Annotated in this window: 779 protein-coding genes, 14 tRNA genes, 6 rRNA genes, 51 pseudogenes, 1 riboswitch and 1 other annotated feature (2 of these 852 running past the window's edge); of the genes and pseudogenes, 392 read left to right on the top strand and 458 right to left on the bottom strand. The window is 40.7% G+C overall.

Going from position 1 to position 922,746, the window contains the following annotated elements:
* Window positions 1–387, top strand: the 3' portion of a protein-coding gene (locus tag C427_RS16430; protein WP_007637972.1) for a PaaI family thioesterase. The gene continues 21 nt to the left of window position 1, outside the view; only the last 387 of its 408 coding nucleotides appear in the window; its start codon lies beyond the left edge, outside the window; it ends in the stop codon at window positions 385–387.
* A gap of 640 nt (window positions 388–1,027) precedes the next feature.
* Here C427_RS16430 and C427_RS27675 read toward each other — a convergent pair.
* Both C427_RS27675 and C427_RS27680 read right to left on the bottom strand, forming a co-directional pair.
* Complete coding sequence (locus C427_RS27675) at window positions 1,028–1,261, bottom strand: hypothetical protein (protein WP_081589009.1); 234 nt, start codon at window positions 1,259–1,261, stop codon at window positions 1,028–1,030.
* Between the two features lie 382 nt (window positions 1,262–1,643).
* Window positions 1,644–1,808, bottom strand: a complete 165-nt coding sequence (locus C427_RS27680; RefSeq protein ID WP_153810650.1) for a hypothetical protein — start codon at window positions 1,806–1,808, stop codon at window positions 1,644–1,646.
* 324 nt (window positions 1,809–2,132) lie between these two features.
* Between C427_RS27680 and C427_RS26000 the strand changes: the two are divergent.
* The 5 genes and pseudogenes from C427_RS26000 to C427_RS27690 all read left to right on the top strand — a co-directional run.
* Window positions 2,133–2,327 (top strand): annotated as a pseudogene (locus tag C427_RS26000) (integrase core domain-containing protein); the annotation flags it as partial.
* Window positions 2,328–2,972: 645 nt separating this feature from the next.
* Window positions 2,973–3,161, top strand: a complete 189-nt coding sequence (locus tag C427_RS16435; protein WP_007637980.1) for a hypothetical protein — start codon at window positions 2,973–2,975, stop codon at window positions 3,159–3,161.
* Window positions 3,162–3,355: 194 nt separating this feature from the next.
* Window positions 3,356–3,634 (top strand): peptidylprolyl isomerase, encoded by a 279-nt coding sequence (locus C427_RS16440; RefSeq protein WP_007637981.1) that lies wholly within the window; start codon window positions 3,356–3,358, stop codon window positions 3,632–3,634.
* A 210-nt stretch (window positions 3,635–3,844) separates the two neighbouring features.
* Entirely contained in the window at window positions 3,845–4,060 is a 216-nt protein-coding gene (locus tag C427_RS27685) for a hypothetical protein (RefSeq protein ID WP_015431083.1), read from the top strand.
* Window positions 4,057–4,347, top strand: a complete 291-nt coding sequence (locus C427_RS27690) for a hypothetical protein (RefSeq protein WP_015431084.1) — start codon at window positions 4,057–4,059, stop codon at window positions 4,345–4,347. The genes C427_RS27685 and C427_RS27690 overlap by 4 nt, the downstream gene beginning before the upstream one ends.
* A gap of 142 nt (window positions 4,348–4,489) precedes the next feature.
* On the opposite strand, the gene C427_RS16450 is transcribed toward C427_RS27690, so the two are convergent.
* Both C427_RS16450 and C427_RS16455 read right to left on the bottom strand, forming a co-directional pair.
* Window positions 4,490–5,356, bottom strand: a complete 867-nt coding sequence (locus C427_RS16450; protein WP_007637982.1) for an EamA family transporter — start codon at window positions 5,354–5,356, stop codon at window positions 4,490–4,492.
* Between the two features lie 127 nt (window positions 5,357–5,483).
* Complete coding sequence (locus tag C427_RS16455) at window positions 5,484–7,343, bottom strand: TonB-dependent receptor plug domain-containing protein (RefSeq protein WP_007637983.1); 1,860 nt, start codon at window positions 7,341–7,343, stop codon at window positions 5,484–5,486.
* A 413-nt stretch (window positions 7,344–7,756) separates the two neighbouring features.
* On the opposite strand from C427_RS16455, the gene C427_RS16460 reads away from it, so the two are divergent.
* Window positions 7,757–8,272 carry a peptide-methionine (S)-S-oxide reductase gene (locus C427_RS16460; RefSeq protein WP_007637984.1) on the top strand — a complete coding sequence of 172 codons (516 nt, stop codon included), beginning with the start codon at window positions 7,757–7,759 and terminating at the stop codon, window positions 8,270–8,272.
* Between the two features lie 247 nt (window positions 8,273–8,519).
* Here the strand turns inward: C427_RS16460 and C427_RS16465 are convergent, their stop codons facing one another.
* Window positions 8,520–8,804 carry a hypothetical protein gene (locus C427_RS16465; RefSeq protein ID WP_007637985.1) on the bottom strand — a complete coding sequence of 95 codons (285 nt, stop codon included), beginning with the start codon at window positions 8,802–8,804 and terminating at the stop codon, window positions 8,520–8,522.
* Between the two features lie 241 nt (window positions 8,805–9,045).
* Window positions 9,046–9,159: a sequence feature (His leader region), on the top strand.
* Between the two features lie 83 nt (window positions 9,160–9,242).
* Between C427_RS16465 and hisG the strand changes: the two are divergent.
* The 14 genes and pseudogenes from hisG (at window position 9,243) to C427_RS16535 (ending at window position 26,454) form a co-directional block, all read left to right on the top strand.
* Window positions 9,243–10,143, top strand: a pseudogene (gene hisG / locus C427_RS16470) (ATP phosphoribosyltransferase).
* 34 nt (window positions 10,144–10,177) lie between these two features.
* Window positions 10,178–11,485: a histidinol dehydrogenase gene (gene hisD, locus C427_RS16475; protein WP_007637989.1), complete on the top strand. Its 1,308-nt coding sequence runs from the start codon at window positions 10,178–10,180 to the stop codon at window positions 11,483–11,485.
* Window positions 11,482–12,579 (top strand): histidinol-phosphate transaminase, encoded by a 1,098-nt coding sequence (gene hisC, locus C427_RS16480; RefSeq protein WP_007637990.1) that lies wholly within the window; start codon window positions 11,482–11,484, stop codon window positions 12,577–12,579. The genes hisD and hisC overlap by 4 nt, the downstream gene beginning before the upstream one ends.
* A complete protein-coding gene (gene hisB, locus C427_RS16485) occupies window positions 12,576–13,646 on the top strand; it encodes a bifunctional histidinol-phosphatase/imidazoleglycerol-phosphate dehydratase HisB (protein WP_007637991.1) in 1,071 nt (356 codons plus the stop codon). The genes hisC and hisB overlap by 4 nt, the downstream gene beginning before the upstream one ends.
* A 2-nt stretch (window positions 13,647–13,648) precedes the next feature.
* On the top strand, window positions 13,649–14,254 hold the full coding sequence (gene hisH / locus C427_RS16490) for an imidazole glycerol phosphate synthase subunit HisH (protein ID WP_007637992.1): 606 nt from the start codon (window positions 13,649–13,651) through the stop codon (window positions 14,252–14,254).
* 139 nt (window positions 14,255–14,393) lie between these two features.
* Entirely contained in the window at window positions 14,394–15,134 is a 741-nt protein-coding gene (gene hisA / locus C427_RS16495) for a 1-(5-phosphoribosyl)-5-[(5-phosphoribosylamino)methylideneamino]imidazole-4-carboxamide isomerase (protein WP_007637993.1), read from the top strand.
* Window positions 15,135–15,191: 57 nt separating this feature from the next.
* Window positions 15,192–16,190 (top strand): branched-chain amino acid aminotransferase, encoded by a 999-nt coding sequence (locus C427_RS16500; RefSeq protein WP_007637994.1) that lies wholly within the window; start codon window positions 15,192–15,194, stop codon window positions 16,188–16,190.
* 7 nt (window positions 16,191–16,197) lie between these two features.
* Window positions 16,198–16,971 (top strand): imidazole glycerol phosphate synthase subunit HisF, encoded by a 774-nt coding sequence (gene hisF / locus C427_RS16505; RefSeq protein WP_007637995.1) that lies wholly within the window; start codon window positions 16,198–16,200, stop codon window positions 16,969–16,971.
* Window positions 16,972–17,166: 195 nt separating this feature from the next.
* Window positions 17,167–17,787: a bifunctional phosphoribosyl-AMP cyclohydrolase/phosphoribosyl-ATP diphosphatase HisIE gene (gene hisIE / locus C427_RS16510; RefSeq protein WP_007637996.1), complete on the top strand. Its 621-nt coding sequence runs from the start codon at window positions 17,167–17,169 to the stop codon at window positions 17,785–17,787.
* A 317-nt stretch (window positions 17,788–18,104) separates the two neighbouring features.
* Complete coding sequence (locus C427_RS16515) at window positions 18,105–20,558, top strand: CHRD domain-containing protein (protein ID WP_007637997.1); 2,454 nt, start codon at window positions 18,105–18,107, stop codon at window positions 20,556–20,558.
* A 645-nt stretch (window positions 20,559–21,203) separates the two neighbouring features.
* Window positions 21,204–21,800 (top strand): TetR/AcrR family transcriptional regulator, encoded by a 597-nt coding sequence (locus C427_RS16520; RefSeq protein WP_007638001.1) that lies wholly within the window; start codon window positions 21,204–21,206, stop codon window positions 21,798–21,800.
* Entirely contained in the window at window positions 21,797–22,543 is a 747-nt protein-coding gene (locus C427_RS16525; protein ID WP_007638002.1) for an efflux RND transporter periplasmic adaptor subunit, read from the top strand. The genes C427_RS16520 and C427_RS16525 overlap by 4 nt, the downstream gene beginning before the upstream one ends.
* 4 nt (window positions 22,544–22,547) lie before the next feature.
* Window positions 22,548–25,580, top strand: a complete 3,033-nt coding sequence (locus C427_RS16530; protein ID WP_081589010.1) for an efflux RND transporter permease subunit — start codon at window positions 22,548–22,550, stop codon at window positions 25,578–25,580.
* 478 nt (window positions 25,581–26,058) lie between these two features.
* Window positions 26,059–26,454, top strand: coding sequence for a DUF3718 domain-containing protein (locus tag C427_RS16535; RefSeq protein ID WP_007638004.1), 396 nt, complete (start codon window positions 26,059–26,061; stop codon window positions 26,452–26,454).
* Window positions 26,455–27,137: 683 nt separating this feature from the next.
* On the opposite strand, the gene C427_RS16540 is transcribed toward C427_RS16535, so the two are convergent.
* Genes C427_RS16540 through C427_RS16555 form a run of 4 tightly spaced genes read right to left on the bottom strand, consistent with a single transcriptional unit; the run spans window position 27,138 to window position 31,137 of the window.
* Entirely contained in the window at window positions 27,138–28,112 is a 975-nt protein-coding gene (locus C427_RS16540; RefSeq protein ID WP_007638005.1) for an NADPH:quinone oxidoreductase family protein, read from the bottom strand.
* Between the two features lie 57 nt (window positions 28,113–28,169).
* Entirely contained in the window at window positions 28,170–29,204 is a 1,035-nt protein-coding gene (locus C427_RS16545; protein ID WP_007638006.1) for a phosphotransferase, read from the bottom strand.
* A gap of 27 nt (window positions 29,205–29,231) precedes the next feature.
* Complete coding sequence (locus C427_RS16550) at window positions 29,232–30,446, bottom strand: acyl-CoA dehydrogenase family protein (protein ID WP_007638007.1); 1,215 nt, start codon at window positions 30,444–30,446, stop codon at window positions 29,232–29,234.
* A gap of 13 nt (window positions 30,447–30,459) precedes the next feature.
* Window positions 30,460–31,137: a histidine phosphatase family protein gene (locus tag C427_RS16555; protein ID WP_007638009.1), complete on the bottom strand. Its 678-nt coding sequence runs from the start codon at window positions 31,135–31,137 to the stop codon at window positions 30,460–30,462.
* Window positions 31,138–31,649: 512 nt separating this feature from the next.
* Here C427_RS16555 and C427_RS16560 point away from each other — a divergent pair.
* The 3 genes from C427_RS16560 (at window position 31,650) to C427_RS16570 (ending at window position 37,806) form a co-directional block, all read left to right on the top strand.
* Window positions 31,650–34,217 carry a TonB-dependent receptor gene (locus C427_RS16560; protein WP_007638010.1) on the top strand — a complete coding sequence of 856 codons (2,568 nt, stop codon included), beginning with the start codon at window positions 31,650–31,652 and terminating at the stop codon, window positions 34,215–34,217.
* A 370-nt stretch (window positions 34,218–34,587) separates the two neighbouring features.
* The gene (locus tag C427_RS16565; protein ID WP_007638011.1) at window positions 34,588–37,068 is read left to right on the top strand and encodes a TonB-dependent receptor; all 2,481 of its coding nucleotides are present in this window, start codon (window positions 34,588–34,590) and stop codon (window positions 37,066–37,068) included.
* Between the two features lie 177 nt (window positions 37,069–37,245).
* The gene (locus C427_RS16570) at window positions 37,246–37,806 is read left to right on the top strand and encodes a glutathione peroxidase (protein ID WP_007638012.1); all 561 of its coding nucleotides are present in this window, start codon (window positions 37,246–37,248) and stop codon (window positions 37,804–37,806) included.
* Window positions 37,807–38,231: 425 nt separating this feature from the next.
* Here the strand turns inward: C427_RS16570 and C427_RS16575 are convergent, their stop codons facing one another.
* Window positions 38,232–38,516, bottom strand: a complete 285-nt coding sequence (locus C427_RS16575; protein ID WP_007638014.1) for a hypothetical protein — start codon at window positions 38,514–38,516, stop codon at window positions 38,232–38,234.
* Window positions 38,517–38,675: 159 nt separating this feature from the next.
* Between C427_RS16575 and rimO the strand changes: the two genes are divergently transcribed.
* Complete coding sequence (gene rimO / locus C427_RS16580; RefSeq protein ID WP_007638016.1) at window positions 38,676–40,112, top strand: 30S ribosomal protein S12 methylthiotransferase RimO; 1,437 nt, start codon at window positions 38,676–38,678, stop codon at window positions 40,110–40,112.
* Between the two features lie 12 nt (window positions 40,113–40,124).
* Window positions 40,125–40,577, top strand: a complete 453-nt coding sequence (locus C427_RS16585; protein WP_007638018.1) for a DUF2721 domain-containing protein — start codon at window positions 40,125–40,127, stop codon at window positions 40,575–40,577.
* Window positions 40,578–40,579: 2 nt separating this feature from the next.
* Here the strand turns inward: C427_RS16585 and C427_RS16590 are convergent, their stop codons facing one another.
* The 3 genes from C427_RS16590 to C427_RS16600 are packed head-to-tail and all read right to left on the bottom strand — an operon-like array spanning window position 40,580 to window position 47,192.
* Window positions 40,580–41,515 (bottom strand): AEC family transporter, encoded by a 936-nt coding sequence (locus tag C427_RS16590; protein WP_007638019.1) that lies wholly within the window; start codon window positions 41,513–41,515, stop codon window positions 40,580–40,582.
* Window positions 41,516–41,550: 35 nt separating this feature from the next.
* A complete protein-coding gene (gene tamB / locus C427_RS16595; RefSeq protein ID WP_007638020.1) occupies window positions 41,551–45,432 on the bottom strand; it encodes an autotransporter assembly complex protein TamB in 3,882 nt (1,293 codons plus the stop codon).
* Window positions 45,429–47,192, bottom strand: coding sequence for an autotransporter assembly complex protein TamA (locus C427_RS16600; RefSeq protein ID WP_007638021.1), 1,764 nt, complete (start codon window positions 47,190–47,192; stop codon window positions 45,429–45,431). The genes tamB and C427_RS16600 overlap by 4 nt, the downstream gene beginning before the upstream one ends.
* A gap of 184 nt (window positions 47,193–47,376) precedes the next feature.
* Between C427_RS16600 and C427_RS16605 the strand changes: the two genes are divergently transcribed.
* Both C427_RS16605 and C427_RS16610 read left to right on the top strand, forming a co-directional pair.
* On the top strand, window positions 47,377–48,147 hold the full coding sequence (locus tag C427_RS16605) for an SDR family NAD(P)-dependent oxidoreductase (RefSeq protein WP_007638022.1): 771 nt from the start codon (window positions 47,377–47,379) through the stop codon (window positions 48,145–48,147).
* Entirely contained in the window at window positions 48,125–49,033 is a 909-nt protein-coding gene (locus tag C427_RS16610) for an amidohydrolase family protein (protein ID WP_007638024.1), read from the top strand. Before C427_RS16605 ends, C427_RS16610 begins: the two co-directional genes overlap by 23 nt.
* 8 nt (window positions 49,034–49,041) lie before the next feature.
* On the opposite strand, the gene C427_RS16615 is transcribed toward C427_RS16610, so the two are convergent.
* Window positions 49,042–49,329: a YkgJ family cysteine cluster protein gene (locus C427_RS16615; RefSeq protein WP_007638025.1), complete on the bottom strand. Its 288-nt coding sequence runs from the start codon at window positions 49,327–49,329 to the stop codon at window positions 49,042–49,044.
* Between the two features lie 151 nt (window positions 49,330–49,480).
* Here C427_RS16615 and C427_RS16620 point away from each other — a divergent pair, with 151 nt between their 5' ends.
* Window positions 49,481–50,344: an enoyl-CoA hydratase/isomerase family protein gene (locus tag C427_RS16620; protein ID WP_015431088.1), complete on the top strand. Its 864-nt coding sequence runs from the start codon at window positions 49,481–49,483 to the stop codon at window positions 50,342–50,344.
* A gap of 438 nt (window positions 50,345–50,782) precedes the next feature.
* On the opposite strand, the pseudogene C427_RS27695 reads toward C427_RS16620, so the two are convergent.
* The 4 genes and pseudogenes from C427_RS27695 to C427_RS16640 form a co-directional block, all read right to left on the bottom strand.
* A pseudogene (locus tag C427_RS27695) lies at window positions 50,783–51,835 on the bottom strand (transposase).
* Between the two features lie 36 nt (window positions 51,836–51,871).
* Window positions 51,872–52,075 carry a toprim domain-containing protein gene (locus C427_RS16630; RefSeq protein WP_041250463.1) on the bottom strand — a complete coding sequence of 68 codons (204 nt, stop codon included), beginning with the start codon at window positions 52,073–52,075 and terminating at the stop codon, window positions 51,872–51,874.
* 24 nt (window positions 52,076–52,099) lie between these two features.
* Window positions 52,100–52,324 carry an AAA family ATPase gene (locus C427_RS16635; RefSeq protein WP_034898459.1) on the bottom strand — a complete coding sequence of 75 codons (225 nt, stop codon included), beginning with the start codon at window positions 52,322–52,324 and terminating at the stop codon, window positions 52,100–52,102.
* Window positions 52,325–52,354: 30 nt separating this feature from the next.
* Window positions 52,355–53,041, bottom strand: coding sequence for an OLD family protein (locus tag C427_RS16640; protein WP_007634592.1), 687 nt, complete (start codon window positions 53,039–53,041; stop codon window positions 52,355–52,357).
* A 276-nt stretch (window positions 53,042–53,317) separates the two neighbouring features.
* On the opposite strand from C427_RS16640, the pseudogene C427_RS16645 reads away from it, so the two are divergent.
* The 3 genes and pseudogenes from C427_RS16645 to C427_RS16655 all read left to right on the top strand — a co-directional run bounded on the left by C427_RS16645 (window position 53,318) and on the right by C427_RS16655 (window position 56,060).
* Window positions 53,318–54,189, top strand: a pseudogene (locus C427_RS16645) (IS982 family transposase).
* A gap of 517 nt (window positions 54,190–54,706) precedes the next feature.
* Window positions 54,707–55,078 carry a YajD family HNH nuclease gene (locus C427_RS16650; RefSeq protein WP_007634585.1) on the top strand — a complete coding sequence of 124 codons (372 nt, stop codon included), beginning with the start codon at window positions 54,707–54,709 and terminating at the stop codon, window positions 55,076–55,078.
* 643 nt (window positions 55,079–55,721) lie between these two features.
* On the top strand, window positions 55,722–56,060 hold the full coding sequence (locus tag C427_RS16655; RefSeq protein ID WP_007634580.1) for a YggL 50S ribosome-binding family protein: 339 nt from the start codon (window positions 55,722–55,724) through the stop codon (window positions 56,058–56,060).
* 114 nt (window positions 56,061–56,174) lie between these two features.
* Here C427_RS16655 and C427_RS16660 read toward each other — a convergent pair whose 3' ends face one another.
* Window positions 56,175–56,792: an outer membrane beta-barrel protein gene (locus C427_RS16660; protein WP_007634578.1), complete on the bottom strand. Its 618-nt coding sequence runs from the start codon at window positions 56,790–56,792 to the stop codon at window positions 56,175–56,177.
* Window positions 56,793–57,026: 234 nt separating this feature from the next.
* Between C427_RS16660 and C427_RS16665 the strand changes: the two genes are divergently transcribed.
* From C427_RS16665 to fghA, 3 genes and pseudogenes are all read left to right on the top strand, one after another.
* Window positions 57,027–57,437, top strand: coding sequence for a hypothetical protein (locus tag C427_RS16665; protein WP_007634576.1), 411 nt, complete (start codon window positions 57,027–57,029; stop codon window positions 57,435–57,437).
* A 50-nt stretch (window positions 57,438–57,487) separates the two neighbouring features.
* Complete coding sequence (locus tag C427_RS16670; protein WP_015431092.1) at window positions 57,488–58,645, top strand: S-(hydroxymethyl)glutathione dehydrogenase/class III alcohol dehydrogenase; 1,158 nt, start codon at window positions 57,488–57,490, stop codon at window positions 58,643–58,645.
* Between the two features lie 13 nt (window positions 58,646–58,658).
* Window positions 58,659–59,478 (top strand): annotated as a pseudogene (fghA, locus tag C427_RS16675) (S-formylglutathione hydrolase); the annotation flags it as partial.
* 572 nt (window positions 59,479–60,050) lie between these two features.
* Here the strand turns inward: fghA and C427_RS16680 are convergent.
* The 3 genes from C427_RS16680 to C427_RS16690 are packed head-to-tail and all read right to left on the bottom strand — an operon-like array spanning window position 60,051 to window position 64,389.
* Window positions 60,051–61,235, bottom strand: coding sequence for a hypothetical protein (locus C427_RS16680; RefSeq protein WP_007634572.1), 1,185 nt, complete (start codon window positions 61,233–61,235; stop codon window positions 60,051–60,053).
* A gap of 48 nt (window positions 61,236–61,283) precedes the next feature.
* On the bottom strand, window positions 61,284–62,033 hold the full coding sequence (locus C427_RS16685; protein WP_007634570.1) for an outer membrane lipoprotein-sorting protein: 750 nt from the start codon (window positions 62,031–62,033) through the stop codon (window positions 61,284–61,286).
* Between the two features lie 46 nt (window positions 62,034–62,079).
* Window positions 62,080–64,389 carry an efflux RND transporter permease subunit gene (locus tag C427_RS16690; RefSeq protein ID WP_007634568.1) on the bottom strand — a complete coding sequence of 770 codons (2,310 nt, stop codon included), beginning with the start codon at window positions 64,387–64,389 and terminating at the stop codon, window positions 62,080–62,082.
* A gap of 456 nt (window positions 64,390–64,845) precedes the next feature.
* On the opposite strand from C427_RS16690, the gene C427_RS16695 reads away from it, so the two are divergent.
* On the top strand, window positions 64,846–67,101 hold the full coding sequence (locus C427_RS16695; protein ID WP_007634558.1) for an acyl-CoA dehydrogenase: 2,256 nt from the start codon (window positions 64,846–64,848) through the stop codon (window positions 67,099–67,101).
* A gap of 99 nt (window positions 67,102–67,200) precedes the next feature.
* Here C427_RS16695 and C427_RS16700 read toward each other — a convergent pair whose 3' ends face one another.
* The 4 genes from C427_RS16700 to C427_RS16715 are packed head-to-tail and all read right to left on the bottom strand — an operon-like array spanning window position 67,201 to window position 70,842.
* On the bottom strand, window positions 67,201–67,941 hold the full coding sequence (locus C427_RS16700) for an SDR family NAD(P)-dependent oxidoreductase (RefSeq protein ID WP_007634557.1): 741 nt from the start codon (window positions 67,939–67,941) through the stop codon (window positions 67,201–67,203).
* An 8-nt stretch (window positions 67,942–67,949) separates the two neighbouring features.
* Entirely contained in the window at window positions 67,950–69,125 is a 1,176-nt protein-coding gene (locus C427_RS16705) for a mandelate racemase/muconate lactonizing enzyme family protein (protein ID WP_007634556.1), read from the bottom strand.
* 55 nt (window positions 69,126–69,180) lie between these two features.
* The gene (locus tag C427_RS16710) at window positions 69,181–69,960 is read right to left on the bottom strand and encodes a class II aldolase/adducin family protein (protein ID WP_007634554.1); all 780 of its coding nucleotides are present in this window, start codon (window positions 69,958–69,960) and stop codon (window positions 69,181–69,183) included.
* A 54-nt stretch (window positions 69,961–70,014) separates the two neighbouring features.
* Window positions 70,015–70,842 (bottom strand): phytanoyl-CoA dioxygenase family protein, encoded by an 828-nt coding sequence (locus tag C427_RS16715; protein ID WP_007634552.1) that lies wholly within the window; start codon window positions 70,840–70,842, stop codon window positions 70,015–70,017.
* Window positions 70,843–71,156: 314 nt separating this feature from the next.
* Here C427_RS16715 and C427_RS16720 point away from each other — a divergent pair, with 314 nt between their 5' ends.
* Both C427_RS16720 and C427_RS16725 read left to right on the top strand, forming a co-directional pair.
* On the top strand, window positions 71,157–71,849 hold the full coding sequence (locus C427_RS16720) for a DUF4097 family beta strand repeat-containing protein (protein ID WP_007634550.1): 693 nt from the start codon (window positions 71,157–71,159) through the stop codon (window positions 71,847–71,849).
* Window positions 71,850–72,088: 239 nt separating this feature from the next.
* Window positions 72,089–73,579, top strand: a complete 1,491-nt coding sequence (locus C427_RS16725) for a S10 family peptidase (RefSeq protein ID WP_007634548.1) — start codon at window positions 72,089–72,091, stop codon at window positions 73,577–73,579.
* Window positions 73,580–73,818: 239 nt separating this feature from the next.
* Here the strand turns inward: C427_RS16725 and C427_RS16730 are convergent, their stop codons facing one another.
* Window positions 73,819–74,220 (bottom strand): NUDIX hydrolase, encoded by a 402-nt coding sequence (locus tag C427_RS16730; protein ID WP_007634544.1) that lies wholly within the window; start codon window positions 74,218–74,220, stop codon window positions 73,819–73,821.
* Window positions 74,221–74,398: 178 nt separating this feature from the next.
* Between C427_RS16730 and C427_RS16735 the strand changes: the two genes are divergently transcribed.
* A complete protein-coding gene (locus tag C427_RS16735) occupies window positions 74,399–74,827 on the top strand; it encodes an NIPSNAP family protein (RefSeq protein ID WP_226991029.1) in 429 nt (142 codons plus the stop codon).
* A gap of 145 nt (window positions 74,828–74,972) precedes the next feature.
* On the opposite strand, the gene C427_RS16740 is transcribed toward C427_RS16735, so the two are convergent.
* Complete coding sequence (locus C427_RS16740; RefSeq protein WP_322786680.1) at window positions 74,973–75,893, bottom strand: winged helix-turn-helix domain-containing protein; 921 nt, start codon at window positions 75,891–75,893, stop codon at window positions 74,973–74,975.
* Between the two features lie 225 nt (window positions 75,894–76,118).
* Between C427_RS16740 and C427_RS16745 the strand changes: the two genes are divergently transcribed.
* Window positions 76,119–76,487 carry a hypothetical protein gene (locus C427_RS16745; protein ID WP_007634535.1) on the top strand — a complete coding sequence of 123 codons (369 nt, stop codon included), beginning with the start codon at window positions 76,119–76,121 and terminating at the stop codon, window positions 76,485–76,487.
* A gap of 183 nt (window positions 76,488–76,670) precedes the next feature.
* Window positions 76,671–76,901 carry a hypothetical protein gene (locus tag C427_RS16750; RefSeq protein WP_007634533.1) on the top strand — a complete coding sequence of 77 codons (231 nt, stop codon included), beginning with the start codon at window positions 76,671–76,673 and terminating at the stop codon, window positions 76,899–76,901.
* A 266-nt stretch (window positions 76,902–77,167) separates the two neighbouring features.
* On the opposite strand, the pseudogene C427_RS27700 reads toward C427_RS16750, so the two are convergent.
* The 7 genes and pseudogenes from C427_RS27700 to C427_RS16785 form a co-directional block, all read right to left on the bottom strand.
* Window positions 77,168–78,229: pseudogene (locus C427_RS27700) on the bottom strand (transposase).
* A 128-nt stretch (window positions 78,230–78,357) separates the two neighbouring features.
* Window positions 78,358–79,995, bottom strand: a complete 1,638-nt coding sequence (locus C427_RS16760) for a methyl-accepting chemotaxis protein (protein ID WP_007634527.1) — start codon at window positions 79,993–79,995, stop codon at window positions 78,358–78,360.
* A gap of 763 nt (window positions 79,996–80,758) precedes the next feature.
* Window positions 80,759–81,586, bottom strand: coding sequence for a 23S rRNA pseudouridine(2605) synthase RluB (rluB, locus tag C427_RS16765; RefSeq protein WP_015431095.1), 828 nt, complete (start codon window positions 81,584–81,586; stop codon window positions 80,759–80,761).
* Window positions 81,586–82,269 carry an SMC-Scp complex subunit ScpB gene (gene scpB, locus C427_RS16770; protein WP_007634524.1) on the bottom strand — a complete coding sequence of 228 codons (684 nt, stop codon included), beginning with the start codon at window positions 82,267–82,269 and terminating at the stop codon, window positions 81,586–81,588. The genes rluB and scpB overlap by 1 nt, the downstream gene beginning before the upstream one ends.
* Window positions 82,269–83,162: a segregation and condensation protein A gene (locus C427_RS16775; protein WP_007634522.1), complete on the bottom strand. Its 894-nt coding sequence runs from the start codon at window positions 83,160–83,162 to the stop codon at window positions 82,269–82,271. The genes scpB and C427_RS16775 overlap by 1 nt, the downstream gene beginning before the upstream one ends.
* 17 nt (window positions 83,163–83,179) lie before the next feature.
* Complete coding sequence (locus C427_RS16780; protein WP_007634520.1) at window positions 83,180–83,800, bottom strand: L-threonylcarbamoyladenylate synthase; 621 nt, start codon at window positions 83,798–83,800, stop codon at window positions 83,180–83,182.
* A 120-nt stretch (window positions 83,801–83,920) separates the two neighbouring features.
* Complete coding sequence (locus tag C427_RS16785; RefSeq protein ID WP_007634514.1) at window positions 83,921–84,760, bottom strand: PHP domain-containing protein; 840 nt, start codon at window positions 84,758–84,760, stop codon at window positions 83,921–83,923.
* Between the two features lie 338 nt (window positions 84,761–85,098).
* Here C427_RS16785 and C427_RS16790 point away from each other — a divergent pair, with 338 nt between their 5' ends.
* The 15 genes from C427_RS16790 to C427_RS16860 all read left to right on the top strand — a co-directional run bounded on the left by C427_RS16790 (window position 85,099) and on the right by C427_RS16860 (window position 98,173).
* Window positions 85,099–86,712 carry an anthranilate synthase component 1 gene (locus tag C427_RS16790; RefSeq protein ID WP_007634513.1) on the top strand — a complete coding sequence of 538 codons (1,614 nt, stop codon included), beginning with the start codon at window positions 85,099–85,101 and terminating at the stop codon, window positions 86,710–86,712.
* Window positions 86,712–87,359 carry an aminodeoxychorismate/anthranilate synthase component II gene (locus C427_RS16795; protein WP_007634512.1) on the top strand — a complete coding sequence of 216 codons (648 nt, stop codon included), beginning with the start codon at window positions 86,712–86,714 and terminating at the stop codon, window positions 87,357–87,359. The genes C427_RS16790 and C427_RS16795 overlap by 1 nt, the downstream gene beginning before the upstream one ends.
* 5 nt (window positions 87,360–87,364) lie before the next feature.
* Window positions 87,365–88,387 carry an anthranilate phosphoribosyltransferase gene (gene trpD, locus C427_RS16800; RefSeq protein WP_007634511.1) on the top strand — a complete coding sequence of 341 codons (1,023 nt, stop codon included), beginning with the start codon at window positions 87,365–87,367 and terminating at the stop codon, window positions 88,385–88,387.
* Window positions 88,388–88,404: 17 nt separating this feature from the next.
* Window positions 88,405–89,790, top strand: coding sequence for a bifunctional indole-3-glycerol-phosphate synthase TrpC/phosphoribosylanthranilate isomerase TrpF (gene trpCF, locus C427_RS16805; protein ID WP_007634510.1), 1,386 nt, complete (start codon window positions 88,405–88,407; stop codon window positions 89,788–89,790).
* A gap of 203 nt (window positions 89,791–89,993) precedes the next feature.
* Window positions 89,994–91,181 carry a tryptophan synthase subunit beta gene (gene trpB, locus C427_RS16810; RefSeq protein ID WP_007634509.1) on the top strand — a complete coding sequence of 396 codons (1,188 nt, stop codon included), beginning with the start codon at window positions 89,994–89,996 and terminating at the stop codon, window positions 91,179–91,181.
* Window positions 91,174–91,992: a tryptophan synthase subunit alpha gene (gene trpA, locus C427_RS16815; RefSeq protein ID WP_007634508.1), complete on the top strand. Its 819-nt coding sequence runs from the start codon at window positions 91,174–91,176 to the stop codon at window positions 91,990–91,992. Before trpB ends, trpA begins: the two co-directional genes overlap by 8 nt.
* Window positions 91,993–92,026: 34 nt before the next feature.
* A complete protein-coding gene (locus C427_RS16820; protein ID WP_007634506.1) occupies window positions 92,027–92,326 on the top strand; it encodes a YciI family protein in 300 nt (99 codons plus the stop codon).
* Window positions 92,327–92,344: 18 nt separating this feature from the next.
* Window positions 92,345–92,761 (top strand): alternative ribosome rescue aminoacyl-tRNA hydrolase ArfB, encoded by a 417-nt coding sequence (gene arfB, locus C427_RS16825; RefSeq protein WP_015431097.1) that lies wholly within the window; start codon window positions 92,345–92,347, stop codon window positions 92,759–92,761.
* Between the two features lie 293 nt (window positions 92,762–93,054).
* Window positions 93,055–93,390 (top strand): hypothetical protein, encoded by a 336-nt coding sequence (locus C427_RS16830; protein ID WP_007634502.1) that lies wholly within the window; start codon window positions 93,055–93,057, stop codon window positions 93,388–93,390.
* 238 nt (window positions 93,391–93,628) lie between these two features.
* Window positions 93,629–94,162 (top strand): glycine zipper 2TM domain-containing protein, encoded by a 534-nt coding sequence (locus C427_RS16835; protein WP_007634500.1) that lies wholly within the window; start codon window positions 93,629–93,631, stop codon window positions 94,160–94,162.
* 117 nt (window positions 94,163–94,279) lie between these two features.
* Window positions 94,280–94,555, top strand: coding sequence for a PepSY domain-containing protein (locus C427_RS16840; RefSeq protein ID WP_007634498.1), 276 nt, complete (start codon window positions 94,280–94,282; stop codon window positions 94,553–94,555).
* A 69-nt stretch (window positions 94,556–94,624) separates the two neighbouring features.
* Complete coding sequence (locus C427_RS16845; RefSeq protein WP_007634493.1) at window positions 94,625–95,299, top strand: response regulator transcription factor; 675 nt, start codon at window positions 94,625–94,627, stop codon at window positions 95,297–95,299.
* A 17-nt stretch (window positions 95,300–95,316) separates the two neighbouring features.
* Entirely contained in the window at window positions 95,317–96,648 is a 1,332-nt protein-coding gene (locus C427_RS16850) for an ATP-binding protein (RefSeq protein ID WP_007634491.1), read from the top strand.
* 139 nt (window positions 96,649–96,787) lie between these two features.
* The gene (locus tag C427_RS16855) at window positions 96,788–97,438 is read left to right on the top strand and encodes a LiaF domain-containing protein (protein ID WP_007634489.1); all 651 of its coding nucleotides are present in this window, start codon (window positions 96,788–96,790) and stop codon (window positions 97,436–97,438) included.
* 294 nt (window positions 97,439–97,732) lie between these two features.
* Window positions 97,733–98,173: a hypothetical protein gene (locus C427_RS16860; RefSeq protein WP_226991027.1), complete on the top strand. Its 441-nt coding sequence runs from the start codon at window positions 97,733–97,735 to the stop codon at window positions 98,171–98,173.
* Between the two features lie 332 nt (window positions 98,174–98,505).
* On the opposite strand, the gene C427_RS16865 is transcribed toward C427_RS16860, so the two are convergent.
* Window positions 98,506–99,579, bottom strand: a complete 1,074-nt coding sequence (locus tag C427_RS16865) for an AI-2E family transporter (protein WP_081588953.1) — start codon at window positions 99,577–99,579, stop codon at window positions 98,506–98,508.
* A 348-nt stretch (window positions 99,580–99,927) separates the two neighbouring features.
* Between C427_RS16865 and folX the strand changes: the two genes are divergently transcribed.
* On the top strand, window positions 99,928–100,293 hold the full coding sequence (folX, locus tag C427_RS16870) for a dihydroneopterin triphosphate 2'-epimerase (protein ID WP_007634482.1): 366 nt from the start codon (window positions 99,928–99,930) through the stop codon (window positions 100,291–100,293).
* Between the two features lie 18 nt (window positions 100,294–100,311).
* Window positions 100,312–101,208 (top strand): TIGR01777 family oxidoreductase, encoded by an 897-nt coding sequence (locus C427_RS16875; RefSeq protein ID WP_007634480.1) that lies wholly within the window; start codon window positions 100,312–100,314, stop codon window positions 101,206–101,208.
* A 77-nt stretch (window positions 101,209–101,285) separates the two neighbouring features.
* On the opposite strand, the gene C427_RS16880 is transcribed toward C427_RS16875, so the two are convergent.
* Together C427_RS16880 and C427_RS16885 are read right to left on the bottom strand one after the other, a co-directional pair.
* Complete coding sequence (locus C427_RS16880; protein ID WP_007634478.1) at window positions 101,286–103,820, bottom strand: ABC transporter permease; 2,535 nt, start codon at window positions 103,818–103,820, stop codon at window positions 101,286–101,288.
* Between the two features lie 4 nt (window positions 103,821–103,824).
* A complete protein-coding gene (locus C427_RS16885; protein WP_007634476.1) occupies window positions 103,825–104,544 on the bottom strand; it encodes an ABC transporter ATP-binding protein in 720 nt (239 codons plus the stop codon).
* A gap of 1 nt (window position 104,545) precedes the next feature.
* Here C427_RS16885 and C427_RS16890 point away from each other — a divergent pair, with 1 nt between their 5' ends.
* Window positions 104,546–105,214: an arylesterase gene (locus C427_RS16890; RefSeq protein ID WP_007634463.1), complete on the top strand. Its 669-nt coding sequence runs from the start codon at window positions 104,546–104,548 to the stop codon at window positions 105,212–105,214.
* Between the two features lie 48 nt (window positions 105,215–105,262).
* A complete protein-coding gene (locus tag C427_RS16895) occupies window positions 105,263–105,448 on the top strand; it encodes a hypothetical protein (protein WP_007634461.1) in 186 nt (61 codons plus the stop codon).
* A 74-nt stretch (window positions 105,449–105,522) separates the two neighbouring features.
* Here the strand turns inward: C427_RS16895 and C427_RS16900 are convergent, their stop codons facing one another.
* From C427_RS16900 to C427_RS16915, 4 genes are all read right to left on the bottom strand, one after another.
* Window positions 105,523–106,803: an amidohydrolase family protein gene (locus C427_RS16900; protein WP_007634457.1), complete on the bottom strand. Its 1,281-nt coding sequence runs from the start codon at window positions 106,801–106,803 to the stop codon at window positions 105,523–105,525.
* Window positions 106,800–108,224, bottom strand: a complete 1,425-nt coding sequence (locus C427_RS16905; RefSeq protein WP_007634455.1) for an amidohydrolase — start codon at window positions 108,222–108,224, stop codon at window positions 106,800–106,802. Before C427_RS16905 ends, C427_RS16900 begins: the two co-directional genes overlap by 4 nt.
* Window positions 108,225–108,312: 88 nt before the next feature.
* Window positions 108,313–109,239, bottom strand: a complete 927-nt coding sequence (locus C427_RS16910) for a tRNA-dihydrouridine synthase (protein WP_007634453.1) — start codon at window positions 109,237–109,239, stop codon at window positions 108,313–108,315.
* Window positions 109,239–109,436, bottom strand: a complete 198-nt coding sequence (locus tag C427_RS16915) for a DUF1289 domain-containing protein (protein ID WP_007634449.1) — start codon at window positions 109,434–109,436, stop codon at window positions 109,239–109,241. Before C427_RS16915 ends, C427_RS16910 begins: the two co-directional genes overlap by 1 nt.
* Window positions 109,437–109,620: 184 nt before the next feature.
* On the opposite strand from C427_RS16915, the gene C427_RS27705 reads away from it, so the two are divergent.
* The 3 genes and pseudogenes from C427_RS27705 (at window position 109,621) to C427_RS16930 (ending at window position 112,418) form a co-directional block, all read left to right on the top strand.
* Window positions 109,621–109,896, top strand: coding sequence for an acyl-CoA dehydrogenase family protein (locus C427_RS27705; RefSeq protein ID WP_226991026.1), 276 nt, complete (start codon window positions 109,621–109,623; stop codon window positions 109,894–109,896).
* Between the two features lie 29 nt (window positions 109,897–109,925).
* Window positions 109,926–110,186: a hypothetical protein gene (locus C427_RS27710; protein ID WP_236613704.1), complete on the top strand. Its 261-nt coding sequence runs from the start codon at window positions 109,926–109,928 to the stop codon at window positions 110,184–110,186.
* A gap of 859 nt (window positions 110,187–111,045) precedes the next feature.
* Window positions 111,046–112,418, top strand: a pseudogene (locus C427_RS16930) (hypothetical protein).
* 176 nt (window positions 112,419–112,594) lie between these two features.
* Here C427_RS16930 and C427_RS16935 read toward each other — a convergent pair.
* The 4 genes from C427_RS16935 to gltX form a co-directional block, all read right to left on the bottom strand.
* Window positions 112,595–112,670, bottom strand: a tRNA-Glu gene (locus tag C427_RS16935).
* A 187-nt stretch (window positions 112,671–112,857) separates the two neighbouring features.
* A tRNA-Glu gene (locus tag C427_RS16940) sits at window positions 112,858–112,933 on the bottom strand.
* Between the two features lie 158 nt (window positions 112,934–113,091).
* Window positions 113,092–113,167: transfer RNA gene (locus tag C427_RS16945), tRNA-Ala, on the bottom strand.
* Window positions 113,168–113,270: 103 nt separating this feature from the next.
* Window positions 113,271–114,680, bottom strand: coding sequence for a glutamate--tRNA ligase (gltX, locus tag C427_RS16950; RefSeq protein WP_007634446.1), 1,410 nt, complete (start codon window positions 114,678–114,680; stop codon window positions 113,271–113,273).
* Between the two features lie 255 nt (window positions 114,681–114,935).
* On the opposite strand from gltX, the gene C427_RS16955 reads away from it, so the two are divergent.
* Together C427_RS16955 and C427_RS16960 are read left to right on the top strand one after the other, a co-directional pair.
* Window positions 114,936–115,011 (top strand) — tRNA-Val (locus C427_RS16955).
* A 234-nt stretch (window positions 115,012–115,245) separates the two neighbouring features.
* Window positions 115,246–116,868, top strand: a complete 1,623-nt coding sequence (locus C427_RS16960; RefSeq protein ID WP_007634441.1) for a response regulator — start codon at window positions 115,246–115,248, stop codon at window positions 116,866–116,868.
* 24 nt (window positions 116,869–116,892) lie between these two features.
* Here C427_RS16960 and C427_RS16965 read toward each other — a convergent pair whose 3' ends face one another.
* From C427_RS16965 to C427_RS16985, 6 genes are all read right to left on the bottom strand, one after another.
* Window positions 116,893–117,645 carry an SDR family oxidoreductase gene (locus C427_RS16965; protein ID WP_015431104.1) on the bottom strand — a complete coding sequence of 251 codons (753 nt, stop codon included), beginning with the start codon at window positions 117,643–117,645 and terminating at the stop codon, window positions 116,893–116,895.
* A 60-nt stretch (window positions 117,646–117,705) separates the two neighbouring features.
* Window positions 117,706–118,941: a kynureninase gene (gene kynU, locus C427_RS16970; RefSeq protein ID WP_007634426.1), complete on the bottom strand. Its 1,236-nt coding sequence runs from the start codon at window positions 118,939–118,941 to the stop codon at window positions 117,706–117,708.
* Window positions 118,938–119,171, bottom strand: a complete 234-nt coding sequence (locus C427_RS16975; RefSeq protein WP_007634424.1) for a hypothetical protein — start codon at window positions 119,169–119,171, stop codon at window positions 118,938–118,940. Before C427_RS16975 ends, kynU begins: the two co-directional genes overlap by 4 nt.
* A gap of 3 nt (window positions 119,172–119,174) precedes the next feature.
* A complete protein-coding gene (locus C427_RS26485; RefSeq protein ID WP_015431105.1) occupies window positions 119,175–119,327 on the bottom strand; it encodes a lipase/esterase in 153 nt (50 codons plus the stop codon).
* Window positions 119,328–119,362: 35 nt separating this feature from the next.
* Entirely contained in the window at window positions 119,363–119,614 is a 252-nt protein-coding gene (locus C427_RS16980; RefSeq protein ID WP_015431106.1) for an alpha/beta hydrolase family protein, read from the bottom strand.
* A 257-nt stretch (window positions 119,615–119,871) separates the two neighbouring features.
* Entirely contained in the window at window positions 119,872–121,062 is a 1,191-nt protein-coding gene (locus tag C427_RS16985) for a thiolase family protein (RefSeq protein WP_007634423.1), read from the bottom strand.
* 224 nt (window positions 121,063–121,286) lie between these two features.
* Here C427_RS16985 and C427_RS16990 point away from each other — a divergent pair, with 224 nt between their 5' ends.
* The 8 genes and pseudogenes from C427_RS16990 (at window position 121,287) to lgt (ending at window position 129,442) form a co-directional block, all read left to right on the top strand.
* On the top strand, window positions 121,287–121,697 hold the full coding sequence (locus C427_RS16990; RefSeq protein WP_007634421.1) for a MerR family transcriptional regulator: 411 nt from the start codon (window positions 121,287–121,289) through the stop codon (window positions 121,695–121,697).
* Window positions 121,694–122,863: an isovaleryl-CoA dehydrogenase gene (locus C427_RS16995; protein ID WP_007634419.1), complete on the top strand. Its 1,170-nt coding sequence runs from the start codon at window positions 121,694–121,696 to the stop codon at window positions 122,861–122,863. The genes C427_RS16990 and C427_RS16995 overlap by 4 nt, the downstream gene beginning before the upstream one ends.
* 84 nt (window positions 122,864–122,947) lie before the next feature.
* Window positions 122,948–124,555 (top strand): carboxyl transferase domain-containing protein, encoded by a 1,608-nt coding sequence (locus C427_RS17000; protein WP_007634417.1) that lies wholly within the window; start codon window positions 122,948–122,950, stop codon window positions 124,553–124,555.
* A gap of 13 nt (window positions 124,556–124,568) precedes the next feature.
* Complete coding sequence (locus C427_RS17005; protein WP_007634415.1) at window positions 124,569–125,363, top strand: enoyl-CoA hydratase/isomerase family protein; 795 nt, start codon at window positions 124,569–124,571, stop codon at window positions 125,361–125,363.
* Between the two features lie 11 nt (window positions 125,364–125,374).
* Window positions 125,375–127,420: an acetyl/propionyl/methylcrotonyl-CoA carboxylase subunit alpha gene (locus C427_RS17010; RefSeq protein WP_007634412.1), complete on the top strand. Its 2,046-nt coding sequence runs from the start codon at window positions 125,375–125,377 to the stop codon at window positions 127,418–127,420.
* Window position 127,421: 1 nt separating this feature from the next.
* The gene (locus tag C427_RS17015) at window positions 127,422–128,315 is read left to right on the top strand and encodes a hydroxymethylglutaryl-CoA lyase (protein ID WP_007634410.1); all 894 of its coding nucleotides are present in this window, start codon (window positions 127,422–127,424) and stop codon (window positions 128,313–128,315) included.
* Between the two features lie 10 nt (window positions 128,316–128,325).
* Window positions 128,326–128,583, top strand: coding sequence for a hypothetical protein (locus C427_RS17020; RefSeq protein WP_007634409.1), 258 nt, complete (start codon window positions 128,326–128,328; stop codon window positions 128,581–128,583).
* A gap of 75 nt (window positions 128,584–128,658) precedes the next feature.
* Window positions 128,659–129,442: pseudogene (gene lgt, locus C427_RS17025) on the top strand (prolipoprotein diacylglyceryl transferase).
* Between the two features lie 173 nt (window positions 129,443–129,615).
* Here the strand turns inward: lgt and C427_RS17030 are convergent.
* Window positions 129,616–130,029, bottom strand: coding sequence for a hypothetical protein (locus tag C427_RS17030; protein ID WP_007634397.1), 414 nt, complete (start codon window positions 130,027–130,029; stop codon window positions 129,616–129,618).
* 505 nt (window positions 130,030–130,534) lie between these two features.
* Between C427_RS17030 and glgC the strand changes: the two genes are divergently transcribed.
* Window positions 130,535–131,797, top strand: coding sequence for a glucose-1-phosphate adenylyltransferase (glgC, locus tag C427_RS17035; protein ID WP_007634395.1), 1,263 nt, complete (start codon window positions 130,535–130,537; stop codon window positions 131,795–131,797).
* 49 nt (window positions 131,798–131,846) lie between these two features.
* Here the strand turns inward: glgC and C427_RS17040 are convergent, their stop codons facing one another.
* Both C427_RS17040 and C427_RS17045 read right to left on the bottom strand, forming a co-directional pair.
* Window positions 131,847–132,665 carry an alpha/beta fold hydrolase gene (locus tag C427_RS17040; RefSeq protein ID WP_007634393.1) on the bottom strand — a complete coding sequence of 273 codons (819 nt, stop codon included), beginning with the start codon at window positions 132,663–132,665 and terminating at the stop codon, window positions 131,847–131,849.
* A gap of 345 nt (window positions 132,666–133,010) precedes the next feature.
* Entirely contained in the window at window positions 133,011–134,333 is a 1,323-nt protein-coding gene (locus C427_RS17045) for a spinster family MFS transporter (RefSeq protein ID WP_007634389.1), read from the bottom strand.
* Between the two features lie 215 nt (window positions 134,334–134,548).
* Here C427_RS17045 and C427_RS17050 point away from each other — a divergent pair, with 215 nt between their 5' ends.
* Complete coding sequence (locus C427_RS17050; RefSeq protein WP_007634387.1) at window positions 134,549–135,358, top strand: acyl-CoA thioesterase; 810 nt, start codon at window positions 134,549–134,551, stop codon at window positions 135,356–135,358.
* 41 nt (window positions 135,359–135,399) lie between these two features.
* On the opposite strand, the pseudogene C427_RS28875 reads toward C427_RS17050, so the two are convergent.
* The 13 genes and pseudogenes from C427_RS28875 to ruvA form a co-directional block, all read right to left on the bottom strand.
* Window positions 135,400–136,292 (bottom strand): annotated as a pseudogene (locus C427_RS28875) (HDOD domain-containing protein).
* 295 nt (window positions 136,293–136,587) lie between these two features.
* A tRNA-Lys gene (locus C427_RS17060) sits at window positions 136,588–136,663 on the bottom strand.
* Between the two features lie 213 nt (window positions 136,664–136,876).
* Window positions 136,877–136,952, bottom strand: a tRNA-Lys gene (locus C427_RS17065).
* A 49-nt stretch (window positions 136,953–137,001) separates the two neighbouring features.
* Window positions 137,002–137,077: transfer RNA gene (locus C427_RS17070), tRNA-Lys, on the bottom strand.
* Window positions 137,078–137,308: 231 nt separating this feature from the next.
* On the bottom strand, window positions 137,309–138,055 hold the full coding sequence (gene ybgF, locus C427_RS17075) for a tol-pal system protein YbgF (protein ID WP_007634385.1): 747 nt from the start codon (window positions 138,053–138,055) through the stop codon (window positions 137,309–137,311).
* A gap of 12 nt (window positions 138,056–138,067) precedes the next feature.
* Window positions 138,068–138,637, bottom strand: a complete 570-nt coding sequence (gene pal / locus C427_RS17080) for a peptidoglycan-associated lipoprotein Pal (protein WP_007634384.1) — start codon at window positions 138,635–138,637, stop codon at window positions 138,068–138,070.
* 41 nt (window positions 138,638–138,678) lie between these two features.
* Window positions 138,679–140,049 carry a Tol-Pal system beta propeller repeat protein TolB gene (gene tolB, locus C427_RS17085; protein ID WP_007634382.1) on the bottom strand — a complete coding sequence of 457 codons (1,371 nt, stop codon included), beginning with the start codon at window positions 140,047–140,049 and terminating at the stop codon, window positions 138,679–138,681.
* The gene (gene tolA / locus C427_RS17090; RefSeq protein ID WP_007634380.1) at window positions 140,049–140,942 is read right to left on the bottom strand and encodes a cell envelope integrity protein TolA; all 894 of its coding nucleotides are present in this window, start codon (window positions 140,940–140,942) and stop codon (window positions 140,049–140,051) included. The genes tolB and tolA overlap by 1 nt, the downstream gene beginning before the upstream one ends.
* Before the next feature lie 8 nt (window positions 140,943–140,950).
* Window positions 140,951–141,373, bottom strand: a complete 423-nt coding sequence (gene tolR / locus C427_RS17095) for a protein TolR (RefSeq protein WP_007634378.1) — start codon at window positions 141,371–141,373, stop codon at window positions 140,951–140,953.
* Between the two features lie 11 nt (window positions 141,374–141,384).
* Complete coding sequence (gene tolQ / locus C427_RS17100; RefSeq protein ID WP_007634376.1) at window positions 141,385–142,113, bottom strand: protein TolQ; 729 nt, start codon at window positions 142,111–142,113, stop codon at window positions 141,385–141,387.
* Window positions 142,103–142,499: pseudogene (locus tag C427_RS17105) on the bottom strand (YbgC/FadM family acyl-CoA thioesterase). Before C427_RS17105 ends, tolQ begins: the two are co-directional and overlap by 11 nt.
* Window positions 142,500–143,117: 618 nt before the next feature.
* Window positions 143,118–144,125, bottom strand: a complete 1,008-nt coding sequence (gene ruvB / locus C427_RS17110) for a Holliday junction branch migration DNA helicase RuvB (RefSeq protein WP_007634367.1) — start codon at window positions 144,123–144,125, stop codon at window positions 143,118–143,120.
* Between the two features lie 114 nt (window positions 144,126–144,239).
* Window positions 144,240–144,863, bottom strand: a complete 624-nt coding sequence (ruvA, locus tag C427_RS17115; protein WP_007634365.1) for a Holliday junction branch migration protein RuvA — start codon at window positions 144,861–144,863, stop codon at window positions 144,240–144,242.
* A 680-nt stretch (window positions 144,864–145,543) separates the two neighbouring features.
* On the opposite strand from ruvA, the gene C427_RS17120 reads away from it, so the two are divergent.
* From C427_RS17120 to C427_RS17145, 7 genes are all read left to right on the top strand, one after another.
* Window positions 145,544–146,695, top strand: coding sequence for an iron-containing alcohol dehydrogenase (locus tag C427_RS17120; protein WP_007634361.1), 1,152 nt, complete (start codon window positions 145,544–145,546; stop codon window positions 146,693–146,695).
* A 48-nt stretch (window positions 146,696–146,743) separates the two neighbouring features.
* Window positions 146,744–147,859, top strand: coding sequence for a hypothetical protein (locus C427_RS17125; protein WP_236613706.1), 1,116 nt, complete (start codon window positions 146,744–146,746; stop codon window positions 147,857–147,859).
* A gap of 79 nt (window positions 147,860–147,938) precedes the next feature.
* Entirely contained in the window at window positions 147,939–148,127 is a 189-nt protein-coding gene (locus C427_RS27725) for a hypothetical protein (protein ID WP_015431113.1), read from the top strand.
* A complete protein-coding gene (locus C427_RS17130; RefSeq protein ID WP_007634357.1) occupies window positions 148,124–149,500 on the top strand; it encodes a sigma-54 interaction domain-containing protein in 1,377 nt (458 codons plus the stop codon). Before C427_RS27725 ends, C427_RS17130 begins: the two co-directional genes overlap by 4 nt.
* Window positions 149,497–150,948: an NAD-dependent succinate-semialdehyde dehydrogenase gene (locus C427_RS17135; RefSeq protein ID WP_007634355.1), complete on the top strand. Its 1,452-nt coding sequence runs from the start codon at window positions 149,497–149,499 to the stop codon at window positions 150,946–150,948. Before C427_RS17130 ends, C427_RS17135 begins: the two co-directional genes overlap by 4 nt.
* A gap of 81 nt (window positions 150,949–151,029) precedes the next feature.
* Entirely contained in the window at window positions 151,030–152,085 is a 1,056-nt protein-coding gene (locus C427_RS17140) for a cyclase family protein (RefSeq protein ID WP_007634350.1), read from the top strand.
* Between the two features lie 161 nt (window positions 152,086–152,246).
* Window positions 152,247–153,410 (top strand): porin family protein, encoded by a 1,164-nt coding sequence (locus C427_RS17145; protein WP_007634349.1) that lies wholly within the window; start codon window positions 152,247–152,249, stop codon window positions 153,408–153,410.
* Between the two features lie 267 nt (window positions 153,411–153,677).
* Here C427_RS17145 and ruvC read toward each other — a convergent pair whose 3' ends face one another.
* The 3 genes from ruvC to aspS are packed head-to-tail and all read right to left on the bottom strand — an operon-like array spanning window position 153,678 to window position 156,479.
* Complete coding sequence (gene ruvC / locus C427_RS17150) at window positions 153,678–154,199, bottom strand: crossover junction endodeoxyribonuclease RuvC (RefSeq protein WP_007634347.1); 522 nt, start codon at window positions 154,197–154,199, stop codon at window positions 153,678–153,680.
* A gap of 45 nt (window positions 154,200–154,244) precedes the next feature.
* Window positions 154,245–154,700 carry a dihydroneopterin triphosphate diphosphatase gene (gene nudB, locus C427_RS17155; protein WP_081588952.1) on the bottom strand — a complete coding sequence of 152 codons (456 nt, stop codon included), beginning with the start codon at window positions 154,698–154,700 and terminating at the stop codon, window positions 154,245–154,247.
* Between the two features lie 12 nt (window positions 154,701–154,712).
* A complete protein-coding gene (gene aspS, locus C427_RS17160) occupies window positions 154,713–156,479 on the bottom strand; it encodes an aspartate--tRNA ligase (RefSeq protein WP_007634343.1) in 1,767 nt (588 codons plus the stop codon).
* Window positions 156,480–156,656: 177 nt separating this feature from the next.
* On the opposite strand from aspS, the gene C427_RS17165 reads away from it, so the two are divergent.
* The 5 genes from C427_RS17165 to C427_RS17185 all read left to right on the top strand — a co-directional run bounded on the left by C427_RS17165 (window position 156,657) and on the right by C427_RS17185 (window position 163,975).
* On the top strand, window positions 156,657–157,562 hold the full coding sequence (locus C427_RS17165) for an ABC transporter ATP-binding protein (protein WP_007634341.1): 906 nt from the start codon (window positions 156,657–156,659) through the stop codon (window positions 157,560–157,562).
* A 12-nt stretch (window positions 157,563–157,574) separates the two neighbouring features.
* Window positions 157,575–161,132 carry an ABC transporter permease/M1 family aminopeptidase gene (locus tag C427_RS17170; protein ID WP_007634338.1) on the top strand — a complete coding sequence of 1,186 codons (3,558 nt, stop codon included), beginning with the start codon at window positions 157,575–157,577 and terminating at the stop codon, window positions 161,130–161,132.
* A gap of 138 nt (window positions 161,133–161,270) precedes the next feature.
* Complete coding sequence (locus tag C427_RS17175; RefSeq protein ID WP_007634336.1) at window positions 161,271–162,143, top strand: DUF72 domain-containing protein; 873 nt, start codon at window positions 161,271–161,273, stop codon at window positions 162,141–162,143.
* A gap of 49 nt (window positions 162,144–162,192) precedes the next feature.
* On the top strand, window positions 162,193–163,416 hold the full coding sequence (locus C427_RS17180; RefSeq protein ID WP_007634334.1) for a CaiB/BaiF CoA transferase family protein: 1,224 nt from the start codon (window positions 162,193–162,195) through the stop codon (window positions 163,414–163,416).
* Window positions 163,417–163,549: 133 nt separating this feature from the next.
* A complete protein-coding gene (locus C427_RS17185; protein WP_007634332.1) occupies window positions 163,550–163,975 on the top strand; it encodes an acyl-CoA thioesterase in 426 nt (141 codons plus the stop codon).
* A 310-nt stretch (window positions 163,976–164,285) separates the two neighbouring features.
* Here the strand turns inward: C427_RS17185 and C427_RS27730 are convergent, their stop codons facing one another.
* The 4 genes from C427_RS27730 to C427_RS17200 form a co-directional block, all read right to left on the bottom strand.
* Window positions 164,286–164,693 carry a phytase gene (locus tag C427_RS27730; protein WP_015431114.1) on the bottom strand — a complete coding sequence of 136 codons (408 nt, stop codon included), beginning with the start codon at window positions 164,691–164,693 and terminating at the stop codon, window positions 164,286–164,288.
* Window positions 164,680–166,263 (bottom strand): phytase, encoded by a 1,584-nt coding sequence (locus C427_RS17190; RefSeq protein ID WP_015431115.1) that lies wholly within the window; start codon window positions 166,261–166,263, stop codon window positions 164,680–164,682. The genes C427_RS27730 and C427_RS17190 overlap by 14 nt, the downstream gene beginning before the upstream one ends.
* Window positions 166,260–167,273, bottom strand: a complete 1,014-nt coding sequence (locus C427_RS17195) for a metallophosphoesterase (RefSeq protein WP_007634330.1) — start codon at window positions 167,271–167,273, stop codon at window positions 166,260–166,262. The genes C427_RS17190 and C427_RS17195 overlap by 4 nt, the downstream gene beginning before the upstream one ends.
* 100 nt (window positions 167,274–167,373) lie before the next feature.
* On the bottom strand, window positions 167,374–170,067 hold the full coding sequence (locus C427_RS17200; RefSeq protein WP_007634329.1) for a TonB-dependent receptor: 2,694 nt from the start codon (window positions 170,065–170,067) through the stop codon (window positions 167,374–167,376).
* A 368-nt stretch (window positions 170,068–170,435) separates the two neighbouring features.
* Here C427_RS17200 and C427_RS17205 point away from each other — a divergent pair, with 368 nt between their 5' ends.
* The 6 genes from C427_RS17205 (at window position 170,436) to C427_RS17230 (ending at window position 178,947) form a co-directional block, all read left to right on the top strand.
* Entirely contained in the window at window positions 170,436–171,335 is a 900-nt protein-coding gene (locus C427_RS17205; protein ID WP_007634328.1) for a GGDEF domain-containing protein, read from the top strand.
* Complete coding sequence (locus tag C427_RS17210) at window positions 171,335–172,345, top strand: AraC family transcriptional regulator (protein WP_007634327.1); 1,011 nt, start codon at window positions 171,335–171,337, stop codon at window positions 172,343–172,345. The genes C427_RS17205 and C427_RS17210 overlap by 1 nt, the downstream gene beginning before the upstream one ends.
* A 544-nt stretch (window positions 172,346–172,889) precedes the next feature.
* Complete coding sequence (locus tag C427_RS17215) at window positions 172,890–173,579, top strand: RNA polymerase sigma factor (RefSeq protein WP_007634326.1); 690 nt, start codon at window positions 172,890–172,892, stop codon at window positions 173,577–173,579.
* Window positions 173,576–174,661 (top strand): FecR family protein, encoded by a 1,086-nt coding sequence (locus tag C427_RS17220; protein ID WP_007634324.1) that lies wholly within the window; start codon window positions 173,576–173,578, stop codon window positions 174,659–174,661. The genes C427_RS17215 and C427_RS17220 overlap by 4 nt, the downstream gene beginning before the upstream one ends.
* A gap of 145 nt (window positions 174,662–174,806) precedes the next feature.
* Entirely contained in the window at window positions 174,807–177,293 is a 2,487-nt protein-coding gene (locus tag C427_RS17225; protein WP_007634322.1) for a TonB-dependent receptor, read from the top strand.
* A 229-nt stretch (window positions 177,294–177,522) separates the two neighbouring features.
* Window positions 177,523–178,947, top strand: coding sequence for a purple acid phosphatase family protein (locus C427_RS17230; protein ID WP_015431116.1), 1,425 nt, complete (start codon window positions 177,523–177,525; stop codon window positions 178,945–178,947).
* A gap of 334 nt (window positions 178,948–179,281) precedes the next feature.
* On the opposite strand, the gene C427_RS17235 is transcribed toward C427_RS17230, so the two are convergent.
* Entirely contained in the window at window positions 179,282–180,187 is a 906-nt protein-coding gene (locus tag C427_RS17235; RefSeq protein ID WP_007634315.1) for a LysR family transcriptional regulator, read from the bottom strand.
* 207 nt (window positions 180,188–180,394) lie between these two features.
* Window positions 180,395–181,280: pseudogene (locus C427_RS17240) on the bottom strand (IS1595-like element ISGps1 family transposase).
* A gap of 473 nt (window positions 181,281–181,753) precedes the next feature.
* Here C427_RS17240 and C427_RS25565 point away from each other — a divergent pair.
* From C427_RS25565 to C427_RS17250, 3 genes are all read left to right on the top strand, one after another.
* Window positions 181,754–182,248, top strand: coding sequence for a response regulator (locus C427_RS25565; protein ID WP_015431119.1), 495 nt, complete (start codon window positions 181,754–181,756; stop codon window positions 182,246–182,248).
* Window positions 182,215–183,363: a tetratricopeptide repeat protein gene (locus tag C427_RS17245; RefSeq protein ID WP_085949634.1), complete on the top strand. Its 1,149-nt coding sequence runs from the start codon at window positions 182,215–182,217 to the stop codon at window positions 183,361–183,363. The genes C427_RS25565 and C427_RS17245 overlap by 34 nt, the downstream gene beginning before the upstream one ends.
* A gap of 300 nt (window positions 183,364–183,663) precedes the next feature.
* Window positions 183,664–184,266, top strand: a complete 603-nt coding sequence (locus C427_RS17250; RefSeq protein WP_007641229.1) for a DUF6445 family protein — start codon at window positions 183,664–183,666, stop codon at window positions 184,264–184,266.
* Between the two features lie 65 nt (window positions 184,267–184,331).
* Here the strand turns inward: C427_RS17250 and tilS are convergent, their stop codons facing one another.
* From tilS to rpsB, 18 genes and pseudogenes are all read right to left on the bottom strand, one after another.
* On the bottom strand, window positions 184,332–185,741 hold the full coding sequence (gene tilS / locus C427_RS17255) for a tRNA lysidine(34) synthetase TilS (RefSeq protein ID WP_007641227.1): 1,410 nt from the start codon (window positions 185,739–185,741) through the stop codon (window positions 184,332–184,334).
* 92 nt (window positions 185,742–185,833) lie between these two features.
* Window positions 185,834–186,790 carry an acetyl-CoA carboxylase carboxyl transferase subunit alpha gene (gene accA, locus C427_RS17260; RefSeq protein WP_007641225.1) on the bottom strand — a complete coding sequence of 319 codons (957 nt, stop codon included), beginning with the start codon at window positions 186,788–186,790 and terminating at the stop codon, window positions 185,834–185,836.
* A 55-nt stretch (window positions 186,791–186,845) separates the two neighbouring features.
* Window positions 186,846–190,331 carry a DNA polymerase III subunit alpha gene (gene dnaE, locus C427_RS17265; RefSeq protein WP_007641223.1) on the bottom strand — a complete coding sequence of 1,162 codons (3,486 nt, stop codon included), beginning with the start codon at window positions 190,329–190,331 and terminating at the stop codon, window positions 186,846–186,848.
* Window positions 190,332–190,925, bottom strand: a complete 594-nt coding sequence (rnhB, locus tag C427_RS17270) for a ribonuclease HII (protein WP_034899951.1) — start codon at window positions 190,923–190,925, stop codon at window positions 190,332–190,334.
* Between the two features lie 14 nt (window positions 190,926–190,939).
* A complete protein-coding gene (gene lpxB / locus C427_RS17275) occupies window positions 190,940–192,100 on the bottom strand; it encodes a lipid-A-disaccharide synthase (RefSeq protein WP_007641220.1) in 1,161 nt (386 codons plus the stop codon).
* 3 nt (window positions 192,101–192,103) lie between these two features.
* Entirely contained in the window at window positions 192,104–192,871 is a 768-nt protein-coding gene (gene lpxA, locus C427_RS17280) for an acyl-ACP--UDP-N-acetylglucosamine O-acyltransferase (protein WP_007641218.1), read from the bottom strand.
* 3 nt (window positions 192,872–192,874) lie between these two features.
* On the bottom strand, window positions 192,875–193,321 hold the full coding sequence (gene fabZ, locus C427_RS17285) for a 3-hydroxyacyl-ACP dehydratase FabZ (RefSeq protein WP_007641216.1): 447 nt from the start codon (window positions 193,319–193,321) through the stop codon (window positions 192,875–192,877).
* A gap of 39 nt (window positions 193,322–193,360) precedes the next feature.
* Complete coding sequence (gene lpxD, locus C427_RS17290; RefSeq protein ID WP_015431121.1) at window positions 193,361–194,407, bottom strand: UDP-3-O-(3-hydroxymyristoyl)glucosamine N-acyltransferase; 1,047 nt, start codon at window positions 194,405–194,407, stop codon at window positions 193,361–193,363.
* Between the two features lie 17 nt (window positions 194,408–194,424).
* Window positions 194,425–194,940, bottom strand: a complete 516-nt coding sequence (locus C427_RS17295) for an OmpH family outer membrane protein (RefSeq protein WP_007641213.1) — start codon at window positions 194,938–194,940, stop codon at window positions 194,425–194,427.
* 48 nt (window positions 194,941–194,988) lie between these two features.
* Window positions 194,989–197,466: an outer membrane protein assembly factor BamA gene (gene bamA / locus C427_RS17300; protein WP_007641210.1), complete on the bottom strand. Its 2,478-nt coding sequence runs from the start codon at window positions 197,464–197,466 to the stop codon at window positions 194,989–194,991.
* Window positions 197,467–197,531: 65 nt separating this feature from the next.
* Window positions 197,532–198,881 carry a sigma E protease regulator RseP gene (gene rseP / locus C427_RS17305; RefSeq protein WP_007641208.1) on the bottom strand — a complete coding sequence of 450 codons (1,350 nt, stop codon included), beginning with the start codon at window positions 198,879–198,881 and terminating at the stop codon, window positions 197,532–197,534.
* The gene (gene ispC, locus C427_RS17310) at window positions 198,878–200,086 is read right to left on the bottom strand and encodes a 1-deoxy-D-xylulose-5-phosphate reductoisomerase (RefSeq protein ID WP_007641205.1); all 1,209 of its coding nucleotides are present in this window, start codon (window positions 200,084–200,086) and stop codon (window positions 198,878–198,880) included. Before ispC ends, rseP begins: the two co-directional genes overlap by 4 nt.
* A pseudogene (locus C427_RS17315) lies at window positions 200,086–200,948 on the bottom strand (phosphatidate cytidylyltransferase). Before C427_RS17315 ends, ispC begins: the two are co-directional and overlap by 1 nt.
* A gap of 40 nt (window positions 200,949–200,988) precedes the next feature.
* A complete protein-coding gene (uppS, locus tag C427_RS17320) occupies window positions 200,989–201,729 on the bottom strand; it encodes a polyprenyl diphosphate synthase (RefSeq protein ID WP_007641200.1) in 741 nt (246 codons plus the stop codon).
* Between the two features lie 18 nt (window positions 201,730–201,747).
* Window positions 201,748–202,305, bottom strand: a complete 558-nt coding sequence (gene frr / locus C427_RS17325) for a ribosome recycling factor (protein WP_007641199.1) — start codon at window positions 202,303–202,305, stop codon at window positions 201,748–201,750.
* Window positions 202,306–202,326: 21 nt separating this feature from the next.
* Window positions 202,327–203,070 (bottom strand): UMP kinase, encoded by a 744-nt coding sequence (gene pyrH / locus C427_RS17330; protein ID WP_007641197.1) that lies wholly within the window; start codon window positions 203,068–203,070, stop codon window positions 202,327–202,329.
* A gap of 221 nt (window positions 203,071–203,291) precedes the next feature.
* Complete coding sequence (gene tsf / locus C427_RS17335) at window positions 203,292–204,164, bottom strand: translation elongation factor Ts (protein WP_007641194.1); 873 nt, start codon at window positions 204,162–204,164, stop codon at window positions 203,292–203,294.
* Window positions 204,165–204,330: 166 nt separating this feature from the next.
* Window positions 204,331–205,062 carry a 30S ribosomal protein S2 gene (rpsB, locus tag C427_RS17340; protein ID WP_007641192.1) on the bottom strand — a complete coding sequence of 244 codons (732 nt, stop codon included), beginning with the start codon at window positions 205,060–205,062 and terminating at the stop codon, window positions 204,331–204,333.
* A gap of 297 nt (window positions 205,063–205,359) precedes the next feature.
* Between rpsB and C427_RS17345 the strand changes: the two genes are divergently transcribed.
* The 4 genes from C427_RS17345 to C427_RS17360 all read left to right on the top strand — a co-directional run bounded on the left by C427_RS17345 (window position 205,360) and on the right by C427_RS17360 (window position 212,911).
* Window positions 205,360–206,550, top strand: a complete 1,191-nt coding sequence (locus C427_RS17345) for a hypothetical protein (protein WP_007641180.1) — start codon at window positions 205,360–205,362, stop codon at window positions 206,548–206,550.
* A 984-nt stretch (window positions 206,551–207,534) separates the two neighbouring features.
* Window positions 207,535–208,326 (top strand): type I methionyl aminopeptidase, encoded by a 792-nt coding sequence (gene map, locus C427_RS17350; RefSeq protein ID WP_007641178.1) that lies wholly within the window; start codon window positions 207,535–207,537, stop codon window positions 208,324–208,326.
* Between the two features lie 124 nt (window positions 208,327–208,450).
* Window positions 208,451–211,066 (top strand): [protein-PII] uridylyltransferase, encoded by a 2,616-nt coding sequence (gene glnD / locus C427_RS17355; protein WP_007641177.1) that lies wholly within the window; start codon window positions 208,451–208,453, stop codon window positions 211,064–211,066.
* Between the two features lie 144 nt (window positions 211,067–211,210).
* On the top strand, window positions 211,211–212,911 hold the full coding sequence (locus tag C427_RS17360; RefSeq protein ID WP_007641176.1) for a GNAT family N-acyltransferase: 1,701 nt from the start codon (window positions 211,211–211,213) through the stop codon (window positions 212,909–212,911).
* Window positions 212,912–212,943: 32 nt separating this feature from the next.
* Here the strand turns inward: C427_RS17360 and C427_RS17365 are convergent, their stop codons facing one another.
* From C427_RS17365 to trmJ, 10 genes are all read right to left on the bottom strand, one after another.
* The gene (locus C427_RS17365) at window positions 212,944–213,243 is read right to left on the bottom strand and encodes a YebG family protein (RefSeq protein ID WP_007641175.1); all 300 of its coding nucleotides are present in this window, start codon (window positions 213,241–213,243) and stop codon (window positions 212,944–212,946) included.
* A gap of 172 nt (window positions 213,244–213,415) precedes the next feature.
* Window positions 213,416–213,754, bottom strand: coding sequence for an ISC system 2Fe-2S type ferredoxin (gene fdx, locus C427_RS17370; protein ID WP_007641174.1), 339 nt, complete (start codon window positions 213,752–213,754; stop codon window positions 213,416–213,418).
* 35 nt (window positions 213,755–213,789) lie between these two features.
* The gene (gene hscA, locus C427_RS17375) at window positions 213,790–215,652 is read right to left on the bottom strand and encodes a Fe-S protein assembly chaperone HscA (RefSeq protein WP_007641173.1); all 1,863 of its coding nucleotides are present in this window, start codon (window positions 215,650–215,652) and stop codon (window positions 213,790–213,792) included.
* Window positions 215,653–215,689: 37 nt separating this feature from the next.
* Window positions 215,690–216,217 (bottom strand): co-chaperone HscB, encoded by a 528-nt coding sequence (gene hscB, locus C427_RS17380; protein ID WP_007641172.1) that lies wholly within the window; start codon window positions 216,215–216,217, stop codon window positions 215,690–215,692.
* A 57-nt stretch (window positions 216,218–216,274) separates the two neighbouring features.
* Complete coding sequence (gene iscA, locus C427_RS17385; RefSeq protein WP_007641171.1) at window positions 216,275–216,598, bottom strand: iron-sulfur cluster assembly protein IscA; 324 nt, start codon at window positions 216,596–216,598, stop codon at window positions 216,275–216,277.
* Window positions 216,599–216,631: 33 nt separating this feature from the next.
* Entirely contained in the window at window positions 216,632–217,012 is a 381-nt protein-coding gene (gene iscU / locus C427_RS17390; RefSeq protein WP_007641170.1) for a Fe-S cluster assembly scaffold IscU, read from the bottom strand.
* A gap of 110 nt (window positions 217,013–217,122) precedes the next feature.
* The gene (locus tag C427_RS17395; RefSeq protein ID WP_007641169.1) at window positions 217,123–218,346 is read right to left on the bottom strand and encodes an IscS subfamily cysteine desulfurase; all 1,224 of its coding nucleotides are present in this window, start codon (window positions 218,344–218,346) and stop codon (window positions 217,123–217,125) included.
* A 12-nt stretch (window positions 218,347–218,358) separates the two neighbouring features.
* On the bottom strand, window positions 218,359–218,847 hold the full coding sequence (gene iscR, locus C427_RS17400; RefSeq protein WP_007641168.1) for a Fe-S cluster assembly transcriptional regulator IscR: 489 nt from the start codon (window positions 218,845–218,847) through the stop codon (window positions 218,359–218,361).
* Window positions 218,848–218,934: 87 nt separating this feature from the next.
* Window positions 218,935–219,744, bottom strand: coding sequence for a serine O-acetyltransferase (gene cysE, locus C427_RS17405; protein WP_007641166.1), 810 nt, complete (start codon window positions 219,742–219,744; stop codon window positions 218,935–218,937).
* Window positions 219,745–219,756: 12 nt separating this feature from the next.
* Complete coding sequence (trmJ, locus tag C427_RS17410) at window positions 219,757–220,494, bottom strand: tRNA (cytosine(32)/uridine(32)-2'-O)-methyltransferase TrmJ (RefSeq protein WP_007641164.1); 738 nt, start codon at window positions 220,492–220,494, stop codon at window positions 219,757–219,759.
* Between the two features lie 248 nt (window positions 220,495–220,742).
* Between trmJ and suhB the strand changes: the two genes are divergently transcribed.
* Complete coding sequence (suhB, locus tag C427_RS17415; RefSeq protein ID WP_007641162.1) at window positions 220,743–221,516, top strand: inositol-1-monophosphatase; 774 nt, start codon at window positions 220,743–220,745, stop codon at window positions 221,514–221,516.
* A 941-nt stretch (window positions 221,517–222,457) separates the two neighbouring features.
* On the opposite strand, the gene C427_RS17420 is transcribed toward suhB, so the two are convergent.
* The 10 genes from C427_RS17420 to tgt all read right to left on the bottom strand — a co-directional run bounded on the left by C427_RS17420 (window position 222,458) and on the right by tgt (window position 236,984).
* Entirely contained in the window at window positions 222,458–225,577 is a 3,120-nt protein-coding gene (locus C427_RS17420) for an efflux RND transporter permease subunit (protein ID WP_015431125.1), read from the bottom strand.
* Window positions 225,570–227,087 (bottom strand): efflux RND transporter periplasmic adaptor subunit, encoded by a 1,518-nt coding sequence (locus tag C427_RS17425; protein WP_007641158.1) that lies wholly within the window; start codon window positions 227,085–227,087, stop codon window positions 225,570–225,572. Before C427_RS17425 ends, C427_RS17420 begins: the two co-directional genes overlap by 8 nt.
* Window positions 227,084–228,481, bottom strand: a complete 1,398-nt coding sequence (locus tag C427_RS17430) for a TolC family protein (protein ID WP_226991241.1) — start codon at window positions 228,479–228,481, stop codon at window positions 227,084–227,086. Before C427_RS17430 ends, C427_RS17425 begins: the two co-directional genes overlap by 4 nt.
* Window positions 228,482–228,612: 131 nt before the next feature.
* Window positions 228,613–228,981 (bottom strand): hypothetical protein, encoded by a 369-nt coding sequence (locus C427_RS17435; RefSeq protein ID WP_015431126.1) that lies wholly within the window; start codon window positions 228,979–228,981, stop codon window positions 228,613–228,615.
* 102 nt (window positions 228,982–229,083) lie between these two features.
* Window positions 229,084–229,497 carry a hypothetical protein gene (locus C427_RS17440; protein WP_007641152.1) on the bottom strand — a complete coding sequence of 138 codons (414 nt, stop codon included), beginning with the start codon at window positions 229,495–229,497 and terminating at the stop codon, window positions 229,084–229,086.
* Window positions 229,498–229,544: 47 nt separating this feature from the next.
* Entirely contained in the window at window positions 229,545–232,442 is a 2,898-nt protein-coding gene (locus C427_RS17445) for an insulinase family protein (protein WP_007641150.1), read from the bottom strand.
* A 185-nt stretch (window positions 232,443–232,627) separates the two neighbouring features.
* Window positions 232,628–233,569: a protein translocase subunit SecF gene (secF, locus tag C427_RS17450; protein ID WP_007641142.1), complete on the bottom strand. Its 942-nt coding sequence runs from the start codon at window positions 233,567–233,569 to the stop codon at window positions 232,628–232,630.
* A gap of 10 nt (window positions 233,570–233,579) precedes the next feature.
* Window positions 233,580–235,424 carry a protein translocase subunit SecD gene (secD, locus tag C427_RS17455; protein WP_034899942.1) on the bottom strand — a complete coding sequence of 615 codons (1,845 nt, stop codon included), beginning with the start codon at window positions 235,422–235,424 and terminating at the stop codon, window positions 233,580–233,582.
* A gap of 62 nt (window positions 235,425–235,486) precedes the next feature.
* Entirely contained in the window at window positions 235,487–235,822 is a 336-nt protein-coding gene (gene yajC / locus C427_RS17460; RefSeq protein WP_007641139.1) for a preprotein translocase subunit YajC, read from the bottom strand.
* A gap of 43 nt (window positions 235,823–235,865) precedes the next feature.
* The gene (tgt, locus tag C427_RS17465; RefSeq protein ID WP_007641137.1) at window positions 235,866–236,984 is read right to left on the bottom strand and encodes a tRNA guanosine(34) transglycosylase Tgt; all 1,119 of its coding nucleotides are present in this window, start codon (window positions 236,982–236,984) and stop codon (window positions 235,866–235,868) included.
* A 375-nt stretch (window positions 236,985–237,359) separates the two neighbouring features.
* On the opposite strand from tgt, the gene C427_RS17470 reads away from it, so the two are divergent.
* From C427_RS17470 to C427_RS17485, 4 genes are all read left to right on the top strand, one after another.
* A complete protein-coding gene (locus C427_RS17470) occupies window positions 237,360–238,412 on the top strand; it encodes an ABC-2 family transporter permease (RefSeq protein WP_226991240.1) in 1,053 nt (350 codons plus the stop codon).
* A 175-nt stretch (window positions 238,413–238,587) separates the two neighbouring features.
* The gene (locus C427_RS17475; RefSeq protein ID WP_007641134.1) at window positions 238,588–239,874 is read left to right on the top strand and encodes a GGDEF domain-containing protein; all 1,287 of its coding nucleotides are present in this window, start codon (window positions 238,588–238,590) and stop codon (window positions 239,872–239,874) included.
* On the top strand, window positions 239,861–240,676 hold the full coding sequence (locus C427_RS17480) for a substrate-binding periplasmic protein (protein WP_007641125.1): 816 nt from the start codon (window positions 239,861–239,863) through the stop codon (window positions 240,674–240,676). Before C427_RS17475 ends, C427_RS17480 begins: the two co-directional genes overlap by 14 nt.
* Window positions 240,677–241,199: 523 nt before the next feature.
* Window positions 241,200–242,888 carry a methyl-accepting chemotaxis protein gene (locus tag C427_RS17485; protein WP_007641124.1) on the top strand — a complete coding sequence of 563 codons (1,689 nt, stop codon included), beginning with the start codon at window positions 241,200–241,202 and terminating at the stop codon, window positions 242,886–242,888.
* A 119-nt stretch (window positions 242,889–243,007) separates the two neighbouring features.
* Here the strand turns inward: C427_RS17485 and queA are convergent, their stop codons facing one another.
* Window positions 243,008–244,054 (bottom strand): tRNA preQ1(34) S-adenosylmethionine ribosyltransferase-isomerase QueA, encoded by a 1,047-nt coding sequence (queA, locus tag C427_RS17490; RefSeq protein ID WP_007641123.1) that lies wholly within the window; start codon window positions 244,052–244,054, stop codon window positions 243,008–243,010.
* A gap of 554 nt (window positions 244,055–244,608) precedes the next feature.
* Window positions 244,609–244,926: a DUF6471 domain-containing protein gene (locus C427_RS17495; RefSeq protein ID WP_007641122.1), complete on the bottom strand. Its 318-nt coding sequence runs from the start codon at window positions 244,924–244,926 to the stop codon at window positions 244,609–244,611.
* 184 nt (window positions 244,927–245,110) lie between these two features.
* Between C427_RS17495 and C427_RS17500 the strand changes: the two genes are divergently transcribed.
* From C427_RS17500 to C427_RS17555, 12 genes are all read left to right on the top strand, one after another.
* The gene (locus C427_RS17500; protein ID WP_007641121.1) at window positions 245,111–245,500 is read left to right on the top strand and encodes a YjfI family protein; all 390 of its coding nucleotides are present in this window, start codon (window positions 245,111–245,113) and stop codon (window positions 245,498–245,500) included.
* Between the two features lie 30 nt (window positions 245,501–245,530).
* A complete protein-coding gene (locus C427_RS17505; RefSeq protein ID WP_007641120.1) occupies window positions 245,531–246,211 on the top strand; it encodes a PspA/IM30 family protein in 681 nt (226 codons plus the stop codon).
* Between the two features lie 33 nt (window positions 246,212–246,244).
* Complete coding sequence (locus tag C427_RS17510) at window positions 246,245–247,294, top strand: potassium channel family protein (RefSeq protein ID WP_007641119.1); 1,050 nt, start codon at window positions 246,245–246,247, stop codon at window positions 247,292–247,294.
* A gap of 11 nt (window positions 247,295–247,305) precedes the next feature.
* A complete protein-coding gene (locus tag C427_RS17515) occupies window positions 247,306–247,953 on the top strand; it encodes a YjfK family protein (RefSeq protein ID WP_007641118.1) in 648 nt (215 codons plus the stop codon).
* 88 nt (window positions 247,954–248,041) lie between these two features.
* Window positions 248,042–248,458 carry a DUF350 domain-containing protein gene (locus C427_RS17520; RefSeq protein WP_007641117.1) on the top strand — a complete coding sequence of 139 codons (417 nt, stop codon included), beginning with the start codon at window positions 248,042–248,044 and terminating at the stop codon, window positions 248,456–248,458.
* Window positions 248,459–248,467: 9 nt separating this feature from the next.
* The gene (locus C427_RS17525; RefSeq protein WP_007641116.1) at window positions 248,468–249,082 is read left to right on the top strand and encodes a DUF1190 family protein; all 615 of its coding nucleotides are present in this window, start codon (window positions 248,468–248,470) and stop codon (window positions 249,080–249,082) included.
* 55 nt (window positions 249,083–249,137) lie between these two features.
* Window positions 249,138–250,301, top strand: a complete 1,164-nt coding sequence (locus tag C427_RS17530; protein WP_007641114.1) for a glutathionylspermidine synthase family protein — start codon at window positions 249,138–249,140, stop codon at window positions 250,299–250,301.
* A 71-nt stretch (window positions 250,302–250,372) separates the two neighbouring features.
* Window positions 250,373–250,942: a rhomboid family intramembrane serine protease gene (locus C427_RS17535; protein ID WP_007641112.1), complete on the top strand. Its 570-nt coding sequence runs from the start codon at window positions 250,373–250,375 to the stop codon at window positions 250,940–250,942.
* Window positions 250,943–251,000: 58 nt separating this feature from the next.
* On the top strand, window positions 251,001–251,699 hold the full coding sequence (locus C427_RS17540) for a VC0807 family protein (RefSeq protein ID WP_007641110.1): 699 nt from the start codon (window positions 251,001–251,003) through the stop codon (window positions 251,697–251,699).
* 60 nt (window positions 251,700–251,759) lie between these two features.
* A complete protein-coding gene (locus C427_RS17545; protein ID WP_007641100.1) occupies window positions 251,760–252,461 on the top strand; it encodes an ABC transporter ATP-binding protein in 702 nt (233 codons plus the stop codon).
* A 2-nt stretch (window positions 252,462–252,463) separates the two neighbouring features.
* Window positions 252,464–254,971 carry an ABC transporter permease gene (locus C427_RS17550; protein WP_007641099.1) on the top strand — a complete coding sequence of 836 codons (2,508 nt, stop codon included), beginning with the start codon at window positions 252,464–252,466 and terminating at the stop codon, window positions 254,969–254,971.
* The gene (locus tag C427_RS17555; RefSeq protein WP_007641096.1) at window positions 254,956–256,095 is read left to right on the top strand and encodes a lipocalin-like domain-containing protein; all 1,140 of its coding nucleotides are present in this window, start codon (window positions 254,956–254,958) and stop codon (window positions 256,093–256,095) included. Before C427_RS17550 ends, C427_RS17555 begins: the two co-directional genes overlap by 16 nt.
* Before the next feature lie 57 nt (window positions 256,096–256,152).
* Here C427_RS17555 and C427_RS17560 read toward each other — a convergent pair whose 3' ends face one another.
* Complete coding sequence (locus C427_RS17560; RefSeq protein ID WP_007641095.1) at window positions 256,153–257,466, bottom strand: alkaline phosphatase; 1,314 nt, start codon at window positions 257,464–257,466, stop codon at window positions 256,153–256,155.
* 151 nt (window positions 257,467–257,617) lie between these two features.
* Window positions 257,618–258,570 (bottom strand): annotated as a pseudogene (locus tag C427_RS17565) (chemotaxis protein CheV).
* Between the two features lie 261 nt (window positions 258,571–258,831).
* Between C427_RS17565 and C427_RS17570 the strand changes: the two are divergent.
* The 3 genes from C427_RS17570 to C427_RS17580 all read left to right on the top strand — a co-directional run bounded on the left by C427_RS17570 (window position 258,832) and on the right by C427_RS17580 (window position 263,919).
* Window positions 258,832–260,430, top strand: coding sequence for an isocitrate lyase (locus tag C427_RS17570; RefSeq protein WP_007641093.1), 1,599 nt, complete (start codon window positions 258,832–258,834; stop codon window positions 260,428–260,430).
* Between the two features lie 252 nt (window positions 260,431–260,682).
* The gene (locus C427_RS17575; protein WP_007641092.1) at window positions 260,683–261,627 is read left to right on the top strand and encodes a LysR family transcriptional regulator; all 945 of its coding nucleotides are present in this window, start codon (window positions 260,683–260,685) and stop codon (window positions 261,625–261,627) included.
* A 102-nt stretch (window positions 261,628–261,729) separates the two neighbouring features.
* Window positions 261,730–263,919, top strand: coding sequence for a malate synthase G (locus C427_RS17580; RefSeq protein ID WP_015431130.1), 2,190 nt, complete (start codon window positions 261,730–261,732; stop codon window positions 263,917–263,919).
* 279 nt (window positions 263,920–264,198) lie between these two features.
* Here C427_RS17580 and C427_RS17585 read toward each other — a convergent pair whose 3' ends face one another.
* From C427_RS17585 to C427_RS17605, 5 genes are all read right to left on the bottom strand, one after another.
* Window positions 264,199–265,089, bottom strand: coding sequence for a nucleotidyltransferase domain-containing protein (locus tag C427_RS17585; protein ID WP_015431132.1), 891 nt, complete (start codon window positions 265,087–265,089; stop codon window positions 264,199–264,201).
* Complete coding sequence (locus C427_RS17590; protein ID WP_007641090.1) at window positions 265,089–265,943, bottom strand: HprK-related kinase A; 855 nt, start codon at window positions 265,941–265,943, stop codon at window positions 265,089–265,091. Before C427_RS17590 ends, C427_RS17585 begins: the two co-directional genes overlap by 1 nt.
* Window positions 265,940–266,254, bottom strand: a complete 315-nt coding sequence (locus C427_RS17595) for a hypothetical protein (protein WP_236613798.1) — start codon at window positions 266,252–266,254, stop codon at window positions 265,940–265,942. The genes C427_RS17590 and C427_RS17595 overlap by 4 nt, the downstream gene beginning before the upstream one ends.
* Window positions 266,196–266,870 carry a hypothetical protein gene (locus C427_RS17600; protein WP_007641087.1) on the bottom strand — a complete coding sequence of 225 codons (675 nt, stop codon included), beginning with the start codon at window positions 266,868–266,870 and terminating at the stop codon, window positions 266,196–266,198. Before C427_RS17600 ends, C427_RS17595 begins: the two co-directional genes overlap by 59 nt.
* A 132-nt stretch (window positions 266,871–267,002) precedes the next feature.
* Entirely contained in the window at window positions 267,003–267,782 is a 780-nt protein-coding gene (locus C427_RS17605) for a S1 family peptidase (protein WP_007641085.1), read from the bottom strand.
* Window positions 267,783–267,889: 107 nt separating this feature from the next.
* On the opposite strand from C427_RS17605, the gene C427_RS17610 reads away from it, so the two are divergent.
* The 6 genes and pseudogenes from C427_RS17610 to C427_RS17635 all read left to right on the top strand — a co-directional run bounded on the left by C427_RS17610 (window position 267,890) and on the right by C427_RS17635 (window position 273,506).
* A complete protein-coding gene (locus C427_RS17610) occupies window positions 267,890–268,906 on the top strand; it encodes an NAD-dependent epimerase (protein ID WP_007641084.1) in 1,017 nt (338 codons plus the stop codon).
* A gap of 230 nt (window positions 268,907–269,136) precedes the next feature.
* Window positions 269,137–269,736 (top strand): YdcF family protein, encoded by a 600-nt coding sequence (locus C427_RS17615; RefSeq protein ID WP_226991238.1) that lies wholly within the window; start codon window positions 269,137–269,139, stop codon window positions 269,734–269,736.
* Between the two features lie 80 nt (window positions 269,737–269,816).
* A pseudogene (locus C427_RS17620) lies at window positions 269,817–270,684 on the top strand (patatin-like phospholipase family protein).
* Window positions 270,681–271,484, top strand: coding sequence for a PEP-CTERM/exosortase system-associated acyltransferase (locus C427_RS17625; RefSeq protein ID WP_007641080.1), 804 nt, complete (start codon window positions 270,681–270,683; stop codon window positions 271,482–271,484). Before C427_RS17620 ends, C427_RS17625 begins: the two are co-directional and overlap by 4 nt.
* Window positions 271,485–271,546: 62 nt before the next feature.
* Complete coding sequence (locus C427_RS17630) at window positions 271,547–272,410, top strand: ThiF family adenylyltransferase (protein WP_007641079.1); 864 nt, start codon at window positions 271,547–271,549, stop codon at window positions 272,408–272,410.
* Window positions 272,411–272,420: 10 nt separating this feature from the next.
* Window positions 272,421–273,506 carry a hypothetical protein gene (locus tag C427_RS17635; RefSeq protein ID WP_007641077.1) on the top strand — a complete coding sequence of 362 codons (1,086 nt, stop codon included), beginning with the start codon at window positions 272,421–272,423 and terminating at the stop codon, window positions 273,504–273,506.
* A gap of 311 nt (window positions 273,507–273,817) precedes the next feature.
* On the opposite strand, the gene C427_RS17640 is transcribed toward C427_RS17635, so the two are convergent.
* Both C427_RS17640 and prsT read right to left on the bottom strand, forming a co-directional pair.
* Window positions 273,818–274,594 carry a PEP-CTERM sorting domain-containing protein gene (locus tag C427_RS17640; RefSeq protein ID WP_015431135.1) on the bottom strand — a complete coding sequence of 259 codons (777 nt, stop codon included), beginning with the start codon at window positions 274,592–274,594 and terminating at the stop codon, window positions 273,818–273,820.
* Window positions 274,595–274,840: 246 nt separating this feature from the next.
* The gene (prsT, locus tag C427_RS17645; RefSeq protein WP_007643700.1) at window positions 274,841–277,594 is read right to left on the bottom strand and encodes an XrtA/PEP-CTERM system TPR-repeat protein PrsT; all 2,754 of its coding nucleotides are present in this window, start codon (window positions 277,592–277,594) and stop codon (window positions 274,841–274,843) included.
* A gap of 528 nt (window positions 277,595–278,122) precedes the next feature.
* On the opposite strand from prsT, the gene C427_RS17650 reads away from it, so the two are divergent.
* From C427_RS17650 to C427_RS17710, 14 genes are all read left to right on the top strand, one after another.
* A complete protein-coding gene (locus C427_RS17650) occupies window positions 278,123–279,271 on the top strand; it encodes a GNAT family N-acetyltransferase (RefSeq protein WP_226991306.1) in 1,149 nt (382 codons plus the stop codon).
* A complete protein-coding gene (locus C427_RS17655) occupies window positions 279,264–281,630 on the top strand; it encodes a hypothetical protein (protein ID WP_015431136.1) in 2,367 nt (788 codons plus the stop codon). The genes C427_RS17650 and C427_RS17655 overlap by 8 nt, the downstream gene beginning before the upstream one ends.
* Window positions 281,627–281,911, top strand: a complete 285-nt coding sequence (locus C427_RS17660; protein WP_015431137.1) for a hypothetical protein — start codon at window positions 281,627–281,629, stop codon at window positions 281,909–281,911. The genes C427_RS17655 and C427_RS17660 overlap by 4 nt, the downstream gene beginning before the upstream one ends.
* Window positions 281,912–281,941: 30 nt before the next feature.
* Window positions 281,942–282,898, top strand: a complete 957-nt coding sequence (locus C427_RS17665; RefSeq protein ID WP_081589101.1) for a glycosyltransferase family 2 protein — start codon at window positions 281,942–281,944, stop codon at window positions 282,896–282,898.
* A gap of 12 nt (window positions 282,899–282,910) precedes the next feature.
* A complete protein-coding gene (locus C427_RS17670; protein ID WP_007643691.1) occupies window positions 282,911–284,029 on the top strand; it encodes a glycosyltransferase in 1,119 nt (372 codons plus the stop codon).
* A complete protein-coding gene (locus C427_RS17675; RefSeq protein ID WP_007643690.1) occupies window positions 284,026–285,036 on the top strand; it encodes a polysaccharide deacetylase family protein in 1,011 nt (336 codons plus the stop codon). The genes C427_RS17670 and C427_RS17675 overlap by 4 nt, the downstream gene beginning before the upstream one ends.
* Complete coding sequence (locus C427_RS17680; RefSeq protein WP_226991305.1) at window positions 285,033–286,091, top strand: GNAT family N-acetyltransferase; 1,059 nt, start codon at window positions 285,033–285,035, stop codon at window positions 286,089–286,091. The genes C427_RS17675 and C427_RS17680 overlap by 4 nt, the downstream gene beginning before the upstream one ends.
* 50 nt (window positions 286,092–286,141) lie before the next feature.
* A complete protein-coding gene (asnB, locus tag C427_RS17685) occupies window positions 286,142–288,019 on the top strand; it encodes an asparagine synthase (glutamine-hydrolyzing) (protein WP_007643688.1) in 1,878 nt (625 codons plus the stop codon).
* A gap of 145 nt (window positions 288,020–288,164) precedes the next feature.
* The gene (locus tag C427_RS24180) at window positions 288,165–288,785 is read left to right on the top strand and encodes an acyltransferase family protein (RefSeq protein ID WP_015431138.1); all 621 of its coding nucleotides are present in this window, start codon (window positions 288,165–288,167) and stop codon (window positions 288,783–288,785) included.
* 325 nt (window positions 288,786–289,110) lie between these two features.
* Window positions 289,111–289,983, top strand: a complete 873-nt coding sequence (locus C427_RS24185; protein WP_148285925.1) for an SGNH hydrolase domain-containing protein — start codon at window positions 289,111–289,113, stop codon at window positions 289,981–289,983.
* Between the two features lie 141 nt (window positions 289,984–290,124).
* On the top strand, window positions 290,125–291,225 hold the full coding sequence (locus C427_RS17695; RefSeq protein ID WP_007643686.1) for a glycosyltransferase: 1,101 nt from the start codon (window positions 290,125–290,127) through the stop codon (window positions 291,223–291,225).
* Between the two features lie 7 nt (window positions 291,226–291,232).
* The gene (locus C427_RS17700; RefSeq protein ID WP_015431140.1) at window positions 291,233–292,471 is read left to right on the top strand and encodes an O-antigen ligase family protein; all 1,239 of its coding nucleotides are present in this window, start codon (window positions 291,233–291,235) and stop codon (window positions 292,469–292,471) included.
* Between the two features lie 108 nt (window positions 292,472–292,579).
* Complete coding sequence (locus C427_RS17705; protein ID WP_007643682.1) at window positions 292,580–294,508, top strand: acyltransferase family protein; 1,929 nt, start codon at window positions 292,580–292,582, stop codon at window positions 294,506–294,508.
* Window positions 294,501–295,958 (top strand): oligosaccharide flippase family protein, encoded by a 1,458-nt coding sequence (locus C427_RS17710; protein WP_007643680.1) that lies wholly within the window; start codon window positions 294,501–294,503, stop codon window positions 295,956–295,958. The genes C427_RS17705 and C427_RS17710 overlap by 8 nt, the downstream gene beginning before the upstream one ends.
* A gap of 108 nt (window positions 295,959–296,066) precedes the next feature.
* On the opposite strand, the gene C427_RS17715 is transcribed toward C427_RS17710, so the two are convergent.
* The 4 genes from C427_RS17715 to C427_RS17730 form a co-directional block, all read right to left on the bottom strand.
* On the bottom strand, window positions 296,067–296,846 hold the full coding sequence (locus C427_RS17715) for a sulfotransferase family 2 domain-containing protein (protein WP_007643678.1): 780 nt from the start codon (window positions 296,844–296,846) through the stop codon (window positions 296,067–296,069).
* Between the two features lie 9 nt (window positions 296,847–296,855).
* Window positions 296,856–297,551, bottom strand: a complete 696-nt coding sequence (locus C427_RS17720; protein WP_007643676.1) for an SGNH/GDSL hydrolase family protein — start codon at window positions 297,549–297,551, stop codon at window positions 296,856–296,858.
* 58 nt (window positions 297,552–297,609) lie between these two features.
* A complete protein-coding gene (locus tag C427_RS17725) occupies window positions 297,610–298,620 on the bottom strand; it encodes a glycosyltransferase family 2 protein (RefSeq protein WP_007643674.1) in 1,011 nt (336 codons plus the stop codon).
* Window positions 298,621–298,842: 222 nt separating this feature from the next.
* Complete coding sequence (locus C427_RS17730) at window positions 298,843–299,868, bottom strand: glycosyltransferase family 2 protein (RefSeq protein WP_007643666.1); 1,026 nt, start codon at window positions 299,866–299,868, stop codon at window positions 298,843–298,845.
* A gap of 127 nt (window positions 299,869–299,995) precedes the next feature.
* Here C427_RS17730 and C427_RS17735 point away from each other — a divergent pair, with 127 nt between their 5' ends.
* The 3 genes from C427_RS17735 to C427_RS17745 are packed head-to-tail and all read left to right on the top strand — an operon-like array spanning window position 299,996 to window position 304,757.
* Window positions 299,996–301,084: a glycosyltransferase gene (locus C427_RS17735; RefSeq protein WP_007643662.1), complete on the top strand. Its 1,089-nt coding sequence runs from the start codon at window positions 299,996–299,998 to the stop codon at window positions 301,082–301,084.
* Window positions 301,081–301,890 (top strand): hypothetical protein, encoded by an 810-nt coding sequence (locus C427_RS17740; protein WP_007643660.1) that lies wholly within the window; start codon window positions 301,081–301,083, stop codon window positions 301,888–301,890. Before C427_RS17735 ends, C427_RS17740 begins: the two co-directional genes overlap by 4 nt.
* Window positions 301,821–304,757, top strand: a complete 2,937-nt coding sequence (locus C427_RS17745; RefSeq protein ID WP_226991304.1) for an HzsA-related protein — start codon at window positions 301,821–301,823, stop codon at window positions 304,755–304,757. Before C427_RS17740 ends, C427_RS17745 begins: the two co-directional genes overlap by 70 nt.
* A gap of 666 nt (window positions 304,758–305,423) precedes the next feature.
* On the opposite strand, the gene C427_RS17750 is transcribed toward C427_RS17745, so the two are convergent.
* Both C427_RS17750 and C427_RS17755 read right to left on the bottom strand, forming a co-directional pair.
* The gene (locus tag C427_RS17750; protein ID WP_007643656.1) at window positions 305,424–306,296 is read right to left on the bottom strand and encodes a hypothetical protein; all 873 of its coding nucleotides are present in this window, start codon (window positions 306,294–306,296) and stop codon (window positions 305,424–305,426) included.
* Between the two features lie 1,009 nt (window positions 306,297–307,305).
* Window positions 307,306–308,871 carry a hypothetical protein gene (locus tag C427_RS17755; protein WP_007643654.1) on the bottom strand — a complete coding sequence of 522 codons (1,566 nt, stop codon included), beginning with the start codon at window positions 308,869–308,871 and terminating at the stop codon, window positions 307,306–307,308.
* Between the two features lie 908 nt (window positions 308,872–309,779).
* Between C427_RS17755 and C427_RS17765 the strand changes: the two are divergent.
* The 3 genes and pseudogenes from C427_RS17765 (at window position 309,780) to C427_RS17780 (ending at window position 313,466) form a co-directional block, all read left to right on the top strand.
* Window positions 309,780–310,935, top strand: a pseudogene (locus C427_RS17765) (IS3 family transposase).
* 374 nt (window positions 310,936–311,309) lie between these two features.
* A pseudogene (locus C427_RS17775) lies at window positions 311,310–311,942 on the top strand (SGNH hydrolase domain-containing protein).
* Window positions 311,943–311,993: 51 nt separating this feature from the next.
* Window positions 311,994–313,466: a lipopolysaccharide biosynthesis protein gene (locus C427_RS17780; protein WP_015431145.1), complete on the top strand. Its 1,473-nt coding sequence runs from the start codon at window positions 311,994–311,996 to the stop codon at window positions 313,464–313,466.
* Between the two features lie 5 nt (window positions 313,467–313,471).
* On the opposite strand, the gene C427_RS17785 is transcribed toward C427_RS17780, so the two are convergent.
* Window positions 313,472–314,473: a hypothetical protein gene (locus tag C427_RS17785; protein WP_226991293.1), complete on the bottom strand. Its 1,002-nt coding sequence runs from the start codon at window positions 314,471–314,473 to the stop codon at window positions 313,472–313,474.
* Between the two features lie 356 nt (window positions 314,474–314,829).
* Between C427_RS17785 and C427_RS17790 the strand changes: the two genes are divergently transcribed.
* The gene (locus C427_RS17790) at window positions 314,830–315,756 is read left to right on the top strand and encodes a glycosyltransferase family 2 protein (protein WP_015431146.1); all 927 of its coding nucleotides are present in this window, start codon (window positions 314,830–314,832) and stop codon (window positions 315,754–315,756) included.
* 241 nt (window positions 315,757–315,997) lie between these two features.
* Here C427_RS17790 and C427_RS17795 read toward each other — a convergent pair whose 3' ends face one another.
* The 8 genes from C427_RS17795 to C427_RS17825 form a co-directional block, all read right to left on the bottom strand.
* Entirely contained in the window at window positions 315,998–316,330 is a 333-nt protein-coding gene (locus tag C427_RS17795) for a hypothetical protein (protein WP_226991294.1), read from the bottom strand.
* A 110-nt stretch (window positions 316,331–316,440) separates the two neighbouring features.
* The gene (locus C427_RS28250) at window positions 316,441–316,569 is read right to left on the bottom strand and encodes a hypothetical protein (RefSeq protein ID WP_007643235.1); all 129 of its coding nucleotides are present in this window, start codon (window positions 316,567–316,569) and stop codon (window positions 316,441–316,443) included.
* Between the two features lie 13 nt (window positions 316,570–316,582).
* Entirely contained in the window at window positions 316,583–316,828 is a 246-nt protein-coding gene (locus C427_RS17800) for a hypothetical protein (RefSeq protein ID WP_007643239.1), read from the bottom strand.
* Between the two features lie 81 nt (window positions 316,829–316,909).
* Window positions 316,910–317,815, bottom strand: a complete 906-nt coding sequence (locus tag C427_RS17805) for a glycosyltransferase family 2 protein (RefSeq protein WP_007643241.1) — start codon at window positions 317,813–317,815, stop codon at window positions 316,910–316,912.
* 9 nt (window positions 317,816–317,824) lie between these two features.
* Window positions 317,825–318,724, bottom strand: a complete 900-nt coding sequence (locus C427_RS17810) for a glycosyltransferase family 2 protein (RefSeq protein ID WP_007643242.1) — start codon at window positions 318,722–318,724, stop codon at window positions 317,825–317,827.
* A complete protein-coding gene (locus C427_RS17815) occupies window positions 318,714–319,670 on the bottom strand; it encodes a glycosyltransferase (RefSeq protein ID WP_007643243.1) in 957 nt (318 codons plus the stop codon). The genes C427_RS17810 and C427_RS17815 overlap by 11 nt, the downstream gene beginning before the upstream one ends.
* Window positions 319,657–320,916, bottom strand: a complete 1,260-nt coding sequence (locus C427_RS17820) for a glycosyltransferase family 4 protein (RefSeq protein WP_007643244.1) — start codon at window positions 320,914–320,916, stop codon at window positions 319,657–319,659. Before C427_RS17820 ends, C427_RS17815 begins: the two co-directional genes overlap by 14 nt.
* Window positions 320,917–320,958: 42 nt before the next feature.
* The gene (locus C427_RS17825; protein ID WP_007643245.1) at window positions 320,959–321,921 is read right to left on the bottom strand and encodes a glycosyltransferase family 2 protein; all 963 of its coding nucleotides are present in this window, start codon (window positions 321,919–321,921) and stop codon (window positions 320,959–320,961) included.
* A 162-nt stretch (window positions 321,922–322,083) separates the two neighbouring features.
* On the opposite strand from C427_RS17825, the gene C427_RS17830 reads away from it, so the two are divergent.
* Genes C427_RS17830 through C427_RS17840 form a run of 4 tightly spaced genes read left to right on the top strand, consistent with a single transcriptional unit; the run spans window position 322,084 to window position 324,942 of the window.
* On the top strand, window positions 322,084–323,298 hold the full coding sequence (locus C427_RS17830) for a TIGR03087 family PEP-CTERM/XrtA system glycosyltransferase (protein ID WP_007643246.1): 1,215 nt from the start codon (window positions 322,084–322,086) through the stop codon (window positions 323,296–323,298).
* Window positions 323,295–323,879 carry an acyltransferase gene (locus tag C427_RS17835; protein WP_007643247.1) on the top strand — a complete coding sequence of 195 codons (585 nt, stop codon included), beginning with the start codon at window positions 323,295–323,297 and terminating at the stop codon, window positions 323,877–323,879. Before C427_RS17830 ends, C427_RS17835 begins: the two co-directional genes overlap by 4 nt.
* 3 nt (window positions 323,880–323,882) lie before the next feature.
* The gene (locus tag C427_RS25125) at window positions 323,883–324,221 is read left to right on the top strand and encodes a hypothetical protein (protein WP_015431147.1); all 339 of its coding nucleotides are present in this window, start codon (window positions 323,883–323,885) and stop codon (window positions 324,219–324,221) included.
* Between the two features lie 22 nt (window positions 324,222–324,243).
* Window positions 324,244–324,942 (top strand): right-handed parallel beta-helix repeat-containing protein, encoded by a 699-nt coding sequence (locus C427_RS17840; RefSeq protein WP_015431148.1) that lies wholly within the window; start codon window positions 324,244–324,246, stop codon window positions 324,940–324,942.
* A gap of 22 nt (window positions 324,943–324,964) precedes the next feature.
* Here the strand turns inward: C427_RS17840 and C427_RS17845 are convergent, their stop codons facing one another.
* The 6 genes from C427_RS17845 to C427_RS17870 form a co-directional block, all read right to left on the bottom strand.
* Complete coding sequence (locus C427_RS17845; protein WP_007643250.1) at window positions 324,965–326,419, bottom strand: oligosaccharide flippase family protein; 1,455 nt, start codon at window positions 326,417–326,419, stop codon at window positions 324,965–324,967.
* Entirely contained in the window at window positions 326,416–327,570 is a 1,155-nt protein-coding gene (locus C427_RS17850) for a glycosyltransferase family 4 protein (protein WP_007643252.1), read from the bottom strand. Before C427_RS17850 ends, C427_RS17845 begins: the two co-directional genes overlap by 4 nt.
* Window positions 327,571–327,729: 159 nt before the next feature.
* Window positions 327,730–328,653 carry an FkbM family methyltransferase gene (locus C427_RS17855; protein WP_007643253.1) on the bottom strand — a complete coding sequence of 308 codons (924 nt, stop codon included), beginning with the start codon at window positions 328,651–328,653 and terminating at the stop codon, window positions 327,730–327,732.
* Between the two features lie 13 nt (window positions 328,654–328,666).
* Window positions 328,667–330,208: an exosortase A gene (gene xrtA / locus C427_RS17860; RefSeq protein WP_007643255.1), complete on the bottom strand. Its 1,542-nt coding sequence runs from the start codon at window positions 330,206–330,208 to the stop codon at window positions 328,667–328,669.
* Complete coding sequence (locus tag C427_RS17865) at window positions 330,205–331,047, bottom strand: XrtA system polysaccharide deacetylase (protein WP_007643256.1); 843 nt, start codon at window positions 331,045–331,047, stop codon at window positions 330,205–330,207. Before C427_RS17865 ends, xrtA begins: the two co-directional genes overlap by 4 nt.
* Window positions 331,048–331,051: 4 nt before the next feature.
* Complete coding sequence (locus C427_RS17870) at window positions 331,052–332,470, bottom strand: TIGR03013 family XrtA/PEP-CTERM system glycosyltransferase (protein WP_007643258.1); 1,419 nt, start codon at window positions 332,468–332,470, stop codon at window positions 331,052–331,054.
* A gap of 172 nt (window positions 332,471–332,642) precedes the next feature.
* Here C427_RS17870 and C427_RS17875 point away from each other — a divergent pair, with 172 nt between their 5' ends.
* The 7 genes and pseudogenes from C427_RS17875 (at window position 332,643) to C427_RS17900 (ending at window position 339,271) form a co-directional block, all read left to right on the top strand.
* Window positions 332,643–333,278 (top strand): XrtA/PEP-CTERM system exopolysaccharide export protein, encoded by a 636-nt coding sequence (locus tag C427_RS17875; RefSeq protein ID WP_007643259.1) that lies wholly within the window; start codon window positions 332,643–332,645, stop codon window positions 333,276–333,278.
* Window positions 333,279–333,299: 21 nt separating this feature from the next.
* The gene (locus tag C427_RS17880) at window positions 333,300–334,496 is read left to right on the top strand and encodes an XrtA system polysaccharide chain length determinant (RefSeq protein WP_015431149.1); all 1,197 of its coding nucleotides are present in this window, start codon (window positions 333,300–333,302) and stop codon (window positions 334,494–334,496) included.
* A 14-nt stretch (window positions 334,497–334,510) separates the two neighbouring features.
* Window positions 334,511–334,876: a hypothetical protein gene (locus C427_RS28590; RefSeq protein ID WP_322786664.1), complete on the top strand. Its 366-nt coding sequence runs from the start codon at window positions 334,511–334,513 to the stop codon at window positions 334,874–334,876.
* The gene (locus tag C427_RS17885; RefSeq protein WP_007643263.1) at window positions 334,873–335,814 is read left to right on the top strand and encodes an XrtA-associated tyrosine autokinase; all 942 of its coding nucleotides are present in this window, start codon (window positions 334,873–334,875) and stop codon (window positions 335,812–335,814) included. The genes C427_RS28590 and C427_RS17885 overlap by 4 nt, the downstream gene beginning before the upstream one ends.
* Window positions 335,814–337,451 carry a TIGR03016 family PEP-CTERM system-associated outer membrane protein gene (locus tag C427_RS17890; RefSeq protein WP_015431151.1) on the top strand — a complete coding sequence of 546 codons (1,638 nt, stop codon included), beginning with the start codon at window positions 335,814–335,816 and terminating at the stop codon, window positions 337,449–337,451. The genes C427_RS17885 and C427_RS17890 overlap by 1 nt, the downstream gene beginning before the upstream one ends.
* Before the next feature lie 218 nt (window positions 337,452–337,669).
* Window positions 337,670–338,232, top strand: a pseudogene (locus C427_RS17895) (NAD/FAD-utilizing enzyme).
* A gap of 155 nt (window positions 338,233–338,387) precedes the next feature.
* A pseudogene (locus C427_RS17900) lies at window positions 338,388–339,271 on the top strand (IS982 family transposase).
* 52 nt (window positions 339,272–339,323) lie between these two features.
* Here C427_RS17900 and C427_RS17905 read toward each other — a convergent pair.
* From C427_RS17905 to C427_RS17920, 4 genes are read right to left on the bottom strand one after another with little or no spacing between them, the layout of a single operon-like run.
* Window positions 339,324–340,217 (bottom strand): DUF7281 domain-containing protein, encoded by an 894-nt coding sequence (locus C427_RS17905; RefSeq protein ID WP_007638964.1) that lies wholly within the window; start codon window positions 340,215–340,217, stop codon window positions 339,324–339,326.
* Window positions 340,218–340,225: 8 nt separating this feature from the next.
* A complete protein-coding gene (locus C427_RS17910; protein WP_007638958.1) occupies window positions 340,226–341,497 on the bottom strand; it encodes a hypothetical protein in 1,272 nt (423 codons plus the stop codon).
* On the bottom strand, window positions 341,494–342,117 hold the full coding sequence (locus tag C427_RS17915; RefSeq protein WP_007638956.1) for a hypothetical protein: 624 nt from the start codon (window positions 342,115–342,117) through the stop codon (window positions 341,494–341,496). Before C427_RS17915 ends, C427_RS17910 begins: the two co-directional genes overlap by 4 nt.
* A complete protein-coding gene (locus C427_RS17920; RefSeq protein ID WP_007638954.1) occupies window positions 342,114–345,803 on the bottom strand; it encodes an ATP-binding protein in 3,690 nt (1,229 codons plus the stop codon). Before C427_RS17920 ends, C427_RS17915 begins: the two co-directional genes overlap by 4 nt.
* 276 nt (window positions 345,804–346,079) lie before the next feature.
* Between C427_RS17920 and C427_RS17925 the strand changes: the two genes are divergently transcribed.
* Window positions 346,080–346,337 carry a peptidylprolyl isomerase gene (locus tag C427_RS17925; RefSeq protein ID WP_007638952.1) on the top strand — a complete coding sequence of 86 codons (258 nt, stop codon included), beginning with the start codon at window positions 346,080–346,082 and terminating at the stop codon, window positions 346,335–346,337.
* Between the two features lie 433 nt (window positions 346,338–346,770).
* Entirely contained in the window at window positions 346,771–346,947 is a 177-nt protein-coding gene (locus tag C427_RS26005; RefSeq protein ID WP_007638941.1) for a DUF6435 family protein, read from the top strand.
* A 656-nt stretch (window positions 346,948–347,603) separates the two neighbouring features.
* On the opposite strand, the pseudogene ruvX reads toward C427_RS26005, so the two are convergent.
* The 18 genes and pseudogenes from ruvX to C427_RS17995 form a co-directional block, all read right to left on the bottom strand.
* Window positions 347,604–347,996, bottom strand: a pseudogene (gene ruvX, locus C427_RS17935) (Holliday junction resolvase RuvX); the annotation flags it as partial.
* Window positions 347,997–348,067: 71 nt separating this feature from the next.
* Window positions 348,068–348,625 carry a YqgE/AlgH family protein gene (locus tag C427_RS17940; RefSeq protein ID WP_007637181.1) on the bottom strand — a complete coding sequence of 186 codons (558 nt, stop codon included), beginning with the start codon at window positions 348,623–348,625 and terminating at the stop codon, window positions 348,068–348,070.
* Window positions 348,626–348,632: 7 nt separating this feature from the next.
* Window positions 348,633–349,595, bottom strand: a complete 963-nt coding sequence (gene gshB / locus C427_RS17945; RefSeq protein WP_007637180.1) for a glutathione synthase — start codon at window positions 349,593–349,595, stop codon at window positions 348,633–348,635.
* A 188-nt stretch (window positions 349,596–349,783) separates the two neighbouring features.
* On the bottom strand, window positions 349,784–350,602 hold the full coding sequence (locus tag C427_RS17950) for a tetratricopeptide repeat protein (RefSeq protein WP_007637174.1): 819 nt from the start codon (window positions 350,600–350,602) through the stop codon (window positions 349,784–349,786).
* Between the two features lie 21 nt (window positions 350,603–350,623).
* Window positions 350,624–350,767, bottom strand: coding sequence for a hypothetical protein (locus tag C427_RS26490; protein ID WP_007637173.1), 144 nt, complete (start codon window positions 350,765–350,767; stop codon window positions 350,624–350,626).
* 137 nt (window positions 350,768–350,904) lie between these two features.
* Window positions 350,905–351,084 (bottom strand): annotated as a pseudogene (locus C427_RS27735) (LytTR family DNA-binding domain-containing protein); the annotation flags it as partial.
* A gap of 15 nt (window positions 351,085–351,099) precedes the next feature.
* Window positions 351,100–351,744, bottom strand: coding sequence for a LytR/AlgR family response regulator transcription factor (locus C427_RS17955; RefSeq protein ID WP_007637171.1), 645 nt, complete (start codon window positions 351,742–351,744; stop codon window positions 351,100–351,102).
* Window positions 351,741–352,898, bottom strand: coding sequence for a sensor histidine kinase (locus C427_RS17960; protein ID WP_007637170.1), 1,158 nt, complete (start codon window positions 352,896–352,898; stop codon window positions 351,741–351,743). The genes C427_RS17955 and C427_RS17960 overlap by 4 nt, the downstream gene beginning before the upstream one ends.
* Before the next feature lie 14 nt (window positions 352,899–352,912).
* Window positions 352,913–353,134 (bottom strand): LytTR family DNA-binding domain-containing protein, encoded by a 222-nt coding sequence (locus C427_RS27740; protein ID WP_015431157.1) that lies wholly within the window; start codon window positions 353,132–353,134, stop codon window positions 352,913–352,915.
* Window positions 353,135–353,191: 57 nt separating this feature from the next.
* Window positions 353,192–353,431 (bottom strand): LytR/AlgR family response regulator transcription factor, encoded by a 240-nt coding sequence (locus tag C427_RS27745; RefSeq protein WP_015431158.1) that lies wholly within the window; start codon window positions 353,429–353,431, stop codon window positions 353,192–353,194.
* 626 nt (window positions 353,432–354,057) lie between these two features.
* A complete protein-coding gene (locus C427_RS17970; RefSeq protein ID WP_007637169.1) occupies window positions 354,058–354,240 on the bottom strand; it encodes a hypothetical protein in 183 nt (60 codons plus the stop codon).
* Window positions 354,241–354,774: 534 nt separating this feature from the next.
* Window positions 354,775–354,921 carry a hypothetical protein gene (locus tag C427_RS26495; RefSeq protein WP_015431159.1) on the bottom strand — a complete coding sequence of 49 codons (147 nt, stop codon included), beginning with the start codon at window positions 354,919–354,921 and terminating at the stop codon, window positions 354,775–354,777.
* A gap of 225 nt (window positions 354,922–355,146) precedes the next feature.
* Window positions 355,147–355,314, bottom strand: coding sequence for a hypothetical protein (locus C427_RS26500; RefSeq protein WP_015431160.1), 168 nt, complete (start codon window positions 355,312–355,314; stop codon window positions 355,147–355,149).
* A 117-nt stretch (window positions 355,315–355,431) separates the two neighbouring features.
* Complete coding sequence (locus C427_RS24190) at window positions 355,432–355,668, bottom strand: hypothetical protein (RefSeq protein WP_015431161.1); 237 nt, start codon at window positions 355,666–355,668, stop codon at window positions 355,432–355,434.
* A 181-nt stretch (window positions 355,669–355,849) separates the two neighbouring features.
* A complete protein-coding gene (locus tag C427_RS17980; RefSeq protein ID WP_007637166.1) occupies window positions 355,850–356,119 on the bottom strand; it encodes a DUF3718 domain-containing protein in 270 nt (89 codons plus the stop codon).
* A gap of 337 nt (window positions 356,120–356,456) precedes the next feature.
* On the bottom strand, window positions 356,457–356,786 hold the full coding sequence (locus C427_RS17985; protein WP_007637164.1) for a hypothetical protein: 330 nt from the start codon (window positions 356,784–356,786) through the stop codon (window positions 356,457–356,459).
* An 80-nt stretch (window positions 356,787–356,866) separates the two neighbouring features.
* Complete coding sequence (locus C427_RS17990) at window positions 356,867–357,997, bottom strand: methanobactin export MATE transporter MbnM (RefSeq protein WP_007637162.1); 1,131 nt, start codon at window positions 357,995–357,997, stop codon at window positions 356,867–356,869.
* A 2-nt stretch (window positions 357,998–357,999) separates the two neighbouring features.
* On the bottom strand, window positions 358,000–358,809 hold the full coding sequence (locus C427_RS17995; protein ID WP_226991110.1) for an MbnP family copper-binding protein: 810 nt from the start codon (window positions 358,807–358,809) through the stop codon (window positions 358,000–358,002).
* 91 nt (window positions 358,810–358,900) lie between these two features.
* On the opposite strand from C427_RS17995, the gene C427_RS18000 reads away from it, so the two are divergent.
* The 9 genes and pseudogenes from C427_RS18000 (at window position 358,901) to C427_RS27765 (ending at window position 370,361) form a co-directional block, all read left to right on the top strand.
* Window positions 358,901–361,621, top strand: coding sequence for a choice-of-anchor B family protein (locus C427_RS18000; protein ID WP_226991109.1), 2,721 nt, complete (start codon window positions 358,901–358,903; stop codon window positions 361,619–361,621).
* A 168-nt stretch (window positions 361,622–361,789) separates the two neighbouring features.
* Window positions 361,790–363,223 carry a YdgA family protein gene (locus C427_RS18005; protein WP_007637156.1) on the top strand — a complete coding sequence of 478 codons (1,434 nt, stop codon included), beginning with the start codon at window positions 361,790–361,792 and terminating at the stop codon, window positions 363,221–363,223.
* A gap of 201 nt (window positions 363,224–363,424) precedes the next feature.
* Window positions 363,425–363,501 (top strand) — tRNA-Ile (locus C427_RS18010).
* Window positions 363,502–363,863: 362 nt separating this feature from the next.
* Window positions 363,864–364,712 (top strand): PEP-CTERM sorting domain-containing protein, encoded by an 849-nt coding sequence (locus C427_RS18015; RefSeq protein WP_007637154.1) that lies wholly within the window; start codon window positions 363,864–363,866, stop codon window positions 364,710–364,712.
* Between the two features lie 398 nt (window positions 364,713–365,110).
* A pseudogene (locus C427_RS27750) lies at window positions 365,111–366,127 on the top strand (transposase).
* Window positions 366,128–366,890: 763 nt separating this feature from the next.
* A complete protein-coding gene (locus tag C427_RS18025) occupies window positions 366,891–368,024 on the top strand; it encodes an ice-binding family protein (RefSeq protein ID WP_015431165.1) in 1,134 nt (377 codons plus the stop codon).
* A 264-nt stretch (window positions 368,025–368,288) separates the two neighbouring features.
* A pseudogene (locus C427_RS27755) lies at window positions 368,289–369,341 on the top strand (transposase).
* 434 nt (window positions 369,342–369,775) lie between these two features.
* Window positions 369,776–369,967, top strand: coding sequence for a hypothetical protein (locus C427_RS27760; protein WP_015431167.1), 192 nt, complete (start codon window positions 369,776–369,778; stop codon window positions 369,965–369,967).
* Window positions 369,968–370,055: 88 nt separating this feature from the next.
* Window positions 370,056–370,361 carry a PEP-CTERM sorting domain-containing protein gene (locus tag C427_RS27765; protein ID WP_015431168.1) on the top strand — a complete coding sequence of 102 codons (306 nt, stop codon included), beginning with the start codon at window positions 370,056–370,058 and terminating at the stop codon, window positions 370,359–370,361.
* Between the two features lie 1,731 nt (window positions 370,362–372,092).
* Here the strand turns inward: C427_RS27765 and rrf (C427_RS18040) are convergent.
* From rrf (C427_RS18040) to C427_RS18065, 6 genes are all read right to left on the bottom strand, one after another.
* Window positions 372,093–372,208 (bottom strand): 5S ribosomal RNA (gene rrf, locus C427_RS18040).
* A 183-nt stretch (window positions 372,209–372,391) separates the two neighbouring features.
* Window positions 372,392–375,269: ribosomal RNA gene (locus tag C427_RS18045) — 23S ribosomal RNA — on the bottom strand.
* 395 nt (window positions 375,270–375,664) lie between these two features.
* Window positions 375,665–375,740: transfer RNA gene (locus C427_RS18050), tRNA-Ala, on the bottom strand.
* Window positions 375,741–375,774: 34 nt separating this feature from the next.
* A tRNA-Ile gene (locus C427_RS18055) sits at window positions 375,775–375,851 on the bottom strand.
* Between the two features lie 123 nt (window positions 375,852–375,974).
* Window positions 375,975–377,511, bottom strand: a 16S ribosomal RNA gene (locus C427_RS18060).
* The 16S, 23S and 5S rRNA genes sit together here with 2 tRNA genes alongside, the layout of an rRNA operon.
* A 448-nt stretch (window positions 377,512–377,959) precedes the next feature.
* Window positions 377,960–378,154: a transposase domain-containing protein gene (locus C427_RS18065; protein WP_007639389.1), complete on the bottom strand. Its 195-nt coding sequence runs from the start codon at window positions 378,152–378,154 to the stop codon at window positions 377,960–377,962.
* Window positions 378,155–378,639: 485 nt separating this feature from the next.
* On the opposite strand from C427_RS18065, the pseudogene C427_RS27770 reads away from it, so the two are divergent.
* Window positions 378,640–378,898 (top strand): annotated as a pseudogene (locus tag C427_RS27770) (hypothetical protein); the annotation flags it as partial.
* Window positions 378,899–379,451: 553 nt separating this feature from the next.
* Here C427_RS27770 and C427_RS18070 read toward each other — a convergent pair.
* A complete protein-coding gene (locus C427_RS18070) occupies window positions 379,452–380,168 on the bottom strand; it encodes a hypothetical protein (protein ID WP_007639387.1) in 717 nt (238 codons plus the stop codon).
* Between the two features lie 392 nt (window positions 380,169–380,560).
* Between C427_RS18070 and C427_RS27775 the strand changes: the two are divergent.
* The 5 genes and pseudogenes from C427_RS27775 to C427_RS18090 all read left to right on the top strand — a co-directional run bounded on the left by C427_RS27775 (window position 380,561) and on the right by C427_RS18090 (window position 385,728).
* Window positions 380,561–381,674, top strand: a pseudogene (locus C427_RS27775) (transposase).
* A gap of 94 nt (window positions 381,675–381,768) precedes the next feature.
* Window positions 381,769–381,999, top strand: coding sequence for a hypothetical protein (locus C427_RS26525; RefSeq protein WP_034899627.1), 231 nt, complete (start codon window positions 381,769–381,771; stop codon window positions 381,997–381,999).
* Between the two features lie 329 nt (window positions 382,000–382,328).
* Window positions 382,329–383,525 (top strand): APC family permease, encoded by a 1,197-nt coding sequence (locus C427_RS18080; RefSeq protein WP_007639378.1) that lies wholly within the window; start codon window positions 382,329–382,331, stop codon window positions 383,523–383,525.
* 367 nt (window positions 383,526–383,892) lie between these two features.
* Window positions 383,893–384,723: a DUF6671 family protein gene (locus tag C427_RS18085; protein ID WP_007639370.1), complete on the top strand. Its 831-nt coding sequence runs from the start codon at window positions 383,893–383,895 to the stop codon at window positions 384,721–384,723.
* A 9-nt stretch (window positions 384,724–384,732) separates the two neighbouring features.
* On the top strand, window positions 384,733–385,728 hold the full coding sequence (locus tag C427_RS18090; RefSeq protein ID WP_187292364.1) for an L-threonylcarbamoyladenylate synthase: 996 nt from the start codon (window positions 384,733–384,735) through the stop codon (window positions 385,726–385,728).
* A gap of 22 nt (window positions 385,729–385,750) precedes the next feature.
* On the opposite strand, the gene C427_RS18095 is transcribed toward C427_RS18090, so the two are convergent.
* Together C427_RS18095 and C427_RS18100 are read right to left on the bottom strand one after the other, a co-directional pair.
* Window positions 385,751–386,005: a hypothetical protein gene (locus C427_RS18095; protein WP_007639366.1), complete on the bottom strand. Its 255-nt coding sequence runs from the start codon at window positions 386,003–386,005 to the stop codon at window positions 385,751–385,753.
* 85 nt (window positions 386,006–386,090) lie between these two features.
* Window positions 386,091–386,498: a hypothetical protein gene (locus C427_RS18100; RefSeq protein ID WP_007639364.1), complete on the bottom strand. Its 408-nt coding sequence runs from the start codon at window positions 386,496–386,498 to the stop codon at window positions 386,091–386,093.
* 439 nt (window positions 386,499–386,937) lie between these two features.
* On the opposite strand from C427_RS18100, the gene C427_RS18105 reads away from it, so the two are divergent.
* The 9 genes from C427_RS18105 to C427_RS28255 all read left to right on the top strand — a co-directional run bounded on the left by C427_RS18105 (window position 386,938) and on the right by C427_RS28255 (window position 395,843).
* The gene (locus tag C427_RS18105) at window positions 386,938–387,696 is read left to right on the top strand and encodes an SPOR domain-containing protein (RefSeq protein WP_007639362.1); all 759 of its coding nucleotides are present in this window, start codon (window positions 386,938–386,940) and stop codon (window positions 387,694–387,696) included.
* 163 nt (window positions 387,697–387,859) lie between these two features.
* Window positions 387,860–388,774: a hypothetical protein gene (locus C427_RS18110; RefSeq protein WP_007639361.1), complete on the top strand. Its 915-nt coding sequence runs from the start codon at window positions 387,860–387,862 to the stop codon at window positions 388,772–388,774.
* A 171-nt stretch (window positions 388,775–388,945) separates the two neighbouring features.
* On the top strand, window positions 388,946–390,874 hold the full coding sequence (locus tag C427_RS18115; protein WP_226991181.1) for a tetratricopeptide repeat protein: 1,929 nt from the start codon (window positions 388,946–388,948) through the stop codon (window positions 390,872–390,874).
* 144 nt (window positions 390,875–391,018) lie between these two features.
* Window positions 391,019–391,390 (top strand): hypothetical protein, encoded by a 372-nt coding sequence (locus C427_RS18120; RefSeq protein WP_015431170.1) that lies wholly within the window; start codon window positions 391,019–391,021, stop codon window positions 391,388–391,390.
* Window positions 391,387–392,175: a lytic transglycosylase domain-containing protein gene (locus tag C427_RS18125; RefSeq protein WP_007639356.1), complete on the top strand. Its 789-nt coding sequence runs from the start codon at window positions 391,387–391,389 to the stop codon at window positions 392,173–392,175. The genes C427_RS18120 and C427_RS18125 overlap by 4 nt, the downstream gene beginning before the upstream one ends.
* A gap of 49 nt (window positions 392,176–392,224) precedes the next feature.
* Complete coding sequence (locus tag C427_RS18130; protein ID WP_226991180.1) at window positions 392,225–393,841, top strand: hypothetical protein; 1,617 nt, start codon at window positions 392,225–392,227, stop codon at window positions 393,839–393,841.
* On the top strand, window positions 393,834–394,373 hold the full coding sequence (locus C427_RS18135) for a hypothetical protein (protein ID WP_007639352.1): 540 nt from the start codon (window positions 393,834–393,836) through the stop codon (window positions 394,371–394,373). The genes C427_RS18130 and C427_RS18135 overlap by 8 nt, the downstream gene beginning before the upstream one ends.
* A gap of 66 nt (window positions 394,374–394,439) precedes the next feature.
* Entirely contained in the window at window positions 394,440–395,606 is a 1,167-nt protein-coding gene (locus C427_RS18140) for a hypothetical protein (RefSeq protein ID WP_007639347.1), read from the top strand.
* A 108-nt stretch (window positions 395,607–395,714) separates the two neighbouring features.
* Entirely contained in the window at window positions 395,715–395,843 is a 129-nt protein-coding gene (locus C427_RS28255; RefSeq protein ID WP_007639346.1) for a hypothetical protein, read from the top strand.
* 34 nt (window positions 395,844–395,877) lie between these two features.
* On the opposite strand, the gene C427_RS18145 is transcribed toward C427_RS28255, so the two are convergent.
* The 3 genes from C427_RS18145 to C427_RS18155 form a co-directional block, all read right to left on the bottom strand.
* A complete protein-coding gene (locus C427_RS18145) occupies window positions 395,878–397,446 on the bottom strand; it encodes a sodium:solute symporter (RefSeq protein WP_007639337.1) in 1,569 nt (522 codons plus the stop codon).
* On the bottom strand, window positions 397,443–398,495 hold the full coding sequence (gene nagZ / locus C427_RS18150) for a beta-N-acetylhexosaminidase (protein ID WP_007639336.1): 1,053 nt from the start codon (window positions 398,493–398,495) through the stop codon (window positions 397,443–397,445). The genes C427_RS18145 and nagZ overlap by 4 nt, the downstream gene beginning before the upstream one ends.
* An 82-nt stretch (window positions 398,496–398,577) precedes the next feature.
* The gene (locus tag C427_RS18155) at window positions 398,578–399,792 is read right to left on the bottom strand and encodes an anhydro-N-acetylmuramic acid kinase (RefSeq protein WP_007639334.1); all 1,215 of its coding nucleotides are present in this window, start codon (window positions 399,790–399,792) and stop codon (window positions 398,578–398,580) included.
* Between the two features lie 264 nt (window positions 399,793–400,056).
* On the opposite strand from C427_RS18155, the gene C427_RS18160 reads away from it, so the two are divergent.
* The 3 genes and pseudogenes from C427_RS18160 (at window position 400,057) to C427_RS27780 (ending at window position 404,357) form a co-directional block, all read left to right on the top strand.
* Entirely contained in the window at window positions 400,057–402,744 is a 2,688-nt protein-coding gene (locus C427_RS18160) for a TonB-dependent receptor domain-containing protein (RefSeq protein ID WP_007639330.1), read from the top strand.
* Window positions 402,745–402,799: 55 nt separating this feature from the next.
* Window positions 402,800–403,558, top strand: coding sequence for a GntR family transcriptional regulator (locus tag C427_RS18165; RefSeq protein WP_007639328.1), 759 nt, complete (start codon window positions 402,800–402,802; stop codon window positions 403,556–403,558).
* Between the two features lie 361 nt (window positions 403,559–403,919).
* A pseudogene (locus tag C427_RS27780) lies at window positions 403,920–404,357 on the top strand (tyrosine-type recombinase/integrase).
* 304 nt (window positions 404,358–404,661) lie between these two features.
* Here the strand turns inward: C427_RS27780 and C427_RS18180 are convergent.
* The 3 genes from C427_RS18180 to gcvA form a co-directional block, all read right to left on the bottom strand.
* Window positions 404,662–405,093 carry an acyl-CoA thioesterase gene (locus C427_RS18180; protein WP_007639313.1) on the bottom strand — a complete coding sequence of 144 codons (432 nt, stop codon included), beginning with the start codon at window positions 405,091–405,093 and terminating at the stop codon, window positions 404,662–404,664.
* A gap of 18 nt (window positions 405,094–405,111) precedes the next feature.
* The gene (locus C427_RS18185; RefSeq protein ID WP_007639311.1) at window positions 405,112–406,029 is read right to left on the bottom strand and encodes a beta-keto acid cleavage family enzyme; all 918 of its coding nucleotides are present in this window, start codon (window positions 406,027–406,029) and stop codon (window positions 405,112–405,114) included.
* A 314-nt stretch (window positions 406,030–406,343) separates the two neighbouring features.
* Window positions 406,344–407,285: a transcriptional regulator GcvA gene (gcvA, locus tag C427_RS18190; protein ID WP_007639309.1), complete on the bottom strand. Its 942-nt coding sequence runs from the start codon at window positions 407,283–407,285 to the stop codon at window positions 406,344–406,346.
* A 123-nt stretch (window positions 407,286–407,408) separates the two neighbouring features.
* On the opposite strand from gcvA, the gene C427_RS18195 reads away from it, so the two are divergent.
* The 7 genes from C427_RS18195 to C427_RS18225 all read left to right on the top strand — a co-directional run bounded on the left by C427_RS18195 (window position 407,409) and on the right by C427_RS18225 (window position 417,834).
* Window positions 407,409–409,412, top strand: a complete 2,004-nt coding sequence (locus C427_RS18195; protein WP_007639307.1) for a tetratricopeptide repeat-containing sulfotransferase family protein — start codon at window positions 407,409–407,411, stop codon at window positions 409,410–409,412.
* A gap of 524 nt (window positions 409,413–409,936) precedes the next feature.
* Entirely contained in the window at window positions 409,937–412,312 is a 2,376-nt protein-coding gene (locus tag C427_RS18200; RefSeq protein WP_015431171.1) for a TonB-dependent receptor, read from the top strand.
* 100 nt (window positions 412,313–412,412) lie between these two features.
* Window positions 412,413–413,210, top strand: a complete 798-nt coding sequence (locus C427_RS18205; protein ID WP_007639300.1) for an SDR family oxidoreductase — start codon at window positions 412,413–412,415, stop codon at window positions 413,208–413,210.
* A 52-nt stretch (window positions 413,211–413,262) separates the two neighbouring features.
* A complete protein-coding gene (locus C427_RS18210; RefSeq protein ID WP_007639298.1) occupies window positions 413,263–414,252 on the top strand; it encodes an NADPH:quinone reductase in 990 nt (329 codons plus the stop codon).
* Between the two features lie 100 nt (window positions 414,253–414,352).
* Complete coding sequence (locus C427_RS18215; RefSeq protein ID WP_007639296.1) at window positions 414,353–415,936, top strand: carboxylesterase/lipase family protein; 1,584 nt, start codon at window positions 414,353–414,355, stop codon at window positions 415,934–415,936.
* Between the two features lie 18 nt (window positions 415,937–415,954).
* Window positions 415,955–416,302 (top strand): BCCT family transporter, encoded by a 348-nt coding sequence (locus tag C427_RS18220; protein ID WP_007639295.1) that lies wholly within the window; start codon window positions 415,955–415,957, stop codon window positions 416,300–416,302.
* On the top strand, window positions 416,299–417,834 hold the full coding sequence (locus C427_RS18225; protein ID WP_007639293.1) for a BCCT family transporter: 1,536 nt from the start codon (window positions 416,299–416,301) through the stop codon (window positions 417,832–417,834). Before C427_RS18220 ends, C427_RS18225 begins: the two co-directional genes overlap by 4 nt.
* A 515-nt stretch (window positions 417,835–418,349) precedes the next feature.
* Here C427_RS18225 and C427_RS18230 read toward each other — a convergent pair.
* From C427_RS18230 to alr, 5 genes and pseudogenes are all read right to left on the bottom strand, one after another.
* On the bottom strand, window positions 418,350–418,676 hold the full coding sequence (locus C427_RS18230; protein WP_007639291.1) for a hypothetical protein: 327 nt from the start codon (window positions 418,674–418,676) through the stop codon (window positions 418,350–418,352).
* Between the two features lie 34 nt (window positions 418,677–418,710).
* Window positions 418,711–419,004 (bottom strand): annotated as a pseudogene (locus C427_RS18235) (DUF6973 domain-containing protein); the annotation flags it as partial.
* 750 nt (window positions 419,005–419,754) lie between these two features.
* Window positions 419,755–420,042: a sll1863 family stress response protein gene (locus C427_RS18240; protein ID WP_007639290.1), complete on the bottom strand. Its 288-nt coding sequence runs from the start codon at window positions 420,040–420,042 to the stop codon at window positions 419,755–419,757.
* Window positions 420,043–420,328: 286 nt separating this feature from the next.
* Window positions 420,329–420,637: an alanine racemase C-terminal domain-containing protein gene (locus C427_RS27785; RefSeq protein WP_236613710.1), complete on the bottom strand. Its 309-nt coding sequence runs from the start codon at window positions 420,635–420,637 to the stop codon at window positions 420,329–420,331.
* Window positions 420,595–421,410, bottom strand: coding sequence for an alanine racemase (gene alr / locus C427_RS18245; protein ID WP_015431173.1), 816 nt, complete (start codon window positions 421,408–421,410; stop codon window positions 420,595–420,597). The genes C427_RS27785 and alr overlap by 43 nt, the downstream gene beginning before the upstream one ends.
* A 501-nt stretch (window positions 421,411–421,911) precedes the next feature.
* On the opposite strand from alr, the gene murQ reads away from it, so the two are divergent.
* The gene (murQ, locus tag C427_RS18250) at window positions 421,912–422,841 is read left to right on the top strand and encodes an N-acetylmuramic acid 6-phosphate etherase (RefSeq protein ID WP_007639287.1); all 930 of its coding nucleotides are present in this window, start codon (window positions 421,912–421,914) and stop codon (window positions 422,839–422,841) included.
* A gap of 41 nt (window positions 422,842–422,882) precedes the next feature.
* On the top strand, window positions 422,883–424,019 hold the full coding sequence (locus tag C427_RS18255) for an exo-beta-N-acetylmuramidase NamZ family protein (protein ID WP_007639285.1): 1,137 nt from the start codon (window positions 422,883–422,885) through the stop codon (window positions 424,017–424,019).
* A 59-nt stretch (window positions 424,020–424,078) separates the two neighbouring features.
* Here the strand turns inward: C427_RS18255 and C427_RS18260 are convergent, their stop codons facing one another.
* The 4 genes from C427_RS18260 to C427_RS18275 all read right to left on the bottom strand — a co-directional run bounded on the left by C427_RS18260 (window position 424,079) and on the right by C427_RS18275 (window position 431,416).
* On the bottom strand, window positions 424,079–424,927 hold the full coding sequence (locus C427_RS18260; RefSeq protein WP_007639284.1) for a MurR/RpiR family transcriptional regulator: 849 nt from the start codon (window positions 424,925–424,927) through the stop codon (window positions 424,079–424,081).
* A gap of 208 nt (window positions 424,928–425,135) precedes the next feature.
* Window positions 425,136–426,338: an acyltransferase family protein gene (locus C427_RS18265; RefSeq protein WP_007639268.1), complete on the bottom strand. Its 1,203-nt coding sequence runs from the start codon at window positions 426,336–426,338 to the stop codon at window positions 425,136–425,138.
* A 12-nt stretch (window positions 426,339–426,350) separates the two neighbouring features.
* Window positions 426,351–428,174 (bottom strand): glycoside hydrolase family 3 protein, encoded by a 1,824-nt coding sequence (locus tag C427_RS18270; protein WP_007639257.1) that lies wholly within the window; start codon window positions 428,172–428,174, stop codon window positions 426,351–426,353.
* A gap of 227 nt (window positions 428,175–428,401) precedes the next feature.
* Window positions 428,402–431,416, bottom strand: coding sequence for a TonB-dependent receptor (locus C427_RS18275; protein ID WP_007639254.1), 3,015 nt, complete (start codon window positions 431,414–431,416; stop codon window positions 428,402–428,404).
* A gap of 381 nt (window positions 431,417–431,797) precedes the next feature.
* Between C427_RS18275 and pbp4b the strand changes: the two genes are divergently transcribed.
* From pbp4b to C427_RS18305, 6 genes are all read left to right on the top strand, one after another.
* Entirely contained in the window at window positions 431,798–434,290 is a 2,493-nt protein-coding gene (gene pbp4b / locus C427_RS18280) for a penicillin binding protein PBP4B (RefSeq protein ID WP_007639252.1), read from the top strand.
* 10 nt (window positions 434,291–434,300) lie between these two features.
* Window positions 434,301–435,929, top strand: a complete 1,629-nt coding sequence (locus C427_RS18285; RefSeq protein ID WP_007639250.1) for a serine hydrolase — start codon at window positions 434,301–434,303, stop codon at window positions 435,927–435,929.
* Between the two features lie 540 nt (window positions 435,930–436,469).
* A complete protein-coding gene (locus C427_RS18290) occupies window positions 436,470–437,357 on the top strand; it encodes a glucosamine kinase nucleotide-binding domain-containing protein (RefSeq protein WP_226991178.1) in 888 nt (295 codons plus the stop codon).
* A gap of 57 nt (window positions 437,358–437,414) precedes the next feature.
* Complete coding sequence (locus C427_RS18295; RefSeq protein WP_007639246.1) at window positions 437,415–438,851, top strand: SH3 domain-containing protein; 1,437 nt, start codon at window positions 437,415–437,417, stop codon at window positions 438,849–438,851.
* A gap of 6 nt (window positions 438,852–438,857) precedes the next feature.
* A complete protein-coding gene (locus tag C427_RS18300; RefSeq protein ID WP_007639245.1) occupies window positions 438,858–439,961 on the top strand; it encodes a dipeptide epimerase in 1,104 nt (367 codons plus the stop codon).
* The gene (locus C427_RS18305; RefSeq protein ID WP_007639244.1) at window positions 439,949–440,725 is read left to right on the top strand and encodes a L,D-transpeptidase family protein; all 777 of its coding nucleotides are present in this window, start codon (window positions 439,949–439,951) and stop codon (window positions 440,723–440,725) included. Before C427_RS18300 ends, C427_RS18305 begins: the two co-directional genes overlap by 13 nt.
* 114 nt (window positions 440,726–440,839) lie before the next feature.
* On the opposite strand, the pseudogene dld reads toward C427_RS18305, so the two are convergent.
* Window positions 440,840–442,541, bottom strand: a pseudogene (dld, locus tag C427_RS18310) (D-lactate dehydrogenase).
* Between the two features lie 476 nt (window positions 442,542–443,017).
* Between dld and C427_RS18315 the strand changes: the two are divergent.
* Window positions 443,018–443,962 (top strand): DNA ligase, encoded by a 945-nt coding sequence (locus tag C427_RS18315; RefSeq protein WP_007639242.1) that lies wholly within the window; start codon window positions 443,018–443,020, stop codon window positions 443,960–443,962.
* Between the two features lie 119 nt (window positions 443,963–444,081).
* Here C427_RS18315 and C427_RS18320 read toward each other — a convergent pair whose 3' ends face one another.
* Window positions 444,082–444,861 carry a Crp/Fnr family transcriptional regulator gene (locus C427_RS18320; protein WP_007639241.1) on the bottom strand — a complete coding sequence of 260 codons (780 nt, stop codon included), beginning with the start codon at window positions 444,859–444,861 and terminating at the stop codon, window positions 444,082–444,084.
* Window positions 444,862–445,212: 351 nt separating this feature from the next.
* On the opposite strand from C427_RS18320, the pseudogene dnaK reads away from it, so the two are divergent.
* The 4 genes and pseudogenes from dnaK to C427_RS18340 all read left to right on the top strand — a co-directional run bounded on the left by dnaK (window position 445,213) and on the right by C427_RS18340 (window position 450,638).
* Window positions 445,213–447,086, top strand: a pseudogene (gene dnaK, locus C427_RS18325) (molecular chaperone DnaK).
* Between the two features lie 470 nt (window positions 447,087–447,556).
* The gene (locus tag C427_RS18330) at window positions 447,557–450,091 is read left to right on the top strand and encodes an intermembrane phospholipid transport protein YdbH family protein (RefSeq protein WP_007639238.1); all 2,535 of its coding nucleotides are present in this window, start codon (window positions 447,557–447,559) and stop codon (window positions 450,089–450,091) included.
* A 20-nt stretch (window positions 450,092–450,111) separates the two neighbouring features.
* Window positions 450,112–450,270, top strand: a complete 159-nt coding sequence (locus C427_RS18335) for a YnbE family lipoprotein (protein WP_007639237.1) — start codon at window positions 450,112–450,114, stop codon at window positions 450,268–450,270.
* A 20-nt stretch (window positions 450,271–450,290) separates the two neighbouring features.
* Window positions 450,291–450,638 (top strand): YdbL family probable chaperone protein, encoded by a 348-nt coding sequence (locus C427_RS18340; protein WP_007639230.1) that lies wholly within the window; start codon window positions 450,291–450,293, stop codon window positions 450,636–450,638.
* 321 nt (window positions 450,639–450,959) lie between these two features.
* Here C427_RS18340 and C427_RS18345 read toward each other — a convergent pair whose 3' ends face one another.
* Window positions 450,960–451,643 (bottom strand): DUF4386 family protein, encoded by a 684-nt coding sequence (locus C427_RS18345; protein WP_007639228.1) that lies wholly within the window; start codon window positions 451,641–451,643, stop codon window positions 450,960–450,962.
* Window positions 451,644–451,717: 74 nt separating this feature from the next.
* Entirely contained in the window at window positions 451,718–452,629 is a 912-nt protein-coding gene (locus tag C427_RS18350) for a DUF2608 domain-containing protein (protein WP_007639225.1), read from the bottom strand.
* Window positions 452,630–452,980: 351 nt separating this feature from the next.
* On the opposite strand from C427_RS18350, the gene C427_RS18355 reads away from it, so the two are divergent.
* On the top strand, window positions 452,981–453,313 hold the full coding sequence (locus tag C427_RS18355; RefSeq protein ID WP_007639223.1) for a DUF3718 domain-containing protein: 333 nt from the start codon (window positions 452,981–452,983) through the stop codon (window positions 453,311–453,313).
* A 127-nt stretch (window positions 453,314–453,440) separates the two neighbouring features.
* Here the strand turns inward: C427_RS18355 and C427_RS18360 are convergent, their stop codons facing one another.
* A complete protein-coding gene (locus C427_RS18360; protein ID WP_015431179.1) occupies window positions 453,441–453,671 on the bottom strand; it encodes a cysteine-rich CWC family protein in 231 nt (76 codons plus the stop codon).
* 137 nt (window positions 453,672–453,808) lie between these two features.
* Window positions 453,809–454,234, bottom strand: a complete 426-nt coding sequence (locus tag C427_RS18365) for a DUF2127 domain-containing protein (protein ID WP_007639220.1) — start codon at window positions 454,232–454,234, stop codon at window positions 453,809–453,811.
* 524 nt (window positions 454,235–454,758) lie between these two features.
* Between C427_RS18365 and C427_RS25145 the strand changes: the two genes are divergently transcribed.
* Window positions 454,759–454,929, top strand: coding sequence for a TA system antitoxin ParD family protein (locus C427_RS25145; RefSeq protein ID WP_007639218.1), 171 nt, complete (start codon window positions 454,759–454,761; stop codon window positions 454,927–454,929).
* Complete coding sequence (locus C427_RS18370) at window positions 454,919–455,209, top strand: type II toxin-antitoxin system RelE/ParE family toxin (protein WP_007639217.1); 291 nt, start codon at window positions 454,919–454,921, stop codon at window positions 455,207–455,209. Before C427_RS25145 ends, C427_RS18370 begins: the two co-directional genes overlap by 11 nt.
* A 94-nt stretch (window positions 455,210–455,303) precedes the next feature.
* Here the strand turns inward: C427_RS18370 and C427_RS18375 are convergent, their stop codons facing one another.
* Complete coding sequence (locus tag C427_RS18375; RefSeq protein ID WP_007639216.1) at window positions 455,304–455,609, bottom strand: hypothetical protein; 306 nt, start codon at window positions 455,607–455,609, stop codon at window positions 455,304–455,306.
* Between the two features lie 493 nt (window positions 455,610–456,102).
* Between C427_RS18375 and C427_RS18380 the strand changes: the two genes are divergently transcribed.
* From C427_RS18380 to C427_RS18405, 6 genes are read left to right on the top strand one after another with little or no spacing between them, the layout of a single operon-like run.
* Window positions 456,103–456,672 carry a hypothetical protein gene (locus tag C427_RS18380; protein ID WP_007639212.1) on the top strand — a complete coding sequence of 190 codons (570 nt, stop codon included), beginning with the start codon at window positions 456,103–456,105 and terminating at the stop codon, window positions 456,670–456,672.
* A 14-nt stretch (window positions 456,673–456,686) separates the two neighbouring features.
* The gene (locus C427_RS18385; RefSeq protein ID WP_007639210.1) at window positions 456,687–457,550 is read left to right on the top strand and encodes a hypothetical protein; all 864 of its coding nucleotides are present in this window, start codon (window positions 456,687–456,689) and stop codon (window positions 457,548–457,550) included.
* A gap of 23 nt (window positions 457,551–457,573) precedes the next feature.
* Entirely contained in the window at window positions 457,574–457,969 is a 396-nt protein-coding gene (locus C427_RS18390) for a hypothetical protein (protein ID WP_007639208.1), read from the top strand.
* A complete protein-coding gene (locus C427_RS18395; protein ID WP_007639206.1) occupies window positions 457,969–458,451 on the top strand; it encodes a hypothetical protein in 483 nt (160 codons plus the stop codon). The genes C427_RS18390 and C427_RS18395 overlap by 1 nt, the downstream gene beginning before the upstream one ends.
* Window positions 458,452–458,454: 3 nt before the next feature.
* Window positions 458,455–459,003, top strand: a complete 549-nt coding sequence (locus C427_RS18400) for a DUF2730 family protein (RefSeq protein ID WP_007639204.1) — start codon at window positions 458,455–458,457, stop codon at window positions 459,001–459,003.
* A gap of 5 nt (window positions 459,004–459,008) precedes the next feature.
* Window positions 459,009–459,767 (top strand): hypothetical protein, encoded by a 759-nt coding sequence (locus tag C427_RS18405; protein WP_007639203.1) that lies wholly within the window; start codon window positions 459,009–459,011, stop codon window positions 459,765–459,767.
* 992 nt (window positions 459,768–460,759) lie between these two features.
* Here C427_RS18405 and C427_RS18410 read toward each other — a convergent pair.
* The 10 genes from C427_RS18410 to C427_RS18455 form a co-directional block, all read right to left on the bottom strand.
* Window positions 460,760–461,155 carry a response regulator gene (locus tag C427_RS18410; protein WP_226991177.1) on the bottom strand — a complete coding sequence of 132 codons (396 nt, stop codon included), beginning with the start codon at window positions 461,153–461,155 and terminating at the stop codon, window positions 460,760–460,762.
* Window positions 461,152–461,493, bottom strand: coding sequence for a sensor histidine kinase (locus C427_RS24200; protein WP_236613711.1), 342 nt, complete (start codon window positions 461,491–461,493; stop codon window positions 461,152–461,154). Before C427_RS24200 ends, C427_RS18410 begins: the two co-directional genes overlap by 4 nt.
* Window positions 461,494–461,611: 118 nt before the next feature.
* Window positions 461,612–462,604, bottom strand: coding sequence for a histidine kinase dimerization/phosphoacceptor domain -containing protein (locus C427_RS24205; RefSeq protein ID WP_015431183.1), 993 nt, complete (start codon window positions 462,602–462,604; stop codon window positions 461,612–461,614).
* Between the two features lie 926 nt (window positions 462,605–463,530).
* Window positions 463,531–463,770 (bottom strand): transposase, encoded by a 240-nt coding sequence (locus tag C427_RS18425; protein WP_007639190.1) that lies wholly within the window; start codon window positions 463,768–463,770, stop codon window positions 463,531–463,533.
* A 683-nt stretch (window positions 463,771–464,453) separates the two neighbouring features.
* Window positions 464,454–466,133 carry an ATP-binding protein gene (locus C427_RS18430; protein ID WP_148285928.1) on the bottom strand — a complete coding sequence of 560 codons (1,680 nt, stop codon included), beginning with the start codon at window positions 466,131–466,133 and terminating at the stop codon, window positions 464,454–464,456.
* The gene (locus C427_RS18435; protein ID WP_007639181.1) at window positions 466,130–466,690 is read right to left on the bottom strand and encodes a heme NO-binding domain-containing protein; all 561 of its coding nucleotides are present in this window, start codon (window positions 466,688–466,690) and stop codon (window positions 466,130–466,132) included. The genes C427_RS18430 and C427_RS18435 overlap by 4 nt, the downstream gene beginning before the upstream one ends.
* A gap of 47 nt (window positions 466,691–466,737) precedes the next feature.
* On the bottom strand, window positions 466,738–467,811 hold the full coding sequence (locus C427_RS18440) for an HD domain-containing phosphohydrolase (RefSeq protein WP_007639179.1): 1,074 nt from the start codon (window positions 467,809–467,811) through the stop codon (window positions 466,738–466,740).
* Window positions 467,812–467,829: 18 nt separating this feature from the next.
* The gene (locus C427_RS18445; RefSeq protein ID WP_007639177.1) at window positions 467,830–468,198 is read right to left on the bottom strand and encodes a response regulator; all 369 of its coding nucleotides are present in this window, start codon (window positions 468,196–468,198) and stop codon (window positions 467,830–467,832) included.
* The gene (locus tag C427_RS24210; RefSeq protein ID WP_015431186.1) at window positions 468,199–471,936 is read right to left on the bottom strand and encodes a PAS domain S-box protein; all 3,738 of its coding nucleotides are present in this window, start codon (window positions 471,934–471,936) and stop codon (window positions 468,199–468,201) included.
* Between the two features lie 298 nt (window positions 471,937–472,234).
* Window positions 472,235–472,576: a sensor histidine kinase gene (locus C427_RS18455; RefSeq protein WP_226991237.1), complete on the bottom strand. Its 342-nt coding sequence runs from the start codon at window positions 472,574–472,576 to the stop codon at window positions 472,235–472,237.
* A gap of 34 nt (window positions 472,577–472,610) precedes the next feature.
* Here C427_RS18455 and C427_RS18460 point away from each other — a divergent pair, with 34 nt between their 5' ends.
* On the top strand, window positions 472,611–473,213 hold the full coding sequence (locus C427_RS18460; RefSeq protein ID WP_007641043.1) for a hypothetical protein: 603 nt from the start codon (window positions 472,611–472,613) through the stop codon (window positions 473,211–473,213).
* A 388-nt stretch (window positions 473,214–473,601) separates the two neighbouring features.
* Here the strand turns inward: C427_RS18460 and C427_RS18465 are convergent, their stop codons facing one another.
* From C427_RS18465 to C427_RS18500, 8 genes are all read right to left on the bottom strand, one after another.
* Complete coding sequence (locus C427_RS18465) at window positions 473,602–473,961, bottom strand: hypothetical protein (RefSeq protein WP_015431187.1); 360 nt, start codon at window positions 473,959–473,961, stop codon at window positions 473,602–473,604.
* Between the two features lie 479 nt (window positions 473,962–474,440).
* Window positions 474,441–475,820: an alkaline phosphatase gene (locus C427_RS18470; protein WP_007641039.1), complete on the bottom strand. Its 1,380-nt coding sequence runs from the start codon at window positions 475,818–475,820 to the stop codon at window positions 474,441–474,443.
* Window positions 475,821–475,881: 61 nt separating this feature from the next.
* Window positions 475,882–477,204 carry a sugar MFS transporter gene (locus C427_RS18475; protein WP_007641038.1) on the bottom strand — a complete coding sequence of 441 codons (1,323 nt, stop codon included), beginning with the start codon at window positions 477,202–477,204 and terminating at the stop codon, window positions 475,882–475,884.
* Window positions 477,205–477,238: 34 nt separating this feature from the next.
* Window positions 477,239–478,399, bottom strand: a complete 1,161-nt coding sequence (gene nagA, locus C427_RS18480; RefSeq protein WP_007641036.1) for an N-acetylglucosamine-6-phosphate deacetylase — start codon at window positions 478,397–478,399, stop codon at window positions 477,239–477,241.
* Window positions 478,396–479,394, bottom strand: coding sequence for a glucosamine-6-phosphate deaminase NagB-II (nagB-II, locus tag C427_RS18485; protein ID WP_007641034.1), 999 nt, complete (start codon window positions 479,392–479,394; stop codon window positions 478,396–478,398). Before nagB-II ends, nagA begins: the two co-directional genes overlap by 4 nt.
* A gap of 27 nt (window positions 479,395–479,421) precedes the next feature.
* On the bottom strand, window positions 479,422–480,357 hold the full coding sequence (gene nagK / locus C427_RS18490; protein WP_407636134.1) for an N-acetylglucosamine kinase: 936 nt from the start codon (window positions 480,355–480,357) through the stop codon (window positions 479,422–479,424).
* Window positions 480,358–480,360: 3 nt separating this feature from the next.
* Window positions 480,361–481,800, bottom strand: a complete 1,440-nt coding sequence (locus C427_RS18495) for a phosphodiester glycosidase family protein (RefSeq protein WP_226991236.1) — start codon at window positions 481,798–481,800, stop codon at window positions 480,361–480,363.
* Window positions 481,801–482,116: 316 nt separating this feature from the next.
* Window positions 482,117–484,828, bottom strand: a complete 2,712-nt coding sequence (locus C427_RS18500; RefSeq protein WP_007641030.1) for a TonB-dependent receptor — start codon at window positions 484,826–484,828, stop codon at window positions 482,117–482,119.
* Window positions 484,829–485,137: 309 nt separating this feature from the next.
* Between C427_RS18500 and C427_RS18505 the strand changes: the two genes are divergently transcribed.
* Window positions 485,138–486,274: an ROK family transcriptional regulator gene (locus C427_RS18505; RefSeq protein WP_226991232.1), complete on the top strand. Its 1,137-nt coding sequence runs from the start codon at window positions 485,138–485,140 to the stop codon at window positions 486,272–486,274.
* A gap of 280 nt (window positions 486,275–486,554) precedes the next feature.
* Here the strand turns inward: C427_RS18505 and C427_RS18510 are convergent, their stop codons facing one another.
* Both C427_RS18510 and C427_RS18515 read right to left on the bottom strand, forming a co-directional pair.
* Window positions 486,555–486,776, bottom strand: coding sequence for a hypothetical protein (locus tag C427_RS18510; protein ID WP_007641025.1), 222 nt, complete (start codon window positions 486,774–486,776; stop codon window positions 486,555–486,557).
* A gap of 232 nt (window positions 486,777–487,008) precedes the next feature.
* Window positions 487,009–487,998 carry a GlxA family transcriptional regulator gene (locus C427_RS18515; RefSeq protein WP_007641023.1) on the bottom strand — a complete coding sequence of 330 codons (990 nt, stop codon included), beginning with the start codon at window positions 487,996–487,998 and terminating at the stop codon, window positions 487,009–487,011.
* 157 nt (window positions 487,999–488,155) lie between these two features.
* Here C427_RS18515 and C427_RS18520 point away from each other — a divergent pair, with 157 nt between their 5' ends.
* Window positions 488,156–490,060 (top strand): beta-ketoacyl synthase, encoded by a 1,905-nt coding sequence (locus C427_RS18520; RefSeq protein ID WP_007641021.1) that lies wholly within the window; start codon window positions 488,156–488,158, stop codon window positions 490,058–490,060.
* A 157-nt stretch (window positions 490,061–490,217) separates the two neighbouring features.
* Here the strand turns inward: C427_RS18520 and C427_RS18525 are convergent, their stop codons facing one another.
* From C427_RS18525 to C427_RS18535, 3 genes are all read right to left on the bottom strand, one after another.
* Window positions 490,218–490,574, bottom strand: coding sequence for a hypothetical protein (locus C427_RS18525; RefSeq protein ID WP_007641019.1), 357 nt, complete (start codon window positions 490,572–490,574; stop codon window positions 490,218–490,220).
* A gap of 270 nt (window positions 490,575–490,844) precedes the next feature.
* Window positions 490,845–491,615 (bottom strand): SDR family NAD(P)-dependent oxidoreductase, encoded by a 771-nt coding sequence (locus tag C427_RS18530; protein ID WP_007641017.1) that lies wholly within the window; start codon window positions 491,613–491,615, stop codon window positions 490,845–490,847.
* A 70-nt stretch (window positions 491,616–491,685) separates the two neighbouring features.
* Window positions 491,686–492,354 (bottom strand): crotonase/enoyl-CoA hydratase family protein, encoded by a 669-nt coding sequence (locus tag C427_RS18535; RefSeq protein ID WP_007641015.1) that lies wholly within the window; start codon window positions 492,352–492,354, stop codon window positions 491,686–491,688.
* Between the two features lie 402 nt (window positions 492,355–492,756).
* Between C427_RS18535 and C427_RS18540 the strand changes: the two genes are divergently transcribed.
* The 4 genes from C427_RS18540 to C427_RS18555 all read left to right on the top strand — a co-directional run bounded on the left by C427_RS18540 (window position 492,757) and on the right by C427_RS18555 (window position 496,187).
* Window positions 492,757–492,960 (top strand): alternative ribosome-rescue factor A, encoded by a 204-nt coding sequence (locus C427_RS18540; protein ID WP_007641013.1) that lies wholly within the window; start codon window positions 492,757–492,759, stop codon window positions 492,958–492,960.
* Between the two features lie 222 nt (window positions 492,961–493,182).
* Window positions 493,183–494,199: a fatty acid desaturase gene (locus C427_RS18545; protein WP_007641011.1), complete on the top strand. Its 1,017-nt coding sequence runs from the start codon at window positions 493,183–493,185 to the stop codon at window positions 494,197–494,199.
* Window positions 494,200–494,462: 263 nt separating this feature from the next.
* A complete protein-coding gene (locus C427_RS18550) occupies window positions 494,463–495,281 on the top strand; it encodes a phenylacetic acid degradation operon negative regulatory protein (protein ID WP_007641009.1) in 819 nt (272 codons plus the stop codon).
* Window positions 495,282–495,290: 9 nt separating this feature from the next.
* Window positions 495,291–496,187, top strand: a complete 897-nt coding sequence (locus C427_RS18555; RefSeq protein WP_007641007.1) for a fatty acid desaturase family protein — start codon at window positions 495,291–495,293, stop codon at window positions 496,185–496,187.
* A gap of 409 nt (window positions 496,188–496,596) precedes the next feature.
* On the opposite strand, the gene C427_RS18560 is transcribed toward C427_RS18555, so the two are convergent.
* Both C427_RS18560 and C427_RS18565 read right to left on the bottom strand, forming a co-directional pair.
* Window positions 496,597–498,351 (bottom strand): alpha/beta hydrolase, encoded by a 1,755-nt coding sequence (locus C427_RS18560; protein WP_007641006.1) that lies wholly within the window; start codon window positions 498,349–498,351, stop codon window positions 496,597–496,599.
* Between the two features lie 238 nt (window positions 498,352–498,589).
* Window positions 498,590–500,821: a TonB-dependent receptor gene (locus C427_RS18565; protein WP_007641005.1), complete on the bottom strand. Its 2,232-nt coding sequence runs from the start codon at window positions 500,819–500,821 to the stop codon at window positions 498,590–498,592.
* A 247-nt stretch (window positions 500,822–501,068) separates the two neighbouring features.
* On the opposite strand from C427_RS18565, the gene C427_RS18570 reads away from it, so the two are divergent.
* The 9 genes and pseudogenes from C427_RS18570 to C427_RS18605 all read left to right on the top strand — a co-directional run bounded on the left by C427_RS18570 (window position 501,069) and on the right by C427_RS18605 (window position 512,769).
* Entirely contained in the window at window positions 501,069–501,494 is a 426-nt protein-coding gene (locus C427_RS18570) for a PaaI family thioesterase (protein ID WP_007641004.1), read from the top strand.
* Between the two features lie 257 nt (window positions 501,495–501,751).
* A complete protein-coding gene (locus C427_RS18575; RefSeq protein WP_007641003.1) occupies window positions 501,752–502,432 on the top strand; it encodes a DMT family transporter in 681 nt (226 codons plus the stop codon).
* A gap of 324 nt (window positions 502,433–502,756) precedes the next feature.
* Window positions 502,757–505,031, top strand: a pseudogene (locus C427_RS18580) (CehA/McbA family metallohydrolase).
* 299 nt (window positions 505,032–505,330) lie between these two features.
* On the top strand, window positions 505,331–505,627 hold the full coding sequence (locus tag C427_RS18585; protein ID WP_007641001.1) for a hypothetical protein: 297 nt from the start codon (window positions 505,331–505,333) through the stop codon (window positions 505,625–505,627).
* A gap of 275 nt (window positions 505,628–505,902) precedes the next feature.
* Window positions 505,903–506,157 (top strand): hypothetical protein, encoded by a 255-nt coding sequence (locus C427_RS25165; RefSeq protein WP_007640998.1) that lies wholly within the window; start codon window positions 505,903–505,905, stop codon window positions 506,155–506,157.
* Window positions 506,106–507,791, top strand: a complete 1,686-nt coding sequence (locus C427_RS18590; protein ID WP_081602669.1) for an acetyl-CoA hydrolase/transferase C-terminal domain-containing protein — start codon at window positions 506,106–506,108, stop codon at window positions 507,789–507,791. The genes C427_RS25165 and C427_RS18590 overlap by 52 nt, the downstream gene beginning before the upstream one ends.
* 461 nt (window positions 507,792–508,252) lie before the next feature.
* A complete protein-coding gene (locus C427_RS18595; protein ID WP_007640986.1) occupies window positions 508,253–510,556 on the top strand; it encodes a TonB-dependent receptor in 2,304 nt (767 codons plus the stop codon).
* 201 nt (window positions 510,557–510,757) lie between these two features.
* Window positions 510,758–512,101 (top strand): uracil-xanthine permease family protein, encoded by a 1,344-nt coding sequence (locus C427_RS18600; RefSeq protein WP_007640984.1) that lies wholly within the window; start codon window positions 510,758–510,760, stop codon window positions 512,099–512,101.
* 53 nt (window positions 512,102–512,154) lie between these two features.
* Window positions 512,155–512,769 carry a nucleoside deaminase gene (locus C427_RS18605; RefSeq protein WP_007640983.1) on the top strand — a complete coding sequence of 205 codons (615 nt, stop codon included), beginning with the start codon at window positions 512,155–512,157 and terminating at the stop codon, window positions 512,767–512,769.
* Window positions 512,770–512,883: 114 nt separating this feature from the next.
* Here C427_RS18605 and C427_RS28260 read toward each other — a convergent pair whose 3' ends face one another.
* From C427_RS28260 to C427_RS18615, 3 genes are all read right to left on the bottom strand, one after another.
* Window positions 512,884–513,009 carry a hypothetical protein gene (locus tag C427_RS28260; RefSeq protein ID WP_007640982.1) on the bottom strand — a complete coding sequence of 42 codons (126 nt, stop codon included), beginning with the start codon at window positions 513,007–513,009 and terminating at the stop codon, window positions 512,884–512,886.
* A 1,133-nt stretch (window positions 513,010–514,142) separates the two neighbouring features.
* Complete coding sequence (locus C427_RS18610; RefSeq protein ID WP_081589048.1) at window positions 514,143–515,423, bottom strand: spinster family MFS transporter; 1,281 nt, start codon at window positions 515,421–515,423, stop codon at window positions 514,143–514,145.
* Window positions 515,424–516,248: 825 nt separating this feature from the next.
* The gene (locus C427_RS18615; protein ID WP_015431192.1) at window positions 516,249–517,133 is read right to left on the bottom strand and encodes an EamA family transporter; all 885 of its coding nucleotides are present in this window, start codon (window positions 517,131–517,133) and stop codon (window positions 516,249–516,251) included.
* A 357-nt stretch (window positions 517,134–517,490) separates the two neighbouring features.
* Here C427_RS18615 and C427_RS18620 point away from each other — a divergent pair, with 357 nt between their 5' ends.
* From C427_RS18620 to C427_RS18640, 5 genes and pseudogenes are all read left to right on the top strand, one after another.
* Window positions 517,491–519,275, top strand: coding sequence for a DEAD/DEAH box helicase (locus tag C427_RS18620; protein ID WP_007640976.1), 1,785 nt, complete (start codon window positions 517,491–517,493; stop codon window positions 519,273–519,275).
* Between the two features lie 301 nt (window positions 519,276–519,576).
* Window positions 519,577–519,864 (top strand): type IV pilin protein, encoded by a 288-nt coding sequence (locus C427_RS18625; protein ID WP_226991230.1) that lies wholly within the window; start codon window positions 519,577–519,579, stop codon window positions 519,862–519,864.
* An 848-nt stretch (window positions 519,865–520,712) separates the two neighbouring features.
* Window positions 520,713–521,444 carry a hypothetical protein gene (locus tag C427_RS18630; protein WP_007640972.1) on the top strand — a complete coding sequence of 244 codons (732 nt, stop codon included), beginning with the start codon at window positions 520,713–520,715 and terminating at the stop codon, window positions 521,442–521,444.
* 510 nt (window positions 521,445–521,954) lie between these two features.
* Window positions 521,955–522,963, top strand: a pseudogene (locus C427_RS27790) (transposase).
* Between the two features lie 807 nt (window positions 522,964–523,770).
* The gene (locus C427_RS18640; RefSeq protein WP_007640963.1) at window positions 523,771–524,943 is read left to right on the top strand and encodes an ice-binding family protein; all 1,173 of its coding nucleotides are present in this window, start codon (window positions 523,771–523,773) and stop codon (window positions 524,941–524,943) included.
* A 406-nt stretch (window positions 524,944–525,349) separates the two neighbouring features.
* On the opposite strand, the pseudogene C427_RS18645 reads toward C427_RS18640, so the two are convergent.
* From C427_RS18645 to C427_RS28880, 4 genes and pseudogenes are all read right to left on the bottom strand, one after another.
* Window positions 525,350–525,645: pseudogene (locus tag C427_RS18645) on the bottom strand (transposase); the annotation flags it as partial.
* 306 nt (window positions 525,646–525,951) lie between these two features.
* Complete coding sequence (locus C427_RS18650) at window positions 525,952–527,334, bottom strand: sensor histidine kinase (RefSeq protein WP_007640960.1); 1,383 nt, start codon at window positions 527,332–527,334, stop codon at window positions 525,952–525,954.
* A 4-nt stretch (window positions 527,335–527,338) separates the two neighbouring features.
* Complete coding sequence (locus C427_RS18655; RefSeq protein WP_007640955.1) at window positions 527,339–527,728, bottom strand: DNA-binding transcriptional response regulator; 390 nt, start codon at window positions 527,726–527,728, stop codon at window positions 527,339–527,341.
* 8 nt (window positions 527,729–527,736) lie between these two features.
* Window positions 527,737–527,811, bottom strand: a complete 75-nt coding sequence (locus C427_RS28880) for a hypothetical protein (RefSeq protein ID WP_407636135.1) — start codon at window positions 527,809–527,811, stop codon at window positions 527,737–527,739.
* 38 nt (window positions 527,812–527,849) lie between these two features.
* Here C427_RS28880 and C427_RS27795 point away from each other — a divergent pair.
* Both C427_RS27795 and C427_RS18660 read left to right on the top strand, forming a co-directional pair.
* A pseudogene (locus tag C427_RS27795) lies at window positions 527,850–528,020 on the top strand (transposase); the annotation flags it as partial.
* Between the two features lie 229 nt (window positions 528,021–528,249).
* The gene (locus C427_RS18660; protein WP_226991229.1) at window positions 528,250–528,696 is read left to right on the top strand and encodes an HAD family hydrolase; all 447 of its coding nucleotides are present in this window, start codon (window positions 528,250–528,252) and stop codon (window positions 528,694–528,696) included.
* Window positions 528,697–528,969: 273 nt separating this feature from the next.
* Here the strand turns inward: C427_RS18660 and C427_RS18665 are convergent, their stop codons facing one another.
* The 8 genes and pseudogenes from C427_RS18665 to C427_RS18700 all read right to left on the bottom strand — a co-directional run bounded on the left by C427_RS18665 (window position 528,970) and on the right by C427_RS18700 (window position 539,779).
* The gene (locus C427_RS18665; protein WP_007640947.1) at window positions 528,970–530,775 is read right to left on the bottom strand and encodes an acyl-CoA dehydrogenase; all 1,806 of its coding nucleotides are present in this window, start codon (window positions 530,773–530,775) and stop codon (window positions 528,970–528,972) included.
* 72 nt (window positions 530,776–530,847) lie between these two features.
* The gene (locus C427_RS18670; protein ID WP_007640945.1) at window positions 530,848–531,684 is read right to left on the bottom strand and encodes an SDR family NAD(P)-dependent oxidoreductase; all 837 of its coding nucleotides are present in this window, start codon (window positions 531,682–531,684) and stop codon (window positions 530,848–530,850) included.
* A 2-nt stretch (window positions 531,685–531,686) separates the two neighbouring features.
* Complete coding sequence (locus tag C427_RS18675) at window positions 531,687–532,601, bottom strand: alpha/beta fold hydrolase (protein WP_007640943.1); 915 nt, start codon at window positions 532,599–532,601, stop codon at window positions 531,687–531,689.
* Window positions 532,602–533,060 (bottom strand): annotated as a pseudogene (locus C427_RS18680) (iron-containing alcohol dehydrogenase); the annotation flags it as partial. It lies immediately after the preceding gene.
* Window positions 533,061–533,185: 125 nt separating this feature from the next.
* On the bottom strand, window positions 533,186–534,676 hold the full coding sequence (locus C427_RS18685; protein ID WP_007640939.1) for a flavin-containing monooxygenase: 1,491 nt from the start codon (window positions 534,674–534,676) through the stop codon (window positions 533,186–533,188).
* A gap of 163 nt (window positions 534,677–534,839) precedes the next feature.
* Window positions 534,840–535,532, bottom strand: coding sequence for a Crp/Fnr family transcriptional regulator (locus C427_RS18690; protein WP_007640938.1), 693 nt, complete (start codon window positions 535,530–535,532; stop codon window positions 534,840–534,842).
* Window positions 535,533–535,612: 80 nt separating this feature from the next.
* Window positions 535,613–538,186: a TonB-dependent receptor gene (locus tag C427_RS18695; RefSeq protein WP_007640936.1), complete on the bottom strand. Its 2,574-nt coding sequence runs from the start codon at window positions 538,184–538,186 to the stop codon at window positions 535,613–535,615.
* A gap of 171 nt (window positions 538,187–538,357) precedes the next feature.
* Window positions 538,358–539,779: an MFS transporter gene (locus C427_RS18700; protein ID WP_081589046.1), complete on the bottom strand. Its 1,422-nt coding sequence runs from the start codon at window positions 539,777–539,779 to the stop codon at window positions 538,358–538,360.
* A gap of 228 nt (window positions 539,780–540,007) precedes the next feature.
* Here C427_RS18700 and C427_RS18705 point away from each other — a divergent pair, with 228 nt between their 5' ends.
* Genes C427_RS18705 through C427_RS18715 form a run of 3 tightly spaced genes read left to right on the top strand, consistent with a single transcriptional unit; the run spans window position 540,008 to window position 543,056 of the window.
* Window positions 540,008–541,477 carry a carboxylesterase/lipase family protein gene (locus C427_RS18705; RefSeq protein ID WP_007640929.1) on the top strand — a complete coding sequence of 490 codons (1,470 nt, stop codon included), beginning with the start codon at window positions 540,008–540,010 and terminating at the stop codon, window positions 541,475–541,477.
* A 6-nt stretch (window positions 541,478–541,483) separates the two neighbouring features.
* On the top strand, window positions 541,484–542,020 hold the full coding sequence (locus C427_RS18710) for an SGNH/GDSL hydrolase family protein (RefSeq protein ID WP_226991228.1): 537 nt from the start codon (window positions 541,484–541,486) through the stop codon (window positions 542,018–542,020).
* A 58-nt stretch (window positions 542,021–542,078) separates the two neighbouring features.
* A complete protein-coding gene (locus tag C427_RS18715) occupies window positions 542,079–543,056 on the top strand; it encodes an alpha/beta hydrolase (RefSeq protein ID WP_007640925.1) in 978 nt (325 codons plus the stop codon).
* Between the two features lie 140 nt (window positions 543,057–543,196).
* Here C427_RS18715 and C427_RS18720 read toward each other — a convergent pair whose 3' ends face one another.
* From C427_RS18720 to C427_RS18730, 3 genes are all read right to left on the bottom strand, one after another.
* Window positions 543,197–544,117 carry an SDR family NAD(P)-dependent oxidoreductase gene (locus tag C427_RS18720; RefSeq protein WP_007640922.1) on the bottom strand — a complete coding sequence of 307 codons (921 nt, stop codon included), beginning with the start codon at window positions 544,115–544,117 and terminating at the stop codon, window positions 543,197–543,199.
* A gap of 64 nt (window positions 544,118–544,181) precedes the next feature.
* Entirely contained in the window at window positions 544,182–544,646 is a 465-nt protein-coding gene (locus tag C427_RS18725; protein WP_007640920.1) for a MaoC family dehydratase, read from the bottom strand.
* 36 nt (window positions 544,647–544,682) lie between these two features.
* On the bottom strand, window positions 544,683–546,443 hold the full coding sequence (locus C427_RS18730) for a class I adenylate-forming enzyme family protein (RefSeq protein ID WP_007640919.1): 1,761 nt from the start codon (window positions 546,441–546,443) through the stop codon (window positions 544,683–544,685).
* 323 nt (window positions 546,444–546,766) lie between these two features.
* Here C427_RS18730 and C427_RS18735 point away from each other — a divergent pair, with 323 nt between their 5' ends.
* The 3 genes from C427_RS18735 to C427_RS18745 all read left to right on the top strand — a co-directional run bounded on the left by C427_RS18735 (window position 546,767) and on the right by C427_RS18745 (window position 549,230).
* Window positions 546,767–548,059, top strand: a complete 1,293-nt coding sequence (locus C427_RS18735; protein ID WP_007640917.1) for a TetR/AcrR family transcriptional regulator — start codon at window positions 546,767–546,769, stop codon at window positions 548,057–548,059.
* Between the two features lie 363 nt (window positions 548,060–548,422).
* Window positions 548,423–548,677, top strand: a complete 255-nt coding sequence (locus C427_RS26535; RefSeq protein ID WP_041250466.1) for a hypothetical protein — start codon at window positions 548,423–548,425, stop codon at window positions 548,675–548,677.
* 304 nt (window positions 548,678–548,981) lie between these two features.
* Complete coding sequence (locus C427_RS18745; protein WP_007640915.1) at window positions 548,982–549,230, top strand: DUF2960 family protein; 249 nt, start codon at window positions 548,982–548,984, stop codon at window positions 549,228–549,230.
* Between the two features lie 309 nt (window positions 549,231–549,539).
* Here the strand turns inward: C427_RS18745 and C427_RS18755 are convergent, their stop codons facing one another.
* From C427_RS18755 to gcvT, 10 genes are all read right to left on the bottom strand, one after another.
* The gene (locus tag C427_RS18755) at window positions 549,540–550,919 is read right to left on the bottom strand and encodes a sensor histidine kinase (RefSeq protein WP_007640914.1); all 1,380 of its coding nucleotides are present in this window, start codon (window positions 550,917–550,919) and stop codon (window positions 549,540–549,542) included.
* On the bottom strand, window positions 550,900–551,559 hold the full coding sequence (locus C427_RS18760) for a response regulator (RefSeq protein WP_226991235.1): 660 nt from the start codon (window positions 551,557–551,559) through the stop codon (window positions 550,900–550,902). Before C427_RS18760 ends, C427_RS18755 begins: the two co-directional genes overlap by 20 nt.
* Before the next feature lie 2 nt (window positions 551,560–551,561).
* Window positions 551,562–552,086: an efflux RND transporter permease subunit gene (locus tag C427_RS18765; RefSeq protein ID WP_081589045.1), complete on the bottom strand. Its 525-nt coding sequence runs from the start codon at window positions 552,084–552,086 to the stop codon at window positions 551,562–551,564.
* Window positions 552,052–552,294, bottom strand: coding sequence for a hypothetical protein (locus tag C427_RS18770; protein ID WP_226991227.1), 243 nt, complete (start codon window positions 552,292–552,294; stop codon window positions 552,052–552,054). Before C427_RS18770 ends, C427_RS18765 begins: the two co-directional genes overlap by 35 nt.
* Before the next feature lie 167 nt (window positions 552,295–552,461).
* Window positions 552,462–553,217: a MipA/OmpV family protein gene (locus tag C427_RS18775; RefSeq protein ID WP_007640902.1), complete on the bottom strand. Its 756-nt coding sequence runs from the start codon at window positions 553,215–553,217 to the stop codon at window positions 552,462–552,464.
* A 459-nt stretch (window positions 553,218–553,676) separates the two neighbouring features.
* The gene (locus tag C427_RS18780; protein ID WP_007640901.1) at window positions 553,677–555,884 is read right to left on the bottom strand and encodes a xanthine dehydrogenase family protein molybdopterin-binding subunit; all 2,208 of its coding nucleotides are present in this window, start codon (window positions 555,882–555,884) and stop codon (window positions 553,677–553,679) included.
* Window positions 555,885–555,918: 34 nt separating this feature from the next.
* Window positions 555,919–556,374 (bottom strand): (2Fe-2S)-binding protein, encoded by a 456-nt coding sequence (locus tag C427_RS18785; protein ID WP_007640899.1) that lies wholly within the window; start codon window positions 556,372–556,374, stop codon window positions 555,919–555,921.
* Between the two features lie 1,121 nt (window positions 556,375–557,495).
* The gene (gene gcvP, locus C427_RS18790; RefSeq protein ID WP_007640895.1) at window positions 557,496–560,408 is read right to left on the bottom strand and encodes an aminomethyl-transferring glycine dehydrogenase; all 2,913 of its coding nucleotides are present in this window, start codon (window positions 560,406–560,408) and stop codon (window positions 557,496–557,498) included.
* 133 nt (window positions 560,409–560,541) lie between these two features.
* Window positions 560,542–560,931 (bottom strand): glycine cleavage system protein GcvH, encoded by a 390-nt coding sequence (gene gcvH / locus C427_RS18795; RefSeq protein WP_007640892.1) that lies wholly within the window; start codon window positions 560,929–560,931, stop codon window positions 560,542–560,544.
* A 49-nt stretch (window positions 560,932–560,980) separates the two neighbouring features.
* On the bottom strand, window positions 560,981–562,060 hold the full coding sequence (gene gcvT, locus C427_RS18800; protein WP_034899900.1) for a glycine cleavage system aminomethyltransferase GcvT: 1,080 nt from the start codon (window positions 562,058–562,060) through the stop codon (window positions 560,981–560,983).
* Between the two features lie 186 nt (window positions 562,061–562,246).
* Here gcvT and C427_RS18805 point away from each other — a divergent pair, with 186 nt between their 5' ends.
* Window positions 562,247–563,101, top strand: a complete 855-nt coding sequence (locus C427_RS18805) for a LysR family transcriptional regulator (protein ID WP_007640890.1) — start codon at window positions 562,247–562,249, stop codon at window positions 563,099–563,101.
* Window positions 563,102–563,176: 75 nt separating this feature from the next.
* Here the strand turns inward: C427_RS18805 and C427_RS26540 are convergent, their stop codons facing one another.
* The 4 genes from C427_RS26540 to C427_RS18820 all read right to left on the bottom strand — a co-directional run bounded on the left by C427_RS26540 (window position 563,177) and on the right by C427_RS18820 (window position 566,078).
* Window positions 563,177–563,347 (bottom strand): hypothetical protein, encoded by a 171-nt coding sequence (locus tag C427_RS26540; protein ID WP_007640889.1) that lies wholly within the window; start codon window positions 563,345–563,347, stop codon window positions 563,177–563,179.
* A gap of 170 nt (window positions 563,348–563,517) precedes the next feature.
* Entirely contained in the window at window positions 563,518–564,552 is a 1,035-nt protein-coding gene (locus C427_RS18810) for an XrtA/PEP-CTERM system-associated ATPase (RefSeq protein ID WP_007640888.1), read from the bottom strand.
* A gap of 149 nt (window positions 564,553–564,701) precedes the next feature.
* Window positions 564,702–565,343: a PAQR family membrane homeostasis protein TrhA gene (gene trhA, locus C427_RS18815; RefSeq protein WP_007640886.1), complete on the bottom strand. Its 642-nt coding sequence runs from the start codon at window positions 565,341–565,343 to the stop codon at window positions 564,702–564,704.
* A gap of 258 nt (window positions 565,344–565,601) precedes the next feature.
* The gene (locus C427_RS18820) at window positions 565,602–566,078 is read right to left on the bottom strand and encodes a DUF6491 family protein (protein WP_007640885.1); all 477 of its coding nucleotides are present in this window, start codon (window positions 566,076–566,078) and stop codon (window positions 565,602–565,604) included.
* Window positions 566,079–566,546: 468 nt separating this feature from the next.
* Here C427_RS18820 and C427_RS18825 point away from each other — a divergent pair, with 468 nt between their 5' ends.
* Together C427_RS18825 and glnE are read left to right on the top strand one after the other, a co-directional pair.
* Window positions 566,547–566,936, top strand: a complete 390-nt coding sequence (locus C427_RS18825; protein ID WP_226991226.1) for a GIY-YIG nuclease family protein — start codon at window positions 566,547–566,549, stop codon at window positions 566,934–566,936.
* Window positions 566,926–569,844, top strand: coding sequence for a bifunctional [glutamate--ammonia ligase]-adenylyl-L-tyrosine phosphorylase/[glutamate--ammonia-ligase] adenylyltransferase (gene glnE, locus C427_RS18830; RefSeq protein WP_007640883.1), 2,919 nt, complete (start codon window positions 566,926–566,928; stop codon window positions 569,842–569,844). The genes C427_RS18825 and glnE overlap by 11 nt, the downstream gene beginning before the upstream one ends.
* A gap of 19 nt (window positions 569,845–569,863) precedes the next feature.
* On the opposite strand, the gene C427_RS18835 is transcribed toward glnE, so the two are convergent.
* Complete coding sequence (locus C427_RS18835; protein WP_226991225.1) at window positions 569,864–570,484, bottom strand: toxin co-regulated pilus biosynthesis Q family protein; 621 nt, start codon at window positions 570,482–570,484, stop codon at window positions 569,864–569,866.
* Between the two features lie 36 nt (window positions 570,485–570,520).
* Window positions 570,521–571,453 (bottom strand): LpxL/LpxP family Kdo(2)-lipid IV(A) lauroyl/palmitoleoyl acyltransferase, encoded by a 933-nt coding sequence (gene lpxL / locus C427_RS18840; RefSeq protein ID WP_007640881.1) that lies wholly within the window; start codon window positions 571,451–571,453, stop codon window positions 570,521–570,523.
* 126 nt (window positions 571,454–571,579) lie between these two features.
* On the opposite strand from lpxL, the gene C427_RS27800 reads away from it, so the two are divergent.
* The 3 genes from C427_RS27800 to C427_RS18850 all read left to right on the top strand — a co-directional run bounded on the left by C427_RS27800 (window position 571,580) and on the right by C427_RS18850 (window position 575,412).
* Window positions 571,580–573,184 (top strand): PAS domain S-box protein, encoded by a 1,605-nt coding sequence (locus C427_RS27800; RefSeq protein WP_236613712.1) that lies wholly within the window; start codon window positions 571,580–571,582, stop codon window positions 573,182–573,184.
* Between the two features lie 13 nt (window positions 573,185–573,197).
* Complete coding sequence (locus tag C427_RS27805) at window positions 573,198–574,730, top strand: response regulator (protein ID WP_015431197.1); 1,533 nt, start codon at window positions 573,198–573,200, stop codon at window positions 574,728–574,730.
* A gap of 175 nt (window positions 574,731–574,905) precedes the next feature.
* Window positions 574,906–575,412, top strand: coding sequence for a DUF3087 domain-containing protein (locus tag C427_RS18850; protein WP_007640879.1), 507 nt, complete (start codon window positions 574,906–574,908; stop codon window positions 575,410–575,412).
* 81 nt (window positions 575,413–575,493) lie between these two features.
* Here C427_RS18850 and C427_RS18855 read toward each other — a convergent pair whose 3' ends face one another.
* Window positions 575,494–575,751, bottom strand: coding sequence for a DUF3081 domain-containing protein (locus C427_RS18855; RefSeq protein ID WP_007640877.1), 258 nt, complete (start codon window positions 575,749–575,751; stop codon window positions 575,494–575,496).
* 283 nt (window positions 575,752–576,034) lie between these two features.
* Between C427_RS18855 and C427_RS18860 the strand changes: the two genes are divergently transcribed.
* Both C427_RS18860 and C427_RS18865 read left to right on the top strand, forming a co-directional pair.
* Entirely contained in the window at window positions 576,035–577,945 is a 1,911-nt protein-coding gene (locus C427_RS18860; protein WP_007640875.1) for a putative bifunctional diguanylate cyclase/phosphodiesterase, read from the top strand.
* Window positions 577,946–578,029: 84 nt separating this feature from the next.
* Window positions 578,030–578,605 (top strand): thymidine kinase, encoded by a 576-nt coding sequence (locus tag C427_RS18865; RefSeq protein WP_007640873.1) that lies wholly within the window; start codon window positions 578,030–578,032, stop codon window positions 578,603–578,605.
* A gap of 120 nt (window positions 578,606–578,725) precedes the next feature.
* Here the strand turns inward: C427_RS18865 and C427_RS18870 are convergent, their stop codons facing one another.
* From C427_RS18870 to C427_RS28885, 5 genes are all read right to left on the bottom strand, one after another.
* Entirely contained in the window at window positions 578,726–579,325 is a 600-nt protein-coding gene (locus C427_RS18870) for a hypothetical protein (protein ID WP_007640871.1), read from the bottom strand.
* 369 nt (window positions 579,326–579,694) lie between these two features.
* Window positions 579,695–580,192, bottom strand: a complete 498-nt coding sequence (gene ilvN / locus C427_RS18875; RefSeq protein WP_007640868.1) for an acetolactate synthase small subunit — start codon at window positions 580,190–580,192, stop codon at window positions 579,695–579,697.
* Window positions 580,192–581,910, bottom strand: coding sequence for an acetolactate synthase 3 large subunit (locus C427_RS18880; RefSeq protein WP_007640866.1), 1,719 nt, complete (start codon window positions 581,908–581,910; stop codon window positions 580,192–580,194). Before C427_RS18880 ends, ilvN begins: the two co-directional genes overlap by 1 nt.
* Before the next feature lie 191 nt (window positions 581,911–582,101).
* A complete protein-coding gene (gene maoP, locus C427_RS18885) occupies window positions 582,102–582,491 on the bottom strand; it encodes a MaoP family protein (protein WP_007640864.1) in 390 nt (129 codons plus the stop codon).
* A 433-nt stretch (window positions 582,492–582,924) separates the two neighbouring features.
* Window positions 582,925–583,002 (bottom strand): hypothetical protein, encoded by a 78-nt coding sequence (locus tag C427_RS28885; protein WP_264369961.1) that lies wholly within the window; start codon window positions 583,000–583,002, stop codon window positions 582,925–582,927.
* 442 nt (window positions 583,003–583,444) lie between these two features.
* Between C427_RS28885 and C427_RS26545 the strand changes: the two genes are divergently transcribed.
* Together C427_RS26545 and C427_RS27815 are read left to right on the top strand one after the other, a co-directional pair.
* Window positions 583,445–583,681: a hypothetical protein gene (locus tag C427_RS26545; RefSeq protein ID WP_162471185.1), complete on the top strand. Its 237-nt coding sequence runs from the start codon at window positions 583,445–583,447 to the stop codon at window positions 583,679–583,681.
* Window positions 583,682–583,798: 117 nt separating this feature from the next.
* Window positions 583,799–583,951 (top strand): hypothetical protein, encoded by a 153-nt coding sequence (locus tag C427_RS27815; RefSeq protein WP_236613713.1) that lies wholly within the window; start codon window positions 583,799–583,801, stop codon window positions 583,949–583,951.
* A 308-nt stretch (window positions 583,952–584,259) separates the two neighbouring features.
* On the opposite strand, the gene C427_RS18900 is transcribed toward C427_RS27815, so the two are convergent.
* Entirely contained in the window at window positions 584,260–586,710 is a 2,451-nt protein-coding gene (locus C427_RS18900) for a TonB-dependent receptor (protein WP_007637116.1), read from the bottom strand.
* Window positions 586,711–586,960: 250 nt separating this feature from the next.
* On the opposite strand from C427_RS18900, the gene C427_RS18905 reads away from it, so the two are divergent.
* Window positions 586,961–588,550 carry a tetratricopeptide repeat-containing sulfotransferase family protein gene (locus C427_RS18905; RefSeq protein WP_007637096.1) on the top strand — a complete coding sequence of 530 codons (1,590 nt, stop codon included), beginning with the start codon at window positions 586,961–586,963 and terminating at the stop codon, window positions 588,548–588,550.
* Between the two features lie 495 nt (window positions 588,551–589,045).
* Here C427_RS18905 and C427_RS18910 read toward each other — a convergent pair.
* Window positions 589,046–589,120 (bottom strand) — tRNA-Gly (locus tag C427_RS18910).
* 154 nt (window positions 589,121–589,274) lie between these two features.
* Window positions 589,275–589,815 (bottom strand): annotated as a pseudogene (orn, locus tag C427_RS18915) (oligoribonuclease).
* A gap of 116 nt (window positions 589,816–589,931) precedes the next feature.
* On the opposite strand from orn, the gene rsgA reads away from it, so the two are divergent.
* The 4 genes from rsgA to C427_RS18935 all read left to right on the top strand — a co-directional run bounded on the left by rsgA (window position 589,932) and on the right by C427_RS18935 (window position 593,548).
* Window positions 589,932–590,966 carry a small ribosomal subunit biogenesis GTPase RsgA gene (rsgA, locus tag C427_RS18920; RefSeq protein WP_007637092.1) on the top strand — a complete coding sequence of 345 codons (1,035 nt, stop codon included), beginning with the start codon at window positions 589,932–589,934 and terminating at the stop codon, window positions 590,964–590,966.
* Window positions 590,967–591,102: 136 nt separating this feature from the next.
* Window positions 591,103–591,963 (top strand): archaetidylserine decarboxylase, encoded by an 861-nt coding sequence (gene asd / locus C427_RS18925; protein WP_007637090.1) that lies wholly within the window; start codon window positions 591,103–591,105, stop codon window positions 591,961–591,963.
* A gap of 3 nt (window positions 591,964–591,966) precedes the next feature.
* Window positions 591,967–592,839, top strand: a complete 873-nt coding sequence (locus C427_RS18930; protein ID WP_034899069.1) for a DMT family transporter — start codon at window positions 591,967–591,969, stop codon at window positions 592,837–592,839.
* A 10-nt stretch (window positions 592,840–592,849) separates the two neighbouring features.
* On the top strand, window positions 592,850–593,548 hold the full coding sequence (locus C427_RS18935) for a glycerophosphodiester phosphodiesterase (RefSeq protein WP_007637087.1): 699 nt from the start codon (window positions 592,850–592,852) through the stop codon (window positions 593,546–593,548).
* An 8-nt stretch (window positions 593,549–593,556) separates the two neighbouring features.
* Here C427_RS18935 and C427_RS18940 read toward each other — a convergent pair whose 3' ends face one another.
* From C427_RS18940 to gpmI, 5 genes are all read right to left on the bottom strand, one after another.
* Window positions 593,557–593,961 (bottom strand): MerC domain-containing protein, encoded by a 405-nt coding sequence (locus tag C427_RS18940; RefSeq protein ID WP_007637085.1) that lies wholly within the window; start codon window positions 593,959–593,961, stop codon window positions 593,557–593,559.
* A 176-nt stretch (window positions 593,962–594,137) separates the two neighbouring features.
* Window positions 594,138–595,070 (bottom strand): DUF808 domain-containing protein, encoded by a 933-nt coding sequence (locus tag C427_RS18945; protein ID WP_007637083.1) that lies wholly within the window; start codon window positions 595,068–595,070, stop codon window positions 594,138–594,140.
* A 21-nt stretch (window positions 595,071–595,091) separates the two neighbouring features.
* Window positions 595,092–595,856, bottom strand: a complete 765-nt coding sequence (locus C427_RS18950) for a divergent polysaccharide deacetylase family protein (RefSeq protein ID WP_007637080.1) — start codon at window positions 595,854–595,856, stop codon at window positions 595,092–595,094.
* Window positions 595,857–595,949: 93 nt separating this feature from the next.
* The gene (locus C427_RS18955; RefSeq protein ID WP_007637079.1) at window positions 595,950–597,050 is read right to left on the bottom strand and encodes a murein hydrolase activator EnvC family protein; all 1,101 of its coding nucleotides are present in this window, start codon (window positions 597,048–597,050) and stop codon (window positions 595,950–595,952) included.
* Window positions 597,051–597,114: 64 nt separating this feature from the next.
* Window positions 597,115–598,647, bottom strand: a complete 1,533-nt coding sequence (gene gpmI, locus C427_RS18960) for a 2,3-bisphosphoglycerate-independent phosphoglycerate mutase (RefSeq protein ID WP_007637076.1) — start codon at window positions 598,645–598,647, stop codon at window positions 597,115–597,117.
* Window positions 598,648–598,921: 274 nt separating this feature from the next.
* On the opposite strand from gpmI, the gene C427_RS18965 reads away from it, so the two are divergent.
* The 4 genes from C427_RS18965 to gpsA are packed head-to-tail and all read left to right on the top strand — an operon-like array spanning window position 598,922 to window position 601,170.
* Window positions 598,922–599,347 carry a rhodanese-like domain-containing protein gene (locus tag C427_RS18965; protein ID WP_015431204.1) on the top strand — a complete coding sequence of 142 codons (426 nt, stop codon included), beginning with the start codon at window positions 598,922–598,924 and terminating at the stop codon, window positions 599,345–599,347.
* Window positions 599,348–599,362: 15 nt separating this feature from the next.
* Window positions 599,363–599,620, top strand: coding sequence for a glutaredoxin 3 (gene grxC, locus C427_RS18970; protein ID WP_007637071.1), 258 nt, complete (start codon window positions 599,363–599,365; stop codon window positions 599,618–599,620).
* Between the two features lie 22 nt (window positions 599,621–599,642).
* A complete protein-coding gene (gene secB, locus C427_RS18975) occupies window positions 599,643–600,158 on the top strand; it encodes a protein-export chaperone SecB (RefSeq protein ID WP_007637064.1) in 516 nt (171 codons plus the stop codon).
* A 16-nt stretch (window positions 600,159–600,174) separates the two neighbouring features.
* Window positions 600,175–601,170 (top strand): NAD(P)H-dependent glycerol-3-phosphate dehydrogenase, encoded by a 996-nt coding sequence (gene gpsA, locus C427_RS18980; RefSeq protein ID WP_007637062.1) that lies wholly within the window; start codon window positions 600,175–600,177, stop codon window positions 601,168–601,170.
* Here gpsA and C427_RS26550 read toward each other — a convergent pair.
* Entirely contained in the window at window positions 601,104–601,709 is a 606-nt protein-coding gene (locus C427_RS26550; RefSeq protein ID WP_162471183.1) for a hypothetical protein, read from the bottom strand. The genes gpsA and C427_RS26550 overlap by 67 nt on opposite strands.
* 1,138 nt (window positions 601,710–602,847) lie before the next feature.
* On the opposite strand from C427_RS26550, the pseudogene C427_RS26030 reads away from it, so the two are divergent.
* Window positions 602,848–603,014: pseudogene (locus C427_RS26030) on the top strand (IS630 family transposase); the annotation flags it as partial.
* A 128-nt stretch (window positions 603,015–603,142) separates the two neighbouring features.
* Here the strand turns inward: C427_RS26030 and rrf (C427_RS18985) are convergent.
* The 5 genes from rrf (C427_RS18985) to C427_RS19005 form a co-directional block, all read right to left on the bottom strand.
* Window positions 603,143–603,258, bottom strand: a 5S ribosomal RNA gene (gene rrf, locus C427_RS18985).
* Window positions 603,259–603,441: 183 nt separating this feature from the next.
* Window positions 603,442–606,319: ribosomal RNA gene (locus C427_RS18990) — 23S ribosomal RNA — on the bottom strand.
* A gap of 395 nt (window positions 606,320–606,714) precedes the next feature.
* Window positions 606,715–606,790, bottom strand: a tRNA-Ala gene (locus C427_RS18995).
* A gap of 34 nt (window positions 606,791–606,824) precedes the next feature.
* Window positions 606,825–606,901, bottom strand: a tRNA-Ile gene (locus C427_RS19000).
* 123 nt (window positions 606,902–607,024) lie between these two features.
* A 16S ribosomal RNA gene (locus tag C427_RS19005) occupies window positions 607,025–608,561 on the bottom strand.
* 479 nt (window positions 608,562–609,040) lie between these two features.
* On the opposite strand from C427_RS19005, the gene C427_RS19010 reads away from it, so the two are divergent.
* Window positions 609,041–609,808 (top strand): hypothetical protein, encoded by a 768-nt coding sequence (locus C427_RS19010; RefSeq protein WP_007634236.1) that lies wholly within the window; start codon window positions 609,041–609,043, stop codon window positions 609,806–609,808.
* Window positions 609,809–609,873: 65 nt separating this feature from the next.
* On the opposite strand, the gene rplQ is transcribed toward C427_RS19010, so the two are convergent.
* From rplQ to C427_RS19100, 19 genes are all read right to left on the bottom strand, one after another.
* The gene (rplQ, locus tag C427_RS19015; protein WP_007634239.1) at window positions 609,874–610,272 is read right to left on the bottom strand and encodes a 50S ribosomal protein L17; all 399 of its coding nucleotides are present in this window, start codon (window positions 610,270–610,272) and stop codon (window positions 609,874–609,876) included.
* Window positions 610,273–610,313: 41 nt separating this feature from the next.
* Window positions 610,314–611,303: a DNA-directed RNA polymerase subunit alpha gene (locus tag C427_RS19020; protein ID WP_007634240.1), complete on the bottom strand. Its 990-nt coding sequence runs from the start codon at window positions 611,301–611,303 to the stop codon at window positions 610,314–610,316.
* A gap of 22 nt (window positions 611,304–611,325) precedes the next feature.
* A complete protein-coding gene (gene rpsD, locus C427_RS19025) occupies window positions 611,326–611,946 on the bottom strand; it encodes a 30S ribosomal protein S4 (protein WP_007634242.1) in 621 nt (206 codons plus the stop codon).
* Window positions 611,947–611,970: 24 nt separating this feature from the next.
* Window positions 611,971–612,360 (bottom strand): 30S ribosomal protein S11, encoded by a 390-nt coding sequence (gene rpsK, locus C427_RS19030; protein ID WP_007625676.1) that lies wholly within the window; start codon window positions 612,358–612,360, stop codon window positions 611,971–611,973.
* A gap of 12 nt (window positions 612,361–612,372) precedes the next feature.
* Window positions 612,373–612,729 (bottom strand): 30S ribosomal protein S13, encoded by a 357-nt coding sequence (rpsM, locus tag C427_RS19035; protein ID WP_007634245.1) that lies wholly within the window; start codon window positions 612,727–612,729, stop codon window positions 612,373–612,375.
* Between the two features lie 124 nt (window positions 612,730–612,853).
* Entirely contained in the window at window positions 612,854–612,970 is a 117-nt protein-coding gene (gene rpmJ / locus C427_RS25185) for a 50S ribosomal protein L36 (protein ID WP_081588951.1), read from the bottom strand.
* 24 nt (window positions 612,971–612,994) lie between these two features.
* Window positions 612,995–614,314 carry a preprotein translocase subunit SecY gene (gene secY / locus C427_RS19040; RefSeq protein WP_007625681.1) on the bottom strand — a complete coding sequence of 440 codons (1,320 nt, stop codon included), beginning with the start codon at window positions 614,312–614,314 and terminating at the stop codon, window positions 612,995–612,997.
* Between the two features lie 5 nt (window positions 614,315–614,319).
* Window positions 614,320–614,754: a 50S ribosomal protein L15 gene (rplO, locus tag C427_RS19045; RefSeq protein WP_007634246.1), complete on the bottom strand. Its 435-nt coding sequence runs from the start codon at window positions 614,752–614,754 to the stop codon at window positions 614,320–614,322.
* Between the two features lie 3 nt (window positions 614,755–614,757).
* Entirely contained in the window at window positions 614,758–614,943 is a 186-nt protein-coding gene (gene rpmD / locus C427_RS19050) for a 50S ribosomal protein L30 (RefSeq protein ID WP_187292429.1), read from the bottom strand.
* A gap of 3 nt (window positions 614,944–614,946) precedes the next feature.
* On the bottom strand, window positions 614,947–615,450 hold the full coding sequence (gene rpsE, locus C427_RS19055) for a 30S ribosomal protein S5 (RefSeq protein WP_007634249.1): 504 nt from the start codon (window positions 615,448–615,450) through the stop codon (window positions 614,947–614,949).
* Between the two features lie 9 nt (window positions 615,451–615,459).
* On the bottom strand, window positions 615,460–615,813 hold the full coding sequence (rplR, locus tag C427_RS19060; RefSeq protein WP_007634250.1) for a 50S ribosomal protein L18: 354 nt from the start codon (window positions 615,811–615,813) through the stop codon (window positions 615,460–615,462).
* A 12-nt stretch (window positions 615,814–615,825) separates the two neighbouring features.
* Window positions 615,826–616,359 (bottom strand): 50S ribosomal protein L6, encoded by a 534-nt coding sequence (rplF, locus tag C427_RS19065; RefSeq protein ID WP_007634253.1) that lies wholly within the window; start codon window positions 616,357–616,359, stop codon window positions 615,826–615,828.
* Between the two features lie 10 nt (window positions 616,360–616,369).
* Window positions 616,370–616,762 (bottom strand): 30S ribosomal protein S8, encoded by a 393-nt coding sequence (rpsH, locus tag C427_RS19070; protein WP_007634255.1) that lies wholly within the window; start codon window positions 616,760–616,762, stop codon window positions 616,370–616,372.
* A gap of 12 nt (window positions 616,763–616,774) precedes the next feature.
* Complete coding sequence (gene rpsN / locus C427_RS19075) at window positions 616,775–617,080, bottom strand: 30S ribosomal protein S14 (RefSeq protein WP_007625692.1); 306 nt, start codon at window positions 617,078–617,080, stop codon at window positions 616,775–616,777.
* A gap of 10 nt (window positions 617,081–617,090) precedes the next feature.
* Window positions 617,091–617,630 (bottom strand): 50S ribosomal protein L5, encoded by a 540-nt coding sequence (rplE, locus tag C427_RS19080; protein ID WP_007639987.1) that lies wholly within the window; start codon window positions 617,628–617,630, stop codon window positions 617,091–617,093.
* A 15-nt stretch (window positions 617,631–617,645) separates the two neighbouring features.
* On the bottom strand, window positions 617,646–617,960 hold the full coding sequence (gene rplX, locus C427_RS19085; RefSeq protein ID WP_007639986.1) for a 50S ribosomal protein L24: 315 nt from the start codon (window positions 617,958–617,960) through the stop codon (window positions 617,646–617,648).
* Window positions 617,961–617,971: 11 nt separating this feature from the next.
* Window positions 617,972–618,337, bottom strand: a complete 366-nt coding sequence (rplN, locus tag C427_RS19090; RefSeq protein ID WP_007639984.1) for a 50S ribosomal protein L14 — start codon at window positions 618,335–618,337, stop codon at window positions 617,972–617,974.
* Window positions 618,338–618,746: 409 nt separating this feature from the next.
* Window positions 618,747–620,384: an AMP-binding protein gene (locus C427_RS19095; RefSeq protein WP_007639982.1), complete on the bottom strand. Its 1,638-nt coding sequence runs from the start codon at window positions 620,382–620,384 to the stop codon at window positions 618,747–618,749.
* Window positions 620,385–620,637: 253 nt separating this feature from the next.
* Window positions 620,638–621,528, bottom strand: coding sequence for a LysR substrate-binding domain-containing protein (locus C427_RS19100; protein ID WP_226991198.1), 891 nt, complete (start codon window positions 621,526–621,528; stop codon window positions 620,638–620,640).
* 106 nt (window positions 621,529–621,634) lie between these two features.
* Between C427_RS19100 and C427_RS19105 the strand changes: the two genes are divergently transcribed.
* The gene (locus tag C427_RS19105; protein WP_007639978.1) at window positions 621,635–621,979 is read left to right on the top strand and encodes a hypothetical protein; all 345 of its coding nucleotides are present in this window, start codon (window positions 621,635–621,637) and stop codon (window positions 621,977–621,979) included.
* Window positions 621,980–622,050: 71 nt separating this feature from the next.
* Here the strand turns inward: C427_RS19105 and rlmB are convergent, their stop codons facing one another.
* Window positions 622,051–622,788: a 23S rRNA (guanosine(2251)-2'-O)-methyltransferase RlmB gene (gene rlmB, locus C427_RS19110; RefSeq protein WP_007639976.1), complete on the bottom strand. Its 738-nt coding sequence runs from the start codon at window positions 622,786–622,788 to the stop codon at window positions 622,051–622,053.
* Window position 622,789: 1 nt separating this feature from the next.
* Window positions 622,790–625,180 carry a ribonuclease R gene (rnr, locus tag C427_RS19115; protein ID WP_007639974.1) on the bottom strand — a complete coding sequence of 797 codons (2,391 nt, stop codon included), beginning with the start codon at window positions 625,178–625,180 and terminating at the stop codon, window positions 622,790–622,792.
* 441 nt (window positions 625,181–625,621) lie between these two features.
* Between rnr and C427_RS19120 the strand changes: the two genes are divergently transcribed.
* Window positions 625,622–625,906, top strand: a complete 285-nt coding sequence (locus tag C427_RS19120; RefSeq protein ID WP_007639973.1) for a hypothetical protein — start codon at window positions 625,622–625,624, stop codon at window positions 625,904–625,906.
* 20 nt (window positions 625,907–625,926) lie between these two features.
* Here the strand turns inward: C427_RS19120 and C427_RS19125 are convergent, their stop codons facing one another.
* Both C427_RS19125 and C427_RS19130 read right to left on the bottom strand, forming a co-directional pair.
* A complete protein-coding gene (locus C427_RS19125; protein WP_051075199.1) occupies window positions 625,927–626,556 on the bottom strand; it encodes a tetratricopeptide repeat protein in 630 nt (209 codons plus the stop codon).
* A 128-nt stretch (window positions 626,557–626,684) separates the two neighbouring features.
* Window positions 626,685–626,921: a TIGR02647 family protein gene (locus C427_RS19130; protein WP_007639971.1), complete on the bottom strand. Its 237-nt coding sequence runs from the start codon at window positions 626,919–626,921 to the stop codon at window positions 626,685–626,687.
* A 249-nt stretch (window positions 626,922–627,170) separates the two neighbouring features.
* Here C427_RS19130 and fre point away from each other — a divergent pair, with 249 nt between their 5' ends.
* On the top strand, window positions 627,171–627,869 hold the full coding sequence (fre, locus tag C427_RS19135) for an NAD(P)H-flavin reductase (protein ID WP_007639970.1): 699 nt from the start codon (window positions 627,171–627,173) through the stop codon (window positions 627,867–627,869).
* Between the two features lie 45 nt (window positions 627,870–627,914).
* Here the strand turns inward: fre and trmL are convergent, their stop codons facing one another.
* The 8 genes and pseudogenes from trmL to C427_RS19165 form a co-directional block, all read right to left on the bottom strand.
* On the bottom strand, window positions 627,915–628,379 hold the full coding sequence (gene trmL, locus C427_RS19140) for a tRNA (uridine(34)/cytosine(34)/5-carboxymethylaminomethyluridine(34)-2'-O)-methyltransferase TrmL (RefSeq protein ID WP_187292430.1): 465 nt from the start codon (window positions 628,377–628,379) through the stop codon (window positions 627,915–627,917).
* Window positions 628,380–628,564: 185 nt separating this feature from the next.
* Window positions 628,565–628,885, bottom strand: coding sequence for a serine aminopeptidase domain-containing protein (locus C427_RS28265; RefSeq protein ID WP_269079250.1), 321 nt, complete (start codon window positions 628,883–628,885; stop codon window positions 628,565–628,567).
* Window positions 628,886–628,896: 11 nt separating this feature from the next.
* Entirely contained in the window at window positions 628,897–629,358 is a 462-nt protein-coding gene (locus tag C427_RS28270) for an alpha/beta fold hydrolase (RefSeq protein ID WP_015431206.1), read from the bottom strand.
* 44 nt (window positions 629,359–629,402) lie between these two features.
* Window positions 629,403–629,537 (bottom strand): hypothetical protein, encoded by a 135-nt coding sequence (locus tag C427_RS28275; protein ID WP_015431207.1) that lies wholly within the window; start codon window positions 629,535–629,537, stop codon window positions 629,403–629,405.
* Window positions 629,538–629,619: 82 nt separating this feature from the next.
* Window positions 629,620–630,051 (bottom strand): CBS domain-containing protein, encoded by a 432-nt coding sequence (locus C427_RS19150; RefSeq protein WP_007639965.1) that lies wholly within the window; start codon window positions 630,049–630,051, stop codon window positions 629,620–629,622.
* Between the two features lie 239 nt (window positions 630,052–630,290).
* Window positions 630,291–630,803: pseudogene (locus tag C427_RS27820) on the bottom strand (delta-class carbonic anhydrase).
* Window positions 630,804–631,203: 400 nt separating this feature from the next.
* The gene (locus tag C427_RS19160; protein WP_007639962.1) at window positions 631,204–632,616 is read right to left on the bottom strand and encodes an ATP-binding protein; all 1,413 of its coding nucleotides are present in this window, start codon (window positions 632,614–632,616) and stop codon (window positions 631,204–631,206) included.
* Window positions 632,613–633,308 carry a response regulator transcription factor gene (locus C427_RS19165; protein WP_007639960.1) on the bottom strand — a complete coding sequence of 232 codons (696 nt, stop codon included), beginning with the start codon at window positions 633,306–633,308 and terminating at the stop codon, window positions 632,613–632,615. Before C427_RS19165 ends, C427_RS19160 begins: the two co-directional genes overlap by 4 nt.
* Before the next feature lie 170 nt (window positions 633,309–633,478).
* Between C427_RS19165 and C427_RS19170 the strand changes: the two genes are divergently transcribed.
* Window positions 633,479–634,300, top strand: a complete 822-nt coding sequence (locus tag C427_RS19170; RefSeq protein ID WP_007639958.1) for a Spy/CpxP family protein refolding chaperone — start codon at window positions 633,479–633,481, stop codon at window positions 634,298–634,300.
* 244 nt (window positions 634,301–634,544) lie between these two features.
* Window positions 634,545–637,733, top strand: a pseudogene (locus C427_RS28890) (glycoside hydrolase family 15 protein).
* A gap of 236 nt (window positions 637,734–637,969) precedes the next feature.
* Here the strand turns inward: C427_RS28890 and C427_RS19180 are convergent.
* Complete coding sequence (locus tag C427_RS19180; RefSeq protein WP_007639955.1) at window positions 637,970–638,377, bottom strand: methylglyoxal synthase; 408 nt, start codon at window positions 638,375–638,377, stop codon at window positions 637,970–637,972.
* A gap of 60 nt (window positions 638,378–638,437) precedes the next feature.
* Entirely contained in the window at window positions 638,438–639,583 is a 1,146-nt protein-coding gene (gene argE / locus C427_RS19185) for an acetylornithine deacetylase (RefSeq protein ID WP_007639952.1), read from the bottom strand.
* A gap of 323 nt (window positions 639,584–639,906) precedes the next feature.
* Between argE and argC the strand changes: the two genes are divergently transcribed.
* From argC to C427_RS19220, 7 genes are all read left to right on the top strand, one after another.
* Window positions 639,907–640,935 (top strand): N-acetyl-gamma-glutamyl-phosphate reductase, encoded by a 1,029-nt coding sequence (argC, locus tag C427_RS19190; protein ID WP_007639948.1) that lies wholly within the window; start codon window positions 639,907–639,909, stop codon window positions 640,933–640,935.
* A gap of 53 nt (window positions 640,936–640,988) precedes the next feature.
* Window positions 640,989–641,789, top strand: coding sequence for an acetylglutamate kinase (gene argB, locus C427_RS19195; protein ID WP_034899728.1), 801 nt, complete (start codon window positions 640,989–640,991; stop codon window positions 641,787–641,789).
* A 2-nt stretch (window positions 641,790–641,791) separates the two neighbouring features.
* Complete coding sequence (locus C427_RS19200; protein ID WP_007639944.1) at window positions 641,792–642,721, top strand: ornithine carbamoyltransferase; 930 nt, start codon at window positions 641,792–641,794, stop codon at window positions 642,719–642,721.
* Window positions 642,722–642,821: 100 nt separating this feature from the next.
* The gene (locus C427_RS19205; RefSeq protein ID WP_007639943.1) at window positions 642,822–644,069 is read left to right on the top strand and encodes an argininosuccinate synthase; all 1,248 of its coding nucleotides are present in this window, start codon (window positions 642,822–642,824) and stop codon (window positions 644,067–644,069) included.
* A complete protein-coding gene (gene argH, locus C427_RS19210; protein ID WP_007639942.1) occupies window positions 644,069–645,442 on the top strand; it encodes an argininosuccinate lyase in 1,374 nt (457 codons plus the stop codon). Before C427_RS19205 ends, argH begins: the two co-directional genes overlap by 1 nt.
* Window positions 645,443–645,452: 10 nt before the next feature.
* Window positions 645,453–646,763 carry an amino-acid N-acetyltransferase gene (gene argA, locus C427_RS19215; protein ID WP_007639941.1) on the top strand — a complete coding sequence of 437 codons (1,311 nt, stop codon included), beginning with the start codon at window positions 645,453–645,455 and terminating at the stop codon, window positions 646,761–646,763.
* A 22-nt stretch (window positions 646,764–646,785) separates the two neighbouring features.
* Window positions 646,786–647,448, top strand: coding sequence for a peptidylprolyl isomerase (locus C427_RS19220; protein ID WP_007639940.1), 663 nt, complete (start codon window positions 646,786–646,788; stop codon window positions 647,446–647,448).
* 271 nt (window positions 647,449–647,719) lie between these two features.
* Here the strand turns inward: C427_RS19220 and C427_RS19225 are convergent, their stop codons facing one another.
* The 5 genes and pseudogenes from C427_RS19225 to zwf form a co-directional block, all read right to left on the bottom strand.
* The gene (locus tag C427_RS19225) at window positions 647,720–648,361 is read right to left on the bottom strand and encodes a bifunctional 4-hydroxy-2-oxoglutarate aldolase/2-dehydro-3-deoxy-phosphogluconate aldolase (protein ID WP_007639939.1); all 642 of its coding nucleotides are present in this window, start codon (window positions 648,359–648,361) and stop codon (window positions 647,720–647,722) included.
* A 5-nt stretch (window positions 648,362–648,366) separates the two neighbouring features.
* Window positions 648,367–649,317, bottom strand: coding sequence for a glucokinase (locus C427_RS19230; protein ID WP_007639938.1), 951 nt, complete (start codon window positions 649,315–649,317; stop codon window positions 648,367–648,369).
* A gap of 4 nt (window positions 649,318–649,321) precedes the next feature.
* Window positions 649,322–651,143, bottom strand: a pseudogene (edd, locus tag C427_RS19235) (phosphogluconate dehydratase).
* A gap of 26 nt (window positions 651,144–651,169) precedes the next feature.
* A complete protein-coding gene (gene pgl / locus C427_RS19240; RefSeq protein ID WP_007639935.1) occupies window positions 651,170–651,862 on the bottom strand; it encodes a 6-phosphogluconolactonase in 693 nt (230 codons plus the stop codon).
* On the bottom strand, window positions 651,862–653,352 hold the full coding sequence (gene zwf, locus C427_RS19245; protein ID WP_007639927.1) for a glucose-6-phosphate dehydrogenase: 1,491 nt from the start codon (window positions 653,350–653,352) through the stop codon (window positions 651,862–651,864). The genes pgl and zwf overlap by 1 nt, the downstream gene beginning before the upstream one ends.
* Window positions 653,353–653,632: 280 nt before the next feature.
* Here zwf and C427_RS19250 point away from each other — a divergent pair, with 280 nt between their 5' ends.
* The 3 genes from C427_RS19250 to C427_RS19260 all read left to right on the top strand — a co-directional run bounded on the left by C427_RS19250 (window position 653,633) and on the right by C427_RS19260 (window position 657,585).
* Window positions 653,633–654,484: a MurR/RpiR family transcriptional regulator gene (locus C427_RS19250; protein ID WP_007639923.1), complete on the top strand. Its 852-nt coding sequence runs from the start codon at window positions 653,633–653,635 to the stop codon at window positions 654,482–654,484.
* 260 nt (window positions 654,485–654,744) lie between these two features.
* Complete coding sequence (gene pyk, locus C427_RS19255) at window positions 654,745–656,178, top strand: pyruvate kinase (protein WP_007639921.1); 1,434 nt, start codon at window positions 654,745–654,747, stop codon at window positions 656,176–656,178.
* Between the two features lie 231 nt (window positions 656,179–656,409).
* Window positions 656,410–657,585 carry a saccharopine dehydrogenase family protein gene (locus C427_RS19260; RefSeq protein WP_007639919.1) on the top strand — a complete coding sequence of 392 codons (1,176 nt, stop codon included), beginning with the start codon at window positions 656,410–656,412 and terminating at the stop codon, window positions 657,583–657,585.
* A 442-nt stretch (window positions 657,586–658,027) separates the two neighbouring features.
* On the opposite strand, the gene C427_RS19265 is transcribed toward C427_RS19260, so the two are convergent.
* From C427_RS19265 to rsmI, 6 genes are all read right to left on the bottom strand, one after another.
* The gene (locus C427_RS19265) at window positions 658,028–659,350 is read right to left on the bottom strand and encodes an alpha/beta hydrolase family protein (protein ID WP_007639917.1); all 1,323 of its coding nucleotides are present in this window, start codon (window positions 659,348–659,350) and stop codon (window positions 658,028–658,030) included.
* 19 nt (window positions 659,351–659,369) lie between these two features.
* On the bottom strand, window positions 659,370–660,575 hold the full coding sequence (locus C427_RS19270; RefSeq protein WP_007639915.1) for a DUF3089 domain-containing protein: 1,206 nt from the start codon (window positions 660,573–660,575) through the stop codon (window positions 659,370–659,372).
* Between the two features lie 92 nt (window positions 660,576–660,667).
* Window positions 660,668–661,324 carry a 2OG-Fe(II) oxygenase gene (locus tag C427_RS19275; RefSeq protein WP_007639913.1) on the bottom strand — a complete coding sequence of 219 codons (657 nt, stop codon included), beginning with the start codon at window positions 661,322–661,324 and terminating at the stop codon, window positions 660,668–660,670.
* A 341-nt stretch (window positions 661,325–661,665) separates the two neighbouring features.
* The gene (locus C427_RS19280) at window positions 661,666–662,196 is read right to left on the bottom strand and encodes a hypothetical protein (protein WP_007639911.1); all 531 of its coding nucleotides are present in this window, start codon (window positions 662,194–662,196) and stop codon (window positions 661,666–661,668) included.
* A gap of 82 nt (window positions 662,197–662,278) precedes the next feature.
* Window positions 662,279–663,259, bottom strand: coding sequence for an FAD:protein FMN transferase (locus C427_RS19285; protein ID WP_015431214.1), 981 nt, complete (start codon window positions 663,257–663,259; stop codon window positions 662,279–662,281).
* Between the two features lie 2 nt (window positions 663,260–663,261).
* Entirely contained in the window at window positions 663,262–664,101 is an 840-nt protein-coding gene (gene rsmI, locus C427_RS19290) for a 16S rRNA (cytidine(1402)-2'-O)-methyltransferase (protein ID WP_007639907.1), read from the bottom strand.
* 137 nt (window positions 664,102–664,238) lie between these two features.
* Between rsmI and C427_RS19295 the strand changes: the two genes are divergently transcribed.
* From C427_RS19295 to C427_RS19310, 4 genes are read left to right on the top strand one after another with little or no spacing between them, the layout of a single operon-like run.
* A complete protein-coding gene (locus C427_RS19295) occupies window positions 664,239–666,182 on the top strand; it encodes a penicillin-binding protein activator (protein WP_007639905.1) in 1,944 nt (647 codons plus the stop codon).
* A complete protein-coding gene (locus tag C427_RS19300; RefSeq protein WP_007639897.1) occupies window positions 666,169–666,543 on the top strand; it encodes a YraN family protein in 375 nt (124 codons plus the stop codon). Before C427_RS19295 ends, C427_RS19300 begins: the two co-directional genes overlap by 14 nt.
* A gap of 42 nt (window positions 666,544–666,585) precedes the next feature.
* Window positions 666,586–667,179 carry a phosphoheptose isomerase gene (locus C427_RS19305; protein ID WP_007639895.1) on the top strand — a complete coding sequence of 198 codons (594 nt, stop codon included), beginning with the start codon at window positions 666,586–666,588 and terminating at the stop codon, window positions 667,177–667,179.
* Window positions 667,180–667,182: 3 nt separating this feature from the next.
* Window positions 667,183–667,761 carry a BON domain-containing protein gene (locus C427_RS19310; protein WP_007639893.1) on the top strand — a complete coding sequence of 193 codons (579 nt, stop codon included), beginning with the start codon at window positions 667,183–667,185 and terminating at the stop codon, window positions 667,759–667,761.
* A gap of 83 nt (window positions 667,762–667,844) precedes the next feature.
* On the opposite strand, the gene C427_RS19315 is transcribed toward C427_RS19310, so the two are convergent.
* The 10 genes from C427_RS19315 to yejK all read right to left on the bottom strand — a co-directional run bounded on the left by C427_RS19315 (window position 667,845) and on the right by yejK (window position 676,073).
* On the bottom strand, window positions 667,845–668,249 hold the full coding sequence (locus C427_RS19315) for a ClpXP protease specificity-enhancing factor (RefSeq protein ID WP_007639891.1): 405 nt from the start codon (window positions 668,247–668,249) through the stop codon (window positions 667,845–667,847).
* Window positions 668,250–668,263: 14 nt separating this feature from the next.
* Entirely contained in the window at window positions 668,264–668,896 is a 633-nt protein-coding gene (gene sspA / locus C427_RS19320; protein WP_007639889.1) for a stringent starvation protein SspA, read from the bottom strand.
* Window positions 668,897–669,085: 189 nt separating this feature from the next.
* A complete protein-coding gene (locus tag C427_RS19325; RefSeq protein WP_007639887.1) occupies window positions 669,086–669,823 on the bottom strand; it encodes a cytochrome c1 in 738 nt (245 codons plus the stop codon).
* Complete coding sequence (locus C427_RS19330; protein ID WP_007639885.1) at window positions 669,820–671,088, bottom strand: cytochrome b; 1,269 nt, start codon at window positions 671,086–671,088, stop codon at window positions 669,820–669,822. Before C427_RS19330 ends, C427_RS19325 begins: the two co-directional genes overlap by 4 nt.
* Window position 671,089: 1 nt before the next feature.
* Window positions 671,090–671,722, bottom strand: a complete 633-nt coding sequence (gene petA / locus C427_RS19335; protein ID WP_007639883.1) for a ubiquinol-cytochrome c reductase iron-sulfur subunit — start codon at window positions 671,720–671,722, stop codon at window positions 671,090–671,092.
* A gap of 274 nt (window positions 671,723–671,996) precedes the next feature.
* Window positions 671,997–672,389, bottom strand: a complete 393-nt coding sequence (rpsI, locus tag C427_RS19340; RefSeq protein ID WP_007639878.1) for a 30S ribosomal protein S9 — start codon at window positions 672,387–672,389, stop codon at window positions 671,997–671,999.
* Window positions 672,390–672,401: 12 nt separating this feature from the next.
* Complete coding sequence (gene rplM, locus C427_RS19345; protein ID WP_007639876.1) at window positions 672,402–672,830, bottom strand: 50S ribosomal protein L13; 429 nt, start codon at window positions 672,828–672,830, stop codon at window positions 672,402–672,404.
* Between the two features lie 343 nt (window positions 672,831–673,173).
* The gene (locus C427_RS19350) at window positions 673,174–674,007 is read right to left on the bottom strand and encodes a M23 family metallopeptidase (protein ID WP_007639870.1); all 834 of its coding nucleotides are present in this window, start codon (window positions 674,005–674,007) and stop codon (window positions 673,174–673,176) included.
* Window positions 674,000–674,875: a 6-pyruvoyl trahydropterin synthase family protein gene (locus C427_RS19355; RefSeq protein ID WP_007639868.1), complete on the bottom strand. Its 876-nt coding sequence runs from the start codon at window positions 674,873–674,875 to the stop codon at window positions 674,000–674,002. The genes C427_RS19350 and C427_RS19355 overlap by 8 nt, the downstream gene beginning before the upstream one ends.
* Window positions 674,876–674,966: 91 nt before the next feature.
* Window positions 674,967–676,073: a nucleoid-associated protein YejK gene (gene yejK / locus C427_RS19360; protein ID WP_007639866.1), complete on the bottom strand. Its 1,107-nt coding sequence runs from the start codon at window positions 676,071–676,073 to the stop codon at window positions 674,967–674,969.
* Window positions 676,074–676,195: 122 nt separating this feature from the next.
* Between yejK and C427_RS19365 the strand changes: the two genes are divergently transcribed.
* From C427_RS19365 to C427_RS19425, 14 genes are all read left to right on the top strand, one after another.
* Window positions 676,196–676,414: a YejL family protein gene (locus C427_RS19365; RefSeq protein ID WP_007639864.1), complete on the top strand. Its 219-nt coding sequence runs from the start codon at window positions 676,196–676,198 to the stop codon at window positions 676,412–676,414.
* A 19-nt stretch (window positions 676,415–676,433) separates the two neighbouring features.
* Window positions 676,434–677,981 (top strand): DUF3413 domain-containing protein, encoded by a 1,548-nt coding sequence (locus C427_RS19370; RefSeq protein WP_007639863.1) that lies wholly within the window; start codon window positions 676,434–676,436, stop codon window positions 677,979–677,981.
* Between the two features lie 192 nt (window positions 677,982–678,173).
* Complete coding sequence (locus C427_RS19375) at window positions 678,174–678,590, top strand: hypothetical protein (protein WP_007639862.1); 417 nt, start codon at window positions 678,174–678,176, stop codon at window positions 678,588–678,590.
* Window positions 678,591–678,617: 27 nt separating this feature from the next.
* Entirely contained in the window at window positions 678,618–679,079 is a 462-nt protein-coding gene (locus C427_RS19380) for a hypothetical protein (RefSeq protein ID WP_007639861.1), read from the top strand.
* A 79-nt stretch (window positions 679,080–679,158) separates the two neighbouring features.
* The gene (locus C427_RS19385; protein ID WP_007639860.1) at window positions 679,159–680,556 is read left to right on the top strand and encodes an imelysin family protein; all 1,398 of its coding nucleotides are present in this window, start codon (window positions 679,159–679,161) and stop codon (window positions 680,554–680,556) included.
* A gap of 85 nt (window positions 680,557–680,641) precedes the next feature.
* The gene (locus tag C427_RS28285; RefSeq protein WP_015431215.1) at window positions 680,642–681,823 is read left to right on the top strand and encodes a di-heme oxidoredictase family protein; all 1,182 of its coding nucleotides are present in this window, start codon (window positions 680,642–680,644) and stop codon (window positions 681,821–681,823) included.
* Window positions 681,824–681,857: 34 nt separating this feature from the next.
* The gene (locus C427_RS28290; protein ID WP_269079251.1) at window positions 681,858–682,322 is read left to right on the top strand and encodes a di-heme oxidoredictase family protein; all 465 of its coding nucleotides are present in this window, start codon (window positions 681,858–681,860) and stop codon (window positions 682,320–682,322) included.
* A 79-nt stretch (window positions 682,323–682,401) separates the two neighbouring features.
* Complete coding sequence (locus tag C427_RS19395; protein WP_226991197.1) at window positions 682,402–683,796, top strand: di-heme oxidoreductase family protein; 1,395 nt, start codon at window positions 682,402–682,404, stop codon at window positions 683,794–683,796.
* A gap of 8 nt (window positions 683,797–683,804) precedes the next feature.
* Window positions 683,805–685,022 (top strand): imelysin family protein, encoded by a 1,218-nt coding sequence (locus C427_RS19400; protein ID WP_007639857.1) that lies wholly within the window; start codon window positions 683,805–683,807, stop codon window positions 685,020–685,022.
* An 8-nt stretch (window positions 685,023–685,030) separates the two neighbouring features.
* Entirely contained in the window at window positions 685,031–687,259 is a 2,229-nt protein-coding gene (locus C427_RS19405; RefSeq protein WP_007639855.1) for a TonB-dependent receptor family protein, read from the top strand.
* A gap of 15 nt (window positions 687,260–687,274) precedes the next feature.
* A complete protein-coding gene (locus C427_RS19410; protein WP_007639854.1) occupies window positions 687,275–688,375 on the top strand; it encodes a DUF1513 domain-containing protein in 1,101 nt (366 codons plus the stop codon).
* Window positions 688,376–688,905: 530 nt separating this feature from the next.
* The gene (locus tag C427_RS19415; RefSeq protein WP_007639852.1) at window positions 688,906–689,691 is read left to right on the top strand and encodes a HugZ family pyridoxamine 5'-phosphate oxidase; all 786 of its coding nucleotides are present in this window, start codon (window positions 688,906–688,908) and stop codon (window positions 689,689–689,691) included.
* Between the two features lie 43 nt (window positions 689,692–689,734).
* The gene (locus C427_RS19420; RefSeq protein WP_007639850.1) at window positions 689,735–690,106 is read left to right on the top strand and encodes a hypothetical protein; all 372 of its coding nucleotides are present in this window, start codon (window positions 689,735–689,737) and stop codon (window positions 690,104–690,106) included.
* A gap of 34 nt (window positions 690,107–690,140) precedes the next feature.
* Window positions 690,141–691,568: a class II fumarate hydratase gene (locus C427_RS19425; protein WP_007639846.1), complete on the top strand. Its 1,428-nt coding sequence runs from the start codon at window positions 690,141–690,143 to the stop codon at window positions 691,566–691,568.
* Window positions 691,569–691,811: 243 nt separating this feature from the next.
* Here C427_RS19425 and C427_RS19430 read toward each other — a convergent pair whose 3' ends face one another.
* From C427_RS19430 to C427_RS19465, 8 genes are all read right to left on the bottom strand, one after another.
* On the bottom strand, window positions 691,812–692,111 hold the full coding sequence (locus C427_RS19430) for a S24/S26 family peptidase (protein ID WP_081589033.1): 300 nt from the start codon (window positions 692,109–692,111) through the stop codon (window positions 691,812–691,814).
* 42 nt (window positions 692,112–692,153) lie between these two features.
* A complete protein-coding gene (gene sodN, locus C427_RS19435; RefSeq protein WP_007639838.1) occupies window positions 692,154–692,660 on the bottom strand; it encodes a superoxide dismutase, Ni in 507 nt (168 codons plus the stop codon).
* Window positions 692,657–692,872, bottom strand: coding sequence for a hypothetical protein (locus C427_RS19440; protein ID WP_034899702.1), 216 nt, complete (start codon window positions 692,870–692,872; stop codon window positions 692,657–692,659). The genes sodN and C427_RS19440 overlap by 4 nt, the downstream gene beginning before the upstream one ends.
* 49 nt (window positions 692,873–692,921) lie before the next feature.
* Complete coding sequence (locus C427_RS19445) at window positions 692,922–693,371, bottom strand: hypothetical protein (protein WP_007639837.1); 450 nt, start codon at window positions 693,369–693,371, stop codon at window positions 692,922–692,924.
* 247 nt (window positions 693,372–693,618) lie between these two features.
* A complete protein-coding gene (azu, locus tag C427_RS19450; protein ID WP_081589032.1) occupies window positions 693,619–694,071 on the bottom strand; it encodes an azurin in 453 nt (150 codons plus the stop codon).
* Between the two features lie 270 nt (window positions 694,072–694,341).
* Window positions 694,342–696,516, bottom strand: a complete 2,175-nt coding sequence (locus C427_RS19455) for a TonB-dependent receptor (RefSeq protein ID WP_007639835.1) — start codon at window positions 696,514–696,516, stop codon at window positions 694,342–694,344.
* A gap of 247 nt (window positions 696,517–696,763) precedes the next feature.
* A complete protein-coding gene (locus C427_RS19460) occupies window positions 696,764–697,630 on the bottom strand; it encodes a helix-turn-helix transcriptional regulator (protein ID WP_007639833.1) in 867 nt (288 codons plus the stop codon).
* A gap of 693 nt (window positions 697,631–698,323) precedes the next feature.
* Window positions 698,324–698,872: an iron transporter gene (locus C427_RS19465; protein ID WP_007639829.1), complete on the bottom strand. Its 549-nt coding sequence runs from the start codon at window positions 698,870–698,872 to the stop codon at window positions 698,324–698,326.
* A 358-nt stretch (window positions 698,873–699,230) separates the two neighbouring features.
* Between C427_RS19465 and C427_RS19475 the strand changes: the two genes are divergently transcribed.
* The 5 genes from C427_RS19475 (at window position 699,231) to C427_RS19495 (ending at window position 706,160) form a co-directional block, all read left to right on the top strand.
* Window positions 699,231–699,668, top strand: a complete 438-nt coding sequence (locus C427_RS19475; protein ID WP_007639822.1) for a Fur family transcriptional regulator — start codon at window positions 699,231–699,233, stop codon at window positions 699,666–699,668.
* A gap of 103 nt (window positions 699,669–699,771) precedes the next feature.
* Window positions 699,772–701,502, top strand: coding sequence for a DUF4856 domain-containing protein (locus tag C427_RS19480; protein WP_007639818.1), 1,731 nt, complete (start codon window positions 699,772–699,774; stop codon window positions 701,500–701,502).
* Window positions 701,503–701,661: 159 nt separating this feature from the next.
* Entirely contained in the window at window positions 701,662–702,918 is a 1,257-nt protein-coding gene (locus tag C427_RS19485; RefSeq protein WP_007639815.1) for an imelysin family protein, read from the top strand.
* Between the two features lie 22 nt (window positions 702,919–702,940).
* Window positions 702,941–705,145 carry a TonB-dependent receptor family protein gene (locus C427_RS19490; protein WP_407636129.1) on the top strand — a complete coding sequence of 735 codons (2,205 nt, stop codon included), beginning with the start codon at window positions 702,941–702,943 and terminating at the stop codon, window positions 705,143–705,145.
* Between the two features lie 55 nt (window positions 705,146–705,200).
* Window positions 705,201–706,160, top strand: a complete 960-nt coding sequence (locus tag C427_RS19495) for a sterol desaturase family protein (RefSeq protein ID WP_007639811.1) — start codon at window positions 705,201–705,203, stop codon at window positions 706,158–706,160.
* 107 nt (window positions 706,161–706,267) lie between these two features.
* Here C427_RS19495 and C427_RS19500 read toward each other — a convergent pair whose 3' ends face one another.
* Window positions 706,268–708,415: a TonB-dependent siderophore receptor gene (locus C427_RS19500; RefSeq protein ID WP_007639809.1), complete on the bottom strand. Its 2,148-nt coding sequence runs from the start codon at window positions 708,413–708,415 to the stop codon at window positions 706,268–706,270.
* Between the two features lie 133 nt (window positions 708,416–708,548).
* Here C427_RS19500 and C427_RS19505 point away from each other — a divergent pair, with 133 nt between their 5' ends.
* The gene (locus C427_RS19505; protein WP_007639807.1) at window positions 708,549–709,754 is read left to right on the top strand and encodes a PepSY-associated TM helix domain-containing protein; all 1,206 of its coding nucleotides are present in this window, start codon (window positions 708,549–708,551) and stop codon (window positions 709,752–709,754) included.
* A 179-nt stretch (window positions 709,755–709,933) separates the two neighbouring features.
* Here the strand turns inward: C427_RS19505 and C427_RS19510 are convergent, their stop codons facing one another.
* The 3 genes from C427_RS19510 to C427_RS19520 all read right to left on the bottom strand — a co-directional run bounded on the left by C427_RS19510 (window position 709,934) and on the right by C427_RS19520 (window position 711,513).
* Window positions 709,934–710,248, bottom strand: a complete 315-nt coding sequence (locus C427_RS19510) for a hypothetical protein (RefSeq protein WP_007639805.1) — start codon at window positions 710,246–710,248, stop codon at window positions 709,934–709,936.
* Between the two features lie 64 nt (window positions 710,249–710,312).
* A complete protein-coding gene (locus tag C427_RS19515; protein WP_015431219.1) occupies window positions 710,313–710,675 on the bottom strand; it encodes a hypothetical protein in 363 nt (120 codons plus the stop codon).
* The gene (locus C427_RS19520) at window positions 710,656–711,513 is read right to left on the bottom strand and encodes a putative RNA methyltransferase (RefSeq protein ID WP_407636128.1); all 858 of its coding nucleotides are present in this window, start codon (window positions 711,511–711,513) and stop codon (window positions 710,656–710,658) included. Before C427_RS19520 ends, C427_RS19515 begins: the two co-directional genes overlap by 20 nt.
* A 522-nt stretch (window positions 711,514–712,035) precedes the next feature.
* Between C427_RS19520 and C427_RS27835 the strand changes: the two genes are divergently transcribed.
* The 3 genes from C427_RS27835 (at window position 712,036) to C427_RS27845 (ending at window position 712,969) form a co-directional block, all read left to right on the top strand.
* A complete protein-coding gene (locus C427_RS27835; RefSeq protein ID WP_015431220.1) occupies window positions 712,036–712,293 on the top strand; it encodes an MBL fold metallo-hydrolase in 258 nt (85 codons plus the stop codon).
* Window positions 712,286–712,525, top strand: a complete 240-nt coding sequence (locus C427_RS27840; RefSeq protein ID WP_226991195.1) for an MBL fold metallo-hydrolase — start codon at window positions 712,286–712,288, stop codon at window positions 712,523–712,525. Before C427_RS27835 ends, C427_RS27840 begins: the two co-directional genes overlap by 8 nt.
* A gap of 87 nt (window positions 712,526–712,612) precedes the next feature.
* A complete protein-coding gene (locus C427_RS27845) occupies window positions 712,613–712,969 on the top strand; it encodes an MBL fold metallo-hydrolase (RefSeq protein ID WP_015431222.1) in 357 nt (118 codons plus the stop codon).
* 16 nt (window positions 712,970–712,985) lie between these two features.
* Here C427_RS27845 and C427_RS19530 read toward each other — a convergent pair whose 3' ends face one another.
* Window positions 712,986–713,879, bottom strand: coding sequence for a LysR family transcriptional regulator (locus tag C427_RS19530; RefSeq protein WP_007639799.1), 894 nt, complete (start codon window positions 713,877–713,879; stop codon window positions 712,986–712,988).
* A 132-nt stretch (window positions 713,880–714,011) separates the two neighbouring features.
* Between C427_RS19530 and C427_RS19535 the strand changes: the two genes are divergently transcribed.
* The 4 genes from C427_RS19535 to C427_RS19550 all read left to right on the top strand — a co-directional run bounded on the left by C427_RS19535 (window position 714,012) and on the right by C427_RS19550 (window position 716,629).
* Window positions 714,012–714,458 (top strand): DoxX family protein, encoded by a 447-nt coding sequence (locus C427_RS19535; RefSeq protein WP_007639797.1) that lies wholly within the window; start codon window positions 714,012–714,014, stop codon window positions 714,456–714,458.
* A 26-nt stretch (window positions 714,459–714,484) separates the two neighbouring features.
* Window positions 714,485–715,093, top strand: coding sequence for an FMN-dependent NADH-azoreductase (locus tag C427_RS19540; RefSeq protein WP_007639796.1), 609 nt, complete (start codon window positions 714,485–714,487; stop codon window positions 715,091–715,093).
* The gene (locus C427_RS19545; protein WP_007639795.1) at window positions 715,093–716,049 is read left to right on the top strand and encodes a glutathione S-transferase family protein; all 957 of its coding nucleotides are present in this window, start codon (window positions 715,093–715,095) and stop codon (window positions 716,047–716,049) included. Before C427_RS19540 ends, C427_RS19545 begins: the two co-directional genes overlap by 1 nt.
* A 139-nt stretch (window positions 716,050–716,188) precedes the next feature.
* Window positions 716,189–716,629, top strand: a complete 441-nt coding sequence (locus tag C427_RS19550; RefSeq protein WP_007639794.1) for a DUF4174 domain-containing protein — start codon at window positions 716,189–716,191, stop codon at window positions 716,627–716,629.
* A gap of 307 nt (window positions 716,630–716,936) precedes the next feature.
* On the opposite strand, the gene C427_RS19555 is transcribed toward C427_RS19550, so the two are convergent.
* Window positions 716,937–717,146, bottom strand: a complete 210-nt coding sequence (locus C427_RS19555; protein WP_007639793.1) for a GGDEF domain-containing protein — start codon at window positions 717,144–717,146, stop codon at window positions 716,937–716,939.
* 573 nt (window positions 717,147–717,719) lie between these two features.
* On the opposite strand from C427_RS19555, the gene C427_RS19560 reads away from it, so the two are divergent.
* A complete protein-coding gene (locus tag C427_RS19560) occupies window positions 717,720–718,811 on the top strand; it encodes an alkene reductase (protein WP_007639791.1) in 1,092 nt (363 codons plus the stop codon).
* A 1,185-nt stretch (window positions 718,812–719,996) separates the two neighbouring features.
* Here C427_RS19560 and C427_RS19565 read toward each other — a convergent pair.
* From C427_RS19565 to C427_RS19585, 5 genes are read right to left on the bottom strand one after another with little or no spacing between them, the layout of a single operon-like run.
* Window positions 719,997–720,758 carry an SDR family oxidoreductase gene (locus tag C427_RS19565; RefSeq protein WP_007639788.1) on the bottom strand — a complete coding sequence of 254 codons (762 nt, stop codon included), beginning with the start codon at window positions 720,756–720,758 and terminating at the stop codon, window positions 719,997–719,999.
* On the bottom strand, window positions 720,758–721,666 hold the full coding sequence (mmsB, locus tag C427_RS19570; protein ID WP_007639780.1) for a 3-hydroxyisobutyrate dehydrogenase: 909 nt from the start codon (window positions 721,664–721,666) through the stop codon (window positions 720,758–720,760). The genes C427_RS19565 and mmsB overlap by 1 nt, the downstream gene beginning before the upstream one ends.
* Before the next feature lie 34 nt (window positions 721,667–721,700).
* Window positions 721,701–722,855: an enoyl-CoA hydratase/isomerase family protein gene (locus C427_RS19575; RefSeq protein WP_007639776.1), complete on the bottom strand. Its 1,155-nt coding sequence runs from the start codon at window positions 722,853–722,855 to the stop codon at window positions 721,701–721,703.
* Between the two features lie 41 nt (window positions 722,856–722,896).
* Window positions 722,897–724,054, bottom strand: a complete 1,158-nt coding sequence (locus tag C427_RS19580; RefSeq protein ID WP_007639774.1) for an acyl-CoA dehydrogenase family protein — start codon at window positions 724,052–724,054, stop codon at window positions 722,897–722,899.
* Window positions 724,055–724,072: 18 nt separating this feature from the next.
* Window positions 724,073–725,569, bottom strand: a complete 1,497-nt coding sequence (locus C427_RS19585; protein WP_007639772.1) for a CoA-acylating methylmalonate-semialdehyde dehydrogenase — start codon at window positions 725,567–725,569, stop codon at window positions 724,073–724,075.
* Window positions 725,570–725,788: 219 nt separating this feature from the next.
* On the opposite strand from C427_RS19585, the gene C427_RS27850 reads away from it, so the two are divergent.
* From C427_RS27850 to C427_RS19595, 3 genes are read left to right on the top strand one after another with little or no spacing between them, the layout of a single operon-like run.
* Window positions 725,789–726,733, top strand: a complete 945-nt coding sequence (locus C427_RS27850) for a response regulator (protein WP_015431223.1) — start codon at window positions 725,789–725,791, stop codon at window positions 726,731–726,733.
* Between the two features lie 41 nt (window positions 726,734–726,774).
* The gene (locus tag C427_RS27855; protein ID WP_015431224.1) at window positions 726,775–727,452 is read left to right on the top strand and encodes a hypothetical protein; all 678 of its coding nucleotides are present in this window, start codon (window positions 726,775–726,777) and stop codon (window positions 727,450–727,452) included.
* Window positions 727,453–727,508: 56 nt separating this feature from the next.
* Entirely contained in the window at window positions 727,509–728,270 is a 762-nt protein-coding gene (locus C427_RS19595) for a substrate-binding periplasmic protein (RefSeq protein ID WP_007639769.1), read from the top strand.
* A 162-nt stretch (window positions 728,271–728,432) separates the two neighbouring features.
* Here C427_RS19595 and C427_RS19600 read toward each other — a convergent pair whose 3' ends face one another.
* Window positions 728,433–729,821, bottom strand: coding sequence for a xanthine permease (locus C427_RS19600; protein WP_226991194.1), 1,389 nt, complete (start codon window positions 729,819–729,821; stop codon window positions 728,433–728,435).
* 603 nt (window positions 729,822–730,424) lie between these two features.
* Between C427_RS19600 and C427_RS19605 the strand changes: the two genes are divergently transcribed.
* A complete protein-coding gene (locus C427_RS19605) occupies window positions 730,425–730,865 on the top strand; it encodes a phosphate-starvation-inducible PsiE family protein (protein ID WP_007639766.1) in 441 nt (146 codons plus the stop codon).
* A gap of 91 nt (window positions 730,866–730,956) precedes the next feature.
* Here C427_RS19605 and C427_RS19610 read toward each other — a convergent pair whose 3' ends face one another.
* The 5 genes from C427_RS19610 to C427_RS19630 form a co-directional block, all read right to left on the bottom strand.
* Complete coding sequence (locus tag C427_RS19610; protein WP_007639764.1) at window positions 730,957–732,417, bottom strand: WS/DGAT/MGAT family O-acyltransferase; 1,461 nt, start codon at window positions 732,415–732,417, stop codon at window positions 730,957–730,959.
* A 452-nt stretch (window positions 732,418–732,869) separates the two neighbouring features.
* Entirely contained in the window at window positions 732,870–734,099 is a 1,230-nt protein-coding gene (locus tag C427_RS19615; RefSeq protein ID WP_007639761.1) for an NAD(P)/FAD-dependent oxidoreductase, read from the bottom strand.
* A 158-nt stretch (window positions 734,100–734,257) separates the two neighbouring features.
* Window positions 734,258–734,887, bottom strand: coding sequence for an SOUL family heme-binding protein (locus tag C427_RS19620; RefSeq protein ID WP_051075223.1), 630 nt, complete (start codon window positions 734,885–734,887; stop codon window positions 734,258–734,260).
* Window positions 734,888–735,025: 138 nt separating this feature from the next.
* The gene (locus C427_RS19625; protein ID WP_226991200.1) at window positions 735,026–735,478 is read right to left on the bottom strand and encodes a MipA/OmpV family protein; all 453 of its coding nucleotides are present in this window, start codon (window positions 735,476–735,478) and stop codon (window positions 735,026–735,028) included.
* A gap of 3 nt (window positions 735,479–735,481) precedes the next feature.
* The gene (locus tag C427_RS19630) at window positions 735,482–735,766 is read right to left on the bottom strand and encodes a MipA/OmpV family protein (RefSeq protein ID WP_007639754.1); all 285 of its coding nucleotides are present in this window, start codon (window positions 735,764–735,766) and stop codon (window positions 735,482–735,484) included.
* Between the two features lie 701 nt (window positions 735,767–736,467).
* On the opposite strand from C427_RS19630, the gene C427_RS28295 reads away from it, so the two are divergent.
* Both C427_RS28295 and C427_RS19635 read left to right on the top strand, forming a co-directional pair.
* Complete coding sequence (locus C427_RS28295) at window positions 736,468–736,602, top strand: hypothetical protein (RefSeq protein WP_007639752.1); 135 nt, start codon at window positions 736,468–736,470, stop codon at window positions 736,600–736,602.
* A gap of 19 nt (window positions 736,603–736,621) precedes the next feature.
* Window positions 736,622–737,479 carry an IS110 family RNA-guided transposase gene (locus tag C427_RS19635; RefSeq protein ID WP_007639747.1) on the top strand — a complete coding sequence of 286 codons (858 nt, stop codon included), beginning with the start codon at window positions 736,622–736,624 and terminating at the stop codon, window positions 737,477–737,479.
* A gap of 655 nt (window positions 737,480–738,134) precedes the next feature.
* Here the strand turns inward: C427_RS19635 and C427_RS19640 are convergent.
* A complete protein-coding gene (locus C427_RS19640) occupies window positions 738,135–739,286 on the bottom strand; it encodes a hypothetical protein (protein WP_007639739.1) in 1,152 nt (383 codons plus the stop codon).
* A gap of 118 nt (window positions 739,287–739,404) precedes the next feature.
* A complete protein-coding gene (locus tag C427_RS19645) occupies window positions 739,405–739,854 on the bottom strand; it encodes a hypothetical protein (RefSeq protein ID WP_007639738.1) in 450 nt (149 codons plus the stop codon).
* 451 nt (window positions 739,855–740,305) lie between these two features.
* On the opposite strand from C427_RS19645, the pseudogene C427_RS19650 reads away from it, so the two are divergent.
* Window positions 740,306–740,701, top strand: a pseudogene (locus C427_RS19650) (transposase); the annotation flags it as partial.
* Between the two features lie 440 nt (window positions 740,702–741,141).
* On the opposite strand, the gene C427_RS19655 reads toward C427_RS19650, so the two are convergent.
* Both C427_RS19655 and C427_RS19660 read right to left on the bottom strand, forming a co-directional pair.
* Window positions 741,142–742,539, bottom strand: a complete 1,398-nt coding sequence (locus tag C427_RS19655; RefSeq protein WP_007639733.1) for a HipA domain-containing protein — start codon at window positions 742,537–742,539, stop codon at window positions 741,142–741,144.
* The gene (locus tag C427_RS19660) at window positions 742,523–742,840 is read right to left on the bottom strand and encodes a helix-turn-helix domain-containing protein (RefSeq protein WP_007639732.1); all 318 of its coding nucleotides are present in this window, start codon (window positions 742,838–742,840) and stop codon (window positions 742,523–742,525) included. The genes C427_RS19655 and C427_RS19660 overlap by 17 nt, the downstream gene beginning before the upstream one ends.
* 471 nt (window positions 742,841–743,311) lie before the next feature.
* Here C427_RS19660 and C427_RS25190 point away from each other — a divergent pair.
* Window positions 743,312–743,813: pseudogene (locus C427_RS25190) on the top strand (transposase); the annotation flags it as partial.
* 538 nt (window positions 743,814–744,351) lie between these two features.
* Here the strand turns inward: C427_RS25190 and C427_RS19670 are convergent.
* The 5 genes from C427_RS19670 to C427_RS19685 form a co-directional block, all read right to left on the bottom strand.
* Window positions 744,352–746,016 (bottom strand): SulP family inorganic anion transporter, encoded by a 1,665-nt coding sequence (locus tag C427_RS19670; RefSeq protein ID WP_007639730.1) that lies wholly within the window; start codon window positions 746,014–746,016, stop codon window positions 744,352–744,354.
* Between the two features lie 250 nt (window positions 746,017–746,266).
* Window positions 746,267–746,857 carry a glycoside hydrolase family 16 protein gene (locus tag C427_RS19675; RefSeq protein WP_015431227.1) on the bottom strand — a complete coding sequence of 197 codons (591 nt, stop codon included), beginning with the start codon at window positions 746,855–746,857 and terminating at the stop codon, window positions 746,267–746,269.
* The gene (locus C427_RS27860) at window positions 746,838–747,128 is read right to left on the bottom strand and encodes a LamG domain-containing protein (protein WP_236613714.1); all 291 of its coding nucleotides are present in this window, start codon (window positions 747,126–747,128) and stop codon (window positions 746,838–746,840) included. Before C427_RS27860 ends, C427_RS19675 begins: the two co-directional genes overlap by 20 nt.
* Before the next feature lie 524 nt (window positions 747,129–747,652).
* Window positions 747,653–748,792: an acyl-CoA dehydrogenase family protein gene (locus C427_RS19680; RefSeq protein ID WP_007639726.1), complete on the bottom strand. Its 1,140-nt coding sequence runs from the start codon at window positions 748,790–748,792 to the stop codon at window positions 747,653–747,655.
* A 2-nt stretch (window positions 748,793–748,794) separates the two neighbouring features.
* Complete coding sequence (locus tag C427_RS19685; RefSeq protein WP_007639724.1) at window positions 748,795–749,976, bottom strand: acyl-CoA dehydrogenase family protein; 1,182 nt, start codon at window positions 749,974–749,976, stop codon at window positions 748,795–748,797.
* Between the two features lie 177 nt (window positions 749,977–750,153).
* Here C427_RS19685 and C427_RS19690 point away from each other — a divergent pair, with 177 nt between their 5' ends.
* The gene (locus C427_RS19690; protein WP_015431229.1) at window positions 750,154–751,143 is read left to right on the top strand and encodes a GlxA family transcriptional regulator; all 990 of its coding nucleotides are present in this window, start codon (window positions 750,154–750,156) and stop codon (window positions 751,141–751,143) included.
* A 25-nt stretch (window positions 751,144–751,168) separates the two neighbouring features.
* On the opposite strand, the gene C427_RS19695 is transcribed toward C427_RS19690, so the two are convergent.
* A complete protein-coding gene (locus C427_RS19695) occupies window positions 751,169–752,602 on the bottom strand; it encodes a vWA domain-containing protein (RefSeq protein WP_007639720.1) in 1,434 nt (477 codons plus the stop codon).
* Window positions 752,603–753,565 (bottom strand): AAA family ATPase, encoded by a 963-nt coding sequence (locus tag C427_RS19700; protein ID WP_007639718.1) that lies wholly within the window; start codon window positions 753,563–753,565, stop codon window positions 752,603–752,605.
* A 689-nt stretch (window positions 753,566–754,254) separates the two neighbouring features.
* Between C427_RS19700 and C427_RS25195 the strand changes: the two are divergent.
* A pseudogene (locus C427_RS25195) lies at window positions 754,255–754,688 on the top strand (EAL domain-containing protein).
* A 187-nt stretch (window positions 754,689–754,875) separates the two neighbouring features.
* On the opposite strand, the gene C427_RS19710 reads toward C427_RS25195, so the two are convergent.
* The 4 genes from C427_RS19710 to iadA all read right to left on the bottom strand — a co-directional run bounded on the left by C427_RS19710 (window position 754,876) and on the right by iadA (window position 761,600).
* Window positions 754,876–756,576 (bottom strand): Mur ligase family protein, encoded by a 1,701-nt coding sequence (locus C427_RS19710; protein ID WP_007639716.1) that lies wholly within the window; start codon window positions 756,574–756,576, stop codon window positions 754,876–754,878.
* Window positions 756,577–756,590: 14 nt separating this feature from the next.
* Window positions 756,591–759,407, bottom strand: a complete 2,817-nt coding sequence (cphA, locus tag C427_RS19715; RefSeq protein WP_007639714.1) for a cyanophycin synthetase — start codon at window positions 759,405–759,407, stop codon at window positions 756,591–756,593.
* Between the two features lie 184 nt (window positions 759,408–759,591).
* On the bottom strand, window positions 759,592–760,410 hold the full coding sequence (locus tag C427_RS19720) for a cyanophycinase (protein ID WP_007639713.1): 819 nt from the start codon (window positions 760,408–760,410) through the stop codon (window positions 759,592–759,594).
* 2 nt (window positions 760,411–760,412) lie between these two features.
* Entirely contained in the window at window positions 760,413–761,600 is a 1,188-nt protein-coding gene (gene iadA / locus C427_RS19725; protein WP_034899697.1) for a beta-aspartyl-peptidase, read from the bottom strand.
* Window positions 761,601–761,928: 328 nt separating this feature from the next.
* Between iadA and C427_RS19730 the strand changes: the two genes are divergently transcribed.
* Entirely contained in the window at window positions 761,929–763,032 is a 1,104-nt protein-coding gene (locus C427_RS19730; RefSeq protein ID WP_007639707.1) for a M20/M25/M40 family metallo-hydrolase, read from the top strand.
* A gap of 319 nt (window positions 763,033–763,351) precedes the next feature.
* On the opposite strand, the gene C427_RS26560 is transcribed toward C427_RS19730, so the two are convergent.
* Together C427_RS26560 and C427_RS19735 are read right to left on the bottom strand one after the other, a co-directional pair.
* A complete protein-coding gene (locus tag C427_RS26560; RefSeq protein WP_007639703.1) occupies window positions 763,352–763,492 on the bottom strand; it encodes a hypothetical protein in 141 nt (46 codons plus the stop codon).
* 12 nt (window positions 763,493–763,504) lie between these two features.
* A complete protein-coding gene (locus C427_RS19735) occupies window positions 763,505–764,356 on the bottom strand; it encodes a hypothetical protein (protein WP_007639701.1) in 852 nt (283 codons plus the stop codon).
* A 280-nt stretch (window positions 764,357–764,636) separates the two neighbouring features.
* Here C427_RS19735 and C427_RS25200 point away from each other — a divergent pair.
* Window positions 764,637–764,900 (top strand): annotated as a pseudogene (locus C427_RS25200) (transposase); the annotation flags it as partial.
* A gap of 140 nt (window positions 764,901–765,040) precedes the next feature.
* Here the strand turns inward: C427_RS25200 and C427_RS19740 are convergent.
* Window positions 765,041–765,415 carry a GlcG/HbpS family heme-binding protein gene (locus tag C427_RS19740; protein WP_007639699.1) on the bottom strand — a complete coding sequence of 125 codons (375 nt, stop codon included), beginning with the start codon at window positions 765,413–765,415 and terminating at the stop codon, window positions 765,041–765,043.
* A gap of 44 nt (window positions 765,416–765,459) precedes the next feature.
* The gene (locus C427_RS19745; RefSeq protein WP_007639696.1) at window positions 765,460–766,437 is read right to left on the bottom strand and encodes an aldo/keto reductase; all 978 of its coding nucleotides are present in this window, start codon (window positions 766,435–766,437) and stop codon (window positions 765,460–765,462) included.
* A gap of 150 nt (window positions 766,438–766,587) precedes the next feature.
* Between C427_RS19745 and C427_RS19750 the strand changes: the two genes are divergently transcribed.
* Window positions 766,588–767,478 (top strand): LysR family transcriptional regulator, encoded by an 891-nt coding sequence (locus C427_RS19750; RefSeq protein WP_007639693.1) that lies wholly within the window; start codon window positions 766,588–766,590, stop codon window positions 767,476–767,478.
* A 928-nt stretch (window positions 767,479–768,406) separates the two neighbouring features.
* Here C427_RS19750 and C427_RS19760 read toward each other — a convergent pair.
* Window positions 768,407–770,938 (bottom strand): TonB-dependent receptor plug domain-containing protein, encoded by a 2,532-nt coding sequence (locus tag C427_RS19760; protein WP_007639688.1) that lies wholly within the window; start codon window positions 770,936–770,938, stop codon window positions 768,407–768,409.
* Window positions 770,939–771,557: 619 nt separating this feature from the next.
* Between C427_RS19760 and pncA the strand changes: the two genes are divergently transcribed.
* From pncA to C427_RS27870, 4 genes are all read left to right on the top strand, one after another.
* Window positions 771,558–772,169 (top strand): bifunctional nicotinamidase/pyrazinamidase, encoded by a 612-nt coding sequence (gene pncA / locus C427_RS19765; protein ID WP_007639684.1) that lies wholly within the window; start codon window positions 771,558–771,560, stop codon window positions 772,167–772,169.
* Window positions 772,162–773,454, top strand: coding sequence for a nicotinate phosphoribosyltransferase (pncB, locus tag C427_RS19770; RefSeq protein WP_007639683.1), 1,293 nt, complete (start codon window positions 772,162–772,164; stop codon window positions 773,452–773,454). Before pncA ends, pncB begins: the two co-directional genes overlap by 8 nt.
* 529 nt (window positions 773,455–773,983) lie before the next feature.
* A complete protein-coding gene (locus tag C427_RS27865; protein WP_015431235.1) occupies window positions 773,984–774,286 on the top strand; it encodes a transposase in 303 nt (100 codons plus the stop codon).
* A complete protein-coding gene (locus C427_RS27870; RefSeq protein WP_015431236.1) occupies window positions 774,286–774,594 on the top strand; it encodes a hypothetical protein in 309 nt (102 codons plus the stop codon). The genes C427_RS27865 and C427_RS27870 overlap by 1 nt, the downstream gene beginning before the upstream one ends.
* 125 nt (window positions 774,595–774,719) lie before the next feature.
* On the opposite strand, the gene C427_RS27875 is transcribed toward C427_RS27870, so the two are convergent.
* On the bottom strand, window positions 774,720–775,352 hold the full coding sequence (locus tag C427_RS27875; RefSeq protein WP_015431237.1) for a transposase: 633 nt from the start codon (window positions 775,350–775,352) through the stop codon (window positions 774,720–774,722).
* 167 nt (window positions 775,353–775,519) lie between these two features.
* The gene (locus C427_RS27880; RefSeq protein WP_007636064.1) at window positions 775,520–775,909 is read right to left on the bottom strand and encodes a hypothetical protein; all 390 of its coding nucleotides are present in this window, start codon (window positions 775,907–775,909) and stop codon (window positions 775,520–775,522) included.
* A gap of 295 nt (window positions 775,910–776,204) precedes the next feature.
* Here C427_RS27880 and C427_RS19790 point away from each other — a divergent pair, with 295 nt between their 5' ends.
* From C427_RS19790 to C427_RS19800, 3 genes are read left to right on the top strand one after another with little or no spacing between them, the layout of a single operon-like run.
* Window positions 776,205–776,534 carry a hypothetical protein gene (locus tag C427_RS19790; protein WP_007642320.1) on the top strand — a complete coding sequence of 110 codons (330 nt, stop codon included), beginning with the start codon at window positions 776,205–776,207 and terminating at the stop codon, window positions 776,532–776,534.
* Window positions 776,527–776,883 carry a HipA N-terminal domain-containing protein gene (locus tag C427_RS19795; protein WP_007642321.1) on the top strand — a complete coding sequence of 119 codons (357 nt, stop codon included), beginning with the start codon at window positions 776,527–776,529 and terminating at the stop codon, window positions 776,881–776,883. The genes C427_RS19790 and C427_RS19795 overlap by 8 nt, the downstream gene beginning before the upstream one ends.
* Window positions 776,880–777,896 carry a type II toxin-antitoxin system HipA family toxin gene (locus tag C427_RS19800; RefSeq protein ID WP_007642322.1) on the top strand — a complete coding sequence of 339 codons (1,017 nt, stop codon included), beginning with the start codon at window positions 776,880–776,882 and terminating at the stop codon, window positions 777,894–777,896. Before C427_RS19795 ends, C427_RS19800 begins: the two co-directional genes overlap by 4 nt.
* Window positions 777,897–778,314: 418 nt before the next feature.
* Here the strand turns inward: C427_RS19800 and C427_RS19805 are convergent, their stop codons facing one another.
* Together C427_RS19805 and C427_RS19810 are read right to left on the bottom strand one after the other, a co-directional pair.
* Complete coding sequence (locus C427_RS19805; protein ID WP_007642324.1) at window positions 778,315–778,935, bottom strand: class I SAM-dependent DNA methyltransferase; 621 nt, start codon at window positions 778,933–778,935, stop codon at window positions 778,315–778,317.
* 543 nt (window positions 778,936–779,478) lie between these two features.
* The gene (locus C427_RS19810) at window positions 779,479–780,156 is read right to left on the bottom strand and encodes a glutathione S-transferase family protein (protein ID WP_007642327.1); all 678 of its coding nucleotides are present in this window, start codon (window positions 780,154–780,156) and stop codon (window positions 779,479–779,481) included.
* Between the two features lie 400 nt (window positions 780,157–780,556).
* On the opposite strand from C427_RS19810, the gene C427_RS19815 reads away from it, so the two are divergent.
* The 3 genes from C427_RS19815 to C427_RS19820 all read left to right on the top strand — a co-directional run bounded on the left by C427_RS19815 (window position 780,557) and on the right by C427_RS19820 (window position 781,753).
* The gene (locus C427_RS19815) at window positions 780,557–780,739 is read left to right on the top strand and encodes a hypothetical protein (RefSeq protein ID WP_007642334.1); all 183 of its coding nucleotides are present in this window, start codon (window positions 780,557–780,559) and stop codon (window positions 780,737–780,739) included.
* A gap of 172 nt (window positions 780,740–780,911) precedes the next feature.
* Entirely contained in the window at window positions 780,912–781,049 is a 138-nt protein-coding gene (locus tag C427_RS27885; RefSeq protein WP_015431238.1) for an endonuclease VIII, read from the top strand.
* Between the two features lie 44 nt (window positions 781,050–781,093).
* Entirely contained in the window at window positions 781,094–781,753 is a 660-nt protein-coding gene (locus tag C427_RS19820; RefSeq protein ID WP_015431239.1) for an endonuclease VIII, read from the top strand.
* Between the two features lie 282 nt (window positions 781,754–782,035).
* Here the strand turns inward: C427_RS19820 and C427_RS25220 are convergent.
* Window positions 782,036–782,185 (bottom strand): annotated as a pseudogene (locus C427_RS25220) (transposase); the annotation flags it as partial.
* A gap of 136 nt (window positions 782,186–782,321) precedes the next feature.
* Here C427_RS25220 and C427_RS19825 point away from each other — a divergent pair.
* From C427_RS19825 to C427_RS19835, 3 genes are read left to right on the top strand one after another with little or no spacing between them, the layout of a single operon-like run.
* Window positions 782,322–782,693 (top strand): hypothetical protein, encoded by a 372-nt coding sequence (locus tag C427_RS19825; protein WP_034900171.1) that lies wholly within the window; start codon window positions 782,322–782,324, stop codon window positions 782,691–782,693.
* Window positions 782,677–783,222 (top strand): hypothetical protein, encoded by a 546-nt coding sequence (locus tag C427_RS19830; protein WP_226991265.1) that lies wholly within the window; start codon window positions 782,677–782,679, stop codon window positions 783,220–783,222. The genes C427_RS19825 and C427_RS19830 overlap by 17 nt, the downstream gene beginning before the upstream one ends.
* Entirely contained in the window at window positions 783,215–784,327 is a 1,113-nt protein-coding gene (locus tag C427_RS19835) for a cytochrome-c peroxidase (protein WP_007642344.1), read from the top strand. Before C427_RS19830 ends, C427_RS19835 begins: the two co-directional genes overlap by 8 nt.
* 62 nt (window positions 784,328–784,389) lie before the next feature.
* Here the strand turns inward: C427_RS19835 and C427_RS19840 are convergent, their stop codons facing one another.
* Window positions 784,390–785,100, bottom strand: coding sequence for a transposase (locus C427_RS19840; protein WP_007642346.1), 711 nt, complete (start codon window positions 785,098–785,100; stop codon window positions 784,390–784,392).
* A gap of 312 nt (window positions 785,101–785,412) precedes the next feature.
* Between C427_RS19840 and C427_RS19845 the strand changes: the two genes are divergently transcribed.
* Entirely contained in the window at window positions 785,413–786,042 is a 630-nt protein-coding gene (locus tag C427_RS19845; protein ID WP_007642348.1) for a PEP-CTERM sorting domain-containing protein, read from the top strand.
* A gap of 343 nt (window positions 786,043–786,385) precedes the next feature.
* Here the strand turns inward: C427_RS19845 and C427_RS25675 are convergent, their stop codons facing one another.
* Entirely contained in the window at window positions 786,386–787,018 is a 633-nt protein-coding gene (locus C427_RS25675; protein ID WP_007642355.1) for a hypothetical protein, read from the bottom strand.
* A gap of 2 nt (window positions 787,019–787,020) precedes the next feature.
* Here C427_RS25675 and C427_RS19855 point away from each other — a divergent pair, with 2 nt between their 5' ends.
* Window positions 787,021–787,239 carry a hypothetical protein gene (locus C427_RS19855; protein ID WP_007642356.1) on the top strand — a complete coding sequence of 73 codons (219 nt, stop codon included), beginning with the start codon at window positions 787,021–787,023 and terminating at the stop codon, window positions 787,237–787,239.
* Window positions 787,240–787,327: 88 nt separating this feature from the next.
* Here C427_RS19855 and C427_RS19860 read toward each other — a convergent pair whose 3' ends face one another.
* The 15 genes and pseudogenes from C427_RS19860 to C427_RS28895 all read right to left on the bottom strand — a co-directional run bounded on the left by C427_RS19860 (window position 787,328) and on the right by C427_RS28895 (window position 801,744).
* Window positions 787,328–788,302 carry a caspase family protein gene (locus tag C427_RS19860; RefSeq protein WP_007642357.1) on the bottom strand — a complete coding sequence of 325 codons (975 nt, stop codon included), beginning with the start codon at window positions 788,300–788,302 and terminating at the stop codon, window positions 787,328–787,330.
* Between the two features lie 13 nt (window positions 788,303–788,315).
* On the bottom strand, window positions 788,316–788,687 hold the full coding sequence (locus C427_RS19865; protein WP_007642358.1) for a TIR domain-containing protein: 372 nt from the start codon (window positions 788,685–788,687) through the stop codon (window positions 788,316–788,318).
* Window positions 788,688–788,834: 147 nt separating this feature from the next.
* Window positions 788,835–789,137, bottom strand: a complete 303-nt coding sequence (locus tag C427_RS19870; RefSeq protein WP_034900174.1) for an HNH endonuclease — start codon at window positions 789,135–789,137, stop codon at window positions 788,835–788,837.
* Between the two features lie 548 nt (window positions 789,138–789,685).
* Window positions 789,686–790,276, bottom strand: a complete 591-nt coding sequence (locus C427_RS19875; RefSeq protein ID WP_007642360.1) for a transposase — start codon at window positions 790,274–790,276, stop codon at window positions 789,686–789,688.
* 260 nt (window positions 790,277–790,536) lie between these two features.
* Window positions 790,537–790,914 carry a hypothetical protein gene (locus C427_RS26050; protein ID WP_015431241.1) on the bottom strand — a complete coding sequence of 126 codons (378 nt, stop codon included), beginning with the start codon at window positions 790,912–790,914 and terminating at the stop codon, window positions 790,537–790,539.
* Between the two features lie 309 nt (window positions 790,915–791,223).
* Complete coding sequence (locus tag C427_RS19885; RefSeq protein ID WP_007642365.1) at window positions 791,224–791,568, bottom strand: DUF2218 domain-containing protein; 345 nt, start codon at window positions 791,566–791,568, stop codon at window positions 791,224–791,226.
* A 21-nt stretch (window positions 791,569–791,589) separates the two neighbouring features.
* Entirely contained in the window at window positions 791,590–792,375 is a 786-nt protein-coding gene (locus C427_RS19890; protein WP_007642367.1) for an ABC transporter ATP-binding protein, read from the bottom strand.
* Window positions 792,372–793,472 carry a FecCD family ABC transporter permease gene (locus tag C427_RS19895; protein WP_007642369.1) on the bottom strand — a complete coding sequence of 367 codons (1,101 nt, stop codon included), beginning with the start codon at window positions 793,470–793,472 and terminating at the stop codon, window positions 792,372–792,374. The genes C427_RS19890 and C427_RS19895 overlap by 4 nt, the downstream gene beginning before the upstream one ends.
* Window positions 793,469–794,776, bottom strand: a complete 1,308-nt coding sequence (locus C427_RS19900; protein WP_007642371.1) for a TroA family protein — start codon at window positions 794,774–794,776, stop codon at window positions 793,469–793,471. The genes C427_RS19895 and C427_RS19900 overlap by 4 nt, the downstream gene beginning before the upstream one ends.
* Window positions 794,777–794,973: 197 nt before the next feature.
* Complete coding sequence (locus C427_RS28300; RefSeq protein WP_015431242.1) at window positions 794,974–795,498, bottom strand: porin family protein; 525 nt, start codon at window positions 795,496–795,498, stop codon at window positions 794,974–794,976.
* Complete coding sequence (locus C427_RS19910) at window positions 795,468–797,021, bottom strand: TonB-dependent receptor domain-containing protein (protein WP_148285931.1); 1,554 nt, start codon at window positions 797,019–797,021, stop codon at window positions 795,468–795,470. Before C427_RS19910 ends, C427_RS28300 begins: the two co-directional genes overlap by 31 nt.
* A 324-nt stretch (window positions 797,022–797,345) precedes the next feature.
* Window positions 797,346–798,743, bottom strand: a complete 1,398-nt coding sequence (locus C427_RS19915; RefSeq protein WP_007642375.1) for a sensor histidine kinase — start codon at window positions 798,741–798,743, stop codon at window positions 797,346–797,348.
* Window positions 798,740–799,429, bottom strand: coding sequence for a response regulator transcription factor (locus C427_RS19920; protein WP_007642377.1), 690 nt, complete (start codon window positions 799,427–799,429; stop codon window positions 798,740–798,742). Before C427_RS19920 ends, C427_RS19915 begins: the two co-directional genes overlap by 4 nt.
* 64 nt (window positions 799,430–799,493) lie before the next feature.
* Window positions 799,494–799,949, bottom strand: coding sequence for a hypothetical protein (locus C427_RS19925; protein ID WP_007642379.1), 456 nt, complete (start codon window positions 799,947–799,949; stop codon window positions 799,494–799,496).
* A 718-nt stretch (window positions 799,950–800,667) separates the two neighbouring features.
* Window positions 800,668–801,744 (bottom strand): annotated as a pseudogene (locus C427_RS28895) (transposase).
* Window positions 801,745–801,989: 245 nt separating this feature from the next.
* Here C427_RS28895 and C427_RS19945 point away from each other — a divergent pair.
* From C427_RS19945 to C427_RS19955, 3 genes are all read left to right on the top strand, one after another.
* Window positions 801,990–802,388 (top strand): transposase, encoded by a 399-nt coding sequence (locus C427_RS19945; RefSeq protein ID WP_081589078.1) that lies wholly within the window; start codon window positions 801,990–801,992, stop codon window positions 802,386–802,388.
* A gap of 171 nt (window positions 802,389–802,559) precedes the next feature.
* Window positions 802,560–803,468, top strand: coding sequence for a tetratricopeptide repeat protein (locus tag C427_RS19950; RefSeq protein ID WP_007642384.1), 909 nt, complete (start codon window positions 802,560–802,562; stop codon window positions 803,466–803,468).
* A 531-nt stretch (window positions 803,469–803,999) separates the two neighbouring features.
* Window positions 804,000–805,244, top strand: a complete 1,245-nt coding sequence (locus tag C427_RS19955) for a multidrug effflux MFS transporter (protein WP_007642388.1) — start codon at window positions 804,000–804,002, stop codon at window positions 805,242–805,244.
* A 260-nt stretch (window positions 805,245–805,504) separates the two neighbouring features.
* Here C427_RS19955 and C427_RS19960 read toward each other — a convergent pair.
* Window positions 805,505–805,753 (bottom strand): annotated as a pseudogene (locus C427_RS19960) (transposase); the annotation flags it as partial.
* Window positions 805,754–806,469: 716 nt separating this feature from the next.
* Here C427_RS19960 and C427_RS19965 point away from each other — a divergent pair.
* From C427_RS19965 to C427_RS19975, 3 genes are all read left to right on the top strand, one after another.
* On the top strand, window positions 806,470–810,009 hold the full coding sequence (locus C427_RS19965; RefSeq protein ID WP_007642391.1) for a DEAD/DEAH box helicase: 3,540 nt from the start codon (window positions 806,470–806,472) through the stop codon (window positions 810,007–810,009).
* Entirely contained in the window at window positions 810,006–813,620 is a 3,615-nt protein-coding gene (locus tag C427_RS19970) for a sacsin N-terminal ATP-binding-like domain-containing protein (protein ID WP_007642392.1), read from the top strand. The genes C427_RS19965 and C427_RS19970 overlap by 4 nt, the downstream gene beginning before the upstream one ends.
* A gap of 391 nt (window positions 813,621–814,011) precedes the next feature.
* A complete protein-coding gene (locus C427_RS19975; protein WP_236613716.1) occupies window positions 814,012–814,605 on the top strand; it encodes a DUF4007 family protein in 594 nt (197 codons plus the stop codon).
* Between the two features lie 54 nt (window positions 814,606–814,659).
* Here the strand turns inward: C427_RS19975 and C427_RS19980 are convergent, their stop codons facing one another.
* The gene (locus C427_RS19980) at window positions 814,660–815,571 is read right to left on the bottom strand and encodes a YeeE/YedE thiosulfate transporter family protein (protein ID WP_007642395.1); all 912 of its coding nucleotides are present in this window, start codon (window positions 815,569–815,571) and stop codon (window positions 814,660–814,662) included.
* 336 nt (window positions 815,572–815,907) lie between these two features.
* Between C427_RS19980 and C427_RS19985 the strand changes: the two genes are divergently transcribed.
* The 7 genes and pseudogenes from C427_RS19985 (at window position 815,908) to dndE (ending at window position 824,185) form a co-directional block, all read left to right on the top strand.
* Window positions 815,908–816,453: a hypothetical protein gene (locus C427_RS19985; protein ID WP_007642398.1), complete on the top strand. Its 546-nt coding sequence runs from the start codon at window positions 815,908–815,910 to the stop codon at window positions 816,451–816,453.
* 3 nt (window positions 816,454–816,456) lie between these two features.
* Entirely contained in the window at window positions 816,457–818,460 is a 2,004-nt protein-coding gene (locus C427_RS19990; protein WP_007642400.1) for a DNA phosphorothioation-associated putative methyltransferase, read from the top strand.
* A gap of 84 nt (window positions 818,461–818,544) precedes the next feature.
* Window positions 818,545–818,982 (top strand): HEPN domain-containing protein, encoded by a 438-nt coding sequence (locus C427_RS19995; protein ID WP_007642401.1) that lies wholly within the window; start codon window positions 818,545–818,547, stop codon window positions 818,980–818,982.
* Between the two features lie 142 nt (window positions 818,983–819,124).
* Window positions 819,125–820,209, top strand: a pseudogene (gene dndB, locus C427_RS20000) (DNA sulfur modification protein DndB).
* A gap of 45 nt (window positions 820,210–820,254) precedes the next feature.
* On the top strand, window positions 820,255–821,835 hold the full coding sequence (gene dndC / locus C427_RS20005; RefSeq protein WP_236613791.1) for a DNA phosphorothioation system sulfurtransferase DndC: 1,581 nt from the start codon (window positions 820,255–820,257) through the stop codon (window positions 821,833–821,835).
* Entirely contained in the window at window positions 821,832–823,832 is a 2,001-nt protein-coding gene (dndD, locus tag C427_RS20010; RefSeq protein ID WP_007642408.1) for a DNA sulfur modification protein DndD, read from the top strand. Before dndC ends, dndD begins: the two co-directional genes overlap by 4 nt.
* Window positions 823,832–824,185, top strand: coding sequence for a DNA sulfur modification protein DndE (gene dndE, locus C427_RS20015; protein ID WP_007642410.1), 354 nt, complete (start codon window positions 823,832–823,834; stop codon window positions 824,183–824,185). Before dndD ends, dndE begins: the two co-directional genes overlap by 1 nt.
* 37 nt (window positions 824,186–824,222) lie before the next feature.
* Here the strand turns inward: dndE and C427_RS20020 are convergent, their stop codons facing one another.
* From C427_RS20020 to C427_RS20050, 7 genes are all read right to left on the bottom strand, one after another.
* Entirely contained in the window at window positions 824,223–825,371 is a 1,149-nt protein-coding gene (locus tag C427_RS20020; protein WP_007642411.1) for a potassium channel family protein, read from the bottom strand.
* Window positions 825,371–826,450 (bottom strand): hypothetical protein, encoded by a 1,080-nt coding sequence (locus tag C427_RS20025; protein ID WP_226991267.1) that lies wholly within the window; start codon window positions 826,448–826,450, stop codon window positions 825,371–825,373. Before C427_RS20025 ends, C427_RS20020 begins: the two co-directional genes overlap by 1 nt.
* A gap of 98 nt (window positions 826,451–826,548) precedes the next feature.
* Window positions 826,549–831,660, bottom strand: coding sequence for a DNA phosphorothioation-dependent restriction protein DptH (dptH, locus tag C427_RS20030; protein ID WP_007642413.1), 5,112 nt, complete (start codon window positions 831,658–831,660; stop codon window positions 826,549–826,551).
* Window positions 831,641–832,951 carry a DNA phosphorothioation-dependent restriction protein DptG gene (gene dptG / locus C427_RS20035; protein ID WP_007642414.1) on the bottom strand — a complete coding sequence of 437 codons (1,311 nt, stop codon included), beginning with the start codon at window positions 832,949–832,951 and terminating at the stop codon, window positions 831,641–831,643. The genes dptH and dptG overlap by 20 nt, the downstream gene beginning before the upstream one ends.
* Window positions 832,952–832,954: 3 nt before the next feature.
* Entirely contained in the window at window positions 832,955–834,562 is a 1,608-nt protein-coding gene (gene dptF, locus C427_RS20040) for a DNA phosphorothioation-dependent restriction protein DptF (protein ID WP_007642415.1), read from the bottom strand.
* Complete coding sequence (locus C427_RS20045) at window positions 834,553–834,876, bottom strand: hypothetical protein (RefSeq protein WP_007642416.1); 324 nt, start codon at window positions 834,874–834,876, stop codon at window positions 834,553–834,555. Before C427_RS20045 ends, dptF begins: the two co-directional genes overlap by 10 nt.
* Before the next feature lie 49 nt (window positions 834,877–834,925).
* Entirely contained in the window at window positions 834,926–835,183 is a 258-nt protein-coding gene (locus tag C427_RS20050) for a hypothetical protein (protein ID WP_007642417.1), read from the bottom strand.
* 404 nt (window positions 835,184–835,587) lie between these two features.
* Here C427_RS20050 and C427_RS20055 point away from each other — a divergent pair, with 404 nt between their 5' ends.
* A complete protein-coding gene (locus C427_RS20055) occupies window positions 835,588–836,640 on the top strand; it encodes a hypothetical protein (protein ID WP_007642418.1) in 1,053 nt (350 codons plus the stop codon).
* Between the two features lie 516 nt (window positions 836,641–837,156).
* Window positions 837,157–837,423, top strand: a complete 267-nt coding sequence (locus tag C427_RS20060; protein ID WP_007642419.1) for a DUF4404 family protein — start codon at window positions 837,157–837,159, stop codon at window positions 837,421–837,423.
* 283 nt (window positions 837,424–837,706) lie between these two features.
* Here C427_RS20060 and C427_RS28305 read toward each other — a convergent pair whose 3' ends face one another.
* Entirely contained in the window at window positions 837,707–837,829 is a 123-nt protein-coding gene (locus tag C427_RS28305) for a hypothetical protein (protein ID WP_007642420.1), read from the bottom strand.
* 456 nt (window positions 837,830–838,285) lie between these two features.
* Here C427_RS28305 and msrB point away from each other — a divergent pair, with 456 nt between their 5' ends.
* From msrB to C427_RS20075, 3 genes are read left to right on the top strand one after another with little or no spacing between them, the layout of a single operon-like run.
* Entirely contained in the window at window positions 838,286–838,732 is a 447-nt protein-coding gene (gene msrB, locus C427_RS20065; protein WP_007642429.1) for a peptide-methionine (R)-S-oxide reductase MsrB, read from the top strand.
* A gap of 2 nt (window positions 838,733–838,734) precedes the next feature.
* Window positions 838,735–839,232, top strand: a complete 498-nt coding sequence (msrA, locus tag C427_RS20070; protein ID WP_007642430.1) for a peptide-methionine (S)-S-oxide reductase MsrA — start codon at window positions 838,735–838,737, stop codon at window positions 839,230–839,232.
* 52 nt (window positions 839,233–839,284) lie between these two features.
* Window positions 839,285–839,800, top strand: coding sequence for a peptide-methionine (S)-S-oxide reductase (locus C427_RS20075; protein WP_007642431.1), 516 nt, complete (start codon window positions 839,285–839,287; stop codon window positions 839,798–839,800).
* Window positions 839,801–840,299: 499 nt separating this feature from the next.
* Here the strand turns inward: C427_RS20075 and C427_RS20080 are convergent, their stop codons facing one another.
* The 4 genes and pseudogenes from C427_RS20080 to C427_RS20090 form a co-directional block, all read right to left on the bottom strand.
* Window positions 840,300–840,743 carry a hypothetical protein gene (locus C427_RS20080; RefSeq protein WP_226991268.1) on the bottom strand — a complete coding sequence of 148 codons (444 nt, stop codon included), beginning with the start codon at window positions 840,741–840,743 and terminating at the stop codon, window positions 840,300–840,302.
* Between the two features lie 36 nt (window positions 840,744–840,779).
* A complete protein-coding gene (locus C427_RS20085; protein WP_007642434.1) occupies window positions 840,780–841,016 on the bottom strand; it encodes a hypothetical protein in 237 nt (78 codons plus the stop codon).
* A gap of 706 nt (window positions 841,017–841,722) precedes the next feature.
* Window positions 841,723–842,336: pseudogene (locus tag C427_RS28595) on the bottom strand (hypothetical protein).
* Window positions 842,337–842,576: 240 nt separating this feature from the next.
* Window positions 842,577–843,260, bottom strand: coding sequence for a hypothetical protein (locus C427_RS20090; RefSeq protein WP_007634968.1), 684 nt, complete (start codon window positions 843,258–843,260; stop codon window positions 842,577–842,579).
* A gap of 253 nt (window positions 843,261–843,513) precedes the next feature.
* On the opposite strand from C427_RS20090, the gene C427_RS20095 reads away from it, so the two are divergent.
* Window positions 843,514–845,892: a penicillin acylase family protein gene (locus C427_RS20095; protein WP_007634969.1), complete on the top strand. Its 2,379-nt coding sequence runs from the start codon at window positions 843,514–843,516 to the stop codon at window positions 845,890–845,892.
* A gap of 143 nt (window positions 845,893–846,035) precedes the next feature.
* On the opposite strand, the gene C427_RS20100 is transcribed toward C427_RS20095, so the two are convergent.
* From C427_RS20100 to C427_RS20115, 4 genes are all read right to left on the bottom strand, one after another.
* The gene (locus C427_RS20100) at window positions 846,036–846,623 is read right to left on the bottom strand and encodes a CBS domain-containing protein (protein ID WP_007634972.1); all 588 of its coding nucleotides are present in this window, start codon (window positions 846,621–846,623) and stop codon (window positions 846,036–846,038) included.
* 61 nt (window positions 846,624–846,684) lie between these two features.
* Window positions 846,685–846,981, bottom strand: coding sequence for a hypothetical protein (locus tag C427_RS20105; RefSeq protein WP_226991042.1), 297 nt, complete (start codon window positions 846,979–846,981; stop codon window positions 846,685–846,687).
* Between the two features lie 281 nt (window positions 846,982–847,262).
* Window positions 847,263–847,772, bottom strand: coding sequence for an immunity 22 family protein (locus C427_RS20110; RefSeq protein WP_007634979.1), 510 nt, complete (start codon window positions 847,770–847,772; stop codon window positions 847,263–847,265).
* 219 nt (window positions 847,773–847,991) lie between these two features.
* Window positions 847,992–848,738, bottom strand: a complete 747-nt coding sequence (locus tag C427_RS20115; RefSeq protein ID WP_236613717.1) for a substrate-binding periplasmic protein — start codon at window positions 848,736–848,738, stop codon at window positions 847,992–847,994.
* 277 nt (window positions 848,739–849,015) lie between these two features.
* Here C427_RS20115 and C427_RS20120 point away from each other — a divergent pair, with 277 nt between their 5' ends.
* Window positions 849,016–849,867 (top strand): M90 family metallopeptidase, encoded by an 852-nt coding sequence (locus tag C427_RS20120; RefSeq protein ID WP_007634983.1) that lies wholly within the window; start codon window positions 849,016–849,018, stop codon window positions 849,865–849,867.
* A 44-nt stretch (window positions 849,868–849,911) separates the two neighbouring features.
* Here the strand turns inward: C427_RS20120 and C427_RS20125 are convergent, their stop codons facing one another.
* On the bottom strand, window positions 849,912–851,087 hold the full coding sequence (locus tag C427_RS20125) for an aminotransferase class I/II-fold pyridoxal phosphate-dependent enzyme (RefSeq protein WP_187292365.1): 1,176 nt from the start codon (window positions 851,085–851,087) through the stop codon (window positions 849,912–849,914).
* 568 nt (window positions 851,088–851,655) lie between these two features.
* On the opposite strand from C427_RS20125, the gene C427_RS20130 reads away from it, so the two are divergent.
* Window positions 851,656–852,318, top strand: coding sequence for a nitroreductase (locus C427_RS20130; RefSeq protein WP_007634991.1), 663 nt, complete (start codon window positions 851,656–851,658; stop codon window positions 852,316–852,318).
* A 218-nt stretch (window positions 852,319–852,536) separates the two neighbouring features.
* Here the strand turns inward: C427_RS20130 and C427_RS20135 are convergent, their stop codons facing one another.
* A complete protein-coding gene (locus tag C427_RS20135; protein WP_226991044.1) occupies window positions 852,537–853,592 on the bottom strand; it encodes a beta propeller repeat protein in 1,056 nt (351 codons plus the stop codon).
* A gap of 252 nt (window positions 853,593–853,844) precedes the next feature.
* Between C427_RS20135 and C427_RS20140 the strand changes: the two genes are divergently transcribed.
* Window positions 853,845–854,273 (top strand): FKBP-type peptidyl-prolyl cis-trans isomerase, encoded by a 429-nt coding sequence (locus C427_RS20140; protein ID WP_007634995.1) that lies wholly within the window; start codon window positions 853,845–853,847, stop codon window positions 854,271–854,273.
* A 98-nt stretch (window positions 854,274–854,371) separates the two neighbouring features.
* Here the strand turns inward: C427_RS20140 and C427_RS28315 are convergent, their stop codons facing one another.
* From C427_RS28315 to C427_RS20150, 3 genes are all read right to left on the bottom strand, one after another.
* Window positions 854,372–854,785: a ThuA domain-containing protein gene (locus C427_RS28315; protein ID WP_148285932.1), complete on the bottom strand. Its 414-nt coding sequence runs from the start codon at window positions 854,783–854,785 to the stop codon at window positions 854,372–854,374.
* 5 nt (window positions 854,786–854,790) lie between these two features.
* The gene (locus C427_RS28320) at window positions 854,791–855,264 is read right to left on the bottom strand and encodes a ThuA domain-containing protein (protein WP_015431254.1); all 474 of its coding nucleotides are present in this window, start codon (window positions 855,262–855,264) and stop codon (window positions 854,791–854,793) included.
* A 211-nt stretch (window positions 855,265–855,475) separates the two neighbouring features.
* On the bottom strand, window positions 855,476–855,661 hold the full coding sequence (locus C427_RS20150) for a hypothetical protein (protein ID WP_007634997.1): 186 nt from the start codon (window positions 855,659–855,661) through the stop codon (window positions 855,476–855,478).
* 393 nt (window positions 855,662–856,054) lie between these two features.
* On the opposite strand from C427_RS20150, the gene C427_RS20155 reads away from it, so the two are divergent.
* The 9 genes from C427_RS20155 to C427_RS20200 all read left to right on the top strand — a co-directional run bounded on the left by C427_RS20155 (window position 856,055) and on the right by C427_RS20200 (window position 866,111).
* A complete protein-coding gene (locus C427_RS20155) occupies window positions 856,055–856,366 on the top strand; it encodes a TraR/DksA family transcriptional regulator (protein WP_007635000.1) in 312 nt (103 codons plus the stop codon).
* Window positions 856,367–857,401: 1,035 nt separating this feature from the next.
* A riboswitch (TPP riboswitch) is annotated at window positions 857,402–857,502 on the top strand.
* Between the two features lie 71 nt (window positions 857,503–857,573).
* Window positions 857,574–858,485, top strand: a complete 912-nt coding sequence (gene thiD / locus C427_RS20160) for a bifunctional hydroxymethylpyrimidine kinase/phosphomethylpyrimidine kinase (RefSeq protein ID WP_007635010.1) — start codon at window positions 857,574–857,576, stop codon at window positions 858,483–858,485.
* A complete protein-coding gene (locus C427_RS20165) occupies window positions 858,439–859,269 on the top strand; it encodes an ABC transporter ATP-binding protein (protein WP_226991045.1) in 831 nt (276 codons plus the stop codon). Before thiD ends, C427_RS20165 begins: the two co-directional genes overlap by 47 nt.
* A complete protein-coding gene (locus C427_RS20170) occupies window positions 859,262–860,074 on the top strand; it encodes an ABC transporter permease (protein ID WP_007635019.1) in 813 nt (270 codons plus the stop codon). The genes C427_RS20165 and C427_RS20170 overlap by 8 nt, the downstream gene beginning before the upstream one ends.
* A 101-nt stretch (window positions 860,075–860,175) precedes the next feature.
* A complete protein-coding gene (locus C427_RS20175) occupies window positions 860,176–861,123 on the top strand; it encodes an ABC transporter substrate-binding protein (protein WP_007635021.1) in 948 nt (315 codons plus the stop codon).
* Window positions 861,124–861,165: 42 nt separating this feature from the next.
* Window positions 861,166–861,843 (top strand): thiaminase II, encoded by a 678-nt coding sequence (tenA, locus tag C427_RS20180; RefSeq protein ID WP_007635023.1) that lies wholly within the window; start codon window positions 861,166–861,168, stop codon window positions 861,841–861,843.
* Window positions 861,840–862,643, top strand: coding sequence for a hydroxyethylthiazole kinase (gene thiM / locus C427_RS20185; RefSeq protein WP_007635025.1), 804 nt, complete (start codon window positions 861,840–861,842; stop codon window positions 862,641–862,643). The genes tenA and thiM overlap by 4 nt, the downstream gene beginning before the upstream one ends.
* A 57-nt stretch (window positions 862,644–862,700) precedes the next feature.
* The gene (gene thiE / locus C427_RS20190) at window positions 862,701–863,330 is read left to right on the top strand and encodes a thiamine phosphate synthase (RefSeq protein WP_007635026.1); all 630 of its coding nucleotides are present in this window, start codon (window positions 862,701–862,703) and stop codon (window positions 863,328–863,330) included.
* A 1,113-nt stretch (window positions 863,331–864,443) separates the two neighbouring features.
* Window positions 864,444–866,111: a formate--tetrahydrofolate ligase gene (locus C427_RS20200; RefSeq protein WP_007635030.1), complete on the top strand. Its 1,668-nt coding sequence runs from the start codon at window positions 864,444–864,446 to the stop codon at window positions 866,109–866,111.
* Window positions 866,112–866,747: 636 nt separating this feature from the next.
* On the opposite strand, the gene dps is transcribed toward C427_RS20200, so the two are convergent.
* The 3 genes from dps to C427_RS28605 all read right to left on the bottom strand — a co-directional run bounded on the left by dps (window position 866,748) and on the right by C427_RS28605 (window position 868,318).
* Window positions 866,748–867,323, bottom strand: a complete 576-nt coding sequence (gene dps, locus C427_RS20205; protein ID WP_187292367.1) for a DNA starvation/stationary phase protection protein Dps — start codon at window positions 867,321–867,323, stop codon at window positions 866,748–866,750.
* A 148-nt stretch (window positions 867,324–867,471) separates the two neighbouring features.
* A complete protein-coding gene (locus tag C427_RS28600; protein ID WP_307527780.1) occupies window positions 867,472–867,618 on the bottom strand; it encodes a hypothetical protein in 147 nt (48 codons plus the stop codon).
* Between the two features lie 292 nt (window positions 867,619–867,910).
* The gene (locus tag C427_RS28605; protein WP_407636108.1) at window positions 867,911–868,318 is read right to left on the bottom strand and encodes a patatin; all 408 of its coding nucleotides are present in this window, start codon (window positions 868,316–868,318) and stop codon (window positions 867,911–867,913) included.
* 310 nt (window positions 868,319–868,628) lie between these two features.
* Between C427_RS28605 and C427_RS20215 the strand changes: the two genes are divergently transcribed.
* Both C427_RS20215 and C427_RS20220 read left to right on the top strand, forming a co-directional pair.
* On the top strand, window positions 868,629–869,327 hold the full coding sequence (locus C427_RS20215) for an esterase/lipase family protein (RefSeq protein WP_007635034.1): 699 nt from the start codon (window positions 868,629–868,631) through the stop codon (window positions 869,325–869,327).
* Between the two features lie 461 nt (window positions 869,328–869,788).
* Window positions 869,789–869,989: a hypothetical protein gene (locus C427_RS20220; protein WP_015431259.1), complete on the top strand. Its 201-nt coding sequence runs from the start codon at window positions 869,789–869,791 to the stop codon at window positions 869,987–869,989.
* Window positions 869,990–870,023: 34 nt separating this feature from the next.
* On the opposite strand, the gene C427_RS20225 is transcribed toward C427_RS20220, so the two are convergent.
* From C427_RS20225 to nlpI, 6 genes are all read right to left on the bottom strand, one after another.
* Window positions 870,024–870,242 (bottom strand): hypothetical protein, encoded by a 219-nt coding sequence (locus C427_RS20225; protein WP_041250471.1) that lies wholly within the window; start codon window positions 870,240–870,242, stop codon window positions 870,024–870,026.
* 221 nt (window positions 870,243–870,463) lie between these two features.
* Window positions 870,464–870,553 (bottom strand) — tRNA-Ser (locus C427_RS20230).
* Between the two features lie 261 nt (window positions 870,554–870,814).
* A complete protein-coding gene (locus tag C427_RS20235) occupies window positions 870,815–871,405 on the bottom strand; it encodes a beta-phosphoglucomutase family hydrolase (RefSeq protein WP_007642515.1) in 591 nt (196 codons plus the stop codon).
* 118 nt (window positions 871,406–871,523) lie between these two features.
* Window positions 871,524–872,582 (bottom strand): quinolinate synthase NadA, encoded by a 1,059-nt coding sequence (gene nadA / locus C427_RS20240; protein ID WP_034900217.1) that lies wholly within the window; start codon window positions 872,580–872,582, stop codon window positions 871,524–871,526.
* Window positions 872,583–872,661: 79 nt separating this feature from the next.
* Window positions 872,662–873,774: a hypothetical protein gene (locus C427_RS20245; protein WP_007642517.1), complete on the bottom strand. Its 1,113-nt coding sequence runs from the start codon at window positions 873,772–873,774 to the stop codon at window positions 872,662–872,664.
* Between the two features lie 2 nt (window positions 873,775–873,776).
* Complete coding sequence (nlpI, locus tag C427_RS20250) at window positions 873,777–874,685, bottom strand: lipoprotein NlpI (RefSeq protein ID WP_007642518.1); 909 nt, start codon at window positions 874,683–874,685, stop codon at window positions 873,777–873,779.
* A gap of 245 nt (window positions 874,686–874,930) precedes the next feature.
* On the opposite strand from nlpI, the gene cdd reads away from it, so the two are divergent.
* On the top strand, window positions 874,931–875,341 hold the full coding sequence (cdd, locus tag C427_RS20255; RefSeq protein ID WP_007642519.1) for a cytidine deaminase: 411 nt from the start codon (window positions 874,931–874,933) through the stop codon (window positions 875,339–875,341).
* A 79-nt stretch (window positions 875,342–875,420) separates the two neighbouring features.
* Here cdd and C427_RS20260 read toward each other — a convergent pair whose 3' ends face one another.
* From C427_RS20260 to C427_RS20285, 6 genes are all read right to left on the bottom strand, one after another.
* Window positions 875,421–875,819: a PQQ-binding-like beta-propeller repeat protein gene (locus tag C427_RS20260; RefSeq protein ID WP_007642521.1), complete on the bottom strand. Its 399-nt coding sequence runs from the start codon at window positions 875,817–875,819 to the stop codon at window positions 875,421–875,423.
* On the bottom strand, window positions 875,809–876,414 hold the full coding sequence (locus C427_RS20265) for a PQQ-binding-like beta-propeller repeat protein (RefSeq protein WP_226991270.1): 606 nt from the start codon (window positions 876,412–876,414) through the stop codon (window positions 875,809–875,811). The genes C427_RS20260 and C427_RS20265 overlap by 11 nt, the downstream gene beginning before the upstream one ends.
* Window positions 876,339–876,752, bottom strand: coding sequence for a hypothetical protein (locus C427_RS20270; RefSeq protein WP_007642525.1), 414 nt, complete (start codon window positions 876,750–876,752; stop codon window positions 876,339–876,341). The genes C427_RS20265 and C427_RS20270 overlap by 76 nt, the downstream gene beginning before the upstream one ends.
* 329 nt (window positions 876,753–877,081) lie before the next feature.
* Window positions 877,082–877,375 carry a hypothetical protein gene (locus C427_RS20275; protein ID WP_007642526.1) on the bottom strand — a complete coding sequence of 98 codons (294 nt, stop codon included), beginning with the start codon at window positions 877,373–877,375 and terminating at the stop codon, window positions 877,082–877,084.
* Window positions 877,376–877,553: 178 nt separating this feature from the next.
* The gene (locus C427_RS20280) at window positions 877,554–879,752 is read right to left on the bottom strand and encodes a xanthine dehydrogenase family protein molybdopterin-binding subunit (RefSeq protein ID WP_007642528.1); all 2,199 of its coding nucleotides are present in this window, start codon (window positions 879,750–879,752) and stop codon (window positions 877,554–877,556) included.
* A gap of 1 nt (window position 879,753) precedes the next feature.
* Window positions 879,754–880,221, bottom strand: a complete 468-nt coding sequence (locus tag C427_RS20285) for a (2Fe-2S)-binding protein (protein ID WP_007642530.1) — start codon at window positions 880,219–880,221, stop codon at window positions 879,754–879,756.
* Window positions 880,222–880,351: 130 nt separating this feature from the next.
* Here C427_RS20285 and C427_RS26575 point away from each other — a divergent pair, with 130 nt between their 5' ends.
* Window positions 880,352–880,561 carry a hypothetical protein gene (locus C427_RS26575; RefSeq protein WP_162471186.1) on the top strand — a complete coding sequence of 70 codons (210 nt, stop codon included), beginning with the start codon at window positions 880,352–880,354 and terminating at the stop codon, window positions 880,559–880,561.
* A gap of 309 nt (window positions 880,562–880,870) precedes the next feature.
* Here the strand turns inward: C427_RS26575 and C427_RS20290 are convergent, their stop codons facing one another.
* The 3 genes from C427_RS20290 to C427_RS20300 all read right to left on the bottom strand — a co-directional run bounded on the left by C427_RS20290 (window position 880,871) and on the right by C427_RS20300 (window position 882,891).
* The gene (locus C427_RS20290; protein WP_007642536.1) at window positions 880,871–881,170 is read right to left on the bottom strand and encodes a DUF1244 domain-containing protein; all 300 of its coding nucleotides are present in this window, start codon (window positions 881,168–881,170) and stop codon (window positions 880,871–880,873) included.
* 32 nt (window positions 881,171–881,202) lie between these two features.
* On the bottom strand, window positions 881,203–881,790 hold the full coding sequence (locus C427_RS20295; protein WP_007642538.1) for a glutathione S-transferase family protein: 588 nt from the start codon (window positions 881,788–881,790) through the stop codon (window positions 881,203–881,205).
* Between the two features lie 537 nt (window positions 881,791–882,327).
* Window positions 882,328–882,891, bottom strand: a complete 564-nt coding sequence (locus C427_RS20300) for a gluconokinase (RefSeq protein WP_148285933.1) — start codon at window positions 882,889–882,891, stop codon at window positions 882,328–882,330.
* Between the two features lie 303 nt (window positions 882,892–883,194).
* Here C427_RS20300 and C427_RS20305 point away from each other — a divergent pair, with 303 nt between their 5' ends.
* The 5 genes and pseudogenes from C427_RS20305 to C427_RS28900 form a co-directional block, all read left to right on the top strand.
* The gene (locus tag C427_RS20305) at window positions 883,195–884,571 is read left to right on the top strand and encodes a GntP family permease (RefSeq protein ID WP_007642542.1); all 1,377 of its coding nucleotides are present in this window, start codon (window positions 883,195–883,197) and stop codon (window positions 884,569–884,571) included.
* 79 nt (window positions 884,572–884,650) lie between these two features.
* The gene (locus C427_RS20310) at window positions 884,651–885,694 is read left to right on the top strand and encodes a LacI family DNA-binding transcriptional regulator (RefSeq protein ID WP_007642545.1); all 1,044 of its coding nucleotides are present in this window, start codon (window positions 884,651–884,653) and stop codon (window positions 885,692–885,694) included.
* 400 nt (window positions 885,695–886,094) lie between these two features.
* A complete protein-coding gene (locus tag C427_RS28325) occupies window positions 886,095–886,559 on the top strand; it encodes an SMP-30/gluconolactonase/LRE family protein (RefSeq protein WP_015431263.1) in 465 nt (154 codons plus the stop codon).
* A gap of 16 nt (window positions 886,560–886,575) precedes the next feature.
* A complete protein-coding gene (locus tag C427_RS28330; protein WP_015431264.1) occupies window positions 886,576–886,917 on the top strand; it encodes an SMP-30/gluconolactonase/LRE family protein in 342 nt (113 codons plus the stop codon).
* A gap of 105 nt (window positions 886,918–887,022) precedes the next feature.
* Window positions 887,023–887,247, top strand: a pseudogene (locus C427_RS28900) (transposase); the annotation flags it as partial.
* A 163-nt stretch (window positions 887,248–887,410) separates the two neighbouring features.
* On the opposite strand, the gene C427_RS20320 reads toward C427_RS28900, so the two are convergent.
* From C427_RS20320 to C427_RS20360, 10 genes are all read right to left on the bottom strand, one after another.
* On the bottom strand, window positions 887,411–887,611 hold the full coding sequence (locus C427_RS20320) for a hypothetical protein (protein WP_007642550.1): 201 nt from the start codon (window positions 887,609–887,611) through the stop codon (window positions 887,411–887,413).
* A gap of 214 nt (window positions 887,612–887,825) precedes the next feature.
* Complete coding sequence (locus C427_RS26580) at window positions 887,826–887,972, bottom strand: hypothetical protein (protein WP_007642552.1); 147 nt, start codon at window positions 887,970–887,972, stop codon at window positions 887,826–887,828.
* Between the two features lie 159 nt (window positions 887,973–888,131).
* Window positions 888,132–888,758: a DUF962 domain-containing protein gene (locus tag C427_RS20325; protein ID WP_007642553.1), complete on the bottom strand. Its 627-nt coding sequence runs from the start codon at window positions 888,756–888,758 to the stop codon at window positions 888,132–888,134.
* 61 nt (window positions 888,759–888,819) lie between these two features.
* Window positions 888,820–889,698 (bottom strand): archaetidylserine decarboxylase, encoded by an 879-nt coding sequence (gene asd, locus C427_RS20330; RefSeq protein ID WP_007642555.1) that lies wholly within the window; start codon window positions 889,696–889,698, stop codon window positions 888,820–888,822.
* A gap of 2 nt (window positions 889,699–889,700) precedes the next feature.
* A complete protein-coding gene (locus C427_RS20335) occupies window positions 889,701–892,409 on the bottom strand; it encodes a glycosyltransferase (protein ID WP_007642557.1) in 2,709 nt (902 codons plus the stop codon).
* A 2-nt stretch (window positions 892,410–892,411) separates the two neighbouring features.
* Complete coding sequence (locus tag C427_RS20340) at window positions 892,412–894,199, bottom strand: aminotransferase class III-fold pyridoxal phosphate-dependent enzyme (RefSeq protein ID WP_007642561.1); 1,788 nt, start codon at window positions 894,197–894,199, stop codon at window positions 892,412–892,414.
* Window positions 894,200–894,340: 141 nt separating this feature from the next.
* On the bottom strand, window positions 894,341–897,115 hold the full coding sequence (locus tag C427_RS20345; protein ID WP_007642563.1) for a M14 family zinc carboxypeptidase: 2,775 nt from the start codon (window positions 897,113–897,115) through the stop codon (window positions 894,341–894,343).
* A gap of 259 nt (window positions 897,116–897,374) precedes the next feature.
* A complete protein-coding gene (locus C427_RS20350; RefSeq protein ID WP_081589082.1) occupies window positions 897,375–900,509 on the bottom strand; it encodes an efflux RND transporter permease subunit in 3,135 nt (1,044 codons plus the stop codon).
* On the bottom strand, window positions 900,506–901,645 hold the full coding sequence (locus C427_RS20355) for an efflux RND transporter periplasmic adaptor subunit (protein ID WP_007642570.1): 1,140 nt from the start codon (window positions 901,643–901,645) through the stop codon (window positions 900,506–900,508). Before C427_RS20355 ends, C427_RS20350 begins: the two co-directional genes overlap by 4 nt.
* Window positions 901,646–901,815: 170 nt before the next feature.
* Entirely contained in the window at window positions 901,816–902,052 is a 237-nt protein-coding gene (locus tag C427_RS20360) for a DUF2164 domain-containing protein (protein ID WP_007642571.1), read from the bottom strand.
* Between the two features lie 182 nt (window positions 902,053–902,234).
* On the opposite strand from C427_RS20360, the gene C427_RS20365 reads away from it, so the two are divergent.
* The 7 genes from C427_RS20365 (at window position 902,235) to C427_RS20395 (ending at window position 908,807) form a co-directional block, all read left to right on the top strand.
* Entirely contained in the window at window positions 902,235–902,576 is a 342-nt protein-coding gene (locus C427_RS20365) for a hypothetical protein (protein ID WP_007642572.1), read from the top strand.
* Window positions 902,501–903,190 (top strand): helix-turn-helix transcriptional regulator, encoded by a 690-nt coding sequence (locus C427_RS20370; protein WP_226991271.1) that lies wholly within the window; start codon window positions 902,501–902,503, stop codon window positions 903,188–903,190. The genes C427_RS20365 and C427_RS20370 overlap by 76 nt, the downstream gene beginning before the upstream one ends.
* Complete coding sequence (locus C427_RS28905) at window positions 903,187–903,381, top strand: alpha/beta fold hydrolase (protein ID WP_034900213.1); 195 nt, start codon at window positions 903,187–903,189, stop codon at window positions 903,379–903,381. The genes C427_RS20370 and C427_RS28905 overlap by 4 nt, the downstream gene beginning before the upstream one ends.
* 32 nt (window positions 903,382–903,413) lie before the next feature.
* Entirely contained in the window at window positions 903,414–903,908 is a 495-nt protein-coding gene (locus C427_RS20380) for an alpha/beta fold hydrolase (protein ID WP_007642585.1), read from the top strand.
* Window positions 903,909–904,237: 329 nt separating this feature from the next.
* Complete coding sequence (locus tag C427_RS20385) at window positions 904,238–906,868, top strand: carboxypeptidase-like regulatory domain-containing protein (RefSeq protein WP_007642587.1); 2,631 nt, start codon at window positions 904,238–904,240, stop codon at window positions 906,866–906,868.
* Between the two features lie 113 nt (window positions 906,869–906,981).
* On the top strand, window positions 906,982–907,935 hold the full coding sequence (locus C427_RS20390; protein WP_226991272.1) for an autotransporter outer membrane beta-barrel domain-containing protein: 954 nt from the start codon (window positions 906,982–906,984) through the stop codon (window positions 907,933–907,935).
* A 119-nt stretch (window positions 907,936–908,054) separates the two neighbouring features.
* A complete protein-coding gene (locus tag C427_RS20395) occupies window positions 908,055–908,807 on the top strand; it encodes a hypothetical protein (protein WP_007642595.1) in 753 nt (250 codons plus the stop codon).
* A 242-nt stretch (window positions 908,808–909,049) separates the two neighbouring features.
* Here the strand turns inward: C427_RS20395 and C427_RS20400 are convergent, their stop codons facing one another.
* Window positions 909,050–910,870, bottom strand: coding sequence for a trans-sulfuration enzyme family protein (locus C427_RS20400; RefSeq protein WP_007642597.1), 1,821 nt, complete (start codon window positions 910,868–910,870; stop codon window positions 909,050–909,052).
* 138 nt (window positions 910,871–911,008) lie between these two features.
* On the opposite strand from C427_RS20400, the gene C427_RS20405 reads away from it, so the two are divergent.
* Complete coding sequence (locus C427_RS20405) at window positions 911,009–911,941, top strand: D-2-hydroxyacid dehydrogenase (protein WP_007642599.1); 933 nt, start codon at window positions 911,009–911,011, stop codon at window positions 911,939–911,941.
* Between the two features lie 140 nt (window positions 911,942–912,081).
* Here C427_RS20405 and C427_RS20410 read toward each other — a convergent pair whose 3' ends face one another.
* Entirely contained in the window at window positions 912,082–912,876 is a 795-nt protein-coding gene (locus C427_RS20410; RefSeq protein WP_007642600.1) for a hypothetical protein, read from the bottom strand.
* A gap of 169 nt (window positions 912,877–913,045) precedes the next feature.
* On the opposite strand from C427_RS20410, the gene C427_RS20415 reads away from it, so the two are divergent.
* Together C427_RS20415 and C427_RS20420 are read left to right on the top strand one after the other, a co-directional pair.
* A complete protein-coding gene (locus C427_RS20415; RefSeq protein ID WP_007642601.1) occupies window positions 913,046–914,404 on the top strand; it encodes a glycoside hydrolase family 2 TIM barrel-domain containing protein in 1,359 nt (452 codons plus the stop codon).
* A 71-nt stretch (window positions 914,405–914,475) separates the two neighbouring features.
* On the top strand, window positions 914,476–914,847 hold the full coding sequence (locus C427_RS20420) for a DUF2750 domain-containing protein (protein ID WP_007642602.1): 372 nt from the start codon (window positions 914,476–914,478) through the stop codon (window positions 914,845–914,847).
* Window positions 914,848–915,204: 357 nt separating this feature from the next.
* Here C427_RS20420 and C427_RS20425 read toward each other — a convergent pair whose 3' ends face one another.
* Window positions 915,205–917,520 (bottom strand): S9 family peptidase, encoded by a 2,316-nt coding sequence (locus C427_RS20425; protein ID WP_226991273.1) that lies wholly within the window; start codon window positions 917,518–917,520, stop codon window positions 915,205–915,207.
* A gap of 81 nt (window positions 917,521–917,601) precedes the next feature.
* A complete protein-coding gene (locus C427_RS20430; protein ID WP_015431266.1) occupies window positions 917,602–918,231 on the bottom strand; it encodes a UPF0149 family protein in 630 nt (209 codons plus the stop codon).
* 162 nt (window positions 918,232–918,393) lie between these two features.
* On the opposite strand from C427_RS20430, the pseudogene C427_RS20435 reads away from it, so the two are divergent.
* Window positions 918,394–920,600, top strand: a pseudogene (locus tag C427_RS20435) (TonB-dependent receptor).
* On the opposite strand, the pseudogene C427_RS20440 reads toward C427_RS20435, so the two are convergent.
* From C427_RS20440 to C427_RS27905, 3 genes and pseudogenes are all read right to left on the bottom strand, one after another.
* Window positions 920,590–921,740 (bottom strand): annotated as a pseudogene (locus C427_RS20440) (MalY/PatB family protein). The pseudogenes C427_RS20435 and C427_RS20440 sit on opposite strands and share 11 nt — an antisense overlap.
* Before the next feature lie 51 nt (window positions 921,741–921,791).
* Window positions 921,792–922,178, bottom strand: coding sequence for a response regulator (locus C427_RS20445; protein WP_007642608.1), 387 nt, complete (start codon window positions 922,176–922,178; stop codon window positions 921,792–921,794).
* A 142-nt stretch (window positions 922,179–922,320) separates the two neighbouring features.
* Window positions 922,321–922,746 (bottom strand): annotated as a pseudogene (locus tag C427_RS27905) (SulP family inorganic anion transporter) (its annotated part continues 27 nt past the right edge of the window); the annotation flags it as partial.

Below are 922,746 nucleotides of genomic sequence, written 5' to 3' on the forward strand. Positions count from 1 at the left end.
GAAAAGTTCATGATGGCTGATTTCCCTCAGTCTAAGTGTATTGTTGAAGCTGTTGGAGAGCAATCCGCTACGGTGAGACACAGAATCGGGTTTGACGAATTAAGACCAGGTGGCACAGTATCTGGACCAGTTTTAATGACTGTAGCTGATTGTGCTTTATATGTGGCTATACTAGGTGAAATAGGAATAGTTTCACTTGCCGTAACAACCAGTCTGACGATTAATTTCATGAGGAAGCCTTCATCAACAAAAGATATTATTGGTAAATGTACTTTACTAAAAATAGGGAAATCACTAATTGTTGGTGAGGTTTCTTTATATTCTGAAGGTGATGCAAAAGCTGTTGCACATGTTGTTGGAACATATTCAATACCTAAATCAGACTAAAGCTAATCGGGTAGCCGGAGGCATCTAACCACCAGCCCCCACAACACTCTGCACCGAAACGTTGGCCCGGGATGCTCCGCACATGGAGTTTCATTTAGAATAGTAAAGCGCAATCCATCCATCACACAGTGAATAAAGCCCTTTGGATTTTAAGTCATCAAGCGATAATGCCTATTGGTCCCCGGAGTTTTAACACTACTCCATGGCTATTTACTGGTTATGCCACACGCAACCGCAGCTTGTATATGCACCAGAGCGTCGGACCGTCCCAATTTCATTAAACTTCTGACTTTGGTATGTGGTTTTCGCCTCTGCCGCCAATATGTCATTTTCACTCGAAGTTTGATCCAATGATCCTAATCAACGTGGATTTGATAACAATCGGATATCCCGAAGTAGTTCAACTAACCACGTAAATACTGACTGATTTTAAAAAGTTAATAATGCATCGACACGCCCTAGTTACGATTCATTAATCTCCGGACTTGTTGCTTAAACTTCAGCAAGGTCTTCGGATACCATTGAATGCGACCTCTCTCGAAGCTGAATTCAAGGAATTTGCTTTCACTAGTCTTTGGTCGTGTTAGCGGCCAGTTTCAGACGATAACACAGGAACCTACTAATTCTACTCAGCACACGTTTACCCGCACGTAGCGACTTCACCAAAATGGTAAAGTCGCCCGCTTATCGGGCAAACTGATGGCATCGTTTTTTCAGGCTCATTATCCAAAGGGTCGAGCATGATGTTGGCCAGCGAGGGAGACAACGGCCCGCCTTGTGTTACACCTTCTCGACTCTCTACATAAAGCTGGTTATTGATAATCCCAGCTCGTAAGTAATGTTTGATTAACTTAAGCAGACGTTTATCCCTCACTTATAGCCAGGGTGCGTCATGAGTAAGTCGTGATCTGCACGGTTAAAGAACTTGGACAGATCGACACCATTTAAACGGCCCCCGTTTAAATGGTGTTTTTTACCTGTTTCACCGCTTGTTATTCATTTCTACGTAGCCTAAACGCAAAACTGTTGTCTAAGAAGGTTGAGGCAAGTATGAGCGTAAGCACTTGAACAATGGCCTGTTGGATCACGCGGTCGACAACTATTGAAATACCTAGTTGACGTTTACCGCCATCGGGTTAATTGATTTCAATGTGTCTAACCGGTGAAGGTTGGTATAGCGCTGAACGCAGCTCAGACATAATACGTTTCATGTTTCGAGTTTTAACCAAGCTGAGAAGTCATCAATGGTTATACCATCAATGCCAGCGGCCCCTTTGTTGTCTAGAACTTGTTTCCATGCCGCCACTACTGTTGGAGGATTGAAGAATAAGTTCGAGTAAATGTGTGCTAAAGACTGCCTGCTTATTGGTAGGCTGAGTTACGTCGCTACCGGACGGCATTCGTGTGTTCAGGTCTGACAAAGCTCCTCCTTTGTTCTAAATTTTCAGGTGGCGCGCCCATGCGACTTCACCGTGTCCCAACCATTACGATGGGCATTTGGCTACCATGCCGTCAACTGACTTCTGCTTAATTATCAAAAAAGTTACCTAAATTGACGCTATCGATTTCATCTATTTGCACTCTCCAGTTGATGAAGCTGAAAAGCCAAGACACTTATATACCAGAATCTCAGTGGTTGGTTACCGATCGCTTGTTAAACATATTTCTGGAAGGCTGGTCCCACCCGAGATAAGAGCATAAATTTTATTTGCAATGCTGCATCATTTACGGTGGCCATTAGATCACATAGTTTTGTAGGCAGCATGAGTAAAAAAGGATGTTGCTGGGATAATGCTGCAGCAGAAAGTTTTTTTGGAAGTCTAAAACAAGAGCGGGTGCATTAGCGCAATTACGCCACACGATTTAGGGACCAACAATATATCTTGAACAACATGGCCATGTGGTACAACAGCCATAGACTTCATTCGTACTTGGACTAACAAAGCCCTAATAACTTTAACAACAAAATAATGAATTACAAAAATAGCTCAACTGGGGGGAGCGTATTAGCTTGACCAGGTCACTCTTGAAAAAGTGACTTTGATTTAATTAGGCTAAAGCCGATTGCTTTTATAAATGACTTAAACCATTTGCTAAACGAATAATTCAACGCTAACACATACCTCAACCGAGAGTATCTTTAGGTCGACTACACGATGAATTGATTAATCTATCTATGTTTTTTTATGACCTTCACAGCTATTTAATCGAAGATCCACTTCTCGCTCACTGGAACGAGATAATAGATAAACAAGTGATACCGATTAACTCAATCAGTGATAAGTCATCAATATTAACAAAATATTCATGAGTCAATATGGTGCAAAGAAACCGACAGTGAACTATATTTTGAAAGTTCTGTCTGTCCGTTGATTGCTCCAAGCCTTCCGTTGTCTCAGAGGCATTATTAGTTATTCATTTAATCTTAAAAGGCGTTAACAGAGCAGTCATATTGACTTGTTAATACTATTGGACATTATGATGTAATCAAATGCATCATGTTTTTATGTGTGTTTTATGCCTCTCTATTTCAGTAGCAGATAAATACCTGTAACATCTGAATTTACAAAAAATAAGGTACCACAATGACCAAAATCAACGGAAAAGTCGAAGAGTTACTTGCCAAACACCCTACTCTATCGCAAGAAGAGGCAATCAAGATCGTAACTGAAAAAAATGAGCGCAAGAAGAAAAAGAGAAGTGAAAAAGCAGATAGAGGTAGTGCAAAAAAACGTAGAAATGAGTCAGCGACTCCGAACGCAGATGAGGCCTAAACATCAAATACAATAAAGTGAGATAATTTACTAAGATATAAAATAGACTTCTAGGTAACATCTAACACTTTCAAACTAGGGACCGCAATGGCTCTCCACGCTATTGAGAATATTGCTCTATTCACGTAAAATATTGAATAGTTGGTTTTACTTACCGATTTATATTTTTAATTTTATTAACAGGAAAACACCCTATGCCTACAGCTAGTGCACGTCATATTTTGGTTGATACTGAAGAGCAATGTTCAGATTTGAAACAAGAAATACTAAATGGTGCAAAATTCGAAGATGTTGCTAAACATTCGTCATGCCCTTCTGGTGCTCAAGGCGGAGCTTTAGGCAATTTCAGTCAAGGACAGATGGTGCCTGAATTTGATCAAGTTGTTTTTAACGATGCATTAAATGTTGTTCATGGTCCGATAAAAACACAATTTGGTTATCACTTACTAGAAATTACTGAACGCTCAGAGTAACCTCTTACTCTTCAGCGCTTAAGAATCAGAGTTAAATTAGCTCTGATTTCTCCCCCCCCTCTATATCACTCCTATTCTGGTTACAACAACTCTACCCATTAACCAGCCCCTCATGTTAATGACTCTGTCAATTGTTGATAAAAACAAAACTAACGTTTAGGGGAATATTAGACTTTTACTTTTTACTTATTTTTACCTAATAGGCCGCTAATGCAACGTTTTGAATATTGTAATGCTAATACCTGTGCTGCAGAGTTGCTTGCTTTAGGACAGGTTAATATGAAAATGTGGTATCTATTCCAATGCTTAATGGAGCACGGTCAATTACGCCATGAAACACAGGCTGAAATGATCAAGCTGTATGTTAATGAGGAGTTAGTTGCCTATAGTTTGCTTGAAAATTATGAATTTCGTACAGATAAATGAAGGTATATGAAGCAGAGTTATATCAAGATTTAGGTGTAGTACATTTTGTGACTATACCTGAGCATCGCAAAAAAGGCTATGCAAGCTTGGTAGCTGATGTCATGTTTAAAGATGTTATTAGACCTTTATTAGCGCGTCACAGCCATACTAATGCTTATGTTACCGCAACTGAAAAAGCAGTACCCTTAATGCAGCGCACTGGGATAAAACCAACAAACTTGGTGACTCAGTTCTATTCAGACTTAAGCTTTAAAGAGAAGGTAGTTGAGAGCATAAATCCAAGTTAGTTTATATACTGTATCTAAAGCGGCCCCCAGCATACTTTGACTATACTTCTTTGATGAGCAGACACACTTTGCAATTTTGGAATGAATGGCTAGTTGTGTCCTAGTAACGTTGCACTGTCACATTAAATTCAACCTGCCCCATTCAAGTTGCTCTTCGCTTTGCTATCCACAAGGCCATTACAATCAACAACGAACCGATGCTCAGCCGCACCAGTTCTTGAGTAGTGCCTCCGTTTGCTTCTCCAAAAACAAATAAGGAGGCAAACATCGCCAATGGCACTACAGCATTGTTAAATGCTGCAAGTACACCGACACTGATTTGGGTTGCGCCTTTGTTCCAGAAGAAAAAGCCAAGCCCCGAAGCAACCACACCAAGATAAACCAAGACGAGCCACTGGGTCGGTGTTGCACTAATAGGAATCGGTGGCTGCTGAGAAATGAGTAGCGAAGCAAGGATGGTAAAAATGCTGGCCCCTAGGTATAAAAATCCAAACACTGAGGCATCAGTAATGTGCGGCCGTGCGAGTTTCCAATCACGATAATAAACTTGCCCAAAAGCAAAAGCCATATTGGCTATTTGCATAAGGCCAAACCCTACCCAAATCTCGCTTGATTCTATATCGCCCATTTTTATAACCGCAGCACCAATAACAGAGAGTATTGTGGCCAACAAATACCAAGGGCTAAAACAGCGTTGTCGAAGGTCGTTGATAATAACGATATAAAGTGGCGTAAGCACACTAAATAACGCGACCAGATGTGAAGGCAAAAAACTAAAGGCTGAAATATAGCAGGTATACATAACGCCGAACTGAACAGCACCAATAAGCGTGAGCTGCCATTTTTCCTGCCAGCTGGTTTGACGCAGTTTCAGAAATGGAAGAAAAACCAACAGCGCAAGCAGCAGGCGAGTATCGGCAATCTGAAGAGGGTCGAGACCTTTGAGCGTCGTACCAATAAGTCCAAATGAAAAAGCCCAGATCAGCGTAGTGATCACTAAATAAACCATTAAAACAAACCTCTAATAATTGATTTCAATTTGTGTGTATTGCTCGGGGGCAGTTAGACACTCGCAAAATAAATTGAGAATGACTAAACAACGCAGTGGGCACCTTAATTTGAAGAAAATGGCAGTATTACCAGTTGTAAGTAACAGTAATCGTGAACTGCTCTCCACGTCCGGGGGTACCGGGGATTTCTTCAAAGGATTCATCCCAAAGATTGTCTGCAGCAAAAATGATATCTAGACCTTGAAAAGACGCAGGAGAAACCTTTAACGTCAGGTGGGTGAAAAGCGCATCGTTGTCACTGTTGCGTAAAATATTTTTTTGCTGTTTACGCCACTCATTATCGACACGGATCTCAATAATATCGGTAGGGTTCCAGATGACACCTAGCGTTAGACGATGGCCTGGGTAATTTAATGCGTAAAAGCTGGCGTCGATATCCACGGCGCCATAGTCTTCAGATTTATCGAGAAAGGTGTAGCTAGTGATGATTTCTGCATTTGCTAGACGCTTGGTTGCAAGTAACTCCAAACCCAAGGTTTCGATATCCACCGAATTTGCAGAACGAGCCGATGTCGAATTTAAGTTATAGGTCCAGTCGGTTAAGTCATTATCCTTACGATAAAAAATAGCAGAATCAAAACTCCAATTTAATCCGTCAAATGCCGAGCCTAGTTCCAGATTTTTAGTCTTTTCTCGCTCAAGACTATCATTACTTCTGAACAGCCCACTGGTGTTACTGCCACCAATAGCGGTATAACCTGCTACTTGGCTCGCTTCTGCATAGGAGAGATAGAGAGTCTGAGAGGTGTCATCACTGCTGAACGTGTTCCAAGTTATGTCACCAATCAATGAAACGTCGGAATCATCTCGATTAGTATCGTCAAAAGCAGCCCCTAAGCGGAACGTTAACTGCTCATCATTTTTTAAACTCATTTGGTATTCAGGTAACACACTCGCCTTATAGTAACGTCGAGACGTAAAGTTATTTTCAAGCGTAGTGGACTCGATAGAGTCTTCGATAAACTGAGCCGAATAATTTAGTGCAAACGATTCTGTTTGCCCATGGCGCCCAGAAAACGCTACCGACTTAACCTCGGTTTCGTGAAAGGCCTGAAATATCTGCGGGTTTTCACGAGAAAACACATATTCGTCGTTGTGACGGCGGGTGTAAGCGGAAATTTCAAATGTGCTATCTGTCGCATAGTTCTGTTTATGATTTAGCATCAATAGTTGCGTTCTAAGGTCTTCCGTCTCATTTACATTAAAAGGGGTATACATATTGGGCCAGCCAAAAAACTTATCTTGAGAGCCAAAAAACAGATCAGTCTGCGATGATGGACCCACAAGTTGAACGCGGGCAGAGGTGCGTTTGAAATCGTGATCACCATTGTCGATAGTGCCGTCACTTTCAGAGAAGGAGTATTCACCTTCAAAACCGATGCTCCAATCCTTAGCATCATCTAGTGGCATACTGATACCACTGTGAATTCTGTGAAGATTAAAGTGGTTATTGCCTGCGCCAATCGAAACGCTACCAGCCGTTTTAATCGGTTTCCAGTCGAAGGAAACAGTCCCCACAGAGCTATTTACACCGTAAAGGGCATTATCTGCTCCCGTTAGTATATACGCTTGACTCAACATTTCCGGAGCAATAGGGATCTCAGAAAAGTAATGCCCGGTCTGCGGATCGAGTAACGTTGCGCTGCCTACCCTAAACCCTGTATTTTCAAAAATGCCTCCACGGATCGTCACATCAGCTTGAGCCTCAGCCATATTTCGCGACTGTAAATCAACGCGCGGGTCATATTCTAAGTTTGAAACTAACGAAACAAAGGTTCCCACAGGTTCTTTATTGGCTGTCGTAAATCCTTCAACTGTAATATTTTCAATATCATTACTTGCTTCATTAGCATCGCTAGATACTGCTGAAAAAGTCACTATGCTGCATACCAAAGCAAGCAAAGTAGTGTGTATAACTCGGTTCATTTTAATGTTCTCATATGGGTAATTTGAGCTATCAGTAAAAAAAGTGCGGTTATTTTGCACTCAACACCGATTCTAGCTAACTGAGGAGTAATTCCTTTGACTGCGCCTTGGAGGCGGTTTTAAAAGGCTGGAACAACCAAACGCATTTATCGTAAGATAAAACTTTGGATGGTTGATATGTAATTTTCGTCATTGTATATTAACGTATAACTTATTTCACATCATAATCAATCGTTATTAATTACAGCTAATTTTAGGTTGTAAAATATGATCTCTACTTTTTAAAGCTAAAAATATAAACAAAGTCACAACGTATTAACTCTCACCGTTGTAGGTATGCATTATAGATTGGCGCTTGCCAACCATTGATAGAACAGCCCTTCGTCCTAAAACCATTTTTGACACACTTAAACATGCAAACAAAACAACAAAATAAAAAGACACACTCCAACCTAGAAATCATTTATTTTGCCGGTGGTTGCCTTTGGGGGGTCCAAGAATACATGAAGCACCTGCCCGGGGTAGCGGCAACAGAAGCTGGCCGGGCCAATGGCTTAAACACGACAACCGAAGGCAGTTATGATGGTTATGCAGAATGTGTAAAAGTAACCTTCGGTCCAAGCGCAGTCAAGGCGGTTGAACTTATAGGCTACTTTTTTGAAATCATTGACCCCTACAGCATCAACCAACAGGGCCAGGATGTGGGGGAAAAATATCGCACCGGCGTATACAGCAAACAGGATAGCCATCTAAGAATTACCACTCAGTATATTGCAAGTCGCGACGACACTGAAAAGGTTGTCGTAGAAATTTTACCGCTTCGCAACTACGTAAAAAGTGATGAGGAACATCAAGAAAGACTGACCCGCTTTCCAAATGATTATTGTCATATTCCTAAGAAGGTTCTGCATAAATACAAGTCAGATTGATTTTTTATTGTTGTGGCCAGAGATATCAGTATTAAAATACCTAGTGAGCGGCTAGAGCTTAGCAAAAATGGAGGACTTTAATTATCGCTAGGATTTTGGCTGTTAACCCCTTGGGGACTAGGTATATATTCCCACATCACAAAGATCTTCATTAGGCGTTTAGCCAAAAAATAAATATAGGAGCGAGATAGACATCGCTAGCCCAGATACATCGCTAATGAAAAGTCATGTAATTTAAGGCTTAGGCTTAGACATAGATATCCAAATGTTTTGGCCCTTCAGGTTTTTTCTGTTCGGGATCATCCCCTTGTTGTTTAACTTGGTCAGGTTCTGGCTCGGGACTTTTATCTTTTTTATTTTGCTGTTGTTGTTTTTTCCTAGCCTCCCTCTCCTCCCCTTTCAGTTCCTTTTCTTCATCACTTAAAGAGTGTAACTCTTCTTGCCTATCGATTTTTACTACTTTTTGACTATCATGGGCAATAGGCACTTTGCCCTCACGAGGCAGTATTGAGAATAGAAGATCAGTCGTCATAATTACTCCTTGTTTAGTAAAAAGCTAAACATAGTTATTTCGACAACTATTTTAACAGTTTTGTTCACAAAACACCCAACATTGTAATTGCAAACTAACTTAGTTGATTTAATTGTAAGAAAGCAGCCACTTTCCCCTGAAATATTCTTGCATTAATCAGGTCGATTGCATAATGTATGCAACAATAAAGCGCATTGATTAATAGAAACAAAATTTATGAATAACATCACCTTGAAAGCAATCATCCATCATCATATAGCTTAGCCTTTCAGGTATTTGCTGGGAGGTCTATTGAATCCTTCTAGCGGCGCAGACACACTCTAAACCCCCGGAAGGCATCTTTCGGGGGTTTTTCTTTTGGGTCGTTCTTATAGACCAAAAGAGCCACTTATAAACGGCAAGTTAAGTTACAAATTTTTAAATAGGATTGGAATAAACATGATTGATAACAATAGACTACGTATTGCTGTACAAAAATCAGGACGATTAAGTGACGACAGCATCTCTTTATTAAAAGCCATTGGCATTAAATTGCAAATTCGCGACCGGTTGTTGATCGCTCATTCTACTAACCAACCTATTGATTTGTTATTGGTACGTGACGACGACATCCCAGGTTTAGTGATGGACGGTGTAGTTGATTTAGGTTTTATTGGCCAAAATGAGTTAGAAGAAAAGATGCTTGAGCGCAAAGCGGCAGGCAAAAAGGCTGAGTATGTCGAGCTTAGACGTCTAGATTACGGCGGTTGCCGCTTATCTATTGCGGTGCCTAATGAAATGGATTATCAAGGCTTACAGTCATTACAAGGTAAAAAAATTAGCTACTACGTACCCCTTTTTACTAGAGCGTTTTTTCAAAGAAAAGAACATTAACGCCAGTACAGTCATGTTAACGGGATCGGTAGAAGTAGCGCCTCGCGCTGGTTTGGCAGATGCAATTTGTGACTTGGTGTCTACTGGCGCTACGCTTGAAGCCAACGGTCTTCAAGAAGCCGATGAAATATTTAGATCTAAAGCAGTATTTATTCAGCGCGGTGGCGAAATGCCCGTAGCTAAACAAGCGCTCATCAACAAAATGCTGCCACGAATGGATGGTATAACTCAGGCTAAAGAAAGTAAGTACATTATGTTACATGCGCCCAAGGCTTATTTAGAACAAGTTAAAAGTTTATTACCTGGTTCTGAAACCCCTACCGTCTTGCCACTTGCTGGAAGCGATGAAACAGTCGCTATACATGTAGTGAGCCCTGAAACACTGTTTTGGGAAACCATGGAAAAGCTTAAAGCATTGGGTTGTAGTTCGATTTTGGTTATGCCAATTGAAAAGATGATGTCTTAGGTAAAATAAATATTAGTTAAGAGGCTAAATAGTCATGCAAATATGGGCACAACTTAACCCAACTGAACAAACTAAATTACTTAGCAGACCGGCGCTTGTCGATAGCCAAGCTTTGAGCGATACGGTTGCTGACATTATTGAGCAAGTTAACCAGCAAGGTGATAAAGCCCTGCTTGCTTTTACTGAGCGTTTTGACGGTGTAAAATTAAAGAGTTTACGTTTTGAGGACAGTTCACTCAGCAGTTTCGCAGGTCAAATCAAACCCGAGGTTAAATGGGCTATTGATCAAGCATATGCCAATATCAAAGCTTTTCATCAGGCTCAGTACCCAGAAGATGTTGTAGTTGAAACGACACCCGGCGTAGTGTGTGAACTTAAACATGCCCCTTTGGCATCGGTTGGGCTATATATTCCCGGAGGAACGGCTCCACTGCCCTCAACGGTCTTAATGCTGGGCGCAACAGCGCAAGTCGCAGGTTGTGCGAGAAAAGTTTTATGCACACCGCCAAATAAAGATGGTGAAATTGCAGCCGAAATTCTATATGCAGCGAGCTTATGTGACATTGACGAAATTTATCTCGTTGGCGGTGCGCAAGCTATTGCTGCCTTAGCACTGGGCACTGAAAGCATTATCAAGGTTGATAAAATTTTTGGCCCTGGCAATAGCTATGTCACTGAAGCTAAACAACAAGTAAGCCGAATTCCAGCAGGCCCTGCGATTGATATGCCAGCAGGTCCATCTGAAGTGTTAGTTATAGCTGACGAACATGCTAACGCGGTGTTTGTAGCAGCGGATTTATTGTCACAAGCCGAACATGGTACTGACTCTCAAGCTGTATTGGTGTCAAACAGCAGTGATTTGATTGAAGAGGTTAAACAACAAGTTAACTTACAGCTAGCGACATTAAGTCGACAAGCCATTGCCGAACAAGCAGTTAAGCATAGCCGCTATATTTTAACGGGTAGTTTACAGCAAGCTTTTGAAGTCAGTAATGCTTACGCACCAGAGCACTTAATTGTACAAATAGAAAATGCTCGCGACAGTTTAGATAAGCTGACTAACGCTGGTTCGATATTTGTGGGGCAGTGGTCACCTGAATCCGCAGGGGATTACGCCAGTGGCACCAATCATGTGCTACCTACGTATGGCTATGCTCGAAATTATTCTAGCTTGGGATTAGCCGACTTCATGCGGCGCTACACAGTGCAAGAACTTAGCTATCAAGGCTTAAAAAATATCGGTAATGCGATTATGGACCTGGCTGATGCTGAGGGTCTAGATGCTCATAGGCAAGCTGTTGCACTGAGATTAAACCCTGAGCAATTAAGTCAAAACTCATGAGTAATTTAATCGACAAGCTTATCTGTGAAAACCTAAAAGCATTGCAGCCTTATGAGTCCGCTAGGCGTATTTTTGCTGGCGGTGATAGCGACAGCGAAACTTGGCTAAACGCAAACGAATCACCTTTTGCTAATGATTTTAATATCGACACTGAGCACTTTAACCGTTACCCAGATTGCCAACCAACAAGCGTATTATTGCCTTATGCAAAATATGCGAGGGTACATGCTAACCAGTTATTGGTGAGCCGCGGTGCTGACGAAGGCATTGAGTTACTCATTCGTACGTTTTGTACCCCGGGCAAAGACAGTATTTTAATCTGCCCACCCACTTATGGTATGTACGCTATCAGCGCTGAAACCTGCAATGTGGGTATCGAGAGAGCGCCTTTACAAGCAGATTTTTCTCTGGACATGTCTGCCATTAGTGCTTGCCAGGGTAAAGTAAACTTAGTGTTTATTTGTTCACCCAATAACCCAACCGGCACCACTATAGACAAAGCACAGCTTAAACAAGTATTAGAACTCTTTGCAGACTCTGCCTTAGTCGTGGTGGACGAGGCATACATTGAATTTGATGCAGCCAATACATGGTCAACCGAGCTGGCAGCGTATCCTAATTTAGTGATATTACGTACGTTGTCTAAAGCCTTTGCCTTAGCAGGTTTACGCTGTGGCTTTACTTTAGCCAACAGCGACGTTATCCAAAGCATTATGAAGGTGATTGCGCCCTACCCTGTGCCAGAACCTGTAGCACAAATTGCTTCCCAAGCACTGAGTCACAATGGACTCAAGAAAATGATCGAACAGGTAGAATATTTGCATCAGCAAAAGCAATCAGTCAAGCAACAGTTAAGCCAATTCCCAGAACTAGAATTAGTCGGTGACGATAAAGCCAATTTTATATTGTTCCGACACCCACAAAAACAGGCGTTAATGGACTTTTTGGTGGCCAACTCAGTACTCATTCGTGACCAATCTAAACAAGTCAGTTTAGATAATTGCCTGCGTATTACGCTCGGCACTCAACAACAAAACGAAAAATTGCTCGCGTTAATGGCAAGTTTTTTTAAACAGCAGGAAATATCAGCATGAGCCAGCAACCAATTCTTTTTATTGATCGTGACGGTACCTTGGTTGAAGAGCCAGCCGTTGATAAACAACTTGATAGCTTAGAAAAGTTAGTCTTCGAACCACAAGTACTGCCGGTGCTGTTGAAGCTACAACAAAATGGCTTTCGTTTAGTGATGGTTTCAAACCAAGATGGATTGGGGACAGACAGTTTTCCTCAAGCCGATTTTGACTTAGCCCACAACAAAATGATGGACTTTTTTGCAGGTCAAGGTGTGACCTTTGACGATGTTTTAATTTGCCCGCACTTTGAAAGTGACAACTGCTCTTGTCGTAAACCCAAACTAGGTTTAGTGAAAGACTATTTGCAGCAAGGCAAAATTGATTTCACTCGTTCATTTGTAATTGGCGATCGCGATACCGATATTCAGCTAGCTGAAAACATGGGTATTGTAGGTATTAAGTACAATCGTGACACTAACAATTGGCAGACGATTGAAAAACAATTACTGGCCTCGACCCGTGTTGCTCATGTGGTACGAAAAACGTCTGAAACCAACATCAATGTCACCGTAGACTTAGACTCTACTGCCAAATCTACCATTCAAACAGGTCTTGGTTTTTTTGACCATATGCTAGATCAAGTGGCCACTCACGCAGGTTTTGAACTAACACTTACTGTAGATGGGGATTTGCATATAGATGATCACCACAGTGTTGAAGACACCGCTCTGGCACTTGGCGAAGCCCTTAAAAAAGCCTTAGGCGATAAACGCGGTATTGGTCGTTTTGGTTTTGCCTTACCAATGGATGAATGCCGCGCGGAATGTATTTTAGATATTTCTAACCGACCACACCTAAAATTTGATGCCGAATTTAGTCGAGATCAAGTAGGCGATATGGCCACCGAAATGGTGCCCCACTTTTTCTATTCTATGGCACAGTCTATGGGGTTATCGTTGCACCTTTCTACTACAGAGGGCAATGCTCACCACCAGGTTGAAAGTTTGTTTAAAGTGTTTGGTCGTGCATTACGACAAGCGATCCATAAACAAGGTGAAGCATTACCTAGTACCAAAGGTGCCTTGTAGATATGGCTTCGCAACAAATTGTGATTGTTAATACTGGCTGCGCGAATATTTCATCGGTGAAATTTGCAGTTGAGCGTCTAGGTTCACAAGTCATAGTTAGCGATGATATACAGGTCATTCAAGCAGCCGACAAAGTATTTTTGCCCGGTGTAGGCAGTGCCAATGCAGCCATGGCCAGCATCCATAAAAAACAGTTAGTAGGCTGTATTCAAAGCCTAACACAACCTGTTTTAGGCATCTGTTTAGGTATGCAGTTGATGGTTGAAAAATCAGAAGAAAGCCTTACTGATAACACCCCCTGTCTAGATCTTATACCTGGGCAAGTAAAACGCATGCAAGTAGGCGATTTACGTTTACCACATATGGGTTGGAATACCGTGACGCCCGTTGCTGATGCGCCGTTATTTAAAGGCATCGATAGTGGTAGTTACTTTTATTTTGTGCACAGCTTTGCTGCGGCAGTATCAGAATTTACCATGGCCAGTTGTCAATACGGCATGGACTTTTCTGCCGCCATCCACAAAGATAACTTTTTTGGTGTGCAATTTCACCCTGAGCGCTCTAGCGACGCAGGTGCACACCTTTTAAAAAACTTTATCGATTTATAAGACTCTTCAACGAGAAGCAATGTAATAAGAAGCAGCTCGTTAACAATATTTTCGATTACAATATTTTCGATTTCAAGAAGTGCGGTATGAAACAGTGCGATATGAAACAGCGTCATAAGAAAAGGTTAGAAAGCAAGATATGATCATCCCAGCTATAGACTTAATTGAAGGTTCGGTGGTGCGCTTGTACCAAGGCGACTACGCACAAAAAACCGAATATAAACTCGACCCAATCGATGTAGTTCATAGTTATGCCGACCAAGGGGCAAAGTGGTTACACATTGTTGACCTGACCGGTGCTAAAGACACCAACAAACGTCAACTCGAACTGATTGGTAAGATGGTTGCTACCGGGCGTATGCACTTTCAAGCAGGCGGTGGCATTCGTAGCGAAGAAGACGTGAAACAGCTTTTAGACATCGGCGTCAAACGCGTGGTCATTGGCTCATTGGCAGTTAAAGAGCCCGAGCTAGTCAAAGGCTGGGTCAAGAAATACGGCGCAGACGCAATAGTGCTAGCGCTAGACATCAACATTGACGACTCTGGCAACAAATTTATCGCCACCCACGGCTGGCAAGAAAACTCTGGCGTGTCGATCGAATCATTACTTGAAGACTTTTTATCTGTCGGTGCTAAACATGTGCTTTGTACTGACATCAGCCGTGACGGTACTTTACAAGGCGCGAATCATCAACTTTACACTGAAATGACAAAACAATTTCCTAGTGTAGGTTGGCAAGCATCTGGTGGTATTGGTAATCTGAACGATATCGCAGTGCTTAAACCGACCAATGTTAGCGGCGTTATTTTAGGCCGTGCACTTTTGGAAGGCAAATTCACAGTAGAACAAGCAATTGAATGTTGGAATACGGCTAAATAGCAGAAGCTAACGAGGCTTTGCAACATCCATAAACAACCACAAAATTAGGAAATTATCATGGCGGCTTTTGGCACAGTGTTTATGCCACATATGGCATTCACCACGTTTGAAAACAATCAGTGGAATGAAGCGACAATCGTTGCATCGGACAGTATTCAATTACATCCTGGTGCTCATGTATTGCATTATTCCAGTACCTGCTTTGAAGGGTTAAAAGCCTTCAAACATTCTGATGGCAGTATTCATGTGTTCCGTATGGATCAGAACCTTGGCCGTTTTGCTCAGAGCAGCCGTTTGTTATCGTTGCCAGATATTGATCAAGCGCAAGTATCGAAGATGATTTTGGATATTGTTGAACAATATAGCGCGGATATACCAGAGCCACCTGGGTCTATGTATGTTCGTCCTACACATATAGGCACTGAAGCCGCAATAGGCAAAGCGGCAGCACCTAGTAATAGTTCGATGTTATATGTGCTAATTTCTCCGGTGGGCGATTACTTTGCTGGCGGTGCTAAACCGCTCAGAGTGTTACTTGATGAAACAGGTTTACGCTGTGCCCCACATATGGGCATGATAAAAAGTGGTGGTAATTATGCCAGTGCCTTGGGCCCTATTTTAGCCGCAAAGCATGATGTGCAAGCCGACCAAATATTGTTCTGTCCCAATGGTGACGTTCAAGAAACAGGCGCAGCTAATTTCTTGTTGATTGACGGCAATGAAATCATTACCAAAGCATTGGATTCAACTTTTTTACATGGTGTTACCCGCAGTTCAATTTTAACCTTAGCCGCAGACATGGGCATGAAGGTCACTGAAACCCAGTTAACTGTTGATGAATTATTAGAAAGAGCCGCCAAACCTAATGTCGAAGCCGCATTGTCGGGCACAGCCGCTGTTCTCACGTCTGTCGGTACGCTGATACACAATGGTAAAGAGCATCCCGTGGGCGCCGGCGAACACGGTCCAACAACCCAAAAGTTACGCCAAGCATTGAACGATATTCAGTGGGGCAAAGCAGCGGATACCCACAATTGGTTAACAAAGGTTAAATAGGTTTTTTATGTTAGCTAGACGCATTATACCCTGCTTAGATGTTAAAGATGGCAAAGTCGTTAAAGGCGTGAAGTTTCGCAATCACGAAATTATTGGCAACATCGTGCCTTTGGCACAGCAGTATGCCGAACAAGGTGCTGACGAATTGGTGTTTTACGACATTACGGCATCCAGTGATCAACGCGTTGTGGATAAAAGCTGGGTTACTCGGATTGCACAGGTAATCGATATTCCGTTTTGTGTCGCTGGTGGTATTAAAACCATTGAAGAAGCCGGACAAATATTAGAAATGGGCGCAGACAAAATATCTGTTAACTCCCCTGCTTTGGCTGATCCTGAATTAATCACCCGTTTACACGACACCTTCGGCCAACAATGTGTGGTGGTAGGTATCGACAGTTTCTATAATGAAAAAACGGGTAAATACCAAGTTCACCAATACACGGGTGACGAGACTCGCACTCAAGTTACTGCTTGGGAAACAGCTGATTGGGTCAAAGAAGTACAACAACGTGGTGCCGGTGAAATAGTGCTTAATTGCATGAACCAAGATGGAGTTCGACAGGGTTACGATATTGCCCAGTTGTCTGCTATACGCAAAAGCTGTTCAGTACCGTTAATAGCCTCAGGCGGCGCAGGTGAAAGCGTGCATTTCAAAGATGTATTCGAACAAGCCGACGTAGACGGCGCATTAGCCGCATCAGTATTCCATAAAGGCATCATCCCAATACCCGTATTGAAAGCCTATTTGCGAACGCAAAATATTGCGATAAGAGACTAGAAGATAAAAAGATTTTTAACCACAGAGGAAAAGGAGGACACAGAGAAAAGATAAGTAATTCTTAACAATCTGTTCCTCTGTGAAGTGCAGCGGTCGGCGCTCCGACGCTCTGTGAACTCTGTGGTTCAAACGCTTTTAAGTCTTTTAAGTAGTGCGTATCGCGAGACGACCGACTAAAACATATTAGAGATTAAAATGATTATTACAAAAGAAAATGTGGCAAAACTGGCTTGGGACAAGATGGAAAACCTTATCCCTTGTATCGTGCAAAACGCGGTGAGTGGCAAAGTGTTGATGCAGGGTTTTATGAACCAAGATGCGGTGCATAAAACCTTAGATACAGGTTTGGTGACTTTCTTTAGTCGTTCAAAACAACGTTTGTGGACTAAAGGTGAAGAATCTGGGAATAGTTTACACCTAGTGGAAATCAGCAGCGACTGCGACGATGATTCGTTGCTTGCTTTGGTTAACCCAATCGGTCCAACATGCCACAAAGGCACTGAAACTTGTTGGGCAGACAGTCAATCGGCTGATATTAGCTTTATCGCTGAATTAGAAAATGTGATTGCCTCACGTAAGGGCGCAGATCCAGATTCTAGTTACACCGCACATCTATACAGCAAAGGCATTAAACGCATCGCGCAAAAAGTCGGTGAAGAAGGTGTTGAAACTGCATTAGCAGCTACGGTTAAAGACTTAGAAGAGTTAAAGAATGAATCTGCTGATTTGTTGTATCACCTGATTGTTTTGCTGCAAGCCAGTGATTTGAATTTGTCTGATGTGATCAAAGTATTAAAAGAGCGACATTCAAAATAATCGCATATCGTGACTTTCTATTCTTTCGCTCGTTGTGAAGCAATAAAAAGTCACTTTAAATTTGTATTACACACTAGACCCGTAGCATCAATGTCTGATCTTCCTATCAAAATTCTTCATACCATCTAAAAATTTTATTATTTCTTAAAAAATCGTAAAGAACTGATTAAAAATCAGCTACCTGAAGATCATTCATATTTAAAATGCATATTTAAAATGCATATTTTTAAATTTAACATTGATCTAACATTTTTTTTGTTGCGTAAAAATTTAGTCAAACAAAACCAAACACTAATAAATTACTTAAAGGTATGAGTATGAACAATTTTAAGAAAATTTTAGCAGTTTCTATATTTTCGATATCGCTAGTCGCATGTAATGATGATGACGATGTTGTAGTGATTGATGAAGTCCCAACCCCCACTTCAGATTTACGTATTATCCATGCAGTACCCGATGCACCAACGGTTAATATTTTTGCAGGCGCAGCCGTGCTTGCAGGTTTAGAGAATGTTGACTATCAAGTTTCCTCACCGTGGATCACAGTTGACGAAGGCACTTACGCGGTCCGTGTTGAAGCCAATGTACCAAGCGGTACCGCTGATGTAATTACCGCATCCCTCACATTAGAAGGTGAAAAATCTTATAATGTGTTAGCTGTTGGTTCAACTACTGACGGCACCATTGAACCACTTGTAGTATCGGTTGATAGATCTGCGGTTACTTCTGGAAATGTCAGAGTACAAATAGTTCATGCAGCGCCTGCTGCACCTATGGTAGATATCTATGTAACTGCGCCGGGTGATGACATTGAAGTAGCTCAACCACTAGCCACTGCATCATTTAAAGACAGTACTGGCCAAGTAGAAGTAGCAGGCGGTGATTATCAAATTAGAATCACAGCGGCTGGGACAAAAACAGTTGTGTTTGACTCAGGCACAGTGAATTTACCTGCTGACGCTGATTTATTGGTTGCTGCAACACAAAATACGGGCACAGGCACGTCTCCTGTTACTTTGTTAGTTGCTGACGGTACCTCATCGTTTAAAATTTGGGATGTAAATTCAAAAGCAAACGTGCGTGTTGTGCATGCAGTATCAGATGCCCCCGCGGTTGATGTTATTGCCAATAATGCCTTAACTTTGTTTGACGGTATTAGTTACCCAGACGTGACAGCTTATGTTGCCGTTGCTGCTGGTGATTACACTATTGACGTGGCAGTTGATGGCGATGAAAGCACAGCACCTATTGACGATGTAGCCATCACTGTTGAAAACGGCATGTTTTACACTGCTATTGCTAACAGCAAACTAGCTTCTATCGGTTTAGATTTTGTGGTCGATGTGCCCCGCCCAATTGCGACTGCCGCAAAAGTCAGAATTTTTCATGCTTCACCTGATGCTGGCTCGGTAGATATATATGTTACTGCAGATGGTGACATTAGCGTGGTATCACCTAATTTTGCAGGCGTCACTTTCACAACACCGATGTTAACTGAAACAGGTTATGTAGAATTGGCGGCAGGTGATTATGTGGTGACAGTAACCGCAGCCGGTACAAAAGACTCAGCAATAGAAACAGGCGTATTAAGCTTAGAAGTTAATAAAGTGTACACCGCAATTGCCATTGACGGATTAATGGCTGGCGACGGTCCAACTCTAATCACTGCGGATGACTTAGCACCTAATTTTAACACTTCATCAACGTTTAACGTCTCACTAGGCGGAAATCAAGAAGTCCCTATGGTGAACACAATGTCATCAGCAACTGCAATAGTTGAGATAGATGAGTCATTACCTGCTTTTAAAGTCACTCTAGATGCAAGTATGGTAGCGGGTGCTACTGCAGCCCATGTACATGATGGTGACATAGGCACTAACGGCGGTGTTGCTTTTGGCTTAACCAACATGGGTGACGGTACATTTGTACTAGGCCAAACTGAACTTACAGCGGGTTTACTCAACGATTTGCTAAGCGGTGAATGGTATTTAAATGTACACACTCCAAGCAATCCAGGTGGCGAAGTACGTGGGCAAATTGTTCCTGATACCACTGTTGTGGTTACTTTCCCTCTAAGTGGTTTACAAGAAATTCCACAGGTTATGAGTGATGCGATGGGTGGCGGTTATGCTTTATTTGATACTACTGATAACGGCGTAACATTAGCAGTAGCCACTACTGGTGTGGCAGATGCCACTATGGCTCATATCCATACTGGTTTTGCCGGTATGAATGGTGGTGTGTTAGTAGTATTAGAGCAAGATACAGCCGATGTTAATCTATGGACATCAGCTGGTGAAATTAATTTAGCACAACCTATTGCAGATTTGTTATTGTCAGGTGGCCATTACGTAAATGTACACACTCCTGCCAACCCAGGCGGTGAATTAAGAGGTCAAATTATCCCTGCAAACATTGAAGTATATGGTGTAGTTCCATCGGGTGACCAAGAAGTACCCGCTGTTACAACTGAAGCTAGCGGAACAGGCGCCATTACATTAAACACCTCAACAGGGCTAATAATCGGCACTATTAATGTATTTGATATTTCCCCTACCATGGCACACATACATGCAGGTGAAGTTGGCGTAAACGGTGGTGTGGTTTTAGCTCTGACGGATGCAGGCGATGGTGTTTTCACTGTACCAGCGGCGACTATTTTGGATATGACTCAAATGGATTTAATGCAAGCTGAAGGTTTGTACACAAACTTTCATACTGCTGAAAATCCTAGTGGTGAAATTCGTGGACAGATTACCCTAGGTTTTTAATAAAATATCAGATAGACCAAAAACGGGCTTATTAGCCCGTTTTTTGATTTGATTTGATTTGATTTGATTTGATTTGATTTGATTTGATTTGATTTGATTTGATTTGATTTGATTTGATTTGATTTGATTTGATTTGATTTGATTTGATTTGCATCATTATCCGCACTCATCTCATTATCCTTCAAAAAAATCTTGTTATAACCGACATTTAGAAGCTGTTTAACAATTTTAACGGTTACATAAGAAACGTCTACTGCTGAGTCAGGGACTGTAAAAATAAAATATTATGCTGTATAAATATAAATAGAAAAGCGGCATTAAGAAATAATAACGAGGCAAAAAATCAACTCGATACTAGCGCTGACAGCACCTGAAAAAGAAACCTATCAGTCTTGCCTAAGTATGGGTCCACACCTTACAAAACAACCATAGATCAAATACCGGTAAACAAATTTCTAAAACAAACTCGAAGTTTCACAACAAATATTATCAGCAATCTACCTTTGCCATTCTCAAACTACTTATCATACAGTTGTGATAAATTTGTTAAATAAACGTATATTTTTTAATGTATGTAAATTACCATGCTTATGAATGACCGACAGTCGGTCATTCATAAAGACAACTTTCACGGTGCGGATCAAAATGGCAATTAAAGTAGATAAAGACAAAAAAAGAAGAGACATAGCGGTTGCTTGTACTGAACTTTTATTGGAGAAGGGAATAAAAAATTTAACCATTACTGACATTGCTAAAACCGCAGGAATTGGAAAAGGTACGGTCTATGATTATTTCAGTAATAAAGAAGAAATCGTTTTTGAAATAATTCGAAATTTCATTGAAAAACATCATCAAAAATTACTGAGTAAAAGCGACGAGAGTACTTCTACAAAGCAAAAAATATTATACCTGTTTGATTTTTTTTTATCGGAACATGAGTCTTATGAAAAACACCTCGACGTTTTTAGAGAATATTTAAGCGTCACCTTATCTTCAAAATGCAGTCCCATGCTCGAATTCAATAGAGAATGTGCAGACTTTATAAAAAATATCCTAGAAGACATTATTGAGGAAGGGATAAAGAAAGGTGAAATCAAAGATGTTTCTAGAAACCTAGTTGATGGAATAATAAAATCAGAAAGAGGTTATATGGTTATGGCTTGGGCAGAAGGTAGGGACTTAAAAAAAGACTTTAAGGAATATATGGACACATTGTTCGATTTGATAGAGATAAAAAAATGAAAAAAGCCTTAGCTTTTACCCTCGTTCTTTGCCTTACAAACGTACAAGCAAAAGAGATATATGCAACATTTACAGTGCATGCAAAACAGAAAGCCAATTTAGCGTTCAATTACAGCGGTATTGTTAAAGAACTCAGTGTCGACATTATGAGCGTGGTTAAAAAAAATGACATATTGGCAACATTAGTCAGTGACGACCTAGTAGCCACAAACGATGCGTCTAAGGTGACATTAAAATATGCAACTTTAGATTATGAAAGACACCAAGATCTGTACAAAAACAAGCTCATTGATAAAGCCCTGCTTGACAAGTACGCCATGGCTTACGAGGCCATTAAGGCTCATATTCAGATAGAAAAAGCTGTCTACGCTAAAACAATTTTAAGAGCTCCATTTGACGGGGTTATCACCAAAAGAATGATTGAGTTAGGTGATGTGGTGAGTGGGCAAATGCTAAAAACTGCATTTAACATTCAAAGTCAACATGCGCGAATATTAGTGGTTGAACTCGATCAAAAATATAGCAGTGATATCAATATTGGCGATGTTTTTATATATAAAGTTGATGGTGATGACACGCAATACGAAGGTAAAATTTATAGAATATATCCAGAGGCAAATAGTGATAACAGAAAAATTGCCTTACAGGTTATTGCCAAAGATTTAAAAGTAGGGCTATTTGGTGAAGGTAAAATTATCACATCCGGTAATAGCAATAATTCCATAACAGAAAACCAAGAATAGCCTTATGTATAAATTTGCAATCAATCGTCCCATCACCATCCTTATGGCCGTCATGGCGCTCATAATATTTGGTATCAAGTCATACACCTCGATGCCTTTGGCACTTTTCCCTAATGTAGACTTCCCAATCGTCACCATCCAAACGACTTACCCAGGTGCGGATGCTAAAACGGTTGAATCGAAAATCACTGATAAAATTGAAGAAGCCGTTTCGGGTATCAACGGCATCGATAAGTTGGACTCAACCAGTTACGAAGGTTTGAGTTATGTCATCGTTAGGTTTGATTTGAAAATAGACATAAACGAAGCGGCTAACGATGTGCGAGACAAGATTGGCGGGGTCATATTACCCGATAACGCACTAGCCCCTTTGGTACAAAAAATCAGCACGGCAGGCGAGGCTATCAGTGTATTTGTGGTCAGCAAAACGGGTGACATGTCTGCGCTGATGCAGTTAGTTGATGAAAAAATCAAACCGAAGTTACAACGTATCCCCAATGTAGGTGACGTTGATATTGACGGCTATCAAGACCGCGAAATTCGTATCTTAGTGGATCCTTATTTGCTCAACAAATACAATGTATCAGCGGTTGAGTTGCAAAATATAATTGGTAATGAAAATTTCAAATCCAGCTCTGGTAAGAGCATTAACGATAAACAAGAATTAATTATTAAATTTCAGGGTGACGCTAAAGACATTGAATCGTTGGCAAATATAGCAATAAAACCAGGTTTACGTTTGAAAGATGTTGCCAAAGTCTTTGATGGGCTAAGCGATGTAGAAAGCTACACGTCTTACAACGGACAAGTTGGCGTTATGCTGAATATTATGAAAATTTCAGGCACTAATGTGATTGGTATCATTGATAAAGCCAAACAATTGTTACCTGAGTTAAAAGCCCTAGCAGGTGACGATTACCAAGTCAGTTTAATCAAAGACCAGTCAGATAAGATAATGCACAGCGTCAATCAGGTGAAATTTGACTTGGTATTTGGTGCCATATTAGCCATCATCATTGTTTTCATATTTTTACGCAACCTTACCGCTACCATCGTTTCTGCACTGGCCATCCCAACCTCTATCATCGGTACATTTGCGATCATTGATTACATGGGTTACGACCTGAATAAATTAACCTTGATTGGACTTACCTTAGCCATAGGAATTTTCATAGACGATGCCATTGTAGTCATTGAAAACATCAGTAAAAAAATGGAATCGGGTATGGAAGCATTTCAAGCCACTTATGAAGGTGTGCACGAGATAGCTTTTTCATTACTCGCCATTTCGGCGATGTTATTAGCTGTTTTCATACCGGTTGCTTTTATGGGTGGACTCGTAGGCCAGTTTTTTAATGCCTTCGCCATGACGGTTGCGTCCGGTATCGTACTGTCTTATTTCGTGGCTATTATGTTTATTCCCACCATTGGCGCACGTGTATTAAAACACAAAGAAACTAAATTTCATGCCAAAACAGAGCCCATGTTTAAAGCATTAGACAATGGCTACGTTAAAATTCTGAAGCCACTGATTAGGTTTAAATATATAACGGTATTAGTGACCTTTGGATTTCTAATTTTATCCAGCAAAATATTCACAAATGTAGGCATGGACTTTGTACCCGCAGAAGACAATAGTGAATTTCAAATCACCGCTAAAGCTGAAGTGGGGACATCCATTACTGAAATGAAAAACAGAATGCAGCCCATTATGGATGCCATCAAAAACGATACTATGGTTGACTATTATGCCCTCAGCATAGGCTATACAACAGCCAACGAGTCCCACAAAGCCTTGGTCTATGTGAAATTAAAGCCTATTGAACAACGAGGACTGGGGCAAGAAGACATCATAGTCAATTACCGTGAACAGTTTAAATCAATCCAATCAATGGCTTTGTCCGTTGCAAAAATCCCCCCAATTAATACTGGTAGCAGTACGGCACCGGTGCAAATAGTTATCACTGGTGACAGTTTAGAAAAACTTAGCGAAATATCGCAACAAGTTTCCGCAATGTTAGGGAGTTTTGAAGGGGCGGTAGATATTGACAGTGATTATCAAGATGGAAAGCCTGAAATTACTATCTCTGTTATAAGACATAATACTGCCAGATTAGGCATTACGGCGACGCAAATTGCAGCTTTGCTAAATGCCAATTATTCCAGTGATAGTAAGGTTAGTAATTTTGAGCAAAAAGGCAGAGAATACGACATTACCCTAAGATTTGATGATGAGAGCCGCGCTAATATAGACAATATTAAAAAATTACAAATCCGGGCTGCCAATGGTGAATATGTCTTTTTAGATGGGTTAATTCGTTTTGAAAAAAGCAGTTCGATTGCGACCATAAACAGGTTTGATCGCGAACGAAAAGTTTTGGTCAGCAGTAACATATCCAATGTGCCGCTAAACTCAATAGTCAACCAGGTTGATGCGAATATAGCCAAAATTTTACCTGAAGGTTACAACTATACTTTTTCAGGTGATGTTGAAAAAATGCAAGAAACAGCTCTGTCGTTTAGTACCGCTGTTGGCCTTGCTGTTATTCTCATCTACCTTATACTGGCAGCACTTTATGAGTCCTTAATTCAGCCCATTATTATTATGGTCACTATGCCTTTGGCGTTTACAGGGGTAATAACTGCACTGGGGCTAAGTGGTAATAATTTCTCTTTATTTGTGATGATAGGCATCATCTTATTGTTAGGAATGGTAGGTAAGAATGCCATTCTGGTAGTAGATTTTGCCAACAGAGCAATCAAACAAGGTGAGTCTGTGGATGACGCACTTATTCATGCGGGCGAAAAACGTTTACGCCCAATATTGATGACCACATTTGCCATGGTGGGTGCCATGATGCCATTAGCGTTTGGCAGTGGCGCAGGCCACGAAATGAATTCACCTATGGCGTTATCTGTTATAGGCGGTTTGATTAGCTCAACTATATTAGCCTTATTGGTGGTACCAGCCTTTTACAAAATTCTTTATCCCGTCGATAACTGGCTCAGAAAATGGTACGAAGTAGGAAAGCTCTAATCACCTTCTTTCATTTTCTGCTAGTTAGTAGATATAACTATTAAATATCATCACACGCCAGAGTTTCATTTTTCTGGCGCAATGAGTAAAACAACATCACCCGCTATTGTGCGAGCCTTTATTACCTCACATCATTATCAAGCCCCTCCTGCTAAACTGAAGTAATAGTTTGATGAAGAACGTTGTCATTGAGTAGCACTTTTTGCAGCTGTTGGAAAAACAAGTTGTACATTAAGGCTGCGGTGTAAAAATAGTCAAGCGACCGCCGTGCGATAAGCGCTGGCGCATGCGCATGCGCATGCGCCTAGTTTGGCCCCTAAAACCATTTAGGATTTACTCATACCCAAAACAACAAAGTTATCAGTCTCCATACCTAAGTATCACATTGCAGATTTTTTAATCAATTCAAATGGTATTTAATAGATTTCTCAAACGCAGCAACAACTGCAAATAAACTAAAACACCGAGGAACTTAACCATGTTGAAAATAGTTAAAACTTCTATCGCCATCGCAACCGCTTCTTTACTTTTTGCTGGCAACGCTCAAGCTGACGTTAGCGATGCTTTACAAAATATCTGCACTATTGTGAAAGCAGATGATAAAGGCGAATTACGTAAAAAAATGAAACGTGTTCAGTCTGACTTTAGAATGAAGTTAAAAGATTACTACACAGGTGTTACTTGTGGTGGTAACAGCCTTATCCGTACAGCTATGCTTAACGATGCGGTGGAAACAGGTACCTTGATGGTTAAGAAAATGCCAAAAGGCGACTTAAGCTCACCTGAAGCTGACGGAAAAACCGTATTAGCTTGGGCCTCTGAAAATGGTTTAGATGCATCACCTATAGTAGCTGAACTGAACGACAGAATATAATCTATAAGATTAGTATCAGGGCACAGCGCTGTACGAGCTATAAAAATATTGTTCTTGAACGAACTAAAAGTTCAACATGGTAGGTAGGTTATTTTAATTAAGTAGCTTACCCTAGGAAAACGGCCTCCCTTGAGGCCGTTTTTTTTATGTCTGAATACAAAAAACATGAGTCCTAGAAAGAACAAATTAAATTCTATAACCTGTTCCTCGGTGCAGCGAAGCCTCTTTGTCCTCTGTGGTGCAAAATGCTCTTAAGCTGAAAAGCTAAAAGATATCTAACCACAGAGGAAAACGAGGTCCCCGAGGAAAAGAAAAAAACTTAAAATCTGTTCCTCGGTGCAGCGAAGCCTCTTTGTCCTCTGTGGTGCAAAACGCTCTTAAGCTGAAAAGCTAAAAGATATCTAACCACAGAGGAAAACGAGGTCTCCGAGGAAAAGAAAAAAACTTAACATCTGTTCCTCGGTGCAGCGAAGCCTCTTTGTCCTCTGTGGTGCAAAACGCTCTTAATCTGTAATTCTAAAAGCAAAAAAATATCTAACCACAGAGGAAAACGAGGTCTCCGAGGAAAAGAAAAAGAAACTTAAAATCTGTTCCTCGATGCAGTGAAGCCTCTTTGTCCTCTGTGGTGGTAAAATCCTTTCAGTCTAACCCAAAACTATGCAGCTCAGGGCTTTTAGCTACGCTTAAGGTCTTAGAGTCATTTTGCCTTTTACTTCTCGGTTCATAACTTTATTCAACGCGTCTTTTGCGTTTTCTAAAGGCACTACTTCATCGACTATCACTTTAACTTTACCTTGCACGTACCATATCAATAACTCTTTCATGTTATCTGCAAAGTCTTTGGGTTGATGTTGGGTGAACGAGCCCCAAAAAACGCCCATTACTGAGTAACCTTTGACCAAGGCTAAATTCACTGGGAATTCTGGGATAGTGCCACCAGCAAAACCAACCACTAACAGTCTGCCGTTCCAAGCCATGCCTCTTGAGCATGCGTGAAAAGTATCTCCACCCACACATTCATACACCACGTCTACACCTTTACCCTCGGTCACTTCTTTGATGGCAGTTTTTAAATCAGTCTCAGTGTAATTAATTAGAATGTCAGCACCGTTAGCTTTAGCCATATCTAACTTTTCTTGGGTAGAACACACCGCGATAACCGTTGCGCCCATTTCTTTACCAATTTGCACTGCGGCAAGACCCGTTCCACCAGCAGCACCAGTAACCAGAAGGGTTTCACCTGGCTGAATTTTTGCTCGCTGCTTGAGTGCGTGATGAGCTGTAGCATGAGCAGTGACTAGTGCCGCAGCTTCATCATCAGGAATTTCGTCGGGAATAGGCATAATATGCGAAACAGGGCATAATACTTTTTCAGCGTAACCGCCTAACATAACCATGGCAATCACTCGCATTCCTACTTTAAGGTATTGTACACCCTCGCCTATCTCACTTATCACACCAGCGACCTCATTACCCGGAATAAATGGGAATGGTGGTTTATTCTGATACAAGCCTTGCACCAATAAACCGTCAGGGAAGTTGACGCCACATGCTTTAACATCGACGACCACATGGCCTTTTTTTACCACAGGGTCAGGCACATCTTTATATTTAAGTTGTTCTACTGGGGCAAATTCTTCACATACTATAGCTTTCATTACACTCTCCGTAAAATATCTGGTATTCAAGCAAAACCATTAGGTTTTGCTTGAATATTATTGAGTTAGTTTTAACGCGTATTGAGCTAATGGTTTAACAATCGCACCAACAGCTTGCGCTTCTTTATTTGACGCATTGCCATCTTCTGCTCGCTTTGCCACACCTTGGGCAATGGCGCCTAAGCGGAAAAAACTAAAGGCTAAGTAGAAATTCCAATTGTCGATTTTCTCTATACCCACCAATTTGCAATAAGCGTCTACATACTCTTGTTCATCTGGGATCCCTAGGGGCGCTCTCTCAATACTGCCTAATCCAGTGGCTTTGCCGACGTTTTCGGGCAAACGTAACTGCATACATTGGTACGCTAAATCAGCATAAGGATGACCTAAAGTAGATAATTCCCAATCCAATACTGCTAAAATCTTAGGCTCTGTAGGATGAAACATTAAGTTATCCATACGATAATCACCATGCACCAGCGACACTTTACCATCGTCTTCTGGTATGTGTTTTTCTAACCAAGCGATTAGCTGATCCATTTCTGGAATATCTTGGGTTTCTGACAACTTATACTGCTTACTCCAACGACTAAATTGGCGTTCGTAATAGTTACCAGGTCTGCCGTAATCGCTCAAACCCACTTTTTCGATGTCAACACTGTGCAGTGCAGCCATGACCTCAACCATTTCTTGATACATTTGAGTACGTATTAAGTTGTCTGATATTTCTGGTAATGCACTATCCCAAAACACCCGTCCTTCAACATATTCCATAACATAAAACATGCTACCAATTAAGGACGTGTCTTCACAAAGATGATAGACCTTTGCCACTGGCACTGTTGAGTTTTCAAGCGCGGCCAATACTTTATATTCGCGGTCAACAGCATGGGCAGATTTCAGTAACTTTCCCGGTGGTTGACGTCGCAACACGTAAGACTGGTTGGCAGTCACTAACTTAAAGGTCGGGTTTGACTGACCACCAGCAAATTTAGTAGCGGTGACGGGCCCTTCAAAACCCGCTACATGTTGGGTTAAGTAGTCAGCTAAAAGCTGCTCGTCTAATTGATCAACTGAGCCTTTATCGGTCATATCATTTTCCTTTTTATCAAACTTATATTAAGCATTTTTATCTTTTATTAGATTACGCCCTAATTGCATCATATGTACTTCATCAGGTCCATCAGCTAAACGGATTGTTCGAGCATAAGCATAGGTGGCAGACAAAATAAAGTCTTGGCTAGTTCCGGCGGCACCATGCATTTGGATCGCCTGATCAATAACATTACATGCCATTTTTGGTGCAACAATTTTAATCGCAGCAATAATATTGCGACTGACTTTGTTACCGTATCTGTCCATGTTATCAGCCGCTTTCAACGTTAATAAACGTGCCTGCTCAATATCACAATGCATTTGCGCAATACGTTCGCGAATAGACTGTTGTTTACTTAAAGGTTGTCCAAAAGCAACACGTGTTTCGACTCGTTCACAAGCTAAGTCTAAAGCACGCTGGGCACAACCAATCAAACGCATGCAATGATGTATCCTACCTGGCCCTAAGCGACCTTGAGCAATAGCGAAACCTTCTCCTTCACCTACCAATAAGTTGGCTGCAGGCACGCGCACATTATCAAATGATATCTCGGCATGTCCGATGGGCTCATCATAATGTCCCATAGCAGCCATAGGTCGAACAACTGTTACTCCCTTTGTATCCAAAGGAACCAAAATCTGTGATTGTTGTGCGTGGCGAGCGGCAGAAGGATCCGTTTTTCCCATCACCACCATCACTTTACAGTTGGCGTTCATCGCGCCACTGGTATACCACTTAAGGCCATTTATGACATATTCGTCGCCATCGCGCACAATAGACGTTTCAATGTTGGTTGCATCAGATGAAGCAACAGCAGGTTCAGTCATAGCAAAAGCTGAACGAATTTTGCCTTCTAACAATGGCACTAGCCATTTTTTCTTATCTTCTTCAGAGCCATAACGTGCCAGTACTTCCATATTCCCGGTATCTGGCGCACTGCAATTGAATACTTCGCCACTCCACATTACACGCCCCATAAGTTCGCATAATGGCGCGTATTCTAAATTGCTTAAGCCAGCGCCATAAGGCAGATATTCTTCTGGTAAAAACAAATTCCATAAACCCGCATCTTTAGCCTTTTGTTTAAGCGCGTCCATCATAGGAGGTGACGCCCAACGTTCGGTATTATTATGGACAGCATCAACATACTCCTGCTCAACAGGGTAAATGTGCTCGTCCATAAAGGCTTGTAAGCGGTCAATTAGTTTTTGTGATTTGTCAGAGTAATCAAAATTCATGGTTGTATTTCCTTTAGCTAAAGGTGATGGAGTCCAGTCTATCAGGATGGTCTAAATGTGGAATATTGTTAAAACTTGATAAACGTATATTACTTTTATTGAAGAAGAAATGGCTGATGCTGGTGTTACGGACTTGCATATTAAGTTCTATTATCTGTTTGGCATCCAGTCCTAATACCAAACTCATTAACATGGATATAGCTCCCCCCGAACTCACAATCAAAATGGGCTTATCGCTATTTTGAAGACAAGCTAAATCTAAAGCGCGTTGCACTCTATTTTTAAAATCTAGCCAGCTCTCATCTAATGTACTTTTAGGCAGCAAGTCCTCAGACCATGCGTGCATCGCTAGCTTTAGCAAACGGTAGAAATCTGCAGGTTTAGGATTTTCAGGTAAACGGTTTTGTGGGTTCAATGATAAATAACTATTACCAATATTTTGAAAATTAAATTCATTAAAACCAGTGTCTACTGTGACAACAGGAGAGTGAATTAAGCCATCGAGAATACCTTCAGTGGTTTCTCTATGGCGAACCATATCTCCCATAAACGCCTGAGAGAACGTAATACCTCTTGCAGAGAAGTATTCGCCAAGCCATCGAGCCTGTTGATGACCCAGTTCGCTTAACTTGTCGTAATTTTTTGCTCCAAATGAAGCTTGTCCATGGCGGACTAAATATATTTCAGACACTTATTCACCGTTAATTTTTTAGCTAATTCGATAGTATTCTTAATAGATCTATTAGTTGAATTTATTATTTTAATTAAATTACATTTAGTAAATCTATATCGCTAACCAGACTTTTATAAAGATAGTCCTAAACCAGCTACCTTCTATAGTCGCTGATTGTTTAGTGTTCACTCCAAAACTCCATCTATATTCCAATATAAACACTGACAATATTAAAAATAAATAGAATTGATAATTCGGCATTTAAAAGTCTAATCAGACATACCAAAGGCTTTATATAGACTGAGAGATGTTAATGCGAGGATAAAAATGTGACATTTTATGAGCATCAATACTTTTTCATTAACAATTTACAAACCAAGCATTTACTTTTAATCTCGGTCTTTGATAAAGTACAGGTCTGATGAGTGAGTCTTTGGGGTTTAAATACTGCAAAGAGATTCATTTTCACCCTTTTAAAGCTAAAAAATCCGAAAAATAGACTAGCTCTGCTAGCATAAAGAGAACACATAATGAAACAGTCGCTCCCAACACGTTTTAAACCTTCTACCGTATCAAGTATTGTTGCTTTATCACTTACACTTAGTAGCTCCCTGTCTTTTGCTCAAGAAGCCGAACAAGAAGGCCGTTTAGAAACCATCACTGTTACCGCACAAAAAAGAGCACAAAATCTTCAAGAAGTGCCCGTATCAGTTACCGCTTTTACTGGTGATGAAATGGCCGAGGCTGTTATTAAAGATATGTACGACTTGCAAACAAACGTACCAGGTTTGGGTGCATTTCAAAGTCAAAGTGCTACCAACTCTAGTTTTTCTATTCGTGGCGTAGGTACCTCATCACAAAACTTTGGTCTTGAATCATCTGTTGGTCTTTATGTCGACGGTGTTTATCGCGCTCGTCAAAACTCAATGATCAACAACTTGGTAGATGTTGCCGCGGTAGAAGTCTTACGTGGGCCTCAAGGTACACTTTTCGGTAAAAACACGCCATCAGGTGCAATTCTAGTAAGCACTGTTAAACCAAGTCATGACGGTGGTGATGGCTTTGTTGAAGCAACAGTGGGTAACTATGGTTTGGTCAACCTATCAGGAGCCATGTCTTTCTCAGCGATTGAAGATGTACTGGCATTCCGCGCAACCGCTTTCAGTAGTGAAAGAGATGGCACCATCAGTGATGTAAATTTGGGTGAAGATACACTTAATGACAGAGATCGCTGGGGGGCTCGTCTGCAAGCTTTGTACACACCTAATGACGATGTGTCCTTGAGAATTATTGCTGATTATTCTGAAATCGATGAAATATGCTGTGGCGCACCAGTTCAACTAAATAACGATAAGTTGAGTGCTGATGGTACTCCCGGGTCTGACTTATTACTTGGTAGCCCCCTTTTCGGCGCAACAATACTTCGCGGCGAGAACTTTTATGATAGAGAAGTAGCCCTTTCTATCTTACCTGTATCAACTATGGAAGACACAGGAATATCCGCCGAATTAAACTGGAATTTAGATGACAATTACACCTTTGTATCTATTTCAGCTTATCGCGCATTTGATTCATATGATGAAATTGATACAGATTTTATTGACGCAGATTTGTTTTTCACAGGAAACGATGCTGAACAAAGTTCATTTTCTCAAGAGTTCAGATTGGACTACACCGGAGATAAGTTAAATTATATTTTAGGTGCATACTATTTCTCACAGGAAATAGACCTTGTCTACAATATCGATACTCAATCTCAATTTAGTAGATTCTTTGATGTGGCAGTGCTTCCAGCGCTTCAAGCGTCTCCTTTGGCCGGAATCTTCAACGGGCTGAATGGTATAAGCGCTCTGACTGGAGGATTTATTGCTCCTCTTGCACCAGGTTCGGGTGAAGGATTCAGCTTTACTCACTTAGCTCAACAAGAACATTCAAGCTATGCTATTTTTGGTCAATTCGATTATCAAATTACCGACGAATTAACTTTGACCACGGGCATACGTTATACCGATGAAGAGAAAGATTTATCCACTATATACCGCGAATTAGATCCTACTGGCCAACAACTTATACATGCTGATTTTGGTGCTGCTGGAGCTGCGTTAGCCAATATTGGAGCAGCATTAACTGTTGGAAACGCGCCCTCTTCGGCTGATTTACAAGCGATAGCACCACTTCAAACTGCTGGCTGGGGCTTCCCTTTTGTAACGGCTAATACTAGTCCAAGGTCTAATATTGTAGAGAACCTCAAGGATGACCAAGTTTCAGGTACACTGAAACTAAGTTATCAACCAAACCGTGACACTCTGTTATATGCATCATACGGTACTGGCTACAAATCTGGCGGCACAAACACTGACCGTATTGCTGAAGGTTTTAATCCAATATTTGACGCTGAGACTTCTGAATCTTTCGAATTAGGTATTAAGAAAGACTTCCGTGAATATGATTTTCGTATCAATGCTGCAGCGCACTACACAACTGTTGAAGACTTTCAGGCTAACACATTTACAGGCGGGGGCTTTAATTTACAAAATGCCGGTGACTATGAAATCTCTGGTTTCGAGGTTGAAGCAACTTGGTTGCCTGTAGATTCAGTTGAAGTTAACTTAGCTTGGGCATTTGTTGATGCAGAATATAAAACATTCTTAGCTGGAAACTGCTGGGTTGCCTATACATGGCATACCGGGATCGATGATCCAGGTCGTAAAAATGCAGGCGACTCTTTCTGTAATCGCTCAGGTGATAGACCTGGTGGCGAGCCTAAGAACTATGCAGTGATAAGTGTGAAAAAAGACTTTGAATTATCCGATGGCGTTTATAGTTATATTCAAGGTGATTTCAGCCACACCAGCGAAGTCATCTTAGACGGCAGTAACGACCCTTATGCTATTCAAGATAGTTACAATGTGGTTAACCTAAGATTCTTTATGAACTTTGAAGAAATGGATATGGATGTGGTTATTTGGGCCCGTAACTTACTTGACGAAGAGTATATCAACCGCACTAACTTCAATACACCTATTCAGGACGGTAAGTTAAACGCGTATATGGCTGAGCCAGCCACGTTTGGTGTGACAGTTAAGAAACGCTTTTAATTAACACTAATCTAGCTAAATAATTTAAAGCCGACATTTGTCGGCTTTTTTTATCTAAAAACAGCAACCTTAGCAGTCATTATGCTGCAGCTTCAATTAATACCCGCCTCGTTAAATACCAATTTAAATAATTACCCAAATATTTATAACGAAAACAGCACTCGCAACTCACATTTATAACTGAGCGCTATTTTGTCTAATCACATAATTAAATTAACAAAATAACAACAACGGTAACAATTTATTTACTTTTGAAGTACTCTAATAAAGTTACAGGTCTAATGAGTGAATATTTTTGGCTTTATAGCCGATCGGGAATTCACTGTTTGGCATTTGTATAATAAAAGAGTCAAATGAGAGGAAGAAATCAATGAATAAAAATACTTTCCATAATTTCCCACAAGCAAACAAAATATTTCAAAAAACACTCTTAGTTTCAGCGATATTAGGCGCGTTAAGTGCGACGTCCTTGCAAGCCCAAGAAAGCGATACTAATGACGCCGATGATGGAGGTATTGAAAGGATATTCGTTACTGCATCTAAGCGACAGACCGGTTTACAACAAACCCCAATAGCGGTCACAGTAACCAGCGGCGAAACAATAGAACAAGCCAAAGTACTGGATATCGGTGATTTACAGGTATTGGTTCCCACTTTGAGGGTCACACCGTTACAGCGTTCGACTAATACTAACTTTGCCATACGTGGATTTGGCAACGGCACCAACAATACCGGTATTGAACCTTCAGTAGGGATTTTCATAGACGGCGTTTACCGTTCTCGTGCAGCCGCCCAAATTGGCGATTTACCCAGACTTCAACAAGTAGAAGTATTAAGTGGCCCACAAAGTACTCTCTTTGGTAAAAATGCTTCCGCAGGTGTGATTAGTGTTCGTACCGAAGCTCCTTCCTACGATTTCGAAGGAAAAGTAGAAGCTGGGATTGGCAATTATAATCAGCGACAACTGCGCGGCTATATATCCAATGGTATTACTGATGAACTTGCTTTCAGCCTGTCCGGTGGTATAAATACGCGCGATGGTTACACAGACAGTCTTGTTGGGCTTGATAAGATAAATGACCGAGACCGCTGGAACCTGCGTGGACAGATGCTTTATGAGCCAATGGAAGATGTGAAATTCCGCTTAATTGCCGACTACAGTGAAATTGACGAAATCTGTTGTACTACCGCCGGTTTTGAAAATGGCCCTACAGCATTAGCGATTCAAGCTCTGGGTGGCATAGTGACTGACGATGCAGACCCGTTTTCTTTTGAATCAGCGTTAAATGCTAGTCCACACGATACAGTGGAAGACGGTGGTATATCCTTGCAAGCCGACATCGACTTTGATGACTTTGCGTTTACCTCTATCACCGCTTTTCGTAACAACGAATCTGATTACATAAATGACGTTGATTTTACTTCTTTGGATATTCTTAGAGAAACGGCTGCCACCAAAATTGAAACATTTACACAGGAATTTCGCCTCACATCTAACGGCGACAATAAACTCGACTGGATGATCGGTGGATTTTACTTTGACGAAAAAGTAACGACTGGCGACGACTTAATTTATGGCGACTTAGTCAGAACTTACTTCGACGTATTACTCTCCTTTGATCCTGCCACAGCGGGTATACTTGGTACCCTTGAAGGATTATTCCCTGCCCTTAATGAAGGTGATATTTTTAAGGCAAATACCTCCATAGTGACAGACTTCACTCAGCAAAATGATGCCTATTCATTTTTTGTTAACTTGGATTATCATCTAACAGAAGACTTCACCGCCACATTGGGTGTGAGTTATACCAAGGATGAAAAAGAAATTACAGTCAAGCAGCAAAACAACGATTTACTTTCTCAAGTGGATTTTGACGCTGACCTCACTGTTTTTGGTGCCACCTTAGTGCAGGTAGGCTTTCCAGCCGCCGCTATTGGCGGTTTAAAAGCCCTTCAGTTTCAACCGCAAATGCTTGAACTGCCTAATCCTGTGGAAGCTAACACCAGCGATGATGACAAAATTACATGGTCGCTTCGTGGCGCATATACACTCAATAAAAATGTTAACTTCTTTGCTACAGCAGCAACGGGGTTCAAAGCCACGTCATGGAACCTGTCCCGTGACACCCGTCCCTTTGCTAGTGATGCAACAGCTATTGCTGCAAATAGCAGTTTAGTTCTTCCCAATCAAGGATATGGTACCCGATTTGCGAGCCCAGAAAAGGCTACTGTATATGAATTAGGTATTAAGACTAGCTTCCGAAATGGTGCATTTAGTGCCACGATTTTTAACCAGACTATTGAAGGTTTTCAATCCAGCATATTTGTAGGAACGGGCTTTGTACTCTCCAATGCTGGGGAACAGAATACAGTGGGTATCGAATTTGATTCTATCTACCGTCCCACTGACAACATATCATTGACATTTGCAGGTACACTTCTTGACCCCGAGTATGTTTCGTTCGTTAATGGCACAGATGAGAATGGTCCTGCAGATTTATCCGGTACCACAGTCCCAGGTGTTCATGAGCAAAGTATCGTTGCTGGTATTACTTATGATTTAGAGTTTGACAACGGTATATATGGTTACCTGCGCACCGATTATATCTATGAAAGTGATGTTAGGGTTGTTGGAAATATTCCAGATACTGTAAGACGTGAAGTCAGCACATTTAATGCAAGCGCTGGTCTAAATTTCGAAAACGGATTGATGCTTCAAGTTTACGTACGTAACCTTAATAATGATGAATATTTTCTGACATCTTTCCCACGTCCAATTCAGACTGGCAGTATTCAGGTTTACCCAAATCAGCCAAGAACATTTGGCGCAAGTATCGCTTATGAATTTTAACTAAGCATTTAACATCAACATTAAAGTCGACATCTGTCGGCTTTTTAATACCTGAAATAATAGAAAGTGATCCATAAAGCCATCTCAACAACTAAACACCAATAGGAACACAATTTCATCAATCAACCCCAAACGATAAATGCATGGTTTGGGGTTGATTAAAAAAGGCACAAAATAATGAAGTCATTAATTAACATTAAAACCATCGTTGCTATTGCGTTATTATCAGTTACCTCTGTTAGTACCCATGCCGCCGAGTGTCCAGATTTACTCAAGTTTGTAAAACGTAAACTTAACTCACAAGACACAGTCAATATGTGTGATGCCTATCAAGGCAAGACGATTTTATTTGTGAATACTGCCAGTTACTGTGGTTTTACTCCGCAGTTTGAAGGTCTAGAGACTCTATATAGCAAATACCAAGACAAGGGATTTGTAGTACTGGGGTTCCCGTCGCATGACTTTAACCAAGAAGATAAAAGTGAAGTCAAAACAGGGCAAATTTGTCGTTTAACCTATGGGGTTAAATTCCCTATGTTTGAGGCGATGTCAGTTAAAGGTGATGATGTTGACCCTCTATACCGGATGTTAGCGAATAAATCTGGCCAAGCGCCGAAGTGGAACTTTTTTAAATATCTAATGGATAAAAATGGCAATGTTGTTAATGCTTATGCCTCAGCAGTAAAGCCTACAGATGAAGCATTAGTAGGTGATATTGAAAAAGCTCTGCAGTTATAAATCACCATCGACATTTGAATTTTGAATTTTGAATTTTGAATTTTGAATTTTGAATTTTGAATTTTGAATTTTCACCTTGGTAAAATAATTATTAGTTGGCAAGGCTTTTGAGGAGTTTTTGCCAATTAAAACATTCGTAATATAACTTTTAGAGAATAGCTATTAGTAAAAATCACCAGCATTACTGCCGTTTATACCACAAAACCTAAAGGGCCAGGTGCTGTGTTGAAATATTTTGAAGTTCTGATTTGGATTGAAAATTTGTCCATGATCCAGACGAAAATCACTATAAACACGCCAAGTCGCAACAAAATAAAGGGCATTGAATTTTAATGAAGGAGTATCGAAATACCGTTTGCATAGAGTGATTAGAGGTTATCTCCATTCACACTATTTGATGGTTAGTCGGTCCAGAAAATCACATTTTAACTTAGTGGTTGTACTTTATCTTCCAAGGTCACCGTTTGAGCATCCACACGGTCAATAATTTTAATGATGGTAGTTTGTACCGTCTCATCCTTACGAATGTCTGTTTCGCTATTAAAAGTTTCCAACATAGGTTCGGCATTTTCTTGTTCAATAAAACCCACTTCCACTTTTGTGGCTAACGCTTCACTAGGGCCGAAGTATTGAATACTGATCATCGGATAACCATGAAAACCACGTTTAACCCGTTTGCTAATACGTTTTTGCGACTTGTCTAAGTTCATATTTAGTACCGTGGTTCGATTTATAGTGGATTATGATAACGGCTAAAGCATCTAAGGGGTAAATTTTAAGTATGTATTCGATAAAAATATTATTGCCCCTGACGTAAAGCGACCACTTAACGTATAATAACTTTAATTATGTTTGTTTAAGATACTGTCATGACTGTTGAAACGTTTACCCCCAATAAAACCACTACACTAGAAACCCCCATTAAAATATTAGAGGCAGACTCGCCTGTACAAAAAACTAAAGGCACGCGCATTGGCTTTGTAAGCCTTGGCTGTCCTAAGAATTTAGTCGACTCAGAACGTATTTTGACACAGTTACGCACTGAAGGTTATGACGTGGTGCCTACCTATAACGATTCAGACTTAGTGATTGTGAATACGTGTGGATTTATCGATTCGGCAGTTCAAGAATCGCTTGACACTATTGGTGAAGCTTTGGCCGAAAATGGCAAAGTGATAGTCACAGGGTGTTTAGGCATTAAAGAAGATGAAATACGTGAAGTACACCCCAATGTATTGGCGATCACTGGCCCCCATGCTTATGAAGAAGTGGTCAATCAAGTTCATCAACATTTACCTCAGCCTGAACATAATCCCTATTTGAATTTAGTACCGGATATTGGGATTAAACTTACGCCAAGGCACTATGCCTATCTGAAAATATCCGAAGGCTGTAATCACAGATGTACCTTTTGTATTATTCCTTCTATGCGTGGTGATTTAGTCAGTCGCCCTATTGGTAGCATTTTAGACGAAGCACAACGTTTGAAAAATGCAGGTGTAAAAGAGTTATTGGTGATTTCTCAAGATACCAGTGCTTATGGTGTAGATGTAAAAAACAAGACTGACTTTTGGAATGGCATGCCGGTCAAAACCGATATGAAATCACTGTGTGAAAAGCTCGGTGAAATGGGTATCTGGGTGCGTTTACATTATGTGTATCCCTACCCTTCGGTAGATAAAATTATGCCCTTAATGGCTGAGGGTAAAATTTTGCCTTATTTGGATATTCCTTTCCAACATGCCAGCCCACGTATTTTAAAACTCATGAAACGCCCGGCTGCGGCTGAACGCACTATGGATCGCATCAGAGCATGGCGTGAGGTGTGCCCAGATATTGTTATTCGTTCGACCTTTATTGTGGGTTTCCCAGGTGAGACCGAAGAAGATTTTCAGATGTTGTTAGACTTTTTAGATGAAGCTCAACTGGACCGTGTAGGTTGTTTTAAATATTCAGATGTAGATGGCGCAAAAGCAAACGATTTACCTGATCCAGTTAGCGAAGACCTCAAGCAGCTGCGTTATAACCGCTTTATGGAAAAGCAATCTGAAATTAGCACCGCTAAATTACAAGCTAAAATCGGCCTAGAATATCAAGTCATTATTGATGAAGTAACGCCAGAAGGCGCAGTGGGTAGATGTTATGCCGATGCACCTGAAATAGATGGTAACGTACATTTAACTGACGAATTTGATGTAGAGCCCGGCGACATTATCTGGGCACAAATCATTCATAGTAACGAATACGATTTGTGGGCAGTAAAAGTGGACGACGACGAAGACGTTGAACTAACCGAAGAATTGTAAAAGGACTTAGCTATGTCTTCATCCGTTACCGACCTTGCCCAAGTCATCCAAATCGTGGTGGCACCTGTATTTATGTTAACTGGTATAGCTGGCTTTTTAAATGTTATGTCGGGACGGTTAGGAAGGATTGTTGATAGAGCGCGTATAATGGAGCGCCGTGTAAGTACAATTAAGAACCCAGAATTTTTAGAACAATCAGAAAATGAATTAAAAAACATATGGCGCAGGATCAAACTGATTAATCGCTCAATTGGCTTATGTACCGCCTCTGCTTTGTTTGTATGCGCTGTAGTGGTGTTCTTGTTTTTGGGTGATTTATTGTTGTTTGACTTGAGTAAATTGATAGTCACACTGTTTGTCATTGCACTGTTTTTATTGATATTTGCCTTACTGACTTTTTTAAAAGAAGTACAGCTAGCCACGCGAACATTGCAAATGGGTAAAGAAAAAATCTTTGATGAATGACGCTATACCCATTGCATTTGACGCAGTAAAAACAACCCTAATGTTGAGCTAACAATCGACATAAAAGTACTGCCAGCTATAATTGCCGCTGTTAGATGATAATCGCCACCAATACTTCTGACCATTGGATAGGCGGCAGCGGCAGTAGGTGCAGCGGTCATCATAAATAGTACTCCAAGTTCATCACCCCTTAGCCCAAAATAAAAACCCAACCCCGTGGCTACAAAAGGTATAAACACAATTTTACTGCTTATTGCCCAATACAATAAGCGAGAAGAACGAAACTCTTGCCAACGAATAGTCGCACCTACACATAACAATGCCAAAGGTAGGGTCATGCTGGCGAGATAGTTACCCGTGTCTAACAGCAAACTAGGTAATTGAATAGGTAACAAAGCCGCCATTATTGCTAACGAAATAGCTATCGCTAGAGGATTGGTAAACACGCTGCGGGTTACCTCTTGTATGCTTGGCGTTTTTTCTTGATGATAATACAAGGTTAATATAGAAAATATGTTTAATGGCACCACCAGCACAGCTAAATACATCGACGCGATAGCCAAGGCTGACTCACCAAAAGCATTCACTGACAGCGCTAAACCTATGATCGCCATATTTCCTCTACAGGCACCTTGCACAAAAGCCCCTCTGGAAAATTTATTTGCGATGCCATAAGCTATAAAATGGAAAATGATAAATGCAACCGTCATCACACTAGCAGCAAAAACAATCAAAAACGTAGGAAAGTGATCGGTTAAATTAGTGGTAGCAATATTAACAAACAATAAGCAAGGCAACGTGAGGTTAAATACCAAGTCTGAGCCAGTCTTAGCAAAGTCGTCTGTTATCCAGCCGATTCGTTTTAACAAAATACCTAACCCAATGATTAGACTAATAGGAAGTGTTACGTCTAAGGCATAAACTAACGAGTCAAACACAGCAGTTGATCCTTTGAGTAACCGATAAAACTAGGCTAATCATCTTTTAATTGCTTATTTTGGCTACCTTCAATACTGAATTGATAGTAAATATCAATCGCATTACTGACCCCGCTTACCGCCTCAATATATAATCTGGGGATTAATTCATAGCGAATAGCTACTTCTGAAATAGAATCAAATACCCCTACCCCATAACGTAACTGAACCCCGGGCGCAATGGTACCGCTTAACGATAATTGGGTGCCGTCACCTTGGCCCGACGTATCTAGATTTACATCTTCAAAACCCAATTTGTTGCCTACTTTGCTAATCAGGTTTTCGCTTTGCCCTAGCCCTAACGACAACAATGCATTGGTTAAAATTGTGTCTTGACTGTCGCCACTAGACTGGCCCATACCTCGTCCAGTTAACATGTAGGACAAAATTTGTTGTTGCTCCATAACAGGTTCAGAAAACACACTGACGCTTGGGTTTTGTGCCGCACCTTCTACCCTGAGACCAGCCACTACACTGTCTAAGGTTAAATCCGGGTCTCGTACTGCTTCGATATTTAAAAATGGCCTGTCTAAGGAACTAGTAAAGAGAATATCCCCTTCACGAATAATCAAATTTTGACCATAAGCTCGATAACGACCATTTACCAACTGTACTTCACCACTCCCAAATATTTCACTTTTGTTATTTTGTAATCGCAATTCACCTTGCAAATCGGTGGTCAAACCAAACGCATCTAATTTAACTTCGTTGCTCCGTAGAGGATCGATGTTTAACAACACATTCAAAGCTAGTCTTTGTTGAGATGTTTCTTGTTCAGCCTGTTTTTCGACTAAAACCACATCTTTTGATGGCGAAATTGAGCCCTTAGGTAATTCACGCACTTTGACCCGAGCATAAGGGATCGTTAGTTCGCCATTTATCTCTACATTGTTAGGTTCGAACTTAAGATTGATATTTGGACTGACCTTTGCTTTGATCATACTTTGATAATCAAACTCCAATTCTTCACCCGATATATTTAAATGACCTTTAATCGCTGGTAACCAAGCAATATCACCATCCATTTGCCCCAGACCTTTGCCTAACTTATAACTGCCTTTAAACTCAGCATGTTGTCCTTTTAAGCTGATACCTTGCTCGATAGCACTTAACGCTACAGGCAATGATTCATCTTTTAACGCACCGTCGGCTAGCTTCAATTCGCCAGTCAGTAAAGGCTTGCCTAGTGTACCGTCAATCTGTGCTTGGCCATTTATAGCACCTTGTAATACATCTAGTTGTGGCACTAAGGCTTTAAATGCGGCTAAGTCAAAACGCTCAATCAACAAATCACCTTGTATGGGTCTGTTTAATGAGTCGGCATATACGCCAGACGGCCCCTGTATATTGGCACTCAAGGTACCCATTTTGTTACCAGACAAATTAATATTAGCTAGAATATTTTTTTGATTAATCTGTGCTTTAACTATCGTCTGGTCTAATGTCAGTTTCAGGTTATTCTGTTCACTGAAGATCCAATCACCTGGACTTAGACTGGCACTTAGGTTTGCATCAGGCAGCTGTTCAATATCCCAGTCGCCCGAGAGTTCCAGATTCAAACGACTCTTAGTTTGAATAGGGGGTATTTCAGGCATTAAGCGGCGAACAACTGAAAGTACGTCAAACTCTTTAAGTGACACATCCCAGACAGCTGTATTTTGCTTAAACTCAGCTTTTTTAACACACAATTCATAGTCGGTGTGACGCCAGCAGTGAGGAGCAATAAAGTATTGCTGTTTGCCCCAGTCAGCCTCAATTTTAAAAGGTTCAAGTAACGTTAAATTGGCATAAGATGATTTAATGTCACCTGCTAGCCAGTGACCTTGCCAAGACGTTTGATTAAGCTGTCCTTGAATACTTAAATTAACGCGGGTGCTTTGCCCACTGGTTGTTAAATCTAATTGATGATCACTGGCATCACCCCTTAATACTATTTTTGCGCTATCAACTTGGTTATTAATTCCTTGAATACCCATTAGTTCTAGATCTAAGGCAATCGGTTTTTGTTTGTTCCACTTGATCTCACCGTTACCCACAGCTTGCGCAACAAACACCTCTGAAAAGACTAAATCACTACCTGAGAGTGCATAACTGACTTCTGGCTGCTCAGTACTACCTCTAACCGTACCAGATAAATTGAGTGCCCCACCAAGTTTAGGAAGCGAATTAGCTAGGTCAGTTGCATCCAGCGTAAACTTAATATCAAGTGCTTGTTGCTTAGATACTGCGCCGTCTAAAAGTAATATATTGTCAGCATTTTTTAACGACAATGCACGCATTTGTAAACCGTCATGTTGATGATAATCAACACTGCCTGATGCACTTAAGGGGTAACCCTGCCATTGCCCGTTGATGTCTAACTTATCTAATTTGGCTTTCCAAACGCCTTGGCTATTATTGGCTTGGGTCAACACCACTCCATTGATATCTGCCACCAACTCAGGCCAAAAAACACTTGGGTCAATGTGGCTAATAGTAGCGTTGCCTTGCCAATCGATATACTCAGCAAAGGTTAGTTTGCCTTCAGTCAGTAATTGCCCCCCTAAGGTTTTTAGCAAAAACTGATTCAGTTCAAAGCTTTTATTTTGTGCAGTTGATGCAGCAAAAGCACTGAGGCTAATTTGGGTATCTGGGACATTCTTACCCGTCAACATAGTCTGAATCGTCATTTTCAGTGCTTTTAAGTCACCATGAATGTCAATCTCACCCTTCTCGGAAGTAAACTCAGGGTCTGCTAAAGGCCATTCTAAATGATCCCAATCTAGTCTTACTTTAAGCGGTAAGGTCGCTTTGGAAAGTTGAGCAGATAAATCCATTATTAGCTTTAAGGGCTTGGATTGAGAAGTCGGCGATGGTGCTGTAGCGGCTAACATTGACTCAGTTAATTCGACTTGTGAAGATAGTGAATGAATATTGCCTGATGAGCGTAATATTAGCTTTAAAGGTAGTTGCTGGAGCAATTGAGCATTAGCATCTACAGAAAACACATGCTCAAAATCACCACTTAATTGCACGTTACCTTTAGCTAATAATTGCCCATTTTCATGTTCTATTAGTAGTTCATCTAATTGCAGCTTTTTCTTACTGCCTTTAGCCTTTAGGCTGACCTTTTTAAAAGTAAACGCCTCTTGTCCTGCTAACTGCAGACTAGCGGTAGACATCTTAAATGCCAACACATCAAAATGAATAGGTAACACCATAGATAATGGAGTAAGAGGTTGATACTGCCATGTAGTCCAATCAAAAGGCTCAGCCTTAGTCACAACGGGTGGCGTTGGTGTGGCATAGGTAGTTAAATTAAATCCATCCAACTGCATTTTTTCTATGCGAAGCCGCTTATAGAAGTCCAATTTACCCGTCAGCTGCTGCCAAGTGATATCTGCTGTGTCTTGAATTCCAAGTGAAAATTTATTTAGATTGATATTTTGGACGGAAACAGGAAAAGGTAAAGTCATGGCTGACGTAGCGGGTTCTGTACTAGGTGATGGAGCCGTTGGTTTTAATTGCACAACCATTTTGTCTGTACTCAATGAGTCAATACACAGAGCAAGCCTCCATACGCAAGCCAGCTGAATTGATAGTTTTAAATTATCTATATCGATGTTGCTACCGGGTTGCTTCCATTTCACTGAAGACAAGTGCAACTTAGAACCCACACCGCCACTTAGGTAATCGACAGTCAACCCTTCAACTAGTCTATTACCCATGCCTACAACGGTTTTTGTGCCCCAAGGTGTCATTACAAGTCCTATCAACAGACATATGACAACCACTAAAACTAGCCAAAACTTGATAATAGCGGTGATGATTTTGCGGATTAAACTGGGCGTTCGTTGTGGTTTTTCAGTGTTTGTTTGAGCATTGGATACAGAGGTCATAAAGAAGGCCCCATGGAAATATGGAAATAACGTGTACTACCAAAATTACTCTTACCCTTCGCTAGGTATATGCGTACCGGTCCGATTGGGGAGATCCAAATAGCCCCAAATCCAATTCCGATAGCAGTATCTTTAAATAAATCATCGCTAGCATTGCCAGCATCCACAAAAGCGGCTGCGCGCCAATTTTCGGCAACTGGATAAGAATATTCAATACTTGCGACTGCCAAGTATTGGCCTCCAGTAAGTTCGCGCTCGCCATCGGTGTCGAGTTCAAATGGCGATAAAGTTTTGTAATCAAAGCCACGTACACTTTGATCACCACCAGTAAAAAAGCGTAAGCTCGAAGGGACTTGGTCAAAATCGTTAGTCACGATACCGCCAAGTTCAGCGCGCCATGAAAAACGATGTGCATCGTAACTTCTGACCCACTTTGAGGCTGCTGTCACCCTAAACATATTGATATCTGAAAATAGTGACTCAGAGGCAAACTCGGTAGTAATGGTTTGTTTATCACCCCAATTAATATCTAAACCGCCCATACTGCGTAATCGGCTAAAGGTAAAACCTGGTGTCAAAAGACGAGTTGTTTGTTCTGGTTCTAATCCCTGGATAAAGGTTTCCTGCTCAAGCCTGAGAAAAGCCGAACGTTGCCAATCAGAATGTTCAACTGTCCAATGCCGAGTAGCAGATAAAGACCACTTATGACTACTGGTGTCATTATCATTTTGTGCTTGATACCCCGCCTGATAACTCAAATAATTTTGAGTGGCGTCTTCCAATGGCACTTTATAATCAACAGCAACATATTGTTCTGGTGACGAAACATACACTTCGGCCCCGATAGAATGACCACTTTCATTTACCCATGGACGCTTCCATTTCCCGGTAAATCGGGGACCAACATCTGACGACACTCCAACTCCCACATCAAAGTTGTCTCTTGGCTTATTGGTTAAAATAACTTCGATAGGCACCACCGCATCGACTGCTTCTGCCACCAAAGGTCTAACAATCACATGGCGAAAGTATTGGGTTTCTTTAAGTCTTTGATTAAGTAAACCCAACTGACTGGCTTGATATAAATCGCCCGTTTTAAAAGGCGTTAAACTTTTTGTTAAATTTTGCGAGCGTGTGTCCTGACCAAAGCGTAACCTTCCAAATTTATACCGTAAGCCGCTTTGAATATGCAGGGTAATATCGGCAACATTTAGCGACTCATATACTTTTATAGTGCTTTGTTCAAATTCAAAATCAAAATACCCGCGTGATAAGGCTAAACTTCTTAGTTCATTTTTTGCGTTTTCGTAAATTGAATGTTCAAGAGGTTTACCCTGCTTAAGTTTGAAGGAGCTAAGTAATGTTTGGATTTCTTTATCCTGTACACCCTCCCCCTCAATTTTGATTGATAATTGCCTAACAAGGGTTATTGGCCCTAACTCAATCTGCAGGCTCCAATTTTTACTTTTGGTTAAATTATTCGACACCACATTTGGAGCAATAGCTACAGTAGATGCTTGGTAATACCCAAACACTTGAGTGGCTGCTGCCACTTTTAACGATAAACTTTCTTGATATTGCCTAAATTGATAACTAGCGCTAGGCATATCTAGGCTGTCGATATGTGCTCTGATATTTTTTAACACGCGCTCGTCTTCAATCCCTTTAATCTCGACTTCAGTTCCGTGTACTTCAAACAAAGCCAATAACAACAGGGATAATAAAAATAACGTTCTTAAAAAAAGGGTAGAAAGGAACAAAACTTCTCGCTTTTAAGATAGAGCAACGTTTGAAATATCAACAGCCCTAAAGTTACAAAATAATTCGGATGGTATTCTACAATAGCCCCGCGCCAGTGTATTGCACAAAAACAGAATTTACACTTGGTTGCTCAGTCATGTTGAATTACTCTTGTATGATGTTTTGGCTTTAAATTAAGTTCACATGTCTTCCCCAAAAAAAACCAATTTATTAGATAGACCAGTTTGTATTGTCACTGGAGGCAGTTTTGGCATAGGTCATGCCGTTTGTGAAAAGTTTAGCACTGCAGGTTACAGCGTAATAAATCTTGATATCCAAACCAATCCAGCACAATCAAAAGCAGTAGACTGGCTTAAATGTGACATATCAGCTTCTTCTGAAGTGAGTCACTGCATTAAACACATTATTAAGCAATATGGCAGAGTTGACTGCCTCGTTTCAAACGCAGGCATACACTTCTCTGGAAACATAGAAGACACCAGTGAAGAGGATTTTGAACGAGTATTTGGCTTAAATGTAAAAGGTGCTATTGCGGCGACTAAAGCTGTGTTGCCACAAATGAAATTACAACAAAACGGAGTGATTTTATATATGGCCTCTGACCAAGCGCTGATTGCCAAACATAACTCGTTTGCCTACAACATGAGCAAAGCCGCACTGGCATCGATGGCTAAAACCACTGCACTGGATTATGCTAAATTTCAAATAAGAGCTAACGCTATCTGCCCTGGCACCATAGAAACCCCTCTTTATCACAAAGCTATTAATAACTATGTCACTCAGTCTGGTGCCAATATTGACAAAGTTCATGCTGAAGAAGCTGCGCTGCAACCTATTGGCCGTTTAGGTCAAGCTAGTGAAGTGGCAGCTTTAACTTATTTTTTAGCCTCTGATGAGGCACGATTTATTACTGGCAGCTTGCAGGTGATTGATGGTGGTTATACGGCGCAATAGTGCGTCTATCGATATGACTGAGTCGCACCACAAAATCATCGATCCACATTTGCACTTATTCAATTTGGAACAAGGCGATTACGCTTGGTTAAAACCTCACCACCCGCCTTTTTGGCCCGATAAACATCTGATAAATAAAAGTTTTATCGAAACAGATTTATTGCTTCAGTCACCAAATCAACTGGCCGGATTTGTGCACATTGAAGCAGGCTTTGATAATCAGCAGCCTTGGAGAGAAATTGACTGGTTGCAAAAATATTGCTCCCTTCCCTTCAGATCTGTGGCCTTTGCCGATATCACCACTAAAACTTTCGCTGAACATATCGGATTGTTGAAACAACGAAAATCAGTGGTAGGTATTCGGCATATTCTCGATGAGCAGGCTGAACAAATTCTGACGTCTGAATTAATAGATCAACATTTTGCTCTGTTATCGAAATATGAATTCAGTTTTGACGCGCAATTATCACTGGCAGATGCACCCGCTATCGAACAGTTATCTAAATTGGCAACCAAGCATACAGCAATGCGTATCATCATTAATCATGGAGGGTCACCACCCGCCAACAACGATGCAAACAACCAAGAAAAATGGAAGCTAAATCTACAAAAATTGGTTAAGTGTGAAAATGTCGCGATTAAATTATCAGGCTGGGAAATGTCGAATAGAGACTGGCAACCAGAGCATGCCGCGAATGTAGTACAAGACTGCATAGCAACATTGGGCGATACAAGAGTGATGTTAGCCAGTAACTTTCCACTGTGTTTGTTATCAATGTCCTACACCGACTTATGGAATACTTACGCAGCATTACCTGAAATAAGTGCTCAATGTTTTGAAAAAATCACTTTCAGTAATGCTAAAAGTTGGTACCGTTTACCTTGAACAAAAACCTACATTTTCTCCAATCGTTCATTGATACATTCATAAGAACCCATCTCAAACTCTCGACAAATCCATGGTCTATTTTCATAAATAGAACACATTAATGTATCTCGGTCTAAAGCGGAACACCAACCATCGTCTAAGCGCAGCATAGTTTCACTCCCATGTTCGTCAACATGAATATGTTGACTAGGCACACCCGTATCTGAGATGAGCATCACTTCTAAACTACAACAACATGCCTTGCAGTTGGAACATGTCACTTCTGTGGGGGGGATATTTTTTACTTCAATCATACTAAACGTTCATGAATTAAATTAATACTAGGATACGCTAGATAATAAACATTCTCGAGCTCACTGAATACTCTCTTTGAGTAAAACCTGCACTGGCTTACATACGGCGCTAGTTATCCCTTTAAAACTCGGTAATAATCACCACACCAGAATGACTAGAGTGCCTTTTTTGAATTACTTAAACCTTAGTGAAAATTCTTTTACTTATATACAAAGCTCTTTGAAAGCTGGCGTACTGACTATCATGATGAACAAGCCAAAGAAATTAAATGGCTGGACAACCGAAATGATGGAGGCCTTTGCGACGGCGTTTGAAAACGCAGCTAAAGATGAACCCACTAAAGCCGTAATTTTCACCGGAGCTGGGGATTATTATTCAGCAGGAGTCAATCTGGGTGGCACTTTAAAACTAATGGCACCTAAAAAACTGCATAAATTAATTGTTGAGCATAATCAAAAATTGTTTGATAGGTTTTTGGCCTTTCCCAAACCTATATTAATCGCAATTAATGGTCCAGCCATTGGTGCCAGCGTGACTTCAGCCACTTTGTGCGACGCTATTATTGCTGCTGACACATCAACATATTCAACCCCTTTCGCCGCTCTGGGGATCACACCAGAAGGGTGTTCTAGCATTCAGTTTGCAACATTGCTGGGAGAAAAGAATGCACAGCGTATGCTAGGAAATGAAGGCTGGAAGCCAAATGCTGAAGAAGCCCTTGAAGCGGGTTTGGTCCAATGGGTAGTACCAAAAGATCAGCTCCAGGCTGAAGCTCAAAAAATTGCCCAAGAATGGGTTACCCATGGCCGTAGCCGCAAAATTTTAGGTGGCATTGCCTTATCAGAATTACAGGCGGTTAATGAACGCGAATCAATCATGCTGGCTAACCGATTTTTAGGCGCTGATTTTTTAAGAGGCCAATTCACTTTTCTTTGGCGAAAGAAGAAACACATACAGTCTATAGTATTTTTGATACTTTGGTTGCTTCGCCCCTTGTGGAAGCATTTTTTATAATAGAAATATTAACTTTCAAAGCAACCCAAGTCTTCGATTAGTTATCGTGAATATTATTCTAATCCCACTTTTGACATCGCTGACTAATTCCTGTTTTGCTGCTTAACCAGAGCATTGGTTAAGCAGGTGTGTAGCGACAATAAAGATTATCCGTAGCCGTTAATGCTTGCCCGTAAGAGTATTTTGAAACAATAAAGTCTGCCCATAGTACATGAAGCTAATCAAGACACCCAAAGTAATAAAACACCCAATCACAGCATATTCAATAAGCACAAAGTGGCAGAGATATTCACATTTCTTGGTTTTAAAATGAGGAACTCGAGCTTATTTGGGATTGAACGAGATGAATGCAGTTAACATGGGCGCACAGCTCAAATTGCAGACAGTATGATTGAGACACTTATTATTAGAGGATTTGAGGATAAATTTAGATGTGATTCAGGCTGATTGAAGTAAGGCTCTTGCCTTTGCCATCCCTCGTATACGCCTATGGTCTGTGTGCTGTTTGAATTGCTGTAACATGTACTCACTGCCTACGGCAGTACTGAAGTGCTTTTCGAACTCTGTGGTCAGGGTTAACCATTGTTCTACGTTAATGTTAAGCCGCTCAAGAATAGGGCTATGCTGTTGCTCTATATATCCTGCATTATCATCTCTAATACAGCGACCTGTGCAATCTACTAGTTCACAATAATCAATTAAGCTGTAAGCAATGCCTTTAGGCATATCTTGTCTGTGATTACCCACAAAACGCATCAGATTTTTAGGTTGTTCGCCTTTGATAAGAGAATGTATTCGATTTTGAATACTGGTGTGTTTTGACGTTTCTGGCGTGGTGTCCATCTTAGCGCGAATAGGATTTAAGTCCACATAGGCCATACAGGCTAATACTGCACTTTCATCTAACAGAGCTTGAGATTTGAATCGGCCTTCCCACTAATTTATCGGGAATAAATTAGAACAGCTTTAGCTGGCCCGAAGGGTGAGCGCCAAGGATGGTGGCGAATAAAATCTGCCCGTACATTTGTCTTCTTTGTTAGCTTCGCGAGCAATGTACTCATTGAGGTTACGCATTAGCCAACTGATGTCGTATAAACGCTGGCGGTAAATTGTCACTGTTTCCTCTAGACTCATCATTTCCCCTTTACTAAGTGTGCCGCCTCTTTGATACTTTTGACTCAATAACGTACCTTGGTAAAGCTGATGCCAACGTCTTATAACTTCTTTCATCGACCAGCGTTCAGCCATATCTTTGTCCACACACAGAACCACATGGGTATGATTACCCATGACCGCATAAGCACAAATGTCGATAGCAAATACCGACGACAAAAATAACAAACGCTCTTCTACCCAACCTCGGCGGTGTTCGTAACTCTGCCCAGTAAACTTATCCGTACCGCACAAAAAAGAACGACGCACGCAGCGGGAAACACAGTGGTAATAAGGGGTATCGATTAAACTGATTTGATTCCTACGTGGCTGAGGCATAACAGACCATCCTTGGTTGTGTGAATACCTTATAGTTTAGGACATAACAGGTGATTTGCTACTTCCTAAAAATGGGTGTCTTTTTAACTTTTTCTTCACCTTGCTTCCGGCACCTGCATTCAAGATTGCCACGCCATGAAAGGAAAACGGATCTTTCTTATTTTCTACCTGATAGTCGTCAAAGCCTCTCAGGAAGCCAACCTCTGTAGCGCCTTCGCACACGACAACCTTCTTTGCCAAAAATGCCTCTATGCTTGACCGAATTTACCCCTGCACCTCATGTTCGTCAAGGCTCTCTTTGGCAGCAGAAATAATCTGAACTACCCCATCATTGTTTTGAACGATGTGGAGCTCGTTTACTGTAAGTTCGCGCAGCACCATGGGCGAGTGGGTCGTGAGGAAGTATTGCCCACGCTTGTCTTCCCTAACGTGTTTGATAAGTCGGAAGAGCCGGTGCGGCTCTAAGCCGAACTCCACCTCATCAAACAACGTGATATGACCTTCTTCAAGGCCAACTTTTTAAATACCACATAGCAACATTCGCCTCGATTCAAGACCCAATTGACGCAACGGCATGTCGCCGTCATGCAAGGTTAGACCGCCCACCTTCAGATTTATGGATGTCAGATCAAGGTGGGCCTTGTACACATCCTTCACTGGAACACCTAGCAGCGTTGCTATTTCCTGCGACTTTACAGCCGCAGCATCAAAGTTTTTGAGGCTGACGGGCCGGTTAGCATCCAGTGAACTTCTGGCTGTTCTAGAAGCATTCGCCAACAGTTCATTCAGGCTCTGCGCTTCAGTCAGCTTGGCTAGCGCAGTTCCAGTCGCCCACGAGAGTTGCCTCTCGCTGTACGCACCGATCAACTCCACACTGACTTTACTTCTGTCGCCTTGCTTGAACGGAACACCTTCGGGGGTGCGGTCGCAGACCACGACCCACTTCGGCTCCAAATCCTTATCAACCGTGAGTCGCACAGTCAAAACGTCCTCCAGATGGTCATCCGATTCATTCGTTAGCTTCAATGCTGCTGAGTCCCATCCTCGGAGGTAATTGCCATACTTGTTGAGTGAGCAAAACGCTTCAACCAAGTCGCCAATTGTGACTTCAATGACAATAGAGTTCTCAACTTTACATTGATAGAAGTCCGAGTCGCTGAACGTGGGATTCCATTGGGGAAAGAACGCATACCGGATTGCTTCCAAGATGGTTGATTTGGAGGAGTCGCCTTTTCCTATAAGGCAGAAGATGTCGCCTGCTGGTAGGCTCCAATCGAGCTATTTTACCCACGAAAGTTCCTGATCTTTAAACATCTAATTTTCACCGAGCAACGTCCTTTGAACTTAACTTATTAAAATGGTTGAACTCCTGAGGAAGCTCTGTGACTAATTAACCTGAATCCTGTTTAAGAAACTAAACCAAATGCCTGTTCCAAGATCCGATCTTTCGACTAAAAGAGATGAATCTAAAAAGGAACAGGCATGAGTAAATTAGTTGAGTTGTTTTGTGATGTCGATGATTTTTGCAAAGTATTTATTCCTCAATGGCGTAAACAACTGCTTGAAGACGGTACGCAAAAACGTCAAAGAGAAGGGCAAATGACCACCAGTGAAATTATGACGATTGTCGTCAGTTTTCATATGTCACATTACCGTAATTTCAAAAACTACTCTCTTGGGTATGTATCTCTTGTCTACAAAAATGCGTTTCCAAATTTATTGAGTTACACACAATTTATAAAGGTCATGCCTAGAGTTATTGTGCCCATGTGTGCCTACTTCACATCACTTAAAGGAAAGCAATTCATTGACTCTACAAGCATCAAGGTGTGTCATAACATCCTAATACCTAGACATAAAACCTTCGATGGTATCGCTCAACGAGGTAAAGGTACTATGGGTTGGTTTTATGGTTTCAAGCTCCACTTAGTCGTCAATCATCACGGTGAAATTGTTGCTGCGAAAGTCACAACTGGCAATGTGCATGACACTCAAACCGTACGTGAATTAGCAGAAGGTTTGACTGATAAATTGTATGGAGACAAAGGCTATTTGAGTAAAGCTTTGGAAGCGGATTTATTAGACAAAGGTGTAAGTCTCATCACAACCGTTCGCAAAAATATGAAAGCAAGAGCTATATCGTTGTGGGATAGAGCCATGCTTTCAAGGCGCTATATAATTCAAACAATAAACGACCAACTTAAGAATATTTCTTATATCGAACACTCAGGCATCGGAGTATGAACGGCTTTATGCTTAATTTACACGCGGGATTGGTCGCTTATTGTTTAAAAGAAAATAAGCCAAGCCGCAATTTAACTGACGTAGAGCTGAACTCTATGGTTATCGCTTAAGCAGATCTCAGGTTAACTAAACCATACACAGCAGAGACTTTCATTGGTTCTTTTCCTATCCTTGAAACAGCATATTATAAAGAAAAAAAGATGCACCGATGCATGTGTGCAGCAGCTTTCTCTATCCGGTTTTGATGATTTTTTTCGCACATCTGCATTATATTTTGACTGTTTCACAAAGACATTAACGTCCGCTTTGGGTCGATAGCCAAAGTAACAATCAAAGGAGCCCTATAACCGCAAATGGCACAAACTTCACCGTCAGGTTTAACGCTCGACCGTCCGCTTTTAGGCTCGAGTCTGACTGTCACCTTAGTCCTTCTTAACTTCTAAAAATCGCACGTTTGAGCCTAATAGATGCAAGAAAGAGGTCAGAAATTCAACTTCAACTCTGGTAGATAAAAAAGTTTAAATCTGTTCACCTTACGAAGTGAAAAATTCAATTTGTTGTATATACCCATGCCACTGGTACTATGTGTGTTCCAATAGACGGTTAGTTATTTTAAGTGAAAATCACATGTCGAATCAAAAAACTGGGGCAGACGGTTATGATCAAGTGTTCGCCGAGCAGCAAGAATATATAGCCAAACGTGCATCGGGTTATCGTGAACAAGCCCTTAAAATATATCCTTGGATCTGTGGCCGTTGCACCCGTGAATTTTTCCACAAAAATCTTTCGGAGTTGACGGTTCACCACGTCGATCATAATCATGGCAATAATCCCAGCGATGGCAGTAACTGGGAACTGCTGTGTTTGTATTGCCATGATGAAGAACATTCTAAGTTTGAAAATCTGGTGCGCTACGGTAGTACTGAGGATACAGAAATCAAAACTAGTACTTACAATCCATTTGCAGATCTAAAAGATCGGATGAAGCAAAAAAATTAGGCTTCCGGGGACGAATTCGCTATGGATACTGCACTACTTTTATGGAGCATAGTATTTAGCTCAATTGGTGTAGGTTACTTTATGTATGGAAAAAAACGGGCAAACCTAATTATTCGATATACTGGCGTAGCACTTATCCTCTTTCCATATTTTTTTGATACTTCATTACTTCTAGTCTTATTAGGATTAATACTGATGGCTTTACCAAAACTGCTGATGCGGTATATGTGAAATCGCTGCGTGATTTGCCGTTACAGTATTATAGACTAATTGTAATGAAGTTAAACACATTCTCCCTCAAACACCATTAGCAGTGTTACTACTGACCGCAGTGATTCAGCTACATATGTTTATTATTTCGATGGGGGATTAAAATTGATGAGAGTTGTGTACGCCCTTCCTTTGTTTTTTAATGACCGTTTTTTCTAAGAGTTTCTACTTTTATTGTCGTTAATACAATTCTCAAATATTACGCCATAGTTCTCTATTTACAGCTTCACAATCACACTTCGAGTAACTTTTATTATTCTTTCAAAACAAATTTACAAAAGCTGATAGTATGCGCTCGAAAATCACTTACTATCGATGGCAAGACCTCGGTAGGAGTTATGGTTTAATCTTTTTAATTTTTACAGGTAATATAATGTCAGAACAACCAACCAGAAACAAACGTCTTCAAAAAAAAATGTATTTGGGTGAATGGGCTATCTTGGGCTTTGAATTTAGCTTTAAGTTAACCGAAGCGTCAGATGAACAATATGAACTTTTTTTTAATAGTCTTGAAGAACTAGTCAATACCGAAGAGCTTTATATTAGTCTTGATAACAATAGCGAGTCATTCGAAGGATCTGTGACATCAGCACAACGTTATGGCAATGCAACAGAAGAAGACAGAGCCGCTATTGAAGCTCTTCTCAACAAGCATTCAATCGTCAGCGAAGTTAAAGTAGGCGGTTTGGTGGATGCATTTTACGAAATGTAACCATTTAAAAATATAATGACTGCTTATTTAGCAGTCATTTACTTCTGTTCTATCTACTGTGATTAAATTTGTTGGAAGCTTAATTCACGGGGCAACCATAACGCGGTAACCGCATTAAAAATTATAACGCAGACCTACGTTGACAGTCGTCACGGTTAAATTATCCTGACCTTTGATATATTCAACCTCAGTACGTAACATGGTGCGCGCACCAATAAAATAATCGAAGCCAAAACCAATGACCCCAGCGACTCCACTTTCATCATAATCACACATTGTAGCGGCACCAAAATTAGCAATAGCCAAAACATTGGCTTTGCCCAATTCGCATTCCCTCACACCAGGTAAAAGTTGTTGACCACGAATATCCGTTTTGAGTACGCCTATACGGTAAAATAACTCGCCAACTTGGCTAGATGCTTTACCTAGGAAAGCTAAAAATAACGCATCACCTTGTTGAGCATTTTCAGAATTCATGACATCTGTGGCGGACGGTAATTCAGTCAGATATAATTTATCGTGTATCAATGATTGGTAACCAGCTTCAAAATACCACTGTGGGTCAAATTGATAACCAATAGCCATTTTATAACCAAAATCTTTGTTAGAGTCTTGGAAAAGCTCGATATCTGCATAACCCACTGAAAATACAGTATAAACATTATCAGCAGCGAGTGTTTGTAGACTAATTATACAACTTATTACTAGTATACCAATCTGCTTTTTTAACACGCTAAAATTCCATTACTTTATATTAATAACACAATACTACATTCATACTTTGCTGCAAGAGTGAGCCAACTAATATATTGATACGGTTGTATAAATATTACTAATATCACGTAAATGAAGCTTAAGTTAAGAATACTAATTGATAAATTTTTGCTTTAATCGCAGATGACAAATTGCGATCCTCTTAGACCCTGTTTAGTATGAACGCCACTGGATTCAAATATGGAGTGTCTTTTGTTCAACCACGTTTTTTTTAAAATTTTAGCCATCAGCTTATTGGTTAACGCATGCGCTGGTAATGCTCCATCTATCATGACAGATGAAAAGTTTGATTCTCGTGTAACCGACAATGGGAAAACTGAATTTGTTTATGGCATTTCGTGGCAAAACACGTCTCAAGAGTCGTTACTCCGTGATGGTCGCACAGAAATAAAACGACATGAAAAAAATGACCGTTTTGCATCGGAGAGTCCCTTCCGGTTAGATATGCAGGCCAACAACCAAACAAAACTTGACCTGGAAGACCAGGCAGCTCAAGCCTTAAAACGAAGACTAGAAAAAGAGCAGCTTTGTGCTAATGGTTATGAGATTAGTAATGTGTTCTGGAAGACCGAAAGTATTCGCTTGCTAGGATATTGTTTTTAGATTAACAGGCCCTAACCAGAGCAATAGATCAAATAAAATAAGGACAAATAATGAAAAGTATTAAAACTCGCGCAGCTGTTGCTTGGGCTGCTGGTGAACCACTAAAAATTGAAGAAGTTGACTTAGCACCACCGCAAAAAGGCGAGGTATTAGTCAGAATAGTCGCTACTGGCGTTTGTCATACGGATGCCTATACCTTATCCGGAGATGATCCGGAGGGATTGTTTCCCGCGATCTTAGGCCATGAAGGGGCGGGTATTGTTGAAGCGATTGGCGAAGGCGTCACATTGGTTGAAGTGGGTGATCATTTTATCCCATTGTACACCCCTGAATGTGGACAATGTAAGTTCTGTCTATCAGGAAAAACTAATTTGTGTCAGGCAATACGTAGCACACAAGGTAAAGGCGTGATGCCTGACGGCACCAGTCGTTTTTCTATTAAAGGTCAGCCGATTTATCATTATATGGGCACTTCAACTTTTGCTGAACACACTGTAATACCTGAAATTGCCTTAGCAAAAATTCCAAAAGACGCACCTTTAGAAAAGGTGTGTTTGTTAGGTTGTGGTGTTACGACCGGAATGGGTGCAGTGACCAACACCGCGAAAGTAAAAGTGGGTGACACGGTTGCGGTATTTGGTTTAGGCGGAATTGGCCTTTCGGTGATAATAGGCGCAAAGATGGCCAATGCAGGACGCATTATCGCTATCGACATCAATGAAGATAAATTCGAAATCGCTAAACAATTAGGGGCCACAGATGTTATCAACCCTAAAAACTTCGATAAACCCATTCAAGAAGTCATTGTCGATATGACCGAGGGTGGAGTGGATTTTTCCTTTGAATGTATCGGTAACGTTAACGTGATGCGCTCGGCATTAGAGTGTTGTCATAAAGGCTGGGGCGAGTCCATTATTATCGGAGTGGCAGGTGCAGGTCAGGAAATATCCACTCGTCCATTTCAACTAGTCACTGGAAGAGTCTGGCGGGGCAGCGCTTTTGGTGGCGTAAAAGGCCGCAGCCAATTACCCGATTATGTGCAGCGTTATATGGACGGTGAATTTGAATTAGACACCTTTATTACTCACACAATGCCATTAGAAGATATTAATCTGCCTGAGATTGAGTCTGAGGGCAAGTTTATTTTTCAAGTGGGCATTTTTGATGCGGGTGAAACCTCGGTTCCACCCGCTGATGCAACCGATTAGCAGAACTTAGTTTAATAAATGTTTTGGTGTTGGCAAAAACGTTACAGCCACAAATCAGCGGTTCTAAATGCGAAATGCAGTTTAGTGTATATATTCCACCGATCGTTAATCCAGATGAAAAGCTACCAGCGCTCTATTGGCTGAGCGGCCTAACCTGCACTGACGAAAATTTTTCTGCAAAAGCTGGGGCGCAAAGGGTAGCGGCTGAACTCGGTATCATGTTGATCATGCCTGATACCAGTCCACGTGGCGACCACATACCCGACGCTGCTGATGCAGCTTACGATTTAGGCTTAGGTGCAGGATTCTACATTAATGCCACTCAAGAGCCGTGGCATGATCATTATCAAATGTACGACTATATAGTTGATGAATTACCCGCTCTTATTAACAAGGAGTTTAAAGTTAAAGCAAAATCGGCAATTGCTGGGCATTCAATGGGTGGACATGGCGCGTTAACCATTGCATTGTCCAATATGAAGCAATATTGCTCGGTATCAGCCTTTGCGCCTATTGTTAATCCATCGGATTGCCAGTGGGGTCAAAAAGCCTTTAGCAATTATTTAGGAGATAAACAGAGAGACTGGGAAGCCTACGATAGCTGCGCATTAATGCGTCAACAGGGTAAGTTCTTGCATATTCCTATGTTAGTAGACCAAGGTTTAGATGATAATTTTTATCATACCCAGAAACTCACTAAACCTTTAGAAGACGTGGCATTAGAAATAGGTTACGAAGCCGAATTTAGATACCATGTGGGTTACGATCACAGCTACTTTTTTGTCGCTAGTTTTATTGAAGAACATCTAAGATTTCATGCCAAACACTTATAATTAGATTGACTACCGAAGGGCAAACAAATCACAGATAATGATAACTATTTGTCTGTTCCTCGGTGCAGCGAAGCCTCTTTGTCCTCTGTGGTGCAGACCCTCTTAATCTGAAATTCTAAAAGCGAAAAGATATCTAACCACAGAGGAAAAAGAGGTCACCGGGTGCCGCGCACAGAAAAAAGAAAATTTAACATCTTTACCTCGGTGCAGCGAAGCCTCTTTGCCCTCTGTGGTGCAAACGCTCTTAATCTGAAAAGCTAAAAGATATCTAACCACAGAGGAAAACGAGGTCACCGAGGAAAAGAAAAAAACAGTGTTTATTATCTTTAACTCAATACAGCGAAGCCTCTTTTCCCTCTGTAGTGCAAACGATCTTAAGGCTGAAACCTTAAAAGCGACAATATATCTAATCCCAGATAAAAACGTGTTAACTGGGTGCCGCACGCAGAAAAAAAGAAACTTAGTGGTTAAATCCTCTATTTGACTTTGCGATTTGCTCCCGAGTATCCGTTAACTCTGTGGTTTAAATCTTTCAGCCGTTATAGCAAGTCGATCATTGCGTGGTAATCAAGTTAGAAATAATACTCTAAACTAAATTGAACGTAGTCGTCTCTACGCAATAGATAGCTGGGCTCTGCGGGTTCATCGCTAGAAAAGAGCCATGCATCTAATCGCCATTTCCAGTGGTTGTTTATGCGGCTAGACGCTTCAATAAATCCCGCTCTCACATTTGAGTAATCAAGATCTTGTACTATACCTGCCAATATTTGAGTGCCATCAATGTCATTAAATACTAATCGAGTACCGAGCATCAAATCATTTTGCGCAACGACGTTCGTCAAATCTTCGCGATCATCGTATTGATATTCCATTAGCCAATTTACATCATAAATACTATTGAACAAGCCTACGAAAGAATACTCAAAGCCCCCTACAAAAGCAGTAAAGTCTTGTTCCATGACTTTGCGTTGAATACCTTCAAACTTGATTGTCCAGCCTCCCATCAAGGCCAACACATCTATTCCTGCTTGTTGGATCTGCGGATAAAACGGACGCAGGCTGGGCTCTAATAATTCATTAGTGCTTAAGACAAAATCAGGATCTCTAGAGGTACCGTCAAAATATGATAACCCCACGTCCCAATCGCCTAAAGTATGTTGCCACCTGATAGCCCAATCAATATTTTTTTCCTCATCCTCAGACTCATATATTGGATTGTCAGTATCAATAGCTATTGGAGGCCTTAATCGACCATCATTGCCTGAAAAAGTGCGCTCTCGAAAATACGGCAACACAAAAACAGTGGTATTACCCCAGTCTTTAAACAGAGAGAAGGCCACCATTGGCTGACCTAACTTATCTTCACCATCAATGCTTTCAACACCATCAGTTTGATTAATGATATCAACTAAATGCAACGACTCAGTTTGCCCCCAAAATACTTTGCTGATCCCGGTTTGAACCTGCCATTCATTACCACTGTGTATCCACTTAAATTCGCGGATGTCGGCATGAGTCCGCTCTGCATCTTGTTGGTCAAAACGATAAAAACCTTTGAATAATATGCTGTCATTACCGTCGTTGAATCTGGTATACAATTCAGGGGCAAAATATACCGACAGATTAGCCCTTTCCTGCTGAGGATAAAGCGCATCTTGCAAAAAGTAGCGTTGCTCTACAGCAGCGCTACCGCTATATTCGATTTCAGCGAGTGCTATAGTGGGCAGAAAAGCAATAAGTGAGATCAGTGTTTTCAATGTGCATCCTTTATGAGCGAACGGTACGCTTTGTAAGCATAGCCTGATTTATCGAACATTCTTCAACGTACCCTGATTAAAATCATTGTCCGATAAACCGGTATTAAAATTTATTTGATGGATAACTAGCTCAGTACTTTTACCATTTTGCTCATTAAACATTTCAGTCCGCATGGGCCGCCAATACTTATCTAGGTACAAAGTGAATTCATAGTTAACTAATTCTTTTAACAAACTATCTTTACGATCATAAAATTCAGCTTTTAATAAACGGTAGTGCTGTTTATCAACCCAGATAATTTGCTTTGAATAACCAGAATCATTATCAGTAGGTACTTGTTCCAACACAAAACTGGCCTGTCCATCAAAGGTTGCGTCGCGTAAGTACTTAAATGTATATTTTTCGATTTCGAACGAACTCATATCTTCGAATGCAAATTCACTTCCCATAAAGGGGCCTGATTTATTTCGTGAGCGTATGCGTTTCACTTTGCTTAACTTAGGCAGATACATCCATTGGTCATCAGGCTCAATTGCATGCGAAAAACTCAAAAACGCAGTGCCTTTTACGTCTAATGGCTGATCAAAAATAGTTAAAGCTTTATCTCCATCATTCGTAATTTCTAATGACTTCAAACGCATTTTGCGTTCAACTTCATCGCCTTGCGCATTCCGTAAAATCATACTCATTTCGCCAGTACTGTCACCCCAGCCCGAGTCTCTTAGCTTGCGCTCTTTGGCAATAGCTAGACCTTTGTCTTCAGCAGATTGAGCATAACTACCCAAAGAACATGTCATCAGTATAAAAACCAAGACTACTTTTGTCACTGATAAAAGGTGGTATCTATTCATGAATAAGCTCCTGCTTTGTATTTTTTTTATCAAAGGCCATTAAAAATGGTGGTAAAAACAAGAAATCTACAGCTAAGGCAACCACTATAATAATACTGGTTAACATGCCCATATCTGAGTTTAAAGCGAATGGTGACAGCATCAGTATTGAAAATCCAGTGGCCAGTACTAAGGTAGTGATCCATAGTGCCCTTCCCACACTGGCAAACGCATAACGTACACTTTGTTCAGCATCATTTCCAGCCATCCGAGCATGCCGATATTTGCTAAGAAAATGAACCGTATCATCTACGATAATACCCAGTGTCATGCTGAGTACCACAGATAAACCAAGATTAACTTCTCCAGAGTAAATACCCCAAATGCCAAAGCCAATACCAGCGGGTAATAAATTGGGTAGCAGGCTAATCACTCCCAATTTGAAAGACTTAAGTGCAAATACCAGAAGGCAAGAAATTAGTATGAGTGCAACCAAGGTGCCCTTTAACATACTCGCCATATTGGCTTCGCCAATATGCGCAAACATTAGCCCAGGGCTTGCTACAGTTAACTTCAAGTTAGGTGCATTAGTTAAGAACCATTGTTGAGCTTTACTTTCTAGCGCAGTTAATTCTTTGCTACCAAGGTTTTTAACCATTGTCATAACACGCGTTGCTGACTTGTTCATATCTAGTTGATTTGTTAAGTCCAATCCATAAGGCAATGACATTTCATAAAGTAATAAATATTGGGCTGCCAGTTCTCTATCATTTGGCAATAAATAATAGTCAGGGTCGTCGCCATGCATATTTTTGTTCAAACGTTTAAAAGTATTAGTAATAGTAGAGACGTGATCTATCTCAGGCTGTGCACTAAGCCACTGACTAAATGCTTCAATTTGTTGCAACGTTTGTGGCTTATTTATTCCTGAATCTTCATTAGTAAAAATCGAAAAGTCTAGATTAATCATCCCACTTAGATGTTTTTGTTGAAAATCTGTAGATTGCCGAAATTCAGTACTTTTATCAAAATAAGCGGTAGGAACATCATTTAGCTCATTTTTGAATGAGAACCCAATCGCTATAGCAGTTAACACTAGAGTAAAAGGCAGAATCCGTTTGTGATGCGCAATGACCCATTCGCCAAATCTTTCAGTATTCCCAAGCTTGCTGTTAGATAATTGTTTAGGTAGCTGTTTCATCGGTAATACCATTATCAGCGCGGGTAAAATAGTCAGCGAAAAAACACACGCAAAAATAACCCCAACAGCTGTTAAGTTACCCAGGTCAGCTAAAATTGGCACAGCTGCAAAATTAAGAGTTAAAAAGCCAACACCTGTGGTGGCACTGGTGATGAAAATAGGAATTTTATTAAGTGAAAGACTGTAGATTAGTGCTTGCTTTTTATCTTTGCCTTGGCGCATCGCATACAACATAGTGGATATCACATGAATACAATCAGCTACTGCGAGTGTCATTACCATAGTTGGCACATTAACGGTTGCAGTGCTCATGAACATCCCCAACCAACCTGCAATTCCCATCGTTGCCGCGATACTCGAGGTAATCACCACAACTGTCGAAAATGTTCCCACAGCAGTTTTTAAGAGTAACCACATTATGACAATTATGGTAAGGAACATGAAAGGCACAATAGTAGTGAAGTCGCGCTCAGCAAATGAGGCAAACGAATAATTCATTAATACTACTCCGGTATGATAAAAATCATGCTCGGGATATTTTAATTTATATTTGTCGGTTAAAGCTTTTACCGAAGCGGTGATCTTATTCACTTCAGCCGTTAAGTCACCGTCAGGCAAATTAACAGAAACATTTATAACCGTGACATCACCCTTTGGGGAAATAAGTTGATTGACTAAATTAGGTTCATTTAAAGCAACATTTCGAATGTAGGCAAATCTCTCTGGGTCAAGATCAGCCAAGTCGTAGACTAAATCTTCAACGATCATGTCGTCGTCTTCAGCCCATGTATGCTGAAAGTTAGTAAGGGAATCAACACGATTAGATAAAGGTGTTTGTTTTGCTTCTTCAGTCATTTCATGAACTAAAGTCAGCGTTTGCAAAGTAAAAACGTTACCTGATTTAGGTGCAATAATAATACTAGCGCCATCATTTTTACTAAACGTCTGTTGCATCTCCTCAAATGCCATTAATTGGGGATTTGAGTCTTCAAAAAAAACTTTGTAATCGCCTCGAAAATAAAGATTTTTAGCACCCAATGCAGTCACAATGATGAGCATAAATCCAATAATAATGACCGTCTTAGGACGATTAACTGAAAAGTTTAACCAAGAATTATTCACTTAGTTCTCCAAGTGTTAAAGTTTACTGGCTGTAAGTATGAACTAATCGACAAAAATTTGGCTGCGTAGTTGTAGGACCTATTTTATACTCTGATTCTCTACTAAAATACGTGATTACAGATTATCTTTTTAAAATTACAGACTGTATTTGAAGACCATTTTCAGGACATCTTTAGTATATTTTTACTGCCCCAAAGAGCTTATTTATAGTCAATAAAATTAAATAAACAGCATTATTATTAATTTAATGTGCCATTTCAGTTAAATAACAATTGTTTATTTAACACTAAAAAAATTTTGCTTTTATAAATTATACCATTGAAAAACATCTACATTTCATCTTTCAGAGATGTTTTTAAAACGTAGATTATTAACAAACATACCAAAGAATTTTGATCTTTTTGTGGAAACTAGTATTATAAACTGCAACTGGTCAGATGAGCGGATGAGAAAACAATGAGTATTAGAACAAGTCTTAAAAAAGTATTACCTCCTATTTCAATTACTGAGCAAGAAGCCTTAGAAGCGGGTGATGTTTGGTTAGAAGCGTCCATTTATCAGGGCAAACCTGACATGCACGCATTGAGAACCATACCAACTGCTAAGCTTAGTGCTGAAGAACAAGCCTTTTTAGACGGCCCGGTAACACAAGTATTGTCGATGATCGATGATTTCGCACTGCAGAGCGAAAACCATATTCCAAAAGAGATATTAGACTTTATCTCTGTGAATAAATTCTTTGCCTTAATTATACCGAAACGATTTGGTGGTTTGGAGTTTTCTCCATATGCCAACTCCACCATAGTAGCTACATTAGCTGCCAAAAGTGGTGCATTAGCAGTAACCGTTATGGTGCCTAATTCTTTAGGTCCGGGCGAGTTGCTGATGCATTATGGAACGCCTGAACAACAAAACCATTATTTACCTCGCCTAGCTGTGGGAACAGACATTCCATGTTTTGCCTTGACTAGCCCAGAAGCAGGTTCCGATGCAGGCGCTATTCCAGACGCAGGTATTGTCACCAAAGGTATGTGGGAAGGTAAAGAAGTCATTGGCCTGAAAGTTTCTTGGGACAAGCGTTACATTACACTGGCACCCATAGCGACGGTATTAGGCTTGGCATTTAAAGTATTTGATGTAGATGGTCTATTAGGCGACAAGGTTGAATTGGGTATTACATGTGCACTCATTCCTAAATCACACCCTGGTGTTGAATTAGGTAATCGCCACGATCCAATGGGCGTAAAGTTCTATAACGGTACTACCCGCGGTCAAGACGTATTTATTCCAATGGATTTTGTTATCGGTGGACAGAATAATATTGGCCGTGGTTGGCAGATGCTGGTCGCTTGTTTAGGTGCTGGTCGAGGTATTTCACTCCCAGCCATGGGCGTAGCTTCAGCACAAACAGCGCTTAAGTCTACTGCTGAATATTCCTTTATTCGTGAACAATTTGGGGTACCCATTGGTCGCTTCGAAGGTATTCAAGAAGAGTTGGCCGATATTGCCGGTAAAACATTTGTACTTGAAGCAATGCGAGTGTTAACCACTGAGGGGTTAAATCAAGGTCTTATCCCAGGTGTCGTTACCGCTATAGCTAAATACCATATGACAGAATTAGGCCGTGATGTGGTCAACACTGCGATGGATATTCAAGCAGGTAAAGCGATTCAACGTGGACCTCAAAATACATTAGCAAGCGCATATGTCGCGTTACCTATCGCGATAACTGTTGAGGGCGCAAATATTCTGACACGTAGCTTAATGATATTTGGCCAAGGCACTATGCGTTGTCATCCACATCTTAAAGAAATGGTTGAGCTAATTCATAGTAATGAGCAAGATGCCGATTCGAAATTTAACAAAGTATTAGGCAAAACCGTTGCTTTTAGTGTCAAAAATGCTTTCCGTAGTTTGTCAAAAAGCTACCTGCCCTTCACACGTGGAGCTCAGTCAGCATTACCAGAAGTGCGTAAATACGAAAAACGTATGAATGCTCTTTCTGCAAAACTAGCACCAATGGCTGATTTGTCACTACTTGTTCTAGCGGGTGATTTGAAGAAGGCTGAAATGTTATCTGCACGTCTTGGCGATGTAATGAGTTACATGTACGCATCCATGGCTGTCGTCCGGTTTTATGAACAGCGCGTTGAGAGTCGTAAAGAAGCATTGCCATACTTTGAATATGCTATTCAATGGTGTTTAAACAAAGGCGAAACCGCACTGAATGAGTTTATTGTGAATTTCCCAAACACGGCTGTTCGCGGCTTAATGCGTGTATTAACGAATACATACACCACTGCTGTTACAGGTATTTCAGATGACTTAAAACGTAAATTGTCTGAAGCTTCTATGCAAGACACCAGCATCAAAGCACAGTTAACGCATTTAGTTAAAGTTATCCCAGGGGATGGAAATGATATCAACGAGCAAGCATTTAAGGCTAAACATGCAGTAATGCCACAACTCAAAAAGGTTCAAAAAGCTTTGCGCAAGACACCTGTAGTGCCTTTCATTTCTTTTGAGCATGCCGTTGGTAAATTGCAAGAAGCCGGTGAATTGACTTCACAGGAAGTTGCGTTAGTTATCGAATACAATGAAAAACGTAAGTTAGCTATCCGTGTTGATGAGTTTACTTTTGATATGGATTTGTTAGATAGCAATCTAGAGCTTGTAGACGAAAAAGAAACAGCAAGGGCAAACGCTGCGTAAACTCTAAGACAGAGTGATTTAAAAACAAAAACCGGAGTTGAAATATCAACTCCGGTTTCTAAATATAAAACCTTTAACCACTTAAATTTATAAGAGTTGTTAGGACATAAACCTTCCACCGCTGATTTGAATCACTTCACCTGTAATCCAAGACGAATCTTCAGAAGCTAAAAATAAAGCCAAGCTAGCGATGTCTTGAGGTTGACCTAGTCGTTTTAATGGGGTTTGCCCAATAATCTCGTCCTCACGTTTAAATAAACCTGCCTCAATGTACAAATCGGTTTCAACTGCACCAGGTGCGATGGCATTAACTCGAATACCTTTGTCACCCAACTCTGCCGCATAACACTTAGTTAATGTATTTATGGCAGCTTTGGTAGCAGAGTAGATGCTGCCCCCTGCCCCACCTTTTGCAGCGATCGAGCTGATATTGATAATGACACTGCCAGTTGGCATGATGGCTGATACTTTTTGAGTTAAAAATATTGGTCCGAATACGTTTAGTTCAAACTGTTTCTTAGTGTCAGCAAGGGTGATATCCTGCAAGCGTTCAAGTGTCGCCCATCCGGCATTATTGACTAAAATATCAACCCCGCCAAATGCCGTGCATGCCTGCTCAACTAACGTATCAATACCACTTTGTTGACTAACATCTGCCTGAACGGCTATCGCCAATCCACCTTGTTTAATAATATCAGCAACAATGACATCAGCTTTTTCTTGGCTATTAAGGTAATTCACTACAACCTTCGCACCTTGCGCTGCAAACTCTCGAGCAACACACGCACCAATACCTCTAGAGCCACCAGTCACAATAGCCACTTTGTCCTGTAATTTCATAGACAACCTTATTTCACTTCCATATTAGGTGAGCGATAAACAATTTTGTCATTTAACTCAATACCCAGTCCAGGCACTTCAGTTACTTCAAAAAAACCATTAACCGGCTGTGGATCTTGAATGCATAATTCTCTGTTCCAATCTTTGATAGCATAGGTGTGATGCTCATGAATTAAGAAATTAGGAATGGCTGTTTCAAGATGCAAACTAGCGGCAGTAGCAACCGGGCCACCACAAACATGGGCTTGTATTCTTACGTCATAGACATCTGCATAGTCACAGACTTTTTTAGCCTCGGTGAAACCGCCACACAGACCAATATCAGGTTGCAATACATCAAGAGATTGATCTTCCAGATAGGGACGCACTCCCCAACGATTATATAAGCGTTCACCACCCGCAATTGGAACATTGACTCGTTTAGACACTTTATCATGAAGCTTGGAGTTCAAATAATTGACAGGTTCTTCATAGAACAAACAGCCGATATCTTCAGCCATTTCACCTAATTGAATAGCAGTAGAAACCCCCGGTAAACTATGACATTCAAATATAATGTCTACGTCGTCACCCACAGCATCACGGATAGCCTGCAAACGGGCTTTAAATAAACGCAGTTCTGGTTGTGTAAATAATTTGGTCCGATCAAAATGAGTCGCGCCATATTTATCATAAACAATAGGATCGACTTTTACTGCGTCGTACCCCTCTGCTACCGCTTTTTCTGCTGCCTTGCCGTAATCAACAGGATCGTTGAGTCTGGTGACTTCTTTATCCCAGTCAAACTGGAGTTGACTCGCGTAGGTTCTAAGTTTCTCGTTGGTCTTACCGCCAAGTAATTGATATACAGGCACACCTAAAGCTTTGCCGCGAATGTCCCATAATGCAGTATCTATGGCGCTCATCGCTGCATATATAATCGGTCCACCGCCTAAGCCCCAGAAGCTTTCACGCAACATACGGCTCCACAACGCTTCAGTTTGAAAGGGATCCCAACCAATTAACATGGCTTCGGCAATCTCTTTAATCATATGTGCAGCAGCGCTATGGCCTAAGTCATAAGCCAATCCCGCTTCACCTACACCTGAAATACCCTCGTCGGTATGAATACGTACAAAAACTGGATTCCATCCAGCACGTTTAGGGCACTCAATGTCAAAAATTTCAACACGGTTAATTTTCATGTGTTTTTCCTATTTTGTAATTTATTAGATATCGGTTGAAACCCAAAAGATTAGACTATTCACAAAATGTGGGGTCAAGCTTGTAAGCTCGTCTAAGCATCGCAGGCCAAGCTTTTTGACCACCTGTTTCGCCGCTATGCACAATATTTGCCTGGCCATAGATACCGTCGACAATAGATTGTGGAATTTCAATAACCGTTTGACCACTTTGCATCAACTCCATTTGAATTTCGCAGGCTCTTTGCAAGTCATAAAAACGCATAAACGCATCGCCTACCGTCGCACCTAAAGTGAGTCCACCATGATTATGCAGTAGCATATGATTGGTCTGTCCAAGGTCAGTTTGTAAGCGAGACTTTTCAGCATCATCCACGGCTAACCCTTCATAACCGTGATAACTTAACGAAGATAGCGAAAACATCGCATATTGGCTCCAAGGTTTTAATCCACCTTGCACTGTTGCCACACTAATGGTTGCTTTGGTATGTAAATGAATCACACATTGTGCATCGTGCCTTACTTCATGAATGGCACTGTGTATAGTAAAACCAGCAGGGTTAATTTGATAGGGTGAACCGTCTAAAATATTGCCCTGCAAATCAACCTTGATCAGATTTGAAGCGCTTACCTCGTCAAACATTAATCCAAACGCATTCACCAAATAATGTTCGGTATTCGGCACTCTTGCCGACAAATGGGTATAAATAAGGTCTCCCCAGCGATGCTCAGCCACTAACCTATAACATGCAGCTAAATCGACTCGCGTTTGCCATTCCTGCTGCGAAACCATGTTTTTTATACTGAATTTTTCGAGTTCAAACACCTTACCTTCCATTTATTTAATTGTCTTGACTAATAGACTTATCAGCGAATAAATTTGACGTATATACTACAGCAGACTTGGCTCAGCTTGCAGCCAATTTTCTTTGGCATAATCCGTATTTGCACAGGTCATGTGTAAGGTAAAGGCATGTCGCGATTTGTCAGATAGATTTGGCGCACTGAAGTGAGGTAACAATCCATTAAATACCACTAGCGTGCCTTTCTTAACTTCTAGAGGTTTAGCACTGTCGTCATCAGGCCACGGCATATTATGTAAGGTTCTTAACTCAGTGCTGTCATCAGGATAACGCAAAAACTGTTCTTTTAATGGCATAGCAGCTCCGCCCGATTGTACCTGAAGGCAACCATTTAGCAGCGAGGCATCTTCTACCGCTAACCAAAATGTAATAACAGAAATAGGTGACGTAAAAAAGTAGCTGGCGTCTTGATGCCAACGAATAACACCACCAATTTTAGGTTGTTTAAAAATATACATAGATTGGTGAATTTGAGGCCTAGCTAAACCTAAGTCCAGCGCAATGTCTGTGATCTTATCGCTATGACTAAACTCTTTAAATACTGGGTCCAATTGATGCAAAGCATGGCCAATTTTATTTATACTCAGTGACTTATCTTGATTAAGCGCACCTTCTTCATTAAACGCATCTTCTTCAAAAAAACACCTAACTTTATCGCCAGAGGATAAAAAATAGTCATCACGGGTTTTGCTATGATCTTCAGTAGAAAACACAGTTCGGGTAGAATTTGGGTCAAAGTCAGCCACTATTTCATTCGCAGCATTTTTTAACAAACTCATCGACTCTGAAGAAAAGTACTGCTCGAGCACTAAATAACCTGTTTGTTGATAAGATTTTATTTGTTCTGTTGTAAGCATTTAAGTGTCTCGAACGACTTAGAAATAGGATCCTAATTAGGCAAGCAAGATGGCTTATATAAAACAAAAATTCAAGTAACTTGTACCTAAGACATCTATCAAAATGTTTACTCAGTGCTAATTAGTACTAAGTAGAACTAAGGTAACTCACCAATAATTTGCTATTTTGACTAACTTTTTACAGTTTATTTGTGACTCACCATTAAGAAAAAAACATAACTATGGTTATCATATACTTACATACTTGGCACATGTTCTGCTTTAAGCAGAAACCAAAACCAGAGCAATTAACTTATTACGCACTAAGGGCAACTATGACACTCTCTAAATTAACAGCCGCGGCACTAGTAACGGCATTAACCCTAAGCACATCAGGCTGTATCATTCATGTTGGCAGTCAAGACAATAAAGACATCGATAAGAGTGATTATAGTAGTGTATTTGGTGGCGTTGATGTTTCCGAAAACAAACAAGTAGGTGACCTTTCATCGGTCAATGGCAATATCACAATGCAAGATAATGTTATTGCTGGTGATGCTAATGCCGTCAATGGCAATATCGAAATAGGCAATAACGTAATGGTTAAGAATTTATCGACTGTTAATGGAGATATTCAAGCCCAAACCTATCTATCAGTAAAACGCGACGTAAGCACCGTCAACGGTAATATTATATTTGCCGCCAATTCACGAGTAGGTCAGGACGTTACTACCGTAAATGGAGATATCATATTAACAAAAACCAGCGTCGGTAATGATATTCAAACCAAAAATGGCAGTATCACCTTACTTCAAGGTTCGGTCGTAGAAGGTGACATAGAGTTTGAATCACAAGATGACAGCAGTTGGTGGAGTGATAAAACACGTGAACATAACCCGCCGACTTTAACGATTGATGCATCATCAGATGTGAAAGGAAACATAATTTTGCTCCAAGTCGTTATTTTAGAAATTGAAAACCCAGCATTGTTAGCAAAGGTCGAACGTCGCTACAAAGAACAACAATAACCAACAATATAATTGGCGGATCGTGCTTTTAATTGACAATTAAACAAGCACGTTCGCTGTCACACTTCTGATTATATTTAACGCCAATCCCTTATCACCAAAGACTCTTGAGTAACACACCTGTTTATTTTTACTCACAACTAGTGTTTCGCAACAATGTGCTAATATGGATGTTCATTAATTACATTGAGTTCATTAACATGCAGTTTAAACGTTCTTTTACATGCGGCTTTCTTTGCATGTATATTTTGTTTATTGGTAATACTTATGCCACAGATAAAGCCAAAACGAAACCAGAAACAAAACCTATACCTGAAGCTCAACAATTTGTAAGCGAGCATAAAGGGCGTTTCAACGGTCAAAACATTAATTATACAGTGACTGCTGGTGAAACCTATCTAAGGGACAAAAACGGCCAAGAAACAGCCAGTATTTTCACCTTCGCCTACACCAAAAATGAAAAGAATCAACAGGCTCGCCCCGTCACTTTTATTTGGAATGGTGGTCCAGGTTCAGCGTCAACATGGTTACATATGGGGGCTTTTGGACCTAAAAGAGTCAAAGTACCTAGTGACGCACAATTTCCAGGGACACCTCCTTACCCTATATTAGATACATCTGAGTCCATACTCGATGTTTCAGACCTAGTATTTATTGATCCCGTTGGTACTGGGTTTTCTCGGGCATTGGGAGAACATAAAAGCAAGGAATTCTGGGGGCTACAACAAGATGCAGCTTCGATGGCTGCATTCATCAGAACCTGGATAACGGCTAATGGTCGTTGGAATTCTCCGCGCTTTTTATTGGGCGAAAGTTACGGCACGACTCGCGCTGCAGCCGTGGCAAAAATTTTGGAAAAGGATTTATCGATTAGCTTAAACGGTATTGTTTTTATCTCTCAAGCCCTGGATTATCAAGGCTCATCTCCTTATGTAAAAGACAATATCATTGCCCATATTACCTATTTACCGACTATGGCTGCAGCTGCGGTTTATCATGGCAAAATCAACCCGAAACCTGAAAATTTAGAAAGTTTTCTTTCACAAGCAAGGGCATTTGCAACTGATGAGTTAATGCCTGCATTATTCAAAGGCAATACCATTGACACAGCAACGCATAATCATATTCGCGATAGATTAGCCCATTTTACAGGGCTAACACCTTCGTACATAGATAGGGCCCAATTACGCATACAAGGATTTCACTTTGCAAAAGAGCTGTTACGGGATAAAGGGTTATCCATAGGATTGTTAGATGCTCGTTATACGATTGATGAAGTTGACAATTTAAAAGCCACGCCAGATCATGACGCAGGTGTGGCTATTTCACCCGCATTTAATTCGGCTCTGATGAGCTATATTCGCAGTGATTTAGGAGTGGATTGGGATCGCACTTATTTAGCACCTGCAGATGATGAATTATCTGATCAATGGAGTTGGAGAACTGCGCCAATAAATACAGCTTGGGAGCCAACCTATGTCAATACAGCCCATGATTTATCAAAGGCTTTACGTATTAACCCAGCACTTAAAGTGTTAGTTGCCTCGGGTTATTATGATTTAGTGACGCCTTTTTTTGATGCTGAATATACATTGAACCGTCATGGAATTAAGGCAGAGCAAATCCAATATCAGTATTATCACGGTGGCCATGCGATGTATGTAAACGAGACCGCTAGAGTAGATTTACTCAGAGACACCCGTGCATTCATACTCCAACAAACAAAATAAAATTAACATAGATCCCCGTATCTCATAGATTGCGGGGTGTTTACTTAATTTTGGTAAGATACCCATGTAAAAAACCCTAGCCTTAAAATTCTAAGTCAATTCGCTAACGTCTAGCGGCTTAGCGACTATCTGCCTTAGCAAATAGGTTTCCCTTTAAATCGAAAGGGCTTTTTTATTGCTGCTCGCCATCACTTCTTCATTGTGGGCAATCGCTTCATGAATATTCACCCACAGCGGTCTCATGCCATTATTAACTTCATGGACTCGAAGGCACTGTCGCACAACTTCTCATCAACCTTACACACATAACAATACGAGATCATATGAATAATATCCGCATCAGGTTTATACCAAGGACGATAATCGTCATAACGAGCAAAGGCTTTTACATTGCGTATGCCCTGAGCCCCAGTTTCTTCCTGTAACACACGTTTTAAACCGGCCACTTCATCCTCACGATCGTCAATGCCACCGCCAGGCAAACTGTAAACGTAATAACGCTCGGTATATATCAACAAGATATCATCGCCTTTCATGTCTATCGCTCGTGCTGCATGACGCTCAATGAGTCTAAGCTCACTAGCAGCAGAAATATCCGCAGCAGCCACATCGGGGTGAAAAGCAGTTTTTAGAAGTTGCATGAATGCATACCTAGAGAAAACTTTGTATTAGCGGAGCATTTTAATTTGAAAACTCAATATTTTAAACGCACGAAGTGCATAACTACGAATTTGCCCTACTCATACTTGTAATTTGTTTAGCCTTCATCCAAAATAAATAATTTTTTACTATTTTAAAATACAAAAGGTCTTCCCAACCATGTTAAATACATACCGATTTGTTGTAGCAGTGAAGTTACTACTATCCATGTTGATAATAGCAACGAGTATGCAAGCTAGCAGCGCGCAAAAAGTCTATGAGATGCGCACTTACCATAGCAACGAAGGCAAACTAGCAGAATTGCAAACACGGTTTCGCGAGCATACTCACAGTATTTTTGAACGTCTCGACATGAAAGTAGTAGCCTACTGGATCCCCACTAAAGAGCCAAGATCTACTAATACTTTAATCTATATTCTGGAGCATGACAGCGAACAAGACGCTAAACAGAAATGGCAAACTTTTATTGCTGATCCAACATGGGTAAAGGCTTACCAAGCATCAATTAAAAACGGCGCCTTGGTAGACAGTATTGATGTAGTATTTATGCAAACCACGGATTTCTCTCCTAAATTATATAACGAGTAAAAAATCAAATCTAAGGAGGAGCTAATGGGTACCTAATAGATTTTGTTCTGCCAATTATCTGTAATAGAAGCCTCTATAATTCTTTTATTCTCGTTTGATTTATTTAAAATGACATTGACACATTTTAATATCCGCAGAACTATCTTTAACGATCAAGAAGCCATTTTTTGACTTCTTGATCAACCCCACTCGGATAAGGCACACCATCTTCAACACCAACATAGAGCAAACACATGTCTCTTCGCTTAATAAATATCGAATTATATTTATTAAGCCAGAAAGTTAAATGTTGCTGCAATTGTTTAGATTGAGGAATGACATTGACTATTCCGGGTGTGGCGGTAATTTCATCCACTATTGCTTGATTGTTGTTTAGTAAACCCGCAGCTGTTATTGCTCTTATTTGCTCACAAACAAACGCCTCTTGTTGCGTGAATTGTTTGGCATATAAAGCAAAGAATTTCTCATACTGCTGTTGGCGTTTGATGCCTAACCGTTGCTCTACCATCTCTACTAGTTCATTTCGTCGTTTAACCTGAGCAGTAAAAGCGGTGTAAGTATTATCTTGATGTAAAGAAATACGTATTATGGCTTTAGATAGACGCTGTTGTTGATAATATTGATAACCGGTAATTAACCCAATTATGAGAACAACGCCAATTAAAGATACAACAAACTTTTTAGTTATAAATGGCAGCCAACGATTACGTATGGGATGTAACCTATCGATTTGATTATATAAAGGTCTAACTTCGGGAACACAAAAACCAATACCACGATAGGTTTTAATGACCTGTTGAGCATCACCATCGTCACCTAATATATGCCGAACATAAGAAATTAAACGCGCCAGCGAATGTTCGCTCACCACGCTTTCAGGCCATAATGTCTCAATTAATTCTTGCTTACCAATTGCTTCAGGGCTGGCAGCACACAGTAATTCCAAAAGTTTAAATACCCGAATTCCAATATCGACTTTAGTGTTTGAATGATTGATGTGCAGAGTCTTGCGAGCACTATTGAGTTCAAAATGACTGAATTGAAATCCGTAACTTTTTTTAGCTATAACTACGCCTTTTTAAACATCCAGTTTATATAAGGTGAAACCCCAAACGTCATAATAAATTAAGCCATTGTTAATTAACGCTTTTTTAACAATTCATGTTACTTCAGGTTAATTCATATAAATACTATTGCTTATTTTTAGCTGCTATACCAATTTAATAATACCTACTGCATCAAAATACAAAAAGGAATTGTTAAATGAACAATATAATAAGTCATCTCGTAAATGTCAGTCATTTTGTTAAACTCTATTGTTGCTGCAAATTTCGTTTGTGCCAGCATAATTAGTACTGAGCTGCGTGGCTCAGTTGGCGATTACAATAGAATAGACCCCGCTTTTATCACATCTAGTGTTACTTCGATTATCAAATCAAACGCGGATGATTCGCGGCTCATCTCTGGATTAGGCTATACCAGTGCGAGTATCGGCTCTGTTGGCTTTAGAGGTAAAACTCGCGCTAATAGTAACAACTCTATCGATAATATTTTCATAACGGCATACGATGGCAGAATTTTAACGGCCCCTGATGAGCTGCCCATCTCGGCAGAATTTCACGCTAGATATTCTAGCCAGAATGGCTCGAGGTATCGCTGATGAATCATCTTATTTTAGATTCGGTGTTGGTTTTGGTGGAGCGTGGGATTTTAATAATTTTTATGGAGACCGCATTTACGGAGGTGGCTTATCTGGTAACTACTCAAGGCTTTTAGACCTACCTGTAAATCAATCATTTTCCCTTTCGTGGACTGCCGATATGATCATAAAAACATTGAAATATTGGGGAGTGTTTATTTTGGAGTAGGCGGTTATTCCTTTGCGTTAGGTGGGTCACCTGTTTTTGTCTTACCTGATGGATATACCGCAAATTCAGCCGATGGTGTGATTGTAAATAACTACTATGTAGGATTTGACCCATTTACCAAAGATACTACTGCAGTGCCAGGACCAGGTACGCTAGTAATTGTTATGAGTGGTTTAGTGTTACTTGCAAGTCGTCGAATTTTTTAGTGGTTAAAAAAACAGGAGGGTGATTTAATTAATTCCTCACAAAAGTAATCAAGATAAACAGAGTAACAAAGCACTCAATCTCAACGTAATCAACAAGCACAAATTGTTGGGAATCAGTACACTATTTATGTTTTAGAGTGACGAGTTCGACTTATTTGGAATTAAAGAAGATGAATGCTGTGAAATGTGTCGCTCAGTTCAAATTGCAGACAGCAAGCATCAACACATTTTGTGTTAGTGACTTTGACTATATATGGGGTTTTAATTCAGACGAATTGAAGTAAAGCTTTGGCCTTTGCCATCCCTCGTATACATTTATGATCTGTGTGCTGTTTGAATTGTTACAGCATATGTTCACTGCCTACGGCGGTGCTGAGGTGTTGTTCGAACTCGGTAGTTATAAGTCAACCATTGCTCTGAGCCGAAGCCGAGGCGCGCTAAAATGAAGCTATGATGTTACCCTTTATAACCTGCTTTATTGTCTCGAATACATCAGCCTTTGCAATCCACTAGTTCACAATAATCAAGCTGTAAGCGATGCCTTTAGGCATGTCTTATCTGGGATTACCCACAAAGCGCAGAAGTTTTCTGGGTTGCTTTCCTTTGATGAGGGCCTGAATACAGTGTTGAATACTGGTATGTTTTGATGTTTCGGGTGTGACCTCCATTTTGGCGCGAATAGGATTTAAATCGACGCAGGCCATGCAAGCTAATACCGCACTTTCATCCCTCCTTGCCATAAAGCAGGCTTGAGATTTAAATCGCACTTTCCACTAAATTTATCGGGAATAAATTAGAACAGCTTTAGCTGGCCCAAAGGATAAGCGCCATGGATGGCAGCGTATAAAACCTACCAGTGCAACCATCTTCCTTGTTAGCTTCATGGGCAATGTACTCATTGAGATTGCGCATTAACCAACTGATATCTTATAAACACTAGCGGTAAATTGTGACCGTTTCTTCTATACTCATTATCTCACTCTTACTGAGTGCTTCACCTCTTTGATACTTTTGACTTAAGAGCGTGCCTTGGTAAAGTTGATGCCACCGTCTTACTACTTCTTTCATTGACCAGCCATATCGTTGTCCACACAAACCACTACATGAGTGTGATTACTCATAAGCACAAATGCTGCAGCCGCGCTGCCAATTGAAAACACTGACAATAGAAACAACAATCGCTCTTCCACCCAACCACAGCGATGCTCGTAACTCTGCCCCGTAAATTTATCTTTGCCACATAAAAACGAACGGCAAACACTGCGAGAAACGCAATGGTAACAGGGAGTATCAATTAAACTGACGTGAGTTTTACGTGACTGAGGCATGACAGACCATCCTTGGTTGTTTGTATACCTTAAAGATTAGGACATAACACTGTTTTGCTACTTTTTAAAAATGGGGGTTCTCTTTAGCTGTTCTTTAGCTAGCTGATGGACCCCTTGATCAGTAAATCCTAAGATTGTTTGAGCTGAAAACCCTTGATGGATGAAGCAATGCTGCCATAGATGCTGGCTAATACATTAGACGCTTGCTCCATTACCTGTGTTTCGTTCTGAGACTTAGCACTTTGTGTATCGATCACGTTTAAAAATTGGTTAATCTGGTCGGTCTGCTTCTTTTGCACCTGCATTTCTTTTTCTATCGTCAGATTCAGACGGCTGATTTGATTAAACGCAGCATGTAATTTATCTACAAATTCCTGTGACCTTTTCGCCTGATTTAAGCTAATTTCAGCTTGTACTTTACCTTGGCTCATGGCCGTTACTGCCTTATCTGCTTCATTTTGTAACTTAGCAATATTTTGTGAAATTTGCTGTGTCGACAGTTGAGTTTTGGTTGCCAGTGAACGTACTTCATCGGCAACCACCGCAAAACCACGTCCAGCTTCACCAGCTCTAGCAGCCTCAATCGCGGCATTTAAGGCCAACAAATTGGTCTGATCGGCAATACCACTGATCACATTCACCACATTGCCAATATTATCGGAGTCCTTTTTCAAATCCGCAATGATACCAGAGGCGTAGTGAGTGGCCTCAAGCATACCTTGACTGGTTTTGACATTATCATTGAACATAAGCTGTCCTTTATTTGCAAGTTCATTTGATTCACTAACAAAGGTATTTGCTTGATTAATTGCAGCATTGACCGAGTCATTTGATTGTGTCATGTCATACATAGTGGTACTAAGTTTTTTAGTTTCGTCAATTTGTAATACTAAACCATGTTTTACATTTCCAAAGGCAAGCATCAAATCTTCTATTGTTGTCCCTAGTGTTTTAACATCTCCCCTGATGCCACTTAGAGCTTGACTCAAACTATCCTGTATTAGGTTGAAGTTGCTGGAGACCTGGCCTATTTGGTCATAAGTGTTACTGTTTATCGACCCGGTAAAATCACCTTGAGCTATTTGTTTTGAAACACTATTAACCCGATTGAGTGGTTTTAAGATTCTCGTATCTAAAAACCAAGTAACTAAGGCCATGGTTAATAATATTGCCATAAAAACCACAATTATCGTAATAGTAAAAGCTGACGAACCACGCTCATCCATGACAACCTTTTTAGTGTCGATCTGACTATTCATCGCCATAACAGCTTGGTTCAAGTTTTCTGTTGGCGCACGGTCAATGCCTTTTACTCTGGCATCTGCTAAGGCAATATCCATTCGTGCAGCAACAAATGCTTCGTAACCTTTACGATATGCAGCCAACATAGGGGGGTAACTATCAGCAAAAAACCTAATATATTGGTAACCAGGTTGTTGCTTAGGCATGGTGACAAGTAGATATTGATATTTTTCTTGAATCAACCCAGCATGCTTATTGAAACTGCCCCAATATTTTGTTAATTGCTTAGGATCCCCCCCTCTAATCAGAGTGTTTTTCCACTCTTGCACTTGGGTTTTAAACAAGACATTAAGCTCACCAACTTCTGTCATGTAGTGCACATCTTGCTTGATGGTGTAACTATAATCTTCAATCACTGTTTGCAACGAAGAAAACCCAATATAGAATGCGACAACCAACAGCAACAATGATGAACAAAGCAATAACAGCAGCTTGTTTCTTATGTTATGGCGTATTATTTTCAAACTGTAACTCCTAAAGACTTTTGGGGGCCAATCGCACAGTATGAAGCAAATAAATGACATGTTTATTACAGACATAATCAATCTAATTACCTTTAACCAACAATGCCCTAATGGATTGTTTTTCATACTGGCTAGAATAAACTATTGGGGTCAGAACAAAGCTAAATCATCCTAATTGGTTCAAATATCTGTTTATGGGTATAAATCAAAAGCACGCTGCGCGCCATCGTCCCGCGCCGCGTTCGCTGTCATTTGCCCCAGGAATAAGTCACTTTTTGCAGAAACTTTAAATGCGGAAAAAGAGGTGGCAAAGCCACCAAAGCGGTTATCGGCGAAACCGCTTTTTTGTTTTATCTTTTACACTACCCCTCGCATCTATGTTCGCCAATTATTTCTGAGATTTCGTAGGGTGAAACTGGATTATTTAGAAGCACGGCTTCGTCCAGTTGAACAGCTCGACAAGCTACCGCCATGAACGGCGGAAGGTAAAACAATGCAGGAGAAATTGTCGAAACGTCAGATTGTTACGCGGTAACCGAGTGCCGATCATTAGGGATGTGTGATTGACCAAATTAAAGGGATCACATTGCTTAGCTGCAGTAGAAAATGCGACTGAGTCGAAGGAACTCGAGTCAAAACCCGCAAAGATGAAGGTGCCCGCTAGGGCATAAAACTAGAAGGTAACACCTAACCTAACAAGTGTTACCTGTCTTACCAGCGATAATATCGCCCCTAATCACGCTTATTTTTAGCCTGACGCACTCTATGCTTTTTTAACCGAGCGCCGCATGCGACTAATCTTCACATGATCCAACTTACCGGGATCAATCTTAATCAAAGTCTCAGTCTCAACAGGCAATTGCACACTTTGTCTTAGGGTATTTAAATCAGGTAATCCCAATTCAACCCAGCCACCTTGGGGAAGGCGTTTTTGTAATTCGAGTGTGCCATAACGTACTCGCATCAAGCGGCTTACTTGTAACCCTTGAGATTCCCATAAACGTCGGACTTCACGGTTTCTGCCTTCAGATAAAGTCACGTTATACCAGGTATTTTGACTTTCTTCGTCACCGGGCTTTTTCACAATTTCAGTGAATTTGGCTTCACCATCTTCTAGTTGCACACCTTTGGTGAGACGCTTCAACATCATATCTTCAACTTCACCAAACACGCGTACTGAATACTCTCGCTCAACTTCGTGTTTAGGATGCATTAGTCGGTTAGCCAGCTCGCCATCGTTGGTAAACAACAACAAGCCACTGGTATTAATATCTAATCGACCAACCGCAATCCAGCGGCCATTTTTGATAGCGGGTAGTCGGTCAAATACGGTTGCACGACCTTCAGGGTCTTTACGACTGCACAGCTCCCCTTCAGGTTTGTTGTACATTAATACTCGGCAAGCAGGGGTGTCATTAGACTTATTAAGTGGATTGCCGTCCACGCGTATTTTGTCAGAGGGTTCAACCCTGTCACCTAAAGTCGCAATTTTGCCATTGACAGAAATACGTGCGGCCTCTATCCATTTCTCCATTTCGCGGCGCGAACCTATTCCAGCGTTAGCTAGTACTTTTTGTAATTTGTCGCTCATTAATGTAATTGCTCTGGTTCATCTGCATCGTTAGGTTTAATATTAGCTTCAATATTAGCTCTAGCTTCAGATTTATGTGGGAAGTTATCCTCGGTCAGTCTGTTATCAGACTCACTCGATAGGATATTAAGTTCGTTGTTTATTTCTTCAGATACCAAAAAATCATCACTGCTGGGTAAATCACTCAAACTTTTGAGAGAAAAATAATCAAGAAATGTTTTAGTGGTTGCATATAAGGATGGTCTACCAGGCACCTCTTTATGTCCTATGACTTTTACCCAGCCTCTTTCGCTCAGGGTTTTCATAATTTGACTACTGACAGACACACCACGCACATCTTCAATTTCACCGCGGGTAATAGGTTGCCTGTAGGCAATTAAAGAAAGGATTTCAAGCATTGCCCGTGAGTACCGAGGTGCTTGTTCTTGCCACAGCTTACTGAGCCAAGGGCTCAAACTATCCATAGATTGAAAACGATAACCCGAGGCTACCTCGACCAGTTGTATGCCTCTGGCTTGGTATTCGAGATTTAACTCTACCAAGGTCTCTTTGAGCATGGTTTTACTGACGGCCAATCCGTCTAATACCGTTAATTGTATTTGTTCTTGGCTGAGCGGCTCATCAGCTACAAAAATAGCGGCTTCAACTAATTGTTTCAGTTGAGCTCGAGAAATTTTGGCCATTAGGATTGCACTCCTTGTGAACCTTCAGGTGTGATTTCAGGTGTAATTTCAGATGAAATGCCAGTTGCAACTCGTATATGAATATTAGCGTAAGGTTGAGCTTGCACCAGCTCAATTAAACTTTCTTTGGCCAACTCTAAAATCGCTAAAAAGGTTACCACCACGCCTGCTTTGCCCTCGCTGGCTAGAAACAACTCGTCAAAGCCAGTGAAATGTTCAGCAGAAATTTTCTGTAAAATCATGCTCATACGCTCACGAGTCGACAGTGTCTCTTTTTCAATATGGTGGTGCTCAAAGGCTTGTGCTCTTTGCATGGCCGATTGAAACCCTAGTACTATTTCTTGCAAACTAACGCTAGGTAAAACACGGATCGGTGCTACCCAGTCAGAGGTTTGTGCATGTGCTGGAAATACATCACGCTCTTGGCGAGGGATATTGTCTAATTCATGAGCCGCATTTTTGATCAATTCATATTCTTTTAAACGACGGATTAGTTCAGCGCGAGGGTCATCTTCATCATCTTCGGCGTCAGGCCTTTTAGGCAGTAACATTCTAGATTTCACCTCGGCTAAAATAGCCGCCATCAACAAATATTCTGCGGCCAATTCCAGCTTAATATCTTTCATCAACTCTACATATTCCATGTATTGCTGGGTGACTTGGTACACAGGTAAATTAACGATATCGAATTTTTGTTTTCGAATTAGGTATAACAATAAATCCAGTGGGCCTTCAAAAGCCTCTAAAATAAGTTCAAGAGCGTCAGGGGGAATATACAAATCTTCAGGTTTTTCGATTAAAGCTTCGCCATTAACAAACGCCAGTGGCAACGGCTGCTGCACGGGGTCATTCGCTATCTTTGTTGCTGAAAAAGAGGAGTTATCCGCAGACATAAAAAATGGCTTGAAAACTAGACGAAAGGACTAGTGTCGCCACTGCCCTTTCTCAAAATAATATTTTCACCCTCAGACATATCAATAACAGTGGTGGGTTGTTCACCTAAAAATCCACCATGAATGATCAAGCCAACTTGCTTTTCTAATTCATCACGAATGTCATCGGGATTAGACTCTGCAACCAAAGCTCCCGGTAATATAAGTGTACTGGACATCATCGGCTCGCCTAATTCTTCTAACAAAGCCAACGCAATTTTGTTGTCAGGTATTCTGATACCAATCGTTCTGCGTTTAGGACTTTGCAGTCTTTTAGGCACTTCTTTTGTCGCTTTGAGGATAAAAGTGTAAGGACCGGGAGTATTATTTTTGATCAGTCTAAAAGCGGTGTTATCCACTCTCGCATATTCGGACAGTTCAGACATGTCACGGCACATAAGCGTAAAGTTATGATCTTTGCCAATTTGACGAACTCGGCAAATTTGTTCAAGGGCCGCTTTGTCATCCATATGACAACCAATAGAATAGCCTGAATCGGTGGGATACACCACCACAGCACCTTTGTGAATAAGCTCACAAGCTTGCTTGATCAAGCGAACTTGAGGGTTCTCGGGATGGATATAAAAAAACTGACTCATGAGTACATTCCTATTCTACTATCACAGCAGTATTGCGTGTTAAGTTGTTTAATAATTAGCTAGCTTGGATCGTCTTATAGCCAGCCTTCCTTTGCCAATATTTATTTGATCGAGCTGCATTTAACCAACAAGGGACCAATCATGCCATATTGGCACAAGCTGGACGGGAAGCGAAAGGTTTTTGCCTAATTCGGTCCAGCGATTAGGATAATGGAAATCGGAACCACTGGATGCTTGTAAATTATGCTCTGCAGCTATATCCGCTAACAGTTTTTTACGCTCTGGAGTAAGGTGAGAATGAATCACTTCCATGCCGTTTCCACCAGCATTAGCGAATTCTTCAACCAAACGTTTCAACCATTTTGTGGTCATATCATAATGTCCGGGATGAGCTAATACCGCCTTACCACCAGCATCCTGTATCCAAGTAATTGCTTCTGCCATTTCAATCCACTGTGGTTTAACATGGGCTTTTTTACCTTTACCCAAATATTTTTTAAATACTGCGTCAAAGTCTTTCACCACTCGGCGTTCAACCAATACTCTAGCAAAATGAGCACGCGTAATTTGCCCTTTTCCTGCCAATATTTTTGCTTGTTCGAACACATTTTCGATACCGACTTTAGCTAACTTGTCAGACATTTGTTGAGCGCGTCGATCCCGTTCTTTACTTTGTTGATCTAAGCGAGCTAAAAATTGAGCATCATTATGATCAACATTTAAACCCAGAATATGGATATCGAAATTATGCCAAGCAGTAGATATTTCCACACCAGGCATGATTTGCATCGAGCGCTTTTGCTCAGACTGATAATCCATTGCCTCTTGAATACCATCAACTGTGTCATGGTCTGTGATCGCTAAAACATCGACTTGCATGTTGTGGGCACGATCAATCAACTCTTTTGGAGAGAGGTGCCCATCAGAGTAATGTGTATGGCTATGCAAATCGATTTTCATTCAGTAGACACTTTTATTAATTGTTTTTTTATGATTAAGATTAATTTGAGTGTTGACATAGAAGCGTTTTTGTTTTCTTCTATGCACTCAACTTTAAGTTGCTTGATACTATTATACTGATCTACTGATGAATAGCAGCCAAATAACTAATTTAAACTAATATCGAGTACAATAAATAATGAAAAACATTCAAACACACAACATTTGGTGGTGGCACAACCTGAACTAACGGGCTGTGAGTGTTTGTGTTTTTGCAAATAAATTTCAAAAAAAGCCCGTATAACGCGGGCTTTTTTACGCCTGCTCTTCAAGATAAATTGTAATAGAGAAACAAAGAAATGAGTTTAGCCCAGTTAACAGAGCAGTTTGGCAAAGTAGAAACGTTATTAGTAGCAGCAGATTATGTAGCCGATCCTTTGCATGCTTATCAGTATTTATGCCAAGGTCGTAGTAATAACCTGTTATTAGAGTCAGCAGAAATCGATAGCAAAGATAATCTTAAAAGTTTGTTATTGGTCGATGCAGCAATTAAATTAGAGTGTCATGGTTTAACGGTTTATTGCCGTGCATTATCAGACAACGGCCATGCTGTGTTACCTATGTTTGATGAATATTGTCCAGTTGGCGTTACCCATCAATATGACCCAGACCAAGGTTTAGTGACTCTGACCTTTCCAGCACCAGATACAGAGCTTGATGAAGACAGTCGCTTGAAAGCCCCAGCGGTGTTTGATGCATTGCGACTGATAACCAATAAAATCACCGCTATCCGCCAACACCCCCATGCCGTATTTCTTGGAGGTGTATTGGCCTATGATTTATTGGCCAGCTTTGAAACACTGCCAGTCGTTGAAGACAGTGCCAACAGCTGCCCAGATTTTGTGTTTTATCTAGCAGAAACATTGGTGATAATTGATCACCAAACCAAACAAAGTGAAATTATTGGCAGTGTGTTCAGCGGTAAGAATGTAGCGAATAATTATTTTTCTGTGAGTCAACGCTTAGAGCAAGTCAAACACAAACTAGGCACCATTAAACCATTAACTGACTCTCTCAAAACAGCGATAACTGATGACCATCTTGAAGTTAATAAATCAGATCAAGAATACATAGATGATGTGATTGGGCTCAAAGAAAACATTCTAGCAGGTGATATTTTTCAAGTGGTGCCCTCGCGTACATTTAGCTTACCCTGCCCCCATCCTCACGATGCTTACCGCGCCTTAAAACAGCAAAACCCCAGTCCTTATATGTTTTTCCTGCAGGACGACGAGTTTTGTATGTTTGGCGCATCGCCTGAGTCGGCCTTAAAGTACACCAAACAAACTAATCAAGTGGAAATTTATCCCATAGCCGGCACTCGCCCAAGAGGTAAAAGGGCAGACGGTAGCATTGACTTAGACTTAGACTCCCGTTTAGAACTCAACCTACAAGAAGATCAAAAAGAGCGGGCCGAGCATATTATGTTGGTCGATTTAGCTCGTAACGACGTAGCTAAAGTATGTAAACCAGGAACGCGATATGTCACTGACTTACTCAAGGTTGACCGCTATTCCCATGTGATGCATTTAGTGTCTCGAGTAGTTGGGCAATTGCGCGATGATTTAGATGCACTTAATGCATACCAAGCTTGTATGAATATGGGCACCTTGGTTGGTGCACCTAAAGTCAGTGCAGCGACACTAATTCGCCAGGTAGAAAAACAGCGTCGTGGCAGTTATGGCGGAGCAGTCGGTTATATCAACAGCCAAGGTGACATGGATACGTGTATTGTTATTCGTTCAGCATTTGTAAAAAACGATACGGCTTATATTCAAGCAGGTGCAGGGGTTGTGTTTGACTCTGACCCGCAATCAGAGGCTGATGAAACTCGTGGTAAAGCTCAAGCGGTAATAGGCGCTATTATTTCTAGCTCTCAAACACCCATTCCTCAAACAAAGGGAGCCTTATAGTGAACTTACAAGCCTCTCAATTGAATAAACAAATTTGTGTTTTTTTGTTGGATAACTTTGACTCATTTACATACAACTTAGTAGATGAACTGAGAACTCTTGGTCTTGAGTTAATTGTTTATCGCAATAGTGTTTCAGCAGACGTAATTTTACAAAAAATGTATGATAAGGCACAGCAAACTGATGAAAACGGTCAGACTAAACTAGTGATGCTAATGTTATCACCCGGACCGGGTAATCCATCTCAGGCAGGATCAATGCTAACGTTACTAAACCTAGTCAAAGGCCAATTCCCAGTGTTGGGTATTTGTTTAGGTCATCAAGCGATTGTTGAGTCTTATGGTGGCAAAATTATCCGTGCCGATAAAGTGATGCATGGTAAATCTTCTCTGATTCAGCACTGTACTGATAAGATGTTTGACGGCATGCCACAACCATTGCCAGTAGCCCGTTACCATTCGTTAATGGCCAGTAATATGCCTGAGCAATTAACTGTATTGGCAAACTTTGAGGGCATCCCTATGGCAGTGGCACATATGAAAGATAAGATGTTGGGATTTCAATTTCATCCTGAATCTATTTTGACATCTCATGGCAGTCAGTTGCTTATGCAAAGTATTGAATTCTTAACCCAAGATAAGGTTTAGACACTATGAACCAGATTATCCAAACAATCCTTCAGCAACTTTATCAAGGCCAAGACTTAAAGCTTGAGGATGTCACCGAAGTATTTTCACAAGTAGTAACCGGTCAGGTAGATGATATTGTTTTATCGTCTTTGCTCACCGCATTAAAAATCAAAGGCGAACAACCAGAAGAAATTGCCGGCGCCGCCGCTGCGCTTATAGCTAACGCAGCAGCATTTCCTCGCCCAGATTATGAATTTGCAGATATTGTGGGTACCGGTGGAGATGGCCATAATACGATTAACATCTCATCTGCATCAGCCATAGTTGCAGCAAGCTGCGGTATAAAAGTCGCTAAACACGGTAATCGTAGTGTCTCCAGTAAATCAGGCTCGGCAGATTTATTCAAAGCATTCGATTTAGAATTAAGCATGTCGCCTGACACCGCACGTCAATGTCTCGACCAATCAAACCTGTGTTTTTTGTTCGCGCCAAATTATCACTCGGGTATTCGACACGCGATGCCAGTGCGCACCACTCTAAAAACCCGTACCTTATTTAATTTACTGGGCCCGTTAGTCAATCCAGCTCGTCCCAGTCACATAGTTATCGGTGTTTATGCGCCAGAATTATTGATACCTTTTGCAAAAACGTTGCAACTTTTAGGTTATAAAAAAGCCATGGTAGTGCATGGCAGTGGATTAGATGAGTTTGCCTTACATGGCAATACCCAAGTAGTGGAAGTAAATGACAACGAATTGATACAAAGCAGTGTCTCTCCCGCTGACTTTGGACTTGAAAACTATCCGTTAGATGCCATTGAAGGTGGCGAGCCGGAAGAAAATAAAATCCTGATTGAAAATGTATTAATAGGTAAAGGCCAGGCAGCCCATCAAGCTGCAGTGGCTATGAATACCGCTGCATTATTAAAACTATGTGGCAAAGTACAAACTTATGCTCAGGGGGCTGAAATGGCAATTAATGCTATGCAACAACAGCTTCCATTAGCCACGATTAAATTGTCGGCTTCCATCAGTCAAAATCAATAAAGGGCAACGTTAATAAAATGGCCAATGTATTAGAACAAATCGTCCTAGACAAAAAACAAGAAATCGCACAACGTAAAATTGATTTACCGTTAGCAAGTTTTATCGATAGCTTAATCCTTTCAGACAGAAGTTTTTATGACGCATTGGCGCAGCCTAATGCTGGCTTTGTTTTAGAGTGTAAAAAAGCATCTCCTTCTAAAGGGTTAATCCGTAAAAACTTCGACTTAGACGAAGTGATCAAAGCTTATAGCCCATATGCTGCCTGTATATCCGTGTTAACCGATGAAAAATACTTTCAAGGTAAGTTTGAATACCTAGAATATATTCGCAGTCGAGTGACCCAGCCTGTTATTAATAAAGACTTTTTTGTTGAGCCTTATCAAGTCCACTTAGCTCGATATCATAATGCCGATGCGGTTCTTCTTATGTTGTCTGTACTTGACGATGAGCAATATAAAGAGTTATCAAATATTGCAGAGCAATACCAACTTGACGTATTGACCGAAGTCAGTAACGAAGAAGAAGTATTGAGAGCCTGCGCACTAAAAGCCAAAGTCATCGGCATTAACAACCGCGACCTTCGAGACCTGAGTACAGACCTAGCTACGACTGAGCGCTTGGTTCCACTTGTAAAACAACATGCTAAACATGAACATGTGATCATCTCTGAATCGGGTATTTATAGCCATCAAGACGTTCGCAGATTAGCGCCGCTGGTTGATGCGTTTTTAGTAGGCAGTTCATTAATGGGCGAAAAGGATATTGAATTAGCCGCAAAACAATTGGTATACGGAAAAGTAAAGATTTGTGGCACAACCAGTTTAAGCGGAGCTAAGCTAGTCAAGGACAGCCCTGCTAGTTTTGCAGGTTTGATTTTTGCCGAAAAATCCAAACGTTTTGTGACTTTAGAGCAAGCCAAACAAATCACATATGCCGTGCCATTTAGCTATGTCGGCGTGTTTGTTAACGCCCCAATTGAACAAGTGGTGAGTTATGCAAAAGAACTGGAGTTAGCAGCGGTTCAGTTGCACGGTCAAGAAAACCAAACTTATATCGACAGTCTTAAAAACAAGCTGCCAGTTGAATGCCAAATTTGGTTAGCTAAAGGCGTGAGAGATACGATACCCACTTTAGATGAAAATGGCGTTGACTACTTTCTCTTAGATTGCCAAGTAGGTGAACAGTCAGGTGGCACAGGCCAGACTTTTAGTTGGCAATTGTTAGATGAGATAACCGACAAGTCCAACATTGTTCTTGCTGGTGGCATCACCCCAAACAATGTTAAGCAGGCAGCTAATTTACAGGTCGCCATGCTCGACTTAAATTCTGGTGTTGAAAGTGCGCCAGGTGTTAAGCAACAACAAAAAATTAATCAGGCTTTTAGCCAGCTTAGAGAGTATTAAAACAATCTAAAACAATAACAAGTTTTCACCACATGGATTTCACGGTGCCGAGCAACGTGTGCAAGTACTTCGCTTACACAGAGGTTAAGAATTAAGTTTCTTTTCTCGGTACCCTAGTAGCCCACTGTGGTAGTAATTTGCCTTTGTGACACATTATATTTTAAGTCGTACAAGGCTAAAATCGTTTAAAGAGTGAGAGATAGATGAATCATTTAGACAGTAAATTTGGTGACTATGGTGGTATGTATGTACCCGAGTTACTTATTCCAGCCCTCGACCAGCTCGAGCAAGTTTTCATTGATGCCCAGAAGGACCCAGAATTCCAAACCGAATTTATGGGCTTATTAAAAGATTACGCAGGTCGCCCTACGGCAATGACATTGACTAGAAATCTAGTCAGTAATCCGAAAGTAAAACTGTACCTAAAGCGTGAAGATTTATTGCACGGCGGTGCGCACAAAACTAATCAAGTATTAGGTCAAGCGCTATTAACCAAACGTATGGGTAAAACTGAGGTCATTGCCGAAACTGGTGCAGGGCAGCATGGCGTAGCCACAGCGCTGGCTTGTGCTTTATTGGGTTTAAAAGCGCGTATTTATATGGGTGCTAAAGACATGGAGCGCCAAGCACCTAACGTATTTAGAATGCGTTTAATGGGCGCAAAAGTTATTCCGGTTAACTCAGGCTCTGGTACATTAAAAGATGCCGTTAACGAAGCAATGCGCGACTGGTCTGCTAACTATGACAAAGCTCATTATTTATTAGGCACCGCAGCAGGCCCACATCCTTTCCCAACTATTGTGCGTGAATTTCATCGGATGATTGGTGAAGAAACCCGCGCCCAAATATTGGAAAAAGAAGGGCGTTTACCCGATGCACTGGTTGCTTGTGTAGGGGGCGGTTCAAATGCGATAGGTATGTTCGCTGATTTTATTGATGAGCCTAGTGTACGATTAATAGGCGTAGAGCCTGCTGGTAAAGGGGTACATACCAAAGAGCATGGTGCTGCTATAGGTAAAGGTACCACAGGTGTTCTTCATGGTGCTTACAGCTATATCATGCAAGATGACGATGGCCAAATTGAAGAATCTTATTCAGTTTCTGCCGGACTTGATTATCCAGCTGTTGGGCCACAACACGCCCATTTATATGATATTGGTCGGGCGGAATATGAATCCGTAACGGATGAAGAGGCGCTAAACGCATTTCAACTTCTATCTCAAAAAGAAGGCATTATTCCTGCTCTAGAACCTGCACATGCTCTCGCTCATGCTTTAAACATGGCTGATGAGGCAGAAGATGGCACTATCATAGTGGTGAATTTATCCGGACGTGGAGACAAAGATTTAGAGCATGTCCGCAGCATCTTAGGAGATCAAAACCATGATTAATTCTATTGACCGCTACGCAAACATGTTTAAACAGCTTGATGCAAAGAATGAAGGCGCATTTGTGCCGTTTGTTATGGTTGGCGATCCAGATATTCAAACCTCCGTGAATATTATCAAAGCATTGGTTGAAGGAGGCGCAGACGGATTAGAATTGGGCTTTCCTTATTCTGACCCTATTGCCGACGGACCTACGATTCAAAAAGCCAGCATTCGTGCGCTGTCGAATAACATCAAAACCGATGACTGTTTTGAAATTATTCGTCAAATCCGTGAAACATATGCCGATATTCCTATCGGGCTGTTGCTTTACAGCAACCTAGTGCTTAAACGTGGTATAGAAAAGTTTTATCAGGATGCGGCAAAGGCGGGTGTAGATTCAATTTTGATTGCTGATGTACCACTTCGTGAAGCAGACCGTTTTATTACTATTTCTGAGCAAACTGGTATTAAACAAATTTTAATCGCGCCACCCAATGCCAGTGACGAAACATTTGCTGAAATCGGTAAAAAATCTCAAGGCTATACCTATTTATTAGGTCGAGCTGGCGTAACAGGTGCTGAGACAGCAGTGACTATCCCTGCCAGTGAACTAATAGACAAACTCACACGATATAAAGTGGCTCCACCATTGCTTGGTTTTGGAATATCAACACCAGCACAAGTGGCAGATGCCATTCAATCTGGTGCGGCAGGCGCTATTTCTGGCTCAGCAACAGTTAATATTATTGCTGAAAACCTAAGCCAACCAGATGTTATGCTCGAAAAACTCAAAGTTTTTGTGACACAAATGAAAGCGGCTACTCACAAGTAGTCGTTTATAATTTAATAATTAAAAGGATGTCACCATGTGGTATGTAATCTATAGCGATGATGTTGAAAATAGTTTGCCACTTCGCAAACAAACACGCGCTGCACACCTTGAACGTATTCAGCTACTAGTTGATCAGGGTCGAGTATTGGTCGCTGGCCCCTGCCCTGCCATTGACAGCGAAGATCCGGGCGAAGCCGGCTTCACCGGTTCATTAGTGATCGCTGAATTTAATAGTTTAGAAGAAGCTCAAAAATGGGCTGACACCGACCCTTATGCTATTGCAGGTGTGTATCAAAAAGTGGTCGTGAAACCTTATAAAAAAGTACTACCTTAAACAGTTTACGAGCCTTAAATGAGTTATATACCCAATATTGAATCTCTGATGCCCGCCGTCGATTTAAGCGCGATGCGCGCCCAAGGTGCTGGCGGCCAAAATGTGAATAAAGTATCTAGTGCGATTCATTTAAGGTTTGATATTCAAGCTGCGGCTATTCCTGAATACGTCAAGCAAAAACTGTTGTCAGGCAAAGATAAACGTATCACTCAAGAAGGTATTTTGATCATCAAAGCCCAGAGTCATCGTACCCAAGAAGTAAACAAACAGGATGCGATAGAAAGGTTGGCTGAAGTACTCGTAGAAGCAGGGAAACTGCAAAAAGCCCGTCGCCCCACAAAACCCAGCAGAAATGCACAAAAGAAACGAATCGATAGCAAAGTCAAATCTGGCAGAACCAAGGTATTAACGAAAAAAAGTAGATTTTTAATATAAAAGATAATGGCGATTAAATTATTTTTTGCACCACATAGAAAAAGTAAATATAGTGCATTATTTGAATCGTTAATCCTTTTTTCCTCTGTGTAGCGTTAGCGCTCTGTGCACGGCAACTGGAATTCTCGTTGGTGTAAAGTTCTCTATCTTTTATGCAATATTTTTATCGGTTGATGCGGCTATTATGATGAAAAACCTTCAAACATACGTTCTGTTTTTACGACAGATTAATTTTACATATTGAGTAATTCATATATCAGCCGATACAACCCTTGATAATCAAGGAGCGTTGTATGTATAAAATGAAAGAATGTATAGTAAACTACTTTATTCTAAGTCTTTGTGCCCTGCTTACTTCGATTATTTTAAGTAGCTGTATGCAAAGTAATGCTGCGACAACTAATAGTAAAATCACGACTTTGAGCAAGCCTCAAAAAGTCATTACAGACAACACCCTAAAAATCGTTAACGCGGCATTTTACCAGACATTTGTTTTGGGTGAATGGCGCTATAGAGGTGCTCGAAATCTTGGTGGCACTATCAACGCCTATATACAAATTCCAGCGCCATTGGATATGAATAAAGAAGTGCAAAAATCCTATCTACAAAAAGCGATCTGCCCATACTAGTATGTGGAACGAAATAAATGGCATTCCTCTAAGTGTTCATATTTATACACACAAACAAAACCAGAGTTTGTATGTCAATTGCGTAGACCCTTTCATCAGCGCTGGGTAGTATCGTCTCTAAATGACTGAGGCTTAACAGCTCGCACTATTAGTGCTTTTCCTGTTGGTTCAAACTCAATTCAGCTAAAATTCAGCCCCAACAGATTAGTCTTGTAACCTCTTGAACAGGAGTGGTTACATGAAATTATTAATAACAAGCGCGCTACTATTTTTAGCCATTTCTCCAATGGTGCAAGCTAAGCATGAGCGAAGTTATCAAAATAGTTACCAGCATAATAGAGACGAATTTAAAGCCAAAGTCATCGAGTCAACTCCTATCTATAAATACTTAACAGTTCGCCAACCTCAGACATACCGCGAACCAGTATTGATGAACAAAACTTATGCCCGGTCTGACGCTAAAAGTACAGCCATAGTCGCAGGCATTGTGGGAGGTGTTATTGGCTATGTAGCTAGCAACAACGAACACAAAGGTTTAGGGACGATATTGGGCGCTGTAATCGGCAGTTCATTGGTGCATAACATTGGATTATCGAATAATAAACACTCGCACATCGTTCATGCCAATTCACAACACTGTGTGTCTTCACCCAGAAAAACCCGTAAAATGCGGGTACTAGATGGGTGTTCCGTGACTTATCGCTTACAGAGGAAAATTTATCAGACTTTCAGACAAAATAAACTCCAAAAGACTATTAGTATTTATTACTAGGTAAAAATGTATGTTCAACCTATTAGTTTATATCAGGATAAGAATAGCAATTACTTTTAAGTCAATTGAAGATTGGGGTAAACTAATACTTAAACAACAACTAACAAGAGCTGAACTTTGAAGCAGAATCCTTACATTAGATTTATCATTGTTTGTTTAACCGCGTTATCGTTAAACAGCACATCTGTTCCTGCTCAAGATACTAAAACCGCGCCAAAAAGCAAATCTGAAGCGGCCAAAAAAGCTCAACAAAAAGTCAGTGGTAGGGTGTTGAAAGTTGATCAAAATAAAAGTAAATATCGCGTCAAAGTGCTGCAAAAATCTGGACGAGTCGTGTCTGTAGATGTTGACAAAAAATCTGGAAAAGTGAGTCAAAAGAAGAAAAAGGATTAAATAGGTTTTCATTACGTTTCAAGAAGAATCGTCTCCAGCAAAGATAAACATAAAGGAAAAAGACTCCCAATGCGCATATTAATAGTAGAAGACGATAGCCGTTTACTTACCCAACTTGACATATTACTGCAAAAAAATGGTTACAGCGTGGACTTGGCAGATGACGGTGCAAAGGCATTGTTTTTGCTACAAGAACATACTTATGACTTAGCTATCATTGATATAGGACTGCCAGTAATTGATGGATTTGAATTGATCCAAAAAGCACGTAAAAATGATGTCAGCTGCCCAATTTTAATTCTGACTGCTCGGGATAGATGGCAAGAAAAAGTGGAAGGGTTGGATGCTGGCGCAGATGATTATCTGACCAAACCCTTTCACAACGAAGAATTGTTAGCGCGCATTAATGCACTCATACGCCGCGCAGCAGGTCAAGCACACCCCACAATCGAAATAGGCCCTATTAGCCTCGATACGCTGAGTGAAGAAGTAACCGTTAACGGTCAATACATTGAACTCACTGCATATGAATACAAAGTACTAGAATATCTGATTCTCAATCCTCAAAAAGTCATTTCTAAAACCGAGCTAACTGAACATATCTATGATCAAGACTTCGACCTAGACAGTAATGTAATTGAGGTTTTTGTCGGACGCTTACGCAAAAAAATCGATCCTGATGGCAGTATTAATCCTATCGAAACATTGCGTGGCCGAGGATATCGAATCAACCGTGAGCTCTAACTTAATTAGCAACGCTAATGCATAACTTATCCCTTAGGTTAAGAAGTTTTGCTGCCGCTGTACTTGCTCTGCTTATTTTTATTCCTCTTACAGCGGTAACCCTAGAGCAAGCTTTCAACGGTAGTTTGAGTCAATCAATGTTGCAGCAGTTAAGGGTTCAAGGTTTAACTTTAATTTCTGAATTTGAATTAGATAGCACGGGTAGCCAAGCCCAGATGCCTGAGCAGCTATACAATGACCAATTCAATATTCCTGGCTCTGGTTTGTACGCTTTTATTCAATCTCATGACGGCGTGCTATGGCAGTCACTCTCTACACTCAATTGGCAGCAACAACCTAAATTTGTGGCACCAGACATAGGCGCTGAAGTCTTTATTGAAGATTTCTCAATGCAAAATAATTATTTTTTATATGCCTATACCGCTGAATTTGAATCATCTGAAGGTTACCAACCAGTCAGCTTTTATATCCTACAAGACAAACAGGTGTTTAATACTGAGAAGAGCAAATTTGCTAATACCCTATGGAATTGGTTAGGGCTAATTGCACTGTTGTTGTTGATTTTATTATTGTTCAGCCTTAACGCGGCTTTGTTGCCCATAAGTAGGCTAAATAAACAAATACGCCAGGCTGAAAGTGGCCAACTCAAACGTATCGATCAACGCTATCCACCCGAACTGGAAAAGCTCAAAAATAGCATTAACAATTTATTAGATACCGAAAAACTCCAGCGTAGTCGCTACAAAAATAGCCTAAGCGACTTGGCCCATAGTCTTAAAACGCCATTAGCCGTGTTAGCTGGAACAGCAGGCTTACCAGAGCAAGCTAAAGAGCCTATCAGTCAAATTAATCTACAAATACAGAGACAGTTGAAACGCGCCGTAGCAGGAACCACAAGTACATTTGAACAAGCTGTAGCCATCGAACCAGTAGTAGATAAATTATTTAATGCTATGCACAAAGTCTATGCAGACAAAAATTTAACACTTACCCATGTTATTCAACAGCGTGAATTAGGATTTAACGGCGACATCACCGACTTGATGGAAATATTAGGTAATGTGATAGACAACGCTTGTAAAGCGGCGATTAAGCAAGTCACAGTGACAGCGTTAGCTAACGTAAATGAATTACTGATCCATATCGAAGACGACGGCCCTGGCATACCCAAAGACAAGCGCGAACAGTTATTAGAAAGAGGCACCCGCTTAGACAGTTATAAAGAAGGCCAAGGCATAGGTATGGCTGTGGTGGCAGACTTAGTATCAGCTTACCAAGGACAACTCGAAATCAAACAGAGTGATTTCGGAGGGGCTAAACTCACTTTGATATTTCCTATTAAAGTGTGAAAATCACTAAAATGTATCTAATTCGTCATATTTATACATGTGCTAAAGTGCTAATCCATTGATATAAAACATATTTTCAACTGGCATGGTATCTGCTTTATTTATAAAAATAATAATGACTACACTTTAGGGAAGCAACATGACCGTAATACTCGAAGACAGACCGATTGAAAACGTACGTGAAGAAGTTATCGATACACTGATTTATAATTACAGTCATGGTGTGATTTCTAGTGAAGCTTTTGAACGTAGATTAGATCAAGCGATGGCAAGTCAAAACCATCAGGAAATATTCAACTTAGCTGCCGACCTAGACAAAACCACAGACTCAGAATTCAATTCGCAAAAAGAGCGAAAATTCAACGTCAACTATGCAGCCAGTGACAACGACGAAACCGAGACCATAGTCAATATTCTTGGAGGTTCATGTCGCAGCGGTCAGTGGACAGTGCCGCGAGAAATAAGAATAATTACCTTATTCGGAGGTGCTGATATTGATTTTAGCGACGCTATATTTACCACCCCCAACGTCACCATAAAAATATTATGTTTATTTGGCGGTACCGATATCTCCGTACCTGAAGACATCAATATTGTTTCAAAAGCTTTTTGTATCTTAGGTGGCATTGATAATTCAGCACCCTCGATTGCCTCGAGACAAGCTCCTACCCTCACAATTGAAGGATTAGTGATGTTTGGTGGGTTGGACATCAAAATAAAACGTACGATTAAAGAAAAATTCATTGCCTTCGCCAATCAGATGAAAACTATATTTAACAACCGTGTTTAACAACCGTGTTTAACATTTAGCCTAAGAGTGTCTTAGGGTAACTAAGATAAGTTGCGACAAAGTCACTGGGAATTAACAATACATTGATTAATGTTTATCATAAAGCTATACAAATTAGCTTTATGACGTTTGTTACATTATTAGTTTTAACGGATACTGTGCATCAAAAGTGTCAATAATTTTATCTTTGATCCCAACGCACGTTATATTTTAATACATTAAAATCAGGAATACCCACATTCTGGCCCTAGAGTCTTGTACAATTAAACAACTGAAGCGCATAGGTAGCTCATTTTGAAGCACTATATTATTAGGATTACTCAGTCCATTAAGCGCCAGAACTCTGCGGTAAAAAACAAGGCGCTTATTCCGCTAAAGCGCGGTTTAATGACTGTAAAGCGAGGACTAGCGCAAGAATCTAGAGAGACGAAGATTATGCTGATCACCTATCAGCGATTCACTAGAGGCCAAGCAAGCAAACTTGAAATGGAGGAAGCGAATAAACAGTTTGTTGATGTTATTCGTGGTCTAGGATTAGGCGTACTCGCTATTTTACCTTTTTCGCCCATCACTTTACCGTTTGTAGTCAAGTTGGGAGAAAAAATAGGAGTCAACGTATTGCCCAGCGCATTCATGTTAGGTTTGAAGGAAGATGAAATTATAGACATTCAACAAGAAATTGAAGTAATAGTTGAGTCTGACATTGTGGCCCACCCTAATGACGATAACCTATAACCACTCTGACTTAACAACAGCACTAAAATTGACGCAAGTAATGCTTTCAATAAACCTCATTCTTTTTTGTCAAAATTTTTTACACTTTCCATTGTTAAATATAACTGATTGTAAAAAAGAGATTAAATAAATATGGAGCAGGTTTTGCCTGAAAAATTGCTTTAACAACATCGTCAATCACAAACCGCCCCTGAAAGTGAAATTAGTCAAATCAACCTGAATCAAAGAATGGCGACTAATAAACATCTTTAAAATTGGACTCATTATCTAACTAGTCAGGCAGCCAAATATTAACGATCACCACTGAGTCCTTTTCCTATCTTAGCTTTAAGCTACTGTTCTTTACTCTCAGCCAAAGCCTCACCCTCATGAACCACAGGTTCATCACTATCACTGGCTAACAATAACGCGACCCAACGAGTATCTGGACTAGATTCCAAAGCTATTTTAACAATCATAGTAAGAGGTACTGATAACAACATACCTACCGTGCCTAACAACCACCCCCAAAAAATTAAAGATAAAAAAACCACTAAAGTAGATAGACCTAAACCTCGCCCCATATAACGTGGCTCGATAACATTACCCATCACCATATTCGACACCACAAAGCCCAATGCGGTAAAACCTGCAGTAGCAGGTCCCAATTGTACAAAAGCTAATAACACAGCGGGTACAGCGGCAATGATAGAGCCGATGTTGGGTATGTAGTTAAATAAAAAAGCTAAAACTGCCCAAAGTAAAAAGTGATCAACACCCAGTACATACAACCAGACGCCAATAATAAGTCCAGTGCCTAAACTAACCAGGGTTTTAATCGCCAAGTAGTTTTTCACTGACAGTAAAAATTTATCAATTTGTTGTATTTTCATGTTGGGATCATCAAGAGCGATATGAATTTTTTTGGGTACTGATTCCGCCTCAAACAACATAAACACCACGATCAGCAATATCAGTAAAAAGTTTGTCAGCACGCCGCCTAAACTCGATAACAAGTTAGTTGCCATGTTCATTGCAGCACCGGGGTCCAGATAAGAAATCAAGGCTTCTTTGTTAACAATAATATTGACTTTATCTAACTGACCGATCACCCAAGCAAACTCTTCGACCAATTGTTCTCTATATTTGGGTACGTTTTGACTAAACTCATTCATCGATTGACCCACTAATGCAGCCAAAATCAATCCAAATACCACTATAATCAGTATTACCAGTACAACCGCTATGGCTCTGGGCAACTTATATTGGTTTGCCCAAGTAATGATAGGGCTGCAAGCCATAGCAATAAACACTGACAGTAAAAAAGGTACTACTATCGCACTAGCCGCTTTAACGCCGGCCAATATAATCACTATTGATGCCATTATTAACAATGTCTTGACGGATCTTTGAGATTTAATTTGCATATGAGGTTTCTGAACGAATATCTTGAGAGCAAACTATCAGATCCATATGCTATTTTATAGCGCATAATAAAAATGTAGCTTGAATTGGAACTTCAAACGTAAAAAGAATTCTTCAAAATGTTCTCAATCACGGCAAAATCAGTGAAGTTTGCTCATGTAGATAAGCTACTTTTAATCCCGAGTGAGAGTGTTTTGAAGAAATCCCTTTGGACTGGGGCATCTATTCGGTTACCTTGGCTGCTGATATATTGCTTAGAATAGCTAAACTTAAGCATGAGCACCTTGGTATACAAATAAATGACCTCAGTCGAGGATACTTATGAAAGCCCAACAGACCCTAGGACAAGTATGAAGTTAAACCCAGCCACTATCAGGATTAAAAACTTACGCCTGCGTACTTTTATTGGCATTAACGAGGACGAAATTGTCAATATGCAGGATGTCGTCATCAACGTTAAGATACAATACCGCGCTGACCAGGCAACAGATTCAGATGAGATGGACGATGCCCTGAATTACAAAACTATTACTAAAAGAATTATTAAATTGGTTGAAAACAATCGATTTTTTTTACTTGAAAAACTTACCGCTGATGTACTTGCTATTGCAGCAGAACACCCGAGGGTTAACTATGCTGAAGCAGAAGTGGATAAACCTCACGCCCTGCGGTTCGCAGATTCCGTATCTTTATGTTTATCATGCAGTAAACCTTAATTGCATTCTGAGGACGTTATGAAAATACTTATTACCGGTGGTTCAGGCTTAATTGGTTCAAACCTTATCCCTATTTTACGTCCTTGCGACGTGTCGGTTTATACTCGAAATGTAGCCATGGCTGAACAAATACTTGGTCATAACATTCACTTTTTATCCACACTCGCACATCTTAGCAACCTAGACGATTATGACGTAGTGATCAATCTAGCCGGTGAACCCATTGCAGACAAAAAATGGACTGATGAACAAAAAAGTAAAATTGAACAAAGCCGATGGTCAATCACAGAAGACATAGTGGCACTTATCAACGCAGGAGAAAATCCACCTAAGCTATTAATAAGTGGTTCAGCAATAGGATTTTATGGTCGTCAAGGTGAGCAAATCATTGATGAAAATTTTTCAACACCTCACGATGAATTCAGCCATCAACTTTGCGATCGCTGGGAGTTTCTAGCCAGACAAGCAGAATCGGATAAAACCCGAGTATGTATTGTCCGTACGGGCGTAGTTATCACCAAAAGAGGTGGTGCATTACAAAAAATGCTATTGCCATTTAAACTAGGTTTAGGTGGACCAATTGGTGACGGTAGTCAATATATGTCTTGGATACACCTTGAAGACATGCTGCAAGGCATGGCACATTTAATAAAAAATGAAAGTTGTGAAGGTGTTTATAATTTTACTGCACCTAATCCTGTTACCAATCTAGAATTTAGTCGTGAACTTGCCTCATCCCTTTCGCGACCTTGTATATTTAAAGTGCCTGAATTTGTGTTAAGAATGATGATGGGAGAAATGGCTGATTTAGTGATATATGGTCAAAGAGTCGTGCCTAAACGCTTACAAGAAAGTGGCTATGAATTTAAATACCCTAAAATATCCCAAGCTTTTGACAGTTTACGTAAAAATTAATGGCCTATATTTAAGCAAGTAGTCAATTAAAACCAGCAGGGTGTCACCTCAAAAGGTTTGCCTGCTGGTTTCTGGAGTTAGACCATCTGACGCAACAGTTGGCTAGTATTGAGTGACAACAGTCGCCAGCAGCCTAAAGCGCCAAGGACACCCACCACCAGCGCACCCGCTACCGGAGCAATAATCCAATACTCTAAATGCAAACTAGCAGGCATTTGAAATATTTGAGTCTGTAACATATATAAACTGAACTCATTCGCCGCCGCGGCCATAATACCCGCTACGGACCCAATGATGATAAATTCAAAGACTACACTGGCTCTAATTAATCGACCTTTGGCACCAAGGGTGCGCAAAATAGCTAATTCTTGTTGACGTTCATCCATACTAGCCTGTACTTGGGCAATCAACACCAATGCGCCTGCAGCTAAGACCAAGATCAATATAAACTCAACAGCCATCGAAACTTGGTCCACGATATTCCGCAGTTGATTAATGCGTGCATCCACATCAATCAAAGTGACGTTAGCATAAGGCTGCATCAATTTAGTGATATCAGCTTTACGCTCAGTGGGTAAATTAAAACTAGAAATATAGGTAGGAATAAAGTTTTGTAGCGCACGTGGCTCAATCACAAAGAAGAAATTTGGCTGCATAGATTGCCAGTTTACATCTCTGATACTGGTCACTTTAAGATCCACAATTTCGCTACCAATATTAAAGGTCAGCTTATCACCTAAGCCCAGTTGCATCCGCTCTGATATGCCTTTTTCAATAGACACTTCATATGGCCTTTGAGATGCGGTATCACTATCATTTAGCTCACCAAACCATTGACCTTCAACCACTTCACTGCCCTTTTGCAGCGTCGTACTCCAAGTTAAATTAGCTTCTCTGCCCAAACCATCACGGCCATTGCTTAGTTCGTCTGGATCTTCTTTGGATACCGCAGTGCGCACCTTTTCATCGTTAACGGAAACAAATCGGCCGCGAACAACAGGGTAAAACTTATCAACCTCAACTTGATTAGTGACAAAATGTTGTTGCAACTTAGGTTGCTGTACTTGGCTAATATTCACTAAGAAATAATTAGGAGTACCTTGAGGTAACTGGCTTTGCCATTGCTGTACCATGTCGTTACGCATCACCAAGACAATCAACAGCAGCATGATCGTCACAGCAAAACTTATTAACTGCACACTGTTATCCATTGCTCGGCGATGAATTCTAGCCCAAGCCAACTGCCAAGCACCCATTTTACCTTGGCCGAATTTACGCCCCATCCAAATCAATCCGTAGGTCACACCCAACAAACTGACGACCAAAATAATACCTGAAATGAACAGGATAGCGCTGACCTTAATATTTTGGCTATATGCCCACATCAACAAAAATATAGCACCGCCGGAAGCCACAAACTGGATCAATCTAGAACTTAGATTAGCACCTAAGTCACGGCGTAATACCCGCAGTGGCGATACCGAAAATAGTTTCATCAGAGGGTATAAAGAAAACAATACCGCACATACCGTACCGGTAAAAACAGCAATAATAAGCGGGCGCCAATGCCATACATCTATCGACACATCCACTTTTCCAGCAATAGCCGCAACCACCAGTTGTTGAATAAGAAAGCCCAATACCACACCAATGGTGATACCCAATGCGGTAATAAACAAAATCTGCAATAAATAAATTTGTTGCACCATTTTTTTGGGTGCACCTAAGGTTTTCATGATCGCGACGGGGTCATAATGGCGCAGACTGTAACGCTGGGCTGCAACAGCAATAGAAACAGCAGCTAACACAATGGCCAACAGGCTCGCTAATAAAAAGTATTGCCCTGCCCTGCCTACCGCTCTGCCGATACCAGACTCATCATCTTCGATGGATTCCCAGTCATGGATTTCGCTGTCGAGTTGTGGTTCAAGCCAATCGTAATAATCATCTAAATCACCGCTATCACCGGTAAAGAAATAGCTGTAATCAATTCTACTGCCCGGGCCTTCAACCTTAGTTGCGGCTAAATCTACTTTTGAGATCAATACTTTTGGATCACCACCAAATACACTAAAACCAGCGTCAGGCACTTCAGTCAACACTTTACTGACCTTAAATATTTTGTCACCTACTTCAATGCTGTCGCCTACTTTAATCGCTAGGGTTTGGAATAATTGAGATTCAATCCAAGCCTCTCCTGATGCTGGCAATCGGTCTATCGCCACACCATGCACAAAGGGTTCATCAGCTACTTTGACTGAACCTTTCAGGGGATAACCTATGTCTGCAGCTCTTAAATCTACTAAGTCCATTTGATCGTTAGCAAAAACCATTGAGCGAGCATACGTTTGATGAGCCGTGTTTAACCCCATCTCTTTGGCTTTTTCAATCCAAGCCATATCTACAGGTTTATTTGACTCAAGCACTCTATCTGCAGCAATAAATTCTGCACTTTTTTCTGTTAAAGCATATTTTAGTCGTTCACTAAATAATGACAGAGATAACACCGACGCAACCGATAAGATTATCGCCAGTAATATAATGGTTAACTCGCCACGTTTTGTCTCATGACGAAACAGCCGCCAAGCTAAACTCAAAGTATGATTGGTCATAGCACTAACCCACCTGTAGAGCAGCTTGCTCAACAGCTGTGCTTGAGAAAACCTCTGTTAACTCACCCGCTTGCATGTGTAATTGACGCTGACATCTACCTGCCAACACCGGGTCGTGAGTCACTAATACCAGAGTAGTATTAGAATTTTGATTTAACTCAAACAATAACTTTTCAATTTTGTCGCTGTTGGCTGCATCCAAATTACCTGTGGGTTCATCTGCGAATAAGATTTTAGGTTCAGAAATAAACGCTCGCGCTATCGCGACACGTTGTTGTTCACCGCCAGATAACTGATTTGGATAGTGACTTGCTCTATGATCGAGCCCCACCAGTTGTAGAATGTCCAAGGCTCTTTTTTTCGCATCATCGTGGCCAGCTATCTCGGCTGGTAACATAATATTTTCTAATGCCGTTAAACTTTGAACCAACATAAAACTTTGAAAAATAAAGCCCACTTTAGCCCCTCTTAATTGGGCTCGCTGTTCCTCATCCATGTTTTGCATGGCTTGACCATCTATAAATATTTCTCCCTCACTCACCTCATCGAGTCCCGCCAACAAGCTAAGCAAAGTGGATTTACCTGAGCCTGACGCGCCAACTATTGCAATCGACTCACCCGCCTTGACTTCAAAGCTAATTGGCTTGAGGATCTGTAATTGACCTTGCGTCGTAGTAACTGTTTTACTAATACCGTTTGTCTTAATCATAGTTGTTGGAGTCATAGTGCTGTTTCTTAATATCAATTCGTTACGAAATAAAATATATATATTATTGATCCTTATACCCTTATTACTGATTTCAGATCAGTTACAGGCTAAAGAAACCAAATTGCTTATCTTAGGTGATAGCCTAAGTGCTGCCTATGGTTTAAAGCAAGAGCAAGGCTGGGTAAGTTTGTTACAAGATGCGTGGCAAGACAAAGATATTATTATTATTAATGCTGCGATTAGCGGAGAAACTACAGACGGCGCCCTAGCTAGATTACCAAGATTGTTAAAACAACATAGTCCAACACATATTTTTGTTGAACTTGGTGGCAACGATGGTTTGCAAGGCCACCCTGTGAGTAAAATGCGCAACAATTTAGAGGAAATCATTCAATTATCGCAAGCAAGTCAGGTTAAAGTCATATTACAACAAATGCAAATACCGACTAATTATGGTAAAAGATACACCCAAATGTTTACCGGCAGTTACGCACAACTAGCTGAGCAATATGCTCTAACAATGCTTCCTTTCTTTTTAGAAAACATTGCTTTAGATAAAAATTTGATGCAACGAGATGGCATTCACCCAACTGCTGAAGCACAAATTATCATAGCCAAAGATATGCAAAAAAGACTAGGCGATATATTTTCCCCTAGCAGAATAAAAAACAACCAACTAGAATAGATGCTATCCTTGGTTAGGAAATCATCCTGTTTAAAATAGGAGTACAGTGTGGAAATAAGTTCATCAGGTGCTGGTTCACTCGCACAGATTGCACCCACTCAAACAGGCTCTCTACAGCAGGTCAAGGTTGCTGAACAACAAGCCACATTAGAAACGCCAGCAGTGCAAGAAAGTCAGTCGCCATCTCCGGCGCAAGACCAGCGAGTAGGCTCTTTGGTTGATGTTAGTGTTTAAAAACACAAATTAAAAAAACCGAGTTAATTAACTCGGTTTTTTATTGTCTATAAATCGAATTGTTCTAGCTTTATCTAAGGGCGAACATACTGCATTGGTTTATTGGTTTGTAATGTTAAGTAACGGTCTCTCAGTTTACTCTGCCTTGACTGCATATCGACTTTTTCACCTGCTATCAATACCACCTCCGCTGCCTCAGTAACCTCAAGCGGATCACCAGACCAAATAACTACATCCGCTAACTTCCCGGCTTCGAGGCTACCCAGCTTATCATCGATACCATAAAGCTTAGCCACGTTAATAGTTAAAGCAGCCAGGCCTTGATCCCAACTTAGTCCATTGGCCACCGCGTTACCCGCGTGTTGCCTTGCCAGACGAATATTATGGGTTTCTATTCCAATACTCACTTTGACACCGGCAGCGGATAATCTACCTGCATTTTTAAGGGTTGAACCTAACTGGTCAAACCCAAAAGGCAGGTTTGCTTCGGGATCAAGGATCACTGGGATATCATTATCTGCCAACACTTTAGCCACTCGCCAACCTTCAGTTGCATACGTAATAACAATATTCAATTGGGGTTGACGTTGTTTTAAAGCAATAACCTGACGAATATCGGCCGCTCTGCGGGCATCAATTAGAAGTGGCATTTCACCTTTAACCAAAGGTATTAATGCCGCAATATCCGCCCTACTCAATTCACCATGCCATTCATCAATAGGTGTCAACGGTTTACCAATCGCAAACTTAGCTTCAGCAAGGGCTTTTTCTAGACTAACCCAAAGTACACTTCGAGAGCCTCCCATTGTGTCGGCACCACTATTACCTACTCTAGTGCTGATAAATGCCTTTGCTTGGATAACTGGATCGCTGACGTTGCCTAAAGAAATCATCGCACCTTGACCGTTAAACAGTTGCCCAGTTCGCCCCATTGAGCTAGCGGCAGACGTTACCCCTTCAATCCGTGCAATCGCCATTAATGACGAATCCGAGTTGATAGCATAAGACACATCGAATGCTGCGCCAGTCTTAGAAATACTGGTCAAACTAGAATTACTGTCATTGGTACCTGCAGAAAAGCCCACGTCAACTAACCCTAGCGACGTACTTGCGCCAATTAAACCGGGCGTCACAACTTTTCCTTTAGCGTCAATAATCTCGTATCCCGCTAATGCAGGCTCACCTTGCATCACTTTTTGGATCTTGCCATCTTTTATTAACACAGTGGCATTATCAATAGTGCCTTGCGACGACATGGTATGCACCTTCGCCCCCACAATAGCGATGCTCTTCGCAGCAACGACTTGAGTCAACAACATACTGCCAAGCAATGAATACTTAATTAATTTGTTCATTTGCTGTCTCCTTCACCGGGTTGTCCTAGCTCAAAATCACTGACAGGCCATGATGCGGGAACGTTGCGGTCATAGATTAATGCTCCGTCTAAATAAACGTGTTCTGCTTGAGCATAAGTCGAAAACGGATCAGCGCTCCAAATCACCACATCAGCATTTTTGCCCTTTTCCAAAGAGCCCGTTTGCTCAAATATACCCAACGATTTCGCAGGGTTAGCGGATAACCATTGCCATGCGTCAGCTTGGCTAATGTCGATACCTGCACGGCGACCGTTGGCCCACGCTTTGGCTGCTTCTTGGTTTAATCGTTGAATACCCAAATCACTATCAGAATGTACTATCGCGCAGGCATTGGCTGCATGAACCATCGGTATATTTTCTTGAATTCCATCATAAGCTTCTAACTTAAAGCCCCACCAATCAGCCCACATTGCCGAACACACACCAGCTTCTGCTAGTTGGTCAGCTATTTTGTATGACTCAACCGCATGATGAAACGCTGCAATTTTGTAATTAAACTCTTTCATTACATCCAGCATAGTGCCCATATCATCAGCCCGATAACAATGCATATGCACTAAAATTTCGCCTTTTAATGCTAAGGCTAAAGTTTCCAGTTTTAGGTCACGTTTAGGGACTTTAGCGTCTTTTTTACCTGCTTCATGATCAGCATAATATTTATCCCAGCTGCGCTGATAGTTTTGTGCATCGGCCCAAGCTTGTCTGTAACCAGCCACATTACCCATACGTGTAGAAGGTCCACCTTTTTGACCATATACTCTTTTAGGGTTTTCACCGCAGGCCATTTTCATACCGTAAGGCGCATTAGGAAATTTCATATCTTGCACGGTTGCACTAGGCAAGTTTTTGACGGTTACGCCTCGCCCGCCAACTAAATTCGCAGAGCCTGGTAAAATTTGCATCACAGTGACGCCACCCGCTAAGGCTCGTTGAAAGCCAGCATCTTGAGGCCAAATAGAATGTTCAGCCCACACCTCCGCTGTTACAGGGTTGGTTGCCTCGTTACCATCAGAATGTGCGGTACCACCGGGAGCAGGATATACCCCTAAATGGCTATGCACATCAATAATACCAGGGGTAACCCATTTACCTTTAGCATCAACAATCACACCATCATCCGGCACAGACAAATCGTTACCTATGGCAACAATCTTGCCATCTTGTAACAACACCGAACTGTCATTAAAAACACCACCGATGCCATCTAAAACCGTGGCATGAGTAATTAAAACACTTTTGCTGACAATAGGTTTGTAGGTACTTGGAAAAGGGTTTTGATTGATTTGAAATGCAGGCCCTTTGGCCTTATCTTCGCCTGATTCAGAACACCCCACCAAAGCAAAAAAGCTTGTAACAGCAGCTAATTTAAACAGCTGTCGCTTGTTGTCTAAAATTTTCATGTTTTTCCCTGAGTTTCTATCGTTATTGTGGGTATACGCAGCAATCTTTGTTGCTCATGCATTATCCTATAACAATAATAGGATTTTACTAGGATTGAATATGCTGCAAAATTTCGTCCGCACTTTTCAGTCTTCGGATACTCATAAACAAATCCTCAGCTTGTGGGTATTGACGACTCAAGTAACCCAACCATTGTTTCACCCGGTTAGGATAATATTTGCCTTTATCCCCAAATAATTCATAACCAGAATATTGTACCAATAATGCCTTTACTTGCTCCCATGGCATATGTTGCTGGGTGTTTTTTATCACCTGAGCCAAATTAGGCATCGCCAAAGCACCGCGGCCCAACATGATATTTTCACAAGCAGATTGCTGTTGGCAATTTACCGCGTCTTGCGCGTTCCAAATCTCACCATTAGCGACGATCGGAATATTCACATGTTGTTTTATTTTCGCAATCCAGTCCCAATAGGCAGGCGGTTTATAACCATCGACTTTGGTTCGGGCATGAATAACTAATGAGGTAGCCCCTGCATCAGCAATGGCCTGTGCATTGGCTATCGCCAAAGAAGTATCATCAAACCCCAAACGCATTTTGGCACTCACGGTGTGGTCTTTAGGCACGGCTTGGCGCACGGCACTGACTATTTTGTAAATAGTTTCAGGCTCGCGAAGTAGTATTGCACCACCTTTGCTCTTGTTAACTGTTTTAGCCGGACAACCAAAGTTAAGATCAACTCCATGGGATCCCAACTCGATGGCTCGATAAGCATTTTCTGCCAACCAATCTGCGTGTTGACCTAACAACTGGACTTTGACAGGCACACCGTTAGGTGTAAAACCTTGATTATTTAATTCAGGGCATATCCTATAAAACACATGTTTAGGCATGAGCTGTTCTACAATCCTAACAAACTCGGTCACGCACAGGTCAAATCCGCCCACTTGGGTCAACATGTCCCGCATTAGGTGATCAACGACCCCTTCCATCGGGGCTAAAGTAATATGCATTAGCGCGACTCGTTTTGTGATTTTTGCTGCCTACGAGTGCCACATGCCAGCACAATATCAAGCTGCTGTTTTGAGCTCGCGGTGCTCCAAATTAATATTTCATCTAACATTCTAAAACATCCCAAACACATATCTTGGTCATCAAGACAGCAATTTTGGACACAAGGAGATTCGACGGTTGATGGTGTATTGGTCATGACTTATTCATTCAAAATAGATTACGCGTATTCTATCAATAAGCTTGAAGGAAGACCAAAGTTTGCTATGAATCAAAATCGACAAACACATTTATATGTTACGCAATTGTAAATACTTACAGACTAGTGGTTGGACCAATAGGCTGTTGCGCCATACTCTACAAAGTTTATTAAAAAAACTATCTTGAAGTTCTACTATGTTGCAATACAAAGCGCCAGTCATGATATGCAAGTATGTGGTGGCCATGGTTATATTAAAGAATGGGGTATGGAGCAGATTTATCGTGACGTGCGTATTGCGACTATGTTCGAAGGTACAACCGGCATTCAGACATTAGATTTATTGGGTCATAAAATATTACTCACCCGTAGTAAATCTTTAAAAGCTTTCAGTAAAGATGTACTCGTTTTCAGCAAAGACAAAAGCATGACTTCTGGTAACCCCCATAACGTCAAATGAATAAATTTATCTGGGCATTAAGCAAAAGTGTGGCGAACTGGCAACAATACTCAATACGTTTAGCCTTAAAAGCTAAAAAGGACAGAGACATAAAAGGCTCATCCTCAGTAGATTATTTAATGTACTCAGGATATATAATGGGTTATTTCTGGGCACAAATGGCTCAAACAGCCTATGTAAAGTGGCTGGAGAGTTTAAAAATCAAGACTTTTATCGTCCTAGAATTAAAACTGCTGAATTTTATTTTAAAAGTTTATTATCTTGAACAAAGTCTTTGGCTAAAACCGTGATGGCCGATCCAAAAACCTTAATGTAACTAGACCAAGACTTGTTGTCTTTTTTTTAGGTAAGTGTTCGTTGAGGTAATGAGTATTAAACATATAAGAAATTCAGTACCCTATTATTTTCTTAATCCTATGAAGTAAAATTGCAATTATACTTCACCGTAGAAGGCTTACAAAAATGATGGTTCATATTGAAAAAGCATCATGTAAAGCATTACCGATAATTTATCTTAACCAAACCACATCGACATTATGTGTTTCGGGTTTAATTACCTGACTTATGGTTGCAGAAAACTATAATATTCACAAAAACCATTCAGTATATTCGTCGTAACAACTGATGATAGAATGTGACTCATTAATCGACTTATGACACTCTCACCACTGCTGTCAATAAAACCTGAAAGCAACATCAATAAATAAGCGAGTAACAAAACAGATAACATCACTAATGCGGTTTAAGTTTGCTCCCAAACACTAAATATGGTTTTTTGTTAGTAGTACTGCGGCTAATATTGGTCCAAGACTTGCCATTTATCTATCCATTATAGAATGATCGCCATGTGGCCTATACACGAGATGTCAGTACTATAAAATGAATGTGTACATCAAGTCTGGTGATTTATTAACTCGCTATTTAGCGGGGAATAGGGATAGGCTTATTCATATAAAACCCTTTAACGTAGACGCCGCATAATACTTGGCAATCAATTCGGTCCCTAAAAATAAAATTGCGCCTATAGATAAATTTTTCTGTATTGTTAAATATTTTAGAGGCTTAACAACGTGGGTAATGCGATAAAATTAAGGCATAATTGTGTGATTCGGTCGAGGCAATGTAATCGACAAGAAGAAGAGGATATCAGTGAATAAAATTAGGCTCACCCAAGACGAAAATCTTTCCATAAAGGTCAGTTACCAGTTATTGCCTAGTGACCAGCAGCGCCTCGATTTATATTTCTCCTTACCGGATGAAATGGGTATAAGCCCTAAAACCTTAGCAGAAGAGCATTATTTTCATAATAGTATACAAAGCCATAGCGCTTATTACTCAGACCAACTGCATTTACCTTTAGTACGAAGTCGCTTTATCAGCCAACAAAAAGGTGAGCAAAGTGATTACCGCTTAAACCTTAATCTGTTTTCCTATCAAATTCGCATTGCCTTGGATACCGATATAAAACAAACCATTAAGCTTAAAGAGTGCGAGGATTTTTACCCGCAAGCTATATTGTTAGCAGAACAGATTTCTGGACTACTAAAAAAGCTAAGAAGATACGCGCCGCCTGACCGAAAACTACGTGCCTATTTTGAAAATGCAGACAACTATCTCAGTTGGCAAGTAGAACAATCATTTTTAAAACTGCTATCTAGAGCCCCAAAAAGCAGTGACTTTACCAGTGAGAGAAACTTCTTGTTAGCGCTGTGTCGAAGTGAAAATGAATACCGCGAAGAGAACCAATATAACTCACAAGTCACCTTAGGTGACCCTAATCGCATCACCAATAAAATGCGCTTGCTGCAACGATTAATAGAGTATGGAGTGGTATTTCAAAAAGAAGTGAAAAACCTCAATACCAGTTTAAACCGCATTGTACGTGGCACAGTCACAGCCGTTATTATGACTTTTGTTATGGTGCTAGTGTTAAATGCGCGAACTAACTTTACTGAAGTGACAATTGCATTAGTCGGTATGTTAGGCGTTATTTATGGTTTAAGAGAAATATTTAAGGAAGATATTACGCGGATCATTTGGCGCAGAATTCAAAAAGGATTGCCAAAATGGAAAGTCATTTATAGTCAAAGTGTCAATAAAAGCCGTGTGGCGAGTCAAACTATTTGGCTTGAGTACATTCGTAACAAAGATTTACCCGAACAAGTAGATAAATTATTTCAAACCCGGCGACAACAAAATAAACAAGCTGCACAATTACTGCATTTTCGCAGTGACACTAAAGTTAATGCAAAAGGTTTTTTACCCGGCTACGATGAAATTCAGCAACGTATTTATTTTAATTTAACTCCCTTCATTCGTTTCTTAAAAAAGGGGAAGGCCGTTTATACGCACTTGATGGTAGTAAAATAACAAAACAAGCTGTTGAGCGGCGATATCAAATCAACGTGGTTTTAATGCATACTGATAAGCAGCAGCAACAACATAAGCAGCGCTTTAAAATCACCCTGAACCGCTCTAACATCATTAACATCGAAGCAATACAGTCAGATAACACTGATTGATAAAGAACGCGTCTTTGTTCTGCTTAATAATAATGGGAAAGTCGGACGAAGTGTATGTCGTTTGAGAAAAGGCATGATGCCACCACACGGGATAACGCATGCGCTACCATCAGAATGACATAGCTATACATTAGCCAATAAAAAAGCCGCTTAATGAATTAAGCGGCTTCGTCATATGGCGTCCCCAAGGGGATTCGAACCCCTGTTACCGCCGTGAAAGGGCGGTGTCCTAGGCCTCTAGACGATGGGGACAAAAACTTCGTTATCGAAACAGATTTCGATAAGTTTTTGTAAAGTAAGATAAACTCGCAAATTGCAGACTTAACTTTTAACACATTACAAAAACGAAACTTCTATCAAACTACTTACTAACTGGCCTAGGCGGTAGTTAATAATCCTTGTTTTAATACTTAAACCACATCCTGCGGCTTAATCAATATGGCGTCCCCAAGGGGATTCGAACCCCTGTTACCGCCGTGAAAGGGCGGTGTCCTAGGCCTCTAGACGATGGGGACAAAAACTTTTTTTACCGAAACAAATCTCGATAACGCTCTTGTAAACTAAAAATGAACCGTAAATTTCACGGGACAACTTTATACGTTACAAAAACAAAATTCTTATCTTGTCTTATCTTTCATCTACTGGCCTAGGCGGTAGTAGACAATCCTTGATATGGTGGAGCCAGGCGGGATCGAACCGCCGACCTCTTGCGTGCCACGCAAGCGCTCTCCCAGCTGAGCTATGGCCCCAAACCTATTAACATAAGTTTACGCTTTAACCCAACTAGTAGGTGTCGTTCCTTGACAGCGGGGCGCAGTTTAGGCATCTGCCCTTTTCATGTCAACGCTTTTTTTAGGTATTTTCTCTGTTTGCTATATATTCCAGCGCTTTGTTTATACGTTGTTCAATTTGAGCCGGTTTAAGTAAATTTAATGTTAAATCTAATGCCGGTGAATTACCAGCGCCGGTTACTGCAACTCGTAATGGCATGCCCACTTTCCCCATACCCACGTCTAACTCTTCAGCAGTTTGATTAATCGCGTTATGAATAGACTCAGTATTCCACTGTGTCAAAGCTGATAATTTACTTTGCACCAGCAGCAAAGCTTCTTTAGCGACAGGTCGTAAATGCTTTTTAGCCGCTTTTTCATCAAGGGCTTCATATTCTTGATAAAAATAACCACTAATTTGAGCAAGTTCTTTTAAGGTTTTAACCCTATCAGCCTGCACAGTAATCACATCTTCTAGTGCTGGGCCTTGATTAATATCAATACCTTGTTGAGCAAAATGCCATCTAGCATGTTCAGCCACTTCTTTGGCAGGCAGTGTTTTAATATAATGTTGATTTAACCAAATAAGTTTATCTGTATTAAACGCAGAGGCAGACTGACCTATTGCATCTAAAGAAAATAACTCAATCATTTCTTCTACTGAGAATATTTCTTGATCACCATGTGACCAACCAAGGCGCACCAAATAATTTAGTAATGCTTGTGGTAGATAACCTTCATCTCTAAATTCCATCACACCGACCGCATTGGTGCGTTTTGATAATTTTTTACCGTCGTCACCTAAAATCATAGATACGTGGGCATACTCTGGAATAGGTGCACCTAAGGCCTGTAATATATTAATTTGACGGGGAGTGTTGTTTATATGATCTTCACCGCGAACTACATGGCTAATGCCCATATCCCAATCATCTACCACCACGCAAAAATTATAGGTCGGCGCCCCGTCACTGCGACGAATAATTAAGTCATCTAATTCGCTGTTAGCGATCTCGATATCACCACGGATATAATCTTTAATTATCACACTACCTTCTTGGGGCGTTTTAAAACGAATCGCAAAGGGCTTGTCTTGAGGATGATCAGTGCGCTCACGCCATGTACCCGGATAACGAGGCTTTTCGCCTTTAGCCATTTGTTCTTCACGAATGGCATCCAATTCAGCAGATGGCATAAAGCACTTATAAGCTTTACCTTCGGCTAACAGTTGGTCGATAAATTGGTTATAGCGGTCAAAACGCTGAGTCTGATAAAACGGTCCTTCATCCCAATCTAAACCTAACCACTGCATACCTTCAAGGATTGCGTCGATAGCGGCTTGGGTGGAACGTTCAATATCAGTATCTTCGATACGTAACACAAATTTTCCGCCTTTACTTTTGGCGTATAACCAAGAGTAAAGTGCAGTACGTGCACCACCAACGTGAAGATAACCTGTGGGACTTGGAGCGAAACGGGTAACTGTTGTCATGTGAAAAAAGCCTGAACTAAGAATTAATGTCATTTTACCAGTCAATTAAGGGAATTTATATCAGCAAAAAGTCATTTAGAATAAAGATTGAGGGAAAACTGTAGCTGTTTTTAACCAATATATTGGGGTTCACTTCGAAAATCGAACGCTTTTTATCCATTAGAACAATAATTTTCATTTAGATGTTGACAGTGAATAACTCATACCTATAATAGCGCTCCTCTTACCGGCCAAGGCTAGTAAGAAATATAAATTGGTCGCTTAGCTCAGTTGGGAGAGCATCGCCCTTACAAGGCGAGGGTCACTGGTTCAAGCCCAGTAGCGACCACCACTTTAAAAAAGCCCGTAAAATATTACTTTTACAGGTCTTTTTTTTTGCTAGGAAAAAAATAGTTTTCTTAGCAACTTTTAAGGTAATACCCCTCCCCTACTTTACTTGAAATTCAACACCCCTTTTTTAATACCTTGTTTGAGTTAATTAATTTCTCTATTTTCTGTGTTTAAGACTTATTATTGTAGCTTCAAATACGATAACCTTTAGGCATTATGTATATATTGGTTACCAATGAATTCACAACTGGCTAAACATACCAAAGTACTCATCGTAGATGATCAAGCCTTAGCTAAGGGATATATGAAATATTCCTTAGAGGAGCTAGGATTTAGCGACATTACTTATGTGGATAAAATCAACCTTGCTCTAACCACATTACGAAATCAGCGATTTGATTTAATCATTTGTTCTTACAACTTAAAACACGAACAAGATGGTTATTATTTTTATGATGAAATGAAAGCTAATGGAGAGCTGCCTTTAAGCACCGCTTTTGTATTTATTAGTGCCGATACTAACTCAGATCTAGTACAGAGTATTATTGAATTACAACCTGACGATTTTTTAGCTAAGCCTTTTACAGTTAAAGAGTTAGATCGAAGATTAAGCCGAGTATTGGCCCGCAAAAAAGCCTTAAATGATGTATATTTGTGTATCGATAAACAGCAATTTATTCGGGCTTTATCAGAGGTAGAGTTGTTTCTAGGTAACCCTAAACATTCAGAGTTTTTCCCGTTAGCATTAAAAATAAAAGGTGAGATGCTTACGGCATGCGGCAATTTTCAACAGGCCAAAGACTTCTATTTAGCTATATTAAAAGTGCAAATCTTCACATGGGCGCAATTAGGATTAGTAAATAGTTATCTGCATCTCAATGAAGACGAGTTAGCAGAAAAACTGGTATTACGTTTAGCCTTCAAACCAGACTCGCAGCTTGCCGCATACGACCTGCTAACCGCTTTACAGATCAAACAAAATGACTTTGACACCGCACTGGAGTGCGTGATGATGGCCACCGAAATTTCTCCTCGGAGTATCCGTCGACATAAGACAGCCCTAGATCTATCGCGTATTACTCATGATTATGAAACCCAATTCGAAGCAGCGAAAAAAATTGTTCGTTTTGCCAAAAACTCGATTCATGATAACCCTGAAAATTATTTAAACGTTGCCAGAGCAGGAATCGACTATGCCATGACAACAGAGGCATCTGATACCGATAGATTAATCAAACAAGCAAAGGAATATGTTAGGCAGCTTAAACAGGCGTTTCCTAAAGCCGATGTGCAAGAGCAAATGAAAGTTGTCAATGCCAGGATAATGTATCTCGAAGATGAAAAAGATAATGCTTTAGGCTTACTTAATAAGCTTGACGAAGACAGTTGGGACAACGAAGGCGTAGACGCATTGTTAGACAAAGCCAAAATATTTCATGATGTAGGCTTACATGAACGCTCACAGGCTGTATTACAACAAATAGAAGAACGTTGTAAGGACGATCCTAATCAAAGTCAAATATTTTTACATTACATTAATCAAGAAAAAGAAGAGAAGTCTGCGATTAAATTTAGTTCGAAGGACTTAAACAACACGGCAGTTGAGTATTTTCAAAAAGGAGAGATTGACAATGCCATGGAGGTCTTCACACAAGCATTTACCATAATGCCCAAAAACACTTCCATTGCCCTTAATCTGATGCAGGTAATTTCATCCCAGGCGGCAACATTAGGTGCAGTAAACCTATCTGACCCTATACTCAAAAAGTGTATTAAAACGATTGAAAATACTAAATTAAATGATGTGCAACAAGAAAGATATCACAAAATCCGCACTATTTTAGATGCTTTGGAGTGAGCCTATTCACTAGACATAAAGCGTTTACAAACCACCTGCAATATCGACGAAGCTCCCCGTCACAAATGAAGATTTTTCTGATGCTAACCAGTATATCGCCTCGGCAACTTCTGCAGGTTGACCGCCTCTTTGCATCGGTATTTTTGATTTAAGTCTCTCGATACGGCTTGGTTCGCCACCCGAAGTATGAATATCAGTATGAATAAGGCCTGGCCTCACGGCATTCACTCGAATAGCTTCATTTGCCACTTCCAGCGCTAAACCTTTGGTCAAACTATTAATTGCGCCCTTGGAAGCAGCATAATCTATATATTCGTTAGGAGAGCCACTTTTAGCCGCACCAGATGAAACGTTGATTATCGCTCCACCCTTGCCTCCATACTTACTGGAAATACGTTTAACGGCTTGTTTTGAACACAAAAAACAACTCATCACATTGGTGGTCAGCACTTGACTAAATCGTTGTTCATCGATTTCATCAAGACGACATTGTTTTTTTAAAATCCCCACGTTATTAACCAGTACAGACAAGCAGCCTAACTCTTGGTCAACGGTATCGAATAGACGTTGTACTTCACAAGCTTTGGAAACATCGGCTTTCACCGTGATACATTTAACATTGAATTGAAGAATTTCATTTTTTAACGGCTTAGCAGCAATTTCATCAGTTAAGAAGTTAATACACACGGCATAACCTTTTTGTGCAAAAAGTTTAGCTGTGGCTGCTCCAATTCCCCTACTTGCACCGGTAATAATCACTATTTTGTTAGTTGGCATATCATTCTCTATCGATATTTCAATGGTTTCAAAAATAGTCCTTCAACTATCGCTTTAAAACTAAGTCACCTTTAAAGCGACATTAAAACGTTGTTCCTTGTATTGCTCACTTTCTACAATACTGACCAAGGTTGTCACAGCCAGCCATATATCCTCAAACGAGGTATAAAGTGGTGTAAAACCAAAGCGCAATATATTGGGAGCACGAAAATCGGCTATCACACTTTTTTCAATTAAGGCTTGGCAAATGGCAAACGCAGCATCATGAGAGAAAGCTAGTTGGCTACCTCTTAGCTTTACATCATCGGGCGAACACAGAATCAATTCATGCAAACAGTGGTGCACTTTAACCAGATTGATAAATACATCCGCTAGCGCCTCAGACTTATTTCTGATGTGTAACATATCCACGTCTTGCCACACATCAAGCGCCGCATCCAAAACACTCATGGATATCACACTAGGTGTACCGCACTGAAACTGATTAATATTAGGTGAAGGCTGATAATTAGCGTCAAAAGCAAAGGGTTTTGCATGTCCCATCCAACCACATAATGGTTGTTTAACCGCTTCTTGGTGGCGTTTGGCTACGTATAAAAATGCCGGTGAACCAGGTCCACCATTCAAATATTTGTAACCACAACCCACAGCAAAATCCGCTTCACATGTATCTAGCTCCACAGGCAGAGCACCGGCGCTATGGGCTAAATCCCAAATGACCAAAATACCTTTTTCATGAGCAAGCTGAGTTAGCTTTGCCATATCCAATAACTTACCCGTTCGAAAATTTACTTGGGTAAGTAATAATACAGCTACAGACTCGGTTAAATTTTTCTGTATATCCTGCTCTTCAACCATTTGAAGTTGGCATAGGTCGGGTCCTAACAAGTCACTCAACCCTTGCACCATATATAAGTCAGTCGGAAAGTTGTCTTTTGTCGACAGCACCACTGTTCGCTCAGAGTTAAGTTTAAGCGCACTGCATAACAGCTTAAATAAATTCACAGAAATAGAGTCACAACAAATTACTTGGCCTTGGGCCGCTCCAATCAGAGGCGCTATTTTTTCGCCAACCTTAATCGGCAAATCAATCCAGTTATGGCTATTCCAACTTTTAATTAAGTCGTTTCCCCACTGTTGGCTAACGACCTCTGCCACCCTTGATTTGACCGATTTAGGCAACGCTCCTAATGAATTACCATCCAAGTAAATAGTATTAGCCGGAAGATCGAATTCAAGGCGCTTTTTAGCCAAAGGATCGGCTTTATCTAAAGTAATAATCTCATCAAAATTCATTTCGCTAGTCCGTCTAATTGTTGGGTCAATGTTTTAAAAGCTTCAGAGCCAGGATGTATCCAATCAAAACGCCCGCCTCCCTCTAACAGGATAACTCTTCGCTGCAGCTTGTCTAACTCAAATACTGGTACAATATCGTCTTTATCGCCTTGTAAAATAGTGGTAATAGTGTGCGATGGCTGCTTACTTGGGTTGGCCAGATGGTATTCAGCGGTTTTGTCTTTGGGCATACCTTACATAAAATTATTTGTAACTTTCTGGCTACTATTTGAACCCATTGCGTATTCTGCAATATCCGTTATCGCAGCTAAACCGATCACACCTTTTAACTGTTTAATTTCGCCACCAGCAAGCAAGGCCAAATGCCCACCAGCAGAATGCCCCACTAATACTGAGTGGCTTAAATCAAATTCGCCACTCTTTAAAGAGCTGACGCGAGGATACCAGCCTTTACATCATCATAAGAGCTTGGCCAACCGCCGCCTATGTCGCCACTTCGACGATATTCTAATGACCACACATTGAAGCCTGCTTGAGCCAACCCAATGTTTAAAGCAAATGTATGTTGAATATCGTATGCCCTTAACCAACAACCACCATGAATTAAAATAACCAGTGGGTTTGCGTGTTTATTTTCGAGATCTTTTATCTTGGTAACCTTTTGGCTCGCCACAGTAAGGCGTATTGCAAAGAGTCTGCATCATAGGAAATGCTTTCATCTGCAGCAGCAAATGGCAATGCTGCAACTTTTGAGTAGGCAACATTATTAGCAACGCTTGGGAACTTGATGGTGGTTTGTGAGCAACGGCAATGAACGAGAGCATGCTAAGGAGAAATATTATCAACCAATTCAAAGTAATCAATTTCCTTAAACAAAAAAGCAGTATTAAAAATAACACTGCTTGCATACAACTCAAATTAAAATTTAGATTACATCATTTCAATAGCTATAGCCGTAGCTTCCCCTCCGCCAATACATAATGATGCTACACCCTTTTTGAGGTTATTTTGTTTAAGCGCGTGTAACAAGGTAACAATAACCCTGGCACCAGATGCTCCAATTGGGTGTCCAAGGGCACAAGCACCACCTTTAATGTTAACTTTAGCTGGGTCTAAACCCAGCTTTTTGATGGCTAACATGGTGACCATAGCAAAAGCTTCATTAATTTCGAACAAATCGACGTCTTCGTGTGACCAGCCGGTTTTATCGAATAATTTTTGCATCGCGCCAACCGGGGCAACGGTGAAGTTTTCAGGTTCAATGGCATGCGAACTATGTGCAACAATTTTAGCGATTGGCGTTAAACCTAATGCCTTAGCTTTACTGGCTGACATAACCAACAGAGCAGCAGCACCATCAGAAATGGAACTTGAGTTGGCAGCAGTCACTGTTCCGTCTTTTTTAAATGCTGGACGTAATGTAGGTATTTTTTCTGGTTTAGCCTGTTTTGGGCCATCATCGCTATCAATTAACACGTCGCCTTTACGACTTTTAATAGTAACGGGTGTAATCTCGTCAACGAACAAACCTGCATCTTGAGCACTATTGGCCTTGTGTAAACTGGCTAAAGCAAATTCATCCATTTGTTCACGCGTAATGCCTTCAGCATCGGCTGTTGCTTGTGCAAAACACCCCATGGCTTGTCCATCGTAGGCGTTTTCTAAGCCATCAAGCATCATGTGATCGAGTATCTGCCCATGCCCCATGCGATAACCAGAACGGGCTTTTGGCAATAAGTAAGGTGCATTACTCATGCTTTCCATGCCCCCTGCCACTATTGCTTCTGCGGTGCCAGCTTTGATCAGATCATGGGCCAACATAAGGGCTTTCATACCTGAACCACAGACTTTATTAATGGTTGTAACGCCAGTTGCTAACGGTAGACCCGCTTTTAACGAAGCTTGTCTGGCTGGAGATTGTCCTAGACCTGCTGGTAACACGCAGCCCATTATCACTTCATCAATATGTGACAATACCCCAGACGAGTCAGGCGTTTCTTGCAGTACAGCTTGAATAGCGCTAGCTCCCATTTCTGTAGCCGTCATAGGTGACAAACTCCCCATAAACCCACCCATAGGTGTGCGTTTTGCGGATACTATTACAATTGTATTATCAGACATAAAAAACTCCTAGATTTTGCTTTATTTACTATTTTTTAATCACTGGCGTACAGGAATTTGCACGCTTTGTGTTTTATCAGAATAACTGACTTAGCCAATATCCGCTTTACAAGATTGATTTTAAAACCGTAACACTTTACATTCACTTTAAGTTTACGTAAACGTAAACGTAAGCTTTGATAACGGCTAACAACAAATATTGATCATCCACACATGAGTAAATAATGAGTGAACAGACTTTCAGCATAGGCGAACTAGCCAAATCAATGGACATTACCCCGCGTTCAATTCGATTTTATGAAGAGCAGGGGTTATTAAACCCGACTCGAATTGGCCAGAATCGTATTTATACGAAAAAAGATCAGGTTCGCTTAAAGCTGATCTTACGGGGTAAACGTTTAGGATTTTCCTTAGCAGAAACCAAAACCTTATTTGATTTGTATGACAGTAACCAGAATTCAAAGGTACAGCTTGAAGCTATGCTCAAAATGACAGATGAAAAACGCGCTCATATGCAACAACAACTAGAAGACATTGAAATGCTAAAAGCTGAACTAGAAGACGTAGAAGCCCGCTGCCAAGAAGAACTCAATGCCTTAACGCTCCATACCTTAAAACAAGGACAAATCGCATGAATGCCCCTTACCCAACTTTAAATTTCGGTCTCGGTGAAGATATTGATATGTTGCGTGACCACGTATACAACTTCGCCCAAGGTGAAATAGCCCCCTTAGCAGACAAAGCAGACAAAGATAACAGTTTCCCCAATGAATTATGGCCGAAACTAGGCGAAATGGGACTTTTAGGCGTAACAGTCGCCGAGCAATACGGAGGTTCTGATATGGGCTATTTAGCCCACGTCATTGCAATGGAAGAAGTGAGCCGTGCCTCTGCTGGAATTGGATTAAGTTATGGCGCCCATTCAAATTTATGCGTCAATCAAATCCACAAAAACGGCACCGATGCTCAGAAACAAACCTACTTACCTAAATTGGTTAGCGGCGAGCACATTGGTGCTTTAGCGATGAGTGAGCCAAACGCTGGTTCAGATGTAGTGAGCATGAAACTACGTGCAGACAAACGCGGCGATGTGTATGTGTTAAATGGCAGCAAAATGTGGATCACCAATGGTCCTGATGCGCATACTTATGTGGTGTATGCTAAAACCGATGTAACAGCCGGTGCCAAAGGTATGACAGCTTTTATTGTTGAGCGTGGCTCCAACGGTTTTACACAAGCACAAAAACTGGACAAATTAGGCATGCGTTCATCTAACACTTGCGAACTGGTATTCCAAGATTGTGAAGTCCCAGCAGAAAACATTCTTGGCCAAGAAGGCGGCGGTGCACGAGTGTTGATGAGTGGCTTAGATTACGAACGTGTCGTTCTATCCGGCGGACCGCTGGGTATTATGCAAGCTTGTATGGACTTAGTCGTGCCTTACATCCACGACCGTAAGCAATTTGGTCAATCTATTGGTGAGTTTCAATTAGTACAAGGCAAAGTCGCTGATATGTACACTCAGATGAATGCTGCTAGAGCTTATGTGTATGCCGTCGCTCGTTCATGTGACAGAGGTGAAACCACTCGCAAAGACTCAGCAGGAGCGATTCTTTATTCTGCAGAGCTGGCGACAAAAATGGCTTTAGACGCAATTCAGCTTTTAGGAGGCAATGGTTACATCAACGAATTCCCAGCGGGTCGATTGTTACGAGATGCCAAGTTATATGAAATAGGTGCAGGTACTTCTGAAATTCGCAGAATGTTGATTGGTCGAGAGTTGTTTAAAGAGTCCGCTTAAATAGCTTTTATAAATAGCTGTTATAAAGAGCTTGTTTAAACAGCCCGTTTAAAACCTCATTTAACAAACAACCGGAGCAATACTGTGCCAAAAATCATCAGTAAGCTAAACACCAAAAGCCAGGAATTCTTGGCTAATGCGCTGCACATGAAAGTGCAGGTGGACGACCTAAAAGATAAAATTACCATAATCAAAAACGGTGGCGGCGAAAAGGCGAATCAAAGGCATCTTGATCGAGGTAAACTGCTTCCTAGAGAGCGTATTAATACCCTACTCGACTCAGGCTCACCTTTTCTTGAATTATCACAACTTGCGGCATATGAAGTGTATGAAGACAACGTACCTGCTGCTGGTCTGATAGCGGGTATAGGCCGAGTGTCGGGCACTGAATGTATGATTGTGGCCAACGATGCAACTGTGAAAGGCGGAAGTTATTACCCGTTAACCGTTAAAAAACATTTGCGGGCACAAACTATAGCTGAACAAAATAATTTGCCTTGTATCTATCTAGTCGACTCAGGTGGAGCAAACTTACCACGTCAAGATGAGGTGTTTCCAGACAGAGAACATTTTGGTCGCATATTCTTTAACCAAGCTAACTTGTCAGCACAAAACATTCCCCAAATTGCTGTGGTAATGGGATCATGTACCGCAGGAGGCGCTTACGTGCCGGCTATGGCTGACGAATCTATTATTGTGAAAGACCAAGGCACCATTTTTCTTGGCGGTCCTCCTTTAGTGAAAGCGGCCACAGGTGAAGTGGTCAGTGCACAAGACTTAGGTGGAGGCGATGTGCATTGTCGTACATCAGGTGTGGTCGATCATTTAGCTAACAACGACCATCACGCATTAAAAATTGCTAGAGACGCAATCGCCAGATTAAACCGTAAGAAATCGATTGAACTTGATGCGCGCGAGCCTGTTGATCCAGCTTATGCAATTGATGAAATTTATGGGGTTATCCCAAAAGATAAACGCCAACCCTATGATGTAAGAGAAGTCATAGCTCGGGTAGTGGATGACTCAGAATTTGACGAGTTTAAAGCTTTGTATGGTCAAACATTGATCTGTGGATTTGCCAGGATTTTTGGTTATCCAGTAGGCATTGTCGCCAACAACGGTATTTTATTTTCAGAGTCGGCACAAAAAGGCGCACATTTTATTGAGCTCTGCGCGCAGCGTAAAATCCCTTTAGTGTTTCTACAAAACATTACTGGTTTTATGGTCGGCAAACAATACGAAGCAGGTGGCATAGCAAAACATGGCGCAAAAATGGTGACCGCTGTAGCGTGCGCCAAAGTACCTAAATTTACCATCTTGATTGGAGGTAGTTTTGGTGCAGGTAATTACGGCATGTGCGGACGCGCCTATGATCCACGTTTTATGTTTATGTGGCCAAACGCCCGAATCTCAGTGATGGGCGGCGAACAAGCTGCAGGTGTGCTGGCACAAGTCAAACGCGAACAAAAAGAGCGCATTAACGAGCAATGGACTGCAGAGCAAGAAACACAGTTCAAACAACCTATTATTGATACCTACGAAACTCAAGGTCATCCATATTATGCTTCAGCACGTTTGTGGGACGACGGTGTAATAGACCCAGCTGACACGCGTCAGGTGTTAGGTTTGTGTATATCAGCTAGTTTAAATAAACCTATAGAAGACACCCGGTTTGGCGTCTTTAGAATGTAAGGATGAGAATATAATGAATCAAACCGATAACGTTTTATTTGAAATAGATACAAGAGGTGTCGCTACCGTCACCTTAAATCAGCCTGAGATCCATAATGCTTTTGACGATAAGTTGATTCTGCAACTAACCGACATCTTTACAAGCGTTAGTAGTAATCAAGATATTCGGGTCATGGTATTGGCAGCAGCGGGAAAAAGCTTTAGTGCTGGGGCTGATTTAAACTGGATGCAGCGCATGGCAACGTATAGCTATGAGCAGAACTTAGCTGATGCCGATGCCTTAGCCAAGATGTTTTTCATTCTTAATACGATCGATAAACCCACTATAGCGAAAGTGCAAGGTGCGGCTTTTGGCGGTGCGGTGGGTCTTGTCGCCTGTTGTGATATGGCAATTGGTAGTAAATTAAGTAAGTTTTGTTTAAGTGAAGTGAAGCTTGGGTTGGCCCCGGCCACCATCAGTCCATATGTGATTGATGCCATAGGCGCTAGAGTCGCTAAGCGTTATTTTACCACCGCCGAAGTGTTTTCTGCGCGCCGTGCCAGACGTCTAGGGTTACTTAGCGAAGCCGTGGTAGAAGAAGAGCTAGACAGTACCGTTGAGAACTTAATTGAGCATATTCTTAAAAACTCGCCTGCAGCAATTCGAGCAGCTAAACAGCTTATTTTTGACGTTCAGAATAAACCTCTATCTGATGCACTTTTAGCTACGACTAGCGAGAAAATTGCCGAGCTTAGAGTGTCTGACGAAGGTCAAGAAGGCCTCAATGCGTTTTTACAAAAACGCCGAGCCAACTGGATAAAAGAATAACGGAGTAAACCATGTTCACTAAATTATTGATTGCTAATCGCGGAGAGATTAGTTGCCGCATCATCAAAACAGCCAAACGTATGGGCATACTAACCGTTGCTTTATATTCGGACGCTGACCAACATGCATTACATGTGGAGATGGCTGACGAAGCAGTGCATGTCGGCCCATCTCCCTCTAAAGACAGTTACCTGCAAGCCGAAAAAATTATTCAGATCGCCCTTAAAGTGGGTGCTGATGCGATCCATCCTGGTTATGGATTTTTATCAGAAAACGCCACATTTGCCAATTTGTGCGAACAAAATAATATTATATTTATCGGCCCTCCTGTCAGTGCTATTGAGGCTATGGGTTCAAAATCGGCAGCCAAAAATATAATGGAGCTTGCTAAGGTGCCATTAGTACCGGGTTACCATGGTAACGACCAAAGTGTCGATGGCTTAAAATCTCACGCAGACAAAATGGGCTACCCTGTATTGCTTAAAGCGGCTGCCGGCGGCGGCGGTAAAGGTATGCGCCAAGTATGGAAAAGTAGCGAATTTAATGATGCGTTAGCAGCCGCAAAACGTGAGGCGATGTCGAGCTTTAACGATGATTTGATGTTAGTCGAAAAATACCTCACCGAACCTCGTCACGTTGAAATCCAAGTGTTCTGTGATAACTTTGGCGATGGAGTCTATTTGTTTGAGCGCGATTGTTCAGTACAACGTCGCCATCAAAAAATCATTGAAGAAGCCCCTGCATTTGGAATGACCCCAGCACTTCGCAAGCAAATGGGCGAAACCGCATTAAAAGCGGCTAAAGCCATCAATTACGCCGGAGCTGGCACAGTAGAGTTTTTGTTAGACAGTGATGGGCAATTCTATTTTATGGAAATGAATACCCGTTTACAGGTCGAGCATCCCGTCACTGAAATGATCACTGGACAGGATTTAGTTGAATGGCAACTGCGAGTCGCCAACAACGAACCTTTACCATTGGCTCAGGATGCCCTAAAAATTAATGGTCATGCTTTTGAAGCAAGAATTTATGCTGAAGACCCAAGTAATGACTTTTTGCCCGCGACCGGCAGATTATCTCTTCTGCAACCACCGATTGAGTCGAGGCATGTTCGCGTAGATACGGGTGTGGTTCAAGGTGATGAAGTATCTGTTTTTTATGATCCCATGATCGCAAAATTAATTGTTTGGGACGAAAACCGCGACAAAGCCCTAGCAAGATTAACCAAAGCATTAACCGAGTATCATATTGACGGTGTTGTCACTAATATTGAATTTTTATATAACTTAGCCAGCAGTGCCCCCTTTAAGGCTGAGCAAATTGACACTGGCTTTATAGAAAAAAATCATGACTTGTTACTGCTTAATGATAAACAAGATATTAAGGATTTATTACCCATAGCTGTATTGTATTTGATGCTCAGTAGTCAACAAAACAGCGCGTCAGATGTTCAAGACCAATATTCACCTTGGTCGCTGAGTAATGCGTGGCGAGCGAATGAACAATACCTTCAAAACTTAGAATTGATGGTGGCAGACAAAACTTTCTCTGTACAAGTAAGTCAATCAGGAGCCGTCAGCCAATTAAAAGCTGGAAGTCAAACGGTGTTCCATATCAACGTCGACCAGCAATACTATCAGTGCGCAGGTGTGATTGAAAAAAACCAGCTCATATCCACCGTCAATGGTCACAAAACTATCGCCAATGTTAACGCCCATCAAGATGGCCACTCGGTATTTTGTAATGGTAAGGTCATCCGTTTTAAATCATTACAGGCTGATATAGGTGCCACCCAAGACAATAATGCCGACGCGGGGTTTATCGCGCCTATGAACGGCACCGTTGTCGCTATTTTAGTCGAACCAGGCGAGCAAGTTGAGCTAGGTCAAACCTTGATGGTGATGGAAGCCATGAAAATGGAACACAGTCTAAAAGCCCCTGCCGCTGGAAGCGTCAGTGAATTTTATTTTAAGGCAGGTGAATTGGTAGATGGCGGTACCGAATTACTGGCTTTTCAAGCTGTTCAACCTAACAAAATTAAAAATGAGTCAGCCTAAAATGTTACCTAAGTCAGTCAAAGTAGTCGAGGTAGGCCCAAGAGATGGCCTCCAAAATGAGTCAGGGATAGTGCCCCTTGCCGCTAAAGTTGCGTTGGTCGAACAGTTAGCTGACGCAGGTTGTAGCGTAATAGAAACCGGTAGTTTTGTCTCGCCTAAGTGGGTGCCACAAATGGCTGATAGCGCTGCCGTGTTTCAGCAAATTAAACGGCAAACTAAAGTTCGTTATACTGCGCTAACTCCAAATTTACGTGGTTTAGAGGCCGCAATCGAAGTACAAGTTGACGAAGTGGCTATTTTTGGTGCCGCATCAGAAACCTTCTCGCAAAAGAATATCAACTGCTCTATCGCCGAAAGTCTTGAGCGCTTTATGCCTGTGATGGAGTTAGCACAAAAACATCAACTTCCGGTTCGAGGTTATGTATCTTGTGTCTTAGGTTGTCCTTATGAGGGCTATATTGATCCTCAAAAAGTTGCACAAGTGAGTCAACAGTTAATAGCAATGGGTTGCTATGAAATATCCCTAGGCGATACTATTGGTACTGGTACTCCAGTAAAAACCCAACAGATGTTAGAAGCCGTATTAGAAAATATCCCAGAAGGTAAACTAGCTGTGCATTTTCATGATACCTTCGGCCAAGCGTTGGTGAATATATTGATTGCCCTGCAACAAGGTATCTCTGTGGTAGATAGCGCAGTCTCGGGTTTAGGTGGTTGTCCTTATGCAAAAGGTGCTTCTGGCAATGTCGCCACGGAAGATTTAATCTATATGCTTGATGGTATGAACATCGAAACGGGCATTGATCTTAAAAAGCTTACTCATGCTGGACTCAACATGATGCAAGTTTTAGGCAGACAATCAAACTCCAAGGTAGCTCTGGCCATAACAGCATAAGGAAAATTTTTTGACTCAACGAAACGCATCTCGTCCCCCACTACCTGCAAATGTCAGAGTGATGATTGCATTAACCGCATCACCTACTCTGCTGGTGGTGGGTATGTTACTTTACACCTTATTTTTTGATGGTTGGCGCAGTGTTTCTGTCAGCATGATCATCTTTTCAATGCTCAGCGTTTTAGCTTACTACGTGGTTATCAGTGGTCACCCACCGCGCCTTTCTATAAAAAAGCGTGATAAAAAAGATGATAAAACAATAAACTAGCACCTGTTTGAAAAATCATTCGGGTACAATATAGGTACCTCTTTAAGTAACACAAATAGCAGTAAGGTAGGTTGAATGGAATTTTTTACTTGGGACGTTAACCCAGTATTAATTGAATTTTTTTGGATTAAAAATACATTGGTACGGCGCCCTATTTGCGACGGCTATTTTAGCCGGTTTGCAAGTCATGAAATGGATATTCCAACAAGAAAAAATCAAACTAGAATTACTTGATTCACTTCTTATGTATTGTGTTTTCGGCATCATTGTAGGTGCCAGACTCGGACATTGTTTATTTTATGACCCAGAATTTTACCTCAGTAATCCACTGAAAATATTAGCTATATGGGAGGGAGGTCTTGCCAGCCATGGTGGTGGTTTAGGGGTGATCCTGGCGGTATATTTTTTCCAAAGAAAATATAAAGTTGGGTACTTGTGGTTATTAGACAGGCTCGCCATTGCGACAGCATTATTTGGTTTCTTTGTCCGTTTTGCTAATTTTATGAATTCTGAGATTATTGGTATTCAGACTAATGTGCCTTGGGCTGTGGTTTTTGCGAGGATTGACCTAATGCCAAGGCATCCAGCTCAGCTTTATGAGTCCTTGTCTTACTTGAGCATATTTATAGCTTTACTATTATTGTATCGCTTTTCAAACATCAAAAATCAAGCAGGCGCACTATTTGGTGCATTTTTATGTTTGGTCTTTACCGCAAGATTTGGTATTGAGTTCATAAAAGTAAAACAATCCGCATACACGGGTGAGCTTTGGTTAAATACGGGACAAGCTTTGAGTATTCCGTTTTTTGTAGTAGGCATAGTACTGTTGTTACAAGCTTGGAAGAAAGGTCGCAGTTAAATTGCAACCATCCCGTTGATTATCTGCAGATGAATGGGTGTGCACTTTATGCCGCCTGTGCTTGAGTTTAAACTGAAGCAGCAACAAATTAATTGTTAAGCCTTATCATGCATTTCATTTTTGACTAACATCGAAAAGGTATGGATTGCTGATATTGCTTGCAAGCTATTAGTTTACCTAATTTGGGCGGCGCTGAGTTTTTGTTCTAACCACCAAGTTGCTTCTTTTTTATCGGAGAAAAAGCAGAAAGTGTCACCCGCGTTAGTATGTATCTCACCCAAATGGCGTTTAGCAAACTCTGGTGAGTTAGACTCGCCAACTAAAATGGCACTAGCAACACTAACGTTGCGGCGCTCATTTTTGATTGTTTCTACTATATAGCTTGCAGCATCTGGAACATAAATAGGGTCACCGTGTAATATAATTAACACAGCCCAAGGGCTACCATATAATGTGTTAATGAAAGGCTCAAAACACCCATACGCGTCTTTAACTGCTTCTATATTCCAAGGTCCACAACCTTCAATTAATAGAATTCTATCTTGAACATGTAAATCAAGACTTCCATGCACTGTAAAATGTCCCATTTCACCACCCTTCACATCATCTACTGATATCTTATGATTTTTATGACCGTTAAATTGCTATAATCAACATTATATTTAACTCATAAACGGCAGATAATTCAAGTCGTATGGTAAAATATTTTACTCGTTATTAAACAAGAATTTTTTAATATGTGCTATTAACTAACCTTAAACTTATACTGAGATTATCGGTATATTCGAAATAGAGCATGTCTACTCAATACCCTCCTGTATATTCAGCATAGGTAAAGTAAACGTTTTAAGTGCATAGACCAACTCAATATGAAGATTTGCTTAAAGTCTGAAATAATAACTTTAAACGCTTATGCTTAACCAGCTTTGACCCATTATTGTATGCAACTTATAATTTCAACAAAATTTATATATCTGTATTCCCTCAAATAGTGCTGATTGAATTTACTTAACCATCGTGTAAACTCGATCACATGGTGAGTGAAATTAAATACAATCTAACGTTATGTTAACTGGACAGGAGTAAGGATTTATGGCGAACCAACCGTCTCGTTATATCAGTAATTTAACACGCAAAACCTACGCACTAATTTTGGCCGGGGGGAGAGGTTCAAGACTCTATGAACTAACTAATTGGCGAGCAAAACCGGCATTATATTTTGGTGGTAAGTTTCGTATTATCGATTTTCCATTATCAAATTGTATTAATTCAGGGATCCGCAATGTGGGGGTGGTGACCCAGTACAAATCTCACTCACTGATCAGGCATTTGGTAAGAGGCTGGGGACATTTTAAGAAAGAATTAGGCGAGTCAGTTGAAATTCTTCCTGCATCACAACGCTTTTCAGATAATTGGTATGAAGGCACAGCGGATGCAGTTTTTCAAAACATCGATATTATCCGTGACGAATTGCCTAAATATGTATTGGTATTATCAGGTGACCATATCTATAAAATGGACTATGGTAATTTAATTGCGCAACACGTCGAATCTGGAGCCAAAATGACAGTTAGCTGTATGCCAGTTCCGTTAGAAGAAGCCGCTGGGCAATTTGGCGTCATGTCAGTCGATGAAAATTTAAAAATTAATGGTTTTGAAGAAAAACCTGAGAATCCAACTCCTTTGCCTAACGATCCAACAAAATGTCTCGCTTCTATGGGTAATTATGTATTTGATACAGATTTTTTGTTTGATCAGTTAAAAACAGATTCCGAAACATCTGGATCAGATCGTGACTTTGGAAAAGACATTATTCCTTCCATCATTGAAGAAGGAGCAGTTTATGCTTACGAATTTAAAGGTGATGATGATACCGTGGCCTATTGGCGAGATGTAGGTACCTTAGATTCATTCTGGCAAGCCAATATGGAATTAGTGGAGCCAGTTCCTGCACTCAACTTATATGATAAAAAATGGCCCATTTGGACCTATCAAGAACAATTACCTCCTGCAAAGTTTGTATGGGAAGAAGATAATCGCAGAGGTACAGCCATTAATTCAGTGGTTTCTGGTGGCTGTATTATTTCTGGGGCAACGTTACGCCGTAGTCTATGCTTTTCTAATGTTAGGGTGCATTCATACAGCGAAGTAGAAGACTCTGTATTATTGCCAGACGTTGAAGTTGAGCGTCATTGCCGTATACGTAAAGCTATTATTGACCGAGGCTGTGTGATATCCGAGGGCACAATTATAGGCCATAGTCGCGAAGATGATTTAGCAAGAGGTTTCAGAGTGACAGAGAAGGGCGTTGTGTTGGTGACACGGGAAATGTTGGGGTTAAAAGTAGGATACTAATTATCAACAACCTGCCTAGTTATTATAGAGCCGCTTAAACCGCGGCTTTTTATTGTTCGGTGTTGAGTTTTTCCCATAGTCGTATTCTGTCAGTAATAATTTTTGCTACTAGCTGTGGCCTTTCCAAAGGGAACATATGCCCAGCATCTTCGATGATTTGATGCTCAATATTAACCTTTTTAACAAAGGTACCCAAAAGTGATGGAATACAGACATCACTACGATTCCCTGTAACCAATAAGCCAGGCACCGACAGGCGATTATAGTATTGATTGATATTATGCGGCACATTGCGATAAATACTGGCTTCAATCTGCGCATCAAAATTAAGTTGTAATTTTCCATCCAGCTCATCAATGGCAGCTGACACGTAATCTTGGATACATTCCAATTGAAAGTTTTTAAATAACGCTTTTGCTTTAAAATAAGCGACTAAGTCAGTGCCTAAAGGCCAGCTTTGGCATCGTACTTTGGCTTTACCCGCGGGTGAAAATTTATCAATTAATGGGGAATATTTGAGGAGTTTGAATACGATCCTAGACAGACCAGAAGCAATGGGAGGATCAAGCATTATGACCCCTTTGATGATATCAGGCCTTTCACAGGCAGCGATAAAAGAAATTACAGCCCCCATTGAATGCCCCACTAAATAAATAGGTTCCGCTACCTTGTAGGCTAAATGATCGATTAGCTCTGCAACTTGATTGCTTAAGTTTGCATTAACTGGATAGCGTTCTGAGTGTGCAAACTTAGTTAATGCATGTAACTCAAAGTCATCAGGGAAATGCTTGAACAGCTGATGATAACTGGCGGCAGGAAACCCATTAGCATGAGCAAAGTGAAGCTTGATTTTTGTTGGTATCGTCATCTTAAACCTGTTGTTTGGGTTGAAATGCGGGCATACATAGGTGTGTATTTACCTTGGGTATGTTTTTGCGGGCATCATGCTCTGCCAACCTTTAAATACGAGTTAAAATAAGTGAGGTTACTTTGCAAAGACGCGAAAACCATCCTATGAACAACACACACCACACGCTAACTCCTAATAAATTGAACCAAATACCTTAAATCCTAAATAATTGACCGTTCTATAGCTACCATTTAAGGATTATTTATATAATTTTAGTCTCGCTACTATGATTTATATATCAAAATTCAAGCATTGGGACCCAATATACATAACAAAACAGCAACTTATATTGACTCGTAATGACTAGCCGTTGCGGATTTCAGCGTCTTTCCAATCTCTTGGTATGTGCTTTGCCGTCCAGAAGAAAGCAATAATCGACATTATATAAGGTACTGCTAGCCAAGATAATGACAATCTTAACGATTCAACTTCACCGTGCTGCTCGGTGTAAAAGTTACTCAACACGCCAATAAAAGTGGGACCGCCACCTAAAGCTATAATATTCAATACAAAGAAGAATAGCGCGGTAGACATCGCTCTTACTTTTACCGGTGCTAAAGTTTGTGCCAGTGCGAAAGAAGGTCCTAAATAGAATCCACTGGTAAACAATAAAATAGTCACTAACGTTATTGAAAATTCAAGTGATTCGACTTGCAATGAAAAGTAATAAGCAGGGGCACCTACAACTAAGGCTAATGCAGGTACTAACCCATAAGCCCTTCTGTTAGTTTTACCCCATTTGTCGACTAATACCCCACCAAGCCAAACACCGCCAGCGTATGCAGTACCATTTATGACGCCTAATATAATGAGAAATTGTGTGATGTCTAAACCTGCATGAGCGCGCACATAAAAGTCGATCATCCAAGTAGATATGGCGTAGTTGCCAAAAGAACCAAAGGAAATAGCAAAACACATTCCCCACCACGATTTAATCGATAACAATGCTTTAATAGATTGCCATGATTTGCCTTGAGCCGAGGTTGTTTGCATATTACCGCTACGTGCAGGCTCTTTAACCGTAAGCTTGAGTAAAATCGCTAATCCCACTCCTGGTAAACCCACCGCAATCATAACGATGCGCCAGTCTGCATCACCACCTTTGAGAAAAAATGCGGACGCAAAAAACGCCAACATAATACCAAAAGGGATACCCAAAGAATAAATAGCTAAGGCTCCTGCACGTTTTTCCTTAGGAAATAAATCAGAAATTATCGAGTGTGAAGGAGGGCTGCCACCAGCCTCACCAATACCCACACCGATGCGAGCTAGAGCAAGTTGCGTGAAACTGCCAGCTAACCCTGATGCAGCTGTAAAACCACTCCAGAGAGTAAGAGAGATGGCGACTATATTGATCCGACTGTAGCGGTCAGCGAGCCAAGCGATTGGAATTCCGAGTACAGTATATAACAACGCAAAGTATATGCCTTTGAGCCAGCCTAACTGCGCATCATCTAATCCCAAATCAGCCTTAATAAAAGGTGACAGAATACCAATTATTTGACGATCAATAAAATTAAATGCATAAATCAGGGTTAATACGAACAACACATAATTTCGATAGCCATTCGATACGGCTGGAGGAACGTCTACGGATTCACTACTTTTTGTGTCGCAACTTGCCATATGTCAATCCTAGGAAATACCATTCTAATTGGCTTATGTTACGGCTGCAAACTTGGTATTTACAAGCTAAACTGTAAATCTTTTGTAATTATAACAGATAGTTATGACAAACCATAAAGACATGAAATCATCTAATGACTCGCAAACATTATGATCGGAAATTAAGTGCAGACTTATTATCTAGTCATAATCAATTAAACGGAGCCACAGTAATTATGCATATTGATACGTTGCTAAATTCAGTCAAACAGCAAGCAGAATTAAATATTAACGATATCAAGCTATCAGTCTCTAGCGGTTGGGAACAAGGCCGAACACTTTATGGTGGTATTTCAGCCTCTTTAGTCTATCAAGCAATGCGTGAAGCTGTTGACTCTGAAAAGGTAATGCGTTCGCTTAGCACCAACTTTATAGGTCCTATAGAAGCAGGTTCAGATTTCAGCATCATTGTTGAGGTTCTAAGGGAAGGTAAAAATGTGACTCAGGTGGTTGGACGAGTTTTGCAAGACAACAAAGTGGCACTGATGAGCCAAGCAAGCTTTGGTATTCCGCGGCAGTCTAAAGTTAATGTGTCAGATCCACTACAACACAAAATGGACTATCCAGAAAAGCCTAATTTCATGCCACAGATCCCTAAAGTGACACCTAAATTTTTAGGTCATTTTGATTTATCAAAAAATAAAGGGGGATGGCCATTTACGGGTACAAAGGAAAGTGCCGTACACGGATGGATGCGTTTTAAAGAACAGCCAAGTGTCTTTTCTGACGCGCATTTAATTGCTTTAATTGATATCTGGCCCCCCACAGTGTTACAAATATTATGCTCGCCTGCCATGGCCAGTACTATGAGTTGGAATTTAGAATTTATTCATCCGCATCAGAAAGTCTCGGGAGTTGATTGGTTTGCTTATCAAGCACAAACTAGACAGGCAGCTGATGGATATGCGCATACAGAAGCCAATATCTGGGATAAGAATGGTACGTTAGTCGCTATTAGTAGGCAGGTAGTCGCAGTATTTGCCTAATTTCAACGGCTAAGATACCAAACAGATAACCTGGAAACTCTTTAGAACACTGCGAAAGTCGATGGGCTAAATAATGCTAATGTACTCATTAACTGTAAATTACTAAAATCGAGTGCATTATCAACACATTCTAAATCGATTCCTAGACTTTCATACATATCCTCTGTTATGCCGTCATGGGATGCATAAAGTTCACGGTTAATATTATTCAGAGCTAATAAGTAAGCGAGTTGAATAATATTTTCTTCTTGGCTCTGGGCAGTATGTTCACTTACATGTGTTTTTGAGACTATTTTCGAGATATCTGAGGGTATACCCCAGAGTTCTAACAGTTCAAAAGAAATATCAGCGTAAGAAAAACCCAGATGCTTTTTTTGTAATACTAAAGGAGTATCTTCGCGAGAGATAGATGAGCATTTATTCGCTTCAATTGGATTTAATTGCACCAAAACTAGTTCACCAAGATTGTGTAACAAACCACACACAAACATCTTTCAGGCTCATTCAGCCCTACTCGTTCGGCTAAATTTTTACATAACAAAGCACAACTTACACTTTGTTCCCAAAACCTATTTAAATCTACAATATCAGGATTAATCTCTTTAAAAGCACTTGCAACACCATAAGCGAGCACAAGGTCATAGATTGAGCGCGTACCAATTACCTGAATTGCTTTGGTAACTGTGGAGATAGTGTTCGGAAATTTATACAAGGCACTATTAGAAATCTTCAACACTTTTGACATGACGGCAGGATCATAATTAATCACCTCTGCAATATCATCTATAGAAGTAGCATCATCATTAATTAACTGTTTAATTTTTATCACCGATTCCGGTAACACAAAAACATCACCAGCGTTTACTGCATAGTCTCGTACATTCATTAAACTGCTCCAGCATAAGTGTCCATTGTACTGAGCGTAATCTATCATCGATTACAGTTCATGATGTCTCACATCAAACTTTAAAAATATAGTTTGAGCAACGAAAGGATATATATAACGGGTTATTTATGAATAGCGCCCAGCTAGATTAATTTTCAAGACGTCAGGCTAAACCCAACCTTCATAATCAAAAATAAAATGAGATTCTGTAGTAACGCAGTTATGCTCTCTTAAAACAGTTGATGCTCAATGTAAAATCAGGTTTGCATGATTGAAGTGAATATTTAACGACTAAAATATTATTGCAGGGATAAAACTATTTGGAGCTGAAACTAAGTGAAGATGGTGGGTCGTGCTGGATTCGAACCAGCGACCAATTGATTAAAAGTCAACTGCTCTACCAGCTGAGCTAACGACCCATCGTTTTACTTTATGTCTTTTAAGCTAACTATGAATTAAAATGAAGTTCAACGTTAGTCAGAGTCTTTAACTGATCCTTACCTTAGAAACAACTCGGTAAAGAAATCTTGTTTGTTACTCTATACGTATGCCTATCATCACTGAGGTATAAATAACCACAATAAAGAATTTCAGTTAAGTATATATACTTAAACCTGAGTTCAAATAAAAGATGGTGGGTCGTGCTGGATTCGAACCAGCGACCAATTGATTAAAAGTCAACTGCTCTACCAGCTGAGCTAACGACCCATCGATTACTCTTTATGTAGTTCCACTGTACCTGTGAATTAAGAAAAAATGGTGGGTCGTGCTGGATTCGAACCAGCGACCAATTGATTAAAAGTCAACTGCTCTACCAGCTGAGCTAACGACCCACTTTTCATTTTTCTTTCCGCCTCACTGCGAAGGCGGCATATAATACTCAATTGAGACTTCAGCGCAACCCAAATGCCATTATTATTTCAATAATTTAAACTGTTTGCTGAAAAACCGAACGATAGTGAATTTAATAAGCCATCAAGGTTAAAATAAACCACATAAATCGCCTATAAAAATCTAATTTAAGTTTTAGCAACACTATGAAAACCATACAGTCATATTATTCTTTAAAGCCCTTTGAGTCGCTTTTCAGCTAATTTAGCTGAGGACGAATCAGGAAATTCAGCAACAACTTGCTCCCAAAGTTGTTTAGCTCGGGCAGCATTTGAACGTTCCATCTCACTTATACCTAACTTCAAAGTAGCATCTGCTCTTTTACTCGAATCAGGATAATTTTTGATTAACAACTGAAATTGTTCACCTGCACCAGCCCAATCTTGTTTATTAAACAATAACTGCCCTAACCAATAATGCGCATTTGGCACATAACTAGAATTTGGGAAGTTTTGTAAAAAGGTTTGAAACTCAGGGATAGCCTGTTCATACAATCTATCTTTAAGGATCAGATTTACAGCTTTATCATAAGCTTCGTTTTCATTTTCTGATAACGGCGCCTCTTGAGTCTTAACGGGGAGATTAACCGCTGCTATTGGCATGGTGGAAGAATCAGTCCTAACCGCTTGGATACGTTTATCTATTTCGAAATAAAGCTCTCTTTGTCGTTCCAGAATCTTTTCTAATTGATAGTTTTGCACTTCAATTGAGCCACGAAGTTGATTGACTTCGTTTTGCATCGTATCCAGCTGTTCTTGCTGACGATGTTGAGCTTCAGTGCGGCTTGAAAACTTTCTTTCCAATTCAGTAATACGTTGGTCGCTACTACCGCTGGTTACATCTGTCACAGGCGCAGGAGCCGCATTCACAGCAGCTCCATATAGCCCTAGCAAACTTATCGCTAAGGTGCGTTTTATCATATTAAGCTTCTATTATTGGTAAACTAAAACACCGCGACGGTTTTCAGCAAAAGCCGCTTCAGATGAATCATTGTTAACCGGCTTTTCTTCACCGTAGGACACAACAGAAATTTGTGATGCACTCACACCTGCATTTAATAAATAAGTTTGTACTGATTTAGCACGAGACTCACCTAATGCAATATTATATTCGGGTGTGCCACGGCTATCACAGTGACCTTCAATCACAATTGACTGGCCAATATTTTTCACCAAAAACGCTGCATGTTGATCTAATATGTTATAAAAATCAGAGCTGATGCTGGCGCGATCAAAATCAAAATAAACTAACTGATTATTTTCTAACGCATTTAGCTGTTGCTGCATTTCTTCTGCTGGGGTCATCACAGGATTAACAGTACCAGTTTCAACCATTGAATCACGTGCTTCTTGCGCTTTACGATCTGCTTGTGCTTGCTCTTGGGCAATTCTTGATTCTTCTGAAGCTGCTTTTGCAGCCGTTTCATCAGTTGATGAACATGCCATCATAGTCAAAACTGGAAGAGCAATAACCAACCCTTTAAAAATTTTATTTAGTTGCATTTTTTTATCCTGTTCTATCGAATTTAATTGAAAATATAAGTTTAACGCAAAAATGGTGACCAAGTTGGAGCCTTCACTTGTCCATCGGCCGCTGGCAAAAGTGCTTTAAATCTGCCATCCAAAGACACCAAAGACAAAACTTGCTTTCCTTGATGCAATGTACTGTAAATAATCATACTGCCGTTAGGTGCAATACTGGGTGATTCATCTAAATAGGTTTTAGTTAAAACCTGTAGATTGCCGTTTGTCAAATCTTGTCGTGATATATGGTAATTACCACGAGTACGATTGACCATCACCATCTGTTTACCATCTGGAGTAATCGTTCCCCCTAAGTTCATTTCGCCTTCAAAAGTCAAGCGACGAACTTTACCCGATTCTAAATTTACGCGATATATCTGAGGTTTACCACCCCGTTCTGAACTAAATATTAAGCTCTGACTATCTGGAGTCCAACTTGGTTCAGTATCAATTGCTCTGTTTTTAGTTACTCTGCGCAGCTGCTTACTCGCAATATTCATCACATATATTTCAGGATTACCATCTTTTGATAAAACCAAAGCTAGGGTTTTACCATCAGGCGAGAACTTGGGTGAACCATTTATACCTGAGAAACTGGTCATTTGGGTTCTACTCATGGTGTAGATATCTTGAATAAATATTTGTGGACGTTTATTTTCAAAACTCACATAAGCTAATTTTGTTCCATCTGGAGACCAAGATGGAGACATTAACGGCTCACGCGAACGCAGTAACGTGGTTTCGTTGGCGCCATCATAATCCGCCACAACTAATTGAAAAGGTAATTCATGAACTTCTCTATCACGCACAATGACATAGGCGATACGAGTCAAAAAGGCACCTCTTTCACCGGTTAACTTTTCGTACACCACATCGCTTATTCGATGAGAATGTCGTCTAAAGTCATTGCCCGAAATAGTCATTTTACTCACGGCTAATACATGATCATTGCTGGCAATTAGTCTACCACCACTTAAAACTTGCGACTGGCCACCGGTAATCTGTCCGCGCAAGACATCAATTAATTCATAAGACACGGTGTATCTATCAATACCAGACGGTTCAACTTTACCCACCAATATAGCTTCAATACCTTTTGATGCCCAAGCACTGTAATCAACATCATTATCGGTTGAAGGATATTGCGGCATATCACTAGCATCAATAGGGTTAAATTTGCCACTACGGCGTAAGTCAGCAGCAATAACGTTAGTGAGTTTTTCTGGCATCACACCTTCACCAATCCACTGGAACGGCACCACACCTATTGGCCTGGAGGTATCAATACCTTCGGTAATGACAATTTCAAGAGCTGCAAAACCTCGAAGACTGACTGATAAAATAAAAATTGTAACCAATAGTTGCTTAGTTATGGATAGTTTTTTAAACATTATAATTCTGGCTCAACGGTTAAATTAATTTCACGTAATTGTTGGTAAACATCAGCTTCTTTTGACACCGGCAATGTATCTGATTTAAATACCGCTGCCTTGGCGGCTCGACATAAAATAGTATTCCCCCCTAATTCTTTTACTTGGGTCACTAGCCCATTTGATGCTAAGCGAATATTTAAACGACAAGACTTACCTTTCATCGAATCATCGACAATCAAGTTGCGTTGAATAGTTTGTTTGATGAGCGCTTGATATTTTTGCACCTCGGTCAATACTTGTTTATTTCTTTTTTGTTGTCGAACGGCTTGTTCTGCTTGAAGCTGTTCTTCTAGCATCTTTTCTTGTTCAGCTTTATCCTTCTCATCTTGGCGCTTGCGCTCCGCTTCTTGCAGAGCCTTTACTTCTTTATCGCGTTTTGCCTTAGCTTGCTTAGCTTGTTCTTCGGCTTGTTCCTTTTCTAGTTCTTTACGCTTGCGATCATTTTCTAATTGTTTAGCTTTGGCCTTTTCTTGCTTTTGTTTTTCTCGTGCAGCTACTGCCGCTTGCTCGGCTTTTTTCTTTTCTAGTTGCTGGCTCTTAGTTTGCTCTTTTAATTTAGAGACTTCTATCTCTTGTTGCTGACGTTTCTTTTCTGCATTTTCAGCTCGTCGCTCGAGCTCTTTAACCCGATTTTCTTCTTTTATACGTTTATCTTGTTGCTCATCTTTCACTTTTTGCACTTGTTTTTGCAATTGACTCTCATCAATAACTGTCGCTTCGATAATTGGCTCAAATTGAGACAGTTCAGGTGACACTTTGGACTGAGAAAAATGCCCGTTAATCAGCAAAGCAGCAATCACAGCTATATGTAAAAACAACGAAATGGAAAATGCGATACGCAACCTAGACATATTGACAGTTAACCTTCAGGGGGCGTGGTCATTAGGCCAACAGATGGCGCACCAGCTCTTTGTAATAAGACCATCAGCTGAACTACTTGACTGTAAGCGACGGCTCCGTCACCTTTAACAACAACCGGAGTACCTGGTTCGACTTGAAGATGCGCGGCCACTAACGTCGCCAAATCTACTGCAGACATTGGCTCCTGTTGGCTATCACCCACATTCAAAAAGTATTGGCCTTTGGCATCAACTGACGCAACCAAGGGAGGTTTTGACTCTTCTTCTAAAGGCTGAGCTTCAGCTTTAGGTAAATCGACTTTTACACCTTGCGTAACAAGTGGTGCCGTAACCATAAAGATGATCAACAGAACTAACATAACGTCGATATATGGAACCACGTTAATTTCTGAAACAGGACGTCTGCGTTTTCTCACATACATAATCAATCAGCCTAAACAGTTGATTGAGCTGAACGGGGAGGATGTGCAGAATCCGCTGCTTCCGCACCTGATGATAGCGCTTGCCTGTGCAAAATGCTGGAAAACTCCTCCATAAAATTACCGTAGCTATTTTCAAGTTTTTCTACTTGATGACTAAATCGGTTGTAGGCGATAACAGCAGGTATGGCGGCAAATAAACCCATTGCAGTGGCGATTAGTGCTTCGGCAATACCAGGCGCAACCATTGATAACGTAGCTTGTTGCTGCCCGCCTAGAGCGATAAACGAATTCATTATCCCCCACACAGTGCCAAACAAACCAATGTAAGGACTAATAGAACCAGTGGTAGCTAAAAACGGCAAACGACTTTCCAAACGATCAATTTCGCGAGACATAGACACACGCATTGCTCTTGAAGCCCCTTCCATAACAGCTTCTGCTGGAGTAGAAACGTTCTTCCGAGAGCGAACGAATTCTTTAAAACCGGCACAAAATACACTGGCCATGCCTTCCAAGGATTGACGAGCTGCCAATTCTTGATAAAAGCGATTAAGGTCGACACCAGACCAAAATTTATCTTCAAACTTTTTCATTTCAGAACGTGCAAAATTTAATGCCCGACTTCGTTCAAAAATAAATGCCCATGAAGCAACCGATGCCCCAAGCAACAACAACATAACTAGTTGCACCAACAAACTAGCTTCTAAAATAAGATCTATGAAAGATATCTCAGATGACACGTGAAAATTCCCCTAAAATTTTATCAGGAATAGCTTGTGGTTTCATATTGGATAAGTCGACACAAACTACTTTGATTAACGCACTGACCAAACGCTGTTCATTTGGACTTATTATTATTTGCTTGAATATTAAACTAGCACGCTTTAATTCTACTATTTCAGACTGAATACACAACAATTCATTGAAACGAGCAGGCGCGTGATTGTCCATTTCAACCCGTTTGACGACAAAACCCACGGAACGTTCCAAAAGAATATCTTGTTCTGTGCCCATTTGCCTTAACCACTCGGTTCTGGCACAACTTCAGATAGTTAGCATAATATACTATGCCACCAGCGTCTGTGTCTTCGTAATACACTCGTACATTGTGACTATGTTTGCTCATTGTATGAATACTTTTTATGTGACTATGAAAAATAGGAAACATTGTTAACACTTGGCCGAGGTACAAATATTCTAACTTGTGAATGTTTATGCTATCAAACAATATGTAATCGTGAACTGATTTTTTTTCACAAACCAATTAAAAGCAATGTTTTTCATACCTTTAGTGACAAAAATAAGAAGTAACATAGACGTTATCGATAATTTACAAGTGAATTGTTATTCAAATAAACCAAACTAACATTTAGATAACAAACCAATAACAAGCAACAGAAATAGTAATAGCTAAAAAAAATAACAATTTGAAAATCACATATAATTCATAACGTTACACACAAAAAAAAATTAAAGCTAATTTAAATTGGAATAATACATAATATGCATTAGTTTTTATAATCCGAAGATTAATTTAATTCAATTGTGCATTTCATTAATCTGGCTAGAATTAACCTTGTTTCCTGAACTGCACATTGTTTACCTTTTTTAAGTTAGATGATGCTGTAACTAGTTTATTTGACATGTTCCCTGGATTTATTTCCTTTAACACTAGTTGTTTGGCCCACATTTAATATGTGGGCTTTTTTTTGTCTGAAATTTACAGCTCAATCCCTAAAAATAATTATTGAGGAGAGAAATCTTTACCAAAGTGCAAAAAAGCTCGTTGTGACGCAATGCGTCCCCTCGGGGTGCGCTGTAAAAAACCTTGCTGGATCAAAAATGGCTCAATCACATCTTCGATGGTTTCCCTTTCTTCACCTATAGCTGCGGCTAGATTATCCAGCCCCACAGGGCCCCCCATAAAAGTTTCAATGATGGCTAACAATAGTTTTCGGTCCATATAGTCAAGACCTTCTTTATCCACGTCCAATATGTCCAACGCTTGACTAGCCACATCTAAAGTAATATTACCGTCGGCTCTGACTTCGGCGAAATCTCTTACTCGACGCAATAAACGGTTACTAATACGCGGAGTACCCCTAGATCTTCTAGCTATTTCAAGAGCCCCTTCATCTTGCAACGTTAAATTTAAGTAACTGGCCGAGCGTTTTACAATTTGAGTAAGATCTTTAATATTATAAAATTCAAGGCGCTGCACAATACCAAAACGATCTCTAAGAGGGGAAGTAAGTGAACCTGCTCTAGTAGTAGCACCTATCAAAGTAAAAGGAGGCAATTCTAATTTGATTGAACGTGCTGCAGGGCCTTCACCAATCATAATATCCAGCTGGTAATCTTCCATTGCAGGATAAAGAATTTCTTCTACTACAGGACTAAGACGATGGATTTCATCAATAAATAACACATCATTTTCTTCAAGATTAGTCAAAAGTGCAGCTAAATCACCGGCTTTTTCAAGTACTGGGCCAGAAGTTGTTTTGATATTGACACCCATTTCATTCGCTACAATATAGGCTAACGTAGTTTTACCTAAACCCGGAGGGCCAAAAATGAGTAAGTGGTCTAAGGCATCACTACGTTTTCGTGCTGCCTCAATAAAAATTTCCATTTGCGAACAAACATGATTTTGCCCCGTGTAATCTGCCAGCATTTTAGGTCGAATGGCGCGGTCAACCATTTCATCTTCATGGCTAGCGGTGGGTTTTATTATGCGGTCTGCTTCAATCATGATTTATTTTGCTAATATTTAAATGAACAGTGTATTTTTATACAGTAACAAAATTATTGTAAGCCGTCTTTAAAAAAGCCGGCTTTAAAAGACTTATTACTTTGACGGATTTTGTTAAGCCATTGCTCGGAGAGCTTCTCGGATCAAGGCTTCGCTGCTGATATCTTGTTTATACACCGCGTTAATCACTCTCATCGCCTGTGGGGGTTTGTATCCTAAAGCAATCAATGCGCTTAAGGCTTCTTCTTTCGCATCAGTACGTTGTACAAAGGTGTTCTCAACAGGTAAATCGGGCGTCAGATGCACGGTTTGCGCATAGCCCTGATCTTTGGCTAATTTGCTTAATCTATCGCGCATTTCAATGACTAAGCGTTCCGCTGTTTTTTTGCCGACACCAGGTAGCTTGGTTAAACCGGTAACATCTTCCAGACTGACACATTGCATAAATTGTTGTGCGTTCATACCTGACAATATAGTGAGTGCTAACTTTGGACCTACTCCGCTGGCTTTGATTAGTTCACGAAATACGGCACGTTCTTGTTTATTGGCAAAACCAAACAACAGCTGTGCATCTTCACGCACTACAAAATGAATACATAGATTGGCTTCTTGACCGATTTCGGGTAATTGATAAAAACTGGTCATAGGTACCTGCACTTCGTAACCCACGCCCCCCGCTTCTATCAGAATCTCAGGTGGCTGCTTTTCAATTAATATGCCACGAATATTACCTATCATTTTGTTTCCTTGTATTTTCATCGATGTGTGGAGGTTGTCGAGCATGGCGGTATGATTTTCAAGCGACAAATGAGGAAACGTAATCACTTTGACCGTAAATGAACCAGAAGCCAATTTGCTCAAGTAATGCTAACAGACTTTCAATTATAATAACTATCCCGGCGAATGTCTTTAAATGGAGTATTTTATAAAAGACATCCATCATTATTATGCTGATTGAATTACAAATAGATTAGGGGCTAATATTTAGACGACGACACACATGGTCTTTATTGCTAAAGACCATATCGAATTTGAAATGTTACTCCGTCAGGAAAACATCAACATATCGCCCACCTTCTCCATCCTCAGTTATCTGAGCTTAAAAGAGGATTTGTTGCAGTTGCTATCTTTATTACTCAAATATCTATATCAGTGAGGCTTATTTTTCATCATTCATACTGTATTGATTTACCCCGTTCAAAGTTGTTATTCACATTATCAATTGATTCCATATATACTCAGTTGATTCTTTATGGAATCAACATGTCACATCATCTAGTATTAATAATTATTCAATATTACCTGCAAGCCTTGTTAACTTAACGTTTATAAAACATTTCAACTTGTGGCACTCTTGTTGCAAAGTTGCTTTTATATTGTAACTTTCCACGAAATAACGCAGCGAGCAAAATTGTAAAATGCAAATTTCATCATTTAAGTCAGCCCAAAAACTTATCACAGGCCAAGGTTGTTCTTCTTCTCTTATCGAACATTTAAAATCGTTTAGAATAAAATTTCCATTAATCGTTACTGATAAAGGTGTAAGAAAATCAGGCACCCTAGAGTTAATAACAAGCCAGCTGTTTGACTATGAGTTTTCGATTTTTGATGATGTTAAGCCAGAACCTGATGACGAAGTCGTTAAGCATTGTTTTAGTGTTTATCAAACAAAACCTCATGACGCGATCATTAGTGTTGGTGGTGGTAGCGCAATAGATATAGCAAAGTGCATTGCCGTTATGGCTGGAAACAACCAAGATTTAAACAGCATGTTTGGTGAAGATAAAGTGTTAGGTAAAGGCATACCGCATATTGCGATACCTACAACCGCAGGAACAGGTTCTGAAGTCACCAATATCGCCATTTTAGCGGTACCGTCTGAACACACAAAAAAAGGCATTGTCAGTGACTTCTTGCTCCCTAATTTAGCCATTGTTGCGCCTGAGATGACTGTAAGTTGCCCAGCTAACATTACGGCAGCAAGTGGCGTGGATGCTTTAGTGCATTGTATTGAAGCTTACTTATCCAATTTTGCCAGTCCAATTACCAATGCATTAGCGATTAAAGCGATGGGTATGATAATGACCAATTTACCCATTGCTTATCAATCACCAGAAGACTTAACTGCTCGCGAAAATATGGCTACTGCAAGCTTAATGGCGGGTCTATCTTTTGGTAATGCAGGGGTTGGGGCTGTGCACGCTTTAGCGTATCCGCTGGGCGCTAAATTTCATATTCCTCATGGGGTCAGTAATGCTTTGTTACTGCCTTTTGTAATGAAGTGGAATAAACCTTTTTGTCTAGATCGTTTTGTCGAAATGGCAATCGCTCTATCGACCCCTATCTCACATAATGACGATGCAGAAGTGATAGCGGATAAGGTCATTCAGCAATTGCATGATTTGTGCGCGACTGTCGGTATTCCCAAGGGTTTACATTCTTTAGGTATCAATACACAAGACATACCTGACTTAGCTACTGAAGCGATTAAAGTTGAGCGTTTACTTAGAAATAACCCTAGAAGATTATCAGTATCAGATATTGAACAGATCTATCAAGAAGCATATTAATTTCGATACATAATAATATTAATACATAATAATTTGGAATACTGACGCATGAAATGGAAAAACCATAAATATGGAACTGAAACTTCTTTTTATCCGCTAGGGCCGTTTAAAGTTCGGCTACCTTTCTTGCATTATAGATTCGAGTTTCCTGACTACTTGCAAGGGTTATTGATGTGTGCAGTTGATCTGGCAGCTATCCCCCTTATGGTCGAATTGCTGGGCATGCCATTTGAAGCGGCAATAGCAATAGTAATGATCAATGGCTTTTTGTATTTATTCCACCATATCTTAGGTGACCCTGTTATTCCCGGATGGATAACACCTGCGGTACCCTTGTTAATCGCCTATGTACAAACTTTTGACCCTGGGCCGGATAGAGTGCATGCACTCATTGCATTTCAAATGACGCTTGGCATGCTTGCAATTGTATTAGGACAAACCAAACTCGCTTCTAAAGTAGTCAAGCTGATCCCTTCTGCCATTAAAGCAGGTGTCATAATAGGAGCAGGTTTGGCAGCCATTGTGGTGGTATTTAAAGAGGGGGGTAGGTTTGAACAATTTCCGATTACGATAACCATCGCAGTTGGTCTTGCATTCTATTTAATTTTCTCACCACATTTTGCCGAACTTAAATTGCGTAACAAATTTTGGGCTAATTTTGGAAAACTAGGCATCTTTCCTATCATTATTTTAGCGGTGGTTTTAGCTCCTCTGGTATCAGAAGCCAACTGGCCTGATATCGAATGGGGACTAACCCAACCAAATTTCGCGCTAATGTTCAATGAATATACTGTTTTTGGTGTCGGTCTTCCTGACACTTCAATGTTCTTAACGGCCATTCCAACAGCACTTGCAGCTTACATCGTATTGTTTGGTGACATTCTGCAATCAAAAGCTATTTTAGATGAAGCGGACGAAATAAGAGCTGATGAAAAAGTTGACTACGATGCGAATCGCTCTCACTTAATTTTTGGTGGAAGAAACGTACTCATGAGTATCTTTGGTCCAGATGTCGTTATGTGTGGTCCGCTTTGGGCAGCAATGCAAGTGGTTATAGTTGAGCGCTATAAACAAGGTAGAGAAGCCATGCAATCGATATTTGGTGGCTCGGGATCATTCAGATGGGGGCACAAACACAGGGTTATTACTCCTTCCAGTGGTTAGTTTAGTACAGCCTATACTTGGTGTTGCGCTAGCCTTAACGTTACTAATACAAGGGTTTGTAAGCTTTCGGATAGGTGTTATGGAGGCCAAAAGTCAAAGAGATTTAGGTATTGCAGGCATCATCGCCGCCATCCTCGTGACAAAAGGGGCAACCTGGGCGTTTGCCGTAGGAATATTACTTGTGTTGTTAATCTACGGCAAAAACTTTTTCAAAGGTGAGCCTGATAAAATAGCAATAGCGCAAAAACCAAGTGACGGTGATGAATGAAAATTTTTAATGAAAAATTTCTTCAACCCGTTCTAGATGCATTACCAGACGGTGTATACATCACCGATGGTAATGGTGTTACGGTCGGTGTTAACAGTGCTTACGAACGCATTACTGGGCTACAAAGACATCGTATTCTTGGTAAACATATGCAGGATTTAGTGAGGGATGGATATATTTCTAATTCTGTCTCACTAGAGGTCATACGTGAACGACAACCCATTACCAGGGTACAAACCATTAAAGGAAACCGTAAAATTGTCGTCAGCGGTAATCCAATGTTTGATGAAAATGGCACGCTTGAATATGTCATCAGTTCTGTTCGAGATGTGACAGCGCTTTTACGTGCCAAACATGCCGAAGAACAATTAGAGCGAATACTCACAGTTAGAAAAGAATATTTTATTGATGTTGATGTGCATACGGATAAAGCCGGTGTATTAACGGGTACTAATACGCGTCAATGTTACAGGTTGGCTGAAAAAGTTGCCGCCACTGACGTTAAAATACTGATACAGGGTGAAACCGGAACAGGTAAGACACTACTTGCTCAGTTTATTCATGACAATAGCCTTCGTTCGGCCGCTCCGTTTATTTCACTAAACTGTGCTGCAATGCCTGAAGGGTTAATCGAGGCTGAGCTTTTTGGTTATACGCCAGGAGCATTTACTGGTGCATCCTCCAGAGGAAAAGAAGGCCTGTTAGATATTGCCAATGGCGGCACTCTTTTTCTAGATGAAATTGGCGACTTACCGCTTTCGCTGCAAGCAAAATTGCTAAAAGTCATCGAAGAAAACAAGTTTTTACCCTTAGGCGGAACCCGCTTCAAAAATACCAATATACGGCTTATTACAGCTACCCATCATGACCTTAAACAAGCGATTGCTGATGGTAAATTTAGAGAAGACTTGTATTATCGATTACAGGTTATGCCACTTGATTTACCCCCTCTACGTAAGCGTCAAGACGAGATCTCGCCGTTGCTTACCCATTACTTAAACCACTATGCCAAGCGCTATAATACTGAAAAGGCCCTGCATCCAGAAACATTAGAAGTGCTTATACACTACAAATGGCCAGGTAATATTCGTGAATTAATGAACTTGGTAGAACGACTCGTGCTCATTACCGAACGGTCAGAAATCCTTCCCAATGACTTACCTGAATCTATTAGACCCCTAGTAGCGCACAGCGACCCTTATTCTTCAGGAAGTTTAAAACAGCAAGTAGGAGATTTGGAGCGAGAGCTCATCTCTAATGCACTCAGTTTGTACGGCTCCACTAGAGCCGCTGCAGCCTCACTAGGTATTAATCAATCGACGTTGGTTAAAAAACGTCAAAGCTTTCAATCTATTAACAAGGACAAAATGTGAACCTGCAAGACTTATCTATTTTCAAAAATCAATGCCTTATCAACGGACAATGGTCATCGCACTCTGAATTAATAGATGTACGTAACCCTGCTGATGGCAAAATCCTGACTCAAGTACCCTATATGGATGGTATCGAAACCAGATTGGCAATTAACGCAGCTAACCACGCATTGAGTTCATGGAAATCATTAACCGCTTACAAACGAGCTGAGATACTCATGAAATGGCATGATCTAGTGGTCGCACGAGCCAATGATCTAGCCACAATTATGACGCTTGAACAAGGTAAGCCACTTAATGAAGCAAAAGGAGAAGTATTATATGCAGCAAGTTATATTAAGTGGTTTGCAGAAGAGGCACGTCGTGCATACGGCGAAATTATACCCAGTGAAGACAATACCAAAAAGATCCACGTTACCAAAGAGCCCATAGGGGTATGTGCTGCAATCACACCTTGGAATTTCCCTGCCGCAATGATCACTAGAAAAGTGGCGCCAGCACTGGCTGCTGGCTGTACGATTGTTGTAAAACCAGCCATGGAAACACCATTGACTGCCTTTGCACTGCTAGGCTTAGCACAAGACGCAGGCGTACCAGATGGTGTGATCAACGTATTAACCGGTGACGCTAAAAAGATTGGTGCCGAAATGACATCTAATCCTATTGTCCGCAAGCTCAGCTTCACAGGCTCTACATCAGTAGGCGCGAAGCTAATGGCAGATTGTGCTCCGTCTATCAAAAAATTATCGCTTGAGCTTGGTGGCAATGCGCCATTCATTGTATTTGATGATGCCAACTTAGAGCTTGCTGCATCTGAATTAATCAAGAGTAAATTCAGAAATGCTGGCCAAACGTGCGTATGTGCGAACCGTATTTACATTCAAAAAGGGGTGTATAAACAATTTTCTGAAGTATTTTTAGAGAAAGTCAAACAACTTAAAGTGGGAAATGGGCTTGAAGCTGGCACTAATATCGGCCCACTAATTGACCAAAAAGCAGTACGCAAAGTACGTCAGCACATCGAAGACGCGTTATGCAAAGGCGCATCTATTTTGATTGGCGGTGAACCCCACAGCAATAGCGACAACTGGTTTCCACCCACAGTTTTACTCAATGCAAACCAAACTATGCAATGCGCCAACGAAGAAACGTTTGGTCCACTTGCTCCACTAATTTGCTTCGACACCATTGATGCAGCCATTCAAATGGCAAATAGCACAGAGTTTGGTCTCGCTGCTTATATGTTCTCAGAAAACCACCGTACCATTGAAAAAGTGAGTAGTCGCTTGGAAGTGGGCATGGTCGGGGTTAACACCGGCATCATATCTACTGCCGTTGCGCCTTTTGGAGGCGTTAAATCAAGTGGTATTGGTAGAGAGGGCGCACGTGCCGGATTAGATGAATATTTAGAAATAAAATACGTTTGTTATGGTATGGGATTAAGTTAACGCCACGGATGAATTTCAAACCATTGTCTAAAAGCTCCAAGAAATAAAACGCCAGTAATGGCAAAACAAAAAAGGTAAAACATGTCACATATAACTAATAAAATATTAAAAACCACTATTTCAGCGCTATTTATCGGTATCACAGTAGCGTGTAGTTCATTTGCTGCGATTGCCGCTGAAAAAACGGAGATAGAGAAATTATTGGCTGATACGCCAAGTAATTGGGGTAAATGGGGAAACGATGATCAGATTGGTGCGCTAAATTACTTAGATGAAAATGAAGTAAAACGTGGTGTAAAAGCAATCCAGTCAGGTGAGCGTTTTACTTTGCAACTTCCTATGATCCATGGAGTAGGTCCCGTTTTTCCTGGCAGGATCCCAGTCCAACATTTTATGTCTCAAGATGAAAGTGTTTATTCAGCAAACAAACAGCAGCCTGCAAGCGGTGGAATGAAATATTCTGACGATGCAGTCTTCATGTATTTACAAGGCACAACACACATTGATGCGCTCGGTCACGCTTGGTATTCAGATAAGATTTATAATGGAAAATCCGCAGATACAACTGTACATGGCCACGATTTTGTAGATATTGCACAGCTAGGCGATGTGGGTATTGCAGGTCGAGGGGTATTAGTCGATATAGGTCGTTTACGCGGTGACAGTAACCATCGATTGGCCCCAGGCAACTGTGTCACATTAGACGATATTAAAAGTGCGGCTAAAAAACAGAAACTTGAGATAAAAAAGAGAGATATTTTAATGATCCGTACTGGATCTATGGGACGATTTTATGACGAAGCGGATAATAAAAATTGGAATGCATTAACGGAGCCGGGCCTTTGTTACAGTAAGGCGCTAGTTAAGTGGATAGACGATATGGAAATCCCTGTAATAGCTGCAGATAACTTAGCAATTGAGTTAGCGGCGCAAGAAATCAATGGTTCAACCATGGTCATTCCTCTTCATGGTGCTTTGATCAGAGATTTGGGGGTGGTATTAACGGAACTATACTGGCTTGATGATCTAGCTGACGATTCAGCAAAAGATGGTCAATACAGTTTCTTTTTCACCGCAGCCCCCCTAAAAATGAAAGGTGGGTCAGGCTCACCCGTTAATCCAATGGTCATCAAATAATAAGGTAGTTATCGGGGCGGTTCCGCCCCAAAAAGCAATTTTCTCCTCAATTTTGAACTGTGAAAATCAGTGTGGGGATCATTGTGTCTAAATTTTATGATCAAGCACTTTAACTTTCATTAAAAACTAATTATTTGACTACAAAAATAAAAGAGAACAACATGAAAAACAAAAAAACATTTAAGTTATCTGCCGCCGCAATGATAATAATTGCAACCACGCATACCCAAGCTGTCGAAATTGAAAATGATGGTTATACGTTTGGGTTTAATGGCTATGTCAACACCCATGCGGTATTCGTCAGTTGCGATGATAACCCAGATATCGTTGCTGGAAATGCGTTGTTGTGTGCGGGTGATGATGCGACATCGGTTTCTAATGGCTACAGTCCCTCGAGCTTTGAATTCAGCGCGACAACTGAAAAAAACGGAATTAATATAAAAGCCGTCTTTGCATATGAGCCGGGCAATACCGACAACAGTGCCTTTAACGGTAGTGGCGACAACAAAGCCTATCGCGCTTTTTTTACCTTTGGTAACGATGAGCTTGGAACATTCAAAGCAGGTCGAGACTATGGTGTATTTGGTATCGACATTGTGCTTCAAGATATATCGTTAGGAGGCGTAGGTGCGCCAGCATTGGTTACCAGTCCGCTAAATACCAGTCTTGGCGGTGCAGGTTACGGCTATATATTTGCAGACCGTTTATCACAACTAACCTACTCTTTTGCAAAAGATGGCATGAGCGGTGCAATCGGCGTATTTCAGCCCTTAGATCCCGTTTCATTTGGGGGTAACGGATTTGTTGGCGATAGCGGCTCTAGAACGCCTGGGGTTCACGGTAAACTCAGATATGACTTTGATACTGGGTTTATTTCTACAACCTTTTTATCTCAAAGCGTAGACACCACTTTTAATGATTATGACGCGACCGGTATCGATTTAACATTTGTGTATAATATGGGTAATATTAGCTTGTTGGCGTCAGGATTTTCAGCTGACGGTTTGGGCCACTATGGCTTATTAATTGATGGCTCTGATAACGCAGCTAACCCGAGAAACAGCGACGGGTATTTTATACAAGCTACACACAAACTTGATAACACCAAATTGGGTATTAATTACGGTATTTCAAATGTTGATTTAGCGCCCCAAGATACGGCAATACAAGTTAAACAACAAAGTAAAATGACGGTAGGTGTGTACCATACGTTATGGAGTTTGGTTACCATTTCTGCCGAATACTCAAATATTAAAGCAGAAAACCATCAAGCTGGTGAAATTAAGAATCAGGCGTTTAGCGTTGGCGCAGCCATACGTTTTTAGCTACTACTTTTAGTTACCAAAGGGGGCGTTTCGACGCTCTCTTGTTGATTTAGCAAGGAAAACTTAGTTTTGCTAATTAAATGCTTAAAGATAGTTCTCGGTAAGAATAAATTTATTCCGAGAATAAACAATACTGTAATGGTTATATCATTCAAAATATCGTAAATATTTGAATTGATTTATCCCTATAATTTGAATACTTAAACTAACATTCTGAACAACTAATACAGGCTCTTTCCAAAGTAGTCAAAGAGCATAGCAGGCGAGTTATCGCAACCGCCCACGCACAGTTTTTGTGGCTTGGCCGGACATTTTTATTAAGCTTTGTTGGGTGTGATTGTGACACAGGGCAACAGCAAGGGCATCTGCTGCATCGGCTTGGGGTTTTGAGGCCAGCCCTAACAAGTACGTCACCATATGCTGAACTTGAGATTTGTCGGCATTACCGTTACCCACAACTGATTGTTTGATTTGCCGCGCTGAATATTCAGCAACGGGTAAATCAAAAGTCGTTGCAGCTACTATCGCCGCGCCTCTGGCTTGACCAAGCTTTAATGCTGAATCAGGATTTTTCGCCATAAAGACTTGTTCAATCGCAAACTGGGTAGGTTGGAATTGGTGAATAATTTCTCTCACACCATCGAAGATTTGTTTTAGCCTAGGAGCGAGTTCAGTGCCTTGCAAACGAATACAACCGCTGCCGATATATTCAGACTTCTGACCGACTTTTTTTATGACTCCATAACCAGTAATACGAGAGCCGGGATCAATTCCCAAGATAATCGCCATTAGTTTATGACTCGCACTGTCATAGCTGACAGCATCGGGTAAAGTTTAAATTGATGAATTGGCATCTGGCACATATAAAGATATTGCTTCACGATTAGTATACGACCACACTTTTTGCATTGCTAAAGCTTTGTCTAACCATAAATAAGCAGAATGTTCGGTTAACACTATGGCTTGATCGTTAGCGACTTCAACTACAAATACATGTTCGGTGTTGTAAGGGGTGTCCGGTGGGTAGCGGTATTTCCATCTATCGCGGATTTCATAGGTATTGATTTTTTGGCAATCAATCAGCTGATAAGCAGATTGTGTAATATCAATACTGGTTTCTTCTAAGACCTCACGCCTCGCCGTCTCGATTGGCTTTTCACCTTGCTCTAAGGTGCCTGTCACTGATTGCCAAAATTCGGGATCATCATTGCGCTGCATCACCAACACCTGCCCAGCACAGTTATATACAACTGTGAGGGCAGATTGAGGGATACGATAGTGTAATGTCATTGATAATTTAAATCAGTCAGTTTTCTTTTCTATTACAGTTTGAATTGACAGCTCTTTGAGTTGCTCTGGGTTGGCTTCACCCGGTGCGTTGGTCAAAGGACAGGCAGCAGTGTTAGTTTTAGGAAACGCCATCACATCACGAATCGACGTTGCACCTGTCATCAGCATCACCAAACGGTCTAAACCAAAAGCTAAACCGGCATGAGGCGGCGCACCAAACTTCAATGCTTCAAGTAAGAAACCAAATTTCACTTCGGCTTCTTCATCACTGATACCTAACAATGAAAACACTTTGGCTTGCATATCTTGTTGATGAATACGTACCGAGCCGCCACCTAACTCACAACCGTTTAAGACCATGTCGTAAGCATTTGACAAAGCACCTGCAGGGTTAGCCGCTAATTCATCTGGGGTCATATCTCTGGGTGCTGTAAACGGATGATGCAATGCATGGAACTGGCCATCAAATTCTTCAAACATAGGAAAGTCGACTACCCAAAGAGGTTTCCACTTTCCTTCTAACAAATCTAAATCTTCGCCTAATTTTAGTCTGAGGGCTCCTAATGCTTCTGTCACCACGGTGTTGTTGTCAGCACCGAACAAAAGAATGTCGCCACTTTGTGCGCCACTGCGTTCTAAAATACCTTTGGCCACGTCTTCCGTTAAAAACTTAAGGATAGGTGATTGCAATCCTTCCATTCCAGCATCAATGTCGTTGACTTTCATCCATGCCAAACCCTTAGCACCGTAAATACCCACAAATTTACCGTAGTCGTCAATCTGCTTGCGAGATAACTTAGCACCGCCCGGCACGCGGATAACGGCAACACGTCCTTTAGCGTCATTGGCTGGGCCAGAGAACACTTTAAATTCAACGTCTTTTAGTAAATCCGCTATATCTGTCAATTCTAATGGGTTACGTAAATCAGGTTTGTCGCTACCGTAACGACGCATGGCATCGGCGTAAGTCATGCTTGGGAAGTCACCTAAATCTACCGACAACATTTTTTGAAATAAATTACGTATTAGACCTTCAGTGATCGCCATCACACCACCAGCATCTAAGAAGGTAGTTTCAATATCAATCTGGGTAAATTCAGGTTGGCGATCGGCTCGTAAATCTTCGTCTCGGAAACATTTTACGATTTGATAATATTTATCCATGCCCGACATCATCAATAACTGTTTAAACAATTGTGGTGACTGTGGCAAAGCAAAAAACTGACCTTTATGGGTGCGGCTTGGCACCAAATAATCACGAGCACCTTCGGGTGTCGCTTTGGTCAGAATAGGCGTTTCGATATCTAAGAAACCATCGTTTTCAAGATAACTGCGCACTGTGCTGGTCACTTTGGCTCTAAATTTTAAACGATCACTCATTAATGGACGTCGTAAGTCTAAATAACGGTATTTTAACCGCTGCTCTTCGGAATTTTCTTGATTCCAATCTAGCGGTAACGGAGCTGCTTTGTTTAGTATAGTCAAAGACTTACCAAGCATTTCAATTTCGCCAGTAGACATATCTTTGTTGACTTGGCCTGATGGCCTGGCGCGCACTTCACCACTTAACTGCACACAAAATTCATTCCGTAAACTATTTGCAGTATTAAAGACTTCGACTAAATCAGGGTCAAACACCACCTGCACCACACCTTCTCGGTCACGTAGGTCGAGAAAAATAACCCCACCTAAATCGCGACTTCGATTAACCCAGCCACACAGAGTGACGGTTTGTCCGATATAAGATGAATTGATGTTGCCACAATAGTCCGTGCGCATGAAAACCGCCTTTAAAACGTAAACTTTGATGAAAAATTAAGGCCGCAGAGTATATACCGGATCAGCAGTCTCCTAAATTAAATTCTCGGATTTCGTAAGAAAATGTTGCTTCTATAGACTATTAAAAATGAATTCTGCATATTTACATCAATAAAAACTAAAAACAGGGATTGAACAATGTTAAAAATTGAAAATATAACAAAAACTTACGACAACGGCGTAAAAGCTCTTAACAGCGTCAACTTAGATATACCTAAAGGCCTATTTGGTTTACTTGGCCCTAACGGTGCAGGTAAATCCAGTTTGATGCGTACCATTGCCACGTTGCAACAACCCGATACCGGCAGTATTTACTTTGACGAAATCAATGTGCTCACACAGCCCAATGAATTACGTCAACGTTTAGGTTATTTGCCACAAGATTTTGGTGTGTATCCCCGAGTCAGTGCTTACGATTTATTAGATCATTTAGCTATTCTAAAAGGCATTGCTAACAAAGGTGAACGTAAAGAAGCCGTTAACGGCTTATTGGCTCACACTAATTTGTTTCAACACCGTAAAAAAGCAGTCAGTGGTTTTTCAGGTGGCATGCGTCAGCGTTTTGGTATTGCGCAAGCCTTGTTAGGCGACCCTGACTTATTAATTGTAGACGAACCCACAGCCGGCCTTGATCCAGAAGAACGTAATCGTTTCCATAACCTACTTGTGACGTTAGGTGAAGAAAAAGTCATTATTTTATCAACGCATATTGTCGATGACGTATCTGAGCTTTGCCCGAATATGGCGGTATTAGGTAACGGCCAAATATTGTTACAAGGTAATCCATTAGACATCACCGCCGACTTAAACGGACAAATTTGGCGTAAAACGGTATCTATCGATGAAGCCGCGGTATTAGAAAATACTCTGCCTGTTATTTCAAAACGTCTATTCGCGGGTCGCACGGTATTACACGTACTGGCGCCTGATGCACCTGAAGGTTTTGAAAGCACCCCTGCGACATTAGAAGATGTGTATTTCTCTACTTTACACAACTCTCGACAGACCCCTCAACATAACTCTCATTTAACCCAAGCAGCATAAGGAAGCTCAGTTATGTTTACTCAAATGTTAGGGTTTGAATGGCGCTATTTTACTCGCCAGCCCTCTTTTATTGTGACTTGTTTAGTTTTTTTCTTATTGCCATTCCTAGCCATCACCATTGATGGCGTGCAGATTGGTTCAGGTGGCAATGTATTGTTTAACAGTCCCTTTGCTATTAGCCAAACCATGCTGGTTTTTGGCCTGTTTGGCATGTTTATGGTGGTCAATTTTGTAGCCAGTACTGCCACACGAAACCATACATCTTTCATGTCAGAGATTATTTATACCAAACCTATTAAACCTTTAAGTTACAACCTTGGACGTTTTTTGGGCGCTTATTTAATATGCCTAGCCGTATTTGCCATGGTGCCATTGGGTTTATTTATAGGCAGCTTAATGCCTTGGATCGATGGTGAAAGAGTTGGCCCAAATAGCTTGATGATGTATGTGCAACCCTTCTTGATTTTTTCCACTACGACCATTCTTGTTCTTGCTACTTTATTCTATGGCGTCACCAATTTTTTTAAAAGTGTGATGGCTGGTTACATCTGTGCCTTAGGTTTGTTTATTTTGTATTTCGTTTCTGGGCAAGTCTTTAATGAACCCGAGCAACGTACGATTAGAGCATTACTTGACCCCTTTGCCCTAGGTTCATTTCGTGAATATACCCGCTATTGGACAACCTTTGAAAAGAACGCATTATTACCCGTTCTTGAGGGTGCTATCTTACATAATCGATTATTGTGGCTGGCGGTAGGTAGTTTAATTTTGTTGACAGCAGGCGGGCTATCTAAGCCATTAAATTTCACGACAAACAAAGCCGGTAAAAAAACAAAGAAAGAAAAAATAGATGTTATTCCCGCCAACAGCAATATTGCGATTAAAGCTTCAGACAATAACAGTTTTGCGCAATTTATCTTGCGTACCAAGTTTGAAATAAAGCAAGTCGTGTTAAGCCCTGCATTCCCTATTTTATTGCTATTTTCGGCCTTTCAACTTATTGCCGGTTTTCTTAACATAAATGGTGCTTTTGGCGCCCCAAACTGGCCACTCACCCAAACTTTAGTGCAAATCATTATGGCTGCTTTTGGCCTAATGACGATTATTGTCATTACTTATTACACAGCAGAAGTGGTTTGGCGTGAACGTACTGTGGGTATGGGCGATATTGTCGATAGTATGCCGGTGGGCAATGTCACTTTTTGGTTATCAAAATTACTTGCAGTGATGTTAGTGATTGTATCGTTACATTTTGTCGGTTTGGTGATGGCTATTGTCAAACAATTGCTTTCGGGTTATGAAAACATTGAATTCGGGCAATATTTGATCAGCTTATTGTATTTTGGTGTATTGCCCTTTTGCCTACTTATAGTATTGGCATTTTTACTCCAAGTATTAAGCCCTAATAAATACGTGGGCATGTTAATTTTTGTTGGCTACATAATTGTATCCAGTGTGTTTGGTCAAATAGGCATTGAACACAACATGTTTAATTTTGGTGGCGCTCCTATTTTGCAATACTCAGACTTGAATGGCTACGGCTGGTTTATTCAGACTCAAAGCTGGTACATGCTTTATTGGAGTGCTCTGTCAGTCGTGCTGGGTGTGATGAGTTATGGAATGTGGCAACGAGGCCCTCAGGCGTCGCTTAAACAACGTTTTAATTTATTAAGTTATCAGCTAGGTAAACCAGGTAAAAGTATTGCCGCAGCAGCCATGCTGATATTTCTAGCAACAGGTGGTTATATTCATTACAACACCAAAGTGTTGAATAAATTTTATGGCCAAGAAGAGAGTTTGAATACGCAAGCTGATTACGAAAAAAACTACGTTGAATTTCGTGACGCACCAATGCCATCAGTTGTGAGCATAAATGCAGCCATCGATATTTTCCCTGAGGAACGACGTATCGCAGCCAGCGCGAATATATCTTTGATTAACCGCACGGCACAGCCCATTTCGCGTTTTCTAGTCAATATTCCACAGCATACTAAAATTTATGATGTGCAGATTAGCGGTGGAAAATTAGGCGAAACCAACCCTAAATATAACGTGGCATGGTTCGAATTTGTCGAGCCTATGTCTCCCGGTGAAGAACGTGCAGGTAAATTATCTGTAGTCCGTGCTCATCGAGGGTTTAAAGACAGAGGTGAAGATGTCACTTTGGTGAAAAATGGTACCTTTATAAACAACTTCGAGTTATTCCCATCTTTTGGTTTTAATGAGAGTTACCTAATAAGAGATCAGCATGAACGCCGTAAACGAGACTTAGAGCCTTTACAGCGGGCATATAAACTTGAAGATACTAGCCGTTATGCGGAAAGCTTTTTTGGCAGGGGTGTCGAGTTTATTGATTTTAGTGCCACAATCTCTACCAGCGACGATCAATTTGCCATTGTACCGGGGTATTTGCAAAAAGAATGGCAACAGGATGGCCGCAATTATTATCGATACGAAATGGACGCACCAATGATTAACTTTTTTAGTGTGATGTCGGCTGATCTAGAAAAGAAAACGGTCGAACATGATGGAATTAACATCGAGGTTTACTACCATAAAAATCATCATTGGAATGTGGACAGAATGATTGAGTCTAGCCAAGACTCCCTCGACTACTTTCAACAAGTATTTAGCCCTTATCAACACAAACAATTAAGGATCATAGAGTTTCCAGGCTACCGCGGATTTGCACAAAGTTTTGCTAACACTGTGCCCTACTCCGAAAATATTGGTTTTATTTCGGACTTACGTAACCCTGAAGATATTGACCCAGTTTATTACGTCACTGCTCACGAAGTGGCTCACCAGTGGTGGGGGCATCAACTTAACGCTGCCAATGTGCAAGGGAGCGCGGTATTGTCTGAAACCTTGTCGCAATACAGCGCCTTAATGGTCATGAAGAAAAAGTATGGTGAAATAAAGCTACGTAAGTTTTTAACCCATGAATTGGATCGTTATTTAAGAGGTCGCAGTGCAGAGCGGATCGAAGAAATGCCACTGCTACGCGCTGAAAACCAACAATACATTCATTATCAAAAGGGCTCTGTAGTGATGATGGCCTTGGTTAACAAACTAGGTGAAGAACGCCTTAATCAAGCCCTGCAAGCCTTATTAAATGAATATCAGTTTAGAGAAGACTTATACCCTACTACGTTAGACTTGGTTAGACATTTAAACAGTGTGTCGAACAAAGAACAGCAGGCTTATATTAAAGACTTGTTTGAGCAAATCACTATTTACGATTTACGTGCTAAAGAGGTCATTAAGGAAGAGCTTGAAGATAATAAAACCAAGGTGACATTAACCGTATCAGCACAACAGTTTAGTGCTGATGGAAAAGGTAAAGAAACAGAACAGCCTTTTGCAAAAGAAGTAGAGATTGTTTTGTTCAGCGAAGATCCTAATGATTTTGCCGCTGAAAACAAAATAATCTATCAAGGTCTACACGCCATTGAAAGTGGTGATACAGTTATAGAATTAATTGTTGACGAAGTGCCTAACTTTGCCGGTATAGACCCCTTTGTACGTTTTATAGACCGAGACACAGGCAATAATATTATTAAGCTGTAGTGCTAGTGTAGAGCTGTTTCAGTGCTAATATTGCACTGTTTAATTTGTTAAGTTAAGCCCTCATCCGAGGGCTTTTTTATAGTACTTTTCTGTAGTTTTCAATTGTCTTTTATGAATTTTTCACCAAGAGGTTAGTCAGTGTCTTTAATCAGAACAGGTTGTCCTACATGGACCCATGAACAATGGTTCGGTAGCTTATTTCCAGCCAACACTGCAAAAGAACGCAGCCTCGAAGCTTACGCCAAATATTTTAACAGTATCGAAGGTAACACCAGTTTCTACCATATTCCTGACGAAAAAACGCTGCAGCGCTGGGCTGACCAAGTACCTAATGATTTTCGTTTTACCTTTAAATTTCACCGCAGTATTAGTCACGATAAAAAGCTGCTGAATATAGAAGACGATTTACACTTAGTCCTCAACCGCATGGCATTATTAGGACATAAGTTAGGCTGCTTAATGCTACAACTACCTGCTAGCTTTGGCCCACAGCAACTCGACACCTTAGCCCATTTCATCCGCCTTTTACCCAGTGACTTCCGCTATGCCGTTGAAGTCAGGCACTTAGGATTTTTCGATAAAAGTAATAATGAAAAAGCATTGAATCAATTACTAATAGAAAACAATATAAACCGCGTGATCATGGACACCAGAGCTTTATTTGCCTGCACTGCTAATGGCGATAAAATCATTGTAGATGCACAGAGAAAAAAACCTAAGGTGCCTACCCATGTCATTGCTACATCAGACACACCTTTAGTACGTTTTGTCGGTCACCCTATTATTCAAGCAAATAAACCTTTTTATACCCCTTGGATCCACAAAACTAAACAATGGTTGGATGAAGGCAAGTCGCCCTATTTATTTTTTCATATGGCCAATACATTCGATGCGCCATGGTTAGCCGAAGCATTTTTTAGTGACTTCAAGAAGCTCTACCCCGACACACCTATCCCTTCCATACCTTTACCTAAAATGCATATTAATCAACTAGATATTTTTGGACTTTGAGTCGATTTCTGTATGATGTTGCAAATACACATTAATTTTTGAGCAACCAATGTCATCACCACTCTCACATATCCGCGTACTTGAACTTAGCCGCATATTGGCCGGACCTTGGGCCGGACAGATGCTGGCAGACCTAGGTGCAGAAATAATCAAAGTAGAAAAACCCATTCAAGGTGATGACACTCGCCATTGGGGGCCCCCTTATCTGAATAACCAACAAAGCGAAGCCCCAACAGAATCGGCATATTTTTTATCTGCTAATCGCGGCAAACGGTCTATCACCATAGATATTCGACAGCCAAAAGGACAAGCTATTATTCATCAACTCATAGAAAGTTGTGATGTACTGATAGAAAACTTCAAAGTCGGTAGTTTACAAAAATACCACCTTGATTACGCTAGCTTATCAGCCATAAATCCCCAGCTTATTTATTGCTCGATTACAGGTTTTGGCCAAAACGGTCCTTATGCGCAAAGAGCCGGATACGACTTTTTGTTACAAGGTATGGGTGGACTCATGAGTGTAACCGGCGAGCCTGACCACTTACCTGGCGGTGGCCCGCAAAAAGTTGGTGTAGCACTCACTGACATACTCACTGGCATGTATGCCACCACAGCGATACAAGCGGCGATTATAGAGCGTGAAAAATCTAGGTTAGGCCAACATATTGACCTTGCCTTGCTCGATGTACAAGTGGCCTGCTTAGCCAATCAAGCGATGAACTATTTAGTGAGCGATGAGACACCCAAACGTATGGGCAATGCCCACCCGAATATTGTGCCTTATCAAACCTTTCAAACCGCAGATGGCTTTATCATTTTAACCATAGGTAACGACTCACAATTTGCAGGCTTTTGTGAGGTGGCACAGTGCCAAGCATTAATCCAAGACCCTCGATTTACTACTAATCAAGCACGAGTGCGCAACAGAGAGATAGTGATTGAAAAATTGGCAAACATCATCCAAGCAAAAGACAGTGAGTTTTGGTTACAACAGTTAGAAACAAAAGGTGTGCCATGCGGCCCAATTAATGACATTGCCCAGGTCTTCGAAAACCCACAAATAAAACATCGCAAAATATTAGGTGAACTCACCCACCCAAAAAATGGAAAAGTGCCAACAATAAAAAATCCCATCAACTTTTCACGCACACCTATCGTTTACAATCAGGCGCCACCCAATCTAGGTGAACATACTGAAGATGTATTAACTGAATTGTTAGAATATGACGCTAGTGCTATTAATAAACTGCGACAATCAAACGTCATTTAAAATAAACTTACTTAGGTAGGGTTTCTTAGACACTGATTTGACCATTGAACTATCTTATATTGAAGCATTAATTCTCAGAGGATTGGTTACGTAATATAGTGTCTTACTGAATTAAACTTACTAAGGAATACAAATGCGCTTTTTATCTCGCCGATTAGTCATGCCTAATGATTTAAATTATGCCAATGCGTTATTTGGTGGCCGCGCTTTGGAATGGATTGATGAAGAAGCCGCGATTTATGCGATATGTCAGTTAGAAACCAATTACTTGGTGACCAAACATATTGGTGAAATTAGCTTTGAGTCTCCTGCTATCCAGGGTGACGTAGTGGAGTTTGGTTTGGAAACCAAAAATGTCGGTCGTACTTCTATTACGGTATCGTGCTTGGTGCGAAATAAAGCCACTAAAAAAACTATCTGCTTTGCTGATGACATTGTGTTCGTTCGAGTTGATCCAAAGAGCAAAAGACCAGCACCCCATGGTAAAACAATGGAGCAGCTAGAGACACAAACAGAACAAGAAGTTCGTAATTTGAATATAAAAAAACAAACGGTATAGGATAAGTTAACGCCATCAACCACGTTATTCCGGTAATTTCTTAAGCCAAAATTTAAATCAAAGTATTCTTACCTCATCGGTTTACTCGCATCGATTTTAAATTAAACTTAAAAATATTGTTTACGTTGAGCATTAATGGTGGTTTGTGGCTAGCCCTTCGTTAAATCAACACAGCGACGCATAGTAAACTTCGGTAAAATAACTATGATATGGCTTGGAACTATCACGCAAGTTAAGTTAGAAAACGTGCTTTAGGCGTCAGGTTCATCTGTAAACTCAGGCTAGTTATAAGGGCACAGTCTAGCTTGCTCTATTGAGCAAGCTGCCTTATTTTTAGTGTGATAAAATCATCTAGATATTCACCAGAAACGAGTTTGAAATTTTGTGGTGCCATTGGCATGACATTTCTACCATCTTGAACTACCAGTAAACCTTTTGGAAATGCATCGCCTAAAGGAATGCTTGTCACTTCAATACCATCAGTTTCAGATACTGCATCAATACCTAAAGCCTTATTCGCACCTATTGCAAATACGCCCAACAATTCATTGTTGGCATCTATGCGATAAATAGCAAAACGGTTATTTCCTTGGCTGGATACCACTAAAAATTTCTCGCCGTCTATGTTGTAAATACCCATTCCTTCAATGTCGGCCTTAACAGGTGCTTGCGCTCTTGCAATAAGTTCGGGCTGTCCATTGATGTTATCTAGTTGCATTTTCCACACCCCCCGTTGATTCCTCACAAAAAAACAAACGCTTGGTGTCGTCATCCACTACACACCCCTCGGGTTGGCTATTGGCTTTAAATGCGTCAATTTTCTTTGCGCTAATTTCGCTTGTGTTGGTGGCTAGTTGGTAGCGATTAAATTGGCCGTCCGTATCGTTAATAATCACCTCAAGTTGGTCATCATGCTGATACAAACAAAGACCATAAACATCATTTAAATCTGTTGAAATATCAATCAAATGTTTAGCCATTCCGGACTCATCAATACTAAAAACCGTCATAGATTGATTTGAACGATTACTGGCCACAGCGATGTCTTTATATTGACCGTTAACGAATATGTTTTGACGGATATCGATATTATTTATTTTACCTACCGCGAGGGTTTGTACTAATTCACCGCGTAAACTATAAATATTCAGGCCATACTTTTTATCCGTACCAAAAATCAAACTTTTACTCGGCCGGCTGGCGTGTATCCATATAGCAGGGTCATCTGCGGCATCACCAAAGCGCTGAACTGAATCGGTTTCAGCAACAGCATAAAACGCCTCTACTGCATCAAAATCAGCTTGCTGGAGTTTATTTTTTTTAACAGACAGCTTAGTTTTACCAATTTGAGCTGCCAACCAATCCACTTCTATTGCGTACAATTGTTGCTGACTTTCATCGTATGCTCCCATCAATAATTTAGCGCTGTTTGTAGCAATATTAATTGACGATAAACGAATATTATTAGGTAAGCTGATATCTGCAGGTGCAGGAAGTAAATTAGGCTCATCGTTTGCAGCGAACACCCAAATATTGTTACTGTCAGGACTGGCTGCAAAAACATATCCTGATGCATGCGTACTAATGCTTTCGACTTCTCCAGACACTGTAAAAGGTATCAACTTACGTTCGTTTTCGCCTTCGTTAAGTGCATCATATTGCCATATTCCAACTTCTTCCTCGGCTATTAATAATTGATGTGTTGTATCAATCACTGCACAGTCAGACATATTGGGGCCAATATTTAAAGATCTAATGGCTGGCAAACGTGCGCTCAATTGACTGTCAACAAGCTCGATTTCAATCCCGTGATGTTGAAGAACACCTAACGTGTCAATCGTGAATAAAGATAAACCGTCTCTGGTATTGCCAAGACACACCCCTTCGATATCCGATTCATTCGCAGGCAAGCTAGCCAGTTTATTAAATGAGGCTTGCGCAATATCAAAATGCAAAAGATGGATAGCAGAAGTGCTGTCATCTAAAGCGGCAATCAATATCATGTGTGGTTGTTGTATTGAAATACGCCAATCTATAGTTGCCACCTTACCGCTCCATTGACTTATTGGCGTAAAGTCGCTGTCGAGCCATGTTAAACCTTCATCTGCGTCAACAACTAACCACCCATTGGCATTGTCTAAATCAATTGGATAGGCTTCTTGCCCTTGTATATCTATCTGGTTAAATGACAATACCTTGTTGTCAGACTTACCTTGAACAGTGTTATTCTGACAGCCACCTAGTAAAACCAAAGCCAATAAAAAATAAACAGATTGCGTTATTTTCATTTTGCTTCTCGATCGATGTTATAACGATAAACAACATTGCCGTTGTCACCAATAAATTGCACTACAAGGGCATCAGTGCCGATTGATAGCGCTGCAAATCCAGCACTAGAAGATGAAAAACGCGTAAAATCTACTTTTCCCGTAGGGCGTAGTTTTGAGCCAGCACCCGAAATAAAATGTTCAACCGTTTTACCTGTTACTTGGTTGTGCTGTAGGTCATGCTCATGACCTGCAAAGTACGCATGTACACGGTATTTTTCTAAAATAGGCTCTAGTACTGATTTGATCCCGTCGGTTGCACCATAACGTTTGCCACTCGAATACAGTGGATGGTGTCCAAATACGATGCGCCAGTCCGCTTTACTGTTGGATAACGTTTGATGTAACCATATAAGTTGCGCATCGGCGTCTTGTGTTTGAGTTTCTTGGTATTTAGTCTCGCCCTGATAGTCTGGATTAAGTGGGCTTGTATCAATAAATAGCAAATGTGCTTGGGTACCGTCATCAAGCGTAATCAGTTTCTCATAGTACTGTGCCGGTAGCTCCCAGCGCCGACTCACTTGACTGTAGTCAATTTGGGCTTGCCAATTGCCTCTATAATCGTGGTTTCCTAAGGTAGGATACCAATCGATAAATAAATTAGGTCCCTGATAAATTTGCTCAAACGAGGTATTCCAAATAGGGTCGTGAATGGATGCCACACCGTTATCGTAAAAGTTGTCGCCGGTGGTTACGACCATTTCTGCATCCAGATAGTGAGAAGCAATATCCATCCATTTAGCCACTGAACGTTGTGAATAATGTCCATTTCGGCCCCAATCGCCAAGTATTAGTAAATCCACATCCGAGTCTTCAGCGAACAGCTGTTTTATTTCATGGGCTTGGTAATATTTATCATCATAGCTTTGCGCATTTATAAATGGTGGCGCGGCAAGCGTTGGAGTAATCGTTATCAATTGCCATAAAACAATCAATAGGTAAATAAAACATGACTTAGGTATCTGACTCATAAAATCCTCAAAATAACGCAAGCCATCAACTGAAACGATGACCTGCTTTATTTGTTAAATGTGTTAAATGTTTAGGCAACTTGAATTAATGTTAAGTGGTTTATAATTGCCAGCGAAACCCTAACTCGAAAGTGCGGCCATACTCTTCGAACTGGGCATTTCTGTTGCGTGTATCAAAGTAGTTATAGAAACTCTCGTTGCTTAAATTAATGGCATTAAAATAGATATTCATGTCGTCGTTAATGAAGTATTTACCTGAGAAATCTATATGTTGATAATCATCTTCAATGCGCAACATATCACCATCAATCTCTTCTAAGTTATCACTCTTATAAGACATAGTGAGACGCAGCGACCAGCTATTATTCTCATATCCCACGGTGAGATTACCAATCCGATCTGATTGGTTTGGCAAGTCAGTTTCAAATTTTTCGCCGTCTAAAAAGGTGGTTGCATCAGTACTTGAGAAAGTGCCGTTAGCGGCAAGTAATAGTCCACTGTCAAACGCTTTTACCCAAGACAACTCCATTCCTGTTAATGTTGCTTTATCACCATTGACGGGTTGAAATACCTCTTTAAAACCCTGCCATTGTTGAGTGCTCGCAACATCTGCAACTATAATAAAGTTATCAATTTCTTTATAAAATAAACCTGCTGATAATACGCCAATAGTGCCGGGATAATATTCAAGTGATAAATCGAAGTTATCAGATTCATAGGGTTGCAACTCTGGATTACCTACTTCGGCCTCGCGCTGTGTAACAAATTCACCGTCATCTTCTTCTGTGTTTGACTCAATAATTTGAAAAGCAGCAGACTGTTCAAATATTGGGCGTGAAATCGTTTGCGAATAAGCACCGCGCATCACCACTTCATCGGAAAAAGCGTAGCGAGCATTAAAACTAAATAACAAATAGTCATAATCTCGCTCAGTAGCCCAAGGTGTATTAATAACCTCTTCGATGTCGTTTTCTTCATCATTAATGAGTTCGACACGCATACCAGACGTTGTGAAGTCGGTTTTTTCATATCGAATGCCACCGACAAGTCGTAATTTTTCCCAATCAAATTGGCCCATAACATAGGCAGCAAAAATATCTTCGGTGCTGACATATGAAGCACCATTAGATTCAACTTCGGAGTCTAATGCTTCAAGCTCTAACAAAGGCAGTTGTTGCGTAAAGTCTTCTCTGAGAAGCTCTCGGTTCAGACCTGGACCAAAATCACCTAAATTATAATCAAGTTCATCGATAGCAAATTTGCTGCCATTTACACTGTCAAAATCACCACCATAAATACTGATGTTAGCCAGCGCCGATTTTTCGCGTTGACGGTACTTAAAACCAGACTTGAATAAAGTCAGTCCACTTTTGTTGTCAAACGACTTAGTAATGTTCCCTTGAATGCTAGTCTCTGTATCTTCAGCCAGATTTTTTTCAAAGCTAATTTCATCAAGATCGTAATTGGCTAAATCGTTAGCCATCGCATTAACCGAGATTTGCGGGATCTCAGTGTCTAAGTTTGCCTCTACACTGGGATTTTCTGATACAAAAACGTAATAAAGCCCATCAGGATCTGTTTCATCCGACTTGGCATAACCTAGCTGATAATCCAGTGACCATAACCCTCGTTGATGCTCGCCGCCTGTTGCTAATGTAAAGATTGTCTGGGTTTCTTTGCGGTCTTTTGACTCACGCTCTATTTCAGAGTCATCCCCATCCAGCTTAAAAATATTGGCTTGACGAAATTCGTCATCAGAGAATTCACTGTAGAGCGTGCGCATGAAAAACTCGTCATTGAAATTGGGACGGTAATCGAGATTTATTGCTGTGCCTAAACGCTCTCTAGTGATGCTGTAATGACGTTGTTCGGCCTCGTCATCGCCATTTGACTCGATGTTGTCAGAGCCAAAATCACGTTTAAAGTAAGAGACGGCGGCAGCGACTCCAAAGGTATCATCGATTAATCGAGTCAGGGTAATAGATGCTTTTGGAGCGAGCTCATCCCGCAACTGGTTTTGGCTTAATCCAGCTGAGATTATGGTGGTGTCTTGTGTGCGGTCAAAGGCACTAATACTTTTCACATTAATCGCACCGCCCACTGCATCCGCATCCATATCCGCAGATATGGTTTTGGATACTTCTAAAGTTTGGATCAGCTCAGACGGAATAATATCTAAGGCAACAGACCTAACACCGGCTTCTGGTGAGGGAATATTGAGGCCATTAATTGTGACACTATTAAGATTAGGATCGATGCCTCTAATTCCAACAAGACGTCCTTCCCCTTGATCCCTCTCAATAGAAATACCAGGCAAGCGTTGTAGTGATTCAGCCGCATTTTGATCAGGAAAATCACCAATCGAATCAGCAGATACTACTGATACAATATTACGTGCATTACGTTGTTGATTGATAGCACTGGCTTTACCACTGCGTTGACCTCGCACTATGACGACGTCAAGCGCTGCTTTTTGTGCAAGCAATTCAATTGTGGGCAACACGTTTTCACCTGAGCTCACCATCACTGTTTGGGTAATAGTTTGAGCGCCTAAGTATGTGATTTTTAATTCATACTCGCCCTCAGGAAGATTAGGAAAGCGAAACGTACCATCAGTTCTAGATAACGATGTGCGATTTAATGCTTCAATTTCTACTTTAGCCCCTGCAAAAACGCGTTGATTATTTTGGTCTGTTAATTTTCCAAAAAGACTCGCAGTTTGCTGTGCCATTACCATAGAACTTGCAGCAGCCAAGCTAACAGCTATAGCTAATTTACTTAATTTGTTGCGCATACCATTACCCTTATCTTGTGCATACGATATTAGAAAACGTCGCTTACACTAGTTGCGGATTATTGCATTCAGGTGACAGTCATTTGACCGAATGACAACACCTTCTTCTTTATCTCTATTTAGACCCAAAATCATACATTTATGAGCTAGAATGACCCCTTTCGCAAGCGTTACTCTTATTGCCCTGTCAACATTTACGCTTGATTAATTCCAGCATATTCATTTTTTTGTCACATCGTTGAGCCAATATGACCCTACACAATTATTATTGTGCAGCTGAGGGTGTTAAGTGACCTTGCAACAACCTCGTCTTTTCATTGGTGTTGTTATTTAGAGATATGTTCGAGCAATTCGCAGGAGCACTTAGCATGAAGTTTGACCTTTTGATGCAACATTCACGTTTAGTCATCTTTCACGTAAGCCTTTTATTGATGGCAATATTGTTGTCGAGCATCAGTGGCGAGTTTGTGCCTTTGGAAACGATTGAATGGTCTGATGTAATTGGCGAGGGCAGCATCGCACTGCTAACCATATTTTGGACGCTAGCCGTTATAATGAGTCGCCCGTCAGGCAAAGTAACAAATTTGCTAGTAATAGGGCTGAGTTTGGTTACCTTTTCAGCAATCTTAGATTTATTTGACGAATTTATGGCTCCAATCAGCGCTGTAAATTGGATCAGCTTATTTGAGTCGATCCCGGCGGCGATTGGCATGCTTGTGATGAGTTATGCATTGTATCTGTGGCACCTCGAGCAATTGGCCCTCAACCAACAGCTACAACGACGAGAACTTGATTATCGATGGCATCAAGAGATAGATGCCATTACTTTACTGTATCGTGGCAGCTACTGGAAAGAACGGGCAAGCAGCCTTATCAGTAACAAGGTACCAGCCTCTATTATTGTTATTGACGTGGTCAATTTTTCATATGTTAATGCGCAATATGGCATCGTTGAAGGTAACCGGATTTTACGAGAAATTGCTCACTTATTGTTAATGAATATTAGAAACACTGACTTAGTCTGTCGTTATGCGGGAGATAGGTTTGTTATATTATTGCCACAGACTAACCTACAAGATGCGTTTGAATTGATTAACCAAATCGAGCGCAGTATTGAAAATGTTGCATTTAAACCCAGTAACAAAAATGTGTCTTTATTTACCAAAGTTAAGAGCGTTGCAGGCCGCTTAGTGTTAACTGAAACAACTGAACATACGCTGAGCAAACTCAATCAAGAACTAGATACGTTAGGCGAGCATGCAGCCTAATGCTTAAAGGCTGCTTAACCAACAAAACTAAAGCGTTCGACGCGAATTATATGGCGTCTAACTTGTATGCATTAGCCACAGCGCGAGGCGCAAATAAAGATAAACTTTTGCATGGTACCGGTATATTTACTGATGACTTCACCAACAATAGATTACTGAGTGTGAATCAACTGTTGATACTTATTCAAAATGCCCAGCACTTATGTAGCGGCCATGATATTGCGTTTCAATTTGGTCACAGTCTGGTCAATACGATTGATGCACAATATCCCGATTTAGTGAACGCATTAAAAAGCACAAGTGATTTTATTGGCTGCATGCGAGTGTTATCAATCATGAACGTGCAAATTTTCCCCTTTATGTCAGCTCATACATTTAAAGATCCGGATAATATTTATATTGTTTTACAAGATTCGATCGGTTTACGAAAAAATCAAACCTTTATGATTGAGGCAAGTTGCACTGCCCTTGTTGCGATGTCAAAAACATGTATCGGGCGACGGTTGAAATTTTCCTTTTCATTCCCGTTTGCAAGACCAAAACATATTTATGAGTATGAAGAAAACTTAGGTAGTCGGCTGACGTTTTCTCATCCTATGTTAACCATAAAACTACCCATTTCGGAAACAACAATATCCTGTCCAGATAGGCACCCAGGATTAAATCGTTACGCGGTTAAAACAGTCATCAATAAACGGCTTTATAAATTTAGTTTAATGGACAAGATACGTAGTCAGTTGCGCTCTAAGCCAGGTCGAACGTTGCCTGAACTTGCAACATTAAACAGTCTTAGCCAAGCATCATTCAAACGAATATTGAAAGAGCATAATATAAGTTTCCAGCAGCTAGTGGATGAATTGTGTTGTCAAGAAGCGTTATATTATTTACAAATTCAGAAGCTAAAAAATGAACAAAGTGCAGCTTATATGCGCTTTAACGACGTCAATAATTTTAGACGTGCAGTAAAGCGTTGCACTGGGTTAACCCCAAGTGAATTGCGGCAAACCTAAAAGTATTATCTTTCAAAACTGACCTTCTCCACAAACGATGGCAAATAAGTAACGCCATTATTTCTGCTCGAAACTTTAAACAATTAATTATTTTTCGCTCGTATTATCTGACGCTTTTTAAAATTATGGGCGCCTTGTCTCGCTTCCCATTAAGCGTTGTATTTTGCGCAAAACTATCACATTTAAAGATTGAGTAAATTAAAAATAGAAAATTAACAAGACACGCAGATTTACAAATACACCCATCGTAAATACTATAAAAATTATGGTGGATGCCTTTTTGACTCCCTGTTCGCGAACGTTAGTAACCTTCCGTTTTGTGCCCAACCTAATGGCACATTAGCTAGCGTTTTCGATATACATTTAGCTAGGCCGCATGGTTATTCATGAGATTTAAATCAAAAGTCCCCACAGGTTTTATCCACAAGACTTTGCAGGTCAATATGAATTTTTTATTATGTTTGTGATTTATAGCATTCCCGTCATATATCTGCTGCTTAACGTCATTAAAATATAATAAATTTATTTTTTCGAGTTAATATTAATGAATAAAGTGCTGCACCAAGACCCATTATTTTTTGTCGATCCGTATATAAAAGATAGCATTTCTGCTCCAGATCCAGCAAGCCCATGCGAGGATAAACGTTCCAATAATCACTCGATTGATAGCTTATTCCGTGACCATTGGCTTGATGTGTGTCGTTTATTACACAAAAATTATGGTTCAGGTCCCCCAGAGCCTGAAGATGTGGCTCAAGAGGCCTTTAGTCAATTTTATCAAATGAAAAATGTTACCGAGATACAAAACCCTAAAGCCTACATAATAAAGATCGCAGTTAATATCACCCTAAAGTCCATGAGTAAACTGCGAAAAATTCGAGATCTTATTACGCAGCAATTACACCTCGATGAAGATCAATTAAACGAGATATGCCCAGAGATAATTTTACAAGACGAACAACGTATTGCCGCTATGCAAAATGGCATCAAAAAACTTAGTACCAAACAACGAGATATTTTAATGTGCGTTCGAATAAAAGGTCAAACTTACGCACAAATATCTATTCAAACTGGCTGGAGCCTGGCTGATATTTGCCGTCAACTGAATGAAGCAATGGCTATTTTAGAAAGTATCGACGAACAAGCGCAAGGCATAAACTTTGGTATTGCAGACACAAACATCCATCCTGCCCTTTCACACTCTCGCTCCAAGACAAACGAGAAGAAATCATGAAGTACCACATCAACGAACCTATGGTCGATAAAGCCTGTAAACAGCAAGTAGACATCCCAGTCCAAGATACACCACAAGCTCAGGCACGAAGATGGCTGACTGACTTATATGCTGGCAACTGTGATCCTAAAAGGCGTGAAGAATTTGTTCTGTGGATCAATAATAATGAGGCGAATCGCCATGCATTTAGGCACAGCCTAGAGGTTTGGCAGACTATCGGTATGACAGATTCTGTTGTGGATTGGTTAGAGCAGTGTGCATGTCAAGATTTGCTAGTTCCGCTTATACCAAAGCCCAAACGGAACTTAAAAAAATCTGTAATATGGTTAAGCAGTATTGCGGCAAGCATCATTTTAATAGTGGTCAGCGGTGTATTTCACAACCCAGACAAGCTTGATACAACCACACCAAAAATAGCATTTAATTCACCCATAGGGCAAAACCTTACGATTGTCTTGAGTGACGGCTCTAATGTAACTCTGGCAGGAAATTCGAGTATTTTAGTCGATATCAGTCAGCATGCACGGCGCATAACCTTACAAAAAGGTGGCGCCTATTTTGATGTGAGCCACGACCCTAGCCGAGTGTTTTCAGTGACAGCTGAACAACTGCAAGTACGCGTGCGCGGTACCGCATTTGAGGTGAAACGCAGCACTGATAATGCCATAAAAATATCGGTGCATCGCGGCTTAGTTGAGGTTGCAGACTTACCTGAACAAGTTGCAACAGATGACCAAAGCGCAACAGATGAACAAGTTTTGCAGTTGCGAGCAAACGAACAAGTGCGTGCCGATAACAATGGAACATTTATCACAAAGGTAACCAGATTCGACTCTGAAACAGAGTTTTCTTGGCTCAAAGGTCGACTCATTTACGATGGCATTCCTTTAAAGACAGTAGTGATTGATATCAACCGCTACGCTAAGAAGCCCGTTGTGATTTTAGATGAGAGCATTAACGACTTAACTATCACCGCCTCTTTTAACTTTGACCAAATCGATCAAGTACTGGCCGGATTAGCCTCGGCATACCCGATCATCTTAACTGAAGAAAACGACCGTAAGGTGCTAACTAAACAATGAGCTTTAAGATTGATATGAATAAACACAGCAAATATAAATATTCGCCTTTGTGTGAAGGTTTTGTGAAACCGTCATTTTTATTGAAAAAATTCTCATCAACATGACTCTTGTAACGAACCCACATTAATTTATTGGAATATACAGCATGATGAAATTGAGTCGCTCGATTAAGTTAGCCCTCTTTGGCGGTGCATTTACCTATCTTATGCCGCTTGATGTTTTATCACAGCAAGCACAGGTAAATATCGCTATTCAACCTCTTGGCCAAGCTTTGAATCAACTTTCTGAGCAAACGGGTACAGTGATTATTGCCCCTAGCCGCCTTGTTGGCGATAAACAAGCGGTTGCCACCACCGGAAAATTATCGGTTATAAAAGCCGTAGAACAGTTAATTAAAGGCAGCGGACTAAAAGCACACAAAGAACCAAGTGGTGCCATTGTTATCAAAAAAGCAGATACCGTTTCGTCAAGTATAAAACCAGTATCAGGTTATCAGGCGCCTTTGGATGAAGTCGTGGTGACCGGGTTAAAGCGAGAAAGCAGCTTACAAGATACGCCTGTGGCAATCACTGTATTAGGCGGTAATGAATTAAAAGCTTTAGGCGTAACTGACTTTACAGACTTAATCGGTAACCTATCTGGAATTTCAATTAATTCTGCCTATGGTGGTCCTGAAAATAGTTTTATTACTATTCGTGGCATTGGTGGAGCAGATGACTACAAACCCAATGGCAATCCTTCCGTTGCATTACACGTTAATGGTATTTACCAAACATCGAACGCTTATCTGAGCATGCCACTTTTTGATTTAGAACGCATCGAAGTGTTAAAGGGCCCACAAGGTACCTTATATGGCCGCAACACCACTGCAGGTACAATTAACGCCATCACGCATGCTCCTGGCGACAGCTTAAACGGCTATGCCGATATCGAATACGGGTCTTACGACTTTGTTTCTGGTAGCGCTGCGGTTGGCGGTCCGGTATCAGATGATTTAGGTATTCGCGTAGCGGTGTTGATGAAACAAGGTGGCGGTTTTATGGATGGTGCGGGTGCAGGCAGTTTTGCAGGGTTTGTCCCCGAAGGCGCTGAAGGTATTGTGCCGCCTGTAGCCGATCCAGGCAGGCGTGAAGGCTTTGGTGACGCCGACTTATTCGCTTTTCGTGGCACCGGTGTATACGACTTTGATGATGTGACTTCACTGACTTTACATTATTTTGTCAGCCAGAATCGAGGCGATACGCGGCAATATGATCGTGTAACTTTCGAAGATGACAACCCTTCACGTAACGCAGGTGAAAACAGTGACCCTTACGAATTTTATGCCAGTGAATATTACTCCCACGAAATTGATGTGAGTGGATTTTCCGGTGATTTTAGTCGCCAATTAAATGTCAATTTAAATATGGATATTTTGTTCGCCTTACAAAGTAGTGAGCGCAATGTCAGTGGCAATGGTGACGGTACCTCATTCCCGCGCTTTCAATACAACTTTGACGATAAGCTTGACCAGACGTCATTAGAAATTCGTTTAAGTGATACAACAGGCGGTGAATTTGACTGGATAGCTGGCGCTTTTATGATTAACGATTCAGTTGATTTTACCAGCAACTGGACCAGCTATGCAGTGTTGTCTCAATACAGCTCACCTTACAATCAACGACGTAACAGTGTGGCGACTTTTGCTAATGTTGATTGGAATATTTCTAACGATTTGATCATTGCAGCTGGTCTGCGTTACACCAAAGATACCGCCAAGTTTCGTGGCGAAAACATTGACTCCGATCCATGGGGATTATCGGTATTCGAAACAACCTTCAAAACAAAGGCAAATTTCTCATGGGATCGAGAGTTCGATGACAGTGATTTATCGGGTAAGTTAGCGCTTCAATACTTTGTAAACGATAACCTCAACGTATTTACATCCGTTAGCACCGCTTATCGTGGTGGTGGCTTTGACGGTACCTCCATTTTTTCTGAAGAAGAAACACAACCTTTTGAATCAGAACAAGTGCTGGCTTATGAAGCAGGCGCACGTTTTGTTACCGATAACATTAACCTAACCTTTGACTTGTTCGCTTATGATTTTGAAGAGCTACAGGCCACGGCTCGCTTATCTAACGACACTAACGGTAGAACGAATGTAGGCGAGGCAACTGTGCGCGGCGCTGAGGCATCACTTGCGCTGACGTTATATGAAACAAACAATCACAAAGTCACCTTTAATACCGCTGGCACCTATTTAGACACTGAAATAACCGAATTCAGTTCCAATCGTGTAAATGATGTGACAAACACCATTGGCGACCCACTACCTGGCTCACCAGAATGGAGTCAAACAGCAGTGCTGAACTATCAAACATCACTGGCAAACAACGCGCAGTTAAATGCCCGTGTTAATTACAGTTACCACGGTGAAGAATCAAATCGACTCAACGCTGGGGAAGGTAACACCGCACCCTCTTATAGTTTACTTGGTGTGCGGGTAGATTTAACGTTAGCCAGCGGCCTAAATATATATGCCTATGGACGTAATATTACTGACCAAGTCTATTTCCTTGAACTCAACGGTGGCTCGCGTTTAGTCGGCGCACCTGCCACTTACGGTGCTGGTGTTAGTTATGCGTTTTAAATGACAGTATTAATGGCTGGGTTACTCGGTATGTGGAACTAAAACAGGGCTGATTTAACAAACCCAACACATCACAGATATTCTGTGATGTGTTGCTATTCACATTTTATACACTCTTTATTAAATGCATATTTATTAAATGCATATTTATTAAATGCATATTTATTAAACCCATATTTTATTAAACCCATATTTTATTAAACCCTTAGTTAACTATTTAGGAAAAACCATGAAGCTAATCTGGATATCCTCGCTTTGTATCACTCTGACATTATGGGTTGTACCCATTCATGCTCAGTCAACGCAGGCCAAAATCAGTAAAGCTAAAACGCCTTACACAACGGCATCATCTTGGCCTGATCGTATAATAGTGACGCCTACTGAGTTTCCCGCCACCAGCTTTTCAGTTACCTGGCGCACAGACCAAACTGTAAAGTCACCGCAACTACAAATTGTCAAAGCCAGTCCTGATGCACGCTTTGATATACGGGCTAAATCACTGACAGCAACAACACAAGCGACGTCATTGAGTCATGGAGAAAATTCACAAGGTACATTTAGTTACCCTGCAAACGCTCAACTTTCTATGGTTAATTACCACCAGATAACCATAAACGATTTGCAACCCGACACATTTTATAACTACCGAGTAAGCGGCGCGACTGAACATTGGACATCTTGGCGGCAAATAAAAACGGCACCGCTACAGCAAAGTAGTGACGTTGAATTTTTATATTTTGGCGATGCACAAAACGGTATTTATTCTCACTGGCCGATGATATTACGCAGAGCATGGCAACAAGCACCCAAAGCTGAATTTGCAATCTATGCAGGCGACTTAGTTAACGAAGGAGCGAACGATCATCAGTGGTCAAACTGGCTTAACTCAGACCCGCTTATTTTTAGTATGATCTCTGCAGTGTTAGTGGCTGGTAACCATGAATACGACTGGCAAGTACAACATAACAGTAAAAAGATTTGGGCCCTTTCGACCCTATGGCAAGATCAGTTTGCGCTGCCACTCGCCCCCACTTTGCCCCCGGAACTACAGGAGACGGTATATGTTACTCGTTACCCAGATATTGATATTTTCGTACTTAATTCTGAAGCATTAGGTGACGTAACTTTATTAGATGCCCAAGCTCAGTGGCTTGACCATAAACTGCAAAATAGTACAGCAAAATGGCGAATTGTGAGCATGCATCATCCAGTATTTTCATCATGCGGAATGCCACTAGATACTCCCGGTCAGGACGAACCTGATGTTCGTGCCGCTTTTTTACCCGTATTTTTAAAGCATAATGTTGACCTAATATTACAGGGGCACGATCATACTTACTCTCGCGGCAGCATAGGCACTGCAGATGATATAAACAAAATTGCTGGACCAAACGAGCCTAAAAAAGTTAGGTCAGTATTTTTGACCACAGTAGCAAGTCCTAAAACATATCCTCAAAAGCCTAACCGTTGGCAAGAATACCGTCATTATGGTGTGAAGCTTGAACGCATAGGTGAAAACACACCGACCTACCAAATCATTAAAAAGACAGGTAATCAGCTTAAATATCAGTCTTTTACCTCAGATGGTAAATTGTACGATGGTTTTATCTTAGAAAAAACAAAAAGGGACAAAACACCTTACAAGTTCAGGTAGGTCTGCCTTTACAACGCACTTTTGCTAACACTGGCCCTTACAAGAGCCACCATGACTTAGCGGAATAACGCACTAAAAATATCGACAAAAGAAAGTCACGTACTTTATTCATAAAGCTTATAAAGAGCAGATATCTGACTGATACACAGTCCACAATAAGCAAGCTAGTATTGTCACTCACTGTGAATATTGTCAAAAATTGCAGTGGGTTTACTGTCAACTCGGGCATCGCACTTAATCTGCGTTACCGACTGTTATGTTCAATGACTCCGTCATGCATTATCTTTGTTACGACTCCAATTAATAGTGTCATTTAAAAAGCAGGGTATTCCAATCAAGTGTTCGTTAAAAAGTCAGTGTCATTATCTTGCGCCATTTGGATAAACTGATTTAAGTATGTGGGACGTTGTTCATTTTTTCTAAAACCGAGGTGAATTGTTTTGTAAATTCCTTTTTTACCCAAGCTCACTGGGCAAATATCTAATGTACCTTGGTAGCTTTCAACTAACCATTTGGGTAATGCAGAAAACCCCCTGCCCGCTGCGACCATTTGTAACAGGATTTCTGTGGTTTCTATTTGCACATGCTTTTTAATGGCTATGCCAGCAGGGTGACAAAACTGACTGAATATATCCAATCGAGAAGGCTCAACAGGGTAGGTAATGATCACTTCATTGCTCAAGTCAAACGGCTCTACCCAAGGTTTACTTGCTAAAGAGTGCGTTTTTGGCACCACCAATACATGTTCGTAGTCGAATACGGGGACATATTCCAAGGCGAGGCTATATAACGGGTCCGGCGTGACTAACATATCAATATCATACCCTAGCAATGCTCCCATACCGCCAAATTGAAAGCGTTGCCTGACATCTAAGTCCACATCTGGGAATTGCTTTAAAAACGGGCCAACAATATTTAGTAGCCATTGATAACAAGGATGACATTCCATGCCAATTCTCAAACTGCCTTGTCCTCCTCCAGCAATGTTCCTAATAATTTGTTCACTGTGTTCAAATTGAGGTAACAACCGTTGTGCCAAATTGAGCAAGGTATGACCCGCTTGAGTCAGGCGCAGGCGTCGCCCTTCTTTTATCCACAGCGGTGTCCCAAAATAATTTTCGAGCTTTTTAATAGCATGACTCAGTGCCGATTGTGACAAACATAATTGTTCAGCGGCTTCGGTTAAGGTGCCTAACTGATGTACCGTACGAATAATCATTAAGTGGGAACGCTCTAACATAGGATAAATTGCTTCTTAATTAAGATAGAATAAACATTATTACATGAATAAAATTCATAGTAGATTGAAAATACACCATTATTTTGATTAATAAAACTCGCTATTTTTGTTGTCATTCCTATTTACAACCGATGTTTATTATTTGGTGCTTTGCCACTGCTTTAGAGTTTATTCACTATCAATAAATTACATGCCTATACGCCTGGCTCAGGTCGATTTTACAGGTAAGTGAATTATTGCTAAGTTTAACAATCGGTTAGGTATTTGTTTTTCGATAAATCGACGATTGAACCGATAACAGAACTCATCAAAGTATTCTTGTAGGTATTTTCCGGTTACACCATGAAACGTACCTAACAAAAACGTTTTTAAATTTCCGATGGCTATATGTACCCACGGTAACCATTCATCAACTAAATAACCCGGGGTTACTCTTGCCTCATAGTTTTCTGTTTGACCTATAATATTCAATGCCGGCAATGCATCAGAATGAACTTGTTGGCCTTGTTTCAAGTGTTTCTTGACGAATTCATTCACGCTAAAATGACAAATGCTATCGACCACTGCCATTGCGATAAATCCTGCTTTTTTATCCTTACTTTCACAGGCTATCAGCACATTCTTTTTTCCTGCTGCTCCGCGTCCTCGTTTGCCTTTTTGTCTACCGCCAACCAGAGCGTCGTCTAGCTCTATTGTGCCACTTAATTGATATAAACTATCTCTATGCCCCATAGCCGTTTTAAGTTTCTTTAAAATCAGCCTCGCGGTTCGCCAATTGACTTCTATTAATTTACTGAGTCTCAGTGCTGAGATACTTCCCTTATCAGAGCCAAAGAGAATAGATAGCCCAAAACCACTGGTTCAAAGTGATTTTGCTGCCGTAAAAAAGTGTTCCTGACATGACTGAGGTCTGCTTTTTACATTGTGTACACTCGTATAAATGATGACTTGTAATTTCATAGCTATGGTTATTGCCACAACCAGGGCAAATAAAGCCATTTGGCCATTTCATTTGTTGCAAGTATTTTAAGCAATCATCTTCTGTACTAAACTGTTTTTGCCAAGCTAAAAAGCTTGCTTCTGACATGTTCATGGTAATGGTTACCTATACAGGGTGTTTGTATATACAGTACAGTTCAGTCCTGAGTTATCTGCATAGGCATAATAAATTATATCTTTTCTTCAACAATTATAACTTTTATACCTATTATTTTTAAGTGAGGGTTTGTCGGTATGGTCGTCAGTGTTAATAGGGAATCTCTGCTAATAATTGTTAAATAACCTAAAACTCTCAGTTTACAAAGCAACGACTCCTAGGCACATGCCTTTAAAATGTCAATTAAAAGCGACGGGGGAAAACAAAAAACAAGATTTGTATTCAGGCGCTGTTCTCCATAACCCCTAACAAGTCTTTGTTTCTAAAGTGAAATACCACATAATTAAACGTATATTTACTAGACAATTAGTCCCTACAAGAATAAGTTAGTGTTTGAATATAAATTGCAAATTTGTATAACAAAGGATTGAAGATTTGATAGAAATACCCTCACAGAAACCTAACGCAAAATGGAAGTTCTAATAATAGATGGTCAGGCTTTGGTGCATAGTGTTGTTAGAGGTGCTTTGCTTGATGCGGGTATTGAAAAGGTACAAAGCGCCCACAATGCCTATTCAGCATTGAGGTTATGTCAGGTAACACGTTTCGACATGATATTGATCGCCTTTGACGTTAAAAGTGACAAAGATGGGTTTAATTTACTAGAAGAAATGAAGTTTAAGGGGTACATCACTAAAACTACTTGTGTGGTGTTTCTCAGTACAGATACCACCCAAGGTCTAGTCAATTGTGTAGTGGAAATGGAGCCCACTGACTTTTGGGTCAAGCCACTGGATCGTTCTAAAGTCGAAAAACGTATTCATCAAATCATCACAATCGAAAAAAGTTTTATTCTTTGCGCTATTGTTTTGACCAAGGCGAGTACCCAACTGTTATTTATTACTCAGAGCGCCAGTTACAATATGCCTCGTTGTCATTATATTATCCACAAATTAATCGACTGATTGGCAAAAGTTTATTTAATATTAAGGAATATTATGGAGCACAAGAGTTCTATGAAAAACTGGCTAAAAATTACTCTTACGCTTGGGTGCAGATGGGATTAGCATCGACCTTACTCAAACAAAATAAAATAGATGAAGCAACTGAATTAACCGCTGTGCTTCTAAAAAGAGACGATACAAAATTTGCTACTTACGACCTACTGACCGAATTTCATATCGATAATGAGGATTACCAACTAGGTTACGAAATCATTCAAGAGGCAACCAAATTAGCGCCCCGTAGTATTGAACGAAATAAAAAGTCATGGAATTTAGCTAGGTTAAACCATGACAGAATGGGGCAATATTTAGCGACAATAAATATCGCAAAACATGTGAAAAACTCCATTCATGACACACCATATTTGCAATTAAACGTTATCCGCTCTGGTTTAGAACTTGCGGCAACTTTATCTGAAATTGAATCAAATAAGTTGTTAATCAACACAGAAAAAACTCTGGTTCGATTAAAGCAGGACTTTGGTAACGCAACAGATTTGGGCGATCAGATCACTATTGTTGAAGTGAGACTTCTTAACTTGCGCAAGAATAAAAAGCAGGCAGAGCAAATTATGCTGTCGCATACCCGCGCCAATGCCCTTAAAAATTTCGAAGACAATCTAGATAAGGTCAAAGCTTTTCATGAAGTTGGTTTGTGGGAGCAATCGATGCTGCTACTTGAACAGATGAAAGGTGATATGGGGCATAACTATTTTACCGGTAAAGTACTGGCTGAATATCTAGAGCAGGAATCCAAAGAACGACAAGACATTCGTTACAGTCCAAAAGAATTAGGTGAGATGGCTTCATCACATTATAAAAACAAACGCTATAAACCTGCATACAATCTGCTGTGTCAAGCCTCACAGTTGTCACCTAACAATGCCAACGTTGCTATCAGCCTGTTAAAAGTAATCGCTGTATTAGCGGAGCTAGAGGGCTTAAACGAGGAAGAAACACAGTGTGTGGCAAACTGTTTGCAGGCTTTAAAGCAGATATCGTTATCTGAAGGACAACAGGCTAAACTAGAGGGTTGCACTAACAGATTGAATATCGTATCCGCTACTCCTAAGTAACATGTTGCCTGTAAGACTTCATTTGACCTTAATTTCACCGAGCTTTTAACCGCGTCTTTAAGCACGATAGTAGTCAAAGTTTCAACTCTAAGTGACTAGTCCTCAATACATTAGCCAGTATAGGTATGAATTAAAATAGCAGTCCTATGGTTTGTAAATATGCTTATTAAAACACCTAAGCTATAAATCAAAGTTAGCGACGCTCACTACCCATTAGTTAAAAACCAAGATGCTAACTTTCATATCTAAGACATTTCCTTGTATCATTAGCTATGTTTTTTAGTCCAAAGCTGTTGAATTATGTATTACTCACTTGTTGTTATTGATGACTTTTTAGATGCTGTTGATGCCCTCAGAGCGAAAGCTCTGTCGGCAGTTTATCCTATGCCTGAGGAGCAAACTTATTTTCCAGGTAGAAATGCTCAAGAAGCGGTTTTTGTTGACGGGCTCGACCCATTAATTAGCGAAATAGTAGGTGAAAAATTAGTTGCCGCAACAGGTAATAGTCATGGTAAGTTTCGTATGGCACTTGCAGGTGAGCAAGGTAAAGGTGGGGTCCACATTGACCAATGTTACTGGTCGGGGATCCTGTATCTGTCTAAAGATGAAGACTGCGTCGGAGGCACTGACTTTTACCGTAATAAAGAAACTAAAAGTGATACCGCTCCTCTTAATAAAGAGCAATTAAAAAATATGGGGTTTAACAATCATCAAGAATTCTGGGATGATTTAAAGGCTAATGGACAAGACGTTGAACAATGGCAATTAACCTCTCATATTCCTATGAAATATAATCGATTAGTGTTGTTTCGTCCTTGGCTTTTTCACAATGCTGGACCTGGATTTGGAGATTCCGTTGAAAACGGTAGGATTATTTACCCGTTATTTTATAACAACCAGTAGAACTGGTTGATTATCCGCCTAGCACCCGACGTTTTTGCAGCTTGTTGCTCAAGTTGCGCAAGCCCTTAAGCCTTTGAACCCTCAACTCTGACATGCACTATTTGCAATATCGAATCATTTTTAAGATTGCTGTCAAGTGCCTTAGCGCATTGCCAACTGCCATCGAGCAGTACTGCTAACACTTGCTCATTCTGAATCACTAGCAGAACAGAATCACGTAACCATGGTGCCACTTTCCATTGTTTAAACCATTGTTTAATGGGTTTTGAGTGACTGCTAACCGCAGGCTTAAACCTCGCAGAGTATCCACCGAAACGAAACGAAATAGGTCCCAAGTTTGGATTAACTGTTAGCTGTGACATATCGTCATCTTGAGGGCTATCAGCTTGTGAGCTTGCAGCTTGGATAAAGGTTAAGTCCCCCATATTATTGGGTAGCGAAACAGTGTTTTCACCCTGCCAAATTTTATTTAAAGTGGCTTTTTGTAGACTGGCTCTTATTACAAATAACTGTTGATCAAAGCGTCTAAACTGCCAGCCATTCCATTGCAAAATAGGTGTAGCGTCTTCTGCGGCATCAAGCACCTCTGGCCTAAGTTGATTTAATACTGTTAAAGATGGGCTTTGAATACCTAACTCAGACAACCAATAACGTACCAGCTGATGTAACCACGACGAGCTTAACGGCTTAAGCTCGGTGAGATATAAACTATTAGCAGAAGCTTGTATAGATTTGAGCTTGTTATAACAAATTTCATCCAACAAACCTTGTTGCTGGGCACATAACGCTGCACTTCGAGCCACAGAACGTGAAATTTCAGGCCAACGATGTTGTAAGATAGGTAGCACATCATGTCGTAAGAAATTGCGCTCAAAATCAGTGTTTTGATTCGACTCGTCTTCGCACCATTTCAAATTATGTTGCTGTGCATAGTCCAAAATAGCCTGTTGGGTGGTATCTAGTAGTGGTCGATAAAACCCAACCCGTTTGTCTGGTTGTAATCGGTAATTTACAACCCACTCACGGTTCATCGCTGACAGACCTTTAGGCCCTGCACCACGCTTTAACTGTAATAAAAATGTTTCAAGTTGGTCGTCTTGATGTTGTGCAAGTATCACTTGACTGTTAACTGGCGCTAATTCAACTAATTTGCTGTAGCGCGCTTCTCTTGCTTGTGCTTCAAGGCTTTGTCTTCGTAGTGCTACAACGGATACATTCGCAGTTTGAAACGCTATGTCTAACTGCGAACACACTTGCTGACAATGTGCTTGCCACTGGTCTGCATGTTGGCTTAAACCGTGATGGATATGAATAGCACTGAGTTGAAAATCAAGTTTAGCGTGCTCTCTTGCAAGCTGAAGCGCATGTAACAAAACATGGGAATCCACACCTCCACTGTAAGCAACAACGATATGAGTCGCCGACAAAAGCGGCTCACAGCGAAGTTGTTCTCTTAGAGTGTTTAAAACTGACATTATTATTCGCAACCTCTAATAACAAAAAACCATCTTTTCAGATGGCTTCTTATACTGTATTTATGTATTAATTTATAAAAAATACTGATTATTTAACAATAACCAAAAGACATTAGTCGTTCATAACGTTGAGATAATAACTCTTCGGTCGACAAACTACCAAGCTGAGCGAGTTGCTGTTTAAGGGTAGCCTTTAGATTGGCGGCCATACTGTCATAATCTCTATGAGCGCCACCTAATGGTTCACTCACAATCTGATTAATCAATCCTAACTCTTTAATTTGGCCCGCACTAACCCCCATAGCTTCAGCAGCTTGTGGTGCTTTTTCAGCACTTTTCCACAAAATAGAGGCACAACCTTCTGGTGAAATAACCGAGTAGGTGCTGTATTGCAACATGTTTACACGGTCGCCGACACCGATGGCCAATGCGCCACCAGAACCACCTTCGCCAATCACAGTACAGATAATAGGCACTTTTAAGCCTGACATGACTTTTAAGTTACGGGCGATAGCTTCACTTTGACCACGCTCTTCTGCGCCAACACCTGGATAAGCACCGGGAGTATCAATAAAAGTAAGAATAGGTAAATTGAAACGTTCAGCCATTTCCATCAAACGTAACGCTTTGCGATAACCTTCTGGTTTAGGCATGCCAAAGTTACGCTTAATTTTTTCTTTGGTATCGCGGCCTTTTTGATGACCAATAATCAACACTGGCTGCCCATCAATTTTAGCTAAGCCGCCCACTATGGCCTTGTCGTCCGCAAAGGCACGATCACCAGCAAGTTCATCAAACTCAGTACATATGCGCTCAATATAGTCATAGGTATAAGGACGCATTGGATGCCGCGCTATTTGAGATACCTGCCATGCGCCTAAGTTTGCAAATATTTTGCGACTTAATTCGGCACTTTTTTCTCGAAGTTTAGTGATCTCTTCTTCGATATTGAGATCGAATTCTCCCCCTTGATTGACCAGCCTTAACTCTTCAATCTTCGCTTCTAATTCTGCGATAGGTTTTTCGAATTCTAAAAAATTTACACTCATTGAACACCTAATAATAATTGTTTACAGCTTTCATTTGTTTACTTATATAAACGAATTAGTGAAATTCCAAGTCAACCTGAGGTTTACCCAATAGCTGTTGTAAGTCATATATTAACTCATCTTGGGGAGAAACATACCACTGCGCGCCCAAGGTTAAATCTACTTTTACGTCTGGATGTACATAATGTATCTGAACCGGACAACTGCCACCTTGATAAGGTTGCAAAATGGTTTGCATTTTAGCTAGAGTTGATGGATTACACCAGCTTGATTCTAAATGCACTTGCAAACCTTTGGCATTTTTCTCACGGGCTTGGACTAAGTCCATAACGTCACGTGCTGATATTGTATTGCCACCAGAGAATTCATCAAAGCTGACCTGTCCACTTATTACCAATATTTTGTCTGCTTGCAGCAATTCTTCGAACTGTTCAAGCATATCAGGGAAAAACCTAACATCAATTCTGGCGCTTTTATCATCTAATGTCACTAGTGCCCAACGACGACCACGTTTATTGGTCATCACCCTAACACCCAAGACTAAACCTACAGCGTACGCGATTTGGTCTCTGTTAGTTGGCTTTAGGTCAACTAAACGACAAGGCGCATAATGTTTGATTTCACTCAGGTACTGATTAATTGGATGACCGGTTAGATATAGTCCTAACGTAGTTTTCTCACCATCTAACCAGACTTTTTCTGGCCAATGAGGTACTTCAGCAAAGGCTTGTTGTACTTGCTCAGTCTCGGTGGTCAGCAAACCAAACATATCTGATTGCCCCGATGTTTTATTCTTAGCATGTTGACCGGCTGCGGCCAATGCGTCGGGTAAAGAAGACATTAATGACGCACGATGCGGGCCTAAATTATCTAATGCTCCTGCCAAGACTAATTTTTCTAAGATGCGCTTATTAATGCGTTTAAGGTCGACTTTGGCACAAAAATCAAATAAGTCACTGAATTTTCCGGTCTCTTCCCGCGCTTCGATAATCGCTTCGATAGGGCCTTCACCTACGCCTTTTATTGCACCTATGCCGTAAACAACGCGCCCTTCTTCATCCACCGTAAACTTACGGCTACCGGCATTAACATCGGGTGGTAATATGGTCAATCCCATGCGGTTACATTCATCAACCAGGGTCACAATTTTGTCTGAGTTATCCATATCCGCTGACATAACAGCAGCCATAAACTCAGCAGGATAATGAGTTTTAAGCCATAACGTTTGGTAAGACACTAAGGCGTAAGCTGCGGAGTGGGATTTGTTAAAACCATATCCAGCAAACTTTTCAACTAGGTCAAATATTTTAATCGCTAGAGTAGGATCAATGCCGTTTTCTTTGGCTCCAGTCTCGAATGACTCGCGCTGTTTCTCCATTTCCTCTAGGTTTTTCTTACCCATAGCACGGCGTAATAAATCTGCGCCACCCAAGCTATAACCCGACATGACCTGAGCAATCTGCATGACCTGCTCTTGATACAGGATAATGCCGTAGGTTGGTTGTAAGATTTCTTTTAAACATTCGTGTTGATATTCTGCATCAGGGTAAGAAACTTCTTCACGGCCATGCTTACGATCGATAAAGTTTTCAACCATGCCGGATTGTAATGGACCAGGCCTGAACAGTGCCACAAGTGCAATGATATCTTCAAATGAATCTGGTTTAAGGCGTTTAATCAACTCTTTCATACCACGGGATTCAAGCTGGAATACCGCTGTGGTTTCTGCATTTTGCAGTACCCTAAAACATTTTGCATCGACCAGAGGGATGGCAGCGATATCGACATCAATGCCTTTGCCCTCTTTGATCATATCAGTCGCCCACTGAATAATGGTCAGGGTACGTAATCCCAAGAAATCAAACTTAACCAGCCCTGCAGTCTCAACATCGTTTTTATCGAACTGAGTAACTGGGTTTTTACCTTCATCATCACAGTAAAGTGGTGCAAAATCGGTAATCAATGTGGGGGCAATCACTACGCCACCGGCATGTTTACCTGCGTTACGCGTGCAACCTTCCAGAATACGACACATGTCGATCAGCTCTTTGACATCTTCGTCTTGGCTGTATAACTCAGGTAAGCGCGGCTCTTCAAGAAAAGCTTTTTCTAACGTCATACCCGGAGTGGGTGGGATAAGTTTAGAGATCCTATCAACAAAACCATAAGGGTGCCCCAACACACGGCCCACATCGCGCACTACGGCTTTTGCCGCCATAGTACCGAAAGTAATGATTTGTGATACGGCATCGCGGCCATACATTTCGGCCACGTGATCAATTACCTCATCACGTCTGTCCATACAAAAATCGACATCGAAATCAGGCATAGATACCCGTTCAGGGTTTAAGAAACGTTCGAATAACAAGTCATATTCAAGTGGATCGAGGTCGGTGATATCCAGTGCATATGCCACTAATGAGCCAGCACCTGACCCTCGACCGGGGCCAACAGGAATATTATTGTCCTTACTCCATTGAATAAACTCCATCACGATCAAGAAATAACCGGGAAAACCCATTTGGTTGATAACCACAAGTTCAATGTCTAAGCGTTCATCATACTCAGGGCGTTTTTCTAAACGCACTTGCTCATCAGGAAACAAAAATGCCAGACGTCTTTCAAGACCTTCTTTGGAGACCTTGACTAAAAAGTCTTTGATATCCATTCCATCAGTCGGGAAATCAGGCAAAAAGTAGGTGCCAAGTTGAACTGTGACATTACAACGTTTGGCAATTTCTACTGTATTTTGAACGGCTTCTGGAATATCAGCAAATAGCTCTGACATTTCTTCAGAGGTACGTAAATATTGCTGTTCGGAGTATTCCTTAGGTCTGCGAGGATCGTTTAAAGTGAAACCATCATGGATAGCCACACGAATTTCGTGGGCATCAAAATATTGTCTATCCACAAAACAGACTTCGTTTGTAGCAACCACAGGCAAATCATATTGCTGCGCCCAATTTACAGCACTATGAATATAGTCTTCTTCTCCGTCCCTACCGGTGCGGGTTAATTCCAAATAAAACCGGTTAGGGAAGTGGTGTTGATAGAATTGAGTCACATTATGTGCAATATCCATATTGCCCTTAGTCAGCAACATACCTAAATCGCCTGCTTTGCCCCCTGATATTATAATCACGCCTTGGCTGTGCTCTACTAACCAATCTTTGTCAATAACTGCCCGGTCTTTAACACTGCCGCGTAAATACGCTTTGGAGACTAACAGTGTAATGTTTTTGTAGCCTTTGTTGTCCATAGCTAATAACGTTAGACGAAACAAAGTGCCTACTAACTCGTCGCTTTGCACCCAAAAATCCACGCCAATAATAGGTTTGATACCGTTAGCATGAGCTTGGCTATAAAATTTAACCAACCCACACATGTTCATTTGGTCGGTGATAGCAACGGCAGGCATACCCAGTTCTTTGACATGGGCGATAAGCGGTTTAACCTTGTTTAACCCATCCAACATGGAGTAATCGCTATGCACACGTAGATGTACAAAATTGACGGGGGTGGCTTGTAATTGTTGTGTCATTTAAGAACCTGCTAACTGGCCATCGCGCATAGCAAGAGATTGCTGCACTGGCTTAAAACTCATGCGATATTGAGGCAGTGGTCCAAACTCAGCGAGCTTAGCCAAATGAAATGGCGTGGGATAACCTTTATGTTTAGCAAAACCATATTCTGGGTGTTGTTGATCCAGCACTAACATTTCTTTATCACGTGTTACTTTTGCAATAATCGAAGCCGCTGATATTGCTGCAATTAAACCATCACCTTTAACAATGGCCTCACTAGAGTAATCCCACTTTGGACAACGGTTGCCATCAACCATCACATGAGTCGGTTGAATTGCTAATCCTTGTACCGCTCTAGTCATGGCAAGCATAGTGGCTTGTAAGATATTAAGCTGGTCAATTTCTTGGGGACTGGCTCGGCCTATTGACCAAGCTAAGGCATATTGCTTAATTTCAGCAGCTAAAACATCACGTTTTTTTTCAGATAGTTTTTTTGAATCGGCTAATCCAACAATTGTATATTGGGGATCTAGGATAACTGCAGCAGTGACCACGTCACCGACTAAAGGTCCTCGTCCGACTTCATCAACGCCTGCAATCAACTGAATCATTTCTTTAAATTGGCTCATGGCTGTTGCTCAATCAAGTTAGCCACAGCAGCGGCAGATTGCACGTCTGCGTCTTTTTTAAGTGATTCATGTAAAGCTTCAAATTTTGTTATAAGTACTTGTTGCTCGTCACCACCTTGCAAGGTCAACATAGGTAGTAATAACTCACTTATTCTCTGTGGTGTCACGTCGTTTTGCAACAACTCTGGAATTAACTTTTCATCGGCTAAAACATTGGGTAGAGCAAAATATTTAGCCTTATATAACCACTTCATCATTTGATACGTTATGCCGCTAAGTTTATAGGCTGTGACCATGTTTTTCTTACATAACATCGCTTCAAGAGTCGCCGTACCAGAAGCGAGTAATACTGCATCTGAGGCAATCATGACTTCTCTAGCATGGCCTATTACAACCTGTATCGACAAATCAGGATTGTGGGTCTGAATGTACTGGTCTACTTGGTCTTTTCGCTGCCGATTAACCACAGGTATTAATACGTTTAAGTCCGCTATATCCGTCTTTAATAACAAACAGGATTGGATAAAAACATCCAGTAATGTGTCGACTTCGCGCTTTCTACTGCCGGGTAACAGAGCTAGAACCGTTGAATTTTCTTTAAGTTTTAAAGAAAGACGAGCTTTTTGTATATCGGGCTTAATAGCAATGTCATCAGCCATGGTGTGACCAACATATTCACAAGGGATATGATGCTTGTCATACACTTGCTTTTCAAAGGGGAAAATACTCAATACTAAGTTGGTGGCTTTAGCTATCTTAAAAATTCGTTTTTCGCGCCATGCCCAAACGGTAGGGCTGACATATTGTACAGTTATAATACCCTGGTTTTTGAGCTTTAATTCTAGGCCTAAATTAAAATCGGGTGCATCAACGCCAATAAAGACATCGGGTGGATTAGTGAGAAAGTGATTTAACAACGTTTTGCGAACAAACATCAGTCTGCGAATACGCGATAAGACCTCAACCAATCCCATTACTGACAACTCCTCCATATCAAATAGACTTTGACAGCCTTGAGCCTGCATCTTTGGTCCGGCTATGCCTTCAAAAGTTGCATTGGGATATTGTTTCTTAAGTTGTTTTATTAGGCCCGCAGCCAGAATATCACCTGACGCTTCGCCGGCAACAATGCCTACTTTGAGTGCTTTCTCGCTCATAATTTAGCGAACTATGCCTCGAGCAGAGTGACTTACAAAATCAGCCATAAGTTTAACTTCTTGAACATCGCCAGCCAATTCCAACAATTTTTCAACTGCTTCTGTAGCTCGATTACTATTACGATACAAAATTTTATAACCACGTTTGATTTGCATAATGGTTTCACTAGAAAAACCACGACGTTTTAATCCTTCGGAATTAATACCGCGAGGTGTACCGTCGTTCCCTAACATAATATAAGGCGGTACATCAGCCAAAATAATGGCTCCACCACCAATAAAGCTATGGTCACCAATGTGACAAAATTGGTGAGCTGCAGTCAAACCGCCCATAATAACCCAATCACCAATGTGAACATGCCCTGCAAGCGTTGCGCCAGTTGCTAATATGCTATTATCGCCAATAGCACAATCATGGGCTACATGTACAAAACACATCAGTAAATTATTAGAACCGATCCTAGTAACGCCTTCATCCTGAATAGTGCCTCGGTGAACAGTTACCGACTCACGGATAATATTGTTGTCACCAATAATGAGTTCAGTAGGCTCACCAGCATATTTTTTATCCTGACAATCTTCGCCAACAGAGGCAAACTGATAAATATGATTACCTTGACCGATGCTGGTTTTGCCTTTCACTACCACATGAGATTCAAGCACCGTGTTATCGCCTATGCTGACATCTGCGTCAATTAGGCAAAATGCACCAACTGAAACATTCTTACCCAGTTTAACAGTGGGATGGATAATGGCAGTAGAATGGATCACCTGTTACATTCTCCTCATGGCACACATAAATTCGGCTTCACATGCAGCTTTACCATCAACGCTAGCCACACCATGAAACTTCCAAATTCCGCGACGTTCTTTAATTAACCTTACTTCCATATCCATGCGATCGCCCGGCACAACCGGCATTTTGAAACGGGCCTTGTCGATACCGGCATATAGATATAGATCGTCAGAGTTACCCGCCGTCTTAAAACCTAAGACACCAGCAGCCTGTGCTAATGCTTCTAAGATCATAACGCCTGGGAAAATTGGTTTGCCTGGAAAATGCCCAGTAAAGCAAGGTTCGTTAAAAGTGATGTTTTTATAAGCGGATATAGACTCATTGAGAGTGTAATCTGTCACTCTATCTACTAACAAGAAAGGATAACGATGGGGAAGCAACGCCATGATATCTTCTATTTCTAGAGTGTTTACATTATTGGCCAAAAGGTGTTCTCCTAAACTAACCAGTCGGTAGCTAAATCACTACTGCTGCTGGCTTTTTTCCAATGTTTTGACACGTTGATTAAGGCTAGTAATATTTCGTAATGCTACTGTATTTTTACGCCATTCTCTGTTGGCATAAGCAGGTATGCCAGATGAATAAACGCCAGGCTCTGAAATACTTTTAGTGACCATACTCATGCCAGTAAAAACCACATTGTCACAAACGGTAATGTGGCCATTAATGCCGACTAAACCCGCCATGCTACAGTTTTTACCTATAACAGTGCTGCCTGCAATCACAGAACAAGCCGCCATTGCAGTATTCTCACCAATTTCAACATTATGGGCAATTTGACATTGATTGTCGATGATCACCCCATCGGCCAAAATAGTATTGTCTAACGCGCCACGATCAATGGTAGTGCTGGCGCCAATTTCAACTCTGTTACCGATGATAACAGTGCCCAGTTGCGGTATTTTAATCCAGTGGCCGTTGTCATTTGCGTAACCAAAACCATCACTACCAATGACAGTGTTAGCTTGTATCAAACAATCTGTGCCTATTATCACTTCATGATAAATAGACACATTGGCCCATAACTTCGTATTGACACCTATCTGGGCGTTTATACCAACAAAACAGCCCGCGCCAATAACAACATTATCTCCGAGTTTGACTCCTGCCTCAATTACAGCATTTGCCCCAATTTTGACGTGTTTACCCAGTTCTGCATTTTCGCTAATGACAGCATGAGGAGATATGTCGTACGCTGGCTCTGGAGTGGTATCTAATAATTGTGCAGCCTTCGCAAACCCAACATAAGGGTTATTCATAACAAGGGCGGAACAGTTACAATGGGATAATTCGTCAGGATGCAAAATCACGGCTTGAGCCTGCGTATCCTGCAACTGACTGCGATATTTTTTATTCGACAAAAATGAAATCTGGCCATTGCCAGCTTTCACTAAGGTAGATAATCCATTAATGAGAGTATCTTGAGTATCAGCACCGGCTAGGTGCAGCCTGGCACCAATGCTTTGTGCCAATTTAATAAGACTTATTGCGTGACTCAAAACACCTCCCATGTGGCAACTAAAGCGGTTTAGTTGATTTTAGCAATTTGCTCAAGAACTGATTTAGAAATATCGTTGTCTGGGTTAATAAACGCAACAGAATTAGCATTCAAGATAACATCATACTTTTCTTTTGCTGCGACGGCATCGATACCTTGTTTAATCAAACCTAACAACTTGTTTTGTTCTTCTTTTAAACGAGCTTGAATTTCTTGCTGTAAAGGCTGAGCCTTAGCCGTGTACTCTTCGCGCAAAGCAATAATTTTGCCTTCAAGTTCAGTTTTTTCTTTTGCGCTCATAGTAGCGGCATCACGCTGATTTTTTTCAAGATAATATTTGATGTCTTTTTCTAAACGACTGACTTCTTCTGTCTTGTCTTTAAACTGTGCAGCAATATTTTCTTGAATACTAGCAGCTTGAGGCATAGCCTGAAAAATACCTTGTACATTTACTGCACCAATTTTTTGTTCAGCAAATACTGCTGAACTCGCCATAGCTGTGGTTATCAATGCACCAGCAATTAAACTTTTAGTAAACTTTTTCAAATGGAACTCCTACTTTTATTGTTTTGTGATTAGTATACCAACCAGAAATTAAAATGTCTGACCAATGTTAAAGGTAAAGAATTTAGAATCATCACCCTCTCTTTCTTGGATTACTTTCGAGAAACTAAACACCATCGGCCCCATAGGTGATAGCCATTGTACAGAAAGTCCACCCGATGCTCTATAGAGTGTGGGGTCACTGTAATCAATTAATCCATCATTGTTGAATGAATTGTTCACATCTAGGGTTTTATAACGTTCGTAATCAAACTCGGTGTCCCAAATACCTCCCACATCCACAAATAGACTGGTACGCACAGAGTTATCAAAATCGACCTCTACAAAAGGAGTGGGAACAATTAATTCAACCCCTCCAAGTATCATGGCATTACCGCCTAATGAACGACTAGAGATTGAGATGGTATCGTTAGAGTTATCACCTAAAATCAATTTACCGTTAGGGTCAGTGATGACGCTCGCTGGTGTTACCTGCACTCCACGAGGCCCTACTGTATTATTTTCAAACCCTCTAAGTGAATCTGAACCACCGGCTGTAAAATGTTGGGTGAAAGGTAGTATTTGGTCAATACCGCCTACTTCGCCATACCCATTACCATAACCCATTTTCAGTCTAGCTAAGAACGACCAGCGTTGATTGCGAGATAATGGAAAATACCATTTACCATCTAACTCAGTCTTAAAATAGTTTACGTCTGAGTTAGGCGTGGTAATTCCAAATGAAGCACGTTGTGAAGAACCTGCGGTGGGGAACACACCTCGGTTAAGGGTACTACGTGACCATGCCACTGACGCCAAGAAACTATCATAGTTAATCGCAGCATCAGGATTATTCTCATCCACAAATTGATTATTAAAACGCGTCGTTTGAACAAATGGTTGATTCTGAAACAGTTCAACGGTGCTGTAGGTTAGACCAAAATTAATTCGATTAAATTGATCGATGGGATAACCAATATTACTCCCCACTGAAAACTGTTTACTGTTGTACTGGATCAGGTTAGCCGAACTTCCATCAAATTCACTATAAGATACGGAACCACCTAAACTGATGCCATCTATAGTAAAATATGGGTCGGTGTATGACAACTGAACACTTTTCTGATAGGAAACTGTACTCACATTAAATGCAATGCGTTTACCTGTGCCTAAGAAATTATCTTGCTGAATTCCAGCTTGCAAACTTAACTTTGTACGATCGCCATAACCGATACCTGCGTTAAAGGCACCAGAAGGCTGCTCCTTAACTGTGAAGTTCACATCAACCTTATCTTCTTCGCCAGGTAAACGGACTGTTTCAAAGTCCACATTTTCCATATAAGTCAGTCGTGACAGGCTATTTTTAGAGGACTCTAGAGTAGCGTTAGATAACCACGATCCTTCCATTTGTGACACAGATTGGCGCAGCACTTCATCAGCTGTACTGTTATTGCCTGCAAAGTTAATGCGTCTTACGTAAATACGTTTACCAGGGTCAACAGACAACACTAACTTCACCGTTTTGTCTTCTTCATTGATATCAGGAATAGTAGTTACTGTGGGATAAGCATACCCATATCGGCCTAAATACTTACTGATAAATTCTTCTGTGTAAGTGACTTCAGCTTGATTATACAATTCGCCTTTGGTTAACGGCAGCACCAGTTTTATATAATCTTCATAGCCCAACAAATCACCGATTAGCTCTATATCAGAGATAGTGTATTGCTCACCCTCTTCCAAGTTTAAGGTGACATAAATGCCGGTTTTATCAGGTGTCATAGAGACTTGGGTAGAATCGATATTAAAACGTAAGTAGCCACGGTCTTTGTAGTAGCTAGTAATCGTTTCCATATCGCCAGTTAAGGTTTGTTTTTGATAGCGGGTTTCTGATAAAAAATCCCACCACGGAGTATCAAACTTTAACTCTACCAGTTCTAACAACTCAGGGTCACTGAAGATGTCATTGCCAACAATATTAATCTGCTGGATTTTAGCAGAATCGCCTTCTTCAAATAACAATTTAAGATCGACCCGATTTCTGGGTAGGGGTGTGATAATCGCCGTCACATCGGCATTGTATTTACCGATACTGTAAAAGAAATCTTTTAAACCATTTTCAATTGAAGTCAAAACAGTTTTGTCTAAAGGTTCACCAACCAAAATATTGGCATCATTTAAACTTTGTTGTAACTGTTCATCTTTAATATCATCATTGTCTTCAAATACAATATTACTGATCGTCGGTCTTTCAGTAACCCTAACTAAAAGGGTATTACCGTCACGAAAAATTTGAATGTTTTCAAAATGGCTTGACGAATACATAGACCGAATAAGCTGTGAAATCCTGAAGCTATTCAGCTCATCCCCGACTGTAACTGGCAAATATGTCAAAGCGGCACCTAAGGCAACACGCTGCAAACCTTCAACTCTGATGTCCTTTACGACAAATTCACTACTCGGGGCTGCTTTCGCGAAGCTAGCAATGGATAATATTAATCCCGCAACAACTAACTGTTTAAACTTCATTTAATAATATTCTTCCTAAACGCACAAAAACATGTGTTGTGCATGGTCAAATCGACCGATAAAAATTATAAACGCGCAATATCATTTACTATCGCGATGCTCATTAATAGCAGTAGCAAAACGCCACCAATCTTAAATCCCACTTCCTGCACTGATTCTGGGACAGGCCTACCACTGAAAAGTTCTATAAAGTAATAGAGTAAGTGCCCACCATCAAGCACTGGCAGAGGTAAAAGGTTAATTATGCCCAAATTAACGCTAATTAACGCCAAAAAGCCTAAAAAATACACTAAGCCTAAGCTGGCACTCATCCCTGCACCTTGAGCAATCGAAATAGGACCACTCAAATTCTTCACCGATACATCACCGGTTATCAACTTACCAAGCATCTCAATACTCAGTGTCATCAAGCGCCATGTTTTGTCCATTGCTTTGGACATAGCTTTAACAACGCCGTATTGATGAACAAATACCACACCTTCTGGCCAAGGTTCAAGAGTAGGAGTAAAACCCATGTAGCCTTTTGTAGTTTGCTCTTCAGTTTTACTACCAATGGTTCCGTTTAAGCTTATGACTTGCTCATTTCTAAGCACGCTAGCTTCAATAGTCTGATTAGGTCTTGTAGAAACATATCCCACTATTTGTTCCCAATTTTGCATACTAGTTCCATCTAAACTGACAATTTTGTCATTTGCCTGAAATCCAATGCTCTGTGCGGCAGAGCCATCTTGTACGGATCCCAACACATTAAGCACTTTAGGCCGAAATGGGATAAGGCCTAAGCTACTAAAAACTGACGTTTTATCTGGATCAAATTTCCATTCGCTTAAGTTAATCGTGGCTGAGCGTTCAAATGTAGTTTTCTCATCGGTCCATTTAACCTGCATCTCATCGTGTCCAATAAACGACATAAACTCATAAGCGACATCTTCCCAGTCGACCACTTTACGATCGCCAACTTGCGTTAAAATGGCATTTTGAGGAATATTGACTTGGCTGAAAACACTGTCTGGTTGAATGCTGCCCACAACAGGCTTAATCGTTTGTAAACCGATTAAGTACATCACAAACAAAGCAAATATTGCGAATAGAAAATTTACACCGGGCCCTGCAGCGATAATAGCAATACGCTTTAATACATGCTGGCGATTAAAAGCGTAAGGCAAGTCTTCTTCGCTTACCTCATCAACCCTTTCGTCAAGCATCTTTACATAGCCACCCAATGGAATAGCCGCGATCACATACTCAGTGCCAAGCTTATCGGTTCTTCGCCATAGGGCTTTGCCGAAACCGATAGAGAACCGTTGTACTTTCACTCCACATCTGCGGGCAACCCAAAAGTGTCCCCATTCATGCACAGCGACTAAAATGCCTAAAGCGACGATAAAAGAAACCAGACTAATTAGAAAACTCAAGAGCTAACCCTCTGCATACAAGACTGATTAAGATTACCAATAATATTCATGCTGAGCCTTCGCGCAGAATTATCACTTTCAAGCACAGCTTCAATACTATCTAGGTTGTGAGATGATGTTTGCTGCAAACACTCTTGATTCACTTGCGCGATTTGCAAAAATCCAATTTGCCCTTGTAAAAACGCATTCACTGCCACTTCGTTTGCGGCATTAAGTGTGGTGGTAGCATATTGACCTGCGCTACTGGCTTGCATGGCGAGTATCAGATTAGGATAGCGCTCAGCTTCTGGCTCAGTAAAAGTAAAGTTTGCTAATTGATTGAAGTCTAAGGGGGCGACACCCGATTCAATTCTATCGGGGAAAGCCAAAGCATGGGCAATAGGCGTGCGCATGTCCGGATTGCCCATTTGAGCCAACACCGAACCATCTAAGTATTGCACCATAGAGTGAATAATACTTTGTGGATGTAACACTACCTGAATATCCGAGGATTCAAGCCCAAACAACCACTTTGCCTCAATAAACTCTAACCCCTTATTCATCATAGTCGCCGAGTCGACAGATATCTTGCGACCCATATCCCAATTAGGGTGTGCGCAAGCTTGGTCTGGGGTTACATGATGTAGTTCACTAAGTGGCGAGCTTAAAAACGGCCCACCTGAGCCAGTTAACAGAATTTTGCTGATTCCAGAAGAACATAACTCACCATATTTAAAATCAGCGGGTAAACATTGAAAAATCGCATTGTGTTCACTGTCTATAGGCAGAATTTTGGCGTTATGTAGGTTAGCAGCTTGAATGAATAAATCACCCGACATGACTAAGGATTCTTTGTTAGCAAGCAACACCTTCTTACCCGCTTTCACCGCAGCTAAAGTAGGCAACAAACCGGCTGCACCCACAATAGCAGCCATCACGATATCTACCTCGGGAGCACTAGCAACTTGCTCAAGCGCGTTATGACCACTTAACACTTCGCAAGTTAATGGATGGTCTGAAAATATCTTTTTTGCACGTTTAAATTGCTTAGGATCGGCAATCACTACATATTTAGGTGAACATAATAAGGCTTGCTGCAACAACAATTCTATATTGCTATTAGCGGTTAACGCATAAACGCTAAACAACTCAGGATGCCTATTTAGCACATCAATAGTACTTCTACCTATTGATCCCGTTGCGCCCAAAACACTAATATTTTGCATTAGGCCATCCACACTACATAACAAAATGCAAAAACAGGGAACGCCGCAGTCAGGCTGTCAATTCTGTCCATAACACCGCCATGACCAGGGAGTAAGGTTCCACTATCTTTTATGCCAGCACAGCGTTTAAACATGCTCTCATTTAAATCACCTAAAGCAGAAACGCCAACAGTTAACGCACCAACTAGTACGTGTAACCACACGCGAGATGAATCAACTTGATAATGCAACGCGGCGAAAGCGATAATAGCCGAAGATGCAAACACCCCCCCCATTAGACCTTCAATTGTTTTACCTGGAGAAACCTTAGGTCGCAGTTTATGTTTGCCGAATTTAACGCCAACAAAAAACGCGCCAATATCTGCAGCCCAAACAATTCCCAAGACATAAAAAATAAGGGAAGCACCGTAAAAGGGATCCACGTCGAACAAACTGGTGCGCAGCGTAACAACGGCGACCCAAGTTGGGATCAAAGTTAAAAACCAAAAATACCGCGGAGTATTTTGCTGGTGTACCACACAGAACTGTAACGAGGATAGGCAATTATCATCGCAAGTGACACGATCCACCAGATGGCGGCTATTAATAAAATGCAAGTATATAGACTATTTAACTGTCCTTGATACCAAATCAAATCTGTCGGTAACATAATTGACAATATTAGGCATATTGAAACGACTAGTACCGCATAGGCACTCTTGGTAAAGGTGCGGGTCATACCCGACATACTTGACCATTCCAAAGCACCCAAGCCCATCACTATCGCGATCATAATTTGAAAGCTGAATAAAGGTAGATATAAAATGGCAAACAATGCCAAAGGAGCAAGAATAAGCGCAGTGATAATTCTTTGTTTTAGCACAAACGCCTCTCAAATTTGTTATTTTTATTATCAGTAATCATTAACTTACCTGCTCTGATGTTTTTCCAAAACGTCTTTGCCGGTCAGTAAAAGCATCCACTGCGGCTTGGAAAACAGCTTCATTAAAATCTGGCCAAAAGTCTTCTGAAAAATACAATTCGGCATATGCAATTTGCCACAACAAGAAATTGCTAATTCTTTGCTCACCACCGGTGCGGATCAATAGATCAACTGCCGGTAAGTCTGCTGCACAGGTATGACGTGTAAATGTCTCTTCGTCTATATCTGCTACATCAATCTGACCAGCTTGCACTTGTGTAATTAACTCTTTAGTAGCATTGACTATGTCCCAGCGACCGCCGTAGTTAGCAGCAATATTCAAAACTAAACTGTTATTTTTTTCAGTCAGCGTTTCCGCGTCTCTAATTTGATTCACCAGCTTACTATCAAACCGGCTCGTATCACCAATAATTTTGAGCCTGACATTATTTTTATGCAGTTTTTTCACTTCACTGCCAAGTACCATCTTAAAGAGTTCCATTAGCACCCCAACCTCTTCAGTTGGTCGGTTCCAATTCTCACTGCTAAAAGCAAAGAGAGTAAGAACCTGCACACCATTTTTTAGTGCATAGGATACTGAGGCTCTAACTGCCTTAACCCCTGCTCTATGGCCAAAGGTGCGGATTTTACCTTTCTTTTTAGCCCAGCGCCCATTGCCATCCATGATGATAGCAACATGTTGGGGCACTATTTTTTCGATTATTTGTTCAGATGAATTCATTTATCAATTACAACTCAATCACACTTCCATCAAGTCTTTTTCTTTTGCCACTAAAATCTCATCAATTTCTTTTACAAAAGCATCCGTTAATTTTTGCACATCGTCTTCACCACGGCGGCTATCATCTTCACTGATTTCTTTTTCTTTCAATAATTCTTTTATGTCGCTATTGGCATCACGTCGAATATTACGAATAGCCACCTTACCTTGCTCAGCTTCGTTGCGCACGACACGAATTAAATCTTTACGACGTTCTTCAGTCAAAGCAGGCATTGGAATACGCATTACAGAACCGGCACTCATAGGATTTAGCCCTAAATCCGACTGCATAATGGCTTTTTCAACTGCTTTTGCTGAACTCTTATCAAACACAGTTAATGCTAACGTCCGCGAATCTTCTGCAATGATATTGGCCAGCTGTTTAAGTGGCGTGTCTGTTCCGTAATAAGGCACCATAATGTTATCTAGTAAGCTAGGATGTGCTCGGCCGGTTCGAATTTTTGAAAGTTGCCCCTTCAAAACATTAATACTTTTTTCCATGCGCTGACGCGCATCATCATTAATTTCGTCAATCACGATAGTTTTCCTATTTCTACTTTATTTATTTATTGCTTCAGTATGACAGATCAACGTACCTACATCTTCGCCCATCACAACCGCTCTCATACAGCCAGGTGTATTCATGTTAAAGACACGAATGGGCACATTATGATCACGAGCGAGAGTAAAGGCAGCCAAATCCATTACTTTTAATTCTTTGTCTAACACTTCATCGTAAGATAATACTTTGTATAATTTAGCTTCTGGGTTTGTAGCTGGGTCGTCGTCGTAGACACCATCTACTTTAGTGCCTTTTAACACCGCATCAGCCTCGATTTCAATGCCGCGTAAGCAAGCAGCAGAGTCAGTGGTAAAAAACGGATTCCCAGTACCGGCAGAAAAGATCACAACGCGACCGGATTTGAGTAAACTGATTGCCTCTGCCCAGTTATAATTGTCACACACACCATTTAATGGGATGGCTGACATGAGACGGGCGTTAACAAAAGCACGGTGCAGTGCATCACGCATTGCAAGACCGTTCATAACGGTAGCCAACATCCCCATATGGTCGCCGACTACACGGTTCATGCCAGCTTTAGCCAAACCTTCGCCCCGAAAAAGGTTACCACCACCTATAACCAAACCCACTTCAACCCCAAGCTCAACTATTTCTTTAATTTCTTGAGCCATACGTTCTAACACTTTAGGGTCGATGCCAAAACCTTCATCTCCCATAAGTGCTTCACCACTGAGTTTTAACAATATTCTTCGATAAGCGGACTTAGGTGCGATACTCATAGACTGATATTCCTTAAGGTGATGAACGGCGTTGATGTTAAAGGGCCTGTAAGCCTATTCTACATATACCTGTGTCGTTTCAAAATAATAGATTTAAAACAACACAGGTATATATAAAAAAGCACCTCAGATTGAGGTGCCAGTATTATACCCAAACAACTTTAAAATGCATGTTTCAGCGTGAATTAAAATCGATATTAGTATTTATGTCTGTGACATTATTATTTTTTAACGGCTGCCATTTGCGCAGCAACTTCAGCAGCAAAGTCTTCTTCTTTTTTCTCGATACCTTCACCTACTTCAAAACGCACGAAGTTAATTACGTCAGCGCCTTTTGATTTAAGTAAATCAGCCACAAGAATAGAAGGATCTTTTACGAAAGGTTGACCAGTCAAACTGATTTCACCAGTAAACTTTTTCATACGACCAGCAACCATTTTTTCTGCAATTTCAGGTGGTTTTCCAGATTGAAGAGCGATATCCAGCTGAATTTCTTTTTCTTTGGCTACCACTTCAGCAGACACATCTTCAGGCCTAACAAATTGCGGGCTAGAAGCGGCAACATGCATGGCGATGTCTTTCGCTAATTCTTCATCTCCACCTTGTAAAATCGCGATAACACCAATACGTGCGCTGTGAACATAAGCGCCAAGGTTATCGCCTTCAACCGTTACAACACGACGAGGGCTGATATTTTCACCAATTTTAGCGACTAAATTGTCACGTAAATCACTGATTTTAACACCATCGACTTCGGTGTTGTTCAATGTGTCAATGTCGTTGATTTTATTTGCAAATGCAGTTTCAATCAATTTTTGACCGAACTTAACGAAACCATCATCACGAGCAACGAAATCAGTTTCACTGTTAACTTCCATCATAGTTGCTACGCCTTTAGCAACTTTAGTCAAGATCACGCCTTCAGCGGCAATACGCCCCGCTTTTTTAGCGGCTTTCGCTTGACCATTTTTACGCATATTTTCAATTGCTAGCTCAATATCACCATCAGTTTCAACTAAGGCTTTTTTACAATCAAGCATGCCGGCGGCTGTACGCTCACGCAATTCTTTTACTAGGGCTGCAGTCACTGCCATTTTCGTTTCCTCACCTAAATAATTTGTATGATTCATTCAAACTAATCAATTAAACAAATCATATGAAATTAAACATTTAAAAACAGGGGCAAAGGCCCCCGTTTGATTTATTCGTGTTAGGTATCGAGTTTATCGATATCTACAGTGTCGCTAAACGTTGGAGTAATTACTCAGCCGCTTCTACGAACTCACCTTTTTCAGCTTGCGCTTCTAGGTTTTGATCACGACCATTAATAACAGCGTCAGCTGCAGCATTCAAATAAAGTTGAACGGCACGGATAGCATCGTCATTACCAGGTACGATGTAATCAACACCATCTGGGTTTGAATTAGTATCAACGATTGAAACAACTGGGATACCCAAGTTGCCTGCTTCAGTAATAGCAATGTGTTCGTGGTCTGCATCAACAACGAATAACACGTCTGGTAAACCACCCATGTTTTTGATTCCACCAAGGCTAGTTTCAAGCTTGGTCATTTCGCGCGTAAGCATTAACACTTCTTTTTTGGTCAATTTTTCAAACGTTCCGTCTTGACTTTGTTGCTCAAGTTCTTTTAAACGTTTGATTGACTGACGAACTGTTTTCCAGTTAGTTAACATACCGCCTAACCAGCGTTTGTTAACATAAAATTGGTCACATTTGTCTGCTGCGTCTTTCACGGCATCACTTGCTGCACGTTTAGTTCCAACAAAAAGAATTTTACCTTTCTTGGAAGCTATGCCGCCAACAAAGTTAAGTGCTTCGTTGAACATAGGAACAGTTTTTTCAAGATTAATGATATGAACTTTATTACGTGAGCCGAAAATGAAAGGTTTCATTTTTGGGTTCCAGTAACGAGTTTGGTGTCCAAAGTGTACGCCTGCCTGAAGCATGTCGCGCATAGATACATTTGCCATTATAAAGATTCCTCAATATGGGGTTAGGCCTCCATACATCCCAGTTCTCGATCCACTTAGATTAGCTCTTAGTAGACACCCCGAAAAATGTGTCGATGTATGTGTGATATTTACGCTAATAATATTAGCTGCTTCGCGATAATTACGTGGGGTTCTCACCCTCATTAATTTCAGCGGTGCGCTTTATAGCATGGGGATGGACTGCTTACAAGTAAAGTCTCAACAAAGTCTTTTAAAATCAATCAAAAATCTTTAACCTAAGCATAAGATTTTACTAAATAAAAACTTGGATCTGCGGTGAATCAAAATAAACGAAAAACATTTTCGCAACTGATATCAATTGCGACTTGTGGCAAGTTAGCTGATTTATTGATCTCGGCTAAAACCACTCTACCTTGGCTCTTGGCTAGTTTAGGTGCACCTACTTGGATTGTATCGATGTTAGTACCGATAAGGGAGTCTGGATCTTTAATTCCGCAATGGCCACTCAAAAAAAAGACCAGTCATATCCACAATAGATTAGTTATTTGGAGATGGGGGATCGTCATTCAGGCTTGTTCTATTTCCTTTATGCTCGTTTCAGCAATCTTTACTGAAGCTTTGATAGCAGGTTTATTAATTCTTGTTTCTTTGTTGTTTCTTAGTCTAGGTCGTTCTCTCAGCTCTTTGAGTATGAAAGATATACAAGGATTGAACATTGAAAAGGGCCAACGAGGCAAACTAGTAGGCATTGCTTCATCATTGTCTGGCCTTTTATCACTCGTTACTGCCGGACTCCTCCTTTTTTCTCCACAAGATATGAACATCTTGGCAATTCAGTTATTAATTACCTTTTCCGCTGCTCTGTTCATTATTAGTCTACTGTTATCAATTGGTTTAACAGCTAATTTAACCGATGACGAAACGGATTTAAACTCAGGCAAGAGTCTTTGGAAAACAATCCATCAACAAGCTGATTTAAGGCAATTGATCATTAGTCGTTGTTTATTGCTTCACGCAGCGCTCATTGCACCTTTCTTTGTTAATGCATCTGCCACCAGTAACGACTTTTTTCAATTACCCTACTTCATAATAGCCAGCGCTCTGGCTGACTTCATCAGCTCGTATTTATGGGGAAAAATGGCAGATAAAAGTGCAATAAGAACGCTGTTTTTCGCTACGTTGGTATGTGTGTCCGCCTCGATAACATTTTACTTTGTTACATCATTTAATAATTGGCTAATTGATGTTTTGCTATTTTTTGTGCTCAATCTTGGATATGCAGGGATCCGCACTGGGCGCAAAACTTATATGTTAGATATTGCCCAAGGAAGCCAGCGTACGCTTTATGTATCTGCAGCAAATACGATGGTGGGTTATATTCTTTTGCTGTTAGGTGGATTGTATGCACTCCTCTATCATGCGATGGGTGAACACATAATCCTTGTAATGACGATCTTTATGGTGGTTGGATTACTGCATACTTTTAAGATGAAAGCAGAAAAATAACCACAAGGGACAATCTGTTATGGTGTCATTCGAAAATGTTATGTAAATCGAACTCTTGCATTTTAGAGGGCGCTGTAGCCAATGAGAATTGATTAACGTTAATCGATAAAAACGCATTAGATATTTCGACTGATGTTTTGCTGGGTATTGCTAATAACTACCTTGGTGTAAGAGATGACGAGATTTGAAATCGCCGACCCCTACCAATATAGGCACCCAGTTAGTTGACTATTTTTAATATTAAGCAGTGCTGATTATCGTTATTGCTTCATTTTCTTTTGTAATCATCTGCCAACTCAACTTTTTATTGGCTATCTAGTACATTATCGGTGTGTTTGAAATTACTTTTCTTCTACATACAATTCATTCTTCTTTACACAAATTGTGAAGAACATGCTCTCACACTGTTTTCATGGAATGCTGAAGAGCTCATATCAACTTCTTCAAATTTTTCAATTAGCTAAGATTTCACATGATGTTCAGCAATGCCGTGCCTTGGATCTTCGATCGTATTGTCAGATTCCATCAACTGAGCATGTAAATGCCCCTATTCGGCAACCGAATGAAAACTAAGTTATTATTTTAATTCTTTAAAATAATAACTTAGTTTTTCCTTATCGCCTGACATTTCAACTAAAGTTCTCATTAGCAAGCGCTTTTTTTCGTGGGATTTTAGAATAGCGTTGAAAATTTCAATAATAAATAGTCCTGTTAGATTAATGTTACCTAGTACCTAAGCCAGCTTCAAGCCAACCTATTAAACCATTGTTTTAATTAACCATTTATAGGATATACAATTTGTCTTTTTGAGGGAACAACACACAAACCTAAACAAAACACACGGCAAGAGTAGAAATTTCGCACCTATAACGCATCTACAAAAGGTGTAAATTTAGTAAGCATATTTATTCAGCTATGGCGGGATACACTACGAAAAGATACAATAGAGTTATCAAATGAATTGTATTTAGTAGGAATAAAGCATTGTCCGCCACAATTAAAACTACAGCTGAAATCGAAAAAATGCGCGTTGCTGGTCGCCTCGCCGCAGATGTATTACAAATGATCGGTGAATATGTCAAAAAAGGTGTAACCACCAATGAGTTGGATAAGATTTGTCATGACTACATTGTCGATGTACAAAAGTGTATTCCTGCTCCTCTTCATTATGGTAACCCGCCTTTTCCAAAATCTATTTGTACTTCGGTCAACCACGTTATATGTCATGGTATCCCTGCAGATAAGCAACTTAAAGAGGGTGATTCTGTCAATATTGATGTAACGGTGATTAAAGACGGTTATCACGGCGACACATCAAAAATGTTTGTGGTCGGCAAACCTTCCATAATGACTGAAAGACTAATCCGGGTGACACAAGAGTCACTTTATAAAGGTATTAAAATGGTCAAACCAGGCATACGTTTAGGGGACATTGGACATGCTATTCAGGAATATGCTGAAAGTCACAACTATTCAATTGTGCGTGAATATTGTGGTCACGGCATAGGTGCTAACTTTCATGAAGAGCCTCAAGTAGTGCACTACGGAAAACCTAACACCGGAGAAATACTTGAAGAAGGCATGTGTTTTACTATTGAACCAATGATCAACGCGGGTAAACGGTATTCAAAAGTATTGCCCGATAAATGGACTGTAGTCACCAAAGACAGAAGCCTAAGCGCGCAGTGGGAACATACTTTATTAGTTACTGCAAACGGCGTCGAAATACTGACTTTACGAGATGACGAAGAGATCGATCGTATTATCAACCACTAGTCCAGAATTGGGCTAGCTAAAACCAATCAAACTTTATAATAAATAATTATTGCTTGCCGTAAATAGTTATTTGTTATTACCCTTGATTCACGTAATTTGTGCCATTCATTTAAAGGTATTCACATTGTCTCTACAAAGCTTACTTAGCCAAATAAAACTGATTAACAGTATAGATAATATTGCTGCCTACAAAACCATAGTCGCAAATAGCTATGAATGGCTAGATAGTGAATTGGGAACAGGAGAAGTAACCGGATTGGTGTTAGGGAGAGCCACATTAGTCGATGCATTATTAAGGCATATTTGGCAGTTGATGGATTTGCATAAAGAGCCACATTTAGCATTAATTGCTGTAGGTGGATATGGACGAGGCCAACTTCAACCTCATTCAGATATCGATTTATTACTTCTGAGTAAGAAATTACTGTCTAAACAACAACAAGAACGTATTAGTCGGTTCATAACACTTTTATGGGATATTGGCTTAGATGTCGGTCAATCGGTTCGCACCATTAAAGAAACATTTTTATTGGCTAAGCAAGACGTCACTATCGCCACAAATCTAGTCGAAGCGAGATTATTAAGTGGCTGTCAGGCTACATTTGAAGGTTTACAAGATAAACTAAGTTCACGTGGTTATTGGAGTAGTAAAGATTTTTTCTTGGCAAAATATCAAGAACAAAAACAACGTCATCGAAAATTCAAAGACACCTCATATAACTTAGAGCCTAACGTAAAAGAAAGCCCAGGCTGTTTAAGAGATATACAATCTATAGGTTGGGTCGCAAAGAAGCATTTTAACGCTACTGACGGCAAAGACCTAGTTGCGCATGGTTATTTCAATCAGCAAGAGTTTGATGAATTAATAGAATGTCGTGAAAACCTTTGGCGAATTCGGTTCGCTTTACACATAGTGGCTGGTCGCAGCGAAAATCGTTTATTGTTTGACTACCAGACAGATGTTGCCATGCGACTAGGCTATGGCGATGAAGGTAAAGCCTCAGTAGAAAGGATGATGAAGTCCTTTTTCAGAACAGTTAGGCGCATCAGTGAATTAAATAAAATGTTAATGCAGCGTTTTAGTCAAGACGTACTCAATTTAAATGTTAAACAACAAACCAATATTAATACAGATTTTGAACTACTCGACGGGTATATTGCTCCTACCAAAGAAAACGTATTTGGCTCTCCTGAAGCCATTTTACAATTTCTTTTACTGATTGCAGATACTCCTCAAGTAGAAGACTTACACTCGAGTTGCTTACGTCAATTACGCTTGGCCAGACGAAAGTTTCGCAAACAATATTATGTAGAACGAATCGCATGTCGTGAGTTGTTATTACAACTAGCCCAACACCCTAACTTCTTCGCATTAGGTTGGGATATTATGCATAAACATGGAATTTTACAGGCCTATATCCCAGAATGGGATCACATTGTGGGCATGATGCAATTTGATTTATTCCATGCCTACACAGTCGACGAACATACGCATCGTCTTGTAAAAAATATTTATCATTATTCGCAACCTGACAATAAAGAATTCCCCCGTTGTGGAAACATAGTAAAAAACTTGGATAAACCAGAGGTATTATACATTGCAGCTATTTACCACGATATCGGCAAGGGCCGAAATGGTGATCACTCTAAACTCGGTGCAATAGACGTAAAAGAATTTTGTCGTCATCATGGTATCAATGCCATAGATACCGAACTGATTAGATGGTTAGTAGAAAGCCACCTGTTAATGTCTGTTGTCGCACAAAGACGAGATATTTATGATCCAACGGTTATCAACGAGTTTGCACAAGCGGTGCGTACACACAACAATTTAAATCACTTGTATGTTTTAACTCTCGCAGATATACGGGCAACCAATGACAACCTCTGGAACGATTGGAAAGCAACACTTTTAAGAGAGTTGTACTTGCTTACACAGAAAGCTCTAGACAATGGTTTAGAGTGCAAAGTGGCCTTACAAGACAGAATTAGCGAACACCAATCCAAAGCAATGGCTTCCATGCTTGACAACGGTATGAACGAGACCCAAATACTACAGTTTTGGAAACGTCTTAGCGGTGATTATTTTGCTCGTTTCAAGCCTACGCAAATTGCATGGCATGCCAATCTCATTTTAGCCGCACACCCGATGACAGACGAATTTTTGCTGGTCGGCACCAGTGCGAATACATCTAAAGCCGGAGCTGAGCTTATTGTCTATGGAAAAGACAGGTCTATGATGTTTGCACAAATAGCCTCTGTTCTAGACAGCCGAAACTGTTCCATACATGATGCACAAATTATGCGTACCCAAGATGGCTTTATGTTTGATAGCTTTATTATTTTTGAACATAACGGCGATAGGATCACCTCTGAATCACGCTTAGATAGTCTACGAGATGCCGTAGAAACCCAGTTAAACAAACCCGGCGAAAAGCACATCAACAGACGTAAAATGTCTCGACAAATGAAGCAGTTAGATGTGAAAACTAAAATTAGATTTTACCCTAGCCAGACCAATGTCACGTTGGTTGAGCTTGAAGCCTTAGATGCACCCGGGTTGCTCGCTAATATCAGTGAACAATTTATTGCGCTTAATTTCAAATTACACCAAGCCAAAATATCCACTATTGGGGAACGTGCAGAAGATTTGTTTATTGTGAGCAACGAATTTGACCAGCCACTGACTCAAGCTGAACAAGTTCAGCTTAAGAAACGATTATGTGAAGCTTTAGATTAACTGTACCGATACTTAACGCCTCTGGCATGCACACTTGCTAAGGGGCATTAAACACTGTCATCCAATTACCGTTTTAATTGCGTCGAATTGTCATAAAAGATCTTTACCCTTTAGATATTTAACTACATATCTAAAGGTATTAGTATGTTTAACGTTTCTGACGTCCTTGAAAAACACTATCCACGAGTAGCCAATAAACCCATTCTTTCTAAAACCCTTGGCTATGTGCTTAAACATTTGCTACACGAAAGAGAGATGCAAGAGTTTGCTGTAGATTATCCTCATTATCAGGGGCTAGATTTTGTTGAGCAGGTACTTGAATATTTCAACATTAGCTATTCAACGCGTGATGTTGAGAAAGAGCGGATACCCAATAAAGGTAGATTAGTGATTATTGCTAATCATCCAATAGGATCGCTAGATGCATTAGCCTTAATCAAATTAATCAGTGAAGTCAGACAGGATATTAAGGTCGTTGCGAACCAGATGTTAATGGCACTTACGCCACTGCACCCGTTATTATTGCCAGTCAATAATATGCAAGGTAGTACTGCCAAAGATAATATTCTTAATATTCAAAAACACCTTCAACATGAAGCAGTAGTGATTGTTTTTCCTGCTGGTGAAGTGTCCCGTTTACGACCACAAGGTATCAGAGACGTACACTGGCAAAGCGGTTTTTTACGGATTGCCAAACAAGCTAAATCCCCAGTTTTACCGGTATTTATTGATGCTAAAAACTCGCGATTGTTTTATGGACTATCTATGTTGTATAAACCTTTAGCCAGCATGATGTTAGTTAAAGAAATGTTCAAACATAAACGTCAACATTTACCCATGCGAATCGGTGAACTGATCCCATTTGAATCGTACAACAATAATAAGATAGACCGTCTTCAACATGTAGCATTATTTAAAAAGCACCTTTACAAAATTGGTCACGGAAAGAATGGCGTATTTAAAACCCAAAAAGCCATTGCTCCAGCTGAAAATCGTGCAGAACTTTATTATGCATTAAAAAATGAATGTGAACATTTGGGTGAAACCACTGACGGCAAAGTAATGTACCTCTACGAGCATAAAACCAGCAGTCCCATTTTACGAGAAATTGGCCGGTTGCGTGAAATAGCCTTTAGAGCAGTGGGAGAAGGAACTAATAAGCGCCGTGATATCGACTCATACGATGCACATTACTATCACCTTATCCTATGGGACAAAGACGATTTAGAAATTGCTGGTGCATATCGTTTTGGGGATGCCAAAAACATTATTAAGAAACATACAATTAAAGGATTATATTCAGCCAGCCTATTTGATTATGGCCCTGAAATGACTCTATATTTTGAACAAGGACTAGAGCTAGGCAGAAGCTTTGTGCAGCCTAAATATTGGGGTAAACGCAGCCTAGACTATTTATGGTTTGGTTTAGGTGCATTTTTGAAGCGCCATCCTAACTTCCGGTATCTATTTGGGGCAGTTAGCCTAAGCGACCACTACCCAAAAGCAGCTAAAGATTTGTTAGTACAGTTTTATACATTATATTTCGGCTGTTTTAACAAAATTGCTCAATCAAAAATGCCTTATTTGTTGCCAATTAATTACCAACATAACTTCACTGGTGAAAACTATAAAGCCGATTTCATTCAACTTAAACACCAACTTTCCAATATGGGCATGGTTGTTCCGACACTATACAAGCAATACACCGAGACTTATCAAGAAGGCGGTGTGCACTTTTTAGACTTTAATATAGACCCAGATTTCAACCATTGTATAGATGGTCTAGTATTGGCTGATCTGGATACCTTAAAGCCGAAAAAAAGAGCACGCTATATGTCAAAATAGTAATTATTTAGGCGAAAACATTGATGTGCCTATTAAGCCTTCTTTGCCTTTTTCGCCTCAATATCTACTACATCCGCCTTTTCTTCAGTCAATAAGACATCGGCTGTAATGCCTTTCAACAACTTGGAAAGAGAATCTTTATTTTTAGACAACATAATAGATAACTCTTCCAATACAGACTGCTCAATCTTAATGCCTTTGCCTTCAATGTACTCACTAAGATTATCTGCAACATCGAGCATTTTATCGTATTGGTCGGCTTCTTTTTTATCTGCGGTCACAAACTTCTCCACCCCTTTGTGTTCAACTACATAACGTGTGATTACGGCCATAATTTGCTCTCTCTTATTTAACTTTAGAGTATTAGACTATCACAAATACTGTATATAAAAACAGTTAATTGTAATCTACTATATCGCTATATAAAGAACCTTAGTTCCTAAGCATAAAAAAACCAGCGTATTGCTGGCTCTATTAACAAAATAACAATCAGTAATTCTAGGCCTAATGCCCTTCACTCACCATATTCACTGTGTATTTAGGGATCTCTACTACTAAATCTTCATCTTGAATAATCGCTTGGCAGCCTAGTCTAGAATCAGGCTCTAGGCCCCAGGCTTTATCTAACATATCTTCTTCCAATTCGTCCCCTTCTTTTAAGGAGTCAAAGCCTTCACGCACGATGATATGACAAGTGGTGCAAGCACATACTTTTTCGCAGGCGTGTTCAATACCAATTCCGTTTTGCAAAGCAAGATTTAATACTGAGATACCTTTTTCACCTTCTAAAACAGCACCATCTGGGCACAACTCATCATGAGGTAAAAAAATTACTTGTGGCATATTTACATTCCTAATATTCAGTAAAATTATTTAATTTATATACGGTCAACCGATTGGCCAGAGAAGGCACGTTTAATCGATTGGTCCATGCGTTTTTGTGCAAAGTTCTCGCTCAACTTATCTAATTGTTTGATAGCGGCTTTAATTGCTTCTTTGTCTGTACCTTTGGCCAGTTCATTAAGATTAGTGAGCCCTACTGCAATGGCTTGGATTTCTGAGGTATCAAGTAAGGCCTGCCCATCTAAATCTAGTGCCCCTTGCAAATTTTCTTGCACTCTAGCAGCTTCAACTTGTTGTTCTTTAAGCATACGCGCTTGCATGTCTTCTTGAGCATTATCCATAGATGCTTTTAGCATATTGGCAATTTCGCTATCTTCTAAACCATATGATGGCTTCACCTGAATTTCTGCCTGCACGCCAGTAGACTTTTCCATTGCGCTAACATTTAACAAGCCATCGGCATCAACTTGAAACGTCACCCGAATATGAGCAGCTCCAGCGGCCATAGGTGGAATGCCACGTAATGTGAATTTTGCAAGGGAGCGGCAGTCCTTAACCAACTCACGTTCACCCTGAACAACATGCACCATCATGGCAGTTTGCCCGTCTTTGAAGGTAGTGAACTCTTGTGCTTTGGCAACGGGGATAGTGGTGTTGCGCTGAATCACTTTTTCAGTCAAGCCGCCCATAGTTTCTATACCCAAAGACAAAGGCAAAACATCTAGCAGTAACATATCACTGTCAGGTTTGTTGCCCACCAAAATATCAGCTTGAATGGCTGCGCCGATAGCGACTACTTTATCAGGGTCGATAGAGGTAAGCGGAGTACGTTCGAAAAAATCACCTACTTGTTGACAGACTAAAGGCACGCGTGTCGAACCACCTACCATCACCACTTCAATTACTTGCTGCTTTTCTAGTTCGGCGTCTTTTAGTGCTCGACGGCAGGCTCGTAGAGTATTCTTAACCAAAGGGGCAATAAGCGATTCAAATGTGTCGATACTGATCAACACCGAATGGTGTTTGCCTGTGTCATCTTCAAACTGCACAGTAAACACAGATTCATGACTTAATACTTCTTTTGCCTCTTTTGCCTTATCTAGTAAAGTCCGATGTAAATTTTTAGATAACGCTCCCGTCAAATCACTTTTTTGACGGATAAAATCTACCAGTAAGGCATCAAAGTCATCACCGCCCAGTGCAGAATCACCACCTGTAGAAAGTACTTCAAATACCCCTTTGCTTAAATGCAAAATAGAAATGTCAAAGGTACCGCCACCTAAATCATACACAGCAATAATACCTTCTTGGCCCGAATCCAAACCATAAGCGACGGCTGCAGCTGTAGGTTCGTTGAGTAAACGTAGAACTTTCAAACCTGCTAGAGTCGCGGCATCCTTGGTACCTTGGCGCTGAGCATCGTCAAAATAAGCAGGCACTGTAACGACTGCACCTTGTAATTCATCACCCAAAGTTTTTTCGGCACGCTTTTTAAGTTCATTTAATATTTTTGCTGATACCTGAACGGGGTTTACATCACCCGAAGCAACAGTCATCACTGGCGATAAAGAGTCAGTGAATTGATAAGGTAAATTTGGGTAAGCGGCTTGGATGTCTTTAACAGAACGACCTAAAAAACGTTTCACTGACACAATAGTGTTAGACGGGTCGATGCTTGCCTGTTGCTTGGCTTCTTGTCCGATCACTTCTGAGTCGGATAAATACCTGACTACAGAAGGTAATAAATGTCTACCTTGGGCATCTGGCAACGTCAGTGCTTCGCCACTTCGTACAGATGCCACTAATGAGTTGGTGGTACCTAAATCGATACCAACCGCTAATTTTCGTTGATGAGGAACGGTACTTTGCCCGGGTTCAGATATTTGCAAAAATGCCATGGTCTAATTCGTTTCTTTTAGGTTGCAATGAATAAAGTTAAAAATCACTTAACACGTCTTCTTTTAGCGCAATTTCTGACAACATTTTATATGAAAATTTAAGCTGACGAATAATATTGGCTGCGTTTTCTTCGGCCATTGTGTCATCACTTGCAAGCAAGTCTCTTAACTTAGTTAAATCACTGTTAATCGTTTGATTAATTTCATCTTCCAATGACTCTAATGCAACCAAGGGGTCTGTTCGCTCAGTTAATTCTGCTAACTCTTCACGCCATTCCATTTGTTGCATCAAAAAAGCAGTATCTTTGATGGTTTGTTGCTCGTGCTTTAAATCGATACCACGCAAACTTAATAAGTATTCTGCTCTGGATAAAGGAGATTTAAGTACGGAGTATGCGTCATTTACTTGAGCATTTTTTTGAATAGCCACCAACTTGTCTTGCTCGCTACCGCTAGCAAACTTATCAGGGTGAGTTAAGCGTTGTAGTTGCTGATACGTTTTTGGCAGCAGCAACAAGTCCACATCGAATGATATAGGGATATTAAACAGTTCAAAATAATTCATGTGGTTAATAACAGGTCTGTGATGTTTTAAATGGGTCGTAGCTTAGCAAAAATAACATTAAACGTTAAAGCTTTCGCCACAACCACATTCGCCACTTGCATTCGGATTGGTGAATTGAAAACCTTCGTTCAAGCCTTCTTTAGCAAAATCTAGATGAGTACCATCTAGATATGCCAAACTTTTACCATCAATAATAATCTTCACGCCGTTGTCCTCGAATAAACTATCGTCAGGATTAACCCCATCAACAAACTCGAGCACATAAGCTAAACCAGAACAGCCAGTGGTTTTAACACCCAGACGCAGCCCTAAACCTGATCCCCTATTTTCGAGAAAAGTTTTAGCACGCAATGCTGCGGTGTCGGATACGGTAATGGCCACTAGCTACTCCTATTAATTTAACTTAGTTTTAACTTAGACTTGACGACTTTTATAATCTGCTACTGCAGCTTTTATGGCATCTTCAGCCAAAATTGAGCAGTGGATCTTAACAGGTGGTAAAGCTAACTCTTCAGCTATATCCATGTTACTGATAGTAGAAGCTTCGTCTATAGACTTACCTTTTACCCATTCAGTGACTAAAGAGCTGGATGCGATAGCCGATCCACAACCATAAGTTTTAAATTTTGCATCTTCAATAATGCCGTTTTTATCAATCTTAAGTTGTAACTTCATCACATCACCACAAGCAGGTGCACCGACCATACCCGTTGCAATTGAGGGATCATTTTTGTCAAAACCACCAACGTTACGTGGATTTTCGTAGTGATCGATTACTTTTTCGCTATAAGCCATGATATTTTACCTTTTGGTTATGTTCTGAACATTTTTAGTTCAGAACCTAAATATTAATTGCTAATTTTCGACAGAGTCACTCAGTGGTTTACTCTGCTATTGGTAAATCCTTAGTGGTGAGCCCACTCTACTTTACTTATATCGATACCTTCTTTGTACATATCCCAAAGTGGCGACATATCACGTAATTTGTCTATCGCATTACGTATTACACCAATCACGTAATCAATTTCAGCCTCGGTAGTAAATCGACCAGTAGTAAAGCGAATAGAGCTGTGAGCTAGTTCATCGCTTAAACCCAAGGCACGAAGCACGTATGAAGGCTCCAAGCTAGCAGATGTACAAGCTGAACCAGAAGACACGGCCATATCTTTTAGGGCCATAATTAATGATTCGCCTTCAACATAAGCAAAACTAACGTTCAAGTTACCTGCGATACGGCTTTCCATATCGCCATTTAAATACACGGCTTCCATATCTTTGATGCCGTTCCACAGTTTGTTACGTAACATCATCAACCGCTCATTTTCAGCAGCCATATCTTGTTTGGCAATACGGAAAGATTCGCCCATACCGACTATTTGATGAGTTGCCATAGTACCAGAACGCATGCCACGTTCATGGCCCCCTCCGTGCATCTGCGCTTCTAGGCGGATACGTGGCTTACGACGGACAAACAAAGCGCCGATGCCTTTTGGGCCATATGTTTTATGGGCACAAAACGACATTAAATCTACTTTCATTGTTTGTAAATCGATGGGTACCTTACCGGTGCTTTGTGCCGCATCAACATGAAACAAAATTTTACGTTCACGACATACTTCGCCAATGGCTGCGATGTCTTGAATGACACCGATCTCATTATTCACATGCATGATGCTGACTAAAATAGTATCAGGGCGAATGGCTGCGATTAGCTTATCTAATAGAACTAAACCATTTGGTTCTGGATCCATGTAGGTGACTTCGTAACCCTCACGCTCTAGCTGGCGCATAGTGTCAAGTACGGCTTTATGCTCAGTTTTGAGAGTTATAAGGTGTTTGCCTTTTTTGCCATAAAAATTAGCGGCACCTTTAATGGCGAGATTATTGGACTCGGTCGCACCTGACGTGAATACAATTTCTCTTGGGTCAGCATTGACCAAATCAGCAATTTGGTTACGAGCAATATCTACTGCTTCTTCTGCTACCCAACCAAATTTGTGGGAACGAGATGCCGGATTACCGAATATTCCGTCAGAAGTTAAGCAGTCTGCCATTTTGGCTGCTACACGAGGATCTACTGGTGTAGTTGATGAATAATCCAGATAGATCGGAAGCTTTAATTCGCTCATTTTTTACTCCGCTTAAAGCTGCAAACTGATTGAGATTTCGTTTGCCGCTATTTGATTATGTTGTTTATGTTTGTCTTGTCTTTCGGCCACTTGCTTTACATCATGCTGCTGCATGAGTTCACCTAAGGTAATGCCGTCCAAAAATACACTAATTCTGTTACTCAGGCCTTCCCACAAATTATGGGTTAAACATCTTTCTCCGCCTTGACAGCCGCCTTGGCCTTTACACTTAGTAGCGTCAACTGACTCATTTACCGCTCGGATAACTTCACCAATTGATATTTCATTGGGTGTACGACCCAGTTTATAACCACCACCTGGACCACGTACACTATCAACTAACTTCTCTTTACGTAAACGAGAGAAAAGTTGTTCAAGATAAGATAAAGAAATTTCTTGGCGTTCAGATATATCGGCTAAAGACACAGGTCCGCGTTGCGAGTGTAAGGACACATCCAACATAGCTGTCACTGCGTAACGGCCTTTAGAAGTCAATTTCATACAAATAATCCTATACCAATCTATTACCGAATATTCACATACCTGACTAAATTAGTCAAGTATTTAACCTAGTGTTTTAGTCAAGTATTATATCTTTGGATCAAAAGCATCACTGACCTTCTTAATATCCTCCAAGTGCTCACTATCAGAGAAGTCTTCTAGGTCTAAAGTGGGTATTGATTTTCCACAGACATCACCACCCATTTTATTGATTGCTTGACACATTTCTTCGACCTTTTTATCTACCAGATGCACATGATCAACCATTACACTGATAGCATGAGCAATGGGATCAGGGTTATCTGTTGCTACCGCATAAGCATCAAAACCATATTTTTTGGCTATTTTTTCACGCTCCCCGTCAGTCGGCGCCGCAGGTTTATTCTGCTGCGCTACTATACGGCCCGGAATACCAATAATAGTCGCATTTTCTGGTACATCGCGCACCACCACTGAGTTAGACCCTACTTTGGCACCTTTATGAACAGTAATTGGCCCTAGCACTTTGGCTCCAGCACCCACTACTACATTATCTTCTAAGGTTGGGTGTCGCTTTCCTGCAGTCCAACTTGTTCCGCCAAGCGTTACACCATGATACAAGGTCACATCATTGCCAATTTCTGCAGTTTCACCAATGACCACTCCCATGCCATGGTCAATAAAAAAACGTCGTCCTAGCTTGGCCCCAGGATGAATTTCAATACCCGTAAGCCAACGAGAAAATGTTGAAATGGAACGCGCTAACCATTTCCAGTTGGCCTTCCAAATTTTATGACTTAGACGATGAAACCAAATAGCGTGTAATCCCGGGTAATTAGTGAGTACCTCGAAGGTATTACGTGCAGCTGGGTCACGGTGAAATACACTTTGCACATCTTCTTTCATTCTACTAAACATATTTAAGGCCTACTAATCTCGTTCTTTAGCTATTTTATCAACCGATGCCAAGATACCGCGTAAAATATTTAGCTCTTGAGTTTCGGGGCGAGAACGATTGTACAATCGACGTAATTTGGCCATTACCATACCGGGGTGTTTAGCAATGATGAAATTCGTTTTGATAAGGGTTTGTTCCAAATGGCTATAAAAACCTTCTAGATCTTCAGACAATGGGTACTCTGTGTCTTCAGGGTGATTTTCTGGATACTGGCCACGTGATAAATTTAAATAAGCCATCCGCACCTCATAACACAACGTTTGAACTGCCGCAGCTAGGTTCAAAGAACTATAGTCAGGATTGGCGGGGATACACACGTGAAAATGACATTGCTGCAGCTCTTCATTACTTAATCCATTATTTTCACGTCCAAACACCAACGCCACAGGGTACTTGGATACTTCACTTATCATCTTTTCACCGCAGCCTCTTGGCTCTAACATTGGCCAAGATAAAGTGCGAGAACGCGCGCTAGTGCCAATAACTAACCCACAATCAGCAACCGCTTCGGCCAACGTACTCACCGTTTTTGCATTAGCTAGCACGTCACCCGCTCCTGCTGCTAAAGCAATGGACTTACCATCTGGTGCAGTAATAGGATTAACCAACACCAATTGACTCAATCCCATGGTTTTCATTGCCCTAGCTGCAGAGCCAATGTTGCCTGGATGCGAGGTATTAACTAACACTATGCGAATATTTTCTAACATGATGAATGGTATCTTTAATTTAGCTGGTCAATTTTGGGTGCGAATAATAACATATACCTATACCACCTCAAATGACGTTTTAGCATAATGATGAAATGGATTATGTATCATGAATAGCCGCCACAGAAAATATTCTGATTGCTAAATTTAGTTATATTGATATACTGCGCGGCGATTTTTTGTTCAGCTAATTCTATTTATTATTTGCTGAACTATATTTAATGTTCTTTTAAAATTGGTGGTTTACTATGCATCCTATGCTTAATATAGCGATACGCGCTGCGCGTGCTGCGGGCAATATTATTTCTAGCGGGTTTGACAATCAGACCGACTTGCAAACTGAAGCAAAAGGCGACAACGATTACGTTACTCGTATCGATAAAGAAGCCGAACAGGCCATAATTCACAAAATCAAGCTGTCTTATCCAGATCATAGCTTTGTGGGTGAGGAAGGCGGCGTAGTGGAGGGTGACAATGATTTTAAATGGGTTATTGATCCGTTAGATGGCACCACCAATTTTATTAAAGGCATCCCTCATTTTGCGGTATCGATTGCCCTCATGCACAAAGGTCGTTTAGATCAAGCTGTTATATTCGATCCAATTCGCGGTGAACTGTTCACAGCAAGCAGAGGCGCAGGCGCCCAGCTTAATGGCTTTCGTATTCGTGCCAGTAAAGCAAAAGAATTAAGCCAAACGATCCTTGCCACTTCATTTCCTTTTAAAAACAAGGTCAAGTTACCTCAGTATCAAGAGAGCTTTAATAAAATCTTTATGCAAGCTGGCGACATCCGTCGTAGTGGTTCTGCAGCATTGGATTTGGCTTATGTGGCATCCGGTCGTTATGATGGTTATTGGGAAAGTGGTCTTAAACCTTGGGACATTGCAGCCGGTGAATTAATGGTGCGTGAATCTGGTGGACTGGTTACAGACTTTTCTGGTGGTAACGATCCAATGCATAAAGGCAGTATCGTTGCTGGCAGCCCTAAAATTGTGCAGATTTTAGTTAAACATTTGAAGTAAAACCTTCATGACTTTTTAAGGCGAGCATCAGCTCGCCTTTTTTGTTTGCCCTCCCCCCTTATACCTTCCTACCATTTGTCTAAACATATAAAAAAGCCAAAGATTAACAACCCTAGAATGTTGCACCACCGAGGGGGAAGAGCGCTAATGCTACACAGAGGAAAAGATAAGCAAATCCCTTTAAACTACTCGAATTAAATAGTTTTGTTGCTTTTCTCTGTGCAGCGAAGCCTCATCTTTCTCTGTGGTGCAAAATATCCTTAATCTTGGTCATTTCAACATTAAAGCCAAATGATTTTGCACCACCGAGAACACAGAGCGCTAACAACACTACACAGAGGAAAAGATAAGTAGATCGCATTAAAACACTCGAATCAAGAAGTTCTTTTTTGCTTTTCTCTGTGCAGCGAAGCCTCATCTTTCTCTGTGGTGCAAAATATCTTTAATCTTGGTCTTTTCGTCATTTAAAGCCAAATGATTTTGCACCACAGAGAACACAGAGCGCTAACAACACTACACAGAGGAAAAGAAAAGTAGATCGCTTTAAAACACTCAAATTAAGTAGTTCTTTTTGCTTTTCTCTGTGCAGCGAAGCCTCATCTTCCTCTGTGATGCAAAATATCATTAATCTTGGTCTTTTCAACATTAAAGCCAAATGATTTTGCACCACCGAGAACACAGAGCGCGAACAACGCTACACAGAGGAAAAGATGAAAAGATCGCTTTAAAACACTCAAATCAAATAGTTCTTATTGCTTTTCTCTGTGCAGCGAAGCCTCATCTTCCTCTGTGGTGCAAAATATCCTTAATCTTGGTCTTTTCAACATTTAAAGCCAAACGATTTTGCACCACAGAGAACACAGAGCGCGAACAACGCTGCACAGAGGAAAAGATAAGTAAATCCCTTTAAACTATTCGAATTAAGTAGTTCTTTTTGCTTTTCATTTAATAGCTTGTTTGCGCCATAATAGATAAACAACAGGCACAATAATTAACGACAATACTAACGCGCTAGCCATGCCTCCTACCATTGGTGCAGCAATTCGACTCATCACTTCTGAGCCCGTGCCTGAGCCATATAAAACCGGTAATAAGCCTATCATTATGGTGGCCACCGTCATCATCACAGGCCTAACCCTCAGACCCGCGCCAAACATGACCGTATCAACCAACTCTTCGAGACTAGGTTGAGTGTGGTTATTTTTATGGGTTTGCATTAACTCACCATAGGACTGGTTGAGATACACCAACATGATCACACCTATTTCTGCTGCCACACCGGCCAATGCAATAAAACCAACACCCGATGCCACTGAAAGATTAAAGCCTTCTAAGTATAGCAACCAAACACCCCCGATTAGGGCCAAAGGCAACGTGCCAATGATAATGGCGACTTCAGGAAGACTGCGAAAGTTTAGATACAGTAAAACAATGATAATCGCCAGTGTTAAGGGTAATACATAGGCCAGTTTCTCTTTAGCCCGCTGCATATATTCATATTGCCCTGCCCAAGTTAAGCTATACCCCGCTGGCAAATCCAACTCTGACGATAACTTTTGGGTAGCATTTTCAACGTAGCTTCCAACATCAATGTCTTTAATATCAATATAGGTCCAGCCATTTATTCGCGCATTCTCACTTTTTATTCCAGGCGGGCCATCTTCTATGTATATTTTTGCTACGTCACCTAAAGCTATGCGTTGACCACTGGGCGTGACAATCGGTAACAATGCGAGTTGTTCTGGTGAATCCCGATAACTTTGTAGGTAACGCAAGTTAATGGGATAACGCTCCAAGCCTTCTACCGATTCGGACACATTCATACCGCCAATAGCAGTCGATATAACTTGTTGAACATCTGAAATATTGAGACCGTAACGAGATGCAAGTTCACGCTTAATATCAACCTTAATATAACGCCCACCTGCGACCCTTTCTGAGTACACCGATGCTGTACCCGGTATCTGTGAAAGAATTTGCTCAATGTCTTTTCCAATGCGTTGAATAACAGCTAAATCACCACCTGCTACTTTTATACCCACGGGTGTCTTAATACCTGTTGCGAGCATATCGATGCGGGTTTTTATTGGCATCACCCACGCATTTGTCAAACCAGGAATTTGAACTAGCTTATCCAGTTCTTCGCGCAGCTTTTCGGTTGTCATACCTGCACGCCATTCGTCTTGTGGCTTAAGCTTAATGAAGGTCTCTATCATTGTCAGAGGCGCAGGATCAGTAGCCGTTTCGGCGCGACCTATTTTACCGAATACATGTTTGACTTCAGGTACGGTGGCAATCAGTTTATCTGTTTGTTGTAAAATCTCACGAGCCTTACCTATTGATAAACCAGCATAAGTAGTCGGCATATACATTAAATCGCCTTCATCCAAAGGAGGAATAAATTCACTTCCAAGTTTATTAATAGGATAAAAGCCCACCACAGCAACCATCAACATAATCACCATAGTACTCTTAGGGTTATTTAGCACTAAACGTAATACAGGAAGGTAAATAGCCACTAATAATCTGTTTAAAGGGTTTTTCTTTTCGCTCACAATTTTACCGCGAATGAAATATCCCATCAGCACAGGCACTAAGGTAATGGCTAAACCTGCTGAGGCAGCCATGGCGTAAGTTTTAGTATAGGCAAGTGGAGCAAACATTCTGCCTTCCTGTGCCTCTAAAATAAACACCGGCAAGAAGCTCACTGTGATGATCAATAAGCTAAAAAATAACGCAGGCCCTACTTCAGAAGCAGACTTTGCCACTATCTGCCAACGGTTGTCATTGGTAAGGGGATTTTTTTCAATGTGTTTATGCATGTTTTCAATCATCACTATTGCGCCATCGGTCATCGCACCAATAGCTATTGCAATGCCCCCTAGTGACATAATATTAGCGTTAACGCCTTGCCAATACATAATGATAAACGACACTAAAATACCTATCGGCAAACTAATAATAGCCACAATAGATGAACGAATATGAAACAAAAACGCCGCGCACACTAAAGCAACAATCAGTAGTTCCTCACCTAGTTTCGACCATAGATTATCCACCGCCCGAGTAATCAAATCTGAACGGTCATACACCGTCACAATTTCAACTCCCTCTGGTAAGCTATCTTTTAAAGTTGCTAATTTTTGCTTCACCCCGGCAATGGTTTGTTGTGCATTTTCACCGAAGCGCATCACCACTACAGCACCTGCCACTTCGCCTTCACCATCAAGCTCTGCAATGCCTCTGCGCATTTGTGGACCAAGGCGAATATCCGCGACGTCTCTGAGTAACAAAGGCGTGCCTTTAATATTCAAACCCAAGGGAATAAGGGCTAAGTCTTGAATCGATTGAATGTACCCAGAAGCACTGACCATATATTCAGCTTCAGCCATTTCAATCACAGAGGCCCCCACTTCCTGATTGCCCTGTTTGATGGCTAGTTGAATAAGACTTAATGGGATGTCATAGGCACGTAATTTGTCTGGGTCGACTATAATTTGATACTGCTTTACCATCCCCCCAATCGAAGCGACTTCAGATACCCCAGACACTGTCTGCAGCTCAAATTTGAGAAACCAATCTTGAATTGAACGTAACTGACTAAGATCATGCTTACCGGTTCGGTCTATTAATGCATACAAATAAATCCAGCCCACACCAGTTGCATCAGGGCCTAGTTGCGGCTTTGCTGCTGCAGGTAGACGTGGCGCGACTTGTGACAGATATTCCATCACTCTGCTGCGCGCCCAATAGAGGTCGGTTTTATCATCAAAGATGATGTACACAAAAGAATCACCAAAAAATGAAAACCCACGCACCGTTTTTGCCCCAGGGACTGACAACATTGCAGTAGTCAGAGGGTAAGTCACCTGATCTTCGATTACTTGGGGAGACTGCCCAGGATAACTGGTCTTAATGATAACTTGCACATCAGACAAATCAGGTAGGGCATCAACAGGTGTATTACGTATCGCAAACAACCCAAAGCCAATAATGATAAACGTAGCCAGCAATACAAAAAACCTATTGCTAATTGACCAATGAATAACGCGTTCAATCATGATTATGCTCCTGAGGAGTTAACGCAAAATCAGTGATCAAGAAGTCACCGTCTCGAATTTCAAAAGTGAAGTGTATTTTGTCACCTTGTTGTAATTCGGTTAGAGACACACTATCGGCAAAAACAAAATCTAACGTTGCCGCACCGCGCCCCCACTTTTCAATAGGCCCACGACTAATATTCGCCACCCGAGTCTGCAGGTTGATTTGGTTAATCACACCTTCAACATCTGCTGAGTCTACGTTGTCAGGGGCGTCGTCATCTTGAATCTTATCTGCTTTTTTATATTGAATATTATCTTCTGGTGCTAAAGACATACGCATAAAATCAGATTGGATACTGCTTTCAGAGTCCAATAAAAACTGCGCTGAAATCACCACTTGCTCACCCACTTCAACGCCATCTAATATTTGCGCAAACTGATTGGTGACTTGTCCCAGACTCACCTCAACAGATTTGTATTGGCCTTTTCCCACAACTAACACCACTCGATTTTGAGTCCCGGTGCGAATAACCGCTTCTTTAGGTACCAATAATTTTTGCTGTGTAGAGTCGTTATGAATGATGACCTGTGCAAACATATTTGGCTTAAGCAACATATCCTCATTGGCAAAACGTAACCTGACACTCAGCGTCCGAGTTTGAGCGTCCAGTGTCGGGTAGACATAATCAACTTGCCCTTGCCATGTTTTTCCCGGCACGAAGCCCAGCGTCATAGTAACCAACTGACCGACCTTAACCTGTGCTGCTTGACGTTCAAATACCTCAGCTTTGACCCACACATCATCCAATGCACCGATAGACATTAAAGTGGTGCCAGGTTTTACGAAAAAACCTTCCCTAATGGCTAGGTTGTCGATCACCCCTGATTGCGGAGCCTTAAACACGATGGTTTGTTGCACTACCTGATTGGTTTTAAGTTGTCGTAAGCTTTCTGCGGGCATTTGTAATGCTAACAAGCGACTTTCTGCCGCTAGCGTTAACTCTTGATTGTTGCGCTTTTTGGCTAGAAGATACTCCTCCTGTGCATTTACAAGTTCAGGTGAATATAAAGCATAAAGAGGCTCGCCTTTACTCACCTGCTCACCCGCGGCTTTGATGTAAAGCTTTTCTATCCAGCCCTCAACACGAGGATGCACATGCAACAGATTATTTTCATTGTATTGCACGTAACCTACGGTTTTAATACTCTCCTGAAGTATCGCTAGCTTAACCGTTGCAGTTCTAACACCTAAATTATTGACTACACTTGGCGAAATTCGCACCACACCAGGATCGTCATCTTTCGTAGAGTCTGCAAAAACAGGCACTAGGTCCATGCCCATAGGTGACTGTCCAGGTTCGTCACGTCGATAATTGGGATCCATAGGTGCTACCCAATATAGAGGGTTAGGCTCTGCAGAGCTGGATGTAGTCATATCCATTTCTGTGGATAAAAATTGTGAGTAAATAGTCGCGGTTAATATGGCGCCGCCAACGCCTCCAACAATTACGGCATATAACGTTTTCATCGATACTCTCCCTGGGGAAATGAATTTGTGTGGCCATCTAAAAAATACCCAAGTTGCATGCGTATTTTGTGCTTTTCAATTTGAATATCGATCAGATCGATTTGCGCAGTGAGCTGAGCAATACGAGCACGCATCACGTCTGAAAAGTCGCCATCATCATGGGTATAGGCGTTCAAAGACGCATCAGCTTGCTCTTGAATTTGTGGCAATATAGCGTTTAAAAAGCCATCTTCACGTTGTCCAAAGCGGATTTCTTGTTGGTATAAACTTAACATTTTGGCCAGCATTCGTTGCTGTAATAAACGTTTATCGGTCTCTATTGCTTGTGATGTTAGGCGAGATGCAGCCACTTCACTGTCTTGTTGTGCAGAACCAAAAATAGGAATATCCACAGTAATACCAAGAGAAAAGAAGTCAGCACGACTTTGCCCAAGTGGGTCGTCATCTCGGTAGGCATAACTGGCGTTCACACCCCACTGAGGTTTGTATTTTTGTTTCGCTAACTTAACGGCCGTGTTGCCTGCCTTAGCTGATTGTTCGATAGCAAGTAGGGAGGGATGACGCCCTAATAAGTGCAACAATCCCATGTTGTCGGTTCGTTCTAAAAGTAGCTTTATGTCAGCACCCAGTTCAGGGGATAATGGCAGTGCAATGTTTTCTACAAATGTGTCAGATACTGCCAGTTGCGCAGATGCGGGAAGCCATTCAGACAAGTTTGTCAGTGCGCTATCACGCTGGCTATTTACAGCGGTTAATCTGTCATCTAATCGTGCCAACTCAAGTTTTGCGCTTATGACATCTTGTTGTCGAGTATTACCTTGAGCAGATGAATAACTCGCTTTTACGATATCGACTAATTGCTCGAAGAGCACCCGATCACGCTTAATCAAGCGGATTATTTGATCAGCTTTAGTCGCATCTAACCAAAGTTGTGAAACAGTCACCAGTATTTTTGCTTTTCTATCTTCTCGTTGATATGGATATTGGTCAGCCTGATAGCTGAGTTGTTGTTGCTTAATAGCCAAACTGTCACCACGAGGAAAGGCTTGAGCTATTCCCAGTTTAAACTGCGTCATGGGCTCTTGGTTAAATGCAAATCCATCAGATGGCAAATTTAGCAAGCCCATTGAAAGCATCGGGTCTGGTAAATAATTGGCTGCTTTACTCGAGGCTCTAAGCGCTTTTTCTTGCAGCTGATTTCCCGTTAACCAAGGATCATGCTGAATCGCTATTTTTACCGCGTCTTGCATAGTTATACTTGGGATAGTTGTACTTTTGATAGGAGTGCTTTGGATAGTTGTGTCCGCAAATACGCCAAAGGATAAAGTACCAATCAGCGCTAAAAACATACGCAGCGATGACCACGAATTATGGAATTTATGTGTCTGTTGCATGGTTAATCCATGTTGCCTAGTTATGCCAAACGCAACAATGCTAGGGAATTAAATTCAAGGGGAAACTCGGCGCGAACGCCAGCTAATAAGGAACGCAGTCACTGTCTATTTAAAGACGGATCTGTCCTGTGTTAGCCAATAATAGGGGGTCTACGTAGAGAGGCCTGAAATGCGTCTTGTATTGAAAACAGGTAAAAACCTGATGAGTCTGACACTATGTTTACAGCGGTGACGCTAATAAATTGAGTAAATGTTACAGAGGCACATGTGCCTGTAAGACAACTACATTCTTGATCGCAACAGTCCATAGCCATGTCTTGTTGCGTATTCATATGCATACTATGTAGCATATGAATATTCATCTCAGCCTCAAGCGGGCTGTGAAGCATCGGGTCCATACTTTCGGGGTCCATATCACCGACATGCGGTCTACTAGAATGAGCATTGGATTCACAAGGCGCAAACGCATAGGCGTATGACTGACTGATTAACAGTGCCATAATCAAAACCCATGTCGAAACCTTATTTGTCACCAACTGACCTTTTCCCGCTCACTAATAAATTAGAGGATACCATAATATGAAAAGCTGTCTATTTTGAAACTAATCTTTGGAAGATTTAATCTCGTCCTCTTCACTAGCGTGGTCTTCAATATACATATCTTTATAATATTCAGGTGGAAAACATTGTTGCTTACCATCCACCACATTTTTACATGTCAAAGTAGTTGCCAGACTCTTTTTTTCAAATAGTGGCTTGAAGCCTTCTTTAGAAACGGGGAGTTGCGTCACTAAAGTTGTGATTAAATTAGCATCTTGCTCAAACCCCTCAATTGTGAAGAAAAGTTTTTCCTTACTTGCATCCACATTATCTCCGTCATCTCCATCATGCAACACAGACAAAATTGCCATATCAGTGGCAAACCCTAAAACTGTACAACTGTTTGCTATTAAAATAAGGCTACATAACGCTACTATTTTTACGAATTTCATATTTATCTCTAATGTTGAAAACATTAGCATATCCTCCAACTTCAGAGAGAAGGATATGCAATCACAAAAATTTACTGTCTAAGTTGCTGATGGAAGCTGTCGATATCTGTGACCTTGATTACACCTTTAGGTTCAACAAAGGCTTTATCGGCAAACTTAGTACCACGCATTTGGATAAGTACCTGACCGAAATCTTTCCCCCCTTCAATACGTTTATAAAGGTTTAATACGTCTTGCAAAGTGGTTTTTTGTATTCCCGCAATCAGTCGTTCTCGGCTATCGAATTGCCATTGCTGTTCGCGCCAGTCATCCGTAAATTTGCCCATCTCTTCGGAAAGGTTTTTTGCAGGCTGGGTTAAAGTTATCAATACACTATTTTTAATTGTCGTAAATTCTTCTAAAGTCACTGCGGCTAACTGCTCAGAAAATCCTTTGCGGAATAACGCAATTCGTTCATCTACTTCTGCCAGCCCTTTCGCGGGTGATTGAATATAATAAGCCAGCAACATTTGTTCTCTAAATGTTTGACCAAAAAAGCCCACTGCATAGGCCAGTTGCTCTTCGGTTCTGATTTGTTTAAATAATGCAGGGCTAATAATTTGTGATAACAGTCTTGCTGCAGCTAAATCAGCATCATTTCGCGGCGCTAAGTAGGCATTGATTAAACCTATGTCAGTCATTTCTACGTTTTCTTGCCAGCTGAAGATTTTACCCGCTTCAACTTGCAGTACTGGCGTTTGATACACTTCGGTTATTTGACGGTTTTCAGGTAGTTTACTCAAGACCAAATCGGACAACTCGCTCACTTGTTGTCCAGAATAATTACCAAAAGCAAATACCCGCAAGTTAGCTTGTTTTAACAACTGATCTCTAAAGACTGTCATATCGGAGGCTGAAATTTGGTCCACTTCAGCAAGTAATGCCTCGTCACTAAACTCGTCTAAGTTCACCATTTGACTGAATTTAGGAAATAACTGATTCATTAAAATTTGACGTTTACTGCTTTGAATATCTGACTTAAAGCTCGCTTTAAGATTAGCTAATTCATTTTCACTTATATCAAACGCTAGAATCTGTTTTAGTGCACTAGCCAACAACAGCCCTTGTTTATCAGTAAAGCCGCTAGCAGTGAGAGATAGACCATTAGATAAACTGGCATTTAATCCCATGCCTGCAGCGCCTGCTTCAGATTGAAGCTCAGTTAACTGTTGACCTAAGCCTCGGTCTAAGAGGTTAGCTAAAACATGATTTTTTGCGCTAGATTTAGTCAACCCGGTGTTTAAATCAAGGGTCACCCGACCCTTTGGCTGCTTGAACAACGCTGAATGGCCTAGGTGTAATGTATGTCCTAGCTGTGACACGAGTTGCGCAGGTTTATCAGTATGCGTAGCTGCGACCAATTCAAAGCTTTCTGGCATCAGACTGTTAGCTCTTGGCAAAGCTAAAGCGAACTGCAAAGACAATTGTTGCCACTTTTGCTCTAAACCACTACTGATATCTTGCACACTGTATTTACCCGCAAAATACTCCATACTCTGCTCACCAGGTTGCTGTTTATCTATGTAAAAAATGCGCGCGTTATCCAACGTTAATTGGTCGAGTACAGCTTGGATCGCCTGAGGGTTAAAACGCTGATATTCGTAGGCACTGCTTAATACATATTCAGCAGGAATGTGTTGCAAGTCAGCAGCAATTTTCATCGCATAGTTATAATCATTGGTTTTTTCTTTAAAACGAAAACTATTGATGAGTGACTGTTTAATTTCATTGAAGTATCGTGGGTTAACGCCTTTTTCCCGCAATAACCGTAAATATTGAAGTACTGCACCCATGACGTTGTCACGATTTTGTACACCGGTTTCGGTTAAATCGATGTATAAAGTGAAACTGCCCGCATTACCATACTCATCCGCATCAAAGGTTGAATACACTGCATCACTTAATCCTGCATCACGTAAGGTTGATGCTAAAGTGCCAGGCATTTCGTTGGCCAGTAAATAGTTGACATAACCATTAGGTTTAACCGCAAATTGTTGGACATTATTTTCAATCACAAAATTCATCCGTAACTGCTTCATGTCTGTTTGCGGAATGTAATGCACCACTTTTTTCAAATGTTCGGGTTTAGCTACCGCTGCGGTCATTTTTGGACGAGGGGTATTTTTATTCGGTATTTTGCCAAAATGCTGTTTAGCCAACTTTGTCATATCAGCAATAGGTAAATTACTGATCATCGCGCCTTTCATTAAGTTGGCGGAATAATAAGTGTTATACATATCGACCAAAGCAGCCTGTAGCTTTTTGTCTTTTTTATCCACTAACGAGTCTAGGTTGCCCCAATTGAATTGTGAAATGGGATGCTCTGGATTTAAAGTAGATCCGTTCAGTTGTTCTAAAATGACCCAATCATTAGGACTTTTCATGGTCCATTCTGAATGCACCGCATTTCGCTCTTTATCAGCATAACGTTGGTCTAACGTCGCTTCATAGAAAAATCCACTAAAGCGTGACAAGGCTTCATCATAGGCATCGTTATTAACGGCCACCATATAATTGGTGTGGTCTAACTGCGTATAAGCATTTTGACTGCCGCCATTACGGCTAACAAACTCACTATAATCACCTACAGTGGGATAACTGGAAGTGCCTAAAAATAACATATGCTCAAGATAATGGGCCAAGCCACCAAATTCCTTGGGCTCTTGTAATGACCCAACAGCCACACTAAGGGCGGCGGCTGACTTTTCGATACTGGGATCAGAAACCAACATAATTTCTAGCTGGTTATCTAGCACTATGGACGCGTATTCACGATTATCAATAGGACTTTTGACTATTTTACTTTGCAGTTCAGGCTGAGTTGATATAACCACAGGCTTAGCTTGGTCAGTTGAGCCACAGGCATTTAACATGATGCTAGCGCCAATCAAAAGGACGAAAAAGGTGTTGCGTCCGGTTAATACGGTCATAAGATTTCCTGATATTATTACTTCGAAGATATGCAGTGTGGAAATATACCCTATTCTTAACTATAAATGGGTATCAAAAACTGTTAGAAAGTGTGTTTGTGTGGAGTGTGGGATGGATTATCACCACAGAGCATATCGGATGCCAAGCGCAGCTGCTGCGGTGAATTTTATTTTGATTTAGAAGCCTAAACCATAGGCTCTTGGTCAGCGCCTTCTTTCTCTATTTCAGTAGGCATTAAGTCTTCCTTGCTGATACCTAATGTTAGAGCCACTAAGCTAGCAACGTAGATTGAAGAATAAGTACCAATTACCACACCAAATAATAAGGCTGTAGCAAAACCATGAATAGTCGCGCCGCCTACAAAGAACAAAGCAAGCAACACTAAAATGGTGGTCAAAGACGTAATAATGGTACGGTTTAAAGTTTGTGTCAGTGAAATATTAATTATCTCTTCCGGCTCACATTTACGTACCTTGCGGAAGTTTTCACGGATACGGTCACACACTACTATTGTATCGTTGAGTGAATAACCTATTACAGCCAGTACGGCAGCTAGTACGGTTAAATCGAACTCTAAACCTAATACTGAAAATAACCCTAAGGTAATGATGACATCATGCGTTAGCGCTGCGACTGAACCTAGAGCAAAGCGCCATTCAAAACGTAATGCCACGTAAATAAGGATACAAATTAGCGCCACTAGCATAGCAAGTCCACCTTGTTCGGTGAGTTCATCTCCTACACTAGAGCTGACATAAGAACTACCGCGCATTTCTGCACTGCTATCTGCCTCTTTTAATACTTTAATAGCCGCGTCACCTAATTCAGAAGGCTTTACACCTTCTCGAGACGCTAAGCGTATAAGTACGTCTTGGCTACTACCAAAATTCAGAACCACTGCATCATTAAAATCTGATGCTTCTAGTTGTCTGCGAATTTGCTCTAAATCTGCAGTTTGTGTATAACCTACTTCAATTTGAGTGCCGCCAGTAAAATCTAGTCCCCAGTTCAGCTGATTAATGGCCAAAGACGTCAGCGAACCAATAATCAAAAACAGCGACAAAATAGCCGCTGGTTTTTTCAACGACATAAATTTAATAGTTTCTTTCATGTTTAATAATTGCATGTTGCTGCTCCTAAATTGACAGCTTGGTCAGACGTCTACCGCCCCACCATGCATTAACGATGACACGAGTCACAATGATCGCAGTGAACATTGAAGTAATGATCCCGATCATCAAGGTAATAGAGAATCCTTTGATCGGACCTGTGCCTACTGCAAACAAAATCAACCCAACCAGGAAGGTCGTAATATTGGCATCTAATATGGTTGAAAACGCACTATCGTAGCCGTAATGAATAGCTTGTTGCGGACTTCGCCCATCTTTAACTTCTTCACGTATTCGTTCAAATATTAGTACGTTAGCATCTACAGCCATACCCACAGTTAACACTATACCTGCCATACCAGGCAACGTTAGCGCGGCAGCAGGGAACATTGACATAACGCCAATAATCATCACTAAGTTAAGCGTCAAAGCGATATTGGCAACAAAACCAAATTTTTTGTAGTAAATTAGCATAAAAATCAGCACGGCAATAAAGCCATAAACAATAGCTTTTGTCCCTAAGTCGATATTTTCTTGACCTAGGCTTGGACCGACTGTGCGCTCTTCAATAATTTGAATCGGTGCAATCAAAGCCCCTGCTCTTAATAGTAATGCTAAGTCATAAGCTTCTTGCGGAGAGTCTAATCCGGTCGTTTCAAACTGATTTCCGAACACACCGTTGATAGTAGCGACACTAATGACACGCCTTTCTTCTTCAAAAATAAGCTTGTCGTCTGCGTCTCTCTCACCGGTGGTTTTAAATTCAATAAAAACCACCGCCATAGGTTTGCCCACTGCACGTTTAGTGAAGTTAAGCATCTTGGCGCCACCTTTGGAGTCAAGTGATATAGATACCTTGGGCATACCATATTGATCGACACCGCTGTTGGCATCGATAATTGAACTACCGGCCACTATGACTTGTTTCTTAAGTAACTGCGGACCGCCTTTGTCATAAGGTAACAATTCAGATCCAGCAGGCACGCGGCCATTAATGGCATCACGCACGTCATGTTCAAGGTCTACTTCACGATATTCTAGGGTAGCTGTAGCGTTCAAAATTTCTTTGGCTTTGGCTGTGTCTTGAATACCCGGTAGTTGCACAACGATGCGGTCAGGCCCTTGCTTTTGTACTGTTGGGTCAGACACACCTAATTGGGTTACCCTATTACGAATAATAGTGATGTTTTGCTTTACCGCGTAATCGCGAGTCTCAGCTAGTTTTTGATCAGACATATTGGCAAAAATAACTAAACCAGTTCTTTCAACAAACACTAAGTCACGATTACGGTTTTTAAGGAAGAACTCTGCACTATCGAGTGTTTCTTGATCGCGAAAATAAATTTCGACCCCGTCATCCAGTTGTTTTACTGTACGGTAACGAATACCTTCATCACGTAATGCGGTTTTAAAATCTCCCGCCATATCTTGTAACGTTTTAGACAGAGCTGATTTCATATCCACTTCCATTAGAAAGTGAACACCACCTCGTAAGTCCAAACCAAGTTTCATTGGTGTACCACCCAAACTTTCTAGCCAATCTGGTGTGTCAGGTGCCAAGTTCATAGCAACAATATAATTATCACCTAAAGCTTTATCGATTTTTTCGCGAGCCACTAACTGGGTATCAGAGTCCTTCAAACGAATAAGTATTTGATCGTTTTCTAGCACAATACTTTTACTGGATATATTAGCAGCAGCAAGTTCAGCTGTGACTTTTTCGACTACAGCAGCATCAAGAACCGCATTTTTTCCTGCAGATATTTGCACTGCATGATCTTCGCCATACAAATTCGGAGTGGCGTATAAAGCACAAATGCCGATCACGAAGACCACCAAAAAGTACTTCCATAGCGGAGTTTGATTTAACACAAGAAATTCCTTCCGTTCTTCCAATAAAAAAGGGGCTTTACGCCCCTATTCGCTATCTATATTTAGATAGCCTTCATAGTACCTTTAGGCAGAACCGCTGAAACGGCTGACTTTTGAATAACGATATTAGTCGTATCATTCAAGCCAATTTCGATAAAATCTTTTTCATCAGATACTTTTATGATTTTACCGACCATGCCGCCTTGAGTTAACACTTCATCACCTTTACTTAAGGAGGTGACTAAGTTTTTGTGTTCTTTAACACGCTTAGCTTGTGGGCGATAAAGCATAAAGTAAAAAATCAAACCAAACACACCCAGCATGATCAACATTTCAAAACCACCACCGGCTGATCCACCAGCATCTTGCGCGTAGGCATTGGATATAAATAAACTCATAATTTCCCCTAATTTTTGTAAGTTTTAATTGTATTAATGCCAGTCAGCTTTTCAGTTGAGGCACAGGCATATCTTTTAGTGCATAGAATTCGGCAACAAATGCATCGAGTTCGTTAGCGGCAATGGCATCTCGCAAACCCTGCATTATACGTTGATAATAACGTAAATTATGAATTGTATTTAAGCGTGCGCCAAGTATCTCATTACATTTGTCCAAGTGGTGTAGATATGACCGAGAATAATTTTTACAAGTGTAACAATCACATTTTTCATCTAATGGACCAATATCAGTTTTATGTACCGCATTCCTGATCTTGACCACGCCACTGGTAATAAACATGTGTCCATTACGAGCATTACGCGTGGGCATCACACAATCGAACATATCAATACCACGGCGTACCGCTTCTACGATATCTTCGGGTTTACCGACCCCCATCAAATAACGAGGTTTGTCAGCAGGAATTTGATTAGTCGTGTGATCCAGTACTTTTATCATTTCGTCTTTTGGCTCACCAACTGATAAACCGCCTATGGCATACCCATCAAAACCGATATCTTCCAATCCTTGCAACGATACATCACGTAAGTCTTCGTACATACCGCCTTGGATAATACCAAACAACGCAGATGGGTTATCACCATGTTCTTCCTTACTACGTTTTGCCCAGCGCAAAGACAACTCCATAGACACCTTAGCTTCACTTTCCGTCGCTGGATAAGGCGTACACTCATCAAATATCATCACAATATCTGAGCCTAAATCACGTTGCACCTGCATCGATTTTTCTGGTGTAAGAAGGATTTTTTCGCCATTGATAGGTGAACGGAAAGTCACACCTTTTTCAGTGATCTTACGTAAGTCCCCCAAGCTAAACACCTGAAAACCGCCTGAGTCAGTCAGAATAGGTTTGTCCCAATGCATAAAATCGTGCAAATCACCGTGTTGTTTGATGATGTCTGTACCCGGACGCAGCATAAGATGGAAAGTATTGCCTAAACAGATATGCGCACCTGTCTCGTCTAACTCTTCTGGTGTCATGCCTTTTACCGTACCGTATGTACCCACTGGCATGAAAGCCGGTGTTTCGACCACACCACGCTCAAAAATCAACCGGCCACGGCGAGCTTTACCGTCTGTATTATCTAATTCAAATTTCATTAATTATCTCAGCTTACCGAAAAACAGTCCGATGGCGAAACTGGATGCTAATTATGTGCGTACATATTTGAATGCAACGCACTATTTAGCAAGCCATGCTTAAAAACGATGCGAGATTATATACGAATCAGTCTTAGGTTTGAAAACTTATCATCGTTAATTTGAGCTTCATTCGATAACTTAGATACCTGACACGATTTAAACCTTGGAATCAGCAGGTGCATCGACAGTGACATAGGCCTACTCTGCATACACTATTACGAGGACGCAATAAGTTAAACAACACCACTACCAACATCACTAACATAGTGGTTAAAAATCAATTATATTAGATAGCCTTAGTAAAAAGTTAATCATTCACCTTGGCTAAATCACATGATAAACAATCAGTTAGATTACTTAGACAACTCTGAAACAACGCCAAAAACTGAGCCTCCCACGTTCTTCAAGAAATACTGGCCACGTTTGCCAACGCAGATTATTCCTTATCTACGTCACAAGTTTTCACAACTGACTCTATCCCAATGGATGTACTTGTTTGCCTGTTTATTGTTACTGGTTAACGTTGATCAAGACATCAAACAGGACTCTGAATTATTGTGGGTAGGAGCTATTGCCGGAGTGGGGCTGATTAGAGAGCTTTGGCATGTGTTTAATCGCATCTGGGAGCACATGTTAGGTAAAGCCCTAATATTGGTGTTGTACGCCGCAACAGCTAATTTTGCTTTGGCTATATCAGCCCTTAAAATTAATGTTATTACGGGTATCGAACCTGGTCCTTTTATTTTTACATTAGGGTTTGCCACCCTGATTATGCTGCCGTTTTGGCTATTATTGAGCTCCATCATGTTTTTTTCTGTAGCTTTGGTTACTGGCAACTTGTGGCTAGTAATCGGGGTTCTGCTACGTCCATTTGGCGTCAAAATCAAAATACATTGGGAAGACAAAACATTTGTTTTAATTACCATGATACTCAGGCTGATATTGATCCCTTACGTGATCATGGCAATTTTTTTTATGATCGTGCCCTACGCCCAGCAAATAGAGCTGTTTGAACAACCTATTGCAATGCTCAAGAAGTCTTCATCAGACGAGAGACATCAACAAGACAAACTTGACGAGCAAATAGTATTGGGCGAAACAGCGTCTAAAAACGTCAGACTCACCTTCAACAACAGTCCGTTTAACTTACCAGTAGACGAACAAGGTCATATAAAGTGGTTAGACAAATTGATTGCAGGCTTTATTTATCACTTTGAAACGTACCCCAAATCAGCTTGTATAAAATCTGCTCAGCAACGAAGCTTACCCATAGATGAAAATTCTATTTTACTGGTCACTGAAGACGATTCAGCTTTAGGCTATCGGTTCATGGTTGGCCCATGTGTCGGTAATTACTCTAATGTTGAGTCACCTCAAAAAAACTGATAATGGGATATACAAAAATTAACTAAAGTTACATGGCCTTATTCATTAGATAAATCATCAAGTTAATTCTGTCGAATATTATTTTACATATATTTAAATATGTAAAATCAGTTCCATTAAGTGTGAGAGTAATCTACGCTTAACTTTATAATTTAAGGGGTATCTGGATGGGCAATTGTTAGTATTTTCAACTTTTATTCGTCCCAAAAATCTGTCTCAAAAAATGATGCGCGTGATTTTTTCCATTTATTTAGGTGTAACTTGTCTTATTACAGGTATCCAATTCCTTACCGAATATTTAAAGACTCAAGATTCAATCTTAAGTGAATTGAAACAACTAGAAGAGACTGTCCGAGAACCTATTTCTTCCAGTTTATGGCAATACAACCAGAACCAGCTGGGTGTATTAGTCGCCGGACTCATCAAGATGCCCATTATCGAGGGTGTAGATATTTTCGATAAGCATGCCCAAACGATGATATCTAAGAGGTCCTTCACTCCAGTCTCAGCCCCGACATCCATTTTTGATACAAAAGCAGATTTATCTTGGACACTAAATGATCAACAAATATTTCTTGGGTCGCTGGTACTTTACTCGTCTTCAGAAGTGGTTTTAGATCGAGTTCTATTTGGTTTTTCCTTAATTGCCATTACCGCAATTATAAAATTATCGGTTTTATTTTGGCTGTTTATTTGGGCCTTTGATCGTTATTTGGCACGTCCTTTAAAAGAACTGATGTCGCAAGTAAATGAGGTTCAATTAAACCAAGATGTCAGTAAACGGATTATACTTTCAAACACCGATAGTAACGAACTCAGTCAACTTCAAAATCATATGAATATGATGCTCAGTGCCATTGAGAAGGATCAGCAGCAATTACTAGAAGACGAGCAAGCCAAACGTAATTGGCTAGAGATGGCTGTCGCAAAGCGCACTGAAGAACTGCAAATTTTAAATGAAAAACTCAAAATATTAGCTAAAAATGATTCTTTGACGGGGATTTTAAATCGCGGAAGCTTTTTTGAAGCAGCAGAACATCTGCTGCTACTTTCGCAACGCCGAGAATCGCCTGCCTCTTTTATTTTGATGGATTTAGATAATTTTAAAATCGTGAACGATACCTTCGGCCATTTCAGCGGTGATAAAGTACTGATTCATTTTACACATACCATTCATACCTTTTTGAGAGAGTCTGATCTTTTTGGGAGACTTGGAGGGGAAGAATTTGGCATATTTCTCTCTGATACTGGGATTGATGACGCCTATCAGCTAGCCGATAAATTACGACATGCCATCAGTAATTCAGCTTTGGAAATTGATGGTGAAACAATTACCTATACTGTGAGTATTGGTATTGAGTCTTCCGAGCTAAAAAACATTTCAATTGACGAGTTATTTAAAAGCGCCGATTCGAAACTATATGGGGCTAAAGATAAAGGGCGTAATTATGTCGAAAGATAAAAAAACATTGCTACCTTTATTGTTTATGCTCTTTTTGACAGGTACCAGTACAGCCAATATTTATCACACTAAGACATTAAATGTTTGCTATGACGAGTGGCCCCCGATGACTATGTTTACCTCAGAAGAGTCTGCTGCTCGTGGTGTAGTTATTGATATGCTTGACCAAATATACACATCAAAAGGCTATACCCCTGAATATTTTGAGGTGCCTCTGGCAAGAGGATTAACAATGGTGGCCGATGGTCTGTGCGATATGTTGCCAGAATACGTCTATTCAAAAAATTCAGAAAAAGACTTTGAGTATGCCACCGAAGCAACATTTGTATACACCTCAGCATTTGTTGTCAGACGTGACGACTCATGGGTTTATAATGGTATTCAATCTATTAAAGGTAAACGTATTGCAACGGGTCCGGGTTGGGATTACAGCTCAATGAGTGTCGCTTATCAAAATTATATTGATGATCCAAATAATTCGAATTTAGTTGAACTGATTGCTGGTAAAGATGATGTAGTTGACAGAATACTTCGCATGATTAGAGAAGGTAGAGTCGATTTATATGCGGACAATGATCTCGTACTACAGTATGTTTTGAATCGACTTAATTTAAATGATGACCTAAAAATTGTGCGCCCCGGGTTGGAAAATAAATTAATGGAAATCCCTATTTTTTCAAAAAAAATACCACTTGCTAAAAGGCAGGAACTAATAAAAGTTTGGAATGAAGGTCGCTTGGCGATGAAAGGCAAAAAAGAAAACATGCTGCTAAAAAAGTATAACGTTACATTTGAAGAGTAGCACCCGCAGGTGACCTTCCTGTGTCAGGATTGTTGTCATCGAAAATAAACATGTCATTCCCTGCTTTATTTATCACTTTGATATTTACCTAAAATCAGACCCTACAACCTAGCTTATGTATAAAATAGAATTCGATTTTACTGGTCATTGAAGACAATTTTTCATTAGGCTACAAGTTTGCCGAAAGGCTCTGTGTAGGAACCTTTTCAGATACTGTCCTCCAACTATTAAAATAATAGGTACCAACATCGCTTTTTTTGGCAAAAGCGCCTAACAAAACCCAGCCACTTATTTAGGACTCTGATTAAGTAAATTAAATGTTGTGTCGATAAATAGATACCGATCCTATGTAGTAAATTGGTTTTAGCAAAATGTAAAGTTGGTCTAAAGTATTGATACTTGTGAACTGTAAAAACACTTCAACTTATGACTACACTTTTTATGATGTAAACTCGCGTTGTAAAATCCAAGTAATAACTGAGTTTATAGAGAAATCCATCGATTAATCAAGGTAGTAGCTAATATGTACCTTAACAAGTTTTCTATACGTCAAAGGCTTTTTATTGCTTCAATATTTCCACTTATCATCACCTGTATTGCACTGCTGTCTATTATATTTACTCAACTGAATAACTTAGTAGAAACAGAAACTCAGTCAGCGCAAAAACTTCTCACAGACTCTAAAAAGGCAGAGCTTAAAAGCATTGTTGACATAGCCTATAATACGGTCAAACCCCTTTATGAGGACGGTGCTAGTCGAGAAGATGCAGTTAAACTAATGCAACGTATGCAATTTGGTAGCGATGGCTATATCTTTGGTTATGATGGTGATTCGATTAGGGTGTTTAGCGGCTCTGGAAGCGCCGGGATAGGCAACAGTTATCGCGACTTTAAAGACGTAAACGATGTTTATCTCATTAATGACTTGATCACGGCTGGACGAAGAAACAGGTTAGGAAACGGCAATGAATTTGTTACCTATCATTTTCCTAAACCTAATGAAAAGATTCCTTCACCTAAATTATCTTATTCTATATTTTTAAAACGATGGGATTTAATGATTGGTGTAGGTATCTACGTCGATAGTATTGAAAAAGAGTCGGCTGTATTTAAAGCACATGTAGAGGAAGTCAGTACCACACTGATTACCTTAGTCACTATTATATCTGTGGTATTGATTGGTTTAATGATTGTCCTAAGTACTTTTATCATAAGATCTATTTTGAACCCACTAAATACTGTATCTGAATCAATTCGCAAACTTAGCGAGGGCAATGGCGATTTAACCCAACGTGTCCCCGTGCAAGACAAATTTGAAATGGGGGCCTTAGCTTGCAACCTCAACTCTCTACTTGCTTCATTACAAGCAGATATGAAGCGTGTATATAACATCGCTGTTGATGTTAATCGTGAGACAGACTTATTAGTCAAACAAGCTGACAACATTAAAGCGGTCAGCACTCGACAACAATCTGCGGTTGAGTTAGTGGCATCGGCTTCAACTGAAATGACGTCCTCCTCTAACGAGGTATTAAATAATGCAAGAAATGCAGCAGAGGCAGCAAATTTAGCAAATAGTCACGGCATAACTGCATTAGAAAAAGTTAAAAAGAGTAGCAGCGAGATGGAGGAGTTGATGGTGGAAATCAGCAAAGCCAGTGATGTGGTGCGAGAAGTAGGTGGTGATGTTGAAAATATTGGTACCATTTTGCAAGTTATAGAAAGCATCGCTGAACAGACCAATCTACTGGCGCTGAACGCAGCAATAGAAGCAGCCAGAGCTGGCGAGCAAGGACGAGGCTTCGCTGTTGTTGCAGACGAAGTAAGAAACTTAGCCAGTAAAACTCAGGGAAGCACTGAAGAAATTCAACAAATGATTACCAAGCTGCAAAATGGTTCTAAGTCAGCTGTAGCAGCTATGCAGCGTAGTATTACGTGTAGTACCGCAGCAGAGACGAGTGTAGCTGAAACATTCACTACGCTAAATAATATAGCAGAATCTGTGACCATTATAACTAATATGAATACTCAAATTGCTAGCGCTTCAGAAGAACAAAACTCTGTGGGCAATGATATAGGAAAACGAATAGTTGAAATATCGACACAAACAATAGGACTGATAGAAATAGCGGAAGAAAACAATAAAACATCTGAAACCTTGCGCAGCAAAGCGAATGAATTGGATGAAATTGTGAGCCAGTTTAAGTTGTAAGGTAACGTTCAAATCTTAACATAACATGCCTAGCCCCTTTCAAAGGGACTAGGTTATTACTGGTAACTTATTCATTGTGCAGACAACAAGTTGTATCCACCCGAAAACATTCAACCAAACTATCTTTCTTTTCTTTCCAAAAACATCGCGTCTCCATAACTAAAGAATCGATACTCTTGCTCGATGGCTTGCTGATAAGCACTTTCAATATTTTCTTTTCCACAAAAAGCGCTGACTAACATCAGCAAGGTAGATTCGGATAAATGAAAGTTGGTTAACATGGCGTCTACCAGTTGAAATTCATAACCAGGGTAGATAAAAATATCAGTATCTGAAAGAAAGGGAGCCAATTCAGTCCCCGCTTTAAGTGACGCTTGTGCTGCTGATTCTATCGAGCGCACCGAGGTTGTGCCTACTGCTACAACACGTTTACCTGCAGCCCTAGTGGCTAAAATGGCATCCACAACTTGTTGTGATACTTCCGCGTATTCAGAATGCATTTTGTGCTCTAGGATATTGTCTACTCGTACCGGCTGAAAGGTGCCTGCGCCCACATGCAAAGTAACAAATTCTGATTTCACACCTTTGTCTTTAAGTATCTTCAAAATATCTTCATCAAAATGCAAACCAGCTGTAGGTGCCGCGACTGCACCTGGCACTTTGTTATACACTGTTTGATAACGTTCTTTGTCTGAGTCTTCGTCGGGGCGGTCGATGTAGGGTGGTAACGGCATATGCCCAAATTGTTCAAGTAAACTTAAAACTGGCTCATCGTTTAAAAATTTTAACTCAAACAAAGCATCATGTCTGGCGACCATTTCAGCCTGCACCACACCTTCGAGTATTAGCTTGCTGCCTACCTTGGGAGATTTACTTGCTCTAACGTGAGCCAATACCCGGTGTTCGTCTAAGACTCGCTCAATCAGTACTTCAACTTTGCCTCCCGATTCTTTTTGACCTAAGAGCCTTGCTGGAATAACGCGGGTATTGTTAAAAATCAGCAAATCACCTTCGTCGATCAACTCGACAATATCCGAAAATTGCTTGTGAACAACCTCCCCCTTATTGCTGTTAAGATGCATCAGGCGGCTACTACTGCGCTTTTCAGTAGGATATCGAGCGATAAGGTTTTCTGGTAAATCGAAATGGAAATCAGATAGTTTCATAGTGGACTCTTCATTATTTGAAATATATTTTACGTATCTTTTTTAATACCTGCAATCAAGTATGCATACCCTATTTGTATTGCACATAAAATCTACTGAATTATGATTACAACACAGTTAGATTATTGACGTACTCTCCCAAAACTGTTCTTTACCCGGCGCATTGATTCAATGTATCCGGGTTTTTTTTTGGCGCTAGAACAACCATGTTTAGCGACTATCATTAGCCAAGCACATTGCAGTATCAGTTAGCTTAGTTACACATTTGATTGCCAGTTATGTGTCAATTACGTTTGGCATATTTGTGTTTAAAACCAAAAAGTAGCTTTAAAAATCTATTGTTGTGTCGAGTGGTTTGGACACAGTGAGCGAAATGGCTTGGGTAATTTCATAGCCAATTGAGCACAATTAACCGTGGACAATGTCATTCATTGGATTTTTTGTGGGCTCTTTACATTTAAGCTCAAGCCAGGATTAACTCATTTATGGTCAGTAAAATCGACGTCTAACATAAACTCAATTAGGGCAGGATGTTAAGGCAAACCTCCCTATTTTTATTCTAGTGGACTGCCTAAATCGGTAAAAATGTCGATAATGTCATCTCGCTCAATCTTGCGCATATTCAACACATACATTATTTGTAACAACAAGTCTGCCCCCATAATCCCTTTATTAACTTTATTTCTTAGGTTGTCTGCGCTTTGATGTATCCCTATATTAGATAGTCTGTCGCTGAGATCTTGGTACTTAGTACCACGCTTTGACATTTCAGCCTTAAGCAGGCGCTGAACCAGTTGTCGCCAATCGGCAGCAAGCGATGGTATTGTACTATCTGTTTTTTCATGCGCTGTTTCATGATTTTTTTGAGACATAATATTAAGCTTACCAAATAACCAAACGTGAATTATAATTTACATTTAAAACATATAAATATCAAATGTTGAAAATATAATTTGACATAATAACTTTAAACTAACTAAACTGTGACACGTAATATCACTGATGGCTAACATCTTTGAATTACAGTTTAGTCATTAGCCTTACAGGAGAGTAGCCATGACTTGGGATCTTAACCAACTTGAGACCCTTTTAGCAGACAACCAAGATTTGGTTGTGACTAAAGAAGAAAACTGTTTGTTAATCGCAAACAGTGACGGAATAGACGCTTGGTTAGCCATTAGTGGTGAACAAATATTGGTAGAATCACTTTTATTTGCCAAGTCTGAGGTCAAAGATTGTACCGTATTAAATGAAGAAATTTTAAAAACACACATGATATTCCCACTCACCACTGTAGGCATATCACAGGTAGCGGGTGATGAATATTACACTGCATTTGGCTCGCTAAGTTCGCAGTCAAAAGCTGAAAGCGTCGTCATTGAGCTAGCTACTCTATTTCAAAATGTCGAAGCATTTTTAGATGCTTATCAAGATCATTTGAAATAGAACTTACTTGTATAAATTAGGAGAGAGAATATGTCAGTTTGGAGAAAATTAATTACTGCGGTTAAAGGTGGAGCAACTGAAGCAGCTCAATCTGTAGCCGATAGTCAGGCCATTCGTATTCTTGAGCAAGAAATTCGCGAAGCCAAAGACGAGTTGCGCAAGTCAGATCATGCCAGAACTCAAATACTAGCTAAGTGCAAACTAGCTCAACAAAAAGTTGACAGCTTACAAGCCTCTGTTGAGCAATACGAAGCTCATGCTCGCAAAGCAGCAGACACAGACCGTCAATTAGCTTTAGATTGCGCTCAAAAAGTCGGTGATTTACGTGCTGAGCAAGATGGCGAACAGAAGTACCTTGACCAGTTTAAGACATCTGAAAAGCAATTGGCTGTAAACATTAAGCAAGCTAAATCAAACTTAAAACGGTTAGAGCAGCAAGTTGATATGGTAAAGGCGACTGAGTCTGTGCAAAAAGCCCAAGTTGCTGTGTCATCGCGTCACTTAGGCGCAAACAGCAAAATGAAGACTGCAACTGAATCATTGTCACGTATCCAAGACAAGCAAAATCTGCGTAATGCTGAATTACAAGCAGCAGAAGAATTAGCCACTGAAGAGTCTAGCGATGATCTAAGTAAACGTTTAGCAGCAGCCGGTATAGCAGGCGGCAATGCATCAGCAGATGACGAACTTAGTCGTATATTAGGCAAGTAACACATTGGCTTTTGAAGTGGAATAAGGCAAATGATGTTTCCAAGATTACGCAAGATGTTGAGTCGGGTGTTTGCCGAGATGCGCTGGTACAGTATTGTACTGGCGCTTCTTTTTTATGGGACTAGCAGTTGGATATTATTGTATCTGGCGGGCGAAGAATCTCTCACACAACCAGCGGATTTTATTTATTGGTTGGTCGTTACAGGCTCAACAGTTGGTTATGGTGATTTATCACCCAGCACCACTTCAGGCAAATATTTAGTCTCTTTTTACATTATTCCATTAGGTCTAAGTATTTTTGCCCTAGTATTAGGGCGTATTGCAAGTTGGGTATCAAATCAATGGCAAAAAGGGGCAAGAGGTTTGAAAAGTTTAGATGTTGAAGATCATATTCTGGTGCTAGGTTGGAATGGTCATCGCACCATTCGGTTATTAGAGCTATTAATCCGTGAACGAGCATCAATTGAAGAAGATCCTGTAATAGTTCTGTGTGTTAGAGCAGACATCAGCAACCCTTTACCTGGGCAAATTGAGTTTGTCAAAGTTGCCACATTTAGTAATGACACCGATATGGACAGAGCTTGCGTAGCCAAAGCTAGCGTGGTGTTAATGGATAATCCAGAAGACGACCTCACTATGACCACCGCATTATATTGCAGTCAACGTAATCCTGACGCACAAATGGTGGCTTATTTTAATGATGAGAGCTTAGTGGGTTTATTGCAAAAACATTGCCCTAACGTGGAGTGTACCCCTAGTGTTGCGGTTGAAATGCTGGCTAAGTCGGCGTTTGATCCTGGTTCAAGCTTGTTACATCACGACCTATTAGATATTAATCATGGACAGGCGCAATATTCAGTATGTATCCCCGCTAATATCCCACCGATAAAAATTGAAAATATTTTCGAAACGCTAAAACGCAAATATCGAGCTACTTTGATAGGTATGGTCAAAGCAGATGAAAAGTTAAATATTCAAGTGAACCCCGACTTAGATTTGATGCTCTCCCCCGGTGATAAAATTTTCTACATAGCCGATGAGAGAATAATTAAATTTCAGTGGAATGACTTTGTAAAAAAATAAAAGGCGCTCCTATGTTCAGTAAATTATTTGGTAAAAAAGAAACCATAACAAAATCTAAAGCCCCCGAAATTATGGGGCTCTATTTAGGAGGTTCGTTTGAACTCGACCCTCTTAAATTGCGCTTAATTGAGCCAGAGCTGATGATTGAAAAAGCGGCTAGCCAACACCTTATCCAAGCAGTAGGTGAAGTGAATTTAGATACCGGTGGCAAAATTTTGCGCTTTTACACCGATGATGATGCCTTTTTGCAAGTTATCTTAGATGGTGGGGATACAGAAAATCACATCACAGATGTAAAGCTATGGTATTTTTACGAAACCAAAACCATAGGCTCAGAAGCACAGTGGAAACAAACAATTGCCTCAGGTGTATCTAAACCCACTTATATGCTTGAAGACGAAATATATCAACGAGTATGGGATGCAGTTGGAGAAGAGTCTCCACCTGTTGCAATGACCGAAAAAACTTATGAACAAGATGGCGATACCAGCGAGACCGATCAGTTTGTGATGTTGTACGAGCGTCAGCTCGAAGGCGACGAAGTGGAAACATTATTAGTCACAGCTGAAGAAAAATTAGTGAATAATAATTTTGACCGTTGCTTAGTCATCAGCACTGGCTTTAATATTGGTCAAGCAGATATTACGATTAACGGTTAACAAACACCGAATGATGATTAATTGTTAGTGTGTATAAGTGCGTATGTTACGCTCAGTGAAATATTACTCAGTAAACGAAGGATAAATAATGGATGCAATAATAAATTCGATATCAGGCTTAGGCAATTTTGCGCTATATTTTGGTGTGTCAATCTTGTTGTTGTTTGTGTTTAAAGTGGTGTATGCCTTTGTGACTCCTCATGATGAGTGGAAATTAGTCAAGGTACATAAGAACCAAGCAGCAGCCATAGGTTTTGGTGGTGCAATAATTGGCTTCAGTATTGCCTTAGCAGGTGCTGTAGCCAATTCTGAGTTTTTAATTGATTTTGTTGTTTGGGGTGTAGTGGCAATTATTGCTCAATCGTTCGCCTTTGCTTTATTACGTTTTACCTTTATGCCTAAAATTGCAGACAGAATTGATAAAAACGAAATATCTGCAGGCACTATTTTAGCAGCGGTGTCTATTTCTGTTGGGCTGCTTAACGCTGCTTGTATGAGTTACTAGGAGAGCCCTATGCAATCCAATAAAACTAAGCGTTCAAAGTCAATCAACCTGACCAGTATGCGAAAAAGCTTCAGTGTTAAACCATTAGCACTAGGCATTGCCGCAATATTTCTTTCAGCTTGTGGTGACAAACAAGACGCCGCAGTATTTACCAGCGTAAATGACTGTACCGATGCTAACCCTGAGTTTGCAGAGAAATGTAAGACTGCCTATGCAGATGCATTAAAAGAAGCAGAGCGCACCGGACCTAAATACAACTCTCAGAGGGATTGTGAGTCTGAATTTGGTAACAACCAATGTAATGTAGTGCGAAATGAATCAGGTTCATTTTTTATGCCATTTATGGCCGGGTACATGTTAAGTAACTTAATGTCACCCAGAGGCTATTACTCTCAGCCAATGTTCACCTCACGTTCTAGAAATTCATCTTATAATAATAGATGGATGGGTGCAGATGGTACTGATTTTGGCGATAATCGACGACGAACCATGCGTGTTAGTGAAAAGTCACTAAAACCTAAACCTACCGTAACTAAAACCATGAGCCGTGGTGGATTTGGTAGCAGTGTGCGGGCTAAATCTAGTTGGGGCAGCAGTTCTAAAAGAGGCGGTTGGGGTGGTTAATTCCAGTTATAAAAGCTTTATACAGCGTGAGCTATATTAAAGACATGCTAAGTTTATGTTAAGAGTCGCCATACCTGAACGTGCCAACTGGAAAAGAAAAGCCGAAGAGTTCGGCTTTAAATTCCATACCATGCACGGTGAAGCTTATTGGGATGAGTCGGCTTATTATCAGTTCTCACTTAAACAAATTGAACAGGACTTAGAAGCCCCCACTGAAGACATTCACCAAATGTGTTTGGCCGTAGTAGACAAGGTTGTTCACTCTCAAGAGTTACTCGAAAAATTCCAAATTCCGCAAGCCTTTTGGCAACAAATTAGTGATTCCTGGAAAAAACAAGATCCTAGTCTCTATTCTCGCCTAGACTTTGCGTACCATGGTAAAGGCCCTGCCAAGTTATATGAAAACAATGCCGATACACCCACATCGTTGTATGAATCGGGGTTTTGGCAGTGGTTATGGCTAGAAGAACAAGTCAATACGGGTAAGATTTCAAAACAAGCTGATCAATTTAATTCATTACAAGAAAAACTAGTCAATCGATTAGCCGCTATTGCTAAGCATTACGATATCAACCATATGCATTTTGCCTGTTGCCAAGATACAGATGAAGACCGTGGCACAGTGCAGTATCTCCAAGATTGTGCCAAAGAATCAGGTTTGAGTAACGATTTTGTATTTGTTGAGGATATTGGCCTCGCTAAGTGTGGCAGCTTTAGTGATTTACAAGACAATAAAATCGAAACCCTATTCAAGCTCTATCCTTGGGAGTTTATGCAACGAGAAGAGTTTGGTGAGTCTATCCAAAGCGCACAGGTTAATTGGCTGGAGCCTATCTGGAAGTCTATTTTATCGAATAAAGCCTTAATGCCGATGTTATGGAAATTATTCCCCAATCACCCTAATTTACTGCCGTCCTATTTCGAAGATGAACTAGCTAAGGCCACAGAAACAAAGCTCGTTAAAAAGCCTATTTTCTCTCGCGAAGGTGCCAACATTAGTGTCATTGAAAATGGTAAAACAGTGTTGCATGCAGATGGCCCGTACGGTGAGGAAGGTTTTATTTATCAAGCTTATTATCCCCTGCCACAATTTGGTCGTCATCATACCTTGATAGGTTCGTGGTTGGTGAACGACCAAGCTGCAGGCATTTCGCTAAGAGAAGATTCATCGCCTATCACCCAAGATATGTCACGTTATTTACCACATATTATTTTGTGACAATTTGACATGACTATGGCGACAATTATCAGTCACACTAGCCTCATAATATTTAATAGCAGTTTATATCAATGATCAATCCAATAGGTAGAGCTTCAATCACCAAACAACAAATTCGCTTTGTACTAGTGATATTTTTGGTGATCAGTGCGATCGAAGTGATTAACTTGCTGACAGGAAGGATCTTTAATCAGTTAGGTATTATTCCACGCTATGTGCCTGGACTTAGAGGTATTGTTTTAGGCCCCTTTTTGCATGGCAACCTGCAGCACTATTTTTCGAATATTATACCTTTATGTATATTCAGTTATTTACTGCTGCAATATGGCTTAAAGCGTTATTTGCAGTTAACCGTTTGGATAATGCTAATAACAGGCTTGTTGGTGTGGTTATTTGCTAGGCCAGCAACCCACATTGGTGCCAGCGGGGTTATTTATGGCTACTTTGGTTATTTAGTCTTAGCTGGATTTTTAAGCGGAAAATTTAAACTGATGATTATATCTGTATTAGTCGCCTTTTTTTATGGCGGTTTAATTTGGGGGATTTTGCCCTCTGCCCCCTTTGTTTCATGGGAATCTCACTTATTTGGTTTTATTGCTGGACTGGCAGGTGCAAAATTATGGGCAAAACCTTCGCCCTAAGAACGAATACGAATGTATAATCCTTTCAAGCAATAATATGTATAACAACAGGTAATCAATGTCTGACTCTCAACCACAAAAAAAAACAGGTCTACTCGGTAATCTAGCTTTTAATATTGTTATCCCGGTGTTGATTTTAACCAATCTCAGCAGCGACGAATATTTGGGGCCTGCTTGGAGTATTGTAGCTGCGTTAATATTCCCTATCGGTTTTGGCATTTGGGATCTCAAACAGACAGCCAAAATAAACCCGTTTTCAGTACTGGGTATCGTCAGTGTATTTTTGACTGGTGGTATTAGTTTATTAGAGCTCCCAGCTGAATATATTGCGATTAAAGAAGCTACCATCCCCGCTATAATTGGTCTCGCGGTGCTGTTCACTCAGCGCACCAGCAAGCCATTGTTGAAGGTGTTTGTGCTAAGCGAACAAATCATTAACTGGCAAAACCTGAATCAGTCACTGGCAAATTCTGGCAACAGTAATCTGTTTGAGAAGAAGATGGCAATTAGCTCTTATATTGTTGCTGGCTCTTTTTTCTTGTCTGCGGCGCTAAATTACATTTTGGCTAAAGTTATATTAGTCAGCCCTCCTGGAAGCTCAGAGTACACCGAAGAGCTAGGTAGAATGACAGCCTTGAGTTACCCAGTGATTGTGATCCCCAGTATGCTGATGTTGATGGCCGCGTTGTGGTACATCTTTTCACAGATTAAAAAACTAACAGGTGAAGATCTAGAAAACTTTTTGGCAGATGTTTAGAACTAATACTCTGTTTTAGCGTATTGGTAATATCTCGCACAACGATACCATAAGGCATAGATGATCGACGTTAGTGGCTTAGTCAAACAAATTATTGATGGTCATTCCAATAAAAATATCTTAGACAACCTCGAGTTTCATCTAGAGGCGAACCAATCTGTAGCCATCAGTGGGGATTCAGGCTCAGGTAAGTCGACCTTACTGAATATTCTCGCTGCTTTAGATTATTCCGATAAGGGACAGGTCAAAGTGGCGGGGTTGGCACTCAATATCATGAGTGAATCTCAAGCTGATCAGTTTCGAAAAAAACACCTAGGCATCGTTTTCCAACAATTCAATTTAATTGATTGTTTATCGGTTTGGGACAACATTACCTTCCCAGCCAGACTAAATGGTTTACCCATCGGCAGTTACCATAAAGATTTATTAGAACAACTGGGATTAAGCTCACACAAAGACAAATTACCGGTTAACTTATCGGGCGGTGAACAACAAAGAGTCGCGATTGCCCGCGCCTTATCTCATCAACCCAGCTTAGTGTTGGCCGATGAACCCACTGGAAACTTAGACGATAAAAATAGCCAAGCTGTAAGTGAGTTATTGTTTGGATTATGTAAAAAACTAGGCCTAACGTTAGTTGTTGTAACGCACAGTCCGAAAGTAGCGGCTTTTGCAGATACCCGCTTGTTGTTACGGCAGGGACAACTCCATCCTGTAGCAGATCAGAGCCCATATCCGACGCCAAACAGCGTATCAAGCTGATAATGGCACCTTTATTAAAACTTATTTGGGCTAGTTACCGATACAATATTTTACGCATGGCACTGGTGTTTATTGCTTTGATCACCGCTTGTGCCGGGCTCAGTGCAGTGTTGGTGATCAATAGCGCCGCCAAAAATAGTTATGCAGCTGCTAGCCAGCCATTTTTACAGCAAGTCGAACAGCGCATAATCGCTCGAAGTGGTCATGTTTTAAATAAACAAGATTTCACCTCACTGCGTCGTTTAGGCTTTACCCAACTTATTCCAGTATTACGAAGCTCGAAAATTATTATTCACCCCATAACAGGCCAACCTCAACGAATATCGTTGTTGGGCATCGATGCATTTTCGATTATCAGTTATTCCGCTAGAAATACATTAGAGGTTGCACCAAAGAATGCTACAACTTCGACACAACAGCTTGATCAATTATGGCGACCTCCTTTTACAAGCGTGATCCATCCAGACTTTGCGACTGAATTAAACTTCATTAGCGGCCAAACGTTGTCCCTTGAAAACAAACAGTTATTACCCAAATTAGCCGTGACTGGTATTGATGGTTTAGGACGAGAAGTCGTTATGGACATCGGACAATTACAGCGTGTCTTAGATACCCAAAAGATAAGTGAACTGTTGGTAGTAGGTGAGAAAAACGATAGTGTCACTGACGCGCTAATAGCGGTATTACCTGAGCACCTGCGTATTGAAAACATTAATACTGGCGAACAAGCGCAGCAGCTCACAGGCAGTTTTCACCTTAACCTTTTAGCGATGGCATGTTTGATGTTTGTGGTGTGCATGTTTGTCGTTATGAACGCCTTACATTTGTTGATAATGAAACGCTGGACAAATTTACGTATCGCCCGACAGTTGGGCGTATCCAGAAAACAAATATATTGGGCGCAAGGGGCCGAATTAGTATTAATCAGCTTACTATGCGCTCCACTTGGCGCTTTCATTGGCATATTTTTAGCGCAATTAGCCTCACCTATGGTATCGCTAACATTACAAAGCCTATTTGATGTGCGAATAGGTTACACACAAGTAGCCTATGTGACATTAATGACACAGTGTTTTGCGGCCTGTATCTTGGGCGCATTTGCAGCAGCCATTTTACCTATGTGGCAGTTGAATACTAAACTGGCTTTACGTAACTTAAGCGTCAATGTTAACACCCGTCATTTACCCTGGTTATTCGCCAGCATAATATTAGGCTGCATTGCTGTGGGGTTGGGTTATTACTCTAACAATATAATGATGAGTTTCAGCGCTATTGCAGTGAGTATTTTTTCCGGTTGCAGTTTACTTATTTACACCGTACCCAAGAGCCTAAAGATGCTGTTCCATAGTCTGCCAGAGCGCTGGGTATTATTTCGCTGGTTAGCTGCAGATGGGGTACGTTTATCCCAAAAGAGTAAAATTGCCTGCTGTGCTTTTTTCATTGCACTCACCAGTAATATTGGTATGAATTTAATGGTGGATAGCTTTCGCCAAGCCACACACCAATGGTTAAGTCAGCGCTTAGTGGCCGATCAATATATTTCGACTCAATCACCCAAGGTGTTTACACAATGGTTAACTACCCAAGACATAGATGTGGATGTAATCGAACGCAAAGGCCTTGATGCAAGTTTGCTTAATCAACCAAAAAGTAACGCCCAAAGTCGAACTAACATTGAGCTCAGGTCATACCCAAGCAACAACGTATATCAACAAGCGATGTTATTCGCTGAACAAAAATCGGATGCTTGGCAAATATTTGCTGCAGGTAAAGGCGTGCTAGTCAATCAGCAATTGGCGTTACGTCATGGCTTAACCCTGGGAGCAGCCTTAAATTTTCAAGTTGAGTCAGGCCCACCGGACACTAAACAGATAGTGGGTATTTACTACGATTATGGTAATCAAAGTGCTCAGGCCATGCTGGATATAGACTATTTCACAAAATATAATGCCAACACTACGTTGTTTGCTTTGCACTTTACATCAAAGCAACAACAAAACTTTTTTGCTGAGAAACTGGCATCTGCTTCCATATCAAATCAAGTCAGATCAATACAAACCCGTGAATTATTAGCGTTGTCGATGCAAACGTTTGAGCGCACATTTGTGATCACCGATGGCTTGAACATTGTCACTTTATTAGTTGCAGCCCTGTCTTTGGCCACATCGGTGCTGATGATTGATATAGACAATCGGCCTCAAAGGGCATTAATGAGGAGCATGGGAGTCAGTAATTATCAGATTACTGGCTTATCACTTATGCAATATACCCTACTCAGTTTATTGGCTTGTTTAGTCGCCTTACCATTTGGCATTGGCTTAACATGGCTGTTGATTAACCTGATTAACGTGCAAGCGTTTAGTTGGAGTTACCCGATACTTATCACACCTTCTAAACTCTTCTCTGCTGGGGTAATGAGTATAGTCTTGATTGTGATAGTGGTCGCACTTCCCCTTTACAAATTGAGTCGTCGCAAATTAGTTGAGGATATAAAGTGTTTGAGTCTATAGCCAAATATCTAGTGCTTTTTTTATTAGTATCGGTAGTGACAGCATGCTCTAAAAAATCTGACAATAAAGAGCAAGCAACAGATGCGATGTTTTCTGGTCTGAGTCGCAATTCACTCTCTCAGCAAACACCTGCAAATAGTGATGCAGTAAACATATCTAGCGAAGCTTTTGCCAACGTTGTCCCGGGCTACAATATTACATTTCCATTAGATCATGACAGTCACCCCGAGTTTGCGGTGGAATGGTGGTATATCACCGCAAATCTTACTGACGCATTAGGCAATCCCTATGCACTGCAATGGACATTGTTTCGCTTTGCCAGTGACACTCAAAGTACGCCTTGGGCGAATGCTCAGCAATACATGGGGCATGTGGGTTTAAGAGACGGTAAACAGGCTTGGTTCGAAGAACGCTTTGCCCGTGGAGGAGTGGGTAATGCAGGTATATCCACGACCCCATTCAATGTATTTATTGATGATTGGCAGTGGCTTGCTCAATCAACCGAGATGTTCCCGTCAACACTTGAATTTACGATTGATAAACAGATTAAGGTCAACTTAAACTTCACTGCTGACAAACCTTTTGTAAAACATGGAGAGCAAGGTTTTAGTCGTAAGCTGCGAAACTCAGAACAAGCCTCATATTATTATAGCCAGCCACACATTCAAGTCTCGGGTGAACTTGAACTGCCAATCGGAATAGTGAAGGTAACAGGCAATGCTTGGTATGATCATGAATGGACAACTCAATATCTAAGCCCTCTGGCACAAGGCTGGGACTGGTTTTCGATTCACTTAGACGATGGTGCTAAATTGATGTTGTTTAATATGCGTCACCAGCAATATCAGGACTTCTGGTCAGGCACATTGATAACAAAAAATGGTGAAACGATACATTTGTCTGAATCAGATATTCAAGGTGAGGTGATCCAGCGTGATAAAGTGGCAGGACGTTTGCTGCCCTTGCACTGGTCAATTAAATTGGTCCAGCATCAAATCGACATCCAGATTGCACCCATGCAAATAAATCAATGGAACCCAGGAATATTCTCATATTACGAAGGAGGAACGGTGATTTCAGGCTCCCACTCAGGAGTCGGGTTTATTGAGTTAACGGGATATTAGCTGACACTTATAGATAAGTGCCAGCTGCAAAAGGATTTAACAAAGAATAGCGAAGGACTATTTTTTATTTCTTAACAATTCAAATATAGTTTGTGCAATACGCGTGTTATCCAAATGACCTCGAAAGTACTCACTGCCTAATCCTTTAGCAAATATTTGTACGTCAACACCTGTATGTCCAGTGGTTGTCCATCCGGTATTTGAGCGATTATCTAAAATCTTAGAAATCGCGTTGTGGAAAGGCCTAGGTTTATCAGATTCAATCACACTTAAACTGGATATTTCTTCTGGAGTCAGCTCAAATCCCAATAAATCAGTTGCCAATGCACCTCGGTCTTTAGCCGTCATTAATTGTGTGCCAATCTCAACGGGTGAAGCCTTTAGGTTTTTCAACCAACTAGGACTCCAACTGTAATTGCCATTAGCACCGATACTTAGGCCGCCAGTGCTGTGATCAGCAGTGGCGACCAAAAGGGTGTCAGGGTTGTTTACAAGGTATTGCTCTAGCCATTCCAGGGTTACCGCAAGATCGTGCATTTCAGCCATTGCAGAGCCAATATCATTACCGTGCCCTGCCCAATCGACTTGGCTTGCTTCGATAAGTAAGAAGTATCCTTGGTCATTCTCTAACTGACGGATTGCGGCTTTTGCTAATGTTGGAAGTCGCATTTGATCAGTACTGTCTAGTGCCCAAGGCATGCCTACATCTGCAAATAAACCCAGTAAAGGCGTCCCCGCTTTCACATCGTTTAATTGAGTTAATTTATCGACATATTGGTAACCAGCAGCCTTAAATTGTTCGACTAAATTGCGGTCCTCACGAATAAAATATTTCCATCCGCCACCTAACATTACATCTAAAATAAACTGACCATTGGTTTTTTCATCGAAATAACTGTCGGCTATTTGATCATAATTTTGGCGACTCTCATTATGTGCACCAAAACTTGCAGGTGTAGCGTGATTAATCTGTGAAGTCACAGCAACACCCGTTTTACGCCCTTGCTCCTTGGCCAGCTCTAATACTGTTTGCACAGGCTTCTTATTGGCATCTACGCCAATCGCACCGTTATAGGTTTTAACACCGCTTGATAAGGCTGTGGCACTTGCTGCTGAATCAGTTACATAACCCGTGTCCATATCAGGATGTGTGCTAGCCATACCGACTAATAATCTATCAAACACGGTTTCTTCAACTTCGGGCGTACTTGGATTGTCTGCAAACATGCGATATGCCGTGGTATACGATGGGCCCATACCATCACCTACAATCATAATAATATTCTTAGGTGACTTAATATTTTCAGGTGAGTGAGTCGCTAATGCGGATTGGCATAAGACGGCGAATAAAAGAATAGAAATAGGCTTCATCTGGTCTCCGATGATGAAAAATAAATAATAAGTGAATAAAACACAAAAAAATAACCATGAATTATACGCTTGGCAATAATAAGGGGTTAATTTAAGTATAAATTATTTATGTGAACAAAAAAGTGATGCACAAGAATATTTTTGAGGTATATCAAATTTTAGCGTCTAGTATTTCACGCATTCTCTGTTGTACAACATCGACTAACAAGTCTGGTTGGAACTTAGAAATAAAGCGATTGCAGCCAACTTTTTCTACCATGGCATCATTAAAGCTACCACTTAATGACGTGTTTAAAGCGATAAAAAGATCATTCATGCGCGGGTCTTGTCTCACTTCAGCCGTAAGTCGATAGCCGTCCATTGAGGGCATCTCTGCGTCGGTGAACATCATTAAAATTTCGTCGGTGACAGTTTTACCTTCATCAGCCCAACTTTTTAAAAGGTTGAGTGCTTTTAAGCCATCTTTTTGTTCGATAATGACAAGGCCCAACTGGATCAACGTTTCTCTTATTTGCCATCTTGCTGTGGAGGAGTCATCGACTATCAGTATTTTTTTACCTTTGAGATGAGACGCAACCTTTTGGTCCAGCACGTCTTCAGAGATGGTAGTGTCGTACTTGACAATTTCGGATAACACTTTTTCTACGTCAATAATTTCAACCAGTTCATTTTTTCCATCAATATCAACCTGTGTGAGAGCCGTTAAATAATTATTTTTACCTGCTGTAGACGGTGGCGGTTGAATATCGCTCCACGAGGTATTAATAATGCGCAAAACATGCCCAATTAAAAAGCTTGAACACTTCGGTTATACTCAGTGATGATCACATTGACGGCTTCGTACTCTTCTTCATTGGCTGTGATTTTAATCGCTGCACGAAGGTCAATGACTGGAATAGATGTCCCTCTATAATTTGTCACACCTTTGAGGTTTGCATGAGATCTGGGCATTTGGTTCATTAAAGGCACCGAAATGACTTCTCTGATCTTGAATACATTTAATGCAAATGTGTGCCGTGAGCCCAATTTAAACATTAGCAACTCGAGTCTGTTTTCACCGACAAGTTTGGTGCGTTGATCAATTGAAGACATTAACTTTGACATACACGCTCTCAGGTTGATTTATTTACGATAACAAACAAGTAAATCTACACTAATGAAATCTACCAACAGTAGACACTTAAAAATACAATTACCTAATAAACGTATTTGTTATCTAACACTGACATTCACACAAACTATGATGAAGATATTTTATATAGATTATAAATATACAACTTAACTATATAGGATGATTAACAACAGCAACCCACATCACGTTATCGGTTGTTTTATTTTTTACCTTACTGTTATAGGAATATTCAAATGTCACAATATCAGAATGATGTTAAACAGATTGCAGAACTAAGATCAACCAAAGCAGGAGCTTGGAACGCAATTAACCCAGATTATGCTGCTCGTATGAAAGCTCAAAATCGCTTTAAAACTGGGTTGGATATTGCAAAATATACCGCAGCTATCATGCGTAAAGATATGCAGGAATATGATGCTGACTCAAGCCAGTACACTCAATCACTAGGTTGCTGGCACGGATTTATTGGACAACAGAAAATGTTGTCCGTAAAAAAACATCAAGGTACCACTGATAAAAGCTATTTATACCTATCTGGATGGATGGTTGCGGCATTACGTTCAGAGTTCGGTCCCCTTCCCGACCAGTCAATGCACGAAAAGACCTCAGTAGCATCATTAATAGAAGAACTATATACATTCTTACGCCAAGCCGATGCCCGTGAACTAGGTGATTTATTTAGACAGCTAGATGACGCTAAACAAAACGGTGGCGATACTGCTGCAATACAAAACGCTATTGATAATTATGAAACTCATGTTGTACCAATTATTGCTGATATTGATGCAGGATTTGGTAATGAAGAAGCAACGTATTTGCTTGCTAAAAAACTTATCGAAGCCGGAGCTTGTTGTATACAGATAGAAAACCAAGTATCTGACGCTAAACAATGTGGTCATCAGGATGGTAAAGTTACCGTTCCACACGAAGACTTCCTAGCCAAAATCAACGCAGTACGTTACGCATTTTTAGAGTTAGGCGTAGATGACGGTGTGATAGTTGCCCGTACCGACTCTTTAGGTGCTGGATTAACTCAAAAAATACCTGTATCACAGAAAGCAGGTGATTTGGCCGCTCAGTACAATGCATTCTTGGATGCGAGTGAAGTGACCTCTATAGATGATTTAGTAGATGGCGATTCTGTTCTTAAACAAGATGGCAAACTAGTAAAACCGGTACGTTTACCGAATGGATTATACAAATTTAAAGAAAACACTGGTTTTGACCGTGTAGTACTAGATTGCATCACTTCATTGCAAAATGGTGCAGACTTATTGTGGATTGAAACAGAAAAACCACACGTTGGTCAAATTGGCGATATGGTGCGAGCTATTAGAACCGAAATTCCTAACGCGAAGTTGGTTTATAACAATTCACCCTCTTTCAACTGGACCTTGAACTTCCGCCAGCAAATCTTTGATATCTGGTCAGAAGCCGGTAAAGACTTAAGCCAATACAAAAGAGACGAATTGATGTCGGTTAAATTTGACGACACTGATTTGGCCCTTGAAGCGGATGAAAAAATCCGAACTTTCCAAGCAGATGCTGCCAGAGAAGCAGGTATTTTCCATCACTTAATTACTTTACCTACTTATCATACAGCAGCGTTGTCTACTGATGATCTAGCCAAAGGTTACTTTGGTGACCAAGGTATGTTGGCATATGTTAAAGGTGTGCAGCGTAGAGAAATTAGACAAGGTCTTGCATGTGTTAAACACCAAGCGATGGCTGGCTCTAATATGGGTGATGACCATAAAGAATACTTTTCTGGTGAACAAGCGCTTAAAGCATCAGGTGAAGATAATACTATGAACCAGTTCGACGCCGAATAAGGTTCTACTCGAATAACGTTATAATTGAATAACGTTATAAATACCTACGATAGCTTGCAGTGTCTACTGTGTGCTATCGTCATCATTCAACAAATCAATGCCAACAACGGCCAACTAGCTCCCTTCAATTCACAGACCCTTTCACATTGACTATAAACAACTGTTATTTAACAAAAATTTAATATCTGGTAAAGATATTGAATACTGATAACATTCTACTATTACATCAGTTTTCACAACGAGATAATAACCATGAATATTGCTAAGGTAGATTTAAACTTATTGGTTTACTTAGATGTATTGCTAAGAGAAGGCAGTGTGACTAAAGCGGCAAACCAATTAAGTATTACTCAGCCTGCAATGAGCAATGGCTTGAGAAGACTGAGAGACTTATTCAAAGACCCACTTCTGGTGCGCACCAGTGATGGTATGACTCCTACCAAACGCGCCTTAGAATTAAAGCCTATTATCCGAGAAGTACTGTCTAAACTTGAAACAACAATTCAACCAGAAACTGATTTTAGCCCTCTTAAAAGTGAACGTACTTTTAGGATTATGGCCAGCGATTACGCAGAATCAACTTTATTAATGGAAGTTATTGGTAGGCTAATTAAACAAGCTCCGAATGTTACCTTGGATCTGATTACCCCCAGCGATGTGACATTCTATGATGTAGAACAAGGTAGAGTTGATATGGCAATCAACCGGTTTGAAGAATTACCGCTTTCGTTCCATCAAAAGGTGGTGTGGTATGACACATTCTCTTGTGTGATAAATAGCCACAATTCAATAGTACAAAACTTTACACTGGAGCAATATTTAGACAATAAACATATATGGGTCAGTAAAACCGGCTTTGGGGTGGGCGTTGGTATCGATCCCAAAGAGGTACAAAAGTTAGGCTGGGTCGATGCTGAGTTGACAAAAATTGGTAAACAACGGGATATACGTGTCTTTACTCGTCATTATCACGTTGCGCTACAACTCGCTAAAGCACAAAATTTAATTGCAACCTTACCCAGTAGGGCTGCCAATATGTATAAAGATGACCCTGAAGTAGAGATACTCGCCCCCCCATTTGATATACCGCCTATAGCATTAAAAATGGCATGGAGTGCTTTGCTACAACACGACGCTGGTCACATATGGCTAAGAAGACTGATTGGAGAGGTGGGGGCAGAACTAACCAATACATAAGCTTGATTTTCTGTATGAATGGGAAGAATAAACCACATAAATTAATGCGTATAATGCTAACAAGGTAGACTGAGCTTAATGTGAATTACCTAAGAGTAAAATATGCAACTTACCCAAACCGCACAACTTGAATACATTCAAAAGGGCCGATTAAAGGTTGCCAAACAGCTAGACCAGTTTATCAAGCAACATGTTTTACCCGGCACAGAGGTGTTAGCTGACGAGCTTTGGGCAAATTTTGCAGATGTTCTACCCGAACTTTTATCTATTAATCAAAGTCTGTTGCAAAAAAGAGCTAATCTGCAGTTGCAAATAGATGAATATTGTATGCAAAGACAATCGATCAATGTTCCAGAGTACAAAGCCTTTCTTACCGAGATTGGCTATTTACAACCTACCCCCGAAGATTTTCAAATTAACACTAGCAACGTCGATGCTGAAATTGCCACCATGGCAGGCCCTCAGCTAGTTGTTCCCATCAATAATGCTAGATTCGCTTTGAATGCAGCAAATGCTAGATGGGGTAGTCTTTACGACGCGGTTTACGGGTCGGATATTATTGAGCAAACAGTTGGCAGTAAAACGAAAGGTTACGATGCAGCTAGAGGGCAACAAGTCATCGACTATGCCAGAAAATGGCTAGATGTTATTGCACCTCTAAAAGTAGGCAGCCATGTACAAAGTAAAAAATACGCTATTGATAACGGTAAACTACTCGTCACATTGACTGATGATACCGTAGAAGGTTTAAACACACCTGAGCAGTTCGCTGGCTTTCAAGGCTCGATTCAACAACCCACCTGTATTTTAATTAAACACAATAATATACATGCCGAAATTCGATTTGATCAACATAGCGTTATCGGCCAACAAGATACAGCTAACATCAAAGATGTATTTCTAGAATCTGCATTAACCACCATTATGGACTGCGAAGACTCAGTTGCGGCGGTAGACGCAGCAGATAAAACCTTAGTGTACAAAAACTGGTTAGGCCTCATTAAGGGCGATTTAACCGCTACAATAACCAGCGGCAGCAAACAAATAACACGTAGTTTAAATCCAGATAGACAATATGTGTCAACATCAGGAGCAACATTTAGCCTATCTGGCAGAAGCTTGATGTTTATTCGTAATGTCGGACACTTGATGACAACTGACGCCATCCTGTTTGATGATAAACCTATTTACGAAGGGATCATGGACGCTCTAATCACCAGCTTAATATCAAAACATGACTTACTGGGTAATGGCGTGTTCAAAAATAGCCAAGCAGGTAGCGTTTATATCGTCAAACCCAAAATGCATGGGCCGGAAGAAGTCGCTTATGCTGATTTGTTATTTTCTAAAATGGAATCGGTACTCAGTTTGCCCAAACATAGCATCAAAATTGGCCTAATGGATGAAGAGAGACGCACCAGCCTGAATTTAAAAGCCTGTATACAAGCAGCAAAAGACAGAGTGGTATTTATCAACACTGGCTTCCTAGATCGCACTGGTGATGAAATACACACATCTATGCACCTAGGCGCGTTTGCCACCAAAGCCACCATAAAAGTCAGACCTTGGTTAAACGCTTACGAACAATCTAATGTGGTGACTGGCATGAACTCAGGATTGTCCGGAAAAGCACAGATTGGTAAAGGTATGTGGCCCATCCCAGATAATATGGCCGAAATGATGCAGGCAAAAATTGCACATGTGCGCTCAGGAGCAAACACCGCTTGGGTGCCCTCACCTACGGCTGCAACGTTACATGCTCTGCATTATCATCAAGAAAATGTGTTCGACATCAGAATGAACATGACGGGCAAAGACGATGGGTTACTGGAGCAAATGCTAGATATACCGCTGCTTAAAGACGAAAAATTATCACTTGAGCAGATACAGCGTGAGCTTGATAACAATGTGCAAGGCATTTTAGGTTATGTGGTCAGATGGGTTAATCAAGGTATTGGTTGCTCCAAAGTACCTGACATCAACAACGTAGGTTTAATGGAAGACAGAGCCACCTTGAGAATATCTAGCCAACACATTGCTAACTGGTTGATGCATAAAGTTATAACAACAGAGCAAGTTGAGACATCAATGCAAATTATGGCAAAATTAGTTGATGCTCAAAATGTAAATGATGCAGAATATATAGCTATGACACCTGATACCGGTGAGTCCATCGCTTTTCAGGCAGCTCATGATTTAATATTTAAAGGGCAAGACCAACCTTGTGGTTATACTGAGCCTTTGTTGCATGCCAAAAGGAGAGCGATGAAAAGAAGTTTGAAAGCGCTTTAATTAAGCATTCTACTTAGCTAAGTTGGGAAAGAATGAATACTGGTTGCCTCTACATTACCCTTAAATACTATTTCTCGTAATGGTGAGGCCCCATTATCAACATGACCAAAGCTCTGAGTGACTTAACAAAAAAGTGGGGAATTAAAATCTTTAGAGGCATTTTTAAAAAATGACCACGTAAAAACATCATAAAACGCGCAAATTTATTCCTTCGATTGTCAAATAAATCATGACTTGGTATGAGAGCAGGTAGAATAATAGCTTTGATAAACATGGTGTTTAAAAATGTAACAGAATAAAAATTTTTTCTTTTGATAGAGTATCTACTCGGTGAACATTAAACAAATGATCACACAAATACAAAGCGTAATACCACTCTTTGGAAAAGTTTAGATTATTAGCAACTTGGTTAATAGCCGTTATCTGATGCTCGTTTTCATAATCCAGCAATAACATATGGATATCAACAATATCCCGAAAACTCTTTTCGTAATCTTCGTTGTAAAATAAATGAATAATACAGTGCATAATAATCATTTCTGCACTCAGCGTCAGATGACCAAATTCAGTTTCAATTTTATTCCCAAAAAGGTAATGCTGAGGAATAACAATACCAGTAATGGGTGGGATAATAGTATGGTGTACATCTAAAGTGACGCCACGTTCGGGATGGCTAAATGGCGGAAGTTCATGCACCCATTTTCGGTAATACTGTTCGTCATAATCATCTAATTTTTTTTCAAGCCAGCCGTCTTGTTTTAATGCATTCTCAACTTTTAGCAAGTCAACTTTTGGGACTAATATATCAATGTCACTCATTACACGACCAAAGTGATTACTGGAATTCTTAAGCACGTACGCAGCACCTTTTAAAAACGCTGGTTTACAGTCAATAACAGCCAGACAATCTGATAATATACTCACCTCAGCATTAACTTGTTGAACCTGTCGATCAGCATAGCGTTTAGCCGATAATAAATGACCAAGAGCAAATTCAGGAACGAGATTCAATTGCTCATGTCGTTGCAAAAAATAATAGAACGAGCCCAGCATATCCGCACCACGCAAAATTCTGAGTAACTGCTCCCACTGTTTCAGACTAAGCCCTTCAACTGACTCTTTACGAGCAACCAAGGCGAAAAAATTTTGTGCCGTAAATAGACTCGTCATTACCTTACCAGTTCATCAAAAAAAGCGCTTAGGCCATCATACGAAGAATAACCAATCCCAAAAAACTGACTACTATCAACAACCGATTTTATAGTATTAAAGCCATCTTCTCCCACAACATTATAATTAAACGCGTGATGTACTAAACGCGAGAAACCATCTGTTTGGGATACTTTTTTAATGTTAAGTTGACTACCCACTTGATACTTTGGAAAAACTACAGCGACAACTTCAACATCGCTAAGCTCATTGTACTCGGCACGCGTCATCAATTTTACATGTGCTATGTCGCCTTTGTGAGTGCCATAAACAATAGGTGACATAGTAGCTTCGGGGACCAATGTTTTTATGACGTCAATAGATTTGTTTTTAAGGGACGCCGGCCGATGCATCGGCCTCACTCGATTACTATTTAAACCAATTATCGCCATTTCATCGGAATATACTTGCCAATCATTAAGTCCAAAATAAGTGGCTAATGTACTTTTACCTGAGCCTGGCTGCGCAGGACAAATAATAGCTTTGCCGTTTTTTACAATGACTGAAGAGTGAATCAATAAATGATTAAAATCAAAAGATGCAATACACCAATTAAGTCCCCACTCTAAAGACGGCAATAACAAATTTTTTTTAAGAGGATGAAAAGGCCGCTGTTGATCAATGTAAATACTGACTTGGGGTTTAATAAAACGGCGCAAAAAAGAAGTGTTTTTAACAGTAAGATGAAAATCAATGGGTTTGTCTGGATGTAAATCAAAACTATCATCATACAATAGTCGTAAACTAGGTTGGATAAATTTAGGGCAATGTTCAATGTTAAAACGATAAATGCCTAGGTCTAGTATCGAGTTCACAAACGCTCAGTTAAAAAATTGTGCTCAAGCAACTGACGTTTTAACTCACCAAGTGCTTCATCAGTTCTACAAATCAAATAAAACCAATCTAAATCAATTTTCCCATCATGTAAGCGAAGTTTTTCAAAAGGCGACAAATCAAATTGAATGCAAGAAGTGGAAAAGTCTTCGGTCGAAAAAAAAACTAATCCACTTAAATCAGGTAAAATATGACAGACCATATTAGGAGCAATACTAAACTTCGTCAAATTCTTAAGAGCAACCGCTTCCAGCTGGCAAAAAATATGGAGTGGTTGAATTTTCTCCTCCATTTTCCCAAGCGGCTTTAAGGTCTGTCGTTGTTTTAGGGCCCGTTGAATCTGCATCTTCCTTAATTATCATCACACTCCATACATGTTGGATTAATTCGTTAGCGTCTGCCAATGGAGCTAATTCGCCATAAAAGCCAAACAATGCATTCAAATAATAAGCAGCAAAGTTTGATGGTTCTCCGTTAGCATTTAAATAATCTTCGACATTGAAATCAACGTCAGAAACAATTCCTCGAGGGTCAACAAGAGTCAAAGTAGGTAGGTTCTTAATATAGGTCCGCACATTGCAAAAGGCGGCACTCTCTTGCTCGGTCGTGTAGCCATTCAAGCCAAACAAATCCCGAACTTTATTGCGTTTATTGTTACTAAGACCGTTCTTAACAAATTTTTTCCAGCTTCCGGGAGAACGTCCACCTCTTACGTACGGTATAATACAAACCGTGCCTGCACTGCGTGAACCACCAGACAATCCAGATGTATTGCAAGCACCCCAAACAGATTGGGCAGGTAATGTTGTTATCGCGACACCAGCAGATGATTGAATTAAAAATTTACGCCTAGCACTTTTTTGTGTTTTTTCAACCTTAGGCATATTTTCACTCCACAGTTCATTCATTGTCATTTTCCTAAAACTTAATATTAACGAGTGCAAAAAACACGCCAAATCACAAGCGATTGATATACAACAAAAAATAAAACGCGCATGTCAACTTATGTAAAAAATAGTGACACTAATTCTTATGTTTTATTAGTTTACCTTTAGGCCCTTACGCTTAGCAAGTTGTATCAAGTATTTAACTGGAATCGCATAACTAATGCCTGAAGGTTTTTCTAATACCGTTTCTTTGGACTCTTTTACAAACACTTTATTTAAAATACCTAATACCTCACCATTTTCAGAGTTATACAACGGACTACCACTATTCCCTGGGTAAGCGGTTATATCTAGCTGGTAAATCATAAACTTGCCCTCAAGCCTCTTAAGCATGTTTATTGATAACTGGCTTGAATGCGCACTAGGAATAACATCAGGCGTAGTAGCGGCGATAATACCTCGGTGTGTTGCAGGGTATAGACCTAAAACCGCGCCGATTGGGAAGCCGGTTAATAACACTTCAGTGGCATCCTCAGCATATGCCTGACCAGCCAATGTGACAGAGGGTAGTTTGCTATCAATTTTTAAAATCACTAAATCATGATCTCGATCTTTAGCAATGATCTCGGCTTTGTGAATTTTTGGCTTTCGTCCTGTGCCTGAAAATACGATATGGTATTGGACTTTTTGAGGGTCAAGCCCTTTAGAAACAACATGATAATTGGTGGCGATCAAAGAACCATCACCAAATACAAAACCTGTTCCTCGAAGCTGATGAGTTTGTGTTCCCATCGCATCATACAGACCAACCCCCACTACCGAAGGCTTTACCTTAGCAACCACTTGTGTGATTGAATGGCCGAAAACATGAGGAACAAACAACAAGCTTACCCCTATCAGTCCGGTTAAAAATAAAAATTTACGTATAAACATATATTTTAAATACTGTTCCTATTATGTATTTAAGTATAATCACAAATATTGAAGCTCTCTTCCAATCATATTTTAGTAAAAAGTATTGATCTCAAAAGGTTTTATTTATGAAGATATTAGTAACTGGCGTAGCAGGATTCATCGGTTTTCACATAGCTAAGGAGTTGTTAGCGCGCGGGGATACGGTTATTGGCATCGACAATATCAATGATTATTACGATGTAAAACTTAAACAGGGACGTTTAAACGCCCTTGCTGAGCATGCACTGTCAGAAAACTTTACATTTTTAAAAATGGATTTAGCCCATAGAACTGAAGTTGGATCATTATTTTTATCATCGGCTTTTGACAAAGTAGTTCATCTAGCTGCACAAGCTGGTGTGCGTTACTCAATCGAAAATCCTCATGCGTATGTTGACAGTAATTTAATTGGTTTTATGAACATACTCGAAGGCTGCCGACATAATAAAATCAAACACCTAGTTTACGCTTCATCAAGCTCAGTTTACGGCTCAAACGAATCGACACCTTTTGCTGTCACAGATAATGTTGATCATCCAGTTTCTCTTTACGCTGCGAGTAAAAAAGCCAATGAGTTAATGGCACATACTTACAGTCATCTATATCAACTTCCTACTACTGGTTTAAGGTTTTTCACAGTCTATGGCCCTTGGGGACGTCCCGACATGGCATTATTTAAGTTTACTCAATCTATTTTAAATGGCACGCCAATAGAAGTGTTCAATTACGGAAACCATCATCGAGATTTTACGTATATCGATGATATTGTCAGCGGCGTTATTCTCTCGTTAGACAATGTGGCCGAAGGCAATGAAAATTGGGATGGCAAAAACCCGGATCCAAGTACCAGTAAGGCACCATGGAAAATTTATAATATTGGAGCCCATAACCCAGTTAACCTGCTTAAGTTTATTGAAACATTAGAAGCGGCACTGGGCAAAAAAGCGATAAAAGAGATGCTACCGATGCAACCTGGTGACGTGCCAGATACTTACGCAGATGTATCAGCATTAGCTAACGATACTGGGTACAGCCCAAAAACTGATTTGACCACAGGCATTCAGCAGTTTGTGAGCTGGTATCACGCATTTTACTCTCAATAGAGAGTAGAAAAGCGGTGTTAGTTACACCTACATTTTTAATTACACATTTTTTAACTTTATTATAGGTACCAATACTGATGTTGGCGTCGATTGCTTCTACCTTTAGTTCGCCTTTGGTGCATTCACTGACGCTTTTTGCAATTTTCCAAATATTGAGCTATACAAAAATCAAACCAACACTTTTTAGGTATTTGTCGATCCTGCCACTGCTGTGGCTGTTGATCTGCTCCATGACATACCCAAGTGTTTTACTCATTAAACACCTTGAGGATAAATACCCTGTTGTACCTCTAGATTTGCAAGAATGGCGAAAAACAGAAGCGATTGTGGTACTAGCCTGTAACTATTTCGAAGATGATGGTTTACCCTTTGTATCCCGCTGGCCCAATTGTTCACTTCAACGAAATTTACATGCAGCGTTGATGTATAGGGAACATCCCATGCCAATATATTTAGCAGGTAATATATTGGGCAGCACCGACAAATATTCGCAAGCCAGTCACAACAAAGATTTTTTTGTGAAAATGGGTGTAAAAAATACTGACATATTTATTATACCCAAAGGGGTAAACACAGAAACCGAAGTCAAAGCTTTAGCAAGCATACTCAAGGGCAGGTACATATCCCTTGTAACCTCAGCAAGCCACTTACCAAGAGCTGTTTCTTACTTCGAAGAAAATAATATACCCGTGCTACCTATCCCAGTGGAACATTTCAGTAGGAAAAACGTCGAGCCAGTTGTTGGTTTGCCAAATGCAGCTAGTCTGTATAGGAGTGAAAGAGCAATACATGAATATTTAGGCTTGATTTATCAAAAATATATCCGATAGGTTACTATTAACAATGAAATTTATAATAACTTAAATACAGCACTTTAGGTTGGCAATGATTATCTAAGGAGAAATGTTCTGTGAGTGAAATAGTGCCAATATTCTCTGGGGGAGGAACCAAATTGTCTGCCCACTTAGGAATTTTGGATGCAATAAACACGCTCAACATTAAATTCCAACATATTGTTGGTGTCTCAGGAGGCTTGATAATTGCAGCATTGTATTGCGCTGGACTGCCTATTGACGACATAAAAAAACTAGCAATAGAGACAAATTTCAGACAGTTTAGAGGATTCAGTTTAATCACGCTTTTGCTGCAAGGGGGTCTCAGCACTGGAGACGCATTCGAACGTTGGATGGGTGAAAAGTTAAAAGGTAAATCTTTTAAAGATATATCCAATGATTTACATATTTTAGCTACCGATGTAAATTGTGGTGGCCCTACCGTTTTTAATAAACAAAACTCCCCTGATTTGAAAATATCCAAAGCAGTGCGATTTTCAATGTCCATCCCAATATTTTTTAGTTTTAAAACATACAAAGATCATATTTTAGTCGATGGCGCAATTCTTTCAGAAGATGCTATTTTTAATGACAGGGCAGGTAACAGAACCCCAGTTATATGTTTCAGATTAAAAAGTGACCAAGTCACAGACAAACCATTTAAAAAAAGTTAGGTTACCGCTAGTGCAATATGTGATGATGTTAATTAGAACATTTATGACCGCTATGTCCCGAGAATACGTACACGATCAGTATTGGAAAAACACTATAATTGTTAATACCGGCAAGCTTTCACCTGTTGACTTTAATATGTCCATTCATGATAAAGAAACGTTGTACGCAATAGGTTATAAAACGGCACTAGAATTCATCCCGAAAAGACTGAACAGTGTCGAAACGGCCATAACGGAAAATAAAGTAAAGTTTACGGATCATAAAGCGTGAAAAATTTAAAACAATATGCAAACAAACCTATAATCGGACCACTGATCAAAAAGGTTATGGACTTTGCGATCAATCGTGAAGTTAAAACAGTAGCGCGACATTTTTCCACATACTTACATCCACTAGTTGCCAATACCCCGGAACTTTCAAACGAATCATATAGAATAAGAAATGAAGTGTACTGTGATGAGCTACATTTTTTAGATACAGGGAAGAATGGCTTAGAAAATGATGATTTTGATAAATACTCGACTCACTGTCTAATTCAACATATCCCGACCGCTCGTTATTCTGGAACAGTAAGAGTGGTCAGACCCGAAAAAAATGGGCATACCATTCCACTACAAAAATACTGTTCGGATTCAATTGCCAAAGACAAAATAAACCCTCGAGATTTTGTACCACATGAGGTATGTGAAATTTCGAGATTAGCCGTTCCCAGTGACTTTAGAAAAAGACAAACCGATAAATTTAAGGGTGCTGCCACAGGTGTCATTAATCAACAAATTTATTCAGAAAATGAGTTACGTTGCTTCCCCTTTATAGCTGTAGGTTTATACCTCTCAGCAGCCTCTATTGTCATAGAAAATGAAATCAAGCATACTTTTGTAATGATGGAGCCTAGATTAGCAAGAAGCATGAGCTTCATAGGCATTCAATTTGAACAAATAGGTCCTGCCGTTGAATACCATGGCAAAAGAGCACCTTATTACATTAACCCTTCTTTATTGTTAGAAAACTTAACCCCTGGTTTTCAAGTGATGTTAAAAGACATTAGAAAGTCCCTTAACCATTCATAAATAAATGAAAACCAGCTCATGATTTTTACGATAACCCAGCTTTAGTTTAGAGGTACAGGAAAGTGTCAAACTTTAATTATGAAAACGCGTTCTCTAGAAATATTGGCTGGGTAACCAATTCAGAACAACAAACATTAAGACATAAGAAAGTCGCAATAGCGGGCTGTGGAGGTGTGGGCGGGATCCACCTTCTAACGTTAACAAGACTTGGCATTACTAACTTTAACATCTCCGACTTTGATGAATTTGAAGTACACAATTTCAACCGCCAAGCGGGTGCGTTTATGTCTACCGTCGGTCAAGCCAAATGTGCCGTAATGGAAAAAATGGCAAAAGACATCAACCCCGAAAGCAACATCACAACCTTTCCTGAAGGCGTATTTGAATACAACATAGACGCATTTCTTGATGGTGTAGATATCTATGTTGATAGCCTTGACTTTTTTGCCTTAGAAGCAAGGAAAACAGTTTTAAGCAAATGTTATGAAAAAAGCATCCCAGTAGTTATTGCTGCACCTCTGGGTATGGGCGTTGCGTTTGTCTGTTTCCAACCCGGCCAGATGAATTTCGAGGAATATTTTCGATTTGAAGATGCCAAAACCGAAAATGAACAATACATCCAGTTTTTAATTGGATTATCTCCCAGCATGTTACAACGCTCTTATTTAGTAGATGAAAGCAAAGCTGACTTCAAAGCCAGAAAAGGCCCTTCTACACCTATGTCCGTAGAATTCTGCGCCGGAATGGCAGGCACTTACGTACTAAAAATATTATTAAATAGAGGCAAGGTCATTGCTGCACCTTATGGATTACATTTTGATGCTTACAAAAACAAAATGGTAAAAACCTGGTGCCCTTTCGGTAACAGAGGATTGATGCAAAGACTCAAATTTCAGATCGCAAAAAAAATCGTGTTAGCCGACTAGCGGAGAAGTAATGGATAAAGTATTAGCAACAAAAGTAATTGATAATGCCCGGTTTTATATGAGCGGCGATAACTGCCAACCTTTCAGATATCGCTTTAATATTACCACTCAAACTTTTCATATTGATTATTTAGCAGACCAAGCAAGACATGCACTTGTTTATGATGACAGTACGATAACTATTAGCCTAGGTATGTTGTTAGAGTACTTAAAGATATCGTTACAGCATCATTCTTTTGATATAGAACTTTCTTTCAACTTTAATGGCTTTTCAGTTTTTAAAAATCAAACGTCGGTCTGTAAAGTTAAGCTAACCAAATATAAAAATCAAAAAGACCATAGCGACCTATACAGTTCCTTATTGAATAGAATAACCAATAGAGGCATTTATCAGTCAGGCTCTTTTGATGACATAGATATTAATCAAATAAATCAAAATCTGACCTATAGCCAATGCAAGCTTTTACAAGATGCCTCAAACAAAACGTTAGACTTTTTTGCAAGTTGTGACTGTGCTGTATGGCTATCTAAGCGTTTAGGTCTTGATATAATGAACAGCGTATCTTTTATCAAAAATCCAGTAACCGGCCTACCATGGCGTAATCTAGGGCTTAGTGCACCAGAAGTGTTCCCAATCAAACTCATTCAGTTGCACCACAGTTTTTATGACTTATTTAAAGCTATTGGAGCCTCTTTGATGATGAAAATAGGTCAACGTAAGCTATGGAACTCAGCCAAAAGCGCATTAATATTCACCTATAACGACAACCTGAACACCGAACAAAAGACTATTGCCGGTATGGAGATGGCTGAATGTATGTTGCAACTAACGCAAAAAGGATACGCTTTTCAACCATCTACTTTAAGTGCCGAAATGTTAAATGTATCAGTTAAATCAGAGAATAATTTAATTAACTCTACCGCAATGAAGCACACATTTTTAATTGCCGAATCAAAAATTCAAAGAGAAACACTGGGAATTGTACAAGCAGAAGTTCAATGGATTTTAAGAGTTGGAAAACCAACAAATATTATGAACGAAAAATCCAAAACCAATAGACTAACAGTTTCAAAAACACTCAGCTTTGACGAATAGGCTACACTTCATATGTTAATGGTGCAAAGCAGGGTATCGACTTTGCTTAACATTAACGTTAGATGCAGATCGATTTTCATCACAATAGTACTAAGCAATCATCGGCTCGGGCATTTATAAACGACACCCAAGTTTGACGCATTGAAGTAGGTTACGACAAGCAGGGTAATACCAGTAAACCAGCATTAAGTTCTTTAATAGATAATTTTAAACTAATTATTCATTGTGATTAACGCGAAGCACATTAAAAAGCAGATAACAAAAAACCCGCCGTAGCGGGTTTAGTCATTTAATGATTCTAGCTTAGTAAATCATACTGATTTTTTACGCGCTCTTAAACCAAGACTCAGTAGACCAAGGCCTAATAAAGCAAGTGAAGATGGCTCTGGCACCACACCTACCTCACCAAGAAGAAAGCTTGTGTCGCCATTTGCACTAGCAATATCAGCGTTAACACTTAGGACCTTACTCAAGTCAGCAGTACCTACTAAATTACTTAGGGCGTACAATACTGTAGTACCCGCATCCGAAACGCCAACCAAAACTTGACCAATGCTTGTAGCCAAAGATATATCCGTAAATATCAAATCAATTGAGAAAGCACCAACACCACCTGTCAGCGCAAGAACATCAAAGTAAAGCGATGCGCTTGGATCACCGCCCAATGTGAAGTCCAATATTGCGGGGTCACCCGCAGCGAAGGGACCAAAAGCAGCATCAAACGTACCACTCCAATTAATATTTAATTCTGCATTAGCAACTGCACCTGCTTCACTAAAACTTAACAGACCATTATTAATATTAAAAGAGCTTGCATCAGTATCATTGTTAGGAACGCAAAAATTGGGCGATGCACAATCAGAAACGTCGGTCAATGCGTAATCTGCAGTTACACTAATTACTGATGGTGCAAGACCAACTAAGTCGTAATTACCCGTATCGACGTCTGTATCACCTGTCCCAGCAACAACCTTTAGCTCTATTGGTGGGGTGTAAGTAAAAGTATCTAACACGAAACCTGCTTCTGCTGGCAATGTGAAGGCTAAGCAAGCAACGGATGTCACAAAAACTTTTTTAAAATTCAACATATATTCACTCCTAGTGTTTTAAAATATATTTATAAAATTTACTTTTTTAATATCAAGGAAACGCCGATCTTAGCTGCTGTAAACCACATCATTCCTCCACCTAAAATCATAAGCAAATATAATACCAAAAAAAAATCTTACTTATTTTCATATACTTACAAAAACCTATTTTTACAAATAATACAAAATGTAAAAAATACCGACACTAAAAAACAAAAGAGTGGTTACTAAGTAAGGCCGTTCGCCTTAAATTTTACTTTGAATTTCTGCGATTTTTGCTACAAGTGCTGGGTCATCTGTCTTGAGACTCGCGATTAAAATTTTTGCCTTGTCAATTTGGCCAACCGCAAGTAACGCTTCTAGATAATGAACACCAATTTCCGTGGCAGATGGGTCTGTATATATGGCTTTTCGAAATATAGGTAGGGACTGTTGAGTCTCTCCATTAAGATGAAGAGAATATGCATAAGTATCCATAATGGAAGCATTATCAGGAAGAATATCAAATGCTTGCTGAGCATATTTAAGTGCTTTGACAGGTGACTTCTGTAAAATCATTATATTTGCCAAGTTATTTAAAGCCCTTAAGTCATTTCCGTCTCTTTCCAATACAGCAAAGTATTGCAGTGCTGCTTCTTCATAATCATTATTACCTATAGCCAACTCTGCAATTTGTCTTCGATGCGATATATTATAGACTCCATTCTCAATATGCTCTTTTAGGAATGAGATGGCCTCGGCAAGTTTTTGCTGATATTTGAATGCTTTTGCAACAAACGTTGCATTACGATCTGACGGACTATCCTCATAAAAACGTTTTAACTTTTGGAAAGCATTAACCGCATCACCTGACTCTAAAAGAATCTGACCTTCTAAACCTTGACCTAAATTTGAGCTCTTAATTTCGGTTGTTAATAGATCAAAGTTCGCCCGAGCGGCCGTTAATTCACCATTTAATACACTAAAGTGAACAGCTAAAACGGTGAATTGTGGATCATTAGGGAATTGCACTTGTCCAGTTTTAGAAAGTTCAAGTGCCCTCTTTAAATTACCATATTCTTCATTAATAGAAATTTGTCTCAAATGAGCTAATTTACTTAAAGGTGCAGTCTTTACCCAAGTTTGCGAAAAATTCAACGCTTTGTCTTTTTGACCTGTAAAAAAATATGAATTGCCCAGTACAATCCAAAATTCATTTGGATACCTGTTTGATGGTTCCATTTTTTCAAGAGTTTCAATAGATTCTATGAAGCGCTTTGAGGTAAAAAGGGCTTGAGCATATAACAAGTTGATTTTTTCTGTTCCAGGATTTTCATTAATTGCTTTTAAAAGTGGTACCAACCCTTTATCAGTGTTGCCTAACTGATGTTGAATTACGAAGTATTTTCCTAAAGCGGCCATGTTTGTTGGATGACTATTTAGAATTATGTCTAAATAGGGTAACCCAATTTCTGGCTGTTTATTTTTTACTGCCTTGTCTACATAATATAAGTTAGCCGCTGGATTAGATTTATCGATTTTTAGTGCAGAGCGATACATTGATTCAGATTCTTCATTCTGTCCAGTTTTGGAGTATGCAATTCCAGTTAAAATGTAGCCTTCAGCATTATCCGGATTTTCTAATATCCATTTTTCACCCAACTCGATGGCTTCAGCGTACAAACCATTGTTTATGTAAGCGAATGCCAATCCAACGTTGGCGGCATTAAGATCAGGGTTCAAGGATAGGGCTTTTTTAAGGTCTACTATCCCTTCTAAATCATTTAAAGATAATCTTACTAAGCCTTTTTGCGCTATTTTCATCGGATCTGTGAAGTCTATCGAATCAAACTTCGACAAAAGCTTTTTTCCTTGTGCAAGTTTGCCGTCTCTTAATAATTGGACACTTGCAGCAGATAAAATAGGCATATCATTTTCAGTTAATCCGACAGATCCTATCAAGGTGTTAGTCGCCACCATATTATAACCGAGCTTTAGGGCCACTGCTGCGAACAATCCTCGAGTGGGATGTTCGTCTGGGACTTCTTCTTGAACACTCTCCAAATATCGATAAGCCTGCTCATAGTTTTCAAGTCTAGTAGCGATAATTCCAGCAATGACTCTATTAGGTACATTATCAAGACCATTTTGAATAGCTAATTCCATATGAATTTTAGCTTGACCGAAATCTGCATCTTGATAACGCACTAATCCCTTCAGTTGGTTAAGAAAAGGTTGAGTAGAATTTATCTTCAACAGCAGGTCGAGGTGTTTTTCTGCAAGTTCAAATTGTTGATTTTTGATATACGCAATAGCCAAAAATATTCTACTTTGTGGCACTTCAGGTAGCAATTCATAATATTTTTCGAAACTCGTAACCGCTCCAGCAAAGTCTTTATTTAAGGTTGCCAGTTGCGCCTTTAACAAATTTGCCTCAGGTAAATCAGGCTGGAGTGATAATAAGGTCTCAATTTTGATGATAGCATCGCCTAATTGCTTGTCACTCATAGACAAATAGGCACTGCCTAATTGGCTATATATAGATTCAGCAGAAATTTCGTTCGCAATGGCTACAGCTTGTTTTGCTTTCGCAGGTTTGTCCAAAGCAAAATATGCCAATGTTTGATATAGTAACAATGAAGTTTCAACGACTGGATCAATATTTTTTGCGTTATCAACTAAATCAATAATCTGTTGATTTTTATATTGCAAATTATATGCTTTTGCCAACAGTGGTAAAACATCGTTAGGTTCATATCCCAACTCAAGTGCTCTAGTTAATTCTTTTTCAGCAGCCTCTGCAGCTCCCCTTTCGACATAAACTTTTCCCAACAAATACCTTGCCTCAGGATTTTTTGGGTCGGCTTGAATCGCATTTTTTATTAATATAATTGCAGCTGGCGTTTGATCTTGTGTAATCTTAACTTGGGCTTCCGCTATATATTCATCAGGTGTTGGCTCAGAACATCCAACAAGAGCTAACGTAACAATCACGGGGAGAACTTTAAGTGTAAATTTCATATCTTTATCCTAAGCTTGCAAAAAATCCTATTCCATAGACTAATAATAACGTCAGGTAGTTAAGGATTACTACAACAAATAAATGACTTCTTATAAATAAAATTGGTATACCACTTAAAAACAAGGTTACAGTGCCGTGACTTTCCACAATGGTTAAAAGGTAATAACTCTAGGATTATTTTTCAACGGACCTAAGCATAAGAAACACATCATTAGTATCCGGCTATTAAAAGAAATATGCTAAAAACAAGTGCGAAGTAAAACTCTGTCATCATTCTATCCAGGTTGAATTATTAACTTTCCGTCGCTATCACCAAGCCATGAAAAATACCAATGCTTTGTTGTTTGATGGAGTTGGAGCCTGCCAACAACACTTGAATGTTAGTGTTTAAGCCCCCTGAATACCTGAATTTATACAAATTCCATATTTTACTATGTGATTTAAAGTGGCTTTCGGTTAGCCTTAATACATTGACTGACTTTGTATTTATATGGAACACAACCTTGTTGCAAATGGAAAAGGAACCCATGCTTTCATTACCCTTTAAGACCAGCTCTTATCATTTGGACGAAAGCCATATGCAACAACTGGCCCAAAAATGGGTCACGTTACAGGGCAAGGCAAATTCGTCGGCTTTTATCGCTTGGTTTTGGATTGAACGATGGTTGGCTCAGAAAAACCTTAGTACTCACAACTGCTTATGTGTTGAAGTGAAGCAAGGTCAAGACACAGTTGGGCTAGCATTGTTTGGTATAAAAACCAAAAAAGTATTTTGGGGCTTAAGCTTTAACCAGTATTTTTTACATAAAAGCGGCAATATTAAAGAAGACCAAACTTGGATAGAGCACAATACATTTTTGCTGCATAAAGACTATGAACAGCAATTGGCCGCTGAAATTTGCCAGCAACTTGCAAAGATTGAGCAGTTAGATGACATCAAAATTGGCCTGAGTTCGCCTGATTTTATCAACAAGCTCAATTTCGTTGACTTCAAAATTCGAACAGAATTGTCATCACCAGCTTATCTGGCAAATTTAGCGGGGCTCACCTCACTCGATGACTATCTGGCTACTTTATCTAAAAATACGCGTTCTCATATCAAACGTTCAATAAAAATATTAAACGAAAAAAGCCCACTGCGCTTGGTTTTAGCCACAGACGCCACTGAAAAAAACACACTATTAAAAAACATCGCAGATTTACATCGCATCAAGTGGCGCTCTACGGTTTATGGCAGCGGATTTGATAATCCCTGCTTTTATAATTTTCATCAGGGATTAATTCAGGATGAAAATTCAGCGCAAAATTGCAGACTATATACTTTATACCAGGATGACATTGCACTAGGTCATCTATATCTGTTAACTCAAGGTGACCGATGGAGTTTTTATTTGTCTGCGCTAAATTTTAACGAGGATAACCGTATTAAAGTGGGATTAGTGATCCACAGCCTAGTAATCGAACAAGCAATAAAACAAGGCGTTACGGTATATGATTTTTTGGCGGGTGAAGCACAATACAAAAACTCATTATCTAATGCCCCGCCTTATGAACAACATATTTACTGTTTCTATCGCAACAAACCGCTGCTGTTATTAAGAGAACGGTTAAGAAAATGCAAACGCATTATTTTTGGCGGATTATTTTCGAGTCTGCGGATGAAATTAAATGATTGATATACAACACCCCATACAACTATCCATAGCTCACGAGCAACGTTTTCAAAGTGCTCAGCAACAGTGTTGTGAAGTGTCGGTCCCCTTACCTCAATCGCTGGTGTTTAACCCCGAGCAATTGTCTCTTGTAGTATCAAAAGATGACGATGGCATAACCAAGACAATCGACGCTATTTGTCACATAATTGATTACTGGCCAGATAACAGCATTAAATGGTTCAAGTTAACCTACCAGTATTGTCATCAACCGCGATTGTATTTAAACATAACTAAACTCCAAACAGATACATCTGATGCTGCGACCAATACGTTAATAGATGCCACTAATATAAGTGATGTTATTGATGTAACTGATAATTACTCTTATAAAGGTGGCGCAAACACATTAACCCTGAGCGTAGCCAATAACCGATTAGAAATATTGGATGACAACAACCAAGCTATTTTGTCACTCGATGCCAAAGCGTTAAAAATGACAGATAGCACAGGGCAACCAGTAGCAGCAGATTTTAGCCAAGCAACGGTTACCCAACAAACTAATTTAATAAACCACAACAGTTCAGCTGTAACACTTGTGATTAACGGTGTTTTTTCAGAAACATTAGTACAATTTCAACTGACTGTTGATTGGCTGGTACCCTTTGACTTGATAAAGTGTCAGTTACAAATACACAATAGCAACAGGGCAATACATCAAGGCGGCAAATGGGACTTGGGCGACAAAGGCTCTTTTAACTTTAAAGCGCTTAGCATTGATTTACATACTGCCAAAAAATCACCTAAAGAACACAACACCCTTACCGATGTTCAGAACAACCAAAGTTATATTGGCGAGAATATTGTTTGCGAGCAGTTCTCAAGTGGTGGGGTCAATTGGCAAAGCCCGGTACATGTTAATCACAACAATACCCTCGATATAAACAAAAACGGCTACTCCCTTAATATCGAGTTGCAGGATACACTGCATAAAGACCCAAAAGAAATCACTGGCCTGCGCTGCCAGCCAGTGCTAAGTTTAAAAAACAACCTGTCTATTACCCTGAATAAGTTTTGGCAGAATTTCCCAAAGTCCCTAACTGTAAAAGACAATATTGTATCTTTGGGCTTATTTCCGGCGACTCACTATCTATATGAACTCCAAGGAGGCGAGAAAAAAACCCATAGCTTCTGGATGTCACTGGATAGCTCGAATAATGATTTAACCACTAGTCAAAATATCAATAGGGGCACGGTTGCTTGGGATTGGATCAGCCAATGTCACTTATATCCTTTCATTGAAAAAGAAAAGGCAAAGGAAAACGCAACCTTAGGCTCGCTGCAAACCATTACCGATTTAGGTATCGAAAATACCTCAGGCTTTATTGCCAAACGAGAAAAGCTCGACGAATATGGCTGGCGTCACTTTGGTGAACTGTATGCCGATCACGAAACAGCAGGTTACAAAGGTGAGGATATATTTGTATCTCACTATAATAACCAATACGACCCTATCTACGGTTTTCTCAGGCAGTATCTCACCACGGGCAACACAAAGTGGTTTGAATTGGCAGACGACCTTGCAACCCATGTAAAAGATATTGACATTTACCATACCAGCCTCGATAAAAACGAATATAACGGTGGCTTGTTTTGGCACACCGATCATTATTTACAAGCTTTTACGTCTACTCATCGCTCTTATTCAAAGCATCAAGCGAGTAATGTTTATCAAGACCATGCAGGTGGCGGGGGCCCGGGCGGGCAACACTGTTATACCACAGGTTTATATCTACATTATTGTTTAACCGGTAATCAGAGTTCTAAAGATGCGGTGCTCACCTTAAGTAATTGGATCACCCATATATACGAAGGCTCTAACACCTGTCTTGAACTATTGTTAGCCTTTAAAAATCGTCATGTGGCTGGCAATAAAAATCACTTTACTGGGCAATATCCATTAGACAGAGGCATCGCAAACTATGTAAATGCCCTACTGGATAGTTTTGAGCTGACCCAGCAACCTGATTATTTAACCCAGGTACAAAACATACTAACCAATACTATACACCCCAACGAAGACCTGACTCTTAGAGGTTTACAGGATGTAGAAGGCACTTGGTTTTATACGGTATTACTTCAAGCGCTGTGTCGTTATTTGCAAGTAAAAGAAAGCAGACAAGAATTTGACCAACACTTTTATTATTGCCGTGACTGTCTATTAAATTTTGCAGATTGGATGCTTATTCACGAGTACCCTTATCTCGAAAAACCGGATATTTTAGAATACCCCAATGATACATGGACCGCACAGGATCTGCGTAAAGCGCATGTGTTGGCAGCAGCTAATTATTATTCGCCAGATAAAAAAACCAATATTTGACCAAAGCACAGTTTTTTCAGCAGTATGTAGCTGATAAACTTAATCTAGCTGACACCAAAACCTATACGCGGATTTTAGTTTTAGTGATGCAAAATCAGGGCGCGCTAAAGCTTTTTCAAACAAAAAAGCCATCCATTGCCTTTGCAGCAACAAGAAACTGGCCACCAGCAACCTATCAGCAAGCCTCACTTTATGCAGGGCTGCTTAAAGTAATGGCAAAACGGCTGATAAAACTGTCTCCAAGAGCCGAAACAGATTGGTTAAAAAAACGCTTAGCTTAAACCTAAGCAAAATAGGATGAACAATTACTGATGCAGGTATCTTTTATTATTCCCCACAAGGGAAGGTTCGAAATGTTAACCCAGACACTCGAATCTATTAGCAAGCAAGCTTGCGATTTGCATGACATCGAAGTAATTGTGGTCAGTCAAACTCCGCAAATACAGCAACACACGCTGTTACAGAGCCCAAAATTTAGCCTAACAGTATGTATTCGCCCAGAAAGTGACACCATATCGGCGCTACGTAATTATGGGGCAACACAAGCACAAGGTCAGTACATGGCGTTTCTTGATGCTGACGTATGGCTGTCAAGTAACTGGAACCAGCAAATGATTACCGAGTTAGCCGCTGACCCAGATAGAATTATCAGCAGTGCTATGCAGATATGTGATGACAATGCGCCACCTCTTGAACAAATTCGTACCAGTCTGAGCAATGCCGAAATTGATACCGATGTAGCCTTTTTACCCGGTCGAAATCTATTTTTACGTAAAACCTCATTCGACAAAATTGGGGGGTTTCCTGAACATCTTATAACCTGTGAAGATTACTTTTTTACCGACAAGGCAGCCAAATTGGGTAAGCTATTTTACACTTCTGCCGCCACTTACATTCATTTAGGTGAAGACAAAGCCTATAAGGCTATGTTTGATAAAGAGATTTGGCGGGGCCAGTCAAATTTACAATCAATTTTGGGGCGAAACATCCCGTTGCGAGAATGGCCCAGTTTTATTGCGCCACCGGCTATCGTATTCATGTTTTCTTTAGCAATATTACTACTAGTTTTTGGGCAGTCGTCATTGGCATTAATGGCATTTTTAGTAGCGGTGTTACCCGTTTTTGTATACAGCTTACGGCTGTTTTCGCTAGCAAATCAAAAAATTAATTTTATACATATCCTTAAATTCTATGTTTGTTACTTTCCAGCACGAGCAATTGGTACGGTAGTAGGTTTGTTTAAATCCATTGGAGTAAAAACACATTAAGGATACACACCTATGACTGAAACTATCAACGTGCTGCAGTTCATATGCCCTACCGGTTTCTATGGGGCAGAACGCTGGGTGTTAGCTCTAGCTAAACATTTAGATCCCTCCAAAGTACGCTGTTATTTAGCCGTGACCATGGAGCCAGGGCAAACTCGATTAGAATTAGTCAACGAATACAAAAAATTAGACTTACCTTGCCATATTGTGGACATGAAAAGTAAATTTGATTTGTCTGCGGTAACTAAAATGGCAGAGCTGATCAAACAACAAAACATCCATATCGTGCATACCCATGGATACAAATCCGACATTATCGGGGTATTAGCCGCCAGAAAAGCAGGTGTTCCTTGCGTGGTGACCCCACATGGGTTTGAAAATGCCAAAGACTTTAAGCTACGCACTTTTATCTGGCTAGGTTGCCAGGCCATGAAATACGCCACTAAAGTGGTACCGCTTTCGCAGCAACTTATGCGTGACTGCAAACGCATGGGTGTTAAAGGGCATAAAACCTTATACATTCAAAATGGTGTTGACCTGTCAGAAGTAGAAGCTACGCCGGCCCCCGATAGACAAAACGCAACAGAAAAACGTATCGGTTTTGTAGGTCAAATGATCAGCCGCAAAAACATCTTTGATATCTTAGATATATTTGATCAATTACATGCCAAACATCCTAACACCCGTTTAGTGTTGTTGGGTGACGGTGATACCCGAGCCGCACTAGAAACCCACAGCAAGGTCCTTGCCAGCAATAGTCATATTGAATTTTTAGGTTTTAGGGATGACAGATTATCCCTTTTAAAGTCATTCGATCTGTTTGTGATGACATCCACTCTCGAAGGTATTCCTCGATGTTTAATGGAAGCTACAGCAGCCAGCATACCCGTTGCAGCCTATGATATTGCAGGTATTGACCAACTAATAGAACACCAAAAAACCGGACTGCTTGCACCGCTAGGTGAAAAAGCTCAGTTACTGGAACATTGGGAAAGCTTATTGTTTACAGAAGGTTATGGCGACGAGTTAGCGGCCAATGCCAAAGAGTTTGTGTATCAGCATTATTCTGCTAATCGTATGGCAACAGAATATACTGAATTGTTCGAAAAATTGGTACAGGAGGCCGAGTGAGCGAAAAAGGAAGCAAAACACCTATTATATTTGTATTGAGTATAGACACTGAAGAGGAGTGGGATTGGTCAGGCCCGTTTCCCCAACAAAATGCTAATGTAGAAAATATCGATAAATTACCGGCTTTTCACAGTATCTGCGAAGGCTTAGGCATTAGGCCTACTTATTTTGTAGATTATGCGGTGTCTGATAACGCTAACGCAGTAGCAAAAATGCAGACATTTACAGCCAAAGGCAACTGCGAAATTGGCGCACATCTTCATCCTTGGTGCAATCCTCCGTATTTTGGCGAAGTGGGTGAAGCTGAATCTCATGTGGTAAATTTACCTGCAGAACAAGTATCACAAAAATTAGACGTATTGATGGCCAGCCTGGAATCAGGGTTTGGGATTAAACCCAAGTCATTTAGAACCGGCAGATGGGGCATTGACAAAAAAATCATGGCGTTGCTGATACAAAGCGGCATTAACGTTGACTCTAGTGTGTATCCTTTTTATAAAAATGAATATTTTAGTTGTGGCGGCGCTTCAACCCTGCCCTATTGGCCAGACCTAAACGATCCCCTTCACCACGGTTCACAAGATACCCTTTACGAACTGCCCGTAACAGTCGGCTTTAACCGAACACAGTTTGCATTAGCCAATCAAATTCATACGGCTTTTGCCAAACCCCCTTTAAGCTGGACCCGTTTTAACGGACTGGCATGGCATACCCATTTATTGAGAAAAACCTATTTATGCCCAGAGTTATCATCGACTCAGGATATGCTAACCCTGTGTGACACGGTTATCAAAAAGGGTTATCCGGTATTACATATGTATATGCACAGCTCTAGCTTGCTTGTGAATCAAGATGATTTATTAGGCGGTGAAAATACCCCCTTTAACTTTATCAGCGATGCAATAACAAAAGTGGTAACCCAGTTAAAGTCTACATACGACATCGAATTCTGCACCATTTCTGAAGCAGCAAGTAAATTACAGAAAATGGATATCCCGGTTATATGAAGATTAGAATGGCGGTCGCCGGCGATCAGGCAATATGGGATGAATATGTAGACGGCCACAGCAACGCCACGCCTTATCATCGATTTGCGTGGCTGTTGAGTATCGAACAAGCCTATCAACATGAAAATGTGAGTTTACTGGCTTTTAATGACGATACCTTAGTGGGTGTTTTACCTTGTATTAAAATGCAAAAACCCTTTTCTAAGCCCAGTTACTGCGCCCTACCCTTTTGTGATTTAGGGTTTGGCCTAGCCAACGATCCCAGCATATTACAAGCATTACAGTCTGAAGCCCTCGCCTTATTGCAACGTGAAGGTGGCAATAGTTTTGACTACCGAGACTCGGTTAATACATCACCAGGCGACGAATTAGCAGGTAAAAAAGTTCGTATGGTATTGCCTTTACCTGGCGATTCTGAAGCGCTCATGGCAGGTTTTAAGTCCAAGTTACGCAGTCAAATCCGCAAGGCAGAAAAAAATGGATTAACCTGTGTAATAACCAATAGCCAAACACAAATTGATGATTTTTATCAGATATTTGCTATCAACATGCGCAAGCTTGGCTCGCCGGTTCACAGCAAGAAATGGTTTGAGTGTTTATTTAACAACTACGCCCAGCAAAGTATTTTGTCAGTTGTTTACAGCGACAAAGTACCCGTAGGCGCAGGCATAGTGTTACGCACCGCTAACAAAGTGGCCATTCCTTGGGCATCCACGGTAGCCGAATACAATAAGCTAGCCCCCAATATGATGTTATATTGGTCATTGTTAGAACATGTGAGTAATTTGGGCTGTACAGAATTTGATTTTGGCCGTTCGACGTTTGACGAAGGTACCTATAAGTTTAAACGCCAGTGGGGTGCAGAGCCTGTGCCTTTATACTGGTCAGACCTAGCTCAAAACCTAGCACCAAACCAAACGACAACAGATATAACCAGTACTGGCTCCGACAACGTCAATAAAATCAGAGCGCTAGTTGAAAAAACATGGTCAAAATTACCATTGGGAGTCACAACCCGACTTGGCCCAAAAATCCGTAAGCATATCAGCCTTTAGAAACATCAATTCTATGTTAAAAAATAGAAAGCAGAACAGGAAGTAAGTTAATGTGTGGAATTGCTGGTTTTACCCACTTTGCTGGAAATATGGGAGATAAAGTCGCCCTTAAAAAAATGGGTGACAGTATCTATCACCGTGGGCCAGATGCCGGTGGCGAATATCTAGATGAACATGTAGGCCTAGCTCATTGCAGATTAGCCATCATCGACTTGTCTGATGCCGGCATACAGCCCATGACATCACACGATGGCAAATACATCATCGTATTCAATGGTGAAATCTATAATTTTCAAGCATTAAGGGCAGAACTCAGCGCCACAGGTTACCCCTTTAAAACCCACACCGATACCGAAGTCATATTGGCCCTATATGCCACAGAAGGCGAAAACCTGCTGAATAAAATAAACGGCATGTTTGCGTTTGCTTTATGGGATACCACCACACAAAAGCTGATGATAGCCAGAGATCGTATGGGTAAAAAACCCTTATATTATCTGCAAACCGACACCCAATTTGCCTTTGCCTCTGAAATCAAAGCTATTTTAACGTTACCCGACGTACCCAGAGACATCCGCCTAGATGCGGTTTATGACTTTTTTGCGTATCAATATGTGCCCGACCCTAAAAGTATTTTCACCCATATTCATAAGCTACCGCCTGGCCACTATATGACAGTGGACGCCAAGGGTATCGAAATCACCCAATACTGGGACGTATCCTTTAAACACACCAGCACAGCAAGCGAAGTCGAATTAACAGAAAAACTAAGAGAGCTTGCTACCCACTGTACCAAACAACGTATGGTCAGTGACGTGCCACTAGGCGCATTTTTAAGTGGTGGTGTTGACTCAAGTGGCGTAGTGGCCATGATGGCGATTAACAGCGACACACCTGTCAAAACCTGTACGATTGGTTTTGACGATGAAAAATATAACGAAACCGAATTCGCCAAAGAAGTCGCCGACAAATATCACACCGAACATCACGAATTTACCGTACATCAAAATGTGGCAGATAACTTAGAAAAAATAGTGGGTTACTTTGACGAGCCCTTTGCCGACCCCTCTTTAGTGCCCACCTTTTTTGTATCTGAACTAGCACGACAACAGGTAACAGTAGCCATTGCCGGTGATGGCGGCGACGAAGTCTTTGCCGGTTACGAAAAATACACTACCGATGCCACAGAAAACAGCTTACGTAATAAATTCCCTAAAGTGCTGCGAAAACACCTATTCCCTAAGCTTGCAGACTTTTTAGCACTGAGTAATGCAACAATTTGGCGCAAAGGTAAGTCTTTACTAACCAGCTTAAGCCAAGAGCCAGCCATGGGCTTTTATACCACCAACTCACAGATTGACGACAGACAGTGGCAAAAACTGGCCAAACAAGATGTCAAAGAAAAACTAGGTGATTATCATCCCTCCAAAATCACTATCGACGCCTACGAAAAATCAGACGGCCCTGACCACCTAGCAAAAATACTCTACACCGACATGAAAACCTATTTGCCTGGCGGCATACTAGTCAAAGTAGACCGCATGAGCATGGCCAATTCACTTGAAGTGCGTGCTCCACTGCTTGATAGAGAAGTAGTCGAATTTGCCGCCACCCTGTCCTCCAACATGAAATTTAAAAACGGCGAGAAAAAACACATACTAAAAGAAGCCTTTAAACCCATGCTCCCCGACGGTATTTTATACCGTAAAAAAATGGGCTTTTCGGTACCACTAGCAAGCTGGTTCAGACATGAAATAAAAGAACTAGCCAAACGTCACTTAATAGACCAAGCCCAAGGGCTTAAAAGTATCTTTAATCACGATTATATTCAAACCCTATGGCATGAACATCAAAATGGAAGTGCCGATCACAGTGCCCTGCTGTGGAGCATGCTGATGTATGAGATGTGGTGGGTGAAGTATTCATGATCAAGTCTAGATTAGAGAAAAGGAATTTCATTTATGATTTCTAAAATGAATTACCGTAAAGACATAGATGGTTTAAGGGCTATTGCAATTTTACCTGTCATCTTTTTCCATGCGGGGTTTAACTTATTTCCTGGTGGTTTTGTAGGTGTTGATTGTTTTTTTTGTCATAAGTGGCTTCTTAATCACTTCAATAATTGTAAAAGAAATAGAAAGTAATAAATTCAGTTTTTATAAATTCTACATTAGACGATTTAGAAGACTTTTTCCCGTTGGCTTTTTTATCATATTTGTTACTGTCGTTTTATATGCTTTTCTTTACCCTGAACACCTATTTATTAAAACGGTTTTATCTGCGATCGCGGCACTATTATTCGTTTCAAATATGTATTTTTGGCAACAAGGCGGGTATTTTGAAAATGATTTGCACCTTCAACCACTACTTCATACTTGGAGTTTAAGTGTAGAAGAGCAATTTTATTTAATATTTCCTGCTATTTTAGTCGCTATTTTTACATTTAAAATACTTTTCAAGTTTCGCTATATTCTAATTTGTATTTCAATAGCGATTTCGATTGCCTTGGCAGTTATTTATGCCCCCTCTTTGGAATCATTTATAGGGTTTTATGTTCTTCCAACTCGGTTTTACGAACTTGCAATTGGTGCTCTAGTTGCATTATTTTTAAATGACAAGAAAGAGAAAAATCCAAATCAAAGTATTTTTTTTGCGAGAGATTGGTTTTGTTTTGATATTCGGAACAGTATTTAGTTTTGATAGTAACACCGCTTTTCCATCATATAATGCTCTAATTCCAGTATGTGGGACAGCACTAATTATATTAGACAGCTCTAGTCGTGGATTTTTGTTTAAATTACTTTGTTCAAAGTTATTTGTTTATATTGGCTTGATTTCTTATTCGCTTTATCTTTGGCATTGGCCTTTGTTAGTTGCCCACAAGTGGATATTTGGAGATGACGTTAATATATTTACTACCTTCAGTACCATATTGATGACGTTCTTATTTGCGCACCTTTCTTTTCGATTTATTGAAACACCTTTTCGCAATAAACAATATATTACCGACAAACAAATATTGGTTTTTTCAGCAAGTGGTTTTTCATTTCTAATACTTGGTTGCTTGGCTTTACTTTTAACTGGCAACAGGACAATTTATGATCCAGATGGTAAATTCACAGCAGTTTATGAAGAAGCCGTGGAACCTGAGCCTTACCGTGATAAATGTTTTGACACTGTAACTTCATCAGGCAGTTTGGACGTTTGCACTTTATCTAGTAACCTTCAAAGTAGTAAAGGCAAAATACTTTTATGGGGAGACAGTCATGGGAGCGCGCTGATACCAGCCTTCAATATACTTGCCAAAAGCCATAACGTTGACATAGTGAATAATTCAGGCTGCCCCCCTTTGTTTTCGATAATAAGGAACGCATCTAAAAGTAAATGTAACAAAGTAAATGCAGAGCTTGAAAAGCATTTAAAATCAAATCACTATCATTCGATTTTCCTAGTGGGTGCTTGGAACAATTACATAAATTGGAACATGATAAGCACCATAGAATCTGACGAACCTGCCAAATCTATGGAGCTAGCAATCTCACAAACCCTAAATTATTTTAAACAACAAAATACGAATTTAATATTTGTTGCTCAACCCCCTCGCTTTAAGAAGTCTCAAGCTATCGAGTACATCCGAGCAGCGGCGTTACATTACGATATCCCCAGATTGAATATCTCGATAGAGGAATTTAATAAACAGCGCAAGGAAGCTAATAACGCAGTAAAAAAATCTGGAATAAGGTCTGCCGATTTTACAGACTTTTTTTGCAATGCCGATTTATGTTTTGCAATGCAAAAAGACATCATTATGTATAAAGACACCCATCACATATCTAACAATGCGGCTAGGTTACTAGCTGAAAGGCTAGAAGAATTTATAAACGAACATTAACTAAGACTTGTTACTCGTAAAACATTTTATAATACTGACAATGAAATTTGTTGAGAATTAGCTAGTTTGTTGAATTGATTAAGGTATTACTATTAAAATGATATGCGGCGGCGTTGAAATTAACTATCAGGTTGAAAACTAGTGAGTCGAATTTCTGTGTTACACCTAACCTTTGATATGCGAATAGGCGGCACCGAAATGGTGATTAAAAACCTGATCGAAGGCAGTGATCATGATGTATTTGAAATGTCTATTTTTTGCATTGAAAAGCCTATAGGCCCTTGGGGCTTGGACTTGCAAAAATCAGGTATTCAAATAACAGCAAAAGCGCGAAAGCCTAGCTTTGACACATCAATTATTAAAGCTATCAGAAGGCATTTGAAAGAAAATAGAATTGACGTAATCCACTGCCATCAATACACGCCATGGGTTTATGGTGCGCTGGCCGCAATGGGAACTAAAACCAAAGTTATATTCACCGAGCATGGGCGCTTCTATCCCGACTCTAGTAGCTGGAAACGTAAATTAATTAATCCTTGGCTATGCAGAATAACCGATCATATTACGGCGATTTCAAAATCAACGAAACAGTCATTGATTGATTTCGAAAACATCCCAGAGACCCGGATAGATGTAATTTATAACGGCATAAAACCTTTGGTAGCAGACAAAAATAATACTATTGCATTACGAGCTAAACATCATATTCCTCATGATTCAAAGATTTTAGGTACTGTTGCTCGCTTAGACCCTATAAAAAACCAAAAAATGATGATCAAAGCATTTTATAAGGTATTGAAAACCCACCCAAAAACGTTCTTGTTGATCGTCGGTGATGGAGAAGAGCGGCAGGCTCTCCAATCATTGGTGGATGAGCTTAAACTCAAGCCCAACGTTATTTTTACCGGTTATGATGCTAACCCTGTGAATCTCATAAACTTAATGGATGTTTTTTTGTTGTCTTCGTTTAGTGAAGGTACTTCAATGACCCTTTTAGAAGCGATGTCATTAGGAAAGCCTTGTGTCGTAACCGATGCAGGAGGAAACCGTGAGGTAATATCTCATGGTGAAAGTGGGTTAGTGGCAATGAACAATGATGAAGATGACTACGTTGATAAAATAAAAACAATGCTTGATGAATCTTGTTACATCACTCATCGGTATCAAATCATCAAACGTTTCCAATCGCTATTTAGTGATAAAGCGATGATAAAAATGTTTATTCCTCTTTATAATGAGTAACAGCTAGATGTTAAATATATTATTATTTTGGAGCACATATTTTGGAGGAATTTATGCAGCCTTTACCAGAGCTCCAGTGTTTGCATTTATGGTTTACCAGGTCGTATATTTTTATAATCCTCCACTGCGTTGGTGGGGAGACTCGATACCTACTTTAAGTTATTCTTTTTACATGGTTGCTTTGATGGTCGCTTTGCTTGCTTTAAATTGGAAAAAATTAAAGCACAATAAGTTATTAGAAGTTCCTCAAACAAAGTGGATTTATTTATTTTTAATTCTGCACCTCATTGCTTCACTGTATGCTGTTTTGCCTGTCAGACATGAAATTTTCACTACATATTTTCTTAAACTCGTTATTACCATTTCTATCGCATACAAATTAATCAACACTCGTCAAGATTTGTATCTTGCAATATCTGGATACGTTTTTGGAGCATGGTATCTAAGTTTTTATACCTTTCAAATAGGACGCAATAGTGGAGACCGAGTAGAAGGAATTGGAACTGTAGACTCACCGGATTCTAATGGGATCGCAGCAACACTAGCACCTGCTGTTGTGTTTGGTATTTATTACTTATGGCGCTCCCCAAATTGGATGTATAGAACGCTTAGCCTAATAATTTTAGCTTTTTTATGCAATGCACTGATATTAATTAATAGCCGTGGTGCGGTCTTAGGAGTTGCAGTAGGCGGAATGTATATGATGTATGACCTCTACAAAAGCAAGCTAAAAGGTAAATACCAACGAGCCACTGTAGTTGGGCTATGCCTAATCGGCTTAGTTGGTTTGTCCGTTGTAGCTGATGATACTTTTATAGAGCGTTTCACTTCGATAAAAGAAGAATCCGCGGGGGTTAAAGAAGATGAAGAAACAGGTAGCTCAAGGATAGTGTATTGGGGCGCGGCCTATCAACTTGCTTTAGATCACCCTTTTGGCACCGGCGCGTATGGATTTAATTTTTACTCATCGCAGTATATACCTGCGAATACCTTTGTAGGAAGACAGCTTCGGAGCACAGGGGGGTTTAAGTCTGTGCACTCGTCTTGGTTTTCAGCATTGGCTGAAGTAGGCTTTCTTGGATTATTTGCTCTTTTAATGATTTTTTTATCTTGTTATCTTTCAGCTAAAAAAATGAAAAAATATTTTTTCGAAACAAATAATATCAATGATTATTATTTAGTGACTGCAATGCAAGGAGCATTATTAGCTTTTGCTGTAACTATTGGTTTTTTTAGATCGACATAGAGCAGAGGTTCTTTATTGGCTATTTTTATTTTTTATGGCCGCTCACAATGTATTTTTGAATAAAAACAAACACTCAGAAAGCTCAGAAGCAAATAAGGACAGTTTCAAATGATTTACATGCCTTTTTTGGATGGCATAAGGGCCTTAGCAGTCATTATGGTTTTCATATTCCACTTGAATCCAAAGTGGCTCCCAGGTGGATTTATTGGCGTTGATATTTTCTTTGTTATTTCTGGTTTTTTAATAACCCAGATTATTTGGAAAGGCTTGTCAAATAACACATACAGTTATGGTCAATTTTTGTGGTCAAGATGTAAACGGCTTATCCCGGCTTATGCATTTGTAATTATTGCGACCAGTTTAACCGGTGCTTACATTTTATTGCCTAATGAGTTAATCGCATTTAATAAAAGTATTATTTATTCAATCCCTTTCCTAACCAATCTGTTATTTTTTATAAAATCTGGTTACTTCGAAGGATCCTCAGAATATTTTCCGCTTTTACACACTTGGTCATTAGCGGTAGAGTGGCAGTTTTACCTATTCTTCCCCTTTGCTCTTTTATTACTTTACAAAATCAAAAAAGAAGACATTGTTAGAAATTTAATTTTGTTTACAATTATTAGTGCTGTAATAAGTATTATAGTTACTCCAATCGATCCCAGTATGGCCTTTTATCTATCTCCTTTTCGTGCCGCAGAATTTTTAATCGGTGGACTGGTGTCGTTTTTAGTTTTAAAGCCTATCAACGTTAAACCGTGGAAAATTAATTTTTTAGTCAGTGCTTCATTCCTAGGGTTACTTGGATTCACAATCGGACTGTCTAAAAACTCATTGTTTCCTGGCTACTATGCCATCATCGTAGCTTTCTTATCAGGCACGCTTATCTTTGGACTTTATAAGCAACAGCAAGGTTTGATAAAGAGTCTATTCTCTGCTGAGCCTATTGTTTTCATTGGTAAAATATCTTACTCATTTTATCTTTGGCATTGGCCTATCATCCTCTATTCAAAACTATACTTTGAGTCGATACACAACATTCCAGTATATGTATTCATTACAGCCACCACTATAATTTGTGCACTTCTCTCTTACTTTTTTATTGAAAACCAATTTAGACGAGTTAAAGCATCGTTTAAAATAGTTGTACCAATGCTACTAACCTACAGCTTTATTTTGGCAGTACCCATATACTTATTTAGCTCTACAAATGGATTATCATCCCGTTTGACTGAGCAAGATAGAACAGTATTAAATACACCAGGTTGGCGTGATTTTCCCGGTAAATGTGAATTTACACAGCAAAAAAATAAGTTCTATGGCTGCACACTTGGAGATCCCATTGCACAACCACACACACTTCTTTGGGGGGACTCGCATGCCCAAGTATTAGTATGGGAGTACAATAAGTTAGCTAAGACGAAAAATAAGTCTATCTTGTCTTTCACTAAAGGTGGTTGCCCACCAATATTTGGCGGTATTCCAGTAAATTCACCGATTGAAAAGCAGGTTTGTTTCGATTTACAACAGAAAATTTTTGAACTTTTAAACTCACCAAATAAAATAACAGATATTGTTATTGTGGCTAAATGGGATGGTTATACTACTAAGCAGTTACAACAAACGCCTATTATGGGTAACACCCACGATGACTTTACTAGCCTGTTAATTAGTTCAATCAAATACATTCAAGACCTTGGGTATCATGTGCACCTAATTGATAGTATCCCTTATCCTGGCTGGGAGGTACCTGAGACAATTGTTAGAACAAGACTATTAAATAAAGAAGAAACCAATACCTTTGAAGATGTCATACCAAATATTGTATTCGACTTAAAAGCCAATCTAGACATTAATTTGATTGGTTTATCTACTTATTTTCCAAAAGACTACCTTTGTGACGACGGTATCTGCTCGATAATGAAAGATGGTGCACCACTCTATTTTGATAGCAACCACCTTAGTTCTGATGGGGTGAAAGCTATTGAGCCTATATTATTAAGCACATTGAAAAATAAAAAAGTGGCTTATGAATAAGGCCAAAAAGAGTTTATTTGCTGGTATGTTACTTGTAGCAAATGCCCTACTCAAAAAAGCTATCGGTCTAATAAGTACATTAATCTTGGCTAGGGTTTTAGCGCCAGATGACTTTGGTTTAGTCGCAATTACTATGCTTGTACTAGGCTTCGTTGAAGTATTTTCTGTTACCGGTTCGCAACAATATATATTTCAAAAAGAAAAAGTAACCGATGACATCTTAAACACAGCCTGGACGATAGACTTAATTTTAAAAGTGTTTGTGTCGCTCTTACTATTTTTATCCGCTCCTTTTGTTGCAGATTATTATGGTGATCAACAACTGGTAAATAGTTTACGTGTTATTTCCTTATTGCCCATATTAGGCGCATTAAAAAATCCAGGCCTTTTGTTATTACAAAAAGAACAAAAGTACGGAGCAATAATAAAACAGTCAATTTTAATCAAAATTGTTGCTGTCATTGTGACTATATCATTAGCCTTAGCCCTCAATAATTTTTGGGCGCTAATTTTAGGTACATTATGCACAAGCATTTTAGAAAGTGCAGGTAGCTACCTTCTACACTCACACCGCCCTAAATTTTGTCTTCGTAACTCAAAACCACAATTAGTTTTTTCTGGCTGGATGACACCACAAGCGATACTTGGTTATCTTAGAACTCAATTAGACACTTTCATCGTCAGTAGCACTTATGGCAAATCACAACTCGGCTCCTACCATGTCATGAAATACTTGGCATTCATGCCAACATCTGAAGTCATTACGCCAGCAACACAACCACTACTTGTTGAATTATCAAAAGTCAAAAATGATCGCGATGCCTTCACAAACCAATATAGATTGAGTTTAATCATTGTAATGGCCGTCGCCTTACCTATGACAGCTTTCTTATACGCTTTCGACAAAATACTGATTGAACTTTTATTAGGTATTCAATGGATAAAATATGCCGATGTTTTTGGTGCGCTATCAGGTATGGTCATTTGTTTTGTTATATTAAATCAAGCCAGAAGAGCGTTAGTGGTATTCGAAAAGACAAAGTGGATGTTCTATTATGAAATGGTGTCCTTTATCGGAATTTATGGAACTCTTTTGTTTATAGGTTTGGAAGATATTATAACCTTTACACAAAACAGAATATTACTTGAGTTTGCCTTTTGTCTGTCAGTGTTCTCTATAGTTGCTTACGTATTGATTGGTTTTAAACCACTTATAAAATTGATAGGGATGCACATACCGCTTTTATTATGCGTATTTGTATCAGTTAAGCTTACTGAGCAAATTGATTTGACCGAATTCAACATCATTATCAAACTAGCCAGCTACGCTATTTTATTTAGTCTGACATATTTAGTTAGTCTGCTTTTAAGTTATGTGCTCATCTATAGAAAAACAATGGAAGGTAAATATGTCAAAAACCTAGTTTTAAAGGCACTTTCTAAAAGATAAAGTCAATGCTACTGAAACTGTACTGGACAAAGAACATGGCTTGAGACTTGATTGACGGTGGAGAGGCTTGTAACCTATGATCTTACTTTGTAGTGATACGTGGCCCAATCATTTCCTAATCATGTCCCTAGCAGACAATATTTCAGATAACGTTGAGTTGTCAAAGTCATAGCCAAGAACTTCAATATCTTTTTTATATGCGTCTTGCACTATTTGCATTGTTTGCTGATTGTAATAGCCCATGTAACTCGTTCTTTTACTCGCATTAGTCATTGGCAGCTCTGCATTAACCTCTAATTTTTTACATATGTATTTAAAATCACTATCAATATTTTCCAGATAACCAATAAAGTCCAAACTAACCTTATTATATTTATCAATAATGTAATCAGTCTGTAGTCTAAAATGATGATGTTTTTTAAGGTTATCTGGGTTGGATAACCATTCACATACAAATTCGTCAAAACCAGCAAACTTTGCTAATTCTTTATTATAAAACTCCTTGTCCCATTTATTAAAGCCACCCTGTTGCAAAAAGTAATAGGCTGAAACCACCCTATCCCATGGGTTTCTAACAATAGTAAATTTAAAGTAGTTCAATATTTTTTTAGGTTCAAAAATGTTTAAATACTGTTCTAGGGTTGTATGACCACCCGCCAAGTTTCCAAACAGCGTTTTATTAACCGAGATCCCAGCACATTTAGGTATGTGTACAAAAATGGCTTTCTTTTCATCAAATGGCTTATAGGAGCCCCACTCGTCTGTATCTCTATGACGAAGCCTTTGAGATTCTTTAAAATCAGCTGCACGATTAATCTTATAATCTATCCACTTTAATTCTAGATACAAGCGCGTAGGTAACATTGAAAAAACTAATTCTTTGGACATAATTTTGTACTATTCGAGTTCTTTATTTAAGTGATTGGATAATAAATTACAGTATTTTTTTTGTTCATAATGGTGATCGTTTGGATCTGAATTTAAATACTCTTCTTTAATGAGCCCCTGCTCATTCCTACATTCGGCATCCAAATTTATATAACTAATGTTTTGTTTTAAACAATACTTCTGTATCGCTAGATTAAATTCAACAGTTAAATTTGTACGTTCAACTTGTGATGTAACGATGTCTTTCCTCGCATTGGCTATTTCCCCCCAACTTTGACCATCTTTTATAGTTGGAAGGGGAGCACTTACCACTACAACCTTAGCTTTTTGATTATATTCCTCAATCAGTTTTTGATAATTTATTAACGCTTTGTCCATCATATCAGCTACAGGTACGTTATATTTTTCTGCACGAAACCAAATTACAAATCCTGTATCAACCTCTCCAAGTTGAAGTATGACTATGTCCGGTTGTTTATCAGAGAATGCCTTATTAAAAATGGTTAAAGATCGCGTTTTTGAGTTGGGGTTCTCCAACCCGGAGGCCGTTGCCCCGCCCACAGATTTCACAAAAATCTGGTAACTTAATATACTGAGATGCATGCGCAACAGGTCGAAGACCGAAGCATGAGAATCCCCTAAGACCAAAATTGATTTTCTCTTAAAAATCGATTTACTAAAATTTAAAATATCAACTGCCAGCATTAATTAAAAATCCCTCTTTATTAATCTTAAATAAATTATCAGCTCAAAGTTATCGAAACTATTTTCTTAGCTTCTGAACTTGAAAATAAAGAAAGGCCTTTATAAAGGTTTTCCAGAAAGTCAGTCGCAATGGGGCTAACCTAATTCCTTCTAGATAAGAATTAATAGCCTGTTGTCGCAAACCATGAGACCACTGCAATGAATAGCCGAGCTTCCAAAACCAATCATCAGCTAAGCGATGGTTCAACGCGTTTTTTTCTTTTTGAGTCAAATTATCAATATAATCGAATGTTTGTTTATAACTACCAATTAGCTGTTGCATTACAATGATACGTTTGTCTACATTTTCTTCAGACAAATTAGTGTCGCTGATATTGCCTGAATGAACTACATAATGAACATTGATATCATCAATAAATGCTAGTTTAAAACCTCGTTTCAGTGCCATCGATATAAATAACCTATCTTCACCAATTCTAAAGTCGGGTAACAACATTTCACTAAAAACGCCAGCTCTCATAACAGAGTTTTGCAACCCACTATCAATTCCATAGGTTATTTGAAACTCAACAGCTCTATTGTCTTCAATTATATGTAGATTGCCATAAACTCGACTTTTGAGACTAAAAAGTTTATTTGGCTCACCGTTATGGTAGAAAGTACTAGGAAGAATGACATTACCATTACCATTCTCATATTCAACTCTTTGACATGCAGCATAAACCCAATCAACATCTGTGTGGTCATCTAATACTTTCAGGCATGAGCTTAAATGGTGAGGTAGCCATATATCATCACTATCAAAAAAAGCTAAGAAGCTTCCTTCAGCACTTCTAATTCCGTTATTTCTCGCCCTAGCAGGCCCCATGTTTGACTGCACAATATATTTTATTTTGTTAGAGCAGCTATTGGCAAATTTTTCAATGATAGCTTGGGATTCATCAGTACTGCCATCATCGACAATGATGAGCTCCCAATCTTGATAGGTTTGCGAAACTATAGATCGAAACGCAGAATTCAAAAATTTAGAACGGTTATACGTAGGTAATATTATGCTTACAAGAGACATTTTTATTTATTCTTCATATTAAAATTTATGAGCCCGTTTTTTAATCTAGAACTCTGAAATCCACTGATGTCCAAATAAACTAAAAGTAGTTCGTTCAATTGTTGAGTTATTTTTAAGACAGTAATTTCAAAAGCTCTCATTTCATTGGATCTCAGCTGTGTAAAAAATGACTATTCAAGCACATCTGTAAAACTTTTTGACAAGTAATAACCCTAACTTCAACTAATATCTATACATGGAATTTAATGCCCATTTAGGCAAAACTTTAATCGAGGCGATAAGGTATTTCAATTCACACTTAGAAACGATTAAAGCCATTAAATAACACCTTAAGGCTTCTTTAAACTTTTTCTGTGGTTCATAAGTGTGATAACCAAGATGCCAAGCATAAGTCTCAGCCAGTTCATGTTCAGCGTATTTTTTTTGCTCTCGAGTCAATTCAAATTTTTTTAATACTAATTGCCAGTAAAGAACGAAAGCACTGTGGACTCTTTCCATTCGAGCAGGAGAGTGACCTCCTCCACAATTAGTTAAGTTGTCATCATGTGCCCAATAAATAGCATGGTAATCTTGGATATGACCAACGCCTATATCCAATGCACAAAGTTCTAAGTTGTGCATGATATCAACAGCTGCATTTAAGTCTTCGTTCCAACGAACAGACTTCATAATTGAAGCCTTTCCTATCATGCACTGCGTTGTAATTGCTCTGCCTTTAAGCTGTACACCAAACAGACGCGAGCGCGTAATTAAGCATACATCTTCAACTTTCGTGTGAGGAACTGCTTTTAAATCAATGGTGTCATAATTAAATACTTCGTTAGTCTCAAGGAATTTTCGCAACGGATTTGCAGACATAAGATCAATGTCTTTCGAGTATTTGTCTAAATAATAAACCATTGTATCTAAATGGTGTGGGTACCATTCGTCGTCACTGTCATGATATGCAATGTATTGACCAGTGGATTCATCCAACCCTGTATTTCTTGCGCCACTAGGACCCTTTTTATGAGAGTTTATGACACATTTAATACGTGGATCTTTAGCTGCATATTCATTGATTAACGAGACTGTAGAGTCAGTACTACTATCGTCAACTAAAATAAGTTCCCAGTTGAAAAAAGTTTGTTGAACTACGGTATCAATTACTTGTTTAACAAGGTTTTCTCTATTAAAAATAGGTATGATAATCGAAACTACTGGTGCAATTTCTATTTCATTGTTGCTTATTTGGCCATCGTCAGACAAGTGAACTCTCTTTTGATATAAGTTATCTACTAGTAAAAATGCACAATCAGGAATCCATGTACACTCTACACCATGTGCCTGAGAATGATGCTATTAGATCCTAATACCGTTTGGAAGAATTAAAATTATGATGAACATTTGTTTTGTCCACAATGTGAGCGTTGTTGGAGGTGCAGAAAGAGTCAGCCAAGGCATTATGCAGAACCTTCCTATAAGCGACTACCGCTTATCATTAGTTTGCACTGCAAAAGGTGAGTTAAGTAAAGAATGCGAACAACTAAGTGTACCTACTGAAACAAACCCTATGTTCCAACCTAGCATGCGCAACCCTATCAAGACCTTAACAAACTTCATTGGCTGGAAGAACTTAATCAAAAAAAATCAAATAGACATTTTTCATACTGGTGACTTGATTAGCACTAGAAGTTTACTAAGAGCAGCCTTGTTTACTAAAACTAAAATTGTTTGTCATATACATTTCCCATTTGAAGAGGACTTCGCTAAATGGGTTTTTTCTGCCAATTCTCAGCCCTCTGGCTTTTTGTTTTGCAGCCAGGATTTGCAAAATAACTTGGGGGCAATGTTAAAAAAATTGTGTCCAAAGGCGTCGCAATGGGTTGTTCATAATGCTGTAGATACTGATGTATTTTTACCCCAAAAAGTATCTAACAAAACTATTAAAATTGGAATAATTGCTAATTTGCAGTTTAGAAAAGGGCATGATGATTTTTTAGATATGGCAAAGAATTTAAAAATCAGTGGCTATTCACCAGTCTACGAAATAATCGGAGGCGATATTCTTCAGGAACCAAGAGAACCTTTATTGAAAGAAAGGGTGGAAGAATTAGAATTAAACCAAGAAGTTACATTTCATGGACAAGTAAATAATGTAAAAGAGCTTTTACAATCTCTCGATATAGTAGTTTGCGCTTCACACGAAGAAGCTTTTCCTATTTCAATTTTGGAAGCTATGGCATGTGGAAAACCGATTGTATCAACTAATGTCAATGGCATACCTGAGGCAATAATAGATGGTGAATCAGGCCTATTAGTTTCACCATCTAGTCCAGAAGAACTCAGTAATAAAGTAAAATTTCTAATGGACAATCCTCAAAACATGAAAGAGATTGGAGATAATGCGCGAAAAAGAGTGCATCATCATTTCGGTAAAAATGTTTTCATTCAAAAAATTATTGGAGTCTATAAATCTCTATGAATTTCAAAACATTTCTTAATTCCATATTTGTTATTACTGGGATTTCCATTTTTGCTTTGAATATTTATGGTTTAACACAAGACATCCGTCCAACTGGCTTCTCTGAAGATGAGTTGAGGTTTGGATTAAAGCCAATACTTAGCTTCGAAGACAGTATTCATCAGTTAAAACCAAGTGTTGAAGAAACTAAACAAGATTATGCGTTAAGGGCTACCGAACTAGTTTCGTCATCATTAACACACGTCCAATGGAATAAAGTTGATAATGAAACTAGCCATCAACTAATTCCAATATGGGAGAATTTCATTCTTTATTTCATGGGAAAGTTTAGTGGTATTCCTGAATATGAACGCTATCACTACGCCAACTATTTGAGGAGTCTAAAAAGAGGCATTGGAATTTGTGGTGACGCTTCAATGGTTTTGTCACAATTATTGGAGAAGCAAAATATCCCTAACAAAATAGTATCATTTCCCAAACATGTGTTTGTAATTGCAAAGCTAAATGATTCAGATTGGATCTTAGATCCGGATTTTGGAGTATCTATCCAAAAATCGTTGACCGATTTCGAAGGAATGAATGATGAAATAGAATCAGTGTATGAGTTTAAAGGATACTCAAAAGGTGATATTTTATCCATCCGGGATGCATATGAAGATAGTTACATTAAATGGGACGGAGTTTCACACTTCATCACCAAAAAATATTACTTCGAAATTATATCCTACTGGTTAAAATGGCTAATACCTTTTATTTTGCTACTTTCAGGATTATTTTTGATATTCAAAACCAAGAAGCGACAATGAAACATTTACTACTAGCGTACTTTATATTCTGTATATTTGAGTTCAGAATAGCTCAAGCGACACCTGCTCTTGATTATGACATTATCTACGTAAGATATCCCGCTGAAGCCAGAAAAAGCCCATTTGTAAACATACCTCAAGGAGAGAAAGCTTATGTCATTGAAATGGGAGCAGACTTAGTTCTCCATAAAAAGGACGGTAGCGAGCTAATTCTTGTTGACTGTAAAAGGTGCAGTGTCATGGATCCAATGATGTCGTTCGATGGAACCACTGTATATTACTCACTCAACAAAAGGAGGGGCAAAATAGTTACCAGCTGGATTTACAAAATGCATTTAAAAGGTCCCAGTGCGTTTAAAGCTATTCGGCTGACGTTTGATGATGGATTCGATAGTAAATATTATGCGGCAAACACGACGGAAGAGCATTATCAGTCCCATCATTTCGGAATACGTGACATGGCACCTGTGCCTCTCGCTGATGGGCGTATTCTATTTACTTCCAACCGCTCAGGCTTAACTGCGTTTGACTCACTTGGATATAACCCTTATGAGGTAGGAAGTGTCCAGCAACTTTACGTTATGTCTGATCATGAAGGGAGTGATAACAATAAGTTTCTTTCAAATATTGAACGCCTAGAGGCTGGTACGCTTCATTTGGCACAGCACCCAATGCAATTGTCAGACGGAAGAATTCTATTTACAACTTGGCAAGATGTTGCTGATAAGTATCAGTATGGTATGTCCAGCTTATTTACCGTCCATCCTGATGGGAGTAATTTACAACAATTTACTGAACCACATGACAAAAATAAATTTTTAGATCATTTTATTACACAATTAAGCGATTCTACGGTTGTTTCTGCATACTACTATCCCTCATTTGACTATGGGTTTGGAGTACTTTGGAGAGCCCCTTTAGAGAGTGTTGGACCTGACTTTTTGAGATTTTCTAATAAACCAGAAAAAAACGCCAAGGGTTACACTGTAAATAGGAGGGGATTTGAGCGGAAGGGCACCGTCATTATTACGCCCCATTCAACTCCAAGGGACATACCGTCACCAGGAAGTTCCGGTAAATATTCAATGCCTTCTGCCACAAAAGATAATGGGCTATTGGTAGCTTACTCAAAAGGCTCCGTAAATCACTTCGGAGCGGTTTGCAAAAAGCGAAACCTTTGCGAAAGCTTGAAGTCGGGTATTTATTTGATTGATAACGCAAACAAAAATATCATTAACTCTCCTAACCAACTGGTCAAGATTGTTGATTCCCCTGACCACAATGAAATATGGCCTAGAGCCGTTTTACCTTACAATCAAATCTACGGTATCCCTAAACCTAATATCCTGCCAAGCGTCGACACCAAAACTGAAGATGATCGATTAGCAAGAGCAGAACCTGCTTCTATAGTAGGAACATCCTCTATGTACAATAGAGATAAATTAAGTGGGAACTCTGACCCATTTCAATCAAAAAGTTCAAAAAGAGAGTTACATGATGGTAACTGGACGGTAAATGGGGCTGAAGCCGGTGTATTCACCAATAGCGATATATACGCGGTGAGAATTATTGGAACACCACCGAAACCCTTCACTAAAGTAATTAATAAATATCAAGATAATAAGAGATGGAAAAAGGCGGAGAGATTGATAGGACATAAAAATTATGAAGGTATCGTAGAACGCTACGGTTCTTATCATATGGAAAGATGGGAAATTTTAGGCGAGTTTCCGTTAAACTATAAATCAGTACCCGATAATCAAGGCAATCCAGACAGCTCTTGGGCTGCAAAAATACCTGCCGATACGCCATTTCTAATACAAACGTTAGATAAAAACGGCATGACACTTAACAGCGAATTAACGTGGCGCGCACTCAAACCCGGTGAAGCAAGAACCGACTGCGGCGGATGCCATGCCCATGCAATTGAACCACTTGAATTTTCAGATACCTTTGCAGGAATGAGAGTCCCAATACAAGGCGTTTCAGGTACTGAACAATCTGCGCCAGATCTAATGAATGGACTATGGGATTTAACGAAAGGAGAAATCCCCCTTCTTAACAAAGAAGGTGTCGAATATATTAAAGGTGCAGTAGTAGGCGTAGAATTTAATCGAGATGTAAAACCTATTTTGAAAAATAACTGCTCAACATGCCACACTAAAGGCGGCAGTGGCGGAAGCTTTGTTTTAGATGGCAGTAATGGAAGATCGGTTTGGGAAACACTATCCGACAACAAGCGCTCTAACGGAAAGAAATTTATTGTTCCACAAAAAAGCAAATATATTAGAGTACCGCAAGCTAGACAGAGTCTTTTGACTTGGGTTGTTTATGGCGAGCGACTAGATGGCAGAACTAACGAAAGTAGAAAGAATGACATTGATTTTCCCGTAAATCATCCTTCATTAAACCTATCAGATAAAGACAAAAGAACGGTTGCCCGCTGGATTGATCTTGGTGGTCCTATTGACTTTCCACAGACTGATGGAATGGGGTATACGGATGACAATCAATTACCAGTTGTAACTTTAAAAGTCGATAAAGAAGACGAATATGGATATACGATACTTATCGGTGCCATAGATGTCCATTCCGGTATTAACTGGAGTAGCCTGAATGTGACAGTAGAACAAACGGCAAGTAAATCCGACAAGAGTAAAGGCCTCTTAGAAAGTATATTGGACACTGTAAGTGACGAGACAATTAAATTGAATGGGAGTTTAACGCCTGACGAAAACAAAGTAGTGACGCTATTCTTGCCTGGAACGAGATTACGAAAAGTGTCCTCTTTTATTGTTAAGGTTTATGTTGAAGACTTGGTTGGCAATAAAAACGTTACTAGTAAGCGTATGAAAATAATAAACTAGACTAAGTATCGTTAGTCTTTGCAATGAAGTAATAAATGATCCCGACAAAGGTTATGAAATCTGAGAAGAGGAAAGCATAATTTAATTCCACCGCAGTCACTACGTATAATCGAGATTATGTAGAAAGAATCGAGGGGAGCGATACAAAAATGTAAACAATAATTTATGCTCCGTCTAATGCAATTCACCTCAACATTAAAAGAATAAATTAGGAATTTCAAGCGAGTTATGCAGCTTGATTAAAATAATGTCTGTAAAAACTATTAGTAAAATACACAGGAAGTTAAAACTGTGTTAAAAAACATAAAAAATCATTATTGGAATCTTCGATTAAATACAGGGGAACACTGTATTTTGCAATACGTAGCTTTCAAACCAAGTTAAGGTCCAACTTTTAGACATATAATTTCTAGCACCATATCATACACTGCATAGAAGTTTATCGTATCACTAACGTCATTCTCCCCCGATTTAATAAATTACATTTAATCGACATCCCGTAACAATTTTACCAGAATAAAATCTCTGCTACTGGGGACCTAGATAATCAATGATGCATTGGATACGCGTTTCTAAATTGGCGACAAATACGTTGTTGTCAGGCAAGTACGTAATAGTTATTTATTCGTAAGCAACTATTTACCTTTATGTTTCTCGTTTAACAAATTACGGCAAACCAAACTTTTTATTCATCTGTTTTATATATGAATCATTTCTACCCTGTATTAGATTATCCGTAACTAAGCCAACTTTTTGACTTCCTAGCCATGTAGTTGCAGCAAATGGCCATTGCGTGTTTACCACGCATGATTCACCTAATCTAGCCATCCAATATAACCATACATCGTCAGCCTTATGACATATTTCAAGGTAAGTTTTAGTATCTAGAACTCGCTTATCCAAAGCGTTAGGCGGATACAAAACTCCACCAACCCCTGTCGCAAAATTTAATTCATGAGCTTTGTTATGTTTTATGTCAAATGTCCAGTCTGCATAATCATTGAATTCGTTTTCATTTTTTAATGTTATTTCATGCACTCTGTGAGCAAAAATTATTTTAAAGTCACCATTCCACTCACGAGTCAGCATTCGTAACCAATGCCTTGGATAATATAAATCATCGTCAGCTGTTACGATAAAGTGATTTGGATAAAAAGATAATGCCGGTATTATCTTTGTCCCAGGTCCATAATCATCGGTAGTATTTATATCAAAAATATCAAATTTAGTTAATCGCAAAACTTTTTCAGGAAGGAAAGCGTAATCTTCTTCTGCGACCCATAAAATAATCTTATCGGGTCGTATGTCTTGGGCTATTAATGACATGATAGTCAAATGCAACTTAGCAAATCTGGGGCGATATGAAGTAAGAGAAAGAATTAAACCGTTAGGCAAATTATGCCTTTTATCTGATCTATTTTTAATATTGAGAAAAAGCATTCTAACTTTTACTTCGGCTATTACACTTCGATAAAACCAGAGTAATGATTTTCCTTTACTCGCCCTTAGATCCCAATAGGCCTGTTTTAATCTTTGCATACACTGGTTATCTCTTTAATTAAAAGTGTCTCAAAAAATATTAGTTATATTTGAGGATCAAAAATAACATCCTAAAACACCTTTAAATTGGCGCTATGGCATTGCTCTTTGCGCATATCATAACCTTAGAAGTAGATGCTTGTCATCATTATTCCCTTAGATGAGAAGGAGCCTGAGGCGCGCCTTAAATCACGCTTAAAATATAGTACAGCCTTACTATAATGTTGCCCAACTACCCGTTCCTGTCTTTTGTTAACAGTAAATATGACTAATATGGTTATCGCCTGATAGGCCCTGTAGCGCTGTTCTTTGTGGTTGGGGCTAAATCATTTGTAAGGGCAAAAAGTGATTTTCCTGATTACTTTTTATGTTTTCGCGAAAAGATAACCGGCCTCTTTCTAGATAATGTTTTTCGCTATCTTCATTTGGCAACCAATGGCATAGATTATTGCTAAAAAAATTATAATTTAAGTAACAGCCGTATGCGTTTATGGCGGTAACTTAATTCAATTTAGCGCTTTTTTTAAGCTGGCCTGCCACCAATCCTTTGAAATTGTAACCACTACTCTACATTTTGACGTATGACTCTTGCAATTACGACACCGATAAGAGCTCCCGCATAAACACTGCTTATGTAACAGCTCGCTGGGGTCTATTCGATAAATTAAACGACCATTTCATAGCTTCAGATAACTTTTCCAATAAATAAAATGACAAATGTATAGGTAAGATGTTATCGCATTTTGGTGAATTAACGTCTATTTCAAAAGATGGATAATCAACCCAAAGCATCTATTCTATTTATAATATGTACTGAATTTACACATAGACGTTCGCCAAAAATCAAACTGCCATTGGGATAAAAGCTTCAAGACGAAGTTACAAAATAATGCACACGGTAATTCCTGGTAATTAAAAAAAATGATAAGCGAAGTCAAAAATGTAAATTTGTGCAGTTAGTACTACTCTAGTTGAATCATATTATTTACAGCCTATTTTTTAATTAGCACTAACGACCAAGTTTTTCTGCCAGTTCTGCACATTTTTGATTCTTCTGTGCTTTGTGTTCTAATCGAAATTCGGCCACTTTCTCGGGTGTTAGTGATCTTAAGTAAGCATTATCCTCATCGGAGTAATGATAATCCCATATATGCACTCCTGGACCATCATTAATGTAATAATCATGAGTAAGTGCTAAATATAGTTGACAACTAATCCCAGTAACCAATAGACACATACCCAATGCATATTTTAATTTCAACAGCACCCGGTTTTCGGATAGATCTTTTGTAGAGTTTATTAACCGAAACCACAAATACAATACACAAACAAACAGTGGCACCCATAGTTCAGCCGTATAGCGATGAGTAATGGTGGCGTATTTTAGTTGAAAAAAAGCACCAACACTAAATAGCATAAGTGCAACTAAGAGTATTTTATTGGTATTGCTTTTAAAATCCCTTGCTAGAGTTACTAAAACATACAAAAAACAAAAAATTGGTAGCCCCCACAATATAGCAAGTGGCACCAACGGGGTTTCTAAACGGCCAAAACCAGTCGCCAGATGCCAAGATAAACTCCAATGCAGGTCTGCACTTCCTGTAAGATAAACAATTATATTAGGAACCAGTCGAAGTATATTTGCAAAGTCTGATTGGGGTATTAATTTGCACGCTCGTTCACTAAAGCCTTCCAGAAAAAAATAGCCATAATTTCCTCCCATAAAAGATAGTGCATCACCATATTTAGCATAGTTCAACCACAATATACTCATTCCAAACAACCCCAGTATTGAAATGGCCGGCCAAAACGAACGTAATGATTGAATCAGAATACTAAAAGGGCCGACTGATAATTGAGTCTGTTTTCTAACTCGCACTGTTTGTACCAGTATCAAAATACCCGTCACTAGATATAAAGTTAATGCTGTGGGCATTCTAGCGTGGATACACAATCCGGCTAGCAGGGCGTAGGGAATTAAACTAATGTTCCGGTTTTCTTTTTGAAAAAAACCGTCATTAAGCAATAGGGCTAGATAAATGTTTACCAAACATAAACTGGCAGCATAGGGTTCATGATAGAGAGTCGCATTCTGCGAAATCATGAATGAAGCAGAACCAAACCATAAAAGGCAACTAACTCCGACCAGTAAGCCTAAGTTAAGTGCATGCCGGTTTGATTTTGAGATTTTTAAATATACTTTTATAAAACTAACTTGTAATGCAACCTGCCCAACTAAGGTAAAAAACAAAACTGAGAAATATGAAACGGGTGTTTGGGACAAATCAATAAAGGGAAAAAGCAGTGCGCGGACAAAGGTAGGCAACAAGCCATAATACATATAGGCCTTACTATTAAAATACCCCCCTTCTTTGCCTATTGCCTCCACAGGCACATCTAGACTCCCTTCGAGCATGCTCAAAAAGTAATGATTATAAGCTTTCCATAAAAACTGGGGCTGAAAGAGATCAAATGTCCATTGAGTGGCCATACCCACTGTTAATACTACAAAGATCATCATTGCGATCGTAGTAGATATCGCAATGCCATATCGGTTTATACAATTACTCAACATTGGTTATCACATTATTTTATTACTTGAAAATTAAAGCACGCTATTATTTAAATACCGGATTGGTATTCATAAAAAACATCCTTTGCAAGCTTGAGTGTACACGTTTAAGGAATTAGTAAATAGTTAGCTATATTTTATATTTATCCAACTACTCTAGTTAATTAGTGAATGATTGAAAATTTTCTCATAGCCCACGGTTTAAGCGGGCCTCTTGAAATCAGAATTGCAAATACCTTATTTGCCGTTACGCTATATCAAAGTATAAAAGTTACGAATTTAGTTCGTTTCTTCAAAGCAATATTATTATTATATTTATTGGCCACATGCCCCTGTATGATATTACTGCATGCATAGCCCAAATATTTGTGAAAGTGGCTGGGGGGAACTTGCAATCATTGTGTTTATTATGTGTGTAGGTTTGACTAAAACCAATTAAAACAAGTAGTTATATCAAGAGAAGTTGAAGTGTGTATATATAGAAAAAAAGTCCCGCCAATGTGGAACACAAAAATAATTTCAGACTAGGTATTCAAGGATTACGCGCTTTGGTCGTATTGAGTGTAGTGATTTTTCATATTTCACCACACCAAATTACAGGTGGCTACTTAGGTGTTGATATTTTTTCGTCATATCTGGCTATTTAAGTATGGGCCAAATATGGCGAACTCTGAACGAGCATCGACTTAGTTTTAGAGAATTTTATACCAAACGTCTTAAGCGACTACTCCCCGCCCTAGTTATCTTCGCTCTTTCTGAACGCAATATTATGGGATGTGTTATCAAATCCAATCAGTAATTTTTTTGGTAATATTTCTTATTCTTTTTACCTCTGGCATTGGCTATTTGACGTGGTTGAATAGATACGCCCCCCCTAGTTAAGACATGATAGCCTTAACTGGAGATAGGTAATGACAGCACGCAAGAAATATTCAAAAGAATTTAAATTGGATGCCATCGCATTGGTGGTAGAGCAAAAATACAGTCGTGTAGAGGCGGCTAGGAATTTAGGCCTCAGTCCTCAGATACTCGGTCGTTGGCTCAAAGAGGCCGAAGATGATAATGGTCGTGCTTTTAGAGGTAATGGCACCCTGACACCCGAACAAGCCGAAATCCGCAGCTTGAAGGGGCAAGTCAAGCGTCTCGAAATGGAGCGTGAGATATAAAAAAAAGCGACGGTCTTCTTTGCCAAAAAAAAGAAGTGAAGTATTCGTTTATTACCCGATATAAGAAGACCTGGCCTGTGCGCTTAATGTGCAGACTACTCGGTGTACAAAGTAACAATTATTACCGTTACCAGAAGCGTCAAACGGATAAACCTGATGGTCTAACGCATCAAGAGATGCTGGAAGGGGTAAAAGATATCGCCAGGTTCAGCGATAATACCTATGGCGAGACGCATTCAAAAAGTATTGAATACGCTGAGCTTTCCAGTGAGTCGCAGGAAAACAGCTCAATTGATGAAAGAAGCAGGCGTGTGGGTGCGGTATAAAAAGAAATATAAAGCCACCACCAACAGTGACCATAAAAAGCCCATTTATGACAATGAGCTAAAGCAAGATTTTGCAGCACAAAAGCCTGACCAAGCTTATGTGCATTATGTGCAGGATATCACCCACGTTTGGATATCAGAAGGCTGGTTGTATTTAGCGGTGGTGATTGATTTATATTCACGCAAAGTCGTGGGTTGGAGTATGAGTTCAAGAATGAAGGCCAGCTTAGTGTGTGACGCATTAACCATGGCAATATGGCAACGACAACCCAAAGCAAGATTGATTGTGCATTCAGACCAAAGCTTATCGCCGCCTTATCAAGGCACATAGTTTTGTCGGCAGCATGAGTAAAAAAGGGTGTTGTTGGGACAATGCTGTGGCAGAAAGCTTCTTCGGGAGTCTAAAGCAAGAACGGGTGCATTGGCGTAATTACTCTACACGATTTAGCGCCCAACAAGATATATTGAATTACATGACCATGTGGTACAACAGCCATAGAATTCATTCGTACTTGGGTTACCAAAGTCCTAATCACTTTGAGCAACAAAACAATGTATTACAAAAAGTAGCTTAACTGAGGTGGTCGTATTAGGTTGACCACGTCAATTTGTTATATTTTATAAGGCCTATTTGTTTGAGAAATTTGTAGAATTAGAAAAATTCGATAGACTCAGTGTATTAATCATTTCAATAGTACTCGCCACCTTAACTTATCGATTTGTTGAAATACCCTTTAAAAAAGTGAAATTCACCCCCACTAGTTACAAGTCGACACTTATATCTTTGTCAGTCACATTAGGTATAGCACTAACTACATGGGCTATTCCTATTTTCAACAGACTCACTTTACTCAGCAAACCAAACTATATGATTCGTATCTGGGTTATGACAACCCACATCGACAATACAGTTGCTTTTAAATGAGGGAAAGAAATGACTTCAACTTGTATGATCAAAGTAAATGTATTGACGCGGCACCTAAAAAAATTCAATATTTTATTAATCGGTGGCAGCAATGCCGAACAATGGTTTTCAGTTTTGCACCAAAATCTACAAAAAAATCAGACTTTATCATTAGCAACATCAAGTGGCTGCAAGCCTCTTGTACCATTACAAGGTATAAAACGTTGCAATGATCTCATTGATCGGGTGATAAACGACCTTACTATTAACAAACATTTTGATATAATTATATCCCGAGGTCGATGGAAAGCGAGAGATGTTCAATACATACCTGAAACGATTGCGCTACTAAAAAAGTCAACTCTCCAAGTTTTAGTAATGGGCCCTGTAGTAGAATACCAATATCCACTACCAAAGCTCCCAGCCAAATTTGGAGATTCACCTGAGAGCATGAAATATTCTGCGTACAGTGTACAAAAATAGCTTAGTAATGCATTAGCTAAGGTTACGATTCTGGCCGGTGGTAATTATATTCCAATCATTGACTATTTGTGTAATAGCGAGAAAACTGAATGTCAATTGGCTAACCACAATGGTATCCCTATGCAATTTGATTATGGTCATTTGACTCATGAAGGCGCCTCCCAGCTGATTGAAAAGGTGCACATAGTTGATTAATACATTCCCAGAAAAGATAACAATTTTGTTGCGACAGAGCCTTCTATTAATATGTTAAAAGCTAAATTCACACTAAAAAATCAAGCAATAAGCGCAATGGGCTGGGCTAGCGGTTTACAATTTATTTCTCAATTCATTTCGTTTCTACTCGGAATTTTTCTCGCAAGACTATTAATACCAGATGATTTTGGTTTAGTCGCTATGGTATTAGTATTTACCGCTTTTGCTCAATTATTGACTGACTTTGGATTGTCTGCATCTCTGATTCAAACAAAATACTTAGACAAAATACAAATTAATACTTGTTTCTGGTTTAGCCTAATTGTCGGGTTGATTCTGACATTTGTTATGGTGTTTTTTAGCTCTCAGATGGCTAACTTCTATCAACGAATAGAGATAATTGATATTTGTATATCTTTATCTTTTTTATTTTTATTCAATTCAGTTAGTAGCGTTCCAAAAGCAATAATGAGCAAGGAGCTAAGACACAAAGAAATTGGATTGATAGATCTTTATGCCAATATTACAGGAAGCTTTATTGCTTTGACTTGTGCACTATCGGGGATGTCATATTGGAGTTTAGTTATACAACAACTTGTGACTAACTTTATACGCACCGCTTTATTGCTTTATAAAAGTCACATTACTATTCTATTTTGCTTTAGTCTTTCAACGTTAAAAAGTTTATTCCGCTTTTCATTTTATGTGTTTTGTACCCAAACACTAAGGCAAATTACACTGCAAACCGATAAAATGCTGGTAGGTAGGTTTCTAGATTCAACTACACTGGGGCTGTATTCAAAAGCCTACCAATTGATGCTGTTCCCAATTAACAATATTTCCCGTGTTCTTGCCAATGTAATGTTCCCTACATTGAGTAAAATTCAAGATGATCCTGACCGAATTGGACGTATTTATCTAAAGACGATCGGGTGCATTTCTTTTCTCACTTTTCCTATGATGTTGGGTTTAATATGTATATCACCTTACTTTATTGAAGTTGTTTTGGGCACTGCATGGATAAATATGTCCCCTTATTTACAATTTTTTTGCGGTATTGGTATGTTGATGTCCATAGTAACCATCACGGGCTCAATATATTTAGCAATGGGACACTCTAAATTACAATTTAAAGTCAATCTTATCAATCAACCATTACAAATAGCTGGGTTTGTGATTGGTATTCAATTTGGCATACAAGGTATGATGTTTGGATTTACCGTGGCCTACATTATCTCAGCACTTATCACTTGGAGTACTGCCATGAAGCTAATAAATTTAAATTTAATGCACATTGTTAAAAGCCTTTTTCCCACTTTAATCATTACTTTGATGATGGCAGCTAGTATCACAGGGCTCGACATTTTGTTTTTAACAAACAATAGTCCTATAAGTAAATTAATTATACTTATACTTGCCGGAAGCCTGACCTATGCGAGTTTAAGTATTTTATTAAAGCCCAAGCCATTTATCCACATAATGGAACTTATAAATGAAAAGAGAAACAAAACCCAGTCTGATTGATTTACCTAGCGGATATTACGTTTGCCCCAGTGACTTTCGACAAACCTTCGATATTTAATTTTTACAAAACCTAAAATGCTGAGTCCGTCGTAATAGCTAACTATTGCCTGCACCGCGTTTTTATATTCTTCTTCTGGCATAGGCTTAAAAGCGTCAAGCTCTTCCATCGGCTCTGGTGTTGGCGATACCCAGTTAGATGACAAATCCGGCACATACTTTGATAACTTTTTATTAGTAACATAATAATTCACCATAATTGCATTTTGAGAAGCTTGATCAAGTTGTGGTTTGTTATCTGAATGAAAAGCCATATTTCCTGTAAACTTTCGACGTCCAAGCTCATACCAGAGCTCATTCCTGGAATTAAAAACAGCGTAATTGACTATGGTTTGAACTAAATTTAGTGATTCATTAACAGGTTCAGACTCGTCATCAGGGTCAAATTTAATATTTAAATTTAAAATTTTCAAAAAATCACTGACTACATTCTCCCCCTCAAACTTATCTCTGCTGAACTCCCTAACATATAAATTATTACCACCAAAACTGACTGCCCAGCAGGATAGCTTTTCGGTATAATCTAGATAATTTTGATAATATTTTAGATGTGTTGGTACAATGCAAATTGTATTACCAAAGAAATCTCGGGCACTCGAATGAGGATAACGAAAACCTTGGTGGTAATGAGATAAGAGGTGTTTATCTTGTCGTCGTATATAACAGATAACCTTAATATCATTAAAAATTTGACTCAGTTCATCAAAAACATATTGAATTTCTTCACTTTGGTACAGCCAAGAAAGTTCTTCACAAGACATTATCATATTACCTGTTGTCTTATTCAGTGCTGAAAACAGCCTTTTATCTAACTTAGCCTTGAATTCCTTCTTTTCACCACTAAAGCTAACCCAAGAATTAGCATTGCCGTGAACTGATTCAGTACCATCTGGCCTTTCACAAAATAAAATCCAACCTATTTCTTTTAAGCTGTTTCGATTTTTTAACAAAAACTTTTGGATTGACGTACTACCAGTTTTATGAGACCCGATATGTAAAATTAAACGCCTCATAAAAACTATCCTTTATTACCTTTCAAAAACATTTCATATTACCTCTAATGGTTTTAGGTGGGCTTAATCAAACACTATCCCACGTGACATTAACCTAAATGTGATAGAGATTGAACCTAATCCTAGATCTTAAAATTTACAAACCGAATGCACCTTTTGAACAACCTATAAACATAAGTTCACCAATATATTTAAGTTTGGCTTTAGGAATAAAAACGAACCACCAGTACTCTATTAAATAAATTTATAGTATTCTACAACGATAAAACCATCCCGTGGGCGAATTTCTAATAATGCAGCCAAGTAAAAATAAATCTTTAGAGGGCATTGAGATCGCGGTCATTATTCCTTGCTTTAATGACGTAGATAGATTGAATTTATGTCTTGATGCTCTATCAAAACAAACATTAAACTCGCAAAAATTTACAGTCATTGTCGTAGATAACGGCTCTGATATTTATCCAACTGTCGCTACCGACCTTTATCCTAATGTTCATCTGCTTTCAGAATCGAAACCAGGTTCTTACAATGCCAGAAATAAAGGTATTGCTTCAATAGAATCTGAATTTTATGCCTTCACTGATGCCGACTGTATACCAGAAAAAACATGGCTAGAAGAATCTCTAAATGCAGTTAAAAATCAAGAAATTGACGCAATTGGTGGACCAATACATTTATTTTCCATCAAAGAGGATGCACCAACACCTTTTGAATTACTTGACATACTATCCGGTTTTCAGCAACACAAGTCAGTTAAAAAATTACTTTATACTCCTACAGCCAACCTTGTTACGAAATCCAAAACATTTGAAAAAATAGGATATTTTAATGGTTCACTCATGTCTGGCGGAGATAAAGAATGGTGTCAACGTCTTAACAATTCGGGCGGAACACTCTTATATGTGCAAAATGCAACGGTTAATCACCCAGCTAGAGCTTCAGCCATTGAATATTATACAAAAATACGGCGCTTAGCACACGGTATGTGGGCAAGGAAAAATACCGATCCTACAATTAAATCTTATTTAGGGATAAAAGGACTTGTAAGCTGTATTACGCCACCAATAAATAGATGGAAAAGTATATTTAACGATTTTCCCGACATACCTTTATCGACAAAAATAAAAGCGGCTTTTTATCTGTATACAGTTAAATTTTATTCACAATATCAAATTCAACTTTGTCGCTTTGGTTTGATAAAAATAGCCGAAAGAAAGTAAGCTATTTGGTATCAATTTATAACCGGTTAATATTCATCTCATTCTATGAGATCAGCCTTGAGCGGCAAGGTAATACATAAAACTTAAACGAATAAAAAGTAATTCACTACAATTTACTAATTGCAGAGATCAACATATGACTTTTACGTGATTGGCGTATTTACGGTAAGTTCGGTGCTATTAACTATATGTTGCATTGTAAGCATGCAAAACAAGCAACATAATAAGAGTGCTTTTGCCTTTATTCAAAATAACTCGACCATTTAGTATTTACAAAGAAACGGTATAGCTCATCATAATTATTGATAATATCTTTTAATTCTCGCAATTCTTTTTTTAAGTCGTTGACTGGTAAAGATTGTGGTTGAATACAAAAATTAGTTTGCACTGTTTGTAAATAGCCACTGTTATCAGAGGCTAGAGTTTCACAACTAATTTTCAATAAATCTCGATCTTTAAAACGCTCTCTTACAAGCTCGGCATATCGCTCTCGCTTTTCAAAAAACACTTTGTATTGCGCTGGATTAAGTGTGATTTGTATAGTTGGCCTTTTTGCCGTGTCTTTAATACTCAAACCCCAGTCTTTTTGGCAATCTTTACCGAGCACAAGGTTTTAAGGGATTTATCGCGATTAAATATGATTAAAGCAATGTCTTTTTCTTGTTTTAACCATTTCCATACGGGCTAGAATCGTGCGTTGTCTATTTGATCAGGGAACACTTTAAAACCTACAGCAACGGTATCTTGTGCCTGTTCAGCAAATATTACGTTTTCTAAAAACGTCACCGGGAGCGCGTTTCTGTATTTAAACATTGGTAACGACTGGTTATCGTAACCTTTTATAGTTAAACGTAATTAGGCTAGGGGTAAACACTTCAGCAAAGGCTTTAATGTTAGGATGCGACTTTAGACCTGATGTCAGCACGGATGAACTGCAACGCTGGTATCCAAAAATGACGTAACGTTTGTAGTTTTGATTGGCCCCTTCTTGAGGGACTAAGTCCCTGACCTTCTCTTCTGAAGGAGTTGGGGTGATAATAGCTTTTAAACTTCTTACGATACTTTTTGGCACTGAATAAATATCCTTTAAATATATATCCACTAGGCTTTAAATTATTATAAAGCACTAATATTTAAATTTGCAGACAGCGAACTATAACCGCTCAACATTCTTCTCAAAACCTGACAGCAGCTTTAAACGGTATGTTAAGGTATAAAATTTTAAATAATAAAAAAATGCCACAAGTTGCAATTTACGCGTTGCAGATATCGACAGCTTAGTCTTACGCAATTGACGTATTTTATCTAATGGAGGCATAAGCGCTTCAAACAAGCCTACAAAACTGAAGAGTTTATCAGACTTCACGTTGCGGTGATTGTAATAAAAACCACCGTAAAGGCGCCGTAATTTAGTTTTAATGCTACTCACTGACTGCCTAGCGGGGTGCACTACCCTTGCCGACTCACAATACGCTAGCGCAAAGCCAGCCTTCACCATTCTTTGACACCAGTCTTTGTCACCACTGGATTTTAAATTGGCGTTGAACTCCCCGACTGCCTCGATAACACTAAGACGGGTAACCAAGTTAGCCGTAACTGAAAAATTTTCTTTACGAATATAATCAGCTTGTTCAAAACCCGTGACCATATCGTACAACTCGGCAAGTGATGGTGAATCGCTGGCTGCATACATGTCAATACACCCACCGATAGCACCGAGTTTTTCTGAGTCGTTTTCAAGGGCCTTAATAGCTGCAGACAACCATTCTTTGTCAGGTATGCAATCTGAATCAGTGAAGGCAATAATTTCGCCCAACCCCACTTGTTTTAATGCTAAATTACGAGCGCTATAGGAGCCGGGGTGAGCTTCATGTAAATAACGAGCAAAAGCATACTGACTCACTAGTTTGTCACAGGGCTGCGATGAATTGTTATCTACCACCCACACCTCAAACTTCGTTTGCGGGTATGTCTGTTGACTCAGCGCATCAAGACACAGTGAGAGCCTTGCCGTATCGTTATAGGTTGGGATGATAACCGTAACTGCAGGAGTGTTCATTCGGCTATCCTAAATGTAGTGGCGCAAAACAGACCACAAGCTAGTCAATAACCATGGCTGTGAAAAGAGCACTTTTTTACTTAATGGTAATTGCTGTTTCACTTGAGCTAATTCATTCTCAAACTGCTGCTTATATTCATCTTGTGGCGCAAATAGGTGGGCTTCTTTCCAACGAGTAAATAAATAACGCGCTTTACTTGCATCCGCTAACTGTTCTTTATATTTGCTGTAAAAATCCCAATAGGATGCAAAATGGTGATGGCGAATATCTGTGGCATGCCAGTTCAAATAGTAGGTTGCTTGATCAAGATAATGCCAACCAACAGCCTGTTGCACTGCGATGAAAAACTCGTAATCTTGATGGCGTTTTAATGTTTCATCCCAGGGACTTTTTTGCCATACAGATTGATGCACAAAAAACGACGAGGTCTGAGCCAGTGCTTTGTTAGCACCAATAACAAACTCTACCGCTGATTCATTTACCTTGATAGCCCGGCTAATGTCTTGTTTTACTTGTTTACCATTGCGGATTTTTGCACCGCTGTAAATAGCCAAAGCTTGAGTTTGTTGATGTAAAACCACCCTAGTCGCAAGATGATCAACATCCCACTCGTCATCACTATCACAATAGGCAATAAAGTCACTGGAGGAAGCCTCACTGCCTATGTTTCTGGCTACATTGCCGTTGGCACATTCGGCTGGCTTTAAGTACCTGATACTAGGTTCATTAAGACTTGTTACTATGCTTTCAGTGTTGTCATTTTCATGGCTATTATTGTCAACAATGATGATCTCGTCACAAGGCTGTTTTTGCGCCAGCACCCGCTTCAAGGTTGTTTGAATAGTACTTTGAGCATTGTGGCTGGGGATAACCACACTAATACTTGGCATTAAGGATTTATTTTTCATAACGCCACTTTATATAATTAAAACCAACAAAACTTTTTAATCGTGAATAACCCGAGCCACTGAATACCACTGCAATACTGCCCCAATAAGCTAAAGCTAAAAAGTTGCCGCTTTCTTCAGCCGTTCTGGCTTTAGTGATTAGGCCTTTAGCAAAATCATTACCCTTGTCTGTTTGTTTAAGCGCCTGGCTGGTTTTTTCATCATAACTGTCTAGGGATTGTGTTTCTCGTTGCTGATGTAGAGCTTGAATGTAGTGTTTAACTTTGTATTGAAAACCTGACAAGGCACTGGTCATACTGGCATCGTGCAGGCGGTATTCAAGTAACGGCTGAGGCAAATTAGCGACCTTGAATCCTGCATCTAACACGCGATAAAGAAAGTCGTAATCTTCACTAGACGGAAAATAGCGATAGCCGCCTATAGTATCGTATACACTTCGCTTCATCATCCACGTTGGATGACAAGCAACTGAGCGATAAGCAATAGCTTTTTTTATGGCTTCAGGTTGGGTTAAAAATTGTTTTACGCCCAGTATATTACCTGCTTGATCGATATTGGTTATTGCAGTGCCAAGCAAATCCACTTCGGGGTTTTCAGTAAAATAGTGAACTTGTAATTCGAGACGCTGGGGGGCCGCAATATCATCAGCGTCCATTCGTGCAAAAAATTCTCCAGAGGCGATGGCGAAACCTCGATTAAGCGATCGTGGTAGGCCCATATTTTGTTCATTGATTAGCACTTTAAGGCGCTGGTCAGTTTTCCGTTTTTCGTTGAGTAAGGAGATGATTCCTTGATTATTAGGATCATCAACCACCACAATCAATTCACATGCATTGAAGGTTTGCTTTAATATTGAGTCTACTGCGGTATCTAACCACTGTAAGGCTTCTTGATAGCAGGCCATCACCACAGAAACGAGTGGTTTGTTAATTTCAATAGTTACCAACGCCGCCCCCATTTAAAAAGGGTAGGATTAGAAACTCAGCATGCTGATGGATCATATTGTCCCAAAGATAAACCATTCCAGCGGCTTTTGCCTTCTGCGAAATGTCTTGCCTCTGTTGTATCGGCATATTAGCAACACGTTCAATTATGCTGACTAAGGCATCAGCACATTTAGCCTTAAACATCAATGCAGTTTCGCCATCGTCTATAATATCAGGAGCGCCTGATTCATCGGATGCACAACAAAGGGCACCTGCAGACATAGCTTCCAATAGACTTACAGGCAAGCCCTCAGCATCACCGTCAGCAGTTACAATAGAAGGGAGAACAAATAGGTCGGTTTGTTGGATGAATCGAAACTTGTCTTCACCATTAACAAACCCCTGAAAATTAATTTGCTCTGTAACATCCAATTTAGCCGCTTCTTGTTTGATTGCAGGAAGTAAAGGGCCGTCGCCTAACAGATCAAGTGTTACTGCAATTCCCCTCTGTTTGGCTATTGCCATAGCATGCAACAAATAGGTCACACCTTTTTTCTCAGCTAAGCGGCCCACAAAAAGCAGTTTAAGCGGGCCATTAATGGTCACATTTTGCCCTTGTGGTGATAATTTTGGAAGTTGTAAGTCGACCCCCATTGGCAAGACTTTGCTTTTAGCTGCGAGTACTTTTTGCTGTTCATTGTGAAAAAAATCCAATGCTTGATTCTGTCCACGGCTTCCCGCAAAAGAGATGGCTTTAAAACTAGGAAGTATTTTTTTAACTAAATATGGGCCTAACCAAGGAATTTTTTTCAGAATAATTATGTCCGCAGCATGGGATGTCAGCGTATGAGGAATATTATTATCACTTGCCACCTTATTACACATTATTCCCTGTGGCGTAAACCAATGAGAATAAATTAAATCAAAATCATAAGCTTTAACAAGCTTTCTGGTTGCCAGGTAACACGACAACAACAGAAAAGGCACTTGTAACAATCTTAGTGGCTTTTCTTTTATATTCGGCCAAATCGCGGGGTAAACTAAGCTTTGGGCAGATTCTGGTTTAAAATAAGCATAGCGGTGAATATGTACATATTCCCAAACCTCATATTTACTTGACTCAGGGGCGTGGGGAACCAAAACATGAACATCAAGTCGCGGGTAATGCTTTTTAAGATACCGAGCTTGTTGCCAAACAAAATCCACCATCCCATCACTTTTAAAGCGAGGAAATGTCGACGCGCAAATCAATACTCGATTAGTCATACTTTATTGAATCCTCAAACAATCTTGCAATCCAGAAACAATTTACTTTTTACGTTGCTGATCCTGCATTTGCAGTTCTATACGTCTTACTTTTTCTAGGGTCTGTTCAATTAATTGGCGATTGAAGTTCATTAAGTCGGCTAGTAAAGCGATAAGAAACGAAATAAAACCCAGAATAGTAAATACCCCTCCAAGAACTAGAGACTGCAGGTGCCCTTCTCCATCGCCGGTGAAGTAAAAATATAAGAAGCGGAGTATAGGTATGGCGCCTAATATAGATAAAGTTAAGCCGATAAAAAAGAAAACCTTAAGAGGCTGATACATCGCATACATGCGAACAATGGTGGTGAGCTGTCGTTCGATGAACTTTGGAATACTACTAAAAAGGCGTGATTCCCGAGTTTTTTCGTTAGTCTCAACCGGCACTGAGGTGACGGCCATATGTTTTTTGCCAGCCTGTATTAAGGCTTCAATCGTGTAGCTAAAAGGGGAGACAATGTTTAATTGTAATGCTGCATCACGGCTATAGGCTCTAAAGCCACTCACTGCATCGGGAACTTGAACACCAGACAGCGTTTTAACCACATAACTACCTAAACGTTGCAAAAACTTTTTGAACGGTGAAAAGTGCGCCACTTTGGCAGTATTTCTGTCCCCCACTACCACATCAGCTTTGCCATCTAATATGGGTTGGATTAGTTTAGGAATGTCCCATCCAGCATATTGATTATCACCATCTGTATTAACAATAATATCCGCACCTAACTTTAAACATTCATTTAAACCGGTTCTGAACGTCCGTGCTAGACCTCTATTATTTTTGTTAATAACGATGTGGTGCACACCTAACGCTTTTGCTACTTCGATGGTTTTGTCGGTAGAGCCGTCATCAATGATCAAAATTTCAACCACATCTACCCCTTCGATTTGTTTGGGAATGTCGTTGAAAGTGGCTGGTAAAGTCTCTTCTTCATTAAAACAGGGGATTTGGACAATTAACTTCATTGGGATATGTTAACTCGCTCAGTCAATAAAATTTTTAATTTAAGTGTAAGGTTATTAACGACTAAAATGCTTGTTAGTCTATAATCACAAGTATTGCATTGATAACCTTAAAGTTCTAGAGTTTGTCGTTGTGATAATTGTTATTGGGTAAGCTCTTCCTTAATGAAAATTTTGTTTATTTCTCACCGCGTACCTTTCCCCCCAAATAAAGGTGAAAAAATCCGCACTTTTCACCAACTTAAACATCTGAAGGAACTTGGTCACCATATTCATCTATTTTCGCCATACGAAGATAAAACAGAGTTAGCGCATTTTAATCAGCTTCGAGAAACCTGGTGCGCATCCGTTGAAGCGAGGGCCCTTAAACCTAAAGCCATGCGTTTGGTAACGGGGTTAGTCAAAGGTCAACCCATGAGTGTGGCCAACTTTTATGATAAAACGCTGCAACAAAAATTTGATCAGTTTTTATCTGAAAATACTGTGGATGCAATCATATGCAGCGCCTCTTCGGTGGCTGAATATATTTTTAAAAGTACGGCTCTACCCACCTTAGATAAAAAGCCTTTGCTAATCATGGACTTTATGGATGTGGACTCTGACAAGTGGGGGCAATACCAGAAAAGTAGCTCATTTCCTATGAGTATGGTGTACGCCAGAGAACAACGACTTTTAGCCAAATACGAAAAACAAATAGTCAATCAGTTTGATGCTAGTTACTTGATTGCACAGGCCGAAGTCACACTGTTTAATCAAAAAGTGATGCAAAACGATAAAGTCCACGTGATGGGAAATGGACTCGACACTTCGGTGTTTTATCCACCTAAAATAAAACAGCCAAACCCTGCGCCGGTGTTTCTGTTTACCGGGGTCATGGATTACAAGCCCAATGAAGATGCGGTTATTTGGTTTGTAAACACGTGCTGGCCGTCAATCATTACCCAGCATCCTAACGCTAAGTTTGTCATCGCGGGCATGAACCCCAGCACTGACATCAACCAGCTTGCAAATGTTAACAGCATTGAAGTCACCGGTTTTGTAGACGACATACTGCCCTACTACCATCAGGCTGATATTTTTGTTGCGCCTTTCAGATTGGCTCGTGGTGTGCAAAATAAAGTATTACAGGCTTTTGCATGCGCATTGCCTGTTATATCAACCCCAATGGGAGCAGAAGGGATTTTGTGCCAAGCAAACCAGAATATATTGATAGCCTCAAACGGTGAGGAATTTATTGCTCAGGCAAATCAATTAATCGCTCAGCCCGCACTTGCCCAATCCATAGGCCAAAGCGCACTACAAATTATTAAGCAACACTATTCCTGGCAGGGTCAGTTGCAGCCATTGGTTAACTTGCTTGGCTCAGAGGATAAGCAATGAAAGCAGTCATAAAACAGATACTCTTTATGGTGTGCGCGCTGCTTATGACCCCCATTACTTTGCTGTATTTTGTGTTTTCTTCGATATTAAAAAAAGACGCGGTGTTAACCAGTTATAGTCAGTTATTAAGCTTAATGCCGGGTAAGTTAGGTGTCTATTTAAGGGCTGGGTTTTACCGATTTGTTTTTACTCATTGTAGCCCTGATGCCGTTATTTCTTTTATGGTGCTGTTTTCACAAACAGACACTGAAATTGCTGAGGGGGTTTACCTTGGCGCCCAATGTAATATTGGCCGCAGTAGTATAGGTAAAAACACCTTGCTAGGCAGTGGTGTGCATGTCATGAGTGGTAAAGGTCAACATAACTTTGACGATCTTGAGATACCGATAAAAGACCAAGGTGGGGTACTTGAAAAAATAACCATTGGTGAAAATTGCTGGGTAGGTAATGGTGCAATGATCATGGCAAACATTGGTGATGGTTGTATTGTAGGTGCCGGCTCAGTGGTGATTCATGATATGCCTGCCCATTCTATTGCTGCGGGTAATCCGGCAAAAGTGATCAAAAATAGGTTGGACTAATTTATGAATAAACATCTGAATAAACAACTGAATAAACATCTTAAGACGTTATTTGGCGTCATTCTAATTTATTGTGCCTTTACGGGTTTAATCGCAGCGGCCCCTGCTTTGCAGACTATTAATGTCAACAATGCAGCGCAACTTTCCAAGGCAGTGCACCAAGCCAACCGTTCAAAAGGGGCCACTAGTATTGTACTGGCAGATGGCCGTTATAATATTACCCAAAGGCTGAGTTTTACGGGTTCACATATCAACTTAACATCACTGTCGGGTGATCCCACTTTAGTTATCCTGTCAGGCCAAGGCATGAAAAAAGGACCCTCGAGCAGAAATATTAATTGATGTTAGTGGCTCAAATATCAGTTTGTCGGGTTTTACTTTAGAACAATCTGCTAACCATCTTATTCAGGTGCGGGCCGAGACAAATGCTGATAATTTTTCGTTAGATAATTGCGTTTTACGAGACTCTTATGAGCAATTACTAAAAGTATCGTCTTCTTCGAAAGATGATTTATTTTCAGACAATGGCAGTATCAAAAACTGTCTATTCGAGTACACCGCTGGCATTGGACCACAATTCTATATCGGCGGTATAGACGCCCATAGATCACGAAATTGGATAATTGAAGGAAACACATTTAAAAATATCGCTAGTCCATCTAAACATGTAGCTGAACATGCCATTCATTTTTGGCGCAGAAGTGCCAATATCACTGTGATTAATAATACTATTGAAGATTGTGATCGGGGTATAGGCTTCGGCCTGGGAAATGACCTAAACAACCATACCGATGGGGGTTTAATAGCTTACAATTTCATCCGTAGCACAAATCAGTCACACCCGTATGCCGATGCGGGTATCATATTAGAAGCTAGTCCAAATGTTAAAATTATTAATGATCAGGTTTATATTGAAACCAGCTACCCAAACGCAATTGAATACCGTTTTACTGGCACTAAAAATGTGCTAATTCAAAATAATATTACAAATAAGTCTATTCGCTCAAAAGATGGCGGTCAGGCAGAGTTATCAGGGAATCAACGCGCAAATGTATCTAGCTAAGTAAAACACAATGTAAAATATTTTATACATTGCCTTTAACTTTACTATACTCTGCCAATATGTTGTTGATACTAGTCCCCATTAAATGTGGTGACAAGATAACTAGCATAGTGGCGTAAACACCGCAAAATAATACTCCTGATAATAAAAACAGCGTAATTTGGCCTAGTTCAACTTGCTTAGTCAACCAATCTGTTATGGTTAACGCCATACCTGACATGGCAGCGGATAGAAGCAAAGCCCCAGCAATCTGCATACACTTCAGTGGCACAATAAGATGCAAAGCGATGCCTATCAATAAGGTTGAAGCCAGCCCAATTGAGACACGCAACCACAACATATTATTCAAATCATCATACATCTGTAAATAGGTCAATAACGTGCCCACAATCACCAGCAAACTGACAATATCAAAAATAAAAATGGCTTTGACTTTACCCATTGCGGTTAAGGCACTTTCGATCACCAGTAAAAAGCAGTAGTAAAAAAACAATAACGACATGACCCCAAGAATTTCACCTGCTATTACCCACTGGGCACCAAGCAATACGTCAATAATCAGTGCCGGATAAAATGCGATATAAGTGGTGATTGGCACCACAATAAAAGACACGATGCACAACACTTTACTGACTCTTTGCCCTAGTTTGATAGGGTTGTTTTTATGATCTTTAAAGTCGGCTAAAAGCGGTTCTATGGCAGGCCCTAGTATGTTGTATCCTGGCAACATAGCCACATCTCGGGCCATATGGTAGTTACCTAACTGTGCAGTACTAAAAAATTTGGCAACCAACACAGTATCAATCTGCGAACGTAAATAACCTACAATACTTTTACCTAAAAGCCATTTAGAAAATAGCCACTGCTCACTCACTTTCAGCAAACTAAATACGGGTCGAAATGGCTGGATTTTATAGGCACCTAAGGTAAAAACGACTGCCCCTACAATATCGGCGATCACAAAAGCCCAATAACTTTGCCAGTTAAATGCCACAAAAATAACCGTTACAAAGCTGGCTATTCGTTGCACTAAAGACAAGTAAAAAACTTTTTTGTAATCTAAGTTTCTTTTTAATAGCAGCAGGCCAGGGTTTTTAAGTGCATTAATAATCAGCGTGATGGATGCCACTTGTATGGCAAAACTAAGATGAACCTGCTCAAAAAATTCAGCAATTAAGGGGGCGATTGACATCAATAACACACACATTAACGACTTTAATACTATGTCTAAGGTCCAAGCGGTATTCAAATCACCATCAAACACTTCAGATTTTTGCACTATGTACTGCTCTGATCCTGTGTGCGACAAGATATCAAATAGGTGTAATACAATCGCAATAATGGCGATCATCGCAAAATCGGTTGGTGTGAGTATGCGCGCTAGAATAAGCGTACTGACCAGCCCAATAAGGCGACCTATAAATTTAGCACCACTTGAAAAAGCAGCGCTGGCGAATAATCCTTTTGCAGCTATCACTGGTTAAACAGCAGGCTGGCCTTTTGCACATGTGCCTGCCAATCCAGTTCTGACTCAACATGTTTACGACCCACCTTACCCATTTCGGTACTGCCCGCTGGGTCTGATAATAACGTTGCGACGGTTTTAGCTATTAATTTTTCATCAGTACAGTCAATTACAAAGCCGCTTTGGTTGAGAAGCATGGTTTCTTTGGTGCCGCCAGAGTCACCGGCTATCACCGGTTTACCGCAAGCCTGCGCTTCTACCAGCACCATGCCAAAGCCTTCAATATCATTACCAATAGTGCGGTTAGGCAAAATAAAAATATCACTTTGCTGGTAACATTTGATCATCTGCGCATCTGACACGTCAGTCAAAAATTGCACATGGTCGTTAAGATTTAACTCTGCGGTTAAAGCCTTTAGGCTTTCAAGGCACTCGCCGCGTCCAATAACCGCATACAGTATTTCTGGAAACTGGTGTTTTAGTAAAGCCGTAGCAAGGAGCATCATATCTTGCCCTTTGCGCTCTTGAAGTCTTCCTACAGTGATAATGACCTTACGATCTTGCCATGCCATATGCTGTTTAAACGCCTCATCAGATACTGCTGGCACAAACAACGATGCATCCACTCCAGGATGTAAAATCTGTATCTTGTCATCACCGGCATAATTGAGTCGTTTCACAATATTGGCGCTGTTATGGCTGTTACAAATAAGCAGATCTGCGTGTTTACATACCTGCTTAACCATAAGGTTGTGCTCACCACTAGTGGCAGCGGTTTCGACATCTTCTCCATGTACGTAACACAAGTAAGGTGTGCCTGTAATCAACTTAAGTAGCCAAGCAGTCACGCCTTCATGGATGACTCGCCCGCAGTGAATATGGGTAATCTGATGCTGCTTGATAATTTTTCTAATTTGCCAAAATACCCGCCAGTAAAACTTAAGGCCACTGAAACTTTTGAACCCCCATTCTGTGGATTTAAGTGGCATGCGTAGAATATTCAGTTGGTGAGTTTTATCAAACTCTGCTGCGCCTTGTATATCGTCAGCCAAAATCAGGTATTGTTCTTTGGGTAATCGCGAATATAGTTCCCAGAACCAGCGACCACTTCCCCCAGATATAGGTGGAAAGTTTTCAGTTAGCACTAACACTTTTTTATTCATTGTTTACCAAACGTCCTTATCACTACAGAATATTGTTGAACAGGTGATTAGTTACCTGTGTGGAATGCAGTATCTATAACAGATGCCTTATCTAAACGGGAAGTAGTTCTAAAAGTGAAGTACTACTCAAAAGCCATGCAAAATTTTTTAAATACGATGCTATCGAGAAATACCGATAATATCGTATTGCCCCACGGGTACCTGTTCAAAAAAACTAATATCACGGTTAACTGGGGTGTTTTTATAAAATGGCACAGTCCAATCAAAGTCTCGGAATTGCTCGGCAGTGGCAAATAGATCGTCTGGGGTATGATGGGTTCTTGCGAGCACTTGTGGATGCACTTCTATTAAGATGATCACTTTATCTGCGTTTTTAATTAAGGCTTTTGCGCCAAGTAATAACTGGATTTCCTGGCCTTCAACGTCAATTTTTAAGGCTAAGGTTTTTTCTAACAAAAAATCGTATAGCGCACTTTTCTGATTTTGTTTAGCAAGCCAATTATCCAGCGAAGTCACGACGGTGTCTCCTGCCCCTTTGCTTTCAACATTGCTTTCAAGATGGCTTTCAATTTTACTATCTATATACCCTTCGTGATCATTTAAGCGGTCGGTATCAGCATGAAAGGTAGCAAAACCGTCGAAGTCGGATACGGCTGCCTGAACGCACTTTGCCAGCTGGCTAAAATTATTTAAGTTGGCGCTTAACACATCAAAAGACTTAGGATTAGGTTCAAAAGCCAGCACATTTTTCAGTTTTGCACAGTGCACCGCCACTAAAGATGAAACAGTGCCTATATCAGCCCCTAAATCAAACAGAGTAAAAGGCGTGTCTAAGTTGTTTAACACGTCACAAAAAGGTAAAAACTCATCTAAGTAATAGTTCTCAGGACCTTTTTCTAACCAAAAACACCATTCGCCCACTGGCACATAAAAAGGCCTGTTATCGATGTTGTGGATAATCACTTTATTCGCAAAATGTTTAGATAACCAAACATAAAATCGATGTTTGCCGCGCCAGTCTTTTTTTTGCAGCAACACCAATACATAATTTAAATATGCGGGGAAAAAGCGGGTCTTTTGCATCAGTTAAATCTGATTAATCAAAATCAAAATATTGACTTAAAGTTTTAATATTATCTTTGGTTAATTCGGTAAAAGAACTGCTGTCTTGCTGTCTCGATACATTATCAGTCGTTTGTGAAATGGCAACTAAACCACTGCCCACATAACTCCCCATCAGAATTTTATAAATTTCATAGAGTTTAGCCATGCGATTATTGGTAAACACCTTACCGTCTATCACATACCAATAACTTAACAGACGTTTACTCCGTGGATTCACAATAATCGCTAAATCCATATTTTGACCATCATCTAACTGATATGCACTTTTTGACTCTAGGGTCCATGATTTTTCGGGATAAAGCCTATTCAGCGAACTGATTAACTCGCCATGCCCCCTTGGATACCACACCACATAAACGTCCACTGGCACATTGTTTATTTGTCTTAAAAACTGAAATTCTTGATAAGGTTGTGTAAATTCTGGTTTCCATGCGCTTATATAAGTTGCGCTGGATAAGTCTTGTTCTGCCTGAAGCGAAGCGCTCAGATTGTCTTCGTTTCCGGGCACATTTAATTGGGTATTAATTGAATTAAACCACACTAAAAATAGTAACATTACAGCAATAATACTAACGGATGATTGATAACAGCTTTTAACACTCAGACCTTTAGAAGAAGGTCTGTCAGTTTGACTCTTTAAAGCAGTAAAATGTTTTTCTCTTATGAGTTCGCCCAGCCCCAATAAACACACAATAACAAATGAGAAAAACACCCAGCCATAAATTAAATGGTCTGCACCAACAGCGTATTCCATATCTGACAGATACCCCGTCATGATGATACCAAACACCCGAATAGCATTCGCTATGATAGGAAAAATAATGGAAATACCCATAAAAAGAATGCGGCGTTTTGCAGACTGCATATTTAAATATGCGTACAACGAACCAATGACAACAGAGGCTATAAAAAAGCTAATACCCGAGCAGGCTTCTGCGACTAAAAACTGTCCTTGAGGAATTTCAATATACAAACCACTGCGATAAACCGGAATGCCACTCCATTTAAGCATTACCATAGACAAATCGGCGGTTACTTCTTGTAACGCAGGGATTAACTCTTCACCGATAGGAATACAAAATAAGATAAAAACAAGAGGAAACAGTATTTTATATGCCACACAATTGCCAATAAAAGCCCATATAATTAAGGGTAAAAAAGTAAAAGTGGCCACATGCATAAAGAGTTGCACATCGCCTGCCAAACCTATGGCATATAGGGTTAAGCTGCCTATGCATAAAAGCAGTACTAAATAATTAGGCTTAACATCGTGTAAATTCAACTCTGACCGTTTGATATAAATTAGAAACAAAGCACCTGGCAACACAAACAGGCAGTGATTAAAAACATCAGAGATAATCCATATATCAACGGCAGTCGTTATACCCTGCCAAAATACTAAAACCCAAGCAGAAGCAACCAGTAACAAACCGATTAACACTAGTTTTACACTGTGCATGCTGGGTTTATGAGTGTTTTCTGGGGTGAGGCCTTGCTCTATGCTGTCGTTCATTTTGAAGGTATGTTGTATACATCTCTCATGGTGCCCCATGAAAAGTCGGTCAATAGACGTTCTAACTTGCCGTAAGTCTTGTCTAAATTAACGTAATGTCTCAATCTAGATTTTAAAGGCGCGTGACTGAGTCGCGGTTGCTCTGCATCAATTTCCCAGGGATGAAAATAAAACGAGTAAGGTTGCTGTTCTTTTTTAAGGTATCTGGAGATTAAAAATTTGTTCAGGGGGTAAGGATAAAGCCTGAAATATCCGCCTCCACCAATTGGAGTTTGTTTGCCTAACAACTTCAGGGTAGGGATAGGAATCTCAATAATGCCTTCTTTACGTTTGTAGGCAAATCTTGGCCAATCAGGGGTACCGTATAGGTCGTGTTTAACGGGGTAAGTGCTAGAACTATAACCAAAGTCTAATTCAGCTAATACTTCAAAGGCCCACTCATTGTCGTAACCTATTGAAAAGCTTGGCGCCCGATATCCTGTTATTCGCTCACCTAATAAATTTTCAAGATGATCTTTAGAACGTTTAACATCATTAAAAAATTCGTCACGACTTTGCCTAGTTGCTCTGCGGTGGGCATAACCATGACTGGCGATTTCATGTCCCTGACGATGAATTTCTGATATCAACTCCGGATACCGCTCAGCCACCCAACCCAACACAAAAAATGTAGACTTAACATTATGTTTAGCAAATAAGTCCAATAACCTACGGGTATTCGCATCTACTCTGGGTTGGTATTCTTGCCACTGAGAGGGGTCAATTATCGACTCAAAAGCAGAGACATGAAAAAAGTCTTCCACGTCTACTGTCATAGCATTTAGCACTGGATCGTTCAAAAAATTATCTCCCTTTACCAAACAATACTACTTCGACGGTACGTATAAGAATAAGAATATCCAACATCAGACTTTGATGTTTGACGTAATAAAGATCAAATTTTAACTTTTCCATCGAGTCTTCAACACTCGCTCCATATGGATAATTAAGCTGTGCCCAACCCGCTAAGCCTGGTTTAACATTGTGTCGCTGATTATAATAGGGTATTTCTCTGATCAGCTGTTCTACAAATTGAGGGCGCTCGGGACGAGGGCCAATAAATGACATTTCTCCTCTAAAAATATTCCAAATTTGTGGCAATTCATCAATTCTAAATTTACGAATAAAATAGCCTACTTTTGTGACTCTAGCGTCATTCGCGGTGGCCCATTTTGCCCCGTCTTTCTCGGCGTCAAGCCGCATGCTACGAAATTTAATAATGTTAAATAATACCCCATTCAAACCAACTCTTTCTTGCTTGTAAATAACGGATGGATTTTTAAGGTTCGCATCTTCCAAAAATATGATGATCGCGGTTAACAACATAAATGGCCATGTAAGTAATAAAACCAATGTCGCCATTATACAATTCATACTGTAGTCTAATGCATCTCTTAGATAATTTTGCGAGTTGAAACCATTCGAATAGATGACCCAACTTGGATACATTAAATTCACCACAATTTGCCCTGTTTCGCGTTCCATAAAGTCAAGTAAGTCAGTGACTTCGACCCCTCGGAGTCTGCAATCAAAAAGAATTTCAACGGATAATGTGCCTCGCCTTTGATCACAAGCAATGACCACTTCATCGATGTCGTTATCGGCAATAAAATTTCTGAAGTTTTCGTCAATTTTCACATGTAACAGCTTTTCGTTTTGAATACCTTCTTCCCTGTTATCTCCAGGAATAGGTATAAAACCTACCAGCTCAAAACCAAATCGGTCGACCTCTCTACGCATCCTTTTCTCGATGATAGAGGCTCTTTCACCTGCCCCAATCACAATTATTTTAGATTGCCCCAGACCAAGAATACCTAAACGGTTAATAAAATAGCGAAAAATAACGATAGCTAGAATAGTCATACCCGCATAGCTGGGCAGATAGTACTGACTTATCTCAATATTGGTCAGGAAAGTATTTGTTACAACTTCAATTATAAAATAACTTATGGCTACGCTGACAAATATTCTTCTTATTACTCCCCTAAATGTCTCCCTCAGTTTTATTTCATATAAACCCACAGACAAAGCAGAGAGAATAACCAAAATGGTGAAAAGCCCCACTTGAGAAGCAAAGTCAACCAGAGGCACAACCACAAAATATGAACCAAAAAAATATTTAACCAAAACCGAAGCTAAATAACCTACATAACAAATAATAATTGCTTCAAGCAACATCATAATATTTGAGCGGCGTGTCTCTTTACGATTACCAAAGCTCATTTATTAGCACTCCTGTTGTCACTACATATCCTAATACTTTTACCATTACAGATGATTTTACATACCTATTGGCCATTCTTTTCAATTTAATCATCATATTATAGTTGTCTAGCCTGCTAAAAACTTGATACATTGCGCTTAATGGTGCAAATATTAATGGACTGTAACTTACATGAAGACTAACAAAATAGCATGGTCAAATTTAATATTTTTTTTAATATTAACAACTGTAGGGTGTGCCAGTAACAGTGGCAAGTTACCCAGCGCAACGAACTATAACTCTATTACTACCTCGGTAGATGATTACCAGTACATCATTGGGCCTGGTGACAACCTTTCTATATTTGTTTGGCGTAACCCTGATATTTCGGGTTCATTTGTGGTTCGCCCAGACGGCAAAGTCACCACTTCTTTGGTCGAGGATATAGAAGTGTCAGGTAAAACTCCCACGGCTTTGGCACGCCAACTCGAAGAACAGCTTGGTAAATATATTAACAATCCCAGAGTCACAGTCAGTGTTAGTGGGTTTCAAGGTCCACTTAGTGAACAAGTTAGGGTCATTGGTGAAGCAATGAATCCAAGAGCAGTTAATTACACTGAAAGAATGACATTACTCGACCTGATGATTTCAGTAGGTGGCCTGACTGAGTTTGCCTCAGGAAATAGTGCTAAATTAGTCAGAATGGTGTCTGGTGTACAAAAGACCTTTGAAATACGCATCGGTGATTTAATCAAAAATGGCGAAATAGAAGAAAATATTGATATGTTGCCGGGTGATATTATCATTATCCCAGAAGCATGGTTTTAGTAGTTAGCAATAAACGGACATATGATGCAAGATCTTCACAAAACCCTTGAACTCATTATTGGATACGTCAAAGGTGTATGGGTAAAAAAACGCTACATAATGATTTGCACCTGGTTAATATGCCCAATTGGTTTTGTCAAAGTTGCATCTGAGCCTGACATATACCAGTCATCGGCAAGGGTATATGTGGATACTCGCTCTGTATTGGCACCAATGCTGCGAGGCCTTGCGCTGCAATCTAATCCTCAGGAAGAAATTGCTATGATGGTAAGGACTCTTTTAACAAGGCCAAATTTGGAAATCATCGCTCGGGATGCAGATCTTGACATTACAGCTGCTAATGATGAACAATTTCAAGGTCTCATTGATTCTCTATCAAGAAATATACGTTTAAGCAAGGCAGGAAGAGATAATTTATATACCATCTCTTACAGACATCGCGACCCTGAAATGGCCAGAACTGTTGTTCAAAAAACCCTTAATTTGTTCGTTGAAGGGACCAAGGGCAAAAACAGGATAGATTCGGATTCTGCAGATAAATTTATTGACGAGCAAATAGACGAATATGAGGTCAGGCTGATTAACGCAGAACAAAGACTGGTCAATTATAAAAGAAAATATAATACTCTCTTACCTAATCAAGGTTCCTTCTATAATAATTTCTCCAATATCAGTGGCCAATTAGAACAGACCAGGTTGACCATTAAAGAAATGGAGCAACAGATAGCGTCATTAATTGAGCAAGTAAATGGTAACACTTCACAAACACCTAGTTCGTCATTTAGTAACATTAAAGCATCATCACTGGCCACTCGTTATGACAATCGCATTAAAACGTTAGAGGAAAAACTCGACCAGTTGATGCTTAAATATACCGAGCTGCACCCTGATGTGATAGAGACCACCAATTTGCTCAACACATTGATGGCTTCCAGAAAACAGGAAGTTGAAGAATTTTTATCCTCTAGTGATGGTGAGCGTCCTGCTCAAATAGGCTCCATCGCCAATGAATTAACCCTCGAAATTAGCAGACTAGAAGGTCAGTTGGCCTCGCTACGTGTTAGAGAGACAAATTATGCGAATAAAGTTGACGAATTAAAACAAAAAATCGATTTTGTGCCCCAGGCCGAAGCAGAGCGTACTGCGTTGGACAGAGACTATAATATTACCAAAAAAAATATGAAGGGTTGCTCAACAGACGAGAGTCATCTGATTTAGCTCGAAAAGCGGATTTGTCTTCCGAAGGTGTACAATTTAGAGTGCTCGCTGAACCCAGAGTTCCCAAAAATGCGGCAGGCCCTAACAGACCTTTGAATTATACTATTGTAGTGGGATTTGGCTTTGCCGCAGGTTTAGGCTTAGCATTTTTGATTAGTCAGCTGAATCCCGTATTAATCAGAGCGAGCCAGCTTACAGCGCTAACTTCTTACCCCGTATTAGGTGCTGTGAGTCATTTGAACAAAGCACATATTTTAAAGGTTAAACGAACCAGGTTGCTGGTATTTCTATTATCCTCGAGTATTATTACAGGGATGTATGGGGTGCTTATGGGTGCAGAGATAATGAATATTAATATTTATGCGAGGATATTCTCTTGAACTCTATAGAAAAAGCACTGCAAAAACAGCAGCAGGTTACAGAGTCTCTCAGCGAATTACAATTATCACAAGCCAAACCAATTGATGAGGCCTCTCCTCCCGAAAGCTCGATTGAAAAAGCCCAGCGTACTCAATCAGAGCAAACCGTTATGCAACCCCAAATCAGTCAAAAAATTAAGATTAAAAGCAATAAAGTTGTATCCAATGCAAAAATTATTTTAGATTTAGAGATACTTGCACAAAAGGGGTTTGTGTCAACTGACGCTAGACGACAGGTGATAAACGAAGAGTACCGCGTTATCAAACGTAAATTGTTAGACAATGCCTTTGGCCCTTTGTCTAGGTCGTTGAGAAACAGCAATATTATTATGGTGACCAGTGCCCGTCAGGGGGAAGGTAAAACCTTCACCGCTATTAATTTGGCGTTAAGCATTGCCTTAGAACAAGATAAAACCGTGTTACTAGTTGACGCTGATGTTTTGCGACCGAATGTGATGAGAACGTTAGAGTTAAAGAACGAACAAGGGCTTATGGAATACTTGTTAGGCGAAAAAGAAGATATTTCAGAGGTGATGTGTAGAACCAATTTAGACAAACTGAGGATCATTACGGCGGGTAAGTCCCATCATCTATCAGCCGAGCTTTTGGCCAGTGAAAGAATGTTTGCAGCCGTGGAAGAATTTGCAAACAGATACACAGACCGAATAGTGATTGTGGATACGCCGCCGCTTTTAGGTATTAACGAGACTGCTATTTTAGCCAATCTAGCTGGCCAGGCTTTGGTAGTAACCGAAGAGTTTAAAACAAAGTTAGTCGATATAGAAAACGCCGTTAAACATTTAAAACCAGAGATGGCCATAGGCTTTATTGTTAACAAAACAGAACAAGTCAATTTGGAAGGCGGCGGTTATGGTTATTATTATGCAGGGGCACGTTAGTGGTATTTTGGCCTTTGCTTAAACAAAAGCAAACGGCTAAAAAACCGCAACAAGTAAAATATGCTGCTATTTTATTAATGAGCCTGTCATTCAGTGCTTTTGGTCAAGCGGTCGATATTAGCGGCAAACTCAACACCACTAGTTATGTGACTGAAACTCAGATTGGTGATAATGAAGCATCACAAACCGAAGCGTTGATTATTAAGCCCTCTTTACTCGGTAGCTATAATAGTCGACTTTTATCGGCATCTTTAACCACTAACCATTCCAGAGTAAGGCGCAGCGTTGACTCTGAAAATGTTAATAATAAGACCAATCAAAATTACACAGATCTAAAATATACCAGCAACTTAACCCTAATTGAAAACGCACTTTCTTTAACCTTAAGCGGTGCACAAAACTACCGAGTTATAAATCAACAACAAAATGGCTTTAGTGATGTAATCTTAGGCTCAGACAATTTAACCAAAAACCGCAATAATAGTGCACAACTTAATTTTTCTATTCCTAACCCATTATATGTTGGGTTTACTTTGCAAAGCACCTATTCAAAAACCCAAACGGATCAATCTCAAGCGGGCCAAACAGGTGTCGATGGCGAAAATTTGGGTATCACTGCTAGGCTGTTTCAGGGTAAATATATAAGACCGTTAAACTTTGATATTTCTGCGCAATATAATGATACCAGCCGTGCCAACTTCCAAAATTTTGAATCGACTAGAGTACAAGCTAATACAGGGTTTCCCATTACAAAAGAGGTTGGTTTTATCGTTACCGGCAGCCTTGACGAGTACGACACAGGTCAAACGGAATTTTCAAGTCGCCAAAATTTAGACACTACCAGTTATGGTGCAGGCTTAGAGTGGACGCCAAGCAATGGCCGTAATCTTTCACTGACTTATAACCAGCTTGAAGAAGGTGAGACTACAACTGATTTTTTAGGGGTTAATCTTGCATGGGCATTTTCAAATAGAACCGCTCTTAATTTTGATTATGGTAAGCGTTTTTTTGGAGACTCTTATAAATTGGACTTTAGGCATTCACTTAAATCTTTAAGGACGTCTGTTTCATATTCGGAAGATTTAACCACTTTTTCTCGCCTTGGTACATCTAGCACCAATGTAACCGGTATATTTGTGTGTCAGTTTGGCTCGACTGACTTAATCGATTGTTTTCAACCTGATAGTGTTGATTATCAGTTACAGGTAGGTGAAGAATTCAGAACCACCACCGAAGTTGTCACAGACATCAGCGAAGAGGTGATACTGCGCAAGTCAGGCACCGCCAGTATTGGTTATTCCAAACGCAAAGTGACCATGTCTATAGATGCTTCTTATCGACGAACCGAATACTTAGAGTCTGACAGATTAAGCATTAATCGTAGCCTGCGCTTAAATGTAAATTACGCCATAGGCCGTAAAACTAATATCAGCTTTGCATCCACCCTAGCGACCAATCAATTTAATGAATTGGAAACAGCAGATACCACCACAACTACCAGCATAAACTTCAGTAGGGACTTAGGAAGATATCTAAAGCTGAGTATAGCGGCTAGATTTTTAGACCGCGAATCAGACAACCTAGAACGTATCGGCACAGATGAGCGCCTAACTGTTGGGTTAAATTATACTTTTTAAAAAAGTGAGTTATTCTCACTACATAGACTAAATTGGTTCTCCACCATCAGCATTTGTTCATCTATTTCAACTCGACTAACTCTCTACTTTTATGAATCACACTCCACTTTCATGAATCGAAATATTATAATTAACATTATTGCAACAAAACTATACTTTCTCATCTGGTTGCGGTTTAATCAAATGGTATGTTTTATAAGCGACTGGAGATGATAAAGATGAAACGGCATTATTATGTGAGTGAAGATCTTTACGACATAAAATCAGTTGAACAAGAACTTGAACAAAGCGGATTAACTATCCCACAGCTGCATGTACTTAGTGAGAAGGATGCTGAAGTAGAAAAACATCATCTTCACGCTATCAGAAGCTGTGCTCAAACAAGATGTTGTGCACTCTACTCAGCTAGGTGCCATAGTAGGTGGTATCGCTGCTGCACTAGTTTTGGGCATCACATATGTCATGCAATGGCATGCCACAGCAGCAGGGTGGCTACACTTTTGGCTTTCTGGCGGTGATTGTTTTAGGTTTTTGCACCTGGGAAGGTGGTTTAGTTGGCATTCAAATTCCTAATTATCAATTTAAACGATTTCAAGCATTATTAAAGTCATGGTATACACGTATTTTTTGTAGATGTAGATGACAGATCAATATCACGGTGTTATGTGAAGTAGTAGAACGTCACTCTACACTAACTCATGCTGGCACAGGAGATGCTACGCCATCGTGGGTAGTCAATGGCCAAAATAAGTTCAAAAGCGCCATAAAAGCATTGACTTAGCTATTTATGATACTCATAACTTGTTTTAAAAAGCCAATGCCATGGCATTGGCTTTTTAATAGTTAACCTGAATCCTGTTTAATAAATTGAACTAAATGCCTGTTCCAAGATCCGAACTTTCGACTAAAAGAGATGAATCTAAAAAAGGAACAGGCATGAGTAAATTAGTTGAGTTGTTTTGTGATGTCGATGATTTTTGCAAAGTATTTATTCCTCAATGGCGTAAACAACTGCTTGAAGACGGTACGCAAAAACGTCAAAGAGAAGGGCAAATGACCACCAGTGAAATTATGACGATTGTCGTCAGTTTTCATATGTCACATTACCGTAATTTCAAAAACTACTCTCTTGGGTATGTATCTCTTGTGTACAAGAATGAGTTTCCAAATTTATTGAATTACACACAATTTATAGCGGTCATGCCTAGAGTTATTGTGCCCATATGTGCCTACTTCACATCACTTAAAGGAAAGCCATCAGGATATGAATTCATTGACTCTACGAGCATCAAGGTGTGCCATAATATTCGAATACCTAGACATAAAACCTTCAACGGTATCGCTCAACGAGGTAAAGGTACTATGGGTTGGTTTTATGGTTTTAAGCTCCACTTAGTCGTCAATCATCACGGTAAAATTGTTGCTGCGAAAGTCACAACCGGCAATGTGCATGACACTCAACCCATACGTGAATTAGCAGAAGGTTTGACTGATAAATTGTATGGAGACAAAGGCTATTTGAGTAAAGCTTTGGAAGCGGATTTATTAGACAAAGGTGTAAGTCTCATCACAACCGTTCGCAAAAATATGAAAGCAAAAGCTATATCGTTGTGGGATAGGGCCATGCTTTCAAGGCGCTATATAGTTGAAACAATAAACGACCAACTTAAGAATATTTCTTATATCGAACACTCAGGCATCGGAGTATGAACGGCTTTATGCTTAATTTACACGCGGGATTGGTCGCTTATTGTTTAAAAGAAAATAAGCTAAGCCTCAATTTAACTGACGTAGAGCTGAACTCTATGGTTATCGCTTAAGCAGATCTCAGGTTACAAAACGTCTAGGTTTTACGTTTGTAGTGCTCATTTACTAACTCATTAACTCACTCAACACATGCAACATTAATGGTGTTTGATACATTTTTTGTTGCCTCAACCCTACCCGTTTATCTCTCATGAGGTGCAGTAATGGCTGCCAGCCTTTAGGGCAATCTCGTTGTAGCTTAGTTAAATACTTTTCTTGGTTACTAGGGTAATGCTGCTTGATAGCTTGCGCGACTAAGCGAGCATATGCAGGTAATAATAGCGCAGTGTAACCGGCGCTTACTGCAATACGAAATGCGGCTAAGTCGAAATCACCAAAATAGATGGTAGGTTTATTACTTTGCGCACTTAACCAACTTTTTAGCAGGGTTTTACAGGCTGTTGAATGATATTTGTCGCCCCGATAAATCACTAATGGCTTAGACAAATTAGTATGGGGTTGATATTTAAACCAGTCGTTAAAACTGTCACGATTTTCTACTACAACAAGACATTCAAAGCTATCCAGATTTAACCGAGTCACATCAAGCTCGATGTTGACCTGCTGGCATGTATACAGATATTGCTGCATTGCATCTAGCGCTGTTTTTTGAGTAACCGCCGCTAGAACCAAATGCTGAGTGGGTTTGATTTTGCCCTGTTTTTCATTTGGGTTTCTGTGTGAAGCACTTTGATGGGTATCTTGATCAAATTTATCAAAAATGCTGGCGAACCCTTGCTCTAATAATATGTGTTCTATCTTCTCGATTTGGGATTGTTCAAAACGATAAGTCTGCTTAGCTCTAATCCATTTTCCCGGTCTAAACTCCAACTCTTCACACCAACCTAATATTTCAGTCAGAGCATGACTTGCCTTTGTTTGTGAAGCCATATCTAACATCAGTTTGAGGTGCTGCCCAGCTAATAAAATTTTAGCCCTTAAGCTTAGATCATCGGTCATGACTAAGCTTAACCCGCAGCCTGAAAATCACCGAAGAATCGCATGCCCACCGTGACATCTTGAATAATATGTAATTGATTAAAACGACTTTTCTGAGCACTGTCTTTTTCAAGTATAAAACTTTGTTTATTTTGCTCTGGTAATCCTTGATATTCAGCCACGATTTGGAATAACCACATTTCTGGCTCCCAGGGTAATGCCTGTTCGAACAGATAATCGACGCCACTTAATGCTTCTGGACTTTCTATAACCTGGATAAAAAAGTCTTCTACGTCTTTAGCTAGTTGCTTTTGCTGTGTGGCGACTAAACTTTGCACCGCTATAACAAAACCTTCAGTTTGTTTATCTGACTGCGAGACTTGCTCTGGCTCTCTGGGCACAGTCCGAGCCAGCTCTGCAAGGGTGTAACTATCTTGTGCACGGTCTAGAGCAATAAAGGCTTGAGCACTGATACCGTGAGCCTGATTAATCACTTCAGGGACCTGGCTACGGTTGGGGTAATCACCTATTTGAAAATTAGGATGCTGGCGTAAAAAAGCGGCCATGCGATTGATGAGCAAAGCTCTATCTTGTTGCTGACGAAAACGTGCCATCAAAAGTACGAGGCGTTTTTGTACTTCTAATAATGAGCCTGAATGCTCAGAAATACGCGCCTGTAACTGGCTCACTAACAACTTACGCAGCGCACCGTCACTGCCCGCTAGTTGGATAAGGTCATCAAAATTGATAATGCCGAAGCCATCCAGAATTCGTCTTAGTTGTCGCTGCGCCAGTTCAATTTCTAAAATTTTATCATCCAAGCTACTCACAAAACCAAACTCGGTGTTGAGCCTGTGCCAGAGACTTTCAATGGCATCACCAAACTGCCCGGTCATGTCATTTACACGTTCAGTTAACAGCTGCATATGGTGTTCACTTGCAGCGTAATCCCCTTTTTTCCTGGCCGCTTGTAATGACTGCACACGCGTGTCGATTTGATCTAAGTGTTCACCTACATCGGTGTTAATTTGCCGCTTTCGCTCGTCACGGGTCAAACTGGCAATCAACTCGTTGACTATCGGGCGCAAACTTAAAGACTGCTCTTCAGGGTAGAACAGTATTCTGCTGTCCAACAGTTTTTGTAATGCTTGCTGTGAAAAAGCTAACTCGTTCACCTGCCCTTCTAAATAGCCCTGCATCAAGGCATCAGCATGTTTACCGATTAGCTCTAAACGTTCTTTACCTAATTCAAACAAAGGGTTGCTTTGGGCTAGGCTTTTTGGCTTAGATACCTGACTCAAAACATCGCCTCTTGCTCTGGTGTGGCGTCATCAATTGGTAGATTTTCTTCATCTTTGATAAAACGTACTAACTCAATTAGTTGTTCTACTTTACCAGTGACAATATAAAACAGCCTGTCTTTATGGGGTTGATGCAAATACCCCATCTCTTTGATCCGCTTAAAGACTTGCTTGATTTGCATGTCAGGTTTATCACTGGAGGACTTAAACACTCGGTCATTAGCAAGATGGGCTAAACGATGAATAAGCGACTGGTTATCCACGACTTTAGACTCAAAGTCTTGCAATTTAATGGTGTCACCTGCGTTTAGCGCACCATCACGTCCTAGTGCTTCTTGTACCAGTTGCATCCATTCCAACATGGGTAATAAGGATTGCACAGTACTTGCGAATTGATGGCTTAGATGCTGACGGGCATTTTGGGTTAAATCACAATAAGCCAGAAAATACACCGAACCATCATCGTTTTTAGCCACTCGTCGATTGAGCGGTCTTAGAAAGTGGTTTAAGTCATTCACCAGTTCGTCATTTTGCAATTTGTGAAAGCTATGCTCGTCGGTGATGCTACAAATAAACTCACCTTCAAGTAAGCGTTCTAATAATGGACCATGTTCTATCATGCGTTCACCTTTGCTAAGTCAGTGTTTGTAGCTTTACTTTGCTGTAAACGCTCGGCGATGCGGCTGAGTTTGGGTTCGATTTTTTCTAAATGTTGTTTTTGTTTATCAATCAAATACCGGTGTTTGAACAACATCAACACATCAGATTCTGGATTTGGGAAGGCGCCCAAGATATGAATATCATTGGCATCACAGGCCTTAAACAGTTTTTCTACATTGTGATACGCCAAGGTACCAATTTCATCGATAGGCCAATGAATATGGATATTCGCTTGATTACGCAATAGACGGGTAAAGGCCAACAAAAATTTACACAAAATCAAATAAGCCATACCGTGACTTGATGACTCAAGCAGTTGTCTATCATTTTTAATCACAAGGTCAGAGCCACCTTCATTTAGGTGCAACTCTAAACGTAACAGCGATTCGATACTGTAATTGGCGTCGTTGGGTAATACCTCAACCACATCTGCCAGATTATCTAAGTAGGCTTCACTTGGCAGAAAATCGTCAGACGTGCTCCATTTATGATATTGCTGGGCAAAACGTTTCAGTGGTGCCCAGAAGTTAAGTTCATCTACGGTAGAAATGATTTTCACTTCAGAGCGAGCAATACCGTCTAAGCTCAGATCATCGGATACTTCATCTGTTAAGCGTTTACTTTGTTGCGCAATTTTGCGGTTAATATCGCTAAATACAGTGAAAAATTTGTTTAAGTCGCCGCCTATGGTTTCCCCCTGCTCCACAATTTGGCGCTGGCGAGACTCTAAAATACTCAGCAAACGCTGCAAAATCGGCAAACGTTCGCGTACATTGGCATCTTCATGTAAATTTCCAAAAGCCTGCAACATAGTATCTAAGAAGTCTTTCCCGGCATCTTTACCTATGGTTGCTTCGAACTCGGTAAGTGACTCTTTTAATTTTTTCTCACCTCGGCTGCGGCTTTCTAACGCTTCGGTACAGCGGTTAATGCGTTCAGCCTGATCGCCCAAGTTAATATTTTGCTCATCAGCAGGTTTAAAGGTAAAAACAATTTGACCGAGCTGGCGCACCATAGGCTCAATTTCTATGATTAAAGAACTCAATCCAGACAAACTTTTTTCTACTGCTAACAGCACTTTAGATAACTCAGTCCGTTTGCTTTGGTATTGATTAACTAAACTGTTTTGCTGCTGATCTAACTGTTGCGCCAGTGCTTTTAATTCAGTCTCTTGTTCAAGTAACTCTGGGCGCTGTTTCGACCAATCGGTCTGCATAAAGGTTTTATATTCATTTAGCTCATCACGCCTGACTGTTACTGCTTGGATCGTAGTTTTTAGTCGCTCAATTTGCTGTTTTAGCTCACGCAAGGTATTGGGGTCAATGTCTTGGTTGGCTAATTCTTGATTAAAGGCTCCTTCGAGCTGTTTAATCTGTTCACGGTTTTGATCGCGCTTATGCTCGACTTGACGCTCAAGCTCTTCGATTTGTTCGTCTAATACACTTAGTTCATCTTGCCAACTGGTCTTAAATTCCAAGAGTTGTTCTTCAAAGTCAGACTTCAATAGGTCAATAGCACTTAGTTTTTGAGATACGACTTGTTGCTTTTGGTCTAGGTATTGTTGCAAGGCCTGCTTTGCTTGTTGCTTACGTTTTTCTAACACGACTTTTAGCTCATCGGCAAAACGCTGTTTAGCACTTTGTGCATAAGTCGTTTCTTGCTCAGCTTGTTCAAAGGCTCGGTTTTGCTCAGCCACCGTTTCGCGCTGAATCTCAGCTTCTTGGTGACATTCGTCTAATTCGGTCTCTGCTTGTTTTTGTTGTTTTTCTGCCGTGCTTAAGTGCTTTTTAGTTAGCTCTAAAGATAGCGTTAGAGCGGTTTCGTCTTGAGCATAATCAGGCGCATCAATTATCGCCATATTTAACTGAACACCCAATAAACTGTGACTTTCAGCTTCGCTTTTGTGCGCCAAAAGATGGGGTGATAAATCTTTGCGATCCAGCAATGGCTCGTCAATCAGTTTACCTATGCTCTGTTCCCAACCAGGTTTATGGTCTCTTAGGAACTGTCTTAGGCTGTCTTGTTCCGGAGAAAGTTGTTTGTGTAATTGTTTTAAGCGTTCTTTGGCTTGTCGAGTCGTTTGCCGCGCTTGATGTAATACTTTATCGGCTTCATCGCGTTTATTGCGAAGCTGTTGATAGGTGTTTTCAGCCTGTTTCTTGGCACTCGAACTTTGCTGCCATGCTCGCTGGGCAAGCTCTAAACGCTTGTCAGCGAGTGCACCGTTTTCCATTTCTTGCTCGGTGAGTGAAGCTTGTTGCGCTTGGTGCTCAGCACTCATTATGCTGCGCTCTACGTCCAATAATTGCTGATCAAACTCTTTAGCTTGGTGCTCTTTACGCTGCTCAAACTTACCGCGTAAATCCACTTCCTTTTCAGCATGAGTACTACGCACGATCTCTTTTTGCTGGCTGATCGTTTTAACTTGCGATTGGTTTTTACGAGACAAGCGTTCTAACGATTCTGATAACTTCAGTTTTTGCTGTTCAAGTTGACTCTGCAAATCTTTATGCTGGTCTATCAGTAAATTATACTGCTCTAGCTTTTGGTCGTACTCTTCGCGTTTAAGGGGCAACGCATCCATGTCTTTTTGAAGTTGGTCAACATCAGAATCCTGATATTTTTCATACTGTTGCTGAATATGATCTAATCGAGACGACTTAGCTTTAAGGCTTTCGGAGGTTTCACTGACGCGGCTATTCAATATACCTTCAGCTTCCTCAAAAGATTCTTTGGCAGTGCTTTGTTGACTTTTAATTTTATTACGCTGCTCTTGAGCATCAGCCTTTTGGGTTGCCAGCGACTGTAAGTCTTTTTCTAAAATAGGCTTAAGCTGCAACAACTGACTTTCAATCGTATTGAGTGTTTCGGTTTGCGCCTGAATTTTTTGATACTCGTTCTGCATCGACTGCAAACGCATGGTCTGACGCATCTGGGTGATCCACTCCCGCGCCTTGGTATTTTTGACGGTGGTAGTAGGTTGCACTAAGCCATCTTCTTCAAAAATAGCCGCGAGCATCGTGCGTAAAGTGTCCATCTTACCTTCTTTGGCATGAACCGCACTGACCAGTTTTTCCATATGCCGAATACGATGTTTACTCGACACCAAACTATAACGACTGGCTAACTGCCGAAGTTTAGTGTTTTCACGCCCAGCCGTACGACCCACACTGGCATCATTTTGGATAATGCTACGAAACTCACTAGTAGCTTGGATTTTATGGGAAAATTCAATGCCAAGCTGCCTGAGTTGTTTAATCCACTGCTCGGGTAACATAGCTTGTACATTACCTTTTTCAACATCAACCAAAATTTGTTCTTGATGATAAGGCGCTTCAACAAAACGATACTGCACCCCATCACTACCTTTGCGCGTTAACACAACTTGGCAGTTCTGCCCGTCTTCTCTTTGATACTCGTAAATGAGATAACTGTTGGCATGAGGCAAATAAAAGTCATCAAACTTCTTACGGGTTTTAGGCACCACTTTACTGGGCAACTCGCCATAAAAGACTGGGATCAAACGTTGCAGAGTGGTTTTACCCGAGGCATTAGTGCCACAAATATTACTGTGACCTGATACATCAAGTTCAACAAAACCAGGGAGGTGACAATTAATCAGAATAATGCGGTGTAACCCGGGCATAGACGTCCTTCAATGGTGGGCTTAATAACCTATAAACTTTATCAAGAAGTAACCCTGTTTAACACCAGAAACAATCGTTATCCGCAGCTTTTTATGGGAGTCTAAATAGAAACCTATTTGAAATGCCCAGCATAGAATAAAATATGACTGAAAAGTCACTGTTGTTATTCAGACAGGACAATTAATATGCATACACAGGATGGATTTATACCTCTCAACCGATGCCTGACAGAATATTGTTATATAAGTTGAAGTGTAACCAGTGGGAAGGCCAAGATGAAAAGGTTACCAGCACTGAGTTTTATTCAAGCTTTGACATTTTGTATAGGGTTGAGCCTAATAACTCATGATGCATTAGCCAATAAAAACAGCCTAAAGCCTCACCCTATTCGACAAGCGGTCATTATTACTTCTATAGGTAATATCGACATTGAGCTTTATTCAGAACAGGCGCCGGTATCGGTGGATAACTTTATTAATTACATCGAGGCGGGGCTTTTAATGATGGCCGATTCTATCGGGTGGTGCGATTAGACAATGATAACGGCTCACCAAAAATTGAAGTTATTCAAGGGGTTAATAATGAGTATAAAAGTTTGCAGGAGTTCAGTTAAAACCCTAAACAAATGGATTCAAATTTTGATTGTTTTAATTATGGGGCGCGGAGGAACAAAACCGCCAACCTTTGAATTTTCATTTGTGTGGGGCCCAACCCCGCCTTAATTTTGGTGGTTTTCGGAATCCAGAGGGCAAGGCTTTGCGCTTTTGGTAGAGTAACTAAAGGCATCAACATTGTAAAAAAAAAACACCAAATTCGTGAGGCATTAGAGGTGGATGACAACTATATAAAAGGTCAAATGTTAGCGAAACCCTTAGCGATATTACATATTCAACTAACAAAAAACTGATCGCGTATTGCTATACAATAGTACTAACTTTAATAATTCATTATTTATTGAGAAAAAATATGTTCGGCTTTTTAAAAGCAGACCCAGTCAAAAAATTACGTAAAACTTACGACCAAAAATCAACTGACGCCATGCTAGCCCAGCGCAAAGGCGACATAAAAACCTATTCAATGCTGACAGCCGAAGCAGAAGAATTATGGAAAGAAATAGAAAAACTAGAAGCCGCTAAGAAGTAATACATCAAAAGCCACATCAACAGCTAAAAACTGCATTAAGAGAAAAAGGTTTTGCACCACCGAGGAATAAGAACGCTGACGCTACACAGAGGAACAGATAAATATTGATGTGGCTTTAAAATAGATGAAGTCAGATAGTGTTTTTCTTGCTTTTCCTCTGTGACCTCGTTTTCCTCTGTGGTGCAAAAAAATCTTTAATCTTTATCATCAAATACCTAACATCACAAACGACTTCAAATGCATAAAAAGCCAAAGGTTTCGCACCACCGAGGAATAAGAGCGCTGACGCTACACAGAGGAAAAGATAAAAATTGATGTGGCTTTAAAATAGATGAAGTCAGATAGTGTTTCTCTTGCTTTTCCTCTGTGACCTCGTTGTCCTCGGTGGTGCAAAAAAATCTTTAATCTTTAATCTTTATCATCAAATACCTAACATCACAAACGACTTCAAATGCATAAAAAGCCAAAGGTTTCGCACCACCGAGGAATAAGAGCGCTGACGCTACACAGAGGAAAAGATAAAAATTGATGTGGCTTTAAAATAGATGAAGTCAGATAGTGTTTTTCTTGCTTTTCCTCTGTAACCTCGTTTTCCTCTGTGGTGCAAAATCTTTGGGCTTTAGTCTTTGTTTTAAGAAGTGTGTCTTTTGGCGGTTTTAATATTGTGTTTCAATCCAGCTTTCGAAGATCAGGCAGGCTGATACGCTATCTATTTTTTGTTTGTCGAGCTTTTTGTAGCCACCTAGTTCGAACAGGCGGGCTTTGGCGTCGACTGTAGTTAGGCGTTCGTCGCAGGTTTTAACTGCTACTTTATATTTAGCATTAAGGCGGTTGGCGAATTTTTTGGCAGAAAACGTGACTTGTTGACTGCTGCCATCCATATTGAGTGGTAAACCTACCACAGCTAATTGTGGAGACCATTCTGCAAACAATTTTGCCACAACATCCAATTAGGAATCCATCTACTGCCTTAAGAGCATTAGGTGGAGACGCAGTGCCTGTTATCTCCTGCCCTACTGCCAAACCGATTCTTTCGTTCCAAAATCAAAGGTAGGACGGAACGTTGACCTGGTTACTCATACGACATCATTATTTGAGTATCATCTAGGAGAAGTCTCATTTATGCGTGACCGATATCTGGGCCAAGCTGCCAGACATCTATGCCTAAGCGCTGTACCGCAGTTTCCCATTTTTTATGGATTGGTGTGTCAAATAAAATTTCAGTATCCGCTTCGACCATTAACCATGAGCTGGTTTGAATTTCTTCTTCTAGCTGCCCTGCCGTCCAACCGGCATAACCAAGCATAATCAGCGACTTTTCTGGCGCATCTTTATTGCCCAACGAAGATATAATATCTTTGGAAGTGGTCACCATGACTTCAGGGGTCATGGTTAGGCTTGAAGCCCAACCGGGCTGCGTGGTGTGCAATATAAAACCACGGTCTTGGCTAACTGGACCACCAGCCAAAATAATATTTTGCGCTTTTTCATCAATCACTTCGGCCTTGTCATCAACCTGAGCCACCAACTCCTTAAGCTTCATGCCAACTGGTTGATTAATTACCAACCCCATAGCGCCATGTTCGTTATGCTCACAGATGTAAGTGACCGTTCTCGCGAAATACGGATCCTCCATACTCGGAGACGCAATAAGTAAATAATTTTGCAAACTTTGCATGTTAAAATTAGGCTCCTTTGCCAGCAGCAAGACGTTTTTCGATGGCGTCGAATAACATACCTGTGATATTCACATCATACGCCGCTTCAATTTCTCGCACACACGTTGGGCTGGTGACATTGATTTCTGTGACTCTATCGCCGATTACATCTAAACCGACAAATAACAGCCCTTTTTCAACTAACAGCGGCGCGATAGTTTCGGCAATTTTCAAATCAGACTCTGATAAAGGTTGTGGTCTACCTGTACCGCCTGCAGCCAAATTACCACGGTTTTCACCCTTGGTTGGCAATCTTGCCAATGCGTAAGGAACCACTTGTCCATCGACAATTAGGATACGCTTATCGCCGTCTTTAATTTCGGGCAAAAACTTCTGAAACATAGCGTAACGCGTGCCCAGTTCAGTTAATGTTTCAATAACCACACCTAAGTTATTACCATCTTCTTTGATCCTAAAAATAGAGCTGCCACCCATTCCATCTAAGGGTTTGCAAATAATGTCTTTATGCTTTTGATGGAACTCTTTAACTAATTTAGTATCTCTTGTAACCAACGTATCTGCGACTAAATCCGGGAACCAAGAAGTAAACAACTTCTCATTAAAGTCCCTTAAACTTTGCGCTCTGTTGACAACCAAAGTCCCTGATTGCTCAGCCAATTCAAACATATGAGTAGCATAGATAAACTCATTATCTACGGGGGGATCTTTGCGCATCAAAATGACATCTAACTCAGCTAAGCTTTGATGTAACTCATCACCTAAAGTAAACCATTTGTCTGCATTGGGTTCGACAGCCAAACCAACCATTCGGGCCATAGGTTTACCATTGTGTAAATACAGATCGCCCATTTCCATGTAGAACAATTCATAGCCACGCTTTTGCGCATCAAGCAACATAGCAAAGCTGGTGTCTTTTTTGATATTGATGGACTGGATGGGATCCATCACGATGCCAAGTTTAATGGTCAATGTTGTTCCTTAGGAATATGGTTCAACCGTTAGCTGAACGATAAAAGACTAAATGTCTTGATAAGTTTGATCTTGCGGTAATTACTGCATAATTCAAGTTGTATTTGAATCAAACCAAGAAAATTTGAATTCATACCCTCGCCTTGGCTACGCACGGGTGAGTTTAAGTTAGAGGATTAACCAAGAAATTAGATTTTCTTCGCAGCTTTCTTTGCTTTTTTAGCTAACTCCTTGTTATCAACTTTTGCCAAACGTAAATAAATCAATTTAACTTCTAACTTCTGTGCATTAAAAACCATTAAGTTAGCTAAACGAAACTCTGCCCAAGGCTTAGGTGACAGCCCATCTAAGTCTGGCGCTTCGCTGAGATACTGCTTCAAGGCCATTATCCCAGCATCAATATTAGTTTCGTCTAAAACCGATGTTCTGCCCAGCTGATACAAGGCGTTGTATTTTGCAACAACACTTTCTTTAGTGTCAGCATTCTTACTGATAGCCCGCGTGAATTCTTCAAATGCAGCCCGATAGTTTTCTTTGCGTTGTTGGAGCATTCCGGCTTGAAAGAAAAAGTCAGGAATATCGTTATAAGTCTGCTTGGCTTGCTGCAAAAGCGTGTCGGCCAGAGCATCATTATCTTGTGATAACTCGTAATTAATCTCAGCTTCTAGGCCTGCTTTGGGATCAAGTTGCCTAAGTTTTTCTATCTGGACTTTGGCAATATCCAGATCACCACCTGCAATGCTGGGTGCGCTGGTATGAAATTGCATTGATCCTTTTCTATATTTGATGGAGTCAGGCTGAAGTTCTACTGCTTTAGTAAAACTATTAACTGATTTTTCTGCATAACTTAATGCTGAAAAAATGGAACCCGATGCTTGTCGCCCCATGATAGCGCCACGGACATAACAAGCTTCTGCATTGTTTAAATTAACGTCAAGCGCTTGTTCTATCCAATCCTCTGCTTCGTCTAAGTCACTGTCCATATAAATTTTGGCTAAATAAAGCATGGCCTCAGGGTTATGCCTTTGTTATTCAAACAACACTATAACCTGTTCGGTTTGCCCGGTATTTAATATTGAAATTGCATTATCTAGCAGAGATATCTCGCTGGCGAAGGCCAGATTTGAAAAACTTAGATGACTTGCAAACACTAACGTTGTTGTGAAATTCATTGGCACTATTTTCCATAATATTAAGAATGCTGGGTCATAATTCAGTATTTCAGACGGTCAATTGACCATTCAGTTCAGTTCAATCAACACGTGCCATACTTAAAGTCACTAAGATAGGCATGATTTAGCAGTCATCTTTAATCTTCACAGCCTCGATTTTTTCTTAACTCTTTCAATTTAAATTTGTATTTTCGGCTGACCTTAACACTGCTACCCGTTGTTAATATTGCTACGTATTCAACATTTGAATTGGGTGTCAGCCTTTTCAATTTACTCATATTGATCATGGCTGAACGATTCACCCTTTGAAAAAGCCTAGAGTCGAGCTCTTGTTAAAATTGTTTAAGGGTTTTACGTATAATATGGGTGCTTTCCAAGGTGTGCACACACATATAATCACCTGCGGCTTCAATCCATGAGATATCATCCAGCCCGACTCTGATCCACTCCGTACCATTTTTCATAGAAACCGAACGCTGCAGTTCACTCATCGAGCCACCACTCGTCACCTCTAAATTACGAATAAAACCATCAATAGAGTTACCCGTTTTGCGACTCAGTAATTGGTCTAGTTTAAGGTGTTGCAGCACTACATCACGATCAAAAAAGGAATCAACGAGCTGGCTCAAACAACTGGCTAATCTGTCATCTGAAAAGGGCTTAAGTAAATAATCAAAAGCCTGAAATTCGAAGGCATTTAGGGCAAACTCTCTAAATGCAGTGTCAAACACGACTTTAGGCACAGGCGTGGGGGTTTTAGATAAGAGTTCTGCCAATTCAAGCCCGCTTAATCCTGGCATCTCGATATCCACAAAAGCAATATCAGGTTGGAACTGTTCAATCGCATCCAGCGCATGATGAGCAGATGGACACTGTGCAACTACATCAAACCTAGCATCATCATTCAACCTGAGCATTAATCCTTCTCTAGCCAAACGTTCATCATCAACAATGATGGCAGTCAATTGACGACTCATAAGTACTCCATAGGTATAGAAATTTGTACACGATACCCCACAGTTAAACCACGGATAATCTTAAACTCATGGTTATTAGGATATAAAACATTCAGCCGTACAACGATATTCTGTCCCCCTACCCAAGTATGACTCGATGCTGTTTGCCCCTTAGTTCCTGTCTTTGCACCTAAATATGCATTATCTTGAACGGGTCCGTTATCAGCTACTTCCATTTGTAAGCAACCATTTAGACATCGCGCCGTCACTTCAATCAAACCACCACTAGACATCTGCACAATGGCATACTTAATAGAATTTTCGACTAAAGGCTGCAATAGCAAACTTTGAACAAGCAATGCTTTTGTGTGTGGTTCAATTTCAAACTTTACGGTTAATCTGTCGTCAAAACGTGTTTTTTCGATTTCCAAATAAAGCATCAATTCCTTTAGCTCATCATATAAGCGGATCTTTTTTTCAGGAGCATTGTCTAATGAAAAGCGCAAAAAAATAGACAGTCTAATCAACATACCATTGGCTTTTTCTTTGCTACCTCGCAATACAAGGGTTGGGACAGCATTCAGTGAGTTAAATAGAAAATGCGGATTGATTTGACATCGCAACTTCTTAATTTGCGAGATATGAGGCCGTCGCACCGCCTCTATATGCAGCTTCTTTTCGTTTATTAAGCGAAATTGATATTTGATGCGAAAGTACAAAGTACTCCAAACAAAAATCATAAAAAACACATAACTCACTGACATAAACAGCATATACCACCTAAATTCATCAGAAGGACTGTCAGAGATAAGGGATAAAACATCAAAATCTTCATAGAAGTACCACATCACTAAGTTTTTAACAGGTGTCCAAATCAATGACACCAACAAGCTGCTCAACGTAATAGTAGTAATTAACAAGCTAGATGGGAGCTTCCAACATTGTCTATAAACGTAACTCAACGGCCAAGTTAACAATGCGGCAAATAAACCAGCCAGTACCAAAGGAAAAAATACGTCAAATCCAATTTTATTAAAGTCTCGATAAAAGAACACATAATCTACTGTAAAAATAAACACATACGTCATCCAACCCAAAGAGTGTAAAAGCCAAAACGAAGGTTTATCTTTATTTGCGATAAATGTTTCTGCAGTGTTTTCACTTACACCATCCACTTAATATACATAAACTAATTATCCAACCCTAAGAACTCAAAAATTGAATCTTTGTGGCCTTGAACGATTTTAACGTCGTCAGCGTTGTTTAAATGTAACAACGAAAAACGGCACAGCTCACTGCTAAAGGAATAAGTTTTCTCAACATTGACCATCGCCGAACAATGAACACGAATAAACTCCTCTGGGTTGAGTTGCATTTCTAACTTTGAAAGCGTTTCTCTGTGAAATAACATATGCTTTGCACAATGAAGCTCCACGTAATTGGCCGAACCTTTTATCCAGATGATGTCTTACACATTAACAAACTCAATCGCTCCGACTGATTTCACGGCTAATAAGTTTTTGCACTGTTTGACAGCTTGCTTTTTTAGCTTTTCAACTTTTTGTAATACATTGGCTAATCGACTATTTTCGAATGGTTTGAGCAAATAATCTGTCGCCTCAATATCAAATGCTTGGAGCGCATAATCACTGGACGCTGAAGTGAACACCCAATGACCATCAATTCGTTTAACTAGTTGTCTGGCCAACTCAATACCAATGCCCCGATAATATTAATATCCATAACACACACATCAGGCCATTGTTTTAAAAGTAGGATTTCAGCCTCTTTATATTCTCCAGATTGACCATCTACCTACCAGTTGTCTTGTTCCTCCACAAAACTAGATATTCTTTCTCTGGCTAAGTGCTCATCGCCTATTACCATACAGCAGTGCATACATATCATTCCTGAATTGCCGTGGTATAAAATATACAAGCTAGGGGATAAACCGCGAACATATCTGAGACCAAGTGCGGGGATCTAGGATAAACGGAGGTAAGCGGTAACAAAGTGTTTTTCGGGCAAAAAAGAAAGGGCTGCGCTTTGCAGCGACAGCCCTTGCTTAATTCAGGGAACAATACATGTTTTTAAAATCTAGTAAAAACATATACTCATCGGGTCACTACTCCGACACCCTAAGTATAAATCCATTTATTATATTTAAAACTCAAATGTGATGAATCCTACTAATGGTGAGATGAGCTTCGCAAAACTCGATACACTCAATCATTCAGCATCCTTCCAGACTAAACACCATAAATATTAATAAATGGTTTCATAATTGATAAATAGGTTTCAGATAGACCAACAGAGTCTTGATAAACCAGTTTCCTAAATCGTGTTGGGATTTAATGCAGCGAATTTATCGAGTGCAATTATGGCTAATTTCACATCGCCTATTTTGGGAGCTATGCGCACAGTCGATAGCAGTTGCTGATGGGTTGCCTCATTATCGTTAATAATAGCCGATATAATTTCTACGATGGTTTTCCAATTACCTACTTTAAATAGCATTTTTAATATCGCCTAAACGATCATTTTTTTGCAACAAATTTCCCCTCGACATAATTTTACTGTGCATCTGAAAAATCCGGAGCCAAAGGCATCCGGATTCACTTTTTAGCACTATGACTTATTCAAACTCTTTATTGAAAGACAACTAAAAAGATATAGAAGCACTTAAGCGGTATATCTTGGAGAGGGGTATCTTTCAATGTAATCATAATCAGGAGCTGGCGTGCGAACATCAAATTCGAAATTTTCTTCTGTTTAAACTATAGAGTCATTGTCGAATAAATTGTATATGTCACCACGGAGTAACAGATCGTAGACGCCAACCTGAGTCGCATAAGTTAACGACAAATCTAACTGCCATTTACTAGGCTGATTACCCAATGAACTTCTTGGTATTAACTCTCCACCCACAAAGAATGAAGCGGCACCATAAGCGGCCGCAAAATCTTCTGTAGGATGCTAACCAAAGGCATTTTTAGGTCTACCAGACTGATATCTAAAGTTGGCACCTGCAACAAGATCTTCTTGTATAGACTAAGCACCAAATATTTTCACTTTATGGCGTCTATCATTGGGCAAGTTACCATCTGCACCTTGTACTAATCCAGGTTGATCGAAATTAGTCGTAATACCAGCATCGTCTTGTTCATTACCTGAACGAACAAAATCCTCGTTATTCAAATAACTCTTAAACTAGGTATAAAAACCCTGCAACATCCACACATCATCCCACGCGCGGTTAAAATTAAAATCAATTGAAGAGTACTTTCGCTGCACTTCAGGGTAACCTAAATCCGCTCAAGGAATAGTATAGGCTTGAAGAGCAAGAGAACCGTTATCACCATCAGGAGCTCTTGTGATATCTCCATCAGGATTACCCAGCACTTAGTAGTGAAAACCACTACATTAAATACAGCTTGAGCCAAATTCTATCTCTAGGTAAGTATTAAACCCAAATCCAATAGCCACCTTTTCTAATGCCACGCCGACTTCTTTGCGAGTAGCTTTAACACCAAGGGTCCATTCATCATTTAACTGGGGGTCATAACCCAAAATAAGTTCATCTTGGTACATAGGTTCAACATTGCGTCAACGACTTCTAATGTTGCTTTTTGAGTGCCATCACAAAAAATTTCGGTACCACCACAATTGTCAAAATTGGGAACAAAGTCACCATCAATCGATACGACATCACAGTTTTTTGAGTAAATAATTCTGAACTTCCACACGCAAATTGGTGTTAGTAGGGTCAGGAATATAATAGCCGCCAAAATTAGCATATAGCTTTGATTCGCTGTCACCATTTACGTCCCAATCAATACCAATACCAATACGAGGTGACATTTGATCTGAAATACTTATAAACGCTTCACCACCAGCGTTATAATTAGTAAATTCTTCATTTTGAATGCCTATAGTGGCTAGCAAATCATCTGTGACCCGCCAGAAACTAGATTAACAAGGCACGGGATTTTAAAATTGGAATAAACCAGAAAAGTAGTGTGGATTCATTGCATTAATGGATAAATGTAAGTGAGTAATTTAAACCAAGAGATAAGGAAACACGGTAGGTTTACATGCACTCACTTTGGAAAATCATATTAGCCTTCTATAACCTAGCTAATAACGCTTCGTAATCAACTCCGCTTTTACGAGCCATAAATTTAGCCGTACTTTGTGCTTTATTAACGATTGCGAAGGTCACTGGGTCATAGCCATTGCAGACTAAACCTTCACTAATTATTCTAGCCCTGATGCCACTATTTTTGATGGCTCGATGTACTTTAAGTGTGTTGTTGTTTTTAATCGCCTCACATATTTTAACTAAATGTGCCTCAGTACCTTTATCGATATAATTAGCTTGCGCATTGCCAGCCAAAAAAATCCCTGCGGTTAATATGCTGCCAATAATGATTTTTTTTACGGTGTATCACCTTAATGTCGTTTAGTTCTGCATGATTGCAAGTTAATGCTTAATGTAGAGGGCAAGGTGATTTAAGGATGGCTAAATACGGCCAAATGCGACTAAACGACCAACCAACCATTATCAGCGATAGACTATCGTTAATAACAGTTGGTTAACCGTATTTGGAGTTATTTTGTTACATTGATAAATGTAGACCGTATAAAATTATGCAGATTAGGCTTAGTTTTTATTCTTAAATATTAAAAAGCCCTGATAACAGGGCTTTTTATACAAAATTTAGCGGCCAGAATTAAAAGGCGTTTTCTTGGTGAATTTTAATAAACAATGATGTGCCATGTTTGCTGTAATCCACTTTATATTCTTTACCATTGAGCGTTTGGACAAATAACAAAGTCTTTTCTTCACCGAACAAGTCAAGCCTTGTGAGATCGAGCAATTCCATATCTAGTAGTTTTGCATCGCGTTTGCTATCTGGTATTTCCCCAAGATATTCTTTAATGCCCTTATGGGTAACAAGCACGGCAGGATGATCCTCACCGTTAATAACAAGTAGGTCTAATTTCCGTATTTTATGAATCAGGGTATTGCGACCACTTACTAAAAAGGGCTTCTCAGTCATTTTACTCTCCATTAAAAATGCGCTAAATAAATTTAGTCTACGTTTAAGAAGATACCAAAGTTCTTTTATCCTTGCACCTCCTAGTTTTTGTGCAATTGAGGTGACATAGGCGGATAATTTAGATTCGAATTTAAAAACTGACGGTCGGTCAAGCTATGTAAAAAAGCAATCAAATCTTGTTTTTGTTGTAATTGCAGCACAAAACCCGCTAAAAAATGACTTTTCAAAGGGTTAAGCGTGCCATGTCCTTTGCCCCCAGCGGCATAAAATTCAATAACATCGTCTAACGTGGCCAAACTGCCATCATGCATATAAGGTGCACTCACCTCTACGTTACGCAACGTCGGCGCCCTGAACTTTCCCATATCACCAGGTTGTAAGGTGACTTCGATCAATCCTTGATCATCAATAGGATAAGCACCTCTCTCATTTACATTGTACAAACCAGTGTTATGAAAAGGTCGTAAATCTAATATCTGGTTTTCATGTTGACTAGATTGAGTAAAGTTAAATCCACCATGACAATGGAAACACTCAAGCTTTTCTGAGAAAAACAACTCCATGCCTCTTTTAGCCGCTTCAGACATAGCAGCATCATCACTTTGATAGGCGTATTGATCAAATGGCGAGTCAAAGCTAGTTAAGCTTCTAACATAACTCGCAAGTGCCTTAACTATTTTATCAAAATCAGCTTCACTATCATCAAACGCATCTTCGAACAGCTTTGAATACTTTAGTTTTTCAAAGCGTCGCAACACCTGACTTTCATGTCCAGTAATACCTAACTCGACGGGATCCTCAGAAAACATAGGGATAAGAATTTGTTGCTCTATTTGATTCAGCCCTGAATGGGCCCATGTCAGGTTGCTGTTGTAAGCCACATTGACTAAGGATTGGGTATTACGCCGGTGTCTTTGACCTGATGAGCCTACTGCTGTTTGTTGAGGTTCAGAGAAAGCAAATTGAGGCTGATGGCAACTTGCACATGAAATCGATTGGTTAAAAGATAAATCCACATCAAAAAATAACGATTTTCCCAATGTAACCTTAGCGACCGACATAGGGTTCTCTTTAGGTACTAAAGGAATAGGAAAACCTTTAGGTAAGTTCCAATCGTATTCTTTTTGAGCAAGTGAAGGCGGTTTACAAGCGAATAAACAGCTACCCAGGATAAGATAACAAGACACGTTTATCAATTTAGCGGTGTACATGTTTAGTGCCATTCAAACACATCTTGGGTTTTCAAGTTAGACATCAAAATGCTGCAACTTTCTTGGCCAGAGTGAAACAGACAAGAATCATTATTTTGCATCGCTGTATTAGCAATTAGCCTATCTAAATGCATAACAAGTTTTGCTCCGGTATGCTTTTTATCCAAATGAAAAGTGACTCTGTTAGGTTGTACACAATCACGTTGTGGAGATCGCATAGTTGTCGCGGCGCTGCATCCAACACTGCCTAAATGAAATACCCAATTTGTATCAGGACTTTGCATATCTAATCGAAAAAATTTGTGTCCTGAGCGCCATGACCAAAACATATTCGGTATGTTGAGTGGCGAAGCCTGTAATAACGGGTTTTGATGATTTAGCTCAAAAGGCACTGCTAGGGTAAAAGAAAGCTGCTCTGACGCATCAAGATCAACCGGTGCTGTAAACTGTAGATAGTGATTGGATTTAAGCGCTTCTGAAGCAAGGAGCTCTTTTGACGCCGCGTTATCGTGGTTTTCTAATTTTGAAGAACAGTCACCCAGATTAGGCTGGATCAACACCACATTATCGGTTTGCCAGGGCGTTGTACTTAATTGCGGTTGCTGCAAGGTATCTTCGCCAGATAATTTAACATTACTGATAAAGAAGGCTAATTGTTGGATAGACCAAATTTGTTGATGACTCTCGAAAGCACCGCAATGCAATGGGCTGCCATTGTGCCAAATTTCTACCTGAATACTTTCTGCATTATTTAATTTAGAACAACTACTAAGCAACGCAATTAAACAACCTAACCACAAAAATGTGAACACTCTTTTTATCCCTTTTCTGAACAAAAAATTTGATATACAAGGTCTAAAAGGTATGGTGTTAGCAGGCTTCATATTAATAGTGATAAGTTTCATGAGATATTGGATTGGCGTCATAATGATACTGGCCATGGGGCACAGTCAAGGCGTTCAAGCACACGCAGAACATGACAAGGCCCGTTTTGTTGCCGATAATGGAGAAAACCAAGGTAATTGTAATAATAGATTTCGTCCTTGTAAAACAGTTACTTACGCCGCTCAGAAAGCGAATAAGGGCGATAGAATTTTAGTCGCACAAGGGCAATACCTAATTGAATCTGAGCAAGACTTATTATATTTCACTGGCCAAATCATCCCCGTTTTGGGTGGATTTAATCAAGTTGAACAATATCAGGCGCAAAATCCCGATAGCTATTTAACCTCGATTTCAGGTGTGCCCGCTAAATTTGCAGCGCAACTTAGTCAACAAGGCTTTCATGTTATTCGTGATACAAAAGGCTTAACAACATTAAGTCTACAAGGCAAAGGCCTAAACGTTTCCCAATTACAATTGATGCAACAAAAACAACTTAATCGAACATGCCTTGATGGTAGCGCTGACGGTTTTTCCTGCCTTAACATGTCATTACTGGCACATATCCCTTTATCTGATTTTCCTAGCCAGCCTATTTCAGCTAACGACATATGGGGACATGTAGATCTTAATACCAATAAAGAATACGCCATCATAGGTCTTAAAAATGCAGTGGCGGTAGTAGATGTAACCAACGCAACTTCACCAGAAGTAATCGGTAGTATTCCTGGTTTGTCCTCCACTTGGAGAGATATCAAAGTGTACCAATATTTTGATACCTCCACCCTAAGATGGCAGGCCTATGCTTACTCCACCACTGAAGCGGATGAAGGTTTGACAATTATCGATTTAAACGATTTGGAAAATGGCATTTCGCTGGTCAGGCGACAAACGACAGACAGTACCGCACACAATATATATATCAGTAATGTCGACTACGGGCTAAATATCGCTTTGGCTGGCCAGGAGCCTGCAGTACATATTTTAGGTTCAAACAACTTTGGCGGTGCGTTTCGTTCTTACTCATTATCCGATCCTGAGGCATTAGGCTCAACCTATACCGACTCTGAGGGTACTCAAAACGATTACACTCACGATGCGTCATCACTTACTATTAATGACGCGCGAGCCCAAACAGATTGTGTTCAAGCCAATAACAGCGACTGTTTAGTGATATTGGATTTTAACGAAGACAGTCTCAGAGTATGGGATCATAGTGATAAAAATCAGGCCATCGAACTAGGTTCAAGTTCTTACCCCAATGCCGAATATACGCATTCAGGTTGGTGGAGTGAAGATAAACAATATGTCATTGTGCATGACGAACTTGACGAACAAACATATAACCTTAATACCACCTTAAATATTTTTGACATCAGTAGTTTGAGCACACCAACGCTAGTAGGCACTTGGACCGGTCCAACTCGTGCAATCGACCACAATGGTTTTGTGCGTGGCAATCGCTACTATATGTCGAACTACGAACGTGGTGTGACCGTCCTTGATATTACCGACCCTAGCGATCCAGTTGAGGTAGGCTTTTTTGATACCTACCCCGTATCTAATAATGCTGGGTTTAATGGCGCATGGGGAGTCTATCCATTTTTGCCTAGTGGCAATATTTTGGTTAGCGATATCAACAGCGGTTTATACATTATCCAAGACCAAACATTAGAAAACGACACTGGCAGTATTGCCTTTGATCCCAAACAACTGAGGGTTGATGAAGGCCAAAGCATCAGCATTGTAGTCAATAAAACGGGAAACGGTGCCAGTACCGTGGGTTTCGAAATAGTACCGGGGTCGGCTGATTTGCAGGACTTTGCTGTAACCAGCGACGAATTGCACTGGACCAACAACGACACTCAACCTAAAACTATTGTGCTGCAAACAACTACCGACACCCACGATGAAATAACCGAAAGTGTTTTTATACGCTTATTTGACCCTAAAAATGGGGCGACCTTAGTAAACCCAAGCATCACCACAGTGCAAATCATCGATGCGTTACAACAAGGTCAAATCGTATTTGCTACAGATGAGATAACGGTAAAAGAAACTGATGGAACAGTGAAGATAGCAGTAACCCGTCAAGGAGGCAGTGATGGCAATGTCAATGTGCAATATGTTGTAAGCTCAGGTTCAGCGATAATAGGTAGCGATGCCAATGCAACCAGTGGCACGCTTGAATGGTTAGACGGCGATAATGCTGACCAATACATCGACATACCCATCATCAACGACAACGAAACTGAAGCCCTAGAAACACTTGTATTAACACTCACCGCAAATGAATCGAACACACTTGGCAAACAATCTTCTTTAAACATATTAATACGTGACGATGAATCAAACCTCGCCCCTGTAGCAATAGCCGGTGACGACTCTGAAGTGAATACTCGGCAACGCGTCACACTCACAGGTATTGGCAGCGACCCCGAAGACCAACCGATCCATTACCTGTGGCAACAAGTATCCGGCACCAACGTCACCCTTAATAATCCAGACAGCCCACAGGCCAACTTTACCGCACCCAATGCTGCCACAACATTAGAGTTTTCACTTACCATCACAGATGATTTTGGCTTAACAAGCTCTGATAAGGTTAGTGTGACCGTTATTGCATCAGTACAAGTACCCCCCACATCTGCTGGAGGAACCATACATTACTGGATACTTATCAGTGTATTGTCCATAGGGCTCATGCGAAATATCTTAATCAGTAGACCATACGTTAATTAGAAACCTAAAAATGAAGGAACTAAAAGTGATAGAGTTTCAAACTCAGTTAGGATAAAAACCTTACCAACCTTCCTAGGCTGAGTTAATATCCCATAATAATTTTTCAGCTTTTTCACAATACCTCACGATGAAAATTGTGTCAGTAACCCTTCCTACAAGGATGTAAACATGAAAAAAACACTAATCTTTGGTGCCAGTATTATTGTACTGGTAGCCGTTATCGCACCAAAAATTGTATCCAATTCATTCAATCAAAAGCTCGACTCAGTCGTTGAATTGATTAACCAAAACCCCGTTTATAACGTATCAATAAAAGACCGGACAAGTGATTGGTTTTCTAGCACGGCCACCATTAATGTTGGCCTTGATAGCAGTACTTTTAATAATAACGTTGGCCAGGAAGCATACAACGAAATGCAGGGTGTATTTGCAAATATGAATGTCGATGTTGTAATTGATGCACAACACGGTCCGATATTAACTCAAAATGGCTTAGCACTTGGCTGGTTAGCTTGGAACGCTAGAGTGGATGGTAACAGTCTGCGGGAAACGCTTGAGTTTGATGTCAATACACCTTTTTACCAAATAACCAGTCATACAAATTTGCTGGGTGCATCCAGTTACACTGACAGAATTCCTAGTTTCCTCATTAAAGATGATGAAATATTTACCCAGCTTTCATTTTCAGGATGGAACGGCTTTGGCACTTTTTCAGATTCAGAGACTCGTTTTCAGGGGATGTTAGAAACAGTCTTTGTGAATAGTGCATTTGGAAAATTCGAATTAAATCAGTGGAGTGTTGATTCAAAAATTCAAGGCAACCTTATGGATGCAATGGCTGGCAACTTTCAAAATTCAACTATGTCTATGCAAATACAAGACACCACCTTTGAGCAAGCAACTGATCAAGCAAAAACAGCAATAACTGAAATTGGTATGCACGTTAACTCTAAGTTTGACGAAGCAACCTCTTTGTTAGATACAGAAATCAACTTTTCGCTAAAGGAACTAACAACAGCAGACCTCAATTTATCTTCAGTAAGCGTAAATACAGAAATCAACAATCTCAAAGAACAATTCTTTCAAGCCTACCAAACTTTGATGAATCAACTGAGCAAAGAACCAGAGAAAATGCAGGAAAATCTCGATGATTTTATGCAAACTGAATTACTTGGGCAGTTACAGGCAGAGCCCGAATTTAATATCAGCTCATTTCAAGCAAAGATAAACCAAGGCAACATCACAGGCTCATTGAACAGTAAACTAGAACAAATCACTAAACTACCCGATGCAATAGAATCACCGGTATTTTGGTTACAACATCTAATGGTTACTGGCCAAATCAATGTCGATAAAAGCGCCGCACTATGGTTAGCGATTGATACCATAAAATCACAAATAAAATCCGACCCAAGTGCTACGCAAATGACAGATGACGAAATAGCCGCCATTGCAGCACAACAAGCCCCAGCGATGTTACAAGGAATACAACAACGAGGTATTTTCACAGAAACAGCCACAGGATACCAATTACAGTTTTCACTAGCTGATGGACAAGCGCTGCTAAACGGGGATCCCATGGCATTACCAATCGGCCAGTAACAAAACGATGAACATGATGGTGAATGCGCTCAAATAAGAGCCAAGCATCTTCATCAATGTACAATAATTAGGCAGTTGAAATATAAATTGCCTATTCTTGCAATATCAGGCACCCCAAAGTGATGACAAGTCCCTAAAAACTGCTTATACTGCGCGTCGCTTTTAACCTACTTTGGTTAAAACACATTTAAAATTTAAAGTGGCCCTTTAGCTCAGTTGGTTAGAGCATACGACTCATAATCGTCAGGTCCCCTGTTCGAGTCAGGGAAGGGCCACCATTTTTCTGTTACAAATCATCGAGTTACCTCACACCCACCGACTTATAGATTTCGAGTCTCACTAAAACTCGTCTGAAAAAACATCTTTTTACCAAATTTGTCCTCAGTCAGCCGCTGCGTGATTTCACTGTTTCTCATCAACAGCGCAAATAAATAGAGAAATTTCTCGACGGGATTTAAGTGTGGTGAACAGAGTAAGTTTTGTCAGTTTTTTTTACACGTTATAAAAAATTCAATTAATTTAAACCCTTAACCATTGAAAAACAACAATAAAAAATACTGGCTTTTAAATTGCAAGTATAGATTGTAGTTTTAATGTTTTCCTTCCAACTTATTGGAATGGATTAAATAGGATAGTAATAATGAAAAAAATATTTTTAGTAGGGGCATTTTGTGCTTTCTCAATAAATGTCAGCGCTGATTTAATTCTTGATAATGCAACGGTTACTTTTGGCGGAGTCACGCCCGATTATGATAACTCAGCTTTAACCAGTGCACTTCTTAACGGTGTGGATGCTAACGATTTAGCAAATACAGGGTTAAGCGGCATCAATAATACTGGCTTATTTGTTGAAACTTTTGACAACGCTACGAACTTAGGTACAGCCTTAGCCATTAATCCTTTTGGTCCCGTTAATACAGATTTTAATTCTACTCGTGGAGATAATACAAGTTGTGCAGTTAACTCGGCAGCAGGCGGTGTAGTTACAACAGGTAGTCTTAGTGTTCGAAAGGGTGATGTGGGTGGTCTGGCCAAAATCGGCTATCAAGATAACTGTTTTGGATACACTCCTGAAGATAACCAAAGAACAGGTACAGTAAGTATTGATTTTAATCCGATAATTGCCAGCGCTGCTGCTCTAACAGGCACCGAGATGGGCATAGATTATTTAGGTTTTTACTGGGCAACTATCGATACATACAATACTTTTACATTTCGTAGTGATGGGCTCGACGTTTTAGAGCTAACAGGATCAGATTTACTCAATGCTGTAAGTGGCCTTCAACGAGGTAGAGATGGTCAATATGTCAATGTATTTTTTAACAATGGAGTGTTTTTTGATGAGCTCGAAGTCGTTTCAACGGGACGTGCTGCGGAATTCGATAACATAGTAAACCGTATTACTGCAGTCCCAGAACCCTCGACTCTTGCGATCTTCGCATTAGGTTTGATGGGTTTAGCATCACGCCGCTTTAAGAAACAGGCATGATAGAACCGCATAAACATTAAGCACTTAACGACTGCCTTAATCGGACTACTGATCACTCTTAGCTGCTTAAGTAACATTGCCAGAGCGGACTTAATTAATATTGAAGTCAAAGACGGTGCTGACCTTATCGATCCAGCTCTTGCTCCGTATTTTGATATCAACGATGAAATGACACTAAGATTCAAGATGGACCTCGATGTCATTGGTTTTGAAAATTCTTGGTTTTCATCCAATAATTAACTAAGCCCAATGGAATTCAGTATTGATACATACAGTGGCTCAGTAGCAAGTTATCGCAACTAAAGAACAAACTAAAGAAGACACCCATTTTTAATGGGTAGCAAAAAACCTGTTATGTCCTAAGCTTAAAGTACTCAAACAACCACGGATGGCCTGTTATGCCTCAGCCACGTAAAAATCAAATCAGTTTTATCGATACCCCTTATTACCATTGTGTTTCCCGCTGTGTTCGCCGTTCGTTTTTGTGTGGTGCGGTGACCGCGTCAAAGATAGATTTACGGGGCAGAGTTACGAACATCGACGTGGTTGGGTAGAAGAGCGTTTGTTACTTTTATCTTCCATATTTTCAATTGATAGCGCGGCTACCGTATCGGTGCTTATGCTGTAATGAACAATCAGCAAAATGCCGGGAGTATTTACAACAGCTTTAGCTAGCCCGAAGGGCGCGAGGCATGGAAGCCTGAAGTATGCCCATGTCGTGCTATGCGCAGACAAAGACCTGGCTGAAAACTGGTTGGAAGAAACGGTCACAATTTACCGTCAACGTTTGTACGACATCAGTTAGTTAATGCGCAACCTCAATGAATACGTTGCCAGAGAGACCAACAAAGAAGACAAATGTACAGGCAGTTTTATTCGCCACTATCCTTGGCGCTCACCCTTAGGGCCAGCTAAAGCTGTTCTAATTTATTTCCGATAAATTAGTTGAAAGGTCGATTCAAGTCCCAAAGGATGTTAAATGAAAATGCGATGTTAGCCTGTATGGCTTATTTAGACTTAAACCCTATTCGCACCAATATGGAAACCACACCAGAAACGTCGAGCACACCAGTATCCAGCAACGTATTCACGCTCTCATCAAAGGCCAGCAACCTAGGAAACACATACGCTTTGTGGGTAATCACAGACAAGATATGCTCAAAGGAAGTGTTTACAGCTTGATTGATTACTGATAACTGGTGGATTGCACGGGACGTTGTATTCGAGAAGATAAAGCGGGTTACATAGAACATCATCACAGCCCTATTCTAGAGCGCCTCGGTCTCAACTCAGAGCAATAGTTGACCTTAACCACAGAGTTCGAAAAACACTTCAGCACCGCAGTAGGCAGTGAACATATGCTTCAGCAATTCAAACAGCACACCAACGCATATGAAGGATGGCAAATGCAATAGCCTTAATTCAACACGCCCGAATTACAACCCCATATATAGTCAAAGTCAATAACACAAAATGTGTTATTGACTACTGTCTGCAATTTGAACAGAGCATCACATTTCACAGCATTCATCTTCTTTAATCCCAAATAAGTCGCACTCGTCATTTTAAAGCATAAATAGTGAGCTAATACCCAACAATTTGTGCTTGTTGATTACGTTGCGATTGGGTACTTAAATATAATGGGTATCTAAACTAGCAGTAGCAGTTGACCATGAACATTCACTTATATTCGGCGAAAAATACTGATTACTGAGCGATGTATTTATGTTTTAAAAATAGTTGAATTTATAGCCGTATAGCCCAAACGTGCATATTGCCAAAGCTAAAGTGTCTATTTTTTTTACACATTTTTGTTAACAAAATACCACAAATTTAATTTTAATTTCAGTATGAAGGCCTTTAAAGCATTTTTTCGTCCAAATGTATGTGTCAGGTTTTTTTACACTTTTATCATCAAAACAAAAAAAATTAACGTCAATGGCACCGGCAAGCCCTTTAAGCGGTTTTTTCGTCCAAAATGATACGGCCGACGTTTTTACGCCCTCGACCTTAAACAAGATATCAATTTAACATATTGATTTACAAAAATAATTAATTATTGGCTCGATTTGTGCTTATAAAAATTTATATCTTAATTCTGTACTAGTGCTCCTATAATTGACCGACTAATCCGCGTCCCTGCAAGGGACGTAATTTTATTATTTCCAAGGAAGTTTTATGAAATTACCTATGTTTGCGATGCCATTATTGGCCGCAGTAATTTGTACACCTGCTACGGCAGGAATAGTGGAAATCGGTTTAGAGTTGCAAAAATACGCATCATTATCCAATACTTATACGTCCGGAGGCGCCAATGCCATTGTATACGGCAGCATATTAAGCAAAACCTATGCAGATGTAGGTGACAGCTTCTCTGTCTTTGGTGATCTTCGTTCAGGAGGTGTGATAACTGTCGGCGCTAGCGGACAGGCATCTGGTGATGTGCACTCAAAAATAGCAGCCACCGTATCGGCGGGCGCCACCGTCACAGGCAGCGTAGTAGCGGCGGGTGGAGTCGGTACCATGAGCGCCGGTGCTGGGGTAGGCGGCGACTTTACAGCAGGCGGGGCATCCGCATTTGCAATTGACTCTAATCTAGCCGGCTCATGGCAGGTTGGGGCCGAGGAACTTAGATTGGATAAGTTGTTACCAGAGGCAGACCAAAAGTACAAGGCGGACCCTACGAGTAACTACAATAAAGCCGCTGAGGCGGCAGATAATAATTTTCTTGAAGATGTAAAGTCTAAGATTGATGACAATATAGCCAGTGCCACAACTGAGCTGGTTCATTTAAAAAAGAAACTCAATCTCTTAGTCCCAACTGAGACTTTGTCGGCGACGATGAACACGGACAGGACCTTCTTCGCGGGCGTGTACACAGCACCCAGCTGGTCCACGACGGCCTCGACAACACTTCTGTTAGATGCTCAGTTCAAAAAAGTTGACCAGATCTGGGTCTTCAACATCGGTGATATTTTTGCCTTCGGTGGCGTCTCCACAGTTAAAGTTGTTAACTTGGGCGCCAACGCCAAAGCCCAGGTGATCTGGAACACCGGGGGTTACATCAGCATCGGCGATGACGCTAATATTGTAGGCACAATGATGACCGATCAATACATCATGGTGGGTGCCAATGCGAAAGTGAAAAGTGCGTCTCAGCAAAGCTGTGCCGGACTGTATTCAACAGCCTCGTTTGTGTCCGTAGGGGACAGTGCGATTATCGGTGGAGAGGGCTGTTCACCTCTTGTGCAGTGCCGGGAACAGGGAGCGACCCTATTTTATTGGCAGGTTTGGCTGGATGGGTTTCATTAACCGGCAGACGTTACAAAAAAGCGGCTTTATACAGTGGTTATAATGGCACCTTTCAACTTCTTGACAGGTTCCCAGCAGACTTTAGGAGACGAATATGGACACATCCGAGATGTCAAAACAGGATTACTATACATCCAAATTAATAAAGTCTCCAATCACTGCCAAATCAAAACAAGCTAAAGAAGACACCCATTTTTAGGAAGTAGCAAATCACCTGTTATGCCCTAAACTATAAGGTATTCACACAACCAAGGATGGTCTGTTATGCCTCAGCCACGTAGGAATCAAATCAGTTTAATCGATACCCCTTATTACCACTGTGTTTCCCGCTGCGTGCGTCGTTCTTTTTTGTGCGGTACGGATAAGTTTACTGGGCAGAGTTACGAACACCGCCGAGGTTGGGTAGAAGAGCGTTTGTTATTTTTGTCGTCGGTATTTGCTATCGACATTTGTGCTTATGCGGTCATGGGTAATCATACCCATGTGGTTCTGTGTGTGGACAAAGATATGGCTGAACGCTGGTCGATGAAAGAAGTTATAAGACGTTGGCATCAGCTTTACCAAGGTACGTTATTGAGTCAAAAGTATCAAAGAGGCGGCACACTTAGTAAAGGGGAAATGATGAGTCTAGAGGAAACAGTGACAATTTACCGCCAGCGTTTATACGACATCAGTTGGCTAATGCGTAACCTCAATGAGTACATTGCTCGCGAAGCTAACAAAGAAGACAAATGTACGGGCAGATTTTATTCGCCACCATCCTTGGCGCTCACCCTTCGGGCCAGCTAAAGCTGTTCTAATTTATTCCCGATAAATTAGTGGGAAGGCCGATTCAAATCTCAAGCTCTGTTAGATGAAACTGCAGTATTAGCCTGTATGGCCTATGTGGACTTAAATCCTATTCGCGCCAAGATGGACACCACGCCAGAAACGTCAAAACACACCAGTATTCAAAATCGAATACATTCTCTTATCAAAGGCGAACAACCTAAAAATCTGATGCGTTTTGTGGGTAATCACAGACAAGATATGCCCAAAGGTATTGCTTATAGCTTGATTGATTATTGTGAATTAGTGGGTTGCACAGGTCGCTGTATTCGAGAGGATAGAGCAGGTTATATAGACCAACATCATAGCCCTATTCTTGAGCGGCTTAACATTAACGTAGAGCAATGGTTAACCCTGACCACAGAGTTCGAAAAACACTTCAGTACTGCCGTAGGCAGTGAGCACATGTTACAGCAATTCAAACAGCACACAGACCATAGGCGTATACGAGGGATGACAAAGGCAAGAGCCTTACTTCAATCAGCCTGAATGACACTTAAATCCATCCTCACCCCCCCCTAATAAAACGTGGCTCAATCATGCTGTCTGCGATTTGCAGCTGTGCGCCCATGTTAACTGCATTCATCTCGTTCAATCCCAAATAAGCTCGAGTTCCTCATTTTAAAACCAAGAAATGTGAATATCTCTGCCACTTTGTGCTTATTGAATATGCTGTGATTGGGTGTTTTATTACTTTGGGTGTCTCGATTAGTTTCTTGGGTGTTTCGATTAGTTTTTGCTAACAGTGTCAGGTTTTTTTACATCTTTTATTCTTTAAATTTTGTAATTCACCTATGCCATTTTTTTATAAGTAAAAAAATAACGGTCTTATTTTTGCTTTCTGATTTTTGGGCAACAGTCTACAATCATATAATAACAACAAGCTTGATAACTCAGTCAACGTTTACACAACAGGGAACAGAATGAAATTTAAAATAATAAAAGCGGCATTGGCTGGATTACTTTTAACTCTTAGTGGTTTTGCTAATTCCGCAATTATCTTAAGCGGCGACGTGGCTTCTGGTTCCGGTGTGCTAACGTTTACCACAGATTACAGTCTTAACATTACTAGTAACGGAACAGTAAAAGGTATAGCTTTTGACGAATGGGGGTGACTAATGATGGAACCGAGCGGTTACGTTTGTTTCGGAATCAATCAATACACTGCTCAACGGGGTACTTAGTAGCTTACCGGACGTTATTATGGCAGATAATGCTGGCGATATATTTGGTGATCTTACCCCTGCTGATGCGTATTTATTTGCCACTACTAGTGGAATCCTAGTGTCTGTAGGAGACATTCTAACTATACAGGCTAGTTCATTTAATCTTGCGGCAATATCAAATTGGAATAGCAACGTTGATGGGCAATTCGACGGGGACTTGTTTTTAATCGATAACGTTGGTATTCGCCTTAGCGAAAACGGCGCAGCTGTACCAGAACCATCAACACTAGCCATCCTAGCACTAAGCTTGATTGGTTTAGGAGCACGTCGCTTCAAAAAGTAAGTTTAATCATTTTTCTGAAAGCATTTGCCAGTTGGTAGGTGTTTTTTTTAAGCCATATTTTTTCAATACATCATCATCGGAACCTCACACCGCCGACTTAAGTTTGGTTCGACTTTCTGGGGTTAAATACAACTCAGACGGGCACTGTCAACTTACCGAATTTAGATTATGAGAACCAGTTTTCAGTAGTGTATTCTGAGTTCTGGACGCAACTTACCCTTTAGTATCTCACTAGATATGTTCAGGGTTTCATCTCATGAAACCATACAAATGAATTTAGATGACGGAGTATTTGATTGGCTTCCAATGTTTGCCAGAATCAGTTGAATCGAAATAATTTATGTTCATGAACCTGATATTTTTTTTCTGTTAATTCTGGGTGTTTACCTGATTGTGATGAGACGGAATTAGCTAAGTCAGCGTGGTTGCCAATTAGCAGAACATCCACGTCCCTAGTTCATCACCCCGCCCTTTGTAGCTCTATCGGTATCTTATAAGAATAAGCACAATCGTTATTCATAACCTAAGAGTCACCTCCCATAACAAAACTTAATACAACAATCCCCATCACTACTTCTACCATCAACATACTAAAATCTCAACTTGCGACAAAGTCACGCTGCCGGATGACCACACTTTGACCTATAACATTGGCTGTGACATCACCAATAAAACACTGCATCTTTGACTCACCGATAATGACACTGGCGGCCTGTTCTCAAACGAACGGATAACCCTCGATGACATAGTAACTACCATCGAAAAACGCCCAAGTCCGGACACAAGCTTCAATGCTCGGATACTCACCCCACTGTATACTCCCGCTAGTGCCAACAATGCTGGTTTTCTTGCTGCGGCATTGAAGGCGGAGGACCTGCTTAAATTGACGTAATACATCTATCTGAGTTACCAAATGATGAGTCAGGCTTCGGCCCAAAAGTGCAAATACTTATCAATCACTATGTTTCAGAAGATAATGGCTCAGCCATTGATCCAGGCTAAAGTTATGGAAGCGTTATCGAAACTCATACAAGATGTAAACGCCAGACCGGAGTGTCTTTTGATTCTACTGGTTTAACAGATTTTTAATCACTTCATTCACAAAGGCACTTTTCAGGACTAGGCTAAGCTAAAAAAACTCCATTAAACACCGGATCGAATCTATTATTCAATATTTCATTGAAAATGACTAAATACTGCAATACGAGTTTCAGTGATAGCGAATTGAGACGTATGATCCGAATTTATTCGATTAGTGATGATGACGATTGTGATTTTTGTACTGGTATATATGAGGTAGTAGTTAGCTGTAACAGTCTGAAATACGAATTTGAATTCCTAATAGATACTCTTTTTCGTAAAAGGGAAAGGTGAAAAATTTGATGATTTATCTGTTCTTATACAAAAAAATTATTGGTTTTTAGTGTTGCTGTTGCTTCACATAGTGATTTATTGAGATCTATACTCAATGATGACCCAACTTATAATGGTTCAACAAGGTAATATCCAAGGACGGAAGGTGGAAGTGGAGCTTTCAGGAGCATGGCTCCTGCCACTGAAACGGTATGATCTCTACGAGTACCCAGATAATCCACTTTGTGAAGGTTTTTTGCTGAATAGCTTCGCGCTTAAGTACTGAGTCACCTTATGCACACTAAAATGTGATGGCCATTTTCAAATCCCTGAAACGCAAAAAGCCACCTGTAAAGGTGGCTTTTTACTTAATTGGGAGCCTGGCAATGTGCTACTCTCGCATGGGGAAACCCCAAACTACCATCGCCGCTAATGTGTTTCACTTCTGAGTTCGGAATGGGATCAGGTGGGGCCACATCGCTATTGTCGCCAGACAAAAACTCTTATCTATCAAGCTTGCGCTCAATAAATCAATATGTAAAAGCTGATACTCTCCCCCTGCGGGTCAAGCCATAATCGATGCTAAAGAATGCCTCTAGTCTTACTCCTAATCTTGTATTATCTACTTGTCACTCATATAACACTCAGCACTTCTTGCGAAGCCACTTGGGCGTTGTATGGTTAAGCCTCACGGGCAATTAGTACAGGTTAGCTCAACGCATTGCTACGCTTCCACACCCTGCCTATCAACGTCGTAGTCTTCAACAACCCTTTAGGTACGTTAAACGTACAGGGATGACTCATCTTAGGGCTCGCTTCGCGCTTAGATGCTTTCAGCGCTTATCGATTCCGAACGTAGCTACCGGGCAATGCCTTTGGCAAAACAACCCGAACACCAGCGGTTCGTCCACTCCGGTCCTCTCGTACTAGGAGCAGCTCCCTTCAATCATCCAACGCCCACACCAGATAGGGACCGAACTGTCTCACGACGTTCTAAACCCAGCTCGCGTACCACTTTAAATGGCGAACAGCCATACCCTTGGGACCGACTTCAGCCCCAGGATGTGATGAGCCGACATCGAGGTGCCAAACACCGCCGTCGATATGAACTCTTGGGCGGTATCAGCCTGTTATCCCCGGAGTACCTTTTATCCGTTGAGCGATGGCCCTTCCATTCAGAACCACCGGATCACTATGACCTACTTTCGTACCTGCTCGACGTGTCTGTCTCGCAGTTAAGCTGGCTTATGCCATTGCACTAACCTCCTGATGTCCGACCAGGATTAGCCAACCTTCGTGCTCCTCCGTTACGCTTTGGGAGGAGACCGCCCCAGTCAAACTACCCACCAGACACTGTCCACAATCCCGATAAGGGACCTATGTTAGAACATCAAACCTACAAGGGTGGTATTTCAAGGTAGACTCCACACCATCTAGCGACAGTGCTTCAAAGTCTCCCACCTATCCTACACATGTAGGGTCAATGTTCAGTGCCAAGCTATAGTAAAGGTTCACGGGGTCTTTCCGTCTAGGTGCGGGTACACAGCATCTTCACTGCAATTTCAATTTCACTGAGTCTTGGGTGGAGACAGCGTGGCCATGATTACGCCATTCGTGCAGGTCGGAACTTACCCGACAAGGAATTTCGCTACCTTAGGACCGTTATAGTTACGGCCGCCGTTTACCGGGGCTTCGATCAAGAGCTTCTCCGAAGATAACCCCATCAATTAACCTTCCGGCACCGGGCAGGCGTCACACCGTATACGTCATCTTTCGATTTAGCACAGTGCTGTGTTTTTAATAAACAGTTCCAGCCACCTTTTCACTGCGGCCCCCATTCGCTCATGAAGCAAGTTCAATCACAAACAGAGGCGTACCTTCTCCCGAAGTTACGGTACGATTTTGCCGAGTTCCTTCACCCAAGTTCTCTCAAGCGCCTTAGTATTCTCTACCTGACCACCTGTGTCGGTTTGGGGTACGGTTCGATATATCATAAGTTTAGAGGCTTTTCCTGGAAGCATGGTATTTGCAACTTCAACTCCTTAGAGTCTCGTCTCGTGTCTCGAGCATGTAGTTTCCCGGATTTGCCTAAGAAACAACTCTACGCACTTTCACCTGGACAACCAACGCCAGGCTTGCATAACCTTCTCCGTCCCCCCTTCACTGATATACCAAGTACGGAAATATTAATCCGTTTCCCATCGACTACGCATTTCTGCCTCGCCTTAGGGGCCGACTTACCCTGCCCTGATTAGCATGGGACAGGAAACCTTGGTCTTCCGGCGGGGGAGTTTTTCACTCCCCTTATCGTTACTCATGTCAGCATTCGCACTTGTGATATGTCCAGCTCGCCTCTCAGCTCACCTTCAGCCACTTACACAACGCTCCCCTACCACGCAAAGTAAACTTTGCGTCCGCAGCTTCGGTATATTACTTAGCCCCGTTACATCTTCCGCGCAGGCCGACTCGACTAGTGAGCTATTACGCTTTCTTTAAAGGATGGCTGCTTCTAAGCCAACCTCCTAGCTGTCTTAGCCTTCCCACCTCGTTTCCCACTTAGTAATATTTAGGGACCTTAGCTGGCGGTCTGGGTTGTTTCCCTCTTCACGACGGACGTTAGCACCCGCCGTGTGTCTCCCGGATAGTACTCACAGGTATTCGGAGTTTGCAAAGGGTTGGTAAGTCGGGATGACCCCCTAGCCTTAACAGTGCTCTACCCCCTGTGGTATTCGTCCGAGGCGCTACCTAAATAGCTTTCGGGGAGAACCAGCTATCTCCGAGTTTGATTGGCCTTTCACCCCCAGCCACAAGTCATCCGCTAACTTTTCAACGTTAGTCGGTTCGGTCCTCCAGTTGATGTTACTCAACCTTCAACCTGCCCATGGCTAGATCACTCGGTTTCGGGTCTATACCTAGCAACTAAACGCGCAGTTAACACTCGCTTTCGCTACGGCTCCCCTATTCGGTTAACCTTGCTACTAAATATAAGTCGCTGACCCATTATACAAAAGGTACGCAGTCACAGAACAAGTCTGCTCCTACTGCTTGTACGTATACGGTTTCAGGTTCTATTTCACTCCCCTCACAGGGGTTCTTTTCGCCTTTCCCTCACGGTACTGGTTCACTATCGGTCAGTTAGGAGTATTTAGCCTTGGAGGATGGTCCCCCCATCTTCAGTCAAGATAACACGTGTCCCGACCTACTTAATATGGCAATAATGACGCTTCGTGTACGGGGCTATCACCCTGTATCGCTGTGCTTTCCAACACATTCCACTACTTCATTACTACTCGGCTGCTCCCCGTTCGCTCGCCGCTACTAGGGGAATCTCTGTTGATTTCTTTTCCTAAGGGTACTTAGATGTTTCAGTTCCCCTCGTTCGCTTCTTATAGCTATGTATTCACTATAAGATACCGCCGAAGCGGTGGGTTCCCCCATTCGGAAATCTGTGGGTCAAAGCATTTTGTCGGCTCTCCACAGCTTATCGCAGACTTACACGTCCTTCATCGCCTCTAACTGCCTAGGCATCCACCGTATACGCTTAGTCACTTAACCATACAACCCCAAATGACCTCTCTGTTACCTGAGTAACAGTGCGTTATTTGTCATCATCTCAGTAACGTCAGAGATAAATTCAAACAACTCGTCCACCCGCTCACCTTTTATTTGAGCGTTAGGTGCAACAACCGTCTAAACGGGTATTGCTGTCGTATGCGTGACAAGTTCTAATCACAAAATCAGATAGAGTAAGTTCCTAAGAACACTCTTTTAGTTTTCGATTACTTTTTATCAGCTTTCCATATTGTTAAAGAACATTGTGACCTGCGTTACACGCCGGCTACAATTAAGGTTTAAAAAACCTTAATCAATAAACACTGATTAGATATTATCTAATAGTACATATTGATTAAGGCTACTTAATCTTATGAGCAAATGATGTTCCACCTAAATGGTGGAGCCAAGCAGGATCGAACTGCTGACCTCCTGCGTGCAAGGCAGGCGCTCTCCCAGCTGAGCTATGGCCCCGCTTTATGCAGGCAATCTGTGATAATCACAAATTTGGTAGGCTTGGGCAGACTTGAACTGCCGACCTCACCCTTATCAGGGGTGCGCTCTAACCAGCTGAGCTACAAGCCTATTTCATGCTCTTGCTTGCGCAAAAACAAATAGTGACTTGTTACCCAAGCACTTCTTTTGCTCTTCTTATCAAAACAAAACAATCTGTGTGAACACTCAACGAAGCAAGGTCCGCCGTAATAGTAAGGAGGTGATCCAACCCCAGGTTCCCCTAGGGTTACCTTGTTACGACTTCACCCCAGTCATGAATCACAAAGTGGTAAGCGTCCTCCCGAAGGTTAGACTACCTACTTCTTTTGCAACCCACTCCCATGGTGTGACGGGCGGTGTGTACAAGGCCCGGGAACGTATTCACCGCAACATTCTGATTTGCGATTACTAGCGATTCCGACTTCATGGAGTCGAGTTGCAGACTCCAATCCGGAGTACGACGAGCTTTAAGGGATCCGCTTACCCTCGCAGGTTTGCTTCCCTCTGTACTCGCCATTGTAGCACGTGTGTAGCCCTACTCGTAAGGGCCATGATGACTTGACGTCGTCCCCACCTTCCTCCGGTTTGTCACCGGCAGTCTCCTTAGAGTGCCCAACTTAAGGCTGGCAACTAAGGACAAGGGTTGCGCTCGTTGCGGGACTTAACCCAACATCTCACGACACGAGCTGACGACAGCCATGCAGCACCTGTATCTAGATTCCCGAAGGCACCAATTCATCTCTGAAAAGTTTCTAGTATGTCAAGAGTAGGTAAGGTTCTTCGCGTTGCATCGAATTAAACCACATGCTCCACCGCTTGTGCGGGCCCCCGTCAATTCATTTGAGTTTTAACCTTGCGGCCGTACTCCCCAGGCGGTCTACTTATCGCGTTAGCTTCGCTACCCACGGATTAAATCCACAAACAGCTAGTAGACAGCGTTTACGGTGTGGACTACCAGGGTATCTAATCCTGTTCGCTACCCACACTTTCGCACATGAGCGTCAGTCTTTGGCCAGGGAGTCGCCTTCGCCACTGATGTTCCTTCTGATATCTACGCATTTCACCGCTACACCAGAAATTCCACTCCCCTCTCCAAGACTCTAGTCTGCCAGTTCTAAATGCTATTCCCAGGTTGAGCCCGGGGCTTTCACATCTAGCTTAACAAACCGCCTGCGTGCGCTTTACGCCCAGTAATTCCGATTAACGCTCGGACCCTCCGTATTACCGCGGCTGCTGTCACGGAGTTAGCCGGTCCTTCTTCTGTTGCTAACGTCATACCTGTTGGGTATTAACCAACAAGCTTTCCTCACAACTGAAAGTGCTTTACAACCCGAAGGCCTTCTTCACACACGCGGCATGGCTGCATCAGAGTTTCCTCCATTGTGCAATATTCCCCACTGCTGCCTCCCGTAGGAGTCTGGGCCGTGTCTCAGTCCCAGTGTGGCTGATCTTCCTCTCAGAACAGCTAGAGATCGTCGCCTTGGTGAGCCTTTACCTCACCAACAAGCTAATCTCGCTTAGGCCACTCTTTGGGCGAGAGGAGCAAGCTCCCCCCTTTGGTCCGTAGACGTTATGCGGTATTAGCTATCGTTTCCAATAGTTATCCCCCACCCAAAGGCATGTTCCTAAGTATTACTCACCCGTCCGCCACTCGACATCATCTAGCAAGCTAGACATGTTTCCGTTCGACTTGCATGTGTTAGGCCTGCCGCCAGCGTTCAATCTGAGCCATGATCAAACTCTTCAATTAAATATTAAAAATATGAATTTTTTTGGTGAACTCTCACTTCGTGAGTGTCCACACAGATTGTCTTGTTCTAATTGTTAAAGAGCATGCTAACTGCGTTAGCGGCTTAAGTGGTTGTCCGTAGACCCTCTTAAGCGGGAGGCGAATAATACGCGGTTCCCATTTGATGTCAACAATTTAATTGATTTTCTTTTCAACTAAACCTGCTACACCCCGCAGCAACTATACGTTTATCGTATAAGCAACAAACTGGTTTACCCTGTTTGTTGCGAGTGACTCCGTTGTTTCCAACTCGTCTCCCCTGAAGCGAGGGCGCATTATAGACACAACAACTTTGCATGCAACCCCTAATTTATAATTATCGTTTAAGCGCTCATTAATCACACTAAATGTATGAATATCATTCAAATGTTAATACATTAAATCTTTTATGTCCGTCTTTAGAACCACTCTAGCTGAGATTGAAGTTCCAAGTTAATAGTTTTTCTGAGTGGGTATTACCGGCTGTTATCTGGTTCATTACATGCATCAAGCAATAATATGGCACTAGACCGTTGGCTTTAGCGGTCTCAATAATAGAATAAATCGTCGCACTCGCATTAGTACCGTTTGCAGTTTGACTTAACAACAAGGCTTTTCTGCCCATTACAAAGGGCTTTGTCGCTCCTTCATTTTTCTTGTTATCAATAGCTAGCTACCATCATGCAATAACGGATGACTCTAGCCCAATGGTTTAAGGTCTAGACGTGTGATTTGCCAAGCAGGCTTCTAGTTAACGCATTGGGTGCAGATTTATCCAACCACGTTTTAAATTGATTGAGAAAGGGCACAGACTTTTCTTATCTGATGCGATAGCGCTCTTTATAGGGAAGTCTTAAATCAGTTTTTGTATGTGATTCAGTGACCAGTTAACTTTACCGGTTTTTTACTGTTTCGACTTTGTGCTTTTTGCACATCGGTAAACTAGCGTCGTAGATATGCCATACACACCACTAATTTGGAATGTGATTGATGATAGCATGCGTAGCCATTCACTTGTAAAAAATAAAGAAGGCACCCATTTTAAAAAAGTAGCAAAAACCTGTTATGTCCTAAGCTCTAATGTATTCACACGACCACGGATGGTCTGTAATACCTCAGCCACGTAAGAACCAAATCAGTTTAATCGATACCCATTATTACCATTGTGTTTCCTGCTGTGTTCGGCGTTCTTTTTTGTGTGGTGCGGTGACCGCGTCAAAGATAAATTCACCGGGCAAAGTTATGATCTTCGGCGTGGGTGGGTAGAAGAGCGGTTGCGGTTGCGGTTGCTTTTTTTGTCTTCGGTATTTTCTATTTATAACGCGGCTACCGTATCTTTGCTTATGCGGTGATGAGTAATCGTACTCATGAGTGAAATTGGTGGAAGGCAAAACACGGGATAACACCCTTTTTACCCAACCTGCTTAGTCATTAAACGATGAAGAAAATGATCTACTCTAACTCATCAAAGCCATGACGCGGTCACCGGACAGACAAGGGTGATAATTCGTGTGGGTGTATTTTAGAACGATAATGTACGTGTTGCCCGCTACGGACTACATCAGAGCCCGCTTTGACTAAACCAAAGCAGTTAAAGAGCCTGAATATATGTCAGAACTAAGCCACTTTTAGACTGCCTTCAACACAACGGACAAGCGGTAATGCAGGGTTAAAAACATTATTCATGTTGAAAATCAGCACGAAGGGGTAAGTAGTAAGTTTACATCACAGGAGTGTCCATATATGTCTTTGTAAATTTGTTTATAAATTTTCGTTGAAAAAAACAGACGGGTTAACGAATACTAAGTTGACCCTGAGCCTAGTTATTAAGCCTCATAAAGTATACCCAAAGGCTGAGGTTACTTTAAGAGGCCAGATACGACGTTATGTTAAGCTCAGATAAAATGAGTCAATAAAGCTTGCTAGCTCATCTTGCGTTTACGCAGAGCGAACAACAATGCCAAACCAGCCAATAATACACCGCCTGGTTCGGGGACGTAAGCAGAGCCTTCGGCAGCAATTTGAATATAATATTCTTCATAACTATTAGCGCCTATGGTGATACCGTTTACATCTAGAGTAGACAATACTTGTGGGCCCAACACCCCAATACCGTCAAAAAAGCTGTCAAATTCAATGTAATCATCAAAAATAACGTCCTCTGCAAGGTTTTTAATGTAAAGGTAGGCACCAGAAAAGGCTTCTGAGTAGGGGCGATCAGTGAAAATATTGGCGGATAAGAATATATCAAAGGACACATCGCCAGTGATATCTGAACTTGTATTATTGTTTATCAATAAAAAAGCACCCGAAGACCAAGCACTATAAACATAGCCACCCAAGACAGTTACTTGACCATTGGCCACAGCATTTAATACGCCAATATCTCCAGCACCTAAAGTAACAGGGCCACCAACGCCTGTACCTGATGCGCTACCCGATGCGCTGCCCTCTTCATATACTTCATTGCAACACAGGTATGTCTGGAATTCACTGGTCACAAAACTGGACGAAACCTCGACATTCACTTCTGTATCAAAGCTTGAAATAATAGCTCCCTGAGAAAGGGCACTAAACAAACTGGCAGCACAAGCAATCAAACCTACGCTGATTTTTTTTATTAACATTTTATTTAACATTTTTTACCCTTTATTCCTTGTCATTTTAGTTTACGACTATTTAATTCAGTTGACATGTTATTCGCAAAATAACGTTACAGAGCAATAATGCGATTAAGCGTGTTTGATACACACATATTATTTGCCAACCTGCTACTCAGCGTTTCTGCAGCGAACGTGACATTGTCAACTTTTAACACGACTAATATAATTGAGCATATTTCGAGCCATGTTTTTATTATCGATAAATAACAATGAGTTAATTTTTCACTTTTTTATGGTGGTGTCGAAAAATGGAAATGTGTAAAAAATACGGACACTTATATTTTACACACAAACAAATCCCCTTTCATAATAGGTAAAGAAGACATATATGGACGCTCAAGAGATGTCAACGTATAAGCTATCCCTTCATGCTGCTTTTCAACATAAATACCGTTTTAAATAATGAAGATACCCATTATTACCGCTGTGTTTACCGCTATGTTCGCCGTTATTTTTTATAACGTACGGATAAGTTTACTGGGCGGTGTTACGAACATTGTCGAGGTTAGGTTGAAGGGCGGTTGTTGTTTTTATCTACTATGTTTGCTATCGACAGCGTGGCTACCGTATCTGCGCTTATGCTGTAATGAACAGTCAGCAAAATGCCGGGAGTATTTTACAACAGCTTTAACTGGCACTAAGGGCGCAAGGCATGGAAGCCTGAAGTATACACATGTAGTGCTATGCGTAGACAAAGACCTGGCTGAAAGTTGGTTGGCGGGAGAAGCGGTATGGCGTTAGCACCTGTTATACCAAGGCACGTTGTTGAGTCAAAAGTACCAAAGAGGAGATACACTCAGTAAAGGTGAGCTTATCAGCTTGGAAAAACAGTGACGATTTACCGTCAACTTTTGTATGATATTAGTTGGCACATGCGCAACCTCAATCAATACATTGCCCGAGAGGCCGACAAAGAAGACAAATGTACAGGCAGGTTTTATTCGCCACCATCCTTGGCGCTAAGCCTTCGGGCCAGCTAAAGTGTTCTGATTTATTCCTGATAAATTAGTGAGAAGGCCGATTCAGGTCCCAAACGGTGTTAAATGAAAATGCGGTGTTAGCCTCTATGGCTTATTTAGACTTAAACCCTATTCGCGCCAAGGTGGGTACCACACCAGTATCCAGCAACGTATTCACGCTCTCATCAAAGGCCAGCAACCTACGAAGCTCATGCGCTTTGTAAGTAATAACAGACAAAACATGCTCAAAGGCAGTGTTTACAGCTTGATTGATTACTGTGAATTAGTGGAATGCACGGGCCGCTGTACTCAAGAATATAAAGCAGGATAAATAAAGCATTATCACAATCCCATTCTAGCGCGTCTCGGTCTCAACTCTAAGCAATGGTTGACCCTCACTACATCGTTCGAACAACACTTCAGTGCCGCAGGAGGCAGTGAGCATATGCTGCAACAATTCAAACAGCACACAGACCATCGTCGTATACGAGGGATGGCAAAGGCCAGAGTATTACTTCAATAAGTCAAATTCCCAATAGGCCTGAATTGCTTATTTCTTAAAACCAAAGCGTGGAATATCCCCATCACTTGATACTTGTTGATTAGGCTGTGATTGGGTGTTGTATTACACTGAGTGCCTTGGTTACCTTGAGTTACATACATTAGATAGTAACCACTTTAACCTTATCTGTGCACTCTTGACTACCTATGTGTTTTTTCAAATCATTACCTCAAAACAAGCGAAAGTACTGGGTTATATTCCTGAAATTGCTGTGAGTGAGCAAACCCAAGAAAAATTAAAAGCCGTAGCGCTAGATTTTCATAATCTGCATTTGCCTTGTTCTTAAGCAGTTAAAAACCTCCAACATTGACTCTATTCACCCAAAAATCCACTGTAAACATCGTCAAATAATGCGACATTTTTTATCGCGTTACCGACTTAGACCTATGCCCAATGTGATCTAATGCAGGGCACTTTTTCTCAAAAAACTTTAACAGTGTTGGTACACCAGAATTAACAGGTCAACAACAAACGCCAGTTGCATAGATAAAACATAGCGCTTATTATTTCGATAATTACACTATCAAAATTATTCGCTCACCTTCTTAATCCTGATCATTTCTTGCATGAAGTGTGTTGTGCAAGTGTGCGAAGCACGAAAGGCGCTTAGGATTAATGCTTAATTATCTAATTATTCTGATGGCTCTCGCCACTGGGGCTTTGTTGCTTTATCCAAAAGTTGCAAATGCCTTGCTTTGGCGAGCGGCAATCACTCCTTTGGCTTCTATTATCGGTAGTGGATTTTTGGTCCTGGGTCCCATTCTAGTCGCGTCGTTCGGACAATATGCACCGCTAGTGATGGTTGCATTATGCAGTTTCGCTTATCTATTTGGCGCGGCCATCCGTTTCAACATCATGAGACTTGCGACCTATAGTGGCGTAAGGAGTGTTTCCGAGGAAAAGCTTGAAACACTCTCGTCTTGGGCTCTGGCGTTCGCTTATATTATTTCGGTTGCTTATTATCTGAATTTGCTGGGGTCGTTTGCCGTCAGTCTTACACCGTTAAACGATGCGTTCCACGCGCAACTAGTGACAAGTGGCGTTTTTGCATTGGTACTGATTGTTGGATGGACCAAGGGATTTAAGGCACTGGAGCGTATGGAGCAGATCACCGTCGGGGTGAAACTTTCTATCATCGCGGGACTTTTATTTGGTCTAGGATGGTTCTTTATCAACAAAGTTGTGGCGCGGGAACTCGTCAGTGAGCCTGCAACTGTAACAGGTTGGCAAGCGATTGCGCTGGTCGCAGGTTTACTTGTAACAGTCCAAGGGTTCGAAACATCTCGCTACCTGGGTGACGAATATCTGCCCCTCACCAGAATTAAGTCGATGCGACTTGCACAGTGGATTTCAACTGCTATCTATATGATATACATTGCTTTTTTAAGTTACGTATTCATTCCCGAAAATTTAGAACTAAGTGAAACGGCGATTATCGATCTGATGGTGGTTGTCGCTCCTATTTTACCCTTGCTATTGATTGTCGCTGCCATTAGTGCTCAATTCAGTGCCGCTGTTGCAGATACAGGCGGCTCCGGAGGGCTGATCACAGAGCTTACCGAAGGGCGAATTACGCCAAGAGCCGGTTATGGCGTGTTAGTTGGCATCGGATTGATCCTGACATGGGCTATGAGTGTGTTCGAAATCATAAGTTATGCATCACGTGCGTTTGCGTTTTACTATGCGTTACAGGCGTTCATTGCAGCAAAAGGCAGTTGGTCAGAATCAGGCTTGTCGCTCAAAGGAATTGGATTCGCAGCGCTTGGCATTTTAGGGCTAGCGATTGTGATATTCGGGACTTCTGTCGAATAGTCATTTACAGTATTGTCTGCATCATAAAACATGGTGTTTTTTATATTTTTAAATTAGCACCTTAGTACTCTTTTACCGCCTACTCGCAGTTCTTTAAATACGCCTACCTAAGCTCTATTTTTTATAGAGCTACATTTTATGATTAATAGTTTTTAAACGTTGCCAAACCAATATACATTTTGTCAAATAAATCGACTATCTGGTGTTGCTTTAATCAGTGATGACCATAAATAGTTACCTATGGTCATTACTCGTCGATTTTTATGTTCTAAGGGTGTTTTTTTGATCATAAATAGCCAACTAATAGTTGTATGAAATACACATAAAATGGCTTAATAATGCAAGAAACATAAGAGGTTTTGCTAAAATGCAACGAGTAGCGTTAATTACAAAACATGAAAAAGCCCGTTGGATCGCTCCTTACTTGGCGCCACTCGGTTACGAGGTGTTTGAATCTAGTATCTTTGATACCGATATTTTAGGTACATTTTCTGGTGAAGTTGAACGCACTTTGTCACCCATGGATGCTGCATTAACCAAAGCAAAAAAGGCTTGCGAGCTAACAAATACAGATTGGGGTTTGGGCAGCGAAGGTAGTTTTGGCGGTGGACCCGCGCCAGGTATGATCAACTGGAATGATGAATTGTTATGTCTATATCAAGCGTCAACTGGGATTGCAATTTATGCCCATGCTGCAGGCCCAACATCTATTCAAGATTTAACACTTAATGGCAGAGTGCCAATAAAACAAAAACTACTATTACATCCTAAGCAACTCTGGATTTTACGTTCAGAAAAAGGTGTTCAGGGAGTTCTTCAAAAAGGTGTTCAAAAACACATTCAGAAAGGTCTTTCTGCTGAACAGCTATTAGACAGTTTGGAGAAGATTACAGTTTCTTCTCAAAAAGTAACAATAGAGCCTGACTTGCGTGCTATGAATTGTCCTGAACGGCAACAGATGATTGCAAAGGCGGCTGAGGATTTAGTTCGACGGTTATCAGAAGCCTGCCCCCAATGTCAGGCATTTAACTTCGTAGTCAAAGAAAAGCAGTCTGGATTACCCTGCACTTTATGCACTCTTCCAACAGAGCAAGCTAAATCATGGACACGTATTTGTGATTGTTGTGGTTGTCGTCATGACGAAGCAGTACAACAAAAAGGCGCCGATCCGACCTATTGTCAATTTTGTAATCCTTGAGTAAATAACATGAGTCACAATTACCAAACGTCCTTACTTTGCGGCGAAGATAGCGTGAAACAAGCCGTGAGTCTGTTACAAAAAGGCGAATGTGTTGCCTTACCAACAGAAACCGTTTACGGACTTGCCGCCGACGCATCGGATATCAACGCGGTAAATAAAATATTTGAAGCCAAAGGGCGACCCAAAAATCACCCGTTGATAGTTCATATTCCCGATATATCACATTTAGAAAAATGGGCTAAAGCGATCCCAAATACCGCTTATGATCTAGCAAATCTGTTTTGGCCAGGACCACTCTCACTGCTGCTAAAAAAAGCAGAACACGTGCCTTATGAAATAACAGGGGGATTGGATACCATTGTCCTGCGAGTGCCAGCACATCCATTATTTTTAGACGTATTGCGCAAGCTAAATACAGGGCTTGCAGCACCTTCTGCCAATCGTTATAAACATCTGAGCCCTACCATTACCAAGCAAGTCATGCAGGGATTAGATGGCCGAATTGCAGCTGTTTTAGAAGGTGGTGCATGTGAACACGGATTAGAGTCCACTATTTTAGACTTAGTCAGCGAGAAACCGCGAATACTTCGTGCCGGCCCTGTTACGCAACAGCAACTGGAAGCCGCTATGGGCCAAATTATCGATATACCCAAAAATCATATTGAAGTGGTGCCTGGTAATGTTGAAGCGCATTATCAGCCAAACACGCCATTACGAATGATGTCTTCTGAACAGTTGCTGACAGAGATAGATAGGCTCAAGCACACAGATTGTCATTTTGTGGTGTGGTCAGACGCCGTTATCGAACAATCTAAAAAGACCCATGTTCCATCATCTCAATGCTCTTATTTAGAAAGTGATGCGACTAGTTTTGGGCGTAAATTATACGTGACCTTATACCACGTTGATCAGACTCGCCCGACCCAAATCATAGTTGAAAAACCACCACAATCTGATGCATGGGCAGCAGTAAACGACAGGTTGTCACGGGCTGCCCAGTAAAACCTTCGTTCATTTAATTTAATTAATCTTTGTACCCATAATAATTTCCAATGATAGTTATTAAACGACCATCTCGTTTCATATCATGAATGATTTTATTAACTTGATTGATAAAACGGATATTTTTTGGCGTTGAATGGCACAAAATATGATCTTCAACAGACGCGATTGGATTTGTTGGATCGTAATTTAAAGACGCCAGTTCTTCAGGTGGCAAATTAAGACTCAGATCAAGGTAATAATCAGCAAAAACTTCTACCCGACCTAGTTTTAACATGCTTATTGCATTAGTAGAATTTTGCACCTCTAATACATTGGCATGAGTTAATATTCGTTGGGTATGCCATAAGCACAGCCTCGAATTAAGGCCAGACTTTACCTTTAATATCTTTTTCATTAAGAGCTGTGTCATCAAAATTTATCAGATAAGCATTAGCCATATTAAAAGAGTCACTGACCAACATATCTATTGATGAGTCTAAATTAGAAGCTTCACCAGGAAAAACACAATCGACTTTTTGATTTTCGTATGAAAGATATCCCCGTGCCATCGGATAAAAATTATGGCTTACTTTAGTCACATCAAAATCCTTAATATTTTCTAATAAATGATTCATCAGCTTATTATATGGCAGTGTTGGTTCTCCCAACATTTGTACTCCATCAATCCGCACTCTAGCAAATGAGATATTAGCAAAGCTTTGAACCCGAGAAATACTGAGAATAATTTGCTGGCTGACACAATAGATTAAAAAGAATATCCACCACATTTAGTACAAACCTCTAGCAACATCACTTAAAAGAATATTCCCAGTGCGAGTTACCCTTATTAGGGTGTACACAACTTTACCCTAGCAGGCAATGCCTCTTTAGATAGAACAAACATTATCCCCAAACGAGTCACTCATCAGTAGACTGCAGGAAATGACTTTCAGCATCTTCTCATCAACTGACATAAACCTGTTCTTATTGCCTAAATTTTAAATCCACCATACCAACTCGGCACTTTCCCCTACCAAAGCTCCTTGAAGATCAGCTCGCGACTCGTAATGCTAGTTTGCCGTAAATTTACACCATCTGGCGTGAAAAATGCCTATAAAATGCTAATTAGGATAATTAACAAATAGAATTTATCTCCGCCATCAAGCAACGGTATGACGGCCGTTAGTATTATGATGGCGTTAATTAACGGCAATAGTGGGTTCAAAAATGAAGTTGCTTGTTTTGATTGGAATATGTAGTTGCTTAAGTGGTTGCGCCTTAACCCTTGAAATGATGGCAATAAGCGGCATAAGTTATCTTGCCACCGGAAAATCGTTGTCTGATAACGCTTTCTCTTTGGTGACTAACCGTGATTGTGCTTTGCATCGGGTCATGACGAACGAAGCCATTTGTGCTGAAAACACACTACCAACTAGTGATACAAACGATGTGTTTTTGTTAGCCCGCTCTGAAATGTCAGACACGATAAAAACGAAGGTAACAACTGCACGGAGCACCTTCAATTCAGTACCAGAAGAATTTGAAGATGAACCATCTGCTTTTATAGCCACACTTAACACCGCAAATATACGTAGTTTTTCAATCGCTATAGAAGAGACTAAAAGACCATTAACAGAGTATTTACCTGCTCAGACATTTGCAGTGGTAGGCAGTTTTAACAGCTATCAATATGCCCAACGTCGAAATGATAAATATGTAAACTTTAATCCGCAGATCATTAAAAACCAGGCTGATTCGGCTACCCAATATCGAGTGGTAGTAGGACCTATTACACACGATGATTTTATAGCAGGCTTGCCCACAATGGTGGGCGCTGAAACGCAATTACCATGGGAAATTGACTTGTGTGTCAAGGGTATGTCTCCCCCTCCCTGCAATAATACCTACGTGATGAATACCCTAGAGCACCAGAGTGCAACATGGATTGCAGCATCTATCACACCTGAAACACTTACGTTGCAGTAACGAAGGCATGTATTTTTCATTTCAAAATGGCCTATTGAGTGTTACTCCAGCCATCAACATTGTGTTTAAATACATCTCTATTGGCTTCGTAACTTAAAACTACCCCTAAGTTTTGCATATCCATTAGCAATGTTTGTTAACGGGTAAAACCAAGGAACCATACATGAATTGGTTATTAAAAATTGTGGTGTTGTCTTTAACACTTAGCATGTTCACATATGCCTCATACTCTTATGCGGCGGATAGCGTTAACCTACTGATAATGATAGAAGACGCTGATAAAGACTCAATTCCCCAAGATAGTCGCATCAATAGGCGTGTTAATGCCAGTATTAGTCAGCAGCTGAATCACATCGCTGATGTGTATGATGAAACAAGTATTACCTTAAACAGTTTTAAACAGGGCCGTGTACGTCGCTCAGATGCAGAGCTACTTGATATTGCGCGCTCTATCACTCGCCCTCCCATAGATATCGTTGTGATTTTTAGCATTTATGCATCAGTCAACACTAGCGAGTATGCAAAAAAAGCCCGGGCAAGAATTGAAGGGCGTATGTTAAATGCTAAATCTGGACAATTCTTAGATAACTTTGAAGTGCAAAGCCCTAAAAGCTGGGCAGTTCCCTACGCTTGTGACAAACAAACTTGTATGCTTGAAGAAATAGGTGATGAAGCGAAAGTCTTAGGTGACGAGTTAGGTTTGATATTAGCTGAAAAACTAAATTGGCTTTTAAATCCTGACAACACAGATGGCAACGCGCAATCCGCAGTAGCAATGTTCAACGATTACTACCTAGAATTTGATGGTTTTAGTGCACCAGATATGGCGAGTATTGAGGAATATTTACTGGTTTTTTCAGGTTATATTTCTCATCGACCCACACAGCAGCGCCATACCCGTACCACCTTGCTATATCGCTCCACTATTGGTACGGCAAAACTCAGTAGAAATATAATTAAACTATTAGAAGAGTTGAACATGCGAGCGACCCTTAATTTTGAAGGTAATGCTTTTAGCTTAAAACGTATTACTCTGCGGGGTAAAAACTCCACTCGTGATATTGCCGATGGCTGGTAATATGCTTACATTCAAAATCTGTTTTCCTTTATCTTTAATAACTGACAATAAAAAATAATTAACACGAGTAATCTTAAAGCAACTATGGCGCGCACTATTAAAAGTAAAACAAATAAGCTCAAAACAAAAAGACCATTAATAAGCTGTATTTTTGGCCTACTGTGCTTATTTGTGCAGCTAAGTGTTGCTGCAGAACGCTGGCAAATTGTGGTGTTGCCAGATACAAACTACAACACCCCAAACGCACTCCCTGCACTTGCAGACTATCATCGAACAATTTCCCAAGGTCTTACCATTGCGTTAAGCAACGCTGATTTTGATGTGCTGAATTTACATTATTTAGGCTTACCTAATTGTATGCTCGAAGACTGCTCGACGTTGACTGACCAAGCTATTCAACAGGCTGCAACACGTTCTGGTAAAGCAGTGAACCTCGCATTGTTATATCAACTCAATGCATTTAAACAACGCCAATCAGCAGCTCACAAATGGTATTTTAGTTTATCTGGACGTTTGTTAGATTTACAAAGTGGTGCTCAGCAGGACGCTTTCACAGTGGATAACTGGGTCAATAGTCCAACCAAAAACTGCATAGGTGATTGTTTGAGTATGTGGTTAAACCAAAACTTAGCGTTGCTCTCACAGGATTTAGGCGCGGTATTAAGCGAAAAGCTCGACGCGTTGCCAAGGCGTTTTCAGTATCAGTTAAACCTACATAATTTCAGTAGCACTGAAATACAACAAATTGATAGTTATTTAAAAAACATCGAAGGTTATGTGGCAGACCTATTATTGGCTGATTCACAAAGCAAAACCCCGATGCTAAACCAGAATGTAAACCATAGTTCAGGTCAGAGTTCAGGTCAGGGTTCAGGTCAAACTTCAGTTCAAAACGCTGACCAAAACACGGTCCAGGGTAAAAGCAATAGTTCTGACCAGAGCACAAACCAAAATACAAACCGCACCTACCAATATATATCTAAGCTGAACGCTTCTGACTTAGGTGTTAAGTTAGAACAACTAAACCAGCAATCTGTGCCACTTAAGTTTGAATACGATAATACTCAACGTCAGTTCGATATCATTCGCACCCAGCAAACTGACTCATGGGAAACCCTGAGCCAATTTATTACTGACCTATTTCCCAGTTCAGAGCAAAAGGTTTCAACGTTACCAACAACCGAAGAACCTTCACCGCTTTCGGATATGAGCCCGTCACAACAACTTGAAGTCGATACAAATAAAGAATCGTTGAGAGAGCTGCAAATGTGGCAACAAGTTCGCAGCATCAATACACCCGAGAGTTACCAGCAATACTTGACGATTTGGCCTCAGGGGCAACATTTTATACCGGCAAAAGCAGCCATAAAAGCGTTTAAGGATGACAGTAACAGCTGGCAGCAAGTATCGAATAAAAAAACCAGTCAAGCTTTTCAGCAATATCTAACCTCACATCCCACAGGCAATTATAGAGAACAGGCAAAACAGCAATTGGCCTTGTTACGAGAGCAACAACAGCGAAAACAAAGACAACAAGAAAACAAAACCTTAGCTGATGATTATTATTATCAACAACAAAACTATCCCGAAGCTTTATATTATTACCAACAAGCCGCAAAGCTCGGCGATGTGTCGTCTCAGTACCTGTTAGGTGAAATGTATCAAGATGCCAAAGGCACCGAGCAAAACATGCGCCAAGCAGCTGCTTGGTATACTCAAGCAGCCCAACAAGGTCACATTAAAGCCCAGGCAATTCTGGGTTTTATGTATTCAAAAGGGAACGGGGTCAATCAAGATTATTCTCAGGCAACCATCTGGTATCAAAAAGCAGCAGAGCAAGGGCACATGAATGCCCAGTACAATCTGGCTTATCTGTATTCACTCGGCCAAGGTGTGATAAAAGATTATCAACAAGCGGCTCATTGGTATCAAAAATCGGCTAATCAGGGCGATGCGGATGCACAAAACAGCTTAGGAAAACTCTACGAAAGAGGCTTAGGTGTAAATATCGATCTGGCTAAAGCGAAAAATCTTTATCAACAAGCTGCTGCTCAAGGCAACCAAATTGCCCAGCTTAATCTTTACATGTTAAAAAACTAATTTTTTCCCATTCCACACTATATCTAACCTTTGCCTTTAAAAAAAACCTCTAAGCTTTGCATAACCTTTTGTGGAGGTAACCATGCATCAACATATAAATCACGACACAAGTACACAAGCTATGACCGAAGTTGCCCTGGGGTTATGCATGGCTTTTTTTGTTTATTAATTTTGGCGCTATTTTCTATTGGTGGACCTGATCAAGTGCTACAAGAACAGCCACCGCTGAGTGATACTGAGCAACTGAAACTGGCAGCCCGCAGTGGCAAAACGGCTGAAAATCAAAAACAGCAATATGCCTTTTACTTCAATGGGCAATTTTACAACAAACAGCTTAAGCATTTACACATCGATAATTTTTCTAGTTTTGAGACGCAGCAGCCTCTAATCCTTGCGGTTCAAGATAACTTGCCCTTGAAACACATAATGGCGCTACGCAAACAAATAAATCACCCAAACCTTTCTATAACCATGCTTAATCAAAGCTGGCAAACGCAGTTGGAGAAAATACAATGAATTCCCTCACCATAGTCACAGTGTTAAGTGTACTGGCAATACTTTTACCCTCCACTGCTGCAGCAACGTATTACTATGACACCCAAGATATTCAACAGCGCGTTATTGCTGAGGCCAAGCATCAAAATATGCCTCCCTCTTTGGCATTAGCGATTGCCAAGGTTGAGTCTAACTTTGATCATCAGGCATTAAGCCACGCTGGTGCAAAAGGTGTGATGCAAATAATGCCGCGCACCGCAGAGCAAGTTTTTGGTGTATCTCGCAGTCGCTTATTTGAACCTGATGTAAATATACAGCTAGGGGTTAAATTCATAAAAAAATTGCTCAAACGATATGATGACCGCTTAGACATTGCGTTGTCCCACTATAATGGCGGTTCTGGTGTCAAAAATAGACATGGAGAGCTCAGTGTTATGCCCTCCACAAGAGACTATGTGGATAAAGTATTAGCTGCGCAACAAGATTTTTTACAGCATGACTTTTTACAAAATGACAATCGAACGCTGTTTGCCTCACGGGCAAATCAATCAGGTATTCAATATGTTGATGGAAATACGGCCAAATTTCAGGTCGACACAGAAGCGTTTGACACACAGACTCAAAATCCGCAAATTGAAACCCTACGAGCCCTGCGATTACACAACATTACCCGAAACTACCAGGGTAAAGTAGCGGTATCATTTAATGAAAAACCTGTGCATTTTGCAAAGCTGCCATCGGTGCAAGTCACTCTCAACACTAAAATAGCAAAGGTCAGGCTGTGGGAATCTATATATCCAGATTAGTGTTTATTTCTCCTATGAAAGTTTATGAAAGTCTTTGATTGAGTGCTGATTGTCCGTTAGATTGAAGCATCGAATAGGCGCGCAAAAAATCAAATCAGGCCGAATGACCAATATTATTAACTACGGTGTTAGCGACACATTAAAAGCGCTTTTTGCACAGCTAAAAGACACTCCAGGCCTTAATGGTCATAAATACCATGGCAAAGACGTAGCGCAAATAGCCCAAAATATTGTGTGCCGCAACTACGGCTCGGTATGTTATGAATTAAGCTTTCTTTGTTGGGCTGTAGTGAACCACCGACATTACTCGTCTTCTGCTCTACTCAGTTTTTTTTGGTTAGATGAAAATATCCAGCCCAAACGTTTTCGCCAAGCTTTTAGACAGCCTGTACAAACCACTTCAGGTAATATTTGTATGGGAGAGGATTATTTACAGCTGCAAATAGGCGACGTTGAATTTGCAATATCTCCTACCCGTGTGGGTGTATTAGCGGTGATGTTGGAATTGATTGCCAGTATTGAGCCAGCGCAGTTATCTAATATTGAAACGTTACTGTTAGATGCCGATACTAAAGCGATTAAACAGCTATCGTCTAATTTTCAGAAGCTGATTTATAGTTACTTAAAAGAACATATTCCTGAAGCCAGTACCCAAGAACGTTTTCGGGCCATCAGCGAATGGTTAAAACAACATAATCTAACCGCTCAAAAACTTACTGACCAAGATGTACTCGATTTTTGGCTCAACCCACCAGCACAACCCAGCTACATTAAATATTCCACAGTATTGGACGATTTACTTGATGCCATAACCGCCATTGAAGTGGTTGAAAACACCTTTAATGCGGAATATGCCTTAAGCCTTGGTAGCAACAGCGAGCAAGGTGAAGTGGATGCCGATTGGGTACAGACCACTGTGTTTGAACAAGCAGAAAACGTCTCTGATTTAGGTTGGTTGTGCCAATCACCGAAGTTTTTAACTTTGGCTCAGTATCAGCCAATGAACCCCTTATTAAGCCACGGTAAATTGGCGCGCCAATTACCTTTGTCTTTTTTGCGTTTAAGCATATTTGGTGGCTGGCAGTCGAAACTGGTGCAAGCTAAACGAAAGTCGACTCAGGTGTTATCAGATAAACTGCAACAATTTCCCAACCGCCACTACCAAGACTACCTAGCCGAACTCAATGACTCTGAGTCGCAATGTAAACAAGTACAACAAGTCATTGCACACTTATTTTACAGTCTAAATAACCCTTTATTTATCGGCATTATGCTCAAACAAATGCCAACAAATTTACAGCAAGCACTCAAAATATGGATGCGAGCACAAATAGCCGACCCAACAGAGTCTGAAGTAAACCTTTTTATCGATGTCCAACAATGGTTATACCAGCACCCTAAAGCACAACTTTGGTTAACTGAAGCGGCAAACCTATTTAAAAACAATAATAAAGATGGATTTAAAAAACTGCCCTTAGTTACACAGCTGGATATTTATCAGGATGGAAGTGAGGCACTCGACCATTGCCAAGAGTTAGTGGCGCGGTATTTGTTAGTCATAACAAAATTAAATCACGAAAATACCCAGCTAGCGGAAATTTATCGCTCTGACCTGTGCATATTTAGTAATAGATTTAAGCAAATTTATGGAGCACCCCATGCCTGATCATCACTACAATTTACAGGAGCAGTTGTTTAGCGTCAAAACACTATATCGCGAGTTATATGAGCAAGGGCAACCTAAAAGTGCCAAACCATTGGTATTTAATGACTTAGTACAACTAGCACTAGGCAATCCAAAGGTTGATGCCCAACAGGTTATGCAACACATCAATCAGTCGTTACCGTTGCGTCGTCAATATGTGCAGCTGTTACAAAAGTTAGCCTTTGCCACCAGCCCGGTGCAAGCTGCAGCCAGTTCGGCAACTGAAATAAGTAGCCGTAAATCCGCAGAATTTGAACTGTTATTTAAGCGCGACAAACAATTTTCGGATCAAGTGTACGTTGTACTAAAAATCCCACATTCCATAGAGAAACATCACAATCAAGGGGTGCGAGTGAATTGTTGCTCTGAGGATTTAATATCCTCAATCCATTTCCCACCTATTGTAGATGGTAAAACGCAGCTATTAATGGAAGAATCAGATCAGAAGTTTATACACATGTTTGATACTGAATTTGCAATATACCTATCATAAGCAAAACACACAGATTACATCGAGCTTGATGCTATTTCCGATATGTATGTTAGGAAAACAAGCAAGATGAAAACTCATATTTTTATCGCCACCACTCAAGGCTTAGTTGCGGTACAAAATATCACGCCTATTGATGACGAAGACATCAGCTCAGTGGTATCCGTTAATGGCACTTCAACCACAGCCAACATCAGCGGTAGCTATCACAACTTTGTAAAAAAAGGCGTGGGCATAATTCATCAAATGTTTGGTGCTTGCAGTTACCGAGTCGATATCAGCGCCCGCATCGATCAAGGTAATAGCTGGCAAGTCGCTATGTATTTAGCGCATTTGGCGCAATCAAAAGGCTTGCTTGGCAACGGTGATGTCACCCAGGGCGACACCGTGATTTGTGCCACTGGTGAGGTCAATACCAGCAACCTTCAAGTACTGGCTGTGAGTGAAGTTGCCCTTAAATTTAAACTAGCTCAAACACAACTAGAGCAGTGGAAGCAGCTGGGCGCAAAAGTGCACTTTTTAGTGCCCCAAGCCAATCAGTCTGAAGTAGAAAAAAACCACTACTGCCTGCTTATTAGTGATCTAGAACAAGCTGCGACGGTATTACCCGACATCACACAAAACCAGCCTTCACCTAGTGTAAAAAGCAAAAGGTTAGTAAGTGCAAACTCACGATATATAATAGCTTGTTTGCTGATTATGTTGATGATGACTATTTTTTTTGGACTATATAGCTTTACTTCAACCGAAAGCAGCAAACATCAATCAGTAGCTGAAAACTCAAATATATCTAAAGTAGCTTCGGTCCAAAAAACACACTTAGTGGCTGTGTATAAGCAAGATAAAACCTGCGCCCAAACATCTAGCCAGAACATAACGTTACGGAATCAAACGTTTGCTGATCTGGCACTCAAGCAACTCTGTGAATTGTATCTTCAAACACCGTTATCACAGCTGCAAATACTGTTAGTCGCCCAAGATGCTTATACTGTATTGCCACTGAAAAAAAAACTACTAGGCTGGCAAATCCCTCTTCCTAAAAACCGTTTGTCAAACCGCCGTTATTATTTGGTCTCACTGGCTAAAGCTCTTAACAAAGAAAAGATCGAACAGCTGAGGCTTTACAGAGAAACCATGCCTAGGCCAGATATGTTGACTGGAAAAGCCATGACAGATTGGTTAGACACTCAAGAAGTAGAGTTTACGATTTACTCGCATAAGTTGGTTATCGAATAGACCTTTGAGCATCCCAGAAGGTATTGCCCATAAGTATATTTTGTCATTATGCCCTAGCGGATAACGTAGCATTTGAGGTTGTAAGCTTATCGCCACCGGATGTAATTAATGCAAACTAGAGAAGCTAACGATATTAAGCGCCAACTCTTAATTGGCGCTATGAACGTGCAGCAAGTCCACTATCATCCTTACTGTCATGACTCCCTATCAAGTTACATTCAAGACAATATTTTATAACTGTGCGCTTGTTTAAGAATACGCTTTTATAATTCTATATGCTTTGTGGCTGTTCATGATGGCTCTTTCTAGAGAGGCAAATTAACGTGGATGCAGCTGTGCCAAACACTAGTTGCCATGTAAAGGCCAAATCAAATTGCCAAGCCTCAGGTAAATATAACGACTGCACATAGGGTTGCATTAACATTGGAACGGTAAATCCAACCAGCAGCGCGGTAATAATCGAGCCTGGGCTACCGCGCTTTGAAAATAGCGCAGTGAAATAAATACCTAATAGTCCACTGTAAGAAAACACCATCACACCGAGCGCAAACGCTAAAAGTGGGGTGTCGGTATATTGCTGCCAGTAATAACAAAGCAAGGCAACACTGCCCAGTGAAATAGCCACTATTCCCATACACCATCGGCCAACAGCGACCAGTTTTTCTTCTCTGACCGCCACACCTTTCTTAAACCAGCCACGATAGATATCTTGTACCGCTACTGACGACATTGAATTCAATCCAGAATTAAGGGTCGACAGGGCCGCAGCTACAATCCCAATGGTGACCACAGCTTTGATACCATTGGGCAAGCTGGTTAATACGTAATACATAAAGATAGTAACCGTTTGCCCTTCAAACTCAGGAATTGGTGCACCGTTCGTCGCTTGTGCCATGATGTCTGGACGTTGGTAATAAATGAAAAGTAACAAGCCAATGCAAATAAACACCAATACAACGGGGATACCTATCAAAATTGACGATACCAGTGCCTTAGTCGCACTTTTTGAATCTTTGCAGGTTAACATGCGCTGCGTGACATCTTGATCTAGGCCAAATGCCGCAATATTTAACAATACAAAACCGGTCAGTATTGACCAAATATTGAAAACACCTGCGCTACTAAAATCTAAAGTAAAGTCGATAAAGGTGAGTTTAGAGGCTTCTCCGCCACCCGGCGCTTGCAGCACATCAATCATTTCACCGGTACTTAGCGGAATAGATTGCATGAGGTGCCACAGTACTAACACTGCGGCGCTCACATACACTAAACATTGCACCACATCAGAATATATAACAGTTCGAATCCCCCCATATACAGTGTAAGCAAAACCGACAACCGTAATAATCGAAATAGCGATGGCGACAGAGCTTGGTGCAACATCACCAAATAAAATCATTGAAACTGCAATGGCTGCCATAAACAATCGGGCACCGCTTGCAAATAAACGACCAAACAAATAAACCATACCCGCTTGGTACTTAGCGTTGTCTCCAAAACGGCTACCTAACAGTTCGTATACGGTGAAGGCTTTGAGCGCATAAAATCGAGGCAGTAGAAACTTAGCCACAAATACAGCCGCAATCAGCCCTGCAATATTGGTAGTAAGATACGTTAAATCACCACGGTAACCTTGATCAGGTCCACCCAAAAAAGTGGCCGCCGATTGGGATGTCGCCAGCACAGAAATACTCACAGTCCAAATTGGCATGTTATTGCCACCTAAAAAATAATCATTGGTGTTTTTAGCGCGCCGATTAAATAAATAACCGGTGATAAGCAGTATGCCAAGATACAGCGCAAAAACGGCTACATCGAGTCCAGAATATTGGTCAATCATAATGGCGTACTACCCTTTAACAAAAGCTCTGACAACTCTTTTAACAAAGCCGTTTCATCAATATCTACTGGACTCGCAGCAGCTTTTGATGCCGCAAATTGAGCGCGTTCGAGTGCCTTGTCGGCCAAAGGCTGCAAAGCAGTTTCAAGGGAACGTAAATCATCTATTTTACCGCTACATTGCAGCACAACATCACAGCCGGCACTTAAAGCCTGCTCCGCCTTTTGTGCTGTTGCACCACTAAGCGCATGCATATCGATATCATCAGTCATAATAAGTCCGTCAAAACCAATGTGTTTTCTTAACACCTCTTGTATCACTTTTGAACTCAAGGTAGCAGGTAGTTCGGCATCGATAGCGGTATATAGAATATGTGCTGTCATCAACATGGATGCGTGTTTAAAGTGCTCAAAGGGTAGAAAATCCCATTTTGCAAGAGTGTCAATATCAGTAGCCACTATGGGTAAAGACTTATGACTGTCGGTGGTGCTTCTACCATGACCAGGACCATGTTTAATGACCGGCTCCACTCCGCTGCTTTGCAGGCCTGTAATCGTCGCTTGACCCAGTGCTATAACATTTTGAGGCGTGTCGCCTAGTGCCCTGTCTGTCACTACCGTTGAGGCAACAGGTTGTGGAATATCTAACATAGGTGCACAGTTAACATTCACACCAATACGCTTTAAGTCGGCACCAATTAACTGATAATTGATTTCACATGCGCGCATTGCTGCATCGGGCGAGTGCTTATAAAGTTTGGCAAACTCAGTAGGACTAGGTGGAATACGCCAGTGTGTTGCTGGCAAACGCGATACTCTGCCGCCTTCTTGATCAATTAAAATTAATGCAAATTCATTATCTGTAATACTTTTAAACTCATCAATCAATGCTGATACTTGCTTAGGCGTCGCAATGTTACGTACGAACAAAATCAGTCCTAGAGGGCGCATTTGTTTAAATAAGGCTTTTTCTGCAACGCTCAGCTTTGTGGATGCACAGCCGATGATGGCATTAGAAGGCGGACGGCTAAATGTGATGAGTTGATGCATATGCTTCCTTTATATTTTCTTATTTTTATTCTTGTTCTAGTTCTTATTTTATAACTTTTTTGATTATATCTTCATCGTAATACTAATCGGGAAAGCTTACTTTCCCGAGACTGACACTGGGCATATTTGTTTCTTGTGAGGATAATGTTTGAGTATTTGCGCACAAGGTCTCATTGGCCAATAGTGCAAACAAAACAGCTTCCTTTGCATCGGGATTTAACGAAAGCAGCTCAGTCGTACCTATTTTTGCTTGAGGTAATTGGTTACTCAGCCTTATTTGTATGCGCTTCATCAAAAGAGGGTTATGAATACCCCCTCCACTTACGTATATCATTAAATGTGGGAGAGTTTTGCCCAGCGTGATGATGCTGTCACTTATGCACTTCGCACTAAAGTCACAAAGTGTTGCCATCACATCTTCATTCGACAAATCTGTGGCCTCTGCCAGTTTTTGAGCTTCAAGCAAATAAGCTAAGTTAAAGACTTCAGGCCCAGTGGTTTTTGGAAAAGATTGCATAAAAAATATAGAACTCGCCAGTTGCATCAGCAAACCTTGATGCACGCTGCCTGCACTGGAAATTGTTGCGTCGGTGTCGTAATGCAAATCTGAGTAATGACTCTGCATAAACGCATCCATTATGGTATTTCCAGGGCCTATATCTGAGCTAAAAACCTCTGAGACACCTCCTTTGCTTGGCAAATAAGTTAAATTCGCAATACCACCGATGTTGAGCATAATGCGATTTTCATCCTGACTATGAAACATCAAATAATCCCCGTACATTACAAGGGGTGCCCCTTGCCCACCAGCGGCAATATGTTTTTGCCTAAAGTCGCTTAACGTAATGATATTAGTCAGCACGGCTATATGGTCGCCATCACCTATTTGTAAGGTGGCATTAGGAAAGTTGGCATATTGGTGTTGTTCTGATGGGCTGTGGTAAATAGTCTGACCATGGCTAGCAACCACATCAATATCTGTATTTTGATAACCAAAATCGTGTATTGCCTGATTCACTAATTTGGCGTGGTACCTTCCAATCCAAGCATTAAGAATACACACTTGTTCAATACTGCCGATAGGTTTAGCGAATATGGCTTTTACATGTTGTCGGTAATCCTCGCAGTAATCGATGGTTTTAAAATCGATTACGTCGCACTGAGTGTTGGTACCCGAACCGTTAATTTTACATAGCGCAATATCCAAGCCATCTAAAGATGTACCACTCATTAATCCAATGATCAATCGCGTATGTTGCTTAGAAATATAATGTAGCTTTTCAATATGTGGATGCATGGCCTCTCCTAAAACAAGACTTTATGGATTAAAAAGCCTTAAAACAGTAGATATCAGCAGACAATACCACTTAGAAATTGGTATTACTAATATTTTAATAAACCACCTTTAAAACTGACAAAAAACCATTTTTAGTCATTTTATAACCAATAACCTTTCGATAGGTATTGACATTTGTATTGACGATTGTATTTTAATACTCACAAATCAATACCAGTTAAATGAATAGTTGTAATAACACAACTATTAAAGATGAGAGCGTATATGAAGGCCTACACACTAAAACCTGTCGCCAAGAACATTCTGATTGCCCTTTCGACGTCTGTATTTTTAAGCTCCCAAGTCGTTGCACAACAAGCTGAAGTGATTGAAATCACCGGATCTCGCATACCCCGCTCAGAACTTACCGCGACCAGCCCAGTATTTACCATTAGCGATATTCAATTAGAAACCGATCAAGCGATTACTGTTGAAGACATCGTAAAGAAACTTCCACAGGCAGCAGCAGGCGCTAACAGCACAGGCGCAACCGTAGGTGACTCTCTAGGCTCTTCGACTATTGATTTAAGAGGTTTAGGCCAAAACCGTACCCTAGTCTTGGTTAATGGCTCTCGAGTAGTACCTTTTAGTTTTAGAAACGCCGTCGATGTAAACTCCATCCCTGCTGGTTTAATTAAACGAGTCGAAGTGCTAACAGGTGGTGCTGCAGCTGTTTATGGCGCGGATGCTGTGGCAGGTGTGGTTAACTTCATTCTAGATGATAAATATGAAGGTTTTGAGGCCAGCGCTGGGTATGAAATGCCCAACGGAGGCGGTGAAACATTTAATGTCGATGCCACTATGGGTGCTAACATTGACGACGGCAAAGGTAATATAACGGCCTACCTAGGCTACTCAAAACGCGAAAAATTATTGGCCGGCGAACGTGACTTTACTGCCAATGGGCCTAGTGTGGTTGCAGGTACAGGTGGCAACTTTACTGATGTTTCCAGCGGTCGCATGTTTGCATTTAGTGACTCAGGTACCTTAACCGATTCACCCCAGACACTGGATATCACGCCAGACCTTTATCTGATGCAACCACTAGAGCGTTTAACCGCCAACGTATTTTTTAATTACACGCCTTTTGATAATAGTGTTGCAGTATACGGCCGAGCTATGTTTACTCAAGTACGCGTGAATGGCGCAGGCTCTACAGGGCAATCACCTGTCGTGGTAAACGAGCAGATTACGATTGCATCAGACAACCCATTCCTTAGTAGTTCCATTCGAGATTTATTGACGTTTGACGCCAACGGAGCAGCTCAGGTTGCAGTACAAAAAAACCTCGGTTTTGGTTTACAAGAAACACGCACAGTGCGCGACACACTCCAATTTCAAGTTGGCTTTAAAGGTGACCTAACCGACTTTATTGGATGGGATGTTTACGGACAATATGGGCGTACCGACGGTACGGCAAAAGTATACAACAATGGCATATCAAGCAACTTTCAAAACATCGCCAATACCCGCAATATTTTTGGACCAACCGATTTGAGCGATTTAAGCACACCGCTTATTCACTCAAATCGTGAGCGAGTGCAGTCAGTTATCAACCTCAATATTTCCGGTGATTCTGGCGATGTATTTGAATTGCCAGCAGGCCCTATTGGTTTTTCTGTGGGTTACGAATATAGAGATGAATCGGGTGTGCAAACACCTGGTAGTGCACTTATCAATGGTTCAGCATACGGGCTAGGTGGCATCTCTGCCATTGATTCAGGTTTTGATACCAAAGAATGGTACGGTGAAGTGTTAGTTCCTGTTTTACGAGATTTACCGTTTATTAAAGAGTTGTCTATTGAAGGCGCTTATCGCTACTCAAATTATTCAAATATTGACTCTGCGAACACTGATAAACTGGGTTTAAGCTGGGCTGTCAACGAAGACTTACGACTACGTGCAACTCGTCAAACAGCTATCCGCGCACCTAACTTAGGTGAGTTTGCTGGGCCCGAAGTTGCATTATCACTTGCCTTATTCGACCCAAATAGCGCTTCATTTATTTCCCGTTTAGGCGGGCGTTTTGATGGTGACCCCTGTTTAGATGGTAGAGGTGATAGCGCACAATGTGAACGCTTAGGTGCAGCTGCACCAGGCACCACTTTTGATACATCACAAGCTATATATACCTTTGGCGGCAACGATATGATCCAACCTGAGAAGTCCACGACGACCAGTTTCGGTATCGTTTACACCCCAGATATCATTGAAGGCTTAGATATTACGGTCGATTATTACGACATAGAAATCACCGACGCAATCAGTCAAATTCAACCCATTGCCGCGCTAACCAGCTGCTACATTGATAATCCAGTAGCGGGTAATCCCTTGTGCGGAGCTGTGTTACGTGACCCGTCAACGGGGTTAATCAACCAAACCCTGGTTAACGATTTTAACTTAGCGGTGTTATCGCAGTCGGGCTTTGATGTAGGTGTTCGTTACGCACTAGGTGATATAAGCGAAAACATTCAAGACTTTCAAGTTAGTTATCAAGGTAATATTGTAGATGCTCAGGACCGACAAAATAATGCTACGGTTGAATCTCTAGACTGTAAAGGTACTTTTGGTACATCTTGCACAGGTGACTTTGCTAGTATTGTTCAAGCAGATTATCGACACAGAGCTTGGGTTGACTTTTCGGTAGACGCGGTAAACGTGCAAATTGGTTGGCGCATGATTGGCAGAGTAGATGCTGCACTGAATGACAGTGTTAGCATAGGTTCACTAAACTATATTGATTTGGCAGCCACCTACAAGTTTGCAGATACATACGAAGTGACTTTTGGCATCGATAATTTATTTGATAAACAACCGCCTATTCCTGAGTCAGGTGGCAATTTTTTCGGCACCGTAAGTGACTATGACGTCATAGGTCGCACTGTTGGTGTTACCTTCCGTTTTAGACCATAGATAGAATGAGGGCTTGCTAACATTGAGATGCAAGCCCTGTTTTAGTATTGAGGAATTGGCTATTAAAGATGTATTGTTAAACGAAATTGGAGCCGGTTGGGATAAATCCTCCCCGCTGTATCAACAACTTGCAAATGACTTACGTAAACTCATTTTAGATGGGCAAATAAGCAGCGGAGAATCCATTCCATCTGAGCGTGTACTCTGTGAAAAAACCAGTGCATCACGTGTCACCATTCGCAAAGCTATCGATCAACTCATCATAGAAGGATTATTATTTCGCAGGCAAGGCTCAGGTACTTTTATCAGCGAGCGCATTGAACATAAAGGAGAAGACCTGTCAGGTTTTACTGATGAAATGCGTACTTTAGGTGTTGATCCTAGCTCTATTTGGCTTATGAAAATGATTGCAGAAGCTACATCAGAAGAAGCGAGCACTCTAAAGTTATCAACCGGCACACAAGTGTGTCGCTTATCTCGGGTACGGCTGTCTAACAAAATGCCAATGGGTATCGAAAACACGATTATACCCGCCCAATTTTTACCTGATTTAGAGACCTTAACTGACTCACTTTATCATGCTCTGCAAGCCAACAATCGCTCGCCTAGTCATGGTGAACAAAAGGTAACAGCATCTATTGCCTCACCAACTGAAGCGGGGTTGCTTTCGATTCAAGAAGGCGGACCTGTTCTACGAATTGAGCGTTACACTTTTTTACCCGACAATACCCCCCTTGAATATACTCGGAGTGTATATCGTGGAGACAAGTATGTGTTCACTTCAAAGCTTCAACCCTTTAACCAAGGGTGGTAAGTTCTAGCGACCTGGTATGGGCTCTGTTTTTGTTCAAATATTAACTTAAGCTTTGATTGGTATATTTCATTACAAGAAAATAATTAGTAGCAGTAAAAACTTCTTACCTTTTGAAATAAAAGTTAAACATGTCAAAAATATACTAAGGGGTAGCAACCAAATTGAGAGGTAAAGATGGCAATGACCGCCACAGCTGTTTACTTCAATGAAATCTGTTTTCACCACTAAATTATCACTCTGGTTCACAGGTTAAATGGTAAGAATGAGCATATTATTGACTTTTGACTCTATTATAAAAGAGGCAACTAACAACCTAAAATGTTGCACTGCTTTGTCAGTAGCCTTCGGCGCAGGGTTGCGGATGAGTGAAGTAGTGGCGTTGAAGGTCTCGGATATCGACAGTAAACGTATACTGTTATGTATCAGGCAAAGTAAAGGCGAAAAAGACCGGCTGGCGATGTTATCACCCGTCTTGTTAGGATAAAACGAGATTGGTGGCATTTCGCTCATGCTCAACATTTGATGCTAAATGGAGGGTGGTTGTTCCCGGGTCAGCAATCCTCTATTAACACGCCAGTTAGGTCGCGCCTGTCAGGCGACGACCAAAGATGTTGAGATTGAAAAACGAGTGTCTATGCACACTTTACGGCGCAGTTTTGCGATGTACTTGCTGGAAGCTAAAATCGATATTCGGGTCATACAAACCTTACTGGAACACATTAAGTTGGAAACCACGGCATTGTATGCACAAATGGCAACCAATGATTGCATGAGATCATCAGTCCGCTTGATGCCCTGAAGCTTACACATTGAGTCACATGTCATGACTATCACCTCACCTGAGGTGGCAGTTTATGGACCGCAACAAGACAACAAGGATATCTTCTCATTTTGATGTTGAGCACTATTGTTAGTTAATGCAACTTCAAATGTTCTATTAACTCGGCCATTCTGCGTTGTTAAAACCGCAGAATATTTGCTTTTTTCAACCAAAGAGTTGCTATGCCAACAGAGTCGATTTCAATGCGAAAACTGGGATTCAACCCAGAACCGCTATTTTGTTGCCATTTTTGTAAACTACGCTTTTGCATCAGTAACTATGGTTACTTGGTTGCTACTTTTGTTGTTTTTATACTTTCATTTGCTCTAATCCTCATATCATCAGAAAGGGTGATGGCCTCTCGAGCGTCGGTATCAAAAAGTACTGAGATACTGTTTAGCGTAGCCACTATCTTGTTACTTCCGGTTTCACGCATTTCATAAGAAACAGTGATTGACTTACCACCGACTCTTATAAGAATTCCGGTGACATCGAGAAGTTGGCCGCTTCTTACTTCTAATAAATATTCAATGGTGTGCTTTACGTCAGCCCATCCAATATTATTGTTTTGACTATCTGTACCCGACCATCCAAACACTCGATTCAGAAAGTGGTAGCTGGCATCATCGAACATGGCCATATAATGACGGGTAGTCATGTGACCCATCGAGTCACAGAGCCAAGGGTGGCAAACGCCTTTATAATCTGCAGCCATAGTTGTTAACCTCCTTAATTATAAAGTACGAGCGAGCTCAACCAGAGTATTGTGCTTTTTAAGACCTAAACTCTCTCTGGCTTGCGCGGGTGTCTGAATGCTGGCACCCATCAATTCAACAATCTTTCGGGCGCGCTCAACCAGCTGAACATTGGTGGCCAAAACACCTTTTTCAAGATAAATATTGTCTTCTAATCCTACCCTAATATTGCCTCCTAATAGGGCGGCTTGCGCAGCCATCGGCATTTCATTTGGGCCCAAGCCGAATGCAGCCCAATTTGCTCCTGAAGGCAAATTATCAACCATGGCTTTCATATTGGCAGTATTGCCTTCGGCCCCCCATTTCACTCCCATGCACAGCTGGAAAAGTGGTGGTGCGTCAAGTATGCCTTCAGCTATCATCTGTTTGGCAAACCAAATATGCCCAAGGTCGAATACTTCAAGCTCTGGTTTTACACCCAGCTTTTGCAATCGTTTAGCACCAGTACGAAGCATGTCGGTTGTTGAAACGTATACATAATTATTTACATCATAATTAAATGAACCGCAGTCAAGGGAACATATTTCAGGCAAAAGCAACTCTACATGTTCTTGACGTTTTACTTGCCCGACCAAATCAGTATGCTGACTAAGTTCTGTCGGATTGTCGTCAGGCCCTAAAAATAAATCCCCTCCCATTCCAGTTGTGAGGTTAATGATAACGTCTGTAGACTCCTGTCTTATCCTGTCTACAACTTCTTTGTAAAGACGAATGTCGCGAGAGGCAGCACCGGTTTTTGGGTCACGGACGTGTATGTGAGCAATAGCTGCGCCGGCTTTGGCTACAGCAATCGCTTCGTCTGCAAGTTGTTTCGGAGTAATGGGAAGATGAGGAGTTTTGTTTTCAGTCGGACCTGAGCCTGAAATTGCAGCAGAAATAATTATATTACGATTCATTTAACGTTAAGCTGAGCTGGATAAATTCGGCGAAAATGATGAGATTTCGACAATAATAATGAAGATATCAACAACTCTAGCGTTTTCCTCCAAGTAAAATTTAATCCATAGCTTAACTAATTATTGTCATTATTTCAATTTTGAAGCACTTACTGCAATTATATGTATATGTTAAAAAATAGCCATTACAGATGGTCTTTGCAATCAAGCGACACTTACAATATTTTGCCTATAATTCACAAAGGGACCATTTCAGGCGATGTCGGCGGGCTTTTAGGCGGTCAATATGGATATATTGATGACAACAATAAATATTAAAACGTTTGTTCACTTGTTGCTCTTCCTCGTAAAATGCTGAGCTCAGGATCTGCTTTTATTTGCTTAATTAACCAAGTTTCGAATAGTTGAATTTTTTTCTGTTCGAATTTCTCCTGACGATAAACAAAATACCAATAACTGTGGTGTTTAACACGCATTTCAGGAAAAGGTTCAATCAACAAGCCTGAGGATAACTCCTTGTCGACATAAGGTTGCATACCGAGTGCTACGCCCATGCCTTGTAAAGCGGTAGAAATTGAATGATCGTAGCTATCGAATTGCAGTCCTGATTCTGGATCAACAGAATTACAACCCATTTCATCTAGCCAAATATACCAATCTCTATGGGAAGGATAAACCTGCAGTATAGTAAAATCGCTGAGTTGCTCTGGGCGCTCCAGTTGCTCTTTTGCGGTAAGTAAATTAGGACTACACACAGGAAATACATCGCTAGTAAATAAATATGAGTAATGCAGGCCATTGGAAGCGCGATTACCAATCTTGACACAGGCATCAACGTCACTTTTATTAAAATCAACATCAAACTGTGAGGTGTGTAGTCTAACACTGATATTGGGATACTTGCTTTGAAAGTCGGGTAGTCTTGGTATCAACCAGCGAATAGCCAATGTTGAATATAATTGAATCGTTAATACATCTGATCGTGTGGGTGTTAAAATCAGATCGGTACCTTCAGCAATTTTATCAAAGGCATCACGAAGGATGGGGTAATACTGTTTACCAATTTTAGTGAGTACCACTGAGCGTGTTTTGCGGATAAACAATTCAACATTAAGTACATGTTCTAGTTGCTTTATTTGATGACTGATCGCCGAGACTGATACAAAAAGTTCATCGGCTGCATTTTTAAAAGAACCATGTCTAGCTGCCGCTTCAAAACTTTTTAAAGAATTCAAAGGTGGGATTTTTTTGCGCAAATTAATACCCTTTCAATCTTCTAATTCCAATTATAGTTGAATTAAACTCTACCATGGACAAATGAAATTAGTTTGTCAGAGCAAATTAGGCATGTCAATATTATGTCAAAAACGAGGCTCCAGATGACTCAATATGAAGACCACAACAACCACAGCACAGGTGATATTCGTGTTGCGGTGCACCATGCCCAAGAAATGTTACAACACAACGCTTTTGCTGCTGCAGAACAACAAGGTCGAGAAATTCTAAAATCCTTTCCTAATGAACCCAACGCACTTTTTATCGTTGGTATCGCACTCAAAGGCTTAAAACGCTTTAGTGAAGCTAAAAACATCTTACAAGTGTTGGTTAAACAAACCCCTGATTTTGCTTTAGCTCACCAGGAGCTTGGCTTAACATTGCATGCTTTAAAACAAATAAAACCGGCGATAGCATCATTGACCAATGCCGTTAAAGTTGAAGCTAACTTAACTAATAGTTGGAGACTTCTATCTGAATTACTACTAGCGACAGGTGAAAGCAAAGCCTCTGAGCAAGCTTATAATAGTTATTTACGCTTCTCAGCGAAACACCCTCTCTTAGGAGAAGCTCTGCAAGCTTTTATCGATGGCAAATTAGCATTAAGTGAGCGCCATTGTCGTGATTATCTAAAACAATCCCCCGATGATGTCAGTGCGTTAAGGCTATTGGCTGAAATAGCAATCAAATTGGGGGTATTTGAAGATGCAGAACAATTGCTTGTTCATTGTTTACGCATAGCACCGGATTATCACCTTGCCCGTTTAAATTACGCCCATGTATTAAATAAACAAGAAAAAAGCCAACAAGCACTATTAGAAATAGAAACGTTAGAAAAGTACCAGCCCAATGTACCACCTCAACAAATACTCAAAGCTGCTATTTTAGTAAGATTAGGGCAATTCGAAGAAGCAATCTTGCTTTATGATAAGTTGATTTCTACGCTGCCTGACCAAGCAAACCTTCACACCAGCAGAGGACACGCACTCAAAACAATTGGAGAACAAGAGGCCGCGATTGCTTCGTATAGGCAAGCCATAGCATGTGCGCCGAGTTACGGGGAGGCCTATTGGAGTTTGGCTAATCTAAAGACTTTTTGTTTTACACAGTTTGAAATACAACAAATGAGAAAGCAGATGGAGATAAAACAGCTCCCTTCACTGGATAGGATCAATATATGTTTTGCGTTAGGTAAAGCTCTCGAAGACAACAAAGAGTTTGAACAGTCATTTCACTATTATAAATTAGGTAATCAATTCAAACAGAGTATTGAACGCTACGACCCAGAAGAAACGACCGCAATAATTGCGCGAACGATCACAACCTGTCAATCCCCTATTTTTGAGAATAACCATGATCAAGGTTGCAGTAAAGCGGATCCGATATTTATAGTTGGACTGCCTCGATCTGGTTCTACGTTGCTAGAGCAAATATTAGCAAGTCATTCTATGGTGGATGGTACCAAGGAGTTACCAGATATTATTGCGATGGTTCGAAAATTAAGTGACCGTAAAAAACGGCATGAAATATCAAAATATCCAGAGGTTATTGCCAAGCTTTCTGGGGAGCAACGCCTCGCTCTGGGTAACGAATATATAAGCAAAACCCAGATACACAGAGGTGGTGCACCTTTTTTCATTGATAAAATGCCCAATAATTTTGCTCATATCGGATTGATTAAACTTATATTACCTAACGCAAAAATCATTGATGCTCGTCGTCAGCCAATGTCTGCTTGTTTTAGCGGTTTTAAACAGTTGTTTTCCACCGGACAGGCTTTTAGTTATGACTTAGAAAATATTGCTCGCTACTATCAAGATTATATCCATTTAATGAATCATTGGCACAACGTGCTTCCCAACCAGGTACTGACGGTCTCCTATGAAGATGTAGTTAATGATTTTAAAAATCAGGTTAAACAAATTCTAGATTTTTGTGGCTTGCCTTTTGAGCAGAACTGTCTTGAGTTTTATAATAACGCTCGTGCAGTCAATACTGCTAGCTCTGAACAAGTTAGACAACCTATCAATACAAAAGGGCTCGATGCCTGGAAGCCTTTTGAAAAGTTCCTTACCCCATTACAAAGCAAACTATCATCAATATTATGATCAATAATCGCCCACTTTTTATCTTTAAAATAAAGTGAACTCTCCGGTGACTTCGTTTCGTTCTAATCACGTGGTTTTCTCGGAAGATAGGATAAAGCACATATTGAGTGAATTAAGGGGTCGATTTTCTGATTAATCTTGGTTTAAAAAAACACACTTATTAACTAATATCAGACAACTACAAAACCATTAAAAAAAATAAATTATTCATTACAATTCATGAGGTTAGATTTATTATAAAATGTTTTTTGTTTATATTTTCTTGAATTTAACTTTTATTTTGATTTAGTTTAATTCAACTATGGGAGAAATATAATCGTTTGTTTCAAATCGTCCCCCCTTGTTAATATTACAACATTGTTAAAGGTATGTTGCGCGTTTTCTAACAATTGATATTGCGAGTCTAAGCCCTATGTTGTGGGGCTTTGTGACTTGTGTGATATACATATTATAAAGGTACACACAATGACGGATAACTATTTAAAGAACGAAAAAAATCTAATCGACTAAACCCGATAATTGCAGTGATAAGAGACTCCATTAACGGCAAAAACATTCAAAGTATTGCTTTGTCAGCCTTGATGGTAAGCGGCATGGCCACAATGCCTGGCGCCAATGCACAGGACATGATTACCGCTCAGGCTGAAAAAAAGACTGAAAATTTATCTTCAGGAATCGAAAAAATAACCGTTACTTCACGTAAACGTGTTGAAAATCTTCAAGACACCCCCTTAAGTATTACTGCATTTGGCTCCACTAAGCTAGATGAATTAGGGATCGAAAATTTCGATGATTATGCGTTAATGCTGCCGAGCGTCTCATATCAATCAGCAGGACCGGGTTTGTCCCAAATCTATATGCGTGGAGCTTCAGATGGTGGCAGTGGCAATGCATCAGGTTCTCAACCTGGGGTTGCCATTTATCTAGATGAACAACCGGTAACCGCTATTGGGCGGAATCTTGATTTACACATTTATGATATCGAGCGAGTTGAAGCACTTGCAGGACCGCAAAGTACGTTATTTGGCGCCAGCGCGCAGTCAGGCACTATCAGGATCATTACCAAAAAACCTAAAATGGATAGGTTTGAAGGTGGTTTTGATGTTAGTTACGGTACAACCAAAAGTGGCGATGCTAGCAACTCATTAGAAGGGTTTCTTAATGTTCCGGTAAGTGAAAATGCCGCTATCCGCTTAGTCGCTTGGACCAAAAAAGATGGCGGTTACATTGATAATGTAGCCGGCACCAGGACCTATGGATTGTTCACTGATGGTGGAAACTTCTCAACAGTCGAAGAAAACAATGATGATCTAGTAAAAGAGAACTTTAATGAGTTAACCAATAGTGGTGCTAGAGTCGCATTAAAAGTAAACCTTAATGATAACTGGACTGCAACAGCAAGTTACCTCACTCAAAAACAGGAAACGGAAGGGGTATGGTACCAAGACTCAAACAACCCCAATGGTGAAGTTAATGAGTTAGAGGTTCAGCGTTTTTTTCCTGATTCAATGGATGACGAATTTAATCAATCAGCACTGACAATAGAGGGTGATCTGGGTTTTGCTAGTCTGGTGTATGCGGGCTCATTTATGGACCGAGACGTTCAGTACTTTAATGATTACTCTGACTACGCAGACTATTTCTCTACGAGTTGGATCCAATATTATGGTTGTGAATATTACGGTACTGCAGATGCAGACTGTTCAAGTATGGCTATTTTTTACAATGATGATAATGAATATAAACGCAATACTCACGAACTGCGTTTGCAATCAACAAACAATAACCCTCTGCAATATATCGTCGGCTTATATTACGAAGATGCCAGTCATGATTATCGCCAAGAATGGCAGATGAATGGTATGGCGCAAGGTGCTGACTTTAGACAGTTTGGTGAAGCGAACCTTTGGTATCTAACGGATCAAAAACGAGCAGATAAGCAGTCGGCGTTGTTCGGTGAAGTGAGCTATGAATTTACAGAGCAACTTACTACAACTTTTGGTGCCAGGTTATTTAAAAATGAAAGTACGTTAGAAGGCGTTTCCGGTTACGGACTGATTGCTCCTGGCTTCCCTATCATTAACGTTGATAGTAAAAATGATGACACTGATAGTATTTTTAAATTCAATCTATCGTATAAATTTGATGATAAAAAGATGGCCTATCTTACCTGGTCAGAAGGTTATCGCCCTGGTGGCATAAATCGGGATGAAACGGACCTGGTGCCCCGTATCTATAAATCTGACTTTGTCACAAATACAGAGCTAGGCTGGAAAACCATGTGGCTTGATAATAATCTTCGTTGGAATGGCGCTATCTACCATATGCAATGGGATGATATGCAGTTTACTCGCTTTGATTCATCATATGGTTCTCCTGTTGGTTTAACAGTCAATGCAAATAAATCTAGAATCGTCGGTATTGAGTCTGATCTTACCTACATGCTAACACCAGACTTATCTTTAACTGCAGCATTTAATTTTAATCAAGCTGAGTTAGCTGCTGATTTATTAGTAGGAAGTAACTTATCACCTGACGGCACTGAACTTCCAAATGTACCGGATTTTAAAGGGAATCTGACCAGCCGTTATCACTTTACTGTTGGTGGATATCGAAGCTTCGCGCAAATCGTTTATTCCTATGTTGGCGAGTCATACAGCGATATCTACAAGTATAAAACCAGTGATTTAAACTTTGACCTACGTGATGTTAATCAAAGCTATAGCATTGTAAATTTATCTGCGGGTATAAATAGAGATGGCTGGGGAGTTAATCTTTATGTCAACAATTTGACCGATGAACGTGCTCAGTTGTCTCGTGGCAGCGCTAGTTGGGACAGCACAGTAACCGTTAATCGTCCACGAAATTTTGGGATCAGATATCACATGTTATTTGAATAAATATCTTTTGCGTGTTTTGGCAGGTTTAATAAATTTACCATGACACGCACATTTATCTTCTTAATTTTAAAATTTATCTTTGTAATATGAGGACATTCTAATGACTGTTGTTAATAACGGATTAGGCCCGGAGCATGTAGTCCTTGTTACAGCTGGGGCTAACGGAATTGGCCGTAAAATAGCCGAAAAATTTCTGGGGTATGGTTGTAAAGTACATGTATGCGATATTGATGAAAAGGTTATCGCTGACTTTCTTAAAGCAAATCCTAGCGCTACAGCATCGGTGGCTGATGTCGCAAATGTTGCTCAAGTTGAAGAAATGTTTGCTGACTTAATGACCCATTATCAGCATCTGGACGTGTTAATAAACAATGCAGGAATTGCAGGCCCGACGGCATTGGTTGAAGATATTAACCCTGACGATTGGGCGCGCACTATTAATATTAATTTGAACGGGCAATTTCATTGCACCAAGTTCGCAGTGCCCTTACTTAAAGCAAATGGCTCTGGCAGTATTATTAATATTTCATCTAATGCTGGTTTGTTTGGTTTTCCAATGCGCTCGCCTTATGCAGCATCTAAATGGGCAGTTATCGGTTTAACCAAAACATGGGCCATGGAATTAGGACCGTATAATATTCGAGTCAATGCATTATGTCCGGGCAGTGTAAAAGGAGATAGGATCGACAATGTTATTCGTCTCGACGCCGAAAAACGTGGTGTTGCACCTGAGGTGGTGAGAGATCTATACGCCGAGCAAAGTTCACTGCGACTTTTTGTCAGTCCGGATGATATTGCCAATATGGCAATATTTTTAAGCTCTGAACTGGGCGCTAGTCTTTCAGGACAGGCTATTGCGATTGATGGTCATACCGAAAATTTATCTAGCAAATTTTAAATATTAGGTGCAGCTAAACCTAGTTCGATTAATTTAAAAATTGGAGAAAGCAATGAAAGCAGCTTGGTTCGAAAAATTCGGTATACCAGCAGATACCATAATAATAGGTGAACAACCAAAGCCTGTGGCTGGTGATGGTGAAGTATTAGTAAAATTAAAAACCACAGGAATTAATCCTTCAGATGTTAAAAAACGCACAGGCGCTTTTCCTCATCTATTAGATAGCGGCCATGTTATTCCTCATAGTGATGGCGCAGGTATCATCGAAGCCGTTGGTAAAGGGGTATCTGAAGATAGAATAGGCGAACGAGTTTGGGTTTATCAGGCGCAGTATGCTCGTCTTTTAGGAACAGCTGCTCAATACGTAGCAATTGATGCATCTCGAGCAGCCACTTTACCTGACAACACATCATTTGAAATCGGGGCTTGTTTAGGTATTCCTGCAATGACAGCTCATCGGGTTGTCTCATCAGATGGCTCTGTTAAAGGGCAAACAGTTGTTGTTACCGGCGGTGCTGGTCGTGTTGGTTATTATGCAATTCAATGGGCTAAACTCGCTGGCGCTAAAGTTATTGCAACAGCAAGTAACCCAACAGATGAAGCAAGCTGTATGGCAGCAGGTGCTGATTTAGTAGTTAACCATCGTGAAGCTAACTGGGGTGATAAAGTACAAGAAGTTAATGATGGCGAAAAGGTTGATCGCGTTATTGATGTTGAGTTTGGCTTTAACTTACCCGAAGTACTCAAGTGTATTCGCACTGGTGGTGTTATTGCCACTTATGGCAACACTCAGATCAAAGAACCAAAATTACCGTTTATGCAAATGTTGTTTATGGATTTAACTATCAAAATGACAATAGTGTATGCCATGCCAGAAACCGCCAAGCAGCAAGCAATTAAGGATATATATAGTGCCTTGTCTGCGGATCAATTAAAACATCGAGTGACACACGTACTTCCGTTTAAACAAATGGCAAAAAGTCATGAATTAATTGAACAAAGTAACCTACGAGGTTGTGTCATAGTTGATATTGAACATTAGATATATCACGTCAATCGGCTGCTTTTTCACTAGAATGTAAAATATTTCAAAGGCCTGATTACCATATTTACAGGGATTTTAGGCCTTTTAGGAGTTGCTTGTGTTGTTTATTAAAACGTTTTTTTTGATGGTTCTGTTACTTGAACCTCATTACTTATCAGCAAAGACTAATGATGGTTTTCGACCAGAAGTCAGGGCAAATGGTGAAATAATCGTTGGAGAATACAGTAAGAGCACTGCGGGAGTTACTGTTTTTAGGGGGATCCCATTTGCTGCTCCGCCGATAAATGAACGTCGCTGGGAAGCACCACAAAAACATTCTCCGAGAGCAGGTAAGCAAGAGTCAATAAATTTTGCGCCTGCGTGTTTTCAAGATGACTACAATACCCAGTGGTATCAAAAAGTAGGAAAGGCGTTTGGGGTTTCCGCGGAACAATTTACCCAGCCAGAATATAGCGAGGACTGTCTTTATCTTAACATTTGGAAACCTGCTGTTGATAAAGACAAAAAACTACCCGTAATGGTGTGGATCCATGGGGGCAGTAATAAAGGTGGTTGGTCGTACGAAAAAAACTATATTGGTGACAAACTTGCCACAAGAGGCGAAGTTATTGTTGTCAGTATTGCTTATAGATTAGGTGTGTTTGGTTTTTTTAGTCATCCCGAACTGGCTAATTCTGCTGCGCCAGCAAATTTTGGCCTGCTAGATCAAATAGCAGCATTAAAATGGATAAAACAAAATATTACTGAATTTGGCGGCGATAATACTAATATAACCGTATTTGGCGAATCCGCGGGGGCTGCCAACATTGGCAATCTAATGTTGTCACCGCTGGCTGAAGGACTTTTTCAACGAGCGATAAGTCAAAGTGGCGGATTCCAATTATGGCGCGATGTTTCATTATCAGAGCAGCAAACACTCGGCGCTAAATTAAGTCATGCATTGGGCTCTAACAACAACAGCTTGCTTAAATTAAAATCGCGCAGTGCTGAAGATATATTTACTGAGGCAAAAAAGCTGTTTCCAAATTATGCTTACGGTGCGGTGATTGATGGCAAAGTATTACCTGATTCAACAATGAATTTATTGTTTGAAGACCGTATAAATGTTGATTTATTGATTGGCAGTAATCAAGACGAATGGTTAATGTATTTAGATGATTCGCCAATCGCACTTGAGCAGACTATAAGTTCATACCCTAAAAACATACAGGATGTATTGTTCGCAAGGGCGTCACAAGAAAACAGTATTATTCGAGGGCATGATCAGGTTTCTACCATGATAGACATGGTGTGTCCTGCCTATGAGTATGCCAAGCAAGTGACGAAATCAACTAAAAACGCCTATATTTATCGTTTCCAGCGAGTACGCCACAATGATGGCGGAAAGCAATTACAAGCATACCACGGTGCAGAAATACCCTATGTTTTCGACAGTCATGATGATTGGTTTGCTAGTGATAATGATGACCACACATTAACAACAGCCATGGTCACATATTGGACGAATTTTGCTAAAAATGGCGATCCTAACAACTTAAATAATCCCGAATTACCTCAATGGCCAATATTTAACGAACATACGCCTATGGTGCAGGTTTTATCAGAAAAAATATCAGCCAAAGCTGCTACTGACTTTAAAATCTGTCAGAAAATTTCCCCATACCTCATACAAAAACCATAATAATATTGGAGTTATATATTGAAACAACGCATTGATAAAACGTGGTTTATAGCTACTATTGCCGTTATTCTCCTGATGACTGTCCCTTTGGTCATAGCCCCCAAATTTTCTGCTGATGTTATGCAACAAGTTTACGAATATGTTACTAATAATTTTGGATTTTTGTACACTTTTCTGGCTTCCGCCATATTAATATTATTAATGTGGATTGCTTTTGATAAATATGGCGCAGCTAAACTCGTTGATATCGATGATGAACCTATCCTAGCCAGTGCCGCGATCATGCATGAACGAAATAAATGTAGTGATGAGCTTTACACCCCTAAGCGGATGTTACTCATAATTTGCTTAATGGAATTGGTATGACAGTAGAAAAACCCGATACAACACATCCAAAAACGGCCTCGGTAGATAAAGCCATCTTCTGGCCGAGCCTTATCTGCATCGTCACCATCATCGTATGTATGATTGTGTTTGAAGCACAGGCAAAGACGGCGATCAGCGCTATTTTTAGCTTCGTCACCGATCAGCTGGGATTCATCTATATCTGGGCCGGTGCCTCAGCCTTGGTTGCAGTCGCCTGGCTTGGGTTTGGCAAATACAGTCATGTACGCTTAGGCGGCCCCGATGCCCGGCCCGAGTTTAAACGTTTGAGCTGGATGGCGATGTTCTTCTGCTCCGGCATCGGCACTGCACTACTTTACTGGGCTACCATCGAGTGGAGTTACTACTACATGGCGCCGCCCTTTGGTATTGAGGCCGAAAGCGAGGCGGCAGCAGAGTACGCGGCGATGTACGGCATATTTCACTGGGGACCGATCGCGTGGGCATTCTATGTCCTGACCGCGTTTCCGATCGGCTACGCCTACTACAACCGCAAGAAATCGGCGTTACGCCTGAGCACCGCCTGTTCCGGCATCATCGGTGACAAACGCGCCAACGGCAAGCTGGGCAAAGCGATCGATATACTGATGATCTTTGGGCTAGTCGGCGGCACGGGTACCTCTCTGGCTTCAGGTACACCGATGCTGGCAGAAGCGATAAGCCAGCAATTTGGCATCGAGCACACCTTTGCACTCGACGTCACAGTAGTCGCGATCTGGACCTGTATCTTCATCACCTCGGTAGTACTGGGTCTGAAGAAAGGTATTAAGGTGTTAAGCGACATCAACATGGTGGCGGTAATTATTCTCTGCTCGATCCTGTTTATCGGCGGGCCGACCTTCTACCTGATCAACACATTCACCGATAGCATCGGCTTGATGCTCAGCGAGTTTACCCGGATGGCGTTCTACACCGATCCGATTCGCCGCAGCATGTTCCCGCAGTGGTGGACAATCTTTTACTGGGCCTGGTGGGTTGCCTACGGCCCGTTCATGGGGATCTTTATCGCCCGGATATCTAAAGGCCGCACGTTTAAGGATATCGCGCTGACGGTCACGCTGGCAGGCAGCACCGGCTGTGGCATCTTCTTTATGATCTTCGGAAATATAGCCATGCACAGCGAACTCAATGGCCTTTATCCAATGCTGGATACGATCAAGAATGAAAGTGCCCCGGCCGCTATTCTGGGTATGCTGATGCAGATGCCGCTGAACTGGGTGATCCTTCCGCTGTTCATCCTGGTGGGCTTTGTCTACTCAGGCACCACGGTCGATTCATCGGCCTATGTACTGGCATCGGTGACCTCTAAAAACTTGTATGAGGGCAAGGAACCCAACGTTTACAATCGTCTGTTCTGGGCCATTACGCTCGGTGGGACAGCGCTGGTTCTGATGAACGCCGGTGGCTTAGAACCGCTTAAAACCGCCAGCCTGGCGGTCGGATTACCACTGGTCTTTTTGATGGGCATCTCTTTCTGCTCGTTGCTGAAGTGGCTCAAAGAAGATTACCCCTAACGCGCCCCGGCAGCTACATTGGTAGCGATTGATGCTGTAATTGAGGCTGTAGAATTGCGATACCAGTAAGAATCCGTCTTAGCTGACAGCAAAAGGCTAACACTTTTACGCTTGATTCTGGGACGGTATTTATAGCTATACTCTATACTCATTGTGATTGTAAGTTATGACCCTTAGCTCTCGAACAAAAGAGTTATCCATAAAACTGTTTTTTGAATAGACCGAAGTATAATTCAAACTGACACTACGAAAAAGCTACATAACGTACTTGGCGTAATACTCTTTAAGGCGGAAAGTAACGCCAACCAGCCAATCAAGCCGACGGGCAGGAATGAGCGAATTGCGGGCATAAGGAATATTCGGTTTATGATTGAATCACAGCTCTGAAGCAGACATTAACGCCGCCAATAACCGGCAGGCCGAAGTGGTGTCTGAATTGTGCATCAATGAGCGGAGCGAATGCACAATTCAAACGCAGCGTAGGACTGTCCAAGTTGATTGGCTTTGTTAGGCCTTTATTTAGCAAACTCAACATAAAACCATTCCTTCTCATCTGCGCTCTCAACTATATTAAAAAAGGATTCTTCTTTGAGTATTGGAGTACCTGAAGCTACGGGAGAAAAGTCAACGTTTTGACGAGGATAAGACACTACAACGATTACTTCACTTTGCAGCATAAAAACGAGGAGATTTATATCATCCCTAGCTTCAATATCTATTTCTTTAACCGTAACGTTATTAGCACCTAATTTCTGTTCAATATCATTGGTAGGAGTATATGGACCAAAAATATACAAATTGACCCACTCTACCGCCTGTAAACTTTCTAAGTTAAACTTCATGCCACTTTCAATTTATAAAAAATCTTCACGACACTCATGGTTTAATTACCTTTTGTTCGCCTTTTAATAGGGTATTTTGACACATTTTCGCAAGCTCACTACCCGATGTATTTGGACTCTTCCGTCCTATCACGATACCTTTGCCATTATTGTAAAGATCCATTTCTTTTTCTTTCTTAGGGTTTCCGGGCTTTGATTCATGCGCAATAGTAAATTGTTGTGCATTATCTCCCCCGAGATCTCTTGCAAGCAAAGCAGACCAATAGCAATGCCGAAATGCATCACCAGCGCCGTTATGAAGACTGCCACCTCCGAAGAGCACCTGAGCTTTTTTTAATGCATTTCATAAGTTTTCTTTAATTTCATCTATATGCCAAGGATGCAATAATATATACCATCGCTCATCCTTAGTGAGCTTGTTCCAATCTTTACTATATTTTTCGTAACTCATGGATTACTCCTGTATTTTCTGAGGCCTAACGCTTATTAACGAGCCTTTCGCATATGTAATTGCTCAGTTTGATTTTTAATCGCCGCCGTTATCACTACTTACCATCTGATTTAATTACATATTTCTTTACTTTTGTAGTTACAAAAACATGAAAACCTAAAAAGCAAAAGAAGCCTGACTTTAATACGACTTTTTATGCTTCCTATTAAATACTATGCGTAAAGAATTTTTCATAATTAGATGAATGGCTTAGCGTTATTGCGACAGGCTTGAAAAAACCAGCCTTTCAAATACAGCTTGGATAAATCCGTTTATCTGATATTCCGGTATTTGGGATGGTTGTGAAAACGAATACACTTCCATCGCAGAAACAGCGGTAACTCAATACTTTATTCACTAAAACGCACTGGTTTGTGCGGTTTAATCCTGCATCTGGGGTGTCTTTGTTGTTGTCTTTAACGATGACTATCTTCTTTATTTAACAAACTTAAGACAATTTGAATGGGCGGCTTAAGGTTTCTTTTTCCTGACACTTTCGCACTAGCAGTATTTGTATCGTGAAGGGTTTCAGCTCACAAAGTCATGTTAGTTGCAGCCGAATGTGAAGTTTCCACGGCTGCCAATAGTTTATTTAAGTTGTGACTTAAAGTAGTTATAGGAATGAACAAAGGCATCCCGAATTTTTTTCGCTTCCTTAAGATACTCGTCCGTTTTCTCCTCACTTGCTTCTTTCCAATGGTCTAATTTATCAGTGAGCGGTTTAGCTTGTTCTTTTAACGATGAGATTTGCTTTTCGATTTCAGCTTTAGCCTCAGTTTGGGCGTGATTGGCCTTAACTTCAAGCACTGAGATTTTTTCGTTTAACTCATCAACGGTTTGCTTCAGTTTGGCTACATATTCATCGCGTTTACTCATTTTTCACCCCTATTATGACTTGATTAACAGTTATATTTATAGCCAATAATAAAGATAAAAGTGCAAAAGTTTTTGACGCACATCAATTCTTGACTAAATACTTGCAAGGCGACAGCTAATAGTTTTGCAGTGGTAGTAAATGTTACGTGATCAATGTGGTTAAGAAAGTAATCTTTTGATTGGATAATTATCGGTAATCAAAGTAGGGGCATATGATGAGGTTGTTTCACCCTAACGAGGTGTTAAAACGTAACTAACGATATTACAGCCATGCTGTAGATGGCACTTAACCATCTACATAGCGCCGCTTGACACGGGGAGAAACTCTACACAATAACTCATAAGAAATGGTCGAAGCACATTCGGCCACTTCTTCTACCGGCAGGTGTTCACCCCACAACTCTACCCTGTCATTGACCTTAACCTGTGCCAAGTCTGTTACGTCAAACGTTAACATATCCATCGAAACGCGACCTACTAGGGAGATTCTTTGATGCTGCAGCCAAGCTGGGGTGCCTACACGGGCATGGCGCGGGTAACCATCGGCATAACCTATGGCCACCGTAGCAATGGTCGTTTTCGTTGCGCGACCCAACTTTGTCCGTAACCTACACTCTCACCTTTTTGTAGACTGCGCAGCGCAATAATCGGCGCTGTCAAAGTCATCACAGGTTTCAACTTGAGCTGAGTATTATTTGCTGGTTGTGCACAGCCATATAGTGCGATACCTAAACGATTCCAGCTACCATGCGACATAGGCCACTGTGATATACCGGCAGAGTTGGCCAAACTAAACACTAAACCGTGGGACACAGCCAACGCTTCAAGTTTTTGAGTCTGCTGTATATTGAACACATTATGTTGTTCATCGGCACAGGCTAAGTGACTGCATAACACGCTACCGTAAATAAGTAAGTCGGCAAACTCTCTCAATACTGAATTAATTTCAGCTAATCCAAAGCCTAAGCGGTGCATGCCAGTATCCACTTTTATCCATACCTTTGGCCGCTGTGAAGGTGCTAAAAAACGCAGCCACTCAAAATGTTCGCTGCGATGCAACATAACCCAAAAGTCTAGTTCAAACGCCAACGCCATTTCAGCCTCGTTCAACACACCTTCAAGTAATAAAATCGGTTGCAGAATACCGTGTTCACGTAAGTGTATGGCTTCATCTATAAAAGCAACTGCAAATCCTTCAGCCTCATCCGACAATGCCTGTGCAATCGCGATTGCACCATGCCCATAAGCATCCGCTTTGATCACGGCCAAGGTTTTGCTGTTACCTGCTAAGGCTGACATCTGTCGAAAATTATCAATTACTGCAGACACATTAATTTCGGCATAAGTAGGCCTTCCCAACACGTTCATCCTTATGACCTTAGTTATCAATGTTATGGACTAAAAATATATCCCATAGCACTCAGTACATTTACACCATTGAATAGATAAGCAAATAATATTCATCAACAGTCTGACACTATTTTTACGCATAAATGAAATTGCAGAAACAATCATAAATCAATTATTATTTCTTATATACAAAATTTTACGAATAATATATTCTTTATTAAATCCAATGTTAAACCTTGAATTTATCTTTTGTGCTAGAGTGTTGATCTGAATTGAACAGACTGTTTTTTTACCTGTTTGTGATTGTAATTGTACTTTAATTAGTACTTATTTTTTTACTTGGGAGTAGTTTGAATTGAGCGTCCGATAACACAAAATCAATTAATAATCTGTTATTAATCTGTTATTAATCTGTTATTAATCAGTATTTAATCGGCCTAATTTTGGTGAGCAAAAGTACCATATACGTATCAAACACATAAGATGTGTCCAGCAAAGTGATAAGAGTAATAAATAAATATGAATAGTAATCCACTTTTAAGTGAGCTTAATACTATCTTGTCGGAATCGCGAAACCCCGACACCTTAAACATTGATTTATTGTCAACTGATGCCATTCTGCAAAAAATTAACGAAGAAGATCAGAAAGTGGCACTTGCCATAAAACCGGCACTAAAAAATATAGGAATAGCGGTAGATACCATTGTTGAGGCCATTAAAAACAAAGGCCGTTTAATTTATTTCGGCGCGGGTACCAGTGGTCGTTTGGGTATTTTAGATGCAGTAGAATGTGTTCCCACTTTTAGTATCGAAAAAGATATTGTGATTGGTATTATCGCGGGGGGCGAAAAAGCTATAAAAGTTGCGGTAGAAGGTGCCGAAGACGACCAAGAAGCCGCCATAGAAGATTTAAAAGCAATTAACTTCAATGCCAAAGATGTATTGGTTGGCATTGCTGCCAGTGGTCGCACACCTTACGTCCTTTCAGGCTTAAAATATGCTCAACAGATTGGCGCCAAATCAGTTGCAGTAAGTTGTAATCCTAACTCAGCCATTGGCAAAGCTGCTGATGTGGATATTTGTGCTGCTGTTGGGCCAGAAATTCTGACAGGCTCTACGCGTATGAAATCAGGCACAGCACAAAAATTGATCCTTAATATGCTAAGCACAGCCAGTATGATCAAAATAGGTAAAACCTATCAAAATCTAATGGTAGATGTGCATGCCAGCAATAAAAAGCTATATGCCAGAGCACTGTTAATTGTCATGCAGGCAACTGATTGTGATGAAAAAATTGCCACTGATGCATTGCTGGCTGCGGGAAACGAAGCCAAGGTCGCGATTATGATGATACTAACGGATGTAAAGGCAACGGATGCAATAACTTTTCTGAAACAGAATGATGGTTTTTTACGTGCCGCTGTAGAGTCCAAAGGTGCTGTAACTTGAATCTTAGGCGCCGTGTCAGAGTATGCGGTTTAATCCTGTTAATGTGTACTTTAGGTGGATGTATTTCGAAGCCCCCTGCTAGCTCAATTCAGATAGGAGCAAATCAAATTGAACGTTACCTGCCGTTATTAAAAAACAAACGTGTGGCGTTAGTCGTTAATCAAACCTCGCGGGTTGCTAACTTACATCTAGTCGACTTTCTGTTATCAAGACAGATTAATGTGGTGCGTATTTTTGCCCCAGAACATGGTTTCCGTGGAGACCATGATGCTGGCGCCCATGTCAGTGATGATATCGACAGTAAAACCGGGATTCAGATCACCTCGATATACGGTAAAAACAAGAAGCCGTCAAAAGACATGATGAGTCAAGTGGATATCGTCATTTTTGATATTCAGGATGTCGGTGTACGTTTTTATACTTATATTAGTTCTATGCATTACATGATGGAAGCTGCCGCACAGTCGTCGACTCAATTTATGGTACTCGACAGACCCAATCCTAATGGCGGGTTTACTGATGGCCCTATTCTGGACACTGCTTATCAATCGTTTGTGGGCATGCACCCTATTCCAGTGTTACACGGTATGACCGTCGCCGAAATTGCCCTTATGATTAAAGGTGAGCAATGGATAACAGACGCAGATAAACTAACCCTCGTCACCATTGCCAACACCCATTATCGCCGGGATATGCTCTATGATTTACCTGTTGCTCCCAGCCCTAACTTACCGAATAGCCAGTCTGTGCAACTGTACCCTTCGTTGTGTTTTTTTGAAGCCACACCGATCAGCGTGGGCCGTGGCACAGACTTCCCATTTCAGGTAATCGGTCACAACATTGTGCCTTTAGGAGATTTTAGTTTTAGCCCCGAGTCTATGCCTGGCGCAGCATTACGCCCAAAATTAGAAGAGCAGGTTTTGTTAGGCGTCGATTTACGACACAGTTCACAGCAAGGCTTAGATTTACAGATGTTTGTTAAAGCTTACCAGCAATTTACTGCGTCTGGCCTTAACTTCTTTGAGCGTCCCGACTTTATGGACAAATTAGCTGGCAGCAACCAATTAAGGTTGGCGATTCAGCAAGGGCAAAGTGCTCAGCAGATAAAACAAAGCTGGCAGCCGGGCATACAAGCCTTCAAACAGCTACGTAAACCCTATCTGCTCTATCCAGAGTAACAAAATTAATAGGCTGTTATGTAAATGTTATTTTATCTGACCACGTTTCATCATCTCATCTACGCCAGACGTCTAAAGTCACTCACCACTGCATTGGTCTTTTCAAGGATTTGACGTCCTTGACGTGATGACTGAGTGATTGCAATAAACAAAATATCAATGATAAATTCTTGGGCTGTTCTGGCCAGAATAGATGACAAACGAGCTGATTCATCATCTGCCACCGAGTAGAGTTTCACATCGGCCATATCAGAAATGGGTGTGCTGCCATATCGCGTCACAGAAATTATTTTGGATTTATTGCGTTTCGCCTCAGATACGACATTAATCATTTCTTTAGTATTGCCTGATTCACTGATAGCAAACACTAAGTCATTTTCACCTAAGGTAGCAGCAAACGCCAGTTGTGCGTGGGTATCAACTTCTTCGATAGCCATCATGCCTAACTTTTGCAACTTATAAGAAAAGTCTTTACCTACTAATGCTGAACCACCTAGGCCACAAATCAAAATGCGTTTCGACGACTTAAGAAATTCAACCGCCTCAATAAATGCTTTTTCATCGTTCAACGTCTGTGTCTCATTCAACACAGACACCTTGCTACTCAGTAATTTTTCAGACATCTGAGCGAAGCTGTCATTAATCGTAATTTTACCGTGCAAGTTACTGTTAGTACTAGAATTATTTAATGCATCAATAATGCCCATTTTGAAGGCTGGATAGCCTTTATAGCCTAATTTTTGAGAAAACTTAACCACACTGGATTGGCTAACACCGACCACATTGGCCAATTCTTGTGAAGACAACTCTCGAATAGCATTAGATGAGTCCAATGCAAATTTTGCTAGTTTAAGTTCACTAATCGACAACGAGTCCTTAAGCGCTTTGATTTTTGTAAATGTTGACATTGTCACTCGTAAATATTTTATTTATAAATTAAGAATAATTGTAACCCAAAGACTCTTAGTTAATTAACATATTTTATAAAAACGTAAAGCAATACAGGCATTTAAAGCAAAGTATAAAAAATTATTCTAAATTAATATTTTATTCACACTTTTATTTAGTGCTACTTTGTACTGACCACCTGTTAAAAAGCCTTAAGCAAAATGTGGCTCATACTTTCCAGAAAATGTGTTTACGATACATCACAAACATAACCAGATAAGACAGTATTAAAAAGCTAACAGCATAAGCTAAAGATGCATTGAGATCGCCCAGCCAAGGTCTGTAAAAATGCGAATATAACCACGCTTTTACACTGACCTCACCTATATGCACCATGATCACTAACCGTCCAACCACACCGGCAAACATAAAAAAGGCAATACTGTTAGCGCCAAATACAACAAAAGGGGCCGCCCACAATCGCCACTGTTTGATATCCAACACATACATCAAACCGGCTAATATTAATGCGGCATATCCAGAGGTAAGCAACACATAACTAGAGGTCCACAATGCTTTATTAATGGGTAACCAATGAGCCCACATTTGCCCCAACAACAATGCAACCACCCCACAAATGGCCAGCCATTTGGCTTTATGACGCATAGAATGATGGCTAAACGACAACCACTGCCCTGCCAATACCCCGCTTAAACCACTAGCAATCGCCGGCAATGTACTTAAGACGCCTTCAGGATCGAACGCAAATGGCTGGGCGCTGGAATAATAGAGATGGGTTTTAGCAAATAAGTAGTTGTCCAACCAAGCACTCAAGTTATTAGCATATTCTAATAAGCCCACGTATTGATTGCCTAGGTCATCGTGATAAGGAATAAATGCCATTGCCAGCCAATAGGCAACCAAAATAGCGAGCATACAAATTACCAGCTGCAGGCGCGACAAAAATAGCCATAACAAGACACAAGCCATGTATACCAGTGCGATACGTTGCAACACGCCCATAAAACGCATTTGCATCAGGCGCTGTGTAAACCAGTCATAATCGGCAGCACTAAAATTGTAATAAAACAGTGCTAAAAAACAGCCCAATAGCAGTAGCTTAAACATACGCAGCAGAGCGTGGTGGATGATATGCCCATGACCTAGCCCTTGCTCTTTTTGACGCTGCCCCGACAGCGAAATGGACACCCCAACAATAAAGATAAAAAAGGGGAAAATTAAGTCGGTTAGGGTCCAGCCGTGCCACTTTGCATGGGCTAAAGGCGAATAAATATATTGCCAGCTGCCAGGATTATTCACTAAGATCATAGCGGTAATCGTCATGCCTCTAAATACATCTAAAGCCAGCAGCCGATTGGCTGGCACATGCTGATAGATAGACTGACAATGCGCTTTAAGCGCTGACATCATAAACACACCACCTTATTGAACCGTAACAGGCAAACTTCCTTGGGCTTGAATACGACCACTGATCACGTCTGCTAAAGCATTAAAAATCGGTCCGTCGTACTGCGTAATAGAACGACCAGAGTCGTCCATATACTCAGACTTGGTCAGCCGATAAGCAAAACTGGCTAAAATGGCATCGGCATAGGGTGCAAACAAACGGCTGTTGTATGGTGTACGCAAACTGATAAACAGCGTCTTTTTACCTAGCTGTTGCGCCGCTTCTAACATCCTTAACTGTTGGCTAATTTGCTGCTGTTTAGTACTACGTTCACGCCTGTGCTGGATATCGTCCATGCCACCTAGCTCTGCTAAGCTTTGATCTGGGGTGATATCCGCTGTGATAACCATGTCAACTTGATCCAAGGCTAACAAGTTGACGTCAGCATCGACACTAGCCACGCTGTTGCACTTAATATTTAAGGTCGGTAAACGATTTTTTAGCGCAAGGGTTAATCCCATACACTTAGTGGTATCTGGCATCACTAACAGCAGATTGGTCACACTATTATCAAGGGGTAACACACCGCTGTTTTTAATCATAACGATGGCGCTGTTGGCCAATTGCTGTTCAACCATTTTGTGAGCTAGCGAGTCCAAGGTTGCCTGTGCACTAACAATAGCCTGGTCAATCGGTAATGTTTGTGGTTTCGACAGTTGATAGCTTGCTTTGAGTGCAGCAATACGCTGTGCCGAAACGTCAATCTCTTTGCGGTTTAAGCGCCCTTGCTGCACCGCGTTAGTCACATCACTGATAAGCTGTTTTAAGTTAGCAATATCTGATGGACGCCTAATAGTTATTGGCATCAACGCAATATCTGCTCCGGCTGAAAAGGTTTGAACAACCGCCTCAGTCTGGTCAAAGTAATGAGCAATGCCCGCCATGTTTAATGCATCAGTAACTATAAGGCCTTTAAATTCCATTTTATCTCTGAGTAAATCAGTCAGGATCTTGCGGGACATAGTGGCCGGTAAAATCACAGTGTTGCCGTCTTTAGCCATAAATTCAGTGTTATCTAATTGCGGATACTGAATATGTGCCGTCATGATCATGCCCGGTGCATCACGGTCTATGGCATAACTAAAGGGCTTTAAATCAACGGCTTCAATTTGTTGTAGATCGTGATCGACTCTGGGCAAGCCGGTATGACTATCGACACTGGTGTCACCGTGCCCCGGAAAATGTTTTAGAGTAGCGATCATGCCCTGATGTTGCATCGCCGCCATTTGCGCCGTGCCCAGTTGCGCCACTATATTCGCATCTTCACCGTATGAGCGCACATTGATCACCGGATTTAACGGATTAACATTTACATCTACAGTAGGTGCAAAATTAACATTAAAACCCAGTGACATTAATTCTTTGGCCATAATTTCGCCACTTTCACGGGCAAACTTGTCTCCGTGCTTAGCAAAGGTGGCACCAATCGCCATATTGCCCGCAAATGACGTGCCCAAGTTTTGCGGCAAACGCACCACCCGACCACCTTCCTGATCGATAGCGATAAACAGCGGTAGATGCCCTGCTCTCTTTGCAGCTTGCTGCAAGGCATAATTTAAGGTCAGTATTTGTCGGGTATTTTGTAGGTTTTCAGCAAACAAAATGACACCACCGATACCTGTATCACTAATCATATCTGCTAATGGTTGAGGTAACTTAGTTACAGGTGTTCGGCACGTTTTTTCGAGATCAGCATCATCACAAAAATACCGTAAATCAAGCATTAATTTTTGAGCGACGATTGGGTTTAATATTGGATCTACTTTTGTTTTTACGGCACAAGATGCACTCAATAACATAACGCAGAAGGCGGAAAATTTAATCACTGTATACGGTACTTTAATCAAGATATTTAACTACTTATTGTAAATTTATGCATTAGATCAGATAAGAATGTAGCAGGCTCACCTAAAAATAAATTATTTAATATTCTAAAGTTAATATGGAAAATTAATATGAAAAATCCCCGCGTTTCGCGAGGATTTAACACTTTTTTTAAGTTAATAGAACAATGCGATAGTGATCATTAATAAGCAATACTCACCGACAATTGGACTCTACGAGGATTGATTAAGTTTCGGGCTTCACCAAATGTATCGTTACTAACATAGGGGTCATAGTTATATCCCGTTTGATTGTCAAATACGTTATAAACCTCGGCATTAAAGTTCAGTTCTAAATCATCCGTTAACTGAAATCTTTGTGCGTAGTTTAAATCTAGCTGCCAATGACTTGCTTCGCGACGGCTACCTGCAGTTTCAGCATAACGAATGGTAGAGCTAGAGTAGCCATAAAGTGAACCATCCCACGCTTCCCATACATCACCAGATTGGTAAACAAAGTTAAAGCCAATATCGGCATTCCAATCGGTAGTATAATAACCTAGAGCTTTTAAGACATGAGGCTTATCGCCATTTAGTGTTCCGTATTTGCCATCCCATAACTGACGACCCTTGCCATCAGCTAAGTTAGATGAGCCTATAAACAAGTTACCATCAGAGGCACCACTGGTGATATCTTGGTCATAATTACCGAAATAATGACTCCATACATAAGAAACATTTAAATAAGTATTGTCGCCCACATATTCACCTTCGATACTCCATTCATAATAAGTATTTTCAGAGCCATCCAGCTCAGCAATAACGTAAGAAGAACCACCCACTTCATCGCGATAAGCAGCTAAGTCTTCAATGTATAAACCTTTATCTGCTATATTGTCTGGCACACCACCAAAGGGGCTCTGATACTTTCCGTCAAGACGTGCAGTGTTAGGGGTATCTTCCCAAGCATGAAAGGCTTTACGTTGACGTACATGGGTACGTATTAACAGTTCGTTAGAAACGGCTTTGGTTGCACCTATAGTTATTTCGTCAGTACGCCGAGGCTTTAGACTGTCTTCAAAGAATTTACCCGACGAGCCGCTAGCAGGCTGGTCACTGAGGTAATTACCTGATTCATCAAAAAACACCTGCATGGATTTCTGACTATTACGTGCCCATGAAGCGGCACGGGCCAAAGATGAAGCCTCTGGATTGTAGCTCGCAAAGTTAGCAAACACGGTACTGTTTTCTGAATAGGCCCAAGTGATACCTAGACGAGGTTGGATCATGTCTAAAAAGTCCACTTCATACATTTCGTATTTATGACCCTCTGCCACTTCGTAGCCTGACACATTGTTAGTGTTTTTCTTCAAGCCTTGGCCATACAAAATATCGTTGCTTAACATTACTCCTAGGCTATAAGTAAAGTCACCATGAGTAATCTCATCGTTAACTTCAATATTAAAGCTTTCTGATGAAGAAGTAATGGCTGGTACAACACCGCCTGAATCTGTTTCTAAACTCATCTGTTGCACAGTTGCCTGATAATACACTGGAACAGTGCCTTCATAATTATCAGGTGTTTCTCCTCCAATAAAACTAATACTGCCCCAGCCATTAGACAAGCGAGATAAAATTTCTTCGTTTTCTTTCCATTGGAAACCAAGATGTATTTTGTGGCTAGTGTTGCCGATTTCCATGTCGTGATCTAATTTAACTTCAAAGCTGGTGCGGTTAAAATCTTGATTATTAATGGTGGAGCCAACCCCGACCGAACCACCTGCGATTAATACGCCATCAGCGTCTAAGTAACCGTACTGCTGTATTAAAGGTAAAGCGGCGGCGCTGTCGTAAAGTGGATTATCTAAGTCAAATTTTGGCACATTAAACAACCCCAAGGTATCGAGCTGAGAGATATCCAGCGAATCACCTATTCGAGGTGAGATATTGGGTATCAAGTTATCAGGGCCACCTGCAGATTTCAATTTAAAGGAATTATATTGGAAACTTAAAACGGTCTCATCACTGATTAAATATGAACCATCAAAAGTGACAATATCCTGATCGGTCTTACTTCCATTTGATGTTGAGTCAGCGTCAAATGCCCCAACTGATAGGCCTTTGTCAATTCTCTCAGAGGTGCGTAAACTGGCATTTAACAGCAGTTGAGCAGTTGGTGCCCAAGTTAACTTGCCATAATATTCGTCACGAATGCTACTGAAATCTTTGACTGAGCCACGGCCATTTTCTTTATTAGGTTTGTCATCTTCAGGACGAAAATAGGATGCGTAGAAAAACAGCTCATCTTCAATGAGTGGACCACTGATGCTAGTCGTAATCCAGGTTTTATTGAAGTCATATTTTTCGCCATTAAGATTATCCTTATCCGCATAGAGACTTTTGGGTTGAATTTGGTATTTTACATCAGCATGAAATTCATTGGTGCCTGATTTAGACAGGGTATTAATAGACAACCCACCAGAACGATTGAAACCGATTGCCTTAGCACCACCACGGTCAATTGTGACACTACCAATATCGTGAGTTGAAGGTTCAGAGGCTAAATTACCAAACATAGGTAGTGATATATCGACGCCATCAAAACCGTATTTGTTATCACGACCAGAACCACCAGCTGATGGGCCTAAAGTTGTATTTTCTGAATATTGTACGCCAGGAATAACGGCTAACAAGTCGCGATAATTTTGGCCAGTGGGTATTTTTTCAATAACATCTTTACTCAAGGAGTTTGTTAATGAAGCATTACCCTCACGGATAATTTTTGAGGCAGTCACATAAATAATTTCTGTGCTGTCTACAGGTGCTGCGTTAAGGGCAATATTCACGTCGGAAGCTTGCTCTAAGAATACTTCGACCGTTGTTTCTCTTACAGTTCCGTCAGACGATATAAAGTTAAGTGTGTATTGACCGGGTAATAATGCAGGCAGTGTATAACTACCGTCAGCCTTTGTGGTGGCAGTACGGGGCTTGGGCATTATATTACTAGAAGCAGTAACCGTTACACCCGCAACTGAAATACCGGCTACTTCAGTACTCACTTTACCCTTGATACTACCCGATTGCTGAGCCATAACCGGCGCACTCATTAATGCACCTGTTAGCATGAGAGCTGAGATAGATGCTGCCGGAGTCCTTAATGTTTTACAGACAGCCTGATGCAGGCGCTTTTTTATAAAATTTGTTTGCTGTGTTGACATGTGTACCACCTGTTATTGTAAATTATTGATATAGGTGACATTGCTGTCACAAATTCTGTTACTAACATTCTTATTGTTAATTGATGATTTCGTACAGGGCTCCCCATTATTTAACAAATTATAGGCAACAACGTCAAGAATAATATTTTCCAAATATCACAATTAATAGTAATAATTTATATTTTAATGGATTACGCAAACATCTGAATAATATATTCATACGAGTAAAGACAACTTTAGAGGGATAAGGGTTGTATTCGTATTTTAAATCGGAAATATATGTATAAAATCACATGTTATTGCGTCATAAATATGTGTAGAATAATTATTCCATATATTTCCTAAAATAATAATTATTTATTCTAAAAGGTGGAGTTTGTCATGCAGCGCTGTGTTAAGTATCAATCAAAATGGCGAACCATTGGGTCATCATCACGTCGAATATGCTTTATTAGCCTGCTGACAATATTTATTGTTAGCTGTAAATCATTGTCCTTGTCTCATATGCAGTCTAAAAACTATAGCCAACGGATCAAGTTTTTGGTGATGCATTACACCGCTATTGATTATCAAAAATCAGTGACGGCCTTGGTTGATGAAGGTGGCTTGAGTTCACATTACTTGATACCCGAGCGTAATGACCCCAGCTATCAAGACAGTCAGTTAAAAGTGATTCAATTAGTCGACGAATCTAGCCGCGCGTGGCACGCGGGTAAAAGTTACTGGCAGGGTAGAGAGGACTTAAATGATCAATCTATAGGTATCGAAATAGTCAATGTGCCTGAATGTATGCGTGACAATACGAGTGTCGATCTAAAAAAACGACAAAATGATCCAAGTCGACTCTGCATTTTTCCTGACTATGACCCCAAACAAATAGAACTATTAATCACCTTATCCAAAGACATTCTGGCGCGAAATCCTGATATATCGCCTACAGCAGTCATAGGCCATTCCGACATTGCACCTACTCGCAAGAACGATCCTGGCCCACGTTTTCCTTGGTATCAACTGTATCAACGAGGTATTGGGGCTTGGTACGACAATGACACTCTGAAAACATATTGGGAAATGTTTAACGCCTACCCACCCAGTATTAGTTTGATACAACATGCCTTAGGCACTTATGGTTATGGCATTGTTGAAACCGGTATGGCCGACAGTGCAACCCTAGATACTTTGTCAGCCTTTCAAATGCATTTTTTACCTTGGTCGGTTAATGGCAAGCTCGACAGTAAAACCGCTGCGGTTTTATTTTCATTAATTGACAAATATTTCCCGCAACACATCGATGCGCTATTAAAACGCTACGAAGCAGAAAAACAGCCGGTGCAACAATCGGTTACCTTAGGCTATTACCAAGTCAATGAGACATATCCCAATACAGATCGAAGTACACGTGAATGGGTCAACGATCGTAACGTTTTCAAAAGTTATGTAAATGAAGGCAAGATCATTATTGATAATCATGATGCGCAAAGTGCTGATATTTATGTCAACGGCGAAAAACTCAATATCGACGATATCCTGCAGCCTTATCAGCGTTATAGCTATTCTTTAGCGCGACGCACTAAAACTGGCGAAAACACCCTACGGGTTGAAAATGTATTACCTCAGGGCAGTTCTATTCAGGTCATGATCCCCTTCCCTACCTTAAAGCTCGAAGAAGCAGCCAATAGTCAAACGTTTGCTAAAGTGGACAACCTCATAAACAGTGATATCGATGCAGGTTTCCCCGGCGCAGTATTGCTGGTATTGAAAGATGGAAAAATCATCAAACGCAGCGCCTACGGTTATGCTCGAAAATATGCCGACGGAGGGCAGTTATTAGAACATCCCATTAAGATGCAAACCTCTCAGCTATTTGATTTAGCCTCGAATACCAAAATGTTTGCCACCAATTTTGCGCTAATGAAATTGGTGTCAGAAGGTAAGATTGATGTCACTCGACCTATTAATGACTACTTACCAGAGTATCAAGGACAAGGCCGCGAAGGTAGGTTGATTCGCGACCTACTAACACACACCGCAGGTTATTCTCCTCAAGTACGTTTTTTCACTAAAGACAATGAATTGGGTCCACAGTTTTTTTCTCAAAATAGAAAGCGCACCGAACATTTACTATTATCCCGGGTACCTTTTGAAATGGGTCGACAAACCCAAGCCGTATACAGCGACACCGATTATATGTTGCTCAGTTTACTGATTGAACGCGTGACGTTTGAACATTTAGATTTATATGTAGAACAACAGATTTATCATCCTCTTGGCATCGATAACACCCTGTTTAATCCATTGCAAAAAGGCTTTACTAAAAGCCAGTTTGCAGCCACAGAAATAATGGGTAACACCCGAGGTGGCACTGTAGACTTTGAAAATGTGCGTACTCATGTATTGCAAGGTGAAGTACATGATGAAAAAGCCTTTCATTCTTTTGCTGGTGTCGCCGGACATGCAGGGTTGTTTTCCACTGTTGATGATTTAGCTGTATTGAGCCAAACCCTATTGAATGGAGGAGGTTATGGTAAAACCAAAGTTTTTGAGCACGCTGTACTCGATGAATTTGTTAAACCGGAAGAAGGAAACGGTAGTTTTGGCTTGGGCTGGCGCCGCGCGGGTCATGGGGAAAGTAAGTGGCACTTTGGTCCTTATGCCAGCCCTTATGCTTATGGCCATACTGGCTGGACGGGAACAGTGACAGTCATCGATCCTGAATATGACCTTGCCATTATATTACTCACCAACGCTCGTCATAGTGAGATTGTCGAACAAGAAGAGGATAAAGGACCAGAATTTAGTGGCAAATTATTTGAAACGGGTAAGTATGGCAGTATTATTAGTTTGGTATACGAAGCCGTTTTAGATAATCAATAGGAACACCTTAATGCAGAGTTTATCACCCACGTTTTTAGTCTGCGGCCTGCTATTAATTGGATTAACTGGGTTCACTAAAGCTGAGTCTGCCACTTTGAATGAGAAAAAAGTACACCAAATTATGCAAATCTTGCAAATACCAGGTGCTGCTATTGGCATAGTCAAAAACGGTAAAGTCATAACGGCCCGTGGCTTTGGGGTAAAAAAAATAGGGTCTAAAGAACCTATCGATAGCAATAGTATTTTTAAGATAGCCTCAAATACTAAGGCTTTTACGGCGGCGGCTTTAGCCATTTTAGTGGATGAAGGTAAAATAAGCTGGGACGGTAAAGTACAACGTTACTTAACTGATTTTAAACTTCATGACCCTTGGGTCAGTGAACAGTTTAACCTCATCGACTTACTCACTCATCGCAGTGGTTTGGGGTTGGGAGCAGGCGACTTAATGTTGTGGCCCGAGCCTTCTAGTTTCACACGCCAAGAAGTGTTGCATAATTTACGCTATCTAAAACCCACTGGGGAATTTCGGGCTGACTATGCCTACGACAACTTGCTGTATATTGTGGCTGGCGAAATTATTCCAGCCGTTACTGACAACAGTTGGGAAACCTTTGTTGAGCAACGGATCATGCAGCCCTTAGGTATGACACATTGTTTTGCGGGTAACGTCAGTGCACAAAGGCAAGCCGACATAGCCACACCTCACGGTATTGTAAATGGCAAACTTCAAACTATCATACGACCAATCGCCCCCGACAAACCCAGTGTGTCAGGACCGGCTGGGGGCATACAATGCAGCCTTAACGACATGCTGACATGGGTGAAAGTACAGCTTAATCAAGGAAAAACAGCTGCCGGTAAATCACTATTTTCTGAAACGCAGCACCGCATGATGTGGACACCGCAGACTATTATGCCCGTGTCTTGGCGCAGTAAACGTTTCGACAATACCCACCTTAGCGCCTACGGACTAGGCTGGCGTATTAATGATATGGATGGTTATTTGCAAGTTCACCACAGCGGCAGCTTAGCTGGCATGTATTCTTTTGTGAGTTTATTTCCAGAATTAGACTTAGGTTTTGTGGTACTGACTAATCAGCAGTCGAGTGCCGCTCGTAGTGCTTTGATGTACACCGCCATGAAACCCTACTTAGGCGATACCAGCAGCGATTGGCTAGCTAAATTTAGCCCTCCACCCAAAAATCACTCTGCCACAAAACCATCAGGTACAACCGATAACGCTGATAACAGCCGTCCGGACAATACTATAGCAAGCATAAATAATACCGACTTCAATGCTTATATAGGTACTTATGATGATCCATGGTTGGGACATTTTATTATTGAACAGACTCCTCATAGTTCCCCCGATAACAAATCAGCAGGGTTACAAATCCATTCATCACGGGTGGAAAAATTGGTAGGCACATTATATCTGCAAAACAGCAAAGATAACTTATTGATACGCTGGCACGACCGCAGTCTAGAAGCCGACGCGATTATTCATTTAAAACGCGATAATCAAGGCATTGTGATTGGCATGACACTCGCCCCTGAATCAAAAGACATCGATTTTAGTTATGATTTTCAGGATTTAGATTTTACTAAACTCACCTCGCCCAAAACGCCAGCCCACTGAAAAGTAGGCTAACAGTAGTGAACTTGATGGTGAGCATGCAACTTATCCCGTGATGCATAATTGATTGGGTCAAACTCTCTATGACAGGTTCAATGTGACCCATGCTTACATCGGGCTCCTAGGGCCTATTTAAACTCAATCAGGTTACTTGTGCCCTAATTCAACGACTCATCACCAACACTTTCTTCTTATTTTAAACTTGTGGAATTCACCCTCATAACATTCAAAATATTCCAAACTCCACTAAATTTCAGAATGATTTATTGAAAGGTTATTTGATTTTTGATTATTCTATCCTTTACGCTGAAGGACTATAGGTAACACTTGTAATTTATAAGCTAACCTACTAATAATTATAAGTATAGTGGGGTTTATTTGAGTGAGCATCATTACCCAGTTATGGTGTATTAAATTACAAAACAAGCAAATCTAGTTTATAAAACAATCTATTTTTTGGCTTTCAACAAATATTGACTTGTTGAAATAATTATTCTCATTATAATCTAAATTTTGGAATATAATATTAAAGGAGGTCGTGTGGTGAATAGCAGTAAACCTCTTTATATTGGTATTGATGGAGGTGGCACTAAGTGCAGCGCTAAGTTATTCAACGCCAAAAAAGAGGTGATAGGCCACGGTATTAGTGGACCAGCCAATGCAGCAAGAGACTTAGCACAGACCTTAGACTCTATATTAAAATCTGTGCACCTAGCACTAATAGATGCTCAACTTAGCATTAAGACTATCCCTAAACTAAAAGTGGCTGCTGGTTTAGCCGGTGCAACTATACCTAGCGTAAAAGCACAACTACTTGCATGGCAGCACCCTTTTGAGTGTTTTACAGCCGACAGTGACTTAATTACTAGCAGTTATGGCGCTCATGAAGGACGCGATGGGGCATTGCTGATTGTAGGTACGGGTTCATCTGCAGCCCGTTTTGAGTCAGGTGTTCTAACCCAGTTTGGTGGACATGGATTTACCTTTGGTGATAAAGGAAGTGGAGCATGGTTGGGCCGTTCAGCCATTGCTTCTACTCTTGAAGCCTTAGATGGTGTGACGGCTATTTCGGCCTTGCACGATAGAATTTTGACTCGACTATCAGTATCGTCAAGCGCTGGCCTTGTACAAAAGATGATCTTGGCTACCCCAACTCAATTTGCTACTTTAGCCCCTGATGTTGTTAGTTTAGCTAAGCAAGAGGATATTAATGCAATGACTTTAGTTGCTGAAGCGGCAGCATATCTAGATAAACTGTGTATGCGTACCTTGCAAAACACAGAGTTATCTTTAGTGTTGATGGGAGGCCTCGCACCCATTTACAAGCCTTGGTTTAGCCCCATCCTTCGCGCACGCATAGTCGAAGCTAAGTCGGGCCCTGAAAGGGGAGCACTGCATTTGCTGCATTCTCACTTACCTCTGATTTTCTAATATGAAACGTCTATTTTATAACCTTTACCTCGCCTATTACCAAAATGAGTTATTACTATGTTGAATATAACGAGAGTCCAAACTAGCCATTACCGTAAAAACTATCGTCGCTTATCTCAGATAATCCTGTTTTTAGCTTACAGTACCTGCAGTAATTTGGCGTTTAGCAACAGCAATGTGCCAGATATTAGCAGCCACCAATTAAACGCCCAGTATTGGCAGACTAAGCTAAAAAATAACGAGGTTATGTCGATGAAAAATCAAGACGTCGAAGCATTCAACCAACAACTATTCACAAGTAACCCATTCGTAGTCAACCCTTTAGCCAGCCCTACAAGTTTAGATAAAGCGGCCTTAATAGATAAAATACACAGCATCAGCTCCGTCCCAAGTAGTGCGCGTTTTTATGAGGATGGCGCCCAGCTAACGGAACAAAATTTTAAAGTCTATACCGACAATCTCAATATCCAAGGGGTCAAAGCCCATAACGAGGTTAAGTTTGGTTTAGTCACCCAACGCTCTTCACTGCGCACCTTTCCCACTTTAGACAGGGTATTTAACAAATCAATGGATTTTGATTTAGACCGTTTTCAAGAAACAGGCGTTTTTCCAAGTGAAGCGGTGGCCATATTACATAGCAGTGCCGACGGCAAATGGTTGCTGGTACAAAACTACAATTATTTGGCATGGGTGAGCCAAGACGATATTGCCATAGGCACTAAGCAGCAAGTTCACACTTATTTAGATCATCAAGACTTTTTGTTGATCACGGGGGCTAAAGTACTCACCAGCTATGTGCCAAACGAACCTGAAATATCACAGGTACAGTTAGATATGGGCGTTAAACTCCCGCTTTTGAGCATTAATGAACAACATGGAGAACTCTACGGCCAAAGTACCGCCGGAAGCTATGAAGTAAAACTCCCAGTGCGCAACCTAGATGGTAGCCTAAGTATCAAAACGGCCTTAATCGGGCGTACCCAAGATGTGCACCAAGGTTACCTCGAATACACTGCGCAAAACGTGATTGCACAAGCGTTTAAGTTTTTAGGCGAACGTTATGGCTGGGGTCATGATTACAATGGTCGAGACTGCACTGGATTTGTAGGCGAAATTTATAAAACCTTTGGCATTTTGATGCCGCGTAATTCCGGGCAACAGGGTAAAGGCGAGTATGGTACTAACTTTAGGTTTGATAAAAACAGCGATAGCACCAGTAAATTAGCGTTCATTAAAAATATGCAAATAGGGGATCTTATCTATATTCCGGGTCATGTTATGCTGTACCTAGGTAAAGAAAACAACCAACCTATAGTGATCCATGACGTCAAAGGTTTAGCCTACTGGACCCCTGAAGGTGAATATTATCAAGGCGTATTAAATGCAGTCTCAGTTACCCCTTTGATCACGTTGCATTTGAACGAAACGACGACTTATGTCGATAAAATTTACAATATTAAACGCCTCACGCTAAACAACATTGAAAGAGATTAAGCCGCAATGAAAATCACCGCCATCCGTTTTGCGAAGTTAGAGGTGCCATTAATTACTCCTTTTAAAACAGCCATGCGTACTGTGCAAAACATTACTGATCTTGTGGTGATAATTGAAACAGACAAGGGTGTATTGGGTTATGGCTCAGCACCTTCTACGCCTATTATCACCGGGGATACCCACGGCTCGATATGTTATGCCATTAATAACGTGATTGGCCCCCACATCATCGGTATGGACATTGAAGATTTAAATGCTATTTGTCATAAAATCCAACATGCGATTGTGGCTAATAGCAGTGCTAAAGCGGCTCTCGAAATTGCTATTTACGACCTCTGGGCTAAACGTTTTGATGCACCACTGTATAAAATGCTTGGAGGCGGTAAACCCATCTTAAGTACTGACGTGACAATCAGTGTCGATCACATCGAAAAGATGCTGGCTGATGCTAATCTTGCTATTAGTCAGGGCTTTGAAATCCTTAAAATTAAAATCGGTACTGACATCGAAAATGATATCGAACGAATATATTCAATTCATCAAGATGTGGCTAAGCGGGCCACGCTTAGGTTAGATGTTAATCAAGGTTGGACCGCTAAACAAACCGTTTACGCCATGCAAAAACTAGAAAACATAGGTGTTGAGCTTGAGCTGATTGAGCAACCGGTCAAAAGTAATGATATTAAAGGCCTGCGCTACATCAGCGAACGTATTACCACCCCCGTTATGGCTGATGAAAGTGCGTTTTCACCACTACAAGTTATTGACTTAATTCGCAGTGGTGCTGCTGACATTATCAATATTAAATTAATGAAGTGTGCAGGTCTCAGTCAAGCGATTAAAATTGCCGACTTAGCCGAATTACATGATATTCCTTGCATGATAGGCTGCATGCTCGAAGGCAGTATTGGCGTAGCTGCTGCAGCGCATTTAGCTGCAGCCAAAGCCTCTAGCATTTCTTTAATAGACTTGGATGGCCCAGCACTGGGTCAATATGATCCGGTTGTCGGGGGTGTAGATTTCAACTTATCTAACATAACATTAGGTCAAGGCGCTGGCCTTGGCATTGAGAGAATTAACGATTTACAGGAGCTAACTTGGCCATTTTAAATTCACGTCACATCATCACGGGCGCACTCATACTATTAACGAGCTTACTCAGCTCTTGCGCCTCAAATTCTGACCCTGTTGAGCCTTTACTACAACGTCTCGACACTCAACAACTGGTGGTGGTGGTATCAGATAACTGGGACGCAACAACGGCAACACTGCAAAAATTTGAGTGGGTAAATGCAAAATGGCAAGCAGTAGATCAGGCCTTCCCAGTCAATTTGGGCCGAACCGGACTAGCATGGGGCTTAGGATTACATCCTGCACAACAAGGGTATTACAAGATAGAAGGCGACGGTAAAGCCACAGCTGGGATATTCAATTTAAGCAGCACGTTTGGCTATTTGCCCAAAGCCATTACCGACATGCCATATCAACCGATGTCGGCTAATCACTACTGTATAGACGTTAACGGATCGCCATTGTACAACCAAATTGTTGATGAAAGCATCGTGGGCAATAATGCTGTAAAAGGCTCGACAGAACCGATGCGCCGCGATATTCACAATGGTGGCCAAACAATATATAAAAAAGGTATCTTGCTTGATCACAATCCAGCAAACCTTAGCGGTAAAGGCAGTTGTATCTTCTTACATTTATGGTTTGGCCCAGATGTTCCCACCGCAGGCTGTACTTCTATGCAAGAACCTAAAATGGATGCACTGTTAGCTTGGTTGAACCCAGCCAAAAATCCACGTTACTTGGCTTTGCCAAAAGATGAATATAAGAAAAAACAGCAACAATGGGGCTTGCCAGCTCTTTAATAAGAACGTATTCAAAAGTCCATTTATAAGTGCTCAGCTGCGAACATTACATCCCAATAACAGCCCCTTGGTGTAGGGGCTGTTTTATATCGGAGGCTGAAATATACCAATACATTAATGTTGGCAACTACAATTACGTTGGGTTTTGTCGGTTTTGCCAATACCAGGATTGAACGTATTGGTTGGGTCGAGAGTTAAATAAAATTCCTTTAGACTTTGTTCAGCCGCATACAAATGCCCCACATTATGTTCGGCTGGGTATTTAACCCCTCGCTTATTTAGCAATTTAAGCATGCTGTTTTTGACTTTTTACAGGATCTGCGCCTTTTTTCAAAATGTAATCCTGATGAAAAACATGACAGAAAAAATGTCCATAGTAGAGCTTCATTTCAAGCTGGTCTTGCAAAGCTTCAGGCAGCGCTTCTAACCAATCAATATCATCGCGTCTTAAGGCAATATCCAACGATAATAATTCGCCTACGTCTTTTTGATATAAAGTGTGATAGCGCATTGCGGCCCCCGCAGCGGCAAAACGGTTTAACACCGCAGCGGCAGTTTCTTGGGTATCACATTCAAAAAAAGCCCCTTCTTGCTCAGTAAAAAATGTGGCTAGATGGGCTCTCGCTTCAGCAATACCTTGCTCACTCATTTTCAAAATCAAATGATGATCGTATTTGGCACGATATTGCAAAATACGTGCAGGTAAATGCTGCGGGAAAAATCGACTGGCCGTTTGCATCACCCAATCACTAAGATGTGCAGACACAAAAGGTAAAGATTTGCAGATTGCATCGACTCGCGCTTTTAAGGCAAACAACTTAGGTAAACGGTCAGTACCTAAATGTTTTACACTCAAAAACGTGTCTTTTCCGTACTTGGCAGAAATATCAAAAATATCTTTGTGTAAGTATTCACCTACCTCAGGTAAATGTTCATATTGTTGTAAAATATCCCGTCTGAGACGGCCCAACACTAAGGGGTCATTAGTACCAATATAAAATGTCTGCTCTTGCTCGGCCACCGCAAACGTATCGAGCCTAACGGCAAAAACAGCCAACTTACCTGCACAGCCACTGGCTTCAAATAAACGCCGGGGATCGGCGTTATAACGGCTAGGACTATTTTCATCTACCTGACGTACACGCTGCTGATACTCTTTATCTGAGCACTGAGCATCGCTTGGCGTTAAGTCGTCTTTAGCAAAATTCCCGGTCATCAAGTTGCTTAATATCTCCTCAGGCGTCTCACCCAACTCAATACCTAAATGATTAACCAGTTGTAATTCACCCTGTTCATCAACCCTCGCAAACAACGCCATTTCAGTATAGGCAGGACCACGTTTCACTAACGCGCCGCCTGAATTATTGGCGATGCCACCCACCACCGACGCACCTAAACACGAAGAACCAATAACCGAATGAGGACTGCGCTTTATAGGCTTAAGTACCTTCTCTAAGCTGAACAAGGTCGCCCCAGGGAAACTCAACGCCTGCTGCCCTTGTTCAAGCAAATACACCTGATCCATCGCCAACGTATTGATGATAACAATAGGCCGGTCATAGTCATCACCATTAGGCGTGGAGCCCTCGGTTAATCCAGTATTAGCGGCTTGCATTATAATAATAGCCTGGTGATTAACACACACTTGTAAAGCCTGATATAACAGCAGCAGAGTCTGCGGTTTGACTACAGCAAACGCAGCACCTCCCCCGGTGCGCCAGCCAAAGCGATATCGTTGCGACTTTTTCTTATTTGTAATGATGTGATTTTGACCGACAACGTCTTGAAGTTGTTGCAGTAATTGCGGATGGTGCATGATGTTAATTTCCTAACATTCGTTCAACAGTTACCAGCAAAAACACTCGGTGTTGAAACAAGAAAATAGAGATACATCGATTGTAGATAAATAAATCAAAAATACCAGAATATATTATTCCATAATACTCGATTTATATAAAATAAATATTAACATCTCGTTATGGATTATTCGATATTAACAAACAACAGTATGCCAAAATACGTCTGCAACAAAATCTAGCAGAACCAGTTCACTGACAATTTAGGACTTGAGTGTTCAGATAGGGATCCTCAGATGATTAATAAGACGTTCGACCTCACACTTCATCGTCTATGTTTAGGGACCGCAAACACTAGAAGTGTAATTTACAGTTTATCCCCATAAATTGCGAAACTCTCTTAGGTTATGAATACATCATTTACGATAAAAATTTTTACCGCTGATGATTTTTGCACTAGGCTTTAAGGTATTCACCGACATGGAATGTAACGAATATGAGCTCGCCTATACCCCTCTCTGGTTTGTTGATTATTGTATTGTTGTCTAATGCTTCTGGGTTTTGTTTTGCCAATGAGCTCAGCCCATCTCAAACTAAAAAAATATATGTCTCCCAACAATTAGCCAATGTGTACCAGGATGACATAACGGTACAAGATTACTGGATCAGCGAAAAACTAGATGGCATACGCGCCCGCTGGAATGGTTCTGCACTGGTTACACGCAATGCTAATATTATTTACGCACCAGCCTGGTTTGTGAAAGATTTTCCGCCGCAAACTTTAGATGGCGAGTTATGGTTAGCCCGCAACAGCTTTGAGAAAACCGCTTCTATTGTGTTACGCAAAACGCCGAACTCAGACTGGCAAAACATTACATTCATGTTGTTTGATTTACCTGAAAACACGGGGACTTTTAGTCAGCGTTTAATTAAGATGCAGCTTTTAGTTGATGCGGTTACCAGCCCTTATTTACAGGTGATCCCTCAATTCAAACTGGCGAATCAAAAACAACTGATGCTCAAGTTAGATACATTAGTCGCACAAGGCGCAGAAGGCCTAATGTTGAATCATCATGGTGCTTACTATGAGGATGGTAGAAGCGCAAATTTGCTTAAATTAAAAAAGCATCAAGATGCCGAAGCTAGAGTGATCGCGCATAATTCAGGGAAAGGTAAATACAAAAACATGATGGGGTCAATGCTGGTTGAGCTGATTGAGTTGGGTGAGTCTGACAGAGGCCTACAATTTAAAATTGGCTCAGGGTTTTCTGATATGCAGCGCCAGTCGCCACCATCAATAGGCACAATAATTACCTTCAAGTATTACGGCCTTACGGCAAGAGGTATTCCACGATTTGCGAGTTTTTTACGGATTAAACCTACAGTTTTGGATAAAAAAGCAGTAATGACTAAAAGCAACATACAAAAAACATATTACTGAATTCTTTATTTACCAGAAGAGCGCTGCGCTTCACAGAGAAATGCTAAACACTGATTACAAACTGCATTTTAACCACAGTAGTCAACGAGCGGTTTAACTTTATTTGTTGCGATAAGTGATTAACGTTTATTCTGCGGTTGATAATTCATCAGAGCAGCATTTGGTAACGTTTGGGTGTATTTTGCTTCTTTTTCTAATGCTTCTACATCCTTGATAATAAGTTGATTACGCTTTTTATCCAAAATGCCGTCTTTTTTCCAACGTTGTAATTGTTTGTTCACGATCTGACGGACAGTACCGGACATTCGCGCTAAGGTCTCATCGTTTAAACCTTTGGCTATATGCTGTTGTTCATCTTCTTTTCCGCTAATATAAAATTTAATTTTATTTATATGTTTTAAAATAATCCGACTCAATCGAGTGGTCACATTGTGTAAAATTAAACTACTGGCTAGTTCTTCTTTTTCTCGCATTTTTTGCGCTAAATAGGGCATGAATTGTTGATTGAATTCTGGATAGCTCCACAACCACTGGCGCATTGTTTCAAGTTTAACTGAAAGCAATTTTATCGTTGTTAATGGCGACACAATCACATCATGAGGCTGGTCATCTAAGAGCACAATCAAGTCGAAACAATCACCTGCATACAGCATATCTAGTGTTACTTCTCTGCCTGTTTCAGGATTACTTTGCTTAATTTCTACCTGCCCTTCTATTACCACAAAAAAGCGTTGTGTTAATAAAGCACAGTCAAAGTAGTCACCTTTGTGCCATTCGTTAAGTTGAAATTCTTGTTGAAAATCTTCAATTAACCTTACCGGTAAATCCGCAAATATACTAGCTTGTTTAACTAAAACTGGGCTGGCTTTGTGAGGTAGATGAGAAATGTTTTTCTCCATAGTAAAAGTGATTTGGGTTCTAGCTTAAGCCTAACAAGTATTTTTATTCTACCTCGTTGTGACTACATAACAAAAGCGAATGTTGCTTTTCAGTTACCTGCCAGACCGCTAATTCATTGAATTTTAAATTTAAAAACAAATAAAAATAATATTGCGATTACTGTCATATTTGTGACAGAAACATTTCTTCACCCTAAGTATTATCGCCCCACTAACCAAACAGCCAAGGTTAAACCAGCAAAGTTAGTCGGTTTATACAAGGTTGTTTATGAGGTCAAACTGCTTACTGGGTAACTACCATAAAGCATCAAATCTTTAACTAGATCGTTTATAAACAAACAGGTGATTATTATGAGTAAGATTATTGGTATTGATTTAGGTACAACAAATTCATGTGTAGCAGTTATGGAAGGTGGCAAAGCAAAAATCATTGAAAATTCAGAAGGTAGCCGCACCACCCCATCAATTGTTGCTTATGCAAACAATAAAACACTAGCGGGTCAACCCGCAAAAAGACAAGCAATTACAAATTCTAAAAATACATTATTTGCAATTAAGCGATTGATTGGTCGTAAATTTGACGATAAAGAAGTGCAAAAAGATATTAAATTAGCGCCGTATAAAATTGTAAAAGCAGACAACGGCGATGCCTGGGTTGAAATCGATGGTAAAGCACTGTCACCACAAGAAGTGTCAGCACAAATTTTACGTAAGTTGAAAAACGATGCTGAAGCGTATTTGGGTGAAAAAGTAACAGATGCGGTTATCACTGTACCGGCATATTTTAATGATTCACAACGTCAAGCAACTAAAGATGCAGGTAAAATTGCAGGACTTAATGTTAAGCGTATTATCAATGAACCAACGGCAGCAGCATTAGCCTACGGCGTTAATAAGAATACTAAAGCTGAACAAAAAGTGGTGGTGTACGATTTAGGTGGCGGCACCTTTGATATCTCTATCATCGAAATATCCAATGAAGACGGTGAAAACAATTTGAAGTGTTAGCGACTAACGGTGATACCTTTTTAGGTGGTGAAGATTTTGATTTACGCCTAATTAATTACCTTGCTGATGAATTCAAAAAAGACACTGGTATTGATATTAAACAAGATTCTTTAGCGTTACAACGCATTAAAGAAGCTGCTGAAAAAGCGAAAATCGAATTGTCATCTGCCATGCAAACCGAGGTGAATTTACCTTACATCACAGCTGATGCCAGTGGCCCGAAACACCTAAATGTAAAAATGACACGAGCGAAATTAGAATCATTAGTAAATGATTTAGTAACGAATACCATCGCACCGTGTGAACAAGCGTTAAAAGATGCGGGTCTTAACAAAGGTGATATTGACGAGATTATTTTGGTAGGTGGTCAAACGCGGATGCCAAAAGTGCAAGAAGCCGTTAAACACTTCTTTGGCAAAGAACCACGTAAAGATGTTAACCCAGATGAAGCGGTTGCAATGGGAGCTGCTATTCAATCAGGTGTATTGTCAGGGGTAGTAAATGATGTGTTATTACTGGATGTAACACCGCTATCACTCGGTATCGAGACCTTAGGTGGTGTCATGACTAAGCTGATTGAAAAAAATACTACCATACCGTCACGGGCTTCTGAGGTGTTCTCAACGGCTGAAGATAATCAATCAGCGGTAACAATACATGTGCTGCAGGGTCAACGTGAAATGGCGACAGATAATAAATCGTTAGGTCAATTTAACTTAGCGGATATTAGCCCTGGACCAAGGGGGTCAGTAAAAGTGGAAGTCACGTTTAACATTGATGTGAATGGTATTTTAAATGTATCAGCCAAAGATAAATCAAGCGGCAAAGTGCAAAGTATTGAAATTACCGCTTCAAGTGGTTTAACCGAAGATGAAATTAATCGTTTAGTGCAAGATGGTGAGCTGCACGCTACTGAAGATAAACAAAAGCGTGAGTTAGTTGAGCAGCGTAACCAAGCAGATCAATTAATTCATACGGTACAAACGTCAATGACGAGTCTGACTGATACACAGCAAACCGGGCTTAAAACATTAATTGAGCAACTAAAAATGGCAGTTAATGGCGATGATAAAGCAGCCATTGAAATGCGACAAAAAGCATTACAAGATGCTTACAGTAACATCATGCAAGCAGGTCAACAGCGAGGTAACGCTGCCAAGGATAGTGCTAACGATGATGTGATTGATGCTGATTTTGAAGATGTCAGCAACGGCTAATCATTAAATGATTGATAAAAAGCTAAGTTAATTTTTAATACACCTTTATTATCTAAGCTAAAACCAAAACCTCTAACATTCATTATTAGGGGTTTTTTATTGCTTAATAAAAAGACTCAACAAGTCAAAAAGTAGTAACCACAAAAACCACTTTAACTGCTAAAAGTTGTGCACTAAGAACACAAAGTTTTGCACCACTGAGGAAAAGGAGCGCTGGCGCTACACAGAGAAAAGACGACTCAAGACTCTTAAAGCAGTATGCTTTTTGCTTTTCCTCGGTGCTCTCATCTTTCCGCTGTGGTGCAAAATATCTTTTGCTTTTATTAACATAATCAGTGAAGTTTCAGGAATTATTAAACATCTTCATTGTACAATTATCCTAATGCACTAGATTTTGATAGCTTGATGTAAACTATCGTTTATTTACATAGTCTGAAAGCGATGATTATGTAAACAACCTCAGGAAATCAATGACACATTCGTTTTGGCAAAAGCGCCCAAGTAAAAAAATGACTGCAACGTTGTTGTTTTTTGTTGTGCTGGCTACAATATTTTTATTCCGTCGCCCTATTGCTATCAAAAGCATCGAACACTTTACTCAACCCCACGATGTATCTATTACCTGCCTACATTTTTCATTCAATTGGCAACTTAATATCAACCTTAAACAAGCATGTATCACCTCTCCTATAGGCACCATCGAAGTACACGATGCAATTTGGCAGCCTTGGTCCAACATTTTAAATATTCAACAGATAAAAGTTAAACACCTTGCACAACTCCCAGCAGTTACCAAAACTGATAATGAATCTCTCGGTGAGCAGCAAAAAAACAACTTAGATTTACCTGGCTGGTTGCCAAAGCTAGGCATCTCAAGTCTTAAAGTCGACTCTTATGAACTGCTTCAGCCCCTACATTTAAGTGTAAACACCATTTCGAGCAACAAGCTGAGCATCACCGGTGATGTGAATGCTGACGTCAAAATTTCCCCAAATGTATTAGTCGCAAATATAACCTGGAGAATATCCGATCTCGTAAAATGGATACCGCAAGTACACACATTAACCCAAGATAATGCTGAATTATTAAAGGAGCTAACCTTTGATGAAAGTGCAATCAACAGCCGTTTAACCTTTGATGGCGAAATACTTAGTGCAGATAGCAGCTTAGATATAGCCAGCCGTTTTTATATCTCAAACTGCCCGATTGATGCGGTATTTGTGGGTAATATATTAGTGGATGTAAACGTGAGTAGCCTTGACCTCAGTGTAGACTTAACCCAACTTTCAAATGACATTTCATTGGTTAACTGCCCATTATTACTCGATTATTTTGCACAAGATGATATGCCACAGCTGTCATTTGTGTTCCCGCAAATAATAGCAATAAACAAAACACACATTAAGCTACCCACATTACAAATTGTAGACAAGGGCAATACACATCGCAGTGTCGTCCTTAACGATGTGAATTATAAAACGACAGGTGAGCTTGAAGTTAGTTACAAAATTGTACTTAAACAGCCTATTAAGACAAAGCAAATAACCGCAGACATGTTTGACTTGCAAGCTCAGGGTACACTTTCCACACATCTCTCTGCACAGGCTACAGAGCTGCCAGTAAGCTTTAAAATAACCAATGATAACAATCGACTCGTTGTAAAAAACGTAAAGATGGACACATTGCTTATCGGTAACTTAAGCAGTGAATTTTCTTTCCACGACACTCAGACTAAACAACTTCAAATGAAGGGTGTAGTTAATAGCTCAACGATAAAAATAGGCGAGCTTAAATTGGCAAAAACGAGTAGTGACTTTTCTCTATCAGGGGCAAGTTTTAATGATTTGCAATTGAGCGTAGATAACCAACTTTTTAATACGGTTCACCCCGAGCTCAATATTCAGAAAATTACCAACCACATAGATGTAAATATAAAACAGCTTGAAGCGCTGAGTTTTTCTGGAAACTCAACCGTCACAAAATTACTGACGCAAAACATTAATTTTATGCCAATCAATATGACCCATACAGGCCAGGCAAGTTTAGCAAATATGACCCTATCCAGTCAGCATGACGTTTCACTAGAAAACAATTTTATGGTGCAGCTGACACACCAGCAAGCTGAGGTAAAATTACAAATAAACCAACAAAACGTTAGTCGTTTACAAAAATTAATTTCACAGTTGCAAGATGCACTGCTGATTAAAGAAGGTAACCTTTCAGCCAATATTGAATTAACGTTGCCGCAAAAAACAGAACCGCTTATCGCAAAAGGGAAAGCAAACTTTCTGGGTCTATCCGCAAAGTATCAAGACTATGTGCTTAAAAACATCACTTACCAAACCCCACTCACGTTTGATTCAGCTGGATTTCAGTTAGCCGAATCTACTCTACGCATCGATTCAATTGATGCGGGGGTGATGATTCAACAACTTGAAGCAACTGTTTTTGCACAAAACAGCGTGTTTCGTTTAGAACAAGTTCAAGGTGAAATCTTCAATGGAAAGTTTTTATTGGGTGGCTTATGGTTAGATGGACGCGAGCAGCAGTTCAATATCAATATTCAGAATATTGATTTGGCTCAGGTTATAGCACTTCAAAAACAACCTGGGATCAGTATTACGGGGAATATTAACGGCGACATACCATTGATTATAGGCAAGCAAGGAATAAGGATAGATAATGGTCGAGTTTCCAGCTTAACAGGAGGAAAGTTAAGCATAATAGGTAATCCGTCTTTTGATTCTATTAAGGTCCAACAACCTGAATTGGCATTGTTGGAGAACCTTGACTTCACTCAGCTTAAAAGTAACGTGAAGTTCACTCCTGATGGCTGGGTGTTTTTTGACTTTGCCATAAAAGGTAACAATCCTGATAAAAAACAGAGCGTTAATTTTAATTATACTCATCAGGAAAATATATTTACTTTGCTAGAGTCGATACGATTAGTTAAATCAGTAGAAAATAAAATTGAACAGAAAATAACCCAAGGTGATAAAAAGTGAAAATAACATGTTTGGTGCTTATGGCGACAGGGTTTCTAAGTGCTTGTACACACACAGTACAAGTTGAAACTAAGGAGCCTATTACGATCAATATTAACGTGAAAATTGATCATGAAATTCGGGTGAAAGTTGATAAAGAACTTGATGATGTATTTAGTGACGACAGTAGCTTGTTTTAAGCCAATTAAGGAATAACTTCATGAAAAACATAATATTTAAAACCATTATTATCGTCAGCTTCGTTTTCAGCAGTGTTGTTTTTGCAATAGATTTAGATGAAGCGAAAGACAATGGTCTGGTAGGCGAAAAAGACAACGGTTATTTAGGTCTGGTTGTAATTCAAACAAACACCCAAAATAATACACCAAGTGAAACGCAATTATTAATTGATGATATCAATGCAAAGCGCAAAGCGGTGTATATCGAATTAGCTGTAAAAAATGGTATTACCCTGCAGCAAGTAGAAAAGCTAGCAGCTGCGAAGGCTTATGAAAAAACCAGTTCTGGTCATTATCTGTGGATGAATGGGCAGTGGACTAAAAAGTAACGCTGAGTTGAATTCATAAAAATACAGCACAGTCTTGTTTGATTTTTTACAAGACTGTGTTTTAAACTTATCTCAGATACGCCTGGTATTAACAGCCTAAACCCATGATCTAATTGGTACCAGTGGTATTTTTCGATACCAATCACCTAGAAACCTGCGGACACCCTAAACTTAATTTAATTGATTAAATAATGAGCGCGACAGGTAGTCTGACAAAGAGGGTTTGCACTAGACTTTTTTTAGGTTTAAAAAACAACATTTGCAAAGGGATTATAGGGCTAAAATAAACCAATACCCTTGATTCACTAAACAACTAAAACTTCAATCGATGGATGGTCTAGCAGTCGACTGAGGTGACTCATTTGTATTTTCTTGGGTTAGCATAGATATACCCAACCAAATGAACCAAGCAATTTGGGTAATACCAAATATTTCAGTTAATGTTTCGTTAGGATAAACAGTAGAAATACCTGCTACGCCAACAATTAAACCAAGATAATTAAGGGATTTTGAAAACTCTCCCGCTTTTAAAGCAACCACACTGACTAATAAAACCCAAAGTCCACCAACCAACTCATTTCCTCCACCGATACTTTCTGTAATTAAGGAAATGATGATCCATAAATCCAGTGCTTTTTCGGGACTGCTATCCATAATACCAATTGCATGAGCCAGACCAATATTTGAGATCATGCCACTCGCAATCACTAGACCTACCCAGATAGCGCCAAATAAGGAGCCGATTGCCATTGCTGGATGTTTGGTGTCTTTTAACCTCTCGTGTAACCCAATAACTAATACCGCTAGTAAAACACCAAACACGACATACATTAGAAAATAGATTGATGAAAACATGAGATGATTTTCTGCCATGTAGGCCATTTTTTCTGTTGCACTACCCGCTGATGGATATGACCAAAAAGCCCCAAAATATATAAATGCAATAATATAAATAAGCGCTTCAGAAATAGCTGAAAATCCCGCTAATTTTTGTATGTTTTTCATTCAATACAACTCCTGTTTATGATGAAAACTTGTTATCTTTGGCCTCGATTGACTTATTAACTCAATGAGTTCAATCAATAAGCGCACATGTCATTTTTAATCAATTCAGCTCGTTCATCAAAATGCAGGTTGAGTAGCTTAGTTAAATCACTAGCGGCAGCTTGTGCCTGAGTGACTTCTTCGAGGGATACCGTCTTATCAATTTTGAGGTATTGAAAACCATAAAAATTAATACCCGCTTTTTTCAGAGCGTTCGCCATATTATCGATATTGTGCGTTTTATCATCTACAAAAACCACCGCATCATAGGTTCGCCCAACGCGCGACAACAAATCGAGTAACAAAACGCCTTTATCCATGCCTTGCACCATAAAAACGCCATCCACATAACTCATATTGGCGCTGCGTCCATCATGGGTAAAGTTATAGTGATAACCCACATCCTTAGGCGTTAAAGCCTTATCACTAAATCCCAGACCGTTGCGGCTTAACTCTCGCATGGTGGCAGCACGATAGTTGCCTGAGCGTGCCGTTAACATCAATAGGTCGTTATTCACCTGATTGACCAAAGAAGCCATATTGTCTTGAGTAGGACGGTTAGTGGCGATTTCATAAGTGATGCCCAAAGTATCAAATAAGCAACTTACCTTATCTGCTTCAGCAATAGCTAAAGGCTGGCCATTTGGACTCAACGCTCGTCCACGTTGCCAGTCATACCACTTATCACTACCAAAAAATTCAGTGGCGGTAAGCAAGGTATCATCAATATCAAATACCACCAGCGTTGAGCGCAATGGAAGCGCCTTGGCTTGCTCGATGGCAGCAGACAAATCTTTAACCTCTACAATCTGACTGAGTGGATGTTGATCGCTGCGATGTTCGTTGCCGCTGTTTCGAATCGAACAAGCACTTAGAGACGATAGAACAACTGCAGCAATCAAAAACCGACGGAACATGACAGGGTTTAAAAAAGAAGGGCGAAACATCGGTATAACTGCCTTACAAAGAAAAAGTAAACATAGGATACAACAGACGTATTGATAATCGAATCTTAACTGCATTGACATAACTAATTTAGTTATCTAGGCAGTCGACTCGGGGAAATTGAGACTAAGAAATATAAAAAACACAAGCCAAAAATAATTAACCAATATTTGGTCAAAATCACGAAAACATGCGTCATCTTGATTTGCACTTCAGTAAAAAAATATCAAAATAACAATAAGCCATTGATTTAATTGAAAAATAAAATTTGGCATCGTCATTGCTATAGCTAATGTAAATCGGTGCAAGTCACAACGACTACTCAAACTAAGTAATATAAATAGGACACAACCATGAATACATTAACTAAAGCTTTCGCAATTACAACATTAGCCCTTTGCTCTATCGGACTAGCAAGCGCATCAAATGTAATAGTGCCCGCAGATAACTATGTCACCACAAAACTCTGCGTTGTCGCGAGTGAGGGAAGTAAATTAAAGTTATTTAGAGCGATAAAAAAAGCAGGCCTGAGTAAAAACTTTGTTACTGAGAACGTGAAGTGTAATGAGCTAAACTTCATTGCCTTTATTGAGAAATACGGCAGTAATGTTGAAAAAATGAATAAATTTCTGACAAACGGTAAATATAGTAACAATGCTGAAGTGGCAAATGTAGCTTCTCTGTAGTCATTAGAATGATGTTATTAACCTGTTTAGCTCAAACCTTTTGGCCTACTTCAATCTGAGTAAAACCATAAGGTATTTGAGCTAAATTAACGTATCTGACTCCAGATACTTTAATTCGAGAGAATGCTTAGATAGATATACCGAGTTCCAATTGATGTTTTAAGGCACAAACTTTACATATACATTTTTTGTTTCTATCTACGTCAGATACTTGGCTTAACAAGCTATCTGGAAACGTTATTTTACTATCAACACACCAACAAACTGCACCGTTGTCACTGGGTGGTGCGTTACTGCAAAAATTATTTTCACCGCACAAAGTGCAATCACTCTGAGTGGCATTATTTTCTAAGTTCAAAACTATCTCCAACAAAATTATAGGTGTAAATTCAGATACGATTTAACGCCGCATTCATAGGTTAAAATAGTCGCTGCAAATTGAGAAACACATTAAAAAAGGGAATGCGCCAACTGTGTTTTAGCCGTTTAAGTGTCTTATCCCTTATGGTGTTTGTTTTTTAGTACCCTATAGATGTATACAACAATGACGCTATTTACCAAAAGCAGTGAAAAACTTAGAACGTTAAAATTTACAATAAATTTGTAAAGTTCAAATGGCAAATAAACTGCACCACTTATTAAAGCCAACCATTCTGTCCACTTGAAGCCATGCCATAGACCATATGCTTCAACAAATCGAACGATTGAATATAAAAGCGCACCCAAAGCAACCAGAACAAGAATTGAATGACTCAATTCACCAAGAGTGTTTATAAATATACTTGGATAATGGCTTGCGGGATTAAGGTGTAAGTGGGTCAATATTTTCTCAAATGATTGCTGAATATTCTCCTCAGCAAGCTCATGGATACCAAGCCCTATTAAAAGTGCTATCAAGCCTTTTGAGGCCAAAAATTGCAATAGGCTTCAACCCTTTTGGGTCCATATGTTTTAAATTCCAGTTTTAAATCAGCAAAAAAATGTAATGTCTATGAAACTTGAGACCTTGTTAGCTGTATTTGATAACTTTTGAAATACAGATACTAATTTGAAGTTTCAAAAATAGAATAAATTAAAACTGTACATTATCTTTGTAAATCATCTCATTACAATAAAAAATCAAGAAGCCCGTTCATTATTTGCAATATCGCAAAATCCCTAGCATAACTTTGAGCATCAATATTATCCATGGCTATAAAGTAGACTTTTATGAACACCCTTCAAAAATAAATGAAGTGAAACAATAAAAGTGCAATTTAATTGATTTTTACAGCTAATGCCTAGAGCAGCGCGCACTGTTTACGTCTGCTAACTGTGTTGTTATAACTCATTGCCAGATTTGTAGCGAAGCACTAATGTAAATTCAAGTAACTGGAGAAATATTATGGCAACGGCAAGTATTCGATTAGATCAAACACCGAAACTTAGTTGAGGAAGCAAAGATTATGACTAAAGCCCTAAATAGAACGACCCCAAAGCAAATTGAACATTGGCCTAAGATAGGTGAAATGATGGAAGATAAACCTGAGTTACCTTACGAATTTGTTAAACAAGTCATCATCGCAAAAGCGGAAAAAGAGGCTGGGAAGCAAGAGGAATATACTTTTGGTTTTTAAAATAAAAGTATTACAATCCCCAAGTTTTAAAAAAGCAGTAAAGAAACTGCGTAATGACCAAAAGTCTGATTTAGATGGTGCAGTCAAAACGTTATTGGAATCGCCATCTATCGATGAACAAAAGAAAGATGACCTTTCTTTTATGAAAGTGTACAAATTCAAGATGGCAAAACAACTCACTCTTCTTGATTACAGCTGCGAAGACGGAGCTTTAGTTCTCGAATTGATGGCTTTAGGAACACATAAAAATTTCCAAAGAGATGTTAAGAAATTATTTTGAGTTATAACGCCTCGTTAAGATGCAACAAAATAGTTGGTTGAAATAAGCGACGTACGAGCAAAAGCCAACTGTATTTTTCCGTTTGAAGTCTTTGTTAGCATTTATTGAAACCTGCAATAAAAAACTCAACTTTGCCGCAAGATTTACAAGCATACATGTCGAAGTTTTCTTTATTTACAAAGAACTCCCCCAGCTCACCTAAAACACCCCAGCGAGTGCCTTCATGGAAGTTTTTAGTACCAATAAAAGTTAGACTTGCTTGACATCGAATACAATCAGGGAATGAATTACTGGACTTGCGATCTGGCACTGATTTACCTTTTTCACAATTGCAACTCCAACAAACTTCAAACTCATCATCGTCAATTTTTGTATTACAGTTTTGACATTTCCACGACATCGATTCACTCCTTAAATGCTAACCAGTATGTTAGCCAGAGATCGGGTTAGATACATTTGATGTTGTCAGAATCAACTCGACACTCCGGTAAGTTTTTTACAGCATTTCATAAAGTTAACCATTTGAGAAGGTAAATCTATATTTGATATTTTATGATCAAGAGAAGCCATGTATTTATCAGGACTATTAAGTCTGGATAAATACAAACTATAAACATTATTTCTATATTTAACAGAAGGGGATGAAAAAGTGCGCAAAAAACATGACCTAATTTGCCTATTATGCCCATTGGAACTGACGGTTTTTGTGATGAATTTATCATAACTATGTACAACCCCATGAATCACAACCGCAGAGCGGTTGATTTTCTGACCTGCGTTGAATAGATTTTGGTTCACAACTGGCTTAACTTAATCCAACTAATTACCTCACCAATGTAAAAACGTCCCTAAGGTTTTTATAGCCATCGTTACGCCAGTAACAGGAGTTATTTATGACCTTTTCATTCCAAACTAAACATGCCATTAAGGTTATGTCTGTCATATTGGCAGCAGCATTTATCAGTGCGTGTTCTTCCACAACCTCAAGTGAGCCTCACTTGAGGTTAAGCAACAGTGCTAAAAATAATGATATGAGTAATGATTTTTATCAATCGATCGATGCGGCTTGTGAGCAACAGGCTATCAAAATGGACAGTTTTGCTCAGCAGTCAGGGCAAGCAGCACAGTATTTGGCTTCTGCTAAGGCGATGTTACGTTGTGTGAACGGCATTCAGTTCCCTAAGGGCCATCCAGACGCCGATAAAGCGCTACGTTTAATGGCACTCTCGGTAATGAACTTTGTCAAAGGGGGCGACATTGATGGGGCACAAGTTGCACTAAGGAAAACCCAATCTAAGTTCCCTGATAAAGATTTGTATTTTGCTGATTACAGCTCCTTTTTCGATACGGCTACCGCCTTACTCGAACAACAAACATTATCTCGCCACCAGCTTGCAGCCTTAAATATCAGTGCTGATCTGCGGACTGAGATTGAGCGTCATCAATACTGGCTAAGCCACTAACAGGAATCTGTGATATGAAAACACGTACAATTATGTCGTCCCTAATTTTAGCTATAAGCTTGGGTTGCACCCATTTTGGGTTGGCCAGTGAAGGTCGAAATTGGGATCCCGTTGCTAGTGACAAATTAATCAAATTGCCCGCCAACATTATTGAAAAACGTATTCAACAAGACTTCGAAGCATCACCGATGGCGTTGCATATAGTTGAGCTTGAGCAACACATGCAAGACAAACTTTCCCAGCTAAAGTCCTTGAGAGAATTGATGGCTGACAGCGAAGGCGAGGATTTAATTAATCAACGCTTTGAGTTGGTGCAGCAAAAGTCTGAATACTTAGACTTGATGCAAGAAGCACAAGGTTTGCGCCAAAACGCGCTTGCAAAAAAACAAGGGTTATATCAGACCGTACTAGGCAAATTACGCAATAAAAATGGACGTATTTCTCAGGGCGAAGTTTATCTGCTGCAACAGAAACAAGCCGAAGCTCGGCACAGAATGCAAAAAGTACTGGCTCAAGTAGACAATGGCTTAATGCATTCAGGCCTTGATCAACGCTCTCCTTATGCCGATGAATTTGCTTTGAATCTAGCCAAAGTAGAAGACCTAAAAAATGCCATATCAAAGCATAAGGCGAATGCATCACCCACTTTAGGTGACGTAGAAGTCACCAGTGAGGAATATGTTCGCCAGCTGTTGATGCAAGCGTCTACTGAGCAATCACTATTAGATCAAGAAGCCCTGATGTTTAGTTACATGGCAAAGTTGGTTGCACTAGATGCTCAATCACTGGAATACGAAATCAGCTATGGCGATGAAAATACTGATTTAACTCAACGTAATCGCACTAAACCCGCAGCAGTCGCCAACTTGTTTTTATAACTCATATTTATAAGGAAAACAGCATGAAAATCACACGTGTTATTTCCGTTACTACCATTATTGCCGGCTTACTGAGCACTCAAATTTTTGCTAACAGTTTATTTAGTTTAGAAAATTTAGAAAGGGAACGTGCTGCATTGTTAAGTGTTCAGTTTGATAGTGCGTTGGACTTGAATCAACGCCAACAAAAGGTGCAGAGTATTTATCGCCGTTTAGTAGATATTGAGCGCATGGTGTTGCGTGATGACAGAGTTACCTCGAGTAATAGTTCGCTGGCACAAAATGCCTTTGCTAAATACGAGCTAACTTTTTTAGTTCACTCAAGTGCTGAAAAAAACCTTCCCACATTGTCTCATTGGATGTCTGAATTACATTTGACCACAGCCACAATTTTATCAGCCAAAGCGGGCCACAGATAATGTTTGCCCTCAAGGCGCTGCCTTCAACCAGCAATGCTATTGGCATATTTTTTGGCACCGGTATTATTTTGTTAGCCGCAGCCAGTTATTTAACCCAAATGCCATTGATAGATTTAGTGACTTGGCTACAGAAGGTTTTTAGTTGGAGTTTTGTGATCATCTTCAGTGGGTTATGTTCCATGGCGGTGGTGGCTGGCGCAGCGATTAAGCCAGGTAAAAACAATGATTTTTTATATGATGCTGGCATGCAAGCAGCCAATGGTATTTCGACATTAGCCCTGACCTTTACCTTACTTGGTATCAGCTTAGGTATCGGCACGTTGTCAGAACAGCCACTCACACCAAGCTCTGTTAATGAGATTATTGGCGAGTTGACTAAACAATTTTCTATGGCGTTTATGACCACAGTAGTGGGTCTACCTAGCTCGGCTATATTGCGTGCTTGGGTCAGCTTGCGATATACAAAAATTGAGAAGGAGTAACCTATGAAAACCCTATTTTTTATTGCCGCTTTAGCTGGTGCAGTCTATCTAATCATGCAAACGCCGGCAGGTAAGGCGTGGTTAGAAGAAAGCGAACCTGAGTTGAGCATTCAACAAACGGCCCAACAAGAAATTAAAAAAGTAGAACAACTCAGCACCCAAGTTGCCCACTCACCCAAAGACAAAACACTCGAAGACCTCGAACATAAAATAACTGAATTCGCCCAGCGCTTCAATCAAACACAACAAGTGCAAATTGACCAGCTAGAAAATCGCATTGCTGAGCTAGAGAATGAGCTAGTCATCGGGCGTATTGCAAAAAAACAACCGCTACAAACTGTACCTAATAGCAACGTGACTGTGCACCCCTACCAACAGCCAGATGCAGACGATGCTGCCCAGCCTTTATCTCAAGGTTATACTGTAAACACACCCACTCAAGATACATCAGTAGCAACCACAGATAACCAGTTGCAACGTATTCGTCAGGCTAGATTACAAGACATAGCAGAAAAAATGGAAATGTCTTCATTACAAGCTTTGGTTAACTGAGTTAGATGTTCCCTTTGCAAAATAAAAACTGGCCAGCAACCGCTGTATTGCGGGGCGGGTTGACTATTGTTTTTATACTGTGGCTGGCAACAGTGATGTCACGATATGACGATAACCCAATTGAAAAACAGCAAAAAATTAACGTAAAACAAGCACCTAGTAATATTGTCATCGAACAACTAATACTGCCGCCCGTTCCTGTACCTAAAGCGAAGCCACAAGCATCAGCAGTTTCAGAGCTGGCTAATCAACCACCAGAATCCGCAATTAAACAAGTCAAACAGTCACCACCAGTAAACAAGCAACAAGTAGAACAGGTCTACAAACAACTTAGTGATCAAGGTATAGATATACAAATTGCCTGGCCGCAACAGGTACACCAACAACAAGGGGCATCAGACTTTATGTACCAGTGTGCGGGTATGCAGTTTGCAATGTTAAACGGTAACAAGATCACCAAAGTTAATCAGTTTGCTTTAAGTGATTACAGTGACTGGATACGTGTCGCCCAAGGTAACTTGTCGAAAAAAGAGCAACACTGGATAACGGCTTATTCTCTAGCAGGCACGCCGATAAGATTGTTTCCTCGTAACATTGATTTACGCTTAGCCCAACACTTGGCTAACGCCCTTAAGGGTGCGCTATTAGTTAATTTAAGAGCAAACTACCAAGTGAGTAATCAAAGGTTATATCTGACGAAAATCCAGCTTAACAACCAAGCTATAAAGACGAGTTGGGAGCTTTATATAGGCGAATGTATTTGACCTGAATCATTATAAGCCATAGCGTCCAGCACCGTTATTATCACGCCTATCTTTGTTGATCATGATCATAATAAAGCGCTATTCCTTCACAAGCTCGCCTTGATAAACGCAATAAAAACAGCTCAGAATGTGTTCGATGCCCTAATAAAACAATTATAACTATTTAACATACTGTTTTTGTTATAATTGTTTTGAGGGTGGCGGCATGTTTCATCCAGGGTTCAGGTTAATTAAAAAACTCTAATTTGTCATTTTGCTTAAGCGGAATTTTCAACATTCAAGCCGAAATTTTGCAAAAAGAAAGCGCGACTAATTCTGACAATCATGTCGACACGTTAACTTATTAACACCAAGAGACTTTGTTTCGGTGGGATATTTCTTAAATCAGCTCTATTTTATCCGCTTAGTGAAAAGCTCAAGTTGGCAAATTAGAGACTATTCTATTTACATCTTGAATTACCCCTTTGGCGATCTACGCTCATCGACCTATCTCAGCCGAACGACTCCTATGTCCAACTTTGCACACGGTCAAGCAACGAGTGTCTTAGACGGCAATGCCACCAAAGGAGACTTTCAGTGCTTAATCAATTCAAGGGAGGGAAAGACTAAGTAGTGCGCACTAGTATTGCTAACCCAAAGATAACAGCTAACCAATGTTCATAATGAATGTCTGCGCAGTTAGTACAAATCTCCCAGACTCACTGTGTATAAGTTTAAGTTGACCCTGCGCTAAATTTTCTTATCCCTCCGCGGTCCTGAGGGGTCACCTATTAGCCAGCCGATATCTATCTGAGGCCTAGGCAAGAATAAAGTTATCTGATTCTGCTTCGGTGTACCGGTTATATTATTCACAGCATTTGTTTTCTATTGATCATGCTGGCTAAATATACCCATCATTCACTCATCTGCATCTAGGTCAAGAAATACCTCCCCTTCCCCCACCCTGCTCAACTGAATGACCACGTCAAACCCATCACACAATGAATAAAAGTTCACAAACGTTCTGATGAAGATAAACTCAACACTCTCTCTACCTCGTTTTTTAATTCTTCTTTGTTAAATGGTTTAACGATATAACCGATGCCGTCTGGTATCGGAAGTTTACCGGATACGGATACCGTTTTGTCTCCATAAGCAGTCACATAAATGACAGGTATATTGTCTCTTTCTTGGATTATTAAGGTAGCCTGTAGACCATTCATATCACCGCTCAACTTAATATCCATTAAGATCAAGTCTGGCAAATCTCTGTGGGACTGTATAATCGCCTCCTCAGCGGACATGGCGATACCTGTTACCTCATAACCAAGCTCACGCATGATCTCCGATTCATCAAATGCAGTTATGGCTTGGTCTTCCACGATAAGCACACGTTTCTTGGTCATCATTGTTTCCCCTCAAAAGTAATCCAAACCGAAGTGCCACAGCAACCGTCTATACTAATTTCGCCATTAAGTTGTGTTGTCAATGCACCTATCAATTTCATGCCTAGAGTCGCGCTTTTATGAAGGTTAAAGTCCTCTGGAAGCCCAATACCATCATCAACAACCTTCAATTCCATCCTTCCTTTATCAGCTCGTCGCATAGTGACTTTAATGTTTCCAGAACGTTCGTCAGGGAAAGCGTGTTTGATACAGTTAGAGTACAATTCACTGAAAATTTGTCCACAAACAATCGCGGTGTCTATGTCGATATTTATTTTATCCACTTCGACGAGAGTCTCCACCTTTTGACTATTAATCCGGCTGCTATCAACTGTGTCTGCTGCAATCGCATTAATGTAGTCCCTGGCATCAACAGCCGTAACATTATTGGATTGATGAAGGCTCTCATGAATACGAGCCTTAACCTGATAGGGGCCGTGACAACTCTTCTAGCGCTTTTCGAGAGGGTACGTCAGGGTCGGCTCGTGCCTGTAGTGACGACATGCTGGAAATTATGTGTAGGTTATTGGTAGGTCGGTGATGGATTTCTTTAAGCAGTACCTCTTTTTCTTTAAGTGAAGCTTTGGCCTTTTCACCAGCACTTTGTAGTTCAACCGCACGTGCTTCTTTTTCATCGTTTTGGTAGGCGAGCTCTTTGTTCGCGATGACCAGTTCAGCGTCACGTGCATCTTTTTCTTTGTTTTCCGCGACGAGTTTTTCTTTGGCTATGACTAGCTCAGCTTCGCGTGCATCTTTTTCTTTGTTAGCGATGACTAACTCAGCAGCACGTGCATCTTTTTCTTTGTTGGCGATGTCTAGCGCCGCCAAACGTGCATCTTTTTCTTCGTTTTCAGAAACGAGTTTTTCTTTGGCTATGACTAGCTCAGCTGCGCGTGCATCTTTCTCTTTGTTAGCGATGACTAGCTCAGCAGCACGTGCATCTTTTTCTTTGTTGGCGATGACTAGCTCGGCCACACGTGCATCTTTCTCGTCGTTATCAAATATGAGTTTTTTGTTAGCGATAGCTAGCTCAGCTGCTCGTGCACCTTTTTCTTTATTAGCAATGACCAGCTCAGCTGCTCGTGCACCTTTATCTATATTGGCGACGTCTAACTCTTCGGCAGTAGCCATATATTCTTGATTAGCTGTTTCTAACTCCTCAGCAGTGGCTCTAAGTTCTGCGTAGTTGGATTCAACATTTTTGAGTTGATCTCGATTAATTCCTCTCGTTCTATCCAATTTCGTTTCTAAGACTATAATTTGTGCTTCTAATGCTTGTTCTTTCTTCTTTGCAATGTTGGCAACAGTTTCTGCTTGCAAAGTAGCATATTCAGAGGCTATATGAGCATCTTTAAGCTGACCACCCAGTTCGCTTATTCGAAGAAGTAATTCATCATTTTTAGTCTTATACATAAATTTTAACACCAGGTTCAAATGATATTATGAAATGCCGTAGACGAGATGATAATGATTTAGTTATTTCACAAAGTAAGGTTAGACCAATTCTATTTAATTTGAGATCTAATCATATTTATTTTATGACATTATCTGATGGCAGACCGATGCAACGCTGTTATCTCAATAAATCCATTACTAATAAACGACCGTCATTAACGCCTAAATGGTCTTTTTAGCCTATAAATCGTTACTTTAAATGGAATTAAGCTTCTTTATGACATAACAATGTCATCAGCAAACGTTACTTGGCGTTTTTCAAACAGTGGTTCGTCAGGTAGATAAAAAAAAGCTCAGTTGTTAAGGGTCCCCACGAATATTCAAGCATTAAAATTGCCAGCAATCATAATTCTAAGTTTTAACACTGCAGTTTCAAATTGCACGCAGAGCAATTTGAAACTGCTTGTATACGAAGCCTCGCAACCCTAAATAGTGAAACGATAATACTCGCCTTGTCTTAAGTTAACTTAACTGTGTTCGCTTGATAACGACGGTGCAAACCAACCATGAATATGACCAAGCCTATAATGTTAGCCAGAATACTAGCAAGTATGGCGAACAGAATGAGTACTGCATGCGCTTTACGTATCGGCTTTTATGATGTTCAAAACCCAGTCCAAATAAACTACTTTTGATATCCCTAAACTCTTGATTCGAGGAAGTGAAGTGACAATTAACCAAGGGTTTGTAGCGCATATTACATGGACATTTGAACACTTAGATTGTCGGGCAATGTTATGCTGCGTTAAACTAAGTCGCCCTTTGCTTTCACCTTTAAATAGCACCAAGGTACATGCTAAAGGTTGGCTGCTGCAAATATAGCTAGTGAAACCTTTCGGTTGACTGGTAGCTCGCTTATATAACTCAGAGGTATGCTCCCAGTCCTATTTCTGATTAACATACCTCATCGGCTTTCGGACTCTTACTGCAAAGTCACACCCCAATGCGATGACGTCTCTAAACCAAGTGGTCTTATAACCGGCATCTGCCACTAATATCGGTTTAACATCGTCATCGATAATCGTCTTTAATTTTGCCAAAACACCTTGTGTGTAACGTTTTTCTTTTGTGCTCATACTATGAACTTCTTGATAAATAGCCACTCCTCGACCATTAAAAACCACGGGAGCCCTCAGCAAAAGCAACTTTTATGCGTATCTAAATCCGACCAGTCAATCAGAATCATAGGACGTGATGAAGCATTCGCATATCGCGTATATATTGCTTGATAGGTAAGTAGGTAATTAGGTAATTAGGTAATTGTTCATTCACAATATGTCTATTAGACAACAAACGGTCGGCTTTTAAAATGCGATTTTTTTCATATGCTAAAGATGAAATCCCACGTCTAATAACGGTTACACTGACTTTAGTTCCATTTAACAAACTGCTCACACAACTTGTTAACGACGCTCATCTCACTTTATGTATTTTAGGCGTGACAGCTGTAAGGAACGTCTTCAAAATAACAACTTCACTCATGGTATGGGTCTTTAGTGATGTTTAGCGAGTGATCTGCTTACCGAATACCGTGAATGTTCCACGTTTTTTAAAATGACTTACCTGTTTATTTCGTGGGGATACCTCAGACTCTGACAGCCATTTCCCACTATTTTTAGAGCGTCAGCTTTCCAGACTGGTTAACCACTTGTAGACCCCCCCTGTTTTCTTATTTTATCGATGATAGTCACTACGACGGTTAGTGGAACTCGCGCCAAAAAACAAGGGGATATTCGACTGTCTGGTTCGATTATTGGTTATCTGGATTTTGATTCATTTTTCTACCGCTTGGCTCGCCCTGATTAGCCTAATCTGGATTGCTCTGGTGATGTATAGTGGGTAGGGTGATTTCGAACCTGGCGCCGCCGCTGGTATTCACCACAACGATCTTGCCACCCATCTCATTAACTATACCGTAGGACACCGACAACCCTAATCCGGTCCCTTTACCCACCTTCTTGGTGGTGAAAAACGGTTCGAAGATATTCTCAAGTAGCGCCACAGGAACTCCTGGGCCATTGTCTTCAACGCTGATACTCACCTGTCCCTGTGGCTCAAATACCACAATAATCTGAATGCGTTTTGGCGCCACCCCAGAAGGATGCGCAATCAGTTCGTCGCGCGCGTTGCGGATAAGGCTCAGCAGCACCTGCTCGAACCGAAGCGCATATCCGAACACCTGCGCATCTGCCTCGGTGGGCAGAGCCAACACCAACTCAATGCTAGACAACTTTAACTGCTCACCGATCATGCCGATCGCGCCTCTCACGGCATCACGAGGGTCGAATGGCTGAGCCGCCTCATTAGCATCGCGGCCGAACGATCTCAGATGGCCTATGATTTTCGACGCGCGAACAACATTTTCCTTGATGCGCTGCATCTTCTCCAACTGGTATTCTGGGCCAAATTCGCCACGCTTGAGGGTTCTCTCAACGTTGCCTGCCGCCATTGATATTATGTTGAGCGGCTGGTTGAGTTCGTGCGCCACTCCGGTGGCCATATCCCCCAGGCTGGCGAGCTTGCTCGAGTGTACCAGTTGCGCCTGCAATTTTTTCTGCTCGCTGATCTCCCTGATCACCATAGCGATCCCACCGCTATGAGTAAGCTGCTCACGAATATTGAGTGTCTTACCCCCAGCTATGACTATCTCAAATTCGCTTGGCAAAGAGCGATGAGCTATCAAGCGTTTGGCTACCCATTCTTCGCGATCTATGATGTGCGTGATAATCTCGCCAGCGTCAAACAAAACCCTTAGATGATCCTCAAACAGCACACCAATTTGTACCGAATCGATGACTTTCTCGTGCATGTGCAGGTATTCCGGGTTGGTGAATACAAAGCGGTCATCACTGTCTAGAAATGCAATTCCCAGCTCAAGCTGGTTAATGGTATCAACCACCTCAGCCATTTCATCGCGGCTTCGGAGCAGTTCGGAAGTCAGCTGCTGCGTCTTCGCTTCCTGCTTTTTCAGGTTTTCGTTGGCTAACCGAAGTACACCTCGCTGGGCCGTCAGTTTGCCGGAGAGCTTATTCGCGTCTTCGAGAGCCATCTTATTTACCTGGAATAGCTGGAGCATGTCAACGGCCACATCGTGGGTGGCGAAATCTGCGAAACTCAGTTTATGTATGGCGATCTCGGAAGCGTCGATAAACCAGGGAGATCCGAGAAACAGCAACACATTCTCGCTAGGTAAAAATACGAACTCGCCGCGCAACTTGAGATCACTGGCACGGTGTTTAAGAAGGAAAAATGAACCGGCATTTTCGAGCACCCAGTCGACACAAAAAACACCCTCTGGTCGGATCGATTCGAATAGCTTATCTATACTCACACTGGGGAGGATATCAGCACAAATACGTTGTAGTGTTGTTCCAACCTGCAGTATTTCCATCTGCATGTTCAACACTAAGTGGAAAGGGAACGCTGTGGAGAACTGCTGCGGCGGAAGACCAAACTGAGATGTTGAGCGCGGGTTATCTTGTTTCATTCGATAGCGTCGTTCGACCACTTGACATCAAAAACATCGTGATCTGCACCTTGTTCTTTAGATTCGACGAGGTGAACAGTAACCGGCGTATTGAACAACTTGCCCAGTCCTTGCATCAAACCAATGACAAAATGCACCAAGCCTGCGCGGTGCGTCCGATAGTGCAGCTTTAGTGAGTTTTCCATTACGTCCGTACACTCGAAACCGGGCGGTTGCAACTTCGGAAACAGCATTTGCACTCTTGAATGAAAGCCCGGCAGGTTGGCCAGGAACTCGGGCAAGGTGCTACCGTTGGCCTGCATCAAACCGCCGTAACCTTTCTGCGCTGTATGCAGCACCCAGTGCTCACCGAATGCCTCAAGAACCGCCTCTGCGGGAATTTTCAGTACCTCACTTGCCGCGCTCACCAACTGGAAAGTCATTTCGTCTGGGTACGCTTCGTTGCTCATGAACACGTCTATGTCGACCCCAGCACAGGACTTAATATCTTCCCATACCGACTCGCCAAATTGCGTGCAGACCATATCTTCCACTGCTTTATTAACCATTCCGTACATAATACATCCTCTTACCTTTAACACCTGATAAATGTTTTACCCTGTTTTCAATCAGCAAGACCTTTATAAATTGCATCGAACTGTTCAGAATTATTACGTAAAATGTCCAACATTTGCGGGTCAAAATGCGACGGATCAGTTCGTCCGTCACCATCAAGCATGATTGACAACGTTTTCTCTTGATCAAACTCCGGTTTGTAAGGACGTTTTGACCTAAGCGCGTCATAAACGTCAACCACAGCAACAATACGAGCTTCAATAGGGATTTCTGTTCCTTTGAGACCTCGAGGGTAACCACCTCCATTCCATCGTTCATGATGATTTCTTGCAATCGTTGCTGCCATTTTCATGACTGAATGTTCTGCATGAGACAAAATATTAAAACCATTTTGTGAATGCTCTTTCATAATTTCGACTTCATCAGGGTCGAGTTTTCCAGGTTTTAATAAAACAATTTCGGGCGTGCCGATCTTGCCTACGTCATGCAGTGGCGCCGCTAACAACATCATATGTTGACGCTCTTCTGACCAGCCAAGTTGATGAGCCATAAATTTAGAATACTCACCAATTCGCTGTATATGATGACCCGTTTCAGGATCTTTGAATTCGGCTGCCACAGCAAGGCATGTCAACGCTTCGTCATACGCATCTTCAACATTCTTCAGAAGGTTGCGAACCTTAATCGTTTTTGCATGTACATCAGCTTCAAGACTAGCTTGGTAATGCTCTTTGGTGCGCCTCAAAGTGACCAGTTCTTCTGCTCGACGGACGACATGGCAAAGGTGTTCAATATCAATCGGCTTTTCAATAAAATCCAAAACACCCAACTTCAATGCAGAAATAGCTTCTGCTGACCCACCGTGCCCTGTCATAATAATAAACTCAATATTACGATTTTTGCAGCTTTCTTGTTTAGCCTCGCGGATCATTTCAATACCGTCCTTCCCCGGCATTTGAATATCTGTAAGGACAATCGCAATCTCATTATCACTTCGAAGAATATTGAGCGCTTCTTCTCCATTGGCTGCTTCACAACACTTATAGCCTTCCGCGTTGATCGTTTCGAGCAGTTCTTCACGAATATATGCTTCGTCGTCGACTATTAAAATTTTTGTTATCAAGGTGAATTCTCCTTAGATTTAATTTTCAAGCCTTAATTTAATTATTTCTGTCAGCTCATCAATATCTAATGGTTTTCGTATAAAAGCAAAACCTTGCTTTATGACACTATCTTCAACATCAGAGCTGCCATGCCCAGACATGACTATAAAACAAAGCTTATTATTAAACTCTTCTTTTAGGATTTCGACTAAATCTAACCCTGACTGTCCAGGCATTTTTAAGTCTGTTAAGATTAGTGCAATATCAGGATTGTTACGCACTATTTTTAGTGCGTCCGTTACATTGCTTGCAGTTATAGGATCATACCCTTCAAATTCCAATGCTTCTGAGGCTTCTTCAAGTATGAATGGTTCATCATCCACAATTAACATTTTTATTCTTTTCATTTAAATCCCCATCAGATCTATTTTTTGAATTATGTTATTTGTTGTCGGAAGTGTGATAGAAAATTTTGCGCCATCAGTAATATTTTCCGCAATGATAGTGCCGCCCATTTCCAAGATAATTCCGTAGCTCACAGATAAGCCTAAGCCGGTTCCTTTGCCCATTTCCTTTGTTGTAAAAAAAGGTTCAAAAATTCGAGAAAGTATATGTTCAGGAATTCCGCCACCAGTATCTTCAGAAGAAATGGTAATCATCCCATCCTTTTCAGTAATACTAAGTGTGATCCTTGAACCCGATATATTGTCTTTCATCGCATCTCTTGCATTGGCCAAAAGATTCAGAATAACTTGCTCCATCTGAATAGTATGTCCCATCACTTTGCTGCATTTTTCAGGGAAATTAGTGGCTACCTGAATACCCGCTAGTTTGAGTTGTGCTCCAAGTAGACCAAGGGCATTAAAAACAACCTCGCGAGGATCCACCATTTCTGATTTTTCCTCGGCCCTACGACCAAACATTCTCATATGATCAATAATTGCAGCTGCGCGAGACGTCTGCCCTTCAATACGCACTAATTTTTCAAGTATATACTCAGTGTCTTTGTTACTTTTTTGGCCTTTAATTCTTCGACGACTATTGCCTGCAGCCATACGTATCACATTAAGAGGTTGATTTAACTCATGAGCAACAGAGGTTGCCATTTCACCAAGCGTGGCCAGTTTTGAAGCCTGAACTACCTGAGCCTGAGATTTCTTAGTTTCTGTAATATCTTGTCCAACACCCACGACCCCGATAATTTGGCCATAGGCATCCCGTCGAGAAGTGGAGTTCAACAACACATCCACCCGATCGCCAGTTTTGGTATATAGAGGAAATTCATAGTTAGCCGACTCTTCACCTTGAAGGGCTTTATCCAATACCCCTTTAACCGAGGCCTTGTAATCTTCGGTGATAAACCCGGCCACCAGATCTTTTCCCATGACATCAATTTTAGCAAAGCCAGTGAGTTGCTCGGCGCACTGGTTCCATTCGTTCACCAGACCTGCGGCATCAATCCCAAAAATCGGGGCATTGGCCGTATCTATTAACTGAGTTAAATCATTGGCAACACTTTCCTGCTCAAGGCGGATCTTATTGAGCTCGGTGATATCTTGTCCAACCCCCACAACCCCCATAATATGACCTGCGGCATCCCGGCGAGAAGTGGAGTTCAACAGCACATCCACCCGATCGCCAGTTTTGGTAAACAGCGGAAATTCATAGTTAGCCGACTCTTCACCTTGAAGGGCTTTATCCAATACTTCTTTAACCGAGGCCTTGTAATCATCGGTGATAAACCCGGCCACCAGATCTTTTCCCATGACATCAATCTTAGCAAAGCCGGTGAGTTGCTCGGCGCGCTGGTTCCATTCGTTCACCAGACCTGCGGCATCAATACCAAAAATCGGGGCATTGGCCGTATCTATTAACTGAGTTAAATCATGGGCGACACTTTCTTGCTCTTTACGGATCTTATTGAGCTCGGTGATATCTTGTCCAACCCCCACTACCCCCATAATATGACCTGCGGCATCCCGGCGAGAAGTGGAGTTCAACAGCACATCCACCCTGTCTCCAGTTTTGGTATACAGCGGGAATTCATAGTTAGCTGACTCTTCCCCTTGAAGGGCCTTATCCAATACTTCTTTAACCGAGGCCTTGTAATCTTCGGTGATAAACCCGGCAACCAGATCTTTTCCCATGACATCAATCTTAGCAAAGCCAGTTAGCTGCTCGGCGCGCTGGTTCCATTCGTTCACCAGACCTGCGGCATCAATACCAAAGATCGGGGCATTAGCCGTATCGATTAACTGGGTTAAATCATGGGCGACACTTTCTTGCTCCTTACGGATCTTATTGAGCTCGGTGATATCTTGTCCAACCCCCACAACCCCCACAATACGACCTGCAGCATCTCGGCGTGAAGTGGAGTTCAACAATACATCCACCCGATCGCCAGTTTTGGTATATAGAGGAAATTCATAGTTAGCCGACTCTTCACCTTGAAGGGCTTTATCCAATACCTCTTTAACCGAGGCCTTGTAATCTTCGGTGATAAACCTGGCCACCAGATCTTTTCCCATGACATCAATCTTAGCAAAGCCGGTGAGTTGCTCGGCGCGCTGGTTCCATTCGTTCACCAGACCTGCGGCATCAATACCAAAAATCGGGGCATTAGCCGTATCGATTAACTGCCTCAATTCAGTGGCATTTTTACTGATCTCCAGTTGTGCCTGTTCACGCTCAGCGACCATCGACAAATCCTTCAACATACCAATAACGATATCTCTTCCGTGATATTTTATCTGCCTAATAGAAATTTCAATTGGAAACTCTTTGCTATTTTTGTGTTTCGCTCGCACCTCAACCCGCTTTTTCCCTAAAGCTTGATATTGATCAATGTTAGAAAAAACAGAAAAACCGGCAACTTGATTTTTGGAAGTGAAATTATGCACAATGAGTTCAACCGATTGGCCAATCAATTCTTGCTCTGTATATCCAAATAACTTAATAAGTGAATGGTTTATCGAACTAATTCGCCCGGACATATCAGTCGAGACAATCGCATCATCAACATTGTTGAAAATCTCATTCAGGTAAAATTCATTGTTGCGCAGCTCAAGTAAAAGCTTGTTTGTGTGCATTCTTTGTTTTTGTTGCACTATCAAATATCTCGTCGTTACAAACGTCAATATCAAAGAACAAAATAAAACGATCAGGGCCTCAATATTACCTAAGTAATCCATTTTATTATTGGATATACATTGATAAAGCGACCACTCTTGATTGGCCAACAACAAAGGCTTTAATTGACACAGTCCATTCTGTGCTTGTTTTGCTTCCTCTAAGGTTTGGTAGGGTGACATGACTGGATAAAGAATTTTTTGACCAACTGCTTCATTATTGTCAAAAACAAATATTGTTGATTGAGGATGATTATCGCCTAATAAGGTTTGAGTCTTAAAGAGGTCTTGTAGTTTCAAAACCCCGAGACTGTAGCCTTTTAGTAACGCCCTTTTTTCAGCTAACGACTCTGGTACCAAACCATTCGAATAAATTGCCTTTACTACCAACAAACCAGCACCATGCTGCTGACTTTGTACGAGTTCGACGATACCACTAGCGATAAAAACACCTGTATCACGCGCCTCTTGTATTGCTCGAAGTCTTTGCGGATGGGTTGACAGCTCAAAACCTAAAAGAGTCTCATTACCTTTAAGCGGTTCAACAAAATAAACGGGAAAGTATACATCACGTTCACTCGCTGCAACCATTTCACCTTGGGGATTCTCTTCTGTAAAAGTGAAATTTGTGAATAGATCTTTTTGAGCCTCACTTTCAAAACTGGCGCGCTCTGAATGCTTAACTTTGGGTATCCATTCAAGGGCTAAAACATTAGGAGAATCAATTAACTCGATGGATGCAAATGTAGAGAATTCTTTTCTGCTGACCTCGTTAGATGCTGCAAAAAGTGCCGAGATCGCATTAATTGATTTTACTGCATTGTCAAACTTCTCTTGTATCGAGTTTAATTGACGTTCAGTGACTTGAGCTAAGTTAATTTCTTGTTTTTCAAACGCTAAGCTATTGACAAATAAAAACAAAGCAAATGAAATGAACACACCCATAATTGTAATAAATACAATTATATTGCTCTGTTTCTTCATCACATCAGCATCATTAAGAATATTATTTACCATTAATGGTCCTCGAACATATCTATTTACAGAATCCATTCTCACATGCTTGGCTTATAAGGTAATAGATCCGCTTATTTTGTTCAGACACTATAGTCCCATTAGTATCTCTTATTTATAGATCAACAATAAAGGGTTTACTCAATAGTTGGTTAGACCTAGAAGTACTAAGAGAACCCCATATTTCACTGCTTATTAATAATAAGTTCAGGCCGCTGACAGTGATCGTAAGACTCTATTAAAGGAAGTCTAATAGTAAAACAAGCGCCATCAGTTGTATTTGACGCAGTAATAGTGCCGTTCATGTCATGCACGATACCATACTTGCCGATAAGCCTAGCCCAGTGCCCTTACCCACCTCTTTGGTGGTGTAAAACGGCTCAAAGATCCGTTTTATCAATTCTACTGCGATACCGTGGCCGTTATCCTGAATGCTGATTTCTGCGTGTTTATCCTTAAAAGCCATCGACAGTCGAATCCATTTAGAACCAATGTTATTTAATACGGCATCACGACTGTTAGTCAAAAGATTGATAATCACCTGCTCCATCTGGATACCATGACCTAGTACCTTGCCACATCCACTGCAGTCTTCGTACGCGGTAGTAACATCAATCTCATCTAATTTGAGCCGTTCTCTCACCAAATCAAGAGCGTTATTAATTATCTCACAAGGATTGAACTGTCCTTCTGGCCCCTTTCCTACACCTAAAGCGGAGCCACAGGCATTAGCATTTTCAGAGCTGGCTAATCGACCACCAGAATCCATAATTAAACAAGTCAAACAGTCACCACCAGTAAACAAAAAACAAGTAGAACAGGTCTGCAAACAACTTAGTGATCTAGGTGTCGATATACAAATTGCCCGGCCGCAGCAGATACATCAACAACAAGGGGCATTAGGCTTTATGTACCAATGTGCGGGTATGCAGTTTGCGATGTCAAACGGCAACAAGTTCACCAAGGTTAATCAGTTTGCTTTAAGTGATTACAGTGACTGGATACGCGTCGCCCAAGAAAATTTGTCGAAAAAAGAGCATCACTGGATAACAGCTTATTCTCTAACGGGCACGCCAATAAGATTGTTTCCACGTAACATTGATTTACGCTTAGCCCAACACTCGGCTAACGCTCTTAAGGGTGCGCCATTAGTGAATTTAAGAGCAAACTACCAAGTGAGTAATCGAAGGTTATATATGACGAAAATCCAGCTTAACAACCACCCAAAAAACGCCAGTTGGACACTTTATCAGGGCGAATGCATTTTGAATGATGGATAATTAAAAACTCAATTTATCACTATGTTTGAGCAGCTTTATTTCGGTAGGGTTTTGATTACATCAGTACTATTCTAAACGCTTAGTGACAGCTCAAGTGGGCAAGTTTCAGACGGTCGATGAAATTGACTGTATGACTCCTCAGAGCGTGGAACGGTCATACGACCAATCGTAGCCGAACGACTGTTTTGCCCAAGATAGCGGACGTAGCGATTTATTGAGGTTTCGTCCGGTTTGAGCGAAAAGCAGACAAATAAGTTAATCATCTTAAGGACGGCAATTCCGACATAGCAGACATAAGGAAAATCACTGAACTATGATTTTTTGAACAATCTATAGGTGTTATGTAGCGCCTACACCAGCGTCCTAGTTTTCTGACTGACTGCGGTTTTCATGCATGACTTATCTCGAATTTATTATCAAAATTCATTTTTTGTAGGAATGGATAGACAGAGTCCAATTCCGCTTTACCGACCTTCGACAAATCAACTTTATATATCCCAGTCATAGTAGCAATTTCTATATCTTTGGATGAAAGGGTAACTCGAACCAACATGCTATCCTCTTCATCCGTTTCTTGCCCCTCAAGAGAAACACGAACGCCCCTTTCTTCTTCAATTACAAGGGATTCAAACTTAGGGGTTCTCATTAATATGAGACTACGAACTCCTAAAGCTTCATCCTCAAGGGCAAAAGAAAGAATTAAGTCTACATCTTCATCATCGATTGATATAAAGCTAGCTCGTTTCATCTCATATTCTCAGATCTATGTGGGCAACAGTGGATTAGTGTGGACTTGCAAGTTAGGTTACCTTATAAGGTAAATAATATAAACGGTGACTTAAACCAAAAGCTTGAGTAGTTATTTAGTGGCTGAGGCGTGCCGTAGATCCATTATAGTCATTGGCCGATATTCACTGACTGGGAACTAAGTGCAAATTGCAGACCCTCACCAACATTCATCTGAATTGGTGCTCACAGCAGATTGCAGACATTCAGCAGATAAACTTCCGGACAAAAAACATATAACTTTTTAAAGGACATCTATCCGTAAATTTGCATGACTGGCAATATTGTCTGATCTATATGGTCTGATATTCTTCGCAAGCAGCAGCGATAATACCCTCGTAATCATGGGTAAAAAACACCATATCTAATGAAACAAGTCTTTGTGGATATAGGGTGCTAGATACAAATCACCTATGTCTTGACATGTATACCGTAGCGTCGCTACTTCTCTATTAGTGTGAATACTTTCTTAGCAATATCAGTGTTATCGTTATGCCCAATAAATAGTTCGTGCTGGGCACCAAATGCCAGCACAGGGACATCAATCGCTGTATGTGCGCCGGTAGTCCAGCCCGTGTTTGTCTTTTTATTAATAATTGCATTAAGATATGAATAGTAAGCACTTTCTCTTTTGACTGACTGTTCAGCATCTTCAAATTCTTCACTATCGCTTGGGTCTCGTTGAAATGTTTTTTCGATTTCCAGCAGCGCGGCAAATTCTTCTGTAGTTAACGCAAAGCCTAACAAGTCGTTAGTTTGTTCTATTGATAGTTCACTGCGGTTAATTGATTTAGCAATATAAGCGGGGGTGTGTCGTATCGTTCTGAGTATTTCTGGCTGCCATTCATACTTGCCGTTGGCACCAAGTGTCAATCCACCTGTGCTGTGATCTGCTGTCACCACAACTAAGGTATCGGGATGCTTTTGAACATATACTTCGAGATACTCCAGTGTTTTTGCAAGATCACGCATCTCACCCATCGCAGCAGCTATATCGTTGGCATGTCCTGCCCAATCTATCTGACTTGCTTCGATTAGCATAAAAAAACCAGACTCATTTTCTAGTTGTTCAATTGCAGCTTGAGTCATCATACTTAGTCGAAAAGGCTCGGAATCATCAAGAGCCCAAGGTAGCCCTACATCAGCAAACAAACCAAGTGCTGGCGTGCCGATTTTTAGTCTCTGAAGTTGCTTGTAAGCATCAACATATTGAAACCCAGCTTTCTGAAAATCTTCGACAAGATTTCTATCTGGTCGAAGAAAATATTTCCATCCTCCACCAAAGAGTAAGTCAAATTGTGGAGTAGCTGATGTATTATTATCAAAGAAGCTGTCGGCTATAGAATTGTAGTTGTTGCGATCTTCATTGTGAGTCAAAAAGCTTGCTGGTGTCGCATGATTCACGTGACTTGTAACAACCACACCCGTTTTCTTGCCTGCCCGCTTGGCAAATGCCAAGACTGTATTTACGGGTTGTTTGCTAAGGTCGACTCCAATTGCACCGTTGTAGGTTTTTATTCCTGAGGCAAGTGCGGTGGCACCTGCAGCAGAGTCGGTTACATATCCCGACACAGTTGCGGGAGACGTACTACTAAGCCCTATGAGATGCCTATCAAAAACCGTTTCTTCTACCTCTATTGTGTTGGGATCATCATTGAAGTAACGGAAAGCCGTCGTGTAAGCGGGTCCCATTCCATCGCCAATAACCATGATGATATTATTGGGTTTCTTAGATGCAACCGATAAACTCGGCTCCAGTGCTATTACTCTGTTGATTGAGTACGCATTGATGAGAACGAAAAGTACTAGAATTGCTTTCAAAACTATCTCCTTACATAACTTAAGTAATTGGTGTTATTCCATGATTAGATGCGTTAATGACCTAAGGTATGCGCTTCCAATGCTTAATTTTATGCCCTACTAATGCGTAAAAGAGAATAAAAAAGTAGCATGGCAGGCCAACAAGATAAGCCATTTGCAGATCACCAGTATCGTGTGAAATTTTTCCGAATATTAATGGCACGATGGCACCACCAGATATTCCCATGATCAGCAGCGCTGAGCCCTGTGCGATATGTTTGCCAAGTCCTTGCAAAGCTAATGGCCACACAGAAGGCCATACCAAGGCATGTGCCAATCCCATTAACGCTACGAATGTAATCGGATTTGGAAGAACCTGAAAACCCGTCCATCCCCACAAAAAACTCGCAATGCTGGCTGAACTCTCGGAAGATGTAACGATCCCTAAAATACACAAACTTCCTGCGATGGCTGAACCTATCAATGCTTTTTCCTGAGATAAGTACTTCGGAATACAAGTAACACCGATAAGGTATCCAAACACCATAAACATCATCGTATAGGAGGTTAGACCTGCAAAATTCTCGACATTCAAGTCTGCACCGTATAGGCCTATCGTATCGCCAGCAATAACCTCAACGCCAACATAGGCAAATAAGGCAATTGCACCTAACACTGTTTGCGGATAGTGAAATACCGACGGTTTCGATCCAGATCCAACAGTACTATCTTCATCAAAATTTATTTCTGGTAAAGAAGAAAACTTAACTAAAAAAATCAATGCGAAAAGCGTTGCAGCCATAATAAGATAAGGAGGTATCAGTGCCATCGACAGTTCATTCAAGCGTTGACTGTATTCAGCTGGCTCTAAAGCCGCTAGGTAACTCTCGGAAATGTCCCCCATACCAGATAAAATAACCGCTGTGAAAACGATTGGCACAATGACGCCCGCACTCTTATTGATCAGTCCCATGATACTGATCCGCATTGCGGCACTTTCGACAGGTCCCAAATAAACAATATACGGGTTGGATGCGGTTTGTAGGATAGTAAGGCCTGTGGCCAAAACAAAAAGTGCAACTAGAAAGAACATAAAATTGGCTGACATGGCCGCTGGAATATGCAGTAAAGACCCTATAACCATAATGGCGAGCCCGAGGGCCATACCATTGCGATACCCGATTCGTTTCAGAATGAGTGACATAGGAAACGCCATGACTGTATAGGCAATATAAAAAGCAAAGGTAACAAAGAGAGCTTGGAACTCATTAAGCTCGCAAATGACCTGCAAAAATGGGATAAGAGAGCCATTTAACCATGTCACGAAACCGAAAATAAAGAACAAGATACCGATGATAATCATCGGCATAATAGTGTTAGATTGACTAGCTGATTTATTATTCATAATTTATAACCTTGTTAACCTTTTACGGTTTCTATTAATGCGATCCGAATACACATTGCCCTTTAATCCAAGTTGAAACGACATTCAATTCTTGGTTTAACTGGACAAAACTTGCATCCTTGTTAATTGCAATAAGCGTTGATGGCTCTATAGGCAAATTGGCTTTCTGCAAAAACTTTAGGGGGTATAGGCTGGCCATACGGACTGCCTCGGAGAGTGAAACGTTAAGTAGCTGATGACAATTTTTCACCGCTGTGGCCATGTCGAGTGTTGACCCAGCAAGTTCGCCGGTTGAAGAGGTTAGTTTTCCTTTATGGCATGTAACTATTCGATCGAAGAAATCAAATTCTGTTGATTGAGTTCCTACTGGTGGCATTGCGTCAGTGACCAGAAATATACCTCCCACAGGTTTTACTTTAAGTGCAAGTTTACAACTGGCAACACTCACATGATGACCGTCTACAATAAGTCCACACTGCGTATGATCATTTAACAGAGCACTCCCAGTGACACCCGCTTCTCTTCCCGTTATTGCAGACATTGCATTATAGAGGTGAGTAAATCCAGTTGCTCCAGCTTCGATGGCTCGATTTGTAATCTCATAAGTTGCGTTACTGTGACCGATACAAACATGAACACCCATTGATACAAGCCTTTTGATATCCTCTATTGGCAAAACCTCTGGCGCCAACGTTACCAAAACATGACCAATATCTTTGCGTTCAAATATTTTCCACTCTTCCTCTGAAATAGACCGAATAAATTCTTGGCTATGTGCTCCCTTTTTTGTGATGGAGATATGCGGCCCTTCAAAATGTATACCCAAGATCCCCAACATATTGTCTTTGATGGCATGACTAATTGTATCTGCTGCACGAATCATGGTTTTGAGGTTGTCAGTAATTATCGTCGGTAACATTGCGGTCGTACCGAACTGTGAATGGGCTTGCATCATCTTTTTAAGTGAGTCTATGCTGGGGTTTGCATTAAATAAAAGTCCGCCCCCACCATTTACTTGAAGATCAACATAACCAGGGACTACCAGGCCATCAAGGGCAACATCATGGTTTGATATATCATTATCCACAGCCACAATTACACCCTTTAAAACACTTAGCACTTTGTCGTAATGGTGGTTGGCTCCATCAAAAAGTGCTTTAGTGAGTATTCGGTTAGGAGATTTCAATGTGTTCATAACGTTTGAGTTACTTTATTCAAACCTTTAGGAATATCCGGGTTGAGTCCCCTTGCAATCGATACGTTAGCAATATCGATATAGAAGCGTTGTAATACCAGTAACGGGGCTAATCTTGGATGAACTGAAACGCCAACTTGATTTAAATGGGTAACATCAGCTCCTCTACGAATGACTTCCTGTATTTGTTCATTGTGGGATTGTTCACTTTCATCTTTTACCGAACAATTTAGTATTACTAATCCTTTTTCAACCAGTGTAATGGGACCGTGAAGGAACTCCGCACTGCTAAACGCTTCAGCGTGAATACTGCATACTTCTTTGAGTTTCAATGCCATTTCTTTCGCAATGGCAAAACCAACCCCGCGGCTCAGTACAACCATATTATTGACCTGAGAAAATGCTGTAGGTGGCAGTTGAACCTTGGCGGATACAGCTTTTTCCATGAATAACGGGAATTGCTTTAGAGCAGTTAATAGCACAGTGTTTTCTGTCCAAGCTGATGTTAGATGCAGCAAAGCTGATAATGTAGCTAAGTAGCTTTTGGTAGCTGCAACAGAAATTTCTTTGCCTGCCCGTATTGGAAGCACATCGTCAACAATATCTTTGAGAGGTGAAGTTTCATCATTAACGATGGCGATGCAATATGCCCCTCCCGCTTTCGCCATTTTGGCTTGCGCGATAATATCTGGGCTTCTTCCCGATTGTGAAATTACGAACACAACAGCAGAGTCTAATTTTAACTGTTTTTTGTAAACACTTGATACTGATGGCGCTGCCGCCATTGTTGGAATATTTGCCTCTATTTCGATCAAATATTTGGCAAAAACACCCGCATGATCTGACGAGCCTCGTCCAATAATCATCACCATTTTTGGATCGAATTCACGAATTTTTCTACCTATTTTATTTACGATAGTAGTATTCGACTTGACTTGTTCCGCGATAATTTGAGGGGATTGCCTAGCTTCTTGTTCCATAATTGTTTGTGTCATAAAGATACCCTGTTAATCACGTGACGTTTATTTAAGTGATGCGGTTTGATGTCTTGCATAAAATACAGCGCCTGCTTCTGGTGGGAAAAGTGATGACGATAATTGTTTTTGAATATCTTGGTCCAGATAGGGAATAATCCACTCGGCCAGACCGCCGATAAAAGAAATTCGTGGCGGTGTTGTTTTAAGTAGTAACCTAGCCATTTTACTTATATAACTAGCTCCTTCATCTATAATGGCGAGTGCGACCTCGTCCTTATCTTCAAGTGCGCTAAAAACCGTATTAGCTAGGCAAGCAAAAAAAGATGCAGGTTTCCCCGCAACCTTACTTATAATTTCCTCAGCCGTGCTTGCTTTCAAAACCTGACACATATATTTACTGATAGTAGTTGGTGGTGCCATTTCATCGAGTGCCAGTAATACCGCTTCAACTGCATTTAAGCCATACCAAGCACCACTACCTTTATCCCCTTGAGGGAAACCATGACCGCCTATTATTTTTGAATGATTTTTAACGTTTGATAAACCACAAGTACCCGTTCCTGATATTAATACAGCACCATCGTGGCCTTCGTGTGCACCCAAACATGCAATATGTATATCTGTAGTGAGATATATTGATTTAAACGGAGACTGCCACTTAATCATTTCGTCATATACGTGAGGGAGGTTAACGCCAGCTAAACCGATCCCTGCACAGATGTCATTTAGTTTCAATTCTTGTGAAATATCACTATTTAACAATGCTTCAGTCAGTGCCAAACTAGCAGATTCCACAATCGAGATTTTTGCTAGTTCTGAGCCGTACACTGGATTTCCAGGTCCTGAGATACCTGTTCCCAAAATAGTATTATTTTGATCCATCAAGATTGCTTTGCATTTGGACCCACCCCCATCTATTCCCAGAAAAAGTGGTTGTTCCTGCTTGTAATCTTTATCCATTTTATTTCTGATATGTAACAATTTCTATTCCTTACCTGCCGACACAAAAACAAGTGTATCTGCAACCTTTCTTTCACCAGTATTATCAGACGGATTGCCTGTCATTAGCCCATTGACGACCATGACACTTGAACCGCCGCCATCGAGATTAAGAGCGTTTACAGCGCCTAGCGAACGCATAATGTTTGCCATTTCGGGCACAGAAGCGCCCATACTCCTTAACGGCTCTCTTCCATAGATAACTACCACATAGAGAGCGCCATCAAGTGATAACCCAACCGCAGTTCTTGGATGTCGCTGCATAACCCAACTGTCATAAAAATCCTTACGACTTTGCTGAACTTGCTTTGAGTCTGGAACTTCGTCTCTTTTATCTAAAGATTGGCTTCCTACATCTTGAACAAATGGACTCCAACCTTGATTTTCCCAGTTACTTTCTTGCGTTTCCTTGTTCACCAATAAAGAAGGTCCCCCATTAATGATGTACATTCCCTTTTCTAAAATGACTTGATTACCTTCGTTATAGACAACGTGGCTAAATTCAGCTGTTGAGCCTTGTAACACTAATGGTTCAAATAACGCTCTCTTGTTACCTGAAACTGCCACCAAATAATGACCATTAGGTACATAATTTATTTGGGAAGCATTTGGCCTTAAATAAATGTGTTGTGACTTATCAATCCAAAAAGTGAAATTTTCTTGGTTTAATACATCGGCTATATCGCCAAAATTTTGGTCATATATCACGGCCTCATCTTCATCTTTGCAGACAACATCATGGCTTGCTGGAACAGTTAAACCATCATCATCATATCCACAATTAAACTTGTATTTTAACTTGCGGTTAATGCCATCAATAGCTTGAAAATTGCCATCTATATCAACGCTGAGGGATGTTGATACTTTGTTTAAAATTTTGAATGAAAGGGTAGGCGAATTATTAATAAGCAAAGCCGGTCTATTGATGATGGCTTCACTCACAAGTGTGCCATCTATGACGGAGATCCCAGCCAGATCTCCTGGTACCTCTTGATCTTCTCTATAGGCAAAGAACCCGCCATTTACTGATGCGACTGCTTTAACCTGGTTAGCAATTTCAGATACAGTGGCAAGACCCTGCACTCTATTATTAGCCAATATCGAGCTTACTTTTCCTTCGTAAATTAAGGGGTCTACTTTTAAAATACTGATTTCAAAATTACCCGCCTGATAAGCTCGACTTGATGTATTAATTATTTTTAAATCAATGCCTTGTTTACTCAATTGAGCATTGAAAACAGAGGCGACTTCGGTCGAATCAAAACGACCTATGAACACTTTTTTTCCAAGGTTAAGTGTTAAATCATTAAATTCATTAAAATCTTCTATTATTATGTCTTTTGTCGACAATGGTGTGCCGACGAGCTGAGGTTTCGTTATAAAAATTATTTTTTGCACCAGTAATTCAGCGACTTCATCAGACATCAATTGACTCGTCAAAGTATATTGATTGATAGCTGAACGTATTTTCACTTGAAAATGAGTTAGGCCTGGTGCAATTGTTGTTTTAACCACTGACTGCTTAGCATTGGTAGCGCCAATTTCTAACCTAGGTAAAACTGTACAACTCTGCATGAGAAATACTGCAGAACCGATAAAAAAGATATTTTGAAAATAAGACATGTTTTGAGCCAACTAAAAAACGAAGATAATAATTGTATTATACGGTGATCATTTGATGTTATTTAGTAAAAAACTGGGCGGGTATCGCTACCCTCCCAGAAGACACGACACACAAACGTTAAAAGGCGTAACGAATCCCAGCAATAAATCGTCTATCAATCTGAGTTAAGTTGAAAGGTGTATTCAGTACTGAGCGTCTCACTTGTTGAGTAGACAATAAGTTCGATGCTTGTACTTGAAATTGCAATGAATCGGTAACATCATAACTAGCAGAGAAATCTAACTGTCCGTAATCGTCCTGCCATTCTGGAATACCTGCAGTTGATGCAAACGCAACAAGGTATTCGTCTCGCCAAGTATAAGACATGCGAGCATTAAAATTTTCTACGTCATAATATACCGCAACATTGAAACTACTCTCAGATAAACCTGGCAATCCGGAGTTTCTAACGTCACCCGAATCTGAATACTGAGCGGCACTTTCAATTATGGTGTAATTCATCAACAATCCAAAATCTTCTAATGATTCACTAATGAAACCGAGTCTAGACTGGTAGGCCAATTCCAATCCGGTAATGGTAGCTGCTACACCATTTTCTGGTTGTGTAAATATAATTGGACCGATAACAAAGACATTATCGCTTTGCCTAGGAAACTCACGATCTTCAACTGATGATGACGTATCAATAAATCCATCAAGATCTTTATAAAAAAGATTGACGGAAGCTATAGCTTCACTAGAAAAATACCATTCCACACTAAGATCATAATTATCTGCCGTAAACGGCTGAAGATCTGGGTTACCTCTACTTCCTCTTCCACCCCCTTCATCAATACCATTGAAGTTTTCTGATCCGGCTAGTTCAGATAGAGCTGGTCGAGTTAAACTTTTAAAGTAGGTACTACGAATGACAACTTCATCGCTGTGCTGGTAACGAATATTGATATTGGGTAACACTTCTTGGTAATCACTTTTAAGGGTGATTGGAGTATATGCCGAAGGATCATTCCTATTAGTGGTAGATTGTGTGCCTATTGTTTGGTCTGTTTTCACAAACCTCAAACCTGTGCTTATATTCAAATCGTCCGACACTTCAATATTTGCCTGAGCAAAAAGAGCTAATGTATCTTCTTGCAGCTCAAAGGTATTAAGCAGTGCATGACTCGCAGTTGGAACGATAGAGGTACCCTCAGGTACTGATGATCCATTAGCCCCATAAAAAATAGACTTTATCAGCTCAGCATCTGCGCCAATAAGCGTCGAGGGAGCAAAACCAGCGCCATCAATTTTGAAATTTTCTAATGGTGTAAACACATCAGCAAGGGTAGGCAGGTCAGTTCGACGATTTAAGGGATTGCCAAGATCAACAAACAAGTTGGTTCGTTCGGATATTTGCTCTAAATCTCGGCTAGTGAGTCGCATACCAAAGTCAACTGTCAATAAGTCAGAATCATCATATTGAAAGTCAAATTTCACGGTTGTGTTTGAATCTTTTGTTTCAGTTGGACGTCGAATAAATACGTTTAATACAAACTCTTCTGGGTTACTTGCATAGTCAGTATCAGGGGTGGACCATTCAAGAAGGTCATCTCGAATGATGTAGCTCACATCTGCTGGTACAAAAGCGCCATCAATACCCATACGTCTAAATGAAAACAAATCGTTAGAATCTGTTTTTTCGCGACTAAAGTGGCCTATGTATGGAGAGAACATTAAAGAATCTGAAATTTCCCAATCAGCACTAAGAGTAAACTGATTAACCTCTTCATCAACTAAAGATTGTCTAGCACCTATGCGTTGCTGAACGCCGGTCAAAGTAGCTTGAGTTGCCACGCCATTTTGTATAACGGTATTGGAAACAGCTGTGATATTACTCTCCGAAGGAGCATCTAGAATAGTACGTCTATTATCAGCATCGATAGTACCAATTAAAGCCCTTGCTTTAACATCTAAGGTATTGTTAGGTCTCCACTGAGCTGTAACTACACCACCTAATGTTTCACGAGATTCGGTAGTATGTCCAAAACTTTCAATCCGAGGGTAAACTGCATCAAGTTGCTCTTGAGTGGCGCCTCCTGGTTCTCCTACCGCAGGTCCTTTCCAAACAGCAGATAAAGGCGTGTGGCTGGTGCCTCCTATTGCATTATATTGCATATCTAAATCTGCATAAACTAGCGCTGCATTGATACCAAAAGTGTCATCCCAATTTCGGTTGAACACAATTGATGCTTTAGGGCTATTTGTGCCCGTGTTTTCACTGTAATTATTATACAGTGAAACATTTAAAACGGGCTCGTCAGTCGATAAAGGGTCTGGGGTATTCAAAGCCACATTTCCGGCAATACCGCCCTCCACTTGATCTGCTGTGACAGATTTTGATATTTCTACATTATTGAACAATTCAGCAGGAAATATTTCAAATGAAAAACCACGTTTACCACCGTTACCGCCAGCCAACATGCCATTTACTTCGGTTGAAGTAAACTCAGGACCTAATCCTCTTAAATTAATAGCGGTACCTTCGCCCGTGGCATTTCTGTTTAATGTCACACCAGGCACACGTTGCAGTGCCTCGGATAAGTTCGCTTCTGGGAACTTACCAATATCTTCAGCGGTAATTACATCAATCAATTTATTAGAGAATCGTTTTGATTTTAAGGATTTTAATAAACTACCTCGCACCCCCGTTACAGTGATTGACTCTATGTCGTCTGGTGCGGACTCCTGTGCTAACAAACTAGATGAGTGGCTACTTAGCATCCCAACCATAAAGGCTGTTGCAATTTTATTGAATTTTTTATTATTAGAATAATGTCGTAACTGGTTCATGTTTACTCCTGGAAGTTAAGATAGATACATTAAATATTACACTGGTATTTAAATTAACTCCCATTTATTAGCTTTGCAACAATTAAATATCATTCTGGTACTAATTAACTATTATAATTCTGAAATAAATTAACTTATTAAGCGTTAATCACTTTTATTAAAGATTTACACTTATTTTATGACAAATTAAATACCACTTTAGTACATAAGATTCGGAGCAGTTACCCTTTTTTAAATTACAACGGGAGGAATTAATACAAATGTGGTATAAATATAACTAGAATAAACTTTAGAGAATTGAGCACCACATTGCATACTCAAATCCAAAAAAACTCAATTTCTCAAATTGAGAAAAAGCTTAATGTTAGCCACAAAAAAGTTATCGAATCTATAAGAAGAAATAAAAAAGCTTCAAGAGCGCAAATAGCTAAAGAAACAGGGCTTTCTACTCAATCGTTAACGAGACTGGCACAGCATCTTATGGCTTTAAACATAATTTCAGAACACTCGAAGGTTGAAGGATTGAGGGGACAACCAGCAATATCTCTTACACTTAATAAAAATATATTTTTATGTGTAGGCGTTGTATTTGAGCACGACAGAGTAACCGTTTTACTGGATGATTTTAATCGTGATAACATATTCAGGGAATGTGAAGAGGGTGTGTTTCTATCTGCGAAAAAGGCTATTAGCACTGCTATTACTATGCTTGATAGCTTGTTTAGTACCATCAATAAAGATTCAACAATACTTGGAATAGGAGTTTCTATTTCAGGCTTTTTTACAAATATTGAGGGGCAGATTTGCTCTCAACAAGATCCATTGGGTTGGTCTACTGTAAATTTTCAAGAAGTTTTTGCCAACAGATATCGTTGTCAATGTTACGTTGAAAATGATGGTAACGCGGCATCGATAGGGTTTTCTCTAACTAAAACAGGCGGAGCATTAAAAAGTTTCTTCCTATTACTTCTTACGTTAGACATTGGTGGAGGTTTTGTTTCCCAAGGACGTCTAGTTGATGGGGCATTCGGGAATGCTGGAGAAATTTCAGTACTCTTTGGCTCAAGTGGTAACATGCCAAAGCCAACTATCGGATCTCTGCAACAATATTTAAGTGATGCTTCAGGAATTAAAGCGACTAATGAAGATATTCAAAAAGCGGTTGATACGCACGATCCAGTCATCGATTCTTGGTTAATTTCCTGTGTTGAGTCAATGAAATATCCATTGAAAGCAATTCAAAGTTTATTAGATCCTGACACCATCGTTTTTACAGGTAGACTTCCTTTAGAATTACAAAAAAGATTATCTGAAAATATACACATATCAAGCCCATCATTTGGTGGTCTTAGCGCTCCAAAGCCGAATATCTTCGTATCTGAAACCAAAAACATATTGGAATTAGGTGTAACCTCTATACCCGCATTTTACTTTTTTAATCGATAATTCAAAACTTTTTCTTGAGGGGATATTGACTTTGGTGTTAACTCGAGAAGAACAATTATTTTCTTAAGAATTTGAATCTTTTAGCCGCAGATAGATAGATAAATCAGTTATTCCTCACTTTCATTTGGACGATTTGGATTAAATTTTACTTGGGTTTTTGATAACTCAGCGATTTACAACCTTTCAGATTTAGATACAAAATTTTGGGCATAGTCAACTAATCCACTAGACTCCAAATACGCTTTTCTCTCAACGACAGGGTCATCCGGTAATTCAACCGTTAAATTACCTTTTTCCCATTCCCGTTTTGCAAATCCAAAAAACATGTCGTAGTCAAATAAAATAATAGTTCTCCTGCCAATACACTAACCACATCAATATCTTCGATACCTTCCATACAGATAGAAGCTTTATCATCATATTGTTTGAGTAGCTCAAGGATCGATTTATCAAACTGGTAGAAGTAATCAGTTATTGTGTCGATCGCTTCTCTATTGCTCATAATAATTCATCTTGAATTAGGGCTTCTGAAAATGTATTAGAGTGACATTAAAAAGTTGACAACATTGTAAGCTACATCACCTTGTATTGTTGAAAACCGATAGTCCGCTTTAGGTCGATTTAAGCCTTTTCTAGACTAGAACCTTATGTCGGCTTTTGGCACAAACCACCAATTGCTTAAAAAGCCCAGACTGTCCGCTATCACAGCAAAGTTGTCGTAAAAACTGAGGTAATTAATCAGCAGTAAACAATTTAGCGCGCACTGTGGCTCGATATTCACGAGGCGACGTTGCCAGTAATTTTGTAAACAATGCGGTAAAATACCCCACATCTTGGTAGCCAATTTTGTCTGCTACTTCACTCACATTCAAATTACTGGTTTGTAATAAATCCTTAGCGATTTCAATACGTACCTGTTGTAAATACTGAAGCGGGGATTGTGCTGTGGCATTTTTAAAACGACGATTAAAGCTACGTATACTCATATCAAAACGACTTGCCACCTCGCTCACTTTAATCTGTCTATGATAATTATCCTGCAACCAAATTTGCGCTTGCACAATATCCTCATCAGGGTGTTGTTTGGTACTTCCTTCAAAATAGCTGGTTTTCTCATATGAACGGCGAATTTCGTGAGAGAAATTTCGCTCAACAAAACTGGCTATGCCTTGGCCATAAATACGTTTAACAAAATGAACAGTAAGATCAGCCATCGCATTCACACTAGCAGAGCAGTATAAATTGGTAGCCTGGGTAATGAAATATTGTCGTTTTAACTTGACTCTGGGATAGTCCCGTTGAAACTGATCGAAATAATGCCAGTGAGTGGTGGCGGGTTTATCATCCAGCAAACCAGCCTCTGCCAAGAAACAAGTTCCCGTGCCTACTGCAGAAATCATTGCGCCATTTTCATAGGCCTTGCGTAACCATTCTAAAAGTTCTGGATGTTTTTTCACTATAGGCCGAGGGTTTCGCCACAGTGCTGGCAGGTAAATAATATCACTCTTGCCGGCCTCTTCCAGCGAAGTATCAGGCATCAGAATGAAGCCAACACTGGTTTTTATTGGTATTTTGGCTATCGCGGTTGTTTGAATAATAACAGGCTCAACATTGCGCCCACTTCGACCACGAGCAGCACTTTCGGCGGCCCGTAACATTTCAAAAGGCAAGGTAGTGCTAGTAGCCAGCATATTATCGCAGAGTAAAAAGGTAATTTTATGCACAAGTCGACTTCGCAGTTAATAGCGTATATTTGCTCAACAATACCGACAACGTGGCCAAAACACCATGAATTATGGCCAATCAAACTCTGCCAGATAACAAACCAAGGTATTACACTGCTGCTCTCATAAGCATTTGCAAACATTTGGTATCTTACGTATGTCTTCATTACCCGTCATTGTTGGATTTGGTGGCTTTAATGCCGCTGGTCGAAGTTCATTTCATCACGCTTACAAACGTATGGTGATAGAGAGTTTACCTGCCAGTGAATGCCAAGACACCATGCTGGGCTTGGCCACCATGATGAAACTAGTGCGTTTTGAAGCAGGAAGCTATATCGACACAAACGAGCAATCTCTCACAGCAGAAGAAGTGATTGGCCGCTTTTCAGAGCAAATTTTAAATTCCACACTTATTCGTAAAATTGAAAAAAGTCACTTTGACGTTGATGCCGTACATTGGCAAAAAAATATCACTATGCGTTCGTCTGATAAGCAAGGCATTTGTTTTGACTTAAGCCGTAAACAGCTACCTGATCCTTTGCCCGCTAACTGGCAGATAAGTGATATTGATAAAGACAATGTTAAAATTGAAATTATCGGTGAAGTTGAATTCAAAGCTGATAGTTATCGTGAATGTCCGGTCAAAGTAGCAGGACAATTGCCTAGCGGCTTTAACCCTGGTGATCACTATAATGCCCGTTTTCATCCCCGCGCCTTACAAATGGCTATTATGGGTGCATCAGACGCTATTCGTTCATTAGGCATGGAGTGGAAAACCGTTGTGGATGCCGTCAAGCCGGATGAAATAGGCGTTTACGCCAGTAACGCCATGTCGCAACTTGATGAGAACGGCTTTGGTGGCATGCTGCAGTCCCGCCTAAAGGGTGGCCGAGTGAGTACCAAGCAGTGCCCCTTAGGTCTCAATACTATGCCCGCTGATTTTGTGAATGCCTATGTACTCGGCAGCGTAGGTCACACCAGTGCTATTGTCGGAGCCTGTGCCAGTTTTCTTTATAATCTTAGAGCTGCGATTGAAGATATCAATAATGGTAAGCGCCGGGTGGCAGTGGTAGGCAATGCCGAAGCGCCAATATTGCCAGAAATCATTGATGGTTATGGCACCATGGGCGCATTAGCCAGCGAAGACAATTTAAAACGTTTAGACAAAACGGACACCGTTGATCATCGCCGAGCCAGCCGTCCATTCGGTGAAAACTGTGGTTTTACCATAGCCGAATCAACTCAATATGTGGTGCTAATGGACGATGCATTAGCCTTAGAGTTAGGAGCTGATATTCATGGCGCCGTCAGTGATGTATTTATTAATGCTGATGGTTACAAAAAATCCATCTCTGCCCCCGGCCCAGGTAATTACATTACTATGGCTAAAGCGGTGTCCGCTGCGCGGGCGATTGTGGGTGATGAGTCGGTGCGCGAGCGTTCTATTATTCAAGCCCATGGTTCAAGTACCCCTGCGAATCGCGTTACTGAGTCACGCATCTTTCATGAAGTAGCAAAAGTATTTGATATTCAAAATTGGCCCGTCACAGCGGCAAAAGCCTATTTGGGTCATCCATTGTCTCCTGCCAGTGCCGAACAACTGATGGTAAGTCTTGGTGTGTTTAAACACGGATTAATTCCGGGCATTAAAACCATCGATAAAGTGGCAGACGATGTATTTGATGAACGACTCAACATTTCATTAACCGATATTGATAAAGGTGCGGGAAATGTAGACGTAGCGTTTCTAAATTCTAAAGGATTTGGCGGCAACAATGCCACAGCCACGGTATTGTCACCGCAGGTTGTCAATACTATGTTAGCCAAGCGATACAGCACTGAAGAAATTGCGGCCTATGAGTCCCGTCGTGAACAAGTTCGCAAGAATGCTAGCGCCTATGACACTGCGGCCACCCAAGGTAACTTTGATACTATTTATCATTTTGGCCAGGATCTTATCGACGAAAACGACATTCAGATGACAAAAAAAGAAATGCGTATTCCCGGATTCGCCAACCCTATCGACATAAGCATGACAAATCGTTTTAAAGACATGATGTAGCGGTTTGTAGATTAAGAGCGCACATTTTAGCCCGATAGAGTGACCAAGGTTAGAAAACAGCAACAAGATCCCATTACAAATATACGGCCAGTGCATAAATTGCAATGGCCGCTTGCCGAATTACCTGCCTGACTTCAGCGCTAGATTTTAATCACTTTTAGCAGGTTTCAGCCGGTTTCGCTAATTTACGACCAAGAATAAACGCGTCGATAATCGCAATGCCCCAACAACCCAATAATAGGAAGGTTGCAATATTTTGGGTTTCATCCGCACTACCATAAAGCTGTGAGGTTATTTCAGCCATTAGACTATTTATATCTAATGGGATGTCACCACTTAATATTCTGTCGCTAATGTCATTTGCAATTTTGGCCGCATATGAGATGAGTACATACATACAACCCGAAGCAAACAAAGCAAATGCCGCTCCTCTAAGCTTACTTTTTAAATAAAAATGCCCACAACCTGGAAAGATAATGGCAGATATTAGGGCTGCTTTTGTTGCTCTATGCATGTGTAACCTTTAGGTGATATCGTTTTATTGTTTGTTAAACGGTGCGTTGTATATGACATGTGTATATGCGTGAACTATTGACAAGATAAACGCCTGATAGTTGCCTCATGCAAGAACTTTCACTCCTGAACAAAAAACCATGAATTGTAAGCAAAAAAACGCAAATTTAGTTTTGCGCTTTTATTGATTATCTCTGTGATAAGCAGTGGTCAATATTTATCTTTAAATAGACACAAATTAGGGTGTAGAGTTGTCTATAGAATCGAATCATCAACCTGCATTGGCTATTTGTCCGCCATCCAATACAACTGTGTGACCGCATACATAATTACTCGCACGAGAGCAAAGATAGATAGCGGTACCAGCAATATCAGTAAGCTCACCAATTTTGCGAGCAGGAAGATTTTTCACAATTTCTTCCTCATGTTTCAACACATGTTTGGTCATTTTACTGGGGAAAAACCCGGGCGCAATACCATTAATATTGACATGACTCGGACGAAGATCAGCTGCCATGTGCCGTGTCATTTGGATAACTGCCGCTTTACTAGCCGAATAGGAGTAGTTGTTCATGCGCGGATGAGTGATCCCATTAACGGAAGCAATATTCACTATTCGAGCAGGTTCATCAGCATTTCCAGCCAAGCGCAATGCCGGCAATAAACGTTTGCTTAGAAAGAAAATAGACTTCACATTTAAATCCATGACCTTATCCCAACCCGCTTCAGGGAATTCCTCAACCGGGGCTCCCCAAGCTGCACCTGCATTATTAATGAGTATGTCGATTTTAGGCTCTCTTGAAAGCATGTCATCTGCAAAAGCATCCACCCCAGCCATCGTTGATAAATCGGATTGAATAGCGATGCACTCACCAAAAGCGGATAGCTCAGCAGCGGTTTGCTGCAGTTGCTCTAGTTTGCGTGCGGTGATGTAGGTTTTAACCCCACTTTCGACAAAACCACGGGCTATCATTGCGCCTATACCACTAGACCCACCGGTAACCACTGCGACTTTTCCAGCAACTGAAAATAAATTGTTCATATATATTCCCTATTATTTAAAACGCTAGACTTTGCAGCGTTGATTGTTATTAGCATACCCAAGACTGCGCTTATTTGCTGCCGTGTAAAGACTCAGCAATGGCTTGGATCTGTTCAGCTCGAATAAATAATTTATTTTCTTCATAACGTGCACTAGATAGTTCGCAAAGTTCCGCTAATTTCGCTAAAGCTATGGCTTGTACCTGGTCTGCTGCAACCGCTTCGTCTAACATGCCAATAGTCGCGGCTTGTGAAGGCGAATATCCCTGAGATTGAATGATAGCGCGTGAGTGGTGTAGAGCGTCAACATGAGTTTTAGCCAGTATTCTCAAGGTTGCATTGAAGGGCATGTCGATAGCGGTTTCAGGTAGCTTAAGCACAAACTCACCCAATGCACCGATGCGGTAATCAGCTACCAATAAAAGAAACACTCCCATTCCAATGGCATGGCCTTCACACGAAGCAACAACGGGCTGAGGATGTGAATAGATTTTCTCAAGTAAAAGCATACCTTGAGATACCATTTTATCGGCCGCTTCAGGCCCAGTCGCCATGACCTTTAGATCGAAGCCCGCGGAAAATATACCTACGTGGCCAGAAATTAAAACACCTTTACTCTCCGCTTTAGCACGGTCTAGGTTGGCCATAAACTCTTCTGCTAGTTCGAAAGAAACAGCATTAGCTTTGCCGTTGTCGAGTGAGATTTTGGCGATACCGCCCTCAAGTAGTTCATATTTCATAATGTTTATATTTCCTTGGCTCTGTTGCAAATATTACTTGGCAAGAATTCTACCTGTTTTTTAATCGAAAGGGGGGCCATTACCTATAAATATTGGGGGCAGAACAAAAATCAAATATATCCAGTACTTCTGGGGGAAAGAACAAAACAGCCAGATTTATTGGTTACGCGACTGTCATGCAAAATCTAGGCTTTTTGAGTTGAGAAACAATGAATAACCTCGGCTTTTTGGGCATATAGAACCTTATCGATAATCGGTCGTTTACATCAGGATCGTTCACCTATAAAAATAATGGTTATCGAACCTTTTTCTTAAATAGATGTCTAGTGACTACTATATATTAGCGATATAATAGTAATTGTTACCGAAGCGTAATAAATAAACCACTTTAAAGGAAAAATGATGAGTAAGCAGAAAATACCATTAGCGAAAGCTACTATGAGTGAAACAGATATCGGCCGTGGAAAAATTAAAGATAATTTCTTAGCGGCGTTAGTCACATCAAAGCTTTATAAGATGCAGATTGTACAAGCTAAAAAAGGCAAAGGTTCGTATCAGCGTAAAGCTAAAAATATAAGACAAGAGTCTTATTTAATAGCGGTTTAAGCGGTTGCTTATAGCCACTATTAAATAAGGCTTTTTACCTGTTCTCAATTCTTTAGGTTAAAGCCATTCCAAAAGCGGTAGACACAGAGGAAGGAACAACAGTAAAACCCCGTTTAGGGTGATGCCAATCGCCCCTCACCGCCCCAATCGATTGTAAAGACATCTCGTTTTAATGCCTGTAGCCTATTACTTATTAGCTTTTAAGTATTATGATGGAAAAACATGCAGAACAACCAAGATAAGCAGGACATTAAAGAGATTGTTGCGTATATAAAAAATCAAGAACGCACTTTACGTAGCAACCACCCTTTTTTAGCGCAACAAAATGCCTTAGGTTTAGGCCTTCTTTTAGTGTCTGTATGCGGCTTTACTGCTGCAGGTTGTTTGTATTTTTATGCTGTTATTCCGGCGTGGTGTTGCATTATCATTGCCGCCCTAAGCGCATCTATTGCTCACGAAATTGAACACGATTTGATTCATCAGCAATACTTTAAATCAAACTCTGCGGTATATCATTTCATGATGTTTATGGTGTGGATTATTAGGCCAAATACCGTCAATCCTTGGTACCGTAAAGGCATGCATCTAAATCATCATAAAACCTCAGGTACGCCTCAAGATATTGAAGAACGTTTGGTGGGGAACGGTATTAAAAGCCATACATTAAGGCTCTTAGTGGTTTGTGATGGGTTACTCGGGCTAATAATCCGCAGCAAACAATTTTCTCGTGAGATTAAAGGATATAATTTTTTTAATGTATTTAATGCCAGCCTTCCTTTTGTCACTGTTTATTATCTTATTATTTATATATTTTTACTTTTCCATGGCGTCAATTTTATTGCTGATAGTTCAGCAGTAAAATTGAATACGCCAGTTTGGTTAGTGTCGCTAATGGAATGGGTTAATTTTGCAATGGTGGTATGGGTAGCACCTAATTTTTTACGTTCGGCATGCTTGAATTTCATCACATCGTCGATGCATTACTATGGCGCTAGGTTTAATTTATTGGAGCAAACTCAGGTATTAAATCATTGGGCCTTTATGCCATTCCAGTGGTTTTGCTTCAATTTTGGTCACACGCATAGCATTCATCATTTTGTACCTAATCAGCCTTTTTATATTCGCCAGATTATCAGTAAGCAAGTCAATCTTTTATTGAAAAATAAAGGGGTGAAATTTAATGACTTAGTCAGTATTTTTGCAGCTAATCACTATAAAAAGATTGAGCGGTCGAGTTAACACATATAATAAATCACAGTCGTAAAATATTGATGTATCAAATCGTTTTACTTAATTCTTTGTTGCTATATGTAAACGCATCAGATTAGCCGCTCACATAAACATGATGATTGACACTGCTGAGCGCCATTCACTTAAAATCAATAAATCCTAAGCTAAAAACACTTTGACCACAGTATATTTAACACTCAACATTACAAAACTTTGCACCGCTTGTATTTTATGGTAATAATGTTATCTCTATTATTATTCGGGCTGCCTCTATGCTTAGAAAACGTCAGATCACGCCTAAAACCATCATCTTGGATGTGCTGCGATTGACTCGAAGTGGTTATTGCCCATCAGCAAAATTAATATCGGTAGGTGAGTTATTCGATTTTAAAGCGAGCACCATGCGAGTGGCATTAACCCGTCTTCTAACAGCTGGTAAAATAGAGGTCGACGGCAGTAGCAGATATCGCATGAATTCGAATACTGATCTACTCAGCGACTACATAGAGCAGTGGAAACTGGGAGATTTACGCCGCAAAGAATGGCATAAAGACGATTGGTTAATGGTATTGCTTCCAAGCAACCCCGATCGTGCAATCCGTACATTGAGTCACACTACTTTGCAATTCTTTGGATTTCGTAAGGCTCGGAACAAAGTATGGGTTCGTCCAAATAATTTGCTTCCTGCTTTGAATGAATTACGCGCCTTGTATCAGTTGGTTGGGCTTGAGCAAGAAGCCTTGTTATTTAAGGCAGCTGATATACCTTATCCCGAGCAGTTTATTTGGGAAAGTACCTTATGGAACACCGAAGACTTGCAGTTCACTTATGAGCAGCAGCTAGTCAAACTGACTAAAAGCAAAGCACGCTTCGATAGCCTGGAAATAAAAGACGCTCTGCGTGAAAGCTTTATAATTGGCGGGGAGACCATTAATTTACTGGTTAAAGATCCTCTTCTGCCGGATGAAATGTTTTGTACGCCCAAGCGTGAAGAACTGCGCCACACAATGTGTGATTACGATGCCTTTGGTCACATAATTTGGACTCGGTTTATGGGCGAGTCCACTCTGTTTAACGTTTCCCAGCACTAGGATAAACCGATGAAAGCACATGATATTCTCAGCAGGCAGGAAATAGTCCAATTAATGAACAAGAGTAACCTGCGGGCCACTTGGTTAGTACTTAGCTGCTGGGCATGGGTAATAGCTGCTATGTTGCTTGTGGCAATTTGGCCAAACTTTGTCACGATAATCGTCGCGCTGTTGATCATTGGTGGTCGGCAACTTAGCTTTGCAATTTTAATGCACGATTGCGGCCATAACAGTCTTTTCAAATCAACTAAGCTCAATCAGTTTATCGGTACTTGGTTGGTGGCTGCCCCAATATTCTCTGATATGCAAACCTACTCACGTCAGCACAGCACTCACCACAAAGACGTAGGTACTGATAAAGATCCTGATCTTGGCAACTACTCTGCTTATCCTATCAGTAAGGCGTCGTTACTGCGAAAAGTGTTGCGGGATCTTGGCGGCTTAACCGCACTAAAGTTTTGGTTGTATATACTGAAAACACGGCATCCATCACAAAAAAGCATGGTGAAAAATAGTGCATTATTCAGAGGGTTTACAGTCAATATGGGGCTATTCTTATGCTGCTACGTGCTTAATGTAGCTTGGTTATATCTGATTTGGTTACTGGCCTATAATACTACTTACTTTCTATTTTTACGCATTCGTCATGTGGGTGAACATGCCGTTGTACCGAATCCAAATAGTCGAAATATGTTTGAAAATACACGCACCACACTTTCAAGTTGGTGGGAGAGATTATTGGTCTGCCCAGTATATGTAAACTATCATATTGAACATCACTTATTGCCCACAGTACCTCCATACAATTTACCATTGATGCACCGTTGGCTAATAGCCAAAGAGGCTTATAAGAACACACCTTTACCCAAGGGTTACATAGCGATGCTACGAGGAGTTTTGAATTAACTGCAACCCCCTATTGTTGCTTACAAAGCTAAATAACCTGAACTCGGGATAAGCCATATCGTCCAGTACCGCTATTTTTGTGCCTATATTCGTTGAACTTGCTCTCAATAGCCGGCTATTCCCTCACAAGCTCGCCTTGATAAACACAATAATATCAGCACTGGATGCATTAAATATGCTGTTCAATAAATAGTGATATTCTAGCCTTTTGTTTTATTAGAGTTACTTGGAAGTGAGCGGCACGTCCTAACCCGAGTTCAGTTAGATAATGAAAGCAGCGTCAAAAAGCGGTTTAAATTAATGACATCATCAACGCCACTAACCTTCTAACATCAAGACATAGGGTTTAAACACCCTAGTCATAACGTTAGACAACACGGACTTGCCGTGTTGTCTAAAGAAACATCAATCAGAAGGTATAATGCGTTGCCTGACTCGCAACAATCACCCACGTAATGATCATGGCGTTAATAAAGGCGCCAGTATAAACCCGACCTGTGACACGATAGGCCACAGTGAAAACCACTGCCGCAATGGTCATTAATGGCACAAACTGTAATGCAATAATTGACCACAAAGGCTCACTGGCTATCAGTAACGTGCCGCCCATCAGCAGTGGTGTGTATTGCACAATCAAAAGCAACAGATAACCAACACTCAAGAGCAGCCAGTTCACAACCAGCTCTTTTCTAAAACTCCAATCATCGCAACGTAATTGACCATGCAGCACCGTAGCAACAATAATGAAAAACAGACTGAATGGGATCAGGTATGACAAAGCGATGCCCATCTGCAGCGGGCTTAACAGTTTGATGCCAAACACCCAAATACGGTAGTCCATATCAAATAAATAGTTTGTCAACAGCAATGATGTATACAGCACACCAACGACCGCTAAGGCCAGTAAAAATGAGTGCACAATAGAAGATATCGGCACTTGGCCATTCCAAGTCAATCCATAACTTTCGAAACTGGCACCCGTTTTACGGTTCAAAAGGAAGTGCCAAAGCAAAAATAGGGTGATTGAAACAAGTCCGGTCAGCAGTGCCCACACCATGACTTGAGTGGTAATGTTTTGGGCGAACACAGCCGATGCCTGCCACCCCAGTTTTTCACTTATCCCCTTAAACGGAAACAACGTTATTGCTGGCAATAGCGTAAATATCAGTGCCCCTACCCACCAGCCACCTCCTGTCAAACTGTGTAATTTAGGCATTGATGTTTTAAGCGAACGGAATGTTGAGGTTTCTGCGACTCTGGTTAATGCAGGGACGATAAGAATTGTCATACCAATCAAAGCCAGTAATGTGCCAATTTCTTTCCATAACCAAACTTGATCGTCCGATGGCAATGGTTGTGCACCGACTAACGTTTGGTCAAACCATTCGATAGCGTGTTTTATCGCTGCATGTGAAAAGTGGTCGCCCGGATGAGTGACCGCCGGTTGATGAAGAATGCGCGCCGTACCGTCTGCAATATTTCCATAAAGTGTATCTGGAATGACTTCCTCAGAGGTATTAAACAACGTTTTGAGTTTATCAGTTTTTGTGATGTCTGTAGGTATAGCAACGCCCCACATTAATGCTGAAAACTCATCATATTTGGAGAAAACCACCGCTAAGTTACGTGGCCAATCCGCCGTCCCTTTTGGAGCACCAAAAGTTCCGGGAGATGAACCCAATATCATAATGGATTGGTAATCTTGGGGATATACGCTAGCGGCAACAAGTGATGCCCACCCTCCCATAGAGTGACCTTCGAGACCGATGTTGTCTTGATCAACAAACGCCAGTGTCTTCATGTAAGCCAGTGTATCGATGCCCCCAAAGCCATTGGCAAAGGCGGCTGGATCAGAATAACCATGTCCAGTCTGATCCGGCGCTAATACAACGTATCCGCGGCGGCTAAATTCAATAGCAAAAGCAGACTGGGTTTCATTTGAATTAATGTAACCGTGAGTAGCAACGATACCGGGGGCTGGATTTTTGTTTGAAACGCCGTCAGGCACGAAGAGTCGTGCGTGAGTAATAATGCCGTCGTTGCCTGCAAAGCGAACGTGACTGACGTCTACGCTGCCGCCATTAGATTGTATTTGATTGGCTAGAAAGCCCCCAAACAGGATCAGTGCCACCGCTAAGATAAGCACTTTTGAATGGTATTTCATTATGTTGCCTTATTATGATTTGTTGAAATAATTGTCTAAAACATCAGCAGTCAATGCCTGTCTAACAGCGGTTCAATTAAGATAAAAAGCGAAGCTTCCAGTATCTGGTCGACTTTAAACTACTCGCTACCTGAAAACCTTATTATGCTTCGATTACAAAAAGGTACAAAAGAGCATAAAACCGCCATGGTGATTAGCGGTTTTATGCTCTACAGACTTAGGTAATATAAATTAGGTATTAAAAATTATATCTTGCTTCTATACCAAATCGACGTGGTTGAGGTGTGACAGCAAACACCGAGTTTACCGCACCGGTTCTAATTCTTCCAACAGGCTCATCATTACTGGTTAAGTTTTTACCCCAAATTGAAAATTGAAAGGTACCATCGCCAGGCGTATATATAATTTTTCCGTTAGCGTTCCAAAAGCTGTCGTTAGCGACATCTGCGGAATTGAATGCATCAAAGAACTGCTCATCAACAAAATTTGAATCTAAGTGCAACGTCACTAAATCGCTGCCCATTTGGATGTCATAATCCATAGAAATATTAAAGTTAATGCTCGGCGCTTCTACCAAATCGTTACCACTGATATCTATGCCGTTAACTACTGCGTCTATGTATTCACCTTGTAAGTAACCTAATCCCATACTTAACTGTAAATTATCAGTCGCTAGCATTGTGGCCTCGACTTCAAAGCCATACATTTCTGCATCTTCGTTGATAAGCTCCGACTCAGTTGCACTGATCACATTGAGAAACTGCAGATCATTATATTTTGAAACAAATACAGCAGAATTGACTTGAATACGGTTATCTGCAAACTTGGTTTTGTAACCAAATTCAATGGTATCGATGGTTTCAGGTGCTGCGGTGCTTAATGAGGTAGCAGAGAAAAGGGCACTGCCATCAAACGCACTACTGCGATAGCCATGAGAATAATGTCCATACAGTAAAGAACCGCCGTCTAGTTTAAGATCCAAACCAATTTTACCTGTCAAAGCCGAATCAGAATAATCAAGATCATTTACAGGATCATTGGCAATAAACGGCACCACCATAGGATCGCCCTCTGATAGCAAGAAAGTACCTGTGGAAGTAAAGTTTTTCAAATCACCTTCGTCTTGAGTCCAACGAATGCCCGCGTTAAATGTTAAAGAATCGCTTAGCTCAAGGCTGCCATTAAAATAGGCAGCATAGGAGGTGCGGCGCTGGTCAAAATCAGTTTCAACAAAACTTGGAGTACCGGCAAAAGGGTCTACCGCTGGATCAAAACTAGGGTCACGAAGAATTCCTTCAAACAAACGAGTCGTTGTAGGGATGTCTGATTGTTCATCAAAATAATAAAGTCCAGCAATAAAGTTGAATCCAGAATCGTAGTTTGAAGTAATCCTTAAGTCCTGTTGAACTTCTTCGGATTCAGAGTAAAAGTCAATATGCAGTAAATTATCCTTGCTACCATCAGCATCCACAAGATTCAAAAAAGACCCAGTAATTTTTGACGTTACAGAAGTAAATGTTAAGTCACCCATCTCATAATTCATGGTTAAATAAGCACCATCGGTTTTGACTTTAATATCCCCAGAGCGATCCCAGAAACCTTCATTTGCATCATAGGGTTTTCCGGTTACGGGTGACACTCTTGGATTGACACCAATGACGTTGGTGTTTCCAGGTCCACTACCGGTGGAAATAATGCCGGCTGCTTTTGGATTACTACGTGAAGTAATGAGTCGTAATATCGCATCAAAGTCTCCGTCTTCGTAGACCAATGAAAGACGTGCAGCTCGATTATCTATATCCCCTAAGTCTGAACCATTGGGATTTTCATTTTCCCAAAATCCATCACTATCTGAATAACTAAAAGCAAACCGCGCAGCGAGCTTATCGCTAATAGGCGCTTCTACAGCGCCATCTACGTGAGTATAACCATATTCACCGATCGAGGCTTTGACATAGCCACCCGTACCAAAGCTGGGTCTACGCGTAATAAAATGAAGTGCGCCACCTGTGGTGTTTTTCCCAAAAAGTGTGCCTTGAGGGCCTCGAAGAGCTTCAATACGTTCGATATCAAATAACAGTGGGCCACCAAAATATGAGGCAGCCAAGTTAACTTCATCGACTATGGTGCCAGTGGCAGATGAAGTATTTAAAGCAAAATCTGTTGTTGCTGCACCCCGTAAGGAATATTTTGGTTGATCAGGCAAACCAAAATACGACACATTGACGTTAGGAGCGAGTCGTGCAATATCGGTCCCATTATCCATTTGTGCGTTCTCCACCATTTTCCTATCAATAACACTCACCGATACAGAAACATCCTGCAAGCTCAGTTCACGCTTAGTTGCTGTTACCACGATCTTCTCTAGTTCACGTGTTTGCTGAGCATTAACGCCAGGAGTCACTAACAGCGCAGGGATTAGAAAACAGGGAATGGATGATTTTATAATTAGATTGGAATTGAATTTCATTTTACACCATTAATTTGTAATAATTTTATTATATAAATGTTATAGCATTGTTATAGCGAATCCTTATTCTGCAATGCGGAATTATATTTTACAAGTGAAAAATAATTAGGAAAATAAATTAACAAGCCAAAATGATAATTAAATTGTCTAGAAAACGTTAAAAACCTCAAATTGACTCTGTTGCATACCGCAGGTATCACGATTATTCTCCTTACAGAGTTAATTAAAGGTAATAAAAAAGGTATTTATGAAGAACAAAGACAAGAATATTGAAAAAATAAATAACCACGCGCCAAAATTCATTGGCATGCTGGGTGGTCAGCTAATTGATTTTGATAATGACAAAAAAGCCTGCACCTTTGAATTCACTATCAGCAGAGACTTCTGCCATTCAATTGATATCGTTCAAGGTGGGTTTGTTACAGCCATGCTTGATGCAGCCATGAGTCATGCTATTTTTATCTGCGACCAAGAAATTATGAATGTCTCATCTCTCGAAATTAAAACGTCTTACCTCGCAGCAACACGTGCTGGAAAACTCCGTGTTGAGGGCTGGGTCATAAAACAAAGTTACAAAACAGCTTTTATGGAAGGTCGCCTGTATAACGAAGATGGTGAGCTGACAGCTACCGCAAGCTCAGTCGCTAAATTACTACGAGCACCTAAGAAATAGACACTTAGCACGCATCGAACATGTTAAGTGGCATTGTTGGTAGAGAATAAACTAAAAGATAATAACGCGAAGTATCGGGCTCAGAACAAAGGTAAATACTCTGAAATGGGTTTTAACCGTCGTGATAGAAATAAGGTCTAAGACCTATATATCAGTAACGTTAACGTGGTTTAATCTATTCGGGCTGTCTGGTAAAAAGATAATCCTTATATCTAGATTGTGTAGTGAATGTTTGATTTTCCTAATTGGAAATATTTGTGAGTAATTTGAGAAGTAGTTTGTTTATGGTGTTAGCGATGGCTGCTTTTTCACTAGAAGATATGTTGATAAAAGCGACGGCTAATATTTTACCTGTAGGTGAAATTCTAATATTATTTGGTCTAGGAGGAACACTTGCTTTTATTGTTATGACTCTGAGTCGTGGGCAAGCTATTTTTCATCCAAAAATAGTGTCTCAGCCTGTTTTACTCCGATTTATTTTTGAAGTAATTGGGCGTTTGTTTTTTACATTAGCCATTGTTTTCACCCCATTATCTAGTGCCTCTGCAATCTTGCAAGCCACACCTTTAGTCGTTGTCATGGGAGCGGCCTTGTTTTTGGGTGAGCGTGTAGGTTGGCAGCGATGGTGCGCCATATTAATTGGTTTTATAGGGGTTTTAATAATTATAAGACCAGGCCTTGAAAGCTTTGAAATATCATCATTATTAGCGATTATTGGAATGTTTGGCTTTGCTGGGCGAGACTTAGCAACACGTGCGGCTTCCCCGGTTTTATCTCATTTACAATTGAGTATTTATGGTTTCTTTATATTAATCCCAACTGGCTTATTTATGTTAATTTTTAATATTGGCCCTGATGTACGCGGCTTGACTAATCAAGGCTTTATTTGGCATCGTGATTATTGTCGCAAGCGGTTTATTTACTTTGCTTCGCGGTAAGCAAAATAACGTCAAGATTTAGGCATGACTACTTGAACATGACTATCTGGACACCCATTTTAATTTTAAATGGACCGCGATGAGTTTCTTGTTAAATAATGGTCTTATTGAATATCTTAAACCTATTCATACGCCAGTGAGTTAGTATCACATGCAAACTCATCATCTATTTGCTGTTTCGTTAACAACAAGCGATTCGAATAACCCGTTCTTTACCTGAATTCGCCCAAGTAAACCCTGATGCTCATTGCTTAGTTCAGAAACAGGGTTTACCCTCACCACGTTCAGACTCAAAAAAATTCTATTCATCCTTAGGTAATCGTCATGCTAAAACTGTTTTATACATCTCTACTTGTTAGTTCTCTTTTATTGGCTATTGGTTTAGGTGTGGCAGTGCCAAGTTATGCAGCTGTCTCCATTATTCATGGCAAGACCATTATACCCGCCGGTAACGCAACATCTGATAAAGACTTAACTATCAGAAATGACAAGTTAGCATTTTCCTTAGCTGTGGGCTCAGCACCTCCTTGGGGTGTGGCTCGTGGTTGTATTGTTGATATTGCCAATGTGAAAGCGGATGGGTCGTTAAGTAATGATCGTGTTGCCTTTGCTGATTTTATTCCAAATAACTGGTCAAGTTGGCCGACTACCTATCAAACTGTGGATATTGTTAAGGACAGCAAAGATGAGGCAATCGTTAAAATTACCCGTGATTTTGGCAAGGTAATCATTAGTACTACTTACAGCCTAACATCGGGCTCTGAGCGTATTCATGTTAAAACCACCATGATCAACGAAGGTGAGGCATTAGTTGATATGTTATCCGGTTATACCTTGTGGCCGGATGCTGGTTATAAGTTCGCTGTACCAATTTATTCAGACAAAGAAGAGGCCGTTCTCAATCATCCTATATCAGACCGCTTTGTAGGTTATGACGCTGATTGGGCCATTGCATTGCACGCCCCTGATATGACAGAAATAAAAAGTAAATCACGGGATTTATATACCCAGCATAGCCTGAAAAAATCAGAGTCAATAACATTTGAAGGGGACTACCAAGTGTTAGCTAGTGGTGACCTTTCACCCGTTATCCGTGCTGAGATAGAACGTAAAAAACTGCCTTCAGGAACATTAACTGGAAGTGTTAAAACGCAGCAAGGAAAGTCTGTAACTGAGCCCGCAGTTGTGGTGCTTAAAAAAAGGAGTACCCTACATTTGGGTGATAGGTAAACATGGTGAATATAATATTGATCTGCCTGTGGGTGATTATCAAGTTTATGCTACGGGTAAAGGCTATTCCGACAGTGCAAAGCATGATGTCAATATTAAACGTAATGACTCGCAAACCCTCTCATTCTCTGATCTTTTGGCTCCAGGCAAAGTCAATATTCAGGTAACCGATGCACAAACAACAGCGGCTTTAGACGCCAAAATTCAAATAGAAAAGGGCAATAAACCGTTGATTGAATTTTTTGGCGCAAAAACATTCTTCACAGAATTAGACAGTGTGGGTCAGGCTCAATTTACATTAGCCCCTGGCGATTATCAGCTTAAAGTTTCCGCTGGTGCTAACTTCGTAGCTAAACCTGTATTCATTGATGCCACTATTGTTCCCAATCAAACAACTAACTTGGTCGGCGCCGTCACTGTTAGCACCTATCCCACGCAGCACGGCTGGTTTGCCGGTGACTTGCATCATCATGCAGATGTACTGGAGGGCTCTACATCACCCATGTTTCTGGTGCGTTCGCAGTTAGCAGCGGGTCTTAATGTAACGTTTGTGAGTGATCATGACTCAACCAAAAACCATGAGGCGATTAAGGCTCTATCGGATAAGCGTGGCGTGCCATTTATCCCATCTATCGAAATTTCACCGTCATGGGGGCACTTTAATGTGTTCCCGATTGAGATGGGTGCGCAGTTATCCGTAGAACCCGGAGTGGATGATGTTCATAGCATTATTCAAGATGCCCGTCGAATGGGTGCAACAGTTGTCGCCTCTAACCATCCCTATATTCCTTACGGTTATTTGAGTAGCCTTGAGAAAAACACAGCACCTGGCGGATTTAATCCAAGCATTGATCTGATTGAGATAAATTCAGAAGTGGATTATATGAAAGCAGTTGAGAAAGCACGCCAGCTATGGTCTGAAGGACTGCCTTATTACTACACGGCAGGTTCCGATACCCACGATGTCTGGAATGAAACAAGCGGTCATAACCGTATGTTTGTCTATACAGCCAGTAAACCAGACGCGAAAGCCTTTGCTCAGGCAATGAAAAATGGCCACTCGTATGCCTCTTTCGGTCCTGTGATTTATCCGAAAAATGTTATGTTTGGTGACACCTTAAAGCTGGCTGTAAATCAATCCCAATCCATCAATTTTGACCTGTTATCAGTCAACGGGCTGAAGTTGGTGCAGTTAATCGGCAATGATGGGGTAATCAGTGAGCAGACCTTATCGGGTGATAAAGTATCGGTAATGTTTGATGTGCCACAAAAATCAGGATGGGTCAGTTTAGTCGTAGAAGATGCAAAGTCATACAAAGCCTTCTCAAATCCAATATGGCTTAAGATGGTCGATCAAACATCATTCTGAGAATTCAGTCTCATGCAAAAACGCAGTAAACTAACATAGCGTATTAAAATTCTTTTGTTAAGCATCAAAAACCGAGCATAAGGTTTATTATGCTCCGCTTTTCATCTCACTCACATTATAGCATCGAGGCCTAGCTCGCCTAACTGACACATTCTACATACCTTGTAGCATAGCTTTAAAGTGGCAAACCCCGTATTCGTCGCCCCCTAAAGGTTAAACACTGAATCAGATTGATTAATAATGAATACTGTATATAATTACAGTAATTATCATTGCAGCCATACAAAAGTGGGTATCAAATGTCCAGCACATTAATTTCAAAATCAGCTCATCTTAGTTTTGATCAGATTTATAGTGCCATTTTGGCCAAAGAGCGTGATTATGCGACACAGCTTTATGCGCAATTAAAAGGCATTACGTTGGCCAGCGCAGAACAAACAATGTCTGTGATCTATCGGGTTTTCTATCTTGGATATGAAGATTGCCTGCACAATATTAGTATCGATGATATGCCTGGTTTTGAAAATAATGTGCACATAGATGTGTGGCGAGCTGGGTTTGGTTATGCTCTTAAATTACCTACATTTAAGGAATAAAGGCGATCTAAACACACAATAAATTTAGGATAATATTGCTTGTGTTTAATTTTTAAAATAAATTTGCAAGTACTGCAGCTCAAGGTTCACTCAATAGTATTTACACCCTTCTTGCTCTTGAAATACCCAACATGAAATAAGGTGACCTGCCTTTGTTTTATCATGTGATGTTTAAAACAACCTGATACCGCAAATATTGGCAGCGTCTTTGCTGGCATTACTAATAATATTATGCAATACAGGACTGGGATTTAAATATAAGAGTCATGTTTTATATGAACAAATTTTGGCGCATCCTAGGTTTTGGCAAAACCCTGAGTAAAAAATCCCGGTACCACAGAAAACCGGATTGGCAAGCTAAGCGATTAGAATTAGCCAATGTTGCAGAAAAAATTCCCAACGGCAGCAATATTACCATAGGTAGCATCTCAGCAACTGCTCACGCAACCCTTGCTGCAATTGTTAATAATAAGAGCCTTTGGACATCAACATCCTGCAATTTATTGTTGGCGGCGAGCTACCGCATTTAGAAGAAAAGCTCAGCCGTTTTCGCACCACCACAAACTTCGCCTTCGACCGAGCGGGGCAAAAAATACGTCAAGGTCTTGCGGATTATGTACCGGTATCTGCTTCAAACGTCAATCGTCTGTTTGCGGAACGGCTAATAGCAGTTGACGTTGCCATTATTAAAGTGACCCCACCCGACAAACAAGGATACTGTAGTTTAGGTATGGGAGTTGATTTTGGGCAGGAGTCGGTTAAGGCTGCCAAAATTGTTATTGCTGGAATATCTGAGCACATGCCTTGGACAGGAGGTGACTCGTTAATCCATGCAGACAGAATTGACTGGTGGGTAGAACATAACGCTCCCTTACTAACATCAGAAGAATTATTTCCCAATCTGGATAGGAACATACTGCCACCTTCGGTCCTGAACAAAATTGTCGAAAATGTCATGTTCGAAATACCTGATGGGGCCACGCTTAAATTTGACATAAATCTTGCGGTTAACCAACTCATCCCCTTTTTAAAAGACAAAAAAGACCTCGGACTACACTCTGACTTACTGACCGACGAACTGCTACAACTGATTAAAACAGGGGTGATTACTAATGCCCGAAAAAACATCAATCGTGGCAAAACAATAGTCAGTCATGCCACTGGTAACAAAGCCTTATTTCGTTATATCCATCGTAATCCCGCAGTTGAATTTCAGTCCCTGTATAAAATTAACCGTATCGATCATATCGCTCAGCAAGACAACCTGATCGCCATTATTGGTGGCCTTAAAGTTGACTTGAGCGGACAACTAGCTGTTGACTCGGTCGGCAGCCGTTTTTATTCAGGCGTGGGCAGTTCAGACGACTCAATCCGTGGCGCAGACTATTCCAAAGGGGGCAAACCTATTGTGATACTTCCCTCGATGAGCGTGAAAGGTAATTCAAATATTTTATTCGCTCTCCCGGAAGGCACGGGCGTGACGATAACTCGCCTAGACGTGCACTACGTGATCACCGAATACGGTACGGCTTTCCTTTTTGGTAAGGGTATTAGGGAACGCTGCCTGGCATTGATTGATATTGCCCACCCTGATTGTCGTAAATATTTATTAGATCAAGCCAAGAATAGTTTTTATATTCACTCTGAACAATCCGGAAACTCTTACAAATCAGCCTACCCTGATCAGTGGGAGTGTTTACACCAAACCAAGCGAGGGAAAGAGGTATTTATAAGGCCAATCAAAGCGGTAGATGAAGATAATTTAAGGAATTTTTTCCACAAACTGTCTGATCAAAACGTGTATATGCGCTATTTTACCCACATTCGCTCCCTCCCCCAAAAAGTGCTAAAACGTTTCTCAGACATCGATTATCACAAAGACATGGCACTGGTTGCCCTGTACCCACCAAAAACCACCCAACAGGAAATTGTCGGCATTGGCCAATGGATCATTGATGAACGCGGTGGAATGCCCGAACTCGCCTTGCAAGTTCGCGATGACTGGCAAGGACAAGGCCTTGGAAAGTTCCTCTTTTTACGGCTGATAGAAATGGCTAAATATTACAAAATCATCAAATTAAAAGCCGATGTTCTGTCTGATAACAAGGCCATGAACCTTGTGTTTGAAACGGCTGGTATTCTTTATCATAAAAAACCGAAATAGGCGTATGCAGCTACGTATTTGATCTAAGCCAGAAAAATGACCACTAGAGATTAAAATTTTAGTGTTTTTTATCTTTAATGTAGGTATTTTACTGCTAACACTCCGTCTAAATTTAAGAAGCTCCGTCTTTGTGCAAGGTTGTATTTTTGTGCACGCTTGAAGCGCAAAAAAAAGATCACTTGATAATGTAAGCCGTCACAAAAACACCCCTTAACGCCAATAAATTTCAAATAAAACTTATACTTATCATGCAATTAACCATTCGTATCAAATATTGTCCAAATGGTCTACAAATTGGCACCCTTCCTGCTAATCACTTGGTTAATGGCTTGGTTAATGGCTTGGTTAATTGTTTAAATAATTGACAACAAAGCTTATTTCTACCGTTAATTAAACGCAGGTAGTCACAATGGCAAATACCCGTTACAGCAATATTTATAATTCAATCCAGGAAGAGAATAATGAGCAAACAAACCTTTAAATTAAAATCTCTAGCGATTGCAGTGGCTGTATCAAATATGACGGCGATATCAGTGAATGCTGAGGACCGCGCGATTGAACAAATCGTAGTGACTGCAGAAAAGCGCAATGAAAGCTTGCAGGATTTATCGCAGGCAGTCACTGCTCTTACCGCCAAGGATCTCGACAACAAATATATATCATCTTTTGTCGATTTAAGTGCCATCGCACCGGGTGTCACAGTGGCGAAAAATGAAGGTTTTAAAACAATTATTTCTATTCGCGGCGTAGGCAATGAAGCGAATCAAAATGCGACAGCAAATCCATCCGTCTCTTACCATATGGACGGTATTTATATTGCTTCACCCTATGCGCTACAAACCGATTTTATCGATATTGAGCGCATAGAAATTCTGCGTGGACCACAAGGTACATTGTTTGGTCAAAATTCCACAGGTGGCGCCATCAATGTTATTAGTGCGAAACCCAATTTTGAAGAATTCGCAGGAAAAGCCGATCTAAGCTTAGGCACCGATAATTTACGTAAAGTGCGTGGTACTGTTAATGTGCCAATCAATGACGACCTAGCAATGCGCACCTCTTTTAGCAGAGTAAAACAAGATGGATACACCCAAAACGTCTACAACGGACCAAATGCTTTAAACCCAAGTGAAACATTTGTCGGTAAAGATATGGATAATATCGATAACTTATCAATACGCACAGATTGGTTGTGGAAGGCTAGTGATACATTGAGTCTTCGATTTTTGGCCCAGTATTTTACCGGAGAGTCTAACGGAGCAGGTATAAAAGGTATTGATGACCCAACTCCTGGTGCACGAAATTTGTCACAGGATACCGATTCTTCGTACGAGTTAGACTCGCAAGTGTATGGATTAATCGCAGAATGGGATGCAGGTTTTGCGGTTATAAAGTCGCTGACCAGCTATCAAAAAGACGATATTACGGTGGTACGTGACAATGATCGCCACTCCTTCGATACCAACCCTGAAATTCAAATTAGTGTATTTAATCCTGAAATTAACATCCAAACTACTTTTACGCAGGAGCTGAATATTATTTCTAACGAGCCACTTTTTGGCAAGTTAGACTGGATTGTTGGCGCATTTTATCTTGATACTGATATCGAAATCACTATTCGCGAAGAACTTGATGTAGGCCGTGATGGTGTGCTTGATGGTTATACTCCTTCATTTCCAGCAGTATTTAGCGGCGACCGAGGTTTTATTTCTGACTCGAATCCACAGCGTGAATCTTTATCGTTTTACGGTCAAACAACGTATCCGATATCAGAAACTGTGCGTTTAATTACCGGCCTTCGATACACCAAAGATGAAGTGGAAAGTACTGTTTCTAACTTTTTCGCCCCCACCCCCGCATTTATTAACCCCAAAACCGAAGATCTTACCGGCCGCGTTGCGCTTGAGTGGGATGCCGGAGATGACACAATGACTTATGTTTCTTACACGCGGGGTTTAAAACCAGGGGGCAGTAACTTAACCTTTTCAGAAGGTGATGAAGCGCTGGTTCGTGCGGCTTTTGAAGACGAAACTATCGATGCTTATGAGATAGGTCTCAAATCAGAATTTATGAAAAGTAGAGTGCGAACTAACGTTGCAGCTTTTTATTATGATTATACCAACTTACAATTTCAAGCCTCTGACTTTAACGAGTTTGGTAGTGGTGTGTCGAATATCCCAGAGTCTGAAATCTATGGTATAGAGCTAGAAATGACCGCTCTAATTGGAGACAGATTTAGCCTAGATGTGAAACTGGCGAGCATGCAATCTGAAGTATCCGCAGATTATTTAGCCTTAGACAACCGACTACTGATTGAAGATGTACTGCTTGCTGACGGTGTCACTCCTGCCAAGGAAGAAATTCATGGTGCCAATCGAGATGTAGTTGGATTCCTACAAAATTTGAGTGGTAATGAGTTGGCCAAAACACCAGGTTTAACTGCTGACATAAGTTTGGGCTTCGAAGATCAAATGAAAGATGGTGCTTATATCGGGGCTAGCTTACAGTATACCTACCGTGGTGAGTTTGAGCAGCGAGTATTCAATAACCCAGAAGTGGATACGGTTGACTCATACGACCTGATTAACCTAACCATGTCTTATGACAATCCTGGCGAGGTATGGGGAGTCGATTTAATAGCCTATAACTTATTGGACGAAGATGGGATTAATTCAGCTATGACCGATGTTTTTGGCGTCAACGAGACAGGTTTTCAATTCGTGGCACCCCGTCAGTTAATGGTTCGCTTTAGATACAACTTCTAGAGCCCGTTGACATTACTGCAGTGTCAAAAGTTTATGCCCAGTTTTCTACTGGGCTTTTTTGGCAGTCTATTTGCGTTGAAAATTATAATTTTCTCAACCTAATGATAGTAATAACCAAGCAGTGAAAAGAAATCTTGGAACTAGGACATTTTTAAAATAAGTAACCCATTATATAACACCACAACAGGGGATTAACGGTGTATGAGCAGTGAAACACCATCGGAACTAATATATCAACTTGATGACAAACCACCCGTTTTAGAATCATTCTTCGCAGCGATACAACATTTACTAGCTTCTTTTGTCGGCATTGTCACTCCTACACTTATTATAGGTGGTATTTTGGGGCTACAACAACAACTACCCTACCTAATCAGCATGGCCTTAATCGCTTCGGGCATAGGCACATTTGTACAAGCTTATAAACCCTTTGGCATTGGTGCCGGCATGCTCTGTGTGCAAGGTACCAGTTTTGCTTTTTTAGGGGCAATATTAAGTGCTGGGTTTATTGCTCGTGATGCCGGAGGCGGACCAGAGGAGATAATCGCATTAATAACCAGTCTATGTTTTGTCGGTGCATTTGTACAAATAGGCCTCAGCCAATTTATTCCCCGGCTACGGAAAATAGTCACGCCGCTGGTGACAGGTATCGTGATCACCAGCATTGGAATTAGTCTTATAAAAGTAGGCATGACTGACTTAGCCGGTGGGCTCAATAGTCCAGATTTTGGTAGTCCTGCAAATTTGATGCTTGGATTTTTTGTTATCGCGGTGATCGTATTGATGAATATATCCAGCAATAACTGGGTTCGCCTGTCTTCAATAGTGGTAGGCCTTATTGCAGGTTTTGGGGTCGCAGCACTAACAGGTATGCTCAACCCTGGTGATTTGATGCCGTCGGCAGCCATTAGTGTGCCAATCCCTTTCAAATATGGTTTTAACTTAGAACTAGCTGCCTTTATTCCATTAGCAGTCATCTATGTCATCAGCTCAGTAGAAACGACTGGAGATATTACCGCTAACTGTATTATTTCTGGTCAACCCATTACCGGCGAAGGATATATTCAGCGAATTAAGAGTGGGGTATTGGGAGACGGGATCAATTCAATGATAGCTGCAGTTTTAAATTCATTTCCTAATACCACCTTCAGCCAGAACACTGGCGTTATTCAGCTCACGGGTATCGCCAGTAGGCATATCGGCATATATATCGCTGGTATATTAGTGTTTATTGGCCTTTTTCAAGGTGTTGGAGTTATTCTGCAGCAAATCCCAAAACCCGTTCTGGGAGGCGCAACACTGGTCATGTTTGGTACAGTCGCAGCGGCAGGTATCAAGATATTGGCCTCAGAATACATCGATCGTCGCAAGATGATTATTATTGCGGTTTCCCTTGGTCTTGGCTTGGGCTTAGCGCTGGTTCCTGATGTATTCGCAAAAACCCCCGACCTAGTACAAAATATTTTTAGCTCAGCCGCGGCCACTGCAGGGCTCACGGCAATGTTATTGAGCTTGCTCCTGCCAGAACTCAAAGAGCATGATTAGTAAATATAATAAGCATAGCGACACAATTTTTATACTCTTTAGTCAGAGGTTTTATGGATCATAAATTTCAAGCATTCAACCGCCGTCGGATGTTGCAATTAGCCGGTGTATCAATAGTCGGCTCAAGCCTCTCCCAAAAGCTGTTTTCAAAGGAAGTCGCCATGTCAGATAATCGACCTTATCCGCCAGGAAAAGATCCTAGCTCAGATCAAATGCAACGCCACCTGAAACAAGCAAATATGGTCGCAAAAGCCGCTATGGATGATGGCCACCATCCGTTTGGAGCTGTCCTAGTAGCAGCAGATAACGAAACCGTAGTGATGGAGCAAGGCAATATCGATTCCGTAGCACATGCAGAATCAACCATCGCACAGCGCGCAGCAAAACAGTTTACCCCAGACGAACTTTGGGGAATGACATTGTATACAACGGCTGAACCCTGCGTGATGTGCGCCGGTACACAATATTGGGCCAACATTGGACGAATGGTGTATGGCATGTCAGAACGCCAATTACTCGATCTTACCGGTAATCATACTGAAAACCCGACACTAGATGTGCCCAGCCGCTATGTATTTTCCCGAGGCCAGAAGGCCATTCGTGTGTGGGGTCCAATAGATGCAGTGGTCGAAGAGATTGCCGCTTTGCATGTAGAGTTTTGGAAGTAATTTTAAACCATGCTGGCATGTTTCAACGGTTTGAGCATCACCAGCCATAAGATACCTAATATAACTTTACATAAATTGCGAATACCGTTTTCGCAATTTATGTAAATATTGGTGTTATTTACTGTGATTTCTAAAAATAAGAATGAAACGGTCGGTATGACCTGTTACGGTTTGACGCACCACGTCAGAGGTTAATGCATCATCTGGGCGATAAAACTGATCAGATGACTTGTCTAACAAAACTCCGCAGCTTGCACCTCAGGTATGACTTTTTCGGCATCTTCACGTCTGCGTAGATCGTGAGTTTCTGGTGCCATATGGCGACGACTATGATCGACAATTACATAAACACTACCGGGTTTTAATGCATCAAATGCGGCTTTGTTTAATTTGGTTTATCAAGGGTATCAAAATTATGATATTCGCGAGTGTTCCACAACATATCAGCATCATTCATCGCTAAGTCTATGTTACCTAATTGGTATTGCTGTTCTTTGGTATTGCTGTTCTTTGTTGTTCCAGTTTAAATCTATAGGTCACTTTTTCGCTTTTTTCATTGGCTCAAGTACCAATAATATGTCCATTTTATTTAGTCATTCATCACGGTAAGCAAGGTACTACTGACCTTTATCGTTTAAAAGTGGCGCTGAAATTTTGGTATACCAACCATTACCCTATGCAAACTCTATAACCTTTATATCGTCTTTTAAGCCGAAAAATTAAGCGCATCGCATAGATAGGATCGCGATTACTGTTTCGATCAGTATCTGCTTCTGAAAGATGCTCCATTTCTATAATTGCTAAAACCTTTTATTGGAATGGATTAAGTGCAACAACTGGCGAATAAGAGGCAAAAGCAAGTAACAGTATTAACAATGATTTTTTCATTATTATCCTTTCTAGATTAGCGGCTTAATGACACGAAAAAACAGTAACAGCGATATTCACACTAAAGGCAATATGTACCAACAAATATAACTTAAAGTGACTCAACACATTTATTTCCAATTTTTAATGAATTGTACTGAATGTCTTTTTAAAAAATTTCTGATTAAAAAATTCTTACCCCATAAACTTTTTATATTTCGTAAATGAGTGGCGTCCATCCAGAAAAATCGCATGTAACCCATGGTACTTTAACGGTCATTATAGTTCCTTAGGCAAGATAACAACCATGGCATCTAAAGGAGACGGTGATATAAACAATTTGTAATTTACACCACCCACTTTGGTTCAATCAAATATTTTGAGTCATCTACCAATATTTAGCTAAATTAAGATGATCGTATTGTTAAACAGGCTGCTAAGCCACCTAAGAAAACAGCATCTGCCACGCGGTGCGCGCTTTGCACGCTAAATTATGCTTTCGTATTTCAAGCATCCGCTCCGCGTCTCTCATCGTCATGTTTTGGTAAAGCTGAGCCACTGCGAAGATATTGAACAACAGCGATCAGAATAACAAGGCACGAAAACATCAATGCATAACGCAGGGATTCTGTACCGTACTCCGGTGCCAAATAATCACTGATCATACCGGTCACCACAGGCCCACAACCTAAGCCCACGATATTAAGGATAAAAAACAAAATAGCCGAAGTAGTGGCTCGCATCGAGGGCTTGACTAAATGATGGGCGATCGCGATGGTTGGGCCGAGATAACAGGACATAAACACATTACCGATAAATATGCAGACCAATACCGCGTTCAGCGATTCTAAGGTCAGTGCCAACAAACTAAAAGGCAACGAAATTAAGACACCGATGCCCGGTACCCACATATACCAACGCATATCGTTTTTGCCCAACTTGTCCGCCAAAAAGCCACCACTGAGGGCGCCAATCACACCTGAAACACCAATAATCAGGCCCAAGGCAACACCCACCTCTGAGACACTCATAGCATGGCTGCGAATTAAAAAAGAGGGTATGAACGTTAATGAAGAATAACCCGCAAAGGCACAGAAACCAGCGGCGAAAGAGGCATTACGAAAGGCTTTAGATCCCCATAGGTAACTAAGTGTTTCTTTGAAGGTATACCCTTGGCCGGCAGAAGGATCAGACACCATGCCAGTGCCACCACGGGGAGGCTCTTTGAGCGTTAAACGTACCACTACGGCCATCAAGATACCGGGTAAGCCCACAGCAAAAAAGGCCATCCGCCAACCAATTTTGTCGGCCAACCAGCCACCTAATAACAGGCCAACCAGAATACCGATATACAACCCCATACTATAAATAGACATAGCAGCGCCCCTTTCTTCGGGCGCATAATAATCAGAAATCATAGAATGAGAAGGAGGGCTGGCACCAGCTTCACCTACACCCACACCTATCCTTGCGAGTAGCAATTGAGTATAGTTTTGTGCCAAACCCGATACCGCTGTCATACCGCTCCAAACCACTAAGGCCAGACTAACAATGTTTCGGCGATTACCGACATCGGCCCAACGGGCGATTGGAATACCCACTACTACGTAGAACAAAGCGAAGGCAAAACCTGTCAATAAGCCCAGCTGTGTATCGGACAGACCAAGTTCAGCTTTTATCGGCTCCTGTAGAATGACTAGAATCTGCCGATCGACAAAGTTGAATACATAAACCAAGGTAAGAATAAATAGGACATACCGTCGATAACTACGTGTTTCCGCATTCATAGAACATTCTCAAGTTATTATTTGTAAAGCAATAAATTATTATGCCCACTATATTTTTTTCGCTCAAGTATCACTCAAAGAAGTAAGCAGTCTATTTTATAGGGCTTTTAGGGCTGAATGCGTTTACGCATAAGTAACAAAGCAATAACAAGTCACCTACAAACGCATCTATTTTAATTGTGAATGATTTATAATGGGCCTTTGTTAATTGCTGTTAGACCAAGGGGGATCCATTTGACAAAAGCGTGTGAACGACAAGAATGTGGGAGGATAGAATAACGCAATAACTATTTATGAAATCAGTGGTGCAATCAATGAATACATTAGCTTTTGCTCAACTGAAATACCCGTTTTTTTGGAATATGGTTCTTTCGTTAACGATACAAAAGACATATTCACAGTTAACCGAGGCAATAAAAGCTTAGAATGGATACTCCCCCTCAAGTAATGCTTAAAAGTGATCCCATCGATAAAAAGAAACTAATCAACAAAAACAAAAAAACAAGCATTGGGCATGTCGAAATTGGGAACTTAGTATTTAGCCAAAATAGTCAACCTTATCCGCGAAGAGCTTAAAAATGATGGCGAGCTGCTTAGTCTTGATGCTGAAGATAACAGATATTATTTTTATAACATGACTAATATTATAGACTTAATCAATTATGATAAAGAAAATTGGCTCCAAAGAGTTCGATACATAAAAACCACAAAAGGAAACAATGGCTTTGACGACTGATAAATAGAAAGCGATATCCCGCAGATTTAATTCCATGTATTCAATTCAAATGCTTTCAACGAACCTGCTCCATCGATTTGAAAGGAAGGTTAGAAATAGGGGGTTACACCCCCCATCTCGATGACTTTTTTAGGCGTAAAACTGCTGCCTATTGAAGCGATAATGACCAAACCAATTGCAGACCACTGCAACAAAGTCAATTGCTCACTTAAAATAACAAGACCAGCCAACGCCGCAATCGCGGGCTCTAAACTCATCAGCACGCTAAATGCCTGTGTAGGCATATTTCTAAGGGCTACCATTTCCAAGGAGTAAGGCAAAGCACTGGATAACACCCCCACCAATAACCCAAGGGGTAAAACTTCCCAAGTAATTAAGGCTAAGCCTTGGCTCACTGCGCCAATTGGCACAAGCACTATGGCTGCCACTGTCATGCCTAGAGCCACGGTAATTCCACCTGATGCTTGTTTGCCAGTGCGAGTCCCAAACAAGATATAACCTGCCCAGCACGCACCAGCCCCTAATGCCATTAATGCACCAGTAAGATCAAGCCCCTGAGCGCTAGCTAAATCAGGCAGTAGCAAAAAAATTCCCGCTATCGCTAGTGCAACCCAGAGGAGATCGCTTTTTCGCTTAGACCCAAATAAAGCCAGGGCTAAAGGACCGGTAAACTCAAGGGCAACGGCTATCCCTAAAGGAATGCGCTCAATAGCTAGGTAAAACAGGATATTCATCCCGCCTAAACACAGGCCGTAAATAATAATACTCTGCCAATCTCGCCCCTGATGTAATGCTTTCCATGGTCGAAACACTAACCAAAGTACGGCAGCAGCAAAACCTAAACGCAATGCAGTGGTGCCTTCCGGCCCAACCAAAGGAAAAAGTTGTTTTGCTAAAGACGCACCGGTTTGAATTGTCACCATAGCTAGCAAAACACAGCCCACGGCAGTCAGCAATACACGATTAATTTGCATCTAAAATACGTCCAAAAAAATGAATAACCTAAGTGGCGACATTCTACCTGAGGCAAGTAAAACCCTGCACACATTATTACTGTCGGGCCAAAGACATAACATTGAGGAAACGGAGTATAGATAATTGAACAAATAAGTTAGTTGTTAAAAATTACAAAGCACTCTTCTCAATTTCTAGTGAATTACGATGAGTAACTAATTAATTTTGTTGCGTTGTTAATTGCATGCTTAAGCTGATTCAAAAAAAAGTGACTTGCCCCCTGCTTTAATATTTTGTAAAACATCTAAACCACTTTAGCCACTATGTTATTGTAGTTTATTGATAACACCTCACCCCTCCTCAATATTCCAAGCATTATGAGCCAAGCATTCATATTACGAGATTACCAAACACAAGCTGTTAAGGCGGCTGTAGAGCACTTTCGTCATGGCGATAACCCAGCTGTGATTGTGTTGCCTACTGGTGCAGGTAAAAGCTTAGTGATTGCTGAGTTGAGTCGATTGGCAAAAGGTCGCGTCATTTGCCTGGCGCATGTAAAAGAGTTAGTTGAGCAAAATCATGGAAAATTTCTTGCTACGGGTTCAGCTGCGGGTGTTTTTTCGGCAGGGCTAAGCCAAAAAAATAGTACAGCAAAAACGACCTTTGCTAGTATTCAGTCACTTTCTGCTAACCTAGACTCTTTTCAAGCCCCTGCCAGCCTGATTATTATTGATGAATGTCATCGAGTGGGCACAGACGAAAACGGTCAATACAATAAAACGCTGACGCATTTTCGCACGCTTAATCCTAGCGTAAAAATTCTTGGCTTAACCGCTACACCCTATCGATTAGGCAGCGGCTGGATTTATCAACATCATTACCATGGTTATACACGACCATGCATCACCTCTTTTTTTAAAAAATGTATTTTCGAACTACCCCTCCAACACATGGTAAAGAACGGTTATTTAACACCACCCATTCATTATGATGCAGCCATTGCACATTATGACTTTAGTTTGTTGACACAAAGCTTGGACGGTGAACAAGACACCGATGATATCGCCTTAAATGAACTTATCCACAAACACCCTCGAGTGACCAAGGCGGTTACCGAACAAATTATTCAGCTTAGCCAAGACCGTCAAGGCGTGATGATTTTTGCTTCGACCATAGATCACGCGCAAGAAATCAGCGGTTATTTACCTGCAGACCAAACAGCCTTCATTACCGGCACCACAAAAATAAAACAACGTGACGCGCTAATAGCCGCGTTTAAAGCCAAAAAAATTAAGTACCTGGTAAATGTGTCTGTATTGACGACAGGCTTTGATGCGCCCCACGTGGATGTCATTGCTATTTTGCGTCCCACTCAATCCATCAGTTTATTTCAACAAATTGTAGGTCGTGGTTTGCGCCTTAGTCCAGGGAAAAAGGACTGCTTAGTATTGGATTACACCAATAATGGTTACAATATTTTTCAGCCAGAAATTGGCGAAAAAAAACCCACACAAGATTCAGTTGCGGTTCAAATCCATTGTCCTCAATGCGATTTCGCCAATGCATTTTGGGGTAGAAAAGACACAGAAGGTAATATTCTTGAGCATTTTGGGCGTCGTTGTCATGGCTTGATTGAAGGCCCCGAAGGCTCAGATAACCCTGAAAGCCCAGAAGTCGACAGGCAATGCACTTACCGTTTTCGCTTCAAATACTGTCCTTATTGTAACCAAGAAAACGATATCGCCGCCAGACAATGCCAGTATTGCTCAGAGAAGTTAATTGATCCCGATGATTTATTAAGAAAAGCGTTAAATTTAAAAAATAATAAAGTATTGCGCTGCGCTGCCATTACGCCAGAGATTATCTGGGCGGACAAGTGTTTAAAGGTCACCTACCACGACGAAGACGGCCTCACGTTATCGGAAACCTTCCGCTTTAATTATAAAAATTCGAGACAAGCATTTAACGATTTATTTGCACGAAGAATAGCTAACGCAAGTCAGTCGATTCAGTTCAACTCACTGGAAGAGTTGGAGAGGTTTTTACCTTACCTACCAGCGCCTGACTTTGTGATAGCCAAAAAGCAAAAACATCACTGGCAAGTGACCGAACGTTTATTTGATTACGAGGGTCCTTATCGAAAAGCGAATGAACTTAGCTGATAAACATAGAGGGGTAAGTTTTTCTTTTTGCCCTACCTTATCATTCGTCAGTGTATAAAAAGCATGCCCTGTCGGGCACATCGTCCCGTGCGGCGTCCACATGATGGATATCACCTGGAATCTGTTTCTAGGTAAGCGCGCAATTAAGCAGTGCGCTTAGCTATAATCGAAGTCTAGCTGCACATTCCAAGGCATTAGCTCGGTAAAGTCATCATCAATATGCTGGCGATTAGGCAATGCTTTAAATAGATGTTGGATGTAATAATAAGGGCTGATTAGTAGCATTTATTAATAAATTTTTATGGAATTAAGTTTAGCAAGTATAGAACACTCGAAGACTCGCATTAAATCGAAGGCTCGCCATTCAGGATTGACCTTAGTTGAACTGATGATTGTGGTCGCCATTATTGGTCTACTTGTAGCGATAGCTTCACCAATTTATAGCCGCTTTATACTACGTGCAAAATTGACAGAAACGGCCACACAGTTTGGCGCTTTGCACTCAACTTTAATGTTTCGAAAAAAATCGATAGCAAATATCCTAATGACGTTCCTGTGGGTGCATTACCGTCTGGTGCCTCTGGATTAGCAGTCAACAAAACACAATAAGAAACACCTACATTATCAGGTGACAACTTGAACTGAGAAAGACCTAATAACTATTTTTACGTGGGTAAATCGATTACTGGTTCCATCGCCGAGGAAGAAGACTTCATGCAATTAAATATCATTCTAGATAATGGCGATTTATCAAGCGGAAATTTTCGCAGAACGCCCAATGGACGGTATATCTTTATTATTGAAGAGTAGCTAAGTCTACTGGTTTAAACTCGCATCGCGTTAATTCATAACAAATCCTAAGCGCGGCTAGCCGAGATAAAGATATAAGCTGGATAAAATGGTTAAAGTGGTTAAAGGGGTCGTATTCCATTACTTATTAACATTATGCTAGCCCGAGTTTTCTAAATATGGGAACTTGTCATTGAGAGTCATTTTCTTCCTAAAACATAGACTTTATTTACCCTAAGGTTTTGTGTAAATCTAAATAATGTTGACCACTACGTTTCAAAGGAACATGTCTACTTTATTCACTTATTATTTGAATCCAAGCCTTTATTTAATATGGTCTTGATTTATTAAAAAATGGATTTTAATCCCCTACATTGATACTAATCAGTAAAGTTGCATAGACAGCTATGTCAGGTTTACTCACCGTAGGCCATTGACTCACTATAGAAATTCATACTCTGATGCCACATCCTTACAACAAATATTTCAGTCTTATTTTCTATACAGACAATAATGAAGGCGCAGGGAAACGTCTGCAAAACAATTTTCCACTTAACAGTAGTGAATGTAACAAGAAGCTTTTACTTAACGATCATTATGCGGGCATTTTAAGTATAGAAGTTATACTGTGTCTGGAAGGTGTGTCAGATGATAAAACTCTTAGCAGTAATACTTGTGTGCATAAGTATTATATTAAACTCAACTGCTCGTGCTGACTATGCGCTTGGGTGTAATGACCCCGAATATCATCAATATATAAAAGAGCGGTTCGCTCATTTCGAGACAAATAATCGACGTTCACTTGCTAATACTCTGCGCGATTATGAACGAAGCTTAGCGACAAGCAAACATCCATTTCAAGTGATAGGCGATTTAAGCCGGCACCTTAAATACAGTGCGCAATTTGAACCAATCAACGAGGTCAATGCCAAGATTAATCGCATCTTTGAACATGCAAATAAGTTAAGTGTAGGGCAGCAAATAGCCGGTGATGTGTTTGACAGTTTTAGCAGCGAAAAACACTCTGTAGGTATTGCACGGGCATGGATCGCATACAGACAAGGCAAGCATGAATTAGCCTTTGAAGAGTTATTGAAGTCTATCGACATAAGCGGCTCAGCGGTCCTAAGTTCTTTTGGTCCTGACCTTGAGTTAATTCGCCATATTTATCGTGATGGGCATCTTGCGCCTGTTGTTGCCTACATCAACAAAACTGAAGAATTCTGGACTGGCAGACGCCCCGACGGCCTTCGCTATGTCTGGCTTGAAATGATAAAAGTAGAGTGTAAAGTACAATTTGATTTTGTTGACACAATAAAAGCATTAGAGCTTGGTATTAGCGTCATTGATGTAAACAAAGACTATGGACTGAGTCGCTAGTGCAGTTATGTCATTCACGACTACGCGCAGCTAACTTTGAGGGAGGATAAAGGGAGCGTATTCCATTATTTATTAACATTATCCCGGCCCAGCTGTTTATGATTGCAAAACCTCCATTCTAATAAAAATGGGATTTTATAAAAAATGCTAACAAGTTCTAAATCTGACGTTGAGCAGACAGCTATTGATAATTTTGATTTAACTGTAGCTCAATAGAAACGGGTACAGGTAATTAAAACGTATCGTAAATAAGAAAAATCAATTTCATTTTTATTGTTTTCTTATCCATGAAGTTTTATCCCTTTTAAATAAATGATTACAGAGCAATTAAATAGAAACTTTTCGACTTACTCTGATCATTGTCAGCTTAATAGTCATTTTCGTTCATGATATTTATGACAAATAGTTTACATAGCCACCCATGATAATGATGAAGCCGCGTCCTAAATTTTTGATATAAGTGCTATCACTTTGTTTAGTTAGCTCATTTTCCAATCAAGTAGGTGTGCTATGCCCCAGCCCCGCAGAAGCCAAATCGGTCTAGTGGATACCCCCTATTACCATTGCGTTAAGAGGTGTGTTCGTTGTTCATTTTTGTGCGGTGCGGCAGCCACGCTGTGGATAACTATCCGGGTAAAATTATGGGCACCGCCGTGGCTGGGCGGAGAAGCGGTTGTTGTTCTTGTTGACCGTACTTGCCATTGATATCGGTGCCTATGCGGTGATGAGTAATCATGTGAATATAATGTTGCATGTGGATCAAGATGAGGCCCTTAGCTGGGATGTTGATGAAGTGTCAAGGCGATATCACAGGTTGCACAACGGCACCTTACTGCCCCAAAAGTATGTACGGGTGATGAATTAAACCCCAGTGAGTCGATTAGTTTCAATGAAACCGTTGCTCAGTATTGGCTGCGGCTGTATGACATTAGTTGGCTGATGCGGGACTTAAATAAATACATAGCCCGGGAAACGAACAAAGAAGATAACTGTACAGGCCTATTCTGGGATGGGCGCTTTAAGTCACAAGCCTTACTAGATGAAAGTGCCTTGTAGGCCTGCATGGCCTATGTAGACTTAAAACCCATCCGCGCCAAGATAGAAAAACACCAGAAACATCAGCCCATACCAGCATCAAAAAACGTACCGTGGCAGTGAAGAACAAACAGCGCCAGCCCAAAACACTCATGCCCTTTATGGGTGGACACAGGTAAAATATTCCCAAGGTATTACTTATCATCTCAAAGACTACTGTGAGCTGGTAGACCTCACCGGCCGTTGCACTCCTGAACACGAAGCGGGGTATATTGAGAGCAGCCAATGTCCAATTCTGCAGCGACTAGTTTTGTCTGCCGAACAATGACTCACTCTCAGCACCGAGTTTGAAAAACACTTCTGTTATGCCGCAGGCGCAGAGTTGATAATGAATACATTCAAAACTCACACCCACCACAAACGACTGCGAGGGATGGGCAGGGCAAGAGCCCTACTCACCGGTTTAAATTACCCCACCAAGTAAATCTAAACCGAGTGTCAGATAATGCTCATATCCGTATACTTGTTCCTTCATAAAACGATGTTATTCCCACAATTTAACGAAAAAAAGCGCAAGTAAGCAACAGAGCTTGGTTTGTAAGCAGAAATTGAGCGTTGTTTTGACCCTATCACCTCTTCGAACCCAGACATGGCTTATTATGAATGTTTATTTAATTTGCTTATATCAAAAGCTAGGACACGGCTTTAGCATTAACAGGTGGCTATGTAATTGTGCTCATGACTTTGCCCAGAACAGTCATCCACAACGCGCTGCCACACCGCACAAGAATGCCCCCTGACACAACGTATCACGCAACGATAATAAGGCGTATCAATCAAACTCACTTGGCTTTTTTGAGACCGAGACACAACTCATCACCTAACTAAAAAACAAACGATTAAGTTATGTTTAGTACAGCTTTAAAAACAGTCAAATTGAGGTGGGTGTCTAGTTAAATATATTATTAACATTACAGGTCTAGCATTCATTTTCAACGGACCTGCCTAGCAGAGATAAATATAATAAGTTTATTTAATATCATTTAAAATCAATAGCTTACGAGTTTTATTTGACTCTGACCCTGTTATTTTTTTAATAATGTGGTGTTAAGTGGATTTATACAGTCAGTAAATTACATTGGTACGATACTAGGATCAAAACATCGCCTAGGTTATGGTCTTTTTATTAATCCAAAGGTATGAAATCCAATACTCAAAACCTTAACGGTTCGTTAATAGTTTTTGCTAGGATTGCCCAATCGGTAATCAAATATTACAGTGAAAATAATAAATGAATAAATATGAACGCTTTTTTAAACCGACCAAGAAACAACTTACACCTTGTATGCTGGGTATCACCGCTCTATTCGCGGTTTCCTCTCACGCCAATGATGTAGAACCGAAGCTATCAGACATCGCCATATTAAGCTCGACAGCGGCTGTCACCTGTACTAACTCCACGATCATCGGTGATGCGGCTTCTCAGGTATCAATTACCAAGACTAATTGTCACCATGCCGGCGATGAGTTCATACCCGTTACTGACCAGGTCATTAGTGAGTTTAGGGATAAGCGTTACGAGCTGGAAGCTCTCTACTGCGAAGAAACACTAACAAGCCTGGCGGGCAAAACCCTTGGGCCTGGGGTTTATTGTTTCGATGCGGCATCAACCACCACTAATGGTGTCTTAACTCTGGATCTGGACCTAGACAGCAATTCTTTGGATGTTACAGACCAATGGGTCTTCAAAATTGGCTCAGATACGGGGGCGCTTACCGGTACCGATTTTGTCGTCAATATGGCCAACGGTGGTGAAGCTTGCAACGTCAACTGGTGGGTCGCCGAGGCCGCGACAATCACTCGGGGTGACTTCAAAGGCAATATTTACGCAGGCGAAGCGATCACCATAACTGGTTTAGGACCAACCTCACCCTTTCACGGACGTGCCTTGGCTAATGCTGGGGTTACCTTAACCAATTCAGCGTTTACAGGTTGTGCCGGCGAGCCGGCCACCCCTGATACTGATGAGGATACGTCGGGCGGTGTTTGTCTAGTTGAGAACGATGTCGTTTATGTTAAATATAATATTGAATATATAGATGAAGAATTAGAAGACGTCATAACCACAGCAGTCATAGCCTATCTTGTCCCAGGAGAAGGAGAAGAAAGTGATGAATGGTACAAATACGAATACGACTATGGTTTTGGTGATTATGAAAACATCAATGATTGGTATTATGGCGCGCAGCTTGAAGTAACAAGAAAGGATGCAATGTCAGTGTATACCTCAAGGGATAAGTCGGAAAATGGTAATGGTGATAGACTTAGTGAATTCCATATAGACCTGAGTAAGGGTGTGGTTAACAACTGTGAGTTTTATCAAGGTAAATCAGAATGTGTTCGTAGCGATATTATCGACAGCAGTGCTGGTCTTCCTCAAGAGCTAAATTATTGGATAAAGTAGTTTCCCTTATAAAAGGTGATTAACCGGTACGGTATGTCTGAATAAAACCTGTCAATCAGGTTTTTTTACAGTCTCAAAGTCGTTGCCGCTGTATTCATCAATAAGCGGCCTAAAGAAGCATCAGACTATTTGCCTGATGCTTTTTTCCTGTTTTCATATCACCCAGCCAGGCCCTAAACAGCAACATAATCTAGACACCCAAAATAATAAAGTACCCAATCACAGCATAATCAACAAATACAAAGTGCCAAAACTATTTTCATTCTTGGTTTTTAAAATAAGGAATTCACGCTTATTTAGAATTGAACGAGATGAATGCAGTTAAAAATGTCCCTTAGCCCAAATTCCAGACAGCATGTTTAAGCCACGTTTCGTTAGGAGCTTTGAAGATAAATGAGTGGGTGATTCAGACAGATTGAAGTAAGGCTCTCGCCTTTGCCATCCTCATATGTGTTGATGGTTTGTGTGATGTTTGAATTGTTGTAACATCCGCTCACTACCTACAGCGGTTCTGAAGTGTTTTTCGAACTCGGTAGTGAGAGTCAACCATTGCTCTGAGTCGAGGCCGAGGCACGCTAAAATGGGGCTATGATGTTGCTCTACATAAACTGCTTTATCGTCTCGAATGCAGCGGCCTGTGCAATCCACTAGTTCACAATAGTCAATCAAGCTGTAAGCGATGCCTTTGGGCATGTCTTTTCTGGGATCATCAAGAATTAACAAGACACCCATGATAACGAGTAGCCAAAAAAATGGTTTTGCAATTCATTACGATGGGTGTCTTTATAACTTTATAATTCTATCCTGTGCAGCTTTTTAAATCTGTGATGATAAACTCGATGCTCACCGCGGTGCTGACTAGTTCAACGGCAGCTCCGACGCTGCTAACTCCAAAACACTGGTAACCTTAAGCAGTTAACGTTTCTGACGCTTCTTCAACAATAATTTCATCATCATCAACAACAAGGATCTTAATCGACGCGGCGCTTCTCCTTCTAAAAATCGAGATTAACTAAACATCGGTAATGTAATTGTGAACCGAGCACCATCATCGATATTCTCAGCGATAATCGTTCCCTTCATATCACGGACAATGCCGTAACTGACAGACAGCCCCAAACCCGTTCCTTTGCCCATTTCCTTGGTCGTGAAGAACGGCTCGAAGATGCGGTGCAAAACATCGCTGGGAATACCCCCGCCAGTGTCCTGGACTGTAATATGGACAACTTTATCGCCTTCAAATACTCGCAATGTGATTTTCGCCTGATCTTCGCTTTCATCTATGGCATCTCGGGCATTAGTGAGGAGGTTCAAAATGACTTGCTCCATTTGAATGGCGTGGCCCAAAACATACGCACAATCTTCCGCCAGCGCGGTCATAACCTCAATTCCAGCCAATCTCAATTGCTCACTCACAAGATCAAGTGCATTAACCACCACAACTCGAGGATCAATAGATTCAGGAAGTTCTGTCGCCTGGCGCCCGAACATCCGCATGTGATCGATAATTGTCGCCGCTCGTGCGGTCTGTTCCTCAATACGCAGCAGCTTATCATTGAGGTATTCAGCGTCAGCAATACCTTCAGACATTTTTCGGCGGCTATTCCCGGCGGCCATACGAATCACGTTCAGCGGCTGGTTCAATTCATGGGCGACTGACGTCGCCATTTCTCCTAATGTTGCCAGCTTGGAAGATTGGATAAGATTGGCAGCAGCTTCCTTGCGCTCGCTAATATTACGGATGAACCCGACGAACGCAGCTTTTTTTTCCGTCCCTGTTACGACTTCGTATTTTTCAACAGCCACCTCGACCGGAAATTCATGTCCATCATGATGCAAAGCCTCTATTTCAAAACGCTGGCCAATCAGCGGCCCTTTACCTGTTTTAAGAAACATCTTTAAACCTTGACCATGCGCTTCACGATAACGATGCGGGATAATCAGATCCGCTAGATCGATACCAAGAACCTGCCGCCTTTGGTAGCCAAAAATTCCTTCAGCGGCTGCATTAAAATCCATCACTGCGCCCTGTGCATTAATAATAATAATAGCGTCAAAAGCGGAATCCATCAGTGCCCTAAATCGAGCACCACTGTCCCGCTGACTTTTAGCTTCCGCGTCGAGGCGAGCATGCACAGTACCGAGATAATAGAAGGTGGAACCCAATACAAGCGGAGCCGTATCAACAATATAAATGATTGGATTATCTAAATGTATCAGAATAATGTTAGCAATTGTTGGCATTAAGCCTGAGCTAAACAGATCAATAGCCCACGACACTGCGAGAAAAAGACACCCGAAAATTGTACCTACCAAGGCATATTTTGCTTGGTACTTTATTTGAGCAATCGTGACCAGCCATACTTTCAGGGATGAGATATTTGTCATCATAATTTTATTCCCTTACCTCCAGCACAGAGGCAACTGTGTCTATCAGGCCATCAATATCCAACGATATTTTCAAAAAAGGATATGACGCGATATCTATGCCGTTCCCTTCAACTTTAGGAGTGGCGTTCTGTAACACTACAATAAACTTTATCTTTTGTCCCTCCCTAGTTTTAACCGCCTTGATTAAGTCGGAACCGGTTTTATTCGGCGTATTTAAATCGAAAACGACAAAGATGACGGCCGCTGCAGTGCTGACCAATTCAACTGTAGTTTTGACGTCGCTAGCGCCAATGCACACGCAACCATCATCAGTTAACGTTTCTAACGTTTTTTTAGAAATGAAATCTTCATCATCGACAAGGATCTTGATTGAGATAGCGCATCTCCCTCTCATAACTAATGCTAACTAAACATCGGCAGCGTGATTGTAAACCGGGCTCCATCATCGATATTCTCAGCAACAATTTTGCCCTTCATATCTCGGACAATGCCGTAACTGACAGACAGCCCTAGACCAGTCCCTTGGCCTAGATACTGAGCAATGGTTGACTCTCACTACTGAGTTCGAACAACACTTCAGCACCGTCGTAGGCAGTGAACATATGCTGCAACAATTCAAACATCACACAAACCATCAACGTATACGGGGGATGGCAAAGGCCAGGGCTTTACTTCAATCCGCTTGAATTACAACCCCATATATAGTCAAAGTTACTGACACAAAATGTGTTGATTCCTACTGTCTGCAATTTGAATTGAGCGACACATTTCAAAGCATTCATCTACTTTAATTCCAAATAAGTCGCATTTCTCACTTTAAAACATAAATAGTGAGCTGATATCCAATAATTTGTGCTTGTTGATTACGTTGAAATTGGGTGCTTTATTACTTTGGGTGTCTAGTTTAAGTCTTCTTTGAGTATACAAAGTCTAATTCATAATTCCGTTTATTCAATTCCGACTACTTTCAACAAACCTGACCCCGCAGGTCCCATAAAAAGAACCTACGCATTACACAATAATAAAATGGTGATTGTTCGTCACCCTGAAATGGATTTCTATAACAACAACAGTCACAAAGTGATCGCCATAAATACCCACATTGGACGCCGTCCAATCGCTGCATTTGGTAACTCAGATGGCGACATGCACATGTTAGAATACGTATCGAAAGGTAAGGGGGCTCGCCTTAGTATGTTGATCCACCATACTGACAAAAAACGGGAATGGGCTTATGACCGACAATCTGAAATTGGAAAGCTCGATAAAGGACTAGATAAAGCAGCCGAAAATAAGTGGGGAATTGTTGATATGCGCAAAGACTGGAAGGTGATTTATCCCGAACCAATCAAACCGAATTAACCGTCTCGATCGATGCCATGTGCCTTAAACGCTCGCACCGCCTTAGCATAAAAACAAAATTTGAAACTATAAAAGGCACCTTAAAAAAAGCCTGCTTAAATACACCAAGCGTGACAAACCTGATCAAGATTGAGTTCATTGGTTTGGGGCAGCGCCACAAAAAAAAGCTTATCTTTCGATAAGCCTTTTTATGGGTAATGTTGGATAGTGAACTCTCATCATGCATCTCCCACATTTTCGCACTTACATTCTCCAGCATTATTTAGATGAATATCATAGCCAATCTGGATGTGTATCAAAGCTCGCACTGTCTATATTTTTCACCAGATTTCCCCAATGGTAGGTAAGAGGTAGCTCACTATTGAAGAAATACTTCATGGCTTGAATTTTACCGTTATAGAACTTTTCATCGTCACTATGAGGTGTTTTATCAAGCGCCTTTGAAGCGACCTCAGCTTGTCTTAACCATAACCATGCAATAGTGATGTGGCCAAACATATTCAGATAACTGACCGAATTAGAGAAGACCATATCAATATTTTGAGTCTTAGATGCGTCCAATACAGCGGTAGTCACTGCTTTAAGATTATCTAAAGTATCTTTCAACTGTTGCGCATACAACTGCAACTTTTCATGGGATTGAGCACTATCAACCGTGTCGTACATTTCGGTTAAGAACGCCTGATACCCCTTAAAATCATTCATCGGTACTTTTCGGCAAAGTAAGTCTAACGACTGAATGCCAGTCGTGCCCTCATGAATGGGGTTGAGTCGATTGTCGCGATAAAACATCTCGACGGGGTGTTCGTTAACATAACCGTGCCCACCTAATACTTGAATGGCCAAATCGTTGGATTTAGGCCCCCATTCTGACGGCCAACTTTTAATAATCGGGGTTAAAAAATTGAGTATGGTGGATGCGTGTTTTTTCTCGCTTTCTGTGGGCGCAGTTTTTTCATCATCAGCAAGTTGATGTCCGTATAAACACAATGCATATGCCCCCTCAGAATAAGCCTTTTGGGTAAGGAGCATTCGCCTAACATCGGGATGTTCAATAATGTTGACTGGAGGCGCTAACGGATCTTTTGAAGACAGCAAACGACCTTGAGGACGACCTTTGGCATAGTCCAGGGAATATTGAAAACCAGTTAACGCAGTTAACGCTGCGCCGGTCCCCACTAAAATTCGGGCTTCGTTCATCATATGGAACATGTACATCAAGCCTTTATTCTCTTCGCCAACTAAGTAGGCCACAGCACCGTCTTGTTCACCAAAACTTAGAGCCGTTGACGTATGCCCTCGCCCTCCCATTTTATGAAACAAACCGGCCAAAGCCACTTCATTACGCTGGCCAACAGTCCCATCATTATTGACCAAAAATTTAGGCACAATAAATAATGAAATCCCTTTCACCCCTCTAGCTGCACCTTTCACTCTAGCTAATACTAAATGAACAATATTTTCAGATAAATCGTGATCGCCACCCGATATCCAAATCTTATTACCTTTGACTCGATAAGTGCCGTCTTCTTCTTTAGTGGCGAAGGTGGTTAGGTCACCCAGACCAGAACCCGCTCCTGGCTCGGTCATTGCCATGGTGCCAAAAAAACGCCCTTCGCGCTGCGGGGTAACCCATTTTTCAATTTGTTCAGGCGAGCCATAGGCTTCAATCAAATTACAGTTGGCATGCGTCAGTGAAAGATAACCAAGACTGGTGCTTGCCGCTGCTGACAGGTAGGCAAACGCGCCACTTGCGGCAATCTGCGGTAGTTGCATGCCACCCATTTCGTAATCGGTTGTAGGTGCTGTTAGCCCAGCTGCAATAACTGCATCAAGACCTGCTTTAATCTCAGGGATAATATGGACTTTATTGCCATCGAATGTGGGCTCGTTACGGTCTACTTTTGACTGAATGGGTAAATAGTATTTTTCGGCTATGGCCTGTGCAATATCGATTGCAGCATCAAAACTTTCACGATCATGATCTTGATAACGTTCACGGGTGGTTAAAGATTCGATATCAAACATCTCATATAAAAAGAATTCAATATCTCTACGACTTACAATAGGTGCTGGCATGTATAGATCCTCTAACAGTTGGAGCGGTAAAAGTTTAAATAAGTAAAATATGTTGGTGTTAAAGGCGTGCCTTTATTTGTTTAGTAATGCTTTACGTTTATTAATCACGCCTTTTTCAAAACCGAGAAGTTTTTCATAACTAGACGGGAACCACCTTGCAATACAGTCAAGTAATTTTGCATCGCCTCCCACTAGAATACGGCGCTGCTTTTTTCCCATTCCCGTTAATATTATATCGGCAGCCTGCTCAGACGTGGTTTTGGCTTGTTTATTAAAATCAGCAATCAGCTGACTCTTTTGAATAGCGTTAGTAGATACTTTGGCATTGTTGGTAATGTTAGTTTTAATCCCGCCAGGATGAACACAATGCACAGCTATGTTACTGCCAGCCATTTCCATTTTTAACGCTTCGGTGAATCCTCTAACCGCATATTTGGATGCGTTATAGGCGCTTTGTAATGGCAAAGAAAGCAAACCGAATAGACTTGATATATTGACGATGTGGGCACTAGACGAGGTTTTCAAATAAGGTAAAAACGCATTTGTGCCATGCACTACTCCCCAAAAATTAATATTCATTAACCAATGAAAATCTTCAAGGCTTTGGTTTTCAACCGAATCAATTAAGCTCACGCCAGCGTTGTTAAACAACATATCGACGCGAGTGAACTTGTCATTAACCTGTTGCGCAAATGTGATGAAGGCTTGATTGTCTGATACATCAAGACTTGCTATAAAACATTCAACACCTAACACCTCAATTTGCTGTTGTAGTGTTTCTAAACCATGCAAATCTTTATCAGCCAAGGCTAAGTGGCAGCCTTTATCAGCCAATTTGAGTGCTAGGGCTTTGCCAATTCCCGACGCTGCGCCGGTTACAACTGCTACTGTTCCTAGATATTGCATCATGTTTACTCACTTACATTCGTATTGGCATGGTCGATAATGTCGTCGACTATGATCGGTATCAATTCAGCAGGGAAATCATGCCCCATGCCTGGATAAATCTTTAATTTGGCGTTGGGGATGGCATTAGCTGTGGCTTTACCACCGGCTACATTGACCAAGCCATCACTGTCTCCGTGGATCACTAAACTTGGCATAGTCAGTTTAGATAATGCTTTTTCTCTATTACTGGCGGCCATTATTGCTAACACTTGTCGCATTGTGCCTGTTGCAGTGATGCCTCGCTGCAACATACCGTCGACATACAAGTCTATGTCTTCATCAGGAGTAGGATAGTCAGGACTGCCAATAACCTGCCACTTTTTAACGTGGTAAGCCTTGCGATCTTGGTATTCTTTTGTATCCGGTGTTTGAGCAAAAGCTTCGCGAATATTCTTTTCAATTGGAGGTAACTTTTTATATCCAGTAGTGGACATAATAGAAGTTAACGTTCTCACTCGTTGTGGGTGATGGATTGCCAATAATTGCGCAATCATTCCGCCCATTGACACCCCCACTACGTGCACCTCAGCTAAGTTAAGTACATCCAATAGTCCGATGACATCTCGCATCATATCTTCTAACTGATAAGGCGCTTTTATTGAAAGCCCTAGTTTTAATTTAGTGATGACCCACGCCATATTAGGAATAGGTAAATGGTCAAGTTGCTCAGAACATCCAACATCACGATTGTCTAAAAGTAACACTTGAAAATTGGCGGCAACAAAAGCTTCAACCATTGTCATAGGCCAGCCAGTTAACGGAGTGCTCAAACCATGAATAAGCAATAGTGTCGGGTATTTTGAACTGCCATGAAGTTGATATGCAATATCGACCCCGTTGACTTTAACTATCTGTTCCTGCTGTAAATGGTTACTCATTTAGTCAGTTCCTTGATGTGCTTGCTGATAGATGTGTACTACGTCTTCTAGCGTCACTGGTTTTGGGTTGTTGACTAATAAACGTGTGTGTAACATGGTGTCTTTTGCTAAGTTATTAATGTCACTCTCTGCAGTCCCCACTTCTACTAGAGAGGTAGGCAATTTAAGTTGTTTTATTAAACTCGATAAAAAATCTACACGTGCCTTGGCTACTTCCACATCATTTCCATCGAGGTCGATGGCGTCACTAATAACAGGAGCAAGTTCAGCATATAAATTGGCGCAGTGACTTAAGTTGAAATTCATCACATGAATTAGCACTAAAGCATGACTCAAAACATGGGGAATATGAAAGTGCCCACCCAATGGATACGCTAATGCGTGAACTGCCGCGACAGGCGCATTGGCAAATGCTTGACCGGTTAAACACGACCCTAGCAACATCGCTTGACGCGCCTCAACGTTGTCACTATTAAAGGTTTCGAAATGTCGAGAGTCTCACAAATTTCGACAATTCGATTAACCGCACATATTTCGCTAATGATTGATTTAGTGGTCGAGAAAACAAATGGCTTCATGGATAGTTACTTATACACAAACAGTTTGTCGTCTAAATTGACTGAAGGTAGCGTGTCTTTTTCTGACCAATAATCTTGAGTATGTTGCCAATCTACTTTGCTGCCGCGTTTGGGCATTAAATGTAACGAACGCAGCATATAACCAGGGTTAAATTCTTCGGTATCGATCCACGGTAACAACTCCATGTCTGCATCTTCATCACGTAAAGTCATAGTGAGTTGTTTGACCTGTTTTTGATCCATATGTGTTAACAATCGACATATAAAGTCACCAATTAAATCGACACGTAAGGTCCAACTTGCACGAAAATACCCCATCACCCAAACCATATTAGGTACATCGGTAAACATCATGCCTCGGTATCCCACTTTTTCTGAAAAATCGACTATTTGACCATCAACCGAAAATTCAATCCCGCCTAACACCGATAGGTTAAATCCTGTGGCTGAAATAATAATATCAGCGTCAAGTTGTTCGCCCGACTGCAGCGCAATCCCCGTTTCGTTAAAACACTCAATCTGATCTGTTTTAACGTCCACTTTACCTGAGCGAATGCCAGCAAAGATATCGCCTTCAGGCACAACGGCTATACGTTGTCTCCAAGGGGCATACTTGGGAGTAAAGTGTTTTTCCACATCAAAATCATCATCCAGAAGTGCTGCCACCCCATCAATCAGGCCTTTTTTGACTTCATTTGGATATTGGGTAGACAGTTGAATAAAACCGGCCTGCTCTTGAAGTAACTGCTTACGCGTTATTTCGTGTATCCATGCATCGTCAACCCCGATATCACGTAATTGATCCGTTAACGGGTTGTTGTTTGGCCTTGGAATAAAATAGGTCGGAGAACGCTGTAGCAATGTCACATGTTCACAATCTTCTGCAATATTAGGTGCTAAAGTAGCAGCAGTGGCACCGGAACCAATGATGACTACCTTTTTGTCTTTATAATTTAAATCCTTTGGCCAATCCTGTGGATGCACTAGTAAGCCTTGGTAATCATCTCTACCCTTCCAATCAGGGGTATAGCCTTTTTCGTGATTATAATAGCCTTGGCACATCCATAAAAAGTTAGCGGTAATGAGGACGGTTTCTTTGCTGTCTTTTTTAAATGCAGTAATGGTCCAGAGTTGGCTCACACTGTCCCAACTTGCACCAAGCACATGATGATTGTAGCGAATGTGCTGATCTATATGATTGTCAGCGATGACTTCGCGCATGTAATTCAAAATTTCAGCACCTTTAGCAATCGGAGACCCGGTCCAAGGTTTAAATCGATAGCCAAAAGTGAATAAGTCACTATCAGACCGAACGCCAGGATAGTTATGCGTTAGCCAAGTACCGCCGAAACTTTCCATGCCATCCAGTACACAAAAACTTTTGTCTGGCAGTTGTGTTTTTAAATGGTAAGCCGAACCTATTCCTGATAAACCTGCACCGACTACCAGCACATCAAAATGTTCGATGTTATTGACACTGTTGTTAACCGCATTCATAAAATCACCTAATTCTTTAATCTATTCTTCTAATATTATTTCGGAAGCCGAGCCTCGGAGCCAAGCTCTACTTGCCAATACTGGAGTATTGATAAATTACAGCTAAAACCTAAGGCCAACTGTCTCCTAGGTGACAATTTCGAGGTCTGCTTTGCAAAAACGTTTATTCATTTTTGAGCTGTGTTTTAGCTTTTAATGCCAACATATTTTTGACCAAATATTTCTGACCAGTCAGAATCAAAATGCCTTCATCTTCAAACTCTTTCACTATTTTGTTCACTCTTTGACGCGAACCACGAGCCAGTTCAGCCAATTCTTGCTGAGTCATTTTCTTATCAATCAAAATGCCTTCATCAGTTTGTATCCCATAATGTTGGGCAAACCATTGCAGCCTTCCAGCTAACCTAGCAGCAAGCGGATAGAACAACATGCCACCCAACAATTCACACATTTGTAAGGTTTTTTCGGCTTGTGCCAAAAACAAATATTGATAAATAACAGGGTATTCTTCAGCCAGTGTTTTTACGACTCGTTTGGGTATTTGAATGATGCTTGAGTTATCCAGCACTTGCGCTTCAAACATCCGAGCTGGCTGGTTGGTTAGGGTAAATTCTCCTAGCCACGCGTTACATGAAAACTCCGTTATCGCAAACTCTTGTCCGTGAATACTGCTAATCTTTATACGCACAAACCCCGATACCACACCGTAAACAAACTCTCCTTCTTCGCCCAATCGATACAAATACTTTTTTTGCTCGAAACGCTTTAATCTTGCCGCTTCGATTAATGTCTCAAAGGCAGAGTCAGGTGCACCATTGAACCAGGCACATTGCCTGATGACAGTTTCAAAATTCATACTTAAGCCAAGGTGTGGTTTTTACTGATAAATAGTTGATAAGAGAGCCCTACAAACGGGCTCTCTTGAAACGCTATGTATTAATAAAAGCTATAACGAACTTGCAAACCATAAGAGATGGGATCAGACAGCTCGACATTCTGCAAACGTGTCACTGTAGAAGGGGTTGTGTAACGTAAAATATCGCGTTCATCAGCGGCATTTCTCACAAAGGCGGCCACCTCAAACGCTTCACTTTCAGATGTCCAGCTTAGGCGAGCATCGATACGGTCATAACTGTCGACTTGATCCCAGTCACTGCGATTAAAAGACCGAGAGTATTGTTCACCCACATATGAATAACCAGCCGTTAACAATACTGTGCCCATGTCATCCAATTCAAAGAATTGAGTGGCAGACACTGAAAATTTGTTTTCGGGTGCCATATTCAATTTATTTCCTGATAAGTCCTGAATATCACATTCACCTAAAATGGCACAGGCGGTGGAATCGACGGCTGTATAATCATCGTATTCTGAATCGGTATAGGAATAGGTGGTCATAAGACGTAAGTCTGAAGTCAACCAAGCCTGTAATTCAACCTCAAAACCCATGACGGTGGCTTGTGCTGCATTATCAAAAGCGGCGGTAGTTACCCCTCCTTCAGTTACCGTTGAAAGCACTTGCAGGTCAACGTAATCATAATAATAAGCCGCTAAAGACAGGTTAACATTATTGTCATATAACGATTTTTTGTAGCCTACTTCAAACGCAGTTAACTCTTCTGGGTCAACTACATCGACTGGCGCGGCTGATGCAGCACCAAGGTTGAAACCACCAGAGCGATATCCGGTAGATATATAACCATAAACAAACGTATCTTTGTCAACGTTCCAATCAGCCTGTAAACGCCAAGTGACTTTGTTCCAACTGTCATCTACTAGATGCTGATTTTTAGGCACCGATAAGTAAGCGAACACATCATCTGACCCCGTTTTTTCATCGTTTGAATAACGCAGACCTGCAGTTAAAGCGAGTGCATCGTTGACCTCGTATTCTAGTTGACCATATAAGGCAGTAGCAGTCGTTTCTAGTTCATTTTGTCCATAGTATAAAAAGCCACCATCACCATTAGACGTCGCTTCAAACGGCGCGCCAATTAATGAGGAATAAAACTGATACAGACCAGGCTGAAAACCGGGGAAACCTAGGAACGTACCACTGTCTGCTGGTAAACCAAGTTCAGCGGGTAAACCACCATAATTAGCGGCAATAGCATCGCCCTGCATTAGCCCGAAACCACGCTCTACAAAGTCGCTATATTGACTCTCTTCACTATTAAAATAGTACACACCAGCAATAAAGTTTAAGGCACCATCATAGTTGGATACCATCTGTAATTCATGAGATGTGAACTCACCTGATTGAATAACACTAGCGGTCATGTCTGATGCAAGTGTAATAGGTGCGCCAGTTAATGGGTTGGGTAAATAAACCCCACCTGGTATGCCAACCAATGTGGTTATTTGTCTGAACATTTCCGAAAAATTCATGCCTCCAAAAGCGGCATTTGACACATCACCATCAGCAATAGAGTCATAAGTAAACTCATTATCACCGTAAGTATATTTAAATTCTAAATCGTCTAATGTCAGTGTGCTGATAAAGGTTAAGCGTTTTGTTTCGACATCTTGTTGACCTAATGTATCAACATTGGTTTGATTAATATCATTCACTGCCGGATTGGCAATTGAGTATCCTGACACATGATTAAGCGCATTTGAACCGGTAAAAATTCCAGGTAAAGGACCCTCACCAAGATTCACAAAGTCTGTAGGGTATGCATCCCCTAAATAACCAGGTGACGGGTTTTCGCTGCGATCATAATTCATGTAGCGTAACGTGCTGGTGAAGTTTTCAGTCCAATCCGCTTTTAAGGTGACTGAATAATAGGTTCGGTCTCTGTTATCCAAGTCGCCAACATCGGCCGCTAGGTTTTCTTGCAGTGCATCACGTTCCATTTTAGACAAAGTAGCGATAGCTGAAAATGTTTCGCCAAGTGGCCCAGTTACTTGACCTTGCGTCACTAAATAACCATCATTACCCGCTTCCAAGTTAACGTAACCGCCCAATTCTCTTTGAGGCTCTTTACTGATGACATTGATTGCGCCGCCAACAGCATTTCTGCCATACAACGTACCTTGAGGCCCTCGCAGCACTTCAATACGCTCTATGTCACAAAAATTACAATAATCAAAAATACCGTTTTCGGTGTTATACACACCATCGGTATATATACCAACACCTGGGTCAGAGCCTAGGGCAGTGTTAGGTCGTCCCACCCCTCGTATAGATATTCTGCTAGAAGAAATAATTAATGAAGGAGAATATTGCACCAAATCTTGGCTACCATCGATATTCATCTGCGCCATGCTTTCTTCACTAAATGCACTGACCGCTTGACCTGTTTCCATCAGTGATGTGACACGTTTTGTGGAGGTAATTTGAATCACTTCTATGCCTGATGATTCATTTGCTGTGGCAGCTTCTTGGGCCAAGACCATTGAACTTGTACTAATACAAATCAATGCAAAGGATAAAGGAGTAAGTTTAAAGGTGATTTGATTAAAAGCTATGTGATTAAAAGCAGTGTGTTTATGAGTATTCAGGACCATAGTGTTTCCCCGTCTTTTTAATTATGTTTAGATTTCAGTGTTAAGTCAGTTGGCTTAGCTTCTTTGCGGGGCCATTTGTGTAGTTCTTTGCACAGTTATTTGTGCAGCTCTTTGTGTAGCTCTTCGCACAGTCATTTGTGCAGCACTTTGTGTAATTCTTTGTGTAGTTATTTATGTGGTTTTTTGTGCCGAAAGTTGGTCAGAAATTTCTGCATGTCGTGTTTTGTTTAAATCGTATTTTGTGGCGATATACGCAGCGATGAGATAAATCACAAAGGGCAAAGGCCCTGCAATTAAACCTAAGTTGAAAATGGTTTGCTCAGTGACCATCGATACATCCACCTGTTTTGGAAAAGCGATCAGGTCGAGCCCGATGCCAGCAAACAAAGTACCTAGTCCGAAAGTGGCTTTTTGAGCAAACGAATTGGCCGCAAAAAATAGACCTTCCTGACGTTTACCTGTATTGCTTGCATGTAAGTCAGCAATATCTGCCAACATAGAGCCGATGACTATGCCTGCAGCAATAAAGAAGCTATAACCAACTACATAAGTCGCAAAAAGTATTGGCATAATTAACGGAGAGCCGTTTTCAGGCATAACGCTTAACAAACGTAAATATATAGGGCTAAAACTAAAGATTGTTGCCACCAGTAAGCAGGCAACCAAGCTGGGCATTTTATCAATACGTTTAGACAATACTGGGGCAATAATAGATGCCGGTATTAAGCCCACTATTATGGTCAGCGTTAATAAAGATATTTCAGCCGTGGATAGTTCAAAAAAGTAACTGCCGATATATAACATGAAGGTTGCCCCTGCCCCACCAGCAATCATTGTCATGATCTGTACCGTAAAGATAATCCGAAAGGGTCTTAACTTCAGCGCTTCGGCAAAGGCCTTAAAGCTGCGGCTCAAATCTACTTTCTTTTGATTTTCAGGTGCTTTAGGTAAGTATGGAATAGTGTGTTTGGTGCCAAGAATACAAAGGATCATTGCCACAAAAGCGATGATCCCCGCTAATGCACCTAAGCTACTGTAACCTTCAACATTTAGCATGCCATTAGGATAGGCTTCTGATGCTTTAAAAAACGAATTAAGGGCCACAACCGACAGAGTGATGCCACCTACAAAACCTAAAAAGGTGCGATAACTGACTATTTTAGTGCGCTCTTGATAGTCTTGGCTTAATTCTGCACCCAAGGCATTGTGAGGCACATTAAACATTGTTAACAAAACCCTAACAACAATTGACCAGCCCAATAACCACAAAAATAACCCTTGAGGGTCAAGACCTACAGGCGGTGAAAACAACATATATAGAGATAAAGGAAAAGGAATAACCGCAGCGATCATAAACGGATGACGACGTCCCCACTTCGAATGCCAATTATCAGATATATCCCCCATTAACGGGTCGGTAACGGCATCAACCACTAAAGCAATTAACGCCGCAAACCCAGCCATAATAGCGGGCATTCCCAATACCTGACTGAAATAAAACACTACAAATGACTGGAAGGCAGTATCTTTGACGCCTTGCGACATCTGACCTACTCCATAAGCTGTTTTTGTAAAAAAAGTTAGCTTCAACATGTATTTTCACTCATTAAATTTTATAGCTACGCCGCTTGGTATTCTTTTACGATGCAGCAATTCTAAATTTGAACTTACAGTATGTTAAATTTACTTACAAGAATTATTTAACAAATTTTACATTTAATTAGCAAATCAGATGAGACTAAATTTTGATATGAAAATCTTGCTTGCACGATATTTGAACTATTGGTATGTTTTATTTCTATTAAGTCTTTTGGTGGGTTTATGGGCATTAACATTCAACAGTTTTTAGGCGTTTGTTACTCAACTTCAATAGCCGATGAAAAACGTTGGCAAGCTTCTGAGGTGCGAAGTAAAGTATCAACAGAGTTAGCAAATATTGGTCCAGTCGCTCCGCAACTGACTTCAATCAATCCAATTACAATGTTACCTAATATTGCTTTTAAGCAAAACGAAGAGTGTTTAAACCTCAATATTTTCACACCCGACTTAGATAAAAACTTGCCGGTAATGGTGTGGATACACGGAGGTGGTTTTCAAAGTGGTAGTGCATCGTTACCAGAATACGACGGCACAAAATTAGCAACTGCCGGCAATATGGTAGTGGTATCAATCAGCTATCGATTGGCATGTTTAGGGTTTCTTCGGCTTTGCGATCTCAGTCATGGCGTTATTCCATCGACGGGAAATGAGGGACTAGGAGATCAAATAACTGCGTTGAGGTGGATCCAAAACAACATTCATCATTTTGGTGGAGACAAAAATAACGTCACCCTATTTGGAGAATCAGCTGGCGCCATGAGCATTGCCTGTTTGTTGGGATCTCCAGTGGCGAATACACTATTTCACAAAGCAATTTTACAAAGTGGTGCTGGGCATACTTATTCTTCTGTAGAAAAGGCAAATAAGGTTGCTGCTGAGTTCATCAATAGTACCAATCAGCTAGGTTTTACACTAGACCAGCTTCCTAGTTTAAGCAGTGACGCATTACTGAGAATACAAGCGCACTTTTTGGCGCGACCTGATGTCTATCAAAAATTTGGTATTTTGCCCTTCACTCCTGTGATTGAAAATCAATTATTGCCTCAGCCTCCCCATGTGGCTATTGCGCAAGGTAAGGCAAAACACATTACATTGATGGCAGGCACCAATACTGATGAATGGACATTTTTTGCTGCTTTATTACAGCAAGATATAGCTTCAAAAGAAGCACTGAATGACTCTATATCACAATTAATTGATGCTGAGGGAATTGACAGATGTTTGACACAAATAAACGAACAACTAAATAGCCGAAATCGCCCAATTAACTTCCAAAACCAATTAAGTGAGGTGTATTGTGAATTTTGGTTTACACAACCCTGCCATCGACTACTAGACAACCAGATAAAAGCAGGAGGACGCGCCTTTCGATATAAACTGGGCAGGCGATCTCCCAAAGAACAATTTGGCTGCACCCATGCTGCTGATATAGGGTTTGTATTTGACATAACAGATGCGCATTTCCACGGGCAGGAACCAAGAGTGTCGCAATTAGTCCATGAAATTCAAAGTAGTTGGGCTGCCTTTGCCCATAATGACACCCCAGCTACAACAGAAAACCCATGGCCGAGTTACGAAGAAAATATGTGCTATATGTTGTTTGATCACCAGCACAGTTACTTGACTGAGCATAGTCCCAAATCCATTGATTTTTGGTCCCGTGTCAGCGATCAAAAGCTGGCCTCATTTTAATCCATTATGACAAATAACGCCCTACCTATGCCATATGATATTTCCATGATTGGAAGCAGTATTTTTGAATCTTGGGGCACACCTCAATGGGGGCAACTTTCTATATCGAACCAGGCCGTGCGCAGCTCCAAAACTGATTTTTGGTTACATCATGATTTGAGTACCATTCCCGATGCTCATCACATTCTAGTTTATTGTGGTAGTAACGATCTTATTTTTGGCAATAACAGTGAACAGATTATGGCTAATCTTCATGGTTTAATCACCAACTTGTCTGTTCAGTTTCCAAAATCTCAAATAGGTTATTTTTCAATTCTAAATTGTCCACAGAAACAAGCAGCCAAACAATTACCCATTATCGAACAGATTAATACCCATATGCGGCAACAGGCTGGCAAGCAATACCACTATTTTGAATTTAATGACGCCGTTCATAATCAGTCCAAATGGTTTGCTGATGACGGCCTGCACTTAACCCCAGAGGCCTACCAAATGCTGAATGAATTTTACCAACCTGTTATTCAAAAATGGATTGGGTATTAGCAGTACGACCCTATTAAATTCCAAGAACAGATTACCAATTACTTTCCAAAGGATCGTTATGTTGAATATTAATAACCAAACAACACCACTTATTTCTTTACTGATGTTTTGCATAACATTGACTTTTAGCAGCCTAAGTACGGCAACAAGCATCAAGGATGTAGATCACCAAGAAGTGACGGTCTGGAGTCAAGGTGTTCGTCTGGCTGCTGACATTTATAAGCCCAAAGGGTTAACCGCTGACCAAAAGCTACCGGGTATTTTATTGGTCCCTGGTTGGGGAGGCAGTAAGGAGAATTTAAAAAAGAACTATGGTCCTCATTTTGCCGAACTTGGCTTTATTGTGCTCGCTTTTGATTATAAAAGCTGGGGGAAAAGTGATGGCCCTATTTTGCCCTCCAAAGCCTTAGCCCATTCCGAAGAAGCCATAAAACTAGATATCAATGTAACGCATGTTCGCAAGGTGGTTGAACCATTTTCCATGTTAGCCGATGTGCGGGCTGCTTTACATTATCTTGGCGGCGAGCCACAAGTCATGCCTAATAACCTAGGTATATGGGGTACCAGCCTCGGTGGCGGATTAGCCATGATAATGGCCGCTAGTGATGACCGTATTAAGGTATTGGTTGATCAGATGGGACCGGTAAATTATGTGCATAATCTTCGGGAAATGCCTGCCGAAATGGCCCGTAAAATCGAAACATTAACCGCACGAGGCATACTGCCACCCTATCCTGACGCAAGCATGGCTAAAAACCCTGCGCTTAAGGGTTACCCTAATTGGGCAGCGATGAAACGCTTTAACCCGATGAATTACGTCGACCAGTTAAACGTTCCCACACTGATAATTGATGCTGAAAATGAAACGTTATTTGACCGTACTCAAAATGGCGTTCTGCTGCACAACAGTATTAAAGACCGTCTAGAAGCTAAGTATATTGTCTATCCAGGCGGACATTACGACTTGTACAAAGGGGACAATCAAAAGTCAGCGTTTAAAGAAGCCTCTGATTGGTTGGTCAAATATTTAAAGTAGTAGGATTTGAACGATGACAGAATATTCGTATCCATGTATTTCTAATTTTCTAGTTTGATTATGAACAAACCATACGTTTTAACTCTGAAATGTCCATAATCAAACTAATTAGTTTGTCATCTTTTTTGTATTACAAAGCATTAATTAGCACTCAAATCGACACCCAATGAGGCTGCCGCTTTAGCGACATATTTATTGGTTTGCATCCAGCCAGCTTTTAGTTCTTCTGCTTTAGTTTGGTCTTCAAGTGCATCCCAACTGGCTAACAAGTTTTCTGGCGTTTGTTGCTCGGGTGATAAATAAATACCGTCAGTTTCTTTAATAATTGCTCTGGCGTATCCCCCTGCCCCGCAGCCTAAAATAGTGCGATTAGGTGCGTTTTCTGCCACTAATGCTAACAACCCAGTAGTAACCGATTCTACTGTCATAAGTTCCAATACACGTTTGTCTTTAATCAGTTCTTCTGTCATGGCTGTTCGGGCTGTAGGTGATAAACAATTGACCTGAATATTATTTTTTTGACCTTCAATACACAGCGTGTTCATTAAACCCACTACAGCCATTTTGGCAGCACCGTAGTTTGCCTGACCAAAGTTACCGTATAATCCTGAAGAAGAAGTAGTCATGACAATACGACCATAGTTTTGTTGCTTCATGATACCCCACACTGCTTTAGTGCAATTAGCCGCCCCCATGAGATGCACATCAATAACGAGTTGAAAGTCTTCGATAGGCATATTAGCAAAAGATTTATCTCTTAATATGCCAGCATTGTTGACTAAAATATCGATTCGGCCCCATTTTTCCATCGCCTGCTCGACCATGGTTTGCACTTGTTGCATGTTGGCAACGTTGGCACCATTAACCATTGCTTCACCACCCGCCTTCTCAATTTCTGCTACTACAGCTAAAGACCCTTCAGACATTGAGCCATCTGTTGCGGCCAAATCATTGACCACCACTTTTGCACCTCTTGCTGCTAAAGCCAATGCGTGAGAGCGGCCTAAACCTGCGCCTGCGCCTGTCACTATTGCTACTTGGTTGTCGTATCTAATTGTCATAAGGTTCTCAAATATTAAAGGGTTAATGTAAAGGGCTAATCGATAAGGCGAGCGTACGAGTATTTTACGGATTAATGATAGTCATAGTTAACCACTGTGCAGTTAATGCAGGTTTATCGACTGATTCGATTTCAATGCTGACATCCCAAGTGAGTAAGAATTGCCCAGGTCTCTTTTCAAGCACATGAGCCAATACCATATGCCCCCGAATTTTACTGTTGACGTTTACAGGATGTAAAAACCGAATTTTGTCAAAACCATAATTTAATCCCATCAGAGTATTTGTAATATTCACCCCAGCGTCGTAGGCAACGGCCGACAACAAAGAGAGGGATAAAAAGCCATGGGCAATAGTGCTGCCAAAAGGCGTCTGCTTTGCCTTAACGGGGTCAATATGAATAAATTGATGATCGTGAGTCGCATCAGCAAAGATATCTATTTGCTCTTGAGTAATAGTAAACCAGCGTGACACGCCGGTCTTTTTGCCAACATAGTCAGTTAAATCTTTTGCTTGCATTGTGATTGTCATGGAAAATTTCTACCTCTGTTTACTTGCCAGTATGCTTTAGAGCAATTTCTGATAATGGGTTTTCAACCCTCGCTTGTCAATTTTACCCGAGCCTAAACGGGGTAACTTTTGGTCAACCAGCCAAATTTTACTGGGCACTTTAAAGTGGGCAATTAAACTAGTGAGAAATGAGCTCAGGCTATCTTCATCAATTTCTTTGATATTTTTAACATAAACAACTGCACCAGGCACTTCGCCCAAACGAGGGTCAGGTAAAGCAAATACAGAGGTTTCAATCACTTGATTATGTTTATACAGTGCAGATTCAACCTCAAAACAAGATATGTTTTCACCACCTCGAATAATAATATCCTTGATCCTGTCCACAATATAAATAAATCCGTCTTCATCTAAAAAACCAAGATCACCCGTCTTAAAATACCCATTTGAAAAAGCAGCGTCTGTTGCCGCATTATCTCGCCAATAACCACTAATATTAGCAATACTTTTTATCGCAATTTCACCCACCTGGCCTTGAGGCAATAATTGATTAGCATCGTTAAAAATCTGCACATCGACAATAGGCGGTGTAGGTAAACCTGCACTTGTTGGTTTGGCTAAATACTCAACTGGACCATTGACTGCGCCCAATGCATTGGTTTCAGTTAGGCCGTATCCACAGCTCGGGTTACCTTGGACAAACGACTGACATATTTTTCGAACATGTTCGGGGGCTCTTGCCGCGCCACCCGCACAAATGTCCAATAATGACGTTAAATCATATTGGTGTTTTTGTGGGTGATTCATCAACTCCATAGACATAGTGGGCACACCGTTAAAATATGTCACACGTTCTTTTTCGATAAGTATTAAGGCCAGTTCAGCATCCCAATAAGGCATCATTATCGTTTTACGACCAATCAGCAAAGATAACAAAAACAAAGTGTGACAACCCGTCACATGGAATAGCGGCACTGTCATCAATGCTGCTGGAGGATATGCAGGATCAACATTCGCAGTACCATTAGCTATACCCGCGGCGGCCCCCAGCATAAGCCAAGTATTTAAGGCGGTTAATATACTTTCATGGGTGGAAACTGCACCTTTGGGTAAACCGGTAGAACCAGAGGTATAAAATATGCTGGCAGTATCGTTAAGTAGAACATCGTCTGATGAAATTGTAGCTTTGGTGGGATTAATATAGGTTTTGTTTTGGGTGTGACTTGCGATAAAACTTTTGATCTTGCGCATCAAACACAAATCATTGCCTTGTTGCTCATTAGGCCTAGCTATCAGACACGGCAGGTTAATTTGTTGAAGTGACGCTTGAAGTATGTCGTAACGTTTATCGTCTGTTATCACCAGCAAAGCCTGAGAGTGCTGAATAACATGCAACAACTCTTGTTGCGACCACCATGCATTAATAGGCACAGCCACAGCCCCAAGCATAGTGATGCCCATGAAAGAAACTATCCATTCCGGATAATTACGCATAGCGATGACCACTTTATCGCCTCTTTTTATATCGTATTGGTCTCTTAACACTTCACGAAAAGATAGGGCTAGTTGGTATAACGCTTCAAAGCTGTAACGTTCATCCTGATATACCAAAAAGTCAACTTGCCCATGTGTATCAGCAGCCTTTTTAAACATGTCTCCCAAATTATTGGGTAATGTCAAAAATGCTGGATAAGTGACACCGTTTCGTACCTTGTTGAAGACCTCAAAGGCCCCTTTAGGGGCTGTAATATTATAAATTTCCTTCACCACTGATTTCGCAGAAGCCTGATCAATTAAAATATCCTGATTTTGCAGCATTATTTCTATATTCCAGCAAATGACCGAATTCATCTCAAAGCAATAGTCGATAACAATTACACCGCTTTAGTTAGAAATTATAGATCGAGAATTCAATAATTTGAACTTACAGTATGTTTATATATCTATCAAGTATTTAGAGCTTAAAGTTAATCAGTTGTTATCTATGTTTATATTTTATTGAATAAAATATTGTCAGTGAAAAATTGTAAGATAATAAAGAAATGTCTTAATGTGACCTAGTCGTTGTGCATTCAAAATAGATAACATACACTCAAAATTGAACATTGAGTATAATTATTGACTAGGTCTAAACGATAGATATGCCCCCATTGCAAAACAAAAAAATAAGCTCACCTTTTAGTAAAACAAATCAGCATGATCAAAAGTACAGAACGATATTATCTGCTGCTTCAGAGCTATTTAATGTTTATGGCACCCGTGGCACAACATTAATTCAGATTGCTGACAAACTTAACTTGACGAAAACCAGCCTTTATTATTATGCAAAAAATAAAGAAGAACTAGTTCATCAATGTTACTTAAACACATGTATTGAGCTGCAAGCCATGATAACCAGTGCAAAGGGTACTGACGGCTCTGCAATGAACAAAATAGAACACCTATTGCGATTAAATTTCGACTGCTTAAACGGCATTATTAATGGCAGCCGTGGTCATCTGGCCGGTTTCACTGAAATATCCTCTTTATCAAGCCAACATAAAACAGAGATTTCTGAATTTATTCGCACATTCGTGATGCAAGTGATGCAGTTAATAGAGCAAGGTCAAATCGACGGCAGCATTCAAAACGTGCACCCCGCTAAGACAGCTAGTGCCCTATGGGGTGCCATATTTTGGCTTCCTGTTTGGTTGCACTCAATTAAAGATGAAAGCCGAGAGGACGCTTACCAGCAGTGGTTATCTATCATTAAATATGGCTTAAATAATCAAACCTCGGCATTAAGTTTTACTGTAACTGACCTTGCCAAAGAACAAGTGGCTCCTGCAGGCTTTGATAGAAACCAACAAAATAAAATAAAGCAGGAAGCCTTCTATCGTGTTGGTTCGATATTTTTCAATCAAAAAGGATTTAAAGGCACATCTTTAGATGAATTAGCTCAATCACTAGGTGTCACCAAAGGTGCTTTTTACTACCACATAAAAAATAAAGATGATCTGCTTATCAAGTGTTTTGAGCGTACTATTAATATTGAAAGTCAGGTATTGGAAGACTCATTAGCGATAGATAACAATGGCTTAGAAAAATTAGCTTACGCTGCACAGAAACTCTTTAGTATTCAGGTAGGTGAACAAGGCCCTTTAATTCGATATGCCAGAATGTGGTCTTTAGAGATTGATAAAAGACAAGAAATGGAAATCACTACCAGTAAAATAAGAGACCTCTTTGGCAATATCATCCAACTAGGCATAGAAGATAAAAGCATTAAACAAGTAGATTTACTGGTGGCAAAAAACATTATCGCAGGTGCTATTGAGTCAATTCCTGATCTTGGTGACTCCATCAGTGAAGATAACGTTTTAGGAGACTCAGCAGACTTCTTTCATATCTTTTTTAATGGCATTGCAACTCAGCATTACTCAGACAATTTTTAATGACTCGCAGCAACAATCAAGACAACGTTTAACTACTTCGCAATATTTAGAAGGCAAAAAAGCGGATCAATGATGATTCGCTTTCCCTTGTTAATTTAGTCACAGTCTTAATTAAAGTCACAAATTATATGACATATTTACGGACATATTTGCAGAGACAGCCATCGCATATTTACAGAGACACCCATCGTAAAAATTTTAAATTAATTACGATGGGTGTCCTTGTATTTTACTTGTATTTTAAAATGGGTGTCTTTAGCTTCGTGGATACCGTAAGAGTTAATTTAGCTTTGTATTGCCCCCGATAGTTACTGGAATCCAATCCAGATTTCAAACAGCATCCCTGCTGCCTGACTTACTTTCTTGCTACAGCTCAAGAAAGTAAGCAAAGAAAGCCGCTCGCCACTAAAATTTTTAACCGCAAAAAATGGCTTATTTATGGGCGCCAACCGCGTTGTCGTTACGAATGTATCCCTTCAAGCTCCACTCAAATGGCGTCCCGCGCGGCGTCCGCTTGCCATTTGCCATTTGCCCAAGAATAAGCCATTTTTAGCTGAAACTTTAAATGCGGAAAAAGCAGTGGCAGAGCCACCAGAGATTGGAACTAAAGAGTTATAACCACTCTTTTTTTGATGAGAAATTATCATGGCAGTCTTACAAAATAATTTTCAACGAAACTGACCCCGCAGGTCTGGGTGGCTTGTTAATTGTTATACCTCAACACAAATGCCTTGTATTTGATGATTTGAATTCCCGCTGAACTGTACTTTTTGAGGTCACTTGGGTATATAAAGGCGTTGTTTAGTTAATGGGGCTCTACGCGATAATACTTTTTGTTAAGCTTATTGAATAAGCACCGCTATTTGAGTTTATAATGGCGGTCAAATAGTTTTCGCAATTGATAGACCCACGTGAGTACAAAATGACCCATAAAGTACGTTATAAGTTTAATGGTGTGGCAAAGGAAATAAGTTTTTCTTACAGCCGCTATCGCAATATGCATGAGGCAGTGGCCGATGCTGAAGGACTAGACCTTACCCACTTTTTGCAAACTGAGCAGCGAGTTGCCACAATCAGTAAAGGCAAAGCGACCGTAAGAAATTTTAGAGATGCCGAATTTGTAAAAATGGGTTTTACTGAATTATACTTCTTAAAAAATGGCCAAGAATGATGGTCGTTTTTGCTCATGCACTCAATAGTATCGTGAGCAGTAGTGGTGCTGCAGTTAAGATTATAGCGAGCATCAACAAATCGACAGGAAAGCCGATTGGCACAGTATTGGCTGGCCTAAGGCTTAGACACAGGGATGTGCATAATGCACACCCCTTGCTGATCCAAAAGATACTGACCACGCAGGTCGCAATTTATTTATTATCAATTAAAATCAACATGTTACGAGTTTTATTTGACTCTGACCCTGTTATTTTTTTGTGTTGTTATGACCGGTTATTATAACTGTACAGTAAAGAAGTAATCGGATTTATTGATAAAACTCTACGGCGAACTTTGCACCACCAAAGGTTGAGTCATTACTCACGCGTATGCTGGCGTTATAATGACTTACTAGCTCTTTGGTTATTGCTAAGCCTAAACCACTGCCCTTTCTATCGGATTGATTTTCACGCCAAAATCGTTCAAATATTTGCTGATGAAATACTTCAGGTATCCCGTTGCCTGAATCTTCAACGGTGATTAACTTATTAGAAACAGTTACTTTAATTTTACCACCTGCGGACGTGTGTTTTATGGCATTTTCCAACAGATTCTTAACGATAACTGTTAGCTCACCTTCATCAACGTCTACAGTGCTATTTTCATTTTCAACGACCAGTTCAAGGTCATGATTTTTGTCTATCGCGATGGGGGCAATATGAGAGCAAACGTTTTTTACTACGTAACTAAGTTTAAATGTTGAAACTTGGGCAATATTCATATTCTGTGCGCGTGATAAATCAAGTAATTGTTCAACGATTCGAGAGATAAACTGGATATCGTTTACAAGCTCGTTTTTAATTGTAGATGAAGGAGTTTTTAGCTCTAAGCGGTTTAATAATATGGTTAACGGAGTGCGTAGCTCGTGGGCGGCATCAGCAATAAATCGTTTTTGTTGCTCGAAACTGCCTTCAACTCGATCAAGTGCATCGTTCATGGCGTTAGCTATGGGCAATAGCTCACTCGGTATATTTTCTACATCAATTCGCTTGTGCAAATCTTCAGGTTTTATATGCTTAATTTGCTGTGTTAAAAGACTTGATGGTTTGACAATAAGTTTGATGGCTATAACACTAACTGACAAAAAAACAATAAAAGTCATGAAGATGACTGTAGTTGCAACATCAACTATGCTCGGCTCTACCGCCTCATTGGCAAGTTGAGCAAGTAAATCACTTCGCGCAACATCAAAATAATAATGTTTATCCGCGATTATTATTTCTGTTCGATAAACACTCGTATTGCTATTTGGAATGTTGTAATATTTCTGTGGAATATCTAAGCTAACATTGTTAAAAATAGCACCTTGTGTGTCTCTAGGTGCAGAAAGTAACGCTATATTTTGCGTGTCAATTTCAATGAGTCGGTAACCTAAGTTTGAAAATAAGGCATCAAAGCCCCATTTCATTACCATTTCAGAATCATCAAGCTTAATACTTCCTGAGTTATCAATATAGAGAGAAGCTGCCATTTGTTCAGTTAAACCATACATATTACTTTCAATGGTTATTTGAGCGTATCGCTCAGAAACAGAAAGAAACATAATTAACAACAAGCCAAATAAAATGGTACCCGATGAAACAAAGTAGACCAACAACTTAAAGGCAATAGATTGCCTAGATATAATTTTACTTAAAAAGATAGCCAACTCCTCTTATTGTTGAAATAACTGGTGTAGCGCCAGCTTCAGAAAGTTTTTTTCGTACTCTATGCACAGCTACTTGCAGCGCATTTTCTGTTAATGTATAACCATCTTGGTAAACCATATCTTCCAAAGACTCTTTTGACACAGTTAGGCCTGAGTTCCACATAAAGTGCTCTAGAATTGCCACTTCTGTTTTCCCCATGATTACATTGTTACCATTAACAATGACTGATTTGGATATAATATCGAGACTAACATTACCCGTATCAAGCTTAGTGTTAGACAGTTCGCTTGGACGCCGAAGCAGAGCACGTAACCTAGCAATAAGCTCATCAATAGCAAAAGGTTTTATTAGGTAATCATCAGCCCCATGATCCAAGCCTTTAATGCGATCTTGGACTCCACCTCTGGCGGTTAAAATGAGTATGGGCACCATATTTCGAGTCCGACGTAAGTTTTTTAATACCTCGATACCATCCATATCAGGCAAGCCTAAATCAAGAATAATGGCAGCGTAGCTAGTTTTTTGTAAATATAGCTTTAACTCGCCTCCGCTTCTGGCAATATCAGATAAATAGCTTTCTTGCGTAAGCGCTTCTTGAATAAATTCAGCCAGCTCACCATTGTCTTCTGTGATTAACACTCTCAAACTTTATTACCTCTAATTTTCTCTTTGTTTAGAGTTAATTTTAAACATGCGGGCAAAACGATTAACGTTAAAATTGTGGATGTAATTAAGCCACCGATAATAGTCAATGCCATTGGTGGCCAAAATGGGCTTGATGGTGATGTTAGCGGGATCGTCCAAGCAGTTAATAGTACGGGTCGAAATCTCTCTTTGGTTGCTAATTCAATGGCGGTGATTAACGAATAGTTTTCTACTTTAATTTTTATCAATACCGTATCAATTAATATAATGGCGGCATTTACTACAATGCCCGTTAATGCTAAAAGCCCAAGTACTGACATAAAACCAAAGTTAACCCCAACAATAGCTAGGGTTGGCTTTACGCCTATCAAAGCGAGCGGAATTGTTAGCATAATAAGGCCAGCAATTCTGAATGAGTTAAATTGCAGTATTAGCGCCGAAAACAATAAAATAGCACCAAAGGGTAAAGTTTTTAATAGCGCATCATTAGATGCTTGAACTTTCTTCTGCTTCTGCGCCAAACTCTAATGTTATTTGATGCTTTTCAGCCACTTTTTCATGCTGAGAGATTAAACTTTTAATCATACTAGCGGTTTCAAAGCCAGGTTTTACATCAGCTTTAACAACATTACTATTAAAACCTTTCCAGCGCATTAGTCGTGGAGCTTGACCTGAAAAGTGTTGTTGGGCAAATAATCTGAAAGGGAAAGTTTGTCCTTGATTATTCATTACCACAGTATTCATGATGTAATTAGTATCGGCACGGCTGATATCTTGATGAGCTCAAAGTATCTAACTCTGCTGCTACGTTATATATCATCACTACAGGTTTATAATACAAGCAACATTACTAACATTAACCCCTAAATTGAAATGAACATTGAAAATAGGCTTTATTAAAAAACATACATATAAGCCAGTATTACATTGACACTACCTGAAGCATCAATCAGTGGGCTGTCTTTAATTTCACTACCGTATACGGTGTGAGATGCATAAGTAATAAAATTATGATGTTGCCCTACTCGCCAATTCGCCTGAACACCAATTTCGGCGTTGGTCGTCGCTTCTCCAAGATAAAGCGCACGATTTTGAGTAACTTCGTTAGCATGAACACCGTAGTAATAATCAATAATATCTTCACTTTGTCTAGTCAATGTAAGGTAAGGCTTTATACTATAGGTTTCAAAATCGTATGATTTTGAATAAGTTAAGCTAAATTCATTACCTTTGTGTTCGTTTGTAGCATCAGTAATAAATTCAGCTGAAAAATCGCCTAAATTTGTTTCGTAATCTACTAACAAGCCTAAATCAAATGAGCCTGAACGATCGTCCATACCAATAAAAACATCGCTATCATCTTCCTCAAAGCCGTCAAAGCGCAGTTGCCCGGTAATACTAAATGTTAGGTCGCTCATTCCAGCCAACTTGTAACTAAAATTTGGACCAAGTAGCTGGAAGTTTTCTGTTTGGTAGTAAATCACAGGTACTGGCGTTACTACATTGCTTACACCAATGTAGCCTTGATCACTAATAACTGCACCTAAACCTAAGCCCCAAAGATTTTCTGGCTTTTTAGCTAGCGCTGCGGTGCTAGCGGTAATGGCGATCGTACTAAGTAATAAGGTACCAACGAATTTATTTGACATCATATTTTCTATCCCAATAAAGTTTTGAACTGCTGTGTTGTTCGTAATGTCGCCATTATGAACAGGAATGCTTTCTCGAAACTTACCGATCCAAAATTGAATCAAAGTTTTTGTAAGGTTGGGGAAAGGAATAGCTTAATATTTTTAGAAATATGAGACTTTAAAAAGCATATAAATTAAAGGCACACTACACTTATGCAGGCTTAGCCGATAGTAATGCAGACGATACAACTATCGTTAAAGCTCCTTATTTTCATAGCGTTAAGATGGCAATCCTTGGAATTCACACAAAATCCCCAAAACAATATTACCGTTTTTTGCTAGAGGATACGGTTAACTCAGTTGTTAACAACGGCACTTTTACCAAAATATGACGTAAATACATAACTAATTTTCAGACACCAGATGAAGCTCAACAAGGCAAACAGCGCAATTAATAAGGTTAACCGCGGACAGACCACATTAAGCCAAGCTTACTGGCAACTTTCGAATTCGTTTGCCTGTTACCGCAAAAATTGCATTTGTCAGTGCGGGGGCAATTGGGGGCGTACCAGGTTCGCCACCACCGCCGATGTCTTCACCACTGTTGATGATCGTTACTTCAATATCAGGAGATGCGTTCATACGCATCACTGGGTAGTCATGGAAATTACTTTGCTCTACGGCGCCGTCCTTGATGGTCACCTCACCATACAAGGCTGCACTCAAACCACAGTTAATACCGCTTTCCATTTGCGCCCTAAAACCATTCGGGCTAACCGCATAACCAGGATCCGCGGCACAATAAACCTTATCAACACGTGGTGTACCGTTTGATAAGTCTAAATCGACAACCTGTGCCACTATCGAACCAAAACAAGCGTGTAGTGCTATGCCTTGCCCCCATCCATCAGGCATCGTCTTGCCCCAATTGGCCATCTTTGCGGCAGTATCTAATACCGTTTGATATCGAGGCTCAGCGTCGAGCAATTTACGACGATACTTATAGGGGTCAACAGCTGCAGCTGCAGCTAGTTCATCAATAAACGATTCAGTAAAAAAAGCGTGTTGTGAATGGTCGACACTCCGCCAAGGACCAAATGGTACATGGGTGGGACTGTCTACGTAATGAATATATTTATTGGCAATCGAGTACGGAATATAGGGTGCTTCAACGGGTTCGTGTTTATCAACAAATTGATTCTCCCAAGCCTCGGGTAAGCCCTGCGCATTTAAGGAGGCCTTAAATCGACTCAGTAGTGCTGGACGATAAAGATCATGTTGCACATCTTCCTCTCGTGACCAAATCATTTTGACCGGTACACCAGGTAAGGCGGTAGCCAGTGCGACAGCTTGAATTGTGTAGTCGGGACGTCCACGTCGTCCAAAACCGCCACCAAGATACATGTTATTGACCGAGACCTGCTCTTGTTCATAACCAAAGTTATCCACAATCGAATTTTTGGTCCCTAAGGGATTTTGTACACCTGACCACAGCTCTACTTGGCCATCATGAACCCATGCAGTGCAATTCATTGGTTCCATTGTTACATGAGCAAGGTAAGGCACCTGATATTCTGCCTCAATAATATTTGCAGCCTGTTTTAGTACTTTACGGGCATCGCCAATTGCATAATCTTCTTGCTCATCACCATCAACAACAGCTTGGTCCATGTCCGCTCGGAACTGATTAAAAAGTGTCGCTGAGTTCGTCTCGTTGGCTTGATTCTCAGTAAAGTTGAGCTTAATTTTTGCAATCGCTTTTTTGGCCTGCCAATAACTGTCGGCTATGACACCCACACCGTTATCAAGCTTCACAATTTTGATAACCCCTTTCATGGTTTCTGCATCAGATGCGTCCATGGAAGAAAGCGTTGTGCCAAAAACAGGTGATGTTTTAACCGTGGCATATTTCATATTGGGTAGCACAACATCAATACCAAACTTAGCGGTACCATCAACTTTGGCGGGAATATCAAAACGCTGAATTGACTCCTGTCCCATAATCTTAAACTGCTCAGGGGATTTTAAGGTGGGAAACGTCTCGCCTTTATGTGAGGCGGCTTCAGCGGCAAAGTCAATGTAGGGCGCCGATTTATTACTTGCGTCATGATACAAATAACTGTTCTCACTGCGAATTTCTGCGACGGGTACTTGCCATTTTTTTGCTGCCGCATTCATTAATAATTCTCTGGCGGCCGCGCCTGCAACGCGCATTCCTCTGACACCCGTTGCCCTGACTGAATAACTGCCCCCCGTAATTTGCAGACCCAACTGTTGAGTGACGGTTAAAAAGACACCATCAACAGTGTCGTTCAAATACCCTGGCACTTTACCAGGTAACACAACATCACGAGCAATATGAAAATTGGCGTATTCATTATGAGCTGGTGCCTGTTCCATCGAGACTTTAGACCAATCCGCATCCATTTCATCGGCCAACATCATGGGTAGTGCAGTATGTGCTCCTTGACCCATTTCTGCATGAGGAACAATGACTGAAATAGTGTTATCTGGTAGTAATTTAACCCACGCATTGATCAATACTTCGCCATCTTTTTGCATGAACTTAGCCAACTCGGGAGTACGATGCCCAGGCCTAATAGCAAAGCCTACTGTCACGCCAACTAACAAGCCACCGCCTGCGATTACACCAGCGGTTAGAAACGCTCTTCTGGTCAACTTACCCATATTCTGCTCTCCTGTATTGTTTTGCGTAAACCGTCTAGACAGCAGAGGTTTTCTTGATGGCTGACTTGATACGACCATACATACCGCAGCGACACACATTGCCACTCATTGCATTATCTATATCGGCATCGCTTGGCTTGGGGTTGCTGTCGAGTAAGGCGACTGCCGACATGATTTGGCCTGACTGACAATATCCGCATTGAGGCACTTGCTCTTCTATCCAAGCTTGTTGCACGGCATGTAAACCGGTTTTGATATCTGCAATGCCTTCAATAGTGGTAATACTTCTGCCTGCCACTGCTGCAATAGGGGTAACACATGAGCGAATAGGCTGGCCATCGAGATGAACTGTGCAGGCGCCGCATTGAGCGATACCACAACCAAATTTTGTTCCAACAAGATTGAGTTGTTCCCGAACCACCCACAATAAGGGCGTATCCCCATCAACATCAACACGATGTTTTTGTTCATTAACGGTAAGCTCAAACATACTTATTCCTTACGATTTAATCTGAGAGTATAGATAAAATAAAACGTCATTACTTCATTGCTTACACCAATGTGGCCTTGATCAGTAATAACTGCACCAAAACCTAAGCCCCAAAGATCTTCTGGCTTTCAGCTAGCGCGGCTGTGCTAGCGGTAATCGCGATCGCACTAAGTAATAAGGTACCAACGAATTTATTTGAGATCATATTTTCTATCCCAATAATGTTTTAAACTGCTGTGTTGTTCAGAATGTTGTCATTATGAACAGCAATGCTTTCTCGAAACTTACCGATCCAAAATTGAATCAACGTTTTTGTAAGGTTGGGGAAAGGAATAGCTTAATATTTTTAGAAATATGAGACTTTAACAAGCGTATAAATTAAAAAAATTATATGAGAAATGAATATATTCGTAGGGAGCAACCGGTCCTTATAAGAACACTAAACAACCATCAACTCCATTAATTATCAGGACATCCATGTTAATTACTTTTTTTTCTTTAGGACGCGAGTTGAGGGATTGATCAAGAGTATTGTGAAGCAAGCAACTTGACCCCTTTTTTTTCAATAGATCCAAATTTGAGCATTCATTCGTAATATAACTGTGAAGCTATATCTGAATGAAACCGGGGATAATTGCATATGTACCATCTTAAAATCAAACAATATGTTAACTGTAAACTTGCACACAGATGTGGCGCTTTTATAGTTACGGGCAATTAACAGGACATCCATGATAATTAATTGCAAAGCAACCCCTTTAGTCGGCAAAGCCGATGCTTTTGACCTCCCCTCGACTCAAAGCTCGCCACTTATCTACTCATTTTTGTAGGTCAATCGCAAGGATAGGCGATTGAGTAATAGCTCGTCGGGAACGAATTATTACGACCTGCAAAAATGAGTAGATAAGTGGATGAAGAGCATTGCCCTCGAGCGGCACTTTTTGCTTACTTTTTGCTGCTGTAGGCAAAAAGTAAGTTGGACGAAGGGATTCGTTTGAAAAACTGCATGGATGCAGGTGCCCGATAGGGCATAAACAGCTTAGCCACAAACAAAAAAACGAGCCTAAGCTCGTTTTCATCAAATCCCAAAGAAAGTTTGAAACCCTTTCAAAAAAAAGAAATTAATCCTCTCTATAACTATCCAAATCCGGACAACTACACATCAAATTCCTATCCCCAAACACATCATCAATCCGATTAACCGTTGGCCAAAATTTATTCTTAGCCACACTAGCCACAGGATAAGCAGCCAGCTTTCTGTCATAACTGCGATCCCAGTTGTTATCGCAAATGTCTTCAAGGGTGTGAGGTGCGTTATGTAATGGATTATCTGTAGCACTCCATTCACCTGACTCAACTTTGGCGATTTCTAAGCGGATATTCACCATAGCTTCAATAAAGCGGTCAAGTTCTGCTTTGGCTTCTGATTCTGTAGGTTCAATCATTAACGTGCCTGCTACAGGGAAACTCATAGTAGGCGCGTGGAAACCGTAGTCGTTCAAACGTTTGGCGACATCGACTTCGGTAATACCTGAGCTTTCTTTTAGTGGACGTAAATCAATAATACATTCGTGTGCTACGCGGTTGTTGCGTCCTCGATATAACACTGGATAGTAGGACGTTAATTTTTCAGCCACATAATTTGCGTTGAGCATGGCGACTTCGGTGGCTTTTTTAAGGCCAGCACTGCCCATCATTTTAATGTACATGTAACTAATTGGTAAAATGGAAGCGCTTCCCCAAGGTGCCGCTGAAACAGCTCCGTGTTCACGTACTTCGCCATCGCCTGCGTTTTCAATACCTATGATTTTGTGATTAGGTAAAAATGGCGCTAAGTGGGCTTTAACACCTATTGGGCCCATACCTGGACCGCCACCACCGTGTGGAATACAGAAGGTTTTGTGTAGGTTTAAGTGTGACACGTCTGAGCCAATATACCCTGGTGAGGTCACGCCTACTTGGGCATTCATATTGGCGCCGTCCATATACACCTGACCGCCAAATTCGTGCACTATGTCACACATTTCACGCACAGTTTCTTCGTATACACCGTGGGTAGATGGGTAGGTGATCATAGCGCATGATAGGTTATCGGCCACTTCTGCGGCCTTAGTGCGTAAATCGACTAGGTCGACGTTGCCGTCTTTATCGCAATTTACGACTACCACTTTCATACTCACCATTTGCGCTGACGCTGGGTTTGTACCGTGGGCAGAACTTGGGATTAAGCAGATATTACGATGCCCTTCTCCCCTGCTCTCATGATATTTCTTAATAGTGATCAAACCTGCATATTCACCTTGAGCACCTGAGTTGGGTTGCATAGACAAGGCATCGTAGCCAGTAATGTCGATGAGCCATTCACTAAGCTCATCAAGCATTTGTTTGTAACCTTGTGCTTGCTCAATAGGTGAGAATGGGTGTAGTTGACCAAACTCAGGCCATGTCACGGGGATCATCTCAGCGGTGGCGTTGAGTTTCATGGTGCAAGAACCTAACGAAATCATCGAGTGATTTAAGGCTAGGTCTTTGTCTTCTAGTGATTTGATATAACGCAGCATTTCAGTTTCAGAATGATAACTGTTAAACACTGGATGAGTTAAGAAATCCGATGTTCTGGCTAACTTTTCTGGGATTGAATCACTGCCGTTATCGGTAATAACTTTATCAAAGGCGTTGATATCTAGTTCAACATTAGCACCAACAAACGCTTGATATACGGCCTGCAGGTCATCACGTGAAGTTGTTTCATCGATACTTATGCCTAACGAACCATCAACGTCGGTACGCAAGTTAAGGTTGTTGGCTAAAGCGGCATCAATTATCTGTTGTTTGTTGCTGCTCACATTAACCGTTAACGTGTCGAACCATGTGTTATTTGCTAGCTCAAAACCTGCTTTGACTAAACCAGCAGCAAGAATGTCTGCAAAACGGTGGATACGTGAAGCAATGGTTTTTAAGCCTTGTGGACCATGATAAACCGCATAGAAAGACGCCATATTAGCTAACAATACTTGTGCGGTGCAGATGTTCGAGTTAGCTTTTTCGCGGCGAATATGTTGTTCACGAGTTTGCAGTGCCATACGTAAAGCGGGTTTACCTCGGGTATCTTTAGACACACCGATGATACGCCCTGGCAATGAACGCTTGTAACTGTCACGGGTGGCAAAAAACGCAGCATGAGGGCCACCGTAACCCATAGGTACACCAAAACGTTGCGCACTACCCAGTACTACATCAGCGCCCATTTCACCAGGTGGTTTTAGTAAAATCAAGCTAAGTAAATCAGAGGCCACTGCTACTATGCCTTTATTGGCTTGCACGGCAGCAATGATATCTGCGATATCATTTACTGCGCCCGATGTACCAGGATATTGTAATAGTGCGCCAAACACATCGTGCTGACTGGCGTCTTGAGCTTTACCGACAACGATGTCAAAACCAAACATATCTGCGCGAGTTTGCACTACATCTAATGTTTGTGGGTGCACATCGTCTGCCACAAAAAAGATATTTGCATTGCGATTTTTAGAGACGCGTTTAGCTAATCCCATGGCTTCAGCTGCCGCAGTGGCTTCGTCTAACAATGAAGCTGATGCTAGTTCCATACCAGTAAGGTCAATTGTCGCTTGCTGAAAATTAAGTAGGGCTTCTAGTCTGCCTTGAGCAATTTCTGGTTGGTAAGGCGTATAAGCGGTATACCAACCTGGATTTTCTAATACGTTTCTCTTTATCACATTAGGGGTGAGTGTATCGTAGTAGCCCATTCCTATAAAAGAACGCATGACTTTGTTTTTGCTAGCCACTGTTTTTAAATAGGCCAAGGCGTCAGCTTCTGTTTGTGCTTCGCCCACTTTCAACGGTTGAGGTAAACGTATGCCTTCAGGCACAGTTTGTTGCATTAAATCATCTAACGACTCTGCACCAATTGAAGCAAGCATTTCTGCCATTTCTGCTTCACTGGGACCAATATGACGACGAACAAAGTCCTGCTTTTGTTCAAGCTCTGATAATGAAAAATGCGATAATGACATAGCTTGCTAGGATTCCTGATGTGAACAATAAGTGATGACAAAGAATGCGAACAAAATATGTTGCCCACACACTTTTTTACAATCATGTTTAAAACGGTTTGAGGGCTTGATAGCCCTCCCTTATGAGTAGACTTTACTCATCTTCGATGTTGCCTTCATATGCTTCGGCATCAAACAAGCCGTCCACTTCCTTTGGATCTTTGGCTCTGATCTTAAATAACCAGCCCTCACCATATGGGTCAGAGTTGACTAGCTCTGGTGCGTCTTCTAGGTCTGCGTTGACTTCTAGAATTTCACCGCTGATGGGGGCATACACATCAGATGCGGCTTTAACTGACTCGGCAACAGCAATGTCATCGCCAGTACCAACTTGAGCACCGACATCCGGTAATTCTACAAACACCATATCGCCTAATAATTGTTGGGCATGGTCGCTGATACCGATAGTAAACACACCGCCACCTTCAGGGCGCACCCATTCGTGAGTTGAAGCGTAACGTAAATCTGCTGGAATATTGCTCATGTTTGTTCCTAATAATTATTTTGTTAATCTTGAATGTTTATTTTGTCGGCTACAAAACACTTTTGCCATTTCTAACAAAGCTAGGTTTGACCACGTTTACTGTAACCCACTTTTTGCGTATTTCAACTTCGGCGCTATCGCCAACTGTTGAAGGCACACGTGCCATAGCGATACTATGACCTAAAGTAGGTGAAAATGTACCTGAAGTAATGATGCCTTCACCGCCGCTAACTTGGACTTTTTGACCAGCGCGTAATACACCCTTTTCGGTCATCACTAAGCCAACTAGCTTGTCTGTGCCTGCTGATTTTTGCTGCTCTAGCGCTTCACGGCCAACAAATTTTCTATCACTGGGTTCCCATGTAATAGTCCAAGCCATATTAGCCGCCAAGGGTGAGATAGTCTCATCCATATCTTGGCTATACAAATTCATGCCTGCTTCTAAACGAAGCGTATCTCTAGCACCTAAACCACAAGGTACCACGCCTACATCTAGCAATTTTTGCCAGAAATCTGCAGCATCTGCAACAGGAACTATAATTTCGTAACCCGCTTCACCTGTATATCCAGTGGTGGCGATAAATAAATCTTCTGCCTGTACACCAAAAAAGGCCTTCATGCCTTCTACCGCTTCTTTTTGCGCGGCAGAAAATAACTGAGCAGCTTTACTTTTAGCATTAGGGCCTTGCACGGCAATCATAGCGAACTCTTGACGTTCGGTGATGGTAACGTCAAATGCGTTGGCTTGTAGTAGCAACCAATCCATATCTTTCTCGCGCGTCGCAGAATTCACCACTAAACGGTAATTGGTTTGGTCGAAATAATAAACGATCAGGTCGTCTACCACGCCACCCGCTTCATTCAGCATACCGCTATACAACGCCTTGCCTTTATCTTGAAGTTTAACCACGTCGTTAGCCAATAAAAAACGTAGATACGCCTGAGCATCTTTACCTGTTACATCCACTATGGTCATGTGCGATACATCAAACATACCCGCGTCTTTGCGAACTGCATGATGCTCTTCTATCTGTGAGCCATAATTAATGGGCATTTCCCAACCGTGAAAATCGACCATCTTGGCCCCAGCTTCTAAATGTTTGGTATGTAGAACAGTTTTATTAGGCATAAAATAATGTGACAGTGGCTAAACAATGATCGAATTATAGTGACAGCCATGATGTACAACAAATTGAAATATTTAATGTTTACATTTACATTTCTTATGAATAATCGAATAATCATTTAAAAGTCTTATTTAATAGGCTTGTTTACAATGACTTATCCCACATTCAGGAAACTAAGATTAGATTAAATGAAACAACTCTCTCTGGATAACCTGCGCACGTTTGTCACTGTTGTCGATTTAGGTGGCTATGCAAAAGCAGGCGAAAAACTCGGTCTTTCTCAACCTGCAGTCAGTCTGCAAATGAAACGCTTAGAGCAACAATTGTCAAAACGTCTTTTTACCAAACAAGGGCAAAGACAGGTCGTTAATCAAGCCGGTTTAAGTGTGTATAAAACAGCACACACTATGCTGGACTTAAACGACGGTATTTTTCGCCAATTTCAACCCGCGTCATTAAAAGGCAGACTACGACTGGGTATTCCTAGTGAATTTGCCACCACTTTACTACCCAGCATTATTGGAGAATTTGGACAGTTATATCCTGATGTATCCCTGGAAGTCACCTCTGCATTGAGTAAATCCTTGCTTGAGGATGAGGCGCTAAATGGTTTTGACCTTGTGATGGCACTCGTCGACCCCGCCACTGAAGTAGACGGACAAGTATTGCTTATAGATGAGTTAGTGTGGGTAGGCGATCGAAGCCTAGCGATCCCACAAGCAACGTTATCGTTAGTGTTAGCGCCAGCTGGGTGTGTGTATAGAAGCCGCGTCATCAGCAAATTAAAGCAGCAAACCCGGCAGTGGCGAATTAGTTATACTAACGCAGACTTAAGCGGCATCACAGCCGCCATTAAGCAGGGATTAGGGATTAGCGCTTTGGCCAAAAGCAGTGTACCCGAGCAACTAGATATTATTCGGCATCATCATCTGCCAGAGTTAGGCACTATCAAGATATGTTTATTGAGTGGAAAGTCACAGCATCCGCAAGCTAGCGGTAAATTAGCAGAATTTATTCAGTCAAGATTAGCGCAATCTAACTGATTTAGTATTTAACAAAAAAACCGTAGATACTGTTTATGTCAAACAATACCTACGGTTTTTTATTATGCTTACTGGTTAAATGCTTTGCCTTACTACAATGAAGACCACACCAATAACCAGTAACAACAGAGATAACATTCTTTTGCTGTACTTTCCGTGATAATAAGCTTTACGTCGTTCCTTGAAAACTGGTCCATCAGCAAACAGTTCCGATGTTTGCCTTCTTTCACCAATTAGACGTTTCATTAAACACCCCAAATAGAATATAAACAGATAGGTTAATGTTTTTGTACAATTATTGTACGTTCGAAGCTTCGGATAAGATCTTAACCTTTTAGTTCAATTAATTTATCGGCTTTTGTAACAAAAACTTAACTTAATTTTATTTGCAATGGTTTATGTTTAAAAGTCTGTATCTAATCCTCGGACTTTAAACGCACATACGTTTTATACTTTTTTTGTAATAGACGATCGATATAGCGTGTGAGCTTAATTTTTTGACTGATAGCGTTATCCAAAGCGTCAACTAATTCAGTGAGCATGGTTTTATAATACTCTACATCTTTTATTTGCCCGTCTTCGGTAGGCGCATCTAAAATACCTTTGAGCTTGGATTGAGCTTGTGTTTCTTGTTCAGGCAGAAACATCTCTTCTGACACTTCTTTGATGACGTTTTCAACCGCTTCTTCGTCTAAGGTTTCTAGCTCTTCTAGGAAACCAAAAAGTAAAATCCGGTCCATCAACGTATTGATTTTTCTTGGAATACCATAAGTAAACTGGAATATTCGATCATATGCACCAGCTGAAAACAAAGCTCTACCGTCCCAACCTGCATGTTGCATCCGGTATTCAATATACGCTTGGCACTCTATATCGGTTAATGGCGCTAAATGGCATGACGCTACAATACGTTGTCTAAACTGCTCCATGTTAGGCGCACGTAAAATAGGTTGTAATTCTTCTTGTCCAAGCAAGAAGCTCTGTAACAAGGGTTTACCCGCAGCTTGAAAATTAGACAACATCCGCAATTCTTCGATCGTTTCTAAAGGCAAGTTTTGTGCCTCATCAACCAATAACAATGCTCGTTTGCCCTGTTTGTGCAAATTCATTAAAAATGCTTCAAGATCATTCAAAATGTCAGATTTTGTACTGCCTTTAACTGGCACATTAAATTTGCTGGCCACCATTTTCACCAATTCATCGGGTGACAATTTTGGCGTGACTATTTGTGCAGCCACGATATCTTGCTGCATGTTGTCTAATAAACTGTTCGCGATGGTCGTTTTACCGGTACCAATTCCGCCAGTGATGACAATAAAACCTTCAGCTTGAGATAACCCGTATTGCAAATAAGACATGGCACGTTTATGCCATTTACTGCCAAAAAAGAAGCTAGGATCGGGGGTCAGTTGAAAGGGCTTAGAGGTCAGGCCGTAATAATTTTCATACATAATTAAAAACCACTTGTTCCGCAAAAAAGAAAAGGAAAAGTCTTGAGTCTAGCTTAAGTCATCTACCTAAGGCTTAGCAATCAAATACCATAATTACCTTCGAATAGGCTATGCCTTTTAAAGGTTGCTAGCGTGGTTACAAGAGCCAGTCAGATGACATAATAATAAATAGAAAAGAAATGACACATACAGCCAGCAACCACAAACATATGCCAAATTGCATGGGTAAACTGAATTTTTTTAGCGACGTAAAACAGCACACCGACCGTATAACAAAATCCGCCTGCAAATAATAACCATAATCCCTGGGTTGATAAGGCGTTATACAACGGATAAATAAAGAAGATAGCTATCCAGCCCATTAACAAATACGTAATAACCGATAATTTCGGAAACCGTTGGTTTGCGAAAATTTTGCAAGTTATACCTACCAACGCAATCGACCAAACGATGATCATCCCGGTCAGTCCTACCCAACCGCCAATGGCCAAAACCATGAATGGTGTGTAAGTACCCGCTATCAACAAGTAAATTGCACTGTGGTCTATAATCTTAAGAAAAGCTTTTACATTAGGACTTGTAGCAGAATGATAAAGTGTTGACGATAGAAACATTAAAATCATCGACAAGCCATAGACTAAACAAGCAAATTGCCCATATATGCCATCGACTTTCAGTAACAAAAATATCAGCCCCACAATGGCAGCAATCACGCCCACACCATGGCTTATTGTATTTAGTCGCTCTTCAAGTGGGGAATAATGGTTTGATATAACGCTGGACTGATTCATTAATTAGGTCGTGATAAAAACAGGATTTCATCATATATTTTGAGCGTACAGTTGTACACTGAAATAATCTTTAAACATGCTTAGTTTATAAATCACACACTGCTAAGTATTGAGATATAACACCAGCATAACTAACTCGTCATTTTCCCAAAAATAAACCACGTTATGCTGAAACTTTTAAGCAAGTAAAAAAAGGCTAGCCATCATTTTAAAAATGGTGGCCAGCCTCACATTGTTCAATATCTTAGTTGAATGTACTTACTCTCCCCTAGGGTAACTGGAAGAAGAGTTGAGAGCAGACGACTGTGGATTGTTGTGATTAGACATCTTAGCTCTGGAGAGTCGATCTAATTGTACAGAGTGCAACTTATAAATTCCGGTGAAAGTACACTCAGTATATTTATCACCCACTCTAGCAACTTTTCCACTGTTGACTTTAACAACACCATCATTTGCATTTAAAAGGATGAGCTTCCCAGCAAAATACATGTTTTCGCAATTATCTGGCGTGGTCAGCAAATAAGATTTTTGGTTTTGTGCAACAAGCGCAATATGTTGGTTATTTAATACAAAAAGATCTACAGCATACAATGAATCAATACTTTCTAAGGGAGTTAACCCTTCATCCGCGATGAAGGTAGTAACATAATTTTCATAATTATTTATTTTACTATTACTGCAACCAACCAACAAAACAGTAGCAATAGTTAATATACTTCTTATATAAATTTTCATTTGCTTTCCTTGACGCTTGTCTATGTATAATAAGTAACCAAAAAACTATAACTGACAACCCTTGCTTGAACAAATTTATTCGCAACACCGATGTAATGTTATCTTTGATAAAGATAGGTAGTAGCCAACATTATAAGCCCACCAGCAAGTTTAGTTGCATGACATTTTAGCTAATTGCTATTGAGAAATACGGCGACTAAAACATTACTGTTTGAGATTCATTAAATTTACCTATGCACTTAAGATTCATAATTATTTAAGCTGAAAATTTAAGCCGAAAGAAAAGTGCCGACGTCACCAGAGCGGTTGTCGACCAAGTCGATGCTTTTGATTTACCCTCGTATTAATGTTCGCCAAATAATGGGATTAAGAAGATAACTGACGAGCGGCCTTTCTTGCTTACTTGTTTTGGCTGTTGAAAAAAGTAGTATGTCGTTTGGCATAAATGCCAATCGCCCCCCCTCTTAAATGCGGGTGCCCTTTAGGCATAAGACTCTCCTATCATGTACAATACCTTCCATAAATCCAAAAAACTCCAACGGTAAAACAGTGGCTCCATGGTACATATACATAGTCGAAAACAAATTAAGCCATTACTACACAGGCATTTGTACCAACATTGAACGACGATTTGAAGAGCATCAGTCCAGCGGGCCTAAATGTGCCAGAGCTCTGAAGGGTAAAGGCCCACTCACTCTGAAGTTTAGTTGTAAGGTTGATAGCCATTCAGAGGCATTAAAATTGGAAATTTGGATCAAAAAGCTAAATAAGCCTAACAAAATTAAATTGGTAAATAACTGTTTATGTAATGCCCCACTACGAAATACGCTAGGAGAGGATAAAAATCATGACAAATAGCCCACCCATTGCACTTTTCAATGAGTTAATCGAACTAGGTAACTTACGTTGGCAGGAGCTGCAATCTCATCAAGAGTTTTCCAGTCAATTTGAAATGTTTGAAGAACAGATAAAAACGGCCTTTTCACTCAGCGATTTTATTTCTGTGCAATGTCTGAAGTATCCCTCTTGGTTAACTGAACTACTGGTGAAAAAACTGCTTTTTGCTGAACATATAGATTACCAAGACAAACTTGCCATGGTATTGACTGAAGTTGAGAATGAAGCTGTTTTACAACAACAACTTAGGCAGTTTAGAAACTTTCATATGTTGAGAATTGCGTGGCGCGATTTGCTTAATATACAATCGATTGAGGACTCATTAGCACAAGTATCTGAACTAGCACGTCAATTGATTAACCAAACTAACAACTGGTTATATCAATCTTTACAGCCGCAGTTTGGCCTGCCTGAAGGAGAGTTTGGACCGCAACCTATGTTGATTTTGGGTATGGGTAAATTAGGAGGTGGCGAACTTAACTTTTCTTCTGATATCGATTTGATTTTTACCTACCCTGCAGTGGGAGTTACCACGGGTGGCAAGAAGTCACTCGAAAACCAACAATTTTTTACTAAACTAGCTCAGAAACTAATTACTGCACTGGACCAAATAACCGCTGATGGCCAGGTGTACAGGGTTGATATGCGCTTAAGACCATTTGGTGACAGTGGCCCCATCGTGATGCATTTTGATGCCATGGAAGATTATTACCAAGAACAAGGCCGAGACTGGGAACGTTATGCGATGCTCAAAGCATCTATCTTGAATCGACCTTGCGACTACACAAATCAGTTATCCGATATTCTGCAACCTTTTATTTATCGGCGATATTTAGATTTTAGTGCTATTGAGTCGCTACGTAGTATGAAATCGATGATTGAACAAGAAGTCCGCAGACGTGGCCTAACCAACAATATTAAGTTAGGTGAAGGTGGGATAAGAGAAGCAGAATTTGTGGTGCAAAGTTTGCAACTCATCAACGGTGGACGAGAATCGAGTCTGAAAGTTCAGAGCTTACAATTAGCGCTCGGTGAGCTAGTCAATTTACAGATATTACCCAATCAAAGTGCCCAAGATTTGCAGAATAGTTATTTATGGCTGCGTAAAGTAGAACATTGCCTGCAGCAATTTGCCGACAAACAAACACAAGTATTACCCAACAATGACATTGACCAAAAACGTTTGTTAACTGTCTTAGGCTTACTCGACTATACCGACTTTATGGAACTGTTAGATAAGCACTGCACGTTAATCCACCAGCAATTTTCATTACTGGTGAAAGAAGATCCCGCACTGCAAGATGATATTGCAGATGAACAGCAACAGGGGGCAAAAGATCTTTGGCAGTTACAACTAGACGCGGCAGAAATACAAAGCATATTAAAATATTGGCATTTAGCAGACGAAGTCAACAATACCCCCCTTTCTATTGCCGAAGATGTATATCAACAAATCAACACATTTAAACAAGATTTAACCACTCAGCGAATTGGCCAGCGAGGCCTTACAACGCTGAATAATCTAATGCCCGTGATTATTCACAATGTCCTTAGCTCCTCAGCTAACGATCATGCAGAGTTGTTCAGGCGTGTATTAAGTGTTTTACATGCCGTATTAGGACGTACCGCTTACCTGCAGTTATTATTTGAAAACCAAGCAGCATTATTCCACTTAGTGAAGTTATGCGCTGCTAGTCCTTGGGTGACACAACAAATAGCACGTTTTCCGCTGTTGTTAGATGAACTACTTAATCCCGTATCACTTTATCAACCCGTGGCCTTAAATCAATATTCGGATGAGCTGCGCCAAGCATTACTGCGGGTAGAGCCAGAAGATTTAGAGTTGCAAATAGAAACATTGCGTCAATTTAAACTCAGCCAACAATTAAAAATCGCGGCTTCTGACATATCTAATGCCTTGCCAGTGATGCAAGTCAGTGATCATTTAACCTATTTAGCCGAAGCCATTATTGTTCAAGTGGTGGATATCGCATGGCAACAAATAGTGGCTAAAAATGGTGTGCCCGTATGTGAAACCCATGGCCCTAAAAATATTCAAGACAAAGGTTTTGCGGTCTTGGGATTTGGCAAACTGGGAGGATGGGAGTTGGGTTACGGCTCAGACTTAGATTTAGTCTTTTTGCATAATTGTGACGGTCAACAGCTCACCAATGGAAAAAAACCAATTGGAACGAGTGGCTTCTACATCAAACTTGCGCAGCGGATTTTGCATATATTCACCATCAAAACAGGCTTAGGGCTTCTCTATGATGTAGATATGCGATTACGCCCCTCTGGCAATGCCGGTTTACTGGTGTGTCATGTGAATGGTTTTGCTACCTATGAAACTGAAAACGCGTGGACTTGGGAGCATCAGGCATTAGGTAGAGCACGATTTATAACAGGCTGTAATGAATTGCATAAACGTTTTAGTGCAGTGCGAATAGCGGTGCTTTCAAAACCAAGAGTGTTATTGGAGCTTGCTGATGAAGTGGTGACTATGCGAGAAAAGATGCGAGCCCATTTAGCGAAGGGGAACGCTGAAAATATTGATTTAAAACAAGACGCCGGAGGAATAGCAGATATAGAATTTATCGTACAATTTATGTTGCTTGCTCACACCAGTTCTTTTCCAAGCTTAGCCAAATGGCCTGATAATGTGAGAATATTAGCCGACTTAGCAACGTTATCCCTGATTACTAAATCTGAAGCAGATACTCTTAATCAAGCATATTTGGAATATCGCAACTATGCGCATCGACTAGCCTTGCAAAATGGCGCATTAGCTACCGTTAATGCATCCCTTGTAGAACTTCAAACCAAAGTAAAGGCTATTTGGAATAAGTATTTAATCGATATGCAGCAATAGCCTGACTAAAAATGGGACCTTATTTTCGAGCTTCAGCACATTGCTTTTCTAAATACTCAGATGATTTAGACGTAATGACTAAAGAACGTTGGAGGGGACACATGTATGCTTTGACCTCACCATCAAAGTTGGCATCGATGGCATTACCAATTATTTTTAAGCTAGCCAACAGCGAATCATCAAGTTGAAAAGGGTGTTTGACAATAAAGTCTTGATCAAGCTCCCAAATTACTTGCATACCCTCTGATTGAGCATATTCGGTAATGGCACTTCGAAGTGTACTTCCCGCTTTAAAGATGCGATGTTTGTGCTCCCCTACCCATCTTCCTAATACTGGATTTTGTAAGCTTTCCATCTTTTGCAATCGTTCGCCAAGGGGTTTATCGGAGATTTTCACCCCCATCACAAAGTCGCCTAACTCTTCCTCACGAGGATACCGAGATGACAAACGATAATCCGCATAAAAGTCGCTCATATTACTTGCGATAGTTTTTTTACCCGAGTCTCCTTCTGGGCGCACAGCCGACTCATTACTTTGTTGCATAAGCAACACTACAACTGCAATCGCAATGATCATCAGCCCTAGCATTACATGCTTTAGCCAAAATAAAGAATTAGATAGCTGTTTATTATTTTTCATTACGCATTGTAACTATTGTTAACCTTATTATTAATTTCAATCGTACAGCGAGGGATCATCAGCATTAGGTCTGGTTTTAAACCGTTTATGCATCCAAAGATATTGTTCTGGTGCAATCATAATCATCTTTTCAATCATTTGATTCATACGTGTTACATCGTCTTTATCGTCACCTGAAGGAAAATTCTCTAGTCCGGGTAGTACAATTATTTTGTAGCCTTTAGCGGTTTTAATTGAAACCAGAAAAACGGTCTCACAATCTGCTTGTTTTGCAAATAACAAAGAGCCTGTTGTGGTTGCGACTTCGGGTACAGCAAAAAGTGGTGTAAACTCACATTTTGAGCGTCCGTAATCTTGATCTGGCAAATACAAACACAATTCGCCGTCACTTAAAGCGCTGATTAAACCTCTAACATTTCGCTTGTGTACCATATATTTATTACTACGTTGGCGACCATGGTATTGAATGTATTCCATTAATCTATTGTTGTGTTTACGGTAAAACACCACTGATGGATACTTAAGACCGGCTATTCGGCAAGCAAATTCAAGATTCATATTATGTATTGCATATGCAAGTACACCTTTGCCTTTGGCTAAAATGGCCTCAATATGTTCAAAACCTTCAAACTCAGCTTTCTGGGCAACACGCCATGTTGGCCACCACCATCCCATGCCTGTCTCAAGGATCGCCATACCGGCATTATCTAAGTTAGCGTCTAATATAGTTTGACGCTTTTCTGGACTTAGCTCCGGAAAAGACAATTCTAAATTACGCTTGGCTACGTTATAACGTTTTTTAGCAATAACTTTGAGTAACTTGCCTAATAACTTCCCGATGTTTTTTTGCACCCGATAAGGTAACCAAGACACGCTGTAAAGAATCAGGACACTGATCCAAGTTAACCAATATTTAGGTAAGAAAAACTCTATTTCAAAATCTGGTGCGACTATTTTTTTTACTGACAAACTTATCTCCTACTCATTCATTAGTCTTAGTCTAATACGGAAAGCCAATTGGCAACATGAAAAAAAGTGTTAAGCTCGATTGTTGTCACCACAAAAAAAGCTTTTTCGCAGCAGATTGGAGATGTAATGAAATCTAATAAGACGGCAATTTCAAATGACATCGTAGACAAAAAGATTGAGCGATTACAGGCTATTTTAGATTCAGTCTCAAGTGTAATACTTGAGATATCTGCAAAGGGCGACATTCTGTATGCCAATCAGGCCGCGGTAAAAATGTTTGGTTATTCACAGGCGGAATTCAAGCAAAAGAGCGTCGCTGATTTGGTTCCCGAAAGATATAATCAAGGTCATCAAAAATACCTTAATCCTTTTTTTAAAGTGAACATTGAACAATCTAAAGTTGCAATTGAAGGTGAAGTTCTGCCTGTATTACATAAAAGTGGCCAAGAATTACTCGTCACTATAGATTTAAAACCATCCGTTATTAGCCTACAAAATTCAGTTATCGCTACCCTCTATGAGTCATCAAAGTTAAAAAATGCGCAAGACCGATTAGATAATAGTAACGAGCGACTTCGAGTGGCAAAGGAAGCCGCACAAATAGGTGTATGGGAATTCAACGTAACTACACGCCAATTAATTTGGGACAATCAGATGTTTCTTCTTTATGGCCTTGACCCTAGCACATTTAGCGGCACCCCTTCGGAATGGAAAGACTCGATACACCCAGAAGATAGAGCTAAAGGGTTAGAGATGATTGGGACGGCAATAGAAAAAAAGGTAACATTTGATACCACTTTCAGAATAGTGACACCAACCAACCAAATACGTTATATGAAAATTTACGGACACCCCGTGGTGGATAGCAAAACACAAGTCTGCAAGGTCATCGGCGTAAATTACGATTTGACTGAACACTTTTCTGTCCAAGAAAACCTCAAACAAAGCCTAAAAGAAAATCGGGTATTAGCCAAAGTTGCTGAAGAAACAATTAATGCTGTGGTATTAACGGATGTACTAGGCAACATCACCTGGGTAAATAAGATGTTTACTCGTATCAGTGGTTACCAATTGAATGAAGTGAAAGGTTTTACTCCAGGGTCTATGCTACAAGGCAAAAATACAGACGCTCTTACAATTAAAGAGATGAGTACGGCGCTTAAAAATGAACAAGAATTTAATGTAGATATAATAAATTATCATAAAAATGGTCAGCCTTACTGGTTGCGAATTAATTGTCAGCCATTACACGAACAAGGTCAGCTCGTTGGGTTTATGTCAATTCAAACCGACATAACCGATATAAAGCGTCTTGAACAAGATCGCCAATCAGAACGAGAGCTATTAAAGTGGACTGGCGACATGGCAAAACTCGGGGGTTGGCAACTTAATTTACAGACTAATCAGGTAATTTGGTCTGACGCCGTATATAAGATCCATGAAATACCTATTGGCTCTGAGATTGATCTAGAGAACGCGATTAACTTTTATGTACCTGAAGCAAGACCAATTATTCAACAGGCAATTACTTTAGCCATAGAAGACGGCACACCATGGGATATCCAAACGCCATTCATCACTGCTAAAAATAATAAAATTTGGGTGCGTGCTGTCGGCACTGCAGTGTTTTCAGACGGTATTGTTACTTCTTTAAGAGGGGCGTTTCAAGATATCACCGAACTAAAGCGTGCCGAAGAACAGGCCAAAGAGGCCAGTCGCGACAAAAAGTGAATTTTTAGCCAATATGAGTCATGAAATCCGAACACCTTTAAATGGTATTTTGGGTATGAACGATTTACTGATGAATTCAAACCTCGACGAAAGTCAGCGTCACTTTGCGCAGCTAATCAAAGTGAGTAGCCATTCATTGTTGCACTTAATTAATGATATTTTAGACTTTTCAAAAATTGAGGCGGGCAAACTCAATATTGAATTGCAAGATATCAACTTGTACACCTTACTCGGCGATATAATTGACTCAATGGCTGCACGTGCTCAAGACAAAAATCTTGACCTGGTATTGGATATTGCACCCACACTGCCTCGATGGGTAAAAATTGATCAAGACAGAGTGAAACAAGTGTTGATTAACTTACTAGGTAACGCGATTAAGTTTACAGAACAAGGCGAGATTATATTAAGAGTTGAGAGCAGCGACGAATGCTTAATATTTTCGGTTATTGATACCGGCTGCGGCATTCCAAAGGACAAACAAGCACAACTTTTCTCTCAATTTATGCAAGTTGATAGTTCCAGCACTCGCCAACATGGTGGCACAGGGTTAGGCTTGGCGATCAGTAAGCAATTAAGCGAGATGATGGGGGGGGGAATTACACTGCAAAGTGTTTGGCAGAAAGGTTCTACATTTTGCTGCACTGTTAAATTTAAACCTTCTAAGCAAACATCTTCCGCAACAACTAAAAGCATGCTTGCCTCACTTCACGGAAAAAGTTTACTTGTTGCAGACTCCAAAAAAAGTGTGCGCCAGTCGGTGGAAAATTTTCTAATACAAAGTGGTATCAAAGTGCAATCTGTTAGTGATGCACCAGAGACTATCAAGGCTTTAAGGCATGCCCATGACACGAATCAACCTGTCGATTATGTGCTCATTGACCTAGATCTAACGGGGATGAATGGCCTAGAACTCAGCAAAGCGATCCGCTCGGACTCACGCTTTTCTGATGTATTTATCATTTTAATGACAGCACAAGTAGGAGGGACGAATACGGTTCAAAGTATACCTACCAAAATATCTGGTTACCTTTCAAAACCCCTTAAACCCGATGCGCTTATTGATGTACTCCTTTCACCTCAGTATTCAGAGTCTGGAATTGATAAAGGTCAATTCAGTCGAATTAATCCATCCGAAACCGATGTTCAGAAAAAACCCAACATATTGGTGGTTGAGGATAACTACATCAATCAGCAAGTCGTCATGGAAATGCTGAGAAATTTGAATTGTCATTGCCACCTTGCCGAAAATGGTCAAGAAGCCTTAAATATGCTGAGGAGCCATACCGAATCATTTGATTTAATTTTAATGGATTGCCAAATGCCGTTAATGAATGGTTACGATGCAACTAAGCACATTCGCGCAAACAAAGATGGTCATTTTGATGAGAACATTTTTATCGTTGCCTTAACAGCGAATGCAATGAAACGTGATGATGATAAATGCTTTGAAGCGGGCATGAACGACTATTTAACCAAGCCCATTTTATCGGAACAATTAGCTAAAATGTTATACAAGTGGGTGTTTATTGAAAGGCGACGATAGGGCAACTTAATTGGATAAGTCCCATTATAAATGGCAAATCGATAATCACATTCACTTTTGTTTTTATCAAGTGACTTTCTCAAGTGACTTTGTTACAAAGACATTATGAGCTGGTGTATAATTCAGAGACAATATGCTTTCCAATGACTCTCATATATTTTTAACTTAGGCCTCTATGCAACTTATCGAAATTAATAAAGCCCGTTATCGACGGCATTTGAACCTTGTCATAGCCGGCTGTATCTGCGGCTTGATAATCGGTAGTTTAGCCATTTCACAGACGCTTATCGGTTTATTTCCCGATGCAAGCGGAAGTCACTTTAACTGGAACTTATTAGGCGTTGTAACTGCCAGTGTGACAATTGCTTTGTTACTCAATAAATACCGTAGTCATGACTTTATGACCGAAGTAGTGTACGTATGGGAGTTAAAACAGACGCTTAACAAAATAAATCGCAAAATGCCTAGGCTTAAAGCCGCTAGTCTCAAAGGCAATGCAGATGCTTTATTGGCCATCCATTATAGTTACGCCGGATCACGCTTATTATGGAAACTCGACGATAACACCATCGTTATGGATGAGTTGATGACTCAACAAGCAGAGCTTGATAGTGCAGCCGAAAAGTATCATTTAACCCTCAATGCAGATGATTATGACGCCTCTATTTTGAAGCAGTTTTAACCTAATAAAAATTAGATTACTATTTTGATATAGTCAAACCCAATTAAAATATGAGTATCAAAATATCAGTTAGTCTGCAGCTTAGTATTCATCGTCAATGGCTTTAAGTTTTTTAATAAATTTTTCACAATGTTCTTCTTTTTCATAGTTGAAATGGTACTTATTGTGAAAACCGAAATTTAATTGTACTTGCGCATCTTCAACGAACAATGTGTAACCATCAAAATCGGTGTACACTTTAATACCCATTAGGAAGTGCTCTTCGCCTTTCTTTTCACCATGCTGAATGATTTTATCAAACACACTTAATATAAACTTGCTGTCGATGTCATTTTTCATGGTTCTGCTCCAAATTATATTCTTACATAACCCTACGTAGAATTGTGTGGCTAAGCCCAATATAAAAACTAACTTAGGATTAACATTAAACTGGTGTTAATGATACCAATGACGTATAAAGTTTTGTAGCTTAAGTGTTATCATATTCGTGTTGAATTTCTTAAGGTGTTTTTATATTAAAACCAACACAGCTACCCAAAAGGCCTCTAACTTAGACGCGGCTAAGTTACTGTACGATAATGGCTTATTAGGGATCCTTGTAAGCGCTCTAGCAAGCACCCTAATGGTCTTTTGGACTAACGGGCTAGACACCAATACACATCAATTAATCTGGTGGCTTTCCATCAGCTCAATATTACTACTACGCCTACTTGATTATGCTGTATGGAAACTAAGCAGCAGTAAATTAGCATCCGCAGGTCTATTAGGGATACGCCGCTTTGCAGCAGGCTGTATAGTAACCGCGATTGCTTGGTCGTTATATCTGGTCATTTTTTTCAACCTATTTACTGATTCTGAACTATTTTTCGCGATTATCATCATATCCTCGTTCGCAGGTGGCTCTGCATTTCTTTTATCATCTAGCCGCTTTACTGCCATAAGCTATCCTTTAATTTTGTTGGTTCCTATCTCTTTGTTTGGATTACTTTCAGAACATGAAAATCGCCAAATTTTAGGCATCCTAGGTGTGGCTTTTGCCTTGACCATGGTGTTCTCTTGTATCAAATCGTCTCGCTTTACTTTAGGTGCTATCTATCAAAAAAACCTGAATGCGTTACTTATTAAAGAGATGGAGAATGAGAAAAACTTGGTTGCACAAGCCAATCAAGAACTAGAACTCAAATCGAAAGAACTGAATCAGGTCAATATCAACCTTGAGGACAAAGTCAAACGACGCACCGATGAAATATACCAACTAAGTAATATTGATTCTTTGACCCAATTGGTTAATCGTAAAGCGTTCACTTCCAGCCTTGAGTCATTAATAGAACAGTCAATTGTTAAAGATAATCCATTGGCATTACTGTTTATTGATCTGAACGGCTTCAAGAAAATCAACGATACTATGGGGCATAAGGTCGGTGACAGTGTACTGGTTCAAGTTACGAAGAGGATCTCCGCTTTTTCTGAAAATAACAGAGCCGGTCGCTGGAATGGAGATGAATTTTTAGTCGCTTTACCCTATAGCGATCAGGATACTGCGATGTCTATTGCCAAAGCTATCGCAACCAGCATTACCCAGCCCATGTACGTGCATGGTAACGAATTATACCTATCAGCTTCTATCGGTATCGCCATGGCACCCGCGCATAGCTTATCAGCTACTGAGCTGATTCAACTTGCTGACTTAACTATGTGTGAGCAAAAGAAATCTGATAATAAACAACCTCGTTTATTTTCTAATGACTTGAAAGAAAAGATAATCGCGTCACAAATTATTTTAGAAGGCCTGCAACATGCCATAGAAAGGAAGCAATTCTTTTTATGTTATCAGCCAATCCAATCAGCTAAAGATAATGTGTCTTTTGCATTTGAAGCATTATTGAGATGGAACTTTTACGAGAAATTTATTGGACCTGATGTATTCATTCCTTTAGCCGAAAAATCTGGGCTTATTAAAGAAATAGGTGCATGGGTATTAAATCGAGCGTGTATGGATGCAAGCTATTGGCAATTCAACCAACAAGCGTCTGTGTCAGTTAACGTTTCTGTTATTCAACTGATGGATGACGGATTTATTAGATTGTTAGATAACTGCCTTCGTAGTAGCGGTCTGGCACCTGAAAGATTACATTTAGAAGTAACAGAGTCGACTTTTATTGAAAACAAAGCCAAAATCCGCCAGCAATTGGAGCAGATTCAAGCGCGCAACATTGGCGTATCAATAGACGACTTTGGCACGGGCTATTCTTCCTTGTCGCAGCTTCAATCTTTACCGGTTAACTACGTAAAAATAGATAAGTCTTTTGTGGATAACATCGAAGGAAAAGGAGAAGCGATTATTCGAGCCACCCTATTTATAGCCCGCGAACTAAATTGTAAGACGATTGCAGAAGGGGTCGAAACAAAAGAACAAGCCATTGCTCTATCGGCTATGGGAGTTGATTATCTTCAAGGTTATTATTTTGCCAAACCCATGAAAAACGAAGACTTAATCGTTTGGCAAAACCCCATCACTAGTATTTTTTCTTAAACCTGTATGTAACTTTCTATTGGTGATTTTAATTTGTCACTAATCAGGGCAAAATAGTCCTTTTTGTAATGAGATAACTTATCCATGGCGCAACTTTACTTCTATTACTCGGCAATGAACGCAGGCAAATCTACTTCTTTGCTGCAGTCAGCTTACAATTATGCCGAAAGAGGCATGAATGCTGAAATTTTTACTGCTGCATTAGACAATAGGTACGGTGAAGGCAAAGTAGCGTCCAGAATAGGTCTTGAATCGGCAGCTCACCTTTTCACCCCTCAAACCGATATGCAATCTGCAGTTGAAGCGCTAGTGGCCAAAAAAAAGGTAAACTGTCTGTTTATCGATGAAGCGCAATTTTTAACGAAGCAACAAGTAAAGCAATTAATTTATGTGGTCGACAACCTCAACATACCCGTATTGGCATATGGCCTTCGGACAGACTTTTTAGCAGAAACCTTTGAAGGTAGCCGCTACCTTTTGGCATGGGCTGACAAACTGATAGAGTTGAAAACTATCTGCCATTGTGGTCGAAAAGCAGCATTTGTAGTCAGAATCGATGAAAATGGACAAGTAGTAAAAGAAGGCGAACAGGTAGAGGTGGGTGGAAATGATAAATACGAGTCGATGTGCAGACAACACTTCGCAAAGCTTGTATGGTAAATCTATCTCACCAATTCACATGAAAAAAAAGCAAACAGCCTTGAGCCATTAACAGCCTTGAGCCTAATAGGAATTCACTGTTTGCTTTTTTTATAACACTTAAATTTTTATCAATATTGTTTATTTTGCAGATTTTTCTGTGATGTAGCTCATCACGTTAGTTGCTTCTCGCGACTGGAAGAATTCACTTAAGCTTTCTCCGGCACATGTCACATTGTCAGCATCAAGGACCTTGTTTATCACTTCTTGCTTAGAAAAGCCTAAGCGACCAATTTGACTACTAACTGCGCGTTTAAACAAACCAACGTTATTTGTTACTGCAGATTTGCAGAAGTTTTTAAAGCTTCTGTCACCTACAAATTTATATTTGCTGGTTGATGCTGTTTCAACAGTGGCTTCAGTGCCAGTTAAATAATCAGCAACATCATGAGAGCCACGTGACGTAGAGAACGCAACTAAGTTTTGACCTGCACATTGGAAATGCTCGCCATTCGCTAAAAGGGATATCATTTTATCTTTACTAGCACTTAAACGAAAACCGTGTTGCTTAACGTTCTTTTTAAGTAAATCTAAATCGTTGGTAGCAGCGGCTTGGCAAAGTTCGGCATATTGCGTGTCACCCACAAATTTAAAGTTGTTCGCACTCTTCAGTGATGCGCTTGCGTTTAATGATAATGTTGCGGCAAATATTGCAGTTGTTGTTAATAGTGACTTTTTCATGATAACACCTCAGTAATTTAAATTATTTAAAACATTCGGCGAGTTTGCTTTCTCAACCTTGCGAAATGAATTGTAATTAAATTACAAAAAAACATTGTTTTTTTTCTGAGATCATTTGATTAATGAATTGTAAAGAATATTAAAACGCGGCTAAAAATAATTTAAAGCATTGTTTTAATTGGATTTACTGGTCACTTTATATTCATAATATAGTGATATATATATTAAATAGATATAGATAAAGCTGTAATTTAATTACAATATGGTTTTTTTGGAGAACTATCCGTCGATATATTTTGTGGTTTTGAGTCGTTTTTTAATAAAAAAAAGCCCTTACGGGCTTTTTTTATTTTAATAAAATCACTAATTTTAAGGACGTAACGCTTTTTCACCTCTGGATAATCCACATACACCCGTTCTTGAAGCTTCGATAATCTCGGTGCATTGACTCAATGTATGTGCAAAAGCATCTAACTTGTCGCTGGTACCTGTCACTTGGATCGTATAGTTATTCGCATCTACGTCGACAATTTGAGCCCTAAATATATCCACATTACGTTTAACCTCTGCACGAACCAACTCACTGCGTGTGGCTACTTTCACCAGCATTAACTCTCGTTCAACGTGATAGCCGTCAGATAAATCAGTCACTTTCAACACGTCAATTAGCTTATTAACTTGTTTGGTGATCTGCTCAATAACCTTGTCATCAGCTTCTGTGACTATAGTCAAACGTGACAAACTTTTGTCATCTGTTGGCGCCACACATAAAGAGTCGACATTGTATCCACGTTGTGAAAACACACCCACTATACGAGACAAAGAACCCGGAGCATTTTCCATTAATACAGAAATAATTCTTCTCATTATGTGCGCTCCGTCTTACTTAATCGCATATCATCCATTGCACCAAACTTTATTTGCATGGGATAAACGTGCTCGTTTTGGTCTATTTCAATATCCATAAATACTAATCTGTCTTTTGCAGCAAAACATTTAGCCATTGCTGCATCTAACTCTTCAGGCTTAGTCACCTTAATACCAATATGACCATAGGCTTCTGCTAATTTAACAAAATCAGGCATTGCGTCCATATAAGAACTAGAGTGGCGACCTTTGTAGTTCATATCTTGCCATTGACGCACCATGCCTAAAGCTCGGTTGTTTAAAGATATAATCTTGATAGGTAAATTGTATTGCATACACGTGGCCAGCTCTTGGATATTCATTTGAATACTACCGTCACCTGTTACCACAGCAGAGACTGCTTCAGGATGCGCCATTTGCACGCCCATCGCTGCCGGTAAACCAAAGCCCATGGTGCCTAATCCACCTGAGTTGATCCAGCGCCTAGGTTTATCAAAAGGATAATAAAGTGCGGCAAACATTTGATGCTGCCCTACGTCAGAGCTAATGTAAGCATCACCGTGTGTATGTTTATATAAAGATTCGATGACTTCTTGTGGCTTAATTACATCTTTGTCTTTTTTATAATCTAGACATTTTCGAGAACGCCACTGATTGATCTGCTCCCACCAGTCGGCAAGCTTCGTTTTTTGTGCCTCAGCATCAATTTCCCCCATTTCTTTAAGTAGCTGTTTAGTCACCTCGTCAACGCTTCCCACTACTGGTATGTGAGCACCAATTATTTTAGAAATAGAGGCAGGGTCGATATCAACATGAATAATATCCGCATGAGGACAAAATTTATCCACATTGTTAGTTACACGGTCATCAAAGCGTGCGCCCAGAGCCAAAATACAATCAGAGTTATGCATAGCCTTATTCGCTTCAAGCCTACCGTGCATACCCAACATACCTACGAACTGCTCATGTACAGATGAAAAGGCGCCTAGACCCATTAAGGTCGATGTCACAGGTGCTTGTAGTTTTTCAGCAATTTCAGTGACTAGTTCGCTGGCTTCAGCGATTATTGCTCCACCACCTACATACACAATGGGACGTTTCGCTGCAAGTAAACTTTTAACTGCTTTCTTGATCTGTTTACTATTCCCTTTAAGGGTCGGATTATAGGAGCGCATAGTGACGTCATCAGGAAACTCATAAGGATACTCCTCTTGAACATTCACTATATCTTTAGGTAAATCGACTACTACTGGACCTGGACGCCCCGTATTAGCAATATAGTAAGCTTTTGCGATAGCCATAGGAATATCGACTGCGCGTTTAACCAGAAAGCTATGTTTAACGATAGGTCTAGAACAGCCCACCATATCTGTCTCTTGGAATGCGTCTTCACCTATGTGTTTAGTCGGCACTTGTCCCGATAACACTACCATTGGAATAGAGTCCATAAACGCGGTAGCAATACCTGTGATGGTATTAGTAGCACCCGGGCCTGAAGTCACTAAAACAGTGCCTGTTTTGCCTGTTGCTCTGGCGTAACCGTCGGCCATATGAGCTGCAGCTTGTTCATGACGGACGAGGATATGTTCGACATCTTCTTGCGCATATAACGCATCATAAATATCAAGTACGGCACCACCTGGATAACCGAACACATGTTTTACCCCTATATCTTTTAGCGTTCGCACAACCATCGCGGCGCCTGACATCATCTCCATCAGAATCACTCCAGAAATATATAATGTTAAATGAAATAGCACTATACGTGAGCGATTAGAAAATTTAAACATGAAAACAGACAAAAGTGAGACATTCATCCCAATATAGGCATATATTAGGATGAAACTACTAATTATCCATGTTTACATACGGATTATTAGGATGAAATTACATTTTACTAACAAGTTATCTATTCATCTTCGATTTTAACTTCAATATCACCTTGCTCAATTGTATCTTTATCGTCGTCATCATCTTCAGCCTCTACAATTGTTGGGCGATGATTACCATGGACACTTCCCGGTCTGTATCGGTTTATTTGTTTTTGATATTTAACCCAAGCTTTCTCTGCCAATCCTTCAGGCTCTTTTTTGCCAAAAGCGGCAGCCAACAAGCCATCATCCTCAATGTTCTGAGATTCAATTTGACCATCGACCAAAGCTGCAATTAAACAACCATATTGAGCTAGTGCTTTACTTTCGTTGATGGAAAAATCTCCAGAACGGGAAAAACCATAAGGATAATTTTTCGCATCGCTAAACATACGGTTGACCAAGGTATCTCTGCTAAGTTTTGCCATCACAACACCCATAAAAAAGAAGTTAACAAGATTAAAAATCATTGATTTAATAAAGACGTTATCTGAAAAGATAAATAAGCTAGTACTATCGCCTTTTGTAAACTGCTTTATAATTTAAAACAAGAATCTGTCAACTGTTTTTGTATAAATTTTTTAATTCACACGCTGGACAACACTGTTTAGTATGAAAGTTGATCCAAACCTTTATAAATCACATAAAATTGTAACATTAAACTAACGTTACCTTTTTGACTCCCTAGCCGACATCATTTCATATTTTACCAGCTCGATCCCTGTGACTTCACTGACCAATATTTTGATATTCACTTCACCTTTATCAGTGATTTGCATCAGTGACATTAGTTCGTTTGTTAAACTCGCTATAGCCTTCATGTCGCTGGTTGCACGTTTTAATTAGTGTAAGCCCATATGTTTAATCAAAGGTAATTTGTCTTAAGACAATTAACCCAGTGCATAATTCAGCCAACAAGACTATTGCAGTTGCATGCAAGCTACCTAAATGATTTTTGCTTAGAGACTTTTTTTAGACGATAAGAAGCTGTTTTTCGGTCTGTAAATAGCACTTCTAAACTTGTGGTACCGGCAAGTTTAACTTTGTATCTAAACACACACATCATGAGCTTTGAAATTGGCCAGCTAGGGTATTGGTTTACTTTATCAACAAACGTTCTTAATGGATTAATTGTAGGCATGACAAGCATTTGAGCAAACAATCGCAAATTGAAAATCAATATGTTTTATTTACAAAAATCTATTGTACTCCTGAGATCTAGGTTCACTGAACTTACATCTAAATACTTGAACCTCTTCTAATCTGGCACCTTATCGACTAGTTTAGCTGCCAGATTCATTTCATTTTTCCGCAACATGATCAAAGGCGCTATCGAGTAATAAATGACAACTCAACTCCATCATGTATACCATGCGGGCCTTTGGATATCCTGCCTACTAAGCCTTATTTGCGTTACGTGCAAGCTGCGCAAAGCTGTCTGGGATGTATCTATGCTCTATCAATGTCACACAACACCTCAGTTCCAGCAATACTCACTGCAGCTAATGCCATAGTGTCCTGTAAGGGCCCCAGACATCCGGACAAAAAACAGGTTATTCCGGTGATGCCTAAAGCGGTGCATAACATCGATAGTAGCCGAAGGCAGGATTGTGAGTAAACGCACCGAAGCGTTTTATCGAGTGACACAAACAGACCCATACCCGGCCTGGTCTTTACTGTGGCTAAGGGTTATTCTCCCGCCAGCCGATGATAGAAACGGCTCCAAGGCTCATTTGTGGGAGAAATTTCGGGGCACCATTTGTATCCTGATAGTGGACACATGGGAGCATTTGATGGACTTACGGTTAAACGAAGACAACTACGAGGTGACAGCGGTCAAAATAATCCTAAGAGGGACAATGTAGAACTAATGCGCTTAGCAGTATAAACTTACGCGTGCCTGTGGTGTAAACACAGCGAGAGCAATCATTGTGGTTAGCAGGAGTCTGCCTTGAGAAGGAAGGAAAACAGGCCGAAAGTAGACCATTGACTGCTTTCGCAGAGAATTCCTGTGTATTAAGCCTTGCGCTGTTTTTTTGTGCTTAAATAAAAAAAATCGGTCATTCCTGCGAAAGTGGGCACCTCTCCGCAAGACCTAAAAAAACCTCACTCCCGATACAGAAAAAGTGAGGTTTGGTTTTACTAAGTCTAGTGGATGCTAGCGCTTTTCGATATTAACCTAGGTTATTTTCGGTTTTACCATTCTTCAAAAGAATAAGTGAAACGAAGACCAATAGTTCTTGGCCGTAGCACGTTAGTTACGAAGCTTCTAACAGTCGCGCCATCAACGGTTTGATTAATCAATGGTGTTGATTGCACGCCTGTTTCAGCAAACTTATCAAACACGTTATTCACATAAGCAGTAACGGTCCAATCATCTGTTAGATAAGTAATACGAGCGTTTGCTACACCAAAACTAGGAAGTGTATAACTTCCGCCAAGGCCACCAGTACGCGAAAGAATGTCGCTTTGCCAAGCAAAATCGCCACTATAGGTCAACTCTGCGTCGTTAGACAAGCTCTGGTAATATGTAGCAGACAACGAGACCTGATTTTCCGGTGAACCAGGTAATCTATCACCTGCAGAGCCATCTATGAAGTCTGCACCAAAGCCTGGAGGAGCAATTGTACGTATTAAAGAAGGCACATCTTTAGATAGTTCACTGGTAGTTTGACTGAATGACCCCCTTAGGTTTAGATTATCGGTGGCATTCCAATTGAAAGTGGCCTCTAAGCCCTTTGATTCTGCACCATTAGCATTAATCGTAATAGGTATAGAAGCATTTACCGTTGCTGATGATAGCTGGTTGTCTTCCCACTTAATGTAGTAAATAGCGCCATTTAGGGTAAGGCTTCCGTCTAACCAACGACTCTTTACACCAAGTTCATGGTTTCGTGTGGTATCTGGCCCATATGAACGTTCATCAAACTCTGCAAAATCGTCAGGACCCGGGCCAAATTGCTGCCCTGGTGCAAGGTTACAGTTCCCCTGCGCCGCGTTAGGATCATACTCGTCGCATTCTCCGCCGCCGTTGCCGCCACCGATACGGAAGCCCTCACTGATAGTAAAGTAGGCATTGAGGTCTTCATTGAACACATAAGAGGTGTTAAATTTAAATAAACTACCATCATCTTTTTGCTCTAAATCAGGGTCAAAGTCTCTTGACTCAATTTCATCTAGGCTTGCTGCTACAAAGCCAGAATCAAAGAGCGGGAAATCAACTGTAGATTGGTCTTTAATATCGTATTTGTAGAACCTACCGCCGATAGTCACTTGCCATTTATCGGTAATTTCGTAACCTACTTCACCAAAAATCGCTTGTTCTACAATTTTGGTTGAGCCAGCAGAGAAATATTCCAGATCGTCAGGACGATCAAATCCGGCAAAAGCTGCATAACCTGGCGTAAATTCTGCTGAGTAACTCACGTTTTCAAGCTTGTTGTAAAAGCCACCTACAATCCAGTTTAAATTTGAATCTGAAGTAGAGACTAAACGCACTTCTTGGTTGAAGGTTTCTTCTCTTTCATTTTCATCAGTAAAGGCCGTGAAGGTTGGAAAGGTTTCGTAAGAGTATTCAAGACTGATAAGTAAGTCTGTTTGATCACGTTGCCCGCGTTCTTCATAACTGGTAATACCCGTTGCAGAAGTGAGTTCTGCAAAACCTAAATCAACTGTAATTTCTAAAGCTAATAAGCTAGTGCTTTCGTCATTCGGCTCGCGTAGGCGTTGCGCATTTTCATATTTACCAGTTGCCAATTCGCCTCTGTGGCTAGAGATAGTTCGGCCTTCATTTTCTTCTTCTTGCCAATAATAGGTAAGGGTTGCATCTAGTTCTTCCATTGGTTGCCAACGCAATGCAAGTTTGCCAGTAAGTGATTCTTGCCCGTTAACATCTTCAGCCGGGTCAAACTGATCACTACCGCGAGTAGCATCAGGTTCAGAAACACCAATTTGACGAACCACGAAGGGTTGGTCAATAAAACCAGGATCATCATAACTATCAAGTGAAGCACGAAACGCAAAGGTGTCACTTAAAGGTACGTTTACCGTAAAACCAAGGTCATTGCCAAAATCGTCACTCTCATTAGTGCTAAATAAGTCGCCTCTAATATCAAATGAACCTGCATCAAATTCTGGCTTGTTAGGAATGTAACGTATTGCACCGCTTAACGTGCCTGCGCCATAAAGTGTGCCTTGTGGACCCAATAACACTTCAATACGCTCTACGTCAGTTATTCTCATATCAACAGCAAGCGGTATTTCGCCTAGGTATGTAGCAACGGTGCCACCTTGATCATTACCATCACCTTGACCCAGTGGATCAGCATTGATACCACGCACTATTAAGGGGTTACCGTTTCGTCCACCTTGGTCTAAAGCAACAATACCTGGTATGAATCTTAGGGCTTCCGATATATCACCCACACCTTGTCTTTCGAGTTGACTACCATCTAATGCCGCTATATTAATCGGCACATCTTGAATAGAGCCCTCTCGGCGCGTGGCTGTAACGGTAATTAGCTCTATATCTTTCGTGCTTTTTTCGCTGCTTTCTTGCGCGAAAGTTGGCACGGCTATGGCAGTACTTAATAGTGTAAGCGTCAGGGCTTGGGCAATTAAATTGGGCTTAAAATTATTTTTTTTCATATTAAATACCTGTACAGTGTGTTTTTTGTCAAAGGACGGTGTGTCAAAAAGAGTTGTTTTTAAAATGACTGTTTTAACAGTGCTTATATTACTTTTTGTGATAGTGCCAGATAACACCAATTTTAGTATCTCGATTGTCCCAGTATTTGTCAACTCGATGGCTGGCAAGGCTGCCTTGGTGTTGTAATACAATAGCGGTTTGGTACCCTACAGCTTATTTCAATTATTAATAAGAACAACGTCCAAAACCATGTCCAAAATTATCCCCCATGTAATTGACGATAATCTGTTGTTAATGGCGAAAGGTGAATACAAAATAGTTCACGCTAATGCTATGTCGCTTATTCGCACTAACGTGGGCGATCCTGCGCCCTATTTACTGCTTGCTAAACTATGCTTCGATCACGAAAATTATGTCAAAGCAAGGGAATTGTTCGAAAAAAGCGTAAGTTTAGCCCCTGATAATATTCGTGTGCTTACCTACTTCAGTCAGGCGCTTACTCAATTGGGTGAGCATGGTGAAGCTGGACTATTTGCAGATAGGGCCGCTAGTTTAGCTCCTAGTAATGCCCACATTGCCGACACATTAGGCGTTGTTTATAGTCGCTTAGGCTTTCATGAAAAGGCCGTTCTTTGTTTTCAACAAGCAGTATCTTTAGATGTTAAACCTGCAAATTATCATTATAATTTAGCCGCTTCTTTGCAGTTTTTAGGTAATTTTGAAGCTGCCAAAATTGCTTATGAAGAAAGCTTAAGACGAGCCCCTGAATTGTATAGGCCTTTAGCTTCACTAGTCAGCCTTGAAAAACAAAGTGTTGAAAAAAATAAGATTGACGCTTTATTGGCAAGCTACCAACGCTGGAAAAAAGACAGTGACGCCGTTTTATACATTGGTCATGCTTTGGCTAAGACCTATGAAGATTTAGGTGATTACACCACCAGTTTTGAATGGCTTAAAAAAGCAAAATTGGGCAAAAGCGTAACAGCCAATGCTTTTAATTATGAAGGGGTATTTTCAGCCGCTCAGGAACCAGCAATATCAAATAGCAAAACAGATAAGGCATTAGAGACACCATCAGATAAGCTGGCATCATGCCCAATCTTTATAGTAGGTTTACCTAGAACCGGCACTACATTGGTCGATAGGATTCTATCTAGTCATCGAGATGTGGTGTCTGGAGGGGAACTAAACACATTTGCAGAGCTGGTTAAACGAGCAACTAGTACCGAGTCCAATTTGGTGCTTGATGCAGAAACACTTTACCAAGCAAATACGCTCGAGCTACATAATGTTGGCGAACAGTACATAGAGGCAACTAGCGCTTTACGCAGAAACGCAATCCGCTTCACAGACAAAATGCCACTTAATTTTTTTTATGCCAAAATAATTTTAAAAGCCTTACCAAACGCTAGGATCATTGTGTTGAGGAGAGGTGCTATGGATAGTTGTTTAAGCAACTATAGACAATTACTCACTACACAACATTCCTATTACGATTACACCTACAGCTTAAAAGCTACCGCACAATTTTATCGCCAATTCGACCAACTCATGGGCCATTGGCGTGCAAACTTACCCAGTAATCGTTTTATGGAAGTGCAGTACGAAGATATTGTATTTAAACAACAAGCCACCACTGAAAAACTGCTTAAATTTTGTGACCTTGAATGGGACGATGCATGTTTACGTTTCCATGAAAACAAAGCGCCAGTATCCACTGCTAGTTCAGTGCAGGTTAGGCAACCTCTTTACTCAGGCTCTATTGGCCGCTGGAAACGCTATGGTGATTTGTTACATGAACTTAAAGATGATTTGGGTGATCTAGCTGAGGATGTATAACGATAACGGCAACTTCGTTGTCGTGTTCCCGTTGTGGGGGCGCCTCACAAATATTGACTACTTGGGAATATTGATACTTTAACATTGGAGCGGGAAACGAGATTTGTAACCGCCAACCGCGTTGTCGTGTACCCCTTGGGGTCGCCTAACGGGTATTGACTAGTCTGAAACACTGACTTTTAACATTGGAGCGGGAAACGAGATTTGTAACCGCCAACCGAGTTGTCGCGTGCCCCTTGGGGTCGCTTAAACGATATACATTGAATCAAGCTTTTACTGTGGCTTATCATTGGAGCGGGAAACGAGATTTGTAACCGCCAACCGCGTTGTCGTGTACCCCTTGGGGTCGCTTAAACGATATACATTGAATCAAGCTTTTACTGTGGCTTATCATTGGAGCGGTAAACGAGATTTGTAACCGCCAACCGCGTTGTCGTGTACCCCTTGGGGTCGCCTAACGGGTATTGACTAGTCTGAAACACTGACTTTTAACATTGGAGCGGGAAACGAGATTCGAACTCGCGACCCCAACCTTGGCAAGGTTGTGCTCTACCACTGAGCTATTCCCGCATAATGATGATACCGCTCTAAGCTGTGGTTGCCTAAAGCGAGGCGCATTCTACAAAAATGAGACTTCATTGCAAGCATTAAAGCCCAATTTTATGATATTTTTTGCTAATTACTACATATTGATGGATTAGCGAACAAATATTCATACGTAAAATTAAATATTAAAGACATGTTGACGGGTATTAACCATTTCTGCGATGGACTCGCGAATATCATCTAGCGCTAGATGCACACCTTTTTTGTGAAAACGTCTACCATTCTGGTTTCCACGACGAACCACTCTTGATCGTACTCACATCAATATTTCTATAATGAAAATATTGTTCAAGCTCAGACATGTACTTGACTAAAAAGCGACGATCCTGACCTATTGTGTTTCCACACAGTGGAGATATCCCCTTAGGTACAAAATCTTCTAAAAACAAAATGGTTTGTTCCACTGCTTGTTGTTCGTTAACGTCACTATCACGACAACGTTTGGTAAGACCTGATTTGCCGTGTGTATCTGTGCACCATTGATCCATACCATTAAGCACTTCATCAGGCTGATAAATGGCTAACACCGGACCTTCGGCCAATATATTCAAATTTTTATCTGTCACTATAGTGGCAATTTCCAAGACGACATCAGTCTCAGGCTCTAACCCTGTCATTTCCATATCGATCCACACTAAATTTTCGTTGTTTACTGACATGCTGACTCCTAATTGAAAACTTTTGATGAGTAACAAATACATTAATGATTTGGTATCCGCTCCCTCAAACGTTAACATGATACAAGAAATAATATTAATTACAGCAAAGATAAAACGTGGCTAAAAAACCAAAGTTAACAGACAGGCAAAAACGACAAGTCTCAGTAAATCGCACGAAGCGCCTTTCGAGTGGTGCAAAGCCGAGTGAAATTGAAGATAATCAGTTTGGCGAACAGCAAAGCGGACGTGTTATAGGACGATTTGGTAAACATGCAGATGTTGAAGATCGGGCAGGAACAGTGCACAGATGTCACATGCGGCGCACCATTAATAGCGTGGTATGTGGCGACGAAGTGTTATTTAGGCCAGGGAAAGATCAAACCTTAAGCATCAGCGGTATTATTGAGATTGTTCAAGACAGAAAGTCTGTTCTCACCCGTCCTGACTTTTATGATGGGGTAAAACCTGTTGCGGCTAACATCGATCAAATCATCATTGTAAGTTCGGTATTACCAAGCTTATCTTTGAATATTATCGACAGATATTTGGTTGCTGCTGAAGATGTGGAAATTACGCCAGTAGTATTATTAAACAAAGTCGAGTTGCTTGATCCACAACAACTGAATGAAGTCGAAAGTCAGCTAAATATTTATCGCGATATCGGCTATCAAATTGTGTACACCAGTTGTAAAACATTGACTGGGCTTGATGAACTTGCAGTATGTTTGAAGGATAAAGTCAGTGTATTTGTTGGTCAATCTGGTGTAGGAAAATCAAGTTTAATCAATGAGTTGTTACCTGAAGCAGACGAAATAATTGGCGATATATCCGACAACTCTGGATTAGGTCAACACACCACTACAACTGCAAAATTACTGCACTTTCCTGATGGTGGGGATTTAATAGATTCTCCTGGGGTACGTGAATTTGCCCTGTGGCACCTCCCTGCAGAAAGATTAACTAATGGGTTTAGAGAATTCAGAGACTATTTAGGCGGTTGCAAATTTCGAGATTGTAAACATGGCAATGATCCAGGATGCTTGATCAAAGCAGCGGTTGAAGAAGGTAAAATTAGTCCACAACGTTATCAAAGCTACCACAAAATATTGTTAAATATGGATGAGTTACGCCCAGCACATACAAAGGTTTAATGCTCCTCAGTTTAAGCACATATTTCGCCGGCAAAATCGACTAGCATATAGCCTATTGAACTTAGTGAAAAAAGCAAAGCCTCGATTATTACGGTACAATTCTAATCGTTGAAGTCAGATTATTAGGAAAGCTACTTTGTTTGATTCGTTAAAAATTGCTCTGCAATATATTACTCCAAAACACCTGTTATCTCGATTGGTGGGCTCACTCGCTGCTGCTGAAGCTGGTTCAATGACCACAGCTGTAATTAAACTCTTTATCAAGCAATATAAAGTTGATATGTCTGAGGCACTCGACTCAGACCCTGCATCCTATTCATCATTTAACGCTTTTTTTACTCGGCAACTTAAAGCTGACGTTAGGTCGATCTGCCAAGATGAAAAACAACTCGCCTTACCTGTTGATGGCGCAGTGAGTCAATTAGGCGATATTAAACACGATGCTATTTTCCAAGCCAAAGGCCATAACTACAGCCTGACCACATTATTAGGTGGAAAACCTGAACTTGCAAAGCCTTTTTTGGATGGTAAATTTGCAACGATTTATCTTTCCCCTAAAGACTATCATCGCATTCATATGCCGATAGACGGGCAGCTGACAGATATGATTTACGTACCTGGTGAGCTGTTTTCTGTGAGTCCTCTTACAGCAGAACGTGTGCCTGGGTTATTTGCAAGAAACGAACGAGTAGTGGCCATTTTTGAGACTGAAATAGGTCAGATGGCGATGGTCTTGGTAGGTGCGACAATTGTTGCCAGCATCGAAACTAAATGGGCAGGCACTGTTTCACCTCCAGCAGGTAAAAACGTGCTGCATTGGCAATATCCCACTCAAGGTGATAACTCAGTCTCTATTAAAAAGGGCGAAGAGATGGGTTTATTTAAACTTGGATCAACTATTGTCGCTTGCTTCGAAGCTAACTCTATTGAATTTGCAGATCTGGATGCAGGAGACGTAACACGCCTCGGCGACGTTTTCGCAACAATAACAAAGTAATCAGTGGATCCCGTCAAGAAAAGCCTGTGGTCACTGCATGTCACTATGATACTGCTAGGTGCTACAGCATTATTCTCTAAGCTTTTGCCTTTGTCTGCTATAGATATTACTTTTGGCCGTGCAGCCATTGCCTGTATCATGTTGTTTGGCATTGTTAAATTATTTGGAAAATCAATATTTTTAGACTGTAAAAAAGACTATTTTGTTGCCCTGTTTTTAGGTCTTCTCATGGCAGCACATTGGGTCAGCTATTTTGCTGCTATGCAGTATTCATCGGTATCAGTGGGCATGATAGCCTTATTTACATTCCCAGTAATGACAGTACTATTAGAACCTTTTTTTGAAGGCATACGTTTAGTTTGGCAAGACTTGGTCAGTGCTATTGTTGTGCTTTTTGGTATTTTCCTTATAGTCCCAGAAATTTCTTTAGAAAACGAGACAACTCAAGGTGTGTTAATTGGGGTTTGTTCTGCCGTCTTGTATTCTTTTAGAAACTTGGTGCACCGCAAACATTTTTCTCACTACTCAGGTGCTCATGCTATGGCTTACCAAACATTGGTGATTTTTATCTCTCTTAGCTTTTTTTCAAGTGATGAGTTATTTAAGGCTAGCCAAGAAACCTATATCGGACTGGTCATCTTAGGTATATTTTTAACGGCTGTTCCTCATGCTTTAATTGCTGCAAGTCTTAAACATTTACGTGCCAAAACCTTCTCATTGATCGCCTGTATGCAACCGCTTTACGGTGTAACCCTTGCAATACTCGTGTTGGATGAACAGCCTAGATGGCAAACCTTAGTCGGTGGCTTATTAGTGATTTCTGCCGCAATTTATGAAACCATCAACGCTCAGAAACTTCATGTAAATAATCGTTAAAGAGCAAAAAATGCTGATATTTGCCCACAGAGGTGCAAGTGCCGATGCACCCGAAAATACCTTACTCGCTATTGAACAAGCCTTAATCCAACAAGCTGATGGCATTGAGATCGATGTCTATCAACTCGGTAATGAATTAGTGGTTATTCATGATAGATGGGTAAGCAGAACCACCAACGGCACACGTTTGTTAAGTGATTATAGTCTTGAAGAATTACAAACATTAGACGCGGGCAAAGGGCAATTTGTACCTACACTGTGGCAAGTATTGCAGTGTGTACAAGGGCTATGTTTGATAAATATTGAAGTTAAGGGAGTGAGAGATGTGTTGTTAATCAATGAGTGTATTAATAAAGCAGTCAGTCAATTAGGCTTTGAAGCTGAGCAATTTATCGTTTCGTCATTTAACCATCATCTTTTATTGGCTTTTAAAAGTATAGCGCCCAAAATTAAGATTGGGGCTCTGACTGCCAGTAACCCTTTAGATTATGCGCGTTTCGCAGAAGACTTGCAGGCATATTCAGTCAATGCTGATATTAGTTTTGTTGATCAGAATTTTGTAATAGATGCCCACAATCGTGGCTTGAAAATGTTTGTGTATACCGTTGATGAACCTAAAGACTTACTTAAGTTGCAAGCTTGGGGGGTAGATGGAGTATTCAGTAATGGTCCAGCAGCAGCTAAATTAGTGTTAGCGGTAAAGGCATAAACTGGGGCCTAAGAACTAGCACATCCAGAATCACAATCTTGACAGCTCTGACATAATTTCAGATTCACTATGTGCGCACCAACAATTAATAAAGCACCAACAGCAATAGTGAAAGGCTCGTAGGAGTCACCGAACATATCTTTATTCCAGTAAATCAAACCGCCTAATACTAGACTATATAATGGATAAAGCTGTCTGTGGTAGCGGTAGAAACCTGAAAACAATGCCCAAAAACCGATGAGCATCGAAAGTGACAAAATGCTTCTTTCAAACCAATTCTGAGCAAAAAATGAGGCCCCAACAAAAGGAATAAGAGGGATAAGTATAGGCAACAACAAACAATGTAACGCGCACAAACTGGAGGCCCAAATGCCTAGTCTGTCTAATAACGTCTTATCTTTGCTAATTTCCATCAATATTTACCTCAACCTTATGAATCGTTATAATATAACATTTCATGTAATTTACAAGTATTTGATGCTTAAAATTTTCACAGTGTGTTTCTAAGAATCACAAACTTCGAAACAGGGCCTCAAAAATATACTCCACATACGCCCACTCACATGCACGGTAAGGTAATAGGGAACCACTAAGGCTTTTTTAAAAGTTTAAGACTTGAGGTGACCACTAACAAAACCAGTGCTCCAGCAATAATACCCACTACACCATCAAGCAAAATAGGTACTACGGATGCCGCAATTTTTATTGATTCAATGCTGTGTAAAATAGGTTCTAATGCATGATGGATGATGGGAATACTGTGGACCAAAATGCCGCCTCCTACCAAGAACATGGCTGCTGTTCCTACTATAGATAGTGTTTTCATCAAAAGTGGAGCAAAAATTAATAGCCCTCTTCCCACTGTTCGTTGGATACGGTTAAAAGTGCCACTCACAGACTTTCTAAGTAAATATAACCCCGCATCATCAAGTTTTACAATGCCAGCGACTAGACCATAAACACCAACAGTAATAGCCAAGGCGAGTAAAGATACAACCGTTACTTGTGTAGCAAAGGACTCCTCTTGAACAGTACCGAGCACTATTACCACAATTTCGGCAGATAGAATAAAATCAGTTCTGATGGCGCCTTTTATTTTAGTTTTTTCAAGCGCGACTAAATCAACACGGGGATCTGCAACAGCGGCCAGCTTTTGTGCGTGCTTTTGTTCCAAATCGTGTTTGGAGTGGAGAAACTTGTGCGTAAGCTTTTCGACGCCTTCAAAACATAAATACATGCCTCCTATTACCAGCAATACAACGATTAACCATGGCAAAAATGCGCTTATCAACAACGCGGATGGCACTAGAATTAATTTATTTAAAAAAGAACCTTTGGCTACTGCCCACACAACAGGTAATTCACGTTCTGCTTTTACCCCAGAGACTTGTTCGGCATTCAGAGCTAAGTCGTCTCCCAACACACCGGCTGTTTTCTTGGCAGCCACTTTCGACAGAATAGCCACATCATCCAGTATGGTGGCAATATCATCTATAAGGGCAAGTAAATTAGCAGCAGGCATTATATTTCCTTAAATATGCGCTTAAAAAACAGGAGGAATGGGTTTTGATTCAGCCTTAGGATGATAGGCGTAAGTGACACCAGAAGACAGCAAGTCACTTAATTTAACCAGTTGAATACCATGTTGTTGGAGCGTAGCTAAATGCACTTTCAAATATTCAAGTGTTTGCGGGTAGGGATGAGCAATACCTACCGCGTAACCATATTTTTTAGAAAGACTCAGTAAACGATGAAATTGTTTATCAATCTGCTCAGGGTTGGGAGTGTGATCGATAAATACATTACGTTTGGTACTTAACACCCCATTTTTTTTAGCAATGATTTCTGCTTTGCTGTATCTAGTGGTCCGGCTATCAACAAAAAATAGCCCCTGCTCCGACAGAAACTCCATGGTTACCGACATCGGTAAAGAAAGCTGAGTTAGCCTACTCCCCATATGATTATTAACCCCCACAGCATCAGGTACAGTCGATAGGGCTGCTATTAACACTCTTACAATTTGATGGGGTGGCATACTAGACAGTAAAACATTTTTTTCTTGATTATTACCCGCCAACGATTCCATTGGCATATGTAACATCACCTCACGCTGCTGAGCTGCAGCTCGATTGGAAAAAGTCGTAGATAGGGGTTTGTTAGGTAAAATCGCAAATGCCACATTTTCCGGAAGAGCAAAGGCCAGCGCATCTTGTTTATTGTTTCCCATATCATCAATGATCAAAGCGATCTGAGCCGCTCTAGCAGAGCAACTGATACACAACAGGCAACTAATTAGTAATAAACGCATGTTTTTATTATTGTTTTACTCGACTGCATTTGATTTTATTATAATCACATCAATTATTTTTACTAGGATTGAATCGTTTAAATACACAAAGGTTTAAAGCTTTAACCAGTTAACGGGGTTAATAGGCTTTCCTTTGTGTCGAATTTCGAAGTACAAGTTAGGTCGACTTTGCCCTCCGCTTTGCCCCAAAAGAGCAATCGCTTCACCCGCCTGAACAACCTCACCAGCTTGCTTTAATAATGCTTGGTTATGGCCGTAAAGACTCATAAATCCATCACCATGATCCAATACAGTTACTAAACCAAAACCTCTAAGCCAATCAGAATAGAGTACTTTAGCATGATGTATGGCAATCACAGCGTCACCTGCAGTGCCATTAATGACTACTCCTTTCCACTTGATTTGACCTTGCCTAAACCTACCAAACATTTTTCTAAGATTGCCCTTAGCAGGCATTAATAAACGACCTTTAAGAGCACTGAGTCCACTTAATGTTACGTCTTGTAGGTCGATTTGTTGTTGGGCTCGGGTTAATGCTTCAAGGAAATTCTTTTCATTGATTTGTAATTGCGCAATTTTTGCTTCATCAGATTCGATAGCGTTTTGCATTGCTATAAGCGTCCCTTCCCTCTGAGCCTGGTTTGCTTTTAAGGTTTGTTGTTGTTCCAGTTGTTTACCTTTTAACTGTTCTAGCTCGCTTTGATTATCAATCAACTTGGCATTCACTTTTTGTAGCTTTATAACTAACAGATTAAAACTATCAATCTGTGACTTGCGGGCTTTGTTCAAATATTGATAGTAAGTAATGGTGCGTTCAAAGTTCGCGGCATCTTGCTGATTCAACAACATTTTTGCAAAGTCATAATTACCTGTCATATATGCGCTGCGAATTTGTTTAGCTAATACCGACTTTTGCTGATCTAAAGATGCCAAATAACCCTTTTGTTGTTTACTCAATTCACTGAGTTGTTGTTGATTAGTGTCGAGTGACGTCTCTGTTTTATTGAGTGTTGTAGCTGATTTAGCAATCTGTATTTCAACAATCTTTAAATTACTCTGGAGCTTCTTGGCAGCTTCCAGTTGTTGACTAATTTGCGCTTGTTTGTTTTTTATCTGTTGTTGAATACTTTCAAGATCTGACTGTTCTTGGGCGTTTGCAACAAACACAAAAGAAATAATACATAACACTACCAAGAAAAAAAACCTGTGAATTCGGTTTTTCTCTTGGAATAATGTGTCCGCTATCAATCTCAATTGATTAGTCCACTGTAACGATAGGAGTTCCTGTCATCTCCTTAGGCTGTTTCATCCCCATTAGATGCAGCATTGTTGGGGCAACATCACTCAATGTGCCTCCTGCTCTAACAGTTGATTTTTGTCCTACGTGAATAAAAGGAACTAATTCACTGGTGTGTGCAGTGTGCGCTTGACCTGTCTGCTGATCTTGCATTTTTTCTGCATTACCATGATCAGCCGTAATTAAGCAGTCACCGCCATTACGTTTCATCGCTTCAACGACTCTGCCAACACAAGCATCGACAGCTTCGCAAGCTTTAACGGCTGCATCAAAGTTACCAGTATGTCCAACCATGTCACCATTAGGATAATTACATACAATAACGTCAAATTTACCAGAATCTATAGATGCTACTAGTTTATCGGTAAGTTCAGCTGAATTCATTTCAGGTTGTAAATCATAAGTTGCAACTTTAGGTGATGGGATCAAAATACGCTCTTCACCTTCATATAAATCCTCACGGCCACCACTATAGAAAAAAGTGACATGTGCATATTTTTCAGTCTCAGATATACGTAGTTGTGTTTTGTGATGCTGAGCTAACCAATCACCCATAACATTGACTAAAGGTACAGGCGGGTATGCTGCTGGAGCATCAATGCTTTCAGCATATTGAGTGAGGGTAACAAAAGCATTTAACTCAATGTGTTTGCCTTTATTGAATTCATTAAAGTCTCTTTCAACAAATGGACGACTGATTTCGCGGGCACGATCGGCTCTAAAATTCATAAAGAAAACCGCATCACCCTCTTCTAAAGGTACAGCATCACCAATCACTGTGGCTTGCATAAATTCGTCATTTTCTTCACGTTGATATGAAGCATCTAAGGCTTCGATAGCACTAGAAGCCACTTTTTTTCCTTCACCGTGAGCAATTAAATTGTAGGCAGCTTCGACTCTATCCCAGCGAGCATCTCTGTCCATCGCATAGTAACGACCGATGACACTGGCAGTTTTCCCTAAGCCTAACTCAGCAAATACAGCATCAGCTGACTGCAATGGCCCCTTGGCACTTCTTGGTGGTGTATCGCGGCCATCCAAAAAGGCATGTAGATATAATTTTTTCGCACCGCGCTTTGCAGCCATTTTCAAGAAGGCAAAAATATGCTTCTCATGGCTATGAACACCGCCGGCAGACAATAACCCCATTACATGGATGGCTTTATCTGCTTGAATAGCTTTGTCTAGATTGTCGACTAAAACCGTATTTTCAAAAAAATCACCGTCTTCAATGGCTTTAGTGACGCGAGTAAAGTCTTGGTATACAACCCGACCCGCACCTAAATTAACATGACCTACTTCAGAATTACCCATTTGTCCTGGTGGTAATCCAACGTCTAAACCTGATCCAGATATCAATGTATTACTGTAGTTTTTACACAAACCATCTAAAACGGGCGTATTAGCATGAGCAATCGCATTACTCTCCTGTTCTTCGCGGTGACCCCAACCGTCTAAAATAATCAATGCCGTGGTCTTTTTGGTTTGAGTCATTATTTAATCCTTGTAGGTAAAACTATTAGTTAATGTATTGATCGTTTTAGAGTAGCTTGTCGTCTTGTGCGCTACCCTAGTTCCGTAATAATAGGCTAATGTTATCCTTACTGGCATTGCACGTCACGGCTAAATCATTTTAAAAACCAAATGTATAACAATAAGTTATTCTTTGTGTTGTGGATGAATACGTTCAAGGACTAGTTTCTGCACGCAAAATCTATATACTTTGGCCTCATTTTTTTAAGTTACTCACCTCTAAGGGTCACCTGTTATGGAACAAATGATAGAATTTGCTACTAATCACTATATTTTATCTGGCTTGTTCGCCGCACTTTTAGCGGCATTGATATACACCGTCGTGGCAAGTCAGCTCTCATCACTAAAAGAATTAAGTACCCATGAAGCGACATTGTTAATGAACAAAGAAGATGCCTATATTTTGGATATTCGCCCAGTTGCGGAGTTTAAAAAAGGTCATATTTTAGGTTCTAAACAAATCAAAGCTGAGTTAGTTACGAAAGGCGATTTTTCAACCCTTGAAAAATCTAAAGACAAACCCATTATTGTTGTCTGTTCTATGGGTATGACGTGCAAACGAACGGCATCTCAAATGCTCAAAGCTGGCTTTGAAAATGTTGTTACGTTAAAAGGTGGCATTAGTGCTTGGCAAACTGCAAATCTTCCACTCACCAAATAAATTGCAGGAAATGATATGAGTAAAGTTGATATTTATACTAAAGGTCATTGCCCTTATTGCCATCGGGCAAAGGCTTTATTGACTAAAAAAGAAGTGATCTTTAATGAGATTGAAATCGATGTTATGCCTGAACTACGCAACGCAATGATCGAACGAGCAAAGGGTAAATCCACTGTTCCACAAATTTTTATTAATGATCATCACGTAGGTGGTTGTGATGAATTATTTGCATTAGAAGCAAAAAACCAACTAGACAGTTTATTGGCTGACTAACAACATAATTTAAGGAAATAACATGGCTGACGAGAATCAACCAAACGAAGCTGCAGTGCAGCCAGAAGCGGCACAAGGCCCACAGTTTTCAATTCAAAGAATATACACTAAAGACATTTCTTTTGAGGCACCTAACTCACCTGCAATGTTTCAAAAAGAATGGAAACCAGAAGTACAGTTAGACTTAGACACAAAGAGCAATCCACTAGGTGAAAACCTGTATGAAGTTACTTTATCTGTAACTGTGACTGCAAAAATCGGTGAAGAAACAGCATTTTTATGTGAAGTACAACAAGCTGGCATATTCATGATTGGCGAAATGCCAGAGCAGAATAAAGCTCAAATGATTGGTGCCTTTTGTCCCAATACCTTGTTCCCGTATGCTAGGGAGACCATTTCAAATTTAGTGAATCGTGGCACTTTCCCACCCTTAAACTTGGCACCTGTTGATTTCAACTCAATTTTTGCAGCCTACATGCAAAAACGCGCTCAACAAGCTCAAGAACAAGCACAATCTCCACAAAAATTAGACGCGTAATAAGGCTGATTTTAAAGTGAATTCAGTTTGTGTATTAGGGGCAGGATCTTATGGTACTGCCCTTGCTTTTTGTCTCTCTCGCAATGGCGTGAAAACCGTTTTGTGGGGGCGAGATAAACAGCAAATCAAATTAATGGCCAAAACCAGATGCAATGAAAAATACCTACCCAACGCTATTTTCCCAGAAAAATTATCACTCGAATCTGAGCTCTGCGAAGCGATAGTCACAAGTCGAGACATCCTAGTAGTCGTGCCAAGCCACGCATTTTATAACACTTTACAAAAAGCAAAACCGTACCTAAAGCCTTGGCATAGAATTATATGGGCTACAAAAGGATTAGAACCTGAGACAGGTAGGCTCTTACAAGATGTTGCTTTGGAAATATTAGGTCACGAAACACCTATTGCAGCACTATCAGGCCCTACCTTTGCTAAGGAAATGGTGGCAGGACTTCCTACCGCAATATCATTAAGCTCTACAAATGAAACCCTTGCCGAAGAGTTTGCTAAAAAGCTTCACTGTTCCAAATCCTTTAGAGTCTATAGAAATGATGACTTCATAGGAATACAGCTTGGCGGTGCCGTTAAAAACGTCATAGCCATAGGCGCAGGATTGTCGGACGGCTTAGGCTTTGGATCTAACGCTAGAACAGCACTCATCACTAGAGGGTTAACCGAGTTAACTAGACTAGGAGTTAAAATGGGTGCAAAACAGACCACGTTTATGGGTATGTCAGGCTTGGGTGACTTAGTACTGACTTGCACAGATAATCAGTCGCGAAACAGACGTTTCGGATTGGCATTGGGTAATGGATTAGGTATACAAGAGGCTATGGACGACATAGGACAAGTAGTCGAAGGATATAGAAACACCAAAGAAGTGCATATACTCGCAAAACGTATGGGGGTCGAAATGCCTATCTGTGAACAAGTCTATGAAGTACTCTACAACCATAAACCCGCCAAAGATGCCGCATTAACGCTACTAGGCAGAGACCAGACATCTGAATAGTGACGTACACATAACAAACGGTTAGTTGCGATAATTAATTCTTTCTTTTTATCTAATGATTCTTTTTGGTAACTCAACATCCTAGTTGGTAATCGCCGACGCTTCCAGTACACCTTTAATATTGCTATGTAACTGTTTACATCCTTATGACTAGGATTAAGGGTGACGGCATTATTCGAATACATTAAGACACGTTTACTATCACTTTGCATCAAATACAGCGCCGCCAAATTGTTCGACAATTTCCAAATTTTTATCGCTAACCAGCGCATCTGTTCGGTGCTTAGTAATGGTACCACGATGTCTAAATGAGTGGCTGCCAGCTTAAAGGCTAGTGATACGCGAGCACTATTAACAACTGGATGGCTGGTAATATACTTTTCGGCCAGTGCTGCCAGTTCATCGGTACGTCTAGTTTTCAATAATACGTTAGCCAAATTCGTCACTGAGCTAAAGCCGGGTGTCGAATGATGGCAAGCAGTGAAATAGCTGGCCGCTTGCGCAAGGTCGTTGCGGAATTCCCTTATACGTCTCCACACGTGACACTTAGCACCGGATAAAGCTAGATTATCGCCCTTAACAAACGAAGTATTTATTCGGCCGCTTGGTCTTGTTTGAGGCAATCAATGCCGAGGCTTTGTGTGTTCTACCACGTGCGTTTGGCGAGTAGTAAGTGGTAGTGTTAAAATATGTCTAAAACTAAGCCAAGCAAGCTATTTTGGTCCAATATAGACAGGGCAAACATGGCATGTTTGGGTAAGTTATTATTGCTACGAAACGTTGCATAATTTTGCGAAACTGTCTGAAAACGTTATTATCGATGTTATTTATTCTGTTCTTTACTACGCTAAGATAATTCCTATTTTTTGGCTATACCATCCACAACATATCAGAATATGTAAATTTTGACTGATAGCGATTTAATAAGCTATGAAAAACGCGTCCTCGCCGTTGAAATAACGCGTCAGCAATTGCCACAGTTTGATAATTAGAGACAGTGATTATGCGAATAGGTGGCGGTAGTGGCTCAAAATCGGCATTTGGGGAGTAAAAAAATTAACCTTATTAACGCTTAAACTGCCGACAGGTTAATTGGGGTAATAACCAACACAGTTAAATACACATCTCTAGCACCCGCATATTCAACCGCTGAAATGGCAGCTTGTGCCTTCAACAAAGTCTGGGGATATTGTTTGGTTTAACTTGTAGTGCTTGAGCTTTTTGTGGCATATCAGATTATTGATAAATATATTCCAGCACGTTTAATGTATTAACAATATTTGGGGTTCTTGCAAGCCATTCTTTTGCTCTAATTTACGCTTGAGGACTGCATTGAGGGGATCCAACAGGGTCTATAAGGTAGGTTTTCAGTCTTAGAGCCGGATGTAACACAGGGCTATTTTAAAGATAAATCAAGACATTATCCCCGATGTAAATTGTCACTACACCGTTGGTAGGCCATAGCATTACCAAATAGCAGACCACTTACGCAATTAAGGCCTTGGTCTAAGTATTGTTTCTGAGTATCTATAAGCGAACTAAATTTTACCTGAACAACCCGAAATAGACATTTTAATTCGCCATTGTCCGGTTAAACCATCACTATTTTTCGTAAACGACCGTAAGCAGTTTCGAGATTATCCGTGTGATAGGCAGATACATACGCCAACAGATAATTCCCCAGAGCTAAACCCAATAGAACAAGTATGGAGTTGGCTGCGTCAGCATCATTTAGCTAATCGCTGTTTTAGCGGCTATGAGGATATTGTTGATGCTTGCACGCTCGCTTGGAATGACTTTGTGAGCGACATACCCGCGTGACAAAAATGTGCTCACAGGACTGACTTGAAGTGGGAAAAACTTAATGCGGATTGGTATAGGTCACTTTCTGCACACTAAAATGTGATGGCTATTTTCAAATCCCTGAAACGCAAAAAGCCACCTGTAAAGGTGGCTTTTTACTTAATTGGGAGCCTGGCAATGTGCTACTCTCGCATGGGGAAACCCCAAACTACCATCGCCGCTAATGTGTTTCACTTCTGAGTTCGGAATGGGATCAGGTGGGGCCACATCGCTATTGTCGCCAGACAAAAACTGTTATCTATCAAGCTTGCGCTCAATAAATCAATATGTAAAAGCTGATACTCTCCCCCTGCGGGTCAAGCCATAATCGATGCTAAAGAATGCCTCTAGTCTTACTCCTAATCTTGTATTATCTACTTGTCACTCATATAACACTCAGCACTTCTTGCGAAGCCACTTGGGCGTTGTATGGTTAAGCCTCACGGGCAATTAGTACAGGTTAGCTCAACGCATTGCTACGCTTCCACACCCTGCCTATCAACGTCGTAGTCTTCAACAACCCTTTAGGTACGTTAAACGTACAGGGATGACTCATCTTAGGGCTCGCTTCGCGCTTAGATGCTTTCAGCGCTTATCGATTCCGAACGTAGCTACCGGGCAATGCCTTTGGCAAAACAACCCGAACACCAGCGGTTCGTCCACTCCGGTCCTCTCGTACTAGGAGCAGCTCCCTTCAATCATCCAACGCCCACACCAGATAGGGACCGAACTGTCTCACGACGTTCTAAACCCAGCTCGCGTACCACTTTAAATGGCGAACAGCCATACCCTTGGGACCGACTTCAGCCCCAGGATGTGATGAGCCGACATCGAGGTGCCAAACACCGCCGTCGATATGAACTCTTGGGCGGTATCAGCCTGTTATCCCCGGAGTACCTTTTATCCGTTGAGCGATGGCCCTTCCATTCAGAACCACCGGATCACTATGACCTACTTTCGTACCTGCTCGACGTGTCTGTCTCGCAGTTAAGCTGGCTTATGCCATTGCACTAACCTCCTGATGTCCGACCAGGATTAGCCAACCTTCGTGCTCCTCCGTTACGCTTTGGGAGGAGACCGCCCCAGTCAAACTACCCACCAGACACTGTCCACAATCCCGATAAGGGACCTATGTTAGAACATCAAACCTACAAGGGTGGTATTTCAAGGTAGACTCCACACCATCTAGCGACAGTGCTTCAAAGTCTCCCACCTATCCTACACATGTAGGGTCAATGTTCAGTGCCAAGCTATAGTAAAGGTTCACGGGGTCTTTCCGTCTAGGTGCGGGTACACAGCATCTTCACTGCAATTTCAATTTCACTGAGTCTTGGGTGGAGACAGCGTGGCCATGATTACGCCATTCGTGCAGGTCGGAACTTACCCGACAAGGAATTTCGCTACCTTAGGACCGTTATAGTTACGGCCGCCGTTTACCGGGGCTTCGATCAAGAGCTTCTCCGAAGATAACCCCATCAATTAACCTTCCGGCACCGGGCAGGCGTCACACCGTATACGTCATCTTTCGATTTAGCACAGTGCTGTGTTTTTAATAAACAGTTCCAGCCACCTTTTCACTGCGGCCCCCATTCGCTCATGAAGCAAGTTCAATCACAAACAGAGGCGTACCTTCTCCCGAAGTTACGGTACGATTTTGCCGAGTTCCTTCACCCAAGTTCTCTCAAGCGCCTTAGTATTCTCTACCTGACCACCTGTGTCGGTTTGGGGTACGGTTCGATATATCATAAGTTTAGAGGCTTTTCCTGGAAGCATGGTATTTGCAACTTCAACTCCTTAGAGTCTCGTCTCGTGTCTCGAGCATGTAGTTTCCCGGATTTGCCTAAGAAACAACTCTACGCACTTTCACCTGGACAACCAACGCCAGGCTTGCATAACCTTCTCCGTCCCCCCTTCACTGATATACCAAGTACGGAAATATTAATCCGTTTCCCATCGACTACGCATTTCTGCCTCGCCTTAGGGGCCGACTTACCCTGCCCTGATTAGCATGGGACAGGAAACCTTGGTCTTCCGGCGGGGGAGTTTTTCACTCCCCTTATCGTTACTCATGTCAGCATTCGCACTTGTGATATGTCCAGCTCGCCTCTCAGCTCACCTTCAGCCACTTACACAACGCTCCCCTACCACGCAAAGTAAACTTTGCGTCCGCAGCTTCGGTATATTACTTAGCCCCGTTACATCTTCCGCGCAGGCCGACTCGACTAGTGAGCTATTACGCTTTCTTTAAAGGATGGCTGCTTCTAAGCCAACCTCCTAGCTGTCTTAGCCTTCCCACCTCGTTTCCCACTTAGTAATATTTAGGGACCTTAGCTGGCGGTCTGGGTTGTTTCCCTCTTCACGACGGACGTTAGCACCCGCCGTGTGTCTCCCGGATAGTACTCACAGGTATTCGGAGTTTGCAAAGGGTTGGTAAGTCGGGATGACCCCCTAGCCTTAACAGTGCTCTACCCCCTGTGGTATTCGTCCGAGGCGCTACCTAAATAGCTTTCGGGGAGAACCAGCTATCTCCGAGTTTGATTGGCCTTTCACCCCCAGCCACAAGTCATCCGCTAACTTTTCAACGTTAGTCGGTTCGGTCCTCCAGTTGATGTTACTCAACCTTCAACCTGCCCATGGCTAGATCACTCGGTTTCGGGTCTATACCTAGCAACTAAACGCGCAGTTAACACTCGCTTTCGCTACGGCTCCCCTATTCGGTTAACCTTGCTACTAAATATAAGTCGCTGACCCATTATACAAAAGGTACGCAGTCACAGAACAAGTCTGCTCCTACTGCTTGTACGTATACGGTTTCAGGTTCTATTTCACTCCCCTCACAGGGGTTCTTTTCGCCTTTCCCTCACGGTACTGGTTCACTATCGGTCAGTTAGGAGTATTTAGCCTTGGAGGATGGTCCCCCCATCTTCAGTCAAGATAACACGTGTCCCGACCTACTTAATATGGCAATAATGACGCTTCGTGTACGGGGCTATCACCCTGTATCGCTGTGCTTTCCAACACATTCCACTACTTCATTACTACTCGGCTGCTCCCCGTTCGCTCGCCGCTACTAGGGGAATCTCTGTTGATTTCTTTTCCTAAGGGTACTTAGATGTTTCAGTTCCCCTCGTTCGCTTCTTATAGCTATGTATTCACTATAAGATACCGCCGAAGCGGTGGGTTCCCCCATTCGGAAATCTGTGGGTCAAAGCATTTTGTCGGCTCTCCACAGCTTATCGCAGACTTACACGTCCTTCATCGCCTCTAACTGCCTAGGCATCCACCGTATACGCTTAGTCACTTAACCATACAACCCCAAATGACCTCTCTGTTACCTGAGTAACAGTGCGTTATTTGTCATCATCTCAGTAACGTCAGAGATAAATTCAAACAACTCGTCCACCCGCTCACCTTTTATTTGAGCGTTAGGTGCAACAACCGTCTAAACGGGTATTGCTGTCGTATGCGTGACAAGTTCTAATCACAAAATCAGATAGAGTAAGTTCCTAAGAACACTCTTTTAGTTTTCGATTACTTTTTATCAGCTTTCCATATTGTTAAAGAACATTGTGACCTGCGTTACACGCCGGCTACAATTAAGGTTTAAAAAACCTTAATCAATAAACACTGATTAGATATTATCTAATAGTACATATTGATTAAGGCTACTTAATCTTATGAGCAAATGATGTTCCACCTAAATGGTGGAGCCAAGCAGGATCGAACTGCTGACCTCCTGCGTGCAAGGCAGGCGCTCTCCCAGCTGAGCTATGGCCCCGCTTTATGCAGGCAATCTGTGATAATCACAAATTTGGTAGGCTTGGGCAGACTTGAACTGCCGACCTCACCCTTATCAGGGGTGCGCTCTAACCAGCTGAGCTACAAGCCTATTTCATGCTCTTGCTTGCGCAAAAACAAATAGTGACTTGTTACCCAAGCACTTCTTTTGCTCTTCTTATCAAAACAAAACAATCTGTGTGAACACTCAACGAAGCAAGGTCCGCCGTAATAGTAAGGAGGTGATCCAACCCCAGGTTCCCCTAGGGTTACCTTGTTACGACTTCACCCCAGTCATGAATCACAAAGTGGTAAGCGTCCTCCCGAAGGTTAGACTACCTACTTCTTTTGCAACCCACTCCCATGGTGTGACGGGCGGTGTGTACAAGGCCCGGGAACGTATTCACCGCAACATTCTGATTTGCGATTACTAGCGATTCCGACTTCATGGAGTCGAGTTGCAGACTCCAATCCGGACTACGACGAGCTTTAAGGGATCCGCTTACCCTCGCAGGTTTGCTTCCCTCTGTACTCGCCATTGTAGCACGTGTGTAGCCCTACTCGTAAGGGCCATGATGACTTGACGTCGTCCCCACCTTCCTCCGGTTTGTCACCGGCAGTCTCCTTAGAGTGCCCAACTTAAGGCTGGCAACTAAGGACAAGGGTTGCGCTCGTTGCGGGACTTAACCCAACATCTCACGACACGAGCTGACGACAGCCATGCAGCACCTGTATCTAGATTCCCGAAGGCACCAATTCATCTCTGAAAAGTTTCTAGTATGTCAAGAGTAGGTAAGGTTCTTCGCGTTGCATCGAATTAAACCACATGCTCCACCGCTTGTGCGGGCCCCCGTCAATTCATTTGAGTTTTAACCTTGCGGCCGTACTCCCCAGGCGGTCTACTTATCGCGTTAGCTTCGCTACCCACGGATTAAATCCACAAACAGCTAGTAGACAGCGTTTACGGTGTGGACTACCAGGGTATCTAATCCTGTTCGCTACCCACACTTTCGCACATGAGCGTCAGTCTTTGGCCAGGGAGTCGCCTTCGCCACTGATGTTCCTTCTGATATCTACGCATTTCACCGCTACACCAGAAATTCCACTCCCCTCTCCAAGACTCTAGTCTGCCAGTTCTAAATGCTATTCCCAGGTTGAGCCCGGGGCTTTCACATCTAGCTTAACAAACCGCCTGCGTGCGCTTTACGCCCAGTAATTCCGATTAACGCTCGGACCCTCCGTATTACCGCGGCTGCTGGCACGGAGTTAGCCGGTCCTTCTTCTGTTGCTAACGTCATACCTGCTGGGTATTAACCAACAAGCTTTCCTCACAACTGAAAGTGCTTTACAACCCGAAGGCCTTCTTCACACACGCGGCATGGCTGCATCAGAGTTTCCTCCATTGTGCAATATTCCCCACTGCTGCCTCCCGTAGGAGTCTGGGCCGTGTCTCAGTCCCAGTGTGGCTGATCTTCCTCTCAGAACAGCTAGAGATCGTCGCCTTGGTGAGCCTTTACCTCACCAACAAGCTAATCTCGCTTAGGCCACTCTTTGGGCGAGAGGAGCAAGCTCCCCCCTTTGGTCCGTAGACGTTATGCGGTATTAGCTATCGTTTCCAATAGTTATCCCCCACCCAAAGGCATGTTCCTAAGTATTACTCACCCGTCCGCCACTCGACATCATCTAGCAAGCTAGACATGTTTCCGTTCGACTTGCATGTGTTAGGCCTGCCGCCAGCGTTCAATCTGAGCCATGATCAAACTCTTCAATTAAATATTAAAAATATGAATTTTTTTTGGTGAACTCTCACTTCGTGAGTGTCCACACAGATTGTCTTGTTCTAATTGTTAAAGAGCATGCTAACTGCGTTAGCGGCTTAAGTGGTTGTCCGTAGACCCTCTTAAGCGGGAGGCGAATAATACGCGGTTCCCATTTGATGTCAACAATTTAATTGATTTTCTTTTCAACTAAACTTGCTACACCCCGCAGCAACTATACGTTTACCGTATAAGCAACAAACTGGTTTACCCTGTTTATTGCGAGTGACTCCGTTGTTTCCAACTCGTCTCCCCTGAAGCGAGGGCGCATTATAGACACAACAACTTTGCATGCAACCCCTAATTTATAATTATCGTTTAAGCGCTCATTAATCACACTAAATGTATAAATATCATTCAAATGTTAATATATTGAATCTTTTGCCGATATATCTGTCGTACTTACTCATATATAAAGAAGTGGTGTTAATAGTATGAACAAACTTGTTAGATTGGCTTTGCTCTATTGTTCCCTAGCACAAGTCTCCGGTGCATTTGGAATTGAAACAAAAAAGGTAACAAACCATACTGAACTAAGCCAAAAATTCTTACAGGTACAAATAGATCAAAATGTCACTATCGGTAGAGCTATTAAGACCATAGTAGGACATTATCCACAACAGGCAGCTTCAATTGTTAGTACAGCACTAGATTTATATCCCGATAAATATAAGGAAATTATTCATGCAGCTATATCAGCACAACCGACCTTAGCTGACGAAGTTGTTACTATGGCACTGAATAAAGGTATTAGTAGTTGCACGAGTATTGTTGAAACAGCAATCAATGCGGACCCAAGCTACATCGACTTTGTAGTAACCGCGGCTGCTCATTCCACACCTGAACAGTTATCTGAAATCGTGCGCATCGCAGTAATAACTGAACCAGATTCTGCAGACTATATTGTACAGTCACTTGCTAAGGCGCATCCGAGTAAGATTGTCGATATATTACAATCGGCTATAAGTGCAGTACCTTTTGTCGGTGAGTATGTGGTTGAAGCGTTGTTAGCTATTTTCCCTAACGATGCTGAAATAGTCATCACTACAGCAGTTCGTGAATCCGGTGCCCATAGAGAATATGTAAAGCGAATTATTCAAATAGCGCAAAACGCAGGCGTTGATTCAATGAAACTTGAAGTTTATGCAATCAATGGTGGAGCAACAACGGAGGAGATTTCTCAGGTTCTAGACGTAAAATAGATCATAAACTTTAGGTACAAAAAAGCCAGACGAAGTCTGGCTTTTTTATGTACTACTGATGATTCTTACGCTTCAGTTTCTTCAATCTCTACGACTGCTTCAACTTCAGGGCGATCAACTAATTCAACGTAGGCCATAGGTGCTTTATCACCAGTACGGAATCCACATTTCAAAATGCGAATATACCCACCAGGACGCTCTTCGTAGCGAGGACCTAGTTCGTTAAACAATTTACCAACAACTTCTTTGTCACCAGTACGTGCCATAGCCAAACGGCGATTAGCAACACTGTCTTGCTTGGCAAGTGTGATAAGAGGTTCAATTACGCGACGCAGTTCTTTCGCCTTTGGTAAAGTTGTTTTAATCAACTCGTGTTTAACCAAAGAACCAGCCATGTTTTTAAACATAGCTTGACGATGACTGCTGTTACGATTTAACTGACGACCACTTTTACGATGGCGCATAGTTCTATCCTTCTTTACAAATCAGGTTCGTAAAAACCTGATTAATCTTTTTCAGCGATTGACTCTGGTGGCCAGTTTTCTAAGCGCATGCCTAGAGAAAGTCCACGAGAAGCTAGCACATCTTTTATCTCAGTAAGAGACTTTTTACCCAAGTTAGGAGTCTTTAACAACTCTACTTCGGTGCGTTGTACTAGGTCACCAATATATTGAATGGCTTCGGCTTTCAAACAGTTAGCTGAACGTACAGTTAGCTCTAAATCATCAACAGGTCGAAGAAGAATCGGGTCAAATTCCGGTTTCTCTTCTTTTTCAACTGGCTCAGATATATCACGAAGTTCAACGAATGCGTCTAATTGTTCAGCTAAAATTGTAGCTGCACGACGTATCGCTTCTTCCGGATCAATTGTGCCATTTGTTTCCATATCAATGATCAACTTATCAAGGTCGGTTCTTTGCTCTACTCGAGCAGACTCAACATTGTAAGATATACGATCAACTGGGCTAAATGAAGCATCCACTAATAAACGACCAATAGGTCGATCATCTTCTTCTGAAGAGCGGCGAGTTGACGCAGGAACATAACCTCGACCCATTTCTACTTTGATACGCATGCTGAGTTCAGCTTCGCCAGTCAAAGTACAAATTAAAAGGTCAGGGTTAACAATTTCCACATCTCCATCATGCTGGATATCACCAGCTAAAACTGGTCCCGCACCGGATTTCACTAGAGTTAGTGTTGCTTCAGTTTTGCCTTCAAGACGCACGGCCAAACCTTTTAGGTTAAGCAATATTTCAATAACGTCTTCTTGTACGCCTTCTTTGGTGCTGTATTCATGCAACACACCATCGATTTCGACTTCAGTTACAGCACATCCTGGCATTGAAGACAATAAGATGCGACGTAACGCGTTACCTAGCGTATGGCCAAACCCACGTTCTAAAGGTTCAAGTGTGACCTTTGCGCGAGTTGACGAGACGTTATCAATTTCAACTAATCTTGGTTTTAAGAATTCAGTTACAGAACCCGACATTGTTTCCTCTCTTCTTTCAGCTTTACTTAGAGTAAAGTTCGACAATCAACTGTTCGTTAATATCAGCAGACAAGTCAGTTCTTTCAGGAACACGTTTAAATGTGCCTTCCATCTTCTTGTTATCTACTTCAATCCAAGTTGGTTTTTCACGCTGATCTGCTAGTTCCAATGCAGCAACGATACGCGCTTGCTTTTTCGCTTTCTCACGAACGGACACAACATCATCAGCAGAAACGTTAAAAGAAGGAACGTTAACAACTTTACCGTTAACCAAAATGGCTTTATGGCTAACTAATTGACGTGCTTCAGCACGAGTACTAGCGAAACCTATACGGTATACAACATTGTCTAGACGCTGCTCCAAAAGCTGTAACAAGTTTTCACCTGTATTGCCTTTTAAGCGTGCTGCTTCTTTATAGTAATTGCGGAATTGCTTTTCCAATACACCGTACATACGACGTACTTTTTGCTTTTCACGTAACTGAACACCGTAATCAGACAAGCGGCCACGACGGGCTCCATGTTGACCAGGTGCTGTATCAATTTTACATTTAGATTCGATTGCTCGAACGCCGCTTTTAAGGAATAAATCTGTTCCTTCGCGACGGCTAAGTTTGAGTTTTGGACCCAAATATCTTGCCATGATCTTTCTCCAACTGTCCGTCGATTAAACGCGACGTTTTTTCGGTGGACGACAACCGTTGTGAGGAATAGGTGTCACATCGGTAATATTAGTGATTTTATAACCAGCAGCGTTCAAAGCACGAATCGCAGATTCACGACCTGGACCTGGGCCCTTAACGAACACTTCTATGTTTTTCAAACCGTAATCCTGAGCGGCTGTACCAGCGCGTTCAGCAGCTACTTGAGCAGCAAATGGAGTAGATTTACGTGAACCACGGAAACCAGAACCACCTGACGTTGCCCATGACAGAGCATTGCCCTGACGGTCAGTAATAGTCACTATTGTATTGTTGAAAGAGGCATGAATATGAGCCATACCATCAGCAACTTGACGTTTTACGCGCTTACGCGTTTTGGTTGGTGCTTTAGCCATAATATCCCCCGCTTATCGTTTTATTGCTTTGCGAGGACCTTTACGGGTTCGCGCATTAGTTTTAGTGCGCTGACCACGTAGAGGAAGACTACGACGATGGCGAATACCACGGTAGCAACCTAAGTCCATCAAACGTTTGATACTCATTGATACTTCACGACGAAGGTCACCCTCGACCGTGAACTTTGCAACTTCTTCACGAAGCTTATCAATCTGTTCTTCATCAAGATCTTTAATCTTGGTTGTCTCTGCAACACCAGCTGCTACACAAATGCTTTTGGCACGTGTGGAGCCGACACCGTAGATTGCTGATAATGCAATTACAGTATGCTTGTGCTCAGGGATGTTAATGCCAGCGATACGGGCCATTAACAGTACTCCTTATAATTTATAGTCATTAGCCTAAAAAGCCCGATAGGATACTTACCCAATAACTAAATTGCAAATAAGGATTGAGGCGCTAGTGTATCTAGACGACCCTCAACCCAGTCGATTAACCTTGCCTTTGCTTATGCTTTAGGTCAGAACTGCAAATCACACGCACAACACCGTTGCGCTTAACGATTTTACAGTTACGGCAAATCCGCTTCACGGATGCACGAACTTTCATAACATCACTCCGTAATTCGCTAACTTAGCGGCCATAGCCTTTAAGATTAGCTTTTTTAAGAACAGACTCATATTGATTAGACATCAAATGGGTCTGTACCTGCGCCATGAAATCCATGATTACCACTACCATAATCAGCAGCGATGTACCGCCAAAGTAGAACGGAACGTTCCAGGCAATTAACATGAACTCAGGCACTAAACATATAAAGGTTATGTAAAGTGCACCTGCCAAGGTAAGGCGTGTCATCACTTTATCAACATATTTAGATGTTTGCTCACCAGGACGTATACCAGGAACAAAAGCTCCTGACTTCTTCAAATTATCTGCCGTTTCGCGAGGGTTAAAAACCAACGCAGTATAGAAGAAACAAAAGAAGATAATCGTCGCAGCGTACAACATCACATACAAAGGTTGCCCAGGGGACAACTGAAGCGCCACATCTTGTAACCAAGATAGTGACTCATTCTGACCAAACCAATTTGCAATTGTGCCTGGGAACAAAATAATACTTGATGCAAAGATAGGAGGAATTACACCTGCCATATTCACTTTTAAAGGTAAATGCGTGCTTTGTGCAGCGAATACCTTGCGACCTTGTTGACGTTTAGCATAATTAACAACGATACGTCGTTGACCACGCTCTACGAATACAACAAAGTAAGTGACGGCGATTATAATGACACCCACTAACATTAAGAACAATAAGTTCAATTCACCTTGTCTGGCTTGCTCAGCAACATTACCTAATGCTGACGGCAAACCTGATACAATACCGGCAAAAATCAGAATAGAAATACCGTTACCGATACCTCTCTCTGTAATTTGTTCGCCTAACCACATGAGGAACATAGTTCCTGTGACTAAGCTTATCCATGCTGTAAAGTAAAAACCGAAGCCGGGATTAATCACTAGACCTTGTATAAGGTTTGGTAGATTTGTCGCGATTCCAACTGCTTGGAAAGACGCCAATACCAACGTAAAGTAACGTGTGTATTGACTAATTTTACGACGTCCAGCTTCACCTTCCTTTTTAAGCTCCATCATCGGCGGATGCATATGTGACATCAACTGAATAATAATGGAAGCTGTAATATAAGGCATGATGCCTAGGGCTAGAACTGACGCGCGTTCAAGAGCACCACCGGAGAACATGTTAAACATCTCCACGATTGTGCCTTTCTGTTGCTCAAATAATTGAGCTAACACCGCAGCGTCAATACCAGGAATAGGTACATAAGAACCCAACCTAAAAACTATGATCGCACCAAGTACGAACAACAATCTTGATTTAAGCTCGCTCAATCCGCCTTTGGCGCTTGAATCCTGTCCTGGTTTAGCCATCTAGCCTATTCCTCTACTTTACCGCCAGCCGCCTTGATTGACTCAAGAGCGCCTTTTGATACCTTTAAACCACTAATCGTAACGGCGCGTGAAATGTCACCACTTTTCATTACTTTAACGAACAACATTTCTTTCTTAACAAGACCTGCTGCTTTTAAAGTTTCAAGTGATACCACATCACCCTCTACCTTGGCGATTTCACTTAACGTAACTTGGTCAGAAACCAAAGATTTACGTGAAGTAAAACCGAACTTAGGTAGACGACGTTGGATTGGCATTTGCCCGCCTTCAAAACCAGGTTTTACCGAACCGCCTGAGCGAGACTTTTGACCTTTGTGACCACGGCCACCAGTTTTTCCAAGACCAGAGCCCATACCACGACCCACACGTTTACCAGAATTTTTCGCTCCAGGTGCAGGAGCAAGAGTATTCAAATGCATCTTTTACTCCTCCACTACTTCAACCATGTAAAATACACGGTTGATCATGCCACGGACAGAAGGGGTGTCTTCTAGCTCACGAATATGACCTATTCGACGAAGACCTAAACCAGTAAGCGTGGCTTTATGCTTAGGTAAACGACCAATAGAACTTTTTGTTTGCTTTACTTTAATCATTTTAGTCATGATCAATTACCCCAAAATCTGCGATACAGACAATCCACGCTTAGCGGCAACTGACTCAGGCGAATTCATTTCTGTCAACGCATTGATAGTTGCACGCACAACGTTAATTGGATTGGTAGATCCGTAACATTTTGAAAGTACGTTTTGTACACCCGAAACTTCAAGGACTGCACGCATTGCACCACCGGCAATAATACCAGTACCTTCAGATGCTGGTTGCATGTAAACCTTAGAGCCTGAGTGACGGCCTTTTATTGGGTGTTGTAACGTGTTGCCATTAAGATCAACATTCACAATATTGCGACGTGCTTTCTCCATAGCTTTTTGAATTGCAGCAGGCACTTCACGTGCTTTACCGTAACCAAAACCTACACGGCCGTTACCGTCACCAACTACTGTCAAAGCAGTAAAACTAAAGATGCGACCACCTTTAACTACTTTAGACACACGGTTGACGGCAATTAGCTTTTCTAACAGATCACCACCGTTTTGAACTTCTACTTTAGCCATAATTAACTCCTAGAACTGAAGACCAGCTTCGCGAGCTGCGTCAGCTAATGCTTTAACTCGACCGTGATACTTGAATCCACTACGGTCAAAAGCAACTTTTTTGATGCCTTTTTCGATAGCGCGTTCTGCGATCGCTTTGCCAATAGCCGCTGCTGCTGCTGAGTTACCAGTGCCTTTAAGGCTACTAGCTAGTTCAGTTTCAACTGTTGAAGCCGACGCCAATACTTCACAACCGCTAGGTGCGATTAACTGAGCGTATATGTGACGCGGTGTGCGGTTAACAACCAAGCGATGCGCGGCCAATTCACTAATTTTTTTGCGTGCACGAGTAGCGCGACGCAAACGAGCTGATTTTTTATCCATCGTACCGACTCCTTATTTCTTCTTAGCTTCTTTACGACGCACAACTTCATCTGCGTAACGAACACCTTTGCCTTTATAAGGCTCTGGCGGACGATATGCGCGAATGTTAGCTGCAACCTGACCTATCAACTGTTTATCAACGCCTTTGACGATAATTTCAGTTTGACTAGGAGTTTCAACCGAAACACCCTCAGGCATTTCGTATGCTACAGGGTGTGAAAAACCCAGAGTCAAATTCAGTTTTGTACCTTGAGCTTGCGCTCGGTAACCAACACCATTCAACAATAATTTCTTCTCAAAACCTTGAGATACACCTAGAATCATATTGTTTAACAAAGAGCGAGCTGTACCGGATTGAGCCCAACCATTTGCTTTACCTTCACGAGGTTTAGCCATTAGTTGGTTTTCTTCCTGTACTACTTCAACTGCATCATTAAATACACGAACTAGCGTACCGTTTTTACCTTTAACTGTGACTTCTTGACCAGCAATAGATATTTCTACACCAGATAAGATATCAACAGGAGCTTTTGCTATACGTGACATTTTATTCCCCTTACGCTACGTAGCCGATGATTTCACCACCCATGCCCGCTTTACGCGCTGCACGGTCAGTCATCACACCTTTAGAGGTCGACACGATAGCCACACCTAAACCACCCATTACTTTTGGCAACTCATCTTTTTTCTTGTAGATGCGAAGACCAGGGCGACTTACGCGCTCAATGCTCTCGATTACTTTTTTGCCTTCGAAGTACTTTAACGTTACTTCTAATACCGGCTTGACGTCACCAGAAACTGCGAACTCTGTTACATAACCTTCTTCTTTTAGTACGCCTGCAATAGCAACACGAACTTTAGACGAAGGCATAGAGACAGAAACTTTGCTAGCCATCTGGCCATTACGTACGCGGGTAAACATATCCGCGATAGGATCTTGCATACTCATATCAGCTACCCCTTACCAACTGGCTTTTTTCAAGCCAGGCACTTCACCGCGCATAGCTGCTTCACGCAACTTGATACGACTCATGCCAAACTTGCGTAGGAAACCATGTGGACGACCTGTAATGTTGCAGCGATTACGCTTACGACTTACAGATGAGTCACGTGGCAGTTGTTGTAGCTTAAGAACAGCGTCCCAACGTTCTTCGTCAGAAGAGTTGACATCGCTGATAGTTGCTTTAAGCGCTGCGCGTTTTACCGCGAACTTAACAACTAGCTTCGCACGTTTTACTTCGCGCGCTTTCATTGATTCTTTTGCCATAACCCTAACCTTACTTTTTAAACGGGAAGTTAAACGCGCTTAATAAAGCGTGTGCTTCCGCATCGGTTTGTGCGCTGGTAGTGATAGTGATATCCATACCGCGTATCTTATCCACTTTATCGAATTCGATTTCAGGGAAGATAATTTGCTCACGAACGCCCATGCTAAAGTTACCGCGACCATCGAATGACTTAGGATTTAAGCCACGAAAATCTCGGATACGCGGAATTGCTATTGAAACTAAACGTTCAAAGAATTCCCACATACGTTCACCACGTAGGGTTACTTTACAGCCAATCGGATAACCTTCACGGATTTTAAAACCCGCTACAGACTTGCGAGCAACAGTTACAATAGGCTTTTGACCAGCAATCGCTTGCATCTCAGCCGTGGCATTTTCTAATACCTTTTTGTCTGCTACCGCTTCACCTAAACCCATGTTTAGTGTGATTTTATCAATCCGAGGGACTTGCATGACGCTTTTGTAGTTGAACTGCTTAGCAAGTTCCGCTACAACTGAGTCTTTGTAAAAATCATGCAGTTTCGCCATCGTACTCTCCAATTTTTAAACTAGTTCGCCGTCTGATTTGAAGAAACGAACTTTCTTCTCATCTTCAAGACGGAAACCCACACGATCTGCTTTACCCGTTTTCGAGTTGTAGATCGCTACATTTGATACGTGAATCGATGCTTCTTTCTCAATAATACCGCCAGCCACACCCGATTGAGGGTTAGGTTTCTGGTGTTTCTTGATCATGCTCACACCTTCAACGATTAGACGGTTGGAAGCAGGAAGAACTTTAAGCACTTTGCCTTGTTTTCCTTTATCTTTACCAGCCAAAACGATGATTTCATCATCACGACGAATTTTATTAGCCATATCGTGACTCCTTATAATACCTCAGGGGCTAGCGAGACAATTTTCATGTTATTAACACGAAGTTCTCGAGTAACCGGACCAAAGATACGCGTACCAATCGGTTGCTTGTTTGCATTAAGCAAAACAGCTGCGTTGCTATCGAAACGGATTGAAGATCCGTCTGGACGACGTACGCCTTTTCTAGTACGCACCACCACTGCAGTTAGTACATCACCTTTTTTTACTTTACCGCGAGGAATTGCTTCCTTGACAGTAACTTTAATGATGTCACCAATATGTGCATAACGGCGATGCGAGCCACCAAGAACCTTAATACACTGAACCCTGCGAGCGCCGGAATTATCAGCAACCTCCAGGTTAGTTTGCATTTGGATCATGTTAGTGCTCCGCTATTAAATTTAAGACTCTTCCGAGCCGTTTACCTGCAAAAAAACAAACTAAAAACAAACTTTAGCTGCTTTTTTATACATACCCCAGTTAAAAGGGCGCGAAATACTAACAGAAATTGCCAAGCTGCGATAGTCTAATCTCAAAATATAATGAGAAAGGTAAGCTAATAGCAATCAGTTTGTTATTTATATACAAGTTGCATGTGTAATACCTTAGTTTTGAAGGGTTTAACTTTCTTACTAGACAACAAAAAGGCCTTCTAAGAAGCCTTTTTGTTCAAGTTAAGATTCAAGAATTATTAAATTATTGAATCCAAAGCCTGAATCATCTGTTTACCAATAGTAATATTTAAATAATTTGTTGATCTATCTCTTTTATCACATTTTCAACGGGCCGCTATTGCCTTACAATTTTTCCATTTAACTGACCATTAATGAGGTCTTTATAATGTTCTTCTAGATTATGTCGTTTAACTTTTAGAGTGGGAGTCAAAAGGCCATTATCTACAGTCCATTCATCTTTCATAACTACTAAACAGTCAAGCACCGCATGACTTTCAAGTGTGTTATTTACTTCATTTAAGGTTGCCAACAAACTCATCTCAATTTCTGCTGATGGTAACTTAAGCGCTTCTACAGACAAAACCACCAAACCAATCGGTTGTTTTAATTGCGAACCAGTGACACACACTTGTTCAATAGAGGAATTAGCCATCAGTTTTGATTCAATTGGTACCGGTGCAATATACTTACCTTTCGATGTTTTAAAGATTTCTTTTAAGCGACCAGTAATTTTGATGTAACCCTCACTGTCAATAGAGCCTTTATCCCCTGTTTTTAGATATCCATCTTCAGTCATCACTTCTGCGGTTTTTTCTGGCTCCAAATAATACTCTTTCATATTACAAGGCCCTTTAACTTGAATTTCACCTTCTTCAGCTATGCGTATGTCCACACCTGAATAAGCACGGCCAATTGAGCCTAGTTTGTCAGCACGAAAAGGTACACAACAAGTGCCATATGCACTATTTTCAGTCATCCCCCAACCTTCAGAAATATTAATACCAATTTTTCTGAACCATTCTAGTGTAGTAGCAGGTATGGGTGCTGAACCACTGGCACATAGCCTTGCTTGCCCAAGACCTAATTTAGTACGTATCTTTTTACTAACGATGCCTCCCACTATTGGAACTCGCAGCAAGAAATCCAGTTTTTTCTGTGGCATGTTGGCTAAAACGCCCATTTGAAAACGTGTCCATAAACGAGGGACAGAAATAAACAATGTGGGCTGCGTTGCTCTAACATCGCGGGCAAAGGTATCTAAAGACTCGATAAAATCAATACGAGATCCGGAATAAAAACTTGCGATCTCAACTAAAACTCTTTCAGTAATATGTGCTAAAGGCAGATAACTGAGAATTCGATCATTTTGGTCCACACCTAATTCATTTAATGAGTTTGATGCAGCCCAACACATTGATTCGTAATTGTGCACCACGCCTTTGGGATTACCAGTACTGCCAGATGTGTAAACAATAGACATAATTGAATCTAAAGCGGGAATAGGCTTGCCGAGGAATGGATCTGTTTGTAATAATTCATCCCACTGTTTATCAGCAGGAATATTAGGATAAGGAAACGCTAGTTTTACAATCCCATCGTCAATAGCAGCGACTTGTTTTTCCGTGTTGTCCAACTTCCCCACAAAAATCACTGGGCACTTAGCGTGATCCAAAACATATTTAATAGTCTTTTCACCAGCAGTCGAATATATAGGCACCGACACATGCCCTGCTAGCATAATGGCTAAATCTGTAATAAACCACTCAGCGCAATTTTTTGACAAAATAGCAATATGACTACCTTTAGGTAAGTTCATAACGAGTAAACTTTCAGCCACCTTTCGAGCTTGTTGGCCAGTTTCGCGCCAAGTAAAATCTTTGGTAACTCCATCAATAGGCTGTTTTAAATAAATAGTATCGGGATGAGTCTGTTCCCATTGATAAAACATTTCTAAGGGTGTTTTTAGTGACATATTGCATACCTAATGTAGTGTCGATAATTATTTATAACTATTGTAAGTAAATAGATCAATCGTTCTTTTACAACAAATTGTTAACGAATGAAAATGCCTGTCAACAAACTGTCATTACTGAGGTAATCATCAGTTATTTTAATAAATACTCTTAAGGATTGAACGCTTGAGGACATGTTAGTTATCGACACACTTCATAATATTTTGTCAAAATACATAAAAAACCTGCAACTACACATCATCCCTTCACAAATTAGTGGATATCAGCAATCGCTTCGATAAGCCATTTTTCAAATAGTTGTACTTTAGGCTTATTAAAGTGATGACTAGGCGCAATTAAATAGTAGGAATAGGCACTTGGATGACTAAAATCGAATAACGACACTAATTGCCGACGCTGTATTTGCTGATATATTAAATTGTAACGCAGCATAGCAAATCCCTGCCCAGCTAATACTGCGTCGACTATAGTGACAGTAGAATCATCTACCTCTAGGGTTTTATTAAATTTAAGATCTTCAAGTTTATGTATTGCTAAAAATTTTCCCCAAGCATCACCTGTAACAGGACCATTTTCTTCTAATAGTGGTAATTTATACAAATCTTGTGGCGTCATACTAGACTGTATGAGGCTCGGATGACAAACCAGCACATATTTGTCTTTAAGAAACAAACGGCTTTCCAGTCCTGGGTAATGACCTTTGCCAAAACGAATAGCAAGATCGATATCTGTCCCTGCAAAATCCCGCACTTTATTACTTGGTTCGAGTCGAACCCTAATTTTAGGATACTGCTTCTGAAAAAACTGCAATCTTGGCACCAGCCATCTGAACGATAACGATTCGACCACCGTCACATTCAATACATCTGGATTTGTGTCTTCAGATAAAAGCGCGACACCTTTAATAAAGTTCTCAAAACCGGCTTGCACATAAGGTATTAGGCGTTTTCCATCTTCTGTTAAAAACACTTGTCGCGTGCCTCTCGTAAATAGCTGCACGCCTATGTGTGTTTCTAACGTCTTAATATGCTGACTTATAGCAGCTTGAGTCACAAATAGTTGCTCAGCGGCTTTTTTAAAACTTAAAGTCTGCGCTGCCACTAAAAAATAACGTAATGAGTTCAACGGCGGTAATTTTTTCAAGGTAATGTTCATAATTAAGTTTTTATTAAGTGTATATAAGTTTTCATCGTTTGTCTGGCACTGTGCATACTCCTATATTCATATCTCCAGCAACAGGAGAGACACAATGAATCAATCACACACCGGAAAAACTGGCATTATTGTAACTTTAACACTTGTATCAATATTACTTTTCACATCTAACAACAGTTTAGCTGAGCTTAATCAAATAGAAGAAATATATACACAAAAAGGATACCCATACGAAGGGCTAGTAGATCGTTCTGAACAAGTCACAATATTCTATATAGAGGGCACAGATAACATCGTTTGCCGGGTGGAAGTGTCACAAGGTGGTCAAATCTGGCAGGGTGAAGAGCGCAGCATAAGTGTAAATAAATTCACTCAAAAACCTTTACGTGCCTGCATGGATAGGGAAGATGCCAAGGTACTACTGGCGAATACTTTCTAAGTTTGTGCGAAAAACATGTATATATATGGAGGAAGTTGGGAATACCGTTAAAGGCATTCCCTATTTAATTACTATCCCCTTTGCCTAACAATCTCATACAAACATACGCCTGTAGCGACGGAGACATTCAGGCTTGAAACTGAACCTGCCATGGGTAATTTAATCAACTCGTCGCAATGCTCACGCGTTAGGCGACGCATCCCTTTACCTTCAGCCCCCATTACAAGTGCCATCGGACCTTTGAATTTGCAGTCGTAGATATCATTTTCTGCTTCACCAGCGGTGCCAACTATCCACACTCCGGCGTCTTGCAAGTCTCGTATCGTTCTAGCGAGGTTGGTGACTTGCACTAATGGAATAACATCAGCCGCACCACAAGCTACTTTTCGCACTACTGGCGTAAGAGCAGCAGATTTATCTTTTGGTACGACCACCGCGTCCACACCAGCAGCATCGGCTGTTCGCAAACATGCACCTAAGTTGTGAGGATCCGTCACACCATCCAAAATAAGCAAAAAGGGCAATTTACTTGACTCTACAATTGCAGCTAGATCATTTTCATTATATTGCTTAGCAGGTTTAACTTTTGCAACTACACCTTGATGTTGCCCTCCGTCTACTTTGTCATCTAATGTTTTTCGTTGACAAAATTGCACAGAAGTACCGAGGCTTCTTGCTTGACTAACAATATCGTGAATACTTTTGTCTTCTCGGCCTTTCAACACAAAGAGTTCAATTAAACGCTCAGGCTCGCGCAGAATAATTGATTCAAGCGCATGAATACCATATAACCATTCTTGTTGGGCCATATTAATTTTTCCCCTTTTTTGACGAACTTGTAGGCTTACTTCGAGACGACTTAGTTTTGGACGGTGTCCGGCCTTTTTTAGTCACTGGCTTTTTAGTCGTTTTAAAAGCAGTATCAGGTTTTGTTACTGCACCTTTTTTACTTGGCTCTGACTTTTTTGACCTAGTTGGTTTCCTACCCGCTGTTTTTCTAATATTTTTACCTGCAACGCCATCCAACACAAAATCTATTTTTCGTTCGTCTAAGTTGACTGAAGCGACTTTAACTTCAACAGGATCACCCAAGCGGTAAACCGTACCAAAACTCTCGCCAATTAAATGCTGTTTCACTTCATCGTAGCGGAAATAATCTTTTTCTAAAGACGTAATATGGACCAAACCATCAATGTGAAATTCAGACAAGCGCACAAAGAACCCAAAGTTGGTTACTGACGCAATAACGCCCTCAAATACGTCGCCGACATGGTCCAGCATAAATTCACATTTAAGCCAATCAGATACGTCTCTAGTGGCATCGTCAGCGCGGCGTTCTGTCATAGAACATTGCTCGCCTAAGCTCTCAACTTCATCCGCAGTATAGGCTTTTCCGCCTGATTTACTTTTACGCTGATGTTGTTTGTCAATTATACCTTTAAGAGCTCGATGAACCACCAAATCGGGGTAGCGGCGAATTGGTGAGGTAAAATGTGCGTAAGCTTCCAATGCCAAACCAAAATGACCAATGTTTTCATGATCGTATACTGCTTGTTTCATCGAGCGTAACAACATCGTTTGTATCAGTTCTTGGTCTGGCCTGCCCTGAATCTTTTCAATCACATCAGTGAAATCTTGCGGGGATACGTCACTACCAATTTTGTGAGTGATGCCGACCTCACCCAGATACGACAAAAATGCACCTAAACGGTCTGAATCGGGTTCATCGTGAACACGATACAAAGCTTCAGCTTTATTTTTGGTTAATGTTTGCGCAGCTGACACATTGGCTAGAATCATACACTCTTCAATCAGCTTGTGCGCATCGTTGCGTGTAACCGGCACAATATTATCAATTTTACGCTGAGCGTTGAATACAAATTTACTTTCTTGCGTTTCAAATTCAATCGCACCACGTTGCTTACGAGTCCGTTTCAAAGCGTGGTACATATCGTGTAAATTTTTCAGATGTGGTAGTTGCTCTGCATAACGTTTATGAAGTTCAGAATTACCTTGCGCTTTTGGTTCTTTTAACAAGTTCCACACTTTGGTGTAGGTTAATCTTGCCTTGGAGTTCATTACTGCTTCATAAAATTGATGTTCCACCAGCTTGCCTGTTTTGCTGATCGTCATCTCACACACCATACACAAACGGTCGACTTGAGGATTAAGAGAACATAGCCCGTTAGACAAAACTTCTGGCAACATAGGAACTACTTGTTCGGGGAAATACACAGAATTACCACGATTTTGTGCTTCACTATCAAGGGCGGTACCCGGACGTACATAATAGCTCACGTCAGCTATTGCGACCCATAATTGCCAACCACCGTTATCTAAAGGTTCACAAAAGACTGCATCATCAAAGTCACGAGCATCTTCACCGTCGATGGTGACCAGCGGTAACTGTCTTAAATCAATACGATCTGCTTTTGACTCTTCGGGGACTTGTTCGTTGAGTCCCTTTACTTGCCTATCGACACCTTTTGGCCAATGGTGAGGAATATCGAAAGTACGCAGCGCCATATCGATTTCCATGCCAGGAGCCATGTGCTCACCTAACACTTCAACAATTTTACCGATAGCATTGACTCGCTTACGAGGACGCTGAACAATTTCAACCACAACGATATGCCCTTGACGTGCACCGTTGGTTTGTTCTTTGGGTATCATGATTTCGTGGTTGATGCGGCTGTCGTCGGGGATCACTACCCCTACATTGTTTTCAAAAAAATACCGCCCCACTATGGGCTCAGTGCGAGGCTCAACAATTTTAGCAATTCTGGCTTCTAGTCTGCCACGGTTATCGGTACCACTTTCCTTAACCAATACCACATCGCCATGCAACACCATGGACATCTGTGCATTGTGAATAAATAAGTCTTTTTCACCGTCATCACGCTTTAAAAAACCAAAGCCGTCACGATGGCCAATCACTCGACCTTGAATAAGATCCTCTACTTTGAGCTTTGCGTACTTTTTGTCACGATTAAACTCAACTTGCCCTTCACGCTCCATTGCTCGAAGGCGACGTTGAATGCCAATACGACTGTCCTCATCTTTTGCATCAAGCAACTGACAAAACTCAAGAAAAGACAAAGGTTTTTTAGCTTTGACTAAAAGTTCGAGTAAATATTCACGGCTAGCAACTGGCTTTTCGTATTTTTCTTTTTCGCGTTGGTAAAACGGGTCGTCGCTCATAGGGCGATGATATTCCTTACTAAAAATTGAATTAAGCCGAGTATAACTAAATGAGCAGGTGCAAATATGACTTTTTAACAGATACTGGCTTAGATTAAGTATTTAATCTCTTGCACAATCAATACAATACACTAACAAAAACTGGTTAAATAGCCCATCTGCCGCTACAAATTTCATACAAATAAGATACTTAGGTAATGATACAAATAACTAGTATTACCCATTTAGTAGATATGATTATGATAATAAAAAATATATAAAGCAGGCTTAGAGTAATAGTTGATCGCAAAAAGGCAATCAATATAAACATTCTGACGATTATGGCAGTTGCCTTGTTTGTTTTGGCTACCGTACCATTGAGATAAAGTTTGTCAGCTTACTGAGTGAACAACTTGTTGAAAAGTTTTGTAACGATTTAGAATTAATGTTGGGTGTCATTGAATGGCAATATTGGTTTTTTTCGGAGACTTGACAGAGTGCGACGACAAATCAGCTACAACGCGAGACGTGCTAGTAAATCTGCGAAATAGATTCTTAGAACAAGGCTGTATTGTTGAAGCCTTCACCGTAATCAACCCCGCGGCTGTTGAAAGCATAGTCAAATTAAAAACAGCCACAGGCCTTGAGAACTCGTTTCATGGCAATAGCTTATTTACCGAACGCGTCAACGCTATCGAATTTATTCACAACATTTTACTTAAGGTCAAAAGTAAAACTACAAAGTGAGTTTAAACAACTAAAATCAATTAGGAATTAAGTGGCCTTTTGGCCTTACGCACTACTTTGGGGTGCATCAGTTTTTCTAGCCCTAACATACAATTTGCAATTTTAGTGTGAGTAGTTTTATCTGCTGTAATTGCGTTGTATAACCAGTGGTAAGCGTCCTCATAATCATAAGGGCTGCCATAACCTTCAATAAATAATTCTGCTAATTGAATTTGTGCTTTTAAATGTCCGAGTACAGAAGCTTCTCGTAAAAAGACAACGGCTCTTTCTTTATCCTTTTGAACCAGTTTACCTTGAGAATAATAACGTCCTAATTGCTCCAACCCAGCCGAAAGACCTTGATCGGCAGCTTGGTGCATAAAGTTTATGCCTCGCTCCGGCTCTGCGTCTACGCAGACCCCCCAAGCTAGCATATCGCCCCACAAAAACTGATAACTGGGGATTTTGAGTGTTTCTGCACGAGCTTGAATATCTTGTACTAACTGACAATCATCTAACACCACACGGCTCAAATGTTCATTTTTATTAATTAAGCCGAGTAGTTCATCCTGGGAATAAAGCTGAACGGCTCTTATTTCATCAGCTGCTTTTGCAGAGACATCAAATAACAAGACACCACAAGATAGTAATAAATATGTGAATAAGCGCATAAAAAATTTCTGACTTTGGCAATTTTCTTTATATCGGCTACAAAATTGTTTTTATAAATGATTTAGGGCCATTAGACCCAAATCATATGTAAACCCAGTTACTGTGTTACTAAGAGTTCTAGCACTTTCTATTTATGTGTTAATGCCATTTTCACAACCTGAGCATGTTCGAACAAATCATGACCTAAATCAGTCAAATATCCCCCATCAGGTAACGTTACTATACCTTTTTCGAATAATCTCTTTGCTGCAGCAACCACATCTGGCTCTGCGTCATTATGAATTTTCAAACCTTGCATCAGACTCTTGTTAGGAAACTTCAATAGCAGGTTCAGTTCAGCAACCATATCAAATGTAAATGTCATATTTATTCCTCATAAACTATGCACTTAATTATCGTGCACAGAGCGGGTTCATATTAGATTTAAGTAGAATATTGCATTCTTTTACAGTACATCCACCAAAACCTAGCATTTTCAGTTAATTACGACTCGTAATAAAATCAGTCATATGTTTATAATCTTCTAAGTGAGCCTAAAGCCCAAACCGATGAATATCAAAGGTTATTTCAAATAATCATATTCAAGTCGTATTAATCTAACCAGAAGAAGTCCATGCAAATAATCCAATGTAAGGTCGAAAAAATTGAGCCCCTTACAGACACAATCAAGCGTATCGTATTAATTCCAGATACTCCCCTTAATTTTATTGCCGGTCAATATCTACAAATAGTCATGGGGGAAGATGACAAACGCCCCTTCTCTATCGCTAACGCGCCTCGTGCGGATGGTTCTATTGAGTTACATATTGGTGCAGAGCCCGGCAATCAATATGCAGGGCATGTCCTAGAAAAAATGCTTAAAGATAAAGTGGTAGATGTTGAAGGTGGTTTAGGAGAAGCGATTCTAAAGCAGACAGAGCCACAAGCCACAATTTTGTTAGCTGGGGGAACTGGATTTTCATATACGTTATCAATATTACAACAGCTTCTGAGCAAACCGTTAGAAGCCCCTGTGATTTTATATTGGGGAACACGTACCATAAATGACATGTATGCCTTTGACGAACTCAGCACTCTTGCAAAACAACACCCTCTTTTTACCTTTATCCCAGTGGTAGAGATCCCAGAAAAGAACTGGGCAGGTAAGACTGGTTGGGTACATCAAGTCGTTCTCGAAGACATTAAAGACTTGGCCACGTATCAAGTATATGTTGCTGGGCGATTTGAAATGGCAAAAGTGGTACGCGATGATTTCATTAAACAAGGATTACCGATAACGTCTTTGTTTGGTGATGCATACGCTTTTATCTAAAGCATAATAAATGTAGGGGTTTGGTAACAAACTCCTACATTTCAATTATACCGCGCCATCAAAATCCAATTGTCGCCAAGCTTCGTACACGAACACTGACACCGCATTAGACAAATTCATGCTTCGGCTTTCAGCCAACATAGGAATTCGCAATCGTTGCTCAGGTGGCAGTGAATCAATAATTTCATTGGGTAAACCTCGGGTTTCGGGGCCAAACAACAATGCATCGCCGGATTGATACTTAGCTTGAGCAAAAAACGCCTTGCCTTTGGTTGTGCAAGCAAAAATACGTTTAGGTGAGCGTGCTTGAATATAAGCGTCAAGATTTGGGTAACGTTGCACGTTGGCAAACTCGTGATAATCCAACCCAGCTCTGCGTACTTTTTTGTCATCCCAATCAAATCCTAAGGGCTCAATTAAATGCAATGCAAAACCAGTATTAGCACAAAGGCGGATAATATTACCAGTATTAGGAGGAATTTCAGGTTGATATAAAACGATATCGAGCATGGGTCTAATTTCAGTTACTAATGTTATGTACATACTAACAAAACCAGCGAAATGGTTTAACTCTTAGTTGTTATTTATAGTCGTCAGTTATCTTTTGGGGGCTAGCAACTACCAATAGACACAACTTTTTATAGTATAACAACATCGAACATGACGAAGCGAGCCAATAAAAGAATACGGCCCCATTACTTCCTAAAAAAGTCTAAAGTAGCCGTTAAACAGGGTGTCCTAAATTTATCCTGTTCTTCAAATAATTCATGCTTTGAACCTGCAATGACCATCAGCTTAGCATTTTTCATTTTTGCTACTACCCTATTCTGCCGTTTGTTATCTACAACTTGATCTGCCCCTGCTTGAATAATTAAAGCAGGAATAGGAAAACGGTGCACACCTTGTTCTATTTCATTCATCGCTTGAACCGCCATTTTTAACCAGTTTCCGCTGACACCGCCTAACTGAACTTTTGGTGTTTCTTCATACTCTTGACGAAAAAGTTGATATCTAATTTCACTGTGGGTTAACTCATTACCAGAAAATAGCTGATTGTCATAATTATTTTGACCAAAAAAATAGGCATTTTTTTATTCAGCGTGGCATGTAAATTAAGTAAGAACTTGGCAAACCAATTTGGCAAAGACGGGCGGATACCAAACATAGGTGCCGAAAATACAACCTTTTCAAATAATTCGGGATAGCGTAAAACAGTCATAGCCCCGATCGTCCCACCCATTGAATGACACAACAAGTTAGGTTTGTGTTGTGTTTTTTCAGTGACCACTTGATTAATGAAGCTTTTAAAATCAGCTACATATTCTTCAAAACTTCCCACATAGCCTATGTTTGGATTGTCTAACAAGCGCCCAGATAAACCTTGTCCTCGATGGTCATGAATAAACACCGAATAGCCATTTTGATAGAGGTCATACACAACTTCCTTATACTTTATTAAACTCTCGATGCGACCGGTTGAAACCACCACAGATCCCAATGCCTGTGGATGGAGAACATAGGCGTAAGCAATATCTACGTTTTCTTTTTTCCGACTTCCCGCACCCCATCAAACATGCCGTGTTGCATATTGTTATGCCAGAACGGTTGAATATCTGAGATATACTTTGACGCTAAGTTATCTTCAGAGCAAAGGACAAACTGAGACATATAAACCCTACATTGAAATTCGAAATAAAATACCTATCGTAAATTAGCACTCACTATTCACATAGCATTATCTAAAATAGACTCATTTGGCATTATTGACTTTTTTGTCGTGATTTGCCTCTATCGTCCTAAGGATATCCCGCCAACTAACAATTCCAACTGGGACTCCTTTTTCATTCACGATAGGGATACAGGAGATATTGTGTTGATTGAATAAACTAATCGCCTCATACACATCAGCAGAGGAAGTAAGGGTAATAGGCTTTCGGCTCATGATTTGGTGAACCTTTTTATTTAAAGTAAACTTGTCATGAGCTGTTGCCTGAGGCGTATCGATAAAAGGACTAACAGATTTGAGTAAATCGCGATCGGAAATAACACCATACAATTTACCCTTTTCTACCACGAGTAAATGATGAAACTTGGCGTTTTCAAAAATCTGTTTAACCGTGCGCAAAGTATCATCCAATGTCACCGTTACCACGGGTTTACTCATGATCCGATTAATTAACATGTGTTGCCTTACTTACCCTAATTTCAATAAAAATAAATGTAACCGTAAATTTGAGTCTGATGCAATGAAAAACAGCATAATTTTATACTCTGCGAAATTCTGTCACATATGCCAACCACAGTGTGTACCAAACATAGGGGACTCAAATCACACTAGTTTATATTAGATAATAACGCAGGATTAGTCACTAGTTTACGAACGTTATGCCCATGGTCTTTACCAAACTGATTGCTGTCACACTAATTAGTTAAACTATTAATAGCCATTAATGCACGCTGGTGGCGAACACTCCAAGTGACATCTATTGTTGAACATTTGTCTTCGGTATAATTAGAGCCAGTCGTTGACCCCATAAATTCTAGTGGCGCACCTGTGTTGTCAGGAATAAACTGTATTTGATGATAACCTTTACGCACTGTGCCATCATAATCTAAGTCGTCACAATACATAGCATCTTTGTCATCAACCAGAGTATCACTTGAGTTCAGCACGTAAGTTAGGGTTTATTGGGTTGTCACTTAAACAAGCACCTAATGTTTACTATGTGTGACATCATCAGAAATATGCATCCAATACTCTTAAACGGTATCGCTTAGTCTCAAACCTCTGCGGACCTCGGTCTTTATATGGGCTAATTCAGCTGCGAATAATTGCTTACTGATGCCGCACATATATTTGACACCATAGCCACCTTCACCCGCATAAAGTGATAAGTCGGTAGCCTTGTGCTCAGCATTTTCATGAAAATGAATATTATATAATTCATCTCTGTGCTATTTGATGCTGAAGAGGTAAAACGAGTATTTTCACCATGCAAATGATCGATATCTCGGGGGGGGGGGGTGAGGCTCAAAACCTTCACTTACAGAGGCTTGTGCATTAAATGCCAAACCAGATAGAACCGACAAAACAAGAATGTATTTTCACTTTAAATATTTTAGCTTGCATGGCTAACACCTAATTGTTATCAATAAAAGCACTCAAAATTTTCAATCCGATTTTGCGACAGAATCGAGCCATATGTACATAGATGATATTTTTTTGATAAAAATCAGGCATTCAAAATTAACAATAAAACATAGCTGATTTAATAAAAGATCACAATAAATCCAAGGATAAAGTCATGCTTAATTATAGATTATTACATACGATTTAAGGACTTATATAAGGTATGGATATTTTAACAAGTAATCCACCTTGGGGCTTATTACTTGCCCGAATCGAACCTTTATGTTTACGGATAACATGTTGCGCAATAGCCAAGCCTAATCCTACTCCACCACTATTTCTGTCTCGCGCGGTGGATTCTCGGTAAAATGCTTCAAAGATTCTATCTAACTGACTTTCTTCAATACCCTTGCCATCATCTTCAATGATCCACACTATACGTTTATCTTGCACCGACACAGACACTTGAATGATATGATTTGAATAATAAATCCCATTGCGTAGGATATTTTCTATGGCACTACTTAATAGCTGTGGATCGGCATACAAACGAATATTTTCCTGCGCCTGATAATCCAATTTTTTATTTCTTTGCTCGGCCTCGAATTGAGCATCGTCGATAATAGGTGTCATGATTTTTTCTAGACTCACAATGTGTAAGTTTTGCATAGGCTGCTTATTATCCAAACTAGATAACAACAAAACTTGAGCTATCATATTTTCAATTTGTTGCGATTCTTTTTCGATCCTTTCTAAGGCTGCCAGCATGTTTGCTGACATATCAAACTCATTCTGTTGCAGCGCAATACCAATAGACAACTGCAAACGGGTAAGGGGTGAACGTAACTCATGTGAGATATCAGCCAATAACCTTTTTTGGCTGGTTAACAAACTCTCGACTTGTTCAGACATATAATTGAAGTCACGGCCAAGTTGACCAATTTCATCTGAGCGCTTACTTGCATTACCGACACGCACACCCATTTTGCCTGTTGCCATCCGTTTGGATGCATGTCTAAGCTGCGCAATAGGATTAAGTAACCCACGCACAAATAGGTAACACAGTCCTAAACTAAGAGAGAGCATAAATATTATAAATATCTCAGGATATTCATGCCGAATAACCCGTAAATCGCCACCCCGTCTTGATTTAACCAAAAATAACAGATACTCATTTTGATTAACTTTTACCCTACCTGGTCCTACAAAGTTGATTCCTTTGATTTCTAACGTCAGCGCCGTACTTTGTGGATTAAAATCATCAAACATTTCTTTTTTGATGGGCCTATGCCTGGTTGCACTATGTACAATTTCTCGCGTCGATTGCTCAATCAACACCAAACCAAAACGGTTGCGGTTGCGTTTACTCAATTGCTTAAGTACGTTTTTAAGCTCAACCTGACCATCATGCTTATCAATTTGATTTTGTAATTTTCGAGTTATGGACTCTAAATCTTTTCGTTGTTGTGTATTCAATGGCTGATATTTGGCTTCAGAGCCAAGTTGTTTAGCCAGCCAAACTGAACTAAAAAAAATCAATAATGCAGCCAACCAAAACCATAAAAAGACTCGAAAAAATAAACTTTGCGCTGGATTAAACCGACTTAATCCCCTCACACGGTCTCCAGATAAAGGTAACCCGCTCCACGATGGGTTTTGATTTTTTCTTCTGAGCTGAAGGCCGCCAATTTTTTACGAAGGTTACTTACGTGCATATCTATACTGCGATCAAAAGCAGCCAGCTTTCTACCTAATACTTTTTCACTAATATCCCGCTTACTAACTAAACTCCCTTGGTTAATCATCAAAAGGTGCAAAATAGAGTATTCGGTAGCGGTCAATTCAAGCAGATGGTCGGCGCAGAATACTTGTTGTGCTGAAGGTGACAACTCTACATTACCTAACCTCAAGTTTTGCTTCACACGACCACTAGGTAACGAAGCCATTCTGCGCACTAATGCCTTTATTCTTGCTGACAATTCTCTATGATTAAAAGGTTTCGCCAAATAATCGTCGGCTCCCATTTCTAGACCAAAAATTTTGTCATAGTCGTCACCTTTAGCTGTCAGCATTAATACGGGGGTGAGATGACTAGTACGTAATTTTTTTAATACTTCAAATCCATCAAGTTTAGGTAACATCACGTCCAGCAAAATTAGGTCGTAATGCTTGTTTGATGTCGCTAGACTCAGACCCGCTTCACCGTTGAGAGCTACATCTAATTCGTAGCCTTGGGGAATAAGATATTCTTTAAGCAACTCAGTCAATTCTACGTCATCATCAATCAATAGTATTTTTTTAGTCGACATATGTTTTCTTAGATATTCTTAGGCTATGGACACTATAACTCAGTGTTATAAGTATATTTATGCAACATGGTATATTTACACAAGCTTTACACTCCCTTTGCGTTTCTTTGCATTCCAGTCGCTAGACTTATAGCAATTCATATAAAGCAATTAATCCAGAGGGCAAAAAAATGTCAAAATTCAGAAACTTACTTAAAACAACACTTACACCCATTGCGCTTTGTCTAACACTTGTCATCGCTGCACCCGCTTTAGCCAAAAAAAGCCATCACCAAAAGCATGAAGATATGCGCCAAATATTATCTGAGTTATCTTTAACCAATACACAAAAACAAGATATCCGACAAACTTTAAAACAAAATCGTGAAGGTAGAGGCTTGTTTAGCAGTGACGTAAAATCGTTGAAGCAAGAGTTGCGCAACCTTATACAATCCTCTGAATGGGATCACGCAGCTGCAGAGAGTGTCATTACCAAGCGCCGAACGCTGATGCAAGCAAAGGCGCTAGAACGGGCGACTAACAAAAACCAAGTCTGGAATTTATTAACCGACTCCCAACAAGAAGAGTTTGTAGTGCTATTTGATGCGCTCAAGGCTCAGCCAAAAAGCGTTGCAGGATGGAAAGAAGGCAAACGAAAAGGCAAAAAACTTAAACGTTTAGACCTATCAGAAGCTCAACTTACTGCCATCAACATTATTAAGAATGAAAGCGATGCAACTGGCAAAAAAATTAAGGTCAGGTTACAAGTCTATAAACAAGCAGAGCAGTTATTAGTGCAAAGGGCTGACTTTGACGCTGATGCTTTGCTAGCTCTCGATAATGAATACAAAGCTGATTTTCTGACAATCGCGATATTAAAAGCCAAAACTCAGCATGATATTTGGAATCAACTTACTACAGAACAGCAAGCTAGGGCCGCAGAAAAAATAAAAGATAAAAGGAGCAAATATGAGAAGAAAGGTAAAAAGCATCAAGAGTTATCGTCAATATAAAGCGAGCCCCTCACACAAATCCTATAACGGCATCTCTTTGATGCCGTTTTTTTTCCATTTATCAAAAATGTAACCGGTCTTCAAACAGTAACTTCATGAACGGTAATATCTATCTGCTTGGCAATAGAAGAATTAGTTTGGTAAAGAATGATGATTTATTTCATGCTCTGCGCATATTTATAAAAGGGTTAGTTTATAGTTAGTCTTTTGTACTTTTAACTAATACAGACAATAAGGAGCCATTATGCAAGACATCGAATTACGGACTCGTCTTGATCAATATTATGGCCAGATCAAGTCGGTCATCTTAGACAAGCAACATCCAATTTCTGGGTTACTTCCTGCAAGCACGGCGGTCACAGTGCATGGCAATTACCAAGATGCTTGGGTACGCGATAACGTATATAGTATTTTAGCCGTCTGGGGACTAGCATTAGCCTATCGCAACTTAGATGACGATGGTGGGCGAGGATTTGAATTACAGCAACGAACAGTCAAATTAATGCGCGCTTTATTGCGCTCAATGATGGCGCAATCGGCAAAAGTAGAAAAATTTAAGCGAACTCGGCAACCCATTGACGCATTACATGCCAAATACGATACGGCTACAGGTGATAGCGTGGTTGGTGATGATGAATGGGGGCATTTGCAGATTGATGCAACCTCAGTATTTCTTCTGACGCTTGCTCAGATGATTGCCTCAGGTTTGGAAATAATCTGGACCGATGAAGAGGTCTGTTTTATACAAAATTTAGTGTATTACATCGAACGAGCCTACCGCACACCCGATTTTGGCATTTGGGAGCGTGGCGCTAAAAGTAATAGTGGTAATGTCGAGCTGAACGCCAGCTCTCTGGGTATGGCGAAGGCCGCACTAGAGTCGCTATCTGGCTTTAATCTTTTCGGCGCAAAAGGGTCTCGGTCAAGCGTTATTCATGTCATTCCAGATAACATCGCTCAATCAAATATTACGTTAACGTCTATGTTACCTCGTGAGTCTAATACGAAAGAAACAGACGCGGCTTTACTTAGCATAGTGGGCTTTCCTGCTTTTGCTGTCGACGACCCAGATCTTGCCAACAAAGTGCGTAACGACATCATTGATAAGTTAGAAGGAAACTATGGACTGAAACGTTTTTTGCGGGATGGACATCAAACCGCTCTCGAAGATGAGGGACGTCTGCATTACGAAGAACAAGAGTTGAAACAGTTTGAGCATATTGAGTCTGAATGGCCGCTGTTCTATACCTATTTATATTTAGATGCGATTTTTCGCGACGATACACCACAAATAAATCATTACCGAACCCGTCTTGACGCGGTACTAGTCGAACAAAATGGTCAAAAACTGCTACCTGAATTATATTTTGTTGCTGAAGATTGTGTAGAACAAGAACGTCTCGAACCTGGCTCTCAAAAGCGTATACCTAACGATAATGTTCCACTAGTCTGGGCGCAAAGCTTATATTTACTTGGTTGTTTACTAGAAGATGACTTATTGCGTCCAGGTGATTTAGACCCTCTGGGACGTAGGCATCACAAAATACCTAAAAAGCCCGTGGTACAACTCATGTTTTTGGCTGAGGATGAAGCGTTGCAACAAGAGTTGGAAGCTTATGGTGTGCAGACACAAACTATCGAAGATATTTCACCTGTACAGGTTTATCGTCCCGAAGATATTGCTAGCATACATGCTCAAATTGGTAAGTGCGAAGAACTAGGTCTTTCTGGGCGTATTCCTAGAAAATTGAAAAGTTTAACCACCAGCCGTGTTTATATGATGGGCAAAAAGCAAGCGATATGCCTGACAGCTTCTTTTATTCAGAAAGATTTTTCTTAAGTTACGACATTGAATTTTTAGTACGTCGCTTTACCTCAGAGCTTAGTTATCTGCACCGTAATTGGACTGAATTAGGTCGGCCTACTGTCACTGTATTACTCACTCACAATTTGCTAGACACCGACCGTAGTACTTTTTATGCCCTGATGAAACAAATTGCCAGTGGTGAAGTAGACGGTATACCTGTGCGTCACGATATAATGGCGCAGTTATTAAATACGGCAGCTGTTGAGCATGTCGAACACCTAAAAGACTTGGTTTTACCTGAGCAACCACTAGCGGATCTATTGTCTCAATCTTGCATTTTGACCTTGGCAGGTGAAAATAAAAAATTATCACCTAGCGAAGAACTTGAAATCGCCTTACAAAAAGACACTGGCATATTGGAATCAAAGTTAGGCCAAGCTACCAATCTTTATGAACAAATAGCATTACTAACTAAACTAGTTGAGCTCCAGCCGATTGATACTAAAATTCACATCCACAATCAGCAACGAAGTTTGCACGACTTAATTGAAGAAGTGTACACCCAAGCTGGTCGACTGCGCCTTTGGTCAGTATTGCGACAGGCATCTGGATTACAGGGTAAAATTGATGGGGATATTGGGTTAGCAGTCGGCGACTTATTAGTAGCACAAAAGTTTATTCAGGTAGGTCGTTCATATCATGATGAGTCGTTGATCACTCGTCCACTAAGCGACGAAGAACTGATGCAGAGGATCGTGCAATATTGCCGTGAAGATGTGCGCGATCAGATTCTAACCCAAGAAGTGTTGCTGTACTTGGGTCTGTTAATCAAAGCTAGACCCGAATTATTTAGTGAATTATTAACCTTACGCGCAAGTTTATTGATTATCCTGCTAACCAGTCAAATTACCCGAGCTCAAAACAGCACGACCGATGAAGCTTATGAAATATTGATGGACATGCCGCCATCAGAAATTCAATCACGCTTAGAGGCGGTGCTCGAAAATTATCAAACTTTAGCTGAACTTCCACAAAAGCTGGAAACATTACATGCTCAAGGTAATACAGAACATATAAACTGGCACCAAAAATTTGGGATTAGAGCAGCTCAAAACTCCGCTTGATGGTTGGCTTGCTTGGCGTCAACACCAAGGTATACTCGACCGACGTTCAACAGAGTTTTTAGCAAAAACTTGGCGAATTTTAAAACATACAAGTGGCCTAGTTATTGGTAATAAGATGGATAAGCGTAATCGTATTAGCAGTGACTTAGTGTTAAGTGATATGACCGAGGGAGAAAATGCTTTCGCGATATTAATTGAACACATGTTTAACAACATTCACGCAGCTGAATACCGTCAACTTACAATTGAAACACTGACAGCGTTAGCCAGCTTTTTTGAGCAAAACCCTAGTTTAATAGTGGAAGAAGCGATAGTGATTGACGTGACCATAGGTCATGCAGTGAACCTTGCATATGTCAAAGAATTCCCTGAACGGCAACAACATTACGATGAACACAAAAGCCATGCTTGGGAGCGCTTTTACCAGCAATCACCAGTGCATAGCACAACATTCATTATTTCAGCTTTGAATCACTTATTAACGGTAAGACAGGTAGAATGAGGTAAATAACGTCACTTCACCTAACTCTAATTAATAGTAAAGTTAGGCACTCTTTTGAATTTTTTGGTATGCCTATTATCAATCATGAACTCAATCATAGTGCTTAATAACCCGGTGTTTAAATCATGGGTAGAAAGGTTAACGACACTTTTAGATACTGGATTTACTGGTTAAAAAGTGTCTTATCCTTCTGAAATACTCCGAAATCTGACATTGAATGAAAAGACATAATGTAATTAGAAGTTAGGAATATTTTGCTGATAATCAGCTTCAAGAAATGCTGGTGAGGTAAACAACATATCCGCAGTCGCGACATTACAAGCTACTGGTAGATTCCAAACTGAGCACAATCGAAGTAAAGCTTTTACATCAGGATCATGGGGCGCAGGGTTCAATGGGTCCCAAAAAAAGATTAAACAATCTAGCCTGTGCTCAGCAATCAAAGCACCTATTTGCTGATCCCCACCTAATGGACCACTATTGAAACAGTGTACATCCAAGTTCAACTCTTTCTTTAAGATGCCACCAGTAGTGCCCGTTGCGACGAGCTTATGTTTGCTTAATTCAGACCTGTGCGCCAAAGACCATTTTACTAAATCTGGCTTTTTATGGTCGTGTGCAACCAGTGCGATGGTTTTTTGCATCTCGTATGAATCCTTTTATTAATGGCATGAAATTCAAAAAAAAGCTAACAGTCTGCGGTATTAAAAACACACCTTGTTGATCATTTGCTGCAAAATATTCACTGTGGGATTAACATAATCCAGAGAGATATATTCATCAGGTTGATGAGCTTGATCAATACTACCAGGGCCTAAAATAATGGTATCGCAGCCAAGTTGATTAATAAATGGCGCTTCGGTGGCATAGTTAGCACTTTGATATTTTTTACCTGTGAGCTGTTCAGCTAATGCCAGAATATTTTGTTCATCGCGACAAGCAAAAGCTGGCGCAGTGGGATACATTAAATCCAAACTTAAGCGATTGGGGTATTTTGCAAATACTGGGGCCAACGCTTCATCAATCATGGCAAGAGCTTGCTCATCGTTTAACTCAGGTACAACACGCATATCAAAGTTAAGCTTGCAATGCCCACAAATACGATTTTCTGCATCGCCACCATGAATGTGCCCTAAATTCATGGTGACATGGGGCACACTGAAGGCTTCATCATGGAACTGAGTTTTTAGTTTACTTTGTAAGTCCATCAACTGACCAATTGCCTGATACATAATTTCAATGGCGTTAACACCTTTTTCAGGGTCGCTCGAATGCCCCGCTTTACCTTGAATATTTAAACTTTTAGCGATATGCCCTTTATGTTTATAAATGGGTATAAGTTCAGTCGGCTCTCCGATAATAGCCATACTCGGCTTAATCATTTGCTGTTCAGCAAAAAAACGTGCACCAGCCATAGACGTTTCTTCATCTGCCGTGGCTAATACATACAAAGGCTTGTTCAATTGATCAAGCGGAATCGTTTTTAATGCCTCAAGAACAAATGCAAAAAAGCCTTTCATATCGCAACTGCCTAAACCAAACAGCTTGCCATCCGCTTGTTTGAGTTTAAATGGATCAGATTGCCAACGCCCTTCGTCATAGGGCACCGTGTCTGAATGACCACAAAGCAACAAACCTCCTTCTCCACTGCCAATTTTAGCTAACATATTAAATTTGTTGCGAGTACCAGGCACTGCTTGAATAGTTATGGAAAATCCAAGATCACCAAACCAGCCTGCTAGAATGTCAATTAGAGGCCTATTTGTTTGATCGATATTTTCGTCAAAGGCACTAATAGAAGGGGTCTTAATGATAGTTTCGTAATGTTCTAAGAAAGATAAATTTGACATAACCGCTCAATTAAATAATTATTCACTTTTATTGCATAAATATATAACACATGGCATGCTATAGACCAATAAGAAACGACTAATAAAATAGTTAGTTAAGTATAATAACTTTTTTCCTTTAACTTGTTTTGGTTAGATAACGTACTTGTACCAGTTTATTTCCCTGCCTAGCTTCGCCAGCACTTTGTATCGACGAAAATCGAAGCTGTAGCGTATAGCTCACTCTTTGCTTTAAACTAAATTCTTTTTGCAAAGAGTGCTTTTTATCTTCCGCCATCAATATTTAGTACACTACTCATTTAGAGCCTTTAGAGAAAACGCCCATGATCAAAACCTGTATTATCGGTGCCAGTGGTTATACTGGCGCTGAACTGGCCGCACTAGTTCACGGCCATGACCAATTTGAATTAGCCGCTTTGTTTGTTTCCGCTAATAGTGCTGATGCAGGCAAATCTTTGGGCGATATTCATCCACAATTTTTTAACCGAATTGAATTACCTTTGCAGCCTATAGATGAAGCTAATTTATGTGCCTTAGCAGAAAGTTTTGATCTAATATTTTTAGCCACGCCACATGAAGCAAGCCACAAGTGGATGAAACAGCTATGCAGCGAAAAAAGTGCCAACAAAGCAGTAATAATGGATTTGTCAGGCGCCTTTAGAATAAAAGATAAACACAAATTCGCAGAATATTATGGTTTCGAACACCACGCGGATAAATTGTTAGCAGCGGCCGTATATGGTTTAGCTGATTGGCATCAAGAACAAATTAAAAATGCAGATTTGATCGCCATTCCGGGTTGTTACCCCACAGCATCTTTAACAGCCCTTAAGCCATTACAACAAAATGCCTTAATTGACACTGCACATTTTCCAATCATTAATGCAGTATCTGGCGTCACTGGTGCAGGTAGAAAAGCAGCATTAAACAGTAGTTTTTCCGAAGTCAGCTTGCAGGCATACAGTGTATTGGGACATAGACATCAGCCTGAAATTATTGACTATTTAGGTACTGATGTGATTTTCACACCGCACTTGGGCAATTTCAAGCGAGGTATTTTGGCGACGATTACGGTAAAAACCTCAGCCAATGTTACCGAGCGACAGATTACTGAGGCCTATCAGCAAGCATACCAAGACAATCCAATTGTAAGATTTAGAAACAGTTGGCCCAAAATTGACGACGTGGTCGGTACACCTTATTGCGACCTTTTTTGGAAGTTAGATAACAAAACTGGTTATCTTGTTGTGACCAGTGCCATTGATAACTTATTAAAAGGTGCGGCATCACAAGCAATGCAATGTGCTAATTTGCGCTTTGGTTTTGAGACTCATGCGGGATTGGTAAATTAATTATGAGTAACCAAGCGAATAGCATAGAAAGCAATGCAACCAGTGATAGAGAGATGAATAGAAAAATATTAGTGATTAAAGTTGGTGGCGCGTTTATGCAAGCTGAAGATGCTGCTCTGGCATTGCTAAGCACTATTGCTGAATTACAGAAAAATTATATTGTGGTGCTAGTTCATGGCGGCGGCGCTATGGTTGAAGAATTACTAAACGCACTTAATCTAACAAGCCACAAAATTGATGGTTTGCGCGTCACCCCGAAAGAACATATGCCCTACATCACAGGAGCACTTGCAGGAACAGCCAATAAACAACTTTGCGGGTTAGCTATTAGAGCAGGTATCAGCCCAGTTGGGTTGAGCTTGTTAGATGGAAAAATGTGTATTGCAACCGTAATGCTCGAAGAACTGGGAGCAGTCGGTTCAGTTGAGCCAGGCGATGCGACCTTATTGAAAGCGTTAGCCGCCACACATATGTTACCCATCATCAGTTCCATCGGTGCAGATAACAATGGTAACTTACTTAATGTGAATGCTGACCAAGCAGCCACAGTGATCGCCCAGTTATTAGATGCCCAGTTATTACTTTTATCTGATGTGCCTGGCGTGTTAGATGCTAACAAAAACCTGATTGAGCACTTAGATATAGAACAAATTGAAACGCTCATCGCACAAAATGTTATTCGAGACGGCATGATAGTCAAAGTACAAGCCGCATTAAAAGCAGCCAATAGCTTAGGACGCAGCGTTACTATTGCCAGTTGGAAAGATGCAGAAAAGTTGCTGGGTTTGTTGCAACAGCAAGCAATAGGCAGCAAAATCCTCCCCCAAGTAAACACATCTAGTTACAAGGCTTGATTATGAAACAAGATCTTCTTTCATTTAAAGATTGGACCGCAGTCCAATTACACCGTTTGCTAACCTTGGCTAAAACCATCAAAACCAATCCTGCCGGTTATCGTACCGCTTTAGATGGCTTGTCGATTGTTGCCTTATTTGAAAAACCTTCGTTACGCACCCGTGTGAGTTTTGATATTGGTATCAATAAGTTAGGTGGACATTTGGTTTATTTAGACTCACAGTCAAATAAATTAGCCGGTCGCGAAGACGTTAAAGATATGGGCGCTAACTTAGCTTGTTGGGCAGATGCCATCGTGGCACGGGTTTTTGCACACAGCACTTTAGAAGAATTAGCTAAATCAGCTAAGGTACCCGTCATCAATGCTTTATGTGATATGTATCACCCCTGCCAAGCGATAGCTGATTACCTGACTATCAGCGAGCATTACGACGACTTAAGCAAAGTGAAGTTAGCCTATATTGGTGACGGTAATAACGTCACACATTCGCTGATGTTAGTAGGTGTAGCGCTAGGTTGTGAAGTTGTTGTTATCACACCAAAAGGTTACGAAGTTGACGAAAATATCATAAAGCTAACTCAAGCGCGTGCCCAACAGTTTGGCGGAAAGCTAACCGTGAGCACTGACATCAACGCAGCAAATGGTTCACAGGTTCTATACACAGATACTTGGCTTTCGATGGGTGACGAGACGCCATTAGCCGATATTAAAGACACTTTCGCTGGTTACGAAATTAATGAAGCTTTGATGGAAAAAACCGGGGCTGAATATGTATTACATTGTCAACCAGCCCACAGAGATTTAGAAATCAGCGGCAGTTTGATCGACAGCGATGCATCATTATTAATGCAACAAGCTGAAAATCGTATGCATGGACAAAACGCTATTTTGGTACACTTGCTAGCCAGCGATTTCGAACCAAGAAATTAAGAAAACGGCTACGAGTTTGGTAGCAAAGTAACAACAACAAATATCGAATAAATCGCTAAATATATGGCGTTTTATTAAAAAATTAAGAGATAGGAAAAACATGGCTATTCAAGCAAAAAAAGAATTCAAAAAAGTAGTGTTGGCATATTCTGGTGGATTAGATACATCAGCTATCATTCCTTGGTTAATCGAAACCTATAACTGTGAAGTTATCGCTTTTGCAGCGGATGTAGGTCAAGGCGACGAAGAGTTAATTGGACTCCGTGAAAAAGCGCTCGCCACTGGCGCAAGTGAATGTTACATCGTTGACTTAAAAGAAGAGTTTGTTGCTGACTATATTTACCCGACCATTACTACTGGTGCTGTATACGAAGGTGAGTACTTACTAGGCACGTCGATGGCGCGTCCAATCATTGCAAAAGCGCAAGTCGAAATTGCTCTTAGAGTGGGTGCGGATGCTCTTTGTCATGGCTGTACTGGTAAAGGTAACGACCAAGTTCGCTTTGAAGGCACCTTTGCTGCTTTGGCTCCAGAATTAGCAGTGATTGCTCCTTGGCGTGAGTGGGACATGGTGTCTCGAGAAGATTTACTTGATTACCTAGCAGAACGTAATATTGAATGCTCTGCATCATTGACTAAAATTTATAGCCGTGACGCAAACGCTTGGCATATATCTCACGAAGGCGGTGAGTTAGAAGATCCTTGGTGTGAACCCACTAAAGGGATCTGGACGTTAACCGTTGATCCAGAAGACGCGCCAAATAAGCCAGAACGTGTGCAACTTAGCTTTGAAGAAGGCAAGTTAACCAAAGTAAATGGCGAATCATTAACACCTTATGGCGTTTTAATGGCCCTTAACAAAATTGCAGCAGCCCATGGTGTAGGCCGTATCGACATTGTTGAAAACCGTTTAGTGGGTATGAAATCTCGAGGATGTTACGAAACGCCAGGCGGCACAGTCATGATGAAAGCTTATAAAGCCCTAGAGTGTTTGGTCTTAGACAAAGCATCACTTAAATACCGTGAACAAATCGGTCTTGAATATTCACATGTGATGTATGACGGTCGCTGGTTTACTGCTTTAAATGATGCATTATTAGCAGGTGCCGCCAGTTTCGCAGAAAAAGTCACAGGTGAAATTGTAGTTAAACTATACAAAGGCCAAGCGACAGTTACCCAAAGAAAATCTCCTAACAGCTTATATTCCGAAGACTTTGCAACCTTTGGCGCAGATGATGTATACGACCAAGGGCACGCCGAGGGTTTCATCCGTTTATACAGCTTATCTAGCCGTATCGAAGCGATGAATAAAAAAGGCTTAGCCCTTAAAAATACAGGTATCGAATAATGAGTTTGTGGGGTGGACGTTTTCAAGATGGCAGCAGTGCTATGTTTAGAAGGGTAAACGATTCATTACCCTTCGACAGAGCACTCGCCAGCCAAGATATTCGTGGCTCTATCGCGTGGTCAAAAGCCATTTATAAAGCCGGGGTGTTAACCCAAGACGAACAACAACAACTTGAACAAGCCCTGCGAGCTTTATTAGTGAAAGCTGAAGCTGGCACCTTGGATTTCGACGCCAGTAGCGAAGAAGACATTCATAGTTTTGTTGAAGCCACCTTGATTGAACAACTTGGTGATATCGCCCGCAAACTACATACCGGCCGCAGCCGCAATGATCAAGTGGCCACTGACTTTAGATTGTGGACACGTGAACACGTTGACTTATTGATTGCCGACTTAGAAAACGTCAAAGCGTCTTTAGTAGGAACGGCAAGCCATAACAAAATAGTTATTTTACCGGGTTACACCCACTTACAACGCGCTCAGCCCGTACGTTACCCACACTGGTGCTTAGCTTATGTAGAGATGTTTAAACGTGACATTAGTCGCTTACGTGACTTAAGAGTGCGCTTAAATCAGTCCCCATTAGGTTGTGGCGCATTAGCAGGTACAACCTACCCCATTGATCGTTATGAAATAGCCAATGAGTTAGGCTTTGATAGCCCCTGTTTAAATAGCTTAGATGCGGTATCGGATCGAGATTTTGTATTAGAGCTTTTATTTGCTGCCAGCACCAGCATGATGCACATGTCGCGTATGGCCGAAGACTTGATATTCTTCAACTCTGGTGAAGCCGGATTTATTACTTTAGGTGATGAAGTGACCTCTGGCTCATCATTGATGCCACAAAAGAAAAACCCTGATGCCCTAGAACTGATGCGTGGTAAATGTGGCCGGGTATTCGGAAGTTTACAAGGCATGTTAGTGACCATGAAAGGTTTACCCCTTGCTTACAACAAAGACATGCAAGAAGACAAAGAAGGCTTGCTGGATGCGGTGACTCAGTGGCATATCTGTTTATGTATTGCCTGCGAGGTAATCGACAGTATCAAGTTAGACTCAGAGCGTTGTGCTAAGGCTGCCCGTGAAGGCTATGCGAATGCCACTGAACTAGCTGATTATCTTGTAGCTAAAGGTATCCCCTTTAGAACTGCCCATGACATTTCGGGCCAAGTGGTATTAGCCGCACTAGAGAAGAAAAAAGCCATCGAAGAGTTAAGCATTGCTGAGTTGCAGCAATTCTCAGACTTAATTGAAAACGATGTTTATGAAATCTTGCAACTAGAATATTTAGTAAATAAACGTAGCATCTTGGGGGGTACGGGTATTGACCCAGTATCTAAAGCTCTAGACGCTGAATTAGCGCAAATTAAGTAAGGATTTATTGGTGGTCGTCTCACATATCGACAGCGTCAAAATTATTCGTAATTCGGCGCCATATATTAATGCACACAGGGGAAAAACCTTTGTATTGATGTTTGGTGGCGAAGCCATCGAAGAAGCAAACTTTGCCAATATTATTCATGATATCGCCTTGTTAAATAGCTTAGGTGTGCGTTTAGTGTTAGTCCATGGCGCAAGACCACAAATTGATCAAAGAGTCGCATTACGAAAATTAGAAACTCGTTTTCACCAAGGTATTCGTATTACTGATAAACAAACACTTGAATGTGTAAAAGACGCAGCGGGTTCGGTGCGAGCACAAGTAGAAGCATTATTAACTATGGGGCTAGCTAATTCGCCCATGCATGGCTCACATATACGAGTGTGTTCAGGCAATTTAGTTGTTGCTATGCCTATAGGTGTGCGCGATGGGGTAGATTTTGAAAATACAGGTGTCGTTCGGCGTATCGATGTAGATGGCATTAACGACCATCTCAATGATGGATCCATTGTGTTGTTATCCCCAATGGGGTATTCAGCAACAGGCGAAGTCTTTAATTTGTCTCATGAAGACGTGGCAACCAAAGCAGCTATCGCACTTCATGCTGACAAACTCATATTGTTTAATCACCATGACGGTATTATTAGCAAAGAAGGTCGCTTATTAAGAAATCTAGAGCTGGACGCACTCTACCCCATGTTGGACGAGCCATTTTATGCCGATGAGAGACAATCATTACAAGCCATAATTTCTAGTTTAGAAGCGGGCATTAGTCGCTGTCATACTGTCAGCTATCGTCAAGATGGCGCACTACTTCAAGAACTGTTTACCCGTGATGGCGCAGGGTCTCTGATATCCCAAACATCATATGAACAACTGCGCCAAGCTAAGATTGAAGATGTGGGCGGCATTCTTAAACTGATCAAACCTCTAGAAGAAAATGGCATCTTGGTTAAACGCTCTAGAGAGCATCTGGAACAAGAAATCGAACAATTTGCCTTGATTGAACGAGACGGTATGACCATAGCTTGCGCCGCACTCTATCCCTATGTAGAAGATAAAATGGGTGAACTCGCCTGCGTTGCTACTCATAACGATTATCGAGGTGGAAATCGGGGTGAACGGATATTAGATGCCATCAAAATACAGGCACGAGAACAAGGCTTGGATTTCATTTTTGTGCTCACCACTGTGACAGCCCACTGGTTTCAAGAGCAAGGATTTGTTGAAATCAGCCTAGACGAATTACCAACAAAGAAAAAACTGCTTTATAACTTTCAACGAAAATCTAAAGTGTTTAAGCTAGCGGTTTAAATACTCGTAAATTAGGCTCGCAATGAATGCATTTCTGCCCCCCAAAACACAACTTTTGGTTGTGTTTTTTATTAGTTTCATAATATCTGGCTGCGACTTATTCCAAGACCAAGCCATCAAACAAGCTGATCAATTTATACTCCAGAAAAACATTGATAAGACCAATCAAGACTGGAAAACGTCTTTACCAAAACCGACAACATTTACTTTTAGCCAAGATAAAGCCTACCTGTGGCATTTGAAGACGAGTAAGGGTGATATACTCATAGAATTTATGCCCAACGTCGCCCCCACACATGTGTCGAGCACAATATACTTAACATCTTTAGGGTATTACGATAACACCATATTTCATCGTATTATTCCCGGTTTTATGGCCCAAGGTGGTGATCCAACCGGCACTGGCAAGGGTAACCCAGGTTATCAATATGCAGGTGAATTTAGTGATGAATTAAAACATACTCAGGGAGGGCTGTTGAGTATGGCTAATTCGGGCCCTAATACAGACGGCAGTCAATTTTTCTTAACTTTCACTGCGTCACCTTGGTTAGATGGCAAACATACAATATTTGGGAAAGTTGTTCAGGGTATGGATGTGCTTGAAAGCTTAAAAAAATACGGTTCTAGGAGCGGTAAAACCAATGAAAAAGTGTCAATTATTACCGCAACTATTTTGGTCAAGTAAGTACACCTTATCGATTTTGTGTGATGTGCTTCAGACTCACAAAAGAAACACCCTCATCATAATGACAAGGCTCTGGTGTCAAACCTCTTTGCCAGTTTCGACAATTTATTCTGGAAGAACAGCTATAATCAACCTAGGTTGTGATCATCAACCAAACATTATCCTAGTTAACAGGTTAACGATAAATATAGTGCTGACATTCCCCTTTCGTAGTTTTTCATAGACAATAAAAAAGCCACTAACGTGGCTTTTTCTAATAAATTAATTTTATTTATTTAACGCCAGCTACAGCCTGTTTAGCCAGCTCAGTAATTTTGTCCCATTCACCATTGATCATTGCACCTTCTGGGGCTAACCAAGAGCCACCAGCACAACAAACATTGGGTAATGCTAAATAATCATTGTAATTACTTGGGCTAATACCACCAGTTGGGCAGAACTTAATGTCAGGGAAAGGACCACCGATAGCTTTAAGGGCTTTCACGCCACCTGATGCTTCAGCAGGGAAAAATTTCAAATGGGTATAGCCATGATCAACAGCTGTCATCAATTCTGAAATAGATGAAATACCAGGAATAAGTGCAATACTGCCTTCGTTTCCAGCCTTCAGTAAATCAGAAGTTAATCCAGGGCTAATCGCAAATTTAGCACCTGCGTCGATGACTTGTTGTAACTGAGCTCGATTCGTCACTGTGCCTGCTCCGATAATCGCTTCTGGTACTTCTTTCGCTATTTTTGCAATCACTTCTAAGGCAGCGTCTGTTCGCAACGTCACTTCGAGTACGCGAATGCCACCGGCGATAAGCGCTTTGGCCAATGGCACCGCGTGTTCAACATCTTTTATCACCAATACTGGCACAACAGGCCCTTGGTTGAATATTTCTTCTGATGTCATTTTCCAATTCTTTGTCATTGCATTTAACCTTTACAATTTTGATTTAAATAAGCCATCGCACCAATCAAACCATGATCCGACTCGGTAATAATGAAAGTCGGTATGCAAGCTACGTAGTCACGAAATCGACCCTTGGCCTCAAAACGTAACCGAAAATCACTTTGTTTAATAAAATTGGTGAAACGAGGGGCAATGCCACCTCCAATATACACGCCACCACGTGTCCCTAAATTAAGGGCAAGGTTTCCTGCAAAGCTACCCAATATTTTGCAGAACTGTGACAATGTTGCCACGCTTAATACGCAACTACCGTCAAGAGCTCGTTCAGTAATATCAGCAGGCTCATCCAATGGTGCTGCTAGTCCTTTATGCTTAGCAATAGCTTGATATATATGCACTAAACCACGACCAGACAGTACTTCTTCAGCTGATGCATGGCCTAATTTGTCGGTTAAAAATTGCCAAATCGCAATATCTACTTCATCCACAGGTGCAAAATCAACATGACCACCCTCACCGTCTAATGCCAGCCAACCTTCTGAAGTATGAGTTAAGTGTTTAACGCCGAGACCAGTACCGGGTCCAAAAACAGCAATGTTGTCAAAATCATTTGCATGCCCTTGGCCTATTTGTTCTTTCTGTTGATTGGTTAATACAGTAACGGCATAGGCAACTGCAGTGAAATCGTTAATCACCCCTAACCAATCTAAGCCAAGCTCAGCTTGTAATTGGGAGACAGAAAACTGCCAGTCATTGTTGGTCATAGAAATCACATCACCATTGACTGGACAAGCGACACCTAAACATCCAGCAGTAAAGTTCACCTCAGGAAATTCAGCTAAATATGCTCCAATAGCTGTACCTATGGTCTTATAATCACTGCACAAATATTTTTTGATATGACACAGCGTGCCATTTTCTATTTGTGCCAAACGAATATTAGTACCGCCTACATCCGCAACAAATTTTGACATGGTATTAGTCCTGGCCAACAAACAAGGAACAAGCACCCTGCTCTGCACCGGTTAATGTTGAACGCATACCGGCAAACATTTCACGGCCCATGCCAATTTGATGTTTTGCAACGTCTGGCACCTTAGCCTCGCGCTTGGCTAATTCTTCTTCGCTGACAAGAATATCCATCGCACCAGTTTCAGTATTAAGTTCGAGCATATCACCAGTTTGTACCTTGGCTAAATTACCACCTTTTATTGCTTCAGGTGTGACATGAATGGCCGCAGGCACTTTACCTGAAGCGCCAGACATACGCCCGTCTGTGACCAATGCCACTTTAAAACCACGGTCTTGTAATACCGCTAGAGGTGGAGTCAAACTGTGTAACTCAGGCATACCAATAGCAGAGGGTCCTTGAAAGCGCACCACAACCACACAATCCTTATTTAGCTCACCGGCTTTAAACGCCGCGTGTAATTCGAACTGGTCTTCAAATACCACAGCGGGAGCTTTGATTTTACAATGGGGTTCACGTAAAGCAGACGTCTTCATCACTGCACGGCCTAAATTACCGCACAGCACAGATAAGCCGCCGTCAGCTTTGAATGGTTCACTGACTGTCGCAATCACTTGCTTATCAAATGATTCTTTTGGTCCATCACGCCAAATTAGTTCGCCATTTTCTAAAATTGGTTCTTTAGTATATTGCTCTAAACCTTGACCACATATGGTTTTCACATCGTTATGTAATAACCCACCTTCTAACAATTCTCTGATCAACAATGCCATTCCGCCTGCTGCGGTAAAATGGTTAATGTCGGCTGAACCATTTGGATAAATACGGGTTAATAGTGGCACTGCACTGGAAATATCTGCAAAATCATCCCAGTTGACGATGTATCCTGCTGCTTTAGCCACTGCGACTAAATGCATCGTGTGATTTGTTGAACCACCCGTTGCAAGAAGACCTACCAAACCATTTACGATGGCTTTAGCATCCACTATGTGACCAATGGGACGATAGTCGTCACCTAAATCAGTAATACGGGTAACTTGTCTTGCGGCGGCATTTGTTAATGCGTCACGTAAAGGTGTGCCTGGATTAACGAATGACGAACCAGGAAGATGTAGACCCATTATTTCCACTACCAATTGATTGCTATTGGCGGTGCCATAAAAGGTGCAAGTACCGGCTGAGTGATAGGACTTTGATTCAGCGTCTAGTAGCTCTTCGCGGCCGACTTTACCTTCAGCATAAGCTTGGCGTACTCTTGCTTTTTCTTTATTCGGTAAGCCTGAAGGCATTGGCCCAGCCGGAACAAATACAGTAGGCAAATGCCCAAAACTTAGTGCACCAAGCAATAAACCGGGGACAATTTTGTCACAGATACCTAACATCAAGGTGCCATCAAACATATTGTGTGAAAGAGCAACAGCCGTAGACATTGCAATAACATCCCGACTCATCAAGCTCAAATCCACTGCCCGGTGTACCTTGCGTCACTCCGTCACACATTGCGGGCACGCCACCAGCAAATTGGGCGACGCTACCTACGTCTTTGATGGCCTGTTTTAGCTGAGCCGGAAAAGCTTCATAAGGTTGATGAGCCGAAAGCATATCGTTATAAGAAGACACTATCGCAATATTCGATTTGGTCATGCTACGCAAATCGGTTTTATCTTCGGTGCCACAAGCAGCGAAGCCATGGGCTAAATTGCCACAAGACAACACACCACGATGTGGGCCATGCAAGCGCGCACTTTCAATCTTTTCTAAATAACTTTTCCGCGTACTTTGGCTACGCTGAATAATTCGGTCTGTGACTTCTTGAATAACGGGGTTCATCAATATTTCCTATAACTAAAAATTAATCAGGGTGCCCACAAAAGTTCGACATCAGCGTTGTTGATGACAGCTCTAATTGGCATAACCATAGCGTCGTCATCTGACAGAACCGTATTTAATACCTCTTTCTTGCTTTCGCCAGTTAGATGCAAAAATATTTGATTACTGTTTAATAATGCAGGCAAGGTCATTGTCATACGTTGGTTTGGAGCGGTTTTAGGCTGAACCGCAATAAATGTATTGCCTGACTCAAGGTCTAATCCTTGGGCAATTTGTTCTGAGCAAGGAAACAACGACGCAGTGTGGCCATCTTCACCCATACCTAAAATCAACACATCAAAAGGTGTGCGCATTTTTTGCAAATTCTCGGTACAGGTCAATACTGCATCTTCAGCGTCGTCATGTTGAGTTTTCAACGGCACAAAATTAGCATTAGCAGCTTTATTAATCAGTAACGTAGAGCGCAACATTTTTTCGTTAGATGCGTCGTCGGTATTATCTACCCAGCGCTCATCTGCCAAACTAATATCAACTTTTTCCCACTCTAAATTAGACTTTGACAGTAAAGTAAAAAGTTCAGCCGGCGTTTTGCCTCCTGATACAACTAAGCTTGCTCGGCCATTTTCTTCTATACCATCTCTCAGTAACTTCATGATTTTACGAGAAAATGCAGTATTAAGTTGTTCAGTTGTTCGAAATTTTGATTGCGATAATGCCATTATTTTTTTCCCATGCTGCTTTCACACCAAGCTCTGTCTTCACGAGCAAGTAGCGCGATTGACGCTACTGGCCCCCATGTACCGGCCTGATAAGGTTCAGGTGGTTCTTTGCTGTTTTTCCAAGCAGCTAGGATACCATCTACCCACTTCCATGCGGCCTCTACTTCATCACGACGAACAAATAAGGCTTGATTACCCAACATAACTTCCAACAGCAGCTTTTCATAAGCATCAGCGATACGTTCATCTTTGAACGTATCGGAAAAGCTCAAATTTAACTTAGATTTTTGTAAGTCCATTGACCCTCTTCCTGTAAGTCCTGGCACTTTATTCATGACAGTGACTTCAACCCCTTCATCAGGTTGCAACCGAATGGTTAATTTATTCGGTGGTAATTCCGGAAAACTGTCTTTAAATAAATTATGTGGTTGACGTTTAAAGTAGATCACCACTTCACTGGTTTTATTGGGTAAACGTTTCCCGGTGCGCAAATAAAATGGCACCCCAGCCCAACGCCAATTGTCTAATTCGACTTTTAAGGCAATAAAGGTTTCTGTCTCACTGGATGTATTCGCATCGGGCTCATCTAAATAGCCTGGTACTTCCTGGCCTTTAACAAATCCCCCAACATATTGACCACGAACAGTATTTTGACGAACATTACTCGCATTAATAGGGCGTAATGCTTTAAGTACCTTGAGTTTTTCATCGCGAATACTATCCGAATCCAAGTTGGCTGGAGGCTCCATTGCAATCAGTGTCAAAATTTGTAACAAATGGTTTTGTACCATGTCACGCATTTGTCCCGCTTCGTCGAAGTATCCCCAACGACCTTCAATACCTACAGACTCAGCCACACTGATTTGCACGTGATCGATGCAATTATGATCCCAGTTAGTCGCAAATATAGAGTTGGCGAACCGCAAAGCAATCAAGTTAAGTACGGTTTCTTTCCCCAAATAATGATCAATTCGGTAAATTTGACTTTCATCAAAAAACTCTGCCACTTGATCATTGATCACTTTAGATGATGCCAAGTCGTGACCGATGGGTTTTTCTAAAACAACCCGCATGCTTTTATCAATAATTTTAGCGGCTTTCAAACCAAGACAAATATCACCAAAAATCGATGGCGGCGTTGCAAAATAACAAACCATCATCCGCTTAGGATCGACGTGTTCTTTAAACGCTTTGTAACTCTCTGCATTTTTCATGTCGATTTGGACATAGTCTAATTTTTCAGAGAATCGCTCCCAAGTATCTTGGCACAACTCTTCTTTACTAAATTTTTCAATATTTTCTTTTACAAGTGTTACGTAATCTTCTCTACTGATATCTTGTCGCGCTACACCGATCACTTTTGTTTCGGCATGCATCAAATCAGCTTTTTCAAGTTGATATAAAGAGGGTAAAAGTTTACGTCTGGCAAGATCACCTATAGTGCCAAACAATACGAAATCACAAGGTCCGAATGAATTTTCCAAAACCATTTTTTCTGCCTACTTAATTTTGATAGATAGTGTTAATTGTCATAACAAATAGCTATTATAACCCAATAACCTACACATAACTTAAAACTTAACATCAAATGTAGTAAGTTTACAACTTTCCACGGTCTTTAGCGGGTAAAATTGTCATTATAGGTGTTTTAGTCCATTAAACCGAAAGAATTCCTGTTAAAAAATTACAATTATAGTACTCTTCTGCTAACAAATAATTGTAACGTTGCCTCTTGATTGGAACTATTATAATGAAGTTTTCAGTACTCGCATGAATATTCTTGAAAAAATAATTCAGCACAATTCTGTCTTTAGTAAGTCTGAGCGTAAGGTCGCAGAAGTTATATTAGCGAATCCACAAACAGCGATACACAGCAGTATTGCCACCCTCGCAAAAATGTCAGGGGTGAGTGAGCCTACAGTGAATCGTTTTTGCCGCAGACTGGATACCAAAGGCTACCCAGACTTTAAATTACATTTAGCACAAAGCCTTGCTAATGGTACGCCTTATGTCAACCGGCATGTTGAAGAAGATGATGGTCCTGAGGAATATACCAATAAAATCTTTGAATCCACTATGGCCTCACTTGAGGTTGCACGACAGTCAGTAGATATACCTACGATTAATCGTGCCGTTGACTTGTTAACACAAGCCCAAAAAATATCTTTTTTTGGGCTTGGCGCTTCAGCTTCAGTTGCCCACGACGCATTAAACAAGTTTTTTCGATTCAACGTCCCAGTTATTTATTTTGAAGATATTATCATGCAACGTATGAGCTGTATGAATTCTGGTGAAGGTGATGTAGTGGTATTGATCTCACACACCGGTAGAACAAAAAGCTTGGTTGAAATAGCCCAAATAGCCAGAGGAAATGATGCAACTGTTATGGGGATTACTTCAAAAGACAGTCCATTAGCCAAAGAATGCAACTTGGTCTTATCCCTTGAAGTCCCAGAGGATACAGATATGTATATGCCCATGGCATCAAGGATTGCACAATTGACTCTAATAGACATATTGGCTACAGGTTTCACCCTCAGAAGAGGTAATAAATTCAGAGAAAATCTTAAACGTGTCAAAGATACTTTGCGCGGATCAAGATTTGATAAACGCATTGATTAAAGTATTAATCTATCCGCACCTAATAAAATAGCTCCAAAGATTTCTATCTTATTAGTTCAATTTAACTTTTTGGCCATTTTGCACTACCCTTCCGTAATAAAATTACATTTTTGTTTATTTATAACTAATTTTAGTCAACATTTACACAGAAAATTATAGCCTTACAGAGACTGTATATATTTTATTAGACGAGACCAATTTTATGCAGAGTACTGCGAAAATAGGTGACACATGCGCCACAACAACAGAGCACTCAAACTATGTTAAGACGAACAAAAATACTTGCTACCCTAGGTCCATCTACAGATACAGTAGAACAAATTGAAGCGATTATTAAAGCCGGAACCAACGTGGTTCGCATGAACTTTTCTCATGGTACGGCCGAAGATCATATTAATCGAGCAGAAAAAGTTCGCACAGCAGCAAAAAAGTTAGGTAAATATGTCGCCATTTTAGGTGACTTACAAGGGCCAAAAATTCGTGTAGCTAAATTCGTTGATGGATCGATTATCTTAAAGATGGGTGATCATTTCATTTTAGATGCAGATATGGGTCGTGATGATGGTAACCAGCAAGCAGTAGGCATTGATTATAAAGCCTTACCCCAAGACGTCAACAATGGCGATTTATTGTTACTTGATGATGGACGTATTCAACTTAAAGTGACGAGTGTTGAAGGTAATAAAGTACATACCGAAGTCACAGTTGCCGGTAAATTATCAAATAATAAAGGCATTAACCGCCAAGGCGGGGGTTTATCTGCTGAAGCACTCACTGCCAAAGACAAAGAAGATATTGTGACCGCAGCAAAGATTGGTGTGGACTATTTAGCGGTATCTTTCCCTCGCTCTGGTGACGATTTGCGGTATGCCCGTCAACTCGCTGAAAAAGCCGGTTGTTATGCCATGATATGCGCCAAGGTAGAACGTGCAGAAACCGTTGCCTCTGACGAAGCCATTGATGACATTATCGAAGCATCTGACGCAGTAATGGTGGCTCGCGGTGACTTAGGTGTTGAAATTGGCGATGCAGAATTAGTCGGTGTACAGAAGAAACTCATCGCTCGCTCTAGGCAGCTGAACAAAGTCGTGATTACCGCTACCCAAATGATGGAGTCAATGATCACCAGCCCTATGCCTACTCGTGCAGAGGTGATGGACGTCGCAAATGCAGTATTAGATGGCACTGACGCCGTCATGTTATCAGCCGAAACAGCCGCAGGTGAATACCCAGTAGAAACGGTAGAAGCGATGGCAAGAGTCTGCGTTGGCGCAGAGACGCATCCAAGTGTCACTATTTCAAAGCATAGAATGGATGAATCCTTTAGCTCTGTTAGCGAAACAGTCGCTTTGAGTGCAGTGTATTCAGCTAACCACTTAAGTACTATCAAGGCAATTGTCTCCTTGACCGAAAGTGGTAGCACCCCTTTGTTAATGTCAAGAATGACCACGTCTTTGTCTATTTATGCGATGTCTAGACACGAAAGTACACTTAATAAAATGGCGTTATATCGTGGTGTCATGCCAGTATTTTTTGATTCAAGGGGCAGCGATCCTGGTCAATTGAAAAATGATGTTGTCGCCATTTTATTAGAAAAAGGTATTTTGGAGCCAGGCGACCAGTTCATTATGACTTACGGCGATGTAATGGAAACAATCGGCGGTACTAATGCTTGTAAGATTGTTACAGCTTAGTAAAATTTATAACTAGAGTTCCTAGTGAATATACTGAATATAAAACGAGTCTCTTAGGCTCGTTTTTTTTACACTTTTATTCACAGCTTGATGGATTAAGCATCGAGTCCATTATTCATTTAGCCTTCCGCTGCTTATTACTAAAGAATATAGTTTGCCATTACCCAAATAAATTAAAATTATCGATAATCCCCATTACACTCAATACACTAAAATTAATTGGAGTACTGAATGAGTACACACAAAAAGTTCGATATCGTTATTTATGGTGCAACTGGTTTTACAGGCCGATTAGTTGCTGAGTATTTAGTTAAACAATACGCTGGTGATAGTTCAGTGAAATGGGCAATGGCTGGACGAAGTGCTGAAAAACTAGCACAAGTAAGAGATGATATTGGAGCACCTTCAAACACACCTTTGGTGGTGGCCGACTCTGATGATTTAAGCACAATACAAGCGATGTTAGACAGCACAAAGCTTGTATTAACCACAGTGGGACCTTATCAATTGTACGGTTCAGATTTGGTGGCTATGTGCGCTAAATCTGGAGTAGATTATGTTGATTTATGTGGTGAGCCAGTATGGATGAGCGAAATGATCCCTGCCCATGAAGCAGCCGCTAAAGACAGCGGAGCACGTATTGTGTTCTCTTGTGGTTTCGACTCTATACCATCGGACTTAGGTGTTTATCACTTGCAACAACTAGCCAAAGAAAAATTTGGTCATGTTATGCCTAGAGTAAGGTGCCGTGTTAGAAAAATGAAAGGCACGTTTTCGGGCGGAACAGCAGCAAGCTTTAAAGAAACTCTTATTGCGGCTAAAAAGGATCCGGCCAAAATGCAGGCCCTACTCAACCCATTTTCTCTCACGCCTGGATTTAAGGGCGCCGACCAACCTTATGGCAATAAACCTTATTACGAAGATGATTTAGGCTCTTGGGTGACACCTTTTGTAATGGCAGCGATTAATACACGTAATGTGCAGCGCTCTAACTTTTTGTTAAACAGCGAATATGGCGACGATTTTGTCTATGACGAAATGTTTATGACAGGACCCGGTGAAAAAGGTGAAACCATTGCCAATGCGATGGCGAATGACAAAAGCATGGGCGGCGACGGTGGACCTAAACCTGGTGAAGGACCAAGCAAAGAAGAGCGAGAAACTGGCTTCTACGATTTACTTTATGTTGGCTCCGATGCAGAAGGTAACAGCATCAAAGTTGCAGTGACAGGCGACAGAGATCCAGGTTACGGATCAACTTCAAAAGTCATTGCTGAAGCGGCGATTTGTCTCGTAAAAGACGCAAAAGATACCCAAGGCGGCATTTGGACATCGGCGCCTGCTATGGGCGACAAGTTAATTAAACGCCTTATTGCAAATGCGGGCTTAACTTTTACGCAAGAATAACTAAGATCAATAACGATAAAATATCGTTCACAGCAGTGAACGATATTTATATTGCATTTTAATCATCAAATTTATAATGGTGAGTTAATCAAAAAAGGCGTTTTCTGCGCGCTCCAGTCATCACTAATCCTAACGCACCAGGCTGTTGATGAAATGGCGTCACGATAGAGTATTGAGAAAGAGTTTCATTAAGTTTAAATCATCTCAGAATATTTAATGTCATGCCACATAAACCAAAAGTAGGTTATTAACAAACTTGACTGCATACAAAGATGTGCTGTTTTTTGCGAGATAATAAGCAATAGATATAAGACTTACGTGACGTAATTATAGAAGTATTGAGGATTTGAGCAGCGCTATTACGTTAAAAATATCTTTGACGTTAATAGCACTTAATATATCTACACTTAACTTTTTAGATGGTTATTAGAAAATTCATCAGTTATTTTTCTGATGATTTTCTAAAGAATTTGAGCCCTACCCCCCATCTATTAGCAAACCCTGGCCAAGGTTTAGATGTTGAGCCATCTGCAAGTTTGACTTGAGTGCTACTTTCTCTTTTTGGCAAATAGCCACATGCAGACTCCTGCTCTTTTATATAACAGTCTAAAAATGCGAGTGTCATATGCTGGTTAATACGATTAATGGTCTCGCTGCTCCATGAAGGCTCATAATAAAGGCCTAAATCGGCTTCGGCAGCATAAGCAATTTCCGGGGCTGGATGAGGTGCTACGTTGTGACGAGCATTTTCATACACCAACATAAAGCTGTCTTTTGCTGTTGATTGTTCAAATATTTTTTTGACACCTTGCTCGTAACCAGAAATATCATCTAGGGAGCCGCTAACGTATAAGCTCGGTACTTGTATAGCATTCACATTATGTAAATTTTGTTCTTGTCCCCACGGGGCGAAAGCAATCATGGCCTTCCAGCGACTATCGACCTGTTTCCTTCCCGCATTACAAATATTAAACACTGGTACCAATGCTTTTGCAGTAGGCTCAGTAAAACCATAGCCTTGCAGACCATGTTGATTAAAATTGTAACAGCCACCCACAGTATTCAATGCACCATAACCGCCCATGGAAAAACCAATGACAGAAGCTTGCTCTGTATCCGCCACTTTGGCCAAGTCAGACTTGGCTGATGTGAAATAATCCAATACAAATTGTTGATCACGGGCGCGATTAATTAAGGTGCTGGGAAAACCAGCAAAAGAAGCATTTACAAAATCGATGTCTGCGGTAGTTGAGTCGGTATGATCAATCCCTACTACTACATATCCGTGGCTAGCTAGATGTTCCCCAAGATAAAACATGATGGTCCGATAACCAGTATATCCATGGGATAACACCACCAACGGATAGGTTTTTTGTGGGTTGGTTTCTGCGTCTCTGACACTGTTACCTTGAAGAGAAAACGCTTTATGAGTGCGAGTCACATTCTCATAAGTCGCTTCAACATCTGTTTCTTTGGCATTCGCTGGGTACCACACTTCTAAGGTCAAAGAGCGATCTTCCAAACTTTTAAAATCTTTAGCGCTAAGTTGTTGTGGATTAGTCACCTCTATTGTTCTTACTCCAACCGAATAACTACCCCGCTTTCCTAATTCTGGGGTTACGTCAGGTTGAGAGGTATACAGTTGTTGCGCTTTATTGCCGGTCGCAACGCGATCGGCAGCAGATACACTGAAAACCAAACAACTGCAGCACAGTAAAAAAGAGGCTATGAGCGTTTGTTGAAACGCACTTTTAAAGGTGGTCATACTATATTCCTTGAAATAATCATTCTGATTGGGATGCGCTATTTGTAAGCATAAGTTGATTGACTCGGTGTATAGTGTTTTGACGAATATTGCCGTAAAACAAACTAAAGTCGAGTACGTGGTAACTTTTGTTGGGTTGTTCTAAATGATTTGAAAAAGCATTATCGGTCTGTTGCATAATTTCTAGTCTGCCATCAGGCATACATTGTGCCCACGTTAACTCACTCGTTAATGCAGGCAATTTTTCAAAGATAAATCCAGGGTTGTTGGCTAACAACATATTCATTGGTGTGCGCTTAAACTCTACAGGCATAGCACCTACATGAGCACTTTTGTTCACCATATCTAGTTTATCTGTCCAACTTAATGGATTCACACACAAAGTGGGTTTTATTGAACCCTCTTCTAATTGACTCGATTCCCAGCCAGTTTTATACCAGTGAGGAACGTTAGCGTCTAATTGACCGTCTTGGCCATAGGTATCATAACTAACAATACAACCCGTCTGGCCAGCATCAATGCAGGGTATTATCTGCTCAAAGCCTCGACTAAATTTATCCTTGGGTATCCAATATCCCACCAGATAGGCTGCCACCAGTTGTTTATATAGCTCAGTGTTATCAACCATTTGTTCTAATAAGCGTAAGGCGTGAGTTGTGCCCTGACTATGACCAACCACAATAAAGGGCCGGCCTTGATTAAAGTGAGTGAGATAATAATCAAATGCTGCTTCTACGTCTTGGTATGCTAAATCTAAAGCTTGGGTGCCAGAATCAAATTTTTCAGGCATAAATGACTGTAATTGAGCTTCACGGTGATGGAGTGCATAAATATTACAGCAGCCGTTAAAAATACTCGCCATGCTCGACAACATATATTCGATTGATTGGGCTTCGGAGTTTTTGATTTCCATAGAGGAATTCAAACCACCGGGGCCAACAAATCCAGTTGAGTGAACAAAAAACACATCTACCGCTTTATTTATTATATCGCCACTGGTATCGACACCAATAGGTACAAGATCAGAGGTGTCACTTTTATCAGGATGGGCCAACCAAAAATATTTGTCATTAAAATCAGGTGCTGAAGGCGCGTCAGCTAAAATAAAAATGTCTGGAGGCGATAGGTAACTAAATACCCATTGGCGTCCAAAAAAAATCAAGAGTATTAACAGAGCTACAACCGGCAACACTAACCAATAAACAAACTTCTTAAACAACTGCATACTTGTATCTCAAATAACAAACTTGTTAAAACTAGCTCAATTCGGTAAATAGAAACAACTCAGCAATTTAAAGCAGTACTTATAAGGCTGACTTATTTGCTGGGATCTACATGTTCTGCTGACTGACTATTGACTCGATGCCATCCGGCAATACTGAATCTATCACAACGGCTTGCAAGGACTTCATGAGGGAAAACATCGCTTAAAAATATGATGCAACTGTTGAAGTCCGGAGACACAGTTAACAAAGGTGATGGTTGTTCACCAGCATACAAAAGTAACTCTCCTCCGTTATTTTTATTCCAGTGGGGATTCAAATAAAATACGGAGCTTAAAATTCGATTACTTCGGCCTTTGAAGGCATCTAAGTGCCGCTGATAAAAATCGCCTATTGAGTAGTGCGAAAAATGACATTCAAAATCGAATAGCCCCATAAATAGTCGCTTATTAAGACCCATTCTCAATTGCTCCATCCAGTCTAAATATGCCTTTTGTGGGGCAGAATTACCACTAAACCACATAGTCGAATCCGTTCTCACTTGTGAATTTATTTGCTGATTATTGTTACGGCCGATACCAGCAGGTGTAAACTCGATTGAAGCTAAGTGCTTTGCTTCGTGCATCAGCTGGTTAGCAAGCCACTCAGGTAAAAAGTGCTGTAAGCGGATAAAACCATGTTGTACCAAAGCGTCAGCAATATCATCTATTAATTGTGCTTCGAGATTTGTATGTTCAGTAATCGGTGTCATATCTATGCCGGATGAGTTCATCCCTTTATTTTAGCAAACCCATACCAATATTAACTAACGCTAATCCACAAAATGACCGTTATAATTGATAAACCGCAACGACTATTTGCATAGCCACGCTCATTATAAGCGTAGCTATAAGCGAACAAAAAATTGCGAGGTTAGCCGTGCGTGGCTCATTAGAAGTCGAATAGTGTTGTTAACTAACTCGTTTGGTAAAAGGTTTTGTCGCATTATTTTATTAAAACCGTAAATATTCCGAAGCGGTGCAGTAAGTTAAACTAAATAACTAATAGTTTCAGTCATGACTAGTTGGACTATATAAATTAAGAAACCTTTAACTAATTAGCTTTATTGATACATATCTGCTGAGTTGTCACAAAAGTGTTTTGGATAAGCGCAGCATCACTGCTGGCTCGATGACGCTGCTCTTGCATTTGTTGAAATAAACGGTCTTTAGTTGAGTCCCATGACGACATTTGAGTTTCGCTTAAGATCATTTCCAGTGAACTAACATGAAATTGCATCGTCACTTTAGCGGCATAAAAAAGTTTAATTAACCAAGTATCGTCGACTACCCAACCATCCGAATATACTATCTGGCCCATCAAAAATTGATTCAGTTGATGGCAAACCTGTTGTGCCGAGAAACCTTTTTCTGCCAGTAATTGCCGACTGATACCGTGTAATGATTCAGCTTTCGGATCCCAGTGTGTCCAGTCGCTTTGTGGTTTAATTAAACGGCAAAATCTAATGCCTGACTGATTAATGACACCTACTTCAATGGGGTAACTTAAGGAGCCAAAACCGCTAGCTTCAACATCAATAATAATGGGAATGGAATCACTGGCTTGACCTCTGACTTTGCTCACTAGACACCTAATCATAAGTTAGTGGTTAGAAAATAAACGTTACTCTAAAAACCAATCAAAATTGTAGAGGTCATTTCAAGGCCTACCATAACTTCATCAAGGCGTTGGAGTAATGCATCTTTCGCTGATTATCGACAATGATAGCATCATATCCCGGCGTACGATTTAGCAAGTCCATGCCTTTTTGCACACCCAAAACAAACACTGCGGTAGATAGGGCATCGTTTAACGTACTGCGCTGACCAATAATCGATACACTTTGCACTGCATTAGCAGAAGTACCTGTTTGTGGAGATAGGATATGGTGAAAGCGTTTTCCGTCTTGTTCGAAATAACGCTCGTAATCGCCTGAAGTCGATAACCCAGTATCAGCCAAAGGTAACACCACAGCCTGTTTAACTTTATTACGGGGATCTCGAATCCCCACCATCCAAGGCTTGCCTAACCTGTCACCTAACAGTCTCGTATCGCCGCCTGCGGTCACTAAGGCATATTTAATCCCACGTTGTTTCAATATACCGATAGAGTTGTCTACTGCATGACCTTTAGCAATTCCCCCTAAGTCAATTTTCACATTGGGATGGGCGAAGAAAATACTGTATTCATCCACGTTAAACTTGATGTGCCGGTAATTAATGGCCTGTAACAAGTTATCAATTTGGCCTTGCTTTGGCTTCTGATTTTCACGATAGTTATACAAATAACCGACGCTAGCAAAAGTAATATCAAATGCCCCATCTGTCTCCTTAGCCAATTCAACAGATAAAGAAATCAGCTCAAATAACTCTTTTGATACGGGCACTGCGGATATAGAGCCACGGCTATTAAGCTGACTCAACTCACTGCTTTCAATATACGGACTCATTAATTGATTAATACGCTGCATTTCGGCCATTACCGCTTGAGTGGCATCTTTACCTTGCTGCACAGACTCACTCCAAAGTTCGACGTGAATATTGGTGCCCATGATCCCTTGGTTGTCTTCAAACCACTTTGCATATGAAAGCCCTGAATAAGCCATCATACACAGCAACAATACTGGCGAGGCTAGGATGCCCTGCATCTTCATAACTTTAATTCTAGGCCAAGCTGATAAAGGTGATTTTTCTTTAAATTGTATTGCTCAGCCGTCACAGCTGCCGCTTTTTTAAGGGGTAATTCTTTCATTAACAATTTAAGTAAATTAAGTGCATCATCTGACACTTCTGTCTGATCCTGTTTTTCACCCGCAATCATTAATACAAATTCACCTCTTTGATGATTTGCATCAGCTTCAAGCCAAGTCAAACAAGCTTGGGCGTTACCGGAGTAAAACGTTTCAAAAGTTTTGGTAAGCTCTTTTGCCACCACCATTTGTCGGGCTTCACCCAACTCAGCTACGATTTGCCTGACAGTGTCTGCCACTCTGCGGGGAGATTCATAAAACACACTGGTGCTGGTCTCAGTCAGTAAACGCTGTAATGCCTGCTGTTTGGCCACAGCCTTGACCGGTAAAAAACCCTCAAACTTAAACCTGTCAGTTGCTAAGCCCGCAGCACATAATGCGGTGATGGCAGCACACGGACCAGGTAATGGTACAACTTTAACCCCGGCTTCTCGGCACTGACTGACTAAACCATACCCTGGGTCGCTGATCAGTGGTGTACCCGCATCAGAAATCAAGGCTATATTCTCGCCCAATTTAAGCTTTTCGATAAGCTGCTTAGCCCGCTGCGATTCGTTATGATCGTGTAATGAAGTTAATCGCGTCGAAATATCGTAATGTTGCAATAAACGCTGACTATGCCGTGTATCTTCAGCCGCAATCAAATCAACTTCAGTCAATATACGTAAAGCCCTGTGTGTGATGTCTTCCAGATTGCCAATAGGCGTGGCGACGATAAATAACGTGCCTGATTCAATCAATGCTAACTCTCCAAATTAAAGGGATCATCTAAGGTTTGTCTAAGTATAAGTTTTATCTCCTAACCTAGTCACAAAGCATTAGATATTTATAACCGTTACTATAAACTATTAAACATATTATTTAATGGATATCAGCGATGAGATTTCGAACGTTTGTTGTATTTTGTGTCGCTATTTTATGTTTACTCTCATGTGCGAGTAACTCTACTCGGCAGTCACCAAAAACTTTAGTCTCGCCATCAGAAAAAATCACAGAAGAAGCAAAAGACAGTAATTACTACCTAACCCGTGCACAACAAAATTATGTAAACAACGCTGATGTGTACCAACGTAATAATTATCTGATACAGGCCGCAGAATCATTGCAGGCAGAACAGCAATGCCCAAAAAGTATTAAGTTGCTAAAAGTGCTGCAAGCAGAGTTACAAGACAACCGCCATTACACTCACGCCAATCTGATTTTAGCTGAGTGTTATTTAATTTTGTCTGATAAAACGTTTCATAAAGTGGAGGCGATACTGACTAATTTGACTGGTGCTTATGGATATCAAGCTCGCATCGCTGCTTTGCAATCTCAACTTCATGTTAACAAAAAACAATGGTTAGAAGCTGCTATAGCATTGCAAAATACCAATATGGAAGAACTGGATAAAACTCGAACCATTTGGGAATGGATCAAAGCACTAGACTTACCTGAATTAGAAAATGCCCGCTTATCAGAGCCGTCATTGCAACCTTGGCTACAGCTTGCCATCATTGTCAAACGTTTTGCATTAAAGCCGGAGATGTTTAACCAGCAATTAGTTAGTTGGCAGAGTAGACACTTGGGTCACCCATTGGTGATTAACCTTCCAGAAGAAATACAATTTTCGTTGCAGCAAGAACCGATTCAGGCTAAACGCATCGCGGTATTGTTACCACTAACGGGCAGACTCGCGAATCAAGGCTTAGCCATAAAAGAGGGCATTCTGGCCGCATATTTGGAAGATTTGCCCAACGCAAAATTTACTTCAAACAATTCATCTGATTATGACGGTGCAACAGGCAACATAGCTCAAGACAACGTTCAGCAATATCGTGAAATACGCTTTTTTGATTCTGCGTTAAAAACAGCACAGCAATTAAATACATTGGTCGCTGATTTTGATGTGGTTTTAGGGCCATTGGTTAAAGAACAAATTACTGAACTGACCGAGGTTTTACCCTCAGATAAGATTCTTTTGGCACTCAACAGAGTGCAGTTAAAAACAAAAACAATCACAATTAATCAATTAGGCAATTTATTTGAGCCAAGTTCTCCCGTGGCGGAACATTATTACTTTTCGTTAGCACCAGAAGACGAAGCTCAGCAATTAGCGTTACATATGCAACAAAAACAATTAGTTAGACCAATTGTTTTTGCAGCAAACAATCCAACAACACAAAGAATGGCAGAAGCTTTTGTCGCCAAGTGGCAAGAAGCACCCAATGCAATTCAACCAGACTTAACTATATTTACAGACAGTAAAAACATGCGGAACCGTGTATCAGAAATGTTGGATGTAGCCCAAAGTAAGCAGCGCATCAGACAAATGGAAGTATTGGCTGATGTCGAAGTGTTTGGAGTAGAAAGAAATCGTCGAGATATCGATGCCATAGTATTATTTGCCAACCCTGAACAAGCCCAGTTGCTCAACCCTATTATCGAAGCAAGCCTAAGTCCATTCGCTCAAAAGTCATTGTCGGTATTTGCATCTTCACGTAGTTATAGCCTAGATTTAAACAGTAACAGCCTGAGAGATTTACGTAACCTCACATTCACAGATATGCCTTGGATGTTGCCCGATCATAGTTGGCAGAGTTTAGCTTCACAAACCACACAACTTTGGCCACAAAAACAGGATACCCTGTTAAGGTTATTTGCTATGGGTTTTGATGCCTACAATTTATTGCCTAATTTACGTCGATTAAAGACACTGCCACAAGTCGTCAGTTATGGTCTAACCGGTAAAATCAATGTAGACGACAAGGGTGTATTACACAGACGTTTACTATGGGCACAAGTTGCCCAAGACCGAGTAAAGTTAATTGAAATGGATTAAGCAGGCCCTCTCACCTTTAATCGGTAGTGAGGCAGAACGTATTGCTCGAACCTTTTTAGAACAGCAAGGTCTTACATTTATTCTGCAAAATTATCGTTGTCGCACAGGTGAAATAGACTTAGTCATGCAAGACGGGGACGAACTGGTCTTCGTAGAAGTGAAATACCGAAGTCGGAGTCAATACGGCTCTGCTATAGAGTTTTTTCATGCTAGGAAAAAACGTAAATTTGAATCTGCTGTTATGCATTACATGCAGGATAAAGGTTTCAACCCTAGCATTGTCCCACATAGAATCGACCTAGTGGCCATAGAGGGAAAAGGCCAGCAACAGCAAAACATCAATTGGTTAAAAAGCGTTTAACCCATTGCTGCGATGAAAAGTTATTAATTTATTAGGAGAGTTATGTTAGAAAGCATTAAGGCCAATTTTACAGAAAGTATTCAAATTAAAATTGCCTCAATTGAGTTATTACCTGAGCATATTTCTAACGCGACTTACATGATGGTTAATGCATTGATTAACGGTAACAAGATATTATGCTGCGGCAATGGTGGCTCAGCTGTCATTGCACAGCATTTTTCATCGTTACTCCTGAATAAGTTTGAACGTGAGAGGCCCAGTTTACCTGCACTAGCGTTAACTGCAGATGGTGCCACATTGTCTTCAATAGCCAACGACTTTACATTCGAAGAAGTTTATTCAAAACAAGTCAGTGCCTTGGGTCAAGCTGGTGACATTTTGTTTGTCTTATCCACTAGTGGTAATTCACAAAACTTAATCAAAGCGATGGAAGCGGCACTAAGCCGTGATATGACAATAGTCGCTTTAACGGGTATGGATGGCGGTCAAATGACAGGATTAGTCAGCCAGCATGATGTAGAAATCCGCGTGCCCTCAAATAGAACCGCACGTATTCAAGAAGTCCATTATTTAGTGGTGCATAGCCTTTGTGAGGGAATTGACAATTGTTTGTTCCCTGAAAATTTTCAGGAGTAAAATATGTTAAAACCAAGAAACATTTACATCCCCTTGTTGATCTCAACAACCTTATTGTTACAAAGCTGTGCAGGGTTGCTCATAGGGGCTGGAGTAGGTGCAGTGTCGGTTGCACATGACCGACGTACAATAGGCACCCAGGTTGACGATACAACAACTGCCGGCCGTATCTCTACTGCTATATATAATGACGTTGCAATAAATGAACAAACCAGCATTTCGGTTCAAGTATTTAATGGTACTGCCCTGTTAGTAGGTCAGGCTCCGACTCAGGCACTTATACAGCAAGCAGAAAATCTTGCTTCGTCAGTAAAAAACATAAAAAAACTACACAACCAAATTCGTTTAGGCTCTCCTATACCTGCAAGCGTAGTGGCGAATGACGCATGGATTGCCTCAAAAATCAAAACGAAACTGATCGCTGATAAGCGTATAGATGGCCTGCACATTGAGATAGAGGTCGAAAACGGCGAGGTATTCTTGATGGGATTGGTCAGTGAACATGAATCGAATATTGCTGTAGAAATCACCCGTAATATTAGTGGTGTCAAACAAGTAATAAAAGCGTTTGAATATTCTTAACTCTGAGCCGGACTAAACAATATGTTAGTTCAAATAAAAAAAGCGCCTCTAAGCGCTTTTTTAATTGAATATTTCTAATTCGACTATTTAACAACTGTTAAAGTAGGCTTTCCCTTTTTGGGTTTTTGATTAGTCTCATTGCCATCAGTCTTATTTTCTACTTCATCAGAAGCGATGTTTTCTTCAACAGTAAAGACTGTACCCGCACCGTTTTCTTTGGCGTAAATAGCTAATACTGCTGGGCAAGGAACCACTATATTCCTTGGCACACCACCAAAACGAGCGTCAAACATAATGTCATTTAAACCTAACTGTAAATTACCAGTAGACGATGGAGACATGTTTAACACTATTTGGCCGTCTTGAACAAACTCCTGCGGCACTTGAGTACCAGCGTAATGCGCGTCGACCACTATGTACGGAGTAAGATTGTTATCTACAATCCACTCGTAAAATGCACGTAATAAGTATGGCTGATTAGGTGTCATATCACTTTGTCCTTTTATAGAGGATTGTGTATTTCACGTTCTTGATCTGTCAATGACGCTATAAAAGAAGGTCTCTCAAAAATACGCTTCATATATGCTTTCACGTCTTTACTACCCGTACCCGTTAATTCGATACCCAACGCAGGTAAACGCCACAATAATGGTGCTAGGTAACAGTCAACTAAGCTAAATTCTTCACTCATGAAATAAGGTGTTTCAGCAAATAATGGTGCTAAAGATAAAAACGCTTCACGTAACTCGTTACGCGTTGCTTCTAGATCGCCTTTCTTAGCCATGATTTTTTCTGCTAGTACATACCAATCATTTTGTATACGGTGCATAGTCAAACGACTTTGCCCACGGGATACAGGATAAACCGGCATAAGAGGTGGGTGCGGGAAACGCTCGTCCAAATATTCCATTATGATATGTGAATTATATAAAACCAACTCTCTATCAACAAGAGTAGGCACAGTACCATAGGGGTTGAGTTCGAGCAGATCTTCAGGTAACTCGTCAGGAACCGTAAAACTAATTTCTACGCCTACACCTTTTTCCGCTAATACTATGCGTGCTTGGTGACTGTATATATCTATCGTGTCTGAAAATAACGTCATTATTGAACGCTTATTGGCGGCTACAGCCATTTATATTTCTCCTATATGTCATACATAATCGCATCGTGCCTTAGGCATCTTGCTTTGTTCTTTTACTAGTGATTAGTAGGTCAATCAACTAATTAAAAACGGATAAGAAAGGGGCATATACATTATATATAGCCCCTTCCAAAAAATTTTGCGGATTATACATCAAATTCCAAACAAAGTTTTGCTGAATTAGTGTACATCTCTCCAATAATCTTTCTTAAGTAAATAAACCAAAACTAACAATACTAATAGGAAAATCATGACCCAGCGGCCTATAGACTCAGACTGCAAACGTGAAGGCTCACCGACATAAACTAAGTAGTTAACCAAATCTAATACCGCTTTGTCATATTCGGGTGCACTTAGCTGTCCGCTTCCGTCTGCTTTAATGCCAACATAACGTTCAACCATCTGTCCGTCTATCAAAGTTGTCTCATAGGTTTTGCTTGGTAAACCTTGAAGCTCTTGCAACACGTGAGGCATACCCACGTTTGCAAATACCATATTGTTTACACCAAAGGTAGTTCCGTCTTCAGCATAGAAGGATCTTAGGTAAGTATAAATCCAATCTGCACCTCGAACTCGACCCGTCAACGTTAAATCGGGTGGCGGCGCACCAAACCATTTAGCGGCAGATTCAGTCGGCATAGCATTTTTAATATGGTCACCGGGCTTTGTACCCGTAAACTGCAAGTTTTCCTGACCAAGTGCTAAGGGGATCCCTAAGTCTTCAAAAGTACGCTGATACCGTTGATATTGCATTTGATGGCAACCTAAACAGTAGTTCATAAAGGTCTGTGCACCGGATTGCAAAGACGCTTTATCTGTCAAGTCGTATTCAGCCTTATCTAGAGGTACTTTGCTGCCACCAGCAGCACTGGCCACAATTGGTACCAACAAGCACAATATAAAAATTATCTTTTTCATTCTGTGATCCTCGTTGGTACTGGATGAGTCCGCTCGTTTTTACTGTACAAAAACAATAAAACAAAGAAACCGAAATACATAATGGTCGCTATTTGCGATGCAGTAATTTTCCATGCTTCTTGAGGAGTACCACCCAAGTAACCGAGGAATATAAATACTGCAGCAAACGTAAGCAAATTCCAAGTATGTAAGCCACAACGGTAGCGCCAAGACTTCACTTTTCCTCTATCAATCCAAGGCAATAAAGCTAAGCAAATAATGGCCGAGAACATTGCAATAACACCGCCTAATTTATGAGGTACAGCTTTCAAAATTGCATAGAAGGGTGTGAAGTACCATACAGGGAAAATATGTTCAGGGGTCTTCAACGGGTTAGCAATCTCAAAATTTGGCGCCTCTAGAAAATACCCGCCCATTTCTGGAATGAAGAACATGATGTAGCAGAACACAAGTAAGAATACAGCAAACCCGACCAAGTCTTTCAAGACTATGTGTGGAAAAAACGGGACGATGTCGTCAAGAATATCGTATTTATCTGTGTAATATTCGTGAATTTTATACTTGGTTTTTTCTTCTTCGCTAAGCGAACCTTTCTTACGTTTAACGTTAGTTCCGTCTGGATTATTAGAACCTACTTCATGTAATGCGACTATATGTAAGAACACTAAAATCACAATAACTAAAGGAAGTGCAATAACGTGTAGCGCAAAGAAGCGGTTTAATGTTGCTCCAGAAATAACGTAGTCGCCTTGTATCCAAATCACTAAATCTGGACCAATTACTGGAATAGCACTGAACAACGATACGATTACCTGAGCGCCCCAATAGGACATTTGGCCCCAAGGAAGGACATATCCCATAAAGGCTTCTGCCATAAGTGCTAAGTAAATAAACATACCAAACAACCACAGTAATTCACGTGGCTTTTGATAAGAACCGTAAATCATGCCTCTGAACATATGCAAGTAAATAACAATAAAGAACGCGGATGCGCCAGTACTGTGCATATAGCGCAGTATGTAACCGTATTCAACATCACGCATGATGTATTCTACTGAAGCAAAGGCTTCTTCAGCAGTAGGTGTATAACTCATAGTTAGCCACACACCTGTCACGATTTGGTTAACTAAGACTATAGTCGCCAAAAATCCAAACATATACCAAATATTCATATTTCTGGGTGCTGGATATTGAATGGCGTGCTGGTTAGCAACGCGCATTATGGGAAGGCGATACTCAACCCATTCCATCAAATTTTTCAACATTTTATGCTGCCCCTTCTTCGGAACCAATCAAGATAGTGTTATCGTCAATATACATATAAGGCGGCACAACTAGGTTTAGGCCTGCGGGTACATTTTGAAAAACTCGCCCTGCCATATCAAACTTGGAGCCGTGACATGGACAGAAAAAGCCCTCTGGGGCACCTTCAACATATTCTTCAAATGCACCATCTTTTAAATGTTGTGGTGAACATCCCAAGTGCGTACAAATACCTACCAACACTAAATACTCTTCTTTTAAAGAGCGATATTGATTTTTAGCGAATGCTGGCTGTTGCTCTTCATCAGAATTGGGATCTTTAAGTTGATCGTCAAAATTAGCTAATGAAGCAAGCAACTCAGGTGTTCTGCGAGCAATCCAAACGGGTTTACTTCGCCAGATAACTCTGATCAACTGACCAGGTAGGATTTTACTGATATCAGCTTCGATATCCGCCCCAGCTGCTTTTGCTTTAATACTGGGGTTCCAGGATGCGATAAAAGGCACTGCAGCACCGACTACACCGATACCACCAACAACAGATGTAGCTACCGTTAAAAATCGGCGTCTATTACTGCTAACTGGCTGGTTTTCGGTTTTAGACGAATCATGCGCATCTAAAGATACATTGCTCATCCACTAATCTCCGAGGGTTAAATTGACTGACACTTCACATTTTGAGTGGCACATGGATTATACGCGAATCAAGAAATAAAGTTTTTCTATTAACCGAAAATGATAAAAGAAATCCCACATAAAAGACAAGGAAATCGTCAAAAAAATGAATAATTACTGATACTTAACACATTTTCAAGATAATATTGATTGGATGTCGGTTTATTGTACAAAACGTAGGCAATAAAAAACCCAGCACGAGCTGGGTTTTTGTAAAGTGTTTGTCGTCGAACAATTAACGTTTTGAGAACTGAGGACGCTTCCGTGCTTTATGAAGACCCACTTTCTTACGCTCAACTTTACGTGCATCACGAGTTACAAAGCCCGCTTTACGTAACGCTGGACGAAGTGTTTCGTCAAATTCCATCAAGGCACGTGTAATACCGTGACGAATTGCACCAGCTTGACCACTAATACCACCACCGGCAACGGTGATGTAAATGTCAAACTTTTCAGTCATCTCGACTAACTCTAGCGGTTGACGCACGATCATACGTGCAGTCTCACGACCAAAAAATATGTCAAGAGGACGTTTGTTTACTACAATGTTGCCACTGCCAGCGCGAAGAAAAACACGAGCGGTAGAACTTTTGCGTCGGCCAGTGCCGTAATATTGATTATCTGCCATCTGTAATGCTCCTTAAAGTTCTAAGACTTGAGGCTGCTGAGCAGCATGATTATGCTCAGGACCAGCGAAGACTTTCATTTTGCGGAACATATCGCGTCCAAGTGGACCTTTAGGCAACATACCTTTAACCGCTTTTTCAATGATCATCTCTGGTTTGAAAGCTTGCAACTTCTCAAAGGTAGTATCTTTAAGACCGCCTGGATAACCAGAATGAGAATAGTAAATTTTGTTCTTGGCTTTGTTGCCAGTAACAGTAACTTTCTCAGCGTTGATCACAACTATGTAATCGCCAGTATCCACATGAGGTGTGTACTCTGGCTTGTGCTTACCGCGTAAGCGGATAGCTATCTCAGTCGCTAAGCGACCAAGAGTTTTGTCTGCGGCGTCAACCACATACCATTCACGTTTTACCGTTTCTGGCTTTGCAACAAAAGTTTTCATTTTAAAATACCCGAAATATATAAATAATCGTTACGTTGGCTTTATGTTCGATATTTAACCACCGACTGCTACATAAAACCGCTAAAAATCAATACTTTGACCCCTTCGAGTCGTATGATTCATCCGCTTTCCCACAAGCGGGGGCAACTGGGCAGGGCGCGAATTATACAGATGTTAAGAGAAAACGCGAGACTAAATTTTGAGCTTTGTGTTAATAAGTAGGCTTTTAATCGGTGTTTAAGGCTTAGGCACTATATTTTAACTCTGTGGTGCTATATTTTGACGCTATCGCAGTATATTTTAAACGCTGTGGCACTATTTTATTTAACGCTGTGGCACTATTTTAACGCTGTGGCACTAAGAGTGCAGGATCTAATCTTTCCTTAAACCAATTAATTCGCCAATCTAGATGTGAGCCAGTGGCGCGACCGGTGTCGCCAATTTCAGCCACTAAATCACCTTGCTTTACTGTTGTGCCGGCCTCTACATGACCTTTACTAAGATGTAAAAAAGTAGAAGACACGCCATGTCCATGATCGATGATCATCGTACCACCGGAATAATACATATCTGGCACAAACAATGTCACCAAGCCATTTGCAGGTGCATATACAGATGTACCTGATGGTGCAGCTACATCTACGCCAAAATGGGGACGCTTCGGTGTTCCATTGAATACTCGCTGACTGCCATACACACCACTAATTGGCCCAGCAGCTGGCCAAATAAAGTCTTGGTAAAAGTCAGTACGCTCATCGTTAAAGGAACGGGCTTGGCCAATTTGTTGGTTATCTAACGTGATCCGCTCGCTCACTTCTTTAGGAGGGGTAACATACTTACTAGGAATACCTGTAATTTTTTGAATATTGTAAGTTCTGGGCTGCAACATCAAGGTCCGGGTGTGTGCCACATCTTCGTTATTAATCCATCTAAGTTGCTGTGATAGTTTCGCATCTCTACCAAATCCAAAAGCAAAATAGCCATCCGCTGATATTTTAAGTGGAGTGTCATTTAGCCAAACCTGATGACCCACAGGAACTTGACCGCGAATTAAACTACCTTGGGTCATTTCACCTTTGAGTTGAGGGCCTCTAGCGGGTTGAATGTCACTGGCAAACACCAAGAATGCAAAGCTACATAAAGCAGATAAAATACAAACAAAAACGAGTCTACGCAAAAGCTATGGCTCCTTTACCTACACCTTCGTAGGCTAAAACCTTGAAGTCACTATTATTGTTCAAACGTTTATGTTCATCAGCCATAAACTGCGCTAAACATTCTACTGTGGTATCCGTATCCAGCATTTCTGATTCCGCTTTAGGAATAGCCAGTTCAAACCTGCCTTGTGAAGATTCATAGGCAAACACATTATGTTGTTCCAAATCGCCATTTGGTAATGAGAAAACTGTTTCGCTGACATCTACTATATCCTCAGTCGAACCAATGTAGATATCACACCATCTTTCAGACCAGTATTCTTGCCACTTGATACTTTCTTGTTGGTTTTCAAATACAACCACCTTCGAACGGTGACCATGAGCGATACGTTGGCAATTGCCATCATGTTTTTTTAGGCCATGGGTGTAATGATAAAAAGGGGTATTGATGACTTCTGCCCGTAAATTAAGTTCAATACCTGCCACATTCTCTGGTAAGTGAGTCGCAATCACATCTTTGAGATAATCACTCACAGAAGGCATAGTGACATTTGGAGAATACACAAAAGCATAAGCTTCAGCAGGACAGTTTAAATGAATAGATTGATTATCAGGTCGAATAAAATCAACTTTTACTCTGTCAGATTTTTCATCATGTTCTATGCGGCTGTATTCGTGTTCCACTGGTACTAACAGTTTGTGGTCGATGTATTCATCAATTAACTGTTTCAGTTGTTTCTTAACTTTACCGAAGTCCAACACCATGCTTTCTTCATTTAAATCACCGCTTAAGATCACATCTACTATCCAGCTTTCCCCGACCATGCCGCGCTCAGGGCAAAGATAAGAAAAATCCATAACGGTCAAATCATTAACAAATAATTGCATAAAAAGTGTATAAGTCCTGTTCTGTAATTGTAATTGTAACTATTACTATAAAAGTATATGTGGGCATATTATAAAGATAACTAGCCAGATGTCAGCTTTGAGATTTCAAAAGTTGATCTTTCAAGTTAGGTGGAATACCTCTAATCATTAGAGTATCAGAACCCGCATCGTAACTGACTCTATCGCCTAGTAACTTACGTTCAAAACTCAGTGAAACCCCTCCACCTTGGCCGCTAAACTTAGCTAAGGTTTTTAAAACACCACGATCCGCCTGAAACTGTTCTTCCAATGGTAATTCTGCGCCTTGGTTAAATTCCTCAAAGCTAACATGATCGCTGGGCAGTTTTGCAGCCAGTTCTTGTATTTGGATATCCTCTCCCAGCTCCAGCTTTTCTTTGTAATAAGCCGAAACCGTTTCTCGGGCTTGGTGTTTCTCTTGTGGGTCTAATTGTTCGGCTGATAAAAATGCATCTACCGTGGTTAATAACTGCTTATTTTGTTGCTTAACATCTACCAACTCTTCACAGCCGATAAAATGCATAAAGAAATCAGACACTTTACGTCCCATACGTCCTTTAATAAAACTGATATACCGAAGCTGTTCAGCGCTTACAGCTAATTGAGTCAAATCAATCCTAACCGCTAGTTGCATTTTGGCTAAATCTAAGTGGTCACTGCTGGTTAGTTCCAAATCGCGATTTATCTCGACATGTTCCTTAGTATTAATAATCGCTATCATCAAGTAATCAGTGGCTAAAAACTGGTAGTGGCTAAACACCACAAACCCAGTTTCAAGTGTGCCAGTATCAATTAAAGACTTTTTCAACAGCTCGCTGGCTTGAATGCTAAATTCAACAAAATCACTCTTTTCAGACTGCATGTCTTCTAACAATGTTTTAAATGATACCGAATGAGGAGCTAAGGCTCTCGGCTTTGTATTCGCTGATGGCTCTGTACTCGCTGATGGCTCTTCATTAGCTGATGGCTCTCGACTAACACTGACTATCTCAGCGTTTTCAGTCACAAACGCACCCACCCCTTTTCCGGGCTTAGTATTAAAAGCGTGGTTAATTTGTTGAGCCAGATTTTCAATTTCTGGGCTCACATCAAAACAACTTGCTCTGGGAACTAAGGTAAGCTCCTGTTGTTGATTAACGGCCAACTGGTGTACAACAAAATGATGGATCAACGCACTCACATTTTTTCCTTAACAAAAATCAATTAAATTTGGTCGGTAACTTGTTGGTTTATTCGCATTTTATCTAGACCATTGTTACTATCGCTTTAATATAACATGCTACTATTTATGAGCTAAGCTACATGCCGCAACAATCCAAATACTCTGACAGCCAATTTGAAGCCATCATGCATGACATCATTATTGCTTTAGAAAAAAACCAAGCAAATCGAGACCTATCACTTATGGTGCTAGGTAATGTCGTTACTAATATATTTCACCAGCAAGTTCCAGAAAACCAGCGCCAACAAATGGCTGAACAGTTTACACAAGTGCTACTAAAAAGTATCAACGGAAAATAAAAAAAGGTCGACAGGTTAAATGATCCTAGCAGAAACCCCGCGCAGAAAATTAGTTACCCAGTTAGTCAACTGGGGCCATTGGTTTGCGTTGCTTAACATTATTATCGCAGTAACTATTGCTGCCATTTACATTCTTAATTCTCCTGCTCCCGGTTCGATAACCGGTACCTTTTACTTATTTACCAACTGGTTAAGCCATATAGGATTTTTAACCTTTTTTGCTTTTGTAATACTCATTTTACCACTTTGCTACTTAGTTCCAAATGCTAAGGCTGTAAAAGTGCTGAGTTCAATATTAGCGGCTCTAGGTTTGGCCCTGTTAGCTTTTGATGCATTACTGTACAACAAGTATGGTGTGCATCTTAGTCTTAATTCAGCGGAACTAATCCGTAGCGAAACACAAACCGCCATTGCTCAGTTTGGCTGGCAACAGTGGGGATTTTTATTGTTACTGTTTGTGGTGTGGTTGTCATTTCAATTAATTGTTGCGAATGCATTATGGCAGCGCATAGACAGATTACAAAAACGCAAATTGGGTTTACCGATAGGTGGCTTTTTTGTCAGTTGTTTTGTTATCAGCCATGCCTTGCATGTTTGGGCCGATGCCAAGTTGTATCAGCCAATTGTGCAGCAAGACAACATGTTTCCTTTATCATACCCTGCTACGGCTAAAACACTGATGGCCAGATACAGCTTGCTAGATATAGAAGATTACCAACAACGCAAAGCTTTACAGTTCAATCAAACCATCAAAGGTATTATATACCCCGCAGAGCCAGTTTACTGTTCTGTAGATAGCAGCAAAAAAGTCTTGTTATTATCCATAGTGAAAGGAGAACTTCCGAGTTCCATAGCAAGCTTGTCTAATTTTGAGCATCACTATCTACTTGAATCCTCTATCGACAACGGCATCACTACTGTTTTATTCGGATTGCCTGAGTTGTATCACTCTGCTTTAAAAAGTTACTCTCCATTATTACTTCAGCTACCGAGATCCATGGGATTAAGCGTATCTGTATATCTTGATAACACTAGCCATCCGCAGTTGGCACCTTATCAAAAAGATTGGCAGCAGTTTACACGAGAGGTGTTTGATGCCTCGAGCAATTTATCGATTGGTTTTGTCCAAGCAGAGAAATTAGACGAGCTTTTAACGGAAAATGTATTAGCACAATATCAGGTAATAGTGACAACTCTGGTAGAGCAAAACGCTTTTAAAAACTCATTATTAAGCAACATTACCATCAATAAAGCCATGTCTAGTCTAGAAGATATAGCACCCACTGCCCTAAATTTATTGGGCTGTGCAGCACAAGCTAAGGCTTACAGTACGGGGGATACACTCACCCAGAAAGGCAACCTCAACTACATTGTGAGCACTCAAGGCAGCAAAGTGTTGTTACTGACCAACAACCAGAGAATTGAAATCATGAAGAATGGTATCGTGCGTGTTTTTGACCTGAACACAGGCGACGAGGCCTTCAGCCAAGTTGACCCTAATATTCTTAGCCAAGGCATTAAACATCTAAGTCGCTTTTCGGCGAAACGTTCAATCAAACCTTTGTAACTGACGTTTTTAACTTTTCTAGTTATCCCAGTTTTCTAAACTATCACTGTCTTCAGTGAGCTCTTATCATAAGAGCTTCACTGTTCGACTGGTTTAGGTCATCTTTCAGTCAAGTTTCATTTCTGTATTGACATATTATCAAAAGCACCATAATGTAAATGATAACGATTATCATTTACATTATGGTGCTTTATGCCTTTAGTTTACTGCTTTACTTTCTCCGCTGTTGAAATGTCTGTACGTTATGGTGATGGCGACTGCAATACCCACGACGGAGACATCATAAGTTGCTACGTGCATATGGGATTAGAGCGTGCCAAAAACCACACCTGCATAGCGGCTGTAAAACATGCGCACATGCGCGTTATCAATACCTTAATCGATGCCATGTGCGATCTCTGTCTTTCAAACGTTTGGCGTAAACAATGTTATCGCTATATAAAACGGTTCCTGCCGCTACTGTACGAAATGTTGAACCCTCAACAATACCAGCAAAAAGTACAAGAAATTCAAACCTTACACGCTTATTACTTTGAAGATAATCGGAGTAAATATCAGTCCACTAGCATTAAACAATCCCGTCAGCTTAGTGTCAAAAAACGACCTTGAACCAGCGATATTGAATAGGAGTTTGTCATGAAAGAATACAAATACATTTGTCTTAATCATAGATTTTGGGTCGATTCACACCCCAAAGAAGCATTTGCTAGCGTTCAGCAGATGACCAAACTAGCCGAACATTTGCTACAAAAAAATCAGCCTAACAAAGCAATACCCTTTTTAGGTACTGCGTTTGAAACAGCGGAAATCATTTTTGATAAACATCTAGAGTCTCCACAGCTCACTACTAGTTTAACATCCTTAGCCATTATGTTGGCACATGCTTACGCCTCAACTAACCAAATTGACGCAGCCAACGCGTTACTACAACATCTAAAAAGTAAAATGAAATGTGCTATTGACTGTGCTTTAGGCTACGCCACAAAAGTGGCCTTTTTTGAGCATTGTTCTAGAGCTATCGCTGAGGCTAGCAGCGACATCGTATTAACTGCTGCAGCGTCATCAGTGAAAACTGGTTCCAGATTACAGATTCATTAAAATCAACTTTAAAACTTGACTTAACATTAATACGATCAATAATAAGAATCATTCTTATTAATATTAAAGTGGATTAAACATGAACAAATCTTCAATCTCCCTAGCTTTGCTTCTAGCATTGTCTCTTACTGCTTGCGTAGACGATGGGGATGACGGTACTCAGGGTGTCGATGGCACTGACGGCGTATCAGGAACAAATGGTATTGACGGTGTAAGCAACTTTGTTACTCGAACTGATGTGATCACATCAAATGCAAACATAGCCTATGCCGCTTATGCCGATTCATTAATCTCAGTCCAAACTATGCGCGATACACTTGCCACTTTTATTGCACAGCCTACAGAAGCTAACTTCAGCAGCGCTAAAAAATCTTGGTTAGCATCTCGCGAACCTTATGGTCAAACCGAAGTGTATCGCTTTAGAGCCGGTCCAATTGATGCAGTATTAGCCGATGGCACAATGGGTGAGGATGGCGATGGTCCTGAAGGCCGAATAAATGCATGGCCCTTAGGTGAAGCAATTATCGACTATGTCGCGGTTGAAGTTGACGGTGACTCTGGCCCAGAAAACGCGGCTAATGCATTAAGCGGCAACGTTATTGCTAATACTGCTGACTATCCAATTATAGATGCCCAAACCATTCAAAGTGTGTCTGAATTTGGTGAGGATGAAAGGAACGTGACGATAGGTTATCACGCAATTGAGTTTTTACTTTGGGGGCAGGACTTAAACGAAGATTCGTCTGGTTCAGGAGATAGAGATTCAAGTGGCGGTCAGCGACCAGTAACTGATTTTTCTATCGCTTTAGGTGAATGTACCTCCGGTGACGTTGCAGTAACAGATGATATCTGTGCCAGGCGAGGCGATTATTTGTTAGCCGTAACCGACGTATTAATTGCCGATCTAGCCATTATTGCTTCAGCATGGGAACCCAGTGCAGGTGTCCATTACAATGCATTTATTGCAGGTGGTGATCAATCATTAGCAAAAATCTTAGAAGGAATGGGCCGTTTAAGTTATGGCGAGCTAGCCGGTGAACGTATCAATATTTCTTTAAAAACGGATTCACAAGAAGATGAACACTCTTGTTTTAGTGATAACACCCACAGAGATATCTTCTTAAATGCTAAAGGTGTTCAAAATTCTTTCAACGCCAGTTATACACGCATCGACGGTGAGCAAATTGAAGGCGCATCTATCTATGATTTAATGGTAGTTGAGGGTGAACATGAACTTGCCAATAACTTGCGTGCTTCACTAGAAGCGACTATGGCAGCCGCTGCAGTTATCGATACTAAAGCCAAAACTGGTACACCGTTTGATGTGTTAATTCAACAAGGCATTAATCAACCTAATGTGGTTGCAGTCATCGACACATTGGTTAATCAAACTAATTACATCGAACAAGCCATTGTGGCTTTAGGTGTAACAACTAACGATTTACGCCAAGATACTGAAGAGCCTATTGGTGGTTAGTTCGACATAATTGGAAAGTTATTAATTGGGGCGAATTCGCCCCTTTGTCGTTTCAAAAAATGAGTGGGATCATCTGGAAAGCAACATGAAAAGTATTACTATTATGCCACTGCAACCCTTAAAAGTTGCCCTGGTTTTAGCATTTTTAACAGCCTGTGGCGCTGATTCAGACGAAAAAGTCACACTACCTGTTGTTCTAGCCCCCACACCAGATCCTGAGCCCATGCTTGACCACAGTGGCTTAACGCCGCTAAAGGCAAACGCTATCGATGATGCTGAATACTTATCGGGTGGCGATGCTACCTTATTTATTAGTGATGAAGATGCGTTTAGCACCCGACCAGATCCCATTGCTGACGATTTTACTTTAGACGGAAATTTTACTTCAGGTGATCACATTTTTAGAACCCCACACGAAGACGCGGGTCCTTTGCTTAACACCAGCAACTGTCAAGGTTGCCACTTGAACGACGGGCGTGGAGTGCTGCCAAACAGCATTGAACAGCCTTTTACTAGCATGTTAGTCAAAATTGGCGACCGTTCAGGTGCACCGGACCCTATCTATGGTAATCAACTACAAACGTTTGCTGAACAAAGTTTTAGTACATCAGATTTTACTTCAGGATGGCCCAGCTATAATGGTTCGATTAATGGTGATGTGCTATTAGGCGAGGCATACACTTATATCGAATTTGAAGAGATAACTAGCAATTATCCAGACGGCACAACTTATAGCCTACGTAATCCCATCTATAAGACCAAAGATTTAAGTTTTGGCGATTTCACCACCGATATACATTTTTCTCCAAGAGTCGCACCCCAGGTCTTTGGTGTGGGTTTACTAGAAGCAATTCCTGAAAAATACATACTCGCACTGGCTGATGACAACGACACCAACAGCGATGGCATTTCAGGCCGAGCTTCGATGGTCACCGACCTATCTGGAAATGAAACCCGCCTTGGCCGTTTTACTTATAAAGGTCAGACTTCAAGTGTTCTTCAGCAAGGTGCCGCTGCTTATCAAGGTGATATTGGTATTACCAGCAGCCTATTCCCTGATGAACCTTGTACCGAAGCACAAACAGCATGTTTAACCGTTGCCGAGCGAGAAAAAAAAGTGGGAGATCAATACGACATCAGCGATTTAGAAATGGCTCAGGTCGAATTTTATAACCGCGTCTTGGGTGTGCCCGCTAGGCGCGGATTCGATAGCAACAACGCACAATGGGACACCAACATAGCAGCAGGGCGCCAACAGTTTTTTTGAAGTTGGCTGTATTGGCTGTCATACCCCAAGACACATCACAGAAGAAGCGCCAGGCAGTGTACTAGGTGAAATATCATTTAGTGGGCTACAAGAAAACGCAGCACCTATCGAAATGTTATCCAACCAAACCATTTTTCCTTACACCGATTTGTTATTACACGACATGGGTGGCAGTTGTGTTGTAACACGCGAAACAGCTGATGAGACAAGTTGTACAACAGGCGAAGAGTGTATGTATGTGCAACGCTGCAACGGTTTGGCCGATGGTTTAACGCAAGGTATGGCATCAGGCACCGAATGGAAAACACCTCCTTTATGGGGAATAGGATTAGTACAAACGGTGAACCCAGCGGCGACCTTCCTCCACGATGGCCGCGCTCGTAATATTGAAGAGGCGGTGTTATGGCATGGCGGCGAAGCACAAGGTAGCTTAACTGCTTTTAAACAACTTAGCAGTGACCAACGCTCGCAAGTACTGGCCTTTATCGAATCACTTTAATGGCTAGAATTAAATGATAAACAATCGATATTGGCTCATCATTTTGATGACCTGTCTTACAAGCTGCAGCAAAGTATCCGTGCCCGATTTTGAGCAGGCAGAACTCCTGCCTGCAGGTGGCATGACCGGAAAAGGTTTGTCTGATAGAAGTTTTGTACAAGTCGGCAGAAATGTAGACCGGAAACAGGAATTACTGTTTTGGACCGGTTTTTCGCTATTTCGTGATCCTTGGGTCATCGCCCCTAGTTCGACTAAAGACAGGGATGGTCTAGGGCCATTATTCAATACCCGCTCTTGTATTAGCTGCCACTCTTCAGGGGGCAAGGGGCCTGCACCAGAGGAGGGTAACTCTATACCTTCTGCCTTGGTAATTCGCTTTGGCTCTGCTGAAGATAAACTCTTTAGTGACCCTATCTATGGTGATCAGCTGCAACCTCGAGCCATCGCTATAACCCATAACAGCATTCAACCTGACTTATTGGGCGAAGCAAAATTGCAGTTAGATTACCAAGCTGTGTATGGCGAGTATGCGGATGGTACAACTTACATCTTACGTCAGCCCACTTATCATCTAACCGACTTAGCTTATGGTGACTTAGATAAACGTACTGTACTTTCACCGCGCTTTTCTCCAGTGATTTATGGTGTGGGATTGTTAGATGCTATCAGCGTACAAGATTTACTTGCCCAAGAAGATATTAACGACGACAACCAAGATGGTATCTCGGCCAAATACAACCGTGTACCTATTGCACCTTCTGGCCACAATACCGCTGACTTTCATAATTCAGTTGAAAACTTTGAAGGTACTATTCGCTTGAGCGTCGGCCGTTTTGGCCACAAAGCTAAACACCCCAGTTTGCATCAGCAAGTAGCAGCAGCGTTTAGGGACGATATAGGTATCACTAATACCTCCTTTGTATCTGAGTCATGTAGTACAGAACAACCAAACTGCCAAGCAGCATCAGTTATTGGTGGTCATCAATCTGTCGAAATCCCCGATAAGTTACTGGACCTTGTGACTCAATTTAATCAGCTAATTGCTGTGCCCCCTGCTAGAAATTTAGACTCTGCGACAGCCCAACAAGGCCGTGAATTATTTTACAAGATAGGCTGCGAGTCCTGTCACACCGCCAGCTACAAAACAGATGCAGAATATCCACTCAAGAGCCTTGCCAATCAAACTATCTGGCCTTACACCGATTTGGCTTTACATAACATGGGTGCAGGTTTAGCAGATGGCGTTAACGAATATGATGCAGATGGCCAAGAATGGCGCACTCCCCCTTTATGGGGCATAGGTGCGAGGAAAAATATGCGTAGTGAAAACCTATATTTACACGATGGTCGTGCCAAAACTGTCGCCGAAGCTATTTTATGGCATGGCGGTGAAGCGCACATTAGCCATCAAAAATTCATTCAATTAAATCAACAACAACGAAACGCATTATTAGCGTTTTTAGATGCCATTTAGGAGCAGATATGCACAACATTGTAGAGTCTTTGACAAAACTGGCTTTAGCCACATCCATAAGCTTGGCATTAACCGCATGTGGTGGCGGTGGTAGTAGTGATAGCGCCTCAGCTGTGATCCCACCAGTGGTGGTTAACCCTGTCCCAACTTCTACTTTAGAAGAGCAATTCGCCTTATATTTAGTGGATTTAACAGATAAACACATTATTCCAAGTTATGCAGCCATGCAGACTAAAGCACAAACACTGAAAGATTCAGCAGATGTATTTTGTGCACTCTTATCTACAAGCACCACCGCAAGCACCTCGACCAGTAACTCCCCGAGCAGTGCTGACTTAGTAACGCTACAACAGGATTGGCAACGTTTCAATGGTGCTTGGCAACAAATTCAATGGCTAAAAGTAGGAGCCGTGGTGGAAGACGACCGCTTACTTCGTATTCAACTCTGGCCTGATAAAAATGATGCCGTTAGTCGTGGTGTTGATGCTCTGATTGCTGAACAATTTGTGATAACTGCCGAGTACGTGTCAGGCGAAAATTTGGGAGCGCAAGGCATACCTGCTCTTGAATATTTGTTATTTCCTGAAGCGTCGAGTGATTCTCTGCTAACGGCAACCGATCGACAAAAACGCTGCGAAGTAAGCAGCGCCATTGCACAAAACTTACTCAACATGAGCACTGATATTACTGCTGACTGGCAAGCAACAGGAGGCAACTACCGAGCTGAATTTGTTGCTGGTACAGGCGATTTCACTTCAGTCAAAAATGCGCTAGAGGAGTTAACCACTAATTGGCTGCAACATATTGAAATTGTTGAAGATACTAAATTAAATGAAGTGTTAGGTGCTAGTTCACCGGGTAAGGCACGCGATGCAGAACACTATTTAAGTGATAAGTCATTAGCCAGTATCAGCATCAATATTTACAGTTTTTTAAGTATCTATACTAACGATGACGGTTTGGGATTCGATTCAATCTTAGTTGACTTCCTAGAACAACAAACCATCAACCAAGAGATCACATCATCATTAACTACTATCGTCGCCCAGATTGAGCAAATCAATCAAAATTTTGATTCTTACGAAACGATGCTAGCTGATGCAGCAGGTCGCGAGGCATTGACAGACTTAGTCTCAGAAATGCGCGTGCTGATAGATCTTATAGACGTAACTTTCACTCAAGCTTTAGATCTTAACCTTGGCTTTAACTCTTCTGACGGCGACTAATTTTTACTATGCAAATAACAACCACCAAAATCCAACATGCTCAGCTATCTAAAGTGATGCTAGGCATCCTTAGCGCCCTAATGCTGCCAATAGCCAATTTGGCATCAGCCCAAGATGATGTTAACGAAAAAAGTCAAACTAACATCGAAGACGTGATTCAGATTTTTGGCAACAAGCAAGTATTAGAAACAGCTACTGGATCAGGATTTGTATTAAACAACGCAGCCTTAGAACAGTTTGAATTCGACGATATCCATCGTGTATTACAAAGTGTGCCCGGTGTGTATATCCGCGAAGAAGACGGGTACGGGTTACGCCCGAATATCGGTTTACGAGGTGCCACCAGCGAACGCAGTAGCAAAATAGCTTTGATGGAAGATGGCGTGTTAATTGCGCCAGCACCCTACTCTGCCCCTGCAGCCTATTATTTCCCTAATATATCTCGCATGACTCAGGTTGAAGTATTCAAAGGTCCGTCAGCCATCACTTATGGCCCCAATACTGTAGGCGGCGCAATCAATATGTTATCCCGCTCCGTGAATGCAAAAGACGGCGGCGAATTAGACTTGGCAATAGGCCAGCAAAGCTATGGTAAAGCCCATGGGCATTATTCAAAAAACATCGGTAATTTAGGCTTAATGCTTGAGGGTGTGCACCTAAGAGCTGATGGTTTTAAGACCTTGGCCAACGATAATAATACCGGTTTTGTAAAAAATGAGATATTGGCCAAGGCCCGTTATGAATTTGCTGATGATCCCTACAACCAGCAAATTCAAGTCAAACTAGGATATTCCGAAGAAGTATCTCACGAAACTTATTTAGGTTTAACCGATGTCGACTTTACCAAAAATCCTTACCAGCGTTATGCAGCCAGTCAAAACGATAAGTTTGATTGGGAGCATCTACAAATACAGGCTTCTCACTATATCGAATTCAATCCAGACATAACCTTGCTAACCCAGGTCTATCGGCGGGATTTTAATCGCGATTGGGATAGATTAAACAGTTTTGTATCAAGCCGCAGTATCGACCGTATTTTAGCGGCCCCAGAAACAGGCCTAAATGAACGATTTTTAAGAATATTAAAAGGTGAGACTGATTCGTTAACCGCTGATGAAACGCTAATATTTTCCCTCAACGACCGTACGTTTTACTCACAAGGTATCCAGTCCAAACTGTCATGGGACAGTAAACTAGGTGAAGCCGATATGACGGTCGATGCCGGGTTGCGTATTCACCAGGACCAAGTCGAACGATTACATCGAGCACGTTACTTTGACATGCTCAGCACACGGTTAGTGTATGCCGGACAGGCAGATGAAATCACCACCAGCAACAAAGACAGTACCATCGCTATTGCCGCCTTCGTGAATTCCAAAATACAGTTGGGCAATTTACACACATCATTTGGATTGCGTGTAGAAAATATAGATGGCGAGTCCAACAATTATTTAGCACAAACGCAGCAAAAAAATAGCGATACCGTGGTGTTGCCAGGTGCTGGGGTGTTTTATCAAATAAGCCCAGAGCTAGGTTTAGTGGCTGGCATCAACAAAGGTTTTGTGCCCAATAGCCCCGGTGAAGCAAGCGACATCGAGCCAGAAGAAAGTTGGAATTACGAGCTAGGGCTAAGGGCAAGTGTGGCGGATTGGCAAATCGAAGTCATAGGTTTTTTCAACGATTACAGCAATTTAAAAGGCAGTTGCACCTTCTCTAGTGGCTGTAAAACAGAGCTTGACGTGGAATTTAACGGCGGAGAAGTCGATATATACGGCGCAGAGTTGAGTGCCAATGGGCAGTTCAAATTTGCCAATGGACTCTCGTTGCCCATTAAAATTGCCTACACCCACACCCAATCAGAATTCCAGAGCTCTTTTGATTCAACCTTCTCACAATGGGGCAATGTTAGCGTGGGTGATGAGTTACCCTATTTGCCAGAACATCAGTTTAATTTACAAGTGGGTCTAACGGGTGAAAATTGGCAACTAGACTTGGCCTACAAATATATCACCGAAATGTCAGAAGCTGCGGGCACAGGTGTTGAGCTAGCAGGAGTGGTGACCTCAGATATCAGTCAAATTGACCTAGCCGCTTGGTACCAAATAAATGCGGCTTTAAAAATATACGCCAAGTTAGATAACCTGACCGATGAAGCAAAAATAGTATCTCGCAGGCCTTTTGGTGCAAGACCCGGAAAACCTAGACAGTTTATTATAGGTGCCAAATATGCGTTTTAACAAAAGTAACCTTCGATGACCATTAACCGCAGACAATTTATGCTAGGAGCAAGCCAAGCGGCATTAGCTGCTTGGTTTCTGCCCGCCTGCACTGCTCAAAAGTCTGAACAATGGTTAGTCAGCACATGTAACGATCAACAAGGTCAAAATATGGCTGCAGCGATTAACAGTCAAGGACAGATTGTTAGTACAGTCAATCTCCCCGCTCGTGGCCATGACTCATTAGCATTGCCACACAAACCCGGACACGCATTGGTATTTGCTCGTCGACCTGATCGCTTTGCCATAGAAGTCGACTTTATCAACGGCGAGATAGTCAGCCACATTCAAAGTCAAGCTGATAGCCATTTTTATGGACATGGTGCATTCTCAAAAGATAATAAATATCTCTACACTACCGAAAATTTGTATGACAAAAAACGTGGCTTGATTGTGGTGCGAGATGCACAAACATACCAAGTCTTAGACAGATTTGATTCCGGTGGCATTGGCCCACACGAGTTAATGTTGATGCCTGATGGCAACACATTAGTGATAGCCAACGGTGGCATTGAAACCCACCCTAGCCAACCACGAAAAAAACTGAATATTGAAACCATGCAACCAAACTTGGCCTATTTAGATATAGCAACAGGCAAAATATTGTCTAGCTTCGCCCCTCCGGATCACCAGTTAAGTATTAGGCACTTAACCGTTAATCCTAACGGTGCCGTCTATGCCGGTGCCCAGTACCAAGGTAGAAAATCAACGATTCACCCCTTGGTCTTTGCCCATCACGGTGAAGACAACTTGCAAGCCTTCAGGGCCTCACAGACCCAGTGGTTCAAGATGCAACAATACACCGCCAGTCTTTTAGTTAAAGATGACTTACTTTGTGTTAGTTGCCCAAGAGGCTCTCACCTTAGTTTTTGGGATACCGCAACTCGAGAATTTATTGGCCAACAAGCCTTTAGCGATGTATCAGGTTTAGCTTACTCAAATGGCAATTTGTTAGCGTCTAGCGGCAAAGGTTTACTCAAGAAACTAAACCACGCAAACCCCATAACCGGACCTGCGAGTACTAGCTCATTAGCGCTGAAGTTTGATAATCATATGACGATGATTGCTGCGGGTTAAATTGTTAGCGATAAAAAGGGAATATTGTAGTTTTTAAATGTTAAGACTTAACCCAACAATTTTTCATAACTAATCACACCAATACTATTTACCTTAATAAATCATTGATTATTAAGTTCTTTCTAACTAATTTAACGATGGATGGGAGTGTCAAATTTGTTAAAAGAAGGGTAAGCAGATAATTCCAAAGGAATACAAATCTGGATCTACCAAAGGGGTAAGGAGGACTAGGAGGTAAAACCTCAGCTTTGCTGATTGGAGAAATCAACTACTCTGTTTCCGCATTTTTCAATGCGTTTCATCTTAACGAAAAAAGTTTGCTTAAAAATCATATTAATTAAGCAACCTGCCTCACGAGCTTTTGAACCCGAGCCTTTTAATTCCTAGATTGATATATTTAAAATGAATAGCGTGGGCATTACATGCGAATGCGAATCATTGTTAATTGCAAATACAAATGATACAGTCTCTATAGATATTCCCTCACGCTAATCATTATCTCACTATGTGCAAGATTTAAAGGTAATCACATGAGTAATAAAAGTTACCACATTCATCAAGCCGCTTTACTTATGCGAAGCCAGCACACCGCGGTTTTATCGACGCATAGTGTATCTATGCAGGGCTATCCTTTTGGCTCTGTTATGCCGTTTTTAATGACGGAAGAAGGCAACTTAGTTGTCTACGCGTCTGATATTGCGCAACATTCTCGTAATATGAAAAAACACAATAAAGTCAGTTTATGTATTTATGATGGCAGACAAAGTGATAGCCAAGCAAGCGCGCGCATCACTGTTTTAGGTAATGCTGAGGTAGACACTGTTGACGACCCATTACAGGACCAATACATGGCGATTTTTCCGCAGGCGAAATCCTATGTGCAGGCCCATGATTTTCGTTTTTACTTAATTAGTACCGAGCGCGTGCGCTATATAGGTGGGTTCGGTGAAATTTACTGGTTTAGCCTAGACGATTGGCAAAGTCATATGTTTAGCTTGGCTAAAAGTGCGCAGGGTGCCATTGAACATATGCACCAAGACCATAGCGATGCATTAGCGTTAATTGTTGCGCAGCAGTTAAAACGACCAATAAAACAAGGGCAAGTCACAATGCTTTCTTGTTATCAACATGGTTTCCATTACTCGTGCACAACAGATTCAGCAAGTGGCGAAGTGACTTCGCATATTGGCTTTATTTGTTTTAAGCAGCCGATTACCAAAGATCACGGCCTGCGCCACGCAATGGTTTTGTTGACCCAAGAAGCGAAAAAAAGCGTCGAAGCTCAGCAGCGACAAAATCAAAACGATCAGCAATAAAACGTAATATTCGCGAGCAAGCGACGATTATGAGGAAAACAGCATGCACAGATATCCACAGAATCGCCCAAACCTATTGAGTCCTCGCCGTCCTCTAGATATTATTGAAACCCGTATTCGTAGGGGGATAGAGCACAACAATCCGCCGCTGGTTAATATTTATCTTTTGCAAATTGCAGACTTAGCGTCAGCCAAAACAACCTCAACTGCTAAATTTGTTATTGCAAAAAGGGCGTTTCAACTACTTTACGACACCATTGTCGATGAATCGATTGAAGTGCATTGGCGCGAGTTTTGTCTAGACAAAATTAATCTACCCTTGCAGTTGATGAAAAAAAGTGGCGACAGCCCTAAACTCAAGCAGCAGTGCCGCCTTATGCAATACAAATTGACATTGCTATGTCAAAAAAATTAATGAAATTAACGCTAAAAATAGTAGGGTCAATAACATGAATACCAATATTAAGGCTGAGACTAGCGATAAGCTCAAAGCTCACCAAAGCCGCATTGAAAAAGACAGTATGGGATCGCTTGAGGTACCTATTGATGCGCTTTATGGCGCACAAACTCAACGCGCTATCAATAATTTTACGGTGAGTGATCTTACTCTGCCTGAAAACTTTATTCGTGCCCTATTGAGCATTAAGCAAAGCGCGGCTTGCACCAATGTTAAACTGGCACTTATTCCTCAAGATGTGGGTGAAGCGATAAGCATTGCGGCCAACAAATTGTTGGCGACACCTGATTTAATGTCGCATTTTCCGGTCGACGTTTTTCAAACTGGCTCGGGTACCAGCACCAATATGAACGCCAATGAAGTGCTGTGTAAACTTGCTAATCAAATGGCTGGTTTGTCGTGCGAGGTGAGTCCTAACGACCACGTGAATTTTGGCCAAAGCAGCAATGACGTCATTCCTAGCTGCATCCACGTTAGTGCCGCTATTGCTATACATCAACAGTTACTGCCTGCGCTCGTCAGTACAGTAGAGATAATTAAACACAAAGCGAAATCACTGGACGGCATCTGTAAAACAGGCAGAACTCACTTAATGGATGCCATGCCCATTAGGATGGATCAAATGTTAGGCGGTTGGGCGGCCCAGTTGTCTCAGCAAATACTTGTATTGCAACATTTACAACCTAGCTTAACGCAACTCGCGATAGGTGGCACAGCGGTTGGCACAGGCATTAATACACATCCAAAGTTTGCGCAAATAGTGTGCGATGATTTAAGCGAAAAGACCGGCCTAGCGTTTCGGCCAAACCCAAACTATTTTGCGGCGATGGGTTCGCAAGATATTGCGGTGAATGTGTCTGGCGCTTTAAAGACAATTGCCGTAGCGCTCATGAAAATATCAAATGATCTAAGGTGGATGAATTCTGGCCCACTTGCCGGCTTAGGCGAAATAGCGCTGCCGGCATTGCAACCCGGTTCTTCTATTATGCCAGGTAAGGTCAATCCTGTTGTGCCGGAGTCGGTTGCTATGGCGGCGGCACAGGTAATCGGCAATGATGTAGCCATCAGTATTGGCGGGCAGTCAGGTAACTTTGAACTCAATGTTATGCTTCCTATGATTGCGCATAACTTGTTGTCGAGCATTGACTTAATGAGCAACAGTTTGATTATGCTGGCAGAAAAAGCGATACAAGGCTTTAGTATCAATCAAGCTAATTTGGATAAAGCACTCGATAAAAACCCCATTTTAGTGACCGCGCTTAACCCAATCATCGGCTACGCGAAAGCGGCTGACATTGCTAAAAGAGCTTATAAAGAAAGTCGTCCCATTGTCGACGTTGCACAACAAATGACGGATATTTCACGCGACGAGTTACTCATTCTTCTTAAACCATTAACCCTCACCAAGGGAGGACTCTAATATGCTCCTTATCTTATCGCCATGAATTTACTGGTGCGTGGCAGCACGAAACTAACGTTTCAAGTTAACTAATAATTTTCATGCCATTCTTTGCAAAGCACACACCATTGTTGACAGTGAAAAATACGATTCACACAAGGGTAAGCACCAAATAGAAGCAATGCTGATAGCGTTTATTAAGCTGTCAAACTACGTTTTTTAGGCACCATAAAAGGCTATTTACAAGGGTTAACAAGATACTACTTAACGTTTGTTTGCAATTTTCAGGAGCACTAGTCCAGCAATATTTTTTTGGGTTACAAAACCCAATTCCTGACTGCTCGTGCTTTGAGGGTTGTCGCCGACTAACCAATAACTTCGATTATCGCTAATCTGTTGGATACATTTGATGCGTTTAATAATGGTCTGGTACTTAGGGTGATTGACGACGACCACCTGACTTTCTGTGAATCTAAAAAGTGGCCAGGTTAAGCACAATACATAGTCACCTTGATAAAAAGTGGGTGTCATACTGGCACCCACTACTTTATAAAATCGTAACATTATAAAATCGTAACATTATAAAATCGCAACATTGGTAGCTATCTAATGTTGGCTAAGCCTTGGATACACTACCTTTTCGCTGGGTGGATACGGACATGTTGCCGTGTAGGTCGACAAATTCTTACTGCGCCAAAAACTATCTGCAAATTCATTCACTAAGCTTAGCAACTGCTCTGCCTTGTCACGCACAATATGTTGTTTACACGCTGATGCAGTTAACATAATTTCATGCACTAAAGAATGTGTATTGGGAAACTGCTCTAATTGTGGTGCCTTAAAATAGTCTCCCCAAATCACCCGGATCTCTTCTTTAACGTTATTAGCATGCATTTCTTTTTCTCGCGTTAAGCGGCTTAGCTGTGAATATTCGGCGGCCGTAAGCTGCGGTTTATCACTTAATTCTGTTATCAGGTCTATAAAGCGCAGCACACTTAAGCAAGATACCTGCGCTACAATAGGATCATAAATTTTGCACGGAATATCGCAGTGCGCTGCCGCCGAGGCTATTCCAAATTTATTGTCGAATGCGTGAATTAAGCCAGCAATCATATATGTTCCTTATTGGTGTTATTGCGTTTTTTAATCATTACTTTTGTTAGCAGAAATACGCCGGTGCTAAGTAGTGCAAATAGCGACACATAATAGGCTGTATGTAAAAAATCGCTGCTCCAATGGCTGTGCTCATGGCCAGGGTGAGAGAACGAATAAAAACTAGGGCTTAGTAGCAGGGTAAATATTACACATTGGATAATAGGTTTCATGGTCATTCCTTATTGTGGTTAAATAAACGGTAAAGTCTTCAAACAGAGATTAATTTGACTGCTTCGTGGTTAAACTGTTGAGTTGACATGGATGTTTTAGTGAAAGGCTATCGTGATGCAGATGTCTAAATTGGAGTAAGGCAAAATTGGCTTTGCTCTTACCCCGTCTTAATGCTTCTTTTTGCTCCTCAGATTGCTCGTTGAGCAATAGGGCATTAATAATGTTGTAGGCTTTAGTTAACTCGTTCTCACTTAAGGCATGTTCATTTTGTTGGGTATATAATTCAGCTAAGTTATGAAAGCTAGCGAGTAGTGCAGCAACCGCTGCTTTTCCTGAATTGAGCATATTGATAAGCATAATCGCTTCGCAAATCGCGATTTCATAATGCTCAATAGAATCCATAATTTGATTTTTTTCGAAATATGAATTACCTGCTAAAGTATGGTATTTCCAAGACATAAAATGCGGGTCTTGGTTAATATTTTTATCCTGTTGCATGCAATCTCTCCAGTAACAAAACAGCACAAATTAACTATGAATATAATAACGTAAATTATTTTGCCTCAAAGCACCTTCGCAGGAAAATAGAGACGGTTACTGTAATGCTCGAAGCGTTATTCAAAATTTGTTTAAGCCACGTTGCCGTGCCAGGTATATTCCAATTTAAGTTCAAGTATGGGGGTATGTAGAAGTCATATTATGATAGTCGACACAGTAGAATTTATAGTTCTGCCATGTCGTCTGCCTACTCAGCTATCGTGAATGTACCTTTCATCATTGCAAAATGTCCTACAAAAGAACAAAAGAAAGTGTAGTCACCACCTACCTTCAGATCACTAAGATTGAATGAAACACTGTCACTTTCGCCTCCTCCAATAATTTTTGTATTGGCGATGACTCTAATGTCGGCAGGTTTCAAATATTGATTTTCAAGTCCAGCGCTCCATCCTTCTTGTGCTGCCCCTTGAGCATTTTCGGTGGCAGAAAGCACCCAGTTATGGCCCATCGCATTTCGAGGAAGTGAGCCTGTGTGGGTTAAATTAATCGTCACTGTTTTGCAGACTGCTGCAGACACTGTCAGTGCTGCAGGAACAAAATTCATATTGTCACCTACTTGAACTTCAATGTTGCAAGAGTTTGCATATACGTCAGAGGAAATGAGTGTTATTAGCAAACATCCATAATATAAAAATTTCATATTTTTACCCTTTATAAAAATTCATGATGACATTAAAATCCACTAAATGCAAATGATAACAATTACTATTTGCATTGAGTTTTATTTGTTTTTCGTTTCAAAATAGAGCGGAATAAGCGTTTATTTGCGTAATAAAATGTACCTTATGTCATCAAATTGTTCGCCCAAAAATAAGATCTACACACATCAAATTTAATAACAAATATGCGATAAAAAATCGGACTATATTCACATACAGCCCGTTGCTTAATATCGTCTATCTTTATGTGCTTAAAACGTCATTTTTACAGCCAACCCGATCATTCTAGGTGAAGCCAAAGGCGCATAGAAATTACCATCATCTCCAAATAGAAAGTTCTGGTATGCCTGTCCCGCTGCATATCGTTGGTTACTTATATTTTCCACATTTATTGACACTGACCATTTATCTGTTTCATAGCCTGCTGACAGCCCACCAATATATTGCATATCTCTGACCGCAGTTCCTTCTGGATTAAGTGGCGTTTTTCCGATTGCTTGCAAGTCTGCTTGCACATACCAATGGTCTGTGAATCGGTAAATCAGGCCTAGATAGGCATCAAATTTCGGTATTAAGTAGACACTATTACCTTTCAGGTTTTGAGTAGAAGTAAATGGATAATCCTTGTACTGGGCATCGGTGTAACCAAACCCTAAATTAATGGAGAGCTTTTTAGTCAGATATCCAGACAGTTCAGCCTCCAAACCTTGGCTTTTTATTGCTGCATCTGAGCTAATCAGATTGGTTGATAAAACTCGACCTTCAGCATCGGTTAAAATACGATTCTCCTGCCAAGTGTTAGCATCGATATAAAATGCCGCGACAGAAAAGAATAATTTGTTCTGGAATAGATACCCTTTGCTGCCTATTTCGTAAGACCAGAGTTGCTCTTTGTCATAACTGCCAAATTCATTTGCAATGTCAGCGCCATTACCAGCTACAACTAGGTTGTAATTGCCAGGTAGGTAACCTTTGGTCATTGTGGTGTAAACACTCAGCTCATTATCAAATACATAACTTAGAGAGAATTTAGGAATAAGAGTTTTATCCTGCTCACTTTGTGCGACTTCAGGAAAACCAAACACACCGAGTGCGCCCAAATCCAGTTCGCCTGCATCTTGCTCAATCTCACGTGATGCTAATTCGTGGCGAAGACCAAACGTCATGTTAAGTTGATCCGTCAGAGGATAAATAACCTGTCCGAAAATTGCGGTGTCTTTTGCGTCAAAGCGTTGTTCTGGAGCGGGAGAAAAGTCATCGATGTTACCAGGTCCTATTAATGTCGATAATTTACGTGTTCGTTTTTGATAGAGGTAATTAAGGCCAATTACCCATTGAACCACTTCATCATCTGCACTGTTAAAACGTGTTTCTAGGTTCCAAAAAGTATCTTTTAACTGAGTCCCCCCTGCACTAAAAGCGGCCGCAGTGAGGTCTAAATCAGTACCATAAGATTCATCGTCTCTATTACGATAGCTGCTCACCACATGAAAAACGCCGGCATCATAATCTTTTTCTAACGCTAACCCTAACGCCCACTCTTTTGAATTGGTTTGTTTGGGCGCATCGTTGGCAATTTCAAAATCACCTACTGTCAGCCCTGCATTAAAAGACTCAGCATACAGTGCGTTATAAGCGTCGATATCCAAGGGGGCAAACTCTTGTTCATAAAGACCTGGGGCATCAATTTCGTTATAAATACCTATCATATTCAGTTGTGTATCATCGTTAAATTGATAACGAAGTCTGGTACTTAGGGCTAAATCATTAATTTCTCCCTGTTCATCAATAGAGCTAGCGATATTTTTCACATAGCTATCACCATGTTCATATTGAAAATTAAATATGCTGCTTAAATTGGTATTCAGATTAGCGTAAATATTACCATTTACTTCTTCAGTGCTGCGTCCTTCAAAAGCCTTTAGTTTTAACCCTATCTGCCCACCTTCTTCACCATCAGGCGCTTGTGAGTTAATAATAATAATTCCGGCATTAACATTAGCGCCGTATAAGGTACTTTGCGGGCCACGTAAAATTTCAATTTGTTCGATATTATTAAGTTGTATCGTGCCAGGATCACGAAATGGAATACCGTCTACATAAACCGCCACTCGGTTAACGACGAACGGGTTAGATTGAATACCTCGAATAGAAATCGATGTTGGGCCCACCTGACCAATTTGATTGACCGAGACGTTAGGTGCAACTTTACTTATATCCCTGAGATCTTCAATATTAGCCCTTTTGATGAGTTCACGACTCAATACAGTGACCGAATTAGGCGTTTCAAGGATAGTTTGTTTGAGCTTAAAACCATTCACGACAATTTTTTCAATACTCTGTTCTTGGCTTTCAAGGTCAGAAGACTGAGCGAGGCTGCTTAGGCTTATAGTGGTGCTGACTAATATAAGTGCTGTTTTGAACATATATTTCCTTTAGCGCTTCTATTTGCTGTCTTTGTTGAGCTGGACAATAAACAAAGCAATTGTTGAATGCTGTGAATGTTAATAGTTATCATTCTCAATTATAACTATTAAGTCACAATGATAACTTCAGCAATAGAGTGTTTTATTTCAGCAATTGGGCAAAGCGCTAGTGTTTATTGATTGTCGGTTATTGATTATTGATTATTGATTATTGATTATTGATTATTGATTATTGATTATTGATTATTCAAATGACGATCACAGTGCTGGCATTAAAACCATAGTGAGTGTTAAATTTTTCACTAAAATAAGGCAGACTATAGCCAATCCGATAAGCGGTTTCAGTTACGCTATGTCCTTGTTCAAGCAACATGATTGCTTTCTCCATTCGACGTTCGGTTACATACTCTTGAATAGTACATCCGTAGCTATTTCGAAATGCTTGGGTAAGTGATCTAACATTGGTCGCAGCTATACTCGCCATTACGGCAAGTGTGGGTACATTTTCAAGATCGGCTTCAATAATGTCCCTAGCCTGCTTAGCATAACGTGTCACGTTTTTAGCTAATATGAAGTCGTTATTTGTCAGTACCGCCGTAGCAACCGCCATATACTCATACGCTTTTGCTTCCATATATAACTCTAACGCTTTGCCTTGAAACCACTGATCAGCACTAGAGCAGAGACGTTTCGCTATATCAAAGGGAATATTAGTTGAAATATTGAGCGGTGCATCGGTTGCCAACTTAGCTAAAATATCCTGCAATTCTTCAGACTGTAAAGTAGCGATGTCAGAGAAATGTAAACCACCGGAAAATACCCGCCCTTTGCCTATTCGCGTAGTGACATTTTCATCAAAACCTGCAGGACATTGAAGGATTTGCAACGACGCTCCGCAAGTCTGAATTTGACCGAGCGAAAGGGACTGAAACTGCATATTCGCAAAGCCAGATCCAATATGCAGACCTTCCGGCACTTTGGTGTTGTATGTAGTGTCAGTGTTTAAATGATGCTGACTTGACCAAAGTTCGCCAAATCGTGTAGTGCCGTTTTCAAATGCCTTATTTTCAGGTGAAATAAGGTCATCTATTTGTTTGAGTTTGCATGTCGGCATAAACCGTACTGATCTCTTTTTATTCATTTATATTCTGACACTCCGAAGGTTTAGTTCCTTTTGATTAAAGTTTGAAACCTGTGGTTTTAAAAATAGACCTGATACTGACACCCATCAGTTGTTGATAGGCGAGGTGTAAAATATAGATCGCATCTTAATGCAAATAATAACAATGGGTGATTACACTGATAATTAGGTGCTTAATCGATCAGGATCATGAATTATCAGGGTCAAAACAAGGTTAAAAAATTTGTATCGTTGTGCGTTATTACTTATTAAAAACCGTCATTTTAATTAATGTAAGTTTATATTTGCTCTGTATGGGTATTTTATTTTTCCAAAAAAGTGAATGTAAAAAGAAAAATAATTGGAACTTAACTACGCATACACCATAAATAATCGAACTTTTTCGCTCTGGTGATGTTATCGAAATCTCTTATTAATAAAATATATACTGCAGCAGTAGATGGCGCTCAAACACGTGCTGGAAATTTTTTCAATCCACAGCATCACTACTATTCGGTTAGTGTTGAGCAGGTACCCTCGGAGAATACCTGCCCATAGAGCGATGTTAGGCAAAGACCAGTCCACCTAACATAACAAATATATTAATCTAAATGATAATGATTATCAATAGTATTTTTAGATATATTACAAAATCAAAAAACGTTTCGATATATTCAGATCGTAAAACTATTTTGTCGTCCTGCTTGCCCTTGCGATCTCTGAAAAGTCGACGTCTTTATAGGTATAACTTTGCTCTTTAGAAAGGTTATTTCCATAAGTGTTAAGCCAGTCTCTGTGTATTGCTAACTCCGTATGCGCTGGAGGAATAATATTGAATGTCACAGTGTATTTGTCATCAATACTGCCAGGAAGCGTTATATTTCGGGCATAATGAAAGTTATCGACCAAGTTAATATGTGGTACTACATCTATAAAAGTGCTTAATCCTGTTTTTTGATTAATCACCCGAGAAGTAATATGTAGGTATGGGACAAATCCACCACTGGGCGTACCTTTGGGTGTATTTTTAGTATCCCAGTTTGCTCTTGCCTCAATATGAACATGTGTCTCATGTTCTTTAAGATGCAGTAATCCAGCAGGCTGCACATGATCTTTAATTGCACCTTCAAAGATAAATACCAGTCCAGGCTCTAAGCGTTCTTCACCGATAACCAGTTCTAGTGCCATACTGTTGGCAGCCCAAAATATGCTTATAAGGGTTAATAGTTTTTTCATTGTAGTGTCTCCAGTTTAAGATGTTTTAAGTTAGTTTCAGTGCCAATTTTTTTATAAAAGTCTTTTTTTTAAAAATACCCCAGAGTTCTTGATGTGGCTCTTTGTCGCCTAGGATCTGTTTAAATGTCTTCAAAATTCCACATTTATCACAAATCATAAAACGGTCCACTGGAGGATCTATATATGGAAAATTAAGTTTTTTGCATTTCCTCATCTGAATGTTTTGTATCTAAAGTATTTACGCATAAATACACAGTAAACAAATAATAATAAGAACGATTATCATTTGCAATAAAGTTCTGCATAGATATATATTAAAAACCTTCATTTTTAATAAGTTAAAAAACAAGGGAATAGCATGATAGGTGAGCCAGATACTCAAAATATTTCAAAAAACGAGCGTCTATTGATGAGTAAAGGAGTGAAGATCACCAAACCTCGCTTATTGATATTGGAGCTGCTGCAACAATCATCCACACAACATTTCAGTGCAGAGGAGCTATACAGACTATTAGTTTCTAACGGCGGAAAGGTAGGTCATGCCAGCATTCGCAGGATACTCACTGAATTTTGTGCTGCACGCATTGCTGTTAGGCACCATTTTTCTCCCAATAGAATGATTTACGAATTATCCTCACAAAATGACCATGATCACATGATTGATGTTCATACAGGCCAAGTTATTGATTACAACAGCAATGAGTTAATTGAGCTTGCTAAAAAGATTGCCTATGCGCAAGAGTATGAGTTGGCCGATAAAATGCTGGTTCTATACGTTAAAAAAGCCCCCCTTTGAGTTACATACAAATAATGGCGCAAATAGTATTGATTCTCATTTGCGTTTTAATTATAGTGGCTTTATTCAAATATATTAATTATTTTTTAATTCCGAGGAAAACATGTTTAAAACTAAAAAGAGTTTATTGTCAGTTGCTGTAATCGCATCCACACTTGGATTAACCGCCTGTGGTGGAAGTTCTAATGATTCTTTGCCAACGCCAACACCGACTCCTTCGGTCAATAGAGCACCTACAGACATAACGTTGTCTGCCAGTAATGTTTCAGAGAACGTTACAGGTGCCGCTATTGGCACGTTATCAGCAACCGATGCTGATACGGCAGATACCTTTACTTTTGCTGTTAACGACGATCGTTTTGAAATAGATGGTGCGGCGCTAAAACTAAAAGCAGAAAATGCCCTCAACTTCGAACAAGAAACAAGTGTCACCTTGAGTGTTACTGTTACTGACAGTGCAAGTGCCACTTTCAGTAAAGACATAACAGTGAGCGTTGATGACTTATTAGATTATTACGACTTCGAAAGTAAAGCGATGCCTGGAGAGTCTTCAGTTAGTTACAGTGGACAAATTGCACGTCAGTTGTTGATTAGTGATCTATTCAAAGTGATTGGTGCAGAACTAAGCGATGCAACGACGTTTGATACTAACAGCACATTTATTAATCGTGAAGCGGTTATCAATGCACTTAATTCATATTTTGATGTAGCTGATTACGACGTAGCGTCACAGCGCACACTTTTGACTACCACCACACCTAGCAGTCAAACGATGCTGACCGAAATCTCTAGTTCTTCTAAAGATCTAGTCGGTAAAATTGCAGGTAACGATGCCACAGGTCAGCATAAAGACTGGAATAGTGAGTTTGCAGGTTGGGGAGCAAAAGGCTCTACAACACCTGAAGGCCTAGTTCGCACCTTCTTCGGGATGCTAGCAGATAATGCCCAAACACAACTAGACGGAACAGTTCGTCAAGATCCCTTTGGCAACGATATTACTAATATTTCTTTAACCAGTGATGGCCGTGATTTAAAACAACTTATTCAAAAGTTTTTATCAATGTCAGTCTCATTTTCACAAGGTGTAGATGATTACTTAGATAATGATATAGATGGCAAAGGGTTACTTTCTGATCATACTGATACCGCAAAAGCATACACTGATTTAGAGCATCAGTTTGATGAAGGGTTCGGTTATTTCGGTGCGGCCAGAGATTATCTTGATTACAGTGATGAAGAAGTAGCAACGAAGGGCGGTCGTGACGATTGGCAGCTTTATCACGATACCAATGGAGATGGATCCATTGACTTCAATTCTGAGTATAATTTCGGTCATTCTACTAATGCATCTAAGCGTGATCGAGGTGCGACAGTCGCTAACGATTTCAGCAAACAAGCGATGGACGCATTTTTACAAGGTCGTAAATTGTTAAATGATACCGCTGGTGTTGCGTTAACAGATGGGCAAAAGACTGAGCTCTATGGGTATCGTGATACTGCCGTTCTAACATGGGAAAAAGCCATTGCAGCAACGGTTGTTCACTACATCAATGATGTAGATGCAGATCTAGGATCGATTGGAACTGATGACTTTAGTTATGCTGATACTGCAAAACATTGGTCTGAAATGAAGGGCTTTGCTTTAGGCTTGCAGTTTAACAAAGCCACACCTCTTAGCGATACAGACTTCATCACAGTTCACACCATGATAGGTGACATGCCGGTGTTAACAGGTGAGGTTGAAGTGTCGGCTTATCGTGCTGATCTATTAATAGCTAGAGATTTGTTGCAGGCAGCTTATGCATTTGATGCTGAGAATGCTGCCAATTGGTAAACCTTTTATAACAAGATTCCGTAATAGGATTTCATAATGAAATTCTATAACAAATCATATAAATAAACTGGAATAACACTGCTGATATTCCTAAGAGGTTACCCTTTCGAGGCTAACCTCTTTTTTAAATTTTACGTTATACATATTGGAGTAGAAGAAGTGGCAAAACCTTTTAATTCGAAGCTAATCAATATAGTGCTAAATAGCGCCGCTATTGGTGTCATATTGGGTTTGGTGGCCTGTGGCGAAAGTTCAAGTAGCACTCAAGGGGCGCTATTTTCTAAAGCTGCAACTAACCCAACAGCGCCAAGCAATAATTTCAACCAAACATTGCTTCTGCAAAGTTTAACTGACAATGTCATCGTTCCGACTTACACAAAATTTGCTCAATTAGCGGTTGATCAAGAGACTGCAATTGGTGATTACTGCGATGCTTTGACCTCTCAAGCAACTGATACGGACGCAAAACAGATTTCAGCAAAACAAAGCTGGCGAGATGCCATGGCGGTTTGGCAAATAGCCGAAGTGATGCAAATAGGGCCACTTCTGGATAACAACAACGCTCTGAGAAACAAGATATATTCTTGGCCTAATACGAGTGCTTGCGCATTAGATCAAGACGTAGTGTTAGCTGAACAAGCAGGCTATGACATCAGTACACGTACGGCTAGCAGAAAAGGCTTGGATGCCATCGAATACTTGTTGTTCAATCCAAACTTAAATCATAGCTGTACTGTATTTGGCACCGATCCCCAAGGTTGGAATAATCGTACAGATGAAGACAGAACAGCCGCAAGATGCGGATTAGCAAAATTGGCTTCGGCAGATTTAGTTTCTAATTCTGAAGAACTATTGACGGCCTGGAACGGCACAGAAAACGCCCAAGGTTATGCAGATATTCTTAAAAATGCAGGTCAGCAGGATAGCATATTCAGCAGTGCTCAAGACGCTGTAAATGATGTGTCTGACGCAATTTTCTATATTACAGAATTCACTAAAGATGCCAAATTAGCGACACCACTTGGTGTGTTTGCAAATGATTGTGGACTTTCACCCTGTGCTGAAAACGTAGAATCTCGTTTTGCTTATCAATCTCTACAAAATATCATCAGTAACATTCAAGGATTAAATATGATTTTTTTGGGTGGCGAGACGGATGCAGGTATCGGATTCGATGATTATCTGCTTGATGTAGGTGCAACTGACACCGCAGCAAAAATGCGTGGTGATTTAACTGAGGTCATAGAGTTTTCCTTGAGTTTACAAAGTTCGCTTACAGACTTGTTATTGCAAGATCCAGAGCAAGTACAAAAAGTACACAAGCAACTTAAAGACGTAACAGATATTATGAAAACAGACTTTATTCAAAGACTCGCGCTTGAATTACCCGCTACATCGGCAGGTGACAATGATTAATTTAAATGAATTAAGACCATCAATGAACAAAAAGCCCTTAGCAGTATTAATTACCAGCATACTGCTTAGCACATTCGCTGTAGCAGATGATGACAACACTTCAATCGAGCGAATGAGTGTGATCGGCAGCAAAGAAGATCTCATAAAATCGACAGGCTCAGTCACGTTGATTGATGAATTGGAGCTAGAAAAGTTTGAATATGATGACATCGGCAGAATTTTAGCTACCGTACCTGGTGTCAATATCCGTCAAGAGGACGGTTATGGGTTACGTCCTAATATCGGGTTTCGCGGCGTGACACCTGAGCGTAGTAAAAAAATAAATATCATGGAAGATGGTGTTTTAATTGGCCCTGCCCCCTACTCTGCATCTGCTGCTTATTATTTCCCTAATACAACACGTATGACGGCAATAGAAGTCACCAAAGGTCCATCAACCATTAAGTACGGCCCCAATACGGTGGCGGGAACCTTAAACCTCATTTCTAGGCAAGTACCAGATAGCCAAGAAGGTGCCCTAGATTTAGGTCTTGGTACTGACAACTATGGCAAACTCCACGCTTATTATGGCGATACTGTTGGCGACTTTGGATTCCTAGTGGAAGGTTTGCATCTTAAAGCCGATGGTTTTAAAAAGATAGATGGCGGCGGTGATACTGGGTTCGATAAGTCAGATTTGATGGCGAAGTTCAATTATCGACTGGATGGTGATGATTATTCTCAGTTGATTGAATTAAAACTTTCTTACGGAGAAGAAACATCGGATGAAACCTACCTTGGCATAACTGATGCGGATTTTGCTGAAAATCCTTATAGACGTTATGCATCTAGTCAATTAGACCAGATGAACTGGGAGCATCAACAAGTTCAGTTAACCCATCATATTGAATTTTCTGATTTTAATGCCACAACACGGATCTATCGTAATGACTTCGAACGCGATTGGTTCAAAGTAAACGAATTCATTAGTTCCCAAGGTGGCTTTGTACCCACGTTGCAGCAAATTTTGCGTGACCCAACAAGCGAACAAAACCTTCCTTACTACCAAACCTTAACAGGTGATAGAGATAGCACCTTAAGAGAAATCTTGGTGTTAAGTACAAACGCTCGTGAGTATTATTCGCAGGGCATGCAAATAGACTTTGCATGGGACTTGGGACTGTTTGGCCTTGAACATGAAATTGAAGGAGGTATTCGTTTTCATGAAGACCAAATTGAGCGAAATCATATAGAAGACAACTTCTTTGTACGCTCAGGAAACCTGCAATCTACCGGTGAAGCTACAAAACCCACTTCAACCAATACTGAAAACACTGAAGCACTGTCTGTATATATTCAAGACACACTGCAGTTTGAAGATCTCAGTTTAACGTTGGGTGTTAGAGGTGAGTCGATTGATGGTTATTATCAAAACCGGGCACCGGGCCGAAAGCAAGACTTTCTGAAAAAAACTAACAGGATCTGGTTACCCAGCGTCAGTGCGTATTATGAGTTGTCTGAATTCTCAGGTATCTTTGGTGGTGTACACAGTGGTTTTGTGCCTACCAGTCCTGCGCAAGCGGCAGAAGTTAAAACTGAAAAAAGTGTTAACTATGAACTAGGTTATCGATACGTTAATAGTGGTCAAAAAGCTGAAGTGATAGGTTTTTTCACTGACTACAGTAACCTTAAAGAAAGTTGTTCTGTCTCTGCTGGCTGCGACACTGACACTGAATTTAATGCAGGAGAAGTCGATATTTATGGGGTTGAGGCCACGTTAAGTGATACATATAAACTTAATAGCCAGTTATCCCTACCTTGGTCGATTGTGTATACGCATACTGAATCCGAGTTTAAAGACACCTTTTACTCTGATTTTACTCAATGGGGATTTGTGAACGAGGGTGATGGTGTCCCTTATTTAGCTGATGATATGTTATCTCTCAGTCTGGGTTTAACCGCCAATAACTGGCAAATATTTATATTAGCCAGTTATTCTGGCGAAATGAAAGAATCGGCACAGGCTGCTCTAACGGGTGATCCAAGAGATTCATCACTAGCAGGCATAAAAACTGACGCACTGAGTAATGTTGATTTATCAGGAAGTTATAATCTAACAAGCAATAGTCAGCTGTATGCAAAGATAGATAATATTTTTGATACCGCAAAAATATCAAGTCGTAGACCTTTTGGCGCAAGACCGACTAAACCTAGACAGTTTCAAGTGGGTTATAAATACAGGTTTTAAATGACTGTGTTTTAAATGGCTGTGTTTTAAGTGACTGTGTTTTAAAGAGGATTAGATGCAAATAGTTGATTTACTAAGCGAGAGTATTCTGTCCTTACCTGGATATTTCATGGATGCCAATAAACGTGTTTTTGGTATCTACTTAGTATCAGCTATTTTGCTCGCTATTCCGGCTTACTTAGTTCAAAAGAAAAACTTTAGGTTGGGCGCTTTTTGGGGTTACCTGTTTAATAAAAAAATATGGTTTCATGCTTCTGCGCGACTTGATTACAGCTTGTTTATCGTAAACCGTCTGCTAAAAGTATTGTTTTGGGCACCCATAGTCTTGACTATGGTGCCAATCGCAATCGGATTTTCAGATTTACTTGCAACTCTGTTCGGCGACATGGCACCTATCACTGAAAACCAAATGGTTATCATCAGTATATTTACCTTGGTACTGTTTTTGTTAGATGACCTGACGCGTTTTTTACTACACTTAGCCATGCATAAAGTGCCCGTTCTGTGGGATTTCCATAAAGTACATCATTCAGCAAAAGTGATGACACCGATGACAATATATCGAAGTCATCCTTTTGAAAGCTATTTATATGCATGCAGAATGGCACTTGCTCAAGGGTTAGCAGTGGGTATTGGTTATTATTTTTTTGGACCAACACTGAGTATGTTTGATGTACTGGGTGCCAATATTTTTGTATTTGTTTTCAATGTCATGGGAGCAAACCTACGCCACTCTCACGTATGGTGGTCTTGGGGGGATACAATTGAGTCATGGTTTATCAGCCCTGCACAACATCAAGTACATCATAGCGATAAGCCTGAGCACTTCGACCGTAATTTAGGCTCAACCTTCGCTATTTGGGATAGGATGATTGGCACCTTAATTTACTCATCTAAGGTGGGTAAAATTCGGTTTGGTATCGGCGCTGGTGACTCAGGTCATCAGTCAATATATCAAGCCTATATCAAGCCATTTCAAGATAGCGTTTCAAGAATGACATCCGTAAAAAAATAGGGCCTATTCTTAGCCATACTGATTATTGTATTGATGCTAATGGGTATTCAATTTTTTAGATAAAGTCAGCATCACCAAAAGATTTAAGATGATGCGGACTCAGTTACCTAAAAGTTATGACTGACCTGTAACAGGACGGTTCGTGGCTCACCGGGAAAATGGCCATTGCGTTGATTAAATCCACTAGACGCATATTCTTTATCAAACAGGTTACGAATATTTAACTGAACATCGAACGTTTTATATGACGTCCTCCAGCTAGCGTCCCAGACAACATATGCTTTAACCGTTTGACCACTAAAGCTGATACGTTCACTGACGTAATCCATGCCCATCGCAAATGCAGAATCGATAGAAGGCATGTCGTAACGCGTCCAGAGTCCGAGTGTGTGGTCTGGTGCATTAACGAATTCATCGCCCACAGAGTTACGTATTGAGTTAGGCAGTCCTCCCGTAATTTTTGCATCGTTGTATGCGTAATTGAATGTACCTGTCCAGTTTTCACTGATATCGCCTACTGCATCAAATTCAATGCCTTTACTGGTCACTTCTCCAATTTGAAGCACACTAGGTTGGCCGTCGTTTATCCCTGTATCGTCAGGGTTGCCAACGGTGACATTATCTTTAACGATGTCATAAAATGTCAGAGTGGTTAATATGGCATCGTCAAACCACTTATTTTTGACCCCCAACTCCCATTGTTCACTTTCTTCAGGTTTTAGCCTACCGGTTGTGTCGTCATCAAAATCACCGTCTAATATAGAAGAAAGTGATTGCGGATTAAAGCCACTACTTTTTGAAGCAAAGACCGACATATCTGCATTGGGCTTATAAACCACACCAAAACGTGGCGATATATCTGAATCGGAATAGCTTAGATTATTGGTATTATCTTCTTCTTCAAAACGATCGTAACGCATGCCAACAATAGCCTGCCATTGCTCACTTAATGCAATTTGATCCTGTATGTAGAGCCCTGCACGCTTGTTACCTGACTCACTCAAAGGAAATTCTCTAACAAGATAAGTAGAAGGGTCTGCTCCATATACTGGGTTGATAATATCAATATTAGGAATAAGAGATGGCGCTCCACGACCTGCAATAGATAAAAACTCCATATCATTTACAAAATAATCCCCCCCGACTAAAAGCGTATGTTGCATATCCGCCATAGATGTTGTGTAAACAAAATCAGTGGTCACACTGTATTCATCGTTAGCACGATATTGATTACGGAACTCTCTTACCATAGTACGACCATCTTCTAATAGGCCTCTGTTCTCATGGTAGTTTTGAGTCCGTTCGTTAGTCAGGTAGCGCAACACCGTAGTATTGGACAAATTTTCGCTAATGTCTGTATTGATTATGGTTTGCAAGACATCTGCTCTTACCCGTTGAAAATCTGTTTTTTCATTAGGACTGTAGCTAATATCGGCTAGGAAATTACCATTATCGTCCACTGGCACACCTCTTAATCGGTGTCCCCCAAGATCCTGATCGATAAAGTCATACTGGAATATAATTTCACTGTGCTCACTGGGCAGCCAAGTCATTCCTAATGAGAGCAAAGAATTTGTTTCATCGGTATTATTTCTAAAAGGTTTGACGTTTTGATGGAAGCCGCCTATTCGGTATGCCAACGTATCGCTCCCATTTACTGAGCCTGTAAAATCGGCAAACACACCTTTGAGGTTGTAGTTCCCAGCAAAAAGTGCAACTTCTCGTTGTGTTTCAAACTTAGGTTTTTTGGTCACATAATTCAACAAACCACCTGGTTGACCACCTCCGTACAACATACCTGAAGGACCTTTAAGCACTTCAATTCGTTCTATATTAAATAACTGTGGTATCGAAAAACCACCGTATGGGTCGCCTTGAACACCATCATAACGGACCTGATCTTGGCGAAACCCTCTGGCGTTGACACCGGAATAAGAAAACTGTGTCATGCCCGAAATAGAACGGTAAACATCACTGGTTTGACGCGCCGCTTGGTCTTCAAGTAATTCTTGAGATAGCACCTGTAATGATTGAGGTAAGTCCATGTAATCAGTAAGCGTCTTTGTTGCCATTACGGATTCTTGAAAGAAATAAAACTGCGTGGCGCGTCCCTTTACTTCTATCACTTCAATCGGCTTAGTCTCTTCACCCGCCTCACTCACCACCTCAATCACATTATTCATGCTTTGCTGCGCTGCAATACTGCTGCTGAACCCTAACGCTAAAAGCGCTAGGGAAATTTTATTTTTCGTCATGTCGTGTTCCGATTTTTTAGATAAGTGCGAACTAATTAAGTGCGAACTGATTAATTTGAGGTAGAAATGTTAGAGTATATAATTTATTATTGCAAATAATAATCATTCTCGTTCGCAAAAGGAAGATAGTCATTTGGATAGAGCAAAATGGTTCAATGTTCACAGTTGGGTCGGTGTTCAGCTGTCTATATTGCTATGTTTTGTGTTGATTACCGGTACGCTCGCAACGGTGTCACACGAAATAGACTGGGTTACAAATAAAGCGATGCGTGTTGCACCAAGTTCAGTGACCAAGATTAACTGGCAAGCCATATATGTAAGCGCTACAGAGCAATCCCAAACAAAACATTTATCAGTAATTAAACAACCAACAGAAGATTGGTTTGCAGCTGAAGTCATCGCATATGATACAAATAAACAGCGATACAGAATGTTTTTTCATCCAACAACTGGAGAGTATTTAGGCGAAGGCCGCTGGTACAACTGGCAAGTGTTCTTTAGAATGACTCATCGTCATCTGATGTTACCTGTTAAGTATGGCGTGCCCATTATTAGTATCTGTGCATTTCTTTTATTGACCTCGCTTATTACTAGTTTTGTGGTGTATCGACACTGGTGGAAAGGGTTTTTACGTTGGCCTAGAAAACAGCACAGAAAGCTGTTTTGGAGCGATATTCATCGGTTGTTAGGTGCATGGAATATTTGGTTCATACTGGTTGTTAGTATCACGGGAGTTTGGTATTTGCTGGAGGTTTTGGGTGTTAGAGCCAGCTATCCAGATAGAGGCCAGGTCGTGTCTCAGCAAGCGAAAGATAACCGCGTAATGCCATCACCTGATGTTTTCTTAAAAGCAATGAAAACGGTGGATATTGAGTTTCCCGACCTAGACATCAAAACCGTACGATTTCCTACTAGAAAAAACGCCCCAATGATCGTCCAAGGACAATCCACAGCGATATTGGTTAGGGACAGAGCCAATTTGATCTCATTCGACCCTATGACAGGCGAGTTTTTAAGCAAATTTAGAGGCGAGCAGCTAAATTTAGTCGCACGTGTAACAGAGGCAGTTGATCCACTACATTTTGGTACTTTTGCTGGTTTACCGAGTAGGATTTTATACTTCGTATTTGGGGTTTTATTGAGTACTTTAGCGGTAAGCGGCACCTACATGTTCGCAATGAAAACCTCTCGAATAAGCCACCGACAAGTTTTTTCAAAACGAAAAGTATGGAAAAGTGCGCTTTCAAAAATGGGCTTTGGAAAATGGTTTTCTTATATCTCGATAACTATATGTCTGTTGATCGCATTCGGGTTGTTTACTGGACTTATCACTCAATGACCAGTGCAGAATTTCTTATTAAGAATAATCGGGGCGTCACAAAATACTGCTGAACCAGAATTATTATTGATGGACAATACTGAAATATTTTGATCAGTAAGTGGACTTCTTTCATATTGTTTTTCTGGACTATTGTGGGGATACCTCAGGTTCTGGCCCTGATTAATTCCCACAGATTCTTATTCTGATATCGCGATAAAAATTATTGGAAAGCAAAATACTAGGCTTTCCCATAAATTTTCACTCGCTGCGCAGGGAAAATACCTTTCGTCTTTGCTGTTTGCCTGTGGCGATGCGATGCGATAAGTAATGGAATACCCCTGAATTTGTAACATCGGAGCGTCTTCCAGCCCATCCAAAGCCAAGTAGTTATTGCCATCATCCCACACTAATAAGTCCTCGCGCTCAAGAAAACCCATAACACGCTGGCTAATGTGGTGGGTAAGACTATTCAGTTCACTTTTTGTCGGGGCTTTATCGGGTGACCAATTCATCGGGAATGAATTTATTCATTACATCCATGTAATTCACCCTACGGGCCAGCAGAGCTGTTGCTGTTTATTCCAGATAAACAGGCTGGACAACCTCAGGTTGCCCGTAAGGTGGTGAACAAGGATATTCATTATCAAAACCCAATTCACTTTGAACATTTTCAACCAGTAGCACACCAAACATCTCACCAATAATACTATGAGGACCATCCAACAAGCCATAGTTGTGTTGCCATTGGTTTTGACTCACAAGATCCCCTTGTAATTGTTGTACAGCCAATATGCATAGTAGATGTGGCTGATAATAGAATGGAAAAGTAAAACGCTCAGGTAAGGTATACATTTCAATAGGCGCAGTAAAACAAGGATCGTCAAATGGCGATAACCATCCCCCACGGCAGTTTACAACACTATAAGAATGACTTTGCATAAACCCTAATATCAAAGTCGGTTGTGAACTGTTGCAAATCATCGACTAACTTTTGTTTCTTCTGTGCTGTAGCTGACCAATAATAAGGTGTCATCATCAACAAGTTTTCTCTTTGTTGGGGTTCAGTAAGGTGAATAACAAAACCGAGGTTTAATTGCTGCGCCAATGTAAATCCTTCAGGGGTAACTTGACCTGCTTTGTGTTCAGCAGGTTTATCATACAAAGCTTGTTTGAATTCATATAAGTGATTGGCCGCAGGGTTAACGGTTATCCAAATGCCACTGGGTTTTAAGACACGATGAATTTCAATCTCACTGCTGGGCGCAAAAATTTGCAAGACTGCGTCCTGACTGTTGCTTACCAATGGCAATTGAAACGTGCTGGCTACAGAGAAATGGTTATTAGGATACTTTTTAGCGGCTTTTTGTACCGCGAATTTTGAAATGTCCAATCCACTAAATTTAATTTTGAGGTCAGTTTTAATGCACAACTGACTTACTTGGTTCATGTAATAACCTTCACCACAACCCGCATCAAAAAAATTCACCTCGGTTTGGTCTTCAATAGTTGGAAGGGTTGAAAGAGTTATAAGGTGTTGATTAAAGATTTTAGAAATAGAATCTGCCAATGGTTGATAAAACCCTTGTTCTAAAAACGCTCTTCGACCATTTACCATATCTTTATTGTCACCGGGTTGTTTACTATTTTTATGTTGCACCAGTAATAGATTAACGTAGCCCTCTTTCGCAACGTCATAACTATGGCCATTTGTACAAGCCCAGACTTTATTATTTAGTAACAGTACATTTGAGCAAGAGGGGCATTTCCACGAAGACATAAACTATAAATAAACCTTGTTAGGCAGCACTATTTTAGAAACGAAATTGTAACACTAACCTGGGTGTGTTTAATTTTTTGTTACTAAATAACCTGAGCCTGGTGTATGCCATATCGTCCAGTAACACTACTATCGCGCCTAACTTCGTTGAAATTGCTCACTATAGCGGGCGATTCCCTCACAAGTTCGCCTCAATAATCGCAACAAGAGCAACAAATGCTGCACTGGGGCGTTCAATGTCCTTGCAAACCAATTGACATCATCTAACATGTTATTTTTATTGTAATGACTTCTAGGGACGCGGCACCTCTTAATCCGAGTTCAGATTCAATAACCTAAGCTCTGGATAAATAGGCTTTCATCTCATCGTTTTGCAGGAATTTAAATTCGACTACCCATCCATAGGGAACTGATAAATGCGCTCGCATTTCTTAATCTGTACTACTGACAATACAATAGATTAGACATTGGCAGTATTAACCCTAATGTACAAAGCTAGCATTTACTAAAAGGATAGGTGTCATGTTTAAACTCATAGCAGTTTTAATTTTAATTTTAATTTTAATTTTAATTTTAATTTTAATTAACACCAATAGTTATACCAGCCAGTGCAAGGTTGACCAAGTTAAGTTACAAGTATTGGGCTCCGGTGGCCCTGAAATTGATGATGGGCGCAGTTCCAGCGGTTATTTGATTTGGTATAAGAATAAAGCGCGAGTACTTATAGATACTGGCACAGGTTCGAGTGTTAAATTTTATAAAAAGCGGGGCAATGTTTGAAGACCTTCAAGGTATTTTGCTTACCCATTTACATGTTGACCACAGTGCTGATTTACCAGGGTATATTAAAGGTAGTTATTTTACTTCTAGAACTGCTGATATAGGTTTATATGGTCCAGCAGCAAACGATTTGATGCCATCCACTAGTGATTATTTACAAAGACTACTGGGCGATAAAGGTGCCTTTACGTATCTGAAGAGTCATGTGAACAAACGTGCTAGCGCTGACTAAAAAATTGTTGCAATTGATGTTCCATTGGTTAAGGGACAAACATCCACTTATACCCTTGGAAATGATATAACAGCCAAGGCAACCTCCGTGCACCACGGTCCCGTAGCAGCTGTCGCATGGCGAGTTGAAGTGGCAGGCTGTAGCATTGTGTTCTCTGGCGATATGAGTAATAAGTTTGATGTGCTTAGCACATTCGCAAATGAAGCCGATACATTGGTAGCAAGCAATGCGGTACCTGATAATGCCGTTGGCGCACTACTTAATTTACATATGACGCCATCAACAATAGCTCAAATAGCTAAACAAGCTCAGGTAAAACAACTGGTGTTATCACATTTTATGAAACGTACCTTAACCATTCAAAAAGTAACGCAGGCCATTATTCGCCAAAAGTATAGAGAGCCAATAATCCTTGCTACCGATGGTATGATAGTGAGTTTGTAGGCTTTTATTGACTCCCTTACTTAATGATTAATGTTTCGGTGAGAGCTCTTAAACCTTTGCCTTTGTTACTTATTTTCCATGCTAAAAAAGACTCAGCGTTATCTTGTTGCTTAATGTCTAAAGGTAAAAGCACGCCTTTATCAAGATAACCTTGGATCCGATGTTTTGGCAAATTACCAATGCCTATGCCTGCTAATATTGCCTGTATTTTTTGATCCATGTTTTGCACATAGAACATTTGGCCATCACTGCTTAACCCTTCACTGCGAAGTATGCCGTTAAATGACGTATCGTGAATAACGACACGTCTTAATTGCCTCATGACACTTTCTATATTTTGCTTCTTAGCTGAAGCATGGGAAGCTAATGCATGTTTAGCCGCAATAACTGGTACTAACTCAACCCGACCAATAGCGACCGACCTGTAACCTTTTTGAGAAGGTACCGGGCCAGGTGAGCCTACTAACAAGTCAACTCTACTTTGCTCTAATGCCTCCCATCCACCGTTTAATACACATTCAGATATATCAATTTCAATTGTTGGAAATGCCTGTAAAAATTCATTGATCACATTAAAAAAATCTGGAAATGAATGCAACGACTCAAGTCCGATACTGATTCTAGGCTCCCAGCCGGTTGCCACCTCTTTGGCTTTATCTGCCAACCTACGGGTAGTCTGTAAAATATCTCTGCCTTCGGCCAAGATTAAACGCCCAGCAGGTGTTAAAACTGAGCGACGACCCATACGCTGAAATAAAGCGATATCGAGTTGTTCTTCAAGTTTCTGCACTGCATAAGATATAGCCGAGGTTGCTTTGTTCAGCTCCTCTGCGGCTTTTGCAAAACTTCCACGTCTATCGATAGCATCCAGAGTTTCAAGCACCTCGATACTAATTGGATTTCTGGCCACAGCGTCAACTTCCTATTGTTCTAATAATTAGAACATATTAAACATATATTCCCCCTTATTCCAAATATTCAGTTCAGTATAATAGTTCATCAGTTACCTAAACACATCGCAATACTTTATTGGAGCAGCAAAATGAAAACATTTATCAATACATTAATCGTTACAAAAATTGGCCTAGATACCGTACCTGTTCGTGTAGGAGCAGGTGTAATATTCGCCGCTCACGGCGCGCAAAAACTGTTTGGTTGGTTTGGTGGCTATGGGCTAGAAAGCACAGCAGGTTGGATGGAATCTATTGGCCTTGCACCCGGCACGTTAATGGCAGCGTTAGCCGGCAGTGCTGAGTTTTTTGGTGGTTTGTTATTAATCGTGGGTTTCTTGGTACGCCCTACTGCGATTGTTTTAGCAATCACTATGTTGGTGGCAATTGTTACAGTGCATTTTCAAAATGGCCTATTTATGTCCAACAACGGTTACGAGTTTGGGTTGGCACTATTAGTCATAAGTATGGGCTTAGCGCTTAGAGGTGCTGGCAGCCTGAGCATAGACAATCTATTACAAAACAAATTGACTAAATAACCATCATTACTGGTTAGGAGAATACCATGAGCATTTTACATATAGACAGCAGCGCCCGTTTAACCGGCTCTAATACACGCCTTATTGGGCAATACCTTGTGAATACATTAAACACAACCGTGGTGCATCGTGATCTGGCCGTTCACCCCCTTCCTCCCATTACCGCGGAAGATCTCATGGGTGTACATGGCTCATCTAATGATCAACGGGACAGTTTACACACACATTTGACGTTGTCCGATCAACTGATTCAGGAACTAAAAGATGCCGACACATTAGTTATTGGCGCAGCAATGTACAATTTTGGTATACCCGCATCGTTAAAGCAGTGGATAGACGCCATATGCCGCGCGGGCGTCAGTTTTAAATATACCGATCAAGGTCCAGTAGGACTATTGAATATTAAACGCGCATTCATTATTACTGCTACTGGCGGTACACCTGCTGGTAGCAGTATGGACTTTGCCAGTGGTTACTTGGCACACATTTGTAGTTTTTTAGGTGTTAAAGAGGTGTTGCATATCGATGCTAGTGGTTCGAAGGGATCACCTGAACAAATCATTGAGTCGGGTAAACAACAAGTCGATAATCTATTATCAACCGCACAAACCACTGAAGATGTGGTTGTCGCGTAATGGGTTTACTACAGCAAGGTAAATGGGTCGATAAGTGGTATGACACCAAAAATAACGACGGCGAATTTCGTCGTCAAGACAGTCGTTTTAGAAGTTGGCTAACCGCAAATGGCAAAGCCGGCCCTAATAGCGAACAAGGCTTTAAAGCTGAAAAGGGTCGATATCACTTATATGTTTCCTTGGCTTGTCCTTGGGCACATAGAACCCTGATTTTCAGGGAGTTGAAAGGTTTACAAGACTACATTGATGTCACAGCTGTTGAACCCATCATGTTAGAAAATGGTTGGGAGCTCAACGATCCACTGTATGGATTTGATTATGCCTACCAACTCTATTTAAAAGCAGACCCAAGTTATGAAGGCAGAGTCACTGTGCCCATTCTCTGGGATAAACAGACCCAAACGATTGTCAGCAACGAATCATCAGAAATTATTCGCATGTTTAACACAGCGTTCAATCATTTAACCGGTGACCAAACCGATTATTACCCTGAGAGCTTACGCAGCAAAATAGATGTTGTGAACACTCGAGTGTATGAAACCATTAACAATGGCGTGTATCTCTCGGGTTTTGCCACCACGCAACCAGCCTATGAAAAAGCGATCAAGGCGTTGTTTGAGTCACTGGATTGGGTTGAAGATATTTTATCTAAACAACCTTATCTGACAGGAGACCAACTTACTGAAGCCGACTGGCGCCTATTTACCACTTTGATAAGATTTGACGCGGTGTACTTCGGTCATTTTAAAACCAATCGCCAGCAAATTGCTGACTATCCGGCCATGAGTAACTACCTGCGTCAGTTGTATCAAATTCAAGGCATTGCCGAATCTGTGAATTTTGAGCATATCAAAACCCACTACTATAGGAGTCATCTTACAATCAATCCCACAGGAATTGTGCCTGTAGGCCCGCTACAAGATTTTATGACTGCACACAATAGACAAGACCTCTGAAGCACAATCAGCATATTGCAGTCATTGTCAATCTGCACAGTGACTGCAAAATAAAATCAATATCAGGATAATTCACGTATAAGATGGCCTATAGCAGACTCAATCGAGTCGGTTAAATTTCCATTATCAGGCGGTCGATATGAAATTATTATTTTTATGGATTGTCGCCCTTCACGTCTGCACTGCAATAGCGACAACAAAAGTAATGCACCTAACCTCATTAACAGAATTTAAATGGCAAAATAGATTGCTAATCATTCAGGTCAACTCCAAAAAAGAGTTGAGTCAATTACAGGACGAAATCTATTATCACAGCAGTGATTTTAATGATCGTAAGCTGTTAATGTTAATTAGTATTAATGACAAAACTTGGATATTAGATGCAACAACAGCTCAAACTGTATCACCACAACTCAATCATCAAGTACTAAAAATTATCAATCAAAACCTCGAAAAAGTTTTATTAATTGGGCTAGATGGTGGCATCAAAAATCGGTATACCGCTAAAACCTTCAGCTTAGAACAAGTGTTTAATGAGATTGATTTAATGCCGATGAGAAGCAGAAAAACAGATGATTAACAGCTGAATATAAGACCGTAAAGCATCATATATAACAGCCAGTTTTAGCGATAAACTGTTACAGAAAAAGCGAGTACACGATAACCCCAAACGATGAAAAGCAGTTAATTATTCGGTGATTTTAAGACTGGTCAAGGTGGAAAAGCTACCCTTAGTTTAGAACTAATTTAGATAAACCAAGCTGTTGAACACCTACTTTTCCTATTCATGTAATCGCTGGCCTAGCTTACAAAAGCAAAAACAATACAGATCCTATTTGATAAGGAATTTATTTAGAAGAATCAAACTCTTGCTCTGTCCTGCTGACTTAACAACATGTCATGATGATTAAAGAAGCTCCTGCTAAACTACACTGCAACATAACGTGATGTAATCCGTCTGCAAATAATGAACGATTAGGTAAGTTAGTAAGCGTATCGTAATGGGCTATTTTTTCTAACTGCTCTTGATGCTTCTTTATAAAAATTAACTCATCGGCTCGTTTGTCTTTTTCTTTGTTGGCAGTAACAAGTGACAACTAAATTAGGGGAAGTTCAGTCGCAGCGCTATTGAGGATATAACGGGTAGTAGCGGCCGCAAATTGTGCGTCAGCTTGCGTTGATAGTTTTAATGCTCACGCCAACCAATGTGGGCAGTAAAGCCACGTCGACATTAGCAACACTTTTATCATAGGAACTGTAGGTTATCGTGCCGCTGACATCAGCGCCGCTGGCAGACTACTTAAGGTCATCGCCTCCTGCACACCAACGACTATTGAGTCAGATTGAGTCAGTATCTGCAATAACTTACGCAATAACTATGATACTCGATAATGAAAGCCTACTACTACTACTGAGTATTTACCACGTCAGTCATAGTTTGGTTTATCCGCTGAGGCTTGTTTACCGGCTCTAATTAGTGAAGAGGTGTATATATAATAATCTGCGAGAAAGAGACTAAAAAATTGAATTTATTCGCTTTAACTAAACCTATCAATTATTCGCAATGACAAATCAGCAATAATTCAAATGATAACCACAATAACCACTTGAAATAACAGATAACGAACCAACTTTATGTTCATAATTTAATTTTACTTGGAAATTGATTGATGTCAGCAACTGACTTATTTACACCAGTACAACTATTTGAACATGAGTTAAAAAACCGTTTTGTACTAGCGCCTCTTACCCGTGGCAGAGCAGGAAAAACCCGCATCCCTAATAGCATAATGGGCGATTATTATGAACAGCGTGCTACAGCAGGACTGGTCATTGTTGAGGCTACAGTTATTTCCGAAGAAGGCATAGGTTGGGTTGATTCGCCTGGTATATATACCGACGAAATGGTGGCAGGCTGGAAAACAATTGTTGATCGAGTACACGCTAAAAACAGTAAAATAGTGCTACAAATGTGGCATTGTGGGCGCGCATCTCACAGCGACTTTCACCATGGTGAAAAGCCTTTAAGTGCTTCTGCGATTAAAATTGATAATGACCAAATTCATACACCAGAAAGCAAAAAATATTACGAAGTACCAAAAGCAATGTCAAAGGATGATATTGCCAGAACCATGGCTGATTTCAAAAACGCAGCAATAAAAGCTAAAGCTGCTGGTTTTGATGGTGTTGAAATACATGCTGCTAATGGCTATTTAATTAATCAGTTTTTAGATGGTGTTAGTAATCAGCGTGATGATGAATATGGCGGTAGTATTGAAAACAGAATGCGTTTTTTAAAAGAGGCGCTTGCGACAGTAAAAGAAGTTTATCCTGCTGAATCAATAGGTGTACGTATTTCGCCTAACGGTGTTTTTAATGCAATGGGTTGCGACGATTACCAAGAACTTTACACTGCAGTGGTTAAGTATTTAAACCAACAGCAACTTGGATATTTGCACATCATGGATGGACTCGCCTTTGGCTTTCATGAGCGCGGTGAGCCAATGACTTTAAATGACTTTAGACCTTTATTTGATAACGTGATTATAGGTAACTGCGGTTATAATTTCGAAAGTGCAACACAAGCAATAACATCAAAACAGGCTGATATGATTGCTTTTGGTCGTCCATATATTAGTAACCCTGATTTACCAGCTAGATATCAACATAGTTTGCCATTGTCGGCATATGATGACGTCACTCATTGGTACGGCGGCGGAGTTGAAGGTTACAGTGATTATCCTGCATACAAAGCTGAATAAAACAAAATAAATTTTAACAACAAACTTTTGAATTAAGGCGAGCGCAATGCTCGCCTCTTTAAGATTGTTAAACCATAAATACCTTTCGATATTTATCCAGAAAACTAGCTGCTTAGTCTATCCGCTTTCATCCTAGCTTGAGTATTCTCAATTAAAAAAACAATAACTATTAAGAATTTTAATGGTAGAAATTGTGGGCTTAGTTAGATGACAAAATAATGTTTATAAGAAGGGAATCCAAGTCCTAATGTTTATGACCTTTAAATTAAAATATACGACAATTTTAATTTATATCCAGTGTTTGTTGAGACAACTGTTCACGCATGAAATTATAGGGCACCATGTTTTTCCGAATGATTTTTTCAATACCTGAAGGTGAGAGTTCTGTACTTATATCTTTTTTGTATCAACAAATTCACTACTGTTAATAACGTCAACATGCCAAGACTCCCTTCCTTTCCAGTTTACCTCGAACCGCGGTGCCAATCTAAAACACTTCTAGGCATTACATACTTGATAGAATTAAAGTTGCGACCGACAGATTTGATTCTGAGACGTTATTAGGCTTTCAGCATTCACAATGAAAGGCTTGTTTCAAGTCAATGGATAAACTGGAGCCTCTGATTAAAAACGTATGTTGGGCTTATAATATCTGACTATCTAAAATAAAGGGTGTGACATGATAGCCATATTTTTCATAAAACCGGCTGTTGCAGACTATGATGGGAGAGTAAGTCAAAAACCTGATTGAAATTTTTCTGGGTTATTCGAACATCATTTGGTGAGAGCATTACTTGTTTATAAATATCGATAAATGCCTCCAAAATGACATTAAATTAACCTGAATTGAGCATCATATTTTCGAATGTTGTACTTTTTGACCGAAGTAAACACCAAAGAAAATGAAGTGAATGACTAATTGGCTTTATCAAAGTAGATTTCCAACCGAGTATTAGCGCTACTAGTCATAAACCTAATAATGCACAGACTAAATAGCAATAATACTCGGAACAGGTCACGGTATTTTATACAGGGTTTACATAACTGATTTTTATTATATTTCTGTACCCTTTTCATTTTGAGCATAAGATAAACCAGCACATTGATAGTTGATTTACCTGATACTTTTTCAATGTTTCCTGACTAATCCGTTATCGCTAGGCTACGCATTTTGTTTCGATGGTTCTAAACCCTAGTCCCACCATCCAACTCTAACGTTCTGCCCGTAAAATAATCATTCTCAAAGATAAACTTAGCTGCATGAGCAAGCTCTTCCACTTCAGCAAGACGTTGTGCGGGGATGCTTTTGATAAACATTTCACGCATTTCAGGGCGCATTTGTGCGGCCATAGCGGTTTCGACAAGACCGGGGGCAATACAACCTGTGCGAATACCAAAACGGGCGAGTTCTTTAGCCCAAGAGACGGTCATGGTCGCCACTGCCGCTTTAGATGCTGAATAGTTAGTTTGACCAGCATTACCAGCGCGAGACACAGAAGAGATATTCACTATTACACCTTTGCTTTTGGTCTCGACCATTTGTGCAGCCGCTTCACGGCTACACAAAAATGTGCCAGTGACATTCACATCCAAAACCGATTGGAATTGTTCTAGCGGCATTTTATTAACCACTTTGCCTTCTTTAACTTTGAGCAACATGCCATCACGCATAATACCAGCACTATTGATCAAGCCATTGATTTGACCAAATTCTGCAGCAATTTTTGTAAACGTCTCTTCAACTTGTTTCTCGTCAGTCACATTGACTGCATAACCACTGGCTCTTACGCCAAGCTTTTCGATTTCGCTAGCTGCGGCTTCTACGGCTTCTTTCTGCATATCTAATAAAGCAATATGTGCACCTTGTTTGGCAAACTCTTCAGCCATGGCTTTACCCAAACCTTGGGCGGCACCGGTGATGACAATCACTTGATTTTGTAAATTCATTACGACTTCTCTTGCTTGGAAAATAAATTAAAAATACTGGAAAAGTCCAGTTGTCCGTTACCTTGCATACTATGAATAGTATACAAACTTTGCGCCAGCGCGCCCATAGGGGTAGACGATTGGCTTTTAATACCGGTATCCATAGCGAGGCCTAAATCTTTCTTCATCAAATCCACCATAAAACCGCCTTGGTAGTCATTAGATGAAGGGACGTTGGGCATTACATCAGGACATGGGTTATATAATTCTAAAGTCCAATTTCTACCAGAGCTTTGCAGCATAATATCTGACATCACTTTAGGATCTAGGCCGTTATCAATCGCCATTTGTAGCGCTTCAGAGGTGCCTAACATCAATACTGACAACAACATGTTATTGCATATCTTGGCGACCTGCCCTGCCCCATGGTCGCCAGCATGAAAGATGTTTTTGCCCATAGCCTGCAAAATTGGCAGTGCTGTTGCATAATCCTGCTCTTTACCACCGACAATAAAAGTCAAAGTGCCCGCTGTGGCGCCGCTCACCCCACCTGATACTGGAGCATCAATAAAATGGATGTTTCTCTCTGCTAATTTGTTGGCAACCGCTTTTGAAGTCAAAGCATCAATTGTGCTCGAATCAATCACCAAGGTGCCTGCTTTTAACTGGTTAATTAACCCATTTTCAGCAATGTAAAGTGACTCTACATGTTTACCCGCAGGCAGCATCGATATGACTATATCTGCGTCTTGAACAACCTCAGATGCAGAATTGGCTTGGTCAGCACCAGCTTGTTCCAGAGTGTCCATAGTGGCTTGCACTAAGTCAAATACAGATACGCTATAACCCGCTTTTAAAAGATTGAGCGCCATAGGAGATCCCATATTGCCCAAGCCTATAAAGGCTATCTTAGGATGTTGTTTTTGCATTTTTGTTGCCTATTTTGATTGCCGGTTTTTCTTATTAATTAACGCCTAAATGCGCAAGAGGATGGGCATTTAGTGACCAAATATTTTCAAAGAAATAATCAATAGTATCCTTGGGAACTTGGTCAACAGATTTAAAACGCCAATTGGGTTGATGATCTTTCTCAATCAACAGCGCCCTAACACCTTCTTGGAACTCGCCAAACTCACCACATTTACAAGATAAACCTAATTCCATTTGAAAACATTCTGCCAAAGTCATGTCTTTGCCTCTTAACAGTTGTTCAAAAACCAGATTTGCAGTGATCGGTGACCCAGCACTTAAGGTTTTCTGTGCTTTACTTAGCCATTTATTATCTTCAGCATTAACTGACATTATGTACTCAGCGGCTTGAGATGCATCAGTTTTAGTCGCTAAACTTGTGAACCAATCCTGATATTCGATAAGGTTACCCTGGGGTAATTGCTCACTATGCAAAGTGTGAAAATCATCGCAAATGCTCGACAAAGTTTGGTGTAATACATCTGGTTGCCAATTTGCTGCTAACAGTCTGTCAAAAAGAGTCTGCTGGGCATCGTGGGGCACAAAGTAGTCGGCTAAATTGCTATATATCGCATCGGCTGCATTAATGAATGCCCCTGTCAGTCCTAAAAACAGACCACAACCTGCTGGCATTTTATTTAAAAAGTAGCTACCGCCTACGTCTGGATATAAACCGATACTGATTTCAGGCATAGCAATACGTGAGGTTTCTGTGACAACTCTGTGACTACCGCCACTCATTAAGCCCATTCCTCCTCCCATAATAATGCCGTTACCCCACACTAAAATTGGCTTGGAGAACATGTGGATCAGGTGATCGAGTTGATATTCTTGGGTAAAAAAGTTCTGTAACGCGTAGCTATTGTTAGCATCAGGATTTTCCTTAACAGCACCCCAATCCTGCATAGATTTGTACATCGACACAATATCGCCGCCGGCACAAAAAGCCCGTTCACCACTACCGTCTAAAATCACCATCGCAATCTTCGGATCTTGTTGCCATTTTTCTAGTTGCGGCGTAAGCAAGTTGATCATGGGCAAATCTAGGGCATTCAGCGAAGCGGGTTTAGTTAACGTAGCATGACCAATTTTAAAACCATTTTCGGTGGTTAATTCGTCAAAAATAACCGGTGCATTTTCACTAAACATAATATTCCTAATTTAACAGTGGTATTGAATCGAAAAAATACCTAGAGAATGTCGCCAGCATGTTCTGCCAATAGACGTCGACCAATGATCATTCGCATAATTTCATTAGTACCTTCCAAAATTTGGTGTACTCGCACGTCTCTTACGTATCTCTCTAAGGGATACTCTTTGATATACCCATACCCGCCATGAATTTGTAATGCTTCATTACACACATTAAAACCGACATCGGTGGCAAAGCGTTTTGCCATGGCGCAATAAGCACTGCATTCTGGGTCTTCATTGTCCAGCTTGAACGCAGCCAATCTAACCATTTGCCTCGCTGCCACTAACTCAGTCGCCATATCAGCCAGCTTAAATTGTAAGGCTTGAAACGCCGCAAGTGGTTTACCAAATTGAGTACGCTCTTGCATGTAAGATTTAGCGGTGTCCAATGCCATTTGCGCAGTGCCAATTGAACAGGTCGCAATGTTGATACGCCCGCCATCTAAGCCTTTCATGGCAAAAGTAAATCCCTGTCCTTCTTCACCTAACAAACAATCTGCTGATACACGGACATTATCAAACGTAATCAAACGTGTTGGCTGGGCATTCCAGCCCATCTTTTCTTCGGCCTTACCGTAAATCACACCTTCGGCATCAGCAGCAATCACAAAAGCAGAAATGCCTTTAGGACCCGCTTCGCCGGTGCGCGCCATCACCACCAACACTTCGGTCTCACCTGCACCTGATATGAACATCTTGGAGCCGTTTAACAGGTAATCCCCAGCATCTTTTTTAGCTGAAGTGCGCATAGCTGCAGCGTCTGAACCTGAACCAGGCTCAGTTAAGCAATAAGATGCTAATTTTTCACCCGTGACTAAACTCGGACACCATTTATCTTTAGCTGCTCTTGTCCCCCACGTTGCCACCATCCATGTGGCCATATTATGAATGGTCATCATGGCTGTAGTGGTGGTGCATCCCATAGCAAGTTGTTCAAAAATAATGGAGGAGTCCAAGCGACTTAAGCCCAAACCACCTTCGCTTTCTGGCGAATACAAACTACAAAAACCCAACTCACCAGCTTTTTGAATCACCTCTTTTGGGAAAATATGCTCTCTATCCCACTTTGCGGCATGTGGCGCTAACTCCTGCTCAGCAAATTGTTTGGCTGTAACGGCAAAAGCAAGTTGATCATCAGTTAAGTCAAAATTCATAACTCTTTCCTTATTTTCCTATTTCAACGAGATGGTCATATTAGGGCCAGACGGAATATCGTCTTCAAACCAGCGTGCTGTGATCGTTTTTGTTTCAGTATAAAAACGCACGGCTTGTTTACCATAAGCATGTAAATCGCCATAAAAAGAGTTTTTCCAACCTGTAAAAGAGAAAAATGGCAGTGGCACGGGAATAGGTACGTTGATACCCACTTGACCTACTTCTATTTCATGTTGGTATTTACGCGCTGCTGCACCGCTAGCAGTAAAGATAGACGTGCCGTTACCGTATGGGTTGCGATTCACGAGAGCAATGGCCTCTTCTAAGGTATCAACTGTCATACAGCACAATACTGGACCAAAAATTTCTTCTTGGTAAATCACCATGTCTTCGCTCACGTCGGCAAAAACAGTAGGTCCAACCCAATTACCTTGTTGATAACCTTCTTTATCTAAAACAAAACCTGAGCCATCGAGCAAACAAGTCGCTCCCTCGTCTTTACCTTGTTGAATTAATGACAGCACTTTTTGTTTCGCTTGAGGGCTAATTAACGGGCCAAACCCAGCTGATTCATCGTCCCATAATCCTGGTTTAACGGCCTTTAAGAGTTCAGTTAATTCACCTATCCACTCTTTAGACTCGCCTACAAATACCGCCACAGAAATAGCCATACACCGCTGCCCTGCTGCGCCTACAGAAGCGCCAACTAGGTTATTGATGACTTGCTGTTTATTGGAGTCAGGCATGATGACTGAATGATTTTTGGCCCCAGCAAAACACTGAGCACGTTTCATGTTGTCGGTGGCTGTTTTATAGATATGTTGCCCTACAGGCACCGAGCCAACAAAAGACACAGCGCGAATGTCTGGGTCTTTCAGTAACGCGTTAACCTGCTCTTTGCCGCCATGCACTACATTAAGTACACCTTTGGGCGCACCCGCTTGCACAAACAACTCAGCTAACTTCATTGGCGTCAGAGGGTCTTGCTCTGAGGGTTTGAGAATGAAGGTGTTACCGCAAGCAATCGCCATAGGAAACATCCATAGTGGGATCATCGCCGGAAAATTAAAGGGAGTAATACCTAAACACACACCTAATGGTTGAATATAACTGTAAGTATCGATACCTCTAGCCACATTTTCTGCAGTTTCGCCCATCATCATTGACGGAATATTCATGGCTTGTTCTACCACCTCAATACCACGCCACACATCGCCTTTTGCATCTGCCAGGGTTTTACCCGTCTCGCTGCTTAAAATGATAGCAATTTCTTCATGATGCTCTTTCAGCAAATGCTGATAGCGCATCATCACTCGTGCTCTTTCTGAAGCAGGCACTTCTTTCCATTCTTCGAAAGCCGCTTTTGCACTAGCCACGGCTAACGCCAATTCAGCGTCAGTGGTGCAAGTCAATTCTGCAATCACTTCATTATTAGCGGGATTAGTTACTGCTATGTTTGGCAGTGAAGTCGATGTGACCAACTCGCCATTGATTAAAGACGGAACAAGATGCATAAGTAGTCCTAAATAGTTAATATTTTACGAGGCTAACAAATTTTTACCTTTACGTTAACGTAAAGTAAACAATTTAGTTTACTAATAACTGTGTCGATAGCTATACAACTTCAAAATATGCAATTTTATGCGCATACGAATATAGACTTAAAAAATTCATTATTTTTATCTCTTGCGCCTGTTATGCTGCAACTCAGGTGTAAAAAATAGTTCACTTATATGTCCCTTGCTAAAGTTAAAGTCGCAGTTGTGGAAGACAATGGCATGGCACGCGCTAATATCCGTAATCATTTATTGGATATGGGGTTTGGCCACATTAGCTGTTTTAGTAATGGTCGAGAACTAAAAGCCAATCTTAAAAATCAGAAGTTGGATCTTCTACTGATGGATTTTCACCTTGGCCAAAATAAAAATGGTGTAGAGGTCATACAAGACTTACAAAAGCAAAAAAAAATCACCCACACTACATGTGTCATGTTTATTACCTCAGACCGACTCCCGCTGATAATCGGGCAGATTGTTGATGTGCATCCAGAAGCATTAGTGGTCAAGCCTTATACAATACGTAATTTGGTTAAGAATATTTCTAGCTGTCTTAACCTACATAAATATTTGATGCCTGTTTACGAAATGATGGATGAGGAAAATTATCCGCAAGCATTAGTGCTACTAGACCATTTGCTAGGACAAAATACCCTTCCTAAGAAAAAAAGTGCTCTGACCAAGCTGCGTGCCAGATTACTAACCAAGTTAGGCCGCTATGCAGAGGCTGCAGTACTTTACCGTTTGATTTTAGAACGCTCAGACAAGGTCATATGGGCAAAATGGGGCTTGATTCAAAACTTATTTTTAGATGAGCATATAGAAGAAAGTGAAACTTTATTGCGCGATTTGACTTTTTCAGAACTCACCAGTGTCAAAGCATGTGAATGGTTGGCACGCATAAGCGTCAACAACAACCAGTACAACAAAGCTGAAAACTACATGCATCAAATCCGCGAAGGCGAGTTATCTATTCCTGCCGCTCGTTTGAAAGCTTATATATATCAGGCGCAAGAGCGTGGCAAAGAAGCCATTACGTTGTTAGAAAAAAGCGTGAATCTAACCGCTCTATTCGCGAACGTTACGATGAAATATCACTCGATCTTGCTCGCTGTTATATAACTGAAGCAGAACTGAGATCTAAACCTGAAAGCTCTTCAGATTTGAAAGTCGCCAAATATTTGATTGGTGCTGCAGGCAGAAAACTATCCGACCCGAGCTTAATCATCAGAAAAGATTATATGTTTGCGATGATTGCTTTTATGGAAGGTAATGTAGTCAAAGCGAATGAAATTTTATCTCGTCCGGGTATGAGTGAACTTCAAGATGCTGAAATATCCACGGTTACCGATGCAGTTCAGGCTTGGCGTAATGCCGGCGATGATGAAAAAGCCAAAGAGTTTTTAAAACTCAGCCAAGAAAAGCTCAAAGGTATTGAGGACGGTAATGAAAAAACAGTCTCAGGTATGTTGGTCGCAAAAGGCGAAGATGCCATCGGCGAAAGAAGACCACAAGCCCTTGAATTTAATAAAATTGGATTGCAAAAATACACCAGCAAACAATATATTGCAGCGACGGACGACTTCTATCAAGCTTATCTATTATTCCCGCGTGAGTTGGCTTTTAGCCTCAACTTATTGCAAGGCTTAGTCGATGCAGAGTTACTTTTCTACAAAAAAGTGAACACCCTTGAGTTTTTAACAGAACTACAAAATCGTTACCTCAATGAAGGTAATAAAAAACGTTTAGAAGAAATTGTCAGTCGTATCACCAAGAAAAAAGATGTATATTTTATCTCAACTTTGGCCAAGGATGAGACGAGTCAAGAAAGGGATAAATAAGCCGCTAATGTCACTTCACATTAACAATAAAACACAATTTAAAATATAGGTGAGTTGTGCTTAATAATAAAATTTACATATTCGTGCTTGTTGTTTATTTGTGTTTACAAGCAACATCTTGTTTTGCTTCAGATAAAAAAGAATCAACAACGTTATATTTCGATCTGGGAGAAAAAGGTGGTTGGGTGCCTTTTAGAAATGCAGAGAAAAACGGCGGAACCAGCGTTTTCACAGATTTATCAAAAGCTTTGGAAGCTGATTCAGGTATTCAGTTTCAAACTGTCAATTTCCCTCAAAAACGAGCAGACAAAGCACTCATAGATGGCTTGGTCGACTTTGATTTCACTTGCCTTGAATGGTTTAAAGGCAATGACCCTGGACCGGAATTTGTGGCAACTGAGCCCTTTTTTGAAATTACAGAATATATAATATCATTAAAGAAAAACACCCACTTATTTCCGACTCCAGAATCTATTTTTGGAAGTCGTGTGGGTACTATTTCAGGTTATCTATACTTTGACGATGACAAGTTTACTCGTACAGATTTTCTGAACGAAAGTCGACTGGTCTTGGGGTTAAAAAACGATCGCTTCAAGGTCATCATTTTAGAAAGAGAAACCGCTAAGTATTGGGCAAAAATCAATAATACAGAGATAGATTTTGCAGCTTTGCATACTAGCGGTAATTTAGTGATGAGATTAAGAAAAGAACATAGCGCTTTAATACCTTTGTTAAACCAAGCGGTTCAAAGAATGAAAACATCGGGGAAACTCCAAGCAATATTATCCAGCCACGGTATTGATTCAAAAATTTACTAAGTGCGTTTAAATAAGCTCATCAACTAATTAAAGCTGCCCACTTACCTTTTCGATACGGATATGTTTTACATTGAGTTTGTTCAGTCAATTGCAGTTTAGGTTGCTTAAACACAACTAAAAAACGGCGGTTTGAAGAGCCGTCTGAAGTTGATATTCAGTAGATTACTTTTCTTTTACAAGTATTTCTTTTTTAGGTATAAAAACCTGAAAACCACATAACGCGGCAATCACAATAATACCCACTAACAAACCTAACCAAGGTTCAAAGATGCTAAATGCCATGGCTGTAATAACCATCGCGCCTCGTTCAGTCGCATCATTTACGAGTGATAAGGCTAACGTGGCACAGGCAAATGCAGTCAACACCAAAGTGACCGCTAAGGCCAAGGGTAATAAGGGTTCTAACAACGTCACGAACGGCAGTAATATAAATAGAAAAGGTAAACCAAACGCATAAAAACTCCCTATGCTGTCAAAAATTGAGTCTAACTTGTCTCTTCCTTGTGTCCATTTTTTAAGAAGAACTACTTGGATGCCAGTCCACAACACTCCTTGAGTCGCAAAGAAAGGCGCAATAATACCCATTATAATATTTCTAATGCCAGTGGCCATATGTGCGCGACTGGCGTTTAACTCGAGCTTTTCATCGGTGCGAGTAGCTTGTGCCTGTTCTATCATTTCATTGCCAGTCACCACATCACCAAAAAACAAAATATAGGTGATTAACGCTAATGGAAACGAAGCCATAAGCGTTTCAATTGGTGGCCAACCGATCACAAAAGGTGAAGCTTTTTCCCATAAAGAGGTAGTAGAAGCGACCACATCAAGAATTTCCCAGCGAATATTATATTGAAACTCCCCCGTAAAATATCCAACACTGCCTGCGATAACAAACCCAGGTAATAGACCAAAACCTAAAATAGTCGCCAGCCACTTTTTATCTATAGCCAGCGCTTGAAGGGGCTTCGAAAAGGCAAATACTAAACAAATTACCACCCCTAACGTCCCCGCTATAGGTGCTAGTTGAAATACATTTGCCGCATCGCCATCTTTAGTAACACGCAAAAAAGCAGCAATTGCTGCACCCAGTATAATGCCGCCTTTGAACACATTCGGGACAATTTTAATTATCTTAGCGCCAAGTCCTGTCACCCCTAACACAATCAAAATAAACGCAAAGTTTAATGAAAGTGCTGTCATGGCTTGAAATTGAGAAACATGGTCCCCCAAATAAGCCGGTGCTGTAATAAACGCCACCACAAAAGGTATTGCTGGTGTTAACCAGCCTGGCGCATAAGGGTCGCCGAAGAACATCCAAGAAAAAGAGATAAGCGTGCTATGAAACATCGCCATAGTCACCGCTTCTTCAAAGTTCAACCCCAATAAAGCCATGAAATAAGGGACCAAAGCCAATCCCGTCGCACCAGCTACTGCAAAACCTTGCAGCATATCGGACAACGAAAAACGCATATGAATTAGCGGGATCCGCATCGTAAAGGGGCCCCATTTAATACCAGGTTGAACTTCTCCGTCAGGTCTTGTCTTTAGCATATGGTTACTCTCGGATTGGACTAAAATTAAAACGTACACACTTATTAGCATGTCGCTACGTCATTGCTTGTTAAAGTTGAGTTATAAAATTAAGCAAAATATAATTACATCATTATTAACATAAAAAGAACAATCGTTTTACATGCTCAAGGTGCTTCTATCAGAAATAATGATAAACACATTTACACATTTGAAGCGGTGATACTCTTAAAATAAGGACAAATCAGACTAATATGGACGTTTGAAGCGACAGTTTTTGAACTTCAATTAAGGAGTAATATTGAGTTTTTGTTTTTCATTCTGGTTTCTCGATTAACAGGTTCAACATGTTAGTAGCCTGCAGTATTCACATACTTTTATGTCCTAATTTATGTATCTCACGACTTGTATATGCCTAAAAACTATTTTCAAGGTGTTGATTCAACGTACTTTCTCCGTAGTTTATATTATATTAGGGACTTATACAGGTGTTCTGAAATTCCGAAATTGAGAACATCAATAATTGTAAACGAAAATATTATTGTTCTATGCAGAGTCGCATTTCTAAGTGTTACAACTTTGTGAATTCGAAGCTTATAACCCTATACCCTTTTGGATAAAACTATGAAACATGAAGAGTTACCTGAAAATCATTCAGATCCGTTATTAAACGTTCTGCATATCACCATTCGATTCGCGATTAGAATTCTTGCTTGTTTGATGGTGTTAGTAATTTATTGGAGCATTGCAGACGTTGTTTATGTTCTGTACCAAAAGCTTTCTTCCCCACCTATTTACCTATTAGATGTTGAAGATATTCTGCAAACTTTTGGTGCTTTTATGCTGGTATTAATAGCTGTGGAGATATTTATAAACATTCGATTGTATCTTGGCTCGAATGTTATCCCAGTAGAATTAGTCGTGGCTACAGCTCTGATGGCTGTTGCACGAAAAGTCATAGTATTAGATCTCAAAATTGTTTCGGCAGAGCAAATTATTGGTATTGCTTTAGTCACTATTGCTCTGGGAGTAACGTACTGGTTAATCAAACATAAAAACAAGTGAGCCCAAATAAGACTAAAAGAACAGTCAATTTAGGCATTCATTAATGTTTAATTAGTCTCTTTACCTACAGTCGAGACATAACTAAAACGGCTTAGTTTTCGCTTACGTCAGCTTCAGGATGTGCTTTCAAACTAAGCTCTAACAGTTCTTGGTGCGCATCTTTCATATGCTGCGCCAATTCGTGTATATCAGGCATCAGCTTTTGACACGAAATTAATCCAAAGTCGAGCCAACCATTGTAACTTTGCAATGTGATGTTCAATCCCATTCCGTGATAAGGGATCGAGACTGGGTAGGTACTGATTTGTTTGGCGCCAGCAAAGTACAACGTAATGTTAGGACCAGGAACATTAGAAATCAGCACGTTGGCAAACGGTGGTACCGAGTTTGCGACTCTGGTACGAGTTAACGTCGAGGCGATGCTACTCACTAACCAGGGAGCACCGATTGAGGGAAAGTCAGTGGGCATAATGGCTTTTACATCAGACATCAATGTTTTGGTGTGGGTGGAAGAAACATTGATGGCTTGGAGCCGCTCCAAAGGGTCTTTGATATTAGTTGCAAGACTCATTCGGGCCATAGACACTTGGTTACTGAGTTCGGTGTTACCTTCAGGGCGCACACTGACTGGTATAGCTGCCAACAGAGGTTCTTTGGCGTAAAATCCCTCATCTTTGAAGTAACGATTCATACCCTCGCCAGAGATTGCCATAACCACATCATTAAGACTGACATTATTGAGCTTAGCGATTTTTTTACTCTCGGCATAAGGAATAGAAAAACGTGCAAAACTACGCTGATTGGTAATGGTAGCGTTGAGCGGCGTCTTGGGTGCAAGCCAGTTCATGCGATGGGCATTGCTTCCGTCAGGGGACTTAGTGGGTCTGAGCATGGCCAAAGCTTTGAGTGTTAACTTTGGCATGTTTTTGGTCAATTTAATTGATTGGCTAATGTTATGCATCACACCTGACGCCGTAAGTTCGGCAATACCATAGTTGTCTGCCCTAGCAGATTCTCTGCGGCGCTTACGCTTGTTCACTGCACGGGGTACTGCCGACACGTCCATAATGGCTTCCATTAATACTTGGCCGCCCATACCATCGAGCGCAGCATGATGCATTTTAGAATAGAGTCCCACATAGCGGGTGCCCTTAGGTGAGTCTGAGGGCACGGGTAAACCATCGAGTATATGCATCTCCCATAAAGGGCGGCTACGATCTAGCAAGCTAGAGTGCAATCGAGCTACCAGTTTATCCACACTCCCCCTAGTCGCAGGTGGCGGTACAATCACATGTCGGATGTGGTAGTCAATATCGATAGCCTCATCCATAACCCAAATCGGATTAGCGATATCGAATGGCATATTGATTAACTTGCGCTGAAAAATAGGTGCCATGTGCATGCGATTTTGAATATGGGTTCGCACATCCTCCATAAAATCACCTTCATAATCTGCAGGCAGCTCTAATATGCTCAGGCCACCAACATGCATCGGAGTTTCAGGTGATTCCAAGTGTAAAAATGCCGCATCTAAGCCGCTAAGGTGATCCATTGATTTTCCTTCAGGTTGTTGAAAAACGTTTTAATGAGGTCCCTTTCATATGGACTACATCACCTGCCTCAATGCCAACAATAATCAAGCGTTCATTTATTAAATATTCATAAAACGTTTTGCATAACTTGATTAACCTCATCCAAGCATGAAGTGAGGAGAAATATTCAATACTGAATTTAAAGTACCGCTAATTTTTGTTTAAAGCAACGGCCTAATATGTAGGCTTTGCATCTGAAGAATATAGGCAGTATGTTCTATACTAGGATGAAATAATAATTAGCTTAAACTAACTATTATTTAAAGAATCTCTAATTTAAGCAATTACTTATCTAAAGAATCACTGTGTCGATTCGTTAAATAGTATTGGCAATGAGTTAATAAAATAATCAAATTTGACCGATTTTATAATGTAGGGCTGACATTTTATTAAAGGGCGATGATGAATGCCCTTATAAAACTTTACTCCGCCCTATTAATACTCTGGGCCTTAACTTTAAAATTTCGACTAATAATAGCTTCTCGGTGGATAGAGTAATTCTGTCAGCTATGCCTAAAACTCGTTGCTCTATGGGCAGAAGTGCTGATAAGCGAGCCATATAAAACTGGTAAACAGCTTCTTTACCTGCGGCCAAAAGTGGACTGGCTAAAACTAACTTGCCTTGGACGAAGTATGTGTTGATGTCACCGAGCGAGAGTAAAATAGGTTTAGTTCGAACTTTCAACGGTTTTAAGGTTTTTTTATCGCAAAACCGATTAATATTAAGCGCGGCATGAAGCCCCATGTCTAGAGCTATACTGGCTTGCTTAGGTAATGAGCTTGATAGCGTAGCAGAATCACCTGCAACAAAAATACTACTAAACTCTGTAGTTTGTAAGTACTCATTGACTGCTAATCCATTAGAAGTAATCGGTGTATTGATGTCGTTAAGATAATCAGGCAGCTTGGTGCCAGCAGACCAAATGGTTAAGTCTGAATCGATAGATTTGTTGTCACTGAAATGAATACTAGATTGTTTAACTTCAATGATTTTTTGGTTGAAGTGAAAACTAACTTGGTAACTTTTACACTGGCTTATAACGTCATCAGACAACTTTTCTGGCAAGGCTTGCAGCAATCTTGAGGCACTGTCGATGACGTTAAAGTGCAGTTGCTTGTTTGATGCATATTTGCGTAATAATTCGCCCAACACTTCTACCCCAGTAAAACCTGCACCAACAATACTGATATTAACGGGATGTTTGTTGTTATTTAGAAGGGCCTCAATATCATTATGTATTTGTATTACATCATCAGCCGTACGAAATCCATATGCATATTCGCTAGCGCCTTTAATGCCATAGTTTGATCGTGAATGGCCAGATGCAATCAACAATACATCATAATTGAGTATCTGCTTGTCATCTAATGTGACGGTTTGCAAAGCGCCGTCAATGCTAGAGACAGTTTGGTTAATAAAGCGGTGCCCTAATCTTGTGATAATAGTGTCTAGATTTAAACTTAGACTGGTTTCTTTTTTAACGTCTGACAAAATTTCATGGATGTTAGGTGTCCACTGAAAATCCTGCTTGGCATCAATGACGGTTACGTCATGGCTTTTACATAGCTTGCTTACGGCGGTAAGGCCCGCAAAATTGGCGCCAATAACTATAATACGAGACTTTTTTCGATTGAGTGTCAAAAGGAATTTCCTGAATAGTTAAAGACTTAAATTAATTATGGTTAGACTAACATTTAAATTGGATAACTACCCAGACAGCGATGTTAATTCAATTAGGTACTTTTGAATATTTACAATGGTTGTATGGATAACTGTCTAGATGATAATTGTAAATAAACTTACTTAATCTCAATTAACATTTCATTGCGACGCCAGATAGGCAACGTTAAAGGTCCATTGTAGCCAGCTTTTACTGGCTCACTGATAGCCACGTAACCATTTTCAGTGATCCAAGTTTTAAGGATGAGGGTGTATTTCTCTACGTTACTGTTGCTCAATGTTCCGCTAAACTGAATGCTAGCCACTTTATAATCTTTAAGCTCACTCAAGTATACTTCAGGGTTAGTAGGTTTAGGCGTTGTTGCCAATGTGAAATCTTTTGGCATCACGAATGACATCATCGAATTGTCGGCACTGTCATTCATAAACACAGGTGCAGTCATTGATATTTCTGAGCCTTTTTTCACGTCTTTTTTATCGTTCATAATGACGGGAGCTGTCATAGCAATTTCTGTTGCCCCTTCATTATCGCCGGTAATATAGCTGAACAATTTTCTAAAAGCACTGTTACCACTTTCACTGGACATACTAGTAGACACCAATACCATTGAATCATAGTTACGCACTTCAATTTTCTGAGCCTCGTCGGCCTCTAGAAGAGTATACGGAGCTGTAGCCACATCACTTTGGCCCACAACTGAACACCCAGTCACAAATATTGATGTCAATATTGATAATATAAATTTCACTATAACCCCGTTCATTATATTTCTATTGCAAATTTATTTTTGAGTCGCGCATCTAATTTTTGGGTCGCGCGCCTATAAGATATAAACAGGTTACAAACCTTATTTACTGTCTAAGTCACATACTTTAAAACAAATAGCTTAAAAAGCGTAGAGTAATCCAAAAAAACCATTAACCGCAACGCTTCCGTCCGCAATTGGACTATTTTTCACATCACTAGGTAGAGACTGCCAACGTAAATTTGCCACCATATTCCATTGCTTGTTTATTTGATAATATCCGCCCAACGTGACCCCTAGCGGAAGCACACTGCCAGCTTCGTATTGAAAGTAAACAGAATTGTTTTGCTCGTCTGCATCCACACCAAAATAATAATCAGCATAATCAGCAGACAAATATTCCAATTCTGCTCCAAGGTTAATCATCCACTTACGTTTTGGGTGAGTAAAGAGGGTTCTTTGCAACCCAACAACTGCGCGCTGCCCTTGATGCTTATTAGAGATATCTGTTACCAAAGAAACAGATATAGTCGCAAAATCGAGGGGGTGACTATAGTTAACACCCAACATAAACGAAAAATCACGGTCTTTTATACCCTACAGCCTATCGCTATCGTTAGTATCAAGCTCATTAGGTGGCAAGTTTACACTCAATGCAATGGACGGCTCTCCCCGCTCAAATCCACTGAGTTTGTAAGCCAAAGAGGGACCACGCCAACTAAACCTTTTCCCTTCGTAAGTGATGATGGGTAATACCTTTATTTCTGTATCTGTTCCTAGGTATGGGTTAAAAGGAAAAATAGTCGCTATTCCAGCAGACCATTGAGTCAATAAAATCGGGCTGAACAATAGGCTAAAACTAAGTAGAGCTAAATATTTCATTAATATTCCGGATAATAAAAAATACATAATTCATATCAAATAATACCCTTTAATCAAAGATCACTTAAACACAGCAGCAAACTTTATTATTCCAATTTACCTTTGTTAATCGATGTTGCTTTCATCCCCAAAGATTTTGTTACCTAACCTGAACTCGAGTTAAGGCGTGCCGCGTTCTTAAAAACAATTTAATAAAACAGTACGTTAGGACGTAAAAATGATTTGCTAAAATATTGAATGCATCCAGTGCTGATATTATTGTGTTTATCGAGGCGAGCTTGTGAAGGAATAGCCAGCTATTGAGAGCAAGTGTACGAGCATATTAAAGTTTGAAACTCGCACAACTAAATAAAACCCGCTGTCCGACGGGTTTGTGCCAATTGCCGACATAAGGTTCTAGTCTAGAAAAGGCTTAAAACGACCTAAAGCGGTCGTAAGAGAATTCGAACTATCAGATTATATTGAGCGCAAAATCATCATACGATTAATCAAATGTGACTGACGGCAATGAGCGAAAAACAGACAAACAAGTTAATCATCTTAAGGACGGCAATTCCGACATTACTGACATTAGTAGGATTGAGCTATTTCCAATTACATCACAAATAATTTAACTTTGTTCTGAAAATCCTCAAGTCAGCCTCCGAGTTCATGTTCAGCTATGCTGAAGGTGCTCAAACCATCACAAACGGGAGGCTGTTATGTCATTTTACTCGGGCATTGACTTACATTCAAACAATCACGTCGTGGTTGTTATTGATGAAGAGGATAATAAAGTTGTGGATAAGCGTATCGACAACAATTTACACACCACACTTGAAGTACTTGCCCCTTAAAAGGGAGAAGATAAAAGCGGTGGCTGTTGAATCTACTTTTAACTGGTATTGGTTAGTGGATGGCCTAATGGAACATGGTTATCAAGTGGAGCTGGTCAACACGGCGGCCGTCAAACAATACGACGGTTTAAAGTACAGTGGTGACCATCAGGATGCCTTTCACCTTGCGCATTTGATGCGATTAGGGATATTGCCTACGGGTCATATTTATCCACCTGAATATCGACAAGTACGGGACTTATTGCGACGTAGGCGTCAATTGGTGAAACATGCATCCAGCCATATGATAAGCATTCAAAATCAAATTTGGCGCTCGTTAGGGTATCGGGTCAACTGTGTCGATATTCGTAAAAAGACCTTCACGTTACCTTTCGAGCCTGATAGTTTTTTATATTTTTCAGCCAAAAGTAATCTCATCATGCTCAAAGAATTGGACAAACAGATTGCCATCATTGAACAACAAACACTGGAAGCGGTTGAACTTAAAGATGAATTTAAACTGCTCACAACGGTGACCGGTATTGGCCCTATTTTAGGCTTAACCATTATGTTGGAAACAGAGGATATCAACCGATTTTCAGCCGCAGGCAACTACGCCTCTTATTGTCGTTGCGTTAACAGTGTGCGTGAAAGTAACGGCAAGAAGAAAGGCACAGGTAACCGTAAAGCAGGCAATAAATACCTGTCATGGGCCTTTTCCGAGGCTGCCCATTTTCTAGTGCGGTTTGATGCCAAAGCCAAACGCTTTTACGAGCGTAAAAAACAAAAGCGCAATGGTATTGTTGCCATTAGAGCTGTCGCCCATAAAATCGCCAGAGCGGTATTTCACATGTTAAAGAATAAACAGGCCTTTGATATCGAACGCGCCTTTAGTTAGTTTCCCGGTGTCATTCAGCCAGCAATCGGGGTTGGATATTAAACCAGTGTTATTCTGAATGGAGGGTGATATCGGACTTTATTTTGTTCGCCCGCATGTTAAGCCAAGTAGGGTCTGGAAGGTGAAAGCCTAGCCACCACCTCTGTGCGTATATCGCATTGGATAACATGGGGAACTGACGTTTTTGTGGCGCACAATGTGCGTGGGAAATTGGCCTTAACAGGCCAAGGACTAGAGCCAGATGGGTGACCGTTGCGGATAAATTATCCAGCACAACCAATAGAAAAACATATTAGCGAATAAAAACCGGAGCACGCTGTAAGGAAACACAAACTTAAATGTTTGCTAAAAAGCGATCCGACTTTTATCGCACTGTTGACAACGGCTGACTTATGGGTGACCCCGATAGTTTTGAATGAGTCGCGCACCGTCCATGGGTCATTGGGTGAATTTAATTTTTTTAGCAATAAAAGGGTATTTAGTGAATTTTTGGTTAAATGAATTAGGTGGTGGATTGGCGTTAGTTTAACGCTACCGCGCGTTGTTACAAAAATGATGTTTTAGGACATCATTTTATATAGTTGACATGTTTGTTCCTATTAATGCTGGATAGTTCTAATTTACGAGAGCCTACCCAACATTAATTAGGGGTAAATTAACCTTTATTCATCCGTTCCAGTTGGCGTATCTTTCTATTAATCTCTGGAAGTTGTTCTGTTAGATATTTTTTCCTTGCAATAAGTCTTGATACGCATGGAGTTTTATTAATGTAGGTTTCTTTCCAGTTGTCTGGAAATAAATTGCTAGTTAAAATATCGTTGTATTGATCGAATGTTGTCGAAAGTAATTCCTGATAATGTATATCTCCTATCTTAGATATATCTTTATCGTCAAGTTCGCCTAAGTTTTTTTCAGCTCGATATTCGTTAACTTTTTTGTAAAAAGACTCCGCTCGGTCTGATATTTCTAAAAAATCTGCATTACTGACAACAGTCTTCGGATCTAAACCATTTAGGAAATCTTTAAAGTCATTGGTAAACATTAGAAATGCATTTAGAGCTGACAAGTCTTTTCGTTGAAGTCCATATTCTACCATAGCCAGTGACTGTAAAATGTGTTCTTTGGCTTCCTTATTATCACTTCCTTCTGAGTATGCAAATCTAGCATTATTCAATTCGTCCATAACCAACTGACTTAAACCTACAGATACGTTTCCTTGCACTACTAGTTGTTGAGCAGCTTTGCTGCGAACTTCGCTACTAACCTCATCGGATTGAACTAAAACCAATAAAGCCAACAGGTCGTCATCATTGGCAAATTGAATTAAAGATTCCTTATCAATTTCTTTATAAGGCTCCAGATATTCATCGTTTAAGCGAAAAAGCTGTATACCTTCATTGGTATCTGAGACATATGCATAACCTCTAGAAAGCATCCATTCTTTCTTTAGTTTTTTTGCGTATAAATAGTCTTCTTGGGATAAATCTTCGGCTGCAACACACCAATTTTCTTCATAGCTGTACTGCTTTGATTCAATACTCTCTCCTTTTCTCAAGGTTTCAGCATACAAGTCATTTGCCTTGTTTTTAAGAGCTTGTATTTGTTTATCTATCTTGGTGTCTGATGATAGAATAGGTCTTACTAAATTTACTTGTTGTTTTTGTACAACAGGTTCGGATTTGGATTTGTTAATGTCGGCATGTATTTCAGGATAATTATCCTTTGATATTATGAAAAAATAGATGCCAATTAATGTTATAAAAAGTAGTATTACGACGACTACTTTTAAATTAACTTTTCTTTCCATTTGTTTCGCCTCCAATTAATTACAGTTATCACGTATAGTGGCATCTCTATTTGCAACACATCGAGCTACTCCAGCATCTCTGTTTGCTTTTTCCTGATTGTAGCATTTTAGATAATTATCAGAACCTTCGCTTGCTGTAAAAAAACGGCGCGTTTGCGGATTCATCTTTCTGATTTTCATCATTACATTCTGTAGATATTGTTGTGGCAAATGTCTGAAGCTCTCTAGCGACACAACTAGAGTGCGTGGCAACCGCTGATCGGGTTCCTTTCTCGCAGACTTCTTCTTTATCAATCTCAGGTACAGGTGTGTGTGGTGTAGGTGATGTAGGTGATGTATTACCACCACCACTACCACCATAAGCACTATACCCAAATCCTGGTAGTGAAGAACTAGCGCCAAACCCAGAAGTAGAAGTGCCACTTACAGAAATGACCTCGAGCACTGCTGGAGGATCATTCTGTTGAACAAATGCCAATGTGTTTAAGGAAAAAACAACCGATATTATGGCAAGTAAATTTATATTTTTTTCATCGTCTATAATCCATATAGTGCAATTATTATCCATATCTACTAAAGATTGAATGCTAGCCCCAAGTCCACAATAGCAAAATTTTTATTTCATTTTCATACGCGGTTCAGTCGGGCAATAAAGTATCCAGATAAATTTGGTATTGTACAAGTAAGAAATTAGCCGATTAAATAGAAACATAATATGTATACCTATTTAATGTTAGCTATAGTGTCTAAGTGAACATCATTTGAGAGCATTCCAACGGTAGCAACGAGCTTAAACCAGCCCCACAAACAAGCAGTAAATTTTAGTCAAACTTACCCTGAATCCTAACATGGTTCCTCAAATCTCAATGACCGCTTAGTCGGCAGGCTGTGTAAAAACTATTGATCACCTTTTGGTCTAAGTACGTGATGTTTATGATCAATCAGTCTTAGCCACCGATCCAACTTTAAGACCGAATTTAGTATCATAAAATGGTAAGCCAAACCAGAGTATATCTAACATGTCTCACCATATTAAAGGTCAACCAAGACACCAATCGACACTCTTCCCAGAATCAATAGATGACTTTGTTACCGAAGATAATCCAGTTCGAGTTATCGATATGTTTGTTGACCACCTTGATTTATTAGACTTAGGTTTTGAGACCGTTAACCCAAAGCTTACTGGCCGCCCAGGCTATCATCCTTCTACAATGTTAAAACTCTGCATCTATGGTTACTTAAAGCGCATTCAGTCATCTCGCAGGTTGGAAAAGGAAAGTCACCGCAACGTTGAATTAATGTGGTTGCTTGAGCGTTTAAGACCTGACTTTAAAACTATCGCCAACTTTAGAAAAGATAATGGCAAGGGGATCAAAAATGTCTGCCGCAAGTTTGTTGAGTTATGTCGTCAGCTCAGAAATATCGGGGTCAGAACAACGTTAAACGAATTAACTTTTACGCCAGCCCGGTTTTCTGACGGGAGGTAAGGCATGTAATCTTCTACCTGTTAGTGATGCCAGTTCATTTTTAAACCTTTCATTACCTAAAGCCATACCTGACTTAGTAGCCGCTCTAATATCTTCTAATAATTTACCTTCAACTGACATTGATCAGAGTAAATCGAAAAATTTCTATTAAATTGCTCTGCAGCCCTTTATTTTCAAGGTTTGAAATTTTACGGCTAATAAAATAGCAAAAAAATTAAAATCGATTTTTTCTTATTTACAATACATTTTGAAAATCAGTGCCCGTTTCTATTGAGCTACAGCTAAATCAAAATTATCAATAACTGTCTGCTCAACGTCAGCTCTATTACACTAAATAACGCGATCAAATAAAGTGAGTTTAACTCCCCTTATTCAAAGAACGCCTCCATAGAAGGTAAGTCTTCAATTTCTTTATTTATCTCTTCAGCTGCTTCCTTGATAATCTCGATACATAATTCGATGTGGTTGACTTCTAAGGCAGATAAACCTTGTTCTAGTGCTTTATCCTTTGCTATATCTATTTTACTGAGTACCGTTTTAATCATTTGACTCATGAGCAATTGCATACGAGGTAATGATATTTCAAACTCATCAGCAAAGTCGGCTAGCATATAGGCTGAAATAGGTGAGTTAAAGTTACCCGCGTTTCCAGTATTGTACTCTCCAATTGACATCGCATAATGTTGTGGAATAACGTTTTCTTTAGCACGTGTACCGTCAACTTGGGAGTTTTGTACTTCTCTGATGATGGCCTCTATATTCACTAGGTCATAAAAAGGTGTTAGTTCTAAGCCTTTTTTACCTACAAAAAAGCTGATGTTTTTACCATGTGCATCATAGTTACGTACTAAAATATTGAACGTCATCCAACGAACAAGTTGGGCCTGATAAGCTTCAGAATTAGTCGTTTCAACTGCAAATAATTTGGGGAACGAAACACCATCGCGGATATATATGCCATCGCCTTCATCACCATATTGGCGTTCATATTTATATGACGGAGGAAGGTTAGTCGCTTGGCAACCATCAATAACATGTCGGCGTAATACACGAGAGTTATCAGGCACAACACGCCTGTCGAAACGTTCAATCACAAAAGCTCGTACGCCACCATAGGTGCGTACTTCAACAGGAGGAACGTTAATTCCAGCCTCATCAGCTAGTAACATGGTAAAAAGTTCATTCACAGCGATAAAAGGCGCTTTGCCTGTTTCGAACTTAACAATTTTGTTAGAACATAATTCGCCTTCGCCAAAACCTAACTTGCCATCGACTTCAAGAAAATTAAGTTTATCTTGAACACCGGCAACCGATAAACGAGTTCTACCGTCCCAATAGGTGATGGATTCCCCCACAGCTTTAAAGCGAGTCAGTTTTTCATCTAATTCGTCTGTCGTTACTTCTCGGAAAGTCGTTTCTTTCGCATCACTGCCTTCCCCTCTGAAAGAGAGTGCACCAGAGGTTTCCTCCCCAATTATTTTTATTAAGCCAAACGTATTATTTTTAGAAATAGTGGTATTACTGGTAATTTCTTCCAGACCTTTACCTTCAGGTAATAAGTTTTGTAAATAGTTTCTAACGGCTCGATGATCAAAGTTACCATCTAATGGCAGATAAGGGGAAACTGCAAAGCCTTCTTCAACCCATGAGGACTCATAAGTTAATGAAATTTCAGTATCAGAGCCTACTGGAATACTGATCGTGGCGATTTTCTTATGATGACTTAGGAATACATACAAATTATTTACATTAGTACCACTGGTCATCACTTGCTCCGGTAGTATTGTTATTTTTTGTGTGTTCATCAGAGATAATACTGAATGACAAACCAAGATACTCCATCACTTTTAATATATTGGCGAGTTTAACGTTGGTATCACCCTTTTCAATTTTGATCAGAGTAGGTTTTGAGAGTGAAAGTGCTTCAGACACGTCAACCAATGTAAGCTTCATGCCTGTGCGCTTAGCTGTAATCGCTTCAGCTAACTGCTCAGGTGAAAAGCTTTTTGTTAAATCTGGCATAGTGGTACTTTTAACCACTCTACCTAACGTTTGCTTTATTGACATACAACACCATAAGTTAACTTTAATTTACTTTTAAATATAAGTTAATAAAAAACCCATCAAAAGTCAATAATAGTTTACTTTTGGGATGGTTATGCTTATTTAACCACTATAAGTAAATTATAATTAACTTTTGATTGGTTCGTTCATTGAAACAAATCTAAAGTCAACCATAGTTGACTTTAGGCTACTTCATATCTATTCCTTAACTGTAAAATTGGTCATCGGAAGAATTAATTTCGCTACTTTTTCATGAGCCTCTTTTCTCTCTTGCTTGTATTCATACTTGTTATAAATTCTCACAATATTTGAAGCGTGGTGATTTACACATTTCTCAGCAACTTCTTCTCGAATTCCTAGGCTTACCATCAGAGTAAGGCATGTACGGCGTAAATTATGTACCACAAACTCACTCCGGCTTGATCAAGAATATTTTTGGCGGGCTGTTTTTTGCTTATTACTCTTCCAAATAAATCGGCAAACGTGCCACAAACTGATACAGTTTGGCTCAGAAAAAAAAGGCATATTCAACAAATCATTATTTAAATACGATAAAGACCAAGACCTTTATATTTGCCCAGCGGGCGAGAAATTACCGTACCAACGTGACGTGACCGAAAGAGGCCTTGAGCAAAAGGTATACGTTAATTTTTACGCTTGCCGTGATTGTAGTGTTAGAGATAAATGCACGAAGTCATTAAAAGAGCCAAGGAAAATGAGACGTTGGGTTCACGAACATGAGATAGACGCGATGCAGCAGCGGCTCGACGATAATCCAGAGATATCGGTTGTGAGAAGACAAACCGTGGAGCATCCGTTGGGTACTATCAAAATGTGGATGGGCACGACACACTTTTTAATGAAGCGTAGAAAGAATGTCAGTATCGAGATGAACCTGCATGTGCTGGCTTATAACCTGAAGAGAATGATGACAATAATGGGGACAGCTGGTTTGATGGAGGCCATCAGGCAATAAGGGGAGATTTAGCCTGAATTCATGAGATAAAACAGCCTTTAAACGTCACATTTATCATTAACAACCCGTCTTAACACTCCAAATCCAAAATTCCGCGCTAACGCTAATAATCAGTGACTAAGTCATTTGGAAGGTTGAGTATCACAGAGGGTAAGATTTGGCGGTTGTAATCCGAGTTTTTACACAGCCTGTCGGATCACCTGCCATTAGGATACCAATCGACAACATCAAAAAGTCTAAAGATATACAGATTGCTTGAACGGCTCCTGTTCGCTGTGAGCTCAAACCCGTCTGTCAGTTTATTAGGTAAGGCTGAGTTTCAAACATTAATTCGTTGTATTTTTATAGAGTTTAAACTTTGGCTTTTCCTAGTTACAAACATTACATAACTTGGGCGAAAATTGAATACACAAAATCGCGGGTTTCATGGGGTTTCAGTTTCAAACTTTAATATGCTCGTACAGCAAATTTAACGAAGATATTTGCAGTAATAGCTGTACTAAACGGTATGGCTTATCCCGAGTTCAGGTTACCTAGCTCAATCAATTAAAACACCGGCATTGTGAAGTTTTTGATGAGCTAAGGTTAACGCTTGGGTACGGTCATATACAAAGTCTGCATCCGTCAGTAGGGTTTCAAAACCCAAGTGCATAAGTTTGTCTTTGGTGCGGGGCTTATTCACCAGCATCACCACTTGTTTATCAAGTTCTTGGGCATCTTTTATCAAATTTTCGATAGTCAGAGCGATAGTGTCATCTAAAAAAGAAACATCGCTTAAATCTACAATTAAAGCATGGTGATCACCCAAACTGCCCAGCTCTCTGGAGAGGGCTTTGGATACGCCAAAAATCATAGTCCCACTTAAGTAAAAATACAGGATTTGTCCTTGGGCTTTATTCAGCAGCGAGCGTTGCTCTTTATTAAGGGGTAATCGACCGTCCACATCACTTATCGCTTTAATATTTTTGGCCTGTGAAGCACTGAGTTTTTCAATCGTAATAATATTCGCAATAAATACCCCGATCCCTACGGCAACGACCAAATCAACAAAGACTGTCAGCAGCAATACCGCGTACATGATGTAACTGGTTTGCTTGGATGTTTTATGGGCGCGTTTAATAAAACTCCAATCCAGAATATCTATGCCCACCTTGATAGCAATGCCCGCCAGAACAGCGATAGGAATAACCGAGATGAGGCCAGATGCACCAAATACAGCCACAATTAATATGAACACACGGATAAGACCTGACAAGGCCGATTTGGCTCCGGTTTGGATATTCACCACCGTCCCCATGGTTGCACCCGCACCAGGCAAACCGCCAAACAAACCTGAGAACAAATTACCTAAGCCTTGGCCAATCAGTTCTTTATCTGATTTGTGCTCACTGCGTGTGAGGTTGTCGGCAATGACTGACGTTAACATCGAATCAATACAACCCAGCATACCCAGCACAATCCCATCTAGTATCATAGTTTGCAGTAATTCAGGGGTAAAGGTGGGGAACACTAATGAGGGTAAACTGACGTCAATTTCACCGATACGTTTGATATCAGGGTCGGTCAGTAAAAACACGGAGATTAACGAAATAACCACCAGCGCAATCAGTTGTGGTGGCACCCACTGTTTCACTTTTCGGGGTGTAAATAGGATTAAGAGCAGCGTACCTAGCGCCATACCCAGCTCAGTAATACTGATATTACTTAAGGTATCGGGGAAAGCGATTATCGCTCCGGTAACGCCGCCAGACGGGGCTGTGACACCTACCGCGGGTGCAAACTGCATAATAATAAGTATACAACCAATGCCTGACATAAAGCCGCTAATCACGCTATAGGGCATCAAGGTAATGTATTTACCTAACTTCAATACGCCAAATAGTATTTGGGTGACCCCCGCAATCATGACTACGGTAAATGCCATGGCTAAACCAGTATCAGGATAGCGCGCGACCATAGCCGTCACTACCGCTGCCATGATCACGGTCATAGGACCTGTGGGCTCTGATATTAATGTAGGGGTACCGCCAAATAGTGCCGCAAAAAGGCCTATAATAATGGCCCCATACAGACCGGCCTCTGGCCCTGCTCCTGAGGCTAAACCGAATGCTAAAGCCAAAGGTAAGGACACAATAGCGGCAGTTAACCCACCTAAAATGTCGCCTTTCAGACTATTTCGATTAATGGTGTTAAAAATCTTCAAAGGATGCCCTTTTTAATTCTCTAAGTTGAATGTGTGTTAATCGCGTTTATTGTATAGAGCAAGGGCAGTTTGTATATCATATTTGTTAAATATCGATGATGAATTCAGACATGTTTTTTTTTGGCAGACCTGAATATCAAATACAAAACTAAAGTGAGGGTAAAAACGAATATCAGATTTGCTATGCAATAGCCAAAATGTCTAACTGAAAAATTATCAAGCAAACTTAAGGCCACTGCAGTGCGTTTGTTTATTTCCAGACTTCGTGTTTCACCCAGTCCACTTCCATGGTCCAGTTTTGGGTCATGGGAGAGTCATTGATCTTAGCAAAATTTAATATAGCGAAGAATGGCTCAGAAAGTTTAGATGCCTCATTAGGAAGTCGATAAACTTCCATTTCTCCGAGACGGAAAATCACATCATCACCAACCCATTCTACCGAGTACTCATGGTATTCGTTAAGTTGGGCTGCTTGAACCAACATCAATGATTGCCAATCACCGCCGCCACATTGACCATTACTTTTAATGGCTCGAGCTGCATAGTGGTCAGGGCCACCGTCACTATGATGTTCAAAAATATCTATTTCACCTGAACCTGTCATTGGCCAACATACAATTTCATCGGCTTCTTGGACTGGTGGTTCATTGTTCAAAGCACCCAGCAACCACCACGCGGGGAACATTCCAGCTTGACCGCTATTTTCTACTTTTAATCTAGCGGTCCATTTACCTTTAACAAACTCTTTAAGGTTTTTTGAGGCAATACGACCAGCCACATATTGTGTATCGTGATGCTGTTGACCTTGTTTATTGAGGTTGTCACAAGGACGTTTTTTCACCCAGGTCAATCACTCGTATTTTTAGGGTTCCGTTGCTGACTTCCCGAGTATTAAACTGATTATCTGACACATAACATTGGTCTTCGTTATTCACCCATATCATTTGATCTTGCCAGTTTTTTGGATTAAAGCTGTCAAACTCGTCTAAGAAGTCTACCTGCCAACCACTCACGATAACGCCCTGCCTTTGTTGAACGGGATTTTCTAAAGGGGGTTGGGAGCAGCCAGAGACAAAAACTGCTAGCGTGATGATGGCCAAGATATTCTTCATATGAACTCCAAAATTTGCGTGGGCTACTATGCATGGACTACTAATTAGTGGGTTTGATGCAAGAAAATGTGGGTTTTATCTCGTCAAACCATTGGGGGTTGAAGCTATACATCTATAGCTTACAACCTTAAATAAGCGACATCAGTACCCATAAAAATAAATTGAGAATTAAGGCGCCCCTTATAAACATCTCTTTTATAACACGAATCGATTTTTCTACTCTGAGGATTAAGTTAGCGTGGACCAAAATTGCGACAGGTTGGAAGATGATTCTGAATTAATACTCTAGGAGTGGGCTTTAGAAAGATTATTGAACAGTTTATCAAATAACGCATCATACGAGCCGGAGTCTTGATGCAAGGTTGATTTATTTTGGGAGATTTAGTGTATTAATAAGTAGTTGAAATTAGGTAACAAATATTTTGAGTGAGGTAAACTAATTAAATGAGATGCTCAGATTAATATGACCATCTCATTAAAGATTGGATTAACGTTTATACGTTTTTATCAAACTAAATACCTTATTAGTCAGAATAAGTTAGGCTGTTAAACTTTCGCTGTTGAAAGTCAGCATCACCAAAAGTGGTGTTGATCATCATCAAACGCTTAACGTAATGTCCTACATCAAGTTCGTCTGTCAAACCCATGCCGCCATGCAATTGAATGGCTTCGTCGCCAATCAATTTACCGTTACGACCAATCATCACTTTTAACGCAGCAATGTTTTTGGGCAAATCATCTGCACCACTTTCTGCAGCGCATACTGCACGGTACAAAATTGACTTCGCTTGTTCACCTGCCATAAACATATCAACCATGCGATGCTGCAATGCCTGAAAGCTACTAATAGCCACACCAAATTGTTTGCGTGTCTTGGTGTATTCAATCGTGGTGGTGTTAAGTTTTTGCATAATGCCCATGGCTTCTGCACACAAAGCGATAATGACGTCACCCACCACTGCTTCAATCAGTGTGTAGCCGTTATCGACATCACCTAAAACGTGATCCGCAGCAACACGTACATCGGTGAGCTTGATGTTTGCAACTAGTTGTCCGTCCATCAGGCGGTAAGAAGTCCGCTCTACGCCCGGTGCGTCGGTGTCAATCAGGAACAAAGTAATACCCGCTTCATCACACTGTTCACCTGAAGTTCTCGCAGACACAACCACTTTATTAGCGGCCATGCCATTAGACACCACAGTCTTTTCGCCGTTAAGGACAAAGTCAGCTCCGTCACGTTTAGCTTGGGTTTTCACGTCGGCCAATTCAAAACGGCTTTGACGTTCTAAGTAGGCAAATGAACCTTGCAGTGAACCGTCGATGATTTTTTCAATATTGGCATCTTGCAAGGCAGTGTTACCGCTTTTATTTAGCAAGCCACCAAACATTAATACTGTAGCAACAAATGGCTCAACCACTAAACCTTTACCCATCTCTTCCATCACTGCCATCACTTCAGTGGCTCCGCCGCCAAAACCGCCATGGGCTTCGTCGAAGGGAATAGAAAGCCAACCAAGTTCAGCAAACATTTGCCAGTTAGCAGGGTTAAAGCCTAACTCACTCGAGGCATTAGCGCGTCGGCTATCAAAGTCATATTCGTCTCGCACAAAGCGCGCGACGCTGTCTTTGAGCATATTTTGTTCTTCGGATAAATTAAAATTCATGATTAAAGGCCCAATACGTATTTAGCGGTAATATTTTTCTGTACTTCGTTTGAACCACCGTAAATCGTGGCGGCTCGTCCGTACATATAAGCTTGTCTCGCTGAGTGTCCAAAAGCGTGGCCAATGGTTTCTTCAGTATCTTCACCGTGGATCACACCACTGTAATATCCGGCTAAATCCATATACATCTGCTGGATCGCTTGTTGAATCTCAGTACCTTTGATTTTTAGAAGTGAAGACTCAACGCCCGGTCCTTTGCCGTCTGCTGTTGAGGCCAGTACACGTAACTCTGTGTATTCTAAGGCCATCAGTTCAATTTCAGTATTAGAAAGACGATTCTGAAACTGGGTATCTTCGCTAAGAGGACGTCCACCGCTCACTTCTTGAGCGAGTAAATTCCGGAGTTCCCGTAGCTTACGCTTAGAATCGGCAACGGCTGCAATAGAAGTACGTTCGTGAGCCAATAAAGCCTTGGCATAAGTCCAGCCTTTGCCTTCCTCGCCAATGCGATTTGCAGTAGGAACACGTACGTTGTCAAAAACAACTTCATTAAGACTATGGTGATCGTCAATAGAAGAAATCTTATTGACCGAAACACCAGGACTACTCATATCAATCAACAGGAAGGTAATACCATCTTGACGCTTGCCAGAAGAGTCGGTGCGAACCAGGCAGAAAATCCAATCAGAATACTGTGCGTAAGTCGTCCAAATTTTGGCTCCTGTTACGATGTAGTCATCGCCGTCCAATTCTGCTTTGGTTTTTAATGCCGCTAGGTCTGAACCTGCACCAGGTTCTGAATAACCCTGACACCACCAATCTTGGTTTTTAAGAATACGCGGCAAAAAACGCTTTTTCTGTTCGTCGTTACCAAAGTCATAAATAACCGGGGCCACCATTTTCAAGCCAAATGGAACCACATCAGGAATACCAGCTAGTGAACGTTCCGTCTCAAAAATAAAGTTTTCGGTCACCGACCAATCCACACCACCATGTTCAACAGGCCATCCCGGAGCAAGCCAACCTTTTGCACTGAGTTTATTCTGCCATTCAATTTGTGCTGCTTTGTAATCGCCATCACGAGCGTTTATACGCGACGCTAAATCTTCAGTCCAAGACTCAGATAAAAATACACGTACTTGGTCTCTAAAAGCCAATTCCTCAGCTGAAAATGTAATATCCACTTTGTATTTCCTCTATCAATTGTTCATCTCGGGACTGACCCCAAGTAGGCCACTACTTTACGCCCCTTCTTTTACATTGTACTTAGGGTAAAGTGACACTTAATACAGTATATGTGTCAAAATAGTTTAGTTAAAATAGAAAGTACCCCGGAGAAAATTATTCAAGTGTCGAAAATCATGCCTGATGCAAAATGGCGAGTTGCCTTATTGATCTATAATGGTGCCTGGGCTTCTACGGTTTTTAGCTCATTGGAGTTGTTTCACAGCGCTAACTTACGTCAACCAAAGGATCAGCAATTCCACTGTGATTTGCTCAGTTCGGACAATCAACCTGTCCAGCTATATGGTGGCCATTCAATCAATGGCGATACGATGATAGGCGAGCAATCTTACGATCTAATTATACTTGCCCACTACTGGGGGGATTTCGAACAAGTCACTCAGCAACATCCTGAAATTCCACCTTGGCTGGCGCAGCAATATGCTCAAGGTGCTCGCATCGCTGGAATTAATAGCGGTATTTTCTGGGCTGCAGAGGCCGGTATATTGAACGGAGGACGAGCAACCACCTATTGGCGTCACCTGCGAGAATTTGAACAGCGTTATCCTGATATTCAATGGCAGGCTAACCAAGCAAGTGTAGAGCATGCAGGTATCTACAGCTCGAATGGCCAAAATGCCTCAATGGACCTAAGTCTGCACCTACTGGAAAAATTTTGCGGCCCGTCTCTAGCTGCAAGTTTGGCAAGAGACATTAGCTTTGATAGTCGTCGAATCAATGATGTAAACCTGATTAATATCGCCGGTTTTCGTCAACACAGAGATTTAGGCATTCATCGAGCACAGGACTGGCTCGACGAACGTTATACCGAAAGTTTGGAGCTGCAGCATCTAGCCAAACAAATTGGTATGAGTAAGCGCACCTTCATTCGCCGCTTTCAAAAAGCAACAGGTGAACTGCCGTCTCGCTATTTACAACGACTTCGAGTTGAAGCCGCAAAACACTCTTTAGGCAATACCCAAGACAGTATTAAAACAATCGGAATGGGGGTGGGTTATCGAGATGTCAGCTCGTTCTCAAAAGTATTTAAATCGCTGACCGATGTCACGCCTCGAGAGTTTCGCTCGCGCCTTCGCCCATCGCATTCCCATACAACCTCAAAATGATCGAGTCAGAACGACTGGGGATATATTAACTGTGCTTTAAAAGCCGACTAAAAATACGTTCGATATCCTTTAAATTTCGGCAAGGCTCGACACTACTGCACCAAGGCGAATACTCAGACATAATAGAGTCGCCACTATCCCAACTATTGCGCTGCTCCGGATTGAGCCACAAAACGCGTTTGCTCTGACGAAACACCTTTTCCCAAATGTCAGTTCGGCCATCACCTTGATTATTTCGCGCATCACCAAGCATGATAACCGTGGTTTTTTTATCAATACCCGCCAGCGCTTGTGACTGAAACCCTGCCAGCGCTTTGCCATAATCTGTAGACAAACCACCCCAGCGTTTCATGATTTCTTCGAGCGCCAACTCAATACCTTGTTGCTTAAAAAGTTCCGTGACCTCAATCATTTCAGAGGCAAAAATAAAAGATCGCACTTTCGGCATAACGTCTTGCATAGAGTAGAGAAACAACAAAAGAAAACGCGCAACACGACTAACCGAACCGCTGACATCACAGATCGCCACAATTTTAGGTCGTTCGATGCGCGTCGCTTTCCAGCGGGTGTGAAATAATGCTCCATCAAAAGCAGCATTGGCGGCGATAGTTTTGCGCACGTCCAACTGACCCCGTTTACGGGTTAAACGTTTGCGACTATGTTGCGAAGCTAATTTCCGTGCGGCTCGCTGTACCAAACGTTGCATTAATTTATAATCAATACGATCAAGCTGGCTTAACTTTGCCTGCTGTAGATATTCCTCACGGTACTTCAGGCCTTTATGTTGAGCAAAAATCCCATACTGCTGCTCTACATAATCTTTCACTTGATCAAGCAGACGTGCCCGAGCTTTCACTAATTCACGCTGCTTTCTTTTGTGTTCAAGACTGTTTTTATGTTCAAGACTGTTCGCTTGCGAACGGATTTCAGCGCTTAAAGCTTCATCCCCAAGGCGTTGCATTATTTTATAAGCGAAGTAATTTTTTTGAGTAAACAAAACAATGGAAGACAGTTTCTCATCTATAGCAGCCTGAGTGATTGCCAAACTCATATCTTTATTTTTACCTAGAGCCTGCCCCAATGATGAACTTGGGCTAGTTTGCATCCCCTCACCATCTGACATATCAGCTTGGCTTGAGTGCGGGTTGTTCTTTGTTTCTAGCGGATTATCAGAGGACTCGCTCTCGCTTTTATCCGCTTCTTTATTTGACCCCTTATTCAACTCTTTATTCGACGCTTTGGTTTTTCCAACACCCGCAAAATATAGGTCAAACAACTCCTCATAAATCACTTGATCAGCTTGTCGCTTGACCAAGGTTAAAGCTAAGACAGTTTTAGACGTCTGGCGACTTTCAAGTCCTAACAACTTAATAGCTTTTAACGCATCCAATGATTCGGCTGGCGACACCTGTAGACCCGCTTCACGCAGCGCACCTATAAAGTCGGCAACAAAACGCACCTAACGTAAACCCTTTAACAGGGCTTTTATTTCTGGCTCGACCAACTCAATATCATCCTGAAATTTCAGTAATAAATTCAAGGTTTCTTTAACCCAATGTGAGTCAAGCTCCTCAACATTAAGTAAAAGCAGCGCCCTTGCCCAATCGATAGTTTCACTGACAGCGGGTGATTTTTTCAAAGGCATGTCCCTAAGTTTGCCAATCAGTGCAACTATCTGCTCTCTTAGCTGCGAATCAAGACCTTCAACCTGAGTCGCTAAAATACGGTTTTCTAAAGCGGCATCAGGAAAAGGAATATATAAATGTAAACAACGGCGCTTTAACGCATCTCCAAGCTCCCGAGTATTGTTACTGGTTAACATCACTATGGGAGTCGAAACGGCTTTTACCGTGCCTATTTCTGGGATAGACACCTGATAATCAGATAACAACTCTAGTAGAAAGGCCTCAAACTCTTGATCGGCCTTGTCAATTTCATCTATCAGTAAAACGGCACCATCTTCACTCTGCAGTGCTTGCAGTAATGGTCTAGGCTCCAAAAATTCTTGAGAATAAAAGATGTCTCCAAAATCATGCAAGCGGGCGATAGATTCATCCAAACCTCGCGCGCCTCGAAGCACATCGCCCAGTTGTTCTTTAAGTACTTGGGTGTAAAGCAGCTGTTTACCATACTTCCACTCATACAACGCTTTTGACTCGTCAAGCCCTTCATAACACTGCATGCGAATAAGCGGCGCGTTTAGATAAGTGGCTGTGACTTTGGCTAATTCGGTTTTTCCTACGCCTGGAGGGCCTTCAATTAAAATCGGCTTTTGCAAATGACAAGCCAAGTATATTGAGGTGGCGACTGAATGACTGCAGATGTAACCTAAGTCTTCGTAACGACTTTGAATAATCTCTGGGGAGGCAATTTTTTCTTGGTGTTTTATAATCACGGATATCTGCTGCTTTAGGATAAACATCCAATATTATTCGCCTAAAGTTCGACAAATACCAATCACTATAAACACAGTAAAACTATTGACCAAAAGCTGGTAGTTATACATTTGGCTTGTCACTTGAGGGTCGTAATGGTTTGACGTCCAAAATCCTTATGGATGATCACATAAGGTCAAACTTTTGGGTACTTGCCATTTATTTGATAATAAAAAGACACAAAAAACTCTGCTGGTGATCTCACAGGTTATAACAGTATCAGCTGCGTTGTCACTCCTGATATATAAACATTATCAATACTTTTAGCGATCAACTTTGCATCGCCAAGCATTAATTTCACCACATGGTTTGATTACTCAGCTTACTTATGCAAATACACATCAAAGGCTGCTTTGAGCTTTGAGTTCAACTGGCGATTCATCTTTATTATCAATATTTAGAGTGTTTAGGTTATGTGCCATGTAGCCAATAGCTCACATGTGATTTAAAGCGTTTTTGTACTTCAACACACTTTAATAACAGACGGCCACAAGGACAGACATTGCTTATATAAACTGTCACTCGTCAGTCTACAATTCTCAATCCACACATATTACGTAGTTCAGGTATAGACTTATCCTTTTTTTAAAATGGTTGGCATTAAACCTGATGTGGCCAACTCCATTAAGCTGAATTTGTAAAACGCTTGGCAGTATTATTGGCCCTAAATCTCGATGTGCCACCTCATTTATTGGAATTAGGAATATTAGAAACCAGTGCACTGAGTGACATCAACTATATTATATCGACCATGCAAGCTAACATTGACCTTGGTGTACACTTTACTTTGGATGATTTTGGTACTAGGTACTCCTCCCTTACCCATCTCAGACGCTTTCCAGCCAGCCTGATAAAATAGACCAGAGTTTTATACGATATATGTTAATCAACGAGGATGACTTAGCCATTGTTTTGGGCGTTGTCAGGATAGCGAAAACATTTCAACTTGAGGTGATTGCTGAAGTGGTAGAAATAATTGAGCATGGTACTGTTCTATCGCAACTAGGCTTTGAATTAGCTCAAGGTTACGATATTTCAAAACCGATGCCTGCTATACATAATCCGCAATGGCTGGAAAGTTGGAAGTCTGATATAACTTGGCGACCATAAATAATGAGGTTTAGAATCTAAAAAACGTGAGACCTATTCGAATGTTCATTGTTTTTAGCAAAAGTGTGGTTTTCTTAGTCAAGAATAATATCTGCTTTTTGAAAAGCAGATATTATTGTAACAATAGTTAATGTTAACAAACCTGAATATCAACAATTTCAAGAGTGATCAAAATCTACAGCTTGAGTTAGTTGACCTTATGACTAACTGATTGGGTCAGGTATTCATGCACTTGTTCTCTATCTGACAATACAAATAACAACACTACATCACCGGGTTGCGCAAAATTCATAGCTATTTTCGCACCTGCTAATGGATCAGCAGCATTTTGTATTTTGTCTGAGGAGATCAATTGCTTACAAAGATATTCATTAACAATTTTCGGCACTTCACCTATCTCGCGGCCGCGCAAATAGTGCTCTAATTCAGTGACAATATATAAACTCGCATCTAACTCGGTGACTGCGTAAGTGAGATTACGAATTTCGTCGTCACTTCTGTCCCCAGCGTGGCTGAACATGGCTATTTTACGTTTAGCAGGCAATTGATTAATGGTTTTTACCACAGCTCGCATACTGTGTTCATTGTGGGCAAAATCGACTAACACCTTGATGCCGTTAACATCATAGATATTACCTCTTCCGGGGTTATCTTCTGCGTTACTACCGAAATCCTTTAAACCCACTCTAATCGCATCTGTTGGTAGATTAAGGGCTTTAGATAATCCAACCACACCTAATGCATTTTGCACATTGTGCTGAGCAGCACCATTGAGCGTCATAGGGACTTGTTCTAATGATGCGATGTTTTCTTCTACGTTACCTATGGCATACACAATATGATTATTACGCATAAATACTGCTGCGCCACCTGTTTTCAAATGGCTTTGAATCAAAGCATTGGATTCGTCTGTGCTGTACCAACAAATTTTATTATCGAGCTTTAATCCTTGCTCAATGACAAGTGTGTTATCGGCGTTCAATACTAATGTACCTTTCGCATCGAGCCCCTTAGCGACCACAAACTTTGTTTCTGCTAATTCTTCAACTGTATTGATACCGTATTGACCCAAATGATCGCTGGCAACATTGGTAATAAGCGCCGCAGCAACTGAATTAATGGGTAAACCTCTTCTTAATATTCCCCCCCGCGCTACCTCTAAAAATGCCAGCTCAGTGCGTGGGTCTCGGAGTAACATCCTGGCACCACCGGGACCTGAATAGTCCCCAGTATCAATAATGTTATCTCCCACTCGAATAAAATCAGTAGAAGTGACCCCAGCCACAAAACCAGCGGCTTTAGCGATGTGCGACGCCAAACGAACACTGGTTGACTTGCCATTTGTGCCAGTTATGAAAGCGCTTGGTATGTCTTTATAGTGTTGCCACTGAATCCCTTTCAACTCAGGCAATTCACGCACCGGCCAAGTGTGTGATGATTTACCCATACCTAGGCTGACATCGTCGTCATCGGTTATGCAACTCACTCCATGTTTATGCGCTGCTTGCATAAGCGCAATAAGCGCAGGGTTGAGTTCTTCAGCAAGCTCAACATGTAATTCACTTAGGCGTTGTTGCCAATAGGGTTCGGCTTCGTTTTTTAGTTCAGCCACACCACAATACCAAGCCAACTCAGCAAGATCGCAAGCACAATAAAGGGCATCCATAGGGGCGCTAAGGGCTAAGTTTGCCCCTTCACTATGCAGCCGATAAGTAGTTTGCTGTTGCCAACCAAACTCTGTTAGCAACGTTTCAACCCACTTTTGCCAAACATCCACAACTTTGTGCTTATCGATGCCTTCAATCACCACATCAAGAATGGCACCGGGGTGATCCCACATTAGGTTAGGACCCGTTAAACGCCTTGCTTCTTCTAGTTCTAATCGCATTATTCGAATCTTCCTCAATCAGAATCTTCGTCATGTTCAACCACTAAACGCACACCGCGCTCATCATGTACCAGCGATTCACCTGCGTTTAATTCAAACTTATGCTCTACGTGTTCAAACAGTTTTTCAGGGAAATCTTGAGAAGGTGTTTCATCTTGATTATCTTGACCTGCGTCGCTATTAAAATGCACTATCTGTTTCCAACAGCGAGTAATGTTATCGCCCAAAATAATCAGTAAATCACCTTTTTTACAATCTTTTAGACCTTGCTCGATAGCCTCTTCTTCAGCTGGGATAACTTGGATGTTATCTTCATCGATACCGGCATCCAGCAGTGTTTGTTTGAGAATTTGAGGCACTTCATCATGACCACGTCCTCGTCTGTCATCGTCAGCTTTACAAATGAAAGTATCGAAACCTTTGGCAGTAATATTTGCCACGGCTAATATATCTTCATCTCGTCTGTCTCCCGGCATCGCCATCACAATACGGCGTTTCCCACTCACATCTAAGCGTTTTGCTAAGTCGGTAATCGTAGCGATTGCAGCTGGATTGTGGGCGTAATCGAGTATCACTTTGAACGGTAGTTCATCGTAAATATTGAGTCGACCAGGCGCCTGATAGAATGACGTATTGAAAATCCGTAAACCTTGACGAATATTTTCCAGCGAGGTGTCAAAACTATAAGCAATTGCCGCGGCAAACATGGCATTTTGCACATTGTGCAATGCCTTACCTTCAACCGTGGCTGGAATTAAATGAGTCCAAAGTAAAGGTATATGAGCGCCTTTATCATAAATGGTGATCATGTCGCCGTTAATGCCTTTTTCGAGTACCGCTGCCATGCCACCGCTGCGAATATGTTCGCGCACTAAGCCATGACCTGAGTCCATAGTTACATAACATATACGCTCGGCTTCACAGAAATCAGCCATCTGTAAACACAGATGATCATCGGCATTCAACACCACTACATCTTTCGCAACTTCAACCACAACACGTTTAATTTGTGCCAATTGCTCTACTGTATTTATACCCCTTTGTCCCAAATGATCAGCAGTAACATTAATACAAGCGCCAACATTACAAGTGTTATAGCCTAAACCACGCTTGAGAATACCGCCACGCGCTGTTTCCATAATGGCAAAATCAACGCTAGGGTCACGCAATACAATTTGTGCAGCAGTGGGTCCTGTCATGTCTCCTTTAACCGTTAAATGTCCGTCAATATAAACACCGTCTGTAGAAGTCATACCCGTAGTAAATCCAGACGATTTCATGATGCTGGCTAACATACGAGAAGTGGTGGTTTTACCATTAGTCCCGGTAATAGCCGCAATAGGAATGCGCGCCTTACTGCCAACAGGAAACAACATATCGATCACTTTTCCAGCGACATCTCTGGGTGTGCCTTCACTTGGTGCCACATGCATTCTAAAACCGGGCGCAGCATTACATTCGCAAATACCGCCACCAATTTCTTTATACGATTTGCTGATGTCGTCGGATAAAAAGTCCACTCCACCTACGTCAAGACCGATGGCCTTGATAGAGCGTACTGCCATATCTCTGTTGTCGGGATGCACCATATCTGTGACATCAATAGCTGTGCCGCCTGTAGATAAGTTCGCTGTAGAGCGTAAAAAGAAAACCTGGTCTTTGTCTAATATGGTTTGTTTGTTGTAGTTTGCTTCATCCATCAAGCGTTCTGCTTGGCTATCTAGTTCCAATCGAGTTAATACTTTTTCATGGCCTATGCCGCGACGCGGATCTAAGTTAACGATGTCGACCAGCTCTTCAATACTACTGCTACCATCACCCACTACATGACCGGGAACACGTTTAGCAACCGCCACTAGTTCATTATTTACAACTAACATTCGGTGATCGTAACCCGTTAAAAAGCTTTCTATTAAAATAGCTTTACTGGTGCCGTGTTTTTGCGCTTCATGATAAGCGGTGATGACCTCTTCATCCGTTGTGAGGTTGATACTGACCCCTCGCCCGTGATTGGCATTTAAAGGTTTAACGACCACTGGAAAACCAATTTTATTAGCTGCCCTGGCGGCTTGTTTTTCGCTATATGCCATCATCTGTTGAGGAACGGGCAAACCTAAATCGTTGAGTAGGTTATGAGTATCTTCTTTGTCGCAAGAAATTTCTACTGCGATGTGTTTAGTTTCACTGGTGATGGTGGCTTGGATACGCTGTTGGTATTTACCGTGCCCAAACTGCACCAAACTGTATTCGTTTAGTCTAAGCCATGGAATATTGCGCTGTTCTGCTGCAGCCACTAAAGACCCGGTACTGGGGCCAAATTCTTTTCGTTGAGCCATGCGAACAAAACTACGAAGCTCATCGGTAAAGTCAAAATCATCCTCAATATTTGCTTTAATGACTTGTTGCACATTGGCAGGCATCAGATGCGTTAATAAACGCATCCCTAAAGAGCCAGCCTCTAGACCCACGTCTCTTTGATGATATTGATAAACAACGTTGTAACAACCTTCTTTCTTCAAACTTCTGGTGCGTCCAAAATTGACCGGTGAGCCAGCTAAGTTTTGTAATTCAAGGGCAACATGTTCCCAAATATGTCCTATCCAAGTCCCCTCATCTTCTTTCAACCGCTTGATGAAGCCGCCTTCTTCACCATATGAACAACCATGGCTTTGCAATGAAGGCAACGCTTCTATCAACCCATCAATAAAACCCGTGCCCAATTTTACCGAAGGCCATTGCTCGAGCTCACCAATATCAATTTGATAACGAATTACAGGAAAATTAGCGTAGATGTTAGGACCAACATACACATTTTTGCTAAGTATTTTCATAGACTAAGGTTTCCTGTTTAAGTTTGCTGAATTAAGATTACGTTGAAAATGAATCGATGTATTATGCATCAATCTAATTTATAGAAAAACGCTGATAAGCGCCAATTTTTTTAGTTCGTTAAGAAAAATGATTAGTATGAAAGTGGCCAGAAAAAATATTGCTGGCCCATTTCATAGGAGGCGATTATTCGATGAAGGCTTTTCGATCGTTAATGTTATAACGACTTCCGTTTGCCAATATATGCAATTTTAAGTTCAACAACGTCAGTGCATCTCCGCTGCGAGCTTCGGCCATAGATGAATGTTCTATATCCGACGGATCGATGACTGTAATAGCACCACTGCCCACTACGGTAAATTCATTATCACCGTCGATAAAAGCGGCGGTATCTTCATCCAGTCCAAGGCCTAATAAAAACGGATTGTAAGACACAGCACTTAACAAACGTGACAATCTATTACGTTCATTAAAATGTTGATCAACCACGATAGTATTAATCAGTCCCAAACCAGGTGCTAAGTTAACGCCATCTTCAGTAGGTACAATACCGGTATTACCACCGGTGATCATATGTTGCGACACAATAGCTGCACCCGCTGAAGTGCCAGCCACATGCACACCTTGAGCATTTAGCTTACGAATAGTCTGAGCTATGGGTGTGCCACCGAGAATAGTCGACAAGCGTAGTTGATTCCCCCCAGTAATAAATATGCCCGTACACCCTTCAAGTTGGGTGACGTATTCTTCTTTTTTAGCATCATTACGATCACTAATAGGCAACCAGTGGGTATTACCGGCCCCTAAATCTGTAAATAATTTTTGATATCGCTCACCCGTATCTTCTAACTGAGAAGCGGTAGGTACGATGCAAATATCAGCTTCACTACCACCACATAACTCAACAAATTTCTTTAAGATTTCAGGGTTATCTATTTTTTCTTCAGCGCCACCTATGGGTATTACAAACCCACGTTGTTGCCCTTTAATATCTGGAGACGGCATTTTTATTCCTCAAAGGTACCTTTTTTAACAACTTCTTTATTGTAGATATGCCAAACACCCTTTGCCATTACGTGGCTAATTCGGTTTTGTTTATCTAAAACGATTAAATCAGCATCCATACCGAGTGCTATTCGACCTTTAGTTTTAAAGTTCATAAGCGTTGCGACATTGCTTGTAAAAAAGGCTAAGCAATCTTGTATTTTTGTTCCTTGGTCTATCAACTGATAGAAAACATTGGTCATAGCAATAGAATTAGCAAAATCCATTTTAGTCATATGACCCTGTTTATCAAAATTAGGCAGACAACCACCGCCATCTGAGCTAATGGTTAATTTGTCCTGCGGATAATCACTGTTAATAAAGCGTAACAATGCGTCAGCTGGCTCGTAACCCACATCGCCGGTTTCAAATGCGGTGACATCAATCCAACAACCCTGCTTGGTTAACTCGCACGCTTCCTCAAATAACTCTCTGCGCCGATTCACATGAGTCGGGTTAAAGGTTTTAGCAGGTATCTCGGACTGTGCTAACGCTTCGCGCACTAACTCTAGCCCACGCTCGCCGTCACCTAAATGCAAATGCACTATGCCTGCTTTACCGGTCATCAAACGCGAAACATGGGCCTCTGATGCCACTTTAAGTAATTCATTCAGTGTGGGTTGAGACGAACGGTGATCACTGATGGCCAGCTCACCTACTCCCACAATTGGCTCAATAAAAACAATATCAGTTCTGATAGAGCCGGTCAGCGTAGTCGGCGGAAGATGATAACCACCGGTATAACAGTAGGCAGACAATCCCTCTTCACGTAATGAGTATACTTGTGCCAATAATGATTCGGTGCTTCGAGTGACATCATCGGTACCCAACAGCCCCACAGCAGTGGTGACACCTGCTTTAGTGAATTGACTTAAAGGCACAGCAGGCACACGAGTAGAAAAACCAGCTTCGCCGCCGCCGCCAGTAATATGAGTATGGGCGTCGATAAATCCGGGAATAAGCGCTTGGCCTTGCAAGTCTAATTCATCAACGGCCAGTAGCGAGTCTAAAACGGGTAAATCATCACCCATATACAGGATTTCTCCGCCACCAATCACAAGATGTTTAAGCCCAACCGAATCCGGAGCAAAAACATTGGCATTTTTAAGTAAAGTTATTGAACTAGCTGAAACCACAGAATGTACCGACATATAAAAAAGAAACAGAACCCTACGATTTTAAAGCACTCAAGACCGCTTAGCAAAGTGTTTGTATGCTAGATCAGAGGGTAAAATCAAGATAGAGGCCAATTAGTGACTGCAATTGAAGTTAATTACGTCTAGAGCAGATATTTGTTCTTTATTTATACAATGGATTGCCAACATGATAAAAATCCTTTCTATCACAATATTGCTGTTAGCCTCTATGCCAACCCTAGCAGTAGGAGCAAAAGATTCTCCCCAGGCAATAAAAGCCCTAGAAATTTACAAAACTATCATTTAGATCCCAACGATAGCTGGGCGTGGCAAGGTTCCTGAAATGGCCGCATACCTGGCAAAAGAGTTTCGTGAAGTCGATTTCAAAGATGAAGATATTCGTATTATTCCTAGTGGTGAAACAATCGGCATGATTGTTCGCTACCAAGGAGATGGCACTATTGATAAATCTATTCTGTTACTGGGCCATATGTACGTAGTAGAAGCACTAGACATAGACTGGGACGCCCTTTTTTTTGGCCTCACTCAAGATGACAAATATTTTTACGGCCGCGGCAAAATCGACAATAAACTCGTTATTACCATGCTCTCGTCAACCTTTATACGTTTGAAAAAAGAAGGGGTTATACCTAACCGAGAGATATCCTTGGTTTTCACTGGTGATGAAGAAACCGGCATGATAACCACAAAAATTCTGGCCAATGAACGCCCAGAACTGGCAAAAGCAGAATATGCCCTTGACTCTGACGCCGGTGGTGGTGATCTCGATGCAAATGGCAAAGCCATAGCTTACCTAGTGCAAGCGGCAGAAAAAACCTATGTCAGCTTCGAACTCACATTACGCAACAAGGGCGGTCACAGTTCAAGACCCCGTCCCGATAACGCTATTTATGAACTATCAACAGCATTACTCAACATCAGAGATTACCACTTCCCCGTCATGTGGAGTGACATGACCCGTGAGTTTTTCAAAGTATCAGGGGCTCAACTCGGTGGTAAACTAGGACAGGCAATGACAGCGTTTGCCGCTGACCCTAGCAATAAAAAGGCATCCGACCGACTTGAAACAGAATCGTCATACGTTGGTACCACTCGTACCACTTGTGTCACCACCATGTTAACCGCAGGACACGCCGAAAATGCCCTGCCCCAATCCGCCACGGCCACAGTCAATTGCCGAATATTTCCAGGGGTAAGTGTTACACAGGTCAAACAAACATTACAAAAAGTAGTTGAAAATGACGCTGTTGAATTTGTCACATTAGACTCACCAGTAGAAAGTCTCATGTCAGAATTGCGTGATGACGTTATGGCGTCAGTTAATAAAGCTGTTCGTGCACGTTACCCGAATGTGCAAACTATTGCCTACATGGAATCAGGTAGCACCGACGGCATGGACTTTCGCAAAGCCGGCATTCCAACATGAGCTGTATCAAGTGTATTTTCGCGTCCCGATGAAATGTTTGCCCACGGCCTGAACGAACGACTGCCTATTTAAACATTTTATGATGGTCTTTTTATGATGGTCTTGATCACTGGAGTATCATTCTAAAAGAGCTAACGGGTAAATAGCCCCTAATTAGAACTGGGTTCAGATATGCAAAGGGCAAAAAATCTTTCAGAAGTTTACTGGCACTTCTTGCCCAAGACAGCCAACTTGCAAAAACACTTGTCGAGCACGCACAGCAATGACCTGAATAACCTGACGGAGGCTATTCAAGCTAGTTTGATGAAATAAATATAGGTTAGGGAAATTGAGCTTCCACAGTCCAATTACCATCAGGTTGTTTTTTCTTGGTGACCGTCGCTCCTTCACTTTCAAAGTCACCGACGAGTTGTTGAAGATCTGATTCAGGGATATCTGTTAAACTTTCTGTACGTGGCATGTGTTATTCCTTTTAAAGTTTTAATTCTTTCAACGCTTTTTTCCTGTCTTCAGCGAAATCAGCTGAGGAGAAAAAATAAGTTATAGAGGCATCTATATTATTTTCTTTCATCCAAACCCCCAATTTACCTTCAAAGTATTTGTCTTTAGTAGTTCCATCTGGCTTCCATAATTCACGCAGTGTATTGCCAGCCTGATCTTTAAGATATTCACCTGTGCGTATTTCTTTAACTTCTTCTTCGGCTTCAATTTTTGCGTTACCGGCTGTTTTACTAATTTCCGACACCGCACCTATTATTGTGCCTGCTTGGAAGTAGTTTTCAATATCAACTAGACCCAGCATTAGTGGGTAATCTTTTGCCGAAGAGCTTAATCCTAAATAGAGTTTTACAAGTGTTTGTGCACGAGTTGCCTGCATTTGTGACACTAATGCTGAGAGTGTTGTATCGAAAAATGCATTTTTATCAATCGATGATTTTGTTCCCAATATACTGGCAGACGACGCTGATAAAATGGCTTGAGTGCTTGATACTGTTGAAACCGCGCCTACAGCGTTCAGTAGTAGAACAGCTGTATCTGTTCCTATGCCAATATATTTGCTTTCTGAAGAGATGTTTTTAATGAATTCATTGAAATTTAAATCAATAGCACGCATTCGAGCTGCAATAACTTCATTGCGGTATTCTCGCTTATCAGAGTTTGAAAGTTTGGCGTTATAGTCTGCAATGACGCTTGGTGCAAAGTAAGGTGCTAATGCATTAAGTTCAGACTCGATGTCAACAGAACGTTCTGGCACGCCATCTATGCTTGTGCAGCCACTGAATATTAAAAATAAAAAGCTTAGTAGAGGCAATCGTGTATTCATAAACATTCCATATTCTCTTGAACGATGATTGAAATTAGTGTTGTAAATATCCTTACAGCTCGAGACTAACAGAAAATCGAATACAAAGTACACAGAGATAACTAGCAAACCTGCTTTAATTTTGCCCAAATTAATAATCCCTTTGTCTTTATGAGCAACAAAAACAGTGTTTTTCTGAATAACAAACTTAACCAAATTTCTGAATATTTTGAATTGATTTGCCCGAGCATTAATACACTCTATATACAAATAAATAAGCAGATAACGTTATGGCGGGCTCAATCCAAGAATTGATCAATCTGCGACCAGTATTAACCGTTCCAGCTTGTCAAAGACGGGCAGTACTAGATTACGAAAATCATTGTATATGCCAGCCATGGTTGCAGTCAGATATAACTCATCAGTGTTCGCTTTTTATAATAAACTTTTAACCAAAGGTAAGCCTAAAAAAGTAGCTTTAATCGCGGTGATGCGAAAATTACTGGTACTGGCTTTCGGCGTATTAAAATCAGGAAAGCCGTTTGATGTAAATTATCAACATTAATCAGATTTGGGCTTGATCCTCAAGACAGTATCTGGCTCCAATAGTTTTTATTGTCATCAAAAGAAAGTACACGAACAATGCTGTATAAAATTCATACTCATAATGATGCTGTTAACTATTCGCTAAAACTTTCTCTATCACTAACAGTGCAAGTTGCTCATCTTATTCTCACTTAAGCCACTAATACCAATTCCACCAATAACGTTACCGTACAGCGTTATCGGCACACAACCGGTAATACGACTGTCTGTCCAATACCCCATGTCCTTACCAGTGGTGTTAGCCCACTGCCCCAGAGCACTCGATTTTTGCCGACCTCTGGCAGCGGTATAGGCCTTGTTAGGCGCCAAGACACCAGCATGAAGAGCACACTCATCAGTACGCACAAAACTCATCAGCTCTCCATGTGCGTCAACAATAGCTACTGCAATTGGCAACTTGCGCAGCCGCACTTCTATTAATGATGCAGTAATAAACTGTTGTGCAAGAATTAATTCATTGGTTGCCTTAAACAAAGTCCAAATAATAGTTTGAAGAATAGTAGTTACAGGTAAATCGATTAAGGCAACTCATTTCCACGAGCTGCAACCCATAACGCATACCAATGGCCTCGTGTCAGTGTGACTTGAGTCGCCTGCGCACAGGCTTGTATCCGTTGAATATTAGTCGTACCAATAATGGGCTGAATGTGAGCCGGATGACGCATCACCCAAGCAAGCACTATGGCTTCTGTACTGACTTGATATTCAGCAGCAAGCTTGGCCACCAATTGTGAAGTCTGTTGAACAGCCTTGCTGGCGTTTGCGACTTGTTTTCCGGAATAAAGCCCCTGACATAGGCTACCCCACGACTGTAATTGCACACCTGTTTGGCGACAGTATTCAATGGTGCCAGCGCCATAATTAACCGCTGGCTGGCCTGAATTCCCCGAAGTCACCCCCTCTTCTAACCATGCTAGATGCGACAAGCTCAATTCCACTTGATTCACCATCAGAGGTTGCTGTAAATGTGCCTGCAAAAACGCCATTTGCTGTTGTTGCATATTTGACACGCCAAAGTGTTTTACCTTGCCAGCACTGTGTAATTGATCAAAAGCCGCAGCTACAGATTCAGGCTCCATCAAAGGGTCAGGGCGGTGCAACATTAATACATCGAGTTGTTCAATATTAAGACGGGACAGAGAGTTTTCTACAGATTGCACAATCCAATCAGCAGAAAAATCGTAGCGCTTAGGCCCAAACTCATCGTCAAAACGAATGGCACATTTTGATTGAATCGCCATCTGTTGGCGTAACTCAGGACGTTGTTTTAACACTTCACCAAATACTTTTTCAGCCTTACCTAAGGTATAAATATCAGCATGGTCAAATAAAGTGATCCCCGCAGCTAAAGCAGCATCAACCACATCGTGCGCCTGTTTAATATTCTGTTTAGTGATTGGGTCAGCGCCCCATTCTCCGCCTAATCCCATGCAGCCAAAGGCCAGCGGGCTATTGTTTTGTATATGTTTTGAAAGTGGGTAATTTTCCAAGCTCAAAATAACTCCTTATTGCTTTTACTATGTATTAAAGACAACCAACCGAATAGCCCCTATTTTAAGCTCAAATCCTAAGATTGAAATATGACAAAAGAGAATTCATTGTTTACTATAAAATACAATAGAGGCTTTTGGACATGGCAATAACTGATGAAAGAACATAAAAAACTGGAACGTTTAATGTTATTTAGTGAGGTAGCTCAACACCTTAGTTTTACCAAAGCCGCGCAACAATTAGATATTTCTCGTGGACATTTATCTTCGCAAGTTCGCCAATTAGAAAAAGAGATGGGATTAGCCTTACTGATCCGCTCCACCAGAAGTGTCCGGTTAACCACAGCCGGAGCCCGTGTGCTAGATAGTATGCATAAAATTCGCCACGACATTTTAAACTTGGAACGTAACGTTGAACGCGAAGGCCTTATTATTGAAGGGTTAATAAAAGTAACCGCACCAGCATTATTCAGTGAACGTTACCTGTTAGATATTTTTACAGAGTTCACCCAAACTCACCCAGCAGTTAGTTTTTCTATTGAGAGTAGTTACAAACCGCATGATCTTAATACCAGTAACTTTGATTTAGCATTTCGCGCAACCAATCAACCACCAGAAAATATGCTAGCAAAAAAGTTATTTGCCTATCAACATCGTTGCTGTGCATCACCCACATATTTTGAACGTTTTGGCACACCTGCAACAATCCATGAATTAATTAACCATCAATGTTTAAAAGGTAAAGACCAACCACAGTGGTTGTTTAATAGCGGCAGTGTTGAGGTAAATGGTCGCTTAGAAATTAACGACAATCATTTTCTAAAAGGCTTAGCACTAAAAGGAGCAGGCATTGTTCGAGTACCAGAATACCTAGTTGAGACTGAACTTAAAAATGGTAAATTAACCGTTATTTTTGCAGACGATATGCCGCAAAGCCTGTCGATTTACATGATCCATCCACAGCTCATTCATCAATCTGCTCGCTTAACAGCCTTTATCGAATTTACCCAGCAGTATTTTAGCCATTACCCAACTATTGCGGATTAACGACTCATTTCCATCAAACGACTATAAGTTCGGCGAAACTCAAACAGTAATCGATAGGGCTAATCGATAGTGCCAGAGCGATTGATATTAAATGGTTAAGCAATGAGTGCAGAAAATAACTACAAGGCCACACATCGTAAGAGGGCAAGAAAATAGTCTGCGCCGATAAACGCTTTGGTGGCTTCGACACTGCTTTTCCGCCTTTAGTGTTTCAGCAAAAAATGGCTTGCTCTTGGGGCACATGGCATGGGTGAAACTGGTTTTTTTAGAAGCACAGATTCGCCCAGTTGAACATTTCGACAAGCGACTCCCATGGACGGCGGAAGGTAGAACAATGCTGCAGCAATTGTCTAGAAGTCGAGATTGGGTGCTGATCATTAGGGATGATGGTGAGATTGACCAAATTAAAGCGTTTACATTTATTAGCTGCAGAAGAAAAAATAACTTATTAGGAGGGATTAGAGTCAAAACCCTTAGGAAGATGGCGTGCAGCGAGCTTTTAGTTTTTCTCTTTATTAAACCCCCAAAGATTTATAGCAGGTCCAAGGCGTTTAACGCATCAAAAATTAAATAGCTTTTACGTTTCAACGAACCCGACCCGGCAGGTAGGTTTGGTCATTATCGCTTCAATAGGGAGCAGTTTTACAACTAAAAAATCTATCGAGATGGGAGTGTAACCTTTGTTTATAATCTGCTTTTTCAATCGATGGAGTCGGTTTTTTTGAACAGCACGGCTGGGTCAAGTCTTGTCTTTTGCACTTAAAAACTTTATGTGTATAAACTTGGTCAAAGTATATATAAAAAGCAAAACACAAGACTTGCCCCAGACCCCGCGACAAAAAAATCGCATAAAGAGCATTAAGAAGGATGCATTAGGCATCCTTTTTAATGCTGAATCTAAGGGATGCTTAATTATATAAATAATAGATTAAAAACTATAAGTTATATTACCATATAAAAAGCGACCATCTAGGCTGTATGGGTTATAGGCTGTGTAAGGGAATATTTGGCTAAAGTTTGAATAGCCAATGTTATCGACTGTAGCTTGGGGATATTGATCAAACACGTTGTTTGCACCTACCGCAAGCTTCCAGAACGCGTCTGGCCTGTAAGCAATCTCTAGATCCGTGATCCATTTAGTATCCAAGTATTCATCACGATCAGCGGTTGTTGAAATATCAGCAACTTCACCGTAACGCGTCGCGCGCAACGTAGTTTGCCATTCGTTAAAACTCCAAACTGCAGATAAGTTCCATTTGCTATCAGGTGTGCCTTCTTCAAAACGACCTACTTCACGACGTGCAAATACTACGTATTCATCACCGAGTGAGTTAAGTTGCGCCGGATTGTCGTCGATATTTGTTACTTCGGTATCATTAAAATTTGCTGCAGCGTTTAAACGCACGTCGCCTAGATCATTTAACTCAAGTGTGAAGCTTGCAACGATGTCTACACCTTGAGTGCGCGAGTCAATGGCGTTAGTAAAGTAACGCACACTTTCGGTGTTTAACTCACCTGCATTTTCTAAGATTTGTTTGACTGCAGAACCTGTTAAGTTTTCAGATAATACAACACGGTCATCAATATCAATCCGATATGCATCAACTGTCAGGCTAAAGCTATCTTGGGTGTACATAAAACCTGCGGTTAGGTTAACTGAGTTTTCTGCGTCTAACTTTTTAGCACCCAGCGCTTTTGCTGCAGACGCATCGGTGGGGAATAAACCCACTTCAAATGGCTGGCTGTTTTCAAGTACCGTTGAAATTTGACGATACGAATTTTGCGCAAGTGAAGGCGCGCGAAACCCTGTGCTAATAGCACCACGAAGAGATAGGTTTGCGGTAATTATATAACGTGATGCTAATTTTGAAGTCAGCGTGTCTCCAAAGTCACTATAGTCCTCGTAACGATTTGCAAAAACAACATTCCAATTTTCAGTAATGTAGGCGTCGAATTCAGTAAATACAGACACATTATAACGACTTTTATCGGTTACGCTTTCTGGACCAAATCCTGAAAGTACCTGCGCGCCGCCCGATGCAACAGGATTACCGTTAGCATCTAACGCTGTAATGTAAGACGCTTCTTCACCTTGCTCAATTTTGTAGCTTTCACGACGGTACTCAGCGCCTATAGTAAAAAACACGTTGTCGGGTAGGCCAAAATCAAATGATGTATTTGCATCTGCATTCACTATCCATTGGTCATAGACCAAGGCACCGTTATCAAATTCGGTTTGACTGCCACCCCCTAGTGAGGTGTTTAAGCTATTTACTACACCTAATGCAAAGTCGTTACGGCCATAATTACTGCTTACGTCCCATGTCCAATTGTCTGTTTCGCCATCTAAACCTAGTGCTAATGAGTAGTCCTCTACCTCAGTTTCGATTTGTGGTAAAAAACCGTTTGGATAAAGTGATTCTACGTTACGATTGTCTTTTGCGCGGCGATAAAAACCACCTGAGTTACCTTCGCGATTTGAGTAGCTACCAAAAGAATATAAGTTTAGGCCGTCGCCTAAATCGTAACCCATGTTATAAAATAGTGCGTAGTCTTCTAAGTCAGCTTTACCAAAGCGGTGATTGTAGCGGTTAATGGTTAGTTCGCGTGGATCTAAACTACCATCGTCTAAGCGGTTATATTGTTCACGTGGGTCGAAACCAGAGCGTTGAGTTGAGTCGTTATCACGATACTCAATGGATACATTAACAAAGCCTTTGTCAGCAAGGGAAAAGCCAGAATTAGCACTGATTGTTCGTGTGCTACCATCGTTTACTTTGCGGTCATCACCTAGATTGAAGCCCAGATTGCCATTTGAATCAACATAGGTACTTTTTAAGTTGGGTGCACCAGCCATTTGGCTGTCATATTGACCATAAGTCAAACTAATGCTTCCGCCTTCGGAGGCGTCTTTTAATACAAGGTTAATTACACCAGCAATCGCATCAGAGCCGTATTGGGCCGCTGCACCATCGCGCAGTACTTCAACACGCTTAATTGCTGAGGTTGGGATCATGTTTAAATCAACCGAGGTCGAACCACGGCCAACCACACCAGCAAGATTTAAGAGTGCGCCTGAATGGCGGCGCTTGCCATTAATAAGTACCAAAGTATGATCAGGTGCTAGGCCGCGTAAAACAGCTGGGCGAGCATGGTCCGTGCCATCAGCAATAGTGGCACTAGGGTAGTTAAAGCTGGGTATTTGGTTTGCAAGCACTTGGCTGATTTCAAGCTGGCCTGTACTGGACATGTCAGCACTAGTAATAATATCAACAGGAACTGTACTTTCGGCTACACTGCGCAAACTGCGGCGTGTACCAGTCACTGAAATCACTTCAATACTTTCTTCCACTTGTTGACCTTGCTTAGCAACATCACCTCGCGCATAGGAGGTACTTAGTGCACTGGCAACTGCAAGGCTAAGTGCTAATTTGTTGGCTGGTAAATATTTAAAAGTCATTAATGGTCTCCTAGAAGCTTGTTGATTGGAGATTTGAAAAGTTCAGAAGTAGTAGAAACGAAAACCTCACTACAAATACCAGAATTAACAAGCTAATTAGTTTTTTTAATTAAGGTTTATCCTTACGCAGCATCGTAGGTTTCGATCGATCTAGTCGTAAAACTATGTCTAACACTTCTATTCCTACGCAAATAGAGTTAGCAATAAATGTGTCGACTTGAGGTATAAGTCAAGGTGTCGAATGCTCACGTATGAATATGCTGGTATATTTAATTTGTAGCAATTTAGCAGCCTAAATTTATATACAACGTGTTACCAAAAATTATATTTTCTTGAACAGAAAAGCCAATCAATACAATGGCCCCATGCGGTAACTCAAATGAAGTTTTTTTGCTTACGAAGAAGTCTGATGTGTATGGTCTATATCGACTAGACGCCAATGAGGTGAGTTTTAATAACGCCGAACGCGCCAGTCAATGTAAATACAGTTGTTTTATAAACTAAATTACAATCTGTTCTATGCAACAGGGTTTATTAAACTCTGTTGCATAGAACAGATATAATGTTTACCCTCAGATCTAGTCATACTTTAGGTATTCAAGGCCAAGAGAGGTTTATTATGCGACCAGCCAATGAGGCGCTGATCGTCGTTGATGTTCAGAATGATTTCTGCCCAAAAGGCGCGTTAGCCGTAATAGATGGAGACGCCATCATCGAGCCCATAAATGCTCTGTTATCCGACTTTTCTGCGGGCATCTTGACGCAAGACTGGCACCCCGCAGGTCATACTTCGTTCGCTTCGTCATATGATGAAAAATCGGCTTATGACATAATCGATATGCCCTACGGCCCTCAGATTTTGTGGCCCGATCACTGCATTCAAGGCACAGATGGCGCATCCTTTCACGACGGTCTTAAAACTGAGAACGCTGATCTGGTCATCCGTAAAGGATTCCGCCCAAAGATTGACAGTTATTCTGCATTTTTTGAGAATGATAAAACAACCGCCACAGGACTTGAAGGCTACTTGCATTCGCGCGGAATAAATACGGTCACTATCGTTGGTCTAGCCACCGATTTTTGCATTGCCTATTCTGCGATCGATGCGGCCAGATTAGGCTTCAGAGTCACCGTCGATATGACAGCCTGCCGCGGTATCGATATAAACGGGTCACTTGAGGCCGCGCTTTTACAGATGCGTGCTGCCGGAGTGAAGCTTAAATATGGTTGATATTGCTACTCAAGCTTGGAATCGACAGTGGAAGACCGATCCGATTGTCCGATCGCTGATTGATACTGATTTCTACAAATTATTAATGTGTCAATCTGTTTTCCGAAACAATGCTGACACGCAGGTGACCTTTAGCCTTATCAACCGGTCTAAACATATCAAACTGGCCGAGCTAATTGACGAGGGGCAATTGCGCGAGCAGTTGGATCATATCCGATCGCTATCTTTGACAAGGGGCGAAAGCACTTGGCTACGAGGCAACATGTTTTACGGCAAACGCCAGATGTTTCGTTCTGATTTTATGGAGTGGTTTGAAGCTCTACGTTTACCACCCTACCACCTTGAAAAACGTGATGGCCAATACGAGCTGACTTTTGAGGGCTCGTGGGCGGAGGTAATGCTGTGGGAAGTTCCTGCCTTAGCAGTGATGATGGAGTTGCGCAGTCGTGCGGTGCTTAAAGATATGGGAAAATTCGAACTTCAGGTACTTTATGCTCGTGCTATGACCAAGGTTTGGCAAAAAGTTGAGACGCTACGTGATGTTTCCGACCTACGGATCGCTGACTTTGGCACGCGCCGCCGTCACTCGTACCTTTGGCAAGACTGGTGTGTACAAGCCATGCAAGAGGGTCTTAAAGACAAGTTTGTTGGTACCTCTAACTGCAAGATTGCTATGTGCCGTGAACTTGAAGCTATTGGAACAAATGCCCACGAATTGCCCATGGTTTATTCAGCCTTAGCCGAAGACGACGCCACGCTGCGCGAAGCGCCTTACAAAGTCCTAGCCAACTGGCAGGACGAATACGACGGCAATCTTCGCGTGATCCTGCCAGACACTTATGGAACCAAAGGCTTCCTAGAAGAAGCACCTGCTTGGTTGGCAAGTTGGACAGGTATTCGCGTCGACAGCGGCGATCCTGCTACAGGTGCTGAGATGGCGATCAATTGGTGGAAGTCGTGCGGTGAAGATCCTAGGCAGAAGCTAGTGATTTTTTCTGATGGCCTTGATGTTCATAAAATTATCGAACTACAACAACAGTTTGCAGGTCGCGTTCGCGTATCGTTTGGCTGGGGCACCTTACTGACTAATGACTTTAGAGGACTTGTGTCCAACGATGCGTTATCGCCTTTTTCGTTGGTCTGTAAAGCTGTTTCTGCCAATGGAAAACCAACCGTAAAACTGTCCGACAACCCCAATAAAGCAATGGGGCCAGCTTCAGAAATTGTCCGCTACAAAGGAGTCTTTAGCGTTGGACCGCAGGAGGAATCAGACGTTATCGTTTAACTCACGCAGGGCCACTCTACTTTTCCACCAAGGACCTGCGAGGTCATGTTCGTTGAAAGTAGTTGAATTGAATAAATGAAATTATCAATTCAACTATGTGTACCAAATAAATAATAAGGAGTACAGAATGACAAAATACAACGAGTCATCTAGGTCTTGCCTTTTTCTCTCCAAAAAATTTCATGTACAAACTTAGTCAACGGAAATAAAAAGCAAAACGCGAGCTCTGGCCCCAGAATCCTTTCAGAGTTATTTGATCATATTTACGATGGGTATATTTGTAATCGTTATGTATGCCACACTTGAACGGACTATTTCATTTTGTCTGCAGTAGAATTTTGCTGTTTTTCTATTTCAATATAAAAGGGGGCAGATACAAGAACAACGTTAAATGACGCATAGGTTATACTTGTTGATTACTTAACTCAAAGATAAGGACATCCTATTAATCGTTTGCCTCGCATCTGCCCGATTGGTATTGCACAGCATATTATTCAACGGAGTAATAACCGTCAAACTTGTTTGGGTAGTGAACAAGTATTTTTTTGCTTATGTGGGTTGGTTAAAAGAGTTTTCTGTTAAGTGCAAAGTTGATATTCACGCTTGGGTATTGATGACTAATCACGTCCATTTATTGTGTACGCCGCACGAAGCAGGTGGTGTTAGTCGAATGATGCAAGCTTTGGGTAGGCATTATGTCAGATACTTTAATCACAGCTATAAAAGAACGGGAACACTGTGGGAAGGGCGCTTTAAATCTTGCCTCGTGGAAGGTGAAGCCTACTTAATTCATCTTTATCGTTACATTGAGCTAAACCAACTAGGGCCTTGATGGTGGCACAACCTTCTGAATATGTTTGGTCTAGTTATCAGATAAATGCATTAGGTAAGGTTTCAAATCTATGCACACCACATTGTTTATACACCGCGTTAGGTATTAATGATACCGAGCGCCAAGCCACCTACCGTCGTTTATTTACTAGCCATGTCGAGGGGGAATTGTTAGAAGAAATTAGGGCCGCCACTAACTCAGGTATGGCCTTAGGTAATGATAGATTTAAAAGCGAACTGACATCACTAATAGGTAGACGCTTACATACATTACCGCCAGGCAGGAAACTTGGATGGCGTAAGAATTAATTTAACTTTGCTCTGAACCCGATAGTTAACCCCGATAGTTACTAAACCTTGCTCGTCGCCGAAGCATGTAGGATTTAGGATGTTAATTTAAGTTGACCCTGACCCTGAGGGATCCCCACGAATATTCAACCATTAAAGTTGTCTGCAATAATAGTTCTGAGATTTAATACTGCTGCTTCATATTGCTCACAGAGCAGCGTGAAACGCTTATCTACGAAGCCTCGTAAGCCCAAATAATGAAACGATAATACTCGCCTTGTTTTAACTGTATTCGCTTGATAACGACGGTGTAAACCAGCCATTAATATAGCTAAACCTATAATGTTAGCCAGAATACTGGCGAGTGTGGCGATGAGGATAAGTATTGCAATACGTTGTACGCTTTGGCTTTTATGATGTTCAAAACCCAGTCCGAATAAACTACTTTTGATATCCCTAAACTCTTCTTCAATTTGCATACGCAGTCGATAAATAGCCACTATCTTTTTACCTAAAGACTTGCTTCGAGGAAGTGACGTTGCAATTAACCAGGGGTCTGTAGCGTCTCTTGCATCGACCTTTGAACACTTAGATTGCCTAGGAATGTTATGTCGCGTTAAGCTATGCCGTCCTTTGTTTTTGCCTTTAAATAGCACCAAGGTACATGCTAAAGGTTGGTTGCGACAAATATGGCTAGCGAACCCTATGGGTTGACTGGTAGCTCGCTTATACAACTCAGAAGTATGCTCCCAATCATCTTTCTGATTAACATACATCATAGGTTTGCGGACTCTTCCTGCAAAATCCCACCCCAATGCGATAACATATTTAAATCAGGTTGTTTTATAGCCAGCATCGGTGACAATAATGGGTTGAGCATTCTCATCTATAATACTGTTCAATTTAGCCAGAAATGGCTTATGTGTGCAGCGTTTTTCTTTCGTACTCATATCATGAACTTCTTGATATATAGCGACCCTCGGCCCTTAAAAGCGACGGATGCTCGTAGCAAAAAGCAGCCTTTGTGCGTATCCAAATCAGACCAATCAATCAGAATAATGGGGCGTAACGAAGCGCTTGCAAACTGCTTATATATGGTGCGATAAATAGAGAGTGTTTCATTGAGAATATGTTTGTTAGACAATAAGCGGTCAGCTTGTTTGATGCGATGCTTTTCATATGCTGAAGATGAAATTCCACGTACCATGCCGGTTACACTGGCTTTAGCCCCGTTTAGCAAACTGCTAACGCTGCTCGCTAATGCTGCTCGTCTAACTTTATGCATTTTAGGCGTGACAGCTGAAAGGAACTTCTTCAAAATAACAACTTCATTCATGGTATTGATCTTTAGTGATGTTTGGCGATTGATCTGATCACCAAGTACCATGAATGTTCCAAATTATTTTTAAATTACTTACCTGTTTATTTCGTGGGGATACCTCAGACCCTGACCCCAGTTTTCACTCGTTAACTTGACAGTACCTTTAAATCGCCCAATAACCAAGCGTGCGTTGTTTTTATAGTGCAAAGTACAAAAATTAACAAATATACTTGTTATTATACATTGTATACCACGCTGCATTTAGTTATTGTTATCTTCAATACAAATTTACCCAAGCGCAGAGTGAAATATGTCTACAGATAACAGTGTTGAAAGATTGCTAGCAAGTTATGAGGCTCAAACATTTAGCGCCTTGTCTGAGCTTCAGCGCAAACTCATTGCTGCAATGGATCAGCGTGAGACGATGGGTGGTATCCAGCAGCTCGGTAAAATTGCGAAAGAATACAAACAAACCAATAAATCGAACAATGAAACGCTCGCTTTACTTAGTGGCGTGACTTCCAATACGATATCAACCATGACCAGTGACCCAACTAACTCAAAGGTATCCACTGTCCTTGCACTACTGGATGCTATGGGCATGACACTGACTATTTCACGTAAATCTGCTGATGAGTAATATAAGCCGACAAGGGCGTGTCTTTGCCAATGGCAAGCTGGCAGGCCTATTAACTGAATACAAAGAAAAAACCGGCGCACAAAAGTATACGTTTGAGTATGACGGTGATTACATCATTCAAGGTGGCATGCCTATAGGCTACCACTTCCCCTTAACGAATGAGCCTTATCTGTATGATGTGCTGCATCCATTTTTCACCAACTTAGTCTCCGAGGGTTGGGTAAGAGTCTTTCAAGCAAGCAAAGCAAGATTAGATAAACGCGATGATTTTGGATTGCTACTGGCCAATGGTGGCGATCTGATTGGCGCAATATCAGTTCAGCCTGAAAACAAGGATATGCAGCAATGAGTCAACGTCTGGGCACGATATCTTTAAGCCCAAAAGGAAATGAGTCGCCCTATAGCAGTTACTTCCTCAAAACCATGTTTGGTATTAGTCAACTTCCTAAGAATGGCCTTCGCGTGCAAGGTGACGCACAAACGTTTAATGATTTAGCGCCTGAATACACAGAGGGCAATTCCGTGTCTGGAGCTCAAAAAAAATTATTAATGTCGCTGAACGATGGGATGCTGGTGCCAGTTAAGAAAAACGGGCAATTCATTGTTAAACCCGCACCAGATAATTTTCCTCATCTACCCGAAAACGAACATTGTATTATGCAACTTGCCAAAGTTGTTGGCTTTGATATTGCGCAAAATGCGCTTGTACCCTTTGAAAGTGGTGAGCTGGCCTATTTAACCAAACGCTTTGACATACTAAAGGACGCAACGCGTCTTTTCATCGAAGATGCGGCCAGTCTATGTTTAGTCGCCCCTGTCAATAAAGGCAGTGATGCATTGTCTTATGAAGATACGCTCAATACGCTGTTCACCGTTAGCGGTCAAAATCGTGGCGTGACATTAAATGGCTTTAGGCAAGTGCTATTCGCCTATATCGTGGGCAACAATAATTTACACCTAAAGAATCTCTCTTTATTTAGAAAGCCAAATTCACAGTCGCATTTCATGACAAATTTTACGCCTGTTTACGATGTGTTATCAGTCGCCCCCTATCCTAAGTACTATGGTGATGACTTGTCGTTAAGTTTACTTAACAGTGAATTGGAAGCGGTGTTTTCTGAGGCATACGAACAGTACGGTCACTATACCGGCTATGACTTTATTAAATTTGGTCAGCAAATAGGACTTTCTAATTCCGCAACTAAAAAGCTAATAAAGCAGCTTTGTAGCGCAGTGGAGGGTGCATATGAATACATAATCAATGCATCGCAATGCCCTGATGGTATGAAACGCGAAATAAAATCACACATAGCAGAGAAGCTTGGTCGGTTGTCACGCCCATACCCTGTGAATTTAGTATAGGCGTTTCCCCCAGGATTTATTTGCGTATTAGAGCCTTATAACGCTCCGCTGTTCATTCGCAATCATGGCATCAATGGCTGCATTCGGTACTGTCAAGTTAACGAGCGGACTCAGAAGCGTGCGATGAACAATGTTTTTTAAAAATCACCATATTTCATTTTTATAAGCAATCCACAAAACAACATTCTCACCATCCTCTTTCAGCAGTAATTCAATTGGTTTTTCCCACTCAAGCGCTGGAATAAAGCGCTGGAATAGCAGTATTCATCCATTTAGCAATATCCTGCTCGTTTGAGCCGATCATATGCCACCAAGTAGTCGCTCGGATGCCGAAAAAAGATAATTTAATGTGGTTCCGACCCCGATACTTAGACCCCGATACTTATTTAAGTTGACCCTGCCCCCTGTTTTAACCCAGTTATTTTTTACGCCAAACAGAAACGAACCAAGGCTGCTGATGCCGAGGTAACCCTTTAGGTCGATAATAATGTTCTATCGGCTCAAACTGGGCTTGTTGTAACAATGCGGTCCATGTGTCGGGGCTGTGATAGGCGCCAAAACGCTCACCTTGCAGGCTCTGCTCATCATTACCGCGAGGATTAGAAGTCAACAAAATGCCCTTGGGTTTTAAAGCAGCGTTAAGCTCGCGTAGTACTCTTGGCAGTTCTTGGGTCGGCACATGAAATAAAGATGCGTTAGCGAAAATGCCATCATAAGTAGCTGCCATTAAATTTAAGCTGATGAAATTTTGCTGTAACACCTGACAACCAGAAGCTTCGCGTGCCATATTACAAAATTCTTCGGAGCCATCTAGCCCAACAGCTTCTATACCTAGTGCTTTAAACGCAAGCAGATCTCTGCCGGGGCCGCATCCAAAATCGAGGATGCGACAAGGTGTCTTATCTCCCAACGCTGCCACCAAGGCCGCTCTATTTTGGCTAACATCGTGGCCCCAAGTGCCGTTTCGATAATCCGTAGCATTGTGTTGATAATGCCCAATCGTTGAGCCTGTAAGCTTACTAAGTTCTACTGTATCCATGGTTTATCCGAGCATCTGTTTTGGTAAAAAGTATTTTACGCTGTTTTTGTTGTGTTGTGCTTTCTAAGCTTTACGGCTTAAGTTAACCGCTTGCATTCAGCTTTTAGTACAATCTTCACGTTAAATATGAGTAATGACAGAAAAATTTTTGCCGTAAGGCAAAATTAATATTGGGGATTGTAAAGGTTTTTGTCTGTGGTTTATTGTCTTCACTTGGTTGTCTCAGATTTTTTGGGGGTGGGCGTGCTAGTTATTTATTGTAAACATCAAGAAAAGGGTCACGTATCATATTGACGTTTTATTTGAGCAATCTTACCCGCTAAGCCGGCCTGTAAAGCATCTGAGAAATTTTCGGCAGTAGCCAGATCAACCGCTTACGCGCCCTGCTTCCCCCATATACATCAACTGACGCATCTACTCATCTTCGAGCACTTCCACCCATAAAGAATGACCGTTGGCGTAAGAGTTAATTTAACTTTGCTCTGACCTCAATAGTTTCTTTTTACATCCATGTAAATTGACGAAATTGGACCCCAGTTTCAGTTAAATCCCGTAGAGTTCCTTCAAATGTGCCATAAAACCCGGCCTGTCAGCTGCGGCATCGGCGCGGATGGTTTTGACGTGGGGTCGCTCTTCCATGCGTGCGCAGTAGTCGCTCAGGCCGGGCACTGCAGCCAAGGGATCTTTGTTAAAGAACCGGTTACCCACGTCGCGGACGACGGGTAAGTTCAGGATCGCGGCTATATCGGCCAGCGTAAACTGATCGCCATAAGCAAAGGTTTCAAAGCTGGATAATGTCGGCAGCGCAGCGGCTGCTTTAGTAAGACCTGATTCTACTTCCTTAAGCACCGCCGGATCAGCTTGTCTGCCGCTTAGCAAGTTCGGAATCAATCGGCGTGCCACCAGCTCAAAATACAGCTCTATGAACTGCGAGAACTCCTGTACTTTGGCAACACCAAACGGCGTGTCGGGTAATAGAGAAGGTTCTGGATGCGCTCGCTCGATGTATTCAAAGATCGCCCGGGACTCGCTGATAAAGCCTTCCGGTGTCTCAACGCAAGGCACTTTGCCCAAGGGGCTCTTTTGCAGATACTCAGGCCTGTATTTCGGACCGACGCCGGTATAGGACACGACCTCTTCAAACGGTAGGCCTTTTTCAAGCAGGGCGAGCTTGGGTACGTTGTAGTAATTACTGGAAGAGAATCCGTGGAGTTTTAGCATCTTTGTTTCCTGTCCAAAAGGTTCAGTGTAACAAATTCCTCAGAGATTTAAGAGGCAGTTTACCTATTTAACCTCGTTGCGCTGAGGATATTAGTCCCTGTATATTCGAAGTCTTTTACGTTGCAATATTCCCAGCAACCTCCTGCGAAAAAAACCAACAAGAGGCAGTTTGTGAACCGAATCCCAAGAATCGCCTGCGAAACTGCTTTTGTGAGGATAACTCAGTGCGAATTAACAACGAATTAACAAGACACCCATCATAATAAATCGCAAAACTATTTTTTTGGCTGCTCGTTATCATGGGTGTCTTGTTAATTTTGTTACCATGGGGCTATGCAAGAACCAACGACGGTTACGTTTATTACCTTTCGTGATTAATGCCGGTCAAGAGAAACATCGCATGGCTATTGCTGAAAAAATCGTTACTCACTATTCGATGACAGGGGGATCACTACCTATATCGGGAGATATTGCTTGCTATAAGTATTTCACTTCAGCTGATATTGCTGAGGTATTCTCGATTTCTGGTGAGTTTATTAAAATTTCCAATGAGCCAAACCCAGATGCAGCAACGGCATGTTAAAAGGTGCAGGAAGGGCAGGATCAAAAAAATACGAAATAAGCTGACAGAAATTATAAAGACACCCATCGTAATAAATCGCAAAACTATTTTTTTGCTGCTCGTTATTATGGGTGTCTTGTTAATTGTGCGTTGTTAATTGTGCTTATCTTTTTAAACTATTAAAGGAATCAATATGCCAGAAGGTCCTGAAATACGCATTGCCGCTGATAAAATAGCAAAGATCATTGAAGGCAAAGTAATCGAAGATATTGAAGTAGGTTTGCCTCGCCTTCTTGAACCTTCACAAAAACTTAAAGGAATTAAAGTTTGAAAATTTAAAACCCGTGGCAAAGCCATGTTAATACATTTTGGTTAATGGTTCACATTTATTCCCACAATCAGCTTTACGGTGTTTGGAAAACAGCTAAGCGTGGTCATTTCCCCAAAACTAATCGCTCCCTGCGTTTGGCTTTGCATACAAAACAAAAAAGTGCCTTGCTATACAGCGCCTCCGATATCGCAGTATATGATCAAAGTGAACTGGTGCAACATCCATTTTTGAGCAAAATTGGGCCTGATATTTTGAACAGTGAACTACGCTGGAAAGTCGTTGCCGAGCGCTTGCAGCATAGCCGTTTCTGCAATAGAGGTTTAAGTGCACTGTATTTAGATCAGCACTTTATCGCCGGAATTGGCAATTACTTGCGTACTGAAATCTTATTTGCTGCTGGCGTGCATCCTGACTTTAAACCCAAACAACTTGACTCAAAAAAAATTGAGAGCCTTGCTAGGCAAACGTTAATTATTGGTAAACGTGCCTACGATACAAAAGGGCACACCTTACTACCAACTTTGAGCGACAAACTGGCTAAAACAAAAGGCAGCTATGAAAGCGTCCGTTTTATGGCTTTTAACCGCGAAGGTTTGCCCTGTCGTCATTGCGTGCAGCCTATTGTAAAAGCGAAGCGCAATGGTAGACGAATATATTGGTGTGAGAGTTGTCAGCCCACAGTGTCACTTGGTATTAAAGTTTGAACCTGTATTCCACCCCAAGAGCGTGGAAATGAGCGTTGTAGTAAATTCAGATTTCTTTTATCGGATTATTTATTGGCGTAGAACAAGTTGACGTGCTTACTTCAGTTTAGAAAGTGAAAGAAACTTTACCCATACTTACATTGGGCTGATTGCTTTTGTTCCCGTGACTTTTCTTGCCCTGTCGGCAATGCTTGTTTAGCCTTATTTCGTAAGGATGGTGTTATTGTCACGCGGAGCCGATTGTTGGATGGAGGTCACCTCGTGGATGCCACTCCACACACATACACCATGAAAACACGTCAGATTAACTCTGGGTTTGGGCACCAGTGCCGCTAAACGAGCAATAAAATCCAGTGGTTCAAAGATCACATGACTGCGCCGGTCATCGTTGGTGTCGTCACGGTAGGGTGTTTTGAGTGGGTATCGCACCTTGCATACTTTTCTGGGTTCGTAGTGTCACCGTAGTGGTCATATAATTTAATGCGAATAATTATCATTAAGATTATTGACTCATAAGAGCACCATGTTATTCTTAATGCGAACGATTACGATCAACGTAAAGAGGCGCATGCATAAGGTAACACATGGAAAAATTAATTTAATTTCCTCAGCGCTATTTGCGCCACTAACGTGCTCCAACTGCTCAACGACATTATTTACTTACGCTAGCGTAGATGTATCGACTCAATCTATCAGCCTATCATCAGCAATCGACATCCAAGAGTTTGAAGTCATCAAGCTAAAAGTTAGCACGCAGACACCTGTTCTAAATACGCTACTGTTTATGAAAATCAGAACAGATAAACGTTCTGATTCATGTGAAGTGTCGAGTTTACTGCCATTGGTTAGCAATAATGATGCGGTCAGCATCAGTAACCAACAAGGTGATATAAGCCCCTCAGAGTTGTCTATAAGAGGCGCTTGTGTCTCATCAAAGTAACGTTCATCTAGATAACGTTAGTATCGATATTTTGTTGAAGCAATCCAAAAACGTGCCTCCTAGGCAAATATCTAGTTGCATACCAATCGAAGGATATTCGCAGGCGGTGTTTATTGACCCACGTTTTATCAACAGTATTAAAATTATCGACGCTAACACTTCTGTAGTTGAAGTCAGCGCCGTTAAAGTCAGCTCTATCGGTGGCGTAGTAAAAGCAAAAACACACTTTTATTCAAGACAAAATGAGCTTGGTCTTAGCCACTGCAAAACAAAAAACAACTGGAATGAATTTTATACAGACGAAGACTTATTAACCGAATGCAGAACAGGGTTTACTCGAAAAGCTTCAGAAACATTGACCTTTACCGCTGAGTTTCAACATTTAAACTCAACGGGCAGTGATAAAAAAACTGGGTCAGACACTTATGAAGTGCGAAATCAAAGTTATACACTCAGTTGGAATATAAACGTAACTTATCGATTTAAGACCGACTTTGATACTGTTTATACACGTGTGTCCAATGAGTAAAATTGGCGCTCTGATTGTTTGTTTATTGGCTATTATATTAATCGCTGTTGTGAGTAAAATACCGCTATCAATTGTCGATACTTACCGAGGCCCGCAAGAACATTGGCCAAAGCCAACCATTGATGAAGGTGTCGATTTTAGCCCTCTAGGGGCGCTTCCCAAAGAAGCGCATTTCCCTGATCACAATCCATACACAAAAGCCAAAGAAACATTGGGACGCCAGTTGTTTTTTGACCGACGCATGTCGCAATCAGAGCAAGTGTCTTGTGCTAGTTGCCATGATCCAGAGCTCGGCTGGGCTGATGGTAAGCGCAAAGCAATTGGACACAACCGTTTGCTCCACAACCTGAACACACCCTCCATTATTAATAGCGCTTGGCTCAACAGTGTGTATCGAAACGGTCGCGCAGAGTCACTAGAAGCACAAATTATCGAAACTTGGCAAAATCCAGTAGAGATGGCAGCACATTTGCCTACAGCGGTTGCACGTATTACATCCATTAAAGGGTATCCTCCTATGTTTCAGGAAGCTTTTGGTACTAAAGAGGTTTCAGTAGTACATATTAGTAAAGCGATCGCGACTTTTATGCGCCAAGTGACCTTAACAAACACTACGTTTGATAAGTTTATGCGCGGTGAAAGAGCAGCGTTTAAAGACGATGAAATTAAGGGGTTACATTTATTTCGGACCAAAGCGCGCTGTGCAAATTGCCATAATGGTGATCTATTGTCTGACGGTAAATTTCATCACTTAGGTTCTTCTTTTCATAATGTGGGCGAGTTTCAAGGACGTTATCGAGTGACCAAACAGGCTGAAAACGTCGGTGCTTTTAGAACACCTGGGTTGCGCGGTTTTGCTGAAACTTCACCTTATTTACATAATGGCTTAATTAAAGACCTAGACACTTTGCTGCATGTGTACAACAGTGGCTGGTGGCAAAATAGTGAACTAGTTAACAAAGGTAACAATATTCCTACGGCAACGTTGTCTGAGCATATTAGAACCTTAGGTTTAAGCGAGCAGGAGCGGTTACAGCTAAAAGCGTTTTTAGGTACCCTTAAAGGAGAAGCATTTTGGATAGAGCAACCACCTGAGTTAAAGTAATTGTATATGTACTGCTTGGGTGCATTATGCTTTTCAAAACTGGGTCAGGGTCAACTTAACGCCTACATTTCAGTTAGCTTCTTTTTTTGTGGGTTGGCTGGGCGGCCTATTTTTTTATCTTTCATTCTTCTGCCTGTTAAGGCTTCTATCTCTTGCTTAAATTGCTCATTACCGATGGCCATTCCCTTATTCGAGTTGACGCGAATAGCTTCAAGTAATTGACCTTCAATGTAAGATGAGAATAAGCTGCGATAGGCTGCCTGGCGTTGAATCGCATTGCTATGCAGCGCCAGATATATTGGGTGTGGTGTACATAACTCAGACTCTTTTCCAAGGCCATTAATCTGATAGCTTGACCAATGATAGTCAGCAGGGTCCTCAATCATGTTTGCTCTAACGGGGTTAAGCTCTATATATCGATAGAGATGCAAAAGGTAATCTTCGGCTTGCACCAGGCAAGACTTATAGCGGCCTTCCCACAATGTGCCTGACCGCCCATAGCAACCATTAAAATAACGCACATACTGCCTGCCTAAGGATTGCATCATCAAACTGATACTATTGCTCATGCGCGGAGTGCACAGTAAATGCACGTGATTGGTCATCAATACCCAGGCGTGAATATCGACGAAGTATTTTTTGGAATATTCTTTTAACCAGTTTACATAACGTGCGAAATCTTGCTCGCTGGCGAAGCATGCTTGGCGATTATTACCGCGTTGAATAATATGCTGAGGAACATTTACCGGGCTGACCCGAGGCAATCTAGACATTTATTTACATCCATGTACATGTAAATTGACGAAATTGAAGTATAGCCTAGGATGTTAATTTAAGTTAACCCTGACCCCAGTTGACCCGAAGCTCAGGTTGAATATGTGCTTCTTATTTGTACGTTCATGTGTCGGGATACTTTACAGACTCAAAGTTTACATTTCATATGGATATTCTAACCATATGAAATTGCTACATATTATTTTGTGGCTTGTTTAGTGCATTAGAATGCATGTACTAGTGACGTATGACGTATCACTTTTGGTAATTATCTTTCAAGATTGTCTTGAAGGGATTAAAGAGAATAATACATGAACAGTCAATATTTAAGAACAATGACACTAAGCATCATCATTATGCTGGGTGGTATAGCCAGCAGCGCTAATGCACAGGAAGCACCAGATACCAGTTGTGAGTTAGGCTGTGTGACATTATTAGGCAGTAATGAAAAAGTGAGTATCACTGAAGTACAAAGAGATTGGGGAGTAGAATACGAGGTAAACGTACTAGACGAAGCGCTAACCATCACCGCTTTTGGCGTAACTAACATTGAGAATGATTATCAAACTTATAATAAAGTTGAAACTTGGAGCGATCGATATTTGTCTGAAAATGAGTGGAACGAAGGTTTTGGATTTACATACCTAGGTAACCAAGTGTCGACTAATGACCTCGGGGTATTTGAAGACCTATTCGGGCTAACGGAAAACTATGTAGCTTTCTTCTTTAAGAAGGAATTAGCCGACAGTGGCGTGGTGAACTTTAATAATCCAGGCAATAATTTTTACTTGTTCTCAGCGGAGGTGGCATCAGAGCTTGCTGCATTCAATGGAACTAATGTAGTGTCACAAAGTGTCACAAATGATGTTCCAGAACCATCAACACTGGCTGTTTTTGCATTAGGACTAATGGGTTTAGTATCACGTCATTTTAAGAAATAATCTTAAGTTGGTTTCGAAAACATCGAGCTTAAGCATCAATAATGATTTGCTTGAGCGATGTGAAAGAGAAGCCATATAATCCAATGTTGTCGCCATGCTTTTAAACAAGAGTGTCATCAATAAACACCTGCCAACGTGGTAGGTGTTTTTTTTTCCCAGCGAAGCTGGCAAACCTAACAGGCTGAAAGAAGCCTGCTCACCCTGACCACAAAAATTAACAGGACAGCCATGTTAATTATTTAATGAGCCACAAATTATAAAGACACCCATCGTAATAACCCCAAAAACTATTTTTTGGGGTTGCTCACTATTATGGGTGTCTTGTTAATTTGTTGATGACTAATCACGTCCATTTATTGTGTACGCCGCAGGAAGGTGGTGGCGTAAGAGTTAATTTAACTTTGTTCTGACCCCGATAGTTCGACCCCGATAGTTCTTCTGCATCGGTTACGATAATGGGATTAACCTTATCACCCATTAGAGCTTTTAACCTAGTGAGAAACCGATTGTGGGTAGCCCTTTTTTCTTTGGTTTTTATGCTATGTACTTCCTGATAAAGCGTGATGGAACGACCATCAAATGCCAAGGAAGCCCGAAGCAAAAAGTGGTGCCCATATTTATCTAAGTCAGACCAGTCCACTAAGATAACTGGGCGAGTGGAAATACGCCCGAACCGTTTACATATGCTGGCATAAATGGCGTAAGACTCAACACTTAGATTGGTATTGGAGCAGAGTCTATCCGCACGCTTAATACTATGTTTTTCATGAGCCTTAGAGTCGATGCCACGGCCCATAGACGTCACTGTGGCACAATTACCTGTGAGTAAACTATGAACACAAGCGGACAACGCTATTCGCCGAACTTTGTGCATATTTGGGGTGACAAGTGACAGGGTATTGTTCAATATGGAGTTTACATTCATGGCATCAATGCTTTGTGAGTTTTGGCGAATGATCGGATCACCAAATGTCATGAATGTTCCCTAGAACATTAAATTATCTCATTGTTTTACCTAGACTATTTGTGGGGATACCTCAGGTTCTGACCCCGATAGTTTCTTCAGCTGATATTGCTGAGGTATTCTCGATTTCTGGTGAGTTTATTAAAATTTCCAATGAGCCAAACCCAGATGCAGCAACGGCATGTTGGAAGGTGCAGGAAGGGCAGGATCAAAAAAAATACGAAATAAGCTGACAGAAATTATAAAGACACCCAACGTAATAAATCGCAAAACTATTTTTTTGCTGCTCGTTATTATGGGTGTCTTGTTAATTATTTCACGCTATATACGATTTTTTTCAACCAATCTTCTGTAGTGTTCTCCCAATACTGTAAGTCTGCAGGACTTACTTTCCATTGCCGCATTCCACATGTGTGGAACATCTACAGGAATTAGTAAATTCAGGCGATTAAAACGCTGAAGGATTGAAAAGACACGGGTATTTTCTGGGTCTGGTGGTGGCATACCTGCATCGCGCCCCTTCATTTCCGGCTCAAATGTCGGATCGAGCGGGAAAAAATATCCGGGAGTAGGAAAGAATTCGAAAATTCTCACTAAGTCATCTATCGCTATAGCTGGAGTTGATTTTCTTAAAGAAACAAATTGCTTCACATTGGTTTTAAATACCGGACGCTGCTCCCACGACCCCAAGGACTGGTCAATGTGCGCATAGACACTACCAGGAGTAATATCACCCGTAAGATTAGCGGCACTACCGTTTAGCGCATCTACGAGTAAGGTAGTAAAAACTCCCCGCCCATTTGCTTCAGTTGCATACTGGTCTTTTGTTGATGCCGTTAATACAGTCAGCCCCTCAGATAAGGAGGCTAGCTGCCCTGCATCGGGCGGGGTACCCGCAATACCAGAGTGACAACTATCGAGAATAATTATCTTATTCTTTGCAGGTGAATTATTCGCGAAAGTAAGAATCTCAGATAACGATACACCTTCATCTCCTCGACTGGAATCCGTTGTTAATAAATAACCACCAGTGGCTTCAATGTGACCATGCCCAGCAAAATACAACAAAGCAATATCCGCATCTGCTTTAAACAGCTCTTCAATTTGATCTTTTAATTCACCTCTATTGACTCGGTCAGTTGGGCCTGTACCTGTCAATAGACGACAATCAAAATTTACAGCTCCACCATCATGACGCTCTAGCACAGCTTTCACTTCATGGGCATCATTCACACAACCGTGCAATGAGCCGCCGTGCTCGTAGTAATTAACCCCAACAATTAGCGCTCTGCGCATGTGCTATAACTCCTTAAAGGCTATCGATAAAGTCTTGGATTGCTTTCCAAGTCCATACTTTTGTATTCACGCCTAATACATTCGTCCTATCATCGGTGTACGCCCAAATTCCTAGTACTTTTTTCTTTTCTTCCCTTGCACAAGCTATCTCCCATTTTTGACCACTAGACGTTAACGAGTTTTTACTAATAAGTGCAATCACACCATCAGAACGTTTAATTCGAGTACGGACCTTTTCTTTCCAGCCAGAGTCATATGCATTTTTTACTGACATATCGATATATTCAAAAGGAGAATTAGTGTTTAGCGATTGCCCCTTCAAAAAATCTCTTTGTTTTTCATCTTCAATTGCAAAAGCCACAAAAATTGTTTTCTTAGTTCCCATTTTTACTCTCCATGATGTGTCGTGGTTGATTATTTATTTGTTGCCTAACTCTCTGCTAAACGGCGTTCGTTAGCGAGTCAGGTGAAGGCCACGTTTTTTTTGTGGCCGGAATGCCGCTTGTTAACACTGCATATTTAACAGTATGTATTAAGGACACGACCATGGATAATTATCACTTTTTGTTCTGTTGTTTTCCCACTGGAGAGGCTGGAGGTTTTCAAATGTGTTTGGACCACCTTTAACAGTTGGCTTTATATGGTCTAGTTCCCACCCCACATCTGAATTTGTATTTCCATGCTCAGAGTATTTTATGGATTTACCACAAATGTCATATCTCCATTCAGCTGAGTCCCAATGCTTCCCATCCTTATCAGGAACTATTTTTCCTTTTGCCCATACTGCTAATTTTGTTTTTTCATCGGTAGTTTTAAAGGGGTAAAGGTAGGTCATAAGTAACATCTCCTTATTTTCATTGTAGTGCTAAAGATTATCAACTGCTGCGCCACAATTTGGCGTCAGATGGCTGAACCTGCGAGGTCAGGTTCGTTGAAAATAGAAATCAAATGAGGAATTGAATTACCATATATAAATGACAATTCCTTTACCCAATTAAACGCGAGGTTTACTAACACCAAATCAATTGCCATACATATTCATATTCATATTCATCAAAAGTAAGCAGTTATCTTTAGTACATTTTTCATACAAACCAGCCTACTATTTTTACCAAACAAAAGCAAAGCAGATATTTTCAACTGTTTATAACAATTTATTAGAACAGCCCAAATAGTGAATCCATTAGATTCACAACAAAACTCTTTTGGCGTCACAGCCACTGCTTTTGCCCTACTCTCACATGTATGTCCGCTACTCATTTTTGAGATTTTGTAGGTCAATTTGCAAGGATGCAAATAAAGCTAATTAACAAGACACCCATCGTAATAAATCTCAAAACTATTTTTTTGGTTGCTCGCTATCATGGGTGTCTTGTTAATTGTTTACTTATTGGTGGCTTGGCGGATATCTTCTAACAACTTACCTTCGATTTGATGTGCAAACAACCCTCGATACGCTAACTGGCGCTCCTGTTCATTTCTACCAAGACGGGTATAAATAGAATGAGGTGTTAACAAGTCACTCTTCTTTCCAAGCGCATTACATTGGTAACTTGACCAAAAATAATCGGCTGGCTCATCAACCATGGAGGCTCTTACAGGGTTCATCTCTATATAGCGATAAACTTGCATTAGGTAGGTTTCTTCTTGCACCAAACAGGATTTAAAGCGCCCTTCCCATAACGTACCTGTTCGTTTATAACTTCGATTAAAATACATCACATACATTCGCCCAAGTGATTGCATCATCTGCGAAATACCATCATTACTACTTGGCGTACATAAAATGTGGACATGATTGGTCATCAGCACCCATGCATGAACACTGACTTTATATTTCTTAGAATACGTTTTGAGCCAACCAACATAAGCCTGCATATCCTCTTCACAAGCAAATGTCGCCTGACGATTGTTCCCTCTCTGTATTAAGTGCTCTGACACTCCTGCACTAGAAACTCGTAGTCTTCTCGCCATTAAACCAGCCTTTTTTTATTAATAAATAGGAGGATAGTTCATTTAAAATGACTCTGACCCCTTTTATTTTCAAATTTGAGCTTTTGGGAAAGACAACTTAATACAACTTAATAGGCCACCCATAATAAAATCATTTCAACTAAATTGACTACGACCCCTTTTATTCCAAGACTGCAGCAGCATCCCTTCTTGTCATAAAAGCAGGCTTGAGATTTAAAACGCCCTTCCCACAAATTTTTCTGGAAAAAATTTGAACCGCTTCAGCTGGCCCGAAGGGTGAGCGCCAAGGATGGCAGCGAATAAAACCTGCCTGTACAGCCGTCTTCTTTATTGGCCTGCCTGGCAATAGGCTCACTTAAACTGGCCATCAACCAACTGATGTCATACAAACGCTGACGGTATACAGTAATAGTCTCTTTAAGGCTTATCCATTCACTCTCGCTTAACAACTCATTACGCATGAATTTCTGGCTCAGTAACGTACCTCTATGCAACCGATGCCAACGGTCTAGCACTTGTTTATCTGACCAAGACATGGCTTTGTCTTTATCTTTATCCACACACAGCACCAAATGCAGATGATTGCTCATCACTGCATAGGCGCATATACCAACGGCAAATACTGACGATAACCACAATACCTTGTCTTCAACCTACGCCCGTCTGTGCTCGTAACTCGTGCCAGAGTATTTATCAGTAGCGCGGCTGCCGTACCACATAAAAAGGCGTGTCTAACGCAACGTGAAACGCAATGGTAATAGGGGGTATCAATAAGGCTGACCTGAGATGAACCAGGCTTGGGCATAAGTGACTCCTTTCAATTTGTGCTATTTCAATTGCTGTTATCAAAGCTTAGTGCAGACAAAAATAGTCAAATTGTTATGGGTGGCTCGTTCAATCGTCTAATGGGTGCCTAAAACGTTGATTTAACCCTAATTAATTTTTTTCTAGATTTGCTGCCATTCCAATACCAGTTCGTCGGCTTTAGCGAAACGCTCAAAATGTCGGTCAATGGTATCTACAATATCGCCTAGATCGATTGCATTGTTAGCTTTGCAAGTCAGTGTTAATAAATCAGTCGAGGCAAACATATCAGCTGTGCCCATTTCAAATTGTACTTTGCCTTGTGTCTCTTCCCATTGGGCTTGCACTTTATGGGCAAAGTGTTTGCATAATCGCTGCACATATTTGGCGCCTTTTTCAGTGTTGACAACACCCGACCGGCTATATGTGTATTCAGATACAGTAAGGTTAACTTTGCCATTTTCATTTTCATTGTCATTCATATTCATATTGTTATTTCCTTTATTGGTTTAGTCTGTATTTGCAGAAGAACTGGCACTGTCCGCCAATATTATGGGGTAACCTTTTGAGCACGCTTCAATACGAGCTGTGATCCCAAAAGCTTGATCCAAACATTCAGGCGTAAGCACATTTTTTGGCGCGCCCATAGCTAACAGCCCACCTTTAGCCAATACCAACACTTGGTCGCAGAAACGTAATGCAAGATTTAAATCATGACTGGCCACAAAAGCAATGCGCTGATGTTCTTCAGTTTGTTGCTTAATCGTTTCAAGCACATTGAGTTGCCAATGTAAGTCCAAGGCGCTGGTAGGCTCATCTAATAACAACAATTTAGGTTGGCGCACCAATACTTGAGCAAGACCAACCATTTGCCGTTGACCACCTGACATTTCACTCATTTTTTTAAGTGCCAATGGCATAATCCCCAAGCGCTTAAAAACACGCTCAATCGCCTCGTTAATATTATCAACAGGCACACCTGCGGCCGCCCGACAAGCGCTGTAAACTAATTCATAAGCGACTAAAGAGGTGGGTTGAGGCAAGGTTTGTGGTAAATAACCAATATGCTGCATACGTTTAGCTTGGCTCATTTGAGCAATAGGCTGTTGCTCAAAGGTGGCCTCGCCCTTGAACTTCATAACGCCGGCTAAAGATTTTAATAAAGTAGACTTGCCCACGCCATTTGAACCAATTAATGCCACTAACGTGCCCGGTGTTATCGCGGGTAATTCCAGGTTTTTAATAATAACGTTGCGGCCATAACCGACCTGAAAATTTTGGATAATTAAGCTCATACTTGCCCCTGCCTACCACGGCCTAAAATCAGGCTAATAAAAAGTGGAATGCCAATCAATGCAGTCACAATGCCCACTGGTAATATCACCCCCGGCAACAAGGTTTTACTGGCGATAGAGGCCAAAGACAACAATAAAGCCCCAGCTATGGCACTGCCCGGCAAAAAGAAGCGGTGATCTTCACCTAACAACATGCGCGCGATATGTGGACCCACTAAACCAATAAAACCAATTTCGCCCACAAAAGCTAAGGCCACTGACGTCAATAAGCTCACTCTAAGTAACACGGTTAAGCGTAGCCGTTCAGTTTTTATGCCTAAACTACGGGCCTGTTCTTCCCCTGCGCGAAGTGCAGTTAAGGCCCAAAGCTGTTTTAGACTACACATAAAACACACCACCAGCACCACAGTGACTAAGGTCACTTTTTCCATATTGGCCCTAGCCAAACTGCCCATAGTCCAAAATACTATTTGTTGTAACGCGCCTGCATCAGCAATGAATTGTAATAGCCCCACCACCGCATTGAGCCCAAACATCAAAGCAATACCAAATAATAAAACCGTATGTACACTGGCACCCATAGTGCGCGATAACAATAAGATCAACAGTGAGGCTAAAGAGGCAAATACAAAAGCACTGGCTGGCAATAAATAGGTGAAGCTCAGGCCTGTCCAACTCAAGTCAAAAACAATGGCCATAGATGCGCCTAAAGTAGCCGCAGATCCCACTCCTAGTGTAAAAGGACTGGCCAGTGGGTTATTTAACACTGTTTGCATTTCTGCCCCGGCAAGTCCTAAACAAGCCCCTACTACTAAAGCCATTAGCGCATAGGGTAAACGCACGTCCCAAATAATGACTTTATGGGAAGCGCTCAAATTTTCAGGCTGCAGCAAACCTTGTAACACTTGCCAAAGTGATAAATCTGCTGGACCGCTAGCAATATCAAACAAAAAGCTGAATAAAGTCACAGCAACAATTACTGCAATCAACACAATACGTTTGAATACAAAATCACGATATTGTGTGGCTAAGGAATATTGATTGCCTTGGTTATGAACATGGTTATGCTGGTTGACACTGACAAGTTCGTCTTTCATTTTTGCCTAGCCTGAGGTGAGAGTGTTGTCCAATACACACCGTTTAATGGCACAGACTGAAATTGTTCAAACAAGGTTTCCAAAGTCTGCCTTGGTAAGAGGCTGGTGAACTGTTCGGGGTACAGCCATTTAGCGAAGACTTGCACCGCCACTACATTCAGCGGCGTATTATAAAAATGATGCCAAATGGCATATGCCTTATGTTGCTGTACTGCTGTTAAATGGTTCATACCCATAGTATCCAGCGCATGACGAAAGCTCTGTTGGGCAAAGGTCTCATCTACGCCCGCCCCTAGTGCGATATAATGTGGCCGTTGAGACCCATCTGAATATGGCTGTGTTGAGCCGATAGCCGTGGCAATATAAATGTCAGGCTGAAAGGACAATAAATATTCGAAGTTCAAGACCCCTGCACTGCCAGGTATCATACTACTGGCCACATTTACGCCGCCCGCACGTTCAACAAAGTCTGCCATCATGCCCTTTACCATTGTTTCGCAACACAGTCCCTGCAACCCCACACGACTATGTAAAAACACATTCGGCTTAGGTTTGGGCTCAAGTTTCGGCTTAGGATCCATCTTAGATTGCAGCTTAAGCTCTGATTTAGCTTGGACCTGGTTTGCCATCAATTTTGATAAGGGGTCAATAACCCGTTGCATTTGCTGTTGGTAAAAAGCAATAAACTCACTAGCCCGACTTTCCTTACCTAATAACTTTCCAAGCAAAGCGATACTCTTAATAGTATTGACCAGAGGATCGCGCCGGAAATCGACAAACACGACGGTCACACCCGCTTGCTGCAGTTGATTGATTAAAGTCGAATGCCTGGCACTGGGTCCATGGCCTTCCACTCCAAAAATAGCCAAATCTGCATTTAAGGTCAGGGTTTTTTCGATGCTAAAACTGTCTGCCGAGGTGTGCCCGACTAAAGGTATATCGTCAATTAACGGAAACTTATGCTGCAGTTGTAAATAACTGCCGTAATCCACCACTTTTAAATCTGCCAACATGCCCACGACCCGTTCAATTGGATTATGAGTATCGAGGATAGACAATGCAGACAAATAACGACTTTCACCGAGGATAATGCGCTGTGCAGGTTTTGAAATAGTGATTGAACGACCTGCTAAGTCGATAGCTTTGATAACTTTGATAACTTTGTTAGCTTTGTTAGCTTTGTTAGCCGAACTCGTTACACTTTGAGCGGTGCTAGCGTTAGTCATAAATGTGGCACACAAAGTCACTGCCAATATGCCCAAGGTGAGTATCAACTTAAGCGTAGTAATGCTGTATATTTTCATATTATTTGCTGGTCCTGAATGGATCAAACCCCAGTGCATACAAAATACACTGGGGTATGTATACCCTTCATCCTTGAAACTACACGTATGCTGGCTGTTATCATTCACCTTGATCACTTACTGAACTAAGTTCATGAGGTTTGATTTATTTGCTGGCGCCGTGTAATTCCAATAATTTTGGGTGTGTTTTTTGGCGATTAAAAACGTAACGCTACACTTACACGCACATCACGACCTGCTTCAGGCGCGCCCACCACCACCTCATAGCCTGCATTATTAGTAAAGTTTTCAACACTGCCGTGGTGCAGGTATTGTTTATCAAACACGTTTTTGAGCGTTAAGTTAACCGTTAACATATCGTCACCTAGTGGTAACCAACGTGCGTAGATATCATGTTCGGCATAACCTGGCTTATCTAAGGTTAATGCTTCGCCGCCCACATTTAATTTTATATCGTGAATACCCTTGACCATTCTTGCAGACCAACCTGCATTAATGGTTTCGTTAAATTCATAATGTAAATTTAATGCAAGGGTATCCCCGCTAGAGGCTGCTGCAGAGCTATACACATAACGTGTGACAACTTGTCCATCGAGCTCGGTATCAGCGCTGTTAATGGCAGCGCTAAAGTCCAACTGAGAAGTTTGATAAGCAAACTCTAGGTAGTACCCCTTGGTTTCTATATCATTATCTAGATTAATATTGACGTTTGACCAAGGCACATGCCAGCGATCGGGGTTTCAATATCTGAACGATACACACCACCAGCAAAGCTTGCATTGCCCAGTGCGTAATCTAAGCCAAATTCAAGGTTTTTGGCTGTTTCAGCTTCTAAACTTACATCGTTTGAATAAATTGATAATTTAAATGCGTCTTTCACTTCAGGACCGCGAAATGCTTCGGCATAACCGGCACTGATGCTTAAATCGTTCGTTAATGCGAAGTTAGCACTTAGGTTAGGTGACACACCCGACTCATCAAATTCTAAGCCATTAATATCCGATAACTGATAGTTATCAAAACGCATACCCGCCGACACAGTTAGCGCTGAACTGACATCAATCACATCTTGAAGATACAACCCTTTAATTTTGCCTGTCTCCTCAAAATATGCATCTGGCGCAAAATCAATATCATTTAGATAGCTGGTATCATCACGAAAGTTAAGGCCATAAATAAGCTGATGTTGACCAACAATGCTTATATTTTGAATAGTGGCACCCTTTGATTTAACCGCTCCATCATAAAAGCTAGTTCTAAACTCACGCGATTGGTAATTTTTGGTGTTATAAACATTCACACTAAAATCCAGCAGATCATTGTTAGTGTCATTTAATCCGTAATTTAGGGTAGTCGTTTTGCGTTCACCTGCAGTGGGCTCAGCTGTATTTCTGCTGCTAGCAATCCATTCTGGACGATACAAAATATCACCGTCTTCTTTGAGACCTTCATGGCTTAAAGATAAAAACTGATGCTCAGATAAATTAGCCACTATTTTTGCATATCCAAGTGTTTGCTCTGATCCAGTGCCGATAATTTCAGTCCCATCTGCGTCTTCAACATTATCAAAATCAGAGGCAACAACACTCGCCATAGCACTAAACACATCATTGGTATCACGTCCAAATACAGTGACGCTATTTTTAAACCCATCACCATTGCTGAAATAACTTGATTTGATTAAGGCACCAAAGTTTTCATCTTTGGCCAAAAGATCATCAGGATCTTTAGTAGTTAATTTTATACTGCCACCTAATGCACCAGGGCCTGCTGTTGCACTACCCGTACCCGCTTCAATTTCCACCTGCTTAAGTAATTCGGGCTCAATAACAATTCGCCCTGCATGATGGAAAACCGCCCCAGATTGTTCTGCTCCGTCAATAGAAATATTCAGCAAATCTTCACCAATATTTCGCATGTAAATCTTTTGTCCCATGCCAATAGAGCCACCTGCGCTAACGGATGGATCTTGACGAAACACATCACTCAAACTATCAGCATGCAAGTTTTGTAAGTCATCTGCTGTAATAAGTCGGTCAAGACCACTCGTGGCTTGTCCAATCACCGCAATCATCTCAATGTCTGAATACTTTTCAGTTTTCACTTCAGCAAAGGCAGAAGCGCTTCCTATAGCGCTGGCCACGCATAGTGAGATAACGTGTTGTTTGTTTAGTTTATGTAGATTGGGTAGATGCTGAAGATGGCCTAACTTGTGTGTATTGTGTTGTTTAAATGGTGTTCTCATGAAATAGACTCAAATGATAATAGTTTGTATTTGCATCCGATTATGAGGATTGAAGCAAAAAAGTGAACAACTTTTACAACTGTTACATTTGTAAAATAAAATAAGCTGTCTACTGAAATTGTCACAGCTGGAAAATGACATATGTAACATAAATTCATCGAATGAGTTTTTAACTATAGGATTTGAAATATTCAATATATCGAAGATTAATAACTATGCTCAGCACTATTTTTAACAAACGGTTTTGAGTTCTGACAGCGGCTTAATTCAGCAACTCAGTCAAAATGATACAACTTAGTCTAAAAGCGCAAATTAGGAATTATTTTAAGTGATGGAGTAAGGCAAATCGATGGTTATTTTTAAACCTGCTACTTGCCCAGTAGTTGTATAATAATTTTGGGCCTTGATAACCCCATTAACCGCCTCAATTTGACGCTGCGCTAACGCTAAGCCTAAACCAAATCCTCGGTGACCTTTTGCACAGGCTGGGGGGCGGTCGTCATCGGAAACCATCCTAGATTTATCCACCTGAAAAAACGGCTTAAAAATATCTTCAACTAAATCTTCTGGCACCCCCATTCCTTCGTCTTGAATATGTAGAGTAAAAAAGCGTTGCTGGCTAACCAAAGAAACATTAACTTGTTTATTTGGCGGTGTGTGATGTAAAGCATTACGGATGACATTTTCGATGGCCTGTCCCAACGCTTGCTGGCTACTGGTTATCATGGCTTGTTCAAGACCTGATTGGATCACTACCTTATCTGGGTATTCAAACCGAGCATCCTCACAAATAACACTCACCAGCTCCGACAAATCAAATGATTCACCTTTACTCTTAGGTATTTCGGTATTTAACCAAGCTAATGTCAGAGTATCTTCGACTAAATATCGCATATTCGACGATTCAGAACGTAATCTGGTAAGCGCTTTGTGGGGATCAATGTCCTGCTCAACAAAATCAATCGCCATATCAATACGCGTTAATGGGGTACGTAATTCATGGGATAAGTCTGATAACAATTGACGTTGACTAACAATAAGTTTGCTAGTGAGATCGGCCATATGATCGAAGTTATCCGCTAAAGCGGTGAGTTCGTCGTTACGCTCACCAAGCGATGCATTTATCCTAACATCGAAGTTTCCTTGGCTAAATTGTTGTGTGGCTTTTTCTAATTTACGCAAAGGTGACATCAAGTATCGATACAACACCACAGTTAACAAAGACAACAATACAAATGGTAAGGCTACTTGCAAGGCTAAATCCGCATAAGCAAAGTAAGCTCCAGGGCGCATACGTTGCGGTAATTTAATCAATAATCGCGCACTATTATCAGAAAAAGGGATATCCATAATAGGATTATGATCGAAATACAAGTGTATTTTCCACTCAACACTTCGGCCTAATGTGTGACCCTGAACAAACTGCTCAGACAATACGCCATTGGCTAAAGCGGTAACCGTGGACGTCACAACAGCCGCCCAAGTTTGCTCTTTTGTTTGTATTGTATTAAGCCAATTCTGTAATGCTGCATCGCCATCGTTGTTATAAATGTATTCTGCTGTTGCTCCATAGTCGACTAGCTCTTGCTGATATTCTTGGGCAATAAAGCTCATACTTTTTTCTGTCTTGTGAATAAATAAATCAATTACCCAAAATAATGCCACCGTGCCTGCTGCGATAATACAAAATAGCTTTATTAACAGCGTATGGCTGGCGCTCATGAAAAACAGTAACCTTTGCCATGCACTGTGACTAAGCGTTCAATCGGCATACCCGCCTCAACCAATTTTTTTCGGACTCTGCTAATATGCATATCTAAAGTGCGGTCGTATTGGCTAAAAGATTTATCTAATACCGTTTGATATAAATAGGCTTTACTCAACACCTGATTTTGACTTTCAGCTAAGCGCCAAAGTAGTCTAAATTGTATGGGTGTTAATATAATGGGTTGCTCGTGATAAGCGATCCCCTGATGGATTCTGTCTAAGCTTAACCCGTCTAATTGCAACACACGTTGCTGATTAGACTTTGCATTAAATTTATATGTGCGGCGCAGTAAAACGTCTATGCGCAGCATCAACTCCATTAGATTAAAAGGTTTGGGTAGATAATCATCTGCCCCCTCAGTGTATCCCTCAATACGTTCTTGCTCAGCGCCACAAGCAGTGATCATCATAACTGGCGTTTGGCAGGTTTTTCTTAAGGTTTTCAGTACCGAAAAACCATTTAACGAAGGTAGCAGTACATCCAGCAAAATTAGATCGAATTTCTTTTTCAAAGCAGATAATAAACCCTGCTCTCCATCATGGCATTGGTCAATCACAAAACCTTTACTTCGCAACAATTCTGCTAATTGATCGTTTAACACATTGTCATCTTCGACTATTAGAATATGGGCCGCATACATCCTTATCTACTCGCTTTAATTGATTTATCAGTTGATTAATTTGGGGGCCATATAAACGTGAGTATCAGTGTATCTGGGCTGACGACATGTCTTGCGCCAATGGATGTATAAATACCAATTGTTCAAGGCTGCTTTTTACTGCCACTAAACATTGTTCGACATGCTCTTGCTTAGGCTGATTACCTAAAGAATTCTCTGCAATCAGTTGAAGTCTTGTCTGAGCTTGTTTGAGTATCAGCTGTCCATAAGTCATTGCATTTAACTTAGCGAAGCTGGTGGCAAGCAACATGGCTAGAGTCGTTAACCTAGATAACAAAAATGATTTTTCATTACCCTGTAATTCTATCAATATTTCTGTCGTTTCAAATGCACTACCAAAAAACATTATAGCTTCTTGCCATTCTCGTTTTTGCATAAGTGCCTCCCCTTGCTGCTGTGTTTCTTCCAATTGAGTTAATGCATCTTGAGGATGAAAATAAACCCAATCGCGATGGACTGGGCAAAGAAAATTAAGTGCCATAAAGTTTCCTTAAATTTGTGAACAAGCGAAAGATAAACAAAACAAATAACAATTGCAAATAATAATGATTATCATTTGCAATAAAGCACTGAGCTGTGTATTTATGGATTATTTCTTGTTAACCAGCCGAAATAATTAATGGCTTAATTAAAGTTTACGATGTTATATTTATTGACAGTATCTAACGTCTGTTTTGTTCAAGGTCAAAGTAAAACCTGGACTAACGAAATTCTGATATATCTGTTTTTTGACTTACTGTTTTTTGGTCATCGTAATAGTATTGGATTAACTGGTTTGTATGTCCGGGAAATTATCAAAGTACTATTAATCAAACTAAAGGGTTTCCCTAAATACTTAGCTGCACCCGCAAACCAAGGGACAGGTTAACTTGAAACCTCAATACATCCGATAACCTGATCACCACTCCTTCAATTGCTGCATATCCTTTAAACGCCCTCTTTGTGACAAGAGCGCTTCAAACTAATCATCAATAGCTAACCTTATTGAGCCACACATAATAAAAATTAAATAAGTAGAGAAAACCTCTCACTTAATTTTAGGCTTAAAACATCAGATGGGTAAAGGCAGCAGGAAACTGGGTCTATATTGACGGTATTGAGGTAACTAAGAGTGAACCACTGATTTCTAGATATGTTTCGTCCTCTTTAATTAAAAAAAACACAAAATAATGGGATGTTTGAATGTTTGTTGGGTATTCCTACGATAGCAGTCGTTTGGCCTGCTTCATCCCACCTATTCGTTTTCTGTGGGTATGCGTTTTGAATGCTTTCATCATCTGCTCTGCGCCCGCTGCATAACAAAAGTGTTGTTCGAATTCGGTTGTCAGGGTTATCCATTGCTCTTCAGAAAGGCCTAATCGACTTAGAATGGGGCTGTGTGCTGAGTCGATAGCACCTGCTTTATCTGCTCGGATAATGCGACCTGTGGTATCGACCAGTTCACAGTAATCTTGTAAAGAAAATGCAATGCCTTGGGGCATGTTTTGTCTGGGGTTGCCGACAAAGGGCAGTAACTTATAAGGTTGGCGTTTGTGCTGTTGTATGGCCACGGTACGTTTTTGAATACTGGTGTGCTGTGAGGTTTCAGGGGTTTTCGCCATTTTAGCTCTAATCGGGTTTAAGTCGACATACGCCATACAGGATAATACGGCTCCATCATCCCTTCTTGTCGTAAAAGCAGGCTTGAGATTTAAAACGGCCTTCCCACAAATTTTTCTGGAATAAATTTGAACAGCTTCAGCTGGCCCGAAGGGTGAGCGCCAAGGATGGCAGCGAATAAAACCTGCCTGTACAGCCGTCTTCTTTATTGGCCTGCCTGGCAATAGGCTCGCATAAACTGGCCATCAACCAACTGATGTCATACAAACGCTGGCGGTAAACGGCGATTGTATCTTTAAGGCTTATCCATTCATTTTCACTTAACAACGCATTACGCATGAACTTCTGGCTCAGTAACGTACCTCTATGTAAACGATGCCAACGGCCTACCACTTGTTTATCTGACCAAGATACGGCTTTGTCTTTATCCACACACAGGACCAAATGCACATGATTGCTCATCACTGCATAAGCACAGATACCAATGGCAAATACTGACGATAACCACAATACCTTGTCTTCTACCCACGCCCGTCTGTGCTCATAACTCGTACCTGAATATTTATCAGTAGCGCGGCTACCGTACCACATAAAAAGGCGCGTCTAACGCAGCGTGATACGCAATGGTAATAGGGGGTATCAATGAGGCTGACCTGAGATGAACGAGGCTTAGGCATAAGTGACTCCTTTCAATTTATGCTAATTCAATTGGTGTTAGTAAAGCTTAGTGCAGTACAAAAAACAGTCAAATTATTATGGGTGGCCTATTAAAGTTGTTCTATTAAAGTTTTGCTGTACTGGAAACTCGTAGTCTTCTCGCCATTAAACCAGCCTCTTTTTATTAATAAATAGGAGTATAGTTTATTTAAATTGACTCTGACCCCTTTTATTTAATGCAAGAGACGCTACAGACCCCTGGTTAATTGCAACGTCACTTCCTCGAAGCAAGTCTTTAGGTAAAAAGATAGTGGCTATTTATCGACTGCGTATGCAAATTGAAGAAGAGTTTAGGGATATCAAAAGTAGTTCATTCGGACTGGGTTTTGAACATCATAAAAGCCGAAGCGTACAACGTATTGCAATACTTATTCTCATCGCCACACTCGCCAGTATTCTGGCTAACATTATAGGTTTAGCTATATTAATAGCTGGTTTACACCGTCGTTATCAAGCGAATACAGTTAAAACAAGGCGAGTATTATCGTTTCATTATTTGGGCTTACGAGGCTTCGTAGATAAGCGTTTCACGCTGCTCTGTGAGCAATATGAAGCAGCAGTATTAAATCTCAGAACTATTATTGCAGACAACTTTAATGGTTGAATATTCGTGGGGATCCCTCAGACCCTGACCCTAGTTTTCCTAGTTTTCTATAATTGTTTATCATAAATCAAAGACCTGACCCGCAGATGATTCGAAGTATGCAAAAAAATCTGGCAAAATGATTTTAACTATCTAATGCTTAACAATATCAAAGCCCAATAAAGAGGTAATATGACGATTCAAATTGCTGGTAAAGGAAACGTGCTTGGCCTAATACTATGTCTATTATTGGCATTACCTGCATACGGTACTGCTGAACCTGTCAATACGCCAGATACCACAAAGCACAACAGTGTGATTGAAGATTTGGAAAAACCTCTCTACACCCCCTTCGTCGAACGATATGTGCTTGACGAACTAAAAACACTTCGTACAGATTTGCAAGGGCAGCGTACAGAGTTTGTTGAACGATTTACCTCTACCGAGCTAGCGGCATCAGATCGCGCCATTAACTATGCGACCAGTACGGTGAACAATATTTTTTACATTATCGCAACGGCCGCCTCCATACTGGCGCTTGTTGGCTGGAGTTCAGTCCGTGAAATACGCCACAAGCTCAATGAGGTCATCGAACAGAAAGTGACCCGTATTTCCGAAGACTATGAGCAGCGTCTGCAGTCCCTTGAAAGTAGCCTCAAAGATCGCACTAATCGCATCGTCGCTGCACAGGAAGACATCAGCCGCACCAATGCCCTTCATTCACTCTGGATGCGTGCGGGTTTGGAGGCGACACATCAGGCGAAAATAGATGTCTACGATCAGATTTTGCTGATTAACCCGACTGATACAGAAGCGCTAACCTACAAGGCCGACGAGGTATTAGATATAGGGGAAGCACAATGGGCCCTCAGTCTTTGCAACAAAGCGCTTTTGATTGACGCAGAATATCATTATGCATTTTACCAACGGGCCTGCGCTAATTCGACCCTTAATCAACTTGATGCCGCACTGGCTGATCTGAGTAACGCCATAGAACTATCAGGCACCTATCTTGATGAGGCCAAAACGGATAAAAGTCTTGAAAACCTCAGGTCTTCCGGCAAGCTCGATGAATTGCTTGAATTTAGTGTAGACAGCTGAGTGAATCAATTGAGTCGGATCAATAAAGCTATCGGGGTCAGAACAACGTTTAATAACGCATAGATTATACTTGTTGATTACTTAACTCAAAGATAAGGACATCCTATTAATCGTTTGCCTCGCATCTGCCCGATTGGTATTGCACAGCATGTTATTTAACGGAGTAATAACCGTCAAACTTGTTTTGGTAGTGAACAAGATTTTTTTGCTTATGTGGGTTGGTTAAAAGAGTTTTCTGTTAAGTGCAAAGTTGATATTCACGCTTGGGTATTGATGACTAATCACGTCCATTTATTGTGTACGCCGCACGAAGCAGGTGGCGTAAGAGTTAATTTAACTTTGTTCTGACCCCGATAGTTGTTTCCAAATTAACAAGACACCCATCGTAATAAACCCTAAAACTATCTTTTGGGGTTGCTCACTATTATGGGTGTCTTGTTAATTTAGTAATTTAAAGAATTAGCTAAAAATTCTAAGCGTTATTAATCGGCAGTGTTAAACTGTTTATCAATGAAATCTGCCGGTTCTAGCATGTCATCCAATCGTCACTCCGCTCCCAGCGAGACAAATAGCAAAGCAAATAGTAAAAAAAAGGTCGATATTAGTTTATTCGAGTTTGTGGCACTTATGGCAACAATGACGTCGTTGGTCGCTTTAAGTATAGATTCAGTTTTACCTGCACTATCTCAAATTGGTGCTTACCTAAAAGTGACAGACCCTAGTCAAACCCATCTAATTGTTTCATTATTCTTTGTTGGTATGGCTTTTGGTCAACTTTATTATGGGCCTTTATCTGACGACAGAGGCAGGCGTTATGTGATCATTTCTGGTTTGATCGTATTTGCTATCGGGTCACTAATTTGCATCAATGCTGAGTCGTTAGAAGTGATGCTAATTGGTCGCGTTATTCAAGCCTTCGGTGTCTCAGGGCCCAGGATTGCAACACTGGCAGTGATCCGTGATAAGTACGAAGGTGAAGCTATGGCCAGAGTCATGTCTTTCATTATGATGGTGTTCATATTAGTGCCGATGCTGGCACCTATTCTTGGGCAAACTATTTTATTTTGGTTTTCATGGCAGCATATTTTTTTATCATTTTTGGTTTATGGGACATTGATTGGCTTATGGTTTTTTGCTCGTCAACCAGAAACTCTAGCCAAAGAGAAGCGCTTACCTTTTAGTTGGTCGCAATTGTGGATTTCAAGTAAGTTCATTCTTTCCCATAAGCTCGTAATGTTTTATACCCTTTCTTCTGGCACCATTTTTGGTGCATTTCTGGCTTATATCAGTTCTTCTCAAACCCTGTTTCAGGATATCTATAATACGGGTGAGCTGTTTCCTATGTACTTTGCTATGTTGGCATTATCTATCGGCCTAGCATCTTTTATTAATGGCAACTTAGTCATGCGTTTGGGTATGCGCAAGTTATGCAATTGGGCGATGCTGGGGTGGCTGATATTTTCTAGCGTACTAACGGCCTTATGTTTTGCTTATGATGGGGTTCCGCCTTTTTGGCAATTTGTTGCTGTATTATTTTGTGCGTTCTTTTGTATCGGTATTTTGTTTGGCAATGTAAAGGCTATGGCTATGCAGCCTTTAGGTGATATGGCAGGTCTAGGTGCCGCTATTATTGGGTCTTTGAGTAGTATCATTTCCGTACCTGCAGCTATTTTTGTAAGTAGTTTTATTGACGCTTCTATCACACCCGTGGCGCTAGGATTTTTGGGATTTGGTAGCGTGTCGTTTGTGTTCTATTGGAACGCGAATAAGCCTTAGTGTTACTTGTGCGTGTCTAAATTTATAATCTAATACCTTAACTAGACACCCATTGCAATAAAGTACCCAATCGAGGCCTAATCAACACGCATACAGTGATGGGGCGGTTCTGATCCCTTGGTTTAAAATTTCGAAATCTGAGCTTTTCGGGGGATGTGACTTGTGAAAGCAGCTAAATAATTCCTCCCGCTCAAATTTCAGGCAACGCCATTGAGTACAGGTTGTGAAACTAGCTTTGAATGTGTGTAAGGCTGCACTGTTCAGGCGCGTTGAAGTAAGTCTCTGGCCTTTGCCATTCCTCGTATACGTTGGTGGTGTGTGTGATGTTTGAATTGTTGTAACATATGCTCACTGTCTACGACGGTGCTGAAGTGTCGTTCGACTTCTGTGGTTAAGGTCAACCATTGCTCAGTATCTAGGCCAAGGCGCTCTAGTATAGGGCTTTGGTGATGCTCTATGTAACCCGCTTTATCCTCTCTAATACAGCGGCCTGCGCAATCCACTAATTCACGGTCTTACAATGGCTGTCCTTGTAACTTTCGTTAAACCCAAACAACTTGACTCAAAAAAAAATTGAAAGCCTTGCTAGGTAAACGTTAATTATTGGTAAGCGTGCCTACGATACAAAAGGGCACACCTTACTACCAACTTTGAGCGACAAACTGGCTAAAACAAAAGGCAGCTATGAAAGCGTCCGTTTTATGGCTTTTAACCGCGAAGGTTTGCCCTGTCGTCATTGCGTGCAGCCTATTGTAAAAGCGAAGCGCAATGGTAGACGAATATATTGGTGTGAGAGTTGTCAGCCCACAGTGACACTTGGTATTAAAGTTTGAACCTGTATTCCACCCCAAGAGCGTGGATAATTAACAAGACACCCATCGTAATAAATCGCAAAACTATTTTTTTGGCTGCTCGTTATCATGGGCGTCTTGTTAATTTTCTCTCTGGTGCAGATATACCTTTACCTAGCTAGGGAACACCAATATTACTTGGAGTTTCACCGTGAGGTTATATTTAATAGATCACACAAATAAGACGCTAAAAATTGTTGTCTCATCTATTAGATTGAGTATTGATATAGTCGAGGTTTGAATTAACGAGGCTTCCATAATAAAAATAAATCCAATATATTAAGGGGCTGCTTTTATGGATCTGCCTATCTGAAGATTCTATGTTATTTTTTGAATACACTGCTAATGGAACAGTTATAAGGATGTAAATTGGTATGTATGAGTTAATTAAGTTGGGAACAAAAGAACTACAAAACTTCTTAGGTGAAGAGTTACCCAAAATATCTGATAGTTGGTGGATTGACCATGTTGTCAATAGGCTTTCCTTTCAACAGCAGAAACTTGCAATTGAAAGAAAAGTAGATAGCTTGGATAAGTTAGATTTTGCCGCACTTATTAGGTTGTTGGACCAAAATTGGTATGAATTGTCACAACAGCTGGCATTATCGAGAGAAGCAAGAAGCTGGATTAAAGAGTTGCAAAGCGTTCGAAATAAATGGGCACATTTATCAAGAGACCTACCTAATGATGAAATATATAGAGATGTCGACACGCTAGGACGAGTGTTAGAAGTTATTGGCGCTTCTCAAGATACTCTGGATATTCTGAGGTCACGAGCAAGTGAACTTCTTAGTAAAATGTCTTCCAATGATATTACTTCCCCCACAGTAGAGCTTGAAGAAGAAATAAAACCTAATTTGTTCTCAAGTGGTGAAGTAGTGTGTTTACGATCAGACAACAGTGTTTTGCTACCTATTATTGAAGTTGTTTTTAATGCTACTGGCATTCTGTACAAAGTATTTCAAGACAATAAATTAGCAACATATTATGAAAGTCAGCTCTTGGCTTTGTCCAATGAAACAGCCGAAGATAAAAAACAAATAACCATTAACGAGCTTCATGCTTACTTAACATCACTGCAACTTGAATTTCCATCTTCAAATAACATACATTCTCTTCGTACTGGTAGAGTCAAATTTGTACCTTATCAATATCGTCCTGTATTGAAGTTAATTCGAGCTGATCAGCCAAGATTGTTGATTGCGGATGAAGTGGGGGTTGGTAAGACGATAGAAGCAGGGTTAATCATCCAAGAGCTTCGTTCAAGAACTGAATTGAATTCCATCTTAATTATATGCCCAAAAGCGTTAGTAGCTGAACGCAAATGGGAAATGGAAATGAAACGATTCGATGAAAAGTTCACCCATTTAGATGGGAAACTTTTGAGACATTGCTTGAAGGAAACATATTTAGAAGGTGATTGGCCGGAGCAATATTCAAAAGCAATTGTCCCTTTTTCCTTGTTTGATTCTGATCTTATTTACGGGCCAACAGGCAAGAAAAGAAAAGCTGATAAAGGGTTGGTTTCACTTGACCCTCCACCCAAATTTGATTTGGTAATTGTTGACGAAGCCCACCATATTCGAAACTCAGACACATACCTTCATCAGGGAGTTAAATATTTTTGTGATAACGCACAAGCCGTAATATTTCTAAGTGCAACACCAGTTCAATTAGGAAGCGAAGATTTATTTACACTATTAAATGTCATTAGACCTGATCTAATCATCGATCGGAGTAGTTTTGAAATGATGGCGGCACCCAATCAATATATACATTCGGCTGTAAACGCATGCAGAAGGGCTTCTACAAATTGGCAAAGCGAAGTGAAGGAAGGGTTATCTAATGCCATTGATACAGAATGGGGTCGACTCTTCTTTCGAGAGACTCCAAAATTTCAGGAAATCTGGGATGTTATTGATGGTTCAGATGATGTTCAACGCATCAAACTTATTAAACAAATTGAAGAACTCAACACTTTCAGTGGGCTGATAAACCGAACTAGACGTAGGGATATAGGCGATTTCACAATCAGAAAGCCTGAGACTATTTCAATTGAATTTACTGCTTCACAACAAGCGTTACACGATAGTTTATTAGAGATTGTCGCCAAAATATTATCGTATAGTCATGGTAGTCGAAACGTTAAATTTATGATGACGACTATTAGACGACAAGCCGCAAGTTGCTTGTACGGTCTAGCACCATTATTAAAAAACATACTTGAGAGAAAAATAGATTCAATTGAATTATTTGAGTGCAGCGATAATGAAGACTCACTTGAAGTGGATAATGAGTTTATTGATTCAATTCAAGATGACATTTCAGGCTTATTAGAATTATCAGACCAACTTGATGTGACAGATCCGAAAGCTGAAGCATTCATTAATGCAATATCTTCAAAGACAAAGCTTGAAAATAATAAGGTTCTAATATTTACAACATTTAGACATACATTAGATTATCTCTCAGAAAAATTAAACTCAGCTGGTTTTAGGTTTGGTTTAATTCACGGTTCGATACCTGATGATATTCGGTCAGATCTTAGGAAAAGGTTTTCTCTACCAAAATCCAATGACCAAGCGATAGATATTTTATTATCCTCAGAAGTTGGATGTGAAGGGTTAGATTTTCAATTCTGTGATTGTTTAATCAACTATGACCTGCCTTGGAACCCTATGAAAATTGAGCAGAGGATTGGACGAATTGATCGATATGGGCAAGAAAGTGAAACGGTTGCCATTGTTAACTTGATAACTCCAGGAACGGTTGATGCTGACATTCATGATAGGTGTTTATCACGAATAGGTGTTTTTAAAAGGTCAATCGGTGGCAGTGAGGAGATACTTGGAGAAATAACCAAAGAAATTCATGATATTGCCGAGAGTTTTACTTTATCTGAAGAAGATAAGTTTAAGCAGTTAGCGCAGTTATCAGATAATAAAATTAGAAAGATTGCTGAAGAAGAAGATCTTGAAAACCGCCAAGCTGAATTATTCGGTTTGCACGTTCCGACACAATCTTGGCAAGAGGAAATTGAACTAGCCAGCAGTTTTTGGTTGTCACCTTCAGCGTTAAAAAGTTGTATAGAGGTCTACCTGAATGTTTGTATGGATACTGAAAAAACATATATCAGTGGTGATAAAGAAATAAACTCACTTCGTCTTAGCCGCGATGCAAGAACAACTTTGCTAGAAGACTACAGAAAACTCCCTCGCTCTAAAGATCCAATTTTTAGAAATTGGGAAAAGTGGTTGAAGGGCAGTGAATCCTCGCTTAGCTTAACTTTCAATCAAGAAATAGCTGTTGAAAATAGTGAACTGCTATTAATAACGCCAGTTCACCCTTTAGTTAAGCAGGCGGCAACGTCCTTAAAAGTTAGTAGTACAGCTAATTGCTCATTAGCAGTCACCACAAACGACTTCTTAGAAGGAGAGTATACTTTTGCCCTCTACCATTGGGGGAAGAAAGGGGTTAAAAGGGATGATCTAATTGTCCCAGTTTGCGCGTGCGCAGAGCTTGAGGAATCACTGTTAGTTTTATTATCTCAATCCATCGATTCTAAAAGCTCTAAAGTGTTTGATGATGAAATGATGAGCGCTTTGGAAGTAGAACATCATCATAGATGGAGTAAGTCTCAGGCTGACCATCTAGAAGCGAACAATCAATTAGTCAGCTATAGAATTCAAAGTTTAAATACTAGCCATAAAGCGAGATGTAAGACCATTGAAGACCAACTGTCTAATGCTAGTAATGACAAGATAAAATTAATGAAAACTAGCGAGTTAGCAAGGGCAAATACTGATTTCGAGATGCGAATGATTGACTTAGATAAAGCTGCAAAAAGCGGAGATGTTCATAGTTCATTTATTTGTTATGGAATCTTAGCAATTTTAAAGGATGATATAAATTGAGTGCTAACTTTGAGTCATTTGAAGAGCTTTATAAAAAAAGAAAAGATTGGGTAGAATCAAATAGAAAAAATGATTTCGAGGATGGAATATTAAATCTTCTAACAGAGCTTTACCCTGACAATGCACATTTTATTTATGAGTTATTACAAAATGCTGAGGACGCTGAAGCTTCTGAAATACATTTTTCACTGTCGGAAAGCTGTTTAATAGTTAAGCATAATGCCAAGCGACAGTTTACTTTTGAAGATGTAAATTCAATAACCGGCATTGGTAACACAACCAAAAAAGATGATGTTGTTCAAATAGGTAAGTTTGGAGTAGGTTTTAAAGCTGTATTCTCATATACCACATCACCAAGAGTGTTTAGCAATCAATACAGCTTTGAGATCAGAGATTTAGTTATACCCCATAAAATAAATAACAATTACGAAGGGCACTATGAAACTATTTTTGAGTTTCCATTTAACAGCTCTAATAAATTGCCAAAAGATGCATTTATAGAAATTAAAAAAGGACTTGATACACTATCAGTCAAAATATTACTTTTTCTCCAGAATATAAAAAAAATAACTTGGGAAATAGAATCCCATAAAACAGCAACAATTAGAAAAGTGAATGAAATTGGAGATTACATATCTATAGAAAAAAAATCTAGAGACGGACTTATTACCTTAACCCATTGGTTAAGGTTTAATCGTTGGTTACAGGGGTATATTGGTTTATGTGTTTCCATTGCTTATAAACTAGATTATAAAACAAAAAATATTACAGAGTTCAACCCAAAAAAAGGACTTGATGAACAATTTAAAATTGTTATTGATCTTCAAAGTAATGTTTCTGTGTATTTTCCAGCCGAGAAAGAAACGTCTAACTTAAAATTTAACATCAATGCACCATTTGCATCGACTGTAGCTAGAGATAGCATACAAAATCGACCTGAAAACGAGATTTTAATTGAAGAAATTGCAAAGTTAACAGCAGATTCTTTATCTTTAATCAAAAATCATAAGATGTTAAATGCTAGTGTTTTCGACGTATTACCGAATTCCGATGACAATATTTCTGAATTTTATTTACCTATTAGAAATAGAGTAAATAAAGCGTTCCATCTAATGGATCTTGTACCTTGTAAAAATGAAAATTACCTTTCAAGTCATAATGTATACGAATCACCTTCCAGTTTTAGAGCGTTTTTTAAGGTCAATGATTTAAAATACTTTGTTGAAAGGAAAGAAGAAAAGATTAACTGGTTAGTACCTATTCAAGGTGGAAGACAAAAACAATTTATTTCTGACTTGCGTATTCACAAATGGGGAATAGAGGAGTTATACAGTTTTCTAGATACTGTAGCGGGAGAAGGTTCTTCTGATTCTTGTGACTTTGATGAAGATAAAGTATTTAGGAAATGGCTACTTTCCAAAGAGATTAAATGGATAAAAGATTTTTATTGTTTTCTATTAAAGGAATGTGACGCTGAAGACGACTATGGTGACCAACCTATTGATGGTGTAAGTTTATTTTCAATATTGCTAACGACGAAAAATAAATTAGTGAGAGCAAAGGACTGTTATTTTCCTACTAAATTGGGACAAGGTGAAATTCATATTTTGAACAGTAACTTCTTTCCTAATAAAAAAGAAGATGTTGATGAAAAAACAAACAAATTCTTTAATGCAATTGGTGTAAATACATACGGCGAGAAAGAAAAAGTAAATTCTATTTTGGAAAAACATTACCGTAAAGAAAGTATAACTGTAACAACTGATGAACGTATTTCTCATATTAAATTGTTTATTAATTATTTTTTAAATGAAAATAATCAACACGATGTTGGCCTTTTTAAGTCAACTCATTTTATTTATGTTGAGCGTGATGGCAAAAATTATTATGCCGATCCAGCAGTTACCTATTTACCAGAATCATATATCGAATTAAACCTATCTCTCTACTTTAAACATCTTCCAAATAAAAATAGATTTGCTGTTAGCGATGCGTATCTGAATAGTGGGATTGAAATTGGTTCTCTTGTTAACTTTTTTAAATGGGTAGGTTGTATATCTAATATCGGGATAATCGAAACCCATACCTCGTCAAACCCCGAGGCACGTTATTTGAGAGGGTCTTGTGGAAAAAGGACATCATATGAAGTAAACAAGGATTATACGATTACTAATCTTAAGATAATGTTAAGTTCTAATTCAATAGAAGTAAGCAAGTTTCTTTTAAATTTGTTAAACAATTCATATAACAGATACAATTATTCTAGGGCGAAATATAGACCAAATCAAAGTGAAGGGTTTAGATATGCAGAATCTTTCTTATTATTTAATCTCAAATCAACAAGTTGGATTCCTACAAAGGATGGAAGGTTTTTATCTCCAAGGAGTATTACAAGTAAACTAATACATTCAGAGTTTTCAAATATAAAAAATAAAGAATTGTTGGAAGATATAGAGTTGTTTTCTGAAGAGAATAAACTGATAGCTTCTTCTGATGAAAAACAACAAAAAGCGCAAGAATTAGGGTTTGAAACTTCAGAGAAATACGAAAGAGCGAAATGGTTCGCTGATCTTTCTGAAAGTGAGCAAGTTCGATTTATGGACGAAGTTGCTAATAGAAAAGAAAACGAAAATGAGCCGCCTAATTATACGTCGAGAAACCCTGAACACAGAGAATCTAGGATCAGAGAGGAAGTGCAAGCAGCACCACTAAAAGAAAAACAGGTTCGTGAAAGAAGTGTTGCGGTAAATAAGAATGAAGTTATCGAACAAGCTAAAGAATACTTGGTTGCACAATATACAGACCCAGATGGAATACAAATTTGTCAGGTTTGTATTGAGGAACTTCCTTTTAGAAAGCTTAAAGATGGAGAATATTATTTCGAATCAATCGAGTTTGATAAGGAGAATAAAAAATCTATTTATCAAAATTATCTCTGTTTATGCCCACTCCACTCGGCTATGTTTAAACATGCAAATGAATATACAGGTAGCTTGACAGGTTTATTAGATTTAGCTGAGAATAATCGTATTGAAATCAAATTAGCTGGTGAAATTGAATCAATATATTTTACTGATATTCATTTACTTGATTTGAAAACAATTGTCGAAGGAACGCAGTCAATTACTGCTTTGGCTAAAGATATTGAACTGTCTAAGAAATTAGAAAGCGATACTACAGCTACCCCGCCCTCTTCATTAAGTGATTATAATGAAAAAAAGATTGAGATCAGAGGAAAGTATTTATATTTTATGGGCGTAGAGTTCACCAAAGAGAAAATGAATTGGAAAAGTGCCTATCTCTATCCTGATTCGAAAAGTAAATGGTGTCTGTCCTCTAGAGCGAGTGTTGTTACTCGCTTTGATTCTCAACGTGAGGCAGAGGATTGGTGGTCTGCTTTTGCTGAATATAGAAGAGTCACTAATAGCTATTTGATAATGCAAAAACCACCTGTTAAAAAGTCAAATGTTAATTTGACTGTAAAACCGACAGTAGCACCAACTAGCACTTCATACGGATATTCATCAGAGAAAGGGACTTGCCCTGTTTGTGGAGGAACTGGGGGTGGTGGTGGTAATTGTTATAAGTGCGAAGGAACAGGTTGGGCATAGAGACTATTCAAATTTATTGCATACCTAAAACCTTTGTTGTATCGACAACAGTGTGATTTTAGAGCAAGCCAAAGGCACATTACCCAAGATTTGTTGTCTCATGTGTGCGATGGAATATCCGTTGCATTTTTGTAGTTTATTTACGTCTTTTGCTGATCTCATACGTAATTTTAAATTGATATTTTTGGAGAATGGCGGATATGCTAATTACGACAAAGTCGCTCGTTAATTAGACTGACAGTTTTCCGTGGTAATAACACTACTAAAAGTCAACTATGTGTCTTCTCTCAAAGCTTCTGGACTCCAAATGAGGGAGATAGACTTTCGTAATATGTGAGCTTATGCTATTCATACTTCACATTATTAATTCAGCTACATCAAAGGCATGCACATGACAGTTCTATTTCACGGAAATTTTGCATTGGATCGTCCTAGAATGGCTGAATTAGTTAATCACGCGCTCAAGGAGCCTAAGTTCAAGGACAAGGAGCTGGCAAAGCCATTCAAATATGGCGCTCCATTTGCTGCCATTTATAGAAGCTGGCTACACAAAACTGGATTAGCTGAAATGGGACTTCCACTGGTTTTGACTGAAATGGGTAAGATGGTGTTTGATAATGATCCCACTTTAGAATCTGATACTACCAAGTGGTTCTTGTATCACGAGCTGGTGACCGACCCTGAACGTGCTGAGGCTTGGCATTACTTTGCGTTGGAATTTTTGCCCAAGCATTCAACTTTTACCAAAGACGAACTCCTTGATGGGTTAGCCGATAAATTGAGCCCCCATAGCATGCAGCACTTTAGTCCGGGTAGTAAACTGAACCAACAAATTGCCCGAAAAATAATCCAGGTCTATACCGAGTCAGACGGGTTTGGTGACCTTAAGATGATTGCGAAGGATGGGGAAACATTCAAGCGTTTAAGCCCTAAGGTACTCGGGCCTTGGAAAACATCCGCTGCTCTGGAAAAAGCCTATAGATAAGCCTGAGCTTAGTTGATTATGAATGTCAGCATATACAAAGCCCTAGTAAGTATACTAATTAGCGATAATTCGTTTCCTAATATCAAGCCCAATAAATAGCCCTACGACAATGCCAGCTACTGCTAGTATTCCCGCTAGAGAAAAAGTTGGTAGAGCCAGTAATAATTGAGAGTCGTTGCCTCCCATTGCGAGCGATGCGCCGATTCCCATTAAAGTACCTGCCAGAAGGTGCGTCATCCATCGAGCAAGTTTAGGAGTAACCAATTCAAAACGTTTGGTGCGCCATGCGGCAACAAACATCCCTATCAAGAGACCCGCGAATAAAAAATATCTTTCTATATTTGGCCAAAGCGTGTCATTTTTTTCTAAAATTGCTTGGCTAAGATCCTGGAGTAATCCACTCGGGGTCCATTTCGGTTGATAAAGAAAAATAAACCCCGCGAGCAAGCCAATACCCATCATACCAAACCAAAGTTGCTTTCTTTTCCTATCGCCAATGAATGCCCAAATACCTATCAACAAAGAAAGAAAAATTAGGACTCCATAAGTAACGTTAGTTGGCAAAGGCAGAGGACTAACAGAAATTTCTGGACGCCAAGTTGCCAATATAATCCAACCGGTGAGCCAACCAAAAATTGTCGCTGTCATACTTAGATCTCCTCGAGAGAGCTTGCTAAGAGTTGAAACACCACACCCTTGATTAAAAGCAGCGCCGATACCAAACAATACCCCGCCTATTCCAAACAAAACACTGGGTTCGTAAACTCTAAATTGTAAAGGCAAATCAAGATAGTACCCAGTAACAACAGCAACCCAAGCCAACACACCACTAGCCAAGATGGCAATAAGAAAACCAGGATCACCATTTTTCCATTCGGTGACACCTCTAACCATACAAAGCCCCGTTGTTTGAGCTAGATAGCCCAACAAAAAAATCAGAAGCAAAACCCCGATAAATATGGTCATACACACTCCATTGGTTTATATAAATATGTGAATAATGACTGAGACGAAAAATTATTTCGTTATTTTGAATTATTGGTAGTATGGACGAAAACGACTTATAAACCACCGACTAAACAAAACGCAAAATTTGTTTTTTATTGTCAATAAGCATAATGGGAGTTAGGCCCTAATGACGGATCAAATACCAGAAAGGTGGCTAAATAGTACGGCGGCACAAAAAACAGTTAAAAATTAAAGGTTGTGAGCTTATGCATAGGCGAGAGGCTGGTAAATTAATATTTGAGAAACGAGGTAACGCATACTTTTATTTAATTAAAACCAGTTCAACACAAAATAATGAATGATCCCCGAGATGACGTTTACAGCTGCAAAGTTATTGATTGGTACAAAGATAAATACCCTCAAATAGAGTCAAACGAACCATCCATAGCTAGTCTAGACTCTATTTCGATATGGACTGCTCATATATTACACCCCCTAGAGAAACAATTTGGTGAGGTCAAAATAACCTATGGTTTTACTTCACCTCAACTATTAAAAGAGATCAAAAAGTTTAACCCCAAAGGAATAGCACCTAACCTTGACCAACATGCTGCCCACGAAAATAACGCTAAAGGCAAACCCCATTGCGGCAGGCTTGGAGTTGCCTGCGACATTGAGGTACCAGAATACAAAACCAAAATGGATCATGTGGCCAACTGGATATCAATAAACCTAAAATACGACCGTCTCTATTTCTATGGGCCAGATAGACCTATACATATTAGTGTGGGCCCCGATAATTCTAAGTTTATTCAAATAATGGGCACCTCAAAGACAGGTAAAAGAGTGCCTAAACGAAACGGCAACAACGTCCCATTTTCAAATTTGTGGGAAGGATAAGTAATGGATGAGAATAGCTTCAATCAGTTGATTAATGCACTCCCAGCAGGAAAATCAACACCGCAGGCTATTTATGTTCATCATTCGATATTGCAAAGTACCAAGCTACTGGAATTTATAAACCGCATACAATCAGCCCTTAAACAATCATCATTTAAATGGGATATAGCTAAATTTTCAAAACAGTCTTTTCAGTTTTCACTGCTTGCTTATCCTGATTTTGATAACGCAGCCTACCCAGAGTTGAAAACCAGTTTGTTTATCGATTTATCTAAAAAGCACCATCGCATCAATGACTATTCAAAATCTGACAATCCCCCTATTTTGCATCGAAAAGAGTTGATGGTGACAAAAGATTACCCCCATTTCGACGAATTCACATTAATTACACAAGAGGGTGAGCTGGCCGGATTGTATGAAAATACCAGAGCAATAGGTTTTAAGCTGGGATGGGAGGCAACCATCATTAAAGCGGGTTGTGAACTTGTTGATGGCAGACTCTTTCGTGCGAGCGCCGTTTTCGATTTTACAGAAAAGAAAATTGATAGACATAAAACGGCCATAGTCCGTCACGGCTTAAGCAGTCCAATGAAGTTTTTATTTAACAAAGGCTATTTGAGTGGCGACTACAGTGTTTTTGATTATGGCTGCGGACTTGGCGACGACTTAGCTGAATTACACGCAAACGGTATTGATGCAGCTGGTTGGGATCCTAACTTCAGACCGGATGCTGAATTGGCCAATGCCGATATCGTTAATCTAGGTTTTGTGCTTAATGTTATTGAAGATGTGCCTGAAAGAATTGAGGCACTACACCATGCATTTGAGCTTGCAGATCGCTTACTCATTGTTTCGTGTATGTTGATCAGTGAATCAAAACTTGCGCAAATGACGCAATATAAAGATGGCGTGATCACTTCTCGCAACACTTTTCAGAAATATTACTTTCAATCTGAATTACAACTGTTCATTGAAGACACGCTCGAAAAAAATGCTATATCGGTTGGACCTGGTATTTTTATTGTTTTCAAAGATGAACTGAAAGAACAAACGTACCTATCATCAAAATTGAAAAGGAAACTCCATTGGCAATCCTTCAATAAGACCCCAACTAAATCAGAAAAGTTAAGAGTTTTATTAGACCAACACCGCGAGCTTGTTGAGGCGTTTTGGAACATAGTGCTAGAACTTGGTCGAATTCCTGCCTTTGATGAATTTACTCAATCTGGCCTAATAGTTGAGACATTTGGCAGTGCTAAGAAACTATTTAACCTACTAATGGATGATGAGAAAAAAGCGCAATTCGAACAAGCAAAAATGGCCAGAAAAGAAGATTACTTAGTTTATTTCGCCCTAGGACTTTTCTCAAAAAGAAAATCTTATAAAAGCATGCCAGTGAATAAAAAGAGGGATATAAAAGCCTTGTTTCCTTCAGTCAATGCAGGTCAAGAAGAAGCGAAAGAGTGGCTATTTAAAATTGCGGACTATGACTTGCTGCAAAGCGCAGTTGAGCATGCGGCGCAATATATACCATCTATTCACAATCTTGGTCATTCACTTTTAATTCAAACACGATACATCAATGAACTGCCAATTATATTGAGAGTATACATTGGCGCAGCGGCAATGATTTACGGTGACTGGAGTGAGGCAGACGTCATCAAAATTCATGTTACTTCAGGCAAAGTGACATTTATGGTGTATGACGACTTCGTCAACAATTCAATCCCGAGGATGAAAGAGCGAGTGAAAGTAAAGCTGGCTGATCAAGATATTGATTATTTTGATTACATCAACGAAGCCAACAGACCGCCCTTGTTGAACAAACATGAGTTAATGGCTGAGTCGGATAATCATTACGTGGAGCAAAAAAGGTTAGATGAAAAACTAATGAGTCTAGGTGTGGTCAGTGCTTCAGGAGAGCAGCATATGTCAGTCATAGAATTTAATTTGCAATTGTTTTCAATTAGAAAAGATATTAAGGGTTATAGAATTTATGATAATTAATTAACTTAAATCGACATTAAATCATGTGAGTTTTTCATTAACCTAGCAATTATATTTCGTAATACAAATTAAGAGTTCTGAACCATGGGTATAAAAGGTGAAACATGTATTGGTTTTTTAGAAAGTTCACAGGAATTTCTATTATCTGCAGAATTAGTCTTGAACAAAACTCATGGAGTATTTCTACCTGCGTATTTTCTTCTAGGCCGCTCAATTGAGTTGTCCTTGAAGGCATTCCTACTTCATCGTGGCTTACCAATTAAAGAACTTAGGAAAAAGAAGTATGGCCATAATTTAGTGACATTGTTGAATGAATCTCTTAACAAAGGAATTGAGAAAGAAATTGCAATAAATAATGTAGAAAAAGGAGTAATTGAATTACTAAGTTACGATTATGCAGACAAACGTTTTGAGTATCGTATTACGGGAGGTCAATATTGTTTACCCCTCATTGATGTAACTTGTGAAATAGCAAAAAAGCTGGCATTTATGGATTTAAATAATTTATGTTATCCAGACTAAAGTTTAAAAATTCTTTATCTAATAATATTTGAGTTTAGATATTCTCACTTAAAATAATCACCAAAATCATAGTTTACTATTCAGAATTGTTTTTGTACGTGATATTATTACGTACTAATACGTAACTAAAGGTAATTCACTGATGGATAAGTTTGATAGCAACTACTGCTATTCCTTCCCCGCAATAAGAGCGATACAAGCTGGTAAACCTTTCTATATTGCAACATGCCCGTTACGTATCATCCCAAAAATCTTTATGTATAATGAAGAAGAAGTCCCTGCTGAATTGCGTGCACAACGTACTTTAAACAAAAGCCGTATACCAGAGATGACCCGCTATTTACTTGACTCACCGAAGGGTTACGTTTTTTCAGCTCTAACAGCATCAGTTGCTTCTGAAGTTGAGTTTATAGAAGCAGACAGTATGAATAATCTTGGGACATTGAGAGTGCCAATGGATGCTCAATTGTTGATCAATGATGGTCAACATCGCCGTGCGGCGATCGAAGAAGCCATCAAAGAAAACCCCGAGCTAGGCCAGGATAATATCGCTGTTTTATTCTTTGTTGACGAAGGGCTTAAACGCAGCCAACAAATGTTTGCCGATCTCAATAAATATGCAGTTAGACCTAGTTCATCATTAGGCACACTATACGACCACAGAGATCAGGCCTCTGAGTTAGCCAGATATTTATCAATGAATGCCAAACCATTTGTTGGCTTTACGGAGTTCGAGCGCTCGACCATTTCGGTAAGAAGCAGCAAATTATTCACCCTTAGTGGCATTAAGCAAGCGACACGAGCCCTATTTGGTAAAGGCCCAAAAGATGGGTTTAATGAAGAAGAACAAAAAAAGCAGTCGATTTTTGGAATACTCTAAATAACCACATGGTTGAGTGGCAGCAAGTGCAAGCCAAAACCCTATCAGCAGCAGAATTTAGACAAGAATATATAACGGCCCATGGTATTGGCTTACAAGCACTGGCAATAGTAGGCAAAGAAATATCTTGTTTAAAAAAGAATAAACAACATGAGAAGTTTGAAGCGCTAAAAGATATAAGTTGGCTTAAATCTAACTCTAATTGGTCAAACCGTGCGATGCAACACGGCCGCTTATCAAAAGCCAATTCAAATATATTTTTAACCGCTATCGAAATTAAAAGGCAAATAGCTATGCCCATCTCCGAAGAAGACCTAAAAAAAGAAGAAGAATTACTTAACTCATGATTTTATTTAAACAAATACGATATTGATGAAGACTACGTTGATTTTATTGAAAATGAAGAGTTTGCAGGGCGCTATCTCAGCGATTATATTGCTGACACCCAGCGAGTTTATTTAGCTGATAGCCGCCCTTGGGTTATTGGATATAGCGGCGGGAAAGATTCCTCGGCTACTATGGCGTTGGTATATTTAGCATTATTAGGTTTAAAACCTAAAGATCGCCACAAGCCAGTATTCGTAGTGGCGTCAGATACTTTGGTAGAAACCCCCATAGTGGTAAATCACGTTAATAATTCTCTAGAGGCGATAGAGCGCGGCGCTAAGCGAGATAAATTGCCTATCACCTCTCACAAAGTTGTGCCTAAAACAACTGAGACCTTTTGGGTGAATTTATTAGGTAAAGGATACCCTGCACCAACAAGAAGCTTTAGGTGGTGTACTGAGCGGATGAAAATAGACCCCGTTAGTACCTTTATCAAAGATAAAGTTAGCCAATATGATGAAGTCATCGTTGTGCTGGGCTCTCGTTCACAAGAAAGTGCATCACGTGCTCAAGTTATTGCAAAGCATAAAATTGATGGCACCGTATTAGCCAAACATACAACGTTATCAAATGCTTTTATTTACACACCAATTGATAATTGGCATGTTGACGATGTTTGGAAAATTCTACGTTTATGCCATCTAAAAAGTGAAAACACGCCTCACGGTATTCGCAACAAGTGGTTTGATAAATACGATCTCGAGTGGGAAAACCCTTGGGGTGGTAAAAATCTAATCCTTTGGAATTTATACAAAGACTCCTCTGGCCAAGGCGAATGTCCAATGGTTATTGACGAAACCACGCCCTCTTGTGGTAACTCTCGTTTTGGCTGTTGGACTTGCACAGTTGTTACCAAAGACCGAGCAATGGAAAGCCTGGTGCAAAATGGTGAAGAATGGATGAAACCATTACTGAATTTACGTAACAAGTTAGCCGAAACCACAGTCATTGAAGACAAAGGTAAATACCGCAGCCATATTCGCCGAGACGGCAGAATGGCGTTTAAAACTCTGACAGTTGATGGCAAAAAAGAAATGACTGAGGGCTACACTTATGGCCCGTATTTGTTGAGTTTTAGACAGCAATTTTTAAAAGAGTTACTCGAAACACAAAAACAAATAAGCGAAGTCAGTAAAGAAACTGAATTAGTGACAGTCCCAGAACTTCACGCAATACGACACCAATGGCTGAATGATCCAAATGAGCCAGATTGGGAAGACTCGCTTCCAAAAATATTTCACGACATATTTGGTTTTGATTTGGATTGGAGTATTGATGACACCAATCAATTTAGTCATGAAGAAGCAAAGCTACTAAACGATATATCACCTAGGTATGCCGTTGCGCCACAAATGATTAAAAAGCTTATCGATCTAGAAACCTCAATGAGTGGCTTGTCCCGTCGCACCGGCATCTTCAACAAAATTGGCCGACTAGTGCAACAAGACTGGGAGTCACCAGAAGTAATTATAGAGAAAAACTTAGAAAGCCGACAAAACCAAATGCGCCAGTCAAAAGAGGTTATTTCTATTTCCGAGGAATTAGAGCAACTTAACAAGTTGATTGAAAAGGAAGACTTGTTATGATTTTTAAAACACTTTCTTTAGAAAACTTCCGAGTATTTAATGGCCTTCATACTATTGAATTAGCGCCAAAACGAGATGGTTTAATATCTAAACCCGTGATTTTATTTGGTGGCTTAAACGGCGCGGGCAAAACTTCAATCTTAAGTGCTATTCGCTTAGCGCTGTTGGGCAAAAAGGCCATTGGTAATACGGTAACTAAAAAAGACTTTAACGACTATCTTGCTCAGCAAGTTAACAATAAAGCAGCAAAAGAGCATAGTGCACCTGTTGCCAAAGTCAGTTTAGCTTTTACCCATACCCATCAAGGCCAGCACAGCACCTACACAGTAGTAAGAAGCTGGTCAGTTAATACTGATGAGTCCTTAGTGTTATACAAAAATGATGTATGCGAAGACTCGCTATCTAGCGACCAAGTACAAAGTTTTTTACATGAACTCGTACCACCAGGCATTGGTGATTTGTTCTTTTTTGATGGAGAGAAAATTGCCGAATTAGCCGAAGACGATACGGGCTCATACCTAAAAGAAGCAGTGCAAAAGTTATTAGGTATTGATGTCATTAACCGCCTTTCAGATGACTTAGATATTTATATTAAACAAATAAGTCAAAAATCCGCTGATACCAAAACGACTAAATTGATTGAGCAGCTAGAACACGAAAAAAATGAATGTTTGTTGTTGGCTAACCAAGAACGAGAATCTGAAGACAAACTAAAACGACAGTTAAGCGAATTAGAGATACAGGTACGTGAAGCCGAGCAAAAAATCCAAGATCGCGGCGGTGCTTGGGCAAAAACCAAAAACGCTGAAAAAGATCAAGCGGATGAGCTGATAAAACAAAAAGCAATATTAGAAAGTAAATTACTGAATGAGCTTGATGGTGCGTTTCCTTTATCTTTGGCACCTAATGCTATGGCGTCGCTAATCAAGTCATTATCAAAAGAGCAGGAAGTAAAAAACTCACAAGCTTTTTCACACAAACTGAACGAGAATTTATCAGGATTAGAGCAAGTTATCACTTCACAGTTTAAAGATAGTGCAGATGACTTAATGGCGACTATTAATCAATACTTTCAATCAGTCAGCGAGCCCACAACTCAAGAAATTAAATTAGATATCTCACTTACAGATTTCAATTTAATTCAGGGGCTGATGCAAGATGCCTCAACAGCAAAGTCTCACTGCAATGAATTAACTGAAGAGTTAGTTGAAACACAGCAAGCGTTAGAGTCAGTATCGGTTAATATTCAGAGGGCCCCCGATGAAGAAGAATTAACAGCACTGTACGCAAACCTTCGCGCTTTAGATGCGCAAAAGCACAAACTTAAAACTTCTTATGGCCATCATTTAGTTAATGCCAAAAGCCACATCACTAAAGCGCTAGAATTAGCTAAAAAACTTGAAAAGCTGTACACCAATCAAAAAACCGATGCATCAATATCGACAGCGGTAGAGCGAGTAGATGCCACCACTAAGGTGTTAAATGAATTTTCAACCAAGCTCACCCATATGCGTGTTAGCCAGCTTGAAGAGCTATTTGCTCAGTCTTACCGTAAGTTAGCACGTAAAGAAGATCTAAAACTCTCAGCTAAAATTGACCCCGCGACATTCGATGTCACCTTGGTTGACTCTGAAGGTTTAGCGATTAACCGTAAATCGATGTCAGCTGGCGAAAAACAAATATTCGCCTTCGCCATTCTAGAGGCCTTAGGTAAATTGTCAGGTAAAGTATTACCTGTGGTGGTAGATACGCCATTAGGACGATTAGATTCTAAACATCGCGATAAGCTGGTTCAACACTATTTCCCAGAAGCCGGTGAGCAAGTTATTTTGTTATCAACCGACACTGAAGTAGATGAAGACTTCTTTAGTGCTTTGGCTCATGAAGTATCTCACGCCTTTGAAATTGAATTTGATCAACAAACCAAATGCTCAACCCTAAAAGAAGGCTACTTTTGGAAAGCCACTCCAGAAGTAAAATACAAGGAGGTCGTGTAATGTTACCTAACCGTATGCAGTTAAGTAAAACCGTTGAAGAGCAGTTAAAAAAACTCAAAGGAAGTACCGGCATTACGCCCAACGTATCAGCTCGTATCGCATTTTTTCGTTCAATTGAATCAGACTATACTTATCAACCTGAAATTGCTTACAAGCTCGATGGTAGCCTTGTATTAGATAAATTTACTTGGCTGGGTAAAACTCAATTAGTCACTGAGTTGTTGCTAAAGCAAAAGTATCCAGAACTTGAAGGGAAGGGGTTACAAACTGCTTGGGCAAGCCATGTTGAGCATGGCATTTCATCGCTCAGGAACGTTAAGAGCCTTCATAAATTTACTTACAATGTTAAGTAGTGGGTAAGTTTAGTATAAATTCACCCACTACTTATTTTTAAGGCCTTGAATACTTTCTAACAAACGTAACCATAAATAGGGTAGTTAGAAGTAAACCTGAGACAGATAAGCAAATCGAAATTAGTTTTCCTAAAAAACCAACTGGAGTAATTTCTCCATATCCGAGTGTAGTAAATGTTACAAATGAGAAATAAATACTATTTCCAAGATTATTAATTAAACTCTCAAATCTATTTTCTGCTGAAGAATCAAACAACTCAATTGCAGAACAAAACTTGTCAGTCCCATTAAAAAAAACTAAGAGTGTAGCGATTGCTAATAGTATTGCAGCAAACTTTATTACTGAACTTGGCTTTTCCCCATATAGCGAAGTCTTCCTATGTAGCCATAAAATAAATTTTATGGCTTGATTTTCTTCGGTGATTTTTTCTATATCTTTTTCTAATACAAACATTTTCGATGCAGATTGATGATCGCCGATTATTTCGTATTGAACTCTTGCATACCTCGCAAGTTGAATTTTTTCAGTTTTATCATTCTGTAATTCTAATGCAAACTCATAATTTTTTGCTGATTCCCTATGGTAATTCTCTTTTTGTTGTATTTGAGCAGCATTCATAAAGCACTCACTTGAAATCAGAGTGTTACTAATTACTTTGGCTGCCTCAGCTGCTTCGATCCAATAATAAATCTTCGTGTCACTTGGTATGTTTCCATCATCTTTAGCACAAAGCGCAAGTCTATATTTGCAGCGAAAGACAATGTCCTGTTTATTATTACTATTACCAGCTAACTTCTTTATTAAGTTTATATAATCATCTATTAGGTCTGTATTGAGGTTATATATATCTTCATCTATCAGTCGTTTTTCACGATCATCAAAGTTTAATTTTTGGAGGAGGCTAATAGTTGATTTTGCCTTAATTTGATTATTTGATGATTTTAAAACCCAGATCCCATTTGAATTTATTTCTAGCCAGTCGAAGTTTTGTGAAAGAAGCCATTTTTTAAATGGCTCAAATTCAGCAGTTACAAAATCGTCTAAATCATCTAATTCTATTTCGGCAAAGTCTTCTCTATTTTCTAATACATAATCATTAAGAACATCCATTCCATCGCACTTGTTCTTTCTTCTGAGTTCTTTTTCTAAATAAACTGCTGCCGAGATATACCAATCTTGAAACATTACTTATCCTCCCCAGAAATTAGCTCACTTAGTTTCAAGGATAAGGTTCTATATAAGTTTAATTCTGATTCAGGTAAGTCTTCCAACTCCTGTTTTACAACAAAAGTTATAAAACTTTTAATTTTAGAAACTCTTTTTGATGCATCGAAATCATAATCGACATCATTTAAACAAGTTCCTGACTCAATCTGTTCTCTGACTTCCTTTATTGCTACGATTTTTGCTAAATGTCTTAGTTTGGCTGGGTTGTTGATTTCTTTTTTCTTTTCATCGTCTGGCAAAATACCCTTGTAAACCCTTTCTAAGGGCTTGTTGGCTGTAAACTCTAACTTTTCATCGCTCCAGCCAAGCCAAGTGTATTTAAAATATTTATTGGACGAAACCATTTCATGAAAAAGTGTATAGAGAGAAGATGAGGCTTGACTAGAATAATTTGGGTTCTTTTTCATTTGCAATAAAGCTAGATATGCTTCATGCCTTAACTTTACTTCTTTTGGGCGAATTCCTAAAAAACTACCAATTTTCTCATATTTTAGATGCTTTCCAATATTAAAAGTAGCCCACATATCATTAATTAACTTAGCACTTTGATAACCGCCCCACTTTTTAGGGCCAGAAACATGCCTTATTCCCATTAACCTTTGAGAGTAATTATTTATTTCTTCTTCAGTCCCTTGAACAAGAATAACATTTATAGACTTATACTTATTTTGTAGTTCTTTAGGGAAATCAGTTTTGAATTGTTGAGTTCCGCTTTCGTAATTTTCGGATATTAAAGACTTAAAAGCAGACGTACGCCTATTACCCTCAATTACTAAGTATTTAGGTATTTCATCGTCTAAATTTTGTAATACTTTGACTACTATTTTATCTACTTCTAAGAAACCATTATTTAATATCGATGATTTCAGATCAGAAATATTCTCCTTAACTAACTTTGTCTCTATCTCATCTTGCGCATTGATTACTTCTTGGTTTGTATATGTCTTCGTCGCCTGCCCTTCGTCTAATCGATAGTTATTAGGGTCTAACATTAGCTGGCCTAATCCAACATTTATCTCTTTAAACTTAATAGTCATTGCCGTCTCACTAAAGTAATATTTTTTATCTTAAGGTTCCTAGAAGAAACTAAATCGGAAATAGAACCTTGTTCTCATCATTTAGTCTCTCTCTCAAATTATAAATTTTCGTTTAATAACTCCCAAAACGCTTTATCTTTAATCTTAGTTATTTTCTTATCGCCATTCACGTAAAGGCTGTAATGCTTTTCGAGCCCACGAATGGATTTCATTAATTGCTCTTGTTCTGTTTTATCGTCTTTATTAAATATGGATTTAATATCTTGATTTTTAATTTGTGAAACGCGGTGAACTATCCAACTTAGGATGTATGTGGAGTAGTCGTTCTCGCTAGTTTTGAAGTGAGTGATATCTTGTGTTGACAGGATTACGCCCACTCCATATTCACGACCTTCTTTCAGTATTCGGCGAAGGCTAGAGAAGTTTTGCGACATAAAGTTATCAGCTTCATCTACAAGGATTAGTTTAGACACTTGCCTAAAATCACCTTGCACTTCTGGTTTACCTTGTTTTTGCATTTGTGAATAAAACAAATCAAGAGTTAGTGCCACAATTAGGTTTTGTACTTCGCTAGGATACCCTGCCAACTCAATCACGGTTACCCCATCAATAAGCTCATACAAACTCATCATTTTTTCAGGATCAGTTTCAAATATTTTAAAACGTGCGAGTTTTGAAAGGGCGGCATAAAGTGAGTCTTCTTCTACCTTTTCCTGCTCTAAAAATAGATCCCATATATTTTCTATAGTTGGTGCTGGGCGCTTCCAGGTCGAAGCATCTTCGGGTTTAATGCCAGCCAAGTCGTAAGCCTCTAAAATAATATTTTCGAGTTTCAACTGCTGTTTTTTACCTAATCCATAAGCTTTTGACATGGTTTCAGAGAAACCTGCTGCGGTATGGATGGGCAACATTGGTGTATCGCCAAATAGGCTCAGTGGATTATAGGGCAGCTTATATAGTTTGAATTTTTTGGCCTTTGTGGCTTCAATAAACTTGTCGTCAACATAATCTGATTTGTAATCAAATATCAAAACACCAATAGGTTTGCCATCTACATTGTTATGTTGATTACGATATAGTTGAGTAATCACAGACTTGGTACATTGGGTTTTACCTGTGCCCATAGTGCCAATAATACCTGAGTTGGTATTCATAAATTTGGAGGTGTTGGTTGGCTCCCAAAATACGGGGTCTTCACCATGTGAAGAGTGACCAATTAATACTTTTAGCGCTGTTTTTTCTTCAGCATGACTACCACTATCAATTATGGGAACTTGCTTGTGCTCATAGTGTTGCGGGGGAGGCTCGGCAGCCATAGGCAAAGTATCTGGTTCTTCCTCATCCAGTTCTTGTGTTTTGTTTTCAACTGGGCACAAGTTAGCTGTACCGTTTAATACGTACTTTGTATCTACATGACATAGCTTTTCAGGTTGTGTATCACTAAACAACTCATTGAGCGGTGTTTTAATAAACTTGTTTAGATAACTAATCGGTAATTGGATTTTTAATATGTCTTCTTTAAGTTCAAATGTGGGCTCAAAGAAGGTGTCATTTTCTACATGTGATACTAAGAAACCATCTGGGTAATCAACGATGCCTTCAATTTTGTAATTACCTTGTAGCCACCACTCCCTTCGGTCTAGTAACTCGTCGAAATACCCCCGCTCATAAAGGTGATAAAGCTTATATTTATCTATCTGCATTAAGATTTGGCGAATGAATAATCCTCGATACAGATGATTAGCTAACGAGTCGTTACCTAATATATCCTCGGTTAAATAACGTTTTAATTCTTTTGCTTGTGCAACACCTTTGGAGTGAGTCTGTTTTTTACCTGTTTTGACTTCAAGAGGAAGTAAAACCATGCTGTCATTTTTAAAGCCAACGAATAAGACGTCGTCAGATATAAGCCCACTTTTGTAGCCATTGATGTTTCGTGAAAAATCACTGTCTGACATTTTCAGGCCAATGTTGCCGGCGACACGGATCATTTCTGCTACGGATAGAGGCACCCATGTGATATCTGAGTTTTGAAGTAGGCAGTTTACGAATTTATATGCGCCAATGATCCCTTTCTTCTCTTTGCGGTCGTTGTCGTTGGCGGTGATCATTTTTAATAACCATTCGCCATTAAATGCATTAAATTCTTCAATAATGCCACCTTGGTCTTGCTCTAAAACTTTTTTGTAAAGTTCAGACTCTTCAGTAACGGTTATGGCGTCATAATTAGCAGAATTGGTGTAATTGTCTGAGTAATGGATTAGCACAACATTTTTTTCATTATCGAAGAAATCTAGAGTCACTTTAGGATCAATAATGGTTGTCCAAACTGAACTTTGGTAAGAACAAGAGAGTAACTGTTTGAATTTGTCGCTTACAGCAAGCGCCATAGACTTAGAACGACTATGTTGCTCGTTAGTCTTTCTTGAAGGCTTTATTAGGCCATTAAGCCTCTCAGCAATTTGTAGGTGTAGCTTGTTGCTTATATTAATTCCTTTTAGACCAAAGGATGTAAAGTAACTATCTTCTTTGTTGGTTGAAGCCTCCCCTGCCAAAAGTCCATCAGAAACTATACCGCTTAATTCTTCATTAACATTTACGTCAGTAGACTGGACTTTATTGTTGTTTTTAAAGAATGTTAAGTGGGCATATTCTTGCGGTCTGTATGTGCCGTCATCTTGCTTTTTGTTTTTAAACTTACTGTAGGTCAGGCGAGTTCTGATTAAATCAATTATTGTATCGGCTATATCTTTGGTGGCACCTTTATCCAGTCCGTAAGCCTCCTTTAACTTGTCGTAACTATGGGTGTCAGCAAACAAATCAAACTCACAGTAATTAATTTCGTCATCATACAAATTTACGTGTATCTGGCAGACTTTGTCTTTGTGCAGTTTGATAAAGTCAATTAGACCTAAAAGCAGTTCACGGTTGTAGCCGTTGTTGACCGAGTTAATAATGATTTTAGAGCGAGGACCATTAGTAAATAAGCTGCTAAATGCATCATGAAATTCAGTGGTTTTTTCTTTAACAAGTTTCCTTACAAAGTCATAACTAGCCATTTGCTGGGGAACCAATTTAAGCCACATAGAATTGTCAGGCTCGCTATGCGTATAGGAAAATTCGTTTAATGGGTTGTAAACAAAGGGTAATAGCCCCTGCGCATTTAACCTGCTTAACGTGACTTTGGGTAATGTCTTAAAGCTGTCTGCAGGGTCATCTTGTATCATTTCGACAAGATACAAATGATAAGCAAGAATTAGAGGATGGAACGGAGTTAAGTATTCCTCATCGCGAAAAGTAGCAAAACCAATATGTACCAATCGTTTTTGTGGCTTACTTAATAAAACGTCATATTCAATTTCACGTATCGCTTGGTTATACTCAACTACAACTTTTTCTACTAAGGCTTTACAATTTGGCCCCCAACCAGAGAGGCTAGGTAAACTGCCATTTTCGTTCAGGAATTCATAATATTCTAAATAGGCATCAGCTAGGTTTGGATATGACTCTTTTAAGTCTTTAATATAAATATTATTTTCAGGATATTTGTCTACATATAAGCATCTATCCAGCAATAATTCTCGCTCCCACTGTAATAGTGTTAACCGCTTACCTTTGGGGGCCACTTCCTGGTTTTCTAGTTGGACTTTCGTTTTGGCTACATTTAATACTGCAAAATAATCATTTTGGTAGAGCTTTGAAAACTTCGCTTGGTCAAGCATCAATGGCAGATGCAATGTATCAGTGGCAACTGCACCTTCGATACTAAATGTAAGTTTTGTCGAATGGCCCTTTATTATGAACTCAATATTATCTAATTCAGTTGCTAGGTTTTCAAATTTGACACTACCAAACTCACTGTTTTCTATAATCTGCCCGTTTTCTTGCAATTCAAAGGCGCTACCCACTTCAGCGATTTTCAGTGTGCTATCTTCTGTTTGAAGTATCAATTTTTGGTTTTTTGGATCAACCAAGTAGCTGTATTTAAAGGCATCTTCTAGAAATTCACCTTTTCGTAAGACTGCCACTCTAAAATTATGGGTTTCGGATGTTTTTTCTCTTTTAACTCTAAAGTTGAAGAATATTATTTCACCTGAATATTGCCCTTTAACCTGCACTCGACTACGTTTTCCTCCAGTATTGTCTGGCGTTGAAATAGTTATTTCTCCACCACTTACATTGCTGGTAGTGCATTGATTTCTTTCTATTTTTCCACCCAAGAAGTTAAAGCCAATTTCAAAAGAAGACAGGGTTTCGTCTAACAAATATATTAAGTGCTTATCTCGCTTTCCTGCTTTGCTGTCTGTTTTTGTGCGTGAATATAAGAGGCCATCGGAGACAATTTCTTTCTCCAGTTCCAATAGATTATCTTTGTTTTTTTGTTTTTCTTGCTCACATTCACTAAATTCCAGGGTCTTTTTCCATGATTCTGGCTCTCCATCGGTAAAGTGTTTTTTTACAAATGCAGGACTGAAGTCTAGCTCGCCCAGTTTTTCTTCTAAATTAGTCGGGAAGTTGTGGGCGATGTAGTCTAACTTTTCATAGAGCTGTTTATTTTTCTCTAACCTGGCATTAATTTGTCCCTCGGGACCATCCCAATTTTGCAAGACAGGGTCGTTTATCAATCCAATTTCATCAAATCTCAAATCCCCGTCATCGACCATGGCATTGAATAGCTCTTCAAAGCCAAACATGGTTGCACCATCTTCGATAATTTGTTCAAACCGGTGTTTGAGTAGGCACTTAGAGACTTTCTCACTTGGATCAAATGGGTCAATAAGTGTTTTTAGCGCTTCCATTATTTCATTCGGGTGCCATACCCAACCAGATTGAGCAATATTTTCAGCTGAGTTGATTAATGTATCCAACAATGAATTATGGATAACCAATAATGCGCAGCTTTTAATTTCGCCTTGCTGCGCAGCCACTACATCTCGAATATATGAAATGAAATTTTCACTGAATCCTTTGGAGTTATCTTCATTGTGTAGCACAACTAGAATGCTTTTCGCACTGGTAGTTATGACAGGAATGTTTACGCCTTTAACCGTGACAAATGAAGTGCTCAACTCATTTAGGGCGTTGTATAACTTTTGGCTATTGTCAGAATCAGGGGATTGGAATTGGTATCTGTATCCGTCTTGGATATGGCCTTGTCCCCATCTTATAAATGTTTCGGCTAAGAAATTTTCAAACTGTTTTTCTGACATACACCGCATCTCCACTGTCGCTCATTCTTTCTACATTTCCTATGCGTTCATAAAAGCTAACTAACACTTTTTGACTTTGCTTGTCGAAAAACACCCCTCTTGCTTCAAATTCCAATATTAATTCATGGAATCTTAATTGTTCTCTATCTATCCCGATTGCTAGGTTGGTTAGGAGCAAAACGTAATCTTGATTGAACACTAAGACTCTTCCAGCTCGGCCTCTATTTTGAATGAAGTGCGCGCACAGCTCGGTTTCAATAGCTTTACGGTAATTAACATTCACGTCATAGCGGGATTCACTTTTTCCAAATTGCTGTACCGACAGCGATAGTAAGTTCTTAAGAGCTTCCCGCGAGGAGTTTGCAGGTTGGAATTCAATATTTAATTTGCGATTATCAATAAAATTCTTAGTATAAATATTGAGATCCTCCAAACATTCGGAATCAGTGAGTGAATCTGAAATTTTCCACAACGGCTGTTTTAAAGTATCAGGCTCTTGAATGCTTTCAGACATTGCCAAGTAGGGAAATACTTTTTCAAAGTTACGTGCTAGTTGCCTATATCCATATTCTTTTACCCAAGTTCTTTCTTCTGAAGCTTTCTCATTGTCCATGATGAAATAACACTTTTTAGGTGTGGGTTCACCTTGTTGCCATGCGTCCAAATTAATCGCTATTTGAGCAGTATAAAGAAAGGAATAGAGTCTTAAAAAGTCTGTAATCGAGTTCAAAAAATACTTAGGTTTGCTATTTAAAAAAGAAAGGTCTTTAGCAAACTGTTCTGATAGAAAAGGTAAATATGCTGCTTCCTTAGATTTATCAGTAACAGTGCCTGCTGTACTTCCTGTTATTGTGAATTTTTCAAAAGTGGCAGCAATTTCATTCTCAATAAAGTTAAGCTTTGTTTTAGATTTTTCTTTTAAATAAAAGTCTTGTAGTAAATTGAGAAAAAAGTCACCTAGTCGCTTATTACTCGAATTCCCTTGCACCTTTTGGGCTTTAAATAGAAGCAATTCAGGGCTTATTTTGTATAATTCATCGTTTTGAAAGTACATACTTTCAATCTCATTCCAAAACTCAGGCACATCTAGCTTTAGTTCGAACGCGTCCTTACATGCCTTTGTGAATTCGCTCATATTGTCTGTCGAAATTTGTTTTCTGTAGCAATACTTAATGAAGTGCCCTAATACGCAGTCCCAGTCAAAAACATCCTTCCTATCCTTAGTATTGATTGGAAAAAAAGCGGTGACTTTATTGTTTTGGGGTACCAGTTGTTTTTTTATATTAAGCATTCTTTATACCCCACTCACTTCGATGTCTTCATCATCAATATTTTTAACCGTAAAACGCTTGTTGCCTTTAACAATTACTAAGGTGTTTGAATTAGCTGCAATTTCAGAAATTTGGTCTACTAATTCATCTAAAAGTACAACGGTATTTTTATCATGTTTATTGGGACGATAACCTTTAACAATATCTTCCATTAACTTTAATAAATTAATGTTGATGGGAATTACGAATGGTTTTTCATTAAGTTTGATGTGTGCAATAAAGAAAAAAGGTTTTGATTTGTTATTTGACTTAATGGCTTCTAAGTCAAGTTTGAGTTCTACTTCAGTAACAACTTGGTATTTATTATGCTCTGATATTAGAAACTGTCCTTTGTCTAAATTAGTCGCATTTCGATTGTTATATTTATGAATAGCTGCAACAACAGTATCTCGATAGAAACCTCTTAGGCTAAATTTCTTAGAAGGGTCACCGTCGAAATTATTATGTAGATTCCAAATATTTGAATAACGATCGATTAAAGTTTCAGAAAAGTCATTGTAAAACTTCGAGTGATAGTTGTTACCTAAGTCCATACCTTTTAATAAATAGAACAGTCTTAGGTAGGAATAAGGTTTAGGACTTTGAGGCTTACTGATCCCTAACTCTGATGATAAACAAGCTATATATTCATCAAACTTTGGGTCTGGTAGTCCCAAGCTATGCGACAATACAAACTTATCAATGGCATTGGTTCTTTGGTCCGCAGGATCAAATTCAATAATTTTTGAAGACAGCTCATTGTCAGATTCTTTAAATAAGTTATCGAATAAGTATTCAGAATCGTTACCATTTCCGACTAACAAGGTGTGAATAAAGTCGAGCAATGTTCTTGCTGTTAAAAACTGGTCTTTCATTAAGCGTGCTTTGAAAAGTACATCTATGAGCCTTTCTTGCACTTCAGGTATACTGAGTAACCTATAGTTAGCACAAAGCTTTCTATCGGGGCTCTGAGAAGCTAATTCCTTGTCAAAGTACTGCCTAATAATATTGTCGTCCATGGCGGTAATCTTTCCTAGAATACGCATAGCAAAATCTGAAGAGTGGCCATCTTCACTCAATTGAAACTTTGTATAACTTTCAAAATTCAAAAAAACATGATTTATCGAATATTTTTGGTTTTCTAAGAATGCCTTAATTGAATTCTTTATAGGAAGGCAATCGCCTTCTTGAGCATAATTCCCCAGCATTCCGACGTTTATGCCAATAACTAAGGGATGTGAACCAGCTTCAAATTCTTCAAACAATTTATTAAGAGTCTGTATTGCGTTCACATTGGGATCGAAGCTGTGTGTCGCGTCTAAGTGAAATGTTGCTCTCTTGGAAAAGTCTTGACTATAACGAGTTAAAATTTCTGACTTACCATCGCCACTACTTCCACACAGGAATATGATTTTTTTATCAGTTGGCGATAGTGATGTGAGCTGTGCTTTAAAATCAGTTTCTATATCGGTTGTGATATAGAGATAGTTTTTTATATTATCTAATTCTGTCGATATTAAATCTAACCGTTCTGTTGATACTGCATAAGGCGACGATTTTGAAAGGACACTTAGAGCCTGCCTTAAATCCATATTTCTCTTCCCTCGCAGATAGTTATAATGATTTTTCTGTAAAACAGCATAGTGAATGGAAATTTATCCATTAAAGATTTGCTCCTTTGCAAAAAAGGAGTTGGGCGAGTATTTAGTACTCTTCGGTAAAAGGTGTATTTAAACAGCAGCAAATAATCAATAGAGTCCAGACGGCACGCCTGGATAAGATTGGCCTGTTCAAGTTTGTTATGCTTATTGATCATCGTTTCACTTTTACCAATTTCACTCTTATTCATTATGTTTAAGCATGATGTTACTTCCAAACCTTGTTTTTTAGCTAAATACCAGCCCACCGGATAATTCGCCTCACTCCACAAGGTCAGCTGGTTGTCTATCCTCACTTTAAAAATGATGGGTACTAGTTTGCCTATCAGATTCACCCCAGAAGGTGGCAGCCTCACTTACGTTCAAACATGCAAGGTCTTCAGCATAGGCAGCATTAAAGGCTACCCACAGAAAGATAAATTGACCATCAGGGTTATTCTGACAAGACTCAGAGCGATAAAACCAGCTTAGCGTTTGGTCTACCCGCAATGATACATGATGAGGATAATGTGCTCGTTCAGCGCGATGGCGCAGTTTAAGCAGGTTATAGTCCATGAACTAACATATTTTACTTCCTTACCTGCCACTTTAAAAGTAAGTTGTTACTTATTAGGGACTTAAACTACTCTCAAATCATGTGAATGCAATAAGTAAATGCTACTTTAGTCTACTTTATATTGTTTAAAAAAAGTCCAATATAACGGCACAAGTAATCAAGGAGTTGAAAATCAAGCGGTCAAATTAACCTATCATAGTTGTTGATCTATATATGTTTAGAAGATTAGGTTGGGTATCGGGGTCGCAGCAGCGTATCGGTTGTTTTTTAGCCATTTTGGCTTGCGGTAACATCGCTTTTCGACTAAAAGAACGTCATCAATACTTTTTCTCAGTTAACGACTGTTCAGTTCACCAAATTGAATGTCTCTTAGTCCAGAATTCAAAAAAGGAATGGGTTATTCATGGGAAGTGAAAACGTTACCTATCGTAAATGGATTACTAACCTTTGGTTGCCGTTCTTAAAAACAGGCTTGGCTCTGGCTTCTATCTACATGTTTTACTTTATCTATTCCATTTCTGGATTTTCCTTTATTCAAGGAGTGGACAATTCAAGTAAAACTGAAGGTAGTATCACCCTTGCTGTTTTGCACGGGGATGTCGAAACCCAAGACTACATAGCCGGGTTGTCTGATGAACTGAATGGGGTATGCAACACACCTTTGGTAGTCAGAGAGTACGACGTGATCAAGAAAGATCCTTCTGACAAAATCGAGGAGATTGTTGTCGTTGGCTCCAGAGGCTCTGCGGTGAGTGGTGAGTTGCTAGAGATTGACGTAATCGCAGCTTTAAAAAAAGTCGGTGCCAAAATAATAGAAAATGAAACCTCTAAATTTTTGGCTACATACTCAACTAAAATCTCGATAGATGGCTTTTATCATCTCACCCCTATTCCTAAAACAGATAATAAGAAATGGCAAATAAGTATTAAAGAAAGATGTATTCGAGTGCTGCGCTTTTTTGAACTGGAGGGCGAATTAACCATTGCAGCAGATTTAGTTTTTAAGTTTGAGTATTCACACGCTATTGATGCGATTAGGCTCGATCTCATTTTCTTCAACATTAATTATACGGCTGCAAAATCGCTATCACACGCCATTAATATGGACATAAAATTGTCATCAAACTGGATTACTGATGCTGATTATGGCGAAGCAACAGCAAAATTAAAAAGTGAAACATTACTCTCCCTGGGCAAATTACCTTTAGGCCAAGACATGTCTACCGCATTGGGGGGGAGTAAGGATAAAAGCCTTAACCATTTTCTTATCTCAAAACATATATTGAATGCATCAAGTTGGACTCCGGCGCCTCCGTTCGATATACATAGTGTTAGGGCTTGTATCCGTGAACGAAAGGAATGTCACTTTATCGCTGGTGATATTGCATTTACATTCATTGAAACGGGTGATGGCGCAGACTTAGTGTCTGATATGTCCAAAATGATCATCGAGTAACATTTCATTTAAAGCGATGTCTACGTTTCAGTACAAAGCCAATGAGCTAATGGGATAGACAAAATAGTATCCTTTATGTTTTATCCTTTATGCTTTGTTTAGCTGTCATCAAAGGGGTAGCAGTGGCATGGTCAGTATAAAAGGGTCAGATCCAAATTAAACAGATTAATTTATTTTTCGCCATCCAAAATTAACTGGACAGCTAGAATAACTCACTCATTCCAATCTCTTGTGGCACCGCCACTGTGTTCCCGCATTTAAAATTCAAGCTAAACATGGCTTATTCTTGGGGCAAATGCCAAGTGTACTTCACAAGACCCCACTAACCTTTAGCTAAGCAGAACATAAGGAGTCAGGTTTGTATTTTGTGCAACATTCAAGACCTGCCCCCACTCTCCCTGCAAAATTAATGATGTGATTGATGATGGTATTACTTTAATGTTTTATTGACGGCGGTTAATAGTAAAGTATTCATTAATGCTATGATTAGCTCACAACATCCCATAGGAGATTGACGTGGAACGCCAGCAACTAAGAGAATATTTAGAGCAATTGAATAGCACTATTGGTGACTTACGTGCACCAGATGATGATAAAAATAAATTGACGGGGCTTATTGCAGAAATAGAACTGCAGTTAAATGAGCCCAAGTTGGTCGCAGGCGATCCTCAAACCTTGGTCGATCAAGTTGAGAATATGATCACCACCTTTGAGCAAGATCACCCTAGGGTGGCCGGCATTCTGAATAATATTATGGTGACTCTGAGTAATATGGGGGTATAGGCCGAAGTTGGCTGAGATGGCTGAGATGGCTGAGTGTTTTTAAAATCATGATAGAAACATTCATAATGTCAGCAATGCCTATTCCCTTTTAAATCGCGGGAATGCAGCACAAAAATGCGGCTGCTTTCCCAGATAATGAGTTTGCGCTGCGCCCAATCAGGGCGCGTTTATGCTGTCATCATTGAGTTATAGTCTTGCACTTTCATGCATTGCAAAGTAAGCGACCTTCACTCCTCTAAGTGGGTAATCGCTTATGACGATAAGTCTTATTATTCACTTTCCATCACTCACTATTTTTTTCCAGCTGCGCAAGAGGATGTTCTGGCTGCATGTGTTGTGCGCTAACGTGTTTTAACATACTCAATACCGGTTCGTGTTTGATTTGAGCCCCTTGTTTTTTAGCCATCACCAAAGCATCTAAGGAATGGTCTATGCCAAGTCATAACTGGCGACAGGCGATGGTTCGCTTTATTACCGAGTTTGGGGAATGCCTCGTGAAACATCTTAAATAATGGCAGTTGCACAGAATCTGTTACAAGCTCAAACCATCTATATCGAGCCACCGCTGCGACCGCTTATATGGAATTGCCACCATTGGTTATTTACCCTACTGCTTCGATAACCTAATCAGCCCAACTATGGTACTTTTGTACAGTTTTATATGTGTGAAGATATTGTAGGCATAAGAACTGTCTGATTCCGAATTAGCAGCTAGTATCAATATTGAGGCTAATTCTTTTGGCTTTAAGAACGCTAGATATTTTGAAATAGTGATCTTTATCCCACTTTCGCAATAAAATACATTACTAGCAGGTCTGTTACACTTACACAGTGACATGACGTCAATGGCAAAGAGGAAATTATGAGTACATATCAAAAATCACAGGATGCAATTTCTGCCCTGACACCAGAGCAGTTTCACGTCACTCAAGAAAATGGCACCGAGCGCCCTGGTACCGGTGAATTATTAAACAACACCTTACCTGGTATTTATGTAGATGTAGTATCTGGAGAGCCTCTATTTGCCTCATCTGCCAAGTATGAATCAGGATGTGGCTGGCCAAGCTTTACTAAAGCGATAGACTCAGTCAACGTTAATGAAATTACTGATAACTCGCTTGGTATGATGCGTACTGAGGTACGTTCTTCTCATGGTGACAGTCACCTAGGTCATGTGTTTCCTGATGGGCCGAAAGACCAAGGTGGTCTGCGTTATTGTATTAATTCTGCTTCACTGCGTTTTATCCCTCGGGATGAAATGGCAAACAAAGGTTATGAAGCTTATTTAGATCAAGTAGAGGATATTTAGTCATGGCAAATGAACGCGCAGTATTAGCCGGAGGTTGTTTTTGGGGCATGCAGGATCTTATTCGTAAAATGCCCGGTGTTAAATCCACTCGGGTGGGTTACACCGGTGGTGAAGTGCCAAATGCGACTTATCGCAATCATGGTAACCATGCAGAAGGAATTGAAATATTATTTGATAATGACGTTATCAACTATCGACAAATTTTAGAGTTTTTCTTTCAAATTCATGATCCCAGCACATCAGATAGGCAAGGTAACGATACCGGTGCGTCATATCGCTCGGCTATTTATTATGTGTCTGATGAGCAAAAAGCAGAAGCACTAAAAACCATTGCTGACGTGGATGCCTGTGGATTATGGCCTGGTAAAGTAGTGACCGAAGTAGAATCAGTTAGTGATTTTTGGGAAGCTGAAGCTGAACACCAAGACTACCTAGAAACCCGCCCCAACGGTTACACCTGCCACTTTGTAAGACCTGGCTGGAAACTACCTTCAGCTTAGAGAGTTTAAATACGTGTGACTTGTTGTAAAAAAGCAATTAAAGCATCCTGACATGACAACTGCCCCTAATAAAATTGGTTTAGGTGGTGGTTGTCACTGGTGTACCGAAGGCGTATTTACATCACTTCTTGGTATAACAAAAGTGAATCAAGGATGGATAGCATCAAACGGCGAGCACTCTGGCTTTTCTGAAGCGGTTGAAGTGTATTTTGACCCAGCCGTCATTTCGTTATCAGACTTAATCGAAATCCATTTGCATACCCATGCCAGTACATCCAACCATTCTATGCGCGGAAAATACCGTTCAGCCATATACACCTTTGACGATGTTCAATTTAAGCAAGCTCAAGATATATTGCACCTACTTAGTGCTGATTTTCATAAACCAGTCATTACTCAAGTCTATCCTTTCACACATTTTAAACAGAATAAAATTGAGCTTTCGAACTACTACTATTCAGCACCAGACCGGCCGTTTTGCCAAACCTATATTCGACCAAAAATCAGCTTACTGCTAGCCCGCTTCAATCGCCATGTAAACCAAGATAAAGTGGTTGAACTCAACTAGGGAGCCAGCAATTTTAAATGTATCTAAGTATATTAATTGAAGCCAAAATAGCGTTGAAAATTCAATTGAAATCCTGTTGTGGTTCGCGCCAAGCTCAAACTAAGCAACAACGTATTTTTTGCTTATAAAGCTGCGTTAATCAACGAATGATATTTTTCATTGTTTATTTATAGCACACCTTACCCTGAAGCATTACCTGTGCTTAACGGCCCCTTATTGCACAAACTTCCCAGTCAGATTTAACGTTAGACTACTAATTTATACAGCAGAATCGTCGATCAGGTTTGCAAGGCTCAATGACTGCTCTAGGGAGTGGATGCAGAAAAATTCAAAATGACAGCAAATCGACGGCTTTGCCGTCATTTCTGATAAATATCTGCTCACTGCTAAAAGTATGATCTTTGTTGACCTTCTAGGTTGTATTACCAGAAATTTTATTAAGGTCTTACAGGTGTACTCAAATATCTTGGCGCCATGTCGGTCAAAAATAATCATATGTTTAATAGTTAGATTGAGCGGACCTTGACTGTTGTTGAAAATTGTTATTTTTCGCTAATCGTTTGCGATTAAATTCAGGCAATTTAGCGCGTATTTTTTCTTGAATCTGCGGTAGTAAGCTAATATGTTTTTTATGAATAATATGATTAATCGAGATCTTTTTAAGCTCTATTATTTGAAAATCCTGGTCAAAATGTTTTTTTATCACCTCATCTATCACATAGACTGCATAATTATACCGGTCAGCTTTCAGCATACTCACAACACTGGAGAATAATTCATTATCTACATGAATCGATTTAAACTCTCCATTACCAATAAGCCCTATCATCCTGTCATTTCCCAGTATAGAGACTCTTTTATCTGCAAAAACACCTCGATTACAAGGTACTCCCTTGGCACAAATTAAAGATAAGCTTACACGCTTTAACTCTGGTTTTACCATTATCACGTTGGGATATTTTGTTGCTATTTTACCTAGTCATAATATGTCAGCGTCTACAACACCGTCGTTAAGTAAGATTAATCCCCGCAAAGAAGGTGTGGCAATAAGCTCCACTTTAAATCCCAATTCACTATAAATTTCTACGAAAAGTTCAGCGTAATCATCGTGTTCAGGGTATTCAATATGAGTTAATAAAAAAGGTCTGGGGGACTGGGCATAACTTATGAATGAATAAAAAGTTAACAAATAAATGATGAGTATCCACGCTTTCATTTTCTTCCCTCTTATCGAGAACTTAGTTGAGCCTAACGCTTTTATGATTACATATTATTATGGAAGTATTCTAAGTGGCAATGTAATTCTGTAGTGAGCTCGTTCAGCGCGATGGTGCAGGTTATAGTCCATGGACTAACATGTTTTGTTTTGTTTCCTTACCTACCACCTTTAAAATTAAGCTGTTACTTATCAATGACTTAAACAAATTTCAAATATGTGAATGCAATAAGTAAATACGACTTCAGTCTACTTTGGTTGTATGAAAAACACGCCAAATCACTGCATTTGACTCGATAAGTCTTGATCGACGGTTGCGCCTAAGGGTATGCAATATCACTGTTGGTTGTGTAGGGATGCCATTTTAAGGAATGTCTAGATATGTCTTATTAAATAGTCAAATAAGGGTCATCAAGTCCCCCTTAGACAAGTGCATTTTTGTAAAAACCCACACACAGTGACGGCTAAAACCTATATGTTTGCTTACTGTTGCTTACTGTGACACCCACGTTAATAAATTAACCAAAACTGTGAAACCTACAAAATTTAATTTCTTTTATTACAGGTAATGAGAAGTTGTGAGTGCCTTGAAAGTTTTTTGCTTAGTTTGTTTGAAAACTGACGACTTGCCTTAGTTTTCTTAGATTTGAAACAAGCGATTACCTCAACCTCTTAGATTGATAGCTTAAAAGTGCTAATAGTTTACTTAGGCATATTTTAACAGCGCTTTCGCTTTACCAATACCGCGCATTCTTTGATGTTCGGTGTGCAAACCAAATTGACGCATTAAGTGTTCGCTACCTGCTGCAGTAGTAAAGTGTTGTTCAAACTCTGTGGTTAGGGTTAACCCTTGTTCTGAGTCTAAGCTTAGTCTTTCTAGTGTTGGGTTTTTATCCTCAATGTAACTGCGTTTGTCTGCCCGAATGATTTTGCCTGTCGTGTCTACCCGTTCACAATAGTCTTGAGGCTGTAGGCGATACCTTTGGGTATATATTGTCTTGGGCTACTAATAAAGGGCATTAAGTTATTAGGTTGTTGTGTGTGTTGCTGTATTAATGCGCTGTTGAATACTGGTATGCCATAACGCCGACTCTTGTTTATCTGACCAACCTTGAGCCTTTTCTAGATTCTCATACAACACCACATGTACGTGATTACTCATCACCGCAAAGACACAGATACGCTAGCCACGCTATCAATAGCAAACACTGACGATAAATAAAGTAAACGAGACTCAACCCAACCTCGCCTGTGCTCATAGTTCTGACCTGAATAGTCATCAACACCACACAAATAAGACCGGCGAACACAGCGAGACACACAATGGTAATATCACGTATAAACTAAACTGATTAATCTCTTTCTTGCCTGCCTGCGGCATAATAGCCACCCTCAAAAATCAACTTTAAATAAAGCCTATTTCTGTATGTTAACTAGCCAATTATTTGTGGGCAACTACTTGTGAGAGTCTAGTTAGTAGTAGTTTTTCAGGCTGGATAATGCCAAACAAAGGATACAGGGAAGAAGGTTTAGCCATAAATAGCAGATATCGCAGAAGGCTTATTTAGAATGGCTGTTTTCTAAACGCCTACGAGTTAGCTCTGGGAGTTTAGAGCGTATTTTTTCTTGAATTTGTGGTAGTAAACCAATATGTTTTTTATGAATAACATGATTAATTGAGATCTTTTTGAGTTCTACTACTTGTAAGTCTTGGTCAAATTGTTTTTCTATCACGTCATCTATTACATATATTGCGTAGTTATATCGGCCTGCCTTAAGCATCTCGAGAACACTGGAGAACAATTCATTTTCTACATGAACGGATTTAAATTCTCCATCCTCAAGAAGCGCAAGCATCCTGCTATTTGCTAATATAGATATTTTTTCATTTCTTAATATACTTCGGTCACAAGGCACTCCCTTAGAGCATATTAAAGATAAGGTAGCGCTTTGTAATTTAGGTTGCACCACTATCACATTGGGATATGTTTTTGCTATTAGACCAAGTCGTAATACGTCAGCGTCTACAACATCGTTGTTGAGTAAAATTAATCCCCGTAAAGAGGGTGTAGGGATCAGCTCGACCTTAAAGCCCAATTCAGTGTAAATCTCTACGAAAAGTTTGGAATAGTCATCCGTATCAGGGTACACAATATGAGTTAATAAAAAAGGTTTTGGCGCTTGAGCAAAGCTTACGAATGAGCAAGAAGTTAGTAAGTAAATAATAAACATCCAGGTTTTCATTTATTCTCCTTTCCTTTCCTGTCGTGATTTTATCCAAATCTGACATCATCACCTCACCATAACACTTTATTATAGAAGTATTCGTATGATTAATTACTTTAGCTTATGACTTAACTCTAGGGCGAAATAGTTCTCTATATCTGGCCAGATAAAATAGACTATATGCATATTGACTGCATCGTGATAGTTGTGAGCAAATCACATATAAAATGTTATCTTTGTTAACAGTGAATACAAAAAGCAGATCCATGTAATGAAACTTATCCTAAAAATTCTCACTGTTATCTTTGTCTGCGCCGGCGTCTTAGGTGCCTGGTATATCTATAGCAAACAACCGATACGCAGTGGTGAAGTTAGCCTAACCAACTTACAAGCGCCAGTCAGCGTGCGTTATGATGAACGCGGCGTACCGCATATCCAAGCTCAGAACGAAGCCGATATGTATCGCACTCTGGGATATGTGCATGCCCAAGACCGCCTGTTTCAAATGGAGATGGTGCGCCGTTTGGCGCGAGGTGAGTTAGCGGCCATACTCGGGCCAAAACTGCTCGTTACCGACCGTTTATTTCGTACTCTAGGCATTCGCGCTCATGCAGATGCCTATGCAGCAAAGATGGACACTAGCACTCCTGCAAATAAGGCGTTGGCCGCTTATTTAGATGGTATCAACCAATATCAGAACATTCACCCAGCCCCTATAGAGTTCGATATTCTTGGTATTACAAAACGCCCATTTACCGCTGCGGATACACTCAGCGTCGCCGGTTATATGGCTTACAGTTTTGCCGCCGCTTTTCGCACTGAGCCGGTGCTAACTTATGTACGTGACCAATTGGGTGCTGACTATCTTGAGGTGTTTGATCTGGCTTGGCACCCCGAAGGTGTAGTGTCACCGCCCCTTTCCACCAAAGATTGGCATGGCCTTAATCGCCTAGCTCATATCAGCCAACAAGCGATTTCAGATAGCGGTTTAGCACTATTTGAAGGCAGCAACGCTTGGGCTGTATCTGGGAGTCGCACATCCAGTGGTAAACCACTCCTAGCAGGTGACCCACACATCGGTTTTGCCGTTCCGTCAGTTTGGTACGAAGCACATTTGTCTTATCCAGGGTTTGAGCTGTATGGTCATCATCAAGCACTCAACCCAGTCGCTAGTCTTGGACACAATATGGACTTTGGTTGGAGCATTACTATGTTCCAAAACGATGACATAGACCTCATTGCCGAAAAGCTTAATCCTGATAACATTAATCAAGTTTGGTATCAGGGCCAATGGGTAGAGCTGCAAAGTCGCACTGAGCAAATTGAAGTTAAAGGTGAGGACCCAGTCACATTAACCCTGCGTCGTTCGCCTCACGGCCCCATTATCAACGATGCTCTTGGTGAGCATTCTGGCAAAACACCTATCGCCATGTGGTGGGCGTTTCTTGAAACAGATAACCCAATTCTTGATGCCTTTTATCAACTCAACCGTGCTGATACCTTGGCAAAAGCCCGTGCAGCCAGTGAAAAAATCCATGCGCCAGGACTCAACATAATCTGGGCCAATGCTAGTGGTGATATTGGTTGGTGGGCAGCGGCTCAACTGCCTCTGCGCCCTAGTGGCGTTAATCCTACATTTATTCTCGATGGCAGTAGTGCTGAAGCTGATAAACTGGGCTTTGTACCATTTACTGACAATCCCCAACAAGAAAACCCAGAACGCGGATATATTATTTCAGCTAATTATCAGCCCGTTCCTGATAGTGGTATTGAGGTGCCGGGTTACTATAATTTACCCGCTCGAGGGATTCGACTAGAGCAACGTTTAAGCGACAATAGCGTGCAGTGGAATGTGCAAAATAGTCAAGCACTGCAACTGGACACTGGCAGCGGCTATGCACAACTCTTACTTAAACCGTTGTTACCCATTATTAAAACTGCGGCCAGCGCCGATGAAAAAGAGCTCGTGAACTTACTCAGTAACTGGGATGGGGATCATAAAACTGATGAAGTCGCCGCAACGATTTTTAACCAGTTAGTTTACCAACTTGCATTTGAGGCCATGAGTGACGAAATGGGTGACGGCTTCTTCGCAACATTAATTCGTACTCGCGTAATAGATTTTGCTTTACCGCGTTTAGCTGAGGATCCCGACTCGCCGTGGTGGGATAATCAAAAAACCTCAGTCACCGAAGATCGCGCAGCAACGGTGACCGTTGCGTGGCGAGAAAGTTTAAAACATCTGCGTATCACGTTGGGCAACAACACGGCCAACTGGCAATGGGGCGCAGTCCATACCCTCACCCATGAACACCCACTAGGACAGCAAAAACCGCTGGATATATTATTCAACGTGGGTCAGTTTGCTGTTCCTGGTGGACACGAGACGCCAAACAACCTGTCACATAAAATCGGTCCAGCGCCTTGGTCAGTAGCATACGGCCCCTCGACTCGCCGACTCATCGACTTTGCCGACCCTAGTCAGTCACTGGGTATCAATCCTGTTGGGCAAAGTGGGGTGTTGTTTGATCAACATTATCGAGATCAGGCTGAATCATACATCAACGGCCAATACCATAAACAGTACTTGAGCGAAGCCGATGTGGCAGCCAACACCGAAGATACCTTGCAACTAGTGCCGGTCAAATGAACTAACAATGTGAATCAATAAAACCCTAAACAGAACCAAAGTACACTCTGTTTAGGGGTGCGATTAATAGCGTTAACAGCCAATAAATAGGGAGATGACTATTACAATCCTCACCTGATGCTCAGACCTTAGCTAATAAAGCCTTAAATAAGTTCCTCGTGCTCGTGCATCACATTAAAACAATCCTTAAACGAATGTGCAGTAGCATTAATATAAACTGGCTCATGCAATACTCGACTTACATCTGTTGATGATATTATCCCGCAAATCTTGTTGGTTTCATCCACAACTTGAATATAAGCTTCACCTAGTGATTCCATAGTTTTCTTGATATCACCGATACACGCTCTGTGAACATTATTTTTTCGTAAAGCGGGCATTTTGTAGACTAGACTCATTACATCTGCGACCGTTAGTTCAGACCTTGCCACACGTTTTCGATTTGCAATCATTAATACAACACGGCTAACCAAAGTAAAGCTACTGATAACACCCAATAATTTAGTCTCTGTCCCAACGTATAAGGTAGACTTTTTATTACTGAGCTTCATGACTGTCAACGCTTCATCAATGCTGGTATCCGGGGCAATCATTTGCGAAAGAATACAATGAATGTCGTTAACAACGTACTCAGCTGAGCTATGTATATCAGGACAAGCCTGCGCTTCGACTGGCATATTGACGCCAATAACACTGTTATCCACAGTAGGAATTATTTTAAAGTTATTCATTTTCATTCACCAAAAATATTTATTAATACGACTACAAATTACTCTGCATAATTGAATTTATTTAAATAAATGCTTTGGGTGGAGCGCGGGTAAGAGGCCGTAAATAGCCATAGTTTAAGGAGTATGTAGTCTTAGCTTGAACCGCAATAGAATTAAGGGCGGCATTCTCAGTAACCTCATGATTGATGCCAACACTATCATCACCTGAGTCATATTCAGGGGTACTATCAGCCACGCAATAAAAATCAGCAGCGTATCTGACTTTACTCTGAGAGGAAACATCACCTGCTGCGGCAACATTGATAAACGATACGGACAAGAATAAAAACAACAACAAAGCTAAATTGCACTTAATCATGCAATTTTTGAGCGGATATTTTATTGGTAATGTAGCGTTCATCTCTTGATCATATGTCTGCCAGAAAAAAACACAAGCGGGATCTGTCGTGAATTTATGTCGTTTCGTCTTAATATTTTTAGATCCCACAATTTACAGCATATTTCATCTGCAAAAAGTGATGTACAACATCGAAAGATGTTTAAAGCCTTTCTATGCATAAGCAGCAAATATTGACTAAAAAGGGCATCACATATTGGAAAATATGTGATGCCCTTGAAGATTAAAATACCACTACCTTTTTATTCTGGCTCTTGCTCTGAGGCTTCATTTTCATCATCTTCTTCATCTTCTTCATCTTGTTCACCTAATAGGCTCTCGCTAGAGGCATCATAATTAAAGGCGCCCAAGAAGGTGGTGTATTCGTCACTTGCAACACCACTGAGTTTGACACTGTATTCCTGTTCGAAAAGTAAAATAATCCAGGTCACTTGCTGCATCTTATTTTTTTTCGCTTTACTCATCAAATTGACAATAAAAGAACTTGAGCAAGAACATCCACCAGCCGCTTCATGAATATCAATGGTGCCAGTGTGAGCACCATTGGTTTCCATTTGTTGCGGCGAAAAATAGTTAATTTTATAATTATCTGACCAAGTGTTTCTCGCCCGAGTGCCTTTCTTGAAAAAAGTCTCCTCAAAATACTCATCAGGGATATCAGCATACGGATGTTGTGACGCCCAAATGGACACCTTGCCCTTTGTATTAAAAAGTAATCCTTTATCAGGAGTTGAAATATTGTCTTCGTTCATGGAGAAAGTGACTGCCGGTTAATAAGTATTTTCACATTCTATTATAGTGGTAGTGGAATAGCGAAAAAAGAGGCCGTTTTAACAAAGCAAGATCAAAATTAAGAAGCTTAGTGTTGTGTGGAATAAGGACTGAACCAATTGACATTGTGCTAAGGTTATTAGAGGTAATTGCAATAAATATCAACGAGGTATGTGAGTATTACCACCGAAATTAGAGGTTTAAAGAATATTTATTTCAGTATTGTGCTTATCTAAAATAGCTTGCAGTTCGCCTGAAGCTTTTATTTGTTTGATTGCCTGATTTATCAAGGGTAAAAGGCCTTGATGTTTTTTTCTGATCCTCATTAGAAAATTTCCTTTGCTATGTAAAACAGCAAAACCTATATCCACATCATTCACTTTAGCCCAATGTTTAGCCGTTTCTTGTTCCAATATAATGACATCGAATCTTTCGTGCTTCAAACCTAAAATCAAGTGATTTTCATCGAGAAAATCTGTGCGGATAAAAGTATCATCATCAAAGTAAAAGTACCCAGCAATAGTACCAACATATTTATTATACAAAGACTCCCGTGTTGGGAATAACTGCACTATTTTTTTTAAGGTGATAAAACTTTCTTTGAGTTCAAAAAAAGGTTCGCTTATGACATATTCTGGGCCAACTTCGAGGGTCTTTAGCCATTCTAGGCAGATGAAATCAAAATCTACTGAACCTACTGTTAAGGCTACTTCTGCTCGTTTTTGAGGGAGTTTTACAGGCACAAATTTAATATTTGAATGGCGTTGTATGGCTTCGGTTATCTCAGTCATAATACCAGGGTAACCTGGCTGGGCTGCGGTAAGGATAGGAACCCATCCACCATCAGAATCTACATCAAAATATAGCTTGTGTTGTCCTTTCTCAGCGGCGCTGCTAAGGCTCGTTAGAATATAGATTAACGCTACTAATCGACATATTACCCGCAACAAAAAATTACCCTACATACTTTATTTAGTATTATTATTTAGGTTACTCGCTTTACCCAATAAGTATACATTTGATTTTTTTAAAACATATTTGCCAAACCCCTTATTGAATTGAATCCTTTTATCATTGGGGTGTTTACACGACTCGTCTTATATAACTTTCGTTTTGACGTTTTGTTGCAAGTATTTACTTATTATTTAAAATTAACATCTTAAAGCTCCAAATTTAATAACTTGATAAGCTAATGTTTAATCTTAAATTATCAACAGACAATCTATGCGCCAAATCCTAATATATTTTTTTCTGAGTTTACCTATTTTAGTCATGATGACTTGGTTGTACTTGGATAAGCGCAGCATTAAACGCCGTGAATTAAAACAAATTCAATTAAGATCCCAGCCATTAGCACCCGAATACTTGCATATTTTGCAAACTGAATTTCCATTGTATTTACGTTTACCCGATGAATTGCAGTGCAAATTAGCTGGCCATATTCAGGTGTTTTTAGATGAAAAAGACATTATTGGGCGAAGTGGCCTCGAAATTAACGATAAAATCAGAGTGTTAATTGCCGCTCAAGCTTGTTTATTAATACTCAATAGGCCAGGTAATTATTATCCCGGCTTTCGCAGTATTTTGGTTTATCCTAATACCTATGTGGCCAGCAGTACACGCACAGAAGGCATGCTGCATATTACGGGTACAAGTACCCGAGCAGGAGAATCTTGGCACCGAGGCGCCGTAATACTGGCTTGGGATCAAGTGTTACAAGGGGCAAGAGACGGTCGCGATGGACACAATGTGGTGATGCATGAATTTGCACACAAATTAGATGAAGAAAATGCGGCAATGGATGGTTTGCCCCTATTACCAACTGCAGAGCAATACCAACAATGGTCACAAGTATTAAATGCAGAGTTTAGTGTGCAACAGCAAAACTTAGCTGATGGCGTTGAAGATGTCATTGACAGCTATGGTGCAACCTCTCCAGCCGAATTTTTTGCTGTGGTAACAGAAACGTTTTTTGAGAAACCTTACCAGCTAGAGCACCGACATCCGCAACTATACGAACAATTTAAACAGTGTTACTTGCTCGACCCCAAACAATGGTCTAAAGCCAAAGATTAATAATGAACAAACAGGATCACCCTGAACCAGTTTGTTCATGGTGATCAGCTACTTAAACGATCCATAAATATTGCCAACCGCTGCAAGCCCTCTTCGAGTTCAGATTCTGCAGAAGCAAATGACAAACGCACATACCGGTCGCCTTGATACTCACCAAAATCGTTACCGGGCGTCAATGCAACATGCACTTCTTGTAATACCCGCTCACAAAATGTCATGGCAGATAACCCCGTATTACTTACATCAATATACACATAAAAGGCACCGTCAGGATGAACAGGCACATGCAAACCACATTTTTGTAATCCCGCCAGTATTAATTTTTTGCGAACAATAAGTGTTGCCCGTCGTGACTCACACACAGCAATAGAGCTGGGCGTAAAACATTGTAGCGCCGCTTTTTGCGCTAACGTCGATGGACAAATATAATAATTTTGGGCCAATCGTTCCATAACGTCGACTGCACGCTCAGGCACCACACACCAACCTAGTCGCCACCCCGTCATACCAAAATATTTTGAAAAACTGTTAATCACTAAGGCCTCATCATCAAATGATAAAACACTCATTGGCTGTGAACCGGCTTCACCGTGGTGCAAGTTAAGATAAATCTCATCCACGATACGCCATGCCCCTTTGCTGCGAGCAAATTGGCACATGGCTGCTAGCTCATCTGCGCCTATGGCGGTTCCTGTGGGGTTTGATGGAGTAGCGAGCATTAAGCCCCGAGTGCCTGCCTGCCAATGTTTTTCAAGCAGCGCCACATTCAATTGAAAACGTGACTCAGCTTGGGTCGGCACCAATTGCACATTTCCCCCAAAACTTTTTATAAATTGTTTATTACACGGATACGATGGGTCAGCCATGATCACGTTGTCGCCCTCATCCACGAAGGCAGCCGAGAGCAGCAATAACGCTGCAGAGGCCCCTGCGGTAACCACAATACGTCGAGGATCGAGTTCAATTTGATGGGTTGTTTGGTAAAACCCTGCGATGGCAGCACGTAGTTCAGGTAATCCTAATGCCGAGGTGTAGGGCAGAGGCGCATTAACCGCAAGTTCCTGCATCGCAAGTAACACATCAGGCGGCGCACCAAAATCAGGCTCACCTATGTTCAATTTAATAACATGCTTGCCTTGCGCTTCCAAACGCGCCGCTTTTTCACCAAAAGCCATAGCAAAGAAGGGAGAAATGGCTTGTGCGCGCTGTGAATATTTCAAATGATACAACTCAACTTTATTAGAAAAACAGAAAAATGACAGCCTGCTATTTTGCCATCTGTAGAAACGTAAAACACCCATTAAATAATGCAGAACTAGACATTGAATTTATAAATGCTTTACGAAGACATCCATAACAAAGGATTTATAAAATTTTATAAAGACACTCATAGTTTATAAAGACCCCGTCATAATAAAAAAACAAAAATCGATTTTTACTGTTATTAGCATGGATTTCTTGATAATTGTGATAATTGTAATAATTGTAATAATTGTAATAATTGTAATAATTGTAAAAAGGATGCAATAAAAAACATTTCGAAATGAACGCGCCTGTCCTTTTAATATTTTTAAATTGTTATGTGGCTTTAATTATCAATTTCTTTGGCCTTGGATGCTCCCAAAAAGTGGTTGCTTTTTCTACCTCTATTTGAATCTTTCATAATTTTTCAGCATGCCGCTTGCTGTTGATTTTAATAGTCACTGTTTATTAAACTTTAACTTAATTGCAACAGCTGCTGTTATTGTACGGTTTTACTTAAATCTTACATTCAACATAGGAAGTCACATGTCCATCGCAAAAATTCTTCAAGAGCGCAGTTCTACCCGAGCATTTTTAGACAAACCGGTAGCCGAAGAAACTCTGAACACTATTTTTGGTCACGCACAATTAGCGGCCTCTAACTGTAATGTTCAGCCTTGGCAAACATGTGTTGTATCGGGCAGTACCAAAGACAAACTTAAAGCAAAGTTTATGGAAACCTTGATGTCTGGCGCTGCACCTAATCCAGATTTCAATTGGACCCCGAAATATCAAGGCGTGCACCGTGAACGTCAGTTTGGCTCTGCCAATGCCCTTTATACTAGCCTTGGTATACCTAGAGAAGACAAAAAAGCCAGGCAGATGGCAATGATCCGTAATTGGCAGTTTTTTGATGCGCCTCATGCGGTGTTTTTCACCATGGACAAATACTTAGATATCATGGGTGCTGTAGACTTGGGTATTTATGCGCAATCCTTGGGCCTGCTTCTGAATGAGCATGGTATTTCCAACTGTATGCAAGGTGCCTTGGGGCAATTTCCTGATCCCGTCCGAGAAATATTACAATTACCGGAAGAGCGTGGAATACTGTTTGGAATGTCTTTTGGGTATGCAGACGACAGTGCAGATGCCAACAATACCCGAACCGACCGAGCAGATATTGATACGGCTGTTGCGTTTTACGACTAAGTCATAATGTTCAAAAATGTGGAGATCTTAGTTTCCACATTTTCATTTCGACTAAAGTTAATCGGGGTTAACGCCTCGATTTGAGCGGTTTCTTAATAATGTCCCATAACAATGCAAAGGAACACCTATAATTTTAATCACAACATCGCGTTCGAATGATTGGAGTATCTACAGGTTTTAGCCCCCAATTTATAGCCCCTTGCCGAAGAAACTTATTTTTACCTCTCGAGATCAAAAGTAAAACGCTCTACGAGCCCGTCTTTACCTGCACCTACGCACCCCAAACTGTCATCGCAGGTTAGGCTCCAAATGTTATTTTTACTGAGCATAGTCCACGATTTTGAACCCTCCTGCCACAAACTTACTCCTTGCGGGTTTGCAATTAACACCTTGGTTTTATTATCTTTGATGATGACATCCGAACCATAAACTGCGCCTTTCAATGGCACTTCTGGTAAGGCGCTCCACTGCGTTGTTTCTAGATTGTAGCGCTGCGCTTTGGCAGGACTTTGTTGATCTTTTAAACTACCACCAAAGATGTAAAGCCATTGTTCGGTTTGTTGCACACTAAACACGCCAGCCGCTTCACCACCCAAAAAAGGAGTATCAAGACTTTGCCAACTTTGTTGCCCATTTAGGCCATTTTTGATGAGCACACGCGGAGTAAGCGCATTGCCGGTGCCGATATAAATATTGTTATCACGGCCTTTGTTTAAGCAAGTACCACTTGAGGCAAAACCGCCCTCTCCTGCTTGTGCTTCAAGTGCTAGCTTTTGTCTCTTCCAATGACGACCACCATCGACTGTGCCCAATATAAACAAGCCCTCTTCATCAGAATCACCATATAACCAACCCTGTTGCTCGTTAACAAAGTGCATGCAATCGTAAAAGGTTGTAGCCCGTGTACCCGCAATTTGTAGCTGCCAGTTTTTTCCATCATCGGTGCGGTATATTCGCGAGCTATCACCTTCACCAGCACTCATTACGATGAGACTACCGTTACTCAATAATTGAATATCCCTAAACTGCAAACCTACACTATTCTCAGGTCCTGTAACCTTGCTCCAATTTTCACCATTGTCAGTACTTTGATAAATACCACCATTGGTGCCGCTTGCCACAATATGCTGGCCAATACGATGAACCGCTTGAAAACTCACATTAGGATCAAGTACCTGCACCGAATCAGCTAATGCAGTAAAACTAAGCATAATGCCAAGAATGAAAGAAAATGCTTTGATCATCACAACTATACTTTTTATGTTTATTTTCATTAGGTTAACATGTCATTTTATAAATAAAAAAACAAACTTTAGCTTCGATTCCTATGGCAGCCATTGTAAACAGCGATTAGAAAGCACTTGGAAAAGTGTATATTTTTACTTAACCTCGACTCAAGGCTCGCCAATTATCTACTCAAATCCCACCTCATATTCCCCTTTATATTTCCACGCTGAAGTTTTCTACTTTAGGCGTTTTTAAACGACCTATGTAAAAATGGGATTTTGGAGTAGTAAGGGGAATAAATGGCTAAAAATCAAAGAGCGCTCAACAAAGGTTCAAAAGGTCAGAATCGAAAGGGCAGCGAAGCCTTTGTTGCAAAATACGCTAACAAACCAGACGTTGTCCAACATGATTCAGGGCTGATGTATCGTGTTTTGGAACAAGCACAAGGCCCTTCACCCACTATGCAAAATGAGGTGGTGGTCAATCAACGTATCTTGAATTTTGATGGCAGTGTGATTGCCGATACCTACAAAAGTGGATTTACCGATCGCTTTAGACTTAAAGAAGCCATCCTAGGGTTACAAGAAGGCTTGCAGCTGATGGCATTAGGTAGTCGTTATGAATTTGTGATCCCGCCAGAAATCGCATGGGGGAAACGCGGAGTAGGCAATAAAATTGGCCCCAATGCGCTTATGGTATTTGATGTCAGATTACTGGAAATAGCATAACCACTAGTACCCCATCCCTCTAGAGAGATACCCATTCAGCGTTAACTAAAATGGGTATCTACCGGTACTAAGCAATCAAAAAATGCAAAAAGTAAAAGCTATTTTGCACAACCGCTAGATTGTGGATCCGATTTCTTAGCTGCCCAATTCAGCATATTTTTCAAAAGAAGTAGTGCTTCTTCAGTCTCATAGGTCTCATAACGATGCCCCATAGCCGTGAAAACCGAGCGGGCCTGACTGTCGCCAAAACAACGGGCCCAAATAATGGGATGATCGGCAGGTGTTGGCCCCATCCAGAGATCAGAGCGATCACCATACACTTTGTTCTCTGGGCTATAAGTGCTTTCATCCAAGCCTGCTAGCACAATAAAATCATCACCTGGCGCAGCTTCAAAGGTGTACCACTCATCAAGCGCCATAAAATCACTTGGAAGACCTGCCATAACCGGGTGGCTCGGATTCAAGACAGCAACCCGTGCCTCTTGAAATTGGGGTGCCATAGGGTGGCTCACAAAAGTCACCCTAACAGTTGATTATGATAAAAATCCCAGTCCTGATGTGACGCATCACCCGCCCCATGAATTAAAACGCTTCCATTGCCCTTAGATTGCCACCTAGCAAAGGCCGCTTCTTCATCTTGTGTCAACGAATCACCCGTCATGTTGTTAAACACCACAACATCAAAACGCGCTAAGTCCTTATCATTAAAAATGCCACTATGTTCAGTGGTGAAATAACCATGCTCCATTTCCTTTGCGGCCTTCATAATGGCCAGAGTAGCACCAGCAATGCCTTCCTCATGACGCCAGTCGCGGGTCTCAGAAAAAATCAAAATAGAAGGTGTAGGAACAAAATCATAATAGCGACTAGTGGTAGTCACCAGTTCACCGATAACATTCACAGTCGCTTTGGCGTCAGAAACTAACGGCTCAGGCACCTGTGAAGAACAAGCGGCTAAAAAAACAAAGGGTAAGACATATAATAATTTCATCAAAAAATGGCTCCATTACATAGATTTAAATTGAGTATAAAGCCGTTTACACGAAGGTTGCAATCAATCAACCACATTAGTTGCAGCCATAAGAAACACCCATAAAAGGTGCTGAATTTTACGAAATAAAGTAACAAAAAAACTCAAAAAGCACTTGATAAAAGTGATGGAAGTGATGGAAGTGGCGGTGACATCGCGCGTTTTAATCAGTTTATTCGATTGTAGATATTAACCGGTATAACGTTGTCATTTCGCCTTTAAGCATGCTCTCGTCTAGAGTTTCAAAAATTTGTATTGCTAACATAAAACACTTTAAAGTTTTAAAACCGTAAATATCACCTAATCTATTCAACTCTTCTACTGCATGTTGCTTTACCAAATTAGCGGCTTGGCTCATTAATATTCAACCATCTGCATTACCTAGCTGATCAGCCAGATATATTTCCATTGACGATGATATATTTTAGTAAGTACTCAAGCTCTTGAAACAACATCATGTTGCAACCAATTTTTTGCAGAATATCGTTAACTACGTTTTGTAAAAAAGTTAGGCGGCGATTACTTTTGAACAATGGTGAAGAGGAAGATGGGGATTATTACAATGGTGTATTCATAATTATTTACGCTATGGCGTAATTTTAAAAAATATACGCTGAAGTGTATACATTAACACCTTTCATAGAACCTGCCACCTTAGGTCCGCCAACCTGACTTGATGCAAATCAATGCTAAGTGCAGCTAATCACCTAGAATGAATGTTATTTGATTAAGTTCACATTGGAGAGACCGTATGCATAATAATAAAGAGCAACTACTTGCTTTACAAAAAGAGTTCAACAATCGCATAGTCAAAATTGATAAGGATTTGCATAGCCGCCTAAGCAGCGCGAAATTTTCTGAACAGGCTGTTGATCACCAAAATGATGATGTGATTTTGAATTTAAAAAATGAAGCGCAACAAGAATTAGAACAAGTAAACCATGCGTTGTTGAAAATAGAACGGGACGTCTACGGCACCTGTGAAAAATGCCATAGTGCGATCAGTGCTGAACGTTTGGATGCGATCCCATTTACTGCATATTGTAAAAACTGTGCGGTTTGAGTAATTTTCCGCCAGTCGGCACATGCTTTAACTTTTATAACCCGACACTGAATTCCCTCCGAATTTCAGTATCGAACCTTATCAGAACGACCGGTCAAGATAATTGTCGCTAGCTGGTCAAGTTAATTGTTGCTTAATACTTTATAAAAACAAGAGCACGCTGCGCGCCATCGTCCCGCGCGGCGTCCGCGTGATGGTCTTGTCTCGAATCCCTTCGAACCAGATACTCTTTTTCAACAGCAAAAAAGAGTATCTAGACAAAATGGACAGAACCATTTTGAACATCTGCAAGATAGCCCAAAGCGCAAAGTATAAGGATGTACTTTGTAAAATGCCGCTCGCGACTAAAGTTTTTAACCGCAAAAAATGGCTTGGTCTATGTGCGCCAACCTCGTTGTCGTTAAGGATGTATCCCTTCACGCTCCACTCAAATGAATTCCCCGCGCGGCGTCCGCTGTCATTTACCCCAAAAATAAGCCATTTTAGCTGAAACTTTAAAGGCGGAAGAGCAGTGGCGGAGCCACCAAAGATGATATCGACAAAGTCGATTCTCTTAAGATGGGTGATTTTGTGATTATTTCAACGAACCTGACCCCGCAGGTTCGCAGGTTTTAGATTCATATTGGTATGTATTTAATCACCAACTAATGAAGTGAGTTATTCAAACATCCCACCTTTGAGGCATAAACGAGTTAGCGTCAACGTCCATAATTGCACTTAGTATAGATTGAGAAAACTGGGCAAAAGGCTACTCAATCAGCTTTTGTACTATTTTCTCTCCCTGCCAGGCGCTAGAGGTAAATGTAAGTATTCTCTTGTTAGTGATGTCAGTTACCTTTTAAATTTATCATTATCAAAGGTTGTATCTGACTTAGATGCGGTCTCTCTTTTTTAACAGATATCTTTCAACATGACAGGTCATTAAACTTGGAAAGATAGTTTAGCACTCAGCATTGTAAACATTTCACGTTTTGCTGACCTCGATTAACTACTAACATTGTTATATTGCGCTTTTAATAAAACTTGTTATTATCAAAAAAATAGTCGGGGAGCCTTTAAGGCTGAGATTGCATATCGCGAGACCCGTTGAACCTGATTCAGTTAGCACTGGCGTAGGGAACTAATTACTTGTTTTGTATGATTTACTCTTCAGCGTTTTTAAATCTTCAGCTCGATATAGTTCTTACGCGTCAACGTTAGGAGCTTTATGTCAAATATTATAGTTACTCCCATCAAAGCACCGCTTGCTACCCAAACAGGGTCTCCCGAAACACATTTTTCTGTGACAGATAGAGCTTATGCTTCATCTACGCCTATTGTGTTAACAATTGCAGGATCTGATAGCGGTGGTGGTGCAGGTATTCAGGCCGATATTAAAGCGATATCCGCAACAGGAGGCTATGCCTGTTCAGTCATAACGGCCATCACCGCGCAAAATACCCTGGGCGTGTCAGCTATTTTTCCTATTCCGCTAGAATATGTCGAAAAGCAGTTAGATGCGGTTTTTACTGATTTGAACGTTGTTGCCGTCAAAGTCGGCATGTTAGCTGAGTCTGGCATTATCAATCTAGTAGCCGCTAAAATAAAACAGTATCAACCTGCATTTTTAGTCGTAGACCCTGTCATGGTAGCGACCAGTGGCGACTTGTTGTTAGAAGTATCCGCGATCAGCACCCTCAAAACTGAATTACTACCACTCGCCGATATTATTACACCCAACTTATCCGAAGGTGCCGCCCTGATAGGCGTTGATACACCAGATAACGCAGCAGATATGCTTAACATGATCACAGGTCTTCGACAGTTGGGTGCAGCAACAATATTGCTTAAAGGGGGACACCTTGAACAGGATGAAAACAGTAATGATCTACTTATATTTCCCGAACAGGTTCACCACTTAACGGCAAAACGTATCCACACTCGTAACACCCACGGTACGGGTTGTTCGCTGTCTTCGGCTATTGCCTCTTATTTAGCACAAGGGCATGATTTGTTACGGGCAGTGCAGCTTGGCAAACAGTATATCTCCGAAGCTATTGCTCATGCCGACGAATTATCAATAGGCAAAGGTCATGGGCCGATTAATCATTTTTTCAGTGGCCATGCTGATGTCCGTTGATAAACAGCTGCTATCAGGCCAAAACAATGCCGTTAGTATAGACATCGTTGACGGTTACCTGCGCTATCACGACAGCGCTGATGTGATCCTGGCAAGGCTCAACATTCACATACCTGCGAGAGCCTGGACCTGTATTTTGGGACGTAGCGGTTGCGGCAAAAGTTCTTTATTGCGCTACTTGGCTAATTTGCTGGAGGACAGAGTCGACTGGGCGGGTGAAGTCAATACACGCCCACCATGTGATAGCAAAGATCAGATTACCTATATGGCTCAACAAGATTTGTTGATGCCTTGGCTATCGGCTTTAGAAAACGTCATGTTGAGTACTAAATTTGGTGCTGCGCATTCATCAGCAAAGAGAACCCATTTGATGGTTGATAAAGCGCATGCTTTATTGCAAAAAGTAGGGCTCAAAGACAAGGCAAATTATATGCCACAGCAATTATCGGGTGGTATGCGGCAACGTGTCGCGTTAGCAAGAACGCTTTTGCAAGACAAGCCCATCATATTAATGGATGAGCCTTTTTCTGCATTAGATGCTGTCACGCGGTATCGTCTTCAAAATCTTGCTTACCAACTACTGCAAGATAAAACGGTCGTGTTGATCACCCACGACCCACAAGAAGCCATTCGCTTAGCGGACCAACTCTATATTATGCAAGGCAGACCTGCTTTTGCTGAATCCTTAATTGTACCCAAATCGGTGACGCCCCGAAACTTTGATGCAGAGTTTGCCGAACTTCAGCAAACCATCATGGGTCGCTTGGAGCAAGACTATGAGTGAGTTGACCCGAGTAGAGCCAATCACAGTTGATCCGCTGTTACGTGAGGTGAAAAGCAAACAACCGCTATACAAGTCACTGCTACGTATGTTGGTCAGCGCGGCGGTGATTATTGGCTTATGGCAAGCTGTGGTGGTTATTTTTGAAATGCCCTCATTCATTCTACCTAGCCCCTTTGCTGTATTTGAAAGGCTGATTGAAAGACACCAAGTTTTGTTCAAACACGGCTGGGTTACCGCTCAAGAAATTATATTGGGTTTGCTACTGGGTTTAAGTATGGGGCTGTTATTCGCGTTACAGATGTTGTTATTTAAACCCGTTAAACGCTGGTTGTTACCCCTTTTGATAGCCAGCCAGGCCATCCCCGTCTTTGCTATTGCGCCGCTATTAATGTTGTGGTTGGGGTACGGCATTGCATCAAAAATCGTGATGGCTGCCTTAATCATCTTTTTTCCTATTACCACCTGTTGTTTCGACGGCTTACGAAGTACACCTTCAGGTTACCTGGAGCTAGCAAAAACAATGGGGGCAACAAAATGGCAAATGTTGCGGCATATTCAATTTCCAGCGGCATTACCTACCCTTGCTTCAGGGATCCGCGTAGCGGTCGTAATAGCCCCCATTGGCGCAGTAGCCGGAGAATGGGTTGGTTCCAGCGAAGGTCTGGGTTATCTGATGTTACAGGCAAACGCACGCATGCTAATAGACGAAATGTTTGCTGCCTTATTTATCTTGTCAGTTTTGTCTATCACGCTTTATTTTGTAGCAGATAAGTGTCTGAAAAAACTGATCCCTTGGGAAGCTTAAACAAAATTATCATCAACAATCTATTTACAGCAATCTGTGTACAGCAATTTATGCATATCAATATCTACATAAACAGCAGTAGAAATATTAAAGGAAATGTAATGAAAAAGAACGTTATCGTGACTGTATTAGTGCTTACTGCCAGTCTGTTTTCATCGTCGACGCAGGCCGATACTAAAACACTGACCCTGATGTTGGATTGGTTTGTCAATCCAAATCATGGTCCTGTTATTATTGCTAAAGAACGCGGCTATTTTGCAGCCCAAGGCATTAATGTTGACATTCAAGAGCCCGCGGATCCAAGCATGCCTCCAAAACTGGTTGCTGCTAATAAGGTAGATTTAGCGATATCTTATCAACCTAGTTTGATAATCGATGTTGCGGCAGGTTTACCCTTGATCCGCTCGGCAACGTTGATTGCTAGCCCTTTAAATACATTGATGGTGTTAGACAATAACAACATTAATGATCTGTCTGACCTGAAAGGCAAAAAAATAGGTATTGCTATGGCCGGTAACGTAGAGGCGAGTATCGATACGATGCTGAAAACGGTCGGTCTTAACTATGACGATGTAAAAATTATCAATGTAGGCTGGGCACTTTCTTCTTCACTGGCTTCTGGCAGAGTCGATGCCATTTGGGGCGGATTACGTAACTTTGAGGCAAATCAACTTGCCCTTGAAGGTTTTAAAGCGAAGAGTTTTTTTCCTGAAGACTATGGTGTACCGCGTTATGACGAACTAATCTTTGTGGCCAATGCAAATACTTACGATAAGGCCGCGATCATCGCCTTTAATAAAGCCATAGAGCAAGCGAGTCTTTACATTGCTAAAAACCCGCAAAAAGCGTGGGAAGAGTTTGCAGCGTTTGCCCCAGACACCTTGAATAATGAACTTAACAAACTTGCGTGGAACGATACATTTATGCATTTTTCAGCGCACCCTGCTGCTGCTGATTTGCAGCGCTACGATGACTATGCCCAATTTATGTATACAAAAAAAGCCATTACGACACAGCCAAAAGCGCAAGATTATGTGCTTAGCTTTTAATAAATTGTCTTTTATTCTATCAATAACCAATCGAGTCATTAAATGAAACATCAAGATTTAATCAATGCCTGTCAGCAAGATTGGGATGCATACATTCAGCATTCTTTCGTTCAACAGCTAGCAAAAGGTACGTTAGCGCATACCTGCTACCTGCATTACCTTAAACAAGACTTTTTGTTTTTAAAGCAATATGCCCGTGCCTATGCGCTGGCAATTTACAAGGCAAACACCCTAGCCGATATGCGTGGCGCATTGCTGAGTGTCAATACATTACTGAATTCAGAAATAAGTCACCATGTGAGTTATTGCGCTAACTGGGGTCTGACTGAATCAGATATGGAAGCCGAAGACGAAGATGCTGGAACGGTTGCTTACACACGTTATGTTCTGGATACGGGCATAAAAGGGGATATTGTTGATTTATACGCGGCGTTAGCCCCCTGCTCTATGGGCTATGCAGAGATAGGACGTAACCTCAGCGCAGATGAAAACACTAAGCTGCAAGGTAACCCGTTTATCGACTGGATCACCTTATATGCAGGTGAAAAATTTCAGCAAAGTGCCGCGCAAGGGACCGCACACATTGATACATTGTTGGCTGAAATTGACTTGGAAAGCCAGCGCGGTCAAAACCTGATTAAGATATTTAGAACCGCTACACGCATGGAAACTGCGTTTTGGCAGCAAGGCTTAAATGCCGCTTTGGAGAATAACGTATGAATCAACAATTGGACACGGCTATTAATACAATCGTAACAGCGTTACGGACTGTGCGTGAACAAAAACCACTAGTAGTTAATATCACAAACTATGTGGCAATGAATAATACCGCTAATGCGTTGCTGGCGATGGGCGCGTCACCCATCATGGCGCATTCTCGTCAAGAGATGGCAGAACTGATGTCTTTTGCTAGTGCGCTGGTGATCAACATTGGCACCTTAGACAGCCAATGGATCCCACGTATGTTATTTGCAGTAGAACAGGCAAATATTAATAACAAGCCCGTTGTGCTCGATCCTGTGGGATGCGGAGCTAGTGCGCTAAGAACAGCGACGTCACGTCAAATTGGACACGCCGCAAATAAGTTGATTATTCGCGGTAATGCTTCTGAGATTATTGCGCTTGCTGGAGAAAAAACACAACAAAAAGGCGTTGATGCTCAGGATGATAGTGATGCGGCGGTGGGCGCTGCCCACTATTTACTAGAAACTTACCAAGGTAATGTGGTTATTTCTGGAGCGACTGATTTTGTGATCACTCCTGAGGGTGTGTTTCAGCTAAACAATGGCCATGCGATGATGCCTTATGTAACCGGCATGGGATGCTCGTTAAGTGCTTTGACGGGAGCCTTTGCCGCCATTGGCGAAGAAAGCGGATTAGCGGCGGTTGCGATTTTAGGTGTGGCAGGTGAAATTGCAGCTGCGCAATCAAATGGCCCCGGGAGTTTACAACTCAACATAGTTGACGCATTGTATCAATTGGATGAAAAAACACTGATACAACGTATAAAATTATCCTGACCTGTGTACGTTCAACTTTTCTGGCTGAACGTACCGCGTGAATTGAATTAAGCAATAGTGAGCGCCAAAGTGGATCTATACCGTCTATATTTAGTCACCGATGACAAACAAGACCTTGTAACATTGAAAAATGTTGTTAAAGAAGCTGTAGCGGGTGGCGTAACCATGGTGCAAGTAAGAGAAAAGCAGAGAGATATTCGCTGTTTTATTGAAATAGCACTGGCCGTGAAAGCTGTATTAAAAGGAAGCGGTATACCTCTGATCATAAACGATAGGGTAGATGTGGCATTGGCGATTGATGCTGATGGTGTGCACCTTGGCCAATCAGATATGCCAGCAGGCATAGCGCGCCGCCTACTCGGGAAGGATAAATTACTGGGTCTGTCGATTGAAAACGAACAGCAACTGATTGAGGCTGAGTCATTACCCGTCGACTATTTAGGTTTGAGTGCGATTTTCGCTACCCCCACAAAAACTGATATTAAAAAAGAATGGGGCATTAGTGGGCTAGCTAATGCAGTAGCACAAAGCTCTTTTCCTATAGTGGCAATAGGCGGTATTAATGACACTAACCTTGAAGCTGTTATCGCCACCGATGTCGCCGGTGTGGCTCTGGTGTCAGCGATTTGTGATGCAAAATCCCCTCAAGATGCGGCAAGAAGATTTAGAACATTGATGAGAAGATAGCCAACTGTTTCGATAACATAGTAGGTGCTTAACACGGCCAACTGGTTGGCTTCACATTAACAACCACACAGCCGGAACCTATTAAAATTTAATCGGCAAACAAGTAAGTCGATGGTTGATTTAGGTTATCTTCGGTAACAGTGTCATCTATTGGTTATATGAAAAGTGTTAGAGAGTGTTGGTAATGACTATAAGAGTCGATAAGTGCCTTGATTAACCTTTAATAGGTTGGACTGAAACACGTATGCGTCATCTTTAATTTATGAATTTTAATCTCGAAAATGGTTCAATAACTGAGACTTATTAGCCATTACCTTGCATATAAAGACCACAATTCGAGCAACATTTTTTACACAGCCTGTTGATTCTGCCAACACTAGAAGCCCTCCAAAAAATCAACAAATCTGAAAATTTACTTACTTCTCTGATATGTCAATTACAGACCTTCACCTTAGAATTAATTCAGGGGAAAAGGACTAAATGGTGGGTTCTGGCATTTCCAATGTTGTCGGCTACCCATCCAGCTAACCGACTTTTACAATGAATGTTTGCGCAATTCTTGTAAAACTTAAACTAGCTGATGTATAAGTTTTAAGTTGACCCTGTCTCCAGTTTTGTTTGACAGCAGATAACTCAGTAAACTTGCAGTATAAGTCGTCGTTATTGACAGCACGCGATAGCTTGAAAGTGCTGAATGTCTGGTGCTCAGCCAATGCCGCCCTTAAACTGATTTTGACGACAGGTCGCTTACTGACACAACCTGTCTTAGGCTGCTGAACGGCAATAGGCATAGGTTAGGTTTTTTTAGCCAATTGGCGTTTAGTTGATATTAAAAAACCCGATTCATATTAATAGATCTTGATAAATATATGATCCTTATGACATCAACCTCAATATATTAGACCCTTATACAAGAAAAAATTATTTTCTTTATATTTGATATGTGCTCGTTTTTATTACCATTTATGTTTGGATTCATTTATTGCGGTGTCCTTTCATGTATTAAGTTAATACAAAATGAAACATAGCTCCTAACATCCAAAATCAGTTTTAAGATATCAAAAAAAACCTCATAACTCCCTATAATAAGAGCATTCGAGATGTACTATAAAAATGAAAACTGATATCGAAATTGCACGCGCAAGCCAAATAATGCCCATTATGGAAATTGGTGCGAAGCTCGGTATCGCTTACAAATATTTAATCCCCTATGGTCACAACAAAGCTAAAATAGATTGCGATTTTATTGCGACGTTAAAAGATAAACCTAACGGCAAATTAATATTGGTCACTGCGATTTCACCCACTCCGGCAGGTGAAGGTAAGACAACAACAACCGTTGGTTTAGGTGACGCCCTAAACAGTATTGGCAAACAGACAGCTATCTGCCTTCGCGAGCCAAGTCTTGGCCCCTGCTTCGGTTCAAAGGGTGGTGCCACAGGTGGTGGTTTTGCACAAGTTGTGCCCATGGAAGATATTAATTTACATTTTACTGGCGATTTTCATGCTATTGGCGCTGCGCATAATTTATTATCAGCCCTTATCGACAATCATATCAAGTGGGATAACGAGAGCAAGCTTGACCCGCAAAAGATCACCTGGCGGCGAGTGATGGATATGAATGATAGAACACTACGAGATATCGTTATTGGTCTTGGTGGTACTGGTAACGGCATTCCTCGACAAACTGGTTTTGATATTACTGTTTCCTCTGAAATTATGGCTATATTTTGTCTAGCGACAGATATCAATGACCTACAGCGCCGCATTGGCAATATTATTGTGGGCTACTCTGTAGATAAGAAATCGGTCTCTGCGCGCGATCTTATGGCCGATGGCGCAATGATGGTTTTACTTAAAGATGCATTCAGCCCTAACCTGGTTCAAACACTGGAACATAACCCCGCTTTTATCCACGGAGGACCTTTTGCCAATATTGCCCATGGTTGTAATTCTGTTGTCGCTACGCAGACTGCGTTGAAGGTTGCCGATTATGTTGTTACAGAAGCAGGCTTTGGTGCCGATTTGGGCGCAGAGAAGTTTTTTAATATCAAATGTCGTAAAGCTGGCTTAGAACCGGATGCGGTAGTTTTAGTAGCAACGGTACGCGCACTTAAAATGCATGGTGGAGTGTCTATAGACGCACTTAATGCAGAAAACACTATTGCCGTTAAAAAAGGTTTAGATAACCTTGGTCGTCATTTGCGTAACTTACAGCAGTTTGGTGTCCCTATTGTGGTTGGGATTAATCATTTTATCACTGACAGAGAAACCGAAATACGAGCAATCATTGAGTATTGCAATGATTTAGGTGTGGAAGTGTGTGTTTGTAAACATTGGGCCGAAGGCTCAAAAGGCGCCCAAGAACTAGCACATAAAGTTGTCGCGTTAGTGGAGTCTGGAACCGCAAAATTTTCAACCCTTTATCCTGACAACATGCCTTTACTCGACAAGATCCGTCATATTGCGCGCACACTTTATGGGGCTAGGGATATTTTTGCTAATGACGCTGTTCGCAATACACTTGCCAGCTGGGAGCAAGAGTACGGGCACTTTCCGGTATGTATAGCCAAAACACAATATAGTTTTTCGACTGAGCCTAATGTGTTAGGTGCGCCATCAAATCACATTATTTCAATCAGAGAGGTTAGGCTTGCAGCAGGTGCCGAATTTATTGTTGTAATTTGCGGATCAGTCATGACCATGCCAGGCCTACCAAGATTTCCCGCGGCAAATTACATCAACTTAAATGACGAAGGTTTGATTGAAGGACTATTTTAAATATTAATCTTAAAATAATCGAGAGCATCAATGACGTTGATTGACAAAAGCCTGTAATTGGAACAAAAATTGTAGGTTAACTTCATTTTTTGACAGTCAGATAACTCAGTAAACTTGCAGCATCAGTCGCTATAGCTTACAACGCGCGATGACTTTAAAGCCCTGACTGTCTATTGCTCGATCGAGGCCATTTGTAGCCTGAGTGTCAAAACCAGTCAGCGGGGCTTACCTCAATTTAACTAATCCATTTTACTAAATTGTCTTTCTCTTGAGGAACCATAACAAGCTGTTGTGGTTGAAGTCTAAATTACGTGGTAACAGTTGATTAATAGACGAAAAACAACCAACTTTCACTCCCTTAATAATATTAAGTAAGTGTCAATATGGAAAATATAAGGCACCGTGTAATTTGAATTTAGGGAAAATGACGTTTTATTTTACCTATACTCGAAGATGCAGACACAGACACTGACACTGAGAAAGAGCATGCCGATGACGACTCAGAAAAGAGCAAATCTTAGCAATTTAAGCTACGGATAAATTCGTGGTATTTTAAACCAGACTAAAATATATGCGGAGGAAGTTGATGACGCCAAATGCGCCATCGTATAAAAAAGGTAATTCGCTTAGCGGAGTTTAAGAACGTGCAGATTTCGCTGCAGCTAACTCGGTTTGGCTGTTGGCAGTGGGTAAATCACCATCAGAAGATTCAAGATGTGCACGGATGAACCATTGGAACTGCTCAAGATCAGTCAACTGACCGATTAGCATGTCTTCCGATACCGGATCAAGTTCTGCCATTTCACCAACTGCTTTGCGATGATCACTGTTTACACCGTTATATACCAAATCAAGGGCGCCCAAGTGCTCGATGGCCAATGCTTTACCTAGCGAATAGTCATGCCAAGTGCGACGGTCAGCAATAGATTGTGGGGTTCCTACCGGAGTGCCTCCCAGAGTAGCTATTCGCTCTGCGATGGTGTCGGTCATCTTGCGTACTGCTTCTACTTGGGGATCTAGCATTTCATGAACGCCGATGAAATTGGGGCCAACAACATTCCAATGAACGTGCTTTAGCGTAAGGGCTAAATCGACCAGCGCTACCATACGATTATCTAACGTAGATATTGTTCGATCAGTAGACGTTTCGTCCATGCCTGGCACTCTGAATTTCGTTGCTTTTTGCTGATTGCTTTTATTACTTATGGTCATTATTTCTCCTGTATGGTTCAAAATAACCGGAGAGGTATAACTTGCCAAAATCGGCAAATGCGCCTCTCCTTGACCTAATCACACTATCAAACTCGCAAGCTCTTTGTCAAATAAGAGAAACGTCTTGGTTATCTGCGTAAAACATTCATTAAGTCTGTAAAAAAGCATTAACCGCAGCGATACCGGCATGGTAATCATGTTCTAAACCCATGTCTGAACTACCTAAGCGTTTAATCAGAAGATGGTCTTTAGAAAAAATTGGAGTGAGTTCAACATCGTCAAGAGAGTCAGCGATAGAGGAAAGCTCTTTGCGATAAGCTTGCTCATGCTAGACCAAGTAATCGATGGTTTTTGGGCAATACCCAGACGAATAAATCCATGACTTTAGTTTTTTTAGCCAAACTGACCGGTCATGAAAATCAGCATTAACAGTGCAAATAATAACTATTTTTCGAGCACCGCGGCGATAGGCCTCACGCACGGGTGACAGCGCAGCAAGACCACCGTCAAGGTAGTAATCAGTTTGAGGCGCTTGTGCCTTATTAAATGAATGAGCAGTTAACTTAGGGGTGAATTTAACTCCTTTTCTACATAAAAAAGGTAATGCACTCAAACTTTAAGCAATATTCGCCAATGATTACTATTGCAGTTTGGGCGCAAAAATAACCTTGCCTATCACGTGAATCTGTCGTTATGAACAATAATTCTCGTTTCGCCAATAATTCCTTTGCCTCCGCAAAGTCTAAAGCAAATCTAGCCTGAATAGTTTTATCAAAGTACCAATCCAAATCCACAACATTGCCTCCAACTAATCCACGACCTAGCTTATAAAAACGTTTTTGACGAGATAAAAAGCTCATGATATTTTGCGAGCCTGATGGCGACCCTATAAATAAATCTAAAGGATAGAAATCATTCTCTAATAACGTATCTAAGACACCTGCAGTGAATATTCCTCGTTGACCACTACCCTCAGCAATCAGTGCTATTTTCACACTCAAATCAAATCGCCCTTCTATTGTTGACCTTACGCTTTGTAGTTCGTAAAAATACTTCCCCAACATAGAGTGATGGCACAACATACGTATTTTTTGCCCCCTTCGATTTCGTGGCCTACAGGGTCAGGTTCGTTGAAAACCAACGTAGCCGAATTTCCTACAATTCTACCCCCTTCCCTATTCCCTATTCCCTATTCCCTATTCCCTATTCCCCCAAAAATGAACTCTTCCTCTGTACTAAAGTGTTAGGTATTTATTAATAAAACCCCGCTAAGGTTGTTTCACCTCAACAAACAACAAGTTCATCATGAAAAAAATAATCATTGCTGCAGTTGTTTTATCTCTTGGTTTAATTTCGCCCTTTGTACTCGCCAATAGCTGCAAAGACCCAGTGGTACTAGTACATGGCAACGCCGCAACGCCGGCTAGCTGGGACAATACCTTCAACCTGCTGTTAAGTCAGGGTTACTCCAGTACAGATATTTACCGTCCCAATTGGGGGTCGAAAAACTGCGCCTCATGTAACAATCACAGTGGCAGCGAAGAAACGCTAGTCAGGCAGGCAATCAACGATGCTATCGCCAATTCCTGTAGCGGCCAAATCGATGTTATAGGACATTCTATGGGCGCAACCTTGGCAGCTCAGCAGATTAGCAAACTTGCTGCAGCATCATATGTCGATACCTTTGTGGGCATTGCAGGTGCGTTCAGGGGCCTGTATAGCTGCGGTATCTATCCATTTAATGTGTGGAGCTCAACCTGTGGTTATTATGGTTTATCCATCCAAAGTCCCTTTCTGGACAGCTTGTATGGTGAGCACTTGGGCGACAAGATTTACTCAATCAAGAGTAATATCGACCAAATCGTCTGTGCAACCGGTGTCTGCGTTGTTTATGGTGTGCATAGCAGCAGTATTTGGAATGAAGATGCTAGCTTCACCTACTCTCTTGGCCATTTTGGCTTACAAACCGACACAGCACAAAAACAGATCGATTTAATCCAATAAAACAACAAGGGGACACCAAAAATGGCATCCCCTTACATTTTTTTGAATTAGTTACATGGACACCCATCGTAACAACTTACCGGATATAATAAATACCCTGCAATTGCATATCCAACCTAAATATAGAATCCAATAATCCAGTATCAAACGACATATTGAGCAACTCTAGTTTCCAGTTGCTAACATTCCTTTTAAACAGCCATTATTTGAAAATAATTAACGGGCTAAAATATTGGATAATGCGAGATATTTTTAGCTTTAGGTTTATCCCTAGCCCAAGTGCCAGAAGTATTTCTTTGTTTCACTTCAAAAAGCTTAAATTAATACCGAAACAACTTTGCTTAGATTGCGGTAAATAGTAATGGGTCCTCTCAAAATAAAAAACTAAATTAATAAACCAACATGAGAAAACGGATGTTAACCAAGAATACTTAGCTCATTGCTATCGCCAACTGTTACAGGTGTTCAGCAACACTTACAAAGGGCATCAAGGCGACAAGTTAAAGTTTCTTACCGAAGGATTATTACAGGCTGGTAAATCACTTGGCTTTTTTAGCCGGTCCGATGCCGCAGAACTGATGAACATGGCGAACATTGAAGTGTTTGGCCAAATCATTGAAGAACACGAAAATCACAAAAAAAATAGTAAAAAAGACCCTTGATTGACGACGACAGCGATTTTTTCAACATTCCAGCTTACGAGCGACCTAAAGAGTCTGCCGTTAAAAATGTTGTCTTAGTATGACGGTTATCATCCTGACTCAAACCATCAAATACAACAAAACCCGCAACATACTGTGATTTTGGCAACCGATTGACCGCTTGGGATTCACTCGTATCTTCCATGATACTCGCCCTGCGGGCAGGCGGAGCCTGTGCAAATTGTTCCATACATTTTGTGTGAAATACATCCATGTATTTCATCGCTTCGCGACTATGCTTTAAAGCGCATGTCCACCAAAAGTTGCAGGAGCAACTTAGAACAGCTTTAGCTGGCCTGCGAAGCAGGTGAACCACATGGACGTGGTGAATAAATTTGTTCCTGACAAATTTGTCGAACCGTGTGGGCTCTCATCCCGACCAGCACCAACAAATACAAAAAAGCCCCGCTAAATCTAGCGGGGCTTTTTTGTATTTGGCGGAGGGGGTGGGATTCGAACCCACGTTAGGTTTAACCCTAAACACACTTTCCAGGCGTGCGCCTTAAGCCACTCAGCCACCTCTCCAAAACTTTTACAATCTTTGCCTGTTTATTTAAGTTGGGTTGATTCAACTTGGCGCTTGGCTTGCGCTTTAATTATTACCGTTTTGTAGTCTGCTGCAATTTCTTCGCAGAAGCTGCTGCTACAAAAGAGGCGCGTATGTTAGGGAAAACAGCTTGGCTGCGCAAGTAATAACTGCAGCCAAATTGATGATGTGATGATTTATTAGCCACATTAGGTCTAAATAGCATACAAAAAGCAGCTGGCTGACGATAATTAGCCTAGTTACTCTGGTATGACTATCTTGCCGTTGATGACCATAATACAGTCCATGCCTGCATTTTGGGCGGCTTGACGGCCTACTTCGGTATCTTCGAAGACCACGCACTCGTTTGGCTGTAAGCCCATGTTTTTGGCGACGGTTATGAACGTTTCGCCATGGGGTTTTCCATGAGTGACATCCGTTGCAGTCACAACGGTTTCAAGACGTTCTAGCAGGCCAGTATCGGTGAGCATGCTGATGGCGTTATTTCGCTCTGAGCCGGTACCTACCCCCATTTTAAGTATGCCTTGGTAACGTAGCATCACTTGGAATGTATCGTCGATAACGCTTGGGCTATCTTTAAGGTCGAGAAACGCTAGGCGTTTAGTTTCAGTGACCTGGTCTAAGTCATGGCTTAGACCATGTTTTTCATTCAGAAGTTTAACAATATCTCTGGTAGGCACGCCACCAAGGTTATGTATGTACTGTCCGTCAAAGGGATAAGCATATTTTTCACAGGTTCGTCGCCAAGCTAGGCCGTGTGCGCCCATTGAATCAATCAAGGTTCCGTCCATATCAAACACTATCCCTTTGTAGCGGCTTAAATCTGGCATTACACTCACTCCTAATAATTAAAATACTACAGTTGTATGAGGGCTATAAATGAAAAAGCCAGCTAAGCTGGCTTTTATCTTGTTAATTTATCTGGCTAAATAACCCAAAACAAGCGAACTAGGCGTTACCCGTCACTTTCATTTTTAATTGAGCTGAAAAGTCGAGCATACGGTTTAAAGGCACTAAGGCGCGTTGGCGCGTGGCTTCATCCACAAAGATTTCGTGGCCACTGCTATCGGTTAATGATTGGTGGATAGCTTGCAAACCATTCATGGCCATCCATGGGCAGTGGGCGCAGCTTTTACAGGTTGCGCCATTGCCGCCTGTTGGAGCTTCTAATAATATTTTACCCGGTGCAGCTTGCTGCATTTTGTAAAATATACCGCGATCGGTAGCCACGATAAAATGGCTATTCGGTAAGGTTTTAGCTGCATTGATCAACTGAGTGGTTGAACCAACCGCATCAGCTAAAGCAATCACACTAGCAGGCGATTCGGGGTGTACTAAAACCGCCGCATCAGGATAGAGGTGTTTCATATCTATCAGCGCTTTAGCTGAGAATTCGTCGTGTACGATACATTCGCCTTGCCACATCAACATATCGGCGCCAGTCTGTTTGGCAATATACGCGCCTAAATGGCGATCCGGTGCCCAGATAATTTTTTCACCTACCGAGTCTAAATGTTCAACAATTTCTAAGGCAATACTTGAGGTGACAACCCAATCAGCACGGGCTTTGACCGCTGCTGAGGTATTGGCATACACCACCACTGTGTGATCAGGATGGGCATCACAAAATGCAGAGAATTGGTCAACCGGGCAACCCAAGTCTAGTGAGCATGTTGCTTCTAGGGTGGGCATTAATACGGTTTTTTCTGGGCTGATAATTTTTGCGGTTTCGCCCATAAATCTTACGCCAGCAACAATTAGAGTATCGGCTTCGCAGTCACGTCCAAATCTGGCCATTTCTAATGAGTCAGAAATACAGCCGCCAGTTTCTTCGGCTAAGGCTTGGATTTCAGGATCGGTGTAATAATGCGCAACCAACACAGCATTTTTTTGCTTTAGCAGCGTTTTGATTTGCTGAACGTATTGTTGTTGTTGCAGATTACTCAGCGCAACGGGCTTAGCTGGAAAAGGGTACTCAATGGTTTTTACAGAAAATAGCTTTGACATATTTTTTAAGGCACTAGATGGTACTGATAAAACGTCCAAGTAGTATACCCATTTGTCATGTAATTAACATATTAGCGCGTTAAAGATTATTGGCATGATTGGCAGAAGGTGAAATGTACTGCTGGTATCTCGCTCGCCAAAACTGACTTTCTGGTAAGTTATTAGATTGTTCGTATAGCTGAGCAAAATTAATATGTGCTGACGGTTGATTAGGTGTGTTTTGTAATTGCCTTTGCCACGCAGTTAGATAATGGGCAGGGATATAGGCAGTATCGTGATATTCCATAAAGGTAAGCCGCTTGGATGCTTTAAACGCTTGAGTGGAATGGTTATCACAAGTTCTTGCAGCAAATAAGTCAATATTATTTTGCAGACCTATTGATTGCCAATACTCTCGGTCCGCCTTTGATTTGTCTACTTGTTTAAATACGATATTGGGTGCGTCGACCCCAGCACATACACGTTTTGCTAGTGCTTCGCTGAGTGGGTATTCATCGATAAAACCTGAAAAGTGGGCTAATTCGTGAATAAACACGTCGTAGGTGTCTTGGCGATCTAAAAACATAATACCGTTGTGTACGTTGGCTTTGCCTTTGTCGGCAAACATCACTAAGTGGGTAAAAGGTAAACTTTTTAGTTTTTCGGCCAGTGTTATTAGTTGGCAACCTAAACGACCGCTTTGGTGCCAATTTTCTTCACAGCTAATATCAATGGGATCAAACCAAGTCACGTCATAGATACAGATGGCTAAAGCGTTTAGGCGTGTGTCTTGGGCAAAACGTGACCTAAAGTATTCAGCTTGCACAAGAGATCCTATATCTGGCGTCACAAACAATAGTTTTTGCTTACAGTTATCAGGCAAAGTAGATAGTTGTTGCTTAAAGTCAGAGTTTCGATTTTTATTAAAGGCAGTGGTGTGATACTGATACAACTTAGCTAAAGACTGTAGATCCTGATTCAGATTTTTAGACCCAAGTGATGAAAATACTTTTGCTGATTGTTGGTATTTTTTATCACGCCATAGCGCCAGGCCATCGGCAAGTTGTTGTTCCGCCAATTCATTAGGCAATAGCTTTGTAACAAGCAGATTTTCTGGTGCAGGGGGGATATCTAGAAAATAGTGATTAAGCATTAACCAAGCAGGAACTAGCACACATACTAAGGCTATTCCCCACTTGGTAACAACAGGCATTTTTATTGGGTTTGTAGCTCGTTTGTGGTGTTTTTATTGGCTTCATCACGCAATAAATTAAGTTCTAGACGAGCATAACGGTGTTCAACATACTCAAATACGTTAGTACTTAACGCGAGTTTAAAATAGTTTGATGCTACACCTCTGTTGCCTCTTGCAGAGTGGTATTTTCCTAAATAGAAATAGGCTTCGCATAGTCTGTCAGTCAATTGCTGTTGGCTGGTGACACCAATGATCAAGGTGTTTAAGAGTTCACCTTCAGTTGTTCTTTCAAGATACAAATCAACTAATTGAGTTGCCCAGTTGTCTTCATCTAAATTTTTACGTTGCTGAGCTAACTCAATCATTGCCTGTGGTTTATCTATTTCACTGGAAGCCAGATAACTCCAAAGGGCACGATAAGGGTCGGAAGCATTTTTGTTATAAAACGTACCAAAATCACGAACTGCCAAATCCGGACGGCCACCATAATATAAGGCAATGCCACGGTTTAAGAATGCAAATTCCATATCTGGATTAATATCTAAGGTGGCATCAAAGGCTTCATAAGCTTGGATGAAATCCATTTGCTGAGTGTAATGTACCCCCATAGAATTATAAGCTTCAGCCAGATCAGGTTTTAGACGGATCGCCAGATTAAAATCGTATTGAGCTAACCCAGACAAACCGACACTGTCATACAAGGTGCCGCGCTGATGTAGCAATTGTGCCTTTTGCTCGTCTTCCAAGTCGGTGTTAGCCAAAATATGGCTATAACGGGCAATGGCAAGTTGTGAGCGCGGGTTCATAGGTGCAGGTTCGGCCAATAACAAATTGCCCATTTGCCTGCTTTCTTGTATTGAGCCGCTGTTGGATACACAACCAAATAAGAGTGAGCTGAGTAAAATGATGCTGCTGAGACGTTTATACATAATAAAAGAAAAGTTTTACCTGAAAATAGATTACTTGTATGACACTAACTTTGTGCCTAGGTTTCACTACAACCCTTTAAAATAGTCAAAAAACAAGAACAAGTGATGTATCGTAGAGTCGCTTATTTCACTGTAAAAGTAAAGTTACCGCAGTACCTGTGCTGTTAAAATGTGAATTAAACTTGAATCTATTACCCAAAATAAAGCAAACTACGCGGCCGATTTAAATTTAAAGTTTAATTTTTATGGCACTTGACTTAACAGCCGAACACAAAATGCTTTTGGCACTAGCCACTAAAGCACAAAAAAATGCCCACGCACCTTATTCAAATTTTCAGGTGGGCGCAGCCATTCTGGATGAAAACGCCCAGCTGCATGCCAGCTGTAATGTTGAAAACGCTGCCTACCCGCTAGGTCAATGTGCCGAAGCAGGCGCCATATCCGCTATGATTGCGTCTGGTAGTAAACAGATTAAACACATCCTCATCGCCAGTCCTAACGATAATTTCTGCCCACCATGTGGCGGTTGCCGTCAAAAAATCGCTGAGTTTGCGGATACCCAGACAGAGGTACATTTGGCGACCAAAGATGGTCAACTCAAAACTGTTAAGTTTACAGACTTGTTACCTTTGGCATTTGGGTTTGATAAAGAATAGCGGAGCTGTTTTAAGGATCTTTGGTATACAGACTAATAACTATATACAAGTGGTAGCCATGGCTACCACTTGTATATAGTTATTTTGCTACACCACTGTTTTGATTGTCGCGATGAATCTTAGCCCAAGTATTAGGCATTAAGCCGTTACTACCAGTGTTAATAGCGACTAACTTACCCGTTGCATTACTTGCCGATAAATCGGATTCAGATAATGTACCTATATAGGCAATCCCCTGACTATCAATTACCGGTGACGACCAAGTTACATTGGCTTTTAAATCATACTGCCATGCAAGCTCACCACTAGATTTGTAGGCATAAAATAAATTGGTCTCTGATGAAAAGTAAATATTTCCGCTGTCGTCTAATGTTGGCGACACATACACATCGCCAGCAATAGAGGTTTTCCATTTAACCGCTTTGGTGTTTAAGTCCAATGCGTAAAACTCACTATCCACATTATTTTTATGTGCCAAAATAAAGCGTATCCCTTGACTCGTCTATGGCCACTGATGAGCGAATATGGGGAGCTTCAAGCACTTGTGGATTGGGTAATTCAAAACGCCAGCGCAATGCTAGGTTATCGTCAAAACTATATAAAATGCCTGCTTCCGATCCAAAATATATATTATTATTGGAGTCAATGGCGGGTGTTGATAACACTAAGTCCCCTTCAAAGGTAACAATATCTGCAAACTGACCAGTGAGTTCGTAGCTACTTAAATCAAGTTTGAATAGCCGACCTTCATCATAAAATACCAATTCCCCCTTATAATTGATGGCACCATTTACAAAACGATCTTGACGACCACCACAGTTACAAAGTCGCTTAAATAAAGTGTCACCTGTTTGGGCATCAAAGGCAAAAATGTCGAGACCGGTGTAGATCACCTGATTTTGGTAGGCCACAACTTTGGATAAACCCGAGCCCGTTTGAGAAGGGTAATCAGATACCCGTTTTCGCCATAGTTGTTGGCCATTATTATCAAGCGCGACTAAGTCACGATAAGATTTTTGGAACTCACTTGTGCGTTTATCAGCCGTAAAGTAGATATTATTGTTATGTACCACAGGACTTGAACGCACCTCTTCGCTATTGGGTAAGGTAGGCCTAGGTAAACAGCGCCCATACCTCCTTGCCCTAACTTTTTGATCAGTTTGTACAAGCCCGCTTGTTTTCCAGCAAGGTTATGAATGATGTTGTCTTCAACTAATAACTCTGCTTGTTGACCAATCAGTGTGCCAAAAGAGGTCTGATTTTTGTTTTCAACATGGGCCGCGATCAAGGCTAACACATCGGCATAAAACCCATGTTTTTGCTCAATAAAACCTGGCAGGTTCTTAAGCATATTTTCTTCATCGATTGCGAATAAATGAAGAAATAGTGCCAGAGGGTTAGCAAATGTCATGCTTGTCCTTTTTCCATTTTTTATTGGTTTAGCATTGTGTGCGTAAATACGCCTTGGCTGTCGATAGTTCGTTATATACTGTTGATTTATTAATGCCTCACTCAGTTTTCACATCTTCAATGTCATAACCAAGAAAATAATGTAGTAGGGCAACTTTGTAAGACCGAGGTGACAGTGTTTGGAGTTTTGTCAAAGCCGCATCAAACAAATGGTAGGGTTCGGGGTCGTCTATCTGGATCAAAGCTCTGTGATATATGCCTGCTCCTGGGTTCTTTTTTGAGTCGATTTAGCTTTGAGATCATCAAGTAACATCCATCTGACAGACGATGCTAGAGATAAGAAAACTGCTCTCTATTATCGAAAATCTCACTGGGTGGTGTAAGACTAGCCAATACGTCATGCAACAAAGATGTTGTGTTAGGTAGTTGACCGATAAGATTTTGCGACGCGCTCTTCTTGGCTTTAGTGGAGATTTGTTTTTTGACTATGCCTTTCAGATGATAATAGATGATACAGCGTAATTGGTTCGCACTATCTAAATCATTGTCCACTATCCAACGGTTTAATATTTCGGTTAAGGGCTGCTCTTCCTCATTGGTAAGACTTGCGTGTTGCTGATCCATTTTTGTTGTTATACAAGCATTATAATTGTCAGTCTATCCCTTGTCTAATTCAAATCTATAACAAATTAACAACACTTAACACAATGAATATTATGATTTTTTATTCTCACAAGAAAATTAAACTCAAAAAAATAGCCGCTGTTTTTAAGCTGCGGCATTGTTTATAAACTCATGACATCTACATCGACATAGGTTTAAACGGCAAATCTCGATAACGTTTACCCGAGGCTGCAAATACGGCATTTGCTAATGCCGGCGCAAATGGGCCTAAGCCAGGTTCACCTAAACCAGTTGGTTTAAAGTCATTTTCGGTGAAGTGCACATTAACCTGAGGCATTTCGTTGATTCGCACTACGGGGTAATTATGGTAGTTTGAGTTAACCACAGCGCCATCTCTAAATACCACTTCAGTCCGCAATGACAACGACATGCCCATCACTATAGCACCTTCCATTTGTGCTCTAGCACTGTCAAGGTTTAACACTTGACCACAATCGACTACTGCGTCCACTTCAAGCACTTTGATGTCGTCGCCATTAACTTCGACTCGAACAGCCATAGCAACGTAGCTGTTAAAGCTAAAGTGCACCGCGATACCGAGTCCTTGATTACTCGGTAACTTGTCTCGGTTAGCCCAGTTAGACATTTTGGCAGCCATTGCAAGGGCACCTTTTGAGCGTGCGATTTGTTCAGCTTGTTCAGCGTTTTTGTTGTTGTCGTAAATGCTGTTTAATAAGCTAACCGTATCTTGTTTAGTTTTGTGAGCTAATTCATCGGCCGCACTGCCAAAAGCAAAGCCATAAAAAATGGCGTAAACAGCGCGGTACCAACCGATACGCGTATGCGCAATGGCTTCACCTGATTCGCTGCGATAATTTGCTATCCCAAAGGGATGGTCATCAATATCGCTCAATGCACTTGCCGGTGCTCTGTCAAGGGATGGGTCGAACAATGAAGCAATAGCGGGGAAAGCGGCACGGTGCAACCACCCAGTAACATTACCGTCTTTGTCCACTGCAGCTTCAATGTGCTGAGCGTTAATCGAGTGGTAATAACCGGTACGCATATCTTCTTCACGAGACCAAATAAGTTGCACCGGCGCATTCACGGCCTGGGACAACACTGCGGCTTCGTGCACGTAATCACACTTGAACTTACGCCCAAACGCACCACCAGCCATAGTCACATTGACGTAGATATCTTTTGGGTCGCGCTCTAGGTATTGCGCTAATACTTTTTGAATATCGCCGGGGCTTTGTGTGGCTGCCCATACTTCACAGCTATCTTTTTGGACCCACACCACGGAAGCATTGGGCTCCATGGGTGCGTGAGACAAATGCCCGCCTGTGTAAGTGGCTTTCATCACATGCTCGGCTTCTGCAAAGGCTTTAGTAATATCACCGCGCTCGGCTGCAAGCTGTGCTGGGCTTTCAACATTTTTGACTAGCTGCGCTTTATACGCCTTAGAGTCGTAACTTTTATGCTCACCTAAATCCCATTCAATATTCAGTTTTTTAAGGGCTTGTTGAGCAGTCCAGGTGTTATCTGCCACAACGGCCACGCCGCCAAGCGATCCAAAAGGCACGTTAAACCTAGGGATTTCAATTATATCCAGCACACCTTTGACTGCCATGGCTGCAGTTTTATCGACACTTTTTAGCTTGCCACCCATCACTGGGCAGTGGGTCATGGCGGCATATTTTAACCCGGGCATTTTGGTGTCCACGCCATAGGTTAATTTACCTACTACGATGTCGCCTTGGTTGTGCCTAGCGATGTCTTTGCCTATATATTTAAAATCTTTCTTTTCTTTTAGGGTGACGCTATCTGGCACAGCTTCATTAGCGGCAAGGCTTGCCAAATCGCCATAGCTGAGTTTTTGTTGATTGTTGTTATTGATAACAAAGTGGTTTTCAGCCTTACATTCTGCAGCTGACACACCCCACACTTTTGCTGCAGCCGCCACTAACATAACTTTAGCTGCGGCGCCTGCTTCACGCATAGGAATATACATAACGCGAATACTGGCCGAACCACCTGTGGCCTGAGGACCATATTTTTCTTCGTTACCTTCACCTTGTTTAATGCTCACCCGCGTCCAATCGGCTTCAAGCTCGTCGGCTACTGCGGCAGGTAATGCAGTGCTGATACCTTGGCCCATTTCACAGCGGCCACAGTAGATTAAGGTGTCGCCGTTGTCGGCTATATGGATAAAGGCATTAGGATTAAAGGGGCTGTCTTGGCCCATTTTAAAACCGGCGATTGTGGTTTGCGGTAAACTAATACCCAACACTAAACCACCGGTTGCTAAACCTGATTGTTTAAGGAATTTACGACGACTTTGATTAGAAACGGTATTTTGGTTTGAAGTAGTCATATTAAGCTTCCTTATACATTTCTTCAGCTGCATCAGAAACCGCTTGTTTGATACGTTGGTACGTACCACAACGGCAGATATTACCTTGCATAGCATTGTCGATATCGTCGCTACTAGGGGTTTTATTGGTGGCTAAAAAGCTGGCCGCATTCATAATTTGACCCGCCTGACAATAACCACATTGTGGCACCTTGTTGGCCAACCATGCTTTTTGCAGCGGATGGTCACCATTTTCCGACAAACCTTCTATCGTAGTGATAGTTTTACCTGCCACGGCCGAAACGGGCATCACACATGAACGGGTTGCCTGCCCATCGATATGAACAGTGCAGGCACCACAAACACCCATTCCACAACCATATTTGGTGCCTGTTAGCTCGAGTTTATCCCTCAAAAACCACAACAAGGGCATGTCACCCTCGACATCGATAGGATAACTTTTATCGTTAATTTTAACACTTTGACTCATCACGCTCTCCGCTTAACTTGTTTATAGGCCGAATCGATGTTCTGAAGCTGCCCGATTATTTTTTCCACACTGCTATATACTTATGGGTTTAATTTTGAACAGCCGGCGTTGAATATTTAGGTGCTGTTACTTGTTTAGTTTTAATCTGTTGCAGCTGTTTTATCAATTCTTTCACCCCTCTAAGCAATTGTGGATCATCACCTTTTGCCAAAGATTAGCGACTTGGTATACCTCAATATCTGGGGCAACACCGATATTCTCGACTACTCGTTCGATGTTAAGTGGGTCAAAAACCGCATTATCTGTTGCAGTGAGGGCTCAGCCGTCTACTGGTGCGTAATGCACTGATGATTTTACCAGACCACCCCATGTAAGAGCGTCAATTAGCTTGCTGACTTTTTGTCGACGAAACGCCCATGGAAAATAATCACCACCGGAGCATGCCATTTCATTAATCATTAACACTTTTGGCTATTTGATCCCAGCAGGCAATATTAGGAAGTTCGAGCATGATAACCTGACTAGAATGGCGTTACTCTCACCTTATACAGATGCCAATAAACTAGCAATGCAGCCAAGTCTAAACTGGAGGATCCCAGCTTAGATTTACTGTTTCAAAATATTTATTAAGCGGCAAACTAAGGAGGCGTTATTTTTGCGCCGCTTGTCGCGCCTCAAACGCAGCCATTTGTTCTGGTGTAGCGGCTAACTGATGGTTGCCCTTCCATTCACTGTATGGCATGCCATATACAGCTTCACGTGCTTGATCGTAATCTATCTCAATACCTTGATCTTTAGCACCCGCCATATACCACTTTGATAAACAATTACGGCAAAAGTCTGCAAGGATCATCAAGTCAATATTTTGCACATCTTTGTTCGCATCTAGATGTTTGAGTAATTCTCTAAAAGCGGAAGCTTCGGTGGCGAGTTTTTGTTGTGGGTTCATGTAAAGCCTATTTCTGTTGGTGTGTGATTAAATCACTTTCGTGGATTTGTCGCAGTCACTTCAATACGTTGAGCATTGTCATCATGGAAAGCCAATAAATCGGTTAAACCCTGCATATTATGTAAATTTCTAAACTCTATCCAATCAATTAAGCAGTAAAGGCATACTGCAGGGTAGTTCCAACTAGTAAACTGTCGTTTTGCCACCATATCATTTAAGTGCACCAATACCGCATTCACACGCTCTTTTTGCAGCTTAAAATATAGTTTGTCTTCGTCAGGCTGAATATCAGAGTTAGATAGGATAAACATTTGCACCAAAGAATCGTTAGCTGAGTCTATGAGAGTCAGTTGGTTCTCTTGCTCCCAACTCAGTAAAGGATCATCAAATTTATCGGTTAAATAACGATAGATGATCCTCGAATCAAAAATGATCTGCGAATTTTTATCAGAACTATCCTCTAACATGGGTATTTTCATAGCAGGATTTTTGGCCGCAAGGATCTGCCTGTCTTGTTCTGCAAAGATCTGCAAATTGACAAATTCATGTTCAGTATTTGCCAACCATATACGTAAACGGCGTACATAGGGGGAAGTAGTAGAACCGTATAATTTCAACATTAAATACTCCAGAATGAACTATATCGAACGATGGTTTAGATACTAAAGTGAACTGTACTATGCAGCAAATATAATCGTTTTTTAACTACATTTAGTAACTCTTTTTCACAACACTAGGAGGCGCTCTACTTTGTAGGGGCATTAATTCACCGACTTCGCCATTTTTTGTATTCAGGTGACTAAGTGACGTTTGGATCAGCAAGAGATGTATAAATCGGCTTTCCTGTAGATTTATCGATACTCGCTATAACCTAACCCCACCGCCCCCTTGCTCACAAGTTTCCATTTCCATCCCCAAAACACGCCAAATTTTTGTGCTTGAGTCATCGACTGGTGCTGCTGTGCCCATGCTTTTTCCTGCCCTGTCTACAATGTTTATTTAGCCTTATTTCGGTTTGCTGGTGTTATTGTCACGCGCTGCCGACTGTTTGGTGGAGGTCACACCACGCAAACACCATGAAATCGTTTTTTTGAATGAATTTGTTAACCAGTTAGTTTAATTCAATCACTTACGTTTCTTGCTAGAAAAACTGCTGATTAGTGAATAAAGTTAATCGACTTTAGCAATGAACTATCAACAGACTCTACGGCACTTAAGGTAAGTAATTTAATGTTTTCATTAGGGCTTTTGAAAGCGCTTTTAACGTTATTTATATTAATAGGCTCCATCGATGAGATTTGACTACTTAACAATTGTGGTGACATAAAATGTCCCTCCCTAACTGTCATACGCTGCGCAATTAATGTTTGATCCGCCTCAAGTAAAATTCCCAAGGAGCAATTGTACGAGCCAAAAATCAACTGCCTGTGTTGTTGTTTTAATCCAGAATACGCTAATACACAGCTTTTATTTTGCAATTCAAGTTGATGTAGCTGACTGCAAATACGGTCTATCCAAGGATTTCTTTGCTCATCAGTTAAGGGGATCCCTGCTGACATTTGCTTAATAGCTTCTTCGCTATGAAAAGCGTCGGCATCTAAAAAAATAAAATCAAGATGATTAGCGATTGCTTGGCCTAGTGTTGTTTTACCGCATCCAGACACGCCCATGACAACCACCAACTTAGATGATCGTTTATTTTCCATCTCAATATTTGACAACAAAATTCACCCTCGCTTGTATATGATTGCGCAACCATAAATATCATTTTAATAATGTAACCACTACAATTTACACTACAGCTAATAACTATAACACTTCAATAATAATAACAATCAACTTACATGGTAATGATGGTTGCAACATCTCATATTCTTACATAGAATGGTTGCGCAAACAATTGAGGTTGTAAATAATAAAAACGATAGCGGCAATCAGCGATGTCAGGCTAATTTATAAACGATTGTTAATTGAAAAAATCGAATGTGAACGACGTTTTTATACATGTCTCTACAAGGGAATTTATGCAAGATATTATAAACACCGCAAGTCCATTTTTTTTACTCTGTGTCGCCGCACTGTCTATTATTGCACTACTATTATTGATCATAAAATTACGCGTTAACGCATTTGTCGCACTTATCTTGGTAAGTTTCTGCACCGCTGTGATTGCCGGTATTCCAAGTGAAGCAGTTGTGCCAACATTAATGAATGGTTTTGGCGGTACGCTTGCCTCTGTCGCCTTGTTGGTTGGACTGGGTGCGATGATCGGGAAACTGTTAGAAATCTCTGGCGGTGCTCAGGTACTAGCAGATAAATTAATCGGGACATTTGGTGCAAATAAAGCCCCCCTCGCCCTAGGCATAGCCTCATTGATATTTGGATTCCCGATATTTTTCGATGCCGGTTTAATTGTGATGATGCCAATAATTTTCAGTGTAGCTAAACGTTTCGGAGGGTCTTTACTCATTTATGCACTACCCGCTGCCGGTGCATTTGCGGTAATGCATGCTTTTGTACCGCCTCACCCTGGGCCTGTTGCCGCTGCAGGTTTTCTGGGCGCGGATATTGGTCTTTTATTGTTAGTGGGATTACTGGTTGCTGCGCCAACATGGTATCTGGGCTCCTATTTGTTTGGCGTATATGCCGGCAAAAAATTCAATATTCCACTCATGAGTCTACTTTCTTCCCAAGAGCCGAAGCCACAACCTGACAAACTTCCTAGGTTTGCCACCGTCATGTCATTATTGCTGTTACCCATGTTACTTATTTTCCTAGATACGGGCCTCAACACCCTGACTGCCGCTGGCATCATAGATGGCTCCTCCCCCCTCACAAAGGTTTTGCGAATGATTGGTAAAACCCCCATCGCATTACTTATAACCTTGTTAGTTTGTTTGATTGTTTTTGCAAAAGACTACGGGATGAAAGAATTAGATAGACTATGCAGTGAATCCCTTGCACCAATATGTGGTGTTATCTTAATTACCGGTGCCGGAGGAATGTATGGTGGGGTATTACGTTCTAGCGGAATTGGTGATGCGCTAGCCGGATTGCTCACAGACACAGGCATGCCGGTTATTGTAGCTGCGTTTGTCATTGCTACTTGTCTTAGAGTTGCCCAAGGATCAGCGACTGTCGCACTCACCACCACAGCAGCACTCATATCCCCTATGGTGTTAGCAACAGTTGACCTGTCGGCACTCTATCTTTGCTTTATTGTTATTGCAATAGCGGGTGGTGCAACTGTTTTGTCCCATTTCAACGATTCTGGTTTTTGGCTGGTGAGTCGATTACTCGGTATGGACGAAAAAACCACGTTAAGAACATGGACAGTAATGGAAACATTATTGGGGACTATCGCATTTTTAATTGTGTGGGTGCTAAGTTTGGTCTTTTAATACTGCACACCAAAAATGTTGCCATACCAATTGGTATCAGTGCCACTAATATATCGATTTCAAAAATCTAAGGTCTTATATGTCTCGTTTTATGGCTAAATCACGCAGTGCTAACAGAGTAACGTTAAAGGACGTTGCGAAAAAAGCGGGCGTGAGCGCCATTACGGTTTCTAGAGTAGTAAATGACTATGCGGGTGTACGTGAAAATATTCGTGAAAAAGTAGAGGCTGCAATTAGTGAACTTGGTTACATATCTAACCGCTCAGCGAGTATTTTAGCTTCATCTCGTTCAAAACTCATTGGTGTGTTAATTCCATCATTATCTAATGTGGTATTTAACAATGTTTTACGTGGAATTTACGACATTACAGGCCCTGCTAATTATCAAGTGTTATTAGCTGATACCCATTATTCACCGATAGAAGAAGAACGATCAATTCGTACTTTACTTGGTCAATCTCCTGAGGGTTTAATTGTTACCGGTGGCGAACAAACCAATGCTGCCAAAGCCATGCTTAAAGCGTCAGGTATACCCGTGGTGCAAATTATGGATAAAGTCGAGTCGCCAATAGACATCAACGTTGGTTTTTCTCACTTTGAAGCTGGCGCAGCCGTAGCTCAATCGTTATTGACAAAGTCATATTTAAAAATTGGTTTTATTGGCGCTAGAATGGATCCCAGAACCTGTAGCCGACTAGCCGGTTTTAAGTCGGTACTTACTGCTGCTAACTGTTTGGATTCAAAACTAATTATCACTAACCCACACCCCTCTTCAGTTGCCATGGGGGCAACGTTATTTAGGGAATTAATGGCGGTGACAGAAGGTGATTGTGATGCTGTTTTTTGTTGTAACGATGACTTAGCCTTAGGTGCATTACATGAATGTAAAAAAATGCATCTTGACGTACCAAATAAATTTGGCGTATTTGGCTTTAATGACATTGAAATGGCAGCATACGCTGAACCAGCATTATCCAGTGTTAGTGTTAACCGATACCAAATGGGTCGCCGTGCAATGGAACTGATATTTGAACGTTTAAATAATCTAGAAGTAAGTTCCAATATTCAACCAAGCTATATTAATACAGGGTTTGAGCTACTGATGCGTAAGTCGACACGGTAATTAGATAGTTCAATAGTAATAAAAACATGACAAAAAAATACTCAGTAAGCCCAACAAACTCATATTTATTGCCGCTATATGCAGTAGTTTACTCGTTGCTTCGTGCACTAATAACACCACGATTACAGCGACAGATAGTAAAATCTCAATCGCTACCACTGCATTAAATGCCATTGCAAATGCCAACGCACTGCACTGTCCTGCTGGTTCTAAAGATATACAACTGGATTTAAGCAATATAAAACTAACTCGCGAACAAAACATTCCATTAATGTACCAAGGGTATAACAATATTGAAGGTCCTGTTTGGCATGACGAAGCTTTGTTTTCAAATATGGGTTCGCATCAGCCAGATTAAAACGGCTTTGAATTAAGTCACCAAACCACAATTTGGCGATGGATGCCTGGCAGTAAACCAAAAGTTTGGCTGAAAGACAACGTTGCAGGCACTAATGGTTTAGCATTAGACACTAAGGGCAATTTAGTGGCAACACGCCAGCTTGATGGTTCACTTGTGACGATTGATTGGATAACTCAACAAATCACTCCTATTGTAAGTGCTTACCAAAATAAACGCTTTAACTCTCCAAATGACTTAGCCATTAGTTACAACGATACTATTTACTTTACTGATCCAAATTGGAATACGCCATCGAATATTAATATTGCAGATACTCAAGGTGGAGGTCAACCTGGGTCCAATAAATCAGGACAACGAATTTACCGTGTGACCAGCAGTGGTAAAGTAAATGCAACCAAGGTTACAAAGCTGATAACTGCTCTGCGTGATAAGCCAAATGGCATTATATTATCATTAGACCAACAGCAATTTATTGTTGGTGGCTTAAGGGTTATGGGCGTTTAATTTAAACTCGGGTGCAGTGAGTAACCCTCAGCAATTACTTAACACACCAATTGATGGATTAGGTAAAGACTGCAGTGGTAATATTTATTTTACCACTACCCGAGAAATGCCAGAAAGAAAAGATGGTCAAGTTGTTGTCATACTAAACACACAGCATATTGAGGTAGGCGCATTGAAAGTCCCGGGGATCCATATTGTCACCAATATTGCTTTCGGTGGCCTTGATAGAAAAACATTATTTGTAACAGGGCTATCCGAACCATTGGATGGAAATAAACGTCGTCAGTGCGGAAATGAAACTTGTTTAAATGCGGGGATTTACACCACAAAGCTAAATGTAAACGGCTTTCCATTTTAACTGCACAGAAATATAAAATAAGAATGACACCCATCTTAAAATGGCAGCAAAAAAGGCGTTTTTTTTCTAAGCTTTAGATATTCAAACAACCAAGGACGGTCTGTTATTCCCCCACCTCATAAGAATGAAATCAGTTTAATCAATACCCCGTATTACGTGCCCGGAACTCGTCGTTATTTTTTGTGTGGTAAGGATTAAATCAGCGGGCAGAGTTATGAGCATTGCTGGGGTTGGGTAGAAGAGCATTTACTGTTTTTATGCTCGGTATTTGCCATTGATATTGCGGCTTATGCTGTAATAAGTAATCAAAATACTCATTATAAAATTTGCTATTGCTGGGTCTGAAAGAATTGACAGTGAGGTTCAATTTGAAGGGTATAAGTGTCAATTGATTGCAACCGCATATCGTAGTGATAGTCGAATAACTTTCATGGTCAATTTTTTCTACTTTAGTAATCTGCATAGTAATTGACCACTCGTTTACATTAAACTATTAGCCCCTAGATAACGGACACTCTAGTGTCATTATCACGCTAAATTGGGTTGGGTGATTATCTGGAGTGAGCACCTGAATTTGATCGTAGTCGATACTTTCTAAGTTAGCTTTAATGCTTGTTTCAAATATCTCATCCTGCTGCCCGATGATGTTTCCTTGCTCATCTAGCGCATCAAAATCTGGCTGGTGTAGCTGCATAAACTTATCCAATTCTTGAACCACTACTTCTTATTTTTTCAGCCGTGATTTATTGATGTGAAAAGATTAATTCGTCTCTTGAATAGCCAATCTTGTTAGCTTTTCAATTTCATCAGAATATAACGTAATGTCCTGCTGAATGTAATGAACAGGTAGCTCTAAAGCCTGCATCTGTTGCTGTTTCAGACTGAGATATGCTTCAGCTGTGGGGCGGTCATCGTTTATCGCTAACAATGTCACAATTTTTAAGAGCAATAACAGAATAGTCACCGGGTTTATTGTTGTCTGACAACGCTGAACGAACTTGGGTTAGTAAAATAGATGCAGCTGAGGCGATAATTATTTTCGAAGTGATGTTCATAGGTAAACCTTTTGTTTGTGTATTCACAAACTAAGTCGAACGCCCCTCTAACAAAATTGCCTCGAGAGAAAGATAAAATATCCTAAACAATAGGTAAATCGAAAACCATGAACATCTGCTTTTTATCTACCTATCGCTTTATCAGAGTATTCTGCAAGTCTAAACTTTGTTCTCAAAAGACACGTCTTCGTACCAATCATCCATATTGTCGTACATCTCGCCTTTCATAATATAGTACAAAGACTTATGGTAAATCTTAATGTCGTGAAACGGATCTGTTGCTATTTTACAAAACCAAACAAGTCCAGATTGCACACCCATGAGTTTAAACAAATGCAACGTTCTGAAGACTATCGCGCCTAACCCCACCACTAACCATATTATCGCCATGTTATTTACAAATCCGCTGATGTCAGTATTAGTAGTAAATATGCCAAAAAATGTGGGTTCAAAAAAAAGCACTATTGGGACTAATGCCCATATAGATAACAACACAACCTTACGTTGCAGGTTGTATCCCACTTTGACGCTTTCTTTATAATTGTGAGTAGTCTTGTTTACTTCGTCATAGGTCTTAGGTTCAAAAAAGAAGTGTCCGGTTTGACGCAGTACCATAGCCAACAACCATCCCACTAGAGCGGCGGCTGCAGGATAGTAAAACACCAAAATGTAGCTTGCGATAAAACAACTGGCGCTGAGTAAGTGCAAAAATTGGTTAATTCTATTGTGGTGATAATAGCGGTGGTCATCCCAACGTTGCTTTTGTAGTTCTTCAAAAAAGGTCATGTTGTTACCTATTAGTGGTTATTCAGTTAAAAATCAACGGTTTACTTGCACCGCGTTAGTGTTATGGAAAACTGGTTAGATGACCGGTAAGCAGGGGTTGCCCCATTTTTATCAGTTTGCCCTTTTCAATGCCTTCGCAAAATTGATAGTTACTGGTGGCAAATAATATAATAGTAGAGCCATGCTGGAAGTAGCCCATTTCATCACCTTTATTAAACTGGGCATCACAGGGAATATTATTTGGGCCTTGGTATTTTAAATCTAGGACCTGAGGTAAAAAGTTAAACTTCATGCTCGCCACTAAAATTGCGGCAACTGGCACTAATGCAATGCAGCTGGTTGGGTGATTGCTGTGCAATTCAACTACTGCTCGCTCGTTTTTACAGAACAGTTTTTCTATGCGTTTAAGCGCAACCGGATTAACGTTCCAAGTGTCACCCGATATGTAGGTAACCATGCTAACAGAACAATCAACAGGTGCATGAAATCGATGGTACATACTAGATTTCAAACGTAAGGTTATATATTTACCATTTCGGTATTTATGATTCATATGTAAATTCGGAATTAACTCATTGATATCATATGGAAAACCTTTAGCTTGAAAGACCTGCGTACCTTGGATATCACCATGTTCACCAATAATTGCATCGCACGGGCTAATGACTCGCTCAGGATGTTTGGCGATAGGTCTTAACCCGTCTTTTAACTCACGTGTAAAACAGTCACCTAAACTCGTGAAATGTTGTTTTTTTGCATCTTGAAGCCTTAAGTCTTCGGCAAATAAAGACCATAGCCAAATTGAAAACTTGGTTAATAGTGGACTTTGTATTTGGCTATACCAGCCCATAAAAAAGGTTAACCATCTTCTTGGAATGCGATTGGTTAACAAAAAATTAAGCTGCTCACGTTTAGATAAGCTTTGCACACGGGTGTTCACGCTTAAGCCACCGTTCTTTGATTGTTGTACATAATAGGTAGTTCTAAACCCATGTCTTGCAAAAATTGCTGCATGATAGGTTCTGCCTGATATTCAGAGGCCCTTTGCAGGGCTTTTTGCTGCATATTATGCTGTATATCTGGATGTAAAAAATACTCAATGATTTTTGAGCTCATTCCGGCAATATCATCCACCAAATAGCCATTTTTATTATGTTGGATAATGTCTTTAGGCCCTTTGCAGTTGTAAGCAACAGTAGGCATACCATGTACAAAGGCCTCTAAAATCACATTGCCAAAGGTATCAAAACGTGACGGGAACACAAATAAATCTAAACCTAAGTACAAGGCTGTTAGCTGCTTTTTGTTTTGCCAACCTAAAAATATGGCATCGGGTAATATTTGCTTAAGTTGCTCTTGAGCAGGGCCTGAACCCGCCACCACAATTCTTAGCTTAGGAATACGCTTTTTAGCTCGTTCAACAATTTCAGGTAAGTCCAAAATTCCTTTCTCTTTGCTTAACCTGCAGGCAATAAACAACACCGGAGTATCATCATTTGCACCTGGGATAATGCTGGCTTTGCTGATTTTGTGCAGACCTACATCTCTTGGCTGGGTGTGGTGAGAAGTCAAAAACACCTTATCTTCCTTGAGTTGCATTTCGTGCCCTGTTAGCCAGTCTTTGTGTTCACTATTGAGCACAAAGACACCATCGTATCGATTGTACAAGGCGCGCATTAAGCGTCTAACTCTGTCTCTTTCGTGTTGATTGAGGTCGGTGGTATGTTTAATGAAGTCCACCCAATCGGTGTGCATAAAGAAGTAACTAGGCACGTTGAACATTTGTTGAATAAACAGTGATACCGCTGCCATTGGACCTTCTGTTGAACAAATAATTCTGTCGTAACCGCCTGTATAAAAAATATTAGCAATTTCCATTAAGTCGGGTATGCGAATTTTTTGTTCACCATAACGATGCACTTCAAATTCAGTGATCGGACGTACCACATGTAAATGTGAGGTGGGTTTTGCATCTGCGTGACAGATCAAAAAATCGACTGGTAAGTCAGCTCGTTGAATTTCTTTGAGCTTGCCAGACAAGGATGTTGAGACGCCGTTTTTGTCGAGCAATGTGTCGGTTAGATATAGGGCGCGGTTGGAATGCTGATTTTTCCCTAAATGTTGAGCAAATTGATTGAGCAATTGACGATTTTGATACAACACCCGGGTCGATGCCAAGGTAGAGCCCGCCAAAATCAAACTGATTAGGATGGGGAAGGATAATTTATCTAATAACTTTTCAATTCGGATATTGCTCATATTATCTTGGCGTTTTCCTTCACCCAAAAATAACGCTGTAAGTTGGCTAGGAATTTCAATCTTACGGGTTATCTCTTCAGTAGAAAAACTGTCCAAGCGGATGCCTTTACTGTCTTTAATCGCACTTTCTATCCTTTGTGCAATCAGTCGATTGAGATGAGTAAACAAGTCTTTTATGGCAAGGTTAGTGGTGTCGGTGAACGCTTCAAGACCCTCTTTTCTACTGTCAGCGATTTTTTCTAATTGGGTAATACAAAACCTATAGTCTTTAGACACTTGCCACTTGAGTAACTTATTAGGTTTTTTACCTTGCAGTGATTCGTGGACAAAAGAGAAGAACTTCATGGTTTTTTTATGTTTTTGCATTTCTAACAAAAGGTTACTGATCACAAAACAGCCAATTTTGTCCCATGTTGAACCACGGTGAAGCATGATTCTAAACAAGCCAGGATCTTTAATTTTAGTCGCCACCTGTGAAAAATAATCTAGCAACGCAATATTGAGCTTTTGATTCTCACCCACTTGACCAAAAGGTGCGACATCACCATTTTTCATAGCTTCTAATGCCAGTTCAGAAGCGGGGGTGGTTTTAAGACGCTCGGCCAAATTGTCGATATATAAGTACGAACCACACTGCCCTGCAAAAATGCCAGTGTGATCATCAGAGCCTCCGGTTAACACTTTAGGTGTATAAGGATCAACAGCAAAGTCGGCAGGGTTGAGATTATGTTTTCTGGCGTAACTGAGAATTTTTTCGGGGCTGAGATTTTGCACCCAGTTTAGTGTCAGCACGCTCTGCCACAGATCTCTTTGTCCGTTTAACACTTCAAAACGCACAAACATCACCGCAAGCTTTTCAAACAGGCTTAGGTCAATTTTTCCGTTACGAGTATAAAAGTATAGAGGGTGCGGCATAATGACAGGCAGGTCTTGGGCCGCAGCATAACGCAAAAATTCATACACGTTTTGACGCTTGGTATTGAGTATCACTTCCTGCTCTTGGCTAAATCCATAGGTTAAAACGTGAATAAACAAATCGTACTCTGGAAAAAAACAGGTAAATTCTGCAGCAACCAATACATCGATGCCTTTCGCCTTGAGATCCCAACAAGAACGCGCATTATTATGGTTAGTAATGGTGATGACTTGGCTTCCGTTATCTTTGAGCAACTTGACCAATTTTTTGGTTTTTAACCATGTTTCAGGCAACCTGAGGATACGCCCCCATAATTCGTCTGGTACATCGCTATTGTGGTCATGGCAATGAAAATCAATTTTCAAACAATTTTCTGAGGCAAACCTCTGGCTCTGCTGTTGTAAAAAAATATCAAATTCAACGTGTAAAGACGGCCTAAAACTCTGCTCTTGTCGCTTATCTTTTTTGATTAACATATTTAACCTACCTGGTTTGTGTTGTTATTAGGCGGCACTACAAATTCAGCTGCTGTTAAAGATTCATTGGTTAGATTGACCGAGCATTTAAGCTTACTCAGCGGTGCAGGTAATAAGGGACGTAAAACAGGGCTTAGTATAGGAAACATGGCGGCCAACATATCCCCTAAAAATTGCCGCTTGATCGCTTTATTAGTCAACTCAAGATGTGACCACCACCATCCGTCTTGCGACATCTGTTGTGCCGCTTTGACAAAACACTCAATTACCTGCTCAAATTCTTCGTCGGTGTAACTAAAACTCATGATAAACCGGCCAGTGCCTGTCCAACTGAGCTCCAGGCCGGCATGACGCAAATAGAATTGCAACATCCAGTTGTAACGACTTGGCTGGGTATAAATCACCGACAAAATAGAATGCATATTAGTAATTTTAAGAGGAAGTTTTTCGACTAATAACCGCTGATTAAAGTCAGCCACCCGTTCATTCCAAAGCGATTCAGATGCTTGATACAAGGCTTGTATCTCGGGTAGTCGAGTTCGCCTGAGGAATTCATTCATGGCCCCCATCACATAAGGATGAGAATTAAAGGTGCCTCGCGCAAATGATACATCTACTGGCTTATCATCTTTAAAACGTTTCATTAAGGAATAGGTACCTGCCAACACCCCTACCGGATAACCACCGCCTAAGGTTTTGCCGTAGGTCACCATGTCCGCCTGAACGCCAAAGAAACCTTGCGCGCCTCGATAACTTAATCTAAACCCTGTGAACACTTCATCAAATATCAATACGATATTTTTTTGAGTACAGATTTTCCTGATCCTGCATAACCAATAGCTATACGCAGCTTTATCAAAATGGGTATCACGGTCGCTAGCAATCAGCGACACGTCTGATGCTGAATCGGCATTAGGATGAAAAGCTTGTAACGGATTAATTAATATACAGGCTATATCTTTGCGAGTTTTAAGCACATGCAAAGTGCGTTCACTTAAATCAGCCAAGGTATACACGTCGTGGGTTGCTCGATTATTACCAATGCCCGGCTGTACGCCATCCCACCAGCCGTGATAAGCACCGCATAGTCTAACAAGGTGTGTTTTGCCTGTGTGATATCGAGCTAGCCGCACCGCTTGCATCACGGCTTCAGTACCCGACATATGAAAGGAGACTTCGTCTAAACCCGATATTTGTTTGATCAGTGCTACATTTTCGCCAATAACAGGATGATATGCACCAAGCACTGGTCCCAACAATTTGGTTTTCTGAGCACCGACTTCCATACATTCTTTATAAAAATCATAACCAAACACGTTTACGCCGTATGAGCCTGACAAGTCATAACGCCAGTTTCCATCCAAATCTTTTATTTGGCTGCCTTTGGTTTCATCTGCGATAGAGCCAAGTTTGAATATTTTGCTTAAGCGATTTCGAAATGGAAAAGGGATACGGTAGTGGCTGGTAAAACGTACATCTGAAATACTCTTTTCTATGGACTCACAATAAGCCAAGGTTTTTATAGATTGTTTGGCTAACTTGTCCTGTAACCTTTGCATGCCTGCTCGCCTGAGTTGAGCAATATTATTAGGTGCACCATCAGTGCTAAAATACTTGGAGTCAGTATAAGTAAAAAAGGGGATTTTTCTGGCTATACGCCGCGACCATTTACTGTGGCCTCGAAGAGAGGGGTGTTTAGCGCGAGAGAGCTGCAGACGGATGAATGCCTTTGATACGAGGTAACATCCCAACAGAATTAAAACAAAATAAACGATGTAATTGAATTGCATATGTTTAGCTTAAGCCAACAGGTTTAGCTTAAGCTAACATCGCAGTTTGAATAAATTATTTCACTTTTGATACCGTTTGATGACAACTGCTTGAGTGGTCATCAAACAGTCTGGTTTTGTCTCTATTCTATTTCCTGCTGTTTATCGTAAAGGTTTAGCATGGGCCGCAGCCCTAAAGATACTGTTAGTTAACAACACATTTAATCCATCTAAATACGCACGTGTTGTAGGCTCTTGAGTAAAACTCACAAGCATGCCTTTTCCAAGGGGTTGATGAATAAGAAAAGGTTTATACGCTAGCTGTTCCTTGTTTTCTTGCCACAGGTATCCACTTGCTAAGACAGTTTCGGGGCCACTAAACCATGCAACGTTTTTACCTGACTTAAGGGTGATGGGTGCATAAATATCACGGCCTAAGACCAAGGCTACAACATTTTTATTCACCCCAGCTGTCAACCAATGTTCTTGATCAACTTCAACATTGGCTAATATACCTGCTACATTGTCAGGACTTTGTTGTTTGACTTCGCTGGCATCAAGTAAATCTTGTTTCTCAGTAAATAACTGACCTTTTGCCCTTGACTTGTTTTTCTCTGCTGACCCTTTATCTACTGATTTTTTATTTTCTGATTTTTTATAAGCAAATTCTCGTTTCACATCCAATAATGCCACATCACTGGAGGCAACAAATTGTGTGGCTTTTCCGAAAGTCACCAACACACCGCCATTTTGGACCCAGTTTTTTAAGTTTTTTATCGCAGATTTATCAAAGCTTTTTTGATAATCGCCAGAAGGTAAAATCAACACCTGATAATTTGCCAAATTGGACTTAGTTAACATGTTAATCCGAATGGCCGTCACCGGATAATTTAGTTGCCTCTCAATCACAAAACGGGTATTACCTGCGCTTTGTGGGTAAACTGGCTCGTCCCATGCCATAGCCACTTTGGGTGCGCTCATTGTGACGGTGTTGTTACTGCCAAAACTAGGGCCATCTATAACCCAACTGCTATCGACACCAATAACTGACGCACCGGTTTGATTAGCCAGTGATAACACTACGTCTGCGTAATCTGCCTTATTTACACGTCTTTCAATAATCAGACTGCCTGCTGGAAAGGCCTGTTTGTTCTCTAATACAAATGCTTTATCTGCACTTTTAACCACTAAACCTTGTTGCAGAGCACCGGTCAAAAATCTAACTGCAGCCATGTCGCCCCAAGCAACAAGGAAGGCAACGGAGGCTTTGGGATTTGACACATTACCCGACAGTTTGTGGGTTTCGTCAATACTGATGCTGTTGACTTTGATTGCTTTGTTGCAAGCATCCGTTTCAATATTAAACATTAAGGGCAATGACCAAGCCGTTACATCGTAGATTTCATCGTTCAATAAACGCGCTCTGCGACGTTCTTGTTCTTTAATAAATTCGTCAGGCATATTCACTTGCTCAGTAAAGGTGGTTTTAACAAACTTCCCTCTGGGTTGCGCTGTGTCTATCCAGTAAGTGCCAGCAGAATAATCTTTGCCGCATGCTTTAAATGACTCCGTTGACTGGTTTACCTCTACACCATGACGTGCCATTAATGTGGCGAGTTTATGAGCCCCAGCCCTATCTCGCTGCATTGGCAAAAGATACACTCGCTCTTTTTTGTCTGCTTTGCCGCTGGCGATAGCATCGACTTGATACTGATAAAAATCTTTCAATAATTTGGCATGATTGTCAGCCACACCTTCAGCTGTTGAGATGGAGGCGACAAAATGTTTATGTACCGTGTCTTTGTAGGTTAAGAGTTCGCCGTTTTGTTTCTTAAACCCCATTCCTCGCGCCGAGCCCACTTCGTAAGTCGAAGCAGACGCACCATAAAATGTGGGCCAACTATCACCATATCCTGGGTAAAAAGCGTCGTAGACTTCGCGGGTAAAATAATCAAAACCAAAACGATCAAAATGTTTACCGTGATTACGGCCTATCAAGCCGATATTGTCTATTTGGTTTTGGCTCATATTAGGATTAAACGGTTGCGCAGATGGAGCAAAAAAATAACTGTTGTCTCCTCCCATCTCATGTAAATCAATCACCACTAACGGCCGGTAATGGTTCAGTATCTTCACTTTTCCAGCCGTCTCAGGTTGGGTAATCGCCAACCAGTCTCGATTCATGTCAAATAAGTAGTGATTGGTGCGTCCTTTTGGCCAAGGTTCATTTTGCTCAGCACTTATTCGGTCGCTACTGTGCTCAAGACCAACAGTGGCATAATATCGCTGGGTGAACCGCGCTCTGCCATCTGGATTTTGTAAGGGGTCAATGAACACTAACGTGTTACTTAAGATTTTTTTGTTGGTCGCTTCATCAGGGGCTGCAAGTAAATGATAAGCGGTCATCATAGCGGCATCAGTGCTGCTTATTTCATTACCGTGCACACCATACTCTAACCAAACAGAACTGGGTAAAACTGATTGAAGTGCTTTAGCTTGTTGTTTATTTGTGACTCTGGGATCTGACAATTTTTGCATGTTTTTAGCAAAACCGTCGAGGTTTTTGATGAGTTCTGGGGCACCAATTGCGGCGTAAATCAGTTTTCTTCCTTCCCATGTTCTCCCGTATTCAAACAACTTGATACGCTCGGGAGCAGCCGACTCTAAGGCTTCAAAAAAACGTAACATATCGGCATAGCTGGTTATGCGCTCGCCCACTTTGTAACCGAGTACCTGAGTATGGGTCGGAATGTTGGTGTTGTATTCGGTATTAGGCCAAAGATCATATTCTTCAGTCGCGACTTCAGTTGCCCAAAGGCTGCTTGCAAACACCAAGCAAACACTGCTGGCAAGCCACAATCCGACAATCACAGATAACCTGTTTTTCATCAGTGTTACAAAAGCAAATAAAGTAAAAAAAGTAAAAAAACGGTTCAAAATAAACTCCTAAAAAACAACGGCTGAATTGCGACTCATCATAAGTCGATAATAAGTATCACTTAAAATACATTAGCATGACTTATTATTTATGTTTCTGTTTGACGTCAGTCCTAAAAAAAGCAAGTAACTGACTTCATCATATCAAAAAATAACTTGCAAAAATAAGTGTACACTTACTCTTAATCACTACTAATCAGTAACATTACAATTTAAACCGACACACACATAATAATGTAATGTCGCAGCAAAGAGTAACCTATGGTGAATATGCGGGATGAAGATTAGGCTTAACCAGTGATTTATCTTTACGTTCATCCCGCTTGGCTTTTAGGGCCAACATACAAGGTGTCAGTACTAAAGTGAGTACTGTAGCAAAAGCTAACCCACCAGCCACTGCAGTAGCGAGTTGTGACCACCACTCTGTGGATGGGCCACCTATGTCTACATTGCGACCGATAAAGTCGATATTGACCTCTGCGACCATAGGTAATAAACCTAAGATAGTGGTGACTGTGGTCATAAGTACTGGACGTAAACGCTGTGCACCTGTGCGAAGAATGGCTTCCATGGCAGGCACCCCCTCTTTACGCAATATATTGTAAGTGTCGATAAGCACAATATTGTTATTAACCACTATGCCCGCTAAAGCGATCACCCCAATACCTGACATCACAATGCCGAAAGGTTTTTGGAAAATAAGCAAACCAAGAAATACACCTACAGTTGAAAATAGTACCGCGCTTAAAATTAAGAATGCCTGATAAAAACTATTAAACTGGGTGACTAAAATAATCGCCATAACAAACAATGCAATTAGAAAGGCATTTTTAAGAAATTCTGTGGATTCATCTTGCTGTTCATTTTGCCCTTTGACCGTGAGAGTCACTCGCGGATCTAATCCCAAAGTGGGTAACAGTTCCTGTAATTTAGGTAGTTCAATACTTAATAACTCACCGGGCACCATATTCGCTTGTACGGTAATCACTCTTTGACTGTCTATATGTCTGATAAGGTCAGTTTTAGGTTTAGCGGTGCGCTCTACAAAATTAGAGATGGGTACCATACCACCAGCCGTTTTCATTCTGAGTTCGTCAAGTTTACCAATATACCGCGACTCAAGAGGATAACGTACTCGAATATCTAGCTCATCATCCACATCATCTGGGCGGTACTCACCAATTTTTAAGCCGTTAGTGATAAATTGTACTGTGCTACCCACCAACGTTGCATCTGCACCAAAGCGTGCTGCATCGGCTCGATTCACTTTGAGTTGCCATTCAATACCGGGTTTGGACGCAGTGTCACTGATAGACGTAAACTTATCGTTATTATCTAAAGCCGTTCGTATTTTGTGAGCTGCCTCATCTAACAATTCGGGGAAACGGGATGACAACTGGATCTGTAAATCTTTACCGGACTGCGGACCACCTTGATCAGGCGAAATTTCAATATCCATTCCCGCCATACCTTTTAGCAGAGCCTGGACTTCTTTGAGTACCTCATCAGAATGCGGGCGTAAATGCCAGTCGACCAAATTCAGTCGCATATAACCTATTTGGTCTTGCCCACCGGTACGTACATATAAGGTTTCAATGGCTTGCATATCGAGCAGACGATTTTCAACTTTACGCACCACTTGGTCTTTTTCATAAATAGACATATCGCCAGCACTGCGCACGGTGACGTTGATCCCACGCACGTCAACATTAGGGAAAAACTCTGTACCTAAACCAGATAAACCATATGCCGTAAAAGATACAAATGCGACCACTATGGCGGCTAATAAAATTTTCCATGGATGCTGAATAGCGGTAGCAAGAACACGAATATATTTACCCGTAAAACCTTGTAAGTTTTTAATATCACCATTTTCCGCTTCATGCATTTGTTGTTTGTCAAATTCAGAAATATGCCTAGGCTTGCCAAATACCCCGCCTAACACTGGCACAAAAATCAGCGCCATCAACAATGATGCAGACAACACGGCAATCAAGGTAAAGGGCAAATATTTCATAAATTCCCCCATCATGCCCGGCCAAAACATCAGCGGTGCAAAAGCTGCTAAAGTGGTGGCAGTAGAAGCGATAATAGGCCAAGCCATACGCTGTGCAGCTTTGCTGTAGGCCACTTTTTTATCCATTCCTTCACTCATACAGCGATCGGCATATTCGGTCACCACTATTGCACCATCCACCAGCATACCTACAGCCATGATGAGTGAAAAAAGCACTACTGTATTTAAGGTGTAACCAAATAAAGAAATAATTAGAATACCCGTCAAAAAAGAACCGGGAATAGACACGCCAACCAAAAGTGCGGTACGCAAACCTAAAATAGCCAAAATCACAATTGCCACCAAAATAACTGCGCTGGATACATTATTTTGTAGATCGTTAAGCATCATGTTGACTTCAATCGTTTGATCGCCGGTGTAACTCACATTAATGCTGGCAGGCCAGATTGTTGACTCTTGGGCTGCTATGACTAATGCCTTCACGTTAGCGACAGTTTTCAACATATTTTCACCGGGGCGTTTTTTCACTTCGAGAGAAACAGAGGATTCACCGTTTAGGCGCGCAAAACTAGTCGGATCTTTATATGAGCGCCTGACTTGGGCGACATCCTGAAAGGTAATAACACTGTCGCCTTGTACCTTAACAGGCTGTTCCATCACATCTTTCACTGATTCAAAAACAGAGGGGACTTTCACTGCAAAACTGCCTTTACCATTATCCATGGTGCCAGCCGGAACCAGACGGTTGTTGCGAGACAACAAATTAAGGATGTCAGTTTGATCGAGTCCATAAGATTCCATCAACAAGGGATCAACCACAATCTCGACGATGTCTTCACGATCACCACCAATTTCCACTTCAAGCACTTCACTGATGCCTTCAAGTCGATTTTTTAGCTCACGTGCCACTGTTACCAGCGCTCTTTCTGAAACAGGCCCTGATAACACCACCGTCACCGCAGCTTGTTGACCTGCCATGGTCACTTCGTGAATAGTGGGCTCTTCCGTTTCTGAGGGTAATTTTGCTCTGGCTACTGTGACTTTATCTCGGACATCAGCAAGGGCCGCATCAGAATCAAGACCGGCAATAAATTCTAATGTAATACTGGCAAATCCCTCACCCGCTGTAGCTCGCATTTCTTTTACCCCATCAATCGAACGCAACTCGCGCTCCATTGGTTTGACCAGCATACGTTCAGCGTCTTCAGGGGAAATACCATCATGTACAATTGACACATAAATCACTGGGATAGGTACGTCTGGGTTAGCCTCTTTGGGGATATTTGAGTAAGTCACCACACCTGAAATCAGCAACAGCACAAATACCATAAGCACTGTGCGGCTATGGTTTAAGGTCCCAGAAATCAAAGTATTCATTGCATAGCCTTTGAAGAAGGGCTATTTGTAGAAAGACCCATTGAAGTATTTTTAGCGGTATCAACTCTTACCACCTCAACCTTGTCACCGTCTCTCACAAAACCATGTCCAATAGTAATAATTTCTGCTTGTTGGCCCATCCCAGATAACCACACGCCTTGACTATCACTCTTAACAATATCGATAGGTACAAATTTCACATGTTCATCGACCACAGTTTTCACACCTAAATTTCCCTGTTCATCGAGTGCCATCACTGCAGGCGAGATACGCATCGCCCAAGTAGTTTCTAGGGGTAAAGCTAATTCAGTACTCATGCCTGCCATTCGGGAGAAATCTGGATTAGGCACCTCGACCTCTATTTTAAAAGTATTAGTGCCAGGCTCTGAAATACTGGAAATGTAACGAATTTTACCTTGTAACATATCACCAGACACCATGCGCCCGGTTGCCTGCTGTTGGGTTTTTAGCGCTTGTACATTTATTTCAGTTACGTTGGCAGTGATCACCAAAGGGTCTAAATCAACTAAGATAGCGATATTGTCGCCTTCTTTAAGAAAGTCACCCATTTCCACAAATCGTTGGTTTATAATGCCATCAAAAGGGGCTGTGATTTGTGACCTAGATACGGCTAATTCGAAGGACACGGTATCCGCTTTAGCCATTTCTAAATTAGCGGTAGCCTGCGCCAAGGCTGTTTGCGATTGGTAACCTTGTGCTTTAAGAGCTTGTGCGCCCTTAAGTTCTACTTCGCGTTGTTTTAAGGTTGCTTTTGCTGACTGTAAGCGGCTTACCTGATCACTTTTTTCAAGGCTTATTATTTTTTGGCCTTTACTGACACGATCACCTTCTTGCACATGCACTTCTTTAACTAAACCTTTCACTTCGGAGCGTAACGTCGCTATCCGATCTGGTTCAGTTCTTCCATACAGGCTTATTTCACGGGTAACCTCATCGGCAATAACATGTTCTACCGTGACTTTTACTAGAGGTATTTCGGCACTTTTTTGTTTTGATGAGCTATCTTCGTTTTGCGCTTTCAGCATACCTGAGGCAACCCATAAGCACAGGGCAATAATAACAATTAAAGCAATCCATGCTGGTTGCTGCCTAAGTTTGTTAATGGTAAACGCCATGATTAGTCCGAGAAAATTTGATTGCGCGTAAGTTACCTTTTTTTTGCGGCAATATCATGGCGAAAATCAGCAATTAGGCAAGGAAAGTGTTACTAAATGCTTAGAACGTTCAACATCAACTATTAAAGTGTGGTGAATCCTTAAAATTACTTAACCGTGACTTGGGATACTTACTGCTCAAGTTGATAAATGGCGTCGGTAAGTGAGTCTACTCTATCTGCTAGCACTGTTTGCGCGTCATAAAGGCCCTGATTGTAATATAGACTGCCCATTTCTTTGGAGATAAAATCTAGAAGAAAGTCAGCATCAAATTGGCCTAATTCGACATCTAACTCCATGCTCATATACTTTTGTAATTTTTGAATAAGTTGTTCTTTTTGCGATGCTTGAAATACAATTTTTGACAACGTCAGTTTCTCACTTAGATTAAAAAACAAAGTATGACTGACTACAGCATAAGCACATATTGATTGGAAGTACTGCGGATAAAACAGTAGTCGTGGTTACATACACTTCTTGTTCTTCTCTCGGTTCTAGAGTTCGGTTAGTATGGATAAATACCACCTAAGGTCGTGATAAAAAATTACCTATGAATACAAAAGCTGATCCGATAAGTTTAATTTATCAAGCGACCTTAGAGCCACAGCTCTGGTTAGAGCTATTAGAACAAATGGAACATTTATTCAATGAAGCTGTGCATCCAGAACAAGAATTCAATTTGTTGGCAGAACATTGTCAAAGGGATCGAAAGATAACCCAAGAATTGCATGGCCTTCAAGAGCAAAGCGGCACTTGGAAACATTTAATTGATCATTTACCGATGTCGGTTTTTTTGTTAATCCTGAGTTGCAAGTGGTGGCTCAAAATAAAAGAGCGGCAACTCTGCTACAAGATGAACAATGTTTATATATTAATCAAAAGCAACAATTAGAGTTGAAATCGACTTTGTTGTCTAAGCAATTACATACCATCATGTCTCAAGCATTAAACTTTCCCACGCAAGGTATGCAAATAGATACCGACGCTAAAGTGTTGTTAATGGCCGTACCGATTAGAAAAATTGAAATAGACACGCCATTAAAGGGAGCAACAACAGCGGTACTCATTTTTACTGCTGATGAAAAAATAACACCTGATTTATCAGTAATAAGATCGCTTCATCAATTAACTTATGCTGAAGCTAGGTTAACCCATGGTTTATGCCTAACATCTTCTTTAAGCGATGCAGCAAAGTTGAGTGGAGTTAGTCTGAATACGGCACGTTCTTATTTGAAATCGATTTATAGTAAAACCTCGTCTAATTCTCAATTAACCCTCGTCAGAAAAGTGATTGCCACCTCTTTTGCTACCTTGAGTTTTGCATGTTCTACACAACTCGATAAACCGCTCGAACAATTATTCACACTATCGGATAATAGATTGTTAACTTGGTTTGAATATGGAGATCCTCAAGGTTTACCCATTATCATTTTTGAAAGCATTGGGGGGCATTACCCAACCACCAAGATTCAACTCGATATTACCTTGAGAAAAAGCTACGGATGATTGTAATAATTCGTCTTGGCTATGGCTCGTCTACCAGTAAAAAAAGGATCTCATATAAAGGTTTGAGTGATGACGTGATTGAATTATTAGATCATTTGCGGTTGAAGAAAGTAAGCGTAATCGGTTATTCACTTGGGGGGCTTACGGATCCGTATTTGCTGCCCGATATCCTCAGCGAGTTGACCATTTAGGGTTATTTTCAAGTTCACTACCTTGGGACTATATGAAGCAACCTTTAGCACCACATTTAAAAATAATGCTTCGGGCCTTTAATATAGCTCCTGATATATTTAAATATATTATGTCTTTAATCATGCATTCTACCTTAATAGACCCACAAAAAATTTATTCTAAAATTGCCAAAAGACTGAATAAAACGGATTCGCAAATTTTAACCAATACACTATGGCATGAGCGACTAGGCGAGCAGCTTAGACATCGATTAATGGGGGGCGTTAAAGTCTATGTGCAAGAATACATGATGATGATCCAAAACAGGGACATAGAGCTTAGTGAGATTCAATGTGCAACATTAATTTGGCATGGGGACGAAGATAATTTAGTAAATATCCATAATATTAAACTGCTAGCCAATGACATTGAACACGCTGATTTAGTGACGTTTAAAAAACAAGGGCATTATTTTATTTGTGAAAAATGGCATGACTTTTTAGATGCTTACTCTAGACATCAGCAGAAAAAATTAGAGTTTGTATAAAAGAAATACCCCCTATTTAAGGGTATTTAAAGTTTTAGCGTACCTATAACCTTTTCAATTACCTAACGCTCAAGTCTATTGAATAATCAATAGACGTTTTGTAAATGCTAATCGTTAAAATAGGGATGACAAAATGAATAGTCAATGTAAAACTTTACTTATAACAACGTTACTTACCAGCAGTTTACTCCTCGGCTGCCAACGCGACAGACGCTGATGGCAGTATTAGCAGCGTAAAATGGTCAACCACCTCAACCGATATTACACTCACTGGTGATGACACTTCTACAGTCAGCTTTACGGCACCTGATGTAGACAGCGACATCAGCGTGACACTTGATGTGCTCGTTACCGACAATGATGGCGCTGCAGCAACCCAAAGCCTCACTATTACCATTGCGCGTAAAGTGTCCAGTGTGACCATTACCGGATTAGTTACCGATAATATAATCCCCAATGCTGGTGTAGAAGTGACTGTTGGCGGGCAAGTTTTTTCGACAACCTCAGATGAAAACGGGGTATATACGATAACCATTACGGTTGATGAATCATTAATCAATCAGCTTGTACAAATACGAGCGTTGGGTGACATCAGTATTAATCCCGAGGTCGAATTTGTCTCACAATTGGGTTCACTTATAAGCTTAATTGAACAATCTGGAAGCGATGCTAATTTAGCAAAAGACGAAAACTTTGGTGTAAATATTACCAATGTCACTACCGCTGAATACGCCTTAATTACTCGTGATGGAACAATACCTACAACCGATGTTGAACTAAGCTCCGCAATAGATTCTGTTAACAGTGATGAGAAAAACACCTTAGCCGCTTTAATAAAAATTGTAGTTGATAATGGTGACTTCAACTTACCTAGTGGCGTTACCAGCAAATTGGATCTAGTGAGTGACAGTGAAACAGCAACAGCTTTTGAACAAGCGGTTAATGCCCAAGATCCTGCTTTAATTACTGAAACGATTAACACCATAATAAATGACACTAGTCTAACGAGTGAGCCGGCTATTGTAGGTACATGGGAAATTGGTAGCGATGCTATTACCTTTATGCGTTCAGGTCATTATGTGCATATTACGACTGAGATTGCAGAAGGCAGTGATGACAAAATAGGTTATGAAATTGGTTCATATTCATGGAATAAAGCGACAGGCTCTTTGAGCTTTACCACCACAGAAGATTCGAATGGCGAATCAGGTTTGCATAATGAATTTGACGATCCGCTTAATACTAAAATAGTTGACGAGGGTAATTTTACAATTTCTGGTGATACGTTAACAGTTGATGAAGGTGATGAAACTTTTAATGCCTATCGTCTTGCTAGTGACAGTAACCCATTTGTGGGTGGTTTTTATCTGCAACAAACTAATTTTAGTGATGACCTGTCAATGCTAATTACTGTGAATGACAGTAAAGCTGTTTTGCTAGTCCGCTCTGATTCGAGTGTGTTACCTTCAGGAATTAATTATTTCTATATAATGCGTGATTATAGTTATGACACGGAGTCTTCATTACGAATTGTGCATTCACAACAAGTATATGTTGACGGAAATATAATCAGTGAAAATACAGAAGAGGTATGGCGTGCGCTAGTTACCGTGCAAGGTGACGTTATATCTATGACCAAGAGCAATAATAGTACAAGTTTTATTAAAAAAAGCCATACCACTACCACGCAAGATTACTTAACTGATGATGATATTATTGGTAATTTTAGCGGAACCAATGGCGAAATTGATTTTAACATTCGCTTTAGCGCCGATGGCACAGGTCAAGGAAGTAGTGATGAAGGTAGCTCTTCAATAGAGTGGAAAGTGGTTTTTGGCCAGTTACTCCTATCCTTAGATGATGGGTCGACCCAAATTTGGTCACCTACAATTCTTGCTGATGATGTTTGGCAGTTTAACGTAAATGAGTATGATGATGCTGGTGACTTTAATGGTAATACAGCCGGAACATTAACCTCCTCTGACCTTGTCATATCCCCTCCAGAAGCATCATCCATTGCTGGCACATGGACTGCAAGTAATGACCAAATGTTCTCTATAACCTTTAGCAGTGACGGTCATTACGTTCATATGCATGAAGCTGACTCATCAGAAGACTGCGACAGCGATGGTTATGAGTTAGGCACATATGTTTGGAACGAAACCAGTGGTGTAGTGACAGTGACAACCAGTGAAGATACCAATGGTTGTGTAGGGCTTCATGATGAACAAACTCTTAATACTCCCTATGAACTTGAGGGTACATTTCAAACTGTCGGCTCAACCATGACCATTACTGAACCTTCTGGCGAAACAAGCACTCTCGAACGGATCATCAGTGATACTAATCCACTTGTGGGCGCTTATTACGAGGGCGATTTTGGAGGTGACTTCTTCCTTGTGGTGTTTGAAGACAATGGCAAATTTATGGAGCTCGCCCACGATACCGACGAATTAGGTCTAACCGCAGGTACTTACAATTGGGATCCCAGTAGCACTTTACTTGATTTTACTGCGGTCTCTTTTAGTCAATGGGGTTCAAATCCAGATCAAATTATTGTCAGCATGCAAGGCGACATCCTGATTTGGAAAGACGGTGAGGATGCCGGTGTTTCAAAACGTACGCACCAAAGTACAGAGCAACCTTATTTAGCTGACACTAGTCAGGTAATTGGAAGTTTTTCTGGTGTTGCTTACGATAACTATGGCTTTCAAGCCACCTTAAATAATGATTTCACAGGTGTGATTACAGACGATGATGGAACATTTGGATTCGATTGGTCTATGCAGTTTGGACAATTAATCGTAGATTATGGTGATGAAATCACCGTATTAACACCGACGACTATTTCGCCAGACACACTAGAATTTAATGTTGCAGATTTTGATTTAATTGACACTTTCGATGGTAATGAGGTTGGGCAAGTTGAATATTTTACCAACACGTGGACACGTAATTAACGGCTAAACATTGATATCTAGACGAGATATCAATGTACGGGTTTTTAAACGACTACTTTGAGAGCCCGTACAATTAATACTCTATGGCTAAACTTATTTTTATTGAGACCCACATGAAAATATTATTTTTTCTGACACTGGTGCTTTGCTCTTCACTGACCATAGCAGACAGTCATTATTCCTACAGCGAAATAAAAATAGGTGTAGAAAACATTTCCTACGCGGAAAAGCTGAGTAATGTCGCTGGATTAGGGCAATTAAGCCAATCCATCGATGTGACTAATCCGACCATTCGGCAAATTTCTTACTCAGGTATTAATGACAGTTGGGGATTTTATATAGAGACCGCTTCTAGCATTTCCACGGAAATTGCCACAGAACAGTGGAGCATGGATACTTTTGGTGAAATACAAACCAACGCCTTTAAAATAAAAGCCAATGAGATAAGCATGAAGACCGCATACAATTGGAACAATGCATTACAGTTTACCTGGGGAGCGCAAATATATACGTCAAGTTTCACCCGCTCTAATTTTGCCTTTAGCCAACCGGGAGCCCAATTTTTTGATGATGCTCTCATCGACTTACCCCGAGAAGACGGTGATGACGTTCCACGTTACTTACTGCCCAGTCAATCCACTAATGATGCACAAACTCCTCAGCAAGCTCTAAACAGCAGAGTGATGCCAGTAGTGTCTGTTTCTGAAGATCAAGTCGGCATATCTATGTCTGTTGGTGCACGTTATGACACGATCAACCTTAGTTCGATAAAAAAACTGAGTTGGTACCTTGATGGAGAAGTGATACTACCTGCATACACTCAAGTGCAAAATACACAATTTGAGACCACCACATTATCAAAATCATTTAATGGATGGGGAGTGAATGCTGAGCTCGGCTTACGCTATCATTTTACTAAAACACTCGCCTGGGTATTTGCCGTCGACGCCCTGTATACCAGTCGAGATACTATTACAGAAAACTTGAGTAATGGTCGGCGCTTAATCGTTCCAAAAATTGAATATAGTAATATATCAATCAGCTCGGGTTTACACTGGGCCTATTGAATCTCAGTACCTTAATCAATAGACATTCGATTTTTGCGAGATGACCGCTAAAAACGTCAGGTAATACCCTTTTATTTTCATCCTTACATAACACATGTTTAAATTATTTAGGAAAGTATATGAAACGTACTAAACATAGATATAAATTATCCAGTGTATTTGTTTTAATTTCATCAGTGTATTCACTGCCCGCCATATCAGAGTCCAGTGAAGCCTCCAAAGGAGGAGCTGGCGCTATTATCAAACTAGGTACTTTAGGACCTGGTGTTGAGTTTGACTATAGTTTGAACGAAAACTGGAACATTAGAATACAAGCCAATGGTTACAATTATAGTGATACTTTCGAAGAAGATGATATTGATTATACAGGCGAAATCAACCTATCAAGCTACGGTGCATTGGTTGACTGGCGACCGTTTTCAGGCACCTTTCGCGTGTCGGGCGGAGTTTATTCTAACGGAAATAAATTGAAAGGAACCGCAATTAGTCGTAGCGGCGAAATATTCGAAATTGGAGATATAGAATATCAAGGTGTGGCAGCTGACCCTCTTACACTTAATACATCAGTAAAACTTGGCGAATCATCAGCTGGTTATGTGGGATTAGGTTGGGGGAATTCCGGAGCATCTGGTTGGCTATTTTCTTTTGAGGTGGGCGTTTTGCTTTCAGGTTCGCCTAAAGTTGAGCTAGGGTTTGACGGTAGTGCCGAGCAAGTTAATAATCTCGGAATTATATTTGATGTTAATGGAAACAGTCCTGAGGCGCTAGAATTTCAAAACGAAATTGATGTAGAGTTGAGTAATTTAGAAGATGATATTTCTGATTTTGAATATTACCCAGTTATTGCTCTCGGCATCGGCTATCGGTTTTAAGACTGATCGCGTTTATAGGTAAATTATAATATATCGTTAACCTGTAAAAAATCCTAATGTGCTTACACATTAGGATTTTTTAGCTCATGCGCCATAGCTACCATTTCACAAAACGGTGATAAATAAGTACTAAAATTGATCACTCAAAGTGTCTAAGGCCAATGTAAATTAAGCGTTTTCAAGACCTACTTACAAATTAAATTCAGGGAACATCACTAAAAAAGACTCCCTGAGCCGGCTATTTAACCCAGCATATCTTTCACAGATGCACCGCTAGAATAATGCTGTTCACTGACTCTAAGGCTGGTTTTCATATAGAGTGCATCAATTTCATCGGCTGACATAAATTTATCGCTAAAACCTGGCATAACAGGGTCAATATGTAATCTGGCACTGTTGATGAAATGTGCAACCAGCTCCTTCACGTTATCGGTGCCCATAGCAATACGCATGGTTGTCAGATAGATACCACTTTTGGCTTGTGCCGTTGCGTCTAACTCACTGTGGGAGGTTAATGCTGGGCATAGTACAATGGTATTGTGTTGCCCAATGCTCACTTGATGACTAAAAGCCGGTTCAAGGGCATCAAAAAAGCGTACAAAAGTGTCGCGACTAATAATGGGGCGACTAATATCAGTGCCTTGCATGTCCACAGTAAATAGAGCGCATGGCCAACCATGACGCATTTGCCCCTCTCTTAAGGCAGCATTAGGATGTCCGTCAATGGCATGGCAATTAACGTTAAAGTCTTGATGCGATGCTAAAAACTGGCTGAATACAAAAGTATTGATCACCTTTTGCATAATCCGCATTTCAAGGGTTTTCATACCGGTTAATACATCAAACGCCTTTTCAGAGTCTAAAAAAGCGCCTTTTATGTAATACACATCCCAGAACATAGTTTTTGACCATTCATATCCATTTACACAATCACCTTTTCCCTGAAACATACGATATGCTTCGCCTATGACCACCCCTGCTGTGGTCGCGCCACTACCACAAATGTCTTTGGTATAGCTATGCATGACGTAATCTGGACGCTCTGCTTTATCAAGACGTTGCAGAGGCTGATGTAAAATGGGCGTGGCAAGTGTGGCATCTAACATCACAACATGGCCAGATGCATGGGCAATTTTACTGATCCCAGCAACATCGAGTACATAACCGTGGGGATTGCAGGGAGACTCCATATACACATGCAGAGCATGGTTTGCGTCGAGACGCTCTGAGTGTTTAGCTTTAGTTTCTTGTAAAAAGCTTGCGAACTCATCTTCCGAATAGCCATCGAACCATTCAAGTTGCACATTCATGCGATTTTCACGGGCAAAATAATCGTGCAATAACTGATACACTCCACCATATACATTGCGCGATACAATCAATACATCACCATGATTCAATATATTGGATAACAAAGCATCGATAGCCGCCATGCCCGAGTTAAAATTCCATGCTAAATAATCAGCCGCATAAGGCCCTGCTTCCAAGTCGACTATAGCGTTAGCCAATGAAATGTTAGTGGGATTAAGTAAACGTGAATAAATCTGATGTGTTGATTCTTTACCTTGAAAGGCATCGTCTACCCATTCGGTGCATGCATACACATAAGTGGCAGTTCTGACCACTACGGGCGTGGCCGAAAATAGTGCTGTCACATTATCAAACAAGGGGTAATGACTTTTACTCACTTGGGAACCAGATTGTTTACTTAAACTTTGATAGGTGGCACGAAAAGGGTTTTGCAACGTATCAAGGATTTTGGCTATCTGAAAAGATAAAAACTTTTTGGCGTTAAAGTAGGCCACTTTGTTTTCTTTACTCAGACCTTCAAGGGTATCGCTGGTGATTTGCCAAAGCTGCTGCATATTAGCTTGGGTATAATATAAATGCTGAGCAGTGTTAAATAACGCTTGCCCATACTCGCTATCTTTGTCGATACCAAAGTGAGCCAATTGTTCATCTGTTAATTCACCGATTGTGGTAGCTTGAGTGGTATTTCTTTTTGGCGATAGAATTTTTGCCTGTTGCATGACTTCAAGGGCAGTTGTATTTTTGGCACTCATGTTAGTATCTCTTCGGATAAAAAGTTGCTATGGCCAAGAATAACCGAATTAAATTCAAATTTAACACTATTTTAACAAACATGATTTTCTCAAATGACGAGTTCGTAATTTAATCTTTACATGGTATCTATTTAACTTATGTATAACGTAGCCATTTTAAGCCGTGATTCAGCGCTCTATAGCGCTTTACTTGAAGCCGCGCAGTTGCCGCATCTGAAACTTGTATTAGTCAGTAATAAAGCAACCGCGTTTGATTATTCACAAGTCGATATTTTATTTGGCGATCCTGATTTAACTTCAAACGTTATTAAGCAATGTACTAGATTAAAATGGCTGCAATCTACTTGGGCTGGTAACGCTGCCCTTTTTGCCTTAGACAAAACCGATTATCAATTGTGTGGCGTCAAAGATGTATTTCAACAAGCTATGCAAGAATACGTATTTGCTTACCTGCTGTATTTTTCGCGGAATGTGGCAGGCTTTAATCAGGCACAGCTAAAAAAAACATGGGCAGCGCCTTCTTATCAGTCATTAGCGGGTAAAACCTTAGGTATAATGGGTGTCGGAAACATCGGTCAAGCTGTTGCCAAGATGGCGAAACACTTTTCGATGAAGACACGGGGATATACTAGAACCAGCGGTGACTGCGAATTTATTGATCAATATTATACTCCAAATGACCCGCAAACCTTTGCGACTGAACTGGATTATCTGGTATGCCTATTACCTCAAAGTGATGCCACAACAGGCATAATCGACCACGCATTTTTATCATATTTGCCCAAACACTGCGTATTGATTAATGCGGGGCGAGGCACAACCATAGTGGATAGAGCTTTAATGGATGCACTGCAAAGCAAAACATTGCATGCTGCGGTGTTAGATGTGTTTGAGCAAGAACCCTTGCCTGAGGATCACCCGTATTGGCAGTTAGACAACCTTTACGTTACCCAGCACACCGCAGCAGAATCGATGCCTGAAGACATATTTCCATTATTTAGTGATAATTATTTTAGATATATCAACGGCGCAGCACTGCATAACGTTTTGGATTTTGCCAAGGGATATTAGCGCCTCCCAAGATATGCTCAGAACAGCCAGCGGATCCTTTGACCCGTTAAACTTTAAGCAGAATCTGCAGGTTACGATGTGACTCGGTTTTAGCGAGTCCAAACTGATAAACACGTTTTGTATGCTCAGTGATTGCTCAACTAATTCAGCAAACTTCCAGAAAAACCCGCTATATCAGGCGGTAGCATTGGGTTAGTTAAGCTGAGGGTATGTCTATTTCTCAAATTTAATCGCTGGGCAACGTCACCATGATAGTGACTAAACAGTGTTTCATGTTCGCCGTTGATGGCTATCAATTTCAGCCCTTTTTCTATACGTTGTGCTAAGACAGGATGACAAGGGTTTACATAAAAAACCAACGGAAAGGGATAATAAAGCATCAGAGAAGGCTCAATGCTAATACCACCGATTGGCACAGCGCGATGCTTAAATATTTCCTCGATTTCATTCACTCCCAAAGCGACGTAATCAAACGTACCATTTTTTAATAATAGGAATAAATCATCCAAGGTTCCCTGCTCAATAACCTTATATTGATTATGTCGAAACAGCTCAGCATCAGCCCAAGTTTCAGGAATACCAATAGATAATTGTTGAAGCTGCTGTGGTTGTTTAATCTGAGAAAATTGGCTCAAAGACTGGTCTCTGACCAATAATAATCGATAACCCAATAACCCTTTAGTGAGTGGTTGCGAGATCACAATTTTTTGTTTGTTTTGAAATTTTACATTTCCTGCTACCGTCACTAGAACATCAGCACCGTTAGCAAAGATATTAGCTTCGTCATCAGCATTAGGATAATCCGTGTCATCGATACGAAGGTTCACTGAACTATATTCTGCATTGGTCGCTTTTAAACATGCTTGAAGCAGCGCTATTTCATAGCTCTGCCTTGCTGGGGACTTATTACCATTCCAAAAATATACGTGTTGCATCCGCTTGATCCTAACAAAGGCCCTATTGGCCGATTTAAATCTTGTTTATCTACGCAATGCTTGATGCGTAGAATATAATTTACACTGCATAAGCACTTATCAATAGCACTTATCAATAGCACTTATCAATAGCACTTGGCTATTCTACTCAGGCAATTTAGGGACACAAATGCAATCAAACATTTTTATGAGCTCACGTTTTCTTTTTTCAATGTTATTTTTGGCACTAAGCAACTTATTAGTAGCATGCACCAGTTCAACTCAAACACCGTCAGTTGTAAAAATAGTCAAACAGGGCTATCAATATTCTCTGACTGTGAATGGTCAACCCTATGATGTTCGAGGTGTGGGCTTGGGCTATAAAAACGATGCAAACGTTTTAGCCCTAAAAGAAGCGGGAGGTAATACCTTTCGAACCTGGGATTTAAACTCTATCGAACAAGAATTAGCCATAGCAGAAAAAATGGGACTAATGATCGCAGTGGGCATAGTAACAGGAAAAGAATTATTGGGCTTTGATTATAATGATGAAGCAGCGGTGGCTGAACAGTTTAATCGTGTCACTGCTGCCATCGAAAAATACAAAAACCATCCAAACATACTGTTATGGATAATTAATAATGAACCCAATTTATTGCATGATGAAGCAGGAAATTTAACCGCAGTTAACCCCAAGGTCTATGCTGCTATGGGCAACATCATTGATTACGTTCATGAACATGATCCTAATCATCCTGTTACTTTCAGTCTCGCGGGTCACAACCCGAAAGATATCGAGCTGGTTCTAAAGTATGCACCTAATATCGATATTTTGGCCGTGCAGAGTTATGGTTCTTTGGTCACATTACCCGCTAGCATTGCCGAAAGTAACGTTGATAAGCCTTACATGGTGACCGAATTTGGTCCTGTAGGACATTGGGAATTACCTTCCACCGATTGGGGCAGAGAGATTGAAGAGCCAAGTGCGGTCAAAGCCGAAGGCATGGCCAAACGTATGCAAGACGTCATCCTTGATGACAAAACAGGTAAAATTATAGGTTCATTCGCATTTTTCTGGGGCCAAAAACAAGAACGCACACCTACCTGGTATGGCATGTTTAACGAATCAGGTGAACAAACAGCACGTATCGACGAACTGACTCGTATGTGGACAGGGCAATATCCGGCCAACCGGGCGCCTTTATCAAAAGCAATCTATATCAACAATGCACCCGCTACTGAAAATATTCGTTTAAAGCCCGGTCAAGCTGCCACGGTCAAAGTACAAGTAAGCGACCCACGAGGCGATCCGTTAACTCATGAATGGATATTAATGGAAGAAGTAGAAACCCGAAGTCAAGGCGGACACCATGAAGAAAAGCCAGCAGTATTGCCATTGCACATACTCAAATCTGAGATCCAAGCAGATTATGTTGAAATGACCTTTAATACGCCTTCTGAAGCGGGAGAATATCGTTTATTTAATTACGCTTATGATGGAAAAAACAAAGTAGGTAATGCAAATATCCCATTTATGGTTGAGAATTAGCAATAACTATAGAGTGAAGCAATTTTTGGCGCCACTTTTCTTACTGTAAGCTACACAAATTTGGATCATTCATGTCAGACACCCTAAACGATACTGCACAATTTACGCCAGAACAACGTCTCTCTTATCTAGTAAAAGAATGCATCGCAAACAAACAGGTATGGATACTGACCGACCAAGATGGATGCGTGATGCTTAACACCGAAGATGAAGATTGCACCCCTGTCTGGCCAAGTGAAGCCTTTGCTCAAGCTTGGGCTACTGGAGAATGGTCAGAATGCGAGCCTAAAGCGATTGATTTAAAAACCTGGCACAGCCGCTGGACGCATGGTTTAGAAGACGACGATGTCGCCATTGCTGTTTTCCCTAGTGAAGATGAAGAAGGGCTAGTGATTTCAGCTCAAGAATTTGATTTTGAGTTAAAGACAAAAGCTAAAAAATAATTACGAGCTCAAAGATAAAATCGATTTAACACAGAGGAACAGGAGCGCTGAGGTTACAAAGAGAAAGCTATATTTGCTTTTTTACCTCTGCGCGCGACACTCGGAGCCCTCTTTTTTCTCTGTTGTTTAAATTATTTTGCTCTTACCTTGTTAGTCGGTCACCACGCGATATAGGTTACGATTTACGCGAAGATTTTTGTAGGTGAATTGCCTAGTCAAAAAAAAACGGCATCATTGCTGAAAATGATGCCGTTTTTTATTCTTTCTTCCAACTAAAAACTCATGGCTCGCAACGGCTCTTCAACCCATAACTTTGAACCCTCAAAAAATATTAAGAGCGCAAGTCATTGGGTTCCCCTACAAATTATATATAAAATAATTGGCTCGCATTGTGCTCAAGTGTAATGAAGTGCCTTTACCTTCAACTATCCCATGACGTCTATTAGGGTATGCCATCAGTTCAAATTGTTTATTGTGTTTGACTAACTCGTTGATTAATCGCTCACTGCCTTGATAGTGCACATTGTCATCACCGGTACCATGCACGAGCAACAATTTCCCTTCTAATTTGCTGGCATGGGTAATAGCCGAAACCTTAGAATAGTTATCAATATTATCAGCTAATAAACCAGAGTAACGTTCTTGATAAATTGAGTCATATAGTCTTTTATCTGGAACTGGTGCTTGAGACACGCCTACCTTAAATAAATCAGGGTGTCGAAACATCAAGTTGAGTGTTAATGACCCACCCCCAGAATGCCCCCATAATCCTACACGGTTACAATCGATATATGTCCAGCGTACGCACATGGCGTTGATTGCATCTGACTGATCTTGTGTCTCTGCATCACCATCGCTTGCATAAATAGAACGTCTCCAATCATGACCTCTAGGTGCAGCTGTACCGCGATTGTCAATTGAAGAAACTACAAACCCCTGCTGTGACATCATTATATGCCACATTCCACGGTTGCCTTGCCATACATCTTGAACAGTTTGACCCGCCGGTTCACCATAAACATAATGGATCAATGGATATTTTTTACTCTTATCAAGATCAGCGGGACGCAGCATATAACCGTCTAAACGTAATCCGTCTTGGGCTTTAACGCTGTAAAACTCAACTTCACCTAAGGTTAACTCATCCAATTTTGCCGTCAGGGCTTCGTTATCTTCGAGCACATGATGTGCCTTGTGATCAGGCAGGGAAATTAAGCTGTAAATAGGGGGCGACAAAAAGGATGAATGAGTATGTATCGCCCAACTAGAGTCCGCAGAAATTTTATAGGAGTTACTACCGCTAAATTGACTTGGTGTTACCTGCTGCATTTTTCCGCTGCCATCTAGAGGTGTGCGCTGCAGGTATCGTTGCGACACGTTGTCTGGAGAGGCAATAAAGTACAACCAGCCATTTTTCTCATCAACGGAAACCAGTTCTGTTACATCAAACTCTCCCGGAGTAAGGTCGGTGTATGTTTTACCGTTTCTGGATACACGGTAAACGTGTTTCCAGCCATCTCTTTCACTTTGCCAAATAAAGTCATCGGAGTTTTTGAGCCATTTAGGCTCAATCATCAATTCAATAAAAGTGTTTTCTTTTTCAGTAAGAAAATTCTCAACTTTGCCAGTACCTGCTTCTGCGTAAAACAAGGTATTCGTATCCTGTTTACGATTAAACTGTTGAATCAGTAACTGCTCACTATTATTGGCCCAATCCATTCGTGGTACGTACATATCTTTAGCCACACCAGGCAGTGACATCCATTGGGTCTTGACAGTTTCAAGACTGACTACTCCAATACGCGCTGCTGCATTTTCTTCGCCCACTTTTGGATAGGGAATAGCAGTCACCACAGGATACAGAGTGTCGGTGTTATTGATGATCAAAAAGTCTTTGGCTGCGTGTGTATCTAGTTGCCAATAAGCAATACGCTGACTGTCTGGACTCCAACGATATCCATCGCGAATAGAGAACTCTTCTTCATATGCCCAATCAAACAACCCGTTGATAATAGTGCTTGAAGCGTCATTGGTCAGCGCCTGTATTTTTCTTGACTTAAGATCTTGCACATAAATGTTTTTTTTCCACACATAAGCGAACTTCAAACCATCAGGTGAAAATTTACCGAACATCATTTCTGCTGGTGCAGATTGCTCGCCGCCTAACTTCCATAAATCATTAGTATTAAGGTCGCGGATCCAATAATCGCCACGATCTTTCTTGCGCCAAACATATTTAGCATTGGTGTAGATCAATATTTTAGATTTGTCTTCAGACCATTGATAATCATCTACAGCTAATGCTTTGTCAGAGCCTTGGGGAATAAGTTGTTTAAGGGGCAATAAAACAGTGCGCTCTAATGTAGCAGGATCGTATTTTACAATTTCCTCATACACTTTGATGTCATCGCCGTATTGATCTTTTTCAAGTGTGGCATCTTCGTAACCTGGTGCCGTTTCTAAGGCACTATAACTGGCACCTTCATCTAACCAGCGCACCGCTCCTGGTTTTTTTGCGTTGTATTCCCAGTCGCCATATATAGCCTCATTGGTTAACTTCACGTCATTTTTAACAGATTCAGTGGTCAAATTATTGTTTCCTACGCAGGCTGGTAAAGTGAACAAGACGGCTACAAGGGTTGTGACACGCCTGAAGCTAGTAAAACTACTCATATATTTTCCCTATTTTTTGTTTTGTTTTTGTTTTTGTTTTCAGTCAGTTTATCAAAGCTACTTTATTTTTGCTCAAACGTCTCAAACTGATTGGGTAAATAGTCTACCAATCGGCCAGACAGTCCTACATAGGTTTTTAGGGTTTGTGGGAACGATAAAAAATATTTTGGGGAGTATATTAAACAACTGATCGTTACCTCTCTCTTCTGCCTGTTTAATCGCTAATGGGATATCTGCAAAGGTAGTGAACATATATAAGCAATGGCTTAAATCTTTTTGAAGTTGCTGCATCTGCTCTTTGTCACTAAGTTGCATTTTATGCCAGGCATGTTGCCAAACTGATTCAAGCTGACTATGCCCAAACAACATACCTTGGCACCACAACGCTACTGAACTTTGCTTGTGACCGTCTTGATTAAATGTGATGCCTATCGGTAAGTGTATCTTTTCTTCACTCATACTTTTTAGCTGTAGCTGCAATAGTTTCATCAGGATATCGGTAAGATTATCTGCTTGTTCAGTGCTAGTCAGTTGGTTATTGGTCTTGATCGCCCAGGGTAACCATGTTTCGGGCATAGGGATCTCGGGAGCTGCCGCAACTGCGAAAATAATGCCTTGGATAAAGGCATAAGGGTGCAAAACACCTGATAATTCTTCGGACTCACATAATGAATTTAGAGAGTCGTGAGTGCTTGATTCAAATTTTTGCATAGACTAAAACTACTCACCTTTTGCCTTGTTGCGCCTAAGGCATATTTATCTGTATAACATCGCTCTAGATTAACAGTTGAGACAAATTATTCAAAAAGTGATTGCATAGAATTATGATTGTTATAATATAACATCACCTTATTAGTTATCTCTAAGTGACTTATGCCTTTTAATTTTTCAAAAATCACCCTATTAGTATTGGCTGTTATTGCCAGCCGCCCTGCTTTATCAGAAGACAAGCCCACTCAAAAAGATGAAAGTGATATTGAAAAATTGATTATCACGGCCTCACCACTTGGTCGTTCAGTCTTACAGTCTTCCACGCCAGTTTCTATTTTAAGTGGTGATGAGTTGGAAAAGAATCAAAGTGCGACCTTGGGGGAAACCCTTAAATCGATGCCGGGAGTGAATAGTACTTATTTTGGCCCTGTAGCAAGTAGCCCAATTATTCGTGGTTTAGATGGACCCAGAGTAAAAGTAGTACAAAACGGCATGGATAGTTCGGATGCGTCACGGGTTGGTCCTGATCATATTGCTACCACAGAAACCTCTACGGCTACCCAAATAGAAGTATTACGCGGCCCCTCAACTTTATTGTACGGCAGTGGGGCAATTGGTGGTGTAGTAAATGTGGTGGATAATCGCCTACCTAAAACTCGTCAAGAAGGACTAAGCGGAAGAGTTAGCGCTTTACATGACACGGTGTCAAACGAACGCACAGTATCGACTGACATCAATGGCGGACAAGACAAATTCGCATGGCACTTAGATGCTTTTAGCCGTAAATCAGATGATTATGATATTCCTGAGTTCACCCTCGAAGACGGTGACATATTAGATACATTAGAAAATTCAGACATAGATTCTCAAGGTTTTACTTTGGGAGCAGGTTGGGTTGGTGATGATGTCACTTTATCACTGGCTTACGGCAGGTTAGAAACAGATTATGGCATACCAGGCCATGCTCATGATGAGCATGAGGAAGAAGGTCATGACGACGAAGAAGGACATGAAGAAGAAGAACATGAAGAAGAGATGGAAGACGAAGAAGCCGTCTTTGCACGTATGAAACAAGATCGCTTTCAATCAGTCATCGACTGGAAAAACCTATCTGGTTGGTTCACAGAAGCACATTGGCATAACGCATATACAGAGTATCAACACAGTGAAATCGAAGGAGGCGAAGTAGGCACCACGTTTAAAAATGACTCTATCGAATCGCGTCTATGGGCAAAACATGCCGCTGTTAACGGTTGGCAAGGCGTAGTCGGTTTACATTACACAAGCTCTGACTTTTCTGCAGTGGGTGAAGAAGCCTTTACTCCCTCAACCGAAAGCACCAGCAGTGCTTTATTTGTGCTCGAAGAAAAACAATTGGCGACTTTTTATGGCAACTAGGTGCAAGGCTCGAACACGTTGCTCATAAACCTGATAATGCATTTTTCAGCAACAGTGAGGTTGATGCTAATTTTGACGATGTAAGCTATACCGCAAATAGCCTTTCTGCTGGCTTTGTATATCAGGTAGATGATAACCAATCTTTCGCGGTAAATTACGCGCACTCTGAACGTGCACCATCATCGGCTGAAATGTTTTCAAATGGCATTCATATTAGCACCTCAACTTATGAGGTGGGGGCTGGTTTTGACTTAGTAATAGACGATAGTAACCCTGATGACTTGGAATTTACTCTTCTACAATCTAACCGAGAAGTTAAGAAGGAAGTATCTAACAATTTGGATCTAACTTATCGCGTACAAACTGAGGATCTACATGCCAACTTTAGTGTTTTTTATAACCAAATCGATAATTACTTATTTCAGCAAAATACGGGTTTAGAATTTCACGATCATGAAGAAGCACTTGCAGGCGAAGAGCTACCGGTTGATATGCACGAAGAGGAAGGTTTGCCCATTTATGTATTTAGTCAACAAGACGCAGAGCTATATGGTTTTGAAGCAGATGTTGATTGGCACCTGAATGACAACTTACGTATCAGTGCTTTTACCGATTTTACCCGAGCAAAATTAACCCATAGTACTGATGAAAATACGGACTTACCGAGAATTCCATCGATGCGTTTTGGAACAGAATTACATTGGGAACAAGGTAATTGGCATGCGGAGCTGGGGGCTATACATTATTCTAAACAGGATAAAATTGCTGATTTTGAGACACAAACTGACGGATACACCTTAGTATCAGCAGCGTTTAATTATTACATAAGTTTAGATGATACCGACCTAACGTTTTATGTGAAAGCGAATAACCTGACTAACGAATTGGCAAAAGTGCACAGCTCATTTCTAAAAGATGTTGCTCCCTTGCCTGCTCGCTCGTTTGTACTAGGTGCTAAGGTTAACTTTTAATGTGAGCTTGGCACCCAGCTTTAATTAATTCAATAGCGCGCTCAAGTTCTGAGCGCGGGCAACCAAAGTTAATCCGCACACAGTTTTTATCGCCAAAGTCTTTACCAGGGGAAGGTCCAACGCCTAAATCCTCAAAGTGTTTTTGAGGATTGTCGACGCCTAACCCACTAGCATCAATCCAAGCTAAAAACGTTGCTTGAGGGCTGAGTAATTTTAGCCCTCTAATTTTAGCGATTTCAGCCACCAAATAATCTCTGTTGCCACGAAGATAACCTAACAAAGCCTGATGCCAATCATCACACTGCGTAAAAGCAGCTTGAGTGGCAGCTAAGCCTAAAACCGTTACCCATGGCACCATTCCCTGAGCCGCAACGTTAAATTTACGCCTAATGGAGGGATCTTCAATAATCGCAAAAGACGTACCTAAACCTGCCACATTGAAGGTTTTACTTGCAGCCATAAGCGTAATGGCTTGGCCTTTAAAGCCCGCTAGTTTGCCAGCTGGAATATGTTTGGCATGCTCATCTAAAATAATGTCGCAATGAATTTCGTCTGAGCACAACATCACATTATTATTGATGCAAATATCAGCGATACGTTGCAATTCTTGTGAGGTGAGTACGGTTCCAATCGGATTCATTGGATTACATATTATGAATAGCTTACATGCAGGGTCGGCTGCTTGTTTTTCGAGTTCATCAAAGTCCATAGTTAAACGACCGTCAACTTCAACAGTTCCTACATCAACCTTAATCAAATTGTTTAGTTTAGGTGCCGCAATAAGAGGGGGATAGTTGGGCGTTTGAATCAACACTTTATCACCAGGCTGGCAAAGTGCCTTACAGGCCACATTAAATGCTGGCACCACACCGGGGGTCCAAACAATCCACTCAGGCGATATTTGCCAATCATATTGCCGCGCTAACCAGTCGACGACCGCTTGATTTGCCGTTACATGGTCGGCAGGTAAGGTGTAACCCATTAAACCATGCTCAGTGCGCTCTTGATGGCGTCTAAAATTGGTTCTGCACACCTAAATTCTGTATCCGCAATCCACATAGGTAAAATATCGCGGCTTTTGTATCTTTCCCATTTGAGTGCGTAACTGGGGGTTCTATCAATAATATTGTCAAACTGCATGAATAAGGTCACTTAAATTGAAAAATTTTGAATAAATGAGAAATGACTTTATTAGCCATCCGCATCACGGATAAGTCGCTCGACTTTAGTTAGCAGGTCGTGAGTCTGAAAAGGTTTCACAATGAAGTCAGTGGCACCTAGCCGCATAGAATCAACCACCAACTGTTTGGTTGCATTAGCTGTTAACATCAAAAATGGGCATTCTGGTTTGGACTTGCGAAGCGCTGCGAGTACGTGTAAACCACTGACTTCGGGCATTAACCAGTCACAGATCACCAGTGAAATATTGTCCATATTGTTACTTTGTACATAATCTAACGCTTGTTTACTATCAGAAAAGACATGAATTTCACCCAATATGATTTCTTCAAGAATTAGCTGAACCAATTCAAGGGTAATAATATCGTCGTCAATGACCACAATGTTACAGTCGTACATCCATTTCCCCTCGGTTAAATAACTTCAATGTTTTAAAATACCGGCATCGTATTGAGGAATATACTACCCAAAAAAATGCCAATGTAAAATTATTTACGATGACATTGCTCTACTTCATATAAAGTGTTTCACCTTGCATCTACACTAGATCACCCAAGCCATCGAGTACTTTAAACTGACCTAATTGAGCAAGAAATATGACAATGGCTAGACCATTTACAAATCCTAACATAACGGGGTAAGGCACCAGTCTGATAAACTTACTTAACTTAAAGATGCCAAACAGCAGCTGTAACAAACCTGCTAAATAATCGCTGCTAATAAAAACATGCAACCCATGTTGGGCAACAAGTCCGACCATAACCTCAGCCATTGCACCATTAGCACCAGTAGCACCAGAAATCATTCAAGGCCTGCCACCCACTGCAGAAGTAATCAATCCCACCATGAAGGCCACATATAAACCAACCATAGGCTTAACCCCAGCAACGAAAGCAAATGCAACCGCTTATGGTACCAACGCTAAAGCAAAAGTGATCCCAGACAACACGTCATATTTAACTTTATT

Source organism: Paraglaciecola psychrophila 170, assembly GCF_000347635.1.
GTDB lineage: Bacteria > Pseudomonadota > Gammaproteobacteria > Enterobacterales > Alteromonadaceae > Paraglaciecola > Paraglaciecola psychrophila.

Excerpts from the sequence above, each read along its gene's own strand:
- C427_RS18025 (WP_015431165.1), top strand. The coding sequence starts at position 366,891 with ATGAAATTACCTATGTTTGCGATGCCATTATTGGCCGCAGTAATTTGT.
- C427_RS16545 (WP_007638006.1), bottom strand. The coding sequence starts at position 29,204 with ATGACCGATAAAGGCTCAGTTGATCAATTAGACGAGCAGCTTTTAGCT.
- C427_RS18180 (WP_007639313.1), bottom strand. The coding sequence starts at position 405,093 with ATGGCTGCAGATTATAAAGGCGTTTGCCACCCTTGGCTCTGTGACTCG.
- dptG (WP_007642414.1), bottom strand. The coding sequence starts at position 832,951 with ATGCTTAATATAAAAAAACAACTGGTACCCCAAAACAATAAAGTCACC.
- C427_RS18135 (WP_007639352.1), top strand. The coding sequence starts at position 393,834 with ATGCCTGATCATCACTACAATTTACAGGAGCAGTTGTTTAGCGTCAAA.
- C427_RS19275 (WP_007639913.1), bottom strand. The coding sequence starts at position 661,324 with ATGACACCGATTACTGAACATACAAATCTCGAAGCACAATTAATAGAT.
- C427_RS20270 (WP_007642525.1), bottom strand. The coding sequence starts at position 876,752 with ATGACATTTGCTAACCCTCTGGCACTATTTCTTCATTTATTCGCAATC.
- rpsN (WP_007625692.1), bottom strand. The coding sequence starts at position 617,080 with ATGGCAAAAGAATCAATGAAAGCGCGCGAAGTAAAACGTGCGAAGCTA.
- C427_RS18500 (WP_007641030.1), bottom strand. The coding sequence starts at position 484,828 with ATGAACCAGTTACGACATTATTCTAATAATAAAAAATTCAATAAAATT.
- C427_RS18520 (WP_007641021.1), top strand. The coding sequence starts at position 488,156 with ATGTCTTCATTACCCGTCATTGTTGGATTTGGTGGCTTTAATGCCGCT.
- C427_RS28250 (WP_007643235.1), bottom strand. The coding sequence starts at position 316,569 with ATGTTTAAATACAGAAACGCGCTCCCGGTGACGTTTTTAGAAAACGTA.
- rpsK (WP_007625676.1), bottom strand. The coding sequence starts at position 612,360 with ATGGCTAAAGCACCAACCAAAACGCGTAAGCGCGTAAAACGTCAAGTT.
- nagZ (WP_007639336.1), bottom strand. The coding sequence starts at position 398,495 with ATGCATCAACTCATCACATTTAGCCGTCCGCCTTCTAATGCCATCATC.
- C427_RS20165 (WP_226991045.1), top strand. The coding sequence starts at position 858,439 with ATGGGCCGATTAATCATTTTTTCAGTGGCCATGCTGATGTCCGTTGAT.
- C427_RS18530 (WP_007641017.1), bottom strand. The coding sequence starts at position 491,615 with ATGAACAATTTATTTTCAGTTGCTGGAAAAGTCGCAGTGGTTACCGGT.
- C427_RS17850 (WP_007643252.1), bottom strand. The coding sequence starts at position 327,570 with ATGAATAAAAAAGTGTTAGTGCTAACTGAAAACTTTCCACCTATATCT.
- glgC (WP_007634395.1), top strand. The coding sequence starts at position 130,535 with ATGGCGAACCAACCGTCTCGTTATATCAGTAATTTAACACGCAAAACC.
- rplO (WP_007634246.1), bottom strand. The coding sequence starts at position 614,754 with ATGCATTTGAATACTCTTGCTCCTGCACCTGGAGCGAAAAATTCTGGT.
- C427_RS20355 (WP_007642570.1), bottom strand. The coding sequence starts at position 901,645 with ATGGCGTTTACCATTAACAAACTTAGGCAGCAACCAGCATGGATTGCT.
- rpsI (WP_007639878.1), bottom strand. The coding sequence starts at position 672,389 with ATGGCAGATAATCAATATTACGGCACTGGCCGACGCAAAAGTTCTACC.
- C427_RS18880 (WP_007640866.1), bottom strand. The coding sequence starts at position 581,910 with ATGGAGATGATGTCAGGCGCCGCGATGGTTGTGCGAACGCTAAAAGAT.
- C427_RS18210 (WP_007639298.1), top strand. The coding sequence starts at position 413,263 with ATGAAAGCAGCTTGGTTCGAAAAATTCGGTATACCAGCAGATACCATA.
- C427_RS17520 (WP_007641117.1), top strand. The coding sequence starts at position 248,042 with ATGGATGCAATAATAAATTCGATATCAGGCTTAGGCAATTTTGCGCTA.
- C427_RS17180 (WP_007634334.1), top strand. The coding sequence starts at position 162,193 with ATGTCATCACCACTCTCACATATCCGCGTACTTGAACTTAGCCGCATA.
- bamA (WP_007641210.1), bottom strand. The coding sequence starts at position 197,466 with ATGAAGTTTAAACAGTTAGTTGTTGCGGGATTAATATTATCCATTGCT.
- C427_RS17655 (WP_015431136.1), top strand. The coding sequence starts at position 279,264 with ATGATTGATATACAACACCCCATACAACTATCCATAGCTCACGAGCAA.
- pgl (WP_007639935.1), bottom strand. The coding sequence starts at position 651,862 with ATGGCATTATCGCAATCAAAATTTCGAACAACTGAACAACTTAATACT.
- C427_RS18650 (WP_007640960.1), bottom strand. The coding sequence starts at position 527,334 with ATGATGACAAATATCTCATCCCTGAAAGTATGGCTGGTCACGATTGCT.
- C427_RS18705 (WP_007640929.1), top strand. The coding sequence starts at position 540,008 with ATGGGCATTAACATTCAACAGTTTTTAGGCGTTTGTTACTCAACTTCA.
- suhB (WP_007641162.1), top strand. The coding sequence starts at position 220,743 with ATGCATCCTATGCTTAATATAGCGATACGCGCTGCGCGTGCTGCGGGC.
- C427_RS18255 (WP_007639285.1), top strand. The coding sequence starts at position 422,883 with ATGTGTACTTTAGGTGGATGTATTTCGAAGCCCCCTGCTAGCTCAATT.
- rlmB (WP_007639976.1), bottom strand. The coding sequence starts at position 622,788 with ATGGCCCAACAAGAATGGTTATATGGTATTCATGCGCTTGAATCAATT.
- C427_RS18905 (WP_007637096.1), top strand. The coding sequence starts at position 586,961 with ATGTCCAAAATTATCCCCCATGTAATTGACGATAATCTGTTGTTAATG.
- ruvC (WP_007634347.1), bottom strand. The coding sequence starts at position 154,199 with ATGGCGATTATCTTGGGAATTGATCCCGGCTCTCGTATTACTGGTTAT.
- C427_RS16525 (WP_007638002.1), top strand. The coding sequence starts at position 21,797 with ATGAAAAAAGCCTTAGCTTTTACCCTCGTTCTTTGCCTTACAAACGTA.
- C427_RS16570 (WP_007638012.1), top strand. The coding sequence starts at position 37,246 with ATGAAGTCATTAATTAACATTAAAACCATCGTTGCTATTGCGTTATTA.
- C427_RS19855 (WP_007642356.1), top strand. The coding sequence starts at position 787,021 with ATGTTCCCTAGAACATTAAATTATCTCATTGTTTTACCTAGACTATTT.
- C427_RS24205 (WP_015431183.1), bottom strand. The coding sequence starts at position 462,604 with ATGTATAAGACTAAAAATGATGAATTACTTCTTCGAATAAGCGAACTG.
- C427_RS18555 (WP_007641007.1), top strand. The coding sequence starts at position 495,291 with ATGAAAGCACATGATATTCTCAGCAGGCAGGAAATAGTCCAATTAATG.
- C427_RS18950 (WP_007637080.1), bottom strand. The coding sequence starts at position 595,856 with ATGCGTTTATTACTAATTAGTTGCCTGTTGTGTATCAGTTGCTCTGCT.
- C427_RS19875 (WP_007642360.1), bottom strand. The coding sequence starts at position 790,276 with ATGGCGAGAAGACTACGAGTTTCTAGTGCAGGAGTGTCAGAGCACTTA.
- C427_RS27870 (WP_015431236.1), top strand. The coding sequence starts at position 774,286 with ATGGTGGCACAACCTTCTGAATATGTTTGGTCTAGTTATCAGATAAAT.
- C427_RS19120 (WP_007639973.1), top strand. The coding sequence starts at position 625,622 with ATGGCAATATTGGTTTTTTTCGGAGACTTGACAGAGTGCGACGACAAA.
- C427_RS20055 (WP_007642418.1), top strand. The coding sequence starts at position 835,588 with ATGGGAAGTGAAAACGTTACCTATCGTAAATGGATTACTAACCTTTGG.
- C427_RS17190 (WP_015431115.1), bottom strand. The coding sequence starts at position 166,263 with ATGAAAATAACGCAATCTGTTTATTTTTTATTGGCTTTGGTTTTACTA.
- secY (WP_007625681.1), bottom strand. The coding sequence starts at position 614,314 with ATGGCTAAACCAGGACAGGATTCAAGCGCCAAAGGCGGATTGAGCGAG.
- C427_RS20075 (WP_007642431.1), top strand. The coding sequence starts at position 839,285 with ATGACAACTGCCCCTAATAAAATTGGTTTAGGTGGTGGTTGTCACTGG.
- C427_RS17040 (WP_007634393.1), bottom strand. The coding sequence starts at position 132,665 with ATGACGATACCAACAAAAATCAAGCTTCACTTTGCTCATGCTAATGGG.
- C427_RS20275 (WP_007642526.1), bottom strand. The coding sequence starts at position 877,375 with ATGGATCAGCAACACGCAAGTCTTACCAATGAGGAAGAGCAGCCCTTA.
- C427_RS17585 (WP_015431132.1), bottom strand. The coding sequence starts at position 265,089 with ATGACGAGTCTATTTACGGCACAAAATTTTTTCGCCTTGGTTGCTCGT.
- rpsB (WP_007641192.1), bottom strand. The coding sequence starts at position 205,062 with ATGGCAAATGTATCTATGCGCGACATGCTTCAGGCAGGCGTACACTTT.
- C427_RS18560 (WP_007641006.1), bottom strand. The coding sequence starts at position 498,351 with ATGAAATACCATTCAAAAGTGCTTATCTTAGCGGTGGCACTGATCCTG.
- C427_RS16685 (WP_007634570.1), bottom strand. The coding sequence starts at position 62,033 with ATGACATGTTCTTTGGGTAGTTATGCTCAATCTGCTGAAGACAAAGGT.
- C427_RS19950 (WP_007642384.1), top strand. The coding sequence starts at position 802,560 with ATGACGATTCAAATTGCTGGTAAAGGAAACGTGCTTGGCCTAATACTA.
- ispC (WP_007641205.1), bottom strand. The coding sequence starts at position 200,086 with ATGCAAAATATTAGTGTTTTGGGCGCAACGGGATCAATAGGTAGAAGT.
- C427_RS18675 (WP_007640943.1), bottom strand. The coding sequence starts at position 532,601 with ATGAGTAACCATTTACAGCAGGAACAGATAGTTAAAGTCAACGGGGTC.
- C427_RS18810 (WP_007640888.1), bottom strand. The coding sequence starts at position 564,552 with ATGTATGAAAATTATTACGGCCTGACCTCTAAGCCCTTTCAACTGACC.
- C427_RS19820 (WP_015431239.1), top strand. The coding sequence starts at position 781,094 with ATGGTTCACATTTATTCCCACAATCAGCTTTACGGTGTTTGGAAAACA.
- thiM (WP_007635025.1), top strand. The coding sequence starts at position 861,840 with ATGAATCAACAATTGGACACGGCTATTAATACAATCGTAACAGCGTTA.
- C427_RS17575 (WP_007641092.1), top strand. The coding sequence starts at position 260,683 with ATGAATATTGCTAAGGTAGATTTAAACTTATTGGTTTACTTAGATGTA.
- C427_RS19230 (WP_007639938.1), bottom strand. The coding sequence starts at position 649,317 with ATGTCAAAATTTGTTGCGGATGTAGGCGGTACTAATATTCGTTTGGCA.
- C427_RS20225 (WP_041250471.1), bottom strand. The coding sequence starts at position 870,242 with ATGGATGTATTTCACACAAAATGTATGGAACAATTTGCACAGGCTCCG.
- C427_RS18630 (WP_007640972.1), top strand. The coding sequence starts at position 520,713 with ATGATAAAACTCTTAGCAGTAATACTTGTGTGCATAAGTATTATATTA.
- C427_RS19220 (WP_007639940.1), top strand. The coding sequence starts at position 646,786 with ATGAATGCATTTCTGCCCCCCAAAACACAACTTTTGGTTGTGTTTTTT.
- C427_RS17950 (WP_007637174.1), bottom strand. The coding sequence starts at position 350,602 with ATGCTTTATTTAGCCAAAATTTATATGGACAGTGACTTAGACGAAGCA.
- C427_RS18065 (WP_007639389.1), bottom strand. The coding sequence starts at position 378,154 with ATGGGCAGAAAAGCCTTGTTGTTAAGTCAAACTGCAAACGGTACTAAT.
- C427_RS19205 (WP_007639943.1), top strand. The coding sequence starts at position 642,822 with ATGGCTATTCAAGCAAAAAAAGAATTCAAAAAAGTAGTGTTGGCATAT.
- C427_RS16960 (WP_007634441.1), top strand. The coding sequence starts at position 115,246 with ATGAATTCACAACTGGCTAAACATACCAAAGTACTCATCGTAGATGAT.
- argB (WP_034899728.1), top strand. The coding sequence starts at position 640,989 with ATGAATAGAAAAATATTAGTGATTAAAGTTGGTGGCGCGTTTATGCAA.
- cysE (WP_007641166.1), bottom strand. The coding sequence starts at position 219,744 with ATGTTTAGTAGAATGAAAGAAGATGTGCAAAGTGTATTTCACCGTGAC.
- C427_RS17990 (WP_007637162.1), bottom strand. The coding sequence starts at position 357,997 with ATGTACACCGCTAAATTGATAAACGTGTCTTGTTATCTTATCCTGGGT.
- xrtA (WP_007643255.1), bottom strand. The coding sequence starts at position 330,208 with ATGAACGACAGCATAGAGCAAGGCCTCACCCCAGAAAACACTCATAAA.
- C427_RS20310 (WP_007642545.1), top strand. The coding sequence starts at position 884,651 with ATGTCTCGTTTTATGGCTAAATCACGCAGTGCTAACAGAGTAACGTTA.
- C427_RS17120 (WP_007634361.1), top strand. The coding sequence starts at position 145,544 with ATGCAAATTTCATCATTTAAGTCAGCCCAAAAACTTATCACAGGCCAA.
- aspS (WP_007634343.1), bottom strand. The coding sequence starts at position 156,479 with ATGCGCACGGACTATTGTGGCAACATCAATTCATCTTATATCGGACAA.
- C427_RS18015 (WP_007637154.1), top strand. The coding sequence starts at position 363,864 with ATGAAAAAAATATTTTTAGTAGGGGCATTTTGTGCTTTCTCAATAAAT.
- pal (WP_007634384.1), bottom strand. The coding sequence starts at position 138,637 with ATGCAACTAAATAAAATTTTTAAAGGGTTGGTTATTGCTCTTCCAGTT.
- C427_RS17610 (WP_007641084.1), top strand. The coding sequence starts at position 267,890 with ATGAAGATATTAGTAACTGGCGTAGCAGGATTCATCGGTTTTCACATA.
- C427_RS20335 (WP_007642557.1), bottom strand. The coding sequence starts at position 892,409 with ATGTTAATCAAAAAAGATAAGCGACAAGAGCAGAGTTTTAGGCCGTCT.
- C427_RS16560 (WP_007638010.1), top strand. The coding sequence starts at position 31,650 with ATGAAACAGTCGCTCCCAACACGTTTTAAACCTTCTACCGTATCAAGT.
- C427_RS16830 (WP_007634502.1), top strand. The coding sequence starts at position 93,055 with ATGTATAAAATGAAAGAATGTATAGTAAACTACTTTATTCTAAGTCTT.
- C427_RS17165 (WP_007634341.1), top strand. The coding sequence starts at position 156,657 with ATGTTAAAAATTGAAAATATAACAAAAACTTACGACAACGGCGTAAAA.
- C427_RS20200 (WP_007635030.1), top strand. The coding sequence starts at position 864,444 with ATGAAAACTGATATCGAAATTGCACGCGCAAGCCAAATAATGCCCATT.
- C427_RS16460 (WP_007637984.1), top strand. The coding sequence starts at position 7,757 with ATGCAAACAAAACAACAAAATAAAAAGACACACTCCAACCTAGAAATC.
- C427_RS18395 (WP_007639206.1), top strand. The coding sequence starts at position 457,969 with ATGTTTGCCCTCAAGGCGCTGCCTTCAACCAGCAATGCTATTGGCATA.
- C427_RS17480 (WP_007641125.1), top strand. The coding sequence starts at position 239,861 with ATGTCGAAAGATAAAAAAACATTGCTACCTTTATTGTTTATGCTCTTT.
- dptH (WP_007642413.1), bottom strand. The coding sequence starts at position 831,660 with ATGTCAGAAAAACAGTTTGAAAATTTCTTAGCCGAAACATTTATAAGA.
- C427_RS17705 (WP_007643682.1), top strand. The coding sequence starts at position 292,580 with ATGATTTACATGCCTTTTTTGGATGGCATAAGGGCCTTAGCAGTCATT.
- C427_RS18665 (WP_007640947.1), bottom strand. The coding sequence starts at position 530,775 with ATGCCAGCACCTATTGTAAGTCGTAGAGATATTGAATTCTTTTTATAT.
- nagA (WP_007641036.1), bottom strand. The coding sequence starts at position 478,399 with ATGAACACATTGAAATCTCCTAACCGAATACTCACTAAAGCACTTTTT.
- C427_RS19730 (WP_007639707.1), top strand. The coding sequence starts at position 761,929 with ATGGCCGCATACCTGGCAAAAGAGTTTCGTGAAGTCGATTTCAAAGAT.
- C427_RS17820 (WP_007643244.1), bottom strand. The coding sequence starts at position 320,916 with ATGACTAATCGAGTATTGATTTGCGCGTCGACATTTCCTCGCTTTAAA.
- maoP (WP_007640864.1), bottom strand. The coding sequence starts at position 582,491 with ATGGCAAAACTTAGCAGAGATACCTTGGTCAACCGTATGTTTAGCGAT.
- C427_RS28905 (WP_034900213.1), top strand. The coding sequence starts at position 903,187 with ATGATTGTAATAATTCGTCTTGGCTATGGCTCGTCTACCAGTAAAAAA.
- C427_RS19575 (WP_007639776.1), bottom strand. The coding sequence starts at position 722,855 with ATGTTTAGTGAAAATGCACCGGTTATTTTTGACGAATTAACCACCGAA.
- C427_RS19565 (WP_007639788.1), bottom strand. The coding sequence starts at position 720,758 with ATGAATTTACAAAATCAAGTGATTGTCATCACCGGTGCCGCCCAAGGT.
- rpsH (WP_007634255.1), bottom strand. The coding sequence starts at position 616,762 with ATGAGTATGCAAGATCCTATCGCGGATATGTTTACCCGCGTACGTAAT.
- C427_RS17805 (WP_007643241.1), bottom strand. The coding sequence starts at position 317,815 with ATGAACACTCCTGCAGTTACGGTTATCATCCCAACCTATAACGATACG.
- C427_RS17600 (WP_007641087.1), bottom strand. The coding sequence starts at position 266,870 with ATGAATGAACTGTGGAGTGAAAATATGCCTAAGGTTGAAAAAACACAA.
- C427_RS19630 (WP_007639754.1), bottom strand. The coding sequence starts at position 735,766 with ATGAAATATTTAGCTCTACTTAGTTTTAGCCTATTGTTCAGCCCGATT.
- C427_RS19375 (WP_007639862.1), top strand. The coding sequence starts at position 678,174 with ATGCCTTTAGTTTACTGCTTTACTTTCTCCGCTGTTGAAATGTCTGTA.
- C427_RS18085 (WP_007639370.1), top strand. The coding sequence starts at position 383,893 with ATGCAACGAGTAGCGTTAATTACAAAACATGAAAAAGCCCGTTGGATC.
- C427_RS17925 (WP_007638952.1), top strand. The coding sequence starts at position 346,080 with ATGAAAAGGTTACCAGCACTGAGTTTTATTCAAGCTTTGACATTTTGT.
- C427_RS17220 (WP_007634324.1), top strand. The coding sequence starts at position 173,576 with ATGAAGTACCACATCAACGAACCTATGGTCGATAAAGCCTGTAAACAG.
- C427_RS18725 (WP_007640920.1), bottom strand. The coding sequence starts at position 544,646 with ATGACAATCACAATGCAAGCAAAAGATTTAACTGACTATGTTGGCAAA.
- C427_RS18670 (WP_007640945.1), bottom strand. The coding sequence starts at position 531,684 with ATGATGCAATATCTAGGAACAGTAGCAGTTGTAACCGGCGCAGCGTCG.
- C427_RS17195 (WP_007634330.1), bottom strand. The coding sequence starts at position 167,273 with ATGAGTCAGATACCTAAGTCATGTTTTATTTACCTATTGATTGTTTTA.
- C427_RS17365 (WP_007641175.1), bottom strand. The coding sequence starts at position 213,243 with ATGGCCGTAATCACACGTTATGTAGTTGAACACAAAGGGGTGGAGAAG.
- C427_RS16440 (WP_007637981.1), top strand. The coding sequence starts at position 3,356 with ATGCCTACAGCTAGTGCACGTCATATTTTGGTTGATACTGAAGAGCAA.
- C427_RS20140 (WP_007634995.1), top strand. The coding sequence starts at position 853,845 with ATGGCTAAAAATCAAAGAGCGCTCAACAAAGGTTCAAAAGGTCAGAAT.
- C427_RS18735 (WP_007640917.1), top strand. The coding sequence starts at position 546,767 with ATGCCCCCATTGCAAAACAAAAAAATAAGCTCACCTTTTAGTAAAACA.
- C427_RS16990 (WP_007634421.1), top strand. The coding sequence starts at position 121,287 with ATGAGTGAACAGACTTTCAGCATAGGCGAACTAGCCAAATCAATGGAC.
- C427_RS27725 (WP_015431113.1), top strand. The coding sequence starts at position 147,939 with ATGGAGGCCAAAAGTCAAAGAGATTTAGGTATTGCAGGCATCATCGCC.
- C427_RS20025 (WP_226991267.1), bottom strand. The coding sequence starts at position 826,450 with ATGACTATTAAGTTTAAAGAGATAAATGTTGGATTAGGCCAGCTAATG.
- nudB (WP_081588952.1), bottom strand. The coding sequence starts at position 154,700 with ATGACATTACACTATCGTATCCCTCAATCTGCCCTCACAGTTGTATAT.
- C427_RS18005 (WP_007637156.1), top strand. The coding sequence starts at position 361,790 with ATGAAAAAAACACTAATCTTTGGTGCCAGTATTATTGTACTGGTAGCC.
- hisB (WP_007637991.1), top strand. The coding sequence starts at position 12,576 with ATGAGCCAGCAACCAATTCTTTTTATTGATCGTGACGGTACCTTGGTT.
- C427_RS18475 (WP_007641038.1), bottom strand. The coding sequence starts at position 477,204 with ATGAATAATAAATCAGCTAGTCAATCTAACACTATTATGCCGATGATT.
- C427_RS18160 (WP_007639330.1), top strand. The coding sequence starts at position 400,057 with ATGAAGGCCTACACACTAAAACCTGTCGCCAAGAACATTCTGATTGCC.
- C427_RS17050 (WP_007634387.1), top strand. The coding sequence starts at position 134,549 with ATGCATATTGATACGTTGCTAAATTCAGTCAAACAGCAAGCAGAATTA.
- argE (WP_007639952.1), bottom strand. The coding sequence starts at position 639,583 with ATGTCAAATTTATCTTTCTTAGAACATTACGAAACTATCATTAAGACC.
- C427_RS27840 (WP_226991195.1), top strand. The coding sequence starts at position 712,286 with ATGTTTGAAGACCTTCAAGGTATTTTGCTTACCCATTTACATGTTGAC.
- C427_RS16735 (WP_226991029.1), top strand. The coding sequence starts at position 74,399 with ATGTTAAATACATACCGATTTGTTGTAGCAGTGAAGTTACTACTATCC.
- C427_RS19810 (WP_007642327.1), bottom strand. The coding sequence starts at position 780,156 with ATGCTAAAACTCCACGGATTCTCTTCCAGTAATTACTACAACGTACCC.
- iscU (WP_007641170.1), bottom strand. The coding sequence starts at position 217,012 with ATGGCTTATAGCGAAAAAGTAATCGATCACTACGAAAATCCACGTAAC.
- C427_RS18400 (WP_007639204.1), top strand. The coding sequence starts at position 458,455 with ATGAAAACCCTATTTTTTATTGCCGCTTTAGCTGGTGCAGTCTATCTA.
- C427_RS17210 (WP_007634327.1), top strand. The coding sequence starts at position 171,335 with ATGCTTAAAGGCTGCTTAACCAACAAAACTAAAGCGTTCGACGCGAAT.
- ruvA (WP_007634365.1), bottom strand. The coding sequence starts at position 144,863 with ATGATAGGTAATATTCGTGGCATATTAATTGAAAAGCAGCCACCTGAG.
- C427_RS16855 (WP_007634489.1), top strand. The coding sequence starts at position 96,788 with ATGACCGTAATACTCGAAGACAGACCGATTGAAAACGTACGTGAAGAA.
- C427_RS19200 (WP_007639944.1), top strand. The coding sequence starts at position 641,792 with ATGAAACAAGATCTTCTTTCATTTAAAGATTGGACCGCAGTCCAATTA.
- C427_RS17515 (WP_007641118.1), top strand. The coding sequence starts at position 247,306 with ATGTTCAGTAAATTATTTGGTAAAAAAGAAACCATAACAAAATCTAAA.
- C427_RS20155 (WP_007635000.1), top strand. The coding sequence starts at position 856,055 with ATGCATAATAATAAAGAGCAACTACTTGCTTTACAAAAAGAGTTCAAC.
- C427_RS17495 (WP_007641122.1), bottom strand. The coding sequence starts at position 244,926 with ATGTCTCAAAAAAATCATGAAACAGCGCATGAAAAAACAGATAGTACA.
- C427_RS27730 (WP_015431114.1), bottom strand. The coding sequence starts at position 164,693 with ATGCAACTAGATAACATCAATGGACAGCCCGAACTTATTGCAAGAGCG.
- C427_RS19700 (WP_007639718.1), bottom strand. The coding sequence starts at position 753,565 with ATGTTTATCCTAAAGCAGCAGATATCCGTGATTATAAAACACCAAGAA.
- C427_RS19170 (WP_007639958.1), top strand. The coding sequence starts at position 633,479 with ATGTCAAAATTCAGAAACTTACTTAAAACAACACTTACACCCATTGCG.
- tamB (WP_007638020.1), bottom strand. The coding sequence starts at position 45,432 with ATGACCTCTGTATCCAATGCTCAAACAAACACTGAAAAACCACAACGA.
- C427_RS18865 (WP_007640873.1), top strand. The coding sequence starts at position 578,030 with ATGGCGCAACTTTACTTCTATTACTCGGCAATGAACGCAGGCAAATCT.
- C427_RS20095 (WP_007634969.1), top strand. The coding sequence starts at position 843,514 with ATGAAACTTATCCTAAAAATTCTCACTGTTATCTTTGTCTGCGCCGGC.
- C427_RS16850 (WP_007634491.1), top strand. The coding sequence starts at position 95,317 with ATGCATAACTTATCCCTTAGGTTAAGAAGTTTTGCTGCCGCTGTACTT.
- C427_RS18870 (WP_007640871.1), bottom strand. The coding sequence starts at position 579,325 with ATGAAAAAGTCACTATTAACAACAACTGCAATATTTGCCGCAACATTA.
- C427_RS26540 (WP_007640889.1), bottom strand. The coding sequence starts at position 563,347 with ATGAAACGTCTAATTGGTGAAAGAAGGCAAACATCGGAACTGTTTGCT.
- C427_RS18355 (WP_007639223.1), top strand. The coding sequence starts at position 452,981 with ATGAATACATTAACTAAAGCTTTCGCAATTACAACATTAGCCCTTTGC.
- C427_RS18605 (WP_007640983.1), top strand. The coding sequence starts at position 512,155 with ATGGATCATAAATTTCAAGCATTCAACCGCCGTCGGATGTTGCAATTA.
- glnE (WP_007640883.1), top strand. The coding sequence starts at position 566,926 with ATGACAAATAGCCCACCCATTGCACTTTTCAATGAGTTAATCGAACTA.
- C427_RS17595 (WP_236613798.1), bottom strand. The coding sequence starts at position 266,254 with ATGGAGGAGAAAATTCAACCACTCCATATTTTTTGCCAGCTGGAAGCG.
- C427_RS18375 (WP_007639216.1), bottom strand. The coding sequence starts at position 455,609 with ATGTCGTGGAAATGTCAAAACTGTAATACAAAAATTGACGATGATGAG.
- C427_RS18140 (WP_007639347.1), top strand. The coding sequence starts at position 394,440 with ATGAAAACTCATATTTTTATCGCCACCACTCAAGGCTTAGTTGCGGTA.
- C427_RS19400 (WP_007639857.1), top strand. The coding sequence starts at position 683,805 with ATGCACAACATTGTAGAGTCTTTGACAAAACTGGCTTTAGCCACATCC.
- C427_RS17790 (WP_015431146.1), top strand. The coding sequence starts at position 314,830 with ATGCAGCCAAGTAAAAATAAATCTTTAGAGGGCATTGAGATCGCGGTC.
- C427_RS17440 (WP_007641152.1), bottom strand. The coding sequence starts at position 229,497 with ATGTTTTCAACATTAGAGATAAATATGAAATTCGTAAAAATAGTAGCG.
- C427_RS19500 (WP_007639809.1), bottom strand. The coding sequence starts at position 708,415 with ATGACGAAAAATAAAATTTCCCTAGCGCTTTTAGCGTTAGGGTTCAGC.
- C427_RS18805 (WP_007640890.1), top strand. The coding sequence starts at position 562,247 with ATGAAACAACTCTCTCTGGATAACCTGCGCACGTTTGTCACTGTTGTC.
- C427_RS20325 (WP_007642553.1), bottom strand. The coding sequence starts at position 888,758 with ATGACCTTTTTTGAAGAACTACAAAAGCAACGTTGGGATGACCACCGC.
- C427_RS19640 (WP_007639739.1), bottom strand. The coding sequence starts at position 739,286 with ATGGAAAGAAAAGTTAATTTAAAAGTAGTCGTCGTAATACTACTTTTT.
- rpsD (WP_007634242.1), bottom strand. The coding sequence starts at position 611,946 with ATGGCAAGATATTTGGGTCCAAAACTCAAACTTAGCCGTCGCGAAGGA.
- tilS (WP_007641227.1), bottom strand. The coding sequence starts at position 185,741 with ATGTCAGTTTTAAACACTCTAAGAGAACAACTTCGCTGTGAGCCGCTT.
- C427_RS19150 (WP_007639965.1), bottom strand. The coding sequence starts at position 630,051 with ATGTTAATTAATCGGATCATGAGTAAACCCGTGGTAACGGTGACATTG.
- C427_RS19790 (WP_007642320.1), top strand. The coding sequence starts at position 776,205 with ATGTCTACAGATAACAGTGTTGAAAGATTGCTAGCAAGTTATGAGGCT.
- C427_RS19330 (WP_007639885.1), bottom strand. The coding sequence starts at position 671,088 with ATGTTGAAAAATTTGATGGAATGGGTTGAGTATCGCCTTCCCATAATG.
- C427_RS20420 (WP_007642602.1), top strand. The coding sequence starts at position 914,476 with ATGTCAGACACCCTAAACGATACTGCACAATTTACGCCAGAACAACGT.
- C427_RS18445 (WP_007639177.1), bottom strand. The coding sequence starts at position 468,198 with ATGAAAAGAATAAAAATGTTAATTGTGGATGATGAACCATTCATACTT.
- trmL (WP_187292430.1), bottom strand. The coding sequence starts at position 628,379 with ATGCTCGATATCGTTTTATATCAACCTGAAATTCCTCCTAATACTGGT.
- C427_RS19995 (WP_007642401.1), top strand. The coding sequence starts at position 818,545 with ATGGGTATAAAAGGTGAAACATGTATTGGTTTTTTAGAAAGTTCACAG.
- C427_RS20395 (WP_007642595.1), top strand. The coding sequence starts at position 908,055 with ATGAAACGTACTAAACATAGATATAAATTATCCAGTGTATTTGTTTTA.
- C427_RS19890 (WP_007642367.1), bottom strand. The coding sequence starts at position 792,375 with ATGAGCTTAATTATCCAAAATTTTCAGGTCGGTTATGGCCGCAACGTT.
- C427_RS19130 (WP_007639971.1), bottom strand. The coding sequence starts at position 626,921 with ATGACATTTACATTTGATATGGTTGCTGAACTGAACCTGCTATTGAAG.
- C427_RS17570 (WP_007641093.1), top strand. The coding sequence starts at position 258,832 with ATGTCACAATATCAGAATGATGTTAAACAGATTGCAGAACTAAGATCA.
- C427_RS20415 (WP_007642601.1), top strand. The coding sequence starts at position 913,046 with ATGCAATCAAACATTTTTATGAGCTCACGTTTTCTTTTTTCAATGTTA.
- C427_RS19645 (WP_007639738.1), bottom strand. The coding sequence starts at position 739,854 with ATGGATAATAATTGCACTATATGGATTATAGACGATGAAAAAAATATA.
- C427_RS17830 (WP_007643246.1), top strand. The coding sequence starts at position 322,084 with ATGAAAATTTTGTTTATTTCTCACCGCGTACCTTTCCCCCCAAATAAA.
- fdx (WP_007641174.1), bottom strand. The coding sequence starts at position 213,754 with ATGCCACAAGTAATTTTTTTACCTCATGATGAGTTGTGCCCAGATGGT.
- gcvH (WP_007640892.1), bottom strand. The coding sequence starts at position 560,931 with ATGAGCAATATTCCAGCAGATTTACGTTACGCTTCAACTCACGAATGG.
- C427_RS18095 (WP_007639366.1), bottom strand. The coding sequence starts at position 386,005 with ATGTTAAAACTAGGTCGGGTAGAAGTTTTTGCTGATTATTACCTTGAT.
- C427_RS17425 (WP_007641158.1), bottom strand. The coding sequence starts at position 227,087 with ATGAAAACGTTATATGCCGTAATTGTTGGAGGCGTTGGCGGCGCCATA.
- lpxB (WP_007641220.1), bottom strand. The coding sequence starts at position 192,100 with ATGAGCGAGAAAGCACTCAAAGTAGGCATTGTTGCCGGCGAAGCGTCA.
- C427_RS17430 (WP_226991241.1), bottom strand. The coding sequence starts at position 228,481 with ATGCAACAGACACATAAATTCCATAATTCGTGGTCATCGCTGCGTATG.
- C427_RS16845 (WP_007634493.1), top strand. The coding sequence starts at position 94,625 with ATGCGCATATTAATAGTAGAAGACGATAGCCGTTTACTTACCCAACTT.
- C427_RS18195 (WP_007639307.1), top strand. The coding sequence starts at position 407,409 with ATGACTCAATATGAAGACCACAACAACCACAGCACAGGTGATATTCGT.
- C427_RS18940 (WP_007637085.1), bottom strand. The coding sequence starts at position 593,961 with ATGGAAATTAGCAAAGATAAGACGTTATTAGACAGACTAGGCATTTGG.
- hisH (WP_007637992.1), top strand. The coding sequence starts at position 13,649 with ATGGCTTCGCAACAAATTGTGATTGTTAATACTGGCTGCGCGAATATT.
- C427_RS17360 (WP_007641176.1), top strand. The coding sequence starts at position 211,211 with ATGTTTAACGTTTCTGACGTCCTTGAAAAACACTATCCACGAGTAGCC.
- C427_RS17500 (WP_007641121.1), top strand. The coding sequence starts at position 245,111 with ATGACTTGGGATCTTAACCAACTTGAGACCCTTTTAGCAGACAACCAA.
- hisC (WP_007637990.1), top strand. The coding sequence starts at position 11,482 with ATGAGTAATTTAATCGACAAGCTTATCTGTGAAAACCTAAAAGCATTG.
- trhA (WP_007640886.1), bottom strand. The coding sequence starts at position 565,343 with ATGAATCAGTCCAGCGTTATATCAAACCATTATTCCCCACTTGAAGAG.
- C427_RS19900 (WP_007642371.1), bottom strand. The coding sequence starts at position 794,776 with ATGAAAATATACAGCATTACTACGCTTAAGTTGATACTCACCTTGGGC.
- C427_RS17855 (WP_007643253.1), bottom strand. The coding sequence starts at position 328,653 with ATGCAAAAGACCCGCTTTTTCCCCGCATATTTAAATTATGTATTGGTG.
- C427_RS19535 (WP_007639797.1), top strand. The coding sequence starts at position 714,012 with ATGAAAACATTTATCAATACATTAATCGTTACAAAAATTGGCCTAGAT.
- C427_RS27805 (WP_015431197.1), top strand. The coding sequence starts at position 573,198 with ATGAGTCATGAAATCCGAACACCTTTAAATGGTATTTTGGGTATGAAC.
- C427_RS16995 (WP_007634419.1), top strand. The coding sequence starts at position 121,694 with ATGAATGCCCCTTACCCAACTTTAAATTTCGGTCTCGGTGAAGATATT.
- C427_RS16450 (WP_007637982.1), bottom strand. The coding sequence starts at position 5,356 with ATGGTTTATTTAGTGATCACTACGCTGATCTGGGCTTTTTCATTTGGA.
- C427_RS27800 (WP_236613712.1), top strand. The coding sequence starts at position 571,580 with ATGAAATCTAATAAGACGGCAATTTCAAATGACATCGTAGACAAAAAG.
- C427_RS17235 (WP_007634315.1), bottom strand. The coding sequence starts at position 180,187 with ATGTTAGAGCGTTCCCACTTAATGATTATTCGTACGGTACATCAGTTA.
- trpD (WP_007634511.1), top strand. The coding sequence starts at position 87,365 with ATGAACCAGATTATCCAAACAATCCTTCAGCAACTTTATCAAGGCCAA.
- trpB (WP_007634509.1), top strand. The coding sequence starts at position 89,994 with ATGAATCATTTAGACAGTAAATTTGGTGACTATGGTGGTATGTATGTA.
- C427_RS20305 (WP_007642542.1), top strand. The coding sequence starts at position 883,195 with ATGCAAGATATTATAAACACCGCAAGTCCATTTTTTTTACTCTGTGTC.
- uppS (WP_007641200.1), bottom strand. The coding sequence starts at position 201,729 with ATGAATTCATCTGAACAAATAATCGAAAAAATAGTGCCCCAACATGTT.
- C427_RS18265 (WP_007639268.1), bottom strand. The coding sequence starts at position 426,338 with ATGATGTCAGCGCTTAAAGCGCATTGTCAGTCTATCTATCAGCATGTG.
- C427_RS19985 (WP_007642398.1), top strand. The coding sequence starts at position 815,908 with ATGAATGATCCCCGAGATGACGTTTACAGCTGCAAAGTTATTGATTGG.
- C427_RS19265 (WP_007639917.1), bottom strand. The coding sequence starts at position 659,350 with ATGACCACCTTTAAAAGTGCGTTTCAACAAACGCTCATAGCCTCTTTT.
- C427_RS17525 (WP_007641116.1), top strand. The coding sequence starts at position 248,468 with ATGCAATCCAATAAAACTAAGCGTTCAAAGTCAATCAACCTGACCAGT.
- C427_RS18965 (WP_015431204.1), top strand. The coding sequence starts at position 598,922 with ATGGAACAAATGATAGAATTTGCTACTAATCACTATATTTTATCTGGC.
- hscA (WP_007641173.1), bottom strand. The coding sequence starts at position 215,652 with ATGGCATTTTTGCAAATATCTGAACCCGGGCAAAGTACCGTTCCTCAT.
- C427_RS17720 (WP_007643676.1), bottom strand. The coding sequence starts at position 297,551 with ATGCTGGCAGTTGATATTTTAAATTTTAGTAAATCGATTTTTAAGAGA.
- gpmI (WP_007637076.1), bottom strand. The coding sequence starts at position 598,647 with ATGACTCAAACCAAAAAGACCACGGCATTGATTATTTTAGACGGTTGG.
- hisF (WP_007637995.1), top strand. The coding sequence starts at position 16,198 with ATGTTAGCTAGACGCATTATACCCTGCTTAGATGTTAAAGATGGCAAA.
- C427_RS19315 (WP_007639891.1), bottom strand. The coding sequence starts at position 668,249 with ATGACACCTAATCAGCCATACTTATTACGTGCATTTTACGAGTGGATT.
- C427_RS16780 (WP_007634520.1), bottom strand. The coding sequence starts at position 83,800 with ATGAGTCAGTTTTTTTATATCCATCCCGAGAACCCTCAAGTTCGCTTG.
- accA (WP_007641225.1), bottom strand. The coding sequence starts at position 186,790 with ATGAGTGTAAATTTTTTAGAATTCGAAAAACCTATCGCAGAATTAGAA.
- C427_RS19710 (WP_007639716.1), bottom strand. The coding sequence starts at position 756,576 with ATGCGATTAGAACTAGAAGAAGCAAGGCGTTTAACGGGTCCTAACCTA.
- C427_RS17140 (WP_007634350.1), top strand. The coding sequence starts at position 151,030 with ATGTCACATATAACTAATAAAATATTAAAAACCACTATTTCAGCGCTA.
- C427_RS17535 (WP_007641112.1), top strand. The coding sequence starts at position 250,373 with ATGATCAATCCAATAGGTAGAGCTTCAATCACCAAACAACAAATTCGC.
- C427_RS19925 (WP_007642379.1), bottom strand. The coding sequence starts at position 799,949 with ATGGCACTTAATTTTCTTTGCCCAGTCCATCGCGATTGGGTTTATTTT.
- C427_RS16885 (WP_007634476.1), bottom strand. The coding sequence starts at position 104,544 with ATGACTCCAACAACTATGATTAAGACAAACGGTATTAGTAAAACAGTT.
- C427_RS16985 (WP_007634423.1), bottom strand. The coding sequence starts at position 121,062 with ATGTCTGATAATACAATTGTAATAGTATCCGCAAAACGCACACCTATG.
- rplN (WP_007639984.1), bottom strand. The coding sequence starts at position 618,337 with ATGATCCAAATGCAAACTAACCTGGAGGTTGCTGATAATTCCGGCGCT.
- C427_RS16530 (WP_081589010.1), top strand. The coding sequence starts at position 22,548 with ATGTATAAATTTGCAATCAATCGTCCCATCACCATCCTTATGGCCGTC.
- C427_RS26500 (WP_015431160.1), bottom strand. The coding sequence starts at position 355,314 with ATGTACCAAGATGAACTTATTTTGGGTTATGACCCCCAGTTAAATGAT.
- C427_RS18945 (WP_007637083.1), bottom strand. The coding sequence starts at position 595,070 with ATGCCTGCTGCTAATTTACTTGCCCTTATAGATGATATTGCCACCATA.
- C427_RS20380 (WP_007642585.1), top strand. The coding sequence starts at position 903,414 with ATGAAGCAACCTTTAGCACCACATTTAAAAATAATGCTTCGGGCCTTT.
- C427_RS17145 (WP_007634349.1), top strand. The coding sequence starts at position 152,247 with ATGAAAAACAAAAAAACATTTAAGTTATCTGCCGCCGCAATGATAATA.
- C427_RS27685 (WP_015431083.1), top strand. The coding sequence starts at position 3,845 with ATGCAACGTTTTGAATATTGTAATGCTAATACCTGTGCTGCAGAGTTG.
- C427_RS18340 (WP_007639230.1), top strand. The coding sequence starts at position 450,291 with ATGAAAAACATAATATTTAAAACCATTATTATCGTCAGCTTCGTTTTC.
- C427_RS16500 (WP_007637994.1), top strand. The coding sequence starts at position 15,192 with ATGGCGGCTTTTGGCACAGTGTTTATGCCACATATGGCATTCACCACG.
- C427_RS16520 (WP_007638001.1), top strand. The coding sequence starts at position 21,204 with ATGGCAATTAAAGTAGATAAAGACAAAAAAAGAAGAGACATAGCGGTT.
- C427_RS20290 (WP_007642536.1), bottom strand. The coding sequence starts at position 881,170 with ATGAACCCACAACAAAAACTCGCCACCGAAGCTTCCGCTTTTAGAGAA.
- C427_RS17435 (WP_015431126.1), bottom strand. The coding sequence starts at position 228,981 with ATGGCACTGTTAATCAGTCAGTCATACGCCTATGCGTTTGCGCCTTGT.
- rluB (WP_015431095.1), bottom strand. The coding sequence starts at position 81,586 with ATGAGCGACAAATTACAAAAAGTACTAGCTAACGCTGGAATAGGTTCG.
- C427_RS19605 (WP_007639766.1), top strand. The coding sequence starts at position 730,425 with ATGAAACATGAAGAGTTACCTGAAAATCATTCAGATCCGTTATTAAAC.
- C427_RS16745 (WP_007634535.1), top strand. The coding sequence starts at position 76,119 with ATGTCAGTCATTTTGTTAAACTCTATTGTTGCTGCAAATTTCGTTTGT.
- scpB (WP_007634524.1), bottom strand. The coding sequence starts at position 82,269 with ATGGCCAAAATTTCTCGAGCTCAACTGAAACAATTAGTTGAAGCCGCT.
- C427_RS18620 (WP_007640976.1), top strand. The coding sequence starts at position 517,491 with ATGAGCCAAGCATTCATATTACGAGATTACCAAACACAAGCTGTTAAG.
- C427_RS18770 (WP_226991227.1), bottom strand. The coding sequence starts at position 552,294 with ATGAATAATCAAGGACAAACTTTCCCTTTCAGATTATTTGCCCAACAA.
- C427_RS18300 (WP_007639245.1), top strand. The coding sequence starts at position 438,858 with ATGAAAATCACCGCCATCCGTTTTGCGAAGTTAGAGGTGCCATTAATT.
- mmsB (WP_007639780.1), bottom strand. The coding sequence starts at position 721,666 with ATGCAAAAACAACATCCTAAGATAGCCTTTATAGGCTTGGGCAATATG.
- C427_RS20400 (WP_007642597.1), bottom strand. The coding sequence starts at position 910,870 with ATGAGTGCCAAAAATACAACTGCCCTTGAAGTCATGCAACAGGCAAAA.
- C427_RS16565 (WP_007638011.1), top strand. The coding sequence starts at position 34,588 with ATGAATAAAAATACTTTCCATAATTTCCCACAAGCAAACAAAATATTT.
- C427_RS16605 (WP_007638022.1), top strand. The coding sequence starts at position 47,377 with ATGTCTTCCCCAAAAAAAACCAATTTATTAGATAGACCAGTTTGTATT.
- C427_RS17540 (WP_007641110.1), top strand. The coding sequence starts at position 251,001 with ATGTCTGACTCTCAACCACAAAAAAAAACAGGTCTACTCGGTAATCTA.
- secF (WP_007641142.1), bottom strand. The coding sequence starts at position 233,569 with ATGCAATTATTAAACATGAAAGAAACTATTAAATTTATGTCGTTGAAA.
- C427_RS16835 (WP_007634500.1), top strand. The coding sequence starts at position 93,629 with ATGAAATTATTAATAACAAGCGCGCTACTATTTTTAGCCATTTCTCCA.
- C427_RS18610 (WP_081589048.1), bottom strand. The coding sequence starts at position 515,423 with ATGAATGCGGAAACACGTAGTTATCGACGGTATGTCCTATTTATTCTT.
- msrA (WP_007642430.1), top strand. The coding sequence starts at position 838,735 with ATGGCAAATGAACGCGCAGTATTAGCCGGAGGTTGTTTTTGGGGCATG.
- C427_RS17015 (WP_007634410.1), top strand. The coding sequence starts at position 127,422 with ATGTTACCTAAGTCAGTCAAAGTAGTCGAGGTAGGCCCAAGAGATGGC.
- C427_RS19165 (WP_007639960.1), bottom strand. The coding sequence starts at position 633,308 with ATGTCGACTAAAAAAATACTATTGATTGATGATGACGTAGAATTGACT.
- C427_RS27690 (WP_015431084.1), top strand. The coding sequence starts at position 4,057 with ATGAAGGTATATGAAGCAGAGTTATATCAAGATTTAGGTGTAGTACAT.
- C427_RS27880 (WP_007636064.1), bottom strand. The coding sequence starts at position 775,909 with ATGAATGAAGTTGTTATTTTGAAGAAGTTCCTTTCAGCTGTCACGCCT.
- C427_RS19800 (WP_007642322.1), top strand. The coding sequence starts at position 776,880 with ATGAGTCAACGTCTGGGCACGATATCTTTAAGCCCAAAAGGAAATGAG.
- C427_RS18270 (WP_007639257.1), bottom strand. The coding sequence starts at position 428,174 with ATGTTATTGAGTGCATCTTGTGCCGTAAAAACAAAAGTAGATCCAATA.
- C427_RS19480 (WP_007639818.1), top strand. The coding sequence starts at position 699,772 with ATGTTTAAAACTAAAAAGAGTTTATTGTCAGTTGCTGTAATCGCATCC.
- hisA (WP_007637993.1), top strand. The coding sequence starts at position 14,394 with ATGATCATCCCAGCTATAGACTTAATTGAAGGTTCGGTGGTGCGCTTG.
- C427_RS16710 (WP_007634554.1), bottom strand. The coding sequence starts at position 69,960 with ATGGAAGGTAAGGTGTTTGAACTCGAAAAATTCAGTATAAAAAACATG.
- C427_RS19405 (WP_007639855.1), top strand. The coding sequence starts at position 685,031 with ATGCAAATAACAACCACCAAAATCCAACATGCTCAGCTATCTAAAGTG.
- C427_RS19955 (WP_007642388.1), top strand. The coding sequence starts at position 804,000 with ATGTCATCCAATCGTCACTCCGCTCCCAGCGAGACAAATAGCAAAGCA.
- iscR (WP_007641168.1), bottom strand. The coding sequence starts at position 218,847 with ATGAAATTGACTTCTAAAGGCCGTTACGCAGTGACAGCTATGTTGGAT.
- pbp4b (WP_007639252.1), top strand. The coding sequence starts at position 431,798 with ATGCAGCGCTGTGTTAAGTATCAATCAAAATGGCGAACCATTGGGTCA.
- rpsM (WP_007634245.1), bottom strand. The coding sequence starts at position 612,729 with ATGGCCCGTATCGCTGGCATTAACATCCCTGAGCACAAGCATACTGTA.
- C427_RS17750 (WP_007643656.1), bottom strand. The coding sequence starts at position 306,296 with ATGCAAAGATTAAAACAGGCCTATTGGGATCTAAGGGCGAGTAAAGGA.
- C427_RS25125 (WP_015431147.1), top strand. The coding sequence starts at position 323,883 with ATGAATAAACATCTGAATAAACAACTGAATAAACATCTTAAGACGTTA.
- rplR (WP_007634250.1), bottom strand. The coding sequence starts at position 615,813 with ATGGATAAAAAATCAGCTCGTTTGCGTCGCGCTACTCGTGCACGCAAA.
- C427_RS20170 (WP_007635019.1), top strand. The coding sequence starts at position 859,262 with ATGAGTGAGTTGACCCGAGTAGAGCCAATCACAGTTGATCCGCTGTTA.
- C427_RS19095 (WP_007639982.1), bottom strand. The coding sequence starts at position 620,384 with ATGTCACTAAAAACACCCTTAGAAATGTTTTATCAATGGGAACAGACT.
- C427_RS18380 (WP_007639212.1), top strand. The coding sequence starts at position 456,103 with ATGACCTTTTCATTCCAAACTAAACATGCCATTAAGGTTATGTCTGTC.
- C427_RS18410 (WP_226991177.1), bottom strand. The coding sequence starts at position 461,155 with ATGATGACCAAGAAACGTGTGCTTATCGTGGAAGACCAAGCCATAACT.
- C427_RS28325 (WP_015431263.1), top strand. The coding sequence starts at position 886,095 with ATGCCTGGCAGTAAACCAAAAGTTTGGCTGAAAGACAACGTTGCAGGC.
- C427_RS19835 (WP_007642344.1), top strand. The coding sequence starts at position 783,215 with ATGAGTAAAATTGGCGCTCTGATTGTTTGTTTATTGGCTATTATATTA.
- C427_RS17010 (WP_007634412.1), top strand. The coding sequence starts at position 125,375 with ATGTTCACTAAATTATTGATTGCTAATCGCGGAGAGATTAGTTGCCGC.
- petA (WP_007639883.1), bottom strand. The coding sequence starts at position 671,722 with ATGAGCAATGTATCTTTAGATGCGCATGATTCGTCTAAAACCGAAAAC.
- C427_RS17205 (WP_007634328.1), top strand. The coding sequence starts at position 170,436 with ATGAAGTTTGACCTTTTGATGCAACATTCACGTTTAGTCATCTTTCAC.
- C427_RS19020 (WP_007634240.1), bottom strand. The coding sequence starts at position 611,303 with ATGTCGGGTTCTGTAACTGAATTCTTAAAACCAAGATTAGTTGAAATT.
- C427_RS25565 (WP_015431119.1), top strand. The coding sequence starts at position 181,754 with ATGGAAGTTCTAATAATAGATGGTCAGGCTTTGGTGCATAGTGTTGTT.
- rpmJ (WP_081588951.1), bottom strand. The coding sequence starts at position 612,970 with ATGAAAGTTCGTGCATCCGTGAAGCGGATTTGCCGTAACTGTAAAATC.
- C427_RS18540 (WP_007641013.1), top strand. The coding sequence starts at position 492,757 with ATGAGTAAGCAGAAAATACCATTAGCGAAAGCTACTATGAGTGAAACA.
- C427_RS20280 (WP_007642528.1), bottom strand. The coding sequence starts at position 879,752 with ATGACTACTTCAAACCAAAATACCGTTTCTAATCAAAGTCGTCGTAAA.
- C427_RS19370 (WP_007639863.1), top strand. The coding sequence starts at position 676,434 with ATGATCCTAGCAGAAACCCCGCGCAGAAAATTAGTTACCCAGTTAGTC.
- C427_RS19805 (WP_007642324.1), bottom strand. The coding sequence starts at position 778,935 with ATGGATACAGTAGAACTTAGTAAGCTTACAGGCTCAACGATTGGGCAT.
- rpsE (WP_007634249.1), bottom strand. The coding sequence starts at position 615,450 with ATGGCTAAAGTAGAAGTTCAAAACGGTGGTGATCTGTTAGAAAAGCTA.
- C427_RS18185 (WP_007639311.1), bottom strand. The coding sequence starts at position 406,029 with ATGAATCGTAATATAATTATTTCTGCTGCAATTTCAGGCTCAGGTCCG.
- C427_RS17670 (WP_007643691.1), top strand. The coding sequence starts at position 282,911 with ATGACTGAAACTATCAACGTGCTGCAGTTCATATGCCCTACCGGTTTC.
- C427_RS17680 (WP_226991305.1), top strand. The coding sequence starts at position 285,033 with ATGAAGATTAGAATGGCGGTCGCCGGCGATCAGGCAATATGGGATGAA.
- C427_RS18855 (WP_007640877.1), bottom strand. The coding sequence starts at position 575,751 with ATGAAAAATGACATCGACAGCAAGTTTATATTAAGTGTGTTTGATAAA.
- C427_RS19285 (WP_015431214.1), bottom strand. The coding sequence starts at position 663,259 with ATGCAGGGCATCCTAGCCTCGCCAGTATTGTTGCTGTGTATGATGGCT.
- C427_RS18495 (WP_226991236.1), bottom strand. The coding sequence starts at position 481,800 with ATGTCTGATGAAGTCGCTGAATTACTGGTGCAAAAAATAATTTTTATA.
- C427_RS16455 (WP_007637983.1), bottom strand. The coding sequence starts at position 7,343 with ATGAACCGAGTTATACACACTACTTTGCTTGCTTTGGTATGCAGCATA.
- lpxD (WP_015431121.1), bottom strand. The coding sequence starts at position 194,407 with ATGGGAGGTGTTTTGAGTCACGCAATAAGTCTTATTAAATTGGCACAA.
- C427_RS19365 (WP_007639864.1), top strand. The coding sequence starts at position 676,196 with ATGCCGCAACAATCCAAATACTCTGACAGCCAATTTGAAGCCATCATG.
- C427_RS19860 (WP_007642357.1), bottom strand. The coding sequence starts at position 788,302 with ATGCGCAGAGCGCTAATTGTTGGGGTTAATTACTACGAGCACGGCGGC.
- C427_RS19660 (WP_007639732.1), bottom strand. The coding sequence starts at position 742,840 with ATGTCAATAAAGCAAACGTTAGGTAGAGTGGTTAAAAGTACCACTATG.
- C427_RS19845 (WP_007642348.1), top strand. The coding sequence starts at position 785,413 with ATGAACAGTCAATATTTAAGAACAATGACACTAAGCATCATCATTATG.
- C427_RS19545 (WP_007639795.1), top strand. The coding sequence starts at position 715,093 with ATGGGTTTACTACAGCAAGGTAAATGGGTCGATAAGTGGTATGACACC.
- rplF (WP_007634253.1), bottom strand. The coding sequence starts at position 616,359 with ATGTCACGTATAGCAAAAGCTCCTGTTGATATCTTATCTGGTGTAGAA.
- C427_RS16535 (WP_007638004.1), top strand. The coding sequence starts at position 26,059 with ATGTTGAAAATAGTTAAAACTTCTATCGCCATCGCAACCGCTTCTTTA.
- C427_RS18070 (WP_007639387.1), bottom strand. The coding sequence starts at position 380,168 with ATGTTAAATAAAATGTTAATAAAAAAAATCAGCGTAGGTTTGATTGCT.
- dps (WP_187292367.1), bottom strand. The coding sequence starts at position 867,323 with ATGACCATAAGTAATAAAAGCAATCAGCAAAAAGCAACGAAATTCAGA.
- C427_RS17005 (WP_007634415.1), top strand. The coding sequence starts at position 124,569 with ATGAATCAAACCGATAACGTTTTATTTGAAATAGATACAAGAGGTGTC.
- C427_RS25675 (WP_007642355.1), bottom strand. The coding sequence starts at position 787,018 with ATGACATTTGGTGATCCGATCATTCGCCAAAACTCACAAAGCATTGAT.
- C427_RS19795 (WP_007642321.1), top strand. The coding sequence starts at position 776,527 with ATGAGTAATATAAGCCGACAAGGGCGTGTCTTTGCCAATGGCAAGCTG.
- C427_RS19355 (WP_007639868.1), bottom strand. The coding sequence starts at position 674,875 with ATGCAATTATTTGTTAATGATTTGACCGTTATGGATTTTTCTTATCTT.
- C427_RS16790 (WP_007634513.1), top strand. The coding sequence starts at position 85,099 with ATGAGTTTAGCCCAGTTAACAGAGCAGTTTGGCAAAGTAGAAACGTTA.
- C427_RS20215 (WP_007635034.1), top strand. The coding sequence starts at position 868,629 with ATGAAAAAAATAATCATTGCTGCAGTTGTTTTATCTCTTGGTTTAATT.
- C427_RS16650 (WP_007634585.1), top strand. The coding sequence starts at position 54,707 with ATGTCGAATCAAAAAACTGGGGCAGACGGTTATGATCAAGTGTTCGCC.
- C427_RS17985 (WP_007637164.1), bottom strand. The coding sequence starts at position 356,786 with ATGACTGAGAAGCCCTTTTTAGTAAGTGGTCGCAATACCCTGATTCAT.
- C427_RS17605 (WP_007641085.1), bottom strand. The coding sequence starts at position 267,782 with ATGTTTATACGTAAATTTTTATTTTTAACCGGACTGATAGGGGTAAGC.
- C427_RS18775 (WP_007640902.1), bottom strand. The coding sequence starts at position 553,217 with ATGATGTCAAATAAATTCGTTGGTACCTTATTACTTAGTACGATCGCC.
- C427_RS17560 (WP_007641095.1), bottom strand. The coding sequence starts at position 257,466 with ATGAAGCCTATTTCTATTCTTTTATTCGCCGTCTTATGCCAATCCGCA.
- C427_RS19495 (WP_007639811.1), top strand. The coding sequence starts at position 705,201 with ATGCAAATAGTTGATTTACTAAGCGAGAGTATTCTGTCCTTACCTGGA.
- C427_RS18820 (WP_007640885.1), bottom strand. The coding sequence starts at position 566,078 with ATGAAAATTTATATAAGAAGTATATTAACTATTGCTACTGTTTTGTTG.
- C427_RS17545 (WP_007641100.1), top strand. The coding sequence starts at position 251,760 with ATGATCGACGTTAGTGGCTTAGTCAAACAAATTATTGATGGTCATTCC.
- C427_RS17550 (WP_007641099.1), top strand. The coding sequence starts at position 252,464 with ATGGCACCTTTATTAAAACTTATTTGGGCTAGTTACCGATACAATATT.
- C427_RS16705 (WP_007634556.1), bottom strand. The coding sequence starts at position 69,125 with ATGAAAATTAACCGTGTTGAAATTTTTGACATTGAGTGCCCTAAACGT.
- C427_RS16965 (WP_015431104.1), bottom strand. The coding sequence starts at position 117,645 with ATGCCAACTAACAAAATAGTGATTATTACCGGTGCAAGTAGGGGAATT.
- C427_RS18275 (WP_007639254.1), bottom strand. The coding sequence starts at position 431,416 with ATGTCAACACAGCAAACAAATTTTATAAAAAAGCGCCTGCATCAGGCT.
- C427_RS18120 (WP_015431170.1), top strand. The coding sequence starts at position 391,019 with ATGCATGGCTTTTTTTGTTTATTAATTTTGGCGCTATTTTCTATTGGT.
- tsf (WP_007641194.1), bottom strand. The coding sequence starts at position 204,164 with ATGGCAGTGACTGCAGCCCTAGTAAAAGAATTGCGTGAGCGTACAGCC.
- dnaE (WP_007641223.1), bottom strand. The coding sequence starts at position 190,331 with ATGACACAACAATTACAAGCCACCCCCGTCAATTTTGTACATCTACGT.
- C427_RS28255 (WP_007639346.1), top strand. The coding sequence starts at position 395,715 with ATGCAAACTAGAGAAGCTAACGATATTAAGCGCCAACTCTTAATTGGC.
- C427_RS18155 (WP_007639334.1), bottom strand. The coding sequence starts at position 399,792 with ATGCATCCACATATTGAAAAGCTACATTATATTTCTAAGCAACATACG.
- gcvT (WP_034899900.1), bottom strand. The coding sequence starts at position 562,060 with ATGCCTAATAAAACTGTTCTACATACCAAACATTTAGAAGCTGGGGCC.
- C427_RS19420 (WP_007639850.1), top strand. The coding sequence starts at position 689,735 with ATGCACAGATATCCACAGAATCGCCCAAACCTATTGAGTCCTCGCCGT.
- pncB (WP_007639683.1), top strand. The coding sequence starts at position 772,162 with ATGGTTGATATTGCTACTCAAGCTTGGAATCGACAGTGGAAGACCGAT.
- C427_RS20080 (WP_226991268.1), bottom strand. The coding sequence starts at position 840,743 with ATGGTAAAACCAGAGTTAAAGCGTGTAAGCTTATCTTTAATTTGTGCC.
- C427_RS26580 (WP_007642552.1), bottom strand. The coding sequence starts at position 887,972 with ATGAACATCACTTCGAAAATAATTATCGCCTCAGCTGCATCTATTTTA.
- arfB (WP_015431097.1), top strand. The coding sequence starts at position 92,345 with ATGAGTTATATACCCAATATTGAATCTCTGATGCCCGCCGTCGATTTA.
- azu (WP_081589032.1), bottom strand. The coding sequence starts at position 694,071 with ATGAAATTTTTATATTATGGATGTTTGCTAATAACACTCATTTCCTCT.
- C427_RS20100 (WP_007634972.1), bottom strand. The coding sequence starts at position 846,623 with ATGAATAACTTTAAAATAATTCCTACTGTGGATAACAGTGTTATTGGC.
- C427_RS25165 (WP_007640998.1), top strand. The coding sequence starts at position 505,903 with ATGAACAAATTTTGGCGCATCCTAGGTTTTGGCAAAACCCTGAGTAAA.
- C427_RS19965 (WP_007642391.1), top strand. The coding sequence starts at position 806,470 with ATGTATGAGTTAATTAAGTTGGGAACAAAAGAACTACAAAACTTCTTA.
- trpCF (WP_007634510.1), top strand. The coding sequence starts at position 88,405 with ATGGCCAATGTATTAGAACAAATCGTCCTAGACAAAAAACAAGAAATC.
- tenA (WP_007635023.1), top strand. The coding sequence starts at position 861,166 with ATGAAACATCAAGATTTAATCAATGCCTGTCAGCAAGATTGGGATGCA.
- nagB-II (WP_007641034.1), bottom strand. The coding sequence starts at position 479,394 with ATGACACAAACAATTATGGAACAAGAAGCTAGGCAATCCCCTCAAATT.
- C427_RS19560 (WP_007639791.1), top strand. The coding sequence starts at position 717,720 with ATGTCAGCAACTGACTTATTTACACCAGTACAACTATTTGAACATGAG.
- C427_RS19260 (WP_007639919.1), top strand. The coding sequence starts at position 656,410 with ATGAGTACACACAAAAAGTTCGATATCGTTATTTATGGTGCAACTGGT.
- C427_RS17715 (WP_007643678.1), bottom strand. The coding sequence starts at position 296,846 with ATGTCCAAAGAATTAGTTTTTTCAATGTTACCTACGCGCTTGTATCTA.
- C427_RS19690 (WP_015431229.1), top strand. The coding sequence starts at position 750,154 with ATGCCTGATGCAAAATGGCGAGTTGCCTTATTGATCTATAATGGTGCC.
- C427_RS18615 (WP_015431192.1), bottom strand. The coding sequence starts at position 517,133 with ATGCAAATTAATCGTGTATTGCTGACTGCCGTGGGCTGTGTTTTGCTA.
- C427_RS19870 (WP_034900174.1), bottom strand. The coding sequence starts at position 789,137 with ATGACCTACCTTTACCCCTTTAAAACTACCGATGAAAAAACAAAATTA.
- C427_RS17905 (WP_007638964.1), bottom strand. The coding sequence starts at position 340,217 with ATGACCGATGATCTAAGCTTAAGGGCTAAAATTTTATTAGCTGGGCAG.
- C427_RS18525 (WP_007641019.1), bottom strand. The coding sequence starts at position 490,574 with ATGCATAGAGCAACAAAAGCAGCCCTAATATCTGCCATTATCTTTCCA.
- rnr (WP_007639974.1), bottom strand. The coding sequence starts at position 625,180 with ATGAGCGACGACCCGTTTTACCAACGCGAAAAAGAAAAATACGAAAAG.
- C427_RS26490 (WP_007637173.1), bottom strand. The coding sequence starts at position 350,767 with ATGAATTTCACAACAACGTTAGTGTTTGCAAGTCATCTAAGTTTTTCA.
- C427_RS17030 (WP_007634397.1), bottom strand. The coding sequence starts at position 130,029 with ATGGGACATTTTACAGTGCATGGAAGTCTTGATTTACATGTTCAAGAT.
- C427_RS19585 (WP_007639772.1), bottom strand. The coding sequence starts at position 725,569 with ATGCATCTTGTTCCGTCTTTAATCAATGGCGAGTTGGTCACATCGACT.
- C427_RS27885 (WP_015431238.1), top strand. The coding sequence starts at position 780,912 with ATGCCAGAAGGTCCTGAAATACGCATTGCCGCTGATAAAATAGCAAAG.
- hisD (WP_007637989.1), top strand. The coding sequence starts at position 10,178 with ATGCAAATATGGGCACAACTTAACCCAACTGAACAAACTAAATTACTT.
- C427_RS19825 (WP_034900171.1), top strand. The coding sequence starts at position 782,322 with ATGCATAAGGTAACACATGGAAAAATTAATTTAATTTCCTCAGCGCTA.
- C427_RS27760 (WP_015431167.1), top strand. The coding sequence starts at position 369,776 with ATGAAATTTAAAATAATAAAAGCGGCATTGGCTGGATTACTTTTAACT.
- C427_RS26560 (WP_007639703.1), bottom strand. The coding sequence starts at position 763,492 with ATGCCACGTACAGAAAGTTTAACAGATATCCCTGAATCAGATCTTCAA.
- C427_RS19865 (WP_007642358.1), bottom strand. The coding sequence starts at position 788,687 with ATGGGAACTAAGAAAACAATTTTTGTGGCTTTTGCAATTGAAGATGAA.
- C427_RS19920 (WP_007642377.1), bottom strand. The coding sequence starts at position 799,429 with ATGTATGCGGCCCATATTCTAATAGTCGAAGATGACAATGTGTTAAAC.
- C427_RS16715 (WP_007634552.1), bottom strand. The coding sequence starts at position 70,842 with ATGCTTACAACAGAACAAATAAAATCTTATCAACAAACAGGTTATTTA.
- C427_RS17875 (WP_007643259.1), top strand. The coding sequence starts at position 332,643 with ATGAAGACTAACAAAATAGCATGGTCAAATTTAATATTTTTTTTAATA.
- C427_RS17185 (WP_007634332.1), top strand. The coding sequence starts at position 163,550 with ATGCGCTTTTTATCTCGCCGATTAGTCATGCCTAATGATTTAAATTAT.
- C427_RS17745 (WP_226991304.1), top strand. The coding sequence starts at position 301,821 with ATGGCTAATACCTTTTATTTTGCTACTTTCAGGATTATTTTTGATATT.
- C427_RS18405 (WP_007639203.1), top strand. The coding sequence starts at position 459,009 with ATGTTCCCTTTGCAAAATAAAAACTGGCCAGCAACCGCTGTATTGCGG.
- C427_RS17915 (WP_007638956.1), bottom strand. The coding sequence starts at position 342,117 with ATGATAGAACATGGTCCATTATTAGAACGCTTACTTGAAGGTGAGTTT.
- nlpI (WP_007642518.1), bottom strand. The coding sequence starts at position 874,685 with ATGTATAAACGTCTCAGCAGCATCATTTTACTCAGCTCACTCTTATTT.
- C427_RS16720 (WP_007634550.1), top strand. The coding sequence starts at position 71,157 with ATGACACTCTCTAAATTAACAGCCGCGGCACTAGTAACGGCATTAACC.
- C427_RS18350 (WP_007639225.1), bottom strand. The coding sequence starts at position 452,629 with ATGTTTCGCCCTTCTTTTTTAAACCCTGTCATGTTCCGTCGGTTTTTG.
- C427_RS19600 (WP_226991194.1), bottom strand. The coding sequence starts at position 729,821 with ATGCTAAAGACAAGACCTGACGGAGAAGTTCAACCTGGTATTAAATGG.
- C427_RS16910 (WP_007634453.1), bottom strand. The coding sequence starts at position 109,239 with ATGCATATTACTTTAGCCCCGATGGAAGGGGTCGTTGATCACCTAATG.
- C427_RS17970 (WP_007637169.1), bottom strand. The coding sequence starts at position 354,240 with ATGCTATTTAAAGTAGGTAATTGGAAAACCATCGTAGAAATTATATCG.
- C427_RS17755 (WP_007643654.1), bottom strand. The coding sequence starts at position 308,871 with ATGTTGAGTAATTGTATAAACCGATATGGCATTGCGATATCTACTACG.
- C427_RS18695 (WP_007640936.1), bottom strand. The coding sequence starts at position 538,186 with ATGGTCCTGAATACTCATAAACACACTGCTTTTAATCACATAGCTTTT.
- C427_RS18700 (WP_081589046.1), bottom strand. The coding sequence starts at position 539,779 with ATGTTGAAGCTAACTTTTTTTACAAAAACAGCTTATGGAGTAGGTCAG.
- C427_RS17230 (WP_015431116.1), top strand. The coding sequence starts at position 177,523 with ATGAAGCTAATCTGGATATCCTCGCTTTGTATCACTCTGACATTATGG.
- C427_RS19440 (WP_034899702.1), bottom strand. The coding sequence starts at position 692,872 with ATGAAACCTATTATCCAATGTGTAATATTTACCCTGCTACTAAGCCCT.
- prsT (WP_007643700.1), bottom strand. The coding sequence starts at position 277,594 with ATGAAATTTACACTTAAAGTTCTCCCCGTGATTGTTACGTTAGCTCTT.
- cdd (WP_007642519.1), top strand. The coding sequence starts at position 874,931 with ATGGCACTTGACTTAACAGCCGAACACAAAATGCTTTTGGCACTAGCC.
- C427_RS18110 (WP_007639361.1), top strand. The coding sequence starts at position 387,860 with ATGAATTGGTTATTAAAAATTGTGGTGTTGTCTTTAACACTTAGCATG.
- C427_RS19380 (WP_007639861.1), top strand. The coding sequence starts at position 678,618 with ATGAAAGAATACAAATACATTTGTCTTAATCATAGATTTTGGGTCGAT.
- murQ (WP_007639287.1), top strand. The coding sequence starts at position 421,912 with ATGAATAGTAATCCACTTTTAAGTGAGCTTAATACTATCTTGTCGGAA.
- C427_RS28320 (WP_015431254.1), bottom strand. The coding sequence starts at position 855,264 with ATGAAATTATTATATGTCTTACCCTTTGTTTTTTTAGCCGCTTGTTCT.
- C427_RS16610 (WP_007638024.1), top strand. The coding sequence starts at position 48,125 with ATGGTGGTTATACGGCGCAATAGTGCGTCTATCGATATGACTGAGTCG.
- C427_RS25145 (WP_007639218.1), top strand. The coding sequence starts at position 454,759 with ATGACTAAAGCCCTAAATAGAACGACCCCAAAGCAAATTGAACATTGG.
- C427_RS19515 (WP_015431219.1), bottom strand. The coding sequence starts at position 710,675 with ATGCAAAGTCATTCTTATAGTGTTGTAAACTGCCGTGGGGGATGGTTA.
- C427_RS16655 (WP_007634580.1), top strand. The coding sequence starts at position 55,722 with ATGTCAGAACAACCAACCAGAAACAAACGTCTTCAAAAAAAAATGTAT.
- C427_RS17505 (WP_007641120.1), top strand. The coding sequence starts at position 245,531 with ATGTCAGTTTGGAGAAAATTAATTACTGCGGTTAAAGGTGGAGCAACT.
- C427_RS18655 (WP_007640955.1), bottom strand. The coding sequence starts at position 527,728 with ATGAGAGGGAGATGCGCTATCTCAATCAAGATCCTTGTCGATGATGAA.
- C427_RS20430 (WP_015431266.1), bottom strand. The coding sequence starts at position 918,231 with ATGCAAAAATTTGAATCAAGCACTCACGACTCTCTAAATTCATTATGT.
- C427_RS17955 (WP_007637171.1), bottom strand. The coding sequence starts at position 351,744 with ATGAGTCGTCAATTGACTGCCATCATTGTTGATGATGAACGTTTGGCT.
- C427_RS19975 (WP_236613716.1), top strand. The coding sequence starts at position 814,012 with ATGACAGTTCTATTTCACGGAAATTTTGCATTGGATCGTCCTAGAATG.
- kynU (WP_007634426.1), bottom strand. The coding sequence starts at position 118,941 with ATGAATTTTGATGAGATTATTACTTTAGATAAAGCCGATCCTTTGGCT.
- C427_RS28295 (WP_007639752.1), top strand. The coding sequence starts at position 736,468 with ATGTCATTTTACTCGGGCATTGACTTACATTCAAACAATCACGTCGTG.
- C427_RS16670 (WP_015431092.1), top strand. The coding sequence starts at position 57,488 with ATGAAAAGTATTAAAACTCGCGCAGCTGTTGCTTGGGCTGCTGGTGAA.
- C427_RS19385 (WP_007639860.1), top strand. The coding sequence starts at position 679,159 with ATGAACAAATCTTCAATCTCCCTAGCTTTGCTTCTAGCATTGTCTCTT.
- C427_RS20425 (WP_226991273.1), bottom strand. The coding sequence starts at position 917,520 with ATGAGTAGTTTTACTAGCTTCAGGCGTGTCACAACCCTTGTAGCCGTC.
- iadA (WP_034899697.1), bottom strand. The coding sequence starts at position 761,600 with ATGTCGGTACATTCTGTGGTTTCAGCTAGTTCAATAACTTTACTTAAA.
- C427_RS20130 (WP_007634991.1), top strand. The coding sequence starts at position 851,656 with ATGTCCATCGCAAAAATTCTTCAAGAGCGCAGTTCTACCCGAGCATTT.
- C427_RS18785 (WP_007640899.1), bottom strand. The coding sequence starts at position 556,374 with ATGTTTGAGCTTACCGTTAATGAACAAAAACATCGTGTTGATGTTGAT.
- tolB (WP_007634382.1), bottom strand. The coding sequence starts at position 140,049 with ATGTTTAAAAAACTATCCATAACTAAGCAACTATTGGTTACAATTTTT.
- argC (WP_007639948.1), top strand. The coding sequence starts at position 639,907 with ATGATCAAAACCTGTATTATCGGTGCCAGTGGTTATACTGGCGCTGAA.
- C427_RS19680 (WP_007639726.1), bottom strand. The coding sequence starts at position 748,792 with ATGAATTTTAATTTATCCGAAGAACAAAATATGCTCAAAGACAGCGTC.
- hisIE (WP_007637996.1), top strand. The coding sequence starts at position 17,167 with ATGATTATTACAAAAGAAAATGTGGCAAAACTGGCTTGGGACAAGATG.
- C427_RS19750 (WP_007639693.1), top strand. The coding sequence starts at position 766,588 with ATGAAAGAACATAAAAAACTGGAACGTTTAATGTTATTTAGTGAGGTA.
- C427_RS16550 (WP_007638007.1), bottom strand. The coding sequence starts at position 30,446 with ATGAATTTTGATTACTCTGACAAATCACAAAAACTAATTGACCGCTTA.
- rplQ (WP_007634239.1), bottom strand. The coding sequence starts at position 610,272 with ATGCGCCATCGTAAAAGTGGTCGTCAGTTAAATCGTAACAGCAGTCAT.
- C427_RS17530 (WP_007641114.1), top strand. The coding sequence starts at position 249,138 with ATGTTAAGAGTCGCCATACCTGAACGTGCCAACTGGAAAAGAAAAGCC.
- C427_RS20120 (WP_007634983.1), top strand. The coding sequence starts at position 849,016 with ATGCGCCAAATCCTAATATATTTTTTTCTGAGTTTACCTATTTTAGTC.
- C427_RS18715 (WP_007640925.1), top strand. The coding sequence starts at position 542,079 with ATGTTGAATATTAATAACCAAACAACACCACTTATTTCTTTACTGATG.
- C427_RS18105 (WP_007639362.1), top strand. The coding sequence starts at position 386,938 with ATGAAGTTGCTTGTTTTGATTGGAATATGTAGTTGCTTAAGTGGTTGC.
- C427_RS18935 (WP_007637087.1), top strand. The coding sequence starts at position 592,850 with ATGCTGATATTTGCCCACAGAGGTGCAAGTGCCGATGCACCCGAAAAT.
- C427_RS18585 (WP_007641001.1), top strand. The coding sequence starts at position 505,331 with ATGTCCAGCACATTAATTTCAAAATCAGCTCATCTTAGTTTTGATCAG.
- C427_RS20445 (WP_007642608.1), bottom strand. The coding sequence starts at position 922,178 with ATGTACGACTGTAACATTGTGGTCATTGACGACGATATTATTACCCTT.
- ybgF (WP_007634385.1), bottom strand. The coding sequence starts at position 138,055 with ATGATAAAACGCACCTTAGCGATAAGTTTGCTAGGGCTATATGGAGCT.
- C427_RS17920 (WP_007638954.1), bottom strand. The coding sequence starts at position 345,803 with ATGCCCGGGTTACACCGCATTATTCTGATTAATTGTCACCTCCCTGGT.
- C427_RS18295 (WP_007639246.1), top strand. The coding sequence starts at position 437,415 with ATGTTGAATATAACGAGAGTCCAAACTAGCCATTACCGTAAAAACTAT.
- C427_RS16820 (WP_007634506.1), top strand. The coding sequence starts at position 92,027 with ATGTGGTATGTAATCTATAGCGATGATGTTGAAAATAGTTTGCCACTT.
- C427_RS17825 (WP_007643245.1), bottom strand. The coding sequence starts at position 321,921 with ATGAAGTTAATTGTCCAAATCCCCTGTTTTAATGAAGAAGAGACTTTA.
- C427_RS19885 (WP_007642365.1), bottom strand. The coding sequence starts at position 791,568 with ATGAATATGAATGACAATGAAAATGAAAATGGCAAAGTTAACCTTACT.
- C427_RS18125 (WP_007639356.1), top strand. The coding sequence starts at position 391,387 with ATGAATTCCCTCACCATAGTCACAGTGTTAAGTGTACTGGCAATACTT.
- C427_RS19915 (WP_007642375.1), bottom strand. The coding sequence starts at position 798,743 with ATGAGCGCCAGCCATACGCTGTTAATAAAGCTATTTTGTATTATCGCA.
- C427_RS16725 (WP_007634548.1), top strand. The coding sequence starts at position 72,089 with ATGTATATTTTGTTTATTGGTAATACTTATGCCACAGATAAAGCCAAA.
- C427_RS19520 (WP_407636128.1), bottom strand. The coding sequence starts at position 711,513 with ATGTCTTCGTGGAAATGCCCCTCTTGCTCAAATGTACTGTTACTAAAT.
- C427_RS19430 (WP_081589033.1), bottom strand. The coding sequence starts at position 692,111 with ATGTTACGATTTTATAAAGTAGTGGGTGCCAGTATGACACCCACTTTT.
- C427_RS18285 (WP_007639250.1), top strand. The coding sequence starts at position 434,301 with ATGCAGAGTTTATCACCCACGTTTTTAGTCTGCGGCCTGCTATTAATT.
- C427_RS20410 (WP_007642600.1), bottom strand. The coding sequence starts at position 912,876 with ATGCAACACGTATATTTTTGGAATGGTAATAAGTCCCCAGCAAGGCAG.
- gltX (WP_007634446.1), bottom strand. The coding sequence starts at position 114,680 with ATGACAACAGTTACCCGTTTCGCTCCAAGTCCCACAGGTTATCTTCAC.
- C427_RS19310 (WP_007639893.1), top strand. The coding sequence starts at position 667,183 with ATGTTAAAACCAAGAAACATTTACATCCCCTTGTTGATCTCAACAACC.
- C427_RS18345 (WP_007639228.1), bottom strand. The coding sequence starts at position 451,643 with ATGAAAAACATACAAAAATTAGCGGGATTTTCAGCTATTTCTGAAGCG.
- thiD (WP_007635010.1), top strand. The coding sequence starts at position 857,574 with ATGTCAAATATTATAGTTACTCCCATCAAAGCACCGCTTGCTACCCAA.
- tolR (WP_007634378.1), bottom strand. The coding sequence starts at position 141,373 with ATGTATGTGAGAAAACGCAGACGTCCTGTTTCAGAAATTAACGTGGTT.
- cphA (WP_007639714.1), bottom strand. The coding sequence starts at position 759,407 with ATGAAAATACTTAGCAAAAATGTGTATGTTGGTCCTAACATCTACGCT.
- C427_RS17650 (WP_226991306.1), top strand. The coding sequence starts at position 278,123 with ATGCTTTCATTACCCTTTAAGACCAGCTCTTATCATTTGGACGAAAGC.
- C427_RS16880 (WP_007634478.1), bottom strand. The coding sequence starts at position 103,820 with ATGACCAATCATACTTTGAGTTTAGCTTGGCGGCTGTTTCGTCATGAG.
- C427_RS17170 (WP_007634338.1), top strand. The coding sequence starts at position 157,575 with ATGTTTACTCAAATGTTAGGGTTTGAATGGCGCTATTTTACTCGCCAG.
- C427_RS19760 (WP_007639688.1), bottom strand. The coding sequence starts at position 770,938 with ATGACTTTTAAATATTTACCAGCCAACAAATTAGCACTTAGCCTTGCA.
- argH (WP_007639942.1), top strand. The coding sequence starts at position 644,069 with ATGAGTTTGTGGGGTGGACGTTTTCAAGATGGCAGCAGTGCTATGTTT.
- C427_RS18430 (WP_148285928.1), bottom strand. The coding sequence starts at position 466,133 with ATGAAACAAGATAACCCGCGCTCAACATCTCAGTTTGGTCTTCCGCCG.
- C427_RS17635 (WP_007641077.1), top strand. The coding sequence starts at position 272,421 with ATGGATAAAGTATTAGCAACAAAAGTAATTGATAATGCCCGGTTTTAT.
- C427_RS28275 (WP_015431207.1), bottom strand. The coding sequence starts at position 629,537 with ATGTCTCAGTTTGTCCTTTGCTCTGAAGATAACTTAGCGTCAAAGTAT.
- zwf (WP_007639927.1), bottom strand. The coding sequence starts at position 653,352 with ATGGTTTTGGAAAATTCATTCGGACCTTGTGATTTCGTATTGTTTGGC.
- C427_RS17125 (WP_236613706.1), top strand. The coding sequence starts at position 146,744 with ATGAAATGGAAAAACCATAAATATGGAACTGAAACTTCTTTTTATCCG.
- C427_RS17880 (WP_015431149.1), top strand. The coding sequence starts at position 333,300 with ATGATGCAAGATCTTCACAAAACCCTTGAACTCATTATTGGATACGTC.
- yajC (WP_007641139.1), bottom strand. The coding sequence starts at position 235,822 with ATGAGTTTATTTATATCCAATGCCTACGCGCAAGATGCTGGTGGATCA.
- C427_RS17420 (WP_015431125.1), bottom strand. The coding sequence starts at position 225,577 with ATGATTGAACGCGTTATTCATTGGTCAATTAGCAATAGGTTTTTTGTA.
- C427_RS17215 (WP_007634326.1), top strand. The coding sequence starts at position 172,890 with ATGAATAAAGTGCTGCACCAAGACCCATTATTTTTTGTCGATCCGTAT.
- grxC (WP_007637071.1), top strand. The coding sequence starts at position 599,363 with ATGAGTAAAGTTGATATTTATACTAAAGGTCATTGCCCTTATTGCCAT.
- C427_RS17445 (WP_007641150.1), bottom strand. The coding sequence starts at position 232,442 with ATGACCGTATTAACCGGACGCAACACCTTTTTCGTCCTTTTGATTGGC.
- C427_RS18780 (WP_007640901.1), bottom strand. The coding sequence starts at position 555,884 with ATGGGTAAGTTGACCAGAAGAGCGTTTCTAACCGCTGGTGTAATCGCA.
- C427_RS19465 (WP_007639829.1), bottom strand. The coding sequence starts at position 698,872 with ATGAAAAAACTATTAACCCTTATAAGCATATTTTGGGCTGCCAACAGT.
- C427_RS19415 (WP_007639852.1), top strand. The coding sequence starts at position 688,906 with ATGAGTAATAAAAGTTACCACATTCATCAAGCCGCTTTACTTATGCGA.
- C427_RS16515 (WP_007637997.1), top strand. The coding sequence starts at position 18,105 with ATGAACAATTTTAAGAAAATTTTAGCAGTTTCTATATTTTCGATATCG.
- hscB (WP_007641172.1), bottom strand. The coding sequence starts at position 216,217 with ATGAATTATTTTGAACTGTTTAATATCCCTATATCATTCGATGTGGAC.
- C427_RS16785 (WP_007634514.1), bottom strand. The coding sequence starts at position 84,760 with ATGAAAATCGATTTGCATAGCCATACACATTACTCTGATGGGCACCTC.
- rplM (WP_007639876.1), bottom strand. The coding sequence starts at position 672,830 with ATGAAAACTTTTGTTGCAAAGCCAGAAACGGTAAAACGTGAATGGTAT.
- C427_RS18600 (WP_007640984.1), top strand. The coding sequence starts at position 510,758 with ATGAGCAGTGAAACACCATCGGAACTAATATATCAACTTGATGACAAA.
- C427_RS17470 (WP_226991240.1), top strand. The coding sequence starts at position 237,360 with ATGATAAACAATCAGTTAGATTACTTAGACAACTCTGAAACAACGCCA.
- C427_RS18205 (WP_007639300.1), top strand. The coding sequence starts at position 412,413 with ATGACTGTTGTTAATAACGGATTAGGCCCGGAGCATGTAGTCCTTGTT.
- C427_RS17130 (WP_007634357.1), top strand. The coding sequence starts at position 148,124 with ATGAAAATTTTTAATGAAAAATTTCTTCAACCCGTTCTAGATGCATTA.
- C427_RS24210 (WP_015431186.1), bottom strand. The coding sequence starts at position 471,936 with ATGGTAAATAATATTCTTAATGATGCTGATGTGATGAAGAAACAGAGC.
- C427_RS18230 (WP_007639291.1), bottom strand. The coding sequence starts at position 418,676 with ATGAAGTTTAACTTAGAAAGTTTACAGGCGGTAGAGTGGGTCAATTTG.
- C427_RS18100 (WP_007639364.1), bottom strand. The coding sequence starts at position 386,498 with ATGTGGTGGATATTCTTTTTAATCTATTGTGTCAGCCAGCAAATTATT.
- C427_RS19610 (WP_007639764.1), bottom strand. The coding sequence starts at position 732,417 with ATGGATCACCTTAGCGGCTTAGATGCGGCATTTTTACACTTGGAATCA.
- C427_RS18710 (WP_226991228.1), top strand. The coding sequence starts at position 541,484 with ATGACAAATAACGCCCTACCTATGCCATATGATATTTCCATGATTGGA.
- C427_RS17250 (WP_007641229.1), top strand. The coding sequence starts at position 183,664 with ATGTATTACTCACTTGTTGTTATTGATGACTTTTTAGATGCTGTTGAT.
- pncA (WP_007639684.1), top strand. The coding sequence starts at position 771,558 with ATGCGACCAGCCAATGAGGCGCTGATCGTCGTTGATGTTCAGAATGAT.
- C427_RS18570 (WP_007641004.1), top strand. The coding sequence starts at position 501,069 with ATGAAGAACAAAGACAAGAATATTGAAAAAATAAATAACCACGCGCCA.
- C427_RS16915 (WP_007634449.1), bottom strand. The coding sequence starts at position 109,436 with ATGACCAATACACCATCAACCGTCGAATCTCCTTGTGTCCAAAATTGC.
- C427_RS20050 (WP_007642417.1), bottom strand. The coding sequence starts at position 835,183 with ATGGACTATAACCTGCTTAAACTGCGCCATCGCGCTGAACGAGCACAT.
- C427_RS19490 (WP_407636129.1), top strand. The coding sequence starts at position 702,941 with ATGAACAAAAAGCCCTTAGCAGTATTAATTACCAGCATACTGCTTAGC.
- C427_RS19105 (WP_007639978.1), top strand. The coding sequence starts at position 621,635 with ATGAATCAATCACACACCGGAAAAACTGGCATTATTGTAACTTTAACA.
- C427_RS19125 (WP_051075199.1), bottom strand. The coding sequence starts at position 626,556 with ATGCGCTTATTCACATATTTATTACTATCTTGTGGTGTCTTGTTATTT.
- C427_RS19010 (WP_007634236.1), top strand. The coding sequence starts at position 609,041 with ATGAACAAACTTGTTAGATTGGCTTTGCTCTATTGTTCCCTAGCACAA.
- C427_RS18225 (WP_007639293.1), top strand. The coding sequence starts at position 416,299 with ATGACAGTAGAAAAACCCGATACAACACATCCAAAAACGGCCTCGGTA.
- tgt (WP_007641137.1), bottom strand. The coding sequence starts at position 236,984 with ATGAAATTTGAATTAGATAATACAGACGGTAAAGCTCGCCGTGGCCGG.
- ilvN (WP_007640868.1), bottom strand. The coding sequence starts at position 580,192 with ATGAGAAGAATTATTTCTGTATTAATGGAAAATGCTCCGGGTTCTTTG.
- C427_RS17870 (WP_007643258.1), bottom strand. The coding sequence starts at position 332,470 with ATGAGCTTTGGTAATCGTAAAGAGACACGCCGCTCAAATATTATGATG.
- C427_RS27765 (WP_015431168.1), top strand. The coding sequence starts at position 370,056 with ATGGCAGATAATGCTGGCGATATATTTGGTGATCTTACCCCTGCTGAT.
- rnhB (WP_034899951.1), bottom strand. The coding sequence starts at position 190,925 with ATGATTCAGTTGATTGCAGGCGTTGATGAAGTCGGACGAGGACCTTTA.
- C427_RS19895 (WP_007642369.1), bottom strand. The coding sequence starts at position 793,472 with ATGAAAGACGAACTTGTCAGTGTCAACCAGCATAACCATGTTCATAAC.
- C427_RS17640 (WP_015431135.1), bottom strand. The coding sequence starts at position 274,594 with ATGTTGAATTTTAAAAAAGTTTTTGTGACATCCGTTGCTTGCTTAGCC.
- C427_RS19655 (WP_007639733.1), bottom strand. The coding sequence starts at position 742,539 with ATGACCAGTGGTACTAATGTAAATAATTTGTATGTATTCCTAAGTCAT.
- C427_RS17940 (WP_007637181.1), bottom strand. The coding sequence starts at position 348,625 with ATGCAAAGTTTGCAAAATTATTTACTTATTGCGTCTCCGAGTATGGAG.
- C427_RS17835 (WP_007643247.1), top strand. The coding sequence starts at position 323,295 with ATGAAAGCAGTCATAAAACAGATACTCTTTATGGTGTGCGCGCTGCTT.
- C427_RS17700 (WP_015431140.1), top strand. The coding sequence starts at position 291,233 with ATGTTAAATATATTATTATTTTGGAGCACATATTTTGGAGGAATTTAT.
- C427_RS16875 (WP_007634480.1), top strand. The coding sequence starts at position 100,312 with ATGAAAATACTTATTACCGGTGGTTCAGGCTTAATTGGTTCAAACCTT.
- C427_RS28285 (WP_015431215.1), top strand. The coding sequence starts at position 680,642 with ATGAAAAGTATTACTATTATGCCACTGCAACCCTTAAAAGTTGCCCTG.
- C427_RS16730 (WP_007634544.1), bottom strand. The coding sequence starts at position 74,220 with ATGCAACTTCTAAAAACTGCTTTTCACCCCGATGTGGCTGCTGCGGAT.
- C427_RS19180 (WP_007639955.1), bottom strand. The coding sequence starts at position 638,377 with ATGCAAAAAACCATCGCACTGGTTGCACACGACCATAAAAAGCCAGAT.
- rplE (WP_007639987.1), bottom strand. The coding sequence starts at position 617,630 with ATGGCGAAACTGCATGATTTTTACAAAGACTCAGTTGTAGCGGAACTT.
- C427_RS16865 (WP_081588953.1), bottom strand. The coding sequence starts at position 99,579 with ATGCAAATTAAATCTCAAAGATCCGTCAAGACATTGTTAATAATGGCA.
- secB (WP_007637064.1), top strand. The coding sequence starts at position 599,643 with ATGGCTGACGAGAATCAACCAAACGAAGCTGCAGTGCAGCCAGAAGCG.
- C427_RS19295 (WP_007639905.1), top strand. The coding sequence starts at position 664,239 with ATGAGATTTCGAACGTTTGTTGTATTTTGTGTCGCTATTTTATGTTTA.
- C427_RS18565 (WP_007641005.1), bottom strand. The coding sequence starts at position 500,821 with ATGAAATTCAATTCCAATCTAATTATAAAATCATCCATTCCCTGTTTT.
- C427_RS18835 (WP_226991225.1), bottom strand. The coding sequence starts at position 570,484 with ATGAAAAATAATAAACAGCTATCTAATTCTTTATTTTGGCTAAAGCAT.
- rimO (WP_007638016.1), top strand. The coding sequence starts at position 38,676 with ATGACTGTTGAAACGTTTACCCCCAATAAAACCACTACACTAGAAACC.
- C427_RS20085 (WP_007642434.1), bottom strand. The coding sequence starts at position 841,016 with ATGAAAGCGTGGATACTCATCATTTATTTGTTAACTTTTTATTCATTC.
- tolA (WP_007634380.1), bottom strand. The coding sequence starts at position 140,942 with ATGTCTAGGTTGCGTATCGCATTTTCCATTTCGTTGTTTTTACATATA.
- C427_RS18315 (WP_007639242.1), top strand. The coding sequence starts at position 443,018 with ATGAGCTCGCCTATACCCCTCTCTGGTTTGTTGATTATTGTATTGTTG.
- C427_RS19580 (WP_007639774.1), bottom strand. The coding sequence starts at position 724,054 with ATGAATTTTGACTTAACTGATGATCAACTTGCTTTTGCCGTTACAGCC.
- fre (WP_007639970.1), top strand. The coding sequence starts at position 627,171 with ATGCAAATAATCCAATGTAAGGTCGAAAAAATTGAGCCCCTTACAGAC.
- C427_RS18550 (WP_007641009.1), top strand. The coding sequence starts at position 494,463 with ATGCTTAGAAAACGTCAGATCACGCCTAAAACCATCATCTTGGATGTG.
- C427_RS16615 (WP_007638025.1), bottom strand. The coding sequence starts at position 49,329 with ATGATTGAAGTAAAAAATATCCCCCCCACAGAAGTGACATGTTCCAAC.
- C427_RS20105 (WP_226991042.1), bottom strand. The coding sequence starts at position 846,981 with ATGATTAAGTGCAATTTAGCTTTGTTGTTGTTTTTATTCTTGTCCGTA.
- C427_RS19305 (WP_007639895.1), top strand. The coding sequence starts at position 666,586 with ATGTTAGAAAGCATTAAGGCCAATTTTACAGAAAGTATTCAAATTAAA.
- C427_RS16585 (WP_007638018.1), top strand. The coding sequence starts at position 40,125 with ATGTCTTCATCCGTTACCGACCTTGCCCAAGTCATCCAAATCGTGGTG.
- C427_RS18685 (WP_007640939.1), bottom strand. The coding sequence starts at position 534,676 with ATGAATGCGGTTAACAACAGTGTCAATAACATCGAACATTTTGATGTG.
- C427_RS19815 (WP_007642334.1), top strand. The coding sequence starts at position 780,557 with ATGGCTATTGCTGAAAAAATCGTTACTCACTATTCGATGACAGGGGGA.
- C427_RS19720 (WP_007639713.1), bottom strand. The coding sequence starts at position 760,410 with ATGCCGTCTCCAGATATTAAAGGGCAACAACGTGGGTTTGTAATACCC.
- C427_RS16905 (WP_007634455.1), bottom strand. The coding sequence starts at position 108,224 with ATGAAAATTTTAGACAACAAGCGACAGCTGTTTAAATTAGCTGCTGTT.
- C427_RS19540 (WP_007639796.1), top strand. The coding sequence starts at position 714,485 with ATGAGCATTTTACATATAGACAGCAGCGCCCGTTTAACCGGCTCTAAT.
- C427_RS20090 (WP_007634968.1), bottom strand. The coding sequence starts at position 843,260 with ATGAAAACCTGGATGTTTATTATTTACTTACTAACTTCTTGCTCATTC.
- C427_RS18145 (WP_007639337.1), bottom strand. The coding sequence starts at position 397,446 with ATGATTGACCAATATTCTGGACTCGATGTAGCCGTTTTTGCGCTGTAT.
- C427_RS18390 (WP_007639208.1), top strand. The coding sequence starts at position 457,574 with ATGAAAATCACACGTGTTATTTCCGTTACTACCATTATTGCCGGCTTA.
- C427_RS18335 (WP_007639237.1), top strand. The coding sequence starts at position 450,112 with ATGGCGACAGGGTTTCTAAGTGCTTGTACACACACAGTACAAGTTGAA.
- C427_RS20295 (WP_007642538.1), bottom strand. The coding sequence starts at position 881,790 with ATGTTGAAATTATACGGTTCTACTACTTCCCCCTATGTACGCCGTTTA.
- C427_RS27875 (WP_015431237.1), bottom strand. The coding sequence starts at position 775,352 with ATGATGTATGTTAATCAGAAAGATGATTGGGAGCATACTTCTGAGTTG.
- C427_RS19460 (WP_007639833.1), bottom strand. The coding sequence starts at position 697,630 with ATGCCGACATGCAAACTCAAACAAATAGATGACCTTATTTCACCTGAA.
- C427_RS17725 (WP_007643674.1), bottom strand. The coding sequence starts at position 298,620 with ATGTCTCTTGTAAGCATAATATTACCTACGTATAACCGTTCTAAATTT.
- C427_RS19735 (WP_007639701.1), bottom strand. The coding sequence starts at position 764,356 with ATGAATACACGATTGCCTCTACTAAGCTTTTTATTTTTAATATTCAGT.
- C427_RS19445 (WP_007639837.1), bottom strand. The coding sequence starts at position 693,371 with ATGCAACAGGATAAAAATATTAACCAAGACCCGCATTTTATGTCTTGG.
- C427_RS16465 (WP_007637985.1), bottom strand. The coding sequence starts at position 8,804 with ATGACGACTGATCTTCTATTCTCAATACTGCCTCGTGAGGGCAAAGTG.
- C427_RS18640 (WP_007640963.1), top strand. The coding sequence starts at position 523,771 with ATGAATAAATATGAACGCTTTTTTAAACCGACCAAGAAACAACTTACA.
- C427_RS17780 (WP_015431145.1), top strand. The coding sequence starts at position 311,994 with ATGTTAAAAGCTAAATTCACACTAAAAAATCAAGCAATAAGCGCAATG.
- C427_RS18625 (WP_226991230.1), top strand. The coding sequence starts at position 519,577 with ATGGAATTAAGTTTAGCAAGTATAGAACACTCGAAGACTCGCATTAAA.
- trpA (WP_007634508.1), top strand. The coding sequence starts at position 91,174 with ATGATTAATTCTATTGACCGCTACGCAAACATGTTTAAACAGCTTGAT.
- dndE (WP_007642410.1), top strand. The coding sequence starts at position 823,832 with ATGTTACCTAACCGTATGCAGTTAAGTAAAACCGTTGAAGAGCAGTTA.
- C427_RS20020 (WP_007642411.1), bottom strand. The coding sequence starts at position 825,371 with ATGTTTCAAGATTGGTATATCTCGGCAGCAGTTTATTTAGAAAAAGAA.
- C427_RS17735 (WP_007643662.1), top strand. The coding sequence starts at position 299,996 with ATGATGAACATTTGTTTTGTCCACAATGTGAGCGTTGTTGGAGGTGCA.
- trmJ (WP_007641164.1), bottom strand. The coding sequence starts at position 220,494 with ATGTTAGAAAATATTCGCATAGTGTTAGTTAATACCTCGCATCCAGGC.
- sspA (WP_007639889.1), bottom strand. The coding sequence starts at position 668,896 with ATGGCTGTAGCCGCCAATAAGCGTTCAATAATGACGTTATTTTCAGAC.
- C427_RS18240 (WP_007639290.1), bottom strand. The coding sequence starts at position 420,042 with ATGAGTAAACGCGATGAATATGTAGCCAAACTGAAGCAAACCGTTGAT.
- C427_RS18090 (WP_187292364.1), top strand. The coding sequence starts at position 384,733 with ATGAGTCACAATTACCAAACGTCCTTACTTTGCGGCGAAGATAGCGTG.
- C427_RS27850 (WP_015431223.1), top strand. The coding sequence starts at position 725,789 with ATGTCCCTTGCTAAAGTTAAAGTCGCAGTTGTGGAAGACAATGGCATG.
- C427_RS19325 (WP_007639887.1), bottom strand. The coding sequence starts at position 669,823 with ATGAAAAAGATAATTTTTATATTGTGCTTGTTGGTACCAATTGTGGCC.
- C427_RS19510 (WP_007639805.1), bottom strand. The coding sequence starts at position 710,248 with ATGAATTGGTCACCCGATAAAGCCCCGACAAAAAGTGAACTGAATAGT.
- C427_RS20350 (WP_081589082.1), bottom strand. The coding sequence starts at position 900,509 with ATGAATACTTTGATTTCTGGGACCTTAAACCATAGCCGCACAGTGCTT.
- C427_RS19840 (WP_007642346.1), bottom strand. The coding sequence starts at position 785,100 with ATGTCTAGATTGCCTCGGGTCAGCCCGGTAAATGTTCCTCAGCATATT.
- C427_RS16975 (WP_007634424.1), bottom strand. The coding sequence starts at position 119,171 with ATGCCCAAAGACAAAACCGCTGAATACCATCTGGCCAACCCAAGTAAG.
- nadA (WP_034900217.1), bottom strand. The coding sequence starts at position 872,582 with ATGTCAAAGCTATTTTCTGTAAAAACCATTGAGTACCCTTTTCCAGCT.
- C427_RS16775 (WP_007634522.1), bottom strand. The coding sequence starts at position 83,162 with ATGTCTGCGGATAACTCCTCTTTTTCAGCAACAAAGATAGCGAATGAC.
- C427_RS16620 (WP_015431088.1), top strand. The coding sequence starts at position 49,481 with ATGACTAGAGTGCCTTTTTTGAATTACTTAAACCTTAGTGAAAATTCT.
- dptF (WP_007642415.1), bottom strand. The coding sequence starts at position 834,562 with ATGGATTTAAGGCAGGCTCTAAGTGTCCTTTCAAAATCGTCGCCTTAT.
- C427_RS16700 (WP_007634557.1), bottom strand. The coding sequence starts at position 67,941 with ATGAAATTACAGGACAAAGTGGCTATTGTGACTGGTGGCTCTAGAGGT.
- pyrH (WP_007641197.1), bottom strand. The coding sequence starts at position 203,070 with ATGAGTATCGCACCTAAGTCCGCTTATCGAAGAATATTGTTAAAACTC.
- C427_RS16540 (WP_007638005.1), bottom strand. The coding sequence starts at position 28,112 with ATGAAAGCTATAGTATGTGAAGAATTTGCCCCAGTAGAACAACTTAAA.
- C427_RS20285 (WP_007642530.1), bottom strand. The coding sequence starts at position 880,221 with ATGAGTCAAAGTGTTAAAATTAACGATAAAAGTTATCCTATCGATGTC.
- C427_RS27835 (WP_015431220.1), top strand. The coding sequence starts at position 712,036 with ATGTTTAAACTCATAGCAGTTTTAATTTTAATTTTAATTTTAATTTTA.
- C427_RS18435 (WP_007639181.1), bottom strand. The coding sequence starts at position 466,690 with ATGTACGGAATGGTTAATAAAGCAGTGGAAGATATGGTCTGCACGCAA.
- C427_RS19980 (WP_007642395.1), bottom strand. The coding sequence starts at position 815,571 with ATGACCATATTTATCGGGGTTTTGCTTCTGATTTTTTTGTTGGGCTAT.
- C427_RS18595 (WP_007640986.1), top strand. The coding sequence starts at position 508,253 with ATGAGCAAACAAACCTTTAAATTAAAATCTCTAGCGATTGCAGTGGCT.
- C427_RS18850 (WP_007640879.1), top strand. The coding sequence starts at position 574,906 with ATGCAACTTATCGAAATTAATAAAGCCCGTTATCGACGGCATTTGAAC.
- gcvP (WP_007640895.1), bottom strand. The coding sequence starts at position 560,408 with ATGTCATTATCGCATTTTTCATTATCAGAGCTTGAACAAAAGCAGGAC.
- C427_RS27860 (WP_236613714.1), bottom strand. The coding sequence starts at position 747,128 with ATGAAGAATATCTTGGCCATCATCACGCTAGCAGTTTTTGTCTCTGGC.
- C427_RS19270 (WP_007639915.1), bottom strand. The coding sequence starts at position 660,575 with ATGCAGTTGTTTAAGAAGTTTGTTTATTGGTTAGTGTTGCCGGTTGTA.
- C427_RS19425 (WP_007639846.1), top strand. The coding sequence starts at position 690,141 with ATGAATACCAATATTAAGGCTGAGACTAGCGATAAGCTCAAAGCTCAC.
- C427_RS28305 (WP_007642420.1), bottom strand. The coding sequence starts at position 837,829 with ATGGCTAAAAAACAAGGGGCTCAAATCAAACACGAACCGGTATTGAGT.
- msrB (WP_007642429.1), top strand. The coding sequence starts at position 838,286 with ATGAGTACATATCAAAAATCACAGGATGCAATTTCTGCCCTGACACCA.
- C427_RS17710 (WP_007643680.1), top strand. The coding sequence starts at position 294,501 with ATGAATAAGGCCAAAAAGAGTTTATTTGCTGGTATGTTACTTGTAGCA.
- C427_RS20405 (WP_007642599.1), top strand. The coding sequence starts at position 911,009 with ATGTATAACGTAGCCATTTTAAGCCGTGATTCAGCGCTCTATAGCGCT.
- C427_RS18545 (WP_007641011.1), top strand. The coding sequence starts at position 493,183 with ATGCAGAACAACCAAGATAAGCAGGACATTAAAGAGATTGTTGCGTAT.
- C427_RS16695 (WP_007634558.1), top strand. The coding sequence starts at position 64,846 with ATGAGTATTAGAACAAGTCTTAAAAAAGTATTACCTCCTATTTCAATT.
- C427_RS17485 (WP_007641124.1), top strand. The coding sequence starts at position 241,200 with ATGTACCTTAACAAGTTTTCTATACGTCAAAGGCTTTTTATTGCTTCA.
- C427_RS17395 (WP_007641169.1), bottom strand. The coding sequence starts at position 218,346 with ATGAGCGAATTAAAGCTTCCGATCTATCTGGATTATTCATCAACTACA.
- C427_RS27740 (WP_015431157.1), bottom strand. The coding sequence starts at position 353,134 with ATGTTATTTCACAGAGAAACGCTTTCAAAGTTAGAAATGCAACTCAAC.
- C427_RS18720 (WP_007640922.1), bottom strand. The coding sequence starts at position 544,117 with ATGACAATTAGATACGACAACCAAGTAGCAATAGTGACAGGCGCAGGC.
- C427_RS16435 (WP_007637980.1), top strand. The coding sequence starts at position 2,973 with ATGACCAAAATCAACGGAAAAGTCGAAGAGTTACTTGCCAAACACCCT.
- C427_RS18385 (WP_007639210.1), top strand. The coding sequence starts at position 456,687 with ATGAAAACACGTACAATTATGTCGTCCCTAATTTTAGCTATAAGCTTG.
- pyk (WP_007639921.1), top strand. The coding sequence starts at position 654,745 with ATGTTAAGACGAACAAAAATACTTGCTACCCTAGGTCCATCTACAGAT.
- C427_RS20110 (WP_007634979.1), bottom strand. The coding sequence starts at position 847,772 with ATGAACGAAGACAATATTTCAACTCCTGATAAAGGATTACTTTTTAAT.
- C427_RS18900 (WP_007637116.1), bottom strand. The coding sequence starts at position 586,710 with ATGAAAAAAAATAATTTTAAGCCCAATTTAATTGCCCAAGCCCTGACG.
- C427_RS20135 (WP_226991044.1), bottom strand. The coding sequence starts at position 853,592 with ATGAAAATAAACATAAAAAGTATAGTTGTGATGATCAAAGCATTTTCT.
- C427_RS18510 (WP_007641025.1), bottom strand. The coding sequence starts at position 486,776 with ATGAGCAATAGAGAAGCGATCGACACAATAACTGATTACTTCTACCAG.
- C427_RS20235 (WP_007642515.1), bottom strand. The coding sequence starts at position 871,405 with ATGCCAGATTTAAGCCGCTACAAAGGGATAGTGTTTGATATGGACGGA.
- C427_RS17665 (WP_081589101.1), top strand. The coding sequence starts at position 281,942 with ATGCAGGTATCTTTTATTATTCCCCACAAGGGAAGGTTCGAAATGTTA.
- C427_RS20175 (WP_007635021.1), top strand. The coding sequence starts at position 860,176 with ATGAAAAAGAACGTTATCGTGACTGTATTAGTGCTTACTGCCAGTCTG.
- alr (WP_015431173.1), bottom strand. The coding sequence starts at position 421,410 with ATGAACGTGTTGGGAAGGCCTACTTATGCCGAAATTAATGTGTCTGCA.
- C427_RS18080 (WP_007639378.1), top strand. The coding sequence starts at position 382,329 with ATGCTTAATTATCTAATTATTCTGATGGCTCTCGCCACTGGGGCTTTG.
- C427_RS20320 (WP_007642550.1), bottom strand. The coding sequence starts at position 887,611 with ATGCAGCTACACCAGCCAGATTTTGATGCGCTAGATGAGCAAGGAAAC.
- C427_RS19550 (WP_007639794.1), top strand. The coding sequence starts at position 716,189 with ATGAAATTATTATTTTTATGGATTGTCGCCCTTCACGTCTGCACTGCA.
- C427_RS19475 (WP_007639822.1), top strand. The coding sequence starts at position 699,231 with ATGATAGGTGAGCCAGATACTCAAAATATTTCAAAAAACGAGCGTCTA.
- C427_RS19410 (WP_007639854.1), top strand. The coding sequence starts at position 687,275 with ATGACCATTAACCGCAGACAATTTATGCTAGGAGCAAGCCAAGCGGCA.
- C427_RS20150 (WP_007634997.1), bottom strand. The coding sequence starts at position 855,661 with ATGAGCCAAGCCGCTAATTTGGTAAAGCAACATGCAGTAGAAGAGTTG.
- ruvB (WP_007634367.1), bottom strand. The coding sequence starts at position 144,125 with ATGATTGAAGCAGACCGCATAATAAAACCCACCGCTAGCCATGAAGAT.
- C427_RS26005 (WP_007638941.1), top strand. The coding sequence starts at position 346,771 with ATGTTCGGCTTTTTAAAAGCAGACCCAGTCAAAAAATTACGTAAAACT.
- sodN (WP_007639838.1), bottom strand. The coding sequence starts at position 692,660 with ATGATTGCTGGCTTAATTCACGCATTCGACAATAAATTTGGAATAGCC.
- C427_RS17510 (WP_007641119.1), top strand. The coding sequence starts at position 246,245 with ATGTTTCCAAGATTACGCAAGATGTTGAGTCGGGTGTTTGCCGAGATG.
- C427_RS20390 (WP_226991272.1), top strand. The coding sequence starts at position 906,982 with ATGAAAATATTATTTTTTCTGACACTGGTGCTTTGCTCTTCACTGACC.
- C427_RS17740 (WP_007643660.1), top strand. The coding sequence starts at position 301,081 with ATGAATTTCAAAACATTTCTTAATTCCATATTTGTTATTACTGGGATT.
- C427_RS18745 (WP_007640915.1), top strand. The coding sequence starts at position 548,982 with ATGACCCATAAAGTACGTTATAAGTTTAATGGTGTGGCAAAGGAAATA.
- C427_RS17225 (WP_007634322.1), top strand. The coding sequence starts at position 174,807 with ATGATGAAATTGAGTCGCTCGATTAAGTTAGCCCTCTTTGGCGGTGCA.
- C427_RS17045 (WP_007634389.1), bottom strand. The coding sequence starts at position 134,333 with ATGGCAAGTTGCGACACAAAAAGTAGTGAATCCGTAGACGTTCCTCCA.
- C427_RS17615 (WP_226991238.1), top strand. The coding sequence starts at position 269,137 with ATGACATACCCAAGTGTTTTACTCATTAAACACCTTGAGGATAAATAC.
- dndD (WP_007642408.1), top strand. The coding sequence starts at position 821,832 with ATGATTTTTAAAACACTTTCTTTAGAAAACTTCCGAGTATTTAATGGC.
- C427_RS19990 (WP_007642400.1), top strand. The coding sequence starts at position 816,457 with ATGGATGAGAATAGCTTCAATCAGTTGATTAATGCACTCCCAGCAGGA.
- C427_RS19225 (WP_007639939.1), bottom strand. The coding sequence starts at position 648,361 with ATGACAAAGAATTGGAAAATGACATCAGAAGAAATATTCAACCAAGGG.
- C427_RS18730 (WP_007640919.1), bottom strand. The coding sequence starts at position 546,443 with ATGCTGCAAAATCAGGATATTTTAATTGATCAGGCTTCTGCGAAATCA.
- C427_RS16900 (WP_007634457.1), bottom strand. The coding sequence starts at position 106,803 with ATGAACAAATTAATTAAGTATTCATTGCTTGGCAGTATGTTGTTGACT.
- C427_RS18000 (WP_226991109.1), top strand. The coding sequence starts at position 358,901 with ATGAGATATTGGATTGGCGTCATAATGATACTGGCCATGGGGCACAGT.
- C427_RS16575 (WP_007638014.1), bottom strand. The coding sequence starts at position 38,516 with ATGAACTTAGACAAGTCGCAAAAACGTATTAGCAAACGGGTTAAACGT.
- C427_RS18535 (WP_007641015.1), bottom strand. The coding sequence starts at position 492,354 with ATGAAATATGAACTACTTGAGGGCGGTATCGCCAAAATCTCACTCGAC.
- C427_RS17580 (WP_015431130.1), top strand. The coding sequence starts at position 261,730 with ATGCAACTTACCCAAACCGCACAACTTGAATACATTCAAAAGGGCCGA.
- C427_RS17810 (WP_007643242.1), bottom strand. The coding sequence starts at position 318,724 with ATGAAAAATAAATCCTTAATGCCAAGTATTAGTGTGGTTATCCCCAGC.
- C427_RS20245 (WP_007642517.1), bottom strand. The coding sequence starts at position 873,774 with ATGCCTGTTGTTACCAAGTGGGGAATAGCCTTAGTATGTGTGCTAGTT.
- C427_RS17200 (WP_007634329.1), bottom strand. The coding sequence starts at position 170,067 with ATGCGCAACAAATTAAGTAAATTAGCTATAGCTGTTAGCTTGGCTGCT.
- C427_RS18330 (WP_007639238.1), top strand. The coding sequence starts at position 447,557 with ATGACACATTCGTTTTGGCAAAAGCGCCCAAGTAAAAAAATGACTGCA.
- queA (WP_007641123.1), bottom strand. The coding sequence starts at position 244,054 with ATGAAACTATCTGATTTCCATTTCGATTTACCAGAAAACCTTATCGCT.
- C427_RS20365 (WP_007642572.1), top strand. The coding sequence starts at position 902,235 with ATGAATACAAAAGCTGATCCGATAAGTTTAATTTATCAAGCGACCTTA.
- C427_RS19910 (WP_148285931.1), bottom strand. The coding sequence starts at position 797,021 with ATGAGAACACCATTTAAACAACACAATACACACAAGTTAGGCCATCTT.
- rplX (WP_007639986.1), bottom strand. The coding sequence starts at position 617,960 with ATGGCTAATAAAATTCGTCGTGATGATGAAATCATCGTTTTGGCTGGT.
- C427_RS18260 (WP_007639284.1), bottom strand. The coding sequence starts at position 424,927 with ATGTCAACATTTACAAAAATCAAAGCGCTTAAGGACTCGTTGTCGATT.
- C427_RS18825 (WP_226991226.1), top strand. The coding sequence starts at position 566,547 with ATGCGGGTGCCCTTTAGGCATAAGACTCTCCTATCATGTACAATACCT.
- folX (WP_007634482.1), top strand. The coding sequence starts at position 99,928 with ATGAAGTTAAACCCAGCCACTATCAGGATTAAAAACTTACGCCTGCGT.
- C427_RS18465 (WP_015431187.1), bottom strand. The coding sequence starts at position 473,961 with ATGAAACGAGCTAGCTTTATATCAATCGATGATGAAGATGTAGACTTA.
- C427_RS19250 (WP_007639923.1), top strand. The coding sequence starts at position 653,633 with ATGAATATTCTTGAAAAAATAATTCAGCACAATTCTGTCTTTAGTAAG.
- C427_RS20340 (WP_007642561.1), bottom strand. The coding sequence starts at position 894,199 with ATGCAATTCAATTACATCGTTTATTTTGTTTTAATTCTGTTGGGATGT.
- C427_RS18860 (WP_007640875.1), top strand. The coding sequence starts at position 576,035 with ATGGTCTTTTGGACTAACGGGCTAGACACCAATACACATCAATTAATC.
- C427_RS18320 (WP_007639241.1), bottom strand. The coding sequence starts at position 444,861 with ATGGAGAAAAACATTTCTCATCTACCTCACAAAGCCAGCCCAGTTTTA.
- asnB (WP_007643688.1), top strand. The coding sequence starts at position 286,142 with ATGTGTGGAATTGCTGGTTTTACCCACTTTGCTGGAAATATGGGAGAT.
- C427_RS19455 (WP_007639835.1), bottom strand. The coding sequence starts at position 696,516 with ATGTTCAAAACAGCACTTATATTAGTCAGCACCACTATAAGCCTAAGC.
- C427_RS18690 (WP_007640938.1), bottom strand. The coding sequence starts at position 535,532 with ATGAATTTTGAAACTGTCATCAGGCAATGTGCCTGGTTCAATGGTGCA.